This is a genomic window from Chelativorans sp. Marseille-P2723, assembly GCF_902809845.1.
Taxonomy (GTDB): domain Bacteria; phylum Pseudomonadota; class Alphaproteobacteria; order Rhizobiales; family Rhizobiaceae; genus Chelativorans.
On the sequence record NZ_CADDWI010000013.1, the window covers coordinates 1 to 922746 of the forward strand.

At 59.3% G+C, this 922746-nt stretch carries 854 protein-coding genes, 3 tRNA genes, 1 other RNA gene and 23 pseudogenes (1 of these 881 only partly in view); 490 read left to right on the forward strand and 391 right to left on the reverse strand.

Translation table 11 applies throughout. The features are described from left to right. The 3 genes and pseudogenes from trbL to trbJ form a co-directional block, all read right to left on the reverse strand. A partial coding sequence (gene trbL / locus HUS57_RS11360) for a P-type conjugative transfer protein TrbL (RefSeq protein ID WP_173933815.1) occupies window positions 1-866 on the reverse strand: 866 nt, incomplete at its 3' end. Between the two features lie 3 nt (window positions 867-869). Then, on the reverse strand, window positions 870-1157 hold the full coding sequence (trbK-alt, locus tag HUS57_RS11365; RefSeq protein ID WP_173933817.1) for a putative entry exclusion protein TrbK-alt: 288 nt from the start codon (window positions 1155-1157) through the stop codon (window positions 870-872). Window positions 1158-1174: 17 nt separating this feature from the next. Beyond that, a pseudogene (trbJ, locus tag HUS57_RS11370) lies at window positions 1175-1681 on the reverse strand (P-type conjugative transfer protein TrbJ); the annotation flags it as partial. Window positions 1682-2147: 466 nt separating this feature from the next. Here trbJ and HUS57_RS11375 point away from each other — a divergent pair. The 10 genes from HUS57_RS11375 (at window position 2148) to HUS57_RS11420 (ending at window position 13307) form a co-directional block, all read left to right on the forward strand. After that, complete coding sequence (locus HUS57_RS11375) at window positions 2148-3335, forward strand: amidohydrolase (protein WP_173933819.1); 1188 nt, start codon at window positions 2148-2150, stop codon at window positions 3333-3335. 505 nt (window positions 3336-3840) lie between these two features. After that, window positions 3841-4779, forward strand: a complete 939-nt coding sequence (locus HUS57_RS11380) for a dihydrodipicolinate synthase family protein (protein WP_173933821.1) — start codon at window positions 3841-3843, stop codon at window positions 4777-4779. Window positions 4780-4839: 60 nt separating this feature from the next. Then, window positions 4840-5619, forward strand: a complete 780-nt coding sequence (locus tag HUS57_RS11385; RefSeq protein WP_173933823.1) for an SDR family oxidoreductase — start codon at window positions 4840-4842, stop codon at window positions 5617-5619. A gap of 18 nt (window positions 5620-5637) precedes the next feature. Further along, complete coding sequence (locus HUS57_RS11390) at window positions 5638-7137, forward strand: M81 family metallopeptidase (RefSeq protein ID WP_173933825.1); 1500 nt, start codon at window positions 5638-5640, stop codon at window positions 7135-7137. A gap of 13 nt (window positions 7138-7150) precedes the next feature. Continuing rightward, on the forward strand, window positions 7151-8686 hold the full coding sequence (locus HUS57_RS11395) for an ABC transporter substrate-binding protein (RefSeq protein WP_173933827.1): 1536 nt from the start codon (window positions 7151-7153) through the stop codon (window positions 8684-8686). A gap of 70 nt (window positions 8687-8756) precedes the next feature. Continuing rightward, window positions 8757-9680, forward strand: coding sequence for an ABC transporter permease (locus tag HUS57_RS11400; RefSeq protein ID WP_173933829.1), 924 nt, complete (start codon window positions 8757-8759; stop codon window positions 9678-9680). After that, window positions 9677-10579 (forward strand): ABC transporter permease, encoded by a 903-nt coding sequence (locus HUS57_RS11405; RefSeq protein WP_173933831.1) that lies wholly within the window; start codon window positions 9677-9679, stop codon window positions 10577-10579. Before HUS57_RS11400 ends, HUS57_RS11405 begins: the two co-directional genes overlap by 4 nt. Continuing rightward, window positions 10579-11568 carry an ABC transporter ATP-binding protein gene (locus tag HUS57_RS11410; RefSeq protein ID WP_173933833.1) on the forward strand — a complete coding sequence of 330 codons (990 nt, stop codon included), beginning with the start codon at window positions 10579-10581 and terminating at the stop codon, window positions 11566-11568. Before HUS57_RS11405 ends, HUS57_RS11410 begins: the two co-directional genes overlap by 1 nt. Further along, a complete protein-coding gene (locus tag HUS57_RS11415; RefSeq protein ID WP_173933835.1) occupies window positions 11565-12548 on the forward strand; it encodes an oligopeptide/dipeptide ABC transporter ATP-binding protein in 984 nt (327 codons plus the stop codon). The genes HUS57_RS11410 and HUS57_RS11415 overlap by 4 nt, the downstream gene beginning before the upstream one ends. A gap of 30 nt (window positions 12549-12578) precedes the next feature. Next, on the forward strand, window positions 12579-13307 hold the full coding sequence (locus HUS57_RS11420; RefSeq protein WP_173935173.1) for a sulfite exporter TauE/SafE family protein: 729 nt from the start codon (window positions 12579-12581) through the stop codon (window positions 13305-13307). A 27-nt stretch (window positions 13308-13334) separates the two neighbouring features. On the opposite strand, the gene HUS57_RS11425 is transcribed toward HUS57_RS11420, so the two are convergent. Then, window positions 13335-14171, reverse strand: coding sequence for a LuxR C-terminal-related transcriptional regulator (locus HUS57_RS11425; protein WP_173933837.1), 837 nt, complete (start codon window positions 14169-14171; stop codon window positions 13335-13337). A 414-nt stretch (window positions 14172-14585) separates the two neighbouring features. On the opposite strand from HUS57_RS11425, the gene HUS57_RS11430 reads away from it, so the two are divergent. The 9 genes from HUS57_RS11430 (at window position 14586) to HUS57_RS11470 (ending at window position 24194) form a co-directional block, all read left to right on the forward strand. Beyond that, complete coding sequence (locus tag HUS57_RS11430; protein WP_173933839.1) at window positions 14586-15974, forward strand: extracellular solute-binding protein; 1389 nt, start codon at window positions 14586-14588, stop codon at window positions 15972-15974. Window positions 15975-16164: 190 nt separating this feature from the next. After that, entirely contained in the window at window positions 16165-16971 is an 807-nt protein-coding gene (locus HUS57_RS11435) for a sugar ABC transporter permease (protein WP_173933841.1), read from the forward strand. 5 nt (window positions 16972-16976) lie between these two features. Beyond that, a complete protein-coding gene (locus HUS57_RS11440) occupies window positions 16977-17795 on the forward strand; it encodes a carbohydrate ABC transporter permease (RefSeq protein WP_173933843.1) in 819 nt (272 codons plus the stop codon). Between the two features lie 106 nt (window positions 17796-17901). Then, window positions 17902-18954, forward strand: coding sequence for an ABC transporter ATP-binding protein (locus HUS57_RS11445; RefSeq protein WP_173933844.1), 1053 nt, complete (start codon window positions 17902-17904; stop codon window positions 18952-18954). Next, the gene (locus HUS57_RS11450) at window positions 18951-19112 is read left to right on the forward strand and encodes a hypothetical protein (protein ID WP_173933846.1); all 162 of its coding nucleotides are present in this window, start codon (window positions 18951-18953) and stop codon (window positions 19110-19112) included. Before HUS57_RS11445 ends, HUS57_RS11450 begins: the two co-directional genes overlap by 4 nt. 54 nt (window positions 19113-19166) lie before the next feature. After that, window positions 19167-21431, forward strand: a complete 2265-nt coding sequence (locus HUS57_RS11455; protein ID WP_173933848.1) for a propanediol/glycerol family dehydratase large subunit — start codon at window positions 19167-19169, stop codon at window positions 21429-21431. Beyond that, window positions 21428-21847 carry a diol dehydratase small subunit gene (locus tag HUS57_RS11460; RefSeq protein ID WP_173933850.1) on the forward strand — a complete coding sequence of 140 codons (420 nt, stop codon included), beginning with the start codon at window positions 21428-21430 and terminating at the stop codon, window positions 21845-21847. Before HUS57_RS11455 ends, HUS57_RS11460 begins: the two co-directional genes overlap by 4 nt. A gap of 17 nt (window positions 21848-21864) precedes the next feature. Beyond that, on the forward strand, window positions 21865-22677 hold the full coding sequence (locus HUS57_RS11465; RefSeq protein WP_173933853.1) for an SDR family oxidoreductase: 813 nt from the start codon (window positions 21865-21867) through the stop codon (window positions 22675-22677). A 41-nt stretch (window positions 22678-22718) separates the two neighbouring features. Continuing rightward, window positions 22719-24194: an aldehyde dehydrogenase family protein gene (locus HUS57_RS11470; protein ID WP_173933855.1), complete on the forward strand. Its 1476-nt coding sequence runs from the start codon at window positions 22719-22721 to the stop codon at window positions 24192-24194. A gap of 174 nt (window positions 24195-24368) precedes the next feature. On the opposite strand, the gene scpA is transcribed toward HUS57_RS11470, so the two are convergent. The 3 genes from scpA to HUS57_RS11485 are packed head-to-tail and all read right to left on the reverse strand — an operon-like array spanning window position 24369 to window position 30056. Then, window positions 24369-26504, reverse strand: a complete 2136-nt coding sequence (scpA, locus tag HUS57_RS11475) for a methylmalonyl-CoA mutase (protein ID WP_173933857.1) — start codon at window positions 26502-26504, stop codon at window positions 24369-24371. After that, window positions 26504-28513 (reverse strand): acetyl/propionyl/methylcrotonyl-CoA carboxylase subunit alpha, encoded by a 2010-nt coding sequence (locus HUS57_RS11480; protein ID WP_173933859.1) that lies wholly within the window; start codon window positions 28511-28513, stop codon window positions 26504-26506. Before HUS57_RS11480 ends, scpA begins: the two co-directional genes overlap by 1 nt. A 10-nt stretch (window positions 28514-28523) precedes the next feature. Further along, a complete protein-coding gene (locus tag HUS57_RS11485; RefSeq protein WP_173933860.1) occupies window positions 28524-30056 on the reverse strand; it encodes an acyl-CoA carboxylase subunit beta in 1533 nt (510 codons plus the stop codon). Between the two features lie 195 nt (window positions 30057-30251). On the opposite strand from HUS57_RS11485, the gene HUS57_RS11490 reads away from it, so the two are divergent. After that, a complete protein-coding gene (locus HUS57_RS11490) occupies window positions 30252-31664 on the forward strand; it encodes a short-chain fatty acyl-CoA regulator family protein (RefSeq protein ID WP_173933862.1) in 1413 nt (470 codons plus the stop codon). A gap of 34 nt (window positions 31665-31698) precedes the next feature. Here the strand turns inward: HUS57_RS11490 and HUS57_RS11495 are convergent, their stop codons facing one another. Both HUS57_RS11495 and HUS57_RS11500 read right to left on the reverse strand, forming a co-directional pair. Further along, window positions 31699-31878, reverse strand: coding sequence for a hypothetical protein (locus HUS57_RS11495; protein WP_173933864.1), 180 nt, complete (start codon window positions 31876-31878; stop codon window positions 31699-31701). An 86-nt stretch (window positions 31879-31964) separates the two neighbouring features. Beyond that, on the reverse strand, window positions 31965-32726 hold the full coding sequence (locus HUS57_RS11500; RefSeq protein ID WP_173933866.1) for a hypothetical protein: 762 nt from the start codon (window positions 32724-32726) through the stop codon (window positions 31965-31967). Window positions 32727-33007: 281 nt separating this feature from the next. Here HUS57_RS11500 and HUS57_RS11505 point away from each other — a divergent pair, with 281 nt between their 5' ends. The 4 genes and pseudogenes from HUS57_RS11505 to HUS57_RS17980 form a co-directional block, all read left to right on the forward strand. Continuing rightward, the gene (locus HUS57_RS11505) at window positions 33008-33526 is read left to right on the forward strand and encodes a YbaK/EbsC family protein (RefSeq protein ID WP_173933868.1); all 519 of its coding nucleotides are present in this window, start codon (window positions 33008-33010) and stop codon (window positions 33524-33526) included. Between the two features lie 78 nt (window positions 33527-33604). Next, entirely contained in the window at window positions 33605-34582 is a 978-nt protein-coding gene (gene trxA / locus HUS57_RS11510; RefSeq protein WP_173933870.1) for a thioredoxin, read from the forward strand. 39 nt (window positions 34583-34621) lie between these two features. Further along, on the forward strand, window positions 34622-34837 hold the full coding sequence (locus tag HUS57_RS11515) for a Trm112 family protein (RefSeq protein ID WP_173933872.1): 216 nt from the start codon (window positions 34622-34624) through the stop codon (window positions 34835-34837). Between the two features lie 88 nt (window positions 34838-34925). Then, window positions 34926-35254: pseudogene (locus HUS57_RS17980) on the forward strand (transposase); the annotation flags it as partial. Window positions 35255-35261: 7 nt separating this feature from the next. On the opposite strand, the gene HUS57_RS11525 reads toward HUS57_RS17980, so the two are convergent. From HUS57_RS11525 to HUS57_RS11535, 4 genes are all read right to left on the reverse strand, one after another. Further along, complete coding sequence (locus tag HUS57_RS11525; RefSeq protein WP_173933876.1) at window positions 35262-38591, reverse strand: error-prone DNA polymerase; 3330 nt, start codon at window positions 38589-38591, stop codon at window positions 35262-35264. Continuing rightward, window positions 38588-40111 (reverse strand): DNA polymerase Y family protein, encoded by a 1524-nt coding sequence (locus HUS57_RS11530; RefSeq protein ID WP_246727854.1) that lies wholly within the window; start codon window positions 40109-40111, stop codon window positions 38588-38590. The genes HUS57_RS11525 and HUS57_RS11530 overlap by 4 nt, the downstream gene beginning before the upstream one ends. Beyond that, window positions 40053-41018 (reverse strand): hypothetical protein, encoded by a 966-nt coding sequence (locus tag HUS57_RS17985; RefSeq protein ID WP_246727855.1) that lies wholly within the window; start codon window positions 41016-41018, stop codon window positions 40053-40055. The genes HUS57_RS11530 and HUS57_RS17985 overlap by 59 nt, the downstream gene beginning before the upstream one ends. A gap of 231 nt (window positions 41019-41249) precedes the next feature. Beyond that, entirely contained in the window at window positions 41250-42713 is a 1464-nt protein-coding gene (locus HUS57_RS11535; RefSeq protein ID WP_173933880.1) for a PLP-dependent aminotransferase family protein, read from the reverse strand. 327 nt (window positions 42714-43040) lie between these two features. Here HUS57_RS11535 and xsc point away from each other — a divergent pair, with 327 nt between their 5' ends. After that, window positions 43041-44819 (forward strand): sulfoacetaldehyde acetyltransferase, encoded by a 1779-nt coding sequence (gene xsc, locus HUS57_RS11540; protein ID WP_173933882.1) that lies wholly within the window; start codon window positions 43041-43043, stop codon window positions 44817-44819. Window positions 44820-44825: 6 nt separating this feature from the next. Here xsc and HUS57_RS11545 read toward each other — a convergent pair whose 3' ends face one another. After that, the gene (locus HUS57_RS11545) at window positions 44826-45704 is read right to left on the reverse strand and encodes a phosphate acyltransferase (protein ID WP_173933884.1); all 879 of its coding nucleotides are present in this window, start codon (window positions 45702-45704) and stop codon (window positions 44826-44828) included. 35 nt (window positions 45705-45739) lie between these two features. On the opposite strand from HUS57_RS11545, the gene HUS57_RS11550 reads away from it, so the two are divergent. Beyond that, window positions 45740-46876: a citrate/2-methylcitrate synthase gene (locus HUS57_RS11550; protein WP_173933886.1), complete on the forward strand. Its 1137-nt coding sequence runs from the start codon at window positions 45740-45742 to the stop codon at window positions 46874-46876. Window positions 46877-47426: 550 nt separating this feature from the next. Here HUS57_RS11550 and HUS57_RS11555 read toward each other — a convergent pair. Beyond that, the gene (locus tag HUS57_RS11555; protein ID WP_173933888.1) at window positions 47427-48230 is read right to left on the reverse strand and encodes an SDR family NAD(P)-dependent oxidoreductase; all 804 of its coding nucleotides are present in this window, start codon (window positions 48228-48230) and stop codon (window positions 47427-47429) included. Window positions 48231-48401: 171 nt separating this feature from the next. Between HUS57_RS11555 and HUS57_RS11560 the strand changes: the two genes are divergently transcribed. Further along, entirely contained in the window at window positions 48402-49073 is a 672-nt protein-coding gene (locus HUS57_RS11560) for a TetR/AcrR family transcriptional regulator (RefSeq protein ID WP_173933890.1), read from the forward strand. A 126-nt stretch (window positions 49074-49199) separates the two neighbouring features. Here the strand turns inward: HUS57_RS11560 and HUS57_RS11565 are convergent, their stop codons facing one another. The 7 genes from HUS57_RS11565 to HUS57_RS11595 all read right to left on the reverse strand — a co-directional run bounded on the left by HUS57_RS11565 (window position 49200) and on the right by HUS57_RS11595 (window position 57258). Beyond that, window positions 49200-50021, reverse strand: coding sequence for an ATP-binding cassette domain-containing protein (locus HUS57_RS11565; RefSeq protein WP_173933892.1), 822 nt, complete (start codon window positions 50019-50021; stop codon window positions 49200-49202). Continuing rightward, window positions 50011-51021 (reverse strand): ABC transporter ATP-binding protein, encoded by a 1011-nt coding sequence (locus HUS57_RS11570; protein WP_173933894.1) that lies wholly within the window; start codon window positions 51019-51021, stop codon window positions 50011-50013. Before HUS57_RS11570 ends, HUS57_RS11565 begins: the two co-directional genes overlap by 11 nt. Window positions 51022-51115: 94 nt before the next feature. Then, window positions 51116-52207: a MaoC family dehydratase N-terminal domain-containing protein gene (locus tag HUS57_RS11575; RefSeq protein WP_173933896.1), complete on the reverse strand. Its 1092-nt coding sequence runs from the start codon at window positions 52205-52207 to the stop codon at window positions 51116-51118. 36 nt (window positions 52208-52243) lie between these two features. Beyond that, window positions 52244-53140, reverse strand: coding sequence for an ABC transporter permease (locus HUS57_RS11580; protein WP_173933898.1), 897 nt, complete (start codon window positions 53138-53140; stop codon window positions 52244-52246). Then, entirely contained in the window at window positions 53140-54066 is a 927-nt protein-coding gene (locus HUS57_RS11585; protein ID WP_173933900.1) for an ABC transporter permease, read from the reverse strand. The genes HUS57_RS11580 and HUS57_RS11585 overlap by 1 nt, the downstream gene beginning before the upstream one ends. After that, the gene (locus tag HUS57_RS11590) at window positions 54063-55658 is read right to left on the reverse strand and encodes an AMP-binding protein (protein ID WP_173933902.1); all 1596 of its coding nucleotides are present in this window, start codon (window positions 55656-55658) and stop codon (window positions 54063-54065) included. The genes HUS57_RS11585 and HUS57_RS11590 overlap by 4 nt, the downstream gene beginning before the upstream one ends. A 13-nt stretch (window positions 55659-55671) precedes the next feature. After that, window positions 55672-57258, reverse strand: coding sequence for an ABC transporter substrate-binding protein (locus HUS57_RS11595; RefSeq protein ID WP_173933903.1), 1587 nt, complete (start codon window positions 57256-57258; stop codon window positions 55672-55674). A gap of 156 nt (window positions 57259-57414) precedes the next feature. Between HUS57_RS11595 and HUS57_RS11600 the strand changes: the two genes are divergently transcribed. Continuing rightward, on the forward strand, window positions 57415-59094 hold the full coding sequence (locus HUS57_RS11600; RefSeq protein WP_173933905.1) for a thiamine pyrophosphate-binding protein: 1680 nt from the start codon (window positions 57415-57417) through the stop codon (window positions 59092-59094). 31 nt (window positions 59095-59125) lie between these two features. Here the strand turns inward: HUS57_RS11600 and HUS57_RS11605 are convergent, their stop codons facing one another. The 4 genes from HUS57_RS11605 to HUS57_RS11620 all read right to left on the reverse strand — a co-directional run bounded on the left by HUS57_RS11605 (window position 59126) and on the right by HUS57_RS11620 (window position 64868). Beyond that, window positions 59126-59899 carry a glucose 1-dehydrogenase gene (locus HUS57_RS11605; RefSeq protein ID WP_173933907.1) on the reverse strand — a complete coding sequence of 258 codons (774 nt, stop codon included), beginning with the start codon at window positions 59897-59899 and terminating at the stop codon, window positions 59126-59128. A 165-nt stretch (window positions 59900-60064) separates the two neighbouring features. Beyond that, entirely contained in the window at window positions 60065-63613 is a 3549-nt protein-coding gene (locus HUS57_RS11610) for an indolepyruvate ferredoxin oxidoreductase family protein (RefSeq protein WP_173933909.1), read from the reverse strand. Between the two features lie 136 nt (window positions 63614-63749). Further along, on the reverse strand, window positions 63750-64253 hold the full coding sequence (locus HUS57_RS11615; RefSeq protein ID WP_173933911.1) for a MaoC/PaaZ C-terminal domain-containing protein: 504 nt from the start codon (window positions 64251-64253) through the stop codon (window positions 63750-63752). Window positions 64254-64268: 15 nt separating this feature from the next. Beyond that, the gene (locus HUS57_RS11620; protein ID WP_173933913.1) at window positions 64269-64868 is read right to left on the reverse strand and encodes an SDR family NAD(P)-dependent oxidoreductase; all 600 of its coding nucleotides are present in this window, start codon (window positions 64866-64868) and stop codon (window positions 64269-64271) included. Between the two features lie 467 nt (window positions 64869-65335). Here HUS57_RS11620 and HUS57_RS11625 point away from each other — a divergent pair, with 467 nt between their 5' ends. From HUS57_RS11625 to HUS57_RS11650, 6 genes are all read left to right on the forward strand, one after another. After that, complete coding sequence (locus HUS57_RS11625; RefSeq protein WP_173933915.1) at window positions 65336-66898, forward strand: long-chain fatty acid--CoA ligase; 1563 nt, start codon at window positions 65336-65338, stop codon at window positions 66896-66898. A 55-nt stretch (window positions 66899-66953) separates the two neighbouring features. Then, window positions 66954-68003 carry a TRAP transporter substrate-binding protein gene (locus HUS57_RS11630; protein WP_173933917.1) on the forward strand — a complete coding sequence of 350 codons (1050 nt, stop codon included), beginning with the start codon at window positions 66954-66956 and terminating at the stop codon, window positions 68001-68003. A 52-nt stretch (window positions 68004-68055) separates the two neighbouring features. After that, entirely contained in the window at window positions 68056-68571 is a 516-nt protein-coding gene (locus tag HUS57_RS11635; RefSeq protein ID WP_173933919.1) for a TRAP transporter small permease, read from the forward strand. Further along, on the forward strand, window positions 68559-69836 hold the full coding sequence (locus tag HUS57_RS11640) for a TRAP transporter large permease (protein WP_173933921.1): 1278 nt from the start codon (window positions 68559-68561) through the stop codon (window positions 69834-69836). Before HUS57_RS11635 ends, HUS57_RS11640 begins: the two co-directional genes overlap by 13 nt. A gap of 236 nt (window positions 69837-70072) precedes the next feature. Beyond that, window positions 70073-70516 carry a MaoC/PaaZ C-terminal domain-containing protein gene (locus HUS57_RS11645; protein ID WP_173933923.1) on the forward strand — a complete coding sequence of 148 codons (444 nt, stop codon included), beginning with the start codon at window positions 70073-70075 and terminating at the stop codon, window positions 70514-70516. After that, window positions 70516-70980 carry a hypothetical protein gene (locus tag HUS57_RS11650; protein WP_173933924.1) on the forward strand — a complete coding sequence of 155 codons (465 nt, stop codon included), beginning with the start codon at window positions 70516-70518 and terminating at the stop codon, window positions 70978-70980. Before HUS57_RS11645 ends, HUS57_RS11650 begins: the two co-directional genes overlap by 1 nt. A gap of 81 nt (window positions 70981-71061) precedes the next feature. Here the strand turns inward: HUS57_RS11650 and HUS57_RS11655 are convergent, their stop codons facing one another. From HUS57_RS11655 to HUS57_RS11730, 16 genes are all read right to left on the reverse strand, one after another. Beyond that, window positions 71062-72225, reverse strand: a complete 1164-nt coding sequence (locus HUS57_RS11655; RefSeq protein ID WP_173933926.1) for an acyl-CoA dehydrogenase family protein — start codon at window positions 72223-72225, stop codon at window positions 71062-71064. A 48-nt stretch (window positions 72226-72273) separates the two neighbouring features. Then, a complete protein-coding gene (locus tag HUS57_RS11660) occupies window positions 72274-74451 on the reverse strand; it encodes a 3-hydroxyacyl-CoA dehydrogenase NAD-binding domain-containing protein (protein ID WP_173933928.1) in 2178 nt (725 codons plus the stop codon). 3 nt (window positions 74452-74454) lie between these two features. Beyond that, window positions 74455-75660, reverse strand: a complete 1206-nt coding sequence (locus HUS57_RS11665; RefSeq protein WP_173933930.1) for an acetyl-CoA C-acetyltransferase — start codon at window positions 75658-75660, stop codon at window positions 74455-74457. 562 nt (window positions 75661-76222) lie between these two features. Further along, entirely contained in the window at window positions 76223-77287 is a 1065-nt protein-coding gene (locus tag HUS57_RS11670) for an MBL fold metallo-hydrolase (protein WP_173933932.1), read from the reverse strand. A gap of 22 nt (window positions 77288-77309) precedes the next feature. Next, window positions 77310-78584 (reverse strand): TRAP transporter large permease, encoded by a 1275-nt coding sequence (locus HUS57_RS11675; protein ID WP_173933934.1) that lies wholly within the window; start codon window positions 78582-78584, stop codon window positions 77310-77312. Window positions 78585-78605: 21 nt separating this feature from the next. Continuing rightward, entirely contained in the window at window positions 78606-79160 is a 555-nt protein-coding gene (locus tag HUS57_RS11680; protein ID WP_173933936.1) for a TRAP transporter small permease, read from the reverse strand. A gap of 804 nt (window positions 79161-79964) precedes the next feature. Then, a complete protein-coding gene (locus HUS57_RS11685) occupies window positions 79965-80939 on the reverse strand; it encodes an NAD(P)-dependent oxidoreductase (protein WP_173933938.1) in 975 nt (324 codons plus the stop codon). Window positions 80940-80966: 27 nt separating this feature from the next. Next, a complete protein-coding gene (locus HUS57_RS11690; protein WP_173933940.1) occupies window positions 80967-82541 on the reverse strand; it encodes a class I adenylate-forming enzyme family protein in 1575 nt (524 codons plus the stop codon). 101 nt (window positions 82542-82642) lie between these two features. Then, window positions 82643-83623: a TRAP transporter substrate-binding protein gene (locus HUS57_RS11695; protein ID WP_173933942.1), complete on the reverse strand. Its 981-nt coding sequence runs from the start codon at window positions 83621-83623 to the stop codon at window positions 82643-82645. A 314-nt stretch (window positions 83624-83937) separates the two neighbouring features. Further along, window positions 83938-84744, reverse strand: coding sequence for an SDR family oxidoreductase (locus HUS57_RS11700; protein WP_173933944.1), 807 nt, complete (start codon window positions 84742-84744; stop codon window positions 83938-83940). A gap of 22 nt (window positions 84745-84766) precedes the next feature. Continuing rightward, window positions 84767-85522 (reverse strand): SDR family oxidoreductase, encoded by a 756-nt coding sequence (locus tag HUS57_RS11705; protein WP_173933946.1) that lies wholly within the window; start codon window positions 85520-85522, stop codon window positions 84767-84769. 60 nt (window positions 85523-85582) lie between these two features. Continuing rightward, the gene (dctP, locus tag HUS57_RS11710) at window positions 85583-86671 is read right to left on the reverse strand and encodes a TRAP transporter substrate-binding protein DctP (RefSeq protein ID WP_173933948.1); all 1089 of its coding nucleotides are present in this window, start codon (window positions 86669-86671) and stop codon (window positions 85583-85585) included. A 27-nt stretch (window positions 86672-86698) separates the two neighbouring features. Then, complete coding sequence (locus HUS57_RS11715) at window positions 86699-88012, reverse strand: TRAP transporter large permease (RefSeq protein WP_173933950.1); 1314 nt, start codon at window positions 88010-88012, stop codon at window positions 86699-86701. A 2-nt stretch (window positions 88013-88014) separates the two neighbouring features. Next, window positions 88015-88581, reverse strand: coding sequence for a TRAP transporter small permease (locus tag HUS57_RS11720; RefSeq protein ID WP_173933952.1), 567 nt, complete (start codon window positions 88579-88581; stop codon window positions 88015-88017). Between the two features lie 22 nt (window positions 88582-88603). Beyond that, complete coding sequence (locus tag HUS57_RS11725) at window positions 88604-89371, reverse strand: glucose 1-dehydrogenase (protein WP_173933954.1); 768 nt, start codon at window positions 89369-89371, stop codon at window positions 88604-88606. Between the two features lie 231 nt (window positions 89372-89602). Then, window positions 89603-90622 carry a phosphotransferase family protein gene (locus HUS57_RS11730; RefSeq protein ID WP_173933956.1) on the reverse strand — a complete coding sequence of 340 codons (1020 nt, stop codon included), beginning with the start codon at window positions 90620-90622 and terminating at the stop codon, window positions 89603-89605. A gap of 304 nt (window positions 90623-90926) precedes the next feature. On the opposite strand from HUS57_RS11730, the gene HUS57_RS11735 reads away from it, so the two are divergent. Next, the gene (locus HUS57_RS11735) at window positions 90927-92552 is read left to right on the forward strand and encodes a GMC family oxidoreductase N-terminal domain-containing protein (protein WP_173933958.1); all 1626 of its coding nucleotides are present in this window, start codon (window positions 90927-90929) and stop codon (window positions 92550-92552) included. A gap of 16 nt (window positions 92553-92568) precedes the next feature. Beyond that, entirely contained in the window at window positions 92569-92892 is a 324-nt protein-coding gene (locus tag HUS57_RS11740) for a DUF4286 family protein (protein ID WP_173933959.1), read from the forward strand. Window positions 92893-92900: 8 nt separating this feature from the next. On the opposite strand, the gene HUS57_RS11745 is transcribed toward HUS57_RS11740, so the two are convergent. The 3 genes from HUS57_RS11745 to HUS57_RS11755 form a co-directional block, all read right to left on the reverse strand. After that, window positions 92901-94070, reverse strand: coding sequence for an ABC transporter ATP-binding protein (locus HUS57_RS11745; RefSeq protein ID WP_173933961.1), 1170 nt, complete (start codon window positions 94068-94070; stop codon window positions 92901-92903). Window positions 94071-94108: 38 nt separating this feature from the next. After that, entirely contained in the window at window positions 94109-95923 is a 1815-nt protein-coding gene (locus tag HUS57_RS11750) for an iron ABC transporter permease (protein WP_173933962.1), read from the reverse strand. A gap of 78 nt (window positions 95924-96001) precedes the next feature. Next, window positions 96002-97024 carry an extracellular solute-binding protein gene (locus HUS57_RS11755; RefSeq protein ID WP_173933964.1) on the reverse strand — a complete coding sequence of 341 codons (1023 nt, stop codon included), beginning with the start codon at window positions 97022-97024 and terminating at the stop codon, window positions 96002-96004. Between the two features lie 260 nt (window positions 97025-97284). Between HUS57_RS11755 and HUS57_RS11760 the strand changes: the two genes are divergently transcribed. Both HUS57_RS11760 and HUS57_RS11765 read left to right on the forward strand, forming a co-directional pair. After that, on the forward strand, window positions 97285-97809 hold the full coding sequence (locus tag HUS57_RS11760) for a hypothetical protein (protein ID WP_173933966.1): 525 nt from the start codon (window positions 97285-97287) through the stop codon (window positions 97807-97809). 196 nt (window positions 97810-98005) lie between these two features. Next, window positions 98006-98995 (forward strand): hypothetical protein, encoded by a 990-nt coding sequence (locus tag HUS57_RS11765; RefSeq protein ID WP_173933968.1) that lies wholly within the window; start codon window positions 98006-98008, stop codon window positions 98993-98995. A 104-nt stretch (window positions 98996-99099) separates the two neighbouring features. Here HUS57_RS11765 and HUS57_RS11770 read toward each other — a convergent pair whose 3' ends face one another. Both HUS57_RS11770 and HUS57_RS11775 read right to left on the reverse strand, forming a co-directional pair. Further along, complete coding sequence (locus HUS57_RS11770) at window positions 99100-100308, reverse strand: acyl-CoA dehydrogenase family protein (RefSeq protein ID WP_173933970.1); 1209 nt, start codon at window positions 100306-100308, stop codon at window positions 99100-99102. Window positions 100309-100318: 10 nt separating this feature from the next. After that, on the reverse strand, window positions 100319-101068 hold the full coding sequence (locus HUS57_RS11775) for a glucose 1-dehydrogenase (RefSeq protein ID WP_173933972.1): 750 nt from the start codon (window positions 101066-101068) through the stop codon (window positions 100319-100321). 234 nt (window positions 101069-101302) lie between these two features. Between HUS57_RS11775 and HUS57_RS11780 the strand changes: the two genes are divergently transcribed. The 16 genes from HUS57_RS11780 to HUS57_RS11855 all read left to right on the forward strand — a co-directional run bounded on the left by HUS57_RS11780 (window position 101303) and on the right by HUS57_RS11855 (window position 117609). Beyond that, window positions 101303-101989, forward strand: coding sequence for a TetR/AcrR family transcriptional regulator (locus HUS57_RS11780; RefSeq protein ID WP_246727856.1), 687 nt, complete (start codon window positions 101303-101305; stop codon window positions 101987-101989). Between the two features lie 235 nt (window positions 101990-102224). Continuing rightward, window positions 102225-103028 carry an SDR family oxidoreductase gene (locus HUS57_RS11785; protein WP_173933975.1) on the forward strand — a complete coding sequence of 268 codons (804 nt, stop codon included), beginning with the start codon at window positions 102225-102227 and terminating at the stop codon, window positions 103026-103028. Window positions 103029-103131: 103 nt separating this feature from the next. Next, window positions 103132-104061 (forward strand): SMP-30/gluconolactonase/LRE family protein, encoded by a 930-nt coding sequence (locus tag HUS57_RS11790; RefSeq protein ID WP_173933977.1) that lies wholly within the window; start codon window positions 103132-103134, stop codon window positions 104059-104061. A 108-nt stretch (window positions 104062-104169) separates the two neighbouring features. After that, window positions 104170-105846: an NAD(P)/FAD-dependent oxidoreductase gene (locus tag HUS57_RS11795; protein ID WP_246727857.1), complete on the forward strand. Its 1677-nt coding sequence runs from the start codon at window positions 104170-104172 to the stop codon at window positions 105844-105846. 307 nt (window positions 105847-106153) lie between these two features. Then, a complete protein-coding gene (locus HUS57_RS11800; RefSeq protein ID WP_173933979.1) occupies window positions 106154-107284 on the forward strand; it encodes an ABC transporter substrate-binding protein in 1131 nt (376 codons plus the stop codon). 21 nt (window positions 107285-107305) lie between these two features. Then, window positions 107306-108196 (forward strand): branched-chain amino acid ABC transporter permease, encoded by an 891-nt coding sequence (locus HUS57_RS11805; RefSeq protein ID WP_173933980.1) that lies wholly within the window; start codon window positions 107306-107308, stop codon window positions 108194-108196. Beyond that, window positions 108193-109080, forward strand: a complete 888-nt coding sequence (locus tag HUS57_RS11810; RefSeq protein ID WP_173933982.1) for a branched-chain amino acid ABC transporter permease — start codon at window positions 108193-108195, stop codon at window positions 109078-109080. Before HUS57_RS11805 ends, HUS57_RS11810 begins: the two co-directional genes overlap by 4 nt. After that, window positions 109077-109829 (forward strand): ABC transporter ATP-binding protein, encoded by a 753-nt coding sequence (locus tag HUS57_RS11815; RefSeq protein ID WP_173933984.1) that lies wholly within the window; start codon window positions 109077-109079, stop codon window positions 109827-109829. Before HUS57_RS11810 ends, HUS57_RS11815 begins: the two co-directional genes overlap by 4 nt. Window position 109830: 1 nt before the next feature. Next, window positions 109831-110565, forward strand: a complete 735-nt coding sequence (locus tag HUS57_RS11820) for an ABC transporter ATP-binding protein (RefSeq protein WP_173933986.1) — start codon at window positions 109831-109833, stop codon at window positions 110563-110565. A gap of 21 nt (window positions 110566-110586) precedes the next feature. Next, the gene (locus HUS57_RS11825; RefSeq protein WP_173933988.1) at window positions 110587-112062 is read left to right on the forward strand and encodes an FAD-binding protein; all 1476 of its coding nucleotides are present in this window, start codon (window positions 110587-110589) and stop codon (window positions 112060-112062) included. A 1-nt stretch (window position 112063) separates the two neighbouring features. Next, complete coding sequence (locus HUS57_RS11830) at window positions 112064-113260, forward strand: NADH:flavin oxidoreductase/NADH oxidase (protein ID WP_173933990.1); 1197 nt, start codon at window positions 112064-112066, stop codon at window positions 113258-113260. A gap of 70 nt (window positions 113261-113330) precedes the next feature. Then, window positions 113331-114134: an SDR family oxidoreductase gene (locus tag HUS57_RS11835; protein WP_173933991.1), complete on the forward strand. Its 804-nt coding sequence runs from the start codon at window positions 113331-113333 to the stop codon at window positions 114132-114134. A 194-nt stretch (window positions 114135-114328) separates the two neighbouring features. After that, complete coding sequence (locus HUS57_RS11840) at window positions 114329-115132, forward strand: helix-turn-helix domain-containing protein (RefSeq protein ID WP_173933993.1); 804 nt, start codon at window positions 114329-114331, stop codon at window positions 115130-115132. 103 nt (window positions 115133-115235) lie between these two features. Then, the gene (locus HUS57_RS11845) at window positions 115236-116369 is read left to right on the forward strand and encodes a thiolase family protein (RefSeq protein ID WP_173933995.1); all 1134 of its coding nucleotides are present in this window, start codon (window positions 115236-115238) and stop codon (window positions 116367-116369) included. A gap of 2 nt (window positions 116370-116371) precedes the next feature. Beyond that, complete coding sequence (locus HUS57_RS11850) at window positions 116372-116770, forward strand: OB-fold domain-containing protein (RefSeq protein WP_173933997.1); 399 nt, start codon at window positions 116372-116374, stop codon at window positions 116768-116770. Further along, window positions 116767-117609: an SDR family oxidoreductase gene (locus HUS57_RS11855; protein ID WP_173934000.1), complete on the forward strand. Its 843-nt coding sequence runs from the start codon at window positions 116767-116769 to the stop codon at window positions 117607-117609. The genes HUS57_RS11850 and HUS57_RS11855 overlap by 4 nt, the downstream gene beginning before the upstream one ends. A 13-nt stretch (window positions 117610-117622) precedes the next feature. Here HUS57_RS11855 and HUS57_RS11860 read toward each other — a convergent pair whose 3' ends face one another. Beyond that, on the reverse strand, window positions 117623-118396 hold the full coding sequence (locus tag HUS57_RS11860) for a FadR/GntR family transcriptional regulator (RefSeq protein WP_173934002.1): 774 nt from the start codon (window positions 118394-118396) through the stop codon (window positions 117623-117625). A gap of 205 nt (window positions 118397-118601) precedes the next feature. On the opposite strand from HUS57_RS11860, the gene HUS57_RS11865 reads away from it, so the two are divergent. The 3 genes from HUS57_RS11865 (at window position 118602) to HUS57_RS11875 (ending at window position 122196) form a co-directional block, all read left to right on the forward strand. Further along, entirely contained in the window at window positions 118602-120209 is a 1608-nt protein-coding gene (locus HUS57_RS11865; protein ID WP_173934004.1) for an AMP-binding protein, read from the forward strand. 161 nt (window positions 120210-120370) lie between these two features. Next, complete coding sequence (locus HUS57_RS11870; RefSeq protein ID WP_173934006.1) at window positions 120371-121147, forward strand: aldolase/citrate lyase family protein; 777 nt, start codon at window positions 120371-120373, stop codon at window positions 121145-121147. After that, window positions 121144-122196, forward strand: a complete 1053-nt coding sequence (locus tag HUS57_RS11875; protein ID WP_173934008.1) for a cyclase family protein — start codon at window positions 121144-121146, stop codon at window positions 122194-122196. Before HUS57_RS11870 ends, HUS57_RS11875 begins: the two co-directional genes overlap by 4 nt. Before the next feature lie 495 nt (window positions 122197-122691). Here HUS57_RS11875 and HUS57_RS11880 read toward each other — a convergent pair whose 3' ends face one another. From HUS57_RS11880 to leuD (HUS57_RS11895), 4 genes are all read right to left on the reverse strand, one after another. Continuing rightward, a complete protein-coding gene (locus HUS57_RS11880) occupies window positions 122692-123639 on the reverse strand; it encodes an aldo/keto reductase (protein WP_173934010.1) in 948 nt (315 codons plus the stop codon). A 299-nt stretch (window positions 123640-123938) separates the two neighbouring features. Then, window positions 123939-125051, reverse strand: a complete 1113-nt coding sequence (gene leuB, locus HUS57_RS11885; protein WP_173934012.1) for a 3-isopropylmalate dehydrogenase — start codon at window positions 125049-125051, stop codon at window positions 123939-123941. Between the two features lie 124 nt (window positions 125052-125175). Next, entirely contained in the window at window positions 125176-126000 is an 825-nt protein-coding gene (locus HUS57_RS11890; protein ID WP_173934014.1) for a hypothetical protein, read from the reverse strand. A gap of 47 nt (window positions 126001-126047) precedes the next feature. Beyond that, the gene (gene leuD, locus HUS57_RS11895) at window positions 126048-126653 is read right to left on the reverse strand and encodes a 3-isopropylmalate dehydratase small subunit (RefSeq protein WP_173934016.1); all 606 of its coding nucleotides are present in this window, start codon (window positions 126651-126653) and stop codon (window positions 126048-126050) included. A 124-nt stretch (window positions 126654-126777) separates the two neighbouring features. Here leuD (HUS57_RS11895) and HUS57_RS11900 point away from each other — a divergent pair, with 124 nt between their 5' ends. Next, window positions 126778-127659, forward strand: a complete 882-nt coding sequence (locus HUS57_RS11900) for a CoA ester lyase (RefSeq protein WP_173934018.1) — start codon at window positions 126778-126780, stop codon at window positions 127657-127659. Continuing rightward, the gene (locus HUS57_RS11905; protein ID WP_173934020.1) at window positions 127656-127856 is read left to right on the forward strand and encodes a DUF1737 domain-containing protein; all 201 of its coding nucleotides are present in this window, start codon (window positions 127656-127658) and stop codon (window positions 127854-127856) included. Before HUS57_RS11900 ends, HUS57_RS11905 begins: the two co-directional genes overlap by 4 nt. A 28-nt stretch (window positions 127857-127884) precedes the next feature. Here HUS57_RS11905 and HUS57_RS11910 read toward each other — a convergent pair whose 3' ends face one another. The 12 genes from HUS57_RS11910 to HUS57_RS11965 form a co-directional block, all read right to left on the reverse strand. Next, on the reverse strand, window positions 127885-128328 hold the full coding sequence (locus tag HUS57_RS11910; protein ID WP_173934022.1) for a metallopeptidase family protein: 444 nt from the start codon (window positions 128326-128328) through the stop codon (window positions 127885-127887). A 218-nt stretch (window positions 128329-128546) separates the two neighbouring features. Next, complete coding sequence (pal, locus tag HUS57_RS11915; protein WP_173934024.1) at window positions 128547-129068, reverse strand: peptidoglycan-associated lipoprotein Pal; 522 nt, start codon at window positions 129066-129068, stop codon at window positions 128547-128549. 190 nt (window positions 129069-129258) lie between these two features. Beyond that, window positions 129259-130575 carry a Tol-Pal system beta propeller repeat protein TolB gene (gene tolB, locus HUS57_RS11920; protein WP_173934026.1) on the reverse strand — a complete coding sequence of 439 codons (1317 nt, stop codon included), beginning with the start codon at window positions 130573-130575 and terminating at the stop codon, window positions 129259-129261. Window positions 130576-130618: 43 nt separating this feature from the next. Next, complete coding sequence (locus HUS57_RS11925; protein WP_173934028.1) at window positions 130619-131683, reverse strand: hypothetical protein; 1065 nt, start codon at window positions 131681-131683, stop codon at window positions 130619-130621. A 2-nt stretch (window positions 131684-131685) separates the two neighbouring features. Continuing rightward, window positions 131686-132138, reverse strand: a complete 453-nt coding sequence (gene tolR / locus HUS57_RS11930; RefSeq protein ID WP_173934029.1) for a protein TolR — start codon at window positions 132136-132138, stop codon at window positions 131686-131688. Beyond that, entirely contained in the window at window positions 132138-132866 is a 729-nt protein-coding gene (gene tolQ, locus HUS57_RS11935; protein ID WP_173934031.1) for a protein TolQ, read from the reverse strand. Before tolQ ends, tolR begins: the two co-directional genes overlap by 1 nt. Window positions 132867-133112: 246 nt before the next feature. Then, a complete protein-coding gene (gene ybgC, locus HUS57_RS11940; RefSeq protein ID WP_173934033.1) occupies window positions 133113-133571 on the reverse strand; it encodes a tol-pal system-associated acyl-CoA thioesterase in 459 nt (152 codons plus the stop codon). 36 nt (window positions 133572-133607) lie between these two features. Continuing rightward, window positions 133608-134648, reverse strand: a complete 1041-nt coding sequence (ruvB, locus tag HUS57_RS11945) for a Holliday junction branch migration DNA helicase RuvB (protein WP_173934035.1) — start codon at window positions 134646-134648, stop codon at window positions 133608-133610. A 112-nt stretch (window positions 134649-134760) separates the two neighbouring features. Then, a complete protein-coding gene (gene ruvA, locus HUS57_RS11950) occupies window positions 134761-135381 on the reverse strand; it encodes a Holliday junction branch migration protein RuvA (RefSeq protein WP_173934037.1) in 621 nt (206 codons plus the stop codon). Continuing rightward, window positions 135378-135893 (reverse strand): crossover junction endodeoxyribonuclease RuvC, encoded by a 516-nt coding sequence (gene ruvC / locus HUS57_RS11955; protein WP_173934039.1) that lies wholly within the window; start codon window positions 135891-135893, stop codon window positions 135378-135380. The genes ruvA and ruvC overlap by 4 nt, the downstream gene beginning before the upstream one ends. Before the next feature lie 72 nt (window positions 135894-135965). Beyond that, window positions 135966-136496: a DUF1465 family protein gene (locus HUS57_RS11960; protein ID WP_173935176.1), complete on the reverse strand. Its 531-nt coding sequence runs from the start codon at window positions 136494-136496 to the stop codon at window positions 135966-135968. A gap of 392 nt (window positions 136497-136888) precedes the next feature. Beyond that, window positions 136889-137728 carry a sulfite exporter TauE/SafE family protein gene (locus HUS57_RS11965; protein WP_348640571.1) on the reverse strand — a complete coding sequence of 280 codons (840 nt, stop codon included), beginning with the start codon at window positions 137726-137728 and terminating at the stop codon, window positions 136889-136891. Window positions 137729-137816: 88 nt separating this feature from the next. Here HUS57_RS11965 and HUS57_RS11970 point away from each other — a divergent pair, with 88 nt between their 5' ends. The 4 genes from HUS57_RS11970 (at window position 137817) to HUS57_RS11985 (ending at window position 140969) form a co-directional block, all read left to right on the forward strand. Beyond that, complete coding sequence (locus HUS57_RS11970; RefSeq protein ID WP_173934041.1) at window positions 137817-138479, forward strand: thiamine phosphate synthase; 663 nt, start codon at window positions 137817-137819, stop codon at window positions 138477-138479. Next, on the forward strand, window positions 138476-139438 hold the full coding sequence (locus HUS57_RS11975; protein ID WP_173934043.1) for a tetratricopeptide repeat protein: 963 nt from the start codon (window positions 138476-138478) through the stop codon (window positions 139436-139438). The genes HUS57_RS11970 and HUS57_RS11975 overlap by 4 nt, the downstream gene beginning before the upstream one ends. A 145-nt stretch (window positions 139439-139583) precedes the next feature. Continuing rightward, complete coding sequence (gene efp, locus HUS57_RS11980; RefSeq protein ID WP_173934045.1) at window positions 139584-140147, forward strand: elongation factor P; 564 nt, start codon at window positions 139584-139586, stop codon at window positions 140145-140147. A gap of 27 nt (window positions 140148-140174) precedes the next feature. Beyond that, on the forward strand, window positions 140175-140969 hold the full coding sequence (locus HUS57_RS11985; protein ID WP_173934047.1) for an inositol monophosphatase family protein: 795 nt from the start codon (window positions 140175-140177) through the stop codon (window positions 140967-140969). A 2-nt stretch (window positions 140970-140971) separates the two neighbouring features. Here HUS57_RS11985 and HUS57_RS11990 read toward each other — a convergent pair whose 3' ends face one another. Next, the gene (locus HUS57_RS11990) at window positions 140972-141874 is read right to left on the reverse strand and encodes an NAD-dependent epimerase/dehydratase family protein (protein ID WP_173934049.1); all 903 of its coding nucleotides are present in this window, start codon (window positions 141872-141874) and stop codon (window positions 140972-140974) included. Between the two features lie 120 nt (window positions 141875-141994). On the opposite strand from HUS57_RS11990, the gene HUS57_RS11995 reads away from it, so the two are divergent. Next, window positions 141995-143008, forward strand: coding sequence for a MotA/TolQ/ExbB proton channel family protein (locus HUS57_RS11995; protein ID WP_173934051.1), 1014 nt, complete (start codon window positions 141995-141997; stop codon window positions 143006-143008). After that, window positions 143008-144039, forward strand: coding sequence for a peptidoglycan -binding protein (locus HUS57_RS12000; protein ID WP_173934053.1), 1032 nt, complete (start codon window positions 143008-143010; stop codon window positions 144037-144039). Before HUS57_RS11995 ends, HUS57_RS12000 begins: the two co-directional genes overlap by 1 nt. A 107-nt stretch (window positions 144040-144146) precedes the next feature. Here the strand turns inward: HUS57_RS12000 and HUS57_RS12005 are convergent, their stop codons facing one another. Next, the gene (locus HUS57_RS12005) at window positions 144147-144353 is read right to left on the reverse strand and encodes a DUF1674 domain-containing protein (protein ID WP_173934055.1); all 207 of its coding nucleotides are present in this window, start codon (window positions 144351-144353) and stop codon (window positions 144147-144149) included. A 138-nt stretch (window positions 144354-144491) separates the two neighbouring features. Between HUS57_RS12005 and htpX the strand changes: the two genes are divergently transcribed. The 4 genes from htpX to purH all read left to right on the forward strand — a co-directional run bounded on the left by htpX (window position 144492) and on the right by purH (window position 150396). Further along, entirely contained in the window at window positions 144492-145436 is a 945-nt protein-coding gene (gene htpX, locus HUS57_RS12010; protein WP_173934057.1) for a zinc metalloprotease HtpX, read from the forward strand. Then, window positions 145433-146815 (forward strand): RsmB/NOP family class I SAM-dependent RNA methyltransferase, encoded by a 1383-nt coding sequence (locus tag HUS57_RS12015; RefSeq protein WP_173934058.1) that lies wholly within the window; start codon window positions 145433-145435, stop codon window positions 146813-146815. Before htpX ends, HUS57_RS12015 begins: the two co-directional genes overlap by 4 nt. Before the next feature lie 106 nt (window positions 146816-146921). After that, a complete protein-coding gene (locus HUS57_RS12020) occupies window positions 146922-148631 on the forward strand; it encodes a heparinase II/III family protein (protein WP_173934060.1) in 1710 nt (569 codons plus the stop codon). A 148-nt stretch (window positions 148632-148779) separates the two neighbouring features. Continuing rightward, the gene (gene purH / locus HUS57_RS12025; protein ID WP_173934062.1) at window positions 148780-150396 is read left to right on the forward strand and encodes a bifunctional phosphoribosylaminoimidazolecarboxamide formyltransferase/IMP cyclohydrolase; all 1617 of its coding nucleotides are present in this window, start codon (window positions 148780-148782) and stop codon (window positions 150394-150396) included. A 27-nt stretch (window positions 150397-150423) separates the two neighbouring features. Here the strand turns inward: purH and HUS57_RS12030 are convergent, their stop codons facing one another. The 4 genes from HUS57_RS12030 to HUS57_RS12045 are packed head-to-tail and all read right to left on the reverse strand — an operon-like array spanning window position 150424 to window position 152768. Next, window positions 150424-150852, reverse strand: a complete 429-nt coding sequence (locus tag HUS57_RS12030) for a DUF1178 family protein (RefSeq protein ID WP_173934064.1) — start codon at window positions 150850-150852, stop codon at window positions 150424-150426. Beyond that, entirely contained in the window at window positions 150849-151706 is an 858-nt protein-coding gene (locus HUS57_RS12035) for a carbon-nitrogen hydrolase family protein (protein WP_173934066.1), read from the reverse strand. The genes HUS57_RS12030 and HUS57_RS12035 overlap by 4 nt, the downstream gene beginning before the upstream one ends. Further along, window positions 151703-151969, reverse strand: coding sequence for a glutaredoxin 3 (grxC, locus tag HUS57_RS12040; RefSeq protein WP_173934068.1), 267 nt, complete (start codon window positions 151967-151969; stop codon window positions 151703-151705). Before grxC ends, HUS57_RS12035 begins: the two co-directional genes overlap by 4 nt. Before the next feature lie 16 nt (window positions 151970-151985). Beyond that, window positions 151986-152768: a ComF family protein gene (locus tag HUS57_RS12045; protein ID WP_246727858.1), complete on the reverse strand. Its 783-nt coding sequence runs from the start codon at window positions 152766-152768 to the stop codon at window positions 151986-151988. 85 nt (window positions 152769-152853) lie between these two features. On the opposite strand from HUS57_RS12045, the gene HUS57_RS12050 reads away from it, so the two are divergent. Further along, a complete protein-coding gene (locus tag HUS57_RS12050; RefSeq protein ID WP_173934072.1) occupies window positions 152854-153729 on the forward strand; it encodes a methyltransferase domain-containing protein in 876 nt (291 codons plus the stop codon). Between the two features lie 19 nt (window positions 153730-153748). On the opposite strand, the gene HUS57_RS12055 is transcribed toward HUS57_RS12050, so the two are convergent. The 5 genes from HUS57_RS12055 to argJ all read right to left on the reverse strand — a co-directional run bounded on the left by HUS57_RS12055 (window position 153749) and on the right by argJ (window position 156816). Beyond that, window positions 153749-153916 carry a Flp family type IVb pilin gene (locus HUS57_RS12055; protein ID WP_173934073.1) on the reverse strand — a complete coding sequence of 56 codons (168 nt, stop codon included), beginning with the start codon at window positions 153914-153916 and terminating at the stop codon, window positions 153749-153751. Between the two features lie 68 nt (window positions 153917-153984). Then, window positions 153985-154299 carry a hypothetical protein gene (locus HUS57_RS12060; protein WP_173934075.1) on the reverse strand — a complete coding sequence of 105 codons (315 nt, stop codon included), beginning with the start codon at window positions 154297-154299 and terminating at the stop codon, window positions 153985-153987. Between the two features lie 86 nt (window positions 154300-154385). Next, window positions 154386-154799, reverse strand: coding sequence for a (deoxy)nucleoside triphosphate pyrophosphohydrolase (locus HUS57_RS12065; protein WP_173934077.1), 414 nt, complete (start codon window positions 154797-154799; stop codon window positions 154386-154388). Next, window positions 154800-155570, reverse strand: coding sequence for a GNAT family N-acetyltransferase (locus tag HUS57_RS12070; RefSeq protein WP_246727859.1), 771 nt, complete (start codon window positions 155568-155570; stop codon window positions 154800-154802). Between the two features lie 4 nt (window positions 155571-155574). Then, the gene (gene argJ / locus HUS57_RS12075; protein WP_173934081.1) at window positions 155575-156816 is read right to left on the reverse strand and encodes a bifunctional glutamate N-acetyltransferase/amino-acid acetyltransferase ArgJ; all 1242 of its coding nucleotides are present in this window, start codon (window positions 156814-156816) and stop codon (window positions 155575-155577) included. A 276-nt stretch (window positions 156817-157092) separates the two neighbouring features. Between argJ and typA the strand changes: the two genes are divergently transcribed. After that, on the forward strand, window positions 157093-158919 hold the full coding sequence (typA, locus tag HUS57_RS12080; RefSeq protein ID WP_173934083.1) for a translational GTPase TypA: 1827 nt from the start codon (window positions 157093-157095) through the stop codon (window positions 158917-158919). Between the two features lie 114 nt (window positions 158920-159033). Here the strand turns inward: typA and HUS57_RS12085 are convergent, their stop codons facing one another. From HUS57_RS12085 to ccmA, 6 genes are all read right to left on the reverse strand, one after another. Then, on the reverse strand, window positions 159034-160074 hold the full coding sequence (locus tag HUS57_RS12085; RefSeq protein ID WP_173934085.1) for a DUF2332 family protein: 1041 nt from the start codon (window positions 160072-160074) through the stop codon (window positions 159034-159036). Between the two features lie 33 nt (window positions 160075-160107). Beyond that, window positions 160108-160686 carry a DsbE family thiol:disulfide interchange protein gene (locus HUS57_RS12090; protein ID WP_173934087.1) on the reverse strand — a complete coding sequence of 193 codons (579 nt, stop codon included), beginning with the start codon at window positions 160684-160686 and terminating at the stop codon, window positions 160108-160110. Then, window positions 160683-160850 (reverse strand): heme exporter protein CcmD, encoded by a 168-nt coding sequence (gene ccmD / locus HUS57_RS12095; protein WP_173934089.1) that lies wholly within the window; start codon window positions 160848-160850, stop codon window positions 160683-160685. The genes HUS57_RS12090 and ccmD overlap by 4 nt, the downstream gene beginning before the upstream one ends. Next, complete coding sequence (locus HUS57_RS12100) at window positions 160847-161605, reverse strand: heme ABC transporter permease (protein ID WP_173934091.1); 759 nt, start codon at window positions 161603-161605, stop codon at window positions 160847-160849. Before HUS57_RS12100 ends, ccmD begins: the two co-directional genes overlap by 4 nt. 108 nt (window positions 161606-161713) lie before the next feature. Next, window positions 161714-162379, reverse strand: coding sequence for a heme exporter protein CcmB (gene ccmB, locus HUS57_RS12105; RefSeq protein ID WP_173934093.1), 666 nt, complete (start codon window positions 162377-162379; stop codon window positions 161714-161716). 46 nt (window positions 162380-162425) lie between these two features. Next, on the reverse strand, window positions 162426-163034 hold the full coding sequence (ccmA, locus tag HUS57_RS12110) for a heme ABC exporter ATP-binding protein CcmA (RefSeq protein ID WP_173934096.1): 609 nt from the start codon (window positions 163032-163034) through the stop codon (window positions 162426-162428). Window positions 163035-163306: 272 nt separating this feature from the next. Between ccmA and acnA the strand changes: the two genes are divergently transcribed. The 4 genes from acnA to HUS57_RS12130 all read left to right on the forward strand — a co-directional run bounded on the left by acnA (window position 163307) and on the right by HUS57_RS12130 (window position 168647). Further along, the gene (gene acnA / locus HUS57_RS12115) at window positions 163307-165997 is read left to right on the forward strand and encodes an aconitate hydratase AcnA (protein ID WP_173934098.1); all 2691 of its coding nucleotides are present in this window, start codon (window positions 163307-163309) and stop codon (window positions 165995-165997) included. A gap of 186 nt (window positions 165998-166183) precedes the next feature. Next, window positions 166184-166912 carry a DUF1223 domain-containing protein gene (locus HUS57_RS12120; protein WP_173934100.1) on the forward strand — a complete coding sequence of 243 codons (729 nt, stop codon included), beginning with the start codon at window positions 166184-166186 and terminating at the stop codon, window positions 166910-166912. A gap of 365 nt (window positions 166913-167277) precedes the next feature. Beyond that, window positions 167278-167664 (forward strand): DUF2794 domain-containing protein, encoded by a 387-nt coding sequence (locus HUS57_RS12125; protein WP_173934102.1) that lies wholly within the window; start codon window positions 167278-167280, stop codon window positions 167662-167664. 149 nt (window positions 167665-167813) lie between these two features. Next, window positions 167814-168647: a hypothetical protein gene (locus HUS57_RS12130; RefSeq protein WP_173934104.1), complete on the forward strand. Its 834-nt coding sequence runs from the start codon at window positions 167814-167816 to the stop codon at window positions 168645-168647. A gap of 40 nt (window positions 168648-168687) precedes the next feature. On the opposite strand, the gene HUS57_RS12135 is transcribed toward HUS57_RS12130, so the two are convergent. From HUS57_RS12135 to HUS57_RS12155, 5 genes are all read right to left on the reverse strand, one after another. Further along, a complete protein-coding gene (locus HUS57_RS12135; protein WP_173934106.1) occupies window positions 168688-171264 on the reverse strand; it encodes a TIGR02302 family protein in 2577 nt (858 codons plus the stop codon). Between the two features lie 147 nt (window positions 171265-171411). Beyond that, on the reverse strand, window positions 171412-171711 hold the full coding sequence (locus tag HUS57_RS12140; protein WP_246727860.1) for a GNAT family N-acetyltransferase: 300 nt from the start codon (window positions 171709-171711) through the stop codon (window positions 171412-171414). Then, entirely contained in the window at window positions 171711-172340 is a 630-nt protein-coding gene (locus HUS57_RS12145; RefSeq protein ID WP_173934107.1) for an alpha/beta hydrolase, read from the reverse strand. Before HUS57_RS12145 ends, HUS57_RS12140 begins: the two co-directional genes overlap by 1 nt. A 3-nt stretch (window positions 172341-172343) precedes the next feature. Then, entirely contained in the window at window positions 172344-173276 is a 933-nt protein-coding gene (locus HUS57_RS12150; RefSeq protein WP_173934109.1) for a VOC family protein, read from the reverse strand. Between the two features lie 173 nt (window positions 173277-173449). Next, the gene (locus HUS57_RS12155) at window positions 173450-174658 is read right to left on the reverse strand and encodes a PRC-barrel domain-containing protein (protein ID WP_173934110.1); all 1209 of its coding nucleotides are present in this window, start codon (window positions 174656-174658) and stop codon (window positions 173450-173452) included. Between the two features lie 204 nt (window positions 174659-174862). Here HUS57_RS12155 and HUS57_RS12160 point away from each other — a divergent pair, with 204 nt between their 5' ends. Next, window positions 174863-175765, forward strand: a complete 903-nt coding sequence (locus tag HUS57_RS12160; RefSeq protein WP_173934112.1) for a diacylglycerol kinase family protein — start codon at window positions 174863-174865, stop codon at window positions 175763-175765. Between the two features lie 20 nt (window positions 175766-175785). Here the strand turns inward: HUS57_RS12160 and HUS57_RS12165 are convergent, their stop codons facing one another. From HUS57_RS12165 to HUS57_RS12175, 3 genes are read right to left on the reverse strand one after another with little or no spacing between them, the layout of a single operon-like run. Then, entirely contained in the window at window positions 175786-176013 is a 228-nt protein-coding gene (locus HUS57_RS12165) for a hypothetical protein (RefSeq protein ID WP_173934114.1), read from the reverse strand. A 19-nt stretch (window positions 176014-176032) separates the two neighbouring features. Continuing rightward, a complete protein-coding gene (locus HUS57_RS12170) occupies window positions 176033-176485 on the reverse strand; it encodes a hypothetical protein (protein ID WP_173934116.1) in 453 nt (150 codons plus the stop codon). Window positions 176486-176495: 10 nt separating this feature from the next. Next, on the reverse strand, window positions 176496-176786 hold the full coding sequence (locus tag HUS57_RS12175; RefSeq protein WP_173934118.1) for a DUF883 family protein: 291 nt from the start codon (window positions 176784-176786) through the stop codon (window positions 176496-176498). Between the two features lie 112 nt (window positions 176787-176898). Between HUS57_RS12175 and HUS57_RS12180 the strand changes: the two genes are divergently transcribed. Continuing rightward, window positions 176899-178020 carry an AI-2E family transporter gene (locus HUS57_RS12180; RefSeq protein ID WP_173934120.1) on the forward strand — a complete coding sequence of 374 codons (1122 nt, stop codon included), beginning with the start codon at window positions 176899-176901 and terminating at the stop codon, window positions 178018-178020. 45 nt (window positions 178021-178065) lie between these two features. On the opposite strand, the gene HUS57_RS12185 is transcribed toward HUS57_RS12180, so the two are convergent. Next, complete coding sequence (locus tag HUS57_RS12185) at window positions 178066-178617, reverse strand: sigma-70 family RNA polymerase sigma factor (protein WP_173934122.1); 552 nt, start codon at window positions 178615-178617, stop codon at window positions 178066-178068. A 2-nt stretch (window positions 178618-178619) separates the two neighbouring features. Then, window positions 178620-178826 (reverse strand): NepR family anti-sigma factor, encoded by a 207-nt coding sequence (locus HUS57_RS12190; RefSeq protein ID WP_246727927.1) that lies wholly within the window; start codon window positions 178824-178826, stop codon window positions 178620-178622. Between the two features lie 202 nt (window positions 178827-179028). Here HUS57_RS12190 and HUS57_RS12195 point away from each other — a divergent pair, with 202 nt between their 5' ends. From HUS57_RS12195 to HUS57_RS12205, 3 genes are all read left to right on the forward strand, one after another. After that, window positions 179029-179826: a response regulator gene (locus HUS57_RS12195; protein WP_173934126.1), complete on the forward strand. Its 798-nt coding sequence runs from the start codon at window positions 179029-179031 to the stop codon at window positions 179824-179826. Between the two features lie 140 nt (window positions 179827-179966). Then, the gene (locus HUS57_RS12200; RefSeq protein WP_173934128.1) at window positions 179967-180134 is read left to right on the forward strand and encodes a DUF1328 domain-containing protein; all 168 of its coding nucleotides are present in this window, start codon (window positions 179967-179969) and stop codon (window positions 180132-180134) included. 42 nt (window positions 180135-180176) lie between these two features. Next, window positions 180177-180356, forward strand: a complete 180-nt coding sequence (locus HUS57_RS12205; RefSeq protein WP_173934130.1) for a hypothetical protein — start codon at window positions 180177-180179, stop codon at window positions 180354-180356. Here HUS57_RS12205 and HUS57_RS12210 read toward each other — a convergent pair. The 3 genes from HUS57_RS12210 to xylF form a co-directional block, all read right to left on the reverse strand. Beyond that, window positions 180343-181143 (reverse strand): ATP-binding cassette domain-containing protein, encoded by an 801-nt coding sequence (locus HUS57_RS12210; protein ID WP_173934133.1) that lies wholly within the window; start codon window positions 181141-181143, stop codon window positions 180343-180345. The two genes, HUS57_RS12205 and HUS57_RS12210, sit on opposite strands and share 14 nt — an antisense overlap. 8 nt (window positions 181144-181151) lie before the next feature. Continuing rightward, window positions 181152-182366: a sugar ABC transporter permease gene (locus tag HUS57_RS12215; protein ID WP_246727928.1), complete on the reverse strand. Its 1215-nt coding sequence runs from the start codon at window positions 182364-182366 to the stop codon at window positions 181152-181154. 177 nt (window positions 182367-182543) lie between these two features. After that, window positions 182544-183587 carry a D-xylose ABC transporter substrate-binding protein gene (gene xylF / locus HUS57_RS12220; RefSeq protein WP_173934137.1) on the reverse strand — a complete coding sequence of 348 codons (1044 nt, stop codon included), beginning with the start codon at window positions 183585-183587 and terminating at the stop codon, window positions 182544-182546. Window positions 183588-183955: 368 nt separating this feature from the next. On the opposite strand from xylF, the gene HUS57_RS12225 reads away from it, so the two are divergent. Next, window positions 183956-185191, forward strand: coding sequence for an ROK family transcriptional regulator (locus HUS57_RS12225; RefSeq protein WP_348640572.1), 1236 nt, complete (start codon window positions 183956-183958; stop codon window positions 185189-185191). Window positions 185192-185218: 27 nt separating this feature from the next. On the opposite strand, the gene phoB is transcribed toward HUS57_RS12225, so the two are convergent. From phoB to HUS57_RS12255, 6 genes are all read right to left on the reverse strand, one after another. Continuing rightward, window positions 185219-185908 carry a phosphate regulon transcriptional regulator PhoB gene (gene phoB / locus HUS57_RS12230; protein WP_173934139.1) on the reverse strand — a complete coding sequence of 230 codons (690 nt, stop codon included), beginning with the start codon at window positions 185906-185908 and terminating at the stop codon, window positions 185219-185221. A 7-nt stretch (window positions 185909-185915) separates the two neighbouring features. Continuing rightward, window positions 185916-186623: a phosphate signaling complex protein PhoU gene (gene phoU, locus HUS57_RS12235; RefSeq protein ID WP_173934141.1), complete on the reverse strand. Its 708-nt coding sequence runs from the start codon at window positions 186621-186623 to the stop codon at window positions 185916-185918. A gap of 25 nt (window positions 186624-186648) precedes the next feature. Continuing rightward, window positions 186649-187494, reverse strand: a complete 846-nt coding sequence (pstB, locus tag HUS57_RS12240) for a phosphate ABC transporter ATP-binding protein PstB (protein WP_173935180.1) — start codon at window positions 187492-187494, stop codon at window positions 186649-186651. 26 nt (window positions 187495-187520) lie between these two features. After that, the gene (gene pstA, locus HUS57_RS12245) at window positions 187521-188891 is read right to left on the reverse strand and encodes a phosphate ABC transporter permease PstA (RefSeq protein ID WP_173934143.1); all 1371 of its coding nucleotides are present in this window, start codon (window positions 188889-188891) and stop codon (window positions 187521-187523) included. A 2-nt stretch (window positions 188892-188893) separates the two neighbouring features. Then, the gene (pstC, locus tag HUS57_RS12250; protein WP_173934145.1) at window positions 188894-190264 is read right to left on the reverse strand and encodes a phosphate ABC transporter permease subunit PstC; all 1371 of its coding nucleotides are present in this window, start codon (window positions 190262-190264) and stop codon (window positions 188894-188896) included. A 140-nt stretch (window positions 190265-190404) separates the two neighbouring features. Then, the gene (locus HUS57_RS12255) at window positions 190405-191448 is read right to left on the reverse strand and encodes a substrate-binding domain-containing protein (protein ID WP_173934147.1); all 1044 of its coding nucleotides are present in this window, start codon (window positions 191446-191448) and stop codon (window positions 190405-190407) included. Window positions 191449-191753: 305 nt separating this feature from the next. Here HUS57_RS12255 and HUS57_RS12260 point away from each other — a divergent pair, with 305 nt between their 5' ends. The 5 genes from HUS57_RS12260 to ppa all read left to right on the forward strand — a co-directional run bounded on the left by HUS57_RS12260 (window position 191754) and on the right by ppa (window position 195418). Further along, complete coding sequence (locus tag HUS57_RS12260) at window positions 191754-192614, forward strand: outer membrane protein (RefSeq protein WP_173934149.1); 861 nt, start codon at window positions 191754-191756, stop codon at window positions 192612-192614. Between the two features lie 180 nt (window positions 192615-192794). Next, the gene (locus tag HUS57_RS12265) at window positions 192795-193640 is read left to right on the forward strand and encodes an outer membrane protein (RefSeq protein ID WP_173934151.1); all 846 of its coding nucleotides are present in this window, start codon (window positions 192795-192797) and stop codon (window positions 193638-193640) included. A 69-nt stretch (window positions 193641-193709) separates the two neighbouring features. Continuing rightward, window positions 193710-194213 carry an MgtC/SapB family protein gene (locus HUS57_RS12270; RefSeq protein WP_173934153.1) on the forward strand — a complete coding sequence of 168 codons (504 nt, stop codon included), beginning with the start codon at window positions 193710-193712 and terminating at the stop codon, window positions 194211-194213. A gap of 56 nt (window positions 194214-194269) precedes the next feature. Next, the gene (locus tag HUS57_RS12275; protein ID WP_173934155.1) at window positions 194270-194776 is read left to right on the forward strand and encodes a GNAT family N-acetyltransferase; all 507 of its coding nucleotides are present in this window, start codon (window positions 194270-194272) and stop codon (window positions 194774-194776) included. A gap of 105 nt (window positions 194777-194881) precedes the next feature. Continuing rightward, a complete protein-coding gene (gene ppa, locus HUS57_RS12280; RefSeq protein WP_173934157.1) occupies window positions 194882-195418 on the forward strand; it encodes an inorganic diphosphatase in 537 nt (178 codons plus the stop codon). A 532-nt stretch (window positions 195419-195950) separates the two neighbouring features. Here ppa and HUS57_RS12285 read toward each other — a convergent pair. From HUS57_RS12285 to tesB, 5 genes are all read right to left on the reverse strand, one after another. Next, a complete protein-coding gene (locus tag HUS57_RS12285; protein WP_173934159.1) occupies window positions 195951-196283 on the reverse strand; it encodes a DUF167 family protein in 333 nt (110 codons plus the stop codon). A gap of 16 nt (window positions 196284-196299) precedes the next feature. Next, window positions 196300-197100 (reverse strand): exodeoxyribonuclease III, encoded by an 801-nt coding sequence (locus HUS57_RS12290; RefSeq protein ID WP_173934160.1) that lies wholly within the window; start codon window positions 197098-197100, stop codon window positions 196300-196302. Between the two features lie 108 nt (window positions 197101-197208). Then, entirely contained in the window at window positions 197209-197799 is a 591-nt protein-coding gene (locus tag HUS57_RS12295; RefSeq protein WP_246727929.1) for an outer membrane lipoprotein carrier protein LolA, read from the reverse strand. 158 nt (window positions 197800-197957) lie between these two features. Beyond that, window positions 197958-200444 carry a DNA translocase FtsK gene (locus tag HUS57_RS12300; RefSeq protein WP_173934164.1) on the reverse strand — a complete coding sequence of 829 codons (2487 nt, stop codon included), beginning with the start codon at window positions 200442-200444 and terminating at the stop codon, window positions 197958-197960. Window positions 200445-200944: 500 nt separating this feature from the next. Continuing rightward, window positions 200945-201805, reverse strand: a complete 861-nt coding sequence (gene tesB / locus HUS57_RS12305) for an acyl-CoA thioesterase II (RefSeq protein ID WP_173934166.1) — start codon at window positions 201803-201805, stop codon at window positions 200945-200947. 92 nt (window positions 201806-201897) lie between these two features. Between tesB and HUS57_RS12310 the strand changes: the two genes are divergently transcribed. The 3 genes from HUS57_RS12310 (at window position 201898) to HUS57_RS12320 (ending at window position 204954) form a co-directional block, all read left to right on the forward strand. Further along, complete coding sequence (locus tag HUS57_RS12310) at window positions 201898-203145, forward strand: ubiquinone biosynthesis hydroxylase (RefSeq protein WP_173934168.1); 1248 nt, start codon at window positions 201898-201900, stop codon at window positions 203143-203145. Between the two features lie 33 nt (window positions 203146-203178). Further along, entirely contained in the window at window positions 203179-203619 is a 441-nt protein-coding gene (locus tag HUS57_RS12315; protein WP_173934170.1) for an OsmC family protein, read from the forward strand. A 183-nt stretch (window positions 203620-203802) separates the two neighbouring features. Further along, complete coding sequence (locus HUS57_RS12320; RefSeq protein WP_173934172.1) at window positions 203803-204954, forward strand: Glu/Leu/Phe/Val dehydrogenase; 1152 nt, start codon at window positions 203803-203805, stop codon at window positions 204952-204954. A gap of 59 nt (window positions 204955-205013) precedes the next feature. Here HUS57_RS12320 and HUS57_RS12325 read toward each other — a convergent pair. The 7 genes from HUS57_RS12325 to HUS57_RS12355 all read right to left on the reverse strand — a co-directional run bounded on the left by HUS57_RS12325 (window position 205014) and on the right by HUS57_RS12355 (window position 210883). Further along, window positions 205014-205960, reverse strand: a protein-coding gene (locus HUS57_RS12325; RefSeq protein ID WP_173934174.1) for an IS630 family transposase whose coding sequence is annotated in 2 segments (ribosomal slippage) — window positions 205014-205621 and window positions 205621-205960 — 948 coding nt in all. Because the reading frame shifts where the segments join, the coding sequence is not laid out codon by codon here. Between the two features lie 124 nt (window positions 205961-206084). Further along, entirely contained in the window at window positions 206085-206726 is a 642-nt protein-coding gene (gene msrA / locus HUS57_RS12330) for a peptide-methionine (S)-S-oxide reductase MsrA (protein ID WP_173934176.1), read from the reverse strand. A gap of 92 nt (window positions 206727-206818) precedes the next feature. Continuing rightward, window positions 206819-207598, reverse strand: coding sequence for a succinate dehydrogenase iron-sulfur subunit (locus HUS57_RS12335; protein WP_173934178.1), 780 nt, complete (start codon window positions 207596-207598; stop codon window positions 206819-206821). A 15-nt stretch (window positions 207599-207613) separates the two neighbouring features. Continuing rightward, a complete protein-coding gene (gene sdhA, locus HUS57_RS12340) occupies window positions 207614-209449 on the reverse strand; it encodes a succinate dehydrogenase flavoprotein subunit (protein ID WP_173934180.1) in 1836 nt (611 codons plus the stop codon). A gap of 7 nt (window positions 209450-209456) precedes the next feature. Further along, window positions 209457-209840, reverse strand: a complete 384-nt coding sequence (gene sdhD / locus HUS57_RS12345; RefSeq protein WP_173934182.1) for a succinate dehydrogenase, hydrophobic membrane anchor protein — start codon at window positions 209838-209840, stop codon at window positions 209457-209459. Then, a complete protein-coding gene (gene sdhC / locus HUS57_RS12350) occupies window positions 209840-210247 on the reverse strand; it encodes a succinate dehydrogenase, cytochrome b556 subunit (protein WP_173934184.1) in 408 nt (135 codons plus the stop codon). The genes sdhD and sdhC overlap by 1 nt, the downstream gene beginning before the upstream one ends. A 174-nt stretch (window positions 210248-210421) precedes the next feature. Next, window positions 210422-210883, reverse strand: a complete 462-nt coding sequence (locus HUS57_RS12355; protein WP_173934186.1) for a GNAT family N-acetyltransferase — start codon at window positions 210881-210883, stop codon at window positions 210422-210424. A gap of 148 nt (window positions 210884-211031) precedes the next feature. Between HUS57_RS12355 and HUS57_RS12360 the strand changes: the two genes are divergently transcribed. Both HUS57_RS12360 and HUS57_RS12365 read left to right on the forward strand, forming a co-directional pair. Beyond that, window positions 211032-211394: a hypothetical protein gene (locus HUS57_RS12360; protein WP_173934188.1), complete on the forward strand. Its 363-nt coding sequence runs from the start codon at window positions 211032-211034 to the stop codon at window positions 211392-211394. Between the two features lie 85 nt (window positions 211395-211479). Further along, window positions 211480-211785, forward strand: a complete 306-nt coding sequence (locus HUS57_RS12365) for a hypothetical protein (protein WP_173934190.1) — start codon at window positions 211480-211482, stop codon at window positions 211783-211785. An 18-nt stretch (window positions 211786-211803) separates the two neighbouring features. Here HUS57_RS12365 and HUS57_RS12370 read toward each other — a convergent pair whose 3' ends face one another. From HUS57_RS12370 to HUS57_RS12405, 8 genes are all read right to left on the reverse strand, one after another. Further along, window positions 211804-212322, reverse strand: a complete 519-nt coding sequence (locus tag HUS57_RS12370) for a superoxide dismutase family protein (RefSeq protein ID WP_173934193.1) — start codon at window positions 212320-212322, stop codon at window positions 211804-211806. 216 nt (window positions 212323-212538) lie between these two features. Next, window positions 212539-212946, reverse strand: coding sequence for a F0F1 ATP synthase subunit epsilon (locus tag HUS57_RS12375; RefSeq protein ID WP_173934195.1), 408 nt, complete (start codon window positions 212944-212946; stop codon window positions 212539-212541). Between the two features lie 119 nt (window positions 212947-213065). Next, on the reverse strand, window positions 213066-214649 hold the full coding sequence (atpD, locus tag HUS57_RS12380) for a F0F1 ATP synthase subunit beta (protein ID WP_173934197.1): 1584 nt from the start codon (window positions 214647-214649) through the stop codon (window positions 213066-213068). A 22-nt stretch (window positions 214650-214671) separates the two neighbouring features. Continuing rightward, window positions 214672-215544 carry a F0F1 ATP synthase subunit gamma gene (locus HUS57_RS12385; protein WP_173934198.1) on the reverse strand — a complete coding sequence of 291 codons (873 nt, stop codon included), beginning with the start codon at window positions 215542-215544 and terminating at the stop codon, window positions 214672-214674. An 11-nt stretch (window positions 215545-215555) separates the two neighbouring features. After that, complete coding sequence (atpA, locus tag HUS57_RS12390; RefSeq protein ID WP_173934200.1) at window positions 215556-217085, reverse strand: F0F1 ATP synthase subunit alpha; 1530 nt, start codon at window positions 217083-217085, stop codon at window positions 215556-215558. Then, window positions 217085-217645: a F0F1 ATP synthase subunit delta gene (locus HUS57_RS12395; protein WP_173934202.1), complete on the reverse strand. Its 561-nt coding sequence runs from the start codon at window positions 217643-217645 to the stop codon at window positions 217085-217087. Before HUS57_RS12395 ends, atpA begins: the two co-directional genes overlap by 1 nt. Before the next feature lie 223 nt (window positions 217646-217868). Further along, a complete protein-coding gene (locus HUS57_RS12400) occupies window positions 217869-218264 on the reverse strand; it encodes a DUF4345 domain-containing protein (protein ID WP_173934205.1) in 396 nt (131 codons plus the stop codon). A gap of 110 nt (window positions 218265-218374) precedes the next feature. After that, entirely contained in the window at window positions 218375-220558 is a 2184-nt protein-coding gene (locus HUS57_RS12405; protein ID WP_173934207.1) for a primosomal protein N', read from the reverse strand. Window positions 220559-220649: 91 nt separating this feature from the next. On the opposite strand from HUS57_RS12405, the gene fsa reads away from it, so the two are divergent. Then, the gene (gene fsa / locus HUS57_RS12410; RefSeq protein WP_173934209.1) at window positions 220650-221303 is read left to right on the forward strand and encodes a fructose-6-phosphate aldolase; all 654 of its coding nucleotides are present in this window, start codon (window positions 220650-220652) and stop codon (window positions 221301-221303) included. A gap of 34 nt (window positions 221304-221337) precedes the next feature. On the opposite strand, the gene HUS57_RS12415 is transcribed toward fsa, so the two are convergent. From HUS57_RS12415 to leuS, 3 genes are all read right to left on the reverse strand, one after another. Beyond that, the gene (locus tag HUS57_RS12415) at window positions 221338-222261 is read right to left on the reverse strand and encodes a 1-acyl-sn-glycerol-3-phosphate acyltransferase (protein ID WP_173934211.1); all 924 of its coding nucleotides are present in this window, start codon (window positions 222259-222261) and stop codon (window positions 221338-221340) included. A 135-nt stretch (window positions 222262-222396) separates the two neighbouring features. Then, window positions 222397-222936 carry an LPS assembly lipoprotein LptE gene (gene lptE, locus HUS57_RS12420; protein WP_173934213.1) on the reverse strand — a complete coding sequence of 180 codons (540 nt, stop codon included), beginning with the start codon at window positions 222934-222936 and terminating at the stop codon, window positions 222397-222399. Between the two features lie 16 nt (window positions 222937-222952). Next, the gene (leuS, locus tag HUS57_RS12425) at window positions 222953-225568 is read right to left on the reverse strand and encodes a leucine--tRNA ligase (RefSeq protein WP_173934215.1); all 2616 of its coding nucleotides are present in this window, start codon (window positions 225566-225568) and stop codon (window positions 222953-222955) included. Between the two features lie 125 nt (window positions 225569-225693). Between leuS and HUS57_RS12430 the strand changes: the two genes are divergently transcribed. After that, complete coding sequence (locus tag HUS57_RS12430; RefSeq protein ID WP_173934217.1) at window positions 225694-226371, forward strand: YggS family pyridoxal phosphate-dependent enzyme; 678 nt, start codon at window positions 225694-225696, stop codon at window positions 226369-226371. Here HUS57_RS12430 and HUS57_RS12435 read toward each other — a convergent pair. Continuing rightward, a complete protein-coding gene (locus HUS57_RS12435) occupies window positions 226365-226637 on the reverse strand; it encodes an usg protein (RefSeq protein WP_173934219.1) in 273 nt (90 codons plus the stop codon). The genes HUS57_RS12430 and HUS57_RS12435 overlap by 7 nt on opposite strands. A gap of 274 nt (window positions 226638-226911) precedes the next feature. On the opposite strand from HUS57_RS12435, the gene acs reads away from it, so the two are divergent. Both acs and HUS57_RS12445 read left to right on the forward strand, forming a co-directional pair. Continuing rightward, window positions 226912-228870 carry an acetate--CoA ligase gene (gene acs, locus HUS57_RS12440; RefSeq protein ID WP_173934221.1) on the forward strand — a complete coding sequence of 653 codons (1959 nt, stop codon included), beginning with the start codon at window positions 226912-226914 and terminating at the stop codon, window positions 228868-228870. 305 nt (window positions 228871-229175) lie between these two features. Continuing rightward, window positions 229176-231707 (forward strand): hypothetical protein, encoded by a 2532-nt coding sequence (locus HUS57_RS12445; RefSeq protein ID WP_173934223.1) that lies wholly within the window; start codon window positions 229176-229178, stop codon window positions 231705-231707. Between the two features lie 195 nt (window positions 231708-231902). Here the strand turns inward: HUS57_RS12445 and HUS57_RS12450 are convergent, their stop codons facing one another. Together HUS57_RS12450 and HUS57_RS12455 are read right to left on the reverse strand one after the other, a co-directional pair. Continuing rightward, the gene (locus HUS57_RS12450) at window positions 231903-234980 is read right to left on the reverse strand and encodes an efflux RND transporter permease subunit (protein WP_173934225.1); all 3078 of its coding nucleotides are present in this window, start codon (window positions 234978-234980) and stop codon (window positions 231903-231905) included. Next, the gene (locus tag HUS57_RS12455) at window positions 234977-236113 is read right to left on the reverse strand and encodes an efflux RND transporter periplasmic adaptor subunit (protein WP_173934227.1); all 1137 of its coding nucleotides are present in this window, start codon (window positions 236111-236113) and stop codon (window positions 234977-234979) included. The genes HUS57_RS12450 and HUS57_RS12455 overlap by 4 nt, the downstream gene beginning before the upstream one ends. A gap of 124 nt (window positions 236114-236237) precedes the next feature. Here HUS57_RS12455 and HUS57_RS12460 point away from each other — a divergent pair, with 124 nt between their 5' ends. Next, window positions 236238-236771 carry a TetR family transcriptional regulator gene (locus HUS57_RS12460; protein ID WP_173934229.1) on the forward strand — a complete coding sequence of 178 codons (534 nt, stop codon included), beginning with the start codon at window positions 236238-236240 and terminating at the stop codon, window positions 236769-236771. A 322-nt stretch (window positions 236772-237093) separates the two neighbouring features. Here HUS57_RS12460 and leuC (HUS57_RS12465) read toward each other — a convergent pair whose 3' ends face one another. Further along, window positions 237094-238503, reverse strand: a complete 1410-nt coding sequence (gene leuC / locus HUS57_RS12465) for a 3-isopropylmalate dehydratase large subunit (protein WP_173934231.1) — start codon at window positions 238501-238503, stop codon at window positions 237094-237096. A gap of 253 nt (window positions 238504-238756) precedes the next feature. Between leuC (HUS57_RS12465) and HUS57_RS12470 the strand changes: the two genes are divergently transcribed. From HUS57_RS12470 to HUS57_RS12480, 3 genes are read left to right on the forward strand one after another with little or no spacing between them, the layout of a single operon-like run. Further along, window positions 238757-239107, forward strand: a complete 351-nt coding sequence (locus tag HUS57_RS12470; protein ID WP_173934233.1) for a hypothetical protein — start codon at window positions 238757-238759, stop codon at window positions 239105-239107. Next, window positions 239104-239997, forward strand: a complete 894-nt coding sequence (gene pdxY, locus HUS57_RS12475) for a pyridoxal kinase PdxY (RefSeq protein WP_173934235.1) — start codon at window positions 239104-239106, stop codon at window positions 239995-239997. The genes HUS57_RS12470 and pdxY overlap by 4 nt, the downstream gene beginning before the upstream one ends. 23 nt (window positions 239998-240020) lie before the next feature. Continuing rightward, on the forward strand, window positions 240021-240665 hold the full coding sequence (locus HUS57_RS12480; protein WP_173935181.1) for a carbonic anhydrase: 645 nt from the start codon (window positions 240021-240023) through the stop codon (window positions 240663-240665). Between the two features lie 94 nt (window positions 240666-240759). Here the strand turns inward: HUS57_RS12480 and HUS57_RS12485 are convergent, their stop codons facing one another. The 4 genes from HUS57_RS12485 to HUS57_RS12500 form a co-directional block, all read right to left on the reverse strand. Then, window positions 240760-242004, reverse strand: a complete 1245-nt coding sequence (locus HUS57_RS12485; protein WP_173934237.1) for a multidrug effflux MFS transporter — start codon at window positions 242002-242004, stop codon at window positions 240760-240762. A 33-nt stretch (window positions 242005-242037) separates the two neighbouring features. After that, window positions 242038-242481, reverse strand: coding sequence for a MarR family winged helix-turn-helix transcriptional regulator (locus HUS57_RS12490; RefSeq protein WP_173934238.1), 444 nt, complete (start codon window positions 242479-242481; stop codon window positions 242038-242040). 90 nt (window positions 242482-242571) lie between these two features. Next, window positions 242572-242856 (reverse strand): DUF1244 domain-containing protein, encoded by a 285-nt coding sequence (locus HUS57_RS12495; protein ID WP_173934240.1) that lies wholly within the window; start codon window positions 242854-242856, stop codon window positions 242572-242574. A gap of 14 nt (window positions 242857-242870) precedes the next feature. After that, the gene (locus HUS57_RS12500) at window positions 242871-243668 is read right to left on the reverse strand and encodes an N-formylglutamate amidohydrolase (protein ID WP_173934242.1); all 798 of its coding nucleotides are present in this window, start codon (window positions 243666-243668) and stop codon (window positions 242871-242873) included. 144 nt (window positions 243669-243812) lie between these two features. On the opposite strand from HUS57_RS12500, the gene HUS57_RS12505 reads away from it, so the two are divergent. Both HUS57_RS12505 and pyk read left to right on the forward strand, forming a co-directional pair. Then, complete coding sequence (locus tag HUS57_RS12505) at window positions 243813-244286, forward strand: DUF1036 domain-containing protein (protein WP_173934244.1); 474 nt, start codon at window positions 243813-243815, stop codon at window positions 244284-244286. Continuing rightward, window positions 244283-245719 (forward strand): pyruvate kinase, encoded by a 1437-nt coding sequence (gene pyk / locus HUS57_RS12510; RefSeq protein WP_173934246.1) that lies wholly within the window; start codon window positions 244283-244285, stop codon window positions 245717-245719. The genes HUS57_RS12505 and pyk overlap by 4 nt, the downstream gene beginning before the upstream one ends. A gap of 126 nt (window positions 245720-245845) precedes the next feature. Here the strand turns inward: pyk and HUS57_RS12515 are convergent, their stop codons facing one another. The 3 genes from HUS57_RS12515 to HUS57_RS12525 are packed head-to-tail and all read right to left on the reverse strand — an operon-like array spanning window position 245846 to window position 249386. Beyond that, entirely contained in the window at window positions 245846-247669 is a 1824-nt protein-coding gene (locus tag HUS57_RS12515) for an ABC-F family ATP-binding cassette domain-containing protein (protein ID WP_173934248.1), read from the reverse strand. 1 nt (window position 247670) lies between these two features. Beyond that, window positions 247671-248318: a thiamine diphosphokinase gene (locus HUS57_RS12520; protein WP_173934250.1), complete on the reverse strand. Its 648-nt coding sequence runs from the start codon at window positions 248316-248318 to the stop codon at window positions 247671-247673. A 57-nt stretch (window positions 248319-248375) separates the two neighbouring features. Next, entirely contained in the window at window positions 248376-249386 is a 1011-nt protein-coding gene (locus tag HUS57_RS12525) for an NAD(P)H-quinone oxidoreductase (RefSeq protein WP_173934252.1), read from the reverse strand. 124 nt (window positions 249387-249510) lie between these two features. Between HUS57_RS12525 and HUS57_RS12530 the strand changes: the two genes are divergently transcribed. Together HUS57_RS12530 and HUS57_RS12535 are read left to right on the forward strand one after the other, a co-directional pair. Beyond that, window positions 249511-249696, forward strand: a complete 186-nt coding sequence (locus tag HUS57_RS12530; RefSeq protein WP_173934254.1) for a DUF1192 domain-containing protein — start codon at window positions 249511-249513, stop codon at window positions 249694-249696. Window positions 249697-249785: 89 nt separating this feature from the next. Continuing rightward, window positions 249786-251045: an MFS transporter gene (locus HUS57_RS12535; RefSeq protein ID WP_173934256.1), complete on the forward strand. Its 1260-nt coding sequence runs from the start codon at window positions 249786-249788 to the stop codon at window positions 251043-251045. A gap of 168 nt (window positions 251046-251213) precedes the next feature. Here HUS57_RS12535 and HUS57_RS12540 read toward each other — a convergent pair whose 3' ends face one another. Together HUS57_RS12540 and HUS57_RS12545 are read right to left on the reverse strand one after the other, a co-directional pair. Further along, window positions 251214-251393 carry a DUF465 domain-containing protein gene (locus tag HUS57_RS12540; protein WP_173934258.1) on the reverse strand — a complete coding sequence of 60 codons (180 nt, stop codon included), beginning with the start codon at window positions 251391-251393 and terminating at the stop codon, window positions 251214-251216. A gap of 155 nt (window positions 251394-251548) precedes the next feature. After that, a complete protein-coding gene (locus tag HUS57_RS12545) occupies window positions 251549-252199 on the reverse strand; it encodes a glutathione S-transferase family protein (protein ID WP_173934260.1) in 651 nt (216 codons plus the stop codon). A 227-nt stretch (window positions 252200-252426) separates the two neighbouring features. On the opposite strand from HUS57_RS12545, the gene HUS57_RS12550 reads away from it, so the two are divergent. The 5 genes from HUS57_RS12550 (at window position 252427) to HUS57_RS12570 (ending at window position 255353) form a co-directional block, all read left to right on the forward strand. Continuing rightward, window positions 252427-252630, forward strand: coding sequence for a YdcH family protein (locus HUS57_RS12550; protein WP_173935182.1), 204 nt, complete (start codon window positions 252427-252429; stop codon window positions 252628-252630). A gap of 62 nt (window positions 252631-252692) precedes the next feature. Continuing rightward, window positions 252693-253190: a 5-(carboxyamino)imidazole ribonucleotide mutase gene (purE, locus tag HUS57_RS12555; RefSeq protein ID WP_173934261.1), complete on the forward strand. Its 498-nt coding sequence runs from the start codon at window positions 252693-252695 to the stop codon at window positions 253188-253190. Further along, window positions 253187-254284 (forward strand): 5-(carboxyamino)imidazole ribonucleotide synthase, encoded by a 1098-nt coding sequence (locus tag HUS57_RS12560; RefSeq protein WP_173934262.1) that lies wholly within the window; start codon window positions 253187-253189, stop codon window positions 254282-254284. Before purE ends, HUS57_RS12560 begins: the two co-directional genes overlap by 4 nt. Before the next feature lie 286 nt (window positions 254285-254570). Continuing rightward, complete coding sequence (gene ykgO / locus HUS57_RS12565) at window positions 254571-254696, forward strand: type B 50S ribosomal protein L36 (RefSeq protein ID WP_173934263.1); 126 nt, start codon at window positions 254571-254573, stop codon at window positions 254694-254696. A gap of 60 nt (window positions 254697-254756) precedes the next feature. Further along, entirely contained in the window at window positions 254757-255353 is a 597-nt protein-coding gene (locus HUS57_RS12570) for a tetratricopeptide repeat protein (protein WP_173934264.1), read from the forward strand. An 18-nt stretch (window positions 255354-255371) separates the two neighbouring features. On the opposite strand, the pseudogene HUS57_RS12575 reads toward HUS57_RS12570, so the two are convergent. The 14 genes and pseudogenes from HUS57_RS12575 to HUS57_RS12640 all read right to left on the reverse strand — a co-directional run bounded on the left by HUS57_RS12575 (window position 255372) and on the right by HUS57_RS12640 (window position 268064). Then, window positions 255372-256061 (reverse strand): annotated as a pseudogene (locus HUS57_RS12575) (IS5/IS1182 family transposase). A 142-nt stretch (window positions 256062-256203) separates the two neighbouring features. Further along, window positions 256204-256725 carry an RNA pyrophosphohydrolase gene (locus HUS57_RS12580; protein ID WP_173934265.1) on the reverse strand — a complete coding sequence of 174 codons (522 nt, stop codon included), beginning with the start codon at window positions 256723-256725 and terminating at the stop codon, window positions 256204-256206. Then, window positions 256722-257885 carry a divergent polysaccharide deacetylase family protein gene (locus tag HUS57_RS12585; protein ID WP_173934266.1) on the reverse strand — a complete coding sequence of 388 codons (1164 nt, stop codon included), beginning with the start codon at window positions 257883-257885 and terminating at the stop codon, window positions 256722-256724. Before HUS57_RS12585 ends, HUS57_RS12580 begins: the two co-directional genes overlap by 4 nt. A 72-nt stretch (window positions 257886-257957) precedes the next feature. Beyond that, the gene (locus HUS57_RS12590) at window positions 257958-259286 is read right to left on the reverse strand and encodes a S41 family peptidase (RefSeq protein ID WP_173934267.1); all 1329 of its coding nucleotides are present in this window, start codon (window positions 259284-259286) and stop codon (window positions 257958-257960) included. Beyond that, complete coding sequence (locus HUS57_RS12595) at window positions 259276-260544, reverse strand: murein hydrolase activator EnvC (RefSeq protein ID WP_173934268.1); 1269 nt, start codon at window positions 260542-260544, stop codon at window positions 259276-259278. The genes HUS57_RS12590 and HUS57_RS12595 overlap by 11 nt, the downstream gene beginning before the upstream one ends. A 107-nt stretch (window positions 260545-260651) precedes the next feature. Beyond that, window positions 260652-261131, reverse strand: coding sequence for a 23S rRNA (pseudouridine(1915)-N(3))-methyltransferase RlmH (gene rlmH, locus HUS57_RS12600; protein WP_173935183.1), 480 nt, complete (start codon window positions 261129-261131; stop codon window positions 260652-260654). A 264-nt stretch (window positions 261132-261395) separates the two neighbouring features. Next, entirely contained in the window at window positions 261396-261845 is a 450-nt protein-coding gene (gene rsfS / locus HUS57_RS12605) for a ribosome silencing factor (protein ID WP_173934269.1), read from the reverse strand. Window positions 261846-261965: 120 nt separating this feature from the next. Further along, entirely contained in the window at window positions 261966-262571 is a 606-nt protein-coding gene (locus HUS57_RS12610; RefSeq protein ID WP_246727861.1) for a nicotinate-nucleotide adenylyltransferase, read from the reverse strand. 69 nt (window positions 262572-262640) lie between these two features. Continuing rightward, window positions 262641-263927 (reverse strand): glutamate-5-semialdehyde dehydrogenase, encoded by a 1287-nt coding sequence (locus HUS57_RS12615; RefSeq protein ID WP_246727862.1) that lies wholly within the window; start codon window positions 263925-263927, stop codon window positions 262641-262643. Then, a complete protein-coding gene (proB, locus tag HUS57_RS12620; protein ID WP_173934270.1) occupies window positions 263917-265077 on the reverse strand; it encodes a glutamate 5-kinase in 1161 nt (386 codons plus the stop codon). Before proB ends, HUS57_RS12615 begins: the two co-directional genes overlap by 11 nt. 3 nt (window positions 265078-265080) lie before the next feature. Further along, on the reverse strand, window positions 265081-266118 hold the full coding sequence (gene obgE, locus HUS57_RS12625) for a GTPase ObgE (protein ID WP_173934271.1): 1038 nt from the start codon (window positions 266116-266118) through the stop codon (window positions 265081-265083). Window positions 266119-266322: 204 nt separating this feature from the next. Then, on the reverse strand, window positions 266323-266910 hold the full coding sequence (locus tag HUS57_RS12630; RefSeq protein ID WP_173934272.1) for a GNAT family N-acetyltransferase: 588 nt from the start codon (window positions 266908-266910) through the stop codon (window positions 266323-266325). Between the two features lie 116 nt (window positions 266911-267026). Further along, window positions 267027-267296, reverse strand: coding sequence for a 50S ribosomal protein L27 (rpmA, locus tag HUS57_RS12635; RefSeq protein WP_173934273.1), 270 nt, complete (start codon window positions 267294-267296; stop codon window positions 267027-267029). A 93-nt stretch (window positions 267297-267389) separates the two neighbouring features. After that, window positions 267390-268064: a 50S ribosomal protein L21 gene (locus HUS57_RS12640; RefSeq protein WP_173934274.1), complete on the reverse strand. Its 675-nt coding sequence runs from the start codon at window positions 268062-268064 to the stop codon at window positions 267390-267392. 260 nt (window positions 268065-268324) lie between these two features. Between HUS57_RS12640 and HUS57_RS12645 the strand changes: the two genes are divergently transcribed. Next, window positions 268325-268414 (forward strand) — tRNA-Ser (locus HUS57_RS12645). Between the two features lie 222 nt (window positions 268415-268636). On the opposite strand, the gene HUS57_RS18115 is transcribed toward HUS57_RS12645, so the two are convergent. The 6 genes from HUS57_RS18115 to HUS57_RS12670 form a co-directional block, all read right to left on the reverse strand. Next, the gene (locus HUS57_RS18115) at window positions 268637-268765 is read right to left on the reverse strand and encodes a hypothetical protein (RefSeq protein ID WP_281409296.1); all 129 of its coding nucleotides are present in this window, start codon (window positions 268763-268765) and stop codon (window positions 268637-268639) included. Window positions 268766-268780: 15 nt separating this feature from the next. Continuing rightward, window positions 268781-270916 carry an N-6 DNA methylase gene (locus HUS57_RS12650; RefSeq protein ID WP_246727863.1) on the reverse strand — a complete coding sequence of 712 codons (2136 nt, stop codon included), beginning with the start codon at window positions 270914-270916 and terminating at the stop codon, window positions 268781-268783. 17 nt (window positions 270917-270933) lie between these two features. Further along, window positions 270934-273312, reverse strand: a complete 2379-nt coding sequence (locus tag HUS57_RS12655; RefSeq protein WP_173934275.1) for a DEAD/DEAH box helicase family protein — start codon at window positions 273310-273312, stop codon at window positions 270934-270936. A gap of 196 nt (window positions 273313-273508) precedes the next feature. After that, entirely contained in the window at window positions 273509-273907 is a 399-nt protein-coding gene (locus HUS57_RS17990; protein ID WP_173934276.1) for a hypothetical protein, read from the reverse strand. Next, complete coding sequence (locus HUS57_RS12665; RefSeq protein WP_173934277.1) at window positions 273904-275235, reverse strand: recombinase family protein; 1332 nt, start codon at window positions 275233-275235, stop codon at window positions 273904-273906. The genes HUS57_RS17990 and HUS57_RS12665 overlap by 4 nt, the downstream gene beginning before the upstream one ends. Continuing rightward, a complete protein-coding gene (locus HUS57_RS12670; protein WP_173934278.1) occupies window positions 275232-275684 on the reverse strand; it encodes a DUF2924 domain-containing protein in 453 nt (150 codons plus the stop codon). Before HUS57_RS12670 ends, HUS57_RS12665 begins: the two co-directional genes overlap by 4 nt. Window positions 275685-275710: 26 nt before the next feature. On the opposite strand from HUS57_RS12670, the gene HUS57_RS12675 reads away from it, so the two are divergent. The 23 genes from HUS57_RS12675 (at window position 275711) to HUS57_RS12790 (ending at window position 294930) form a co-directional block, all read left to right on the forward strand. Next, window positions 275711-275863, forward strand: coding sequence for a hypothetical protein (locus HUS57_RS12675; protein WP_173934279.1), 153 nt, complete (start codon window positions 275711-275713; stop codon window positions 275861-275863). 150 nt (window positions 275864-276013) lie between these two features. After that, window positions 276014-277249 (forward strand): hypothetical protein, encoded by a 1236-nt coding sequence (locus HUS57_RS12680; protein WP_173934280.1) that lies wholly within the window; start codon window positions 276014-276016, stop codon window positions 277247-277249. Then, window positions 277197-278183 (forward strand): hypothetical protein, encoded by a 987-nt coding sequence (locus HUS57_RS12685; protein ID WP_173934281.1) that lies wholly within the window; start codon window positions 277197-277199, stop codon window positions 278181-278183. The genes HUS57_RS12680 and HUS57_RS12685 overlap by 53 nt, the downstream gene beginning before the upstream one ends. Window positions 278184-278299: 116 nt before the next feature. Continuing rightward, complete coding sequence (locus tag HUS57_RS12690; protein WP_173934282.1) at window positions 278300-278875, forward strand: sigma factor; 576 nt, start codon at window positions 278300-278302, stop codon at window positions 278873-278875. 33 nt (window positions 278876-278908) lie between these two features. Next, complete coding sequence (locus HUS57_RS12695; protein ID WP_173934283.1) at window positions 278909-279292, forward strand: hypothetical protein; 384 nt, start codon at window positions 278909-278911, stop codon at window positions 279290-279292. 12 nt (window positions 279293-279304) lie between these two features. Further along, window positions 279305-279598: a hypothetical protein gene (locus tag HUS57_RS12700; protein WP_173934284.1), complete on the forward strand. Its 294-nt coding sequence runs from the start codon at window positions 279305-279307 to the stop codon at window positions 279596-279598. A gap of 2 nt (window positions 279599-279600) precedes the next feature. After that, the gene (locus tag HUS57_RS12705) at window positions 279601-280155 is read left to right on the forward strand and encodes a hypothetical protein (RefSeq protein WP_173934285.1); all 555 of its coding nucleotides are present in this window, start codon (window positions 279601-279603) and stop codon (window positions 280153-280155) included. Beyond that, window positions 280155-280898, forward strand: a complete 744-nt coding sequence (locus tag HUS57_RS12710) for a PD-(D/E)XK nuclease family protein (RefSeq protein ID WP_173934286.1) — start codon at window positions 280155-280157, stop codon at window positions 280896-280898. Before HUS57_RS12705 ends, HUS57_RS12710 begins: the two co-directional genes overlap by 1 nt. Next, window positions 280895-281428: an AP2 domain-containing protein gene (locus HUS57_RS12715; protein ID WP_173934287.1), complete on the forward strand. Its 534-nt coding sequence runs from the start codon at window positions 280895-280897 to the stop codon at window positions 281426-281428. The genes HUS57_RS12710 and HUS57_RS12715 overlap by 4 nt, the downstream gene beginning before the upstream one ends. Before the next feature lie 4 nt (window positions 281429-281432). After that, window positions 281433-282077 carry a hypothetical protein gene (locus tag HUS57_RS12720; protein ID WP_173934288.1) on the forward strand — a complete coding sequence of 215 codons (645 nt, stop codon included), beginning with the start codon at window positions 281433-281435 and terminating at the stop codon, window positions 282075-282077. Between the two features lie 85 nt (window positions 282078-282162). Continuing rightward, a complete protein-coding gene (locus HUS57_RS12725; protein ID WP_173934289.1) occupies window positions 282163-284670 on the forward strand; it encodes a DUF3987 domain-containing protein in 2508 nt (835 codons plus the stop codon). Between the two features lie 168 nt (window positions 284671-284838). After that, window positions 284839-285402, forward strand: coding sequence for a hypothetical protein (locus HUS57_RS12730; RefSeq protein ID WP_173934290.1), 564 nt, complete (start codon window positions 284839-284841; stop codon window positions 285400-285402). Next, window positions 285386-285874, forward strand: a complete 489-nt coding sequence (locus HUS57_RS12735; protein ID WP_173934291.1) for a DUF6362 family protein — start codon at window positions 285386-285388, stop codon at window positions 285872-285874. The genes HUS57_RS12730 and HUS57_RS12735 overlap by 17 nt, the downstream gene beginning before the upstream one ends. 127 nt (window positions 285875-286001) lie before the next feature. Next, window positions 286002-286997 (forward strand): PAS domain-containing protein, encoded by a 996-nt coding sequence (locus tag HUS57_RS12740; protein WP_173934292.1) that lies wholly within the window; start codon window positions 286002-286004, stop codon window positions 286995-286997. Between the two features lie 134 nt (window positions 286998-287131). After that, entirely contained in the window at window positions 287132-287566 is a 435-nt protein-coding gene (locus HUS57_RS12745) for an HNH endonuclease (RefSeq protein ID WP_210256075.1), read from the forward strand. Between the two features lie 972 nt (window positions 287567-288538). Continuing rightward, window positions 288539-289867: a DNA modification methylase gene (locus HUS57_RS12755; RefSeq protein WP_173934293.1), complete on the forward strand. Its 1329-nt coding sequence runs from the start codon at window positions 288539-288541 to the stop codon at window positions 289865-289867. Continuing rightward, window positions 289864-290079: a hypothetical protein gene (locus HUS57_RS12760; protein WP_173934294.1), complete on the forward strand. Its 216-nt coding sequence runs from the start codon at window positions 289864-289866 to the stop codon at window positions 290077-290079. Before HUS57_RS12755 ends, HUS57_RS12760 begins: the two co-directional genes overlap by 4 nt. Before the next feature lie 42 nt (window positions 290080-290121). After that, a complete protein-coding gene (locus HUS57_RS12765; protein WP_173934295.1) occupies window positions 290122-290706 on the forward strand; it encodes a hypothetical protein in 585 nt (194 codons plus the stop codon). A gap of 28 nt (window positions 290707-290734) precedes the next feature. Further along, window positions 290735-291205 (forward strand): phage terminase small subunit P27 family, encoded by a 471-nt coding sequence (locus HUS57_RS12770; RefSeq protein ID WP_173934296.1) that lies wholly within the window; start codon window positions 290735-290737, stop codon window positions 291203-291205. Beyond that, window positions 291189-292970 carry a terminase TerL endonuclease subunit gene (locus HUS57_RS12775; protein WP_173934297.1) on the forward strand — a complete coding sequence of 594 codons (1782 nt, stop codon included), beginning with the start codon at window positions 291189-291191 and terminating at the stop codon, window positions 292968-292970. The genes HUS57_RS12770 and HUS57_RS12775 overlap by 17 nt, the downstream gene beginning before the upstream one ends. Window positions 292971-292997: 27 nt before the next feature. After that, entirely contained in the window at window positions 292998-294251 is a 1254-nt protein-coding gene (locus HUS57_RS12780) for a phage portal protein (protein ID WP_173934298.1), read from the forward strand. A 98-nt stretch (window positions 294252-294349) separates the two neighbouring features. After that, window positions 294350-294580, forward strand: a complete 231-nt coding sequence (locus HUS57_RS12785) for a head-tail connector protein (RefSeq protein ID WP_173934299.1) — start codon at window positions 294350-294352, stop codon at window positions 294578-294580. Beyond that, on the forward strand, window positions 294580-294930 hold the full coding sequence (locus tag HUS57_RS12790; protein ID WP_173934300.1) for a phage head closure protein: 351 nt from the start codon (window positions 294580-294582) through the stop codon (window positions 294928-294930). Before HUS57_RS12785 ends, HUS57_RS12790 begins: the two co-directional genes overlap by 1 nt. 304 nt (window positions 294931-295234) lie before the next feature. Here the strand turns inward: HUS57_RS12790 and HUS57_RS12795 are convergent, their stop codons facing one another. The 12 genes and pseudogenes from HUS57_RS12795 to HUS57_RS12850 all read right to left on the reverse strand — a co-directional run bounded on the left by HUS57_RS12795 (window position 295235) and on the right by HUS57_RS12850 (window position 308980). Then, complete coding sequence (locus HUS57_RS12795) at window positions 295235-296908, reverse strand: hydantoinase B/oxoprolinase family protein (protein ID WP_173934301.1); 1674 nt, start codon at window positions 296906-296908, stop codon at window positions 295235-295237. Window position 296909: 1 nt separating this feature from the next. After that, on the reverse strand, window positions 296910-298988 hold the full coding sequence (locus HUS57_RS12800; RefSeq protein ID WP_173934302.1) for a hydantoinase/oxoprolinase family protein: 2079 nt from the start codon (window positions 298986-298988) through the stop codon (window positions 296910-296912). Window positions 298989-299013: 25 nt separating this feature from the next. Continuing rightward, the gene (locus tag HUS57_RS12805; RefSeq protein ID WP_173934303.1) at window positions 299014-300318 is read right to left on the reverse strand and encodes a TRAP transporter large permease; all 1305 of its coding nucleotides are present in this window, start codon (window positions 300316-300318) and stop codon (window positions 299014-299016) included. 57 nt (window positions 300319-300375) lie between these two features. Further along, on the reverse strand, window positions 300376-300900 hold the full coding sequence (locus HUS57_RS12810) for a TRAP transporter small permease (protein WP_173934304.1): 525 nt from the start codon (window positions 300898-300900) through the stop codon (window positions 300376-300378). Window positions 300901-300954: 54 nt separating this feature from the next. Then, window positions 300955-302043 carry a TRAP transporter substrate-binding protein DctP gene (gene dctP, locus HUS57_RS12815; RefSeq protein WP_173934305.1) on the reverse strand — a complete coding sequence of 363 codons (1089 nt, stop codon included), beginning with the start codon at window positions 302041-302043 and terminating at the stop codon, window positions 300955-300957. 332 nt (window positions 302044-302375) lie between these two features. Then, a pseudogene (locus HUS57_RS12820) lies at window positions 302376-302555 on the reverse strand (IS3 family transposase); the annotation flags it as partial. A 159-nt stretch (window positions 302556-302714) separates the two neighbouring features. Then, on the reverse strand, window positions 302715-304202 hold the full coding sequence (locus tag HUS57_RS12825) for an NAD-dependent succinate-semialdehyde dehydrogenase (protein WP_246727865.1): 1488 nt from the start codon (window positions 304200-304202) through the stop codon (window positions 302715-302717). Next, entirely contained in the window at window positions 304177-304596 is a 420-nt protein-coding gene (locus tag HUS57_RS12830; RefSeq protein WP_173934306.1) for an OB-fold domain-containing protein, read from the reverse strand. Before HUS57_RS12830 ends, HUS57_RS12825 begins: the two co-directional genes overlap by 26 nt. Window positions 304597-304598: 2 nt before the next feature. Further along, on the reverse strand, window positions 304599-305786 hold the full coding sequence (locus tag HUS57_RS12835; RefSeq protein WP_173934307.1) for a thiolase family protein: 1188 nt from the start codon (window positions 305784-305786) through the stop codon (window positions 304599-304601). A gap of 3 nt (window positions 305787-305789) precedes the next feature. Beyond that, on the reverse strand, window positions 305790-306566 hold the full coding sequence (locus HUS57_RS12840) for an enoyl-CoA hydratase-related protein (protein WP_173934308.1): 777 nt from the start codon (window positions 306564-306566) through the stop codon (window positions 305790-305792). A gap of 15 nt (window positions 306567-306581) precedes the next feature. Continuing rightward, window positions 306582-307802 carry a CoA transferase gene (locus HUS57_RS12845; RefSeq protein ID WP_173934309.1) on the reverse strand — a complete coding sequence of 407 codons (1221 nt, stop codon included), beginning with the start codon at window positions 307800-307802 and terminating at the stop codon, window positions 306582-306584. Continuing rightward, window positions 307799-308980, reverse strand: a complete 1182-nt coding sequence (locus HUS57_RS12850; RefSeq protein ID WP_173934310.1) for a CoA transferase — start codon at window positions 308978-308980, stop codon at window positions 307799-307801. Before HUS57_RS12850 ends, HUS57_RS12845 begins: the two co-directional genes overlap by 4 nt. 231 nt (window positions 308981-309211) lie before the next feature. On the opposite strand from HUS57_RS12850, the gene HUS57_RS12855 reads away from it, so the two are divergent. The 4 genes from HUS57_RS12855 (at window position 309212) to HUS57_RS12870 (ending at window position 314327) form a co-directional block, all read left to right on the forward strand. After that, window positions 309212-310135 (forward strand): LysR substrate-binding domain-containing protein, encoded by a 924-nt coding sequence (locus tag HUS57_RS12855; RefSeq protein ID WP_173934311.1) that lies wholly within the window; start codon window positions 309212-309214, stop codon window positions 310133-310135. Window positions 310136-310764: 629 nt separating this feature from the next. Beyond that, a complete protein-coding gene (gene mgtE, locus HUS57_RS12860) occupies window positions 310765-312108 on the forward strand; it encodes a magnesium transporter (RefSeq protein ID WP_173934312.1) in 1344 nt (447 codons plus the stop codon). Between the two features lie 160 nt (window positions 312109-312268). Further along, entirely contained in the window at window positions 312269-313390 is a 1122-nt protein-coding gene (locus HUS57_RS12865; RefSeq protein ID WP_173934313.1) for a hypothetical protein, read from the forward strand. Between the two features lie 58 nt (window positions 313391-313448). Beyond that, on the forward strand, window positions 313449-314327 hold the full coding sequence (locus tag HUS57_RS12870; RefSeq protein WP_173934314.1) for a universal stress protein: 879 nt from the start codon (window positions 313449-313451) through the stop codon (window positions 314325-314327). Between the two features lie 239 nt (window positions 314328-314566). Here HUS57_RS12870 and HUS57_RS12875 read toward each other — a convergent pair whose 3' ends face one another. The 8 genes and pseudogenes from HUS57_RS12875 to HUS57_RS12910 form a co-directional block, all read right to left on the reverse strand. Beyond that, entirely contained in the window at window positions 314567-314965 is a 399-nt protein-coding gene (locus tag HUS57_RS12875; protein WP_173934315.1) for a hypothetical protein, read from the reverse strand. Next, window positions 314962-316278, reverse strand: coding sequence for a recombinase family protein (locus HUS57_RS12880; RefSeq protein WP_173934316.1), 1317 nt, complete (start codon window positions 316276-316278; stop codon window positions 314962-314964). The genes HUS57_RS12875 and HUS57_RS12880 overlap by 4 nt, the downstream gene beginning before the upstream one ends. After that, window positions 316275-316775, reverse strand: coding sequence for a DUF2924 domain-containing protein (locus HUS57_RS12885; RefSeq protein WP_173934317.1), 501 nt, complete (start codon window positions 316773-316775; stop codon window positions 316275-316277). The genes HUS57_RS12880 and HUS57_RS12885 overlap by 4 nt, the downstream gene beginning before the upstream one ends. A 355-nt stretch (window positions 316776-317130) precedes the next feature. After that, window positions 317131-317384, reverse strand: a pseudogene (locus tag HUS57_RS12890) (transposase); the annotation flags it as partial. 913 nt (window positions 317385-318297) lie between these two features. Continuing rightward, window positions 318298-319246 (reverse strand): IS630 family transposase gene (locus HUS57_RS12895; protein WP_173931600.1). Its coding sequence is split into 2 segments (ribosomal slippage): window positions 318298-318909 and window positions 318911-319246, totalling 948 coding nucleotides; the frame shifts between segments, so codons are not numbered across the junction. A gap of 163 nt (window positions 319247-319409) precedes the next feature. Further along, complete coding sequence (locus tag HUS57_RS12900) at window positions 319410-319730, reverse strand: hypothetical protein (RefSeq protein WP_173934318.1); 321 nt, start codon at window positions 319728-319730, stop codon at window positions 319410-319412. Beyond that, window positions 319727-322210, reverse strand: a complete 2484-nt coding sequence (gene ctaD, locus HUS57_RS12905) for a cytochrome c oxidase subunit I (RefSeq protein WP_173934319.1) — start codon at window positions 322208-322210, stop codon at window positions 319727-319729. The genes HUS57_RS12900 and ctaD (HUS57_RS12905) overlap by 4 nt, the downstream gene beginning before the upstream one ends. Beyond that, window positions 322207-322911, reverse strand: a complete 705-nt coding sequence (locus tag HUS57_RS12910) for a cytochrome B (protein WP_246727866.1) — start codon at window positions 322909-322911, stop codon at window positions 322207-322209. The genes ctaD (HUS57_RS12905) and HUS57_RS12910 overlap by 4 nt, the downstream gene beginning before the upstream one ends. On the opposite strand from HUS57_RS12910, the gene HUS57_RS12915 reads away from it, so the two are divergent. Continuing rightward, window positions 322903-323421: a DUF2231 domain-containing protein gene (locus tag HUS57_RS12915; RefSeq protein WP_173934321.1), complete on the forward strand. Its 519-nt coding sequence runs from the start codon at window positions 322903-322905 to the stop codon at window positions 323419-323421. The genes HUS57_RS12910 and HUS57_RS12915 overlap by 9 nt on opposite strands. Here HUS57_RS12915 and HUS57_RS12920 read toward each other — a convergent pair. Next, a complete protein-coding gene (locus HUS57_RS12920; protein WP_173934322.1) occupies window positions 323388-323903 on the reverse strand; it encodes a CopD family protein in 516 nt (171 codons plus the stop codon). The genes HUS57_RS12915 and HUS57_RS12920 overlap by 34 nt on opposite strands. Beyond that, window positions 323900-324607 carry a cytochrome c oxidase assembly protein gene (locus tag HUS57_RS12925; RefSeq protein WP_173934323.1) on the reverse strand — a complete coding sequence of 236 codons (708 nt, stop codon included), beginning with the start codon at window positions 324605-324607 and terminating at the stop codon, window positions 323900-323902. Before HUS57_RS12925 ends, HUS57_RS12920 begins: the two co-directional genes overlap by 4 nt. A gap of 172 nt (window positions 324608-324779) precedes the next feature. Between HUS57_RS12925 and HUS57_RS12930 the strand changes: the two genes are divergently transcribed. From HUS57_RS12930 to HUS57_RS12980, 12 genes and pseudogenes are all read left to right on the forward strand, one after another. Beyond that, the gene (locus HUS57_RS12930) at window positions 324780-325121 is read left to right on the forward strand and encodes a hypothetical protein (protein ID WP_173934324.1); all 342 of its coding nucleotides are present in this window, start codon (window positions 324780-324782) and stop codon (window positions 325119-325121) included. Beyond that, entirely contained in the window at window positions 325118-327022 is a 1905-nt protein-coding gene (locus tag HUS57_RS12935; protein ID WP_173934325.1) for a PQQ-binding-like beta-propeller repeat protein, read from the forward strand. The genes HUS57_RS12930 and HUS57_RS12935 overlap by 4 nt, the downstream gene beginning before the upstream one ends. 299 nt (window positions 327023-327321) lie before the next feature. Beyond that, a pseudogene (locus HUS57_RS17995) lies at window positions 327322-327491 on the forward strand (IS630 family transposase); the annotation flags it as partial. Between the two features lie 336 nt (window positions 327492-327827). Next, window positions 327828-328232, forward strand: a complete 405-nt coding sequence (locus tag HUS57_RS12940) for a carboxymuconolactone decarboxylase family protein (RefSeq protein WP_173934326.1) — start codon at window positions 327828-327830, stop codon at window positions 328230-328232. A gap of 134 nt (window positions 328233-328366) precedes the next feature. After that, window positions 328367-329887: a class I adenylate-forming enzyme family protein gene (locus HUS57_RS12945; protein ID WP_173934327.1), complete on the forward strand. Its 1521-nt coding sequence runs from the start codon at window positions 328367-328369 to the stop codon at window positions 329885-329887. 358 nt (window positions 329888-330245) lie between these two features. After that, window positions 330246-331268 carry a TRAP transporter substrate-binding protein DctP gene (gene dctP / locus HUS57_RS12950; RefSeq protein ID WP_173934328.1) on the forward strand — a complete coding sequence of 341 codons (1023 nt, stop codon included), beginning with the start codon at window positions 330246-330248 and terminating at the stop codon, window positions 331266-331268. Window positions 331269-331345: 77 nt separating this feature from the next. Continuing rightward, window positions 331346-332308, forward strand: a complete 963-nt coding sequence (gene dctP, locus HUS57_RS12955; RefSeq protein ID WP_173934329.1) for a TRAP transporter substrate-binding protein DctP — start codon at window positions 331346-331348, stop codon at window positions 332306-332308. A gap of 82 nt (window positions 332309-332390) precedes the next feature. After that, entirely contained in the window at window positions 332391-333545 is a 1155-nt protein-coding gene (locus tag HUS57_RS12960; RefSeq protein ID WP_173934330.1) for a MaoC family dehydratase N-terminal domain-containing protein, read from the forward strand. Between the two features lie 146 nt (window positions 333546-333691). Further along, window positions 333692-334210, forward strand: coding sequence for a TRAP transporter small permease (locus HUS57_RS12965; protein WP_173934331.1), 519 nt, complete (start codon window positions 333692-333694; stop codon window positions 334208-334210). An 8-nt stretch (window positions 334211-334218) separates the two neighbouring features. Then, window positions 334219-335493 (forward strand): TRAP transporter large permease, encoded by a 1275-nt coding sequence (locus tag HUS57_RS12970; protein WP_348640581.1) that lies wholly within the window; start codon window positions 334219-334221, stop codon window positions 335491-335493. Between the two features lie 96 nt (window positions 335494-335589). Beyond that, complete coding sequence (locus HUS57_RS12975; RefSeq protein ID WP_173934332.1) at window positions 335590-336810, forward strand: iron-containing alcohol dehydrogenase; 1221 nt, start codon at window positions 335590-335592, stop codon at window positions 336808-336810. 245 nt (window positions 336811-337055) lie between these two features. Further along, window positions 337056-337823: an IclR family transcriptional regulator gene (locus HUS57_RS12980; protein ID WP_173934333.1), complete on the forward strand. Its 768-nt coding sequence runs from the start codon at window positions 337056-337058 to the stop codon at window positions 337821-337823. A 476-nt stretch (window positions 337824-338299) separates the two neighbouring features. Here HUS57_RS12980 and HUS57_RS12985 read toward each other — a convergent pair whose 3' ends face one another. Both HUS57_RS12985 and HUS57_RS12990 read right to left on the reverse strand, forming a co-directional pair. Beyond that, on the reverse strand, window positions 338300-339046 hold the full coding sequence (locus HUS57_RS12985) for an SDR family NAD(P)-dependent oxidoreductase (protein ID WP_173934334.1): 747 nt from the start codon (window positions 339044-339046) through the stop codon (window positions 338300-338302). 16 nt (window positions 339047-339062) lie between these two features. Then, window positions 339063-339833: an SDR family oxidoreductase gene (locus HUS57_RS12990; RefSeq protein WP_173934335.1), complete on the reverse strand. Its 771-nt coding sequence runs from the start codon at window positions 339831-339833 to the stop codon at window positions 339063-339065. A 762-nt stretch (window positions 339834-340595) separates the two neighbouring features. Between HUS57_RS12990 and deoC the strand changes: the two genes are divergently transcribed. Together deoC and HUS57_RS13000 are read left to right on the forward strand one after the other, a co-directional pair. After that, complete coding sequence (gene deoC, locus HUS57_RS12995; protein ID WP_246727931.1) at window positions 340596-341507, forward strand: deoxyribose-phosphate aldolase; 912 nt, start codon at window positions 340596-340598, stop codon at window positions 341505-341507. Between the two features lie 10 nt (window positions 341508-341517). After that, entirely contained in the window at window positions 341518-343878 is a 2361-nt protein-coding gene (locus HUS57_RS13000) for an aldehyde dehydrogenase family protein (protein ID WP_173934337.1), read from the forward strand. 1816 nt (window positions 343879-345694) lie between these two features. On the opposite strand, the gene HUS57_RS13005 is transcribed toward HUS57_RS13000, so the two are convergent. Next, window positions 345695-345862, reverse strand: coding sequence for a type IV secretion system protein (locus tag HUS57_RS13005; protein ID WP_348640573.1), 168 nt, complete (start codon window positions 345860-345862; stop codon window positions 345695-345697). A gap of 43 nt (window positions 345863-345905) precedes the next feature. Continuing rightward, window positions 345906-346001: pseudogene (locus tag HUS57_RS13010) on the reverse strand (IS6 family transposase); the annotation flags it as partial. A 106-nt stretch (window positions 346002-346107) separates the two neighbouring features. Between HUS57_RS13010 and HUS57_RS13015 the strand changes: the two are divergent. From HUS57_RS13015 to HUS57_RS13025, 3 genes are all read left to right on the forward strand, one after another. Next, window positions 346108-346422: a hypothetical protein gene (locus HUS57_RS13015; RefSeq protein WP_210256076.1), complete on the forward strand. Its 315-nt coding sequence runs from the start codon at window positions 346108-346110 to the stop codon at window positions 346420-346422. Between the two features lie 274 nt (window positions 346423-346696). Continuing rightward, window positions 346697-347674 carry an ABC transporter ATP-binding protein gene (locus HUS57_RS13020; protein ID WP_173934339.1) on the forward strand — a complete coding sequence of 326 codons (978 nt, stop codon included), beginning with the start codon at window positions 346697-346699 and terminating at the stop codon, window positions 347672-347674. Next, on the forward strand, window positions 347671-348645 hold the full coding sequence (locus HUS57_RS13025; RefSeq protein ID WP_210256077.1) for an oligopeptide/dipeptide ABC transporter ATP-binding protein: 975 nt from the start codon (window positions 347671-347673) through the stop codon (window positions 348643-348645). Before HUS57_RS13020 ends, HUS57_RS13025 begins: the two co-directional genes overlap by 4 nt. Before the next feature lie 31 nt (window positions 348646-348676). On the opposite strand, the pseudogene HUS57_RS13030 reads toward HUS57_RS13025, so the two are convergent. The 5 genes and pseudogenes from HUS57_RS13030 to HUS57_RS13050 all read right to left on the reverse strand — a co-directional run. Next, window positions 348677-349079: pseudogene (locus HUS57_RS13030) on the reverse strand (transposase); the annotation flags it as partial. 99 nt (window positions 349080-349178) lie between these two features. Next, window positions 349179-350130 (reverse strand): annotated as a pseudogene (locus HUS57_RS13035) (IS481 family transposase). Between the two features lie 174 nt (window positions 350131-350304). After that, a complete protein-coding gene (locus HUS57_RS13040; protein WP_173934341.1) occupies window positions 350305-351480 on the reverse strand; it encodes a mandelate racemase/muconate lactonizing enzyme family protein in 1176 nt (391 codons plus the stop codon). A gap of 12 nt (window positions 351481-351492) precedes the next feature. Beyond that, complete coding sequence (locus tag HUS57_RS13045; protein WP_246727869.1) at window positions 351493-352989, reverse strand: M81 family metallopeptidase; 1497 nt, start codon at window positions 352987-352989, stop codon at window positions 351493-351495. 2 nt (window positions 352990-352991) lie between these two features. Beyond that, window positions 352992-354041 (reverse strand): succinylglutamate desuccinylase/aspartoacylase family protein, encoded by a 1050-nt coding sequence (locus HUS57_RS13050; protein ID WP_173934342.1) that lies wholly within the window; start codon window positions 354039-354041, stop codon window positions 352992-352994. A gap of 105 nt (window positions 354042-354146) precedes the next feature. Here HUS57_RS13050 and HUS57_RS13055 point away from each other — a divergent pair, with 105 nt between their 5' ends. Genes HUS57_RS13055 through HUS57_RS13065 form a run of 3 tightly spaced genes read left to right on the forward strand, consistent with a single transcriptional unit; the run spans window position 354147 to window position 356981 of the window. Beyond that, on the forward strand, window positions 354147-355346 hold the full coding sequence (locus HUS57_RS13055; protein ID WP_173934343.1) for a mandelate racemase/muconate lactonizing enzyme family protein: 1200 nt from the start codon (window positions 354147-354149) through the stop codon (window positions 355344-355346). 15 nt (window positions 355347-355361) lie between these two features. Then, window positions 355362-356123 carry an SDR family NAD(P)-dependent oxidoreductase gene (locus HUS57_RS13060; protein WP_173934344.1) on the forward strand — a complete coding sequence of 254 codons (762 nt, stop codon included), beginning with the start codon at window positions 355362-355364 and terminating at the stop codon, window positions 356121-356123. Between the two features lie 12 nt (window positions 356124-356135). Then, a complete protein-coding gene (locus HUS57_RS13065; protein WP_173934345.1) occupies window positions 356136-356981 on the forward strand; it encodes a fumarylacetoacetate hydrolase family protein in 846 nt (281 codons plus the stop codon). Between the two features lie 27 nt (window positions 356982-357008). Here the strand turns inward: HUS57_RS13065 and HUS57_RS13070 are convergent, their stop codons facing one another. From HUS57_RS13070 to HUS57_RS13085, 4 genes are all read right to left on the reverse strand, one after another. Beyond that, a complete protein-coding gene (locus HUS57_RS13070; protein ID WP_173935191.1) occupies window positions 357009-357743 on the reverse strand; it encodes an SDR family oxidoreductase in 735 nt (244 codons plus the stop codon). A gap of 17 nt (window positions 357744-357760) precedes the next feature. Then, on the reverse strand, window positions 357761-358675 hold the full coding sequence (locus tag HUS57_RS13075) for an ABC transporter permease (RefSeq protein WP_173934346.1): 915 nt from the start codon (window positions 358673-358675) through the stop codon (window positions 357761-357763). Further along, entirely contained in the window at window positions 358665-359612 is a 948-nt protein-coding gene (locus tag HUS57_RS13080) for an ABC transporter permease (RefSeq protein ID WP_173934347.1), read from the reverse strand. Before HUS57_RS13080 ends, HUS57_RS13075 begins: the two co-directional genes overlap by 11 nt. 76 nt (window positions 359613-359688) lie before the next feature. Then, window positions 359689-361251 carry an ABC transporter substrate-binding protein gene (locus tag HUS57_RS13085; protein ID WP_173934348.1) on the reverse strand — a complete coding sequence of 521 codons (1563 nt, stop codon included), beginning with the start codon at window positions 361249-361251 and terminating at the stop codon, window positions 359689-359691. A 110-nt stretch (window positions 361252-361361) separates the two neighbouring features. Here HUS57_RS13085 and HUS57_RS13090 point away from each other — a divergent pair, with 110 nt between their 5' ends. Next, window positions 361362-362123, forward strand: coding sequence for a GntR family transcriptional regulator (locus HUS57_RS13090; RefSeq protein ID WP_246727870.1), 762 nt, complete (start codon window positions 361362-361364; stop codon window positions 362121-362123). 19 nt (window positions 362124-362142) lie between these two features. Here the strand turns inward: HUS57_RS13090 and HUS57_RS13095 are convergent, their stop codons facing one another. Beyond that, entirely contained in the window at window positions 362143-363078 is a 936-nt protein-coding gene (locus HUS57_RS13095; RefSeq protein WP_173934349.1) for a 2-hydroxyacid dehydrogenase, read from the reverse strand. 128 nt (window positions 363079-363206) lie between these two features. Between HUS57_RS13095 and HUS57_RS13100 the strand changes: the two genes are divergently transcribed. From HUS57_RS13100 to HUS57_RS13120, 5 genes are read left to right on the forward strand one after another with little or no spacing between them, the layout of a single operon-like run. Next, complete coding sequence (locus HUS57_RS13100) at window positions 363207-364781, forward strand: ABC transporter substrate-binding protein (RefSeq protein WP_173934350.1); 1575 nt, start codon at window positions 363207-363209, stop codon at window positions 364779-364781. A gap of 22 nt (window positions 364782-364803) precedes the next feature. Next, window positions 364804-365748 carry an ABC transporter permease gene (locus HUS57_RS13105; protein WP_173934351.1) on the forward strand — a complete coding sequence of 315 codons (945 nt, stop codon included), beginning with the start codon at window positions 364804-364806 and terminating at the stop codon, window positions 365746-365748. Continuing rightward, on the forward strand, window positions 365741-366613 hold the full coding sequence (locus HUS57_RS13110; RefSeq protein WP_173934352.1) for an ABC transporter permease: 873 nt from the start codon (window positions 365741-365743) through the stop codon (window positions 366611-366613). Before HUS57_RS13105 ends, HUS57_RS13110 begins: the two co-directional genes overlap by 8 nt. 29 nt (window positions 366614-366642) lie before the next feature. Further along, window positions 366643-367626: an ABC transporter ATP-binding protein gene (locus HUS57_RS13115; protein ID WP_173934353.1), complete on the forward strand. Its 984-nt coding sequence runs from the start codon at window positions 366643-366645 to the stop codon at window positions 367624-367626. Further along, complete coding sequence (locus HUS57_RS13120) at window positions 367623-368597, forward strand: dipeptide ABC transporter ATP-binding protein (protein ID WP_173934354.1); 975 nt, start codon at window positions 367623-367625, stop codon at window positions 368595-368597. Before HUS57_RS13115 ends, HUS57_RS13120 begins: the two co-directional genes overlap by 4 nt. A 385-nt stretch (window positions 368598-368982) precedes the next feature. On the opposite strand, the gene HUS57_RS13125 is transcribed toward HUS57_RS13120, so the two are convergent. The 8 genes from HUS57_RS13125 to HUS57_RS13160 form a co-directional block, all read right to left on the reverse strand. Then, complete coding sequence (locus HUS57_RS13125; protein WP_173934355.1) at window positions 368983-369825, reverse strand: amidohydrolase family protein; 843 nt, start codon at window positions 369823-369825, stop codon at window positions 368983-368985. After that, a complete protein-coding gene (locus HUS57_RS13130; RefSeq protein ID WP_173934356.1) occupies window positions 369822-370799 on the reverse strand; it encodes an ABC transporter ATP-binding protein in 978 nt (325 codons plus the stop codon). Before HUS57_RS13130 ends, HUS57_RS13125 begins: the two co-directional genes overlap by 4 nt. Before the next feature lies 1 nt (window position 370800). Continuing rightward, window positions 370801-371604: an ABC transporter ATP-binding protein gene (locus HUS57_RS13135; RefSeq protein ID WP_173934357.1), complete on the reverse strand. Its 804-nt coding sequence runs from the start codon at window positions 371602-371604 to the stop codon at window positions 370801-370803. Then, the gene (locus HUS57_RS13140) at window positions 371601-372455 is read right to left on the reverse strand and encodes an ABC transporter permease (protein WP_173934358.1); all 855 of its coding nucleotides are present in this window, start codon (window positions 372453-372455) and stop codon (window positions 371601-371603) included. The genes HUS57_RS13135 and HUS57_RS13140 overlap by 4 nt, the downstream gene beginning before the upstream one ends. A 2-nt stretch (window positions 372456-372457) precedes the next feature. After that, window positions 372458-373462 carry an ABC transporter permease gene (locus HUS57_RS13145; RefSeq protein WP_173934359.1) on the reverse strand — a complete coding sequence of 335 codons (1005 nt, stop codon included), beginning with the start codon at window positions 373460-373462 and terminating at the stop codon, window positions 372458-372460. A 68-nt stretch (window positions 373463-373530) separates the two neighbouring features. Continuing rightward, a complete protein-coding gene (locus HUS57_RS13150; RefSeq protein WP_173934360.1) occupies window positions 373531-374718 on the reverse strand; it encodes an enolase C-terminal domain-like protein in 1188 nt (395 codons plus the stop codon). 7 nt (window positions 374719-374725) lie between these two features. After that, complete coding sequence (locus tag HUS57_RS13155; protein ID WP_173934361.1) at window positions 374726-375742, reverse strand: alcohol dehydrogenase catalytic domain-containing protein; 1017 nt, start codon at window positions 375740-375742, stop codon at window positions 374726-374728. 62 nt (window positions 375743-375804) lie between these two features. Continuing rightward, window positions 375805-377568, reverse strand: a complete 1764-nt coding sequence (locus HUS57_RS13160; RefSeq protein WP_173934362.1) for an ABC transporter substrate-binding protein — start codon at window positions 377566-377568, stop codon at window positions 375805-375807. 152 nt (window positions 377569-377720) lie between these two features. On the opposite strand from HUS57_RS13160, the gene HUS57_RS13165 reads away from it, so the two are divergent. Beyond that, window positions 377721-378599 (forward strand): IclR family transcriptional regulator, encoded by an 879-nt coding sequence (locus HUS57_RS13165; protein ID WP_173934363.1) that lies wholly within the window; start codon window positions 377721-377723, stop codon window positions 378597-378599. Window positions 378600-378678: 79 nt separating this feature from the next. On the opposite strand, the gene HUS57_RS13170 is transcribed toward HUS57_RS13165, so the two are convergent. The 3 genes from HUS57_RS13170 to HUS57_RS13180 form a co-directional block, all read right to left on the reverse strand. Then, window positions 378679-379737 carry a Gfo/Idh/MocA family oxidoreductase gene (locus tag HUS57_RS13170; protein ID WP_173934364.1) on the reverse strand — a complete coding sequence of 353 codons (1059 nt, stop codon included), beginning with the start codon at window positions 379735-379737 and terminating at the stop codon, window positions 378679-378681. Window positions 379738-379873: 136 nt separating this feature from the next. Beyond that, window positions 379874-380863, reverse strand: a complete 990-nt coding sequence (locus tag HUS57_RS13175) for an NAD(P)-dependent oxidoreductase (RefSeq protein WP_173934365.1) — start codon at window positions 380861-380863, stop codon at window positions 379874-379876. 224 nt (window positions 380864-381087) lie between these two features. Further along, window positions 381088-381852, reverse strand: coding sequence for an enoyl-CoA hydratase/isomerase family protein (locus HUS57_RS13180; protein ID WP_173934366.1), 765 nt, complete (start codon window positions 381850-381852; stop codon window positions 381088-381090). A gap of 332 nt (window positions 381853-382184) precedes the next feature. Here HUS57_RS13180 and HUS57_RS13190 point away from each other — a divergent pair, with 332 nt between their 5' ends. Then, a complete protein-coding gene (locus HUS57_RS13190) occupies window positions 382185-382883 on the forward strand; it encodes an IS6 family transposase (protein ID WP_009453084.1) in 699 nt (232 codons plus the stop codon). 103 nt (window positions 382884-382986) lie between these two features. Here HUS57_RS13190 and HUS57_RS13195 read toward each other — a convergent pair whose 3' ends face one another. Further along, window positions 382987-383190 (reverse strand): CsbD family protein, encoded by a 204-nt coding sequence (locus HUS57_RS13195; protein WP_173934368.1) that lies wholly within the window; start codon window positions 383188-383190, stop codon window positions 382987-382989. A 314-nt stretch (window positions 383191-383504) separates the two neighbouring features. On the opposite strand from HUS57_RS13195, the gene HUS57_RS13200 reads away from it, so the two are divergent. The 3 genes from HUS57_RS13200 to HUS57_RS13210 all read left to right on the forward strand — a co-directional run bounded on the left by HUS57_RS13200 (window position 383505) and on the right by HUS57_RS13210 (window position 386171). Then, entirely contained in the window at window positions 383505-384512 is a 1008-nt protein-coding gene (locus tag HUS57_RS13200) for an ABC transporter substrate-binding protein (protein ID WP_173934369.1), read from the forward strand. A 94-nt stretch (window positions 384513-384606) separates the two neighbouring features. Next, window positions 384607-385404, forward strand: coding sequence for an ABC transporter ATP-binding protein (locus tag HUS57_RS13205; protein ID WP_173934370.1), 798 nt, complete (start codon window positions 384607-384609; stop codon window positions 385402-385404). Next, window positions 385401-386171 (forward strand): ABC transporter permease subunit, encoded by a 771-nt coding sequence (locus HUS57_RS13210; RefSeq protein ID WP_173934371.1) that lies wholly within the window; start codon window positions 385401-385403, stop codon window positions 386169-386171. The genes HUS57_RS13205 and HUS57_RS13210 overlap by 4 nt, the downstream gene beginning before the upstream one ends. A 301-nt stretch (window positions 386172-386472) precedes the next feature. Here the strand turns inward: HUS57_RS13210 and HUS57_RS13215 are convergent, their stop codons facing one another. Then, a complete protein-coding gene (locus HUS57_RS13215) occupies window positions 386473-387294 on the reverse strand; it encodes a lytic murein transglycosylase (protein WP_173934372.1) in 822 nt (273 codons plus the stop codon). A gap of 154 nt (window positions 387295-387448) precedes the next feature. Between HUS57_RS13215 and HUS57_RS13220 the strand changes: the two genes are divergently transcribed. From HUS57_RS13220 to rpsP, 5 genes are all read left to right on the forward strand, one after another. Continuing rightward, window positions 387449-388123, forward strand: a complete 675-nt coding sequence (locus tag HUS57_RS13220; RefSeq protein WP_173934373.1) for a DUF1236 domain-containing protein — start codon at window positions 387449-387451, stop codon at window positions 388121-388123. A 298-nt stretch (window positions 388124-388421) separates the two neighbouring features. Next, a complete protein-coding gene (ffh, locus tag HUS57_RS13225) occupies window positions 388422-389957 on the forward strand; it encodes a signal recognition particle protein (protein ID WP_173934374.1) in 1536 nt (511 codons plus the stop codon). Window positions 389958-389968: 11 nt separating this feature from the next. Next, window positions 389969-390295: a chorismate mutase gene (locus HUS57_RS13230; RefSeq protein ID WP_173934375.1), complete on the forward strand. Its 327-nt coding sequence runs from the start codon at window positions 389969-389971 to the stop codon at window positions 390293-390295. A gap of 32 nt (window positions 390296-390327) precedes the next feature. After that, window positions 390328-390804 (forward strand): GNAT family N-acetyltransferase, encoded by a 477-nt coding sequence (locus HUS57_RS13235; protein WP_246727871.1) that lies wholly within the window; start codon window positions 390328-390330, stop codon window positions 390802-390804. A 32-nt stretch (window positions 390805-390836) separates the two neighbouring features. Next, on the forward strand, window positions 390837-391229 hold the full coding sequence (gene rpsP / locus HUS57_RS13240; RefSeq protein WP_173934377.1) for a 30S ribosomal protein S16: 393 nt from the start codon (window positions 390837-390839) through the stop codon (window positions 391227-391229). Window positions 391230-391343: 114 nt separating this feature from the next. Here the strand turns inward: rpsP and HUS57_RS13245 are convergent, their stop codons facing one another. Then, window positions 391344-391889, reverse strand: coding sequence for a cell wall hydrolase (locus HUS57_RS13245; RefSeq protein ID WP_173934378.1), 546 nt, complete (start codon window positions 391887-391889; stop codon window positions 391344-391346). A gap of 353 nt (window positions 391890-392242) precedes the next feature. Between HUS57_RS13245 and HUS57_RS13250 the strand changes: the two genes are divergently transcribed. Both HUS57_RS13250 and HUS57_RS13255 read left to right on the forward strand, forming a co-directional pair. After that, the gene (locus HUS57_RS13250) at window positions 392243-393070 is read left to right on the forward strand and encodes a ferredoxin--NADP reductase (RefSeq protein WP_173934379.1); all 828 of its coding nucleotides are present in this window, start codon (window positions 392243-392245) and stop codon (window positions 393068-393070) included. A gap of 183 nt (window positions 393071-393253) precedes the next feature. Then, entirely contained in the window at window positions 393254-394420 is a 1167-nt protein-coding gene (locus HUS57_RS13255; protein WP_173934380.1) for a diphosphate--fructose-6-phosphate 1-phosphotransferase, read from the forward strand. Between the two features lie 31 nt (window positions 394421-394451). Here HUS57_RS13255 and HUS57_RS13260 read toward each other — a convergent pair whose 3' ends face one another. From HUS57_RS13260 to mnmE, 5 genes are all read right to left on the reverse strand, one after another. Continuing rightward, the gene (locus tag HUS57_RS13260) at window positions 394452-395318 is read right to left on the reverse strand and encodes a ParB/RepB/Spo0J family partition protein (RefSeq protein ID WP_173934381.1); all 867 of its coding nucleotides are present in this window, start codon (window positions 395316-395318) and stop codon (window positions 394452-394454) included. A gap of 26 nt (window positions 395319-395344) precedes the next feature. Beyond that, on the reverse strand, window positions 395345-396139 hold the full coding sequence (locus HUS57_RS13265) for a ParA family protein (protein WP_173934382.1): 795 nt from the start codon (window positions 396137-396139) through the stop codon (window positions 395345-395347). A gap of 34 nt (window positions 396140-396173) precedes the next feature. After that, window positions 396174-396806 carry a 16S rRNA (guanine(527)-N(7))-methyltransferase RsmG gene (gene rsmG / locus HUS57_RS13270; protein WP_173934383.1) on the reverse strand — a complete coding sequence of 211 codons (633 nt, stop codon included), beginning with the start codon at window positions 396804-396806 and terminating at the stop codon, window positions 396174-396176. Beyond that, window positions 396803-398671 carry a tRNA uridine-5-carboxymethylaminomethyl(34) synthesis enzyme MnmG gene (gene mnmG, locus HUS57_RS13275; protein WP_173934384.1) on the reverse strand — a complete coding sequence of 623 codons (1869 nt, stop codon included), beginning with the start codon at window positions 398669-398671 and terminating at the stop codon, window positions 396803-396805. The genes rsmG and mnmG overlap by 4 nt, the downstream gene beginning before the upstream one ends. Before the next feature lie 153 nt (window positions 398672-398824). Beyond that, window positions 398825-400141 (reverse strand): tRNA uridine-5-carboxymethylaminomethyl(34) synthesis GTPase MnmE, encoded by a 1317-nt coding sequence (gene mnmE, locus HUS57_RS13280; protein WP_173934385.1) that lies wholly within the window; start codon window positions 400139-400141, stop codon window positions 398825-398827. A gap of 51 nt (window positions 400142-400192) precedes the next feature. Between mnmE and HUS57_RS13285 the strand changes: the two genes are divergently transcribed. The 4 genes and pseudogenes from HUS57_RS13285 to HUS57_RS18010 all read left to right on the forward strand — a co-directional run. Further along, entirely contained in the window at window positions 400193-402214 is a 2022-nt protein-coding gene (locus HUS57_RS13285; protein WP_173934386.1) for a thioredoxin domain-containing protein, read from the forward strand. Window positions 402215-402285: 71 nt separating this feature from the next. After that, a complete protein-coding gene (locus HUS57_RS18000; RefSeq protein WP_246727872.1) occupies window positions 402286-402501 on the forward strand; it encodes a hypothetical protein in 216 nt (71 codons plus the stop codon). A 3-nt stretch (window positions 402502-402504) separates the two neighbouring features. Further along, window positions 402505-402684, forward strand: coding sequence for a hypothetical protein (locus tag HUS57_RS18005; RefSeq protein ID WP_246727873.1), 180 nt, complete (start codon window positions 402505-402507; stop codon window positions 402682-402684). A gap of 88 nt (window positions 402685-402772) precedes the next feature. Beyond that, a pseudogene (locus HUS57_RS18010) lies at window positions 402773-403530 on the forward strand (transposase); the annotation flags it as partial. Between the two features lie 95 nt (window positions 403531-403625). On the opposite strand, the gene rho reads toward HUS57_RS18010, so the two are convergent. From rho to hemE, 3 genes are all read right to left on the reverse strand, one after another. Next, the gene (gene rho, locus HUS57_RS13295) at window positions 403626-404891 is read right to left on the reverse strand and encodes a transcription termination factor Rho (RefSeq protein ID WP_173934388.1); all 1266 of its coding nucleotides are present in this window, start codon (window positions 404889-404891) and stop codon (window positions 403626-403628) included. A 199-nt stretch (window positions 404892-405090) separates the two neighbouring features. Then, complete coding sequence (gene hemJ, locus HUS57_RS13300) at window positions 405091-405624, reverse strand: protoporphyrinogen oxidase HemJ (protein WP_173934389.1); 534 nt, start codon at window positions 405622-405624, stop codon at window positions 405091-405093. Next, window positions 405621-406640: a uroporphyrinogen decarboxylase gene (gene hemE, locus HUS57_RS13305; RefSeq protein ID WP_173934390.1), complete on the reverse strand. Its 1020-nt coding sequence runs from the start codon at window positions 406638-406640 to the stop codon at window positions 405621-405623. Before hemE ends, hemJ begins: the two co-directional genes overlap by 4 nt. Window positions 406641-407037: 397 nt before the next feature. Here hemE and HUS57_RS13310 point away from each other — a divergent pair, with 397 nt between their 5' ends. The 5 genes from HUS57_RS13310 (at window position 407038) to dnaQ (ending at window position 410692) form a co-directional block, all read left to right on the forward strand. Further along, the gene (locus tag HUS57_RS13310) at window positions 407038-407856 is read left to right on the forward strand and encodes a pyruvate, water dikinase regulatory protein (RefSeq protein ID WP_173934391.1); all 819 of its coding nucleotides are present in this window, start codon (window positions 407038-407040) and stop codon (window positions 407854-407856) included. A 16-nt stretch (window positions 407857-407872) separates the two neighbouring features. Continuing rightward, window positions 407873-408481 carry a Maf-like protein gene (locus HUS57_RS13315; RefSeq protein WP_173934392.1) on the forward strand — a complete coding sequence of 203 codons (609 nt, stop codon included), beginning with the start codon at window positions 407873-407875 and terminating at the stop codon, window positions 408479-408481. Continuing rightward, a complete protein-coding gene (locus HUS57_RS13320) occupies window positions 408474-409310 on the forward strand; it encodes a shikimate dehydrogenase (protein ID WP_173934393.1) in 837 nt (278 codons plus the stop codon). Before HUS57_RS13315 ends, HUS57_RS13320 begins: the two co-directional genes overlap by 8 nt. Then, on the forward strand, window positions 409307-409891 hold the full coding sequence (gene coaE, locus HUS57_RS13325; RefSeq protein ID WP_173934394.1) for a dephospho-CoA kinase: 585 nt from the start codon (window positions 409307-409309) through the stop codon (window positions 409889-409891). Before HUS57_RS13320 ends, coaE begins: the two co-directional genes overlap by 4 nt. Before the next feature lie 69 nt (window positions 409892-409960). Continuing rightward, window positions 409961-410692 carry a DNA polymerase III subunit epsilon gene (gene dnaQ / locus HUS57_RS13330; RefSeq protein WP_173934395.1) on the forward strand — a complete coding sequence of 244 codons (732 nt, stop codon included), beginning with the start codon at window positions 409961-409963 and terminating at the stop codon, window positions 410690-410692. 56 nt (window positions 410693-410748) lie between these two features. Here dnaQ and secB read toward each other — a convergent pair whose 3' ends face one another. Next, entirely contained in the window at window positions 410749-411300 is a 552-nt protein-coding gene (gene secB, locus HUS57_RS13335) for a protein-export chaperone SecB (RefSeq protein WP_173934396.1), read from the reverse strand. 105 nt (window positions 411301-411405) lie between these two features. Next, on the reverse strand, window positions 411406-411903 hold the full coding sequence (locus HUS57_RS13340; protein ID WP_173934397.1) for an FxsA family protein: 498 nt from the start codon (window positions 411901-411903) through the stop codon (window positions 411406-411408). 182 nt (window positions 411904-412085) lie between these two features. Between HUS57_RS13340 and HUS57_RS13345 the strand changes: the two genes are divergently transcribed. From HUS57_RS13345 to HUS57_RS13360, 4 genes are read left to right on the forward strand one after another with little or no spacing between them, the layout of a single operon-like run. Then, window positions 412086-412793: a Tim44/TimA family putative adaptor protein gene (locus HUS57_RS13345; protein WP_173934398.1), complete on the forward strand. Its 708-nt coding sequence runs from the start codon at window positions 412086-412088 to the stop codon at window positions 412791-412793. A gap of 38 nt (window positions 412794-412831) precedes the next feature. Then, on the forward strand, window positions 412832-413941 hold the full coding sequence (locus tag HUS57_RS13350) for a murein transglycosylase A (protein WP_246727874.1): 1110 nt from the start codon (window positions 412832-412834) through the stop codon (window positions 413939-413941). Next, window positions 413938-414471: a Smr/MutS family protein gene (locus HUS57_RS13355; RefSeq protein WP_173934400.1), complete on the forward strand. Its 534-nt coding sequence runs from the start codon at window positions 413938-413940 to the stop codon at window positions 414469-414471. The genes HUS57_RS13350 and HUS57_RS13355 overlap by 4 nt, the downstream gene beginning before the upstream one ends. After that, window positions 414471-414848, forward strand: a complete 378-nt coding sequence (locus tag HUS57_RS13360; RefSeq protein WP_173934401.1) for a helix-turn-helix transcriptional regulator — start codon at window positions 414471-414473, stop codon at window positions 414846-414848. The genes HUS57_RS13355 and HUS57_RS13360 overlap by 1 nt, the downstream gene beginning before the upstream one ends. 11 nt (window positions 414849-414859) lie before the next feature. Here the strand turns inward: HUS57_RS13360 and HUS57_RS13365 are convergent, their stop codons facing one another. The 4 genes from HUS57_RS13365 to hslV all read right to left on the reverse strand — a co-directional run bounded on the left by HUS57_RS13365 (window position 414860) and on the right by hslV (window position 418339). Beyond that, window positions 414860-415819: a DUF1402 family protein gene (locus HUS57_RS13365; protein ID WP_173935193.1), complete on the reverse strand. Its 960-nt coding sequence runs from the start codon at window positions 415817-415819 to the stop codon at window positions 414860-414862. A 124-nt stretch (window positions 415820-415943) separates the two neighbouring features. Next, entirely contained in the window at window positions 415944-417254 is a 1311-nt protein-coding gene (hslU, locus tag HUS57_RS13370; protein ID WP_173934402.1) for an ATP-dependent protease ATPase subunit HslU, read from the reverse strand. Between the two features lie 37 nt (window positions 417255-417291). Beyond that, window positions 417292-417726, reverse strand: a complete 435-nt coding sequence (locus tag HUS57_RS13375) for a GNAT family N-acetyltransferase (protein WP_173934403.1) — start codon at window positions 417724-417726, stop codon at window positions 417292-417294. 64 nt (window positions 417727-417790) lie between these two features. Further along, entirely contained in the window at window positions 417791-418339 is a 549-nt protein-coding gene (hslV, locus tag HUS57_RS13380; RefSeq protein WP_173934404.1) for an ATP-dependent protease subunit HslV, read from the reverse strand. Between the two features lie 156 nt (window positions 418340-418495). On the opposite strand from hslV, the gene hisB reads away from it, so the two are divergent. The 7 genes from hisB (at window position 418496) to coaA (ending at window position 423173) form a co-directional block, all read left to right on the forward strand. Further along, window positions 418496-419104, forward strand: coding sequence for an imidazoleglycerol-phosphate dehydratase HisB (gene hisB / locus HUS57_RS13385; RefSeq protein ID WP_173934405.1), 609 nt, complete (start codon window positions 418496-418498; stop codon window positions 419102-419104). Window positions 419105-419109: 5 nt separating this feature from the next. Further along, a complete protein-coding gene (locus HUS57_RS13390; protein WP_173934406.1) occupies window positions 419110-419592 on the forward strand; it encodes a DUF2628 domain-containing protein in 483 nt (160 codons plus the stop codon). Window positions 419593-419594: 2 nt separating this feature from the next. Further along, window positions 419595-420245, forward strand: coding sequence for an imidazole glycerol phosphate synthase subunit HisH (gene hisH, locus HUS57_RS13395; RefSeq protein WP_173934407.1), 651 nt, complete (start codon window positions 419595-419597; stop codon window positions 420243-420245). Next, a complete protein-coding gene (hisA, locus tag HUS57_RS13400) occupies window positions 420242-420976 on the forward strand; it encodes a 1-(5-phosphoribosyl)-5-[(5-phosphoribosylamino)methylideneamino]imidazole-4-carboxamide isomerase (RefSeq protein WP_173934408.1) in 735 nt (244 codons plus the stop codon). The genes hisH and hisA overlap by 4 nt, the downstream gene beginning before the upstream one ends. 67 nt (window positions 420977-421043) lie before the next feature. Then, on the forward strand, window positions 421044-421850 hold the full coding sequence (gene hisF / locus HUS57_RS13405) for an imidazole glycerol phosphate synthase subunit HisF (protein WP_173934409.1): 807 nt from the start codon (window positions 421044-421046) through the stop codon (window positions 421848-421850). Continuing rightward, a complete protein-coding gene (locus HUS57_RS13410) occupies window positions 421837-422166 on the forward strand; it encodes a phosphoribosyl-ATP diphosphatase (RefSeq protein WP_173934410.1) in 330 nt (109 codons plus the stop codon). The genes hisF and HUS57_RS13410 overlap by 14 nt, the downstream gene beginning before the upstream one ends. Continuing rightward, the gene (gene coaA / locus HUS57_RS13415) at window positions 422163-423173 is read left to right on the forward strand and encodes a type I pantothenate kinase (RefSeq protein ID WP_173934411.1); all 1011 of its coding nucleotides are present in this window, start codon (window positions 422163-422165) and stop codon (window positions 423171-423173) included. Before HUS57_RS13410 ends, coaA begins: the two co-directional genes overlap by 4 nt. A 27-nt stretch (window positions 423174-423200) precedes the next feature. Here coaA and HUS57_RS13420 read toward each other — a convergent pair whose 3' ends face one another. Then, window positions 423201-425309 (reverse strand): long-chain-fatty-acid--CoA ligase, encoded by a 2109-nt coding sequence (locus HUS57_RS13420; RefSeq protein ID WP_281409297.1) that lies wholly within the window; start codon window positions 425307-425309, stop codon window positions 423201-423203. 152 nt (window positions 425310-425461) lie between these two features. Beyond that, complete coding sequence (locus HUS57_RS13425) at window positions 425462-426013, reverse strand: DUF924 family protein (RefSeq protein WP_173934412.1); 552 nt, start codon at window positions 426011-426013, stop codon at window positions 425462-425464. A 175-nt stretch (window positions 426014-426188) separates the two neighbouring features. Here HUS57_RS13425 and HUS57_RS13430 point away from each other — a divergent pair, with 175 nt between their 5' ends. The 5 genes from HUS57_RS13430 (at window position 426189) to HUS57_RS13450 (ending at window position 431537) form a co-directional block, all read left to right on the forward strand. Beyond that, on the forward strand, window positions 426189-427784 hold the full coding sequence (locus tag HUS57_RS13430; protein ID WP_173934413.1) for an ABC transporter substrate-binding protein: 1596 nt from the start codon (window positions 426189-426191) through the stop codon (window positions 427782-427784). Window positions 427785-427899: 115 nt separating this feature from the next. Beyond that, on the forward strand, window positions 427900-428904 hold the full coding sequence (locus HUS57_RS13435; RefSeq protein ID WP_173934414.1) for an ABC transporter permease subunit: 1005 nt from the start codon (window positions 427900-427902) through the stop codon (window positions 428902-428904). Between the two features lie 89 nt (window positions 428905-428993). After that, window positions 428994-429848, forward strand: a complete 855-nt coding sequence (locus HUS57_RS13440; protein ID WP_246727933.1) for an ABC transporter permease subunit — start codon at window positions 428994-428996, stop codon at window positions 429846-429848. A gap of 4 nt (window positions 429849-429852) precedes the next feature. After that, window positions 429853-430707 (forward strand): ABC transporter ATP-binding protein, encoded by an 855-nt coding sequence (locus HUS57_RS13445; RefSeq protein ID WP_173934416.1) that lies wholly within the window; start codon window positions 429853-429855, stop codon window positions 430705-430707. Next, a complete protein-coding gene (locus tag HUS57_RS13450; protein ID WP_173934417.1) occupies window positions 430704-431537 on the forward strand; it encodes a dipeptide ABC transporter ATP-binding protein in 834 nt (277 codons plus the stop codon). Before HUS57_RS13445 ends, HUS57_RS13450 begins: the two co-directional genes overlap by 4 nt. Window positions 431538-431565: 28 nt before the next feature. Here the strand turns inward: HUS57_RS13450 and HUS57_RS13455 are convergent, their stop codons facing one another. The 12 genes and pseudogenes from HUS57_RS13455 to HUS57_RS13510 form a co-directional block, all read right to left on the reverse strand. Then, the gene (locus tag HUS57_RS13455; protein WP_173934418.1) at window positions 431566-432477 is read right to left on the reverse strand and encodes an alpha/beta fold hydrolase; all 912 of its coding nucleotides are present in this window, start codon (window positions 432475-432477) and stop codon (window positions 431566-431568) included. Window positions 432478-432873: 396 nt separating this feature from the next. Next, window positions 432874-433053, reverse strand: a pseudogene (locus tag HUS57_RS13460) (IS21 family transposase); the annotation flags it as partial. 134 nt (window positions 433054-433187) lie between these two features. Then, entirely contained in the window at window positions 433188-433832 is a 645-nt protein-coding gene (locus HUS57_RS13465; RefSeq protein ID WP_173934420.1) for a glutathione S-transferase family protein, read from the reverse strand. Window positions 433833-434402: 570 nt separating this feature from the next. After that, entirely contained in the window at window positions 434403-435821 is a 1419-nt protein-coding gene (locus HUS57_RS13470) for an amidase (protein WP_173934421.1), read from the reverse strand. Beyond that, a complete protein-coding gene (locus HUS57_RS13475; protein WP_173934422.1) occupies window positions 435818-436003 on the reverse strand; it encodes a hypothetical protein in 186 nt (61 codons plus the stop codon). The genes HUS57_RS13470 and HUS57_RS13475 overlap by 4 nt, the downstream gene beginning before the upstream one ends. 35 nt (window positions 436004-436038) lie before the next feature. Next, window positions 436039-436734: an ABC transporter ATP-binding protein gene (locus HUS57_RS13480; RefSeq protein WP_210256078.1), complete on the reverse strand. Its 696-nt coding sequence runs from the start codon at window positions 436732-436734 to the stop codon at window positions 436039-436041. A gap of 1 nt (window position 436735) precedes the next feature. Beyond that, a complete protein-coding gene (locus HUS57_RS13485) occupies window positions 436736-437491 on the reverse strand; it encodes an ABC transporter ATP-binding protein (RefSeq protein ID WP_210256079.1) in 756 nt (251 codons plus the stop codon). A gap of 81 nt (window positions 437492-437572) precedes the next feature. Next, window positions 437573-438814, reverse strand: a complete 1242-nt coding sequence (locus HUS57_RS13490) for an ABC transporter substrate-binding protein (protein WP_173934424.1) — start codon at window positions 438812-438814, stop codon at window positions 437573-437575. A gap of 52 nt (window positions 438815-438866) precedes the next feature. Then, window positions 438867-439859 (reverse strand): branched-chain amino acid ABC transporter permease, encoded by a 993-nt coding sequence (locus tag HUS57_RS13495; protein WP_173934425.1) that lies wholly within the window; start codon window positions 439857-439859, stop codon window positions 438867-438869. Beyond that, window positions 439859-440719, reverse strand: coding sequence for a branched-chain amino acid ABC transporter permease (locus tag HUS57_RS13500; protein ID WP_173934426.1), 861 nt, complete (start codon window positions 440717-440719; stop codon window positions 439859-439861). Before HUS57_RS13500 ends, HUS57_RS13495 begins: the two co-directional genes overlap by 1 nt. A gap of 60 nt (window positions 440720-440779) precedes the next feature. After that, window positions 440780-441661, reverse strand: coding sequence for a polysaccharide deacetylase family protein (locus HUS57_RS13505; RefSeq protein ID WP_210256080.1), 882 nt, complete (start codon window positions 441659-441661; stop codon window positions 440780-440782). Beyond that, window positions 441658-442365: an aldolase/citrate lyase family protein gene (locus HUS57_RS13510; RefSeq protein ID WP_173934427.1), complete on the reverse strand. Its 708-nt coding sequence runs from the start codon at window positions 442363-442365 to the stop codon at window positions 441658-441660. Before HUS57_RS13510 ends, HUS57_RS13505 begins: the two co-directional genes overlap by 4 nt. Before the next feature lie 304 nt (window positions 442366-442669). On the opposite strand from HUS57_RS13510, the gene HUS57_RS13515 reads away from it, so the two are divergent. After that, window positions 442670-443584: a LysR family transcriptional regulator gene (locus HUS57_RS13515; RefSeq protein WP_173934428.1), complete on the forward strand. Its 915-nt coding sequence runs from the start codon at window positions 442670-442672 to the stop codon at window positions 443582-443584. Here HUS57_RS13515 and HUS57_RS13520 read toward each other — a convergent pair. Further along, window positions 443577-443873, reverse strand: coding sequence for a hypothetical protein (locus HUS57_RS13520; RefSeq protein WP_173934429.1), 297 nt, complete (start codon window positions 443871-443873; stop codon window positions 443577-443579). The genes HUS57_RS13515 and HUS57_RS13520 overlap by 8 nt on opposite strands. 550 nt (window positions 443874-444423) lie before the next feature. Between HUS57_RS13520 and cpaB the strand changes: the two genes are divergently transcribed. The 7 genes and pseudogenes from cpaB (at window position 444424) to HUS57_RS13555 (ending at window position 452332) form a co-directional block, all read left to right on the forward strand. Further along, complete coding sequence (gene cpaB / locus HUS57_RS13525; RefSeq protein ID WP_173934430.1) at window positions 444424-445239, forward strand: Flp pilus assembly protein CpaB; 816 nt, start codon at window positions 444424-444426, stop codon at window positions 445237-445239. A 29-nt stretch (window positions 445240-445268) separates the two neighbouring features. Continuing rightward, window positions 445269-446777 carry a type II and III secretion system protein family protein gene (locus tag HUS57_RS13530; RefSeq protein WP_246727875.1) on the forward strand — a complete coding sequence of 503 codons (1509 nt, stop codon included), beginning with the start codon at window positions 445269-445271 and terminating at the stop codon, window positions 446775-446777. A gap of 10 nt (window positions 446778-446787) precedes the next feature. Beyond that, window positions 446788-447468 (forward strand): CpaD family pilus assembly protein, encoded by a 681-nt coding sequence (locus HUS57_RS13535; protein ID WP_173934432.1) that lies wholly within the window; start codon window positions 446788-446790, stop codon window positions 447466-447468. Window positions 447469-447483: 15 nt separating this feature from the next. Next, a complete protein-coding gene (locus HUS57_RS13540; RefSeq protein ID WP_173934433.1) occupies window positions 447484-448764 on the forward strand; it encodes a CpaE family protein in 1281 nt (426 codons plus the stop codon). Between the two features lie 96 nt (window positions 448765-448860). Next, a pseudogene (locus tag HUS57_RS13545) lies at window positions 448861-450317 on the forward strand (CpaF family protein). Then, window positions 450317-451330, forward strand: coding sequence for a type II secretion system F family protein (locus HUS57_RS13550; protein WP_173935197.1), 1014 nt, complete (start codon window positions 450317-450319; stop codon window positions 451328-451330). Before HUS57_RS13545 ends, HUS57_RS13550 begins: the two are co-directional and overlap by 1 nt. A gap of 6 nt (window positions 451331-451336) precedes the next feature. Then, complete coding sequence (locus HUS57_RS13555; protein WP_173934434.1) at window positions 451337-452332, forward strand: type II secretion system F family protein; 996 nt, start codon at window positions 451337-451339, stop codon at window positions 452330-452332. Here the strand turns inward: HUS57_RS13555 and HUS57_RS13560 are convergent, their stop codons facing one another. After that, window positions 452333-453076 (reverse strand): sulfate transporter family protein, encoded by a 744-nt coding sequence (locus HUS57_RS13560; protein WP_173934435.1) that lies wholly within the window; start codon window positions 453074-453076, stop codon window positions 452333-452335. 154 nt (window positions 453077-453230) lie between these two features. On the opposite strand from HUS57_RS13560, the gene HUS57_RS13565 reads away from it, so the two are divergent. Both HUS57_RS13565 and HUS57_RS13570 read left to right on the forward strand, forming a co-directional pair. Further along, a complete protein-coding gene (locus HUS57_RS13565; protein WP_173934436.1) occupies window positions 453231-454223 on the forward strand; it encodes an adenosine kinase in 993 nt (330 codons plus the stop codon). Between the two features lie 171 nt (window positions 454224-454394). Continuing rightward, window positions 454395-454844 carry a DUF2214 family protein gene (locus tag HUS57_RS13570; RefSeq protein ID WP_173934437.1) on the forward strand — a complete coding sequence of 150 codons (450 nt, stop codon included), beginning with the start codon at window positions 454395-454397 and terminating at the stop codon, window positions 454842-454844. Window positions 454845-455251: 407 nt separating this feature from the next. Here the strand turns inward: HUS57_RS13570 and HUS57_RS13575 are convergent, their stop codons facing one another. Then, entirely contained in the window at window positions 455252-455968 is a 717-nt protein-coding gene (locus HUS57_RS13575) for a GntR family transcriptional regulator (protein WP_173934438.1), read from the reverse strand. Between the two features lie 160 nt (window positions 455969-456128). Here HUS57_RS13575 and HUS57_RS13580 point away from each other — a divergent pair, with 160 nt between their 5' ends. From HUS57_RS13580 to HUS57_RS13610, 7 genes are all read left to right on the forward strand, one after another. Further along, window positions 456129-457157, forward strand: a complete 1029-nt coding sequence (locus HUS57_RS13580) for an extracellular solute-binding protein (RefSeq protein WP_173934439.1) — start codon at window positions 456129-456131, stop codon at window positions 457155-457157. A gap of 6 nt (window positions 457158-457163) precedes the next feature. Then, window positions 457164-458351: an ABC transporter ATP-binding protein gene (locus tag HUS57_RS13585; RefSeq protein ID WP_173934440.1), complete on the forward strand. Its 1188-nt coding sequence runs from the start codon at window positions 457164-457166 to the stop codon at window positions 458349-458351. Then, complete coding sequence (locus HUS57_RS13590) at window positions 458348-460120, forward strand: iron ABC transporter permease (protein ID WP_173934441.1); 1773 nt, start codon at window positions 458348-458350, stop codon at window positions 460118-460120. The genes HUS57_RS13585 and HUS57_RS13590 overlap by 4 nt, the downstream gene beginning before the upstream one ends. A gap of 28 nt (window positions 460121-460148) precedes the next feature. Then, window positions 460149-461135 (forward strand): 2-dehydropantoate 2-reductase N-terminal domain-containing protein, encoded by a 987-nt coding sequence (locus HUS57_RS13595; protein ID WP_173934442.1) that lies wholly within the window; start codon window positions 460149-460151, stop codon window positions 461133-461135. Between the two features lies 1 nt (window position 461136). Beyond that, a complete protein-coding gene (locus tag HUS57_RS13600; protein WP_173934443.1) occupies window positions 461137-462315 on the forward strand; it encodes an enolase C-terminal domain-like protein in 1179 nt (392 codons plus the stop codon). 112 nt (window positions 462316-462427) lie between these two features. Then, window positions 462428-463135 carry a dimethylmenaquinone methyltransferase gene (locus HUS57_RS13605; RefSeq protein ID WP_173934444.1) on the forward strand — a complete coding sequence of 236 codons (708 nt, stop codon included), beginning with the start codon at window positions 462428-462430 and terminating at the stop codon, window positions 463133-463135. Next, window positions 463132-464256 carry a mandelate racemase/muconate lactonizing enzyme family protein gene (locus HUS57_RS13610; protein WP_173934445.1) on the forward strand — a complete coding sequence of 375 codons (1125 nt, stop codon included), beginning with the start codon at window positions 463132-463134 and terminating at the stop codon, window positions 464254-464256. The genes HUS57_RS13605 and HUS57_RS13610 overlap by 4 nt, the downstream gene beginning before the upstream one ends. 315 nt (window positions 464257-464571) lie before the next feature. Here HUS57_RS13610 and HUS57_RS13615 read toward each other — a convergent pair whose 3' ends face one another. The 5 genes from HUS57_RS13615 to HUS57_RS13635 all read right to left on the reverse strand — a co-directional run bounded on the left by HUS57_RS13615 (window position 464572) and on the right by HUS57_RS13635 (window position 466999). After that, a complete protein-coding gene (locus tag HUS57_RS13615) occupies window positions 464572-465126 on the reverse strand; it encodes an SRPBCC family protein (RefSeq protein WP_173934446.1) in 555 nt (184 codons plus the stop codon). 17 nt (window positions 465127-465143) lie between these two features. Beyond that, on the reverse strand, window positions 465144-465593 hold the full coding sequence (locus tag HUS57_RS13620) for an SRPBCC family protein (RefSeq protein ID WP_173934447.1): 450 nt from the start codon (window positions 465591-465593) through the stop codon (window positions 465144-465146). A 23-nt stretch (window positions 465594-465616) separates the two neighbouring features. Then, complete coding sequence (locus HUS57_RS13625; protein WP_173934448.1) at window positions 465617-465970, reverse strand: metalloregulator ArsR/SmtB family transcription factor; 354 nt, start codon at window positions 465968-465970, stop codon at window positions 465617-465619. Window positions 465971-466236: 266 nt separating this feature from the next. Beyond that, window positions 466237-466722: a bacterioferritin gene (gene bfr / locus HUS57_RS13630; protein WP_173934449.1), complete on the reverse strand. Its 486-nt coding sequence runs from the start codon at window positions 466720-466722 to the stop codon at window positions 466237-466239. Next, a complete protein-coding gene (locus tag HUS57_RS13635) occupies window positions 466688-466999 on the reverse strand; it encodes a (2Fe-2S)-binding protein (RefSeq protein WP_173934450.1) in 312 nt (103 codons plus the stop codon). Before HUS57_RS13635 ends, bfr begins: the two co-directional genes overlap by 35 nt. Window positions 467000-467375: 376 nt before the next feature. Here HUS57_RS13635 and HUS57_RS13640 point away from each other — a divergent pair, with 376 nt between their 5' ends. Both HUS57_RS13640 and HUS57_RS13645 read left to right on the forward strand, forming a co-directional pair. Next, on the forward strand, window positions 467376-468140 hold the full coding sequence (locus tag HUS57_RS13640; RefSeq protein ID WP_173934451.1) for an SDR family oxidoreductase: 765 nt from the start codon (window positions 467376-467378) through the stop codon (window positions 468138-468140). Continuing rightward, window positions 468137-469015, forward strand: coding sequence for an SMP-30/gluconolactonase/LRE family protein (locus HUS57_RS13645; protein WP_173934452.1), 879 nt, complete (start codon window positions 468137-468139; stop codon window positions 469013-469015). Before HUS57_RS13640 ends, HUS57_RS13645 begins: the two co-directional genes overlap by 4 nt. 127 nt (window positions 469016-469142) lie before the next feature. Here HUS57_RS13645 and grpE read toward each other — a convergent pair whose 3' ends face one another. Both grpE and hrcA read right to left on the reverse strand, forming a co-directional pair. Then, window positions 469143-469784 (reverse strand): nucleotide exchange factor GrpE, encoded by a 642-nt coding sequence (gene grpE / locus HUS57_RS13650; RefSeq protein WP_173934453.1) that lies wholly within the window; start codon window positions 469782-469784, stop codon window positions 469143-469145. 139 nt (window positions 469785-469923) lie between these two features. Continuing rightward, the gene (gene hrcA / locus HUS57_RS13655) at window positions 469924-470994 is read right to left on the reverse strand and encodes a heat-inducible transcriptional repressor HrcA (protein ID WP_173934454.1); all 1071 of its coding nucleotides are present in this window, start codon (window positions 470992-470994) and stop codon (window positions 469924-469926) included. Window positions 470995-471209: 215 nt separating this feature from the next. On the opposite strand from hrcA, the gene rph reads away from it, so the two are divergent. From rph to HUS57_RS13685, 6 genes are all read left to right on the forward strand, one after another. Beyond that, window positions 471210-471926 carry a ribonuclease PH gene (gene rph / locus HUS57_RS13660; protein WP_173934455.1) on the forward strand — a complete coding sequence of 239 codons (717 nt, stop codon included), beginning with the start codon at window positions 471210-471212 and terminating at the stop codon, window positions 471924-471926. Between the two features lie 11 nt (window positions 471927-471937). After that, window positions 471938-472351: a VOC family protein gene (locus HUS57_RS13665; RefSeq protein WP_173934456.1), complete on the forward strand. Its 414-nt coding sequence runs from the start codon at window positions 471938-471940 to the stop codon at window positions 472349-472351. After that, a complete protein-coding gene (gene rdgB, locus HUS57_RS13670) occupies window positions 472348-472989 on the forward strand; it encodes an RdgB/HAM1 family non-canonical purine NTP pyrophosphatase (protein WP_173934457.1) in 642 nt (213 codons plus the stop codon). The genes HUS57_RS13665 and rdgB overlap by 4 nt, the downstream gene beginning before the upstream one ends. Further along, window positions 472989-474149 (forward strand): radical SAM family heme chaperone HemW, encoded by a 1161-nt coding sequence (gene hemW / locus HUS57_RS13675; RefSeq protein WP_173935198.1) that lies wholly within the window; start codon window positions 472989-472991, stop codon window positions 474147-474149. Before rdgB ends, hemW begins: the two co-directional genes overlap by 1 nt. Before the next feature lie 139 nt (window positions 474150-474288). After that, complete coding sequence (locus HUS57_RS13680) at window positions 474289-474714, forward strand: Hsp20 family protein (RefSeq protein WP_173934458.1); 426 nt, start codon at window positions 474289-474291, stop codon at window positions 474712-474714. Between the two features lie 91 nt (window positions 474715-474805). Further along, window positions 474806-475063, forward strand: coding sequence for a DUF1150 family protein (locus HUS57_RS13685; protein WP_173934459.1), 258 nt, complete (start codon window positions 474806-474808; stop codon window positions 475061-475063). A 122-nt stretch (window positions 475064-475185) separates the two neighbouring features. Here HUS57_RS13685 and ptsN read toward each other — a convergent pair whose 3' ends face one another. The 6 genes from ptsN to lptC form a co-directional block, all read right to left on the reverse strand. Next, a complete protein-coding gene (ptsN, locus tag HUS57_RS13690; protein ID WP_173934460.1) occupies window positions 475186-475650 on the reverse strand; it encodes a PTS IIA-like nitrogen regulatory protein PtsN in 465 nt (154 codons plus the stop codon). A gap of 62 nt (window positions 475651-475712) precedes the next feature. Continuing rightward, window positions 475713-476288 (reverse strand): ribosome-associated translation inhibitor RaiA, encoded by a 576-nt coding sequence (gene raiA / locus HUS57_RS13695; RefSeq protein WP_173934461.1) that lies wholly within the window; start codon window positions 476286-476288, stop codon window positions 475713-475715. 234 nt (window positions 476289-476522) lie between these two features. Continuing rightward, window positions 476523-478016, reverse strand: coding sequence for an RNA polymerase factor sigma-54 (gene rpoN / locus HUS57_RS13700; protein WP_173934462.1), 1494 nt, complete (start codon window positions 478014-478016; stop codon window positions 476523-476525). A gap of 602 nt (window positions 478017-478618) precedes the next feature. Beyond that, the gene (lptB, locus tag HUS57_RS13705) at window positions 478619-479383 is read right to left on the reverse strand and encodes an LPS export ABC transporter ATP-binding protein (protein ID WP_246727934.1); all 765 of its coding nucleotides are present in this window, start codon (window positions 479381-479383) and stop codon (window positions 478619-478621) included. Between the two features lie 35 nt (window positions 479384-479418). After that, window positions 479419-479961 (reverse strand): LptA/OstA family protein, encoded by a 543-nt coding sequence (locus HUS57_RS13710; RefSeq protein WP_173934463.1) that lies wholly within the window; start codon window positions 479959-479961, stop codon window positions 479419-479421. An 8-nt stretch (window positions 479962-479969) separates the two neighbouring features. Then, complete coding sequence (gene lptC / locus HUS57_RS13715) at window positions 479970-480656, reverse strand: LPS export ABC transporter periplasmic protein LptC (protein ID WP_173934464.1); 687 nt, start codon at window positions 480654-480656, stop codon at window positions 479970-479972. A 269-nt stretch (window positions 480657-480925) separates the two neighbouring features. Here lptC and sppA point away from each other — a divergent pair, with 269 nt between their 5' ends. The 10 genes from sppA (at window position 480926) to HUS57_RS13765 (ending at window position 489362) form a co-directional block, all read left to right on the forward strand. Further along, the gene (sppA, locus tag HUS57_RS13720; RefSeq protein WP_173934465.1) at window positions 480926-481894 is read left to right on the forward strand and encodes a signal peptide peptidase SppA; all 969 of its coding nucleotides are present in this window, start codon (window positions 480926-480928) and stop codon (window positions 481892-481894) included. Window positions 481895-481949: 55 nt separating this feature from the next. Further along, window positions 481950-482234: an integration host factor subunit beta gene (locus HUS57_RS13725; RefSeq protein ID WP_173934466.1), complete on the forward strand. Its 285-nt coding sequence runs from the start codon at window positions 481950-481952 to the stop codon at window positions 482232-482234. A 22-nt stretch (window positions 482235-482256) separates the two neighbouring features. Continuing rightward, the gene (locus tag HUS57_RS13730; protein WP_173934467.1) at window positions 482257-482577 is read left to right on the forward strand and encodes a LapA family protein; all 321 of its coding nucleotides are present in this window, start codon (window positions 482257-482259) and stop codon (window positions 482575-482577) included. Window positions 482578-482668: 91 nt separating this feature from the next. After that, window positions 482669-483679 carry a class I SAM-dependent methyltransferase gene (locus tag HUS57_RS13735; protein WP_173934468.1) on the forward strand — a complete coding sequence of 337 codons (1011 nt, stop codon included), beginning with the start codon at window positions 482669-482671 and terminating at the stop codon, window positions 483677-483679. Then, window positions 483676-484530: an RNA methyltransferase gene (locus tag HUS57_RS13740; RefSeq protein ID WP_173934469.1), complete on the forward strand. Its 855-nt coding sequence runs from the start codon at window positions 483676-483678 to the stop codon at window positions 484528-484530. Before HUS57_RS13735 ends, HUS57_RS13740 begins: the two co-directional genes overlap by 4 nt. Continuing rightward, a complete protein-coding gene (lspA, locus tag HUS57_RS13745) occupies window positions 484527-485024 on the forward strand; it encodes a signal peptidase II (protein WP_173934470.1) in 498 nt (165 codons plus the stop codon). The genes HUS57_RS13740 and lspA overlap by 4 nt, the downstream gene beginning before the upstream one ends. A 79-nt stretch (window positions 485025-485103) precedes the next feature. Continuing rightward, window positions 485104-486639, forward strand: coding sequence for an apolipoprotein N-acyltransferase (gene lnt, locus HUS57_RS13750; protein ID WP_173934471.1), 1536 nt, complete (start codon window positions 485104-485106; stop codon window positions 486637-486639). Window positions 486640-486768: 129 nt separating this feature from the next. Next, window positions 486769-487188 (forward strand): helix-turn-helix domain-containing protein, encoded by a 420-nt coding sequence (locus HUS57_RS13755; RefSeq protein ID WP_173934472.1) that lies wholly within the window; start codon window positions 486769-486771, stop codon window positions 487186-487188. A 98-nt stretch (window positions 487189-487286) separates the two neighbouring features. Then, window positions 487287-488564: a methionine adenosyltransferase gene (metK, locus tag HUS57_RS13760; RefSeq protein ID WP_173934473.1), complete on the forward strand. Its 1278-nt coding sequence runs from the start codon at window positions 487287-487289 to the stop codon at window positions 488562-488564. A 102-nt stretch (window positions 488565-488666) separates the two neighbouring features. After that, a complete protein-coding gene (locus tag HUS57_RS13765) occupies window positions 488667-489362 on the forward strand; it encodes a tRNA (guanosine(46)-N(7))-methyltransferase TrmB (protein WP_173934474.1) in 696 nt (231 codons plus the stop codon). A gap of 6 nt (window positions 489363-489368) precedes the next feature. Here the strand turns inward: HUS57_RS13765 and HUS57_RS13770 are convergent, their stop codons facing one another. Further along, a complete protein-coding gene (locus HUS57_RS13770; protein WP_173934475.1) occupies window positions 489369-489530 on the reverse strand; it encodes a hypothetical protein in 162 nt (53 codons plus the stop codon). Window positions 489531-489765: 235 nt separating this feature from the next. Between HUS57_RS13770 and rimP the strand changes: the two genes are divergently transcribed. The 10 genes from rimP (at window position 489766) to HUS57_RS13820 (ending at window position 502550) form a co-directional block, all read left to right on the forward strand. After that, window positions 489766-490368: a ribosome maturation factor RimP gene (rimP, locus tag HUS57_RS13775; RefSeq protein ID WP_173934476.1), complete on the forward strand. Its 603-nt coding sequence runs from the start codon at window positions 489766-489768 to the stop codon at window positions 490366-490368. Between the two features lie 50 nt (window positions 490369-490418). Next, window positions 490419-492014, forward strand: a complete 1596-nt coding sequence (gene nusA / locus HUS57_RS13780) for a transcription termination factor NusA (RefSeq protein WP_173934477.1) — start codon at window positions 490419-490421, stop codon at window positions 492012-492014. A gap of 46 nt (window positions 492015-492060) precedes the next feature. Then, window positions 492061-492693, forward strand: a complete 633-nt coding sequence (locus tag HUS57_RS13785; protein ID WP_173934478.1) for an RNA-binding protein — start codon at window positions 492061-492063, stop codon at window positions 492691-492693. Beyond that, window positions 492690-495260, forward strand: a complete 2571-nt coding sequence (gene infB / locus HUS57_RS13790) for a translation initiation factor IF-2 (RefSeq protein ID WP_173934479.1) — start codon at window positions 492690-492692, stop codon at window positions 495258-495260. The genes HUS57_RS13785 and infB overlap by 4 nt, the downstream gene beginning before the upstream one ends. A 134-nt stretch (window positions 495261-495394) precedes the next feature. Then, window positions 495395-495793: a 30S ribosome-binding factor RbfA gene (rbfA, locus tag HUS57_RS13795; protein ID WP_173934480.1), complete on the forward strand. Its 399-nt coding sequence runs from the start codon at window positions 495395-495397 to the stop codon at window positions 495791-495793. Between the two features lie 73 nt (window positions 495794-495866). Next, window positions 495867-496805 carry a tRNA pseudouridine(55) synthase TruB gene (truB, locus tag HUS57_RS13800; RefSeq protein ID WP_173934481.1) on the forward strand — a complete coding sequence of 313 codons (939 nt, stop codon included), beginning with the start codon at window positions 495867-495869 and terminating at the stop codon, window positions 496803-496805. Between the two features lie 81 nt (window positions 496806-496886). Then, window positions 496887-498632, forward strand: coding sequence for a sensor histidine kinase (locus tag HUS57_RS13805; protein WP_173934482.1), 1746 nt, complete (start codon window positions 496887-496889; stop codon window positions 498630-498632). A gap of 135 nt (window positions 498633-498767) precedes the next feature. Then, window positions 498768-499037, forward strand: coding sequence for a 30S ribosomal protein S15 (gene rpsO, locus HUS57_RS13810; protein ID WP_173934483.1), 270 nt, complete (start codon window positions 498768-498770; stop codon window positions 499035-499037). A gap of 233 nt (window positions 499038-499270) precedes the next feature. Beyond that, on the forward strand, window positions 499271-501421 hold the full coding sequence (gene pnp / locus HUS57_RS13815; RefSeq protein ID WP_173934484.1) for a polyribonucleotide nucleotidyltransferase: 2151 nt from the start codon (window positions 499271-499273) through the stop codon (window positions 501419-501421). A 115-nt stretch (window positions 501422-501536) separates the two neighbouring features. Continuing rightward, complete coding sequence (locus HUS57_RS13820; protein ID WP_173934485.1) at window positions 501537-502550, forward strand: class I SAM-dependent methyltransferase; 1014 nt, start codon at window positions 501537-501539, stop codon at window positions 502548-502550. 894 nt (window positions 502551-503444) lie between these two features. Here HUS57_RS13820 and fabI read toward each other — a convergent pair. From fabI to fabA, 3 genes are all read right to left on the reverse strand, one after another. After that, window positions 503445-504272, reverse strand: coding sequence for an enoyl-ACP reductase FabI (fabI, locus tag HUS57_RS13825; protein WP_173934486.1), 828 nt, complete (start codon window positions 504270-504272; stop codon window positions 503445-503447). A 10-nt stretch (window positions 504273-504282) separates the two neighbouring features. After that, complete coding sequence (gene fabB, locus HUS57_RS13830; protein WP_173934487.1) at window positions 504283-505503, reverse strand: beta-ketoacyl-ACP synthase I; 1221 nt, start codon at window positions 505501-505503, stop codon at window positions 504283-504285. A 150-nt stretch (window positions 505504-505653) separates the two neighbouring features. Beyond that, complete coding sequence (fabA, locus tag HUS57_RS13835; protein ID WP_173934488.1) at window positions 505654-506172, reverse strand: 3-hydroxyacyl-[acyl-carrier-protein] dehydratase FabA; 519 nt, start codon at window positions 506170-506172, stop codon at window positions 505654-505656. Between the two features lie 274 nt (window positions 506173-506446). On the opposite strand from fabA, the gene irrA reads away from it, so the two are divergent. Beyond that, the gene (gene irrA, locus HUS57_RS13840) at window positions 506447-506911 is read left to right on the forward strand and encodes an iron response transcriptional regulator IrrA (protein ID WP_281409298.1); all 465 of its coding nucleotides are present in this window, start codon (window positions 506447-506449) and stop codon (window positions 506909-506911) included. A 21-nt stretch (window positions 506912-506932) separates the two neighbouring features. On the opposite strand, the gene HUS57_RS13845 is transcribed toward irrA, so the two are convergent. From HUS57_RS13845 to hutI, 8 genes are all read right to left on the reverse strand, one after another. Next, entirely contained in the window at window positions 506933-507901 is a 969-nt protein-coding gene (locus HUS57_RS13845) for an adenosine deaminase (RefSeq protein ID WP_173934489.1), read from the reverse strand. 45 nt (window positions 507902-507946) lie between these two features. Next, a complete protein-coding gene (gene phnN, locus HUS57_RS13850) occupies window positions 507947-508576 on the reverse strand; it encodes a phosphonate metabolism protein/1,5-bisphosphokinase (PRPP-forming) PhnN (protein WP_173934490.1) in 630 nt (209 codons plus the stop codon). Further along, on the reverse strand, window positions 508576-509715 hold the full coding sequence (locus HUS57_RS13855; protein WP_173934491.1) for an alpha-D-ribose 1-methylphosphonate 5-triphosphate diphosphatase: 1140 nt from the start codon (window positions 509713-509715) through the stop codon (window positions 508576-508578). Before HUS57_RS13855 ends, phnN begins: the two co-directional genes overlap by 1 nt. Window position 509716: 1 nt before the next feature. Further along, a complete protein-coding gene (locus HUS57_RS13860) occupies window positions 509717-510424 on the reverse strand; it encodes a DUF1045 domain-containing protein (protein ID WP_173934492.1) in 708 nt (235 codons plus the stop codon). 318 nt (window positions 510425-510742) lie between these two features. Then, window positions 510743-512416 (reverse strand): urocanate hydratase, encoded by a 1674-nt coding sequence (gene hutU / locus HUS57_RS13865; protein WP_246727877.1) that lies wholly within the window; start codon window positions 512414-512416, stop codon window positions 510743-510745. After that, complete coding sequence (gene hutG / locus HUS57_RS13870) at window positions 512413-513213, reverse strand: N-formylglutamate deformylase (protein ID WP_173934494.1); 801 nt, start codon at window positions 513211-513213, stop codon at window positions 512413-512415. The genes hutU and hutG overlap by 4 nt, the downstream gene beginning before the upstream one ends. Then, window positions 513210-514751, reverse strand: coding sequence for a histidine ammonia-lyase (gene hutH / locus HUS57_RS13875; RefSeq protein ID WP_173934495.1), 1542 nt, complete (start codon window positions 514749-514751; stop codon window positions 513210-513212). The genes hutG and hutH overlap by 4 nt, the downstream gene beginning before the upstream one ends. Further along, complete coding sequence (hutI, locus tag HUS57_RS13880) at window positions 514748-515956, reverse strand: imidazolonepropionase (protein ID WP_173934496.1); 1209 nt, start codon at window positions 515954-515956, stop codon at window positions 514748-514750. The genes hutH and hutI overlap by 4 nt, the downstream gene beginning before the upstream one ends. Before the next feature lie 79 nt (window positions 515957-516035). On the opposite strand from hutI, the gene HUS57_RS13885 reads away from it, so the two are divergent. The 3 genes from HUS57_RS13885 to rpe all read left to right on the forward strand — a co-directional run bounded on the left by HUS57_RS13885 (window position 516036) and on the right by rpe (window position 518835). Then, window positions 516036-517400 (forward strand): formimidoylglutamate deiminase, encoded by a 1365-nt coding sequence (locus HUS57_RS13885; protein WP_173934497.1) that lies wholly within the window; start codon window positions 516036-516038, stop codon window positions 517398-517400. Next, window positions 517397-518092: a GntR family transcriptional regulator gene (locus HUS57_RS13890; RefSeq protein WP_173934498.1), complete on the forward strand. Its 696-nt coding sequence runs from the start codon at window positions 517397-517399 to the stop codon at window positions 518090-518092. Before HUS57_RS13885 ends, HUS57_RS13890 begins: the two co-directional genes overlap by 4 nt. A 71-nt stretch (window positions 518093-518163) precedes the next feature. Further along, window positions 518164-518835, forward strand: a complete 672-nt coding sequence (gene rpe, locus HUS57_RS13895) for a ribulose-phosphate 3-epimerase (RefSeq protein WP_173934499.1) — start codon at window positions 518164-518166, stop codon at window positions 518833-518835. A 21-nt stretch (window positions 518836-518856) separates the two neighbouring features. Here the strand turns inward: rpe and HUS57_RS13900 are convergent, their stop codons facing one another. Next, window positions 518857-519663 (reverse strand): undecaprenyl-diphosphate phosphatase, encoded by an 807-nt coding sequence (locus tag HUS57_RS13900; RefSeq protein WP_173934500.1) that lies wholly within the window; start codon window positions 519661-519663, stop codon window positions 518857-518859. A 173-nt stretch (window positions 519664-519836) separates the two neighbouring features. On the opposite strand from HUS57_RS13900, the gene HUS57_RS13905 reads away from it, so the two are divergent. The 10 genes from HUS57_RS13905 to HUS57_RS13950 all read left to right on the forward strand — a co-directional run bounded on the left by HUS57_RS13905 (window position 519837) and on the right by HUS57_RS13950 (window position 528975). Then, window positions 519837-520526 carry a glutathione S-transferase family protein gene (locus HUS57_RS13905; RefSeq protein WP_173934501.1) on the forward strand — a complete coding sequence of 230 codons (690 nt, stop codon included), beginning with the start codon at window positions 519837-519839 and terminating at the stop codon, window positions 520524-520526. After that, on the forward strand, window positions 520526-521677 hold the full coding sequence (queG, locus tag HUS57_RS13910; RefSeq protein WP_173934502.1) for a tRNA epoxyqueuosine(34) reductase QueG: 1152 nt from the start codon (window positions 520526-520528) through the stop codon (window positions 521675-521677). Before HUS57_RS13905 ends, queG begins: the two co-directional genes overlap by 1 nt. Continuing rightward, window positions 521674-522576, forward strand: a complete 903-nt coding sequence (locus tag HUS57_RS13915; protein WP_173934503.1) for an SDR family oxidoreductase — start codon at window positions 521674-521676, stop codon at window positions 522574-522576. Before queG ends, HUS57_RS13915 begins: the two co-directional genes overlap by 4 nt. 23 nt (window positions 522577-522599) lie before the next feature. Then, a complete protein-coding gene (gene mepA / locus HUS57_RS13920) occupies window positions 522600-523637 on the forward strand; it encodes a penicillin-insensitive murein endopeptidase (RefSeq protein ID WP_173934504.1) in 1038 nt (345 codons plus the stop codon). A 147-nt stretch (window positions 523638-523784) separates the two neighbouring features. Then, window positions 523785-524186 carry a methylglyoxal synthase gene (locus HUS57_RS13925; RefSeq protein ID WP_173934505.1) on the forward strand — a complete coding sequence of 134 codons (402 nt, stop codon included), beginning with the start codon at window positions 523785-523787 and terminating at the stop codon, window positions 524184-524186. Between the two features lie 18 nt (window positions 524187-524204). Next, on the forward strand, window positions 524205-525230 hold the full coding sequence (locus HUS57_RS13930; protein ID WP_173934506.1) for a glucokinase: 1026 nt from the start codon (window positions 524205-524207) through the stop codon (window positions 525228-525230). Between the two features lie 111 nt (window positions 525231-525341). Then, window positions 525342-527195, forward strand: a complete 1854-nt coding sequence (locus HUS57_RS13935) for an ABC transporter ATP-binding protein (protein ID WP_246727878.1) — start codon at window positions 525342-525344, stop codon at window positions 527193-527195. Next, window positions 527192-528001, forward strand: coding sequence for a 4-hydroxy-tetrahydrodipicolinate reductase (dapB, locus tag HUS57_RS13940; RefSeq protein WP_173934507.1), 810 nt, complete (start codon window positions 527192-527194; stop codon window positions 527999-528001). The genes HUS57_RS13935 and dapB overlap by 4 nt, the downstream gene beginning before the upstream one ends. Window positions 528002-528030: 29 nt before the next feature. Continuing rightward, window positions 528031-528651, forward strand: a complete 621-nt coding sequence (locus HUS57_RS13945) for a 2,3-bisphosphoglycerate-dependent phosphoglycerate mutase (RefSeq protein ID WP_173934508.1) — start codon at window positions 528031-528033, stop codon at window positions 528649-528651. Between the two features lie 239 nt (window positions 528652-528890). Then, window positions 528891-528975: transfer RNA gene (locus tag HUS57_RS13950), tRNA-Leu, on the forward strand. Between the two features lie 201 nt (window positions 528976-529176). Here the strand turns inward: HUS57_RS13950 and HUS57_RS17835 are convergent. From HUS57_RS17835 to HUS57_RS13990, 9 genes are all read right to left on the reverse strand, one after another. Beyond that, on the reverse strand, window positions 529177-529461 hold the full coding sequence (locus HUS57_RS17835) for a hypothetical protein (RefSeq protein WP_210256081.1): 285 nt from the start codon (window positions 529459-529461) through the stop codon (window positions 529177-529179). Between the two features lie 645 nt (window positions 529462-530106). Further along, window positions 530107-531297 (reverse strand): acetyl-CoA C-acyltransferase, encoded by a 1191-nt coding sequence (locus HUS57_RS13955; RefSeq protein ID WP_173934509.1) that lies wholly within the window; start codon window positions 531295-531297, stop codon window positions 530107-530109. Window positions 531298-531333: 36 nt separating this feature from the next. Then, window positions 531334-532101, reverse strand: coding sequence for a 3-hydroxyacyl-CoA dehydrogenase (locus tag HUS57_RS13960; RefSeq protein ID WP_173934510.1), 768 nt, complete (start codon window positions 532099-532101; stop codon window positions 531334-531336). Window positions 532102-532231: 130 nt separating this feature from the next. Next, complete coding sequence (locus tag HUS57_RS13965) at window positions 532232-533026, reverse strand: FCD domain-containing protein (protein ID WP_173934511.1); 795 nt, start codon at window positions 533024-533026, stop codon at window positions 532232-532234. Continuing rightward, complete coding sequence (locus tag HUS57_RS13970) at window positions 533023-534666, reverse strand: AMP-binding protein (protein ID WP_173934512.1); 1644 nt, start codon at window positions 534664-534666, stop codon at window positions 533023-533025. Before HUS57_RS13970 ends, HUS57_RS13965 begins: the two co-directional genes overlap by 4 nt. Continuing rightward, window positions 534666-535865 (reverse strand): CaiB/BaiF CoA-transferase family protein, encoded by a 1200-nt coding sequence (locus HUS57_RS13975; protein WP_173934513.1) that lies wholly within the window; start codon window positions 535863-535865, stop codon window positions 534666-534668. The genes HUS57_RS13970 and HUS57_RS13975 overlap by 1 nt, the downstream gene beginning before the upstream one ends. After that, the gene (locus HUS57_RS13980) at window positions 535862-536638 is read right to left on the reverse strand and encodes a 3-oxoacyl-ACP reductase family protein (protein ID WP_173934514.1); all 777 of its coding nucleotides are present in this window, start codon (window positions 536636-536638) and stop codon (window positions 535862-535864) included. The genes HUS57_RS13975 and HUS57_RS13980 overlap by 4 nt, the downstream gene beginning before the upstream one ends. Then, complete coding sequence (locus HUS57_RS13985; protein ID WP_173934515.1) at window positions 536638-537807, reverse strand: acyl-CoA dehydrogenase family protein; 1170 nt, start codon at window positions 537805-537807, stop codon at window positions 536638-536640. Before HUS57_RS13985 ends, HUS57_RS13980 begins: the two co-directional genes overlap by 1 nt. An 11-nt stretch (window positions 537808-537818) precedes the next feature. Beyond that, window positions 537819-538889 carry a phosphotransferase family protein gene (locus HUS57_RS13990; RefSeq protein WP_173934516.1) on the reverse strand — a complete coding sequence of 357 codons (1071 nt, stop codon included), beginning with the start codon at window positions 538887-538889 and terminating at the stop codon, window positions 537819-537821. Between the two features lie 192 nt (window positions 538890-539081). On the opposite strand from HUS57_RS13990, the gene HUS57_RS13995 reads away from it, so the two are divergent. Both HUS57_RS13995 and metC read left to right on the forward strand, forming a co-directional pair. Further along, window positions 539082-539924: a sulfurtransferase gene (locus HUS57_RS13995; protein WP_173934517.1), complete on the forward strand. Its 843-nt coding sequence runs from the start codon at window positions 539082-539084 to the stop codon at window positions 539922-539924. A gap of 1 nt (window position 539925) precedes the next feature. Then, window positions 539926-541110: a cystathionine beta-lyase gene (gene metC, locus HUS57_RS14000; protein WP_173934518.1), complete on the forward strand. Its 1185-nt coding sequence runs from the start codon at window positions 539926-539928 to the stop codon at window positions 541108-541110. A gap of 286 nt (window positions 541111-541396) precedes the next feature. Here metC and HUS57_RS14005 read toward each other — a convergent pair whose 3' ends face one another. Continuing rightward, window positions 541397-542728, reverse strand: coding sequence for an FAD-binding oxidoreductase (locus HUS57_RS14005; protein ID WP_173934519.1), 1332 nt, complete (start codon window positions 542726-542728; stop codon window positions 541397-541399). A gap of 26 nt (window positions 542729-542754) precedes the next feature. After that, on the reverse strand, window positions 542755-543741 hold the full coding sequence (locus HUS57_RS14010) for a LysR substrate-binding domain-containing protein (RefSeq protein WP_210256082.1): 987 nt from the start codon (window positions 543739-543741) through the stop codon (window positions 542755-542757). A 152-nt stretch (window positions 543742-543893) separates the two neighbouring features. Between HUS57_RS14010 and HUS57_RS14015 the strand changes: the two genes are divergently transcribed. From HUS57_RS14015 to HUS57_RS14105, 19 genes are all read left to right on the forward strand, one after another. Then, on the forward strand, window positions 543894-546194 hold the full coding sequence (locus HUS57_RS14015) for a molybdopterin-dependent oxidoreductase (RefSeq protein ID WP_173934521.1): 2301 nt from the start codon (window positions 543894-543896) through the stop codon (window positions 546192-546194). Window positions 546195-546211: 17 nt separating this feature from the next. Next, a complete protein-coding gene (locus HUS57_RS14020; RefSeq protein WP_173934522.1) occupies window positions 546212-546991 on the forward strand; it encodes a VOC family protein in 780 nt (259 codons plus the stop codon). 11 nt (window positions 546992-547002) lie between these two features. After that, window positions 547003-547692, forward strand: a complete 690-nt coding sequence (locus tag HUS57_RS14025) for an isochorismatase family protein (RefSeq protein WP_173934523.1) — start codon at window positions 547003-547005, stop codon at window positions 547690-547692. Then, complete coding sequence (locus HUS57_RS14030) at window positions 547682-548602, forward strand: polysaccharide deacetylase family protein (RefSeq protein ID WP_173934524.1); 921 nt, start codon at window positions 547682-547684, stop codon at window positions 548600-548602. Before HUS57_RS14025 ends, HUS57_RS14030 begins: the two co-directional genes overlap by 11 nt. Next, window positions 548599-549528 carry a polysaccharide deacetylase family protein gene (locus HUS57_RS14035; protein ID WP_173934525.1) on the forward strand — a complete coding sequence of 310 codons (930 nt, stop codon included), beginning with the start codon at window positions 548599-548601 and terminating at the stop codon, window positions 549526-549528. Before HUS57_RS14030 ends, HUS57_RS14035 begins: the two co-directional genes overlap by 4 nt. 31 nt (window positions 549529-549559) lie before the next feature. Then, the gene (locus tag HUS57_RS14040) at window positions 549560-550912 is read left to right on the forward strand and encodes an amidase (RefSeq protein WP_173934526.1); all 1353 of its coding nucleotides are present in this window, start codon (window positions 549560-549562) and stop codon (window positions 550910-550912) included. Window positions 550913-551219: 307 nt separating this feature from the next. Then, window positions 551220-552851 (forward strand): ABC transporter substrate-binding protein, encoded by a 1632-nt coding sequence (locus tag HUS57_RS14045; protein ID WP_173934527.1) that lies wholly within the window; start codon window positions 551220-551222, stop codon window positions 552849-552851. A 4-nt stretch (window positions 552852-552855) separates the two neighbouring features. Next, the gene (locus tag HUS57_RS14050; protein ID WP_246727879.1) at window positions 552856-553887 is read left to right on the forward strand and encodes an ABC transporter permease; all 1032 of its coding nucleotides are present in this window, start codon (window positions 552856-552858) and stop codon (window positions 553885-553887) included. Next, window positions 553884-554732, forward strand: a complete 849-nt coding sequence (locus HUS57_RS14055) for an ABC transporter permease (protein WP_173934528.1) — start codon at window positions 553884-553886, stop codon at window positions 554730-554732. Before HUS57_RS14050 ends, HUS57_RS14055 begins: the two co-directional genes overlap by 4 nt. After that, window positions 554729-555712 (forward strand): ABC transporter ATP-binding protein, encoded by a 984-nt coding sequence (locus HUS57_RS14060; RefSeq protein ID WP_173934529.1) that lies wholly within the window; start codon window positions 554729-554731, stop codon window positions 555710-555712. Before HUS57_RS14055 ends, HUS57_RS14060 begins: the two co-directional genes overlap by 4 nt. Before the next feature lie 3 nt (window positions 555713-555715). Next, entirely contained in the window at window positions 555716-556732 is a 1017-nt protein-coding gene (locus HUS57_RS14065; RefSeq protein ID WP_173934530.1) for an oligopeptide/dipeptide ABC transporter ATP-binding protein, read from the forward strand. Beyond that, a complete protein-coding gene (locus HUS57_RS14070; protein WP_173934531.1) occupies window positions 556729-556950 on the forward strand; it encodes a hypothetical protein in 222 nt (73 codons plus the stop codon). Before HUS57_RS14065 ends, HUS57_RS14070 begins: the two co-directional genes overlap by 4 nt. Before the next feature lie 10 nt (window positions 556951-556960). Beyond that, window positions 556961-558385, forward strand: coding sequence for an amidase (locus tag HUS57_RS14075; RefSeq protein WP_173934532.1), 1425 nt, complete (start codon window positions 556961-556963; stop codon window positions 558383-558385). A 21-nt stretch (window positions 558386-558406) separates the two neighbouring features. After that, entirely contained in the window at window positions 558407-558607 is a 201-nt protein-coding gene (locus HUS57_RS14080) for a hypothetical protein (protein WP_173934533.1), read from the forward strand. Further along, complete coding sequence (locus tag HUS57_RS14085; protein ID WP_173934534.1) at window positions 558604-559992, forward strand: amidase; 1389 nt, start codon at window positions 558604-558606, stop codon at window positions 559990-559992. The genes HUS57_RS14080 and HUS57_RS14085 overlap by 4 nt, the downstream gene beginning before the upstream one ends. Window positions 559993-560777: 785 nt before the next feature. After that, window positions 560778-561293, forward strand: a complete 516-nt coding sequence (locus HUS57_RS14090; protein WP_173935203.1) for a cytochrome c — start codon at window positions 560778-560780, stop codon at window positions 561291-561293. 464 nt (window positions 561294-561757) lie between these two features. Further along, entirely contained in the window at window positions 561758-562153 is a 396-nt protein-coding gene (locus HUS57_RS14095) for a hypothetical protein (protein WP_173934535.1), read from the forward strand. Between the two features lie 124 nt (window positions 562154-562277). Further along, window positions 562278-563516 (forward strand): polyhydroxyalkanoate depolymerase, encoded by a 1239-nt coding sequence (gene phaZ / locus HUS57_RS14100; protein ID WP_173934536.1) that lies wholly within the window; start codon window positions 562278-562280, stop codon window positions 563514-563516. Window positions 563517-563701: 185 nt separating this feature from the next. Beyond that, window positions 563702-564316 (forward strand): transglutaminase-like cysteine peptidase, encoded by a 615-nt coding sequence (locus HUS57_RS14105; protein WP_173934537.1) that lies wholly within the window; start codon window positions 563702-563704, stop codon window positions 564314-564316. A 909-nt stretch (window positions 564317-565225) separates the two neighbouring features. Here HUS57_RS14105 and HUS57_RS14110 read toward each other — a convergent pair. The 10 genes from HUS57_RS14110 to HUS57_RS14155 all read right to left on the reverse strand — a co-directional run bounded on the left by HUS57_RS14110 (window position 565226) and on the right by HUS57_RS14155 (window position 574230). Further along, entirely contained in the window at window positions 565226-566122 is an 897-nt protein-coding gene (locus HUS57_RS14110) for a MurR/RpiR family transcriptional regulator (protein WP_173934538.1), read from the reverse strand. A gap of 57 nt (window positions 566123-566179) precedes the next feature. After that, on the reverse strand, window positions 566180-566779 hold the full coding sequence (locus HUS57_RS14115; protein ID WP_173934539.1) for an NAD(P)H-dependent oxidoreductase: 600 nt from the start codon (window positions 566777-566779) through the stop codon (window positions 566180-566182). Between the two features lie 7 nt (window positions 566780-566786). Beyond that, window positions 566787-567899, reverse strand: a complete 1113-nt coding sequence (locus tag HUS57_RS14120) for an LLM class flavin-dependent oxidoreductase (RefSeq protein WP_173934540.1) — start codon at window positions 567897-567899, stop codon at window positions 566787-566789. Between the two features lie 13 nt (window positions 567900-567912). Then, complete coding sequence (locus HUS57_RS14125; RefSeq protein WP_173934541.1) at window positions 567913-568680, reverse strand: SDR family NAD(P)-dependent oxidoreductase; 768 nt, start codon at window positions 568678-568680, stop codon at window positions 567913-567915. Between the two features lie 13 nt (window positions 568681-568693). Further along, window positions 568694-569449 carry an SDR family NAD(P)-dependent oxidoreductase gene (locus tag HUS57_RS14130; protein ID WP_173934542.1) on the reverse strand — a complete coding sequence of 252 codons (756 nt, stop codon included), beginning with the start codon at window positions 569447-569449 and terminating at the stop codon, window positions 568694-568696. A gap of 1 nt (window position 569450) precedes the next feature. Further along, window positions 569451-570557: an ABC transporter ATP-binding protein gene (locus HUS57_RS14135; RefSeq protein ID WP_173934543.1), complete on the reverse strand. Its 1107-nt coding sequence runs from the start codon at window positions 570555-570557 to the stop codon at window positions 569451-569453. Beyond that, the gene (locus HUS57_RS14140; protein WP_173934544.1) at window positions 570550-571374 is read right to left on the reverse strand and encodes an ABC transporter permease; all 825 of its coding nucleotides are present in this window, start codon (window positions 571372-571374) and stop codon (window positions 570550-570552) included. The genes HUS57_RS14135 and HUS57_RS14140 overlap by 8 nt, the downstream gene beginning before the upstream one ends. Next, window positions 571364-572251: an ABC transporter permease gene (locus HUS57_RS14145; protein ID WP_173934545.1), complete on the reverse strand. Its 888-nt coding sequence runs from the start codon at window positions 572249-572251 to the stop codon at window positions 571364-571366. Before HUS57_RS14145 ends, HUS57_RS14140 begins: the two co-directional genes overlap by 11 nt. Before the next feature lie 105 nt (window positions 572252-572356). Continuing rightward, window positions 572357-573394, reverse strand: coding sequence for an extracellular solute-binding protein (locus HUS57_RS14150; RefSeq protein ID WP_173934546.1), 1038 nt, complete (start codon window positions 573392-573394; stop codon window positions 572357-572359). 89 nt (window positions 573395-573483) lie between these two features. Beyond that, the gene (locus HUS57_RS14155) at window positions 573484-574230 is read right to left on the reverse strand and encodes an SDR family NAD(P)-dependent oxidoreductase (RefSeq protein WP_173934547.1); all 747 of its coding nucleotides are present in this window, start codon (window positions 574228-574230) and stop codon (window positions 573484-573486) included. Between the two features lie 132 nt (window positions 574231-574362). Here HUS57_RS14155 and HUS57_RS14160 point away from each other — a divergent pair, with 132 nt between their 5' ends. Then, window positions 574363-575727, forward strand: coding sequence for an aspartate aminotransferase family protein (locus HUS57_RS14160; RefSeq protein ID WP_173934548.1), 1365 nt, complete (start codon window positions 574363-574365; stop codon window positions 575725-575727). Between the two features lie 72 nt (window positions 575728-575799). Here the strand turns inward: HUS57_RS14160 and HUS57_RS14165 are convergent, their stop codons facing one another. Together HUS57_RS14165 and nanR are read right to left on the reverse strand one after the other, a co-directional pair. Further along, window positions 575800-577116 (reverse strand): ribulose-bisphosphate carboxylase large subunit family protein, encoded by a 1317-nt coding sequence (locus tag HUS57_RS14165; RefSeq protein ID WP_246727881.1) that lies wholly within the window; start codon window positions 577114-577116, stop codon window positions 575800-575802. Window position 577117: 1 nt separating this feature from the next. Then, window positions 577118-577879, reverse strand: coding sequence for a transcriptional regulator NanR (gene nanR / locus HUS57_RS14170; protein WP_173934549.1), 762 nt, complete (start codon window positions 577877-577879; stop codon window positions 577118-577120). A 236-nt stretch (window positions 577880-578115) separates the two neighbouring features. On the opposite strand from nanR, the gene HUS57_RS14175 reads away from it, so the two are divergent. From HUS57_RS14175 to HUS57_RS14205, 7 genes are all read left to right on the forward strand, one after another. After that, window positions 578116-578943: a phosphogluconate dehydrogenase C-terminal domain-containing protein gene (locus HUS57_RS14175; RefSeq protein ID WP_173934550.1), complete on the forward strand. Its 828-nt coding sequence runs from the start codon at window positions 578116-578118 to the stop codon at window positions 578941-578943. A 44-nt stretch (window positions 578944-578987) separates the two neighbouring features. Next, the gene (locus HUS57_RS14180) at window positions 578988-580886 is read left to right on the forward strand and encodes a hypothetical protein (protein ID WP_173934551.1); all 1899 of its coding nucleotides are present in this window, start codon (window positions 578988-578990) and stop codon (window positions 580884-580886) included. Then, window positions 580883-582196 (forward strand): four-carbon acid sugar kinase family protein, encoded by a 1314-nt coding sequence (locus tag HUS57_RS14185; protein WP_173934552.1) that lies wholly within the window; start codon window positions 580883-580885, stop codon window positions 582194-582196. The genes HUS57_RS14180 and HUS57_RS14185 overlap by 4 nt, the downstream gene beginning before the upstream one ends. Window positions 582197-582296: 100 nt before the next feature. Next, window positions 582297-583337 carry an ABC transporter substrate-binding protein gene (locus tag HUS57_RS14190; protein ID WP_173934553.1) on the forward strand — a complete coding sequence of 347 codons (1041 nt, stop codon included), beginning with the start codon at window positions 582297-582299 and terminating at the stop codon, window positions 583335-583337. 64 nt (window positions 583338-583401) lie between these two features. Continuing rightward, window positions 583402-585864 carry an ATP-binding cassette domain-containing protein gene (locus HUS57_RS14195; protein ID WP_173934554.1) on the forward strand — a complete coding sequence of 821 codons (2463 nt, stop codon included), beginning with the start codon at window positions 583402-583404 and terminating at the stop codon, window positions 585862-585864. Next, the gene (locus HUS57_RS14200) at window positions 585857-586816 is read left to right on the forward strand and encodes an ABC transporter permease (protein ID WP_173934555.1); all 960 of its coding nucleotides are present in this window, start codon (window positions 585857-585859) and stop codon (window positions 586814-586816) included. Before HUS57_RS14195 ends, HUS57_RS14200 begins: the two co-directional genes overlap by 8 nt. 235 nt (window positions 586817-587051) lie before the next feature. Then, window positions 587052-587405, forward strand: a complete 354-nt coding sequence (locus HUS57_RS14205; protein WP_173934556.1) for a septal ring lytic transglycosylase RlpA family protein — start codon at window positions 587052-587054, stop codon at window positions 587403-587405. Window positions 587406-587539: 134 nt separating this feature from the next. On the opposite strand, the gene HUS57_RS14210 is transcribed toward HUS57_RS14205, so the two are convergent. The 3 genes and pseudogenes from HUS57_RS14210 to HUS57_RS14220 form a co-directional block, all read right to left on the reverse strand. Next, entirely contained in the window at window positions 587540-587962 is a 423-nt protein-coding gene (locus HUS57_RS14210) for a Fur family transcriptional regulator (RefSeq protein WP_173934557.1), read from the reverse strand. Continuing rightward, window positions 587959-588783, reverse strand: a complete 825-nt coding sequence (locus HUS57_RS14215; RefSeq protein ID WP_173934558.1) for a metal ABC transporter permease — start codon at window positions 588781-588783, stop codon at window positions 587959-587961. The genes HUS57_RS14210 and HUS57_RS14215 overlap by 4 nt, the downstream gene beginning before the upstream one ends. A 37-nt stretch (window positions 588784-588820) precedes the next feature. Beyond that, a pseudogene (locus HUS57_RS14220) lies at window positions 588821-589600 on the reverse strand (metal ABC transporter ATP-binding protein); the annotation flags it as partial. A 103-nt stretch (window positions 589601-589703) separates the two neighbouring features. On the opposite strand from HUS57_RS14220, the gene HUS57_RS14225 reads away from it, so the two are divergent. Beyond that, complete coding sequence (locus HUS57_RS14225; protein WP_173934560.1) at window positions 589704-590666, forward strand: zinc ABC transporter substrate-binding protein; 963 nt, start codon at window positions 589704-589706, stop codon at window positions 590664-590666. A gap of 11 nt (window positions 590667-590677) precedes the next feature. Here HUS57_RS14225 and HUS57_RS14230 read toward each other — a convergent pair whose 3' ends face one another. Then, window positions 590678-591874, reverse strand: a complete 1197-nt coding sequence (locus tag HUS57_RS14230) for a penicillin-binding protein activator (RefSeq protein WP_246727882.1) — start codon at window positions 591872-591874, stop codon at window positions 590678-590680. Window positions 591875-591983: 109 nt separating this feature from the next. Here HUS57_RS14230 and rsmI point away from each other — a divergent pair, with 109 nt between their 5' ends. Beyond that, window positions 591984-592895: a 16S rRNA (cytidine(1402)-2'-O)-methyltransferase gene (gene rsmI, locus HUS57_RS14235; protein ID WP_173933805.1), complete on the forward strand. Its 912-nt coding sequence runs from the start codon at window positions 591984-591986 to the stop codon at window positions 592893-592895. Beyond that, window positions 592885-593256 (forward strand): YraN family protein, encoded by a 372-nt coding sequence (locus tag HUS57_RS14240; RefSeq protein ID WP_173934562.1) that lies wholly within the window; start codon window positions 592885-592887, stop codon window positions 593254-593256. The genes rsmI and HUS57_RS14240 overlap by 11 nt, the downstream gene beginning before the upstream one ends. An 11-nt stretch (window positions 593257-593267) precedes the next feature. Here the strand turns inward: HUS57_RS14240 and HUS57_RS14245 are convergent, their stop codons facing one another. From HUS57_RS14245 to HUS57_RS14260, 4 genes are all read right to left on the reverse strand, one after another. Next, the gene (locus tag HUS57_RS14245) at window positions 593268-594650 is read right to left on the reverse strand and encodes a cytochrome P450 (protein WP_173935205.1); all 1383 of its coding nucleotides are present in this window, start codon (window positions 594648-594650) and stop codon (window positions 593268-593270) included. 89 nt (window positions 594651-594739) lie between these two features. Further along, window positions 594740-595645, reverse strand: coding sequence for a ribokinase (locus HUS57_RS14250; RefSeq protein ID WP_173934563.1), 906 nt, complete (start codon window positions 595643-595645; stop codon window positions 594740-594742). Window positions 595646-595715: 70 nt separating this feature from the next. Then, window positions 595716-596597, reverse strand: a complete 882-nt coding sequence (locus HUS57_RS14255) for a methylated-DNA--[protein]-cysteine S-methyltransferase (RefSeq protein WP_173934564.1) — start codon at window positions 596595-596597, stop codon at window positions 595716-595718. A 63-nt stretch (window positions 596598-596660) separates the two neighbouring features. Continuing rightward, complete coding sequence (locus tag HUS57_RS14260; RefSeq protein ID WP_173934565.1) at window positions 596661-597143, reverse strand: DUF2244 domain-containing protein; 483 nt, start codon at window positions 597141-597143, stop codon at window positions 596661-596663. Between the two features lie 21 nt (window positions 597144-597164). On the opposite strand from HUS57_RS14260, the gene nth reads away from it, so the two are divergent. Further along, a complete protein-coding gene (nth, locus tag HUS57_RS14265; protein WP_173934566.1) occupies window positions 597165-597953 on the forward strand; it encodes an endonuclease III in 789 nt (262 codons plus the stop codon). Between the two features lie 365 nt (window positions 597954-598318). Here nth and HUS57_RS18015 read toward each other — a convergent pair. Continuing rightward, a pseudogene (locus HUS57_RS18015) lies at window positions 598319-598508 on the reverse strand (IS630 family transposase); the annotation flags it as partial. Window positions 598509-598784: 276 nt separating this feature from the next. On the opposite strand from HUS57_RS18015, the gene gshB reads away from it, so the two are divergent. From gshB to HUS57_RS14280, 3 genes and pseudogenes are all read left to right on the forward strand, one after another. Beyond that, complete coding sequence (gshB, locus tag HUS57_RS14270) at window positions 598785-599729, forward strand: glutathione synthase (RefSeq protein WP_173934567.1); 945 nt, start codon at window positions 598785-598787, stop codon at window positions 599727-599729. Between the two features lie 149 nt (window positions 599730-599878). After that, entirely contained in the window at window positions 599879-601411 is a 1533-nt protein-coding gene (locus tag HUS57_RS14275) for a YifB family Mg chelatase-like AAA ATPase (RefSeq protein WP_173934568.1), read from the forward strand. An 89-nt stretch (window positions 601412-601500) separates the two neighbouring features. Continuing rightward, window positions 601501-602225 (forward strand): annotated as a pseudogene (locus tag HUS57_RS14280) (IS5 family transposase). A gap of 987 nt (window positions 602226-603212) precedes the next feature. Here the strand turns inward: HUS57_RS14280 and HUS57_RS14285 are convergent. Further along, window positions 603213-604058, reverse strand: a complete 846-nt coding sequence (locus HUS57_RS14285; RefSeq protein WP_173934569.1) for a phosphogluconate dehydrogenase C-terminal domain-containing protein — start codon at window positions 604056-604058, stop codon at window positions 603213-603215. 496 nt (window positions 604059-604554) lie between these two features. Here HUS57_RS14285 and hrpB point away from each other — a divergent pair. The 3 genes and pseudogenes from hrpB (at window position 604555) to HUS57_RS14300 (ending at window position 608987) form a co-directional block, all read left to right on the forward strand. Continuing rightward, window positions 604555-607010: pseudogene (gene hrpB / locus HUS57_RS14290) on the forward strand (ATP-dependent helicase HrpB). A 38-nt stretch (window positions 607011-607048) separates the two neighbouring features. Beyond that, complete coding sequence (locus HUS57_RS14295; RefSeq protein ID WP_173935206.1) at window positions 607049-608389, forward strand: ActS/PrrB/RegB family redox-sensitive histidine kinase; 1341 nt, start codon at window positions 607049-607051, stop codon at window positions 608387-608389. A gap of 31 nt (window positions 608390-608420) precedes the next feature. Beyond that, window positions 608421-608987, forward strand: a complete 567-nt coding sequence (locus tag HUS57_RS14300) for an ActR/PrrA/RegA family redox response regulator transcription factor (protein WP_173934570.1) — start codon at window positions 608421-608423, stop codon at window positions 608985-608987. 123 nt (window positions 608988-609110) lie between these two features. On the opposite strand, the gene HUS57_RS14305 is transcribed toward HUS57_RS14300, so the two are convergent. Next, window positions 609111-609611 carry an MmcB family DNA repair protein gene (locus tag HUS57_RS14305; protein ID WP_173934571.1) on the reverse strand — a complete coding sequence of 167 codons (501 nt, stop codon included), beginning with the start codon at window positions 609609-609611 and terminating at the stop codon, window positions 609111-609113. Window positions 609612-609909: 298 nt separating this feature from the next. Here HUS57_RS14305 and HUS57_RS14310 point away from each other — a divergent pair, with 298 nt between their 5' ends. The 6 genes from HUS57_RS14310 (at window position 609910) to HUS57_RS14335 (ending at window position 618699) form a co-directional block, all read left to right on the forward strand. Continuing rightward, the gene (locus HUS57_RS14310; RefSeq protein ID WP_173934572.1) at window positions 609910-611790 is read left to right on the forward strand and encodes an extracellular solute-binding protein; all 1881 of its coding nucleotides are present in this window, start codon (window positions 609910-609912) and stop codon (window positions 611788-611790) included. A gap of 5 nt (window positions 611791-611795) precedes the next feature. Then, on the forward strand, window positions 611796-613652 hold the full coding sequence (locus HUS57_RS14315; protein ID WP_173934573.1) for an extracellular solute-binding protein: 1857 nt from the start codon (window positions 611796-611798) through the stop codon (window positions 613650-613652). A 106-nt stretch (window positions 613653-613758) separates the two neighbouring features. Next, window positions 613759-614853 carry a microcin C ABC transporter permease YejB gene (locus HUS57_RS14320; protein WP_173934574.1) on the forward strand — a complete coding sequence of 365 codons (1095 nt, stop codon included), beginning with the start codon at window positions 613759-613761 and terminating at the stop codon, window positions 614851-614853. Beyond that, window positions 614853-616004, forward strand: a complete 1152-nt coding sequence (locus HUS57_RS14325; RefSeq protein ID WP_173934575.1) for an ABC transporter permease — start codon at window positions 614853-614855, stop codon at window positions 616002-616004. Before HUS57_RS14320 ends, HUS57_RS14325 begins: the two co-directional genes overlap by 1 nt. An 84-nt stretch (window positions 616005-616088) precedes the next feature. Beyond that, window positions 616089-617717 (forward strand): ABC transporter ATP-binding protein, encoded by a 1629-nt coding sequence (locus HUS57_RS14330; RefSeq protein ID WP_173934576.1) that lies wholly within the window; start codon window positions 616089-616091, stop codon window positions 617715-617717. Between the two features lie 28 nt (window positions 617718-617745). After that, window positions 617746-618699, forward strand: a complete 954-nt coding sequence (locus HUS57_RS14335; RefSeq protein WP_173934577.1) for a glyoxylate/hydroxypyruvate reductase A — start codon at window positions 617746-617748, stop codon at window positions 618697-618699. 21 nt (window positions 618700-618720) lie between these two features. Here HUS57_RS14335 and HUS57_RS14340 read toward each other — a convergent pair whose 3' ends face one another. From HUS57_RS14340 to HUS57_RS14385, 10 genes are all read right to left on the reverse strand, one after another. Further along, on the reverse strand, window positions 618721-620901 hold the full coding sequence (locus tag HUS57_RS14340; protein ID WP_173934578.1) for an EAL domain-containing protein: 2181 nt from the start codon (window positions 620899-620901) through the stop codon (window positions 618721-618723). A gap of 140 nt (window positions 620902-621041) precedes the next feature. Further along, window positions 621042-622373 carry a folylpolyglutamate synthase/dihydrofolate synthase family protein gene (locus HUS57_RS14345; protein WP_173935207.1) on the reverse strand — a complete coding sequence of 444 codons (1332 nt, stop codon included), beginning with the start codon at window positions 622371-622373 and terminating at the stop codon, window positions 621042-621044. A gap of 20 nt (window positions 622374-622393) precedes the next feature. Then, a complete protein-coding gene (gene accD / locus HUS57_RS14350) occupies window positions 622394-623332 on the reverse strand; it encodes an acetyl-CoA carboxylase, carboxyltransferase subunit beta (RefSeq protein WP_173934579.1) in 939 nt (312 codons plus the stop codon). A 54-nt stretch (window positions 623333-623386) separates the two neighbouring features. After that, window positions 623387-624232 (reverse strand): tryptophan synthase subunit alpha, encoded by an 846-nt coding sequence (gene trpA / locus HUS57_RS14355; RefSeq protein WP_173934580.1) that lies wholly within the window; start codon window positions 624230-624232, stop codon window positions 623387-623389. Beyond that, window positions 624229-624555: a divalent-cation tolerance protein CutA gene (gene cutA, locus HUS57_RS14360; protein ID WP_173934581.1), complete on the reverse strand. Its 327-nt coding sequence runs from the start codon at window positions 624553-624555 to the stop codon at window positions 624229-624231. The genes trpA and cutA overlap by 4 nt, the downstream gene beginning before the upstream one ends. Continuing rightward, on the reverse strand, window positions 624555-625775 hold the full coding sequence (trpB, locus tag HUS57_RS14365) for a tryptophan synthase subunit beta (RefSeq protein ID WP_173934582.1): 1221 nt from the start codon (window positions 625773-625775) through the stop codon (window positions 624555-624557). Before trpB ends, cutA begins: the two co-directional genes overlap by 1 nt. Next, the gene (locus HUS57_RS14370; RefSeq protein ID WP_173934583.1) at window positions 625772-626446 is read right to left on the reverse strand and encodes a phosphoribosylanthranilate isomerase; all 675 of its coding nucleotides are present in this window, start codon (window positions 626444-626446) and stop codon (window positions 625772-625774) included. Before HUS57_RS14370 ends, trpB begins: the two co-directional genes overlap by 4 nt. 63 nt (window positions 626447-626509) lie before the next feature. Then, on the reverse strand, window positions 626510-627265 hold the full coding sequence (locus tag HUS57_RS14375) for a M48 family metallopeptidase (protein WP_173934584.1): 756 nt from the start codon (window positions 627263-627265) through the stop codon (window positions 626510-626512). Between the two features lie 111 nt (window positions 627266-627376). Continuing rightward, window positions 627377-627793: a DUF2852 domain-containing protein gene (locus tag HUS57_RS14380; RefSeq protein ID WP_173934585.1), complete on the reverse strand. Its 417-nt coding sequence runs from the start codon at window positions 627791-627793 to the stop codon at window positions 627377-627379. Between the two features lie 98 nt (window positions 627794-627891). Beyond that, window positions 627892-628665 carry an alpha/beta hydrolase gene (locus tag HUS57_RS14385; protein ID WP_173934586.1) on the reverse strand — a complete coding sequence of 258 codons (774 nt, stop codon included), beginning with the start codon at window positions 628663-628665 and terminating at the stop codon, window positions 627892-627894. A 171-nt stretch (window positions 628666-628836) separates the two neighbouring features. On the opposite strand from HUS57_RS14385, the gene infC reads away from it, so the two are divergent. The 11 genes from infC to pyrF all read left to right on the forward strand — a co-directional run bounded on the left by infC (window position 628837) and on the right by pyrF (window position 640676). Beyond that, window positions 628837-629373: a translation initiation factor IF-3 gene (gene infC / locus HUS57_RS14390; protein WP_173935208.1), complete on the forward strand. Its 537-nt coding sequence runs from the start codon at window positions 628837-628839 to the stop codon at window positions 629371-629373. Between the two features lie 226 nt (window positions 629374-629599). Then, window positions 629600-629800, forward strand: a complete 201-nt coding sequence (gene rpmI, locus HUS57_RS14395) for a 50S ribosomal protein L35 (RefSeq protein ID WP_173934587.1) — start codon at window positions 629600-629602, stop codon at window positions 629798-629800. A gap of 35 nt (window positions 629801-629835) precedes the next feature. Further along, window positions 629836-630237, forward strand: coding sequence for a 50S ribosomal protein L20 (rplT, locus tag HUS57_RS14400; protein WP_173934588.1), 402 nt, complete (start codon window positions 629836-629838; stop codon window positions 630235-630237). Between the two features lie 161 nt (window positions 630238-630398). Further along, window positions 630399-631484, forward strand: a complete 1086-nt coding sequence (gene pheS, locus HUS57_RS14405; RefSeq protein ID WP_173934589.1) for a phenylalanine--tRNA ligase subunit alpha — start codon at window positions 630399-630401, stop codon at window positions 631482-631484. 24 nt (window positions 631485-631508) lie between these two features. Continuing rightward, window positions 631509-633923: a phenylalanine--tRNA ligase subunit beta gene (pheT, locus tag HUS57_RS14410; protein ID WP_173934590.1), complete on the forward strand. Its 2415-nt coding sequence runs from the start codon at window positions 631509-631511 to the stop codon at window positions 633921-633923. A gap of 121 nt (window positions 633924-634044) precedes the next feature. Next, window positions 634045-635055: a Gfo/Idh/MocA family oxidoreductase gene (locus HUS57_RS14415; RefSeq protein WP_173934591.1), complete on the forward strand. Its 1011-nt coding sequence runs from the start codon at window positions 634045-634047 to the stop codon at window positions 635053-635055. Between the two features lie 151 nt (window positions 635056-635206). After that, window positions 635207-637123, forward strand: coding sequence for a molecular chaperone DnaK (gene dnaK, locus HUS57_RS14420; protein ID WP_173935209.1), 1917 nt, complete (start codon window positions 635207-635209; stop codon window positions 637121-637123). A gap of 222 nt (window positions 637124-637345) precedes the next feature. Continuing rightward, window positions 637346-638467 (forward strand): molecular chaperone DnaJ, encoded by a 1122-nt coding sequence (gene dnaJ, locus HUS57_RS14425; RefSeq protein ID WP_173934592.1) that lies wholly within the window; start codon window positions 637346-637348, stop codon window positions 638465-638467. Window positions 638468-638694: 227 nt separating this feature from the next. Further along, window positions 638695-639303: a phospholipid N-methyltransferase PmtA gene (pmtA, locus tag HUS57_RS14430; RefSeq protein ID WP_173934593.1), complete on the forward strand. Its 609-nt coding sequence runs from the start codon at window positions 638695-638697 to the stop codon at window positions 639301-639303. 78 nt (window positions 639304-639381) lie between these two features. Continuing rightward, the gene (locus HUS57_RS14435) at window positions 639382-639975 is read left to right on the forward strand and encodes an NADPH-dependent FMN reductase (RefSeq protein WP_173934594.1); all 594 of its coding nucleotides are present in this window, start codon (window positions 639382-639384) and stop codon (window positions 639973-639975) included. Further along, a complete protein-coding gene (gene pyrF, locus HUS57_RS14440) occupies window positions 639972-640676 on the forward strand; it encodes an orotidine-5'-phosphate decarboxylase (protein WP_173934595.1) in 705 nt (234 codons plus the stop codon). Before HUS57_RS14435 ends, pyrF begins: the two co-directional genes overlap by 4 nt. A 633-nt stretch (window positions 640677-641309) precedes the next feature. Here the strand turns inward: pyrF and HUS57_RS14445 are convergent. Further along, a complete protein-coding gene (locus tag HUS57_RS14445) occupies window positions 641310-642191 on the reverse strand; it encodes a cytochrome c family protein (RefSeq protein WP_348640574.1) in 882 nt (293 codons plus the stop codon). 121 nt (window positions 642192-642312) lie between these two features. On the opposite strand from HUS57_RS14445, the gene HUS57_RS14450 reads away from it, so the two are divergent. The 7 genes and pseudogenes from HUS57_RS14450 to HUS57_RS14480 form a co-directional block, all read left to right on the forward strand. Further along, window positions 642313-643050 (forward strand): 3-deoxy-manno-octulosonate cytidylyltransferase, encoded by a 738-nt coding sequence (locus HUS57_RS14450; RefSeq protein ID WP_173934596.1) that lies wholly within the window; start codon window positions 642313-642315, stop codon window positions 643048-643050. A gap of 8 nt (window positions 643051-643058) precedes the next feature. Then, window positions 643059-643931: a prephenate dehydratase gene (locus HUS57_RS14455; protein WP_173934597.1), complete on the forward strand. Its 873-nt coding sequence runs from the start codon at window positions 643059-643061 to the stop codon at window positions 643929-643931. Between the two features lie 168 nt (window positions 643932-644099). Beyond that, on the forward strand, window positions 644100-644759 hold the full coding sequence (locus tag HUS57_RS14460) for a peroxiredoxin (protein WP_173934598.1): 660 nt from the start codon (window positions 644100-644102) through the stop codon (window positions 644757-644759). Window positions 644760-644894: 135 nt separating this feature from the next. Further along, window positions 644895-645671 carry a bifunctional demethylmenaquinone methyltransferase/2-methoxy-6-polyprenyl-1,4-benzoquinol methylase UbiE gene (gene ubiE, locus HUS57_RS14465; protein ID WP_173934599.1) on the forward strand — a complete coding sequence of 259 codons (777 nt, stop codon included), beginning with the start codon at window positions 644895-644897 and terminating at the stop codon, window positions 645669-645671. A 4-nt stretch (window positions 645672-645675) separates the two neighbouring features. Next, the gene (ubiB, locus tag HUS57_RS14470; RefSeq protein WP_173934600.1) at window positions 645676-647247 is read left to right on the forward strand and encodes a 2-polyprenylphenol 6-hydroxylase; all 1572 of its coding nucleotides are present in this window, start codon (window positions 645676-645678) and stop codon (window positions 647245-647247) included. Between the two features lie 116 nt (window positions 647248-647363). Continuing rightward, window positions 647364-648587, forward strand: coding sequence for a bifunctional phosphopantothenoylcysteine decarboxylase/phosphopantothenate--cysteine ligase CoaBC (gene coaBC / locus HUS57_RS14475; RefSeq protein WP_173934601.1), 1224 nt, complete (start codon window positions 647364-647366; stop codon window positions 648585-648587). Window positions 648588-648775: 188 nt separating this feature from the next. Then, window positions 648776-649341: pseudogene (locus HUS57_RS14480) on the forward strand (transposase); the annotation flags it as partial. Window positions 649342-649369: 28 nt separating this feature from the next. On the opposite strand, the gene HUS57_RS14485 reads toward HUS57_RS14480, so the two are convergent. Further along, window positions 649370-650026 (reverse strand): helix-turn-helix domain-containing protein, encoded by a 657-nt coding sequence (locus tag HUS57_RS14485; RefSeq protein WP_173934603.1) that lies wholly within the window; start codon window positions 650024-650026, stop codon window positions 649370-649372. A gap of 92 nt (window positions 650027-650118) precedes the next feature. Here HUS57_RS14485 and HUS57_RS18020 point away from each other — a divergent pair, with 92 nt between their 5' ends. Together HUS57_RS18020 and HUS57_RS14495 are read left to right on the forward strand one after the other, a co-directional pair. Further along, window positions 650119-650844: a DUF1428 domain-containing protein gene (locus tag HUS57_RS18020; RefSeq protein ID WP_173934604.1), complete on the forward strand. Its 726-nt coding sequence runs from the start codon at window positions 650119-650121 to the stop codon at window positions 650842-650844. Window positions 650845-650861: 17 nt separating this feature from the next. After that, a complete protein-coding gene (locus HUS57_RS14495) occupies window positions 650862-651662 on the forward strand; it encodes a VOC family protein (protein WP_173934605.1) in 801 nt (266 codons plus the stop codon). 151 nt (window positions 651663-651813) lie between these two features. Here the strand turns inward: HUS57_RS14495 and HUS57_RS14500 are convergent, their stop codons facing one another. Further along, window positions 651814-652617, reverse strand: a complete 804-nt coding sequence (locus HUS57_RS14500) for an SDR family oxidoreductase (protein ID WP_173934606.1) — start codon at window positions 652615-652617, stop codon at window positions 651814-651816. A 41-nt stretch (window positions 652618-652658) separates the two neighbouring features. On the opposite strand from HUS57_RS14500, the gene HUS57_RS14505 reads away from it, so the two are divergent. Beyond that, on the forward strand, window positions 652659-653360 hold the full coding sequence (locus tag HUS57_RS14505) for a carboxymuconolactone decarboxylase family protein (protein WP_173934607.1): 702 nt from the start codon (window positions 652659-652661) through the stop codon (window positions 653358-653360). Between the two features lie 38 nt (window positions 653361-653398). On the opposite strand, the gene HUS57_RS14510 is transcribed toward HUS57_RS14505, so the two are convergent. Beyond that, complete coding sequence (locus HUS57_RS14510; RefSeq protein WP_210256083.1) at window positions 653399-655009, reverse strand: choline dehydrogenase; 1611 nt, start codon at window positions 655007-655009, stop codon at window positions 653399-653401. Between the two features lie 107 nt (window positions 655010-655116). On the opposite strand from HUS57_RS14510, the gene HUS57_RS14515 reads away from it, so the two are divergent. From HUS57_RS14515 to HUS57_RS14545, 7 genes are all read left to right on the forward strand, one after another. After that, on the forward strand, window positions 655117-655857 hold the full coding sequence (locus HUS57_RS14515; RefSeq protein ID WP_173934609.1) for an SDR family NAD(P)-dependent oxidoreductase: 741 nt from the start codon (window positions 655117-655119) through the stop codon (window positions 655855-655857). A 12-nt stretch (window positions 655858-655869) separates the two neighbouring features. Then, window positions 655870-656340, forward strand: coding sequence for a heme-binding protein (locus HUS57_RS14520; RefSeq protein ID WP_173934610.1), 471 nt, complete (start codon window positions 655870-655872; stop codon window positions 656338-656340). Between the two features lie 37 nt (window positions 656341-656377). Next, entirely contained in the window at window positions 656378-657433 is a 1056-nt protein-coding gene (locus HUS57_RS14525; protein ID WP_173934611.1) for an ABC transporter substrate-binding protein, read from the forward strand. Between the two features lie 3 nt (window positions 657434-657436). Next, window positions 657437-658219, forward strand: coding sequence for an ABC transporter ATP-binding protein (locus HUS57_RS14530; RefSeq protein WP_173934612.1), 783 nt, complete (start codon window positions 657437-657439; stop codon window positions 658217-658219). Between the two features lie 108 nt (window positions 658220-658327). Continuing rightward, window positions 658328-659068, forward strand: a complete 741-nt coding sequence (locus tag HUS57_RS14535) for an ABC transporter permease (RefSeq protein WP_210256084.1) — start codon at window positions 658328-658330, stop codon at window positions 659066-659068. Window positions 659069-659227: 159 nt separating this feature from the next. Next, the gene (locus HUS57_RS14540) at window positions 659228-659953 is read left to right on the forward strand and encodes a hypothetical protein (protein WP_173934614.1); all 726 of its coding nucleotides are present in this window, start codon (window positions 659228-659230) and stop codon (window positions 659951-659953) included. A gap of 5 nt (window positions 659954-659958) precedes the next feature. Continuing rightward, entirely contained in the window at window positions 659959-661350 is a 1392-nt protein-coding gene (locus tag HUS57_RS14545) for an amidase (protein WP_173934615.1), read from the forward strand. Between the two features lie 43 nt (window positions 661351-661393). On the opposite strand, the gene HUS57_RS14550 is transcribed toward HUS57_RS14545, so the two are convergent. After that, entirely contained in the window at window positions 661394-662251 is an 858-nt protein-coding gene (locus HUS57_RS14550; RefSeq protein ID WP_173934616.1) for an isocitrate lyase/phosphoenolpyruvate mutase family protein, read from the reverse strand. Between the two features lie 467 nt (window positions 662252-662718). On the opposite strand from HUS57_RS14550, the gene HUS57_RS14555 reads away from it, so the two are divergent. Further along, window positions 662719-663483 carry a GntR family transcriptional regulator gene (locus HUS57_RS14555; protein ID WP_173934617.1) on the forward strand — a complete coding sequence of 255 codons (765 nt, stop codon included), beginning with the start codon at window positions 662719-662721 and terminating at the stop codon, window positions 663481-663483. 97 nt (window positions 663484-663580) lie between these two features. On the opposite strand, the gene leuD (HUS57_RS14560) is transcribed toward HUS57_RS14555, so the two are convergent. The 5 genes from leuD (HUS57_RS14560) to HUS57_RS14580 form a co-directional block, all read right to left on the reverse strand. After that, the gene (gene leuD, locus HUS57_RS14560; RefSeq protein WP_173934618.1) at window positions 663581-664195 is read right to left on the reverse strand and encodes a 3-isopropylmalate dehydratase small subunit; all 615 of its coding nucleotides are present in this window, start codon (window positions 664193-664195) and stop codon (window positions 663581-663583) included. An 8-nt stretch (window positions 664196-664203) separates the two neighbouring features. Continuing rightward, entirely contained in the window at window positions 664204-665616 is a 1413-nt protein-coding gene (gene leuC / locus HUS57_RS14565) for a 3-isopropylmalate dehydratase large subunit (RefSeq protein ID WP_173934619.1), read from the reverse strand. Between the two features lie 76 nt (window positions 665617-665692). Then, entirely contained in the window at window positions 665693-666616 is a 924-nt protein-coding gene (locus tag HUS57_RS14570; protein WP_173934620.1) for a polysaccharide deacetylase family protein, read from the reverse strand. After that, window positions 666616-667563, reverse strand: a complete 948-nt coding sequence (locus tag HUS57_RS14575) for a polysaccharide deacetylase family protein (protein WP_173934621.1) — start codon at window positions 667561-667563, stop codon at window positions 666616-666618. The genes HUS57_RS14570 and HUS57_RS14575 overlap by 1 nt, the downstream gene beginning before the upstream one ends. A 1-nt stretch (window position 667564) precedes the next feature. Continuing rightward, complete coding sequence (locus tag HUS57_RS14580; RefSeq protein ID WP_173934622.1) at window positions 667565-668242, reverse strand: isochorismatase family protein; 678 nt, start codon at window positions 668240-668242, stop codon at window positions 667565-667567. 660 nt (window positions 668243-668902) lie between these two features. Between HUS57_RS14580 and HUS57_RS14585 the strand changes: the two genes are divergently transcribed. From HUS57_RS14585 to HUS57_RS14675, 19 genes are all read left to right on the forward strand, one after another. Continuing rightward, the gene (locus HUS57_RS14585; RefSeq protein WP_173934623.1) at window positions 668903-670084 is read left to right on the forward strand and encodes a glycine betaine/L-proline ABC transporter ATP-binding protein; all 1182 of its coding nucleotides are present in this window, start codon (window positions 668903-668905) and stop codon (window positions 670082-670084) included. Further along, on the forward strand, window positions 670081-671013 hold the full coding sequence (locus HUS57_RS14590; protein WP_173934624.1) for a proline/glycine betaine ABC transporter permease: 933 nt from the start codon (window positions 670081-670083) through the stop codon (window positions 671011-671013). Before HUS57_RS14585 ends, HUS57_RS14590 begins: the two co-directional genes overlap by 4 nt. Window positions 671014-671094: 81 nt before the next feature. Then, window positions 671095-672138, forward strand: a complete 1044-nt coding sequence (gene proX / locus HUS57_RS14595) for a glycine betaine/L-proline ABC transporter substrate-binding protein ProX (protein WP_173934625.1) — start codon at window positions 671095-671097, stop codon at window positions 672136-672138. Window positions 672139-672211: 73 nt separating this feature from the next. After that, entirely contained in the window at window positions 672212-672601 is a 390-nt protein-coding gene (locus tag HUS57_RS14600; RefSeq protein WP_173934626.1) for a helix-turn-helix domain-containing protein, read from the forward strand. Window positions 672602-673987: 1386 nt separating this feature from the next. After that, window positions 673988-676012 (forward strand): hydantoinase/oxoprolinase family protein, encoded by a 2025-nt coding sequence (locus HUS57_RS14605; protein ID WP_173934627.1) that lies wholly within the window; start codon window positions 673988-673990, stop codon window positions 676010-676012. 50 nt (window positions 676013-676062) lie between these two features. Continuing rightward, window positions 676063-678261 (forward strand): malate synthase G, encoded by a 2199-nt coding sequence (locus tag HUS57_RS14610; protein ID WP_173934628.1) that lies wholly within the window; start codon window positions 676063-676065, stop codon window positions 678259-678261. Next, complete coding sequence (locus HUS57_RS14615; protein WP_173934629.1) at window positions 678233-678721, forward strand: GNAT family N-acetyltransferase; 489 nt, start codon at window positions 678233-678235, stop codon at window positions 678719-678721. The genes HUS57_RS14610 and HUS57_RS14615 overlap by 29 nt, the downstream gene beginning before the upstream one ends. Continuing rightward, window positions 678718-679392, forward strand: a complete 675-nt coding sequence (tsaB, locus tag HUS57_RS14620) for a tRNA (adenosine(37)-N6)-threonylcarbamoyltransferase complex dimerization subunit type 1 TsaB (protein WP_173934630.1) — start codon at window positions 678718-678720, stop codon at window positions 679390-679392. Before HUS57_RS14615 ends, tsaB begins: the two co-directional genes overlap by 4 nt. Continuing rightward, window positions 679392-679886, forward strand: coding sequence for a GNAT family N-acetyltransferase (locus HUS57_RS14625; RefSeq protein WP_173934631.1), 495 nt, complete (start codon window positions 679392-679394; stop codon window positions 679884-679886). The genes tsaB and HUS57_RS14625 overlap by 1 nt, the downstream gene beginning before the upstream one ends. A gap of 25 nt (window positions 679887-679911) precedes the next feature. Next, window positions 679912-680712 (forward strand): lysophospholipid acyltransferase family protein, encoded by an 801-nt coding sequence (locus HUS57_RS14630; RefSeq protein WP_173934632.1) that lies wholly within the window; start codon window positions 679912-679914, stop codon window positions 680710-680712. A gap of 45 nt (window positions 680713-680757) precedes the next feature. Beyond that, window positions 680758-682200: a tRNA (N6-isopentenyl adenosine(37)-C2)-methylthiotransferase MiaB gene (gene miaB, locus HUS57_RS14635; protein WP_173934633.1), complete on the forward strand. Its 1443-nt coding sequence runs from the start codon at window positions 680758-680760 to the stop codon at window positions 682198-682200. 44 nt (window positions 682201-682244) lie between these two features. Continuing rightward, entirely contained in the window at window positions 682245-683231 is a 987-nt protein-coding gene (locus HUS57_RS14640) for a PhoH family protein (RefSeq protein ID WP_173934634.1), read from the forward strand. Further along, window positions 683228-683716 carry an rRNA maturation RNase YbeY gene (ybeY, locus tag HUS57_RS14645; protein ID WP_173934635.1) on the forward strand — a complete coding sequence of 163 codons (489 nt, stop codon included), beginning with the start codon at window positions 683228-683230 and terminating at the stop codon, window positions 683714-683716. The genes HUS57_RS14640 and ybeY overlap by 4 nt, the downstream gene beginning before the upstream one ends. A 27-nt stretch (window positions 683717-683743) precedes the next feature. After that, a complete protein-coding gene (locus HUS57_RS14650; RefSeq protein ID WP_173935211.1) occupies window positions 683744-684796 on the forward strand; it encodes a hemolysin family protein in 1053 nt (350 codons plus the stop codon). A gap of 118 nt (window positions 684797-684914) precedes the next feature. After that, window positions 684915-685904 (forward strand): MDR family oxidoreductase, encoded by a 990-nt coding sequence (locus tag HUS57_RS14655; RefSeq protein WP_173934636.1) that lies wholly within the window; start codon window positions 684915-684917, stop codon window positions 685902-685904. 44 nt (window positions 685905-685948) lie between these two features. Then, the gene (locus HUS57_RS14660) at window positions 685949-688255 is read left to right on the forward strand and encodes a PAS domain-containing hybrid sensor histidine kinase/response regulator (RefSeq protein ID WP_246727884.1); all 2307 of its coding nucleotides are present in this window, start codon (window positions 685949-685951) and stop codon (window positions 688253-688255) included. Window positions 688256-688583: 328 nt separating this feature from the next. Next, a complete protein-coding gene (locus tag HUS57_RS14665; protein ID WP_173934637.1) occupies window positions 688584-692036 on the forward strand; it encodes a peptidoglycan-binding protein in 3453 nt (1150 codons plus the stop codon). Window positions 692037-692205: 169 nt separating this feature from the next. Beyond that, a complete protein-coding gene (locus HUS57_RS14670; protein WP_173934638.1) occupies window positions 692206-693126 on the forward strand; it encodes a sulfite exporter TauE/SafE family protein in 921 nt (306 codons plus the stop codon). Beyond that, on the forward strand, window positions 693127-693924 hold the full coding sequence (locus tag HUS57_RS14675; protein WP_173934639.1) for a TIGR02186 family protein: 798 nt from the start codon (window positions 693127-693129) through the stop codon (window positions 693922-693924). 16 nt (window positions 693925-693940) lie between these two features. Here HUS57_RS14675 and pdeM read toward each other — a convergent pair whose 3' ends face one another. Further along, the gene (gene pdeM / locus HUS57_RS14680) at window positions 693941-694654 is read right to left on the reverse strand and encodes a ligase-associated DNA damage response endonuclease PdeM (protein ID WP_173934640.1); all 714 of its coding nucleotides are present in this window, start codon (window positions 694652-694654) and stop codon (window positions 693941-693943) included. Further along, window positions 694651-697173, reverse strand: a complete 2523-nt coding sequence (locus tag HUS57_RS14685) for a ligase-associated DNA damage response DEXH box helicase (protein ID WP_173934641.1) — start codon at window positions 697171-697173, stop codon at window positions 694651-694653. The genes pdeM and HUS57_RS14685 overlap by 4 nt, the downstream gene beginning before the upstream one ends. A 171-nt stretch (window positions 697174-697344) precedes the next feature. Between HUS57_RS14685 and HUS57_RS14690 the strand changes: the two genes are divergently transcribed. From HUS57_RS14690 to HUS57_RS14725, 8 genes are all read left to right on the forward strand, one after another. Beyond that, complete coding sequence (locus HUS57_RS14690) at window positions 697345-697761, forward strand: hypothetical protein (protein WP_173934642.1); 417 nt, start codon at window positions 697345-697347, stop codon at window positions 697759-697761. A 338-nt stretch (window positions 697762-698099) separates the two neighbouring features. Then, window positions 698100-701009, forward strand: coding sequence for a monovalent cation/H+ antiporter subunit A (locus tag HUS57_RS14695; RefSeq protein WP_173934643.1), 2910 nt, complete (start codon window positions 698100-698102; stop codon window positions 701007-701009). Then, on the forward strand, window positions 701009-701347 hold the full coding sequence (locus HUS57_RS14700) for a Na+/H+ antiporter subunit C (RefSeq protein ID WP_173934644.1): 339 nt from the start codon (window positions 701009-701011) through the stop codon (window positions 701345-701347). Before HUS57_RS14695 ends, HUS57_RS14700 begins: the two co-directional genes overlap by 1 nt. A gap of 2 nt (window positions 701348-701349) precedes the next feature. Next, window positions 701350-702963, forward strand: a complete 1614-nt coding sequence (locus tag HUS57_RS14705; RefSeq protein WP_173934645.1) for a monovalent cation/H+ antiporter subunit D — start codon at window positions 701350-701352, stop codon at window positions 702961-702963. Continuing rightward, window positions 702960-703445, forward strand: a complete 486-nt coding sequence (locus HUS57_RS14710; RefSeq protein WP_173934646.1) for a Na+/H+ antiporter subunit E — start codon at window positions 702960-702962, stop codon at window positions 703443-703445. Before HUS57_RS14705 ends, HUS57_RS14710 begins: the two co-directional genes overlap by 4 nt. Beyond that, window positions 703442-703723: a K+/H+ antiporter subunit F gene (locus HUS57_RS14715; protein WP_173934647.1), complete on the forward strand. Its 282-nt coding sequence runs from the start codon at window positions 703442-703444 to the stop codon at window positions 703721-703723. The genes HUS57_RS14710 and HUS57_RS14715 overlap by 4 nt, the downstream gene beginning before the upstream one ends. 2 nt (window positions 703724-703725) lie before the next feature. Further along, on the forward strand, window positions 703726-704112 hold the full coding sequence (gene mnhG / locus HUS57_RS14720; RefSeq protein WP_173935213.1) for a monovalent cation/H(+) antiporter subunit G: 387 nt from the start codon (window positions 703726-703728) through the stop codon (window positions 704110-704112). Continuing rightward, window positions 704109-704558, forward strand: coding sequence for a PTS sugar transporter subunit IIA (locus tag HUS57_RS14725; protein ID WP_173934648.1), 450 nt, complete (start codon window positions 704109-704111; stop codon window positions 704556-704558). The genes mnhG and HUS57_RS14725 overlap by 4 nt, the downstream gene beginning before the upstream one ends. 58 nt (window positions 704559-704616) lie before the next feature. On the opposite strand, the gene HUS57_RS14730 is transcribed toward HUS57_RS14725, so the two are convergent. Further along, window positions 704617-705273: a DUF502 domain-containing protein gene (locus HUS57_RS14730; RefSeq protein WP_173934649.1), complete on the reverse strand. Its 657-nt coding sequence runs from the start codon at window positions 705271-705273 to the stop codon at window positions 704617-704619. A 364-nt stretch (window positions 705274-705637) separates the two neighbouring features. On the opposite strand from HUS57_RS14730, the gene HUS57_RS14735 reads away from it, so the two are divergent. Together HUS57_RS14735 and HUS57_RS14740 are read left to right on the forward strand one after the other, a co-directional pair. Further along, entirely contained in the window at window positions 705638-706651 is a 1014-nt protein-coding gene (locus HUS57_RS14735; protein ID WP_173935214.1) for a ligase-associated DNA damage response exonuclease, read from the forward strand. Next, window positions 706651-708261, forward strand: coding sequence for a cisplatin damage response ATP-dependent DNA ligase (locus tag HUS57_RS14740; protein WP_173934650.1), 1611 nt, complete (start codon window positions 706651-706653; stop codon window positions 708259-708261). Before HUS57_RS14735 ends, HUS57_RS14740 begins: the two co-directional genes overlap by 1 nt. A 52-nt stretch (window positions 708262-708313) precedes the next feature. On the opposite strand, the gene HUS57_RS14745 is transcribed toward HUS57_RS14740, so the two are convergent. From HUS57_RS14745 to HUS57_RS14795, 11 genes are all read right to left on the reverse strand, one after another. Beyond that, a complete protein-coding gene (locus HUS57_RS14745; protein WP_173934651.1) occupies window positions 708314-709345 on the reverse strand; it encodes a hypothetical protein in 1032 nt (343 codons plus the stop codon). 420 nt (window positions 709346-709765) lie between these two features. Beyond that, window positions 709766-710944: a DNA replication/repair protein RecF gene (gene recF / locus HUS57_RS14750; protein WP_173934652.1), complete on the reverse strand. Its 1179-nt coding sequence runs from the start codon at window positions 710942-710944 to the stop codon at window positions 709766-709768. Continuing rightward, entirely contained in the window at window positions 710941-712059 is a 1119-nt protein-coding gene (gene dnaN / locus HUS57_RS14755; protein WP_173934653.1) for a DNA polymerase III subunit beta, read from the reverse strand. Before dnaN ends, recF begins: the two co-directional genes overlap by 4 nt. A gap of 204 nt (window positions 712060-712263) precedes the next feature. Next, window positions 712264-713700, reverse strand: a complete 1437-nt coding sequence (gene dnaA, locus HUS57_RS14760; RefSeq protein ID WP_246727885.1) for a chromosomal replication initiator protein DnaA — start codon at window positions 713698-713700, stop codon at window positions 712264-712266. Window positions 713701-714560: 860 nt separating this feature from the next. Next, window positions 714561-714827: a 30S ribosomal protein S20 gene (rpsT, locus tag HUS57_RS14765; protein WP_173934655.1), complete on the reverse strand. Its 267-nt coding sequence runs from the start codon at window positions 714825-714827 to the stop codon at window positions 714561-714563. Between the two features lie 127 nt (window positions 714828-714954). Further along, window positions 714955-715728: an enoyl-CoA hydratase gene (locus HUS57_RS14770; protein WP_173934656.1), complete on the reverse strand. Its 774-nt coding sequence runs from the start codon at window positions 715726-715728 to the stop codon at window positions 714955-714957. Window positions 715729-715857: 129 nt separating this feature from the next. Next, window positions 715858-716751, reverse strand: coding sequence for a bifunctional DNA-formamidopyrimidine glycosylase/DNA-(apurinic or apyrimidinic site) lyase (gene mutM / locus HUS57_RS14775; protein WP_173934657.1), 894 nt, complete (start codon window positions 716749-716751; stop codon window positions 715858-715860). Continuing rightward, window positions 716744-717973 carry a phosphopentomutase gene (locus HUS57_RS14780; RefSeq protein WP_173934658.1) on the reverse strand — a complete coding sequence of 410 codons (1230 nt, stop codon included), beginning with the start codon at window positions 717971-717973 and terminating at the stop codon, window positions 716744-716746. The genes mutM and HUS57_RS14780 overlap by 8 nt, the downstream gene beginning before the upstream one ends. Before the next feature lie 64 nt (window positions 717974-718037). Then, entirely contained in the window at window positions 718038-718661 is a 624-nt protein-coding gene (locus HUS57_RS14785) for a TadE/TadG family type IV pilus assembly protein (protein ID WP_173934659.1), read from the reverse strand. Between the two features lie 12 nt (window positions 718662-718673). Further along, window positions 718674-719234, reverse strand: coding sequence for a TadE/TadG family type IV pilus assembly protein (locus HUS57_RS14790; protein ID WP_173934660.1), 561 nt, complete (start codon window positions 719232-719234; stop codon window positions 718674-718676). A gap of 221 nt (window positions 719235-719455) precedes the next feature. Further along, window positions 719456-719884, reverse strand: coding sequence for a pilus assembly protein N-terminal domain-containing protein (locus HUS57_RS14795; RefSeq protein WP_173934661.1), 429 nt, complete (start codon window positions 719882-719884; stop codon window positions 719456-719458). A 256-nt stretch (window positions 719885-720140) separates the two neighbouring features. Between HUS57_RS14795 and HUS57_RS14800 the strand changes: the two genes are divergently transcribed. Together HUS57_RS14800 and HUS57_RS14805 are read left to right on the forward strand one after the other, a co-directional pair. Next, complete coding sequence (locus HUS57_RS14800; protein WP_173934662.1) at window positions 720141-720323, forward strand: Flp family type IVb pilin; 183 nt, start codon at window positions 720141-720143, stop codon at window positions 720321-720323. Window positions 720324-720561: 238 nt separating this feature from the next. Next, window positions 720562-721083 (forward strand): prepilin peptidase, encoded by a 522-nt coding sequence (locus tag HUS57_RS14805; protein ID WP_173934663.1) that lies wholly within the window; start codon window positions 720562-720564, stop codon window positions 721081-721083. Between the two features lie 60 nt (window positions 721084-721143). Here the strand turns inward: HUS57_RS14805 and HUS57_RS14810 are convergent, their stop codons facing one another. The 6 genes from HUS57_RS14810 to ffs all read right to left on the reverse strand — a co-directional run bounded on the left by HUS57_RS14810 (window position 721144) and on the right by ffs (window position 726248). Next, window positions 721144-721704 carry a Kazal-type serine protease inhibitor domain-containing protein gene (locus HUS57_RS14810; RefSeq protein ID WP_173934664.1) on the reverse strand — a complete coding sequence of 187 codons (561 nt, stop codon included), beginning with the start codon at window positions 721702-721704 and terminating at the stop codon, window positions 721144-721146. Between the two features lie 82 nt (window positions 721705-721786). Beyond that, on the reverse strand, window positions 721787-722953 hold the full coding sequence (locus HUS57_RS14815) for a lytic murein transglycosylase (RefSeq protein ID WP_173935215.1): 1167 nt from the start codon (window positions 722951-722953) through the stop codon (window positions 721787-721789). 121 nt (window positions 722954-723074) lie between these two features. After that, window positions 723075-723680 (reverse strand): recombination mediator RecR, encoded by a 606-nt coding sequence (gene recR / locus HUS57_RS14820; RefSeq protein WP_173934665.1) that lies wholly within the window; start codon window positions 723678-723680, stop codon window positions 723075-723077. Between the two features lie 107 nt (window positions 723681-723787). Next, window positions 723788-724111, reverse strand: coding sequence for a YbaB/EbfC family nucleoid-associated protein (locus HUS57_RS14825; RefSeq protein ID WP_173934666.1), 324 nt, complete (start codon window positions 724109-724111; stop codon window positions 723788-723790). 104 nt (window positions 724112-724215) lie between these two features. Next, window positions 724216-726051 (reverse strand): DNA polymerase III subunit gamma/tau, encoded by a 1836-nt coding sequence (locus tag HUS57_RS14830; protein WP_173934667.1) that lies wholly within the window; start codon window positions 726049-726051, stop codon window positions 724216-724218. Between the two features lie 99 nt (window positions 726052-726150). Further along, an RNA gene (gene ffs / locus HUS57_RS14835) (signal recognition particle sRNA small type) lies at window positions 726151-726248 on the reverse strand. 110 nt (window positions 726249-726358) lie between these two features. Between ffs and HUS57_RS14840 the strand changes: the two genes are divergently transcribed. Beyond that, window positions 726359-726778 carry an HIT family protein gene (locus tag HUS57_RS14840; protein ID WP_173934668.1) on the forward strand — a complete coding sequence of 140 codons (420 nt, stop codon included), beginning with the start codon at window positions 726359-726361 and terminating at the stop codon, window positions 726776-726778. 27 nt (window positions 726779-726805) lie between these two features. Here HUS57_RS14840 and HUS57_RS14845 read toward each other — a convergent pair whose 3' ends face one another. Continuing rightward, a complete protein-coding gene (locus tag HUS57_RS14845) occupies window positions 726806-728404 on the reverse strand; it encodes a peptide chain release factor 3 (RefSeq protein ID WP_173934669.1) in 1599 nt (532 codons plus the stop codon). Window positions 728405-728596: 192 nt separating this feature from the next. Here HUS57_RS14845 and dut point away from each other — a divergent pair, with 192 nt between their 5' ends. The 3 genes from dut to HUS57_RS14860 all read left to right on the forward strand — a co-directional run bounded on the left by dut (window position 728597) and on the right by HUS57_RS14860 (window position 731053). Beyond that, window positions 728597-729082, forward strand: coding sequence for a dUTP diphosphatase (gene dut / locus HUS57_RS14850; RefSeq protein ID WP_173934670.1), 486 nt, complete (start codon window positions 728597-728599; stop codon window positions 729080-729082). 95 nt (window positions 729083-729177) lie between these two features. Next, window positions 729178-729993 carry an isocitrate lyase/phosphoenolpyruvate mutase family protein gene (locus HUS57_RS14855; RefSeq protein WP_173934671.1) on the forward strand — a complete coding sequence of 272 codons (816 nt, stop codon included), beginning with the start codon at window positions 729178-729180 and terminating at the stop codon, window positions 729991-729993. Between the two features lie 553 nt (window positions 729994-730546). Then, complete coding sequence (locus tag HUS57_RS14860) at window positions 730547-731053, forward strand: DUF892 family protein (RefSeq protein WP_173934672.1); 507 nt, start codon at window positions 730547-730549, stop codon at window positions 731051-731053. A gap of 76 nt (window positions 731054-731129) precedes the next feature. On the opposite strand, the gene HUS57_RS14865 is transcribed toward HUS57_RS14860, so the two are convergent. From HUS57_RS14865 to HUS57_RS14890, 6 genes and pseudogenes are all read right to left on the reverse strand, one after another. Continuing rightward, window positions 731130-731393: a formate dehydrogenase subunit delta gene (locus HUS57_RS14865; RefSeq protein WP_173934673.1), complete on the reverse strand. Its 264-nt coding sequence runs from the start codon at window positions 731391-731393 to the stop codon at window positions 731130-731132. Further along, the gene (gene fdhD / locus HUS57_RS14870; protein ID WP_173934674.1) at window positions 731383-732204 is read right to left on the reverse strand and encodes a formate dehydrogenase accessory sulfurtransferase FdhD; all 822 of its coding nucleotides are present in this window, start codon (window positions 732202-732204) and stop codon (window positions 731383-731385) included. Before fdhD ends, HUS57_RS14865 begins: the two co-directional genes overlap by 11 nt. A gap of 86 nt (window positions 732205-732290) precedes the next feature. Then, window positions 732291-735164 (reverse strand): formate dehydrogenase subunit alpha, encoded by a 2874-nt coding sequence (fdhF, locus tag HUS57_RS14875; protein ID WP_173934675.1) that lies wholly within the window; start codon window positions 735162-735164, stop codon window positions 732291-732293. A gap of 11 nt (window positions 735165-735175) precedes the next feature. After that, window positions 735176-736781 (reverse strand): annotated as a pseudogene (locus HUS57_RS14880) (NADH-quinone oxidoreductase subunit NuoF). Further along, complete coding sequence (locus tag HUS57_RS14885) at window positions 736778-737251, reverse strand: formate dehydrogenase subunit gamma (protein ID WP_173934676.1); 474 nt, start codon at window positions 737249-737251, stop codon at window positions 736778-736780. Before HUS57_RS14885 ends, HUS57_RS14880 begins: the two are co-directional and overlap by 4 nt. Before the next feature lie 94 nt (window positions 737252-737345). Continuing rightward, window positions 737346-738245 carry a LysR family transcriptional regulator gene (locus HUS57_RS14890; protein WP_173934677.1) on the reverse strand — a complete coding sequence of 300 codons (900 nt, stop codon included), beginning with the start codon at window positions 738243-738245 and terminating at the stop codon, window positions 737346-737348. Window positions 738246-738426: 181 nt separating this feature from the next. Here HUS57_RS14890 and trpS point away from each other — a divergent pair, with 181 nt between their 5' ends. From trpS to HUS57_RS14905, 3 genes are all read left to right on the forward strand, one after another. Continuing rightward, on the forward strand, window positions 738427-739494 hold the full coding sequence (gene trpS / locus HUS57_RS14895; RefSeq protein WP_173934678.1) for a tryptophan--tRNA ligase: 1068 nt from the start codon (window positions 738427-738429) through the stop codon (window positions 739492-739494). 104 nt (window positions 739495-739598) lie between these two features. Further along, window positions 739599-740090 (forward strand): universal stress protein, encoded by a 492-nt coding sequence (locus HUS57_RS14900; protein WP_173934679.1) that lies wholly within the window; start codon window positions 739599-739601, stop codon window positions 740088-740090. A 96-nt stretch (window positions 740091-740186) separates the two neighbouring features. After that, a complete protein-coding gene (locus tag HUS57_RS14905; protein WP_173934680.1) occupies window positions 740187-740753 on the forward strand; it encodes a NifU family protein in 567 nt (188 codons plus the stop codon). Window positions 740754-740897: 144 nt separating this feature from the next. On the opposite strand, the gene HUS57_RS14910 is transcribed toward HUS57_RS14905, so the two are convergent. Continuing rightward, window positions 740898-741527 (reverse strand): L,D-transpeptidase, encoded by a 630-nt coding sequence (locus tag HUS57_RS14910; protein ID WP_173934681.1) that lies wholly within the window; start codon window positions 741525-741527, stop codon window positions 740898-740900. Window positions 741528-741719: 192 nt separating this feature from the next. On the opposite strand from HUS57_RS14910, the gene cueR reads away from it, so the two are divergent. The 4 genes from cueR to HUS57_RS14930 all read left to right on the forward strand — a co-directional run bounded on the left by cueR (window position 741720) and on the right by HUS57_RS14930 (window position 743961). After that, on the forward strand, window positions 741720-742121 hold the full coding sequence (cueR, locus tag HUS57_RS14915) for a Cu(I)-responsive transcriptional regulator (protein ID WP_173934682.1): 402 nt from the start codon (window positions 741720-741722) through the stop codon (window positions 742119-742121). A 223-nt stretch (window positions 742122-742344) separates the two neighbouring features. Beyond that, on the forward strand, window positions 742345-743034 hold the full coding sequence (locus HUS57_RS14920) for an RNA polymerase sigma factor (RefSeq protein ID WP_173934683.1): 690 nt from the start codon (window positions 742345-742347) through the stop codon (window positions 743032-743034). Between the two features lie 70 nt (window positions 743035-743104). After that, window positions 743105-743632 carry a DUF4142 domain-containing protein gene (locus tag HUS57_RS14925; protein WP_173934684.1) on the forward strand — a complete coding sequence of 176 codons (528 nt, stop codon included), beginning with the start codon at window positions 743105-743107 and terminating at the stop codon, window positions 743630-743632. After that, window positions 743629-743961 carry a cupredoxin domain-containing protein gene (locus tag HUS57_RS14930; RefSeq protein ID WP_173934685.1) on the forward strand — a complete coding sequence of 111 codons (333 nt, stop codon included), beginning with the start codon at window positions 743629-743631 and terminating at the stop codon, window positions 743959-743961. Before HUS57_RS14925 ends, HUS57_RS14930 begins: the two co-directional genes overlap by 4 nt. Window positions 743962-744144: 183 nt before the next feature. Here the strand turns inward: HUS57_RS14930 and HUS57_RS14935 are convergent, their stop codons facing one another. Then, window positions 744145-744777: a hemolysin III family protein gene (locus tag HUS57_RS14935; protein WP_173934686.1), complete on the reverse strand. Its 633-nt coding sequence runs from the start codon at window positions 744775-744777 to the stop codon at window positions 744145-744147. Window positions 744778-745222: 445 nt separating this feature from the next. On the opposite strand from HUS57_RS14935, the gene HUS57_RS14940 reads away from it, so the two are divergent. Further along, a tRNA-Arg gene (locus tag HUS57_RS14940) sits at window positions 745223-745299 on the forward strand. A gap of 42 nt (window positions 745300-745341) precedes the next feature. On the opposite strand, the pseudogene HUS57_RS14945 reads toward HUS57_RS14940, so the two are convergent. Then, window positions 745342-746515 (reverse strand): annotated as a pseudogene (locus HUS57_RS14945) (integrase core domain-containing protein). Between the two features lie 1110 nt (window positions 746516-747625). On the opposite strand from HUS57_RS14945, the gene HUS57_RS14950 reads away from it, so the two are divergent. The 5 genes from HUS57_RS14950 to HUS57_RS14970 are packed head-to-tail and all read left to right on the forward strand — an operon-like array spanning window position 747626 to window position 751949. Then, window positions 747626-748231: a glutathione S-transferase N-terminal domain-containing protein gene (locus tag HUS57_RS14950; protein WP_173934687.1), complete on the forward strand. Its 606-nt coding sequence runs from the start codon at window positions 747626-747628 to the stop codon at window positions 748229-748231. Between the two features lie 19 nt (window positions 748232-748250). Beyond that, window positions 748251-748916 (forward strand): flavin reductase family protein, encoded by a 666-nt coding sequence (locus HUS57_RS14955; RefSeq protein ID WP_173934688.1) that lies wholly within the window; start codon window positions 748251-748253, stop codon window positions 748914-748916. Between the two features lie 17 nt (window positions 748917-748933). Next, the gene (locus HUS57_RS14960) at window positions 748934-749722 is read left to right on the forward strand and encodes an enoyl-CoA hydratase (protein ID WP_173934689.1); all 789 of its coding nucleotides are present in this window, start codon (window positions 748934-748936) and stop codon (window positions 749720-749722) included. Window positions 749723-749724: 2 nt separating this feature from the next. Continuing rightward, window positions 749725-750930 carry an acyl-CoA dehydrogenase family protein gene (locus HUS57_RS14965; protein ID WP_210256085.1) on the forward strand — a complete coding sequence of 402 codons (1206 nt, stop codon included), beginning with the start codon at window positions 749725-749727 and terminating at the stop codon, window positions 750928-750930. Next, window positions 750927-751949 (forward strand): acyl-CoA dehydrogenase family protein, encoded by a 1023-nt coding sequence (locus tag HUS57_RS14970; RefSeq protein WP_281409299.1) that lies wholly within the window; start codon window positions 750927-750929, stop codon window positions 751947-751949. The genes HUS57_RS14965 and HUS57_RS14970 overlap by 4 nt, the downstream gene beginning before the upstream one ends. A 209-nt stretch (window positions 751950-752158) precedes the next feature. Here HUS57_RS14970 and HUS57_RS14975 read toward each other — a convergent pair whose 3' ends face one another. After that, window positions 752159-752935, reverse strand: a complete 777-nt coding sequence (locus HUS57_RS14975) for an IclR family transcriptional regulator (RefSeq protein WP_173934691.1) — start codon at window positions 752933-752935, stop codon at window positions 752159-752161. Window positions 752936-753296: 361 nt separating this feature from the next. On the opposite strand from HUS57_RS14975, the gene HUS57_RS14980 reads away from it, so the two are divergent. The 23 genes from HUS57_RS14980 to HUS57_RS15090 all read left to right on the forward strand — a co-directional run bounded on the left by HUS57_RS14980 (window position 753297) and on the right by HUS57_RS15090 (window position 777085). Next, complete coding sequence (locus HUS57_RS14980) at window positions 753297-754352, forward strand: extracellular solute-binding protein (RefSeq protein ID WP_173934692.1); 1056 nt, start codon at window positions 753297-753299, stop codon at window positions 754350-754352. Between the two features lie 96 nt (window positions 754353-754448). Then, window positions 754449-755582: an ABC transporter ATP-binding protein gene (locus HUS57_RS14985; RefSeq protein WP_173934693.1), complete on the forward strand. Its 1134-nt coding sequence runs from the start codon at window positions 754449-754451 to the stop codon at window positions 755580-755582. Then, window positions 755579-757306 (forward strand): iron ABC transporter permease, encoded by a 1728-nt coding sequence (locus HUS57_RS14990; protein WP_173934694.1) that lies wholly within the window; start codon window positions 755579-755581, stop codon window positions 757304-757306. The genes HUS57_RS14985 and HUS57_RS14990 overlap by 4 nt, the downstream gene beginning before the upstream one ends. Before the next feature lie 52 nt (window positions 757307-757358). Then, entirely contained in the window at window positions 757359-758771 is a 1413-nt protein-coding gene (locus tag HUS57_RS14995) for a hypothetical protein (RefSeq protein ID WP_173934695.1), read from the forward strand. 14 nt (window positions 758772-758785) lie between these two features. Continuing rightward, the gene (locus HUS57_RS15000; RefSeq protein WP_173934696.1) at window positions 758786-759580 is read left to right on the forward strand and encodes a CoA transferase subunit A; all 795 of its coding nucleotides are present in this window, start codon (window positions 758786-758788) and stop codon (window positions 759578-759580) included. Further along, window positions 759580-760443 carry a CoA-transferase gene (locus tag HUS57_RS15005; protein ID WP_173934697.1) on the forward strand — a complete coding sequence of 288 codons (864 nt, stop codon included), beginning with the start codon at window positions 759580-759582 and terminating at the stop codon, window positions 760441-760443. The genes HUS57_RS15000 and HUS57_RS15005 overlap by 1 nt, the downstream gene beginning before the upstream one ends. Then, window positions 760437-762182 (forward strand): acetolactate synthase catalytic subunit, encoded by a 1746-nt coding sequence (locus HUS57_RS15010; RefSeq protein ID WP_173934698.1) that lies wholly within the window; start codon window positions 760437-760439, stop codon window positions 762180-762182. Before HUS57_RS15005 ends, HUS57_RS15010 begins: the two co-directional genes overlap by 7 nt. Window positions 762183-762206: 24 nt before the next feature. Beyond that, entirely contained in the window at window positions 762207-763391 is a 1185-nt protein-coding gene (locus tag HUS57_RS15015) for an acetyl-CoA C-acyltransferase (RefSeq protein ID WP_173934699.1), read from the forward strand. 20 nt (window positions 763392-763411) lie between these two features. After that, on the forward strand, window positions 763412-764191 hold the full coding sequence (locus HUS57_RS15020) for a TetR family transcriptional regulator (RefSeq protein ID WP_173934700.1): 780 nt from the start codon (window positions 763412-763414) through the stop codon (window positions 764189-764191). 508 nt (window positions 764192-764699) lie between these two features. Beyond that, complete coding sequence (locus HUS57_RS15025; protein WP_173934701.1) at window positions 764700-765899, forward strand: CoA transferase; 1200 nt, start codon at window positions 764700-764702, stop codon at window positions 765897-765899. Beyond that, on the forward strand, window positions 765896-766600 hold the full coding sequence (locus HUS57_RS15030) for an IclR family transcriptional regulator (RefSeq protein ID WP_173934702.1): 705 nt from the start codon (window positions 765896-765898) through the stop codon (window positions 766598-766600). The genes HUS57_RS15025 and HUS57_RS15030 overlap by 4 nt, the downstream gene beginning before the upstream one ends. After that, window positions 766597-767448: a citryl-CoA lyase gene (locus HUS57_RS15035; RefSeq protein ID WP_173934703.1), complete on the forward strand. Its 852-nt coding sequence runs from the start codon at window positions 766597-766599 to the stop codon at window positions 767446-767448. The genes HUS57_RS15030 and HUS57_RS15035 overlap by 4 nt, the downstream gene beginning before the upstream one ends. Before the next feature lie 23 nt (window positions 767449-767471). Continuing rightward, on the forward strand, window positions 767472-768437 hold the full coding sequence (locus HUS57_RS15040; RefSeq protein ID WP_173934704.1) for a tripartite tricarboxylate transporter substrate-binding protein: 966 nt from the start codon (window positions 767472-767474) through the stop codon (window positions 768435-768437). 10 nt (window positions 768438-768447) lie between these two features. After that, complete coding sequence (locus HUS57_RS15045; protein WP_173934705.1) at window positions 768448-768927, forward strand: tripartite tricarboxylate transporter TctB family protein; 480 nt, start codon at window positions 768448-768450, stop codon at window positions 768925-768927. Beyond that, window positions 768927-770435 carry a tripartite tricarboxylate transporter permease gene (locus HUS57_RS15050; protein ID WP_173934706.1) on the forward strand — a complete coding sequence of 503 codons (1509 nt, stop codon included), beginning with the start codon at window positions 768927-768929 and terminating at the stop codon, window positions 770433-770435. The genes HUS57_RS15045 and HUS57_RS15050 overlap by 1 nt, the downstream gene beginning before the upstream one ends. Before the next feature lie 167 nt (window positions 770436-770602). Continuing rightward, complete coding sequence (locus HUS57_RS15055) at window positions 770603-772042, forward strand: FAD-binding oxidoreductase (protein ID WP_173934707.1); 1440 nt, start codon at window positions 770603-770605, stop codon at window positions 772040-772042. 257 nt (window positions 772043-772299) lie between these two features. Next, a complete protein-coding gene (locus HUS57_RS15060) occupies window positions 772300-772557 on the forward strand; it encodes a dihydrofolate reductase family protein (protein WP_173934708.1) in 258 nt (85 codons plus the stop codon). Window positions 772558-772746: 189 nt separating this feature from the next. Continuing rightward, complete coding sequence (locus HUS57_RS15065; protein ID WP_173934709.1) at window positions 772747-772992, forward strand: hypothetical protein; 246 nt, start codon at window positions 772747-772749, stop codon at window positions 772990-772992. A gap of 104 nt (window positions 772993-773096) precedes the next feature. Next, on the forward strand, window positions 773097-773423 hold the full coding sequence (locus HUS57_RS15070) for a DUF6665 family protein (RefSeq protein ID WP_173934710.1): 327 nt from the start codon (window positions 773097-773099) through the stop codon (window positions 773421-773423). Between the two features lie 195 nt (window positions 773424-773618). Next, window positions 773619-774182, forward strand: a complete 564-nt coding sequence (gene petA, locus HUS57_RS15075; RefSeq protein WP_173934711.1) for a ubiquinol-cytochrome c reductase iron-sulfur subunit — start codon at window positions 773619-773621, stop codon at window positions 774180-774182. A gap of 12 nt (window positions 774183-774194) precedes the next feature. Beyond that, window positions 774195-775484, forward strand: coding sequence for a cytochrome b N-terminal domain-containing protein (locus HUS57_RS15080; RefSeq protein ID WP_173934712.1), 1290 nt, complete (start codon window positions 774195-774197; stop codon window positions 775482-775484). A 24-nt stretch (window positions 775485-775508) separates the two neighbouring features. Beyond that, entirely contained in the window at window positions 775509-776357 is an 849-nt protein-coding gene (locus HUS57_RS15085; protein ID WP_173934713.1) for a cytochrome c1, read from the forward strand. A gap of 182 nt (window positions 776358-776539) precedes the next feature. Then, window positions 776540-777085: an adenine phosphoribosyltransferase gene (locus tag HUS57_RS15090; RefSeq protein WP_173934714.1), complete on the forward strand. Its 546-nt coding sequence runs from the start codon at window positions 776540-776542 to the stop codon at window positions 777083-777085. A 232-nt stretch (window positions 777086-777317) separates the two neighbouring features. Here the strand turns inward: HUS57_RS15090 and HUS57_RS18025 are convergent. From HUS57_RS18025 to HUS57_RS15115, 6 genes and pseudogenes are all read right to left on the reverse strand, one after another. Beyond that, window positions 777318-777922: pseudogene (locus tag HUS57_RS18025) on the reverse strand (IS630 family transposase); the annotation flags it as partial. Between the two features lie 48 nt (window positions 777923-777970). Beyond that, window positions 777971-778441 (reverse strand): MaoC family dehydratase, encoded by a 471-nt coding sequence (locus HUS57_RS15095; RefSeq protein ID WP_173934715.1) that lies wholly within the window; start codon window positions 778439-778441, stop codon window positions 777971-777973. Then, the gene (locus HUS57_RS15100) at window positions 778438-778896 is read right to left on the reverse strand and encodes a MaoC family dehydratase (RefSeq protein WP_173934716.1); all 459 of its coding nucleotides are present in this window, start codon (window positions 778894-778896) and stop codon (window positions 778438-778440) included. The genes HUS57_RS15095 and HUS57_RS15100 overlap by 4 nt, the downstream gene beginning before the upstream one ends. A gap of 21 nt (window positions 778897-778917) precedes the next feature. Continuing rightward, window positions 778918-780021, reverse strand: a complete 1104-nt coding sequence (gene ychF, locus HUS57_RS15105) for a redox-regulated ATPase YchF (protein WP_173934717.1) — start codon at window positions 780019-780021, stop codon at window positions 778918-778920. A 241-nt stretch (window positions 780022-780262) separates the two neighbouring features. Then, on the reverse strand, window positions 780263-780976 hold the full coding sequence (gene pth / locus HUS57_RS15110; RefSeq protein ID WP_173934718.1) for an aminoacyl-tRNA hydrolase: 714 nt from the start codon (window positions 780974-780976) through the stop codon (window positions 780263-780265). Between the two features lie 30 nt (window positions 780977-781006). Beyond that, entirely contained in the window at window positions 781007-781642 is a 636-nt protein-coding gene (locus tag HUS57_RS15115) for a 50S ribosomal protein L25/general stress protein Ctc (protein WP_173934719.1), read from the reverse strand. A gap of 221 nt (window positions 781643-781863) precedes the next feature. Between HUS57_RS15115 and HUS57_RS15120 the strand changes: the two genes are divergently transcribed. Beyond that, a complete protein-coding gene (locus tag HUS57_RS15120; protein WP_173934720.1) occupies window positions 781864-782250 on the forward strand; it encodes a DUF488 family protein in 387 nt (128 codons plus the stop codon). Between the two features lie 26 nt (window positions 782251-782276). Here HUS57_RS15120 and HUS57_RS15125 read toward each other — a convergent pair whose 3' ends face one another. Next, the gene (locus HUS57_RS15125) at window positions 782277-783209 is read right to left on the reverse strand and encodes a ribose-phosphate pyrophosphokinase (RefSeq protein ID WP_173934721.1); all 933 of its coding nucleotides are present in this window, start codon (window positions 783207-783209) and stop codon (window positions 782277-782279) included. A 324-nt stretch (window positions 783210-783533) separates the two neighbouring features. Here HUS57_RS15125 and HUS57_RS15130 point away from each other — a divergent pair, with 324 nt between their 5' ends. From HUS57_RS15130 to HUS57_RS15140, 3 genes are all read left to right on the forward strand, one after another. After that, complete coding sequence (locus HUS57_RS15130) at window positions 783534-784604, forward strand: Atu2307/SP_0267 family LLM class monooxygenase (RefSeq protein ID WP_173934722.1); 1071 nt, start codon at window positions 783534-783536, stop codon at window positions 784602-784604. A gap of 660 nt (window positions 784605-785264) precedes the next feature. Then, window positions 785265-786890: a DUF11 domain-containing protein gene (locus HUS57_RS15135; RefSeq protein WP_173934723.1), complete on the forward strand. Its 1626-nt coding sequence runs from the start codon at window positions 785265-785267 to the stop codon at window positions 786888-786890. 38 nt (window positions 786891-786928) lie between these two features. Further along, complete coding sequence (locus HUS57_RS15140; protein WP_281409302.1) at window positions 786929-790732, forward strand: hypothetical protein; 3804 nt, start codon at window positions 786929-786931, stop codon at window positions 790730-790732. A gap of 78 nt (window positions 790733-790810) precedes the next feature. On the opposite strand, the gene HUS57_RS15145 is transcribed toward HUS57_RS15140, so the two are convergent. Further along, window positions 790811-792052: a Zn-dependent hydrolase gene (locus tag HUS57_RS15145; protein ID WP_173934725.1), complete on the reverse strand. Its 1242-nt coding sequence runs from the start codon at window positions 792050-792052 to the stop codon at window positions 790811-790813. Window positions 792053-792184: 132 nt separating this feature from the next. Here HUS57_RS15145 and HUS57_RS15150 point away from each other — a divergent pair, with 132 nt between their 5' ends. The 5 genes from HUS57_RS15150 (at window position 792185) to HUS57_RS15170 (ending at window position 798279) form a co-directional block, all read left to right on the forward strand. Continuing rightward, window positions 792185-793741 (forward strand): ABC transporter substrate-binding protein, encoded by a 1557-nt coding sequence (locus HUS57_RS15150; protein WP_173934726.1) that lies wholly within the window; start codon window positions 792185-792187, stop codon window positions 793739-793741. A gap of 160 nt (window positions 793742-793901) precedes the next feature. Continuing rightward, entirely contained in the window at window positions 793902-794849 is a 948-nt protein-coding gene (locus tag HUS57_RS15155; RefSeq protein WP_173934727.1) for an ABC transporter permease, read from the forward strand. Further along, window positions 794846-796657, forward strand: a complete 1812-nt coding sequence (locus HUS57_RS15160) for a dipeptide/oligopeptide/nickel ABC transporter permease/ATP-binding protein (RefSeq protein ID WP_173934728.1) — start codon at window positions 794846-794848, stop codon at window positions 796655-796657. The genes HUS57_RS15155 and HUS57_RS15160 overlap by 4 nt, the downstream gene beginning before the upstream one ends. Next, window positions 796654-797478, forward strand: coding sequence for an ATP-binding cassette domain-containing protein (locus HUS57_RS15165; protein ID WP_173934729.1), 825 nt, complete (start codon window positions 796654-796656; stop codon window positions 797476-797478). The genes HUS57_RS15160 and HUS57_RS15165 overlap by 4 nt, the downstream gene beginning before the upstream one ends. A 6-nt stretch (window positions 797479-797484) precedes the next feature. Further along, complete coding sequence (locus HUS57_RS15170) at window positions 797485-798279, forward strand: FCD domain-containing protein (RefSeq protein WP_173934730.1); 795 nt, start codon at window positions 797485-797487, stop codon at window positions 798277-798279. Window positions 798280-798384: 105 nt separating this feature from the next. On the opposite strand, the gene HUS57_RS15175 is transcribed toward HUS57_RS15170, so the two are convergent. Beyond that, a complete protein-coding gene (locus HUS57_RS15175) occupies window positions 798385-799581 on the reverse strand; it encodes an OpgC domain-containing protein (RefSeq protein ID WP_173934731.1) in 1197 nt (398 codons plus the stop codon). A 386-nt stretch (window positions 799582-799967) separates the two neighbouring features. Next, complete coding sequence (gene ftsH, locus HUS57_RS15180; protein WP_246727886.1) at window positions 799968-802013, reverse strand: ATP-dependent zinc metalloprotease FtsH; 2046 nt, start codon at window positions 802011-802013, stop codon at window positions 799968-799970. 323 nt (window positions 802014-802336) lie between these two features. Here ftsH and HUS57_RS15185 point away from each other — a divergent pair, with 323 nt between their 5' ends. Next, window positions 802337-802525 carry a hypothetical protein gene (locus tag HUS57_RS15185; RefSeq protein ID WP_173934732.1) on the forward strand — a complete coding sequence of 63 codons (189 nt, stop codon included), beginning with the start codon at window positions 802337-802339 and terminating at the stop codon, window positions 802523-802525. A gap of 172 nt (window positions 802526-802697) precedes the next feature. On the opposite strand, the gene HUS57_RS15190 is transcribed toward HUS57_RS15185, so the two are convergent. The 6 genes from HUS57_RS15190 to HUS57_RS15215 all read right to left on the reverse strand — a co-directional run bounded on the left by HUS57_RS15190 (window position 802698) and on the right by HUS57_RS15215 (window position 811898). Continuing rightward, on the reverse strand, window positions 802698-803855 hold the full coding sequence (locus tag HUS57_RS15190) for a CoA transferase (RefSeq protein ID WP_173934733.1): 1158 nt from the start codon (window positions 803853-803855) through the stop codon (window positions 802698-802700). Beyond that, the gene (locus HUS57_RS15195; protein WP_173934734.1) at window positions 803842-805515 is read right to left on the reverse strand and encodes a thiamine pyrophosphate-binding protein; all 1674 of its coding nucleotides are present in this window, start codon (window positions 805513-805515) and stop codon (window positions 803842-803844) included. The genes HUS57_RS15190 and HUS57_RS15195 overlap by 14 nt, the downstream gene beginning before the upstream one ends. A gap of 27 nt (window positions 805516-805542) precedes the next feature. Then, entirely contained in the window at window positions 805543-806703 is a 1161-nt protein-coding gene (locus HUS57_RS15200) for an acyl-CoA dehydrogenase family protein (RefSeq protein ID WP_173934735.1), read from the reverse strand. A gap of 195 nt (window positions 806704-806898) precedes the next feature. Then, complete coding sequence (locus tag HUS57_RS15205; RefSeq protein ID WP_173934736.1) at window positions 806899-808119, reverse strand: pyridoxal phosphate-dependent aminotransferase; 1221 nt, start codon at window positions 808117-808119, stop codon at window positions 806899-806901. 4 nt (window positions 808120-808123) lie between these two features. Further along, the gene (locus HUS57_RS15210; protein WP_173934737.1) at window positions 808124-809764 is read right to left on the reverse strand and encodes a hydantoinase B/oxoprolinase family protein; all 1641 of its coding nucleotides are present in this window, start codon (window positions 809762-809764) and stop codon (window positions 808124-808126) included. Continuing rightward, window positions 809757-811898 carry a hydantoinase/oxoprolinase family protein gene (locus HUS57_RS15215; protein WP_173934738.1) on the reverse strand — a complete coding sequence of 714 codons (2142 nt, stop codon included), beginning with the start codon at window positions 811896-811898 and terminating at the stop codon, window positions 809757-809759. The genes HUS57_RS15210 and HUS57_RS15215 overlap by 8 nt, the downstream gene beginning before the upstream one ends. A 220-nt stretch (window positions 811899-812118) precedes the next feature. Here HUS57_RS15215 and HUS57_RS15220 point away from each other — a divergent pair, with 220 nt between their 5' ends. From HUS57_RS15220 to ctaD (HUS57_RS15265), 10 genes and pseudogenes are all read left to right on the forward strand, one after another. Next, entirely contained in the window at window positions 812119-812916 is a 798-nt protein-coding gene (locus HUS57_RS15220) for an IclR family transcriptional regulator (RefSeq protein ID WP_173934739.1), read from the forward strand. Between the two features lie 332 nt (window positions 812917-813248). Next, window positions 813249-814400, forward strand: coding sequence for a TRAP transporter substrate-binding protein (locus HUS57_RS15225; RefSeq protein WP_246727887.1), 1152 nt, complete (start codon window positions 813249-813251; stop codon window positions 814398-814400). A gap of 119 nt (window positions 814401-814519) precedes the next feature. Continuing rightward, window positions 814520-815104 (forward strand): TRAP transporter small permease subunit, encoded by a 585-nt coding sequence (locus tag HUS57_RS15230; RefSeq protein WP_246727888.1) that lies wholly within the window; start codon window positions 814520-814522, stop codon window positions 815102-815104. After that, entirely contained in the window at window positions 815101-816384 is a 1284-nt protein-coding gene (locus HUS57_RS15235; RefSeq protein ID WP_173934741.1) for a TRAP transporter large permease, read from the forward strand. The genes HUS57_RS15230 and HUS57_RS15235 overlap by 4 nt, the downstream gene beginning before the upstream one ends. 137 nt (window positions 816385-816521) lie before the next feature. Next, complete coding sequence (locus tag HUS57_RS15240; protein ID WP_173934742.1) at window positions 816522-817343, forward strand: putative hydro-lyase; 822 nt, start codon at window positions 816522-816524, stop codon at window positions 817341-817343. Between the two features lie 1111 nt (window positions 817344-818454). Next, complete coding sequence (locus HUS57_RS15245; protein WP_173934743.1) at window positions 818455-819435, forward strand: glycosyltransferase; 981 nt, start codon at window positions 818455-818457, stop codon at window positions 819433-819435. Beyond that, a complete protein-coding gene (locus HUS57_RS15250; RefSeq protein ID WP_173934744.1) occupies window positions 819432-821120 on the forward strand; it encodes a hypothetical protein in 1689 nt (562 codons plus the stop codon). The genes HUS57_RS15245 and HUS57_RS15250 overlap by 4 nt, the downstream gene beginning before the upstream one ends. 616 nt (window positions 821121-821736) lie before the next feature. Next, window positions 821737-821919, forward strand: a pseudogene (locus HUS57_RS15255) (Na/Pi cotransporter family protein); the annotation flags it as partial. 32 nt (window positions 821920-821951) lie between these two features. Next, window positions 821952-822813 (forward strand): annotated as a pseudogene (locus HUS57_RS15260) (IS630 family transposase). A gap of 678 nt (window positions 822814-823491) precedes the next feature. Then, on the forward strand, window positions 823492-825141 hold the full coding sequence (ctaD, locus tag HUS57_RS15265; protein ID WP_173934745.1) for a cytochrome c oxidase subunit I: 1650 nt from the start codon (window positions 823492-823494) through the stop codon (window positions 825139-825141). Between the two features lie 74 nt (window positions 825142-825215). On the opposite strand, the gene HUS57_RS15270 is transcribed toward ctaD (HUS57_RS15265), so the two are convergent. Then, entirely contained in the window at window positions 825216-826574 is a 1359-nt protein-coding gene (locus tag HUS57_RS15270) for a GGDEF domain-containing protein (RefSeq protein WP_173934746.1), read from the reverse strand. 689 nt (window positions 826575-827263) lie between these two features. Here HUS57_RS15270 and HUS57_RS15275 point away from each other — a divergent pair. After that, complete coding sequence (locus HUS57_RS15275) at window positions 827264-828910, forward strand: alpha/beta-hydrolase family protein (RefSeq protein ID WP_246727889.1); 1647 nt, start codon at window positions 827264-827266, stop codon at window positions 828908-828910. A 45-nt stretch (window positions 828911-828955) separates the two neighbouring features. Here HUS57_RS15275 and HUS57_RS15280 read toward each other — a convergent pair whose 3' ends face one another. Beyond that, entirely contained in the window at window positions 828956-830077 is a 1122-nt protein-coding gene (locus tag HUS57_RS15280) for an AraC family transcriptional regulator (RefSeq protein WP_173934748.1), read from the reverse strand. Between the two features lie 310 nt (window positions 830078-830387). Here HUS57_RS15280 and HUS57_RS15285 point away from each other — a divergent pair, with 310 nt between their 5' ends. From HUS57_RS15285 to HUS57_RS15305, 5 genes are read left to right on the forward strand one after another with little or no spacing between them, the layout of a single operon-like run. After that, window positions 830388-831395: a UDP-glucuronic acid decarboxylase family protein gene (locus HUS57_RS15285; protein WP_173934749.1), complete on the forward strand. Its 1008-nt coding sequence runs from the start codon at window positions 830388-830390 to the stop codon at window positions 831393-831395. Further along, complete coding sequence (gene galE / locus HUS57_RS15290; protein WP_173935220.1) at window positions 831395-832381, forward strand: UDP-glucose 4-epimerase GalE; 987 nt, start codon at window positions 831395-831397, stop codon at window positions 832379-832381. Before HUS57_RS15285 ends, galE begins: the two co-directional genes overlap by 1 nt. Next, entirely contained in the window at window positions 832378-834222 is a 1845-nt protein-coding gene (locus HUS57_RS15295) for a glycosyltransferase family 2 protein (protein ID WP_173934750.1), read from the forward strand. Before galE ends, HUS57_RS15295 begins: the two co-directional genes overlap by 4 nt. A gap of 10 nt (window positions 834223-834232) precedes the next feature. Beyond that, complete coding sequence (locus HUS57_RS15300) at window positions 834233-835585, forward strand: UDP-glucose/GDP-mannose dehydrogenase family protein (RefSeq protein ID WP_173934751.1); 1353 nt, start codon at window positions 834233-834235, stop codon at window positions 835583-835585. A gap of 59 nt (window positions 835586-835644) precedes the next feature. Then, the gene (locus HUS57_RS15305) at window positions 835645-836607 is read left to right on the forward strand and encodes a glycoside hydrolase family 26 protein (protein ID WP_173934752.1); all 963 of its coding nucleotides are present in this window, start codon (window positions 835645-835647) and stop codon (window positions 836605-836607) included. A gap of 261 nt (window positions 836608-836868) precedes the next feature. Here HUS57_RS15305 and HUS57_RS15310 read toward each other — a convergent pair whose 3' ends face one another. The 5 genes from HUS57_RS15310 to HUS57_RS15330 form a co-directional block, all read right to left on the reverse strand. Further along, the gene (locus HUS57_RS15310; RefSeq protein WP_173934753.1) at window positions 836869-838464 is read right to left on the reverse strand and encodes an ABC transporter substrate-binding protein; all 1596 of its coding nucleotides are present in this window, start codon (window positions 838462-838464) and stop codon (window positions 836869-836871) included. Between the two features lie 118 nt (window positions 838465-838582). Next, on the reverse strand, window positions 838583-839536 hold the full coding sequence (locus tag HUS57_RS15315; RefSeq protein WP_173934754.1) for a 3-keto-5-aminohexanoate cleavage protein: 954 nt from the start codon (window positions 839534-839536) through the stop codon (window positions 838583-838585). Further along, window positions 839533-840315 carry an SDR family oxidoreductase gene (locus tag HUS57_RS15320; protein ID WP_173934755.1) on the reverse strand — a complete coding sequence of 261 codons (783 nt, stop codon included), beginning with the start codon at window positions 840313-840315 and terminating at the stop codon, window positions 839533-839535. The genes HUS57_RS15315 and HUS57_RS15320 overlap by 4 nt, the downstream gene beginning before the upstream one ends. Further along, window positions 840312-842621, reverse strand: coding sequence for a molybdopterin-dependent oxidoreductase (locus tag HUS57_RS15325; RefSeq protein ID WP_173934756.1), 2310 nt, complete (start codon window positions 842619-842621; stop codon window positions 840312-840314). The genes HUS57_RS15320 and HUS57_RS15325 overlap by 4 nt, the downstream gene beginning before the upstream one ends. A 3-nt stretch (window positions 842622-842624) precedes the next feature. Further along, window positions 842625-843458 (reverse strand): MaoC family dehydratase, encoded by an 834-nt coding sequence (locus HUS57_RS15330; protein ID WP_173934757.1) that lies wholly within the window; start codon window positions 843456-843458, stop codon window positions 842625-842627. A gap of 157 nt (window positions 843459-843615) precedes the next feature. Here HUS57_RS15330 and HUS57_RS15335 point away from each other — a divergent pair, with 157 nt between their 5' ends. Next, on the forward strand, window positions 843616-844836 hold the full coding sequence (locus HUS57_RS15335; RefSeq protein WP_173934758.1) for a thiolase family protein: 1221 nt from the start codon (window positions 843616-843618) through the stop codon (window positions 844834-844836). Window positions 844837-844847: 11 nt separating this feature from the next. Beyond that, window positions 844848-846815: a 3-hydroxyacyl-CoA dehydrogenase NAD-binding domain-containing protein gene (locus tag HUS57_RS15340; RefSeq protein WP_173934759.1), complete on the forward strand. Its 1968-nt coding sequence runs from the start codon at window positions 844848-844850 to the stop codon at window positions 846813-846815. Window positions 846816-846869: 54 nt separating this feature from the next. Here the strand turns inward: HUS57_RS15340 and HUS57_RS15345 are convergent, their stop codons facing one another. Both HUS57_RS15345 and HUS57_RS15350 read right to left on the reverse strand, forming a co-directional pair. Beyond that, a complete protein-coding gene (locus HUS57_RS15345) occupies window positions 846870-847706 on the reverse strand; it encodes an IclR family transcriptional regulator (protein WP_173934760.1) in 837 nt (278 codons plus the stop codon). 146 nt (window positions 847707-847852) lie between these two features. After that, entirely contained in the window at window positions 847853-848263 is a 411-nt protein-coding gene (locus HUS57_RS15350) for a rhodanese-like domain-containing protein (protein WP_173934761.1), read from the reverse strand. A gap of 153 nt (window positions 848264-848416) precedes the next feature. Between HUS57_RS15350 and HUS57_RS15355 the strand changes: the two genes are divergently transcribed. From HUS57_RS15355 to HUS57_RS15430, 16 genes are all read left to right on the forward strand, one after another. After that, window positions 848417-849574, forward strand: coding sequence for an acyl-CoA dehydrogenase family protein (locus tag HUS57_RS15355; RefSeq protein ID WP_173934762.1), 1158 nt, complete (start codon window positions 848417-848419; stop codon window positions 849572-849574). Beyond that, window positions 849571-850344, forward strand: a complete 774-nt coding sequence (locus HUS57_RS15360) for an enoyl-CoA hydratase-related protein (protein WP_173934763.1) — start codon at window positions 849571-849573, stop codon at window positions 850342-850344. Before HUS57_RS15355 ends, HUS57_RS15360 begins: the two co-directional genes overlap by 4 nt. A gap of 1 nt (window position 850345) precedes the next feature. Next, entirely contained in the window at window positions 850346-851488 is a 1143-nt protein-coding gene (locus HUS57_RS15365; RefSeq protein ID WP_173934764.1) for an acyl-CoA dehydrogenase family protein, read from the forward strand. After that, window positions 851485-852675 (forward strand): PLP-dependent aspartate aminotransferase family protein, encoded by a 1191-nt coding sequence (locus tag HUS57_RS15370; protein WP_173934765.1) that lies wholly within the window; start codon window positions 851485-851487, stop codon window positions 852673-852675. Before HUS57_RS15365 ends, HUS57_RS15370 begins: the two co-directional genes overlap by 4 nt. Continuing rightward, entirely contained in the window at window positions 852672-854078 is a 1407-nt protein-coding gene (hydA, locus tag HUS57_RS15375) for a dihydropyrimidinase (protein WP_173934766.1), read from the forward strand. Before HUS57_RS15370 ends, hydA begins: the two co-directional genes overlap by 4 nt. Continuing rightward, entirely contained in the window at window positions 854075-855304 is a 1230-nt protein-coding gene (locus tag HUS57_RS15380) for a M20 family metallo-hydrolase (protein ID WP_173934767.1), read from the forward strand. The genes hydA and HUS57_RS15380 overlap by 4 nt, the downstream gene beginning before the upstream one ends. Further along, window positions 855301-856998 carry an AMP-binding protein gene (locus tag HUS57_RS15385; protein ID WP_173934768.1) on the forward strand — a complete coding sequence of 566 codons (1698 nt, stop codon included), beginning with the start codon at window positions 855301-855303 and terminating at the stop codon, window positions 856996-856998. Before HUS57_RS15380 ends, HUS57_RS15385 begins: the two co-directional genes overlap by 4 nt. Before the next feature lie 49 nt (window positions 856999-857047). Further along, window positions 857048-857506 carry a MaoC/PaaZ C-terminal domain-containing protein gene (locus HUS57_RS15390; protein WP_173934769.1) on the forward strand — a complete coding sequence of 153 codons (459 nt, stop codon included), beginning with the start codon at window positions 857048-857050 and terminating at the stop codon, window positions 857504-857506. Then, window positions 857503-858510 (forward strand): ABC transporter permease, encoded by a 1008-nt coding sequence (locus tag HUS57_RS15395; protein ID WP_173934770.1) that lies wholly within the window; start codon window positions 857503-857505, stop codon window positions 858508-858510. Before HUS57_RS15390 ends, HUS57_RS15395 begins: the two co-directional genes overlap by 4 nt. After that, window positions 858507-859364: an ABC transporter permease gene (locus tag HUS57_RS15400; RefSeq protein ID WP_246727891.1), complete on the forward strand. Its 858-nt coding sequence runs from the start codon at window positions 858507-858509 to the stop codon at window positions 859362-859364. The genes HUS57_RS15395 and HUS57_RS15400 overlap by 4 nt, the downstream gene beginning before the upstream one ends. Then, window positions 859361-860377: an ABC transporter ATP-binding protein gene (locus HUS57_RS15405; protein WP_173934771.1), complete on the forward strand. Its 1017-nt coding sequence runs from the start codon at window positions 859361-859363 to the stop codon at window positions 860375-860377. The genes HUS57_RS15400 and HUS57_RS15405 overlap by 4 nt, the downstream gene beginning before the upstream one ends. Next, window positions 860374-861351 carry an ABC transporter ATP-binding protein gene (locus tag HUS57_RS15410; RefSeq protein WP_173934772.1) on the forward strand — a complete coding sequence of 326 codons (978 nt, stop codon included), beginning with the start codon at window positions 860374-860376 and terminating at the stop codon, window positions 861349-861351. Before HUS57_RS15405 ends, HUS57_RS15410 begins: the two co-directional genes overlap by 4 nt. A 220-nt stretch (window positions 861352-861571) precedes the next feature. Beyond that, window positions 861572-861979 carry an MbcA/ParS/Xre antitoxin family protein gene (locus tag HUS57_RS15415; RefSeq protein WP_173934773.1) on the forward strand — a complete coding sequence of 136 codons (408 nt, stop codon included), beginning with the start codon at window positions 861572-861574 and terminating at the stop codon, window positions 861977-861979. After that, window positions 861976-862668: an RES family NAD+ phosphorylase gene (locus tag HUS57_RS15420; RefSeq protein WP_246727892.1), complete on the forward strand. Its 693-nt coding sequence runs from the start codon at window positions 861976-861978 to the stop codon at window positions 862666-862668. The genes HUS57_RS15415 and HUS57_RS15420 overlap by 4 nt, the downstream gene beginning before the upstream one ends. A gap of 219 nt (window positions 862669-862887) precedes the next feature. Continuing rightward, a complete protein-coding gene (locus HUS57_RS15425) occupies window positions 862888-864345 on the forward strand; it encodes an MFS transporter (RefSeq protein WP_173934774.1) in 1458 nt (485 codons plus the stop codon). Window positions 864346-864434: 89 nt separating this feature from the next. Continuing rightward, window positions 864435-865061, forward strand: a complete 627-nt coding sequence (locus tag HUS57_RS15430; RefSeq protein WP_173934775.1) for a trimeric intracellular cation channel family protein — start codon at window positions 864435-864437, stop codon at window positions 865059-865061. 42 nt (window positions 865062-865103) lie between these two features. Here the strand turns inward: HUS57_RS15430 and cls are convergent, their stop codons facing one another. From cls to motA, 10 genes and pseudogenes are all read right to left on the reverse strand, one after another. Then, a complete protein-coding gene (gene cls, locus HUS57_RS15435; RefSeq protein WP_173934776.1) occupies window positions 865104-866546 on the reverse strand; it encodes a cardiolipin synthase in 1443 nt (480 codons plus the stop codon). 671 nt (window positions 866547-867217) lie between these two features. After that, entirely contained in the window at window positions 867218-868726 is a 1509-nt protein-coding gene (locus HUS57_RS15440; protein WP_173934777.1) for a catalase, read from the reverse strand. A 352-nt stretch (window positions 868727-869078) separates the two neighbouring features. Beyond that, a pseudogene (locus HUS57_RS15445) lies at window positions 869079-870035 on the reverse strand (FAD-dependent oxidoreductase); the annotation flags it as partial. 12 nt (window positions 870036-870047) lie between these two features. Next, window positions 870048-870365, reverse strand: a complete 318-nt coding sequence (locus HUS57_RS18030) for an FAD-dependent oxidoreductase (protein ID WP_246727894.1) — start codon at window positions 870363-870365, stop codon at window positions 870048-870050. Between the two features lie 209 nt (window positions 870366-870574). Further along, entirely contained in the window at window positions 870575-871006 is a 432-nt protein-coding gene (locus HUS57_RS15450) for a hypothetical protein (RefSeq protein ID WP_173934778.1), read from the reverse strand. Further along, window positions 871003-872094 carry a flagellar biosynthesis protein FlhB gene (gene flhB, locus HUS57_RS15455; RefSeq protein ID WP_173934779.1) on the reverse strand — a complete coding sequence of 364 codons (1092 nt, stop codon included), beginning with the start codon at window positions 872092-872094 and terminating at the stop codon, window positions 871003-871005. The genes HUS57_RS15450 and flhB overlap by 4 nt, the downstream gene beginning before the upstream one ends. Before the next feature lie 4 nt (window positions 872095-872098). Next, window positions 872099-873109 carry a flagellar motor switch protein FliG gene (locus HUS57_RS15460; protein ID WP_173934780.1) on the reverse strand — a complete coding sequence of 337 codons (1011 nt, stop codon included), beginning with the start codon at window positions 873107-873109 and terminating at the stop codon, window positions 872099-872101. 17 nt (window positions 873110-873126) lie between these two features. After that, entirely contained in the window at window positions 873127-873495 is a 369-nt protein-coding gene (gene fliN, locus HUS57_RS15465; RefSeq protein WP_173934781.1) for a flagellar motor switch protein FliN, read from the reverse strand. A gap of 12 nt (window positions 873496-873507) precedes the next feature. Continuing rightward, on the reverse strand, window positions 873508-874449 hold the full coding sequence (locus HUS57_RS15470) for a FliM/FliN family flagellar motor switch protein (protein ID WP_173934782.1): 942 nt from the start codon (window positions 874447-874449) through the stop codon (window positions 873508-873510). A 7-nt stretch (window positions 874450-874456) separates the two neighbouring features. Further along, complete coding sequence (gene motA, locus HUS57_RS15475) at window positions 874457-875344, reverse strand: flagellar motor stator protein MotA (protein WP_173934783.1); 888 nt, start codon at window positions 875342-875344, stop codon at window positions 874457-874459. 139 nt (window positions 875345-875483) lie between these two features. On the opposite strand from motA, the gene HUS57_RS15480 reads away from it, so the two are divergent. From HUS57_RS15480 to HUS57_RS15660, 37 genes are all read left to right on the forward strand, one after another. Continuing rightward, window positions 875484-876260: a DUF1217 domain-containing protein gene (locus HUS57_RS15480; protein WP_173934784.1), complete on the forward strand. Its 777-nt coding sequence runs from the start codon at window positions 875484-875486 to the stop codon at window positions 876258-876260. 3 nt (window positions 876261-876263) lie between these two features. Then, window positions 876264-876983: a flagellar basal-body rod protein FlgF gene (gene flgF, locus HUS57_RS15485; protein ID WP_173934785.1), complete on the forward strand. Its 720-nt coding sequence runs from the start codon at window positions 876264-876266 to the stop codon at window positions 876981-876983. Then, window positions 876983-878377: a flagellar protein export ATPase FliI gene (fliI, locus tag HUS57_RS15490; protein ID WP_173934786.1), complete on the forward strand. Its 1395-nt coding sequence runs from the start codon at window positions 876983-876985 to the stop codon at window positions 878375-878377. The genes flgF and fliI overlap by 1 nt, the downstream gene beginning before the upstream one ends. Then, window positions 878367-878969 carry a hypothetical protein gene (locus HUS57_RS15495; RefSeq protein WP_173934787.1) on the forward strand — a complete coding sequence of 201 codons (603 nt, stop codon included), beginning with the start codon at window positions 878367-878369 and terminating at the stop codon, window positions 878967-878969. The genes fliI and HUS57_RS15495 overlap by 11 nt, the downstream gene beginning before the upstream one ends. 67 nt (window positions 878970-879036) lie before the next feature. Further along, window positions 879037-879414, forward strand: coding sequence for a flagellar basal body rod protein FlgB (gene flgB, locus HUS57_RS15500; RefSeq protein WP_173934788.1), 378 nt, complete (start codon window positions 879037-879039; stop codon window positions 879412-879414). A 2-nt stretch (window positions 879415-879416) separates the two neighbouring features. Next, the gene (gene flgC / locus HUS57_RS15505) at window positions 879417-879836 is read left to right on the forward strand and encodes a flagellar basal body rod protein FlgC (RefSeq protein ID WP_173934789.1); all 420 of its coding nucleotides are present in this window, start codon (window positions 879417-879419) and stop codon (window positions 879834-879836) included. Beyond that, window positions 879833-880138, forward strand: a complete 306-nt coding sequence (locus HUS57_RS15510; RefSeq protein WP_173934790.1) for a flagellar hook-basal body complex protein FliE — start codon at window positions 879833-879835, stop codon at window positions 880136-880138. The genes flgC and HUS57_RS15510 overlap by 4 nt, the downstream gene beginning before the upstream one ends. An 11-nt stretch (window positions 880139-880149) precedes the next feature. After that, on the forward strand, window positions 880150-880938 hold the full coding sequence (gene flgG, locus HUS57_RS15515) for a flagellar basal-body rod protein FlgG (protein ID WP_173934791.1): 789 nt from the start codon (window positions 880150-880152) through the stop codon (window positions 880936-880938). Between the two features lie 2 nt (window positions 880939-880940). Beyond that, window positions 880941-881414 (forward strand): flagellar basal body P-ring formation chaperone FlgA, encoded by a 474-nt coding sequence (gene flgA / locus HUS57_RS15520; protein ID WP_173934792.1) that lies wholly within the window; start codon window positions 880941-880943, stop codon window positions 881412-881414. After that, entirely contained in the window at window positions 881411-882520 is a 1110-nt protein-coding gene (gene flgI / locus HUS57_RS15525; protein ID WP_173934793.1) for a flagellar basal body P-ring protein FlgI, read from the forward strand. The genes flgA and flgI overlap by 4 nt, the downstream gene beginning before the upstream one ends. An 82-nt stretch (window positions 882521-882602) precedes the next feature. Continuing rightward, complete coding sequence (locus HUS57_RS15530) at window positions 882603-883049, forward strand: MotE family protein (RefSeq protein ID WP_246727940.1); 447 nt, start codon at window positions 882603-882605, stop codon at window positions 883047-883049. After that, window positions 883046-883753 carry a flagellar basal body L-ring protein FlgH gene (gene flgH / locus HUS57_RS15535; protein ID WP_173934795.1) on the forward strand — a complete coding sequence of 236 codons (708 nt, stop codon included), beginning with the start codon at window positions 883046-883048 and terminating at the stop codon, window positions 883751-883753. Before HUS57_RS15530 ends, flgH begins: the two co-directional genes overlap by 4 nt. A 15-nt stretch (window positions 883754-883768) precedes the next feature. Next, window positions 883769-884275, forward strand: coding sequence for a flagellar basal body-associated FliL family protein (locus tag HUS57_RS15540; protein WP_246727895.1), 507 nt, complete (start codon window positions 883769-883771; stop codon window positions 884273-884275). Continuing rightward, window positions 884272-885012 carry a flagellar type III secretion system pore protein FliP gene (gene fliP, locus HUS57_RS15545; RefSeq protein WP_173934796.1) on the forward strand — a complete coding sequence of 247 codons (741 nt, stop codon included), beginning with the start codon at window positions 884272-884274 and terminating at the stop codon, window positions 885010-885012. The genes HUS57_RS15540 and fliP overlap by 4 nt, the downstream gene beginning before the upstream one ends. A gap of 182 nt (window positions 885013-885194) precedes the next feature. Continuing rightward, on the forward strand, window positions 885195-886121 hold the full coding sequence (locus tag HUS57_RS15550) for a flagellin (RefSeq protein ID WP_173934797.1): 927 nt from the start codon (window positions 885195-885197) through the stop codon (window positions 886119-886121). 157 nt (window positions 886122-886278) lie between these two features. After that, complete coding sequence (locus HUS57_RS15555; RefSeq protein WP_173934798.1) at window positions 886279-887160, forward strand: flagellin; 882 nt, start codon at window positions 886279-886281, stop codon at window positions 887158-887160. Window positions 887161-887267: 107 nt separating this feature from the next. After that, the gene (fliF, locus tag HUS57_RS15560; RefSeq protein ID WP_173934799.1) at window positions 887268-888905 is read left to right on the forward strand and encodes a flagellar basal-body MS-ring/collar protein FliF; all 1638 of its coding nucleotides are present in this window, start codon (window positions 887268-887270) and stop codon (window positions 888903-888905) included. After that, window positions 888905-889525 (forward strand): hypothetical protein, encoded by a 621-nt coding sequence (locus HUS57_RS15565; protein WP_173934800.1) that lies wholly within the window; start codon window positions 888905-888907, stop codon window positions 889523-889525. The genes fliF and HUS57_RS15565 overlap by 1 nt, the downstream gene beginning before the upstream one ends. Beyond that, a complete protein-coding gene (locus HUS57_RS15570; RefSeq protein WP_173934801.1) occupies window positions 889522-890805 on the forward strand; it encodes a MotB family protein in 1284 nt (427 codons plus the stop codon). Before HUS57_RS15565 ends, HUS57_RS15570 begins: the two co-directional genes overlap by 4 nt. 26 nt (window positions 890806-890831) lie before the next feature. Next, a complete protein-coding gene (locus HUS57_RS15575; protein ID WP_246727896.1) occupies window positions 890832-891977 on the forward strand; it encodes a chemotaxis protein in 1146 nt (381 codons plus the stop codon). After that, window positions 891974-893215: a flagellar hook-length control protein FliK gene (locus HUS57_RS15580; RefSeq protein WP_173934803.1), complete on the forward strand. Its 1242-nt coding sequence runs from the start codon at window positions 891974-891976 to the stop codon at window positions 893213-893215. The genes HUS57_RS15575 and HUS57_RS15580 overlap by 4 nt, the downstream gene beginning before the upstream one ends. Beyond that, window positions 893187-893738 carry a transglycosylase SLT domain-containing protein gene (locus HUS57_RS15585; RefSeq protein ID WP_173935224.1) on the forward strand — a complete coding sequence of 184 codons (552 nt, stop codon included), beginning with the start codon at window positions 893187-893189 and terminating at the stop codon, window positions 893736-893738. The genes HUS57_RS15580 and HUS57_RS15585 overlap by 29 nt, the downstream gene beginning before the upstream one ends. Window positions 893739-893858: 120 nt before the next feature. Beyond that, entirely contained in the window at window positions 893859-894539 is a 681-nt protein-coding gene (locus HUS57_RS15590; protein WP_173934804.1) for a response regulator transcription factor, read from the forward strand. A gap of 64 nt (window positions 894540-894603) precedes the next feature. Then, complete coding sequence (locus HUS57_RS15595; RefSeq protein WP_173934805.1) at window positions 894604-895884, forward strand: flagellar hook protein FlgE; 1281 nt, start codon at window positions 894604-894606, stop codon at window positions 895882-895884. 48 nt (window positions 895885-895932) lie between these two features. Further along, a complete protein-coding gene (gene flgK, locus HUS57_RS15600) occupies window positions 895933-897390 on the forward strand; it encodes a flagellar hook-associated protein FlgK (protein WP_173934806.1) in 1458 nt (485 codons plus the stop codon). Between the two features lies 1 nt (window position 897391). Continuing rightward, window positions 897392-898441 carry a flagellar hook-associated family protein gene (locus HUS57_RS15605; protein WP_173934807.1) on the forward strand — a complete coding sequence of 350 codons (1050 nt, stop codon included), beginning with the start codon at window positions 897392-897394 and terminating at the stop codon, window positions 898439-898441. A gap of 19 nt (window positions 898442-898460) precedes the next feature. Beyond that, on the forward strand, window positions 898461-898808 hold the full coding sequence (gene flaF, locus HUS57_RS15610) for a flagellar biosynthesis regulator FlaF (RefSeq protein WP_173934808.1): 348 nt from the start codon (window positions 898461-898463) through the stop codon (window positions 898806-898808). After that, entirely contained in the window at window positions 898805-899248 is a 444-nt protein-coding gene (gene flbT, locus HUS57_RS15615; protein WP_173934809.1) for a flagellar biosynthesis repressor FlbT, read from the forward strand. The genes flaF and flbT overlap by 4 nt, the downstream gene beginning before the upstream one ends. A 1-nt stretch (window position 899249) precedes the next feature. Beyond that, the gene (flgD, locus tag HUS57_RS15620; protein WP_173934810.1) at window positions 899250-899639 is read left to right on the forward strand and encodes a flagellar hook assembly protein FlgD; all 390 of its coding nucleotides are present in this window, start codon (window positions 899250-899252) and stop codon (window positions 899637-899639) included. A gap of 1 nt (window position 899640) precedes the next feature. Beyond that, a complete protein-coding gene (gene fliQ / locus HUS57_RS15625; RefSeq protein ID WP_173934811.1) occupies window positions 899641-899907 on the forward strand; it encodes a flagellar biosynthesis protein FliQ in 267 nt (88 codons plus the stop codon). 63 nt (window positions 899908-899970) lie between these two features. Further along, on the forward strand, window positions 899971-902058 hold the full coding sequence (gene flhA / locus HUS57_RS15630) for a flagellar biosynthesis protein FlhA (RefSeq protein ID WP_173934812.1): 2088 nt from the start codon (window positions 899971-899973) through the stop codon (window positions 902056-902058). 6 nt (window positions 902059-902064) lie between these two features. Then, a complete protein-coding gene (gene fliR, locus HUS57_RS15635; protein WP_173934813.1) occupies window positions 902065-902811 on the forward strand; it encodes a flagellar biosynthetic protein FliR in 747 nt (248 codons plus the stop codon). Window positions 902812-902815: 4 nt separating this feature from the next. Next, window positions 902816-903205, forward strand: coding sequence for a hypothetical protein (locus tag HUS57_RS15640; protein WP_173934814.1), 390 nt, complete (start codon window positions 902816-902818; stop codon window positions 903203-903205). 78 nt (window positions 903206-903283) lie between these two features. Continuing rightward, window positions 903284-903817 carry a rod-binding protein gene (locus HUS57_RS15645; RefSeq protein ID WP_173934815.1) on the forward strand — a complete coding sequence of 178 codons (534 nt, stop codon included), beginning with the start codon at window positions 903284-903286 and terminating at the stop codon, window positions 903815-903817. A gap of 22 nt (window positions 903818-903839) precedes the next feature. Further along, window positions 903840-904238, forward strand: a complete 399-nt coding sequence (locus HUS57_RS15650; protein WP_246727897.1) for a hypothetical protein — start codon at window positions 903840-903842, stop codon at window positions 904236-904238. A gap of 6 nt (window positions 904239-904244) precedes the next feature. Next, entirely contained in the window at window positions 904245-904730 is a 486-nt protein-coding gene (locus HUS57_RS15655) for a hypothetical protein (protein WP_173934816.1), read from the forward strand. Window positions 904731-905149: 419 nt separating this feature from the next. Beyond that, window positions 905150-906358 (forward strand): MFS transporter, encoded by a 1209-nt coding sequence (locus tag HUS57_RS15660; RefSeq protein ID WP_173934817.1) that lies wholly within the window; start codon window positions 905150-905152, stop codon window positions 906356-906358. Between the two features lie 157 nt (window positions 906359-906515). Here HUS57_RS15660 and HUS57_RS15665 read toward each other — a convergent pair whose 3' ends face one another. Beyond that, window positions 906516-906848 (reverse strand): hypothetical protein, encoded by a 333-nt coding sequence (locus HUS57_RS15665; protein ID WP_173934818.1) that lies wholly within the window; start codon window positions 906846-906848, stop codon window positions 906516-906518. Between the two features lie 638 nt (window positions 906849-907486). Here HUS57_RS15665 and HUS57_RS15670 point away from each other — a divergent pair. From HUS57_RS15670 to cydB, 3 genes are all read left to right on the forward strand, one after another. Continuing rightward, window positions 907487-909619: a hypothetical protein gene (locus HUS57_RS15670; protein ID WP_173934819.1), complete on the forward strand. Its 2133-nt coding sequence runs from the start codon at window positions 907487-907489 to the stop codon at window positions 909617-909619. A gap of 264 nt (window positions 909620-909883) precedes the next feature. Beyond that, entirely contained in the window at window positions 909884-911320 is a 1437-nt protein-coding gene (locus HUS57_RS15675) for a cytochrome ubiquinol oxidase subunit I (RefSeq protein WP_173934820.1), read from the forward strand. Between the two features lie 5 nt (window positions 911321-911325). Next, window positions 911326-912330 (forward strand): cytochrome d ubiquinol oxidase subunit II, encoded by a 1005-nt coding sequence (gene cydB, locus HUS57_RS15680; RefSeq protein ID WP_173934821.1) that lies wholly within the window; start codon window positions 911326-911328, stop codon window positions 912328-912330. A gap of 19 nt (window positions 912331-912349) precedes the next feature. Here the strand turns inward: cydB and HUS57_RS15685 are convergent, their stop codons facing one another. The 5 genes from HUS57_RS15685 to HUS57_RS15705 form a co-directional block, all read right to left on the reverse strand. After that, a complete protein-coding gene (locus HUS57_RS15685; protein ID WP_173934822.1) occupies window positions 912350-913153 on the reverse strand; it encodes an ABC transporter permease in 804 nt (267 codons plus the stop codon). Beyond that, on the reverse strand, window positions 913150-914031 hold the full coding sequence (locus HUS57_RS15690) for an ABC transporter permease (protein ID WP_173934823.1): 882 nt from the start codon (window positions 914029-914031) through the stop codon (window positions 913150-913152). The genes HUS57_RS15685 and HUS57_RS15690 overlap by 4 nt, the downstream gene beginning before the upstream one ends. Then, complete coding sequence (locus HUS57_RS15695; RefSeq protein ID WP_173934824.1) at window positions 914024-915091, reverse strand: ABC transporter ATP-binding protein; 1068 nt, start codon at window positions 915089-915091, stop codon at window positions 914024-914026. Before HUS57_RS15695 ends, HUS57_RS15690 begins: the two co-directional genes overlap by 8 nt. 57 nt (window positions 915092-915148) lie before the next feature. Continuing rightward, the gene (locus tag HUS57_RS15700) at window positions 915149-916273 is read right to left on the reverse strand and encodes an extracellular solute-binding protein (RefSeq protein WP_173934825.1); all 1125 of its coding nucleotides are present in this window, start codon (window positions 916271-916273) and stop codon (window positions 915149-915151) included. Between the two features lie 103 nt (window positions 916274-916376). After that, window positions 916377-917159 (reverse strand): tetratricopeptide repeat protein, encoded by a 783-nt coding sequence (locus HUS57_RS15705; RefSeq protein ID WP_173934826.1) that lies wholly within the window; start codon window positions 917157-917159, stop codon window positions 916377-916379. Window positions 917160-917324: 165 nt separating this feature from the next. Between HUS57_RS15705 and HUS57_RS15710 the strand changes: the two genes are divergently transcribed. Together HUS57_RS15710 and HUS57_RS15715 are read left to right on the forward strand one after the other, a co-directional pair. Further along, window positions 917325-918692: a leucyl aminopeptidase family protein gene (locus tag HUS57_RS15710; RefSeq protein WP_173934827.1), complete on the forward strand. Its 1368-nt coding sequence runs from the start codon at window positions 917325-917327 to the stop codon at window positions 918690-918692. 12 nt (window positions 918693-918704) lie between these two features. Continuing rightward, a complete protein-coding gene (locus HUS57_RS15715; protein ID WP_173934828.1) occupies window positions 918705-919550 on the forward strand; it encodes an NlpC/P60 family protein in 846 nt (281 codons plus the stop codon). Here HUS57_RS15715 and HUS57_RS15720 read toward each other — a convergent pair. Together HUS57_RS15720 and polA are read right to left on the reverse strand one after the other, a co-directional pair. Further along, window positions 919545-920312, reverse strand: coding sequence for a molybdopterin-synthase adenylyltransferase MoeB (locus HUS57_RS15720; protein WP_173934829.1), 768 nt, complete (start codon window positions 920310-920312; stop codon window positions 919545-919547). The genes HUS57_RS15715 and HUS57_RS15720 overlap by 6 nt on opposite strands. Before the next feature lie 113 nt (window positions 920313-920425). Next, on the reverse strand, window positions 920426-922746 hold the 3' portion of the coding sequence (gene polA / locus HUS57_RS15725; RefSeq protein WP_173934830.1) for a DNA polymerase I. 616 nt of this gene lie beyond the right edge of the window; 2321 of the gene's 2937 nt are visible here — the last part of the coding sequence; the start codon falls outside the window, past its right edge — the gene reads right to left on this strand; its stop codon occupies window positions 920426-920428.

Consider the following 922746-nt stretch of genomic DNA (forward strand, 5'->3'; position numbering starts at 1 on the left):
CCACCCGCAAGCACCATGCCACCGGCGGCGAGCCCGGTGCCGACAGCCGAGCCGGCGCCGAGCTGCGGGCCGCCCGAGACAAGGCCCGAGGCGATACCGGGGCCGAAGATGCCGAGACCGAGAAGGGAGAGAGCGGCCAGCACGATCGCCATGGCATCGTCGATGGTAGGCGTCGCGCCGCCGAAACCGGCGGTGAACTGGGAAAACAGCGTCGAGCCGATGCCGATGATGACGGCGAGGACGAGCACCTTGATGCCGGAGGAGACGACGTTGCCGAGCACACGCTCGGCCATGAAGGCGGTCTTGCCGAACAGGCCGAAGGGAATGAGGACGAACCCGGCAAGCGTCGTCAGCTTGAACTCGATCAGCGTGACGAAGAGCTGGATCGCAAGGATGAAGAAGGCGAGCAGCACCAGCGCCCAGGCGAACAGCAGGCAGGCGATCTGGATGAAATTCTCGAAGAAGGAAACGAAGCCCATCAGATCCGAGATCGCGTCGAGCAGCGGTCGGCCTGCATCGAGGCCTGTCTGCGCGACGCGGCCGGGGCGCATCAGATCGGCCGCGGAAAAACCGGTTCCGGAGGCTTGCAGGCCGAGTCCCGCAAAGCTGTCGAAAACGATCTTAGCGAGATTGTTCCAGTTGCCGATCAGGTAGGCGAAGACACCTACGAAGAGTGTCTTCTTCACCAGCCGGGCGATGATGTCGTCGTCGGCACCCCAGCTCCAAAACAGAGCCGCGAGCGTCACATCGATGACGATCAGCGTAGTCGCGATGAAGGCGACTTCGCCGCCGAGCAACCCGAATCCGCTGTCGATATAGCTCGTGAAGACGCCGAGAAAATTGTCGATGACCCCCATCCCGCCCACGGCTCATCGCTCCCCTTCGACTGCCGGGGCGGCGGGCGCCGGAGAGCGGCCAAGGAAGCGGTCGCGGGACTCTGCCCATGCCGAAAGGCACTCGGCCTCGCTGGTGGCGGCTTCTCCGAGTCGCTGGCATCGCCGAAGCGTCAGGCGCAGAGGATCCACCTCGGGCTGGCGCTCCGGCGCGGACCTCACCCGCGCCGGTTCCTCCTCCCGGGTCATCTCGATCACGGTGGCGGTGATCGCTATGGCGATGAATATGATCGCCCCGTTCCGGGCCAGCACTTTCCCATCCATGGGACACCCTCCCGGGATCAGTTGCCGCCGTTGAACATCTGCGCGTTGCCCGGCTGGTAGCCCGAGCCAGGTGTCAGAAAGCGCTCGCGCTGGATGCGGCCCTGTTCGGCGGCCGTCGCCCGGTCGGCCTCGAGCATGGCTGTGGCGCGGCCATTGGCGGAGATCACCGCGATGAGGTCCGAAAGCTGCTGCGATTGCAGTGCGAGAAGCTGGTTGCCCGCCTGCGTGGCTTGCAGCGCACCGACCGCATTCTGGCTCTGATCGACCAGCGCAGACATCGCGCTGCGATTGCTGTCGATATTGCCGACCACGCCGGCCTGGACGCGCATGGCGTCCTGCAGCCCGCCGACGGTGTTTTCCCAGCGCGAACGGGCATCGGCGATCAGCTGCGCGTCGGTGGCCGAGATCGAGAGCTTGCCGTAGTCCTGCTGGAACCTCCGGTCGATCTGCTGGACGTCGAAGGCGATCTTCTTTCGGTGCATGCAGTTGCGGGCCAGGGCAAGCCATATCAAGCGACGGGTGCGGCCGCTCCCCGTTGAACTCGCTGACGAATCGATCGAAGCGATCCTGCTCCTAGCGCACCGGCCGCCGAGACCGCCCGGTGCGCGCCTCCCCTCCCTACTGCCGGTAGCGGCCCCAGATCTTGTAGTCAGTCTTGCGAAGAATCCCCAACGCCCGGCACATGTATTTGCGAGGCATTATCCGGCGTTGCTTGCCGTCAGGCGCTGAGGATGAATGGGCGCTGAACGCCAGAAGCGCATGCCAGGCATAGACGTCCGTCCGCGGATTTGAAACCGGGTGTCTGCGTCAATCCGGCATGAGTGGGATGAGTGTGACGGCTTCAACTATTGCGGAATGCTGCCTATTTGAGGCAAAGAGAACAAAATTTTCCGGCCCCCGCAGCCTCGGCCACCAGTGCCTTGCAGAAGAGGGCCATTAGCCGGACAATCCGGTGTCCCAGGTGTAGCCCGCTCTTTCAGGATCTATTCCATGTCATCCCGTTCCTTTCCGGTCGAGATCGAAACACATCTTTCTAAAATCCTCCCCTCTCTGGTCGAACTGCGCCGAGACCTGCACCGGCATCCCGAGATCGGCTTCAAGGAGGTACGCACAGCGGGGATCGTTGCGCAGCGACTGCGGAAGTTGGGCCTTGAAGTAACGGAAGGTGTGGGCGGAACCGGAGTGGTGGGCACACTGCGTGCCGGCACGGGTAACCGGGCCATAGGTTTTCGCGCTGACATGGACGCGCTCGCGATGAACGAGGCGACAGGACTGCAGCACGCCTCGCAGGTGCCGGGCATGATGCATGCCTGCGGCCATGATGGCCACACGACTATGCTGCTGGGGGCAGCGGAAGTGCTGGCGAAGAACCCGGTTTTTTCCGGAACGATCCACTTCATCTTCCAGCCCGCCGAGGAAGGTCTCGGCGGCGCTCCGGCGATGATACGCGACGGGCTGTTCGAGCGTTTCCCCGTCGATGCCGTCTATGGGCTGCACAACAAGCCGAACTTGCCGGAAAACACGTTCCACGTCACGATCGGCGCCATGCTGGCGGCGGCCGATACCTTTACGGTTACTTTCGGAGGTCAGGGCGGGCATGGCGGTTCGGGCGCTCACCTGTCGGTGGACCCGACGATGGCGGCAGCACAGTTCGTCACGAATCTGCAGGCGATCATTGGCCGCAACATCTCGCCCTTCGACCAGGGGGTCATCAGCGTCGGTCATATCGGCGGCGGCAACTATGATGCCCCCAATGTCATCCCCTCGCGCGTGGTGGTGCGCGGAACGGTGCGCAGCTTCGCGCCCGAGACCCGCGATCTGCTGGAGCGACGGCTCAAGGAGGTTGCCCAGGCAGCGGCCAATGCCTTCAACACCACGCTGGAAGTCAACTACGAGCGGCTTTTTCCGTCCTTGCACAATCCCGAGGACACCACCTCCAGGATCGTGTCGGCTCTACGCAAGCGCTTCGGCGATGAGCAGGTGGACGACAAGATGGTGCCGGTGGGTGGGGCAGAGGATTTTGCCTACATGCTGGAACAATCTACCGGCTGCTTCTTCTTCATCGGTGCTGGAAAAGGCCCCGCGCTTCATTCCGACCGCTACGACTTCAATGACAATCTGATCGCCGACGGCGTAAGATATTGGATAACGATCGCGCAGGAGGAACTGCCATCGTGAACCAACGCCAGCTCATGGCGTTCCAGGCAACGATGGTGCTCGGCTCGTAACCGGCTGCTAAGAGCATCTCACAGCCTGCCGTGAGTCGCCTTATTCCCGACCTGGAGTTCACGCTGGAATTTGCTACCGCTGCGTGTGCGTGATGGAGCCGCAACATCCAAAGGCGGATGCAGAGAGCTAAGCCACCGAGAATTGCAGGACGAACCGCTGCCTTCTTGGTGCGGCACACGGCTCGATGAGCTGTACCCGCCAACGCGTTTGCGGATTACGATTCGATATCCGCGTCATGAAGCCGCGCGACCTGCCAATTTTTACTGGCGGCCGACGCTCTGTTCAACGAAATAGAAAACGGTATAAGCACGGCGCTGAAGCAAGCAGCCGAAGTTCATAATTTTCCGAATGACTCTTTCCGGATTTTGATACTTGCCGTAAAGGTCCGGGATCTTCAAAGTCATTCGCAAAAAGCTTACAGAGACCGTACAGGCTGCCATAGCAGGAGAATGTCATGGCCCACAAGAAACCCGAAGGATCTTTCGTCGCGCTCGTCACCCCCATGAACGAGGACGGCAGCATCGACTACGAAGGTTTCCGCACGCTCCTGAACTGGCATCACGACCATGGCACTTCAGCGGTGCTGATCATGGGCTCAACGGGCGAAGTCTCGATGCTGTCGGCGGAAGAGCGGCGCGAGATTGTCGAGAAGACGGTTAAGATGCGCCCGGGCGACATGCAGATGTTTTACGGATGCACAGGCAACAACACCGAAACGACTATCGGCTATGTCCGTCATGCCAAGGCGGCGGGGGCGGACGGGGCAATCGTCGCGGCTCCGGCCTATATCGGCGCAGATAATGAAGCGATCACCGACTTCATGTTCGAGGTGTTGGACAGTGCCGACCTGGCGATGGGTTTCTACAACAATCCGCCGCGTGTGAAGACGGACCTGCACTGGACCGACCTGCTCAAGCTTGCCCGCCACGACAATATGGTGGTGCTGAAGGAATCCACCACGCGCGTCGGTCAAGTGGCGCAGATATGCGCGGCCAAGCCGGACATGTCGATCATGTGCTGCTGCTCGCCCAATCTGGGGCTCGTCGTGCCGACCATGGCGCTTGGCGGTCATGGCACCGCGAACATGACCGGGAACATCATTCCCGAAGAAATGGTCACCATTTCGACGCCCTGGCGCAAGGAAGGAGCGGCGGATGCTTTTCGCGAGGCATATCTACGCAACCTGCCGATCCTGCATTTCGTCTATTCGGCAATCAATCCGGTGGCAACCAAGACGATCATGCGCGCGCTCGGCCTGCCTTCGGGACCGCTGCGCAAGCCTTTGAAGCCGCTTGCGCCGACAGCGCTCGAAGCCGGGCTCAACGCCTATCGCGAGTTGGAACTTGACCGCAAATACGGCCTGAACATCCGGCCGGCGCTGGCCGCTGAGTGAGAATGAAAAATATGGGGTACCGCCCCGATGAAGGGCCGGCGCACCTTTAAGGGGCAAGCAATGGATCTTGGTATACGCGGACGCAAGGCGCTGTTGAGCGGCGCGAGCAAGGGCATGGGCAAGGCCTGCGCCCTGGCGGTTGCACGCGCTGGCGTCGATGTGACGCTGGTTGCGCGCAACGAGGCAGCGCTTCTCGCCACAGCCGAGGAAATCAGGAAGGAAACCGGGGTGGAGGTAACCACCGTCGTGGCTGACATCACGACGGAAGAAGGCCGTGCCGCAGCGATAGCAGCCTGTCCGGAACCGGACATCCTGCTCAACAATGCAGGAGGCATGCCGCCGGGCGACTTTCGCGACTGGACGCGGGATGACTGGATCAAAGCCATCGATCTGATGATGCTGCCGCCGATCTTCATGATGAAGGCAACGGTGGACGGCATGATGGAGCGGGGTTTCGGGCGCATTGTCAACATCGCCTCGCGCAGCGTGAAAATCGCACATGCCGAGCTTGGGCTTTCCAACGGCGCACGTTCCGGGCTGGTGGGCTTCACCGGCGGGCTGGCGCGGCAGACGGTCGGGCGGAACGTCACGATCAACAACCTGCTGCCCGGCATCTTCGATAGTGACGGCCAGCGTGAGCACGTCGCCAAGCTGAGCGAGGCCACCGGCCGGCCTTACGATGAAATCTGGGCAGAGCGGGCAAGAAAGAACCCGGCAGGCCGCTACGGAGATCCATCGGAGATCGGCTCCTATTTCGCATTCCTTGTCAGCGAGCATGCCGGGTTCATCACCGGGCAGAACCTTCTGATTGACGGTGGCGAATATCCGGGCACCTTTTAAGGCGCGGCAGGGGCAGGCATGAAGATAGCCATCGCCGGTTTCCAGCACGAGACGAACAGCTTTGCAGGCACCCTTGCCAGGCGGGCTGATTTCGACCGGCCGGGTGGCTGGCCGCCTTTCTGCGTGGGCGAGGAGATGATGGCCATCATCTCCAGGGCTGGTACACCGGCATCCGGAGCCATTGCTGCCGCCACCGAAGCGTCCGTTCAGCTCCTGCCCTTGCTCTGGTGCATCGGACTGCCCTCCGGCCCGGTCGAAGATGACGCTTTCGAGGATATTGCTGGCGATATCTGCGAATATTTCCGAGAGGCGCTCGCCGATGGCGCCGAAGCGCTTTATCTCGACCTGCATGGCGCGATGGCAACGCCGTCCTGGCCGGATGCGGAAGGGGAATTGCTGGCGCGCTTGCGACGCATTGCCCCCGCCCCCTTCCCCATAGCCGCCTCGTTCGACCTGCACGGCAATATTTCAGAAGCCATGGTGCGCGACTGCACCCTGCTTGATTGCTACCGCACCTATCCGCATACGGATCTGAAGGAAACGGGCGCGCGGGTGATGAAGCGGCTCATCCAAGTGCTGAAGGGAGCTCCTCCGCCCGTTCTGGGCTACAGGCCGGTGCCATATCTGGCCTCCATCAACGACCAGTGCACGCTCGTGGAGCCGACCCGCTCGCTGCTTGCATTTGGACGCAGGCTCGAGGACGCCGATGGCGTCGACTGCGTGAGCCAGTTCTTCGGCTTTCCGCTGGCGGATATTCCCGATTCTGGCCCTTCGATCATCGTACAGGGCAGTGACGCGGCCGCGGTGGAGTGTGCAGCAGACGCAATGCTGGCAGAATGGATCAAGGCCGAGCCACAATTCGCCACCAGTCTGTTTCCTGCCGATGAAGCGGTGGCGGAAGCCATGCAGCTTGCCGCTGACGAGAATGGCTCCGGCCCAGTTGTGATCGCAGATACCCAGGACAATCCAGGCGGCGGAGGGACTGGCGACACGACTGGCATGCTGCACGCCTTACTGAAGGGCAGGGCCAAGGGCGCCGTCCTGGTTCATATTGCCGATGCGGCTGCATGCAAGGCAGCACACAAGGCAGGTGAAGGCAACCGGATCGACATTGCGATCGGCGCCTCGCTTTCAGCACATTACGGCGCGCCGGTGGAAGGACCCTGGAAGGTCCTGCGTCTGGGGTCCGGCAGCTTTACCGGCATCGGCCCCATGTATCGTGACAACCCGATTGCGCTCGGACCGGTCGCCCTTCTGGAGCGCGAGGGTGTGATGGTGATCGTTGCTCCGCGCAAGATGCAAGCGTCCGAACCCGGACTCCTGTTGCATCTGGGATTGGTTCCTGAAAAATTGCCAGTTCTGGTAGTAAAAAGCTCCGTACATTTTCGCGGTGCGTACCAGACGATGGCCCGCGCCATCATTCCTGCGCTTGCGCCGGGGGCGGTTGAGGCGGATTTGTCGCGACTTCCCTACCGCCACGCTTTGCGCAAGCCGGCGCGTTCGGTTCACCAGCCTTGAAGAGGTCAGTTGCATGATGGAAATACGAAAGTTCTCCCGCATACTCGGCCTGTGCGCCGCCCTAGGGGCAAGCACGGCCATGGCCGTTCCGGCCTATGCCGGCCCGGAAGATCAATCCATCACCCTTGGTATGGGCGAAGATTTCCCGACGCTGGACGGCTATATCAACACCGCCCGCGACGGCGTGGTGATCACCATGCATATCTACGACATGCTGATTTACCGCAACCCGAAGACCTTTGAATACGAACCGCTGCTGGCGACCTCTTGGGAGCGGATTGACGACAGAACCATCGAGTTCAAGCTGCGCGAAGGCGTTACTTTCCATGACGGATCACCGCTCACGGCGGAAGACGTCGCCTTCACTTACAATTACTGGGCTGACCCGGCCAATGGCGCACGTTCACAGGGCTCCGTGTCTTGGATCGAACGTGCCGAAGTGGTCGATGATTACACCGTGCGCGTCATCGCCAAGGGCGCCGCGCCCGCCGCGCTCGAATTCGTCGCCGGCTCGCTGCCGATCTATCCTTCGGATTACTTCCAGTCTGTCGGCCCGGAAGAATTCGGTCAAAAGCCAATCGGCGCGGGCCCCTATAAGGTCGAATCCTTCGGTGACGGCCTCGTCAAGCTTGTCGCCTATGAGGGCTATTATGAGGGCGGCGCCAAGCGCACGCCTTCGATCAAGACCATCAACTGGCGGATCATCCCCGACACCGCGACCCGTATCGCCGAAGTCATTAGCGGCGGCGTCGACTGGGTCTGGAACATTCCGTCCGACCAGGTCGAGCAGCTTCAGGCGGTTCCGACCCTGGATGTGGCTCTGGCTTCCACCCTGCGCATCGCGATGGTCGCGCTCGATGCCGCCGGACGCACGGGCGCCGACAACCCGCTTACGGATGTACGCGTCCGTCAGGCCGTCAACCACGCCATTGACCGTGAAACCATCGTCGCCAATCTGGTGGGGGGCGATGGCGAAATCCTCAATGCGCCTTGCCATCCGGTGCAGTTCGGCTGCGATCAATCGGCGGCGGTGATCTACGAATATAACCCCGAGAAGGCCAAGGAGCTTCTGGCTGAAGCGGGCTATGCGGACGGCTTCTCACTGAAGCTCGGCAGCTATCGTGACCGTTCCCGTGCCGAAGCCGTGCAGTCCTATCTGGCTGCGATCGGCATTAACGCCGAGCTGGAAATGCTCCAGGCCAGCGCATCCTTCTCAAGCTGGCGCGAAGGCAAGGTCGGTGCATGGTATGGCGACTGGGGCTCCTTCTCGCTCGCCGATAGTTCCGCCTCGCTTGGAACCATGTTCGACGGTTCGAGCAATGACGGCGCGCGCGACGAAACCGTGATCCAGCTTATCAAGGAAGCAGGCTCTGTCATGGATCCGGAAGAGCGCAAGGCCAAGTATGCCGAAGCCATCAGGATCATCACAGAAAAGGCGTATTGGGTGCCGATGCACACCATCGTGATGGGCTATGCCTATACCAATGCGCTCGACTTCGAACCCACCCTTGACGAACTTCCGCGTTTCTACGACGCAAGCTGGAAGTAGAACTAACCTAGTTCGGGCGGCCTCCGGTTACATCCGGCGGCCGCCCGTACCATGAAGAAACGACACACGAATGCTGAGCTTTCTGTTGAAGCGGGCCACCATGGCGGTGGTGGTCATGGTGAACGTTTCGATCATCTGCTTTGTGCTGAGCAACGTTGCCTATGATCCAGCCATCGGCATCGCCGGCGCGCAGGCCACGGACGAGGACCTGGCGCTGATCCGCCAGACATACGGCCTCGACCGGCCTTTGCTGGTGCGTTATGGCGAGTATATCGGCAACATCGCCCAAGGCGATTTCGGTGTGTCATACCTGACGAAGCGCCCGGTTCTGGACATGATCGTGGAACGGCTGCCAGTCACTGCATTGCTTGCCATTCTATCGATGGCGCTCGCGCTGGCAATCGCCCTGCCGCTTGGAAGCGCCGCAGCCCTGTGGCCGGACACCATCATCGACAGACTGGCCCAACTGCTTGCCGTCGCGGGCCAGGCCATTCCGAACTTCTGGGCGGGACTACTCCTGATCGTCCTGTTTGGCGTACAGTTGCGATGGCTTCCCATCTCCGGCTCGGAAAGTGTTGCGCATTTCGTCCTGCCTTCCATAACGCTCGGCACCTTCGCCATGCCGCCGCTCATACGCCTGATCCGCGCCGGAATGATCGAGGTCCTGGCTTCCGATTACATACGCACGGCGAAGGCCATGGGTATCCGGCCGTTCCAGATCACCTTCAAATATGCTCTGAAGAACGCGGTTCTGCCCGTTGTCTCGCTTTCGGCTGTGCAACTGGGCTTCATGCTGGGCGGGTCCATCGTCGTTGAATCGATCTTTGCGCTCAACGGGGTCGGCTATCTTGCCTGGCAATCCATGTCGCGTTCCGACATGCCGGTGATTCAGGCGATCGTGTTACTGATTTCGCTAATCTATATCGTGCTGACACTGCTGGCGGATCTTCTCAACGCGTATATGGATCCTAGGCTGCGGAGCGCCCGCAAATGACGATACCGGCTCTCACCACTCCTTCACTGCCTGAGGAAGAGACGCTGACCGTCCGCCTTGGCTTCTGGCGCAAGGCGATTGCCCACCGCACCTTCCTTTTCTCAGGCGCAATCCTGCTGGCGATAACGCTGGTCGCGATCTTCGCGCCGATGCTCGCACCGTACGATCCGTATGCGCAGAACATCGCCATGCGGCTGAAGCCACCCTTCTGGCACGACGCCAACGTGGCCGAACACCTGCTGGGCACCGACCAGCTTGGGCGCGACTATCTCAGCCGGCTCATCTACGGCGCGCGAATCTCGATGACGATCGCCATCGGCGCCACGTTGATGTCAGCGATCATCGGCATCACGCTCGGTCTTGTGGCAGGCTATTTTGGCGGCTGGATCGACACTGCGATCTCGACAATCATCACCACACGTCTGTCGATGCCGATCATTCTGATCGCGCTCGCGGTCGTCGCGCTCATCGGACCGTCGCTGCAGGTCGTCATCGTGGTTTTGGGGCTTCTCCTGTGGGACCAGTTCGCGGTCGTGACGCGCGTCGCAACGCAGCAGGTGGCCGCGCGTGACTATGTGACGGCCGCGCGCGTGCTCGGCAGCTCGCTTGCGCATATCCTGTTTCGCGAAATTCTTCCCAATATCCGCGCACCGCTGATGGTGGTCGCAACGGTCGAGATGGCTCATGCGGTGCTGCTGGAAGCTGCCCTTTCCTTTCTCGGCCTTGGTGTCCAAGCGCCCCTGCCCTCCTGGGGATTGATGCTGTCCGAGGCCAAGACATCCATGTTCTTCAGCCCTTGGCTGATCGTACTGCCCGGCGCGTGTCTGTTCATCCTTGCGCTTGCGATCAACCTAGTGGGAGATGCCTTGCGGGACCTCACCGCAGGAGGACGGGGCTGATGCTGCTGCAAGTACGCGATCTCAAGGTGACCCTACAGGATCAGGGCCAGCGCCTGCGTGCGGTGCGCGGCGTCGATCTCGACCTTGCTGCCGGGGAAACGCTTTGCGTGGTTGGCGAATCGGGCTGCGGCAAATCGATGACGGCTCTGGCGCTGATGCAGCTTCTGCCGCGGGGGGCCGAACTGTCCTCATCGAAGCTGCAATTTGACGGAATCGAGCTTTCGAAGCTATCGAGACACAAGCTTTCGGCGCTGCGCGGGCGGCGAATCTCGATGATCTTTCAGGAGCCCATGACGGCGCTGAACCCTGTATTCACTATTGGGGATCAGCTTCGTGCCGTCTACCGCCGCCATACCGGCGTCAGTTCGGCCGAAGCGCAGGCGCGCGCGATCGAGGTGCTTGAGAGCGTCGGCCTAACCAACGCCGAACTGCGCATGAAACAGTTTCCGCATCAGCTTTCCGGAGGCCTGCGTCAGCGTGTGCTGATTGCCATGGCCCTGATGTGCGAACCGGAGATGATAATCTGCGACGAGCCGACGACCGCGTTGGACGCGACAACCCAGGCGCAGATCCTGCGCATTCTGAAGGAGGCGCAAAGCGCCCGGAAGATGGGCATGCTCTTCATCACGCACGATCTGGGCGTGGTGGCGCGGATCGCAGACCGGGTTGCGGTCATGTATGCTGGGCGTATCGTCGAACACGGATCCCGCGCCGCTGTTCTGCGCAGCCCCGCACATCCCTATACGAAGGGGCTGATCGCGTCGGTGCCACGGCCGCAGGATGGCGGGACCGGCTCCAAGCGCCTTGCCAGCATTCCCGGCAATGTGCCAGCCTTCCATCATGAGGACCCGCGCTGCCCGTTCCTGTCGCGCTGTCCGAAGCGCATGAGCATCTGCACCAGGGAAGCGCCGCCCGTGCGGCAGACGGAAGCTGGACAGCAGGTTGCCTGTCACCTCCCTCTCGATGCACAGGAGGCGCTGACGGCATGAGCAAGCCTCTTCTCGAAGCACGCAGTCTCAGCCACATCTACCAGCTACGCCGGGGTCTGCTTGGAAAAACGATCCCCCTGAGGGCGCTGAACGAAGTTTCGCTCAACATAGGCGATGGCGAAATCCTTGGCGTGGTCGGCGAATCCGGCTGCGGAAAGAGCACCCTTGCCAAAATCCTCTTGGGTCTTGAGAAGCCTACTGAGGGCGAAGTACTGCTGAATGGACGTCCTTTATCGGACTATCCGCGGCACGAGCGCGCAATGGCGGTTCAGCCGGTCTTTCAGGACCCTTACGGTTCGCTCAACCCGTCCATGTCTGTCGAGGACCTGATCGCTCTGCCGCTGCACATCCACAAGATCGGTACACGGCCGGAACGGAGGCAGAAAGCAGCGAAAATGGCGGACCAGGTGGGGCTACCGCGCCGCACCCTGTCCGCCAATCCGAGCCAGCTTTCCGGCGGGCAGCGCCAGCGCGTCGCCATCGCAAGGGCGCTGGTGGCTGGTCCGAAGCTGGTAATCTGCGACGAGCCGACATCTGCGCTCGACGTGTCGGTGCAGGCACAGATTCTGAACCTACTGCTTGACCTGCGGGCAGAGCATGACGTCGCCATGCTGTTCATCTCGCACGATCTGTCGGTGATCCAGCACATGGCGGACAGAATGATGGTGATGTATCTCGGCCGGGTCGTGGAAGAAGGCGGGACGCAGAGCATCTTTGCCAATCCCGATCACCCCTATACGCTTGTGCTGCGGAATGCGATGTTTACCCCGAGCGACGAAAGCGGGGTTCCGGACCTTGGCTTGCGCGGCAATTTTCCCAATCCGATGGATATTCCTTCAGGCTGCGTGTTCCACCCGCGCTGCCCCATGGCGCGCCCTGAATGCGCCAGAACAAGCCCCGCATTGGAACGGCGTGGCAATGACGACCGCCGCAGCGCTTGCCTCTTTCCGCTGACGGCACCTGAAAACGTTCCTGCGTGATCAGGCCAAGCGGGCGGCGGCGCGATGAGCATGATCGATACCCTCTGGTCATGGCCAGGTCTTGCGGCGGCAATCGCCCTTGTGCTGGCGGGGGCCATTCAAGGCTCAACCGGCTTTGGCTTCAACATGCTGGCCGCGCCGCTGCTTGCAATTTTGGACCCGGCCTTTGTGCCCGGGCCGATGATCACCGTTGCAACGCTGGTGTGCATCGGTGGGATGATGAGCGAGCTTCACGCGCTCAACCGGCAGGATCTTGCCTATGCGCTGAGCGGGCGGGTGGTCTCCGCTACGGTGGCGGCGCTGATTGTCGGCCTGATGAGCCCGGAAGCATTTTCGGCCCTATTCGGCTTTGCGGTTCTGTTGAGCGTGGGATTGAGCCTAAGTGGCTTGCGCATTCCGGCCCGCCCTTCCACGCTGCTTGCAGCCGGCACGATCTCTGGCTTCATGGGCACGCTCACTTCCATTGGAGCGCCGCCCATGGCAATGGTCTATCAGGACACGGGAGGTGCGCGCATGCGTGCTACCCTCAACGCGTTCTTCGTCTTCGGCGGGCTCATATCGATATTGGCTTTATGGCTGGCCGGCCGTTTTGGAACGCATGATTTATGGCTTGCCATGCTGATGACGCCCTTCGCCTTCGCCGGCCTGCTCATGTCGGCATGGGGCCGGAAGTTCGTGGATCGGGGTGGGGTCAAGGCGGTCGTGCTGACCGTCTCCTCCATTTCGGGACTGGTGCTTATCCTGCGCGCATTTGGCTGACAAAGGCGGCTCTGGAGCGTCTCTGCGTCAGGGCAGTGAAACGGCGACGGCAGGCGTTTTCATAAAGATCGCGAACAACTCGCGCTGCGAGGAAATGCGCATCTTTGCATAGATGTTTTTTCGATGGATACGCACCGTGCCTGCCGCAATCCCGAGGATGTTTGCAATCGATTCGGAAGAATGCCCCTCTAGCACCAAACCGACGACTTCCATCTCGCGGGGTGTTAGCGCAGGTATACCTCTTGATTTCAGAGCCTCCTGCACCGTCCTTTCCAGCACCGCTTTTTCGTTCTGCTCGGAGCCAGGCCCCTTCAGGCGTTCATCGGTCCGCCAGTGCAGCTCGGCGAACTTGCGTAACAGCGGCTCGACACAACGCAAAATTCGCAGGTCATGTGCCTTGAAACCGGGCTGGCTCGGCGAACGCATCAGTGAAGTGACAATCGTCCAGTTTGCATTGCCGGGAATGAAGAAGGCGATCTCGTCAACCGGCCCTGTCTGCACGTAATAGGAGCGATAGTACTCGCTTTTGTAGAACTGGTCTGGCGCCAGATCGGCGAGGCGGTACAGGCCGGATCGCGTTCCGTTGGCGGCCGCCTTGTAGAACGGGTCGAGCAGGTAAGGTCCTACCTCATAATCCTTGACATGAATGTGAAACCGCTGTGGCTGGAATGTGTGGTGAAGGCAAACGGGAATATCCGGGCCATTGTAGGCGAATGTGACCGTGTAGTCGAAATGTGCAAGCGAATGCACTGCATCGGCGAACGCCTGCGGGAAGGACGGATCACCTGCCACCGCCAGCAGATTGCTGAGCGAGGTATACCACTCCGGCGTGGATAGGAACTTCTTGGCGCTGGCCGTCCGCATTATCTCACCCCCCCAGGATTACCCCAAAAGGAATATGCCTACTAGCCTATTCCCTGCAGGAAATATCCCTTGAACATGGCGATAATATAAGATTTCCTTCATATCAGAAATATGCCTGCATAAGGAGGAGGAAGGGAAAAGGCTGCCTGAAACGGCATATTTCCCGCAGCAGGATCCTGGAGGAGGAGAAGATGAACTTTCATCGCGCTGCCGGCTTCGGCAGCACTGGTACGCATCGCCTGCACGGCTACGCCGTTGCGTTCAGGGCCCGGCACCTGCCTGTTATCCATACGCATCAGTACCTGTAATTGCCTGACCAGTTTCCGGCATCCGGAACCGGCCTGCCGATGACAGCCTGAGCTTTCGCTTTCATTGGCTAGCGTGGTTCAGAGAAAACCACACAAGGGGAGTGCTATGCCTAGATCCAACGGGAATTTCCGCGCGCTTTCAATGACAGCCGCCTTTGCCACCGCGGCGCTACTCATCCAGACCGCAGCCGGGAACGCGTGGTCTCTTGAGGAGGCGGCTGCACCCTACAAGGGGGTGACGATCCGCACGATCGGCGAAGCGCTCCCTCCCCTGGAGGCCATGAGCGCGCTTGCGCCCGAGTTCGAGGAGCGAACAGGCATCAAGGTCGAGATCGAGATGTACGAGCATTCCGAAGCCGTAAGCAAGGTAATGCTCGACCTGAACTCCCGGCGCGGCCGCTACGATTTCATCATCCAGCCGCATCGCGAACTTGGAAAATTCGTAACCAACGGCAACGTCCAGCCGGTCGACGCTTTCCTGGAAAGCCCGGAACTGCGTGATCCGGAGTTCAAGCCCGAAGAGCAGCTCTACCAGGGACTTTGGAAAGAGATCTCCTGGTATGACCAAAAGGCATTCGGTTTTCCCTTTACCGCGCTCAGCATGTATATGTGGTATCGTTCAGATCTGCTGACGGACGAGAAGGAGAAGGAAGGCTTTAAGGCCAAGTATGGCTACGAGCTGGCGCCGGCGAAGAACTGGGATGAGTATCGCGACATCGCCGAATGGTTTACGCGAGCGGAAGAGGGGCTGTACGGGACCGCTCTGCAGGGCAAGCGGCACGAAGCGCTTTGGTACGAATGGCTCAACTTCCTCTATTCCTTCGGCGGCGACATGCTGGAGGCCAACTCGGGCTCGGAATGCGGACCGGTAATTGTCAACAGCCCCCAGGCGATCGCGGCCACGGAATATTACAAGAGCCTTAAGGAATTTTCCCCGCCCGACACGCTGAACTACTTCTGGGATGATGTCATGGCGTTGATGCAGCAGGGCACCGTCACCCAGCTCATCATGTGGAACGACGCTACCTATGCCGTCGCCGTGGACGAATCCGTTTCGACGGTGGTGGGCAAGATGGGATTTGACATGGTCCCCGAAGGCGAAGGTGGCAGGGTGGCCCAGGCAGAGGGCTGGACCTACCTCATTCCCACCGCATCCAAGAACAAGGAGGCAGCCTATCTCTTCATTCAGTGGATGATGGATTACGATCAGCAGCTTCGCCAGCATCTGAACGGCGGCGCGACCGCACGGCCTGACGTTTATGCTTCGCCCGAGGTGCAAGAACTGCCTTATGCAAAAGCCTCGATGGCTGCGAACGAAGTGGCAAAGCCAAAGCCGACGCTGCCGCAATCGGCCCAGATGACGGATATTCTGGTGCGTGAGCTTTCCTCATTCCTGGCTGACGAGAAAACCGCCAAGGAAGCCCTCCACCGTTCGGCACAGGAAATTTCCGCGCTTCTGGGCTCCTGCGCACCAATGAAATATCCGGTGGAATGACAAAGTGTCGTCTCAGCGCATAAGCAGAATTGCTCCCCGTGAGAGTGCAACCCTTCACCGGGAGCATGTTCCGGACAAGCCATTGCAAAGGCCACGTGGGCGTTTTCTCCTGGATCGGGGGGCGTCTCTTCCCCTGATCCTACCGGCAACCATTCTCGTCCTTATATTCCTGGTTGGACCGTTCGGATACATGACCTACACGGCCATGACCGACCTCAGTTACGCCAATCCAGACCAGAATGGCGCCTTTGTCGGTCTCGACAATTTCCGACACCTCGTCCGCAATGACCCGATCTTCTGGCATTCGTTCTGGCTGACGATCCGTTTCGTGCTTGTGGCGGTCGGCCTTGAATTCGTGTTCGGCTTTGCCATCGCCTGGCTTATCTGGCGCTTCGTTGAGCGCCAGCGGCTGCTGACGACGCTGTTTCTGGTGCCGATGATGCTCGCGCCCGTGGCCGTTGGCCTGATCTGGCGGCTTCTGCTACAGGGCGATTTTGGCATGGTCACCCATTACCTTCACAAAGTTGGCCTGCTTTCCCAGTCTTCCGCGGTCTTCTCATCGCCTTCACTGGTGATGCCTACCATCATCGCCATCGATGTTTGGCAATGGACGCCCTTTGTCACCCTGATCATCCTCGCTGGCCTGATGAGCCTGCCGAAGCCGCCCTTCGAGGCAGCCACGATGGACGGCGCAGGACCGTGGCGGCAGTTCGTGGATATCCTGCTGCCCCTGCTAAGACCCATTATCGCGCTGGTGCTCCTGTTGAGGGCTATCGATGCATTCAAAGAATTCGACAAGGTATTCATCCTAACCGGAGGCGGGCCGGGCACGATCTCCGAACTGCTGTCGATCTACGCCTACCGGGTCAACTTCAAGAACTGGGACCTTGGATACGGCGCTGCGGTCGCCTTCATGGTCTACCTCGTCGTCCTGATCATGTGCTCTGTCTTCTACAAGGCCGTATACTGGAAATCTGCTGGGGCAGCAGGGCGATGAGCGAAATGAACAGATCCTATAAAATACTGGCGGTCGGCGTTCTTGCCTGCATCCTGGTCATCGCCCTAACGCCCTACATTTGGATGCTGCTTACTTCCTTCAAAGGCCGGCTGGATATCTTGTCGCCGGAACCGCGCTGGTTCTTCACGCCCACCTTCGACAACTATCCGGCAGTGTTCATTGACAAGGCGTATCTGCCGCTCGTGATGAACTCGCTGGTCATTTCCATCGCGACCACCGTTCTTTCGATCTGCATCGGCGCGCCAGCGGCCTATGTGTTTGCGCGCAACGATTTCCCCGGCAAGGAAGATCTGTTCTTCTTCTTCCTCACAACCCGCATGGCGCCTCCCATCTCCATAGCAGTCCCTCTGTTCATGTTCTTCACACTGATTGGGCTCACGGACACGATCTATTCCGTGGTTATCGCCCATACGACATTCAACCTGTCGCTGGTGGTGTGGATGATGCGCGGCTTCTTTGCGGAGATTCCGAAAGAGATCGACGAAGCAGCCATGATGGACGGGCGCTCCAGGCTGGGGGCCTTCGTCCGTGTCATCATTCCAATGGCGGCACCGGGCCTGGCTGCGACGGCAGTGCTGTGCTTCATCCTGTCATGGAACGAGTTCCTCTACGCCTTCATCCTCGTCGCCTTTGAGGGACGTCCACTTACCGTCGGCATTCCGGGCCTGATCACGCCGCACGGAACCTTGTGGGGCCAGGTGGCCGCCGTGGCAGTAGTCGCCACCTTGCCGATCCTCATCTTCACATTCCTAGTACAGAAGCATCTGGTGCGTGGGCTGACCTTTGGGGCCGTGAAAGGCTGAGTTTGCAGGTGTTCGCTTTCCACAAGGCATAGTTCGGGCCAATTCATTAAGCCGTGCCGGTGGCATGCAATCGATCCCGTCAGGCAGGAACATACGGAGCATTTTGATGGCAGTTTCCTTTGCAGATGTGACCAAGCGCTTTGCCGATGGCACGACCGCACTGGACGGGCTCAACCTGGAGTTCGAGCTCGGCGAATTTGTTGTGCTGCTGGGTCCGTCCGGTTCGGGAAAGACGACCGCATGCCGGCTGCTGGCAGGTCTGGAGATGCCGACGGAAGGGCGTATCGAAATTGGGGGCACCGATATAACCGGCCTCCCTCCGCGCTTTCGCGACATCGGGATGGTGTTCCAGAACTATGCGCTCTACAGCCACAAAAGCGTCTATGAGAACATCGCTTACCCACTACGAATCCGCAAGATCGCCGCTGCTGAACTGGACCAGCGGGTAAAACAGGTTGCCGATCTGTTGCAGATCGGCAGCTATCTGCACCGCCGCCCGAGCCAATTATCCGGCGGCCAGGCGCAGCGTGTAGCGGTCGCCCGGGCATTGGTGTGGGAACCCACTATCTGCCTCATGGACGAGCCGCTTTCCAATCTTGACGCTTTGCTGCGCCTCCATATGCGCACCGAGCTCAACCGCTTGCACAAACGCCTCAACAGGACCTTCGTTTTTGTGACGCACGACCAGGAAGAGGCGATGACGCTTGCCACGCGCATCGCCGTTCTGAAGGACGGGAAACTGGTTCAGTTCGATGAGCCTCGCGCTATCTACCGCCAGCCGTCCAATCGGTTTGTGGCGGAATTTATGGGTCGGCCAGCCATGAATACGATGGATGGCATGGTCGAGGACGGCGTGTTCCGTGCAGGTGGGGTGACCTGCAAGGTCGAATGCCGCGACGGACCGGTCACGCTTGGCATACGCCCAGAGCAGATCGGGTTCGGACAAATTGGGAGCGAGGACGGATTCTCCCTGACGCTGGATGTGAAGGAGACGGTCGAACCGGATACACTTCTGATCTTTGCCAACGATGAGGGAACGATCACCGTCAGGACTCAGCGGGACTGTGATGACCTGGCTGCGGGGCAGCCTGTCAATCTTCGTTTTCCGATGGAGGCTCTGCATTACTTCGACGCCAGAACCGGGGAGAGGCTGCGGTGAACGTCGCCAGCTTTGGTCCCTTATTGCTGGCCGCCATGGTGTGGTTGGGCTTCTGGCGCGTCAATAGCCGGCGCAGATGGTTCACCACCGGCGAAGTGATCTTCTGGGACGTGATCGCACTGATTGTGATTCAGCTCATTTGGCTGCGGTGGTTCTGATCAATCCGGAAGATGCCTGGATCGGACACGAGCGAGCAGGAAAGGAGACTTGCAATGACAACTCCCCCTCGTTGGCGACGCTTCGATGAATGGGATACGCGCGCCCTTCGTCACGACCAGTTCGCCGCTCAGAATTCCGAAGCAGGCTTCTCCACTTTCCAAAGTCCATGGGATCCGGCTCCCTCAGCCCGGCTGGAAAATGGACGGATCGTCGAAATCGACGGCAAGCCTGAAGCCGAGTTCGATATCATCGATTCCTTCATCGCAACGCATTTTCTCGATCCGGACATTGTCGAGGAAGCAATGGCGATGGATTCAACCGAGGTGGCCCGCCTGCTGGTCGACATAAATGTGCCGCGCGAGCGCCTCGAGCGGCTAGCCTGCGGCATGACGCCAGCCAAGCTCGTTTCGGTCGTATCCGTCATGTCGGCGCTGGAGATCACCTTCGCCTATGCGAAAATGCGACAGCGCCGCACGCCAGGCAATCAGGCCCATGTCACCAACGCCAAGGACGATCCGCTGCAACTAGCCGCCGACGCAGCGACGGCGGTAGCGCTTGGTTTCGACGAGATCGAGACGACTATGCGCGTCGCTTCCAATTCCTGGGCCAACGCCATGGCCTGCGCGGTAGGAGCGGCTGTCGGGCGCGGCGGTGTCCTGTTCCAGTGCTCGATCGAAGAGGCCGAGGAACTCCAGATCGGGATGGCTGGCTTCACATCCTATGCCGAGACGGTTTCGGTCTACGGCACGGAAGCGGCCTTCGTGGACGGCGACGACACGCCCTGGTCGAAGGCGTTCCTGACAGCAGCCTATGCCTCACGTGGCATCAAGACACGCTGCACATCGGGAGCCTCCGCAGAACTGCTGATGGGCTTTCATGAGCGCAAGTCTGTTCTTTACCTGGAGGCGCGTTGCCTTTGCCTGCAAAGCGCAATGGGGGTCCAGGGAACACAGAATGGCGGCATAGACGGGGCACCGCTCACCGCATCCATGGCAAGCGGCATGCGCGAGTTGATGGCGGAGAACCTAATTGCCGTCTGGCTGGGCCTGGAATGCGCTTCCGGCAACGACACTCGTGTGAGCGAATCGGAGATCCGGGTCGGCGCTAAGATCACTCCTTATCTGCTCGCAGGCTCAGATCTTCTGTGCTCGGGTTTCGGCTCAATCAAGAAATACGACAACTCCTTCAACCCGTCCTTGTTCAACGGAGAAGAGATCGAGGACTATCTTGCCCTGCAGCGGGACTTTGAAGTCGATGGCGGACTAACGCCGCTCGATGAGGAAGAAACGGGCCGTTTGCGCATGCGGGCCATCGAGGCAGTCGCGGCCGTTTTCGATGAGCTGGGGCTTGCCGAGGTCAAGCCCGAGTGGATGTCTTCCGTGGCCGCTGCTTCCGGCTCGCTGGAAACGGAGACGTTCAGCCCGGGCGAGGTGACGAGGATCAGCAACAAGATCCGCGACCGGCGCCTTACAGCGCTAGATGTGGTGCGCGCGCTGGCCCGGCGCGGGTTCGAGCAGGAGGCGGAGAATCTCATGCTCATGCTGCGCCAGCGCATTTCCGGAGACTACCTGCAGACATCCGCGATCCTGCGTGACGGCAAGGTGATCAGTGCCATCAACGATCCAAACCACTATAGCGGCCCCGCTACCGGCTACAACATGACGCCGGAACGTTGGGAGAAGGTGCAGAATGTGCGCGACCTGCAAACGATTGAAAAGGTCATGGAACACGAGGCGCCGGTCGATCCGACGGCCAAAGCTTGGCTCGTGCCAGTTGGCACCGCTGGCAAAGGGAAAGACGCTCATGAGGTGGTGGTGGGCCTGAGCCCGGCATTCGGCGTTGAATTAACCCGCACGACCGCCGGGCACGATCTGATCGATGTTGTGCTGGCGCTGACCGAGGGCATCCGCGATGGCGGCGGGGTGCCACGTCTCGTCAGGATACGCCATACGGCCGACACCTCCTTCCTCGGGCTAACTGCCGCGCGTCTTTCCGGATCGGGCTATGGCATCGGGATCCAGGCCAAAGGCACTGCGGTCATCCATAAGGCAGACCGGCTGCCGCATCTGAATGTGGAGCTGTTTTCAAACTCCCCTGTCACGACGCTCGATCACTATCGGGCCATGGGACGCAACGCTGCCCTCTATACCCATGGAGAAAGTCCGGAGCCGGTGCTGGTTCCGGTCGATGGACGATCATTGGCCGCCCGCTACCACGTGCGGGTGTCGATGCTCTATGCGATCGAGACGTCCCTGGTGGAAGCTGACGCCTCCCCGGTCGAGGTGGTGATGGAACTAGGGCAGGGAGCAATGCGATGAAAGATGTTCTGGAGCAATATCCAATCTCCGAAAAATGCCCAGAGCAGGCGGTTTCAGCCTCCGGAAAAACCATCAACGACCTGACGCTCAGCGAGGTTCTTTCCGGCCGTATAGACGCGGAAGACATCCGCATTTCGGCCGATGTGCTGCAATTGCAGGCACGGATCGCGCGCGCTGCGGGGCGGGAAGGGCTGGCGCGAAATCTCGAGCGCGCCGCCGAACTGGTAGCCGTTCCGCAGGATATCGTCCTGGAGACTTACGAGATGCTGCGCCCGGGCAGGCTGGAGAACCCCGAGCCCCTGCGCGCCCGGGCGGAAATGCTGCGGCGGGACTATGGCGCGCACACCATTGCCGCCTTCATTGAAGAGGCAGTCGCCGTTTACCAGAGCCGCAAGCTTTTTCGCCGTCGTTACTGAAATGGAAAGGGATAAGCATGATTCTTCGCGGCAAAACCGCTATCGTGACTGCTGCGGGTTCCGGCATCGGTAGGGCCGGTTCTCTTGTAATGGCCCGTGAGGGCGCCTTCGTGGTCGTGACCGACCGCAACCTGGAGGCGGCCGAGGAAACTGTTCAGCTTATTACCCAAGCGTCAGGCAGGGCGGAAGCGCGCAGGTTGGACGTATCCGACGACGCTGCCATTAATTCGCTGATTGAGAGCGTAGCCAGCGCCCATGACCGGATCGATATCCTGCACAATCATGCCGGCGTGCAGGTTGCCGGCAGCATCGAGCAGGTGGGGAGCGAGGGGTTTGACCGCTCATGGGCAATCAATGTCCACGCTCAATTTGTCGCCTGCAAGGCGGTCATTCCAATCATGAAGCGGCAGAAGAGCGGCGTCATTCTCAACACCGCCTCCAATTCCGGCGTATTTCTGGACCGTGAGATGACAGCCTACATAACCAGCAAGGCCGCCTCCATTACAATGACACGGCAGATCGCGCTGGATGTGGCCAGCTATGGCATCCGGGTAAACGCGCTTTGTCCGGGCTGGGTCGATACGCCTTTCAACGACCCTTACACACGACAGCTTGGCGGAAGGGCGGCGCTTGAGCATTCCATCAAGAACGTGGTGCCGATGGGACGATTTGCAACGCCGGAAGAAATCGCCGAAGTCATATTGTTCATGGTATCCGACCGCTCCTCCTACATGACCGGCCACGCACTGGTTGCCGATGGCGGTGAATCGCTTGCGGGGGGAACCAACGCAGGTTCGGCGCTACCGGAGGAAGCGGCGGCGCTCGTATAAGCAGGCAGCGATGGTCGATTGTTGGGATAGGGAGCAGGAAATTGCGGTCCAAACTCTATATCGATGGCCAATGGATCAGGCCTGTTCACGGGAAAACCTTTTCCGTCATCAATCCCGCAACCGAGGAGACGATTCACGCCATCGCCGCAGCAACGGCAGAGGATGTGGAGCTTGCCGTTGCAGCGGCACGCCGAGCCTTCGACAAGGATGGCTGGCCCAGAATCGACGGGCAGAGTCGTGGCTGCTATTTGAGGGCAATTGCGGCGGGAATCCGTGCCAGGCACGACGAACTTGCGCGCCTGGAAGTCATCGACAATGGCAAGCCTCTCCCGGAAGCACTGGGTGATATTGAGGATTCGGCTGGCTGCTTCGAGTATTATGCCGACCTCGCCGAGAAGCTCGACAACAACCCCGTCGAAGAAATCGCCGTTTCCGACAATCGTTTCACTTCGAAAGTGGTCAGGGAGCCCGTGGGAGTGGCAGGAGCGATCATCCCATGGAATTATCCGCTGCTAATGGCCTCGTGGAAAGTTGCGCCGGCCCTTGCCGCTGGCTGCACCGTTGTTCTCAAGCCTTCGGAACTGACCTCGCTGACGGCGCTGGAATTGGCGGCGATCGCGATGGAAGCCGGCCTGCCTGCTGGAGTCCTCAACATCGTAACCGGTACCGGAGCGGAAGCCGGACAGGCGATCATCGACCATCCGCTGATCGACAAGCTAGCCTTTACAGGCTCCGTTCCAACCGGTTCCAAGATCATGTCCGCAGCCGCTCGCGACATTAAACGGATCAGCCTCGAACTTGGCGGGAAGTCGCCATTCGTGATCTTTTCCGACGCCGACATCGAGCAGGCTGTGGAATGGATCATGTTCGGCATCTTCTGGAACCAGGGACAGGTGTGCTCGGCAACCTCGCGTGTCCTCATCGAGGCGCCCATCTATGACCGGGTGATGGCTCGTCTTTGCCAGGCCGCGAAGGAGATCAGGATCGGCAACGGGCTTGACGACGGCGTGCTGCTAGGTCCGCTTGTGTCACGCGGCCAGTACGATAAGGTGGTGGCAGCGATCGAGGCTGCCGTAAAGGCGGGGGCGAGGATTGCCATTGGCGGCAAACGACCAGAGGGGCTGGACAAAGGCTATTATCTGGAGCCTACCATCCTTACCGAGGTTCCCTTGGACAGCGCCGCATGGCGCGAGGAAATATTCGGTCCCGTTCTCTGCGTCAGGCCCTTCGAAACCGAAGCCGAAGCCATTGAACTCGCCAACGACAGCCGCTTCGGCCTTGCGGCAGCCGTCATGTCGCAGGACGAGGCGCGCGCGGAACGGGTGGCGGCAGCGTTCCGGGCAGGCATCGTATGGATCAACTGTTCTCAGCCCACATTTACCGAAGCGCCCTGGGGAGGCTACAAGACATCAGGTATCGGCCGTGAACTTGGCCGCTGGGGGCTGGAGAACTATCTGGAAGTCAAGCAGATCACCAGATATGCCAGCAAAAAGCGATGGGGCTGGTATCTGAAATAACCGAATACAAGAAACGGGCGGTTTGCCCGCCACCGGCGCCAAGGTGTGGAATGACTTTGCGCTTGGCCGTATTCGGCAAACGAGCCGGCAGGCGAGCAGGAGGGGTGCTTCTCAGCTTCGCAGGGCGACTGAAATATCCGTCACCCTGCGATGCGAGGTCCTCGCGACGATGAATTACACGTTGCGGCGCTTACCTTCCATGAGGTCCAGTACGGCGCGGGCGGCGTCGAGAACGTTGGTGCCCGGGCCGAAAACGGCCGCAACCCCATTGTCCAGCAGGAATTGATAATCCTGCCGCGGGACCACTCCACCGACAACCACGATGATGTCAGCGCCCTTTTGCTTCAGCGCTTCCACAAGTTGCGGGGCCAACACCTTGTGCCCAGCCGCCAGCGAAGACATGCCCACCACATGCACCTTCTTTTTGACCGCAAGATCGGCGGCCTCGTCCGGCGTCTGGAACAAGGGACCGGTGACGACGTCGAAGCCTATGTCGCCGAAGGCGGACGCAATGACCTTGGCGCCGCGATCATGGCCGTCCTGGCCAAGCTTGGCGACCATCACCCGTGGTCGTTCGCCGAGTGCCTTGGCGAATTGGTCAAGCCGCTCGACCAACGTCTTGTATTCCGGCTCATCCTTGTAGGCCGGACCGTAGACCTTGCGCACCACCTGAGGCACCGCGGCATGGTCGCCGAACGCGTCGCGCAGCGTATCGGAAATCTCGCCAACGGAAGCGCGTGCTCGCGCTGCTTCGACGGCGGCCTCAAGGATGTTGCCTTGCCCTGAGCGTGCGACCTCGGCCAGCAGTCCAAGCGTCTCGGCGACGCGCTTTGGATCGCGCTGACGACGGATCCGTTCGAGCCGCTTCACCTGAGCCTCGCGCACCGCCGCATTGTCGATGTCGAGGATCTCAATGTCGTCCTCATTCTCGAGCCGATACTTATTGACACCAACTACCACCTCATCGCCCCGATCGACAGCCGCCTGTTTCCTGGTGGCAGCTTCCTCGATCAGGCGCTTGGGCAAGCCTTCGATGACGGCCTTGGTCATCCCGCCCATTGCCTCGATCTCTTCGATCAACTTCCAGGCGGCATCGGCAAGCTCGTTGGTAAGATTCTCGACATAGTAGGAACCCGCCAATGGATCGACGACCTTCGTCACACCCGTCTCGTGCTGGAGTATGAGTTGCGTGTTGCGGGCGATGCGAGCGGAAAATTCCGTCGGCAGCGCGATTGCCTCGTCGAAGGAATTGGTATGCAGCGACTGCGTGCCGCCAAGCACGGCAGCCAGCGCCTCATAGGCGGTGCGCACGATGTTGTTGTAGGGGTCCTGCTCCTGCAGCGATACTCCGGAGGTCTGGCAATGGGTGCGCAGCATCAGCGAAGAAGGCTTCTTTGGCTCGAACTCCTCCATGATGCGCGACCAGAGTAACCGCGCGGCGCGCAGCTTGGCGGCCTCCATGAAAAAATTCATGCCGATGGCAAAGAAGAACGAAAGTCTCCCGGCGAAAGCGTCAACGTCGAGACCTTTTTGCAGCGCGGCGCGGACATATTCCCTACCGTCAGCAAGCGTGAAGGCAAGCTCCTGCACCAGCGTCGCGCCCGCCTCTTGCATGTGATAGCCAGAGATGGAGATGGAGTTGAACTTCGGCATCTCCTTCGCCGTGTATTCGATGATGTCGGCGACGATCCGCATGGAGGGTTCGGGCGGGTAGATATAGGTATTGCGGACCATAAACTCCTTCAGGATGTCATTCTGGATGGTCCCGGAAAGCTGCGCCCGCGGCACGCCCTGCTCTTCGCCGGTCACGATGAAGCTGGCGAGGATCGGGATCACCGCGCCGTTCATGGTCATCGATACAGAGATCTTTTCCAGCGGGATGCCGTCGAACAGGATCTTCATGTCCTCGACAGAATCGATGGCGACGCCCGCCTTCCCAACGTCGCCTACGACACGCGGATGGTCGCTGTCATAGCCGCGATGCGTCGCAAGGTCGAAGGCAACCGAGACACCCTGCTGGCCAGCCGCAAGTGCCTTACGATAGAAGGCATTCGACTCTTCGGCTGTTGAGAATCCGGCATATTGGCGGATTGTCCAAGGCCGGCCCGCATACATCGTTGCGCGTGGCCCGCGAACGAACGGCTTGTGCCCAGGAAGCGAGTCGAGATGATCAATTCCCTCAAGATCCTTGGCCGTGTAGAGCGGCTTGATCGGAATGCCTTCCGGCGTTTGCCAGACGAGGCTGTCGGGGTCTCGCTTCACTTCCTTCTCGGCGAGCGCGCGCCATTGTTCCAGTTCGTTATCGCTCATCACTCGAATTCCATTATCGGCTCGTCGACTGCCAGGCTCGCGCCAGGATCGACGGCTATCCGCTTCACCGTAGCCCGCCTTTCGGCGCGCAGCACGTTTTCCATCTTCATGGCTTCCACGGTAGCGAGGATCTGTCCAGCTTCAACGGCGTCGCCTTCGCTAACAGCAATCACCGTCACCACACCCGGCATGGGACAAAGCAGCATCTTGGAGGTGTCAGGGGGCAGCTTCTTCGGCATCAGTCGCGCCAGTTCAGCAACGCGCGGACGGCGCACGTGAGCGACAATGTCCATTCCTCGCCAGCGCAGACGATAACCGGTTCCGGAACGAGCAATCTTGACCGACAAGCTTTCGCCATCGATTGCGAAAGAAGCGTGTGTCCGTCCGGGAACCCAATCGCTCGTGACTGTCAGGCACACGCCGTTCCCGTCTTCAAACGAAACGGCCGTTCCGTCCTCTTCGTCACGCACGCTGACTGCGAATGCATGATTGTCGAGCGTGACTACCCAAGCGGAGGAGACCTTACGGCGGTGATTGTCCATCGCACCCGAAATCTGTATGTCGCGGTGCTGGACTTTCCAGTTAATGTGGGCGGCGACAGAAGCAAGGGTCCGCGCATCTACATCATCCGGCGCCACGCCGGAAAAGCCATCCGGAAATTCCTCCGCGATGAAGGCGGTGCTGAGCCGGCCCTCCCTAAAACGCGGATGCTCCATGACGGCGGAGAGGAATGGCAGGTTGTGGCCGATGCCTTCCACCTCGAAATCGTCGAGTGCTGCTCCCATGGACCTGATGGCCGAAAGGCGATCCGGCCCCCAGGTGCAGAGCTTGGCGATCATCGGGTCGTAGTACATCGAGATTTCCGAACCTTCGACGACTCCGGTGTCGTTGCGGATGATACCGCCACATGAGCGCGCGCCTTCCGCGGGCGGCCTATAACGAGTCAGCCGTCCGATCGAGGGCAGGAAGTTACGGTAGGGATCTTCAGCATAAAGCCGGCTTTCAATTGCCCAGCCATTCAGCCTGACCTCATCCTGGGCGACACGAAGCTTCTCGCCGGCAGCTATGCGGATCATCTCCTCGACCAGGTCGATGCCGGTGACCAGCTCCGTGACCGGGTGCTCCACCTGAAGCCGGGTATTCATCTCGAGGAAATAGAAGTTGCGGTCGCGGTCCACGATGAACTCGACCGTGCCTGCCGAGTGGTAGCCGACCGCGGCAGAAAGGGCGATTGCCTGCTCGCCCATTGCGCGCCGAGTCGCCTCGTCGAGGAACGGAGATGGCGCCTCCTCGATGATCTTCTGATTGCGGCGCTGGATCGAGCACTCGCGCTCGCCAAGATGGATGATGTTGCCGTGCTTGTCCCCAAGCACCTGTATTTCGATGTGGCGGGGCTCGACGATGAATTTCTCGATGAAGATTCGGTCGTCGCCGAAGGAGTTCCTCGCTTCGTTCTGTGATGATTGAAACCCTTCGCGCACTTCCTCCTCGTTCCAGGCTATGCGCATGCCCTTGCCACCGCCGCCTGCGGAAGCTTTGATCATAACGGGGAAGCCGATCTCCTGGGAGATGTGCACTGCCTCCTCTGCGTTTTCGATCAGCCCCATATGACCGGGGACCGTGCTGACCCCGGCGGAGGCGGCGATCTTCTTCGACGTGATCTTGTCGCCCATCGCCTCAATGGCGGCCGGCGGCGGCCCGATAAAAGTTACGTCTATTGCCTTGAGCGCTTCGGCAAAGTGCGCATTCTCCGACAGGAAACCATAGCCCGGATGAACGGCATCTGCACCGGTCTCCTTCAGGGCATTAAGGATATTTGCGATGTTGAGATAGGACTGGGAGGGCGCGGCAGGGCCGATATGGACAGCCTCGTCGGCCTGCCTGACATGCAGTGCGTCCCGGTCGGCGTCGGAATAAACAGCGACTGTTGGAATGCCGAGCTTCTTCGCCGTCTTGATCACGCGGCACGCGATCTCGCCACGATTGGCAATCAGAATTTTCTTGAACATTATTACGGCCTCAAAGCGGAATATTGTCGTGCTTCTTCCAGCGCGTTTCGACGCGCTTTCCGCGCAGGGCGGCGAAGGCGCGCGCGATGCGTTTGCGTGAGGAATGGGGCATGATCACCTCATCGATGAAGCCACGTTCGGCCGCGATGAAGGGATTGGCAAAACGTTCCTCGTACTCCTTAGTGCGCTGCGCTATCTTGGCCGGGTCGCCCAGGTCGGAGCGATAAAGAATTTCGGCAGCGCCCTTGGCACCCATCACGGCGATTTCAGCGGTCGGCCAGGCGTAATTGACGTCGGCTCCGATATGCTTCGAAGCCATTACATCATAGGCGCCGCCATAAGCCTTGCGAGTGATGAGAGTGACCATCGGCACGGTCGCCTGGCTATAGGCAAACAGCAGCTTGGCACCATGCTTGATGACGCCTCCATATTCCTGCGCTGTGCCCGGCAGGAATCCCGGCACGTCGACCAGCGTCAGGATCGGAATGTCGAACGCGTCGCAAAAACGCACGAAGCGTGCCGCCTTGCGCGATGAGTCGATATCGAGGCAGCCTGCAAGCACCATCGGCTGGTTGGCTACCACACCGATGGTCCGCCCCTCGATGCGCATGAAACCGATTATGATGTTCTTAGCGAAAGCTGCTTGAAGCTCGAAGAAATCGCCTTCGTCGGCAATCGCCGTAATCAGCTCCTTCATGTCATAGGGCTTGTTGGCGCTTTCAGGGACCAGAGTGTCCAAGCGCATCTCCAGCCGTTCCGGATCGTCATAAAATGGCCGGACCGGAGACTTTTCGCGATTGTTGAGCGGCAGGAAATCGAACAGGCGCCTGACCTCTTCCAGCGCCTCGATGTCGTTCTCGAATGCACCATCAGCGACCGACGATTTTTGCGTGTGGGTCGATGCGCCGCCAAGCTCTTCCGCCGTTACAATCTCGTTCGTCACCGTCTTCACCACGTCGGGCCCGGTGACGAACATGTAGGAGGAATCCCGCACCATGAAGATGAAATCCGTCATGGCCGGCGAGTAGACTGCACCGCCCGCACATGGGCCCATGATCACTGAAAGCTGCGGAATTATGCCCGATGCTTCAGCATTGCGCTTGAAGACTTCGGCATACCCCGCAAGCGAGGCCACGCCCTCCTGGATGCGAGCACCGCCTGAATCGTTCAAACCGATTACCGGTGCACCATTGCGAAGAGCCATGTCCATGATCTTGCAGATCTTCTGGGCATGGCTCTCCGATAGCGAGCCCCCGAGGACCGTGAAATCCTGGGAAAAAACATAGACCAGCCGGCCATTGATCGTGCCCCACCCGGTTACCACGCCATCGCCTGCGATTTTTTGGGACGCCATGCCGAAATCTGTCGCGCGATGCGTGACATACATGTCGTATTCCTCGAACGAGCCCTCGTCGAGAAGCACCTCAATCCGCTCGCGCGCCGTCAGCTTGCCTTTCGCATGCTGTCCGTCGATACGCTTCTGTCCACCGCCGAGACGGGCCTCCGCCCGGCGAGCCTCAAGTTGTTCGAGTACCGCGCGCATCAGCGCACCCCCTTTACTTCGAGCGGTCCCGCCGTGCCGGCCCGCCGTCGTGTATCAATGGTCATGTTCATAGCCCCGGCCCCACGAGCCGCATCATCGGAGTGTAAACATGTCCGGCTGGCAACAGAAGTGTTGAAAAGGTACAGAAGCATAATGTACCAATACGCAAAAGCAAATTTGCGAAGTTGTAAAAAAATGGCACGCGGGAAACTTTATATCGGACGTAAAGTTCGTGAGATCCGAGAGGCGAACAGGGCAACCCAAGCTGCGTTTGCAGAGCGGCTTGGCATTTCCACGAGTTATCTCAACCAGATCGAGAACAATCAGCGCCCCGTTTCCGCAGCAGTGCTACTTGCACTAGCGGAAAAATTCCAGATCGATATCGGCTCGATCTCGGCCGGCGATAGTGACCGCCTGCTGTCAGCACTCCTGGAAGCGTTGGCTGATCCCGTCTTTGACGGGTACTCGCCGAACCTTCAGGAACTAAAGCTTGTCATCCAGAATGCGCCCGGTTTCGCTCAATCCCTGATTGCCTGCCATCAGGCGTTCCGCCGGAACAGCGAACAGCTTGCGAGCTTCAACGACCAGCTTGGCCGAGCCAGCAACCTGGCGGAGCCGACGGCCTATGAAGAAGTCCGCGACTTTTTCCATTTCATCGACAACTACGTACACGATCTCGATGTTGCGGCTGAACGTGTTGCGATGAAACTCGGCGTTCCCGAAAGGGATGCGGGTGCTGCCCTTACTGAATATCTGGAAGGCGAACACGGCATCCGCATCATGCGAGCCGAGCCCGGTGAAGCGCTTCTGAGGCGATATGATCCCGCTTCGAAGGCGCTGTATCTCAACTCATACTCGCCAGCGGCCACCAGAACGTTCCAGATGGCATACCAGATTGCGGCACTGGAGCAGCAGGCCGAGGTAGAGCGGATAACCACGCAAGCCGGGTTTCGGACGGAAGAAGCAGCGGAAATTTGTAAGATCGGGCTGCAAAACTACTTCGCGGGTGCACTAATATTGCCGTACCAAATCTTCATGTCCACCGCAAAGGATCTGCGCCACGATCTTGAACTGCTCGCGGCCCGCTTTGGAGCCAGCCTAGAACAGGTGGCTCATCGCCTCTCCACTCTGCAGCGGCCGGGACTAAAGGGCATTCCGGTATTCTTCGCAACGATAGATCGCGCGGGAAACATTACGAAGCGGCACAGCGGAGCCAAGCTGCAATTTGCCCGTTTCGGCGCGGCCTGTCCGCTCTGGAACGCCCATCAGGCATTCGAGGTGCCCGGGCGAATCATTCGACAGCTCGCAGAGACACCCGACGGGGTACGCTATCTTTCAATCGCTACAGAAGTCACCAAGAAGGGGGGTGGTTACTACGCGCCGCACCGACGGTACGCCATCGCTCTCGGCTGCGAAATCTCCTATGCGCAACACTTCGTCTATGCTGACGGACTAGACCTGACGAACCGCGTCGCATTCGACCCGATCGGCATATCCTGCCGGATTTGCGAGCGAGCCAACTGTCCGCAACGGGCAGTGCCCCCCTTGAAGACGCGGCTCAAGGTCAACCATGAGCACCGCTCCATATTGCCCTATGTGATTACGTGAGGTTTGCAGCCGCGCTCGGGAAGCCGATGCGCCGCTACTTGATGCCAGTCTGTTCAGCTTCATCATAAAGGGGGGCGCTGTGGGCGGTTGGCAATTCAACCGGCGGAGGAGAGGCAGCAAAACGCTTCAGGGCAGGGGCCGACTGAAGCAAGACAAACATGCCGAACCACACGGCGAAGAACAGCATCAGCCAACGCACATCGCCCTCCCCCATAGCCAAGCCCCTCAGCTTTACAGGAGTAAAGAGGATAGGACCTAACAGGGTAGAAGAGCAAGGAGGAATTCAACCTGCGGTACACGTCACAGGGCGTCACTCCGGATTTTCGGCCGGTTTCGGGTAGGAAACGCCGCGAAAGTCGCAATGGAAAGAAAGATCGGAATGCCGAGTTCCAGCACCTCCTCGATCACCACCGAAGTGTAGGTGCTCGTGACGTGAATTCCTAGAAATTGGAGGTTCGATTGAGCTCCGTCGAGGACTTTCGAAAAAACGACGCAGCCAATCGCAGCCAGGATGGCGACGGGGGTGGCATCGAGGCGGCGAAGCCCCGAGACAAAGCTGCGGAAGTTCTGCTTTACGAGGAAATAGATCGAAGTTCCCACGCCCAGAAAAGCAAGGGCAGCCATAGACTTTTCCAGAAGAGGAACGTTGGGCGAAACGTAAAAACTCGTCTTGGTTATGCTATAAGTTGTGAAATGCACGTGGAAGTCCAGTTCGCGCAGGCACATGGCGATTGGCAGAACGAGAAAGTACCAGTGCTTCAGGAGGTCCTCATACGACATCTCACGAACAAGCGTCGAGACGACAATCAGATATCCGGCAGCTGAAAGGACCTGTATGAAGCCTCCTTCATCAACGTAGAGCCTTTTCATTTCCTCAGAAAGAAAGGTTTGCGGCAGGACAATGAGAACAGCAAGGAGAAAAACCGCAAGAGCCATGTGGTTGAAATACGCCGCGCTATTGCGATTGACCGTCTCGCGGTAGAGTTGTGAAGACATTCCCGCCCTCGCGCTTAGCGATACATTTACGAAATTCTTGCTTTCCTGCAGCTCAGGATTGCTCATCAGCCCTTGCATATGCCGGAATCACGAAATTTGCTGATGAGCATAATCAACCCCTTATCAGTACTTAAAGGAGCTGTCACAGACAGTCTGACGCAGCATTGTCAAAACTTGTTGATGTGTCATTGAACGCTCGCTGCGTACCGCCCGCGCGCAGAGCGCTTGCCAAGCGTTGCGGGTCCGTATGGATTGCAGGGCGAACTTATGGGATAGCGTAGCGCTGCCAGCCGGGACTGAAGTTAGCAAACACCGGCGCTCAAGATCAAAAGCCGCTGAGGGATAGGATGCAGGAACTGGATGCGCGTTTGCCGAATACGCCGGAAAAGCTGATGCACTATCTTGCGCGGTTGAATATCGAAGTGACCACCTTCACCCACCCGCCGCTTTTCACGGTGGAAGAGTCGCGGAGCCTGCGCGGGATGATTCCGGGCGCACATACCAAGAACCTGTTCCTGAAGGACCGAAAGGGTCGATATTTCCTGGTAACGGTGGAGGAGGATGCCACCGTGGATCTGAAGACAATCCATCAGACGATCGGCGCCTCAGGTAGGGTGTCCTTCGGTCGGCCAGATGAGTTGATGAACCTTTTGGGCGTTGCGCCGGGTGCCGTCACCGTTTTCGGCGCAGTCAATGATGTGGCCGGGAAAGTGACGGTGGTGCTGGACGAGTTTCTGGTCAGTCAGGAAATTATCAATGCCCATCCACTTCATAACGAAGCGACGGTTTCCATCCGCAATGCAGATCTTCTACGCTTTCTGGAAGCGACGGGGCATAGCCCGCTCGTCTTGAAAGTTGCGCAATGATCGCCACATTTCGCACTTGGCAGTTTTTTGCCGGTGCGTTTCGAGTAATGCCGTTCCGGCAGCAATGAAGGGGCAAATATGAGCAATCGCGAAAACCCGTATGGCGGCGAAACGGCCAGCCAGGTGAACGTCACCTTCGGGAACGGAGCAGCAGGCGCCACTCCCGGATTGGCGGAAGCCCCGTCGCTAGCCGACCTCATCAAGGACACAACCACCGCATCCTTTGCAACTGACGTGATCCAGGAATCACGTCGCCAACCGGTGCTGGTCGATTTTTGGGCACCTTGGTGCGGCCCCTGCAGACAGCTTACGCCGGTGCTTGAGAAGATAGTGCAGGAGGCCGGCGGGCAGGTAAGGCTCGTGAAACTCAACATTGATGATCATCCGGCCATTCCCGGCCAGCTCGGCATTCAGTCCATCCCCGCTGTCATCGCCTTCAAGGACGGGCAGCCGGTCGACGGATTTATGGGAGCAGTGCCGGAAAGCCAGATTCGCGATTTCATCAAGCGCATCGCTGGCGATAATGGCGGGAAGTTGGAAGAAGCGCTGGCAGCCGCCACAGAGGCGCGCGAAGCCGGTGACAGGCAGACGGCCGCGCAGATTTATTCCGCCGTACTGCAACAGCAGCCGGAGCATGTCGAAGCCTTGGCTGCCCTTGCCGACCTCCTTTTCGAGGCCGGACAGACGGACGAAGCCAAGGCAGTGTTGGATCGTGTGCCAGAAGCCAAGAAGGATATGGCCGCAGTCGCGGCGGTGCGTGCGCGGATGGCGCTTTCCGAACAGGTAGCTGGATTGGGCGATGCGGCAGAACTGGAAAGGCGCCTTGCGGAAAATCCGGCTGACCATCAGGCCCGGTTCGATCTAGCGCTTATCCAGAACGCACGCGGCGAGCGAGAAGCCGCAGCGGAGAACCTGCTGGCGATCGTCAAGGCTGATCGCAGTTGGAACGACGATGGCGCGCGGACAAAGCTGCTGGAGCTTTTCGATGCCTGGGGCATGACCGAGCCGGTAACGCTGGCCGCCAGGCGCAAGCTTTCCTCACTGCTGTTTTCGTGAACTGCCGGCGGGTGAGCGGGGTGCGGAGGTTCAAGAACGATGGTTGAGCCGGGACGTCGGGAACATCTGGTGGATCCAAAGCTCCTTGAGCTTCTGGTGTGCCCCATCACCAAAGGACCACTCAGATGGGACCCAGCGAATAACGAACTCATCTCGCCGGGAGCGCGGCTTGCCTATCCCGTGCGCGACGGCGTTCCGATCATGTTGCCTTCGGAGGCGCGGCCGCTGGAGTCGGAAGAGGATTTCAAGTCGTGAATTGAGATTCCTCCGCCCGCAGAGGCGGATGGATGAAGCTTTGATGGCAGCAGATTAATGGCGCCTTGCGTCCTCGATGGGCGAGAACGGCCAATTGCTCCGCGCCTATGTCGAGCAGCATCTGGTGCCGGTTCTTCAGCCGGGGACATCGTCATCAAGGACAATCTGAGAGCTCACAAGTCTGCCGCCGTCAGGCAGATGATCCGCGCCGCTGGCGCCAGGCTCTGGTAGCTGTCGCCTATTCCCAGCCTTAACCCATTGAGCAGGCTTGCACCAAGATCAAGCACTGGATGCATGTGGAACAGAAGTGCCCCATCGAGGTGAGGCGCCACATCGACGGCCTCGTTTCCTCAATGCAACCGGGTGAATGCAGAAAACTACTTCGTCAATGCAGACTATGCTTCCGGCAAAACCTGAAAGGTTCCTAGTGGAAGTTCCGCCCCTTGGGCATGACCGAAGCAGCGGAAGCCCGCGCTTCCGATGCTTGTCTCGATCCGTCGAGAGGAACGGAACGGGCAGGTAGGCCGGCAGCAGGTTCTGCCTTATCGCTCGCATCCATGGCGATGGCCGGTTCTTCCCTCAACAGTGTGTCGAGCCTGCTGCTCAGATCGTCGATCCGCTCGGCTACGACGTGGATGACATCAGACGCTTTCTGCAGGCGACCGGTGATACGCGCGAAACGGGCACCCAGCACCTGCGGCCGGAAGCGCTCAAACACCTTGTTCCAGACAATGGCGTTGGAGGTACCGGTTTCATCCTCCAAAGTCATGAAGATAACTCCTTTGGATGTGTCCGGACGCTGGCGGATTAGCACGAGCCCGGCAATAGAGACGCGCGAGCCATCGGCCAGTTCGGCCAGGCATTCATTCGCAAGCACGCCTTCCGCATCGAGCGTCTCGCGAAGGAAGGATACCGGATGCGCTTTGAGCGAAAGTCCCATGGCACGGTAATCTTGCACCACGTGACTTCCTAGCGGCATAGGCGCCAGCCGCATCTCCGGCTCGTGCTCGAAAAGCCCCAGATGTGGCTTGTCGAGGAGCGGCAGACGTTGCGAACCCGTCCCTTCCAGCGCATGGACCGCCCAAAGCGCGGCGCGCCGGTCAAGCCCCAAGGAACGGAAAGCGTCCGCTTCGGCAAGACGGGTGATCACGCTCTTGCTGAGTCCGGAACGCAGCCACAGATCGCGCACGGAATCGTAGCCGGCACCCCGTTTCTGCACGAGCCGTTCCATATCGTCCTCCGATAATCCCTTGATCTGGCGAAAGCCCAGGCGAACAGCATGTCGTGTCTTGATGACGGTGCGCATCTGCGCATGCTTCTTTGCTACCTGAGCAGGAGCGAAGGAGGCTTTCTCCAGGGTGCAATCCCACTCGGAAAAATTGATATCCACAGACCGCACTTCCACGCCATGCTCGATGGCATCCCGCACAAGCTGTGCCGGAGCATAAAAACCCATAGGTTGGGAATTTAGGATCGCCGCGCAAAACACGTCCGGATAGAAGGTTTTGAACCAGCAGGAAGCGTAGACGAGATGCGCAAAGGCGGCGGCATGGCTTTCCGGAAAACCATACTCGCCGAAACCTTCAATCTGCCGGAAGCAGCGACGGGCGAACTCTTCCGGATAGCCCTTGGCGACCATGCCTTCCACCATCCGCTGCCTGTAATTACTGATCGTGCCAGTGCGCCTGAAGGTGGCCATGGCGCGCCGCAACTGGTCGGCCTCGCCAGCGGAGAAGCCGCCTGCCTCTATCGCGATCCGCATCGCCTGCTCCTGGAAGAGCGGAACGCCAAGCGTCTTCTTCAGGATCGCTTCAAGCTCCGGCCGTATATATTCGGGCTTCTCAATTCCTTTCCGACGACGCAGATAGGGATGCACCATGTCACCCTGAATGGGGCCTGGCCGCACGATCGCCACCTCGATGACAAGATCATAGAACTCACGTGGCTTGAGACGCGGCAGCATCGACATCTGCGCTCGGGATTCGATCTGGAAGACGCCCACTGTGTCGGCTCGGCAGATCATATCATAGACGCGCGAATCCTCAGCAGGGATCGTGGCCAGTTCAAGCGGCCGGCCATAATCGTCACGAACGTCGTAGTGCTCCTTCAAAAGCTCGAGCGAGCGGCGCAAGCAGGAAAGCATGCCAAGCGCCAGAACGTCTACTTTAAGCATCTTGACAGCGTCGAGATCGTCCTTGTCCCACTCGATCATTTTGCGTTCGTCCATCGCCGTCTTGACAATGGGCACGATCTCGTCGAGCCGGTCTCTGGTGATGACGAAGCCACCCACATGCTGGGAGAGATGGCGCGGGAAGCCAAGGATCTCATTGGCTTTATCTATGAGATGCTTCGTTCGCGCATCGAGCCCGTCGAGGCCAGCGGCTCTGGTTTCCGTCTCGCCCAGCCTGGCGCTCGATGTACCCCAGACAGAGCCGGAAAGCGCGCTCATCGCATCTTCAGAAAAGCCGAGCGCCTTGGCCACCTGCCGGAGAGCCGAACGACCACGATAAGTAACCACCGAAGCGGCTAGCGCCGTGCATTTCAGGCTGTACTTCTCGTAAATATAGGCGATCACCTCGTCACGGCGTTCATGCTCGAAATCGACATCGATATCCGGCGGCTCATTTCTCTCCCTGGAAATGAAACGCTCGAAAAGCGTGTCGATGATATCCGGTCCTATTTCAGTGATACGCAGGCAGTAGCAGATAAGGGAATTGGCTGCCGAACCTCGTCCCTGGCAGAGAATGCCCCTAGAGCGGGCGAAATTCATGATGTCATAAACCGTAAGAAAATATCGGGCATATCCAAGCTCACTTACCGTATCGAGTTCGTGCCGAATTATCGCTTCCACCTTTGGCGGCATGCCGTCGGGAAAACGTGAGCGCGCGCCTTCCCAGGTGAGGCGCTCTAGTTCCTCCTGTGGCGGCAATCCAGATTCCGTCGGCTCGTCGGGATAGTTGTATTCAAGCTCGCCAAGCGAAAAGGAGAGCTCCTGGCCGAAGCGGATGGTCTCGGCAAGCGCGTCGGGATAATGGCGGAAAAGACGCGCCATCTCATCCGGCGGCTTCATGTGACGTTCGGCATTCGCTTCCAATGCAAAACCTGCCTGTGCCACCGGCACATTCATCCGGATCGCAGTCAACACATCCTGAAGCGAGCGCCTCCCTTTCGCGTGGTAAAGCACATCGTTGACGGCCATCAGCCGGATGCCCGCAGCCTCCGCAATCGCCGACGCCTGCGCCAGCCTGAAGCGGTCATCACCGGAATAGGACGCTGCAACGGCAAGGCGGACTGCATTGCCGAATCGGTCCTCCAGGCGCTTGGTGAAGGTGAGTGTCTCCTGCGAAGATCTCTCAAGCCTCGGCAAAATGGCGAGCGACATGCGGTCGCCCCACTCGATCAGATCAGCGGCAAAAAGGACAGGCGCTCCCTTCTGGCTTTCCTCACGCAGATTTGCCTGCGTAAGCATGCGGCATAGATGACCCCACCCCTGGCGGTCTCGTGGATAGGCGAGAATGTCAGGCGTGCCATCGGAAAAGACGAGCCGGCAGCCTGGATGATAGGCAAGCCCCTCCACCTTAGCCTGGCTCCAGGCGCGAACCACGCCCGCCACGGTATTGCGATCCGCAAGCCCTAGGGCACGGAAGCCATAAAGCTTTGCGGTCACAGCAAGCTCTTCCGGATGCGAGGCGCCGCGCAGAAAGGAGAAATTCGACTGCACGGCGAATTCCGCATAGGCTGGAACGGTATTCATGGGAAAATCCCGTGCAGGAACCAGCGGGGCGAAGCTACCTCCCCGTAAAGCCCCTCCCTGAAAAGCCAGTAGCGGCGGCCTTCCACATCCTCGACACAGAAATAATCACGCGTCGGCGCCTCCCTGTCCTCCTGCCACCATTCGGGAGCGATGCGTTCCGGCCCTTCGGCGCGGGCCACGCGATAAAGCGCCCGCCGCCAGCGGAAGGACAGGGGCGGGCCTTCCGGAACCTCGGCTGAAGCCTCTACCGGCTCCGGCGTCTCCAGAAGACGTATGGGACGGATTTTTCCCGGAGGAGCGTCGTTCCTGGCAGGCATCGACCCTCCTGCAAGAGCCTCTTCCCCGAAGGGAACAAGACGTACAGCCCGTTCGGGAACATGGCTTTCGCGCAGGGATGGAACAAGAATGGCACCCTTCCCAAGTCGAGCGCGAATACGGTCTGCCAGGAGCGAAATGGCCTCAGCTTCCTGAAGCGCGGAGCCGGAAAGATCCGTCTGACGGGCGGTGAAAGGCGCAGTGACGGCAGCCGAAAGACGTACCATATCGAAACCGTATCCGGCATCGAGCTTGCCTTCGAGAGCGGCGAGTTTCTCACGGAAAAGCTGCAGTATCACCGGAGGCTCACGCAAGGGACGCGAAGCGCCCACTCCGAGGCGCATCACGGCACCATCGACACGGAACAGGGAAAGACTGAGACGTCTTGCGCCCTCGTCCCGGCGTTCCAGCTCTTGACGCAAAGTTCCAGCCAGCAAGAGTATCAGCCGCTCTATATCCTCCGTCATGCCGATCGGCTCCGGAAGCCGGCGCTCGGCCGATAGCGGAGATACAGGAAGGCGAGGCGAGATCACCTCTTCGGCAAGCCCGATGGCCTGATCAAGACGCGCGACCAGCATAGTTCCGAAACGGCGGACAAGCGGCGCACGGGGAGCCCCGATGAGCGCGCCGACATGGCGGATGCCCACGCTTTCCAGCCCGGCCCGGATTTTTTCTTCCAGGCGCAGGGCTGCCAAAGGCATGGGAGCAAGAAACTCCTCTTCCTCGCCCTGAGGCACGTTCCGCCTCTGTCCCTCCAGAAACCGCGCCGCGGCCCAGGCCATGCCCGGCGTAGAAGCGAGGCCAGCACGTGCATCAAAGCCCTGATGCGCGAGCCGTCGGACAATCTCTGCGAGCATTGCATCTTCCCCGCCGAACAGATGGGCACAGCCGCTGATATCCAGGAAGAGACCGTTCGTTCCTTCAAGCGCAACCAGAGGGGTATAGCGATCACACCAGTCGGCAAGGCTTTCCAGAAGCCGCCTGTCAGCCTCCGGCTCTTCCTCGACCACCTCGATGCCCGGATGCATGGCACGCGCATCGGCAATGCCAATGCCGGGTCTCAGGCCGAGAGCCTCGGCCTGTTCGTCAAGGGCCGCGATGTGCTGCGCATTGGCTTCGCGGCGGCTAACGACAAGGGGAGGAAACTCAACTGGCTTTCCCTCCTTTCCGCCCCGCCTCCACTCCGCTCCATGCCTGCGTCGCAAAAGCCGATCTGTCGAAAGATGCGGCAGCCAGACCGCCAGAATCCTGTTTTCTTCCGCCACTCTGCCGAACAGGCCGCACTGCGAGGGCATTTCTTTCCCGAAAAGCGAAGTCATGAGGGTTCCATTCCAGCACGAAATCTCCGATCCTCCCGGTTCTGCTCTTGATCAGGTTAAGAGCGAAGGCCGGTGGGCCGAGAGAGCGGGGGAGCCGGCCGACAAGCGTTTCCCGCAGAGCGGTCGGAGCAGCGGTGACGAAGATGCGGGTGATGGCCGCGGTTGCTTCGGCCTTTGCGGAATGACGAATGAGGAAAATCGGCTGGCCCGCCCGGCTGGCCCGGTTATGGAGGCGCCGGGAGGCAGTAAGATCGAGCTTTGTCGGATTACCCCGAAGTTCCAGAAAGATCGCCGAAAAGCCGCCCGTCTTCGCAGCTTCTTCCGTAGCCCAGAGCGCGTCTTCGAGCCGAACTGTCCGGGCGAGAAGCAACTGGTCGGGAGCAAAGCCAAAAAAACGTTCCAATCCCAGCGCATAGGGTAGGCCAGCTTCCGCAAGCATGTGGGAAGTGGAAACCCAGAAAACCGGCCGGCGGCCCTCACCAGAGTTTTCCTTTCGTGCCGCAATGGCGGCCAGTGCCAGGGCGAAACCAGCAACGATGCCTCCATCGCGGGTTTCCCGACTGGTAATTTCCGTCAGGGCCGCTGCGGGAAGACCGCCGCCCAGAGCAGCATCGAAGCGCCAAGCCCCCGTCTTCAGATAGGCGAATTTTTCCATTTCAGGCCGACTGTGGCGGCCGGCTACGGCTCTATTTTCACCCGGTACGGCTAACCGCTCGGGCAAGGTCCCCTCGATCCTGGCGATTTCCCGGCGCAGGGCAGAAAGCCTCCCTTGCGACACGGCAGGCCGAGCCATGACGTTTCACTCCGATTGCATTTTGTTCATGTTATGTTCCTATGGATTCCAGAGCCCCTTCCGAGAGTCAAGGAGGAATTTATTCTTTGCTTATTGACGACGGAAAACTTCAGCTAACACCATTGCAGACGTTCGTCATTCCATGAGGGAGGGAGAACTGCGCCTCTGCGCCGTTCTCAGCCGCACATTAGTGTCACTGCTGCATCTCCGCGACTGGCGGATAGTTCCTGTCTAGCCAGGCAGCGCATTTTGCAGGATGGCCGCAATCCGGGAAATTCCTTCGTGGATGCGCTCCTCCGGGATCGAACTGAATGCCAGCCGATAATAGTTACGTGGACAAACTCCGGCAAAAAAGGGATGACCAGCCTCGATCAGAACGCTTTGATCATAGAGTTGCCGCGCGACCATACTGGTGTCGATGCGCTCATCAGTCTGAAGCCATAAGCTCGAGCCTCCCTCCCCCTCCACCGTGAGCCCATGCTCATTTATGGCTTCCAGCGCTACCCGCTTGCGCTCTGCAAAGGTGTTCCCGAGGCGGCGGATCAGCGCGTCATAATACCCAAGAGACAGGAAATAGGCGGCTGCCCGCTGCATCAGTCCAGGAGGATGCCTCAGCACGGTTCCGCGCAGCGCCCGCGCCTCTCGGACGAAAGGCTCGGGGCCTACGAGATAGCCGAGGCGCAGGCCCGGAAACAGCGATTTCGAGAAGCTCCCGATGTAGATCACCCGCCCCTCCACGTCGAGCGACTTCAGCGCCGGGAACGGTGCCCTGCGATATGCCATCTCGAAATCGTAATCATCCTCCACGATCAGGAAATCACGTCGCGAGGCAAGCGAGAGCAGCGTCTGACGCTGGCGCATGGGCATCGTTCTGCCTGTCGGGCAATGATGGCTTGGCGAACAGAAAAGCACGTCGATGCCATCCGGTAGAGCTTCGGGATCGAGCCCTTCGCGGCCGATGGGAATCGGCAGCACGCGGCAGCGGCTCTGGTTCAGAATATCGCGAAGGCCAGGATAGCCGGGCTCCTCAATTGCCGAAGTCCGCCTTTGATTGAGAAGCACCTGCGCTGAAAGCCACAGCGCATTCTGCGCTCCCAATGTTACGAGGATCTCTTCCGGGCGCGCGCGGATGCCGCGCCGCGGCAAGGTATGACGCGCGATATACTCGACAAGCTCGGGATCATCGCGCTCGAAATGATCGTCCGTCAGGACATCAAAATCCTTCTGCCCCAGCGCCATCATGGTACAACCACGCCAGTTCTGGTGATCGAAGAGCGAAGGATCTGCCTGACCGTAGACGAAGGGAAAGCGAAAACGGCGCCAGTTTTCCGGCTTTCCCATGCTGGTGACGCCTCCGCTGAAGCGTTGCCCCAGCGCCCGTGACCAATCTACCCCATCGACACGCGAGCGGCTCCGGTATGTATGGATCTGCGGCCGAGGCGCAGTTTGCGATACGAAAAAGCCGGAACGATTCCGCGCAACGAGGTAATCATCCGCCACAAGGTCGGAATAGGCCATGACCACGGTGATGCGGCTGACTCCCAGACGGGTGGCAAGCATACGGCTTGATGGCATCCGCTCTCCGGGACGAAAACGCCCCTCCAAAATACCTTCGATCACAAGCTGCCGGATCTGATTTTGGAGCGTACCCCGATAAGCTGGGTTTAGGAAAAAATTGTCGACTGAGATAGGCATGCCACCACGCTCCCACGTGGGCAGCGTAGCAATTTGGCTATACCAATGCAAATGATCTGGACCTACTCAAACCGCCGCTCGAACCCATGCTTCCGGCGGCGCTACAAGCGAGGCTGCTGTCGCTTGCGTCTGTCAGAAATGCGACGATCTTTCGGACGTATCGCAGCGGGATCGTACGAATGTCTGACACCACCTGACGCAGCACAAGAAGGGTACCATCAGACATCAAGGTCGCTGTCAGGGAAGGATCGAGCTTGATACTGACGTGCCGGAATATCTTTCTGGTTTGTCGCAACGCCGCCAACAAATTCGGGAGGAGATAACGACATGAGGATGACGACGGAGGAAGCCTTCGTTAAGGTACTCCAAAGGCATGGAATCGAACATGCCTTTGGCATTATCGGCTCCGCCTTCATGCCGATTTCCGACCTATTCCCCAAGGCTGGCATTACATTCTGGGACGTGGCCCACGAGTGCAATGGGGGCTTTATGGCGGACGGCTATACGCGCGCGACCGGCAAAATAGCGATGTGCATTGCCCAGAATGGACCGGGCATCACCAATTTTGTCACGGCCATCAAGACAGCGTATTGGAACCATACGCCTCTCCTTCTCGTCACGCCGCAAGCTGCGAACAGGACAATCGGCCAGGGCGGCTTTCAGGAAGTGGAGCAGATGGCGCTCTTCAGCGATATGGTTGCCTATCAGGAGGAAGTGCGCCATCCTGCACGCGTCGCCGAGGTGTTGAATCGCTGCCTTATGAAGGCGCGGCGTCTGTCCGCACCGGTGCAAATAAATATGCCACGCGATTTCTGGTGCCAGGAAATCGACATCGACCTCCCGGAAGCCGTCGCGTTCGAGCGCCACGCTGGCGGCGCAGAGGCTATTGCCGAGGCCGCGCGCCTGTTGTCAGAAGCAAAGTTTCCGGCACTGCTGAACGGGGCCGGCGTCATCCTGGCAGGAGCCATTCCGGCATCGGTCCGCCTTGCGGAGCGGCTTGATGCTCCGGTTTGCTGCAATTACCAGCACAACGATGCCTTTCCAGGCTCGCACCCACTTTTCACCGGTCCCCTCGGCTATAACGGCTCAAAAGCCGCGATGGAGTTGATCTCGAAGGCAGATGTTGTGCTCGCACTCGGCACGCGCCTAAACCCGTTCTCGACACTGCCCGGATATGGCATCGACTATTGGCCGCGCGAGGCAAAGCTCATCCAGGTGGACGTCAATCCCGACCGGATCGGCCTTACCAAGCCAGTTACGGTAGGGATCGCCGGAGATGCGAAACTCGTCGCAGAAGCCATCCTGGATAACCTTTCCGAAGCCGCTGGCGAGTATCGCCGGGATGAACGCCGTGCGCTGATCGCAAAAACGAAATCTGCCTGGGCGCAGCAGCTCACTTCCATGGACCACGAGGAGGATGACCCAGGCACAAGTTGGAACAGGCGCGCTCGTGAGCACGAGCCCGAACGTATGTCACCGCGCATGGCTTGGCGCGCGATCATGGCAGCCCTGCCGAAGGAAGCCATCATCTCCTCAGACATCGGCAATAATTGCGCCATCGGCAATGCTTATCCGACCTTCGATCAGGGTCGGAAATATCTGGCTCCCGGTCTTTTCGGCCCCTGCGGCTATGGCCTTCCCGCGATCATTGGGGCCAAGATCGGCCAACCGGACGTGCCAGTAGTCGGCTTTGCCGGGGACGGTGCAATCGGCATTTCACTCAACGAACTGACCGCGATCGGGCGCGAGGAATGGCCGGCGATCACCATGGTCGTGTTCCGCAACTACCAATGGGGAGCGGAGAAACGCAACACGACGCTCTGGTACGACGACAATTTCGTGGGCACTGAGCTTAATCCCAAAGTCTCCTATGCTGCGATCGCACGCGCCTGCGGACTGGAAGGAGTGCAGGCGCGGAAAATGGAGGAGCTGACAAGCACGTTGGACAATGCCATCGACTCGCAGATGAAGGAACGAAGAACCACGCTGATCGAGGTCATCCTCAATCAGGAGCTTGGCGAACCGTTCCGACGCGACGCGATGAAGAAGCCCGTCGTTATCGCAGGGATCGACCCGAATGACATGCATCCCCAGCAGGTGTCCTGAGCCGGTTCAGGCCATCGCCATGGTCAAGGCGGCAGCGGCAACGATATCGTCCGTACTCGCGCCTCGCGATAGATCGCAGACTGGCCTTGCGAAGCCCTGCAGGAAAGGCCCGACGGCCTGCGCTCCTCCCAACTCCTGCAGGAGCTTATAAGCAATGTTGCCGGCATCGAGAGAAGGAAAGAGGAGGACGTTGGCGGCTTTAACCTCGCCAAGCCCTTTGCGAGCCGCAGTTTCCGGATTGAGTGCGGCGTCAGCCTGGATCGGCCCCAGCGCTGGTACGCCCTCTGCCGCCAAGCGCGTCTGCGCGTTTCGGACCAGATCGACCGAGGCGCCTGCCCCGGAACTCCCGGTAGAGAAGGAAAGTAGAGCGATTCGCGCGGTACCGAACAGAGCCACGGCAGAATGCATGGTGGCTCGTGCAATGTCGCAAAGCTCGTCCACGGAAGGGGCCACATTGACCGCGCAATCAGCCAGGATCAGCTCGCGGCCATTGGGCATGCGCAAAAGGAAGAAGCTCGACGGCGTCGCTATACCTTCGGCCATGCCCACCGTCATTGCCGCTGCCTCGATCACGCGCCGGGTCGGCGCTAGTGCGCCGGCGATCAGCGCGTCAGCATCGCCTGCCGCCACCATCGCCGCTGCCTTGAAAAGAGGCTTTTCCAGAAGCTTGAGGGCAAGCGTCGGTTTTAGCCCAGGGCGCGCACGCTCGAGAACCTCCAGATATTCCTCCGCCGGCCGCGCCGCCGTCAGGTCGAGAGGCTCGGCCAGCGCTTGTTCACGCAGCCGCTCTGCCGCTTGGGCTATACGTTCATCCTCCATCTCGGGCATGACGATTCTGCCGCGACGCTGACGTGCCATTGCAAAGGCTTTTTCGATGCAGCCCATATTCCTCCCTCATCAGCTGCAAGGAGTTCAACGAAATGAGCGAAGGCGTCAAGATTCATCGTGGACTCAAAGGTATCTATTTCGAGCGTTCAGGAGTTTCCTTTATCGACGGCTCCAAAGGCGAGTTGAGATATCGCGGTTATTCAATCCACGACCTTGCTGAGCAGTCCAGTTTCGAAGAAACTGCCTATCTACTGATATATGGAGAGTTGCCTACGGCAGCGGAACTTTCCCGATTCGATGTTGCACTGAAGGAGGCGCGGGAGCTTCCGGAGGCAATTTATAACATCATCGCCACCATTGCCCGCGGACATCCGATGGATGTGCTGCGTACCGCTGTATCGGCTCTTGCCGCGTTGGAGCCGCAAGGCCGCAATGTCAGCGAGGATGCATTCATCGCCAACGGCATCCGGCTGATAAGCCAGATACCCATGATCGTCGCCGCCCATGAGGCAATCCGGAACGGGCGCCCGCCCGTAGCGCCCGATCCGGAAGCATCCCACGCAGCTAACTGGTTGTGGATGCTGAAGGGCCAGAAACCATCGGAGGAAGCGGCGCGGTTAACCGATGTGGATTTCATCCTGCATGCCGAGCATGGGTCAAATGCATCTTCCTTTGCATCGCGTGTCACTGTCAGCACTGATGCCGACCTCTATGGGGCGATCACGACGGCGCTGGCGACGCTAGCGGGTCCAGCCCATGGCGGAGCGGCGGAAGACGTCATGCGGATGGTCGAGGAGATCGGGAAACCTGAGAATGCGCTTGCTTATGTGAAGGCACTGCGCGCGGCAAGAAAACCCGTTACCGGTTTCGGACACCGGGTCTACCGCACCGAGGACCCGCGGGCAAAGCACATGCGTCAGGGCGTGGAGAAGCTATCGCGAGAGATGGGCCAGCCCCGCTGGTTTGAGATCCTTCAGGCAGTTGTAGAAGGGATGAAGCCGTATGCGCGCCATGGGTTGAATGTGAATGTCGACTTTTACTCCGGCGTGATCTATCAGCTTCACGGCATCCCCCGCGATCTCTACGTACCTATATTCGCCATCGGCCGTCTACCCGGCTGGGTGGCGCAATGCTTGGAACAACTCCGCTCCAACATACTTATCCGCCCGCTCACGCTTTATGATGGACCCGAGCCGCGGCCCTACGTTCGGTTGGAAAAGAGGATGTAAGCGCCTGGACAAGCCGTGCGACGTTACATCATGTTACCGGAAAACCGGAGAGATGCCGTTGGCTGTCGTAGGATCCCGGTCTCGATGCGACCATTCACTATAGATCCGGCAAGGTCCCCAAATTAACTTCGCAAGCTTTGTACTGGTGGAATCGGCGCGCATTTTGAGAATGGAGGTGGTGGAATACGGAAAGCGGTGATTGCAGATATGTGCGAGGCGCGCGGATCACATATTCGGAATGATCACCAACTGTAATTCACCAGAAGATGCCGCAGGGGCTGCGTAATTTCCAACGTATACTCATGCAGCACTTCACCCTGCGCGGATTGTCCTGATGGAACACTACAACCGCGGGGGTGAAGCCGTACAGGAGTTGCAAAGATGATACTTTCCGGCGCGCTGAAGTGAAAAGATCACATTAGCGGTGGCCTGGAAAATGCACCGGAGGCTCTTGGTCTCCGGTTTAGCGGCGAAATGAGAGTAAGCTAATTGGCCGTGTGTCCTAATACATCCATTTCCGGAACGTGGCGGAATATCGGCCTGTCACCATTCAGTGCGTGATCAGACCGCCGTTCAGATTGAATGCCTGTCCCGTAATATAGGCTGCCTCCCCAGAAACGAGAAAGGCCACCAACGCGGCGACATCATGCGGCGTTCCAAGACGGCCAAGGGGCACCTTTTCCTCAAGCGCTTTGCGAGCGTCCTTCTCCGGACCAACTTCGAGGTCATAAGCGCGCACAAACGTTTCCGGATACCGTTCCAGCATTTTGGCTGAAAGCGGCGTATCAATGACACTGGGGCAGACGGAGTTAACCCTGATCCCGTGGTGGGCAAGCTCACGGGCAAATACCTCCGTCAGCCGGATTACACCGGCCTTAGAAACCGCATAAGGGCCAAGCAGCGGAGTGCCAAGCTTGCCGCTGATTGATGCAATGTTGACAACATTACCCGCCCAACCGTTCTTTAAGCAGTTGCGGGCGAATTCCTGTGTGCACAGAAAAGAGCTGGTAAGATTGTTAGCTATCGAACCGGACCAATGCGTCTCTTCAAGCTCAAGCAGCGATGTTGCAGGGCTTCCGCCGCCTCCCACATTATTAATCAGGATGTTCACACGGTGAAATTCATCGATAATCTGACTGAAAACGCGCTGCACATCAGCCTTTATAGTCATGTCGCCTACAAAGCAGGAGAATTCGGCTGTGGCGGAAGATTTCCGAAGATCGACCACTGCGACTGTCGCGCCCTCGGACATCAGCCGCCGGGCGATCGCGTTGCCGAGCCCTCCGCCTCCCCCGGTTACCACCGCGACTTGCCCGCTAAGCCGTTCAACCTTGAACGGGTTGATCTTGTTCATGGAACACCTTCTTGGGCTTCGCCAGTATATGCGCGCTTGATTTTCCGTCCTAGTTGTTTAACTAACGGTAGTTAACAGTCAAGTGGCAGCTCACTTCGCGGTTCTTTATGGACAGCGCGGACTGACTTTCAGCGGTCAAGCTTGCGAAGCTGCGAGAAGGAAGGTGTTGTTATGGACAGGCCGCGCGCAAAAAGGGAAACACGACGGAAGACAGCCGCACCTCCCAAGCGCTGGAACGCGGTTGACCGTAAGAAGCATATTATCCTCGAGGCCGCCCGCCTCTTCGCAATGAAGGGGTTCGATGCCACGTCGATGCGGGAAGTGGCCGGACGTACAGGCGTGCTCGCCGGATCCCTTTATTACTATTTCGAGTCTAAGGAACAACTCTTCCTCGAAGTACACACCGAGGGGATGAAAGTCCTTTCGAAGAACGTTGATGAAGCAATAAAGGAACTCAGCGACCCGTGGGACAAACTTGAGGCAGCTGCAATCGCGCATTGCCGGGCACTTGTCGAGGAACGGGAGATGCTCATGCTCGTGGTGCCTACCCTGCCGGTAACCCTGGCGCCATACCGGGAAGAGCTGGTACGGCAGCGCGACGAGTATGAGAAGAAATTTGCGCAGATTATTGCCGAATGTGATCTTCCCGACCGGATTAACCGAGATGTCCTGCGTCTTCACCTTCTCGGCGCGCTCAATTGGACGCAAGTCTGGTATCGCCCAGGGACGAAGCTGAGCATAGACGAGGTCGCCAGGCAGATAGTCCGGTCTTTGCAGCCTTGTGCTAACGAGACAACTGCCCTGCCTGAAGCATCCGGCAAGACTGCTGGTAAGACGCATTAACAACGAGCTTCCTGTCAACCGCAGCAGTCATCCCGGCCGCGGCACACCACAGCAGAGGCATCGCAAACGAGCTCGGCGGCTGAAGCTCCCGGTAAAGTCCCTATAGTCCTGTCTGCTGGCAGGCGCTTACGCCGCCTGCCGATGCATCGAAATTCCCCTCGGCACGGCAGCCAGAAGAGCACGTGTATAGGCCGTCTTTGGAGACCGGAATAGCTCGTCCGTACTTCCCTTCTCAACAAGTTCGCCGCCGCGCATAACTGCCACTTCATCGGCAATATGGCGGACGACAGCCATGTCGTGGCTGATAAACAGGTAAGTCAATCCACGCTCCTTCTGAATGTCTTTCAGCAGGTTTACAATCTGTGCCTGCACGGAAACATCCAGCGCCGAAACCGCCTCGTCGCAAACCAGCACCTTAGGCTCCAGCGACAGCGCACGTGCTATTGCTATACGCTGTTTCTGCCCGCCACTGAACTCGTGGGGGAACTTGGAGGCAGCCTTAGCACCCAGTCCCACCGAGTCCAGCAATTCCTCCACCCGCATTTTGACGCTGCTCGGGTCCACGATCTTGTGGACAAGCAAGGGCTCAGCGATGATCGACCCCACCCGCTGCCTCGGATTCAGCGAAGCTGCCGGATCCTGAAACACCATCTGGATCGCGCGCCGTATTTCAAAGTCCCGGAAGGAGGCTTTCGAGAGCCGCTTGCCACAGTAAAATATGTCACCCTCGGTCGGCTCATAGAGCCCTACGATGCACCGACCCAACGTCGTTTTGCCGGAGCCGGATTCGCCAACAATCGCTAGGGTGGTACCGCTTCTCACGTCGAGCGATATGTTGGACAGAGCGACAACTGACTTCATGGATCCTGCAAACAGGCCCATACCAGCAGAAAAGATCTTGCCGACATTGGCAATGCGAAGAATAACCTGCGGGTCTTCAGCCGACATTGTTTCCTGCTTCTTTCGATGAATGATTGCTGAACCAGCAAGCCACTGCCCTGCCACTGTCCTCCATTAATGGCTCCCGCTCCCTGCAAATGCCTTCCGCTCGCGCACAACGCGGATGGTAGGGGCAACCGTTTGGAAGCGCGCCGGGTTGCGGCGGCTGTCCGCCTATCGCGCGGAAGCGTGTGATCTGCTCTGCGTCGATGTCTGGAACTGCATCGATCAGGTCATTGGTGTAGGGATGACGCGGGGTCTGCACGAGTTGCCCCGTTGAAGCGCTCTCCACGATCCTCCCGGCATACATGACGCACACCCGGTCACAGTACTCGGCAACGAGATCGAGACTGTGCGAGATGAATATGACGGAGGTTTCCTCCTGCGCCGTAAGTTCCTGTAGCAGTGCGATGACTTCTGCCTGGACGGTCACGTCGAGCGCAGTTGTCGGCTCGTCGGCGATGAGCAGCTTTGGGCGGCAGGACAGAGCCATTGCGATCGCCACGCGCTGGCGCATACCGCCGCTTAGCTGATGTGGATAACTGGCTAGCACCTGCGCTGCGCGCGGGACTTTGACCCGTTCGAGAAGTTCAAGTGCACGCCGGCGCGCATCCGCATGCGTTAGCCCCCGATGATACTCCATGCCATCGGTCAATTGCCGCTCTATCTTGAGAAGCGGATTGAGCGACGTCATGGGATCCTGGAACACCATGCCGATTGCCGACCCTCTGATGGGCGCGAGATCCTGAGCTGAAATCGAGGAGATGTCTTGCCCATTGAACAGAATGCGCCCGCTGCGGATGCTGGCAGCCCGGGGCAGAAGCCGCATGATGGAAAGGGCTGTCATGCTCTTGCCCGACCCGCTCTCACCCACAATCCCAAGGCGCTCGCCAACATTGAGATGAAAGGATACGCCACGCAGCACATCGAAAGTGCGACCGCCAGCCGAAATCTCGGTGTAAAGGCGGTCGACTTCTATTAGTGGCCTCGACATTGACTCAGTCGTCAACTGCCTTCTCCTGGCAAACACGTCGCGCTAAGCGAGTTATGGAGCCACAGCCAGTGCTGAGCAGATGTTGCTGCGTGGTGCTCAGCATCTCTCCTCACTTGCTCCTTGCCGTCCAGAGGCGTGATGCCGGACCCACCGGAGCATCTGTCCAGCGCCGGACCGTGAATACGCCTGTGTTGCGGATGCGGTTCTGGTCATCGACCAGCCAAGCCTCGACGACCACCCGGTCAGGGTCTTCCGTAGGCTTCGAGAAGCCATAGGTGGTCAATACATCGCCCGGGTTCACCTGACGGCGCTGGATGTGGCGGAACTCCTCGATCCACCCATTCCGGCCGGCCCATGCTACAAGCGGTGCCAGCATCGCAGCTCCCATTTGTGGACCGGCAGTGATGGGAACCCCGCCTGGAAAACCGCGCTCCCGGGCGTAATCCCAATCATAATGCGTTTTCGCATAGTCATCGACCGCACCCATCCACTGAATCATCGAAGTCCAGGTAATTGGGCCGAGTTCCTGGCGGTAGGCATGTTCTTTCCCGTCGAAGAGGTCGACAACGCTGTCTGGATGATCCCATGCACGCCTGGGGAGCGTCTTGACCTCGCACCTTGTTTTCTCCGCGAGATCGGGGCCGAAGTCAGGCTTGGGCTGGGGCGACGTGCCCTCGGCATAGATCGTAACCGCCTTGCGCACGAGATCGCCAACGAGAACGTTGCGCTGGTTGCGGAACTCCCAGATATCCTCAATGAACTTCATGCGGCCCTGGCGGCCCTGTTTCTCGTACACTTTCGAGAGCTCGCAAACCACGGTGATTGTATCGCCGACCGTAATCGGCTCGTAGTAGCGGTAATCGTCGCCCGTATGCAGATGAGCATCATTTTGCTTCATGACGTCGCCCATGACGTATGTCGTCTCATAGGCACGATAGGTCGGCGTATTGTTCACAAGGTACCAGTAAAAGGGGATTGCGGCGATCGGCTGCACCACGTTCCCGTTTGAGAGCTGCTCGGCGCTCGTATGCCATGGCACCGCGCATCCCGATGCATATGCGACCTTCTCGACCGCGCTTTGATCCACCTTAGTCATGAAAGGCTCGGAGCGGCGCCCGATATGGCTCTCATCGTAGTCGCTGATCGCAAACTCGGATAGTATGCTTGAGATGCCGGTTAGATCGCGGCCTAGGCAGTACATCGATTTTTTCCCCTTCTCAGGTACATCAGAAAACAGTTACCGCAGATGATCCAGTTCCGGATCGAAGCGATCGCGGAGCCAATCCCCAATGACGTTGCAGGACAACACCATCAAACCCAGAGCAATAGCTGGCATCACCACGAGGTGAGGTGCGAATGTTATGTAATCACGCGAGTTGGCCAGCATCAGTCCCCATTCTGGGAGCGGCTCGGGCACACCGAGCCCAAGGAAACTCAACGATGATGCGAGAATAATCGTGTTGCCGATCTGCAGGGAAGCCATAACCAGCAAAGGTGTGAACACATTGGGCAGGATATGCCTCAACAGAATGCGCCGTTGCGGGAAGCCAGCTATCTCTGCCGCCTTGATGTAATCCAACTCACGAATGTGCAGCACCTCGCCCCGAACAAGCCTTGCGAAGAAGGCCCAGGTTACCGCGGTCGTCACGAAGATAACGTTGACCACTCCGGCTCCGGTCGCCGCGGCGAGCGCCAGTCCAAGGACCAACATGGGAATCGCCAGCATTGCGTCGGTTATGCGCATCAGAATTGTATCAATTAATCCCCCGAGGTAACCAGCCAGAAGGCCGATCGACGTGCCCACTATGGCGGAGACAAACACTCCCGCTATCGCGATGATGACTGTGATGCGGGCGCCCACGATCAATCGTGAAAGTATGTCACGGCCGAGTTGATCGGTGCCAAGCGGATAAGACCAGCTCCCCCCCTCCATCCATACCGGCCGCTTGAGCGCCGTCATCAACGTTCCCGAAAAGGCATCCAGCGGAAGAATAAGCGGCCCAGCCACTCCTACCAGCACAACTGAGACGAGGAAAATAAAGGCAAGAACAGGAAAATTCCGGCCGCGCAACTTTCTGCGTTCGGTGGTGGGGCTGCTTTCGGCGCCTTGCCGAATCTGATCGGCCGCTGCCATCACGAACGCCTGGTCAGTACGATGCGGGGATCGACTACGGCGTAAAGTATGTCGGTAAGCAGGTTCACGAGTATTGCGGTGAACGCGGCAACGATGACTACACCCTGAACGAGGGCATAGTCGCGCGCAAAAGCGCCCTGCACCATCAGAAGTCCGATCCCCGGCCAGTCGAAAATGGCTTCAGTAATTACTGCTCCGCTTGCGAGGAGCACGAACTGTAATGCCGTCAAGCTCATGATCGTCGTTAACGCATTGGGAAAAGCATAACGCATGACGATGGTCCACTCGGGTAACCCCTTGGCTCGTGCCACGGTTATGTAGTTGGAATTCAAGGCTTCCAGCATGCTCGAGCGAGCCATGCGCGTAATCGCCGCCGTCGAGAACCACCCGAGCGTGATTGCGGGCAGAACCAAATGGGAGAAGCTGCCTGTTCCTCCGGAAGGGAAAATTCGGAACTGAACCGAAAACACCAGCACGAGGATAACCCCGACCACAAAGGTCGGAATACTCTGGCCTGAAACAGCCAATGTACGTCCAATCCTGTCGATGATGCTACCGGGCCATCGTGCCGCCATGATCCCTACCGGCAAGCCTACGACCAGCGCGATAAAAATGGCGACGAATGCCAGCAGCAGGCTGTTCGGGGCACGTTCGAGCAAAAGGTCGGCGACTGGCTGGTTGTAGCGGAAAGAGCGTCCAAGGTCCCCTTGTGCAAGGTTTGCCAGGAAGGTTCCAAGCTGTGACAGGATGTTGCGATCCAGGCCTAATTGCTGCCGAAGGATTTCACGCTCTGCCGCTGTCGCTTCGACTGGCAACATCGTGTCAATCGGATCGCCCGATATGCGGCTGAGGAAAAACACCACGACCGCGACGACTACGAGGCTTACCGCCGATTGCAGGACCCGGAAAGCAATGTACCGTTTCATGCGCGCTGCCGCTCAGCCACCGTTTCCCTGTCATAGGCGTCGGGGCTGAGGCCTGCCTTCACAAGCTTATACTTCTCGATCCTTTCCGTCGGCGTTTTCGGAAATTCATCGATAAACTGAACGTACCGCGGCACGGCATATCTCGGTAGCCGTTGCTCGCAGAAGGCGATGAGTTCGGCGGCATCTATCGGAGCGCCCTGGCGCGGAACCACCACCACCCACAGATCGTCCTCTCCAACTGGCGAGGGATAGGGCAGCACAGCCGATTCCAGAACATGATCATGCGTATTGATGACCTGCTCGACTTCGAAGCAGGACACGTTCTCGCCGCGGCGCCGGACGCTGTCCTTGATCCTGCCGATGAAATGGATGTAGCCGTTCTCGTCGAGAAATGCCCTATCGCCAGTATGGAACCATAGATTCCGGAAAGCCTCGGATGTTGCCTCTGGCATTCCCCAGTAATGGATAAAGGTTGCCCACGGCACCTTGGGGCGGACAAGGATTTCACCGGGAGCGCCTGCCGGAACCGGCCGATCCAGCTCATCCGCGATCATCACTTCCCGCCTTGGCGAGGGCACACCGCAAGAGCCCTCCACACTTGCCTGAATAGGATTGGAGGAGATGACCCCCATCTCGCTCATGCCGTACAAATCTACGACCGGAACACCGAACCGCTCCTCCAGCGGACGCTTGAGGCCTTTGGGAATTGGCACGGCGCAAATTACCCGCAGATTGTGCGATCGATCATTCGGAGATGGTGGCTGCTTCAGCACGAGACCTGCCGCACCAATAAGGAAAGCCGTGGTGATTCCGTATTGCACGACGTCCTTGATAAAGCCTGACGCACTGAAGGACCGGCGCATATGAACGGGGATGTTTGCAACCATCGCGGCTGCAACCGCCTGACCCTGCGAATGAGCGTGGTAAAGCGGATGAGCATCATAAAGAATGTCATCCGGCCCCATCGCAAGAAGCTCTATCGTATCGATGGCAAGACCAAGCAGGTGGCCATAAGGGCAAACGACACCTTTGGAGGGCCCGGTGGTTCCCGAAGTGTAGATGATCGCTGCGGGATCTGCTATCGTGAGCTCTGCATCCTCATAGCCCTTCCCGTCAGTCGTAACAACGTTACGAAAGGGAACCACCTGAATATCCCGGTAGGAAGAAACGAGCTCCGCACCCCCGCTCTCCTCGACAACAACGAGCATGCGTAGGGCCTCGGGAAGCTCGATACCTGCCAGCAAAGGCAGATATTTCTGCTCCATAACGAGAACACACATCCCGCAATTCTGGATAATGTATTGGAGATGATCGCCCCTTAGCGCGGTATTGAGCGGGACCTCAATTGCACCGTTACGATTAATGCCGAACCAGGTCGCAATAAAGTTAGGACCATTATCGAGCATGATGCCGACACGGTCATGCTTGCTAACGCCAGCACCGCGAAGAAAGGCCGCCACCGACCGTGACGCCCTTTCGGCATCGCGGTATGTCAGGCCCTGCCCCTCAAACGAGACGAAGGCCTTATCGGGGTCAGTCTGTACGCGCCGGGCGAGCAACTGGGGGAGCGGCAGCTCACAATCCTTGATCATGATAGGCACTTACTCACTGGGCAATTTCGACAGCAGCCAGATTGCTCGGGTAACCAACGCCCGGAATCGGCTGCCAACTGGCTACGGATTCACCAACGGCGAACAAAGAGTCGGCATAGTAGAGCGGCATGATTGCATTGATTTCGGCGGCTCGACGGAGGATGTTCTCAATCAGTTCCTTCCGCTTGTCCGGATCAGGCGTACCAGTCTGATCAATCACCCACTGAGAGAGCTCTTCATCGCCATGTGGCTGGTTAAATGGCTGCCCCAATACAAAATATGTATGCAGCAAACCGCCCGTGTCTGCCCGAGCGCCAGAACCGGTCGCACCGTAGATGAGCACGAGCCGCGGCTGCTGCTTACCTGCTTCATTCCGCGCCTCCGCCAAGGTTTGCGAAATCTCGCGCACGTCCATCTTCACCCTGACCCCGACGGCCTCAAGATACTGAGCTATTGCTTGCGCAAAATCGCGCCCCTCCGTCGCCGCAAACAGTGTGATGTCAAATCCGTCGGGATAGCCGGCCTCCGCTAAGAGAGTCTTCGCGCCTTCCGGGTCGTACTCAACCACGTACTTGCCCGCATCGGCCGGCCAACCAAAGGCAAACGGGAAGCCAAAGACGTGAGCTGCATCACCCTGTCCGAACAGCAGATGCTGGACGATAGCCTGACGATCGATGGCCATGCTGAGAGCCTGCCTGACCTCGGGCTTAGCAAACGGGGTGTCGCTCATCATGCCGCCAATGATCATATAAACAATGTGCCCCTTCTCGGCAGGCACGACTTTCAACGAAGGGTCTGCCTGTACCTGGGGAATCGCGGGACCAACGATACCAGAGACGATGTCAGCCTCACCGGACCTTAGCTGAGCCATACGGGCGGCGAGCTCTGGCACGATGCGCAATGAAAGGCGCTCATAGGACGGCGCGCCGTTCCAGTAATCAGGGTTTGCCTCAAACTCCATATTGCGCCCGAGATCCTGACGAACGAAGCGGAAAGGCCCAGTGCCGATCGGCTTCCTGTTGAACTCTTCCGCACCCACTTTCGCGATATAATCGCGCGGCACCACATAACCGGCGGCAGTGCCGGGCTCATAAGCAGCAAGATCAAACGGAATTGTCGGCGCACCGGTTTCGCTGCGGATGACGATGGTATAATCGTCGACGATATCGACCGACGAGATCATGCTCGCGATCCGCTCCGACGAGGTGGCGGCTGACGGACCGTGCTTGCCGATGTAGCGATCTATCGTGAACTTTGCGTCCTCAGCCGTGAAGTCGCTGCCGTCGTGAAACTTCACCCCTTGGCGCAACTTGAACACCCATGACTTGCCATCAGCGTCCAAAGACCAGGACTCGGCCAGGCCAGGCGCCAGCTCCCCGGTCTGCGGGTCTTTCGTGATAAGGGCATCGAACACCAGCGGATAGTAGGTCGTCTGCCCTGCGGAGCGGAAGAGCATCGGATCCATGTCCTCGCCATCCACGCTGGCAACCACGACATCCAGCCGCTCCATCTGGGCATATGCCGGATAGGAGAAGGCAACAAGAGAAGCCGCCGTCAGCGCGATAAACGACTTACCCAAAATTTTACCGAGAAACGTCACGGACTCCCTCCCCATTACAGAATGCGTTAGCAAAGCTGAACTTCGCTGAAATTAGTCTAACAATCGTTTGCTTGCAAGAGAAACAATCGAAAGTTAAGCGTAATTTGAAGAGGGATAAGGCACAGCGAGAGACGCTGGAAAAATGGGAAACCACGCATGGTAGCAGTGTATGAGGCCATAGCCCGCGCGGTCGAACGGGAGGGCATCGATGCTCACTTTACCCTCATTGGCAACGGCAACATGTTTCTCGCCTACGCCCTTGATAAAGGCGGTAAGGTTAAAACTTATCACGCGCGCCACGAGCATTGCGCCGTCGCGATGGCGGAAGGTTACGCCCGGGCGACAGGCGGTGCCGGCTTTGCTTCGGTGACTTGTGGAGCAGGCTTCACGCAGATCATGACGGCCCTGACAGCTGCATCCCGCGCATCGGTTCCCATGGTCGTGTTTGCTGGTGAAGCGCCGATTACGCCCAACTTTCATATACACCGCATCAACCAGAGCATGCTCACGGCTGCAACTGGGGCACATTTCATCACTGCCGACACCATGGCGCGGCTGCCTCACGACATCCGGGAAGCGTTCTACATAGCACGAACCCAATCCCGGCCCGTGGTACTGAGCGTGCCGGAGGATTTCCAGCAGGAGCCGTATCAGGGTCCTGACATCTACACACCTTCGACTGCCCTGACCCTGAAGCTCGAGCCGTTGCCTCCCGGACCAGCCACACTCGCAGAAGTAGCCAAGTTGCTCCGGTCGGCGCGCCAACCCATCATTATCGCCGGCCGTGGCGCTGTGGAAAGCGACGCAGCCTCAGCGCTTTCACGGCTTGCAGAACTATCGGGGGCTTTCCTCGCAACGTCCCTGATGGCAAAAGGCCTTTTTGATAGCGACGCGCTGGAAATCGGAATAGCGGGGGGCTTTGCCTCACAAGCGGCCCGGGAACTTTATGCGGACGCCGACCTCGTCCTCGCCTTTGGAGCGCGGCTTGGCTACTTCACGACGGACGGTGGTACCTTGTTTCCACGCGCACGCGTCGTGCTAATCAATCTGGCTCCGGAGGGCCTTTGGGAAGGCCTTCGGACAGGCGACGTTCATCTTAGGGCAGATGCGAAGCTGACGGCTGAAGCCCTCCTTGAAGAACTTAAGGACGAACGTTTATGTAAGCCGCTTGATTGGGCCTTGAACTCGGCTAAGGCAGTTCAAGACACAGAACCTGACAACCGCTCCTTTGAAATTCCCCCTGGCCTTCTTGATCCGCGCATCGTCATGCGTGAGCTTGATGAGGTCGTGCCTAAAGATTGGGATATCGTCTGCGGTGGCTCGCATTTCTTCTATTTCGCACTCACCTATTTAAGTGGCAGGCACCCCAAGCGAATACATATCATAAACGAGTTCGGGGCGATCGGTTCTGCCTTCCCAGCCGCAATGGGCGTGGCTGCCGCACGCGGCGACGGCAAAGTCCTCCTGATCGAGGGGGATGGTAGCTTCCTGATGCATGCCCAGGAACTGGAGACTGTATCCCGCCATAAGCTGCAGCTTGCGATCTGCACGGTCAACGATGGGGGATATGCTTCCGAATTCCACAAGTTCCGCCTCAAAAACATGGATGATTCCATCGCCATGCATGGCCGAGCGAACCTCGCAGCGATAGCTAAGGGCTTCGGACTAGTTGGAAGGACGGTCAGCACCTATGGTAGCCTTCGCAATGCTCTGGAGGCTTACGAAAATGGGCGGACAGCCGCTCTATGGGACCTGCAAGTTGCCGATATTCCGGCTCGTCAATTCGCAGAGGTGAACATGAAGCTGGCTGGACCTGGGCCAGGAGGCAAAGTTTGAAACGTTAAGCGGCAGGCGCTGCCCCGCCTCGTCAGCCAGCAAGCCATCCGCCATCAACGACAATCGTTTGGCCAGTCATATAACTGCTTAGCGGGGAGGCAAGGAACACGGCCGCTCCGCCCAGTTCCGAGGGAGCCCCGTAGCGGCGCATTGGGATCTTGGCACGCAACCATGAATCGACCTTTGGGTTGCTCCGCATGGTCTCGGTGATGGCGGTCTCGAAAGTTCCCGGCGCCAGATTGTTCACACGCACGCCGCGCGATGCCCAATCAAGTGCTAAAGCCCGCGTCATGATCTCCACGCCTCCTTTAGCAGCACAATAAGCGACGCCCCTTTCGATTCCGACGATACCCGAGACTGAAGAAATATTGATTATGCTGCCCGACCCGCGCTCCAGCATGCGCCGTCCAAAAGCCATGCAGCAGAGGAAAACGCCGGTCAGGTTGACGCTAATGATCTCGTTCCAGAAAGCGAGGTCTGTATTTTCGGCCCGCGGCGCGGGAGGGCTGATGCCGGCGTTATTGACAAGCACATCAATGCGGCCGAATTCACTTGCGATCCATTCGTCCAGTGCGGCAATGGAATCGGGTTGGCTTACATTAAGCTGACGGTAGCTGACTTTTCCTGCGTTGGGAAACATCTGAGCCGCCGCCTTCAGTCTTTCCTCGTCGCGGCCCGCTATAACAACCCTGGCATCATGTTCGACCAAGGCTTGCGCAATTGCCAGACCAATACCGCGCCCGCCTCCAGTAACGACGGCTACCATCCCCTTGAGAGAGAAATCCGCGATCCTTTGCGTTGTCATACCCGGTTCCATTTGCAGCCCCTTCCAACTTACTGCCCATGTCGCGATAGGTCGCCTCATTCAACGAACAGCGGGCGACCGCCTCTGGAGAGACGAGGAGATCGCAGAACAGCGCCGATTTTTTTGGCTACGACATTCCCACCGATGAGCCTTCCGTGGCGCAGCTTAAGCGGCCCGGCCGACTACCGGCGCTTCTGCTTCAGGCATCGGCGCAGCAACCCCGAGTTCTGCCTTTGCCGCGGAAAGCCTGACGGAATATGTTTTCACCGCGTCCAGCTTGACATCCTCATAGCCGCGCACGATGTCTGGGAGTTCTGCCATCTTTACTATGGCTGCATGATTTTCGGTCGACAGCACACCCAGCGCGGCCTCGATTACCTCCCGATATTCCTTCATCAAAGCACGCTCCGTCCGGCGAACTTCGCCAATGCCGAAGAAGTCGAACGGTCCTCCCCGCAGACGCTTCATTCCACGAACGATGCGCAGCAGCGGCGCAAGCCACGATCCGAACTTTACTTTGTTCTTGACGCCAAGAGAGCGTAGAAATGTGGGGTGAAGATGCCAGTAATAGCGGACACCCTTACCGAACATCTCCTCAATCTCCCCGTTATCACGTTGAGCGAGAAGGAGACGCGCCACTTCGTATTCATCCTTGTAGGCCATGAACTTATAAAGGTATCGAGCCACCGCCTCGGTCAATCGCGTGCTGCCTGGAACAACGTCCTGCTCAACGCTCAGGACCTTGCCGACGAATTCCGCGTAGCTGCGCGCATAGCGGAGGTTCTGGTAAGCTTCCAGCTCAGCAACCCTGATCTGCAGCAAACGCTTGAGTTCGCCGGTCGCGGCGGTGGCGTCGACAATCCGCTGAACCTCTGCACTCGGGATCAGCGTGGCCTCGGGCTTTCCGCTCCGCTCCTCCATCAATGCGTTCAGCCGGGCAGGGTCGGCAACGCTCAGCCGACCAAGGCGGAACGCCAGTAGGTTCATTTCGACTGCTGCCCCGTTGAGACGTATTGCTTGGGCTATTGCCTCTTCCGAGAGCGGAAGCCTGCCCGTCTGGTAAGCAGCGCCGATGACAATCATGTTGCCGGCCATGTGATCGCCTATCAGAGTCGCTGCTATCCGTTGCGCGTCGAGATACACATTATCGCTGGCACGGGTGGACTTCTCGATGCGCCGTCGAAGCAGAGTCTGGTCAGGATAGCGCGTATTGATGTCGGCTACCATGCGCCCCGTCGGCACCTTGCTCATGGAAACGACGGCCACTGTGCCTTCAGGGCTGGTCTTTGCAAGATTTGCGGCATCAACTCCGACAAGTGGATCGAAGACCAGGTACAGATCGGCGCTTCCAGCCGACAGGGTGTTGGAGCGGGCTACATCGCCATCACGGAATAATTGCATCTCGGAGACAACCGGGCCTGCCTTCTGGCTGAAACCGGTGAGATCGAGTCCGCGAACGTTAAAGCCGTCAATGACGGCCGCCGTGCATAATATCTGATTGGCAGTCACCACGCCCGTTCCGCCTATGCCGCACATGCGCAGTCCGAAAGTTTCTCCGGATGAGTGCGGAACCGGATCGGGTAATTTGTCGTCGAACCTTATAGCAGGTCGGCTCGCCGGCTGTTTTGCGACCGCCCCTTCTACGGTCAAGAACGAAGGACAATCGCCACGGATACAAGAAAAGTCCTTGTTGCAGGAAGACTGCTCGATCTGCGTTTTCCGGCCGAATTCCGTTTCGACCGGCTGCACGCTCAGGCAGTTCGACTTACGGCCGCAATCACCACAGCCCTCGCAGACACGTTCGTTTATGAGAATCGACTTCTCCGGCGCAGCGAGCTTACCTCTTTTGCGCAACCGCCGCTTTTCCGCGGCACATTGCTGATCGTGAATGAGAACTGTGACGCCCGGAACCTTCGCCAGCTCCTTTTCTACCTCGAGAATCTCGCCGCGGGGCCGGACCGAAGCCGAGGCCGGCAGAGAGACACCCTTGTAGCGACTAATGTCATCTGTAGTGATGACGATCCGTCTGACGCCCTCGGCGTCGAGCATGCGAACGATCTGTTCGACCGTCATGCCTCCCTGAATGGACTGGCCGCCGGTCATCGAGATCGCTTGATTGTAGAGCAGCTTGTAAGTGATGTTAGCGCCTGAAGAGATGGCAAAGCGGATTGCGAGACTGCCGGAATGGGTAAAGGTACCGTCGCCCAGGTTCTGGAAAAAGTGCTGATGTTCCGTGTAAGGAGATAAGCCGACGAACTGCGCGCCTTCACCACCCATCTGGGTGTAGCCGATGACGTTGCCAAAATTCTCCTTGCCCATATAGAGCGCCATGACATGGCAGCCGATACCCGCGCCGACGATCGCACCGTCCGGCGCAACCAGCGATGTGCTGTGCGGGCAACCGGAACAGAAATAGGGTGCGCGGGCCGTCGATAGCTGAATAGGCTGCTGGCGGTTCTTGTCCAGGAACTCAATGCGGCGGGCTGCGGATGGGAGTTCAAAACGACGCTGTAGCCGCTTTGCCAACGCTCTGGCGATAAGATCAGCATCAAGATCGCCAAATGCCTGAACTAAGGTCGTCCCATCCTCCTCGGACTTGCCCACCACTATCGGGCGATGCGGCCCCGAATAGAGAGCCTCCTTGATGAAGGCCTCCAGAAACGACCGCTTTTCCTCGATGACAATGATCTCTTCCAGCCCCTCGGCGAATTCGTCGATCGTCCGCTGGTCAAGCGGGAAGAGCATCCTAACCTGCAGCAGCCGAATGCCGAGTCGCTTCAGTTCCGATTCGTCCAATCCCAGATCGCGCAATGCCTGCCGCAAGTCGAAATAGGTCTTTCCGGCAGCAACGATGCCAATCTTCGCATCCGGTACATCATAAACAATGCGGTTCAACTTGTTCTCGTAGCCGTAGCGACGAGCTATTTCGAGACGCGCATAATGCAGATCGCGTTCCGCGTCGCGCATCGGCGCCCCAGCCTCGTTCAAACGCAAGACAGGCTTGTAGGGGCGGCCATCCAATTCCACGGACGGGATGATCGGCACGATGCGGTCAGGGCTCACAAGAGCGGTGCCGGCACTATCAGCGAGGCTTGCCACAATCTTGAAGCCAACCCATAATCCTGCCGCGCGCGACAACGCATAACCATGCAGACCGAGATCGATGATTTCCTGAACGTCTCCCGGAAACAGGAGCGGCATCTTCAAGTCAACGAACATGCCGTTGGAGTCGGAAGGGAACATGGAGGAGTTGGGTTGGGGGTCGTCCCCCGCCACCACCAGCACCCCGCCCTTTTCGGCTGTGCCGCGTATGTTGCCGTGCCGCAACGCATCGGCAGACCGGTCAACCCCCGGAGCCTTGCCGAACCACATCGCATAGACGCCGTCATACTTAGCCTTATCGACGGCCTGCACCATCTGGGAACCCCACAGCGCCGTTGCGGCAAGGTCCTCATTGAGTCCGGGGAGAAGGCGCACATGATGCTCCTCCAGCAGCTTAGTACGCCGGTTCAGCTCAATATCGAAGCCGCCGATCGGAGAGCCGGGATAGCCGGAAATAAGTCCCGCAGTGTTTAGACCACGTCGCTGGTCTGTGCGGCGCTGATCGAGCGCAAGCCGTACCAGCGCCTGGATGCCAGTGAGGTAGATCGGCCCCTGCTCTGTGATGAAGCGATCTTCAAGGGAAAATTGTCTGGGCGGCTGGGCGATGGTCATGGCACCTCTCCTATTAGGGACGCAACAGCGCGCGCGCCCATCGTACACAACAAATGTTTGGTTGCAAATGATGAGTCAGAGAGCCGGCTTGTGCCTCCCGCGCGATGCCGATGACACCATCGACCCTCAGGCGTACTCAGCTTGTTTCACGGCGCCTGATCAGGATGGCCGCCCCCGTCCGCAGCACCACGGTTCCATCTTCCTTCACAGCCTCAAGCTCCCAGCTAGCAATTCCCCTGTCCGGCTTGGATTTTGATTCACGCTTCTCCGTCCACGTCGCCATAAGCCGTATAGGCGTGTCGGGCACAGTGGGCGCCGGCAGTTCAATCCCGTGAAATTTAAGTGCAGCTATCACCTGGCATTCTTTCGCAGCTCGAGCGAAGATGCCGACGGCTACTGCCATGGTATGCGTTGCAGAGGCCGTTACCCTGCCCGCCGGCGTCCCCTTTGCAAATTCAGGATCGATGTGCGCGGGCTGAGGGTCAAACTTCCGGGCGAATTCGATGATCTCCGCTTCGGAAAGTGTAAAACGTCCACATTCCTGCCGGCGGCCGACCTCGATATCCTCCAGATAGGCGCCCTTCATTTCAAAGACTTCGTATTCATGAGCCGGGGCGAGTGCGTTTGTGTTGGGCATCATCGGAGACCTCCTGTTTCAGTAAAGCGTGCCGGCATCGTTGCTCACCGGCTGAACGCGATTAGGCACGATGCGCAAAGGCTTCGCGAATTCTGTCGAAATGCTCTTCCATAAGGCGATGACGGCATGCTTCGTTGCCGCATAGATGCCGTATCGCAGCCCCGGCCACGCACGGAAGCCAGCTATCGAAGCAGTATTGACGATATGCCCACCCTCCCCGTGAATACGGATCAGCGGCAGGAAGGACTTAATGCCGTGAATGATGCCGAACACGTTCACGCCGAAGGCCCAATGGCAATCATTCAAAGGAACCGCCTCGATATCCGGGCCATGCAATGCAACACCCGCATTGTTAACGGCGATATGGATCTTGCCAAGTGCATTCTGCGCCACCGCCGCCGCTGCGGCAACGGAGGCCGGATCCGAGACATCCGCCGGCGCAAGCATCACTTCTGCTCCGAGCGCCTCGATCTCCTTTCGGGCAGATTCGAGCGCTTCGGAATCGATATCGGCAAGGCATAGTTTAGCGCCTTCTAAAGCAAAGGCGCGAGCAATTCCCAAGCCAATGCCGGACGCTCCACCTGTCACTATGACGCCTTTGCCCCTGAATTCTCTCAACTTTCACTCCCTACAGCAATTCGAAAGCCGAGCTAATCAAACCACTGTTTGTTTTGTAAGATGTCCTGTGACTACGATCAAGTGGTAATAATGGCCCTTGCCTCAAAGCGCGGTCGGAGAAGCCGCCTTCAAGATCAGACTTCCAACGCCGCCTGTTCGTTGGAGCGCTTCAAGCAGCACCGCTACAAGGGCTACGCGCCTACCTCGCAAACGGTGCATCCAGAGAGAACGGGAAAGATCCGGTTAATCCTCCGGCATTCCACAACACAGAGACCATTGACAAACAATCGTTAGTTATTCAAAGTTCCCTTGCATGATATCTTCGCAGCAGGAGGAACCCAGAGCGAAGCTAGGGGGAAACCTCGTCGACACGACGGGGAAGCATGAACGACCAGCGTTTTTAAGAAGGCAGCAATCGGGATGCGCAGCACATAAGCGCAATCGCCAGCAACTGGAGCAGTAGTTCCATGAATGTGGGAGAGATCGTCCGCAGGCAAGCACGGTGGGCACCTGACAAGGTTGCCACCATCGATGGTGCGGAACAGATAACTTACGGCCAGCTACACGAACGATCCGACCGTCTTCTGGGCGCCCTTAACGCACTCGGTTTGAAAAAAGGCGATCGGGTAGCAACATTATCGGACAATTGCGGGCGTTACGTCGAGGTAGTAGCGGCGGCCGCAAAGGGCGGGCTCATCGTGGTCCCAATCAATCCGCGGCTCAATGCGTCCGAGGTTGCATTCATCTTGCGCAACTCCGGCCCGTCAGTCCTGATAGGGTCGAGCGTCTATCGCGGGATCATTGCGGAAGCGTCGAAATCCGCGCCAGAGTTGATCCGGGTCTTCTATTTTGACGCGGATCAGGAAGGCGACCGGTATGAACAGCTCATTTTCGCAAAGAACCCTTCGCCTGCGGAAGTGGAGGTCGAGCCGGACGACGGCTTGTTCATCTCTTATACAAGCGGCACTACGGGCGTCCACAAGGGCGCATTGATGACCCATCACAACCTTGTCATAAACGCCGCCAATGTCGCCCTCCACTGCGAGATGACGCCGGCGACGCGGGCGCTGGTCGTCATGCCGCAATCGACAGGGGGGTGCAATCACCACATTGTCCTTCCTACCCTCTTCGTTGGCGGCACGCTCGTAGTGCTGGATGCGCGCAATTTCGAACCCGGACGCTGCCTGGGTGCAATCCAGGAACATCGCATCACCCATGTTCAGCTCGTGCCGACGATGATCTACCGTCTGCTTGACTCTCCGCAGTTCGACCAGTTCGACATCTCGTCGCTGCAGGTTCTTGGCTATGGCTCCGCGCCCATGGCGGTAGAGCGACTGCGCGAAGCGCTCGACCGCTTCGGGCCCATTTTCATCCAGATCTACGGGCAGACTGAAGCTGGTTCCGTGGCCGTTTGCATGTCCAAGCAGCACCATATCGACGCCCTTGAAGCAGGGAGCCTCGAAATCCTCGGCTCCAGCGGTCGACCTATTAATACGGTAGACGTGCGCATCGTCGATGAGAACGGGAACGATGTTCCGGTGGGCGAGACGGGCGAAGTTATCCTCCGCGGTGACACAATCATGCAGGGATACTGGAATGCGCCTGACGAGACGGCTGAGGCGCTGCGCAACGGCTGGTTGCACACGGGTGATCTTGCGCGGGCCGACGATGCTGGCTTCATCTATCACGTCGATAGGAAGAAAGATATCATTATAAGCGGCGGCGTAAACATTTCGGCGCGCGAAATCGAGGAAATCATCTACCGTCATCCCGGCGTGCGTGAGTGTGCCGTCATCGCCGTGCCAGATCCGCATTGGGGCGAGTCCGTAAAGGCGGTTATCGCCGTGCGCGACAATCACCAGGTAAACGCTGAGGAGATCACCCAGCTCTGCCGTACGCATCTCGCCAGCTTCAAATGCCCGCGCTCCATCGATTTTATAACCGAGTTCCCGAAGAGCGGCATGGGAAAGATTCTGAAGCGTGAATTGAAGAAGATGTACTGGCAAGATCAGGAAAGACTGGTGAGCTGACGGATAGTGAGGAATCTCACCGCAACTCTTTTGCTCAAACAACAAGGGGGACATCATGAGAAACAGGAACATCATCAGCAAAATCCAGGAGCGAATGGAGCGGCGCGATGTGCTGAAGCTCTTTGGGGCGGCTGGCGCTGCAACGCTTGTTAACAGCGGGATGAGCAAGCCGACCAAAGCCCAGGGCGGGAAGGTGACTATTCGCGTCGCTACTGTTCAGCAGAACACGCAAGAGCCTTATTTGGTGCTGCGCCGCTGGGGCGATGAGGTAGAAGCCCGTTCAGGGGGAGACATTACCGTGCTCGTGTCCGGTACCGAAGCCGTTACGGGCGGCGAGCGGGACGCGCTTGAGGGTGTACGGGCACTTGGCGTTTATGACGCCTGTTCCATTACCTCCTCACTACTTTCAACGGTCGAACCCCGCTACGGCATCTCCGACCTTCCCTTCATCTTCAAGGATCGCGAGACCGCGTTCAAATACCATGACGGCGAGATCGGAGCAAAGCTCGACGCGATGCTTCTGCAGACAAGCGGGTTGCGCCCCCTGATGCATACTTACAGCCTTATGCGTCACACTCATCTTAGGTCCACATCCATCCGCTCGCTCGCCGATTTCGAGGGCTTGAAGATCCGGTCGGTCCAGGCCGACATCCCGCTGCGGATGTTCGCGGCACTTGGTGCAAATGCAGTGCCGATGGCGGCTACCGAAGTCTATACTTCCATCCAGACCGGTGCGATAGACGGCTGGGAGTGCCCGCTCGATGCTGCACTCGCTTGGAAGACCTACGAAGTAGCCAAGCACACTTCGCTCACCGGCCACCAATATGCCGATGTCGTCCTGTGCATCAGCGAAGCCTTCTTCCAGAAACTTTCAGACGAGCACCAGGCTATTCTCGTTGACACCGCCAATGACCTCCTGGCCGATCACCGAGAGCGTATGGGCGCGCTCGACAAGGCGGCCATCGCTGAACTGGAAGGTCATGGCGCGACTGTCACGGAAATCGACGACAAGGCGCCCTTCCAAGAGGCGGTAGCGTCGATCTATGAAGATCTCGGCAGCCGTCTCGGCATCCTCGACATCATCGAGGAAGTACGTGCGCTATAACTTTATGGCGCACGAGCACCCTCATGGTGCACTCCCGCATCACAGGTGACACATGATAGGCTCAGTGTGGAGAAGTTACGACTTCGTCCTCAAGGTGATCGTAGTGCTGCTTATGGCTAGCCTGGCTACGGTTGGCGTGCTTCAGATAGTGTTCCGCTATTTTGTCGGAAGCTCCCTGTTCTGGACGGAAGAACTCAGCCGTTACCTTCTGCTCTGGCTGGTGATGTTTGCAGCAGCGATCGAGGTCGAGCGCGGTACCCACATCGCGATCCGGGTATTGGCGGACTTGTTGCCGAAGGTGACGCAGTACTGGCTTGAGCGTATAAATCTGTGCCTGGTCCTCGTCTTTTCTCTCATCATTGCCATTTACGGTATGCGCCTCGCGCTCAATACCATGTCCCAACAAACGGCCACCATGCCATTCCAGGTAGGGTTCTTCTACCTTGCCGTACCAATTGGCGGCGCCTTGATGGCCATCAACTCGATGCGGTCACTCTACAGGATCGGTAGATCGCGAGCTGGAGCTGCCAGCTTTGAAACTAAGGGCGATCGGCAATGCTCGTCTTGATGCTCATCATCTGTCTGGTGCTGTTCGCCGCCGGCACACCTGTAGCATTTGCCATTGGCCTAGCAGGTGCTGTCACGGTCGTGATGTCGGACCTCCCACTGACACTGGTTCCGCACCGCATGGTTTTCCAGCTTGATTCCTATTCTCTGCTGGCCGCCCCCTACTTCATCCTGTTCGGCTATCTGATGGAGAAGGGTGGCATTTCAGCGCGACTGTTCGCCTTCGCCCATGCATTGACACGGCATTGGCGCGGTGGACTAGGGCAGGCGACAATGGGCGCATCTATCGGCATGGCAGGACTAAGCGGTTCCGGCATCGCTGATGTCTCTGCAATCGGCGCGGTCGCCGCACCCGGCATGAAGGACAAGGGATATAATCCTAGCTTCACCGCCGCAGTGCTCTCGTCGGGCGGATTTCTAGCTCCCATTATTCCGCCCAGCATCCTGATGATCGTTTATGGCTCGATCACTACCGTTTCAATTGCGGCACTCTTCATCGCCGGCATCATTCCCGGCATACTTCTGGCTGTCCTATTCATGATTGTGATCTGGTGGCGATCTAAGCGGCTCGGTTATGGAGGTGAGCAGCGGGCCAGCGCGAGGGAGATCTGGGAGACCTTCCGCTCAGCATTCTGGGCGCTTATTGCACCGATCCTGCTTGTCCGTGGGATCGTGGTGGGTGTATTCACCGCCACTGAAGCTGGTGCAGTGGCGGCAGCCTACGCCTTCTTTGTGGGCACCTTCGTCTACCGCGAACTCAAACCACGGCATTACTTCGAAATTTTCCTCAAGGCCGGCCTGATGAGTGGCGGCATCCTCATCATCATTGCCACGGCTGCCTTACTGGGATGGCTACTGCAGCGCTTCAACTTACCGCAGATGACTGTGGATTTTTTGGCGACCGTCACCACTAGTCCATCTCTCCTGCTCCTGCTCATCATGGGCATGCTTCTGGTAATAGGGTGCTTTATCGAGGTGCTGGCAGCAGCGATTATCCTCATTCCCGTCCTTGCTCCCGTTGGTGCGGAGTTCGGCTTTAATCCGCTACATTTCGCTATGGTTGTCCTCCTTTCGCTTCAGATTGGCACCGTAACGCCACCCATGGGGGTCTACGTATTCCTCGCCAACCGCATTGCCGGAGCCAATCTCGCGGCCACGTTCCGCGAGCTTGTTCCCTTCTTGTTTGTCATGCTGGTTGTAACGCTACTAGTGGCATATGTCCCAATGCTTACGATGCTTCTGCCAGGATGGCTTTATGGCGGTTGAGGTCAGCGTGCGGTTCGGCACTACGGCAGGGCCGGAAAGGAGCCTCAACATGGGGGAGCTCGGATACTTAGCCAGTACACCGAGGAATATGCCGCATTTACAGCGGCTGGACGGCACCCTTCCGCAGCACGACCGATTACCAGCCGCCGTTCATTCTTAAAGGCAGATAGGAGACTATATCGTCCGCGTAAGATCAGGCAGTGCCAGCACTCCATGAGAGCAGGAAGGGGTTCATTATGACAGAGCAAGCACCAACGCTCTGGCTTGACGATTTCAAGCCAGGACAGACATTCTCGGGCGGTCCCAGAACTATCAATGAACGGGACCTGCTGTTTTGCGCGCTTTGGTGTGGGGATGGGCAGCCCCATTCCAATGAAGAGTATTCCCGCAATACTCCCTTCGGCCGGCGGATTGTGCATGGTGACGGTACTCTGGCCATGGGCACCGGGCTGATCCTGGGACAGGGCATGTTTGCAGGCAGCCTTATCGGCTATGACTCAATGGAAATACGTTATCCGAATCCAGTTTTCATTGGGGACGCTATCCGTTCGCAGCTCACGATCGAGACGGTGGAAGCAACGGGGATCGGAGAAGGTGTGATTGAAGCCGCTCTCGAAGTAAAAACTGACAAACCGGTCGTTCAGAGCCGCGTGCGCTACCTTGTGAAGAGGAAACCCTGATGCCGCAGTTTCAGCCCACTGGCATGTATCTGGAAGACTATATTGAAGGGGAAGGCATGCTTTCCCCAGGGCGCACCATTACCTCAGCAGACATCGAAATGTTTGCGGAATGGATCGGCGATCCCTATTCCGCCAAACAATATGCGGATAATGGGAAGCGCCTCGTTTGCGTGCCACTTATCGTGAATCTTGCTGATGCTTTGTTTCAGCGGCTTGGATGCGTTGAAGGCACCGGCTACTGCAATCTCGGGTGGAAGTGGAAGTTCCAGCATCCTGTATACGAGTGGGACACGCTCTGGGTAAGGACACGGTGGAACAGCACACGGCCGAGCAAATCGTTGCCCGGCGTTGGGATCGTCAACATGACACTTACGGTGCTCAACCAGCACGATGAGGAAGTGGCAGTAGCTGATTGGGCGGTCATGATGCTCAGCCGCTCGTACTCACTCGACCCTGCAGCGTAACCAGCTGTCAAAGTTGAGTACTTTTTACCCGCGGGCTGCTGATGGATGGAAAGGGCAGCCGCGGGACCCGGATTAGGACCCTCAAAGAGAACGGGCCACAAGAAGCTTCATAATTTCGTTTGCGCCGCCATAGATGCGGGAGACGCGAGCATCCTTGTACATGCGCGCGATCGGATATTCGTCCATATAGCCGTATCCGCCGTGCAATTGCAGGCACTGATCAACCACACGGTTTTGCAGATCCGTAATCCAATACTTTGCCATCGATGCCGTTGTGCTGTCGAGCCTTCCCGCCAAATGCAGGCCAATGCAGTGATTGGCAAAAACTCGCGCAACCGTTGCGTCTGTCTTGCACTCGGCTAGCGTGAACTGGACCGTCTGGTTCTCAATGAGAGGCCGCCCGAAGACCTTGCGTTGCTTCACATAGGTTATGGTCTCATGCAAGGCTCGCTCGATCATGGCAATGCCTTGCAGAGCGATTATCAATCGTTCCTGCGGAAGCTTCTCCATCAGTTGATAGAAGCCACGGCCCTCCTCCCCTCCAAGGAGGTTGGCTACAGGCACCCTGACTTCGCGGAAGACCAGCTCGGACGTGTCGGCGGCTTCCAGACCGATCTTTTCGAGGTTGCGGCCTCGCTGAAAGCCTTCCACCTTGTCGGTTTCCACTACCAGGAGGGAAATTGCATCGGGCCGACGCTCCCGAGCTGTTCTTGCAACCACCACAACGAGGTTCGCTGTCTGTCCGTTCGTGATGAATGTCTTCTCGCCATTGATTATGTAATGATCGCCGGAGCGCGTCGCTGTGGTGCGAATACCCTGCAGGTCCGATCCGGCGTCGGGCTCGGTCATTGCTATTGCCGCAATCAGTTCGCCGGACGTCAGTCGCGGAAGCCAGCGCTGCTTCTGCTCCGTTGTGCCGTAACTCTCCACATATGGCATCACTATGCCATTGTGCAGCGGTGCGCCCCAGCTTTCCAGCCCGCGGCGGCACAGCTCTTCGATCAGCACCGCCTCATGACGGAAATCGCCACCTAGGCCACCCCATTCCGCGCTCGTTGAAAGGCCGAGCAATCCCGCTTGGGCAGCTTCCGTCCAGAACTCCTTTTCAACCACACCGTTACGCCGCCACTGGTTCTGACGTTCCGGCGAAGCGTATTCATCCAGGAAACGACCGACCGAGCGCGCGAAAATCGAAAGCTCTTCATCGGCCATGAAGTCAGGAGCCGGTACGTTGAGAACTGACATAGAACCTTCCGCAATATCGAACTGAAGGGAGCTGCGCTCGTCTAGAGGTCAAGCTGCCTTTAAGGCCGATGGCGCATAGTAGCGCACACCACTGGTTGCACGTTGGAGAAGCCCCGGGGTCGGCGCAAAGCGCTTGCCATGTGCCAACTCGAATTTCCGGCATAGCGCGACAAAGTTTTCCGGCCCGAGCGTGTCGATGTAGGAGATCGGTCCGCCGGTCCAGGGAGCAAAGCCCCAGCCAAGATACGCGCCCACATCAGCATCTTCCGGCGAAACAACAACATTTTCTTCCAAGCATCGGACTGCTTCCAGCGCCTGGATTACGAGAAGCCGTTGCTTCAAGGCTTCTACATCGGGCTGCTCCGGCCTTGAAGGCGCAATTTCCACCAGCTCGTCCCAAAGTCTCTTCTTCTTACCCGCCGGGTAGTCGTAAAAGCCCTTCCCGACCTTCTTTCCGAACCGTTGTTCTTGCTCTACCATTCGCATGATCAACGCTTCGGCAGGATTTGCGGGGTGCGACCGGCCAAGATCATTGGCGGTTTGGAGGTTGACGCTATGGATCAGGTCCAACGCTACCTCATCGCAAAGCGCCAGTGGGGCAACGGGCATTCCTGCCATGAGGCCTGCATTCTCGATCAGAGCCGGACTAATCCCCTCCATCAGCATCTCGCAAGCCTCTGCGATATAGGTCAAGAAGACCCGGCTGGTGTAAAAGCCGCGGCTGTCATTGACCACGATCGGCGTCTTGCGGATCTGCCTCGCAAAATCCATCGCGAACGCCAACGTTCCAGGATCGGTCTGCTCGCCAACGATGATTTCAAGGAGTGCCATCCTCTCCACAGGCGAGAAGAAGTGCATACCGATAAAGTTCCTCGGCCGCCAGAGCATCTGCGATAGGCTTGTTATCGGGATCGTCGAAGTGTTCGAGGCAAGAATTGCATCCTCCCCGAGCATTGCCTCCGCCTTTTGGAACACATCGTCCTTGACCGCCTTGTTCTCAAAAACGGCCTCTATCACCAGATCCGCGTCGCCAAGCAACGAATAGTCCGTGGTGGCTGTGATGCGCCCGAGCACCTCTTCCACAGCAGGCTGGTACAGATTGCCCCTTTTTGCTTCGCCTGTCGCGACCTCCCTTACGTGCTCATACACCCGTTCGGCCGAAGCTTGGTCGCGGTCGATTACGACGACGCGGATGCCAGCTCGTGCAGCGACGTGGGCAATGCCCGCGCCCATCTTACCACTGCCAAGCACACCCAGCTTGGCCACTTTTCGCACCGGGACGTGTTCTGGCCGACGCTTGAACTTGCTTACCTTCTGTAAAGTCACAAATTGAGTACGCACCATGTTCCTGGCAGCGTCGCCAACAAGCATTCGTGCGAAATAACGCGCCTCAATGCGCAGAGAGGTATCCAGCGGCACGTTTAGCCCATCATAGACCGCCTTCATCAAGGCATCGAGATTGGGATAGTTGCAGTAGGTGTTCTTGCGATGCCTCGCATTTGCGGCTGCAAAGGCGAGTGAACCTTCCAGAGTGCGCGGATCGTCGCCCGGCGCCTTGAAGCCCTTGACGTCCCATGGCTTGATCCAATCCTCGGCGGCGGAAGAAAGAATCCAGCTCTTTGCACTTTCAATAATCTCGTTTGCAGGCACGATCTGGTCGACCAGGCCAATCGCGCAGGCGTCGGACGGCGTCATCGCCTTGCCCTTGACTATCAGCTCTAAAGCGCGTAACGGGCCCAACATACGTGACAATCTCTGAGTGCCGCCGCCGCCGGGGAAAAGTCCAACCTTCGCTTCGGGCAGGCCGAGCTGGATTCGCTCGTCGTCTGCAACGATGCGGCGGGTGCAACCAAGGCACAGTTCGAACCCGCCGCCAAGGGAAAGGCCGTTAATCGCCGCTACGAAAGGCTTCCCGCCAGTCTCCATCCTGCGGGTGATGCTGTGCAGTTCCATAACAGCGTCATAGACGGTAGCGGCGCGAACCAAGTCAGAGCCCTCCGCCTCCGCAAGCGCCAGCAGCCAGTCGAGATCGGCCCCGGCTATGAACGACGGTTTGCCGCTGGTTAGAACTGCCCCCTTGATCGTCAAATCTGAAAGGACCTTCTCCACTGCCTCTCTGACGTCAGCAATGGAGCTGCTGTTGAGCACGTTCATTGAACGTCCGGGCATGTCGAGAGTGATGGTGGCGATACCATCGGTATCGACGTCAAAACGGAGATTCTGCATTGCTCAGACTCGTTCGATTATGGTCGCTGTACCCATGCCAGCACCAACACACAGGGTGATCAGGGCAGTGTTTAGATCCGCCCGCTCCAGTTCGTCCACGACCGTGCCGACCAGCATCGCTCCGGTAGCCCCAAGCGGATGGCCCATGGCAATCGCCCCGCCGTTCACATTGACCTTTTCCGGATCGAGATCTAGCTGCTGCCGGTACAACAGAACGACTGACGCGAACGCCTCATTGATCTCAAACAGGTCAATGTCCGCCGTTGTCATCCCCGCGCGGGCCAGTAGCTTGCGCGTTACCTTCTCCGGACCAGTCAGCATGATCGACGGTTCACTGCCGATCGATGAGAAAGCACGGATACGGGCTCGCGGCACCAATCCCATCCTCCTGCCTGCCTCTCGTGTTCCGAGCAGAACGGCAGCGGCTCCGTCCACAATACCGGAGGAGTTTCCGCCGTGATGCACGTGGTTTATCTCCAGGACTTCTGGATACCGCTGGATAGCAACCGCGTCGTAGCCCATCTCACCGATGGCGGCAAAAGCAGGTTTTAGGGAAGCCAGGTTCTGCATGGTGGTTGCAGGTCGCATATGTTCGTCGCGATCCAGCAAAATTTCGCCGAGATCATCCAGCACCGGCACTACCGATCTGGCAAACCGCCCTTCCTGCCAGGACCTGGCGGCCCGGCGCTGGCTTTCGACCGCATAAGCGTCAACATCTTCCCGGGAGAAGTCCCATTTGGTGGCTATCAGATCAGCGCCTATTCCCTGCGGCGTATAGTAGGTCTTGAAGGCGATTTCAGGATCAGTGAACCAGCCGCCAGCGTCCGCTCCCATGGGCACCCTTGACATTGATTCGACGCCGCCGCCTATCACAATATCGGATTGACCGGATTTGATCTGCGCCGCCGCCATGTTGACGGCCTCTAGCCCGGACGCACAGTAACGGTTGACTTGAACACCAGCTACCGTCTCGGCATAACCCGCATTCAGCGCCGCGATCCGCCCAACATTGGAGCCTTGGTCTCCCACAGGCATGACACAGCCCATGACCACATCATCAACAAGCGACGTGTCCAGAGAGTTACGGTCCTCAAGCGCCTTTAGAATATGGGACGCAAGGTCCAGTGGCGGCACTTCGTGAAGCGCGCCGTCAGGACGTCCACGTCCGCGGGGTGTACGAACCGCATCATAGATGAAACACTCTTCCATAATCCCTCCTGAGCGCCACTACGCCCCCACCATCAGTGGCACCGCGAGGGGTAAACTTGGACGCAAGTGACGATCGCGCCGTTAAGCTTGCGAACTGCGCCGGACAAACCCCTGCGCTATTCCTTAACTGTCGGCCACAGATAGGTTTCATAACAGCCCCCGCCCCTTTTGGCAACAAACAAACAAACACTTGTAAGGCAAACTATGCGAATTCAAAGAAGACCACATTCGGCTTAAATTTCAACGCAGTTCGGGACGCAAACGCCTCAATGAAAACCGCTGCAGCAAGAGATTCGTGTAGCTTTTCGTTTGCCACAGGCGCGTTGAACGTAGCACGCAGTGCCCGGTTCCGCGGGCTTATGAAGCTGCTTATCAATGCCAATAAACAGGCTGGTAAGAGGCACAATGAGCCTTAAAGCCTATTCGCAATTGCGCAAACAACCAAGCAATGCCAGCTGCCAAGCTAATGCCTGTCAGCCATTGGGGATGCCAAAGCTGATAACGTCGATGTCCGAGCGCCTATTTCGCTCAACTGCTTCATCGTCAAAAGCCGATACAGCTTTTATTCCGATAGTCGATAAAGCACCTGGCCGTCCCGCAAGACCTCTTCCAGTTGCCCTTCTGCCACCAGGAAATTTGTGTGTGCAATAGCCTCGCCTATAGCGATACCAAGGCTTTCACCGTTGAAATCACGACCGAAAATAGTGGGGATGAGGTCGCGAGCTGTTGCCGCTCTGTTCTGGCAAGCCATAAGCGTCTCCGCGCATCGAAGCTGATGATGGTTTACCAATTGATCTATTCGCGCATGAAGCCCGAAAAAAGGCAATTCGTGCCCGGGCAGCACCATGACATCATCGGACACGTTCGTCCGCAACTCTGTAATAGAGCGGAGATAATCATGCAGCGGATTTGCCCTGGGCGCATCCGGCATGACACTGATGTTAGGGGATATCCTCGCCAGCACCTGGTCGGCGCAAATCAAGAGACGATCGGCAGCATCGTACAGCATCACAAGCTCTGGCGAGTGACCTGAGCCGGTGAGAACGTGAAACTGGCGGCCGCCGATCCTGATGGAATCCCCTTCCGCGACATAGGTTACTTCCTCGGGCAGATCGCTGATGAAGGCACCATAGTCGTGTTGCCCACCCTTTTGAGCGATATTGTCTTCCATCGCAATGCCATGCCGGGTAAAATGTCCATTTAGCAGCGTCAAGTAGTCCTCGATGGGCTCTGCCGACATGCGACGAGCGGCTACGTACTCGCGCCCGCTCATGACCACGGGTGCGCCGGTGGTTCGGGAAAGCCAACCGGTAGCTCCTAGGTGGTCCGGATGAAAGTGGGACGCGATAATCCGCGTTATGGGACGTCCACCAAGACCGTCGCGAAGAAGCGCAGTCCAGAGTTCCCGATTTTCCTGCCCGTCGGTTGCAGCATCGAAGACAGCCCAGCCGCCATCATCCTCAAGCAGATACACGTTAACGTGATTTAGCTGGTAGGGCAGCGGAAAGCGGGCCCACAGCACTCCCGGAGCTGCCTCTATGAGGCAGCCGGGCTTTGGCGCACAGTCAATGGGAAACCTTAGCGGTACTTCGTGAGAGAGCTTCGGTGGAGTTTTTCGCGGCGTCATTCATGAAAATCCTAGCCGAAGCCTATCCGAGGAATACGGTCGAAAGCCACGGCACGTATGAAATGATCAGCATGTCTATAATGAGCACCAGGAGGAACCAGCTCAAAGGCCGCATGAGCGCCTCCATTTTTACGTTGAAGGTCGTGCACGCGATAAAGAGATTGATCCCGACGGGCGGCGTAACCATACCCAGAGCCAAATTGGCGATGACGATCACGCCGAAATGCACCGGATCTATCTCGAAAGCCGCGGCCAGCGGCGCCAGAATGGGCGTGACGATGATGATGGCCGGCACACCCTCCAGGAAGGTTCCAACGATCAGCAGCAGAATGTTGACGACCAGGAGGAAGACCAACGGGTCATCCGTCAACCCTACCACAAAGCCGGAGATCGTGACGGGTATGCGATAGAGGATCAGCACATAAGCGAGCACGGAAGCAAAGGCGATAATTATCATCACCACGGCTGTCGTATAGGCTGCCTCGTAAAAGAGACGCGGCAATGCCGACAGTTCAAGCTCCCGATAGACAAACAGACCAAGGAAAAGCGTGTAAACCACCGCCACGACCGCAGCCTCGGTGGGAGTAAAATAGCCGCCATAGATTCCGCCAAGAATGATGATGGGGCTGAGTAGTGCCAGCCATGCCTCGCGCACAGCCGTTGCCACGTTACGCGCCCAGATACCGAAGCTGTAAGAGGTGCGCTCGCCATAACCCTTGACCACCGAAAACGCCAAGACCAACAGAATGAGCGAGCAGCCAATGAGAAGCCCCGGCAGGATGCCGGCCAGGAACAGATCGCTGATCGACACACCTGTCATTACTCCATAGATGATCATCGGAACCGAAGGCGGGATGATCACCCCGAGCTCGGCCGAGCTTGCAACCACAGACGCCGTGAAAGGCGGTGGATACTTCTGCTTCTTCATCTCGGGACCGATGACGCCCCCGATGGCGGCGGCAGTTGCAGCGGAGGAGCCGGACATGGTCGAGAACATCATCGCGGTCAGGACGGTCGCGCTTCCAAGGCCGCCCCGCATCCAACCCACAAGCGCAACCGCCAGATCTATCAGCCGCCTGGCAATGCCGCTGGCTTGCATCAGCTTGCCGGCCAACACGAAATAAATTACAGCCAGCAATGCAAAGGAATCGAGCACCTCAAAGGCATTCTGCGGGATGGTGACGAGTGGCATACCCCGCTGCCAAAGTGCAATTACTGGTGCTGCACCCATGGCGATCGCGACCGGCACGCCGATCGCGAGCAAAACCACCATCAGTAAGACGACAAGTGCGATCAATGTCCCAGCCCCCGCCCAAACTCACTCAAGCGTCGTATCTGCAAGCAACACGGGCCTGTGCCCATGAAGAGTTTCGTCCACGATGAGGCAAAGTGTGTTGATGATCATGAGTGCAGCGCTAACGGGAAGTGATGCGTAAACCCACGACATGGGAATGACCATCACCGGGCTGCGTTCGATCAGATTGCCCATCGTGTAACGCCAGCCCGTCCAGACGAGCAGCGCGAAAAAAGCGAGGCTGACGAGCAAGGCCAAAATCCGTACCGGGTATGCAATGCGGGAAGGCAATGTTTCGACGAGAAATTCGAGCGCTATGAGTTGCCCTTTCCGGGCTGCTACCGCGCTCCCAATAAAGACGATCCAGATCATCAGATATCGGGCTAATTCCTCGCTCCACGGCACCGAAAGGAGAATACCGAACTTTGTCAGCAGGAAGCGCACGGTGACTTGCAGCATGGTGCAAAACACCATCACGGCAAGTGCGCCGGCCATGAAATAGCCTATGGCCCAATTCACCTTGTCTACGGCCGAGAGGAGCGGTGGTATGACTCCGTTCGAATTGCCAGCTTCGGACATTCCTCATCTGCCTCTTTGTGTCTACAACACGGTGATCAAGCAAACCCTCGCAGTGACCATAGGCGGTCAACGGGAGGATTGGGCTAACAAGTGCTTGTTTGGTACCCATATCAGCATTGATGCATTCTGTCACCCACTGACAGCCCTCTTGCCTGGTCCCTGCATTGTTTGAACAGACGATTATCTAACTTCTTCGGGATATGCTGCTGCATATGGATGTACGACCGATTGGGAAGAGTTTTCAGAATGAATTCGGCCGCACTTCTGCAGAAGGTGCTTTTACAGTATACGGCAGAATATTACATCGCAGTGCAAACCCTTTAGTATCTACTGTTTTGCTGCGGATTGGTCTGACTTTGACGCAGATGATGTCTACCTTTTATCCGGAAATACACTAAAACTGCGTATCGAAGCGATGCGGAACATCTTCGCACAGAAGCGCCGCGTAAATGGTTCCCCGGTTTTCGAACGCATATACGCACAGCCGGCGCTTTGTGCGTCACAAGGTGTTCTTTCCAGCCATCATCCCGGATGACAAGCGGTTCACGCAGTTCCATGTATTTCAATCCGGAAGCCGTACGGAAGGGCGATACCGCCGTTCGGCAGCTATTGGCCCGCGACGACTCGCAGTTTGCAAGACACCAAGATCGACGCCTCTTCAGCGAGCCTACCCCATCAGCTACCACACGCGGCTGAGCAACGATTTCACCGTGACGCGAAAACGCTCGGCAAACGGCACTTGCGACCTATCGGCCCGATATCTAGGCCGCTTGGCCAACCGTCATCTTGTGCGTACTTCATACCTCACTTTGTTAGATGTTTTGCAGCACGGTAGCGATCAATGTAATCGCGAACCCAGTCGGCCAGCGGATGAGGAATAAAGCCGAGGTCGCTCTTGGCTCGTTCAATGTCCATAAGGCAGTAGTTGCCCATGCGAAGGCCCATATAGTCGAGTCCATCGCCTACCTTGATGTCAGCCTCGGGAATGACAGCTTTGATGGCATTGGCCAGATCACGCAGCGTAACCAGCTCCCCCGATCCAAGATGATAGGTGTGATAGGCAAGGACCGGTTGCAGTGCAGCCTGCACAAGGCCAGCGGCTATATCCAGATTGTAGATGATGTCATCCCGCTCATCGCCACCTTGCGCCACTTCGACAGGAACGCCGTCGACAGCGCCCTCAATCATCGCGCTTGTTACGCTCGATGAGCCATGCTGCTTGCCCTTGCCTGGCCCGCAAGTGGTACCAAATCGAGCAACCACGGCATCGAGCTCGTAATGCTCGCGGTACAATGTAACAGCATCCTCCGCTACTTTCTTGGTCATGCCATAGGTGGCATTCGGCCTCCGCAGATGATCTTCCTTGATTGCCGAATAGTTCGGATGGCCCCATTCACCATTCAGGGTGCCAAAGGCTGACTTGCTGCTGGCAAATACGAATCGGCGGAAACCCGGGCTTTGCCTTGCAGCCTCTAGCAGCGTGAGCGTGCCGGTGAAGTTTACGCCGAAGCCGGCGAGCGGGTCGCTTTCACACTCCAGAAGGATCGCAGCAAGATGAATTATCCGGGTCACGCTGTTATCAGCCATGATGGAACGTATGGCTTCCACGTCGCGAATGTCCGCTGCGGCGGACGTCACCAGCGGATCATCGGAGTACCAGCCGCTTCGGCTAACGACAACTGACGGGACCTTCCGCCGCGACAGCTCCTCAAGAACAAGCTGACCTATCGCACCGTTGCCACCTGTTACGAGAACTTTTTCGTCAGTTTGGCTGGCCATCTGATCCACCCATGTCACGCCAGTTATTCAGGCGGCCTTGTCCGGATAGTTGGCGAAAATCTCCGCTGCAAGCTGCCTGAGGGCGGAGCGATCCACCTTCGCATTCGCCGTCACCGGAAGATTTTTCTCAAATACGATTTCCTGCGGCAGCTTGTATCGTGCCAGACGCGGCTCAAGATGCTCGAAGACTCTCTCCCTGGAGAGAGACGCATCGGGTTTCGGAGAGACGAAGGCAATAATCGCTTCTCCAGATACCCTGTCTGAAATCCCCACGACGCAGGCTGCGGAGATTCCAGGATGCTCCAGCAACGCTGTTTCGACTTCGGCTGGAGCAATATTGGCACCGCTTCGTATGATCATGTCGCTGGCACGGCCGACGACGAATATGTACCCATCGCTATCACGTCTGATGAGATCACCGGTGCGGGTCCAGCCTTCGGCATTCGTTTTTTCAGCCGTAAGCGCCGGGTTGCCGTAGTAACAGACCATTGCACCGGGGCCGCGCACCCAGGCTTCTCCCTCAGCGCCCTCCGGAACATCCGCCCCTTCCGGATCGCATATCCTGATTTCCACACCAGGAGCCGCCTTTCCGGCCGTTCCTCTGGGCGCATTGACATCATGCGCTCGCATGGCCACCAACGGGTGGTTTTCGGAGAATGCCCAGGCTTGTATCAATCGGAGGCCCAGCCGCGCCTCGGCAGGCTTGACCAAACTTTCCGGGCATGGTTCGCCGCCATTCATGCAGAAGCGCAACGAAGAAAGATCTGCTTTGCGGCGCTGGAGCACATCCAGAATCTTGGTGTACATCGACATCGTTCCAAAGAACATCGTCGCGCGGTGCTCCTCGATGGCATCCAGAACGCGCTCAGGATGAAAGCGCCTGAGCAAAGCCACCGTGCCGCCAGTCGACAGCATAGATGCGGTCGTCATGATCAAACCCGATACCCAGGACATCGGAGGGGAGACGCACGCGATATCGTCTTCCCGATAGTCCCAAACGTCTGGATAGGTGGTGATCTGGTATCCAACGCTGCCATGGGTATGCAGCACAGCTTTTGGATCCGCAGTACTTCCTGATGTGTAAACAATCAGGCAAGGCGTATCCTCTGTACAATGAAAAGCTTCCCTGCTCTCCTCCGCGCTCCCAAGCAAGTCATCCAGCCGGCCCAGAACACGCCCTTCCGCGGCGACAGGTTCATCATCGCCAATCACAACAATTTTGGACGGAGCATCCGGCGAGTCATCCATATTGCTGCGAAAAACATTGAGGCGGGAGACATGAACGAAAGCAACATCCGCCTTCGAGTTCGCCGCAATATGATGCAACTCCTTGCGGCGGAAGGCCTCGTTTACAGGCGCCGCGATCGCTCCAACCTGGCAGCAGGCGAGGAAGACCGCCTCGTAATCAGGAGCATTTGGAGAAAAAATCAGAACACAGTCGCCCGCTTGGACACCAAGCTCTGTCAGCAACCATGAAACCTGACAAACCTGACGTTGGAACTGAGCATAAGTGATGGTCTGCCCCTCATACAGAAAGGCCGGATGACCTGACCGACGATCAGCAACCCTATCGATCTTGAGGAAGATATTGGAGTTATTCATGTCCGTCATGAGTGCTGAAGCAAAAAGGATACGGTGCTTTCGCACTGTGCGTGCAAATTGGCGAATGCGGCGCAAGAAGCGCCGCATTAAACGAGAGATGATCAGTCGTTCTTCCGAAGCTTCTCTGCCTCCGCAAGAAAGTTTTGTATCTCGGGCTTGGCTGCCTCCTCCCCTAGGATCTCATCCCAGGAAGCACGCGCTTTCTCCATGAACGGCGCAAGATCGGGGTCCGCGAAGACAACGCCCCGCTCCTTCATCTTTTCTATGGCTGAAGTGTCATCGCTGCGGACATATTCAGCGCCGAATTTCATAGCCGCCTCAGCCGCCTCCCTGATTTTTTCCTGGACATCGCTTGGAAGAGACTCGAACTTTCCAGCCGACATCAGCAGGAGCGAGGGGATGTAGTTGGCACGCGTGGTGGAATAGTGGGTGACAATATCGCCAAAACCGTCCGAGAGGATCTGGCCGGGCGCAAGCTCAGTGGCGTCGACCACACCATTCTGTAAAGCGAGGAACAATTCGCCATAAGCCATAGCAGTCGGCTGAGCACCCAGCGCTTCATAAGCCTTGACGAAGCCAGGCGACTGAACCACCCGGATCTTCAAACCGGCCATATCGTCTACGCTGCCGATCGACTTGGTGCCTGCAACACTGCGCTCGTAGACCGGGCCCCAGTCGAAGCCGACTATGTCATACCTTTTCAGAATATCGAGGAACTGACGCCCGAGTGGACCATGCAACACTGCGCTGGCATGATCCATGTCCTCGTAGATATAGGGCAAGGAGAGAACTCGGAACTCCGGCACGGAATTCTCAATCGTAGGCTGGCTGACGATAGTGAAATCGACAGCGCCATTGCGGATGCTCTGCACCATCTTCAACTCGCCACCCAAACTGGCATCGGGATAGATAATGAGCTCGACCCCGGACTTGGCCAGTTCGTCCTGCAGCTTCAGGGCGATCTGATGAAAGCTCCCGCTTTCCGGATGAGCATGACCGAGCGTGAAGCTGTATTCCTGCGCCACTGCCAAACCCGTCGCCATCATCATGGCAGCGCCGAGAGCAGCCAACTTTCTGATCATACGGAATCCTCCCTGAGCACTAACTTCGTCTGCAATCTGTGGCGAAAGCTGGAATTATGCTTCCGAGCTCAGAGCCAACAAGCTAACGATTGTTAGGTATCGATCCGTTCCCGCGGTTTGTCAACAAGATGCCGACATGTTTCTCGCGGTTTTAAGGGCCGCACATAAAAATTTCTCTGGCAATACCCGAGCATCCCGATCTAGGAGCGCCAGGCTGAACGGCTTCGTTGAAATTGGCTGCGACACAAACGGTCGAGCTACACCGAACTTGCCGGCGAGGAGCACTGCCATTTGCACCCGGCACAGGGTAGCTGCTACAGGAACGAACGGGCCTTGCCACCGTCGATCAGGATCGTCTGACCGGTGATGAAGCCAGCGAGATCTGAGGCCAAATAGGCACAAAGTCCGGCTACCTCGTATGGTTCACCGGCACGCTTCATGGGGATGGGTTCGATCCGTATCGCCTTCATCTCTTCAAATGTGATGCCCCGCTCGGCAGCCCGCTTGCGGTAGTTGATTCGGAAAGTGCTTTCCTCATCGCCGCCGTCGATCGTGCCGGTCCCAATTGTGTTGACCGTAATTCCGAATTCGCCGACTTCATCGGCAATCGTCTTCGATAAGCCGACGGCAGCGGGACGGATCAAGTTATGCAGCACCATCTTCAATTCCGAATGCGGCTCCTTCACGCAGTAGGAGCCAAGGGTAACAATGCGCCCCCAGCGCCGCTCTTTCATCGTTGGCAAGACGGACTTCACGGCCCAGTTGAAGGCCATCACCATCCGCTGATAAGCGATCAGGTACTCCTCGTCTGTAGCATCCTCGAAGGTGGGGTTGGGAGGGCCGCTATTGTTGAAGACGAGGATGTCGGGCTCAAGCCCCTTTTCCTTGAGCTGCGCCGTCAGATCCTCGATTCCTTCCTTTGTGGCGATATCGGCCGGGATACCGTGCGCCTCACCTTGCTGCTCCCCTATCCTATCCACGGCACGCTGCAGGCGCTCCGGATCGCGGGCTGCGATCACGACCCGGCTACCCTCCTTGGCAAGTCGTTCGGCGCACGCGAACCCCAAACCCCTGCTTGCGCCGGTAACCAGAGCAACCTTTCCAGCTATACCTAGATCCATGGGTTCTCCTCCGTTCTTTGCATCAGGCCAAGCGGGCCATGCCCGCGTCGATCGGAATGGATGCGCCGTTCACATATGAGGCGCGGGGTGAGACGAGGCACGTTGCGATGAATGCGAACTCCGCCGGCATGCCGAAGCGGCCAAGCGGAATGCTTTCGGCGATCACATCCGCGCGAGCCTCCTCGGTGGGATGGATGCGCTGAAGCATCTGCCGACTCTCGATTTTGCCAGGGACAAGACAGTTGATTGTGGCCCCGTAAGGCGCGATCTCAAATGAAATGGCGCGCGCCCAGCTTGTAAGTGCCGCCTTTGCGGGAGAGGCTGCATTGACATTTCTGGTGGTCGGCCAGCCCGTTACCACAAGGATGCGGCCTTGCCCCGATGCCTTGACATCATCGATGAGAAAATGTGTCAGCCTTCTCGATGAGGTGAAGTTCAGCGCAAAGGCTTCCTCCCACACAGCCTCATCGTTCCAGTCGCTCATCGGCCGCGAGCCTCCGGCATTCGATACGAGGATGTCCAGACCAGGAAGAGCGGCACGCGCCTGGCGGGCAAGCCGGTCGACATCCGATCTTATCGTCAGGTCGGCAGCGATCAGCACAGGTTCAGCGCCTCCGGCGGCGGTGATGAGAGATGCGGTCTCGGAAAGAGCTTCCAAGGAACGCGCGCTGATCGCCACGCGCACTCCCTCCGCTGCCAGTGCGAGAGCAATCCCTTGGCCAATACCACTGCTAGCCCCGGTAACAAGGGCACAGCGCCCTGAAAGCTGAAGATCCATGAAGAGCCCCCGATAGGAGCGCCCGCAACAAGGCATGCGGGCGCTCAAGGCTGTTGTGACTTACGGCGTAAAGTCTTGCGTGTAAGTCGATTGAGCCTCGTATTTTGCCACCAGTTCCATCAGCTTATCGGTGAACTCACTCACATCGGCGTTCGTATATTTCTGGCGCTCTTCGATCCAGGCAGCGCGTAGACTGTCAATATCCAGTCTCGACTTCCATTCCTCCACCTCTTCGGGCGTGAACTTGTAGAAGTTGATACCTGCTTCCTTGCCCTGAGAAAGGGTTTCCTGATCGCCCTCGATGGTGAGTTCAATCGTCTTCTTCGGAAACTCCTTGCGAACCTCGGCGATGATCTGCTTCACGTCCTCGTCAAGGCTGTTGTACGTATCAAGATTCATCGAAATATTGCAGGAGTAGTAGGTGCCCACCCCCGGGGAGACGATATTCGTGGTCATGTCGATGAAGTTCGCTGCCGCCGGATACCAGAGCGGCAGCGTCGAATAACCATCAATCAATCCGGTCTGAAGACCGGTTCCGATCTCCGAGACTTCTACAAAAACCGGCACGATACCACCACCGTCCCTAAGAAGTTCAGCGTGAGGGCCGAAGGCGCGAATCTTGAGCCCCGCCAGATCGGCGGCCTTTTCGATCCTGACGTCCTTTCCGACGCCGATGATCATCGGCGAGGGCGACTCCGTGCCTAGAAGCTCAAGATTGTTCCGGTGGAACTCTTCCTTCAGTGGAGGATAAGTCTCGTAAAGCTCGTTCACCGCGGCGGCGAGCGCGTCGCCCTTTTCAGTCAGGTAGGGCATCTCGGCCATGGAGGCGAGCGGAAACCTGGTGATGTCATAGCCGGTGCAGACATAACCCGCATCGGCAATGCCGTCACCCAGTCCCTCGATCTGATCCGCGCCCTTCAGCAGCGCGCCGCTGAAGAAAGTATCTTTGATCGCGAACTTGCCGTCGGAACGCTTGGCCACCTCCTCGATGAACCAGAGATTCCCTCGCGTGGAGATCGCACCTTGATGAGCATAGGTGGAGTAAATGATGCTTTGCTGCGCTAAAGCAGGCAGCGCGCTGCCGAACGCAGCTGCGGCCGCTATAGACGATGCCGCAGCCACCGCCTTAAGCTTGGTTCCAAGTCTCATGTTCTTTCCTCCGGACAGTTGTAGTAATCACCTTGCCCACATCCAATCGACCAGGAACAGCGATATTTGTGGGAATGCAATGAGCAGGATGAGCGTGACGATCTCAAGCAGAACAAACAAGCCCATCCCCTTGTAGATGGTCGAGAGCGACAGTGACTTGTCGACCGTCCGCAACACGAAGATGTTGACCCCTATGGGCGGTGAAATGTTGGCCAATTCACTGACCTTGACGATGAGAATGCCGAACCAGATGGGGTCGAAGCCCAAGTTCACGATCACCGGAAACACGATCGGCATGGTGATCAGAACCATGGAGATCGGCTCAAGGAACATGCCGAGGGGAATATACACGCTGATTATTGCCACGAGGATCACCCATCGGGACATCTCCAGCGAAGCAATGAAATGCGACAGGTCATTGGCGAGGCCAGACATCGCTACATAGCGGCTGAAGACTCCGGCGCCGATCAGGATGAAAAAGATCATCGCCGTTGCTTTAGCCGTTTGCCGGCCCCCGGAAAACAGCTCACGCCAAGCAAAGCCCTTGCGGATGAAGAGCAGGGCGGCAGCGGTTGCCGCGCCCGCCGCGGAAGCTTCCGTCACCGTAAAGTAGCCGCCATAGATGCCACCCATGAGGACACCGAAGAGCACGATAATACCCCAGCTGTCCTTCAGCCCGGCGAGTTTCTCGCGCAGCGTGAAGCGGACAGGTGCCCGCGGCATGAGTTCGGGCCTTAGAATTGCGATAGTATAGATGCCCAGGGAGAAAACGAGTGTCGTCAGGATGCCGGGCAATATGCCGGCGATAAAGAGCTTGATGATGTCCACTTGGGTCACAAGACCGTAGATCACCATCATTGTGCTGGGAGGAATCATAAGGCCGAGCAGGCCGCCAGCGCCTATTGTTCCTGAACTGATAACGTCGGAATAGTTATAGCGGCGCATCTCCTTCAGCGCGATTCGTCCGACCGTCGCTGAAGTTGCCACGCTGGAACCCGACGTTGCCGAAAAAAGAGCACTCGCGAGAATGGTGGTGATGCCGAGTCCACCACGCACCCCTCCTACCCACCGGTAGGCGAGGGAGAAGGCACCCTGACTGATGCCCGATCGCTCCGCCAGATGACCGATGAGAATGAAGAGCGGGATGATGATGAAGCCGTAATCGGCGGTCTGGGAATAAGGCATTCCCACGATCGCGTTCGTCATAACGTTCCAGCCGCGCAGCATGTAAATGCCCACAGCGCTGGAAAGCAGAAGTGTAACCGCGATTGGCAAGCCAAGGCAGAGGGCGCCGATAAAGGTAACACCCACGGTAAGAGAGGAGAGGAGAGAAGGGTCCATAATCAGTCGGCCCCATGCGGAGGCACGGAGTCCGGCTCCGCGTCATCGAAATTTGAGCCAAGGAGCTGCGCCAGCAGAACCAGCGTGTAAAGCGCGAATCCGAAGGCGACGATCGACTTTGCGGGCCAGAGCGGCAACCGGAGTCCGCCGAGCGCCATTTCACCGATCCCGTAGCTCTTTATCGCAGCTCTTACCGTGCCATTTGTAAGAAAGATGCCTATCAGCAGGCACACGAAGAGGTTGACCCGATCGGAAACGAGACGCAGGCGCCTAGGAAAGGCAGACACCAGCGCATCCATCGATACGTGGTCCTTTGTGGCCTGCGTGCCAGCCATCGCAAAAAAGACTATGCTGACCATAAGCATCGCCCCGATATCCGATCCGCCGGATAGCGGCGAGCCGAAAGAACGCCCAATGACGTCGGCAATGACGAGCCCGGCAAGCGTAAGCAGGCAGATGGAGCTGATCCAGCTTATGCGGTCGGCAAGTACGAGAACGGGGCGCAATAGCGCCGGCAATCGGCGCTGAACCCCCTTGACGGGATAGGCCTTTTCAAGCGTATCGTTCATTCTTTTTCCGCTCTACTTTTCGTCAGCCCGGCAGCACAGGGCCGGCCATCCGTCCGCCATCAACCTGATAGGCCGCGCCCGTGACGAAGGAAGCTTCATCTGAGCAGAGCCACACGATAACCTGGGCAATTTCTTCAGCAGGCGCTATCCGGCCCATTGGAGTGCCCGCGAGGATTCCACTGAAATCTCCCTTATAGAGGCGGTCGCTCATCGGAGTGTGAAAACCGCCGGGGCATAGGACGTTGATACGTACGTGGCGGGCTGCGTATTCAAGCGCAGCTGACTTGGTCAGCCCCACCAGCGCGTGCTTTGATGAGACGTAAGCCGACATGAGCCCGATGCCCCGCAAGGAGCCGGTCGAGCCGACATTGACAATGGAGCCGCTGCCCTGCGCACTCATCACCTTGAGTTCGTGCTTCATGCAGGTAAAGACGCCGGTCAGATTGATATCTATGACGCGCTGCCATTCGTCGTCCGGATAGTCAGCCACATTATGGCGCTCGCCTTCCACGCCCGCATTGTTTACGGCACAGTCGAGCCTTCCAAATCTATCGACCACTTCGCCCACGAATGCTTCGACCGACTTGCGGTCGGTCACGTCCAGCAACTGGAAGTGGGCGCTGCCGCCGGCCGCCTTTATTTCCGCAACCGTTTCACGCCCCGCCTCCTCGTTGAGATCGCCGATCACAACGGTGTTGCCGTACTTGGCAAGATTGATCGTTGTTGCGCGGCCGAGACCGGAAGCGCCGCCGGTTACAAGGCAAACCTTTTGGGTATCAAAGCGAGGCATTATACGCTTGCCATGCTTTGGCCGTAGAGAGGCCGGACCCGCGCGCAATCTGTGAAGAGTGCAGTCAACCTTTTCATTCCGCCTCCTTCATTGAGCTTCTATGGCCTGATCCAACGTGCATTCATTTATTGGGCCAGCAAAGGGGCACTGCCCTTCATTGGGCGAATATTGCGGTTGAAATCGCAACGACCGCATACAAGCACGATGCTTGGCAGTGCGAAGCTGGTACTATTAAGTCTCCAGAAGAGCGGCGGCTCGGGAGGCAAGAATACCGGCAAGGCGCCCGACACTTTGCGCGTTCGAAGCGGCAGCATTGCCCGACCGGGCGCGAGCGGCGATTCCCTCGAAGATGATTGCGTTGCGGAAGAGTGCGAAGGCGAGGTGGAACGGAGTCAGCCGGCCCGAATCGCCCGCGATTTTGTAATACTCCTGGCAAAATTCCTGTTGGCTCGGCAGGCTTAGAGAAGCTGTGTCCACGTCGAGGAGCCCGCCATATTCCGACGAGCCCATATGCCAGGTGAAGGAACAAAGATGCGCAAGATCGGCTAACGGCTCGCCAAGCGTAGCCAGTTCCCAGTCCAGCACCGCGACGACGCGCGGCTCTGTCGGGTGGAACATCAGGTTGCCGATCCGAAAATCGCCATGGGCAATGGCCGGCCGCCGGCTCTCCGGCGGCGTGTTGCGTGAGAGCCAGTCCGCGACGAGATCAATGTCACGGTTCGGCTCGATTGCGGACAGCTCCCACTGCTTATACCATCGAGCGATTTGACGGGAGAAATAGCCACCGCTCCGTCCGAAATCAGAAAGGCCGACTGCCGCTACATCCACCTCATGGAGACGAGCGAGCGTGTCAGCGGCAGACCGGTACATGGACCGGCGCTGGTCTGACGGCACACCCGGCAACGAGCAATCGTGGAAAACCCTGCCCTCCACATACTCCATAACATAGAATGCAGTTCCGATGACATCCGGCTCCATGTGCAGCAGCAGGACCTCCGGCACGGGTACGCCGCTTCCCTGCAAAGCCTTTTGCACTCGATATTCCCGATCCACGGCATGAGCCGACGGGAGCAAATCGCCATCCGGCCGCTTGCGCAGCACAAGCTTGCGTTCACCAAAGTCGAGGAGGAATGTGGGGTTCGACTGCCCTCCCGTCATCGGTTCGATGCGGAGAGCCTCCCCTAGCCCTTCAATGCGATCGGCAAGAAAGCTTTTTAACGGTTCGGGATCCAGGCGAGGAAGGGTGGACATGCTATGCAAAAACCCGCTTGCTAACTCAAAACCGGTTTGAATACGTTGCTCAAATCTTAGCAAGAATTCCTTCGTTGCAACGGATGTCCGTCCAAAGCCGGCTATAAACGCGTATGCAATAAGGACGTTTCCCGCACCTTTGAAACGGTGATTGGCTACCGGCCGCGCGTTGATCAAGGTAGGTGTTGGGCATGAGGATATCGCGCCAGAATTCACCGAAGGTAAGACTGGACCATTGTCGGCGTGCAGTCGCCATTTCGGTCGCGCGCCTCCTGTTTCCACAAACCTCGATCAACTGAGAGACATGGCTGCTTCTGCTGTCGAAAGCTGGGACTATATCGTTGTCGGTGCCGGATCATCCGGCTCTGTGATTGCCGCTCGCTTATCCGAGTCGGGGCGCTTTCGGGTCCTGCTCCTGGAAGCCGGTGGACCCGACCGCCTGTTCTGGATGCGCGCGCCGCTAGGGACCGGTCAAATGCTGCGCCGGACGGACGTTATATGGCAGTACGAGACGGAGCCTGTCCCAGAGCTGCGCAACCGCAGGCTCCGCTGGCCAAGGGGCAAGACGCTGGGCGGTTCGAGCTCCGTCAACGGAACGCTCTTCGTCAGGGGCGACCACTGGCACTACGACGACTGGGCGGCACGAGGCGCAACGGGGTGGAGCTTCGAAGATGTATTGCCATACTTCAAGAAGCTGGAATCCTTCAAAGGCGGCGATCCTCGCTGGCGGGGAATGGATGGGCCCATTCAGGTCGAACGACTGAATGCCCGCATTCCCGTTACTGACGCTTTTATTCGTGCATGTGTGGAAAGCGGGCTTCCGCAGAACGACGACTATAACGCGGGCGATTGTTACGGCGCCAGCTATCTTCAGTACAACACGAAGTTCGGACGCCGGCAGAGCGCGGCGGTTAGCTATCTGAAGCCAGCTCGCAACCGCTCCAACCTGAAGGTGATAACCGGTGCCCTTGTATCCCGTATCGATCTTTCCGGGAATCGCGCAGAGGGCGTGACCTATTCCGTTGACGGAATGTCCCATTCGGTTCGTGCCAAGCGCGAGGTGATTGTATCCGCAGGAGCCATAGCCAGCCCTCAACTGCTCGAACTGTCGGGTATCGGCAATCCCGAGATCCTGCAGCGTCACGGTATTACCCCTCGTATTTCTCTTAAGGGCGTGGGCGAGAATCTGATCGATCACTTGCAGACACGCGTGAGCTTTAAGGCCCGGAAAACCAGAGGGCTGAACGAGATCGTCAGCAAGCCCTGGTTCAAATATTGGGTCGGAATGCAGTTTCTCTTCTTCGGCCGGGGGCTCATGACCACGCCCCTTGCCACTGCCCAGGCTCTTGCTCGGACACGCCCCGGCGACGGGCGGCCTGACGTCAAGCTGCAACTGCATCATTTCAGCGGCAAGGACCGCATGGCTTATTCAAAGGATCTCGGCATTGATCCGCATCCCGGGCTTACGATTGGTGTGGTGCAGCTTTCCCCGGAATCGCGAGGTTCGCTCCACATCGCAAGTCCGGATCACCAGCAACCGCCAGCGATCATGCCGAACCAGCTTTCCCACCCCGAGGATGTCCGGGTGCTCACATATGGTCTGAAGCTCGCACGCCGGGTGGCGGCGCAACCGGCATTGTCCGACTTCATTGTGGGAGAACTTCGGCCCGGACCCGGCGCCGTAACGGACGACGATCTTCTCGAATACATCCGCGATAGCGGACAGACCTCCTATCATCCGATTGGCACCTGCCGGATGGGAGTTGACGGCATGGCAGTCGTCGACCCGCAACTGCGGGTTCATGGTATTGAGCGCCTTCGCGTTGCCGACGCGTCAATCATGCCGACCATGCCTGCCTCGAATACCAATGCGACAGCTCTCATGATCGGAGAAAAGGCCGCCGACATGATCCTCGCTGCCGCAAGCTAAGTATCGGGAGGAGGCGATGGAACGGCATCTGATGGTGGTGATGACGAATCCGGTCGAGGGGCGCGAGGAAGAATATAATGAGTGGTATGATAACCAGCATCTCGCCGACGTGCTAAAAATCCCCGGGATTGTGAGTGCGGAACGCTTCGAGCTGAGCGCCTCGCAGCGTTCGGACCCGCCCTACCCATTCAGCTACCTCGCCCTTTACTGGATCGAGACCGATGACCTTGCCCGCGTGGTCGGCGAGCTGAAGAACCGCTCCGGCACGTCGCTCATGCCGCTGTCAGAGGCCATGGCCGCAGATAGGTCAGTCTACCTGTTCAAGCCACGGACGCGATAGAAGCTTTTCTATCGCCGGTAGATGCGGGCCCACTGTGCAGGGATGGACAAGCGCAAATTTTCCTTTGCATCCAGAAGCGGGTCACCGCTGGAAAACTGAATGAGGACATCGCCCCAGCCCGCGACGCAAGCCACGACGCGACGGCTCGCACCCATGAAGATGTTCGACGCTCGCTCCACCGGCCACTGATTTTCGCCCGCCACCTCATCCGCCTGAACAAGCTGGCACTTCTCGGGACGCACGATAACGCTCACCATGTCACCGAGGGACAGCCCCTCCTCACCCGGCACGCCCACTATCATTCCAGCCTCGGTAGAGACGCCTACCCTTTTGTCGGCGATAGAGGCCACTTGTCCTTCGATCTCGTTCGTCGCGCCAATGAACTTGGCAACATACCGGTTCGATGGAGTCTCGTAGATTTCCTCTGCGGTCCCAAGCTGGGCTATCTTGCCGCTATCTAAAACGGCGATGCGGTCGGCCATTTCCATGGCTTCTTCCTGATCATGCGTAACATAGATGGCGGCGAAGCCGATCTCCTGCTGCATGCGGCGGATCTCGTAGCGAAGCTGTTCTCTTACCTTTGCATCGACATTTGATAGCGGCTCGTCGAAGAGCAGAAGACCATTGCTCGTCACCAGCGCGCGCGCTAGGGCCACGCGCTGCTGCTGCCCGCCGGAGAGCTGGCCAGGATATTGGTTGGCAAGTTCCCCAACACCAACGGTCCTCAGCACCTCGGTGACGCGCTGGTGAATCTGCGTTCGGGACACGCGCTTGATCCGCAGCGGATAAGCAACATTCGCAAACACCTTCATGTGCGGCCACAAGGCGTAGGATTGAAACACCATACCAAGCTTCCGCTTGTCCGGTGAGGTATCCAAACCATGTTTGGAAACATAGTGCGGCTTGCCGTGAATCGTGATCTCACCAGCATCCGGCGATTCAAGGCCCGCGATGCAGCGCAGCAGCGTAGTCTTGCCGCAACCTGAAGGGCCGAGCAGAACTACAAACTCGCCCTGCTCCACAACGAGATCTATGCCATCGACTGCAGGCACGTTCGTGCCGTCGCGGCGCTTGAAGTACTTCCGGATACCACGCATGGCAACCGCCGGCTCGCGCACAACCCGCCCCCCCTCGGAAGACGAACTCTTGTTGTTCACCTCGATATCCGAAACATTCATAAGGCGGTCTCTTGAGGTTCCTTCAGAGGTTGCAGCGTTCATGACCGTTGCGCCTGCGCCCGACGCGTTCTTGCGATCACCATTCCATCGCCGATCCAGCGCTCGAAAAGATGGGCAGCCGACAGAACCACTACGTTTATCGCCGTTAGAACGAGGGCAAGCGAAGCAAGAACCGGGAACCCCCCGGTCTGGAAAATTTGCAGGATCTGAAAGCCGATCACGGGAACGCGCGTACCCGACAGCATGATCGAAGCGTTGAGTTCGCCGGTCATCCACACGAAGAGCAAGCCCCAACCGGCAATCAGGCCGGGAATCATCAGCGGCAAGCTGATGAACAGGAATGTTCTCCCCCCGCCCGCACCGGAGACCCACGAAGCTTCGCTGAGCTGCTTGTCGATCTGTGAGGCCGCAGCATCGGCGGAAATCGTCGCCTGGGGCAGGAAGAGCACAATATAGCATAACAGCAGGATGGCGAATGTATTGCCGAGATTGAACGGCGGGCCGGCGAAGGCCAGTATAAACCCGAGGCCAATAACGATGGCAGAAAGCGCGGAAGGAAGCTTAATTATTGCATCCAGGAATTGCGCCCAGCGCGACCCCGAATTGCGCAGGTAGAGCGAGAAAATCGCCGCTATGAGGATCGCGGCTGTCGCCCCGATCACCGAAAGACGAAGACTATTGGATAACGAACGCATGGCGGCGCGGTTATCCAGTGTCCCTGCCCACAAGTTCGACAGTTCCAACAATCCCCAACTGATGTTCGGGGTCCAATATCCGTTGAGAGCAACCAGCGTCAGCGCGACCAGGGGCAGGATGAATGTTAAAAGGACATAAAGCATCAGCGCTGCTTGCGCCCAAACCCGGAATTTGCCCAGGCGTACAATTGCCCCCCGCTGCCCCTTGCCGCCGATGGACGCATGACGGTTGGCGCGCAGGATCCGGCCCTGGAAGAACCAAGCGGTACCGAGCACGGCTATCAGAAATACGCTGAGTCCGATCGCGACGGGGATGTCAGACGGATAGGTGAAAGTGACGAGCCTCACAATTTCAACGGCAAGAACGTTCACGCCGAGCTCGGTACCGATGACCACCGGTACGGAGAAGAAGGAGAAGCCGAACCAGATGATATAGAGCGCAGCAGCCCCAAGGCTCGGCCGCAGGACAGGAATGGTGACATGCCGCACTGTTTGTAAAAGCGAGGCTCCGCTGATGCGCGCGGCTTCTTCCATACTCGGGTCGCTGCTGCGCAAACCCGTCGAGATCATCAGGAACGCGAACGGGATCATATAAGCGGTGTAAAGCAGTATCATCCCGGTCCAGCTATAGATATTGAGCGGACCGGACGTCACGGTCACGCCGAACCAGCCGAAGATGCCCCTCAAAAGTGCGTTGAGGAACCCGGCTTGCGGAGCGAGCAGGAACACCCATCCGATTGCCCCGGCTATGGGCAGAAGGATCATCGAGAACATCGGCAGCAGACCAGCCAGCCAGCTGATCCGCGCGTCCGTGCGCTCCATAAGCCACGCAAAGAAGGCCCCTATGCAAAGGGACAGGACCATACTGACGAGTACGATTATAAAGGTGTTGAATAAAACCTCGCCCAGGCCCTGATAGGCAAACACCCGCTTAAAAAGCTCATTGTCAAAGCGGCCGCCAGTGAAAAAAAGCCGCAACGCAATCCGGGTAACCAGATACAGGACAACACCAGCGCATATTGTCCCTAAAGCTCCGCTCAGGATGCCGAACCAGCCACCGCGGAAAGCCCGCATGGCGGCAACCCGCTGCCTGAAACCTGCCGATGAAGCCGCCGGAGGCGCCGCGGATGAAGCAGTGCGCAGAATGGTGGAGTTCACTGGATAGCCATCGCCGGTGAAATCAAAAGGCGGAAGTTCCGCGCAAAGTGCCTTCTTGCGCGGAACTTCGATTGGGGTCTACTTGCGGCCCAGCAACTGCAGTATCTTGTCCTGGCGGTCGCCTGCATCCGGAGCTGCCTGCAAGACAGTTATTTCCTCGATCGTTTTCGATGGATCGAGAACCCAGATATTGTCGCCAACCGTAGCCTGCTGCTCATTACCTTCCGGCGTAAGCACATAATGCGCAAACAGCTTCGCTGCGTTCGGATGAGCGATTTTTTCAGGGTTGATAAAGCCCAGCTCCATCTGCGTACCAGTTGTAACTGGCGGCATGAATGCGACGACCGGAGCCCGTCCCGGCAAGGCGGCGATTGCCGGCCCCGAAACCGGCCCCGCAACCACGCATTCGCCGGCGGCAAGCGCTGATGCGGCAGCGGCTGCGCTTTCGAATACCTTTGGGTTGTTTGCAGCGACGCCGGAAAGCATCTCCTCGCCATACTCGGCCCGCATTCGGTCCCAAACTTCGATATAAGCCAACGCCACTTCCGGATTGGGAATGCAGACACGATCCTTGTATTTGGGATCGGCAAGCGCCTCAAAGCTGGTGGGCACGTCGTCGCCCTGAACCAGATCGCTATTGTAGGCCATGGTCCAAGGATTGTAGGCGACCGTAGCGGTACTCTTGTTCAGGAACTCTTGGGGATAGGAGCCATCCTCAAGTGCGGGGATGCCTGCTTCCTGAATGGGTACCATCCAACCCTTCGGCACGAAATCATCCGTTACAACCTGGTCGAAGGTGGCCCCGAGAATGATATCGGCGTTAAATGAATCCGCCTCCAGCTCTGATGCGAAACGCTGCAGGAGCGTGCCGGCAGGAAGCGCCAGCGGCTGGACGGTGATGCCGTACTTCTCTTCGAAAACCTCTGCCAGGTGCTCGGTGCCGGCGACGGGGTTTGCGCTGTAGAAAACCAGCATGCCCTCAGCCTTAGCGGCTTCCACGAGTTCCGCCGGCGGTTCGCTCGCTGCTACGGAATTCGACGAGATGGCCCAGCCGAGAGCTATTGCAGCACAGGTGGCAAGATGCCGTTTGGAAATCTGCATACCTCCCCTCCTTATCTTTGGTGGCGGCCGGCCAGCGCCGGCGGAGGCGAGCATGAAAGAAAGCTTTGAAAAATGAAAGCGGCCCGCAACATACCGGCTCCTATAATGCATATGGATTATTCTCAGGGCGCAAGCGCGTCCTCGGCCGTGCATATTGTAAATGCAATCCTGGCCCCAATAGCCCGTGAGGCCTTCAACCCCCACTATAGTGAGATAGCCTGGACTATCCCGCTTTGTGCTACGTTGTACGGAGTACCCGGATGGTCGATCCTTTTCATGGCACCTGGACAATTGATACGGCCGAATCCGCCGTTTGGGACGACAATCTTGGAAAGCATGTACCGGATGAGGTCGGCGAAGAGGTCATTACCTTGCGGATCGAAGACGGTGTACAGGATTACGAAGTTCTTTATGGCGACCGACCGAAGATCCGCATCGGCTATACCGCGCCCTACGACGGGGTGGAATGGGTGCCCTACGCCGTGCGCGAAATCATCTCGTCGAGCGCCGATCCGGCAGTCGAGCTGGACGAATTCAAGCGCCGTATCAAGGCCAGCGGTGGCGTGCGAGAGCGCCGCTTCGAGGTTGGCCAGACTTACGGACTGGTACGCCTCATCTATGTCGATGAGCGGACGCACTACCGGGTCAGCCGTAATCCACTCGACGGCAAGGCCCAGCATATAATGCTGCGGCGCATGGCCGAAGACGGCGATTCCTATGTGGCTAGGGTCTTCGACGTAAACGGCATCGTGCACCGCATCCGCAAGTTCGTGCGCGTCGATTGATCGCTACAAAGGCCCGGCCTGAGCCGAGTGCTTCAGCACATATGTAATATTGGTAACGCCGCTGCAGCAGAAAGCCGGTTGCACGTTTCGTTGCCGCTGGAAGCGCTGTTAGATCGGCTTGCAGGTTACAAGGGCAAGCCAGGGTTCCGTTACGAAACGGTCCGCTTGCGAATTTCTGTTCGGTAGAGGAGCGAAAATGCAGGACAGGCTCGTGCGGTATCAGGAGGCTGCGCGGCGGGCGGTAGACTGGGTAATCCCGCGCATTAGCAAGGATGGAACCATCGCTGGCAGTGAGGACATCGTCTTCGGCTATTACAAGGCTCTTCCCGCTTTGTGGACCGGAGGAAGGCCTATCGAGGCAGGCCGGATACTGAACCGCATCCGCAATCGGTTTTTTGAGAACGGCCGGTTCGAGACGGATGGCGACCGGTATCCTGGCGCCTCCTCCGGCCCGGGCTACCGGCATGCCTGGTTCGTCATTGGAGCTCACATGATGGGCGCCTACGACGTGTCGATGCCAGCCATAGCAACCATGGAGCTCGATCTTGATCCAGACAGCGGCGGCGTAGGAAACGGCGCGCATGATCCTGCAGCCGATTGGGGCACCACTTGCAACGTCATCAATGCGCTATTAGCAGGAAACCGCGTCGAGGCGGCAGTAAAGGCTGGCCAGCTCATCGAAAGGATGCTGGAAGCTCAGTCGAACCCCCGCAGGATGATCATGCGATGGGACCCGCAACGCGGTATTTTCGACCCGTCTCCCGATATTCCCCGCAAGGGATGGAACATCGGGATCGGCGAGCGCAAGCAGACCTATTGGTACATCGGCATAGCCATGTATACCTTCGCGCGCTTGTATGAAGCGACGGGGGAGAAGCATTGGCTTGGGTCAGCGGACAAGCTGTTGGAGTTCGCGCTTGCCTGCCGCGAAGATTTCGCTGGGAACATGAATACGAGCAAGCTGGCCTGGGGCGCGTCCCAGATGGCGGCCCACAGCGCAAACCCACAATACAAAGAGCTGGCAATGGAGGTCGCCGACTGGATTGCACAGAGTCAGTGTGCTTCGGGCATCTGGGTGCGAAATCCCGATGTACACACCGAGGAGACGCAGCCGATACCCATTACACTGGATGCCACGCTTGACCGCGCCTTCTACCTGACCGAGGTGATCGCTGCGCTCGCCTAACATACTCAGGCGAGGCTGTGGCACAGTATTCGGTTCCAGCAGAGATCAAAGCGGCATCAGCCCGAGCTGATGCCGCTTCTGGATGGTGCGTAGCGATCACCGCTCTACCCTTCAGCCACCTGCCAGCGCCAGAAGTCCCTGTCTTCTTTCTCCAGGAATCGGTTCAGCACCATCTTGTGGACCTCATCGGCTCCGTCTACGAGCCTTGCCTGGCGGGCATAGCGGTAGATCCACTCCAGCACAGTGTCCTTCGAATAGCCGCGCGCGCCGTTGATCTGAATAGCAACATCTGCGGCTTGATGGAGGAGGTTAGCGACGTGGACCTTCGCCATAGACACTTCTTTTCTGGCGAAGCTGCCCTGATCAAGCGCCCAGGCAGCCTTCATGACAAGGATTCGCCCGACCTCGATTTTCATGGCGAGGTCGCCAAGCATCATCTGGATGCTTTCTCGCCTGGACAGCCGCTCCCCAAAGGCGAAACGCTCAGCGGCGTAAGCCTGCGCGATTTCCACGCAGCGCTTTGACAGGCCCAGCCAGCGCATGCAGTGCGTCAGCCGCGCCGGGCCAAGCCGCATCTGGGTCAATTTCAAACCGTCGCCTTCGGACAAAAGCACGTTTTCTACGGGAATTTCCAGTCCCTCGAATACGAGCTCACAATGCCCGCCGTGCTCTTCCGGACCCATGATCTTGATACGTCGATCAATCCGCCAACCCGGCTGGTCACGGTCGAAGAGGAAGGCGGTCAGACCGCGACGTGAATCGTCAGACGTACGAGCGACAAGGAGGAAATGCTTTGCTTCCTCAGCACCGGTGATGAACCATTTTCTACCGCGAATTACGTACCGATCACCAAGGCGCGTGGCAGTGGTCTGCATCATGGAAGGATCCGAGCCGCCGCCCGGAGCCGGCTCCGTCATCACGAAGGAAGAGCGAACTTTTCCTTCGACGATCGGCTTTAGCCAGCGCTCCTTCTGCGCCTCGGTGGCGGCCATCTCCAGCACCATCATGTTGCCGTCGTCGGGTGCTGCCGAGTTGAAGATGACCGGCCCGAAGATCGACCGGTTCATTTCCTCGTAGCAAACGGCCATGCCGACCTTACCAAGCCCGGCCCCGCCACTCTCCGGCTTCAATTGCAGGCACCACATTCCCCTGGACCGTGCCTCGCTCCGCAGCTTGTCTGCCAGGTCAAGTCGGATGTTCTCATGCGCGTCGTAATTCAAAGGGTCGTCTTCGAGGGGCATGATGCGTTCTTCGACGAAGCTCGCTATGCGGGCGCGCATGCCCTCTATGTGCTCTGTGATAGTGAAATCCATCCTGCTCCTCCTATAACGACGAGACGAGATGGCCGCCGTCCACGGCAAGCGTTGCGCCGGTGATGTAACGTCCTGCATCCGACGCAAGCAGAAGCAGAGCGCCATCGAGGTCCTCTGCCTGGCCCAGTCGGCGCTGTGGAATGCGCTTTACTAATGCCTTGCCAGCATCGGTCTCAAAAAAACCGCGGTTTAGGTCCGTCTCGATATAGCCCGGGCAGAGTGCATTGACGCGGATATCATAGCGGGCCCATTCCAGTGCCAGCACCTTAGTGAGCTGAACCAGCCCTGCTTTGGATGTAGCATAGGCAGACAAACCACCAGCCACGCGGTGTCCCAGAATCGAAGCTATATTGACAATGCTTCCTGAAGTGCTCGCTTCGCGCAATCGGCCGGCGAAAGCCTGCGCGGTGAGAAAAGCCCCTTTCAAATTTGTATCGAGAGCGCGGTCCCATTCAGCTTCGGGAAGATCCATTGCAGCGCCGGCGCCGCTCAGGCCCGCATTGTTGATGAGAATGTCCGCCTTCGGATCGAGTGCCGTCACGACTTCACGGATGCGGGCTGAATCGCTTACATCGAGAGCGACCGCCTGGGCCGTACCGCCCTCGCGGCGAATAGCATCGCGCGCTTCCTCCAGAGCTTCAACGCGACGTGCGGCCAGCACAACCGCCGCGCCGTGCCGCGCTAGCAGCTTCGCAAAGTGCAGCCCAAGCCCACCTGAAGCTCCGGTTACCATTGCCGTACGGCCGGACAGATCAAACATTTCTCCTCCCTAAAAAGTGAACGAGCGCTCGCTTTTCGAATGAACCAAGAACTGTTAGCTGTCAAGCGTGGAGACAAGTGATTCGTTTTCGCAATTCCACCAGATTTGGGGAGAGAGCCTGATGCGATTCAAGAAAGTGGAATCCCGGCTTTCCATCCGGAAATGCAGAAATGCAAAGACGTGGTTCATTTCGGCGTTTTCAAAAATCCTGGAATGATCTAGCCGAGACCTACTGTGAAAAACGCGCAGGACCTGAACTCACGTTACTCGACCGAAGAACTATGCGCACGCATCCTTGAACGCCATCGCGCGCGCATCAAAGTACGTAAGCAGCAGCTCGTCCTTGCCAACCTGTCGCGCATCGTCACGGCCTTTTTGCGCCTCTCCAACCGGAAGGGCTATCATGCGATGTCGCTTCGGGAACTTGCCGATGAATCAGGGCTGAGCATGGGCGCACTTTACACCTATTTCGACAGCAAGGAGATGCTGCTCGTGATGGTTGTCGGAGAGGTCGCGAACACCATGAGCGAAGTCCTTGCTTCAGTTCCCGAAGAAACGCGGCAGGATCCGCGTGCACATATGTACTGGCTCATCGACACACATATCAGGCTGACGGAGACGATGCAGCAATGGTTCGTCTTCGTCTTCATGGAAACCAAGTCCTTTCCGAGATCCGTGCGCCAGGCGGCGGTCGATTCAGAGACGCTTGCCGAACAGGAACTGGCCGAAATTATCGAACGCGGCAACGCAGCCGGGGTATTCGACGTCGAAGACCCGCAGCTATTCGCGGCGATGGTAAAGCCTCTGCTTCAGGACTGGTACGTCAAGCGCGCCAAATACCGAAGGCGGAAAGTTGGTATTGATCGCTACATAGAACAGGTAACCAACGTGATTGAAAGAGCGGCTTGCAGCAAGACTTAAGGATGATGCGTAGCTACGCATCTGCTCCTTCCCTTTAAGCAAACATCAACAACGCCCACTCCACATCGCTTTTCAAAGCGGCCCATATTGCCAACGCAATAAGGGCGGCGCGTGGTTGTCGAGACGGTCTGGCCAAGTACGCTTGGCATCGGGATGAATAGCGCGCCGAAGCGCACGGAGCCCCCCAAAGCACTTAGCGGCCGCTCTCAATCACCACCGCTCGGGGAGGGACCTGATGGATCTTGGTTTGACGGGTAGGACCGCCGTGGTTACCGGGGCGAGCAGAGGGCTTGGCTTGGCAATCGCTAAGGAGCTTGCGCAGGAAGGCTGTCGGACGATCATGATTGCCCGCAATGCCGAGCGGCTGCAGGCGGCGGCTGAGCCGCTGCAGAAGGCAGGGTACGATATCGCCACGATCGCCGCCGACGCCACGGACAAGCAGGCTATTGGCAAAACCTGCGCGAAAATACGGTCCTTGAAAGGGCCTATCGATATTCTCGTCTACAACAATGGAGGGCCGCCGGATTCGCTCTTCGACAACGCGAGCGAAGACGAGTTCGACGCGGCCTACCGGATTCTGGTGAAGGGCCTTGCCTGGTGGACCCGGGAGGTGGCCGGCGATATGAAGGCCCGCAACTGGGGGCGCATCATCAATATGGCATCCATAGCGGCCAAGGAGCCGCATCGCGACGTTTCGATGGTGCTCCACAACCTTGGCCGGCCGGCCGCAGTTGGGCTCAGCCGAACGCTTGCCAATGATCTGGGCCCATATGGAATTACCATCAATTCAATAGCCACAGGCTCCATCGACGGCGGCGAAGACTCGTCTTTCCGCAGAACGTATCGGGCCTTCGCCGAAAAGCAGGGCATACCGGCCGAAGAGCTTATTGCAAAAAGGCTTGCGCCGGTGCCATTGCGCCGCGCTGGCACTCCGGACGAGGTGGCGGCGCTTGTCGCTTTTCTCTGCTCCACACGCGCGGCCTTCATTACCGGACAGATGATTGTGATCGATGGCGGACGGATCAATGCGCTGCTTTAGACCAGGGCAAGACGGCGATAATCCATATGCAATTCATCGCCTACCCCGCTCGCATAGCTAAACGGATGTCGTATGGCTCTGTCGATGAATTGCTGAGGGACTTATGCCACTAAAGCCTGATTTCAAGATTGTTGCCGACGGCCTTCGCTTTCCCGAAGGCCCCATCGCCATGGCTGATGGCTCTGTTGTGCTGGTCGAGATCGAAGCAAGGACGCTCAGCCGCATTACACCGGACGGCACACGAAGCGTCGTCACAGAACTCGAAGGCGGCCCTAACGGTGCTGCCCTGGGGCCGGATGGTAAGGTTTACGTTTGCAATAATGGCGGCTTCGCCTGGATAGAGGATGAATTCGGGCTACGCCCTCATGGTGCACCCGAGGGCGACCCGGTGGGCTGGATTGAGCGTGTCGATCTCGACACGGGCAAGGTGGAGCGTCTCTATGACGGGAATGGCCCAATCAAGTTCCGTGGGCCGAACGACATCGTCTTCGACCGCCAAGGCGGCTTCTGGTTTACGGATGCAGGCAAGGTGAACCCGCGGATGGTCCACCGGGGCGGTGTCTACTACGGACGCACGGACGGCTCCCTGCTCGTTGAAGCCATATATCCGATGTGGCAAGCCAATGGTGTTGGACTATCACCGGATGAAAGCCGCCTCTACGTCGCTGAGACGGTCACCGGCCGTTTGTGGGAGTTCGAAGTCACAGGTCCGGGAGAGGTGGCCAAGAAAGGTTTTCCCTCTCCCCATGGAGGCCGTCTTCTAGCCGGTCTTCCCGGTTACCAGCTCTTCGACTCGCTCGCGGTCGATTCGGCCGGAAACGTTTGCGTTGCGACACTGATGAATGGCGGCATTACTGTGGTGTCCCCAGACGGAAGCTCGATCCAGCACATCGCGCTTCCCGATCACTACGTAACCAACATATGCTTCGGCGGCCCCGAATTACGAACGGCCTATGTGACACTCTCACAAAGCGGGAAGCTGGTCAGCTTCGAATGGCCACGGCCGGGGCTACCACTTAATTTCAGCCGTTGAGGCACCCCAGCCATCCGCTTGTCGCATATGTAATAGTCCCCCTAGCGGGGATAATTTCAGTGCCGGCAGCGCGAACGGGGGATATTGCAGAAGACACAGGTGGAGGCTTTGACAACCTCGACAGGCGACGAGACGATTGACATGATTGAAACTCAGACGACGACCATTAAACAACAACAATCCTCCGCGCCGATCGAGTATGACGCCATAATCATTGGCGCTGGCGCCGGAGGAATTTCCGCGCTCCTGCACTTGCGTGATCTCGGACTACGCTGCCGCCTTTTTGAGTCCGGCGGAGGCCCGGGTGGAGCCTGGTACTGGAACCGTTATCCAGGTGCACGCTTCGATTCGGAGAGCTATTCCTACGGCTTCTTTTTCTCCAAGGAGCTGTTCCAGGAATGGAAATGGTCTGAACATTTTGCCGGTCAGCCCGAGACTGAGCGTTATTTCAACTATGTCATCGATCGTTTCGATCTGCGTAGGGACATGCAGTTCAAGTCGCGTGTCGATAAAGCGCATTTCAACGACGAGAAGAACGCGTGGGATGTCACCCTTGCGGACGGAACCCGATACCGGGGCCGGTGGCTCGTTGCTGCCGTCGGGCCGCTCACCAAGCCGCAACTACCAAAGATCGATGGAATCGAAAGCTTCGCGGGGGAGGCATACCATACGGCGCGCTGGCCAAAGCATCCCGTCAGCTTTGAAGGCAAACGGGTCGGCGTGATAGGAACCGGCGCCTCCGGCGTGCAGACGATACAGGAGGTCGCCAAATCAGCCGCGCATCTTACGGTGTTTCAACGCACTGCCAACTATATGGCGCCGCTTGGAAACGGCCCAGTCACCGATGAGGAACAGGAACAGATTCAGGCCAGCTTCGAAGAACTCAAGCGGAAGGTGAATTCATCCTATGCCTGGTTTCTCCACACGCCGGACCAGCGAAGCATCTTCGACGTCTCGGATGAGGAACGTGAACGATTCTTCGAAGAGAAGTACAATGCCCGCGGCATGGGCATCTGGCAAGGAAACTTCCGGGACATCCTCACCGACCGGCGTGCAAACGACCTGATTTCGGATTTCATCCGGCGCAAGATCCGCGAGCGGGTGAAGGACCCGGAGACGGCCGAGAAGCTGATACCTAAGGATCACGGTTTCGGCACACGCCGGGTACCACACGAAACCAACTATTATGAAGTCTACAACCAGCCCAACGTGACGCTGGTCGACCTCAAAGCTACGCCAATTACGCGTATCGTTCCCCAGGGTGTGCAGACGAGCGAAAGCTTCCACGAACTCGACATGTTGATTTATGCGACGGGGTTCGATGCCATTACGGGCGCTTTCGAGGCAATCGACATTCGAGGCTTGGGCGGTCAAAAGCTGGACGATAAATGGATAGACGGGCCGAGCACTTATCTTGGCGTGATGACGGCAGGCTTTCCGAATTTCTACATGCCGGCTGGCCCCTTAAGCGCTCAGGGCAACATACCGCGCACGTGCGAATATAACGCCTGGTGGCTGGCTGAACTGATCCGCTACATGCAAGCGGAAGGGTTGACCTATGTCGAACCCAAGCCCGAAGCGGAGGAGGAATGGACCGAACATGCGCGCCAGGTCCAATCGACGCTTCTCACCTCTGAAGTGGACTCTTGGTTTACAGGTGTGAATCGCAACCGGGAAGGGCGTACAAGCCGGCGCGTCGTGCAATATCGTGGTGGCGCTTTCATCTACCGCGAGAAGTGCGAAGCTGCCGTCAGGAACGGCTTCCCAGAATTCATCAAGAAGTAATCCCTAACGTGTGCTAACGCGATTAGCGGTGAATATTCGAGCCATATTGGGTTGCCGCTTGGCAGCGGCTTCCCCGGTGAGCTCGATGCAGCCTGCGTTTAGAGAGGCGGTCGGCTCGCCGGAAGCTGCTGGGGCAGGATTATTGCATCTGCAAAAAACACCTTCCCTTCATTGACACTACAGCCTCCCGAACCTCCAATTCCCGTGAGAATGCTAGTTGGCAACTCGCCTTATACAGGAACGTCTGTCAGCGTTCGTGATGACCGACAGGTAACAAGCGCCGGCTTTGGCGCCTAGGGAGGTAAAGATGAGGAAACTGACGCTAGGACTGGCAGCGTCCGCTACCCTAATTGCATCATCGTCCATGAGTGTCCATGCTGCCGAGATCCTCGTCGGCGTTGCCGCAGAGCTGACCGGGCTGAATGCCAATGTGGGGACACAGACGGCGCGCGGAATAGAGGTTGGCGTCGAATGGCTCAATGCCAACCACGACATGAACGGCAATACCATCAGATTGATGATTGAGGACAACGCCACTGACAAGGCGCAGTCCATGACGCTGCTCAACAAGTTTGCGCTGCGCGACAATGTGCATGTCGTTGTCGGGACCTCATCCAGCATTCTCGCCCTGTCGATCGCCCCGCGGGCGGAGGAGTTGCAGGTTCCAATGATCACCAGCGCTTTCGCACCCGCTGTAGTGGAGGGGCGCAAGTGGGTTTTCAAGGCATCGGATACGCCAGCGCGCATGTTTCAGTCGATCGCTAACTACACCGCGGACGTACTGAAACCGGAAACCTGCGTGCGCGTCTATGCCCGGGACAATGAAGCCTATGTCGAACAGAGCAATGTCTGGGCCCGAATCGTGAAGGAGAAAGGAGTCGAGATCGTTGACGAGCCGTCCATCCTGCTCTCCGATACGGATTTTACCGCAATCGCTACGCGCATCGTCGATCTGGATCCAGACTGCCTTCATCTCGCGATGACTCCGGAAACTTCGGCGAATTTCGTGATTCAAACCAAGAGTGCCGGCCTTGATCCGGACACGCTGATCATCGGTGGAACCACCATGGCGACCGGCTTCTTCCTCGATGCGGCAGGCGAGGCTGCCGAGGGAACCTATTCGCTGGCGGATTACTCGCCGGGCGGCATCAATGAGCTCGGCAAGACCTTCGAAGCGGCATACGAAGCCAAGTTCGGTGAAAAGCCCGACAATTTCTCCGCAGTCGGCTTCGCAGAGGCGCTGGTCATCGGTCAGGCGATTAAAGCAGCCGGTGACAACCCGACACGCGATTCCATCCGAGAGGCGATGGCTGGATTGAAGGACGTTGAAACGATCATCGGGAACGGGACGCTCTCGATGGTCGACCAGATGGCGCAGTACCAGATGAACGTCCTTACGGTTGAGGACGGCCAGCTCGTCCGTGCGCCCGGCCAGTAGCAGCGACAGAGATAACCGTCGATGCTCGCGCAGCAGCTCTTCAACGGTCTCGTTCTGGGGGCAGTCTATGCCCTCTTCGCCCTCGGCTTTAATCTCGTGTTCGGGGTTCACAAGATCATGAACCTCGCCCATGGGGCGATCTTCATGGTCGGGGCGTTTGTTGGCCTGTATAGCGTCACCCTCGGCCTGCCGCTCTGGGCGGCCTTTCTCATTGCGATGGTGTTTACGGGCCTTCTGTCGGTGATGATCGACTTCGTGGCCTTCCGGCCGCTGCGAAAGACGGGGGACGCAGAGTTCGCGATGCTGATTGCGAGCATTGGGGTCGAGATGATCCTCGTCAACCTGGCGCTCCGCGCCTCGGATGCACGAACGCTGCGCTTCCCCTTTGGCATCGTGCCGGTGGAGCCTTTCTTCCTTTTCGGAATGCGCATTACCCCGCTCCAGTTCGTCATAGCGGCAGTCGCAGTGCTGTGCGTGACGCTGCTTGCCTTTTATCTTTACCGAACGAGCTTTGGGCGGCAGGTGCGGGCAGTAAGCAGCAACGAACGGGCGGCTATGCTGCTCGGCGTCGAGCCGCGGATGATCTATCTGCAAACGTTCTTCATCTCCGGACTACTTGCCGGATTAGCCGGCGTGCTGATCGGCCTTGCCTTCAACTCGATCAATTTCTCCATGGGAGAGCCATATCTGCTGCGTGGCTTCGTGGTGTTGATCCTTGGCGGGCTTGGGAGCTTGCGCGGAGCTGTGGTGGCAGGGCTGGCACTGGGCATCATCCAGACGCTGTCGGTGGCGTATTTCCCTACGGGGCTCACTGACATCATCGTTTATTCACTGCTCTTCGCCGTACTCCTCGTCCGCCCCAACGGATTGTTTGGTGATGCCGTCAGCGATGCAAGGGTGGCTCGGCGATGATCAATTTCTTCTATGCCTATCAGCCATTGATAGACTTCTTCCTGCTCAATGCCGGCTTTGCCCTCAGTCAATACATCGTACTGCGCGCTGGAGTGTTTTCGATCGCCACGGTTGGCATTGTGTCGATAGGCGCCTATTCAGCGGCCATCGTGATGAAAAGCCTCGGCCTGAGCATCTGGATTGCAGCACCCTTCTCTGCACTCGTCGGCCTTGCGGTCGGCCTGCTACTTTCCGTCCCGCTCGCACGGCTTCGCGGTCCTTATCAAGCCATTGCGACACTTGCCTTCGTACAGATTGTGGCGGCGGTGGCACTTTATGCGGAACCCCTGACCGGCGGCGCGCTTGGCATGAACGACATCCCCAAGCAAGTATCGACGCTGGGACTGGTGTTTGCCCTCGCCTTCGTGCTCTACATTCTCGGCTCGCTAAGCCGTTCCCGTATTGGAGCCATCTTCGATGCCCTGCGCCAGGATGAGGCGGTTGCCGGCTCGCTGGGCATTTCCATCAGCTTCCACCATGCTCTTGCCTTCGCGTTGAGCGGCGCAATCGCTGGCCTTTTTGGCGCGCTCCAGGCGGGCTACATCTATTCGATCGAGCCGCATCAGTATGGTTTTGTCATGCTGACTATGACGCTTGCTGCCGTAATTCTTGGCGGCCGCCGCTCCATCTGGGGTCCGGTTGTGGGAGCGGCAATCATGACCTTCCTGCCGGAAATTGCCCGTCCGCTGGCGGAGAATCGCCTGTTGCTCAACGGCTTGCTCCTGGTGGTAGTGATCATCTTTCTACCAAGAGGCGTTGTAGACGGACTGATCGCTCTCGTGCGGCGGAGACGAACTTCGGCAGTAACGTGGCCGGCAGAGTCCTCCAAAGAGGTGCGTACATGAGCCTCACTGTTTCAGGAGTCAGCCGTAGCTTCGGCGGCGTCGAAGCGGCTCAGGACGTGAGCCTGCAGGTCGATCCAGGACGCATCGTGGGACTGATCGGACCGAATGGTGCTGGAAAAACCACCTTGGTAAATCTTATTACCGGTGTCTTACGGATCGACAGGGGCACCGTAAGCGTGGACGGCGAGGACGTAACGGCGAAGACCATCGTCGGCGTAGCCCGCGCCGGCGTCAGCCGTACATTTCAGAACGTTCGTCTTTTGACGGATTCCACCGTCCTTGAGAATGTGACGCTCGGGCTCGCCCAACAGGAACACAGTTCGTTCCTTGACTGCATGCTTGGTCTGCCGGCGGCGCAGCGAGACCGCCGCGCTGTTAGAGATAAGGCCATGCAGATTCTTGCGGATGTGGGGATGGTGGAATACGCGCACCGCATCGCTTCCGGACTCGCCTACGGTCACCAGCGAAGGGTGGAGATCGCCCGTGCCATCGCGGTGAAGCCGAAATACATCCTGCTCGATGAACCAGTCGCAGGCATGAACGATGTAGAGGCCGGCGAGATGATCCAGTTGTTCAAAAGCTTTGCGGAGCGCGGAATCGGTATCCTTTTGATCGAGCACAATATGCGCTTCGTCAATGCTCTTTGCGAACAAATCTACGTGCTGAATACCGGGCGGATTATCGCCGACGGCACTCCCGCCGAAATCTCGCAAAGCCCCGACGTGATCGCCGCCTATCTCGGAACGTGACATGCTGAAGATTGACAAGCTGACGGCATCCTACAGCGGCATCACCGCCCTACACGGTGTTAGCCTGACTGTTTCAAAGGGGGAAATGGTCGCCCTCATTGGGGCCAACGGTGCGGGAAAATCCACGCTTCTCAACTGCATCAGCGGCATCGTGCCTTCCGATAGCGGGCAGATCCTTTTCAACGGCCAGGAGCTTAGCGGGCGCAGGCCCGCATCAATTGCGCGCATGGGCCTGCTACAGGTTCCCGAGGGACGGCAGATCCTCAGCGATCTTTCCGTGTATGAGAATTTGCAGCTCGGCCAGCTTGCCCTCGGCAACCGCTCTCCCACCTGGTCCCACGAACAGGTCGTCGAACTGTTTCCGGTTCTGGGCGCAAGACAGAACCAGCGCGCAGGATCGCTTTCAGGCGGCGAACAGCAGATGCTGGCGATCGGTCGGGGACTCATGGGCGCACCGGAACTGCTGCTCCTGGATGAACCGAGTCTTGGTTTGGCGCCGAAGATCGTTGACCAGGTCTTCTCCGTACTGACGCGGCTGAACGAGGCTGGCCTGACCATCCTGCTCGTTGAACAGAACGCGCGACGGGCTCTGCAAATTGCCTCGCGCGCTTACGTGCTTGAGCGCGGCATGGTCGTTCACAGCGGTCCGGCAGACGTCGTCGCGGCCGACAAGAAGGTCGTCACCTACTATCTCGGGAACCTCGCAGACGCAGCTTCCCAGGATCAACCGGCCTAAAATCAGTTCAAGGAGAGGCTGATGCCTCAGTACCAGTGGGATATCGAAGCAGATCTCGTCATTGCAGGTTTCGGGGCAGCCGGCGCGGCCGCGGCAATCACCGCGGCCAAGACCGGTGCGAAGGTCCTGCTGGTCGAGAAGCAGGAGCGCGAACGGCATACACCGAATATCCGCATGTCAGGCGGGCTTGTCATGACGTTTAATGACGCGGACAAGGCTGAAACCTATCTGGCGCGCTGCGCAGGACCGATGGTCGGCAATGCTGAAATCCGCGCATTGGCAGAACGTTTGACGACTTTACGGGCATGGCTGGACGCCCATTGTGGCGGCACGCCCTTCACGTTGGTCAATGGGGCAGAACATCCGGAGTTTGAAGGCGCGGAGGCTTGCGAGGTTTTCCAGCAGGGAGTGCCGCGCTTCAAGCAGGACCCGCAGGCAGGCAATGGAGCGAGCCTGTTTGCCTCCCTTCGCGAAACGGTCGAAGCTGGCAGCACCGAGATCCTCTGGGGCGCTCCAGCCCGCAAATTGCTGCGCGACGCGGATGGGCGAATATGCGGCATTCTCGCGGGTAAGCCAGGCCAGGAACAACACATTCGTGCACGCGAGGGCGTGATCCTCACCACCGGCGGGTTCGAATATGACGAAGCGGCCAAGCTCAGCTATCTTCGCGCATACCCCATGTATTTCTATGGCAATCCCGGCAATACCGGAGACGGGCTCCGGATGGCGCAGGAAGTGGGGGCGGATCTTTGGCACATGCCGCAGATCGTTGGGCGGGCGGTTGGACATTTCCAGTTGGACGACGGCAGTTGGCAGACGTTCTTCATCGCAATCGATCCGCCTGGGTACGTGATCCTCGATGGAGATGGCAAACGCTTTGCCAATGAACATGATCAAGCCATGAACAAGCACGACTTCTATTATCACCTCGTGCATTTCGACACGCAGCGCGGCATTCATCCCCGTATGCCCTGCTATTGGATTTTTGATGAGAAGCGGCGGCTGAAAGCGCCGGCAACGCTTATCAATGTTGGCGCCTGTTCCGTCGGGCTTTACGAGTGGAGCGCCGATAATTCCAAGGAGATCGAACGCGGCTGGATCGCGAAGGGCGACACCCCGGCTGCTGCCGCGAAGGCTGCGGGACTGGATGCCGCCGAAGCAGTAACGGAAAGCATACGGACATATAACGAAGCCTGCGCAACCGGGATTGATCCATTCGGGAGGCCGGTTGAAAGCCTTGTTCCGATTGACACAGGACCATTCTATTGCGTCAAGCTCTGGCCGGGCGGCCCGAACACGACGGGCGGCCCACGCCGCAACGCACAGGGCAAGGTCCTCGATGTGAGGGGGGAACCGATTCCAGGCCTCTTCTCTGCTGGCGAACTCGGGCAGGTGAGCGGCATGATGTATCCGGCAGACGGCGCAAACCTTGGTGAGGCATTGTGTTACGGCCAGATTGCCGCCGAGGCCGCCCTTTCCCGTTTCCGGAGTGTATGAAATGTCCTTAGCCACAAATGAGTTGTCGGCCGAAACCGAAACGTTTCACCTGTTCGAGCCGTTCACCGTGCGGGGAGTAACGGCGCGCAACCGCGTGCTGATATCGCCCATGTGCCAGTATTCGGCCGAACCCGACGGAAAGGCGACGGACTATCACCTCGTTCACCTCGGCAAGTTCGCCATCGGCGGTGCCGGAATTGTGATGGCGGAAGCGACGGCTGTTTCGCCCGAGGGAAGGATCTCGCCCTGGGATCTTGGGCTTTGGGATGACAATCAGATCGAGCCCTTGCGAGGCGTGTCGGCGTTCATACGCCAACGTGGTTCGGTTCCTGCCATTCAGTTGGGGCACGCCGGCCGAAAGGGAGCAACAAAAAAGGGGGGCGACGGCGGCACTCCCCTGACGGAGGAGGATGCGGCGCGCGGTTTCGCGCCATGGCCCCTCATCTCCGCGAGCGAAGTGGCAGCGGAGGGTTGGCCGACGCCGCGCGCGATGAGCCAGACGGATATTGCAGCCAACGTTATTCAATGGGCAGCCGCCGCGCGACGGGCGGTGGAAGCAGGGTTCGACATCATCGAGATACACGGCGCCCATGGGTATCTGATCCACCAGTTCCTTTCGCCGGCATCCAATTTCCGCACCGACGAATATGGCGGCTCGTTGCAGAACCGAATGCGGTTTGCGATCGAGGTGGCGCAGGCTGTCAGAGCGGAAATACCAGACGATAAACCATTGTTCTTCCGCATATCGGCGCTGGACGGGTCCGGCGGAGGATGGACGATTGAAGATTCAATCTCCCTGGCAAGGGAACTCAAGCGCGCCGGCGTCGACGTGGTGGATTGCTCGTCGGGCGGAATGACTTCGCTGACGCCTACCCGCGCCATACCGCGCCACTGGGGCTTTCAAATACCGTTTGCGGAAGCTGTTCGCCGTGGCGCCGGCATTCCCACCGTCGCCGTCGGCCTCATCGTCGATGCCGGGCAGGCAGAGCTGGTCCTGCGCTCCGGCAAAGCAGACTTTATTGGCATTGGCCGCGAGGCACTTGCCGATCCACATTGGGCACTGCGAGCCTCTCTAGAGCTGACCGGAAACTATGACAAATGGCCGGACGAATATCGGTCATGGATGGTACGCCGACAAACTACAATCGACGCGCTTGTAGGAGTGGATATCGAAAAGATCCCACTGAAAGGCAGGTAAAGGCACCGGTTGGCTTGTGCCTGCAGCTGCACAGGGCCTGGGCCGACCTACTTCATCAAGGGAGGACGAGATGGATTTGGGCATCAGCGGCAAGCTGGCCGTCGTGACGGGTGGCAGCCGCAATGTGGGCCGCGCTGCCGCGGAAGCGCTTGCCCGCGATGGCTGCCAAGTGGTCGTGGTCTCTCGAGGCCTGAAAGATGCAAACGAAGTGGTGGAGGCAATGGCGGCGGAAGGGCATCGCGTTTCTGCGATCCAGGGCGATGTCAGCCGGCATGAAAACATCGCGCCACTCTTTGACCGCATCCGGAAGGAACATGGGAATCCTGACATTCTGGTCTACAGCAACGGAGGACCTCCGGATTCGCTGGCAGATCAAGCCAATGTCGTGGATTATCTGGCAGGCTATGACATGGCGGTTTTGAGCTTTCTCAAGGCTGTAGAGGAAGTTGCCGGCCATATGAAGGAGAAAGGTTGGGGCAGGATCGTCACTTTGGGATCGATGTGCGCCAAGCACCCCCATAAGGAGGTCCCGATGATCGTCCACAACATCGTTCGTCCCGCCGCATTGGGGGCTGCCCGGACACTCGCCAATGAACTCGGCCGTTATGGCATCACCATAAATACCATCGGTACCGGACGCATCGATAGTGGGGAGAGCGGCTCCTTCCGCCGCACCTATCGGGCTATTGCGGCCGAGCGCGGCATTCCCGCCGAAGATCTTATGGCCAAGATGCTCAAAGGAATTCCGGTGGCACGTGCGGGCCTTCCCGAAGAGGCAGGCGCGTTGTGTGCGTTCCTGTGCTCGGTTCCTGCGGGATTTATCACCGGCCAGCTCATCATGTGCGATGGAGGCCAGAACAACGTTCTATACTGAACGGCAGACCGAACGACGCCAAAGCCGGACGTCAAGGGTCAGCCGGAAGGGTTGAGCGGAAGGGTTGAGCGGAAGGGTTGAGCGGAAGGGTTGTAAACAAAGCCGGATGATTCATCCGGCGTATTTTTGCTTTGACTCCCATTGTCGGACAATCGTATCTTCGGTCAAGAGGTCTTTGCGTTGAGGAGGATATCATGTCGCGTGGACCGGTAAAATCCGCTGTCAGGGTACTTGAGATACTGAGGCTCTTCTCCGAACAACGTCGCGAACTGAACCAGAAAGACATTATCGGCAGCCTCAACTATCCGCAGTCGAGCACAACCTTTCTGCTCAAGAGCATGGTCGATACTGGCTTCCTTTCATTTGACAGAAAGCGGCGCACCTATTTGCCCACTCCAGAAGTTTACCGGATCGGCGAATGGCTGGAGCATCTTGGCTATGAGCATATGTTCCGCGAGAGCGTGCTGACGGCGATGATGGAGGATCTGCGGGCGAATACCGGCCAGACCGTCTCCCTTACGACGCAGAACGACATCTTCGTTCAATGGCACCGGATCGTCGGTGACGTGCTGCCGTCAACCCAGCGGGTGAGCGAAGGCGGCTCCTTACCCTTGACCTGGTCGGCTTATGGCTGGCTTCTGCTTAGCCGGGAGACCGATGTGCATATCGACCGGATAGTGCGCCTCATCAAGGCCCGCGAGACAGACCCTGCGCACAAGTTCGATGTTGCCGAAATGACGGCGAAGATCCGCGAGGTGCGTACGAAGAATGTTTTCTACATGGTCAATCAGCGGCTGAGCGGCGCGGCTGCCTGCGCAGCTCTTCTGCCGGTGAAGATTGCAGGACGCAATGTGGCAGTGGGCATCGGCGGTGACAGGTCCGAGATCGGCCCCCAGCGCGACAAGATCATGCAGAACCTGACCGATACACTAGCAGCCTTCCGGTCAGAACTCATTTCAACGTTTTGCGAGGAGCACTCCTTGGCAATAGCCGCCTAGGCGGATTTCGATTGCAATATTGCCGTCAGGTGTATTGACGCAATAGCGGCGCGCGCGGTCTTTTTCTTCGGTGCTGGATTTCAATGTCGCCCCAGGAGAGGCCGTGCGCGAGCAGATTTGGTCGAAGCATGATGTTGCCATAGTTGGCGTGGGCACAACAAGACAAGGAGCTCATCCTGGTGTCTCGCCCTACGAGCTTGCCCTAGAGGCCATCGAGGCCGCGCTGGCCGATGCCGGCATCGACGACCGCACGCGCATCGATGGCATGATCACTGCCAGGCAGCTTGACGGTTCCGGCATAGATCCGCTCGACGTATCGCGCCTGCTCGGAATTGCGCCCCGCGTCACGGGCTATCTCGATTACGGTACGGGTGGCTTCTCGAACCAGTACGGCGCAATGCTCATCGCAACAGGGGTATGCGATATCGTCGTATGCGCCTTTGCGCGCAATCCGCCAGGCGCACTCGAAGCCTTTTCCGGCGCGGCGACCTACGATGCCGATATCGGCCTTGTCAACGCTGCTGCAGCCTCCGCCTTCGGGTGGACGCAGCATATGGCGCGTTATGGAACGGACGAAGCGACGCTTGGGCGGGTCGTTGTCACCGCTCGTAAATTCGCAGCCATGAACCCGATTGCGGCGTGGCAGGAATCCTTGAGCCTCGAAGAATACCTCGCGCAGCCTTATGTGATCAAACCGTTGCGCTCACTCGACATTGTCAAGGTGACCGCGGGGGGCGTCGCTCTAATAATGGCGCGCTCGGATATTGCGCGTGACCTGAGAAAGAAGCCGGTCTACCTGCATGCGGTGGGGCGCCAGCAGACCCCAGATATTGGCGAACAGGACCATTTCCTATGCCGGGGGATGCGAAGTGCCGCCGCCCAGGTTTACGGCGCCGCCGGCATGTCACCTGCGGACATTGATGTGCTCCTCGTCTCCGACGCCAGCACCGTCGCCATTCCGCTCACACTTGAGAATTATGGCTTCTGCGAAGAAGGTGCCAGCGCCAATTTCATTGCCTCCGGCGCGATCGGTCCCGGCGGCGCACTTCCGGTAAACCCTCATGGCGGACAGCTTTCGGAAGGTTATCTCGTCGGCTGGCTGCATCACGCCGAGATGGTGCGGCAGCTTCGAGGAGAATGCGGAGCCCGCCAGGTGCCGGGCGCCAAGGTTGCGCAGTACACCACGACCGGCCGCTTCCGCGAGGACTACCTTTCTTCAATCTATGTGGCCGACTGAGCATGGCTGACGTTCTCTACGACAAGGAATCGGACGAAGCTTTCCGCGCCTATCTCTCAAAAGGCGAGATCCGCCTGCAATGCTGTTCCGATTGCAAGGGCTTTCGTTATCCTCCCCGGTTTGCATGCCCGCACTGTCTCTCTCGCAAGTGGCATTGGGAGAAGGTATCGGGTGAGGGCGTTATCGAAACTTATCTTTGGTATTGTCAGCCGGTCGACCCACGCTTCGCTGACGTGCCGTACAATGTCGCAGTGGTGCGGCTTGCCGAAGGCCCGGCAATTTACGCCAACATAACTGATGCAGTGCTGGATGATCTAAAGATCGGCCAGCCGGTCTGGGCAAACATCGAGACGCGTAACGGCCGTCCGAGGCTCAGCTTTGTAAGAGAAAACCCCTCATGAGCGCACCGGACGATCCAAACCGCCAGGTTTTCGCCGAGGGACGTGGCCAAGCACCTGGACGCGGGCGCTTGGAAGGTCGCCGCGTGCTTGTCGTTGGCGGGGGCCAGCAAGCAATTGATGAGGCCGATGCACCAGTCGGCAATGGCCGCGCAATCTGCGAACTGGCCGCCCGCGAGGGCGCGCTTTTGGGTTGCGTGGACATCTCGGAGACGGCGGCCGAGGAGGTGTGTGCCAGTATCGTCTCGAAAGGCGGCAAGGCTATTCCGATCCAGGCCGACGTAAGCGATCCTGACGCAGTAACGCGATCAATGGCGGAGTTCGTTTCCCGAGCGGGAGGGATAGATGGGCTCGTGCTCAATGTAGGCATCACATCCGGTCTACCCCTGTCGCAAATTACTGTGGAGCGGTGGGACAAGGACTTTGCCGTTAACCTACGCAGCCACATGCTCTACGCCCAGAAGGGACTGGAGGTAATGGACGATGGCGGCTCCATCGTCTTTATATCATCGCTCGCAGCCTATCGTGTTGTCGTCAACCAGCCCGCTTATGAAGTTTCTAAGGCGGGTATTCTGACCTTGTCGCGGTCTGTGGCCAAGGCTGGCGAGCCGCGTGGGATCAGGTCAAACTGCGTCTTGCCTGGCTTGATAGACACTCCGCTGGGCCGCCTCGAAGGGCGTCGGCGCGCCGACCGGGCGCGCGCTGTACCTTTTGGGCGTCAGGGTACCGGCTGGGAGGTGGCGTATCCGGTGATCTTCCTATTGTCTCACGAGGCAAGCTACGTGAACGCGCAGGAATTTGCTGTCGATGGCGGATATCATGCCGGCATCGTTAGAGCGTGAAGTGATCAAAGGCTTAAGGCCGCATCGCTCGCGGATCAAGCGTGATCGGAGCGTCCATGCTGAGGCCCGCGATGAGATAGCCGCGGCGAAAATCACGAATGTGCTTTGTCATCCATTCCCGCGCCGCATCGCGGTCTCGCGCGCAGATCGCGTCCGCAATAGTCTTATGGGCTTGCAAAAGCCGATGCCGCGCAGGCGGCACCTTCTGGTAAAGCGTGGTGGTGGCCGAAAAGAGAAGCACGCTCACTGGTTCGACGGAAAGCTCCAGCGCCCCGTTACGCGCTGCTCGCGCAATGATGCGGTGAAACTCGATGTCGTGGGCGATGACTGCCTCGTCATCCTCGAGGTTTTCCTCCAGACGGCGCAGGCTCTCGCGCATCTCGTCTGCGAGTTGATCGGTGATTCGGGCTGCAGCAAGATCCGCGCAAAACGGCTCAATCTCCATCTGCACTTCCCAAAGTTCGAAGAAGCTGACCTTCCGCAGCGCCATGGCCCGCGTGTTATACCAGGCCACCGCGCTCTGCTCTGGTACCGATACGATGAGGCGCTTACCGCCTACTCGCTTGATCAGGCCAGAGTTCTCGAGCGAGCGGATCCCCTCCCGCACCGTAGATCTATGCACACCGAGCTGCGCTGCGAGTTCAATTTCGGTGGGCAGCATGTCACCAGGCTTGATCCGTCCGCCAACAATTTCTCTCTCGATCAAATCTGCGACGCGCTTGTATCCTGGCGCCGTGTCCAGAACGGGCAAATTGAAGCTGTCTGGGCGATCTGGCGAAATGGCCATGCTAATCCTCACCGTCAAGCGAGCCCATCGTACATAAACAGTAGCAAGGCTCCACCAACCGCAGATGAAATACATTGTCGGATTGACGGACAACGTATTGACCGTTTTTAGCATCATGAATAGCACTGGGGAAGCCCGATAAGGCTCGCATCAAGTGCAGTCACCGCCGCAAGGCGATTGGGACGAAGGGTCCGGGAGGCATGACATGGAACTGAACGATTTCCTTGCCAAGCGGGAGGCCAACTTCCGTCCGCTGACGCCCGTGGACTTCCTCGTGCGGAGCATCGAAGTTTACCCCGACAAAGTAGCAGTCATTCACGGGGATCGCGCGTTGACCTACACCGCTTTCGGGGAGTTGGTCGGCCGCATCGCGGCCGCGCTTGCGCTGGATGGTGTTGGCCGCGGTGATGTTGTGTCGGCTATGATGGCCAACAGGCCCGAGATGCTGGCCATGCACTACGCCGTGCCAATGCTCGGCGCAGTACTTAACACGATCAACACGCGGCTGGATCAGGCTACCGTCGGGCATATTCTCAGGCACAGCGAAAGCCGCATCGTTCTGGTCGATATAGAACTGGAGGCATTGGTTGCCGGGGCGGCAGAGGGGCTGCCGGTGAAGGTCGTCACCGTCGGCGAAGAAGCAGCAGGCATCACACTCGACTCCATGCTGCACGGCATCGAGCCTTTGGCTATAAGTTCGGACGCGATTACCGACGAGTGGATGCCGATCTGCCTGAACTACACCTCGGGAACGACAGGAGACCCGAAGGGAGTCGTATACACCCACCGCGGCGCGTTCCTGAATGCCATAGGCAATGTCGTCTCACTTGGGTTTACAGACTGCACGCGCTACCTTTGGATCCTGCCGATGTTTCACTGCAACGGCTGGAGCCATACCTGGGCAATCACTGCCGTCGGCGGAACCCATATTTGCCTGACCAAAGTGGATCCGGCGGAAATCTTTGAGGAAATCGCACAGCGCTCCCTTACCCATTTCTGCTGCGCGCCGGTCGTCCTTTACATGCTGCTGAATGCACCGGCTGAAATACGCCGCAGGGCCCCGGCGCCTATCCGTGTCGCAACCGGAGGGGCGGCCCCCACGACGGCGCTGATCGAAGGGCTTGATGCGCTCGGTATTGAACTCGTCCACCTTTACGGTCTGACGGAATCCTACGGGCCTGCAACCGGCAGCTTGCCGCGGGAGGATTGGGGCGATCCGTCCCCCGCCGAACGCGCCTCGCTCCTGGCACGTCAAGGTGTGCGACATGCATTGTGTCAGCTTGCAGACGTCGTTGACGAAGCGGGACGCCCTGTACCGCATGACGGCAGAACAACGGGCGAGATCGTGATCAGGTCAAATACCCTCATGGCCGGCTACTACAAGGACAAGGCCGCAACGGAGAAAGCCTTTGCCAAGGGCGTCTTTCACACTGGTGATCTGGCCATCCGCCATCCGGACGGCTACATAGAAATCAGAGACCGTGCAAAGGACATCATCATTTCGGGAGGGGAGAATATTTCCTCTCTGGAAATTGAAAACGTCCTGCACCAGCATCCCGCTGTCCTGCTTGCAGCGGTCGTTGCAGCACCGGACGCAAAATGGGGGGAGATACCCTGCGCCTGCATTGAGTTGAAAGCGGGGGTGGAACAACCGAGTGCAGAGGAGTTGCTTGCCTTCTGCCGGGCGCGGCTGGCCGGTTTCAAAGTGCCGAGACGGTTTGTCTTCCGTGAGCTGCCCAAAACCGCAACCGGCAAGATCCAGAAGTTCATGCTTCGTCAGGAACTTGCAAGCAAAGACGGATCAGCCGGTTAGGCGGCGCGCAGGCTGACGCTAGATGCGCCGTCCGGCAAGTTTGCACATGAAATAAAACGACGCCTCCATACCTTAAGGAACTTCCGCGCCTTCCCCTATCCTCCTGGGGGTGCCAGTCTCTCCAATGACTTCAAAGGCAAGGCGCACGGGAGAACGACAGCATGCTGGAAAAATATCCGCTCCACGACCTTCTGGAGGCAAAGCAGACAGCCTTAGGCCTCATCCTCAACATGGCTTGCGCTCCTTTGGTCGAGATCGGGAGCCTGATGGGCTTCGATTTCGTGATGATCGATGCAGAGCACGGCCCTATCGATCCGATCAGTGCCGAGCCTATGATACGAGCGGCCGAGCTGGCTCGCATTGCCCCCATAGTGCGCGTCGGTTCGAGCCGACCGGAAGTAGTCCTTCGTTATTTGGATCTGGGCGTCACCGGCATCATGTTCCCGCACATCCGCACCGCGAAGGAAGCTGCGGAGGCGGTTGCGGCGGTACGCTTTCCCCCACATGGCAAGCGGGGAGTCGCTCCAAGCACGAACGCTTCCGGCTATGGCGTGCGCATGCCGTACAAGCAATACATGGAGCATGCTAACAGCCTGCTCCTGCCGATGATGATCGTCGAAGAACCGGAGGCCGTTGAAAACATCGACAAAATTCTCGATGTCGAGGGCATTTCTGCGATAGTCATCGGCGCAATGGACCTGTGCACCTCTATGGGCTATCCCGGCGATCCGTCTGTGCCCGAGGTCGAGGCAGCAATCGACAAGGTCATCGCGGCGTGCAAGCGAGCGAATATGCCTGTTTGTCTCGCAGGCGGCAGCCAGGAAGTCTCCCAACGCAATCTCCGCCGCGGTGCGAACATGTTGTTTACGCCAATTGGAAGCTGGCTTGCCTCCTACGGAAAAGCCTATACGGATGCTGTAAGAGGAACCAAGCCATGAGCAGGTCACCGCGCTGGACCATCCGCCCGGAAGGCTCGACATGGGGCGACTTCGGACCTGACGACCAGTTGGGCCGCTTGAATCTCCTGACCCGGGATAAGGTGCTTCAGGGGATCGCCGAAGTGAAGGAAGGCATCACCTTCTGCCTCAGCCTGCCGCTGACCTTGCCGGGGGGAACGGCGCTCAATCCCCGCCGCCAACCGCCGCGGCTCAAGCCGCTCACCCGTGACGGCTATCCTGCGATGAATTTTCCGGCGAGCCTAGAGGATCCGAAATATACGGACCTGATCTGCGACGACATGATCGAGCTGACCATGCAATATTCGACGCAGTGGGACAGCCTCGCCCATGTGGGTCAGCTTTTCGACGTGGATGGCGACGGTAAGCCTGAGCGCGTCTACTATAATGGCTTCCGGGCCGGGGTGGACGTTATCGGCCCTTACGACTTCGAGAACGACACACAACTTCCAGAAGGATCGACGCTCGGCGCCAAACGGCTCGGAATTGAGAACATGGCGGCTGCCGGCGTCCAAGGTCGTGCGGTGATGGTCGATTTTGAAGCCCATTTCGGACGCAAGCATCATCCCGTCAGTTATGACGACCTCATGAGGATACTCGAGAAAGACAAGATCGAGGTAGAGGAAGGCGACTTCTTCGTGATGCACACGGGTTTCGCCCGGATCCTGATCGAGGGCGGGGGCAATCCGGACCCCGACTTGATCCATAATTCCTGCGCAGCGCTGAATGGGCGCGACAAGCGGATCCACCAGTGGATCACCGATACCGGGATCATCGCCCTCGTCGCTGACAACCTTGCCGTGGAGTTCTTGCCCCCTGATGAGAGCGAGCACGAACACCAGTGCTCGAAGCTTCCACTGCACGAGCATTGCCTGTTCCGCTTGGGAGTACATTTGGGAGAGCTCTGGAACCTTGGGGAACTGAACGACTGGCTCAAGGCGCATGGCCGCAATCGCTTCCTGCTGACGGCACCGCCGTTGCGTTTTCCCGGGGCGGTCGGCTCGCCGGTCACGCCGATTGCGACAGTTTGATCGTTTCTCGATGGGATTAAAATCGGGATTGTAGATCAGCAAATAATGAAGGCGCACGCCTGCCGCCTCGATCGCCTCGCGCATACCCGCGTCGTTATTTGAGCCGGCAGCTTGTCCATCACCACGATGTCGCCCTGCGCCAGTATCAGGTCCAGCACTTTCTTAACATAGGCTTGTGCTGTTCATGGCGCCGCCATAGGCAAAGGGCGCGGTGATGCCCGCAGCCGCACATCGCCCCGGTGAAGCTCGTGGTCTTCAAATGGCCATTCCGCCCTGCAGCGGGCGCGCTCTTGCGCCGGCGCGCCATCTTCGTCAACAGGCCATCCGCCGATGAACGCGTGCCTGGCCGGATCGGAGGAAGAGCTGGCCGTCGAACCAAATCCGGCTCGGATGCTCGGATAATCAGCATCCGCTTTCCTGAAATCGCGAGTTGCCCATCGTTGTTGCGCTCAGCGAGCCAGGTTCCCTGATTAGGCCGGGGATGAGACGAACGCGCTATTTGCCCGTTATCTCGCCGATCTCGGCCAGATCCTCAGCGGTCAGCTTCCAGCTCACGGCCTCGGCGTTAGCGGTGACCTGCTCAGGCTTGGTGGCGCCAGCAATGATGCTGGATACAAGCGGATTTGAGGCAAGCCAGCTCATGGCAAGCTCCAGAATCGTATATCCGCGGGCCTCGGCGAACGCAATCAGCTCTTCCACCTTGTCGAGACGCTCATCCGTCATCCGCGGTCGGAAACCGGGTATGCTCATGCGCGAATCCGGCGGAACGTCCCGCCCCTTGCGATACTTGCCGGTAAGAAGACCGCTGGCGAGCGGGAAATAGGGAAGCAACGTCATCCCTGTCCGCTCCAGGGCGGCGAACAGGGCATGCTCAGCTCCGCGCGCCAGCAAGCTATACTCTGCTTGTGTGGAGAGCATGCCGTACAGATTGTAGTGGCGCGATGTCCACCATGCATCGACGAGTTGCCACGATGGGAGGTTGGAACAACCGATATACCGGACCTTGCCCTGATGGACGAGATCGTCGAGTGCGCGCAATGTTTCCTCGATTGGCGTCTGTGGATCGGGGAAGTGATATTGATAGAGGTCGATATAGTCGGTCTTCAGGCGGCGCAGACTGTCTTCCACCGCCTTCATGATGTAGACCCGCGATCCGTTGTAGCGCGTGCTCTTCTCCCGGTTCATGGGTGAAGCGAATTTGCTTGCTAGGATGACCTCCTGGCGCTGGCTGCCTAGCACCTCTCCCAACACGATCTCCGACCCGCCATTGATGCCGTAGGAGTCGGAGGTATCGAAAAAATTCACCCCCGCATCCAGCGCTGCATGGATGACCTTGCGTGAGCCTTCCAAATCAAGGGACTGCTTTAGTCCACCAAAATTGTTGCAGCCCAGACCGACCAGCGAGACCAACAAACCGGAATTGCCAAGTCTACGCTTCTCCATTGCTACCTCCTTATCCTGGCGGAACACATCAATGCTCGAAAAGGAAACCTAACACTGACGCTGATCAGAACGGTATGTTCCACGCTTCGCAAGGATACTGGCAAACGAACCAAGGTCGATACAGCGAGTTCAGCCGTGACAGATCCAGACCGACAGTTCTGTACTTGCGCTGCTGGCTGATAGTCAGCGCATCGGCGGTTGGTGCGGGTGGCGACGAGGGCCCTACACGGCCCTCGCTAAAATACTCATGAAGGCAAGACGGCCTTGAGTACGTCGAAATTTGCTTTCTACGTTGCCGATCAGGCAGAGAGTTCACGGAACTTCTGCACCACCGCATCGCCCATGGCTGAGGTGCTCACCTCGCGCATGCCATCGGACATGAGGTCGCGGGTGCGGAAGCCATCCTCCAGCACAGCCGCTATTGCCTTCTCCAGACGACCAGCCTCTGCGACCATATTGAAGGAATAGCGCAGGCACATGGCAAAGGAAGCGATCATCGCGATGGGATTGGCGATGCTCTGGCCGGCAATGTCGGGCGCGGACCCGTGCACCGGCTCATACAGCGCCTTTCGCTTGCCGGTCGACGCTTCGGGCGCACCGAGCGAAGCGGATGGCAACATGCCGAGCGACCCCGTCAGCATCGCTGCCACATCAGACAGCATGTCGCCAAACAGATTGTCCGTCACGATCACATCGAACTGTTTCGGCCAGCGCACGAGTTGCATTCCGCCAGCATCCGCCAGCATATGGGTAAGCTCCACATCGGCGTATTTGGCCTCGTGGGTCGCTGTCACGACTTCCTTCCAAAGCACGCCTGACTTCATGACGTTGTGCTTTTCCATCGAGCAGACCTTGTTGCGGCGGGTCCGCGCCAACTCGAAGGCAACCCCCGCGATCCGTTCGATTTCGAAAGTATCGTAGACCTGAGTGTCGACGGCCCGCTTCTGGCCGTTGCCGATTTCGACAATCTCCTTGGGTTCACCGAAATAAACACCGCCCGTCAATTCTCGCACGATGAGAATGTCGAGACCCTCGATCACTTCCTTCTTCAGTGAGGAAGATTCGGCCAGCGCTGGATAACAGATGGCAGGCCGCAAATTAGCGAAAAGCTCCATCTCCTTGCGCAGGCGGAGGAGACCCGCTTCCGGTCTCTGTTCGTAGGGGACACTCTCCCATTTCGGCCCGCCGACCGCGCCAAAGAGAACCGCGTCTGCAGCAAGTGCCCGCTCCATGTCAGCATCCGAAATGGCTTCTCCGTGGGCGTCATAAGCGGCCCCACCAACAAGTCCCACCTCCGTTTCGAAGCCAGCATCCATCTCCGTGTTCATGACAGCGATGAGCTTGGATACTTCGGCCATGGTCTCCGGCCCGATGCCATCGCCAGGAAGGAGGAAAAGCTTGCGTGTTGCCATGGAGAAAGCCTCGTGCAGATCCAGAACGGCCCTAGCTAGACCCCGCAACGCATTTGCGCAAGAGCACAAAAGCTTCGGTCGCTGCGGCGGCTAGCCTCTATGCATGTCTAGCGTCTATGCATGTTCAGTTCGATGCCAGCACGTCGGTCATGGTCCCATAAACATCCTTTGGCCATGCGTCTGGATCGGGCCAGCTCCTGATGCCGCCCGCACCGTCCTGCTGCGCGAAGTAGAGCTTTTGACCCGCCTGATCGATGGCCATAAAGGCATTCGATGAACCGCAGGCGTGCGGCACGCAGCCGGAACCGTAAGAGGTGCCCGATTGGAGAGTGTGGACGCCGTCGCTTACGATGAGGCCGGATGCCAGATCCGTCAGTTCGTCCTGAAGCAGCGCCTTCGCTGCATCATAAACCGCCTCGTTAGCAAAGGCATTGATCATCGAGTTGAGCTTGCTGCTATCCAGATCCGCCCAAGACGTGCCGGGTTGCGGGGCGAAGGCGAGATCTCCGACCGTTCGCAGCCCGTCTTCGGACGACCACCGTTCAACGGAGCGGCTTTCGCCGGGCAGGAGATAGGGAACGAAGTAGATTGCATCCTCGGAGATTGCAGGGTGCGGCGAGCCGCAGTCATCTCCCGCCTGGGCTGTCTGCAGATCGCCGGCTTCCGGCTTCCAAATGATCAGGGTCGCGGTGCCGCAGGCATTGCCGCCCGGCCCGATCTCGAAAAGGGCAACATCAACGCCCCCGAGTTCCACTGTGCGGTTGTAGTAAAGTACGTAGTCGCTGGCGATTTCTGCACCTTCAAAGGAGAGAACCTTCTCCAGATCGGCGTTCTCGGTGATGGTGAACTCACCGCCTGAAAAAGAAATGGTCTCTTCGTCCTGTGCGAGAGCAGGCAAGGCAAAAAATGCGGCAAGAAAGCCGCAGCAAGCGGCCACTTGTTTCAACATGAATGACTCCAATATCAAGAAAAAGGGCAACAGGCCCAAAGAGAGCGCTATGCCCAGGGTCTGCTTTCAAAATAGCTCTTTTCAAACTCCGTGATCGCCGGCGCCTTCTCCAGCGTCAAGCCGATGTCATCTAGGCCGTTCAGCAGGCAATGTCGCTTGAACGGCTCGACTTCAAACTTGATGATCCCTCCATCGGGCCCCCGGATTTCCTGGGCTTCAAGGTCAACGGTGAGAGTGGCATTGGCACCGCGGGAGGCATCGTCCATCAGCCGGTCCAACTCATCAGGGCTCACCCTGATTGGCAGAATGCCGTTCTTGAAGCAGTTGTTATAGAAGATATCCGCGAAGCTTGTGGAGATGACGCAGCGGATCCCGAAATCGAGCAGCGCCCATGGTGCGTGCTCCCGGCTTGAACCGCAGCCGAAATTGTCACCAGCGATCAGGATACTGGCGTTGCGGTAGGCCGGCTTGTTCAGGACGAAATCGGGATTCTCGGATCCATCCTCATTGTAACGCATCTCGGAGAAAAGCCCTTTGCCGAGCCCGGTCCGCTTGATCGTCTTGAGATAATCCTTGGGGATGATCATGTCGGTATCGACATTGACAATGGGCATGGGCGCTGCAACGCCGGTGAGCGTAGTGAACTTTTCCATGGTGTTTCAGTGCCTGTCTATAATCAGATGACTGCAGTAGTGCATTTGGCTACACCCTTTACATCAAGCGTGCGTCCCCGCAAAGTCTCATGGACATTTCCGTATCTCGGGTCATCAAGCCTTCATGCATCAGCCCTTCTCCCGTCTCCGCCGTTCAGTCCTTTATATTCCAGCCGGCAACGAAAAGGCTCTCCGCAAGAGTGCTTCTCTTTCCTGCGATGTTGTGATCTTTGATCTAGAAGATTCGGTCGCTCCCGAGCAGAAGGCCAAGGCACGTGAACGCCTTGCTGAGTTCCTGGCCAGTCCGGACCGGCCGAAACACGAAACAGTCATCCGTATCAACGCGCTTTCAACGGAATGGGGCACTGAGGATCTGCTGGCCGCCAGTGCGCTGCGGCCTGAAGCCATCCTCCTGCCCAAGGTGGACGGTCCGCGCGAAATACTAGACGCCGGCGCCGCTCTTAACGAAATGGATGCGCCTCGATCCATCCGCCTGTGGGCAATGATCGAGACAGCGCAAGGCATGCTCAACGCCGGGCCAGTCGCAGAACTTGGCCGCGATCCAACAGCCAGACTCTCCTGTCTCGTCGCGGGAACCAACGATCTTGCAAAGGAAACGCGCGTTTCGGACCGGGCAAATCTGAAGCCCTGGCTGATGCAAATGGTGCTTGCCGCGCGGGCCGGCAATCTCACCGTTCTAGACGGTGTCTTCAACGATTTTCGCGATCTCGACGCTTTCGCCCGCGAATGCAAGGAAGCGCGAGCCATGGGGTTCGATGGCAAAACACTGATCCACCCCAGCCAGATCAGGCCTGCCAACGCTGCCTTTGCGCCTAAGGCCGAAGAAATAAGAGAAGCCGAGACCATCGTCAAAGCCTTCGCAAAGCCGGAGAACCGCTTGGCAGGCGTCATCTCGGTGAATGGTCGCATGGTCGAGCGGCTGCATCTGGAGCAGGCGGCGGCACTCCTGGAGAATGCAAGGCATATCAGGGAAAGGGAAGAATGAAGCTTTACCGCTTCTTGTCCGGGCCGGACGATTCGACCTTCTGCCACAAGGTGACGGAAGCGCTCAATAAAGGTTGGCTTCTGCACGGAGGGCCTACCTATGCCTATGACGCGGAAACAGGAACGATGCGGTGCGGGCAGGCCGTCGAAGTGGAGGGCGTGAAATACGCCCACGACATCAAGCTCGGGGATTATTGACCTGTGGGGAGCAGGAACGAGACCGCGCTCACGAACCCGGATGAGGCCCCTCATCCACCGATTCCTCGATACGCGCCATGTCATCGTCGGATAACCCGAAATGATGGCCGATTTCGTGAATCAGTACATGGGCCACGATATCGCCCAGTGTTTCTTCATTCTCAGCCCAGTAGTCGAGGATCGCTCGGCGGTAGAGCGTGATGCGATTCGGTCCATCGCCGGTCGCCGGGTTCCAGCGCTCTGCGATGCCACGTCCCTCAAACAGGCCAAGCAGGTCGAATGGCGTCTCCAGCGCCAGATCGTCCATGATCTCCTCTGTAGGAAATTCCGCAACCTGGATGATGATGTCACCCGTGAGCTTGCGAAACTCTTCGGGCAGGCTGGCGTACGTTTCCATCGCGAGGAATTCAAGCTCGCTGAGCGAAGGTGAAAGCTGGTCGTACCAGGAGCGTGTCTGATAGATGCGTGCCATCTCGTATCCTTTGCCCGCGCATATAGCGGTTTCCGGCCGAGGATATAAGACCGTTACGCGATTCTGCAGCTTTTCAAGGCTGCTAGACGGCTAAAGTGGCAGCTCATCCACATACTGGACCCGGATTCGTGGCCGCCCCCTGAGTGTGAAAGGGAGCAGGTGCATCCGGTTGCTTAGGCCATGGGGAACTGTCCAGCAGCCAGCAGGCAATATGCTGATCAGCTCCCGGCACCATTAAGCACGGTCACGGCGCGGCGATTCTGTGACCAGCAGGAAATGTCGTCACAGACGGCAACAGGCCGCTCCTTGCCGTAGGATATCGTGCGAATGCGGTTTGCCGCGACGCCCCGCGAAACCAGGAAGTCGCGCGCAGCGGCAGCGCGGCGGGCGCCAAGGGCCAGGTTGTATTCGCGGGTCCCCCGTTCGTCTGCATGCCCCTCAATCGTGATCGAATAGGAGGAGTACTGGCTTAGCCATTGCGCCTGGCGCGCCAGTGTCGCCTGCGCATCGGCGCGGATGACAGAGGAGTCCGTATCAAAGAAGATGCGATCACCGACGGAAACCGTGAATTCCTGGCTCGAACCCGGTGTGGCTGCCCCCGGTCCGGCCATTCCTGAGCCAAGGCCCAGATCGGCCGCCGTGTTGGGAACCTGAGTGTTAGAGCGACACCCGGCAATTGCCAGAACGGCCACGAGGACGATTGCGGCGGGACTTCTCGTCAGGGCTGCGATGCGGCGCATGGCCGGCACTCCTTGAGATTTGAACGAATCTTCAGACGCTAGTAACCATGGCTCGGTTAAGGTGCGCTCAACAAAGACGGTTAATGATTTCTTGCATTGCGCGGACACCCCTGCAGAAACCCCTCGCGCCCGATTCGGAAGGTAGCTGCAAATACGGCTGAAAGGCGGCAGCCTCACCTGACGCTCCATTCTATTTGAGAAGAGGCGACCACGCCGGGTCCGATCCGTAGTGCGGAGTCGGGACGGGCTGTTCGTTGCGCCCCGTCAGGTCGATCGAATACAGCTTCGGGCCCTGTGCCCCCGCGTCCTGACGGAAGAACATGATGACGCGGCCATTGGGCGACCAAGTGGGGCCTTCCTGCAGATAGCCTGCCGACAATATGCGCTCGCCAGAGCCATCCGTACGCATCACACCTATCTGGAACTCGCCCCCGCTTTGCTTCGTGAACGCGATAAGGTCGCCACGCGGCGACCAGACCGGCGTTGAATAAGTGCCGTCACCAAAGGAGATGCGGCGCTGGTTGGAGCCGTCGGCCCCCATGAGGTAGATCTGCGCGCGGCCGCCCCGGTCTGAGGTGAAAACGACCTGCGAGCCGTCGGGCGAATAGGAGGGAGAAGTGTCGATGGCGTTGGTATCTGTAAGCCGGGCTGTGTTGCGCGTTCTCAGATCCATCGTGAAGATGTTGGAGTTGCCGTCGTTGCGCAGCAGACTCATAATGACCTTGTCGCCGTTGGGCGAGAAGCGCGGCGCAAATGTCATGCCCGGGAAATTGCCGACCAGTTCCCGCTGTCCGGTCTCCAGTTGGAGCAGATAGACCTGCGGCTCGCCGCTTTCATAGGACATATAGGTGATTTCCTGCCGCTGCGGCGAAAAGCGCGGCGTCATTACGATGGAGCGGCCATCGGAGAGATAGCGGTGGTTGGCCCCGTCCTGATCCATGATGGCCAGCCGCTTTACCCGATTGTCGCGCGGCCCGGATTCCTCGACATAGACGATGCGGCTGTCGAAATAGCCTTTCTCGCCAGTGAACTGCTCGTAGATCGTATCTGCAATGATGTGCGCGATGCGGCGCCAGTCGCGCGGGGCGGCAAAAAACTGCTCCCCTACGAGCTGCACACCGGCAAAAGTGTCCCACAGGCGGAATTCGGTTCGGAGCCGCCCGTCCGGCTCCTGCGTCACGCGGCCCGTCACGACAGCCTGGGCGTTGATGACCCGCCAATCCTCGAAACGAGGCGCAACGTCTGGATTGGAGATCTTTTCGATAAAAGCGGCCTTGTCGATGGGCGCAAAGAGGCCGGAGCGGCGCAGGTCTGCTGCGACCACGCCCGCGATTTCAGCTCCCTTGCCATCGCCTGAAAGAAAATCCGTGATGGCAACGGGGACGGGCTCGACAACACCCCGGTTGATATCGATCTCGACCAGGGCCCTGGCCGGCAGGGTCACCGTGACCATCAGCCCGAGAGCCAGGCTGGCAATGACCATGGTCGCTTTTAGGAACTTCTGCATCAGCTCGTGCCCTTTGACTTTCAAACGGTGAGGAGGCGGTAGATCAGAACATATCCGATGGGTCAAAATGGACGATGACGTCAGCCCAAGCATTGTATTTCTCCGCCGGCAGGTTGTACGGCGCGCATTGAAGAATAGCGCGCCGCGCCGATTCAGCAGCAGCCCGGGCGACCCCGCTGTTTGCGGCATCGAGAATTTGTGGGCTGCCCTCGACCGCGCCGCTCGGATCAAGGCGGAATTTAAGCGAAACTCTCAAATTCTCTGCATCGAGCGCTCCCGCGGGCACGTTCCAGCAACGCTGGATCTGGCCGCGCAGAGCATCCATCTCGCTCTGCGTGAGGCGGTCGCCCCCGGTCGTCTCTCTTCCGCCGAGCGCAGCCTCTTCGGTGGAGCGTTTCGCGCCACCGCCCGAAGCCTGCTCCTTGTTGAGGAGCGCGGCGACCTGATCAAGAAGCTGCTCATCCTTCGGCGGCTCTTTTCTTGGTTGCGCCTGCTGCTGCGGCTTTGCTGGCGTTTCAGTTACCTCACGCTCCGGCGCCTTGGCGATCTGTGGCTTTGGCGGCTGCGGCCGCGCCTGCGGCAAGGGCGCTGATGTTGGCAACTGCACGTTCTCGCTCTCGGCATTTTCGGCCACGAGAGGCTCCGAGGCAGGGTCAGGATTTATCTCCTGGCGCGGCTGTGACACCGACTCGCGCTCGGCTGCCGGAACCGGCACTTCCTCGGCTTCTGCCCGCTTCGGCTCCTCAATGGACTTCTCTGCCGGTGCCGGCTGCGGGGACTCTGCGGGCGGTGGCTCGGATGCATGTTCGACGGGTCTCGGCTTAGCTTCTGGCGTCGGTGGCGGCTTCAGATCGGTATCAGCCTCGCCCACCTTCCTCGCATCCTCGACCGGGTCCGGCCGGCGCGTCGGCTGGGGTGCCGGGCGCGGAGCGGCAGCCGCGTCCTTGTCTCCTTCCTGCAACTGCGAAAGATCGCTGATGGGAACGATATCAACCGGCAATGCCTCGACATCGGCCACCTCAAAGGCGCGCGGAGCCGACATCGAGACAAGCCCGAAGCCAAGCACCACCGCGTGGAGTGTGACTGACGCTGCAAGACCGGCCTTCATGGTCAGCCGTCCTGTTCCTGGAGCGTAACGAGGCCCAGATTGCGGAAACCAGCGGCAGAAATGCGTGCCATGACTTGCATTACAGTGCCATAATCTGCCGCACGGTCGCCGCGCACATAGATGCGCTCATCATAACCTGCCCCGGCAATTGCCTCGAGCTTCGGCACCACCTCATCGAGCGGGATCTCCGTCTCCTGGAGATAAATCAGGCCCTCGCTATTTACGGAAACAGTGATGGGCTGCGTTTCGGCATTCAGCGCCCTTGCCTGCGTCTCCGGCAGATCGATTGGAACACCTACCGTGAGCAGCGGCGCGGCCACCATGAAGATGATGAGCAGCACCAGCATCACGTCGACGAACGGCGTGACATTAATCTCCGACATCAGGGCGTGACGGCGCCCACGGCGTCTGCGCCCGTTACCCCTGTCTCCGCTTGAAGCCAGTGATGCGCCCATCAGGCATACTCCTCGGCCCGTGCCTTGGGAGCGACCTTTTCATCGATTTGCCGCGACAGTATGGCGGAGAATTCGTCGGCAAAGCCTTCCATCCGGGCAGCCAGCTTGCCTGCGTCCGAAGACAGCTTGTTGTAGGCAATGACGGCGGGGATCGCCGCCAGCAAGCCCATGGCGGTGGCCAGCAGGGCCTCGGCAATACCCGGCGCCACTACCGCCAGATTTGTGGATTTGGACCCGGCAATCGCCTGGAAGGAGGTCATGATGCCGACCACGGTGCCGAAGAGACCGATGAAAGGCGCGGCAGATCCTATGGAGGCGAGGAAGCCAAGCTTGCCTTCAAGCCGCTCCATCTCGCGGGCAAGTGCCAGGTCCATGGCCTTGTCAATGCGCATCTGCAACCCGAGCGGTGAGCGAGCGCCTTTCTCGAAGCTCTTCTTCCACTCACGCATGGCAGCCACGAAGATGGAGCCCATGCCGCTGGTCTTGCGATCGGCAAGGGAGCGGTAAAGCTCTTCCAGTGACTGACCGGACCAGAAGACCTGCTCGAACCGGTTGAGCGACATGCGCATGCGCGCATAGGCAAGCATTTTGTCCACGATGATCGCCCAGGTCCAGATGGAGGCACCGACCAGGCCGATCATGACCAGCTTCACCACCCAGCCGGCTTGCCAGAACAGCGCCCAGATGGACAAGTCCCCACCCGGCGCGGTGAGCGCTACACTTTCCATGAATTATGTCCCTTGCAAAATCCGGGCATCGATGCCGATCCGTCCCGCCCTCGCTTCAGCCGATAAGCTGCGCCGCCCCCGGCGGGCACCCTTCGTGTCCTTCTTCCGATCAATTTTGGTAAAAGGAAGGCGCGAATGCCGCGGGTATCGGCATTCTCATGACGCCGGCATGGTTAATTTTGCGTTACGGGAAGGCGTCAACAGGAGGAAGTACTAGCGGGGAACATGCAAACAGATCCGCGGGCTCTACTCCGGCCTACGAAGAAAGGCAGGTGCCCACTCTTTGGGGAAGCGGCGCGGCTTGCCCGATGCGCCCATGATCGCTGCCTCCACCTTTGCCTCTACCAGCAGGGCCTCCTCGCGCATAAGCTTCTGCGCCATCAGGATGCGAGCGCCCGATATTCTTTCCACTTGCGTCTCGACGGTTAAAATGTCGTCGACGCGCGCGGGCTTGAGAAAGTCGATCTCCATGCGGCGCACCACCCAGGACAGCTTTTCGCCATGCTTGCCGTCTGCAAGTTCCGTATGGTGGACACCGGCGAGCCGGAGGAAATCGGAACGTCCCCGCTCAAGGAACTCCAGATAGCGGGCGTGGTAGACGACGCCCGTGAAATCCGTATCGGCAAAATAGACGCGCGCCTTCAGCCGATGGCCGGTCTCGGTCAGCTCGCCGCTGATGCCGACAGCCAGCGCATCCTCAGCCATCGCTTTCTTCCCTGGAATGGCTATGCAACAAGAATGCTACTCTCCCTCCTGAAAAAGGCTGATCTGTGCTTTTGCGAGTTCCTTCGGGGGATTGAGCCCCAGATGCTTCCATGCCTTTGCCGTCAGGATCCGCCCGCGCGGCGTGCGCTGGATGAAGCCCTGCTGGATAAGGTAGGGCTCGATGATATCCTCTATAGCGTCGCGCGGCTCTGAAAGCGCAGCGGCAATGGTCTCGACTCCAACTGGCCCACCGCCGAAATTCTCTGTGATCATGGAAAGGTAGCGCCGATCGAGCTGGTCGAGGCCAAGCGCATCGACCTCCAACCGCGAAAGAGCTGCATCGGCGATTGCTCGCGTCACCTTCTCGGCACCGGCAACGGAGGCGAAGTCACGCACCCGCCGCAGCAGTCTACCGGCGATGCGCGGCGTGCCCCGCGCCCGGCGCGCGATCTCTTCCGCGCCATCGTCGCTAAGCGGCAGATCCAAAATGCGCGCACCACGAGCAACGATCGCCTTCAATTCATCTACCGTATAGAATTCCAGCCGCACCGGAATGCCGAAGCGGTCGCGCAGCGGCGTTGTCAAAAGCCCCAGCCGTGTCGTCGCAGCGACAAGGGTGAATTTCGCCAGATCGATCTTCACCGAACGGGCCGCCGGGCCCTCGCCGATGATGAGATCGAGCTGGTAGTCCTCCATGGCAGGGTAAAGGATTTCCTCCACCGCCGGATTCAGCCGGTGTATTTCGTCGATGAAAAGGACGTCGCGCTCTTCCAGATTGGTAAGCAGCGCCGCAAGGTCGCCTGCCTTGGCGATCACCGGTCCAGACGTCGAGCGGAAATTGACGCCAAGCTCTCGCGCCATGATCTGCGCCAGCGTCGTCTTGCCAAGGCCAGGCGGACCGACGAAGAGCACATGATCAAGCGCTTCGCCCCGCGCGCGTGCAGCCTCCACGAAGATCTTGAGGTTGGCGCGCGCTGCCTTCTGACCGACAAACTCATCCAGTGTCTGCGGCCGCATGGTGGCGTCCGCATCCTCTCCCCTCTCGGCTGCCGAGACAATTCGACCGGCATCGCTCATGCTGCTGGCTCCCGGCTCTGAGCGCAAATGCCCGTATCCACCGCTGGGTCCAGCAAGTGCCGCTCGCTAGGAAAAGCCAGAGGGAAACGGAATGCATGGCAATTTTCAAACATCAACGCGCCAGTTCCTTCAACCCCAGCCGGATAAGCGTGCCGGCATCCGCTTCCTCGCCGGCTGCCTTCAAGGCGGCTGCCACGGCATTCGCCGCCACATCTCGCGAATACCCCAGATTGGCAAGCGCGGAAACAGCATCCGCGACCGGCATAGCGGCGATACCCTCACCGAGGTCCTGTTTCAGACCGATCGTGGCTGCCGCTTCTCCGGCCAGGGCGGGCGCCTTGCCCTTGAGTTCCGTGACGATGCGCTCGGCAACCTTGCGTCCGACGCCCGGGGCGCGCGCCACCATCGCCAGATCCTTCAACGCGATGGCATTGGCAAGTTCGGAAGGGGAAAGCGTTGACAGCACCGACAGCGCCACCTTGGCGCCAACCCCCTGGACATTGTTCTGCAGGAGGCGAAACCACTCCCGCTCCAGAGCGCTCTGGAAGCCGTAGAGGCGTATCATGTCCTGTCGCATATAGGTCTCTGTGAAGAGGGTGGCAGCACTGCCCACGTCCGGTAAGGAAGAGAGCGTGCGCGACGAGCAATATGCCACATAGCCTACCCCGCCCACATCGATGACGCAGTGATCCTCGCCGATTTCGTCGACGATGCCCTTGAGCTTTCCGATCATGGCTGGGATTCCAGGGCCAACCTTGCAGTGACGGACTGGCGATGATGGGCGTGGCAGACGGCAATTGCGATGGCATCGGCAGCATCATCCGTGTCAAAGCGTGCCTTGGGCAAGAGAACCTTCACCATCATGTGAATCTGCCTCTTTTCTCCGTGGCCGACGCCGATGACAGATTTTTTAACCGCGTTGGGCGCATATTCGGCTACCGGCAGGCCGGCTCGCGCTGGCACCAGCATGGCAATGCCGCGCGCCTGACCGAGCTTCAGCGTGGCTACGGCATCCCGGTTGACGAAGGTTGCCTCCACTGCCGCTTCGTGCGGCATGTGCGCGCTAAGGACCTCCGCAAGCCCGTCGTGAATCTGGCACAGCCGCGCCGCCAGTTGCGCCTTGTCGTCGGAACGCACTGTACCAGCCGCCACAAAGCGGAGCGAATTGCCGAGGGTATCCACTATCCCCCAACCCGTGCGCCTCAAACCTGGGTCTATGCCGATAATGCGAATCGTGCCTGCCATAGCGCTAGCATAGCGGGCGGCAGTTCCATTGCCACCACGCAACGCGGATGTCACGAGCGATGCGGTGCAAATTCAGCCTTCGCCGAAAGCCGTCTGCAAGAGCGTAATCTGATCCGACACGGGATTGCGGCTCAACGCCGGGTCGAAGCTGTCGCCCTGTTCCGACCCGTAGATTTCCGCATCCATACGGCGGACGAGCGCTTCAAGCCGCAGCGAACGCTTTACAAGGTCGCGGAACGCCTCAGGAAGATCCATCCAGCCAGGTGCGGACTCTTCGGCAGATGCCGTGTCCAGCCGCACCTTTGCCTTTTCAATGGCAACCTGCTCACGCGTCATTTCGCCCGAATTGGCAGCACGCTGAAGCAGCAGCCAGGATGCAAGCTGCATGAGACGCGTCGTCAAGCGCATGGATTCGGCCGCATAAAGCCCTGCGATGTTCCGCGGCAGCGCCCTTGCGGCAATTCGCCCCTCGCCGTCCAGATACTCCGCCGTTTCCTCGACCAGCCCCATCCCTTCGTCATAGAGCGGCTTGAACAGGGGAGAGAACACTCTGCGTTCTGCAAGCCTGATCATTGTTGCGCCACCCGTGGCTCCGGTCACCATTTCTGCTCCGCCTGCCATTCCGGCGTGCCTTCAAGCGCACGCCGCCAACCCGTTATCTTCGATGGCAGCAAATTGCGTCCGGCGGCGGCCGAACGCAAGCCCCTGCTTAACAGTAGGTTAACAGCAGAGCCGGCGCAAAAAAAGAGCCGCAGGCGGCGGCTCTCAGGAGTTTAACAGGGAGGCGTCAAACAGAATGGCTCCAGCCACTCGGTAAGATCCAGATCACTGGATAACACAGTTAACCCATATAAAGCTTAATGGACCCTTAACGAGGCAGAGCAACCGCGAAAAAACTCCTGTGGAAACAGGTTCGTCGCGACAGCCGGGCGGGCCCGCTCCGCGCTGGTACGCCAGCCGATCTTCCGATTCTTCCTCGTCGACCGGCTGCCCCCTCACCAGGCACCAATTCCATGCATGCCGTCATGGATCAGCTTGACGGAGATGACGAGCATCAGCCCGTACATGAGTGGATAGAAGACCTGCACACTCATCCGCCGGACCAGCCGCGCCCCCGTCAGTGTCGCGACTGGGGCTATCGGCATGAGGATGAGCGCAGCGACGAGATTCTCCGAATCAAGCTGTCCGAGGGCGAAATAGGGGATGAGCTTTACGGCATTGACGACGGCGAAGAAGATGACGCTGGTGCCCGTGAAAAGCACCGGATCGCGCTTCAGCGGCATCGCGTAGATCTGGTAGGGCGGCCCGCCGGCATGCGCGAGGAAACTGGTGAAGCCGGATACCGATCCCCAGAAGAACCCTTTGGCAGCGTGATGCTCGCTCACAGGCTCCCTGCGCCTGACCCTGCCGATCAGCCAGCGCATGAAGAAGAGCAGCGTGATCCCGCCGATGATGAGGCGCACATGGTCCGCGGTGACCACTGTAGCCGCCAGCCAGCCAATGCCGATGCCAAGCAAGGCTCCCGGAAGCATGATGCTGAGGAGCCGTACTTCAAATACCCCGCGCCAGGCCCAAAGAGAGACGATGTCCATGACGATCAGGATTGGCAGCATGATCGCAGCCGCTTGCACCGGCGCAACCACGAGCGCCATCACGGGAACGGAGAGTACGCCCAACCCGGCAAGGCCGCCCTTTGCCAGTCCGGAAAGGATGACCGCTGGGATTGCAGCCATATAGAAAAGTGGATCGGTGAGAATGGACATCATGATGAAAAGACCGCGTGCCGCCAAGCCATAGCCGTAGGCGCGCATCTTGGCGAGAGCTTGCCGCGCCAATTTCGAATCGGTCTTGTAGAGGCGCGGTCAGTTGTCTATGCCCAATTCAAACCGGAAACCGCCTTTACATATCGTTGGGCGAGGAAAGATGAGCGAAACGCCCGTACCAAATCGCTGCCGTGTCGTGCTGATTGCCCCGCCGATGGCCGGGGACTCCGTCGAGCGTGTCGGGGCGGCGCTTACAGGTGGCGATGTTGCCTCTTTGATTATTCCCGCATACTCGATGAACGAAGCGGATTTCCAGACCTACGCGGAGCAACTTACCCGGCGCGCGCAGGAGGTAGGCGTCGCCGTGATGGTTGCGGGAGAGCCGCGCATCGCCGCCCGCGTCCGCGCCGACGGCATTCATGTGGAAGCCTCCAAAGCCAAGTTGGGAGAGGTGATCGCGAAGTACCATCCGAAGATGATGGTTGGCTGCGGTGGCGCGAAAAGCCGCGACGATGCGCTCGAATTGGGCGAGGTCCAGCCGGACTACATCTTCTTTGGCCGCTTCGGATATGATGTGAAGCCCGAACCGCATCCGCGAAATATTGCTCTGGGGGAATGGTGGTCGCAGATGATCCGCATACCCTGCATTGTGCTTGCCGGTTCGCAGATTGCTTCTGTGGTGGAGGTCGCGCGGACGGGCGCCGATTTCGTTGCCTTGGGTGAAGCGGTCTTCGGTCCGGCGGTCCTACCCCAACGGGCCATCGGGGAGGCAAACGCATTGCTGGACCGTCACGCGCCCAGCTTCTCGGAAGCAGGCTCATGAAGGTGTTTCCGGCCGCGTTGCTGTGTCTAGCCGTGATGCTCGCAGGGGCTCAGGCTGCAGATGACAGCAAGGCTGGCCGGCCGACATCTCCCCTGTCGGCTGGGGAGCAGGCAATTGCCCCGGACCCTGCCCGCTTCGGCAAATTGCCGGATGCTGCATTCGGCGCTTTCCAACGCGGACATTATCTCACCGCGCTGGAGCTAGCCAGGCCGCGAGCCGAAGCGGGAGACCCGGCAGCACAGACGCTGATCGCGGAGATCCTTGCCCGCGGCCTCGGCGTCCGGCGCGACGTCGGAGAGGCGGCCAGATGGTATGCCCGGGCCGCGGAGCAGGGAGACCCCGAGGCTCAACTGCAATATGCGCTCATGCTGATCGACGGGCGGCTGGTGAAGAAGGATCGGGAGAAAGCTTTCGAGCTGATGCGGAGCGCCGCCGAGGCAGGCAAGCCGCTCGCCCAGTTCAACCTTGCGCAGATGCTTGTGGAGTCAGGCGCGGCGGCCGACGAGGCGGTCGCATGGTACGAGCGCGCCGCCAATGCGAACTTGCCTGACGCACAGTATGCTATGGCGCAGATTCTGGCGCTCGGGTTCGGAAGTAAGCGCCGGGACGAGGCGGCAGCCCGCGCCTGGCTGGAGCGGGCCGCTCGGCAGAACTACGATACCGCCCAACTCGACCTTGGCACCTGGCTGGTGGAAGGCCGCGGCGGCGAGCCGGACCCCGAAGCGGGTTTCGGCTGGCTGCAACGCGCTGCGGAAAGTGGCAACGTCGCCGCCCGTAACAGGCTTGCAAAGCTTTACCGGGCAGGAATCGGCACGGAAGGCGATCCGGTTCTCGCTGCGGCCTGGTATATCTCGGCGCGCCGGGCGGGCTTGAGAGACCCCGAAATGGAGGATTTCATGGCAGGGCTGACGGAAGAGCAGATCCAGGAAGCGCTGCGCGAGGCGAACGCGCTGCAGTAGTTCGCCGCAAAAAGGCAAAGCGCAGCGACACTCCAACCTGCCGTACTTCCTTCCCCCGCTCGACTTGCTTCGGCAACCATTTTGTGGTCTTGGAAGCGCCAGTTGAGCCGCCGAGCACGGCGTCGGAGAATCGGGACAGACAGTTATGAAGATCAACGGAAACGAAATCCGCCCCGGCTACGTCATCGAGCACAATGGCGGCCTCTGGGTTGCGGTCAAGACCAATCACGTCAAGCCGGGCAAAGGCGGCGCGTACAACCAGGTGGAACTGAAGAACCTGATCGACGGGACCAAGCTCAACGAACGTTTCCGCTCCGCCGAAACGGTGGAGAGGGTCCGCCTGGAGCAGAAGGATTTTACGTTCCTCTACGAACAGGGTGATTCCCTGGTCTTCATGGATTCCGAGACCTATGAGCAGCTCGAACTGCAAAAGGACTTTGTTGGCGACCGCGCGTCCTTCCTGCAGGACGGCATGACCGTGACGGTGGAACTTTATGAGGACAAGCCTATCGGCATTTCGCTGCCGCCGCAGGTCACGCTAGAGGTGGCCGAGGCAGATCCGGTGGTGAAGGGCCAGACAGCCGCTTCCTCCTATAAGCCCGCAGTGCTGGAGAATGGCGTGCGCATACTCGTGCCGCCTTTCATTTCAGCCGGAGAAAAGATTGTCGTCGACACGGACGAGATTACCTATCTAAGACGCGCCGACTGATGCATTTGAAAGGAACGGGTACCGCTCATGGCGCGTTCGGCCATCATCAATGTCATGGTCCAGGCCGCGATGAAGGCTGGCCGGTCGCTGGCCCGCGACTTTGGCGAGGTCCAGAACCTGCAAGTCTCACTCAAGGGGCCGGGTGATTATGTAACCCAGGCTGACCGCCGGGCAGAGGAAATTCTCTACACGGAGCTTTCGCGGGCCCGGCCCGGCTATTCCTTCCTGTTGGAAGAGCGGGGCGTGGTGGAGGGCGAGGATGCTCAGCACCGCTGGCTCGTAGACCCGCTGGACGGGACGACGAACTTTCTGCACGGGCTTCCTATCTTCTCGATCTCCATCGCACTCGAACGCCAAGGGCAGATCGTTGCCGGGGTGATCTACAATCCGGCGATGGACGAACTTTATACGGCCGAGCGCGGCGGCGGCGCATTCCTGAATGACAGGCGCATGCGGGTGGCAGCGCGCCGGGAGCTTTCCGATTGCGTGATCGGCACCGGCATTCCCCATCTTGGCCGGGGGCATCATGGCCGGGCACTGGTTGACCTGCGCAACGTGATGGCCGAGGTAGCGGGCATCCGCCGCTTCGGCTCAGCAGCGCTCGACCTTGCCTATGTCGCCGCAGGCCGCATGGACGGCTTCTGGGAAGACGGGCTGGAGCCCTGGGACCTGGCCGCCGGCATATTGATGGTGCGCGAGGCTGGCGGGTTCGTGACGGACCGCGCCGGCAAGCAGAATATGCTGGAGAACGGCTCCATCGTCGCCGGCAATGAAGCGCTCCACCGCGCCCTTCTCAAGACGCTGCAAAAACAGGCAGGCTGAACTCAACGCGAAAGATAGAGCCGGCCTGACTGCGCAATCGCCTCCAGTGTCTTTTCTGGCGGCGCCCAGTCGAACGCCTTCATGAATGGCGAGGGATCGAGGATCAGGTCGTCCAGCAGGGAGGTAGCGCTTGCGGTTGTCCCCGTCACCCGCGCAGCCAGGCGCAACATTCGCGCTGGCACAGGAAAAAGACGCGGCGGAAGGCCCATACCCGCCCTGAGGCTGGACAGGATTTCGGCAAGCGATACAGGCTCCCGATCGCTGATTTCATAGATGCCGCCTCCTTCGCCGCGCAGTCCTACTTCCAGCGCAGCCCCTATTGCGTGACAGAGATTGCCGACAGCAAGGAGTGAGCGGCGATTTGCCACCGCCCCGAACGGAAGGGGCAGCCCGCTAGCAGCGATGCGCTGCAGCCGCCGCCAGTTGCCCGGCGCGTCATGGCCATAGACCAGTGGCGGGCGAAGCACGATCGCGGTCCTGCCGCTACGCGCAAAGCGCAGGACATGCTCCTCGCCAGCACGCTTTGAGGCTCCATAGGTGGCCTCGTGTGGCGTCTTGGCTGCAGTGCGCGCGGCGATGCTGCTGACGAAAATCACAACGCCTACTCCCGCGGCCTTGCAAGCCTCTACCAGGGTCTGCGTACCCGCATCATTGACGGTGTAATAGTCACTTGCCGCCACTACCTTCCGGTGAGCCAGGCCCGCCAGATGAATGACCGCGTTCACATCTGCAAGGGCGTCTTCCCAGCGGGTCTCCGGCCCAATCTCGCCAATCGGTACGAACCGGGCTTCCGCCGAACGAAGACGCCTTCCCGCTTCCACGATGCGATGGCCGCTGGCGGCTAGTGCAGGCGCCAGATGACGTCCGACGAAGCCGGTCGAACCGGTCAAAAGGATCTGCGCCATGGTCTCGCCCTAAGGTTTATACAGGCCCTTTGGATTTTACCCTTCAGTGCGGTATTTCAATTTCGTCACAATTCCGTTTAGAGTCCGATCAGTTTCAGGCAAACCGAATTCGAGGAGCAGATGGCCTTGCTGAAATCCCTGCGGGCAGAGGAGCCGCTTGTGGAGGGCTTCGATCCGCGGCGCCTCTCACGTCCCCAGGTCTTCCTCTATTCGATGCTGATCTTCCTGGTACTGACTGCTTTCGTTGCAGCGGTACTCTATCGGCAGATTTCGGCAGCTTTCCAGAGCAATCCCGGTCTGAACGGGCTCATTCTCGGTGTTCTGGCTGTCGGCATCCTGATGGCGCTTGGGCAGGTGGTGCGGCTTTTTCGCGAGGTACGTTGGGTGAACTCCTTCCTGGCAGGAACTGATGCCCGCGAGCCGGTGCTGCTTGCCCCCATGAAGGCGCTGCTTAGCCGGTCATCCACCATGGCGCTGTCGCCAAGCTCCATGCGGTCGATCCTCGATTCCATCGCCACTCGGCTCGATGAAAGCCGCGACATCTCCCGCTACCTGATCGGCCTGCTCGTCTTTCTAGGTCTGCTTGGCACTTTTTGGGGCCTGCTTCAGACCATCGGCTCGATTGGCGATACGATCCAGTCGCTCGACCCTGCCTCGGGCGATGCCAATGACGTTCTCGATTCGCTGAAGGCAGGGCTTTCCGCTCCACTTGGGGGCATGGGCACAGCCTTCTCATCCTCGCTGTTCGGTTTGTCGGGATCGCTGATCCTCGGCTTTCTCGACCTTCAGGCAGGGCGCGCCCAGACCCGCTTTTATACCGAGCTGGAGAACTGGCTTTCCACAGTGACCGACCTCGGCTCCGACATCGCCGACAGCGCGCGCAACGGCACTTCGGAAGAATTGCGGGCCCTTGCGGATCGGCTACGCACCATGCAGGAGACGGGAACAAGCAACCCACGCACGGCAGCCGCCATGGCCTCGCTTGCGGAGGGCATTTCCGGCCTGGTGAAGAGCATGCGCCAGGAGCAACAGATGATGCGCGACTGGGTGGAGGCCCAGGCTGCTGAACAGAAAGCGCTCCGCGAGACGCTCGACAAGATCGCTACATCTTTGAAGAACCGGGAAAATAGCTGATGGCGCTTGCACGCGCTCGTCGCCGCGAAAGGAGTGTTGATTACTGGCCAGGCTTCGTTGACGCGCTGGCGACGCTTCTGCTTGCCATCATGTTCCTGCTGTCAGTCTTCGTACTGGCACAGTTCCTCCTCAGTCAGGAGATCACCAGCCGCGACGCAGTGCTGGACCGCCTCAACGCGCAGATCAACGAACTGACGCAGCTTCTGGCTCTGGAGCAGGCCAATGTGCAGGACGCAGAAGACGAACTTGCGACGTTGCGGGCCTCGCTTGCACAGGCGGAGGCAGAGCAGTCGCGGCTTCAGCAGCTTTTAGCCAGCGGAGCGGGGCAGAGCGAAGTGGCGGCGGAACGTGTTGGCCGGCTCACGGGCGAGTTGGAGGAGGAACGGCAAATCAGCCAGCGCGCCCTCTCGCAGGTAGAGCTGCTGAACCAGCAGATTGCCGCACTTCGGCAACAGATAGCTGCGCTTGAAGGTGCGCTCGAAGTTTCTGAACAGCGCGACCGGCAGGCCAATGCCAAGATCGCGGATCTAGGACGCAGACTGAACATCGCGCTCGCACAGCGGGTGCAGGAGTTGAACCGCTACCGCTCGGATTTCTTCGGCCGCTTGCGCGAAATCCTTTCCGATCGCGAGAACATCCGCATCGTCGGCGACCGCTTCGTGTTCCAGTCGGAGGTGCTGTTTGCCTCGGGGGCAACGGAGATCAACCCACGCGGCCGCGAGGAAATGCAAAAACTTGCCGGCGCGATCCTGGAATTGCAGCAGGAGATTCCCCCGGAAATCAACTGGGTGCTGCGCGTGGACGGACACACGGACGACGTGCCATTGTCCGGCACCGGGCGCTTTCGCGACAATTGGGAGCTTTCGGCAGCCCGCGCAATAGCTGTGGTGAAGTTCCTGATCGAAAACGGCGTTCCTGCCGAGCGGCTCGTTGCGGCTGGCTTTGGCGAATATCAGCCGCTCGACATGAGCGGCACGCTGGAAGCCCGTGCCCGGAACCGACGAATCGAGCTGAAGCTGACGGAGCGGTAGGATGGCCCTACGCGGCGCCTTGCTGGATCGTGCAGCATCTCATGAAACGATGCAACGATCATGAGGCGAAATGCGGGTCGGAAAACCGCTATCGACCTTTTCTCGAACTAGAAATCAGTTGCCATCCCCTTCACTTCCCAGTCGCCGAAGCGGACAGGGTCGGGACCCTCCCGGCCACCGATTTCCCGCGGCCGTGAAACTGCCTCTGCCCGGCTCCGCCGCTCCTCCGCCTCCTTGAGCGCCCTGAGCGCCGCAGGGGGCAGAGCCTTTTTACGGGGGGCTGTTTCAGCCTCTTTCTGTGAGGTTTGTTCCATTGTCTTTTCGCCGGACTTTATTGAATAAACAGTGTCGACCTCCCATCATAATAGGCAAGTCATGCGCCGAATCACAGACAGGAACGGCGCGAAATTACGGCAGCCGATGACGGGCAGCCGTGCTTTGGAGTCAGTGGCATGAACGTGATTCGCACCGCGATGCTTCTTGCATTCATGACCGCCCTCTTCATGGGGGTGGGCTACCTTATCGGCGGCACGGGCGGGATGACCATCGCCTTCGTGATTGCCGCGGCCATGAACCTGCTCAGCTACTGGAACGGCGACAAGCTGGTGCTCCGCATGTACAATGCACGCGAGGTGGACGAGCGTTCCGCGCCCGAATTCTACCGGATCGTGCAGAACCTGGCCGCGCGGGCTGGGCTTCCCATGCCGCGCGTCTACATCATCGACAATCCACAGCCCAACGCATTTGCAACGGGTCGCAACCCGCAGAACGCGGCCGTAGCCGCCACGACCGGCCTGCTTCATCGTCTGTCGCCCGAAGAGGTGGCCGGCGTCATGGCGCACGAACTGGCGCACGTGCAGAACCGCGATACGCTCACCATGACGATCACTGCTACGCTCGCCGGCGCGATCTCGATGCTCGCCAATTTCGCCCTTTTCTTCGGCGGAGGGCGGGATAACAACAACAACCCCTTGGGATTTATCGGCATCCTTATCGCGATGATCGTTGCCCCGCTCGCGGCCATGCTCGTCCAGATGGCCATCAGCCGCACGCGCGAATATGCAGCGGACCGGCGCGGCGCGGAAATCTGCGGTCAGCCGCTGTGGCTTGCCTCCGCCCTCAGCAAGATCGCCCGCAGCACACGTCAGATCGTCAATCCGGATGCGGAACGAAATCCGGCTACCGCACATATGTTCATCATCAATCCCCTATCCGGCCAGAACATGGACAATCTCTTCTCCACGCATCCCGATACGGAAAACCGGATTGCTGCGCTCCAGGTTATGGCAAGGGAGGCAGGAATGTCCGCGCCTACCTCCTTTAACGCTGATGAGCCGGGCGCGTTTGGCCCGTGGGGTTCAAGAGGTGCCCGCACGCGCCGGGGCCCGTGGTCGTGAAGACTGCACAAAAGCGCCGCCACACCTCTCAATCGCCGTATGCCGCGCCATCGGCCAACGCGAACAAGGCCGGTCTGGAGCCGCGCCGCGTCGCCACGCGATTGCTGGCTGCCGTCATCGATCGCCGCACACCGCTGGACGCGCTGACGGACGGCGAACATGGACATCCGCAGTTCCTCGCCCTGCCGCCGCGCGACCGTGCGCTTGTCCGGGCGATACTGGCGAGCGCATTGCGCCACCGCCGCACCATCGAGAAGCTGATCGTCGATAAGCTGGAGCGTTCCTTACCCCCGAACGCTCAGGCACTTTCACACATACTGCATGTGGGAGCAGCGCAGATCCTGTTCCTTGACGTTCCTGACAGCGCCGCAGTCGACCTTGCGGTGACCCAGGCGAAGGCCGACCCGCGGGCGCGGCGGTTTTCCGGTCTCGTAAACGCCGTGCTGCGCAACATTGTCCGCAGCAAGGACGGCGAACTGGAAAGAGCGCTGGCAGAGACCCGCGACGCGCCCGGATGGTTCATCGAACGGCTGGAGGCCGCCTATGGGTCAGCCCAGACGGATGCCATACTCGAAATGCACCGGCGGGAGCCTCCGGTCGATTTCACGATGAAGTACGATCCGCCGGTCTGGGCGCAGCGACTAGGCGGGAGGGTGCTTCCCAACGGCTCCGTGCGCGTCGAGCGTCTCCAGGCGCCCGTTCCCGAACTTCCGGGCTTTGACGAGGGCGTGTGGTGGGTACAGGACGCCGCTGCAAGCCTGCCGGCGCGACTGCTGGGCAATGTGGCCGGTCTTGCCGTTGCCGATCTTTGCGCGGCGCCTGGCGGCAAGACGGCACAGCTTGCCCTTGCAGGCGCGAAGGTGACTGCCGTGGACCTTTCGGCAAGCCGGTTGCGTCGGCTAAGCGCAAATCTTGACCGACTGGGTCTTCAAGCCACCATCGTGCAGGCTGACCTTCTAAAATGGCAGCCAGACAGCCTTTTTGACGCGGCCCTGCTCGATGCCCCCTGTTCTTCCACCGGTACTGTCCGGCGCCACCCCGATGTGCCGTGGACCAAGAGCCCGGACGACATTGCGCGGCTGGCCCAACTACAGCGGGAACTGCTGGGCCGCGCGCTTGATCTCGTCCGGCCGGGCGGGATTGTCGTCTTCTCGAACTGCTCGCTCGACCCTTCCGAAGGCGAGGTGCTTGTGGAACGGATGCTGGCGGAAAGGTCAGATGCCGCGCTCGATCCGATTCGGGCAGAAGAATTACCAGGCGCAGGGCATTTCGTGACGGACCGTGGGTTTCTTCGGACAACGCCAGCCGAACAAAGCGGGACGGAGCACCTGGGCGAGGTAGACGGCTTCTTTGCAGCCCGTCTGCAACGTAAGGTATAAGTCGGCGCATATTTGTTCTTCGCATAAACTTTTGAATCAATTAGACTCTGCCGCGGGAACCTCCTCGCGGCTTTGTGAGGACTCACCTTAGCTTACAGGTATTGCAATGCAGGCCAGCGGCTTAAGCCCGCTTCTATGGGATCTTGCGGCACGTCAGGCGTGGCGGCGCCTTCGCCGTCGCTTGCGGGCGGGACCAGCCTATCGGTGGCGCTATTCCGGGCGCACGCCGGAGCGCCTGTTGATAGCCCCTCCCGACCTCCGGCTGGCCGATCCGGAAACGGCGCGCGAGATATATAATGGCCGTTTTCTGCTTGGCGGTCACCTGGTGGAAACAGGTGGCGAATCACCTTTCCTTCTGGACATTGATCACGCCTTCTGGCTAGAGGAACTGCACGGCTTCCGTTGGCTGCGCCACCTGCATGCGGCGCAGACGGAACTGGCGGCAGCGAATGCACGCGCGCTGGTATCAGACTGGATCACCCTGCATGGGCGCCGCATTTCAGGACTTGCCTGGCATCCGGCCGTCACCGCACGCCGCCTTATCGCCTGGCTTCAGCATTCAGCCATCGTGCTGCAGGGGGCCGACCTTGCCAGCTATCGGCAGTATCTGAAGATGCTTGCCGTCCAGGTGCGCTACCTTCGCTCCGTTACAGGCGAAATGCCGGATGGGGAGGAGCGGCTGCGAGCGCGAACCGCCCTTGCTTTCGCCGCCCTGTCGCTACCCACCTCCCCCTCAGCGTTGCGGACGGCCACACGCCACCTCAGCACCGAATTGGACCGGCAGATTCTGCCCGATGGTGGCCACATCTCGCGCAACCCGCGCGTGATATTGGAACTGCTGGCCGACCTTCTCCCGCTGCGGCAGACCTATGCAAATCAGGCCGAGGCGCCGCCGCCAGCCCTTGTCGGCGCTGTTGAGAGAATGCTGCCTGCGCTGCGCTTCTTCCGCCATCGCGATGGGAGCCTTGCCCGCTTCAACGGCATGGGCGTGACGACACACGATCGCGTTGCGGCAATCCTCCGACATGACGATACCGGGGGCGCACCGCTCTCCCACGCACGGCATTCAGGCTATCAGCGGCTTTCCATGGGCAGCACCACCGTCATTGCTGACACGGCTGCGCCGCCACCGCTTGAGCTTTCCAACATGGCGCATGCGGGCTGTCTTTCGTTCGAGCTTTCCTCTGGCCGCAATCAGTTCATCGTCAATTGCGGCGTGGACAATCTAAGCGGTGAGGCTTACCGCCCCCTCGCTCGTGCAACCGCAGCCCATTCCACCGCGACGCTCAACGATACGTCCCAGGCCCGATTCGCCCTCCCGGCAGGCTGGGACGATTGGGTAGGGACCCCCTTGGTAAGCGGCCCTCGCCAGGTGGAGTGCCGCCGGGAGGATGCCGCAGACGCGCAAGGCTTCGTTGCAAGCCACGACGGCTACGTCACGCGTTTCGGGCTGATCCACGAACGCAAGCTCACGCTTACGCAAGGGGGCGCCCTTCTTCAGGGCGTCGACCGTTTCATTCAGCCTCCAGATAGCCCTCCGGCAAGACCCGCTTCCGCAGCCATCCGGTTTCACATCCACCCTGACATCCAGGTTTATCGAGACGATGCAGGTATGCTCATCCTTGCCGGCGACGTTACCGACACTTGGGTCTTCTCTTGTTCCGGAGTCGAGCCAGTGGTGGAGGAATCGATCTTTTTCGCCGCCGTCGCCGGACCATGCCGCAGCCGCCAGATCGTCCTGCATTTCAGGACGTCGGACCGAGCGGAAGTGAACTGGCAGCTCTCGCGCACGCATAGTTTTGCAGAGAGTGTCTGAGCCCATACCAAGGGCTTCCGGCTTGGCGCTCCCCTATGCTAGAGCGGCGCCTCAGGCTCAGCCTGAGCCGCTATAGTGTCCTTACTATGCGGGGTTTGCACCAGGACAGGCCGCTCGGCCTGCCGCACGTTCTGCCTAAGAGGAAAGCATGGCCGTCAACGCGAAGAATATTCCTGCACCCGACCTCGTTCCCGTCCGAAGGGCGCTGATTTCCGTGTCCGACAAGATCGGCATCATCGAATTCGCGGCAGCACTTTCCAAGAGCGGGGTGGAGTTGGTCTCTACTGGCGGGACCGCAGCAGCCTTGTCCGGCGCGGGACTTCCGGTGCGCGATGTCTCAGAGATTACGGGCTTTCCCGAGATCATGGATGGGCGGGTGAAGACATTGCATCCAGCCATCCACGGAGCACTTCTTGGCATCCGGGACGATGCCGAGCATCGCGAAGCAATGGAAACCTATGGAATCCATTCTATCGACCTTGTCGTGATCAATCTCTATCCCTTTGAGGAGGTGCGGTTTGGCGGCGGCGACTATCCAGCGATTGTGGAGAATATCGACATTGGCGGCCCTGCCATGCTGCGGGCGGCCGCGAAGAACCATGCCTATGTGGCCGTAGTCACCGATCCAGCCGACTATGACAGGGTACTTACTGGCCTGAAGGAAAACGACGGTGCGGTATCCTACCGGCTGCGCCAGGAGCTTGCCGCAAAAGCCTATGCACGCACGGCAGCCTATGATGCCGCTATTTCGCAATGGTTTGCGGAAAGCCTCAGCATAGAGCAGCCGAAATGGCGCGCCTTCGGCGGCAGGCTTGCCGAGGTAATGCGTTACGGCGAGAACCCTCACCAGCAGGCCGGCTTCTATCTTACGGGCGAGAAGCGCCCGGGCGTGGCGACGGCACGGCAGGTGCAGGGCAAGCAGTTATCCTACAATAACATCAACGACACCGATGCCGCTTTCGAGCTCGTTTCCGAGTTCGACCCGCAAGGCACCGCGGCCGTGGCTATTATGAAGCACGCCAATCCTTGCGGCGTCGCTGAAGGCGCCAGTCTGGCGGAAGCCTATGCCAAGGCGCTAGCCTGCGATCCGGTTTCCGCTTTCGGAGGCATCGTCGCAGTCAACCGTGCGCTCGATAGGGAAGCGGCGGAAGAGATCGCCAAGATCTTCACCGAGGTCATCATTGCGCCCGATGCGACGGAGGAAGCCCAAGCGATCATCGCGGCCAAGAAGAACTTGCGCCTCCTGCTTACCGGCGGGATAGCCGACCCCCGCGCCCCGGGCCTTTCGGCCAAGACCGTTGCGGGCGGCTTGCTTGTGCAGTCGCGCGACAACGGGGTAATCGATGATCTGGAACTGTCGGTGGTGACCAGGCGTGCCCCGACGGAGAGCGAAATGGCGGACCTGAAATTTGCCTTCCGTGTGGCCAAGCACGTGAAGTCGAATGCAATCGTCTACGCGAAAAATCTTGCCACGGTGGGTATCGGCGCAGGACAGATGAGCCGCGTCGATTCCGCCCGTATTGCCGCGCGCAAGGCAGAGGACGCCGCGCGGGCGGCAGGGCTCGATGCACCCTTGACAAAAGGCTCCGTGGTAGCTTCAGACGCGTTCTTTCCGTTCGCCGATGGGCTGCTATCGGCGGTCGAGGCCGGTGCCACCGCAGTCATCCAGCCCGGCGGCTCCATGCGCGATAACGAGGTGATCGCGGCGGCGGACGAACATGGCGTTGCCATGATCTTCACGGGAATGCGCCACTTCCGGCACTGAGCGCCAGCAGCCGGTGCAAAGCGCGCGTTAATTCCGATCCTCTGGGAAGACGGGCAACGGCATGAAGTCAACGCCATCCTCGGCAAGCGATCTTACTTCTTCCGCCGTTGCTTCACCATAGATGCCCCGCGGCTCTACCTCGCCGAAGTGGATCTTGCGCGCTTCCTCAGCAAAGCGCTCGCCGACGTAATCGGCGTTCTCTCGTACCTTCTGCGCCAAAGCCCTCAGTTGTACAAGCGCTTGCTTCTGTTGCTCGCTCATGGCCAGAGTGACGGGCTCCATTCTTTTTGAGCCGGTCGAAATTGCTGGCGCCATCAACGCCTTCTCTACTTCGTTGGAGCCGCAATTGGGGCAGGAGATCAACTTACGTTGTTTCTGTGCCTCGAAGTCTTCGCCGCTGCGGAACCAGCCTTCGAATTCGTGCTCGTTTTCGCAAATGAGACCGAAGCGGATCATGGCGTCGCCACTCCAGCAAACGACTTCACTTCATTCACGGTAAAATCCTGCGCATTCTTGAGGTTGGGTACCTTCCGTCGGGCTTCCTGCGACGCCCGCAGATCGATTTTTGCATAAACGACTCCCGGCTCATCACCCTGCGCTTCTGCGACGATGCGCCCCCATGGGTCGACGATCAGCGAGTGACCATAGGTCTTGCGTCCATCCTCATGCAGGCCACCCTGCGCAGCCGCAACGAGCCAAGCTCCATTCTCGATAGCCCTCGCCCGGATCAGAACATGCCAGTGCGCCTCACCGGTCTGACGGGTGAAAGCCGAAGGGACCGTCAATAGCTGGGCGCCCGCCAAGGCCTGTGCCTGGAAGAGCTGCGGGAACCTGAGATCGTAGCAGATGGCAAGTCCCATACGTCCGAACGGAAGGTCTACGACAACGCTCTCGCCGCCCGCTGCGTAGGTTGCCGACTCGCGCCAGCTTTCGCCATTGTCGAGGTTCACATCGAACATGTGGATCTTGTCATAGGTGGCGATGCGTCCGCCATCCGGCCCGAAGAGGAAGGCGCGGTTTGCCACCTTTCCTTCCGGAAGGGCAATCGCCGTGGAACCCAGATGCACGAAGAGCGACAGCTCCCTCGCCAATGCGGAGGCTTTCAGCACAAGCGGATCGTCTGCTTCATCGTGGATGCGTTCCATGAGCGCCTCGCGGCTGCGCACGAGCACGCCGGTCATTTCCGGACTCTGGACATAGGCTGCGCCCTTGCTTGCAGCCTCACGCACCAGATCCTCGAACGCACGAAGATTGGCTGCGGGGTCCTGGCCCGAGCGCATCTGCAATGCAGCAACGTGAAGAATGTTCATGCGCTTGCTTCCTCAAGGAGAGCGTCGAGCCTACCCTCTCTTTCCAGCGCGTGCAGTTCGTCCGATCCGCCGACATGAATGTCGCCAATGAAGATTTGCGGGAACGTCGCGCGTCCGCCGGAGCGGTTGATCATCTCCTGGCGCAATTCACGGGAAAAGCTGGCATCATGCTCGGTATAGGCGACATTCTTCCGTTCCAGAAGGCGCTTTGCAGCGGCGCAATACCCGCACCCCATGCGCGTATAGATCGTCACATTTGCCATTTTGTCTTCCTTGGGTTCACGCCGCTATATAGTTATCCTGCCTTTCCGACGCAAAGGCTCCGGGGAGTACCCGTGCGAAGGTCAACACATCGGCAGAGCGCGCTCCGGCACGCCTCAGCGCCCGCACGGCTGCCTTGACTGTAGCGCCGGTGGTATAGACGTCGTCGATCAATATGATGTTGCGGTCCTTCACCGAGGCTTCCTGCTTCACAGGAACTTGAAAAGCGCCGCGCACATTTGCCTCGCGTTCGCGCATGCCAAGGCCAACCTGCTGGCGTGTAACGCGACGGCGCACAAGAAACTCCGGCCGGTAATCGAGTTCGGTGAGCCGCGCGAAGGCGCGCGCAAGCTCTGCCGACTGATTGAAGCGGCGGAAAAAGAAGCGGCGATGATGCAGCGGCACCGGTACGACGCAATCAGCATCCGCCACCAACTCACCTGCTGCGCGCAGCATCCAGCGCGCCATCCATGGAGCAAGATCGGTCCTATCAGCGAATTTCAGGCCCTGGGCCATGCGTTTTGTCACGCCGCCATAGATCACTGCCGCCCGCGCCCTGTTGAAGGGAGGCGGATCGGCTATAGCTTCACCGGAAAGGAAGCCGTCGCCCATATCGTGCTCAAAGGGTGTACCCATGACAGGGCACCAGGGCGGTTCCAGAAACCGGACGTCCGGCCAGCATTCCGTACACAGCGTGCCTGGAGCGGTGACGAGGTTGCGGCAGCCGAGGCAGGCCGGCGGGAACAGCAGCCGCGCCGGCCACTCCCGAACCGCAGCGCCGACTGCCCGAAAAAGTCGCATGCTTGCTCCGCCCATCCTGAGCACCCATCTTTGCCCTCTGTAGCATTTTGTGCCATTGCGCGCACCGGAAGGAAAGTGCCTGCCCATGGAACCCATTTTCGATTCGTCTCTGCTGTTGGCCCGGAAATGGCGCGCGCTCTCAAGAGGTGAGGAAGGCTCCGATTTCCTGATGCGCCGGACGGCGGAAGAACTGGCCGAACGCCTGGCAACCGTTGAGCGCCGCTTCAAGCATGCGGCCACGCTGTTCTGCCTGACCGCCCATGCTGCCGATGCCTTGCGGGAGAGCGGAAAAGCCGAAAAACTGTTGCGGGTCGAGAATGATGAGCGCCTGCTTTCCGGGCCCTATGAAGGCATTGCCGCACCTTATGAAACCGTACCGCTTGCGACGGAAAGCCTGGACCTTGCTGTCAGTCTTCTAACGATGCAGGAGATGAATGACCTGCCGGGGCTTCTTGTCCAGATCCGCCGCGCGCTCAAACCGGATGGCCTTTTTCTTGGCGCCATGGCAGGCGCGGGCACTCTGCAGGAGTTGCGTCAGAGCCTGCTTGAAGCTGAGATGGAGCTGAGCGGCGGGGCGAGCCCTCGTATAATTCCTTTTGTCGATGTGCGGGACGCGGGCGCCCTTCTTCAGCGCGCCGGCTTTGCCCTGCCCGTTGCCGATATAGAGCCCGTCACGGTGCGCTACCCGACCATGTTCGAGCTCATGCGCGACCTGCGTGCCATGGGCGCGACGAATTCGTTGATGGAACGCAGCCGGCGGCCTGCGACACGCAGCCTTTTTCTGCGCGCGGCGGAAATTTATCGCGAACGCTTCTCCGATCCTGACGGACGCATTCGCGCGAGTTTCAACATCGTGTGGATGTCCGGCTGGGCACCGCATGCTTCGCAGCAGAAGCCGCTCAGGCCTGGCAGCGCCAAAGTTTCCCTGAAGACCGTTCTTTCTCCCGGCACCGGAGACTGAAAGCCACAGGCAGCGGGCATCAGCGCCCAGCGGCAGTCACCTCTTCGGCAACATTGTCGAAGGTGTCACCCATTACCCGGCCGAGCTGCGAGACGGCCATGACAATCGCCAATACGAGAAAGCCTGCAATTAAGGCGTGTTCGAGGGCGACAGCCCCGTGCTTTGCGTGGAGTAGTTCTTTAAACATGGATGCCTCAAATCAACCTTCAGAATGATGCACCGACCGATAAAAATCTATTAACGCGCCCGCGCCGCTCAACAGGAACCGGAATGCCTTCCCGTGCTGTCGATAATACAGACCGCTTCCGGCGCAGGCTGCAGGACGCTGCGGCGAATGGTGAAGATTTGACCGCGACGGTTTGCAACTGAGCCTGTGGCTAGCGAATCGATTCCGGCACCCACCGCAACATCGTCTTGTGACGCCCTTTCGAGAATCGGGGTGAGCACAAGTGCCAGTGCTACTGCTGCAGAGCCGAACAGAAGCGCGATCCTCAGGAGCCCCATACCCGCATGACCAAGACTAGGCCAGCCATCCCGGGTCCTCGACGCCCCTTCGAACCTTGAATCCATAATCCCCTCCAGCAACGCCGGTACATCCCCGCCCCGGATAAGATTTTCACATTCGGCTAAATGAAGATTTAATGTTGCAGCCAGCGTCAGAGTAAATCAACCAAAAAGGGAATTAGCGGCTCATCTGCAAGCGGCATGGGAAAATCACGCAGCCTTCCCGGCCGTACCCATTTTATAGCCTGTCCCTCATGCGGACGCGCTATTCCCTGGAAACGCCGGCAGACAAAAAGCGGCATGAGCAGGTGGAACTCTTCATAGGTGTGGCTGGCGAATGTTAGCGGCGCCAGGCATTCTGCCTTGGTCTCAATGCCCAGTTCCTCGCGTAGTTCGCGGATTGCCGTTTCTTCAGGCGTCTCGCCCGGCTCGACCTTGCCGCCCGGAAATTCCCACAGACCCGCCATGGGCTTGCCTTCCGGCCTTTGTGCGATCAGCACACGGCCATCCGCATCGACGAGTGCACACGCGGCCACTATGAGCATTGGTTTGGGCGCGTTTCCCATCTAGCGCTCCTTGGGCGGCTGCCGATAGTGATACTGGTAGACGTCTTCAAAGCCTAGCGAGCGATAAAGATTGCGCGCTGGCTCGTTGGTGTCATGCACCTGCAGCCAGGCGATGGTTGCGCCCCGCAGATACGCCCATTTCAGCGCTGAAAGCAGGACACGGCGCCCATAACCCTTGCAGCGGTGCGGTTCTGCGGTCGACAGTTCAAAAATGCCTGCAAGTGCGCCGTCATGCACGCAGATGGCGGCGGATACGGGCCGGTCATCTTGCTCCAGCACGAAAAGCCCCTTTTCCGGCTTGATCGCGCCGACCACCTCGGCAAAACCGGAACGAAGCTCCGGCGCATAATCGTGCACCCTGAAGGCTGCCGCGATGAAGCGGTCCAGGTCCTTCAGCGGTATCTGGTCCATCGCATCGCCGACGATTTTCTCACTGAGCGAAAGCCGCATCACGGTCGATGATTTGACGCTCAACCAGCCTTCGGCATCCAGATACGCCGCAATGGACGTGGCGGCAAGCGGTGTCAGACGGAAGGTGAGAGGTCTATCGAAGGCGTTGAAACGCTGTGCTGCCCGCTCGATCCGACCTGGCAGGTCGCGGGTATCGCCGGGATCGAGCGGATTGACCGAATTGAGCCTGTAGGAGGGATGACCCTTCGTCAGGCGCACCGCCCATGTGCCATCATACAGGACCGAGCCAGCCGGCCACGCGCGGAAGCCTGCCGCCTCGAACCTGCGTATGGCCGCCAGCCGTTCGATGGTTTCGTTCAAGCAGTCAACTCCTGTAATCGCCGTTGATGGCGACATATTCCTTGGTGAGATCGCATGTCCAGACCGTGGCCTTTCCACGGCCGATCCCAAGATCCACCCGGATGTCGATCTCGTCGCGTTTCATATAGTCCGACACCTGCTCCTCGGAATAGGAAGCATCACGCTCGCCCTGATGCGCAACACGGAAATCGCCGAACCATATGGCAAGCAGGTCGCGATCTGCTGGCTCACCAGCCTTGCCGACAGCCATGACGACGCGTCCCCAATTTGCATCCTCCCCGGCAATCGCTGTCTTGACCAGCGGCGAATTGGCGATGGCAAGCGCAACGCGCTTGGCCGAGCGTGCCGACCGAGCACCTGTTACGGTCACTTCTATCTGTTTGCGCGCACCTTCGCCGTCACGCACCACTTGCAGCGCCAGCGCCTTCAGGAGCCGGTTGAGCGCCCGGCGGAACGGCACGAGGCGTGGATCCTTAGCATCCGTTATGTATGGCGCTCCCCGGGCGGCGGCCTTGCCGGTGGCAAACAGCATCAGGGTGTCGCTTGTGGACGTATCGCTGTCGACGGTGATCGAGTTGAAAGTCTTGCCGACGCCGCTGGCAAGAAGCTCCTGCAACACGGGCGCGGCGATTGGCGCGTCGGTTGCGACGAAGGAGAGCATGGTGGCCATGTCCGGCGCAATCATGCCTGCACCCTTGGCGATGCCGTTGATCGCCACCTCTGCCTCTCCCAGTTGGACCGTGGCCGTTACCATCTTCGGATAGGTGTCTGTGGTCATGATGGCCCGCGCCGCCTCATCCCAGGCGCCGGGCACGGCGTCCCTTACGAGATCCGCCAGCAGGTGGGAGAAGCGTCCTGCGTCCAGCGGTTCACCGATAACGCCCGTGGACGCGAGGAATACCTCGCCTTCAGTCGCGCCCACCGCGCGCGCAGCCGCTTGCGCCGTCAATTCCGTGGCCGTGCGCCCCTTGCGCCCTGTAAATGCGTTGGCATTGCCGGAATTCACCACCAGGATGCGGGCCTTGCCTCGGGGAAGATTGTCACGGCAAAACTCGACCGGGGCCGATGGACATTTCGATTGCGTGAAGACACCGGCCACGGCCGTGCCTTCATCGAACACCATCACCATCAGATCCTTGCGGTTCTTGTACTTTATGCCGGCTTCGACGGCGGCAATGCGCACGCCCTCCACTTCGGGCATTCTGGGGTAACGTTTCGGCGCGAGCGGCGAGACGGCAGTGGACATGGGGGTTTCCAACAAAGAGAGGACATTTCTGCTCGTCTGCCTCATAGCGTGTCTCAAGGCAAGCCCGCGCCCGGCTTCCGCGCAGAGGATTTGCAATGCCGCGAAGGCTTGCCCCCCAAGGTCTTTTACTCGGCAAGCCGCGTCCCCATATGACGTTATAAGTATTACGGTTTAGCGCGCTCTCTTTCGCGGTTGTCAAAAAACCTGTATGAGCGCGGCAAAGAAAAATTGCGGGCGGCAACCCGGCAGAGCCCCGTCATCTCAGAAAAGCGACCTATGAAACTGCGCAATATTGCGATTATCGCCCATGTCGATCATGGGAAAACCACCCTCGTCGATGCGCTGCTCAAGCAGTCCGGCTCCGTGCGCGACAATCAGCGCGTGGACGATCGCGTTATGGATTCCAGCGATCTGGAAAGGGAGCGCGGCATCACCATCCTTGCAAAAGCCACTTCCGTCACCTGGAAAGATGTGCGTATCAACATCGTGGATACGCCGGGTCACGCGGATTTCGGCGGCGAGGTAGAGCGTATTCTCAACATGGTGGACGGTGCCGTTCTCCTCGTAGATTCCGCCGAAGGCCCCATGCCTCAAACCAAATTCGTGGTCGGCAAGGCGCTGAAGGTGGGATTGAAGCCCATCGTTGCGGTCAACAAGATCGACCGGCCGGACGCTCGCCCCGACGAGGTGATCAACGAGGTCTTCGATCTTTTCGCCGCCCTCGATGCCACCGATGAGCAACTCGATTTTCCAATCCTCTACGGCTCCGGCCGCGACGGCTGGATGAACTTCGATCCCGCCGGCCCGAAGGATGAAGGGCTTGCCCCACTTTTCGATCTTGTGCTCAGGCACGTGCCCGAACCGAAGGTCGAGGAAGGTCCGTTCCGCATGATCGGAACCATCCTCGAAGCCAATCCTTTCCTTGGGCGTATCATCACCGGACGCATTGCCTCCGGCACCGTCAAGCCGAATCAGGCGGCGAAGGTACTTTCACGCGACGGTTCGCTTCTGGAACAGGGGCGCATTTCAAAGATCCTCGCCTTCCGGGGGCTCGATCGGCAGCCGATTGACGAGGCCCATGCAGGCGACATCGTTGCGATCGCGGGTCTTTCAAAAGGCACCGTCGCAGACACCTTCTGTGATCCATCCGTCAGCCAGCCGATGGAAGCACAGCCGATTGACCCGCCGACCGTCACCATGAGCTTCATGGTGAACGACTCTCCTCTTGCCGGCACTGAGGGTGACAAGGTGACGAGCCGCGTCATCCGCGAGCGTCTGCTGAAGGAAGCGGAGGGCAATGTCGCGCTGAAGGTCGAAGAGTCGGCGGACAAGGATTCGTTCTTTGTCTCCGGGCGCGGTGAATTGCAGCTTTCGGTTCTGATCGAAGCGATGCGGCGCGAAGGCTTCGAGCTTGCAGTCTCAAGGCCGCGCGTCGTGATGAAGAATGACGAGGATGGCCAGCTTCTCGAACCCGTCGAGGAGGTCGTCATCGATGTCGACGAGGAGCATGCCGGCGTCGTCGTGCAGAAGATGTCGGAGCGCAAGGCCGAAATGGTGGAGCTCAAGCCTTCCGGTGGTAACCGCCAGCGGCTGGTCTTTCTTGCGCCAACGCGAGGATTGATCGGCTATCAGTCGGAGTTGCTCACCGATACGCGGGGCTCCGCCGTCATGAACCGTCTCTTCCATGAATATCAGCCCTATAAGGGCGAGATCGAAGGACGGGTCAACGGGGTTCTCATTGCCAACGAACCGGGCGAAGCTGTGGCCTATGCTCTCTGGAACCTGGAGGACCGCGGGCCGATGATCATCGATCCCGGCGTGAAGGTCTATCAGGGCATGATTGTCGGAATACACAGCCGGGACAACGACCTTGAAGTGAATGTTCTGAAAGGCAAGAAGCTTTCCAACGTTCGGGCGGCGGGCAAGGATGAGGCGGTAAAGCTTACGCCACCGGTCCGCATGACGCTGGAGCGCGCGCTTGCCTGGATCCAGGATGACGAACTCGTCGAAGTCACGCCCAAATCGATTCGCCTGAGAAAGCTCTATCTCAACCCGCACGAGCGCAAGCGCTTCGAAAAGCAAAGGATGGCGGGCGCTGCATAGAATTTACAGCGTCTCGTCGCCTTTCTAGATCGTCATTTCGTAAAAGCGCTGGAATGACCCCGGTTTTTGAAGGAACGCCCAAGGAAAGCCGGGGTTCACTTTCATGGAATTCCTCTAGCCCTCCAGCCATTCCAGCCAGCGGCCGTGAAAGTCGCAGCGGGCAAGGTCGCGTGTCTCGCCCGCCGGCCACATGGTAAGGCGTAGAGTGGCAAAGTCCACGTTTCCCGCCACAGGCTCCATCCGCAGCCAAGCGAGCGGCACCTCCCCGGCGCTGTCGAGCAGGTTCTCGATCCGCCGCTGCGTCTCCTGCGGCATATACTGCCACATGACCGAGTGGAACAGGACGAACACCTGGTCCTTCTTTCTTTCGGCAAGCTCTGCCGCTAAGAATTCGGCCGCATCCGCGCGCCGGAGCGTAACACGTGCCTGCCGGGCAATCGCCATGGCCGCCTCCAGCCGTGCCAGCCGTTCCGTCTGATCGGGCCATATAAAGGATTTAAGGCGCAGTCTCTCTCCCTCGTCATTGATATCGACCGGGGCGATGTCGCATCCCCTACGCGAGGCGACCTCCATGAAACCACCGAGCGGCGGTGCGTTCCCGCGCAACTGCGGAGCTAGTCTTACCGGCGATCCTTCCTCGCCCCAGCAAAGCTCGCCATAGCGGTAATGAAAGCGGTCGAAGTAAAGGTTGAGGCCGGCACTCGATCCGATCTCCCGAATGGCAAGAGGCATGCCCGTCTCGCTTCCGATCGCAAGGAAACCCGGGAGGAGCATCGCCGCGCGTGCGACCTCGTTGGTTTGGGGCGGTGAATCAAGTCCCTGGTGGATACGCACATCGTGGCGCCTGATCGCAGCGGACAAGACATCCAACAGCGCTTCGTCCGATACTTCGCCGTAAGGCGGATAAGCATTTGCGAGCTGCGCGTCGCCGCCGGAAAGAACCACCGCATGAAGCGCCCCCATCAGCCGAATCACCACGCCGTCGTCCTGGGGATCGCCGGGCCAGGAAAGAATATGACTGCCAGAGACGGTGGAATTGTCGAGGATCTGCGGCAGCAGCCGGCAGATCCTTGCCGCGAACGGTGAACCTAGCCGTTCGCACGCTTCCGCATGTGCGGCGAAATGCGCCCAGACTTCCTGCTGCGAGGCGACCATGCGCAAGCACCTCCAACGCCATGCGAGCGTGGGTCAGTCCACCTTTGCAAGCACCTTTTCAATCTCCGGCAGAAGATCGTCCTTGAGGCTTTGCGGCGTGAACGGCCCTACGTGCTTGTACCGGATGATGCCATCGGGGCCTACCAGAAACGTTTCCGGCACACCGTAGACCCCCCATTCGATAGCGGCCCTGCCGCTCTGGTCCACTCCTATGGCCGCATAGGGGTTGCCGAGCTCGCCAAGGAAGCGCCGCGCGTTTTCCGGCCGGTCCTTGTAGTTGAGACCAACAATGCGGATCCGGTCATCCTGTGCCAATTGCATGAGTAAAGGATGTTCGTCCCTGCAGGGTACGCACCAGGATCCCCACACGTTCACCAACGTCACATTGCCTTCGAAATCGGCGGGGGAGAGGCCGGGCAGATTTATCGCCTCCAGGGCCGGAAGCTCCGTCTTGGGGGCCGGCTCGTCGATCAATGCCGAAGGCACGAGGGCGGAATCGCGGCCCGAAAGAAGCTGAACCAGAAAGACGGCCGAAAGCGCCAGAAATGCCAGAAGTGGCAGAAGCAGAACGACAACCCGGCGCCTCGGGGCATGCTGCTGCGCCTGGCTCATCGCTGCGCTTCTCGACTGTTCGAGCGGCGGCGGATGCCCCGCTCCTCCAGTTCCCGCAAGGCACGCCGCATGGCCGCCTGATCGGCGAGTATCCAGGCTGCCAGCCCGCATATGGCAAGAACCGAGAGCATATAGGCTGCCGTCACATAGGCGGCGTGGGTCATGCTGCCTCTCCTTCAGCTCGCCGCGCAGCGAGCCGGCGCATGGTGATCACGCGGCGGCGCCAGATTTCCGCCCGCATGGCCATGATGTGCAAGGCAAGAAACAGGAGGGTAAAGCCCACGGCCGAGATCATTAGCGGCCACAGCAGGCTTGGATGGATCGTCGGCCCGTCGAGCCGGAACACGGAGGCCGGCTGATGCAGCGTGTTCCACCAATCGACCGAAAACTTGATGATCGGAATGTTGATGAATCCCACCAGCGTCAGGATGGCTGCCGCCCTGGCGGACCTTCCGAAATCGTCAAGCGCCCGCGTCAGCGCGATGATGCCGAGATACATGAGAAAAAGGATGAACACGGAAGTCAGGCGGGCATCCCACACCCACCACGTACCCCACATGGGCTTGCCCCAGATGGAACCGGTCAACAGTGCGAGCGCTGTAAAGACGGCGCCGATGGGGGCGGCAGCCTTGAGCGAGACATCTGCGAGCGGATGCCGCCAGACAAGCGTACCGAGCGACGAAGCGGCCATTACCGTGTAGCAGAACATGGAGAGCCACGCGAAAGGTACGTGGATATACATGATGCGGACCGTTATGCCCTGCTGATAATCCTCAGGGGCGGCAAAACCCATGGCAAGGCCAACCGCCACGGTTAGCACCGCCGCGCCAAGCAGCCATGGTAACATGGCATCTGCCAGCGCCAGAAAACGCGTGGGGTTGGCTAGATCTATCCAGCGTCTGATGGCCTTCTCGGTCATGCCCTCCTAGATAGAACGCTCGTTCTCCCAGTGCAATTGACACCGTTAAAAAGGTTAGTGAGGTGTTTTGTCTCCATCCGGTCCCTTCGCTTGCAATTTATAGGGCAATCAGTCCGCCGCGCCTTTCAACGCGAGGGCTGCGGCCACCGGGCCAATGACCGCAAAGAAAAGGGTCAAGGCTGTCAGAATGAGAAAGGGCGGCAGAAATAGATCCGTATCGGCCACAGCGCCTCGGCTTGCCGCCACGCCGAAAATCAGCACCGGGATGGTAAGCGGCAGGATAAGCACGGAGACAAGCAGCCCACCCCGCGGCAGGACCACCGTAAGGGCGGCTCCTACGGCGCCGATGAAGGTGATGGCAGGCGTGCCGGCAAGAAGCGTCAATGTCGCCGCGGCAAGCCCCAGTGGCGGCACATTCATGAACAGGCCGAGCATAGGTGCGACCAGCACGAGAGGCAGCACGCCGATCGTCCAATGCGCGACGCACTTGGTGAACACGGTGAGCGCCAGCATATGCCGGCTGTCTGCCATCAGCAGAAGATCGAGCGAGCCATCCTCCCGGTCAGCCTGGAACAGGCGATCAAGACCAAGCAGGCTTGCCAGCAGCGCGCCGATCCACAAGATTGCCGGTCCAATGCGCGCCAGCAGGTTGAGATCGGGCCCGACGCCGAAGGGGATGACGGCAACCACGGCAAGGAAGAAGAGCACGCCCGTCAGCGCACCGCTTCCGGCGCGAACGCCAAGCCTTATCTCGCGAAGGAAGAGAGCAAGCATCAGGAACCTCCTTCTTGCGAAGGAAGGCCAGGGGATGTACCGCAGCTCATGACGGCTTCCCCATTCTTAGTTCCTGCGCCCCCTCCAGTCCGAGCGGCAGATGGGTGGCTGCAACGATGATGCCGCCACCGTCCAGATGCTCCCGCATCAATTCCGCCATGCGCTGTTCCGCTCTGCGGTCCAAGCCGGCCGTCGGCTCGTCCAGCAGCCAGACGGGACGGTAGGAGACGAGAAGACGCGCGATTGCCGCACGCCGTCGCTGGCCGGTCGAAAGATAGCCGAAGGGCAAATGGGCTATGGCACCGAGGCCAACCGCTTCCAGGGCCTCGTGCGGGGTCAGGCGTGGCTGGCCCAGAAATTCGCGCCAGAAGGCGAGGTTTTCCTCGACCCCGAGTGCGCCTTTCATGCCGTTGGAATGACCGAGATAATGGCTCGCGGCACGTGCATCCGGTATGGACTCGCCGGCGCCTGACAGCTCCACGCGTCCCGCAGCCGGCGGAAGCAGTCCGGCCACAATCCGCAGGAGGGTCGATTTTCCGGCGCCGTTAGGGCCTGTCACGAGAAGCGCCTGACCGGATTCAAGGCTGAAGGACAAGCCCGAAAAAACGGGTTCGCCGCCGCGCTCGCCGCTCAATTTTTCGGCGGCAAGCCGCACGCTAATACCCCTTCAGCAAGAATCGGTCGTCGAGTGGTTTTTCCCACGCTGTGAAATGCCTTTATAGCTATAGAACTTTTCTAAAGAATTCTCTATATCCCGGGCAACACGCCAGCGGTCGGCGTGTACATATTTGTGCCGAACCAGCGCACGCGCCGCCTTGAACGGCCGGACGCAGCGGGCGGACGCGGAAATGACCGTACCCGCATCTACGAGCCTGTTCTCGCAGGAGTCCGTCCCGTTCGGTTGAACAGAACAGGATAGGATCGCACGTGGCTCATTCTCTCGACAGTTTCAATTGCCGCCGCACCCTTAAAGTTGGGGACCAGGAATACACCTACTATGACCTGAAGGAAGCGGAGAAGAACGGCCTTTCCGGCATCTCCCGCCTTCCCTTCTCGATGAAGGTGCTGCTTGAAAATCTCCTGCGCAAGGAAGACGGCCGATCGGTTACACGCGACAGCATCGAGGCGGTGGCCGCCTGGCTGGACGACAAGGGTTCCGCAGGAGTGGAGATCGCCTATTCGCCGGCGCGTGTGCTGATGCAGGACTTCACCGGCGTTCCAGCAGTGGTTGACCTTGCGGCGATGCGAGACGCAATGGCGTCATTAGGCGGCGACCCTGAGAAGATCAATCCGCTGGTTCCGGTCGACCTCGTCATCGACCATTCTGTTATCGTTGACGAGTTCGGCACACCGCTTGCTTTCTCCCGCAACGTCGAACTGGAGTACAAGCGTAATGCCGAGCGCTACCGCTTCCTGAAGTGGGGACAGCAGGCATTCAAAAATTTCCGCGTTGTTCCCCCCGGCACAGGTATCTGCCACCAGGTCAATCTAGAATATCTCGCCCGTACCGTTTGGAGCCATGAAGAGGACGGCAGGCTGCTGGCCTACCCCGACACCTGCGTGGGCACTGATTCGCATACCACCATGGTCAATGGTCTGGGCGTGCTGGGATGGGGTGTCGGAGGCATCGAGGCGGAGGCCGCCATGCTCGGCCAGCCGGTCTCCATGCTCCTGCCCGAGGTGGTCGGTTTCAAGCTGTCGGGCGCGCTGCGCGAAGGCGTGACCGCTACAGACCTCGTGCTTACCGTGACGCAGATGCTTCGCAAGAAGGGTGTCGTCGGCAAGTTCGTCGAGTTTTTCGGCCCGGGCCTGGCCAGCATGACGGTGGCCGATCGTGCGACCATCGGCAACATGGCCCCCGAATATGGCGCGACCTGCGGCTTCTTCCCGGTCGATGGCGAAACCATCAAATATTTCGACGTGACCAACCGCTCTTCCGAACAGGCCGCCCTTGTGGAGGCTTATTGCAAGGCGCAGGGCATGTGGCGCGAGGCCGATTCGGAAGATCCGGTCTTTACAGAGGTCCTGGAACTTGACCTCAGCACCGTGGTGCCGTCCATGGCCGGCCCCAAGCGTCCGGAGGGCCGCAACGCCCTGGAGGAAGTCGCCCCTAATTTCGAGACGGCGCTGGCGACCGAATACAGGAAGACGGCCGACACGGACAAGCGCTACGCAGTGGAGGGCGAGGAGTTCGACCTTGGCCATGGCGACGTTGTGATCGCCGCCATCACCTCCTGCACCAACACGTCCAATCCAAGCGTCCTCATCGCCGCAGGTCTTCTAGCTCGCAACGCCAACAGGCGTGGGCTGAAGCGAAAGCCTTGGGTGAAGACATCGCTGGCCCCTGGCAGCCAGGTCGTGGCTGAGTACTACGAGAAGTCAGGCTTGCAAAAGGAACTGGACCAGCTTGGCTTCAATCTCGTCGGCTTCGGCTGCACCACGTGCATTGGCAATTCCGGTCCGCTTCCCGAGCCGATTTCCAAGACGGTCAACGAGCAGGCGCTCATTGGCGCTTCCGTCCTGTCAGGCAACCGGAACTTCGAAGGCCGTGTCTCACCCGACGTGCAGGCGAACTATCTCGCCTCGCCGCCACTGGTCGTTGCCTATGCGATCGCCGGAACCGTGCGTAAGGACCTGACGAAGGAGCCGCTGGGCGAGGACCAGGACGGCAATCCGGTCTATTTGCGCGACATCTGGCCTACTTCCGCGGAAGTTCAGGATTTTATCGCCAAGCATGTCACACGCGAGCTTTTCGCAAGCAAATATGCGGACGTCTTCAAGGGTGACGAATATTGGCGTGCGTTGGAAGCGCCGGCCGGCCAGACCTATAGCTGGGATCGCGATTCTACATATGTGCAAAACCCTCCCTATTTCGAGGGCATGGAGCGCAAGCCGCACCCGGCGGGCGACATCAAGGGAGCACACATCCTCGGCCTCTTCGGGGACAAGATCACGACCGATCACATCTCGCCGGCAGGTTCCATCAAGGCGCAGTCGCCGGCGGGGCAGTATCTGCTGGATCATGGTGTGAGCATCGCTGACTTCAACCAGTATGGCACGCGGCGTGGCAACCATGAGGTGATGATGCGCGGCACCTTCGCCAACATCCGCATCCGCAACCACATGTTGGGTGAAAACGGGCGCGAGGGCGGCTACACGATCCACTATCCTTCCGGAGAGGAGATGTCGATCTACGAGGCCGCCATGCGCTACAAGCAGGAGGGCGTTCCCCTCGTCGTCTTTGCGGGCGTAGAATACGGCAACGGGTCTTCGCGTGACTGGGCGGCCAAGGGTACGAACCTTCTTGGGGTGCGCGCGGTCATCGCCCAGTCCTTCGAACGCATTCACCGTTCGAATCTTGTCGGAATGGGCGTCGTTCCCTTCGTCTTCGCCGAAGATACAAGCTGGCAGGAGCTGGGGCTGAAGGGCAACGAGACCGTCACCATCGAGGGACTCGACCAGATCAGGCCCCGTGCCACCATGACCGCCAAGATCACCTATGCCGACGGCCAGGTGAAGGATGTTCCGCTGCTCTGCCGCATCGACACGCTGGACGAGCTGGAATATTTCCGCAATGGCGGCATCCTGCATTACGTGCTGCGCGATCTGGCAGCCTAGATTTAGACTTGCAGACGAACCGCCGGCTCCCGCCGGCGGTTTTCTTTTGGCCGCTCATGCGCCGAAGATGAATACTCCATTCACCGCAACGTGACTTCCGTTGACCTATGGCCGCAGCTAGCATTTCCATAAGCTGGCTCTTGCAGCCGTTAGGTCTTCGACATCCGCCGGAACGGACTATCCGACATGCCTGTTCATTTCCCGCGCAGAAGCGTTCTCAAGGCGAGCCTTGCGGTTCTGGCCTTGCCCGTTCTGCACGGACATGCACGGCAGGAGACCATTGGAGTGGTCGAGCTGTTCACCAGCCAGGGATGTACTGCATGCCCGCCGGCTGACGCGTTGTTGGCAGAGCTGGCCCAACGCGATGATCTCGTTACGCTCTCCTACCATGTCGATTATTGGGATTATCTAGGCTGGAAAGACGAGCTGGCCACCGCCGGGAACACTGATCGCCAGAAGGCCTACGGCAAGGCTCTTGACAACACCGTTTACACCCCCCAAGCCATCGTCAATGGTCAGTGGAATGTCGTCGGTTCCGACCGTGAACGACTCCTGAAAAAGCTGGGTGAGACGTCGGGGAGGCTGCACGTCGACCTCAACCTGTCGGCTGCTGCCCAGAGCCTTTTCGTTGATGTCGGAGCCAGCGATGAGCCAGCCAGCGCACACGTCGTTCTGGTCCACTACCGCCCGCAGCAGATGGTGACGATCCGCGGTGGGGAGAACCGGGGCAAGACAATCGATTACCGGAACATCGTCACCGACTACCGGACACTTGCAATATGGAATGGCAGACCGCTGCGCCTCGAACTGCCGCGATCCGAGTTCGGAGGCAATAGCGGGTGTGCAGTTCTGCTCCAGGATTTCCGCAACGGCGCGCCCGGGCCGATTCGCGGCGCGGCTCGGATAAGCCTTTAAGCTGACATATCAGAAAAAAAGCCGGCAGGATCTCCTAACCGGCGTCATTTTAGGTATCCTCGCGTCTTCAGCGCGTGGAAGCCGGGATTGGTTCGATCCGGTGACAACCCCGTGGGCGGGGGGGCTTGGGGTACGGAGCCGCCTCCGGATCGAACCGTCTCAGGCAACAGTTTGAATCTTTGCCGCAGATTCAGGCGCAAACTTGGAGAGAAGACGGCGATAATGGGGCAGATGATCACCATATTAGACAGACGTTCTTCCTTCTGTGATTCAGTCTGTCTGCTTCTATGTGAAAACATGGGGTTGCAATTCCCCCCTGGGCACGCCACCTTTCCATTCATATGGCCGTCATGAAGGGGCGCGCAATGACAGCATTCGCGGGTGAAGGGGAGGGTAGGGAAGATTCCGGAAATCTCGTCGCGCTTGACGAGGTGAGGCGGGCACGACTCGATCTGCCTGTCACCTTCAACCGGCAGGAGCTGAACCAGATCCTGCGCCTCTACGGGCGGATGGTTGCTGCAGGAGAGTGGCGGGACTATGCCATCGACCACCTGAAGGATATGGCCGTTTTCTCCGTCTTCCGGCGCTCAAGCGAAGTCCCCCTGTTCCAGATCGTCAAGAACCCGAAACTCGCGCGCAAGCAGGGCGCCTATTCCGTCGTTGCGGCTACCGGCCTCATCCTCAAGCGCGGTCACGAGCTGGAACGCGTGCTGACCGTCTTTGACCGGAAGTTGAAGCTGGTAGGCACCTAGTCTAACGGCAGCCGATGCCGCTTCTTCCACAATTAAAGGCCAAACCCAACTGCCACTAAAGCTTCGAGCGCATTTTGGGAGGCTGTAAGGAACGGTCTGTCAGCACAAGACAGTTGCCGAATAAGCCACTTCGCGGCAAGTGGTGACAAATGACGAATATTGGGTATTCTAATGCTGTGGGGGAATTTAAAGCATATCTTACTCTAACGCTTGATTTGCAAGAGCCGATTGAGGTCGAGGCGTTCGCAAAGATTTTTGCGGGCCTCGGCAGCATGTTTGATGACTACCTAAAACAAGATCATCCAGAAATGCGGGGCACATCGAACCTCTATATTCGCGAGGTCCGAGGCGGCTCAATCATAGCTGATTTAGTTCCGTCAATTCCCGACATGATCGGGCTCATGGACAATGTGCTCATTGTGGGAGGATTCGCCTCACTCTTTAGCAAGCGAGTGCGGGGATTTATTATGGGTTCATGGATGGAGAAGGCTTCAAAAAGTCAACTCAGCCATGTGACTGATACTCTTACCGCAGTGGCGGCCGACCCTAACGGACGAGCTACTCTAGAAACGGTTTCATATCGCGAGAATGGTGAAGAGCGAGAGCTGGTGGTACATTTTACCTCCCAGGAGGCTCGCGTAGCCGTTCAAACCATTGAGGATCAAAAACGTTCTTTAGATGCGAAAGAAGGTTACGACGAGCCGTTGGCCCTGCTGACTTTCGAACGACCGGGAAAGTCCGTTGCTGGGGTAGGAAAACGAACCGGCGAGAGAGCCGTAGTTGAGAAGATCAGCATAAAGCCACTGCCTGTAATCTACGCGTCCGACATGGCCGAAAGAGAAATCAAGAATGCTTTTCAAAGTAAGAACGTTTTCAAGCGGGGGTTCGTGGTAGACGTGAATGTCGAGAGGAAAAACGGCAAGCCGATCGCTTACCGGATAATGAATTTGCACCAGATAATCGATCTGCCAGACCAGGATTAGGACGCAGTTCTTGCCTGCTACATAACGCTCCTCTGCCTGTTCACCGCATTTCGAGCAGGCGCTCCAGATACTCACGCTCGAAGTCGGGACTTAAAGCGTCCCCGAGCCGGCGGCGGATGGCTTCCAGAATCTGGCGGGCCCGCTGCGTGTCGATCTCGTCGGGGATATCGTCGACCCCGTCGCCGAAATCGGGGCCGGTATTGGCTTGCGGGCGGCCGAGCGGATCGCGTCCGAAATTATTGCGGCGCGCGCCCTGTCTGCCTTCGCCATCCTGCCCCTGCATGGCCTGCTGCATCTGGTTCATCATATCCTGCGCACCGCGGCGCAGCGCCTCAAGGGCACGCCCCTGCTCGCCGACCGCACGCTCGCCCCTGTCTCTTATACCCCTCTCGATGTGGCTAAGAGCACGCTCGCCCTGCCCCTGCCCAAGCGCCCCTTCCGCCTCGCCCATGGCCTCTCCGGCCTCGCCGAAACCTTCGCCGGGGCTAATGCCGAGCCCGTCCAGCCCTTCCATCAGACTCTGCAGGTCCTTCTGCAGGCTGCCTTGGCCCTCCTGCAGGCCGCGCAGCGCCTCGGCCAGCTCTTCCGGCGACATACCCTGGCCCTGCTGACCCTGCTGGCCTTCACCTTGCTGACCTTGACCCTGGCCTTGCTGCCCCTCCTGGCCCTGTTGGAGCCGGAAGGTTTCATTCATCAGTTCCTGTTGCCGCCGCATGATGTCGCCTAGCCGGTCCATCTGCTGGCGCATCTCCGACTGCTGGCCGTTCTGGTCCTGCTGCGGGCGCATGGCCTGCAGGTTGTTCATCATGCTCTCCAACTGCGAGAGCAGGTCGCGTGCCTCATCGCGGGCGCCGGAGCGTGCAAGCTCCTCGATCTGGTCGAGCATCTGGTCAAGATCGCTCTCCTGCATCGCCTCGCCATTCATACCTTCGGCAAAATCCTGGTTCTGCAGGGCGCGTTCGGCGAACTCGCGGAGGAAGTCCTGCATGGCCTGGCGCAGTTCATCCATCAGCCGGGCAATTTCCTCATCGCTGGCTCCATCCTCCAGCGCCTGCTTGAGAGCCTCCTGCGCCTGCCGCAGGCGCCGCTCGGCGGCTGTCAACTCGCCGTCCTCGATCAGGAGGGCGATTTCCCAGAGATCGTCCACCACGGCGCGAAGCGCATCTTCGCTCACCGCCAGGTTGAGTCGCGAGCGCACCGCCGAAATCAACAGGAAGTGCGACATGTCGTCGAAGGTCTCTTCCGGCCACAGAAGCACCGCGTCCATGAGGGCAAGCACATGGGGCTTTCTTTCCGCATCCAGCGCGAGTTCCTGCCGCTGCTCGATCAGTGAGCGGGCCAGCAGATTGGTGAAGGACCGTTGCGGAAGCACGAAGGTTCTGGTTTCGCTGCTCGCGGTCTGACCCGCCGCGTCGATGGCCGACAGGGACAGATCTACCATCAGCCCGGCCCATGGGTGCTGAGTCAGGTCGCGCGACGTCTTTGCCGATCCGTTCTCGCCGCCCGCTCGCGGCAGCGTCAGCGGCATCTCCGGCGCTTCGTAGAGCGGCTTGTTCCCAAGGTTTTTCTCCACCAGCCTGAAATCCGTGTCGGCGCTGACGGCGCCGTAATCGTCCTTGATCTCATAGGCGAGTTCCAACGTACCGTTGACGGCGCGCTTCGGCTCCTCAACGAAGCGGATGCGTGGCGGCTGGTCGGGAATGATGACAAAGCGCCAGCTCTGAACCTCCTGGCTGCCATCATGCAGCCTTATTGTGCCGTCCGCGGAAAGCGCATGAGAAAACCGAAGCGCCTCGCCGGAGGAGGCAGAAGGCTCATGGGCACCGCTCTCCGGCTCGATACGCTGCTCCTCTCCCATGTCGCTTGCAAACATCAGTTCTTCCTCGCCAGAGCCGCCGCTGACGCGCACGACCACGGTGCTACCCTGCGGCACGGTAAATGCCTGAGCCTGCTGGTTGGCAGGAGCGGAGAGGAAGATCGGAGGACGAGCGGTATAAACCGGTGGCGTCACCCACGCATCTATACGGGCAGGTACAGACTGGGCGAAGGCGGGCGGGCGAAAAGCGTCCGCCACTCGCCCCCCGTAAGGCCCCATGGAGTAAGCAAGCGCGATCACGAAAAGCAGTGCCACCGCCGCTCGCAAAGCGAAAGGATCGCGCTCCGGAACCGAGGTCTTTGGAAGATCACCACGCAGGTCGTACAGCCGTTCGGCCATCCGGCGCTGGTGCTCGCGCCATAAAGCGTCCGCGAAGGCGTCGCTGTTGCGGGCAAGGCGGTCTGCCTGTACGGATACGGGCTCGTGTTTCAGCTCATTGGCTGCCTCGATTCGCCGGTCGATTTCCGCTGGCGTTGGCGCGCGGAATAGGCGAACCCGCCACAAGCAGGCAAAAAGGATCGCGAGGAACACCAGGACAAGGGCCAGCCTGCCAACATCCGGCACCATCCGGAAAACGCCGAACCAAGCAAGGCTGAGAAAAAGGCTTGCCGCCACGATGGCGGGCAGCACAAGTGGCCATAGCCTTTCCACCAACATGGCGGCGCGGACTATGGCGCGCGTGCGCCAAAGCCGGGCAAAATGCCACGGTCCTACGGCATCCTTGATGCGTTTATCACCCATGATTCTTCCGGTTCATGCGGCCGCGCCGCAAGCCGAAGCGACCGTATTCAACCAAAATAGCAACAATCGCGGCGAAGGCGAGGCGTGACGACAAAAGATCTGCCGCCGCCACCTTACAAGGCAGCTTCTGTTTCCGGACTGTTGGCGTCAGTCGGCCAGCACATCTTGCCATTCCGGGTGCTTGCGGAACACGGACGCGGTGAAGGGGCAAAGCGGGATGATCTTCACTCCTTTCTTACGCGCATCCGCCACGGCATGGGTCACCAAGGCCTCGCCCACTCCACGCCCGCGAAAGACTTTCGGCACTTCGGTATGGTCGATAATGATCTTACCGGTGCCGGCTTTCGTGAATGTCAGTTCCGCCTCATGGGCGTCGAGCCGGTAAAGGTAGCGGCCCTTTCCGCCAAAGTCCTCATATTCGATCTGCATCGGGTCATCCGCACTCATTACGCCGCTCCCGGGGTATCCACATCCATTCCGCCAAAGAACTCTCGTGCTGCCTCCAGTTCGATGGGACGAAGCTCGTGACCGCCATCGTGCCAGACGACACGCGCCTCCGCTCCTGCTGCTTCCAGACCAGCAAGCAGACGCTGGGTAAGAGTGGCCGGGCAGATCGGGTCGCTGCGGCCCGCCGTCAGAAGCAGACGCGTTCCAAAGCGTCCCTTCACCTGAGGCGCGAACGGAATAAGCGGATGCATCAAGACTGCCGCGTCGAAAAGTGAAGGTTGCGAGAAGATGACGGAGGCGAGAATATTGGCTCCATTTGAGTAGCCGAGGCCGAATACTGCGGAAGGCGACTGTGCTTCAACATGCGCCTGAACGAAACCGGTCATTTTTTCCGTTGCGCGGGCAAGATCGTCCATGTCGTAGATGCCTTCCCCGGTGCGGCGAAAGAAACGTGCAGCGCCTGCCTCGCTTACATCACCGCGCGGAGCGAGGATACCCGCGCCCGGCAGGACCTCAGGCGCGAGAGACAATAGCTGACGTTCGTCTCCTCCAGTCCCGTGAAAAAGGAACAACAGCGGCTGATCTATCCCTCCCGGCACCGACAGGTACTTGTAAGCATCAATGCTCATCGATCAGCCTCCAATCGGCGGCAGATGGGACTCTAGATAAGGTCTCAGATGCGCGTGTTGCTTCGGCAGCTTCAATTCCTCACCCAGATGGGCAGGCTCCTCGTCGCGCGCGAATCCAGGCTCGTTGGTCGCGATCTCGAACAGGACGCCCCCGGGTGCGCGGAAATAGATCGAGAGGAAGTAATCGCGGTCAATTACCGGGGTGATGGCGAAACCCTCCTGCCTCAGGCTTTCGCGAACACGAACATGCTCCTCGGCATTAGGAACGGCAAAAGCGATATGGTGCACAGATCCGCCGCCCTGGCGCGCCGGAGGCATGCTAGCATCGCTGACAAGGTCGATGACATGGGCGCCATTGCCAACCGCGCGGACCATGCGGAGCGTATTATCCTCGACGCCAGCCTTTTCATAGCCCATAAGGCTCAAGAGGTCGCGCGTGCCGCCACTGTCTGCGAGCAGCATCGTCGCGCTATGGAAGCCGCGTATGGCGTTGCTGGCATCGATGCCGCCACCTGTCCAGGGTTCGCGAGCGTCGGAAGGCACCTCCAAGAGGGCGAAGCCATCGTCATCAGGGCCGAAAAAGTTGAGCCTTCGCTCGCCGAATTTTTGATCCGTTTGCAGACCGCGCACACCGCTTTCTGCCAAGTGAGCTTCCCAGAAATCTAGGCTCCCCTCAGGCACGGAAAATACCGTAGTGCTGACCTCGCCCGTACCGCGCCTGCCCTGCACAATATTGGAGAATGGAAAATAGGTCATCACCGTGCCCGGCTGGCCCATGCCATTTGCATAATAGAGGTGATAAACGTCGGGCGCATCGAAATTGACGGTCTTCTTCACTCGGCGCAGGCCGAGGATACGGGTGAAGAAGTTGTCGGTAACACCGGCGTCCTTTGCCAAGGACGTGACGTGATGGATGCCTTCGATGGTGCTGAGCATGTCTGCCTCCTTCAGACGCGGGGCAAGGAATGAAGATGGTTCCGCGTTCCCATCCCAAATGGGTGACGCCGCCTCTTGCCAAAAGATCTTACCGGAAGATGCACCGTCTTTGAAACGACGACGACAGAAAAAGGCCCCGCCGAAGCAGGGCCTTTTCCCGCCGTCACCAAGGATTACTGCACTTGTATGCGCATCTCCTCGCGCTGCTCGGCGTAAGCGGCCTCGTTATACTCCGGAGCCGCTTCGAGCTCATCCTGAGTAAACTCGGTGAAGAGATAAAGATCACCGTCCTCATCGGTATGGAAGATAAGGTTGTCGGTGGCGATTGCGACCTCCTTGGCGCCAATACCCAGGAAACCGCCGACATCGACGATGATGGCATCGATGTCGCCCTCAGGCGTTAGGATGACGTCGCCTACCGAGCCAATTTCCTCTTCGTTCGCACCATAGACCGTCGTACCGGCAAGCTCCTCGGCGCTAATCTGGTCAGGTTGGGCTTCCTGCAAATTGCTGCGGTCTATCGCTCCGGTGGTCGTCTGGTCCGTACCGCTGGACGTTTGATCGCTGTCCATCTGGGCCGACTGCTGGTCATCTGGACGTTCCGAGCCGCTCTGCGTCGCAGCGGCCTGCTGGTCATCTGTCCGCTCGGAGCTATCCTGCGCAGCGGTCTGCTGGTCATCGACTTGTGGACGATCCTGGGTCGCTGCCGCCTGTTCGCCGCTATCTGCATCGGCACCGGCTCCTGATGGAGTCGATGGCACAACTGCTACGCTCGATCCGGATTCCGTATTGCTATCCGTCCGAGTTGCAGCGGTATCGGTTTCAGTTTCAGTGTCGGCGGGCTGCTGGTCCGCGGCCATTTCATCGGAAGCGGGCTGTTCGCCCTGCTGTGCCGGTCCCGTGGCCAGATCGTCAGCGGTTGCCGGACGTGTTTCGCTAACCTCCGCATCCGCTGGCATCGGACGATAGGCAGTCCGGTCGAACTCCTCCTGGGCCTCAAGCGCATCCCGGGTGGTTTCGACGATCAGCCAGCGCTCGCCACCGTCCTGCTCGGCCCATTGAGCAAGGTCATATTCCAGTGCGACTTCCTTCTGCCCAATGCCGAGGAAGCCGCCGACGCCTACTACAATCGCCTCTACCTGACCGTCCTGCGAAAGGATTAGATCAGTGATTTCACCGATGTTTTCAGCATCTTCCGAGGTGCTGTTGTAAACTGACTCGCCGATCAGGTCGGAAGCCAGCATGCCCTCTGCCTGGATGACCATGGGCGTCTGCTGTTCCATCGTCGCGGAAGGATCGGACGCCGGCGGCGTGGTCTGTGCGACCGCGCCAGTTGCGAGCAAGGTGGCAATCGCGGTGGTCGCCAAAAGGTTACGGATCATGATATGCTCTCCATGTGCAGGTTTTCTGTACATGGCCGCGCATCCGACCGAACCTGTCAGTGAAGATCGGGTGAGCGGCCACCACGATGCTAAAACGTCATCCGCTTCGATCGGTTCCGCTTGCCGCGATTTCGCTGCCGGAACGAAAAGTCAGGCTGTCCATTTTCCGGCAGCACGCAACGCGCAACGGCAGGATGAACCTTCATGCGCATAATCGCCGTGCTGAACCGTGATAGCGGCACGCTCAGCACCATGAATCTCGAAGAACTAGGAGACCGGATCAGCGAAACGTTCTACCGCGCAGGGCACATCATCGAGCTGCGCACAGTAACGGGAACGGAAGTCGCTGCTTCGCTGCGGGAAGCTACACAGAGCGAGGCGGCGGACGCGGTGCTTGTCGCTGGTGGTGACGGAACCGCCTCGCTGGCCGCAGGACTTATGGCCGATAGCCCGAAAGCTCTGGCGATCCTGCCTACCGGCACGATGAACCTTTTCTCGCGCAGCCTGCGAATCCCGCTCGACATCGACGCGGCCATCACTGCTTTGGCAGACGGCCGCATCCGGATGGTGGATATTGCACGCGCCAACGGCCGCCCATTCGTCCACCAGTTCTCGATCGGCATTCACCCCCAACTCATCCGCTTGCGCGAGCAGATCCCTTTCGAAGGCCGGCCGGGAAAGCTTCTGGCATCGGCGCGCGCTGCCGTTACAACGATCATGAGGCCGCACAATCTGAAAGTAGCCTTGTCGATCGAGGGGAAGGAACTCATCACGAATACCTCCGCCATCAGTGTAACCAATAACCTTTACGGTGAGGGACACCTGCCCTACGCGGATCGGCTGGATGGAGGTATTCTGGGTATCTATGCCACAAGGGCGCGGCGCCGATGGGAGCTCATCGCCTTTCTGGCCAACATGGCATTGGGGCGGTGGCGGAACAACGAACAGGTGGATATTTACGAAGCAAGGGAAGTGCGGCTGCGGATACTTTCACCCGCACGCCGCTTCCAATGCGCCCTTGACGGCGAACTGTCCGTACTGGAGGAGGAGGTGCATATCCATCTCTGCCCGCGATCTCTCGCAGTTCTCGTACCAAACGAAGGCTGAGTTGGTATGCCGGGTGCCGCCTACTCGGTTGCCTCCCGCTCAGGCACGCCTGGCGCACCACCCTCCTCCACGGGAATGTCGCTTGATTGCCGCGTCTCTACTTCCTGCTGCTCATCTATGACCATGCCGTAGATTTCTACGAGTAGCCAAACAACGCCGACAAGCAGCAGGCTCGTGAGAAGGATCACGAGTACCGGGAAGCCTTCGCGGCCCTGGCGAGCTTTATCGGGCGGTACCTTGTCGTTCATTCCTAACTCCGTGATTGGGTTAGTCGCCCATGCCGGCACCGCGATTGCCACGGCGCCCGTACTCACGATAGGCGGCGTAGCCGGCGAGCCCGGCTACGGCTACAAGAACAGCGACCGTCCCTATCCTCTTGTTGAGAACCGCAGGCAGCATCGCAACCGCGGACGCACCAGCAAGCATCGTCGTATCTGCTGCCCGGCGTTGTTGCTGCGCCCTGCGTTGTGCAGCAGCAATGCTTCTAAAGACAACGTAGACGGCAGCTGCCAGCACAACAAATCCGATCCCGAACCAGAATGCAGAAGCAACTGCCCCCCAGCGCGTTGCTACAGCCAGAAAGGCCGCCAGGAGCAGAAAGATCACGCCCAATAGCCCCAGAAGCGCTAGCAGGGCGTAAGCGGCCACGGCGGTCTTTACGCGCCGCTTGACAACCCCCGCCTCGCCGGTCGCGAGCAGGGCAATGAGCCTGGCCAACATGATGTGCCCGCTAGCGGCGCATGATCATGCCAAGAAGCCAGCCGGCGCCAAGGGCCAGCGCAAGGGCTGTCAACGGCTTCTCGCGAACGGCCTCGGACACGTCGTCCTGCCATTCTTCAGCGCTGTCCCTCGCCGCTTGACGCGCCCGCGACACTGACTTTGTCCCGGTCCTGCGGAGGTCTTCCGCCAACTTTGCTATGTCCTCGCGCAGCTGCCGGATGTCAGCAGTAATATCGTCAGTGCGGGCTCCGGCCGCTGCCCCGCTGTCTTGGTCGGCTGACTTTGCGCTGCTTGTTGCCATGATCCTCTCCTTTGGTTCTCCCGTCCAACGCACAAGGAGGAATGAGGTTCCCACTGTCCTGGAACCAACGAGGCCGGCTCCCGTTGAAGCTGCTCAGCTTTGGAACGCCGAGATGAGCGCAAGAAATGCGAAAAGGGCACAGCCCGCTTTACGCCATCCGGCGAAGTCCGATCCGGACCACGTCTTGAGGCGGGCGGCATCGATCTCGGTGCTCTTTACAGGCTTCCTGGTCCTCCTCTTCGCGCTCCATGCAGGCCGCTTCTTTCTTGCACCTGTAACGCTCGCCATCGTGGTCGGCCTGATGCTCAGCCCGTTTGCTGAGCGCCTGGAAAAGCGCGTGCCACCGACCATTTCGGCAGCGGCGGCCGTGGCGTTATTTCTTCTGATTGTCGGCCTCCTTAGCGCGGCCATCGCGGCTCCGCTTTCCTCCTGGGCGGGACAGGTGCCGCAGATCTGGAACGAGTTGCAGCTTCAACTCAGCTCGTTCTCCGAACCCTTGAACACATTCAAGAGCGTGCGCGAGCAGATCCGGAGCGTTACCGGCGAGGCCGGGCTAACGGTTTCCGTGGAGGATGGTTCGGCTGTGGAGAGCATGGCTGTTCTCGCGCCAGCGCTGCTCGCTCAGATCGTCGTCTTTCTTGCCAGCCTCTACTTCTTCATTGCCACCAGGCACCAGACAAGGCTCATGGTGCTCAAATTATGCACCGGCCGGCCGCTGCGCAGGCGCACGGCTCACATCTTCCGCGATGTGGAGTATCTTGTCTCGAATTATCTCCTGGCCATCACCGTCATCAATGCCGGTCTCGGCCTTGCCGTAGGCGTTGCTCTCTGGCTGGCAGGTGTCCCATCCGCGCCGCTCTGGGGCGCGCTAGCCGGCATCCTCAATTTTATCATCTATATCGGTCCGGCCATAATGGCTGTCATCCTTTTTGGCGTCGGGCTGGCAAGCTTCGAAACGCTGTGGGGCAGTCTTATTCCACCCCTCATCTATCTGACTCTGAATGGCATCGAGGCTCAGTTCGTCACGCCGTTGGTGATCGGCCGCCGCATGACGCTTAATCCTTTTCTGGTATTTCTTGCGGTGACTTTCTGGATCTGGCTTTGGGGACCGGTTGGGGGCTTTATCGCCATACCCGCGCTGCTAGTCCTGTTTGCCGTCGCGCGCAACCTCCTGCCAGGCTTCGAATGGGCCTTGAGCGAGGAGCGGCGACGGCAGTATTCGCGTTTGCCATGACGTTGCGCATCGGCGGCAAGGAGATCTTGCGGCCCAAACCCGTGCTCAGGCGGCGTTAGCCGAATTCGTCACCTGCGCAGTTACCGGATCGGGCCCGAAATCACCTTCGCCCTCAATCGCGAGGATTTGCTGAAGCCGAGAGCGTGCCCGGCTCACCCTGCTCTTGATCGTTCCCACCGCGCAGCCGCAGATTTCAGCCGCCTCTTCGTAAGAAAAGCCGGAAGCTCCGATAAGGATGATGGCCTCGCGCTGGTCCTCCGGCAGAAGTTCAAGCGCCCTTCGGAAATCGGTTAGGTCCGACGAACTTTCCTGGCTAGGATTGACTGACAGGCGCGCGGTAATCATGCCGTCAGCGTCCTCCACTTCGCGGCGCCTCTTACGCATTTGCGAGTAGAACTCGTTGCGCAAGATGGTGAACAACCAGGCCTTCAGGTTGGTGCCCGGTTGAAAACTGTCCTGCTTGTCCCACGCCTTCACAAGCGTTTCCTGAACGAGATCGTCCGCCCGGTCGGCGTTCTTCGCGAGAGAAACCGCAAATGCTCGCAGGGTTGGCACCGCGGCCAGAAGACCGTCGCGAAAACTCGAAGTTGCCGACATACTCAGTCCTCTTTTGCACCGGAATGAGGCTCTTCATTGTGCTCCAGTTGACTCAAGAGCTGGCTGAAACGGTCCGGAATAGAATCTGACACCAGTTCGTCGTAATATTGCCTGAGCTTCCGGCCAATCTCGGAGTTGGGTCCCAGCGGGTCATGAGATGAGTTGTCTTTCCCCCCGTTCCGGCCCTCTTCCAGCTTCTGATATGTCATGCGCTTCTCTTCGCCCGTATCACGCCCCATATCCTTATACATTCTGGTCATTTCACGTGCCTGCACTTCAAAAATTCAATCCTAACGCAAAGGTTGCGGAAAAAGTTCCAACATAGCCCGGAACTTTTTCCGAAAAGGCGCGTTTCTCAACAATCTTTAGCCGCATTGCCGGTATCCCATTTCACGAGGAGGCGAAGCCAGCATGAGTTTGTCCGCTAGAATTGCCCCGCATCTGCCTTATCTGCGTCGGTTTTCCCGAGCCGTCTCCGGTTCGCAGACCAGCGGAGATGCGCTGGTGGCGGCTACTTTGGAAGCTCTTATCGCAGATACATCCATCTTTCCCGAAGCCTCGAACGACCGAATCGCGCTTTTCAAGCTTTTCAGCAAACTTTTCGGAACCTTTCAGCTCCGCGTTCCGGACGTTCACCCAGCGACGGCCTGGGAGCAACGCGCCGTGACAAATCTCTCCGCTCTTTCCCCACAACCGCGCCAGGCCTTCCTGTTGGTTGCCGTGGAAGGATTTGAGGCTGAGGAAGCGGCTGAAATCATGGATCTCGACGAGAAAGAGCTTAATGCACTTCTTCGCGAGGCGAGCGACGAGATTTCCCGCCAGGTCGCCACGGACATCATGATCATCGAGGATGAGCCGTTGATTGCCATGGATATCGAAGAATTGGTGGAAAGTCTCGGGCACCGGGTGGTGGGCACCGCCCGCACCCATCAAGAGGCTACCAATCTGTTCCAACGAACCCGGCCGCGCATGGTGCTGGCGGACATTCAGCTTGCTGACGGCAGCTCGGGCATCGACGCGGTGAACGAGATTCTCAGCGACACTCCGGTTCCTGTAATCTTCATAACGGCTTTCCCCGAGCGGCTGCTAACGGGGGAGCGGCCCGAGCCGGCCTTCCTGGTAACGAAACCATTCAATCCGGACATGGTGAAGGCGCTGATCAGCCAAGCCCTGTTCTTCGACCACCAGGCGCGCGCAGCCGCTGCCTGAGGCCCTCTCATGAAGATGAAGAAGCCGCCTCCGGGCGGCTTTCTTTTTTGCCTACGGTGAAGGAACCCGTGGCCCTATGCCGGCGTTCACTCCATTACAGCAAGACGAGGGGAACTCCTCGCAGATTCGGAGGCGCCGCCATGCTTTATTGGGCTCTGGTTTTTCTGGTTGTGGCTATCATTGCTGCCGCACTTGGCTTCGGGGGTATTGCCGGAGCCTCGGCAGGCATAGCGCAGGTACTTTTCTACATCTTCCTCATCCTGCTAGCAGCCTCGCTTCTAATCGGGCTTTTCCGCCGGACGGGGTGATTTATCCGGGAGCAATATTGTCGGACAAGTCCGGAGGAAGAGATGAGTTTTTCACGGAATATTGAGGATGCCGCAAGGCTGGCTATGGCGAATGTCGAGGAGCGCGACCCGCTGCCGCCGGCTCCGAATTATGGACCGTTTGGCTATTTCCGGCTGTCCCTGCTCATTTTCGCGGCTGTCGTCGCCATCCTGTTGGTGATCAACCTCGTCAACCTGCTTTAACGGAATTGGCAAGTTGCAGCGCACCGGGACCAGGCACAGCGCCGGGTGGGCATTTTCCGACGATAATCATTCCAAGGACGTCGTCCTCCGTTACAACGGAGGTGCTGACGGTGCCGACTACCTGTCCATTCTTCATTACCACCACGCGGTCGGCAAGATCGAACACATCATGAATATCGTGACTGATCAGAAAAATGCCGATCCCATCCGCCTTTAACTGAAGGACAAGTTCGGCTACCTGCGCCGACTCCTGCGGGCCAAGCGCCGCTGTCGGCTCGTCCATGATAAGGATCCGCGCGTTGAAATAGATTGCGCGTGCTATCGCAACGGTTTGCCGCTGTCCGCCGGACAGCTTGCTGACGGGCTCCTTGAAGCGTTGGAAGCGAGGGTTGAGGCGCCCCATCACCTTGCGTGCCTCAGACTCCATGGCGACGTCGTCAAGTGTGCCCCAGGTAGTGCGAAGCTCCCGCCCCAGAAAGAGGTTTGCTGCCGCATCGATATTATCGGCCAGCGCCAGCGTCTGGTAAATCGTCTCGATCCCATACTTCTTGGCGTCCCGGGGATTACCTATCTGGGCTTCCTGCCCGTTGATGAGAATACTCCCCGAGTCACGCCTATAAGCGCCGGAAAGGATTTTGATCAGCGTTGATTTCCCTGCACCGTTGTGACCGACCAGCGCCACAACCTCGCCGCCATTCAGATCGACTGAGACATTGTCCACGGCACGAATGCCACCGAAGGCGATGGAGATGTTCCTCATCTCGACGAGCGGAGTACGGTTTTCCATGCTACTCCTCATCGGATGCGCTTCCGATAAAGCGTGTCGAGCCAGACAGCCACGACCAATACCACGCCCACGACGATATTCTGAAGAGGTGTATCAACGCCAAGCAATATCATTCCGGTGGCAAGCGACTGCATCAGCACGGCACCGATCATGGCGCCCACGACCGTGCCAACGCCACCGCCGAGCGAGGTACCCCCGATCACGGCGGCGGCGATCACCAGAAGTTCATCGAGAGTTCCCTGCGCATTTGTGGCAGCGTTCAGCCTGGCGGTCGATATCGCAGCGGCGATGGCAGTCAGGATCCCCATAAGGACGAAGACTTTCATGACGATCCAGCGTGTATTAATTCCGGCCAGGAGAGCCGCCTCGGGATTGCCACCGATGGCGAACACATACCGTCCGAAACGCGTGCGTTTTGCTAGAAAGGTCACCACAACTCCAACACCGATAGCAATGAGCACGGGGATGGCGATGCCATGGGAAATAAATAACCCTCCTTCAGGCACGGTGATGCCGCTTGCCTCCGCATAGCGGCGCACAATTCCGGCTGGCCAGGGATAGGAATTGGCAACGGCAACGGCACCCAGGATGAGGACGCAACCGATTGCAGCGAGGAAGCACTCCGCCCAGAATGGCCGCAGCGGAAAGTCGAATTTGCGGCGCTGCCGGCGGGCCTGGATCAACATGACCGCTAACGCCGCGCAGGCAACGAATCCCACTATCCAGCTCCAGAAGGCTCCGATGGCGCCATCCGGCCCGCCTCCCATGAGCCGGAATGTTGCGTCCATCGGTGCCACGGTGCGCCCGCTGGTTACCCACCAGGCTGCCCCGCGCCAAACCAGAAGGCCGCCCAGCGTGACGATGAAGGACGGCACGCCGAGAAACGCGATCATGTAACCCTGCAAAGCGCCGACCAGCGCGCCGACCGCAGCACCCGCGGCAAGTGCGATGATCCATATTGCAGGGCTGCCGAAACCGAGCCATGCTGGCAGGATCTCCGCCTGTATGACGCCCATGATCATGCCGATAAAGCCGAGGAGAGATCCCACCGAAAGGTCGATGTTCCGGGTGACGATCACCAGCACCATGCCGGTGGACATCACCGCGACCGATGCAGACTGGACCGAAAGGTTCCATAAGTTGCGCGGCGTCAGGAAGAGGCCGCCCGATGCGATGTGAAAACCGATCCAGATGGCCGCGAGTGCGGCCAGCATGCCCAGCATGCGTGTGTCCAGTTCGGTGGCCTTGAGAAACCGCACAGGCAAGCTCACTCCCGAGCTCCGCCCAGAAGGGATAGTCGCACGGGATGTTGCATCCATCATCGAAGAACCTTCATGCGGAACTGCTTTCTCCCGCCAGACAGCTTAGAAAGATGCTGCGGTAGCTTCGGCACCGGCTGCTCAGCCGCAGGCGTCGATAGTCCCTGACCCAACACCCTGGCAAACCACGTCCTTCGATACCCATCCGGCATCGATGACCACGTCGAGATTGTCCCGCGTGATCGGCACAGGAGCAAGGAACACTGCATTCATTTCAATGCCCTCGGGACCGTCGGACCATTTAACGGCACCCTCGATCTCTTCCATCAACGTCCCTTCAGCAAGCGCGCTGGCAATCTGAGCCGCCGCCTTTCCAAGCTCGCGCGCATCCTTCCAGACGGAAACGGTCTGCGTGCCGAGTGCTATCCGGTTCAAGGCCGCATGATCGCCGTCCTGGCCAGAGACGGGCACGCTCCCGGCAAGCCCCTGCGCTTCAAGTGCCGCAATCGCGCCGCCTGCCGTTCCATCATTGGAGGCGACGACCGCATCGACCTCGTTGTTGTTAGCTGTCAGAAATTGCTCCATGTTGCGCTGCGCGTTCGCCGGTAGCCAGCCATCCGTATACGCCTCGCCCACATTCTTGATCGCACCGGACTCAATTGCCTCCTTAAGCACCTCCATCTGCCCCGCGAAGAGGAAATCGGCATTTGGATCGGCGGACGAGCCCTTGATGAAGACATAATTGCCTTCCGGCTGCACTTCGAAGACGGCGCGCGCCTGCATGCGGCCGACTTCCTTGTTGTCGAAGGTGAGATAGAACGCATCCGGATCTTCTATCAGCCGATCATAGCCCACGACCGGGATGCCCTCAGCAACTGCCTTCTCCACGGCCGGCCCGATAGCCGAAGCGTCCTGCGCCAGGATGATCAAGGCATCCGCGCCCTGGGAGATCAGCGATTCCACATCCGTGAGCTGCTTAGCCGGAGAGGATTGGGCATCGGCGGAGATGTAAGTGTTGCCGTCCGCCTCGATCTGCGCCTTGATCGCGGCTTCATCGGTCTTCCAGCGTTCCTCCTGAAAGTTCGACCAGGATACACCAATCGTCATACCTTCGGAGAAGGCAGATGTTGGAAGCGTAAGGGAAAGGGAAAGGCCGGCCAGAATGGCAGTCACGGTGGTCTTCATGATTTCCTCCCATCGCGCAACGGCGCGCAATACCTCAGTTCAATGCATCCACGCTGCAAATCGTGGCCTTTAGCCAAGGCGACCGGCCACGGTTCCTCCACATGGCACCGGCCAAGACCGGCAATGACGCCCCTGAAACCTTCCCGCCCTCCTCAAAGATCCGGGACCGTAGTCACGCCTTAGCGGACGTTGCAAGCTTTTTTTCGAGACCCGAAAAAAAGAATGACGCAGCTTTCGGCGCGTGTCAATATGGCGCTTTCAGGAAGGGTTCTGTGCCGCAGCGTACTTGAACTTCGGCCTGACGTGACTTGCCAGAGTTGCTGGCGGTTATTCGCCTGATCCGGCAAAGAAATCGAGGAGAGGGAAGATTGACAGCGGCGGGAATTCGCCATGAGGAGATGCGCAGCCGCAACCGGGCGCTGGTAATCGGCGCGGTGCGGCGTTCCGGCCAACCTTCTCGCACTGAGATTGCCCGGCTTACCGGTCTTAGCCACTCGACGATCTCGGCGATTGCGGCAGATCTGATAGAGGAAGGGGTGATGCAAGAGGCAGCGCCGCAAGGGGCCGCTGCTCCGGTGCGCCGTGGCCGCCCGCAGGTGGCCATCGGGCTCAATCCCGCGGCAGCGTCGGCCATGTGCCTCTACCTGTCCTTCAACAATATGTCCGCCGTACTGGTGGATTATTGCGGGCGGGTGATCGCCAGCAAGACTCGAAAGCTGCAAACGCTGTCCATCGGCAGGGACGAGTTGGTTGCTGCAACCATCGAAATTGCGGGAGAGCTTGCCGCCCAGCATGGCGCCTTCATGCGCGTCGTCCTCGCCGTACAGGGGATTACCAACGCCGAAGGCACTGAGCTCCTGTGGTCTCCAATCGTATCACATGCCCATGTACCTTTCGGACCGCTTCTAGAGGAGGCGTTCGGCGTTCCTGCAACGGTGCAGAACGATTGCAACATGATTGCGGTCGCACTGCGTTGGCACAATCCCAAGCTTTACCGGGACAATTTTGTCGCCATCCTCCTGTCCCGGGGCATCGGCATGGGGCTGGTGCTGGACGGAAAGCTGTTTACCGGTACGCGCTCGTCGGGGGGCGAATTCGGACATATGGTTCACCGGCCGGGCGGTGCGCTCTGCCGTTGCGGCAACCGTGGCTGCATCGAAGCCTATGCCGGCAGCTACGCCATCTGGCGGAGGGCACATGGGAGGGACGCAGCGGAAAAGCCGGTTGATGACATCGAGGCCGAGGAGATGCATCAACTGGCGGAGCTTGCGCGCCGGCAGGAAGGGCCCGCACGGCAAGCCTTCCGTGAGGCAGGCGAAGCATTGGGCTTCGGCCTTGGAAATCTTTTCACGCTCATCGACCCTGCGCCTGTTGCGATCATCGGCCAGGGCACGGCGGCTTTCGACATTCTGGAGCCTCAGATACGCCGCGCGCTCGCACAGACTGCGGGTGGGCAGCATGCCGGGACTATCAGTTTCGAAACCCAGCCGATTGCCCGACCCTTCATCCAGCACGGCAGCGCTATGACTGCGCTGACCGCTCTCGACAAAGACCTTTGCACCCGGCTTCAGTCCGAAAGAATGGAGAAGGAGCAGGTGGCTTGACGCCGCGCGTCACGGGAAATGCAAAGATCAGCTTTCCCGGATGGCATAGCCTGCGCCCCTGATGGTGCGGATGACATCGGGCAACCGGCCCTGGTTCACGGCCTTCCTGAGGCGTCCCACATGAACGTCCACCGTGCGTTCGTCGATATAGATCGTCTCGCCCCAGACATTGTCGAGAAGCTGGCTGCGTGAAAAGACGCGGCCGGGATGCTGCATCATGAATTCAAGCAGACGGAACTCGGTCGGCCCGAGCCGGACCTCCTGCTTGGAGCGAAAGACGCGGTGCGACTCCCGGTCAAGCACGATATCGCCCACTTTCAGCACAGTGGAAAGCACCTCGGGCTTAGCCCGGCGCAGCAACGCACGCACACGGGCGATGAACTCCGGTGTTGAGAAGGGTTTGACCAGATAATCGTCTGCGCCGGTGGAGAGTCCTCGCACCCGATCCGTCTCCTCCCCCCGCGCGGTCAACATGATAATAGGCAACCTCTCCGTTTCAGGGCGCATCCGAAGTCGCCGGCAAAGCTCAATCCCGGAGACAGCGGGCACCATCCAGTCCAGCACGAGCAGGTCGGGTATGCTCTCCTGCAGGCGAAGATCGGCCTCGTCGCCGCGGGAGATCACCTCCACCTGGTACCCTTCCGCCTCCAGATTATAGCGCAGGAGCACACAGAGCGGCTCGTCATCCTCCACCACCATGATTTTCGGCGCGATCATCCTAGCCTCACTGTGAATCGATGGACATTTGCGTCTCGTCCAGTTTTGGCCGCTGAACGGGAAGCTGATCGCCGGTCAGCACATAATATGCATTCTCGGCAATGTTCGTCACATGGTCACCGATCCGTTCCAGATTCTTCGCGCAAAAGAGAAGGTGCGTACAGGCAGTGATCTGGCGCGGATCCTCCATCATATAGGTAAGAAGTTCACGGAAGACCGAGGTGTAGTGGACGTCGATCCTCTCGTCTTCGTTACGCAAGCTGATAAGCGCATCGGGCTCGCGGTCCACATAATGGCTGACTACTGACTGGACCTGTGTGAGCACCATCCCGGCCATGGTGTCGATCGAATGGGCAAGGTTGCCCAATGACGTGCTGGTGCCGATTGCGCCGACGCGCTTGGCAATATTCTTGGCGAGATCGCCGATCCGCTCCAGATCGGCCGCCATGCGGATCGCGCCCACCACCGCCCGCAGGTCCTGCGCCATGGGCTGGCGCTTGGCGATCAAGGTGATGGCGCCTTCGTCGAGCTCCCGCTGCCGGGCATCCATGATCGCATCATCCGAGATGACATGCTGGGCAAGGGCTTTGTCTGCCTCAAGCAGCGCTTGCGTGGCTGCCTTGGTCATCGCTGCGGCAAGGTCGGCCATATCTCGTATGAGACGATCAAGATTCTTCAATTCCTGGTCAAAGGAAGCGACGATGTGTGCAGCCATTTCCGTTCCTTTCCAATGTGCCTGTTCAGCCAAAGCGCCCTGTGATGTAGTCTTGGGTGCGCTTGTCCTCTGGGTTGGTGAATATCTTTTCCGTAGGCCCCTCCTCCACCAGATTGCCCAGGTGGAACATCGCGGTTCGCTGCGAGACGCGGGCAGCCTGCTGCATCGAATGCGTAACGATCACGATCGTATAATTCTTCCGCAATTCATCGATGAGCTCCTCCACCTTCGCAGTAGCGATCGGATCCAGCGCTGAGCACGGCTCATCCATCAGGATCACTTCCGGGGAGACCGCAATGGCCCGGGCGATGCAGAGCCGTTGCTGCTGGCCCCCGGAAAGGCCGGTACCCGGCTCTTGCAGGCGATCCTTGACCTCGTTCCAGAGGCCCGCCTTCTGAAGGCTCATCTCGACAATGCTTTCCAGATCGCGCCTGGAGGCGGCAAGGCCGTGAATGCGCGGTCCATAGGCGACATTCTCGAAAATCGATTTCGGGAACGGGTTGGGCTTCTGGAAAACCATGCCCACCCGTGCACGCAGTTCAACGACATCGATGGAGCCGTCGTGGATGTCGGCGCCATCGAGCTCGACACGTCCGGTGACTCGGCTGCCTTCTATGGTATCGTTCATGCGGTTGAAGCAACGCAAGAAGGTGGACTTGCCGCAGCCTGAAGGGCCGATGAAGGCAGTGACAGCCCTTTCCGGAATGTCAATTGAAACGTCGAAAAGCGCCTGCTTCTTTCCATAAAATACACTTACCTCACGCGCCTTCATGCGGACCGGCCTCGGGGTGCGATCCGGTGTGCGCACCGTTGAGGATTTCATCGAGTAAAGATCGCTTTGCTCGACGATCTTTTCGGCTGACATGTGCATCTGGGAAGCCTCAGGGTTATCGTTGTTCATCCGCGCCGCTCCAGCCTTGCCCGCAGAAAGATCGCCAGAGCGTTCAGTGCGATCATGAGACCCAGCAGGACCATGATTGCAGCGGAGGTGCGCGCCTCGAAAAAGTTGCGGTTTTCGTTGCCTTGCCAAAGATAGATCTGGACCGGCAGCGCCGTCGACTGGTCGAGGGGCGTTGCAGGCACGGCGGCGACAAAGGCGTTCATACCGATAAGCAGTAGCGGGGCCGTCTCGCCGAGGGCCTGCGCTACGCCGATGATGGTGGCCGTCAGAATGCCCGGATAGGTGACTGGCAGCACGTGGTGGAACACGGTTTGCATCCTGGAAGCGCCAAGCCCGAGGGCTGCCTGCCGCAGCGAAGGTGGAACGGCGCGAAGGGACGAGCGCGTGGCGATGATGATGGTCGGCAGTGTCATCAGCGTCAGCACCAGCCCACCTACAATGGGAGCTGACAGTGGCAGGCGGAAATAGTTGATGAACACCGCCGCGCCCAGAAGCCCGAATACGATTGAAGGCACTGCCGCCAGATTGTTGATGTTGACCTCGATAAGATCCGTGAAGCGGTTCTTGGGCGCAAACTCTTCCAGATAGATCGCGCTGCCGACGCCGAGGGGAACCGCGAGCACGAGTACCACCAGCATCATATAGAGCGAACCCACGAACGCTCCGGCCAGGCCCGCGCTTGCCGGAGCAGAGCGCGAGTCCACATTGGTGAAGATGTGCCAGGCGAAAGCCTGGCGGATCAGGCCGGTCTCCTCAAGATGGTCGGCAAGCGCGCGGGCAGGTGCGGAAAGCTGCTGCTGGGCATCCGGCAGGCTGCGGTCGATATTGCCCTTCAGCCAGTTGTCCGCATTCGCGGAAGCCAGCAAATCCAATTTGATCGTCTTTCCAAGCAGGTCAGGATCCCCGACGAAGCGGTCGCGCAGGACAAAGCGTTCGCTCGTCTCGACAATCGAAAGGCCTTGACGCGCATCGAATTCCATATCCGGGGCGGCTCTGCGTAGCGCAGCCTCGATGATCCGGTTCCAATTCACTAGCGTGACCTGACGCTGCCAATCGAGCATCTCTCTCCGGAAGTCGGCGGTTGACTGCCCCGCCGCTTGCACCGGTTTCGGTTCCACATCGATGATCTCGGGATCAAAGAAGACTTCCAGCCGGAGGGTAGCCTGCGTGAAGGCGGGAACGCCCTTGACCAGGATCATACCGAACAGGATGACGACAGCACTGAGAGCAGCACAGATTGCGGCAATTCCGTAGGCCCGGAAGCGGCGCTCGCGCGCATGGCGGCGGGCAAGGCCGGCGCGGATCGTCCGAAGCGTTCCGCCAGACGTGCTGGAAGCGGCCGGCGGCTGAATGGAAGTTTCGGCCATGTCTATTCGTACTGCTCCCGATAACGGCGGACGATGAAAAGCGCCACTACGTTGAGGATGAGCGTCATAAGGAAAAGCGTCAGCCCGAGCGCAAAGGCGACCAGCGATTGCGGCGAGGCGAAATCAGTATCGCCGGTAAGCTGATTCACGATGGTGACGGTGACGGTAGAGACGGGCTCACCTGGATTTAGCCGGAGATAAGGACTGTTGCCGGCGGCGAGCACAACGATCATCGTCTCGCCGATGGCCCGGCTGACGGCGAGCAGAAAGGCGCCGACGATGCCTGGCAGTGCCGCGGGTAGCACCACGCGCGTGATCGTTTCCGACAGCGTCGCGCCCAGGCCCAGAGACCCATCGCGCATGGCGCGGGGCACCTGGCGAATGATGTCGTCCGACAGGGAGGAGATGAAGGGGATGATCATGATCCCCATCACGATACCAGCCGTAAGCGCGCTGGTGGCGCGTATCTCAAGGCCGAGCAAATCGCCAAGCGCGGCAAGAAACGGCCCCACGCTTACAAGCGCAAAGAAGCCGTAGACTATGGTAGGGATGCCGGCAAGCACCTCGATGACTGGCTTCACCGCATCACGGATCTTCGGTCTTGCGTATTGAGTGAGATAGACCGCTGTCATCAGTCCGACTGGAAGCGATACAAGCATTGCGATGGCCGCCACCATCAATGTGCCCCAGAGCAGCGGCAGAAGGCCGTACTCGCCGGTGCCTGCACCGACGCTGGAGAAACGCGGATTCCAGACCGTGCCGAAGAAGAAGTCGGCGGGACTGACATAGCTGAAGAAACGCAGCGCTTCTGCCATTAGCGAAGCAACGATGCCGACCGTGGTAAGAACCGCCACGACGGAGCAGCCAATCAGAAGAAGGCGGATGAACCTCTCCACCTCATTGCGGGCGCGCAACCGCGCCGAGATACGCTTGCGGGCGGTATAAAGAGCCAGTGCACCTGTTCCCGCAGCGGCGGCGATCACTAATGCAAAGGCAAGGAGATGGAATTGGCGCAGTGCCTGGCCTGCGGACACCTCATGGGGCACAGGCTCGCCGACAACCCCGAAACCGGAAGCGATCTGACGCACTCTCGCAATGGCCTGAGACAGTTCCGGGCCGCTGAGATTTGCCACCTCCGGCGGCAGTTGCGAGATGATGAAAGCGCGCGAAGCTGCGTCACCGAAAAGCGCCCATAACCCCAGGATGAGGAGGGCCGGAACAGCAGCCCAGATGGCGACCAGGGAACCATGATAATTTGGCCGGGAATGGAGCCGTTCACCAGCAGGAACGAGTTGCCGGCTGCGCGACCAGCCAACCTGATAGGCAAAGCCGATCAGTACAAGAATAAGGCAGGTGACGATAGCGATGTTCACGGTTTCACGCCCCCGAGGCGCTGTTCTGCCGGTCCGGCCTTGATGTCTGCTGAACGTTCAACAAAAAATGTTCCTGCAATACGGGGAAAGGAGGAGCCCCGGCCTGGCCGGCGCTCCTCCACATTCAACTCGACCCGCGGTCAGCCCTTGACGTCTGCCGCGGTCAGCGCCTTGCGCTCCCTGAAATTGGTGAGAACCTCTTCGGAGTCCTCAGCCGGCTGCGGGATGAGACCGGCGGTCTCGAGCGCGCCGCCGGCACCTGCCATCTGGTCGGACATGAAGAACTCTACATATTCCTCGATTCCGGGAACAGACCCGATGTGCTCGCCCTTCACATAGAAGAAGAGGGGGCGGGAAACCGGGTACTCACCGGAAGCAATCGTCTCCAGGGATGGAGAGATGCCAGAAACTGTGGCAACCTTCAGCGTATCGCGATTCTGGTCGTAGAAGCTGAGGCCGAATACGCCTACAGTATCCGGATTGCTCTGCAGGCGGGCGAGGGTTTCGGTGTAATCACCAGCGATTTCCACCACCACATCCTGACGGAGAGCGAGGCAGGCTTCCTCTCTGGCTTCTTCTTCCATCTCCGGTAGTCCAGCAGCTTCGCAGCCGGGATTGATCACCCGTTCCTCGAACACCTCACGCGTGCCATGGTTCGAAGCCGGAATAGCAAGAGAAATCGGCTGATCCGGAAGCGAAGGATCGATTTCGCTCCAGCTCGTGTAGGGATTGTCCACCATCTCACCATCGACCGGAACCTGAGCGGCAATCGCCTTGAAGACGTGCACCGGCTCAAGCGCGAAGTCACCCTTATCGGCGCTCGTGGCGAAGACGATGCCGTCATAGCCGATCTGAATTTCCAGGATCTGGCTTACGCCAGCCGCGTTGCACGCTTCGATCTCACCTGTACGAATGCGGCGCGATGCATTTGCGATGTCGACAGTGTTCTCGCCCACACCCTGGCAGAACTGGCGCAACCCGCCACTGGAGCCGCCGGAGCCGACCACCGGCGCCTTGAACTCCGGGAACGCCTGGCCGAATTCTTCGGCAACGATGCTGGCAAAGGGAAGAACGGTAGACGAACCGGCGATCTGGATTGTATCGCGCGATTGCGCCGCAGCGGAGCCAAGCGAGGCGGCAACTGCGATAGCCGCTGTGGTTGCTGCAATGGAAAAGGAATTCATTCCTGCCTACTCCTGTTCGGAATTCAAGTTGACGCCTGGTTCTTCGGGCGACGGGAGTGGCAATAACGGGTGCATGTAACAGTTCGATGACAGTTCCACGTCAAAAGAATAACGATCACGGATGGCATCCAGGACCAAGCGGATGGCTGCAGTATGCAAAGGCGTGCTTCGCTCGCCCCCGCTTTCCTGCTGGCGTAATCCCAAGCTTCGCAAATGCACGCGAGAGTTAAACCGGACTTAACTTTTCATCTTCATTTTTCGGCATTCATCGTACCGGGCGCCACTTGGCGGAATTGGGGGACACAATGTTAAGCAGAACGAGACTGTTTCTCGTAGCGAGCGCTCTCGGGTTTGCGGCAAGCGCCCATGCGGCTGACATCTATGACCCGCCGCCGATTGTCATGCCACCCGCACCGCCGCAATATGTGGAAGCTCCCGCCGTTTCCGGCGGTGGCTGGTATCTGCGCGGCGACATCAACTACCACTGGTCTAACATTCGCGGCATCGAATACATCACATACGGCACCCCGCCAGGCACGAACGACTTCGATACGGCGGATCTGAAAGGCGCGTTGTCGCTGGGAGGGGGCATCGGCTACCAGATCAGCAGGCATCTGCGAACCGACCTGACGGCGGACTACTGGTTCAAGTCCGACTTCCGCGGTTCGACATCCGGTTTCTGCTTCGGCCCCCCCATGGCGCCCTGCACCTCAGTGGACAGATCGTCCTACAAGGCGCTGCTCTTGATGGCCAATGCCTATATCGATCTTGGCACCTACCGGGGCATCACGCCATATGTGGGCGCGGGCATCGGCGGAGCATGGGTGCGCTGGAACGATCTGCTGAACACAAATGATGATGGCGAGTTCGTGCATGAGGGCGGAAAGGGCTGGCGCTTTGCGTGGTCGCTCATGGCAGGCGCCTCGTACTGCCTGACCGAAAATCTGCAGCTTGATGCAGGTTACCGCTTCAGCCGGATCGAGGGCGGGCGGATGTTCGGCTTCAGCGCTAACGCAGGCCCCGGATATGATGACGGCTTCAACGTGCACGAGGCCCGCGCCGGGCTGCGCTATACATTCGGCGGACCGAGCCTCCACTGCGCTGTTACCGAGCCTCAGATCGTCGCCTATGAGCCGCCTCCGTACGATCCTCCGGTCTATAAATAAAGTATCCTGAAAGCGTTTGCGTTTGGCTGCTCCGCATCGGCGGGGCAGCTTTTTGTGCAGTTTCCTAAAATTGTAGTCCGAGCGAAAGCTTTCGTTATCCTTAACCGTGAGTTAACCATCATGGTTAACAATCCATCCCATGTCATACGGCGCGCACCGCCGTGCGGGTGGAGTACGATTATGCAGAAGCTTTCCAGCTGGATGGCAGCCACAGCCGTTGCGGTGGTGGCCGGAGCCGTTCCTGTCAGCGCAGCCGATTACGATCCACCTTTGGTAATTGAGCAGACGCCGCATTACGTTCCAGTAGAAGTCGGTTCCGGCTGGTATCTGCGTGGCGACATCGGCTATCATATCGGCACGAGGCCGAATGCGGCTCCGACGTTCCGCACATTCGATGGCCTCACCTATGAAGATACCGCTTTCAATACAGCGCGGCTAAGTGACGAACTCACCTTCGGCTTTGGTGTAGGCTATTCCTTCACGGACCTGCTGCGCGCGGATCTAACACTGGACAGGTTCACATCCTCCTTCTCGGGCTCCACATCCACGGCAGCGCCCTGTCCAAGCGGTCCTGCAGGCACCGCCTGCCGCTCCGAGGACGAAACAGACGTCACCGGCTATTCGGCCATGCTCAACGGCTATGTGGATCTGGGTACCTTCGTAGGCTTCACGCCTTATGTAGGCGCGGGAGCGGGCTTCACCTATCTGCGTTGGGACGATCTTTCGAGCAACTATTACTGCGTCGATGCTGGAGTCCCCTGCGGCGGCGTTGGCTTTACCGACAACATAGGACGCGCGGGCGAATCCGACTGGCGCTTCACCTATGCTTTGATGGCAGGCGTTACCTACGATATTTCGGCCAATTTAAAGGCTGACCTCGGTTACCGCTACAAACGCGTGCGGGGCGGGGACATGTTTGCATGGGACGAAGCAAGCGCTGGAGCAGGGGCGACCGGCGTGCAGGGGCGCGACGACGGCCTGTCCACCCACGAAGTCCGGCTTGGCTTACGTCTCGAATTGTGGTGATGCCACCATCTTGCCCACCCTGACGCGCGCCTATCGGAACCGCAAGGCTTCGGTGGCGTTCAAAGGCGCATGGAAACTCTCCTCGAAGAGCTGACCCCTTCGACATCCCTCCCCTTGCAGGTAATCGCCGTCAGGCTCGTCCTTTCAATCGTGCTCGGCGGAGTGCTCGGGTTTGAGCGGGAGCTTGCCGACCGGCCCGCAGGTCTCAGGACGCACATGCTCGTCTGCCTTGCTTCGGCCACTTTCGCCATCGTATCGGTGGAGATCATCTCCATGCCCGTCTTCAACGACCAGCATGTGCGGGCGGATCCGCTGCGCCTTGTCGAAGCCATCACGGCGGGCGTCGCCTTTCTCGCCGCCGGTTTCATCATTTTCAAGCGTGGGCAGATACGCGGCCTTACTACCGGTGCCGGCATGTGGCTTGCGGCGGCTATTGGCCTGGCTGCCGGCCTTGGCCTGTGGGTCATTGCCGGGTTGACCTGCCTACTCGGCACCATCGTCCTGGCCTTCATCCGCCGGCTGGAGGCCAGTTTCAACCCCAGAAAGGCCGCCGATCCACCACCCCGGCGGTGAACCAGCCCGCACACGCCCTTGCCAGCGGTTGGCCATCACGAGTATGGTTGTTTACCATGACGACACTGTCAATCGACATCAGAAGGGCAACAAGGCGCGACGCGGAGGCAATCGCCGCCGTGCACGATCGTGCCTGGCGCTTGACCTATGCCGGCATCATTCCGCATCGTGTGCTCACCCGGATGATAGGTCGGCGCGGCCCACAATGGTGGGCAAATGCCATAGGTCGCTCCGCAACGGTGCTGGTGCTGGAAATTGGCGGCGAAATCGCCGGCTACGCCACGCTTGGCCGCAACCGAGCCCGTGAGCTCAGGCAGGCAGGCGAGATCTACGAACTCTATCTCAGCCCGGAATATCAGGGAATCGGTCTTGGCCGCCGGTTGTTCGAGAGTGCGCGTGAGATGCTTTCGGCCCACGGCTTCGAGGGCGTCGTTGTCTGGGCACTGGAAGAGAACAACGCCGCCATTTCCTTCTACGAGGGCATCGGCGGGCGCGATGCGGCCGAAGGGGTGGAAGTATTCGACAACAAGGCCCTGCGCAAGATCGCGTTCGTCTGGGACTGAAAGCCGCACCTTTGCAAAACGCGCTGGCGGACGATCCGCATTGCACTGACCAGCCGAAGCGGCTAGGCAGCCGCAAACTGTTTCAGAGCTCACTTGGATTTCAGAATGCGTATCGAAGCTATCTCCATCGGCAGCAATCCGCCCGAGGATGTGAACGTCATTGTCGAAGTGCCCGTCGGCGGGCAGCCGATCAAGTATGAGATGGACAAAAGCGCCGGCACGCTCGTCGTGGACCGGTTCCTCTACACCCCTATGACCTATCCGGGAAATTACGGTTTTGTGCCGCATACACTTTCCGAGGACGGCGACCCTATCGATGTTCTCGTCTGCAACACCCGCCAGCTTATTCCCGGATGCGTCATCAATGTGCGTCCCATCGGCGTGCTCATCATGGAGGACAATGCCGGGCAGGACGAGAAGATCATCGCGGTGCCTTCGCCGCACCTGACGCGGCGCTATGAGAAAGTGCACAACTTCACGGACCTGCCGGAGATCACGCTCCAGCAGATCCAGCATTTTTTTGAGCACTACAAGGATCTGGAGCCTGGGAAGTGGGTGAAGATCGGCGATTGGATGGATGCGGCCGCCGCAAGGCGCCTGATTTCCGAAGCAATCGCCCGGGCGAAGCAACGGGCAAGCTGAGGGGGCTCCTAAAGCGCTACTGGCTCCATGCGCTTGGCGGCGCTTCTAGAGCACTTCCTGCGTTTATAAATCGATTGTGATGTGATGTCCGCATCGCGCGTTGCGGCTTGCCAGCATGACCGCGCCCTTTACCTTGACGGGGCAAATGCACGGCACCGTGTTCCTGGTCTATGCCGAGCAGGTGCTGGTCCCGACCCTGACGCAGGGGCGACATCGTCGCCATGAACAACCTTCCGGCCTAAAAAGCCGCAGGCATGCGCGAGACGACCAAGGCGGCAAACGTGCGGCCTGCTTCACCGGTCGATCCACGGTCCCGATCTCAATTCCATCGAGAAGCCTTGCCAGGTTCAAACCTGTTGCGCGCAAAGGCTTAAAAGAACCATCTCTGCACTATGGGGACGCGGTCACCAGATCCTTAACCTCTTCACTCCACCGAATGCGCAAACTACTTCAACACAGCCGGATGTGCCCACATTAGACCGGATGTAGTCTAGCCCGATTTTTCAGTGGATTGCGCGTCAGTGCCCGCGCTCTACGGCCTTTCCCAAGACGCCAGCTTTTCGAGTAAGGATAAAGATGCTGCTGCATCGCCCGTGACAGCAATCGTCTTCAGGCGCGAAGTGCTACCGGCGACGACCGTTACGTCGCGCTGCGCTACGCCGAGCGCTTTGGCCATCAGCTTCTCCAGCGCCTGGTTTGCCTTGCCCGATTCGGGCACGGCGCGTACGCGAATTTTCAGGTGCCGCTGCTCGTCAGCCCCCTCGCTGACGCCCTCTATGGCGTCCTTCGAAGCACGGGGCGTGAGACGGACGAAGATTTCCAGCCCGTTCTTTGTACGACGATACCAGGGAGAGGGCGCTGACATCGATTATCCCGTGCTATCAGCCAAATTCAGCGATGACTGGCACGTGGTCCGAGGGGCGCTCCCATCCGCGTGCGGCACGCAGCACTTCCACCCGGGTGAGGAATGGCGCAAGATCGGCAGACGACCAGATATGGTCGAGCCGTCGTCCACGGTCCGAAAGGCTCCAGTCCCTGGCGCGATAGCTCCACCAGGTGAAAAGCTTTTCTTCTGGGGGAATATAGCGCCGCATCAGGTCGATCCAGCCACCGTTGCTGCGCAAATTTTCAAGACCTTCCGTTTCCACGGGGGTATGGCTGACCACGTTAAGCAACTGCCTGTGCGACCAGACGTCGGTTTCAAGCGGCGCGATGTTGAGATCCCCGACCAGTACAGTTGCAGTGTCAGCGGTCTGATCGGGTCGGATACCGCGCATTTCCTTGAGAAAATCGAGCTTGTGGCGGAACTTCGGATTGATCTCGGGATCCGGCTCGTCGCCGCCTGCCGGAACGTAGAAATTGTGAATGAGGACGCGGCGGCCACCCACCTCCATCTCGGTCGAAAGGTGACGGCAATCGCCGATCCCGCAGAAGGTACGCTTCTCGACAACGGACAACGGCCTGCGCGAGACCGTCGCAACGCCGTGATAGCCCTTCTGGCCGTGAATCTGGATGTAATTGTAGCCCAGCTTGCGGAAAGCCGCGCTGGGAAACTGGTCGTCAGGGCATTTGGTCTCCTGAAGACACAGCACATCGGGCTGATATTCTTCAAGGAAGCGCTGAACAAGCGGCATGCGCAGGCGGACGGAGTTGATATTCCAGGTAGCTATTTTGAAGGGCATTGCGGATTCGGCTCTGCTTACGGACAGGCGCAATAGACCGTCCTGCGGGCCGATTGACAAGAGTAGCAGGGGTGACCCGGGGCCGCAGGGGCTTCCCGCGGGCCAGCGTCAGTTGTCGCCGCGCTGCAGGCTGTTCACCCGACGGTAGTCTATACTGAACACGCTCGGGTCGAAACGCACACCTTCCTCTACATTGAACAGCATCACCGTCGTGTCCTTCCCCTGAGCGTCGGTGATCGTCCACTGGCGCAGATCGTATGACTGAGCGTCGAACATCATGGTGATCGTCGCATTCCCGAACATCTGCCGGTCGGCAAGCGTGATAGTCGTTAGATCCTCATCCTGCTGTACGCCTTGCAGATTGGCGGATCCGAGATCGATGCGCTCGTCCAGAAGGAGCTTCAGCGGAGTCTTCGACAGCGGGTAGATGTCTACCGTGTTCAGCCTCTTGTTCTCCACCACAAGCGTCGAACCGTCGGAGATGACCTGAAAGCGGGCTGCCCCTTCATAGTCGAAGCGTATCTTGCCCGGACGTTCGAGATAGAACTTGCCACCGGTCTGCTCGCCGCGCGGCCCGAACTGCACGAATTCCCCGGTCATGGTGCGGACATTGGAAAAATGATTCGCGATCTGCTGGGCCGGCTGTGCTGCACCGCTTGCCCCGCCGGCAGCTAAGGCACCAAACGCGATGGCTGCCATGGCCAGCAGGGAACGGCGGGGAAGAAGGAGATTTCCGGCACGCCCGGCGAAATTGGTCATGTTCCTCGTTCTCCGAACAGAATTGTCTTGACTGCCAAATAGGGTGGCAAGAGGGCCGAAGTTAGGCCCCGGCATTGATTCACCGCATGGAAATAGCGTCAGACCTCGTCCTGTTCCGTCGGCACAAGAATTTCGCGCTTGCCAGCGTGATTGGCCGGGCCGACGATGCCTTCCGCCTCCATACGCTCGATGATGGACGCCGCGCGATTATAGCCTATGCCAAGGCGTCTCTGGATGTAGCTCGTGGATGCCTTGCCATCCCGCAGCACTACCGCAACCGCCTGGTCGTAGGGATCGTTCGAATCCGCCAGATTGCCGGCGCCGGAGCCTGAAACAGAATCGCCATCCTCCCCGTCGTCCTCGGTAACCGCCTCCAGATAGGCCGGTGTGCCCTGCATCTTCAGATGAGCGACGATCTGTTCCACTTCGTTGTCGGAAACGAAGGGGCCATGAACGCGCTGAACGCGGCCACCGCCTGCCATATAGAGCATGTCGCCCATGCCCAGAAGCTGCTCCGCCCCCTGCTCGCCGAGAATGGTGCGGCTGTCGATCTTCGATGTCACCTGGAAGGAGATGCGCGTCGGGAAGTTGGCCTTGATCGTGCCGGTAATCACATCCACGGAAGGACGCTGGGTTGCCATGATGACATGGATCCCTGCGGCGCGGGCCATCTGCGCAAGCCGCTGCACCGCGCCCTCGATGTCCTTGCCCGCCACCATCATCAGATCGGCCATCTCATCGATGATGACAACGATGAAGGGCATCGGTTCCAGATCCAGAGTCTCGCTTTCATAGATGGCCTCTCCCGTCTCCCGGTCGAAGCCGGTCTGCACGGTTCGCGTAATGGTATCGCCCTTTTTCTTGGCGGCGATCACGCGCTGATTGAACCCCTCTATGTTGCGCACCCCCACCTTGGACATCTTGCGATAGCGGTCCTCCATTTCCCGCACGGTCCATTTCAGCGCCACTACCGCCTTCTTGGGGTCGGTCACGACGGGGGTGAGCAGATGCGGGATACCGTCATAGACAGAAAGCTCCAGCATCTTGGGATCGATCATGATGAGTCGGCACTGATCCGGGCTCATGCGATAAAGCAGAGAAAGGATCATGGTGTTGATGGCAACCGACTTGCCCGAGCCGGTGGTGCCGGCCACCAGCAAATGGGGCATCTTGGCAAGATCCGCAATCACTGCCTCGCCATTGATCGTCTTGCCAAGGGAGAGTGCCAGCCGGGCCTTGGTGGTCTCGAACTCACGACTGGCGAGAAGCTCGCGCAGATAAACGGTTTCCCTCTTAGCGTTAGGCAACTCGATGCCGATAGCATTACGACCGGGCACGACTGCCACGCGAGCCGCGATCGCGCTCATGGAGCGGGCTATGTCGTCGGCCAGTCCGATGACTCGTGACGACTTGATGCCGGGTGCGGGCTCCAGCTCGTAGAGCGTCACCACGGGCCCGGGACGCACATGGATGATTTCACCCTTGACGCCAAAATCTTCCAAAACGCCTTCAAGAAGCCGGGCATTCTGCTCAAGCGCATCCTTTGACAGGCCTGGATCGCGCCCAGTCGACTTTGGCTCGGCGAGCAGATGCAGCGACGGAAGCTGAAACTCGCCCGATTCGAGGAAGGTCGTTTGTGCCTCTCGGCGTACACGCGAGCCGGGTGCGGGCCGCGGCGCGGGGTTTTCCACCCTTGCCGGAGCCTCGGATGAAGCAGGCGCGTCGGAGGCGTCGAAAGGGGGGAAGTCAAGCGCGGCATCGAAATCGGGTTCGATGCGCGCCGGCCCATCAACAGAGCGGGCAGCGGCAGCGGCGGATGGGTCGGCAAGGGCGAATTCATCCGGCAGGTCCACCTCCGGAGCAGGAAAGCGGCGACGCCAGAACGCTTTCAAGGACAGCCACCAATGAGCGGCAACGCCGAGCGCGAGGAATGTCTGGCCATCGCCTTCGTCGTCTTCTTCGTCATCGTCCGCGAAATCGTCTTCTGGCTGGGCCGCCGGTGCTTTTTTGGCGCGATTGATCACCGCCGCTCCGTAAAGAAGGAGCCAGGCTGAAGGGACGAGGAGCAGGAGCGCGATTGCAACGGCCAGCAAGCCGCTGGGATAATCCCCGATTGCCATTGCGGGCAAGGCTAGGACCATGTCGCCGAAGACGCCACCAAGGCCGGTTGGCAAGGGCCATGTAGCGGTGGGGGAGATGCAGCCGGCCGCTCCGGCTGCCAGTAAGGACCCGGCCAGCCATGCTGCCGCCCTCCTGCCAGGACGGTCAAGGCCATGCGCGCCGGCCAGAATGATGCCCCAGAAAACCGCGGGCACCAGACTTGCGACGGCGGCAATGCCGAAGAACTGCATGGCGATGTCGGAATAGATCGCACCGGGATAACCCATCACATTGGTGACAGGATTGTCCGTGGCGTGACTGAAACTCGGGTCTGCCACATTCCAGGTGGCAAGGCTTGTCAGACAGAAGGAAACCAATACCAGCAGCAGGAGCCCCACCCCCCGCATTGCCTGCCGCCGCAAAAAGGCCCGAACGCCAAATCCGCCGTCGTAAACCGGATAAAGCGCGGAAGAACCCGAACTCATACGCATTTCCCTGTCCAACAACACAAACGGCACTCGCAACGCCGAATTCCCGCTAGCTAAGCAGGTGAAGGTAAAGGCGGCATTAACCATGCAGGAGAAGGAGAAGCAGGCTCTTACCCGTGCCTGTCATCGGGAAGAGGGCCGGACCTCTTTGCGCCGAAACCGCAATCAGGATAAGCGCGTCGCAGCGCCGACAGCGTGCAAAACCATATTTGCGGAGGTGACGGCGAAGTCAGGATCGGCCTCCGCACCCACTTTTCCCAGCCAGGCCGGCAAGCTCGTCCTACAACCCGACCTAGGCCGTTCAGCCGGGGACCGTCCACCGAATCGATAAATGCAAAGATCCCAAAAGCGGCGATGCCGGCGAGCGAGCGACGAAGCTCGCACTTGGATTGCTCAAGGGAAGCGGCAAGGCTCTCCAGATGCGAGCCAAAACGTGAGCCGGGATGCAACCGCACCTCTTCCAGATCGCTAAGGAAATAGGCTGCCTCTGCATTGGCTTATTTTTTGCGCAATCGCATCAGTCCCTCTTGGACAGTGGAAGCGATGAGCAATCCATCTCGCGTGTAGATGCTGCCGCGGGCGAAGCCGCGCGCCCCATGACTGGCAGGGCTGTCCTGTGCATAAAGCAGCCAGTCATCCAATGAAAACGACCTATGGAACCACATTGCATGATCGAGGCTTGCCATCTGGATTTTGGGGTCGAAGGCCGAGCGGCCGTGAGGGAAGGTAGCGGTGTCGAGCAAAGTCATGTCGGAGAAATAGGCGAGCACCGCCGCGTGCAAGCCGCGATCGTCAGGCACTTTGCCGACGGTGCGCAGCCATACATGCTGAACGGGTGGCAGCTTGTTGCGCGTCGTATAGTGCTCCACCTGTACAGGGCGGATCTCCAGGGGGCGCCTGCGCTGGAGGTAGCGGCGAATATTCTCCGGAAGGACCTCTGATGCGAGGAACTCCCGCTGCGGGCGCAGCGTTTCGGGCATGGGTATGCCTTCAGGCATGGAGATCTGATGATCGAGACCATCCTCATCGATCTGGAAGGAAGCGGAAAGCGAAAATATCGCCTGACCATGCTGAATGGCAACGACGCGCCGGGTAGCAAAGCTGTTTCCGTCGCGGATGCGGTCGACCTCGTAGATTATCGGCACCAGAGGATCGCCGGGCCGCATGAAGTAGCAGTGGAGCGAGTGAGCGTGACGATCTGCAGAAACCGTCCGCTGAGCGGCAATGAGCGCCTGGCCGATCACCTGACCGCCGAAAACACGCTGCCAGCCAACCTGGGGGCTGCGCCCGCGAAACAGGTTGTGTTCGAGCCGTTCGAGGTTAAGTATGTCGAGGAGTTCCTGCATGGCGGACGACATGACGGCGCACCCGATCACGGTTTATGATGTAGCCGACAAACCGGAGAGCACCGACCAAGTCAAGCGGCAGCCGAGACGAAGGAGACCGGTTAATGGCAATGCACAAGGCTGGCAGCACCGGAGATGACCGGTTCGACGTGGTAATCGCCGGCGCAGGCTATGTTGGTCTTGCAATTGCCGTTTCGCTGCGCCACGCCCGCCCAGGCATGCACGTGCTCGTGGTCGACGCCGCACCGGAGGAGGCATGGCAGCAGGATAACCGCGCAGTCGCAGTGGCCGCTGCGGCAACACGGATGCTGCGCCAGCTCGGCTGCTGGGACGAGATCGAGCCGGAAGCCCAACCCATAACCGAGATGGAAATCACCGATTCGCGCATCTCCGATCCGGTGCGGCCGGTTTTCCTGACTTTTGGAGGCGAGGCGACACCTGGCGAACCCTTCGCCCATATGGTGCTGAGCCGGCATTTATCGGGCGCGCTGCGCCGGCGTGCAGGTGAACTCGGCATTCAAATCATGCAGCGTAGCGCAGTGGAGGGTTTCGACGTCGAGCCCTCCTCCGTCATCGTACATCTTTCGGGGGGGACGACGTTTCGCGCGCGTGTCCTCGTGGCTGCGGATGGTGTGAAATCGCGGCTGCGCGGTATGGCCGGCATCCGCACCGTTCAATGGGAATACGGGCAATCGGGTATCGTCTGCACTGTGGCACACGAACGTCCCCATGGAGGCCGGGCCGAGGAGCATTTTTTGCCCGCCGGCCCTTTCGCCACGCTGCCGCTGAAAGGCAATCGCTCCCTGATTGTCTGGAACGAGCGCACTGCCGACGCCGAGCGGCTGGTGAATGAGGACGAGGTGGTCTTCGAGCATGAACTTGAGCAGCGGTTCGGCCTGAAACTGGGGGAGATCCGGGTAGAAGGGCCGCGGCGGGCCTGGCCGCTCGGCCTTACGCTTGCTCGCGATTTTGTTCGTCCACGTTTTGCGCTGGCAGGTGATGCGGCGCACCGGATCCACCCGATTGCGGGACAGGGACTCAATCTGGGCTTCAAGGACGCGGCTGCCCTGTCGCAGGTTCTCGTTGAAGCCGACAGGCTGGGCGAGGATATTGGCGCAATTGACGTACTGCAACGGTACGAGCGATGGCGGCGCTTCGACACGGTGCAGATGGGCGTCACGACGGACGTGCTCAACCGGCTGTTTTCCAATGATTTCGGCCCGCTTCGGGCGGTACGCGACATCGGCCTCGGGCTGGTGGACCGCATGCCCGGTATGAAACAGTTCTTTGTGAGACAGGCTTCGGGTTTGGCAGCGGGTAACCCGCGCCTGCTCCGGGGAGAAGCGATCTGACCAAAGCCCATGGGCCAACTTAAGGAGGAAGGCATGAAGCGTTATGCGAACGTGATCTGGAACGGCTCGCTCACCAGCGGAAGCGGCCGACTGGAAAGCACACAAAGCGGAGCTTTCAGCAGCCTGCCATTGAGCTTTAAGGCACGCTTTGAGGACGAGACTGGGCGCGCCGGTACGAATCCTGAGGAGCTTATCGCGGCGGCCCATGCCTCATGCTACGCTATGCAACTTGCGCATATGCTGGCTGAAGGGGGCACCCCCGCAGAAAAGCTCGACGTAAAAGCGCAGATTGACCTGCAGCCGAAGCAGGGTGGGGGGTTCGAGATTCGGGGCAGCGCGCTTTCGGTAGCTGCAACTGTTCCGGGCCTCGAAGAAGCGAAGTTCAAGGAAATCGCTACAAAGGCCAAAGATATTTGCCCCGTCTCCGGCGCACTGAAGGCGATTGACATCACATTGGACGCCAGCTTCGCCTAACCTGTCGGGACGCCGAACAGGCGTCCCGCAATTCGTTTTTCCCGGTTGACTGGCACGCGATAGTTTTGCCACGAAATTGCCAGATGCGCGCAATGGAAGATCGCGCGAACCGTTTCCTTCGCAACCAAAAAACTTGCGGTCGTCCTACATTGGGGAACGGATAGGCTATTCGGGAGAAATGCTATGCTCCATCTTCGCGAGTCTCGGACTCTCCGCCAACCTTCCGATGGCTCAACACTCACCATTACGGACATTACAGGCGAGGCCGCGGAACTTCCTGCGTTTGATCAACATGAACGGATATGGTGCGGACGCGACGACGAACGCGGCCTGACCGCTATCGTCGCGATCCACGATACAAGTCTGGGTCCTGCACTTGGTGGTACACGTATCTGGCCGCATCAGAGTTTCGAAGCAGCATTGACCGACGCGCTGCGCCTTTCCCACGGGATGACTTACAAGGCTGCCGTCGCGGGCGTGCCCTTCGGAGGCGGAAAAACGGTGATTATGGCCGACGCCAAAAAGGACAAGACGCCCGCGCTTTTAAGTGCCTATGCGGAAATGCTTGCAGCGCTGGAAGGCCAGTTCTTTACCGGGGAGGATGTCGGCTTGACGGTCGCTGACGCAGACTTTTTGCGCGATAGAGCTCCAAATGTGACCGGCACTACAAAGGGCGGCAGCGGCAATCCATCTCCCGTAACCGCCGAAGGTGTTTTTCTGGGGATCAAAGCTGCCCTCTTCCATCAGCGCGGGAGTGCCACGCTGCAGGGGGTGCGCGTAGCAGTGCAGGGATTGGGTTCAGTCGGTTATTCCCTCTGCAAGAAGCTCCGCGCCCATGGAGCGCATCTTATTGTGGCAGACATCGATGAGTCGCGCGTGGCAAATGCGCGGGAAGCCTTCGACGCAGAGGCCGTAGCTGTTGACAAGATCCTGGCAGCCGAAGCGGACATTCTTTCGCCCTGCGCTCTTGGAGGCATCATCTCGGCAGAGGCAATCCCCTCAATTAAGGCCGGGATCATTGCCGGATCGGCCAACAACCAGCTTGCCCGGCACGAAGACGCGCACCTGTTGATGCAGCGCCATATCCTCTATGCGCCAGATTACGTGATCAATGCTGGTGGCCTGATCAACGTCACTGCGGAGTTTGCACCGGGCGGCTATGATCGTGATATAGCCATGGCCAAGGTCAGGAAAATTCCGGAGACCCTGAAGGATATTTTCGTTCGTTCGGATCGGCAAAGGCGGCCGACCAACGATATTGCCGCCGAGATCGTCATGGAGCGCCTCAGGGCCGCGCGGGAAAAGGACGAGCGCACCCGCCAGGGCCCTCGGTAGGCCCGACAACTTTGGCCAAGATGTAACTGAGGGCTGGTGCGTCTTAAAGCGGGATGATTTTATTTCCGGTCATATCCGGCCTCGGCGAAATAGTTTGCGCATTCCTTTGATGTGACGATGTCGAGGATTTGGCCGATAGCGCTGCATACGGCATCGGTGGTGCGCCTTTCGGCCTTTCGCAGCAGGTGTTTGAGCTTTGCGAAGAGTTGCTCGATCGGGTTCAGATCGGGCGAGTATTTCGGCAGAAAGAAGAGCCTGGCACCGGCCTTGCGGATGGCCCGCCGTATGGCCTTGCCCTTGTGCGAGCCGAGATTGTCCATGACGACGATGTCGCCGGGCCTGAGCGTCGGCACCAGCACCTTCTCGACATAGAGGCGGAAGCGCTCGCCGTTGATCGGCCCGTCGATGAGCCAGGGGGCCTCGACGCGGTCGCAGCGCAGGGCGGCCAGGAAGGTCATGGTCTTCCAGCGCCGGTGCGGCACCTTGGCCTTGAGCCGCGCACCGCGCGCTGCCCAACCCCTGAGCGGGGCCATGTTGGTCTTGGTCCATGTCTCGTCGATGAAGACCAGGCGGGAGGGGTCGATGCGGCCCTGATAGGCTTTCCACTGCGCGCGTCTTCGCGCCACGTCGGGCCGATCCTGCTCGGCGGCGATCAGCGTCTTTTTTTATGCGTGAGCCCTTCGGCGTGGACGAACTCCCACACCGAGCGGTAGTCGACCTTCAGGCCGCGCTCGGCCAGTTCCGCCACAAGGCCGCGCAGCGTGAAGTCCGCGCCACGGCAGCGCTCAATGAGCCAGTCGCGCCAAGCCCCGGAAATCTTCTTCGGCTTATGGCCGCCGATCTGGCCCGGTTCCAGGCTGCCGCTCTGGCGATAACGCTTCACCCATTCGATCGCCGAGCTGTAGCTGACGCCAAAACGGGCCGCCGCCTGCCGACGCGACATCCCCTCCTTCTCAACCGCCTTCACCACGCGTTCCCGAAGATCGATCGAATAGGGCTTGCTCATCCATGCTGGCCTCCTGTCCCAGCCAGCACCTCGAATCAAATTCGATCTGATTTGCATAGCCCCTAGCGACTCGGCGTAATCTCATCCCGCTCTAAGCGAAAAGTGCGGGCGGTTCGTGGGAAGGCTATCTCAAACCGCGAAGTGCCGTCTCGCCCCAGACCTCCTGCAACCGCCTGTCGCGGCCGCAGCCTTCGCGATAGCCCCGATAGGCGTTGGCCTTGGTGACGTATCCGAAGCGGGAAAAGACCCGGTCTGTGCTCATGTAAAAATCCTGGTGATAGTCTTCCGCCGGCCAGAAGGTAGAGGCGGGTTCGATGGGCGTTACAACCGCTCGTGCCAGTTCTTTCTCCGCCGCCTGCTTTGCCCTTTCCGCAGCCTGCCTCTGGACCTCGTCCAGCACATAGATGGCTGTCGTATAGCCGTGGCCCCTGTCGCAGAACTGGCCGCCGTCATCGGTGGGATCGACAGAATGGAAGAAGACGTCGAGCAGCTCTTCGTAAGTTACCCGCGCATCGTCGAAACGGACCTCCACCGCCTCTCGATGGCCGCCCGCCTCATAGTCATGGTAGGAAGGTTCCTGCGTGGTGCCACCGGTATAACCGGAGACGGTGGACAGAACCCCCTCCACCTTGTCGAAATCGGCCTCGACACACCAGAAGCATCCGCCGGCAAAGATGGCGGTCCTTTCCTCCGCCGTCACCGGATGCAGTAACAGAAGAACGCATGCAAGCTGCGATGCGGAAAGAAAAAGAAGACGGCGCGTCATGAATCGGCCTCCCTTGCGGGAATCGATATCCCGCGCCGGGTTGCCTGAAAACTCAATCCGCTACACGCTTGCGTGAAGAAGGCAGTCGCCGGTCAGACCCGGCGCTCCACCATCATCTTCTTGATCTCCGCGATGGCCTTGGCCGGATTCAGGCCCTTGGGACAGGTCTGCGTGCAGTTCATGATCGTATGGCAGCGATAGAGCCGGAACGGATCCTCCAGCTTGTCGAGTCGCTCGCCGGTGGCTTCGTCCCGTGAATCGATGAGCCAGCGATATGCCTGGAGCAGCACGGCAGGGCCGAGATAGCGCTCGCCGTTCCACCAATAGCTGGGGCAGGCGGTCTGGCAGCAGAAGCAGAGAATGCACTCGTAGAGACCGTCAAGCTTGGCCCGATCCTCGCGGCTCTGCCGCCATTCCGTCGCCGGCTCCGGCGTTTCGGTGTGCAGCCAGGGCTCAATGGAGGAAAGCTGCGCGTAAGGCACGGAAAGATCCGGCACCAGGTCCTTGACCACGGGCATGTGCGGCAGTGGATAGACCTTTACCGCGCCCTTGATCTCGTCCATGCCCTTCGTGCAGGCAAGCGTGTTGGCGCCGTCAATGTTCATGGCGCAGGAGCCGCAAATGCCCTCGCGGCAGGAGCGCCGAAAGGTAAGCGTCGGATCGATCTTGTTCTTGATCCAGATGAGTGCATCGAGCACCATCGGCCCGCAATCATCCATATCAACATAGTAAGTATCGACACGCGGGTTCTCCGTGTCGTCCGGCGACCAACGGTAGACGCGGTATTCACGCAGGTTCGTGGCACCTTCAGGCTTAGGCCAGACCTTGCCCTGCTTAATCTGCGAGTTCTTCGGAAGGGTGATTTGGACCATCGGAATAGCCTTGGATCAATATACCCGCGCCTGAGGCGCGATTTTTGCCGGATCGATACCACCATCCTCCGCTTTCAGGAGCGTTTCGGTGTGTACGGGACGATAGTCGAGACGAACCTTTCCGGTTTCGTCCACCCAGGACAATGTGTGCTTGCGCCAATTGACGTCGTCGCGCTCAGTGAAGTCCTCCCGGGCATGCGCACCGCGGCTCTCCTTGCGCGCCTCGGCCGAATGAACCGTGGTAATGGCATTGACCATCAGGTTTTCCAGCTCCAGCGTTTCAACGAGGTCCGAATTCCAGATCATTGAGCGATCCTGAACCTTGAGATCGGGAAGCTCCTTCCAGAGTTCGGAGATGCGCCGGCAACCCTGCTCAAGGGATTCCTGCGTACGGAAGACCGCCGCATCCTCCTGCATGGCACGCTGCATTTTCTCGCGAAGAACCGCGGTCGGCGTGCTGCCATTGGCGTGACGCAACCGGTCGAAACGGTCCATGATCTTCTCGCAAGCGGCAATATTGATCGGTGGAACCTTGGCGTTGCGGTCGACCACCTTGCCGGCGCGGATAGCGGCGGCCCGTCCAAAGACCACAAGATCGATGAGCGAGTTGGAGCCGAGGCGGTTGGCTCCGTGGACCGAGGCGCAGCCGGCTTCCCCGACAGCCATCAGGCCGGGGGCCACAGCATCGGGATCGCCAATGGTGGGGTTCAGCACCTCCCCCCAGTAGTTGGTGGGAATGCCGCCCATATTGTAGTGGACGGTCGGCAGCACCGGGATCGGCTCACGCGTAACATCCACGCCGGCGAATATTCTCGCCGATTCGGCGATGCCCGGCAGGCGCTCGTGGATGACAGCCGGGTCGAGATGATCAAGGTGCAGGTAGATATGGTCCTTGTTGCGCCCAACGCCGCGCCCTTCACGGATCTCGATGGTCATGCACCGCGATACCACGTCCCGGGAGGCAAGATCCTTCGCAGAGGGAGCGTAGCGCTCCATGAAGCGCTCGCCTTCGGAGTTGACGAGGTATCCGCCCTCTCCACGCACGCCTTCGGTGATCAGGCAGCCGGCGCCGTAAATGCCTGTCGGGTGGAACTGCACGAATTCCATATCCTGAAGAGGCAGCCCTGCCCGCGCGACCATGCCATTGCCGTCACCGGTGCACGTATGGGCGGAGGTGCATGAGAAATAGGCCCGGCCATAGCCGCCGGTGGCCAGGACGACCATCTTTGCCGAAAAGCGGTGAATGGTTCCGTCCTCAAGGTTCCACGCAACCACGCCCGTGCAGACGCCGTCATCAGACATAATGAGGTCGAGGGCAAAATACTCGATGAAGAATTGCGCGTGATTCTTGACGGATTGGCCGTAAAGCGTGTGAAGGATCGCATGACCCGTGCGGTCTGCCGCCGCGCAGGTTCGCTGAACGGGCGGCCCCTCACCGAAATTCTGCATGTGGCCGCCGAAGGGACGCTGGTAGATCCGGCCGTCCTCGGTGCGGGAGAAGGGCACGCCATAGTGCTCCAGCTCGTAGACGGCGGCCGGTGCTTCGCGGGCGAGATATTCCATCGCATCCACGTCGCCCAGCCAGTCCGAGCCCTTCACCGTATCATAAAGGTGCCATTGCCAGTGGTCCGGCCCCATATTCTGCAGCGATGCGGCGATGCCACCCTGGGCAGCGACGGTGTGCGAACGGGTGGGAAAGACCTTGGTGATGCAGGCCGTCTTCAGGCCCTGCTCGGCCATTCCCAGCGTCGCCCGCAGGCCAGCGCCGCCCGCGCCCACGACGACCACGTCAAAGGCATGATCGACATATTCATAGGCCGGACCGGCCTTCCTCGCACTTGCCTCAGCCATCTATAATTCAGGCTCCGAAAACGATCTTGAGAAGGGAAAGGAGCGCGATTGCGCCAACGACGATGGGAAAGAAGGTGTTGAGGATAATCAGAGCTACCTTCCAGCCCTGGTCATGCACATAATCCTCGATGATGACCTGCATTCCGAGCCGCATGTGATAGAGCACCGACACGAAGGCAAAGCCTATGAGCAACGCCACCACCGGGCTGGCGATTGCGGCGCGGACCTCCTCAAAGGGGGCGCCGCTATAAGCCATGACAAAGCCCATGAAGAAGAGGATGAGCGGCAGGTTGGAAACAGCGGTCAACCGCTGCCGCCAGAAATGCTCCGTCCCACCGCGAGCGGCCCCCAGACCACGGACGCGATTCAGAGGGGTACGCATGTCAGCCATCAAAATCCTCCCCGGAGAGCGTAGCCCACCACCCAGACGATGACAGTGAGCGTGATGGAACCGATCAGTGTCGCCTTTGCCAGCCGGGTGGACGTGTCCCTTTCCAAACCGCGGCCGGTATCCCAGATGAGGTGGCGGATGCCGCCCAGCATGTGATGCAGCAGCGCCCAGCTGTATCCGAACAGAACGAGCCGGCCCAGGAACGAGCCGAACAGCCCGCTCACGAAGTCGAACCACTCCGCTGACGTGGCCGCTGCAAGAAGCCACAACGCGAAAAGGAGTGGCCCGAAATAAAGCGCCGCCCCGGTGATACGGTGGGCGACGGACATCGCCATGGTCGGGGTAAAGCGGTAAATCTGCAAGTGAGGCGACAATGGCCTCGATTGGGTGGCTGTGATTTTGCTCATGGCTTCCCCGTCTCCTTACCAGCAGGCACATGAAGGCAAGTTGTCTGCGGTGCTTTTTCCCGCTCGCCCAAGCCCTGGCAGTGGGCTTTTAATCCGCTTTTTGCAGTGCGTCAAAGCCACAACATGGCGCAGAAGCGTTTGAATCGATTGAACAGGCGCGCGTGTACTTAAACGTCAGCCACGGTCGAAGCGAATGACATGATTTGTCCAGTCGGCGGGAACAGCAATGCCCTCATACAACCTTCGCCCTTCCACGGGCTGCCGCGGCGCGCTGAGGACCAGTTGCGACCAACCCCGCTCCTCCGCCTGTTCGGCCACGAGGTCGATCAGCGCCCTGGCGATGCCTTTGCCGCGATGCCGGTGATGGACGTAAATATGCTCCATGAGCCCGTAGCGAAGGCCGGATGGCGGTTCGGGCAGGTCATAGAAGATCGCAAAGCCGACCAGCTCGCCATCGATGCGAGCGCCAACGATTTCCACTACCCGATCCTGCAGCAGAGTTTCGGCATAGAACTCGTCCGGCCGTCGTGGCGCACCACGCTTTAGGGATTGCGTATAGGCGGCGAGCAGCGGCGCCAGAACGTGCGCATCCTTGAGACGTAAAGGTGCAATGTCGATGTTGTGATTCTCGCTCATGCGTCGGACCTTTTCGCCTGCAGGCTCCTTCGATGAAGATGCCCGCATATTAAACGCTTTTGAACCCGAAGAGACAGCAGGGTGACAAAGGTTAAGAAAGGGTTAATCTGATACGTGGAAAGGTAGCGACAAGAAGGAGCATTGCTCCATGCCTTCATGCAATCAGTTTTTCCCGGCTGGGTTCGGGCTTGTGCTGGCGCTTCTGGCTGCGGCGATGCCCGCGACCGCCGGTAGCCCGGGCGAGGAGGTTCATGCCGATAGCTTCGGCAACCTGGTGATCAGGAGTCCTGCGGGCTACAAACGCATAGTTGTTGGCAAGGGATATCTGGCCGAGGATCTTGCTAAGCATTCGAAGCGGGAGCCCAAGGTAGTCTATCTGGAGGAAGGGCGCGATGGCGTCTACCTTCGCAAACGGCGGACGTGCCGTTATGGCGCGCTTCTTCACGGGCGCAGCTACATGTATGGCTTGCCTGACAATGTCGTGCCGGTACCGACCGTAGCCTGCCGCTGAGGCCCGCTGCTGTCTGGCCTGGAGCTGAAGGGAACTGCCCCGTTCTCCCTTGCGTTTGGGAGCATCCGTCTTTGAGGAGCTTCCAATGGCCAAGACAAGAATGCTGACAGACCACCAGGAGATCCGTGAGTGGGTTGAAGCGCGCGCCGGTCAACCGGCCCTGAGCGAGCCTGCGCTGGGTACTGGCCATGCACAACCGATATTGCGGCTCGCTTTCGGCCAGCAGGCCTATCAGGACCAGGACGAAGGGTGGGACGCGATCGGCCAGGTGGAGATCCTCGAATGGGATGAATGGTTTCGCATATTCGAGGAACGGCAGCTTGCACTTGTGGTGGAGGAAGAGGTGCCAGGCCGGCGCGAGGAGTTCCATGAATTCGTGCGTCGGCCTTAAGCTCCCAAGCCCTCGGTATTACCTAGACTCGATGACGCCACAGGCGATGCGGTCACCTGCCTGGCCTGAGGGCTGGCTGCGATAGTCGTCTGGCGAACTGTGAACGAGGACGGCTGATCCATCGTCATCCAGAAGCGGATTGTCGCCATCGGACAGCGAAAGATCACCATGGAAGAATTCCGCCTTGAGAATGCCGTCCTGCCCGACATGCACATTAGGGAAATCGCCGGGATGCGGACCTTCTGCGTCGTGTACGCCGTGGTTCCGGTCGCCCGCATAGTGGCCGCCTGCTGACTCAAATCCGCCTTCAGCGTCACATTCGCCTGTCTCATGGACGTGGAAGCCGTGCGGTCCCGGGGGCAGGTCGGTCATCTCCGCCATCACATGAAGCATACCGGAAGCCGTTTCCATGAATGTCACGGTTCCAATCTCATTGCCTTCGGCGTCGATCATGGTCGCGGTCGCCTCCTGCTCCTGGGCGTGGGCGGCAGAAAGCGAAATTGCCGCCGCCAGTACGGTCATTGCAGTCAGTCTCATGCTGATCTCTCCCTTTGCACCTCCAGGGCCCATGCCGGATGGCAAGGCTTGCCTTTCCATGCAAACAGGCCGCTTCGCGGTTTTGTTTCATCACTCCCGAAAGGAACGCCTTTGCGGTGCCACCGCCGACAGCGGAAGAGCTGCGCGCACAAAAAAGGAGCCCTGTGGGCCCCCTTCTCATGTCCAGTCGTTGCGAGTGTGCCTCGGCCGGATCGGCTATGCAGGCAGGAGGGTGCCTTCAAGCGTTGTGAGCTGTCCGAGGAACTCTTCGGCTCGGGATCGCGTCTCATGGTCTCTGGCGCCTTCGATCTCGGCACGAACGGCCTCGATGCGCCGCAGAAGGTCGTTCCGGTCGAGATCAGCAACGCGCGTGGCCGATTCGGCAAGCAGCCGGCAACCTTCCGGCGTTATGTCGGCGAACCCGCCGAAGACGACGAACTGCTCGCGTTCGCCGCCGGGCCTGACGGCGGTGATGATGCCCGGCTTGATGCTGGTCATCGTAGGTGCGTGATCCGCCATCACCGTCATCTCGCCTTCCGTCCCGGAAATGACGACTTCGACCACCTCTTCGGACAGGAGGAGCCGTTCAGGGGATACCAGTTCGAACTTGAATGCTTTTGCCATGGTCAAATCGGTGAATAGTGAAGGGTGAATGGTGAGCGGCCGGAAATATGACCCTCATCGATCCCGTTCTCTATCCGCACCTCCTGTCACCCATTCACAATTTGCCGGTTGCCAGAGCGTCAGGCTGCTTCCGCAGCCAGGCGCTCGGCCTTCTCGATAGCGTCCTCAATGGTGCCGACCATGTAGAACGCTGCCTCGGGCAGGTGGTCGTAATCGCCATTGACCAGTCCCTTGAAGCCCTTGATCGTGTCCTCAAGGTCCACCAGCTTGCCAGGCGCGCCAGTGAAGACTTCCGCCACGAAGAAAGGCTGTGACAGGAAGCGCTCGATCTTGCGAGCGCGGGCAACGGTAAGCTTGTCCTCTTCTGACAGCTCGTCCATGCCAAGAATCGCGATAATGTCCTGCAAAGCCTTGTACCGCTGCAGCGTCTGCTGGACGTCACGAGCCACCTTGTAATGCTCTTCGCCGACGATCATCGGGTCGAGCATGCGCGAAGTGGAATCGAGCGGGTCCACGGCCGGGTAAATGCCCTTCTCGGAAATCGCGCGCGACAGCACTGTCGTCGCGTCGAGGTGGGCAAACGAGGTGGCCGGCGCCGGGTCAGTCAGGTCGTCTGCAGGCACGTAGATGGCCTGCACCGAGGTGATCGAGCCCTTGGTCGTGGTGGTGATGCGCTCTTGCAGGGCACCCATATCCGTCGCCAGTGTCGGCTGGTAGCCAACCGCGGAGGGAATGCGGCCGAGAAGCGCCGACACTTCCGAACCCGCCTGCGTAAAGCGGAAGATGTTGTCGACGAAGAAAAGAACGTCCTGACCCTGGTCGCGGAAGTATTCGGCAACCGTCAGGCCGGTGAGGCCGACACGCGCACGGGCGCCGGGCGGCTCGTTCATCTGGCCGTAGACAAGAGCGGCCTTGGAGCCTTCGCCGCCACCGGCCTTGTTCACGCCGGACTCGATGAATTCATGGTAAAGGTCATTGCCCTCACGGGTGCGCTCTCCAACGCCGGCGAACACCGAATAGCCACCATGAGCCTTTGCGACGTTGTTAATCAGCTCCTGGATCAGCACGGTCTTGCCGACGCCAGCGCCGCCGAACAGGCCGATCTTACCACCCTTGGCGTAGGGGGCGAGGAGGTCGAGCACCTTGATGCCCGTGACCAGGATTTCAGATTCGGTCGACTGCTCGGTGTACTCGGGCGCCGGCTGGTGAATGGCGCGCGTCTCGGCGGCCATGACGGGGCCGGCTTCGTCGATCGGCTCACCGATCACGTTTATGATGCGTCCAAGCATCTCCGGTCCGACCGGCACTGAAATAGGCGCTCCCGTATCGACAACGGTCTGGCCGCGGACGAGACCTTCGGTCGAGTCCATCGCAATGCAGCGCACCGTGTTCTCACCAAGGTGCTGCGCCACTTCGAGCACAAGGCGCATGCCTCGGTTGTCCGTCTCCAGTGCGTTCAGGATGGCTGGAAGGTGATCCTGAAACTGGACGTCGACAACGGCGCCGATAACCTGCCGGATGATGCCGGTAGCTCCGCTGGCCACCGCGGGCGAGGCGGCAGTCTTCGCCGCACGCGCCGTAGTCTTAGCCGCGGCAGACCGGGCGGGGGCTTTAGCGGCAGCCTTTGCTGCGGCGGGCTTGGCCGCCGCCTTGCTTTTGGCCTCGCCTGCCGGGGCCCTTTTGGGGGTCGCTGCTTTCGCCATTCTTCTACCCTTCTTCGGTCCGTTAGAGCGCTTCCGCGCCCGAAATGATTTCGATCAGTTCCTTGGTGATCTGCGCCTGACGCTGACGGTTATACGTGATCGTAAGCTTGTCGATCATTTCGCCCGCATTGCGCGTGGCATTGTCCATCGCCGTCATCTTGGCGCCCATCTCACCTGCCGCGTTCTCCAGAAGCGCGCGGAATATTTGCACGGTGATATTGCGGGGAATGAGATCGGCCAGGATCGAAGCCGCGTCCGGCTCATACTCATAGACTGCACCGCCGCTCTCCGCTTCCGCCTCGGGCACGGACGCCGGGATGATCTGCTGCGCGGTCGGAACCTGGCTGATCACCGACTGGAAACGCGAATAGAACAGCGTGCAGACGTCGAACTGGCCTTCTTCGAAGAGGCCGATCACCTTCTTCGCGATGGCGTCCGCATTGGAGAAGCCAAGCTGCTTCACCTCGCGCAGATCGACTCGGTCGATGATGAGCTCGCTAAAGTCTCGGCGCAGAATATCATAACCCTTTTTGCCGACGCAAAGGATCTTCACCTTCTTGCCGCCGGCCAGGAGGCCGCGCACATGCTCCCGCGCGAGCCTGGCGATCTGACTATTGAAACTGCCGCACAGTCCCCGCTCGGCCGTGCAAACGACAAGCAGATGCACCTCGTCCTTGCCCGTACCGGCCATGAGCGGCGGAGCGTCCGTTCCGGCGATGGAACCCGCCACATTGGCTAGCACCACGCTCATACGCTCGGCATAAGGCCGGGCGGCCTCAGCCGCCTCCTGGGCACGACGCAGCTTCGCCGCAGCGACCATCTGCATCGCCTTGGTAATCTTCTGCGTCGCCTTGACGGAGGCGATCCGGTTGCGAAGGTCCTTAAGCGAAGCCATGCTTACCGACCCTACGTGAAGTTCTTGGCAAAAGCTTCGATCTCCGCCTTGAGCCTGGCGCGCAGATCGTCCGAAAGTGCCTGCTCCTTGCGAATGGCCTCGAGCACTTCCTTGCCCGTGCTTCGCATATGCGCAAGAAGGCCCTGCTCAAAACGGGATACGTCATTGACTTCGAGCCTGTCGAGATAGCCCTCCACGCCGGCAAAGATGACGGCGACCTGCTCCTCGGTCTTGAGCGGGGAGAATTGCGGCTGCTTCAGCAATTCCGTCAGGCGCGCTCCGCGATTGAGCAAACGCTGGGTCGCCGCGTCAAGGTCGGAACCGAACTGGGCAAATGCCGCCATCTCACGATACTGGGCAAGTTCACCCTTGATGGAGCCTGCCACCTGCTTCATGGCCTTGACCTGCGCTGCAGAGCCAACCCGCGAAACAGACAGACCGACGTTAACCGCGGGACGGATACCCTGGAAGAACAGGTTCGTCTCAAGGAAAATCTGGCCATCGGTGATGGAGATCACGTTTGTGGGGATGTAGGCGGAAACGTCGTTGGCCTGCGTCTCGATGACGGGAAGGGCAGTCAGCGAACCGGCGCCCAAATCGTCGTTCATCTTGGCTGCGCGCTCAAGGAGCCGCGAATGCAGATAAAAGACGTCGCCGGGATAAGCTTCACGGCCGGGCGGGCGGCGCAGAAGCAGGGACATCTGACGGTAAGCGACGGCCTGCTTGGACAGATCGTCATAAGCGATCACGGCATGCTTGCCGCTGTCGCGGAAATATTCGCCCATGGCGCAACCGGCGAAGGGAGCGAGGAACTGCATCGGAGCCGGATCGGAAGCCGTCGCAGCCACGATGATCGAATATTCCAGCGCACCGCGCTCTTCGAGCGCCTTCACAAACTGGGCAACGGTGGAACGCTTCTGTCCGACAGCGACATAGACACAGTAAAGCTTCTGGCTCTCGTCGTCGCCTTCATTCAGTGGTTTCTGGTTGAGGAAAGTATCGAGAATGATGGCGGTCTTGCCGGTCTGGCGGTCACCGATGATGAGTTCGCGCTGACCACGGCCGATCGGAATGAGCGCGTCAATGGCCTTCAGGCCGGTGGACATCGGCTCGTGAACGGACTTGCGAGGGATAATGCCCGGCGCCTTTACGTCCACGCGACGACGCTCGGTCGCCTTGATCGGACCCTTGCCGTCGATCGGGTTGCCCAGCGCGTCGACCACGCGACCAAGAAGCTCCGGACCCACCGGCACGTCGACGATAGCGCCGGTACGCTTGACGATATCGCCTTCCTTGATGTCGCGGTCGGAGCCGAAGATCACGACACCGACATTATCGATCTCCAGGTTCTGCGCCATGCCGCGAATGCCGCCCGGAAACTCGACGAGCTCGCCAGCCTGGACATTGTCCAGCCCGTAGACGCGAGCAATACCGTCACCGACGGAAAGGACCTGGCCGACCTCGGAGACCTCGGCCTCCTTGCCGAAATTCTTGATCTGGTCCTTGAGAATTGCGGAGATTTCCGCTGCCCGGATATCCATCAGCCGACCTCTTTCAGTGCAAGCTTGAGCGTATTGAGTTTCGTCTTGAGCGATGTATCGATCTGGCGCGAGCCGAGCTTTACGACAAGGCCACCAAGAAGAGAGGGATCGACCGCCACCTTAATGGCGACATCCCTGCCGGCCACCGTCTTGAGCGTGGCCTTCAGTTCCTTTTCCTGCGCTGTAGTGAGCGCGTGGGCGGCGGTGACTTCAGCCGTTGTCTCGCCTCGTGCCTCCGCTGCGATCTCGCGGAAAGCACGGATTATCTGCCGAACAGCAAAAAGGCGGCGATTCTGCGCCACCACACGTAGGAAATTTCCGACAAGGCCGCCAATTTCAGCACGATCAAGTATGGCGGCGACCGCCTTCAACTGATCGTCGGCGGAAAAGACAGGGCTCTCGATGAGACGCTGAAGGTCTTGGCTGCCATCAAGAAGCGCCTCAAACCGGCCAAGATCTTCCTCGACGATCGAAACTGCGTCGGTCTCTTGCGCTAGTTCGAATAATGAGCGTGCGTAGCGCCCTGCCACACCTGAGATCATAGAGCCAGATTGTGCCACGGGGTCGGATCTCTTCTCATGAGCTGAGGCCGCAGGATCTTGCACAGGAGCATATTCCCCGGCTAAATCCCTGACCTGGTTGACAGATTTTCGGCACAGGCATATGGGCACCGCCCTCCACCACCGAAAGCCGAATGCCGTCTAACACACGCCCGCCAGACTCGCAACACGCCGAAGCTAGACGATTTGGGGCCGCTTTGTCGCATCCCTGCCTCGGCGGACGTCAAGGCACCAGACCAAAGACGAACAAGAGCGGCAGCGCCGCCAGCAAAAGCGTGACCGCCAGACTCGTCCACTGAATCAGCGAACCACCGTGATCGAACAGTATGGAAAGCGCCCGCCCGAATGCTGCGAAAGCCCAGGCGAATCCCAAGGTCATGTAGATGAGCGGCTGGGAGAAGAGAATCGCCGACAGGCCGATCCCTGCATAGAAGCCGCCGAGGAGTGAACGCGGAGTGGCCAATGCTTCGGCATGTTCCGGGATCGGCTGCAGGGCGAGGGCTCGTAGAAGGAACCGGGGCGCCAGCATCGCCACCAAGCCAAAGAGCACGGTAAGAGCCGCCCCAGCCCATGCCAGCCACTCCCCGGGGGTGTAGGGCATGGGAAATACGAAATCCATGGTGTGCCCTCCTGCATGTCGCGGCAAACGCCTTCACCATGCGCGCTCTATAGCCGATTCGCGAATCATCAGACGAGGGACCGAAGCGGCCGGCGTTAAAATCAAAAAGCTTAGAGGAAGCTCTGGGGATCGATGTCCACTTGGACGCGGATGGAGCCGCGCGGCCTTTCCGCCTTTGAAAGGAGCTGGCGCAGATAGGCTTGCAGATCAGATCGTCGCGTGCCCTGGACGAGGAGGCGGAATCGGTGGCGGCCCGCGACCAGCGCCAGCGGTGCCTCGGCGGGGCCGAGCACGTCGATCTCACTTGCGGCCGGTGCGGCACGGCGCAATGCACGTGCATGATTCTCCGCCTCCGCCCGGGAGGCGGCGCTGACAATGAGCGAGGCGAGCCGGCCGAAAGGCGGCATGCGGGCGCGCTCGCGCTCGGCGATCTCCCGCTCATAAAACTGCTCAGCGTTCCCCGATACGAGTGCTTGCATGACCGGATGATCGGGCTGGTAGGTCTGCAAGAGCCCGATGCTCGCCTTGCCGGTTCGGCCGGCCCGGCCCGTCACCTGCGAGAGAAGCTGGAAAGTGCGCTCGGCTGCACGCGGATCACCATTGGCAAGGCCAAGATCAGCGTCCACGACGCCCACCAGCGTCATGTTCGGAAAATTGTGGCCCTTTGCCACAAGCTGCGTCCCGACGACGATATCGGCTTCGCCGTTGGCGATCGCCTCAAGTTCAAGCCTGAGCCGCTTGATGCCGCCCAGAAGGTCCGAGGACAGCACGATCGTACGCGCTTGGGGAAAATGCCGGTCCACCTCTTCCGCGATACGCTCCACCCCCGGACCGCAGGGCACCAGATGATCAAGCGTACCGCATTCCGGACACGCTTCGGGTTGCGGCTCGTTGTGCCCGCAGTGGTGGCAGGCAAGCTGGCGTCGGAAACGATGCTCCACAAGCCAGCTTGAACAATTCGGGCACTGGAAGCGATGGCCGCAGACGCGGCAAAGCGTGAGTGGCGCGTAGCCGCGACGGTTGAGGAAGAGCAGTGCCTGCTCATTGCGCCCGATAGTGCGGGCCATGGCCTCGATAAGCACCGGCGAAAGAAAGCCTCCGCGCGCCGGCGGCGCCTTGCGCATGTCGATGGCAGAAAGCTGCGGCAGCGCCGCATCGGCAAAGCGGGCGGACAGCACGATGCGTTCGTAGCGGCCCTGATCGGCATTCACCCGGCTTTCGATGGAGGGCGTTGCCGAGGCGAGCACGACGGGGAAATTGCCCAGCCTTGCGCGCACCACACTCATGTCGCGGGCGTTGTAAAAAACACGATCCTCCTGCTTGTAAGCCGGATCGTGCTCTTCATCGACCACGATCAGTCCAAGTTCCCGAAAAGGCAGGAAGAGTGCCGAGCGGGCACCGGCCACGACGCGCAACTGGCCTTCCGCCACCTGCCGCCACACGCGCTCCCGCCTTCGAGGAGGAAGGTCGGAGTGCCATTCCGCCGGTTTCGCGCCGAAGCGATCGTGAAAACGTTCAAGAAAAGCCTGCGTCAGCGCGATCTCCGGCAACAGGATCAGCACCTGCTTGCCCGCAGCAAGCGCGGTCGCCACGGCCTCGAAATAGACCTCCGTCTTTCCGGAGCCCGTTACCCCGTCGAGCAGCGTGACGCCGAAGACACCTGCGCCCACCTTTTCACGCAGGCGCTCCGCTGCGGCCTTTTGCTCCGGATTGAGTTCCTGGACGCCGAAATCGATATCAGGCGGCGGGACAATGGGGCGCGGTGGTATCTCCACCTTTTCAAAAACACCCTGCGCTATCAGCCCGTCAATGACGCTGAGGGACACGCCCGCCGCATGGGCAAGGCCCGATCGGGTCCACGCCTGGCCATCGGCAGCCTGGGCGAGCACCCGCTCGCGCGCTGCCGTGAGGCGATCGGGGCGCCTTTCCGTCAAGCAGAAACCCTCCACTGGCGGCTCGGGGTCAAAGGCAGCAGGTGCACGCAGCGCCATGCGCGCCACCATGCCAGGCGGTGATAGCGTATAAGCCGCCACCCATTCGATAAAGCGGCGCATCTCGGCGGGAAGCGGCGGACAGTCGAAAACTTGCGAAATTTGCCGAAGCCTTGCGGCTTCCACCGGCTCGCCGTCGCCATCCCAGGCCACACCCGCAACCTCGCGCGGGCCGAGGGGCACGCGCAAAATTGATCCCGGCTCAACGGGCACCCCTTCCGGAACCGCGTATGAATAAGGGCGCTCCGCCGGCATGGGAACCATGACGGGAATCACGCGCCATTTGTTTAGTTCTCGATTCATCGGACGTGACCTTGCCGGTTTCTTGGATTAGAGCAAGGCCGAGCATACATCTCGGCATGTGCCTGCCCGGCAAGCCTGAAAGGAGAGCGTCATGAAGTTTTTCGTCGATACCGCCGATGTGAATGAAATTCGCGAGTTGAGCGAAACGGGTCTCCTCGACGGCGTGACTACCAACCCTTCACTGATCATGAAGACCGGCCGCCCCATCCTCGAAGTCACGAAGGAGATCTGCGAGATTGTCGACGGCCCTGTTTCGGCCGAAGTGACGGCGGTTGAGTTCAAGGAGATGATGCGGGAAGCCGACATTCTCTCAAAGATCGCCGACAACATCGCCATCAAGGTGCCGCTGACGCTGGACGGTCTGAAAGCCTGCAAGGCGCTAAGCTCCGACGGACGCATGGTCAACGTCACGCTCTGCTTCTCGGCCAACCAAGCATTGCTGGCCGCAAAGGCAGGCGCAACCTTCATCTCGCCCTTCATCGGCCGGCTGGATGATATTGGGCTCGACGGGGCGGAACTGATATCGGAAATCCGCACGATCTACGACAACTATGATTTCGAGACGGAGATACTCGCCGCTTCGATCCGTACCGTTATTCACGTCAAGCAGGCCGCCCTTATCGGCGCTGATGTGGCCACGGTACCGCCCGCGGTTCTGAAGGCTCTGGTGAAGCATCCGCTTACGGACAAAGGCCTTGACGCCTTCCTTGCCGACTGGGCAAAGACCGGTCAGAAGATCGGGTAGTCCCGGTATTCAAGACCTGCCCGGATGAAGCGGCTCAGGCCGCTTCTGCCGTCAGGAGGGCCGTTTCGAACTCGGCGTCCGGATTCTCCGCCAGGGCATTGACCGTGTGCTGTTGAAGCCGGGCCGCAACCTCGGCCGGCTCTCCTTCGCTCAAAAGGCTTGAGGCGATCGGCCTGCCAACGATCATATGGATGGAGCGGCCCTTCTTGTTCAGGAGTTCGTGGAACAGCGTCATGTCGCGCAGCTCGGTTGAGTATCTGGACAAAAGATAGAACAGGCCCGAATTGCGAGCGGCCATGTTGACCGGCACCACCGGAACCTGGTAGCGGCGCGCAAGGGCGACCACGGAGGGCTGCCATGGCCGCTCGGTGAGCTTGTCCTCGTGCCAGTAGGCAATCCTTCCGGATGGGAAGAGCACGATCGCCTTTTCTTCCGCGAAGGCTTTGGCCGTCATCTCCAGCGTGTCGCGGCTCTTGGCATGAGACTTTTCATTGGGCCGCCATTCAACCGGGATGATGAGGTCACGGAACCGCGGGTTGACACGCAGGGCATCCCGATTGGCGAAGATTGCCATGTCCGGCCGCTTCTCCTTCATGAGGTCGAAAATGGCGATGCCATCGGCAATTCCCGTCGGATGGGTCGGGGCCAGGATGAAGGCACCCCTTTCGGGAATGTTCTCCCCGCCCGTTACCGACACGTCCAGCGAAAGGAGGCGGCTGATGAAATCCATCGCGCCCCACCCCGAAAGCTGGGCGATTTCGTCAGCCATGGCAACGGCTTGCCGGTAGTGGAAATAGCGGTAGAGGGCGGGACGGGCGAGTGGCCACAGCGGATGTCTGGAAAGATGTATCGTGCGCTCGGCAATGAGCTGATCGACGATATGAGGAGCCTCGGCAGTCGCCTCACGGTCCCGCTTCAGCACCCCGACAACCGACATCAGCGTTGCGTGAAAACCCATCGTGAAGCTCTCCGTGGCGGCTCTCTTACCGATGCCTTGATCGACACGGTGATATTGTAGCCTAACGCACCCTGCAGAACCTTGTTCTTACTCAGGGAATCCGGTGCTGCAGGCATCACAACATGTTTAAGCCGGTTAAGTTCCGCCACCAGCAACCGCCTGGGCGATACCAAGGCGTATGAGTTCCGCCAGTTCACGGGCTGCGCGGTCCTCTGCATCACGCTGGGCGCGTATTACGGCATATTCCTGCGGCGGGCGGTCGAAACTGGCGCTGACCTCCTGACGGCCGCGCGCTATTGTCTCTCCGCTGGCGGTCTCGCGCAACGTATAGGTACCGGTTAGCGACACCGTACCTGCCGAGGGCTCGTCCTCGCCACCGACCTGGATAAGGGCAGCCGAGGTGACGGTACGCCCCACCGAAAGGCTGAGCTGGTAGCGGGGCGCGGCAGGTTCGGCCCCGCCTCCCCGCAGCAGGAAAATGAGGTGGTTGCGCACTTCCTGTGCATGGCGCGTATCGACCGGAAGCACGGAAATCGCCGCAAGGGCGGGGAGAGCGGACTCAGCTCCAGCCACGCCCGGTTGAGTTGCAAGGAGGGGGCGCACCGTGCACCCGCCTGCCAGCGCGAGCGCGAGGATGTTACCTGCCAGAACCGCAGCGCGAATCACCGACCTCACCGATCAATCTCTCCGCTCAAGCCACGACGTTGACGATTCGCTGCGGCACCACGATAACCTTACGCGGAGGAGCGCCATTAAGCGCCTTCTTCACGAAATCGAGTTCGAGGACCGCCTTCTCAACAGCAGCTTGATCAGCGTCGCGGGCGATTGTCAAATCGCCGCGCTTCTTGCCGTTGATCTGTACCGGCAAAACGATCTGGTTGTCTGTCACCAATTCCGGATCGTAGCTGGGCCAGCGGCTGGCCGCAACGAGGCCTTCCCCGCCGATGCGCTCCCAGCATTCTTCCGCCAGATGCGGCATGAAGGGCGCGATCACGTGGATGAGGATTTCGACCGCTTCGCGTGCGGCCGAGCGCGTGGCGGCATCGGCCTTTCCGAGAGCGGGAAACTGCGCCTGCAACTCATTGACCAGCTCGTGAATACGGGCGAGTGCGCGGTTGAACGCCAATTGCTCGATGTCATGCTCGATGACCTTTAAAGCCTTGTGCGCCCCTTTGGAAATGGAAGCGGCTGTGCCGTCGCGAGATGCCTTCGGCTCTACGCCCTCAAGCGCCGGTGCCGCCTCGTTCACCAGACGCCAAACGCGCTGCAGAAAACGGTGGGCCCCGGCCGCGCCGTCATCCGTCCATTCGACATCGCGCTCCGGCGGGGAATCGGACAGCATGAACCATCGGGCCGTGTCAGCGCCGAAGGACTCGGTAATATCTTCCGGGCTCACAGTGTTCTTCTTCGACTTCGACATCTTTTCGAGGCTGCCGATCGTCACTTTTTCGCCCGTCGCGATCTCGTAGGCGGTGCGCTGACCGTCCGTTCCTTCGATCCGGACTTCAGAAGGAGAAAGCCAGCGGCCGTCGGCAGCGCGATAGGTCTCATGCACGACCATTCCCTGCGTGAACAGGCCCTTGAAGGGCTCGGCAAGGTCGAGATGGCCGGTGTCCCGCATGGCGCGGGTGAAGAAGCGGGAATAAAGCAAATGCAGGATCGCGTGCTCGATGCCACCGATATACTGGTCGACGGGCAGCCAGCGATTCGCCACTTCACGCTCCACCGGCATCCTGGCGCGTGGCGATGTGAAGCGGGCGAAGTACCACGATGAATCGACGAATGTGTCCATCGTGTCGGTCTCGCGGCGGGCATCCGCACCGCATTTCGGGCACTTCACATGGCGCCAGGTGGAATGCCGATCGAGCGGATTACCGGGTTTATCGAAATCGATGTCCTCCGGCAGTTTCACCGGCAGGTCTTGCTTTGGCACCGGCACGATGCCGCAAGCTTCGCAATGGATCATGGGGATGGGGCATCCCCAATAGCGCTGCCGCGAGATGCCCCAGTCGCGCAGGCGGAAATTCACCTTGCGCGCCGCCTGTGCGCGCCCGCCCAGCGACTGCATCTCCAGCCGGCTTGCCACTTCGTCGAAGGCCTGCTTGTTCGACAGCCCGTCCAGGAAGCGCGAATTGATCATCACGCCATCGTCGCTATAGGCTTCCTCGGTAATCTGGAAGGAGGCGGCATCCGCGCCTTCTGGCATCACCACCGGGATTACCGGCAGGCCGTACTTTCTGGCGAAATCGAGGTCACGCTGGTCGCCCGAAGGACAGCCGAAAATGGCGCCCGTGCCGTATTCCATCAGCACGAAATTCGCCACATAGACGGGCAGCGTCCATTCGGGATCAAAGGGATGGCGCACACGGATACCCGTATCGAAACCCTTCTTCTCCGCCGTCTCCAACGCGGCGGCAGTGGTGCCGACCCGCCGACATTCCTCGATGAATGCGGCAAGGGCAGGATCGCCTTGCGCCGCCTTCCGTGCCAGCGGGTGATCGGGCGCCACGGCCATGAAGGAAGCGCCGAAGATGGTGTCAGGCCGGGTGGTGTAGACTTCCAGCTCGCTTTCACCCTTGGGCGCGGTTTCCTTCACCAGCTCCCAACGAACCATCAGGCCCTCGGAACGACCGATCCAGTTGCGCTGCATCAGACGCACCTTTTCGGGCCATCCGTCCAGTTCGTCTATGGCGCTCAGCAACTCTTCGGAATAATCGGTGATCTTGAAGAACCACTGCGCTAGCTCGCGCTGCTCTACAAGGGCACCCGAGCGCCAGCCGCGACCCTCAATCACCTGCTCGTTGGCAAGTACAGTCTGGTCCACCGGATCCCAGTTGACCTTCGAGGTCTTCCTGGTGATCAGGCCCTTCTCGTAGAAATCGAGGAAAAGCACCTGCTGCTGGTGGTAGTATTCCACGTCGCACGTTGCGAACTCGCGGCTCCAGTCAAGCGACAGGCCCATCATCTTGAGCTGGTCACGCATCACCGCAATATTCTGGTAGGTCCACTCCTTGGGGTGCACCTTGTTCTGGATGGCCGCATTCTCGGCCGGCATGCCGAAGGCGTCCCAGCCCATCGGATGGAGCACGTTGAAGCCCTTGGCGCGCTTGTAGCGGGCCACAACGTCTCCCATCGTGTAATTGCGTGTGTGGCCAATATGGATGCGGCCGGAAGGATAAGGGAACATTTCCAGCACGTAATAGGTAGGCCGTTCGTCGTCGTTGCGCGTTTCGAACAGGCGCGCCTCCTCCCAGGCCTTCTGCCAGCGGGGTTCTGAGATGCGGGGATTGTAGCGTTCGGTTGCCATGACCGGTTTTTCACATAGAAGGAGGTAGGTTTCCGGGCGGACCTTCACCACGGTTTGAGCGAAGCGTCAACCGTGCATCCCCAAACACCGCCAGCCAGAGCACCTGACAGGCAGAGCAGCGAGCCATGAAAGACATAATTTTGAATCTTGAAGATGTCCGCCAGAGAATTGCCGCAGCGGCGCGCGAGAGCGGCCGCCGGCCGGAGGACATCTCCCTTGTCGCCGTCTCCAAGACCTTCGGACCCGAAGCCATTCACTCAGCCATTGAGGCGGGCCAGCGGATTTTCGGGGAGAATCGAGTCCAGGAGGCGCAAGGAAAGTGGCCGGCGCTCAAGGAGCAGTGTTTGGACCTAGAACTGCACCTCATCGGGCCGTTGCAATCCAACAAGGCCAGGGAGGCGGTGGCGCTGTTCGATGTGATACAGACCGTCGACCGCGAGAAGATCGCCAGGACACTGGCTGCGGAGATGGAAAAGCAGCGCCGGCGGCTGCGCCTTTATGTGCAGGTCAATACCGGGCTGGAGGCGCAGAAGGCCGGTATTGACCCGCGCGAGGCGGCAAGCTTCGTCGCCCGCTGCCGCGAGGTTCATGGCCTTGAAATCGAGGGGCTGATGTGCATCCCGCCACTAGACGAGAATCCCGGGCCGCATTTCGCGTTGCTCGCGAAGATCGCCCGGGAGGCGAACGTGGAAAAGCTGTCCATGGGCATGTCTGGCGATTTCGAGACGGCCATCGCCTTCGGCGCAACCGGCGTGCGGGTGGGGTCGGCTATTTTTGGCAACCGTCCGGCCGCGGGTCAATGAAGCACCAGCTCGCCCGTTACGTTCCGCCACTCGCTCGGTGCTACCAGTCGGCGGTGCGTAAAGCGCACGGAGTGCAACGGGCCGTCCAAAGTATCGCGCCAAAAATCGATGAAGCGATAGAGCGCCGGAAATTCGGGCGCAACATCATATAGTTGCCACACAAAACTCTGCAGCAGATGCGGGTGATCGGGGAGGTGATAGAGAAACTTCGCGGTCGTAAGCCCGTAGCCCTTCAGCATCAGCTCGGTTTCGCTGGTCGTATGCATGTCTGCCTTATCCTTCCTTTCGTTGTGCTTCTTGCCGGGATCGTTCGGGATGAAAATGCAGCACAAGTGTTAAAGTTCCTGCTAAAACAACGTGTTAGCATCAACCACACAGGGCTGCTGCCAGGATTGCGAAGATCCTGGCAGTGGTTCTGCCGATGTCCTTGACGATGTCTGATGTTGCGATTGGCTGTGCAGTGCTATTTATTCAGAGAAAGTGACGAGGCTGCTGGCCTAGGCCGGGATTCGACCCGGCATGTCTCATCGAGGAGGAACTATGTCCGAGCATCTGTATCGTGTGAAGCCCGCCTGGAAGGAGGGAGCGCTGATCGATTCGGAAACCTATGAGAAGTGGTACCGCGAAAGCATCAGCGACCCGGACACTTTCTGGGGCAGGCATGGCAAGCGGATCGAGTGGTTTGAACCGTACACGAAGGTGAAAAACACTTCTTTCGAGGGCGACGTTTCAATCAAGTGGTTCGAGGATGGCGTGACCAATGTCACGTATAACTGCATCGATCGCCATCTGGAGAAACGCGGAAACCAGACGGCGATCATCTGGGAAGGCGACAACCCATATGACGACAGGAAGGTCACCTATCGCGAACTCTATGAGCATGTCTGCAGGCTTGCCAATGTCTTGAAGTCCCGCGGCGTCAAGAAAGGCGATCGGGTGACGATCTATATGCCCATGGTCCCCGAGGCCGCCTATGCAATGCTTGCATGCGCGCGCATCGGAGCCATCCACTCAGTGGTTTTTGGTGGGTTCTCGCCGGATTCGCTGGCTGGCCGGATAGTGGATTGTAAGTCGGATTTCATCATCACAGCAGATGAAGGGTTGCGGGGCGGCAGGAAAATCCCGCTGAAGGAAAGCACGGACAAGGCGATCGCTATAGCCGCAAAAGCCGGGGCCGAGGTGCGCAACGTATTGGTGGTGCGCCGAACCGGCGGAAAGGTCGACTGGGTAGAGGGCCGCGACCTTTGGTACCATGACGAGATCCGCAAGGCGGAACCGGAATGCGAGCCGGAGCGGATGAACGCGGAGGACCCTCTCTTTATCCTCTACACTTCCGGATCTACAGGCAAGCCCAAGGGCGTGCTGCACACCACGGGCGGCTATCTCGTCTACGCCTCGATGACGCATCAATATGTTTTCGACTATCGCGAGGGCGACATCTACTGGTGTACCGCGGATGTGGGCTGGGTGACTGGGCACAGCTACATCGTCTACGGCCCGCTTTCCAACGGCGCCATCACGCTGATGTTCGAAGGCGTGCCGAACTATCCCGATGCCTCCCGCTTCTGGGAAGTGGTGGACAAACACAAGGTCAACATCTTCTATACGGCACCGACTGCCATCCGGGCGCTAATGGGTGCCGGCGACGAGTTCGTGAAGAGGACTTCGCGCAGTAGCCTGCGTATTCTTGGCACTGTCGGCGAGCCTATCAATCCGGAAGCCTGGGAATGGTATTACCGCGTGGTCGGCGAGGAGCGCTGCCCGGTGGTGGATACCTGGTGGCAGACGGAGAACGGCGGCATCATGATCTCGCCCCTGCCCGGAGCCATCGACCTTAAGCCCGGCTCGGCAACGAAACCCTTCTTTGGCGTCAAGCCGGAAATCGTGGACAATGACGGCAATGTCATCGAGGGTCCGGGCGACGGCAATTTGTGCATCGTGGATTCCTGGCCCGGGCAGATGCGCTCGGTCTATGGCGATCACGAACGTTTCGTCGAGACCTATTTCGCCATCTACAAAGGCAAATATTTTACCGGCGACGGGTGCCGGCGTGATGAAGACAGCTACTACTGGATCACCGGCCGCGTGGACGATGTCTTGAACGTGTCAGGCCACCGGATGGGAACGGCCGAGGTGGAATCTGCCCTCGTCGCCCATAAGAAGGTCTCGGAAGCGGCGGTTGTTGGTTATCCGCATCCAGTCAAGGGTCAGGGCATCTACTGCTACGTGACACTGATGGAAGGTGAAGAAGGTTCGGATGCGCTCAAGAAGGAACTCGTTGAGCATGTGCGCAAGGAAATCGGTCCTATAGCCACTCCGGACAAGATTCAGTTCGCACCCGGCCTGCCCAAGACCCGCTCCGGCAAAATCATGCGCCGCATTCTGCGCAAGATTGCTGAGGACGACTATCAGGCGCTGGGCGACACCTCCACGCTCTCCGATCCTGGTGTTGTTGAGGAACTGGTGGCCAACCGGCAGAACAGGAAGGAACCCGCCTGAGCATCTCTTCGCTCAGCCGACAGTACCGCGTTCGCGAGCGCTGCTGGTCTGCTAGCCGGCGGCGCTCGGTCATTTTTGCCCAGTACTGATTCTGTGCAGTAGAGCTGGCTGTTGGCGACATAGTTCCTGCCGCGCCGGCTCACGCTCAGGAGAGCTCTTCATAAGATAACAAAAACCGATCCCGTCTTAAGTTCGCGCCTGATTAAGTGCATGCCTGATCAAGTGCGTGCCTGACAATTTTGAACCACCTTTCTTTTGCTTCCAATTGAAGGGCCGCCCAGCTCGTTTTCAGCGTGATTTTTGCAATGACAAAGTATCAAAATTCCTTAAGTAATGCTCCGAAATTCAATCCCATAAATGATTGGCGAAAGTCCATCGGGACCAACGAGGCAGAAAAGCACAAGAAGCTGCAGAGACAACTTCAAGCAACAAGCAATCGTGCTGATACGCCTAAACCACCTGCCTTACCGCTTCCGCATATCGAACTGCCCATCGGACGGCCAAGGGAAATCGCAGGACGCGACCGTCCTCACCGCTCCAGAAAACCGGAGGTAAGCCTGGCCACCCAGTTCAAGGCCGCCATCCTGCTTTCAATCCTTGGTGGTGGCTATGCCAGCCAGACATACTCTCAAATTGTAAACGGCGGCGCTTTGAACCACGCCCGTTTTCCGCATGACTCTGGAACCAAGCCGGCACAAAGCGGCAAGGCGCCGGGTGGCGTTGTCTCGTCCCGCTCTCATTCCGCTGCTACTGGACAGGCGATGCGTCAGAACGACGTCGCAGCACCCTTGCAGCAGACTTCTCTGGAAGACGTTCCTTTAGGGAGATTTCCCCGGCATTCAGGGTTGGGCGGGGGCGACTTGCCGAAGGGAGCGGAGAATAAGGCCATTGCGGCGGTGATACTGGCCCGAACGAGAAGAAGCTTGGCAGAGAGCGATACAGCTCAGCTTCAGCGCGTTTTCAAGAAGCTGAACCTCGCATGGAAGAAGCTCAAGGTGGGAAAGGACCCTTGCAGGGAAGTGGCAACTTGGCTTGCGTTCGCGAAGGGCCTGCGTGGCCAGGAAGCGGAGCGGTACATCCATGCAGCCGCGCAGATCTTAAGAGTGAAGTATGGGGTCCTGGATACGAAGAATAAACTGGAGGATTCTCAGGCTACCACCTTCGATGAAGTTTTTGGACATGAACTTCCCGCAAATCGCTTCGAGCAATTCGAACAGAGCGTAATGAATGTGATGACCTCGATTCTGGCTCCAATCAGATGGGAGGATGATAAACGCGCTTTCCGTGAAGAAACACGAAGCTTCGAGTTTGATCCACTTACAAAAATACCTATTCGAGTAAGCGGCCTTGATCTTTCCCTGAAGGAGATTGCCAACAGCTACTACATGATGTCGGTCTATCCGGAAATGGACGAGACAGAGCGCCTCGAACACTTACAATCCGCGTTTGACCGCCTCGGCATCGACACGGCTTTCCCTTTCGGCGCGCTTCATGTGGTGTCAACGCTCGTCAAACGCCTTTCCGGCGAGCAGTATGAGACCTCAGAGCTATCCGAGCTGCTGAAGACATTCATCACGCTAAACCAGCAGTTGCCGGATGATGAGTTGAAGCTGCATGCCGCATGGTACATTGCCATCGAGAACGGTTGGCCGGAACTCAACCTCGACGATCCGGTTGCAGCAAAAGATGAACTGGTCTCTTCCTTTAACGATTTGGTGCACATCGATACCGCGCCGCCACCGGTTTTTAACCCGAAAGTCGTGGCGCTGAAGGTGCTCATGGAGAAGACGGGTTTGAGCTTCGAGGAGCTGATAGCAAGGCCCCTCAAGCGCATGCATTCCCCTCCAAGAGTGCATTTGGTGTTTCATCCCGATCAAGGACCGGCCAAATATATGCTTGAGCCGTCGATCCTAGATGAGTTTCTTGAGAACTCGGAATGGGGCTCAGATGACACCCGCGCCTATACTGATGAAAAACAGCAGGAAATGCGCCGCACGGGGACTGCCTATACAAGCAGGCTCATGACAGTAAAGACAGCGGATGGGGGATCGGTAGAGCTAAAGCCCTTTGAAGCCCTTGAAGAAGCACGCAAACAGTTTATTGAGACGCTTCCTTCGAATCCTTGGGTGCAAGCGGCCGCACGCGTTGCGGCGCGAACAAAAACACGCCCTCAAGGATACCCCCCTTCAAGAGAGGGAATAGAAGCCGAAATCCCAAAGATAGTGCAAAAGCTCCGGCCCAACTTCCAGCACGATGAAAATCTGGACCAATTGCGCAACTGGTTCACAAATATTGGGTTGTTCGGTGAAATACTAAAAGTTCCCTACCTCCTGTCCGATCTTGTTGAAGGCCTGTCCGAAGGTGATTTTAAAGCGCTTACATATAACTCGCCGGTAATCGGCAATATCCGCCAACTGGCTGACGCTACAAACCTTGCGAGTGAGGGAGAAGTTCTGACGGCACTGGACACTGCCATGGCATCCTTGCCCAATATCGGAGACAAATGGCAGGTTGGCTCCTCAGTGGTGAAAGGAGACTTAGCCGACGCTATCTTCATCCTGGCGGGGATGGGCAAGAAAACCGGAGGATCGCTAAGAAAAGCACCGCCCCTTCAAAAACCGAAGGTTAGCCATCCAATCATCGAGAATGGACGGCCGCTAGCAACGTTGAATGGAATGAACCCAGGCTGGGGCGCACCTTCAGACGGCCCTGAGGCCGACCCCGATGTCGAACGGATCGAGAATATCTTTGCCTTAAGAGGCGAGCAACAAAGGGTGCAGGCTGCCTCGTTGGAAGACGAAACAGAGAACCAGTGGCCCACCGCTTCTGACGGCTGATGGATGCGGACGAGCGCGGATCCTTTGCAACCAGGACAACCGGCACCGGTGGATGTAGCAAGCTATACGACCACCCAAGGCACTCTTTCCCGTTGTTCGGCACTGGATGGGTCGGGATGGGTCTTCCATCCACTTTGCGGACTGCCAGTGCGCCGCCGGGGCGGCGGGGGCCTTCCCCGCCAGTGCTTCGTCAGGTCAGGCGCCTGCCGCCGCCGGCACCTCCTCTTCCCCGCTGCTGCGCCGGGTGATCGTCTTGCTGGAGATGTAGGTGTAGAACATCGGCACGACGAAAAGCGTGAATACCGTCCCGATCAGGATGCCCGCAAATATGACGAGGCCCATTGAGTACCGTGCCGCCGCACCCGCGCCCGAGGCAAGGATCAGCGGCACGACGCCAAGGGACATGGCACCCGTGGTCATGAGGATGGGCCGCAACCGCACCTTGGCGGATGCGACTATTGCCTCACGTCGCGATAGCCCATGCTGCTCGCGCTGCTGGTTGGCAAACTCCACGAGCAGGATGCCGTGTTTGGTGATGAGCCCGATGAGGGTTATCAGCCCCACCTGCGTGTAGATATTGAGCGTGCCAAGTCCCAGATTGAGAGGCACAATGGCCCCGAAGATGGAAAGCGGGACCGACATCATGATGATGAGCGGATCGCGAAAACTCTCGAACTGGGCTGCCAGAACAAGATAGATGACCACCACAGCCAGCGTGAAAGCAATGAGAATGGTGTTGCCCTGCTCCTTCTCGAGCCGCGACTGGCCCGAATAGTCGATGAAGAAACCATCCGGCAATGTTGACCGCGCAATCTCCTCAAGCGTCTGCAACCCGGCGCCTGTGGTTATACCTGGCACGGGCAAAGCAGAGATCGTGGCGGAGTTGAGCTGGTTAAACTGCTCGATTGAAGCGGGCGATGCTGCGGTCGATACAGACACTACAGCCGAAAGCGGCACCATCTCGCCGGTGGCGCTGCGGACGAAGAAATCGCCCAGGCTTTCAGGGTTTTGGCGATAGTATTCCGGAACCTGGGTGATGATGTCATAGCTGTTCGAATCTCGATCGAACTGGGCTATCGCGCCGCCACCTACAAGCACACCCAAGGTGGTTCCGATGTCCCGCGCCGGTATATTGAGCGCTGCGGCGCGCTCACGGTCGACATCCACGGTCACTTGCGGGGCGTCGAAGGAGAGAGAGTTCTGGACCACAATGAAGCGACCGCTCGCCTGCGCCTTCTGCCTGATTTCCTCAGCCACCTCGTAAACGAGGCTCGGATCGCCGGTCGACTGGACGACGATCGAGATAGGCAATCCTCCGCCTGCGCCAGGCAGCGAAGGCGGCGCGAAGACCAGCGCCTCCAAGCCCGCCACCGAGGAAATGCGCTGCTGAATATCTTCCTGAATCTCCTTCTGAGATCGGTCACGCTCGGCCCAGTCGGTGAAAGCCCAAAGGGCAATGCCGGTATTGGTCTCTCCGCCAAAACCAACAACGGAGAAATCCGTGCGCAGCTCCGGCAGGTCCTTTGTCAGATCCCGTATCTGCTTGCTGTATAGATTTGTGTATTCGGAAGTGGCGTAGCGAGGAGCGTTCAGCAACGCAAAGAGCGCGCCCTGGTCTTCCTCTGGCGCCAGTTCGCTGGATGTCTTGAAGAATAGGAAACCGGTCAGAGCGACAAGAGCGATTACGACCAGCAGCGTCACGGGCCGGTAGTTGAGGGAGCCGGCGACAAGCCGCTCATAGCCGTTCTCGACCCGTGAGAACGTGCGGTCAACTAGGTTCTGAAACCTGCTCGGATTGCCTACCTTCAGGATGCGGGCGCTCATCATCGGCGTAATGGTGAGCGCTACCACACCGGAGATAATCACCGCCCCGGCCAGCGTGAAGGCGAATTCGCGGAAGAGCGAACCGGTCAGCCCCCCGGTAAAGGCCAGGGGTGCAAACACTGCCGCGAGCGTAATGGTCATCGCCACGACGGCTGAGGATATTTCCCTCATGCCGGTGAAGGCCGCCTGGCGCGGCGGCATGCCTTCCTCCATGTGGCGGTGGATGTTCTCCACCACCACGATCGCATCGTCCACGACAAGCCCGATGGCCAGGACCATGGCCAGCAGCGAGAGCAGGTTGATGGAAAAACCCACAAGGAAAAGCAGGAAGCACACGCCGATCAGCGACAGGGGAATGGTCACGATAGGCATGAGCACGGAGCGGAAGGAGCCAAGGAACAGCAGGATGACCAGTACGACGATGACGACGGCCTCGCTGATTGTCTTGAACACCTCCTCGATGGAGGCGCTGATCGACTCCGTCGCGTCGTAAACCACCTCCATGGTCATCCCCTGCGGCAGCGAGGCGCGAATTTCCGGCAGTTCCGCAAGGACGGCGTCCGCCGTGTCCAGCGGGTTTGCAGAAGGTGTGGGGAAAATGCCTATGAAGGTGCCCGGCTGACCGTTGAAGGTGACGATCGTATCCGTGTTCTGAGCCGCCAGTTCGACATCAGCCACGTCGCGAAGACGCACCAGCTCGTCGCCCTGTGATTTGAGCGGCAGCGCCTCGAATGCATCCGGCGTCCTTAGCGTCGTCTCGGTCGTTATCGCATAGGCGACATATTCGTTCTTGGTCTTGCCGGGGGCGGAAAGGAAGTTTGAGGCGTTGATAGCGTTGACCACTTCCGCCGCCGTAATACCACGGGAAGCAAGCCGCACGGGATCAATCCAGACTCGCATGGCGTAGTTGGCCGCGCCCATGATCTGCACCTCGGCGACGCCCTCGATCGTCGACACGCGCGGCCGGATCACCCGCTCGATATATTCGGTAAGCTGCTCGGCCGTCATGTTCGGATTCTGCAGCGCGAGATACATGGTCGCGAACTGCATGCCCGTTCCCTTGACGATCACCGGGTCCTCCGCATCGGAGGGGAGCCGGCCACGCACCTGCTGAACCTTGGACATGACTTCGGTGAGCGCGATGTCCGGGTCTGAGCCGAGTTCCATCTGCACCGTCACGATGCCCACCGAGGGCCGGCTCTGGGAAGTCACATATTCAATGTGCTCGGTCGTCGATACCGCCGCGGCGATAGGCGCGGTGATAAAGCCCTGGATAAGCTCGGGACTGGCCCCGGGATAGGTGGTCGTGACGGTGATCACCGTCTCCTCCACCTCCGGATACTGGCGGACGGAGAGATTGAACATGCCCTGCAGGCCGAGCAGCAGGATCATGAGCCCAAGCACGGTCGAAAGGACCGGCCGGCGTATAAAAAGCGCGGATATGTTCATCTTGCCGCCGCTCCCACCCTGACAGGTTGGACCGTATTGTCGATCCTCACGCGGGCGCCGTTGCTAAGCCGGTTCTGGCCCGCATTGACAACTACGTCTCCGGCAGAAAGTCCTTCCACGATCTCTACCGCGCCATCGGCACGGCGCCCGGACTGCACGAAAACCTGCTCGGCAATGAAGATTTCCCCGTCCTGGCCGGAAGCCTCCTGGGCCTCGTTATCCTCTGCAGACCGCAGACGATAGACATAATCGCCGTAAAGGCTGGTAACGAGCGCCGTCTGGGGCACCGTAATGACATCGTCCTCGGCTGGAAGATCAACCCTCACGCGGACGAACTGGCCCGGATTGAGCCTTCCTTCAGGATTGCTGATTTCCGCCCGGACGGAAACGAGGCGGGTCGACGGATCAATCTTGGGGTCGATGCCGATGATGCTGCCCTCAAAGGGCATCTCGTCCTCGGTGAGTCCGAGACGAACACCCTGGCCCATGGCGAGTTCGCCGAACCTCTGCTCCGGCACCGTGAAATTGACCCGCATCGTATCGAGATCTTGCAGGGTAGCCACAACCTCGCCGGGGGTAAGATACTGGCCGAGTTCGATCTGCGAAATGCCGATCGTGCCACTGAAAGGGGCACGCAACTGCCTCTGATTGAGGGCAGCCTGCAGCTTCATGACCTGTGCAGCCGAAGCCGACGCAGCCGCCTCGGCAGCTTCCAGATTTGACTGCGAGCCGACACCGCGGCGCTGCAATTCCCGCGCACGCTCAAGCGTTTGCTGGTCGAGCGCTGCCTGAGTTTCGGCAGCAGCAAGGTCCGCTTGCTGCATCTCGTCTTCGAGCTGCACGAGCACATCGCCCGCCTCGATCCGGTCATTTGCCTGGAACATGACCTCCTTGACGATTCCTGATGTCTCGACCGTCAGATTCACACCATTGGCCGCGCTTACCGTCCCAATTGCGGAAATGGTCGGAGACCATACCGATGGTTCCACCTCCGTCGTGGAGACGGTGATGGTGGGTACCGGCATGTTGGCGAAAAACTGCTCAATCATCCGATCGCGGAACAGGTTGAAGCCGACCAGCCCTCCGGCGATCGCGGCGACGAGGATGAATGCGATGATGAAACGTTTGACCATGGACCGGTTTCCGGTTGCGGTGGAGAACACGTTGATTTCGCCACAGGCGGCAGGCACATGTTGCGAAAGTTTCCAGCCTACTGTACCGTCTGGACGGTAATGTCAATCCCAGTGACCCTACACGATGCCTCCAAGCGGCAGTACGAAACGGAAAATCCTGAAAGCTGCATCCGAACTCGCCAGAACGGAGGGCTCGGCGCATCTTTCGCTTGAAGCCATTGCAGCCCGGGCGGGAATCTCCAAAGGTGGTCTGCTCTATAATTTTCCGACGAAGTCCGCGCTGCTCAAGGCGTTAGTACAGCAATATATCGATGAGTTCGAGTCCGCACTGGCAGATCGTCTTCAGGACAGCAATTTGTCAGAGGCCGTGGAGTTCATCCGCCTTTCACTGGATGACCTGGAACGAGCAAAACCTCCACCTTCCGGTCTACTTGCAGCCCTGTCAGAAGACCCCGAGATGCTTGCACCCGTCCGCCAGTTCAATCGTGCTCTGCTTGACAGGATGAAGCAGAATTCTCTCAATCGCGCCGCTCTTCTGGTCGCAATTTTGGCGGTGGAGGGATTGCGGTGTCAGAAGCTGTTCGGGACTGATGTCCTGAGCCCGGACGAACGGGAGCTCGTGCTCCAGCAGATCAGCAACCTGGCAAAGCTTGAATAGTTGCCGCTGCCGGCATCCTGAAAGCAGGGATTTCAGCCGGTCGGCGACGAGCCTCTTGTATTTGCCTGACGCACTATCCACATGCGCAAAATGTCCAACGAACGAAAGGAGGTGATCCGATGTCGAGTGATTTCAGTTCCAGCGTGGCCTCGGCGGATTGCCTTTTCCGGGAGCAGCCTCTCGGCTAACAGCGCATGACGCGCGGCGCGCGGTAACACACGGCCGCTGGCCGCGCCAGGAATGAAATGCACGAAGGGCCGTCCCTTGGACGGCCCTTTTCTTTTGGCGGAGGCAGTCAGCGCGTACAGTGAAAAGCGCGGGCCTACTTCCACTCGCGTATGTCAACGAAGCGGCCAGCAATCGCCGCTGCCGCGGCCATCGCCGGGGAGACGAGATGCGTGCGACCACGGAAGCCTTGGCGCCCCTCGAAATTGCGGTTCGAAGTAGAAGCGCAGCGCTCGCCCGGCTTCAGCCGGTCATCGTTCATTGCCAGGCACATGGAGCAGCCGGGCTCGCGCCAGTCGAAGCCGGCTTCGATGAATATCTTGTCAAGACCTTCAGCCTCGGCCTGCGCCTTTACAAGGCCCGAACCCGGAACGATCATGGCATTGACGCTCTCATGCACCTTGCGGCCCTTGGCTATCTCGGCCACCTGCCGCAGGTCCTCAATGCGGCCATTAGTACAGGAGCCGATGAAGACGCGGTCGAGCGTGATGTCGGTAATCCTGGTGCCCGGCGTAAGGCCCATATACTCCAGCGCACGCTTCTTCGACAGGCGCTTGTTATCGTCCTGAATCTGGTCCGGATCGGGCACGACGCCAGTAACCGAGACCACATCTTCGGGCGAGGAACCCCAGGTAACGATAGGCGGGAGGCTGCCGGCGTCGAGCTTTACGACCCGATCATAATGCGCGCCTTCGTCCGTGCGCAGCGTTTCCCAATAGGCGCGTGCCATATCCCAAGCCTTGCCCTTGGGTGCGCGGGGACGGTCTTTGATATAGGCGAAGGTGGTCTCGTCCGGGGCAATCATGCCGGCCCGTGCCCCACCCTCGATGGACATGTTGCAGACCGTCATCCGGCCTTCCATCGAGAGCGAACGGATGGCCTCCCCCGCATATTCGATCACGTGCCCGGTGCCGCCGGCGGTGCCAATCTCACCGATGATGGCGAGGATAATGTCCTTTGCGCTCACGCCTTCTGGCAGCTTCCCGTCGACCTGCACCAGCATGTTCTTGGCCTTGCGCTGTATCAGAGTCTGGGTGGCCAATACATGCTCCACCTCGGAGGTCCCGATGCCGTGCGCCAGCGCGCCGAACGCGCCGTGGGTGGAGGTGTGACTGTCGCCGCATACGATTGTCATGCCAGGCAGGGTGAAGCCCTGCTCGGGGCCGACAATGTGGACGATGCCCTGCCGGCGGTCCGCCTCGTTGTAATACTCGATGCCGAAATCCGCAGCGTTGTTCGCAAGCGCCTCGACCTGGATGCGGCTCTCCTCGTTCTTGATGCCGAAGATGCGGTCAGGCGACGTCGGCACGTTGTGGTCAACGACGGCGAGCGTCTTTTCCGGATGACGAACGGTGCGCCCGGCCATCCGCAGCCCCTCGAAAGCTTGCGGGCTGGTAACCTCATGCACGAGGTGACGGTCGATATAGAGCAGGCAGGTGCCGTCCTCCTGTCGGTCGACCACATGGTCATCAAAAATCTTGTCGTAGAGCGTGCGCGGTGCAGTCATGTCAATTTACCTCGGAGAATGCGCGGAATAGGCCAGGCAGCGGATTGTTGCCGCTAGGGAAGCTGGCAGAGAAGCGCGCCGGAAATCCGCGCGAAAAAGCGGCCCGGCAGGCGCTTGACGTCCTGCAGCACGAAACCTTTGTAGGCCGGATGTCCGAAGAGTTCTTCCATGGAAAGGGTTCATACCAGCGTTTCGGCCTTTGGGCAATCGGCCCTGGCCCTTCGGTTTTGCTTGCGGTTCTTAGGCCGAGCACATGAAAAAGTTTCAAGGGCTCTTCGGCCGGGATACAAATAATGCTATTCGCCCGCCGGGCGTCCTTGCAGGACGTTCCGTGCGAAGGGCAGGCGAGCAGATGCGTAACAGGCCAAGGGACGAGGAGCGGAGCAAGGAAGCGGGCGAAATCCTGAGGCGCGTCGAACGTGACAGCCAATCGCCTCTATGGGGCCACGCAGCGATGCGGGACCGTTTTGCTGCAGGCAGGGCCGAAAGTCAGGATTGGACCGAAATATGGGGCCGGCGAATTGGGCGCGTGCTTGCGACAACGGCCGCCATCGGCCTGCTCATGTGGTTATGGTCCCTCCTTTCAGGAGGTACTGCCTCATGACTGTCCGGAACGAGGTGGCGAACGGCCGGCGCGCCGTCATCGTCGTGTCAAGCCATGTAGCCCGCGGCTCCGTGGGCAACCGCGCCTCCGTTTTCGTATTGGAGACATTGGGGCATCCTGTCTGGGCTGTGCCGACGGTCATCCTGCCATGGCATCCGGGGCACGGCCGAGCGACGCGCATCGTTCCATCCGCCGCGGACTTCGCCTCGTTCATGCATGATCTGGAAGAAGCGCCATGGCTTGGCGAGGTAGGCGCCGTTCTGTCTGGATATCTTGGAGACGCAACGCAGGCGGCAGCCGTAGCCTCGCTTGTTCGCAGGGTAAAAAGGCAGAACAAGGATGCGCTCTATGTGTGTGACCCTATCATAGGCGATATTGGCGGACTCTACGTTCCCAAGGAAACCGCCATTGCCATTCGCGACGAGCTGATGCCGCTTGCCGATGTGGCCACGCCCAACCGTTACGAGCTTGCATGGATGACTGGCAAGCCGCTCGATAACGTCGAAGCTGTCGCCGAGGCCGCCATCGACGCCACGCCTCCCACCATGCTTGTTACCTCGTCGCCCGGGAGCAGGCCGGACTGGATCGCCAACCTGCTTCTAACTCCCAATGCCGCATACATTGCCGAGCACCCGTCCATCGACAATGCGACCAAGGGACCGGGGGATCTGTCCGCAGCTCTGCTCACGGCGTGGATGCTGCGCCGGGCTCCGCCGGAGGAGATTCTACGCAGGATCACGGCATCCGTCTACGAAGCCCTCGTAAGGGCAGTGGCAAGGGGAGCCGACGAACTGATGCTGGAAGCAGACATTGCGAGCATCACAGAACCCACGGCGGAGGCTCGCGTCGTCCGGCTTCCACGAAGCATTGCTGGAGGGTTGCACAGATGAACCAACCCGGCTATTTGCAGGCGATGACTTTTTTGCCCGAGCGACTGTTAGCCGGATACCGGAACTTCATGAATAGCCGCTACTCCACGGAGAAGCAGCGCTATCGGGCACTCGCTCGTGGCGGGCAATCGCCCGAAACCATGGTGATCGCCTGCTGTGATTCGCGCGCAGCACCGGAGACCATCTTCGATGCGAAGCCGGGCGAGCTTTTCGTCCTGCGCAACGTTGCTAATCTCGTGCCACCCTATGCACCGGACGGTCAGCACCACGGCACTTCAGCCGCTCTTGAATTCGCAGTGCAGAGCCTGAAGGTAAAGAGCATCGTCGTCATGGGGCATGGCCGTTGCGGCGGAATAGGCGCTGCCCTCAACCCCTCCGCGGAGCCCTTGTCGCCGGGCGATTTCATCGGCAAATGGATGGGCCTTCTAGCTCCGGCGGCTGGGGCACTTGCCGGCAACAGCATGATGACGCCGGCGGAACGGCAGACTGCGCTGGAACGCATATCCATACGCTATCAGATCGAGAATCTGCGCACTTTCCCCTGTGTGCAGATACTGGAATCCAAAGGCAAGCTTACACTTCACGGCGCCTGGTTCGACATTTCAGCGGGCGAGCTGTGGGTGATGGACCCCAAGACAGGCGATTTCGAGCGGCCCGAACTCGATTAACGAGTGAGCACGAGCCGGAAGCGGAAACGATCCAAGCTCTTTTTCTTTGCATCGCTTCTTTGTAATTGCACGCGGAAAAGGAACCCGCCTGTTCCTATTCCGTGTGCGTTACCTGCCCTGCCAGTGCAGGTTCCGGCAGGGTGCGCCAGATCAGCCAGGAGACGATCGCAATCGTCCCCAGGCCGGGTATCACCAAGCTCAGCGCGAAAACGGGATCGGATATCAGCGCCGCCACGATGCCGCCTATCAGGCCCGAAGCCATCTGCGCGAACCCTGAAAGGGCGGAAGCCGCGCCGGCCATATGCGGAAATGGCGCGAGCGCCGCTGTCATCATAGCCGGCATGACGTATGCGACGCCGAAGACATATACAGCCACCGGCACCATCACGCGCAAAAAGGTGGGCGGGCCGGAATTGAGAATGAAGCAGAGCATCCCGCTGCCGAGCGCGATGAAGAAAAGCCCAGCCGGGACAAGCCGAAAGGCGCTGAACCGGCGCAGCAGGAATCCCATCGATAACGACCCCAGGAAATAGGTGCCCGACTGCATGATCATGCCAATGCCGAATGCGGCAGGCGACAGCCCGACACGATCCATCAGTATGAATGGCAATAACGTAGCTTGCGTGTACATGGCGCCGATCGCGCCGGCCACAACCATGCTCGATGTGATGAAATAGGGACTCTTCATAAGCGCGCCATAGGAGCGCAGAAGGCTTCCAGGTCTCATTCGCGACAAATCAGGCGTGATTGTCTCGCGCATGAAAAGATGCACGAGCAGAATGACAACGAGGCCCCAGACAAACATGATGACAAAAATGGCATGCCAGCCAGCGAGCTCCATCGTCACGCCGCCAAGGGTTGGCGCGAGCGCCGGACCGGCAGCAAGGATGATGCCCATCAGGTTCATGATCCGTGCGGATTGCTCATGGGTGAACAGGTCGCGTACGAGCGCACGTGAAACAGCCACTCCCACTGCACCGCCGAAGCCTTGCAGAAACCTGGCAATGATCAGGATGTCGACGCTGGGAGCGAGCACGGCAAGGAAGCTTGCCACCGCGTAAATGACCATAAAGGCAAAGGTAACAGGCCTGCGCCCGAGAGCATCGGAGAGCGGGCCGCAAATGAGCTGGGAAAAGGCAAAGCCTGCGAAATAAAGCGAAACGGTAAGCTTTACGGCAGCGTCAGTGGTGCCGAAAGCCTGAACGATCTGCGGCATTGCAGGCGTATAGAGGGCAAGCGAAACCGGACCGATCGCAACCAGCATTGCCCCGATGATGCCGACGCGGCGCGCGCTCATGAGGGGTGCTGCCGCCTGAGCGGTTTTCGCAGAAATATCCATATGCCTGGCTGATCCTATGACGGCCGCTGTAAATCAAGCGCCTTCGGTGAAGTTGGTACGAACCTGTTTAAGCAAGTGGTTGAGCTGTGCCCAATCCTCATCATTCATCCTGCCCCGCGCCCGCAGACGAATATCCTTTGTCACCTGCATGATCGCCTGCACTGCTGCAACTCCCGCGTCCGTCAGCCTAACCAGCTTTGCCCGCCGGTCGGAGGGGTCCGGAACACGACGGATCAATCCGCGCTCCTCGACCCGGTCAAGGTAGGCGCTCAGCGTCATCGCCTCCAAGCCCATACGGTCGGCCAGCACGTTCTGCCGCACTTCGCCGGCCCGTGCAGCATGCAGAAGCGTCCGCGCCTCGCCGGGCGTAACGCCTATGCCTGCACTGACAATGCGCCGGTCGAGATCCGCCTTAATGAGACGGGCAATATCACCAATGAGAAAACCGATCGTGTCAGGATCGAAGGGGGAATTCACAAAACCTCGGAAAAGATAAGTAATACTTACTATCTATCCACCATAGAGGCTAGGTGCTGTCAAGGCACATTTGGGCGCCCATTCCGAAGCTTAGTGACCCGCCGGCGTGCTAACTTTAGGCCCGCTCTGATAACGCTCCCGCCATTCATCATAGGGCATGCCGTAAATGATCTCGCGGGCCGCGTCCTTGGAAAGGGAGAAACCCTCTTGCTCAGCGGCATCAAGATACCAGTTCGCCAGGCAGTTGCGGCAAAAGCCGGCCAAATTCATCAGGTCGATGTTCTGGACGTCGCTACGCTCCCGCAAATGTTCCACGAGCCGCCGGAAGGCCGCAGCTTCCAGATCGCGTTTTCTTTCCTGGGGAATTTCCGCCATGACAACCTCCTCGGTCAGACAGGCCCTGTGCGGGAGCCAAAAAATTTCACCTCATGCATATCGGTACGCTTGTTGATGCCATCAAGGATGGGCGCGAGCCGTTCGGCCCATTCCGCGGCGCCGCTCTCGGCAACGATGAGATCCTGGCGAATCTCGATGAGCGCGTGGGCGAAACCGCTTACGGTGCAGTGGCGGAACATGGTATCGCCGCGCAACGCGCCGTCATAAGGTTCATTGTCGCCGACCACGAGACCAGGCTCGCGCCTCAGTTCCTCAAAAAGAACGCGCGCCACCCGATCGTCCTTGTCCCAAAGAATACCGACATGCCAAGGCCGCTCCCGCCCCTGCATGAAGGGCGTGAATGAGTGAATCGAGATTACAACGGGCGGTGCGCCATGCGCGGCCGCCACCGATGCAATCATTGCGGAGATCGCATCGTGATAAGGCTCGTAAAACTTTTCGAGGCGCTTGCGCCGCTCCGCAGAACTGATGGGATAGTTGCCCGGCACCACCGTTCCGTCATAGAGCTGCCTTATCAGCGTCGGATCATCCGGACCACGGTTAGGGTCTATCAGGAGGCGCGAAAAGCAGGCCATCACGGCGGGCCAGCCGGTGAGTGCGGCGAGTTTTCGGGTGACGGATTCCACGCCGATGTCATAAGCAATATGGCGTTCAAATTCGGCAGGCGGAAGCCCGAGGTCACCATATTCGTCGGGCAAGCGATTGGAGGCATGGTCCGCAAGAAGAACGACACCCGCCGCGCGATCGCCGTCGATAATTTCGAAAGGTTTGAACAATGCAGTGCGAGTCATGACGGACCGGGAACTGGATGGAGGGGCAGATCGTCTTCACATGAACAGCACAGGCATTCAATGGCGTACGGCTACTCTCCGTTGACACGAAGACGCAGTTTGCCGAAAAGAACGGGTCAAATCGATTAATCGCAGGGCATCATTATGCGGCATACCGCTTTCCGAAGCAGCATTGTTGCGTTAGCCGCCGCGGCGGGGCTCTGCCTCCTGGGGAACGCTCCTGCCCTGGCGGATTTCCGCGTCTGCAACGCTACTCAAAACCTTGTGGGCGTAGCACTGGGTTATCGCGCACAAAGCGGATGGATCAGCGAAGGCTGGTGGCACATCGAGGCATCAAGTTGCAAGACGCTGATCGATACTCCGCTGGAATCGCGCTATTATTACCTATACGCGGAGGATGCGACGCGGGGCGGCCGCTGGGAAGGCCCGATCAGGATGTGCGTGGCTGACAACGAGTTCAAGATCGCCGGTGTCAACGACTGCTTCCAGCGTGGCTTTCAGCGGGCCGGCTTCCAGGAATATGACACGGGCGAACAGGAGAACTGGATGGTGCAACTGGTGGACGGCGGCACGGCTGATGGTGCGGTTCAGCCGGTCACCGGGGTTGCTAATCCATGAGGAGAAGCCGCAAGGTCAAGATTTTGGCCACCCTTGGTCCTTCTTCTTTTGAGGAAGGCATGATCGCCAGGCTTTACGATGCGGGAGCCGATGTCTTCCGCATCAACATGAGCCATACCGATCATGCCGGGATGCGCGAGCTCGTTACCCGCATCCGCAATGTGGAGCGTCGCAAGCAGCGTCCCATCGGCATACTGGCCGATTTGCAGGGGCCCAAGCTGCGCGTCGGCACATTCAAGGACAAGGCGGTCTCCTTGCACGTTGGCCAGGAGTTCACGCTGGATGCCGATCCCGCACCGGGTGATGAAACCCGTGTTCACCTGCCACATCCTGAGATATTGGAAGCAGTTAAACCCGGGCATCGTTTACTGATCGATGACGGAAGACTACAGCTCGAAGCGCTGAAGAACGACGGAAGCGCCATCCTTTGCCGCGTCATTGCGGGCAATCAGATATCCGACCGCAAGGGTGTCAGCCTGCCCGACACAGAATTGCCGCTCGGCGCATTGACGGAGAAAGACCGCCGCGATCTTGATGCCGTACTCGCAACCGGCGTGGATTGGATCGCCCTCTCCTTCATCCAGCGCCCCCAGGATCTGGCCGAGGTGCGCAAGGTGGCGCGCGGGCGTGCTTCTCTCATGGCCAAGATTGAAAAGCCCCAGGCAGTGCAACGCCTGGCGGAGATCCTCGAACTGTCCGATGCCCTGATGGTCGCGCGCGGCGATCTTGGCGTTGAGATGCCTCTGGAAGCGGTGCCCGGCATTCAGAAACAGATCACTCGCGCCTGCCGCCGCGCCGGAAAGCCGGTGGTGGTCGCCACGCAGATGCTTGAATCCATGATTTCGGCGCCGGTACCAACGCGGGCGGAGGTTTCCGATGTTGCCGCTGCCGTTTTCGAGGGGGCGGATGCAGTGATGCTTTCCGCCGAATCAGCCGCCGGCCAATATCCCGTCGAAGCGGTGGCCATGATGAACGCCATCGCCACGCAGGTGGAACGCGATCCGACTTACAAAGATATTATCGACGCCCAGCGAACCCCGCCGGAATCAACGGGCGCCGACGCGATTTCGCTTGCGGCGAGACAGATTGCCGAAACGCTGAATCTTTCGGCAATCGTCACCTATACCTCATCAGGAACGACCGGTCTGCGCGCCGCTCGGGAGCGGCCGCACGTGCCTATCGTAACGCTTTCGCCGGTGGTGGAGACCGCGAGGCGGCTAAGTCTAGTATGGGGAACCCATTGCGTCGTCTCCGAAGACGCGACGGATCTTGACGACATGGTTGACCGCGCTTGCCGCATCGCTTTCGAGGAGAAGTTCGCCAAGCCCGGCGACCGCGTGATCATCACGGCCGGCGTGCCTCTCAGGACACCCGGCGCCACCAACCTGCTGCGCATCGCTTATATCGGCTCTGACGGCCTTAGGGGGCTTTAGGTGCAATTCTAAAAACACTAGCTACCGGCTTTCGGACCTGAGTTGCTAGGAGAATGCAAAAACCGCTTCCCAAAATGCCGGATGTGCTCAAACCTAAATTCCAGCAGCCTCCCTGCCGCCACTGCATCAGCTTCCAGTTCCTTCGATCTCCTCCCTCAGGATTTCCAATTCCAGCCACTCTTCTTCCAGACGGGCGTGTTCGTTTCGTTTTTCCTCAAGCTCCGCCGTGATGTGCGAGAAGGCCTCAGGATCGCGCGTATAAAGAGACGGATCGGCCAACCTTTGCTCCAGCCCCGCAATTTCTCCCGCCAGTTCCTCGATCCGGTTCGGAAGGGTCTCAAGCGCGAATTTCTGCTTATAGGAAAGTTTTCTTGAGGACTGGCGTTGCTCGTCGTCCCGCGCGGGCTTCTCGCCAGCCGCCCTGCGCTGCGGCCGAGCTTTTCCCGGCCGCCGAAGCGACTCGCCGCGCCGTTGCGCCATCATATCCGTGTAGCCGCCGGCATATTCCGTCCAGCGGCCGTCTTCCTCGGGGGCGATGATGCTTGTCACCGTCCGATCGAGAAAGTCACGGTCATGGCTGACGAGGATCACAGTTCCCGGAAAGCCCACCACAAGCTCCTGCAGCAGGTCAAGTGTCTCCATATCCAGATCATTGGTGGGTTCATCGAGCACGAGCAAGTTGGCAGGACGAGCCAGAAGCCGGGCAAGGACCAGCCTGGCGCGCTCCCCGCCCGAAAGCTCGCGAACCGGCGTGCGCGCCTGCTCGGGCTTGAAGAGGAAGTCCTTCATATAGGAGACGACATGACGCTCCTGCCCGTTGACGACAAGACTTTCACCACGCCCGTCCGTAAGGAAATGCGCCAGCGTTTCCTCCGGGTCGAGCGCGGAGCGGTTCTGGTCAAGCGTGGCGATTTCAAGATTGACCCCGAGACGCACGGAACCCTTGTCTGGCGGCAAGACTCCAGTCAACATCTTCAGGAGCGTAGTCTTGCCTGCCCCATTGGGTCCTACAAGGCCGACCCGGTCGCCGCGCAGGATCCGTGTGGAAAAATCCTTCACGATGACCCGGTCGCCAAAACGCTTCTCCAGCCCCTTCGCTTCGACCACCAGCCTGCCGGAGAGAGCAGCATCACTTGCCGCCATGGTGGCCACGCCCTCGACGCCGCGATGCTGGCGATGGCGCGCACGCAAGGCCTGCAATTCGGAAAGGCGGCGGACATTGCGTTTTCGTCTTGCTGTCACGCCGTAACGCAGCCAATGTTCCTCGCGCACGATCTTTCGGCCCAGCTTTTCCTGCTCGCGCTCCTCGTCCTCCAGCAGCTTGTCGCGCCAATCTTCAAAATGGGCGAAACCCTTGTCGAGGCGGCGGGTAACGCCGCGATCAAGCCAAACAGTCTCCCGGCTTACGCGCTCCAGGAAACGGCGGTCGTGGGAGATGACGACCAGCGCTGAAGGCGAACGCTGAAGCTCCTCTTCCAGCCACTCGATGGTGGTGAGGTCAAGATGGTTTGTTGGCTCATCGAGGAGCAGGAGGTCGGGCTGCGGAGCGAGCACGCGCGCAAGGGCGGCCCGCCGCGCCTCCCCGCCGGACAACGAGGCCGGCGTCTCTTCACCCGTAAGTCCGAGCTGGTCCAGCACCAATGCAACACGGTTGATGTCGTCGGCGGGACTGAGGCCCGCCTCCACATAGGCGCGCACGGTGGAGAACCCCTGCCAGTCCGGCGCCTGCGGCAGGTAACGTATGGTAGCGCTGGGGCTGCGATAAACTTCCCCGCTCTGCGCCTCCACTAAACCGGTCGCGATCTTCAGCAGGGTCGACTTACCGGAGCCATTGCGGCCCACGAGCGCGATCCTTTCACCCGGCCCCACCATCAGGGATACGCCGTCCAGAAGGGGCGTCCCGCCGAAGGTGAGCCTGATGTCCTCAAGCTTCAAAAGCGGCGGCGCCAACTCAAATCTCCCTTGCTGACAGGAGCTCTGCAAAAAGCATGGCGCGGCCCTGCCCGAGGGTCACGGCCAGCTTGCCCTGTATCTCGTTTGAAATGGTAAGAGAGGAGCCGAAAGGCACCTCCACCGCATCGAGCGGCCACTTCGCACCCTCGACGGTAAGGCTCGACAGGTCGGTGAAGCCAAGAATGCTGAACACCATTCCGTCTTCATAATCGAACACATGGCGCTCTCCCGCCAGCAGCGGCCATCCTTCACGGTCGCCGCTGGACAGCAGCATCGGCACACCCTCTTCCGCATACCGCACGGCCTGTGCGAGGTGCAGATAGGCGTGATCCGGCCGCTCTCCCCCGAAAGCGCCCACAAGCACGAGGGAGGTCGCGCCCATTTCCAGGGCGGCGGCAATAGCCAGCTCGCCGTCCGTCTCGGCCTTGTCGGAAGGATAGACCTCGCGGGGCAGATGCTGAAACGCCTCTACCAGTTCTTCGCCCACAGAGTCGAAATCACCGACCCAAAGTTCCGGCTGGAGGTCGAGGAGCGCGGCATGCTGGATGCCCGAATCAGCCGCCACCACCCGCGTTCCGGCAATTTGCGCCAGCAGGCGGGGCGTGCGGCAAACGTCACCGCCCAGGAGGATGGAAAATCGGCTCATGGGACGGCCATACCATGTTCAAGCAAGAAAACGGAAGCGCGGGCAGAATGGCCGGCGTCAGGCCACATCGAGGACAATCTTGCCGATATGAACGCCTTCCTCCATGCGTTCATGCGCACGCCAAGCCTCACGGAGCGGATAGATCACGTCCATGACAGGGGCGATGCGACGGGCCGCAAGCAGCGGCCAGACATTGGTTTCAAGCTCACCGGCGATCTGTGCCTTGAACTCTACCGAGCGCGGCCGCATGGTCGAGCCGGTATGGGTCAGGCGCTTGACCATCAATCTGGTGAAATCGGTGTTTGCCCTGGCACCGTCGAGAAATGCGATCTGCACGATGCGGCCTTCCACGGCTGCCGCGGCATAGTTGCGCTCGATATAGTCGCCACCGACCATGTCGAGGATAACATCCGCGCCACGCTTTCCAGTCGCCTCCTTCACCGCCTGGACAAAATCCTCCACGCGATAATTGATGGCCCTGAACGCTCCCAGCTTCAAGCAAGCTTCGCATTTCTCGGCAGAACCTGCTGTGGCGATTACCTTCGCTCCGAAAGCGACACCAAGCTGGATCGCGGTCGTCCCGATGCCGGACGAGCCGCCATGAACGAGCAGGGTTTCACCGGCCTTGAGCTGGCCGCGCTGGAAAACATTGTGCCATACGGTGAAGAAGGTTTCGGGCAAGGCCGCCGCTTCCGTCAAAGTGAAGCCATGCGGAATGGGAAGCGCGTTGGTCTCGTGTACCAGACAATATTGAGCATAGCCGCCGCCCGGAGTCAGCGCGGTCACCTGATCGCCAACGCGCCAGCGCTTCACTCCAGGGCCTATGGCTGCCACCTCTCCCGCAGCTTCCAGTCCCGGCAGATCGGAAGCTCCTGGCGGTGGCGGGTAGCTGCCCTGGCGCTGCGCCACATCAGGGCGGTTGACGCCCGCTGCCTTCACCCGGATAAGGATCTCGCCTTCGGAGGGGGTGGGCACCGCTCGCTCCACCGGCTTCAGCACCAGCGGGCCGCCAGACTCGCTTATGGCAACTGCCATCATAGTTTCGGGAAGATCGTTTCTTGCCGCCATATCCCTAACGCCTCCTTGTCCACCGCCAAGACCAGGTACCGCCATGAGAAGAACACATTGCATGGCGACATGCCGCTTATGTAATGTCTTTTTCCAAGTGGCAACGTAATGCGGATGTCGCACGATGGAAGACGATGTTCCGCCAGCCCGGCGGCAATACGAGATCGGTCAGGATATTTCATCTATTTCCGTGGATGAGCTCACATGGACAATCCGGCTGTTGCGAGAGGAAATCTCCCGGCTCGAACAGGAGCTTCAATCCCGGGATTCGACCAAAGCCGCGGCAGAAGCGCTCTTTCGGCGCGGTTGATACACAGCCTTCGGATGATGCCATGCTTGTAATTGGCGGCCGCCTGTCATACGCGCGGTCTTGACAGTCGGCAAAGGCGCATCGTCTTCATGCTCTCATCCTTCGGTTCCATCGTTGCGCTACTTTTCGGCACTGCCTTCCTGCTGGCCGGCTCAGGTCTTTATGGCCTGCTTCTGCCGCTGCGAGGGCAGATCGAAGGTTTTTCCACTACGGCGCTCGGCCTTCTGGGCACCGGATGGGCTGGCGGGTTCATTGCCGGCTGCTACCTGGCCCCGCGGCTGGTGCGCCGAGTAGGCCATGTAAGGGCCTTTGGCGCATTCGCTTCCAGCGGCGCCATCGTGGCGCTCGTTTCAGGCATGTGGATAGACGAGATCGCCTGGATCGTGCTCCGCGCCTTCACAGGCTTCACCATGGCGGGCGCATTCATGGTGATCGAAAGCTGGCTGAACGAGCGCTCCACAAATGAAACTCGGGGCACGGTTTTCGGACTTTACATGATGGTGACGCACGCTTCCATCATGGCCGGACAGATGGCCGTGGTGCTTGGAGACGTCGGGAAGGCGCCCCTTTTCATGATCACCGGAATACTGTTCTGCCTGGCGCTTCTTCCAACGGCCGTCTCCACCGCCGTTACACCGGCGCCGCTGGCCGATGTCTCGCTCGACCTGAAGGGCCTTTACAGGAATTCGCCGATAGCATTCGTCGCGTGCTTCCTGATAGGCACGGCGAATGGCGCTTGGGGAACACTAGGTGCGGTCTACGGTGCCGAGATCGGCATATCCACCTTCGAGATCGCTCTCATGATGAGCATCGCCGTCCTGGCGGGAGCGGCTGGGCAAATGCCGGCGGGCCGGCTGTCCGATCATACCGACCGCCGCTTTGTGCTGGCGGGAGCCGCCATTGGCGCAGCACTCGTTGCGCTCGCGATTTTCGTTATGGCGCCACGATCGGGCGCGCTCATCATCACGATGACTGGGTTCTACGGGCTCTTGGCATATACGCTTTACTCCATCGCCGTGGCACATGCCAACGATCACGCAGATTCGACGGACTTCGTAAAGGTGTCGAGCGGGCTTCTCCTGCTCTATGGCTCGGGCACGATGGCCGGCCCCATCCTTGCGGGTATCGTAATGCAGACGCTTCCTGCCGAAAGCCTGTTCCTGGTCACTGCTTCCGCCCATCTTGGGATTGCAGCCTATGCGGCATTGCGCATAATGCGGCGCGCGCCTGTACCGGCCGATGAGAAGGAGGCGTTCATGACCCTGCCAGCCGAAAGGGCCGTTACGCCTCAGACGGTGATGCTCGACCCTCGTGCCGATACAGACGAAGAACGGTCCGACCCGGCTTGAGAGCCGCCTTGACCGTCTCGGAAATGACATTGCCGACAGCCAGCGGAATTCGCCGCGCTCTGCGAAAACCCTGGGATTTTCGAGAAAGCAGCTGCGAAAAATCGTGGCGTTTTCGTGCGCCCATTCGGGCGCACGGCGCTATTGGATGAAGGAAATGCGCTATGCGGATCAGTGCCGCGTCTGCGACGCTTTCAGTTTTTCCATTTGATCCTTGATCGCCAGCTTACGTCTTTTTAGCTCTGCGATTTCGAGTGCATCTACAGAAGGGTGCGTCATCGCATCGTCTATCTCGCGCTGCAGATCGCCATGCTTGCGCTGCAACTCTGCGAGATGGGATTCAAGCGACATGGTGCTCTCCTTAGCTTCCTCGTCACCGTCAGGAATCCCGCCCGTCCATCTTCCATGACGGCAATTGCAGTGTGCCATTCTCCGCCCCTTTTGTCGAATATTTAAGGCCGGCGAGGCTCGATTGGAGATTGCGCTTCTTTGGCGAGGGCCTCTTTTCAGCGCCCGGCCGCGGCGGTGAAATCCGCAAGCTGCGCCTCGAATGCACGCCTGTATGCGGGCCGCGTTTCGCCACGGACGACGTAGGCACACAGGTTCGGACACTCCTCCAGCAGCGGGGTGCCTTTCAGGCGGAGCAGCACCGATATCATCTGAAGATCGCCGGCGCTGAAATCGCCATCGAGCCAGTCCGCGTCACCAAGGCGACGGGAAAGCTCGCCCAGCCTCTTGCGGATGCGATCCTCAAGGATCGGCAGGCGCTCCGCGTACCAACTCTTGCTGCGCTCGAAATAAATGGCCATTTCGCGCTCTACGATCGGCGGCTCGACCGTGGTGAGCGCTGCGAAGATCCATGCGATCGCCCGCGCCCGCGCATTCATATCGTGAGGCAGCAGGCCAGCATGGCGCTCGGCGATATGAAGCACGATGGCCCCTGACTCAAAAAGGGCGAGATCCCCTTCCTGATAGGTCGGAATCTGCCCGAACGGTTGAAGGGCAAGGTGCTCCGGCTCCTTCATCGCCTTGAACGAAAGGAGGCGCATTGTGTAAGCTTGCCCCACTTCCTCAAGCGCCCAGCGGACGCGCATGTCGCGCGCCAGACCCCTGCCGCCATCGGGCGATCTTTCAAACGCTGTGATGGAAGGAATCATGTCGGCCTCCGATGCTGTCATCTTCAAGACGGCGGGGCGAGGGCAACCCGACACTCCCAGGCCAAAATACCTTCGTGCCGGCCGGATACAGAATTTGTTCCTGCCCATCCTCTGCGTCGTTTCTCCAGGGGCAGCAATATGATATTATTCTCTTGGTGCTTCTATTCGCGACATGTTCGGCACATGAGCACCGTTTGCCCTCGCCGGAGAATATACAGACCGTGGAAATGTCGGAACAGGAACAGGCCGAAATCCGGCTGGAATTTGCCCGTCTGAAACAGGATCATGCTGATTTTGACGCGGCCATCAAGGCGATGACCGCTTCGGGCTGCGATCCGCTCCAAATCCAGCGGATGAAGAAAAAGAAGCTCGCGCTCCGGGATCGGCTTCAAGAACTGGAAGACCGTATAATCCCTGACATCATCGCCTGAGCGGCTTGCGGGGGCCGGTTCTTTTGGCTACAGCGAGGCTCCTGAAAGCGGGCGAAATTTCAATGAACAAGCACCGTACTGATGTCGCCATCATCATGGGTAGCCAGTCGGACTGGGAAACGATGCGCCATGCGGCGCAGACGCTTTCCGAGCTTGAGGTTTCGCACGAAGTGCGCATCGTTTCGGCGCATCGCACGCCTGAAAGGCTCTACCAATTTGCCCGGTCTGCAAAAGCTGATGGTTTCAAGGTCATCATAGCAGGTGCGGGTGGCGCTGCCCACCTGCCGGGCATGACAGCGGCGATGACACCTCTTCCCGTCTTCGGCGTGCCGGTCGAATCGCGCGCGCTTTCCGGCTGGGATTCCCTTTTGTCTATCGTGCAGATGCCTGCCGGAGTGCCAGTCGGCACACTCGCGATCGGTCGCGCAGGCGCCATCAATGCCGCGCTCATGGCAGCAGCGGTGCTCGCGCTTTCCGATGCAGGTCTTGCCGCCAGCCTGGAGGCGTGGCGCGCCGCCCAGTCGGAAAAAGTGTCTGAAACTCCGGTTGCGGATTCATGATAGAACCACTGCCGCCGGGCTCTACAATCGGCATCGTGGGTGGTGGCCAGCTCGGGCGGATGCTTGCCATGGCAGCAGCCCGTCTTGGTTATCGGACTGCCATTCTGGAACCGGATCGCGATTGTCCCGCCGCTCAGGTGGCGAACCTGCACATAGCCGCGGCCTATGACGACGCGCGGGCGCTGGAACGCTTCATACAGGCATGCGACGTAGTTACCTACGAGTTCGAGAATGTCCCCGTAGAGACAGCCAGGACACTGGCGGAGCGGGTCACCGTCCATCCGGCTGTAGAGGCGCTCGAAATGGCGCAGGATCGCCTGTGGGAGAAGATCTTCTTCAACTCGATGGGCATTGAGACCGCTCCTTTCGCCTCGGTCGAGACACTGCAGCAATTGGAGGACGAGCTTCGGCGCTTTGGCGGCAATGGGGTGCTGAAGACGCGCCGCATGGGTTATGACGGCAAGGGACAGTGCTATTTGCGCGAAGCTTCCGACGAAGCTGTCAAGAGGGCGCTGGAATCGTTTGGCGATGCACCTTTGATCCTGGAGGGTTTCATCGCTTACGAGCGGGAGATCTCGGTCATTGCAGCACGCGGCATCGACGGTAGCGTGGCCGCCTACGACATCGTGGAGAACATTCATCACCACGGAATACTCACGCGCTCCGTCATACCGGCATCGGTTGCTTCCTCTACCGCCGAGACGGCCCGCGAGTATGCAACGGAAGTGCTTTCTGCGCTCAACTATGTGGGGGTAATCGGCATCGAGTTCTTCGTCTTGCCGGACGGGCGGCTGCTAGCCAACGAAATGGCGCCCCGCGTCCATAATTCGGGCCATTGGACAGAGGCGGCATGCGCAATATCCCAGTTTGAACAGCATATCCGTGCCATCTCCGGCCTTCCTCTGGGTGACACGGCGCGACATTCTGACTGCATCATGGAAAATCTCCTGGGGGCAGACCAGGAGCGGACGCCGGAACTTCTCAAGCAGCCGGATCTTGTGCTGCATCTTTATGGAAAAGCCAAGGCCCGCGCGGGCCGAAAGGTGGGCCACTTCACCCGGCTCTTTCCACGTGGCGCAAGGAAGGAACAATAGCGGAAAACGCTTATTCCAGGTCCATGGGCACGAGCGCGGCTAACTTCACTCAGTGGCTGGGGGCGCCGGCGTCGCTGGTGTTCAAGCCATGCTCGTCAAGAGGTGGAACAAAGACCGCCGGCCGTATCGGCATCCGGCCCTCCGACTGCCGGCGGAAGCTTGACAGGAACGGTTCTTCTCGTCTATGTGCCGGGCGGATCGCGGCGCCCCGGTGGGGTGCGTCTTTCATTTTCGGGCCAAAGGGTCCATTTCAATTCTGGCCCCAAGGGCCGCGACGGGCAAGACTATGAAGATCAAGAATTCTCTGAAGGCGCTGAAGAGCCGCCACCGCCAGAACCGGATGGTTCGCCGTAAGGGCCGTATCTACATCATCAACAAGACGAATCCTCGCTTTAAGGCACGTCAGGGCTGAATCGGCGCCCGGGCTCGAATTCCTCTTTCGTTCAGCCACGTGGACGGGTAATCTGTCCCCATGCGCCAGAGCATCTACATCGGCGGCTTCCTAGTTGCGCTGCTTGTGTTTCCGGCGGCAGCGCAGGATCGTCATGAGCCGCACCAACCGCTGGCCTCCGAAGCGGAGGCAGCCGGCCCAAACCGTCTGGATGAACTTTTCAACCAGCTAAGGCGGGAAACCAATGAAGTGGCTGCTCGCCGCATCGCTGCGCGCATAAGCGAGGAATGGTTAAAGTCCGGCGGTGCCACGGCAGACTTGCTGATAGATTGGGCACGCAAGGCCGCCCGCGAGGAAAAGTTCCACGTGGCGCTTGACCTGCTCGACCAGGCAACCGTTCTTTACCCGGACTATGTGGAAAGCTGGAACAGCCGGGCCATGGTTCATCTCCTGATGAACGATTACAGCCGGGCCATGTCCGACCTTTCACGCGTGCTCACCATCGAGCCCCGTCATTTCGGAGCGATGGGCCGACTAGCGGCCATTCTGCAGGCTGCAGGAAGAAGCGAAAGGGCAGCAGAAATCTACCGGCGGATGCTGGAGGTCTACCCCATGCAGCGCCGGGCGCAGCAGGCGCTTCTCAACATCATAGACGAGCAGGCTGACGACCGGATCTAGGCTGTGGTGACAGTTTAATCATTTGAGCCAGAGCATGATGCTTGCGAGTTTGAGAAGCCGAGGAAGTTCGCGGCTCTTGTCGTAGCGCGGTGCGGTGCCTTGCTAATGTTTGAGTCTGGCGAAGAAGCTTTCGATGCCCCAGCGGCTTCTTATAAAAGATCCTGTCTTAGTTGTGCTGATACTTGCGATGACAGCGGGGCGGGACGACGCTTTCAGCCCTGATCGAGGGTGCCGTTGTAGAGGTGTGCGGCGTCATTAAGCGGGTCGGCGATCACCTGTTGCATTAATACGGCCCAGATAAGGCCGCAGGTAGGCGCCTTGTCGTTCTGCTGGCCGGGTTGATGGCAAAGGACGGGCATCTGCGGCCGCATGGAGCTTGGCGTCGAAACGCGCTAGCGGCCAAGCGACTGAGCTTGAGCTCCCGTTTTTGAGCCACGTTCCGGCGGCTTGGGCTTGAGCACGGATGACGGTGGCATCGATCATCAACCATTGCAGATCGGGATCACCGGCAATGGCTTAAATAGACGCCGCTTCGGTCCGGCGATAATAGAGTCGCTTCACCGTCTGATAGGGGCTGAACTAACCTTCGGGTAGACTCCAGAACGCCCGAACCCATCCACAACTGCGCATCGAAGAAGCGGCGATGATCGCTGCGCGGCCCGCGCTTGCCCTTCCGCCCGCCGGCACCAAAGCCCCGATCTTTTTCAACTAACCGTCACGCAAACCCTCGCATCCATCGCCAGACTCCAAAGCCAGCTTTGAACCTGCTTTGCTCCCACAGAGAAATCGCCAAGCCTTAAATCGCGACTACGGCCTAGATCAGGGCTGTTACTGGAACCCTCGTAATGATCTAGCCGTACGGAGCCAAATGCCGGAAAGCGGCGATTACCTCCTCATAGACCCGACGCTTGAACGGCACGATCAGTGCGGGAAGGTCTTTCATCGGCTTCCACGACCAGGCATCGAACTCCGGCGTGTCACCGCCCGGAGGCGGATTAATGGCAATTTCGCTATCCTCACCTTCGAACCTGAAAGCGAACCACTTCTGCTTTTGCCCGCGATACCGGCCGTTGAATGCCACTCCTACAAGATGGCTTGGCAGTTCATAGGTAATCCAGCCGGGTGTCTCTGCGAGCAAGGATATGCTCTTGATGCCTGTCTCCTCATAAAGTTCCCGGCGGGCTGCGTGAAGCGGCTCCTCGCTTTCATCAATCCCGCCCTGTGGCATCTGCCAGAGCATCGCGGCACCGTCCATCTCGCTCCCGGGTTCGACGATGCGCCGCCCCACCCAGACCTGACCTCGCCTGTTGAGCACCATGGCCCCAACACAGGGCCGATATGGCAGCTCTTCCGCCTTCACCAATGACCTCATCCTCGCTCTCGTTCAGGGTCTCGCACGACAGCTGAAACGGGCACCAACTCGATGCCCCGGCTTCTTACTTCCTCCGACCAGCCTGCAACCGTTTCCACGGTTACTTCCAATGCAGAGCCGCTGCCAACTGCATAACCCCGTAAGCGTGCAATACGCTCAAGCTCGTTCAGCTTTGCAAGAATAGCGCCTTGCTCTCTCTGGGCATCTATAACGGCATCGCTCGCTGCAAAAGGCACCTTCTTGCTCAGTGCGATCTTTTCAGCCAAGCTGGCGACCGACGTACCATCATCCAGATAGCCAAGGCCCCGCTGAGAAAGTTCGTCCATCAGCAGGCCCAAAGCCGCATCATCGGCGGTGAAACGGCTGCCCATGTAGTTCATGACGCCCGTGTAATTCGTGATACGCGAGAGGATCCATCGCAGATTTTCCAAGTTTCGCGCGGGCTCCGCCTTTGTAAGCAGAGTGCGACGGCCAGGATTCGTTGCCGGGAAGCCGAACGGCTCCATCGGCACCTGCAACATCACCTCATGCCCCTGCCGCCGCGCCGTCTGCATCCATCGGTAGAGGCTGTTGCCTAACGGGGCGAAGGCGAGGGTGATCTCCGGAGGCAGCTTCTCGATGGCTTCCATCGTGCCAGTCTGCGAAATCCCCAGGCCGCCAATGACAATCGCGATTCGCGGACCGCTCGCGCCAGACCAGGCTCTGGAGTAGGCGTCGAACGGCCGCCTTCCGTCGGTCGCGCGCACCGGCAATGGGCCCGATTCGGACTCCTCGATGAGCGCGCGGTCAGGCAAATGGACCACGCGCGGGCTTTGCGACATCGTGGCAGGGTCATGGATGACAATCACGCTCTCTAAGGAAGGCGACGTCTCCGTGCTAGGGGAATCGGACGATGTCGGGGCTCCCAAAGCCTGCGGTGGATGGCTGGCTCCTGGTGCGAGCGTTTCCTCCTGCACAACCTCCGTCGTGGCCTCAGTCGCGGCGGCTGGCGGCTCGTGAAAGGGCCCGTTGCGCAGCGATATTGCTGCCGAGAATGAAAGAACAGCCACTCCGCAAAGCAACAGCAGGACCGTCCGCGCTTTCGGCAACCGGCTTAGCAAACCAGAGACGCCCCCTTGAAGACCAAGCGGCTTATCAAAATCGTTTTGAACTGGCTTCATAAGCCCCGCGCTCACCCCGCGCCCCGCGCGAGCAATGGCGCGTCCCACGCAAGGTAGGACGCGCCGCTTCTGCTACTGGTTCATAACAGCCTTGTTGGGGCTGGGCGGGAAGGCGGGATCCGTCTTCTCGCCGCGAAGCAGATCAAATGCATAGGCGAGCTGCACATCCTCGGCCGGGTCCTGCGGGACATAGGCGATCGAACCGGAACCTTCCTCCGTCTCTTCCTCGCCCCGGATGTGGCCGGGCAGGCTGGACTCGCCGCGCGCCGTTACGTCCGCACCCTGAAGCTCCTCAGGTAACGGCTGCTCTACCATGATGTCCGGCGTTATCCCCTTGCCCTGGATCGATTCTCCGGAAGGTGTGTAGTAAAGCGCAGTCGTCAACCGCAGCGCACCATTCTCGCCAAGCGGAATAATGGTCTGCACTGATCCCTTGCCGAAGGAACGCGTGCCGAGGATCGCGGCACGGCGATGGTCCTGCAACGCGCCCGCGACGATTTCGGAAGCACTTGCCGATCCGCCATTAATGAGCACGATGATCGGTTTGCCGTCGGTAAGGTCCCCCGGCTGCGAGCCATAGCGGGTAATATCCGTAGGCTCCCTACCGCGGGTCGAGACGATTTCGCCACGCTCTAGAAGGCTGTCCGCCACATTCACCGCCTGATCAAGAAGGCCGCCTGGGTTCAGCCGCAGGTCCAGCACATAGCCCTTCAGCTCGTCCTCGGGAATCTGCTGCCGGATATCCTCTATGGCCGCTCTTAGGTCGTCGGTGGTCTTCTCGGTGAAGGACGAGATCCTTAGATAGCCGATATCCTCCTCGACCCTGTGCTTGACTGCCTTTACCTTGATCGTGTCTCGAATGATCGTGAATGTGAGCGGTTCCGTCTGCCCTTCACGCAGAATTGTAAGCTCGATCGGCGTATTGACCAAACCCCTCATCTTGTCGACAGCATCGCTCAGCGTCATGCCGCGCACTTCCTCCCCGTCGATCTTCTGGATCAGATCGCCGGCGAGAATGCCCGCGCGGGCTGCCGGTGTGTCGTCAATGGGCGCCACAACCTTTACGAGTTCGTTCTCCATGGTGACCTCGATGCCGAGGCCACCGAATTCTCCCTTCGTCTGGACACGCATGTCCTTCGCCGCATCGGCGTTGAGATAGGACGAATGAGGATCGAGCGAGGACAGCATTCCGCTGATGGCGCTCTCCACAAGCTGCTTCTCGTCTGGGGGGGTGACATATTGGGCGCGCACGCGCTCGAAAATGTCTCCAAAAATGGCAAGCTGGCGATAAGTATCGCTGCTTGCCGCGATGGCCGCGGTCCCGTTGGTACCGTAGACAACGCTCACAGCCGAAGCACCCATCAACGCACCGGCAAAAATGAGCGACAATTTACGTATCATTTCCCGTCCTTCCAGCTAATTCCCGTACCCACCAGTGCTTCGGGTCAATCGGTTTTCCGTCTTTCCTGAATTCCACATATAGTTCAGGAACGCTACCTAAAGTAGAGGCGATGCTCGCCAGACGCGCCTCTCCCATCATTCCGACCGGTTCCCCTGACAGCACCTTCTGCCCGAGCGAGACGTTGAGCCGATCCATTCCTGCCAGAACAATATGATAACCATCACCCGGGCTTAGTATCAATAGCTGGCCATAGGACCGGAAAGGCCCTGCATAAAGGACCGTGGCATCCGCCGGTGCGGTGACGATCGCGCCGGATTGTGTCGTTAGAATGTCACCCTTCAATGTATGGCCCGTTCCATCGTCATCCCCAAAGCGCGGGCCGAACGAACCGGCAACGGGAAGGGGAACGAGGCCAGCGCGCCGCGCGAAAGGTAGCGCATCGTCCAGCAGATCCTCTTCGTTTCCGCCCTTGCGCCGTGCTTCCATAATCTTGCGCAACGTTTCTATCTCGCCCTCCAGCGATGCTATCAGTTCCTGCAGGCTGCTGGCCCGTTCTGCAAGGGCCGTGGCCTGCCTGCGCTCCTCCTCCATACGCTCCTCGGCCAGCGTCTGAACTTTCCTCTTTTCCTCAAGCAAGCGTGTAAGGCGTTCCTTCTCTTCCGCCTGCTCAGTCATCTTGGCCTGGAGACGCTCCTGCTCGGTCGCAATGGAGGTAGCCACCCGGGTGAGGGCGTTCAGGTCGGCTAGCAGAAGCTCTGTCTCGGACCGCATTTCGGGGACCACCGCCCCTAACAGGATCGCGCTACGCACCGATGCGAGCGCATCCTCCGGCCGTACCAGGATGGCAGGCGGCGGATTAAGTCCCATGCGTTGAAGAGCCCCGAGTACTTCGGCCAGCGTTCCTCGGCGTTCGTGCAGCGACTCCTTGAGTGCCCGCTCGCGGGCATCGAGTATTTCAAGACGAGCACGGATGTCCGTGATATCTTCGCCCAGCTTGCGCTCGGTCTTGACAGCCTGGATGAGGGCGGCCGTAAGAGCCGCGCTGTCATCCTTCAGCACAGCGATCTCTGCCTCGATCTCAGCCAGCCTCTGCTCTGATAGAGCGATCTCATGTGAGACCTTCTTGTATTCCTCTACGCTTCTGGCCTGCCGCAACTCGAGGCTGTCTACTGCCTGTGCGCCGGCGGGAAGGATGCCCACCAGCGACACGCCCAACAGAAGCGCCCCTTCCACAAAGCCGACCGGTCGCACTGTCACCTCGCTGCAGGTTCCTGGATCGCCTTGCGCCAAGCTAGGAACAGAACCTTAAGGAACCATCAACCATGATGTTCCGAAACGTCTTGCGCCTTGAGCGTACAAGCCGCTCAATCGCGGTGATAGGGGTGACCGGAAAGAATCGTCACTGCGCGATAAAGCTGCTCGGCCAGCATGACACGTACAAGTTGATGGGGCCAGGTCTGCGCGCCGAAAGACACGCAAAGATCTGCCCTTTTCCGCACATTTGCGTCATGCCCGTCCGGACCTCCGATTGCAATTACGACCTGCCGGGCGCCCGTATCGCGCAAAGCCGAAAGGTGCCGCGCAAGTTCCATTGAGGTGAGGTTTTTTCCCCGCTCATCGAGCAGGACGAGGGAGCTGCTTCCCACCGTTTCGGAAAGCTTGCGCGCTTCTTCGCGTTTCCGTCCCTCCGACGTGCGAGCGCGGCTTTCGGCAATTTCGACAACACCGCCCGCTTCCAGCCCAACGAACTGACCGCTTTTGCCAAACCGGTCAAGATACCGCGCGGCAAGCTCCCTTTCGGGGCCAGCCTTCATCCGTCCGACAGCGTGAATGATGATGCGGATAAGCGCCTCCAGCGTTCCCGTGCACGGCTGAGGGGCAATACCGAGGCACCTTATTCCGTCGGGAATAGCGAAAAAGAACTTAGATCATTTCACCGTTCCTGGTTGAAGTAAGCGGGCCCGATAACGGCCGGCTTTCTGTCGAACCAGCGCAAAAAAACCAGCCGCCGACGGGGGCGCGCTTCGCCATTCCCGCAGGACCTTCGAACTCACTCGGGCCGGAGAACGTCTGTTTTCCGGCTCCCTACACATGTCGCCCGGACAGCGTTAGTGCAACGTTTCCTCTTCCAGGTCAGGCGCCTGCCACATCTTCTCGATGTTGTAGAACTCCCTGACCTCCGGGCGAAACACATGAATGATGATGTCGCCCGCGTCGATCAACACCCAGTCGGCGCCTGCGAGCCCTTCGACCCGCGAATTGCCCAGACCCGCCTCCTTGAGGGCGCGGATCAAGTGATCTGCCACGGCAGCCACATGACGGTGCGACCTCCCAGAAGCCACGATCATGTGATCGGCCAGCGGAGATTTGCCCTGGATGTCGATGGAAACGATATTTTCCGCCTTCGAGTCTTCCAGACTCTCAAGCGCTGTCCTAATCGCGCGGGACAGGCTGGTTTCACTTGCCCCGGCTTGTGAAGGCGAGATGCTTGCCTTCTTCTGGAGTGCTGTTCCCAGTGTATTTCCTTTCCAACAAGAACAACCGATCGACAGGCACATGCCATGCGATACCGCAATAGATAGGCAGAGTAGCTTATTATTTTCAAGACAACAGATGTGACCTTTGCTTGCAAATCGGGGATGAAGTGCGCGTCGACCCTGACGGACGAGCCGACACGTCTAACTATCGTCACGTTTGACGGCATCCGGTAGCGGCCCCGAGGAGGCGCCGGCCTTGCGCAGCGCTGTCGAGGATAGTGGGGAGCGCGGGCCGTGGATGAAGGTCCACACGGGGGGCTTCATGCGCGCCAATCGCGCAGCCTGCATCTCGTCGACCCGAGCATGATTGAACGTTCTTGCCATGGTTGACGAAAGTAAGGAGAGCGTGGAGCCCGGCCTGTCGAAGACGGCAATCGGCACGCTATGGGCCATGTCGCGCCAACGTTCCCAGCGGTGGAAGTCGCGCAGGCTGTCCGCACCCATGATCCAGACAAAATGTACGTCCGGATTCCGGCTCCTTACCAGATCAATCGTGTCTGCCGTGTAACGGATGCGATGGCTGGCCTCGAACGCGGTCACGCGGATCCGCTGATCCTTGACCAGGGCCTCTGACAGCTTGATGCGCTCATCAAGAGGCGCAAGGCCGGCATGGTCCTTGAGCGGATTGCCGGGTGTGACGATCCACCATAGCTGATCGAGCCGTAGCCGGCGCAACGCCGCTTCTGCCACGAGGAGGTGACCTTCGTGCGGCGGGTTGAACGAGCCGCCAAAAAGGCCGACGGCCATACCTCGTTCCACGTGAGGCATGCGCAAATATTGTGCCGGTATCTCCCCACCCGCCGATTGGACCATTCGTCAGGGCCGGGTCTGGCCGGTGCCGCGCACGCGGTATTTGAAGGAGGTCAGTTGCTCGACACCTACTGGCCCGCGCGCATGCATCTTGCCGGTGGCGATTCCAATCTCTGCGCCCATTCCGAACTCACCGCCATCGGCGAATTGCGTAGATGCGTTGTGAAGAAGGATCGCCGAATCGATTTCGTTGAAAAAGCGGTCAACTGCCGCTTCATCTTCCGCCACAATGGCTTCGGTATGGTGCGAGGAATAGGTCTCGATATGCTCGATTGCTTCCTCGACGCCGTCTACCAGTTTCGCGGAAATGATGGCATCGAGATATTCAGTGCGCCAATCCTCCTCGCTTGTGAGCTTTGCAGCCGCAAATCGGGCGCATACCTCCTCGCTGCCGCGGATTTCGCAACCGGCCTCCTTGAGAGCGTCAAGTACGGGAATGAGAAGCGTATCGGCGGCAGCGCGGTCGATGAGCAGCGTCTCCATCGCGCCGCAAATTCCTGTGCGCCGCATCTTGGCATTGAGGGCAACCGAAACCGCCATGTCAGGGTTCGCAGACTTGTCGATATAAAGATGGCAAAGGCCTTCCAGATGCGCAAACACCGGGACGCGTGCCTCGGTCTGGACGCGTTCGACAAGGCTGCGCCCGCCGCGTGGGACGATGACATCGAGATTGCCGCCCAGCCCCTTCAGCATTTCGCCCACAGCGGCCCGGTCAGTTACCGGAACGCGCTGGATCGCATTCTCTGGCAGTCCTGCCGAGCGCAACCCCTCGACCAGGCAGGAATGGATCGCAGAGGAAGATCTTGCGGAATCGGAACCGCCGCGCAGGATCACCGCATTGCCCGCCTTGAGGCAAAGCGCGCCGGCATCGGCCGTGACATTCGGTCTGCTCTCATATATCACGCCGATGACGCCGAGGGGCGTGCGCACACGCTCGATATGCAGCCCATTTGGCCGATCCCATTCTGCAATGACCTTGCCTACGGGATCTTTAAGCGCGGCAATGTCGCGAATACCGGCGGCCATGGATGCTATTCGCGCCTCATCCAACTTCAGGCGGTCAAGAAGTGCGCTGGAAAGACCCGCTTTCCTACCCTCCTCCATGTCCTGCTCATTGGCCTTAAGGATGTCGCCACGGTTCCTTTCCAGCGCCTCCGCCATGGCAAGAAGAGCCGCGTTCTTCTTTTCCGTTGAAGCCGTTGCGAGCGGCCTGGCAGCGGCACGCGCCCGTGCGCCAAGTTCGGCCATCAGGGTGAAAATATCTGCTTCTACCGTGTTATGCCTATGCAACATCGGTTCCCTCCACGTTGCGCTCGTGAGCTGGAGTGCGCGAAAGCACAAGATCGTCGCGATGAACCATCGCGGCACGAGCCTCATATCCCAGCACGGCCGCTATCTCCGCAGTTTTCAGTCCTGCAATCCTTACGGCATCGGCTGCGTCATAGGCAACCAGCCCACGCCCTGCCTCGCGCCCGTCGGGCCCGATGATCGCGACCGTGTCGCCACGCCCGAACGACCCCGAAACCGAGCGGACCCCGGCGGGGAGCAAGCTTTTTCCGGAAAGCAGGGCCTTGTGCGCGCCTTCGTCAATGACGATCCGTCCCGCCGGTTCAAGCTGGCCGGCGATCCACGTCTTGTACGCGCGTACCGGAGAAGGGCTTGGCTTGAAGAGCGTAAACCGCGCGCCCTGCTCGATTGCCACAAGCGGGTTCAGTACCTTGCCCGAGGCGATAACCATTGCGGCACCTGCTGCGGTGGCGATGCGAGCCGCATCGAGTTTGGTTCGCATGCCTCCGCGGGACAGTTCGGAAGCGGCCTCGCCGCCTAGCGCCATGATTTCGGGCGTGAGCGCCTCGACTGTCGGGATGAAGCGAGCGGAAGGATCCTGCTCCGGCGCCGCAGTGTAAAGTCCATCCACATCGGACAAGAGGATCAGCAGATCGCCACCCATCATGGTGGCCACGCGTGCCGCTAACCGGTCATTGTCACCATACCGGATCTCGCTCGTGGCGACCGTGTCATTCTCATTGATGACAGGGATGGCCTTCATCTTGAGCAGTGTCGAGATCGTGGCGCGAGCGTTGAGATAACGGCGCCGTTCCTCCGTATCTCCCAGTGTGACGAGTACCTGCCCGGAGATGAGCCCATGACGGTCAAATTCCGCAGCCCAAGCACTGGCAAGCGCGATCTGGCCCGCGGCAGCCGCCGCTTGGCTTTCCTCCAGCCGAAGTCTGCGCCTGCCCAGCCCCAGGACAGTGCGGCCGAGGGCAATAGCTCCTGAGGAGACCACCAGAACCTCGGTGCCGTCCACGACAAGCCGGGCCAGATCATCCACCAGAGCCGCCAGCCAGTCGCGTTTCAGGCCAGTGGCACGGTCCACGAGAAGGGCTGAACCGATCTTCACAGTCACCCGGCGATAGGAGGAAAGGGAAATGCCTGACATGAGCTAAAACTGCCAATGCTCGTCTACGGTCTCATCAGCTTTCCCGTCCTCGCGCTCTTCCTCGATTATCCTGCCCAGGGCGCGAAGGACCACTTCAGTGCCCTCACCGATTGCCGCAGAAAGAAGCACGGGAGCTTTTCCCGAAGCCTCCTTCAGCGCAGCAAGTTTTTCCACCCGCGCCTGTTCATCCAGCAGGTCGGCCTGCGAAAGCGCGACCACCTCGGGCTTTTCCGCAAGCCCATGGCCGTAAGCTTCAAGTTCGCGTCGCACCGCCCGGTATGAAGTCGCCACATCCTCCTCCCGAGCGGAGACGAGATGAAGTAGGACGCGGGTACGCTCCACATGGCCAAGAAACCGGTCACCTATGCCAACCCCCTGATGCGCACCTTCGATGAGACCCGGAATATCAGCCAGAACGAATTCCCGCGCATCGATCCGCACCACGCCCAGATTTGGGTGCAACGTGGTGAACGGATAGTCGGCAATCTTCGGTTTTGCCGCGGTTACGGCCGCAAGGAATGTGGATTTGCCCGCATTGGGAAGGCCGACAAGGCCGGCATCCGCGATCAGCTTCAGCCGGAGCCAGATCCACCGTTCCTCTCCCGGCAGGCCGGGGTTGGCCCGGCGCGGGGCCTGGTTCGTCGAGGACTTAAAATGCTGGTTTCCGAAGCCACCGTTGCCGCCCTCGGCAAGCCGGAAACGTTGGCCAACCTCGATAAGGTCACAGATCAGCGTTTCATTGTCTTCCTCATAGACCTGGGTACCTACGGGCACTTTCAACACCACGTCAGCACCCTTCGCGCCCGTCCGGTTGCGCCCCATGCCGTGCATGCCGGGCCTGGCCTTGAAATGCTGCTGGTAGCGATAGTCGATCAAGGTGTTGAGACCGTCCACCGCCTCGACCCAAACATCGCCGCCACGCCCGCCATTACCGCCATCCGGCCCGCCGAACTCGATATATTTCTCGCGACGGAACGAAACAGCACCAGCGCCGCCGTCGCCTGAACGAATATAAACTTTTGCCTGATCGAGAAACTTCATCGCGTCGGCTTTCCTTGCCGGAACTTTCCTAAAAGGAGCAACAGGCCATCGCTCTGCCGATGATGCATTTTCGGACTTCCAGATCCTTGTAAAGTCCGGGGCGATGCTGGCGAGTGGCCTTTCTGATGCTTCTATCTGCCCACTGCCAACGGAGAAAGCAAATTCTTGAGCCAGGGCAGCCAGGTTCCGGTAAATGCAAGCATCCTAGACACCCCAGCTTCTAAGGCTGACCCATGTCTTGCGGTCGAGCTCATATCGCTCCACGGGCACGGTGCCCGCCACCACTGAATCCATCGTCGCTTGGCCCACATACTGAAATCCGCATTTATGGATAACACGGCGGGAAGCGTCGTTGATCACGCGGCAGGAGATATTGAGCTTGTCGATATCGCTGGCCCGGAAGGCCAGATCCACAAGAGCATGTGCGACTTCCGTCGCGTAGCCAAAGCCCCAATAGGGCTCGCCAAGCCAGTAGCCGAGCTCCAGGCCGCGTCCGCCCATTTCAAGTCCCGCACAACCGACGAAAGCGCCACGATTTGCAAGCGTTACGGCATAGTGACATCCGCCGCGCACGCACACTCGGCTGCTGTGCAGGAAAGCCTGAGCGTCTGCTTCCGAATAGGGATGCGGCATGCGCGACAGCATTTCCGCAATCCGGCGATTGTTGGCGAGTTCGACAAGCTCGGGAATGTCGTCCTCATGGGGAGGACGCAGCACCAGCCGCTCCGTAACAAGTACGGGGCAATCTATCCTGAGCCTTTCACCCTCAACCTCTTCAGTTTCGGCAAGCATGCCATTTTCCTCCGGACAAAAATTAGGGGGAGATGGCGACCCATCTCCCCCGAACCTTCTCCGGATTTCCGGACACCAGCTCCCAGATGGGTCGCCGGTGTTTGGTGCGGAACCGGCTACTCCGCTGCCTCCATAATCGGCTGTACCGATACATAGGTGCGCCCATTGCCTTTCTTGGCAAAGGACACCGCACCAGGCTGAAGAGCAAAGAGCGTATGGTCCCTGCCCATGCCGACATTGGCGCCGGGATGCCACTTCGTTCCGCGTTGACGCACGAGGATGTTGCCGGCACGCACGATCTCACCACCGAACTTCTTCACGCCAAGGCGCTTCGACTCCGAATCGCGACCGTTACGCGACGAACCGCCAGCTTTCTTGTGTGCCATCGTACTACTCCTTCGCGCCTTTCAAGGCGCTTCGTTCCCTATATGAGCGCTTTCGCGTTCAAATACAATTCCGTTCGCCGGCAGAAGCCGGCTTTACTTCACCAGGGCCTTCGCCTGCTCCTGCCAGTCGCGAATCTGGTCGGCGCTGAAAGGCATGGCTGCATCGATCTTTGCAACGTCCTCGTCAGACAGCTTTGCGAGCTGGGCGAAGGTCGTCAGCCCCTGCTCCTTCAGCTGGCCTGCGGCAACTGGACCGATGCCCTTGATCTCCGTAAGGTCGTCGCCTTCACCCTTGGGGGCCTTGAAAAGAGGCTTCGCCTTTGGCTGTTCCTTCGTCGCCTCCGCCTTGGGCGCCGCATCGTCCTTCAGTTCGTTCGCAGCTTCCTGCTTCGCCTTGGCAGGCTTTTCCTCTGCCTTGGCAGTTCTGGCGGCTGCCTTCTTGGACGGCTTTGCGCCATCGAGCAGGATCTCGGAAACGCGCACCGTCGTTAGGAGTTGGCGGTGGCCGCGCTTACGGCGCGAATTCTGCCGCCTGCGCTTCTTGAAGGCGATGACCTTCGGGCCGCGCCCCTGCTCGACGACCTCGGCCGCCACGCTGGCGCCCTCGACATAGGGTACCCCAAGCGTCACATTCTCGCCGCCACCCACGGCGAGCACATTTTCGAGAACCACAATCTCGCCCGGCTCGCCGGCGATCCTTTCGATCGTGAGAACGTCTTCGACAGCAACACGGTACTGCTTGCCGCCGGTTTTTATGACTGCGAACATCTTTCTTGCCTTTCGGTGTCCGGTCCGGCATGGCGCACCTGCAAATTGCCTGCCGTCTTTTTGTCAGTCGTTCAATTCAGGGCCACCTGGCCCCACAAAATAAGCGGCGCGGAGCAACCCCCACGCCGAAGCAGTGGGTGCTTAATGGAAACAGGCGGAAAGGTCAAGACAAGGCCACGTCTGACCCGATTTGGCCTTGTAAGAAGTTCGCTTCGCCGTTATCTAAACGCCGCTGCATAGGGCGCGCCAGCGTTCCCTGCGGAGAGGTGGCTGAGTGGTTGAAAGCACCGCACTCGAAATGCGGCATGCTCGCAAGGGCATCGGGGGTTCGAATCCCTCCCTCTCCGCCAGACAACCTTCTGAAATCATTCTCTGATTTGAGATTACCAACCGGAACGGCGCAGAACTGCGGGTTTTTGGTCCAAAGCTGTTGACTGCGCCACCTGCCCGAATCACCAATTTCGTCTCTCTCCGCCCGATATTCTCCAAACCTCCTGACTGTGCAGATTTGGTACGGAGTTATAAGTATCTGTATATGCTGATCTATTTTCCATATCCCGGCTTTACTTTTGTTAGACGCTGCGGTCGGATGAGAGATCCACAAATAGAACTGCTAGCTTCTGTGCCGTTTCCTGCTCGCTACGCGGCGAGACCAGCACGACAAAATAGCGCGCCATCAGGGCAATATTCGTCTCAATCAAGTACAAGCCATTTGACTATGGGTCCGCAAAGAGGCTGTGCAATTTGGCTTGTATCGCGGCGGAGACATCCGACTGGAAACAGACGCTATCCTCGCTCAGTTTTGCAAGCGCGAGTAATTGACGGAGTATGGAATTCTGGATCTCGAGATCTGGAACAGGGATCTGCATCCGCAGGAACTTGTCCTCTTTGAGGCGAACCCGATTCGTAGACCCCTCACTGGCGCGACGGCAAAGGTCAACGAATGCCTCTGTCCTTGTAATCCACTCGAAGAAATGCGGGAGGATAACCGTATCGTCGATTTGGAATGCAGGAAAATCTCCACTAACCAGAGCTCCGTCGAGTTCATCCGGAATGATCCCAAACGCCCCATGTCGAGCATCAATGCGTGACATCAGAAACTGCCCGGCGGAAACCTGAATCTGCTTCTCGGCAGCAATCTCGGATCCTGGCTTAACTCCACGAAGCACTAATCCTTTGCCCCAGAGTCGAACAGTGATCTGCTTGTATTCTATGTCTGGTGTTATTGTTGTCTTCTTCACGACCTTAGAGAGAAATTGACCAATTTCCATTCGTCGGAACAGAGGTTCATGATGAAGGTCAATTTCTGATGCTATACTCTCTAATTTCTTCAATACATCTCTTTGTTGATCCAGCAGAGAAGAAATAATCTCGCCGGGTCGCCGCAGATCGATTAAGGCACTCTTATGCGGGTTCTTTACGTCCAGGTTGCAGCTGATAAGCTGACCTCGATCATCCCGAATGATGATTTCGTCCCGTGAAATCTTCCACGCTCGGTCACTTTCGTACCGATCTTGCCACCAATCTAGACATCCCCTGAACTCTTCATAGAGCATCGGCGCGGTCTTGCTGTACTTCTTTCGTCCTTCAGGTTCTGGCTGTTCGTAAAACCAGACGTCACCTGTCGACCCCGATGTATCGAAGAAGAGTAGATTGGTTGCGATATCGGTGTAAGGCTCGAAAACTCCAGGCGGAAGCCGGACTATCGTGTGCAGGTTGAATTGCTCCAGCAAGTCGGCCTTGATGACGGCGGCAATGCCGTCGCCGAAGAGCGTACCATTGGGGACGACGACCGCGGCCCGGCCGCGCCCGGCACGCTTCAGTCGCCGCATGATCAGTTGCAGAAACAGCAGCGCCGTTTCGGCCGTACGCCGGTCCTCTGGGAAGTTGTTGAGGATGCCTGCCTCCTCCTCGCCGCCGAATGGCGGATTGGTCAGGATGACATTGACCCTCTGATCCTCGCCGATCTCGGCCAGGCGGAAGCGAAGGGCGTTGCCGGGGTCGATGCGCGGGGCGTGCAGGCCGTGCAGCAGGAGGTTGAGCTGGGACAGCAGGAACGGCAGCGACTTGGCCTCGCCACCGAAGAAGCTGTCTTCCTGCAGGATTCGCCGCTTCTCGACCGTGTCTGCCTGGCGCTCGAGATGCTGAAAGGCTTCTGTCAGAAATCCGCCGGTGCCGCATGCCGGATCGAGGATGGTCTCGCCCAGTTTGGGATCGGTCACCTCAACCATGAACCGCACGACCGGTCGGGGCGTGTAGAACTCGCCTGAGTCCCCCGCCGCGTCACGCATCTCGCGCAGCAGCGTCTCGTAGAGGCGGCCGAGGGTATGGACTTCCTCCGACGAGTCGAAGTGGATGCCGTCGACCAGATTGACCACGTCGCGCAGGAGGTAGCCGCTTTCCATGCGGTTTGCGAAGCCCTGGAAGACCGTGGCGATCACGTCGCGCCGCTCGCGCCGCCCGTTATCGCCGCGCAGGGCGCGGAGATAGGCGAAGAGCCCCGGACCCCGGGTGCCGTCCGGGCGCTCGGTCATTTCGGAAACGAGGAAAGACAGTAGGTCGGGGCCGGTGATGCCATCCGCATCCGCCGCCCAGTCGCGCCAGCGATATGGAGGCTCTATAATCGGGCGATAGTCCTTGCCTGCGAGCTCCGCGCGTCCTTCCTCGATCCGCTCCATGTCGTCCAGGAACTTCAGGAACATGATCCAGGTGAGCATCGGCAACCGATCGAGATCGCCGTTCAGCCCCTTGTCCTTTCGCATGATCTTGCGGGCGGACTTGATAATGCTGTCGAGACGCTGGGCAGTGGTCAGTTGCTTCGGCGCAGCCTTCTTACGGGCGGTTCTGGCCAAGTTGGATCTCCTTCAATTCAAGCGGTGTAGAGCAGACGCTGCAGCTCTGTGACGGCGCTGCGCAGCTCCTTGCCCCCGCCGAAGCGGGCGGCGATTTCGATGACGTTGCCCCACTCGTTGAACGGGGGCACTTCCAGGATGTCGGGCAGCTTGAACTGAGCACTGCCGTGTTCGGCATACTTTTCAAGCACGGCATCCAGAACTTCGCGGGCATCCGGCCCAAAACGGTCCAGAAACTCGTCCTGCTCCCTTACCAGTCGGTCAGCGCGCTCGCGCCGGGTTCGCAGCGGCGCGTTATAGGCGAGATGGCAAAGGAGATCGAATGGATCGGCTTCCGGCTTCCCGACTGCATCAGCCAGGTAATCGAGGTCTATGCCCTTTTCCTCGAGCCGTTCGACGATCTCCGCGCGGCGTTCGGGATCGAGCCAGTTCGTGCGCAATTCGGACGCATTGGGATAAAGCGTGCGAACCTTGTCGCCGGTGTAATCGGTGAGCTGGCGGCAGGCGAGCTGTCGCCCATCGGAATCGAGTTCGTATACGAGGTGCCTGACGATCGCGACCTCGCCGCCGTCGACATAGAACTTGCGGGGCGCGTTCTCGGCCTCGTCTCCCAGGTCGACGGGTCCATCCGAGATATCGGGCCCTTCAGGAAAATCATCCGAATCCAGCGCTACTTCTTCGATCTCACGCTCTTCGACAATGTCGCCGTCAGCATTGATGACCGCTTCGTCTTCGCGAACAGGATCGCCGTCAAAGGCAGGATCGGCGAACATGCGTGTCGCCGTTCCGGTGTAGTCGATGATGTTGAAGGCGAGCTTGCCATAGTCGGGCCTGAGACGAGTGCCCCTTCCGATGATCTGCTTGAACTCTGGCATGGAACCCACGACCCGCGCGAGCACGACGTTCTTGCATGTTGGAGCATCCACACCGGTTGTGAGAAGCTGCGATGTAGTTAGGATTACCGGCGTCTGGGTCTCGACATCCTGAAACTTCGCCCTGTGCGCGCTTCCCACATCGCCTTCGTCGGAGGTCACGCGGCAAACGTAGTCGGGATGGTCCTTCACGAGATCAGTATTCAGGGCGGCGAGCGCCTGCCGCATCTCGAGCGCGTGCTCCTGGTCGACGCAGAAGACGATGGTCTTGGCGAAGCGGTCGGTCTCGGCCATGAAGCCCGCGAGATGTCTTGCAATGGCCTCCGTTCGTGCACGCAGCGCCACGACCCGCTCGAAGTCCCGGGTGGAGTATTCGGCGTCGGGGATCTCGCGTCCATAACGATCAAGTTCACCCCGCGTCGGTCGCCAGCCAGCAGCGTCGTAGTCTGAGATAACGCGATGAACGCGATACGGGGCCAAAAAGCCATCGGTGATGCCCTGCGCTAGGCTGTACTCGTAAAGCGGATCACCGAAATAGTTGTAGGTATCGACGTTGTCTTCCCGGCGCGGCGTCGCTGTCATCCCAATTTGGGTTGCAGGCTCGAACCATTCGAGGATTTCCCGCCAATTGCTGTCGTCGCGAGCACTGCCACGATGGCATTCGTCAATGATGATGAGATCGAAGAAATCCCGCGCATACTCTCGGTAGAGGCCGGGACGGTTCTCGTCACGCGCGATGGACTGGTAGATCGCGAAATACATGTCGCGACTCTTGACCGCCACGCCGCCAGCTATCTTGTGACGAGCGTCGCCAAACGGGCTGAAATCCTTTGCCATCGGATCGTCAACCAGAACGTTGCGATCAGCGAGAAACAGGATCTTCGGGTTCCGGTTGACCCCTTTGGAATTCCAGCGTGCAGACCAAAGTTTCCAGCAGATCTGGAAGGCAACGGCCGTTTTCCCCGCTCCGGTGCACAGTGTGAGCAGTGCTCGTTTCCTGCCCTGAAGCGTCGCCTGAACGGCGCGGTTGACAGCGATCTCCTGGTAGTAGCGAAGAGGTTTGGTCCGGTCTGGAAACGTGGGCGTTAACAGTCGTTCGGCCACTTCGTCGTCGACAATGTCCTCGGCGCGGCGGAGCCGTCCCCAAAGGTCATCAGGCGTCGGGAAATCCGCAATGGTTCGCTCAACACCGGTCGTGTAGTCGAATTCGACAATCTCGATCCCATTGGTCGAGTACGCGAACTGCAGACCGAGGATCTCTGCATATTCCTTGGCTTGTTGCAGCCCCTCCGCAGCGTGCCGGTAGCGGGATTTGGCCTCGACAACGGCGATCGGGAAGTCCGGATTATACCGGAGCAGATAGTCTGAGCGCTTCTGCTTGCCACGGCGAGCTTTGCCGCCGACAAACACAACTCGGCCGTCAGTGAAAGTTTTCTGTTCGTTTATCGCGTGCGGTCGATTATCCCAGCCTGCTTGCTGCAGCTTCGGGACGACGAACTTCCTGCAGGTATCGGCTTCGTTCATACGGCCACCGCGCCATGCAACTCTGATTTTAGCCGCATTATAAGCGCGAGATGGCGATTACCATTGCCGTTGTTTGCTGCTGTCAATTCCTACCCCGCGCGCTTTCGCTCGCCCCCGTGACCACGACGTGTTTAATGCCATATTACCAGTAATGGAAGGCGGTGTGCAATTTGAGGCTGCAATGAGAGCCCTCCCCTTAGAACCACTGCCTTTCCCACTCCACTGGAAACGGCTTCATCAGCTTCGCCAGCGTGATCTCTGGGCCCTGCCTGCCGTCCAGGATCGCCTCGATGATTGAAGGCGCCAAGAGGGTCAGACGCATCACCCGGCTGACGTAGGAAGTATTGATCTTTTCGGCGGCAGCGACCTCCTCAATGGTGGTGTAAACACCGGTTTCGAGCTGCTTGCGCCAACGGAAGCCGCGGGCGATCGCCTTGACCATCGTGTTGTCGATCCTGGCGCGCGGCGCCCAGGACGATGTGGCATCGGGCAGGACAATCTGCTTGCGGCCTCCGCGTTTGGCAAAGGTCAGCGGTACATGCACAGTGATGGCATCACCATCGCGGGAAACTGTAACAGCGGTCTTCGCGATCATGCTGCTTTCCTCGCATCGATATTTTGCGGATCCCGGCCAATATCTGTGAGGTCCTGGATGAGACTGGTCAGCCCTTCCGTTCGCAGGTGAATGGAAAGACCGCTGACCGAAAGCTCTATACGCTTGACGAGAAGCTGGACGATGCGAGCCTGCTCAGCCGGAAAGAGCTCATCCCAGATGGGGTCGAGTTGCTCCAGCGCCTCACGGACTTCCATCTCTGACAATCCGTCGATCTCCGATCTTGCTTCACGCCATGTGCCGATGATGATTTCCGGTGTCCGCAATAACGCGCGCAGCTGATCGATGACGGCAGTCTCCACCTCTGCTGCGGGTACACGGGCGATTGGGCAAGCATTGGCGCCATGCTTGAGAACCGTCTGGCTGACATAGTAGCGATAGAGCCTGTCGCCCTTCCTCGTATGCGTCGGCGAGAATGCCGCCCCATCCGGGCCGAAGATCAGGCCTTTCAACAGCGCCGGTGTCTGTGCGCGCGTATTGCTGGCGCGCTTGCGAGGGCTGGTGCGAAGAATGGCATGAACTCTATCCCATAAAGCTTGCTCGATAATTGGCTCGTGTTCGCCGGGAAAGCTTTCGCCCTTGTGTACGGCCTCGCCGATATAAACCCGGTTGTTGAGAAGCTTGTACAGAAAGCCTTTGTGGATCGGCTTGCCGCGGCGGGTACGCACGCCCTCAGAGGCTAGCATTTTTGCCAGGACCGTGGCAGAGCCGACGGCAACGAAGCGTTCGAAGATCATGCGAACGACGGCCGCCTCCTTGTCATCGATCACCAGCTTGCGGTTTTCGACACGATAACCAAGCGGCGCGATGCCGCCCATCCACATCCCCTTCATTCGGCTGGCCCGGATTTTGTCGCGGATGCGTTCAGCGGTCACCTCGCGCTCGAACTGGGCAAAGGAGAGCAGAATATTGAGCGTCAGCCGGCCCATGGATGTGGTGGTGTTGAACGACTGCGTGACCGACACGAAGGTAACGCCATTTCGATCGAACACCTCGACCAGCTTTGAAAAATCCATCAGCGAGCGCGACAGGCGGTCGATCTTGTAGACGACCACCACATCAATCAATCCGTCCTCGATATCGGCGAGCAGCTGCTTCAGCGCCCGACGTTCCAGCGTGCCGCCGGAAACGCCACCATCGTCATACCGATCACGCACCAGCACCCAGCCCTCGGAGCGCTGGCTGGCGATATAGGCCTCACAGGCCTCGCGCTGCGCATCGAGGCTGTTGAACTCCTGCTCCAGCCCCTCCTCGGAGGACTTTCTGGTGTAGATGGCGCAGCGCAGCTTGCGAACGGCACGCTTCGTCATGTCCGGCACCGATGGTTCTTCAGGCCAAAGAAGATCCAGCCATTCCAGCGCGTACCGGTAATGGCACGGGCAACCGCTGACAGGCTCTTGTAGGGGCGCCCCTGCCATTCATAACCGTCAGCCAATACGGTGACCGTGTGCTCCACACCCTGCCACTCGCGAATGAGGCGGGTGCCAGCAATCAGACGGTCGTCAGTGCGTCTCCTTCGCACCATCTCGTTCCCGCCATCAAGCTGCTCGCCCAAGGCTTCCAGCCGCTCGATGGTCGATGGCTTCAAGCCACCATAGGCCAGTTCCTGAATGCGATAGGCCAGCCTGCTTTCCAGATAGCGGCGGTTGAAGGCGGGCGGCTCGCTGTCGAACAGCTCGCGCCACTGCTGCTTCAGATCAGGCGTCGGCATGGTCTTGAGACCAGCCAGACGCGCCGGGATCGGATCGTGTTCGGTCATGCTTGCTCCTCATGAGTTGGAGTTGCATGACGGCATCGGTCGGGCGTGAAGTGAAGGCAACGTTCTCCTTTATCTTCAAAGCTTTGCTCCCGATTGCGCTGGAGCAGACGAACGAGGCCCAGCGCCAGCAACTGGTACAGTTCCGCGCGGCGTTCGGCAGTGCTCATGAGATCGGGTGAAATTGGATTGGGGATTTTCATGGGGCTCCCACCAACAGGAGATATCCCCAGTCAAGTACTCACCGCCGCGCCAAACCGTCTCACCGATTCGACTCCACGTTGAGGTTTTGATAAAGAACATAATGGGAACAAAAATTAATGGGGTGCGCCATGAAGAAGAGCATCAAGAAGTTCGTCAGTCGAGAATTCGTCAAGACGGTCGACCTTGAACTTCTGAGACGGCTCATCGATAAGTTCGATGCCGCAGAGCAGCTTGGATGGGAGAACTTGCCTGAGGAAGATCGCGAACGGCGTGAGGCGATCTACGAACTTTTCCGCGGCGCGGATGAGACCTTTCCCAAGAAGCTACTTGATGCACTCCACCGGATCATGATGCTCTCCAATCCAACCGGAGTCCGGCTTCTCCACGAACGCGCCGAGGCGGCCGGGATCAAGCTGATACCTGACGAGGAGTTGGAAGACGAAAATGATGGCCGCCATCTCACGCCGCGGCACATCGCGCTCCGAGCTTTCCTCGACCACCAGGAAATATTCGATCAAACCCGCAAAGTCGCCGCCTTCTTCTTTGGCAGCAAGATTCTAGAGTTCCATGGAACGCCCGATACGCCCTCACGCCATGATAGTGCCGAAGCGCGTGAAGCTTTTCAGAAGGCCGCTTCAGCTTACTTTTCAGAGCGCTATCAGGGGCGTTACTGCCGGATCAGCTGGTATGATGAAGGCGAGGAAATTCGCATTATGGTGGCACACGGCCACAACGCGACCATGGCGAATGTCGAAGAAGATGGTGAAGAGCAAACACGAGCCTGGCGGGAGATTGGCGAAGACAGCATCCGCTATCACGCTCCCTCCGGGTGGGCGGGTGTCATGGCCAGGACGCTGGGCGACCAGCGCCAGCTTGCCGCGCTCTTCGCAGAACATATGCTGGGTGATGCGGACTTCTTCAAAAAGCGCGAGAATGAACAGCTTTACACGTTGCGGCCTGTTCAGGAACAGGGTGGTGATTTCCGTTTTCAATACGACTGGGACGAACGTGTTCAAGATGTTCAAATTCGACAGATCGTGATCGACGACGGTGAATATGTACTCGATGGTCGCCGACATCATTCACCATGGACCCATACGTGCAAAGACAATCATGATGCGATAACGCAACTGCTCGAGTTCGCACCGGATCTTGACCTATCCGAGGTCCGGATCGTCTCGATGAAGTTGGTATTTCGGTTCGTTATCAACGGAGAGGTTTTTCCGGTCGCTGTGACGATCAGGCCGCCACATACTGCCACGATCTCCGATCGTACACTGGAAGACGCCATCATGGAGCATTTGACACGGAATGGCATCCGCCTCCCTCGTCAAGCTGACACGGCTGCTATTGCAGCGGAGTGATCGCCACCCAATCGGCCGCCTGGATGGCAATGATCAGAGGACTGCGGACGCGGCCGTTTTTCTGCGTTTCCTGAATCTCGGATTGCTGACTGAGGAGACGCAGCTTTCGGATTCCGATGGCATCATGTTCGAGACTATCGGCGGCCGCGTCTGGGGATTTTGTGCAGATGGGACGGGTAATGCTGATGTACTCACCCAAGATGACCTACGCCAGTTCAAAATCGATCTGACTGCCGTTTGCCGGCAAATCCGCAAGGCCAACCAGATTGAAGGACCGCCATTGGAGCCCCTCGGCCCCTTTGCCATGCGGATCGGGGCGGTCGGCAGCGGTAGCAGGCGGCGGCAATATTTTTTGGTACGCGCGCTACGCCCGAAGAATGCGCTTGATCTTGCCTATACGATCCGGGGACACGCCGATGAAGGCGCTGTTGTCATCTTGACGCCGACTGAGCGCAATTTGCCCGACAATGTGATACGATTGCTGCGGTCAACACAGATCGAAATTATCCCGATTGACGTACATCTTGACGAGAACGCTGCAGAACCACTTGTTTTAAATCTGTTGCGCACACCACAAGGAATGCCGATCGACGAGCCGGAGCTTTTCATCGACACCGGTGGTCATCGGGTATGTTTTCATGGCGCTGACGTTAGCCTGACGCCGCGCGAACTCAATGTTCTCGTTGTCCTGGCCAACGAGGCCGCTCATGATGCCGGCGTCGTCAACCAACACTTCCTTCTCGATTGTCTGCGCGGATCCGATGACAATGAGGAAGCTTTGCCTGAGCAACTGCAAAAGGTAATCAGCCTGTTACGGACTGCACTGACATCGGCAGCTGGCCTGCCACGCGAGCATGGGCGAAAGCTTATTATCTCCAAACGCGGCATTGGATACCGGCTGGGTATCCAGCAAGGAAATATCAGAATCGTCTAATCCTTCTAATCAGGCCGGCAGGCATCTGGAAGCTTTCGGGAAGGTTCCAAAGAGGCTTCTCCAGTCGTGATCGGTGACCTTCGGTTCATCACAAACGATGAATCGAGGTCCTGCCGATGCGCTGCCCAATCTCCCCCGCTGATCTTTCCACCCTCCAGCTAGTCGCTGACCGCGTTGCACGTCGGACCCGCCAGCGGCTCGGGTTGCCCGTGCAGGATCTCGATGACCTGCGCCAGGAGCTTTTGCTCGAACTGATCGCCCGGTTTCCCACTTTCGATCCGACTCGAAGTCCCCTGGAAGCTTTCGCTCAGATGGTCGCCAGCCACCGTGCCACCCGCATCGGACGCGCCGTGTGGCGTGAGCGTCAGCTTTATGGTCGCACGCCTTTGTCGCTGGACGCACCGTTGGCGGGTGATGACCACGCTGTCGTCGGTGATCTGTTTTCGCAAGAACAGGGACTGGGCGCACTGTTTGGCCAAAGCTTCGACATTGAAGATGGTGCCGTCACCAGCACCAGTCTCGATGTCGGATTGGCAAAACTTGCACCCGATGACCAGCATCTTTGCGCTGCCCTTGTCGGATCAAGCATCAATCAGCTTGCCGCGTCCGGCCATGGTGCCCGCGCCACCCTTTACCGCCGCCTGAAAGAAATTCGCCTCACGCTTCTCGCGCACGGCGTGGAGCCTGCGTGAGACGGATCTGAAGCTCGGTGAGTAATAATCAATATGAACAAGATTTCTCATAAATCCGCCCAGTTGCTGCTGACCGAGGCGCAGTTCTGTGCCTGGATCGGCCAGTCGGCGCCCGGCGCTACCATTCAGTACCATTGCGGTTTTCTCGCAATCGACATGGTACGCGCCAGTAGCAATCTCCCTGAGACTGACCGCAAGGAACTTGTTCGAGTTGGCCGCCGTGCCTGGTGGGCTTTTGATCAGGGCCTCGTCCATCTCGTGCAGCGCCGGCTCGGCACAGATCGCTTTGCCTATCTGGCGATTGCCCGTGCGCGCCCGAAAAAGATGCAGGCAAGCCTGCTTCGTGTGCTGGCCCAGCATGAAGAAACGGGCGGCCTCGCCAATCCCAACAATTCTCTTCGTCGCTTCCGATCCTGAAAGGAGCCTTCGATGTTTGCCACCTCCAAGTTGAACACCTTGCGCAAACGCCATTACGGTCTTGATGGTTTGCCAATTTCGATCTGCGTTCTGGCATCCGACAGGCTCGCCAGTTCCGTGCGGCCCATCGAAAACGCAACGCTTGATGAGGTGGCGTTTGCCATCGTCAAGGCCGAGCAGGCTTACAATGCGGCCGGCGATCGCCTGTTTGCCTTGCGCCGCCTCTACAATCTGGCACGCGAGGCTGGTGGGGTCGGGTCTGGTTGTGCAGTTGATGCCGCCAGCAAAGCCAGGTCGGAGCGCTGATCATGGCAGTGCTCGCAATTGACCCCGGCCTCAACAACGGCATCGCTGTTCTGGATCTTGAGCGCCGGCTGCTGCTGGCAACCGAAATCCCCGTGATCGGTGAAGGCGCCAACAAGCGCCTGAACCTGATCTCCTTCGCCGACATTCTGACCCAGTTCCGCATCCGGCACGCTGTGGTCGAGGACGTCGCGGCGATGCCCAAACAGGGGCTGACCTCAACATTCCGTTTCGGTCGTGCCTCAGGCAGCTTTGAGGGCGCTCTCGCCGCACTCAAGATCCCGACAAGTTTCGTCCGCCCTGCGATCTGGAAACGCGACATTGGCGCCAAGGCCAAGCGTGATGAAGACATTCGCGCCCTTGCCATCCAGACCTGGCCGGATCAGGCGCACCGTTTTGCACGCAAGCGCGACCATAACCGTGCCGAAGCCGCGCTGATCGGTCTCTGGTTCCTGCAACATTCCGGCTGGACGTCCGGAGGTGAGGACACTCCGCCCACCTCCTCCTTGCCTGCAGGATCACGGGTCTTCGTTGGCGGCGAAGGCTGGAGGACGCTCTGATGAACCCGTTCGAGGCTCATGGAATAGACCACATTTCGGTCAGCCAGTTGAACCTGTGGGCTGCGGCTCCTGGTATCTATGTGATGGAGCGTCTGCTCGGCTATCGCGCACCAGTTGGTGCCGCCGCCCATCGTGGCACCGCGGTCGAAGCAGGCGTCATCGCTGGCTTGATGGGTGCATCGCTCAAAGAGGCCATCGACACCGCGAACGCCGTTTTCACCGAACGGACCGCTTTGTCGTCTGATCCACGCCGCGACAAGGAACGAGATGCGCTTGCCGGCATGGTCGAACGCGGGATCGAGCTGCTCGGGCCATGGGGCCGGCCCGACCGTGTGCAGGTGCGCAAGGAATGGCGCATGGAAGGCATCGCCGTTCCGGTGTTGGGTTTTACCGATGCCGAATACGACGCGCACGGGCTGATCCTCGACCTGAAGACGACCCACGCCCTGCCGAACGCCATCCGGACAAGCCATGCAAGACAGGTGGCTTCCTATTTCGGCGCAGGATCGAACTTCAATGGCGGCATAGGTTACGTGACCTCGAGGAAGTCGGCACTCTACCGGTTGGAGAACGCTTCAGCCCATGTCGCGGCCCTGACCCGCATGGCGCATTCGCTGCAGAACTTCCTCGCCATCTCCACCGATCCACATGAGCTGGCGAGCCTGATCACCGTCGATACTGATTCATATTTCCTCTCAGACCCGAGGGCCAGACAATCGGCATGGGAGGTGTTCGGCGTATGAAAACGATCCCTCTCACTCAAGGATATGTTGCCCTCGTCGATGACGACCACTTCGGGACTTTGTCTGCACGGAAATGGTTCGCGGCGCGGGACGCAAGGGGCCTTGTCTATGCAAGAACAAAGATCGATGGCCGAGCGGTCGGCATGCACCGCGTTATTATGAATGCTCCAAAAGGCATTCTGGTTGATCATAAGAACCGAAACACGCTCGACAATCGACGTTGCAACCTGCGCCTTGCGACATCTCAGCAGAACAACGCCAACAAATCCTTTCAGTCTCGGAAGTTCAGCTATCGCGGCGTTCTTCAAACCCGTTCGCAGAAGTCTTATGGCGCCCAGATCCGAGTGAACCGCAAGCTCATCTATCTCGGATCTTACCCAACGATTGAGGAGGCGGCCCGCGCGTATGACGCGGCCGCAACGCGCTATTTCGGAGAGTTCGCATCTCTGAATTTTCCCGGAGATTCTCGCAGGGGAATGGCACGTCGCCGGCCAGACGGCGACACAACGCGCGCAGCGCAGAAAGACTGAGAACATGACTACTGGTTTTGGCTTGAGCATTGCTAGCGGCAAGGATTTTCTGCCAACCATCCGCATCAACGGCAAGGATGGTGGCGTCGAGCGATCGACATGGGATGGCAGCGAGCGTGGTCTCGAAGTGGTCGAGGACCTCGTCTGCCTGATGGACTGGGCCACACTGCAGGTCGGCTGGGTCGAATTTACAGACAAGGGCCCCGACAAGCGGCTGGTAACAATTGGCGATCCGCTGCCCGACCGCCCCTCCGAAAAGCACAAGCAGGGCGTGCAGGTGGTTGTCTATCTGCCGGGCGGTCTTGGTTGCCATGAAATCTGTTCGACTGCGATCGGTGTCGTCGGCGCGCTGGAGCGCATCTATGAGACGAGCATCGCCGCACCTGAATGGCAGCAAGGCAAGGTACCGGTGGTGCGCTTGAGCGAGTTCATCAAGGAAAAGACCAAGCATGGCAATCGCGCCGTGCCGGTCTTCGAGATTCTCGACTGGAAAGATCGCCCCGCAGAACTCGGTGAACACAAGGCCACGCCGAAGCCGCGTGCAGCCATGCCGGCTTCCCCCAGCCCGAACCGTCCGGCTGCGACCGGCTCAACCCAGATGACGCCGCCCGCGTCCGTCACCCGCGCCCCGGTGCCGGACTTCGGATGAGCGTCGAGGGGATCGGGAGGCGGCCACCTTCCGATCCCCGCACACCACCACGAAACAATGATCCTGGACATGGGGCGCGCGTGCAATGACCGTAGAACTGCCAGATGATTTTGCAAGTGCCTGTCAGTGGGCTGACAGCTATCGCGCGCTCAGGCTTGCGGTGATCCCTGCTGCCGGCCGGGAAAAGATCCCGGTCGGCAAATGGCGTGAGTTCCAGACCGGCATTCCACAGACCGTCCATGAGCGCTGGTACGGCGACGACGGTGAACATCGCGCCAATTATCGCATGGGTTTTCTGACCGGTGCTGCCTCGCTCGGCGATGGCTGGAAGCTACTGGTCATTGTTCTTGACGAGAAAGGCACAGTATCCGGCTCCGCGACTTGGGATCACTGGATTGCCGACAATGAGCTCGGCTGCGATCCTAAAACGTGGCGCGCCCGCACCGGCGGTGGCGGTCAGCACATTTACTTCCGCTATCCCGAGCATCTTTCCATCCGGAATACGCAGGAGACAATCGCCGGCATCGATGTCCGCGCCGAGGGTGGGTTTGTCATTGCTCCGCCGTCGCGACATCAGAATGGCAAGCAATATCTCTGGATCTTCTCGCCCTTCGACACCGATCTGGCCGAAGCGCCGCAATGGCTGCTGGACAAGGTCGGGGCAACGGAGGCGCTGCCACTGGCGGCTGCGCCAGCCCAGCCATCGGCACTGTTATCATCACCTCCGCATGTCCAGACGGCGACAGCGGCGGCCGATCCCTCCGCACCACCACAACAGGCGACCGATGCCTGGGGGCATATCGTCGATGGCCGCGACGCTTACATGCGCGACATGGTCTGGGCAGCGATCGTCGACTGGTATCGCGAATGCCCGATCCCGCCTACTGCCCCTGAAGTCGAGCAGAAACTGCTCGAGATTTACACTGTCTATGAGCGCAAGGTGCGTCCGCAGGAGGCTGGAAACACGCTCGAGGGCGAGGGACGCGGCCTTTCTGCCTTTCGCGAAAAATGGGCCTACGCCATGCGGCAGTGGGACACCAAGGTTGCAGCGGCGGCAAAGCAGCACGTTATCCAACCAGCCGACGACGCTGATACCGTGACGGGGGATCATGATGCTGCCGATCCCGTCGATCTGTGGTCGAAACTGGCACCACCTTCACTACCGACCGGCCTCCTGCCACGCCAGATCGAGGCTTTCGCTCTCAATGAGGCCGAGCAGATGGGCGCGGATCCAGCCGGACTTGCCATGGCTGCGCTGGCAGTTTGCGCAGCTGCCATTCCAGATCGCGTCAGGATCAAGGTCAAGCGGCACGGCCACTGGTACGAAAATGCACGCCTGTGGATCGCGCTGATCGGTTCGCCCAGCACCAAGAAAAGCCCGATCATCGGTCAGGCCGTGCGGCCAATCGCACGGCTTGATACGACAATGATGCGGAGATTTCTGGCCAAGCTGGCGGACTATAACGAACTGACGAAAGACGAACGGAAGGGGACCGAACGCCCACGCCAGCGTCGCCTGCGTATCGAAGACACTACGATCGAGGCGGCGCAGGAGGTGCTCAAGGATAGCCCCGATGGTGTGCTGCTGATCCAGGACGAGCTTTCCGGCTGGTTCGGCGCCATGGACAAATACAACAGCGGCGGGCGTGGGGCGGCCAAGGACCGGGCCTTCTGGCTGCAATCCTTCAACGGCGGTCAATATGCGGTCAACCGCATCGGCCGTGATTCTGCGCTGATCGAGAACCTGTCTGTCTCGATGCTGGGCGGCATCCAGCCTGAAGCAATAGCCTCCGTTGCAAAGGAAAGCGTTGATGACGGTTTGCTCCAACGCTTGCTGCCCGTCGTCCTGCAGCGCGCCTCCGTCGGCAAGGACGCGCCGATTACCAGTACCACCGAACGTTACGAGGCGCTGGTGGAGCAGCTGACCGCGATCAACATTTCTGGCATCGCGTCGTTCGGCAACAGCCACGACGCGCAGGAATGCCTGACGCTCTACTTCTCCGATGAGGCGCTGACCATTCGCGAGGAACTGGAAGCCCGACATCTGGCCTTGATGGACATTGAGGGCATCAACCGCAAGCTTGCCTCACATATCGGTAAATATGACGGCATCTTCGCCCGGCTCTGCCTCGTCTGGCACTGCATCCTCAACATCAACCGCGGCGTCATCCCGCCAGAAATATCGGCTGAGACGGCTACCCGCGTCGCAACATTCCTGCATGAGTTTGTGCTGCCACATGCCGCTGCTTTTTATACATCTGTGCTCGGCCCGTCATCGGAACTCGAAGAACTCCAGGCCATCGCCAGCTATATCCTGACCGCCGGGCTGAAAATCATCACGATGCGCGATTGCCAGCGCGGCGTTCATGCCATGCGCTCGCTAGACCGGTGGCAGTTCCAGCGCCTGATGGAGCGGCTCGAGAGCCTTGGGTGGGTCACGCAGATTGATCCGCCGAAGAACTCCAGCGCCCCACGCTGGGCGATCAATCCACGCGTCCACGATCTTTTCCAGCAGCGCGCCGCCGCCGAGGCCGCACGCAAGGGCAAGATCAAGGTCGCCTGGCAGGCCCTGTCAGAAATCCAGGAGAAATGAGGATGTCACCACTTGTCGAGACGAAAACCGTCAGTTTGTCACTGCTTGTCGCTACGCGTGTGATGCACATATTAAATTCGTCTGTTCTCCCTCATTCGGCTGGAATTTATCTGTCTCGTGCGCGCGTAGCGACAAGTGGTGACAACCCCAACACAGGGAGTGTTCACCATGGCCTATGACTTCGACACCGCCCGGGTGGCGACCAAGCCGAAATCCGAGATCGTCGTCGACATGATGGCAGCGTTGCACAAGCTCGATGCGCTGGCGCGCGACATGGAACGCAAATGGGGCGCGTGCCGTCTGCCAGCACTGGTGCCCGACGATCTGGCGAGGCGGTTCTATTCGCAGCATCGCAAGGTCTCGCTGGCGTTGCGCGAGGGGCGCAACCAGGATGCGCTTCATGAGATCAAGCGCATGGTGACGGCGTGGCGGTTCCTCGATCGCGAGGCCGACCGTCTGGGCGCAAAGCCGGTCCATCCTGCCGTCTGGGAGGTCGCGCTTTCCGATGGCACCGTGGCGGCAATCGTTCAGGACGAGGATTCTGCGGCGGCCGTCGATCCGCAGGACCGCGCCATGAAGGTCTACATGCTGTCCGAGATCGCTCGTCTGATCGAGGCCATGCCAACGGTGATGGCAATCAAGGAGGAATGGCCTGGCGCCAGGGTCGCGCCGACACGCACGATCACTGCCGACAATTACTGGTGGGAGCATGGCGATGAACTGCCGTTTTGATCAACCCCGCAGCCGTGATGGGTGTGATCTGATCTGGACACCCAAGCAGGTCGAGGTACGGCTTGCTGAAGCTGCGGTCGTGCTGCAGCGATTGCCTAAGCCGCGTCGACAGGGATATTTCAACACATGGCCTCGTCACAGCTATGAATTCGGCGACCTCGTGGAGCAAGAGCCACGGCAAACATCATTGCCACCACCATCACCTGCTGAGATTTCACGCATGGAAGAGACGCTGACATGGACGATCGGCCTGGATCCGATCGATGGCAGGATTATCTGGTTGCGCGCCCACAACACGCCATGGAAGGCGATCTGCTGGAAGGTTGGCCTGCAACGGTCCGCAGCGAATGAGCGGTGGCAATATGGGCTCTGCGTGATAGCGATGAAGCTGAACCGGCTACCGGTGCCGAAGAACCGCTCTCGCAGATACATCATCGATTGGCTGCGGGAGGTCCGGTCGCCAGGTGATTGAGCTCCGGTAATGAACAGAAACGGGCCACCAGGTTTCAGGCTCGGCCGTTATCAGGCTCTTCAAATCCACTTGACCGTGGCGTTCTCCAGCGGTCAGGATAGGTGATCAGCTATCGGGAGGGTAAGGCGTGCCGATAGAGGGATTTAGAGCAACTCGCTCTCTCCTGCGGGAGTTTTTCGAGGCCGTCCCGGGAGCGGTGTACGCAAAGGATCGCGCGGGTCGGATCCTGCTTGGGAACGAAACCTTCGCAAAGGCTGTTGGTTGGCCGTCGGGCGGTTTTATCGGAAAAGACGATCTCGAGCTCCTGGCAGACAAGGATCTGGCCCGCACGATCATGGAGAATGATCGGCGCATAATGGCCGGACAATCCCGATGCCAGATCGAGGAAATACTGCAGGCGGAGGATGGCAGCATTTCCTATTGGTTGTCGACAAAGACGCCCTTTACCGATGACGAGGGAAAGGTTGTGGGCCTTGTGGGCGTTTCGATCGACATCACAGAGCGAAAGCGCCTCCAGGAGCGGGAGCGGCTCCTCGCCCGGGAGATCGAACATCGCAACAAGAACTTGTTTGGCGTCGTGCAAAGCGTTGTCCGACTGACGAAAGCAGCCACGGCAGAAGAGTTCCGTGAAGCGGTAATCGGCCGGCTTGAAGCACTTAGTCGGGCCCAGGCCATTTTAACGCGAGAGCTCCAGCAACAGGTAGGATTGCGAGAATTGCTGCTCGAAGAACTGGCAGCCTACAGCATCAATATCGCTGATCGGGTTCGTCTGGAGGGACCTCCCGTTTCCGTTGCCGCGGAGGCGGCACAGCCCCTTGCTATGGCATTTCACGAATTGGCTACCAATGCTGCCAAATACGGAGCCTTTGCCGATGCATCAGGTTCGCTCGACCTGATTTGGGAGCTCCCCCGGCAAAGCAGTACGCAACTGGCGATTGAATGGAGGGAGCTCGGCGGCCCTCCCGTCAAGATGCCGGCTCAACAGGGCTTTGGCACAAGATTGATCCATTCCGTAGTGGAACAGCAGCTTCAAGGGACACTCTCGTGGATCTGGGAGCCGAACGGGCTGCGCTGCCTGATTTCATTACCGATAGAGAGCATTGCAACGACTCGTGGGCCGTAAGAGATCAAGACATCATCGTATAGTCCCGGCTTGAAGTGGATGAATGTCCGCCGGACATTCCGGGGGCGGACAGAAACGGCTCTGATGGGGTATATTCTGACTATGCTCGCGAGAGTAGCGCGCCTGCGGCGGAGATGATCCTCGCGGGCGTTGTTGTTTCCGGCACCATCGTTCGCATCATCGAGATCACCACCATGCCCGTTCGACCCCCCATCCACCGTCCGGCTGGATGGCGTGAACAGCGTGAGCGCGACCGGGACCATGACAGCAAGCGGGTTCCGGCTGTCCGCGCGCTTTACCGCTCGAAGCGGTGGCGGAGAGAACGGATGGCATTTCTGCGTGCGCATCCGCTCTGCATCGAGTGCCGTCGTCATGACGTGATCCGTCCGGCAACGGTCGTCGACCACATCGATCCGCACCGCGGCGATGAAGCGGTGTTCTGGGATCGGACCCGGTGGCACGCGTTGTGTGCGTCCTGTCACAGCCGGAAGACAGCGAGCCAGGATGGCGGTTTCGGCAACCCTGTGCGCGCCACGCCGTCGAAAGGAGCATGGCGATCGCGAGCCTGAGCCCCCCCCGGGGCCTGAAAGTCGGGGAGCTTTCGATCGCAGACCAGGGCGCGCAAGAAAAACATGCGTGGCCAAAATGGCGCATGGGGGGTGCTGAGATAAGATGTTGAATTCATTGGATGCAGAAAATGGCAATGGCAGAAGCTGCGGGTAGCGCTACGCGCGCAACATTCGCCAGCTCGCCGTCGAATATCGGCAGATCGGTGCATTCGTTCGCCTGCATCAACCCGCAGTTCGCGACTGATTGATCTGCCCGCGATCTACGAATGGCAAAGTTAAGACAGCATCGCATCCGCGTTTGTCGGGAATGCGGGCGGACTGAATCTGTACGCCGGGACAACCACTCCGACCGCTGCAAAAATTGCGCAGCCCGCGAATCTGGAGCCAAGGGGCTAGCCACCATACGCGCACGTCGCATTCTTGCGACGTGTATTCATTGTGGCTTCAGATATCCGATATCATCATCGGCCGCACGGTTGGCGCGGCCGAGATATTGCTCACGGGCATGTCGCAGTCAGGCGGTCCGCATTGCCCGTATCTGCCAGACCTGTGGCGAAGGTTTCGAAGTGCTCCGTAGCGCTTTGTCGGGACGCACGAACGCCCGTGGCAAATTCTGTTGCCGCCGCTGTTATGAACAACATCTATGCCGTACCGAACGGGTATCTGGCCGGGGGTCTCGATGGAGAGTTCATCGACGGGAGGCGATCCGCAAAGCTCCCTTTTGCGCGCTCTGTGGTCGGCTCCGAAAACTTGAAGTGCATCACATCATTCCCTTCCGGCTGACACACGACAACACGCAGACCAATCTCATTCCGCTATGCAAATCCTGCCACAAGCGAACAGAGAACATTTTCCTGGAAGTGGAAGCCACTGCACCGGATTGGAAGATCGCAAAACTTGCACTGCGCTCCAGCCTCAAGGAGCGCCAGACCGTCACCCTGATGAAGCTGAGAATACTTGAAAGAAAACTCCATGAACGAATTGCATCTCGAACATTGGCCGCTTGATCGGCTGATCGAGTACAGCCGAAATCCGCGTCGCAATGATGATGCGGTTGAGCAAATGGTCGGCGCAATCATGGAATTTGGGTTTCGCATCCCGATCATCGCGCGCAGCGATGGCCTTGTGGTTGACGGTCATCTGAGATTGAAGGCTGCTCGTCGGCTGGAGCTGGACAGTGTCCCAGTCGTTCTCGCCGACGAACTGAGTGAAGCGCAGATCAAGGCATTTCGCCTCCTGGCGAATAAATCTGCCAATTGGGCCGAGTGGGACGAGGACCTGCTGGCGCTCGAGCTCTCCGACCTGCAGGAGACCGGCTTTGATCTCGGCCTGACCGGCTTTGATGACGACGAATTGCAGGATCTGCTCTACGGCAACCGCGGCGAACAGGATGGGCTGACCGAGGATGACGCCATTCCAGAGGTGCCGGCAACGCCGGTCACCCGACGCGGCAATCTCTGGCTCCTCGGCGACCATCGTTTGCTATGCGGTGACAGCACGGATCCAGCAGATGTCACCCGCCTGATGAACGGCGAGCGCGCGGCGCTGTTCGCCACCGACCCGCCCTATCTCGTCGATTATGACGGCACCAACCATCCGACGAAAAAGAACGCCTCAAAGCGGGCGAAGAAAATTGCCAATAAGGATTGGTCCGAAGACTACATCGAACAGCCGCACTGGGATGATTCCAGTCAGGGGCCCGAGTTTTATGAAGCCTTCTGCCGGGTAGCAATCGACCATGCTATCGAGGAGAACGTTGCATGGTATTGCTGGCATGCTTCACGCAGGCAACGGATGCTGGAGAATGTCTGGGACCAGTTCGACGTCCTGCATCACCAGCAGATCATCTGGGCCAAATCCCGTCCGGTGCTGACCCGCTCGGTGATGCTGTGGGCGCACGAGCCGTGCCTGTTCGGCTGGCGCCGTGGCAAGAAGCCGAGGATCAACCGCGAGGGCTTTGAGAACTGGCCGACGACGGTGTGGAACATCCCGTCCTCCGAAATCGAGACGCGCGAGCATCCGACCTCGAAGCCGGTGCGCGTGTTCACGCTGCCGATGCAGCTGCATACCCGTCCGGGCGATATCTGTTACGAGCCATTCTCCGGCTCCGGCTCGCAGCTGATTGCCGGCGAAAGGACCGGCAGGAGGGTCTACGGGCTGGAACTGTCGGAAGCCTTCTGCGACGTCGTCGTGAAACGCTGGCAGGATTTTACCGGCAAGGCGGCGACGCTCGAAGGCGATGGCCGCAGTTTTGAGGAGGTTGCCGCCGAGCGCGTGCCGGAAAAGGCTGACGCTGCATGAAGCAGTCGCGCACCATGTCGCTGGTGGAATCGCTCACCAATGTTGCCGTCGGTTACGGCATCGCGGTCATCACCCAGATCGTGGTGTTTCCGCTGTTCGGATTGTCCACGACGCTCGCCGAAAACATGACGATGGGCGCCATCTTCACCGTCGTGTCGATCGCGCGCAGCTATTGCCTGCGGCGGATGTTCGAAACTAAGTTCGACGAATAGATCAAAATTGCGGTGCTAGAAACGTCGTGGAGTAAAATTGAAATGGCATTTGAAGCGACTCTACAAGCTCGGTTGGGCAATCTAGAAATTCGCGACGGACCGATCGACGCGATGTATCGGGCTACTTATCCGGTTTTTCTCGACTATTTTCAGCAGCGCATCGCGGTCCCGAATTTGACCGAGAATGATGCCAAAATAGCTGTCACTCTTGTTTATGCATGGATGACGCCAGCCAAATTGAATACCGAACATTGGTCAAACTTTAATATCGCCAAGGACGCGTTGCGGGAATTGACAGCGGGAATGGTACTGAACCTCGATCAGTTGAAACAAATTAAATCTTTTGTAGGCGGATCATTAATAGCCACTTCCAAATTTCTTCATTTGCTCGATCCTAACCGGTTCGCAATCTGGGATCGGCGTGTTGCCTATGCAGGCTACCGATACAGGTATCATTCACAGTACAACCGCAACGATGCTTATCTAACTTATTTGGACGATCTGAAGGAACTTGCGCTATCACCACACGTCGACAGACTCGTTTCCAACGCGCTCAATGATGCAAGCGAAGTACGTAAGAAGGAATTTGCGCTGTTCCATTTGGGCATCCAGGAGACTGCAACATAGTTGGCGGCGCCATCACAGGAGTCATGACATGGCCGGCCGCAAGCCGCTGCCGACGCATCTGAAGCTGGTCAAGGGTACTGCCCGACCACACCGCATGAACAAGGCAGAGCCACAGCCGGTGGTTGCAGTTCCCGCGCCGCCGGATCATCTTGATGAGGAGGCAAGTACCAAGTTTACCGAAATGGCTGAGCTGCTCGCCCGGCACGGCGTCATGACCGAGCTCGATACCGGTGCGCTTGCTCGTTACGTCGTGATCTGGCGCCGCTGGCTGGAAGCCGAAGCTGAAGTCAAACGCCGCGGCCATGTGGTGAAGACGTCCAACGACAATATCATCCAGAACCCGTTTCTCAGCGTGGCCAACAAATGCCTCGCACAGATGCACCAGATCGAGGCCGAGTTTGGCCTGACGCCATCCAGCCGTTCACGCATCCGCGTGGCGGAGCCAGCTGAAACTACCGACCCCTTCGAGGATTTTTTAACCCGTGGCCGCAAGAAATAGATCGCGATCTGGCAAGAATTCCTGCCCGGTCACGGCCTATGCTCGCGCTGTGGTCAGCGGCAAGATCATTGCCGGTCATCTGGTGAAACTGGCCTGTGAGCGGCATCTCGCCGACCTCAAGCTCGGCGGCAAGCGTGGCCTCGTCTGGGATGTTGATGCCGCGCGTCATGCGATCGACTTCTTTGGCCATCTGCGCCATTCCACTGGCGAATGGGCCGGTGAACCGTTCGTGCTGCAGGACTGGCAGCAGTTCGTCGTTGGCTCGCTTTATGGCTGGAAGCGCAAGACCCGTTCGGGCCAACATTACCTGCGCCGTTTTCGTACGGCCTATGTCGAGGTGGCGCGCAAGAACGGTAAATCGGTGCTGCTGGCAGGGACCGCACTTTATGCCCTGATCGCCGATGGTGAACCGGGAGCGCATGTCTATTCGGCTGCCACTACTCGGGATCAGGCGCGGATCGTCTTTGGCGAGGCCGAACGCATGGTGGCGGCAAGTGCGGCGCTGCAAGCAAGGATTACCAGGACCGTGAACAATCTCGCCGTGCTGCCGACCTCGTCCTGGTTCCGGCCACTGTCAGCCGATGCCACCAAGATGGACGGATTGAACATTCACTTTGCCGCGGTCGATGAAGTCCATGAACATCCAGGCCCTGAGATCATCCAGAAGCTGAACACCGCCACCGGAGCACGGCGCCAGCCATTGATCTTTGAGATCACCACCGCAGGCTATGATCGCCATTCCGTCTGCCGCCAGCATCACGAATTCTCGGTCAAGGCACTGGAAGGCACGCTGCCGACGGACTCATCCGACAGCTGGTTTGCCTATATCGCCACCATTGATGATGGCGATGACTGGACCGATCCTGCGGTCTGGGTGAAGGCGAACCCGAGCCTTGGCGTCACCGTCAAGGTGGATGATCTGAAACGCCAGATCGATGAGGCGAAGGAAATGCCGGCGCAGCAGAACGCCATCCGGCGATTGCGGCTGAACGAATGGACCGAGCAGGTCACGCGCTGGCTCGATATGGCAGTGTGGGAGGAAGGAGGCCTGCCAGCCTCAACCGACTGGCGCATCGTCAAGCACGAGCTGGAGGAGCTCGAACAAAAACTGCTTGGGCGTGAATGTTTTGGTGGGCTAGACCTTGCCCGCGTCAACGACCTCTCGGCCTTCGTGCTGGTGTTTCCGCCGACACTCGATGATGAACTCGAGGCGCTTGCCAACAAATGGATCGTCACCTGCCGCTTCTTTATCCCCGAGGACGACATATTACGCCGCGTGCGCCGTGACCGCGTGCCCTATGATGTCTGGCGCGATCAGGGATTTTTAACAGCTACCCCCGGCAACGCTACCGACTTTGCCTTCGTGGAAAAAGAAATCCTGGATCTTGCCTCCCGCTATGACCTGCGCGAGCTTTCCTATGATCGCACCTTTGCCGGCGAGATTGTCCAGCATCTGCAGGATGAAGGCTTGAACCTCGTCCAGTTTGGTCAGGGGTTCCTCAGTATGGCAGCACCAACAGCAGAACTGGAGCGCCTCGCAGTATCACGCGCGCTCTGGCATGGTGGCCATCCGGTGCTGCGCTGGAATGCCTCGAACGTTGCGGTACGCCATGATCCGGCCGGCAACATCAAGCCGGACAAGGAACGATCGAAGGAACGCATCGACGGCATTGTTGCGATCTGCAACGCGCTCGGGCGCGCGCTGGTGCGTGACGTCAATGCCGGCCGCTCGGTCTATGAGAACCGCGGCATCCTGATGCTGTAGCGGCGGCTGCCTGGAAGAAGAGAACCGATGGCATTCTGGTCGAACTGGTTCGCTGGCACGAAGTCGCCGGCTGCAGCGCCGCGCGCCTCATTGCAGGGCGCGGGCGGCGGCCTCGTCCTTCGGACCAGTGCAGAGTTTGAGGAGGCGCTGCGCACGGGATCGCTCACGGCATCCGGAACGCGCGTTACTCCCGATACCGCGATGCGGGTGGCCGCCGTCTATGCCTCGATCCGCATCATTGCCGGTGCCGTTGCCACCTTGCCGTTGCACATCAAGCGCCGGGTCGATGCGCGCACCCGCGAAGATGCGTCCGATACACCGATCTGGACGGTTCTGCGGAGAAAGCCGAACCGCTGGCAGACACCCTCGCAGTTCCGCCGCATGCTGCAGGCGCATCTGCTCTTGCGCGGCAATGCCTATGCAATGATCGTGCGCTCGCGTGGCAATGTACAGGAACTGATCCCGCTGCATCCCGATCGGATCGAGGTCAAGCAACACGACGATCTGGCGCTGGAATATCTTTATACGCGCCAGGACGGCCGCAGGATCCAGTTGGCACAGGCAGAGATGTTCCATCTCGTCGGGCTGACGCTGGATGGTGTCCATGGTGTCTCGCCAATCACCTATGCGCGCGAGACGATTGGCCTGTCGCTCGCCATGGAAGATCATGGCGCGGCGACCTTCCGCAATGGCGCCCGCGTCAGCGGTGTCCTGAAGCACCCGAACAAACTCGGGCCGGAAGCGATCGCCAATCTGAAGGCGGGTCTGGAAGAGTTCCGCTCCGGCGGCGAGCAGGAAGGCAAGAACCTGATCCTTGAAGAAGGCATGGACTATGCCCGCATCGCCATGACGGCCGAGGATGCGCAGTGGATCGAGAGTCGAAAATTCTCGCGCTCCGACATCGCCATGTTCTTTGGCGTGCCGCCACACATGATCGGCGACACCGAGAAATCGACCAGCTGGGGCACCGGCATCGAGCAGCAGTCGATCGGCTTTGTTGCCTATACGCTCGAAGATCACCTGACCATGTGGGAAGAGGCCATCAACCGCGATCTGGTTGGTGCGGACGACACGCTTTATGCCCGCTTCAACCGGGCAGCCCTCGTCAAGGGCGACATCAAGGCCCGCTGGGAGGCCTACGTCAAAGGCCTGCAATGGGGCGTGTGGAGCCCGAACGAAATCCGGGCGCTAGAAGACGAGAACCCACGCGAGGGCGGTGACGTCTTTTATCCACCGCCGAACACCGCTGGCACTCCGGCAACTGAACCAGGAGCCCAGTGACTACCATCGAGAGTGTCACCTACTTCGATGCCGATAATCTCCAGCAGACACTGGACGCGAGCGTCTACTCTCTGTTTGCCGATGCTTGTGCCGCCTAGTTGTCGCTTCAGCCGGGCCGATCCTGGCCTTCAGTCTATCGGCGCTGTGATGCCGTCTCGATCACCTTCACGGCCGGCTATGGCGCGACAGAGGACATTCCGGAACCCATCCGGCAAGCCATCCTGCTCATCGTACAGCGTCTATTCGACGGAGCCGGAACCGAGGTGGATGCGGCCATCGACCGTGCCGTCCACGCGCTCATTTCGCCATACCGGACGCGGCAGCTCTGATGGCCAACATATCCGCCAATGACCTGCGCGACCGCGTCAGCCTCGAGAAGCGCGAGGAGATCGATGATGGTTATGGAAATATCGTCACTGGTGATTGGACCGCTCAGTTCGAGCGCGATGCTTGCATCATTCCCTCCAAGGGCGGCGAGACAGTCGTTGCCGCCCGGCTGCAAAGCGTCCAGCCGGCGCTGATCATTGTGCGTTATGACGCCGAGACATTGACCATCACGCCGGACTGGCGCCTGATAGATCTACGCTCCGGCGCCATCTACAATATCCGCACATCCGCTGACATGGAACGCCGCGGCCGCTGGTGGACCATGTTGTGTGAAGAGGGTGTGGGAACGTGAGTGGCGCAAAACCCAGCGTGGCAGCACCTCGTCCTGGGAATGGCGCCCGGCCATGTCGTGAATGGTGCTGTTCTCTGGTCGTGCAACGGTCTCATCTTACCCATCGCCAATGCCAGCGGTAGCGCGTCGATCGGGCTGCTCCTGCTGCGTTGGGGTACCCGATCGCCAGCGTTGCTGACGCGATCCCCGTGGCAACTCGATGCAAAGCCGAGACGCACCGTGTCATAGGCACCGGCGCGATGGGGTCATGGTAGGCTTCGCGACAATAGCACGAGCGAACTTGTTTTTTTCAAAAGACCCGCGATCAGTTCTCCCAAGCGCCGTATTTTTCGCGGGCGAATGCAGGTGTGACATACCCATTCCTGATGTCTGCCTCAATACGGTCGCGGGCGCGCTTGTTGGGATTTCCGTAACCACCTGCACCGGACAGCCTGAAACTAAGGATGTCGCCAGGCTCCACATCCATGACCGCCTTAGACGCCAGTTCCGTCTCAACCCCATCGCGGATCAGCACGGTCGTCGAAAGTACGCCAGGATCTCCGCCCTCGAGCCCGTAAGGCGCAAATTTATGGCGATCGCCGAGCAGAGTGACGACGCCGTAGTCCCGCACTTCGACATCCTTGCGGACCGCGCAGCCGCCGCGAAACTCTCCGGCTCCGCCGCTGTCTGCCATATATTCCAACCTGCGCACGAGCACCGGACAGTTCGCCTCATGAACTTCGATAGGAATGTTGGCACTGTTCATCACCGCCGCGATTCCTTCCTGTCCATCATGCCCGGCGCGGCCACCGAACCCTCCCACAATTAGATCGTACATCAGCCACTTCGAGCGTGATTTGTGATTGCTGCCGATATTGGGGTTGCACCAATGCGTGCATGCACCTCTAACCTTCTCGGGTACGGCCTTAGCCATAGCGCCATTGATCGCGTCAAACATTCGCATCTGGACTGACGCGCGGCCGCCGCTTGCCGCCGGGAATCGCGCATTGAAGAAGCTGCCTTCGCGCGCTATGGTGTGCACAACACGCGACGTGCCAGCGTTTTGAGGCATATCGAAGCCGGCGATGATGCGCATCGTAAACATGGCATAGGCGCGGGTGTAGTTGATGTAGCAGTTGAGCCCGGCCGGAACTTGATCGCTACTGCGCGAGAAGTCGACCGTTGCCTCGTCATCGCGAATGGTCACGTCGACACAGACCAGCACCGGCTCGGTTCCCGGCCCATAGTCATCCAGCCTATCATCGAACGAATAGGTGCCATCCGGCAGAGCTGCGATCAGTTCACGTGCACGCGCCTCAGAAGCGTTAAGTATCGCTTCTATAAACACGTCCATTTGAGCGAAACCTACCTCACGGAAAAGTTCGGCAAGACGCTTTCCGCCAACATAGTTGGCGTTCTGCTGCGCCCGCAAGTCCCCCTGCATCTTATCCGGATGACGCACATTGCCGAGAATCACGGTCAGAATGTCGGCATTCAGCTTGTGCTCACTAGCGATCCGCACGGGAAGCACACGAAGCCCCTCTTGGTAGGACTCAGTGACACCCTGCACGGCCTGCGAACCGGGCTGGGCACCCCCGACGTCTATATGGTGCGCTGATGTGACTACGTAGCCGACGATACAGCCGTCGCTAAATACCGGCATCATCATGAAGAAGTCAGGAAAATGGCTGCCGCCAATGAATGAGTCGTTGGTGCAGATCATATCTCCATCGCGCAGTGTATGTTCCGGGAATCGCGCAAGCAGGTGTTCGACGACGTAGGGCATTGCACCAAGGTGGCCCGGCGTGAAATTGCCCTGCGCGACCAGTCTGCCACGACGGTCGAAGAGCCCGGTGGAGAAATCGTCCCCCTCACGCACAGCCTCTGAATAAGCTGTACGGCGCAGCGCAGCGCCCATATCCTCAGTAATGGAGATCAACTTGTTCCAAATGACTGTGAGTGTGACCGGATCGACCTTGTTCTTGGTTATGGCGTTCATGTCAGTTCTTCTTCTGATTGATCGTCAGTATGAGGTGACCGTTCCGACTCACGGACGCTACATCGCCGGGCAGGACGATCGTTGTAGATTCTCGGTCTTCGATCAGCGCTGGACCCGGAATCGTCTGGTCGGAGCAAAGCGCATTTCGTCTGTAGACAGGCGTTTCGAGGAACCCGCCTGCTTCGGGAAAGTAAGCTGAACGAGATCGGACAGTGCGATCCGTCTCCGTTCGAGATTCTTCTCGCCAGGATGGCACTTTAGAGCGAGGAACAAGGGCGGTTAGGTGCCAGTCGACGCCGTCCATGGAAGCGCCCGCATCGGTGTAGCCATATTGAGCGGAGTAAGCTCTTTCAAATGCTTCACGCGCGGCGGTCATGAAACCCTCGTCGATCACGCAATCGGGCAGATCAACACGGATTTCGTAACCTTGTCCTCGGTACCGCATTGAACAGCTGCGCTTCCACACGACTGGAGAACCGTGTGGCGATACTTGCTCCAGCTCAAGCCGCAAGCGCTCCTCAAGACCAGCGAACACTTCCTGGATGGCGCTTTCCGCGCCTTTCTCAATGGGGATCAGCCGAGTCAGACTACTGTCTAGCTTCTGATCGGCTGCGAGCAGGCCGATTGCGGATCCCACGCCGGCTCCGTGGGGTACCAACACCTTAGGCACCCCCATGGAACGAGCCAACCGCGCGGCGCGAAGAGGGCCCGACCCGCCGAACGCGATCATCACATGTTGGCGAGGATCGCGACCACGTTCTACGGAGACCACGCGCATTGCACCCTCCAGATTACTGTTTGCCACGGAGTAAATTCCCCACGCGGCCTCCGTCCCGCTTAGCCCCAGCCGCCTGCCAATGTGCTCCGCTATCCCAGCGCGCGCGGCCTCGATGTCCAACCTCATCGCGCCTCCATTGAAGAAGTCGGGGTCCAGGTAGCCAAGCGCCACGTCAGCATCGGTGATAGTCGGCCTCTTGCCGCCCTTTGCGTAGCAGATTGGCCCGGGGATGGCGCTGGCACTCGATGGCCCTACCTTGATTAGCCCCATTGAAACTTCGGCAATGCTGCCGCCCCCGGAACCGATCTCTAGCAGTTCGATGGCAGTTATATTGAGCGGCAGGCCACTTCCCTTTCGAAAGCGGATCGTATCGACTTCGAACGTCGGAACGATTATCGGCTCGCCGTAGTCGATCGCGCCGAGCTTTGCAGTCGTGCCACCCATGTCAAATGTGAGTACGTGATCGACTCCTTCGTCGCGCGCGACTTGAGCGCACATAAGAACGCCAGCCGCTGGGCCGGACTCAACAATTCGTACCGGGTACGCACGAGCGACCGCAGGTGAGACGAGACCACCATTCGACTGCATGATCTTGAGGTCACAGCCGATTCCCTGGCTCGCGAATGCGGATTCCAAGCGGCCGAGGTACGCATCAACGATCGGCTGTACATAGGCATTTACCGTCGTCGTGGTGACTCGCTCGTACTCACGATATTTGGGTGTAACCTCGCAAGACAGAGAGACAGGAATGCCTGGAAGGTCACGTCGAAGCCGCTTCCCGACCTCCAACTCATGAGCAGAGTTGGCATAGGAATGCATGAACATTACCGCGACGGCTGAAAAATCCCCGCGTTCGATTGTGGACACGAGGGCGTCCAGTTCATCGACCGCCAGCGGCGTGATAATAGCACCCCCGGCATCGATCCGTTCAGTGAGTTCGAATATATCACATCGCTCTACGACCGGTTTCTGCTTTTCCAGGTTCATGTCGTTCGTGTCGGGGCGCTTCTGCCGTCCCATCAACACGATATCGCGAAATCCGCGCGTCGTGATCAGCGCAATGCGTGCGCCATCGCGTTCAAGTACAGCATTAGTGGCAACTGTAGTTGCGTGAAGCAACTCTGCGATATCGTCACGGCTTGCTCTGCCATTAGACAGCGTCTCAGCCATCGCAGCGATAACAGCTCTATCAGGAGACCCGGACGACGTCGGCACCTTCCAATACGCGGTTGATCCGTCCCGAGTGTCCTGCATTACGAAATCGGTAAACGTGCCGCCGATGTCAAACGCTATTCTGTACATTTCTCTACCTCAGTTTAGGCCTTGATCAGTCCATCAGAGACGGCAGCAGCGTCGCTATATCGGGGACGAAGAAGAGGATAAACAAAATTACGATTTCCATGATCACGAACGGTACTGAACCAGCGATCACGTCGTTGCTGCTGACATCAGGATGCGCGCTCTGTACCGCGAAAATGTTGAGGCCGACGGGAGGTGTCATTGCGCCAATTTCAATTAGCTTGACGATGATCACACCGAACCAGATGAGGTCCCAACCCGCCTCGTTGACGATCGGCAGCACGAGCGGAACGGTAAGTGCTATAACACTGATGCCCTCCAAAAAGGTACCAAGGACGATGTATAAGATCAGCAATGAGCAGAAGAGCTGGAATGACGATAGATCCAGAGCTATAATCGCTTCTGTCAAGGTTGTTGTGATGCCGCTGAGAGCGAGAAACTTTCCGAAAAGAATGCTCGCTATCACGAGTAAGAATACTGTTCCCGCGGTGACCACCGTATCAAGTCCGGCATCGAAGAATTTCGACCATCTAAGGTTCCGCTTTAGGAAGCCAATCACCCCTACCAAAAGGACTCCGGCGACCGAGGCTTCGGTTGGTGTCCACAGCCCAAACAGCATGCCGCCAACAAGCGTTACCAGAACGATGATGAACGGGCTGGCCTTCAGCGATGACCGAACGGTCTCAGCGGCTGGGAATTTTGGTCCGCGCGGCGCCATGGCTGGATTGGCCCATGATCGAAAGAGGATGAGGATGATGAACATGGCTACAGAGAGGAGCCCCGGCAGGATGCCGGATATCAAGAGTTTGCCGATCGACTGCTGGGCCACCACACCATAAAAGATCATCATCACGCTGGGCGGGAGCATCATAGCGAATGTGCCTGAAGCCGCGATCACCCCGGTGCTTAGCCGGATTGAATACCCATACCTACGCATTTCCGGCAGCGCGACCTTAGTCATCGCAGAAGCGGCCGACACGCTGGAACCGGTGACTGCGCCGAAGGCGGCTGAAGCTAAGCAAGTGGCCACGGCGAGACCGCCCGGTATGCGACCGACGGCTTTGTAGGCCGCGTCGAATAATTCGCGCACGATACCAGTATGTGACGCCAGTGCTCCCATGAGAATGAACATTGGGATCACAAGGTAGGCGACCGAAGATCCTACCGTCAGGCCGGTAGCCAATAGCAGGCCAGTCGCCGCCTGAACACTTCCGGTTATGAGAAAGATTCCGCCCATCGCTGAGAACGCCAGAAGCACGGCGACCGGTGCGCCTAACATCATCAGAACAACTGAAGCGGAAAGGATGATTGCGACTGCTGTATTGCTGTCCACGATCTTATCTCGAATGCCAGGAGGAAAAATTGCCGTCGAAATGCAGTGACGAAACACTCATTCGACAGTGGCCTCTGTAATTAAATCACGGTGATCAGGCCTCTCGCCCCTCAGTGCCGCGAACAACAGCAGGGAGGCTGCCAAGCCTGCAGAAAAGGTACCAATTACAACCGCAAACCAGGTGATCCACATCGGGATACCAAGCCGGCCCGCCATGAAGATATCCCGGAACCAAGCGCCGCTAAGCGACTTCCATGACAGCCAGGCAAACAGTGCGAAGAAGGCTACTGTCAGTAGCTTGGAAAGCGCATCTGCAATGCGGCGAGATAGCAAGCCAAGACGATCGTAGATGAAATCCACACGGATTTCTCGGCCCAACATAACTATATATGGAAAAGAGAAGAATACACTGTAGGCAAACAATACTTTTGCTATCTCGTCGGTGCCGATCAGGGGCAGGCCGATCTGCCGCATGAATACTTCGGCGAGAATCGTGATGCCAGCAGCGATCAGCGCGAGCCCGGCGAGCTGAGCCAAGAGGCGTGCGATGTACTCTACGTAGTTCCGCACGATTGAGATCATCGTAGCCTCCCGTCCAGCCAACCGGGCCGAGCCCTTACTGTTGATGCGTCTAGGTCAGTTTCCGGCGCGCAGGTCGCCGGACCGGTACGCGGCTGCTATCTCCTTGTAGCGCGCGATGATGGCCTCACCCGGGTACCCGGCAGTCGTCAAATCACTTGCCGCGCGCTCCAGCTGGTTATCGGTACGGTCCGCCCAAATGTTCCGGTCGGCTTCCGTCATGTAATGGATGGTGCCTTTACCTTCTTTGACGATGCCGTCCACGCTGTCCTGATAGGCCTTCTCCATGGCCTGACCAACATAATCAACCATTTCGGCGGAAACCTCTTCGATCGACTCGCGAAGGTCCACGGGAAGGTTCTCGAAGCTCGCAGCGTTCATCGCGACCACGCCGGTAGCGAGGAGCTGTGGCCGCGCCTTTTCAGTACCAGGGATCAGCAGGTGCGGTGCGACCTCGAAAACTTTGTCTGAATAGATCCAACCGGGTGTAGTATAGAGGCAGTCTATCATGCCCGTCGAAAGTGCCTGATAAGCCTCTGCGATAGACACTGTAAAAGTCTGAGTACCCAGACCAGCCTGAAGAATCGGCAGATACTTACCAACCGAGCGCATCTTGCGTCCCTGAAGTGATGCGAGGTTCGGAACTTCCTCCGTGCAGGCGATCACATAAGGTTCTGCCGGAACGGGCAACAACATCTTGATGTTTCGCTGATCATACTCGGCCTCAAACTCTTCGAACTCAGAATGGAGCTTTGCGTGTATCACCGCCACGCCGGTAAGATCGGGAACCTCGTCTGACCAAATGTCAATGACGTTGGTCATCGTCCCTTCAACCTTGAACTCACCAGGAAAATAGAACGGGAAGAACGTTGCAAAGTCCGCCACGCCGGTCGAAAGCCCGTCGAGATGATCGCCTTGGTCAAGCAGCGCACCACCGTGAACGATAGTCGTTTCGATCCGCCCTCCGCTCTTGTCTGCCACTCGTTGCGCCCACTCCTTAAGGACGACCCCGCTCTGTACGAAATTCTCGGCCAGAATGTTGGCGCCGGTGAGCTTAAATTCCGCAGACGCGGAAGATTGGACAGCGCCTAGCACCAACGCGGCTGCTATAGCAGGCACGGTGTGGGTGGAAAGAAGACGTATCATATTCACTCCCCTTGGTTATCGCCAGCGCATCGCCGCGCCCCTCCTGGGCGGGCCTATCGGGGTTCCTTTTGCCCAATCGCCTGCCGGCCTTCTGGAAGGGAAGTGTGTGCCCTAAGCTCGATAAACGCCAATTGAAAATGGAACACGCTTCATAACGACAGGTAATTAACTCTGAGCTCTCCATCTGAACTTGATAGTAGAAGCCGTGACACCAGAGAAAGGACACCAGGCCAATGGCCGGCCAGACCGGTGGCCACTTCTTCCACCTGCACGAAACCGTGAGGGACTCTTAGTGTCTCAACTCTCCCGGTAGTGTGAAGCGGCGCGGGCAGTCGAACCGCTGAACTGCCGACGACAGGTTCATCCGAACTCACGGCTGCCGCGCCTCCCTCGCTCAACAGGCGGCCGCTAACCATAGAGAAGATTTGGCGCCACGCCGTTGCGCGGGCGACTGACGTACGATACCATCCACCCGGCTCGAAACTCTCCTCGATGATCGGCAGCTTTGCTTGGTCGACCAATGCCGACGGCGAGCAACCTTGTGATCACCTCATGCGCTGGTAGTCCTCGGACATAAGCCTATCCTCAAGCCTCTGCTTGCGCCTCTCTGCTTATGCCGAGTATCCGGTCGGAATGGAGGGCAGTTCAATTCGATCGTGGGGAACCTACTGCTAGAGCTTATGGTTCACCAGCTTGATCGTGGTGAAGGCTTCAAGTCCCTCTGAACCTCCTTCCCGGCCAAAGCCGCTTTCCTTCACGCCGCCGAAGGGCGTTTCCGGAAGCGATGCCACAAAGTGATTGATCGAGAGGCTGCCGCATTCAAGGGAACGCTGGAGCTTGTCAATATAGATTGATGAGTTCGAAAAGGCGTAGGCCGTGAGTCCAAACGACGTTGCATTCGCCTTCGCGATCGCATCTTCAAGATCCGTGAAGGGGCTGATCAGTGCGAGTGGACCAAACGGTTCAACTCGCATCGCACGCGCGTTGTCCGGCACGTCCGCGATTGTTGTCAGCGGGTAGAAATAACCGGGTGCGCGCAAGCGCCTGCCGCCAGTCAATAAGCGACCGCCTTGGGCAATGGCGTCCTCCGTAAGCTTCTCGATTGCTTCCAGGCGCCGCACGTTTGCCAGAGGTCCCATCTCAACATGCGGATCCATTCCGTTGCCGAGCGAAATAGATTTAGCACGTTGAGCAAATTCGGTGATAAACTTATCATAGATTGAAGTGTGCACGTAAAAGCGAGTCGGCGACGTGCATACTTGGCCGGCGTTGCGCATCTTGGCAGTAACCGAAGCCTCAGCCGCGGCACAAGGATCCACATCATCACAGATAATGGTGGGCGAATGCCCCCCTAACTCCATAACGGTTGGCTTAAGATGGGCCCCGGCCATCGACGCAAGCGTTCGGCCCACTGGTACCGAACCTGTCAACGTCACCAGTCGTACAATTGGGCTCGGAATGAGATGACCGGAAACGTGGCTAGGCTCACCAAAGACGATATTGATGACTCCATCCGGTACGCCAGCCTCCTGCATGCACTGCGCCAAGAAGAATGCACCGGAGGGCGTTTCTTCGGCCGGCTTTAAGATGATGGCGCACCCTGCTGCCAATGCGCCCCCAATCTTGCGAGCGGGCGTGTTGAACGGAAAATTCCACGGTGTGAATGCTGCCACGACACCGACCGGTTCGCGGACTACGGATACCCGATGGCCTGAATCCGAAGGGATGATTCGACCGTAAAGCCGTCGTCCCTCCGAAGCATCCCACTCGATGAGGTTGCAAGCGCGGAGAACCTCGGCCTGAGCTTCGACATACGGTTTGCCTTGCTCCAACGTCATTGCCGTAGCGATCGTACCAACTCGTGTCCGAATGATAGCGCATGCGCGGAGCAATACCTCCTCCCGTATAGAGGGAGCAGTGTCTCGCCACACCTTCGAACCATGGTTGGCGGCTTGCAAAGCGTCGTCAAGATCCTCTGCGGATGCACTCGGCAGGATCCCCAGCGGAGTTTCATCAGCAGGATTCACAATTTCCATGCTACTCGGGCGATCGCGCCACTCGCCGCCGATCAGCATCCTGATCGTTGGGTAGTCGGCTTCTGTCCGACGTTTCGTCATATTAACTTGTGCCACCCTAGTCCTCGACATTGCGATGATCATCTCCAGCTAGCTTGACCCTCGGCACTAGCCCATGGTTGGAGTGACGTTCGAAGCACAATTCGACACTTCGCCCAATCCAAGATCCCATCGGCTTCTTGCCTGTTAGATTCGTTACTATCATCGGCCCCTCCTCCAGCTTCACGGCAACCACGTTATAGGGTGCCGGATAATCGTCGAAGTAGGTGCGATGGAATACAACCCAGGACAGGATCTGACCGCGGCCTGAAACTGGTTTCCATTTATGCTCCGGAGACGCGCAGCGATGACAGGTCGGGCCAGGCGGATAGCGAAAGCTACGGCAGTTGCAGCATTGTTGGAGACGCAAAACACCTGAAGCTAGCGTTTCCCACATAGGATCGTCGTAGATCGTCCTGATGGCGCGCGACTGGCCCATTTTCAGTCTCCCGGTCCATAAACGATCGACACGCACTTGCCCGCAACATCGGCGCTGTAGTGAACGAACCTGCAGCCTTCAACCTGCCGTGCGCCGCACGCCCCGCGTATCTGCCGTATCGCCTCGACCTGATGGTTCCATCCTTGCATGTAACTTTCTGCAAGATGTCCGCCGCTCGTATTGACCGGACGCGACGACGAGAGTCCAATTCCTTGCTCGGTGAGGTAACGCGCGATATCGCCACGCCGACAGTAGCCGTAGCCCTCTAGTGCGAGGGGAACATGGAGCGAGAAACTATCGTAGATTTGGATGACATCTATATCGGACGGCCCGACCCCCGCCATATCGAAACTGGCGGCTGCCGCCTTCCTCTGACCCTCGTAGTAGAAGTCAGTGAGCCTGCCCTGCAGGCTGCTGGCATCTGTATTAAGGTCACTGCGACCGATGCCGTGTACATGGACTGCCTTGTTGCCTACGCGGCGCGCCCTCTCGGCAGACGTTATGATCAGCGCAACGCCGCCGTCGTTGATCAGGCAATAGTCGGGCCGGCGCAGGGGCTCGCAGACATAAGGTTGAGCCATATACTCTTCGACGGTCAGCGGATTCCTGAGCAGAGCGTTCGGGTTCAACATTGCCGACGCGCGAAGCGCAACCGACACTTGGGCCAGACCGGCTTCGGTAAGTCCCCCGAGCGCCTCATACCTACGGGCCATCAGGGCGTATATCGCTCCTTGTGACGTCATCCCCCATGGCGCGTGATACGCATAGGCCAGGTAGTTGGTCGCGCTGGCCGCGTTCTGTCCGCCGTACTCCACCTTTGCGGATCTTTGGTCATTGCCGTAGACGAGCGCGATCGTTTCCGCCATGCCAGTGGCGATGGCCATGCAAGCCTGTAGAATAGCTCCGCCTGAATCCGCTTGGCCGCTCCATGAAGGGTTGATTCCGAGGATCTCTCCCATCCGTTCGTAGGGAACTGTCGGTCCGACGATTAGCCCATCGATATCGTTCTGGCTCAAACCGGCATCGGCGAGCGCGTCAAGAAAAGCCAGTGCAGCATAACCGATACCGGTGTGCGGCTTCTCGCCCCTCTTCGTCCGCTCAGCATCTCCGACCCAGTTGGTATGGCCTACGCCGATTATCGCCGCCGCCCTATGGAGAATACCACGGCTAAGAGCCCCCTCGACTGACATTTGCTAGCGTCCCTGGAAGTTCGGCTTCCGCTTTTCCTGAAACGCTTGTCGCCCCTCTAACCTGTCGTGAGTGTCACGCATCAAGCCATACATATATTTGTCCATCTCCAAAGCATGCGCGAGCGGCATGTCGAGACCCATCATGATCCCACGCTTCAGGGCACGCACCGAGAGCGGCGCATTCCGCCGGATGCGGTCGGCGATACGTCTCGCTTCTGTCAGGAGTTCCTCATGCGGTACCACCCGGCTGACAAACCCCATGCGTAAGGCTTCATGCGCATCGATGATTTCGGCACCGAGGATCATCAGCATGGCGTCGCTCTTGCCGATACTGCGCGGAAGCCGCTGAACTCCACCCGAACCCGGTACGCTGCCTACCTTTGCTTCTGTGATGCCAAATTTTGCGTTTTTTGATGCGATGCAGATGTCGCAGGCCAGCGCGAGTTCCATGCCTCCGCCAACGGCGTAGCCGTTCACTGCCGCAATGATGGGCTTGTCGATGCCAAATTTGTGCAGAAACGTGCCGGGATTGTCATGTATCAAGAGGAGCTCGGCAAAACTTTCCTGAGGTGGAGGAGTGTTCTTTAGATCAGATCCTGTGGAAAATGCCTTATCTCCAGCACCAGTCACAATCACGACGCGAACCGCATCGTTGCGCTCAAGTTCTGGCCAGATTTCGAACCAGCGTTGTCGCATTGCGCCATCTATCGAATTCATCGCCTCCGGACGATTGAAGGTGACGGTAGCCACTTCGTTCGTTATGTCGACGTCGATCCCCATTTGGTACCCCTTCCCTTACTCGAAAGCACCTTTCGCCCGGTAAGTTTCGAACTCACCGGCGGATATTCCAAGAACTTCACGGCACACATGCTCCGTATGTTCTCCCAGGAGTGGTGCAGGCGAGAACAGCTTGGCGGGCGTTCGAGTGAGCCGGTAGGGCACATTGCCATAGATGGAGTCCTTCATCTCGGGGTGTGACAGCCGAACCCATCGGCCGCGATGTGCGAGTTGCGGGTCGTTCTCAACAAGGTCCCGGGCGTCTTGGACAACGCCAGCAGCTATGCCTGCATCCTGGAGGTCACGCATGAGCGCATAGCGGTCAAGTAGCCCCGAACGGGCACCAATCCATGCGTCTAACTTCGCCCGTTCGGCCCTCCTGCAATCCGCATTGGCCCATCGCCGAGGAGCCCGTCCACCCAAACATTCAGAAAGTCGCGCCCACTCCGCATCGCTAGCACACGCAATAGCGATCCAACGGTCGTTTCCAGCGCATGGGTACACGCCGTGTGGGCACATCGTGGGATCGTCGTTGCCCATGCGTTCCACAACGACTCCGTCCACAGCGTACTGCAGCATATGTGGCGCGAGTAACGCTACCATTGGTTCGGTCTGCGCCAGATCGATGAACTGTCCCTTTCCCGTGCGATTGCGATGGATCAGCGCGGCCATCACCGCGAACGCTGCATGGCAAGGGTTTGGAACGTGGTCTGGATAGTTCGTGTTCGATCCTGCCGGAGGCCGATCCACCGGACCGGCTAACGATTGCAGGCCTGATAACGCGCCAATCGTTAGTCCAAAACCCACCGAATGCGCATCAGGGCCTGCGCTGCCCTGCATCGACATAGATAGGTAGATAATATCGGACTTAAGCTTTCTCACGTAGTCATAGCCAAGACCCAACCGATCCATGACCCGAGGTCTGAAGTTGTTGGCGACGACATCGCTGATAGCCACCAAGCGACGAGCAAGGTCGAGGCCGGCCGGCGTCTTTACATTGAGGCATATGCTGAGCTTACTGGAATTGCGGTCAGCAAAATAGCCGCTGCGGTTGACGCCCGGTAGATCGTCGCGAAATGGGGGGGTCATCCGAAGGGTATCGAGGTGCGTGGCGGTTTCGATCTTTATGACTTCTGCGCCGCAGTCCGCGAGCAGCTTGGTCGTGAATGACCCAGCGCCGATCCAAGTGAAATCGGCAACACGAACCCCCTTCAGCGGCGGATTGCCTCCTCTAGTCATGACGCCGCTCGTCGCTGCGTCTGGTAATCGAGGCCGGCATCATTGAGTTCCGGCGCTGCGGACACCTGCCCAGGAGTTTCTGACATGATGAACGGCACTCCAGGGATCCTGAAGGTTCCTCCGGCGATGTCGACCTGCTGGAAGAAACCGCGGTAGGCCATCTGCCGATTCTCCGCGATGTCCCGGGGCGAGGAGACGGGGCAGACGGGCACCTGGCGATCGCGCCCTTGCTGATATATCTCGGCCTTGGTCCTCTTCCTCACAAACGGCGCGAAGATCGCGTTGAATTCTGCCTTAGCCTCCTCGCTGCTCATGAACGACAGGTCGGTCCAACGATCGTCAGCCAGTGCAGAGGCACCGGGTTCGCCTTCGTCTGCGAGCCAGGTAACAATGTTCGCCCAGAATCGTCGCGCGGCCATGCCACCGGCGAAAAGATAAACATATCCGTCAGCTACCTCGAACAGTCCCGTACCCGCGTGCCTTTGTGATCCCGCGAAGCGTTTGCGCACGCTTCCCGTAAGATCAAACGTTTGCACAGCGTTCTCCGTCGCCATCGTCACGCATTCCTGCATAGAAACGTCGACGTGCTGCCCCAGCTTGTCGCGCTGTGCCGCGAAGAGCGCCATCATCGCGCCAACTGCAAGAAACATGCTGCCAATAGCGATGGCCTGCCTCTGAGGTAGTTGATGAGGCGGAAGGTCAGGATAACCCACCATCGTCAGGAAGCCGCCTAGTGCAAGCACCGTGAGGTCGCTAGCAGCGTAGTTCGCATACGGTCCGGTTCGGCCGAAGGGCGTAAGTGTGGCCAGCACGACCTGTGGGTTGAGCACCGCCAACGCGTCGATGGAGAGGCCTCGGCGGCCAGCAACGTCATTGGGCCAATCTTCGATGATAAGATCGGCCTCCCGAACTAAGCATTCGAAATCGTGCCAACCATCCGGGCTGTCCAAATCAATGACCCGGCTCCGCTTTCCCGTGTTGAAGGATTCGAACGCCGCACTTCGGCGACCAGGGATCCGGTCCAAGAACGGCGGCCGATGGCGCAGCGCGGAACCACCAGGCTTCTCAATCAAGAGCACCTCTGCACCGAGATCTGCGAAGAGCTTTCCCGCGTAGTGACTATACTCATCCGAGAGATCGAGGACACGAATTCCTTCAAGCGCCTGTGTTGGCTCCATTCAATCTCTCCCGAAACATCGCGGCACTCTCGATGGGCCGACTGTGTCGTTCGTTGGGTACCCTCAGCTAGCTCAGCCTAGCCACCGGATACCATCTTGTCGCGTGATGGAGGCGAACAATCAAATAGCGTTTCCGCTCTTGATTATAACCTTCGTTGATGATCCGATGGACACGCTCATAAGGGTGAACAGACCCGAGATCGTGTCCTGGGGCTGATTGCAGGAAAGCTTATGAAAATGAAGATCCATCAATTGCACTCGCTGGTTGCGATTGTTCAGAACGGCCTGAACGTGACCCGCACGGCTCGGCACATGAACATCTCACAACCAGCATTGACAAAGCACATCCAACTGCTGGAGCTCCAGTTAGGCGTAAGTCTTTTCGTCCGCAGTAAGCGTCGCCTTGTCGACCTCACTCCTCCGGGGAAAGAATTGTTTGCCCATGCGAGCAAGGTGCTTACGGCAATGGACGACTTCGCGCGAGCTGCAACTAAGCTGTCGCGCCAGACAGAACAATTGTCTATTGCTGCATCACCGACGCCGGCTGGTGGGCTTCTCCTTTCAGCGGCGCGTTCTTTTCGTAACCTCTATCCAGGCATTAACCTTAACATCCGTCAAGGAAGCATGGAGCGTAGTATCGAATTGCTTAAAAGTGGTGAAGTTGATCTGTGCCTTTCAAGCGTACCGCAAGTGTTAGACGAAGATGATCTTATTTTCCTTGAGTGCTATAAGGCGCAATGGATCGTTGTCTTCTTGAAAGACCATCATTTCGAGGGTCGCGATTTTGTTAACCTAGTAGACTTGGCTAACCTGCCGCTCATCACCTATTCAGAAGGATATTCGTCCCGCGCCAAGATCATGAATGCATTCACGAGCGTTGCTTTACGCCCCAATATCGTTTTTGACGCGAGTGATATCGAAGCAATGAAGAAATATGTCCGATCTGGACTCGGTATCGCAATTGTAAACGACGGGACGCTTGACTCCGTCGACCGGGAAACACTTACAGCGCTCCCACTTCAAGATGCTATCCCGCCGACTACTATACACCTTGGCGTCAGGCGGGATGCGATATTAGGGAAATCAGCCTACCACCTCATCAGCCTTCTCAAACCATCGCTCGATAAGTCGGTTCAAGCGCGTTTGGAGCGATAACCCAGAACCCTCGTTTCAGATTCCGATGAATTGGTTATGGCCTCCTCGTACGCGTGATCAGATCAAGTGTCGGGTTGATGGCACTGCCTTGACGGCACAGCAATGGACGAACTCCTTCAACTTGAAGCACAAGCTGAAGAGCATTTACGAGAGGATATCGCGGCTTGCCTCTTCATCGAAGACGAAAATGCTGACTCCCTCAAATGGAGAAGGTTCGACCGTAGTCACTTTCCCTCCGCCATTATCCGATAGCAAACTCCCAACAGCCCGATTTGGGCGCCGAAATTCCTTTTGATTTCAAAGCGGGTTAGCGGTTTCGACCGAACCTCTGAGACTGCCGCACAGCCGATTTTGAGTCTCTGAATGGCTTTCGTCTCAAACCATGCGAACCTCGCGCGATTTGGTTCGGTCTAAAATTTCACCATGATTCCAATGCGTTGCGGTTTCTGAGCTGCGCCCGAATTGTAACTGGTGCTGCCACCAGTCGACCTGAACAGAGACACCCGAGATGGGCGTTTTTCAGCGAAAGTACGCGGCACATCGAATATCGATGTCGATTGTATCTTCCATGTGGGCCTGCGGAACAAAATCCCGCTATAAGCCTTGCCTGCCGTCGGAAAGGACTCTGTATGCCCCAAATCAAGATCGCGGATCTTGCCGAGCAGTTGGTACGCACTGATCCCAGCCAAATATCCAAGAACTTTGGTTCAGAACATGCAGCCGATCTTGCTGCCGCTTTGCAGAAGATCGATCCACACCAGGCATGGTCGATTTTGAAGAATATGGCTCTACCTACCCGGGCAGACATATTCGGATATCTCAATGTCGGATTTCAGGCCAGGCTCGCAGCGATCATGCCTCGGCCGGACCTTGCAACGATCTTCGTTGCGATGGGGTCCGATGATCGCGCCGATCTTTACAAGAAGCTTTCGGACGCACAACGCAACGCCCTGATGCCTGCTCTCGCTCAGGCAGAACGTGAGGAGATCAGGCGGCTGGCGGCCTATGACGAAGATATGGCCGGCGCAATTATGACTTCTGACTACGCGTCGCTGCTACCGCAGTTCAGCGCTACGGAAGCGCTTGAGAGGCTTCGGCGTGAGGCGCCGAACAAGGAGACTATCTATCGCGCCTATGTCATCGACGCCGACCGCAAACTAATCGGCTCGGTCAGGTTGCAGGAACTCATTACAGCGCCAGAGGACGTCAAGATCGTCGACATTATGGAGCGCGATACCCACGCGATCCGGGCCGACGACGATGTGGAGGATGCGGCACGCAAGCTCGCCCGGTACGACGTGATCGCCCTACCGGTCGTCGATGCTGAGAATCGCCTAGTCGGCATCATCACCTATGATGATGCGATGGACGTGATGGAGGCCGAGGCGACTGAAGATTTTCAGAGACTCGGGACGGTCACCAATCTGGGATCGAGTGTCGCAACTGCAACCGTCGCTATGCTCTACCGCGCCCGGATTGGCTGGCTGATGCTGCTTGTCTTCGGAAACATCTTTTCGGGAGCCGGCATCGCATACTTCGAGGACACCATTGCTGCGCATCTTGCGCTGATGTTTTTCCTGCCCATCCTCATCGCGTCAGGAGGCAATGCCGGATCTCAGTCAGCCACATTGATGGTGCGGGCGCTGGCAACCGGCGATATCCGTATCACGGATTGGGCCCGTGTATTGGGACGCGAACTGGTCGTTGCGGCTCTGCTTGGTCTCAGCATGGCGGCAGCCATCGCCTTCATTGGTGCTTTTCGCGGCGGCCGGGATATCGCGATCGTCATCTCTTTCTCGATGGTTCTGATTGTTATCGTTGGAAGCATGATTGGCATGCTGCTGCCATTCATCCTCAGTCGCTTTGAACTGGACCCAGCCACAGCGAGCACTCCGCTCGTAACCTCGATCGCCGACGCTACCGGGGTCCTGATCTATTTTTCAATAGCGAAGGCGCTGTTGCCCGTACTTTGAACGGGGATATGAGGCAGTCAGTCGCAACAAGATGATTGTTGGGCATCTGGTAGCTATATGTAATTTGCGGAGCCACCGAAGCGGTCATGGTTGAAGCGGAAGCATGCAATCGGCTTCAGAGGTGATCAGTCCATGCTCTGCCGTAGATACAGGAGAGTTCATGCTTTACGTCGACATCCCAACGCGAACCGAATTCACGTCTCTTTCCGGCGCACGCTCTGATGCTTGCGTTTCAATTTATCTGAAGACCACGCCTGTTACCCAGGAAGTCGGAACATCCCGGATCGAGTTTGGCAACCTCATACGCGAAGCGCAGTCACAGCTGCAGGACGCGAATTTCGACAAGAGGCGACTCGCTGGATTGCTCGACAGCTTGAACGATCTGCTCGACGACGACGAGTTCTGGCGCTTCCAGGCCAATAGCCTGGCCGTGTTCGCGACTCCGGACACGATCCGCGCATACCGCCTGGCGAATGATTTGACGTCTATGGTACAGGTTTCCGACCGTTTTCATATGAAGCCGCTCTTGCGCGCAGTGACGTTCCCGCACTCGGCTTTCGTTCTCGCTCTTTCGGAGAATGCTGTCCGGCTCGTCGAAATGCATGCCGACCTGCCACCCGACGCAGTGAAGGTGCCCGACATGCCCAGGGATGCCGCGTCATCAGTTGGGAAATCGACCTTGAACGACCGCTCCTTCAGTGGCCGCATCCACGGTTCGGAAGGACAGAATGTCCGGTTCCAGCAATATATCAGGCAGGTCGATGCCGCCCTTCGTCAGGTGCTGTCCGGTCGCGAGATCCCGTTGGTATTGGCGGCCACCGGGAGGCTCGCTTCAATCTTCATGCAGACTTGTTCATATCCACACTTGTTGAAAGACACGATCGCCGACAGCCCCGACAGGTTCAGCGAAGCCGAGCTTGCCAGCAAGGCTCGACCTATCCTTGACGAGGCTTATGCATCCGAAATTGCGGAAATTCACAGCCTCTTCGACAGGCGGGCGAGTGAGAGGCGCGTTACTATGGACATAGCTGATGCCGCTCGTGCAGCGACGTTCGGTGGCATTCACAAACTGCTTATCAATATTGACTCCACAATTCCGGGATTCGTCGATGACGAGACCGGTGCCGTCACATTCGTCGAACAGGATGACGCGAAGGCCTATGGCGTTGTCGATGAGATCGCGGCGCGGGCACTTGCAAGCGGCGCGCGCGTGATGGGCGTGCGGCGTGAGGATATTCCAGGCGGGAACGAACTGGCGGCCATTCTCCGTTATCCGATTTGAGGATGAAGGCGGAAAACCACCGACATCAGCTCCCTTTGAAGCACCGGGAGAGCACAGTATGACGATTAGGACGATAGTCGCGGCAGTCGCGCTTGAGAACGGCGATGAGCCGGTTATGCATCGCGCATCCCGGATTGCTCAGGAGCATGGTGCGCGGCTCCTCCTTGTTCATGTGATTGAAAGCTTGCCGGCGACCGCCGATCTCCCGTTGCCGGCCGACGAAGAAATTGTATCCAGAGTGCTCGTAGCCGATGCAACCCAAGCGCTTGAGCGCTTGGTCCCGGCCTCAGGCGTACGAGCAGAAATCAAGGTCGATTTCGGCAGAGCCGATCAGGTGATCGAGCGCTTTGCGCGTGATCATGCAGCCGATCTTCTAATTATCGGTCCGGGAAAGCCACAAAATCTGCGTGAAAAGCTGTTCGGATCGACAGTGGATCGCCTGGTGCGGTCAAGTCCGTGTCCAGTGCTCGTCGTAACGCAACAGGCTGATGATGGTTACCGCCGTGTAATTGCCGCAATCGACTTCTCGCCGATGTCGTTTGCTGCTGCACAGAGTGCGGTGCGAATGGCGCCAAATGCAGCCATGGAGCTCGTTCACGTTCTTGAGATTCCGCTGGCCTTTATGCAAGCGATGCGGAAAGCAGGCACTTCACAGGCTGAAATTGATCAATACCGTCGCGCGAAAAGCCAAGCCGCATTAAAGGAGTTGCGTTTAGCATGCGTCTCATTTTCGATACCAAAAGAAAGCAAAATCCGGGTTGTGCACGGTGATGCCGCAGCAACACTGATCGGGCTGGCAAGGGGAGGAGAGACGGATCTCGTGACGCTGGGTGTCCAGGGTAGAAACGCTGTCTCCAAGATGATCCTTGGAAGCGTAGCGCGCAGGGTGGTCTCGTTATCGCCTTGCGATATATTGCTAACCCGTGAGCCCTTCTGACCGGCGCCACTGCGATGTGATCGGCGGAGAGATTTTAACAAGGAGACAGCAGGGTTTCCCTAATTCAAGCGAAAGTACTCGATCAGTCGTTAGTAGCCTCGATGAATTCAGCGCACTTTCAGTATGTCTTTAATGTAGTTTTCTAATCTGTTCTGGATCCAATTTGCAGGGGTTGCCAATTTCAGCGGCAGCTTGGACATTTCCCAATGCTGCTCAGTGCCACGGGGTCAAAAGCTGCCTCACGGCGTAGAACCTGATGCCGTGCCGAACACCATCTTCATCTGCTCTGCCCACGGCCGTTCGGCGACCGCCATCAGATCGTTGAGTGATAACGCCGGTGGAATGCGGTGGAGGAGCAGTTTCTCCAGCACCTCCGGCGCGAGATAGGCCAGCCTTACCATGCGGCTGACGTAACGATCGGAGAGGTTTTCGGCGTTGGCAATGTCGGCAATGGTCGAAGCCTCGCCGCGCTCCAGCCTGCGCCGCCAGTTCCAGGCGCGAGCGATGGCGCGCAGCACATGCGCGTCCTGCGCCCGCGCCTCGGCGGGTCCGTGGTCAGCCGGCGGCAGAATCTTAGGGCGGCCGTTCTTACGGCGAACAGTGAGCGGGATGACTACGCGGATGGTGTTTTCCGTCATGCCGCATCCTTTTCCATCTGCGGTGCCAACATCTGTCTCGCCAGTGATTTGAGGCCGTCATGGCGCAGATCGATGGCAATACCGGCCACACCCACCGTGACACGCGCCACCAGAAGCTGGACGATGCGTGCCTGCTCGGCAGGAAACAGTGACGACCACAGCGTGTCGAAATCATCAAGCGCGGCAATCACCGCCTTGTCGTCGATGTCTGGCATGTCTGATTTCAGGGCGGCAAGTGCTCGCGCCCTGATTTCGGGCGTGGCGATCATGCGGCGGATTTCGCCGACAACCGTATCCTCGACCATGGCGGCAGGAAGCCGCTGCGGTCCTTCCGCATCGGTGGGTCGGTTTCGAATAAGGTCCATTGAGGTGTAGTAACGATAGAGCTTGCTGCTCTTCTTGGTGGCAGTCGGCGTCATTGCAGCGCCGCTGTCAGTAAAAATCAGCCCCTTCAGCATCGCAGGGGTCTGGTTTCTTGACGCGGCGGCACGTAGCCGAGGGCTGGTCTTCAGGACGGAATGGACCGCGTCCCATAGCTCGCGATCGATGATCGCCTCATGCTCGCCGGGATAGCTCGTCCCCTTATGCACGACCTCGCCGATATAGATGCGATTGTTGATCAGCTTGTAGAGAAAGCCCTTGTCGATCCGCCTGCCGCGCTTGTTGACGACGCCTTCGGCTGCCAGCACCCTCGCCAGCCTGGTGGCCGATCCGATCGCCACGAAGCGCTCGAAGATCATCCGGACCGTTGCCGCCTCTTCTTCGTTGATCACCAGTTTCCGGTCGCGGACATCATAACCAAGCGGGACATAGCCACCCATCCACATGCCCTTCTTGCGCGAGGCGGCGAATTTGTCGCGAATGCGCTCGCCAATCACCTCGCGCTCGAACTGCGCGAACGACAGCAGGATGTTGAGCGTCAGACGTCCCATCGACGTCGTGGTGTTGAAGGACTGGGTGACGGAGACGAACGTCACCTGGTTGCGCTCAAAGATCTCGACCAGCCGGGCAAAGTCCATCAGCGAGCGGGACAAGCGGTCGATCTTGTAGACAACGATGACGTCGATGAGCCCGGCTTCGACATCGGCCAGCAGCCGCTGCAATGCCGGTCGCTCCAGCGTGCCACCGTGGCCGCCATCGTCATAGCGCTCGCGAATGGCGGCATAGCCTTCCGAGCGTTGGCTGGCGATGTAGGCCTCGCAGGACTCACGCTGCGCATCGAGCGAGTTGAACTCCATGTCGAGGCCTTCCTCGCTCGACTTGCGCGTATAGATGGCGCAGCGCAAACGGCGCTGCGGCGGGCGAATAGTCATCGTTCACTCCTGCGCGCATCGCCAAGGCCGAAGAAGCGATAGCCATTCCAGTTGCTGCCGGTGATCGCGCGTGCAGCCGCCGATAGCGATTTGAACCGTTGCCCCTGCCACTCGAAGCCATCGCGCAGCACGGTCACCGTGTGCTCGACACCATCCCATTCACGCACCAGCCTGGTGCCGACAACTGGAGTGCGCGGGTCGGCGAGGATCGCCTTGCGATCGGATTTGCCGTCGACCTCGTCGGCGAGCAACTCCAGCATCCTGGCCGTCTGACGGGACAGACCGCCCAGCGCCATCTCCTGGATGCGCCAGGATAGCCGCAATTCCAGATTGCCGCGGCTGTTGTTCGGTGCTGGCGTGTCGAACAACGCTTCCCACTCGAGTTTCAGCTCCTTGACGGACATGCGTTTCAGCGCCGCCAATCGGGCCAGGACCGGCGCTTCGTCATCCGGCAGATTTTTGCGGCTTTCGGCGTGCTTCCGGACTGCTTGATTCATACCTGCTCTCCAACTCGGTTGCTCGGTTTGCGACGACGAGCACGGCGTTTGAGAGCGAGAATGTCGAGGGAACTCTCTCTGCCGGTTGCCGATAAAGAACTGGACTGTTCAGCCAGGACACGCCTTACGGCTGCAGCCAGGATCTCACCGATCTCGGACAGGCGCTGATTCCGCCGACATCCGGTCCGGTGACAAAAGTCTTATGGGTTGATGCGCGATGTTCATGAGACGGTTCGCCATTACCTTCGATAAGCGAACGGTACATCAAGAACGTACTTTTACAAGCGATATCAATGGGTTGTCTAAGTGGTGCGAAATCTTGAGCGTTCCTTCCGCTTCGCATCGGGCGTCACCATTTTTTTGCTGCGACATCCTTCAAGATCGCGTTGTCCAGCATCTGCTCGGCAAGGAGCTTCTCAGACGGGCATTCTCCAGAGTCTTCAGGCGACGGGCGTCGGAAACGTCCATACCGCCGAACTTCGCCTTAAACTTGTAAAAGGTCGCTGCCGAAATGCCGTGCTTGCGGCAGACATCAGCCGTCTTCGCACCGGCCTCCTGCTCCTTCAGCATCCCAATAATCTGTTCTTCCGTGAACCGCGAGGGTCGCATTGTCCGTCTCCGTGATCGACGGACTCTACCCAATTCTGGAGGAAGTTCAGGGTCTCAGGTCGCGGTTAACCAAGCGAAATGAACTCGATGATCCATGCCTCCCCCTTCAGTATCTGGGAGTTCATTTTGAAAGGCGAGCTACCTACTCGGTAATTCCTTTCCAACGAAACAGGCAACGCCGCCTTATTTCGCCTGCACTCAGAGCTGCTGGTCTAGGTCTCCCATTCCGAAAGCTTCTCCCCCTTCGCTTGATGCGTTAGCTCAGCGTAATCGGCCCTCCGGTATTATACAGATACGCAACAATCGATTTGCTCTTAAAAGCGGCACATGAAGGGTAACCCAACGAGTCTTTAGCGTCTGATGGAAGGTGCGGAGGGTAGAATTATAAAGCAATGTTTATTTGAGCTGAAAATTATAGAAAGCACGAATAATAGGCACGCGCAATGTAGCGCGCGTATGAGCAAGTTCTGGAGAAAAGCCTTTAACCGATTGCCTCAAAAGAGACCGTTCAGTGCCGTAGCGCCCGTAAATTCATGTCGTTTTCGGTTGCGATCCGGGGAAGTCAAATGTGCCGCGCACTACGGCGCAGCAATAGTATCCTCAAGCGTCGCGGTCCGGCAGATCACGGACGCCGGCGAAACCAAACTGCTCCAGAAAACTTGCGTGCTTCGCATAGGTATTGTGCGCCGGGGTTGTGGAGAGCGCGGTCCTACAGTGATTATGTCGGGCCGTCGCAACCAAACATGCGTCCCGTTAAATCTCCGTTGCTCCAGGAGCAGTCGAGCCGCAACAAACATAAACGAAGCCTCCGCTCAACTCCGCCGGTTTCTCACCGTCTTGACGAAGCGGGCAGGTTGATTTGTTGCGGTAGTGAAGCGTGAGCGCGAGCATCTGGGAGGTCGCTTAGAGTCTTTCATGTTTTGACGGAAGCGTATCCGGCGTTTGCGAGGTAGTTTGCGCATTCGCCGGGTTCGATGGTTGAGACGAGGTGCCCGATGTGACGCCATGTGTCCTCGACGGTTCGTTTCTGGGCATGGCGCATCCAGTGCTTGATCTTGGCAAAGGCCTGTTCGATCGGGTTGAGGTCTGGTGAATAGGGCGGCAGGAACCAGAGCCTGGCGCCGGCCGCCCGGATTGAAGCTCGGACGGTGGCCGACTTGTGGGAACCCAAATTGTCCATAACGACGATGTCGCCGGGTTTGAGGACCGGCACGAGCTGCTGCTCAACATAGGCCCGGAAGCACTGTCCGTTGATTGGTCCGTCAAAGACGCAAGGTGCTGTCAGCCCATCGCAGCGCAGCGCGCCCACGAAGGTCAGCGTGCGCCAGTGACCGTGCGGGGCAAAGCCGCGCAGGCGCTTGCCGCGTGGTCCCCAGCCGCGCAGGGGCGCCATGTTGGTCTTGATCCAGGTTTCGTCGATAAAAACCAGCCGGTGCGGGTCAAGGCTCGCCTGAAAGGAACGCCAGCGCTGACGCCTGCGCGCTATGTCGGCCCGCGCCTGCTCAAGGGCGAACAGTGTTTTTTTTGAACCGAAGCCCCTCGCGCTGCAGAAACTGCCACACGGCATTGTGCGACACCTTCACCCCGCGCGCAGCCAGTTCATCCTTGAGCCGGTGCAGCGACAAATGCGGCACCTGATTGATGCGCTCGACGATGAACGCCCGGTGCGGCTCGAGCACCCGCTTTCGGTGGCCGCCCATCTTGCCCGGCGCGACCGAGCCCGTCGCACGATAACGTTGATGCCACTTCACCACCGAAGAAACCGAGACACCGAACCGGGCGGCCGTCGACCGGCAACTCTCCCCGGCCTCGATCGCTCCAATCACGCGCTTGCGAAGATCATTGGAAAGAGGTGCTGTCATAAGATGCTGGCCTCCTCTCCAGCCAACATCTTGAATCACAAAAAGGACCCGATGGGAACCCCAACCGATTCAGACAAAGAATGAACCGCTCTAGAACTCCGACTGGAATGCTGGGAAGATGAGCGTGACGAAAGCGCACTTACTGCACGTTGGCACCGCCTCGTCAGAGGCAGGCCGTGCTGACGACAACTGGGGAGAGGGTCCACAATGTGGAAACCAGGGCCGCTACGGCCAAGGTCAGGCTGAGTCTGCGCACGAAAGGCGAGGACGAGCCCATGCGTGGCGAGCGCAGGGCGGCAAGGAATGCGACCTGCAGAGCCGTCGCCGCAATCCAGGCCGCTATAAGGGCGGCTCGGCCGGAAGTGAGACCGAATCCAGCTTGTGCCCAGCGGTCCGAGCAGACCAAGCCTTGGAGCCCGTAGACGGCGCTGAAGGCGGCGAGCCAGGCTGTCAGCGGAACGGAAATGCGCAGGATATCGGTCATGTCAACACTCCTGGAAGCCAGGCGGCGGCAAGGCCGATCAGCGCAACGCCCACGGCGTAGTCCGACCAAAGCCGGACAATGCGTGCTTCGCCGATTCTTTGCGCCGAGACGTAGCCCGCCGTCACACGGAGGGCGAGGAACGCCTTCATAAGCCCAGCAAGGGCCAAATGTAGCAGAACGTAGCCCGCCACCACCCAGAGCGTTGCGTCATAGGCATGGGCATTGTGGGCGGTCCCTGTGAGGACGGTGACCCCTGCGGCGGCGAGGGCCGCAAGCCCGGCGAAGCTCAGTAGCAGCCCTGGCAGGGATCCAGCGCCCCGTTGAAGGGCCCGATCGGCCATACGGATTCCCACCAGCGTCAGCACCGCTCCTCCCAGCGCCAAGGCAGGGCCGGTGATTCCGGGTTCCAGATAGGAGGGCGGTGGCCAGTTCGGCGCAACGGTCCAGAGGAAGGCGTATCCGAAGAGAAGCGATCCGAAGAAGACGCCGTTTGCCAGGAGCAGGAACAGCGAACCCCACCAGCCGGGCGGTTCCGAGGCGTGAGAAGCGAGCGGGAGCGCCAACCCGTTCCCTACATCCTGCGGGCTCTGATCCTCCTGGCTCCCAAGACTCCAGGCCCACCAGATGCCAAGCCCGGTCACGCCTAGGAGAGAGAGCGGTATGAGCCAATAGGCCTTGATCAGCATTCCAACGAAGAAGCTTCCGGTGACCAGAGCCATGACGATAGGCAGCGCCGAGTTGGTCGGAAAAATGACGAGGTGCTTCGGCCGCCCGCTGGCAATCTCCACCATCAGAATCTCGCGCCGACCGTCGGCTGGAGGGGTCCCGAGATAACCCTCGCCCCGCGCAATGCGCAGGGGTAGGTCGGGATCATCGTGAAGCGGATAGCGACTGCGGATCACCGGTAGGGATGCTAAATTGAAGGATGGTGACGGCGACGGCATGGCCCAATCGAGCGTTCCCGCCCGCCACGGATTGCGGCGGCCACGACCTGCCACCGCTGCGTTTACCGCGACATCGATAAGAACGAGAGCGAAGCCGATCGCCATCACGAATCCGCCGATCGACGCCAAAAGGTTGATGAGTTCCCATCCAGATCCAACCTCGATGAAATCAATGCGCCGGCGCATTCCCAGCAAGCCTGCCCAGTGCAGCAGCAGGAAAGTGCCGTGAAAGCCGAGGACGATCAGCCAGAATGCCGTCTCGCCGAGCTTGAAATATCGCTTCCGCCCGGTGAAGTTCGGCAGCCAGTAATAGAGGCCGGCAAGCATCGGGAAGACGAAACCGCCCACCAGCACATAATGAAAGTGCGCCACGACGAAGTAGGTATCGTGTGACTGCCAGTCGAATGGCACCATCGCCACCATGACGCCGGTAAGCCCGCCCATGACGAAGGTCGCAAAGAAGGCGAGGATCCAGAGCATCGGCAGGTGCATCTCGGGCCGTCCCTTCCAGATGGTCCCGATCCAGGCGAAGATCTGGATGCCGGTGGGCAGCGCCACCAGCGTCGAGGCGGCCGAGAAGAAGGCGAGCCCCATATGGGGGATGCCGGTGGCGTACATGTGATGGACCCAGAGTCCGAAGCTCAGCACGCCCAACGCGGCGGCCGCTGCAACGATCCACCCGTATCCCAGGAGTGTCGTGCGCGCCATCACCGGAAGCACAGTCGAAACAACTCCTGCTGCAGGCAGGAAGATGATGTAGACTTCCGGATGGCCGAATAGCCAGAACAGGTGCTGCCACAGGAGGGAGTCTCCTCCCGACTCGGCCTGGAAGAAGGGCATGCCGAAGGCGCGTTCGAGTTCCAGCAGGATCGAGCCCAGGATCAGCGGTGGAAAGGCGGTCAGGATCATCACCGCCACGATCAGCATGTACCAGGCGAAGATGGGAAGCTTGTCCAGCGACATGCCTGGCGCACGATAAAGGAGCACCGTCGCAACGATTTCTACAGCCGCCGAGATAGCGGAAATCTCCACGAAAGTAATTCCTAGGAGCCAGAAGTCGGGATTGATCCCCGGAGATCCCAAGGTTGAGGAGAGCGGCGGATAGAGAAACCAGCCGCTATCGGGTGCAATGCCTGCGACGAGTGCGAAGATCAGCATCGAACCGCCGAAGAGATAGCACCAGAAGCCGAAAGCGCTCAGCCGTGGGAAAGCCAGGTCGCGCGTTCCCAGCATCTTCGGCAGGAGATAGATGGTCAGTCCTTCAAATAGAGGGATCGCAAACAGGAACATCATGATGGTCCCGTGCATCGTGAAGACCTGGTTGTAGATGTCAGGTCCCATGAATGCCGAGCGCGGGGATGCCAATTGGGCGCGGATCAGCATTGCCAGAATGCCTGCGATCACGAAGAAGGTGACGGCGGTAAACAGGAACATCAGGCCGATGTCATTGTTGTTCACCGTCGTGAGCTTGCCGCGCCAACCTGGTTGGGCTGACCAGATGCGCTCGAGTTCCCGATGGCGGCGAAGCGCGTTCACCGGGCTTCTCCTTGCAGGAAGGCGTCCCATTCGGCCTTGTCATGCGCGCGTACCGTGAAGCGGTGCCCGGCATAACCCCTGCCGTTGAACTCGGCGCTCACGCCCGCATAGTCGCCGGGATTGTCCGCTTCGATCCGCAGAACGTTGACGTGACCAGGAATCGCGTCGAGCTTGCCAGCCAGCCTCGGCGCCCAAAAGCTGTGGATCACGTCGGTCGAGGTGATCTCCACGTCGATCGGCCGCCGGGCGGGGATGTGGAGGACGCCCTCTGTCGTGCGGCCAGGTACATCGGCATAGGAGAAGCGCCAAACCCATTGAGAGGCTTCGGCGCGCACCGTGACAACCTCGGGGCCTGGCCGGGGCAGGAGCCGCTCGCCCACGACGAGACCGTAGGCAGTCAGCGCCGCCAGAATGGTCATCGAGAAGCCGAGACCGAGGCCCCAGATCCAGATCCGCTCGCGCCTTGCCTCCGCTTCCGGCGTCGCAGGTCCGGACGGACGGTAGAATCCCACTACAAGGAGCACAAGGACCAGCAGGAAGATCGCGGCCGATCCGAACAGGAGCACCCACCACATCATCGCGATGGCCTCTGCGGCGGGGCCGGCCGGATCAACCGTGGACAGCCGCCCTTCGCAACCGGTCGGCGCGAGGAGCGTTAACAGCCAGACTGGTCCACGCAGGAGAGATGCCCGATGGCCCAAACGCCTACCCCGAGCCGCGAACGTAAACTCACCGATCCAGTTATTCTGCATCCAGGCTACGATGAGACAGGGTCGAAGGTTGCGATAGCCAGCCACCCGATCCACGCTATGGCTGTCGCCTTCCCCATCGCGTTGACCTTCAGCAACTTTGGCGCGGACGCATTCTACTGGTGGACAGGCGACGTCTTCTGGGCGCGGGCTGCTCTTTGGGCGGCTGGGGTGGCCTTTCTGCTGGGGCTGGCTGCTGCCGCCACGGGCCTTCCGGAACTCCTGTTCGTTCCGGGCATCCGTGTCAGGGCATCCGCTTGGACTCACGCAGCCGTTGCGATGGTGCTTCTGTCGATCCTCGGTATCAATTGGGGCTACCGACTTTACGGCTACGAGGCTGCGGTCCTGCCCTATGGAATTCTCCTTTCGGGGTTTGGCGTCATCATGGTGGGCGCGACGGGGTGGCATGGCGGCAAGCTTGTTTTCGACTACAACCTGGGCGGCGCTTCAAAGGGAAGCTGACGGCTGCGAGGTTCGATCAGCCAGTCCGGTAAGGGGATCTCCTCCAGTTCAGGCTTAGCCAGGACAAGGATCAGAATTCCGATGATCGGAACCAGCAGCAAGAGAAGCGGGAACAGGGGTGCGGGCGTCTGATACTTTCCCCCTGTCTCACCCACGGCGACGACTATGCTTCCGATCCATGCATGAAAGCCGATCAGCAGCGCCACGAAGACCAGTTTCGCGAACATCCAGACTACGAAGACCTCACGAAGGAAGATGAGGAGAATGCCGACCGCAATCGCGGACAGCGCGGCCGGAGTGACTACCCAGGCATAGCCGTAATGACATGCCAGCCGGATCCGGCTGTAGTCTGCCGGCCCGATTGCCGGGTCGTGCCGCGCCAGCATCAGAGGAAGCGCAAACAGTCCCGCGCACCAGATCGCCAGCGCAGCTATGTGAAGTGTCTTCAGATAAGAGACTGCGCCCTCAAGCCACACGATCATGCAGCTCCTTGCGCCATCGACTGCCATTCCCGGCGAGCAAGCAGGATGCTCCACAGCGCGAAGGGCAATCCGGCCGGAACCCACATGATCAATCCGCCCAACTGCTGGTCGGCAAGCGGCGTAAAGCCCCAGGCCCAGGGCGCAATGGCGTGGATCGCATAAAGCGGTTCCGGCGCAAGGGTGAGGAGCGCACCAAGAAGCGCCATCTGCATGAAGCCGGCGAGGATAAAAAGGAGGGCGCGGCCCGAGCCTTGGCGCCGATCGAAAACGGCACGCCAGAAAGCAACGGCGGTTACCAGAAGCGTCGCCTGCATTACCCAGTAGACGGCAATATTGCTGAGAGCCAGATCGTAGGCTTGCGGAAGATGCCACAGCCAGAGAACGCTGGTCGAAACGATGAAGGGAATTGCGATGGAGCGCACTTCCCGCGCCGGCCAGGCCAGAGCGATCAGCGGCCCTGCCGCTGCCACCAGGAGAACATGGTGGACGACGCGCGCGGAAAAGAGCGCTGCCGACAAGGCGCAAAGGGGCGACACGAAAACGATGACCAGAGTTGCGACCGCTAAGGCCCCGGGTTTGGTCCTCGATACCGTCAGAGCAAAGATCCCGAGCGCCAGAAGGAGGAAGGGGTCCAGGTTCCAGGCCATCCAAAGCTCGCTTGGGGCAGGCGGCGGCCCGCAATAGGTTCCCTGCAATGCCTCCATCGCACCTTCCCTCCTCTGGACGACTATCAGGCGGATGCCGCTCCAATTCGGAACCATTCTGAGGGCAACAGGTTCCAACAAGCAGAACCAGTCCAGTTCTTTCTGGCTGGACAACCGCAATCCCACCCATCTCTCGGACTTTGCCGGGGTAACCTGAGACGGAGGGACGCAAATGCGCATTGGCTATCTTTTCGCTCTTGTGCCTGCCATTGCCGGCGTCGTGTTGGGGGCTATCGCCTATTTGCGACCGGAAACCGGTGTGGATGGAACGCCGGGTGCCCTGCTTGCGATGGTGGGCGCCGCCGCCACCGTGATCGGAGGGTTCCTCGCCATGCTGCCGGCGATAAGCGGCAGACTGCTGAAGACGCTGATTTTTCTGACGGGCTTGGCCGCTTTCCTGACAGCCATCGCGGCATGGTTCCTGATGCAATACGCTTTCGCCATCGTCATGGTGCTGGCCCTTGTCAGCCTAGGCGTCGCTCTCGCCATCCCGAACCGGAGGGTTCGTGCATGACCACACGTCTCCCTGTCGCTCTCGCTTTTATAACCTTCGCTGGCCCGGCGGCAGCCGATCAGACGAGTTGGACTCATTTCCACGGCGATCTTGCCTCGACCAAGTTCGCCAACGTGGAGAGTTTCACGCCGGAGTCCGTCAGTCGGCTAGAACGGGCCTGGGAGGTCCGCACCGGAGACGTGTCCGATGGGTCCGGGGAACGGCCGGCTTCTGTCTGGTCGGCGACGCCCGTTTATGCGAACGATACGGTCTATCTTGCCACCCCATTTTACCGCGTGCTTGCGCTCGAGCCGGCGACCGGCGAAGAAAAATGGAGCTATGACAGCCGCTCTACACTGGAGGCGCTGACCCAGCCTGCGCTCAAGACGCGCGGCGTAGCCTATTGGGAGAGTGGCGATGACGGTCCCTGCGAGAAGCGCGTCTATCTCGGTACGATGGACGCTCATCTCCACGCGCTCGACGCCAACACCGGCGAACTCTGCTCGGATTTCGGCGATGGCGGCGTCCTCAACGTTAACCAGTGGAACACGCAAACCCCCGTCTGGCCGCTATCGCTCCTCCAACAGCCGACCGTGGCGGGCGACCGCCTGTTCATCGGCTGGTCCGGCATGGACTGGGAATACACCGCAACCCCGCCGGGCAACCTGATGGCGGTGGATGCGCGTACCGGCGAACTTCTGTGGGACACCGGCTTTATCCCCGAGGAGCTGATTCCCGTCACAGGCACCGCCAACATCTGGACGGCGATGTCGGCTGATCCGGAACTCGGCCTGATCTACGCCCCGATCTCGGCCCCGGAACCCAATTACTGGGGCGGTAATCGCGGCGACGGCATACCCTTGGCCACCTCGGTAACGGCGCTTGACATGGAGACGGGTGAGATCGTCTGGAGTCGCCAGCTCATCTATCATGACCTGTGGGACTATGACACGCCGTCGGCTCCTACCCTGGTCGACATCGAGCGCGACGGGCAGGTGATCCCCGCGCTGGTGCAAACCACAAAGCAGGCAATGATCTGGGTGCTCGACCGCCGGACGGGCGAACCGCTCTTTCCGGTGGAGGAGCGGCCGGTGCCACCGAGCGACATCGACAGCGAGAACGCCTCCCCCGTGCAGCCTTTTGCCGAGATGCCTCCGCCCACACTTGACTATACGGAATTTCCCGGGCCGTGGTGGGTGGCCGATCTGGTCAGCGCCGGTCAATGCTCTCGCGACCTTGAGACCTTTCGCTATGAAGGAATCTACACGCCGCCCTCGCTGGAAGGGACGCTGTTTTATCCGGGAACGGCCGGCGCCAACAATTGGGGCGGCGCGGCTGTCGATCCTCGAACCAATACGCTCTATGTCAATACCTCGCGCGTCGTGCAGGTGATCCGCCTCATTCCAAACGACCGTTTCGAGGATGAGGTTCGCCAAGCCACCGGCGGCGACCTGCAAGGCGGCAGCGACGAGGGCTTTCATCCCCAGCGCGGCTCGCCCTACGGCATAGAGATCTATGAGTGGCTGAACTGGGCCGGACTGCCCTGTTGGGCGCCCCCATACGGCACCTTCTCGGCCTACAATCTTAATACGGGGGAGCGGCTCTACGAGGTGCCTTTCGGCCTATCACAGCAATGGGGTTTCTACGGACTGGCCGCATGGGGCTCGCCTACGCTTGGCGGCCCGGTGGTGACTGCTGGCGGCGTGGTGTTCATCGGTGCCTCAATGGATTCGCGGGTGCGCGCGCTTGACGCCGCATCCGGCAAAGAGGTCTGGTCAGATCTTCTCGCCGCTCCCGTGGTGGCCAACCCGGCCGTCTATACACATGAAGGCGTGGATTATGTCGTCTTTGTCGCCGGAGGCAATTCGATCCTGAAGGAGGAGGTCGCGGATCAAGTTGTAGCTTACCGGCTGGCTGACTAGAATGGGCGGAGGCTGCCGAACCGGATGGACGGCAGCGCTGACCAGTTCACCGCGCTAAGGCGTTGCTCGCGAACTTGATTGGTTTGCCAACGGCCGCGCCTACCCAAAAGAATTGGCGCATCGAAGCCCGGATCCAGCGCTTATTTTCGCTAACCTGGACTGGTTCTAATTCCACTGGTTTCGCCTTCGCAAGGCCGCCGCGACGTTGTCGCCACTGTCGATGAATTGGCCAAGCTGGATCAGGGCTCGTGTTTATCGGCCAGACTGGCTGCCGACGAAGCTAATGCGCCAAGCCGCGCGCGCTGCGCCTTGGCGGACATGTCCGTGCCTTTACCTATGACGGCGCAATGAACGGCACTGTGTTCCTGGCGTATTTCGAGCAGGTGCTGGTTCCCACCTGTCGCCGGTACATCGTCGCGATGGACAAGTTGCAGCCCAGAAGGCCGCGGGCATGCGCGAGGCGGTTGAGCGACAGGCGGGGCCCTGCTTTACCTGCCGATCGATCGACGGTCCCGATCCGTCGAGAACGCCTTTGCCAAGCTCGGTTAGCTGAACGACTGAGATTGGGGAGGCAGTCGTTACCTGGCCGGGTCCCAGCAGCCGCTTCAGGTGAGGCATAGTTTTCCTGCCGCGCGTCCCAGTTCCCATGCGACTGCTTGTTGTACGGCCTTGACGGGTGAACTATAGTAGCACAGTCTAGAAACCTTGTTTCATATGAGAGAACTGCGTGAATTCATGGGCTGGTGAAAAGAACGTCCCGATTGAAGAATTCGCGCTCTCAGAGCGGAGCAGCAGGAGGAATTACATGACAATCGAACAAAGCGTGCAGGACGCTCTAGCCCACGGAAAAGCGCACTTCATGGAAACGCTCGGCAATGTGCCAGAGCCTATTCGCGCAATGATGGAGCATCTACCGAATCATTTTGCCGGTTATTTGCAATTCCGTGAGGCGGTCTATGCTCAACCTGAGGGACCCGGGCATCTCGACCTCAAGACGAAGGAACTTCTATACACGCTTCTGGACATTGTGACAGGCAATCTTGAGGGGGCCAAGAATCATGGGCGCGCCGCGTTCGAGGCCGGTATGACCAGTGGCGAGCTGGCTGAAGGATGTATGCAGGTAATGCATGTTTGCGGCGTCACCACATGGGGGAAAACCGGCTACAAAGTGGTCGATTACATTGCCGAACTCGAGCGGGAACAACGTTAATTGGATGCTTAGATCGTCCCAGCAGATTTTAGATATGCTGAAATGATCTAAAGTCTCTTTGTCTCGATATCCCCGGACATAATCGAGAGAGCATTCTTCCTGGAGTTGCTTTAAGTTCAAACCGGTTTAGCAGGATGAATTTCGCACATTTTCCAGAGATGCACGCGCGTTCCGACCCTAACGCGCTTGCAGTCGCAGACTCGCGGATGCGCTTGAACTATGCAGAGCTTGACGAGGCGGCCTGCCGCTTTGCGAACCTGCTTATGAACTATGGTGTAGAGGTAGGATCGCGTGTCGCGTTCTATTTGCCCAATCGGGTTGAGTTCGCCATCTGTTTCTTAGGCGCCTTAAAGGCTGGTGTGATCGCAGTTCCGATTAATTGGCGTCTCCGAACAGCGGAGCTTTCTGCTGTGCTCGACCATTGTGCGCCGGCGATCCTAGTCACCACCGACACCCTGGCGCCTGAGGTACCGGAAAATTCAAAACTTCTCCTACTGAGAGTTTCCGACGGCCCAGGAAAGGGCAGCTTCTGGGATGCTTTGAAAGATGCCTCGGCGGAATTTACCAGCCGCGGGCGGCAGAATGATGATATTGCCAACCTGCTCTACACCTCAGGGACAACCGGTAAACCAAAAGCCGTTATCCACACGCATGGAATGCGCACGGCAATCGCCGGCACAATGATCGACCGCTTCGCGATGTGCAGGCATGACGTCGGCCTTGCCGTATCCCCGATGTTCCACACCGGCGGACTGAGCGTCTTCGCCAATGCGATGTTGTGCGGAGGTGCAGTGAGGCTGATGGAAAGATGGAACTTGGAGGAATTTGTAGACGCTCTAGTACAAGATCGAGTGACCTACATGCATCTAATCTCCACGGTCGTCGTCGACATCGTGCGAGCGCCGGCTGAAAAATTCGCCAGGCTTCCGAAGACGGTTCGTTTCACCTGGGGTGGTGGACATTCAACCGATGCTGAATTGTTCAAGGAATTTGAGCGGCGGATCGGAGGCGTCTACCTTCAAGGATATAGCCGAACAGAAGGCGGTATTACCTATAACTTACTCGCAGGAGAGAAGCGGCGCTTCGAAATCAATGGCTATCCAAGCCGAGACAATTCGGAAATTGCCATATTGGAAGAAGGATCCGATACCCCATGCCCATACGGGACAGTCGGTGAGATCGCCGTTCGCGGAGATGGAGTATCGCCGGGATACTGGAACCGCAGTGATGCTCAAGCCACGGTCCAGCAGCGTGCCTGGCAGAGGACTGGCGATATCGGGTATATGGGAGCTGACGGGGCATTGGTCTTCATCGGCCGCCGAGACCACATGATTAAAACAGGTGGCGAGAACGTTTATCCCAACGAGGTCCTCCGCGTAATTCTGGAAATACCTGAAGTATCTGATGCGGTGGTATTTGACATGCCCGACGATCGGTTTGGCCAATGTGTCGCTGCTCTCGTTGTACCCAAGGCAGGCGTTCATCTGACGGAGGCAATGGTCGATGCTGCTTGCCGAGCGGCTCTTGCAGGCTTCAAGATCCCGCGGCGTCTTGCAATTGTAGACGAACTGCCCAAGCTGGGATCACAGAAGGTGGATATCGCCGCCAGCCGTAAGCTTCTGCAAGATTTCCAAGCCAAGGGCGCGGCAGAGTAACCCTGCATCAGCGGAGTCGATTTCGTTGCTATGCCTCTAATGGGCAGGCATCGCGACTTATTTCGGCTGATTCCGCGGATCAATTCTGCTTCTCGCTTAGTTCAGCCTTGCGTCTGCAGGTACGCCCATTACCCGGCTGACAATGAAGCTCCTCCGCAGCTTCCAATTTTAAGGCTAGAATCCGCTTCCGTTACGCGAAAAATTTAGTGCGCCCGGGAGCCAGGCCAGAGCATTACCGGCACATCAAGTTACATTCAGCAACGATGCTCTTTTCGCGTTGACAGTGCAATTTTGCAGGACTACCGTGTATCTGTAAGGTAAATAATGTTTCATCACTGGAAACACTGGGAGGGCGCTCATGCGTATGGGCTTACCGGCGCTTCTTGCCCTTACATTGGGTCTACTGCCCCACGTTGCGCACGCGGAGGATGAGACGCTCACCCTGCGTATCGGTGACGTCTATCCAGAAGGCCATTACATGGCCGAGGCGCTCATCAAGCCTTGGTTGTCAAAGGTGAAAGAGCGGCTCGGCGACCGGGTCTCGCTCGAATATTTTCCAGCTAGCCAACTGGGCAAGGGCCCGGAACTTCTGACGCTCACTAAATCCGGCGTCATCGATGTCGGGCTGGTCGTTCCTGCCTTTACTCCGGACAAGCTGCCACTGTCGGCAGTCGCCGAGTTGCCTGGCGCTTTCGAAAGAGGATGCCAAGGCACCAAAGCGTTCTGGAAGTTGGCAACCACGGGAATACTGATGGAGAACGAGTATGCTCCCGAAAATATAAAGGTGCTGCTAGCGCTGGTGTTGCCGCCATACCAGTTATTCATAGACGACCCAATTGAAGGTGTTTCGAGCTTCCAGGGTAAGAAGATCTATTCAACGGGTGGCGCAAAGGATCTGACGGTTCGTGCCCTCGGTGCGGTTCCAATGCGCATGCCCACACAGGAACTCTACGAATCGCTCACGCGCGGAACCATCGACGGCGGCCTGATGGCGTATGGTACCGCTCTAGCTTACAGGATACCCGGGCTTGTCAATTACGGCACTAAGGATGAGAATTTCGGTTCCGGTGTTGTGTCCTATGCAATCAGCATCGAGCGTTGGGAGGCGCTCCCTGAAGATGTTCGTACCGTATTAGAGGAAGTTGGCAATGAGGTAACGGCCGACGCTTGCGCTCAGATCGACCTGGGCGTGGAGAGCGATATGGCTGAACTGGCCGAAGAGGGGGTGCAACTCGTCTCCATTCCCGCATCGGATCGGGAGATGATTGATCAGGCGCTTGAGAGGATCTCGCAGGACTGGGCACGCGAACTTGACGCGCGAGGCAGGTCCGGTTCCGAAGTGCTGCAAGCTTTCCGGCATGAGCTCTCGGCGCTCGAGTAGATAACCGAGGAGGAGAGCACATGCGTCGATCCGCATTGATAGCATTCGCCATACCAGTTTCGCTTGCTTTGGCGAGCGTGGCTGCAGCGCAGGAAACGATCACTCTGCGCGTTGCGGACCACTATCCGCCCTCCTCAGCAACGCCGAAATACACGATCCAGTATTTCATGGACTACGTGAAGGATAAAGCTGGCGATAGGGTCGAGTTCGAGTACTATCCCGCAGAGCAGCTTGGCAAAGCTAAGGATATGCTCTCTTTGACCCAGCAGGGAGCAGTTGACATCAGCTTGGTGGTCCCGGCTTACGTTTCCGACAAGATGCCGCTTTCGGCAGTTGCCGAGCTGCCGGGAACCTACGCCACCTCTTGCCAAGGCGCGGAAGCCTACTGGAATATGGTGAAGGAAGGCATCCTTGCGGAGCAGGAGTTCGAGAAGAATGGTATCAAGCCATTATTGGCTTTCATGCTACCACCATATCAGATCCTGACACGCGAGCCCATCAATACGATTGACGATCTCTCCGGACTAAAGCTTCGCTCCGGCGGAACTGCCCAGGACATTACAATTAAGGCTCTGGGCGCGGTGCCGGTAAGAATGGGGGGCGTTGAGGTAAATGAAGCACTTACTCGCGGGACGCTGGACGGTGCTGTTTTCCCCTTGCAGGCGGCAATCGATTTTCGTCTGACCGAGACCCTAAAGGCGACCACGATTGGTCAGAACTTTGGCGGATTCGCGGCAACGTATTCCATATCGAATGAAAAATGGGATGCGCTGCCTGACGATCTGAAAGCCCTCTTCCACGAGGCCAGTGAAGCCGCAGTCCGCGACGCCTGCCAGCGGCTTGATGCCGATAACAGCGGTCCGGCGCTCGAACGCATGGCCGAGCAAAGTGTCAAAGCAAGCAAGTTGCCCGAAGACGTAGCGGCCGAAGTCGCGACGAGGCTTGCCGACGTGCATCGTAGTTGGGCTGACAGCCTGAACCAACGCGGTTTACCTGGAAGTGAGTTGCTAGATGCATTTCTAGCCGAACTCGACAATTAGCCCGACAAAGTTTTCAACGGAAAGCAAGGCTGCCGACACCCGCGACGGATGCGGCAGCACAGTAAGCAACAGCGAGGCGTTCATGGCGAGTTCCCTCATCGCATCGGCACTACCTGAAGACGATCTCGAGCAGGCGAGATCGCTTTTAGGCATGCCCATTCGCGTGGAGTTGTGGAACCATGAAGCAACACGCGATACGATCCGGCATTACGCTTGGGGGATTGGCGACGACAACCCGCTCTATTGCGAGCCTGACTATGCCGCAAAGAGTAGGTGGAAGGCGATCATCGCACCCCCCACGTTCTATTTTAGCGTGTTCGATGCCGTGGTAGCACCCGGCTTGCCTGACGTTCAGTGGTTCTATGCCGGATCCGACTGGGTATTCTACAAGCCGGCTTTCCGTGGTGATCAGTTTACCGTCAAGGCTGAATATACCGACGCACGTCGTGTGGGCGGCGAGAAGGTAAAGCGCATGCTCCTTCAAACCGGAACGGTTGAATATTTCAACCAGGGCGGCGAGAAGCTTGCCGAGGTACAGTCTCATTGCTTCCGCATACCGCGGCCAGGTGCGACGGGCGCGCTTTCCTATGAACCGCGCGCACCGCACGCTTATTCCCGCGCGGAGCTCGAAGAAATTCAGCAGGCAGTGCTAAATGAATACCGCCGCGGCGGCAACACCCTCTATTTTGAGGATGTCGCGGTGGGTGACGTAATGCCGGGCACTGTACGTGGGCCCATCACGCTGATGGACATGACGTGCTACTATGCGGGGGCAGTCGGTACATCCGGTTACAAATCCACCAAGCTGAAATGGAAATACAACCACTGGGCTCATCATGCCCCAGAAAAACTGCCCAATAACTATGATCCAAGCTACTACGCAGCTTCGGTGCTCCCGTCGATCGGGCATCAGGATGCCAAGATCGCTGTCAGCGAGATAGGCATGCCGGGCCCCTATGACAACGGTCCACAACGCATTGGCATGATCGCTACCTGCTTGACTAATTGGATGGGAGATGACGGCTTCTTGCGCGAGTATAGTGTTCGCTTGCACCTGCCAGTGATTTTTGGCGACACCACCTACACAAAAGGGGAAGTAACCGGCAAGCGTATGGAAGGCAGTAGGGGTCTAATCGAAGTGCGGGTATGGGCAGAAAACCAACTTGGTCAGAAGACTGCCTCCGGAACAGCCTTGATCGAATTGCCCACGCGGCTGAATATTTCCGCGCACGCGTAATCTGCTTTCATGAGCATTTTCCGAGGCAGACCTCATGGACCACGTGTACAAGCAAACTCCCCGTATGCTTAACCGCGAGGCGGATTAAGTAGATGCGGAATTTGCTGCTACTTGCCAATCGGTGGGCCAGCAGGGTTGAGGATCTGATGCTTCAACTTGCTGGGATCACCACATTGGTGATCATGCTGATCGTTGGCGCAGACGTGGGCATGCGTTATGTGCTCAACGCGCCATTTTCCTGGTCTTATGATCTGATAGGGATCTATCTGGTTCCAATAAGCTTCTTTTTCGCGTTATCAGCGACGTTTCGCCAAAATCATCACATTTCAGTTGACATCCTCTATCTACGCTTTCCCCAGTTTTTGCAAAAACTTGCCCGCTTAGGTGTTGCACTCATTTTCGGGCCGTTCGCTTTCTGGATCGTTTTGTTAGCGGTAGAGGATAGCCGTGAGAGATACCTGGCTGGCAATGCTATTTCAGGCACCATTTTGTGGCCTACATGGATACCCGCAGCAATTGTGGCCGTAGGTTTCTCGGCGCTCACGCTGCGCCTTCTGCTTGATGGAGCAGCGCTCATTGTGGCCTTCGTGCGAGGCACGACGGAGGTAGTTGGCGAATCGCCAGCGCGCGCGTCGGCATCTGTTAAGGCGGAGGACGAGCTCTGAACGCTACGATCGGACTTCTAGCACTCTTCGCCCTGCTGGCCCTGGGCATCCCGGTCGGCTTCGCCATGCTGATTTCCGGCGCCCTCGGGCTCTGGCTTGTGGGCGGTACGACACTTGTCGTCGGCTACCTTAGCACAACGCCGCTCGCAACAACATCGGCCTACGAACTCATTACGGTTCCGATGTTCATTCTGATGGCTGAACTTGTCATCCTCTCCGGCGTGGCCAACTCACTCTTCTCAGCCGCAGCCGTCTGGGTAGGCCGCATGCCGGGTGGGCTCGGGGTAGCCACAGCCCTTGCTGGAGCCGGATTCGGCGCCATCTGCGGGTCAAGCACGGCGTCCGCTGCAACGCTTTCGGCGACTAGCGTGCCTGCGATGCTGGAACGTAATTACCATCCGAAGATGGCAACGGGCGTCGTCGCGATTTCTGGTACATTGGCGATGCTAATACCGCCTTCGATCGCGCTGGTCCTTTATGCGATCATAGCCGATGAAGACATTGGAAAATTGCTTATCGCAGGTGTAATCCCCGGCATCGTAGTGATGCTCGCGATCGCCGCGACAGTGTATATTCTGGTACTCATTAATCCATCGCATGGGCCTGGCGGTCGCCGCTATAGCATGCGTGAGAAACTCGCCTCTTTGAAGGTTGCTGGACCAGTCGTCTTCCTTTTCATGCTGGTTACCGGAGTGATTTATTTTGGTATTGCAACCCCCACGGAGGCTTCAGCTCTCGGGGCGACCGGGGCGATGCTCCTGACCATTTGGCAGCGCAAGCTCACATGGAGGACGCTGATCCGCGCATTAATGGCGAGTGCTGCCACCTCCTGCATGATCTTCATGATCATCATGGGCGCGAAATTCTTCGGCTATTTCTTCACCCTTACCCGCATCACCCAGAATACGATTGTCTATATAGATCAGCTTGGGCTGGCGCCTGTTACCGTGTTGATCATAGTGCTAGCCATCTATTTCGTGCTTGGCTGCATAATGGACCAGGCTGCGATCCTGATCCTTACCGTGCCCATTGTCCTGCCGGTGATGGTTGCGCTTGGCTATGATCCGATCTGGTTCGGTGTCATCGTTATTATTATGGCAGAGATCGGGCTTGTGACCCCGCCCCTTGGGCTAAACGCCTTCGTGGTGTCAAAATATACGCGAAGACCGCTTGAGGAGGTATTTTCCGGCCTTTGGCCGCACATCTTCGCACATCTCCTGGTGGTGGCCTTGTTGTGCATTTTTCCACAGTTCGTTCTCTGGCTGCCGGAGCAGATGCGTTAAACACCTAACACTCCAGCTTCGCCCGAAATCGTGGAGTGACATCTCTTTGGGAGTGGCGGCATTTCAAATTCAAACAGAATGGAACAGGAGAAGCATATGTCCGCCGAGGCAATGGCTTCAGACGCGGCCGAACCGCCACAAACCGGCTATTGGACGAACTACACCAATACTGGCAGTCGCGTCATCTTGTGGCCGGATGCTATTGAAGCCATCCCTGAAGAAATTGCAAAACTGGGATGCTGCAGGCTGATGGTGCTGTGTGGGCGCAGCACTCGCCGTTCGCGCCTCTTTCAGCGGATTGTCGATAGTCTTGGCAAAACGGTTGTGGCTCTTGTTGATGATGTAAAAGCCCATACTCCTCGCGAAATGGTCATGAGGACGGCCGCGCTGGCGCAAGAAAAAGGCTGTGACGGCTTCCTTGCAATCGGCGGCGGCTCTGCCTCGGACACCGCCAAGGCTATCTCCATTGTTCTTGCGGAGGGTGGCGATATTGCCGATCACGCGTCACGCTTCGTTCCCCCGGACCAGTTTTATCCCAAGGAATTGCATGAGCCGAAGCTGCCTGTCATTTCGGTTCCAACAACTGCCTCTGCGGCGGAGGTGACGCCTGGCCTTGGCGTGCGCGGCGACGACGGCAAGAAAATGTTGTTCTGGGATGTCAAAGTCGCCTCTCGCCTGATCGTGCTTGATCCGCGCGCCAATACAGAAATCCCCGCCGATCTCATGGCGCAAACGGCGATGAACGCTTTTGCCCATTGTGTGGAGGGCCTTTATTCACGGCTTAGAAACCCCATCTCCGAAGCTTTGGCGCTTCAGGGTATCCGCGTACTTCATCGCGCTATTCCTGCCATGGTGGAAAATCCCGACGATGAGGAATACCGCGGGGGTGTTCTGGCGGGAGCCCATCTTTCTGGCATGGTCATCTCCAATGCCCGTGTTGGCGTCCATCACGCCCTGTGCCACAGCCTGGGTGGATATGGTGGCCTAGGACACGGCGAAGCAAACTCAATCATGTTGCCCTTCGCCATGGCCTACAATCTTGATACTGCGGCATCCGAACTCGCGCAGATTGCGGAGGCAATGGGTATTTCCAGAGCTGGTAGTACTAAACATGAAGCGGCGGAGGCGGCCATTGAGGCAGTGCGGGAGTTGCAGCGCAAGGCAAGAGTCCCAATGCGCCTGCGCGAGACCAGCCTTGATCGCGCGAAGCTGCCGCAAATCGCTCAGCATACGCTTCTGGACCGAGGCATCTTCTTCAATCCGCGACGGACCGAGAATGCCGATGAGTTGCTGAACGTGCTTGAGGAGGCCTGGTAGTCTCCAGCGGGTTGCGGATGAGTCGCATGGCGGTCACCAAAACTGCTGAATATCGCTCTCCGTCAGACTTAAAGCTTGCGTGAACAAGGAGTCCGTAAGGTTGAATCTGCGATGCGCTAAGCCGGACTCTGCGAAAGGGGATCATTGCACCACCATTATCAACTGCGCAGATCTCCCTCACCTGCTGGGGGATGGCATGACGGATGCACCTTCCGAGTTCGAGCCGCCTCACGTGGGAGTTACGAATGAAGTCGCTTGATTCGGCCATGCGGGTCCTAACCTCCTTAATGGAGGAGCAACAAAACTTCGGTGTCAGCGAGCTCGCGGGTCGGCTTGGATTGCCGAAAAGCCAGGTGTCGAAGGTCCTGGCTACTCTGCGTCGGCACGGGCTAGTACAGCAGGACCCGGTGACGCGTCGCTATTCGGTAGGATTACGCGCCTATGCGCTCGGCTCCCGCTTCATTACCTACGATCGGCTATCTCGTGAGTCCCTTCCGATAATCCGCTCCCTGGTAGAGGAGACCGGTCACAGTGCACGCTTAAGCGTGCGTGACGGGGATGAGGCAATCTATCTGATCGGGGTCGAAGGCCCACACTTCATCGATACCGGCTGGCATGCTGGAACTTGGTTGCCGTGGCATGCAACTTCGGCTGGACGCATATTACTGGCCTTCATGGAGGAGGAGGAAGTTGAACGCATTATTGCGGCAAAAGGGATGGCGCCAGTCACGAGTTACAGCGTCTCAAGCCATTCCCGGTTAAAAACCGTGCTCGCACGAGCGCGGAAGCGCGGCTACGATGTTCAACGAAACGAGACCACAATCGGGTTGGGGACAATAGCAGTGCCGATATTTGGCGAACAACAACGCGTGGTCGGCGCGCTAAGTCTGGTCTTTCCGGAGACAGTAGTAGATGCCGGTGAGGAACCAGAATTGGCGAGTATATTGCACGGGCGCGCCCGGGTCCTTTCAATGCGAATGGGTAGCGTCGTCTACCCTGTGGGACAGGGTTAGGCAGTCGAAAACGATACCTGCCGCTTGCAATAGGCTGCGCATCTCCAGAGCGGTTCAGCTGGACCGGGTACGGTTGCTCAGTTTTGTGATTCAAGTTTTGTGATTCATATGTGACCACCCGGTTAGCAATATTCTTGTGGAGCTTCTGTTCGCCGCTTTCATATGCTCGCGCCTTTTGAGGGGCGCTTTCCGCTGGTCGGATAGAACTCTGCGAACGAAGCTCCAGAGCAACGGCCGTTCAACGCGACGCGTGGCGGTCTTCTTGAGAGATTATGATGGCGGTGGGTTCCTCAAGGGCCGAAAGATGCCTGATCGAGCGCCTTAATGCGCTCCAGCCCTTCAGGGGTCAGTTCGCCGGCATGTCGCGGGCGACGCCCAACAGGCGCGGATCTTTCCTTGCACATCCAGAAAGCGGGTTTCTCCCGCGCCGGATCACAAACTCGAACAAGTTTCATTTCCCGTTCCCATCCTGTTTTTCAATAGGTTGCACGCCCTCCGGACAGGTCGAAGACGGCACCGGTGGTAAAGCTGTTTTCCTCACTGACAAGCCAGGCGATCATGGCCGCCACCTCGTCGGTTTTCAGGAACCGGCCGCGAGGGATACGCGAAAGCATGTAGTCGATATGAGATTGCGACATCTGGTCAAAGATGCGGGTGCGTGCCGCGGCAGGGGTCACGCAGTTGACGGAGATGTTCTTGTCGGCGTTCTCTTTGCCAAGCGATTTGGTTAGGGCGATGACGCCGGCCTTGGAAGCGGAGTAGGCGGCGGCGTTCGGGTTGCCTTCCTTGCCGGCGATCGAAGCCACATTGACGATGCGCCCGTAGTTGCGGGCTACCATGGCAGGCAAGATCGCCTTGCAGCAGTGGAAGACACCGTTGAGATTGATATCTACAATCCTCCGCCACTCCTCCACCGGGTATTCCACGACCGTAGCGTTCATGCCTGCTATGCCAGCATTCGCGACGAGAATGTCGATGCGGCCAAGAACGTCCTCTGTCGCACGGGCGGCGCTTTCGACCCGACCAAAATCGACCTGGTCCACTACTTGAAAAACAGTGCCTTCGCCGAGTTCGCCGGCGGTTCGCTCAACCAGTTCCGCATCCGCGTCCCAAAGGGATACGCGCGCACCGGAAGCGATCAACCGTTCGGCGATCGCGCGTCCAATTCCTTGCGCGCCGCCAGTCACGACGGCCATCCGGCCCTCCAGATCGATCTGGTTCATCTTTCGCCCTTCCTTACTATTTTACCGGCAGGAGCCCTGCGGCCGTGCGCAAATCGGGATCGCGAATATCCACTTCCTCACCTGCATATCGACGGCCTGCATCGGAACAGAGATAAGCCAATGCGCGAGCTGGTTCCGAAGGGTCGGCCAGGCTTGCGCGTGGAAGCCGGCTGACAGGGTTGATGCCGGATTCACGTATTTTTTCCTGCATGCCGGTATCTACAACCCCCGGGGAAAAGCCCACGGCAACGATTCCATCTGCACCATATTCGAGATGGATCGAACGGGTGAGCATCGCAAGACCGGCTTTTGACGCGCAATAGGCCGACCAGCCCTCGAGCGGATGGAAGGCGGCTCCGCTGGAAAGGTTGACGATCGTACCTTTGCCGGCCTGCAGCATGACCGGCAGAGTCGCGCGCACGGCGTGATAAGCTCCCACGAGGTTGACCTTTATCGCGCGCATCCATGCATGCGGATCCGTATCGACGATCCGCCCTATGGGGTCGATGACGGCAGCATTGTTGATAAGCCCGTCGATCCGGCCAAAACGCTCGCGGACCTGCGAAACCATGGATTCGACAGAGGCAAGATCTGATACGTCGCATTCGACGGCAACTGCGCTGCCGCCAGTTGCCGCGATCGCGTCAGCGGCGCTTCGTGCGCCCTCGATCGAGCGAGCGGTGACGGCGATGTGCGCGCCCTGCAGTGCCAGTTGCTCTGCAGTTCTTGCACCGATGCCGCGCGCCGAACCGGTGATGACTATGATTTTTCCATCAAGGTTGGACATTCAACTTCCTCTACGCTCGCCGTGCTCACGCCGCCATCGCTTCGCGCGTATTGCGTTCGATATTTCGCACGTGTTTCTTCCATGGCTGCTCCCAGGCGGTCCCGATCACGCGCGGCCACGCTTCGACAATAGCATTGTGATCGCACGCGCTTTGCTGGATAACGCCCGGCTTTTGCGTCGTAACGCGGCGTGTAAAGCGACCCGGCTATCTCGCGCGAGCACCATCGCCTCTGATGGGATCATGGTGGCGGCCCATTCAGTGTAATTCCCATCAATTAGCATGGGAGCCTGACAAAGCATCTCCATATCGTTGGGCGTCGAACTCGAACCGGGTAAGCCGGGGATGGCCTCATGCTCCGAGCGGACGTCGCAGATTCATCATCATCCATGAATGACGCGCCGGCGGAAGTGCATTTCGGCAGCAGCGCTGAGGATTTGGGCGTGTTGGCTTCCAGCGTCATCCTTTAAAGATGCAGGACCTGGGCGCAGAGGTGAGTAACGACAAACCCAAATCTGAGGCGGAGCCGATAGCTTTGCCGATCTAAAGTGTCCTGTTCCCTTTCGAACTTCCTTCCAGCGCGTCGCAAGCCGGGATAATCATTTCTCCAAGGTCCTGTTAAGGCCATAAAGGGTCGTGGAATGATCGACCACGGGAGGATAACCATGAATGCTGAAGCCTCCGCCGCAGCCAAGACAGCCCTCACGGGCCCAATAAGCGCATCGAATCGGCGCCGCAATCCCGGCACTGCGTTGCGCCTGGAGATGTTCAAAGGACATCCGGCCAATCGCCGCGCGGCCGAGCGGCGGGTCGCGATACTGACGACAGGGCGTTCGGTGAAGAAAGAGTGGCAGGCGGCGTGGCTTGTCAACGCCGTGCGCTGCATCGATCTGACGACACTCGCCGGGGACGACACCGCCGCCCGCGTTGCACGCCTTTGTGCCAAGGCACGTCAGCCGCTAGCGCCCCACATCGTTGAAGGGCTCGGAATTGAAAACATGGGGCTGACCACTGGCGCCGTCTGCGTCTATCCGACGATGGTAGCCCACGCGGCAAAGGCGCTTGCGGGCACGGCCATTTCGGTCGCTTCCGTCGCCACGGGCTTTCCGACCGGGCTGATGCCGCTCAGGCTCAGATTGGAGGAAGTCCGCTACGCGGTTGAGGAAGGCGCCGATGAGATCGACATCGTGATTACGCGCGAGCATGTGCTGAACGGCAATTGGAGCGCGCTCTACGATGAGCTGTGCGCCATGCGCGAAGCCTGCGGCGGGGCGCATATGAAGGCGATCCTTGCCACGGGCGACCTGCAAACGCTGCGCAATGTCTACGCTGCTTCCATGGTGGCCATGCAGGCCGGTGCCGATTTCATCAAGACCTCGACGGGAAAGGAGGGCGTGAATGCCACACTTCCTGTCGGCCTTATCATGGTGCGCGCTCTGCGCGATTATCACGAGGAGACAGGCGGTCGCGTCGGCTTCAAGCCGGCTGGCGGCATGCGTTCATCAAAGGATGCGCTCAACTGGCAGTTCCTGATGATGGAGGAGATGGGGCGCGAATGGCTGGAGCCCGACCTCTTCCGTCTCGGCGCCTCCTCCATGCTGGGCGATATCGAGCGCCAGCTCGAACATTTCGTGACGGGCCGCTACGCGGCTTCCTCGCGCCATGCAATCGCGTAAGGAAATGACGATGAACGCGTTCATGAAGATACTTGAAACCCTGGATTATGGGCCTGCGCCTGAGGATTCCAGCATCGTGGAAACCTGGTTGAAAAAGCACGGGAAGGGCTTCGGCCATTTTATCGGCGGCGCGTTCACCAAGCCCGGTAAGAGCTTCGCGGTGATCAATCCGGCGACGGGCGAGGAGATCGCCCGTGTAACGCAAGGCACGAAGTCCGACGTGGATGCGGCGGTCAGGGCTGCGCGCATCGCGCAGCCTGAATGGGGAAGCCTGTCCGGACACGAGCGCGCAAAGCATCTTTATGCACTAGCCAGGCACGTTCAGCAGCGCAGCCGCTTCCTTGCCGTTCTGGAGACAATAGGCAACGGCAAGCCAATCCGCGAAAGCCGCGACATCGACATTCCGCTCGTGGCGCGCCACTTCTACCATCATGCTGGCTGGGCGGAGATCCTGGAAGACGAGTTCCCCGGCTCCAACCCCCATGGCGTGTGCGGGCAGGTGATTCCGTGGAACTTTCCGCTGCTGATGCTCGCCTGGAAGGTTGCCCCCGCCCTGGCCGCCGGCAATACAGTGGTTCTGAAGCCAGCAGAGTACACCCCGCTCACGGCCCTCGCCTTCGCCGAGATTGCAAGGGAGACGGGGCTGCCCCCAGGGGTGCTCAATATCGTCACCGGCGACGGTGAAACGGGTGCGGCCCTCGTTGCCCATGAAGGGATAGACAAGGTGGCCTTCACCGGCTCCACCGAGGTTGGCCGCATCATCCGCCGCCAGACGGCGGGAAGCGGCAAGGCATTGACGCTGGAGCTGGGCGGCAAGTCGCCCTTCATCGTCTTCGCCGATGCCGATCTGGACGCGGCTGCCGAAGGTGTGGTGGATTCAATCTGGTTCAATCAGGGCGAGGTCTGCTGCGCGGGTTCGCGCGTCCTAGTGGCCGAATCGGTTGCGGCTCGTTTCGAGGAACTGCTGCGACGTCGCCTGACAAAGCTCAGAACGGGTGATCCGCTTCAAAAATCGACCGATGTGGGTGCAATCGTTCATCCGATTCAACTCGAACGCATTCGCAAGCTCGTAGAAGAAGGAGTGAAGGAAGGCGCTGTGCTTCACCAGGCGCCATGTCCCGACGGCTGTTTCTTTCCGCCGACTCTCGTGACCAATGTGCATCCCGCCTCCATCCTGTGCAGCGAGGAAATTTTCGGTCCGGTCGTGACGCTGACGCCGTTCCGGACGCCAGCCGATGCTGTCGCTCTCGCCAACAATACGCGCTACGGCCTTGCCGCCTCCGTCTGGTCGGAAAATATCAGCCTGGCGACTGACATCGCTGCGAAGGTGAAGGCAGGGGTGGTCTGGATAAACTGCGCAAATATCTTCGATGCCGGGGCGGGCTTCGGTGGCTACCGCGAAAGCGGTTTCGGGCGTGAAGGCGGTCGCGAGGGCATGGCCGCTTATCTGAAGGTTCCAGCTCCCGCGGCAAAGAAAACCGAAGAGGCTCTGCCCGCTCTCGATCCTACTCCTTCCGAACCAATCGCAGGCGGCTCCATAGATCGCACCGCAAAACTTTACGTCGGCGGCAAGCAGACACGCCCCGAGAGCGGCTATTGCTATACGGTTGCGGGAGCAAACGGGCCGGTGGGCCTTACCGGATTCGGCAACCGGAAGGACATACGCAACGCGGTGGAAGCCGCTCACAAGGCCGCTGATTGGGGGGTGCAGACTGGCCACAACCGGGCGCAGGTGCTTTATTACCTTGCTGAAAATCTGTCGGCGCGGGCCAGCGAGTTTGAGCAGCGCCTGAAAAGTTTTGGCCAATCGGCAGCTAGCGCGCGGCTGGAAGTCGAGACGGCAATGCACCGCATCTTCTGGTATGCGGCCCAGGCCGACAAGTATGACGGCGCGGTGCATGCCACCAAATCGTCCCATGTGACCCTGGCCATGAACGAGCCGATCGGAGTCATTGGCATCGCCTGTCCGGCCGGCTTTCCACTCCTGGGTTTTGTTTCTCTGGTGCTGCCGGCTATTGCCATGGGTAACCGGGTGGTGGCCGTGCCATCGCAAACCCATCCCCTGGCAGCCACGGACCTTTACCAGGTGATCGACACGTCGGACGTACCGGGCGGGGTAGTCAATATCGTTACAGGTGCGCGTGAGGCGCTTGTAAAGACACTGTCCGAGCACGACGGCGTGGACGCACTTTGGTATTTCGGCACGAAAGAGGGTGCGCGCGTGGTGGAGGAAGCTTCCGCCGGAAATCTCAAACAAACCTGGACTGAGGATGGCGCCGCACGGAACTGGGCCGCTACCGAAGGACAGGGCAGGTTGTTTCTTGCACGCGCTACGCAGGTCAAGAATATCTGGTTACCTTACGGTGAGTAGCGGGAGCCCTCAGCGAGGCCTGGAACTGACCGAGGGATACAACTATCAGCGGAATTCTGAGCGCCCGCATCCAAGGCCTCTCAGCCGTCAGGGCGGTTCGGTTTGCCTTAATCCGAGCAAGTAGCGGGCCATCCATGATTTCTATTCCTCAGCATGGGCGTGAACCGATGCTGGCCCGCAGCATAAATCAAACCGAAGAGCCTATTAGTCGCGCAGGTGCTACTTGGCGCTGCTGCCCTCTCTGAAGATGTAGGGCTTCAGCGGGGGCTGTAACATTTCCACGAAGGACGGAGCTTCCCGTGAAGCCACAGTTCAACAAGCCAAGCCCACCCGCGTACAAACCCGACCCGAGGCTGGATACGTTTCGAAAGAGGAACGGCGACCACCTCGCAAAGATGCAAAAGGGGACACAAGCCCTTCGCAGGAACGAAGCGCAACCGGCTCAAACCGCCGATGTCCCATCACCACCCCCGGTGCCCTACGAGGCATTGACGCGGGTAGCGCCATCGATCGGCAATATCGGTTCTCAGATTGGCAAGGGATTGCAGTCGAATTCCTTTGCTGGAAGAGTCCTGTGCTTAAGTGCGCTTCTGGCGCTGACAAGTCAAACCTCTGCGGCACCGTTGATGACGAGCAGCGAACCAGAAGAGTGGGTGCCCCCAGAGGACCCAGCGACGGACAATATCGCCCTTTTTAAGGAGTATGTTTTTTCAGGAAACGCTGCACACTTCTACAAAATGGAAAAACAATCCGAGCTGCGGACCGCCTTAAAGCCTACAGTGCTCCAGGGCTCGCGCTTCCCATCAGCTTTAAAACAGGAAATCAAGCCACCCATAATAGAAGATGGCGCTCTATCGAATATTGCGGGCATGCGGTTCCCTGATCTCCTGCAAAGCGACTACATACGCTCCCAGACAAAAGCCTGGAACTTTTCGCCTTCTGAGGTTGAAACACTTCTTGGTGACGTCCTGCAAAGCAACGGGATCAGCACAGCCTTTACCTTCGGCTCGGAAGAAAACGCCATCGCCTCGGTTGTCTTAGGCAGAACCGGCCAAGCATATGGCGAAAAGGACCTTGACCAAATCCAGAAGGAGTTCAAGCAGCTCGTTCTCGACTGGCACAGTGGGGCTAGCAGGGGCAAGGACCCCTGTCACGACGCTGCCAAGAACATCGCGATCGCCAAGGGGTTAGGTCCAGACGCAACGGGCTTTATCACCGACATGGCCACGTTGCTGCGTGCCAAATATCTGGGCGCACCGGGCCCCGGTGAAAGCAGAATCATCCTGTCCGATGAGCCGGAAACTACTCGCTCGGCGCCATCGCGGGAAGCCATCGACGCCCTTGAGCGGGAGGTGGTGGACCGCGAATTGAAACCGGTCGAGGCACGAACGCTGGACGAAATCATCGACAAGCTATCACGCAGACTTGAGTTGGATCCGCTTGCTCAGGTCCTGAAAGACGTGGAAGGGTTCACCATCAAGGACGTCGCCGATAGTCACGCAATAAGGGCGCGGTATCGTGACCTGGACAAGGCTACCCTCCGGTCACGCGTTAAACTCTGGGCCGACGAAAAAGGCATCGACACAAGCTTCCCGATGGGATCGGCAGTCCATGCCATGGCAACCGTCGTCAAACGGATTACGGGGGAGGAGTTTCCCTTAGAGCAATGGAACGACGTCATTGAGACGTTCCAAAAGCTCGAGGAACGAATGCCGCTGGAGGAGGCATTGCTCCGCGCAGCCTGTATCCTCGAACTTGAGAAGGGATGGCCCGAGCTTGCACCGGACGATCCGACAGCCGTGAAGAAGGAGCGAATTCAGGCGCTGATGGACCTGCGACAGCTGGAGGTCGGTTTCCGTACAGGGCCGTTCAACGAAACCTTGAGGACTTGCCCCGCCCACAGTTCAAAGAAGCGTGCAGTCGGTTGCCACAGCAGCGCGAGGATAAACAGCGGCCCAAGGGACACCAGTATGGCTATCGCCACCTTGGCAATAACTAGGAACAATGCCCCCGTTGCAACGACGCCTCATTTCTTCCAGGTCCCGCAGGCTCAGACTGTAGGCCAGGTACCAGCGCACGCAAAGCAGGATGACTGACTGGTCAAACTGGCGGCCCTTGAACATTCAATCCTCCGAAAGATCAGAAGCTCTCCTTGCCACAAAAACGGTATTCAAAACGTTGCAACACAACCATCGAGAGGAGCAATCCCGTCGAATTTCTTTTTGCCGATTGGCTCGGCACTCCGCATGGTTCTGGCTAGCCTTCCTTGGTCTCGTCGTTGCGCTCACCGCCTTTGACCTGGGCATCCTCCGCAAGGAGGATCGCGAGATGGGAATTGCGGAGAGCCTGAAGCTATCCGCCTTCTACATTTGTATTGCGTTGCTGTTTGGCACGTGGGTTTGGTATGCCCGCGGACCCGAGCCGGGAATGCAGTATTTTACAGGCTTCTTCATCGAGAAGGCGCTGTCGATTGACAACGTATTCGTGATCAGCCTCATATTCTCCTATTTCGCCATTCCCTCGAAATACCAGTCTGACCTCTAGCTTTCCTGCGGTTAATTGACCTCATCGATGCTACGCTCGTGGTGACTATGCCTTATAGCAGCGACATCTGGTTAGCAGCGACATCTGGTATTTTGCGTTGTCGCAGCGATATCTCGAGAGTTCCAGTCGGAACTATCAATGAGCAGCGCCGTCAGTGCGGCATTTCCAACCTGAACCGCGCCGCCACAAGGGTTCTTTTTATAAGCGATCGCGCCAAGGTGGACTAATTTCGTATAATCGTATACGATTACCGTGTTAGCAGGGCGGCTCGCGCATGACACAACCAGTACTCGAAGTTCAGAACCTGCGGGTTTCGATAGGACGCACCACGATCGTCGATGGAGTATCTTTCTCGCTTAGCGAGCGCGAGGTTGTAGGGATTGTCGGTGAATCGGGCAGCGGGAAAAGTGTTTCATCGCTTGCGCTTATGCGTCTCTTGCCACGCCATGCGATGATCGAGGCGGACAAACTGACCCTCATGGGCGAGAACCTGCTTGCAGCAAGTGAGCGACGCTACGAGCAGCTCCGCGGCGCGGTGATGTCAATGATATTTCAGGAGCCTATGACAGCGCTCAATCCGGTACTTACCGTCGGGGAGCAGGTTATCGAGACGGTCCGTAGGCATCAGGGCATGAGCAGGAGCCAAGCGCGCCGGTACGCCATCGATATCCTGGCGCGGGTGGGAATTCCAGCACCGTCGCAGCGCGTCGACGATTATCCACATCAGTTGTCGGGCGGGATGCGCCAGCGTGCGATGATTGCAATTGCGCTCGCCTGCAATCCGCGCGTTCTGATAGCAGACGAGCCAACCACCGCGCTGGACGTGACGATTCAGGCCCAGATCCTTGAACTCCTCCAGGACCTGCAGGAAGAGTATCGCATGGGTACTATCATGATCAGCCATGATCTCGGCGTGGTCTCTTCGTTCACCGACCGGGTTCTAATCATGTATGCCGGCAAGGTAGTGGAGGATGCGGCAGCGGAAGAGATGTTTGAGCGGCCCCGCCATCCCTACACAGAAGGCCTGTTGGCGAGCATTCCCTCAAGCGAAGAGGACGTAGAGCGACTTTACGCAATTCCCGGCACTGTGCCGCCGCCCTTTGATCTGCCGCCGGGGTGCCGCTTTGAGCCGCGCTGCCGTCATGCCCGCCCACCTTGCAGCGAGGCACAACCATCCTTGATGGAATGTGCCCCGGATCACCGGGCGGCGTGCATCCGAAATACTGGCTACCGCTTCGAAGGGAGACAATGACAGAAGCAAGACCCCTGCTGCGCGTAGACGCACTGCGTAAGGAATTCACCGTCAGTTCCGGCTTGTTCGCAAAGCCCCGCACAATACGTGCGGTGAGTGACGTTTCGTTCTCCATAATCGCGGGCGAGACGCTCGGCCTTGTCGGCGAAAGCGGCTGCGGCAAGACGACCGTCGGCCGGCTGATTCTCAATCTGATAGAACCCACGGCCGGGCTTGTCGAGTTTGATGGGACTGACCTCCGTGCACTCGACGCGAGTCAGATGCGCGCTATGCGGCGGGATCTGCAGATCGTCTTTCAGGATCCGCTTGGCGCGCTCAATCCCCGGATGACTGTCGGGGAGTTGATCATGGAGCCGCTCGTCATTCACGGTGTGGGAGACAATGTGGACCGCCAGCAGAGATTGGGAAAGCTATTGTCGCTGGTAGGACTAGCCAGCTACCATGCTGGCCGTTTCCCACACGAGTTCTCAGGGGGCCAGCGGCAGCGCATTTGCATTGCGCGCGCGCTTGCCCTGAACCCGCGATTCATAGTGTGTGACGAAGCAGCATCCGCGCTTGACGTGTCGATACAGGCTCAGACCCTGAACCTGCTCCAGGATCTCAAGGCCGAGCTTGGGCTGACCTATCTCTTCATTAGCCATGATCTCGGTGTGATCCGACATATCTCGGACAGGGTGATCGTGATGTATCTCGGCCGGGTAATGGAAAGCGGTACGAAACACCAGATATTCCGTTCCACCGCCCACCCCTACACGCGCGCACTTTTGGGTGCTGTGCCGTCGCGCAAACATGGCAAGATGCGCTTCAACGCCTTGAAGGGCGAGCTGCCAAATCCGGCTAATCCGCCTGAAGGGTGTCGCTTTAACACGCGTTGCCCGATGGTGAGGGATATCTGCCGGACTGCGCCTCCGCCATTGATGAAGCTGGAGGACGGCCACGAAGCTGCCTGCCACTTCGCCGGACAGATCTGAGTATTACGGCCGTCAGCGTTCCTAGAGTCTTTCATGTTTTGACGGAAGCGTATCCGGCGTTTGCGAGGTAGTTTGCGCATTCGCCGGGTTCGATGGTTGAGACGAGGTGCCCGATGTGACGCCATGTGTCCTCGACGGTTCGTTTCTGGGCATGGCGCATCCAGTGCTTGATCTTGGCAAAGGCCTGTTCGATCGGGTTGAGGTCTGGTGAATAGGGCGGCAGGAACCAGAGCCTGGCGCCGGCCGCCCGGATTGAAGCGCTAACGGTAGCCGACTTGTGGGAACCCAAATTGTCCATAACGACGATGTCGCCGGGTTTGAGGACCGGCACGAGCTGCTGCTCAACATAGGCCCGGAAGCGCAGCGCAGCGCGCCCCACGAAGGTCAGCGTGCGTCCAGTGACCGTGCGGGGCAAAGCCGCGCAGGCGCTTGCCGCTGTCATAAGATGCTGGCCTCCCCTCCAGCCAACATCTTGAAACACAAAAAGGACCCCGATGGGAATCCCAACCGATTCAGACAAAGAATGAATTGCTCTAGCTGTGGAGCCTCAAGAGGTTGTCCCCGGACCGAGGCGGGTGATAGGCGTTTTGGATTTCAAACTGCCATGCGGGCGATGCCAATTGTAGCGGTGCAGCCAAACGGGCAACTCGGCAGCTCGATGCGCCGAGGTTGGGTAGGCGACGGCATAGGCCCATTCCCTGATCGCGGTCCGGATGAACCGTTCGGCCTTGCCATTGGACTTTGGCGTGTACGGCCTTGTGCGGATGTGCTTGAGCCCGAGATCGCGGCAGGCTCTGCCGAAGGCCCGGGACCTGTAGCAGGATCCGTTGTCGGTCATGACGCGGCTGGCGGTGATGCCAAGGCTTGCGTAGTAGGCAATCGCCGCCTGGAGGAAGGCAACGGCACTCTCCTTCTTCTCGTCCGGCATGATCTGCGAGAAGGCGACACGCGAGGCATCGTCGATGCAAACGTGGACGAACTCCCAGCCGACGCCGCGGCTGTTGGAGTGGCCGGTGCGATCGCCGGTGATGCGGTGTCCGACGCGGTCGAAGCGACCGAGTTCTTGATGTCGATGTGGATCATGTCGCCCGGATCGTCGTGCTCGTAGCGACGCACCGGTTCGGCAGGCTTGAGGTCCTTCAGCCGCGACAATTTCGCCCGCGCCAGCACCCGGCTCACTGCCGCCGGCGAGACGGCAACCACACGTGCAATGTGCTTGGCCGTGAAGCGCTGGCGTCGCAACGCAATGATCCGATCGGCCACGGCCTTGCCAGTCGCGTTCGGGCAGCGTCTCGGCCGCGACGAGCGGTCGGCCATGCCGGCCCGCCCTTCGGCCTCGTAGCGCTCCACCCACCGCTTCACAACCTTCGCCGTCACTGCGAATTTCAACGCTGCCTGGGCTTGGGAGAGGGAGCCTTTCATGACCGCCAGCGCCATTTCCTCTCGACGCAGCGGCGTGAGACGGGCGTTCTTATGGATGTTCATTCGGACCCTCCGGTGAATCTGAAGTGTGGTAACTCCAGTCTCCACGGTCAGGTCCGAATGGACAACCTCCTGAAAGCTCACAGCTAGACCGTGAGGCGGTTTCGGCCGGCATCATGGTCTAGCAATTGATTTTATAGAATTTATACGACGCTGATTCCACCTGGCTGCAACATGTTAGAGCGCCGGCGTTTTGTAAAGAAGCTTGCCACCGACTCGAATCTCGGTGTCAACGAGGTAGGAAGCGATACCGGAAACATTGACCTCCATGCCGAGGCCGGGCGCCTCCGGTGCGCAGATATACCCGTTTCCATCACGCTGGATCTGATTTGTGGTAATCGCGACAGCCAACGGCTTGAGGGCTGCCGGATACTCGCAGATGCGGCTATCGGCAAGACCCGCGAAAGGTTGCATCGAGGCGGATAGAGCAAGATGCGATGTAAACGTGTGGTTCACATAAGTAGCGCCCTGCGCGACGGCCAGATCAGCCACCCTCTTGGCCGGCCCGATGCCACCGATCCGGCCACAGTCGATCTGGACGAAGCCGATATTGGCATATTCGAGGAGGTGAGCAGCCATATGGAAATTGTGTGCCGCCTCGCCACCTGCCATGCGCACCTTGGCTCCCTTTTCGGAAAGCGCGCGATAAGCAGCGAGGGCGCCGGCATGGAACGGCTCTTCCAGCCATAACACGCTTGCCTCATCCAGAGAGGGAAGACGTTCCCCGGCAGCGGCGATATTATCGCCAAAGATCTGGCCGACATCGACCATTAGGTCAGCTTCGCGGCCAAGCCCCTCCCGCGCAGCGGCGAACTGGTCGGCATCGCTGCGGGCGTCACCGCGGCCAATCGGTCCCCAACCGAATTTGGCGGCAGAGAAGCCGTCTTTCACAGCTCGCCTCGCACGCTCCAGGGTCGTTTGCGGCGTATCGCCGAAGAGAAGGGATGCGTAAGGCGTTTTGGCGCACGAATGATCATAGCCAAGAATGTGCCAGACCGGTTCGCCGAGCTTGCGGCCCAGAAGGTCCCATAGCGCCATCTCAATACCCGAAAGAATATGTGGCGCTTGCAGGAGGTCCATAGAGTTATACCCGACCAATGCGCTGATACGCGCGATGTCGGCGGGGTCGTTCAATTTCTGGCCGATGACGGACTCACCGACCGGACGGCATACCCCGTGCGACTTTGGACAAACGAAGGCGGCTATGGAAGGCAGCGGCGCTGCTTCGCATTCGCCCCAGCCTACGAACCCACCGGCGCTGACGCGTACCAGCAGGGCATCCTGGCTACCGTCGGCTTCGTCGGTGACCTCCGGCATTGACAGGTAAAAAAGATCAACATCCTCAATCTTCATGCTGCGTTCCGTTTATAATCGACGATAGACGATACCTTGCGGCTCGAATGCCTTGATGTCGTCCAGCGGAAACATCGGGCGTGCGCAAATGGTGTGCCCCAGACGGGGAATGTCGGCTGAGGTTGCGCCGGCGACGTCGATGTTGAAGTTCTTCTCCACCCATTGGTCGTACATATGGTACTCGGTGTGTGGGGATTTCACGACGATCAGGTCGAAATCGACGGGGTCGAGGCCGTTTGCATAATACATGGCGCGGTCGAACAGGCTTACCGAACGCGACATCACTACGATCGTAAAGTTTTCGAACTCGAGCACAGCGGTTGGACCCGCATCAAGCGGAATTTTCATTGTTTCGAGACTGGCACGACCGTCTGACAGGAGCTTGACCTTAACGCGGATGTCTAATGGCTGGAACCGTAGCGGATCCATCGCACCACCAAGCTTCACGTCGACAATCGCGCCGACACCGGCCCGATGGGCTGTCGCGGCCACCGCGGGATCAACGATCTGCAGAAGCGCGCGTTTCCGGTATCCATGCTCAATAAGTCCACGCAGAATGGAATTGGAATCGCCGGTCGCGCCGGATGAGGTAGCATCTGCCGCGTCGGTGAAGCAGACGGGGCCTTCGATCGTCCGGGCCTGCGCAATCGCCCGTTCGAGCGAAATGAGCTTGCCTTGCATTCTGTGTCGCATTGGCCAGAATTCACCAGCGATGCGCTCGGCCTCGCCTCGTGCCGTCGCCTCATCGCCATCTGTCACTACGATCACCTGACTGCAAAGTTCCGGTACGTCGGTGAATGGATTACCAATCATAATTCCGGCGGAAAGAGCCCTGCCCTCGCGCTCAAGCCGCTGACACTCGCGGATAAGGTCGCCGTAGCAGCCTGTTCGCGTGATAAGCTCATCACCGCGCACAAGCGCAGGAATGACAACACGGGCGACGATGGGCGCCTGCTGTTTTGACAGAAGGTTAAGCAGCAGCATGGCTGCACGCGCTCCTGTTTCTGCGAAATCGATATGCGGATAGGTGTGATATATGGCTATGCCATCGACTTGGCGGATCATTCGCTCGGTCAGGATGCCGTGCAGATCCAACGAGATGACAATCGGTATGTTGGGGCCCGCCATCTCACGAAAGCGTTTGAGCAGGTATCCTTCCGGATCAAGCTCGCCGTCGGCTCCCATGGCACCGTGCAGCGAGACGAAAATGCCGTCTACCTCCTCGACATGGGATCTGACGGCTTCCAGTATCTGCTTGCTGAGCCGGTCCCAACCGGTCCGAGACAACAGTCCGGCGCTTCCCGCTCGCGCGGCAATAGCAGGAACGACTTCAAAATCCGGCTTGGCTTCGAAGACCCTCAGAGCGCCGCCAATAGCCGTGTTCCTGCCCCTATGCCGATAAAGCTCTTCGCCCTCTTCTATCTCGAAATAGTCGTACTCGGATTGAACGGGATTGAACGAGGAGATTTCCTGCATGCACTCCACGATGAGGATTTTCTTCTTCATCATCTTCAACCTGCTGCCTCACTCGACCAATCGTCCTGGTAGTCCTCCATGACGATCGCGACTGCATCGCCGCGCGCCACGCGACCAGGTCCGGCTCCGAACCACACGATACCGTCCTTCCCGTAGGTTAGTTCGATGGGGTCGGCATCCACATCCTCGATAAAGTGGAGATAGCCAGCAATCTCGCCTGCCCGAACTTCTTCGCCGGCATAGTGGGCCGGCTCGAACAATCCGCCCTTTGGCGCGAAGACATATGACGCGGGTTCCCGCACCATCTTGTGCGCGGTACAGGCCGCCCCGTCCTTCTGCGCCGTTTCAGGACGGCCCTCGATAACCCCCATATGTTTCAAAATGTTGTAGCAGCCCCGTCTTCCGATACGTACGCCCTCGATATTCACGCGGCCCCAGCCGCCAAGTTCGGTCCCGAGCGAAATTATGCCCCGCCTCTCCACACAGGAGGTGAAGGTAGAGTCCTCATCGACACCGCCGAACACCACATTGTAGGGGGCGCCGAAAGCCGCCGCCGCGGCCAGCGTTTTTCTACGGATCTCGTCATCGGCGACGTGATGCATGTTCGTGGAAAGCGCGGAATCGAAGGAATGGCCCGCAGTGTGCATATCGATCGATATGTCTGCCATGGGCAGGATCACGCTGTCGAGGAAGTGCGCCAGCATCTGGCTGAACGTCCCTTTCGGATTTCCGGGGAAGCACCGATTGATATCCCAACCGTCTACCGGTGACAGACGCGTGTCTGCCAGAATGCTGGGGATATTAACGGCCGACATCATGATCACGCGGCCTTGGACCTGCTCCGGTCGCAATTCCTGCGCGAGGCGCGAGATGGCGATCGGGCCTTCGTATTCGTCGCCGTGCAGGCCGCCGGTGAAGAGAACCGTTGGACCCGACCCGTTCTTCACGACCACTATCGGAATTTCAACCGTTCCCCAGCCGGAATTATTGCGGGACAGAGGGGCGCGCGCATAACCGGCCTGACGTCCCTCCTTGTCGAAATCGATGGGGCAAACGATGCGGCTCTTCGCCGAGTTAGCGGTCATGGCGTCAAATTCCTCTCCGGATACTTGTGTCGTATGATTGTATACGATATTGATCCGTGTCAAGGAGTCATCTTCCGCACATTCGCATCACGGAGAAGAACAAGCATGCATTCGCCCGTCGACAGGCCGCAACAAAACTCCAGCTATGCGCGTCTGCCTGACATCCGCATCAGGAGCATCCGTGTCGCGCCGTTGCGCGGTGAGAGCCCCCAGGGAGGGTGGAGTCACGAGATAGATGAACGGGATTCCGTTCATGCGCTTATCGCCGTCCACACGGACGAGGGCGTTACTGGCTACGGAAGCGTCTTCACCAATGGCGGCCTTGTGGAGGCCGCGGTCTCGGTTCTCGAGCCGCTGATCATAGGTGAGAATGCGCTTGAGCCGGAGCGGGTCAGCGAGAAGTTGCACCAGAATACGTTCTGGATGGGCCGGGGCGGTTCGATCACGCACGCGATAAGCGGCATCGATATGGCGCTGTGGGATATCTTAGGCAAGACAACGGGCTTGGCGGTTGGGCGGCTGCTTGGCGGCCGCTACCGGGACCGGGTTCAACCCTACTGTTCGCTGTTGATGGACGAACCGGAGAAGATGGCCGGAATTATCGCTCCCCATTTTGAGCACGGTTTCCGCGCATTCAAAATCGGATGGGGGCCGTTTGGCAGGCGTGATGATTTGCGGAAGGACGAAGCCATCATTCGCGCAGCGCGCGAGGCTGTCGGAGAGAATGCCCGCCTAATGGTCGATGCCGGGGCAAGCGATGCCTACTGGCCGAATGGTCTGAAATGGGCGCTGAATGCGTCACAGATGTTGAAGGATTATGCGATCGGCTGGTTTGAGGAGGCGCTTCGGCCGGATGCGCTTGAGGACTTCATCGAACTGCGAAGGGCAAGCCCCGTTCCGATCGCCGGCGGGGAGGTTCTGACCCGCCGCCAATCTTTTACGCCATTCCTGGTTCGTGGTGCCTTTGACATCGTTCAACCAGACGTGACGAAGGTCGGTGGCATCAGCGAACAACGGCGAATTGCCTGGATGGCTCAGGAGTTCGGCATCCGCTATATCGGACACGGCTGGAATACAGCACTGGGACTTGCCGCTGACCTGCAACTGGCATCCGCGATCTACGATTGCGATCTTATCGAATATATCGGCGGCAGCGCGTATGTCGATCGATTGGCAAACAAGGCGTTTGCGCTTGACGAGGAAGGTTATCTTGAAATCCCCGACCTCCCTGGCCTTGGGATCGAACCCGATTTGGATCAACTCAAGCGGTATACGCCGGATGCGGCGGGATTTTTCCAACCTTAAAAGAGACGAAACGCCATGGCACTTATCCAGCGCAATGCGATCGATCTGACTGGCCGCATAGCGGTCGTAACGGGCGCAGCACAAGGCATAGGTCGCGCGGTGGCCGCGCGGCTGATATCCTCGGGTGCGCAGGTAGCCTTGTGGGACCGGGACGCCGACCTGGTGGAGCAGAGCGCCAGGGAACTGGGGAAAGCCGCGTCATTCCAGGTCGTCGATCAGGTCGACTATGAGGCAGTGACAGCGGCTGCGCAAAAGGACGAACAGCGCTTCGGGCGCATAGACATACTCGTTGCCAATGCCGGCATCGCCGGCGCCAACGCGCCGGTAGCCGATTATGACGTCGATGAATGGAAACGCATTATCGACGTGAACCTCAACGGACCGTTCCATTGCTGCAAGGCGATTCTGCCGGGGATGATCTCGCGTGGGTACGGCCGCATCGTGAATGTGGCCTCGATCGCTGGCAAAGAAGGCAATCCAAATGCGGCAGCATACTCGGCCTCGAAGGCCGCCGTGATCGCGCTTACCAAATCCATTGGAAAGGAAACCGCCGGAACCGGTCTTTCGGTCAACTGCGTAACGCCCGCTGCTGCGCGTACGAGCATCTTCGATCAGATGTCGCAGACGCACATCGATTATATGCTTTCGAAGATTCCACGCGGACGATTTCTCGAAGTCGAAGAGGTGGCTGCGATGATCGCCTGGCTGGTCAGCGAGGAAAACAGCTTCACCACAGGAGCCGTATTTGATCTCTCCGGCGGACAGGCCACTTACTGAAGGATATCCTGTATGAAACTTGCACGCGTTGGGGAACCGGGACTAGAAAAACCAGCGATCATTCACACTGATGGCTCGATCCGTGATCTGTCGAATGTAGTCAGAGACATTTCCGGCCAGACTTTGACGCCGGAGGGCCTGCAGTCGCTACGTTCGGTGGACACGGGTTCACTGCCACTGGTGGACAGCGATATTCGATATGGCCCCTGCGTCGGCGGCGTCGGGAAGTTTATTTGCATCGGACTGAACTATGCCGATCATGCAGCGGAATCCGGTGCACCGGTACCTACCGAGCCGATCATCTTCATGAAAGCAACGAGTGCAATTTGCGGGCCAAACGATACCGTTCTGATTCCGCGCGGTTCCGTCAAAACCGATTGGGAGGTCGAACTGGGCGTCGTCATCGGCAAGCCTGGCAAATATATCCGCGAGGCTGATGCTCTCGCCCATGTTGCCGGTTATTGCGTGATCAACGACATCTCCGAGCGAGAATTCCAGCTTGAGCGTGGTGGAACCTGGGACAAGGGCAAGGGCTGCGATACGTTCGGCCCGATTGGGCCCTGGATGGTGACGGCCGATGAGGTCTCGAATCCGGGCGACTTAGAGATGTGGCTGGAGGTTGACAGCAAGCGCTATCAGCACGGATCGACTCGAACCATGATTTTTGGCATTGCGCAACTCATCAGCTATGTCAGCCGCTTCATGAGCCTGCAGAGCGGCGACATCATCTCTACCGGCACTCCACCGGGTGTCGGGATGGGCCAGAAGCCGCCAGTCTATTTGAAACCGGGACAGGTCATGCGCCTTGGAATTGAAGGACTGGGTGAACAACAGCAGCGGGTCGCGGCAGACGCTTGAAGCGGCAATGCCGGATAATGGGGGCGGTCATATAGACCAACCGCCATCAATCGCATAGGTCTGGCCAGTCGTATAGGTCGCCTGTGCAAGATGGACCGCCAGATCTGCTATTTCCTCGGCAGTGCCAAGGCGGCCCATCGGCTGCCTCGCGATAAAGGCCTGCCGCGCAGCGGCATAGTCGCCCTGCGCCCGCATCCGGTCCTGTAGCGACGGACTGTCTACCGTCCCCGGGCATATAGCATTGCATCGGATACCGCGCGTCACGAAGTCGGCCGCGACCGACTTCGTCAGGCCGATCACAGCCGCCTTGGTGGTACCATAGACAAAGCGGTTTGGCGCCCCTTTCAAGCTTGAAACGACGGATGCCACATTGATGATGCAGCCGTCGCGATGTTCGAGCATCGGGGGCAAGAAGGCACGAATCGAACGTATCATTCCTTTGACGTTGATGTCGCATGCGAGATCAAACTCGTCCCAGGTCATGTCCAATACCGAGCCCGAATGAACGACTCCAGCGCAGTTGACGAGGGTATGGATCCTCCCCAGTTCTGCCGCAGCTTCCCGGACCGCCTTATCGTCGCGGACATCGAGACGGCGCACCTGTATGCCCTGCCGCTGGTGAAGGTCATTTAGCAGGGCTGTGTCAATGTCGGTCGCGATAACGCGGGCGCCGGCCTGCGCGAACGCGACTGCGATAGCGCGCCCAATGCCCTGCCCTGCGGCGGTGACCAGCACCGATTTATCATTCATTTTTTGCCTCATCATAACACTGTATGTCTTTAGCCGGCTTCCCGCTCGGATCGCATGCGAGGATCGGTCACGTCGCGCAGACCGTCACCCATCAAGTTTAAGCCAAGGACGGCGGCGGCAATGGCCAGGCCGGGGAAAAGAGCAATCCAGCCAGCATCCTGAAGATAGTTGCGGCCCTCAGCGATGATGTTGCCCAGCGAGGGCGCAGGTGGTGGTGGCCCCACGCCGAGAAAGCTGAGGATGGCTTCGGCAAGGATCGATACCGCGAAGACGAAGGTCAACTGCACGATCAGGGGCGAAAGCGAGTTGGCGAGTATGTAGCGGAAGATAATTCGCCCGTGCCCGGCTCCTACCGCAAGCGCAGCTTCCACATAGGGCAGTTCACGAACGACCAGTACGCTTGATCGCACGACGCGGGCCGTCCTCGGAGTGAAGGTGATGGTGAGCGCGATCACAGCGTTCAGGGCGGAAGGTCCAAGTGCTGCGGCAAGAGCGATCGCCAACAGCACGCCGGGAAATGCCATCAGCCCATCCATGATCCGCATCAGCAGATTATCTAGCCATCTGACATAGCCGGCGAGCAAACCGAAGAAGATGCCAAGTACGCCTGTGGCTACGACAACCGCAAGACCTATGCCCAGCGACACACGGGTGCCATGGATCACACGGCTGAAAATATCACGGCCAAACCCATCCGTGCCGAACCAATGGTCGAGGGACGGCGGCATGAGGATACTGCGATAGTCGCTCTTGTTAGGATCGTAGGGCGCGACGAAGTTTGCGCAGAGGGCGAGCATCACAATCATCAGGAACAGCGCGAAGCCAATCTTGAATGACCCGTGCGCGGCCAGACGCCTCATGAACCGAGCCCAGCCCCGACGACGTGCCTTGGCGAGCTCGCGCTTGATCGCACGGACATCCGCGATTTCGGTATCAGCGACCATGGCGGACCCTCGGATCGAGCCAGCCATAAGCCAGATCGACCATGATATTGACGAAGACGAACACGGCGGCAGTTATCAGCAGGCCACCCTGGATGATCGGGTAATCACGCCGCTGAATTGCTCCAATGATCAGGCGGCCGACGCCCGGCAGCGAAAACACTGATTCGATTACCACCGCGCCTCCGAGGAGCACCCCAGTCATGACGCCGATCACGGTGATGATCGGGATCAAGGCGTTTCGCAAGGCGTGCTTGAAGATAACCGTCCGACGGACCATGCCCTTCGCTTTCGCAGTGCGTATGTAGTCCTGGCTCATTACCTCCAGCATGGCAGAGCGTGTCATGCGGGCAATGACGCCCATTTGGGTGATGGCCAATGCCAAGGCAGGGAGCGTCATGGATTTTGCCCACCCCCAGAAGTTTTCAGACGCCGGCACGTAGCCGCCACTCGGAAACCAACCCAGTCCGACGGCGAAAACCGAGATCAAAACGAGCGCAAACCAGAAATCCGGGATGGAAAGTCCAAACAACGCTAGGGACATGGAGCCTTGATCCAACCAGGTTCCATGTTTGGTGGCAGCCAGGATGCCAAGCAGTACGCCCAGGACGATCGCCAGGACGAGCGCCAAACCGGCAAGCGAGAGGGTGACTGGTAGCCGTTCGAGCACCGCCTCGGTGACGGGCCGGTTGAGCAGGAAGGATTGTCCCAGATCGCCCTGCAACAGGCGGCCGTACCAGCGCAGGGCCTGTTCATGCAGGGGGCGATCAAGGCCCAGCCGTTCACGAATCTCGGCCCGCTGAATCTCGGTGGAATCGCTGCCCGCGATCTCGGCTGTCACGTCGCCAGGAACGATTGCGATGATGACGAAGCTGACGAGGGACACGACAAACAGTACAGGTAATGCGCTCGCGAGCCGCCGCAGGAGAAAATAGATCAATGCTTGCCCTCCTGCCAAAAGGCCTGGCCGGGCGGTTTTCCCCCGCCCAGCAACGAATCAAGGTTGTTGAACCGCTCTACTCGGCAAGCCAGACATCGTAGACGCGCGGGAAGCGGAACGGTTTGAACCCTTCGACATTGGCCCTAGTGGCTTGCATGAGGCCCGTCTCGCCCAGTTTCACAACACCGAAGAACTCGTAGAGACGCTGCTGGATGCGTGCGAAAACTTCCTTACGCCCTTCCTCGCTATCGGTTGAGATAAGTTCTTCATAGAGTTGATCGAGCTGATCGTCAGTTGCACGAAAATGGGGCTGGTCTCCCGTCAATGTCGAGATAAGTGCCACGGGGCCGAGATATGGTTCGATGCCCATCATCAGGGTCCAGCCGTTCCACCCGCTATCCTGGAGGCGAATATTGAGCGCTGTCGGCCAGTCGACCTGATTGACAGTTGCATTAATACCTACTGCCTGGAGTTGCTCGGCGATGACGATTGCTGCCTTGCCATGTTCGGGAATGTTCGAATCGGTCAAGATCGAGAATGGTTCGTTGTTGTAGCCAGCCTCTGCCAGTAACTGCTTGGCGCGCTCGCTATCGGCAATGTTGTAATATTCCTGCCCGATGTCGCCGGCATCATAAGGCGAACCCTCATACATCCAGCCGTGATAGAGTTGGAACAAGCCCTCCGTAGCTATGCCCATGACCTCTTCATTATTAAGAGCGACCTGGACGGCTTCGCGGAATTTAGGATTGTCACTAGGTGCTTCCTTCATGTTGAACACGAAGGTGAGAAACGCCCATGGCATATTCTCATAGAGCTTGATGTTCTCGTTCGAGGCTAGACGACGTGCGGTGGGAACAGGAATCTGTTCCAGCATCTGGATCTCGCCGGTCTCCAGGGCAGCAACTGCAGCGCCAGGTTCGGGGATGACACGGAAAGTCACGGTGTCGAGATAGGCGGTCTTGCGCCCGCCAAAACCGTCGATGCCTTCGAAATTCTCGTTGGGAGTGTAGTCCTCGAACCGCTCCAGCGTCACGTGGCTGTCCGGAACGTATTCCACGAATTTATAGGGTCCCGTGCCGATGAATTCGATCTCGTTCGGTTCCTTTGCTGCTTCCTCGGCCGGAATGATCACTGCAGGCGCGCGAGGCGAGGCGAAGGCTTCCAGAAAAGTGGGGCTTGGTTCATCGAAGGTTAGAGTGACCTCGTAGTCTCCAGTGACCTCGATTGATTTGACTGGTTCCAGCATCGTGCCTGTACCGCCGTGCTGCTTATAGCGGTCGAGAGAGGCCTTGACGTCCTCTGCGGTCATTTCCTTTCCATTGTGGAACATGACGCCCTGGCGCAGAAGGAAGCGATAGGTCAGACCGTCCTGCGATATCTCGACATCTTCCGCCAAGATAGGAATGGGACGAATGTCTTCACTGAAACCATACAAGGTTTCGTAGATGTTCATGGTGATATTGCGAGAGGCTTGGGACGTTGTCACCATGGCATCTAGACTGGGAGGGTTGGAGCTTTGCGCAACGATGAGATTGCCGCCAGCAGTCTGAGCGTTTGCGACGCTCACATCGACAGATATGATCGTCACTGCTCCGAAAAGTGCACCGAACAGTTTCCTCCGGCTGAATGTTCTTTGCATCACCTACCTCCCACCGAGATGTTTGCCTAATGATCTCTAGTCTATTAATTGTCTTTATCGTATAATCGTATACGATTTGCGCGTGTCAATCAAGGAGTATGGAAAGGGTCATGAGCCCTAGAGAATCCAAAAAGAACGAAACGGGCGGCATGAAGAAGCTGGTTCCGCTCCAGGCCAAGACGCTCGTTGACCAGGTTGTGGACGCTATCGTGGAAGCAACAGCGACAGGGGTGTTTTTGCCTGGCGACCGGGTCGTCGAGGCCGAAGTCGCCCGGTCGCTCAGTGTCAGCCGCGTACCTGTTCGTGAAGCTCTGCGGATACTCGAAAGTCAGGGCATCGTAGTCAATGAGCGCTATCGGGGCATGCGATTGATGGATGTTAGCGTCGATCGACTCGAAAAGATCCTCAAGGTGCGTACTGCTCTTGAGACGCTAGCGGTGCAGGAGGTGTTGCAAGCCAAGCAGGAACATCCAGATATCCTGGCGCCTCTGGAGGAGATCATGGAGCGATTGCATGAAGCCGTCCGGAAGGAGGATCCTTATGGTGTCGCCAGCCTGGACACGGAATTCCACCGCACACTTTGTCGCCTTTCCGGCAATGACGTTCTCGTTCGCATGTGGGAACCACTTTCAAGGCAGCTCACGATTATATTTGGCCTCTCGACCCTTCAGAAGAACCTCGACGTTATTGTCCAGGAGCATGATGAGCTGCTCACTGGGTTGAAAGCGGGAAACAGCGCCCAAATCGTCGAACTCGTCCGGGTGCATATTCTGGACTATAGTCGCGCACTCGACTACGAAGGCCTTGTCACTGCACGACGCTCAGAACGCAAGAAAATTTCGGCCGACGAAGCCCCCGCTCCGAGGGGTTGACGTCGGCCTTTTACAAACATTAGCCAGCAACCGGTGTCAAAAGTGCGCGGCTTTCGAAAAAGGCGGAGAGATTCGCCTTGACGAGGTCGCAGGCGTCTTCCCAGGTCTCGATTGTGCCGCCTCCGCGATGCGGCATCAGAACCACGTTTTCCAAGCTCATCAGGCGTTCGGGGACGAAAGGCTCGTGTTCGAATACGTCAAGCCCGGCGCCAGCAATTTCACCCTGCTCCAGCGCCTCGATCATCGCCTGTTCGTCTATCACGGCACCGCGAGAAATATTGACAACAATGCCCTCGGAGCCCAGCGCTTTAAGCACAGCACGATCAACGAGATGATGAGTTGCAGTACCACCGGGACATGCAACGACGAGAACATCCGCCCATGCTGCAAGTTCCGGCAGCGAGTTGAAATAGGTGTAGGCTTCGCTCTCCAGGGGCTTCCTGTTATGATAGCCGACCGGCATGTTGAACGCTGCCGCCCGTCTAGCGATTGCGCGACCGATCCTTCCCATGCCTAGAATGCCGACTTTGCGGTCCCCCACTTTCCGGACAAGCGGATAACTATTTTGGGTCCACTTGCCCGCCCTGACGAAGCGATCTCCGCGAAGAACATCCCGCGCTACCGCGAGGAGGAGCGCCATCGCCAGATCGGCCACGCATTCGTCAGTGACATCCGGTGTGTTGGTGACCGCAATGGACCTTCTCGCCGCGGCATCCATATCGACCTTATCATAGCCGGCACCGGCGTTAGCGATGAGTTCAAGGCGGGGTAGAGCAGCGATGAGTTCTGCTGAGACGGGCCCCGCAGCCACAAGCGCACGCACACGGGACCGGACCTGATCATTCAACCCGCCGGCATTACCGTCGGGAAGCCGGTGCAGGAAGAAGTCATCGGCAAACCGCTGAACATACCACTCCGGTCCCCCACCAACAAATACGATTTCCGGCTTGTCCATGTCGTGCAACCTCCACTCAACTTCATTGACAATCGTTAGATTGTATACGATTATTGTCCGCATACAACGGGGGTCTGTGGCGCAGGCACCGGATTGTATCAACCAAGAACGCACAGGGGATCAACGACATGCGCATTAGCAGACGAGACCTTTTTAAGGGTGCGGCTACAATGGGGCTGGCAGGGCAGTTTTCCGCACATCCGTTAAAGCTGTTTGCTCAGACGACTACGCCTACCCGGGGCGGCTCGGCTGTCGTGGCGATGAATGCCGCTACTGAAACGATTGACCCGCATTTCTCGCGTTCGCAGGCTGCTCGCAACATCCTGATGCACATTTACGAGACCTTGGTGACGATCGATGAGAGCGGCGCGCCGAAACTGCAACTCGCAGAAAAGCTCGACGTTTCTGACGATTTTCGCGTTTACACATTCACCTTGCGGCAGGGCGTCACCTTCCATAACGGCAAGGAGATGACGTCGGAGGACGTCAAGCGTTCGCTCGAACGCTACGCGCGCATAAGCCCGGAAAAAGTCCGGCTTGAGCCCGTCGAAAGCATCGATACTCCCGATGCTTACACAGTTGTCGTTACGCTCAATAAATCGATACCGAGCTGGATCGAGCTGATTAAGTCGCCGGCCTCCCCGATAACGATCATCCCGGCGGAGGAGTGCGACAAAGGTCCCAATGAGATCCAGCCAATCGCAACCGGGCCATTCGAGTTCGTTGATTGGGATGGCGTCACACGGCTGCGCATCAAACGCTATGAAGATTACCGCCCGGACGAAACCCATCAGGACCGCGATGGCTATGGTGGTCGAAGGGTTGCCTATCTTGACGAAGTGACGTTCACCGTCGTCTCGGAGGCCAGTAGCCGGGTAAGCGGCATCCAGTCGGGGCAAATCACGATTGCCGATGACATCCCGGTTCCGGCGGCCAGGCGTCTCGAATCCGATCCCATGTTGGCAATCTATGACCGGTTGCCGGTCTCGATCAACCTCGTGCCGATGAACGTTCAGCGGGCGCCGACCGATAATGTCCTCGTCCGCAAAGCCATCCAGCAGGTACTCAACACTGAAGAGATCATGGGGATAGCCACAGACGGGCTATTCAATCTCAACCCTTCTTTCGTCTACCCCGACAGCGAATTCTATCCCGGTAATGTAGATCAGCTTGTTTACAACGTGTCCGACACCGATCGTGCCAAGGCGCTTCTGCAGGAGGCAAACTATCAGGGCGAAGAAGTAGTCATTCTGACCAGCTCGGATATCGTCTCGTTGCAAGAAGCGGCGGTCGTCATGTCGGAGCAGATCAAGTCGATCGGTATCCCGGTCCGGGTGCAGGTGCTCGATTGGCCCGGCGCCAACGCGATGCGCGCCGATCCCACTGCCTACAATATGTTCAGCACCGCCTACGCTATCCAGCCCATGCTGGGACCATTCCAATATCAGCGCCTCGTTTCCGGCGATGGGAACTGGTTCTTCTACGAAGAAGACAATGAGATGGAATCGGCTTGGGAAGAACTGCTGGCAGCACCCTCGCCCGAGGAACGGCGTGCCGCATGGGACAAGATCGAGTTCCGCCTGAATGATCAGGCCTATCTCCTTAAGCTTGGAGATCGGGGGATCAAGCAGGTTGCGCAGGCTCGCCTTCAGAACTTCCAGCCTTACGACGCCATCCGGATGTGGAACGTCTGGATTTCGTGAACGGCACGAGAAAGCAGCCTTCATGATCGAAGTAATATTGCGGCGCCTGATCAGCACCATTCCGGTGCTGATTGGGGTCAGCCTCATAACGTTTGGATTGATCCACATTATTCCAGGCGACCCTGCGATCGTAATAGCTGGCCCCGACGCTTCGGTCGACCAGGTGGAATCGATCCGGCAGTTGTTGGGCCTCGACCGGCCGCTGCACATCCAAATGAGCGTCTGGTACATGAACCTGCTGCAAGGTGATCTCGGCAACTCCTTCATGCTTGGGCGCAGCGTTCTGCAAGCGATTCAAGAGCGGCTGCCTACCACCCTTCTCCTCACGGCCTACTCGATCGTGATCACCATGCCGTTGGGCATTGCTGCCGGATTGCTAGCGGCTTACCGGCAGAATACTTGGGTGGACACGGCGGTCATGTCGGTGGCCTTGTTGGGTGTATCCGTACCCAGCTTCTGGCTCAGTATAATGGGAATCCTCGTGTTCTCCGTCATGCTCGGTTGGCTGCCTTCCAGCGGTTACGTGCCGCCGAGCGAAGGCATTCTCGCCTGCCTGCAGTCGCTTACGTTACCCGCTTTCTCGCTAGCGGTCTTCCAGATCGGATTGCTCGCCAGGATGACACGTGCGACGACACTGGAGGTGTTGCGGCAGGATTTCATCCGCACGGCTCGCGCCAAGGGCCTTGCCGAATGGAAGACCGTTGCTAAGCACGCGCTTTCCAATGTGATGATACCGATCATCACCGTTGTCGGGCTGCTGGTAAATGTCGCAATCGCGGGAGCCGTCGTGATCGAGCAGATATTCGTGCTGCCCGGCGTCGGCCAACTCGTCGTCCAGGGCATCCTTCGCCGGGACTATCCGGTAATTCAGGGCTCGATTCTTGCCGTGGCTCTGATTCTCGTCCTCATCAATCTGATCGTGGACCTACTCTACGCCTATCTCGATCCGAGACTTCGCAATGACTGAATCGACGCTCCAGGCCGTGCCGCTAGAAAAGCCGCGCAATCAACTTCTGAGCCGTATGCTGTCGCATCGGGGACTCGTCATTGGTGCCGGGATTCTTGTGGTGATGGTTTTAGCCGGCATCGTAGGTCTTCTCGGTCTGGCCGGAGATGCCTTGAAGATCAGCTATCAGTCTCGCTTTGTTGAGCCATCTGCCGAGTTCGTCTTCGGCACCGATCATTATGGGCGCAGCATTTTCAGCCGGGTGGTGACTGGCACCCACCTTTCGCTATTGATCGGGATCAGCGTTGTCGCAATCACTGCGGTGTTCGGCGTATTGATCGGGGCAATAGCAGGTTATTTCCCGCGGTTGGACGGATTGATCATGCGCTGCATGGACGCTTTGATGGCCTTCCCGCCTATCATGCTTGCCATTGCTATTGCCGCCGCGCTCGGCGCTGGCCTGCTCAATCTCATCGTTGCTCTGGGTATCACCTATACGCCGCGAACGGCGCGGATTGTGCGAGCGGCAGTACTTGGGGTGCGAAATTCGGAATATATCGAATCTGCGCGGCTGTCAGGCGCTAGTGACGGTCGCATTATCGTCAAGCATGTGCTGCCCAACTCGATGGCACCCGTAATCGTCGACCTGACCTTCGTCTTCGCTTACGCGATTTTGGCGGAGGCTGCGTTGAGCTTTCTTGGTGTGGGACCACCGCCACCAGTGCCGACCTGGGGCAATATCATCGCAGAAGGACGCGACTATCTGGTCGACGCGCCATGGATCAGTATCTTTCCGGGCCTAGCCATTGGTTTCAGCGTTCTCGGCCTCAACCTCCTGGGTGATGGTTTGCGCGATGTGCTCGACCCACGACTGACATCGAAGTGATGACGGCAATGACGGAGGCGGCCACTCCCATGAGTTCTTTGCTAAAGGTCCGCGACCTTCGAACCGAACTCGGCAAATCAGATAACCCGCTGACCGTCGTTGACGGGATCAGTTTTGACATCGGCAGCAATGAGCGGTTGGCCGTCGTGGGAGAATCTGGTTCGGGCAAAACGATGACCGCCCTTTCGATTCTGCGGTTGCTACCTGATGCCGCGCGCATCTCTGCGGGAGAAGTGAACTTCAACGGACAGGATTTGCTTGCGCTGTCGCGTTCGCGGATGCGCCGGATGAGCGGCGGCGATATAGCCATGATTTTCCAGGAGCCGATGAGTTCGCTCAACCCGGTCTTTACCGTGGGCGACCAGATCGGCGAAGCGATCACACTGCACCAAGGGCTGCGCGGGCGCGCAGCCCGGGCACGAGCGATCGAGCTCTTGGCGTTGGTCAAGGTGCCCTCCCCCGAACGCCGCATTGACCAGTATCCGCACGAGCTTTCCGGCGGCATGCGCCAGCGCGTGATGATCGCCATAGCGCTGTCATCGCAGCCAAAGCTTCTGATTGCCGACGAGCCGACCACTGCACTGGATGTCACGGTCCAGGCGCAGATCCTGCAACTCCTGAAGCAACTGCAGCAGGAATTCGGCATGGCAATTCTCCTAATCACCCACGATCTTGGCGTTGTCGCGCAGTTCGCTCAACGGATGATCGTGATGTATGCCGGAAAGATCGTCGAGGATGCTCCGGTGTCGGAGGCGTTTCGCCGCCCCATGCACCCGTATACGGAAGGTTTGCTGCGCAGTATTCCCCCGCTTTATGAGGACGTCGACAGACTATTAGCTATCGACGGTTCCGTGCCGCCGCCAACCGCCATGCCTTCAGGATGCAGGTTCCGAACACGGTGCGATTATGCGCGACCACCTTGTGCTGCCCAGATTCCACCCCTGAAATTGTTTGGTGAAGGGCATCGGGCGGCTTGTATCCGCCATGACGATTACGAGGTACGCAGAACATGACCGCCGGAGATCTCCTCCAGGTCAGGGACCTGAAGAAACATTTCAGCATCGGCAGCAGCCTCCTCAAATCGCGTCGTCAGACCGTTCATGCGGTGGACGGCATTAGCTTCGACCTCGCTCCTGGCGAGACACTGGGCCTGGTCGGAGAATCTGGCTGTGGTAAGTCAACTGTCGGCCGACTGCTTGTGCGCCTGATTGAGCCGACGGAAGGCAGTGTGAGGTTTGACCGAAGAGAAATGCGTACTCTGGCGGGGCATGATCTTCGTGCAGTGCGGAAGCAGTGCCAGTTTATCTTCCAGGATCCCTATGGTTCGTTAGATCCTCGCATGCGTATCTGGGACATCGTGACCGAACCCATTGTGATAGAAGGAACGATGACAAGACCGCAGCGCCGTACCCGCTCGATCGAACTGCTCGAGAAGGTCGGACTTTCTGCGGCAGCCGCCGACCGATATCCACACGAGTTTTCCGGCGGCCAGCGTCAACGCATCGGCATTGCCCGAGCGCTTGCCCTCAATCCCCGACTGATCATTTGTGACGAGCCGGTCTCCGCCCTGGATGTCTCGATCCAGGCGCAGGTCATCAACCTGATGGCCGATCTAAAAAAGGAACTGCAGCTCAGCTACCTCTTCATCTCGCACAATCTTGCTGTTGTTCGCCATATAGCTGACCGGGTGGCAGTCATGTATCTGGGCAAGATCGTGGAGCTAGCGCCAAAGTCTGAGCTTTATCATCGTCCACAGCATCCATATACACGCGCGCTGCTGTCTGCGGTCCCCGTGCCCGAACCGGATCAACCAACCGAACCGATGGAATTGCACGGCGACATCCCGAGCCCTATCAATCCGCCCGCCGGCTGTCGGTTCCACACACGATGCCCATTCGCATTTGATCGTTGCCGCAGCGAAGAGCCTATCTTGAGAGAGAGCCGGGCAGGACATCAGGTCGCCTGCCATCTCGACGCGGGCTGATGCGAGGAAGGAAGCGACTGCTAGGTCAAGAATTAAAGAGACATTATATGAAATGCCTGAACCGGTGTAGCGCAAATTAGCCCGACCATAGCTCAGAAAATGTAGTCATCAGGTAGAAGAGCACAATCGGTCGCAAGCATGTACAAGGTGCCGAGGATGAGTTCTTTCCAATGTGCCTGGGGGCCGTGCCAACGGCATCCTACGGATCTGGCCGCTCTTGATGGTTTTTATCGGATTCAGTTCTCTCCACCAGATCAAGCGGCCCAAAGGCCATGACCACAGAAAACAGGAAATGGAATGACGCCGGGCTGATTACCCTGCTTGCAGAACAGTACAAACAGTCTGGTAGGTTGCTGGCCGGGATAGAATTGCTCGTGCAGGCTGCCTAACGGCGCGAAATAATCAGCTTGTTCATAGTTCCAGAGAGAACGCGCTTCAGCTCGGATTCGCAAAAGGGACCGTGCTTACGGATAAGCGACAGGGTCTGACGATAGGTCATGTGCCGCCGCGATACCGGATAATCGGAACCCCACACGAGACGATCCGGACCGAACGCCTCCTTAAGCGCGGAAAAGATCCATTGAAGCTGCTCATACGGATACTCGTGCTGCGAGGCTGCCACATTGCCCATGCCGGACAGTTTTAGAAATACGTTGGGATGTCGGGCAAGCGCGGTGACGAGATCGCGTGCGCTTGGGGTGCCGGCGCTGCGCGGTCCGAGAAAACCCATATGGTGGCAGATCAGCGTCAACTCCGGGAACAAAGCAGCCAGTCTCCCCACATGAGGCATCTGGTGTGGCATCACCGACAGGCTTGCAATCAGCCTTTTTTCGGCGGCAACTGAAAAGAACGACCGTCCCTCCTCGCCGGTGAGCCACGACCCGTCCTCCTCCTCGGTCAGATAAGTCGTGAACCCGCAGAAGCTCCAGCGTTCGAGCGCTGTCTCCAGCCGGTTAGCTGCCCCAGGTGTACGGAACTCCGGCGACCAGCGGCATTCAAGATCGGGAAAGACGACGAGACGTCCCGCATGTCGCGTTGCTGCGTCAAAGGCATAATCCGCGTTGTGCGGGTTGTCGCCGATCGCAGCGCAGATGACGACGGCACGTTCAACCTCCGCTGCATCCATCTCGAACAGAACCTGCTCGGCGCGCGCCCTGCTTTGCGGATCGGGGACCTCCGGCTTATATGGCCAACTCTCCCATATATGGATATGAGCGTCAAAAATCATTTCGCCACATCCTGGGCGTCGCTTACGGCTTGCTGGATTTTAGCAATTGTCGTCTTCTCGCCGTCACGGTCCGGTGGGCCAGCGATCGCCCGTAGTGGATCAACGCGGAAAAGCACCTGCTCTATCGTTGCGTCCACCTCATGCAGCTTTTCTGCTGGATCAGCTTCCAGATTCCAAGGTATGTCGGGATCAGGCGACGGGACGGCGGCAATCAGCGCCTGCGTATAGGGATGCTTGGGATCGTGGATCACGGCCTCCGCGTCACCGACCTCCATCACCTGCCCGCCATTGAGCACCACAATCGTTTCGGCCACCTGATAGGCCGTTGCGAGATCATGGGTGACGTAGACCAGCGAAATACCCTTCACGCGATAAAGATCGTAGAGGATGTCTAGAATTGTGGAGCGCAGTGAGGCGTCCACCATGGAAACCGGCTCGTCGGCCAGAATAATAGCTGGGTCGAGCAAAAGAGCGCGGGCGATCATCACGCGCTGACGCTGCCCGCCGGAAAGCTGATGTGGATATCGCCCCAGCGTCTGCCCCGGTTCGAGGCCGACCACCTTCAGCGTCTGCTCGATCTCGGCATAAGCTTCGTCGCGTGAAGCCACAAGCCCAAAATTGCGTAGCGGAGCCAGAAGCGCGTGATCGATCCTGTAGAAGGGATTGAACACATCGAACGGGTCCTGGAAAATCGCCTGCACCTCCCGCCGGAACATCATCTGCTCCTTGCGGCTCATCAAATGGAGAGGCCGGCCTGCATAACTGACGCTGCCCCGCGTGGCAGCTTGCACGCCGAGCAAGAGCCGGATCAGGGTGCTTTTGCCGGACCCGCTTTGGCCGACAACAGCCGTGATCGACGAGCGCTCACCGCCCACCGCCATCGTGATATTGCGCAGAGCCATATTGCGGAGGCGTCCTCCAATGCCGGATGCGAAGACGACGTCGACGTCGGAGACTTCGAGGGCAGTCGTCATATCATGCCCGCCTGCGAGTTCGGTTGAATGAAGGCAGCGAGTCGATCAGCATACGTGTATAGGCATGTTGCGGATCAGCGAAGATCTTGCGTACAGATCCCATCTCGACCAAGCTGCCCTGGTACATGACCCCTATTCTATCCACGAAGTGCGCCATCAGCGCCATGTCATGGCCAATAAGCAGGACGGAGGCACCGAGATCGCGTTGCACCCGTCCAAGCGTGGCAAGCACTTGCTTCTGCACCATCACGTCGAGCGCGCTCGTTGGCTCGTCGGCTAGAATGAGGGTCGGTCGCAACGCGATCGACATGGCAATGCAGACGCGCTGCTTCATACCACCCGAAAGCTGGTGGGGGTAAAAGCCGAGCACAGTCGGCGGCAAGCCGACACGGGCGAGCAGGTTACGCATGGCTTCTATCTGTTCACCGCGCCTCCAGCGGATGCCGTGATCATCGTAAATATCGGCGATCTGGTCGGCGATGCGCAGTACTGGATTGAGCGAGCTCATCGCGCCTTGCGGTACCAATGACATCTCGGCGAAGCGTAATTGGCGGAAGGCGCTGGCGGGTGCAGCCAGAAGGTCGCGACCGTTGAGCCGCACCTTCCCGCTTTCCACCCAACCGGAGCGCAACATTCGCATTAGCGCCAGAATAGTTGTAGACTTGCCGGATCCCGATTCTCCGACTAGGCCGAACCGCTCGCCCGAGGCCAGGGAGAAGCTGACATCCCTGACGGCGTGAAAGGGGCCTCCCGGCGTGTCATAGACGACATTGAGGCCTTCGATTTCGAGCACGGGCGCCGTCATTGGCCGCCTCTCACACGCTTGTTGACGAAGCTGTCCATGCCGACGGAGGTCAACATAAGCCCGATGAAAATCAGAGATATGGCCAGAATAGGCGGGCCTACCCACCACCACATGCCGCGAATGATCGCACTATAGAACTGCGCCCAATAGATCGTCATACCGAGTGTCAACTCGTTCTGAGGCCCAAGGCCGAGAGCTTCCAAGGCGATGCTGGCGAGCATCGCCTGTGAGACAGTGATGACGAAGCTTGCGGTAATGAAGGGCAACAGGTTTGGCAGGACTTCGACAAAAACGAGGTTGAATGTCGAAGCACCACTTAGCCGCGCTACATGCACATAGCCACGCTCGCGCAAGGAAAGGGTCTGCGCCCGGATAGTGCGTGTTGCTACCATCCAGGAGAGCGAGGCTACGATCGCTGCCATTAACTCGACTGTCATTTCACGCACATTGGCTGCCACGAGCACCAGGATAGCAATCCCAGGGATGGTCATCACCACATCTGAAATAAGCCGAATAATGATGTCCACCTTGCCGCCTACGAAGCCCGCAACAAGTCCGAGCACGACGCCCACGGCCAGACTGATCAGTCCGGCCATGAGGCCGATCTTAAGGGTCTGCGGCAGGGCTAACGCCATCACGGTCAGCATATCGCGGCCCTGGCCGTCTGTTCCCAGCCAGTGATCTGCGGAAGGTGCCAGGCGCGGGGTGGTTGCACCTACCCGAGCCATGGCCGGATCTAGGAACAGTGGCCCTATAAGGGCGCAAAGACCGATCAGGCCCAGCACCACAAGTCCCGCGAGCAGAGTGCGGTTCTGCACCACTTCACTGTGACGTCCAGCAAAAATCGCCATCGTCATGTCCTCTGGGCAGTGATCCGCGGATCGATGAGCGGATAGATGAGATCAAGGATGAACATGGCCACGGCCAGCGACACGGACAGGAGGAGCACGATACCCTGGATAACAAAGTAGTCCTGCGACTGGATGGCTTGATAGAGCCTGAAACCAATGCCTGGATAGGAGAAGATCACCTCCACCAGGATCGCACCCGAAACAATATGGCCAAGTGCCATGGCTAGCTTGGTAAGTTGTGGCAGCATGGCATTGCGCATCCCGTACCAGAGGAAGACGCGTTGCTTCCGCAACCCTTTCGCTTCCGCCAGCGCGATGTAGTCCTCGCCGAGCACGCTGATCATCATGCCGCGCATGCCGATCGCCCAAGCGCCGACTTCTGCGAGAATGATAGAAAGAGCCGGCAACGTGCCATGCCAGGCAATGGCTTTGACGGTCACCCAATTCAGGCCGATATCGACGCCGAAGGGAATGCCACCGCCCGCGGGAAAAATGCGCAACACGATCGCGAAGACATAAAGCAGGATCATGCCGATCAGGAAGTAGGGCACCGAGGAAAGCAGGAGAATACCGCTACCGAACACACGGAAGAATCGGTGCGCCTGGGGCCATGCCATCAGCCCGCCGAGCCATGTGCCGAGAAAAAAGCTCACAGCCGTCGCGAAGCCGAGCAGGCCAAGCGTCCAAGGCAGGCCCGCGAGGACACCATCTATGACGCGTTCTGGAAAATTGACCAGTGAATAGCCGAAATCGAAGCGAAATGCCGCTTGCCAGAAGGAAAGGTACTGCTGCCAAAGCGGATCATCGAGGCCGAAGCGTTCCCGGTAAGAATTGACAAGCGCCTGCACATCGCCGACCGCGCCACCAGATTCCGCCATGATGCGATTGAGTTGTGCTTCGATTGGATCGCCCGGCATTAGCCGTGGCAGCGCGAAATTGATTGATACTGCCAGAAAGATGACAAGCAGCATGATGCCGAAGCGACGGAGAACGTAATCAGCGTACATCGACCGCCCCCACAGCCCGCATCTTCCGGCCAGCAAAGCCAGAAACACTTCCCATCACGCAGTTGTTACTATACCCGCAGCGCATCGAGAACAGCATCCGTCAGTCCGAGCCCGAAGCCTGGCTCATTATTTGGTACAAGCCATCCGTCTTCCGGCACTGACATTCCCGGGAAAACGACAGTTTCCTTCAGCGGCGTGCCAGGGCCGCCGCCGACGAAATACTCACCCCAGCGCACATTCGGGGAAGAGAAGCTGAAATGCTGGCCGTAAGGCGTGTTCATACCGGCATGCAGGATCACCTCGATTCCCGCCGCCTCGGCGATGTGGCTGATCCTTTGGCAGCCGGTGAAACCGCCTACCCATGCGATATCGGGTTGAAAAATATCAGCTAGATCCAGTTTCGCAGCGTGCGAGAAGGGATAAGGGGTGTACCAGTGTTCGCCAGTTGCGAGTGTCATCCAAGGCAGCCGCGAACGCAGACTGCTGTGTGCATTGAAATTCTCAGGCGTCAGGCAATCTTCGATCCACCGCAGTCCATAAGGACGCAGGCGTTCAGCAAGCCGGACGGCAAACTCCACGTCGAATGCCATCCAGCAATCAAGCATCAACTCGACGTCCGGACCGATCTGTTCGCGGGTGCCCGCCACCAATTCCTCGTTGCGGATCAACGCATCGAGGCCGTCATACATCCCATAGGGACAGGCAAGCTTCGTAGCGCGGAAGCCAAGCTCCATGTGCCATTCCGTGTCGTTGCCTGTTGCATAGCAGAATAGCCTGTCACGTACGGGCCCGCCCGCCAGTTCATAGACCGGCACCCCTAATATTTTACCTTTGAGGTCCCACATGGCCAGATCGACTGCGCTTATGGCGTAAGAGGCAAGGCCGGTGGTACCGTAAGGAGAGGCCATGCGCATCATGAGATCCCAGACGCGATCAGTGGCGAGTGCGTTCTCGCCTTCCAGAAGCGGCGCGAAATGCTGGTTGATGAGCGAGACGACCGGTTCTCGGTAACGCGAAACGCCGAAGCCAAACGTGTCGTCGTCGGCGGTCACGAGGCAGCCGACGCCCCCATCGAAACGCCAGCTTGAACGCAGTTGCTTGAAGCGATCATAGGCTGACATAGGGCCGGCAATCTCGGCGGATTTTGTCCAGGGCGGCCGCGTCGGGGGCGTACCGCGCTGCTCGCCGTCCTTATACAGCGCGCCAACCATCTCGTTCTTGATGCGAAAGGCCCGGATTTCCTTGATCTTCACCATCACACCCTCACGGTTTAAGCAGTACCTTGCTTACTGCCCCGGGCTTGCCTACCAGCCGCTCAAACCAGGCTCCACCCTCTGATAGCGGCGCTTCCACGATCCAGGGATCCAGCCTCAGCCGACTGACACCCAACGCTTCCGTGGCGGCGAGGAAATCGTCTTCGTCGTAGCAGAAGACACCTCTGACCTCGATTTCGCGTCGGATCACATCTGAGACCTGGAACTGACTTGTCTCCTCGTGCAAGCCGCTCAGCAGGACCTTGCCGCTCGAGCGCGTGGCTGCAACAGCCTGAGCGCGTGTGGCCGCAGATCCGACAGCATCCAGGGTCACATGTGCCCCTACTCCACCCGTGCTCTCCTTGATTGCGGTGACCGGGTCTTGGCACGAGGGGTCGATGGGGGTTGCACCGAGTGCTTCGCCCATTGCAAGCCTTTCGCGATCGAGATCGGAAATGAAAAGCCGCGCAGCGCCGAGTTGTTGCATGACCTGCAAGCCAAGAAGGCCAATAGGCCCGGCGCCGATTACGAGGACAGTGCGGCCCAGTAGTCCTCCTGCCAGCTTGCCAATGCGCATTGCCACGGCCGCCGGCTCCACCAGCGCTCCACGGGAAAGATCCATGCCGTCAGGCAGGGCATGCACTGCGCGCCCTGGCACCGCAACCTGCTGTGCGAACGCGCCTGGACGGTGCGCGCCGACAAGGGAGCGTGAAAGGCAAAGATGCGGAGCTGCCGACCGGCAGTGGACGCAGGTGCCGCAGGAAATCATCGGATTGCAAGTAACCGGCTGTCCCACGAAAAGATCATCGCCAGCCTGCTTTCCTACGCTGATAATCGTGCCCGAGAATTCATGCCCCATTACGAGCGGCGGCACGCGTAGTGCATTGTGGCCGAGATAGCCGCCGAGCTCGGAGCCGCAAATGCCTACATAGGCAACCTCGATCACCACTTCATCCTCGAGTGGTTTCGGTTCGGGCCAGTCACGCATCGCCATGTTGCGGGGCGCTTCCCACACAAGTGCTTTCATCAAATTACCCTGCCGTAAGGAAGGGCACGGAAGCAGTCCGTGCCCAGGATTGAGCGGTCGTTCTATTGTGTCGGCTCAAGCCGATGGATGATCCGCGCGAAGCCCTCCCAGGCGACGAACGGAGCTGCATAGGGATCCTCCGCACTGGGGTACCCGCTCCAGTAGGTCGTGTTGAACGGCTGGGTGTGGAACTCTTCCGCGAGCGGGATCTCCGGAAGGTCGCGCAGGAAGATGTCGGTCGCCTGCTTGACCGCTTCCATATATTCCGGGTTCTCCGGCGAAGGTTGCAACGTTTCCATGCGGTCCAGCAGAGCGTCCATCTCGGGATTAGCGTAGCGCGTGGGCGCTCGGTTGTTGGGCGTGCCCTGACCCTCTGGAACGCTGTACTTTGAGTGGAAGTGTTCCAGCGTCTGCCAGGGATCGTATTGGCTGCCGCAATGGGTGTTGACTTCCATCTCGAAATTGCCCGCCGTTACGGCCGCAGTAAGCGCATTGTTCTGTTGGGCGCGGAAAAGCGTGTCGAAACCGGCACTGCGCAATTGCTGCGATAGGACCGGGCCTGCGGGATTGCCTTGATAGACCTGCAGTTCGATCTGGAAAGGCGTACCGTCCTCATTCTGCCACATGCTCTGGCCGTTTCGGACGAAGCCCGCCTCTGTCATATACTCTTCGACCTTCTCAAGATTTGGTCCCTCCCCATAGCCTTCAGGCAGCTCCATCTGTTCGATATAGGCTTGCAGACTGGGGACGGAGGAGAATGGAAGGATGGATTTAGGGAAGCTGCCTTCCCACGCCAGGTTGATGAGTTGGTCCCGGTCCACGGCGTGGCTGATCGCCTGGCGAAGAGCTACGTTGTTGAACGGTTCACGCTGGGTGTTGAAGCGGATGGACATGATGCAGCCCGCAGAGGCACCCCACATCGGGCCTTCGCTGTTCCAGGCCTGTAGATTGGGATTCTCGACGCGGATCGCCTCGAAGGCACCCGGCTGGATGGAGCGGCCCATATCGATCTGGTTGGTCGCATAGAGCTGCGGCATGGCCTCCTGCGTAGCCGGCACATAGATGAGGCGTTCGACGTTGGGCATACGGTCCACGAGCCCCTGGTCGAGCGCCCACCAATCGTCACGCAGGTCGAAGACGAGCGCATTGGCGTCCGCGCGCATAAGCTTGTAGGCCCCGGTGCCTAATGGTAGCCCACGCTCCGGATCGTAGTTTGAGAAGGTTTTCGGGTCTTCGCCCTTCCAGATGTGCTCAGGCACCACTACGAAGCGGGCCGCCTGTCCAGTGGCGAGGAAGTCCTGTACCCAACGCGGGCCAGGCTTCGTGAGCCTGACACGGACAGTCAAGGGATCAAGAACTTCGACCGAATCCACCCATTCTGCAATCACGGTCGAAAAGAGCAGATCTGGCGCTGCATCCATGAGCATCTCGAAGGTGAACGCAACGTCATCCGCGTTGAAATCTTCACCGTCGCTCCATTTCACCCCGTCCCGAACGCGAATCGTGACCTCGGTGAAATCATCGTTGTATTCGACGCTGTCGCCCTGCCACGGGATACGCTCGTTGGTGACGTGGTTGGTCCAGAAGAGCTGCTCGTTAACGGTGTAGTGCAGGTTATTGCGCTGATGGAGCAGCAGGCCGGCATAGGGATTGAAATTATCCGGCGAGGGCACCGAGTTATGGAAATCCCAGCCCTGGCTGATTAGCGTACGGTTGCGTGGTATGTCCTGCGCGTTTCCGGCAACTGCCGTTGACAACAGCAAAGTGCCGGCAAGCCCCAAGGCCGGCATTAAGCTGAAAACAGCCCTCCGAACTAGATGATCCATGTCTTCCTCCCTAATAATCCGGCTTGTGAGGCACACAAACCGGTATTCCCTTTTATTAAGTTCATATATACGAACTTGAGTTCTCAAAATTGTATTTGCGATCAGGCTAACCGTCAAGAAAGTTTGGTCGGTGGTAGAAAAAGGAAACCGGGTTGGCATCTCAACAGGCAGAAAGGGCAGGACGTTCAGTAAAATCTGCGGAGCGTGTGCTTGACCTACTTGAAACGATCGGTGCATCACCAAATGGGACAACGTTCAGCGATCTGGGAGCGAGCCTCGGTATTCCCAAGAGCAGTTTACATGCCCTGCTGAACGTACTCACCTCGCGCGGCTATATCGAGTTTGATCAGGCCAGCCGGCGCATCAGCCTTGGTATCCGCATCTGGGAAACGGGCCTTGCTTATCACCGTCATCACGGATTTCTGAAGGAGGCGCGCGCGGTCATGGAAAACATTGTCCGCCGTATCAATGAGACGGTGCAACTTGCCAAACTGGCAGGCAGTGAGAACATATATCTCGACAAAGTTGACAGCACGCATCCGCTGCGCCTGCAATCGGAGGTGGGTTTGCGCTTGTCGGCCCATGCCACTGGTGTTGGTAAAGCGCTTCTCGCACAGCTTGATGAGGCCGATGTGGGTGGGCGATTTCCTGCGGAAATGAGCAGGCATACTCCAAACACGATCGGCACGCTGGAAGCTTTGCTTGACGAACTGGCTCTTACCCGCAAGCGGGGCTTTGCGGTAGACAATGAGGAATACACGCCGGGTATCTTTTGTCTGGCCGTTCCTGTCTACCAGGGCGCCCAGCGCGCCACTATAGCCATGAGCGCTTCAGTACCGACATCCCGCGTCACGCGGCAGGCACTGCCGAACATCCTTTCCGCAATGGCGGACGGCAGCGTTGAGATTACGCAACGCATCGGTGGCCAATGTCCGGACGATGCGCTTCAGGTTCTTACCGATCCCGTTGTGGCAGCGGCGCGCATTGAAGAGATGCTCAACTCCGGCCGCTATCCGGTGGCCTTTGCATAAGCAAGATGCGCTGACGGTGCATGAACCGAAAGAGGTCATGGGAACGCCAAGCAAGCAGCAACCCGAGACTGTATCTTGCTCAAAGGGGTCCCTGCGTTTTCTGCGGTGCGCCGCCAGCCGCTGACGACGCCAGCATGGCGGCGATCATCGCTGTACTGTGGGCGCCTATCCTCCCGCAGGACTGATTTCTACCCTTTCCTTTGGCAAGCTCTAGCAACGATTCAACCGGCCCGGTACAATTGTAGATCCATGCTCCTTCGGGCAACGCAAATCGCTTGTTCGTTCCGTCAAAACCACGAAATTTGCAATGATCCCGGTCAAACTCTGCCGTCAGCAGTCCCTTGCTCCCTGTGAGGAACAGGCGCATCAAGCCCCGATTGCCCTGCGGCATGGCTGCGGCGCCAGAAATCGAGATCACCGCGCCGTTTTGCATCCGTGCAACTCCGGAATTCGCCAAATCCACCTGCCCGCGCAACACTGATTGCGCGCTGACGCTTTCGGGCTCCAATCCCGAAAGATAAAGCATCAGCGCGAGAGAATGGGACAACTGGCCATATGCAAAGCCACCCCCCTGGCTAGGATCCTGCCAGGTCGTCCTGTCGGGACGGAAAAATGCACCCTTCCAGCTGTGCAGACCTTCGTCGCCGAAAAAAACGTCTCGTGTCGCCGAAATGAAGCTGACCATGACATGTTCGATCTCGCCCAGCATCCCATCAGCAATACGCTCTTTAAGCTCCGCCACCCGCGGCAGATAATTGTAACCGTTGGCGATCACCAGATGCCGCCCCTTCTCGTTGGCAAGCTGCACGAGTTCCCACGCCTGTCGGGGGTCGAGCGTAAACGGTTTCTCGCACAAGACATGCGCTCCAGCCATGAGCGCGTCGCGCGTGTGCTCGTAATGGAGATGGTGTGGCGAGGCGACGATCGCAATGTCGGGTTTCCGCTCCAAAACGACCCTGTGGTCCTCGCTGGCGAAGGCAAAGCCGAAATGGTCCCGCACACGCTCGAGTTCCTGTACGCCCTTACGGCAGACCGCATCCAGAAACACGTCGTGGCGGCCTTTCAGCACCGGAATATGGTTGTGCGCGGCGTACCAGCCGGCCCCGATTACCGCTGCGCGAAGCTTTTCGGAAATCATGCTCACCTCTCCGTTTTCTCCATGGCAATACGGGCGACGGAAACCCCCTGGCGTGAATGCCGAAAATCCACCACCCGTTGGCTTGGCCATGAGGAATAAACGATTGCTGCGAATTTATTTGCCGACGTTGTTTAGGCTAATAGCCAAGCTGAAGGTCAACGCGGCGCAAGAGAGGTCTGTCTGCGAGGAAATTGTCAAGATCCTCGACAAAAGCTTCGACAGCAAGCTTGGCATAGTCTGCCGGGCGGTCCAGCCAGCAATGGGGCGTGACGATCAGGTTAGGCACCTCCCACAGCGGTGAATTTGCAGGCAGCGGCTCCTGCTCGAAGACATCGAGTATGGCGCCAGCGAGTTCTCCCGCCTCCAGCTTTTTTACCAGGTGCTCATAATCCATCAGCTGGGCGCGTCCGATATTCAGGATCTGGGCATGAGTGGGAAGGCAGTCGAGCGCCTCGGCGTCGATGCAATTGCGCGTCTGTTCCGTGAGTGGCAACGCGACAATGACGAAGTCGGCCCGCTTCAAGCATTCCCTCAAGCGGTCCATATTATGGACTTCATCCACACTGTCCCGAGGCGCCGCTGTGCGGGAGAGCCCGATTGTATTCAATCCAAGCTGCTTTGCAGCCCGTGCTGCGGCTCCGCCAAGGCCACCCAGGCCAAGAATTACCGCCGTTTTGCCTTCTATTGGATCGGAAAGCTGCTGCGCCCAAACGCGTTTTGTCTGGTTATGGAAGAAGAATGCCATGTGGTTGTTCATCATCAGGAGCGCCATCATGGCGATCTCATGCATGCGCTGTGCATGCACTCCACGCGCATTGGTCAGGATCATGCCGTTTGGAACATGCGCCAGTGCATTGTCTACCCCGGCGCTCGAAAGCTGTAGCCATTTAAGCTTGGGTGCACGGCTCGCGAGACCTTGAAGCGGTACCGGTCCGGCGATCATCAGCACATCCGCATCGCGGAGAAAGTTGTCGGTGCGCTGCTGGTCGGAATTGAACGTCATGCGGATCCGGTCAATCACGCCCGGGTGGCGCTGAAGGGCAGCCTCCACGAGCGCTGGTGTCAGCATTTTCGACTCGCGCGATGTCGAACCGGTTTCGAAATGGACGGCGAGGAGGTCAGACATGCTCGTTAACCGGATAGGATAATTAGCGTATGAGCTTATGAAAGGCTTTTGGAAAGGTCAAACCATCGTTTCGGTCGTAACTTCTTGCAGCATTAGTACAGCGCTAGTACGTGACTGGGCTGCGTTTGCGCTACGGCGCGCCCAAAGCGACTGAAAGACCTGCGCGCGGCTTTGGTTAGAGAATATCCAAACCTGAGAAAACATAGGTTTCGGTGGTTCATTGTCTATCGGTTTTCGGATTTTCTCGAAAAAGAATGCGTGTTGCTGCGATATCCGTCCGCGGACTGGCAAATGCTGCTGATGAGGCCATGCAGAGCGGGTCCAACATTGCCATCCGGGCCAACCGATAGTGCTGCTTTCATGAAGCGGAGCGCCTCCGGCGGTCTGGAGGCAAATCTGGAGCCCCATTCCTCGGCCACAGGTACCGACCTGCCGGACGGGACACAACTGTTGATCAGGCCGATGGACTCGGCCTCACGCCCCCTGACCTTCTGTCCTCCCAGTATGAGTTCTATCGCTCTCGCACGGCCGATCAGCAAGGGAAGCCGTTGCACGGCGCCAGATCCGGGCACGCTGCCCAGGGTCATTTCCGGAAAGCCGATCTGCGTATCTTCGTCTGCGATTCGCATGTCGCATGCCAAAGCCAGTTCGGCGCCGCCACCAAGTGCGTAGCCGTGCATTGCCGCGATGCTGACGATATGAGACCTAGCGATACGGTTGAAGACGAGCCAGGTCATCTCGATGAACCGTCGAAGAGATGGTCCGGAAAGCGTTCGCATGAAGGTCAGGTCGGCGCCAGCCGAAAATGCCCGCGCCTGACCTCCGGAGAGTATCGCTACCGAAATCTCGCTGTTCTTTTCCAGCGTGTCAAAAATGCCGGAAAGCTGCTGGCAGAATCGTTCATTGATGGCATTCAGCACCTGCGGGCGTCGAAAGATGACATGCGCCACGCGCTCATCGACGCGCAGTTCGATTACGTCATCGCTCACGGCATCCCCCCAAACCCAGACAACTCCGCGATGACGCCTGCATTCTTGTTGCGGCGGATCATGATTGGCCGCGCAAGATCCGGGTTCCGCTCCGGAGCATCCTCCCGATAATGGCTGCCCCGGGTTTCTTTCCTTAGCCTTGCCGCAGCGCACATCATGTGACCTACCTCAGCAAGGCAGATGGCTTCGTGGAAGGCTACCAGATCCTTTCTCGATCCAACGGCATACTTGCCGCCAAGCAATGCTTCCCTGATCTCAACGAGTGGTTGTGTTGCAACGTTTTGAATACCGTTTTTGTGGCAAGGAGAGCTTCTGATCTTTCGGAGGATTGAATGTTCAAGGGCCGCCAGTTTGACCAGTCAGTCATCCTGCTTTGCGTGCGCTGGTACCTGGCCTACAGTCTGAGCCTGCGGGACCTGGAAGAAATGATGGCCGAGCGAGGCATTGCCGTTGACCACACGACCATTCACCGCTGGACCGTCCGCTACGCACCGCTATTGCTGGAGCGTTTCAACCGACGGAAGCGGAACGTGACCGGCAGATGGCATATCGACGAGACTTACATCAAGGTCCGCGGCCAGTGGATGTACCTATACCGCGCCATCGACAGTGTCGGCGACACGGTCGAATTCTGGTTCAGCGAGCAGCGTGACCTGCCGTCGGCCAAACGGTTCTTCACAAAGGCGCTGAATCGGCATGGCCGGCCAGGCTGCGTCGTTATTGATGGTAGCCAGACCAACCACGAGGCTATCGTTTCCTGTGACACCACAAATCGCTTGCAGGATCGTTCTCGGCGCCGGCTGAAGCCGATCGAAATCCGCAAGAGTAAGTATCTGAATAATCGGATTGAACAGGATCATCGGCGCATCAAGCGCCGCGTCCGGCCAATGCTTGGCTTCAAATCACAGGCATCAGCCGCGATCATCCTGTCCGGCATCGAGATGGTTCACATGATGCGCAAGCGACAGGCGAGATACGCCTTCAATCCGAATCCGTCCCTAGCCGAACAGTTCGCAATTCTTGCCGCATAATTGGCCTCGGACCGGCCCCCTTTGCGCTTCAAATCAGCCGTTGCAACAAAACCGATCATCCGGCTCCGCCCGCATCAGGAAAGCGGTTAAGCGCGGTTGCGGCCTAAAACCCTTGGCGATTGTACCAATCATCGACCTCCTTGCGCACGCGGTCCTTCTCTAACCCATAACGCTCCTGAATCTTGCCCTCCAACTGATCGCGCTTGCCGGCAATCTGGTCGAGATCATCGTCGGTAAGATCTCCCCATTGTTCCTTGATCTTTCCCTTCATCTGCTTCCAGTTGCCTTCAACTCTGTTCCAGTCCATGGCGGTCACTCCATCTCTTGAGGATCATGCAGGCTAACGCGCCGAGCGCACATTGGCTCCACGTCCTTGCGTGCCTAGCGTCGAAAAACAGTGCTCGCCATCAACCGCCCTTTCCGCAGTTGCCGGATCCGGAAGTCGGTGCGACATGATGTAGACAGAAGCTTCGCGCGCCGATAACAATCGTGCTGGTCAGGTTGGGAGGCTTGCCATCGCGAATGCAGGGAACCGGTGGCCACCTGTAATTGCTAGCGGCATTCCCCCAGCCATAAGGCGAGAACAGGCACAGGGCCTGTTACTTCAGTGGGAGGAGTTCTATGCTCAACCGCATTGCGATTGCAGCGGCCGCAACCATGTCTTTAGCTGGGGCCGCACTTGCCCAGACAGCGATGCCTTTCGCGCTCGACTGGCAATTTGAGGGTCCGGCGGCACCCTATTTCATGGCGATTGAAAACGGGCATTTTGAAGCCGAGGGGCTCACAGTAGAGATCACGGCCGGGCAGGGCTCGCTCGACGCCATCCCAAAGGTGGCAACCGGCGCCTATCCGGTAGGCTTCGCCGATATGGCAAGCCTTATCAAATTCCTGGATCAGAATCCGGATGCTCCGGTGACGGCCGTCATGATGTTTTACGACAAGCCGGCCTTTTCCATCGTCGGGCGGAAGAGCCTTGGCATCGAGAATCCCAAGGATCTGGAAGGGCGTGTTCTCGGCGCACCGCCGCCGGATGGTGCCTGGGCGCAGTTTCCGGTATTTGCCGAGGCGAACGACATTGATGTCTCCAAGGTGAAGGTGGAGCCGGTCGGCTTTCCGACGCGGGAACCGATGCTGGCCGAAGGCCAGGTTGCTGCGGTCACCGGTTTTTCCTTCACCTCCTTCCTCAACACGACACGTCTCGGCGTGCCGGAGGAGGATATGACGGTGCTGCTGATGGCGGATCACGGTCTTGCCCTTTACGGCAACGCGATCATCGCCAACACCGACTTCGCAAAGGAGAACCCCGAAAAGCTCACTGGCTTCCTGCGGGCGGTCGCGAAGGGGCTTCAGGATACTGTGAACGATCCGGAAGCTGGGATCGCCGCGATGGTATCGCGTAACCCGGCGATGGACCGCGAGCTTGAACTGAGGCGGCTTGAGCTTGCACTTCGCGACAACATCATGACGGATTGGGTACGCGAGAATGGGCTGGGCGGCATCGATGACGAACGCTTTGCTCGCTCGCTCGAACAGATCGCCGTCACCTATGAGTTCAAGAACGAGCCCGATCCCGGCCGCTATTTCGATGGTTCTTACCTACCGGATGATGGAAGCCTCAACGTCCAGTAATCCAGCATGAAAATCTTCAAGCGCCGCGCATGAGCCCGCGGCGCTTCTTGCATGTGCGCTGTCCGCGGCGCGCAATCGGCAATGAGTGCGAAGAATGAACAATCTTATTGAAATAAAGGGAATAACCCACGCTTACAAAACCGCGGCTGGCCCGCTCCCGGTCCTGGACGATCTCAACCTTTCCATTCCTGAAGGCGGTTTTTGTGCGGTGGTCGGACCCTCAGGCTGCGGCAAGTCCACGCTGACCCGCTTGATTGCCGGGCTGATGTTTCCAGACGAAGGCGAGGTATGGCTTCATGGCCAGCGGGTGAGGTCTCCGCGAAGTTCTGTTGGAATGGCGTTCCAGAATCCCGTTTTGCTGGAATGGCGCACCATTCTGGACAATGTAATCCTTCCGCTGGAAATCGTTGCCCCCAGAATGCCCAAGGCCAAGAAGGAAGAGCGGGCGCGGGAACTGCTTGCGATGGTGGGCTTGCAAGATTTCGCCAACAAGCGGCCATCCGAACTTTCCGGCGGCATGCGCCAGCGCGCGTCACTCTGCCGTTCACTCGTGCATAAACCCGACATCCTGATCCTTGATGAGCCGTTCGGCGCTCTGGACGCCTTTACGCGGGAAGATCTCTGGCAGCTCATGCATCAGCTTCGCGCCGAAGAGCCGTTCACTGCCCTCCTCATCACGCATGACCTGCGGGAGAGCGTCTATCTGGCCGATCAGGTGGTCGTCCTGTCGGGTCGCCCCGCCACGACGCAATTCGTTCTCGACATCGACGTGTCAGGGCCGCGCCCGATCGACATGCTTTATTCGACGCAATCGGTGGAATGGCTGGCACAGCTTCGTGAGCAGATCAAGATCGCGCAGGGGCGCGGAGGCAGGAAGAGGGCGGCTGCATGACCACCAGCGAGTTGCAAAAGGTAGTCTCTCCCGTACTCGCCATCCTCATCTTTGTTGCCTTGTGGGAGTTCTGGGTCTGGTACATGGGTTGGCCCACCTACAAGATGGCCGCTCCTTCCGACCTTTGGCCGGCTTTCTGGGAGTACCGGGAATTGTTTGCCATCAATGCGTGGCAAACGCTGTGGCGTACGGTAGTAGGGCTTGGCCTTGCCGTGGTCGTCGGCACCGTGCTGGGGATGATCATGGGGTTGAGCCGCGTGATGAACGACGCGCTTTACCCATTGCTCGTCGGCTTCAACGCGATACCCAAGGCCACGGTGGTGCCGGTGGTCGCGCTCGTCTTCATCGGGCAGCACGACTTCAACACCATTCTCATTGCCTTCATGATTTCCTTTTTTCCGATTTCGGTGTCGGTTGCCATTGGCCTGTCCACTCTGGAGCCGGAGTACCGGGATATACTGCGCTCGCTAGGCGCCTCGCGCTTCACAGTCTTCTGGAAGATCGCCCTGCCGAAGACCCTTCCGGAGTTTTTTGGCGCGCTGAAGGTTGCCGTGACCCTCGCGTTCATCGGCACGAATCTGGTGGAGATCGTGACACCGCATGGCCGGGGGCTGGGAAGCCTATTCGATTCCGGCCGAATCGCGTCGAACTATCCGCTCATGTTCGCTGTGTTGATCGCGCTCGCGCTGCTGGGAATCCTCCTGTACTACATCGTGGTTGCTTTGGAGCGCATATTCGCCGGCTGGGCCGAACGCCGGCCGACCTGACGAGCTAAGTTCCAATCAAGCAAAACGGGCGCCGCTTGCACATGCGCCCGTTTTCATCGGCACAATCGAAACATCATTCGATCGCGCGGTGACAGCCGCATGGGCCAAAGATCCGGTTGCGCGGGACGGTCACCTCGTATCGCAGCCCCTGGGCGCTGCAACCTGAATATAAAGCTGCCAAGCGCTTCACCAAAACGGCAGGTGATCGCCTCACGCCCATCACGTCCGCTGCTGACATCTTCAACTTTGCCCCATTTTAGAAATGGCTTGCAGTACGGCCGTTCCCGATTAGCAAGCCCGATCAGGAACCGTCGATCTGCCGACCCATGATGGCAATGGCTTGCTGGTAAACGCTGGCGGCGTTCCAGCTTTGGATAGCGGCGAAGTTCGGCTCCCCCGGCTGGTAGCCGGCACCGGGGCGCCAGCCATGCGCACGCAGGAAATTGGCCGTCGATGTCAATGCATCGGCCACCGAACCAATCATGTCTATGCGGCCGTCGCCATCGCCGTCTACTCCATATTTGAGCGCGTTGCCCGGAAGGAACTGGGTCTGGCCGATCTCACCATGCGCTGCGCCGACCGCCGATGGGCTGAGCATCCCGCGTTCCACCAGCTGGAGTGCGGCGTAAAGATGTCCAGTGAAGAATTCGGAGCGGCGGCAATCATAGGCAAGGGTCGCGACTGCGGAAAGAATGTTCTGATTGCCCAGAAAGCCACCAAAGCCGGTTTCCATACCCCAAATGGCAAGAAGCGGACCGGGAGGAACACCGTATTGCGACTCGATAGAGGCAAGCAGCCCCGCATAGCGGGATTTCATGCTCTTGCCGCGCGAGACGATGGCATCCGAACCACGTCTTTTCATGAATTCCTGTAGTGACAGCTTGAAGCTTTTCTGCCCACGATCGGCAGCTATCGTCTTCGTTGCATAGCTGGTGCGGGACAGCGCATCCAGCGCTCGGGAGCTCACACCGCGGGCGGAAGCCTCACGGATGAACGCGCTTTTCCAGTTCTCAAACCCCCTGCCGTCATTGCCGCATGCCGTACTGGCAAGGGCGGTCCCACCAGACAAGAGGACAATGGCCAGACTTGCCGCGAGACAACGCGCACTCCTCGCCAGCTTCATGTGCTTCTCCTCGTTTGCATACAGATTTGTGAATTCTGCCAGTGAATTGCGGCGATGTCACGTCACCCAGTTCCTCGACGAAATCTTGAAAAAAGGAACGAAAAGGTCGGCTAATTGTTCAATTGCCCGTGTGAAAGTGACAAGGAGTCAAACAATGAGAAGCTTTACGCTGAAAGCTGCAGTCGCGGGATTTGCGCTGTTTTCAATTGCCGGCGCCGCCTCGGCGCAAGTTATGGCGACTGCCACCACCGATCTCAATATTCGTTCGGGCCCCGGTCCCGAATATCCCGTGGTCGGCGTGATAGGCAACTCGCAGGAGGCGACGGTTCAGGGTTGCCTTGAGGACAGCAAGTGGTGCCAGGTCAGTTTTCAGGGCGTGGAAGGTTGGTCCTATTCCGACTATCTGATGGCCAACATGGGTACACAGACCATGGTGCTTACTGAACGTCCCGCCGAGGTCCCGGTGGTTAGCTATGAGGCTACTGCGAGCACCGATACTGGTGTGGGTGCGGCTGCCGGCGCGACCACAGGAGCAGTGGCTGGCGCCATCATTGGCGGCCCTGTCGGCGCCGCTGTCGGCGGTGCAGTCGGAGCAGTGACGGGCGGCGCAATAGAGACCGTTTCACCGCCGCAGGAGGTGGTGAGCTATGTCCAGAGCAACCCCGTTGAACCCGTCTATCTGGAAGGCGAAGTAGTGGTCGGCGCGGCTCTGCCGGAAACGGTCGCGGTCCGCGAAATTCCCGATTACGAGTACCGCTACGTCTATGTGAATGGGCAGCCCGTACTGGTCGAACCAGACACCCGCCGTATCGTCTATGTGATGCGGTAAGACGCCATAAGGCAACAAGTGAGGGCGCCGTCGCGCACGCCGCGGTGGCGCCTGTGCGATTTGCTCAGCACGGCAAGAACGGTTCCGCTTGACTCGTGAACGTTTTTCGCGTCTAGAGTGCACCTTGATTCCCGCGACGAGTTGAAAACTCTGAGCAGCCGACTGGGACTGGATCCCGGAGGTCAACACCCGGCAGCGCGATGCGCCCCCGGGTGCTATACGGTATTCTGCGAGGTTTAACCGGGCGCGGGAATGCATTACCTCTCGTATCCTAGGATGCGAGAATAGAGGAACGCGAATGTTTGAGAACCTGCAGGAACGCCTCGGCGCAATCCTGAACAATCTCACCGGGCGCGGTGCGCTGTCCGAGGCCGATGTGGCAGCTGCCTTGCGCGAGGTCCGCCGCGCATTGATCGAGGCGGATGTGGCGCTTGACGTGGTGCGGTCCTTCACGGACCGCGTGCGGGAAAAGGCCGTTGGCGCAGAGGTTCTAAAATCCGTTAAGCCCGGGCAGATGGTCGTCAAGATCGTCCACGACGAGCTGGTGGATATGCTCGGCTCGGAAGGCGAGACGATCGACCTCAATGCGCCAGCCCCGGTCGTCATCATGATGGTGGGCCTGCAGGGCTCAGGCAAGACCACAACCACGGGTAAGATTGCAAAGCGGCTTTCCGAGCGCCAGGGCAAGAAAGTGCTGATGGCCTCGCTCGACACACGCCGCCCGGCCGCGCAGGAACAACTCAGGCAGCTTGGCGAGCAGACGGGAATTGCGACGCTTCCCGTCATTCCCAACCAGACGCCAGTCGATATCGCCAAACGTGCCGTTCAGGCGGCGAAGCTCGGCGGTCATGACGTCGTCATTCTCGATACGGCCGGACGTACGCATATCGACGAGCCGCTGATGGTCGAGATGGCCGACATCAAGCGTACATCGAACCCGCATGAGATACTACTCGTTGCCGACGCGCTGACCGGACAGGACGCCGTTAATCTTGCCAAGAACTTCGATGAACGGGTGGGCATCAGTGGTATCGTCCTTACCCGTCTGGACGGCGATGGGCGAGGAGGCGCGGCCCTCTCGATGAGGGCCGTTACCGGAAAGCCGATCAAGCTCATCGGCACTGGCGAGAAGATGGATGCGCTTGAGGAGTTCCATCCTCGGCGGATCGCCGACCGCATTCTGGGCATGGGCGACATCGTATCGCTCGTCGAGAAGGCGGCAGAAACCATCGATAAGGAAAAAGCCGCCCAGATGGCGAAGAAGATGCAGGAGGGGAAGTTCGACCTGAACGACCTTGCCGAGCAACTTCGTCAGATGCAGAAGATGGGCGGCATGGGGGGCATCATGGGTCTGATGCCGGGCATGGGCAAGATGAAAGACCAGCTTGCAGCCGCCGGCCTTGACGACCGGATGTTCGCCAGGCAGATCGCCATTATCCAGTCAATGACGCCGGTCGAACGTGCAAATCCCGAGCTGTTGAAGCACAGCCGCAAGAAGCGCATCGCTGCCGGTTCGGGTACGGACGCCGCCCAGATCAACAAGCTGCTTAAGATGCACCGACAGATGGCCGACATGATGAAGGCTATGGGGGGCAAAGGCCGAAAGGGCGGATTGATGCGCGGCCTCATGGGCGGAGTGGCGCAGAAGATGGGCCTTGGCGGCGCGGGCGGCTTGCCGGATCTGTCCAAGGTGGATCCTGAGCAACTGGAAGCATTGCAAAAGCAACTGGGCGGAGGAGGGCTGCCAACAGGGCTTCCGAAGGGGCTTCCCGGTCTTCCCGGCGGCCTGCCGGGACTGCCAGGCGGACTGCCTGGCCTGCCACGCAAGAAATAGGGAGGAGACAGATGAGCAGCGAGTCAGATACTGCCCGTGTGCGGCTTCTTGAGTTGCGAGCCTCGATCGATAATCTCGACGCGGCATTGATCCACGTCCTGGCGGAACGTTTCCGCTGCACGAAGGCAGTGGGCAAGCTGAAGGCCGAGAACAACATGCCGGCAGCGGACCCGGCGCGGGAACAGGAGCAGATCTCCCGTCTGCGCCGGCTCGCCGATGAAGCAAATCTCGATCCGGATTTTGCCGAGAAGATACTGACCTTCATTGCTCGCGAAGTAATCCGCCATCACGAGGCCATCGCAGTGAAGCACACGGCTCCGCTGGAGCAGAAAGTCTGACGCTAATGATACCGGTCCTCAAAAGCGAACGCTTGATCCTGCGCCGATGGAGGAATGAGGACTTCCCCGCCTATGCGGCTTTCGCAGCCGATCGGGAGCGCATGCGTTATCTCGGCGGACCGCGCGAGGAATGGGAAGCCTGGACAGCCTTTGCCGCCATGTCGGGCGAATGGAGCCTCAACGGCTACGGCATTTTCGCCATTGCCGTTAAGGAAGGTGACCAAGTCGCTGGCTATGCGGGCCTCTGGAAGCCGCCCTATATCGACGAGCCGGAACTTGCCTGGGGCCTCTATGCGGGCTTCGAAGGGAATGGCTTCGCCACCGAAGCGGCCCGACGCGTGCAGATATGGGCTGCACATGAGCTTCGTCTGCCGCCACTGATGAGCTTCGTTCATCCCGAAAATCTGGCTTCCCAGGCCGTCATCAAACGGCTTGGCGGGGTGCCATTGCCGCCCACCACGCTGCGTGGCGAACCGCGCCTGCGTTTCAGGCACATCCTGCCGACCTGAATTCAACGCCATCATCGAAAGGAACTCTATTCATGGCACTGAAAATCCGACTGGCCCGTGCAGGGTCGAAAAAGCGCCCCTACTACCACATTGTGGTGGCTGACATTCGCGCGCCGCGCGATGGCCGCTTCATCGAACAGCTCGGCTCATGGAACCCCATGCTTCCGAAGGATGCAGAGCGCGTAAAGCTTAACGAGGAACGGATCCAGTACTGGCTCGGGCATGGCGCTTTGCCCACCGATCGCGTGCTGCGCTTCCTTGATCAGGCCGGCATCGCCAAGCGGCCCGAGCGCAGCAATCCTAAGAAAGCCGAGCCTGGCAAGAAGGCGCAGGAGCGAATTGCCGCCGCGCGGCAGGCGGAGGAGGAAGCCAAGGCCGCAGCTGCAGAGGCCGCTGAGAGCGCGGGCGAAGAGGCCGCAAGCTGATCACACCAGCGGAGCTTGAGAACGAAAATGGCGGGCTTCGGCCCGCCATTTCCTAATGCATCTAGAATATGGGTGTGGAAGCCAGGCCGCTACATGGTCGCCGTATACAGGCCGCTACATGGTCGCCGTATAGTAGAAGATATGGCGCCCGATCTTGCCCGTTTTCTCCAGCTTCTTGGCCCAGCGCGGACTAACGTAGTCGGCATGATAATGCGTGGAGCGCTGGATCGGCCGCAAGACTTCCGGGCAGCCGCGATCGTCGCAAGCGAAGATCTTTCGCGCTATGGCCTCAGCTTTCTTGTAAGCCTCGGGATCTGTAATGGGATTGCCTGAGCCGTCGCACGCAAAGGAGAACTGGCATGCATTGCGCCGGTGACTGTTCTGATACACCACGTCGCAGACGGTATCAGGATAAAACTGACTCTTGACGCGATTAAGAATGACCTTGGCGACAGCGTTCTGACCAGAGACGGGTTCGCCCCTTGCCTCGAAATAAATCGCGGTCGCCAGGCACTCGATTTCCGAATTGTAGCTGCGATAGACGGAACTGTCCTTGATCTCCGCCACGATACGTCCAGCATTCGCAGCCGCTGACTGCGCGACGAGAAGCGCGCATGCCATGCCGATGGCGGTCACACCGCCCAAAAGCTTCTTCTGCATTGCCCCAACCCTGTTGGCCTTTTTTTCCCCTCTTGAGCCACCAATGGGGCGTCAGGGGGGAATGGATGGGGCAGAAACGTGGAAATTCCCGGGCATGGAGAGGGCGGTCTTGTATGCAGTGACTGCTTTACTCTTAAAGTCAGCCGCTTGCTTGCGTCACACGACCGAAAGCTCCGCTTCGGAAAGCAGCGAGCTTTTCTCCTCTATAGCCCTAAACAGAAATGCCAGACCTTTAATGCGCCGGATAGATGGCATAGGTGTAGCGATGTGGGGCCTTGTCGGGAACTCATTTGCATACTAATGATTTTACGAAGGTCCAGCAGGCATATAAAAGCAGAGCCAGGAATATCGGAATGAACACTGCCGTGCTGCGCGACACTGAAAACTCTGACAGGCTGGAGTTCCCCATTCCAGCCGGCGTCTATGCGGAACGCGTCGTTTCCGTAAAACATTATACCGATCGGCTCTTTGCCTTTCGCATTACGAGGCCACGGTCCTTTCGCTTCCGCTCAGGCGAGTTCGTGATGATTGGGCTGCCGAATGCTGAGAAGCCTGTGTTTCGAGCCTATTCGATGGCAAGCCCGGCTTGGGACGAAGAACTTGAGTTCTTCTCGATCAAGGTGGCTGATGGGCCTCTGACTCAGCACCTGCAAAAGATCAAAGCGGGCGATACCATCCTCATGAGGCAGAAGCCGACGGGCACGCTGGTGCTCGATGCGCTTACGCCGGGCAGGCGCCTCTACATGATCTCCACTGGCACCGGAATTGCACCCTTTGCAAGCCTCGTACGCGACCCGGAGACCTATGAAAAGTTTGACCAGATCGTCCTCACCCATACCTGTCGAGATCTGGCGGAATTGACATATGGCGAAGAGTTGATCGCAGCCACGCGAGAAGACCCGCTGATCGGCGAACTGACCGAGGGGCGGCTGCAGCACTTCACCTCAACAACCCGCGAGGCCTCTGGCAGTCAGGGCCGCATTACAAGCTGGATCGAGAGTGGCGCTCTCTTCAAAACCCTGGGGACTCCCCCATTCGACCCCACAACGGATCGCGTGATGATCTGCGGTTCGATCGCCATGATCAAGGATGTGAAGGCTCTGGTTGAGAAAGCGGGGCTGAAGGAAGGCTCCAATGCCGTTCCCGCCGACTTTGTGGTGGAGCGAGCCTTCGTCGGGTGATAACCCAAGAAATCAGCGACGCCTCGACGTCATCTGCTATAGTGAGGAGTTGCCACCGGCAATTGCGTGGGAAGCAGTGGACCAAGCCAGCCTTATTCGGGACCGTGCGGCTGCTGCCTCTTGTCTTATGTTAGTTGCGCCGCATATCGTCTTCAGACGCCGGTTTCCAGCGGACGGTTAGCCATGGGCGAGACATTCGTCATTGCACAAGGTGGAGGGCCCACAGCCGTCATCAACCAGACCGTCGCCGGCGCGGTTCTGGAGGCCCGCAGACGCTTTCCGAAAGCCAGGGTTCTAGGTGCGCTCCACGGGGTAAGGGGCGTTCGGGATAATCGCCTTGTTATGCTTTCTGACCTGCCGGAAGAGCGCTTGCGAGCAATTGCCGGGACGCCCAGTGCCGCCTTGGGCAGTACCCGGGACAAGCCCGACGAAGCCTATTGCGAAGCCATTGTGAAGGGACTCACGGAGGTAGGAGCCGACGGCTTCATCTATATTGGGGGCAACGACACAGCAGGCACCCAACAGCTTCTGAATGAAGCTTCCGGCGGGCGAATTACCTGCGTTCACGCGCCCAAGACCATCGACAATGATCTGGAAGAGAACGATCATACACCCGGTTTCATTTCGGCGGCCGAGTTCGTGGCGGGCGCATTCCTCAGCATAGATCTGGATTTCATGGCGCTGCCGGGGATCTATGTTGGGATCGTTATGGGCCGACATTCGGGTTTTCTTACCGCCTCGGCCGCGGCCTGGTCGCTGGGCGAAGAAGCAGGTCCACACCTCATCTATGTTCCTGAGCGTCCGTTCGAGCGCGCAAGTTTCGTTGAAGATGTGAAGGCGACGTTCGCGCGCCACGGGCGCTGCATCGTGGCGATGTCGGAGGGCGTCTCCACCGCTGACGGCCGCTCGTTGGTTGAAACGTTGGTGCCGCCGGAACTTCAGGAGCGAGATCAGCATGGCAATCTGCGCCTTTCCGGCAGCGATCTTGGGCAGACCATTGAGCACATCCTGGCAGAGGAGCTACCTGGAAGGCGAGCGCGGGTAGACACGTTTGGTTACCTGCCGCGCGGCAATATCGCCACCATCAACGCGACCGATGCGAGGGAAGCGTTCGAAGCCGGACAATATGCCATAGAGGCAATGGAAAAGGGTGGGGGCTCTGTCGCATTGCAATGGAACGGCAAGGAGACCCGCTGCAAGCTGGTGCCACTCTCGAGCGTGGCTGGCAGAACGAGGCAGATGCCCCACGACTTTCTCCACGAAGACGAAAGCGGCCTGACGGAGGCTGGACTTGCGTATCTCTCCAGGCTATTGCCACGGAAATATCAGCCTGCGCCGCCGTTCACTTGAGAAATGATCGCCGGTAAAAAGCGCCGTTCCCCTACCTCTGAAGCAGCCTGCAGAGCTCGTCAAGCTGTTCGAGCGTCCGATAGGCGATACGAAGCTCGCCGCCCTTGTTCTTGTGGTTTATGGCTACCTTTAAGCCCGTATGATCGCTGAGCAGCTTCTCAAGGGCCAGCGTATCCGGATCTTTCTGTCGCGGCTCAGCCTTCGAAGGCGCCTCTGCATTGGTCTGGCTCGCCAATGCTTCCGCTTGGCGTACGGAAAGACCTTCTTCGATAATGCGCTTGGCGAGGCCCACAGGGTCTTCCGCATTGACGAGTGTCCTGGCGTGACCCGCGGTGAGCGAGCCGTCGATGATAAGGTCGCTAACGGATGGTGGCAATTTTAGAAGGCGCAGTGTATTGGCCACATGGCTGCGGCTCTTGCCAATCACCTGGCCAAGATCCGCCTGCGTGTAATTGTGCTCCTCCATGAGTTGCTCATAGCCGCGTGCTTCCTCCAGAGGATTGAGATCAGCGCGCTGGACATTCTCTATAATGGCAAGCTCAAGCGCGGCCTTGTCGTCCACCTCGCGAATAATGACCGGGATTTCGGATAGTCCAGCCCGTTGCGCAGCCCGCCAGCGGCGCTCCCCGGCTATAATTTCATAGCGGCTCGCGGCCGAAGCGGGGCGTACAACCACCGGCTGCACGATGCCGTGCTCGCGTATCGACTGGGCAAGATCTGCCAGCTCCGCTTCAGCAAAATTGCGGCGCGGATTGCGGGGATTGGGAGAAATGAACTCAATAGGAACCCGGCTATCGGGCCGAACCACTTCCTGCCTTATACTCGCGGGCTTGTCGATCTCACCGATCAGCGCCGCCAGTCCTCGGCCGAGGCGCTTGCGCGAAGGATCATCATTCATACCCTACCCCTTGTTCTGCCGGACAATTATGCGGCGCGCAGCCGCCGTTCGCGGCGAATGACTTCCGACGCGAGTTGAAGATAAGCTTGGCTTCCGGAGCACTTCAAATCGTACAGGATCGCGGGCTTGCCGTAGGAAGGCGCCTCAGAGACGCGCACATTCCGCGGTATGACGGTCTCATATACCGTGTCACCCATATGGGCTCGCACGTCCTCCACCACCTGGTTTGCCAGATTGTTCCGCCGATCGAACATCGTGAGAACGATGCCTTGTATGGTTAGCAACGGGTTAATGGAAGCCCTTATCTGCTCGACTGTTTCAAGCAGTTGGCTCAACCCCTCCAAAGCAAAGAACTCGCATTGCAGGGGCACAAGCACGGAATCGGCCGCCGCCATAGCATTCAGAGTAAGAAGGTTCAACGATGGCGGACAGTCGATGAGGACGTAGGAGTAATCGATACCTCCCTCCGCGTTGCGCAAGGCTTTTCGCAACTTCAAGACCCGATCCGAAGCATTGGAGATTTCCATCTCAATACCAAGCAGATCCAGCGTTGATGGAATGATTGCCAAGCCGGGTACCGCCGTTGCAACGGCCGCGCTGCGAATGTTCGTTGCGCCCGTCAACACGTCGTATGAAGAGATCACCCTCGCCTGCCGCTCAATGCCGAGACCGGTGCTGGCATTTCCCTGGGGGTCGAGGTCTACAATAAGAACCTTCTCGCCGATCGCGGCCAATGCCGTGGCTAGATTAATTGCTGTTGTCGTTTTCCCGACCCCACCCTTCTGGTTTGCCACGGTGATAATGCGTGATGGCTTGCTCATAGCCCCGACCGAATATTCCCGACCTGCGGCTGCATCATAGGCGACGGAGATTCGTAATATCAAGAATCACGCCATCGCCTCCAGCCTTGCTGGGATGTTCTACCAGATCAAAAAGCCAGGCGACACGGCATTCTTCAATTTCCCTCTGATAATCCCGCCCTTTGTGCAAGAGCGCGCGGGTGTCCCGCGCTATCCACGGCTCGATGAGAGGCAGAAGTCGGTTCAGCGGGGCCAGCGCCCGGGCAGTGATAATCTCAGGGGCTGGTATCAGACCATGACAGTCCTCAATCCGCCGCGCGTGCACCAAGGCGGGCGCCCCAGCCGCGGCCAGAGCTGTTTGCAGGAATGCCGCCTTCTTCCGGTTACTTTCTACCAGATCAACATGTGCGCCCGGTCTATCTTGCAGAAGTATCGCCATGATAGCCCCCGGAAACCCGCCACCGGAACCGAGGTCCAACCATCGCAATGCATCACGGGCATGAGCAAGCAACTGGGCGCTATCCAGTATGTGGCGCTCCCACAGATCTGGAATCGTCGAGGAAGCCACGAGATTTATACGTTTATTCCAGCGTGAAAATGACTCGGCAAAGGCTTCCAACTTGACATATGTTTCACGTGAAACTGGGCCGGAAACAGACTGCAATGCTGAAAATCGATCAGCACTCATGCTGAACCCGTTCTCCGCTCTGCCTGCCGCGCCGCAACAAGAATAAGAGCGAGCGCAGCTGGCGTCATACCATCGACACGCTGAGCTTCCGCAAGTGTTCGAGGGCGGCGAGCATCCAGCTTATCCTGCAACTCCCGTGAAAGCCCAGGAACATTCCGGTAGCTTATCGTCCCCGGAATCTCCAGAGCTTCGTCACGGCGAACCCGTTCTGCGTCGGTTTCCTGTCGTTCCAGATACACGGCGTACCGTGCTTCGGTCTCCAGCCGCTCGCCAACATTTGTTTGGATGTCCTTGAGCTCCGGCCAGATTGCTGCAAGCCGCTCAAGTGAAAGATCAGGATAAGCAAGAAGATCGTAGGCGTTGCGTCGGATACCGTCGTGATTGAGGGCAATTCCATAACGGGACGCTTCGTTCGGCGTAAGGCTGAAAGAGCACACGAGTCGACGCGCGTCATCCAATGCCTTCTCGGCGGCCGTAAAGCGCTCCTCCCGACCAGATGAGGCGATGCCCCATTCAATAGCTCGGGGCGTGAGGCGGCTATCGGCATTGTCGGCGCGAAGCGATAAGCGAAATTCAGCCCGCGAAGTAAACATGCGATATGGTTCGGTAACACCGCGCGTCACAAGGTCATCAATCATGACGCCAATATATGCATCCGCTCGGCTCAACGTTACGCACATTCCCCCGCCAGCCACACGAGCCGCGTTCACGCCGGCAATGATGCCTTGCGCAGCCGCCTCTTCATAGCCTGTGGTTCCATTGATCTGCCCTGCCAGAAACAATCCCTTGACCCGCCGCGTCTCCAGTGTGGGATCAAGCTCGCGCGGATCCACATGGTCGTATTCTATCGCATAGCCAGGCTGCAGCACGCGTGCGTGCTCGAGCCCGGGTATGGTCCTTAAAAATGCGCGCTGCACATCCTCAGGCAGAGAACTGGATACGCCGTTAGGATAGATGGTATGGTCATCAAGCCCTTCCGGCTCCAGGAATATCTGATGGCTGTCCCGATCGCTGAACTTGACGATCTTGTCCTCGATGGAGGGACAGTAACGCGGCCCGATCCCCTCAATAGCCCCGGAGTATAAGGCCGACCGCCCGAGATTATCACGGATAATCCGGTGCGTTTCCTTCGTTGTTCGCGTGATGCCGCAGAAAATTTGCGGATTGCTGATCCTGTCGGTCAGAAGCGAGAAAGGCTGAGGGTCTGGATCGGCTTCCTGTCGATCCAGACCCTCCCAATTGATCGTACGACCATCCAGTCTGGCGGGCGTACCTGTTTTAAGACGACCCAGAGCGAACCCTGCGGCCTCCATCGAGGCCGAAAGGCGAAGAGCGGCAGGTTCGTTCATCCGCCCGGCGGGAATTTTCTTCTCGCCGATATGTATCAAACCACGAAGGAATGTACCGGTGGTGAGAACGACTGCACCGCATTCAATTCGTCGTTCTCCGGATATTACAATGTGCGTGACACGACCGTCCTCAATGCCGATATCGTGCGCCTCGGCTTCGATTACTGAGAGATTCTCCTGCTCGGCAATAGCCGCCTGCATCGCCTGCCGGTAGAGACGGCGATCAGCTTGCGTGCGAGGGCCGCGCACAGCGGGGCCTTTGCGACGGTTCAAGACGCGAAACTGGATTCCGGCAGCGTCTGCAACCCGACCCATGAGCCCATCCAATGCATCGATCTCGCGAACAAGCTGCCCCTTGCCAATTCCGCCAATGGCAGGATTGCATGACATAACGCCGATCGTGTCTTGGCGCAGGGTGATAAGGGCGGTCGATGCACCGGTCCGCGCAGCCGCGGCCGCAGCTTCACAACCGGCGTGTCCACCTCCGATGACTACAACATCAAACACATCAATCATATTGTCCTCGATCGCCGCGTCTCAGATGCGCACAAGTCGCCTACCAGTCAAGACCCTGTTCCGTTTCACGTGAAACTGAGGGATGCAGCCTGAGCGCTGAAATTGTTTCACGTGAGTCACTGCCGCAACAATGGCGGCAATGTTTCACGTGAGTCATTTGCCGATGCAGAAGGTGGAGAAGATAGCGTCCAGCAGGTCCTCCACATCAATCGCACCATGAATCCGGCCAAGTGCATGCGATGCGACGCGCAGGTCTTCGGCTCTCAATTCGAGCGCTGTTTGATCCCGCAATAGTGCCTTCTCAAGCGCCGCGATCGCTTCATTCAGAAGAACAACATGCCGTGCCCGAAACGGTAATGTATCGCTGCTACCCTCAAGCGCTTTCTTGCATGTCTCTTTGAGACGCTGCGTAAGAGAGTCGAGCCCTTCTCCGGTCTCGGCTGAAACCAGCAGATCATAGCTGGCATCCTCTTTCTTCAAGATGAGGTCAGCTTTGCTGCCTATCTTTAACGTTGGCTTTGCGGGGAGGCCGTCAAAGGCGATAGGGTTTGCAGCATCCTCCAGCAAGAGGATGAGATCCGCCTCTGCTGCCTTGCGCAACGAACGTTCTATCCCCATCGCTTCAACCTGTTCGGTCGCATCGCGGATGCCAGCCGTATCGGAAAGGACAACCTTGACGCCTCCCAAATCAAGAGAGACCTCCAGGATATCCCGCGTCGTTCCAGGCACGTCAGTGACAATCGCGACGTCACGGCGGGCGAGGGCATTGAGAAGACTGGATTTTCCCGCATTAGGCGCCCCCAGGATAACGACTTGGAAGCCTTCACGGATAATCTCGGAATAATGGTATTCCTTCGCGTGGCCAGTAATCTCAGCCCGGAGCTCGCGAACATCCTCCCAGATCGTTTCGCCAACCGAGTCTGGAATATCCGCCTCATCGGCAAAATCCAGCTCTGCCTCGATCATGGCTCGCGCTCGGATAAGCCGTTGCCGCCAACTCTCGTATAGCTGCTGATGCCGCTCAGTGCTATTCGCCAGCGCAAAACGCCGCTGTGCCTCGGTCTCGGACGAGATTAGATCGGAAAGCGCCTCGGCACCGGTCAGGTCGATCTTGCCGTTCAGAAAAGCACGCTTTGTAAACTCGCCGGGATCTGCTGCTCGGAGCGATGGAAATGAGGCTAACGTGCGCAGCATTGCCGCGACGACAGCACGACCCCCATGCAAGTGCAACTCTCCACAATCCTCGCCCGTAAAGCTCGCAGGGCCAGGAAAGAATAGACAGAGACCGCGATCCAGGAGGATACCGCCTTGATCCCGGAAATCCGTTAGCACCGCCTTGCGCGGTGGGGGGATGTGGCCAGCGAGACTTTCCAGAATCAGGCGCGTATCGGGACCAGACATACGCACGATCGCAACGCCGGAAGGCAGTCCGCCGCTGGAAAGAGCGAAGATTGTATCGCGAACAAGCATTTGATCTCAGGTGCAGTGCGCTCTACCCTTCTGAAGGGCGGCGATATGGAGATGACCGTGAAACTCCCAAAGCGAAACCTGCTCGGCGAGCAGACCAGCCCCTACCTTCTGCAGCACAAGGATAACCCTGTGCACTGGAGACCCTGGAGCGCGGAGGCACTCGAAGAAGCAAAAAGGTTGAACAGGCCAATCCTTCTTTCCATCGGTTATGCCGCCTGCCATTGGTGCCATGTCATGGCGCATGAGTCTTTTGAGGATGCAGAAGTTGCCGATGTCATGAACCGTCTCTTCGTTAATATCAAGGTGGATCGTGAAGAAAGGCCGGATATAGATCAAATTTACATGACCGCATTGTCCGCAACCGGCGAGCAGGGCGGCTGGCCTCTGACGATGTTCTTGACACCCGATGCACAACCTTTTTGGGGAGGAACCTATTTTCCAAAACAGCCCCGGTTTGGGCGACCGGGCTTCATACAGGTGTTGAATGCTGTCCATACTGCATGGCGTGAGAAGCAGCCGGAACTTCTTCGCAGCGCCGAGAAGCTGACGGCTCACGTTCACAGCCAATTGGATTCGGCAGCTACAGCCGCGGGCGATGGCCCTTCACCTCTTGCGGAGCTTGCAGGACGGATCGGTGGCATGGTCGATCCGCTGAATGGAGGTATTCGGGGGGCGCCGAAGTTCCCTAATGCTCCCTTCATGGACGTGCTTTGGCTCAACTGGCTTGAAAGACGTACAGCCCAGCATCGGGACGCCGTGCTCAGCACACTGCGTCACATGTTGACGGGTGGCATCTTTGATCACGTGGGTGGAGGTCTTGCGCGATACTCCACGGATGCGATGTGGCTCGTACCCCATTTCGAGAAGATGCTTTATGATAACGCGCAACTCGTGCGCCTGTGCTGTTTCGCCTATGCAGAAACAGGATATGATCTGTTTCATCGGCGCGTTAAAGACACGGTGTCATGGCTTCTCCGCGAAATGCAACTCGGGCATGGAGGATTTGCTTCTAGCATTGACGCAGACTCTGAAGGTGAGGAGGGAAAGTTCTACCTCTGGACAAGGGCGGAGATCGAAGACGTTCTCGGCTCAAAGGCAGATGTGTTTCTGCGCGTCTATGATCTGGCAAGTCCCGCCGAGTGGGACGGAGACCCCATTCTGAACCGCCTTAACAATCCACACCTTCTCGATCCGGTGGACGAGGACCGTCTTCAGACCCTCCTGGAAAAGCTCCGCCTCCAAAGGGAGCGACGGCAGCGACCTGCCCGCGACGACAAGGTACTGGTGGACTGGAACGGGATTACAATATCTTCCCTCGTTCTGGCCGGCCGGCAGTTCCAGAAACAAGAGTGGATCGATGCTGCATACCGCGCGTTCCGCTTTATCCGCGATTCAATGGAAGAGGGCCGCCTTCCGCACAGCATTAGGGAAGGGCGGAAGCTTTATCCCGCGATAGCGAGCGACTACGCGGCGATGATTTCTGCCGCTATTTCCCTGAACGCAGCGCTTCAAGACAACGGTCTAATAGACCAAGCCATGAAATGGGCAGAAATGCTCGACCGATGGCATGCGGACCAGGAAGGAAGCGGATATTACCTGACGGCATCGGACAGCACGGATGTCCCGCTTCGCATTCGAGGAGACGTGGACGACGCCGTCCCCTCGGCCACAAGCCAGATTATCGTAGCTCTCATCCAGCTCTCGGCGGCAAGCGGTGATCACGCGATCTATGAACGTGCCATCCATACCGCCGAGAACGCACTTCGCCGTACCAAAGAACAGCCCTACGGCCAAGCCGGCATTATACACGCCGCCGCAATTGCAGAACGGCCTTTGAGATTGCTAATTTACGACCCAGATGAGGAGCTCGTTAAAGTAGCAAATCGGATCGCCGATCCTCGCCGCGTCGACATTATCCTCGGAGAGGAAGAACAAGACGCGGAACGCCAGCTCGGAATTACAATCGATAGGACCGCATCCGGCGCATGGCTTTGTATCGGTCAGGCTTGTCTTCCCCCATTCAGGGACGCCGTGACGCTTGAAGCAGCCCTGCGCTCGCAATGGCGAGACTGATCGGGGAGGTCGACCTTCTCAAGGTAAGCGACTCATAATCTCGCAACCATATACGAAATTAGGCGAGTTGGATGGACGCGGGGAAGTTGTCGCGCTCGTTTGTCGTATTGGGCTGCCACAGCTCTGAAGTGAAAAAGCGTTCGACGGCATTGCGCTGGCGGCAGACCCATGGGCTGAAAGGGAAGGTTATTACGCGGCTGGGCATGGCGCGGATGTTGGCCCACGCACCCCGTTCGGCCATGGCAATGCAAAAAAGCATCGCTGTCATAGGCTCGGTCGGCGAGTAGAATGTGGCCCGCCTCAACCATTTCGAACATGTCGCCAGCAGCGCAACCGTCATGAGCCTGGCCTTCGGTCACCTTGAGACGGATTGGACGAGCTTCGGCGTCGACAAGAGCATGGATCTTGGTGGTCACGCCGCCGCGCGAGCGACCCATGTACCGAGATCGTTCATCTTTTTTGACCATTGACAGCGTGCTGGTGGACGCGGATCGAAGAGGAGTCGATCATCTGTGCATCGACGTTGTAAGACGCTGATATCCCTTCGATAATTGCAGAAAGATCGGCGGAGATCGCAAGCAGGTTCTGGAACCGTACGGGGCGTTCACCATGGAGCGTATCTACCAGAAATCGCATTTGACGCTGCATGGAGGCAAGACTGAACTTGCAGTACGGGGGGTGAAGGGGTCCTGCCACACGGTGTGACGGTTTCTGCGGCCCCAGGGCCTGCGGTTCAAAAAAAAGCTGTTCGCCCTTGAGCAGGCTCGAGCCGACATTACCCGCCGGGCGTCAGAGCTGGCGTTCCTTCCAATCCGGGCTTGATCCCCACCGGCTGATGTTCATCGACGAGACCTCGATCAACCAAATTGGCCATTGCGCGGATGCCCCAAGTGCAAACGTCTGCGCGGCTTCGCCCCGCATGGCCACTGGAAGATGCTTACTTTCCTTGCCACGCTGCGCTGGGACCGGTTGACGGCTCCTTGCGTCTTTGATGGCGATCAATAGCGAATGCTTCCGGGCTTATGGTCAGCATCAACTCGTGCCGGTACTTGAACCGGGTGACCTCATCGTCATGGACAATCTCGGGTCGCACAAGATGATAATAGCCGCAGGAGCAACGCTCTGGTTCCTGCCGCCATCCTCACCCCATCTCGATCGAGCAGTCCTTCGCAAAATCGAGCACTGGATGCGTGCCCCTCAAAAGCCAACCGGCGGGGAAACATGGCGGCATATCGGCCACCTCCTCACAACTATCGAGCCTAGAGAATGCGCAAAATATCTTCGAAAACGCCGGAGACGCTTCCGTCAAAACCTGACACGCTCTCTAAAAGATTTGGCCCGAAGCTCGATTACTGTCGTAACGGCTTGAAGTTACGATCCGATGAGGTTGAGGGAAGGCCAGACAGGCGAGTCAGGTATTCATGGAATCGAAGAACTCGGCATTGTTCTTCGTCTGCTTGAGCTTGTCGATCAGGAACTCGATGGCGTCCGTTGTGCCCATGGGGGCAAGGATACGGCGAAGAACGAAGATCTTCTGAAGATCCTGGCGCGGAACCAGCAAGTCTTCCTTGCGTGTTCCGGATTTAAGGATGTCCATTGCCGGATAGATGCGCTTGTCGGCAACCTTGCGGTCGAGGACGATTTCCGAGTTACCCGTACCTTTGAACTCCTCGAAAATCACCTCATCCATGCGGCTGCCGGTGTCGATGAGCGCCGTCGCAATGATTGTGAGCGAACCACCCTCTTCGATATTGCGCGCTGCACCGAAAAAGCGCTTCGGGCGCTGCAGTGCATTTGCATCCACGCCGCCCGTCAGGACCTTGCCAGAGGAGGGAACCACCGTGTTATAGGCACGCCCCAGCCGCGTGATGGAATCGAGGAGAATGACCACGTCGCGACCGTGTTCGACCAGGCGCTTGGCCTTTTCGATGACCATCTCCGCTACTTGCACATGGCGCGAGGCCGGCTCGTCGAATGTCGATGAAATCACCTCGCCCTTGACCGACCGCTGCATATCGGTCACCTCCTCCGGCCGCTCATCGATCAGCAGAACGATCAGGAAGCATTCAGGATGATTCGTGGTGATCGAATGGGCGATATTCTGCAGAAGAACCGTCTTACCGGTGCGCGGCGGGGCAACGATAAGCCCGCGCTGCCCTTTGCCCAACGGCGCCACCAGATCGATTACCCGGGCAGAAAGATCCTTGGTCGTCGGATCCTCTATCTCCATTCTGAGCCGTTCATTAGGATAAAGCGGCGTCAGATTATCGAAGTGGATCTTGTGACGGATCTTTTCCGGATCCTCGAAATTGATCGTATTGACCTTCAGCAGTGCGAAATAGCGTTCGCCTTCCTTGGGGCTGCGGATAGGCCCTTCAACCGTATCGCCGGTCTTGAGGGAAAAGCGCCGGATCTGAGAGGGTGAAATATAGATGTCGTCCGGTCCGGGCAGATAGTTTGCCGTCGCTGATCGCAAGAATCCAAAGCCATCCTGCAGCACCTCAACGACACCCTCGCCGATGATCTCTATTTCCTGCGTGGAAAGCTTCTTCAGGATGGCGAACATCAGCTCCTGTTTGCGCATGATGCTCGCATTCTCGACTTCGAGTGATTCGGCAAACGCGATCAAATCCGTCGGCGATTTGCTCTTCAACTCCTGGAGTTTCATTTCCTGCATGGGTGCGGGCTCTGGATGTAGCATGGGGGTACCGAAAATGGCTGGGTATGGGACACCGGCCGTCCGGAAATCGGGAGAATGCGGTACCGGACAGGGAGGAAGGAAGTCCTCTTTTATCGTCCCGCCCAGGAAAGCGCAAGAAGCCTTTTCAAGTTCCTTTCAGAATTCAGCCAAAAGGGAATTGTTTGAGCCAGACACATCAGAAGGGTTTCACGATCACCAGTATGACGATGACGATCATCAGAACCGTAGGCACTTCGTTCACCAGACGCCAATGCCGTGCAGACTTGGTGTTCTTGTCGGCCGCAAACATTCGCTGCGCACGTGAAAGATAGCCGTGCAAGCCCGACAGAAGGATCACCGCCGCAATCTTTGCGTGCAGCCACCCACCGGAAAAGCCGAAACCCTTCCAGCCGAGCCAGAGCCCCAGAACCCAAGTCACAATCATCGCAGGGTTGATGATGAAACGAAGTAGCCGGAGCTCCATAATCTTGAAGGTTTCCGCCTGGCCGGAGCCAGCCGGTGTATCTGCGTGATAGACGAAGAGCCGCGGCAGGTAGAGCATACCCGCCATCCAGGCGATCACGGCAATAACGTGCAGAGCCTTGATCCAGAGATAGAGCCCGTCCGGTGCCGCCAGGAATAGCAAGACCGTGAGGACGGCGAATACCAACAGGGCGCCAGTGGCGCGCCCTGCAGCACGTTTTCCTTCGCTTTCGGTTTGTACCGTCACCGCTTGCTCTCCCGTATCTGCCTGACCATCGCTTCGACATGCGTTATCGGAGTTTCCGGTGTGATTCCATGCCCCAGATTGAAGATCAGGGGACCTCCACCCAATTGCTCAAGAATAGCTTCAACGCCTTCGGAAAGGGCCTTTCCGCCGGCAAGAAGCCTCATTGGATCCAGATTGCCCTGCACAGGCCCCTTTGCTTGCAGTTCCCGAGCCTGCAACCATGAAACCGTCCAATCAAGCCCTAACGCCGTCACGCCAGTCTCTGTGCGGTAATTGGCATAGTAAGCGCCCGCGCCCCTTGGAAAGCCGATGATCGGCACTTGCGGGAATCTTTCCCGAACCTTTTGAACGATTCGCGCCACGGGACGCGTGCACCAGTTATGGAAACTCGCTTCGTCCAGCACACCCGCCCAGGAATCGAATATCTGCACCGCATCCGCTCCGGCTTCGATCTGGCGGATAAGATATTCGGAAGAATAGTCCGCAAGAGTATCCAAGAGGCGCTGCAGAACGTCCGGAAAGGAGTGCCCGAACAGCCGTGCCGGTGCCTGATCGGGTGTCCCTCGGCCGGCTATCATATAGGTCGCCACAGTCCATGGCGCGCCGCAGAAGCCGATCAGAGCCGTCTGTGCCGGCAATTCGCTTCTCAATAGTCTGACCGTTTCATAAACGGGCGCCAATCTCTCGTGAAAGCGGGATGCATCGAGGCTATCGACCTCGTCCTGCTTTAGCGGCGTCAACCGCGGACCCACGCCTTCTTCAAAGCGAACATCGCGGCCAAGCGCGTGCGGCACGACGAGAATATCAGAAAAGAGGATGGCGGCGTCGAATCCGAAACGGCGGATTGGTTGCAGCGTCACCTCGACGGCAAGATCCGGGTTGTAGCAAAGGTCAAGGAACCCTCCTGCCTTCTGGCGCGTTTGCCTGTACTCCGGGAGGTATCTGCCCGCTTGCCGCATCATCCACACGGGTGGCGGAAAGACGGTTTGTCCGTTCAGCACGTCAAGGAGTTTCATCACCACCGTCCAGTTCTCACCTATTTGATAATAAATGAATCCTTAAGAGGATTCTGATTCTATGAGTCTGTTTGCAGTGTGGATTAAAACCTGTCCACGTTGCCGCGCGTTTTCGGGTCGCGCATTTTGCCGCGCCGCGTCGTCATCCTCTGTGAATAATGCTGTGGATCGACGAAAAAAGCGGAAGGAAGGCAGGCTCTTACCGGTTCAGTGCCGAGCGCGCCCTTCATCGCCTTATGTGAATATAATCCGCCGTCAACAGATTTCTCAACAGGCGCATAAGCTTTTCCGGTGCGCTGCTGGCTGTGGATGAATTGCCATCTTTTCCCCAGTGGGGTGCTCGCCTTTGGAAAAGGGGCACGCTATCAACAACTCTCCACAGAAACGGGGGCGCCCTGTGCATAAGCCGCAGAGCTTCTTTCATCTGCATCTGATTTCCGATGCCACAGGCGAGACATTGCTGGCCGCCGGTCGGGCCGCGGCAGCGCAGTACAAGAACGCGCGAGCGATCGAGCACATCTATCCCCTCATCCGCACGGAAAAACAGCTGGAGAAGGTTCTGACGGAGATCGACGAGGAGCCGGGTATTGTTCTCTACACGGTGGTCGACAAGAAGCTTGCCCGGCTCATCGACGAGCGCTGTGCGGCCATGGGGCTACCCAGCGTTTCCGTGCTCGAACCGGTGCTGACGGTCTTCCAATCTTACCTCGGGACACCCGCTGGCCGACGCGTTGGGGCCCAGCATGTGCTGGATGCGGGATATTTCCGCCGTATCGATGCGTTGAACTTCACCATGGAGCACGATGACGGGCAGCTTCCCCCCGACATCGAGGAAGCGGATATCATACTGGTTGGCATTTCCCGTACCTCCAAGACGCCGACCAGTATTTATCTGGCTAATCGCGGCATCAAAACGGCCAATATTCCCATCGTCCTCGACATGCCGCTGCCTGATGCGCTTATAAATGCGAAGCGGCCGCTCATTGTCGGCCTTGTGGCTTCGGCAGAACGCATTTCTCAGGTGCGGCAGAACCGCGTTCTTGGCGGTTCAGGAGTGGATTTCGATTCATATGTGGACCGGGCGTCAATAGTGCGGGAACTTGCCTATGGACGTCAGCTTTGTAGCCGTCATGGCTGGCCCGTCATCGACGTAACCAGGCGATCTATCGAGGAGACGGCTGCTGCCATTCTCGCGTTGCGTGGGAAGCCTTGGTGAACAGGAACACAACAACATGCCCCACAAGAAAGAACCGCTCATTCTGGCATCCACCAGCCCCTTCCGCCGCCAATTGCTGGAAAATGCCGGGCTGAAGGTGAAAGCCGTTGCCCCCCAGCTCGACGAGCGCGCGCTGGAAGCGCCGCTGGAAGGAAGTGGTGCTTCGGCGGAAGATGTCGCCCTCATTCTTGCGGAAGCCAAAGCCCTCGACGTATCCGAACGCAATCCATTAGGCTGGGTCATCGGTGGCGACCAGACGCTTTCGCTCGGTGATCGGCTGTACCACAAGCCGGCAGACATGGAGGGCGCGCGTCGGCATCTTCTGACACTTTCCGGAAAGACCCACCAGCTAAACAGCGCTGTTGTCCTTGCGCGAGCGGGTGACGTGGTCTGGCGCCATGTGAGCGTTGCGAACATGACCATGCGCAAGCTCGATCCCGCCTTCATCGGCCGGCATCTCTCCAATGTGGGAGAAAAGGCGTTGTCAAGCGTTGGCGCGTATCAGGTAGAGGGCGAAGGCATCCAGCTTTTCGACAGGATCGAAGGCGACTACTTCACCATAGTCGGCCTTCCCCTCCTTCCGCTTCTGTCAAAATTGCGCGAAGTAGGAGCGATAGATGGTTGAGCCGCGCCGAGCTTTTGTCTGCGGCCACCCGATCGGCCATTCGCGCTCCCCCCTCATTCACAATTTCTGGCTCAAGGAGCACGGCATCGAAGGTTCCTACGAAAGACGGGATGTGACGCCCGAGGCGTTTCCTGCCTTTCTTCGCGAGTTTTCCCGGTATTATGCCGGTGGAAACGTAACCATCCCCCACAAGGAGAGCGCCTGGAACCTGGTTGAAAGGCGGGACGAAGCCGCGCAGGCCATCGGTGCCGTGAACACCCTGTGGTTAGAGAACGGCAGGCTTTGCGGCGGTAATACGGATGCCTACGGCTTCGCGGCCAATCTCGATGCCAATGCTCCGGGCTGGCCGGATGTCGGGGTAGCCACGGTAATTGGCGCTGGCGGCGCTGCCCGTGCGGTCATATACGCCCTTCTGAAACGCGGCTTGCGGAGGATCCGCATCGTCAATCGGACGGAGCAGCGGGCGCGCGATCTTGCCGAGGTCTTCGGAAGCGGCGCAACCGCTCACCCATGGGAGAAGCGGAACGAGCTTCTGGAAAGCACCGGCCTGCTGGTGAACACCAGCTCCCTCGGCATGGCTGGGACGCCAGCGCTCGACATCGAACTTGAGGCGTTGCCTGGCCAGGCGATCGTAACCGACATCGTCTATGTGCCGCTTCAAACGCCCCTGCTGGCTGCGGCCGCGGCACGGGGCCTAGTCACGGCAGATGGTCTGGGTATGCTGCTGCACCAGGCGGTACCGGGGTTCGAGCGCTGGTTCGGCGTCCGGCCGGAAGTTACCTCCGCCTTGCGAGACATGGTGGTGGCCGATCTGGAGAAGAGCCAATGATCATTCTCGGGCTGACCGGCTCTATCGGCATGGGAAAATCCACCACAGCCCGAATGTTCGAGGAAGAGGGTGTTCCGGTACACGATTCAGACGCCGCTGTGCACCGGCTCTATGAAGGCGAGGCGGTGTCGGCCGTGGAAGCGCTTTTCCCCGGCACCACGGCCGGCGGCAAGGTGGACAGGGATCGGCTTGCCCAAGCCGTGGTTGGAGATAAGCAATCCATGAGGAGGCTCGAAGAGCTTATCCATCCCATGGTGCGCCGGGATGCAGACCTCTTCGTGGAGGAAGAACGGGGCAAGGGAACGCCGCTGGTCGTGCTCGACATTCCCCTCCTGTTCGAGACCGGTGGCAGAGCACGCGTGGACAAGGTGCTGGTTGTGACTGCCCCGGCCGAAATACAACGCGAAAGAGTGCTGGCGCGGCCTGGCATGACTCCGGAAAAGCTCTCAGCCATTATAGCTCGCCAGGTACCAGATGCGGAGAAACGGCGCCTCGCCGATTTCATCATCGACACGAGCCTGGGTATGGAGGCGGCGCGACAGGCGGTCCGCGACATCATCGCCCAGTTAACGAAAAGCTGAACAGTATCCCGCCTATAGCCTTGCCTTGGAGCATGTGCATGTCCCATGCTTTTTGCGGGGAGTGATTCGATGCGTGAAATCGTCTTCGATACGGAAACGACAGGACTCGACCCGCGCGACGACCGGGTGATCGAGCTTGGCTGCGTGGAACTGGTCAACCGCTTCCCCACCGGACGCACCCTTCATTTCTTTATCAATCCGCAGGGCCGCTCCGTCCATCCCGATGCGCAGGCCGTGCATGGCATCAGCGATGCCGATCTGGCCGACAAGCCGGTATTTGGTGAGATACTGAAGGCGTTTTTGGATTTCATCGACGGTGCGAAGCTTGTCGCCCACAATGCCAATTTCGACATCGGCTTTATCAACGCGGAACTGGAGGGGCTGGATCAGCCCGGCATCGAGCCTGGACGCGTTGTGGATACTCTGGCGATTGCCAGGCGCAAGCACCCGATGGGCCCCAATTCGCTCGACGCGCTCTGCCGCCGCTACGGCATCGACAACTCCCATCGAACCAAGCATGGCGCGCTTCTGGACGCTGAGCTACTTGCGGAAGTCTATATCGAGCTCGCCGGCGGAAGGCAGGCTGATTTTGGCCTGGAGATCGTCGCCCAAGGAGAAAATGGCGCGTCTCAAACCGATCGCATACCGATCGACTTGCCGCCAAGGCCGCGTCCGCTCCCATCACGGCTAAGTACTGCCGAGCGGGAGGCCCATGCGGCGCTGGTGGACGCCATCGGCGAAAAGGCGCTCTGGCACAAATTCTATGGAGAGATCCTTGCAGAGGAGCAGGAGATAGCCTGATGTCCGAAAAGGAGACGGAGCATTCGCCCGTCTCCGGATCAGGCAGGATGGTAACGTCAGGAAACCTGCACCTTCCGATTCGCCTGTTCCTCAGCCAGCCGCTGCTGGAACATGCGGGCAAAATCGATCGGATCTATCAGAAGGGGTGGGAAGCCGCCGTTTCGTGTCGCGTCTGCGATCACCTGCCGCGCGAAGGGGAAGAGCAGCCGCGGGCATTCGATGAACAGGATCGGCAGCATATGCTCCTGTGCAAAACCCTGGATGCGGAAAACGCCTCCGTAGATGAGCTCGACATTGAAGACGACGTTGTTGTCGGCTTCCGCTCGGGCATTCAACGTCAGGTGAACGTCATAGTCATTTCCGCTGATCGGATTGGCGTTGACATTGACATTGATGTTGATGGCCGGTGCCTTGTTCCGCGTGATCAGTGACTGCGGCGCGCCGGGGCTCTCGAAGGACAGATCCTTGATATATTGAGCCAGAACATTGAGCGTCGGCTGCGTGGAATTCCCCTCCGCCTGCTTCTGCTCGGCACCTGCCTTCTGGTTGTCGACGTCCGCCGGCGCCCCCTCCGCCGAAGTTCCGGTCTGCTTCGATTTTTCAGCCATTCGCGTGATCCTCTAGAATTATCCTCCGCCGCCCGGGCGCCGATCCAAAATCGTGGGTGTCGCTAACACGGCACCAATGGCAAGACAAGTTTGGCGTCCTGCCTGTCAATCCGAGGGCCTGTCGGGACGGCGCCAGGGGGAGTCTTTCCCGTCCGAACGCGAATACTCCCTGACGTCGAGATCGATCGTACGCGTTTCCCGTCGCTGGGACCGCCTCCAAGACCGTTCGTTGCCACCAGGTCCAATGATGATAACGCGGTCGCGCAGAAACGACCAGGCAAGGTCCCGCACAGGCGGTATGAACAGTAGAATGCCAATCGTATCCGTCACGAAGCCAGGGAGCACAAGCAATATTCCGGCAACGAGAATCATGACGCCATGCACGACTTCGCGACCCGGAACCTGGCCTTCTTCCAATGTTCGCCGCATCCGGGTGAAAATGCCAAAGCCCTGGATCCGCAGAAGGATTGTGCCAGCTATCGCCGTCGCGAAGATTAGCGCCAGCGTAGCCAGGATGCCGATATGCTCGCCTACCCAGATGAAGGTGGCGATCTCTATGATCGGAGTGGCGAGCAAAATTATCGGGATAATTGCAAAGCGCACGTTGGGACTTACCTCACGGCTGGCTGCTCAACATTCGTTTCCGGAGATAGGAACGAAGATCAGCGATTTGAATGATTGCCTTGTGCGTTCTATATGGTTTCTAATCGCAGCAGCGCCATGTCTTCGTGTTCGGGCTCAGCCCAGGCAGGCGCAAACACGATACAGCGACATTGGCGGATACAATGGGTTTCCTTGATTTTGGCACGATTTTCTTTCTGGTCGCGGCCATCGTGATCTTCTACCAGTTACGGAATGTTCTCGGCCGGAGGACCGGTAACGAGCGACCGCCTTTCGATCCCTATACCGCTGGCCGCTCGCGGCAGCCCGAGCCGGCAAAGGCGGATGGGTCGGATGCCGTCGTATCGCTACCGCGGCGCAAAGCCGCACCCGACGCTGAACGCTATACTGCCATAGACTCTATTGCCCAGCCCGGTTCCGAGCTTAACAAAGGCATGAGGGCGATTAAGGACGCGGATGCCTCTTTCGATCCCAACTCCTTCATAGAAGGCGCTAAGCTTGCCTATGAGATGATCGTAATGGCTTACGCCGATGGAGACAGGCGCACGCTGAAGAGCCTTCTCTCCCGCGAAGTTTATGATGGCTTCGTTGCCGCAATTGATGAGCGGGAGAAGCGATCCGAGAAGATCGAATCCTCCTTTGTCGGTATCGACAAGGTAGCCATTGTCGGCGCCGAGATGAAGGGCAGCGAGGCTCATGTTACGCTGCGCATAGTCAGCGAGTTGATTTCGGCAACACGGGATAGTACCGGCGACGTAATTGACGGCGATCCCGAAACGGTGGCCGAGGTCAAGGATGTATGGACCTTCGCCCGTGACACGCGCTCACGCGATCCCAACTGGAAGCTGGTGGCGACCGAAGCAGAGGAATGATGCCGCCCTCTGCGTGAGGTGGCAGGGAAGGGATGCCCGTGAGCCTGCCTGAGCTGTTTCGCCGCGTCTCCTTCCACGTCCTTCCAGGGTGGCACGATGACGATCCATCGGCTGCCTTGGCAGCCTTCGCGCGTTCTGCGGTTCGTTCGCAAAGCAAGCCATACCGCACCGGCAGCTTTGGCATTCGTACTGAATCCCTTGCGGAGGCCGGGGCACGGGCCGCTTCACTGAAACATCCGGTATCTCCGTTTGAAGCGCAGGCCTTTTTTGAACGTTATTTCGTCCCCTTCCATGTCCGGTCCGAAGAAGGAGGGCAGGGTTTCGTTACCGGCTATTTCGAGCCAGAGGCTGCGGCTTCACACATGCGCACGCAGGTTTTCCGTTTTCCGCTTCATCGCCGGCCAGAGGATCTCGCCGATGTCGATGGCCTGAACCGGCCTGCCGGCTGGGATGCCAACCTTGCTTTCGCCCGCAGGCAAGGCGAGAAACTTCTGCCCTATCACGACCGCGAGGCAATCGAGCGGGGCGCGCTCGATGGGCGGGGACTCGAACTTTGCTGGCTGGCAGACCGTATCGATGCCTTCTTCATTCATGTGCAAGGCGCCGCGCGGCTCACGCTGCCGGGCGGGGAAGTACTGCGCGTCACCTATGCCGCGAAATCGGGCCACCCCTTTACCGGGATAGGCCGCGTTCTGGCGGAACTCGGGGAAATTCCGCTGGAAGAGGTTTCAATGCAAAGCATTAAAGCCTGGTTGGCGGATCATCCACACCGGCAAAGCGAGATATTGTGGAAGAACCGCTCCTATATCTTCTTCCGGAAATCTCCACCTTGCGATCCCGAACTCGGACCGATCGCAGCAGCAAAGGTCCAGCTTCAACCGGGGCGTTCGCTTGCCGTAGACAGGCTCCTGCACACATTCGGTACACCGTTCTTCATCGATGCACCTGGCCTCCGTCATCTGGATGGGCGACCATTCCGCCGACTCATGATAGCGCAGGATACGGGCTCGGCCATCACGGGCGCCGCACGTGGCGACCTCTTCATCGGAACGGGAAAAGCGGCTGGTGAAGCTGCCGGGACGATCCGGCACGAGGCCAATTTCTTTGCCTTGCTGCCGCGATCGGTGGCTGAGGCGATATCGATATGAAGACTCGCGCATCTGGGAAACTGACGACGGAAGACCGCATCTTGTGGAGCCGCGTTGCACGAACGGCAAAAGCGATGCCGGGCAAATCCTATCCGGATGCGCCCACTTCCGAAGAGCATCAATCCTTCGAGCGGATGATTGATGACCAGCCGCCGCTCAGAAAATCGGAGGCTCCTTCCGCAGGCGCAGCAATCCAGTCTCCTCATCGTCTCGACCAGCCGACGCATCAGAAGATTGCGCGCGGCCGCATCCAAATTGCGGGACGAGTAGACTTACATGGTCTTACCCAGGAAGAAGCGTACGCGCTTCTACTGTCCTTTCTGCAGCAGGCACATGCCAGCGATCGCCGCCACGTGCTGGTAATAACCGGCAAGGGATCGGGGCAGCCTGAAGGGGTGCTGCGCCGAGTGGTACCGTTATGGCTTGCCACAGCCCCATTTTCGCAGATCGTCAGCGGCTTCGATGCGGCCGCGCGTCATCACGGCGGTTCCGGCGCGCTCTATGTGCGGTTAAGGCGGTTGAGGTCCTAATGACGCCTTTTGGGGCGAAGATAAGAGCGCTCAGGTGTGCGCGCGGTATCAGCCAGAAAGAGATGGCAGACGCTCTCGGCGTGAGCCCTGCCTATCTCTCCGCGCTTGAGCACGGCAAGCGCAGCCCTCCCAACTGGGCGATGGTCCAGAAGATCATTGGCTATTTCAACGTCATCTGGGACGAGGCGGACGAACTCCAGAGCCTGGCCGAGCTTTCGCATCCGCGCGTCGTCGTCGATACTGCGGGCCTTCCCGAGAAGGCAACGGCGCTGGCAAATCTGCTTGCCCAGAACATAGCAGATCTCAACGAGGAGGAGCTATCGCAGCTCCATCTCGCCCTTAAAGACATTCTGAAGCGCAGGCAAAGAAACCAATAGCATGCCTCGCGTTAAGATTCAGCGGCAATCGCCTGCAGATCCTGCAGCTTGTCGTTGATCAGCCAGCCATAATAGTTTTCTTCAGGCAGCTTCAGCGGCCGGCCCTGCTTTCTGCGCAACCTGTTCTCGGCCGCTAGCCGGGCAGCACGTGTTTCCACATTTCCAAGGTTGTATAGGGTCGCTGTGATACCGGGATTGGTGCTGATATCAAACCCGGCTACTTTCGCGTAAATGCGGATCGATGTCTTCAAGGTTGCGGCTACATAGGCCAGGGAGATGTCGGGGTCCATGATCGCCCGATAGACCCCTTGGGGGTCACGATGGTCGATCTTCGGAAAACCTGACGTCTCGTGCACTAGATCTGTCATCTGCAACGCCGTCAGCGGATTGAGCTGGCCGATGCCGAAGGTTTGGCCTGCGAAAAAGGGTTGCAGGAATACCGCGCTGAAGCGGTCGTTGGGAAAGCGCTTGCCGTCTACAGAGCGGCCGCGGAACTCGCGATCCCACACCTCTTCCCGGCAAGTCCAAAGTGCATAGCTTCCTGATTTCTGATCGCAGGCGGCGAATTGCGGCCGCTGGATAAAATCGTCCAGATTCTCCCCTCCATAGGAGAAGGTGAAGCTGCTGTTCAGATAGGAAATTGCCTTCACGTAATAGGTTTGAAGCTGGTCGTAGGCATCGACGTTATAGGTGTGCTCTCCGACAATCGCTCCGATGATGTGGATGGGCGCGATGCCATAACTGGCAGCTACGTTGCGGATCTTCAATCGTAGCACCGCATCCCTGCTAAGAAGCTGGTGGATGCGATCATATTTCGCGTGATATGTGGTCCGGAGCACCTCCGTCCGCCGTGCGGAAGCGCCGGGGATTGCCGGCTGCTTCAGGCTGCGGTTTCCTGGCGGAACTGCCTGTGCAGACCAGGCTGGCATCGCCAGACTCAAAAAAACTCCCACGAGGATGCCGTATTTCAGCGCCAGCCCCCACTTTCCAAGCGAATCTCTACAAGAATCCGCGGCACGGTAAGGGAAAGGGCTAAGCCAAGTCGAGCGCTAAACCCCTGCGTCGAAACGGGTTATCCATGCCGTGGCAAAAGCATCACAGAATGAAGCGCGAAAGGTCGGCATTCTTGGCGAGATCGCCGACATGCTCGTCCACATAGGCCGCGTCGATCGTCACCTTCGTTCCGGACCGATCAGGCGCATTATAGGAAATGTCGTCCAACACCCGCTCCATTACCGTCGCAAGCCGCCGGGCCCCTATGTTTTCGACCGTTGCATTGAGCTCGACCGCAATGGCCGCCAGCCGATCTATGGCATCATCGGCGAATTCAAGCTCGACACCTTCGGTCTGCATCAACGCCACATACTGTTTGATGAGGCTCGCCTCCGGCTCGGTGAGAATGCGGCGGAAATCCTCCTTCTCCAGTGCCCGAAGCTCGACCCGGATCGGAAAACGGCCCTGCAGTTCCGGAAGAAGATCCGAAGGCTTAGACACATGGAAGGCACCAGAGGCAATGAAGAGGATATGGTCCGTCCTCACCGGGCCATATTTTGTGGCGACGGTGGTACCCTCTACCAAGGGAAGAAGATCTCGCTGCACGCCCTCGCGGGAGACACCTGCGCCTAAACCGCCCTCTCGCGCCGCGATCTTGTCTACCTCGTCGAGAAAGACGATGCCGTCATTTTCTGCTGTCGTGAGCGCAACGCGTTTCACCTCCTCCTGGTCGAGAAGCTTGTCCGACTCGTCGTCGATCAGGTGTTTGTAGGACTCCTTCACTGTGGTCTTGATGGACTTCGAGCGGCCGCCGCCCATTGCCTTTTGCAGCATATCGTTGATGTTGAGCACACCGATATTGGCTCCCGGCATGCCTGGGATATCAAAGCCACCCATGCCGGCACCCGTGTCAGCCACCTGTATCTCGATTTCCCTGTCATCGAGTTCGCCGGAGCGGAGCTTCTGACGGAAGCTGTCGCGCGTCGCCGGGCTTGCAGTCTTTCCTACCAGCGCTTCAAGGACGCGTTCTTCCGCGTTCATGTGCGCGCGGGCCTTCACGCCCTCGCGCATCTTCTCACGCGTGAGCGCGATCGATGCCTCGACAAGGTCGCGTATGATCTGCTCCACGTCGCGCCCGACATAGCCGACCTCGGTGAACTTCGTGGCCTCAACCTTGACGAAGGGGGCGTTGGCCAGCTTGGCGAGGCGGCGCGAAATCTCCGTCTTGCCGACGCCGGTCGGGCCGATCATCAGAATGTTCTTGGGCATCACCTCCTCTCGCAGCCCCGGTTGCAGTTGCTGCCGCCGCCAGCGATTGCGTAACGCAATTGCGACTGCCCGTTTTGCATCCCTCTGACCGATGATGTAGCGGTCGAGTTCGGAGACGATCTCGCGCGGTGAGAAATTGGTCATATCGTGGTCTCGCTAGACTTTCGGTCGAATTGCATGATCAAGACGCTCCGGTGCGCTCTTCTAGATACGGAAATAGAGACGGAACCTGTCGAAAACCGGCCTTTCTGTAAACGTTCAGGGCGCGCAGGTTACCCGCGTCGTGATCAACGATGATATCCTTATGGCCTTCGGCGAGGAGCTTGCCTATAAAAGCACTGGAAGCCGCCGAACCAATGCCCCTGGACAGTCTTTTCGCATCGCCAATTGATCGGTCGATGCCAACGCCAGCCGGCGCCAGCTCCTTCAACCCGGGAGGCTCCTTCAGCCAATCGTCATTCTGATGGTGGCGCACGAACCCGGGCTGGATGTAGCCGCCCGTTTGCCATTCAACATGGATAGGGAAGGGCTCGGTTCTATCACGCCCCTCCACCATACCGCAGGAAATGCTCAGCTCTGTCTCTGCCTCGCCCCACCGCGCCCGTAAATGCGGCATGCTTAGCCATTGCCTGAACATTGGACGATGTCGCGGTTCCACCGGGGTAAAACCGATCTGCGGTTCAGTCGGCATCGAGCGCTTCGATAACGATGTTGTCGTTGGTGTAAACACAAATGCTGGCGGCGATCTCCATGGCCTTGCGGGCAATCTCCTCAGCGCTCTTGTCGGTATCGACAAGTGCCCGAGCCGCGGCAAGCGCGAAATTACCGCCCGAACCGATAGCCATCACGCCCTGCTCCGGCTCCAGAACATCGCCATTTCCGGTCAAGGCGAGCGTCACGTGCCTGTCGGCCACCAGCATCATCGCTTCGAGGCGGCGCAGATAACGGTCCGTGCGCCAATCCTTGGCAAGCTCTACACAGGCGCGCAGGAGCTGTTCCGGATACTGTTCCAGTTTGTTTTCCAGCCTTTCAAGAAGAGTGAACGCGTCCGCCGTCGCTCCGGCGAAACCGGCAATCACGTTGCCGTTACCGATACGCCGCACCTTGCGTGCGTTTCCCTTCATTACTGTCTGTCCGAGGCTCACCTGCCCGTCACCGGCGATCACTACCTTGCCACCCTTGCGCACGGTGACGATGGTCGTTGCATGCATGGATTGGTTGTCACTCATCAAAGCTGCTCCTGAGATGGCGCTCGGGCGTAATCCTCAGCGTCTATGTAAGATTGTGATGGAAGAATGCAAACGCATCCGCAGCGGCATGCCCGCTGGAATTTCGCGCCCACTTGCTCTAAAAGGCAGGCTCTTTTGTCATAAAGGGAAAGATCCATGGCCGCGAGCCAGACGCGCCGAGCCGAAATCGGCCGGGAGACAGGCGAGACCGAAGTCTTCGTTGTGCTTGATATCGATGGTCAGGGCCGTTCCGATATACAGACTGGCGTGGGCTTCTTCGACCACATGCTGGACCAGCTTTCCCGCCACTCGCTCATGGACCTCAAGGTGACCGCACGAGGTGACCTTCAGGTCGACGATCACCATACAGTGGAGGATTGCGGGATCGCCATAGGCCAGGCCATTGCCGCAGCGCTGGGCGACCGGCGCGGCATCATGCGCTACGCTTCGCTAGACCTTGCCATGGACGAGGCGCTGACCCGGGCGGCGGTGGATATTTCCGGGCGGCCCTTCCTCGTATGGCAGGTGGAGTTTCCCTCCGCGAAAATCGGCACCTTTGATACGGAACTGGTACGGGAGTTTTTCCAGGCCCTGGCGCATAATGCGGGGCTTACACTGCACGTAACCAATTTTTATGGCGCTAATTCTCACCACATTGCGGAGACCTGCTTCAAGGCCGTTGCGCGGGTGCTGCGGGCAGCCTGTGAGCCGGATGCGCGCCAGCCGAATACCATTCCATCGACCAAGGGCACGTTGAACGGCTGATCGCAATGGCGAGCTATATTGTCATGGAGTCGGCAGAGGCGGGTGAAGGAAAGGCCGAAACGGCGCTGCTTATCCGCGACGGCTTTTCCATGCTGGCCGCTATTCTGCCGCTCATCTGGTTCTTGTGGCATCGCATGTGGCTGGAGGCACTCGTCTTCGTTGTGGCGGGGCTCGTTATTGCCGGTCTGGGCTCGCTCATAGAGCCTACCTTCTTTCCCACGGCCCTTTCCCTTTTGCTTGCGATCTTTATCGGACTTGAGGCCCAGGCGCTTCGGGCGGCGGCGCTGCGCAGACGCGGCTGGCACGAATGGGGCGTGGTTGAGGGGGCCAACCGCGAGGAAGCCGAGTGGCACTATGCGATGGCCAAGGAGAATACCTATCCAAGACCGGCAGCCGCGGCTCCCTCAGTGCCGACGCAAACCGTACCGGCCGGCCGGAAAACCGCGAGCCCGGCATTAGGTCTCATCGACTACCCACGGAAGACCTGAGGATGCGCGTCGCGATCATAGACTACGGCTCGGGCAATCTGCGCTCTGTTACCAAAGCATTCGAGAGGGCGGCGGTGGAGGCGGACATTTCCGCCGAGATTGAGCTTGCCGGCAATGCCGAGCAGGTGCGTAGCGCGGATCGGCTGGTGCTGCCGGGCGTCGGCTCCTACGCCGATTGCCGGGCGGGGCTCGATCAAATCGCGGGCATGACGGAAGCGATAGAGGAGGCCGCAATAAAAAAAGGACGTCCTTTCCTTGGCATATGCGTCGGAATGCAACTGATGGCGGAGCGCGGCCTTGAGAAGGACGTTACCGAAGGCTTCGGCTGGATCGGCGGCGACGTAAAGGAGATTGCGCCGCAGGATGCATCGCTGAAGGTTCCGCAGATCGGGTGGAATACGATTCACGTGAAACATTCTCACTCCCTCTTTCACGGCATTCCAACGGGCAAGGAGGGGCTTCACGCCTATTTCGTGCACTCCTACCACCTCGACGCGAGGCGGGACGCCGATGTTCTTGCCGTCACCCATTATGGCGGCGAAATTACCGCTGCGGTTGCGCGAGACAATCTCGCCGGTACCCAGTTTCACCCTGAAAAGAGCCAGACGCTTGGTCTTGCTCTCATTGCAAATTTCCTGAGGTGGCAGCCGTGATCCTCTTCCCGGCGATTGACCTGAAGAATGGTGAATGCGTGCGCCTGAAGCTCGGCGACATGAACGAAGCCACCGTCTACAACTCCGATCCCGTCGCACAGGCAAAGACTTTCGAACAACAGGGTTTCGAATGGTTGCACCTTGTCGATCTCGATGGCGCTTTTGCCGGCCATAGCGTTAATGGCGCCGCCGTGGAATCCATCCTGCAGGCCACGAAGAACCCGGTTCAGCTTGGTGGCGGCATTCGTACGCTCGCGCATATCGAAGCATGGCTGGAGAAGGGCCTTGCCCGCGTGATCCTAGGTACCGCCGCGGTGCGCGATCCGGACCTCGTGTGCGAGGCATGCCGCAGATTTCCGGGAAAGATAGCAGTGGGCATCGATGCCCGCGGAGGCAAGGTAGCCGTCGAAGGGTGGGCAGAGACATCCGATCTTGAAGCGGCTGAGCTTGCCCGCCGTTTCGAAGGCGCAGGTGTTGCCGCTATCATCTACACGGACATTGACCGGGACGGCGTGCTTACCGGCATCAACTGGGACGCAACCATTGCTCTTGCGAATGCCGTTACGATCCCCGTCATTGCATCGGGCGGCCTTGCGTCCATGGCAGACATAGACCGTATGACCAGGGAAGACGCCGGCAGGCTTGAAGGCGCAATCTCCGGCCGTGCGCTGTATGATGGCAGGATAGATGCGAAAGCGGCGCTTGCAATGTTACGGAAGCCGCGCACATGACGCTGAGGAGTCGGCCGAAGCTATGCCGGTGCAGCCGGGATGCGCAGGAAGGAAAGGCGCTCGTCCAATGCTGAAAGCCCGCATCATTCCCTGCCTGGACGTCAAGGATGGCCGCGTCGTCAAGGGTGTGAACTTCGTCGATCTGGTGGATGCGGGGGACCCGGTGGAAGCGGCGAAAGCCTATGACGCCGCTGGTGCCGACGAACTGTGCTTTCTCGACATTGCTGCGAGCCAGGAAAACCGCAAGCCCATCATGGATGTGGTCAAGAGCGCCGCAGAACAGTGCTTCATGCCGCTTACGGTCGGCGGCGGCGTCCGTGATATTTCCGACATCCGGCGGCTGCTTCTGGCCGGCGCCGACAAGGTGTCGATCAACACGGCAGCCGTCAAGGACCCGGATTTCGTCGCGCGGGCCGCCGACAAGTTCGGCAACCAGTGCATCGTCGTGGCGATCGACGCGAAGCGCGTGTCTGCCGAACACGAAGTTCCGCGCTGGGAAATCTTCACCCATGGCGGGCGCCATGGCACCGGCATTGACGCCGTCGCCTTCGCCCAGCGTGTGGTGGAGCTTGGCGCAGGCGAGATTTTGCTGACATCCATGGACAGGGACGGCACCAAGGCGGGCTATGACATAGCCCTTACACGCGCGGTTGCCGATGCCGTGCGGGCGCCGGTGATCGCCTCGGGCGGTGTTGGCACGTTAGATCATCTGGTTGAAGGCATCAGGGACGGGCACGCGGCCGCTGTTCTTGCTGCATCGATCTTCCATTTCGGCACTTACACCATAGCAGAGGCCAAAGCGCATATGTCCCGCGCGGGCATACCCATGCGGCTCGACCAGACAAACGCAAGGCAAGGGCATGACCAGGTTTGACCTTTCGAGCCTTGAAGCCGTGATCGCTGCGCGGTCCCGGTCAGGCGACCCCAATTCCTGGACGGCCCGGCTCTTTGCTGCGGGTATGGAAAAGGCGGCCAAGAAACTTGGCGAAGAGTCCGTCGAAACGGTGATCGCCGCCATTGCGCAGGACAGGAAGGCGCTTGTCGCCGAGAGCGCGGATCTCCTGTATCATTGGCTTGTCGTTCTGGCGCTTGCCGGCGTCACCCTGGACGAGGTGATGGCGGAGTTGCAATCGCGCACTGCCCGTTCGGGCGTTGAGGAAAAAGCCTCGCGAAAGAAAGCGCAGACATGAATCAGATTCTCCCGACCAGGCTCACGAGCCACAGTGAAGAAACATTGCGGGATCAGCTTGTCTCGCCCGACCGCTATTCCCCCTACCGGGTCTTCACTGCCGAACAATGGGCCAAGTTCCGGAACGATACGCCGCTTACCCTGACGGAAGACGAAGTTCGGCGCCTGCGCTCTCTCAACGACCCGGTTGATCTGGAAGAAGTGCGGCGCGTTTATCTGTCCATCTCCCGGCTGCTCTCAGCGCATGTCGAAGCGATGCAACTGCTTTTTCGGCAGCGGCGGGCATTCTTCGACGCGAACAATGCCGTCAAGTCACCGTTCCTGATCGGCATTGCCGGATCGGTTGCGGTGGGAAAGTCCACTACTGCCCGTGTCCTGAAGGAACTGCTTACCCGCTGGCCGTCCAGCCCCAAGGTGGATCTCGTCACGACCGACGGCTTCCTCTATCCAAATGAGGCGCTGCGCCGTGAAAACCTGATGGACCGCAAGGGCTTTCCCGAAAGCTACGATATCGGCGCCATCCTCCGCTTCCTCTCGGGCGTCAAGGGCGGGGTGCCCAATCTGCAGGCGCCGGTCTATTCCCATCTGACCTATGACGTTATCCAAGGGGAATATGTGACCATCGACCGCCCGGACATTCTCATTTTCGAAGGCATCAACGTCTTGCAGACAAGGGAGCTGCCCGCTGACGGCAAGGCAGTGCCCTTCGTTTCCGACTTCTTCGATTTTTCGATCTACATCGACGCGCCGGAGGAATTCATCCACCAGTGGTATGTGGATCGTTTCATGCGGCTGCGTGAAACTGCCTTCAAAAACCCCAAGTCCTTCTTCCACCGCTATTCGCAGCTTTCCGAAAGCGCGGCTCGGGCTATAGCCGAGCAGCTCTGGCACAACATCAATCTGAAGAACCTGCGTGAGAACATCCTTCCGACCAGACCTCGCGCCGACCTCATCCTGCGCAAGGGCCGGAATCACCTCGTGCAGGAGGTTGCCATCAGGAAACTGTAACGGGCAGGGTTCTACACGTCTGGCCAGTCACCTCAGCTCCCGGCGCAGGATCTTGCCGACATTGGATTTTGGCAGCTCGTCGCGAAACTCCACCGATTTCGGCCGTTTGTACCCTGTCAACTTCTCGCGGCAGTATGTTAGGAGTTCCTCCTCCGTGACATTTGGATCGTTCCTGACCACGAAAAGCTTGGGCACTTCGCCCGAGTGTTCATCGGGCACGCCAACGACCGCGACTTCACGAACGCCCGGATGCTGGGCGACCACGTCCTCGATTTCGTTGGGATAGACGTTGAAGCCGGAGACAATGATCATGTCCTTCTTCCGGTCGACAATGCGGATATAACCGTCCTTGTCCATCATCCCCATATCGCCGGACCTGAAGTAGCCGTCACTCGTCATCGCACCCTTGGTCTCCTCCGGCCTGTTCCAATAGCCGGCCATCACCTGGGGTCCGCGAATGCAGATCTCGCCTACCTCTCCGATACCTACATCCTGCCCTTCATCGTCACGGATGGCGACATCCGTAGATGGTATCGGCAGGCCGATCGAGCCTGTAAACTCCTCCGTATCAAACCGGTTCGCGGTGGCAACCGGCGAAGTTTCCGAAAGTCCATACCCCTCGGTGATCTTGCAACCGGTTAGCTTCTTCCAGCGGTCAGCGACCGAGCGCTGGACCGCCATGCCACCGCCGAAGGTAAGTTCGAGGTCCTTGAAATCAAGTTTCTGGAAATCTGGATGGTTGAGCAGCGCATTGAAAAGCGTGTTCAGCCCCGGCAGCACGTTCACCCTGTACTTGCTGAATTCCTTGATGACCGAGGGAATATCCCTCGGGTTCGGAATGAGGATGTTGTGTGTGCCAAGCTGGATGCCCATGAGCGCATTCACGGTGAGCGCGTAGATGTGGTACAGCGGCAGGACCGCGAGGTATACTTCCCGTTCCGGCCTCTGCTTGTCATGATAGGCTGCGCTGAACCAGATGTCGCACTGCATCGCATTGGCAAGCACGTTCCGATGAAGAAGCATCGCGCCCTTGGCAGTCCCTGTCGTGCCACCCGTATATTGCAGGAAGGCGAGGTCATCGAGGGTGACCTCGGGCGGCGAGAAACGCATTGATCCGCCTTCCTTCAGCGCCCGCCTGAAAGCTGTATGGGGGAGCGACCATTCAGGCACGAGCTTCTTCATCCGGCGTATGACGAAATTCACGACGTGCCCTTTCAGCCCCATCATATCGCCCATACTGGCCACGATGATGTGCCTGATAGAGGTGTTGCTCATGGCATTCTGGAGCGTATGAGCGAAGTTTTCGAGGATGACGATGGCCTCGGCCCCGGAATCACGTAGCTGGTGCTCCAGCTCCCGCTCAGTATAAAGCGGATTGACGTTGACGACGGCATAGCCTGCCCGCAGAGCCGCCATCATCGCGACCGGATATTGCAGCACGTTCGGCATCATGATGGCGACGCGTGCGCCTTTTTCCAGTCCCAGCGACTGAAGGTAGGCAGCGAAGTCCCGCGATGCCTTCTCCAGCTCCGCGAAGGTCAGCGTCTTGTCCATGAGCGTGAAGGCGGGCCTGTCGGCATAGACGCGGCAGGCCTCCAGCATCATGTCTGCAAGTGAGGAATGCCGAAAAGGCCCAATCTCGGCGGCAATGCTTTCCGGATAGGTCTTGAGCCACGGCTTATCGGCGATTTTGGTGCTCCGCCGCGCACCGGTAGAGCTCCTAGCTCTGCTCGCAACCGCTTTCGAGCCACTGGCCGCCTGAATGTTTGCCGTCTTCGCCGGCGTCTTGGCGGCTCGCGATTTCGTCCGGGAGTCAGTTTCAGCCCGTCGCTTTGATACCGTCGCCCTGCGAGACTTGGTTGCCGCACCGCCTTTGGCAGGCTTTGCTTCATCGGTTGCCTTGGCCGTTTTCCTGCGCGCAGGCGTTTCCGCTTTCGCAGTTTCTTTCACGAGGGGTGCATCTTTTTCGGCGCGGGCAGCGGTGGCCGCCGCTCGCGGCTTCCTCTTGCCCTCCGGCGCCTTCGCCTTCGAGGCAGTAGCCTGCCGGTCAGCGGCTTCAGCCAGATTTCCGTCTGGTTCAGACAGCTTTGCCGGCACGTCTACATCCGTTCTCCCGTTGCTCGTCGTCCTTGCCAATGTCTCCTCCCTGAAAGACGCCTGCCGGGCAGTTGGTTGCTTAAGGCGCTGCCAGGCAAGCTGCCCGATACATTTAAGGCGGCAATGCCCCCCGATAAGGGAACGCCTGTTATGGCTATCCCGTTAACCGGCAAGTGAGGCCGACGCCTTTTTTACTGGCCAAAACCCTCGTGCTCTTCGAGGAAAGCCAGCTCTTCTTGCGTGCTTTCTCGTCCGAGTGCCTTGTTGCGATGAGGGAAGCGTCCGAAGCGCTCGATAATGTCGCGGTGTTCGATCGCGTAGCGCAGCCCCTCCTCGTTGCCCAGGGACTTGAAGAGCATGACGGCATTTTCCTGATCTGCCGAGATCTCCGAGTGCTGAAAAGGCATGTAAAGGAACTGCTTCTGTTCGGGCGTCATGCCTTCATCGAACTTCCGCTCAATCGCTTCGCGGGCGATCCGGATGGCCAGATCGTCCGTCGAGAATGCCTTTGCAGTGCCGCGATACATATTGCGCGGAAACTGATCAAAGAGAATGACCGCAGCCAGTGTTCCCCGCGGATCGTCTATCGCCTCACTGGCCAGATTCGAACTCATCTCCTCGTGCAGCGCACCGAAGCGGCGGCGGATCGCTTCGTCCAGATCCGGACCACCACTGAACCAGCCTTCCTTTCCAACCTCCTCAAACCAGAAGGAAAGCACATCGTCGATCCAGGACCCGGCCATGATGTCTCCCTATGTCCGTTGGAATCAGCATACCGCTCCCCGAAGCAGTTTATCAACTCCTCAGGAAATTCGTTAGAGCACTACGGCGGGGAGTTCCCACGCTCAAGGAACTTTGCTTATATGAACCTTTCGCGGGCCCCCGGGGAGGCTCGTGATAATATAAAGGGAGAACCCGATGAAAACCAAACTGACATTCGCGGCCGCCCTCCTTGCCGCCACCATGCTGAGTGGTGCGGCGGGTGCGAAGACCTTCGTTTATTGCTCTGAAGGTTCGCCGGAAGGCTTCGATCCTGGCCTTTATACGTCAGGGACGACTTTCGATGCGGCAGCACACACCGTCTACAACCGCCTGCTTGAATTCGAACAGGGAACAACGGAGACGGTGCCCGGCCTTGCAGAAAGCTGGGAGATTTCCGAAGACGGACTGCAGTATACCTTCAAGCTGCGCCCGGGTGTCAAGTTCCAGACGACGGACTTCTTTACGCCAACACGTGACTTCAACGCTGACGATGTGATCTACTCCTTCGAGCGGCAGTGGAAGAGCGATCATCCCTGGAATCAGTACGTTGCCGGCGGCTCTTGGGAATATTTCAGCGGAATGGGTTTCCCGAACCTCATCAAATCGATCGAAAAGATCGACGACATGACGGTGCGCTTCACGCTCAATCAGCAGGAAGCGCCCTTCCTTGCCAATCTGGCCATGCCTTTTGCCTCCATCCTGTCGAAGGAATATGCCGATAAGCTGGAGGCGGACGGGCAGATGCAGCTCATGAACCAGCAACCTTTGGGGACCGGCCCCTTCCAATTCGTCGCCTATCAACAGGACGCGGTGATCCGCTATCGCGCGCACGAGGATTACTGGAACGGCAAACAGGCGATTGACGACCTCGTGTTTGCCATTACTCCCGATGCATCGGTACGCTATCAGCGGCTCAGCGCTGGCGAATGCCATCTGATGCCGTTCCCGAACGCTGCGGATGTGGAGGAGATGAAGGCCAATCCTGATCTAAAGGTGATGGAACAGGAAGGTCTCAATATCGCCTATCTGGCCTACAACACGCAGATGGAGCCCTTCGACAATCCACAAGTGCGCAAGGCCCTGAACATGGCGATCAACAAGGAAGCGATCGTGGATGCTGTGTTCCAGGGGATGGCTACACCGGCGAAGAATCCGATTCCGCCGACCATGTGGTCTTACAACGAAGAGGTCGAGGACGATCCCTATGACCCTGAAGAAGCGCAGCGGATGCTCGAAGAGGCCGGCGTCACCGATCTCTCCATGAAAGTCTGGGCGATGCCAGTCAGCCGTCCCTACATGCTGAACGCGCGCCGTGCTGCTGAGCTGATCCAGTCAGACTTCCGGCAGATCGGCGTCGATGTTGAGATCGTATCCTACGAATGGGCCGAATATCTGGAGCGCTCAAGCGATGTGAACCGCGATGGCGCGGTGATCTTGGGCTGGACAGGGGATAATGGCGATCCCGACAACTTCCTGCACACGCTTCTTGGCTGCGACGCTGTCGGCGGCGCCAACCGGGCGCAGTGGTGCGACGAGGAGTTCAACAATTTGGTGGTTGAGGCAAAGCAAACAACCGATCCGGACGAGCGGACGCGGCTCTATGAAGAGGCGCAGGTCGTCTTCAAGCGCGAAGCGCCCTGGGCAACGCTCAATCACTCCCTTTCGATCGTTCCGATGCGCAAGGAAGTGGAAGGCTTCGTGCAAAGCCCGCTGGGAGACTTCGCTTTCGAAGGTGTGGATCTCGTCGAATAGGCCATCTGAAACCTTCTAGGGGAGCGCGCCGGAAGCCGGCGCGCTTTTTTTTTAATTTCCCGATAGGATTATTCGCTCATATTCTGAGCCGAGGTAAAAGGAGGTCGAACGCGCAATGTTCCGATTCCTCATCCGGCGACTTGCGGTGCTCATTCCGACTTTCATCGGAGTTTCCATCATCGCCTTCGCCTTCATCCGCGTGCTGCCTGGAGATCCTGTGGTGCTCTTGTCCGGCGAGCGCGGAATGTCGCCGGAGCGCCATGCCCTGATCATGCAGCAACTCGGCTTCGACAGGCCCCTCTATATTCAGTATCTGGATTATCTTGCCGGCGTTCTAAGCGGCGATTTCGGCAATTCCATTGTGACGCGCCGGCCTGTGCTCGATGATTTTCTGGCGCTGTTTCCGGCGACGCTTGAACTGTCCTTATGCGCCATCTTGATAGCCGTCGTGCTCGGCGTGCCGCTGGGCATTCTTTCTGCCGTTCGGCGCGGCTCCTGGCTTGATCAGACCATTATGGGCGCGGCGCTTGTAGGCTATTCCATGCCGATCTTCTGGTGGGGGCTGCTGCTCATCATCCTTTTTTCTGGGGTGTTAGGATGGACACCGGTTTCCGGGCGAATCTCGCTGCTTTATTTCTTCCCGTCGGTTACCGGCTTCATGCTGATCGACAGCCTGCTTTCCGGTCAGGCGGGAGCATTCAAGTCCGCCGTGGCGCATCTCATCCTCCCATCCATTGTGCTGGCCACTATTCCACTTGCGGTCATTGCTCGCCAGACCCGCTCGGCAATGCTGGAGGTGTTAAGCGAGGATTATGTGCGCACAGCCCGGGCCAAAGGCTTGCCGCCGCGCCGCGTCATCGGATTGCACGCCCTGCGCAATGCTCTCATTCCGGTCATCACCACCATTGGCTTGCAGGTCGGGGTGCTGATGGCCGGCGCCATTCTCACGGAAACAATCTTTTCCTGGCCGGGCATCGGCAAGTGGATGGTCGACAGCGTCTTCCGGCGCGATTACGCAGTAGTGCAGGGTGGGCTGTTGCTGATAGCAGGCATTATCATGCTGGTGAACCTTTTCGTGGACGTGCTCTACGGTCTCGTAAATCCCAGGATCAGGCACTAGGATAGGCAATGGCCACCACCAACCCGAAAAGCGCCGACGCGGGGATCGGCCTGGAAGGCGGGCCCGACACAGCGGCCACACGCCGCGCGATGCTTTCGGAGTTCTGGTACTATTTCCGCCAGAACCGGGGAGCGGTTGTCGGGCTTATCGTGTTCACCCTAATCGTCCTCGTGGCGCTCTTCGCCCCGCTCATCGCACCTCACAATCCGGCCATGCAGATTCGCGGCTCCTTTCTCTTGCCGCCCGTGTGGCAGGAAGGCGGGCGCTGGGAATTCATCCTCGGCACGGATGCGGTTGGCCGCGACATCCTCTCGCGCCTCCTTTACGGGGCGCGCTTCTCGCTCTTCATCGGCTTGGTCGTGGTTGCCCTTTCGGCAACGGTAGGCGTGATCGTCGGCCTAATCGCCGGCTATTTCCGTGGCCCTGTTGATACAGCCATCATGCGGCTTATGGACATCATCCTGGCATTTCCATCGCTGCTACTGGCGCTTGTACTGGTGGCCGTGCTCGGGCCGGGGCTGCTCAATGCCATGATCGCCATCGCCCTTGTCCTGCAGCCCCATTTCGTTCGGCTCACCCGCGCGGCTGTGATGGCCGAGAACGGGCGGGACTATGTCACCGCGGCAAAGGTCGCTGGAGCAGGCAATCTGCGGCTGATGTTCAAGACAATCCTGCCCAACTGCACGGCGCCGCTCATTGTGCAGGCCACGCTTTCTTTCTCGACGGCCATTCTCGACGCCGCGGCTCTTGGCTTCCTCGGCATGGGCGCGCAGCCGCCTACGCCGGAATGGGGAACGATGCTGGCCGAGGCCCGCGAATTCATCCTTCGCGCTTGGTGGGTGGTGACATTTCCGGGTCTTGCGATCCTCATTACCGTTCTGGCCATAAATCTGATGGGCGATGGCCTGCGTGACGCGCTGGACCCGAAACTAAAGAGGTCGTAAGGCGATGGCGCTGCTCGAAATCGAGAATCTTACAGTCGAATTCGATACCGCTGGCGGCAGGCTGCGCGCTGTCGACGGCATCTCGCTCTCGCTCGACGAGGGGGAGGTGCTGGCGATCGTTGGTGAGTCCGGCTCGGGCAAGTCCGTGTCCATGCTTGCAGTGATGGGCTTGCTGCCCTGGACGGCGACGGTCACAGCCGACCGGATCGCGTTCGAGGGCCGCGACATGCTCAACCTGACCGCCTCAGAGCGTCGTAAGATCATCGGCAAGGATATCGCCATGATCTTCCAGGAGCCGGTGGCAAGCCTCAATCCGTGCTTCACCGTCGGTTTTCAGATTGAAGAGACGCTGCGTCAACACACGGATCTTGACCGGAGCGCGCGGCGAAGACGTATGCTTGAGCTTCTGCGGGCGGTAGGAATAAAAGAACCTGAGTCACGGCTGCGATCTTTCCCCCACCAGATGTCTGGCGGCCAATGCCAGCGTGTGATGATCGCCATAGCGCTCGCCTGTAACCCGAAACTGCTAATCGCCGATGAGCCGACCACCGCGCTCGACGTGACGATCCAGAAGCAGATTCTCGATCTGCTTCTTGAGTTGCAGACCGAGACCGGGATGGGCATGATTCTGATCACCCATGACATGGGCGTTGTCGCCGAAACCGCCGACCGCGTAGTGGTTCAATACAAGGGCCGCAAGATGGAGGAAGCCGACGTGCTTTCGCTTTTCGAGTCGCCGAAGCATCGGTACACCAAGGCGCTCCTGTCTGCCCTGCCGGAGAATGCGGTGGGCGACCGTCTCCCCACGGTTGCGGATTTTGCGCTCGACGACGCACCTTACACGAGAGCCCAATCATGAGCGAGATTGTCGTGGAAACGCGCAATATCGCGCGCGATTATGAGATCAGCGGCGGTCTCTTCCGCCAGAAGCGCGTGGTACACGCTGTCAAGGGAGTGAGCCTGAAGGTCAAGCGTGGCAAGACTCTGGCAATCGTGGGGGAATCGGGTTGCGGTAAATCTACACTGGCCAGGATGATCACCATGATAGATGCGCCTACGGCAGGCGATCTGTTTATCGATGGTGAGAAGATCGACATAAGCAAGAAGGCACTGACCCCGGAACAGCGACGGAAGGTCCAGATCGTCTTTCAAAATCCCTATGGCTCTCTAAACCCGCGGCAGAAGATTGGCGACGTGCTGATGGAGCCGTTGGTCATAAACTCGAAACTGTCAGCAAGCGAGCGGCGTGATCGCGCTCTTCAGATGCTTTTGAAGGTCGGACTTGGTCCGGAGCACTTCAACCGTTATCCGCATATGTTTTCCGGCGGTCAGCGCCAGCGCATCGCCATTGCGCGTGCGCTGATGCTCAATCCGAGACTTCTCGTGCTTGACGAGCCGGTCTCGGCACTCGACCTTTCCGTGCAGGCGCAGGTTTTGAACCTGCTGGCCGATTTGCAGGATGAGTTCGGACTCACTTACGTTTTCATAAGCCATGACCTGTCGGTTGTGCGTTACATCGCCGACGATGTGATGGTCATGTATTTTGGCGAGGCAGTGGAGTACGGCACACGGGACGAGGTATTCTCCAACCCGAAGCACGACTACACGAAGACGCTTTTTGCCGCCACGCCGCGTGCCGATGTCGGAAGCATCCGCAAGCGGATTGCCAGGCGGCGCGCCGCGGCCTGAGGTCCTACCCTCTAGGCCGGTTTCTGGATCACTCTTCCAGAACCGCCGGAATGAGCCCCGGCGTCAGCTCCCTCTCCGCCACTTCCTCCGCTTGCTCTGGTTCCGCGGCGCCGGCAAGGTTGATGAGAAAGCCGGAAATCGTATCCAGAGCGCCGTGTCGAATCATGTTCACGTGGTTAGCTCCGGGGAAGACCTCGAGTTTGGAAAAACCTTCGTTCATGGCGGCAAGAGCCTTGGCAAAGTCCGGCGGGGTAATCCGGTCCTCCTCGCCAGCCAAGAGCAGGATCGGCACATCGATGCTGCTGATGCGCGACACGGTATCGAACCGGCTGCGGACGAGCCAGATAGGAACGGAGGGTGCCTGCTTGCGGACGGCAGCGGGAAACGACGTGAATGGTGCTTCCAAAATAAGCGCGCGCGGCCGCGCCTGCGTCGCAACATAGCTGGCTATACCAGTGCCCATCGAATAGCCGTAGAGCACGATTCCATCCGGCGCCAACCCTTCGGCTGTCACGGCGGACAGGAGCGTTGCCGCATCTCGATAAAGCATCTGCTCGCTCGGACGGCCGGGGTTTCCGCCGAACCCGCGATATCCCGCGAGCATCAACCCGTATCCCTCCTCAGCCAGCTCAAAAAGATGGGCCGGTTTGCGGATGAGGTCTCCCATGCGCCCAGGGAAGTAGACGATGACAGGCTTGCCGGGTGCCGGTGCATGATACCAGGAGCGAAGCGTCAGGCCGTCATGGGTTGAAAGATCAATCGGCCTCAGATCGATACTGCTTTCCAGTTCCAGAATGTTCAGCACGAGTCGCTCACGGAAAAGGATGAATTCCGGAACGGTCTGGATTGCGATCAATCCGGTCAGAATAAGTAAGGCGGCGCCAATTGCGCCCATGCGTCGGCGGCTGTTCCGGCGGGGCGAAATGACAGCATTTTCCATCAAAGTGATCTTCCCTGCCCACAACGGCAAAGCCGCAACCCACTAATTTGCTCATAATATAGTAACGTAACTTATCTGCATTCAACAAAATGTGATGGCTGCGGCTGTCAAGCTTCCGGTCCGACCGGGGGTGCTTCCGGACCGCGTGACAAAATCGGCGTTCTCGGACGAGAAATCATTCGTTAGTCGCGAATGGAGGCTGATGTCATGGCTCGAAGAACCTTTCGGCTGGTTTAACTGACACTAATGACGAAGTGCCAGTAAGTTCAGTTGCCCCTACGCCATACGTGGTGCCTCGAAATCGATGATCCGCTCGCGGGCCGTAGCGTTGCGCACTGCTTGAAAGCCCAGGCGGACAGCGCGCGTCCGGGGTGAGGATGGTCACTGTGGGGGCAGCTCGCGCCGGCGGGCCAGGATGTTGAGGATCACAGCCGACGAGCAGACGTTCTGCTCGAGCGCTTCCGCGCATGCGGCGTCGACCGCCGCGGTCCCGTCGTCGAGAACGGCCTTGAGGATTACCACCATCTGGCCGTCGGACGCCGATTACCCCGCCTACGGGGTCAATTTTGCACGCCTATACACACTCAAACTAATTCAAGAACCCTGGATATGACCAACGCAAAACCATTCCGCTATAATGCAAACCATTCCAGGAGGGGCTTGACGTGGGCCACCTTCGGGGTGAGCGCATTTGGTCTTGTGTCGGGATCTTATCCGACAGCCCTCAGGCTTTCATAGGAGACCATCACATGCTTCACATAGGCGGGGCGTTCGGTCAACCGTTGATAATAGGCTTCAAGGTTCGGCGCCTCAGCACGTTCGAAGCCTGCGAGCGTGAAATAGCGGTAGAGGGGCACGCCGATAATCACGTCCGCGAAGCATATCGATTCACCGCTGAGATACGGGCCGTCGGACAGGCGGGAGTTGATTATGCCCGTGAGCGACTTCAGGCGGGCGACGGAATTCGCGACCGCGGCCATGTCACGCTTAGCCTGAGGCGTCGCAAAAAGCGGCAAGAACACGCCGGCGAGGAAGGTCGGCTGAAAGCTGGTCTTCGACCATTCCGCCCATTTATCGAGCGCAGCGCGCTTTGCCGGATCAGCGGGCCAGAACGATTCGGCGCCGTACCTCGCCCCGAGATATCGGAGGATCGCGGCGCTTTCCCACATCGTAAGATCACCGTCCTGCAAGGTCGGCACCAGCCGGTTGGGGTTCAAGGTGCCGTATTCAGGCGTGCTGGTGCCGCCAAATTTACCGCCGACATCCCTACGTTCGAAATCCAGGCCGAGCTCGGCCAAGGCCCATGCGGCGATCTGCACATTGGCTGAAGTTGCGCGGCCCCATAGCGTTATCATCTACCATTCTCCTCTCAAGCGCTTCTGTTCTTCTGCAGATTAAGATCTATTTGTTGCCACCGCATTGCAGCCTCCGCTGATGTCGATGTCGGTTTCGGCGGTTGGGGGCAGTTCGAAATTCGCGCCGGCAGTTCGAAATTTTGCAACCTCCTTGAATCTTCGACTACATCGGAATGTTCTACAACCTGAAGCCTGCGCACGTCAGGAACGGGTTGCTGTCGCCCGTTGACCCGAACGACAGCAGAAATGTAAGCCGAGGGCGTCTGCAAAATGCGAGGCTATTCACAACGTCGCCAATGGAGCCTCTGAAGGAGGCAGGTCGGTACATACGCAAAGACCACTTCAGCCGCCATACCGATGGTCTCGCCCGCCGTGTTGTGCGGGTGAATGGTTCTGCCGATATCTACGTCATCCCCTCCCTCTCGATGGCAAGACAGATCTCGCCGCCCCCATTCGGTCCGACGATGACGCCGCGAAGTTCGGGATAGGAAGAGTTTGCAGGCAAGCTCTGCCTTGGCGGCTTTGCGCCCTCACATCGGGATAGCGTCATTGACCGAGACGAATAACGGCTTAAGCATCACAGCCCGGAGGCATTAGCTTGTGGAAATCGGTGACGCGCTGATAGGCGTCGCCGGCGCGAAACAGAACCGGTTCGGCAAATGGGCGCCCGACAAGTTGGAACGCGGCAGGCATGCCGTTACTTGTGAACCCGCATGGAATCGAGAGTGCCGGCAATCCAAGATAAGCAATACCGCGGGTGTAGGTGGTAATCAGGCCGATGACCTCAGCCACTTCTTCAGGGGGCAACTCGGTCGTTGCCGAGATGGATGGCACAGGTACTGGCAACGTGGGAATATGAACCATGTCCGCGTGACGCATCGCGGTTTCAATCCATTCGCGGATGATCCCGGCCCGCATGCGGAGAGCATCGAGGTATCGGACTGCAGAGACCTGATAGCCAGGGATTATGCGGCTGCGGACTTGAGCGCCGTAGTCTTGCCCTCGCTCAGACAGCCATTGCCGATGCAGGCTCGCAGCCTCCGCCGTCATCACCACCGTCATCAATGAATTGATAAGGTCCATATCCGGCGGAGTGGTCTCAACGATTACCGCTCCCGCTTCTTTCAGCACGGCAAGACTCTCGTCCATCAGGCGCTGGACTTCGGCGTCGGTATGGTCCCGGTAGTAGCCGGTGGGAACGGCGATGCTGATGCCGCGGAGATCCTTGCCAAGATGTTCCTCGAAAACGGGAAGGCTCAGATTCACGCTGGCAGGGTCTCGCGGGTCGAAACCGGCGATCACTCGCATCACTCTTGCTACGTCTCGCACCGATCTGGCGAGCGGCCCTATAACATCCAGGCTCGGTGCAGCCGGCATCGAGCCATACCTAGGAACCAGGCCTATTGTCGGACGCAGGCCGACCACTCCGCTCATTGCGGAGGGGTGTCGCAAGGAGCCACCTGTATCCGACCCCAGAGCCACCGGCACCAGCCGGGCAGCGACTGCCGCGCCGGATCCTGAAGACGAGCCTCCGGACCCATATTCAGTGTTCCACGGGCTGCGTCCGTGTCCGTAATGTCGGTTGTACCCGGTTGGTGAAAATGCAAACTCGGCAAGGTGCAGCGTTCCCAGATCGAGCGCACCGCTCTGATCCAGTCTTTCAAGCGCCGTGGCAGTCGTGTCAGGAACGAAATTCTTGCGGATGATCGAGCCGCCGGTGCAGCGGCGTCCGGCGCGATAGAGAAGGTCCTTGTGCGCAAGGGGAGCACCGGCCAGCAGCCCCAACTCCTCGCCCCGGGCTCTGGCAAGGTCGATCGAGCGAGCGGCCTCCAACGCGGCGTCCGGCTGCAACTCTATGATCGCATTATAGCGCTGGCCCAGGGTGGCCAGCCTGTCGAGTGCCTCTCGCGCAAGAGCCTCAGCAGTGAAGTCGCCATTGCGAACCCCCTGCACCATGTCGAGCATATCGAGCGTGCAAGATGCAGTCACTTCACCTTCTCCGTTAGTTGAAGAAGGTCCGCGCCGGCGAGAACACCGGCATCGATGGTGAGACGACGCTGGGCTGCACGATCCACCGTCGCCCCCTGCTTCTCGGCGAGCTCTGCGAGTTGCAGATGCTCAGCGTCATCTAACGGCACCCCATGGGTGCGAATACGGCGGTCGGTTTCCATACTGCACTTCCCCTGATCGGACTTGATTTGCGGCCCTAATGTACGCCGAGGTACTGGGTGAGACTGTCGAGGTTTGCGGCGACGTTGGCGGTAACATCCGAATGCACCACTCGCCCCGTCTCGAGGACATAGAGCCGGTCCGACACGTCTAGCGCGCTGTAGAGATTCTGCTCGACCAGAAGAATGCCGAGGCCTTCCCCCCTAAGCTCTGCCATGATCTTCTCGAGGTGGCGAACCATCACCGGCGCAAGGCCTTCGGAAGGTTCGTCCATGAGGATTATGTTAGGGTCCGTCATCAGAGTGCGCGCTATAGCGAGCATCTGTCGCTCGCCGCCGGAGAGCTGGTCACCACGGTTCTGCCGACGCTCTGCGAGACGCGGGAAGAAATCGAAAGCCTTTTCAAAGGTCCATCCGGTCTTCTCATGAGCCGGCTTGAGGACAGTGAGATGCTCCGTAACTGTAAGAGAAGGAAACAGGCGCCGTCCCTGTGGGACGTACCCGATACCTTTTCTTGCGACCTCGAAGGACGGCAATCCAATCAGTTCCTCGCCGTTCCACTTAATGCTACCGATAACACGGCTTGGTGGTTTAACGCCCATGATCGACCGTATGAGCGTGGTCTTGCCCATGCCGTTGCGGCCGAGCAACGCGACGATTTCGCCTTTTCCCACGGAAAGGCTCAGATCGTTCAGAACGTGCGCCTCGCCATAAAAGCTGTTGACCTCGCTCACCTCAAGCATCCTGGCCGCCCCGTCCTAAATAGACATCCTGAACGTCCGTGTTGTTTTTGATCTTTTCGGGTGATGCCTCCACGAGCAGTTTGCCGTTGTTCAGCACCGTTATGTAGTCGACAAGGTTCATGACGATATCCATGTCGTGCTCAATCAGTATCAGCGTGAGGTCACGCGGCAGCGCACGTATGATGTCGGAGACGATGACGCGCTCGCGCGGCGACAGCCCAGCAGCCGGCTCGTCCAGGAGGAGAATTCGAGGTTGCGTCGCAAGCGCCATTGCGAGTTCCAGCTGGCGCTGCTCGCCATAGGACAGCTCAGTTACCACCGAGTGGCGCCGGTTTCCGAGGCCGGTCATCTCAAGAGCGGCGGCACCGCGCTCCGCCTCGTCTGGGTTCAGGGTCGGCAACGTGGCCAGTGCGAATTTGCGCGGTGTGTGACCGAGCATCGCCAGGAGGACGTTTTCCGCAACGCTCAGCCGAGGAAACAGGTTCGTGATCTGAAAGGTTCGGCTGATCCCCATCGCGCTACGTTTGTGAACTGGCGCGCGGGAGATGTCGTTGCCGTCGAACAGCACGCGCCCCTGCGTTGGGCGAACCACGCCAGTCATCGCATTGAACAAGGTGGTCTTCCCTGCTCCGTTGGGACCTATGATCGCCCGACGCTCGCCACTCCTGATAGCCATGCTGACCGCGTCGACCGCTACCAGCGCGCCAAACTGAACGGTAACATTCTCTAGCCGAAAATAGTCTTGCACGGCATCCCGACCTTGCTTGCAGGGAGTAGGTTGCGGCCGGCCCGAAGGCCGACCAGTTATGCATGGTGCGAGTGCCCGAGCTTAGCCCTGATAGTCTCGCGAGAACGCCGGCTGGCGAAGATATTCCTCGGGATCGTACGTCCAGAACTGGGATACCGCCGGATACTCGGCAATCGGCTCGTTCCAAAACCTACCGTCGGGACGCTTTCGAAGCGATCGGATGACAACGTCGTAGATCGGGTTGCCGTAGTCGTCGAGCTTCACTGCCGTACCGAGCGGCGAGCCCGTCAGTTCCGTCTTGGAAACTGCGGCTAGGAATGCCCCCGTGTCGCTGATGTCGCCATCGATGGACTTCAACGCCTCGTCGATCCACATGGCCCCAGAATACATCGCAAAGCCATACAGCGAAGGGAGGTTCTTGTAGGCCGCTTCGTATCGGGCAACGAATTCCTGAGTTGCAGGAACGGTCGAACCTTCTGCGAAATGCGCCGCCGAGACGATTCCTTCCACCTCGTCGCCCATCGTGCGGATGACCGACTGATCGGTCATGTTCATTGCGCCGATCAGCGGGATGTTCCCCTTCAGTCCGAAATCACGGTACTGCTGCATGAAGCGCGTCGCGTCGGCACCCGTCTCCATGGCGAAGATCACGTCGACGCCGAGCCCCGCCAGTTGACCGAGATACGAGCTGAAATCGGACGTATTGAGCGGGTGCCAGAACTGCCCGATCACCTCGCCACCGCCGGCGCGGAACACCTGGGAGAAGCCACCACACTGCTCATGACCGAAGGTGTAGTCCTGGCTGATCGTGGCGGCCTTCCGCCATCCCTGAGCCAGCGCCCAGTCGGCCAGCGGCCGCGGGAAATGGCTCGCGGAATAGCCCGCCACGCGGATGACGTTGGAAATCCGGTGGCGCTGCGTGAGGTCATCGGCGGCAATGATGGGAATGAAATACGGCGTTCCGGTCGACTCCACATAGTTGGCGACCGCGAGGCCGGTGTTGGCCAGCAGGTTGCCGAAAAGGAGATGAACCTTTGCCTGCTCGACCAGTCGGCGGGCCTTCTGCAACGCGATGTCAGGATTGGCGCCATCGTCCTCGACAATGATCTCCACAGGCCGGCCGGCAATCAGCCCGCCTTTTTCGGCGAAGTACATCTGGAAGCCGTCGACCATCTCGCGGCCGCCGGATGCAACCACGCCTGTCAGCGGAGCCATCAGGCCGATCCGGATTGGCTCGCCCTGCGCCCGCGCCATCCACGACCCCGACAAAGGGATGCTCGCTGCCAACGAGCCGCCTGCAAATAGGAATGTTCTGCGGTCCATGGTGTTACTCCTCATTTTATTTGTTTCCCCCTTGACTTAGCCCCGGCAATCGTCACCGGGAACTACGGCTGGTCCATTTGCCAAAGCCGTCCTTCAATCGACCCAGCACTCCGTCAGGAGCGAAGATCATGATGATGATGAAGACCGCACCGAGCACGCTCTGCCAGCGCTCCGTGTAGAGGCTGACAACGTTTTCAAGGGCGATGATTGCAGCGGCCCCGATGAAACCGCCGAACAAGGTTCCGACGCCGCCGACGATTGTCATCAGCAGACCCTCCACCGACAGGACCAGCGCCACCGCAGATGGGCTCACGAAGTTGTTGAACACCGCGTACAGTGCCCCGGCCATGCCTGCGAAAAAGCCGGAGATCGTGAAGGCGGCAAACATATGCAGAGGCACATTGTATCCTAGGGCCTGCATCCGGCTTTCGCTGTCGCGGATCCCCCGCATCGTCAGCCCGAAGGGCGAACGAACGATACGCCACATCGCCAAGGTGATGAGCGCGACACATACGAACACAACGTAGTAGAACGATACGTGATCATTCAGGAACTCAGGCCGGCCCGGTCCCCGAAGCCCGTTCTCGCCGCCGGTGACGGAGGTCCAGCGAAGGCAGATTCCCCACACCACCATACCAAGTGCCAAGGTCAGCAGCAGGAAGTAGACCCCGGAGGTTCGGATCGCTAGCATCCCGAACACGGCAGCCAGCATCGTTGCCATCAGCACCCCCGCGATCATGGCCACTGCTATCGAGCTGCCATCCTGCGCCAGCCAGATGGTCATGTATGTAGCGGTGCCGAAGATGGCCCCGTGGCACAGGGATGTGCGACCCGCGTAGCCGGCGAGCATGTCGATCGACATTGCAAGCACCGCGAAGATCAGCACCTCGGTCAGAACGCTGACCTGGTAGTTCGGTAGCACCATCGGAAGCGCGGCCAGCACCAGCGCGCCGAGCAGGACACTGACCGTTGCAGCCTTGCCTACGCGGCTCGTGCTGAGATCGCCCGCTGCAGCCGCTGAATCGGATGATAAGCTAGCCGTCATCAAACTGACCTTCCAAACAGGCCCAGGGGTCTAAAGGCGAGCAAGAGCGCCATCGGTCCGAAAATCACGAAGTAGGCGAGCTCCGGAAACATCACCTGCCCTATGGTATTGAGCATGCCGACAGCGATAGCACCCACCGCCGCCCCGAGAAGGCTTCCGCGACCGCCGATGATCACGACGGCCAGGGAGAACACGAGGATTTCCGCGTCGGCGCTTGGATAAAGTGTCAGGAACGCACCACCGATGACACCGCCGAGCCCGGCCAGCGCCGCGCCAAGGAGGAACGTGAACAGAAAGATGCGACGGATGTTGACGCCGAGAGCGGCAATCGTTTCCGCATCATCCACTCCGGCGCGGATCAGCGCCCCGAGGCGCGTGCGGTTGAGCAGCAGCCAGAGCAGAATGAAGACGGCGATGCCCAGGCCAAGCACGAAGAGCCGGTATTTTGGGTAGAAGAAGCCGGACCAGTTCAGCGCACCCCGCAGCAACTCCGGCACAGGGACGGTGAAGGTGTCGCCGCCATATAGCACCAGCAGCATGTCGTTGAGCAGGAAGGTGACACCCAGCGTCAGGAGCACCTGGCGCATCTCGTTGTCGCCAACGAACCGGAGAAGGCCGCGTTCGATCACGAGACCGATCAGCGCGACCGCGCCCATCGCGGCCATTGTGCCGATGAGGAAGCTGCCGGTCGTTGTTGCGGCGGAATAGCCGACGTACCCGCCCGCCAGGTACAGGGCACCGTGCGCGAGGTTCACGATGCGCAGCAGGCCGAAGATCAGCGTGAAGCCGGAGGCCACGATGAAGAGGAGCGCGGCAAATGTGAGCCCGTTCAGGATCTGGAGCAAGCTCAGCCCGTTCATCTGCTTCCAACTCCGCTGACGTGTCGGCGCGGACGGCGGTTATTCCCCGGGGCGAACAGGCTATCCATCCGACCGCGCTGCCTCGTACCAGTCCAGGATCTGTTCTCCGTTCCAGAACACGACGCCCGTGAGGCTTGCGGCATATTCGTAGACAGCCTCGAGATACTTGATCCGGTGCGGCTGGCCCGAGATGTACGGATGAACGGCGACGGCAAGAATCTTGGCGCGGTTCGCGCCCTCCTCGTGAAGCCGGTCCAGGCTGTCCTTGAAGCGATCCAGCCAGTAGCCTGATTCATGGTTGGCGACAGCCATCATCGGGATATCGTTATGCTCGACGGTATAGGGCAGCGTGACCAGCGGCCCGTTTTCCGTCGCGATCTCACAAGGCTCATCGTCCCAGACCCAGTCGCCAATGTATTTCACACCCGCCTCAGCGAGCAGGTCCGGCGTCTCCAGCGTTTGGGTCAGCCCAGGCCCGAGCCAGCCCTTTGGACGCTGGCCGGTGAATTTTTCGAGAATGTCCATCGTGCGATGGATCATTTCGCGCTGGTTTTCGATCTTGTGGATCGGGCCCTGTTCATAAGCATGGCCCATGAACTCCCAGCCTGCCTTCAGTGCTTCCTGCGCGACCCGCTCATAGTCCTCGCAGACGCGGGCGTTGATCGAGAGGGTCGGCTTGATACCGAGACGACGGTACAGATCGAAGAAGCGCCAGACGCCGACGCGCATGCCGTATTCGTGCCAGCTCCAGTTCGGAACGTCCGGGAGAAGGGCCTGGCCCGTCGGCGCGGGGATCACCTGCCTCGCCATTGGGCGCGCGATATCCCAGACTTCCAGGTTCACGATGCTCCAGATCACCACCCGTGCGCCATCCGGCAGCTTGAGTGCAGGGCGGTCGATGATTGCGCTGTAGGGTGCGCGATCACGGGGCAGCATGCTCATTCATTTTCTCCATTGAAATCTCGGATAATGCCGGACAGCCTCGACAGGGACGATTTCAGCAGGGCATGCAGGTTCAGGTACAGGAATCCCGCCCCCTTCTCGACGTACAGGGCGGCGCTGTCTTCATCGACGGGAAGCCCGAATGCGCAGCCGGCCCTGCGCAAGCGCACCATGATGTCCTCGACCGCGTCCAGCACGTCCGGATGCCGGGGGTTGCCGGGATGTCCCATCGACAAAGCGAGGTCATTCGGCCCGATCAGCACGAGGTCGATACCCGGAGACGTGGCGATCTCTTCCAGTCGCGCGTGCCCTTCGATCGTCTCGATCTGGGGGATGAGAAGGAGGTCGCCCTCGCGTCCGTTGCTGGCATCGCGCGCAACCTCTACGAGTTGCCGGCATTCCGCTGCGGATTCCACCTGCGGCAGCACGATGCCATCGACCCGGCAATCGATGTATCGGATGAGCAGCGCGGGATCGGGCGTCGGCACGCGCACGACCGCGCACAGCCCAGCCGCATGTGCCATCCGGGCCATGATATGAACGCTCTCCACCGAGACCGGCGTTCGCTCGCAGTCTATGAACAGGCAATCGGCCCCGGCGCTGGCGATCGGGTCAATGACTGGAAAGGCCGCGCCACCCGGATTGACCACCAGAACTGGCTGACCACTGGCAAGCTTGTCCTTGATGCGGCGCACCATCGTCATGCGCGAAGTCCCCTTGCCTCGCCGGACGTGCTAGAGAGTGCGCACCGTGCAGCAGCGCCTGTCTTGCGACGCCCATGTCCAGTGATGGATTCCCCCTGAGACATTCTACGCCCCCACTCGAAGGGATGGTAGGATGCACCTCGCCCGGAAAGAAGAAGCATCAGTCGCACACCGCGTTGCGCGAAACGCAACACCGGTAGCCGCGTACGTATTCCAGCTGTCCTGCCGTATGATCGCGATCTTCGGCCCTGTCGGCCTGCCGCGGTTGATGCTATTGCGGTTCGGGATCGACGGGGGAAGGCCAATGAACGAGATTGCGTTCGCGTATTTCATCGAGGTCGTCAGACTTGGGTCGATCCGCAAGGCGGCGGACGCGATGCACGTTTCCCCGTCCTCGATCAGCCGGATGATCGCGCGCCTCGAGCACGATCTCGGCACGGAACTTCTCGTCCGTCACTCCAAAGGGATCAAGCTCACCGATGCCGGTGCATTGCTGAACCAGTTTGCGCGCAAACGGGATCGCGAATGGGATCGATTGCGTTCCCAGTTCGACGCATTCAAGCGGCTGGAGGTGGGGCATATCGCGATCGCGACGGTGGAAGGCGCACTTTCCGGCTTTCTGCCCTCGTTCCTGAAGAGTTTTAGCCAGCGCTATCACAACCTCACCTACGAGATTCAGGTGTGCAGCACCGATGAGGTCATGCAGGCCGTCGGCGATGACCGGGCGGATATTGGCATTGCCTTCCAGCCCTACCCACGCAGCAATGTTCGCTGCGTCGCCGAGCTCCGACAGCCCGTCTATGCGATCATGGCCCCCGACCATCCCTTCGCCCGCCGTTCGCAGGTCACCTTGGAAGAGCTTCTGGATGAGCCACTCGGGATGCCCGACCGTTCGTTCGGCGTCCGTCATCTAGTCGAGAACGCACTCAAACCGCAGCGTCTTGAATTGAAACTGCGCATGGCGACGAATTCCATCGAGATGACCCGGCAGTTCGCGCTTTACGGCATGGGGATTGCTCTTCTCCCCGCCTTCGCCATCGAGCACGAGATCAGCATGGGTTCCCTGGTCCACGTGCCCGTGGCGAGCCGGGAGCTGGAGTTGGCACGCATCCAGATATGCCTGCACGCTGAGATCGAGCCCTCGGCGGCAACTCAGCGGCTCGTTGCCGCTATCTGCAACAGGATCGGTGGGATGGAGGGTGGCGCGGTCTTCAGATGACGCGCGCCAATCTCAGACACCCACAATCCTGCGCCTTCAGCGTCTCCAGCAACTGCGGGTCGAGCGTCTTGTGGTCGGCGGCGAGCGAGGAGATGCCCGCCACAGGCACCTTCGATCTAGCCGCAGGGTCGGCCACTTCTTCCGGCGACTGAAACAGCGGACCGGCGATCATTTCGAAGCCGATGTTGCCGAAGCCTGAGGCTATGATCTTGGGCGCCGCGATCGTGTCCATCCTGGCGAGCTTGGCGACCCTCACTCTGGGCGCTTCGCCGAGGGTCTCCTTGAGCACGTCAATCCGGTCGAGCAGTGTCCTTTATTCCGGCTCGCCTTCATAGGCAGCGCTGTGCAGGGCGCAGGTCAGTGCCGTAATGTATCTGGGGCGCTTGAAGAGCCTTCAGCCTCCTGCAGCTTACCAAGCAGTTCAAGCCACTGTTCCGGGATTTCCCGTCGAAGCTCGAAAGCTGGCAATCGGCGGAGAAAGCGAATGTTCTCCGCACGACGTATCTGCCGGCTTAAAAGCCGCGCCATTCCCGGCGCCGCCGCCGCTCTGTCGTTTTTTCGCGGCATTTCATGTCTCGTGTTTCAACTCTCATCTCTTCAACGGGAAAAACGTTACCGGGGGAAGGACGTTCCGTTAGGGGGCTCGATGACGGCGGGTCTTCGGCAACAGGGTAAAATTTGTATAAATTTTGCTTTATCGCGGCGCACTGTTTCTTAGCGTTTCGCGGCCCAACCTTTGCTTAACAATGCCCATATCGGTTTTATTAACCTTAATTTGACGTTTCCCTGATCATTGTCGCTCCAGTTTGCGGTGCAACCGCATGCGAGGGGGCGCACGGATGAACAAATCCCGCATCATTATTCTGGGCGTTGCGGTCGCCGCCGCTATCGGCGCCGGCTATATGGCCAAGAACCTCGTCGCTGCAGAGCCGCAGCAGGTAATCATTGAAGCCCAGCCTGCCGAACCCGCCATGGAACTGGCGGAGGTGCTTATCGTAACGCGCGATGTGCCGCTGGGCGAACCCGTGGGAAATGCAACAGGGTGGCAGGCTTGGCCTGCGGGTTCCGTCAACAGCACCTTTATCACCCGTGAACAAGAGCCTGATGCGATCGAGGAGTTGAAGAACGCGGCCGCCAAAGTGTCACTTTATGCGGGAGAGCCCCTCAAGCGCTCGAAACTGATCGGTGAAGGACAGAGCCTGATGTCGGCGATCCTTCCTCCGGGAAAGCGTGCCGTGGCAACGCACATTGCGGCTGCCACTTCCGCAGGCGGCTTCATCCTGCCGGGAGACTATGTGGATGTCATTATCACGCGCCGCTCCGACACTGCATCCACTCCCAGCGGCTACATCACCGAGACGATCCTGGAGAACATCCGTGTTCTTGCGATTGACCAGACGATCCATGAGGACGAGGAAGGCCGCCGGGTAAAAGTCGGAGAGACAGCTACACTGGAGCTAACCCCGGAGCAGGCTGAAGTCATTACTGCAGCTCAGCAAATGGCCGACCGGCTGACGCTTTCCTTGCGGTCGATTGCCGATGTCAGCGAAGAGCCCGTGAATCAGGGATCATATCTCGTCACCGGTTCCGGACGCGGCAACAGCATACGCCTTATACGTTCAGGCGAGGTCACGATTGTGGGGACGCGTAGATGAACACAAGGCCGGACCTTCGCAGAGGAAGAATGGCAAGCGCCTTTATGATTGCATGGGCGAGCCTTCTTGCCTTGGCCGCTCCGGCAGGCATTCCCATGCTGGCAAAGGCCGCTCATGCAGAGGGCATCATCCAAGCGCGTGGCGCCGGGCTGCAACGCATAAAGCTGGGGCTCAACAAGTCACTCGTGATCGACCTGCCCCACGACGCCTATGACATACTCGTCGCAAACCCGGCGGTTGCGGATGCCATTACCCGCACGGCCCGCCGCATCTATCTGTTTGGCAAGCAGGTGGGCCAGACCAACATTTTCGTCTTTGGCTCCAATGGCGAGCAGATTGCCAGTCTCGATGTGGAGGTGGAGCGCGATGTTGCCGGCCTTGAAGAACACCTGAAGCGATTCATTCCCAACTCGAACATCCAGGTTGAACTCATAAACGACAATGTTGTGCTGACGGGCACTGTGGAGACCCCTCTCGACGCTTCCCGCGCCGCACAGCTTGCGACAATCTTCGTCACAGGCGGCGAAGCGACGACGGGACAATATTCGCAGACCGCGGCAGCCCCTACCGATGGTGGCGGCGTCGCCATCAACAATCCCGATGCGGAACGTCGGGTAAGCCGCGTCGTCAACATGCTCCAGATCGTCGGTGAGGATCAGGTAACGCTAAAGGTCACAGTCGCCGAAGTCAGCCGGTCTGTAATGAAGCAGCTCGGCGTGAACATGATCGGCTCCGGCAGCGTGGACGGAATAAGGTGGGGCGCGATTGTCGACAACTTTGCCGGGCTTGGAACGCCGCTCGCCAATTCCGGCGTCGGTGTCACGGGTTCGACGCTGGATGCTTTTCTTAATGCCATGGAGCAAGCCGGGGTGATGAAGACCCTTGCAGAGCCGACCCTTACGGCGGTCTCGGGGGAGAAGGCGACCTTCCGCGTTGGCGGCGAGTTCAATATCGCCCGCAATCAGAAGGTGGACGAAGACAGCAATTCGATCACCTACGAGATCGAGCAGATCGATTACGGCATAGGGCTCGAATTCCAGCCGGTGGTTCTGTCGCCTGGCCGCATCAGCCTGAAGATCAGGACCCAGGTCTCTGAGCCTACGGCCGACGGATCGATTTCTCTTTCGAGCGGCAGGCGGAATCCGCCCGGCATGAACGTGATTTCCATTCGCAAGCGGTTGGCTGACACGACGGTGGAGCTTCCCTCCGGCGGTTCGATGATGATTGCGGGGCTTGTCAGGGACGATGTCAGGCAGGTCATCAACAGCGTGCCCGGCATCTCCAGGATCCCCGTACTGGGCACATTGTTCCGCAGCCGTTCCTTCGAGCGGAACGAGACGGAACTTGTCATCATCGTCACACCCTATCTGGCGCGCCCTGTCGCGCGCACTGCCCTTGCAAAGCCCGACGACAACTTCAACCCTCCCAGCGACGGCGCCGGCGTGTTCCTGGGACGCGTTAACCGCGTCTTCGGAGCAATGAAGACCGATCTGCCAAACGGACGCTATCACGGCGTCGTGGGCTATATCTACAAGTGACGGAACGGCCATGACCACACCACGGATGAAATGGATGGCAGCGGTTGTGGCAGTGGCAGGCGTTCTTGCAGGCTGCACCCACCGAGACTCGGTCATTGTCGGCGCTGTTCCGGACGATTACCGGACCAACCATCCGATCGTACTGACGGAGGGGGAGGAGGTGCTGGATATTCCGGTCGGAATCCTTTCCTATCGCCTCAGCGGGCAGCAGGAGGCTGCGATCGCCGGCTTCATGGACAATTATGGCGAAAGCGGCAAATCCGTCGTCACTATTCTCGTGCCGGACGGCGCAGCCAATTCACCCGCAGCGGCGAGCGTCTCCCGCGAGATGGCAACTTCCCTCAGAAAGCACGGCGTGCCCCAGGGCTACGTCCAGATCCTCGCTTACCAGGCTTCTCCGGCAGATGTTGCACCGATAAGGCTGACCTTTTCGCGCCTGAAGGCGACGGTCGGGCCATGCGGCCGATGGCCGGCCGATCTTACGGAGAACTATGAGAACCGCCACTACGCCAATTTCGGCTGCGCCTATCAGAACAATCTCGCCGCCCAGGTCGCCAATCCGATGGATTTACTCGGGCCGCGCAAGATGACGACCATCGACGCGGAGAACAGGGGCCACGCCATCAACGATTACAAGAACCGCAGGATTTCCGAATCGTTCTGGGAAAATAGCGAAGTCTTCTATGACTAGTACTGCAGGCGCTCCATGACCAATCTGGCTTATAAGACTGAGCATACCTTCAACTGGAAAGAGGAAAGCGCAAGCGCAGCTCTCCAGTCATTACGCCCTTTGCCTCGCATTTCTATTCAGGTGTTCTGCGAGACGGCCCCCGTGGCCGAAGCGATCGAGAAGGCTGGCGCGGACCGGCGCATGGCCAAGACGCATGTGAAGATGCACATGGGCGGAATTTCGGCGGCTATCGAATATTATCAGTCCGCCGCCACGCCAAATCTCATTATCCTGGAATCGCGTACCGAGCCTGGGGAACTGATTGATTCGCTCAATCAACTGGCCGAGGTCTGCGACGCCGGTACGAAGGTCGTGGTGATTGGCCATTACAACGACGTCTGGCTCTATCGTGAGCTTATCCGCACGGGCATATCCGAATATGTGGTGGCACCGGTCTCCATGCCGGATATTGTTGGCGTGATCGCCGGCATCTTCACCGATCCTAGCGCCGGCCCTATAGGCAAAGCGCTGGCCTTCGTCGGGGGGAAGGGGGGGGTCGGTTCTTCCACACTCGCGCACAACGCCGGGTGGGCCATGTCAAAACTGTTCGAGAGCGAGGTGATGGTTGTCGACCTCGACCTGCCCTTCGGCACCGCAAATATCAATTTCGATCAGGACCCTCCGCAGGGCATCGCCGAGGCGGTCTTTGCACCGGAGCGCCTTGACGAGGTCTATCTTGACCGGCTTCTTGCGCAATGTGCCGAAGGCCTCTCTCTGCTGGCCGCGCCCTCGACGCTCGACCGCGTCTATGATTTCGATGCGGAAGCGTTTGTTCATATCATCGATACTGCGCAGCGCACCGCGCCGGTGGTAGTGCTCGACGTGCCGCATTTGTGGACGAGCTGGACCAAGACCACGCTCGCGCGGGCAGATGATATCGTGCTCACCGTCACGCCGGAACTCGCCAATTTGCGCAATGCGAAGAATCTGATCGATACGCTGCGCAAGCTCAGGCCGAATGACGATCCTCCCCGGTTGATCATCAACCAGACGAACGTCCCGAAGCGGCCCGAGATCGGCGTGGATGATTTCGCCGATGCGCTGGGGCTCGTGCCCCTTGCAGTCATCCCCTTCGAACCGCAGCTTTTCGGCAAAGCCGCCAATAGCGGCCGCATGCTCGGCGAAACGGACGCCAACCACCCCATCGTCCAGGCGATCAACGACATGGCGCATGTGCTGACCGGCCGCCGCGAGATCAGGCAGAAAAAGAAGATCGGCCTCGGTGCGCTTTTCGGCCGTCTGGGCAGGAGGAAGTAGACGGCCATGTTCGGCAGGAGAAACGCCGGCCCGACAGGAGGTGGATTGCAGAGGCCCGCTGCACCGGTCGCTTCGTCCCGCGATAATGACGAAGCGCTGCTCCCGCCGGATCGCCCGGCGCCGGCCCAGGCGGATCTGCCTTCGGCGCCCTTTCCGCCGGCGCCGGATACACCTCGGCGCCCTTTCCGCCGGCGCCGGATACACCGCGCCGAGCCGCTTCGCCGGAGCGTACCGCGCGAGCAGCATTCTCGCATGGTGTCCGCGAGCACACCGAAGACTATTACGACACAAAGAGTCAGGTCTTCTCCGCTTTGATCGACACGATTGACCTATCGCAGCTTGCAAGGCTCGATGCCGACAGCGCGCGCGAAGAAATCCGTGACATCGTCAATGACATCATCGCCATCAAGAACTTCGCGATGTCTATTGCCGAGCAGGAGGAACTGCTCGACGATATCTGCAATGACGTTCTCGGCTACGGCCCCTTGGAGCCGCTTCTTGCCCGCGACGAGATCGCTGACATCATGGTGAACGGGGCGCGCAACGTCTATATCGAGGTGCAAGGCAAGGTCGAGCAGACCAATGTTCGCTTCCGCGACAACCAGCAGCTTCTCAACATCTGCCAGCGCATCGTCAGCCAGGTGGGCCGCAGGGTCGACGAGTCGAGCCCGATCTGCGACGCGCGTCTGCCGGACGGCTCGCGCGTTAACGTGATCGCGCCGCCGCTGGCCATTGATGGTCCCTCCCTCACTATCCGGAAGTTCCGGAAGGACAAGCTGACGCTGGATCAGCTTGTTCGATTCGGCGCCATCTCGCCGGAAGGCGCAGAGCTTCTCAAGATCATCGGCCGGGTACGCTGCAACATTCTCATCTCGGGAGGTACTGGTTCCGGCAAGACCACCCTCCTCAATTGCCTGACCAGGTTCATCGACGCAGACGAGCGCATCATCACCTGTGAGGATTCCGCGGAGCTGCAACTACAGCAGCCCCATGTCGTCCGCCTGGAGACGCGCCCTCCCAATCTGGAAGGGGAAGGCGAGGTGACGATGCGTGATCTCGTGCGCAACTGCCTGCGCATGAGGCCGGAACGCATCATTGTCGGCGAGGTGCGCGGCCCTGAAGTCTTCGACCTGCTACAGGCCATGAATACCGGCCATGACGGTTCCATGGGAACGATCCATTCCAACAGCCCGCGCGAGTGCCTCAACCGAATTGAATCGATGATGGCAATGGGCGGGTTCCAGCTCCCGCCGCGCACGGTGCGCGAAATCATCGTCGGCTCCGTGGACGTCATCATCCAGGCCGCCCGCCTGCGCGATGGCTCGCGCCGCATCACGCACATCACGGAGGTGGTAGGAATGGAGGGCGACGTGATTATCACGCAGGATCTGATGCTCTTCGACATACGGGGGGAAGATACAAGTGGGCACATCCTTGGCCGGCATGTCTCCACCGGAATCGGGCGGCCCGCCTTCTGGGAGCGCGCGCGCTATTACGGCGAGGAGGCAAGGTTGGCCTCGGTGCTGGATGCGATGGAGAAAAAGTCGGATTGATGTTTGGCATGGACCTGACGCTTCTTGGCTTCATAGTGCTGGCGGCTGCAAGCGCCGGGGCGGTCGCCTATGCGCTGCTGTTCAACTCGCTGGCGGAAGAGAAGAAGGCGGAGCGACGGCTGGAGACGATCCGCAACGCCGAAACCGACCGGAACCTTGCACGCGACGCTCGCGACAGGGCGGCCGAGGCGGCGAAGCGGCGCAAGTCGATCCAGGAATCCTTGAATGATCTGGATGCCAAGCAGAAGGACCGCGACCGCTATATTCACCGGCCGCCGCTGAAGGTGCAGCTTCGCCAGGCCGGCGTCGAGATGAGCATGCGCCGGTTTTATGTCTATTCAGGAGTTTGCGGCCTGTCCCTGGCCCTATTCGCATTGCTCGCAGGAGCGCCGCTCCTTGCAGCGCTTGGGGCGCTGTTGGCCGGCACCTTCGGCGTGCCCCGCTGGTTCGTCGCCTTCCTGCGCAAGCGGCGGATAAAGGCGTTTCTGGAAGAGTTTCCCAACGCGTTGGACATCATCGTGCGCGCCGTGAAATCAGGGCTGCCGCTCAACGACGCGGTCCGCATGATTGCTAGTGAATCCAATGAGCCGGTACGCACTGAGTTCCGCCGCCTGGTCGAGGCTCAGCATGTTGGCCTTCCCATGGCCGACGCTGCCCTGCGCATGGCCGAGACCATGCCCTGCGCGGAAGCCAACTTCTTCGGCATCGTCATCCAGATTCAGAGCCAGGCGGGCGGAAACCTTTCCGAAGCGCTAGGCAACCTCTCCCGCGTTCTGCGCGAGCGCAAGAAGATGAAGGCGAAGGTGCAGGCTCTTTCTATGGAAGCTAAAGCATCCGCAGCCATTATCGGGGCCCTTCCGGTAGTCGTGGCCTTTCTGGTTTTCCTCACTACGCCCGGCTATATCATGCCGCTTTTTACTACAAGCGTCGGCCATCTCATCCTCGGCGTCTCCGCTATCTGGATGTCGATCGGCATCTTCATGATGCGTCAGATGATCAATTTCGAGGTGTAGCGCGAAATGGCCGGGAATGTCGTCGATACGCTTACCGATCCCGGCTTTCTCATCGCGCTTCTCGTGTCGATCGCGGTCTTTGCCACCATTTTCACCATCATTCCCATAGGCGGCGGAGACACGCTGAGAGCGCGAATGAAAGCTGTTGCGCTGGAGCGGGACGAATTGAGAGCAAAGCAGCGCGCGCGCCTTGCCGCTGAAGCCGACCGGCGCCGCCGCACGGGCCTGCGCCAGGACGACGCAGCGCACATCCGAAGCATTGTCGACCGGCTGGATCTGCGTCGGGCGCTCGCCGACGAGGCGACGGCGTCCAAGCTCAGAAACGCTGGCTTCCGCGGCGATCGCCCGTTGACGAAGTTCCTCTTCTTCCGTCTCGTTCTGCCCTTCGCAGGGTTGGCGTTAGGCGCCTTCTATGTCTTCGTTCTCGACGCACTTCCCGGGCAGCCTCTCGTCATCCGCCTCTTCATCTGCATACTGGCCGCCTATGCCGGCTTCTATGCGCCGGTACTTTACGTTTCCAACAAGGCAACTCGGCGCAAGCAATCGATACAGAACGCGTGGCCGGACGCACTGGATCTTCTCTTGATATGTGTGGAGTCCGGCATCTCCGTGGAGGCCGCTTTCCGCCGGGTTGCAGATGAGATTGGCACACAATCCATTGCGTTGGCGGAGGAATTCGTTCTGACGACGGCCGAACTCTCGTTCCTTCAGGAGCGACGGCAAGCGTATGAGAACCTTGCTAGCCGCACGGGCGTGGAGGCGGTCAAGAGCGTTACCCAGGCTCTCATTCAGGCCGAACGTTACGGTACGCCCGTCGGTCAGGCGCTGCGGGTGCTTGCCAATGAAAGCCGCGATCAGCGCATGAACGAGGCGGAGAAGAAGGCGGCGGCCCTGCCGCCGAAGCTGACCGTACCGATGATCCTTTTCTTCCTTCCGGTCCTCTTTGCGGTCATTCTCGGTCCTGCCGGAATTCAGCTCACCCAGAATGGCGTCATGAATTAGCTAGACGTCGCCAGTGGCAGCGGCAGCGGCGATGCGATCGCGCCTCTCCTCACGCGCAGAGATCATCTTGTACAGATGCACCATCATCGCCGCCGCAAAAAGCGGTGTCAGCAGATTGAGCAGCGGGACAGACAGGAAGGCAGAGATTACGAAACCGGCAAGGAACACCGTGGCCGAATGACGGCGGCGCAGGGCCTTCGCCTCGGCCTCGGTGCGAAAGCGCATTGCAGCAAATTCAAAGAATTCGCGGCTGAGCAGATAAGCGTTCACCACGAAGAAGGCGATAAGATTTACCCCGGGCACGAGAAGCAGGAGTAGCGCCACCATATTGCCGAGCACGACCACGCCGAAAAATTTCAGCGACAGGACAATGCCGCGCAAAAGTGGCACGGCAACCCCTGGCGGATCCTGCGGGTAGCTTTGCCTTTCCACCGCTTCGGCAACATCGTCGAGAAAGATGCCGGCAACAATCGCCGTCACCGGCGCGATAAGCAGGGCAAGGGCCAAGGCGAGCCCGATCCCGGCGACAATGGCGGCAAGAAGCCCGAGCCAGCCAGCCCAGGCCGGCAGGCCCGGCATCAGCGCCTCGAGCCAGGGCAGCGCGAATGCTTCGAATAGTTCCTTAAGGGCCACCCACAAGCCTGCGAGGATAAGGAGCGTCAGGCCCAGTGACTTGTATAGGGCAGAGCGGAAAGGCGGCGAGAAAAGCTGCCTGGCAGCGGCGCGCGCAGCATCGAAGATCATAACGGACCCCTCTCCTGGCAATAGGCCTCTTTTGCCAGATATGCACAAGGCTGCATACACGCAAGCGAGCGCATCCTTCGTATTTGCAAAACCGGTGGAAGGCGTTAAACCCCCGGCGGGCTCGGACGCTTAAGGTTCCAACGCGGAGATATTCATGAGCGATTACGACGTTCTGTGCATTGGCAATGCCATCGTCGACATCATCTCGCGCTGCGATGACGCGTTTCTTGTCGAGAACGGTATCATCAAGGGCGCGATGAACCTGATTGATGTCGACCGCTCAGAACTTCTCCATCAGCGCATGGGCCCCGCCATCGAGACCTCCGGCGGAAGTGCGGGCAACACCGCCGCCGGGGTTGCAAGTTTCGGCGCTAGGGCCGCCTTCTTCGGAAAAGTCTCGAACGACCAGCTCGGCACGATCTACAGGCATGACATCCGGGCGCAAGGCGTTGCTTTCGATACGACGGCTCTCGACGGAAACCCTCCCACGGCACGTTCCATGATCTTCGTCACGCCGGATGGCGAGCGCTCCATGAACACCTATCTCGGGGCTTGCATGGAGCTCGGGCCGGAAGACGTGGAAGAGGAAAAGGTCCGCGCTTCCAGGATTACCTATTTCGAAGGTTATCTGTGGGATCCGCCCCTCGCCAAGGAAGCAATCCGGAAAACAGCGGCAATCGCACATGCAGCGGGACGCGAGGTGTCGATGACGCTTTCCGATCCTTTCTGCGTAGACCGCTATCGCGAGGAGTTCCTGGAACTGATGCGCTCCGGCACGGTCGACTTCGTTTTCGCCAATGAGCATGAACTCATTTCGCTGTACCAGACGTCTTCCTTAGAGACTGCCCTTGCCGCGCTTAGAGGCGATTGCAAGTTCGGTGTCGTCACGCGCTCGGAACGCGGCTCCATCGTCATCCGTGGGGATGAGACCATCGCTGTCGATCCCGAAAGAGTCGACACGGTGGTCGATACGACCGGCGCCGGTGATCTTTACGCGGCAGGGTTTCTCTTCGGCTACACCAAGGGGCTCAGCCTGGCTGATTGCGGCCGGCTTGGCTCGCTCGCGGCCGGGCTAGTCATCCAGCAGGTCGGCCCGCGCTTGCAGACAAGCCTGAAGCACGCCGGCCAGCAGGCGGGGCTTATCTAGCATCCAGGCGTGACCAGTCCGCAAGCCGTTCAGGTTCGTCTTCAAACTGCCGGATAAAGCAGTCTTGGGTACGTCCAGTGCTTCACGTCATGTCGGAGATTGGCAAGAGCCTTCTTGCGGTTCAACCCAAACGGTGCATCACTGGTACTGGGCTCACTGTTTGGAGGGGACATGTTCACCGACCTCTTGCTTGCCATTCTGCACCATCTGTTGATGTTCCTGCTTGCGGGAACGCTGGCTGGCGAATTCGTCCTGATGCGCAAGGGCCTTGCAGGGAGGAACCTGTCGATCCTTGCCCACCTTGACCGCGTGTTTGGAGCGGTCGCGCTTACACTTGTCCTTGTGGGCGTTGGCCGGGTCATCTACGGCCTGAAGGGCTGGGAGTTCTACGTCGCCAACCATGCCTTCTGGGGCAAGATGGCCGCCTTTCTGGCGGTTGCCCTCATCTCCATCAGGCCGACCATGAAAATCCTGCAATGGCATCGCGCCGCGCGGCAAGCGGGGACATATGTCGTTCCAGACGTGGAGATTGCCGCCGCACGCCGTTTCCTGGTGGCCGAATTAGCCGTCTTTGCTCTGATACCCATCTTCGCAGCCATGATGGCACGCGACGTCGGCTAGCTAAAGATGTACACTTATAGGGTCATGTACCTTGAGGCTTTTGGCGCCGGCGACATGACCATGAGGGTGGCGTGCCCCGTGCCTTGCTTAAGCTGACCCTCCCCTGCGCTGCGGGCCGCTGCGCCACCAGCGTGCAATTTTACCGCAGCAGTCCCAGCCGGCTTTGGCCGCCGGCTTCATCAGGTTTGCGCGAGTGTTCTAACTGCGCTAGGCGGGTGATCGAGGGTGATCTGCGGGGCAGTCCTCGATAGCCACGGTCCCCCTGGTTATCAGAATGACGGATCGGCGAAGCGGTCGGTCTCGTTCCCCAACTGAGCCGCGCAGCAGGGATGATGCGAAGATGGATCCTTCGCTTGGAGCCCTCGGCGGCCAGTCCGCTCCGTTGCGGGCCTGGCACTTCTTGCGCTTCATGCAAAAGCAGGGTCTTGGGTGGAGTACATATTCTGCATCATGCGCGCCTTGCCGCTGTAGATATGCGCCTCAAAGGAATTCCCTGCTTCAACCACATCACCCGCCATGAGGGCTTGGAGAATGCGTTCATGTTCAAAGCAGGACATTCGCAAACCACCCGAACCTGCGACACCGCGCCTTACGAACAGCCTCATCTCCTTGGATACAGCATCATGTATCTGCTTGAGCCGCTGATTACCGGAAGCGATGAAGATAAGGTCGTGAAACGCGATGTTGAGCCGATCATATTCAGCTTCCGAATCAAGGTCGCGCAACTTTGTCATCTGACTCTGATATTCGCGAAGTTCCTCTATCTGGGCGGTGGATGCATTGGAAGCGGCAAGCCTACCCGCTGTGGCGGATAATCCAGCCCGCACATCGTAAAGCTCTAGGATGTCGGAAACGGTTGGTTGCCGCACCACGGCACCACGGTTTTCGAGAAAGGTCACCAGCCCTTCATTTTCAAGAGATCGCAACGCTTCACGAACCACCGAGCGGCTGACACCGTGTTTCGTCGCGAGCGCATTCTCATACACACGTTGCCCGGCTCCCAGCTCGCCAGCGAGAATTGCCTGTTCGATTTGGTCCCGGATCGATGATGCCGTCGACATAAAATCTCCCTGTGAAAAGTGGCTACTATAAATTTCGTCGTTGCGCCCAATGTCAACAATCATAGCACAGAACTTACAGAATGCAGTCAATAAATAGGATCAGTCGGCGATATTGTTGACATTAAGCGCTTATTTTTTTCAGATTGACGACAATTCCGCTTGACGTGCTTTTCAGCAGCTACTACCCCTTCCGTGTCAGGAGAGTAGCCCAGGGAGGGGTGTCATGATGAATTTCGCTTTCACTCGTGCGTGCGGCGTTTTGGCTGGAGCCGTGATGATGGCATCGGCTGCTTCAGCCCAGGTCTCGGAGAGCGAGATGGAGGCGCTGGCCGCAGCGGCGCGTGAAGAAGGCACGATGACCTTCTACACGTCCTCCAGCGAGGCCACCGTTGCGATCCTGGTTGAGGCGTTTCAGAAAGAATATCCAGGCATCAACGTCAATGTGCTGCGGTTGCCTTCAGGCGCGCTCAATACCCGTTACGGCAACGAGGTTGCGTCCTCCGTCTATGAGGCCGATCTGTTCAATTCCGCTACCACCGACCTTTTCGAAGTGCACGAAGATTGGTGGCAGCCCATGACCGAGGAGCTGATTCCGAATCTGGTGCATTGGCCTGAGTCCGCGAAGACAAAGAATTACCTTCATGCATCCTTTTCGGAGCACGGGCTGGTATACAACACAGAGTTGCTTCAGGATCCTCCGACAAGTTGGGAAGATATCCTTGACGAGCGCTACACTGGGCGCTGTCTGATGATCGATCCTCGGACATCGCCCACTTTCGTCTCCTTCTATCATCTGCTGCGCGTCTCCTATGGAGACGAGTTCCTGGTGAAGTTGCGCGAACAGAACTGCACCTTCGCGGCGGCTGGGCTGCCCGCCTCTCAAGAGGTCGGTGCGGGCGGGGCTCTGATCGGTTTTCCGGTGACGGTGTCGCAGGTGAACGAACCAAAGGCGATGGGTGCGCCGATCGACCGGGTTCGGCCCTCAAGCGGTTCCGACATTCCTGCCCATGGCATCGTTCAATACTACGGAGTGCCCGTGAACTCGTCCCATCCGAATGCCGCACGGCTGTACCTTAACTGGTTCCTGTCCGGTGCGGCACAGCAGCTTGAATGTTCTACCGGCGGCTACTCGTCGCCTCATCCGGAAGTGGAAGGCTGCGATCCGGTTTCGGAAAAGTTTCACCCCGCACGGTTCGATATCTCGGCTGAGGAACGCGCCGAGGTGCTGAGCTTGCTTGGCGTGGATGGCTGAAGCGTCATGAGCGAGACCCTGGCACGCAACTCTGTGTATGCATCCGATGTAGTCCGCGAGGTTGCAGCACAGTCCGTCAGCACCATCGAGGTCCGGGGACTGATGAAGCGCTTCCGCCGTTCCGGCGGAGGCGAGGTCGTGCCGGTGAATGACGTCAATCTTACAGTCGGACAGCAGGAGATGGTGGTCCTCCTCGGGCCCAGCGGTTGTGGAAAGACGACGCTCTTGCGGTGCGTAGCTGGTCTGGAGCGGCCAGACAGTGGCGAAATATCCATAGCCGGAGAACTGGTTTATTCATCGGCGCGGGAGACCTTCCTTCCGCCCAACCGGCGGCCGGCGAGCATGATCTTTCAGTCCTATGCTCTATGGCCGCATATGAGCGTTCATCAGAACGTGGCATATCCTCTTGAGGCCCGAGGGATGAAGCGCTCCGACATCGATAAGCGGGTGTCGCGCACTCTGCAAATGGTCGGGCTGGCTGGATTGGAGGCAAGCCATCCGGGGCAAATCAGCGGCGGACAGCAGCAGCGCGTGGCGCTTGCCCGCGCCGTTGTCGGCGATTCGCGCGTAATACTCTTCGATGAACCCTTGTCCAATGTAGATGCCAAGGTGCGTGAGCAGTTGCGCCTTGAAATCAGATCGATGCAGAAACGACTTGGGTTCTCCGGTCTTTATGTAACGCACGATCAGACTGAGGCGATGGCCATCGCCGACCGCATCGCGGTCATCGATCGCGGCCGGATCGTGCAACTTGCTGATCCAGAAACCATCTACGACAATCCGGCCTCGCTCTATGTGGCGGATTTTGTTGGCACCGCGAATACTTGGGCGGGGACGGTGGTCGGCTGCGAAGCGGGAAAAGCGCGGGTGGATACAGCCTTCGGCCCGGTCGAGGCGGTCTGCGATAAGAGCGGTCAGGCGCCGGCAAACGGCGCCCGTGTGACGCTCATGTGCCGCCCTGAAAGGATCAGCTTGCTGGCGCAGGGTGAGAACGCCGCAAATACTGTGCAGGCAAAGGTCATCGCGCGGGAGTTTCTCGGAGCACATCGCGAAATCTTAGTAGAGGCAGGCGGGACGATGTTGCGCGTATGGGCCGACCGCCGTCAGCAGTTGAGCGAAGGCGAGACGGTCACACTCAGCCTCGATCCCGAATTCGTGCTGCTGTTTTCAGCCGAAGGAGGGCGGCGCCAATGAAGGCGCAGATCGGGCAGCGTTTCTCCGGAACAGGCAGTCCTGCCACACCTATCATCTCCAAGGGAACGCTTGAGCGGATCCCCTTCTTTGCCATTCTCTCCTGGTCCCTGGCCGGCCTGATGCTCTTCCTGATCGTGTATCCGGTCGGATGGGGAATCATCAGGGCGTTTACTAAAGGGGGCGAGATTGACCTTTCCTCCTTCGCTGCCACATTGACTGCGCCATGGCTGCCCCGAGTCCTGTTCAACACTCTTGCGGCGGTTGTATGCGGCGGCGCGCTGGCGCTCGTCACCGCATCAATATTTGCCTGGCTGAACGAACGGACTGACGCCCGACTTGGTATCGTGGGCGACCTCCTGCCCCTCATCCCCCTTCTTCTGCCGACGGTGGCTCTGGCAATTGGCTGGATCTTTCTCGGCTCGCCCACCGTCGGTTTCATCAACAGATGGCTGGATCTGACAATCAACCAGCTCGGTCTCGGTATCCGCGTCAATATCCAGACCTGGGGCGGCCTGATCTTCGTCTATGCCCTCTATTTTGTCCCTTATGTCTATGTCATTGTCGCCTCCGCCTTGCGAAACATCGACGGTTCGCTGGAAGAGGCATCCCGTGCGAGCGGGGCCGGGCTGTTCATGACCATGAGGCGTGTGTCTCTACCCGCTATCCGGCCAGCCCTCATCGGCGCGATGCTTCTGATAACCATGGTCGGCATGTCGCTCTATTCGGTTCCGGCGATCATCGCCACCCGCGCCAATATCGACATCCTTTCGGTGCGCATCATTCAGACGATGACCAACGAGTATCCGCCGCGCACCGACGAGGCGGTAAGCCTTGCCAGCCTGCTTCTCGTATTCATCTTTGCCGTTTGGACGTTGCACCGGCGGGTTGTCAGCAAAGGGCATTACGCCCAGATTTCCGGCAAGAGCAACCGCCAGGCCGCGATTCTGCTCGGCGCATGGAAATGGCCAGCCCGGCTTGTCATGATCGGCTATCTTGCGATTACCTCGATCCTTCCGGTTTTTGCGCTCGTCATAGTCTCGTTGCAGCCTTTCTGGAGCCCTCGCATCTCCTGGTCCTCGCTGACGCTGGCGCATTATGAGCGCATCCTGTTCACGAAGCAGCTTACCCAAAAAGCGCTGTTCGACAGCCTGCTGCTTGGCGTTACCGGAGGCGTGACGGCAATGGTCATCGCGGGCATACTTGCGCTCTATATCCGCCGCAACGCGTCCTCTGGACCAATCGTGGACGGCGTCACCAAGTTTCCCGCCGCGTTCTCGCATGTCGTGATTGGCATCGGGTTCCTTGTCGCCTTCAGCGGGCCGCCGCTTCATCTTGCAGGAACGCTGCTGATCCTTTTCCTGGCCTACATCGTCATGTACCTGCCGGAAGCCTCGATTGCCGCAAGTTCGGCATTCGCGCAGGTCGGCAAGGAGCTGGTGGAAGCCTCTGAAGTGGCGGGCGCCGGGGAGGCTCGTACCTTCCGGAAGATCATCATGCCGCTGACACTGCCGGGGATGCTTTCCGGCGCCGCGCTGGTGTTCGTGTTGATGATCGGCGAGCTGACGGCCTCCTCGATGCTCGCAGGCGTCCGCTATCCGGTAATCGGTTTCGTGATCATCGATATCTGGGAATCCGGGCAATTCGGCGAACTGGCGGCCGTGGCCACCACCATCACCGTGCTGGCAAGTGCCGTGATCGCTTCGGTGTTCGGGTGGATGCATTATTACCGCCGCCGGCATGGGCTAGGCGCGCAGAAGGCGCAAGCATGACCATTTCCGGTGCAAGGACGGATAGCCAATGCGTTACGTGATTTACGGCGCCGGTGCGATCGGCTGTGCTATAGGCGCCGAACTAGCGGACGCCGGCTACGAGGTCGTGCTGATCGCGCGGGGCGAGCATCTTGAGGCTCTGCGCGAAAGCGGGCTGATCTATCAAAGCCGCAAGGGCGAGCAACGTCTCAGGATTTCAACGGTTGCTCACCCGGACGAGGCGGAAATTCGCGACGGCGACCGCGTTTTTCTATGCATGAAATCGCAGCATACGCTTGATGCGCTTCGGACGCTCTGCCTTGCTGCTCCGCCCTCCATATCTGTCATATGCGCGCAGAACGGAGTTGAGAACGAGAGGAGCGCACAGCGTTTCTTCTCGAAGGTTTATGGCCTCACGGTACGTGTGGCAGCAGTATTCGTGGCTGCTGGAAAGGTAGAAAATCCCGCATACCCGTCCGCCGGCATCCTCGACCTGGGGCGCTATCCCGGCGGTATCGACACAGAGGCTGTCAGCATTGCGCAGGACCTTTCGAAGGCCGGCTTCAGCTCCCGTGCAGTGCCCAACATCATGCGCTGGAAATATGCCAAGCTGCTTCAAAATGTAGGCACGGGCGTACAGGCGGCATTTGCGCCATCTCAGGCGCGTGAACATCTGTTGAAAGCAGTCAGGGAGGAGGCCGAAGCATGCCTGCACGCTGCTGAGGTTGACCATGCCACGGCAGAGGAGATGAGCGCGCGTCGAAAAGACATCCTCACCTATGATCCGCAGGCTGACAGGAAGCGCCCGGGCGGTTCAACGTGGCAAAGCCTTGCCCGGAAAACAGGCTCGGTCGAAGTCGACTTCCTCAATGGGGAGATCGTGCTGCTTGGCCGCCTCCACGGTTTCGCGACACCCATAAACGAAGAGGTCCAAAGAGCCTTGTGGGATACTGTCCGGTGCGGAGCAGGACCTGGGCGTCGCGATGCGGCGGAGGTGTGGGACAGGCTGAAGAAGTCCGTTGGTGAGGAGCGGTAGTATGAAGATCAGTTCGGTCAACATCGTCGTCATTGACTATCCTGAGAAAGCCTTGCCGCCTTCCCGTCGCCCGAATGCAAACCGCGCCGCCGCGCGGGCATTTCCGATCAACAAATATCCGGAGTTCTCGGCTCTTCACACACGGATACCCGGCGCGATCCCCGGTGAGTTCTGGGTTCAGGTCGTCGCTGAGGATGGCACCTGGGGTCTCGGTCAGGGGAGTTGGGGCGGTCCTGTTGCGGCGGCAGTGGAGACAATCTACGCGCCCTTGATCCTCGGCAAAGATTGCCTTGCCGTTGAGTATCTGGCCGACATCATGTGGCGCGCCAGCCAGCGGACAGGAGGGGAAGGCATCAATTGCATCGCTCGCAGCGCGGTGGATCTTGCCCTGTGGGATCTCAAGGGCAAGCTGCTGGAGGTTCCAGTCTATTCACTGCTGGGCGGTCCTGTGCGCGAGGCGATAAACTGCTACTGCACGAGCGACGATCTCGATTGGGCAATCGAATTGGGATTCGAGCGCTTCAAGATCAGCAACCCCGTCCATTACGATCACGGGGAGGATGGCTTACGCCTGGCCGAGCGAAAGGTTGCCGCCGCGCGCGACGCCGTGGGCGACCGCGAGCTGATGTACAATCCGGTGATGTCCTTCAATGTCGACTTTGCCGTGAGGATCGCTGAGCGCCTGCGACCCTATTCTCTTCGTTGGATCGAGGAGCCGCTCATGCCATGGGACATGGATGGCCTGCTTGAGCTTCGCCGGCGTGCAGGCTGGGTGTGTTGGGCGACGGGGGAGGATCACCATGGCCGGCACGCATTCCGGGCCCTACTTGAGCGCCGCTGCGTCGACGTCATCCAGCCCGACATACGCTGGTGCGGCGGCCTTTCCGAACTCTTGAAGATCTATCATCTGGCAGAATCGTTTGGCGTGGCAACCATCCCGCATTTCGGAGCGAACAACGCCTACGGGCAGCACTTCCATATTGCCGCGCCGGAGGCGGCGGTCGCGGAATACTGGATGGGCTCTGACCCAGGCGTGCCGCTCGCGGAGGTCTCGCGAATACCGGGAGTCGCCGTTCCTGAAAACGGGAAGGTCAGACCGTCCGATGCGCCGGGCTTCGGCATGGATATCCCGAAGGAATGGATAAGGCCTGTTAAGGTTCTGAACGAAGACTTCCGATGATTCCATTCCCGATGCTCCCATTGTCTCCCTTGAAGAAGGCTCCGTGCTCGTTCCGGACCAGAGGAGGCAGGCGCATCAGTGGCTTTGAACCAGCTCATCTAAGGAAAGTATAATGAACTGCACACTCTTTCCGGCACCGCCATCTCCTGATCAGGCACTTCTGAAGCGGCTTTCCCGCCTCAAGACATCCTATGTCTCCGATGCCTTTGACCGCTGGTCGGGTGCTCCTGGAATTCGCCCGATCTCCGGACTCAGGCCGGGTGGAGTCGTTGTCGGCCCGGCCTTTACGGTACGTACGAGACCCGGCGATAATCTTGTGCTGCACAAGGCCCTGGACATGGCTGCGCCCGGAGATATCGTCACGGTGGCGGGCGGCGGGGCCGAGGACCGGGCTCTTCTGGGCGGCCTCATGGGTCTTTACGCGGCGACGAGAAAAATCGCGGCACTGGTGGTCGACGGTGCCGTGCGCGATTTATCAGAGCTTCAAGAATCGGCACCGCCCGTCTTTGCCAGAGCCATCTCCCATCTTGGGCCTTATAAGGATGGTCCCGGAGCCTTGCGCGGCCCCGTTTCCATTTCCGGCCTGGTGGTCGAGTGCGGTGATCTGGTTATCTGCGACGAGGATGGGGTTGCGGTTATTCCCAGGGCAAGGGCCAACGAGGTGATCGCAGCCGCCGAGGCGAAGATGGCTGCCGAAATGGTTGAGGAAAGCCAGATCCGGGCGGGAACGTGGGATCGAAGCTGGCTGGATGCCCGGCTGAAGCTCCACGAAGTTCAGGCTCCGCAGCCTGGAAGACTGTTGGGAGGCGAGGCAGGATGAATGACACCATCAGGCATGTCGAGCCCTTCCTCATAGACTCCGGCGGGCCGAAGGCGTGGCTGTTCGTGCGGATGGAAAGCAGCAGCGGCCATGTTGGATGGGGTGAAGCCTATACCGTGACAGGCCGCGAGGCGGCTGTGCTGGCGTTGATAAAAGAACTCGGCCGACAAATAATCGGGCGCGGCATTCACACCATACGCGATTTCAAGCGTACCGCATTTCTGGATTTTGCCATAAAGCGTGGCTCATTGGAGTTCCACTGTGCGGTAAGCGCAATTGAGATCGCTATGTGGGATATCGTCGGCAAGAGGGTCGGCCAGCCCGTCTACAACCTTCTCGGCGGGGCATGCCAGTCCAGCTTCAAGGTTTACGCCAATGGATGGTTGCGCAAGTTCGACGGCAGCACGCAGGCGATCGAGGCAGGAGCCCGCAAGGCTGCCGAACTGATAGAAGCGGGCTTCCGGGCACTAAAATTCGATCCATTTCCTGGTCCATGGCGGCCATTCATCAGCCGTGGCGACCGCCAGGCTGCAAAGGAATGCGTTCGCTCCATCAGAGAGGCGGTCGGCCCCGACGTAGAGCTTCTTATCGAGGCGCACCGCAGATTTACCACTGCGAGCGCGATTTCCGTCGCGCGTGACATCGCTCCCTTCGATCCCTACTGGCTTGAGGAACCAGTGCCAAGTTCCCATCCAGAAGGCCTTGCTGAGGTCAGGCGCGCCTGCGGCATTCCTGTCGTCTCTGGGGAGGATCTTTACAGCAAGAGCGCGTTCAACCCCCTCTTTGCGGCTCGTGCCGTCGACATCATTAACCCCGATGTCACCAATTGCGGCGGCATTCTGGAACTGACCGAGATTGCCGCGATGGCGGATGCCTGCCTCGTTGCGGTTTCACCACACAATTATAACAGCCCTACCGTGGGATTGGCCGCCACGATACAGGCTTGCGCGACCATGCCGAATTTCCTGATCACTGAATACTTCGTGAACTTTGCCGAACGCGCCAGCACAATTGTGAAAGAACCTCTTCTCCTGAAGGATGGATCCGTATCGCTGCCCTCTGCGCCAGGCATTGGCTTGGAGCTTGATGAAGCTGCTCTTCGGCAATATCAAATATCGTGAGCGTGCATGGTCCGACAGTGCCATGGCATTTTTCGAGACCACTTGATTATCGTACGTGCTGAAGTGAGGAACGAACGAGGCGGGCCGCTATGGCCGCCTTCACAGCCCTGCGATGCGTTTGGGCAATGATCCACGATTGCAAAAAAGTCATTCTTAACGTTAGGATTACGGGTGTTGGTTGTCGCAGGCCAAAGCCAAACCACCCACCTGACGATAGCGCTTGCTCGGCGGATCCCTTCCGCAGCAAACATCATTGCTCAGCCCGGACATTCGCCCATTGACGTCGCACGGGTCAAACCTAAACTCCCACGGTCCTTAGCTAGCTGGAGGTGTGAACAGGTTTCTGTAAGCTTTTTCGAACCGGTCATGTTCCGACCAGAAGCCGCGTGGTGGGCGCTCGGCGAGGCGGTCTTCGAGAATGCCAAGATGCGCCTCCCAGCCACTCGCAACGCTGATCATCGCCTTCGCCTCGTGCAGGCGGCGATGCGTGAGCACAAGCCGTGTGTCCTCGCCTTCGGGGAAAAGCTCAAAGCGCACCTCACTTGCTCCATCGTCCCCGGGCCAGCTATAGGCTAACAGTCGCGGCGGGTCGCATTCTGTCACCGCGCCGAACATTGCGGGGCTGTTTTCAAATTCCTTGTAACGGGCAGGCGCCGCCTCGTCCGACAGTTCCTTATGGCGGAAAAGAAGCTCCACGCGGCCACCCAAGCGCAGCTCCATCTCGCCCGCGGCTAGCCAGAGACGGCGCTTGTCCGACTGGGTGAGATAGGTCCAGACTCGCTCCATGGAACCTGGCAGGAGCCGTTCGATCCTGACGGCGTCGTCGGCAATCCTTTTTCCGGAAACGGTTTCGCCACTATTCAGCGTCATCCCATCCTCCCTTGGCTTCAGTCCACAGGGTGGTGGTCGCCCACCAGACCGAGTTCGATACCGTGTTCCAGCAGTGCCTTAGCGCCCGCAAGCACCAGCGAAAAGCCGCCCATTGAATCTATTGCCTGGGCCACCACGGCGTCATCTTCTCCGGAAAAGCCCCGATTGGTGATGACGACAAGCGTGGTGTCGTCCGGGCGGGCGGTGAACAGCCACTCGACACTCGTCGGCGGCTCATCCCATTCGATCAGGATGCGGCGGTTCGGCTCAATCTGCTTGACACGCACGTCCGCGGAGACGCCGTACATCTCCCATTCCCATTTTACCGAATGTCCTGATTCCAGTGGCCCGCTCGAGCGCGTGAACCAGAAACGAGTTGTTATGGCGGGATCGACAAAGGCATTGAAGACTTCCGCCACCGGCCTGCGGATAAGCATTTGGGCTCTAACGATCGGACAGATTGCCATGGGGTCCTCCTGCATTCGCAATGTCATGCGATATCCCCCTTCCGCGTCTGGTCATCTTCCGCGCGCAGAAGCGCCTCCAGGGTGTCGAGCCGCCTGTTCCAGAACCGTTCGTAGTGACGAAGCCATGCCTCGGCCTCCGCAAGCCGCGCGGCATCGAGCCGGCAATAATGAATGCGGCCGTCGACCCTGCGGCGCACCAGCCCGGCCCGCTCCAGAACTTTCACATGCTTAGATGCGCCCGCAAGGGACATGGAGAATGGCGCAGCCAGCGCGCTGACGCTCTGCTCTCCCTTGGCTAAAGCACGCAGCATCCTTCGCCGGGTAGAATCGGACAACGCGTGAAAGACTGCATCGAGGACTGCGGAATTTTCAACCATGTAGTTTACAATAAAGAAAGCGAACCGATTGTCAACCGAAAGGTTTAATATCGAAGCCAGCGCATCATGGCGCAAGCAGATATATCCGCTACGGCGAATAAAGCGCGGTAGAAGCGGGGAGAGAGGAAAAAGCAGGCCGCTATCGGGCGCGAACAGGCAGGGGCAGCCTCGCACTGCCCCTGACGCAGCATAAAAGGCCTTGGCTACAGCCGCTTCCGCGTGAGCATCAGGAAAAAAGATCGGCCGGAAAGATAGCGCCTAAAGGGCTAATCGGCCTTCTTTGCCGAGTGGGCGTTTAGAAGACCGTACTTCTCTTCTCCAAGGTCCTCCAGCAGGGCAAGCTGAGTTTCCAGGAAGTCGACATGGCCTTCTTCGTCTTCCAGAAGATCTTCAAAGAGCTTCATGGTGACATAGTCGCCCGCCTCATGGCAGATCTCACGCGACCGCTTATAGGAGTCGAGTGCATCGAACTCGCCGGCCAGGTCCGCTTCGAGCACCTCCTTTACGTTCTGCCCGATGCGCAGAGGCGCCAGAGTTTGCAGATTGGGGTGGCCTTCGAGAAAGATGATGCGCTCGATGATCCTATCGGCATGATGCATTTCCTCGATGGATTCTGCGCGCTCCTTCTCTGCCAGCTTGGTGTAGCCCCAATCCTCCAGCAGCCGGTAATGAAGCCAGTATTGATTGACGGCGCCGAGCTCCAAAAAAAGAGCCTCGTTAAGCCGCTCTATGACCCTTGTATCGCCTTTCAATGAACTTACTCCCGAATTTATCGCGCAGGGCGCGGACACGATCCAGATATGTCACGGTCTCCACGTCGCCACCACCGGCACGGCCGTGATATTCTTCGGTTACCCGAATAATGGTTTCCACCACATTCGGGAAACAGCCGCAACACCGGCCACGCTTTGCCATAGCGTGATAAACTTTCGCGGGCACAATAAGTTGCCACCGATCCTCATCGAGCATCACGATGATGGCGTCTTCGATCTCTTTCTGGGTGATGAGGTTGCAATGGCAGACGAGCATGGCTTCCGCTGATCTTTCCAGGGAGCAAGGTACCCCAATCCGATACCGGCGATGAAACCCTCGAAAAAACCGCTGCCTACCCGCCAACAGCCGCAGAGCGGGAGCAGCGTTTTCAATGTTATGGGTTCAGGCCCCAGACATCGGAACGCGTTTTACGCCAGTTAAATGCGACGACGGCGAATGCTTGTCAATATAAAGTTGACATTACCGGTCATATTGACGCGCTCTACATGAATGCGCGGCAGAACTGCATTAATCCTGCTTTAAAAGTGGGGTGATCCGCCGCCCGCATTCTGATCACGGCATCATCAAGGTGTGGCTCTTGCAGGACGGCGGTCGCGAGCTAGATTGCCTGAAAGGCAAGGAGCACACTAGGATGGCTGCGGGAGTCTTTCCGGACATCGAAGGCGCCTCGGTGTTGATCACCGGCGGGGGCAGCGGGATAGGGGCAGCTCTGACCGAGGGCTTTTTGCGCCAGGGGGCGAATGTAGCCTTCATCGATTTCGCGGAGGACGAAAGCCGCGCCCTTTGCCAAAAGCTGCATGATGCGCTCGGCAGGACACCCCTGTTTCTGCAGGCGGACCTGCGCGACATCGCTTCTCTAAGACAGGCCGCAGCGGAAGCGGCAGACGTGAACGGGCCTGTTTCCGTTCTCGTTAACAATGCGGCACGCGACGACCGCCACGCGATCGAGGAGGTGACGCCCGAATATTGGGAGGATAACCATGCTGTGAACCTGCGTCCGCACTTCTTCGCCATTCAGGCAGTGGTGCCTGGAATGAAGGCGGCGGGCGGCGGCTCCATCATCAACTTCACCTCGACTTCCTTTATGATCAATCATGGCGGCATGCCCGCCTACACGGCGGCAAAGGGCGGTATCGTGGGTCTGACCAAGGGGCTGGCGGGAGCACTGGGGCCCTTCGGTATACGCGTCAATGCCATCGCACCCGGCTGGGTGATCACGGAACGCCAGAAAGCACTCTGGGTTACCGACGAAGGGCTTGCGTCCCATCTGGAGCGCCAGTGCCTGAAAAGAGAGCTGGTGGCCGATGACATGGTTGGTCCCTGTCTCTTTCTCGCCTCGGCAACTTCGAGTGCCATAACGGCACAGACGCTGATCGTAGACGGAGGAGTGCTGTGACCGAGATCGCCGCTTCAGTACTATCGGAAGTTGCATGCAAGCTGGGGGAGGGGCCCATCTACGAGCCCCATAGCGATACGCTCTTTTGGTTCGACATCCTTGAGCAAAAACTCCTGGAGCACCCTCTTGCGGGTGGCGAAACAAGGATTCACGCCCTACCCGTGATGGCGAGCGCACTTGCCCGGCTAGACGAGGCCAGCCACCTTCTGGTCACTGAAAAGGGCCTTATGCTGCGCGAGATCGCAACCGGCAGGCTGTCCATGCTCCACGAGGTGGAGGCCGACCGGCCTGACATGCGGTCAAACGATGCGCGGGCTCACCCCTGCGGCGCCTTATGGTTCGGCACCATGAGCAAAAAAGGAGAGGAGCAGGAGGGCGCAATTTACTGGTATTTCAAGGGCGAGTTGCGCCGGCTCTTCTCCCATATCACCACGCCCAACTCGATCTGCTTTTCCCAGGACGGTACCATCGGCTATTTCTCGGATACCGGCGAAAACCGGCTTTACCGCGTGGCCTGCGATCCTGAGATGGGGCTGCCGGTGGACGATCCAGTTCTGACGATCGAAGGGAACGAGATGCCGGGCGGCATTGACGGTTCTGTAGTCGATGCGCATGGTGCGATCTGGAACGCCCGATTCGGGAGCGGGCGGCTGGATGTCTGGAACCATCGCGGCGAGCTTGTCCGCTCAGTAAAATTGCCGGCGCGCCAGGTCACCTGCCCGGCCTTCATCGGTCGCGACGCGCGGAAGCTGGCGGTTACCTCCGCTTCCAAGGGGTTGGACGAGGAAGGCCTCAAGAATGACCCGCTGGCCGGCAAGACCTTTATACTGGATCTCGATGTAGAAGGACGTCTAGAGCCAGCCGTGCAGCTTTGAGCCATGGGAAAGCTGCCGGCAAGGCAAGGAATCAGCGACAGTTCCGGCCGCGGACCGGTCTTCGGCAAGGTGTTGCCGGATCGGATCAGGATACAGGCAAGTCTTACTTCGCCTGCTGTTTTAACGTCTAGGCTGCGCTGTCTGCCTGCGGATTGTCTTCGGTAGGCGCTTCCGCCTTCGCTCCGCCTTTGGCGACGCCCACCATGGCAGGCCGCAGCACGCGCTCCCCAATCACATATCCTGTTTGCACTACCTGCACGATGGTGCCCGCCGGTACATCCGGATTCTCCACCTCGAACATCGCCTGGTGGAAGTGGGGATCAAATTTCTCACCCTCGGGATCAATCCGTTTCACCCCGTGCCGCTCCAACGCCGCCACCATGGCGCGCTCGGTCATCTCCACGCCTTCTACCAGCGCCATCAACCGAGGCTCGGCCTCAGCCTTGGCCTCGTCGGGGACAGCCTGAAGCGCACGTTGCAGATTGTCTGATACGCCCAGCATGTCGCGCGCAAAATTGGCGATGCCGTAGGTGCGCGCCTCAGCAACGTCACGCTGGGTACGCTTGCGCAGATTCTCCATGTCGGCAGCAAGCCTCAGGGCGCGCTCTTTCAATTCCTCATTCTCCTGGGCTAGGCGGAGAAGCACATCTTCTTCCGTCACCTCGACATCGCCCGCTTCAATCTCTGCAGGCGCGGCCCCGGCTGCGGAAGCCATTTCCTCGGCGGGTGGGTTCTGGGGTGCGTTGTCGTCCTTTGGATGCGTGCTCATTTCCTGTCCACTTTAATGCAACGCTTTGCGAAGGTCGCGCCGGATATCGAGGTTCACGGCGGCAAAATCAAGGGTCTGCCCGATGGCTACGGGCTTCTACCGCCCCGACTCTGCTCGCACAAAGCCGAATTCCTGCCGATTACCGCAGCATGCGTCCCACAAGTTGCGCGGTATAGTCTACCATCGGCACAATCCGCGCATAGTTCAGTCTCGTGGGGCCGATGATGCCCAGCGCGCCGATCACGCGCGAATGCTCATCATGATAAGGCGCCACGATCAGCGAGGAACCGGATAGCGAGAACAGCTTGTTCTCCGAACCGATGAAGATGCGCACTCCGTGTCCTTCCTCAGCGAGCTCCAGAAGTTGGATCAAGCCTTCCTTGGTCTCCAAATCCTCGAAGAGATGACGCAGCAACTCCAGTTCCGCCTGCGCGGTGACGTTCTCCAGAAGATTCCCCCTGCCGCGCACGATCAGCCTTGCCGGCACGTCGTGTTCGCTTCCGGCCCAGATGGCAAGCCCCTGTTCTACCAGCGACTGGGAAAGGGTATCGAGCGCGGCGCGCGTTTCTTCCTTCAGCCGTTCCATTTCGGAGCGCGCCTCCGCCAGGGTCCGGCCACGGATATGGGCGTTGAGGAAATTTGACGCTTCATTGAGTTGAGAGGCTGTCACGCCGGCAGGAACCTCGATAACACGGTTTTCGACGTCGCCACTTTGTGAAACGAGAATGGCAAGCGCCTTCCGCGGCTCAAGCTGGATGAACTCGATATGCTTCAGCGGCGCTTCCGTCTTGGACGCCACCACGAGACCCGCACCCCGCGAAAGGCCGGAAAGCAGTTGGCTTGCCTCCGTGAGGATGTGCTCCAGCGACTGGCCACGGCCGGAAGCCTTGATCTGCGCCTCGATGATGTTGCGCTCTTCTTCCGTTAGGTCGCCAATCTCCATGAAAGCGTCAACAAAGAAGCGCAGGCCCTGCTGGGTGGGCAGGCGCCCGGCCGAAACATGCGGCGAATAGATTAGGCCTAGTTTCTCCAGATCGCTCATCACGTTGCGCACGGTGGCGGGCGAAAGCTGTGTCGGCAGGAGGCGCGACAGATTGCGCGAGCCCATCGGCTCGCCATGCTGCAGATAGCTCTCGACGATGATCCGGAAAATGTCGCGCGAACGCGTGTCGAGCAACTGAAGTGCCTGGTCTGTAATGGGCTTGGTCATGGCATCATTCTCCTGGCAAAAATATAAGCCGGGATGCAGCAAACACAACTATACGCAAGCCTCTGCGAGGGCAGGCTTTGAGGCGCTGGCCACGGTGACGAAGATGAAGCATGATCGCCGGGTTCGCGGCGCAGCGTAAGGTTTTCCTTTGCATCGCTGCTCCCGCAAAGCTATAGCCGCCAACTGTGCAACTTGGGACCCTGAAGGGCGAAACTATGCGACCATCCAGACGCCAACCGGACGAGATGCGCGCCGTCAGCTTCGAGCGCGGCATATCCAAACATGCGGAAGGCTCTTGCCTTGTCCGGTTTGGCGACACGCACGTTCTGTGTACAGCGAGTCTGGAGGAAAAAGTGCCTGCCTGGCTGCGCAACTCAGGAAAGGGATGGGTAACGGCCGAGTACGGAATGCTGCCGCGCTCGACCGGCGAGCGCATGCGACGGGAGGCGTCCAGCGGCAAACAGGGCGGACGCACGCTGGAAATCCAGCGTCTTATCGGCCGAAGCCTTCGATCGGTGGTCGACCTTGCGGCGCTCGGCGAGTTCCAGATCACCGTCGATTGCGATGTGCTGCAAGCCGACGGCGGAACGCGCACCGCAGCCATCACCGGCGGCTTCGTCGCCCTTTACGATTGCCTTGCCTGGATGCAGGCGCGCCAGATGGTCTCGATCGGACGCGTGCTGAAGGACCATGTGGCTGCTGTTTCTTGCGGCATATATGAGGGAACGCCTGTTCTCGATCTCGATTACGCCGAAGATTCGGCGGCGGGAACCGATGCCAATTTCGTGATGTCGGGCCAGGGCGGAATCGTGGAGGTTCAAGCAACCGCGGAGGGCGCTACCTTTTCCGAGGAGGAGTTTGCCGCACTCATGGCGCTCGCCAGGAAGGGCATTTCGCGGCTGGTGGAACTACAGAAAATGGCCGTCTCGTAAGAGGTGCTGAAATGCGGCCCTCCGGAATACTCGAAGCAGCGCTTTATGTGAGCAATATCGACGAGGCTGAGCGTTTTTATGGCGACGTTCTGGGCCTTGAATGCATAGCTCGTGTCGAGGGGCGGCACATATTCTTCCGTTGCGGTGACATGGTGCTGCTCCTTTTCGACCCGCAAGCGACGAAAGTGCCACCAGCACCGGAAGCGCGCCTGCCCGTGCCTCCCCATGGGTGCCGCGGCGAAGGGCATCTATGTTTCGCTGCCACCGCCTCCGAGATCGAAATGTGGAAAAGGAAGCTTGAAACTCGGAATATAGAAATCGAGGCCGATTTCGAGTGGCCGAAGGGAGGGCGCTCCATCTATTTTCGTGATCCATTCGGCAATTCGCTGGAATTTGCGGAGCCACGCATCTGGGGACTGCAGTGAGACCCATACCGGACAGGAAATTCATTCTTGCAAGCCACAACAAGGGCAAGCTTGCCGAGTTTGCCGAGCTTCTAGAGCCTTTCGGTTACCAGATCCGCTCTGCTGCCGAGCTCGGGCTGGACGAGCCCGAAGAGACAGGTACGCGGTTCGAGGAGAACGCTTATATCAAGGCTTTCACGGCCGCGAAGGCGACTGGCCTGCCAGCCCTCGCCGACGATTCGGGAATGTGCGCCGACGCACTCGGTGGTGCTCCCGGCGTCTATTCAGCCGACTGGGCGACATTGCCGGACGGGAAGCGTGATTTCAGCCAGGCAATGGAGAAGGTGGAAGCACTCCTTCGGGAAAAAGGCGGGGTGACGCCCGAAGCGCGCCGCGCACGTTTCGTGGCGGTTCTCTGCCTCTGTTTCCCCGATGGAGAAGCGGAATACTACCGCGGCGAGGTGGAAGGCCGTCTTGTCTGGCCGCCGCGTGGATCGCTCGGCTTCGGCTACGATCCAATCTTTCAGCCGGACGGTCACGACAGAACCTTCGGTGAAATGACGGGCGAGGAAAAGCACGGCTGGAGACCTGGAGACGCACAAGCGCTCTCGCATCGCGCCCGGGCTTTCAAAAAATTCGCGGAGGCGCGGCTGGCATGATGCAGCAGCCGGACGGCGGGCCGGGCTTTGGCGTATATGTTCACTGGCCCTTCTGTGCGGCCAAGTGTCCATATTGCGACTTCAACAGCCATGTGCGGCACCAGCCGGTCGATCAGAAACGGTTCGTTGCTGCCTTCGCTCGCGAGATTGCCTCCATGCGGGAACGTACCGGCCAGCGTACGGTTTCGAGCATCTTTTTGGGCGGCGGCACCCCCTCGCTCATGGAGCCGGCTACGGTTGGCGCCATCCTCGACGCTATCGGCGCAAACTGGCGGGTCGCACCCGGGGTGGAGATCACGCTTGAGGCCAACCCCTCCTCGGTGGAGGCGGAACGCTTCCGCGGATATCGCGCCGCAGGCGTCAATCGGGTTTCGCTCGGGGTGCAGGCGCTCAACGACCGTGACCTGCGCTTCCTCGGCCGGCTGCACAATGTGGAGGAGGCACTGGGGGCCATTCGGCTCGCGCGCGCGATCTTCCCGCGCATCTCCTTTGACCTTATCTATGCCCGGCCTGGCCAGACTGTGGAAGCCTGGTGCTCAGAGCTGGAAGAAGCCATCGGCCACGCTGCCGACCACCTTTCGCTTTACCAACTCACGATCGAGGAAGGTACGCCCTTCTACGTCTTGCGCGAGGCGGGCCGGCTTCAGCTTCCGCATACCGATCTTGCCGCCGATCTTTACGAGGCAACGCAAGAGGTGACGTCAAGGCACGGCCTGCCCGCCTATGAAATTTCCAATCATGCACGACGAGGCGCTGAAAGCCGGCACAACCTCATCTACTGGCGTTATGGCGAGTATGTTGGCGTAGGCCCCGGCGCGCACGGGCGGTTCCTGGAAGACGGTCGCCGTGTTGTTACCTTCACCGAGAAGCATCCGGAGACGTGGCTTGCGCTGGTGGAGACCAAAGGCACGGGCGCGACCGGTGGTGAGCTGCTGACGCGCTCGGAAGAGGCAGACGAATTCCTGCTGATGGGCTTGCGCCTTGTCGAAGGCATCGACCTTCAGCGCTACGAGGCTCTTGCAGGCCATCCATTGTCGCCTGAGCGGGTGGCGGTTCTGCGCGAGGAAGGGCTGGTCGCACCCGTTGGCAATTCGCGCCTGCGCGCAACCCCGTCCGGCATGGTGGTTCTTGACGCGCTGGTTGCGGATCTTGCTCGCTAGCCATGCTTTGGGGCCGGCCCCGCAAGGCGTTTTGCAACCTTCTTGAATTCATTCTTTCTATCGACCATATCAAGGGAGCCGGCAAAGACGCCCTCCTGGGGTTTTTGCCCTTCCACGTCGCTCGTTGAGGACAGGAACCATGACGCGCATGACGCCCTTTTCGAACCCGCTTCTGCTGGGGTTCGACAGTATGGAGAAGACGCTCGAGCGCATTGCGAAATCGGGCGACAGCTATCCTCCGTATAACATTGAACGCCTTCGCAACGCCGATGGGCGTGGGGAGCAGCTTCGAATCACGCTGGCGGTGGCAGGCTTCGCCGAACAGGATCTGGAAGTCATCACTGAGGAAAACCAGCTTGTAGTGAGAGGGCGCCAGACGGACGATACCGAGCGCGAATATCTGCACCGTGGGATCGCCGCGCGGCAGTTTCAGCGGGTTTTCGTGCTGGCCGATGGCATGCAGGTTCTCGGTGCGGAACTCAGGAACGGTCTGTTGTCCATCGACCTGGACCGCCCCCAGCCAGAGCGGCTTGTAAGGAAGATCAATATTTCGGTGAAGGACTGAGGCAACAGGCAGATGCCGTGGAAATTCGTCGGAACCACTGAGCTCTTGAGCGGGTTGGTCGATAGGACGGCCCGCAGGATAGGAGGCTAATATGACCCAGAACGACAACCGGATCAGGGTGACTCCCCAACAGCTCGCCGATATTGGCGAAGGGGCTATTGCCTATATGCGCGAGATGGATGCCGCCGAGCTGAAGGTAAAGTTCCCCGGCGTGCCCGATATGGCCCCCGGAACGAAGCTTTGGGCGCTCTTCGCGGCGAATGGCCAGCCCATTCTGCTCGCAGACGGGCGTGATGCAGCACTTGCGGGAGCGTTCCAGAACGATTTGCAGCCGGTTAGCCTACACTGAGCCGGTGTGCCGCCAAAATGCACCTTAAGGGCGCATGATCTGAAACTGAAGCTTGAAGCGAATGGGCCGCATCTCAGCGGCCCTTTTTTGTCCGCGCGTTCCGCCTAATCTGTCTTTTCGCCTCAGATGATCGTAGAAGCTGGTGCCTGGACAAGGAAGGTATGGATGGCCGCGGCGTCGTCGGTGCCACGAATCTTCGCCGTCGTCTCGGAGTCGCGCAGAACCCGAGCAATCCGGGACAGCGCCTTGAGGTGGTCGGCGCCCGCCCCTTCCGGCGCCAGAAGCAGAAATACCAGATCGACCGGCAGGTCATCCAGCGCGTCGAATTCGACAGGTGCTTCAAGCCTTGCGAAGACGCCCGTGATCTCCTTGATGCCCGGCAATTTGCCATGGGGAATGGCAATCCCGTTGCCAACCCCGGTGGAACCCAACCGCTCACGCTGCAAAATGGTGTCGAAAATCTCGCGCTCGGGCAGGCTCGTGATTTCTGCGGCTTTCTCCGCTACCAGTTGCAAGACCTGCTTCTTGGAATTTGCCTTCAAGGCCGGCAGGATCGCCGAAACCTCGATCAGATCGCTAAGATCCATTATGTGCATCCTCTGCTTCGGCCACATCCCTCGCCCAGCAACCAGTTAGCTGGGAAACCAGCTTAGCTGCCGGAGGCCGCCGAAGGATCGATCCAGCCTATATTGCCGTCCGGGCGTCTATAGACGATGTTGACCTCATTGCTTCCGGCATTCCGGAATACGAATACGGGGCTGTCTTTCATGTCGAGTTCGATGACAGCGGAAGCGACGGACATGGCTCGAAGCGGCATACGTGTTTCTGCCACCACGGCCGGCGCGAAATCCTCCGGCACCTCCTCGTCCTCGTTCGAATGCGCCATCACGCGGTAAGCAATTTCCCCAGCTCCGTCCGTGTTCTGGACCGGAGCATGGGATTTCAACTTACGCTTGTATCGACGCAGTCTTTTCTCAATGCGTTCGGCGGCCGCATCAAAGGCCAGCTGCGCATCATGCGCCTCCCCGGCAGCTTGCAATACGGCGCCGGTATCCAGATGGAGGGAGCAGTCCGCTGAAAAACGTCCACGCGTCTTTTCCACCGTTACGCGTCCGGAAAAGCCGCCATCAAAATATTTCGCGATCGCGTCACGGATTCGACCGTCAATGCGCGAACGAAAGGCATCGCCTATGTCCATATGCTTGCCAGAAATGCGGAGGCTCATGGAGAACGACCTTTCCTGGTCAGAATATCATTGCCATTGGGGAGTTATACACATGACTCGCGCGTACAATGTACCCTGTACGCAGAAGGATGGCACCCCGGCTGTAGAAGTTCATAAAGTTTCGCCTAATGCGGGCGGAAGACGCCGATCGCCGAAGCTGCTGTCTCATGCGGGCGGGCTTCTAGTGACTTCGCTCGCGCTTGTCAATCGCAGGTAGTGGAATTGAATGTTTTGCTATGCACAGGCTCCGGCAAGCGCCTTCTTCTCCCTGCGTCGTTGCACTGAGGAGGGAATATTCATGCTTTCGCGATATTTGGCAACGGTTCTTCGGGCAAGACCAATGCCCTCCTTGCGCAGCAGGCTAACGATAGCGTCGTCCGATAGAACCTCCTCGGCGCTTTCCGTCTCGATCAGGCCGCGGATGCGCTCGCGAACAGCTTCGGCAGAATGCGCCTCCCCTCCATCCGCCGCAGCGATGGCGGTAGTAAAGAAATAACGCATTTCAAAGGTGCCGCGAGGCGTCATCATATATTTGTTGGCGGTAACGCGGCTGACGGTCGATTCGTGCATGCTTACCGCATCGGCTACCGTCTTGAGCTTCAGCGGCCGCAGGTGGTGGATGCCATGAGCGAGAAAGGCATCCTGCTGGCGCACGATCTCAGAAGCGATCTTGAGAATAGTCCGGGCGCGCTGATCGAGGCTGCGGGCCAGCCAATTGGCGTTCTGAAGGCATTCTGAAAGGAAAAGCTTCTCCTGCTTGCTGGCGCGGGATGAGACCTGGGCAAAGTAGCTCTCAGCCACCAGAACGCGAGGCAACGCCTCAGCGTTGAGTTCGACCGCCCAACTCCCATCGCCCGCCTGGCGCACGATTACATCCGGCCGGATCGGGTGTGCCGGCGCGGCAAAAAACGCGGCGCCCGGCTTCGGATCGAGCGTGCGGATCTCGGCAAGCATGTGGGCGAGGTCCTCCTCGCCCACGCCGCAAAGCTTCCTCAGCGCCCGGAAATCACGCTTTGCGAGGAGGTCGAGACGGGAAAGCAAAGCTCGCATGGCCGGGTCCAGCCGATCGCGTGCTGCAAGCTGCAGCGCCAGACATTCGGACAGATCCCGTGCGAAAAGCCCGGGCGGGTCAAATGTCTGGCAGATTTGGAGCGCCCTGCGGACCATCGCTTGGCCGGCGCCAGTACGTTCGGCGATTTCCTCTATGCTGCCGATGAAATACCCGGCGTCGTCCAGCTCCCCCACCAATTCATCGACCAGAGGGCGCATAGCCGCTTCGAGGCAGGCAATAGCGATCTGGTCCTGCAAATGATCGCGCAGCGTAACCGGAGCGGCAGCAGACATTTCGGGCGTCCAGCCGTCAACCGCGGCGGCGCCAACGTTGCCTATGCCGCGGACCGAGCGCCATTGAGCGGAAAGATCCGGGCCGATCGGGTCCCACCGTCCCGGATCGTCCGGGAAAACATTTTCCAGGGAGGTGTCCAGTTGTTCCGCTATCGCCTGCGCAGAGTAGCCGGACTCATCCAGATTGCCCGCCGCCTCCGCATCCTTCAGCGCTTCTTCGGCAGGGTCCTGTCGCTCAAGCAGCGGGTTGCGCTCGATTTCCTCGGCTATGAAGCGGTCAAGTTCAGCCTGACCGAGCTGCAGCAGCCGGATCGACTGGAGAAGCTGCGGCGTCATGACGAGCGATTGCGTCTGGCGCAAATGCAGTTTCGGCGACAACGCCATACCGCTTCAACTCCCCCGAAAACACGGCCACCCCGTGCGTGATGAATAGAAGTGGCCCAGTATTTGCTTGTCAAGGAAAAGAGCCGGAAGAAATGAGCTTTGCGATCAAGCTGATGCAGCGTGTGGAGTTTCCAGGGACGACAGCCACCGCATCAAGGACGGCCGCCGGGCTTCCGGCTTTCGCTTTCGAAGCTTTTGTCATCAGCGCGTTGGGGGCCAGCCGGATATTAACATGTCGAACTGGCAGATCGGCTGGCGGCGAAGCATGATATGCGGGCAATCCGGCCAATTTGCCCCGGTTCTCGCGGCGGCTGCACATAAAAGTAAGCCCTGATCGCGCCGGAAGACGCGCGCGGCGGTTCGGATCGGACAGTGTTGTGGAACAATCTGCGCCAGCCGAGGATGCGGTTAGAACCCATCGTATGGTCTTTGTCGACGATCGACTTCAACACCAAAATGGCGCGGCTGCGCGGCAGCAGCTAGCGGCACAAGGCTCCTGGCCAACCCCCTCCGGTCATTGGAAAACGCAAACCGTGTGGCTTTCGGCACGTGGGTCGCCACTCAGCTCGTACCAACACGCGTCCTATTAAATGGCCGTTGCTCTAGAGCGTAAAGCCTTCGCCGAGATAGAGCCTGCGCACGTCGGCATTGCCAACGATGTCCTGCGGCCTGCCATGGGTAAGCACTTGCCCGGCATGGATGATATAGGCGCGATCGATAAGGCCGAGCGTTTCGCGCACGTTGTGGTCGGTGATCAAAACGCCGATCCCGCGCGCGGTGAGATGCCGGACGAGTTGCTGGATATCGGTCACCGCAATCGGGTCGACGCCCGCGAAGGGCTCGTCGAGCAGCATGAAGTTGGGTCGGCTTGCCAGTGCTCGGGCAATCTCCAGCCGACGCCTTTCGCCGCCTGAAAGCGCGATGGCCGGCGATTTCCGCAAATGGCTGATATGGAACTCCTCCAAGAGCGCGTCCAAGGTCCGCTCCCGCTCCTTGCGGCTTTTCTCCACCATTTCCAGGATGGCGCGGATATTGTTTTCCACTGTCAACCCGCGGAAGATGGAAGCTTCTTGCGGCAGATAGCCGATCCCGAGCCGAGCTCGGCGGTACATCGGCATGGAGGTTACATCGTAGCCGTCAATATGGATTGAACCCTGATCGACCGGGATGAGCCCGGTGACCATGTAGAAGCAAGTCGTCTTGCCCGCTCCATTGGGGCCGAGAAGGCCGACGGCCTCTCCGGCGCGCACGCCTAGCGAGACCCCGCTTACCACCTGCCGGTTCTTGTAGGATTTGGATAGGCCACGGGCAATAAGCGTCCCCTTGAAGCGGTCAGGGTTCGTAGCCGACCCCTTTTCTGCTGCTATGTCGCCCCTGAGGCGCTTGAGGATGGACAAGGCTGCTACCGGCTCTGCGATCCCGGCGACAGAAGCATGCGGACGCGACCCGTGGAGCCGGCCTCCTCACAGCTTTCAAGCGTCGCCTGGCCTGACTTTATCTGGACCGTCAGCTTGCAGCCCACAATCACATTCTCACCTTCGGAGAGCACGACCTCCTTGCCGGAAAGTACGAGAACCTCCGTTGCCATGTCAAAAGTGCCGTGATCGCCCGTCGCCACCTGGTTTTCCGATTTCACGTACACACCGCCATCGGCCTCCAAGCGTTCGATATCTGCGCTGCCGGTTGTGGCGGAACCTCCATTGGACCGATAGAACACCTTCATGCGGGACGCCTTGAAGATGGTAGGCCCCTGTATCACGGAAACATTGCCCGAAAAGGTCGCCAGGTGTTGGTTTTCATCGACCTCGAAGCGGTCGCTCTCGATCTGGATAGGCTCATCGTTGGAAAGATTGAGACCGTCGAACCGGCGGCCTTCCTGCGCCAGTGACGCGCTTGCCAGCAGCAAAAGCCCCGCTGCAACCAGTATGCTTCGACCCCTCGTCATTCCCCCTCCTACTCCTTCCTCAGCCGTGCCGGGTCAAGCTCTACTTTCACCCGATTCTCGAAAACCAGTCTGCGCCCGCCATCCTTTGCGTGAAAACTGTCAGCGCGCACCCTCATGCCATCCATCTGGATTTCGACAGGCCTGTCGGTACTGAGATCCTGTGATAGTATATCCACGTGCGCCGACTGCAACTGCGCCACAATACCCGAAGTGGTTCGCAAGGTAATGGAATCGGAGAGAAGCACCCGGTCGTTCTCTCGGTCATAGGTGCCGGCTCCCGCAATGATCGTCGCCCGGTTTTTCTCATCGATCGGCAGCGTCGCCTCGATCTTCTCAAGGGCTATCGCTCCAGTGGCCGAGCCAATGGCCTGCCGGGCGCGCGCAGCCGTCAATTGATAGGGCAGATTCCGGCTTGTGAAGCCGTCGAGCGATGGATTGTGTATGACAAGGTCCCCGTCCTCGAAAGAGGCCGAATCAAGCTGCACAGGACCTGCGCCTTTCGATACGATCAGCGAATAGGCGAAGAAGATTCCGGCGATGGTGATGGCGACCGCCGGCAGGATGAATTTCAGCTTGCGAACACGTTGTGAATGACGCGCAGCGCTTAGGAAAGCCTCTGCTCCGCGCTCACTTCGACGGATCGCGTGCGCGCCGGTATGGCTGCCGCCCTCATCCCTCATTGCACCATACATCATTGCTCCAAACGTGGGAGAGGCTCCAGCGCAGTCATTGTAAGCGACAGGACCTCATACGCCTTCGCGCCATCCAGCTAAGCCTGTCCTGCCTGCCGGCGCTGCCTTCGCACCGTAATATGGCCATTTTGCGCATCCAGACATGGCCAGGCCAGTGGCTTCACTTAAGCGCAGGCTGTGACCAAGTAGCTCATATGCGCAGCTTTGTTTAAAAGACAAGAGTATCACGGATTCATAAACTTTAAGCGAGAAAAGCAGGAACGAGGCCAGTCATGTCCACGCGAGCCGATGACCTGGTCGACCGCCGTCGACTCAGGCGCAAATTGACGTTCTGGCGGGCGGCAGCGTTTATTGTCCTCGCCCTGGCGCTTGCGGCATCGGTCCGCTGGCTGATGGCGGACAGGCTCGGTCTTTCGTCCGAACATATCGCCCGGGTGCGGATCGAAGGCACGATCACCGAGGATGAGCGACTGCTAGAAGTCCTTGAAAACCTCCGCAAGTCGAAGACGGCCGCGGGAGTGATCGTCACAATCAATTCCCCTGGGGGAACCACGGCCGGCGGGGAGGCGGTCTATGAGGCGGTTCGCAGGCTGGCAGCGGAGAAGCCGGTGGCAGCACAGATTGGGACGCTGGCGGCCTCCGCCGCCTATCTGGTCGCCAATGCGACTGACCACATCGTAGCGCGCCAGACCTCGATTGTCGGCTCGATCGGCGTCATCATTCAGTTTCCGGAAATCACGGAGCTTTTGAACAAGATCGGCGTGAAGGTAGAGGAGGTGAAATCCTCGCCGCTGAAGGCAGAGCCTTCGCCCTTCAATCCCACCACCGACGAAGAGCGCCAGATGCTACGGGCAATGCTTCTCGACAGCTACAACTGGTTCGTCGACATTATCGCGGAACGCAGGCCCCTGACGCGGGCCGAAGCGCTCTCGCTTTCGGACGGCTCGATCTTCACCGGACGCCAGGCAGTGGAGCTGAAGCTTGTCGATGCGCTCGGCGGCGAGCATGAGGCCCGGGCTTGGCTGAACAAGCAGGGCGTGAGCGAGGATCTTGAAATCGTCGAGTGGAAGCCCCGGGAATCCGGCGGTTTCCCTTTGCTGCCGGGCTTTGCTACTTCTCTGGCCGAGTATATAGGATTGTCGCGACAAAACGATCTGGTTCGCCTTCTCGGGGTGGATCGCATCTTCCTTGACGGCCTTCTGTCACTCTGGCAACCTGAAAAAGTCGGCTTGCCGGAATGAAAAAAAGAATGTTTTCAGGGGAATATCTGGAGCGTCAAAGCGGCGGAAGAAAGCCATGATCAAGTCTGAGCTCGTGCAGACCATTGCCAACCGCAATCCGCATCTGTTCCTGCGGGACGTGGAGAATATCGTGAACGCCATCTTCGACGAGATCACGGAGGCGCTTGCGGCGGGCAATCGCGTTGAGTTGCGCGGCTTTGGCGCATTCTCCGTGAAGCACCGCCCGGCCCGGACGGGCCGCAATCCCCGCACCGGCGAGGCCGTTCACGTGGAAGAAAAGTGGGTTCCCTTTTTCAAGACCGGCAAGGAGTTGCGCGAGCGGCTGAATGCGGACAAGTAACGGTCCGAAAGGGATACAGCTCATGCTGCAACGCATTGTCGCCGTCATCATCATTCTGCCATTGGCGATCATCCTGATTGCACTTGCCGTGGCGAACCGGGCAGCGGTTCCGTTTACGATCGACCCGTTCAATCCGGGAAATCCAGCGCTTACCGTGGAACTTCCGCTCTTCGTCTTTCTCTTTATCGCCCTCATTCTAGGAGTGATCATCGGCGGCGTGGTCACCTGGTTCAGGCAGGGGCGCTACCGTCGCATAGCCCGCGAACGGGTGCGGGAGGCGAAGACGCTTCCCGCCACCGAGGAACGGTCCCGCGCCGCCCTTGCCCCTCCATCCGGCGTCTGACACAGGAATAAAAGATCAGGCGAAGACGTTGAGAGAATCGGTCCGGCATGTTGCGCAGGCTGGACCGCTATGACAAAAGCGGTGCGTTCGAATGATCGAGAGGCAGCCCAGTTCCTTGCGGGAGAAAAACCGCCATCAGCGTAGCGCCGGGAGGCAAGGGTCGGTCGGCTCGGCGGCCCGCCATTCCGCGCCGCGAAGCGGGCCCCTACCCGACGAGAAGCTGCCACTTATCCTGGAAGTCCTGCCCAACCAGAATTACGCGCTTCTTGATTCGGGGGGGATGCGCAAGCTGGAGCAATATGGCCCCTACCGGATCATCCGGCCGGAAAAGCAGGCGATCTGGCTCCCCGTCCTTGATGAGGAGGAATGGGCCAAGGCGGATGCGGTCTTCACCGGAGACACGGACGAGGAAGGCATGGGGAGGTGGCGCTTTCCAAGAGCGCCGCTCGGCGAGACGTGGCCAATGCGTCATGACGGGCTCGATTACCTTGGCCGCTTCACCTCCTTTCGCCATGTCGGCGTTTTCCCGGAACAGGCGACCCATTGGGACCATATGGAAGGATTGATCACGGCGGCCCGACGGCCGGTCAAGGTGCTTAATCTTTTCGGCTATACGGGCCTTGCCTCACTGGTGGCGGCGCGCGCGGGCGCTCACGTCACCCATGTCGATGCCTCCAAGAAGGCAATTGCCTGGGCGCGCGAGAATCAGGAAGTCGCGGGCCTTTCCGAACGGCCGATCCGCTGGATCTGCGAGGACGCCATGAAATTTGCCGAGCGCGAGGTGCGGCGCGGGAACGCATACGATATCATCCTGCTCGATCCGCCCGCCTACGGACGGGGGCCGAAGGGAGAGGTCTGGCAGCTTTTCGAGCATCTGCCCCACCTTGCCGAGACCTGCCGCGCGATTCTTTCACCCCGGCCCCTCGCGGTGGTGTTGACGGCCTATTCGATCCGCGCCTCCTTTTTCTCCATCCATACGCTGATGCGCGACATCTTTGCCGGCATGGGCGGCCGGGTGGAATCGGGGGAGCTTGTCATTCGGGAAAAATCCGCCGGCAGGGCGCTTTCCACCTCGCTGTTTGCTCGCTGGGTGGCACGATGAATGAAAGCAAAAGGCGTGTGCCCGGACGGGTGAGGGAGGTTACAAGCCTTACCAATCCGCTCGTCAAGGAAATCAAGGCGCTGGCCCTGAAGAAGTACCGTGACCGCGAGCGGGCCTTCATGGCGGAGGGGCTGAAGCTCGTCATCGACGCGCTGGATGCCGGCTGGACGATACGAACCTTCGTCTATGCCAAGACGGCCCGCGGCAATGCCAAGGTGGAGAAGGTAGCGGCGCGGGCGGTAGCGGCAGGCGCACTGGTGCTTGAAGTCAGCCAGAAGGTGCTTTCGGCCATTACGCGCCGCGACAATCCGCAGATGGTGATGGGCATTTTCGCCCAGCGCTACCATTCTCTCAAGGACACTCGTCCTGCAAAGGATGATGTCTGGGTGGCGCTCGACCGCGTACGGGATCCCGGCAATCTGGGAACAATCATCCGCACCGTGGATGCGGTGGGCGCGAAGGGCGTGATCCTCGTTGGCGAATGCACCGACCCCTTTTCCATCGAGACGGTGCGCGCCACCATGGGCTCGCTCTTTGCCGTGCCGCTCGCCCGTGCCGATGAAGAGTCATTCCTTGCCTGGCGGCGCGATTTTCCCGGTCTGGTGGTGGGCACGCATCTTGCCGGTTCGGTTGATTACCGGTCCGTCGACTACAGGGCGGGGCCAATCCTGCTTCTGATGGGCAACGAACAGCAGGGCCTGCCCGACAGGTTGGCGGAAGCCTGCGACCGGCTGGTGCGCATTCCGCAGGCAGGCCGCGCCGATTCGCTCAATCTCGCGGTGGCCACAGGTGTCATGCTTTATGAAATCCGCCGCACGGCTTTGCCGGCAGAAGCAGAGGCCATGCGATGAAGAAGTCCCGGATCTTGGGCTACGGCGCCGTGCTGAGCCTGTCCGTGCTGCTCGATCAGGCGATCAAATATCTGGTTGAGAACAATCTTACGCTGTATGAAAAAGTCGATCTCCTTCCCTTTCTTGCACTCCTGCACTCGCGCAATACCGGGGTGGCCTTCTCGCTTTTCTCGACAGTCAGCGGTTTATGGCTCAGCCTTCTGTCAATCGGTATCGTGATCTTTATTGCGATCATCGCCATGCGCACGAATGAAAACCAGCATTTTGCCCGCTTCGGTTTCGTGCTCATCATCGGCGGCGCACTCGGAAACCTGATCGACCGCGTGGTGCGCGGCTATGTCGTGGACTATGTGTGGTTTCACACGCCATCCTGGTCGTTTGCCGTCTTCAACCTTGCCGATGCCTTCATCACGGTGGGTGCGGGGCTTGTCATCCTGCAAGAAGTGCTGAACTGGTTCCGCGGCAGGTACGAGCGTTCCGGAAAGACGGGATAGCGCCGCGCGCCCGTGAGCCATTTGCGGCGGGCAACGCGGCTGTTAAGTCTTGGACGCTGATTCTTTCTGGCGGGGATCGATGGAGGATCTGGCAGGGCGGTTCATTTTGCTGTGGGGATGGCCTCGACGCGGCGCGGCATTTCTCGCCGGCGCGGGAGCGAGCCTTGCCCTGCCGCCACTCGATTTTCCCGCCGCCTTTTTCCTCGCCTTTCCCGTACTCGTCTGGCTGCTGGACGGACAGCCAGATACGGGCGGCCCTTTCGCGCGGTTTCTGCCGGCTTTCTCTGCCGGCTGGTGGTTCGGCTTCGGCTACTTTCTTGCATCTGCCTGGTGGATTGGCATTCCTTTCAGGATTACGACGGAAAGCATCTGGGCCGTTCTGCTCGCCACCGTCGCTGTGCCAGCCCTGCTTGCACTTTTTTACGGAGCTGCGACCCTGGTTGCCCGCTCTCTATGGAGCGATGGCGTTGGTCGCATCGCAGCCCTGGCATTCGGCTTCGGTCTTGCGGAATGGCTGCGTTCCTTTGTTCCCATCGGCTCTGCGTGGAACGTCGTCGGCTACGCGGCAATGCCTGTACCCGTGCTCATGCAACTCACGGAACTGATCGGCATTGCCGGTGTAAGCGCGCTTGCCGTTTTCGTTTCTTCCGTACCCGCCCTTTTGGGCACCCGAACGCAGGTGACGGCTGGCTTTGCGCTTGCCTGCATCCTTGTCGCGATACAGGCCGGCTACGGATACTACCGTTTGGCAGGCACTCCAGCTCCCTCAGATGTAGTAAACGTGCGGATCGTCCAGCCGGCTTCCGGCGCGCAGGCGGATTTCGACGAACTCTTCCGAGCTTATCTCGACCTTTCGACAGCACCGCCTTCAGAAAACGGCAGGCCCACTGCGCTGCTGATCTGGCCGGAACTAGCTATTCCCTTTGTGCTTGCTGACCGTCCAGACCTTCTCTCAACCCTGGCCGCACTTGCCGGTTCGCAACGAACCCTGATCACGGGCGCGCTGCGCAAGGATGATGAAGGACACTTCTACAATTCGGTCGTGGCCATTACCGGAAAGGGAATCATCGACGCAAGCGACAAGGTGAGGCTTCCTCCTGCCATTGATGGCTCCTTCCTAAATTTCGGCACTTCTCAAGATTCGGCGCTGCCGCCCGGCAAAGGCTTTCGGCCTGGCGCGGCGCGGCGCCCTTTATCCCTTGCAGAGGGGATGACTCTTCTGCCGCTCATCGGGACAGAAGTGGCCAGCCCCGGAATTGCCGAGTCGGTTCATCAATCAGTAGACATCATCGTCAATCCGGCACTCCAACCGGCTACGGCCGCCGGCGCCAAGCAGCATCTTCGCCAGGCACAATTGCGCGCCCTCGAAGCTGGATTGCCGATAGTGGTCGCCTTTCCAGACGGCTTTTCGGCAGCCATAGATGCGCGCGGCCGAATTCTGGCCGGGCTTGCAAATAACGTGCGTGGTTACTTGGACGTCTCCTTGCCCCTCACCAAGAGCAATGTGCTTTGGAACCGGAGTATTGTCCCTGCAGGACTGGTGTTTTGTGGAGTCTTTGGACTGTTTGCGTTATTAATTATGGTTAGGTCGCGCATTTGTGTCAGACGGAATTGACATCCGCAGCATGTCCTACGCATAAGGTTACGCCGACTGCTCGCGCCAAAGCTGAGGATTAGCCTGGCATTCAGGGGGGCGTGACCTCGTCGGTTTATATTATTAGTTTGTCCCAGCGGCGAGGGATACATGACTAACAAGAAGAAACCAAACCCAATCGATGTGCACGTGGGGAGTCGAATCCGGCTCCGTCGCAACATGCTTGGCGTCAGCCAGGAAAAGCTGGGCGAAAGCCTGGGCATCACTTTCCAACAAATCCAGAAATACGAAAAAGGAACCAACCGGGTCGGTGCAAGCCGGCTTCAGGCCATCGCGTCAATTCTCAACGCGCCCGTCTCGTTCTTTTTTGATGGCGCGCCGGATGGGGCAGGCAACGGAGCCATCTCTGGCTTTGGGGAAGACAACGCAACTTTTGTAACCGACTTTCTGAGCAGTTCCGAAGGTATTCAGCTCAACCGTGCCTTCGTGAAAATCAGCGATCCCAAGGTGCGACGCAGGGTTCTCGATCTTGTGAAGGCACTTGCGGCCGAGCCTGCTGTGCCGGAGTAACATCGGCATAACTTCTTGACCGGTTCTGTAATGATTGGCTAACAAGGTGCCCGCCTTTGCTGGCACTTTGTGCCAGCGTTTTCTCAGAGGGGTTACCCGTGGCTCGCAGGTCTTATCTCTTCACCAGTGAATCCGTATCCGAAGGGCACCCGGACAAGGTCTGTGACCGGATTTCCGACGAGATTGTCGACCTCGTCTATCGTGAAGCGAAAAAGGCGGGCATGGATCCTTGGAAGGTCCGCGTCGCCTGCGAGACGCTGGCGACCACGAATCGCGTGGTCATCGCCGGTGAGGTGCGCGTGCCCGACACTTTGCTCAAGCGCGACGCAGAAGGGAACATTGCTCTGGACAAGCGGGGCCAGCCGGTAATCAACCCGAGTAAGTTCCGCTCCACCGCGCGCCGAGCAATCCGTTCGATCGGCTACGAGCAGGAAGGCTTTCACTGGAAGACGGTGAAGATCGACGTGCTTCTGCACCCGCAATCGCCCGACATTGGGCAGGGTGTGGATAGTGCCGCCGACGCGCAAGGAGAGGAAGGCGCAGGCGATCAGGGCATTATGTTCGGCTACGCCTGCCGGGAAACACCCGATCTTATGCCTGCTCCCATCTATTATGCGCACCGGATTCTCCGCCTTATTGCTGAGGCTCGCAAGGCCGGCGAGGGCGATGCCGCCATGCTTGGTCCCGACGCAAAGAGCCAGGTGACCGTGCGTTATGTCGACGGCAAGCCGAGTGCTGTTACAGAGATTGTCCTTTCAACCCAGCACCTCGATCCGACATGGGATTCAAGCAGGGTGCGTGAGGTGGTTGAGCCTTACGTCCGGCAGGCGCTATCGGAAGGCGGCCTACCCATTGCGGAGGATTGCCGCTGGCACATCAACCCAACGGGCAAGTTCGTGATCGGTGGACCGTATGGCGATGCGGGGCTTACCGGACGCAAGATCATTGTAGATACCTATGGCGGCGCGGCTCCTCATGGTGGCGGCGCCTTCTCCGGAAAGGATACGACCAAGGTCGACCGATCCGGAGCCTATGCTGCGCGCTATCTGGCAAAGAACGTAGTGGCGGCGGAGCTTGCGGATCGCTGCACTATCCAGCTCTCCTACGCCATTGGCCTTGCTCAGCCATTGTCGATCTATGTGGACCTGCATGGGACAGGGCGGGTATCCGAGGAAGAAGTGGAAATGGCAATCCGGCAGGTGATGGACCTTTCCCCCTCCGGAATCAGGCGCCATCTGGATCTCAACAAGCCCATCCATGCCAAGACTTCGGCCTACGGCCATTTCGGCCGCAAGCCCGGGCGTGACGGTTCCTTTTCCTGGGAGCGCATGGACCTGGTGGAAGCCTTGAAAAAAGCGGTGGCCGCGGCAGCCTGAGGACTTTGGAAGTAGCCTTGCCACTATCTTGCGCGCCTCGTTTGAAGGCGGCTTGAAGCCGTTGGGGCAATATCTTTCCTGCCGAAGCAGAAATCAGAAGCAATGATGGGCCAGCATCCTGAACGATCCACCGAAGGGTTCTTTGGCCGGCGACGTGGAAAGCGCTTGCGCAGGCGGCAGGAGGCGTCGCTTGAGGAGATGTTGCCGCGTCTGCGGCTCAATCTGGAAGAGCCGGCATCCGACGACCTGCGCACGCTCTTTGCACAGGAAGTGGAGGATGCCTGGCTGGAAATCGGCTTCGGAGGCGGCGAGCACCTTCTGGCCCAAATGAAAGAGCGGCCCCGTACGGGCTTCATCGGCGTTGAGCCTTTCATCAACGGCATGGCCAAGCTGGTTTCGGCGCTGGACGAAGTGCCCGGAAACCTTCGCCTTTACGATGATGACGCCACGCGCCTGCTTGATTGGCTGCCGGCAAGCTCGATCTCAGGCATAGACCTGCTCTACCCGGACCCCTGGCCAAAGAAGCGGCACTGGAAGCGGCGTTTCGTCAACGAAGCCAATCTGGACCGCTTTGCACGTGTGCTGAAACCAAGCGGCGTCTTCCGCTTTGCTTCCGACATCGATTCCTATGTGAACTGGACCATCGCTCATTGCCAGGCTCACCCTGCCTTCAAATGGAAAGCCGAAAGTGCGGACGATTGGCGCTTGCCGTTTCGGGGATGGCCAGGCACCCGTTACGAGGAAAAAGCCTTGAGAGAAGGGCGGAAGCCCGCCTATCTCATTTTCATTCGCGCATGAACCGTATCAATATCTGATCTTGCGGAACTGAACCGGGTCGATTCCGAGGCGGTTCAGGTCCTCATCGCGGGGCTGCCGCCGCTCCCGCACCGCACCAGTGACGGCAATCGCACTGCCCATGACGTCGAAAAGCCGGCCAATGGGACCAATAATACTGTGTGAACGCATGATAATCTCCGTGTTTTCTCCTCTTTGTAGATAAGCATTCGGCCTGCGTTGAACCATTGCGATTTTGCAACGCAACCATGCAGTTTGTGCATTGCAGCAATAATAAGGGGGTGGGTTGAAAGGAGCTCTCTGAGCAGCTATATTCATTTCAAATTCTTGGTCGCTAAGACGAAGAGTGGGTCCACCCGGTCCCGCTCTTTTTTGTTAGCGGCATTGCGTAGAGGTATTGCAGCGGATGCAGGACGACCGCATCATTCGCGAGAGTGGCACGGAGGCTCGCGTTGCGGGTATTGTCATGCCGGTACTCGACGCGCTGGGATACAGGCTTGTGCGCGTGAAGCTTTCCTCGCAGGACGGGCTGACGCTGCAGATCATGGCCGAAAAGCCTGACGGCACCATGACGGTGGAGGACTGCGAAGAGGTCAGTCTTGCCATCTCGCCTGTGCTCGATGTGGAGGATCCCATCGAAGGCGCTTATCAGTTGGAGATCTCTTCTCCGGGCATCGACCGGCCGCTGGTACGGCTTGGTGATTTTCAGGCTGCTTCCGGCCATGAGGTGAGGATCGAAACGTCCGTGCTGGTGGGTGGCCGCCGCCGCTTTCGCGGGCTTGTTGCGGGCGCGTCTGCCGAGACGGTGACGGTGGAGCTCGAAACGGTCGCGGAGGGCGAGGAAGCGTTGGTCGAGATACCTCTTGACGCTGTTGAAAGCGCAAAGCTGGTGCTGACCGATGCCCTCATCCGCGAAGCTCTGAAGAAAGACAAGGAAGAGCGGCGGCAGCGCAAGAAGGCCCGCCGCCGCGGAGAGCCGGCAAGCGAAGATCAGGCCGGCGAGAAATAGGTTTTTGCGGTAGCGGCCCGTCCGACCGTCGCATATCGAGGAGAATGAACATGGCAGTCAGTGCAAACAGACTGGAACTCTTGCAGATCGCCGATGCGGTGGCTCGCGAAAAATCCATCGACAAGGAGATCGTGCTGGCCGCGATGGCGGACGCCATTCAGAAGGCAGCGCGCTCCCGCTACGGCCAGGAGACGAATATCCGCGCTGATATCAACCCGCAGACCGGCGAGATGAAACTGCAGCGGCTGATGGAAGTGGTGGAAGAGGTTGAAGAACCCGCTCGCCAGATTCCGATTTCGGAGGCGCGGGAACGGAACCCAGATGCTCAAATGGGCGACTTCATCGCCGAGCAGCTTCCGCCCATGGATTTTGGCCGCATCGCTGCCCAGTCGGCGAAGCAGGTCATCGTCCAGAAGGTGCGCGAGGCGGAGCGTGACCGGCAGTACGAAGAATACAAGGACCGTATTGGCGAAATCGTCAATGGCACGGTCAAGCGGGTCGAATATGGCAATGTGATCGTCGATCTGGGTCGCGGCGAGGCCATCATCCGACGTGACGAACTGATCCCGCGCGAGACGTTCAAATATCTCGACCGTGTGCGTGCCTATGTCTATGACGTGCGGCGGGAGCAGCGCGGTCCGCAGATTTTCCTGTCGCGTACGCACCCGCAATTCATGGCGAAGCTTTTCACCATGGAGGTACCGGAAATTTATGACGGCATCATCGAGATCAAATCCGTCGCCCGCGATCCGGGCAGTCGCGCCAAGATCGCCGTCATCAGCCACGATTCCTCCATCGATCCGGTGGGCGCCTGTGTAGGCATGCGTGGAAGCCGAGTACAGGCGGTGGTGGCCGAGCTTCAAGGCGAGAAGATCGACATCATTCCGTGGAACGACAATGCGGCCAGCTTCATCGTCAACGCGCTGCAGCCGGCGGAAGTTTCCAAGGTGGTGCTTGACGAGGATGCCGAGCGCATCGAGGTGGTGGTGCCCGACGACCAGCTTTCACTGGCGATCGGCCGGCGGGGCCAGAATGTGCGCCTTGCCTCGCAGCTCACCGGCTGGGACATCGACATCCTCACCGAGGTGGAAGAGTCACAGCGCCGGCAGAAGGAGTTTGTCGAGCGTTCGAAGCTTTTCATGGACGCGCTCAACGTCGACGAGATGGTGGGCCAGGTGCTTGCTTCCGAAGGGTTCACCAGCATCGAGGAGCTGGCCTATGTCGAGGCTGGCGAGATAGCCTCTATCGACGGCTTCGACGGCGAGACGGCCGAGGAAATCCAGCTTCGTGCGCGCGAGTATCTGGAGAGGATCGAAGCGGAGAACGACGCCAGGCGCACGGAGCTTGGCGTCGCCGACGAACTACGCGAGATCCCCGGCATAGAAACGGCCATGATGGTGAAGCTGGGCGAGGATGGCGTGAAGACCATCGAGGACTTCGCCGGCTATGCCGTCGACGATCTGGTAGGCTGGAAGGAGCGCAAGGATGGGGAGACGAAATTCTTCCCCGGCGTCCTGTCTGACTTCGACGTCAGCCGGGCTGAGGCCGAGCAGATGGTGCTGGCTGCGCGAACGCGGATGGGCTGGATTGAAGAGGAAAGCCTGGCGGACGAGGCAGGAGAGCTTGCCGAATCGGCAGAGGGCTGAGGCGGCCTCATGGTGGCTTCCGCAACACCGGGTCTTGTGAAACGCGATGAACGACCGCACATGTATAGTGACGCGCACGGCGCGACAGCCGGATGAACTCATCCGGTTTGTTGCGGGACCGGACGGCACTGTCGTACCCGACCTGAAGCATAAGCTTCCCGGAAGGGGATGCTGGGTTGGTGCGGAAAGGGCACTGGTGGAGAAGGCGGCGGCGAAGAACCTGTTTGCCCGGGCGCTGAAGATGCCGCTAAACCCTCCGCCGAACCTGGCCGAAACCGTCGATTCATTGATGGCGAGCGCCGCATTGGGTACCCTTGGCCTTGCGCGCAAGGCCGGAGCCGTGGCATTGGGTGCTACAAAGGTGGAAGCGGCGGTGCGTGGCGGCAAGGCAGTGGCCGTTTTGCATGCGCTGGATGCCGCAGAAGATGGCGTCCGCAGGATAACATCCGCGCGCAGGGCGGCATCCTATGCCGTCTCTGCCCAGGTGCCGGCATACAGACTCTTTTCAGAATCGGAAATGAGTTTGGCATTAGGGGCGACAAATGTGATACATGCTGCCGTGCTCGACCGGGGGCCGGGCGTGGCAGCGTTAAGGCGCATCGAGACGCTTGCGATATATCGCGGCTCCCCCGGCATGAAATCGTCGAGCGCGGCCGATGCCGCAGAGGACATGGAATGACTGATACGAAAACTGGTGACGACAAGACGCTGAGCGTCAACCCGAAGAAGACGCTGACGCTCAAGCGGCCGGAACAAGGCACGGTGCGCCAGAACTTTTCGCATGGGCGTACCAAGGCTGTCGTCGTGGAGACGAAGAAGCGGAAGTTCTTGCGGCCCGATGAACGTGCGGAGCCTGTGGCGCCGTCGCGCCCGAAGCCGGCCGCCGCTCCTGCTCCCGCGCCTGCGCCACAGCAGCAACAAAGGCGGCCACGCCCGCAGCAATCTGCTGCTCGCTCCGGCGTCGTGCTTAATGAGCTCTCTTCGGACGAGATCGAGGCTCGCCGCCGGGCGCTGCAGGATGCCAAGCTGCGCGAGGCCGAGGAGCGCAAGAGGGCAGCCGAAGAGGCTGAGCGCCGAGCCGAGGAAGAAGCCCGGCGTGAGCGCGAGCGCGAGGAATCTGCTCGCCGCCAGGCCGAGGAAGAAGCCCGCGTGAAGGCTGAGGCCGAGGCCCGACAGCGCGCCGAGGAAGAAGCCCGACGCCGTGCGGCGCCGGCACAACCGGAGCCGGCCGTCGCGGCCAAGGAGATCGACGACGAGGAGGAAGAGGCGAAGGGCCGTAGCGTGCCAGGAAGGCGTGGCGCGGTGAAAGCCGAAGCCCCTCCGCGTCCGGCCAAGCCGCGTACCGACGAACAGCGCCGCCGCGGGAAGCTGACGCTCAACTCTGCGCTGTCTGACGACGAGGGTGCGCGTGGCCGCTCTCTCTCGTCCATGCGCCGCAGGCAGGAAAAGTTCAAGCGTGCAATGCATCAGGAGCCGCGTGAGAAGGTTTCGCGCGAAGTGGTGCTGCCGGAGACCATCACCATCCAGGAGCTTGCAAGCCGCATGGCCGAGCGTTCGGTGGATGTGGTGAAATACTTCATGAAGCAGGGCCAGATGATCAAACCTGGCGACGTGATCGATGCGGATACGGCGGAGCTGGTCGCGGTCGAGTTCGGCCATACGGTCAAGCGCGTTGCCGAATCGGATGTCGAGGAGGGGCTGTTCGATATTGAGGACCGTCCCGAGGATACGCAGTCGCGACCACCGGTCGTCACCATCATGGGCCACGTCGACCATGGCAAGACGTCTCTGCTTGATGCGCTTCGCAAAGCTAATGTCGCGGCTGGCGAGGCCGGCGGCATCACCCAGCATATCGGCGCTTATCAGGTGGAGCATGAAGGCAATACGATCACCTTCATCGATACGCCTGGACACGCCGCATTTACCGCAATGCGCGCCCGCGGCGCACAGGCGACCGATATCGCCATCCTCGTGGTTGCGGCAGACGACAGCGTGATGCCGCAGACGGTCGAGTCCATCAACCATGCCAAGGCGGCGAACGTGCCGATCATCGTGGCGATCAACAAGGTGGACAAGCCGGAGGCTAATCCGCAGAAGGTTCGCACCGAGCTCCTCCAGCATGACGTGTTCGTGGAATCTATGGGAGGCGATGTGCTTGACGTTGAGATTTCAGCTCTCAAGAGCATCAATCTCGACAAGCTACTCGAAGCTGTCCTGCTTCAGGCAGAAATTCTGGAACTCAAGGCGAACCCGAACCGCACGGCAGAGGGTGTCATTATCGAGGCCAAGCTCGATCGCGGCCGCGGCCCGGTTGCCACCATGCTCGTACAGGCCGGGACGCTCAGCCCGGGCGACATCCTCGTTGCCGGCAATGAGTGGGGGCGCGTACGTGCGCTCATCAACGATCGTGGCGAGCAGATCAAGTCTGCCGGCCCATCCACGCCAGTGGAGGTGCTGGGCCTTCAGGGAACGCCGCAGGCGGGCGACCGCTTTGCGGTGACGGATACAGAAGCCCGGGCACGCGAAATCTCCGAATACCGCCAGCGCAAGGCGCGCGAGAAGGCGGTGGCCCGCCAGGCAGGCCAGCGCGGCTCGCTGGAGCAGATGATGTCTCAGCTCCAGACATCGGGCGTGAAGGAATTTCCGCTCATCATCAAGGGTGACGTTCAGGGTTCCGTTGAGGCCATTGTCAATGCGCTGGAGAAGCTCGGCACGGACGAGGTGCGCGCCCACATCGTCCATTCGGGCGCTGGCGCTATCACCGAGAGCGACGTTTCGCTGGCCGAGACCTCGAATGCGGCCATCATCGGCTTCAATGTCCGTGCCAACAAGCAGGCCCGGGATGCAGCCGAGCAGGCGGGTATCGAGATCCGCTACTACAACATCATCTACGATCTCGTGGATGATATGAAGTCAGCCATGTCCGGCCTGCTTTCGCCAGAGCGGCGCGAGACTTTCCTGGGCAATGCCGAGATTCTGGAGGTCTTCAACATCACCAAGGTGGGCAAGGTTGCCGGCTGCCGCGTAACGGAAGGCAAGGTGGAGCGTGGTGCAGGCGTGCGCCTGATCCGTGACAACGTTGTGATTCACGAAGGCAAGTTGAAGACCTTGAAGCGCTTCAAGGACGAGGTGGCGGAAGTGCCAGCCGGCCAGGAGTGCGGCATGGCCTTCGAGAATTACGAGGACATCCGCGTCGGCGACGTCATCGAGGCCTACCGTGTCGAGATGGTGACGCGCAGCCTGTAATTTGAGCGGCCGCCGCGCGCTGGCGGCCGCACAAAATTGCGCCGTCGTGGCCGTTGCGGCTGCGCGGCATGCCCTATTATTAAGCAGGGCCGGGCGGCTGGCCTGTCATCTTTTTCGAGCATGATCGAATAGCAATGCCATCTACCGGTCCATCACAACGTCAGCTCCGCGTAGGCGAACAGGTTCGCCATGCACTCGCCACCCTTCTGCAGCGCGGCGAAATACGCGATCCGGAAATTGAGGCCGTGGTGATTTCAGTTTCCGAGGTGCGGATGTCGCCGGACCTGAAGGTTGCGACGGTTTTCGTTTCGCCACTGGGCCTCGACGACAAGGAGCCGGTCGTGGCCGCCCTCAACCGCAACGCGCGCTTCATTCGCGGTCGGGCAACCCCGGCCCTTCGCCAGCTCAAATACATGCCCGAATTCCGTTTCCGGCTGGATAAGGCGTTCGACAATTTCGAGCGGATCGACCGCATCCTGCGGTCGCCCGAAGTGGCGCGCGACCTGGGGCATGATGAGGAGAATGACGAATAATGAATTGGATGCTGCGGCAACCAGCCCCGACTTCTGCGGGAATCAAACAGGATGAATTGGGAGGCGCTTCCTGATGGGGCGGCGTGGAAGAAAGATGGGTCGGCCCATCTCCGGCTGGCTGGTTCTGGACAAGCCCGCCGGCATGGGGTCGACTGAAGCCGTCTCGAAGGTGAAATGGCTGTTTTCAGCGCAAAAGGCGGGTCACGCAGGCACGCTTGACCCGCTTGCCTCGGGCATGCTGCCGATCGCTCTGGGTGACGCAACCAAGACCGTGCCCTATGTCATGGAAGGGGCCAAGGTTTACCGTTTCACGGTCTCATGGGGCGAAGAACGCTCAACGGACGATCTAGAAGGGCCGGTCGTCAGGACATCGGACAAACGCCCGTCCGAGGCGGAAATTCAGGCTCTGCTGCCGCGCTATACCGGGCTAATCATGCAAACCCCGCCGCAATTTTCGGCGGTAAAGATTGGCGGCGAGCGTGCCTATGATCTGGCCCGCGAGGGCGAGACAGTGGAGATCGCCGCGCGCGAGGTGGAAATCGGCCGCCTCGATCTCCTTTCCATTCCTGAATCTGGAAAGGCCGTGTTCGAGGTGGAATGCGGCAAAGGAACCTATGTTCGCTCACTGGCGCGCGATATGGGACGCGATCTCGGCTGCTTCGGGCATGTGGCCGACCTACGCCGCACCGAGGTCTATCCGTTTGGTGAGGAGCAGCTTGTGCCTCTGAGGAAGCTGGAGGAGGCGGCAGAGGCAGCCGGGGAAGAGCGCGAGCGCTTCTCAGCGCTTGACGCCTTCCTGCTCAATACGGCAGCCGCCCTTGACGGTTTGCCGGAGATTGCATTGAGCGACGATGCCGCCAGTCGGCTGAGGCTCGGCAATCCGGTGATCGTCCGCGGACGAGATGCCCCGCTCGATGCTCCAGAGGCATGGGCGAGCGCCAGGGGCCGCCTTGTTGCGATTGGATTTGTTGAAGCTGGTATGTTCAAGCCGAAACGGGTATTTGGCGTCTGATTGTCGCGTTCCCACAAGCCATAGTGCAACGCTTGCTCGTCTTCGGCGTTGAACACAAATCCGGGTTGGATTTTTGGTGCCATGCCACGGGGAGAGACGGATACCGATACCAGCAGTCCCGACGCGAAGCATCACGTTGGGGCTGGCTTGCTTAAACGGCTGGCGGGCCCAAAGCCGATCGGCTTTTTCCTGTTCCTGCTGATCCTGGCCACCATTATTCCCGCGCTTGCGGTATCGCTTGCTCTGCTTCAACGCAATGACGCTGCACAGCGCGAGGTTGTGGAGACGCTCGCTTCAGCAATGGCCAGTTCCATTGCCGAGGCGATCGACCGGGAACTTAGCGGAATGATAACGACGCTGCGCGTGCTTTCCACAACGCCCTCCCTGGCTTCGGGTCGATATGAGGATTTCTACAGTCGTGCAAAATCGGCGCTGGTAGGCAGCGGCGCACATCTCGTCTTGCTTGATGAAGAGATGCGGCAGCTTCTGAATACAAGGGTTCCCTATGGTGAATCGCTTGGCCGCACGTCCGATCCCGGATCGGCCCTTCAGGCGCTCCAGTCTGGCGATATTGCGATCTCCGGCGTCTTCTATGGGAAAACTTCGGGCACATGGGTCTTTAACGTCATACTTCCCTTCCTTGCGGAAGGACACCCGCCGCGCCTTTTGGTTCTGTCGCGCGACGCGGACACCATCACGGACACGCTGTCCCAGCAGATGCTGCGTGGCGGCTGGAACGCCTCGCTGGTGGACCGCGGCGACACTGTCATAGCTTCGTCTTTCGCACCGGCCGATGTAGGCAAGCCGTTCTTTCTCGATCTGGAAGCTTCATCGCCGCAGGTGGCGCGTCTGGGAGAAGACAGCGCACCCCAATCCTTTGTAACGATCGTTAAACAATCCAATCTCAGCGGGTGGCAGGTGGCCGTCTGGGCACCATCGGCCATTATCGAAGAGCCGATGCGTAGGACGCTTTGGCAGCTTCTCGCCGGAACGCTTCTGACCATCGCCATCGGCACCGGCGCTGCATGGATATTAGGCCGCAGAATCGCCAAGCCCGTGCGCCACCTTGCCATCGATGCCCGCCGTCTGGGCGCCGGAGAGGCCATCGTTGCGGTACCCTATCCGATTTCCGAGGTGGCCACTGTGTCGACTGCACTGGCCGAGGCCGCCGCAGACCGGAAGACGGCGGAAAACGAGATCCGGCTGCTCATGCGTGAAGTCGCACATCGGGCAAAGAACCAGCTCACCGTCGTGGCGTCCATGGCAAAACAAACGGCGCGCAATGCCCGCTCGCTGCCTGCCTTTCTCGACACGTTCCAGAAACGCCTCTACGGGCTTGCTCGCTCCACGGACCTCCTGATCGCAGGCGGCGCAAGCGGCGTCGTTCTTCGGGAGCTCCTCATCGCCCAGATTGAGCCTTTCCGCCCGGATGATCCGAAGCGCTTGGATCTTTCCGGTCCTACATTCCGGCTATCTACCCAGGCGGCGCAAACCATCGGCCTTGCCATCCACGAAATGGCGACCAATGCAGCCAAGTATGGAGCCTACTCCGTTCGCGGCGGGCAGCTTTCCGTTTCCTGGAAGGTCGAGGACGATGTGTTGGTGATCACTTGGCGCGAACAGGGAGCGCAACTGCCTCGCAAGCCGGTCAAGCGCGGCTTCGGCACGGAGATCATCGAGCGCATGCTCGGCGGCACCCTCGATGCCGAAATCTGCCGCACCTTTCACGACGACGGGTTGGAATGCGTTTTCCGCATGCCCGTGCACCAGATCGTTCCTGACAGGATCGTAGAGACCGGCCAGCAGGACAAGCTTCTTTCGTCCTGAATCCTTTTGCTGGCAATTTACACCATTATGCACTATATGCGCCGCAACATCGCGCTGCCTGCGCAATGTACGGCCCTTGCTGGACGACATCCCGGCCATGGGCGGCTGTTCCCTATCAGGAAGAAAGGAAAGCTGATGTCGATTACTGCCGAGCGCAAGCAGGAGATTTTGAAGGAATTCGCGACAGCTAATGGCGACACTGGTTCGCCTGAAGTCCAGGTCGCACTCCTGACCGAGCGCATCAAGAACCTGACCGAGCATTTCAAGGACCACAAGAAGGATAATCATTCCAGGCGTGGTCTTCTCAAGCTCGTCTCGCAGCGCCGTCGTCTGCTCGACTACGTCAAGCGGAAGGATGAGAACCGCTACCAGACGTTGATCGAAAGGCTCGGACTGCGTCGATAAGCTTTGGCGGCGGGCGGTTCCTTTCAGGAGCGCCCGCCGCCGGCTTAATGGCTTTCCGGAAAATGACGGAAAGCCGTTGACGGACAGGTCATGGGGCAGGATTGCAGGATGCTTGACCGCCGCTTTTCACGGCGCATGAAGCAAGCCTCCCGTTGTCTTGCCCATGGCTCGTCCTCGAAGGAAGAGAAAGCGGGTTCCGCTTCCGTGCGGGCTCCGAAAGTTAAGGACAAGACATGTTCAATCAACATAAAGTTGAATTTGAGTGGGGTGGGCGTCCGCTTACCCTAGAAACGGGCAAGGTCGCTCGTCAGGCAGACGGCGCGGTGCTTGCCACTTATGGCGAAACCGTGGTGCTTGCCACAGTTGTTTCAGCCAATGAGCCGAAGCCGGGTATCGACTTCTTTCCCCTGACGGTCAACTATCAGGAGAAGACCTTCGCGGCTGGCAAGATCCCGGGCGGCTATTTCAAGCGCGAGGGGCGCCCGAGTGAGAAGGAGACCCTGGTCTCCCGCCTTATCGACCGGCCGATTCGTCCCCTTTTCGTAGAGGGATACAAGAACGACACCCAAGTGGTCGTCACCGTTCTTCAGCACGATCTAGAGAACGATCCGGATATCGTGTCCATGGTTGCCGCATCGGCGGCGCTGACGCTATCCGGCGTTCCCTTCATGGGGCCTGTCGGGGCAGCACGCGTCGGTTACATCGGCGGCCAGTATGTGCTCAATCCTCATCTGGATGAGATGGAGGAGACGAAGCTTGACCTCGTCGTCGCCGGCACGAACGATGCTGTTCTGATGGTGGAATCGGAAGCGCACGAGCTTCCAGAGGATGTCATGCTGGGCGCGGTGATGTTCGGTCACCAGAGCTTCCAGCCCGTCATCGACGCTATCATCAAGCTTGCCGAAGTGGCTGCGAAGGAACCGCGGGAATTCCTTCCCGAGGATCTGTCCGAGCTGGAAGGCGAGATGCTTAAGGTGATCGAGGCAGACCTGCGCGAAGCCTACAAGATCACCAACAAGCAGGCGCGCTACGATGCTGTCGATGCGGCCAAGGCGAAGGTGAAGGAGGCGTTCCTTCCTGCTGAATCAGCCGAGGAAGCGAAGTGGACTCCCGAGCAGGTAGCCACTGTCTTCAAGGCGCTTCAGGCCAAGATCGTACGCTGGAACATTCTAGACACCGGCCTTCGCATCGACGGGCGCGACCTTAAGAGCGTCCGTCCGATCGTCGCGGAAGTGGGTGTGCTTCCCCGCACACACGGATCGGCGCTCTTTACGCGCGGCGAGACGCAGGCACTTGTGGTCGCCACGCTCGGCACCGGCGAGGACGAGCAGTATATCGACTCCCTGACCGGCACCTATAAGGAGACGTTCCTCCTGCATTACAACTTCCCGCCCTATTCGGTCGGCGAGACGGGCAGAATGGGCTCTCCCGGACGGCGGGAGGTCGGTCATGGCAAGCTTGCTTGGCGCGCGGTGCACCCCTTGCTGCCGACGGGTGAGCAGTTCCCCTACACCATCCGCGTCGTATCCGAGATTACCGAGTCGAACGGTTCCTCGTCGATGGCCACGGTATGCGGCACCTCACTGGCGCTTATGGATGCGGGCGTTCCGCTGGCAAAACCCGTCGCGGGTATCGCCATGGGCCTCATCAAGGAGGATGAGCGCTTTGCCGTGCTTACCGATATCCTAGGTGACGAGGACCATCTGGGCGATATGGACTTCAAGGTGTCCGGAACCGCCGAGGGCGTGACCTCGCTGCAGATGGACATCAAGATCACCGGCATTACCGAGGAGATCATGAAGGTCGCCCTTGAACAGGCAAGGGACGGGCGCCTGCATATCCTTGAGGAAATGGGCAAGGCTCTTTCGGTAAGCCGCGGCGAGCTCGGCGAGTTCGCACCGCGCATTGAAGTGATGCACATCCCGACCGACAAGATCCGCGACGTGATCGGCACGGGCGGCAAGGTCATCCGCGAGATCGTCGAAAAGACGGGCGCCAAGATCAATATCGAGGATGATGGTACGGTGAAGATCGCTTCTTCCAATGCCAAGGAGATCGAGGCGGCGAAGAAGTGGATTCACTCTATTACCGCCGAGCCAGAGGTTGGCGAGATCTATGAAGGCACGGTTGTGAAGACCGCCGATTTTGGCGCCTTCGTGAATTTCTTCGGCCCGCGGGACGGCCTGGTCCATATTTCGCAGCTTGCGCCGGAACGGGTGCAGAAGACTACGGATATCGTCAAGGAAGGCGATAAGGTCTTCGTCAAGCTCATGGGCTTCGACGAGCGTGGAAAGGTCCGGCTCTCCATGAAGGTGGTCGATCAGAAAACCGGCCAAGAGATCCCGCGCGAGAAGAAGGAAGAGGCTCAGGAAGCCGAACACTGAAGCCATCACCCGCCGGGGATGATAGGGGCGCGGTCTTGCCGCGCCCTATGTGTTTCAGGATCATGTGGACCATCCGCACCGGTTCACCAGCCGCAGAGGAGCTTCATGCATTTTCATGAACGATGCGCTTCCCAGCCTTCTGTTTCCGTTCAAACGAGGAATGATCGACACTCCGCGCTCAGGCCAGCGCCTTCTTATTCTGGGCGCCGCGGCAGGATTTCGGCTGCCTCCGGAGTTCTCAGCTGAGCTTCAACTCGTGCAAGGGTTCCGGCCGGACTTTCTTGCCCTGACGAAAGCGGGTTTTCCCGTCACGCCGCTTCCAGAAGGCGATGGCTACGATGGAGCCTTTGTGCTTCTTGGCCGCCATCGTCGTGAAAATTCACAGAGGCTGTCTGCCGCCCTCCAATGCGTACGTCCCGGCGGCCTGGTTATCGCTGCGGGCATGAAAAAGGATGGAGCCCAGAGCGTAGCCAAGCGAATGGCCCATCTGCTGCCACTTGAAGAGCAGCTTGCAAAGCATCACGGTGTTGTCTTCTGGCTGCGAAGGCCCGCCCAGCTTGACGAAGACGTGCTTGCGGAACTTTCGTTGCCGCCGCTCGCCACTACGGAAGGATATGCGACGGCAGCGGGGAGCTTTTCGGAAGGCGCGGTCGATCCCGGCTCCTACCTTCTGGCAGAGTCGCTTCCTGGCGATATTTCAGGCGCTGTTGCCGATTACGCCGCCGGCTGGGGATATCTCTCCTTGCGCCTGGCGGAGCGGTTTTCACTCGCCACGCTCGATCTTTACGAAGCCCATCATGCCTCGCTGGAGGCTGCCCGGCAGAATCTTGCCGTCCATGCACCCGGAGCGTCCTGCCGCTTCTTCTGGCATGATCTACTGGCAGAGACGATTTCGCATCGCTATGACGCCATCGTCATGAATCCGCCATTCCACCGTAGCCGTGCTGCCGAGCCGGATATGGGCTCTGCCATGGTTGCGGCCGCGGCAAAGGCGCTGAAGCCGGGCGGACAGCTTTTTCTCGTCGCAAACCGCGGCTTGCCTTATGAAAAGGTGATGGAAGTTGCATTCGCCCGCTGCGGCGAACTGGTGCGAAGTGCAGGTTACAAGGTGCTTTGGGCAGAGAGGTAGGGCCTTTTCAGGAATAATACCGGTTACAAAAGCTTGAAGCCTGGCGGTGTTTCCGTGAGATACTGACAGGATCTGAGAGGCTTTGTTGCACCCCTCTGGAGGGTAGCCAAATCTTTAAGGCAGTTCAGGTCCTAGCTGGATCGTTGGCTTACGTTTCGGCTGTTAGGTGATTGAGGATGCTGGCTGGATTGGAGGCCAGCATCGGATGATGCGACCTCTTTCCGATGATCTTCACAAGCGTGTTGTTGGGACGGTACAGGTCTGCGAAAGCTGCCGGTGGCGGTGCGGTTCGGCGTTACTGGTATCATTCTGCGATGAAGTGGCCCCAGCCCTTGAGCAGGCCCCGCCGACATTGCCCCGGCGGCAAGGATTGCGTGCCGTTCAGCCCGGTCTTTATCCGGCATGGCTGTGTTTCATCGAGGAAACCTGGATCAAGAACAATATTGTGGCGCTCTGTGGCTGGGTGCCAAAGGGCAAGCTCCTGCGCCCTTTGCCCGCATAGAACTGGAAGACGCTGATCTTGCTCAACCGCGTTGCGCCACGACCGGCTGACCGCGCCTCGCGTCCTCGATGGTCGATCAACGGCCAGTGCTTCCGTGCCTATGCCAGGCAGCAGTTGTGCCGGTTCTTCAGCCCGGTGATATCGTCATCAAGGACAACCTGCGAGCCCAAAAGTCCGCCGCCGTCCGGCAGGATCAAAGCCGCCGGCACCAGGCTGTGGCATCTGCCTCAATCCAAAGCCCTTACCAGGATCAAGCACCGGATGTGGGTGGGCGGAAGCAAAACATCGAGGAGACATGGCGGCACATGGCAGGTCCCCGCGCCCCCATCCAGCACGGCGAGCATCGACGACTCCATCTTGGCGGAGATGCCTCCGCCAAAACCTCAAAGGCTCTATTTCACCTCGCCCCTTTCGGCCGCTTCACCGGAGCGCTTCAACTCCTCCAGCACAGGCATGGAGACAATATTGTATCCAGAGTCCACATAGTGGATCTCGCCCGTCACGCCGGAGGAAAGGCTGGAAAGCAGATAGAGCGCCGAGCCGCCGATCTCATCAAGGGTGACGGTACGACGCAAGGGCGAGTTACGCTGCTGGTAGCTGTACATATGGCGGGCATCCGAGATTCCCGCTCCGGCAAGGGTGCGCATCGGCCCGGCCGATATGGCGTTCACCCGGATTCCTTGCGGACCGTAGTCATTCGCCAGATAGCGAACGCTTGCTTCCAGGCCGGCCTTGGCAACTCCCATCACGTTATAATTGGGCATCACGCGGGTCGAACCCGCATAGGTGAGCGTGAGAAGGCTGCCGCCCTTCTCCATCATCGCGGCCGCGTAACGCGCTACTTCCGTAAAGGAGTAGCAGGAGATAATCATGGTGCGAATAAAATTGTCGCGCGTGGTGTTCGCGTAAAGGCCCTTAAGTTCGTTCTTGTCCGAAAAACCGATGGCATGGACAAGGAAGTCGAGTGCTCCCCACTCGTCGGCGAGCACCTCGAATACCTTGGCGATGGAGGCGCTGTCCTCCACGTCGCAAGGCAAGAGCAGCTTCGATCCGACTTGTTCGGAAAGAGGCTTCACGCGGCGGCCAAAAGCTTCGCCCTGATAGGTGAAGGCGAGTTCCGCTCCGTGCGCGGAAAGTGTCTTTGCAATTCCCCATGCGATCGAATGATCATTAGCGACGCCCATGATGAGGCCGCGCTTGCCCTGCATCAACAATTCCATAAACCTTTCCTCAACCCGCATAACGCTGGAAGACCAACGTCGCATTCGTGCCGCCGAAGCCGAACGAATTCGACAGGATGGTGTCGATCTTGGCATCGTCGATGCGCTCACGCACGATCGGCACGCCCTCGAACTCCGGGTCGAGTTCTTCGATATGGGCGCTTTCGCCGATGAAGCCGGCTTGCATCATCAGAAGGCCGTAAATGGACTCCTGCACGCCAGCCGCCCCCAGCGAATGGCCGGTCAGCGACTTTGTGGAAGCGATATTCGGCATATCGTCGCCAAACACCTCGCGGATGGCTGCCACTTCGCGGGAATCGCCCACCTCCGTCGCGGTGCCATGCGTGTTGATGTAGTCCACCTTCCCATCAACGGTGGAAAGCGCCTGGCGCATGCAGCGCACGGCGCCCTCGCCGGAAGGCGCAACCATGTCAAAGCCGTCGGAGGTGGCGCCATAGCCCACCACCTCGCCATAGATCTTTGCACCCCGCGCCTTGGCGTGCTCCAGTTCTTCCAGCACCAAGACGCCGGCTCCGCCCGCAATCACGAACCCGTCGCGTCTCACGTCATAGGCGCGGGAGGCTGTGGCGGGCGTGTCGTTGAACTTGGACGACATAGCTCCCATGGCGTCGAAGAGGTTTGACATGGTCCAGTCGAGATCCTCGTGGCCGCCGGCGAAGATGACGTCCTGCTTGCCCCACTGGATGAGCTCGAAGGCATTGCCGATACAGTGGGCGGAGGTGGAGCAGGCCGAAGTGATCGTATAATTCACCCCATGGATCTTGAACCAGGTGGCCAGCGTTGCCGAAGCGGTCGATGACATCGCCTTTGGAACGGCGAAGGGGCCGATGCGCCTCGGGCTGCCCTTTTCACGCGTTATGTCCGCAGCTTCCACTATGGTGCGCGTGGAGGGGCCCCCGGAACCCATAATTATGCCGGTGCGTTCGTTGCTGATGTCTTTCTCATCAAGGCCCGAATCGGCAATCGCCTGCTCCATGGCGACGTGATTCCAGGCGCCCCCCTTGGAAAGAAAGCGCATGGCGCGCCGGTCCACGAGCTCTGTAGGGTCGAGCGTCGGCGCGCCCCAGACATGGCAGCGGAAGCCGTGATCGGCGAAATCCTGAGAAAAAGTGATACCTGACTTCGCACCGCGCAGCGATGCCGTGACTTCATCGGCGTTGTTGCCGATGGATGATACAATGCCGACACCGGTGACTACAACGCGTCTCATGTGGCTCTCCCTAGACTTCAGCGCGGCGGATCGCCCGCATACTTTCGAACACTAAGGTCATTTCAGAATTTCATGGAACTTTGAAATGATCTTAGTTCCTGATTCTGGGGAACTCCCTGCGGAAAAACGTATCCGCTTCCTCGAATTCCTCTAGGCGGCAGTATCCTGCTTGAACAAGCCGACACGCAGATCCGCCGCCCTGTAAATGGTCTCCCCATCAGCCTTAAGCCAGCCGTCGCCGGTGCCGAGCACCAGTCGGCCTCGCATCACCCGTTTGAAGTCCACCCCGTATTCAACCTTCTTGTTCTTCGGCGTGACCATGCCGCTGAACTTCACCTCGCCGGTGGAGATCGCGCGGCCCCTTCCGGGCTCGCCGAGCCAGCCGAGGAAGAAACCGGTCATCTGCCACATGGCATCCAGCCCAAGGCATCCTGGCATCACGGGATCGCCGATGAAATGGCAGGGGAAGAACCACAAGTCCGGCTTTATGTCGAGCTCAGCGCGGATAAAGCCTTTTCCAAATTCGCCCCCTTCCGCGCTGACCTCGGTAATCCTGTCGAACATCAGCATAGGTGGAGCAGGAAGCTGGGCGTTTCCCGGCCCGAACAATTCGCCGCGGGCGCAGGCCAGAAGGTCTTCGTAATCGTAGCTGGTTTTTGTTTGCGCCATGAATCCCATTCTCGTTCACGCCCGTGCACCGGGCTGGTTTTGCCATTCCCTGTCCCAAAGCCTGCACGTGCTGCCGGCCCGGGTGCTGAATCCGGAACTCTCTATCACAGCTTCTTTCAGGTAGGAAACCGCTTCGAGCCGAATCTAGCCTTTGGTCGCGCCCGCCAGACCTGCTATTGATTGGCATGACACCCCGGAATATATGTGAATACAAGATCAGGCGCTCCTTAAGCGCCATTTTGAACAGAATTGGGCCAAAAGCAGGAAAGCTTTCTTGACAGCTGCCGCCGCCGAAATATCAGTCTCTGCGCTGGAGAAGCGCGTGCGCGCTTCAGGGTTGCGCCCGACCCGGCAGCGCATCGCGCTGGCCGAATTGCTCTTTTCCAATGGCGACCGTCACGTCTCGGCAGAAGAACTGCACGAAGAAGCACTGAAGGCGGGCGTCCGTGTTTCACTGGCCACCATCTACAACACCCTGCATCAATTCACCGCGGCGGGAATGCTGCGCATCCTGCCGATAGAAGGGTCGAAGACGTATTTCGACACCAACACGTCGGACCATCACCATTACTTCCTGGAGGGTGAAAACCGCCTCGTCGACATTCCTGACGGTTCAGTTGACGTAGCCCGCCTTCCGTCACCGCCTGAAGACATGGAAATTTCCCATGTCGACATTCTCATCCGCCTCCGTCCCAAAGGCGAGAGGCGGAAACATTCTCTTTCAGCCCGCAAAGCGTGAAGCTGCCGGCGCGTCACCCGGCTACGCTTTCGCCAAGCGCGCAAGGAGCGCGGTGCGGGTTTCCTCGTCCACGAAGGCGGCTTCCACCGCCGTGCGCGTGACTGCGTCCAGCGCTGCGTCATCAAATCCGAGATACTGGGCGGCGACTTCATACTCACGGGCCAGACTGGTCCTAAAATGCGGGGGGTCGTCGGAGTTGAGCGTCACAAGACACCCCGCCGCCCGCAATTGCGGCAGCGGATGACTGGCGAAATTCGGGAAGAGCTTCAGCGCCACGTTCGAGACGGGACAGACTTCCAGCACTACTTTTTCTTCCGCGATCCGGCGTAGGAGGTCGGGCTTCGTTGCTGCCTGCACCCCATGGCCGATGCGGGAAGGATTAATGTGGTTCAAGGCGTCTTCCACACTGTCCGCTCCGCCGAATTCGCCGGCATGGACCGTGATTCCGAGGCCCGCTTCGCGGGCAATCTGGAAGGCGCGTGCAAAATCGCGGGGGCGGCCGACGCGCTCATCTCCGGCCATCCCAAAACCCGTCACCAAGGGGTGGCCGCAGCCGGCGGCAAAACGCGCCGCCTGCTCGACGGCCTCCACTCCGTAGTGGCGGACGCCGGTAACGATCATCCGCGCTTCGATCCCGGTCGATGAGCGGGCGCGCCTGATCCCCTCGGTAAGTCCCTCCGTATAGGCTTCCGGCGAAAGCCCTGCCCGCATGGCATGGTCCGGAGATGTGAAGAATTCCGCGTAAATAGCGCCCCCTTGCGCAAGACCCGTCAGGTGCGTTTCCGCAAGGAGTGCATAATCCTCCGGTGTGCGGAAAAGGCTTGCGGCCCGATCATAGGCTAGAAGAAAGGTTGTGAAATCCTGCCAATAGTAGGACCGGTCCCGAATTAAGGAGGAAACATCCACTCCATATCTCTGCGCCTGCGCCTCAACGAGCGCTGGGGATGCCGCTCCCTCTATGTGACAGTGCAATTCCGCCTTGAGAACCATTCGTGCCGCCTTGAGTACTCCGCAGGGCGCAAGCGCGCCTGCCGTTCAGAGCGTATCACAAACGTCGCTGCGAGCAGCCGCCCTGCGCAGCAGCTCAAGAAAGCGATCTCCGGCGATTTCCAGCGGGCCAGAATTGTCGATCTCCAAAGCCCCGGCAACGGCAAGCTCGTTGGTACTGCCACGGGCTAGGCGGGCCAGCACTGCCCGCCTTGTCTCACGCCCGCGGCTGGCGAGGCGCGCCGCCAGGACTTCCCTCGGCGCGCTGATGATTACCGGGATGACATTTGCATAACGCTTGCCGATCTCCTCGATCACGGCACGTGAAACATTCGCTACCACCACGCGATTCTGCCGCATCTCTTCGTCCAGCACGGCAGGAAGACCGTAGCAGAGGCCGTTTGCGCGCCAGGCAAGCGCGAAGCTTCCTGCCGCCTCAAGGCGTTCAAACTTCGCCTTCGATACGGTATCGTGTTCTTCGTCCCCGGGATCGGAAGGCCGGGTGATCACACGTCTTGCAAAGACGATATCGCGTTCAAGCCTGCCCAGTCTGCTGCGGGCATAGGCGAGGACGGAATCCTTGCCGCTGCCGGAAGGGCCTGCGACGGCGACAAAGACGCCCTGTCTCAAGGGGAATGTCCCCTCGTGGCGCGACTTTTCGAACAAAGCCCGAATCATCAGGCAATGCGGCGCCCCTCGCGCCAGACCGTACGCACGACCGGGATGCCGTCATCAAGCCGCACGCGCACCAGATCGGCGCGCCGCCCGATCTCAATTGCGCCCCGGTCCTTAAAACCGACGGCCTCCGCAGGGTTCTTCGAGACCATGGCAACCGCTTCCGGAAGGCTGATGCTATCCACTACCTCGCCCAGGAAGAAGGCGGCCTGGACAAGGCTAAAGGGAATGTAATCGGAGGAAAGGATATCGAGGTGACCTCTTTCGGCAAGTTCCCGCGCGGAGACATTGCCGGAATGCGAAGCACCACGCACCACATTAGGTGCACCCATCAGGACCGCCATCCCAGCCTCCTTGGAGGCGCTGGCCGCAGCTGCTGTGGTAGGGAATTCTGCCACAAGCACACCATCGGCGGCCGCCTCCTCCACATGGGCGATCGTGGCGTCGTCGTGGCTCGCCAAAATAATGCCATTTGCGCGACAAACCTCCGAAATGGAACGCCTGTTGGCTGGCGAATTTTCCTCTGACTCTGCGATCCGGCGCTCGCAGAAGCGCCGGAACTCCTCATCCGACATGTTCATGTACACTTTGTAGTACGCGGCATAGGTTTCGAGGTCAGTGAATTGCCGCTGGCCCGGAGCATGATCCATCAACGAAACGAGCTTCAGGTGGGGGTCGTTCTCGAAAAGGGCAAAACCTTCAAGGCAATCCGGGGCCGATACTTCGCAGCGAAGATGAATGAAGTGTTCGGCGCGCAAGCGGTCCTTTGCCGCGCTCTCTTCAATCGCGTCTGCAAGCCGTCGCATTTCGCTTACGTCCACATCCGCATCTTCATCCAGGCCGACACGCAGCGCGTCGAGAACAGTGGTAATTCCCGATGCGGCCACCTGCGCATCATGCGCAAGGACGGAAGCCACCGGATTCCACCGTACCCTCGGCCGGGGAGAATAGTGCCGCTCCAGGTGATCGGTATGGAGTTCGACCAGACCGGGAATGAGGAAATCGCCTTCCATATCGGCACCCCCCTCCATCTGGCTCGGACCCACATCCGCGATATGCCCATCCCGAATGAGAACACTGCCGTCGATCACTTCATCCGGCAGCACGACGCGGGCATTCTTCAGTACAAGTTCACCTGGCATATTATGCAATCTTTCTTGCCCTCTCTCCGCCAATTGCGTGGAGGGATCTAACGTGGAACGGTGCCCCCGGCTCCGGTTCGACGAAAAGAGCAAGCGAGGCGATCTTGAGGGGCGCAAAAAGAAGGGGCCCGAAAAAAGATGAGATCGCCGCTTCCATCCGTTCTGCTTCCTGTTCGGGAACCGGCCCGCTTAAAGTCATGTGGAAGCGGAACTCATCGAGCACGTAAGGGTAGCCCCATTTATGGAGGTTCTTGAGTTGCGCTGGCGTCAGCCGTTCAGGGTTGCGGCGCTCGACTTCTTCCGGTGTCAGCGGCGCACGGAATGACTCGAACTGGGTGACGGCATCCGCAGCAAGCTCATCGAGCCGTTGCGAGCGCGCGGCGGGCACGATAGCGAAGAAACGACCAAGCCGCGCAAGCGCGATGCCGTCCAATGTGAACGCTTCCCGCTCCGCCGCGAAGCGGGAAAGTGCGGAAACAAGCTCGCTCTCGCTTCTGCCAGCGGCAAGGCGAAAAGGCGCTTTCAGCGTGGCATGAAAGCCATAGCGGCGGGCAGCCGCCGTATGGAAGGCAATTTCGGCGGCTGTAAAGGAACCCACGGCGACGGGTGGATGCATCGCGCCCGTAAAAGCGCTGCGCCCGAGCCAACGTTCGGCATGCTGCGTCAGCGCATCTTCTTTTTCTGGCGTGAAATAGATCGCATACCGCACTGATTCATTCCTCGCAGATCGCGACGCATAGACGATTTGCGTGACAGATTGTCGAAGTCTGCCGAAGAGTACCTTTGGGGCCGCCAGTGGCCATATTCGCCTACGGGCGTTCCATGATCAATGGAATTCAGCCATTTTGGAGGCATGCCGTCGCCCCCCAGCGTAGCATTGATATATGCTTCCCGACCTAGGACCACAAGGAGGATGAGCCAGTGGCTGGCCATCGGCTAGATCAGCGCCCGGGAAACAGGGGTACCGATTCTCGTCTGGAAATTTCGAAAAAACAAAAGCCTGACCTAACGAGCTGCGTGCCACCCGTTAACTCAGGATGCCCGGCAGATTGAGCTTATGTTGCCGGGCACATTCCAGCGCCTCTTCGTAGCCGGCATCCGAATGCCGCATGACGCCGGTTGCGGGATCGTTCCACAACACCCGTTCGAGGCGGCGCGCGGATGCTTCCGTTCCATCGGCACAGATCACCATCCCCGCGTGTTGGGAAAAACCCATGCCGACGCCGCCGCCGTGATGGAGCGACACCCAGGTTGCGCCCGAAGCGCAGTTAAGGAGTGCGTTAAGAAGCGGCCAGTCGGACACCGCATCCGAGCCATCCTTCATGGCTTCCGTCTCGCGGTTAGGCGAGGCGACAGAGCCGGAATCGAGATGATCCCGGCCGATCACCACGGGCGCCTTCAGCTCTCCCTTCGTTACCATCTCGTTGAAGGCGAGGCCAAGCCGGTGACGGTCGCCCAGGCCCACCCAGCAGATTCGCGCCGGCAGACCCTGAAAGGCTATGCGCTCTCGCGCCATATCGAGCCAATGGTGAAGGTGCTCATTGTCCGGAAGAAGCTCCTTAACCTTTTCGTCCGTGCGGTAGATGTCCTCCGGATCGCCGGAAAGGGCCGCCCAGCGGAACGGTCCGATGCCGCGGCAAAAGAGAGGGCGGATGTATGCCGGCACAAAGCCAGGGAAGGCGAATGCGTCTTCGCAGCCTTCTTCCTTCGCCACCTGGCGGATATTGTTGCCATAATCCACCGTCGGGATGCCCCTGTTCCAAAAGGCAAGCATGGCTTCCACATGCTCGCGGATCGAGGCGCGGGCTGCCTTCTCCACTGCCTTCGGATCGCTCTCGCGCTTTTCTTTCCACTTGGCGAGCGACCATCCCTTGGGAAGATAGCCGTTGATCGGGTCGTGCGCGGAAGTCTGGTCCGTGACGATGTCTGGCCGAGCGCCACGCCGCACCAGTTCCGGCAAGATCTCGGAGGCATTGCCTGAAAGCCCGACCGACTTCGCCGCGCCCGCTTTCGTCCAGCGCTCGATCATGGCCAATGCCTCGTCAAGGCTTGCCGTCTTCTCATCGAGATATCGGGTGCGCAGGCGAAAATCGATGCGGCTTTCATCGCATTCGATGGCAAGGCAGCAGGCCCCGGCCATCACCGCAGCCAGTGGCTGCGCCCCGCCCATACCGCCAAGACCGGCGGTCAGGATCCAGCGGCCCTTGAGGTTGCCGCCATAGTGCTGGCGGCCTGCCTCGGCAAAGGTCTCGTAGGTGCCCTGAACGATGCCCTGTGTACCGATATAGATCCATGAGCCTGCCGTCATCTGGCCGTACATCATCAGGCCAGCCCGATCGAGCTTGTTGAAATGGTCCCACGTAGCCCAGTAGGGCACGAGGTTGGAATTGGCGATGAGCACGCGCGGGGAGTCCCGGTGCGTGCGGAACACGCCCACCGGCTTGCCGGATTGGACAAGCAGCGTCTCATCCTCCTCAAGCGTCTTGAGCGTTGCGATAATGCGGTCAAAATCGTCCCAGGTGCGCGCCGCCCGCCCAATGCCGCCATAGACCACCAGTTCGTTCGGATTTTCCGCCACGCCAGGGTCGAGATTGTTCATGAGCATGCGAAGCGGCGCTTCGGTGAGCCAGCTCTTGGTATTGAGTTCAGTGCCCCGGGGGGCTCGCACCTCACGGATATTGTGGCGCGGATTGGTCATCAAGAGTCCTCTTTCATGGAAAGGGCGATTTCCTCCAGCCGCTCGAGCACGGTTTTGAGATGGATGCGCAGGCGCCCGGCCTTCTCCTCGTCATAGGCGAATGGGTCGCTCTCTCTTTCGAGGTGCGTGTGCTGGGCAAGCTCCATCTGGATGGCGTGCACGCCATCCTGCGGACTGCCATAGTGGCGGGTGGTCCAGCCGCCGCGGAAACGGCCGTTGACGACGTGGGTGTATCCTTCTGCGGCGGCGCAGATTTCCGCCACTGCGCGCTCGAAGGCGTCGGCGCAGGTGTGGCCACCGTCCGTGCCGATGTTGAAATCGGGCAGCGTTCCTTCGAACAGGAAGGGGCAGCGCGAGCGGATGGAATGGCAGTCATAGAGCACGGCGATACCGTGTAGCGCCCTCACGCGCTCAATCTGCGCTTCCACGGCCGCGTGATAGGGCCGGTGGAAGGCGGTGAGCCGCCGCGCGATCTCCGCATCGTCGGGTTCTTCCTGCCAGATCGGCTGGTTGTCGAAATCACTAAGCGGGACGAGGCCCGTCGTGTTCTGCCCTGGATAAAGGCTTTTGCCGGTGGGGTCGCGGTTGGCATCGATGCAATAACGGTGGAAGACAGCGCGCACGGTCGTCACGTTCGGCAGAAGATCCCGATAGAGCCGGTCAACGTGCCAGTCCGTATCGCGCAGCTTTCGCCCTTCATCGTTCAGCCGTACCCAAATGTCTTCCGGCACCAAGGTTCCCGCATGCGGGAAGCCGAGGATGACAGGCGAAGAGCCTTCGACGACTTCCACAGGCTTCATTGTTCGCTCTTCAGTTCCGGCAAGATGTTTGGGGAGACGCTGGCATTGAGACGTCCGGAACGCACCAACTCGATAGCCGCTTCGAGATCGGATGCCATGAAGCGGTCATCGCCAAGCGCCGGCACTGCAACGCGGATAGCCGCATGCGCCTTCTGCAGCTCGGCGCTGGTCTTCAGCGGCGCGCGCAGATCGATGCCTTGCGCGGCGGTGACCGCCTCGATACCGATGATGCCAAAGAGATTGTCGGTCATTGCAAGCAGCCGGCGCGCCCCATGACAGGCCATGGACACATGGTCTTCCTGATTGGCGGAGGTCGGTGTGGAATCGACCGAGGCGGGGTGCGCCATCTGCCTATTTTCCGACATCAGCGCAGCGGAGGTCACCTCGGCGATCATCAGCCCGGAGTTTAGGCCAGGGCGAGGCGTCAGGAAGGGCGGCAGGTCAAAGGAAAGAGCAGGGTCAACGAGCAGTGCAATGCGGCGCTGAGCAATAGAGCCGATCTCGCAGATCGCCAATGCGATCTGGTCCGCCGCAAGCGCGACCGGCTCGGCATGGAAATTGCCGCCCGAGACCACCGAACCATCCGATAGCACAAGCGGATTGTCGGTGACCGCATTGGCCTCGATTTCCAGGGTGCGCGCAGCCTGTCGCAAAAGGTCAAGGCAGGCTCCATCCACCTGCGGCTGGCAGCGGATGCAATAAGGGTCCTGCACCCGCTCGTCGCCCTCGCGGTGGCTTTCGCGGATCTCCGATCCCTCCAGCAGCTTCCAGAGGGCAGCCGCCGTGTCGATCTGTCCCTGATGTCCACGCAGGGCGTGTATTTCCGGATGGAAGGGCGCGGATGAGCCCATGGCCGCGTCGGTGGAGATCGCGCCGGTGATCAAAGCCGCGCGGGCCGCACGGTGGGCGCGGAAGAGCCCCGCAAGCGCCAGCGCAGTGGAGACTTGCGTGCCATTGATGAGCGCCAGACCCTCCTTGGCCTGAAGCGTGACGGGATCAAGCCCGGCCTTTTCCAGGGCGTTGCGGCCGGCAAGCCTTTCGCCCTTATACCAGGCCTCGCCCTCGCCTATCATCACCGCCGTCATGTGTGCGAGCGGGGCAAGGTCGCCCGAGGCGCCAACCGAACCCTTTTCCGGAATGACAGGGATGACGCGGCGTAAAAGCATCTCTTCCAGCAGGCGGATGATCTCCAGCCGCACGCCAGATGCGCCTCTCCCCAGCGACATCAGCTTCAGTACCATGATGAGGCGCACGATTGCCGGGCTCATGGGCGCGCCCACGCCGCAGCAGTGGGAGAGGATGAGGTTGCGCTGCAAGGTGGTAACCTCAGAGGCAGCTATGCGCACGCTGGCGAGCTTGCCGAACCCCGTATTGACGCCGTAGACGGCCGCTTCCCCGCCTGCGATCTCGGCGATGCGTCTTGCGGAAACCTTGATCGCCTCATGGCAGGAAGGATCGAGCCGCACCGGCATCTGCTCGCGCCAGATGCGCTCCAGCGTCTGAATGGTGACTTTGCCTGGCGTGATGACCAGTGTCATGCAACGTCTCCAACGATAAGGCGGTCGAGCGGATTGAAGCCGATGCGATAGGCAAGCTCCGCGGGATGCTCGACGTTCCAGACAGCTATTTCCGCTCGCTTGCCGGGCTCCACCGTGCCGAGTGCCTCGGCAAGGCCAAGTGCCCGCGCGGCCTGCCGCGTCGCGCCGGCAAGCGCTTCCTCCGGCGTCAGGCGGAAGAGCGTGCAGGCCATGTTGAGCGCCAGAAGCAAAGAAGTAAGCGGCGAGGTTCCGGGATTGCAGTCGGTTGCCACAGCAATCGGCACTCCCGCCCGCCGCAGGCTTGCGACAGGCGGAACGCTCGTCTCGCGCAGCGTGTAGAAGGCACCCGGAAGTAGTACGGCTACAGTGCCGGCCTTGGCCATGGCCGCCACGCCTTCCTCTTCCAGATATTCCAGATGATCCGCAGAAAGCGCCCCAAACCGCGCGGCAAGCTTCGCCCCGCCCGAATCGGAAAGCTGCTCCGCATGAAGCTTGACGGGCAGGCCAAGGGCCCGTGCCTTCTCGAACACCCTGGCCATCTGCTCCGGCGAGAAGGCGATGCCCTCGCAGAAACCGTCCACGGCGTCTGCAAGCCCTTCGGCGTGTGCAGCCTCCATCCCCGGCAGCACGACTTCATGGATGTAAGCATCGCGTCTGCCCTTATATTCGACCGGCACCGCATGGGCGGCAAGGTAGCTGGTCCTCACCCGAACGCCCCGCAAGGCTGCAAGCCGGCGCGCAGCGCGCAGCATCTTCAATTCGTCTTCGATGGAAAGCCCATAACCCGACTTTATCTCCACCGTCGCGACGCCTTCTGCCATAAGCTTGTTAAGGCGCGGCAGCGCCGCCGCAACAAGCTCATCCTCGCTCAAGGCGCGGGTGGCAGCCACCGTCGAGACAATGCCGCCGCCCGCCTGCGCGATTTCCTCATAGCTCGCGCCCTTGAGGCGCATCTCGAACTCGCTTGCCCGTTCGCCGCCGAAGACAAGATGGGTGTGGCAGTCGATCAGCGCAGGCGTTACAAGCCGCCCTTCGAGCCGCACCTGCTCCGCCCTTGCCCATTCAGCCGGCAAGCCGGCACGCGCACCTGCCCAAGCGATGTGCCCGCCTTCCACGGCGATCGCTGCATCCTCAATCAATCCATAAGGCTGAGCGCCGGGAACCATGGTGGCCAGCCGGGCTTCCGTAATCAGGAGTCGCTTCATCGCTGCTCTTGCCTGCCCTATGTCTAGACGTTAAAATATATGTCTATACAAATCATTTTTAAGCCAGGATCGGCGCCCCATGCAAGAGATTTTCGCGCACACTGCCCTCACCCCTGCCGGCTGGCGAAACAATGTCCGCCTGACAATCGACGATGAAGGGCGCATTGCCTCCATCTCGTCCGATGCACGTTCCGGCGGTGCCCTTGAGGTTCCGGTCCTCCTTCCTGCGATCTTGAACCTTCACAGCCATACCTTCCAGCGCGGCTTTGCGGGCCTTGCCGAGCGCCGCAGCATGGAAGGCCATGACAGTTTCTGGACGTGGCGCGAGGTGATGTACCGATTCCTCGACCAGCTTCACCCGGAAGATGTCCAGACCATTGCAGCCTTCGCTTTTATGGAAATGCAGGAAGCGGGCTTTTGTGCCGTGGCAGAGTTTCATTATCTGCATCACCAGCGAGGCGGCGAGGCTTATGCTGATATTGCCGAGCTTTCCTCACGCATTGTCGAGGCGGCACACGAGACAGGTATCGGCCTTACGCTGCTGCCGGTCTTTTACCACTATGGCGGCGCTGACCGCCGCCCGCTCAAGGGCGGGCAATTGCGCTTCGGTAATGCTATGGATGATTTTGCAAGGCTGATAGAAGGTGCTGAGAGGCACCTTTCCCGGCTTTCCCCGGATGCACGACTTGGCCTTTCTGCCCATTCCCTGCGTGCTGCAACCATCGAGCAGGTTGGCGCGGTCGCATCCTTGCGGCCGGATGCACCCATCCATATGCACATTGCCGAACAGGTGCCGGAGGTGGAGGAAGTGCTTCAGGTCTTCGGCAAGCGCCCTGTCGAATATCTGCTGCGTGAAATCGACGTGGACGAGCGCTGGTGCCTCATCCATTCCACCCACATGAATGCCCTTGAGACGGAGGCGCTTGCCCGTTCCGGCGCCGTGGCAGGGCTCTGCCCCGTAACGGAAGCCAATTTGGGCGACGGCATTTTCAATGCGCTCTCATTCCGCCAGGCGCAGGGCATATTCGGCATCGGTACCGATTCCAACATTCGCATTTCCGTGGCCGAGGAATTGCGCCAGCTTGAATATTCGCAGCGGCTGAAGCAACACGCCCGTGCTCTCATGGCCGAGCCAGGGCAGTCCTGCGGGCGATCCCTCTACGAGGCGGCGTTGGCGGGCGGAACGCGGGCGCTCGGACGCGATAGCGGTTCTCTGGAAGTGGGGAGATGGGCGGACATGGTGGCAATTGATCCTGGTGGGCTCACCGCGGTCGTGGGGAAGGATGCCATTCTGGAAAGCTGGATCTTCTGCGGAGGCAATGACGCCGTGACCGACCTGTGGTCCGCGGGCCGGCACATGGTGCGCGGAGGGCGGCACGTCGCACGTGAGGCGATCACACATCGCTACCTGGCAACGGTCCGCCGCCTGGTGCAAGCGCTATGAGCGAGCGCGCCTCCTTCCGGGTCATACGCGACGAGATTGCGCGGCGAATCTCCGGGCGGCTCTGGCTTCCCGGCGCGCTTATTCCCAACGAGGAGCTTTTAGCGCGTGAATTCGGCGCAGCCCGTGCAACCGTCAACCGCGCCCTGCAGGAACTTGCGCGTGCCGGGCTGATCGAGCGCCGGCGCAGGGCAGGAACCCGCGTCGCGCTTCATCCGGTGCGCGAGGCACGTTTCGTCATTCCCGTCGTGCGGCAGGAAATCGAGGCGAAGGGGGCGGCTTATCAATACCGACTGCTTTCGCGCATCGAGAAAGCCGCTCCCGAGCTGGTACGCGCGAGACTAGGGCTTGCTGAAGAGACGCCCTGTCTTCATGTGCGCTGTCTGCACCTTGCAGACCGCACCCCCTATCAATTTGAGGAACGGTGGATCAATCTCGAAGCCGTTCCGAAGGCCCGGGAGGCAGATTTCAACGCCACGAGCCCCAATGAATGGCTGGTGGAGAACGCGCCTTTTACGGAGGCGGAATTCACCTTTTGCGCCGCTGCGGCGGGACCGGAAGAAGCGGCCTTGCTTCAACTCAATGAAGCCGCACCCGTCTTTGTCGGTGAGCGGATTACCTGGCTTGGCGAGCGGCCCATAACCCTGGTGCGGATGATGCATCCGCCGTCCCACCGGATGGTGACGCGACTTTGAAATAGGGACAGGCATCTCGACAACATTCCGCTGAAAAGCTAGTCGGGAGCATCACCGCCGCAGAGGAAGCCATGTCCGCCCGTCCGATACTCATTGCCCCATCCATCCTGTCTGCCGATTTCTCACGTCTTGGCGAAGAAGTGGAGGCCGTGGCCGCCGCTGGCGCGGACTGGATCCATCTTGACATCATGGACGGCCATTTTGTGCCCAACATCACCTTTGGGCCACCTGTAGTGAAGACGATCCGCGATCGCACCGACAAGATTTTTGACTGCCATCTGATGATTGCTCCGGCCGATCCTTATCTTGCGGCTTTCGCCGAGGCAGGCTGCGACATCATCACGGTCCACGCAGAGGCCGGACCCCATCTGCATCGTTCGTTGCAGACAATCCGCAAGCTCGGCCGAAAGGCAGGCGTGTCGCTCAATCCTGCGACCCCGGTGAGCGCGATCGAGCACGTGCTTGACGAGGTGGATCTCATCCTCGTCATGACTGTCAATCCCGGCTTTGGCGGCCAGGCGTTCATACCCGCAATGCTGGACAAGATCCGTCGCGTAAAGGCGCTTGTGGGCCATAGGCCCATAGACATCGAGGTGGACGGTGGCATTGCCCCCGAGACGGCCGGCGCGGTGGTCAAGGCCGGCGCTAATGTGCTCGTGGCGGGCTCCGCTGTCTTCAAGGGCAGCGGAGGGGCAGCCTATCAGGAAACCATTAGCGGGTTGAGAAAGGCTGCGGGAAGCTAGTGGAGTTGCTGGAAGAATGGCTTATCCCAGCAGGAGAAGCGTCACCATGCCAACCGTGCCGACGAAAATCCGCCACCAGCCGAACAGGCTGTAACCGCGCCGCGAAACATAGGCGAGAAGGCGGCGGACAACAAAAAGCGCAGCGACGAAGGCGGCGATGAAGCCTGCGCCAATGATCTTCACATCAGCCGTGGTCAGCAAATTGTAGTTCTTGTAAAGGTCGTAAGCGAAGGCCCCCGCCATGGTCGGCATGGCGAGAAAGAAGGAAAACTCCGCCGCTGCACGTTTGTCGGCACCCAGCAACAGCCCGCCGACAATTGTCGCGCCAGAGCGTGAAGTGCCGGGAACCATCGAAAGGCACTGAAAAAGGCCGATCTTGAAATAGACGGGAAGGGGAAACTGCGTGATGTCGTCATAACGGGGCTCCTTCGCCCAACGGTCGACCCACAGCAGCACGATACCACCAAGCACGAGCATGATGCAGATCAGCAGAGGCGTCTCAAAGAGCACTGCCTTTATGATATTATAGGCAGCAGCACCAATGACCATCGCAGGAAAAAAGGCGATCAGAATGCCGATCACGAAGCGCTGCGTTGCGCGGTCATGCGGCAGGTCGATCACCATCTGCCGCAGCCTGGCGGCATAGACGGTCAAAATGGCGGCGATGGCGCCAAGCTGGATGAGGACTTCAAAAGCCTTTCCGGTAGATTGAAAGCCTAGAAAGTGTCCAGCCAGAAGAATATGTCCCGTGGAAGATACGGGAATGAATTCGGTAAGTCCCTCAAGAATGCCCAGCAGGATCGCTTCCACAATGGTCTGGTCTGGCACGCCTTCTCCTATGGTTTCGTGGGAATCGGTCACTTGCGGTGGGTTGCTTGTCAGGTCCCGCATCTACACCTATAGCTCGGGCGCATGGCAGTGGAATCAGGCTGCGAGGATTACCGCCGCAAGCACGAATTGACCAGAGCGCCATGGGGCTGTCCGCATCGAAAAGGGCAACAATGCTGACGCTGTTTCATCATCCGCTATATGCTTCCTGCCGTTTCGTACGCCTGATTTTTGGCGAGTATGGCGAAGAATTGGCCCTTATCGAGGAACGGCCCTGGGCAAGGAGAAAGGAGTTTCTGGCACTCAATCCGGCCGGTTCCATTCCCGTCCTGCTTGCCGAAGGCGACCATGCCATAGTGGGCGCCACGGCTATTGCGGAATATGTCGACGAAACGCGAGGCGCGTTCCAGCGTAAACGGCGGCTGATGGCAGAGGACTCACTCGCCCGGGCGGAAATCCGCAGGCTGGTCGACTGGTATCTGATCAAGGTCGAAGACGAGGTGACAAAGCATCTGGTGCGGGAGCGCGCGCTCAAGCCTCTCATGGACGCCGAGGGCGGACGCGCACCCGATTCGGCAGCGATACGCGCCGCTCGCGCCAATGTGCGCCAGCACATGAAGTACACCAACTGGCTGGCGGCTACGCGTGATTGGCTTGCCGGACCGCAGCTTTCCTATGCGGACGCGGCGGCCGCTGCCGTCCTGTCCGTTCTCGATTATCTGGGAGAGATCGATTGGCGCGAGTATGAGGCTGCGCGCGACTGGTACAGCCGCATGAAATCGCGCCCCTCTTTCCGACCTTTGTTGAGCGACCGTGTGCGCGGCCTCTCACCCGCCTCCCACTATGCCGATCTGGATTTCTGATGACTGCTGTGCGGTCACGGCCGGAACGCCTTCGCGCGCTGATCGAGATGGAGGCGTGCGCGGCGGGCTTCGATGTGGTGACGATAGCTTCGCCCGAAGCAGCGCCCATGGCCCCGGGGCGCCTTGCGCATTTCCTGAAGGAAGGCCGCCACGGAACCATGGCCTGGATGGAAGAGACGGCAATGCGCCGCGCCCATCCGCGCGCTCTCTGGCCGGATGTACGTTCCATCATCATGCTGGGCATGAATTACGGGCCTGGCCATGATCCGCTCGCCGTGCTTGCGCGCCGGGATCGCGGTGCCATCTCGGTCTATGCACAGAACCGCGACTATCACGATGTCATCAAGGGGCGGCTGAAGCAGATCGCCGGGAAGGTTGCGGCCAGGACAGGCGCGCAGGTGAAGGTTTTCGTCGATACCGCGCCGGTGATGGAAAAGCCGCTGGCGGCAGGTTCCGGTCTCGGCTGGCAGGGCAAGCACACAAACCTTGTGAGCAGGGAGTTTGGTTCGTGGCTTTTTCTTGGTTCCATTTTCACCACCGCGGAGCTTGCGGCAGATCGGCCGGAGAAAGATCATTGCGGCTCCTGCCGCGCCTGTCTGGACATCTGCCCGACCGAAGCCTTTCCGGCGCCGTACCAGCTCGATGCCCGCCGCTGCATTTCCTATCTTACCATCGAGCACAAAGGGCCCATTCCCCAGGAGTTCCGGGAAAGAATGGGCAACCGCATCTATGGCTGCGACGATTGTCTTGCCGTCTGCCCGTGGAACAAGTTTGCGCGCGAAGCCTCTGAGGCGAAGCTGAAGGCGCGCGAGGAGCTGAAGGCTCCACCGCTATCTGAACTTTTGGAGCTGGACGATGCAGCTTTCCGCGCCTTTTTCTCAGGCTCGCCCGTAAAGCGGATCGGCCGCGACCGCTTCCTTCGCAACGTGCTTATCGCTGCTGGAAATTCGGGCGAGAAGAGCCTTGTTCCCGCTTGCAGGCGCCTCGCCGAGGATCCAGCCCCTCTGGTTCGCGGGGCGGCCATCTGGGCACTTTCTCGGCTGATGGAGCCGCACGCCTTCGAGGCGCTGCGGGACCTTCAGCAATACGAGACGGACACGGACGTTCAAGGGGAGTGGAAACACGCCCTCGGATGGATGGCTGGCCGATGAAACGGAAGGCTCTCATATTCGGAGCAGGCTATTCAGGTCGCGCCATCGCGCGCGAGCTTCTTCCCGAATTCGACCTTGTGGCAGGCACCACGCGCAGCTGTGAGCGGGCAAGTATGCTTTCGCGTGAAGGCATCCATCCCCTTATCTATGACGGAAATGGCTTTTCCGGCGCAACAAGAACGATTCTGGAAGAAACAACTCATCTGATCGTCACGGTTGGCCCAGGCAAGGAGGGCGAGCCCGTCCTGGCGGATTTTGAGCGCGTCCTCCAATCCATGCCTTGCCTGAAATGGGCGGCCTACCTCTCCACCGTGGGCGTTTATGGAGATCATGGCTGCGCCTGGGTGGACGAGGAAAGCGAATGTCGGCCAGTTTCCCCGCGCTCCCTTATGCGTCTGGAGGCGGAGAAGGCCTGGATGGCGTTTGGCCGGGCACAGGCCGTTCCCGTTGCCGTTCTCAGGCTTCCCGGCATTTACGGCCCCGGCCGCAATGCTCTTGACAACCTCGCCGCGGGAACTGCCCGACGCATCGTCAAGCCCGGCCAGGTTTTCAACCGCATCCATGTGGACGATATCGCAGGCGCGCTCCATCATCTGATGAACCGCAACGCCAGCGGGATCTTCAACATCGCCGATGACGAGCCCGCACCGCCGCAGGACGTGGTGGCCTATGCGGCGAAGCTGGCCGGCCTCGAGCCTCCGCCCGAGATTCCGTTTGACGAAGCGCAAATGACGCCGATGGCACGCTCCTTTTATAGCGAGTGCAAAAGGGTTTCCAACACGAAGCTGAAAGCCTCCGGATATCGGCTGCGTTATCCCCATTACCGCATGGGGCTGGAAGTATTGTGGCAGGCGAAACGGAAAGAATGGATGCCGCAAATATGCTATGATTCGCGATGATCCTGCCCCCCCAGGAGGGAACGATGCGGCTATCTCATCTCGTGCGGCTTGGTGCCGCCTGCCTTGCTTTTGCGCTTTCATGGGGAGAGCCGGCAAAGGCCGAGCCGCTGGCGAAGGATCTTTTCGGCGCCAAGAGGTTGCCTGCGGCCACCCCGCCTGCCGTTTACGGCTTTTACTCCAAGGGCTGCTTTTCAGGCGGCATCGCGATTGCCGCGGATGGCCCGCACTGGCAGGCAATGCGCCTTTCGCGCAACCGCCGCTGGGGCCATCCGGAACTGGTGCGCCTCATCGAGAAACTCTCGCGTGAAGCTGCCCAGGATGGGTGGCCAGGCCTGCTCGTAGGCGATCTCTCCCAGCCGCGCGGCGGGCCGATGCTTTCCGGCCATGCCTCACACCAGATCGGGCTGGATGCCGACATATGGTTCACGCCCATGCCGGTGAAGCGCATGAGCGTGGCCGAACGTGAGCGCGTAAGCGCTGTCTCAATGCTGCGGGACAACTCCCTTTATGTCGATGATCGCAAGTGGACCAGCGCCCATGAAGCGGTACTGAGGCGTGCTGCGAGCTATCCCGAAGTGGAACGCATACTTGTGCATCCGGGGATCAAGAAGAAGCTGTGCGACACGGTCCGCGGCGAGCGGAGCTGGTTGAGGAAGGTCCGCCCCTTCTGGGGCCATGATTATCATTTCCATCTCCGCATCGGTTGCCCGGACGGCTCCCCCGGCTGCACGCCTCAGACCCCTCCTCCTCCCGGTGAGGGTTGCGACAGCTCGCTTGCCTGGTGGTTCACCGAAGAACCATGGAAACCTGCCGCGGGTCCGGCAAAGCCCAGGGCGCGCGACGTGATGAGAATGTCCGCCTTGCCCACTGCCTGCCAGGCGGTGCTGGACGCTCCTTCCCCGCCATCCGAAGCGACAGTGACGCTGACGGGTTCGGGCGCGTTACCGGCCATCGCGGCTACAATGCCTCCGGTTCCGGCCGGGAGCGTGGACCCCGCTTCTTATCTGCTTTCTCTCCAGCCGGAGCAGCTTCCCGTGCCGAGCCCACGGCCAGCGCATTAAAACCTGGAGCTAGAAACTGGCGGCCTGAATGCTATGTGGATCGTGGCGGAACTGGTTTAAGGGAGGGCTTTGCATGGCCGCGACGCTCGCTTATACAATCGCTTCAACCGATTTAAACCAGCCCGCAAACATGCTCGGACAAGACCTTTGGCAAGACCGCGCGTCGCGCTAATAGCGCATGATCAGAAGAAGGACGACATTGTGAGCTTCGCCCGCGATCACGCGCTTTATCTTGCCGGTTGCGATTTGGTAGCCACAGGCACGACGGGCAGGCATATCGCCGAAGCCTGTCCCGATCTTCAGATCCGGTGCCTGAAAAGCGGCCCGCTGGGCGGCGATCAGCAAATCGGTGCGCTGATTGCGGAACGCGGGATCGATTTTCTGATCTTTTTCGTCGATCCGCTTACCTCCATGCCTCATGACGTGGATGTCAAGGCATTGATGCGGCTGGCGATCGTCTATGATATTCCTATGGCGCTGAATCGTGCCACGGCCGAGGCGCTTCTGCGGCAGGAACAGGCAGGCGCCTCCCCAGGACCCCGGAATTGAGGAGGCTTGAAAGGCCAGATGGTTTATCAGACGGATCTTGATGCAGTGTTGGATTTTCCAATCCTGATCGGGGATATCGGGGGCACAAACGCGCGCTTTGCCATCGTCGTCGACTCCTACGCGGAGCCGCGGGAATTTCCCGTGTTGTTTACCGCCGATTTCCCGACGATCGACGACGCCATCCAGAGTGTCTTGGACCAGACCAGCTTGCTGCCGCGGTCTACCGTGCTGGCGGTCGCAGGCCCGGTGGATGGCGACGAAATCGATCTTACCAACAGCGATTGGGTAGTGCGGCCGAAGCAGATGATGAAGACATTCGGCTTCGGCGATGTGATCGTCCTCAACGACTTCGAGGCCCAGGCGCTAGCGGTCGTGGCGCTTGGAGAGGCGCATCTGGAAAAGATCGGCGGTGGAAGCGCAGAAACGGTCGGCAGTCGTGTTGTTCTGGGTCCGGGAACCGGGCTTGGAGTGGCTGGCCTTGTGCACGCACAGCACACCTGGATTCCCCTCCCCGGCGAAGGAGGCCATATCGACCTTGGACCGCGCACGGAACGTGACTACGAGATTTTTCCGCATCTTGAGAGGATTGAGGGGCGCATTTCCGCCGAACAGGTTCTCTGCGGCCGGGGCCTTGTCAATCTCTATCGCGCGATAGCGGCGGCAGACGGAAAGGAAGCGCCCTTCTCCGACCCTGCCGAAATCACCTCGGCCGGGCTTGAGCGCAGCAATCCGCTTGCAACAGAGACGCTCGATCTTTTTGTTACCTATCTCGGCCGCGTCGCGGGCGATCTCGGTCTCATCTTCATGAGCCAGGGCGGTGTATTCCTCACCGGTGGTATTGTCCAAAAGATCGTCCCTGCGCTACGGAATGGCGTTTTCCGCGCCGCATTCGAGGACAAGGCTCCGCATAGGACCTTGATGGCGGAGATACCCGTGTATGTCATTACCCATCCCATGGCCGCAGTCTGCGGCCTGGGGGCTTACGCGCGCACGCCCGGGCGCTTCGGCGTGGAAACGGCGGGGCGGCGCTGGCGGGCACGTTGAGGAACTGACCCGCGCGAAAGAACCGGCCAATTGCATGTCGGCTCGTGATAGGGCATAGGCTGCTGCCATTCGCATATTGCGCGGTGCCGGCGGCAAAACGGACAAGCATTCTTGGCAAGGAAAAAACTCAAAGCACAGGATGACGCCGACAAGGTGTTAGCTGTCGTCCATCGCGTCTTCCGGGAGAATTTTCGCGATTTCCTCCCGCAATACGGTCTTGCCGCGCTCTGCATGCTGGTGATTTCCGCGACCACCGCCTATAGCGCCTACATACTCAAGCCCATAGTCGATGACGGATTCGTGGACGCTGAATGGTCCACGCTTTACTGGCACTGCGGGGTCCTTGTCATCGTCTACATCCTGCGCGGTTTTGCCGTCTACGGACAAACAGTGATTCTTGCCCAGATCGGCAACAACATCGTCGCCCGTTATCAGCGGCGCCTGTTCGAGCATTTGATGCGCCTCGACATAGGTTTCTTTACGGCAAGCCGCTCCGGCCAGCTTTCGGCCCGGATCGCGCAGAATGTCACGGGCATACGCGATCTGCTGAACATGACGATCGCCGCCGCCGCGCGCGACGTGGTCACCCTGGTAAGCCTCGTTGGGGTGATGATCTATATGGATCCCTTGCTGTCGCTCGTAGCCTTCCTCATCGGCCCGCCGATGATCTACGCCATCAACTACCTGACGCGGCGTCTGCGCAAGATCACGCGGGAGGCGGTGGAGATCAATTCGCGCTTTCTCGGTGCCATGCAGGAAGCGGTGCAGGGCATTGCCATTGTCAAGGCCTTCACCATGGAGGAGGCGCTTTCGGCAAAGATGGGAGCCCTCATCCACCGCGCGGAGGAACGCTCCAACAAGATCGCCCGCGTGTCGGAGCGGCTAACGCCCGTAACGGAGATTCTTGTCGGCATTTCCGTCGCCGCGGTGCTCGTCTATGCGGGCTGGCGAGCCGCCAACCAGGGCGTGCCGCCCGGCTCCGTGATTGCCTTCATCGGCGCCATGATCTTTGCCTACGATCCCGTCCGCAAGCTGGCGCGCCTTCAGGTCAATCTTGAGCGAGCACTGGTCAATGCCCGCATGATCTACGAAATTCTCGATCTCGAACCGCAGCAGGGCGACATGCCTGGTGCTTTGCCGCTTCAGGTATCTTCCGGGCATGTCCGCTTCGAAAATGTGAGCTTTTCCTATGCCGAGCAGATGCCAGTGCTGCGGGGCGTGGATTTTGCGGCCGGGGGGAGGAAGACCACCGCCATCGTCGGCCACTCCGGCGCGGGCAAATCGACACTTTTCGCGCTTTTGCAGAGATTCTACGATCTGGACAATGGCACGATCTACATTGACGGGCAGGATATCAGCCGCGTGACGAAGCATTCGCTGCGCTCGGCCGTCGCTTATGTCTCACAGCATCCGTATCTCTTCGAAGGCTCGATCCGTGACAATATCCGCTACGGTCGTCCCGATGCCAGTGACGCGGAAGTGGAGGAGGCGGCCCGGCTTGCCAATGCAGAGGAATTCATCCTGCAGCAGCTTCAGGGCTATGACACGCTCTTGGGCGAAAATGGCGTGACGCTTTCCGGTGGACAGCGCCAGCGCATCTCCATCGCCCGCGCCATCGTGCGCGATGCGCCCATCCTGCTTCTGGACGAGGCAACCTCGGCTCTTGACAACGAGTCCGAAGCCAAGGTGCAGCAGGCGCTTGAGCGGATGATGAAGAAGCGGACCACGCTTGTCATCGCCCACCGCATCTCCACGGTCGTCAATGCCGACCATATTGTGGTGCTGGAGGATGGAAGGCTGGTGGAGGAAGGTACCCATTCAGCGCTTGTTAGGATGCCCCACGGCGTCTATGCCCGCTTTTACCGGATGCAGATGGAAAGAGGGCAGGACCTTCTTGACAATGCCGGAGGCGTGGACACGAAAAACGATGAAGTCGCGACGGAAATGATGGAGCAGCGCCGATGAGCGATATGGGCTTGGTGGTTGTCGGGGCGGGTGGCCGCATGGGCCAGATGCTCATACGCACCATCCATGGGATGGACGGCGTGCGCTTGGCAGCCGCGATCGAGCGCACCGGCTCGCCATATCTCGGCCGGGATGCCGGAGAGGTTGCCGGCATCGGCACCATCGATGTTTCGATCGGCGATGACCCGCTGACAGCCTTTGCCCAGGCCGACGGGGTGCTCGACTTCACTGCGCCCGCAGCTACGGTTGAATTTTCCGGCTATGCCGCACAGGCCCGGATCGTTCACGTAATCGGCACAACAGGCTTCTCAGCCGAGGAAGAGGCGGCAATCTCGGCGGCAGCGCGTCATGCCACGGTGGTCAAATCCGGCAATATGAGCCTGGGTGTCAATCTTCTTGCCGTCCTCGTACGTCAGGCTACGCAGGCGCTGGCAGATGATTTCGACATCGAGGTTGTCGAAATGCATCACCGCCACAAGGTGGACGCGCCTTCCGGCACGGCGCTGCTTCTGGGCCAGGCTGCCGCCGAGGGCCGTGGCGTAAAGCTGGAGGATGTAAGCGTGCGCGCACGTGACGGACATACCGGCCAGCGGGAGACGGGCAAGATCGGCTTTGCCTCCCTGCGCGGCGGCTCCGTCGTGGGCGAGCATTCGGTCATTCTGGCTGGCGCGGGCGAGCGTATTGTGCTTTCCCACCACGCGGAGGACCGCGTGATCTTCGCCCGTGGCGCGGTGAAGGCAGCACTTTGGGCGCGGGAGCGCAAGCCCGGCCTCTACTCGATGCTCGATGTCCTCGGCCTTGCCTGAATTCGTCTCAAAGCTTTAAGGGAGTAACCATGTCCGGAACCCTAATTCTCGTCCGTCACGGCCAGAGCGAATGGAACCTTAAGAACCTGTTTACCGGCTGGCGCGACGTTGCCCTGTCGGAACGCGGGCACGAGGAGGCGAAAGCCGCCGGACAGCGAATCAAGGCAAAGGGGCTGAAACCTGACGTTGCCTTCACTTCTGCGCTCAAGCGCGCCCAGATGACGAACGACCACATTCTCGACGTGCTCGGGCTTTCCTCGCTCGAAGTGATCCGCGACCAAGCGCTCAACGAACGCGACTACGGAGATCTTGTCGGCCTCAACAAGGACGATGCACGCAAGAAATGGGGCGACGAACAGGTGCATATCTGGCGCCGCTCCTACGATGTCCCGCCGCCGGGCGGCGAAAGCCTGAAGGATACGGGCGCGCGCGTGTGGCCTTATTACATCCGGATGATACTGCCGCGCGCTCTGCGCGGGCAGACGGTGCTCGTTTCGGCACACGGCAATTCGCTGCGCGCGCTCGTCATGGTGCTGGACGGTCTTGCCGGCGACGAGGTCGCAAAGCTTGAGCTCGCTACAGGCGTTCCTCTCATCTACCGGCTGAATGCCGATTCCACCGTCGCCTCCAAAGAAATCCTGGAGGGTTGAGGCGGGGCGGTGGGCCATCATTGACCTGCCGGGAGCGTATCATTTAGGGGCTGGCAACGCATCTGCCGCCCCATCTCCTCGAAGCCGGCTCAATAATGCGCAGCGGCTTCATCGAAACCCGGCCTTCGCGCAAAAACCCAAAAGTTCACAAGCTGCGGCGGTCTTTCCCGCTCAGGGCCAAAATCTTACAAATCGCGTTGACACAACGCGCAGCGCCGCTTACATCGGCTGCGCACCCAGCCCAGGTGGCGGAATTGGTAGACGCGCTGGTTTCAGGTACCAGTGACGCAAGTCGTGGAGGTTCGAGTCCTCTCCTGGGCACCATTGCCTCATTCCTATCCGCTCTTTACTTGCCGTAGGTCTCCCGCACGCAACGATCTTGCCCAGAGAGAAATGTTCTCCGTCGTTTCGGCCGACGAAAGGCGGTTGAACTCCAAATTTTCACGCCGTCTATGACGCCGATGGCCAATCGCTGGTCGTGCTGTCGGAATGCCAGATGAGCGGCGTCGGTCGCAAGGTTCATGCTCACCGCGCTGCTCCGACCTCATCGACGAAAAAGGAGGCGGCACCGATTTGGCTTCGCAAGCGCTCCGCCCGATGAAAAGCCACAAGCAGCCGGTTGCTACGACGAAACGCTTTATCCCAGCGCCGCATACGACGTTCGCCAAGCTCACGAACTGGCGCATCGCGATCCGCTGCGACCGCTGTAACTAAATCTTCCTTTCGGCAGTCGTCATCTTGGCTCTGATCAAAGAATCCTGCGCCTAGCACATCGGAAAAAAATTCGCTTTCGGTCCGGTTGAAATCCACCGTGATTGAAGGTGGATCATGGGCAAGATCTATTCGTCAGATCTGCGCGAGCAGGATGTTGCGTTTGCCGAGGCGGCTTCATTAGCACTAGCCATTATCTTGACGTTAGCGCGAGCTTCGCGGCCAAGCTGACGCGACATTGAGGCAGTACGGGGCGGCAGGGCGGGCGCGTCAAGAGCGTCCGCTGGACTTCCGGTTCCTCGCTTCGAAGCTTTTCCAATCGGAGCGGCCGATGGCCAAGGCCGCAGCCAGCGGCACAAGGCTCCTTGCCAACGCGCCTTCGTTCATTGGAAAAGTCAGACCTTCATAGCCTGCCTGCGCTGTCTGGCTAATCCCTGCCCTAGGTGATCGCGAAAACGATCAACCTTGCGGCTTTCGACACTTGCGACGCCTCTCAACTCGCGCCGATACTGACGAAGGGCCGCGTCGTCATCCTCGGCAACCTTGCAATTTACAAGAGCAGCGCGGCGCATGGTTCCTGTTCAGTTAGCCTTCGCCAAACTCAAGACACACCCGCGCGCCGCCGCAGCCAGAACCTTCAAGGGCCTTTGGAGAGCAATCGGAACATCTGCAACCTCTTCAGCAAAACCGGATGCTGGAGCTTTCTCAAGAAGCCGATACGCGTCCCGTTAAATGGCCGTTGCTCTAGTGCAGTCGCTCTATGGCGAGCGCGGTTGCTTCGCCGCCCCCGATGCAAAGCGAGGCAATGCCGCGCTTCAGATCGTACTTTTCCAGAGCAGCCAACAAAGTCACAATCACGCGGGCCCCCGAGGCACCGATCGGATGTCCAAGGGCACAGGCGCCGCCGTGAACGTTCACCTTGTCTCGCGGAAGCCCGAGATCCTGGATGGCAGCCATTGCCACGACCGCAAAGGCTTCGTTGATCTCAAAAAGATCGACATCCTTCAGATCCCAACCGGTCTTCGAGCACAAAGCCTTGATCGCGCCGATGGGAGCGGTCGGGAACAGGTTCGGCGCGTCCGCATACGTTGCGTGACCCGCAATGGCGGCAAGCGGGGTGATCCCCCGTTGCTCCGCCTCCGAACGGCGCATCAGCATGAGAGCTGCGGCACCATCAGAGATCGAACTGGAGTTTGCTGCCGTGACGCTTCCTCCTTCGCGGAAAGCGGGTTTAAGCGTGGGGATTTTTTCCAGCTTTACCTTGAATGGCTGTTCATCCTGGGCGACTTCCCGTTCTGCCTTGCCGGACCCGACCTTGAGAGGAACGATTTCCGACGCGAAGCTACCATCTTCGATAGCCTTGCGGGCTCTGGTAAGCGAGGACAAGGCGTATTCGTCCTGCGCCTCGCGGGTAAATTGGTAGCTCTCGGCGCATTTCTCGGCGAAGGTGCCCATGAGCTTGCCCTTATCATAGGCATCTTCGAGGCCGTCCAGGAACATGTGATCCATGACGCTCCCGTGTCCCATGCGGTATCCGTCGCGCGCGCGGTCCAGCAAGTATGGGGCGTTGGTCATGCTCTCCATGCCTCCCGCCATCGCCACGTTCGCGCTGCCCGCTGCAATGAGGTCATGCGCGAACATGACCGCTTTCATTCCCGAGCCGCACATCTTGTTTACGGTCGTTGCGCCCGCCGCGAGCGGAAGGCCGGCCTCGATTGCAGCTTGCCGCGCCGGAGCCTGCCGCAGCCCTGCCGAGAGGACGCAGCCAAAAACGACCTCATCGACGTTCTCGGGAGCAACGCCTGATCTTTCAACAGCCGCACGGATCGCGCTCGCTCCCAACTGCGGAGCGGTCAAATCCTTCAAGTCACCCTGGAACCTTCCCATTGGCGTCCGGGCGGCAGAGGCGATAACGATGGGGTCATGTTTGGTCATTGCTTCTTTCCTGTTCCGATCGAGCATTAAACGGCATCAGCGCGGTGCCATGCGAATCCCGCCGTCAAGGCGGATGACTTCGCCGTTGAGCATCGGATTCTCGCAGATATGCTTCGCGAGCGCGGCGTACTCCGCTGGCCTGCCAAGGCGTGGCGGAAACGGGATGCTACTGCCCAGGGACTTCTGGACCTCTGCAGGCAATCCCGCGACCATCGGAGTCTCGAAGATGCCCGGAGCGATGGTGGCAACGCGGATGCCATAACGCGCAAGCTCGCGCATGACTGGCAATGTAAGAGAAACAACGCCTCCTTTCGAGGCCGCATACGCGGCCTGCCCGATCTGGCCGTCAAACGCGGCGATCGATGCGGTGTTTATAATGACGCCCCGTTCACCATCCTCATTAGGCTCTTCCTTCACCATTGCATCGGCTGCAAGCCGGATCATGTTGAATGTACCGATGAGGTTGATGCTGATCGCCCGGGCGAAGCTGTCCAGGCGATGCGGGCCTTCGCGTCCGACCACTCTCTCCCCTGGTGCAATTCCCGCACAGTTGATGAGCCCGTTGACGTGGGCAAACCTATCGAGAGCCAACTTCACGGCGGCCTGACCGCCGGCCTCTTCCGTCACGTCGGCATGTGCAGCGACAGCAATGTCCCCCAGTTCCGATGCCACCGATTCGACCGCGTCACGATTGATGTCCACAAGGACCAGCCGAGCCCCTTCCTCCGCGAAGGAGTGCGCCACTGCCGCGCCAAGGCCTGAGCCAGCACCGGTGACGATAAAAACCCCGTTCTTGATCTGCATGAATGTTATCTCCACTTGATGGGCGTTACGGCCAAGGTCGAAATGGCGAATGCGAGGCCCTTTAGCGCCCCAGGACTATGCTTGCGCAAGGCGGTTCGACGTGAACAGCGCAGGCGTTGCGCCATATTGCTCAACCGTGGTTTGCGACTGGCATGGCACCGGAAATGGGGGACCGGAAGTCCAGATTAGCAAGGTCGCAACCGCGCTGGAAATCCCCGATGTGTCGATCCATCCAAAGCCGCGCTTCCCGCTCGTTACCGCTGCTGATCGCTTCGTATATCTTGCGATGAGCCAGCAGAAGGCGTTCACCGGCATTGAGGCGGGCCATTACCTTCGCAAACGCAGGGTAGAACAGTTCTCCAACCGTTTCCCGGCTCATCTGCAGGGCATTGTTCCCGGTTGCTGCGGCAAGCAAATTGTGGAACTCGATGTCCAGTTCCACAAGCGCGCTGACATCGTCTATTGCCGCCTCGCTGCGGCGGATATTGTCTTCGATCAGCTTGAGGTCCGGTTCGGTTGCCTTTAAGGCCGCCGTTGCCGCGCATGCGGGCTCAATCGCGCTCAGAACTTCCCAAAGCTGCTCGAAAGTCGTCTCCTGCAGCAGGAAAGCGGTCTTCATCTGGGCGCTGATTTCCTTTGCCTGAGGCGCGGTGATGCGCAGCCGGTTGCGGCCCTTTTCCCGCCGGATCAGCCCACGTTGCTCCAAAACGCGGATTGCCTCTCGTACGGTCGACCGGCTGACGCCAAAATGATCGGCGAGCGAAAGCTCACTAGGCAACGACTCGCCGACAGGCAGTTCGCCGGCAAGTATCCGGCGCTCAAGAACGCGCGCGACAGCTCGAAAGGCCGGAAGTGTGCGATCCCTGCTTTCGACCCTTATGGTGGCAACGGCATCTTTCCCCTCGGAAGCATTCTGCCAAGTCATGCCAAACGCGCCTCGTTAGCCGCTCTCTCACGCAGTTCGCTTCGCTTCACCTTGCCGGTCAGCGTCTTGGGCAGCGAATCGACAAAGACAATTTCCCGCGGATACTTGTAGGGGGCCGTCTGCGCCTTGCAGTAGTCCTGCAGTGCGCGCACCAGGGAAGCGTCAGCCTCCTTCATGTCCCTTGGCTGAATAAAGGCCATTACAATCTCGCCGCGCGCCGGGTCGGGTTTCCCGACCACGGCACACTCCTGCACCGCGGGATGCGCAAGCAGCACGTCCTCGACCTCGCTCGGGCCGATACGATAACCAGCCGAATTGATGATGTCGTCCATGCGGCCGGCATACCAAAGGTAACCTTCACTGTCCTTCACGCCCCGGTCGCCGGTTATGTACCAGCGGCCAGCAGGTCCATCGCGGAAACAGGTTTCCGTCCTCTCCGGCTCTTTCCAGTAACCCAGCATGAGCTGCGGGTTGGGAGTGAGGAGCGCAATGTCTCCTTCCTCTCCTGGGGGCAGCTCGCGCCCTTCTTCATCGACAATGGCAATGGTGCTGCCAGGCGAGGGACGGCCCATGGAGCCTGGTTTGACCGGCTCGCCAGGATAGTTGAGCACCAGCATCAGTGCTTCGGTTTGGCCATAGGCCTCGCAAACCGGCATGCCGACCGCTTCTATCCATTTCCGGTTGATTGTCGCGCTTACTGCCTCACCAGCCGAAACGGTGCGGCGCAAGGCGGAAAGGTCAAAGCCCGCTCCGGCTTCCTCGGCCACCCGCGCAAGTTCCGTCGCAGGCGCGCAATAGACATTGACGCGGTGACGCTCCAGCATCCGCAGCCTTTCTGCCGGGTCGAACGGGCCGTCGTAAAACAGCGAGCACGCGCCGCGGGCCCACGGACCGAACAGGATGCTCGTGCCAGCCTTGCTCCAACCGGTGTCGGCTGTGCACCAGATCAGGTCGCCGGGCTCCAGATCCAGCCAATAGGCGGCCGAGACCCACCAAGAATAAAGTGCGCGCGATGAGTGTAACACTCCCTTGGGGTTTCCTGTGGAACCGGAGGTGTAGTACATAATTGCCGGGTCTTCGGCGGCGACGGCTGGCGGCTCGAACTGTGCCGGCGCGCCGGCAATGACCTCGTCAAATTCGTCCCAACCCTTTGTCGCCCCGACACTGACGCGGATGTCGAGCGCGTCGGCCATAGCCGCGAATTTCCCCGTCTGCTCGGCACGGCAGATGACGGCGCGCGCGCCAGAATTGCTAATGCGGTAGGCCAAGTCCTTCTCGGTCAGCATTTCGATGCAGGGAATGGGCACCGCACCAAGCTTGAGGGCCGCCACGACGGCAATCTGCCATTCGGGGATGCGCGGCAGCATGACGATAACGAAGTCGCCCTTGTTGACGCCCCGCGCGCGCAATCCATTGGCAAGCCGGTCGGTCAGGCTGGCAATGTCGGAAAAGGTGAAGCGTCGAACCTGCCCGGAGGCGTTCTGGGCGATCAATGCCGGTCCGTCATGGTCGCGCGCCATGCGGTCGACCACATCGATGCCGAAATTGAACTGTGCCGGCACCTCCCACCGGAATGCTTGGTGGAACGTCTCATAGCTTGCATCGCCGCGCACGAGCGGCACTCCACCCTTCGTCTTCATCAGATCGCTCCTTCTTGGCGTAGCGCCTGGATTTCCTCCTGCGAGTAGCCGGCGGCTGCCAGCACCGCATCATTGTGCTGCCCCAGAAGCGGCGGTGGATCGCGCATCTCGCAGGGCGTTTCTGACAATTTTATCGGGAAGCCGAGCTGAGGAATGCGACCCTCCACCGGATGGTCGATGTGCTGGAGCATTTTGCGATGGACGAGCTGGGGATGGCGGAAAGCTTCTTCCATCGAATTGACGGGGGACAGCGGAATGTCGGCCTCCTCCGCGAGAGCGACCCATTCGTCGCGGGAGCGCTCAAGCATGGTGCGAGCAATGCAGGCGCGCTGGCGGTCAGCATCCTCGCCTTCAGGATAGTGTGTGCGCATGTCAGCCGGCAGGTTGATCAGCTCGCAGAACCGGTCCCAGAAGTGGGCTTCCAGCGCTCCCAGCGCGACGTGACGGCCGTCGGCGCATAGATAAATCCCATAGCATGGCGCCTGGCCAATGAAAGGCCGCTCACCGCCCTTCGGCTCGATGCCGCCGAAAAGATAGTCGGCGCCGTGCAGCGCAAGCCAGGCCACCGTTCCGTCAGTCATAGAAATGTCGACGAACTGGCCTTCTCCGGTGCGGTCGCGAGAACGCAGCGCCGCAAGGATGCCGGTCGTTGCCATCAGTGAGCCGCCTCCCACGTCGGCGATGGAAAGGCCGGGCACAGATGGGCCCTCGCCAGGCCGTGCGAACAGTTGCAGGGCGCCTGCAATGGCAAGGTAGTTAAGATCGTGCCCGACAGACAGGCGCATCGGGCCGTCCTGGCCGTAGCCGGAGATGGCACAATAGATGAGGCCCGGATTGTCCTTGCGCAGCGTCTCGTAAGACAGGTCGAGCCGTTCCATCACGCCTGGCCGGAAGCCTTCGAGCACTACATCGGCCTTTGCCGCCAGACGGCGGAACGCCGCCTTTGCACGTCCATTCTTGAGGTTCAGTGTAACGCTTTTCTTGTTACGGTTCAAAAGCAGGAAGGAGCCGGACTCCTCCTTGGCCTTCGGCTCCCACGAGCGGTTGTAATCGCCTCCGTCCGGGTGCTCGATCTTGATGACCTCCGCACCCATGTCGGCAAGAATCTGCGAGCAGAATGCGCCGGGCAGCAGACGGGTGAGGTCCAGCACAACCACGCCTTCCAAAGCGAGCCGTTTCGTCTCCGGTTGCGCGCTCATGCCGCCGTCCATCCGCCATCAACCCCGATGGTCTGGCCGGTGACGTAAAGCGAGGCGTCGGATGCAAGGTAGACCACCGCCCCAGCAATCTCGTCGGGATGAGCGAAGCGGCGCATCGGCGTCCGCTGCGTGATCCGTTCCGACAGCACCGGATGCTCTGAAAGGCCGGCGGTCAGATCGGTTTCGACATAAGCCGGAGCAACGGTATTGACGCGTACACCCTTCGGCGCCCAGTCGATGGCAAGTGAACGGGTGAAGAGTTCCACGCCGCCCTTCGAGGCGCAATAGGGGCCCGTCTTTCCAAGGCCAACCCTGCCGCCGATCGAGGATATCGTCACGATGCTGCCGGAGCCGGCGGTGAGCATGCCGCGGCCGAAGGCCCGGCAGGTCAGGAACACGCCTGTCAGATTGGTGGCGATGATCTCGTTCCATTCGGCAAGCGTCGTGTCCTCCACCCTCTTGTAGATGGCGTTCACGCCCGCATTGTTGACCAGCACCTTTGCTACGCCGTGCCGCTTTTCAACGGCCCGCGCCAGGCGCTCCACATCATCCTCGCTGGAGACATCCGCCGTGATTGCATCGACCTTGCCTCCTGCATGGCTGATCTCTTCCGCAGCGGCATCGAGCGTCGTCTGGGTCCGCCCGGTGATAACGACCGTCGCTCCATGCGCAGCCAGGGCGGTGGCGATGGATTTGCCGATGCCGCGCCCGCCGCCCGTCACGACACAGACGCGTCCGCTCAGGTCGAACATGGTTTTCAGATCGATGCTCATTAACGCTTCTCCCGCATGCGCCGAGCAAGTGCCCAGCGATGAACCTCCGATGGCCCGTCATAAACCCTGAAAGCACGCACATCGCGGAAGAACCGTTCAACCACCGTGTCGCGCGTCAGGCCGAGTCCGCCGAGAATCTGGACGCAACGGTCGGCCACGCGCCAGATTGCCTCTGAGCAGATCACCTTGGCGCGGGAGCTTTCCGCACTGGCGCGCTCCCCCTGGTCGAGAAGCCAGGCAGTGTGCCAGATGGCGAGCCTTGCCGTGTAGATGTCCATGTCGTTGTCCGCCAGCATGAAGCCGATGCCTTCGTGCTCGACGAGCTGCTTGCCGAAAGCTGTGCGACGGTTAGCGTAATCGCGGGCAATGTCCTGAGCCCGCACCGCTGCGCCAAGCCAGCGCATGCAATGGGTGAGGCGGGCTGGCGCGAGGCGAACCTGGGCATAGCGAAAGCCTTCTCCGTCTGCACCCAGCACGTCTTCTTCCGGCACGAAGAGGTCGTCGAAGCGGACAACCCAGTGGCCGCCGGTAAAGGTGGAATCCATCGTGTCGAGCTGACGTTCCAGAACGATCTCCGGCCTGGGCATGTCGGCGAGGAACATGGTGGCTTTGCCCTCATGCTCACCTGAGGCCATCTTCGCCATGACGATGGTGAAGGCAGCGTCCTGAGCGCCTGTAATGAGCCATTTGCGCCCGCGAATGCGATAGCCGCCGTCTACCGGCTCGGCCAACGTTTCCAGAAGCGACGGGTCGGCGCCTGCGCCCATTGGCTCGGTCATCGCAAAACAGGAACGTGCCTCGCCGGTAGCAAGCGGCTTCAGCCAACGCTCCCGCTGCCGCTCGTCGGCAACGACATCCAGCAAATGGATATTGCCTTCGTCGGGCGCGGCGCAATGAAGGGCGATCGGGCCGAGCATAGAGTATCCGGCAGCCTCGAATGCGATGGCCCGCCCGAAATGGCTGAGATCGCGGCCGCCATACTCGGACGGGGCATGCGGCGCGAGAACGCCGTGCTTGCGGGCCAGATCCACGAGTTCGCGCCGGAAGTCCTCGGTCGGTCCATGGTCGGTCCAGCGCGGGTCCTTTTCCAGGGGGATGATCTGGTTGCGCACGAACGCGCCGATTTCTTCTGCAAGCTCAGCCAGCTCCGGCGGCACAGTGAAATCCATTAAATTTCTCCTTAAAGTGGCTGATCCAGGGAGGCTAGGGTGAAATCGATGAGGTCGGCACCGAGCCGGGCGAACCCCGCATAAGCATCGTCGCCGGCGATCCCGTTGACCCAGTTGCGATGCAATTGGAGAAACACCACGCCTAGCTTCAACATCGCAAGGATACGCCAGACCGGCAGATCATCAATCGGCCGGCCGGTTGCCCGCGCATAGGCATCGGCGACCTGAGCCCGGCTCAGGAAGCCGGGGTTCGCAGTAGGCATCTGCGCCAGCAGATGCATGCATTCAGGATCGGCGGGCTCGGTCCAGTAGCTGAGCAGCGTGGCCAGATCCATCAATGGATCGCCGCGGGTCCCCATATCCCAGTCAAGAACCGTCGTGATGCGGCAGTTCTCGCCGAGCATACAGTTATCAAGCTTGAAATCGGAGTGAAGCAGAGTGGGAGGCAGTGCCTCCGGCTGCTTGCGCTCCAGCCATGTGCCGATTTTTTCAATTGCCTTGAGCGTCGAGTCATCCTGCGCAACAGCAGCCCCGCGGCGCATCCAGCCAGCAGTTGTCCGGGCGAAAAAACCCTCAGGCCGCCCGAAATCGCCCAGTCCGACTGCTTCCGCATCGACTGCATGCAAGGCGGCTAGAGTTTCCACGAGGCTGATTGAGAGGGCGTTGCACATTTGCGCGTCGAACTCGGGCGGCAGCTTGTCGCCCCGGATCGACAGGCCGGACCGGTATTCGAGCAACTGGAAAGGCACCCCGATCACCGACAGCTCATCGCACAGGTGGAAGCTCCTGGGCGCCTGGGGAAATGCCTCTCCCAGCCTCGACAAGACGCGATGCTCGCGGACCATGTCATGCGCCCCGGGCGGGAGGTCCCCCATCGGTGGCCGCCGCAGGACCGCCTTCTCGCCATTCACCCGAACGAGGTAGTTCAGGTTGGATAGTCCGCCCGAAAGCTGGATCGCGCCGGCTGCACGGTCGAGTTCAATGCCATGTTGTGCAAGATGGAGGGCAACAGCTTCTACATCGAGTCCGAAAGCCCCCCTGCCATCACTCGATCGGGCTTCATCCACAACAGACGAGGTCACAAAGCTTCTCCATAATTGTCAGACAAAAAGTTGACCACATGTTAGAACGTTGTCAATCCGAATCTGAACCTTCCGGCAAAATCAACACAGAGTGGCATCGAAAGTGTCTTGTCGAGCCCTTTGGACGGAGCTACCTTGTCGACAACTGTCAGACAATAAAAGAATGATAGCTGCACATTCAGGAGGATTCAGATGGACGCATTTCTGGTTGAGCCACAATGGCTGGAGGAGAGGCTGGGCGACCCGGGCGTCGTGATTCTGGATTGCTCCTGGTATATCCCGGAGTTGGAGAAGAGCGCCCGCGCGGAGTTCGAGCAGGAGCACATTCCGGGCGCCCGTTTTTTCGATCTCGACAAGGGGTCGGATGAAACGTCTCCCTATGTGAACATGCTTCCTTCCGCGCAACGTTTCGCTGAGGTCGCGCGCGAACTCGGCATCGGGAACGACAGCCTCGTCGTCGTGTACGATTCCAGTTACGTGTCGGCACGCGTTTGGTGGATGTTCCGCATCTTTGGCCATGAAAAGGTGCGGGTTCTGAATGGCGGTTGGAAACGCTGGAAGGCCGAGGGGCGCCCTGTCGAACAGGGCCCAGCGGAGCAGCCTCCGCAATCGGACTTCATCGCACGCGAGCCAATTGGCCAGGTCGCAACTTGGCGCGATGTCCTCGATGCGATTCAAAATGGCGGAGCAGTGGTGGCGGACGCCCGCACCACCGAGCGTTTTATCGGCGAACTGCCTTCGGGATATCCCGGCGTGGCGGGTGGGCACATGCCCGGCGCGATCAATGTCCCATGGGGCCGCATGATCCCGCAAAAAGGCGACTTTACATTCGTTTCGCCGGAGGAGGCAGAGGCAATCTTCCGTGACGCCGGGGTCGATATCGAGCGGCCTGTGATCACTACCTGCGGTTCGGGCGTGACCGCGGCCATTCTTGCTTTCCAGCTCGCGCGCCTCGGCAAGACCGATTGGAAAATTTACGATGGTTCCTGGCATGAATGGGGCCAGCGGGATGATCTTCCAAAGGAGTCGATCTGACATGAATTCGGCAGACACGCCCCTCTCACTGGACAGCCTGCTGACCAAGATCGGCCGCGAGCATGGGAAAAGTGCAACCGCGGTTAATCCTCCCGTACACCGCGCCTCGACCTTCCTGTTCAATACGCTCGACGATTTCGAGGCGGCGGCGGCGACGCCGTTTGACGGCCCGTTCTATGGCCGCGTCGGTACGCCCACGACCTTTGCGTTTGAACAGGCGATATGCAAGCTCGAAGGGGGACATCGTACCATAGCGGCCGCTTCGGGGATGGCTGCTATTTCTGCCGCGCTGCTGGCGTTTCTTGACAGAGGCGACCATGTTCTGGTGGTCGACACCGTCTATGAACCTGTACGCCGCTTTTGCAACCGTATGCTGGCCCGGCTCGGTATTGAAACCACCTTTTACGATCCGGCCGTCGGGGCGGATATTGGCAGCCTTGTCCGGCCGGAAACGCGGGTAATCTATCTGGAATCGCCTGGCTCCGGCACGTTCGACATACAGGATATTCCGGCAATCGTGGAGGTGGCGCGCGAGCGCGGCATTCGCACGATCATTGACAATACCTGGGCAACGCCTGTCTTCCTGAAGCCCCTGTCGCTCGGCATCGACGTCTCGGTGCAGTCCGCCACCAAATACATTGTCGGACATTCGGATGCGATGCTGGGATCGGTGACGGCCACCGCCGAAACCTATGATGCGGTGCGTCAGGCTACACAAGATCTTGGTGCTGCTGCTGGTTCCGAGGAATGCAATCTCGGGCTCCGCGGACTACGCACCCTGTCGGTGCGCCTGCGCCAGCACGAAGCTTCCGCACTTACTCTTGCAAAATGGCTGGAAACACGGGCGGAAGTGGCGCGTGTGCTCCATCCCGCGCTTTCCTCCTTCCCCGGCCATGAAATATGGAAGCGTGACTTCTCCGGTTCCTGCGGGCTGTTTGCTGTAGAGCTGGAGCCATGCGATCCGCAATCGGTGCGGGAGATGGTGAATGGGTTGCACCATTTCGGCATCGGCTTCAGTTGGGGCGGCTATGAGAGCCTCATCCTGCCGGTACATCCTGAAAAGACGCGACAGGTCATGAAGTGGGATGGCAAGGGCCCTGTCCTGCGGCTTCACATTGGCCTTGAGGCGGTCGAGGACCTGCAGGCCGACCTCGCCGAGGGCCTCGGGAAACTGCGCCCGGCCTGATTAGAGGAGGCGGGGGAGGCGCTTTGCGTTGTCCCGCCTGCCCGTCATGCGACTCACTGCAAGAATTCTCGGCAAGCCGTGCCTCGCCTTGGTAACCGGAACTTTGCGGCCAGTGGGATAACGCAAATGCTTGCACTCAAAAGATTAGCGGCGGCTCCTCTCACCTCCGGTGAAAAGCGCCGCTTGCTCTAAAGAAAGTCACGAGGCTCTCCCTTGTCGCAAGACGGCAGTAAATGCAGCCTGCCGTCTTGTATTTGCCCGCGTAGCGGATCTCACCTTGCGAGCGTCAGAAGCCGATCGGCCAATGAACAATCTCAGATCCGTCGATGAAGCGGCTGTGGCGGAATGGTTCCGGATCGACATGCGGGGTCTCTCCGGCAATCAGTTCAGCCATGAGCTGGCCTGCCGCCGGCGCAATTCCGAAGCCGTGTCCGGAAAAGCCTGTCGAGATAAAGAAGCCAGGAATTGCCTCCACCGGGGAAATCGTCGGGATCGCGTCGGGAGTGACATCGATCCAGGCACTCATTCTTTCGTTCACCACCATATTCGCGAATTGGGGGAACAGTTTCTTGATATTGATCGTCGCCTGATCGAGAATCGCGTGTCCGGGCTCGGGACGCATGATGCGATACGTTTCGAAGGGCGAGCGTTGATCCAGCTTCCAGCTTCCGAGCATCATGATTTCTTGCCAGGTCCGTTTGCCGATGCGGAATTTCATCGCCCGCCACTCGTTCTTCAGTGCAGGGATGTAATCTTTGAAATAGCGGAAGCTGTCCGGCACGATGTCGACAGGATGGGCCGAGCGCATGCCAACATTGTAGCCGCCGTCATTGCGCCGGCGGAAACCGAAGCCGTTGCCCGATCCGCACCCTTCCGGACCATTCGCGATGGGGCGCGTGCGCATAACCTGAGACAGCATTTTCAGCTGCGGGATCTTCACCTTGTGATGACGCGCAAACAGGCTTGACCAGATGCCGCCGGCCAGGACAACAGTCTTGCAGCGGATACGGCCCTTTTCAGTCACCACTTCGGAAACGCGCCCGCCAGCGGTTTCAAAACCCCGTACCGCGCAGGCTTCTACGATATGCGCCCCGAGCTTGCGGGCACCTTCGGCGATGAGGCGGCTGGCTAGATGCGGCTCCGCATATCCGTCCGATGGCGTGTGCAGCCCGCCCGCAAAATTGCGCGTATTGCCAGGAGCAAGTTCGTTGGCGCGCTCCCGATTGACGAAATGCGTGTCCAGATTGAATGGCTCCATGGCCTTCATCCAGGCTTCGTACTTCGCCATATCCTCTTCTTTGTCGCAAAAATAAGTGATGCCACGCCGGCGGAAACCAACATCTGCCCCGATCACGGATGGAAGCTCGTCCCAAAGCTTCATTGCATGGATCATCAATGGCATCTCGCGAATGTCGCGTCCCATCTTGCGCACCCAGCCCCAGTTGCGGCTGGACTGCTCTTCCCCGATGGTGCCTTTCTCACAAAGGACGGTGGGGATGCCGCGCTGGGCAAGGTGTAGTGCAGTGCATGCGCCGATGATGCCGCCACCGACGATGACGACCTCCGTTTCTTCGGGTACGACATGGAAATGGTGAGTACTGGCAGTCTGGATATTCATCGAAAAGCCTAATTTCAGAGGTGGATTTAAGGTGTCTTCTTTTTGCTACGTGCCTCGGCTGCGCGGCGGCGCGCTTTGATCCCCTCCACATATTCGATGAGGAAGTCGTAGAACTGCTTCGCTGCCACGGACATTTCGTCCGGATCGCCTACGACGCCGAGAACGATGGGGATGGCGGGAGTAAAAGGGCGGAAGGCAAGATCCGGATTGCGCCTCAAATGCGGCGAGTAGGGACTGACGATCGATAAGCCGAGACCCGCCGCCACGAGATTGCACACCGCTTCGTGCGTGGTTGCCTCGATCATCATCACGCGATCGATGCCTTCACGATCAAAGAGCGTATCCACTTCGAAGCGGAACGGGGTACCGCGCGGAAAGCTGATGAAGGGTTGATTTGCAAGGTCGGCTGCGCGGATCTCATCACGTGAAGCCAGCTCGTGGTCGGCACGGAAGACGCACATAGCCGGCCTGGACAGGAGTTCGCGTACAGGGATGGACGAATTCGGCAAAGGCAGCGTTCCAACGCCTATGTCGGAGCGGCGAGCGGCAACCCATTCGGCGATTCCATCCTGTGACTGCGTATCGAGTCTGATTTCAATGTCAGGAAACCGGGTGCCGAACTTGGCGATGATCTCGGGCAGCAGGCCGTTGGCATAGAGGCCCATCGCAACGATTGAAACCGTTCCTGATGTGAGGTTGCGAATGGCGTGGACTTGATGGTTCAAGTCCTCAAGGCCGACGAAAAGTTTTTCTACCTGTTCGAAAAGGCGCCTGGCGTCTTCGGTGGCCTCTGCACCGTTTCGCTGGCGCCGAAACAATTTAAAGCCCACCGCCTCCTGAAAGTCCATCATCAGACGGCTCACAGCAGGTTGAGAAATGCCCAGCAGTTCCGCAGCCTTGGTCATGCTGCCGAGCGTGACAACAGCGCGGAACGCCTCAACCTGCCTGATATTGAACCGTTTCACTGTGACTTTCTCCGAACGGTATTGCCGCTCCATGACAAGGCACGCCATTGCAGCGCACCGTTTTTTCGTGACATAACATTTCCGTCAAAATTACGCAACTTGACGTTTCAAATATTATGTCTTAACGTTCCAGCCAAAGGATCGAGAGGAGGGGCCATGTCCAGATTGCCTGCGATATCCGATGAGAAAGGCGCACGTTAATGGCGGTCCTGCGCTCACTCTCGCATTGGGGCGCGTTCCGGGCTGAGGTCGTCGACGGAGAGCTTGTTTCCGTATCACCCTTCGAGCATGACCCGCATCCCACTCCGCTGATCGGTGTCTGGCCGGAAATGTTGACGTCGCCCATGCGTGTGGAGCGTCCGGTCATTCGCAAGGGGTGGCTGGCCGGCGATGGCGGCGCCAGAAGGGGCGAAGACGATTTCGTGGCTGTCCCATGGGACGAGGCCCTGGATATCGCTGCAGCGGAGATACGCCGCGTGCGTGAAGAGCACGGCAACCAAGCGCTTTTCGCCGGTTCCTATGGGTGGTCAAGCGCGGGCAGGGTGCATCATGCGCGGACACTGATACGCCGTTTCTACAATACGCTTGGCGGGTTCACGGATCAGACGACCAACTACAGCTACGGTGCTGCTATGGCGTTCCTGCCTCGCGTCGTCGGCGTGACGAACGCGATCGGCTCGTCCGTCACCTCCTTCGCGACAATACGCGATCATTGTGATGTCATGCTCGCGCTGGGCGGCATCCCAAAGAAGAACTGGGAAGTGAATTCCGGGGGCTTCGGCCAGCATCGCTATGAAACATTCCTGAACGGCGTTGCCGGCCGCACGCGCATCGTCAATGTCAGCCCCTATCGCGGCGATGTCGATCCGCGCTTCCCGTGCGAATGGCTGCCAATCCGGCCGAACACTGATACCGCATTGCTGCTTGCGATCATGCAGGTATTGGTGAGCGACGGGAGCCACGATCAGGAGTTTCTGGACCGCTACTGCAGCGGTGCCGAAAGCCTGATTGCCTATTTGGTAGGCGAGACGGACGGGGAAGCCAAGACGCCTTCCTGGGCTGAAGCCATTACCGGCATTCCTGCGCAGGAAATCGCCGCGCTCGCGCGCAGCCTTGTCGGCAAGCGCGTACTTGTTACCGCCAACTGGAGTCTGCAGCGAGCCCGTCATGGGGAGCAGCCTTATTGGGCTACCGTGGCGCTTGCTGCGATGCTTGGCCAGATCGGCCTTCCGGGCGGCGGGTTCGCGTTCGGCTATGGCTCGTCAAACGGCATGGGCAATCCGCGCTACGCCACGCCGCTCTACGGCCTCCCGACCGGGGAAAATGGAACGGGATTCGCCATTCCTTGCGCGCGCGTAAGCGACCTTCTCCTCAATGCCGGCCAGTCCTTCCGCTTCGACGGAAAGGACTATACATATCCGAAGATCGAACTGGTTCACTGGGCTGGCGGCAATCCATTCCATCACCACCAGGATCTCAACCGCCTGCGTGAAGCTTTCCGCCAGCCGCAGACGGTGATCGTCAATGAATGCTACTGGACGGCCACCGCGCGCCATGCCGACATCGTATTGCCGGCCACAACATCGCTTGAACGCAACGATATCGGCGGTGCCTCGCGCGATCCTTTCATCCTCGCCATGCACAAATTGGTGCCGCCGGTGGGCCAATCCCGCGATGATTACGAGATCTTCGCCGCCCTGGCTGCACGCCTTGGCGCTGAGGAGGCGTTTACCGAAGGACGGTCGGCGGATGAATGGGTGCGTTTTGCCTGGGCGCAAATCAGCAGCAATCTGTCGAGCCGGGGCATCGAACCGCCCAGCTTCGAAGAATTCTGGGAAACGGGTTATTTCGAAATGCCCGAGCCCAGGGAGAATTATGTGATGTTCGCGGATTTCCGCGACGACCCAGTTGCAAACCGGCTGCCGACACCGTCGGGCCGGATTGAGCTTGGCAGTACCCGGATCAGGGAGATGACCGATGGGGCACAGCCAGGCCATCCCGTCTGGCTCGATCCTGAGGAATGGCTCGGCGCCGACTTGGCGCGGACCTATCCCATCCATCTGCTGACGCCACAGCCGGAGCGCCGGCTGCACGGCCAGATGGACTGGAGCGCCCACAGCCGCGAAGGAAAGGTCCGCGAGCGCGAGGTCATGCGGATTCATCCCGAGGATGCCGCAATGCGGGGGATCAATGATGGCGATGCGGTTCGCCTCTTCAACGAACGTGGCTCCTGCTTCGCGATTGCTAGCCTCGACGATGGCCTGACGCGCGGCGTTGCCTTGCTGCCGACCGGAGCGACCTACGATCCCGATGGCACGGGGGACCGCAACAGCAATCCCAATGTGCTCACGCGCGATATCGGCACCTCCGAGCTCGGGCAGGGCTGTGCTGCCCAATCATGCCTTGTTGAGGTCGAAAAATTTGCCGGCGAACTGCCGCCGCTCAGAGTCAATCGTCCGCCGGTGCAGCATGAAGGCGGCGACTTCAAATTGGTTAAATGACGAGAAGGACCGGAAGATTGAATCTGCCATTTGATCATGTGGTTACGCTGGTGCACGATCTGGAGAAGGCGGCCGCCGACTTCACGAGGCTGGGCTTTACGGTTCTGGAGCGGGCGGACCTGAACGCCAGCCACGGTTCGACGGTATTTCGCTTCATCTCGCTGGCGGATGGGTCCTATATACTGCTCACCGCCTTCAGCAGCCCGGAGGCAATGTCGAAGCACAGGCTCGGCCCCTGCCTTGAGGCTGGGGAGGGCCATGCGGACTGGTCCTTCACCGTTGGGGACGCGAATGCTCTTGCGGCAGAACTGAAACAGGCCGGCTTTCCCATCAGCGGCCCCGTCGAGGTAGCGAACGTTGTGGAAGGTGGCCACAAATGGGGCCTCGACCTGCTGATGCTGGGCAGGGGCGCCGGTGGCGATCATGCATTGCCCTTCGTGGTTTCCGATAATGAAGGGCGCGAGCACCGCATTCCCGGACCATCGGATCATGCCAATGGCGCAAACGCGATGCTCGGTATCCGTCTTTCTACCGAAAACGTGGATGACGTGATCAAGACGCTTGTGGCGATCGGCGGCAAGGAGGCCGGTGAATCGCCAGACAATCCAGGCGACCGCCGCATCGGATTTGGAAAAACGTGGATCGATGTCGCGCCAGCCAACGTCGCCGGCGCCCCGGCAGGCGGGCGAATCCTGGAGGTCGTGCTTGCTTCAACTGATCCAGACCTGCCGGCCGGCGGCAAGGTGCTGGATCTGGCCCTGTCACATGGCGGCGCGATCCGCCTCGTTCGTGCATGAGGGCTGGGGCGATGATAACCTCCGACAAGACGATGAAGGAAATCTTTGAGGCGTATAAGAGCGCCCCGAAGCTTCCGCCATTCGGCATCGGCGAGCGCGTCGCCCTGCTCAATGTGGACCTGCAGCGTCGCTACACCGATACTGCCACCTTCCCGACTGCCTATGAGGCGGACCCCCGGCAGCTCTCGCTGGTGAATGAACTTTCGCGCACTGTGCGTTCCCTCGGCATGCCGGTGATCTGGACCTATGTGGCCTATCTTCGCGGCGGTGTGGACTGCGGCTGGTGGGGCGTGCGAAGCAAATCCGAACTGGCTTTGCAGAATGTCGGGCACGGCTCGGAACAGGCGGAAATAGATCCTCGTCTCGAAATTGACCGCGAACGGGACCTTGTACTGCACAAGCGTATGGCGTCGGCATTCTTCGAGACCCACCTGTCATCCTACCTGACCTTCAATCGGGTGGACACTGTAATCGTGACCGGAGGGGCCACGTCAGGATGCGTCCGCGCAACCGTTGTGGACGCTATGTCCCATGGCTATCGCGTCGTGGTGCCGGAGGAATGCGTGGCCGATCGTGAGGACTGGGCTCACTACGCATCGCTTTACGACATCGCCGTCAAGTACGGTGACGTTGTACCGACGAGCAAACTGATCGCCGATCTGGGCGGCCTTGCCACAGCGGAGCTTTCCGATGCTGTCTGAACCGTTCAACTATGATTACGCGCCCTATCTGAACCGGCCCAAGATCGTCTGGCCGGGCGGCAAGCGCCTGGCGTTCTGGGTGGCGCCCAATATCGAGTTCTATGAGTATGCCCCGCCGCCAAGTGCTGCCCGCAGCGTCTGGTATCGGCCGGAGCCGGACATTCTGAACTATTCAATGCGCGACTACGGGAACCGCGTCGGCTTCGACCGCATGGCAGACGTCATGGCGAAATATGGCGTGCGCGGCTCGGTGTCACTCAACGTGGCGCTGTGCGATCATTTTCCCGAGATCATCGAACGCTGCTGCGAGCTCGATTGGGAACTCTTCAGCCACGGCATCTACAACACGCGCTATCTTTACGGGATGACGGAAGAACAGCAGCGTGAAATCATCCGCGACAGCCGTGAAACGATCAAGCGCGTCTCCGGCCAGAGTCTCGACGGATGGCTGTCGCCCGCCATCTCGAACGAGGCGACGACGCAGGACCTGCTCGCCGAGGAGGGCCTGCTGTATACGCTCGACCTGTTCCACGACGACCAGCCGATGCCGGTGAAGACGCGGTCGGGGAAACGCTTCGTCAGCGTGCCTTACATGATGGACGTCAATGACGTCCCTGTGCTGAACTTCCGCAATATTTCGCCGCAGGACTATCTGCAGCTCATCAAGGACCATTTCGACCAGCTCTATGAGGAGGGCGAGGAAAGCGGCACTGTCATGTGCCTGCCGCTTCACCCCTACCTCATCGGACAGCCGCACAGGCTGTGGCTCCTGGACGAGGCGCTCAAATACATCACGTCGCACGATGGCGTGTGGCTGGCGACCGGTCGGGAAATCGCAAAATGGTACCTTGATAATCATTATGACGAGGCCCAGTCCTTCATCGACAGTGTGAAAGGGGCGGCGGCATGACTATTGAGCCGAGCTACTTCGAATATCCGCATCGTGGTCCCGGCATGGATCACGACCGATATGAGTACAGGCGGCTGGCGACGGCAAAGCCGGTAACGTGGCCCAATGGCGCAAAGCTGTTGGTTTGGGTGACGCTTCACCTGGAGCATTTTCCGCTGAACATGCCGTCCAAACCTTTTATTCCGGCTGGCGGCATGAGCAGGCCGGGTCTCAGCGTCTGGGACTATACCCAGCGCGATTACGGAAACCGGGTCGGTTTCTACCGCCTGATGAAGCTGTTTGACCGTCACGGGATCAAGCCAACCGTCGCGATGAACTCGCAAGTGGCGGTTCGCTATCCGTACCTGCTCGATCGCATTGTCGAGCGAAGCTGGGAGATCGCTGCCAGTGGCACCGATATGGGGCATCTGCATTATGGCGGGCTCGACGAAGCAGCCGAACGCGAACAGGTGCAACGCTCTTTCGCCGAGCTGCGCCGCTTGTCGGGTCAGGCCGTAACCGGGTGGCATTCGCCCGCCCATTCCCAATCCCAGAATACGCCAGACCTGGTTGCCGAGGCGGGCGCCCTCTATATCGCGGACTGGATCAATGACGATATGCCGTACAGCTTCTCGACGGCAAACGCCACGTTGACGCAAATGCCGCTGTCTTACGATCTTTCCGATCGGAAGATCCTCTACCAGCAGGCGCTGCCCTCCGCCGTCTATGCGCATCAGATCGAAATGGCCTGCCAGTGTCTGCGGCAGGAGGCGGACACGCGAGGCGGACGCATACTGTCACTTTCCCTCAGCCCATGGGTTGCGGGACTGCCGGCGCAGATCCGCACGATAGACAACTTGCTCGGCCGCATCCTGGCAACACCGGATACGCGCGCGGCGACCGGCGAGGAGATTCGCGGCTACTGGGTAGAAAGCACGTCGAAATAAGACGCGCCTCTGCGCGATGAGAGAGCATGTAATGAGCAAGTGCCAAGAGATCGCGAAGCGTCAGGCAGGTCCGACCGCGCAAGCGGATGCCGCCTTCGGGCTGACCGCATCCGAAGCCGCCGCCTCCATTGCAAGGGGAGAGCTGACCGCATCTGCCCTTGCAGAAAGCTGCATTGCGCGCACTCTTTCCCGCGATGAGAATGTGCGCGCGTGGACCGTGTTCGATCCGGAAATGGTCCGGAAGCAGGCTGCCGCGCGGGACGCGGAGCCTGCAAAGGGCGCTCTGCATGGCGTTCCGGTCGGCATCAAGGACATTCTGTTTACCCACGACCTGCCGACGACCTATAATTCGCCGCATTTCACATCGCATCACCCAAAGATGGATGCGGCGGTGGTCGCCCTGTTGCGGGCTGCCGGAGCGGTAATCTTCGGTAAGAATGACACCGTGGAATTCGCTGTGAACGGACGGCGCGCCCGGACACGCAACCCGCATGATCCGTCACGCACTCCCGGTGGTTCGTCCAGCGGTTCTGCTGCTGCGGTCGCTGATTTCCAGGTGCCCCTTTCAATCGGGACGCAGACCGGCGGTTCCGTTATCCGGCCTGGCTCCTATTGCGGCGTCTTTGCCATGAAGCCGACATGGAACGTCGTGTCGACAGAAGGCATGAAAGCTTGTGCGCCCAGCATCGACACGATCGGTTGGTACGGCCGCTCGGCAGCGGACATTGCCCTTCTTTGCGATGTCTTCTCGATCGAGGATGATGGTCATACCCTTCCTGAAGCGCTTGACGGCGCAAGGATTGCGATCTGCCATTCCCCCGTGTGGGACCAGGCCGAACCGGCAACGCGCGATGCTATGGAGCGCTGTACCGCCTTACTGAAAAAGGCGGGCGCAAAGATCGAGTGTCTTGAGCTTCCTGAGCCATTCGCCGGTTTGACCGGCGCCCATAAGGTGGTGATGCAGAGTGAAATGCGCAGCACTTTCCTTCCGGAATTCATGGCGCTGGGCGATACACTCTATCCCGAGCTCGTAGCAACGATGCGCAATGAGGCCGGCTACAGCCGTGCGGATCTGCGCCGGGCCTATAACCTGGCGGCGGAATGCCGCGCCCGATTTGACGAGCTTGCGGCGCCCTATGATGGCGTGATAACCCCAAGCACGGCCGGGGAGGCGCCGTTAGGACTGGAGAATACCGGCGCGGCGACCTTCAATCGAATATGGACTCTGCTACACACACCTTGCGTCAATGTGCCTGGCTTCTTCGGGCCGAACGGAATGCCGGTTGGATTGACCGTTACCGCTCCGCGTTTTGCGGACAGGCGTGTCGTTGCGGTGGCGGGGCTTCTCAACACTCTGGTTAGCGATGCAGCCCATCAAAGTTGAAACTTTGCCGGACAATGTTTCCGTTGTCGTGGGCAGGCAATGATGTTGTCTGTTAGCGGACAGCGGAGAATAGCATAATAAAAGCATACGGTTAAACGACAAATTGGCCCGCACACGGAAAAACAGCCTTGACAGATTCAGGTTGCAATGTGAGCTTTTTTGTCAGACAAGGGGGAGTTTTTGTCAGACAGAATGACCAGTAGGCAGAGTGATTTGCTTTCCACCTGTCGCGAGCAGAGCACATCCAAGGGTAAGGACATCGAATTGCGTTTAAAGAGGCGCAATTTTGAAGAGGAGGTAAGTTAGGGTGAAGAAACAGATCTTTCATATCGACCGGCGCGGGTTTATTGCCGGTCTGGCATCCAGCGCAGCATTCCCGGCAGCTATCGGTTCTTCCGTTGGCTCGGCTTTCGCGCAGGGGCAGACACCCAAGCATGGCGGTACGCTAACCACGGTTGCTTGGCCAGGCACCACATACATGAATGCGGCGATCACCACTTCCGGGCCGGAATCGTTTCTCTCGCCCAAGTTCTTCGATGGCCTTCTGGGCTACGATTATGGGATGGTCGAGAAGCCTGCCTTGGCGACCAGCTGGTCAATTTCGGAGGACGGCAAGCGCATCACCTTCAATTTGCGCGAGGGCGTGAAATGGCATGATGGCGAGCCCTTCACATCAAAGGACGTGGCCTTCACCTTCATGGAGGTCATCAAGGTCCATCATGGCCGTGGCCGCTCGCTCTTCGCCGATCTCGAAACGGTTGAGACACCGGACGATCTGACCGCGATCTTCGTTCTGTCAAGGCCCGCCCCTGCCATCATGAAGGCGCTTGATGGGCGCGAGTCGCCGATTCTGCCTGCCCACATTTACGAGGGCACGAACATCATGGAGAACCCGGCCAATACCAACCCGATTGGCACGGGCGCGTTCAAGCTCGCAAGCTATGAGCGCGGGGTTTCCATCGTCATGGAACGCAACCCGGACTACTGGGACGGAGACAAGCCCTATCTCGACCGGATCATCGTGCAGTATATTCCCGACGCCTCGACGCGCACGGCAATGCTGGAATCGGGCCAGGCTGACGTCGTATTCCTCAACTTCCTGCCCGCGCTCGACACGCTGCGGCTTGCAGAATCTCCCGACTTCGAAATGGTTGAAGAGGGCTACGAGACGTCCGCCAGCAATCATCAGATGGACTTCAATCTTGACCGCGAGATCTTCAAGGACGCGCGGGTACGGCATGCCATTGCTCACGCCATTGACCGCCAATGGATCGTGGACAATGTCTGGCACGGCTTTGGCGTCGCGGGAGCTACGCCGCTCCACCACGAGCAGCGCGCGTTCTTCACGACCGAGGGCGTTCCGAGCTATCCCTATGACCTCGCCAAGGCTGAGGCCCTGCTCGATGAGGCTGGCTACCCGCGCGGCGCGAACGGCGTGCGCTTCGACCTGACCATCGATCCCACGCCCTATGGTGATGAATCGCTGATTGCCGCCGAGTACATCCGTGAGCAGCTCCGCCAGATTGGCATCCGGCTTACGATCCGCACTCAGGACTATGCAGTCTTCATCAAGCGCTGCTGGACGGACCGCGATTTCGACCTGTGCCTCTACACCGCGGCGATGGGTGCCGATCCCACGATCGGAGTTCAGCGCTTTTACTGGTCGAAGAACTTCAAGCCCGGCGTCGCATTCTCCAACGCCTCGAATTACTCCAATCCGGAAGTCGACGAGCTGCTGGAAGCCGCGCAGGTCGAACTCGATCCGGAGAAGCGCAAGGAGCAGTTTGCAAAGTTCCAGCAGATCGCAATGACCGACCTTCCGACGCTGCCAGTCGTCCACACGACCCGCGCCACAATTGCGTGGCGGAAGGTCAAGGATCACACGGTTGATGCCGTAGGCGCCTTAGGCAATCTGGCAAACTGCTGGATCGAGGAGTAAAACCGTGAGTGCGAGCCCGACTTCAGCTACGAGGCAGACTGCTGTACCGTTCCACTTTCTCAGTGGTCCGCTTCCGCGCTATGTCCTGCGGCGGCTCAGCCAGGCAGTCCTGGTGTTGCTGCTGGTCATCGTCGGTAGCTTCTTCCTCTTGAAGATGGCACCTGGCGATCTAGTCGACGTGCTCGCCGGAAACTCTGATATGACCGCCGAGCAGATGGCCGCATTGCGCACGCAGTACGGCCTCGATCAGCCGCTTCTTGTTCAGCTTTTTCTCTACATGAAGCGGCTGGTCACGCTCGACTTCGGCTATTCTCCTCTGAACGCGGCTCCAGTTCTGGATGTCATTATGCAACGATGGCCGGTAACGGCCATCCTTGTCGCCTCTTCCGTCGTCGTCTCGATGACGCTTGGCGCTTTGCTCGGCGTCGTTTCCGCGCGCAATGCGGGCAAACCCATCGATCTGGCGATTTCGATGGTGATGTTGCTTTTTTACGCAACACCGTCCTTCGTCATTGCGATTTGCTTCATCCTGTTTTTCTCTGTGTTCCTGGGCGTAATGCCGATTGCGGGTTTTGCCACGGTGGGCACGCAAGCAACCGGGCTTGCTTATGCCTGGGATGTCGCAAAACATCTTGCCATGCCAGTGGCGGCATTATGCACATTCTACATCGCGATCTACGGGCGGATCGGGCGTGCTGCCATGCTTGAGGTGCTCAAGCTGGACTATGTTCGGACGGCACGGGCCAAGGGCATTTCCGAACGCCGCGTGATCTATGTGCACGCGCTTCGTAACGCCATGCTTCCGCTGGTCACCATGGCTGGCCTTCAAGTCAGCGCGCTGGTTGGCGGCGCTGTCCTGATTGAAACCATCTTCGGCCTGCCAGGCATGGGCCGGACTGCGTTCGACGCAGTTTTCGAGCGGGACACTAACCTTCTTTTGGGTGTCCTCTTCATCAGCTCCCTGAGCGTGGTGGTCGTCAATTTCATCATCGACCTGCTCTACATGGTCCTTGATCCCCGGGTTGAACTCACATGAACTCTGGCAGCCAATCTCTGATTGCAAGGCTCCTGCGCCATCCCAGCGGTCTGGTGGGACTGCTGCTCCTCCTTCTCGTGCTGGGGATGGCGTTGGGTGCTGGCTATTTCTATCCATCCGGGCCGTGGAGCCTTTCCGGCTCGCCCCGCCTCTGGCCAGGCCAAAACCCGGCTTTGCCACTTGGCACGGATTCGCTCGGACGCGACCTTGCGGCGGGCCTTTTCCACGGTTCCCGCGTCTCTCTTGCAGTAGGCGCTGCAGCCGCGATCTTCTCCGTGGCTATCGGCACGATTATCGGTGGACTGAGTGGTTACTACGGCGGCTGGATCGACGACGTGCTGATGCGGCTCACCGACGCGATGCAGACCATTCCTTCCTTCCTGTCTGCCATTGCGATTGTCGGCATCGTCGGACCGTCTCTGGTAACCATCATCGTAGCCATCGCAATCGTTTCGTGGCCGATGATCGCAAGGCTTGTAAGAGCCGAGTTCCTGCGCTTGCGGACCTATGACTTCGTCCAGTCCTGCCGCATCATTGGAATGTCGGACCTGCGCATCATCTTCACACAGATACTGCCGAATTGTCTTGCGCCCATCATCGTCGCCTCCTCCGTTCTGGTCGCGACAGCGATCATTGTCGAGGCGAGCCTTTCGTTCCTGGGCCTCGGAGACCCGAACGCCATGAGCTGGGGCACCATGCTCGGCAATGGACGTGCAGCATTGCGCACAGCCTGGTACATGACGGCCATTCCCGCTGCGGCCTTGGTCCTGACCGTTCTTGCGCTCAACCTCCTTGGTGACGCGCTAAACGACGTCCTCAATCCACGCCTTAAGGAAAGATCATGAGCCTTACTCCTGCTGCTCCCTTGCTCAGCGTGGAGAATCTGTCGATCAGCTACGGCGATGCGGTTCCACTGGTCGAGCAGGTTAACTTCACCGTTCGCCGGGGCGAGACGGTCGGGCTGGTTGGCGAGTCGGGTTGCGGAAAATCTTTGACGGCTTTGTCTGTCATGGGGCTTCTGTCGGAGAACCTCCGAACAGGCGGTGCGATTGAGCTCGAGGGCACGAATCTTATTAACCTCGATCAGAAAGCTCTTCGCCACTATCGCGGCAACCGCATGGCCATGATCTTTCAGGAGCCGCTCACCGCTCTCAATCCCGTCCTGACGGTTGGGGCGCAGGTGGTTGAGGTGTTGCGCGCGCATCAGCCGATGAGCAAAGCAGAGGCGGAAAAGAGGGCTATCGAGCTGCTCGAACAGGTTCGCATTCCGGATGCCGCGGAGCGCTTTCATGACTATCCGCACCGTCTGTCTGGCGGCATGCGGCAGCGTGTTGTCATCGCAATAGCAATCGCCTGCAATCCATCGCTGCTGATCGCCGATGAACCAACCACGGCGCTGGACGTGACGGTCCAGGCCCAGATTCTCCAACTGCTGAAAACGCTGCAGCGCGAGGCTGACCTGGGGCTTCTGCTCATCACGCACGATCTCGGCGTCGTGCGGCAAGTCGCTGACCGCATTGTGGTGATGTATGCCGGTGCGGTCGTGGAAGAGGGACCGGTCGATGCGGTGCTGGATAATCCCCGCCATCCCTATACTGCCGGCCTTCTTGCGGCACGTCCGCATGGAAGCTTTTCTGTACAGGGGCACCGGCTTCTGGACATCCACGGTGCTGTGCCTCCTCCCACGGCGCGCCCAGAGGGCTGTCTCTTCCAGCCGCGCTGCATTTATGCGCAGGACGATTGCAAGGCTGTACGCCCCCAATTCACGACGCTTGAAGCAGATCGTGCGGTGCGTTGTTTCCATCCCGTTGGCAGGCAAGACTGAACAATGACGACGGTACTCCAGACAGAGGACCTCAAGGTCCATCACAAGACGCCCCGGGGAATGCTCCGCGCTGTCGACGGCATCACCATCCATGTCGACGCCGGCGAGACGCTGGGCCTGGTCGGCGAATCCGGCTGCGGGAAGTCCACGCTGGCACGGTGTATCGTCGGGATATCGCAGCCGACCGAAGGAAAGCTGACGCTCGACGGCGTCCAGGATGAAGGCAAAGGCATCAACCGCTTTGCGCGTGCACGTGCAGTGCAGATGGTGTTCCAGGATCCCAGCGGCGCGCTTAATCCACGCCTTAGCGTTGGGCGCATTATCGAAGAGCCGCTCATGGTTCACCGCATCGGCAGCAAGCGCGAGCGGCGCAAGCGCGTAGAAGAAATTGCCAAGCAGGTCGGATTGGCATCTTACCATTTGAAACGCTTTCCACACGAAATGTCCGGTGGACAGCGCCAGCGTGTCAGCATTGCCCGGGCGTTGGCTCTGGAGCCCAGCCTGCTCGTCTGCGACGAAGCCGTATCGGCTCTGGACGTATCCGTTCAGGCGCAGGTTCTGAATCTTTTCATTGATCTGCAGAAGCGGCTTGGCCTGGCCTATCTCTTCATCTCCCATGACCTGGCGGTTGTGCGTTACATCTCGCACCGAATCGCCGTCATGTATCTTGGCCGCATCGTCGAGATCGGTCCGGCTGAAGCAGTCTGGTCGCGGCGAAATCACCCATATACGCGGGCGCTTATCAACGCGATCCCCGATCACGCGGTCGGAAAAGACAAGGTCGAATTGCTGGAGGGCGATGTACCGAGCCCGGTCAATCCGCCTTCCGGATGCACCTTCCGCACACGTTGCCCCTTCGCACGAGAGCGGTGCGCAGCAGAAGCTCCCGCCCTGCGCGATAGGGGTGGCGGATTGCAGGTCGCCTGCCATTTCGCCGAAGAGATCGAAGCGAGCAATGGGGTTGACCAAACCCATCTCGCCGATTCTGCCACGGCGAAGGAAGTTCGCTGCGCGTCATGACCAATGACGTGGAACGGGATGGACTGCGTTTGATTCAGGAAGCGATAAGCTTCTGGTGGGGTATCGTCCCCGCCAACGCCGCCGCTCTTTCATTCGCCCGCGATGTCGAGGCTATCCCATCCGCCTTCGCGAAGCTGGATCCTTCCAATTTCGATGACGAGCCTGCCGATTATCCGGCTGCGCTGGAGCAGTTTGCTGATCCTGTCGACCTGCCGTGACCGCTGACCGATGAACCACTCGATTGCGGATATGACGCTGGCGGAAGCTGCATCCGCCATTCAGCGCCGCGACCTTGGGGCGGAGGAGCTTGTTGCGGCGTGCTTCAAGCGGATCGAGCGTGACGAACCGGCAGTCAATGCATTCATCTGGCATGATCAAGAGGCAGCGCTTGCGGCCGCCCGTGAACTGGATCGGCAGAGCGCCGCCGCGAAAGAGCTGCCGCCGCTGCATGGAATTCCGCTTGCCCACAAGGATATGTTCGCCAATCGGGGAAAGCTTGCGACCTGCGGTTCGAAGATACGCTCCGAGCACCGTCCCGAAGGCAGGGCAACTGCGGTCGCTCGGCTGGAGGAAGCCGGAGCGATCACGATCGGCGGCCTCAACATGGCGGAATTTGCACAAGGACCGACCGGCCACAATCCTCATTTCGGCGATTGCCGCAACCCATGGAATGCCGGCTATATAAGCGGGGGATCTTCCTCGGGGTCCGGTGCTGCGGTGGCCGCGCGCATGGTGTTCGGCTCGCTCGGTTCCGATACCGGAGGGTCTGTGCGCATACCTGCCGCCTGCTGCGGCGTAACTGGCCTGAAACCGACATGGTCGCGCGTGAGCAGGCATGGCGCAATGCCGCTATCTTTCTCCATGGACTGCATTGGCCCCTTGGCCCGTACGGCCGAAGATTGTGCAATCCTTTTGCAGGCGATCGCCGGTGCCGATGCGGCCGATGCAACGTCCAGTGCCCGGTCGGTGCCTGATTACAGGGCCGCGCTGAACGGCAATTTGCGGGGATTGCGCATTGGCATTCCGCGCAATGGCTTCGCCGCGGAAGTGGACGATGCAGTGCAGGCAGCGTTCGAAGACGCACTTGAGGTGCTGGAGGGGCGGGGCGCGAGCGTTTGCATGATCGATCTGCCCGCCATGGATACGCTTACCGCCTGTTCGGCAGTCGTCAGCCGGGTAGAGCTTGCCGCCTGCCATGCCCAATGGATGCGGGAGCGCGCAGACGATTATGCCAGCAGCGTCAGCGGCCGCATGTATCCCAACTACGCAATTCCAGGCGCGCTTTACGTCGAGGCGCTGCGCCGGCGTGCGTCGGTCTTGTCGGAGTTTGCCGGGCCGGTCTTTGCTAAGGTGGACCTGCTCGCCACGCCCACCATCGCGAAGATGATTCCGACCCGAGCCGAAACCGACATCGAAAGCGGAGCCGAGGGTGTTGTACGACGCTTCCTGTCGCCGTCCCAGAACACCAGGCAGTTCAGCTATCTTGGCCTACCCGCCATCAGCATTCCCTGCGGTTTCGATCCGCGTGGCCTGCCCATCGGCCTGCAACTGGCGGGGCGGCCATTCGCCGAAGCACGGCTGCTACGTACTGCCGATGCATTTCAACGCGACACAGAATGGCACCGGCATGCGCCGGCGCCGACCCCCATGTGAACACGAGAGGAGGGTGACGGAATGGATGCTGCGATAGAACGGGAATTCATTGCAGGGTTTGCCCGCGCCGGGCTGAAGCTGCCGAAGGAGCGGTACGAGCTGATGGTCCAGGCCTATGCCGGTTACCGCGAGCTTGCCGCCCTCCTGCACGAGGATGAAACACCTTTGACCGCCGAGCCTGCCGGGCTGGAGATCCCTGCCGTCCCGGAGAACAGGAAATGACAGCTCCGGTTCCCTCTCTCGCCGCTTCTGCCCGGATGATTGCCGAAGGGGCGGTCAGTTCACGCGATCTGGTCGAGGCATCGCTTGCACGGATCAGTGCCGTCGATAGCACAGTCCACGCCTTTATCACAGTGACGGAGGAACGGGCGCGCGCCGCCGCAGAAAAAGCCGACGAAGAACTAAAGCGAGGGCACCGCCGCGGGCCGCTGCATGGTGTCCCCGTTGCTCTCAAGGACAATATCGATGTGGAAGGCGTGTTGACCACTGCCCATTCCAAAATTCTGGCGAACAACATCGCGGCCTCCAGCGCCGGCGTAACCGAAAGGCTTGAAGCCGCGGGAATGATTGTCGTCGGCAAGTTGTCGCTACACGAGTTCGCCCGTGGCGCGCCCACAGACGTCCTTCCTTGGCCGAACGCACTCAATCCGTGGAGTTCCCGCCATGCATGCGGAGGCTCCAGTTCTGGTTCGGCGGTCGCCGTCGCCGCCGGCATGGTTCCGCTCGCTATTGGCACCGATACGGGCGGGTCGGTCCGATTTCCTGCCGCATGCAACGGCGTCGTTGGCCTCAAGCCCACCTATGGGGCGGTCAGCCGCCGCGGCGTGCTTCCGCTCAGCTTCAGCCTTGATTTTGTCGGGCCGATAGCGCGCACGGTAGAGGACTGCGCGCTGGCCATGCAGGCTATTGCTGGGCACGATCCACAAGACCCCGGCTCGGCCAGTTTTACGCCGCAGGACTATCTGGCCGAAATCGGCAGTCCGCTTCGCGGGCTGAAGATCGGTGTTGCACACGATTACAATGCCGAGTCCAGCGTAGACGCGGAAACCGCCGCGGCCGTGGCAGAAGCCGCACGGTGCTATGCCGAGCTGGGCGCGACGGTCGAAGAGGTAAAGCTTCCGCCGCGCGCATTGTTCGACGCCGCCACCTGGACGATCATCCTTGCCGAAGGTTTCGCCATCCACCGGCAGAACCTGGCATCCAGACCCGAGGATTATGGGCGCACGGCGCGCGAGCGCCTGAGCATTGGCGCGCTGGTGACTGGCGGTGATCTTGTCCAGGCTTTGCGGGTTCGGCGCAGACTGACTGCCGAGCTCGACACCATTATCGAACGCTACGACGCCATCTTGTGTGCGACTGCATCGTCACCGCCGGTGCCGCTCGACAAGGTCGACGACGGTCCGTGGCGGCGCAGCCACCCGATTACCGCACCGTTCAATCTGACTGGCCATCCTGCTATTGCCGTGCCTGCTGGCTTCAGCGGCGATGGATTGCCGCTATCGATCCAGCTCGTCGGGCGCTTTTTCGATGAAGCGCGTCTATTCACGATCGCGCATGCCTATGAGCAAGCTCACAACTGGCACACTCGCCGGCCATCTCTGCCGTGACACGTCATGCAGGCCGCGCCTCATGCTGAGGTAGATAGATCAGCATAACCCGGCCGGCCGCGTGCTGGCCTGTTCGCAGAAACATGGCGCATGTTAATCGCTTGACTGCATCGGATTGCTGCGAAGGGCACATAAAAAAGAGTCCGGGCTCAAGCTCGCTTGACCGCAAGCGGCGATGCTGTAGAATTTTATCTCCATCTAATGCGCGTGACATTTCGTTGTGTTGGATTGCCGCCGGGACTGGATGAACCGGCTACTTTACGAAAAGAACTCTGACGAAACGCCTATGCGTCGCCTGCTCCGGAGGAGCCATGGCAACCCTGTCTCGCGACTACTCTGAAAACTGCAACTATGACGTTGTGCGCCCGTGCTTGGTGTCACTCAACCCAGAGCTGAAGTCGAAGCCCCCGCAGGAGCTTTGCGGCGTTGCCATAGCCTTCCATAATGGAAGTGGCAACTCAGTGGCTGATGGCATCTGGACAGCCGCCAATACGGACCGATGGCCAGTTCCACGATCGGCATCAATCTGGGTGCCGGGAAAGTGCCAGTCAGCTATCAGATAGACTATAAGAGGCAGTCGTGGAGACACAACTTGCGACTGAATCGTCGACGAGAGCGCGCTAGAGAGTAGCTTGCTCTGGGCAGCACGCTCAACGATCACGGCATGCGAATGAACTGAAGGAGGTACAGCGCACAGGAATGGGAGGAGTTCTGTATCACTTACTTCAACAACTCACCCGTAAGGGAGGGGAACAATGCCGTTTACAACGATACTACTCAAGAAAATGAGCTTCACAGTGCTGGCTGCGGCAGGTTTGCTTGCCTCGCCATTGTCCTCAAGAGCCGATGAGGCGGATGTCGCGCGCGGGGAATATCTCGTCTCATTCTCCGGCTGTAATGACTGCCATACGCCCGGCTATTTCTTTGGCAGTGCCGATCCGGAGCGTTTCCTCGGCGGCTCTGACGTCGGGTTCGAGATTCCCGGATTGGGAGTTTTCGTAGGCAGGAACCTTACGCCTGACAAGGAAACCGGAATAGGAGACTGGACGACCGAGCAAATCGTAACGGCGCTCCAGACCGGAGAGCGGCCAGATGGGCGGATGCTGGCCCCTATCATGCCTTATCATGCGCTGGCCAACCTGACGCCTGAGGACGCCAATGCAATTGCGGAATATCTAAAGACAATCGAGCCGGTTAAAAATGCTGTGCCAGGTCCGTTCGGTCCCGGAGAGGAGGTGTCGACCTTCATGCTGCGCCTCGTTCCCCCGGGTGCGATCGCGGCGGAGGCACCGCCGCAGTAGTGGCTATGCGGCAGATGCAGGCTGGGATCGGTGAATTGCCGTTATCTGCCACGGGTCAAACTTGCTAGCCGCTGCTTCGCAGACGCGTCCCAAGCATGATTCTGGCGCGGATAAGCCCAGAGTGTTAACTTCTGCGGCTTCCGCTGGAACCAGGATTCTCAAATTGTATCGACTATGTGAGGGACTGGAGGCGAGGCTGCGGAAGGATCATGCCTTCCGCGGCAACAGCTAGGTTTTGGAGGAACCTGCAGAACCTTCCAAGCAAGCCTTTCCGGTGCGATCTGGCTGGTGTCGGTCAGCTCTTCAACGCTTACATGGACCGGTTGTCCGCGCGGCTCAATGCGCCAGGTTCAGGAGCAGCTGGCGGCGGGCGTTGCCCTGCTGCCCGCGCTAAGAGCATCGGCTTGTAAATCTGAATCGAAAGATTGGGCCTTGCTCGTGATTTGCCAGGATTGCGGAGGATCTTGGGCAAGAGCTATTCGGCGGATCTGCGCCATGGGGTTGTTGCGTTTGTCGAAGCGGGTATTCGCGGCGTGCCGCGGCGCGACATCTTGGTAAGGGCGGCATGCATCAGGTTTGAGCGTATCCGGCATTTGCAAAGCAGTTTTGCGTTCTTGGGCGGGTATCGAGTTGTGACCGATGGTCTCGGAGGAGCCTTGCCGCCTGCGCCCTCATCGATTGACCATCGCACCGAGCGAATAAAGCATCCGGATCGGCCAAACACTAGCCCCCACCGGATTTGTGATGCCATTCCGCTGCAGCAGGTGGCCCCATCGGACGGGCCTTGTTGTAATTTTGTTGCATTGCAGCAAAATGACGGTACGTTATGCCGCACCAACGGTATCGACGGGAGCGCCTGAGCGGCTCCGGGAAGATGCGAAAGTTCAACAGGGTACGGCGTCCATTGCTCGTTCTGCAGGCGCACGGGTACTGTAAAAACCGGGGCGGCTTCAACACTTCCCCGCACCCCGGAAAGGTGCGCTGATGTATTATCAGCTTTATGAGCTTCAACATGCCGCGCTTCAGCCGGCGCGGGCCTGCGCTGATGCGATCAGGCACCTCTATTCAAGCCCGCTCAATCCAGTATCAGAAACCCCTTGGGGCCGCTCTATTGCCGCCGCTGCGGAAGTGTTCGAGCGGACAACACGGCGCTATGGGAAGCCCGAGTTCGGCGTTGGCTTTACAGTAATCGAAGGAAAGCAGGTTGACGTCCATGAGGAGGTCATCTGGGAGCGACCCTTTTGCCGCCTCCTGCGCTTCCGGCGCGATTTGCCTGCAAATTACGCCTCGGATTCCAAGCTTTTAATCGTGGCGCCTCTTTCGGGCCACTATGCCACCTTGCTGCGCGGAACGGTCGAGGCGATGCTGCCCCACGCTGACGTCTATATTACGGATTGGGCGGACACGCGCATGGTGCCACTATCGCAGGGCAGCTTCGACCTTGACGATTATATCGACTACCTCATGGCCATGTTCGGCCGGCTTGGCCCCGGCACCAGTGTCATGGCGGTTTGCCAACCGTCCGTCCCGGTGCTCGCGGCGGTGGCCCTCATGGAGGCGCGGGGCGACCGCAACCTGCCCGCCGCGATGGTTCTGATGGGCGGCCCCATCGACACCCGCCGCAACCCGACTATCATCAACCGGCTGGCCCAAGAGCGCGGGCTCGCCTGGTTCCGCAACAATGTTGTGATGCAGGTGCCATGGCCCAATCCGGGCATGATGCGGCTCGTCTATCCAGGCTTCCTGCAGCTCTCCGGCTTTATGGGAATGAATCTGAACCGTCACATCACCGCCCACCGCGAGTTCTTCATGCATCTTGTGAAGAACGACGGAGATTCGGCGGAGAAGCACCGCGAGTTCTATGACGAGTATCTCGCGGTGATGGATCTTCCCGCCGAATTCTACCTGCAGACCTTGGACACAGTGTTCATCCGGCACCTTCTGCCCAAAGGAGAAATGACGCACCGGGGCCAACCCGTTGATCTGCGAGCGGTTCACAATGTCGCGCTCATGACCGTCGAGGGCGGCAAGGACGATATATCGGGGGTGGGGCAGACGGAGGCAGCGCACTCGTTATGCGTCAATATCCCGCAAGGCAAGCGGATGCACCACTTGCAGCCCGAAGTGGGCCATTACGGTGTCTTCAACGGCACGCGCTTCAAAGCTGAAATCCTGCCCGCCATCCTCCGCTTTCTCGGCGAGCAGGCACGCGTTTCCGGATGATGAGGATTGGAGCGCGAAAGGTGTGGCGGCCTGAACACGCTGAGAGTAAAAGCCGGCGCTTATCCACTGGTCAACCGGGTGTCCGGTAACCATAGCCATAGAATCTCCGCTTTTGCCGTTGACAGAGCCCACTAGAACTTCGTTAACTTATCATTAACGAAAGAAACGGTTGGGGAGCGGCTGCCATGGCTGCTAGGCGGGTGGTTTTCATCACCGCGTTAGGATTCTCTTTGTCTCTGCTCGGCGTGGGAAGTGGTCCTGCTGCCGGGTCCGGGCTGATGGTGACGGGTGGGCTCACGTCCCAGCCGATTGGCCATTACGAATTCTGCAAGAACAATCCGCGCGAATGTGCGCTTAGACCGCGGGACAACGGCCCGCTAAAGACGAACGAGGATGTGTGGAGCCTGATCGTCAAGGTCAATGCCGATGTGAATAAGGCAATAAGGCCGATGAGCGATCGCGAACTCTATGGCAAGGAGGAGTTCTGGACCTATCCGGTGAACGGGGCCGGGGATTGTGAAGACTATGTGCTGGAGAAGCGTCGCCGGCTGCACGAAGCAGGCCTCGATCTCGCCAATCTTCTGATCACGGTTGTCCGCAAGCCGGACGGGGAAGGTCACGCGGTTCTCACCATCCGCACCGACCGCGGCGATTATATCCTCGATAATCTGCATTCTGATGTGAGGCTGTGGAGCCACACCGAGTACACATTCCTCAAGCGCCAGGCGAGCGACCATACGGGCCGCTGGCTCAACCTCAAGGACGAGAACAACCTTCTCGTCGGCGCGGTCAAGGACTAAACTAGAGCACATCTTCTTTAGTTCGGGTGATATCCGGCTGCCTTGAAGCATTTCGCGCATCCGCCGGGAGTGAAGAGGTCGAAGTTGAGCCCCGGGGTGTCCCACAGAGCGGCGATGGTCCTTCGGCCTTTCGCGCAGCAGCGCCTTGACCTAAAAAGGCGTTCTCGAAGGGATCGCGTGCGGGCCTTTAAGGCGGCAGATAGCGCCTGCCGCCTCGATCGCATTGCACCTGCGGCCTTTTTGGGCCGGCAGGTTGTCCATCGCGAGGATTTTGCCCTGCAACAAGTCTCGGGACCTGCACCTGCTCGACATAATGTCAGGAACAGTGCCGTTCATGCACGCCTTCATAGGCAAAAGGGCAACAGTCATGCCCGCAAGCGGCACCGCGCCGGCGAAGGTCGTGTTCTCCAATGGCCTCCGGCAAGCCCGGCCAGTCGCGTGCCGCGTGGCGCTCTTGCACGCCGGCGTGCCATCTCGACGACAGCCCGTCTCGCAGATGAACACGAGCTGCCGGATAGAGGAAGAGCTGGCCGCCAAACCAGGTCCGACGGGCGCTTCACGATGTCGGGATGCTCCGGCTGAATGCCCATCGACTGCTCCACCATTCTCGTTCAGCGTGATATCCTTGCGTTGTTCGGTGTCGCCCGACGATGATGGCTTCATGCGCATCGAGGCGGAAGGCGCTGCCGCTCGCCGATCCTCCCTCGTATAAGGAATCGCGCTCGACACGCCAGCGCCAAGCCGCGCCGCCGTGTGCCGGGCCGAAGCTCCTTCGTTCGCAGTTATCAGGATGACCGAAGATCTGCGCCCAGTGTTTTTCCATCATTCGCCTCCACCAAGGTGAATCACACGCGAACGCAAACGTCACATCTACAAGTGCTGTAGATCAGAAGAGCCGCCGCCCGCCGGCTATTCCGTATAGACGCCGAAATTGTCGAGCTGCTCCTGGCTGCGGGCAATGGCCGCGATGGTTTCCTCACTACCTTCCGATACCAAAAGCGTCGCAAGGACCTGCGCCAAGGCGAAAGCGGGCAGGAGCGTTGGGAAGAGCGATCTGGAATTGTTGTTGACGATCAGGTTGAGGCTATCAGCATCGATGATGGGGGAGACCAGACTATCCGTGATGGCGATGATACGGGTCCCCCGCTGGCGTGCAAATTCCACGGCCTTTACCGCATCGCGCGCATAGGGATGATAGCTGAAGGCGATCAGGACATCGCCATCTCCCACATCGCGCAGTTCGTCGGCGAAGGTGCCGCCTAGTCCGGTAAGCAGGATCGTCTTCCTGTCGAACATCCGGCATACATAGTGAAAATAGTAGGCGACCGGAAAAAGGCTCCGAAGACCGAGCACATAGACCCGCCTCGCCCCTTCAATGAGGCTTACGGCCTGGTTCAGACTGTTGACCGCCATTTCACCGAAGGTCTCCTGAATGTTGGTGAGCTCCTGATAGACATATTCGCCGATCAAGCGCCCATGGGGTCCCTTGGGATAGTTGGCGCGAATCGCTTGAGCGCGATGGAGCCAGTCTGCCCGGCGACCGCTCATCACGATGTTGCGGAACAGATCACGGAACTCGTCATAGCTCTCATAGCCTATTTCCCGGGCAAGCCTGAGCATGACGTTGTGGTGCACGCCTGCCCGCCTGGCGACGGAGCGCATGGAATGAACGGCTATCTCCTCCGGATTGTCGATGGCATAGCGCGCTGCCTTGCGCAGGCGGGGACTCAGTTCGGGAAACCGCGCCTTGAGCACATTGACGATCGTACCCTGCACCGCACCAGAGGCATGCTCCGCCGTCTTCAACTGTTGTCGCTCCTGTCTGGCCACGGCTAGCCGGCTTGCCAGCATGCCGCGGATGCGTCAACCATCGTTCATCTCCTTACGCACCCGCACCCGCATCATGGCGAATTCGACCACCTGCGTTCCCACCAGCTCAAGCTGGCGCCGGGCCGTCTCGTCCACCAGGTCACCTTTGGCATCGAAAATCGGTAACGAAGTGTTTAAGGCAACACCCATCGGCGTCGGCCATCCCCGTAGCGAATGAACAATGGCTCTCAGCGTAGCCAGAGTCTGCCCTGCAGCTTGCCAGCCCCCTGCGCAGCAGATGCAACCGACTGCGCATCCGTCCCAATATATGCGCGGTTCGGACCGGAGGTCCTCCGCATAGTCGATAGCGTTCTTGAGCAGCCCCGAGATCGTTCCATGATAGGCTGGGGATGCAAGGATGATACCATCGGCCCGCCGAAAGAGGCCAATCAGCCTTTGGGCGGCCGGGCTGCGTTTGATCTCCGCGGGGCTGTACATGGGCAGAAGCATGTCCTCGCCCGAGAAAACAGCGGTCTCCGCACCCATTTCGGCAGCGCGAGCGAGGCTGACCCGCATTGCGCGTTCCGAACTGGACCCGCCCCGCGATGTTCCGCCCAATCCAAGTACGAAGGGACGCTGCCCACTGCGCGGCATAAGTATGTTACCTTCCTACAACGTCCTGCCTCGGCGCCGTTTCATTGCTTGCCATCGGGGTGCCAAGGCGGGAAAGATCGCCGTAACGACGCTCAAGCAGCGGAATCACTTCCGAGCCGAACCGCTCCATCGAGGCGAGTATGCCTTGCTGGGTAAGTCCGGGTATGGCCATGAAGCAGCTTATATGATGCGGGTTGAGTAACTCGATGTCGCGCGCCAGCCGTTCGGCGACGGTATTCGGGTCGCCTATAGGCAAGCGCTCGGCGATCTCCTCCAGCGAAGGCTCGTCCGCAGCGGGCACCTCCTTCAAATATGCACCTTCGAGTTCGCCATATTTGCCACGCATGGCCTGCGCGATTCGGCGTACATAGCGCGCCCCGTCAGCCGCCTTCAGGGCATCTTCGCGACTGTCGGTGACAAAGACGTAACGCTGGATGGCAAACGGCATTGCCGCTACCTCGCCACCGGCTTGAGCAAAAGTCCCGGAAAGTGTTTCCCTGATCTTGGCCACCGTCTCCGAGCTGTTCCAGCCCGTGGTGAAGAACGGAATGTAACCTCGCTCCGCTGCCCTACGCTGAGCCTCAATGTCCCCTGCCATACCGGCGACATAGATTTGCGGCCGCTTCTGCACCGGGCGGACGGAAAAGGCCGTTTCCGGAAGATTTACATGACGCCCGGAAAAGCGGAAGATTTCCTGATTGAAATAGCAGTCGGCAAGATCGAGCACGTCGAAAAGATCCTGGCGCGCCTGCTTGAGGTCCCGGCTGAACTTGTGAAACTCGTATTCCTGGTAGCCCGTTCCGAAGCCGAGCACGAGCCTGCCGCCACTGATCTGGTCCGCCATGCCGATATCCTCCATCAGGCGGATTGGCTCATATAGCGGGGCCACAATAACGGCCGGTCCCAATCTAATGGTGCTGGTCTGGCCGGCCATATAGGTGGTCATCGTCAAGGGCGACGGGCAAAGGCAATAGTTCGAGAAGTGGTGCTCCGCGAACCAGGCAATTTCCATTCCGATGCGCTCGGCCATTCGAACATGCTCGACTGTTTCCTTGTAAATTGTGCCCGGCGACTTGGCCTTGTCGCGCTGTGTCATGAGACAGAAGAGGCCGAAATGCATAGTTTTATCCTTTCTAGAAGCCGACAATCGTCTCGCCGCCATTGGGACTGATGGCCTGCCCAGTCACGAAATTGCCGGTTGGCGCGACGAAATACGCAACCGCGTACGATATCTCCTCGGGCGTGGCCCAGCGGCCGACCGGCACCAGCTTTTCCTTGGCGCGGATCTTTTCCATGCCTTGGACCCTGATCGGCATCTCCGTAAGCACGCCGCCCGGGCAAACAGCATTGACGAGGATGTTGAAGCCAGCCAGCTCCTTTGCCCATGCCTTCGTGAGGCCGAGCACTGCGGTTTTGGCGGCACAGTAATGGGAGGCAGTGTGATGGCCGTTCATACCCCAGATCGACGAGATGTTGACGATGCGGCCGAAGCGTCGCTCCTTCATCCGGCCCACAACCGCTTGCGTGCAGAAGAAGGTGCCGCGCACATGAATGTCGAACATGCGCTGGAACATTTGAGGCGTGATCTCCTCAATTTCCGCGTGCTCGCCGATACCGGCGTTGTTGACAAGGATGTCGATCGGGCCGAGCTGCGCCTCCACCCGGCTCACGAGCGCTCGCATCGCGCAAGCATCGGTTACGTCATCGTTGAAGACCATCGCGCGGCGCCCGGTGGCGCGTATGGCGGCAGCGGTCTCCTCCGCTTCCTCGCGCAGTACGTCATGGATGACGATGTCGGCTCCGCGGCTGGCCAGGAGTTCGGCATGGGCGCGGCCCATTCCCCGTCCCGAACCGGTGATCCAGGCGATCCTGCCTTCAAGGCTATTGGGGTCCTTTGTCATGGCGCAATCCTCCTCAATAGCCAACGATGGTTTCGCCGCCATTCGGGCTGATCACCTGGCCGGTCACGAAATCGGCCTCGGGCGAAGCGAGGTAGGCGACGGCGTAGGAGATCTCGACCGGCTCGCAATAGCGCTTGAGCGGCACTTTCTCCTCCTTTGCTTTCAGAACATCGGAATTATCGAGCTTGGTCGGCCCACCCGAGCGCACACCACCGGGGGCCACCGCATTGACATGGATGTTCCAGGGAGCCAGTTCCTTCGCCCATGCCTTGGTGAAGCCGAGGAGAGCGGCTTTCGCCCCGCAATAATGGGATGCCACCGGCGCTCCCGCCATTCCCCAGATGGAGGAGATGTTGATGATCTTGCCATAGCGAGCCTCCTTCATTGCGGGCACTACGGCCTGTGTGCAGAAGAACGACCCGCGCACATGCACGGCCATCATTCGGTCGAAATCCTCTTCGCGAATCTCCTCGATCAGTGCGCGTTGACCGAACCCGGCATTGTTGACGAGAATGTCGATGCGCCCCAGCATCCGTCCAGCCTCGCGCGCCATCTCTATGACGGCTTCCGTGTCGGCCATGTCCACCACGGCGTAATGCGCGCGCCTTCCCGTTGCGCGAACCATTTCGGCCGTTTCCCGGGCCATTTCTTCATTGATGTCGGCAATGGCGATATCGGCGCCGCGACGGGCCATGAGAACGGCATGTGCCCTACCCATTCCGTCCCCCGCTCCGGTGATCAACGCGATCTTGTTGTCAAGCGTCCCCATCTCATTCCTCCGGGATCAGCAAGGTTGCATTGGCCGGCCAGGCAAGCGTGACAGGTTCGCCGGCAGCCAGCATTTCCGACTGTCGCACCGAGGGCAGCCATACGGAGACGGGAGAGCCCGTTCCGGCATCGACCTGGTAGCGGAGAGTTCCCGCGGTGTAGACGGCATCGATGACGGTGCCACGCAGGACATTGGTCCCGTTCCCATCGCCTTTGAAATCAGGCGATTCGAGCCTGATAGCCTCTGGCCGCACACAGATCACCGCCTCACGCTCTGTAAACGCGCCGGTCCTGGCGCTCACGGCGTTCAGAATGACATCGTCCTTGACGCTCAGCCGATAGCCGCCGGCAGTGCTCTCTACCCCATCGATGGGGCGAAACAGGTTGGCCCTGCCCAAGAAGCAGGCAACGAAAGCGTTGCGCGGATGCTCGTACAGTTCGCGAGGTGTACCATGCTGGACGATCCGACCATTGTTCATGATCGCCAGCCGGTCCGACATGGTGGCCGCCTCGTCCTGATCATGCGTGACGTAAAGTACGGTAGCGTCCACTTGGCCGTGAAATGCCTTTATCTCCAATTGCATTTCCTCGCGCAGATTCTTGTCGAGTGCGCCGAGAGGCTCATCCATGAGCAGCATGCGCGGGCCGTAAACAGCCGCACGGGCGAGAGCAATCCGCTGCTGCTGGCCCCCCGAAAGCTGACTTGGCATCCGGTTGCCTACGTGGGGCAGCCGTACCGATTGCAGCATCGATTCCACCCGCTCGCGCACGACATCGGCCGGGAGCTTGCGCAGCCGCAGCGGAAAGGCGACATTTTCGAAAACGTTCATGTGCGGGAACAGCGCATAGTTCTGGAAGACCATTCCTATGTTGCGCTTGTAAGGGGGCACCGCGACCACATCCGTTCCATCGACGCTGATCCTTCCACGAGTCGGCGGTGTGAAACCGGCAACTGTGCCGAGCAGCGTGGTCTTGCCCGATCCGCTCGGGCCGATGAGCGAGAAGAATTCACCCGGCTCGATTTCGAGGTCGGTCGGGTGCAATGCAACGACCTTCCCGTATTGCTTCTCGACACCCGATAGCGTCAGCCTTGCGCCCCGCTCAGCCATGGGATTCAACCCTCCCGCTCCGGGCTTGCAGGATGGAAACGATGATGAGCAGAAGGAGCGTGAAAGCGAAGATCAGTGTCGCGGCGGCGGCAATCGTCGGCGTTAGATAATCGTTCATCTGTTCCCATATCAGTCTGGGCAAAGTGCGGGTGCCGGCGCCGGTGAGGAACAGTGCCAGCATCAGTTCATCGAAGGAGGTTGCGAAGGCAAGGATCCCGCCGATGACCACCCCTGTGCGGATCATCGGGAAGGTCACTTTCCAGAAAGTCTGCCATGGATTTGCACCCAGCGTCATGGCAGCAAGTTCAAGGGCCAGGTTATAACGCGAAAGTGCGGCATTGACCGTGATGAAGACCAGCGGAATGCCGATTACGGTATGACCGACGATCGCTGCGGCGTGGGAATTGAGCAGTCCCAGCCACAGCATCATCGGATAGAGGCCGATCGCCAGAATCACATGCGGCAACATCATCGGTGCGACGATGAAAGCCGCAGTAAGACCTGCCCTTCCCAGTCCGCCGCGCGCAACTGCAAGCGCTGCCAATGTGCCGAACACCATCGACAGGAATGCCGTCGGGATGCCGATAGCGAGGGAGTTCCACGCCGCCTGGCTCCATGCCGGGTTCTCAGCGATGCGGACGTACCATTCGGTGGACCAGCCGGAGGGCGGGAAAGAAAGATAGCTTTGATTTGAGAAGGACAGAGGCAAGATGATGAATTGCGGCAGGACGAGGTAGACCAGGATGGCCCACGCCACTCCCAGAAGCAGCATGTTGAATATACGGTAGCGGAGCGGCATCGTGATCTCAGCGGGCATGGGCGAACCCTCCTTCCGCATGGCGCACGACGCGCAGGTACAAGAGATAAATCGAAACGGTAAGCAGCAACAGAACGCTAGAGAGTGCGGCGGCCAGACCCCAGTCGAGCAACCTGTTGGCCTGCTGTTCGATCATGACGGCAGCCATCATGTGGCGCGGTCCGCCAAGCAGCGAAGGCGTGATGAAGAAGCCAAGCGACATCATGAAGACAAGCGCCGAGCCTGCGCTGATACCCGGGATCGACAGCGGCAGGAATACCCTGCGGAATGCCGCCCAGGGACTCGCTCCCATCACACCGGCCGCTAGAACCAGCGAACGGTCGATGCTGCGCATGTTCGCAAGCAGCGGCAGGATCATGAAGGGAAGCATGATGTGTACCATGCCTACATTGACGGCCAGGGTACCGGGGAGGAAATTGACAGGATGTTCCGTGATGCCGGTCGCCACGAGTGCCTGATTGAGAACGCCCCGACGCTGAAACACGACCATCCACGCATAGGAACGGATGACCACGCTGGTCCACAACGAGGTGACGACCATCGCCGTCATTAATGCGAACAGGTTCCCGCGGGCGCGCGCCATGACATAGGCGACTGGGTAGGCGATGACGAGACATAGCACCGTTACGATGGCTGCCGTCTGAAGGGTGATCCATAGGCTCTTGAGGTAAGGTCCCGCAAATAGCACCCGCTCGTAATTGCCGAGGCCGGGGACGGGATCGACAAAGCTGCGGTGAATCACTGACATTATCGGCCACAAAAAGAAGAGACCGATGAAAGCGATGGGTGCCACAAGAAGCCAACGATAGAGCCGCGATGCGTTCCACGCCCGGATCTCTTCCCCCGCCGGCGTGATTTCCTGAGGGGACCGCGTCACTGTCGCACCATGTGATTGCATGAGCGTAGCGCCCTGTTACGCATTATGACGGGTCGAGGCGGTCGAACTCGCCGAGGATCTGGCGGGCGAGCCCGCCAGTTACCCCTAGCCCAGCAGCCAATTGTTGAAACGCTCGGTCGCCTCGGCGGAGTGATCGGCCCAGTAATCGACGTCGAGCATGACGGAGCTTCCGTCGAGCTTGGGCAGGTCGGCTTTCACCTCTTCATCGAGCAGGGCCTCCGCATCCGTATTGACGGGCCCATAGGGGATAGCCTTGGCGAAGGCAGCCTGAGCTTCCGCCGAAAGGGCGTAGGCAAGCAGCTCCAGCGCTTTCTCCTTGTTCGGAGCTCCTGCGGGAACTGCCCAAGCATCGGAGACAAGGACGGCCTGATTGAAGTGAAAATCGACGGGAGCGCCAGCCTTGCGAGGCTCATGGACACGGCCGTTCCAGGTGGAGCCGGCATCGACTTCGCCATCGATCAGCATCTGCGCGCCCTGAGCGCCAGTATCCCACCACAGTACCTTGTCGCTGACGTTATCGAGGCTCGCCAAGGCGCGATCTATGTCGAGCGGATAAAGCTCGGCAGGACTGACGCCATCGGCCAGAAGCGCAACTTCAAGCGTCTGGAAGGGCTTCTTCCAGAGACTGATGCGTCCGTCCAGATTGAACAGCGCGGACCAGTCGCCGGGGCCTTCACCGGAAATATTATCGGTGTTCCAGGCTATGTGATGAGCTGCCAGATCCGTCAGCACAAAGTGCTCGTGCATCGATCCCTCGATCATCTTGTCGCGATCGATCCCGGAAAAATCGATGGGCTCCAGCAAACCTTCGCGGGCATAGACAACCAGTTCCTCCGCCGGCCCCTGAATGAGGTCCCATTCGACGTTGTTCTGTTCCACCATGGCTTTTAGGCGAGCGCCCTCGTTGCTGGTGGTGATGACATCGATGCCGCCGTAGCCCTCCTTCCACGGATTGAAGATCGTTGTGCGATATGCGTCATCGAGCTTTCCTCCACCCGTTGCCATGACGAGCTGGCTCGACTGGGCGCGCAGAATGCCGGGCATCGCCAGCGCCATTCCCGTGGCGCCCAGACCGGCGAGCGCGGTGCGGCGTGTTACCTTGCACTGCCTTGAACTTGCCATTGTTGATCCTCCTATCATTATGTGACCGGTTAGCGGTCTTGTTTCCCCTCGCGCTGCGGCTGTCGACAGCCGAAGTCAGTTGGCATCATTCACGCCATCAACATTCCTCCGTTCACCATCAGTGTCTGGCCAACGACGAACCTGTTCCTGCGGGAGCCGAGAAACAGAATCACCTCCGCTATGTCCTCCGGCTCGGCGGCCCTGCCCAGCGGGATCGACTTGATGCGCTCTGCAAACCATTGCTGTTGTCGGGCCGCTTCCGTCGCGATCGCACCAGGGCTGACCGCGTTCACCAGCACCTGGTGCGGCGCTAGTTCTTCGGCAAGCGATTTGGTGAGCGAGACGAGCGCCGCCTTCGCGGCGGCGTAATGCGGCAATGTTGGCTTGGCACGGTGCGCATCGGTCGATGCGACATTGACTATCCGGCCGTCCCCCCGCGCTATCATCAGGTCCATCAGCGCGCGGGTCGTCAAAAAGGCGGCCGTCACATTGATGCGGAAGGTCCACTCCCAATCGGACATGCTGATCTCAGCCGCACGCCCGTGACGCCAGCCTCCTGCGTTGTTGACGAGGAGGTCTAGACGGTCATTGCACACCTCTTTCAGATGGCCGCGAAGGACTGCAAGCTCCTCCTCCTGCGCAAGATCGGCCGCGACGGCATGAGCGGCAAGGCCCCGCCCGCGCAATTCAGCTGCAGCACTCTCCACACCCTCACGGTCGATATCCACCATTACGGCCACACCGCCGCCCTCGGCAAACATCCGGGCAACGGTGCGGCCGAGCCCGCGCGCGGCACCGGTGATGACCCCGTTCTGGCCCTGGAATTCGGCGTTCATGGCGAGCCTCCCACTCTCTCCAGACAGGCAACATTGAACCATATGGTACAATATGTCAATAATATTGCATATGTTGCATAACAATGGGGCTCGGTGCTATTGCTAAGCAGCTCTTCAAAGAGGATAAAACGCATGGGCGAGCGAGCAGCCAGGCCAGAACAGTCCGCGATCAGAACAAGTGTTTTCCATCGCTATCCGGCCGTGACGATGCCTTCGGCCGCGCGCGGCGAGGGCCCATATATTCTGGATACAAACGGAAAGCGTTACATAGATGGATCGAGCGGTGCGGCGGTCTCGTCGCTCGGGCACGGCCATCCCCGTCTTACCGCCGCCATCAAGGCCCAGCTCGACGAGCTTGCCTTCGCTCATACCGGCTTCTTCACGAGCCAGGTCGCTGAAGAGCTTGCGGATCTGCTGACGGAAGCTGCTCCGGGGATGGACAAGGTCTACTTCGTCTCCGGCGGTTCTGAGGCGGTGGAAACCGCCATCAAGGTGGCAAGGCAATATTTTGTCGATAAGGGCGAACCCTCGCGACGGCGTATAATCTCGCGACGGCAGAGCTATCACGGCAATACGCTGGGGGCGCTCGCGGCAGGCGGTAACATCTGGCGCCGCGAAAAATTCGGCCCCTTACTGGCGGAGGTGAGGCATATCAGCCCATGCTACCCCTATCGTGAGCAGCGCTATGATGAGACGGAGGCGGCCTATGGGCGCCGCATCGCTGACGAGCTTGAGGCGGCGATTCTCTCTCTCGGTCCTCAAACAGTGATGTGCTTCATCGCCGAAACGGTTGGAGGCGCGACCCTTGGCGCAGTTCCTCCAGTGGAAGGATATTTCACCCGTATCCGCGAAATCTGCGACCGGTATGGCGTGCTGCTTATCCTCGACGAGGTGATGTGCGGGATGGGTCGCACCGGTACCTTATTCGCTTACGAACAGGAAGGAATTGTTCCGGACATCGTCACGCTGGCCAAGGGGCTCGGCTCGGGATATCAGCCTCTCGGCGCGATGATGACCACGCGCGCCGTTTTCGAAACGATTGTCGAAGGATCGGGCTTTTTCCAGCACGGCCACACTTATACCGGTCACATCACGGCCTGTGCTGCTGGCCTGGAGGTACAGCGGATCATTCGTAACGAGGATCTTTTGTCCAACGTGCGGCTGCGCGGCGCTCAGCTTGCAGACGCTCTGCAGGAACTCTTCGGCAATCATCCGCATATCGGCGATATCCGCGGGCGCGGATTGATGCTGGCGATGGAGTTCGTCGCCGATCGGTCGAACAAGACTCCCTTCGATCCCAACCGCAAACTGGCAACTCGGCTTAAGGCAGCAGCGCTGGAGCGCGGTTTGATCTGCTATCCCATGAGCGGTCTTGTCGACGGTGTTTCGGGAGACCACGTGATGCTCGCGCCCCCATTCATCATCGACGAAAGCCATGTTGCCGAAATTGTCGATAAGCTCGACGCAGCGATAACGGCGGTGCTCGCCGGGAATTGACCTCCTCTTGGAAGGGCAGCTTGGCTTGATGAAGGCCAGGAAAAGCGAGCGGCTCCGCTCGCTATCCACGTGTCAGCCGAAGCTTTCAAGCGCGCGCGCAAGGGCGGGATGTGTTCTTGCGTGTTCGGCCGCGGGGATGCCCGCCTTGGCAGCCTCGAAGGCCTCATGAATGGATCGCACGCCTGCCTCCATCCCGTCGGGATGCGCAACGATGCCGCCGCCGGCGCAGAAGATGAGGTCGTCGCTGCCGAGCCGGCGATAGGTATCGCCAGCCTGGACGGCGGACTGTCCCGACGAGAACACGGGCATCACGATATCAGGACGGTCCGTCCGGGTGAACATCGGTGTAAGGCATGCCCGCGCCGAGGCGATCACACTGTCGTCAGGTTCACAAAATTTGTTGGCAAGGCCGTTTACATGGAGATGATCGACACCAGCCAGGCGCCAGAATTTCTGGTAGGCAATATAGCTTATGCCAAGATGCGGAGAGCGGTCATACATGCCCCAGCCGGCACGATGGCCGTGCAACACCACGGAGGAGTGACGACGAACCTCCACCACACCCGCCAGTCCGACAGAATTCAGCACCAGCATGGCGCAGGTCCCGCCGCGCTTTTCTATAATATCGAGCTGGCGGCGCATGGCATCGAGATCGCCGGAAATATTTACAGCGTACATTGCCTTGCGGCCTGTACGGTCGGCATGACGATCCACCACCTTCATGACCGCTTCGAAACGTTCGGCAAAGGGTGAGTGGGGTGGGTCCCCCATCAGTTCATCGTCCTTGAGGAAGTCCAGCCCGGCAGCGATCATCCGGTCCGCCATCTCCGCCGTCGCTTCTGGCGCAAGGCCCACGCTCGGCTTGATGATCGTACCCACAATCGGCCTTCCATAAACGCCCGTGACGCGCCGGGTGCCCTCCACCGCGAACGCTGGGCCGGGATAAGCATCGGCAAAAGCATCGGGGAGCTGAAGGTCAATGAGCTTAAGCGCAGAAAAGTGCCGCAACTCGAACAGATTTCCCAGCACGGTCGACCATACGGTCGGAAGAATGGCGCCGGTGTTTTCAAGATTCCAGGAAATGCAAACGCGCGCCCTGCGGCTGCGGGGATTGGGGCCGGCCGAGGCCGGCGGTCGGGAATGAGGAAGCGACGGCCCACCGGCAACCTCGCCGAGGTCCTCGATTGCTTCTACGCGAGCGCCATAACGGGCAAGCAGCTCCGGCGTCTCGCCAGGCACCGGACGAAAGGTTCCGCTCGATTGCTCACCGGCCATGGCCGCGGCGGCTTCCTCAAGCGGATAGGCGGTCTCTATGTTATATGTTGCGATAATACGTTCCTGCATGGCAGTGGCCTCCGCTCCGGCACTTTTTTTGGTGGTAGTCGTCATATCAGTCGGCTCCGTTCGCGCTGGATGCCGCAGCAAGCGACGCGCCCGGATTCCCCAGGGCCGGGTCGGCCAATTGCCGGTAAAGTTGATTCCCCCTTGTAATGTGCTCGCTCATTAGTGCGCTAGCCTGCTCCCCGTCGCCGTTAACGATTGCCTTGTAGATCTTCTCATGTTCCAGGATCGTCACCCGCTCGGCACCGCGTACCGAGACGAGTTCCCGCTTGAAGCGGGAAAGCCAGTGCAGCATCCCCTTCGTCACCGCAGCGACCAGCGAATTGCCGCTCATCTCGGCAATGATGCCGTGAAAGGCCATGTCGGCGCCTACGAAGGCAGCGTGATCGCCGCGCGCTTCCTGCAGTTCCCGTACCGATTCTCCCAGCCTTTCAAGATCCCGGGCGGTGGCGTTCCGCGTGGCCATACGCACCATCGCCGTCTCCAGCCAGAGCCGAGCTTCCTTCAGTTCATCGAGCCCGCGCGGGCTGACAGCCAGAAGCATGATCATGGCCGCTGAAATCTGATCGATAATGATTTCCGGCGCCGGATTGATGACACGCGCGCGCTCCCCGTGCGAGATCCGGATCAAGCCCATCTGCTGCAGGGTAAGCATAGCCTCGCGAATAGAAGGACGGCCGACAGCGAACATGTTCATCAACTCGCGCTCGGACGGAAGCTGCGAGCCGGGCGGGAATTCCGCCGTGGAGATTGCCGTAATCAGCCGGTCCAACACTTCTTCATAGAGCTTACGCTTCTGCACGGGCTCCATTCTCGTCTCCTTCTGTTCAGACCGGTCCTTCCACATCTTCCTCAGCATCCTAGCACCGCGCTGTTCTGATTGACACCACTTGTATGATGACCTAACCTCTTCGATGAAATTTAATAGGTTTCCGGCAAGCGATATGGACGCGGGCCATGGATGCAGACTGGAATGCCGTCGGCGCCGTAATTGTTCAAGGTCTGGCGGAGGACCTAGCGCAACCTGGTAGTGAAAGAGATTAAAACATGACCACAATCGCGCTCATCGGTGCAGGTGGCAAGATGGGTTACCGCCTGGCCGGGAAGCTCAAGGAGTCCCGTTTCAAACTCAAATGCGTGGAGGTGAGCGAGGCTGGTAAGGAACTGCTTCAAACGAGGCTTGGCCTTACCTCCGTTTCGGCGAAGGAAGCCGTGCCGGGAGCAGACATCGTGGTGCTCGCCGTCCCCGACACGGCCATTGGCAAGGTCGCCCACTCCATCCTCGACGATCTGAAGAGGGGAGCGATGGTCATCGTCCTGGACGCGGCGGCACCCTTTGCCGGCCATTTGCCCAAGCGCGACGATCTGGTTTACTTCATAACGCATCCCTGCCACCCTCCAATCTTCAACGATGAGACCGATCCAGATGCCAAGCGTGACTTCTTCGGCGGCGTAGCAGCCAAGCAGCACATTGTCTGTGCGCTGATGCAGGGGCCGGAAGAGGCCTATGCCATAGGCGAGGAGGTCGCGAAGATCATCTGGGCGCCGGTGATGCGGTCGCACCGGATCACGGTAGAACAGCTCGCCCTGCTCGAGCCCGGCCTTGCGGAGACCTTATGCGCCAGTCTGCTGGACGTGATGCGCGAGGCTCTGGACGAGGTGGTCAAACGGGGCGTGCCGCGCGAGGCGGCGCGCGACTTCCTGCTTGGCCACATGAACGTCCTGGGGGCGGTAATCTTCGAAGAAACACCCGGCGTCTTCTCAGATGCGTGTAACAAGGCGATCGAGTTCGGCAAGCCGATGCTCATGCGCGAGGATTGGAAACGCATCTTCGAACCGCAGGAACTGCTGGAAAGCATCAGACGGATTACGTGAGGGGCGCCGTGGGTAGTACAGCGCGATTCCGGGGAAATTGAAGAATGACTGACCAGCGATCCCTGGCCCTATGGGGCACGAGCGAGCCGGTCAGTGAATCCCGTGTCCTGCGCGCCGGTCCACTGGCGGTGGAACTGGATGGAGGCAACCTTAGGGCAGTGCGCTGGCATGGGCTCGAAGCGATCCGGGCTATCCAGTTTTTGGTGCGCGACGAGAATTGGGGCACGCTCGCACTGGAGACGGAACGCCTCGACATCGAGGAAGGTGACGGCCAGTTCAGCGTCACCACCGAAGCCCGGTGCCGCAATGGCGACGCCACTCTCCTGGTCAGAACCTCGATAACGGGCTCGGCGGAGGGCAAGCTTGTCTTCGATGCGGAAGCCATTCCAGACCATACCTTCATCACCAATCGCTGCGGCTTCTGCATCCTCCATCCCATCGTGGGCGTATCGGGCGCGCCGGCCCGAGTAGAGCATGTGGATGGCAGCGTGCGCGAGGCGCGCTTTCCTGCGATCATCGAACCCGCCCAGCCATTCATGGATCTGCGTGCGATCACGCATTGGCCGGCGCCAGGTATCGAGGTGCGCTGCCTGATGGAGGGTGACACCTTTGAAATGGAAGACCAGCGCAACTGGTCGGACGCATCATACAAGACCTATGTCCGCCCGCTCGCCCTGCCTTGGCCCTATCTGCTTGAGGCGAACGTTCCAGTGCGCCAGCGCGTGACACTCGCCATTTCCGGCGCGCCGGCCTCCCAATCAACGGGCCCCCGCAGCGAGGGGGAGGCGATCGATGTCGAGATTGGCGAACCGATCGCGCCTATGCCGGAAATGGCGGTTGCGGTAATCCCAGACGAGTGCGCCGCAACGCTCGCCGAACTTGATCTTCTCGCGGCGAGCCGGGCTTCGCGCCTGATATTGCATTTCAACCCGCTCGAAGGTCACGGCACCGCTGAATTGGCTGCCTATGCCGAACTTCAGCAAAAGGCGGATCTTCCGGCGACGCTTGAGTTCGTCCTGCCTTGCCGCCAAAGCGCTGAACGAGAGTGTAGTGAACTCGCCGCGTTGCTCGACAAGGCCGGATTGAGCCTTGCCGAACTCGCCATCAGTCCCGCTCCGGACCTGAAATCGACGCCGCCCGGCAGCATATGGCCCGATTGCCCGTCGTTTGAAGAGATTTATGGCGCCGCCCGCAAAGCGCTGCCCGAACTGCGGCTTGGCGGAGGCATGTTCAGTTATTTCACCGAGCTCAACCGGAAGCGTCCACCGGCGGAGTTCATCGACTTCATTACCCACACCACGGCACCCATCGTGCACGCAGCAGACGACCGTAGTGTCATGGAGACGTTGGAAGCGTTACCCTTCATTATCGCGTCGGTGCGGGCAATCTATGGCGACAAGCCCTACCGCATCGGGCCATCCACAATCGGCATGCGACACAACCCCTACGGCGCCCGGCTGAACGAAAACCCCGGCCGCCGCCGCATCACCATGAGCTCGGACGATCCGCGCCAGCAGGGCCTGTTCGCCGCTGCGTGGATGGTGGGTTACGCTGCCAGCATCGCTAGCGGGGGACTGGAAGTGCTCTGTCTTGGCGCTTTGACCGGCCGTTTCGGTGTGCTGGCGGACAACACATTGCTGCCAGCCTTTCACGCACTGCGCACACTCGGAAGCATATCCGGCGAGCCGCTGAGGAAGGTGCGCACGAGCAATCCTTCCGTCGCACTGGCGCTCGGCAATGATCGGCATCTGCTTGTCGCAAACATTACCGATCGGCCAATATCGCTCCGGACCGGCGCTTTTGCCGATGCAGCCGTTCTGGACGAGAGCAATCTTGCATCCATCGACGATGCCGCACTGCTGGATAAGGAACGCCCGGCCGGCTCCGAATTACGGCTTGGCGCCTATGGCATCGCCGTGCTGAAGTCTGCGAAGCTCGCATGAGCGCGCCGCTGCTTGCCTATTATGGCGATGACCTGACGGGCTCCACCGATGTGATGGAAGCGCTGGAGCTTCGCGGTATCCGGACCGTGCTGTTCACGGCCATACCTGACAAGACCCTGCTTGAGCGTTTCAGCGGCCACCAAGCCTTTGGAATTGCCGGAACAAGCCGAAGCGAAACGCCGCAATGGATGGACGCTCACCTGCCGCCGATCTTCCGCTGGCTCGACGCTACAGGGGCTGCGATCTGCCACTACAAGGTTTGCTCCACCTTTGATTCCAGCCCCGAAATCGGCAGCATTGGCCGAGCCCTCGACCTGGGTGCGGAAGTGTTCAAACAGTCCAGCGTCCCTATCGTCGTAGGGGCACCGCAGCTCAGGCGATGGACCGCATTCGGTAATCTGTTTGCCGATTTCCGCGGCAAACGCTTCCGCATAGACCGTCATCCAGTCATGAGCCGGCATCCTGTAACCCCCATGGATGAAGCCGATCTGCGCCGGCATCTTGCGCGCCAGACGGATCGCACGATTGCGCTTGTCGATTGCGCGACACTCATCTCCCCGGAAGCTGATCGGGCGATGGACGCAGCGCTTGCCGAAGGCGCGGCGGTTCTGCTTGACGTGATCGACGCCTTTACGCAGGCAGAGGTCGGACGGCAGCTCTGGCGCAAACGGGGCGAGGCACGTTTCGTGGTGGGCTCCTCCGGAGTCCAGTATGCGCTGTCGTCAGATGCAGCCGGCACGCCTTTTTCCGGCTCGCCCCGGAATTTTGCGGCACCCGGCGGCGCCGGTCCGATCGCTGTTGTCTCGGGAAGCTGTTCGCCAACAACGAGCAGGCAGATTCGCTACGCCTTGCAAAATGGCTTCGCCGGCGTCGCGGTTGATGCAGCGGCACTGTCGCAACCGGGAGCGGCGCGGGATGCGGAAATTGCGCGCACGGTGGAGGGGGGGCTTGCCGCTTTGGAGGATGGCCGTAGCGTGGTGCTCTACAGTGCACTCGAAGGCGAGATACCGGTCGACAAGGGGGGCGGCAGTGGAGGCCACTTGCTGGGATTGGCGCTAGGCACGATCCTGTCGGCCCTGATCGGCAAGGCACGCCTGAAGCGGGTTCTCGTCGCGGGTGGGGATACGTCCAGCCATGCCATGGCGGCAATGGGAATTGCGGCGCTGGAGTGCCGCACGCCAATCCCCGGAGCGCCCGGTTCTCCCTTATGCATTGCACATTCCGCAACCGAAGAATCTTCCTTCGAGGTGACCTTCAAAGGCGGCCAGGTGGGGGGAGATGATTATTTTGCCCTGCTACGCGATCTCTGATTCTTGTAGGGATAAGCAGATTGGTATAATGAGTATGCCAGACCGTTTGAACGGTTGAAGCAGCAAGCGGTTTATCGGCGCTTCTAAAGGGAGGATAAGAATGATCAGGAAATTGCTATTTGCGGGTCTCGCTGCCTCAACCGGGCTGGCTGGCATGCCCGCCATCGCCACTGCGCAGGAGGGTGACCGTCCGGTCATCGCCCTGTCCAACTCGTTCTACGGCAATACCTGGCGCCGCCAGATGGTGGACGCCTTCACCGCCGAGGCGGAGAAAGCCAAGGCCGAAGGCAAGATCGCCGACTACGTTGTCCTCAATGGCGATGGCAGCGTGGCCCAGCAAAACAGCCAGATGGCCGAGCTTATCCTGCGCGGTGTTGACGCGATTGCCATTAATGCCGCATCGGAGACCGCCCTCAATGGCTTGGCTGAGCAAGCCTGCGCAGCCGGAATCACCGTTGTCGCCTTCGACTCTCTTTTGACCGCAGACTGTGCGTATAAGCTCTCGTTCGACTTTACCGGCTACAAGACCGCCCAGGCCGAGGCGACTCTCGAATTGATCGGCAACAAGGGTAATGTCATCGTCGTGCGAGGCGTCCGCGGGTCCGGCCCCGACAATCTGATGTATTCGGCGCAGAAGGCGGTCCTGGACGACAATCCTGATGTCACCGTCGTGGCAGAAGTCTATGGGCAGGCGACTGCTTCGACTGCACAACAGGCCATCTCCAACGTGTTGCCGAGCCTTCCGCAGGTCGACGCGGTTCTGGCGCAGGGCGGGAGCGACGATTACGGCATTGCGCAAGCATTTGAGCAGGCGGGCGGACCTTACGCCGAAAAGCTTCCCGTGATCGAAGGCGGCGGCAGCACCGACTTTGTCATATGGTGGAGCAAGAAGGCTGCTGAAGGATATCGTACCACTTCGATGAACACTACGCCCGGCATCGGCGGCGCGGCCTTCTGGCTTGCCTATGAGATCACCCAGGGAGCAGAGCCGGCGAAGGAGATGACCATGCCTGTCGCTGTTGTCGATGAGGAGAATCTGGAGGAGATGGCAAAGGACCTGCAACCCGGGATGATCATCAGTCCGAGCTATGATCAGGAATGGGTTCGCGCCAATCTTATTGAAGGTGGCGGGGACGAGTAACCTCCGCGGCGGCTGCCACTGGCAGCCGCCAGCATATATCGCCTGAAAGGGAAACCACGATCTGATGGCGACCAGTCCGGCGCTGAAACAGCGTCCCCAGGATCATGCAAGCCTGCCGCCACTGGCGGCACTGACGCGCATCGCCAAGACCTATGGCGACACTCATGCCAACAGCGATGTCAACTTTGACATCGCCGCCGGGGAGGTCGTCGGCCTCGTAGGCGCGAATGGCGCCGGCAAGAGCACGCTGATGCGGATTCTGTGCGGCGTCACCGAACCCAACAGCGGCGCGATGCGCTTCGATGGGCAGGAGATCGACCTTGCTGTCTATTCGCCTCAGCAGGCGAGGGAGCGAGGGATCCGCATCGTATGGCAGGAGCTTTCGCTTTCGCCAAATCTCAGCGTCGCTGAAAATTTCTACGTCGAGCAGCCACAATTTGTGCGCCGTTCGGCATTCTGGCTGCGCGACTATCACCGCCTGGCGAACGAAGCGATAGAGCGCATATTTCCAGGTGCTGCCATCTCCACGCGAAGGCTCGTCTCAGACATGACGATTGCCGAGCGGCAGATGGTGGAGATTTCGCGCGCCGCCTGCGATCCCCGCCTCAAGCTTCTGATCCTTGACGAGCCGACTTCATCGTTGGGTGCCGAGCGCAGCCGCCAATTGAGAGACTTTGTGCGAGCACTGGCCGGGGAGGGAAAGGCTGTCATCTTCATCAGCCACAAGCTCTCCGAGGTGCTTTCCCTTTGTGACCGCGTAGTGGCCATGCGAAACGGCCGCATCGCCTGGGAGAAGCCGGCAAACGAGGCCAATATTGATGATCTCGTCAATGCGATGGGCGGAGCCGGTGTAGGTCAACGGGCAGCACGCCGGGACAGCCGCCTGGAAGCGGCTGGTGCGGTGCAGGTGCGTATCGATGGCCCCTGGCTGGCAGGAGATCAGCGGCCGGTTGAACTGCGGGCGGGCGAGGTCATCGGTCTGGCTGGGCTGGAGGGAAGCGGCCAGAAGAGGCTCCTTCAGGCTCTCTTCGCCAAGAAGCACGGAGATGGCCTGGAGCGTCACGGCCCAGTCCGCTACGTCTCGGGTGACCGGCAGCTCGAAGGGGTGTTCCCGCTGTGGACGGTACTTGACAACGTGCTGATTGGCCGCGTCGCCCAATGGGCAGGTTGGCGGCCCGTGAATGTGCAAAAAAATCGTCCTGCAGTCGAAAAAGCAGCACAGCGCCTGTCGCTCGACCCCGGACGCCTTGATTCGAACATTCTCGAACTTTCCGGCGGTAACCAGCAGAAGGCGCTGGTGGCGCGCGCCCTTATCGACGAAGCCGGCATCATCCTGCTCGACGACCCGACACGAGGGGTCGACATTGCCGCCAAGCGGGACTTTTACCGAGTGGTGCGGGAGATTGCCGCCGCTGGCAGACTCGTCATCTGGCTTTCCACCGAGGATCTGGAGTTCCTTGAATGCGACCGGGTGCTGGTTTTTTCCGGAGGCAAGATCGTCACCGAACTGAGGGGCGAGGCAATATCCGAGGAGGCGATCGTCGCCTCCTCGTTTGCCAAACCGGAGAAATCTGCACAATCTGCGCCTGCTCGTGAGGACCGTTCGCTCCTGACGATGTTGCTGAAATCCATTCCCTTTGTCAGCCTGGTGCTCGTCTTTGCGGCCATGACCTACCAGAACCCGCTCGTGGCTTCGGGTTTCGGACTGCAATTGCTGCTGACGCCGGCAGTTACGCTTGTGCTCATTGCAGTGGCCCAGATGTTCATCGTCGGTGGAAGCGAGATCGATCTCGGCGTGGGCAACTTTTGCGGCCTGGTCAATGTTGTGAGCGCTACCATCCTTTTTACCGCGCCCTTCACCGGCGGAGCGATATTGATCGGCCTGATCGCCGCCTATGCCCTGATGGGGCTGCTGATCCAGGCTCGCGCCATTCCCGCCATCGTTGTCACGCTCGGCGCCTCCTTCGTTTGGGCCGGACTCGGACAGACGATCCAGCCCTCCCCCGGCGGCGCAAGCCCTGAATGGCTGCGGGCTATGTTCAGCTTCAAGGTGCCAGGCATACCGACCCCCCTGCTGCTGATATTTCTGGTGGGTCTTGCCGCCTATTCGATCGACCGATCGCCGGCCGGGACCATCCTTCGCGCATTCGGCTCCAATGTGTTGGCTCTGCGGCGGGCTGGCTGGTCGCACAACCGCTATTCAGTGCTGCGTTACGGCATCGCCTCCATCTTCGTTATGATCGCCGGGCTATACGTAACCGCTACGAACGGAGCGAGCGACATAAATGCAGGCACCTCCTACACGTTGCTTGGCATCGCCGCGGTCGTAATTGGCGGCTGTCAGCTTCTGGGCGGGGTGATCGCCCCTCTGGGTGTGGTGGCGGGTGCGGTAACACTTGCCTTGATCGGCGCACTGCTCGCGTCGCTCGGCGTCAGCACCGACTACAATGCCGCTGTCCAAGGTACCCTGCTCATCCTGATCCTGGCCCTGCAGGCACTGGCCGGATGGAGACGCAGCCGTGGCTGACGCATTGCTGAACGCAGCGCAACGCCATCGCTGGATCTGGCCGGCACTGGGGGTCCTGTTGCTGTGGGCGGCGCTGACAGTGCTGACTGCCCGCTTCAGCCTGCACAGTCTCAGCGGCGTCGCCATGTCCGCGTCGTTTCTGCTCATGCCCGCGCTCGGCCAGATGCTGGTGATAACCACAGGTCGGGGCAATATCGACCTGTCGATTCCGAGCGTCATCACCGTCAGCGCCTATGTCACGGTCGTGACGGCAAGCAGCGGCATGAACGGCTTCTGGCTGCCGCTGTTCCTGGTCATTGTCATTGCCGTCGGCGTTGGGTTGTTCAATGCCATGCTGCTGCTCGTCCTGCGCATTCCGGCGATGATCGCCACACTGGCGACGGGTTACATCCTTGCAACGGCAACCTTGCTCGTGAATGCGCGGGTCAGCATTTTTCCTCGACCTCCGGTTCTCATCTGGCTGGCCACAGGCCGTATCGGCGGTTTGCCAGTAATCTGCCTGATCGCTCTTACCGTGGCCGCAGTGGTCGGGATCGTGTTGGCGCGTACGGCCTTTGGAAAACAGCTTTCCGCCGTGGGGCAGAACATTGTGGCTGCGCGCTATGCTGGTGTGCAGACCGCCCGGCTGATCGCCAGCGCCTTCGTCGCAAGCTCTCTGCTTGCAAGTCTGACAGGCATGCTCCTGGCTGCCTATGCTGGCGGTGCGTTCCTGGAAATGGGTGCGCCATACCTTCTCCAGTCGGTAGGCGCCGTGGTGCTTGGCGGCACGCTCATCGCAGGCGGCAGCGCCAGCGTGCTTGGGACCTTCTTCGGGTCTTTTCTGCTCATCCTCATCGTCACCACCATGCAAATCGCCGGCCTTCCCGCCGGTGCTCAGGACATCCTGCAGGGGCTCGTCATCATCGGCGTGCTTTCGATAGCAGGGGGCAAGCTCCGAAGCCGCAGGGACTGATTAGCGAAATCTCGGGAGAAGGCGCGGATAACAGCTTCCGTCTGCAAAAAAAGCGACAGCTAGAATCATCTGCGTTTTTCATGAATAATTGAATTATCCGGTTAAGCTTCGATGAAGAGGCATCCCGTTAGCTGCCTATTTTTAGCCGCCCCATAAAGGACAAACTCCCTTTCATAATTGCCCTGCAACACGCCGCTTCCGCCCGTCAGGGCAGTCAAGCTGAGGGTACATCGTAATGAGTTTTCTTCCCCGGGGCGTCTCGACGCTCGCCGCTGCCGCATTCCTTGCATCCATTCCTACGCTTTCCCACGCACAATGTGGCGCCGCTTCCTGGTATGCTCTCACCTCCAAAACCGCATCCGGCGAGCGCATGAATCCTTCGGCCATGACGGCGGCGCATCGCAACCTGCCATTTGGAACCAAGGTGAAGGTCACCAACAGGACCAACGGCAAAGCTGTGATCGTACGCATCAATGACCGCGGGCCGTTCGTACGCGGCCGTATTATCGATCTGTCGAAAGCAGCCGCCGAAAAGCTCGGCTTTATCCGCGCGGGCCACACCCATATCTGCATCGAGAAGACAGAATAATAAGGCACTTCCTTCACGAAGTGTGTAGCGTTCTCGCCCTGGGTGTCATTCCGGCATTCAGGGAAAAGCGGAACGACCTGCGTGCTCGTTTTTCAGAACTTCAGGAAAACGGGATCCACTTTTCGTGAATTCCACTAAGCGCCCACGGAGGCGCCGTTGGACGGATCGGCACAGGCTGCGCAGAGGCCGCTCATCTCTATGGTGGTCTTCTCAGGCTCGAATTTATGCGCCTCTATCCATCTGCCTAGCCGCTCTTCTATGCCCGCGTCGGAAAATTCGTTCACCCGTCCGCAGGTACGGCAGATGGCGAAGGCAATGATCTCGTGCGCATGACAATGGGGATGTGCACAGGCAACGAAGGCACTGATGCTCTCAAGCCGGTGGACAAGCCCGAGTTCCTGAAGCTTGTCGAGCGCCCTGTAAACCTGAAGCGGCGCCCGGAAACCGTCATCACGCAGCAGGTCCAGAATGGTGTAGGCGCTCAGCGGGATCTCCGCTTGTCCTAGTGCCTTGAGCACCAATGCCTGGTTCCTTGTCAGTTCGGGATGCGCAGTCATGTCGATCCCCCGGCCTGGGAGGAAGCAGGGCTGGCGCGCCACGGCGCCCGTAGCAAGCTTAGAAGAAAGAGAACGAGCGCGGCGACCACGATTGATGGGCCCGATGGGGTGTCAAAGTGAAGCGACGAGAAAAGACCGCCCAGAACCGCCGCCGCCCCTGCCAGCGCTGCAAAAAGCGCCATCGCTTCCGGCGTGTCGGCGAAGCGCCGTGCGGTCGCTGCCGGTATGATGAGAAGAGAGGTTATCAGCAATATCCCAACGATCTTGATGGCAATGGCGATGATCGCCGCCATCAGCAGCATGAAAGCAAGCCGGGCCCGCTCCGGCTGTAGACCCTCCGCCTCGGCGATCTCCGTATTCACCGTTGCAGCCAGCAGGGGCCTCCAAAGCCAGGCGAGCACGAGAAGGACGAGCGCGCCGCCAGCATAGATCACCGCGATATCGAGGCGCGATACCGAGAGAACGTCACCGAAGAGGAACCCCATGAGGTCAATGCGTATCCAACTCATGAACGCCACCAGGACCAATCCGAGCGCCAGGGTAGAATGGGATAAAATGCCCAGCAACGCGTCCGTCGACAACGCGCCCTGCCGCTGAAGGATGAGGAGGGCCAGCGAAGCAAGCGCAGCAACGATGAAGACGCTCGCCGTCAGATTGATTTCCAGCATGAAGGCCAGCGCTACGCCAAGAAGCGCGGAATGAGCCATCGTGTCGCCGAAATAGGCCATTCGACGCCACACCACGAAGCAGCCGAGCGGGCCCGCCACAAGCGCAAGCCCTATCCCGGCAATGACGGCGCGCGTGAAGAAATCGTCAAGCATGGGGTTTCCCCTGCGCCTCGTGGATATCGTGGTCCAGATGGCTGCTTATCGTGCCGTCCGCCAATCGTACACGGCCGTCGGCCAGATGAGTATGGTCGTGATGATGACGATAGATCGCCAGTATCTCGCCTGCACGCGCACCGAACAGCCGGACATATTCCGGGCTTTTCAGAACATTTTCCGGCGTGCCGCGGCAGCATACATGTCCGTTGAGGCATATCACCGTGTCCGTCTCGGCCATCACGACGTGCAAGTCGTGCGAAATCAGAAGAATACCGCAGCCTGTTTTGTCGCGAATCTCCCGGATAAGCTGATAAAGCGCAATCTCGCCGGAAAAGTCGACGCCCTGGACGGGCTCGTCCAGCACCAGCAGATCGGGCTGGCGTGCAAGCGCACGCGCAAGCAATACACGCTGGAACTCGCCGCCCGAAAGCGTCTGCACCTGAGCGCGCACCAGATGAGGGATGCCAACGGCTTCAAGCGCCTTGGCGATCTCGCCAGGCTTTAGCCGCCCGGTAAGCTGCATAAGCCGCCCGACATTGAGGGGCATAGTCCAGTCGACGGTGACCTTTTGCGGCACATAGCCCACCTTAAGAGGCCGCCTGCGCTCCACCGTGCCCTCATCAGGCTTCTGCACGCCTATGGCGATCTTGGCCGTGGTGCTCTTGCCCGAACCGTTCGGTCCGATCAGTGTCACGATCTCGCCGCGGCGAACCAGGAGGTCGACGCCGCGCACGAGCCATTGGCCGCCACGCCATACGCCGGCTCCTTTCATTTCCACCAGCACTCCGGCATCCTTGCCTGTCGTCTGTAACATGGGTCTGGGCATCCTTATTGCCACCAGATATGGCATACGTTATAGCATTACGCAATCGACACGTTATGTCATAACATTAAGCGCATCACTCTGGGATAACCCGATGATCAAGCCGCCCCTGCTTTTCTTTGCCATCCTCTTAGCCGCCAGTCTGACCGCCAGCGGGGCGAAAGCGCTGGAGGCAGTCGTCGCCTCCATAAAGCCGGTTCACTCGCTTGTTTCGATGGTAATGGAAGGCATCTCCAAACCGCAGCTATTGGTGAAGGGTGCAGGCTCTCCGCACGCATACGCGTTGCGGCCTTCCGAAGCCAGGATGCTGGAAAGCGCGCAAGTTGTCTTCTGGATCGGGCCGGGGCTTGAGCTTTTCCTGGAAGGCGCGCTCGAAACTCTGGCGGAAGGCGCACGCGTAGTGGCGCTTTCACAGACACCGGGTCTCCGCCTCTTGGAGATCCGCTCGGGCGGCAGCTTTGAGGCTCATGACGGGCATGGCGATAAAAACGGGTACGTCCATCACCATGATGATTCTTTTGGCCATTACGACATGCATGTCTGGCTCGACCCGGAAAATGCGCGGCTGATGATCCGCCGCATTGCCGAGGTCCTGTCCGATGCCGATCCGCAGAATGCCACCGCTTATCTGACAAACGCAGAGAAAGCGGAGGCACGGCTCGATGCACTGGTGTCGGAGACGCAAGAACTGGTGCAAGATGCGGCCGGCAAACCATTTGTCGTGTTCCACGATGCTTATCAATATTTCGAGCGCCGTTTCAGCTTGTCGGCAATTGGCTCACTCACCATTAGCCCCGATGTCATGCCGGGTGCGCAGCGCCTGGGAGAAATTCGCAGCAGGATCGCCGAACTGGATGCCGCCTGCATTTTCGTCGAACCGCAGTTTGAGCCAAGGCTTGTCCAGACGGTTGCAGAAGGAACAAGCGCCCGCCCGGGAGTACTCGATCCACTGGGCGCCGGGATTGAGGATGGGCCGGAGCTTTACTTCACGCTCATCCGCAATATGGGCCAGTCATTCGCAGCCTGCCTCTCCAGCGGCAGTTCAACGATACGGTGACTTGCCGCCTTTCAGCTACCCACAAAACCGGCAGGCGCCGGGCTGATGAGGCGGGCTTCCCCCTCTGCCACTTCGTAGACCGCATAGCCCCGCTGCGGCGTGCCGTCCGAGCGGAAGCGGAAGGCGCCGGTATAGCCGGCAAATCCTGCGGGAACTTCCAGATCTGCCGGTGAGATAGCCGCCGCCGGGCTGCCGCTTCGCACGAGCGTAGCCGTCAGCAGGACGCTGTCATAGCCGAGCGCGGACGTCACGCTCGGCTCCGTCCCGAATCGTTGCCGGTATCGCGCCTTGTAAAGGCTCATGCGGGCGCGATCCGTATCGGCAAACCAGGCGCCCTGCAGATTGGGGTCTGTAAGGTCGACACTCGCCCACTGGCCGGTCCCGAGCAAACGCTTTTCACGCAAATCTACACCCATGCGGGTCAGCGCCGCGACAATGGCGCTGGGGCTGGACCCTCCATCGGGCAGGAAGATCGCATCTGCATCAGCAACAGCCATCGCTACATCCTGCGCAGCAGCCTGCACCGAAGCATTGTCATAGTCGTAGCGCGAGACGGCCACGAGCTCGCCGCCGGCACGCGTGAGGGTTGCCCGCGCCTGTGCTTCATCGATATCGCCAGCCGCTCCAGTCGGGACGATGGCGACAACGCGCCTGTATCCCTGAGAGACGGCGTGCGAAAGAATGCGGTCGATCAGCCCTTCCGGCAGGTAGGAGTTGAGATAGACATTGTGGCGGGCGACCGTCCGATCCGATGAAAAGGCGATCATCGTCGGCCCGCGCGGCCCCAGCATCGCAGCAGCGTTGCGCACATTGGGGGCAAAGACAGGGCCAAGCACAAGCGCTGCTCCCTCGGCGACAGCGCTGGCTGCTGCAGCTTCGACGCCCGACTCCGTATCCTTGATGACGATCTGCAACGCATCCGCGCCTGCGTCCTCCAGCGCCATCAGGGCAGCATTCCTGAATTCGGCTGCAATGCGCCCGCCATTTCCTTCCGCGCTCAGCGGCAGAAGCAGAGCAACCCGCGTTTCGCCATTGCCGATCACCTCCCCTGTGGCAGGCGTGGCAGTCACTCCGCCGGAAAGGGGCAGAGGATTGGAGGAAGGCAACCCCCTGGGGACAGTCTGCGAGCAGGCTGCAAGCAGTGCGGTGGCGATCAGGAGCAGCCCGGCGCGGCCAAATGCTGCCAGCCTCTTTACATTCGTTTTCACCTGCCCCTCCTTGATGACGCCAGCCGAACCTGCAGATTTGCAACCGGTGACCCGGCATGTCAAAGAGATTGCGGTCGAAAATTCGCTTGTCCGTGGAGGACGATGCACGGTGAGTGTCAGCAGTAGCGATGAGCGCCGCACCTTCATTGTCGGCGGTGCCGAACTGACGGCTCCGCGCCTGGAACCAGGCCTCTATCTGGTGGCCACCCCCATTGGAAATCTTTCCGACATTACGCTTCGCGCATTGGAAACGCTGGCGTCGGCGGACATCCTTGCCTGCGAAGACACACGTGTGACGCGGATACTTCTGGAGCGCTATGGAATCCGCCGCCGCACGGTCGCCCTCCACGAGCACAATGAGACGCAGTCCGCCGCGCGCTTGATCAAGGCTGTTGAGCGGGGGCAAAGCGTGGCGCTTGCGAGCGACGCAGGCACGCCGCTCGTTTCAGACCCGGGCTACCGGCTCGTTCAGATGGCACGGGAAAAGGGCCTGCCTGTGGTGCCGGTGCCCGGACCGTCGGCAGTGCTCGCGGCGCTTACCGCCTCCGGCCTGCCTACTGATTCCTTCCTCTTCGCAGGTTTCCTCCCGGTGAAGCCCGGGCAGCGGATAACCCGTCTCGCGGCCTTGGCCGATGTTCCGGCAACGCTGGTCTTCTTTGAATCGCCACGAAGGCTAGCCTCCAGCCTCGCTGCCATGGCTGAAGTGCTTGGAGACCGGCAGGCAAGCGTGGCGCGCGAACTCACCAAGGCATTCGAAGAGGTGCGGCCGGGAAGCCTTCGCAGCCTTGCCGCTCATTATGAAACAGCCGGCGCGCCCCGGGGCGAAGTGGTACTCTGTGTGGCACCTCCCAGCGAACGGAAGGAAATGGATTCTGAAGAAACGGACCGCCTGCTCGTGAAGCTTGCCGCCGAAATGCCTGCTCCCAAGGCGGCGGCGGAGGCGGCCCGAATGACCGGAGCCAGGCGATCCGATCTCTACCAGCGGCTGCTTGCCCTGAAGGAAGCAGACGATGGCGACTGAGATGCACCACAAGCGACTTCAAGCCTATCGCCGGGGCCATCGGGGGGAATGGTTTGCCGCAGTTGCCCTGATGCTCAAGGGCTACCGGATCGTAGCTCGCCGCTTCCGCACGCCGCTCGGCGAGATCGATCTCATAGCGCGGCGGGGTAGCGTGGTGGCCATTGTGGAAGTGAAGGTGCGGGCCAAACTGGAAGACGCGATGAACGCGGTTGGCCCGGCGACACAAAGGCGCATAGATGCCGCAGCAGACATCTGGCTGGCCAGACAGCCGGATTACGCCCGCCTTAGCCTCCGCTACGATCTCATCGCCATACTGCCCGGCCGCTGGCCCGTGCACGTGAAGAATATCTACTCGCCATAGCTCCGAGCTTTTCAGTTCTCCCGTCGCGTCACTCCCATCGGCAGGCCGCCTTCCGCCTGAGTGGTGAGCCGCTGTACCGGCCAGGGCTTCGTTTGCGGCAACAGCTCGAAGCGGTAGCGCGACAGAAGAACAGCAAGGGCGATCACCGCTTCCTGCATGGCAAAGGAAGCGCCGATGCACACGCGCGGTCCTGCGCCGAAGGGCAAATACTGGAAGCGGTCGATCTTCTCGCGGTTTCCGGGATAGAAACGCGAGGGGCGATAGGCTTCCGGATCGTCCCAGAGCTTGCGATGCCGGTGGATCGTCCAGGGCATGACGAGGACCTGCATGCTACTGGGGATCTTGAGATCGGCATAAGTGTCGTCTTCAATCGCCTCCCGGTTGATGGATGGGGCCGGCGGATAAAGCCGCATCGCCTCCTCGAAGGCCGCGCGCGTCAGGGGCATCGCGTTGAGCCATTTCACCGGATCGGGCTCTCGGGCAAGCACGCCGTCAATCTCCGCCTCGATGCGGGCGCGCTCTCCTGGCAGGTTGGCGAGACAATAGATGGTCCACCCGAGCGCTCGCGCAGTCGTCTCATGCCCCGCGCCGATGAAGGTGATGATATTGTCCTCGATCTCCTGGCGCGTAAGCCCGTCGGGACCTTCCGCGCGAAGCAGGAGCGTAAGGAAGTCCTCCGGTGCGCCACCTTCCTTCATGAGCCTTTCTCGCCGCATGGCAATGGTGCGGGCGACGATACCGCGAAAGAAGGCAAGCGAGTTGCGCCCAAGGATGCGGGTCACGCGCGGGAGCCAATCGGGCGCGCCGAGAAGATCGAGCGGATCGACCCTTCCCATCGTTTCAAACAGGCGGTCGACCTGGTGGCCGAAATCATCTGGATCGCCGTCAATCTCGCCCGAAAACAAGGTCTCGGCGAGAATGTCGAAGGTGAGCAGCGTCATGTCGCGGGAGATGTCGGCCGTTCCGCCGATCGCGCTTTCATAGCGCTGGGCAAAAGCCTCTGATTTTTCGAGCATCGGCCGCGCAAAGCCGGCAATGTGGCGCGGGGTGAACACCGGCGCCATCGCCCGCCGCGAGCGGCGCCAAACCGCTCCCTCGGCCGTCAGCAGCCCGTCACGCAGAATGGGGCGGAGGATCTTCTGGCGCACGCGGGCCATTTTGTAGTTCTTGGCATTATCGACAAGCACGTGCCGGATCAGGCCGGGATCGTTGGCAATGAGGAGCGGCCCGCCGATCCCACCGGAAATGGAGATCCAGCGTTCGTTGTAGGAGGGCTCGCCCCATAGCTCCAGCGGATTCCGGTAGACGATCCGCATCATCTCAAGCGTTGATGGAGGCTTCGAGCGCGGGCGCGGGGCCGGCGGGCGGAAGGAAGCGGCGGGGGCGGTGTCGATCTGCATCATCTTATCATTCATAACTAGGGGCAGCCAGAAGACCCTTCAATCGGTGCGGCTTGCCGGCTGTTCATCAGCCATCTCCCTGACTATCGGGCGAAGCTCTTTGCCCCTTCCACTTCGCTCCTCAGGGGAATGGATGGTTGCGCGCCCATCTTCAGACAAGCCAGCGCACCAGCAATGGCAGCCTGCCTGAGAGCGGCTTCCAGATTCATGCCTGCAGCCAGCCCGGCTGCGAAATAGCCGCAGAAGGTGTCCCCGGCACCCACGGTATCGACCGGGGTGATGGAGAGCGTCGGCACATGCAGGAACGTTTCTTTCGTGGCTGAGACAACACCCTCCCTGCCAAGGGTGACCACGATGGTGCGGCCGGTCCTTTTCGCAAAAGTCCGCATCCGCGCTTCCCTTCCACTCCCTTCCAGCGCAAGTTCAGCCGCGTAGAGGTCAAATTCCGTCTCATTGGCGATGATATAGTCAGCCAGCGGCAGAAATCGCGCTGCCTCTGCGTAGAAAGGCGCGGTGTTAAGAAGGGAGACCGCGCCAGCGGCGCGGGCCGCCTCTAGCGCTGCTTCGACGGTGGACAGCGGAATTTCGTGCTGCAGCAGAACAATCTCGCCGCCCCGAAGTTCTGCGCCGCGCACCGCCTGCTCGGAAACATCCGCATTCGCGCCGGGAATGACGGCAATCATGTTCTCCCCGCCATCATCGACGAGGATCATCGCCGTGCCGGTGGGCGCACCCGTTTTCTTGACCGATGTGAGATCGACGCCGGCCTCGCCGAGTAAAGACAACGCCTGCTCCGCAAAGGCGTCCCTGCCCGTCGCCCCGACCATGCGCACAGGGGCTCCGGCTCTGCGCGCAGCAAGCGCCTGGTTTGCGCCTTTGCCGCCTGGCGCGGTGGAAAAATCGGTACCCGGGATCGTTTCGCCCGGAGCGGGCAATCTTTTCACGCGGGCGATCAGATCCAGATTAATGGAACCGATGACGCTGATCACAAAAAAACCTCCCACACCTTCAGGCGGGAAGCTAACCTCTTTGCGCCCGGCCGCCTAGCGGAAAGCGCAATCAAACGCTCCTTTGAAGCTGAGCCGCTTCCCAGCCAAGCATAGCGCGCTTGCGCGTAAGGCCCCAGTGGTAGCCGGTCAGCGCGCCGGATTTTCCCAGTGCGCGATGGCAGGGCACGACAAAGGAAACCGGGTTGGCGCCAACCGCTGCGCCAACCGCGCGCGCGGATGGGCATCCGATCCCCGCAGCAATCTGCGAATAGGCGCGGCCGCTTCCCATGGGGATCCGCAGGAGCGCCTCCCAAACCCGAATCTGGAAATCCGTACCGATGAAGACCACGCGCAGCGGCTCGTCGGCCCGCCACCGCTCCGGATTGAAGATTCGCGCGGCGTAAGGGGCAGTGGCGGAAATATCCTCCGCATAGGCGGCGTTAGGCCAGCGCGAGCGCATATCCGCGAAGACCAGCGCTTCCTCGCCCGCATCGGCAAAGGCTAGTCCCGCAAGGCCGCGCTCAGTTACCATGACCAGGGCCATACCGAAGGGTGACTGATGGTAGCCATAGCTGATCGTCAACCCCCTGCCGCGCGCCTTGTAATCGCCCGGTGATAGCGCCTCATGCGTGACAAACAGATCGTGCAGGCGGCCGGGTCCGGACAATCCCAGCTCCAGCGCCGTCTCCAGAAGGGGCATGCCGCTGTCGAGCAGGCGTCGTGCATGATCCAGCGTAACTGCCTGCAAAAAGGTCTTTGGCGAAAGCCCCGCCCAGCGGGTGAACACCTTCTGAAGACTGGTGGGCGTTTCGCCCAGTTCCGCCGCGAGCGCCTCCAGCGAGGGTTGGTTACGATAGTCGAGGCTGATCTTTTCGATCACTCGGCGCACGATCTCGTAGTCACCGCCCTCAGGCGTGACATCGCGCTCGAGTATGGCAAGGTTTGCATTCATTTTGTTTCTCCTTGCCCTGAATATGCGAGGTGAGAAAGCGCCCCTCCACCCGATTCTTGCCCGCTACCACCCTTTTGCGGTTGCAAGCGCGCGGTTGAAAGCTCCTGCAAAGCTCTCACGATCCTCCGGGTTGAGGAAGCTGCCGAGCTTGACGCTGCGCTCCCGCGCCTCCACCGCCATGCTGGTGATTCCGATCTCTGCGTGCCGATCCACTCGGAAGCGGGTCCAGAAGGGGTTGAACTCATGTTCCTCCGCCGGGCCGGATGGCGGCACCTTGCGAATGTGCAGGCTGGTGCGGGACAGCGTCACCTCCTCTCGCACGCGGGCTGCGCGATAATTCAGCCGGAAAGCGAGGTAGAGCGCCAGAACGTCGAGGCCGAAAAAGCCGAAGATCGGCCATGCCCCCATCGAAAGGAAAATGGCGCCCACCGTAAGCCACAACAGCACGAGCGAGGTCATCAGCACAAGAAAGCCCTGCCTCCCCAGCGAACGATGAGGAACGAGAAGCGCCTTGAAGAAGGGCGTATCGGCATTCATTTCATCCATCATCCGAATTATAGAGGCAGAATGACAAAGCAGAAATCCCAAAAAGCCGCAGATAGCGCGTCGGCTTCATCCGTAAAGCCCCGCAGACGATCAAGGAAGAAGGCTCTGACCGCCTATACCCCCAACGAGGTGGCGGAAATCTTCCGCCGGTTCCGCGTCCAGCGGCCGGAACCCAAGGGCGAACTCGAGCATGTGAACCCCTTCACCCTACTCGTCGCCGTGGCGCTCTCGGCACAGGCAACCGACGTCGGCGTCAACAAGGCGACACGGCCGCTTTTCCAGATAGCCGACAGGCCGGAAAAGATGGTTGCCCTGGGCGAAGAAAGGCTCGGGGAATATATCCGCACGATCGGCTTGTGGCGCAACAAGGCAAAGAACGTCATCGCCCTTTCCGAAGCGTTGATCCGCGACCATGGCGGACAGGTGCCTGGCGACCGCGACGCGCTTACGAAACTCCCTGGGGTCGGGCGGAAAACCGCGAATGTGGTGCTGAATATGGCGTTTGGCCAGCCCACAATTGCCGTCGATACCCATATCTTCCGCATAGCGAACCGTATCCTCCTAGCGCCTGGAAAGACGCCTGAAGAGGTGGAGTTGTCTCTACTTGAAGTTGTGCCGGAGGAATTTCTACAGCATGCTCACCATTGGCTCATCCTGCATGGCCGGTACGTCTGCAAGGCACGCAAGCCCGACTGCCCCGCATGCATCATCGCCGACTTGTGCAAGGCGCCGGAAAAGACTACGGCCGTTCCCGCTCCCCTTGAACCATGGGAGCCCATTGAGGAGAAGCACGAAGCGCAGGAGATGTAAGGCGGCTATGACACGTCGTCACGGCCTGTTACCGCAGGCGATCCGGATCTGGAAAGTCAGCGGCGCTGAACTGGTCATGTTCTGAAGCCGCACCAATTATCCCGCCCGTTTTTGCGCAGCATTGCGCCGAGCTTCAAAGGATCACCTTTGAGGCTCAATCCATGGGTTCCATCACCCTGCCATAGCTGACGGCAACTGCCCACAACTAAGAGCATTGCCGACATCGAACGAGCGCAGAGACGGCGGATGCTCGGACGCATAGTTCGTAGCATGCGCCTCATGGGACCGACATCACATTCATAATGAGGGAATTCATTTCCCGAGGGGTCGAGGATTGGTCCGGCCGCCTTTTATAGTGTGGCGTTGGTTCTTTCGGCCTTTGCGCGCCGCTGCGCCTTGAGCCTGGCAAAGGCGTTCTCGATCGGATTGTAATTTAAGGCCGGCAGGCAAAGGGGGCGCGCAGCGGTCTTGATTCCCTCGCAGCCTGCGGCCTTTTGGGGCCGCCAGGTTGTCCATCGCGATTATGTCGCCTTGTGCCAAGGTCGGAACCAGCACGCTGTCATACACAAAGGGCGGTGCCCCTCACTTCAGGGGCCATGGCCGAAGATCTGCGCGCTCAATGCTCTTCATCCACCTCCGCCAAAATGGACCTGAATCACACGCGAACGCAAAAGTCGCATCACAATTGAGTCATAAAAACGCAGGAAGTGCTTTAAGGATTCTGGCGCGGCGCATAGCATGCCTTGCTCCGCCCTTCTTGACAGGTCAGGGCATGGGGCGTCATTTGCCGCTGGGCGAGCGCGCCCCCCACCAACCAGGAGCTTGCTGCCGATGGCGCTCAATATTGCGTTCCAGATGGATCATATCTCCGGCATCTCGATTGCCGGCGACACCACTTTTGCCCTGGCGCTAGAGGCTCAAAGGCGCGGACACAGGCTTTACCATTACACGCCGGACGCTCTGTCCCAGCATGGGCGGCGCGCCATAGCGTCGCTGGAGCCCCTTGAGGTGCGGGACGTTGCCGGGAGCCATTTCACGCTTGCCGCCCCCACACGCACCGACCTTGCGGAAATGGATGTGGTTCTTCTGCGCCAAGATCCGCCATTCGATATGCACTACATCACCACTACCCATATTCTGGAATGCGTGCAGCCCAAGACCTTGGTGGTCAACGATCCGGCCTGGGTGCGCAACAGCCCTGAGAAGATCTTCGTTACGGAGTTCCCGGACCTTATGCCGGAAACGCTGATCACACGCGATCCGGACGAAGTGGATGCCTTCCGCAAGGAACATGGCGATATCATCGTCAAACCGCTTTACGGCAATGGCGGCGCGGGGATCTTCCACATGCAGGAGGGTGACCGGAACCTCGCCGCGCTGCTGGAACTTTTCCTCGAGACTTTTCGCGAGCCCTTCATCGTGCAGCGTTATCTGAAGGAGGTACGTAGTGGCGACAAGCGCATCATCCTGATAGAGGGTGAGCCCGTGGGTGCCATCAACCGGGTACCGGCCGATCATGATTCGCGGTCCAACATGCATGTGGGGGGGCGCGCAGAGCCTACGCAGATCACCGAGCGCGAACGCGAAATCTGCGCCCGCATCGGTCCCTCGCTCAAGGAGCGCGGCTTCGTGCTGGTAGGGATCGACGTGATTGGCGACTATCTTACAGAGATCAACGTGACCTCTCCCACCGGCATACGTGAGGTGAAGCGCTTTGGTGGGGCGGATATTGCCTCTCTCTTCTGGGATGCCGTAGAGGCACGGCGGAATGGCTGACCTTTAACTGCCGGATGTTCTCCTTCTGCAACCAAGATACAACCCAGTTAAACCGGAGCGTTCATTTTGTTCGCGCAACGTTCTTGATCTGATCCGTGATCCATGCTTGGTTGTCCTTCGGGGAGCGGAGGAGCCGTGAGCGGGGGAGCATGGTAACACGGGTACGTACGATAGCGTTTGAGGGGATCGAGGCGGTTCCCGTAGACGTGCAGGTGATGGTCGCACCCGGTAAGATGGGCATGCAGATCGTCGGCCTGGGTGACAAGGCAGTGACGGAAAGCAGGGAGAGGGTGCAGGCCGCGCTTCATGCGTCAGGGCTCTCGATGCCGCCCAAGCGGGTAACGGTCAACCTGGCGCCCGCGGATCTTCCCAAGGAGGGCAGCCATTACGACCTGCCGATTGCGCTGGGACTCATGGCAGCACTGGGAGCCATTCCGGCCGATGCGCTAGCCGGCTATGTGGTACTTGGGGAATTGGCGCTGGACGGAACAGTGGCGCGGGTGGCAGGCGTTCTGCCCGCGGCAATTGGCGCCAACGCGATGGGGAAAGGCTTGATATGCCCCCATGATTGCGGGTCCGAGGCTGCATGGGCAAGCGCCGAGCTCGACATTCTTGCACCGCGCAGCCTGATCGCCCTCGCTAACCATTTTCGTGGTACGCAGGTGATGCGGCGGCCCGAGCCGGCTATAAGCCCTCCGTCCGGAAAGCTGCCAGATCTTGCCGACATCAAAGGGCAGGAGAGCGCCCGACGCGCGCTGGAGTTGGCCGCCGCCGGCGGGCACAATCTCTTGATGGTCGGCCCACCGGGCGCAGGCAAGTCCATGTTGGCACAGCGGTTGCCCTCAATCCTGCCGCCATTGGGGCCGCGCGAACTGCTGGAGGTCTCCATGATTGCCTCCATAGCGGGGGAGCTTGCCGATGGTCGCCTGTCGGACAGCCGCCCATTCCGGGCACCTCATCATTCAGCATCGATGGCGGCGATGGTCGGCGGAGGCATGCGCGCCCGGCCTGGCGAGGTCTCTCTCGCCCATCATGGCGTACTCTTTCTTGACGAGCTTCCGGAGTTTTCGCCGCAGGTGCTGGATTCGCTGCGCCAGCCGCTCGAAACCGGAGAATGCATTATTGCCAGGGCCAACCATCGGATCAGCTATCCGGCCCAGATTCAGCTCGTGGCGGCCATGAATCCCTGCCGCTGCGGCATGGCTGGGGAACCAGGACATTCCTGCGCGCGCGGGCCGCGCTGCCGGATTGATTATCAGGCGCGACTTTCCGGGCCGTTCATGGATCGGATCGACCTGCGCATAGACGTGCCAGCCGTCACCGCAAATGATCTTATCCGCCCGGGCCGGTCGGAGACGAGCGAGACGGTTGCGGCCCGAGTTGCGCGCGCCCGCGAAATACAGAAAGACCGCTTCACCGCGCTTGGATTGCCTGGCTGGGCAACGAATGCACGCTGCCCCGCATCGCTCATTGAGGAAGTGGCTGCGCCTGATTCTTCCGGGCTCGCATTGCTGGAGGATGCTAGCGAGAAGATGAGCTTTTCGGCCCGCGCCTATCATCGCGTATTGAAGGTTGCACGAACCTTGGCGGATCTGGAGGGAAAGCCCAGTGTCGGCCGCATCCATCTGGCGGAGGCGATCTCCTACCGTCTGCCCGGCGACCGGCTTGTGCAGGCAGCATGAAGGCAAGCTAGCCTGTGGTGACAGTTTAAGGCTTGGGGATTTCTCTCTAGGAGCAAATCAGGTTCAACGCTGGCTTTTAGCGGCTGGCGATGGATGGTGAACCTCTTCGTGACGATCCACGGGAAAAGATCGAGCCGTTGGAGCCGGGCGGACGGAAGGGCAAGCGCGACCCGCGCAGCGATTATCGCCGCTTCTTCAATGCATTGTTATGGTGGCACGTTTGAGCCGCGCTGGTGCGACCTACCGGAAGGTAGGTCGGCCGTACGAGACGGTGAAGCGAGGCTATTATCGCTGGATCGAGGCTGGCGTCTTTGACCGCCTGTTTGAGGCCATTACCGGTGATCCCAACCTCGAATGGCTGATAATCAATGCCACCCTTGTCCATGCTCAAGCGCCGGAGCGCGGTACAAAGGGGGAGCGGAAGCGCAGGCTCTCGGCCGATCGTGCGGCGGCTCAGCACCAAGCTCCAATGCCGTCGCAGAGGCTCTCCGCCTGCCGGTCCATGTTGCCGTCGAACCCGGCCAGCAGAAGGACATGGCGCCTGCCTGCGGCCTTATTGACGGCATATTGGCGCAACTTACCGCGCCCACGACGCCGACCGCCTCTACGACGTGATCCTCGATCAGGGCGGCGAGCCGTTAGCCCGCTGCGCCATCCTCACAACAAGGACGGGATCGCCTACAAGAACCGCTCGGGCACCGAGGCATCTTTCGCCAGATTCAAGCAGTGGCGAGCATCGCAACCGGCTACGACAAGCTCCCGCCAACTTGCTCGGCTGGCCAAGATCGCCAGCATCGTGCTGTGGCTTGAATGATTAAGTTGTCACTACACCCTAAAGCCTTTCAGGTTTGCTAGAGGCATATCCTGCATTAGTGATGTAGTTTCTGCAGTCGCTGGGCTGGATTGAGGAGACGAGACCGTCGATGCGGCGCCCAGGTCTGACCAAGGGCGCGCTCCTGAGCCAAGGGACGTTAGTGCTTGATCCTGGCAAGGGTCTGCTGAGTGGTTCGAGGTCTGGCCAATAGGCGGCAGATGCTAACACACCGGCGGTGCGGATCGTCTGTGTGATCTGGCTAACTTATGCGAGCCGCGGGCTGAACGGCACGCCAGCCTTTCCGCCGGAAGAAATGTCGGCAGGTGACTGCTCAAGTGAACAGCGTTTTTCGAACGGCAGCGCTGGCGGCACGGAAACCGTCATACAGTATGGTGTGACACCTTCCAGTATGGTGTGACGCCTTCCTTCACCCCGCGCATCTTTCAGCTTGTGCAGCGTCGGATGCGGCGTCTGGCTGATCCGCTCGGGGATGAAGGCACGTGCGGCTCCAGACCGCTTACGTTTCCCCCCATCTTGTCTTGCCCGGCCTCGCGGTGCCGCCTAGCCGGTGAGGCTGGGACCACTTCACCGCAGATGATACGGTAATGCCGAAACGCGCCACCCTCCGGCAGCTTTCGCCCGCCACGATCGCCAGAACGACACGCTAGCGAAGATCATCGAAAGAGGTCGCGCCATTTGATGCTGGTCGCCACTCACCAACATCTTCAACGCCAAGTTCGCGCGAATGGCGCGCAAAAGAGCTCGCCGAAGCCGCAACGACCGGATCAGAGCGGTTCAGGTCTCAGCTAAACCGGGATTCCCGAACTGCCAGTTCTGCGATTATGCATGCTGCCAACATCCAGCGCCCAGCACCTTCGTCGCGGAGGTCATTACGATGGCGCGCTTGAGATACTCGCCGAACGACAGCTTGCGGGACCTTCTTGACGAACATGCTGACGTTCTGCAGGCCGCGCTCGGTCAGCTACCTCATGCGCCTTCGCCATGGACAATCAGTTCCGATGCTTCCCGGACCTTGGCGGGCGAGAGCGCCTCGCGCCACTCAGGCTGGACCACCAGGCTCTTTGCAAAACGCATCAGCCGCAGTGCGGCGTCGGACGGCACCTTTGGCGAAAAGCCGAACCACATGGCGATCTCCACATTGAGATGGCCGATTAGGAAATCCATGGCTGCCTCGCGCGGGATGCCGTATTTCTTCTCGCATTCCTCAACCGCTTCAACCATCGTGTCCACGAAGGGCATCGCGATCATCTCCGACAGTCCCGGTTCGAGAATGGCAAGCTGCTCCACGGTGACGCGATGGGCATTGTTGATCGGCGACCACATGGCCCGGCAGATTTCCTCACCCAGAGCATAGTGCTCTTCCGGCCCCTGCATAAGCGCGCAGACGATCGACTGGCGGGCAATGCCGCCGTGATAATCGCGGCGAGCCTCCCAATCCGTCTCGTCGTTAAAGAGGGGAGGATGGCACGGATGCCCGACAAAATAGGTCAAGTCCGGCCGGTCCTCCGGCAGGACCCCGGCATAGGGTGCCGCCGCGTCGAGAATGAGTAGCATTGTCCCCGAAGCCAAGCCAGGTACAAGCTCTTGCGTCACCTTACCAATCACATTGTCAGGCAACGCCATCACGACCACCTTGGCGCCGTTCACCCCCTCCTTTAAGTCCACCGGAGTAATGCCCGCTTCCGCCAAGCGCTCGCGACCTGCCTCGCTGATCTCGATAGGGCGAACGTCGTAGCCGGCATCAATGAGCTTGCGCGTGACGCGATAGCCCATCTTTCCGCCTGACCCCAGTACTGCGATGGATAACGCCATTTCCTCCTCCGGAGTCATCATACCAGATTAGGAAGCTATATGCTCAACTGGACGCGCTGACAAGCAGGAATACGCCGAATTCCTCAATCTACGCTGAAGCCTTTAGATCGCTGTACGTTCAAGATGTGGTATGATGAGCTAATTACCGTTCCGGCCTGCATCGGCCGACAGCACTTGTTCACAAGCGAGTGAGGTAGCCCTCCGATGAACGCGCCAAGCCAAATGCGAGCGGGCGTTGGCCGCGGAGCCGTGCCCTCACCGGACTATGCGCAAGCCACCTATGAGGCCGACCTTGGCCGGAGCAGAGCCTGCTTCGCTCCACCGAATGGGGAAACTGCATCAAGTCAGGAGGGACACCACATTAACAGGATGTGAACTAGCGTCACAACTGGCGAAAGCAGCTTTCAAGGCCAATCTTTCTTGCGGGAAGATATTGAACAAGGCAGAGGAATATTGACCAATTTCAAATACCGTAAAACAACGTGATCCCCATTCGATGACGCAGAAAGAGCTGCCGGAGCTTCCCGTCACCGCTGTGTTGCCTTCTCTGAAGGAGGCGCTTGAAGCGGAAAACCGGGCCGTACTGGTCGCGCCTCCCGGCGCGGGCAAGACGACGCTCGTGCCGCTTGCCCTTCTGGACGCGTCGTGGACTGGAGCAGGACGCATCGTGCTTCTGGAGCCACGTCGCCTCGCCGCCCGGGCGGCAGCAAGGCGCATGGCCACGCTTCTCGGCGAGGAGGTAGGCGGCACTGTCGGCTACGCCATGCGCATGGAACGCAAGATGACGGAGCGTACGCGCATTCTCGTCGTGACCGAAGGCGTCGCCTCGCGCATGATCATTGACGACCCCGATCTGGGCGGCGTGGCGGCCATTATCTTCGACGAGTTTCATGAGCGTTCGCTCGACGGCGATTTTGCGCTGGCGCTGGCGCTTGACGTCCAGGGCGCGCTACGCCCGGACCTGCGCCTCCTCGTCATGTCGGCCACCCTTGACGGGGCGCGCGTGGCTAAGCTTCTTGACGGCGCGCCGGTGCTTAGAAGCGAAGGGCGCAGTTTCCCCGTAGAAATCCGCCATGCCGAGCGGCAGCCTTCAACGCCGGTGGAAGAGGCCGTCGCGCGAGCCGTCCGCGGGCTGCTTGCAGAAAGCGGCGGCAGCGTGCTCGCCTTTCTACCTGGCCTGCGCGAGATCACCCGTACAGAAGCCTTGCTTTCCGGCAGCGTGGCGGAGAACGTCGACGTTATGCCGCTTCATGGTGCCCTTGACGGAGTGGCGCAGGATGCGGCCATCCGGCCTGCTCCTGCAGGGCGGCGCAAGGTGGTTCTGGCCACCGCTCTTGCTGAAACGTCCGTAACCATCGACGGCGTAACCGCAGTGGTGGACAGCGGGCTATCGCGCTTGCCCAAATACGAGCCGGGCACCGGGCTTACCCGGCTCGAAACAGTGCGGGTCTCACGCGCATCGGCTGACCAGCGCGCCGGACGGGCGGGCCGCACCGCGCCCGGCGTCGCCTGTGGCGGGAGCAGCAGACAGCCGCGCTTTTGGCCTTCACGCCGCCGGAAATCCTGGAGGCTGACCTTTCCGACCTTCTGCTCGACTGTGCGGCTTTCGGCGTCACCGATCCGGGGCAGCTTGCCTTTCTCGATCCTCCGCCGCTGCCTGCACTCAATGAAGCGCGATCGCTGCTCACCATGCTTGGAGCGCTCGATGCCGACGGTCGGCTGACCGGCAAGGGAGCCGCAATGCGCAAGCTCTCCTTGCCCGTGCGACTTGCGCATATGGTGGCCACGGCGGCAGAGCGGGGACAGGTGAAAGCGGCGGCCCGGCTTGCCGTGCTCCTTACCGAGCGTGGGTTAGGCGGTACGAGCGTTGACCTGGATGAGCGCCTCGCCCGTTTTGGAGCCGACGGTAGCGAACGGGCCCGCCGAGCGCGGGCATTGGCGGATTTGCTTGCCCAGACTGCTGGTGGCAGGCAGGAAGACGATAAGTTCTGCGCTGCCGGGCCTCTTCTGCTCGCCGCGTGGCCGGATCGCGTCGCCCGCGCAAGGGGCGAGCATGGCCGTTTCCTCCTTGCCAATGGGCGCGGGGGCAGCCTCGACCCCGGCGAGAGGCTGGCGGGCGAAACTTTTCTCGTCGTTGCCGATCTTCAGGGGCAAGCGCGCAACGCCCGCATTGCCGCTGCTGCAGCCATAGACGAGGAGGAGGTTGCCGCCGGTCTTGCAGATCGGATCGAAGAGCAGGTGCAAACCCTTTTCGACAAGGGCAGGGGCATAGTGCGCCAGGTCAGGACGCGGTGCCTCGGTGCTATTGTTCTTTCCGAACAGGCGTTACCTACGCCAAAAGGAGAGGCGGCGGACCGCGCCATCCTCGATGCGGTACGAATTCACGGCCTTGATGTCCTTCCCTGGGGGAAGGAGGCGGAGAGGCTGCGCGCTCGACTTGCCTTCCTTCACGCGATGCAAGGGCTACCGTGGCCCGACGTCGCGGACGAAGCGCTTCTTGACCGGCTCGAAGACTGGCTTTCACCATTTCTGACGGGGGAGTCTGCCTTACTCGCCATTTCCGTCCGCCAGATGGCGGACGGGCTGATGTCGCTGGTGCCATACGATCTGCAAAGACAGGTGGACTACGCAGCTCCCACCCATTTCGAGGCGCCGACGGGAAGCATGGTTCCGATACGCTATGAAAACGGCGAGGCGGTACTTGCCATACGCGTGCAGGAGCTGTTCGGCCTTAGGGACCATCCTATGGTGGGAGGCAGTGTGCCACTAACGCTTGAGCTTCTATCGCCGGCACTCCGGCCGATTCAGAGAACGCGTGACCTGCCAGGTTTCTGGCAAGGCTCCTGGGCAGATGTGCGCTCGGAAATGCGCGGTAGGTATCCCAAGCATTCCTGGCCGGAACATCCAGCATCGGCCCAGCCGACCAGCCGAGCCAGGCCGCGGCGAAAATAGTGCTTTGTGCGCAGTGCATGCCGTCCCATAAAGGCACCATGCTGGACGAACTGAAACAACCGAACTCCCGCCTCGGCAGCAGCCTGAGGCTCAACACGCTCATCCGCTTGCGATGGCTTGCGATCGTCGGGCAGAGTTTGGCGGTGCTCGTGGTGGCCTTCGGGCTTTCCTTCCCGCTGCCGACGGCTGAGTGTTTTGCGCTTATCGCCGCTTCGGCCTGGCTGAATCTCTATCTGACCTTCCGTTATCCGACTGCGCACCTTCTACCGCCGCTGGCAGCGCTTGCCATTCTCACCTTCGATGCCTCCCAGCTCGCAGGGCTGCTGTATCTGACAGGCGGGCTCACCAATCCTTTCTCGATCTTGATGACGGTGCCCGTTGTCATCTCGGCGGCCTCGCTGCCGCTGATGTGGACGGCTCTTCTCGGCGTCTATGTCGTGGGGCTTACGGCTCTTCTCGCCATCTTCCATCTGCCGCTTCCGTGGTATCATGGCACCGAGCTTTCCGTGCCATTTATCTATACGGCCGGCATGCTGATCGCCATCATCTCCTCCATCGCCTTCACCGGCATCTATGCCTACCGGGTGGCGGAGGAGGCGCGGCTTTTGGCGAACGCGCTGACAGCTACCGAGCTTGTCTTGCAGCGAGAACAGCACATTTCAGCGCTGGACGGCCTTGCGGCCGCTGCGGCGCATGAACTCGGCACGCCGCTTGCCACCATTGCGCTGGTTGCGCGGGAAATGGAGAAGGCGCTGGGGGATGACCCACGCTTCCACGAGGATGTGACACTGCTGCGCTCGCAGAGCGAGCGCTGCCGCGAGATACTCAAGCGGCTGACCAGCCTTTCCTCTGAAGGCGAGGAACACCTGGCGCGTCTTCCGCTCACCTCGCTTATCGAGGAAACGGCAGCACCCCACCGCGACTTCGGCATCGATATCCGCCTGGAGCCGGGGAAGACGCACGGGCCGGAACCGGTTGGCCGGCGTAATCCCGGCGTTCTCTACGGGTTGGGCAATCTGGTCGAGAACGCTGTCGACTTTGCGCGCGATTCCGTGAGCATCCGCTGGGGATGGGACGATGAGATGGTGCATATCACCATCACGGATGATGGCCCGGGCTTTCCTGCCGAGATCATGGATCGCATTGGAGAGCCTTACATGTCGCGCCGGCAGGCAGGAAGCTCCAGCGGCGGCGGGCTAGGGCTGGGTCTGTTCATTGCCAAGACGCTTTTGGAGCGGTCAGGCGCAATGGTGAGCTTTGCGAATGCGGGAGGCCAAGGGAAGGGGGCTTCGGTGACGGTAAGCTGGCCGCGGGAAAGGTTCCTCAAAGAGGAGAATGGTCTGGCTTGGGAGCAGAAAGACTGGAAATCTTTGGCTTGACTGCCTAAATCCGGACAAAAGCGAGCCAAAGATGGAACCTAGACCAAGCGAACTTCCTGAAAACGTTTTCGAAAACGATCGTACCCTCCTCATCGTCGATGACGACCGCCCCTTTCTTGCGCGGCTTGCGCGGGCCATGGAAGGGCGCGGATTCTCCGTGGAAACGGCAGAAACGGTTGAAGAAGCAGTAACCAAGGTGCAAGCGGCTGCTCCCGCCTTTGCCGTCATCGACATGCGGCTTGGCGACGGCAACGGACTCGATGTGGTTGCCGCAATCCGCGAGAGACGGCAGGATGCACGCACCATCATTCTTACCGGCTACGGCAATATCGCAACCGCCGTGACAGCAGTGAAGCTGGGCGCCGTCGATTACCTTTCCAAGCCTGCGGACGCGGATGACATTTACGCCGCCCTCATGCGCCGGCCGGATGAAAAAGCAGAGCCGCCGGAAAACCCGATGTCCGCCGACAGGGTACGTTGGGAGCATATCCAGCGCGTCTATGAGATGTGTGACCGCAACGTGTCGGAAACGGCGCGCAGGCTCAACATGCACAGGCGAACCCTGCAGCGCATTCTCGCCAAGCGTGCTCCCCGCTAGAGCAACTAAGATCATTTCGCGTTTCCATGAAATGAACTTTGGTCGAAAAAGCGACATAGGGCGGTTTTTCTATGAGCGTTCGTCAGGAGAGGCCCTCAGCCAGAGGGCGGGGCCATTGGATGCTCAGGCTTCCTCTCCATCGAGCGAGGGAACGGATACACCGGCCAGTTCCGCCGTCGTCAGGCGCAGGGCCCCGGTGCGCGCGAAACGCAGCATCATTGACCTGCGGGTGGCAGGCGCAAGCCGGTGCTCCGGCGCTTCGCGCAAAATTTCAGCTCCGTAACCGTCGGAAAGAATGAAGCCGCATTCCTCCGGAAAAATCTCCACAGGTACGTCAGGATGCGAGGCGAAGAAAAAGCGGTCGCAATGGAGGCGGTATTCCGGCCATTTCCGGTCCACGCGATAATCCTCGACCGAGGACTTGATTTCGATAATCCAGATGCCGCCCTTTGCGGTCAGCGCGATGAGATCGGCGCGGCGCCCCGTGGCGAGCGAAACTTCTGGCAGGACGGCCGCACCCATTTGCAGGAGCAGGCGTTGGACACCCCGGCGGATGATCAACGCGCGCTCGGATTGGCGGCCATCGGCCAGAGGATTGGGGGCGAAAGGGGAAACGATCGGCATGGAACGACAATGCCAGCAAAAAATGCCAAAAAAAAGCTCCTCGAATGCGATCGCCATGGCGGTGTGACGTTGCCTTCAGAAGAAATGTCGGTTGCTCATATGCTCCAGGTCGCGAAGCGCCCGCAAGAAAGCGCTCGGTTAGTTCCCCCTCCATTCAATTTCGCACCGCTAACGGTTCGGAATCCTGGCGGGTGCTCGGCTACGCCATTATCAGCCTCGTCTTTTTGTTCGCCAGTGCGTTTGCCTTCGTTGCCGGATGGACTACCTTGGCGGAAAAGAACGGAACCGGAGGACGCATATGCCGAGCGGATTGAGTCTACCACGGCTGATGGCCCTGTTTCTCGCCCTGGTCCCCAGCCTGGCGGCGATGGGGGCTAACGCTCAAGATTGGCGCACCTCCAGTTCGCTCATCGACTCTGAGATCGAGACCCGTCCTTTCGAGCGATACAGCTATGTCAATCCGGACGCGCCGAAGGGCGGTACACTGAACATCTCTGCGTTCGGCACTTTTGACAGCTTCAATCCATTTATCGTGCGGGGCACGCCGGCGGCGGGTCTGTCCTATTTCGGCGGCCTGCTCTGGGAGACGTTGATGCAGCAGTCGCTTGAGGCTGCCGGCACGAGCCACCCGCTCATCGCGGAGGCATTTAAATATCCGGAGGATTATTCTTCCGCGACCTACCGGCTGAACCCCGATGCACGCTGGCATGACGGCAAGCCCATCACGGCGGGCGACGTCGTGTGGTCGCTCGAAATCCTCAAGGAGATCAGTCCCCAGCACAACCGCTATTTCGCAAATGTCAGCGAGGCGGTGGCGCTTTCGGAGCGCGAGGTGGAATTCCGCTTCGACCAGTCCGGCAATCGCGAGTTGCCGCATATCATGGGCGATCTACCCGTACTGCCCAAGCATTGGTGGGATGGCGTCGATTCGCGGGGACGCCAGCGCGACATACGCCAGCCGACACTCGAAGCGCCACTGGGGAGCGGCCCCTATCGCATAGCAACCTTCAGGCCCGGTTCTGAAATCGTCTGGGAGAGGGTTGAGGATTATTGGGCAAGCGATCTGCCGGTAAATATTGGCCGCTACAATTACGACCGGCGCCGCTACACCTATTTCCAGGACGATAACGCGCAGTTCCTCGCCTTCCAGAAGGGTGGCGTGGAAGACATCCGGCGCGAGGTGAGCACACGGCGCTGGTCCACCGAGTACAATTTCCCGGCGGCAAGGGATGGAGATGTCGTCAAACGCGAATTTGAAAGCACAAGCGCCGAAGCGTTACAGGCCTTCGTGCCCAACATGCGGCGGAAGCGGTTTGCCGATAGCCGGGTTCGGGAAGCGCTCACGCTAGCCTATAATTTCGAGGAGCAGAACCGGACGCACTTCTTTGGACTTAATGCGCGCTTCAGCAGCTATTTTGAAAGGTCTGAACTTGCGGCGACCGGGCTGCCCGATGGGCGGGAGCTCGAAATTCTGGAGGAATTCCGCGACCAGCTTCCGCCGGAACTCTTTACGGAAGAGTTCAAGCTGCCGGTCCATGATTCACCCCAGGCTGAGCGGCAATATTTGCGCGAGGCGGTCCAACTCTTCAACGAGGCGGGATGGGAAATCCGCGATGGCCGCATGGTGAACAGGCAGACGGGCGAGCAGTTCCGGATCGAGTTCCTTGGCGCTGCGCCGACAGCGGAAATCATCACTAGCGGCATCATCCCGAATCTGAGGCGGATCGGTATCGACGCCACGCTGCGCATTGTCGATACATCGCAATATATTCAGCGCGTCCAGAATTTCGATTTCGACGTGGTGACGTCACGCTTTGCCCAATCCCTCTCTCCCGGCAACGAGCAGCGCGATTTCTGGAGCACCGAAGCCGTCAATATTCCCGGCTCGCGGAACCTTGCAGGCATCAGCGACCCCGTGGTCGATGCGCTGATCGAGAAGATCATCTATGCGAAGGATCGCGAGGACCTGGTTGCTGCGACGCGGGCGCTCGACCGCGTGCTGCTGTGGAACTATTACACGATACCTCAATACTATCAGCCGACGCTGCGCTACGCTTATTGGAACAAGTTCGGCATTCCGGAGAACCAGCCCAGCTATGCTGGCGTGGACATCGAATCCTGGTGGATCGATCCCGAACGCGAAGCCGCGCTTGCCTCCAAGTACAGAAGCCAGAATTGACGCCCATGCGCTCTGTAAGATCCTCGCGACGCGAATTCCTGAAGGTCTCCGGGGCAGCGGCGGTCGCGCCGATCTTCTGCCGGCCGCTCTTCGCGCAGACGGCTACGGGCGTGCCGCTGCATGGGCTGTCCGCGTTCGGTGATCTGAAGTATCCGCCCAACTTTGCGCATTTCGATTATGCCAGTCCGGAAGCACCGAAGGGAGGCACCTTCAATTTCCAGCCGAGCTACTGGTACTACAATCAGAACGTGCTCACCTTCAACACGCTGAACAGCTTCGTGCGGACGGGCGATGCTCCGCCGCGTATGGAAATGTGCTTCGATTCACTGATGGCCTGGGCCTGGGACGAGCCGGATGCCGTCTACGGGCTACTAGCAGAAAGCGTCGTCGTTTCAGATGACCGCAACAGTTTCACCTTCAGGCTGCGCCCGGAAGCACGCTTTCATGACGGATCTTCGGTGACGGCGGAAGATGTGGCCTTCAGCTATGATCTGCTCAAGGATAAGGGCCATCCGCAGATTGCGCTTTCTCTTTCGGAGATGACATCTGCGGAAGCTTTGGGAAAGCACGAGTTCCGTCTCGGCTTTTCTGGAAAGCAGTCTGAGCGCACATTTCTGAGCGCAGTACAGTTTCCCGTCTTTTCCAAGGCAGCGCTGCGTGACCAGGCTTTCGACAGCTCGCGGCTTGAAGCCCTGCTTGGCTCGGGGCCGTACAAGGTCGGGCGTTTCTCCGCTGGGCGCTATATCGAGTACGACCGTGTAGAAGGTTATTGGGCCCGCGATCTACCCGTGATTCGCGGGCTTTACCACTTCGACCGTATCCGCATCGATTTCTACCGCGACCGCAACGCGGCCTTCGAGGCCTTCAAAAAAGGCGAAACGTTGTGGCGGGAGGAGCCGACCTCGCGCTTGTGGGCGACCGCTTACGAGTTTCCGGCCGTTACGGAAGGCAAGGTGGTAAAGCGTGAGATCCCGAGCGAGTTGCGGCCGAACCTGCAGGGCTGGGCGCTCAACCAGCGCAGGTCCCGGTTTCGCGATCCGCGCGTGCGGGAGGCGATCGGGCTGTGTTTCGATTTCGAATGGACCAACCGGAATTTTTTCTATGGCATTTACGAACGCAGCCACTCACCCTTTGAACAATCCGAGTTCAAGGCAGAGGGGAAACCATCGCCCGAGGAGCTTGCGATTCTGGAGCGCTTTCGCGGGCAGATACCCGAGGCTGCTTTTGGAGAGCCGTTCGTGCCGCCGGTTTCCAACGGGTCGGGAAGGGACCGCCGTCTCCTGTCGAGGGCTCAGGAGCTTCTTGCGGAAGCAGGCTGGGAGCGCAAGGGCCAGTTTCTGCACAATAAGGCGGGTGAAAGGCTGACGCTGGAGCACATCGTCAGGGACGAGGTTTTCGTCCAGGTCACGATGCCATTCATCGAGAATCTACGCGCCATCGGCATCGATGCGTCGATTCGCCTGCTCGATGCATCCCAGTATCAGGTGCGCGTCATGAGTTTCGATTACGACATGATTGGCCACAGGGTCCTGCTCGCAGCAACGCCGACGCGAGACAGCCTGGAGCTTCTCTTCCATTCCCGCGCCGCGGCCATGGAAGGTTCCAGCAATTACACCGGAACAGCTGACCCCGCCATCGACGGGCTGGTGGAAAACGCTGGCAGCGCGAAAAGCCGCCAAGAGCTGATCGTTTCCATGCGCGCTCTCGATCGCGTGCTGCGGGCACGGCAGGATTGGATCCCGAACTGGCATTCCGGCTATCGCAGGGTTGCACATTGGGACCTGTTCGGCTTCAAGGAGAAAAAGCCCGATTACTTCTTCCCCGTGGAAGCCTTGTGGTGGTACGAGCGGGAGAAGGCGTAATCTACCGGCAGAATCCGACCTGCATGAGCACCAGCCATGATCGCGCGCCGCGCATGACCCACCGTCCGGCACTCATTTTCCGCAAATCTTGCCAGGGCGCCTGCTGATGGGCGCATACATCCTTCGACGCCTGCTGCTGATGATCCCGACCCTGTTCGGAATCATGCTCATTTCCTTCATCGTCGTCCAGTTTGCGCCGGGGGGGCCGGTGGAGCAGGTCATTGCCCAGGTCACCGGGCAAGGCGGCGGCGCCGATGCCCGAATCGGCGGCGGCGGCAACGATTTCAGCCAGGGCTTCGAGGCTGGCGGCGGCAATGCGCGCTATCGTGGCGCCCAGGGGCTCGATCCGGAATTTATTGCCCAGCTTGAGCGCCAGTTCGGCTTTGACAAACCGGCGCATGAACGCTTTGCGAAGATGCTTTGGGACTATATCCGCTTCGACTTCGGCGAGAGCTATTTCCGCGACATCTCCGTGGTAGACCTCATCCTGGAGAAGATGCCGGTGTCGATCTCGCTCGGCATCTGGATCACTCTCATCTCATATGGCATTTCCATACCGCTCGGCATCCGTAAGGCGGTGAAGGACGGTTCACCCTTCGACGTCTGGACGAGCGGCATCGTCATCATCGCCTACGCCATCCCCAGTTTCCTCTTTGCCATCCTGCTGATGGTCCTGTTCGCGGGCGGCTCCTTCTTCGACTGGTTCCCGCTGCGCGGCCTTACATCCGACAACTGGCACGAACTTTCATGGCCGGCACGGATCCTTGACTATTTCTGGCACCTGACATTGCCGCTCACTTCGCTCGTCCTCTCGGCCTTCGCCACGACGACACTGCTGACGAAGAACTCCTTCCTGGATGAGATCCGCAAGCAATACGTCACGACAGCCACTGCCAAGGGCCTGACAGAGCGTCAGGTGCTCTATGGCCACGTCTTCCGCAACGCCATGCTCATCATCATTGCCGGTTTTCCCGGAGCCTTCATCTCATCCTTCTTCACCGGCTCGCTGCTCATCGAGAGCATCTTTTCCCTCGACGGATTGGGACTGCTGGGCTTCCGCTCTGTGGTCGACCGCGATTATCCGGTCGTTTTCGCCACGCTCTACATTTTTTCTCTGCTGGGCCTCATCGTGAGCCTCATCTCTGACATAACCTATACGCTCATCGACCCGCGCATCGACTTCGAGCGGAGGGATGTTTGATGTCCGACATCCTGTCCAAGACGGAAGTGGAGAAGGTTCGCACACGCGCGACCCGGCCATGGCTCTCGCCGATCAACCAGCGCCGCTGGCAGAACTTCAAGTCGAACCGCAGGGGCTACTGGTCGCTGTGGATCTTCCTGATCCTTTTCGTGCTCACGCTTTTCGCCGAGTTCATCGCCAACGACAAACCGATCGTCGCGTCCTACAAGGGCGAGATCCTCTTCCCGGTCCTCGTCCACTATCCGGAAGAGAAGTTTGGCGGCTTCCTCGCCATAACGGATTATCGCGACCCCTTCATCCAGGAGGAGATCGAGGCCAATGGCTGGATGATCTGGCCGCCCGTCCGTTATTCCTATCGCACCGTCAACAGCGAGATCCCTGAGGCAGCACCCGCCAAGCCTTCCTGGCTCTATTCGAAGGAGGAGCGGTGTCAGCGCTATCCATTGGGGGCTGACGATCCCAATTGCACCATAGGCAACTGGAACTGGCTTGGCACAGACGACCAGGCACGCGATGTGCTCTCCCGCGTCATTTACGGGTTTCGCATTTCGGTTCTTTTCGGGCTGGTCCTCACCGGGCTTTCGGCGGTAATCGGTGTCTCCGCCGGCGCCGTCCAGGGTTATTTCGGTGGCTGGACTGATCTCATCTTCCAGCGTTTCATAGAGATCTGGTCTTCGATCCCGGTCCTTTATCTTATTCTCATCATCGCCGCCGTGCTGCCGCCAGGCTTCTGGATCCTGCTCGGCATCATGCTGCTTTTCTCATGGGTGGCGTTCGTGGGCGTGGTGCGCGCGGAGTTCCTGCGCGCCCGCAATTTCGAGTATGTGGCCGCAGCGCGCGCGCTCGGCGTGGCCGACCGCACCATTATGTTCCGGCATTTGCTGCCAAACGCGATGGTGGCTACACTGACATTCCTGCCCTTCATCCTCAACGGCTCGATCACTACGCTTACATCGCTCGATTTCCTTGGCTTCGGATTGCCGCCCGGCTCTCCCTCGCTCGGCGAACTCCTCCGCCAGGGCCAGCGGAATCTCAACGCCCCTTGGCTCGGTATCACCGGCTTCTTCAGCCTTTCCATCATGCTGTCGCTGCTCATATTCGTCGGTGAGGCCGTGCGTGATGCCTTTGATCCGAGGAAGACATTCCGATGAGGGGGTGCACGAGATGAAGCTTTCCCCGTCGCTTTTGCGCTGGCGGAGCGTTTTCGTCGGGAACCTTGCAGTGGGTCCATTGCCTTGAACGCGCCTCTCCTTTCCATACGCGATCTTTCCGTCGCCTTTGCACAGGGCGGGCAGGAGGTACTCGCCGTCGACCGGATTTCCTTCCACATCAATTCCGGGGAAACGGTCGCTCTGGTTGGCGAATCGGGCTCGGGGAAATCCGTCACTGCGTTATCGGTGCTGAAGCTCCTTCCCTACCCGGCAGCAAGCCACCCTTCCGGTGAGATTCTCTTTGAGGGACGTGATTTGCTGTCGGCTGACAAGACGGGCTTGCGAAAGGTGCGCGGCAACGACATCACCATGATCTTTCAAGAGCCAATGACTTCGCTCAATCCGCTGCACACGGTCGAGAAGCAGATCAGCGAAATACTGGAGATTCATCGCGGCATGAGCGGCAAGGCTGCCCGTGCGCGCACGCTGGAACTTCTCCACCAGGTGGGAATCGTCGAGCCGGAAAAGCGGCTCGATGCGTTCCCGCATCAGCTTTCCGGCGGGCAGCGCCAGCGCGTCATGATTGCCATGGCCTTGGCTAACGAACCAAAGCTTCTCATCGCCGATGAGCCGACGACCGCGCTCGACGTGACCGTACAGGCGCAGATCCTTGCCCTTCTCGCAGACCTGAAGCGCGAGCGGAATCTTTCCATGCTCTTCATCACCCATGATCTGGGCATCGTCCGCAAGGTGGCTGACCGGGTGTGCGTGATGACGGGGGGCAAGATTGTCGAAACCGGGCCGACGGCGGAAATCTTCTCCAACCCCCAGCACGAATATACCCGGCATCTGCTTGCCGCCGAGCCGAAGGGCGATCCGCCTGCGGCGGACATCTCCGCCGAAAAGGTGATGGAAGGCGACAGCATCAAGGTCTGGTTCCCCATCAAGAAGGGGCTGTTCCGGCGGACCGTGGACCACGTGAAAGCGGTCGATGGTGTGGATGTTATCGTGCGCGCGGGGCAGACGCTCGGCGTCGTGGGCGAATCCGGTTCCGGCAAGACGACGCTGGGGCTGGCGCTATCGCGCATGATCTCCTCCCAGGGCGAAATCCGCTTCCGCCAGGACCGGATTGACAACCGCTCCTTCCGGCAAATGCGCCCCTTGAGAAGACAGATGCAGATTGTCTTCCAGGACCCTTATGGAAGCTTGAGCCCCCGCATGTCAGTGGCCGATATCATTGAAGAAGGTTTGAAGATCCACGAACCCAAACTTTCGGCGGCGGACCGTGATGCGATGGTGGTTGGTGTGCTTCAGGAGGTGGGCTTGGACGCTGAGGCCCGCTTTCGCTATCCGCACGAGTTTTCCGGCGGTCAGCGCCAGAGGATTGCCATTGCAAGGGCAATGGTGCTCAAACCCCGCTTCGTCATGCTGGACGAGCCGACCTCCGCGCTCGATATGAGCGTGCAGGCTCAGGTGGTCGACCTTTTGCGCGACCTGCAGGCGCGGCATGATCTCGCCTATCTCTTCATCAGTCACGATCTTAAGGTCGTGAGGGCGCTTGCCAATGAGGTAATTGTGATGCGCGGGGGCAAGGTAGTGGAAGCCGGGCCCACCGAGCAGATCTTTCACACGCCAAAAACCGATTATACGCGTGCCCTCATAGCCGCTGCCTTCGATATCGAGGCGGCGCCCTCGGGCGCGGTCAGCGAATGACACAAACTCAGACGCCCTGGTGGACAACATGACCTGTACGGCGGGAAATGGCCGCGTCCTTCTTTCCATCACGGGATTCGACCCGACGCGCTGGTACAACATCCTGTCCGCCCGGAGAGCCGTTGTGCTGGAGCTGGACGGGCCGGAAGACCCCAGCATCGAATATGCGGTGGTCTGGAAGCAGCCGCGCGGTCTGCTGAAGCGCCTGCCTAATCTGAAGGCAATTTTCTCCATCGGGGCGGGCGTCGATCATGTGTTGGCGGACCCGGATCTCCCTGACGTTCCAGTAGTGCGGGTGGTCTCGCAGGACCTGACACAGCGCATGGTGGAATATGTGGTCTGGCGCGTGCTCGACCATCACCGTCAAGGGTTGTTCTACCGAACGCACCAGCAGCAGAAGCTCTGGCGCAGCACGCCGCAGCCTGTAGCAGGCGAGACGTCGGTCGGCATAATGGGACTTGGCGCGCTCGGCTCCGCCGCGGCCGGTGCAATGCTTTCGCTCGGGTTCGCCGTCAATGGCTGGAGCCGCCGCGAAAAGAGCATTGACGGTGTGACGTGTTACCATGGAGATGAGGGGCTTACCCCCTTCCTTGCCGCCACCGACATCCTCGTAGTGCTGCTGCCGCTGACGCGCGCTACCCGAGGCATCATTGATTTTTCGCTGCTGGAACGGCTGAGACAGAACGGGCATCTAGGCGGCCCCTGCCTCATCAATGCAGGGCGCGGGGGGCTGCAAAGGGAAGCTGATATACTGCAAGCGCTTGACGAGAACATATTGAAGGAAGCCAGCCTCGATGTTTTCGAGCAGGAGCCGCTTGACCCTGAAAGCCGGCTGTGGACGCATCCGCGCATTTTCATCACCCCCCATATTTCGGCAACGTCCCAGCCAGACCAGCTCGGGCCTGAGATACTGGCGCAGATGGAGGACTTTGAGCGCGGCGAGCCGCTGCGCAACGTGGTTGACCGGGACGCCGGATACTAATTGGGGCGGTATCCATTCATGTCAGGCCCGGCGGAGCGCTACCTGCGGGAAGTATCGATCGGCAAAGGCTGCGGCGTCGAGCGGCTGTGAGAACAAGAAACCCTGCATTTCCTGGCAGCCCATCCGCTCCAGCATCCTCCGCTGCTCGGCTGTCTCGACGCCTTCGGCGGTAACGCCAAGCTTCAATGCATGTGCCATGGCTACCATCGCAGCCACAATCGCGCGCCCTTCTTCTGCGCCCTCGCTGAGTGCGCGGACAAAAACGCGGTCGATCTTCAGCCGGTCGAGCGGAAAATTTTGCAGGTAGCACATGGAGGAGTAGCCCGTCCCGAAATCATCGAGGGCGATGCGCACGCCCGCCGATCTGAGGATTTGCAGAGTTGCGGTCGCCAGTTCGGGGTTATCGATGATGACTGCTTCGGTGATCTCCATACGGATACGATCCGGCGAGGTTCCTTCTGCGGCCATGATTCGGAGGCAGCGGCGGGCGAAATCGCGATCACGTAGCTGCACCGGCGATACGTTAACCGCAATCCATGGCACAGGAAGCCTGCCGGCCATGCGACACGCCTCCCGGAGCACCCAATCGCCGATCTGCATGATCAATCCGCATTCTTCCGCGATGGTAATGAGGAAGGCGGGGGAAATGCCATTGTGGGCAGGGTGCTCCCAGCGCAGCAGGGCTTCCGCTCCCGCAAGGCTGCCGTCGATGGCGTGAAGCGGCTGATATGCAAGACGAAGCCCGTTTTCGCTTGCCAGCGCCATGCGCAGGTCCGACTCCACGATGCGGCGTCGCCGCACAATGTGATCCATGCTCTCCGAAAAGAGCTGCCAATGTCCGCGCCGCTTCTTTGCCTCGTAAAGAGCAATGTCGGCTTTGCGCAGAAGCTCCCCGCGCCGGATTCCCGCTTCCGGCGCGACCGCAATGCCTAGGCTAAGCCCCACATGCACAACATCGTCTTCGAGTTGGAAGGGCTGATTGAAAACGGCAAGGAGGCGATCCGAAAGGCTTTTGGCAGCTTCCTCGGCGTATTGATCCTTGATCAACACGGCAAATTCGTCACCGCCCATGCGGGCAATAATGCCGTTCTGGCCAACTGTCTCTTTCAGGCGTGCAGCCGCCTGAAACATCAACTGATCGCCGGCACGGTGGCCGAGTGTGTCGTTCACCGTCTTGAAGCGGTCGAGATCGAGGAAGAGCAGTGCGGCCTGACCCTCCCCACCTTCCACGGCACGCAATTCACGGTCCAGATGGTTCTCGAAAAGAACGCGATTCGGCAGGCCGGTCAGAGCATCGTGAAAAGCCAGGTGGCGAGCGCGGACCTCGCTTACATGCAGCTCTCTTGAGGCGCGGCGAAGATTGCGCGCCAGATGAAAGCCGACCCCGAGGGTAATGGCAAGCGCCAGCCCCGCCCAGGGCGCAACCTGCCTTACAAGGCGCAAGCCCGGCCGGTCTGGTGTCCACGCGAAATATCCGATCGTCCGGCCATCTCGGGAAGCTATGCGTACACTGGCAGACGGTGGCTGGCCATGCCGTGCCGACACATATTCTATATCAGTCACGAGGGGTTGATGGGCGATTTCCTCCATGGTGGCCGGATCGATGAATTTCACCGCCACAAAAACCGCCTCTGAATTTTCGGGTACGGCAACGTTGTCGGTGTGGGAAAGAATGGGCTTGGCACTGACGATTGCAGGCCGGGCGGCAATCTCGTAGACGTCGCTTGCAGCGATATCCAACCGGTTGGCAAGGCCGCGCCTGGCTAGCCGCTCCCGCAGCCTTGAGATAATCTCTTCGGCCGCCTGCCGATCGTCGGTAAAGCGTGCCGGCGTGATCACTTTTCCGCCGATAGCCGCAAAAAACAGGTTCCCTTCCGAATCGCACACATAGATGCGGTCGTAACCGAAAAAGCGCTGCATCCAGCTTCTGAAGTTTTCAGCAAGCCATGTTACATCGCCCGAGGCCGCATGAAGGACGGCCTCGTCCCATACACTGAAATTCTCTTGCTGGTGAGGAATGTCGGTAAGCAGCCGCATAAGGCCATGCCGGACGAGGAACTTTTCCTTGGCGAGCGCCGCTTCATCCACCTTCAGTGCGGCAAAGAGGACGAAGCCCGCAAAAAGCGCAACCGCAAGCGCGGAGAGCAGGCCAATGGCAAATGTTATCCGTGACGTAAGAGTACGGGAGGAAAAACAGCGCATAAAGAAATACCTTAAAAATATGCGCGCGTTTTAACTGATCTCCTTTGACAATTTAAGCAAATAATTTCCTGGATGGCTGCGTCCCGTCTTTCGCGCACCGGTGGGACAGGCAGATATTTATGACCTACTGAAGGCCCGCGTTAATCTGGAATGGTTCCGTTCTCTGCAAGAACCTCACCCACCAGGTAGAGCGAGCCGCCGATCAGGATCCGCGGCGGAACATCCTCGCTCCAGGTAGTGGCAAGGAGCTGCAAGGCATTGGAGACGGAATGGACCGGCTCGGCGGAAAGTCCGGCTTCGAGCGCACGCGCGGCGAGCTCAACATTTGGCACCCCGGCATCGCTATTTTTAACGGGAACGGTGTAAACATGCCTTGCTATCCCCTCAAAAGCGCGGAAATAGCCAGTTTGGTCCTTCGTGTTGAGCATGCCGGAAATGAGGAAGAGGGGTCGTGGGTGCTTCTCCTCAGCTTCAGCAAGCGCTTCGGCGACGGCCGCGCCTGCGGCGGGATTATGGCCACCGTCCACCCAGATCTCCGCTCCTTCGGGCGCAAGAGCTACCAGGTGCCCGTCAGGCAGGCTCTGCATGCGGCCTGGCCAGTTCACCTGCATCATGGCCGCTTCCGCCGCGCTGTCGTTAACGGGGAAGCCGGCTGCCTTTACCGCAGCGATCGCGGCGGCAGCATTGGCAATCTGGTGTCGCCCAAAAAGGCGCGGGAGCGGCAGGTCCAGAAGGCCGTCCTCATCCTGGTAGACGAGACGGCCGTTTTCCTCCATTGCGATGAAATCCTCGCCATAGACCTTAATGGGGGAGCCGAGCCGGATTGCCGTGTCCACGAGCACATCGCGCCCCGCCTCCCACTCCTGCTGCCCCACTATCACCGGCGCTCCGGCTTTTATGATGCCCGCCTTCTCTGCGGCGATCAGTTCCACGCGATCACCGAGATAAGCCTCATGGTCGAGAGAAATCGGCATGATCAGGCTTACCGCCGGGCAAGGGAGTACATTGGTCGCGTCAAAGCGCCCGCCAAGGCCCACCTCCACGATGGCCGCATCCGCCGGATGCTCCGAGAAGAGCAGGAACATGACGGCTGTCAGTATCTCGAAAACGGTGATCTGCTGACCCTCATTGGCTTCGGCAGCACGTTCGACCGCTGCGGCAAGAACGGCATCCTCGACCAGCCGCCCACCGCCCCTTGCCGCCATCCTGTAGCGCTCGTGCCAGCGCACAAGGTGGGGGGAGGTATGGACATGGACGGCCTTCCCGGATGCCTCTAGCAGTGCGCGCGTGAAGGCGGCGGCGGAGCCCTTGCCGTTCGTGCCGGCAATGTGGATGACCGGCGGCATCTTCAGATGCGGATTGCCAAGGCGCTCAAGCAGCCGCTTGATCCGATCAAGGGAAAGATCGAATCCCTTGGGGTGGAGCGACATCAGCCGCTCGATGGCGCGTTCGGCGGTAGACAGAACGGTTATGGCGAGCTCTCCGGTAAGGCTTATGCCTGCGCGGGCTCGGCGATCCCCGCCGGCTCGGCTGACGCGGGTATTTCCTCGGAAAATGCTTCCTCTTGTTCAGGTGCGGTTTCCGGCACCTTCATCAGGATCTTCAGCAGGCGGGCAATTGTCGCTTTCAGTTCCAGCCGCGAGACCACCATGTCGACCATGCCGTGCTCCTTCAGGTATTCGGCTCGCTGGAACCCTTCGGGCAACTTCTCGCGAATGGTCTGTTCGATGACACGCGGCCCCGCAAAGCCAATCAGCGCCCCGGGCTCTGCGATATGCACGTCGCCCAGCATGGCATAGGACGCCGTCACGCCTCCGGTTGTCGGATTGGTGAGGACGACAATATAGGGCAGCCCGGCCTCCTTCAGCCGGTCGACGGCGACAATGGTGCGCGGAAGCTGCATCAGCGACAGGATGCCTTCCTGCATGCGCGCCCCACCGGAAGCTGCGAATAGGACCACCGGAAGCCGCCGCTCGATGGCCGTTTCAAAGCCCTTGATGATCGCTTCGCCTGCCGCCATTCCCAGAGAGCCGCCCATGAAGGCGAAATCCTGCACCGTGGCTAGGATCTCCATTCCTTCGATCCGGCCGATGGCGTTGAGGATGGCATCGTCAAGACCGGTCTTCGCCTTGGCATCGCGCAGCCGGTCCGTGTACCGTCGTTCGTCGCGGAACTTCAGCGGATCCAGCACAACCTTGGTGTTCTCAAGCGTCTCGTATTGGCCGTCGTCGAAAAAGAACTTCAGCCTGTCCTTCGCCGCAATTTTCATATGATAGCCGGATGATGGAATAACCCACTGGTTCTCCTCCAGATCCTTGTGGAAGACCATCGCGCCGGTTTCCGGACATTTGATCCAGAGATTCTCCGGCATCTCGCGGCGACCGAGCATGGAATTGATCTTCGGCCGGACGTAATTGGTGATCCAGTTCATGAATCAGACCCTTTCAAAAATCCTCCGCGCCAGAATAGCGGCAGAAATTGTCGCTTATTCGGCAGCGGCAGAAACGCGCGCTTGGCGCACACCTTGTGCCAGGCCCTGCACGAATTGCTTTGCGGCCTGCACGGCATCGCCCCCCGGCTCGCCATCGGCACCGAAGGTTGCGGCGATGGTATTGACGAGAGCGGTGCCGACCACCACTCCATCCGCGGCGGCGGCGATGGCCCGCGCCTGCTCGGCCGACTTTACTCCAAAGCCGACGCAGACCGGCAGGTCCGTATGTGCCTTGATGCGGGCGACTGCCTCGGCCACCTTGCTTGTGTCGGGCAGCGCCGAGCCGGTGATGCCGGTCATTGACACATAATAGACGAAGCCGGATGTGTTCTTCAGCACCTTTTGCAGGCGCGCGTCATCGGTCGTAGGGGTGGCCAGCCTGATGAAGTTGATGCCCGCCTCCAGCGCCGGGATACACAACTCCGCATCCATCTCCGGAGGCAGGTCGACGACGATCAGCCCATCGATACCAGCCGCCTTTGCATCGGCGAGGAAACGTTGCACGCCATAGATATATATTGGGTTGTAATACCCCATCATTACGATGGGCGTGGTATTGTCTTCCTTGCGGAAGCTTTCCGCCATCTGCAGTGTGCGCGCAAGCGTCTGACCGGCCTTTAACGACCTGAGACCTGCGGCCTGGATAGACGGGCCATCGGCCATCGGGTCGGAGAAAGGCATGCCGAGCTCAATGATATCGGCGCCGGCGCCGGGCAGCGCCTTCATGATCGAGAGCGAGGTTTCGTAGTCAGGATCACCGCCCATGAAATAGGTGACAAGTGCCGGGCGGTTCTCGTCCCTGAGCCGGGCAAACAGCCTGTCGATACGGGTCGTGGTCATGCGGGCTCCCTCGTCTCCTTGCGCAGCCAATCCGCATAGGCCCGATCGACATGGCTTATCTCCGCCGCCACGATCGCGGGCACCTCATAGGGGTGAAGCGCGCGCACCGCGTCGCACACCGCCTGGAAATGCTCCGTACGGGTCTTGAGCAGGAGAGTTACCTCTTCGGCTGTTTCCACCGCCCCCTGCCAGTGGTACCGGCTGGTTATCGGGCCGGAAATATTTGCGCAGGCCGCAAGTCTTTCGCTGATCATTTCAGCGGCGATTCTGTCAGCCGTGTTCCGGTCGGGGCAGGTCACCGCGATTTCGATGAAACGTGCCATCAGATCTCCATCCCAAGATACCCGGCCACGGAGTAGATGTCCTTGTCGCCACGGCCGGAAAGATTGACGAGGATGATCTGGTCGCGGCTCATCTTCGGCGCGCGCTTGATCACCTCGGCTATGGCATGGGAGGGTTCCAGCGCCGGGATAATGCCTTCAAGCCTTGTGAGAAGCTGGAAAGCTTCCAGCGCCTCGTCGTCACGGATCGCCACATACTCCACCCGGCCACTGTCCTTGAGCCAGGCATGCTCGGGTCCGATACCGGGATAGTCGAGTCCGGCCGAGATCGAATGCCCTTCCTTGATTTGCCCATCTGCATCCTGCAGCAGATAGGTGCGGTTGCCGTGCAGGACGCCGGCCCTGCCCGCCGACATCGATGCGCAATGCTCATCGCCCTCAAGCCCCTTGCCGCCCGCCTCGACGCCGACAATCGCCACCTGCCTGTCGTCGAGAAACGGATGGAAAAGGCCCATCGCGTTCGAGCCGCCGCCCACGGCAGCCACCAGCATATCCGGCAAGCGGCCTTCTGCCTTCAGGATCTGTTCTTTCGCTTCCTGGCCGATCACCGACTGAAGCTCGCGCACCAGTTCCGGATAGGGGTGAGGTCCAGCTACGGTGCCGATCAGATAATAGGTTTCCTCGACATTCGTCACCCAATCGCGCAGCGCCTCGTTCATGGCGTCCTTGAGCGTGCCGTTGCCCGAGCTTACAGGGTGCACCTCCGCGCCCAGGAGGCGCATGCGGAAGACGTTTGGCTGCTGCCGCTCAACATCGGTCGCGCCCATATAGATGACGCAGCGCATGCCAAACCGGGCAGCGACCGTGGCTGTCGCAACGCCATGCTGGCCGGCCCCGGTCTCGGCGATGATACGCTCCTTGCCCATGCGCCTTGCAAGCAGGATTTGCCCTACGCAGTTGTTGATCTTGTGCGAGCCGGTGTGGTTCAGCTCTTCGCGCTTGAAGTAGATTTTTGCGCCGCCGAGATGCTCCGTCAGCCGCTCTGCAAAATAGAGTGGCGACGGCCGCCCCACATAGTGCGCGCCAAGCTGCCTCACTTCCTCCCGGAAAGCAGGATCAGCCTTCGCCGCATTCCAGTGCGTTTCAAGGTTGAGGATCAGCGGCATCAGCGTTTCGGCGACGAAACGTCCCCCGAAAATTCCGAACATCCCCGCCTCGTCCGGACCGCTCCGGAACGTGTTCGCTGATACCGTATCACTCATGGAGTCTCTCCGTTGTCTCGGACAGCTGAACGCGCTGCGCGCACAGCGGCAAAGAAGGCCCTGATCATATCCGGGTCCTTCCTGCCCGGCCCGCTTTCGACGCCCGAGGAGATATCGATGCCACGTGGCTGCGCAAGCCGCAGCGCCGTGGCGATATTGCCCGCGTCAAGACCGCCGGAAAGCATGTAATCCACATCCGCGTCAAGGGCTGCAAGCAAGGACCAGTCGAAAGGAACCCCATTGCCTCCGGGAAGCAGCGCCCCTGCGGGCGGCTTGGCGTCGAGCAGGAAGCGGTCGGCCACGCCCCGATATTCGTCAAGTCTTGCAAGGTCCTCCGCTTCGCGGATGGAAAGCGCCTTCATCACCGGAAGGCCATAGCGCGCCTTCGCTTCCGCTACGCGCGCAGGGCTTTCCTGCCCGTGGAATTGCAGCAGGTCGGGCTGCATCGTCTCGACAATGCGGTCGAGCATGGGGTCTGCGGCATCGACGGTGACCGCGACGGCTGTGGCTTTGCTGATAGCGTTGCGGCGGAGGCGGCCGGCCTCGTCCGGCGTCACGTGACGGGGGCTCTTCTCGAAGAAGATAAAACCGATATGGCTCGCCCCGCCATCAAGGGCGGCGGCGATGGCCTCGTCGGTCTTCAGCCCGCAGATCTTGATATCGAGTTTCATGGCGGTGGAAGTGGCATGAAACGCTGAGGAAGTCGAGGATATATAAGGCGCTCGCGCCATAGCCTATTCGAACCTGATTGCCTGCAATGCTGTTCCATTGGCCTTCAGCCATGCCTTACAGCGGGAAGTGTCGGGGCAGAGTTCCTCGCATAACTTCCAGAAGCGCGGACCGTGATTCATCTCCCTCAGATGGGCTACCTCGTGTGCCACCAGATAGTCGATGACTGCCGGAGGCGCCATCATGATGCGCCATGAGAAGGAGAGCACGCCGTCGCTGGTGCAGGAGCCCCAGCGGCTCGTTGTGTCCCGGTAGCGGATGGCACGGGCAGGCCTGCCGACCTTCATCGTATGCTTGGCGACCAGTGCCTCGATGTCCCGGCGGGCTTCGCGCTTGAGGAAATCTTTGACACGCCGAGGCAGGTGCTGCCGCTCGCCATTAACAATAAGCAACGGCTGACCGTCCTCGCCGGTGGCAGCTCTGGCGGTGCCGCGGGCGCCCTGCTCATGTACGATAAGATGCGGAATGCCGCGTATCGGTATCCTGGCCCCAGGGCGCACAAGCGCTTCGGCGGGAAGCTCCTTCAGCCTCTCTTCAAGCCAGCCGCGGTGACGCTCCAGAAAACGGTCCACCTCGCTGGGCGGAACTCCCGGCGGCACGGTGAGCCGAAGACCAACGCCACCCGGTGCAATGCGCAGCGTCAAGCGACGGGCGCGATCATTCTCAACCACCCTCAGCGGCAGCTCGCGCCCGGCTACGCAATGGAGACGCTCGACGTGTCCGGCTTTGGAGGGCGCTTTGTTGAGCAGACGGCGCAGCATGTCGATAAGACTAGACGATTCGAGATGACACAGGGATAGCGCCTGCCTCGCCTATGTAAAAACGGCGCCAGAAGGCGGCGCCGTTCAAGAAGCAAGCGGAGTGCTCCGCGGCTACTTCTGCGCTTCCGTCACTTCGTTGGTAGGGGTGCGATTGTCTCGCTCCCGCATGAAGCGGTCGAACTCCTCCTGATCCTTGGCACGGCGCAATTCGCGCACATACTCGTCAAACTCGTCACGCATGACGTCGAGTTTGCGGCGCTCTTCGGCCAGACGCTGAAGCTCCTTCTCCCGCCATTCGTCGAAGGCGATATTGCCGGTGCGCAAATGGGCGCGGCCAGCCCGGCGGCAATTGGCAAACATGCCATCCGTTGCACGGTTCACCTCGTGCTTGAAGCTGCCGAGACGGTCACCCCAAAGAATATAGGCAAGCATGGCAAGGCCAAGCGGCCAGAAAACCATGAAGCCGATCACCATCAGAGCGATCGTCGCCGGTGTCCAGGCCGGGCGGATCAATGCAGATTGGGTCATCGTCACCAGTTCCTTTTCGCGGGGGTTGTACAAAGGAGATGGGATGATGAAAAATTGCTTTCAAGATTTTCCGCGCAAAAAATGCGACTCGATCCGCCTCAACGAGCGCGCTCGACCAGCGCCGAGGCGAACCGCAACATCATGTCGATATCCTGCGGCCGCGACAGACGATGGTCGCCGTCGCGCACGAGCGACAGGGTCACATCGTCGGTAGGCATATGCTCCATGAGGCGCAGCGCGTGAGCATAGGGGACGTCTGGGTCGGCCATTCCTTGCAGGATGTGGACCGGGCAGTGGGTGTCGATGATGCCGTCGAGCACGCGGTTCGCGCGGCCGTCCTCCAAAAGCTTTTTTGTATAGATGTTCGGCTCTGGAGAGTAGTCGGACGGCTCCTCGAAATATCCCTGCTCGTCCATGGCGCGACGCTGCGCTTCGCCCAATTCGGGCTCGATGAGTTCCAGCGTGAAATCCGGCGCCGGGGCAAGCAGCAGCAGCCCGCCTATGCGCTCGCCCTCTCCGGCCTTATGGAGTTCCTGCACCATGCGCAATGCGATCCACGCTCCCATGGAGGAGCCGACGAGGATTTGCTTGCCCTCGGTGAAATGGCGGAAAACAGCAAGGCTTTCGGCAAGCCAGCGCGAGATGGTGCCTTCCATGAAGTCACCGCCGGACTCTCCATGGCCGGAATAGTCATGACGCGTTACGGACAGGCCCAGCTCCGCACCCCATGAATCGAGCGCCACCGCCTTGGTGCCCATCATGTCGGAGCGGTAGCCGCCGAGCCATGCCAGGCCCGGTGCACGTCCCCGTCTGTGGCGCACGGCTATGGACGCGCCTTCCACTTCGATCCGGGTGGGTTTGACCTGATCCATGAAAACTCCCCGCTGTCCTGGTTGACGGCGATGACAATTGGCGGAACCCGTTCCGGTTCCGCGTGATTCTTCCATCGGGTTATGCTATTGACACATGGGCGGGCAAGCCAACATAGCCAACTGCCCTCTTTAAAATCTGCCAATCCTGTCAACAACTGGGAGATAACGACCATTCGCAGACCATTCAAAGCACCGCCGACCGTCAAGGAAGGCCCCCGAGCCAATCGGGATATTCGGGTTCCCCGTGTCCAGCTTATCGACGACGAAGGTAACAACCGCGGCGCCGTTTCCATCGAAGAGGCTTTAAGCCTCGCCGAAGAGGCGGGACTTGATCTTGTCGAGGTTTCGCCGAACGCCAATCCGCCTGTCTGCAAGATCACCGATCTTGGCAAGCTCAAATATATGAGCCAGAAGAAGGCTGCCGAAGCTCGCAAGAAGCAGAAGACCATCGAGATCAAAGAGATCAAGATGCGGCCAAACATCGACTCTCACGATTATGAGACGAAGATGAAGGCTGTCCGCCGCTTCTTCGACGAAGGGGATAAGGTGAAGGTGACGCTGCGCTTCCGCGGCCGTGAAATGGCGCATCTGGAACTGGGGATGAAGCTTCTGAACCGCGTCCGCGAGGATGTAGAGGGCATTGCCAAGGTGGAAGCTGAACCCAAGCTGGAAGGCCGCCAGATGATGATGGTGCTTGCTCCCCGATAGGCCTTGCGGTCCGGGCACCGGTTCTGGTGCCTGGCCACGCGATCGCAGCATCGGATGCTGCTTCACAAAGCGCAAACTGTTCTGTTGCACTTTTTCCCGCGCGCCGCTATGAAGGCGGCGTTTCGCGAGCCGTCCGGCAGGGCATGCCGTGGCGGCTCTGAATGCTTACGGGCCTTGAAAACCCGTCAGAAAAGGCGCCTTTGCGCCCACAATTTGGAGAAGCAAAATGCCCAAGATGAAGACCAAGTCGGCTGCCAAGAAGCGGTTCAAGGTCACGGCCACCGGAAAGGTGAAGGTGCAGGCCGCAGGCAAGCGCCACGGCATGATCAAACGTTCCAACAAGTTCATCCGCGATGCGCGGGGTACGATGGTGCTTTCCGATCCCGATACGAAGATCGTGAAGCAGTTCATGCCCTACAGCTTCTGATCACGGATAGGAACGGCTTTTAAGGAGATCATGTCATGGCACGCGTGAAGAGGGGCGTAACCGGCCACGCCAAGCACAAGAAGGTCCTGAAATCCGCCAAGGGTTTCTATGGCCGCCGGAAGAACACGATCCGCATTGCCAAGCAGGCGGTCGAGAAGTCGCTGCAATATGCGTATCGCGACCGTAGGAACAAGAAGCGCAGTTTCCGCGCGCTCTGGATTCAGCGCATCAATGCGGCCGCGCGCGAGCACGGGCTTAGCTATGGCCGTTTCATCGACGGTCTCAGCAAGGCTGGCATCGAGATCGACCGCAAGGTGCTGGCCGATCTGGCCGTGCATGAGCCGCAGGCTTTCGCAGCGCTGGTCGACCAGGCCAAGAAGTCGCTTGAATATCTCAAGGATACGACGCCCAACGCGTTTGAGAGCGCTGTCGCCTGAAGCCAGCGCTCCCGAGCACATCAGGAATATTCGGGAACCCGCGCTGGCTGGGCTGGCGCGGGTTTTTCGTGATTGCAGAGGCAGGTTTGCATGATTGCACATGGCCATAAGCAGAGGGACCGGTGCCGCCATGCAGCATGCCGCCGGGGCAGGGAAAGACCATGACGGATATCGAAGAACTGGAGAATGAGATCCTCGCGCAGATCGCCGCGGCGGGCGATGAGCAGGCTCTCGAAGCCGTGCGGGTTGCCTCGCTCGGAAAGAAGGGAACGATTTCCGAGAAGCTGAAGACGCTGGGGGCCATGTCACCTGAAGAACGGCAGGTAATGGGCCCGGCTCTCAATGGCTTGAAAATCCGAGTGACCGAGGCGCTTGCTCAGCGCCGCACCGAGTTGCGCGCCGCAGCGATCGAGGCAAGGCTGGAGCGGGAGAAGGTGGATGTCACGCTGCCCGTCCCTCGCCCGCCGGCGGAGCGGGGACGCATCCATCCGATTACCCAGGTCATCGACGAGATCGCCGCCATTTTCGGGGACCTTGGCTTTGCGATTGCCGAAGGCCCGGATATCGAGACGGACTATTACAACTTCACGGCGCTCAACTTTCCCGAAGGGCATCCCGCCCGGGAGATGCACGACACCTTCTTTTTCGAGCCGGATGAAAGGGGGGAGCGCAAGCTTCTGCGTACGCACACCTCACCGGTGCAGATCCGCACCATGGAAGCGCAGAAGCCGCCGATCCGCATCGTTATTCCCGGCAAGACATACCGCTCCGATTCGGATGCCACCCACACGCCCATGTTCCATCAGCTTGAAGGGCTGGTGATCGACCGGACCGCAAATATTGCGAACATGAAGTGGGTGCTGACCGAGTTCTGCAAGGCATATTTCGAGGTGCCTTCGCTGAAGATGCGTTTTCGCCCCAGCTTCTTCCCATTCACCGAGCCGAGCCTGGAGGTGGATATCCAGTGCGACCGCTCCCGGCCGGGCGAAATCCGCTTTGGCGAGGGCGATGACTGGCTGGAAATCCTGGGCTGCGGCATGGTGCATCCGAACGTCCTGCGTTATGGCGGGCTCGATCCGGACGAGTATCAGGGCTTCGCCTGGGGCATGGGTATCGATCGCATTGCCATGCTGAAATACGGCATGCCGGACCTGCGCGCCTTCTTTGACGCCGACATACGCTGGCTACAGCACTACGGCTTCCGTCCGCTTGATCTGCCGACCTTGTTCGGCGGACTCAGCAGCTGATTTCTATCAGGCAGGCTAACGAATATGAAAATCACCCTTTCCTGGCTCAAGGATCACCTCGACACCGAAGCGACGCTCAACGAGGTCGTCGACACGCTGACCATGATCGGCCTCGAGGTCGAATCAGTCGACGACAAGGCCGCCCTCAAGCCATTCGTGATCGCCAGAGTGCTAACGGCAGAAAAGCATCCCGATGCCGACAGGCTGAAGGTGCTTATGGTGGATACGGGTTCTGGCGAGCCGATCCAGGTGGTCTGCGGTGCTCCGAACGCGCGTGCTGGCCTCCGCGGCGCCTTTGCGGCTCCGGGGACGTATATCCCCGGTATCGACACGACGCTGTCGGTCGGCAAGATCCGCGGCGTGGAAAGCCATGGCATGATGTGCTCGGAACGCGAGCTTCAGCTTTCCGACGAGCACACGGGAATCATCGAGCTCCCGGAGGATGCGCCGGTGGGAGAATCTTTTGCCAGTTGGGCAAAGCTCGACGATCCGGTAATCGAGATCGGGCTGACGCCGAACCGTCCCGACTGCACGGGCGTCTACGGGATCGCTCGGGACCTGGCCGCAGCCGGCCTCGGCAGGTTGAAGGATAAGGTAATCGAGCCGGTGCGGGGTGCGGGCGAATGCCCTGTAAAGGTCCATATCGAGGATCCGGACCTCTGCCGCGTCTTTGCGCTCAGGCTCGTACGTGGCGTGAAAAACGGCCCTTCGCCGAAATGGATGCAGCAGCGGCTGACGGCAATCGGCCTGAGGCCGATCAACGCGCTGGTCGATATTACCAACTATCTCACCTTCGACCGCGGCCGCCCCCTGCACGTCTTCGACGCTGCCAAGGTGAAGGGCGATCTTGTGGTGCGCCGCGCGGTGGCGGGGGAAACGCTTCTTGCTCTCGATGGCAGGAAATACATGCTCGGCGGAGAAATGTGCGTGATCGCCGACGACAATGGAGTCGAATCGATCGCCGGCGTCATGGGCGGAGAGCATTCGGGCTGTGACGAGAATACCACCGATGTCCTGATCGAGGCGGCGGTGTGGGAGCCATCGAACATCGCCCGCACCGGCCGCGATCTCGGCATCATCACCGATGCGCGCTACCGCAACGAGCGAGGGATCGATCCTGCCTTCAACGAAGCGGGGATGGAACTGGCCACCCGCCTGGTGATGGAGCTTTGCGGCGGCAAGCCTACGGAAACCTTCACGGCCGGCCGGCCCTACGATCCTTCGGAGCGCAAGAGCGTGTCCTTTCCCTTTACGGAGGTTCAGCGGCTTACCGGGCTTGAAGTGTCCAAGCAAGAAAGCCTTTCCATTCTTTCCCGTCTTGGCTTCGAGCCGCAGGGTGATGCCGATGTCGTGGACGTGATCGTTCCCTCCTGGCGCCCCGACATCGACGGCAAGGCCGACCTCGTCGAGGAGGTCATGCGCATTTATGGCGTAAACCGGATCGAGCCGCAGGCGATGGTCTCCAAGGATGCCGTGGGCGGGCGGATGCTCACAAACGCCCAACTACGCACCCGCGCAGCCAAGCGGGCTCTGGCCGTACGCGGCATGATGGAGGCGGTGACCTGGTCGTTCATCCCCGAGGCTCATGCGCGACTCTTCTCCGGGAACCGCAAGGTACTCAAGCTGTCCAACCCGATAGCCGCCGACATGACCGCCATGCGTCCCTCGCTTCTTCCTGGCCTCCTGACAGCCGTGCAGCGTAACGCTGACAGGGGCTTTGCCGACGTAGCGCTGTTCGAGGTCTCCGACACTTATGAAGGTGAGGGGCCGGACGAGCAACGCCGCGTGGCAGGCGGCATCCGTCGCGGCACTGCGCGGCTTTCCGGCAATGGACGCCACTGGTCAGGCAACACGCCTGCGGTCAACGTGTTCGTGGCGAAAGCCGACGCGCTTGCGGTGCTGGAGGCGTGTGGCGCACCGGTGGACAAGCTGCAAGTAGAAACTGGCGGACCGAGCTGGTATCACCCCGGGCGGTCCGGCACCATCAAGCTCGGACCGAAGAATATCCTCGGCACGTTCGGCGAATTTCATCCATTGGCACTGGAGGAGCTGGACGTCTCCGGTCCGCTCTGCGGCTTCGAGATCTTCATCGACGCGATTCCCGAGCCAAAGGCGCGGCCGACGCGCACCAAGCCTCGCCTCGATGTATCGCCCTTCCAGGCGGTCAAGCGCGATTTTGCTTTCGTGGTGGACAAGGAGGTAGAAGCGGCGGCGCTCATCCGCGCTGCGGCCGCGGCCGACAGGAAGCTGATTACGGAGGTCAGCCTCTTCGACATCTTTGAAGGCGAATCCATTGGTGCGGGCAAGAAGTCGCTTGCCATCGAAGTCACCATTCAGCCGGTGGAGCGGACGCTTACCGAAGAGGATTTCGAGGCGCTGGCGGCAGCTCTCGTGGAAAATGTGCAAAAGCAGACCGGGGGCGAACTGCGCAGCAGTTGATAGGCAAACACCTTTCACGACAGGCAAAGAATGCTGTAGCCTGAAGATGGCCTCTTGGTAGTGGCGCCCGTCCGCCGCTTGAGAGCCATTCGAGGCATCTGCGCTCGTCGGGAGGTGTATCATGTTCCGCTGGGGCGTCCTGTCGACTGCAAGGATCGGCCGGGATCATGTCATTCCGCAGCTTCTCGATTCGGAGAATGGTGTCCTCACCGCCATCGCCAGCCGCGACGAAAAGCGAGCGCGTGCTTTTGCTGAGCGATTCGGCATTGGCAGGGATTATTCTTCCTATGAAGCGCTGCTTGCCTCCGCTGAGGTTGATGGTGTCTATATTCCCCTGCCAACCTCCCAGCATGTGGAATGGGCGGTGAAGGCGGCGGATGCTGGCAAACATGTACTGGTGGAAAAGCCCCTTGCGCTGAAAGCCGAGGAAATCGCCCGCGTCATCGAAGCTCGTGACCGCAACCGGGTGCTGATCTCGGAAGCTTTCATGGTGATCCACCATCCGCAATGGACGAAGGTGCGGGAGCTGGTCGAAGCCGGTGCCATAGGCCGGCTGCGCCATGTGCAGGCCGCCTTCAGCTACTACAACCGTGACCAGTGGGACATGCGCAACAGGCCGGAACTGGGTGGCGGAGGATTGCGCGATATAGGCGTCTATCCAATCGTCACCGCCCGCTTCGTTACGGGCAAGGAACCTGTCCGCGTCCAGGCACGGGTCGAGCGCGACCCGGCCTTTGGCACCGATTCCTATGCCAGTGTGAAGGCGGATTTCGACGGCTTCGAACTCAGCTTTTATATCTCGACCCAGATGGCCGCACGCCAGGTGATGGTGTTCCACGGCGACAAGGGCTTCATCGAGGTGGAGACGCCGTTTAACTCACGGATCTATGGTGATGACCGGGTGATTCTCCATGATGCCACGCATGATGTATCCACAGTGCACCGCTTTGGCGACATCCGCCAGTATCGCCTACAGGCGGAGGCTTTTGTACGCGCCGCACAGGGCGCAGATGCGCGTGTCTTCACACTGGAGGAGTCGCTGAACAATCAGCGCGTGATCGACGCGATCTACCGGGCCACCTCGCATGACGGGTGGGAGCCGGTGGACGCATCCGCCAACATCGTTCCATAGCTGCCTTGCAGGAAAATCTGCCGCTTCTTATATACGCCGCGTATCGCGTCTGACGTTTCCCCCGAACGTTGACGTGGCAATTCTTATGAACAGGGGCTGTTGCCTGGAACGCCGGTATGGGTCCTAACAGTCTGCTAAGCGGAGATGAATGATGGCAAAAGTTATCGGTATTGACCTCGGAACCACGAATTCGTGCGTCGCCGTGATGGACGGAAAGGATGCGAAGGTCATAGAAAATGCGGAGGGCGCGCGCACGACGCCTTCGATTGTTGCTTTCACAGATTCGGATGAGCGTCTGGTCGGCCAGCCAGCCAAGCGTCAGGCCGTCACGAATCCCGAGAACACGTTTTTCGCCATCAAGCGTCTTATTGGCCGCCGTTATGAAGACCCGACCGTAGAGAGTGACAAGAAGCTTGTCCCCTACAAGATCGTAAAGGCGGATAATGGTGATGCCTGGGTGCAATCCCAGGGCGAGAAATACTCCCCCTCACAGATATCCGCGATGATCCTTCAGAAGATGAAGGAGACGGCCGAGTCCTATCTCGGCGAGAAGGTAGAGAAAGCGGTCATTACCGTTCCGGCCTATTTCAACGACGCGCAACGCCAGGCCACGAAGGACGCCGGCAGGATCGCAGGGCTTGAAGTGCTCCGCATCATCAACGAGCCGACAGCCGCGGCTCTTGCCTACGGTCTTGACAAGAAGGACGGCAAGACCATTGCCGTCTATGACCTGGGCGGCGGTACCTTCGATATCTCGATCCTTGAGATAGGCGATGGTGTGTTCGAGGTGAAGTCGACCAATGGCGACACCTTCCTGGGCGGCGAAGACTTCGACATGCGCCTCGTTAATTACCTGGCGGATGAGTTCAAGAAGGAGCAGGGAATCGACCTGAAGAACGACAAGCTCGCCCTCCAGCGCCTGAAGGAAGCAGCGGAGAAGGCCAAGATTGAGCTTTCGTCCGCCTCCCAGACAGAAATCAACCTTCCCTTCATCACCGCGGATCAGACCGGTCCCAAGCATCTGGCCATGAAGCTGACCCGGGCAAAGTTCGAAAGCCTTGTGGACGATCTGGTCCAGCGTACCATTGAGCCCTGCAAGGCAGCACTCAAGGATGCCGGGCTCAATGCCGGTGAGATCGACGAGGTGGTCCTTGTCGGTGGTATGACCCGCATGCCCAAGGTGCAGGAGACGGTTAAGAACTTCTTCGGCAAGGAGCCGCACAAGGGCGTCAACCCCGATGAGGTCGTGGCTATGGGTGCGGCTATTCAGGCCGGTGTGTTGCAGGGTGACGTGAAGGACGTTCTGCTTCTCGATGTGACCCCGCTTTCGCTGGGCATCGAGACGCTTGGAGGTGTCTTCACCCGGCTGATCGACCGCAACACGACGATCCCGACCAAGAAGAGCCAGGTCTTTTCAACTGCCGAGGACAACCAGAACGCTGTAACGATCCGCGTCTTCCAAGGCGAGCGCGAGATGGCAGCCGACAACAAGCTTCTCGGCCAGTTTGACCTCGTCGGTATTCCGCCTGCACCGCGCGGAGTGCCCCAAATTGAAGTCGCCTTCGACATTGACGCCAATGGCATTGTCAATGTTTCGGCCAAGGACAAGGGCACCGGCAAGGAGCAGCAGATCCGCATCCAGGCCTCCGGCGGTCTCACCGATGACGAGATCGAGAAAATGGTCAAGGATGCCGAGGCCAACGCGGAAGCCGACAAGCAGCGGCGTGAGATGGTCGAGGTAAAGAACCAGGCGGAGGCTCTCATCCACTCATCGGAGAAGTCCCTGAGCGAATATGGCGACAAGGTTTCTGAGGACGATCGGAAGGCCATCGAGAATGCCATTGCTGAACTGAAGACCGCAACCGAAGGCGAGGATGCGGAAGCGATCAAGGCCAAGACGACAGCGCTTGCCGAAGCTTCTATGAAGCTTGGCCAGGCCATGTATGAGGCAAGCCAGGCCGAAGAGCCGTCCGAGGGTTCGTCTTCCGGCAGCGACGAGAAGCCTAATGACGACGTCGTGGACGCCGACTTTGAGGAGATCGACGAGGACGGCAAGAAGTCAGCCTGACTGCTGGCAGGAAATGTTGGCCCGGATCGGCAACGGTCCGGGCCTTCTCTTTGGAAGAAACGGCCGGCCTTCGCTGCTGATCACTCACGAAAGTAGTACTCTGCAGCAGGCGCTAGCAAAATGCTTCAAGCTATGGCATTCGCTCTAACGAATAACTAGATAGCGGGCACCTAACGGGAGCGGCGTCCGCGCTTGACGAAGACCATGCGGGATCTCTGATACATGAAGGCAGATTTTTACGAGACGCTCAGCGTATCGAGAAACGCCGACGAAAAAGAACTGAAAAGCGCATTCCGCAAGCTCGCCATGAAGTACCACCCGGACCGCAACCCGGGTGACAAGGAGGCGGAGCAGAAGTTCAAGGAGATCAACGAAGCCTACGAGACCTTGCGCGATCCGCAAAAACGCGCAGCCTATGACCGCTTTGGCCATGCCGCATTCGAGAATGGCGGAATGGGCAGCCGCGGGGGCGGTTTCCACTCCGGAGGCTTCGCCGACATTTTCGAAGATATTTTCGGAGACATTATGGGCGGCCGCCGACGCGGCGGTGGGCGAGATCGCGGTGCCGATCTGCGCTACAACATGGAGATCACCCTGGAGGAAGCCTTTACAGGCAAGACGGCGCAGATTCATGTGCCGACCTCCGTCACCTGCGATGAATGCACAGGTTCTGGTGCACGTCCCGGGTCCACGCCAGTTCAGTGTCCCATGTGTCACGGCGCCGGACGGGTCCGGGCATCCCAAGGGTTTTTCTCGGTTGAGCGTACCTGCCCGCATTGTCAGGGCCGCGGCGAGGTTGTCAACGATCCCTGCGACAAGTGTGCCGGGCATGGCAGGGTCACAGAGGAACGCACGCTTTCCGTCAACATCCCCGCGGGCATCGAGGACGGCACACGGATCCGTCTTGCCGGTGAAGGCGAGGCCGGCTTGCGGGGCGGCCCTGCGGGTGACCTTTACATCTTCCTCTCGGTCAAACCCCACGAGTTTTTCCAACGCGACGGTGCGGATCTTTATTGCAAGGTTCCCATTTCCATGACGACCGCTGCTCTTGGCGGGTCCTTCGAGGTCACAACACTGGACGGAACGCAGGCGCGCGTTAAGATTCCCGAGGGAACACAGAACGGGCGACAGTTCCGCCTGCGTGGCAAGGGAATGCCCGTTCTGAGACAGCCGCAGGTCGGCGACCTTTACATACAGGTTGCGGTGGAGACGCCGCAGAATCTGACGAAACGCCAGCGGGAATTGCTTGAAGAGTTCGAAAAGATATCCTCTCACGAAAACAGCCCTCAATCGACGGGCTTCTTCTCCCGAATGAAGGACTTTTTCGAATCCTTCAGCGAGTGACTGGCGCATAGTCGCGGGCTTTTAACGAGAACCCGCTAACATGTTGGCAGGTCCAGTGTCCTGGTGGATGACACGGCGTTAAAGGCGGCGGTAGCCGACAGATGCCCAACTCGTTTTGGAGCAGGGGCTACTTGAATAAATTGATTGCCATTAGGGCGTTTTTGGATGGACGCATGGTGATCGGGAAGTGTAGCACATGCTGCACAAGACCAATCCGGAGGAGGTTCATGGTAAAGGCTCTGCGTCTCGGAAAGTCGCTTGCATCCCGCTTCGATGAAGAACTGCGCTTCTTTCGCGGATGGATCGACAAGCCGAAGGCAGTGGGCTCCATCGTACCTACCAGCGCGGTTACGGCGAGGCGCATGGCCTCCATTGTCCGGCCCGAGAGCGACGGCCTTGTGCTGGAGCTCGGGCCAGGAACAGGGGTCATCACGCGCGCGATTCTTGAGCGCGGCATCAAGCCGCAGAATCTCGTTTCGGTCGAATATTCGGCCGACTTTGTCAAGAAGCTGAGGGAGGATCTTCCCGGCGTCAATATCGTCCACGGTGATGCTTTTGATCTCGATGCCACCCTCGCCGCCTGGAAAGATCAGACCTTCGACTGCGTCGTTTGCGCCATTCCGCTCCTCAATTTCCCCGTGCCGAAGCGGATCGAGCTGATCGAACGGCTGCTCGACTTAATCCCGGTTGGCCGCCCGGTGGTGCAGATCACCTATGGCCCTATATCGCCTGTCCCGCCAAGGCGTGGCACCTATGACGTTGAGCGTTTTGACTTTGTGGTGCGCAACATCCCGCCCGCGCATCTGTGGCTATACCGCCGCCCCGCTGATATGTAATCAGAAGCTTCAAGGAAGCGGCCGGTAAGTTTGCATCCGGGCGCAATTGCCTATACAGCGCGGGCAAGGAGGCGGTTCATGATTCCACGGGTGCTCGTCTTTGCCGGCTCTGTACGCACCGGCGCATTGAGCGGCAGGACCGCCGACGCCGCCGTCAGGGAACTTGCGCTGCAGGGCGTGGATGTCACCCGGATTTCGCTCGCGGATTACCCTCTTCCCCTCCTCAATCAGGATCTGGAGCGTGAAAAGGGCGTGCCGGAGAACGGCGTCAAGCTGGCACGGATGATCGCCGCTCATGATGGCCTTCTGATTGCAACGCCAGAATACAACGCGTCCCTTCCGCCCTTGCTGAAGAACACGATCGACTGGGTAAGCCGCGTCAAAGCAGATGCGCATGGCCGGCCCATGCGTGCCTTCAGGAGCAAGCCTATAGCGCTCTGCTCCTCCTCCGATGGCGGCTATGCCGGTGTTCGGGCCATCAATCATCTGCGGGCGGTGCTCGTCCACTGCCAGGCGGAAGTCATCACGCCGCAATGCTCCGTGCCGCGCGCGCAGGAAGCTTTCGATGAAAGCGGCGAGTTTGTCGACGGCAGGTTGAGAAAGGCGATGTCCGAGGTTTGCCGGGTCTTGATCGAACGCACGCGGCTGCTATCGGTCCGGCTGGAGAGATGATGCACGAGATACGCAAACGCCTGATTGTCGGCCTAGACGTTCCTGACGTGACGGAAGCGGAAAAGGTCGTCTCCGAACTCGGCGATACGGTTGGTTTCTACAAAATCGGCTATCAGCTCGCCTTTGCCGGCGGCCTCGGTCTTGCTCGCGAACTGGTCGAAGGCGGCAAGAAGGTCTTTCTCGACATGAAGCTTCTCGACATCGACAACACGGTGGCCAGAGGAGTCGAGAACATCGCCCGTATGGGCGTTAACATGCTAACCTTGCACGCTTACCCGAAAGCCATGCGCGCGGCAGTTGCGGCTGCCGAAGGATCGAACCTTTGCCTTTTGGGAGTGACAGTTCTCACCTCGATGGACGAGCAGGACCTGAGGGAGGCGGGATATGCCTTCGATCCAAAGGCGCTGGTCATCCGGCGTGCGGAGCAGGCGCAAAGGGCAGGAATGGGTGGCATCGTCTGCTCGGCTGCGGAGGCTGAAGTCGTGCGGGAAACCGTCGGCGGCGACATGGCGGTGGTTACGCCCGGCATCCGGCCGGCGGGTGCTGCCGCAGGCGACCAGAAGCGGGTGGTAACGCCCGCTGAGGCGATCCGTGCGGGGGCGAGCCATCTTGTCGTCGCCCGGCCCATCATCACGGCCGTCGACCGTCAGGCAGCCGCAGCGGCGATTCTCAGCGAAATGCAGGAAGCTCTGAAACGGTAAAACCAGGCCAAGGGCGGTCGCAGGGCGCATCTCGACAATGTCGATATGAAAGTAGCCGGTTTGGACAGGCCGTGAACTTACTTCTCGTGCCCTGCGGGTATGACAGCGCGCGTTGTCTATGATTGCACCATGAATGGGGCTGTGTTCCTGGCCTATTTCAAGCAGGTTCTGGTCCTGAATACTGGCGCAGGGCGACATCGTCGCTCCGGGCCAAAAAAGTTCGCAGGCGGGCGCCTGCTTTACCTCTCCGCCTACGGTCGCGATTTCAATCCCGTCGAGTACACCTTGCCAGGCTCAAGCCGCTGCTCGGCGCAGGCCGAAAAGAGCCATTGCCACCCTATGGGGACGCGCTTGGACCGGCTCGATCTCTTCACTCCCGCCGAATCCGCAAACTACTTCGAGGGTAGAGGGCAGGCTTCCGGATTAAACAGGACCTTCTTTACGGCGGTGCTCTATTGCAATTCTCGACGGAAATCAGGATTCACTTCCCTGGACCCGTTTCAAAGGTCTAAACGGTAGAAGCTGCTTTCCACACGCGGAACGAGGGCAGTAAAAAGGGTGCCGGACCAGCCCGCCCCGGCACCCATCCCATTTTTAGAGTTACGATCTCTTCAAGAGCATGCCATGGCCCGCTTATTGGGCCGGCGGTATTGCCTCCTCGGCCTCCTCCGTGTCGGTCGCCGCATCGCCTGCGTCGGCGTCATCAGCAGCGCCTGTATCAGCCGGCGCGGCGTCTTCCGCAGGAGCGGCATTCCCGTCAGGAGCGACACCTTGTGCAGGCGCCGTCTCTTCGGCAGGCGCCGTTTCCGTTGCATCCCCGGCAGGCGCGGCTTCGCCCGCGTCCTCAGCCCCGGGTGCTTCGCTTTCGGCAGGCTGCTCCCCCTCGTCGGCGGGCGCGGCCTCGGGCAGCGGAGCCGGATCGTTGGAAAGCGTGCGCAAATAAGCGATCACATCGGCCCGGTCCTCGACATTTCTCAAGCCGGCGAAAGCCATCGCCGTTCCCGGAATGAAACCGCGCGGATTGAGCAGGAAATGATCGAGATTCTCGTAGGTCCAGGTCTCCTGCCCCCCTTGCGAGAATTCTTCCAGCGCAGCCGAGTAGCTGAACCCTTCATGCGCGGCGACGGCATTGTTGACGACGCCCCAAAGATTGGGGCCAACCCTGTTGGCGCCACCCTCATCGACGGTGTGGCAAGCCTGGCAGCGGCGGAACACCGACTCGCCGGCCGAAGGATCGGCGGAAGCCAGCAGCGGCAGAACCGACTCGGCGGCAGGCTCGGCAGCGCCCCCTCCGCCCTCATCGCCTTCCGGCACGGCAATCGCGTAGCCTGGTGTTTCCGGAGCAGGCGAATGGAAGATCGAGCCGCTCAGCAGGCTGACGGAAAATATGATGAAGATGGTGCCAAGAACTGCACCGATGATCTTGTTCAGTTCGAAAGAATCCATGCGCCCTGAGGCTCCCTTCTTCACACGCCCCGACAGTTTTACTGCCTCGGTGACGCTTAAGGCTCCCATTCGGCCATCGCCGTCAAAATCGCGCGGAAACTAGGGCTTTTGCTCCGGCAAAGCAACACATATAAGGCTTCTAACGAGTGAGACCTTTTGCCACTTTTCGAAATTCGTCGAGCCAGTCCGCATGTCAACCATCGTTCTCATCCCAGCCCGCATGGCCTCCACCCGCCTTCCGGGAAAGCCTCTTGCAGACATCGGGGGAAAGCCGATGATCGCCCAGGTTGCCGCGCGGGCACTTGAAAGCGGTATCGGCCGCGTCGTGGTGGCGACAGATGCAGCTGAGGTTGCGCAGGCGGCGCGCGATGCGGGTGTGGAGGCGGTGATGACCAGTGCAGATCACCAGTCTGGTTCGGACCGCATTTTCGAAGCGCTGGAGATTCTTGAATCGGCGGGCGAGGCGGAGGTGGTTGTCAACCTGCAAGGGGATCTTCCCACTATCCCCCCGGAAGACATACGCGCCGCCATGGCGCCGCTCCAGAATGCAGCAACTGACATCGCCACCCTTGGCGTGGAGATCACGCAGGAGGAGGAAAAGACTAACCCCAATGTGGTGAAGATCGTCGGCGCACCCATCCCATCGGCGGCGGGGCGCCTACGCGCGCTCTATTTCACGAGGGCAACGGCCCCGTGGGGCGAGGGCCCGCTTTTCCACCATGTTGGCATCTACGCCTATCGGCGCAAGGCGCTGGAGCGTTTTGTCTCGCTGCCGCCTGGTGCGCTCGAACTGCGGGAACGCCTGGAGCAGCTCAGGGCGCTGGAAGCGGGGATGCGCATCGACGTGGAGATCGTCCGCTCGGTGCCGTTAGGTGTCGATACCGCGGCCGATCTGGAGCGGGCCCGGCAGATTTTGTCTCAACAGTAGGATTGTTCATGGTACCGCGCGTAACCAACAAGATCGCCTTTCAGGGCGAGCCAGGAGCCAATTCGGACACGGCGTGCCGCAACATGTTTTCCGATATGGAGCCGCTGCCCTGCGCCACTTTCGAGGATGCCTTCAACGCCGTCGAAACCGGCAAGGCGGATCTCGCCATGATCCCGATCGAGAACACCATCGCCGGGCGCGTCGCCGACATCCATTATCTCCTGCCCCAGTCACGCCTCCACATTGTCGGTGAATATTTCCTGCCCATCCATTTCCAGCTTATGGCGCTTCCGGGGGTGGAACTGCCGGAGGTGAAAGCTGTCTACAGCCACATCCACGCCCTCGGCCAATGCCGGAAAATCATCCGGAGACACCGGTGGAAACCGGTGGTGGCAGGCGATACGGCTGGCGCAGCGCGCAAGGTTGCCGAGGAGAACGTGCGCAGCAACGCTGCGCTCGCCCCGCGGTTGGCGGCGGAGCTGTATGGCCTGGACATCATAGCGGAGAATGTGGAGGACGCGGAGAACAACGTCACGCGCTTCGTCGTCCTGTCCAAATCGAAGCGCTGGGCAACGCGACGTGCGCCGGACCAGACCATGATCACGAGCTTCGTCTTCCACGTCCGCAACGTGCCGGCAGCTCTTTACAAGGCTATGGGCGGGTTCGCCACGAACGGCGTTAACATGACAAAGCTGGAAAGCTATCAGATCGGCGGCAAATTCTACTCCACGCAGTTCTACGTCGATGTCGAAGGTCATCCGGACGACCGCGGTCTGTCGCTTGCACTGGAAGAATTGCGCTTCTTCTCGCGCGAGGTTCGTATCCTGGGTGTCTATGAGGGACATCCCTTCCGCGACACGCAATGCAATGATGACGACTGATTAGGGCCTTCTTCTTGCGCGAGAGGTACCGGCATCTGCCAGTTGCACAAATGTTGGAACAATTTTCTCAAAACAACTTTTTGGCGCCTGTAGCAATTCTCACTAATTCCGCTGAGAGTACCTATGTTAGAATAAATCGTAATCAGAGCGTTACTGGGGAGAGACGTCATGGCCCTACGCATCAACGACACTGCACCTGACTTCACCGCCGAGACCACACACGGCACCATCCATTTCCATGAATGGATCGGCGACGGCTGGGCAGTCCTGTTCAGCCATCCGAAGAACTTCACACCAGTCTGCACCACCGAACTCGGTACGATGGCGGGTCTGGAGGACGAGTTCAGGAAACGCAATGCCAAGATCATCGGCATCTCCGTCGATCCTGTCGAAGACCACGACCGCTGGAAAGACGACATCCTGAAGGCGACCGGCTTCAGTGTGGAGTATCCGCTGATCGGCGACAGGGATCTAAAAGTCGCAAAACTGTACGACATGCTTCCGGCGGATTCGGGTGATTCGGCTCAAGGCCGTACTCCGGCCGACAATGCGACGGTGCGATCCGTCTATGTCATCGGGCCCGATAAGAAGATCAAGCTGATCCTCACCTACCCGATGACGACCGGCCGTAATTTCGATGAGATTCTGCGCGCGATCGATTCGATCCAGCTCACCGCCAAGCACCAGGTGGCAACTCCCGCCAACTGGAAGCAGGGCGAGGACGTGATCATCACGGCTGCCGTATCGAACGAAGACGCGATCCAGCGGTTCGGCGCATTTGAGACCATCCTTCCTTATTTGCGGACGACAAAACAGCCCTCGGCCTGACGGCGGCAGGGCCCTTTTGCGAAGGCGAGGCGTTGAGCCTCGCCTTTTCTTTTCGCGGCACAAGGCCGCTTCATTCAGAATGGCGCGCCGGCAGTTGATCAGGTATGGTCGCGCCGTTTTTGAATCGGGCGAGCAATGTCGAAACAGCGTACCACCCCGGCTGGTGGAATGGAAACGGCCTTCGGTTTCAGGAAAGTCGAGGCTGGCGAGAAGCAAGGATTGGTCAACGACGTATTTCATCGCGTCGCCCGCCGCTACGACCTGATGAACGATCTGATGTCCGGCGGCTTGCACCGGCTGTGGAAGAACGGCATGGTCGCGTGGCTTTCGCCCTCTAAACGCCCGGGCTACAACGTTCTGGACGTTGCAGGCGGCACGGGTGACATTGCCTTTCGCATCGTCGAAGCCTCCGGCGGCAATGCGGACGTGACGGTCCTCGACATTAACGGCTCGATGCTCTCGGTCGGACGCGAAAGGGCAGAGAAGGGCGGGCTTCTTGGCAACCTCACTTTTGTCGAGGCGAATGCTGAGGAATTGCCGTTTGGCGCCTGCTCCTTTGACGCCTATACGATTGCCTTCGGCATCCGCAACGTGCCCAGGATCGAAAAGGCCCTTAAGGAGGCCAACCGTGTTCTCCGTCCCGGAGGCCGATTCTTGTGTCTTGAATTTTCCGACCTGGACATGCCCTTCCTCGATCGCGCCTATGAGGCCTGGTCCTTCCACATGATTCCCCGCATCGGGGAAGTGGTAACGGGCGATGGTGAACCCTATCGCTATCTGGTCGAGTCGATCCGCAGGTTCCCGAATCAGGAGAATTTCGCGACCATGATCCGGCAAGCCGGGTTTTCCAGAGTGACCTGGCGCGATTATTCAGGCGGAATTGCCGCGCTGCATTCAGGCTGGAAGATCTGAGCGGATGGGCACGGTTGGCGCATATCTACGCCTTCTTCGCGCGGGCTGGATTCTCGTGCGCGAGGGCGTGGTGGCGGCTCTGCCGGGAGAGCATCTGACCGGAATGCCGGAATTCGGCTGGCGCCTTGCCAAGCTTCTGTCCCGGCGACGGGCCGGCGGGCGTGACAGGCCAGAGCGGCTTTCGATCGCTGTTGAGCGGCTTGGGCCATCCTATGTGAAACTTGGGCAGTTCCTGGCCACGCGACCCGATGTTGTCGGCCAGACGATGGCGCGCGATCTCGCCCTGCTCCAGGACAGGATGGAAACCTTCCCGGAGGCACAGGCGCGGGCAGCGATCACCGAGTCGCTTGGAGCGCCGGTCCAGTCGCTCTATCTGGAGTTCAGTGAGCCGGTCGCCGCCGCTTCCATCGCTCAGGTACATCGCGCCCAAATTGTGCGTGACGGAAAGGCAGAGACGGTGGCGGTCAAGGTCATCCGGCCGGGGGTGCGCCGCCGCTTCTATAATGATCTGGAAAGCTTTTTTCTGGCGGCCCGTCTCCAAGAGCGTTTCATCGCCTCAAGTCGGCGCCTGAGGCCGGTTCAGGTTGCGCAGACACTTGCCCAAACCACCAGGATCGAGATGGATTTACGGCTGGAGGCCGCTGCCATCTCGGAGATGAACGAGAACACCAAGAACGATCCCGGCTTCCGGGTACCGTGGGTGGACTGGCAGCGGACCGGGCGCGATGTGATCACCCTGCAATGGGTGGACGGCATCAAAATGTCGGACGTCGAAGGTCTTCGCGCTGCCGGCCATGACCTCAAAAGCCTTGCCGTCACGCTCATCCAATCCTTTCTGCGCCACACGCTGCGCGATGGCTTCTTCCACGCCGACATGCATCCCGGCAACCTCTTCGTCGAGGAGGATGGTACCATCGTCGCGGTTGATTTCGGCATTATGGGCCGGATTGGCAAGAAGGAGCGCCGTTTCCTGGCTGAGATCCTCTACGGCTTCATCACGCGAGATTTCCGTCGGGTTGCGGAGGTGCATTTCGAGGCAGGTTACGTGCCGGCGCATCACGACGTTGCTGCGTTCGCACAGGCGCTTCGAGCCATCGGCGAACCGATCCATGGCCAGCCGGCCGAGACCATTTCCATGGCAAAGCTCTTAACACTTCTTTTCGAGGTCACGGAGCTGTTCGACATGCAGACACGGCCGGAACTCCTGCTTCTACAAAAGACGATGGTGGTGGTGGAGGGGGTGTCGCGGACGCTCGATCCGAATTTCAACATGTGGCGAGCGGCAGAGCCCGTGGTTTCCCAATATCTCCGCGACAGCTTGGGCCCGCGTGGCCTCATCACCGACGCGCGCGACGGTCTGAACGCATTGGTGGTGCTGGCCCGCCAGATGCCGGAGCTTGCGTCCCGCACCGAACGCTTGTCCCGGGAGATGGGCGTCATGGCCGAGCGCGGGCTGCGTTTCGATCCCGAAACCGCGGAAGCCATCGGTTGTGCCGAAGCGCGGTACACGCGCCTTGGGCGGCTGGCGCTCTGGTTTATTGCACTCGCCCTCCTGCTCATTGCCTGGCAGCTCTGAAAACCGCCATTCAGGACCGCTTGGCCCATAGCGGCCATGCAAAAGACGCGCGCACTTCTTTTCAAGAGCAGCGATTTCGTCCATATCGGTGCCATGAACAGCTGTGGGAGCGTCCGGTGAGGCTTTCGGGAAAGCAGGTCCTTCTTGTCATCGGTGGTGGCATTGCGGCCTATAAGAGCCTCGATCTCATCCGCCGGCTGCGCGAGCGCGGCGCAACTGTGCGCTGCGTGCTGACGGAAGCAGCGCAGCAGTTCATCACGCCGCTTTCGGTCGGCGCGCTCTCGGCGACCCACGTCTTTACTGATCTCTTCGACAGGCAGGACGAGCACGATGTCGGCCATATCCGGCTTGCGCGTGAAGCAGACGTAATCGTCGTGGCGCCGGCAACGGCGGACCTCATGGCAAAACTTGCCTCCGGTCTTGCCAATGACCTTGCCTCGGCCGTGCTTCTGGCCACGGTCAGTCCCGTCCTGATGGCACCGGCAATGAACCCGAAGATGTGGGAGCATCCGGCAACGAAGCGCAATGTCGAGCGGCTGAAGGGCGATGGCGTCGGCTTTGTAGGGCCGAATGCCGGAGAGATGGCCGAAAGCGGAGAAGCTGGCACAGGACGCATGGCCGAGCCGCTGGAAATCACCGACGCCGTGGAAAAACTATTGAATAAGCCGGATCGCCTGCTTGAGGGAAAGAAGATTATCGTCACATCCGGTCCGACGCACGAGCCGATTGACCCGGTGCGTTACATCGCCAATCGCTCGTCCGGCCGGCAGGGGCATGCCATAGCAGCAGCGCTCGCAAATCTTGGCGCGGAAGTGCACCTGGTCTCCGGACCAGTGACGATCGCCGATCCGCAAGGCACTAAAACGATCCATGTGGAGAGCGCGCGCCAGATGCGCGATGCGGTGGAAGCACTCCTTCCCGCCGATGCCGGCATCTTCGTTGCCGCGGTGGCTGACTGGCGGCCGCAATCCGCAAATGGACAGAAGATCAAGAAGGACAGGCATGCCGCCGCGCCCGCCATCGAACTGGTGGAGAACCCAGATATCCTCGCCGCTGTCGGCCATCACGACAAACGGCCTCACCTCGTCATCGGCTTTGCCGCGGAGACGGAGGATGTCGTGAAGAATGCGCGCGCCAAGCTGGCAAAGAAGGCCGCCGACATCATCGTCGCCAACGATGTATCGCTTGACAGCGGTATCGGCTCAACGGGCGTTATGGGCGGTGAACGCAATCGCGTGCACATTGTCTCTGCTGAAGTTGTTGAGGAATGGCCGGAGATGACGAAGGAAGAAGTCGCTGCCCGCCTTGCCGCTCTTATCGCCGAGCGCCTGCCGCGCTGAAGGCGCCCTCGGCATTACTAAAGCGTTTCAGGTTTCAAGCGTATCCGGCGTTTTCGAGGTATTTAGAGCATCTTCGATGAACGCAGGGTCGGGGTTTGGGAAGGTTTTGTCTGATTCATTCTCCTGTTGATCTGCGCGGGGAAGTGATGATGACGAGGAGTTTGAATGCCGACCTTCGCGCCATGCCTCAGCAGCAGCGTGCCGATGTCCTGCGCCGCCGCATAGCTTGGTTCGACGGCCCATGCGACCTCGATCCCGATAGACTGATCTTCATCGATGAGACTGCGGCATCCACGAAGATGGCGCGATTGCGCCGGCGCTGCCTGCCTGGCGAGCGGTGCCCGGCGGCCGTTGCTCATGGCCACAGGAAAACCACGACCTTCACCGCCGGCTTGCGGTTGAACGGCATGGCCGCGCCGATGCTGCTCGACGGCTCGATGAGCGGACCAGCCTTCCTCGCCTATGCCGAGCAGGTTCTCGCACCCGAGCTTTGCCCCGGCGACGTCGTGGATAGCCTGCCAGCCCGCAAATCAGCGGTGTGCGCGAGGCGATCGAGAAGGTTGGTGCGCGGCTCCTGTTGCCGCGCTCTTCGCCCGACTTCAAATCCGATCGAGATGGCATTCTCAAAGCTCAAGACGCTCCTGAGGAGGGCCGCCGCAGAACTATCGACGAACTCTGGTCAGTACTGGCCGACTTCACGCCAAAGCACAGGTACTATTTCGAGGCAGAAGGCTATGACTCCGGAATAAGTTGAATCTGCTCTAGACATCTTGAACGCCGCTTCAGTCCTGAGACTCCAGCCGGAATAGGCCGACGAAATCCTGTGCCGCTACGATGTCGCCTTCCGCCCCGATAAAGCCCTTGGCGATCAGAGACGAAAGCGGCACGGCACCATAGATCGCGGCCGCCATCGCGTTGCCGGTTCCTGCCAGCACGAACCCCGTATTTGGCCGTGCAACCGATGTGGTCGTCAGCCGGCCATCGCAAAGGCGCATCTCAAAAGCTTCCTCGCCGAAATCAAACCCTGCCAGCGCCTCCTTCCCCCTGGCGTCTTCGCGCATGAGGTTCACGCCCATGGAGATCATCAGCGCCGACGGGCTGATGAAGCGCGAAGGATCGTGCCCGGGCATGGTGAGCGCCCACCGGCAAAGCGCTTCCAAGACGGGTAACAGGCCGCGCCCCGCATCCGTCAGTGAATAGAGGCCAAGACGTTCATCATGCGTGACGACGCCGGCCTCTTGCAACTGGGCCAATCGCCCTGTCAGCACACTGGCGGTGATGCCGGGCAGACCTCTGCGGATCATCTGGAACCGTTTCGGCGCAAACATCAGCTCACGCACGACCAGCAGGGCCCATCGGTCACCTATGAGATTGAGCGCGTGAGCGGCCAGACATCCTTCGTCATAGCGGACCCGGGGTGCTTCTATATCATTAGTCATTTTTTGATACTACTAGTTGCATTTTCATTCTTCAAGAGTCATGCTCGCAAGCAATGAGGGGCGGCGGGAACAGAAGACGAGCGGAGAGACAGATGGCTTATTACACCGGTTCCCTTGCAGCCGTCCCGGCTGCGAACAAGCAGAAATATATCGAACATGTGCGCGGTGCCTGGCCGTTGCTCCAGAAATACGGCGCCGTCCGCATGGTCGAAAACTGGGGCGTGGACATTCTGAAAGGCAAGCTTAACGACCTTTACGGTGCGGTAGACGCCAAGGAGGGCGAAACCGTAGTCTATTCATGGATCGAGTGGCCCGACAAAGCTGTTGCAGATGCTGCCTGGCGAAAGATGCAGGACGATCCTGCAATGAGCGAGATACCGCCAATGCCCTTCGATGGCGGCCGCATGATCTACGGTGGTTTCGAGCCCTTGATAGAGGAGGGAACCGACCGGGGCGCACGCTATTTTCAGGGTTTTGCACTGGCCGTACCCGAAAAGAATAAGGAGGCCTACAGGAGCATGGCCGCCGATGCCTGGAAGGGCGCGTTCAAGCCACGGGGCTGCCTGGGCATCGTCGAGGCTTGGGGTGTCGATGTTCCGCGCGGCAAACAGACGGACTTCTACCGTGCTACCCTGGCCGAGGATGGCGAGGCGGCGGTGTTCAGTTGGACATCATGGCCCGACAAGGCCACCTGCGAAGCGGCAGCCAGAGCTATGGAGGTGGAAATGGAGGGGCAGGAACTTCCGGAAATGCCCTTCGACGGCAAGCGCATGATGTGGGGCGGATTTGAGAACATCTTTGATTCCGACGAAAAATGACATTCAGGGAGGAAAGAATGACGAGCTTTCACGGCAATCCATGCTGGTATGAACTTGGAACCAGTGATCTGGACGGTGCCGCCGATTTCTATCAGAAGGTTCTAGGCTGGCGGGTAGAGGACAGCGGCATGGAAGGCTTCGACTACCGTCTGGCAAAGGCTGAGGATGACATGGTGGCGGGGATGATGTCCAATATTAGCCAAGTAGAAAATCCGCCTCCGAACTGGCTTATCTATTTTGCCGTGGACGATTGCGACAAGAGCGCTGACGAGGTCAAGGACGCCGGCGGCAAGATCTTGAAGGAGCCGGACGACATTCCCAATACAGGCCGCTATGCCGTGGTCGCAGACCCTCAAGGGGCTGTGTTCGGGATTCTGCAGCCCGACATGAGCCGGATGAGCGAGGAGGATATCGCCAAGGCAGAAGCAGGCGGAGGCGCCTTCAACCAGAAAAAGTCGGGCCATGGCAACTGGCACGAACTGATGTCGACCGACTCTGAAGCGGGTCTTGCCTTCTATTCAGCGCTCTTCGGCTGGACCAATGGCCAGGCGATGGATATGGGCGAAATGGGCACCTATCAATTGTTCCGGTACAGGGACAATGACATCGGAGGAATGATGGGCCTTGGCAATGCGCCGCAGCCCCTATGGCTGCCCTATTTCGGTGTCAATGGTGCGGTGACGGAAACTGTCGAGGCTATCAAAGCGTCAGGCGGCAAGATCCATCACGGACCGGCCGAAGTGCCCGGACCGGCTTACATCGCACTGGCGCAGGATCCGCAGGGTGCGTGGTTTGCCGTAGTCGGTCCTGAAAAGTAGGTCTTTTTGCCGGGAAGTTGTGCCAAACGCCGCTCCAGAAGCATGCGGCTTCAAGAATAGAGCGCCTCCTTCACCTCTGCCGTGAAGGGGGCGCCATAGATTTGCAGAGAATAAATGCCTTGAGCTTGAGGCCAGCCTCATTCTAGCTAGACTAGGCGACGGTAAACCCGCCATCGACACAGAGGATCTGGCCAGTGATGAACGAGGCTGCGCCAGAGGCTAGGAAAGCTATCGTTGCTGCCACTTCCTCAGGCTCACCGAAGCGCCCCAGGGGAATTGAATCCACCATGCGCTGCCGCCTTGTCTCGTCGTTGCGGGCAACGCTCGTCATCGGCGTGACGATCGGGCCCGGCGCCACAGCATTTACCCGGATTGCGCGATCCGCCAGTTCGAGCGCCATCGCACGGGTCAGCCCGTTCAATCCCGCTTTCGAGGCCGCATAGGCTGCCGCCCGGCGATGGCCGATCAGGCCGATCTGGCTTGAGACATAAACGATGCTGGACCCAGCGCCCATCAGCGCCGCCGCCCCACGTCCCAGGACGAAACCTGCCGTAAGATTAATGTCGATTACGCGTGTCCAGTCGGCAATATCGGTCTCCGCGGTGCTGAGATGCTCGAAGATCCCGGCGGCCCCCACCAGCCCGTCCAGCCCGTCCATGGCATCCGCCGCCCGCTGGGGCAGGGTGGCGGCCCAGCCAAAATCAGTCAGATCGCCGATGAGGGTTGCCGCGGTCTGGCAGTTGCGGGCATCGAGTTCGGCGCGAAGGCCATCCGCCTCGGCTTCCGTCCGCACCACCGCGGCTGCACTTGCCCCGGCAGACAGGGCTGAGAGCAGAAATTCCCGCCCGATCCCAGAGCCGGTCCCCGTTACCAGCAGCCGGCGGCCGGCGAGTGCCGCGAAGATCGGCGTACTCGTATTAATATTATCACTTGCATTTGTTTGATCTTGTTCCATGTAGGGTCCTCGCTTGTTTCTGATCAGGGAGACCGGACAGGATGTCCGATAACCAAACTTTATCCGAACGCTTGGCCGCCATCCGTGAGAAGCGCGGCTATCTGCTGCCGCACCATGGCCTGATGGCCATCACCTCGCCTAATCTTTTGCAGGCTTATGACGCCGCCTATACGGCGATGGCGTTGGACGATCGGGTTCTGAGCCATCACGACCGGGAGTTCGTGTGGTTCGGGGTGCTGATAGCCACGGATGAGGCGCTTGCCACGCATCACATCGCGAAGTTCCGCAATGCGGGCGGCACGGATGCCGAGATCGAGACGGTTCTGGCGATCAGCGCGTTGTGTCTGGGCTTCCGAGGCTACCGTTTCGTGGAGGATCACTGGCGTCCGCATCTGCCGACCATTGAGCCCCATTCCCGGTTCCTTGCCGACTTGCGCAGGTTGGCGTGCGACGTGCCGATGCGGCTGATCCATATGACGGCGGCTGCGATTCACACCTGCCAGGCCGCCTGGGATGCGCTGGAACTTCAGATCATCGCCGCCTATGCCGATGGCGTACCAGAACCGGAGCTTGCAGAAGCGCTGTCGCTGGCCATGTTCCCCGGCAGCGTTCCGTACTTCGTCGAGGCGGCTGGCGTCTGGCGCGAAATTATCGTGGCCGGCAAGGTCGAGGCTTCCCCAGAGTTCCGCGAATGGGCGTTGATGTCCGGCCAAGGCGGGTTTGACGAGGCTGCGGGCCGCTGAGGCCCGCCCGCCTGCCGTCCTCACCGTCGCTGTTCCCGTCACGCGGCCTGTCCGAGGATGAATTCAGAGGCTTTCTCAGCCACCATCATTGCAGGGGCATGTGTGTTCGAACTTGGCATGCGCGGCATGATGGAGGCATCGACCACCCGCAGCCTCTCCACGCCGTAGACCCGCAGCTCAGGATCGACCACGGCCATGGAATCCGTGCCCATCTTGCAGCTACCGACCGGGTGGAAGACGGTATCCGCGTTCTCGCGTATCCAGACTTCGATTTCCGAATCGGTCTGCACATCCTGGCCTGGGGCCAACTCCATGCCGCGATAACGGTCAAAGGCCTTCTGGGTGAAGATCCGGCGCAAAATCTTCACTCCTTCACGCAAGACGCGCAGATCTTCCGGCGAGGACAGATAGTTCGGCCGGATCACCGGGTCCTTCAACGGATCGGCGGACCGTATGGAAATCTCGCCGGTGCTGTACGGGCGAAGCTGGTAGATATTGGCGAAGAAGCCGTGACCGTCATAGCTGACCTTGCCCCGCCGGATGAAGGGCAGTCGCAGTGAAGCGGTCGAGAGGCCCGGAAGGAAGTGTGACTGCAGGTCCGGCTCATCGAGGCTCGGATCCGACTTCAGGAAAGCGCCACCCTCCAGCGGGAACGAGGCTGCCGCCCCTTTCTTGAAAAGCATCGCCTGAAACAACGCCAGCGCCGCGCGATCGCCTCGCAGGGTGTTGTAAAGCGTGACCGGCTCCTTGCATATATATTCCACGCGGGCGAGCAGGTGGTCCTGAAGGTTCTTGCCCACGCCCTTCAGATCCGCCACGACGTCGATCCCCAGCCTCTGCAGCAGGTCGGCATCGCCAATTCCCGAATGCATAAGCGCCGCGGGCGAGTTCACCGCGCCGCAACTCAGGATCACTTCGCGCTCCGCGCGGAAGGTCTTGCGCCGGCCTTTGATCAGGACCTCAACACCGACAGCCCGTTTGTGCTCGAAGATCACGCGAAGCAGATGCGCGTTGGTGCGAATGGTCAGGTTGGGGCGATTGCGGGCGGGATCGATAAAGGCTCGCGCGGCGCTCCAGCGCTCGCCTTTGTGGATCGCGAAGTCGTAACGGCCCACGCCTTCTTGCGTCGCGCCGTTGAAATCGTCGTTGTAGGGAAAGCCTGCCTGCTGTCCGGCTTCTATAAAGGCATCAAACAGCGGATTGGGAGTATTGGGGCGGGAGATTGGCAACGGACCGTCCGTGCCACGGAACTCGTTTATCTTCCCCTTATATGATTCGGTACGGCGGAATGCTGGCAGAACCTTGTCGAAAGACCATTCCGGCATTCCCATCTGCGCCCATGAATCGTAGTCGGCGCGTGTGCCCCTTGTGTAGACCATACCGTTGATTGCGGAGGATCCTCCAAGCACCTTGCCTCGCGGCCAGAAGATCCGGCGATTGCCAAGATTTGGCTCAGGTTCGCTCGTATAAAACCAGTTCGCGTAGCGGTTGCGCAGCAGGACGCCGGTCATCAATGGCACCCGAAACAGCGGGTTCCAGTCGCGTCCGCCAGCTTCCAGCAGCAAGACGCGGTTGGAAGGCTCTGCCGATAGCCTTTCGGCCAAGACGCACCCAGCCGAGCCTGCCCCGACGATGATGAAGTCGAACATCTCTTTCCCTGCAATTGACACCATATTGTATTGTAGATATTACAATAGCAGAACTGGAGCACAAGTCGCAGTTCGCGGCGAAAGTAAAAACAGGGGGCGTGTCGAATATGCGGGACACGAATTATCTTGAGGGCCGGGTTGCTCTGGTGACTGGTGGCGCCCGCGGGATTGGTGCAGCAGTGTGCCATTATCTCGCCGAGGTCGGCGCCACCGTTCATGTCGCTGATATACTTGATGTCTCATCCACGGTTTCTTCGATTCACGAGGCGGGAGGCAAGGCCAGCGGCCTTACTCTTGACGTCACTGATCGGGAAGGTTGTGCGAAAGCCGCCGAAGCAATCGTCGCCAAGGATGGCCGGATTGACATACTGGTTGCCAATGCGGGGATCTGTCCCCCTGGTACCGTTGCCGGCGACTGGGACCAGTGGGACCAGGTTATCGACGTCAATGTGCATGGCACGCAGAATTGTGTCGCCGCTGTCTGGGACCACATGGTCAAGGCGAAATACGGCCGTATCGTTCTCGTCAGCTCGATGGCTTTCTATCGGGGCGGGGTGATTGTAGGGACGGAATACTCCGCCTCGAAGGGGGCCGTCGTCGGTATGACGCGGCATCTGGCTCGCAATGGCGGGCAGTATGGCATTACCTGCAATGCGGTCGCCCCGGGTGTCATCGATACCGACATGACCGCTAATTTCTCGCGCCCTGATCTGTCCTCGATCCCGATCCAGCGGCTCGGCACTGCCGGCGATGTCGCAGGTCCGATCCGATTTCTTTGCGGGCCTGATTCAGAGTATATGACTGGCTGCGTTCTAAACGTGACCGGCGGCATTGTCCTGGCAGCCTGACGGGCCGGTCTCATGGATCATAATTCACATAAAGCTGCAATTGAGCGCGATGAGGCCGATCTTGCCCGGTTGCCGCTCGATGCGCGCACATTGATTGATGTGGCGAACCGGCTGATCGTCCAGTCGCCCGCGCCGTTGGCGGTAAAGGTGGTTCTAGGCCAGCGTGTCGTGGCCTATCTCGCCGATGCCGGTACGGCCGGGGACAATGCCGCTTTCCTGGACATGAAGATCAATACGGTGATGGGTTGCGGCCACAGTTCTCTGTGGTGGTTCCATCATCTGCGCAGCACTGGGCGAACCCTGGCCGACGTCATCTGGGCCGACCCGAGGCGGGTAACGGACCTCGGCGGCGCTGTACCGCTTTTCCATGCGGGCCAGGTCGTTGGTGCCATTGCCGTCTCGGGCTTGCCGCACGAGGATGATCATGCGTTGATCATGCGCGTCGTCCGCCAAGCGCTCGATGCCATGGGCGGCGAAGTTTAATCGCTTCCTTAACGTTAAATCCAACAGGAGGAGTGTAATGTCCTACAATATCAATCGCCGTACCGTCCTGGGCGGGGCGGCTGCGCTGGCTCTTACGCCGCGAATTGCACTGGCGAGCAATTCGTTGCCCGAAGTCACCACTTTGCGCTCGACCGCAAAGTCCTGGCTCTGGTTGGTCGAGGATTATGGCACGGCAGGCGGGTTCTTTGCTGAAGCGGGTATCAAGGTAAACTCGAACGCCTCGAACCGCGGCACCAACATTGCCGCATTGCAGGGCGGTGGCGTCGACATCGTTCTCGGCGATCCCGGTGAGGCGCTGCGCGCACGCGCCCAGAATCTGAAAGTTCGTATCATCGCCAAGATGGTTGGCCGTTATGCAAGCCATGTGGTGTTGAAAAACGCAGTCCTGACGGAGCGTGGCGTGACCGAAGCGTCGCCGGTTGCCGACAAAATTGCGGCGCTGAAGGGTCTGAAGCTGGGTACCACCGGGCCGGGCGCTGCACCCGACGCGCTCTTCCGCTATCTTGCATCGCTGGGTGGCATGGATCCGAATACGGATTTCCAGCTCGTCCCCATTCAGGGCGGTGGCCCCGGTGTTCTGGCCGCACTGCAGCAGGGCGTTATCGATGGTTTCTGCCTGTCGTCGCCGACTGCTGACATGGCAATCGACCGCGAAGACTGCGATTACCTTTTCCAGATGGTCTCCAACCCGCCGGAGCAGATGAAGGAGTTCCAGTACATTACTGCTTCAGCCGGCGAAGAGACCATTGCCAATCGTCGCGATGTGCTGGTACGTTACTGCCAGGGCCTTGCTCTTGCACAGAAGTCCATTGCTGCGGATCCGGAAAAGTTCAAGGCTTGGGCGAAGGAATACTTCGATGGAATGTCACCGGAGATCTATGAAGTGGCGTTCGCCAATAATGGTTCGATCTACTTCGACGATCCGGTCCCGAGCGAAGAGCTTCTGGCCAAGAACATCGAATACATCAATACCGTGAACTTGCTGATGGATGCCGAAAAGCTTCCGGAAAGCCTAACCTTCAGCAACATGGTCGAGCCGACCATTGCGCAGGACGCGATCAAGGAACTGTAAAACATGCAAGGCGCCATCACCATTGAAGGGGTGGACAAGCGCTACATCAGTCGGGGGCGAGAAACCGTCGCCCTCGACAGCGTCTCCCTGAACATACAGCCCGGAGAGTTGGTTTCTTTTGTTGGCCCTTCGGGCTGTGGAAAGTCTACTCTCATGAATATGATTGCCGGCATCGTTCCGATGACCAACGGCAGAATCATCCATAACGGAAAGAAAGTTTCGGGCATCAATCGCGACGTCGGCTACATGACCCAGGCTGACAGCGTGCTTCCGTGGCGCACCGTGGAAAAGAATGTGGCGCTGCCTCTGGAATATCGTGGCGTGCGGACGCAGGAGCGCAAGCAGCGCGTTGATGAAATGCTGAAGCTTGTCGAGCTTGAAGGCTTCAACAAGTCTTTCCCGCGCGAGTTGTCCGGCGGTATGCGCAAGCGCGTCGCACTTGCGCAGATGCTAGCCTATAGCCCGAACACATTGCTGCTCGACGAGCCGTTTGGCGCACTCGATGCGCAGTTGAAGATGGTGATGCAACAGCAGTTGCTCAACATCTGGCGTGAGCAGAAGAAGACGATCGTTCTTGTTACGCACGATCTGTCGGAAGCTATCGCAGTATCAAATCGCGTTGTCGTTCTTTCCGGCCGGCCTGGGCGGATCAAGCATATCGAGAATATCGACATCCCACACCCGCGAGATGTCTTCAAGGTGCGCTTCTTGCCTGAGTTTGAACGTGCCTATGACAGCCTGTGGGAGCAACTCTCCAGCGAGATAACCAAAGGCGAAAGCCTGTAGGGGTTCGTTATGCAAGTAGATGAAAGTGCGGCCGTCGGGACCGGCCTTAATACCGGCGGATCGTCAAAAGCCGTACTGGCCTATGAGGCTGGTCTAGAGCAACGCAAGATGATGGTGCGCGTCAGCCAGGTGCTTTTCGCCATTGTCTTTCTGTCGTTCTGGCAATGGGCTTCCGGCCGGATCATCGATCCATTCTTCGTCTCTTCGCCACTTGCCGTTGGGGGCAGGCTTTATGAATGGACGCTGAACGGACAATTGTGGTCGCACTTGTCGGTGACGATGCTGGCTACTGCGTTCGGCTTTTTTATTGGTGCAGGGATCGGCTTCGCACTTGGCTTGCTGTTTGGCAAATTTGCCTTCCTGGCCGAGGTGATGGACCCCTTCATCACGGCGCTTTATTCGATTCCCAAGCTGGCGCTTGCGCCATTGTTCATCATCTGGTTCGGAATCGGCATTGAATCCAAGATCGCTGTATCGGCTTCGATCGTGTTCTTTGTGGTGTTCCTCAACACCTTTGCCGGTGTGCGCGATGTGAGTCAGATTTATATACACTCCACGCAGATCATGGGCGCATCGAACTGGGCGGTGCTGCGCACCGTGGTAATCCCGTCGGCAACCGCGTGGGTGATTACAGGTCTTAAGGTCTCGGTTCCGTATGCTCTAGTGGGCACCGTCATCGGGGAGTTCATGTCGTCGAACCGCGGCATTGGCTACATCATTGCTCAGGCCACTGGCCTGTTCGATACCAACTCGGTCTTTGCCGGTATCGTTATCCTCATGGTGGTCGGAGCGATCATCAACGGGCTCTTGAAGAAGACCGAAGGTTGGCTGTTGCGCTGGAAGGAATAATGGCTTCCGGCAGTCAACGGGCTTGATCAGGAAAGGGCTCAGCGCCGCAATGGTGCTGCGCCCTTTCTCGTTTTCCACCCCTTAACAGGTATCGCGACCGATCCGGCAATGCCGGATCTTGGCAGTGCGATACGCCTTCCCTTTTCCCGAGGATCAACGATGAGCGATGAGGCCCATCCCGATATTCAGGCTCTAAAAGACCGGATCGGCAAACTTCATCAAGCAAGAGGTTATCTCTTGCCGCACCATGGTGCGATGGCGGTGGCCGCACCCGATCTGCAGGAAGCCTATCTTGCGATGTACCGGGCGCTGACGCTGACGGATCGTCACCTGTCGCCCTTCGAGCGTGAAGCGGTATGGATCGCTATACTGATCGCGGCACGCGAGGCTATCGGGACCCACCATGTCGAGCTGTTCCTCGAAGCCGGGGGGAGCGAGGTACAGATGCGCTACCTTACGAAGCTGTGCGCTTTCGGGCTTGGCGTAGGGTCCTATGAATTCATGGATACCGCCTGGTCCGAAATGTTTCCGTCACTGAAGGGCATTGTGGCCTATCGGGAGGATTTTGAAGCGCTGCTCAACGACGGACTTCTAGCAGCGGATGTGGTGCATCTAGCGCTTGCCGCCCTCCATGCTGCAAGCGGCAATAAATGGGGATTGCGGGCACATATCCGCGCCCTTTACGAACTGCAGCCGCGCGAGGATGCCCTGGTCGAGGCGTTGAGTCTGATCATGTGGCCCGTGGGGGTGAACCATTTTCTGGACGCATGCGGTGTCTGGGTCGAGATGATGAAGTCCGGCGAGGTCACACCGTCGGAGCGTTTTCGTGTCTGGGCCGATCTGCCGCGCCAGGATGGCCATGACGCCAGCCATCTGAAGGCGTGACGGGAATGGCGATGAAGACCGATTTGCAGCGGCTCGGCCTTGCGGATCTCCGCGATGGTCTTGCCAAGGGCTGGTGGTCCAGCCGTGATATTGCCGAAGCCTATCTGGCGCGGATCGCGGCACTGAACCCGCAGCTAAACGCATTCGCTCTGGTGATGGCGGATGAAGCGCTGGCGGATGCCGAGGCGGCCGACGCCCGCCGGGCGAAGGGCGAGAGCCTCGGCACGCTCGATGGCTTGCCCATCGCCGTAAAAGATGTGTGCGATATTGCCGGCACCCCGACTGGCGCCGGTGTGAAAGCATGGGCAAACCGCATCGCCCAAAGCACCGCTCCGGTAATCGAACGACTGCGCTCTAAGGGAATGGTGATCCTTGGCAAGACCAATATGGTCGAACTTGCGCTTGGGGGTTGGGGTACCAATCCTTTCATAGGAACGCCGCTCAACCCTTGGGACCGGTCGGAGCCGCGCGCGCCGGGAGGGTCATCGAGCGGGTCTGCCGTTGCTGTTGCCGCGGGGCTTGTCCCGGTCGCCCTCGGCTCGGATACCGGAGGCTCCGTTCGTCTTCCGGCGTCGTTCAACGGCCTGAGCGGGATGAAGACCACGCCGGGGTTGATTCCCATAACCGGAACATTCCCCCTCACCGCACATCTTGATACGATTGGCTTCCTCGCGCGCCGTATCTCGGACGTCATCGAGATAACAGACGCGGTGAGTGAGCCGGGGGCACCAGTCCTTGCGGCGAAGCCCTTTCCAGAAGGGAAAGAACCGCTGGCGGGGCTTCAGTTAGCCATGATCCGGGATGAGGATTTGCCCGGCGAGGTGGACAGAGCCGTCCGCGAGGCGGTGGCGCAGGCAGCAGAAACCCTGCGCAGTCTTGGGGCCGTCGTGGAGGAGGTCGCGCCGCCTTTCGATTTTGCGGAGCTGCTGGCCGCAAATGGACGGATCATCCTGTATGACGCATGGCGGCTTTACCAGGCGCATGTCGAGGATCTCGACACGCCCTGCGATCCGGCGGTGCGTGAGCGGCTGTTCATGGCGCGCGAGATATCAGAGGCTGATTACAATCATGCACTGGAGCAGCGCGACCGTGCCTGTGCTGAATGGGCGGCATGGGTTGCCCATTGGCCGGGAGGATTGCTGCTCCCATGCACTCCAACGCCCGCTCCGACGCTCCGCTCACTTGCTTCGGGCTGGTCATCATGCGCGCTGCTGACCGCCGCTGGCAACTTCGTCGATGCGGCAACGATGTCGCTGCCGATCGGGTTTACATCGGAAGGCCTGCCAATCGGTGCGCAGCTCATGGGGCCGGCCTGGTCCGAATGGCGGCTGGCAGCGATCGGTGACGTCTTCCAGCGTGTGACCGACTGGCACTTGCGCTGCCCTTACAGAACATAAAAACCTGCCAGCCTTTTCGGCTGGCAGGGTTAAAGAAAGTCGTTCAACCGTCGTATTTTGCCCCGAGGGCCAGCATTTCAGGCGTTCCGATAACCTCGTTCAGTCCCTTGAAATCATACATCCGGTCCTGGAAGGAGGCATTGCTGCCTGTTGCCTTCAGTTGAGCGTAATAGTCGCCGGCGGTGCGCGCTAATGCGCGTACGATGCCGCCGGGGAAGATCACCAGCCTGAAGCCGAGCTTGCCCAGATCCTCCGCCGAGGAGATCGGCGTATCGCCCCCTTCGACCATATTGGCCAATAGCGGGATCCTTGCCCCGAACCGTTCGACGATGCCGCTCATTTGCTCGCGGTTGCGGGGTGCTTCGATGAAAAGGATATCGGCTCCGGCCTCGACATAACGCTCCGCCCGCTCCAGCGCCGCCTCGAATCCTTCAACCGCAATGGCATCGGTACGGGCGATAATGAGGGTCCCAGCGCTTCTGCGCGCATCGGCTGCCGCTTTAACCTTGCCCACCATTTCAATAGTGGGAACGAGGGCCTTGTCCTGCAGGTGGCCACAGCGCTTCGGAAGGGTCTGATCCTCGATCTGCAACGCACCTGCGCCGGCATTTTCATAAAGCCTTACTGTGCGCTGCACGTTCAATGCATTGCCATGGCCATTGTCCGCATCCACGATCAGTGGCACATCCACCCGGTCCGCAATAAGGCGGATGGTGTCTGCCATTTCTGTCATGGTGACCAGCCCGATATCCGGACGCCCCAGCCTGGTATAGGCCACGGCCGCCCCCGATACGTAGAGCGCGCTGAAACCGGCAGCCGCTGCAATCTTTGCGGTTAAGGGATCATAGACCCCAGGTGCCACTAGCGGGCTTGCGGCTTCCAATGCACTCATGACGGACATGTTTTTTGCGCTCCTTTCAGTCCAGATTTGCGGCTCGTATGGCTTTGCCCGCTATTGATATGCCCGGACCCCCGGGCCGGGGTACCGGTGAGGACGATAAAGAAAGACGTAGCATTTAGGCCGATCCCGTAAGGGCTCACTGCTTTTCGCGGCAAACCCGCGCAGGTGATCAGCCACGCATCCTTTGGGGGAATCAAGCATAGGACAGGCGGTGGACCCTCGTTCTTCTTGCAAAGTAGTATTAATAATAATACAAAAAGACAATAGAGCATTATCAAAGGGATGGTAGGCAGAAATGCCGCCGAAAGACGGATCGCGAACGGGTAGGTACCCCCAGATTCAAGCGTCCGCGGTTCAGCCACCGTTATGCAATAGCTGGGATCCGCGGTACTAGAGCTATTGTATAATAATTGGTGGATCGTAACAAACTGAGGAGCGCACATAGGGACATGCGCGGGGACGTTCAAATGGCCGCGATTTCTTCGCCGACGCCGCTTTATCATCGTATTTACGTCGTTTTGCGCGAACGACTGGTAAGCGGATATTATCCCGCGGGAAGTCTTCTGCCCAGCGAAGCGGAGTTGCAGGAGAGCTTCGAAGTCAGCCGTATAACCATACGCAAGGCCATGGAACTGCTGGTCCATGAAGGGCTCATTGAGCGCAAGCGCGGTAGTGGCACCTATGCGGTGGAACGTCGAACCACATCGGATTTCGCCAAGAGCTATGTCTCGGACGTCCACGACTTGCTGAGCTATCTGAGCGCAGTCGGCCTCGGCACCAGCTTGCGGGTCATTTCTTCGGAAATGAAGGAGGCGCCCGCGCGCATCTGCAAATTGATGGATTGTGCGCCGCAAGACGAGCTGCATTGCACCATGCGGGTGCGCAATCTGGACGGGCAGCCTTATTCGCTGTCGCTGGCCTATCTGCTGCCGGAAATCGGCAAGAATATCGATCGCGAGGGGCTGGCGACGACAGCCATGATCGACCTCGTGCAGCGGAACGGTGCAGTCGTGAATAGCGTCGAGCAGGTTCTGACCGCGACGCTTGCCGACGAGACTATCGCCCGGCACCTGCAAACTCCCGTCGGCGCGCCCGTCATGCGTGTGACCCGGGTGTTCTGCGGGCCTGACAAGAGGCCGTTCTATATAGCCGAGATCTTCTATCGTTCCGACCGTTATGAGTACCGCGTCCTGTTGCAGCGCAACCATGACAAGACGTTTCAGATAAGCTGACCGCCAAGGCGTAAGAACGGCTGCTTGCTCCTCGCTCCAGCAGCCGCCTGTGTGCTTCTGCGAGTCTCCCGTCGGTAGCCTTGCCCCGGCCGCGTGACTATCTGTCCAGCCAAGGGCATTCCTGCATCCGTTTCGCCTCGAAAGCGGTGATCTGATCCATCAGGCTAAAGGTCATTTCCATCTCATCCAGCCCCTTCAGGATGCACTCGCGCGCGAACGGGTCGATGCTGATCGGGAACTGGCCGAGATCGGCGGGAAGCGTAAGCTGTTCCGCCTCAAGATCGACTGTCACCTCGGCTTCGGGATGGGAAGCCAGATAGCTGGCCAGAGCCTCGCAATGTTCACGCGGCAGGCGAACCGGCACCAGCCCGTTCTTCAAGGCATTATTGTAGAAGATATCGCCGAAGCTTGGTGCAATCAGGGCACGGATCCCCGCGTCGATCAGGGCATATACCGCGCCTTCCCGAGACGAGCCACAGCCGAAATTGTCTTCCACCAACAGGATGCGTGCCTGCTCTGCGCCGGGGCGGTTCAGCGGGAAATCCGGGTTCAGATTGCCATCCGAATCGCGCCGGATGTCATGAAACAGGAATTGCCCGTAGCCCTGTGCACGGTCGGCTTTCAGAAAGCGGGCCGGAATGATCTGGTCCGTATCGCAGTTCATGCCGGGAACTACGACGACGGTGGAGGTTTCTCGAGTAAAGGCTTTCATCTTTTTCTCTACAGTCGCCTTATATCGGTGAGCATGCCGGTAATCGCCGCGCCGGCAGCCATGGCTGGGCTGACCAGGTGGGTGCGCGCGCCGGGCCCCTGACGGCCGACGAAGTTGCGGTTCGATGTTGAAGCGCACCGCTCGCCGGGACCGACAACATCGCCGTTCATCGCGGCGCACATGGAGCATCCGCTTTCGCGCCACTCGAAACCCGCTTCCTTGAAGGTTTGTGCCAGCCCTTCGGCTTCGGCCTGTTCCTTGACCTGGGTAGAGCCGGGAACGATGATCGCCTTCACCGTTGCCTTGCGCCCTTTGAGCACGGCGGCAGCGGCGCGCAGGTCCTCGATCCGGCTGTTGGTGCAAGAGCCGATGAAGACCTTGTCGATCTTCAGTCCTTCGAGTGGCGTACCAGGCACAAGATCCATGTATTCCAGAGACTTTGCCGCGGCGCTGCGTTTCTCCACACTGGTGAAGCTTGCCGGGTCAGGCACGCGGCCAGTGATGGGCATCGCATCCTCGGGCGAGGTACCCCAGGTCACCATCGGTGCAATCTCGTTGCCGTCCAGAACCACCTCGCGGTCGAACTCCGCACCTTCGTCGGTCGGCAGCAACTGCCACTGTGCCAACGCCCGGTCCCACTCCTCTTCCGACGGCGCATACTGACGTCCGCGAATATAGGCGTAGGTCGTTTCATCGGGTGCGACCATTCCCAGCCGCGCAGCAGCCTCGATGGACATGTTGCAGAGCGTAAGACGCCCCTCGATAGAGAGGTTCCTGACCACCTGTCCCGCAAATTCGATGGCATGGCCGCCGGCACCGCCAGAGCCGATCTTGCTGATTAATGCCAGCATCACATCCTTGGCCGAGACGCCCTGGCCAAGCGTGCCGTTGATGTTGACGCGCATCGTCTTCGGGCGGACCTGCCACAGGGTCTGCGTTGCCAGAACATGCGCATTCTCGGACTGGCCGATGCCGAATGCGATAGCCCCCAGCGCCCCCTGAGTCGAGGTGTGGCTATCCGAACAGACGATAGTCAATCCTGGAAGGGTGATCCCCTGCTCTGGCGCGACGACATGAACGATGCCCTGTTGACGGCTGCCAATGGAGAAATGCCGTACTCCGCCCCAGGTCATGTTTTCATCGAAAGTGTCGATCATCCGAGCGATCGCGGGGCTGGCTGCATCGGCGGAGGAGCGGCCGAGCGTCGGCACATAATGGTCAGCGACGCCGAAAATCTGTTTCGGCCTTCGCGGCTTGAGCCCGCGGGATTTCAGATGCGCAAAAGCGTGAAAGCTCCCCTCATGGATGAGGTCGCGGTCGATATACAGCAATGACGGTCCCGCCGGGTGGCGGAGTATTTCGTGGGCCTCCCAGATCTTGCCGAACATGGTTCGGCGAGAAGGGGCGTTGGCTTGCACCATGGCGTGCTGTCTTCCTGTAAGTGACATCCAAGTGTGTAACGTGCCGTGCATTTGCCAGCACGTTACAGTTTACTGCTCAGGCCTGGGCTTTGAACGCGTCGGCTATTTCACCGGCGGGAGCAGTCCAGACACCTTCGTGCGAAAGCATGTAGTCCAGCACCTCGCGGAGATATTCGATGCGGTACGGCATGCCGGACACCCAGCTATGCAGAGGCAGGCTCATCACGCGGCCGCCATATTCGGCGCTTTCGCGATAAAGCACGTCGAAGCGATCCTTCACCTGCTGCACCCACTCTGGCTCCGAATGGAAGTATTCGTCCGCGACCACACGGTCATCCGTCTCATAGGCCAAGGGCATGGCCAGAATGGCGCCTTCCTTGGTCCGCATCGCGTAAGGCATGTCGTCATTGGCCCAATCGAGTGCATAGCGCACACCGTTCTTCACCAGCAGTTCCGGCGTGTTGAAGCTTTGCGCCCGGCCGGGCGAGAGCCACCCGTCGACCTTCTGGCCCGACACCTTGCGCAAGAGTTCGAGCGTTTCGGCGATGATAGACCCTTCCTCATCGGCGGAAAGTCCGGAATGATGGACCTTGCCCATGTCGAGCCCGTGAGCCACGACCTCATGCCCATCGGCCACGACGGCGCGAATAAGGGCCGGATAGCGAGCGGCAATGATGCCGTTGATCGCCATGCTCGTGCGAAGGCCCTTCTCCGCCAGCAATCGCAGCACGCGATAAATGCCGATCCGGTTCCCGTAGTCGCGATTTGTGTAATAGCGGAAGTCCGGGTAGGGCATTGACAGCGCGCCTGGAGCCTTGAAGGGCTTGGCCGGCATGTCGAGCGGGAAGTGCTGCACGTGAGTAACGATCGACAATGCGATCCGCGCGCCGCCTGGCCACGTTACAGGCTTTCGCTGGAATAGGTCGGACCAGTCGTAACGGTCGTGATCCATGCCGTAGCGGCGGGCCGGATACTCCAGATAGCTATCGGGCAAAGACATCAGCGGTTCTCCTGTTCGGCGGCATGCGCGGCCATTGCCGCCTTCATCGCGTCATAGGCGCCGCTCGAGTGATAGGCCTCGGCTATCTCGCGGCCCGTGGCCTTCCAGACCCCGTCATGCCCGGCGATATATTCGATGGCTTCGGCGAACGCATCGATCCGGTGCGGCTGCCCCACGAGATAGGGGTGCAGAGGGATGCACATCACCGTACCGCTCTCCTCGCCTTCCTTGTAGAGCTGGTCAAACTGCCGCTTGATGATTTCGCCGTAGTGGCGGGGTGTCGTCTTCTGCGTGTTGTAGACGATCACGTCGTTCATCTCGAGCGAGTAAGGCATGGAGATGAGCCTGCCGGTCTTGACCTTCACCGGCATCGGCTGATCGTCATGGAACATGTCGCAGGTGTACTGAATCCCCGCCTCGGACAGAATGTCCATCGTCCACAGGTTGTTCGAGAGGGCCGGAGAGAGCCAGCCGGCCAGTTCCTGCCCGGTGTGCTTGCGGACGGTCTCGAACGCATCGCGGATGATCTCCCGCTCCTGCTCGATCGTCATGTTATAGACGTAGCGCGTGTTGTAGATCCCGTGCGAAAAGAACTCCCAGCCCCGGTCAGCGCAGGCTCGGATGATCTCGGGGTGATGGTCGCACAAGGCGACGTTCAGCGACACGGACCCGCGAAAGCCCGCCGCGTCCATTGCAGCCATCATGCGCTGCCAGCCGGCGCGGTTGCCGTAATCGCGATGCGAATACTGCAAGACATCCGGATTCGGCCGCGGCCAGGGGGTGCGCGTCGGATTGTTCGGTGGATTGTACTCGTAGAACTCGATGTTCGGCGCGATCCAGACCGCGATCTTCTTTCCGCCTGGCCAGGTGATCTTCGGCCTGTCCGGCCAGGGCAGATAATCGTAAAGGCCCAGATCCGAGCGGATCTCATTCGTTGCGCTGCTCATCTCAGCGAGCCTCAGGCTGATAGGCTTCGTACCACTCGATCACTTCCGAGACGGGAACGACATCGCCATACTTCACCAAAATATCGTAGAGATTCGCGAAGTGCGGGCTTTCGTGCTTGTCCGCCACGCCCTCCTCCGGGACGATGACCCGATAACCGCGCGAGATCGCGTCGACAACGGTGGCGCGCACGCAGCCGGAGGTCGAGCCGCCGGTCAACACCACGGTGTCGCACTGATGCCAGACCATGAGCGACTGCAAATTGGTTTCATGGAAGGCCGAAGGCATGCGCTTGTTGACGATGATATCGCGTACCCGGTCGACCTGAAGGCGCGGATCGAGCTCCGACCGGCGCGAACCGACCTTGATGTTCTGCAGCGAATCCGGCGTGTTCGTGCGGGTGCCCCAGACGCCGCAATCCTCGCCCGATTCCATATACGCAACATAGGTCCAGGTTATTGGCAGGCCCTTTTCGCGGGCAATACCGGAGATCTGGTTCACATAGTCGATCTGCTTTGGATCGGTCTCATAGGCGGTGGCGAACTCACCGACAGCAGTATAGGCGCATTGCAGATCGATGTTGATCAGCATGGGCTTGCGGCCAAAGCCAAACCGCTTTCGGCTCGGGTTCGCCTTGGCATGTTCATACATCTGACGCGCCGTAAGGGATGATAGCTCCATCGGTAAATCCTCCTTTTTGTTCAAGCTCGTGCGCTGAATGCCCTGCATCGCTCGCTCACGCATGGGAAGCTGCACAGGTCAGCAAAATCCCGCTCGTCATATTGTTATCTTTTTATATCATTTGTAAAGTGGAGCTACGGGGAAAATAGCCCATAGACAGAAGGCCGCTACAATGGAAGCGAGGAATCGCTGCCAATAGGGCTCAAGCGTAATGGAATTTACGCAGTTTCCATTCGGTGATCCAGAGGTACGGGCTGCGAACACCGCTCATTCTTTCTTTCTCTCTCCTTCTCTTTGACGGTCTTGTCTAGTGGTGAGACATCTCTCCAGCCGAGGAAGGGTAAGTCTTCCGACCGGATACGCCGTTTCGGCAGCGTCGAGCTAATGCTTTGGCGCTGCCTACCGACGACGCCCGGTCCTTCAGGTGTCAATGCGGATAGATGGCTCCCTCCCGCTAAGGTTGACCCTAAATGGATTGTGTATATAAAGGAGCTTTAAGGCATTCCGCATAGCGGCGTGCCTTGAATTGAATATTGTCGCGCCAAGCCAGACATGACTTGCGGATAAACAGCAGGGAGAACTCCAGGCGTATCTCATGCCAATATCGGCATGATTCATGCTGCTATTGCATGAACATAGTTGCGCTCGATACAATGGCTGATGAAATCTAAGATAGCCGGAAATAATATATACAAGATCTTCGGGGAAGATCCGTCACTAGCGCTCGACCTTCTCGCGGCGGGGAAAAGCAAGGACGAAATATACGAGGTCACGGGCCAGGCCGTCGGCGTTCATAACGTGACCTTCCGCGTAGCGGAGGGAGAGATTTTCGTCGTCATGGGCCTTTCCGGATCTGGGAAGTCTACGCTCGTCAGGATGATCAACGGTCTCATCAAGCCGAGTTCTGGCGAAATTCTCATTGATGGGATCGATGTAGCAAGCTGCTCGGACGAAGAGCTACGCACCATCCGCCGCGAAAAGGTTGCGATGGTGTTCCAGCACTTCGCTCTTTTCCCCCACAAGACGGTAGTCGAGAACGTCGCGTTCGGGTTGAAGATACGGGGCGTCAAGGCCGCGGAACGGCGTGAGCGGGCGCAGTCGGCGCTTGAGCAGGTGGGCCTTGGCGCGCGTGGCGACAGCTATCCAGACGAGCTTTCGGGTGGCATGCAGCAGCGCGTGGGGCTTGCCCGCGGGTTGGCCTCGGAACCTGAAATCCTGTTGATGGACGAGCCTTTCAGTGCGCTCGACCCGCTCATCCGCAGCGACATGCAGCAGGAACTTCTCGAATTGCAGCGGACGCTGAAGAAGACCATCGTTTTCATCACCCACGACCTGAACGAAGCGCTGACGCTCGGCAATACCATCGCCATCATGCGTAACGGCGCGATCGTGCAGACCGGAAACGCTGAGGAGATCGTCGGAAATCCTGCAAATGCTTATGTCGCGGCGTTCACGCGAGACATCGACCGGTCGCTCGTCTTCAAAGCCGGTAGCATCGCCCGGCCGCCCGATACGATTGATCTTGGCACCGATATACAGTCGGCTCTTGCTCACATGGAGGAAACAGGCGCCGATGCGGTCCATGTTCTAAAAGGGGGCAAGCTTGCAGGCATTATAACCTACAAGGCCGCGAACGCAGCTCTGCGGGAAGGACGTGCGCTTAAGTCCGCCGTGTTGGAGGAGTTTCCCTCGACATCTCCACAATCACGGCTGTATGATCTCTACCTGCTTGCAGAGGCGGGCCTACCGATCGCGCTGACGGATGACGCCGGCGAACTTATCGGGGTCGTACGGCCGCAGGACGTCTTCCAGCAGCTTGCGGTAAGGGGAGCATCAGCATGATGAGCCCATCCGATTTTCTCACACTTCCCTTTGACGACTGGGTCAATTCCCTGGTCAGGGACTGGCTGGTGCCGAATTTCCGTCCGTTCTTCCGGTCGATGCAGTGGCCGGTTACGCAGGTGCTTAACGGGCTATCGGCATTTCTCAATGCCACGCCGATGCTCGTGTTCACCCTTGCACTTGCTCTGGTTGCATGGCGTACAGCCGGGAAAGGGCTGGCCCTTTTCACTATCGTAGCGCTCTCCTTCATCGATGTGATCGGGCTTTGGCCGGAAACAATGACGACGCTCGCCATGGTCGTCACCGCCGTTCTGTTTTGCGTGGTTCTCGGTATTCCCCTTGGCGTGCTCGCTGCTCGCACCGAAGTTTTCCGGGCGATTCTTCGCCCGATCCTCGACATCATGCAGACAATCCCCTCTTTCGTCTATCTGGTGCCCATCGTCATGCTTTTTGGCGTCGGGGTTGTGCCTGGCATCATCGCCACAATCATCTTCGCTCTGCCTCCCATAATCAGGCTCACTGACCTTGGCATCAGGACCGTGCGGGAGGATCTGATTGAGGCCGCGATGGCTTTCGGCGCGACACCGTGGCAGATGCTTGTGGAGGTGCAGTTCCCGCTGGCTCTGCGCACCATCATGGCGGGGCTGAACCAGACGCTGATGCTGGCGCTCTCGATGGTGGTCATCGCGGCCATGATCGGCGCGGGCGGACTGGGGCTGACGGTCTTCACGGGATTGGGTCGTCTTGATGTGGGCAACGCGACCGCGGGCGGAGTGGGTATCGTGCTGCTTGCCATCATTCTCGACCGCATCAGTCAGGCACTTGGTGAAAGACGGATGGTGCAGGTCCCCTCGCTTCTGGAAACGATGCGATCTCTTTTCTCGCTGCGGGGGCAAAAGCCGGCGGCGGAAGCCAAAAGGGCAGGCTGATCCTGCCCGACCGCGTCTTGCGCGGTTCTCATGTCCCCTCTCTCAGGCGGGGGCGCAAGAAGAAGACAAGGAGAGAGTACCATGACCAAGCGCAGTTTATCACGGCTCGTCGCCGTTACACTCGCCGCAGGCACCATGCTGGCAGCACCAATACCCGCCGCGCAGGCACAGGACGAGCCCGGTGCGGGCATCACCGTGCGAATGGCCCAGGCCACCTGGGATACTGGCTGGTTCGAGGCCGCAATTTACAAGCAGCTTCTGGAAAAGCTTGGCTATACGGTTGAAGGACCAACCACGCTTGACAATCCGCCATTCTACCAGGCTGTCGCCCAGGGCGATCTCGACCTTTGGGTGAATGGCTGGTTCCCGCTGCACAACTCCTATGAAACCACCTACTCGCAAGGCGCAGAACTCGTTGGCTACGTCGCAAAAGGCGGTGCGCTTGAAGGCTATCTCGTCGACAAGGCTTCAGCCGAAGAATTCGGCATCACCAACCTGGAGGATTTCAAGCGGGATGAGGTGAAAGCGGCATTCGATCGCGATGGCGACGGCAAGGCGGACATGGTTGCCTGTCCTCCCGGCTGGGGCTGCGAGATCAACATCGAGCACCACCTCGATGCTTACGATCTGCGCGACCATGTTAACCCGATCAAGGCGAGCTACGCCGCTTCGATGGCGGACGCAGTTGCAGCATATAACGAGGGTACGCCGATCCTGTTCTATACCTGGACGCCGAACTGGACCGTGGACACGCTAAAGCCAGGTGAGGACGTTGTCTGGATCGAGGTTCCCGAAGTGAACCTGCCGGAAGAACTGGCTGATCTTGCCGATGCGGCAACGCTCTCCGGCGTTACGGGCTGCGTCAACGATCCTTGCAAGCTCGGCTTCCCGGCCAACGATATCCGACCGGTCGTGAATTCCGAATTCCTCGAGGCCAACCCCGCCGTTCGCGCGCTGCTCGAAACGGCTTCGATCCCGATCCAAGACATATACGCGCAGAATGCACGGATGAATGACGGGGAAGGCAGCCAGGAAGATGTCAACCGTCATGCCGCCGAGTGGATCGAGGCGAACGCCGATCTGGCGAATGGCTGGCTTGAAGCAGCACGCGCAGCCGCAGAATGACGCCACCGGAACGGCGGCGCAGCCGCCGTTCCTTCCTTTAAGAATAGGAACATGCTCAAAGGAGAACGCGTCAATGCTTGTCGACAAGGATGGTTCCGCGTGCGAGGACACTTTAGGGGGAAGGATTTCCCTGGGCCGCGAGGCCGTCGGCCTTTCCGTTGAAGAGGCCGCCTGCCATCTCGGCGTTCTGGCCGAGACCTGGCGTGACTGGGAGTGCGACCGCGATGCACCGCGCGCGAACCGCTTAACCATGATGGCCGGGCTCCTCGGCGTCAGCCCTTGCTGGCTTTTGACGGGTGCCGGAACAGGCCCGGTCGATCGCAAGGCAGACCATTCTGCCGACCTCTTGCGTGCGGTCCGCCAGATCTCGGAAGAGACGGCCTCACTTAACCGACGTCTCAAGGAGATTGCGGAAGATCTTACGCGCCAGCAACGTGCCGAGCGCGCCGGGAGGGCGGCCTGAGCCACTATGCGGGCTGCGTCTTCTTGGCTTTGCCTGCATGGGAGGGCAGGTGGAGCATTATCGTTGTCGGCGAACAGCATCCGTTGGTCTTGCTCACTCCCCATTACGGCTGACACAGCTATCGTCCGCGAGTGGGATCGGCAGTAAGAAGCAGTGGCGAGACGTCGATCAGCGTCATCAATATAGCCCCTAGTACAGCCTCCCTTTCACAGCCCTCCAGTTGTGGCCGCCCAAAGCGATTAGAGTTAAGGCGCTGCCATGCAGCCAGGTCGAATACGTCCGCAGCAACGGGGCAATAGCAGCCTTTGGGTGAATGTCACTCTGATCAGGCTGGAGGAGCGCAGTGGTTCCGCGCTGTTGTCAGTCAGAGGGCCGACCGTTGGCGCCGGTGACGCGGACATATTCATGGTAACGCCTGGTCGACCGTTGGCCCGCGCCAATAGCGCGGCTTGGCTGGGCGATCACCGCCGCCGCTCGAATGGGGGAACGTGTTCGCCCGGCTCGTCGGCGCGCTCAACCATCCGGTATCACAGGTTGGGGCCGAGATATTGGTGGCGGGCGGGCGCTTGATCATCTGCCTGTGGGAAACTCCCGCGCACGCAACCCAGAGGTTCGACAAGCCAAGGCAATTGCGGAAGTTGGTCCGCACGTCCAGGCCGCGTGTGGACCTTGAGTAAAACCAGCCGGTAGAGGCTGGCCGCGTGAACACTGCCCCACAATCGAACTTGTGGCGGGAGCAGGGAAGTCCCTCCTGGTCCTTTTGTTCGAAGGACCGAAATGACTACAATCCACAACCCGATCAGCTTACGTTTGACGATGCCGTCGACGTGTGGCTGCGGCATTGGACCGGCGAGTACCAGCACCACGTTGCCGCTTGCTACCGGGTTAATCCAGGTCGCGTGAATGACGTTCTGAAAGGGCGGAAGAACCCTGGTAGCGAACAGGTGGCAGCACCAAAAAGGGGCTGCCTCAAGGTCGGCGACACCGTGAAGTGCTTTGCCGCAAGTGTAAGGTGCCTATAGGCGCTCCGACATGCGAAGCCGCAGGATATCGGGACTTGCCCTCGTCGTCGCGCCGGGAAGACGTACGCTTCGGGCTTGGCGCGTCCTCGGGGTCGAAGATGGCCTAAATCTTTTCGCATTCTTCATGCCCCGGAATGGCGCGGCGGCATGGGCCGAGCGCTCGTTTTGCCGCGCTGATCGTTCCGGTGGCGAAGGTAAGGGCGAGGGAACTGTCTCTCGCCGATCCCCGCCAGCATGAGAGATCTGCTCCTTCCATCTGGATATATTGCGGGGCTTATGGCAGTTCAGATTAGGTTGACCGCCACGGCCGGAGGCACAATCGGCTCAGCACCGGGTGGCGTAAGATTTGATTGGAAGGCCACGGATGCAGCATCAGGCGCTTGCGCCCCTCCTTCTTGGCATTGATACGGGCGGCACCTACACCGATGCTGTGCTTTACGATGAGCAACGCGGCATTGTCGCCAAGGCCAAGGCGCTTACCACCAGGCACGATCTTGCTGAAGGAATGGCGGAAGCCGTCAAGACATTGCTTGGTGAGAGCGATGCGGATGCAGGGCGCATCGGACTTGTCTCAATGTCCACCACCCTCGCAACCAACGCGCTGGTGGAAGGGCAGGGCGGGCGTTCGGGGCTGGTCATGGTCGGCTTTTCCGAGGCCGATCTTGACCGCGCCGGATTGCGCCAGGCTTTGGGAAGCGATCCGGTGGTGTTCATTCCCGGCGGGCATGACGGGCATGGCAATGAGAAAGAGCTTGATCTTTCGCCTCTTTTTCGATGGCTGGAGACTGTCGCGCCGACGGTTTCGGCTTTTGCCGTTTGCGCCTATTTCGCCGTGCGCAATCCCGCGCACGAAATCGCCGTGTGCGAGGCCATTCAGGAGCATACTGGTTTGCCAGTGACCGCAAGCCATGAGCTTTCGGCCAGGTTGGGGGGGCCGCGGCGGGCGCTGACCACGCTGCTAAACGCGCGGCTGATCTCCCTCATCGACAGGTTGATCACATCCACGTCCTCTTTCCTGGAAAGGCGCGGCATCGCCGCTCCGTTAATGGTGGTCCGTGGCGATGGAGCCCTGATTTCGGCTCCGGTGGCGCGTACCCGCCCGATCGAGACGATCCTTTCCGGCCCTGCGGCCAGTCTCGTGGGTGCTCGCCACCTGACCGGAATCGAGGAGGCCATTGTCTCCGATATTGGCGGCACCACCACCGACATCGCCATTCTTTCCGGCGGCCGTCCGCGGCTTGACGAGGAGGGCGCGCTGGTGGGCGGGTGGCGCACCATGGTCGAGGCTGTGGCCATGCGCACTTTCGGCCTTGGCGGCGACTCGGAGGTTTCCATTGACGAGCGCGTGCTGGAGCCGGAGATCCAGCTTGGTCCGCGGCGGCTGGTACCGCTTTCCCTAGCGGAGATGCAACATCCCGGCTCCGTGATCCCGGTGCTGGAGCGCCAGCTTTGCCGGGAGCAGCCGCCGGGGCGCCTTGACGGGCGCTTTGTCATTTCCACGGGTCTTCCCGAGCGGTTTGCCGCTGGGCTGTCGGGCAATGAGGAAAGGATCTACCGCCGCCTGAAAGCTCGCCCCCAACCGCTAGACGAATTTGCGAGCTCGAATCTTGCACTGGTCGCGATCGAACGGCTGGTTTCACGCGGGCTGGCCCAGCTTTGCGGCTTTACACCCTCCGATGCGGCTCATGTGGCGGGGCAGCAAGCCATCTGGAACGGCAGGGCAGCGCATCTGGGTGCAATGCTTTTTGCACGCAGGAGCGACAAACGCGGCCGCCCGCTCGCCGCCGATGCCGCTGAAATTAGTGCGCGTGTGCTCAGGGCACTGACGCGGCGGTCGGCCGAAGCGATTCTGGAAACGGCCCTTGCCGAGGACGGTCTGGGTGAGGCCGTGTCGCCGCGCCACCCCCTTATTAGTCGCGCGCTGGACCGCAGAGAGGGGGTGGCGCGCTTCTCGATATGCCTCGATCGTCCGGTCATAGGCCTGGGTGCCTCGGCGCGCGTCCATTATTCCTCCCTCGACCGGCTGCTTGAAAGTGATTGTGTCCTGCCCAACTGTCTTGACGTCGCCAATGCCGTCGGCGCGGTCGCGGGGCAGGTGCGCATAGCGGTCGAAGCGAAGATCACGCAGCCGCAGGAGGGCCTTTTCCGCGTGTCCGTCGGCAGCGGAACGGATGATTTCGATGACGAGGAGGAGGCGCTTGTCCATGCGGAGCGACAGGCGCGCGCACTTGCTGCTGCAAAGGCGGCGGAAGCGGGTGCGGTAGAGGCTGAGACTTTGGTGGAGCGTGCCATCGAGGCGGCACAGGTAGAAGGCCGGCGCCTCTTTGTTGAGGGCATGATCCGCGCTACAGCCTCGGGGAGGCCGCGCATAGCGGCTACGGGTAATTGACCCCCGGCTCCCGCCATGGTCAAACACCCTACATAGATGCAGGAGGAACTATGACGGACCGTGTCGATATTAATGGCTTGAAAGTCTCCCGGGCCCTTCATGATTTCGCCATCCGGGAAGCTCTGCCGGGGACTGGCGTCGACGCGGAGGCGTTTTGGCGCGCGCTATCGGAAATCGTGCACGCTCTTGCGCCCAGGAATCGCGAACTGCTTGCCACGCGTGGAGCGCTTCAGGAGAAGATCGATACATGGCATCGTGAGAACGGCGCGCCGAGCGACCTTAATGCCTACGAGGCTTTCTTGCGTGAGATCGGCTATCTTCTACCCGAGGGGCCTGACTTTAAGGTAACGACTTCGGATGTGGACCCGGAGATCGCCGATTTGGCCGGGCCGCAGCTCGTCGTGCCCGTCATGAACGCCCGGTATGCGCTCAATGCCGCGAATGCCCGCTGGGGGTCGCTATATGATGCGCTTTATGGCACCGATGCTATCCCCGAGACTGATGGGGCCGAGCTTGGCAAGGGCTACAATCCGCGGCGCGGGGAAAAGGTGATTGCCTGGGCGCGGGGCTTTCTGGACGAGAGCGCGCCGCTGGAAGGCGCAAGCTGGTCGGATGTTGTTGGCCTTTCCGTCTCTGACGGGAAGCTCTCGGTAGCGCTCGAAAGCGGTGCGAGGGGCCTTAAGAACCCCGCGCAGTTTGCCGGCTATGCTGGCGAGCTGGCCAATCCCCGTGAGATTGCGCTCGCCAGAAACGGACTGCACATACGCATCATGGTAGATCGGGAACATCCGATCGGAGCCACGGACAAGGCGGGTATCGCCGACGTGGTTCTGGAAGCCGCGCTCACCACCATCATGGATTGCGAGGATTCCGTTGCTGCGGTCGATGCTGAAGACAAGGTGCTTGCCTACCGCAACTGGCTCGGCCTGATGAAGGGCGATCTGACCGAGACATTCGAGAAGGGCGGCAGCGCTATTACGCGAAGGCTTGCGCCGGATGTGGAACTCACCGCGCCGGACGGCACGTCGCTTGCTCTTCCCGGCCGCTCGCTGATGCTCGTGCGCAATGTAGGGCATCTCATGACCAACCCGGCTATTCTCGACCGGGATGGCAACGAGGTTCCGGAAGGCATCATGGATGCCATGTTCACAGCCCTGATCGCGCTGCACGATATCGGCCCGAACGGCCGGCGCATGAACAGCCGCGCAGGCTCGATCTATGTGGTGAAGCCGAAGATGCACGGCCCGGAGGAGGTGGCCTTCGCCGTCGAACTTTTTGCCCGTGTCGAAGACGCGCTTGGCATGCGCGCCAACACCATCAAGATGGGAATCATGGACGAAGAGCGGCGCACGACGGTGAACCTCAAGGAGTGCATCCGCGCCGCTTCCGAACGTGTGGTTTTCATAAATACCGGCTTCCTCGATCGCACTGGCGATGAGATCCATACTTCCATGGAAGCTGGCCCGATGATCCGTAAGGGGGACATGAAGCAGTCGACCTGGATTGCGGCTTATGAGAACTGGAACGTGGATATCGGCCTTGAATGCGGCCTTGCCGGCTATGCCCAGATTGGCAAAGGAATGTGGGCCATGCCCGATATGATGGCGGCGATGCTGGAGCAGAAGATCGGCCATCCGAAGGCTGGCGCCAACACGGCCTGGGTACCTTCGCCCACCGCTGCTACGCTGCACGCCACCCATTACCACAAGGTCGACGTGAAGGCGGTTCAGGAGGAACTGAAATCGCGCCCCCGCGCCAAGCTTGCCGACGTTCTCTCCATTCCCGTTGCCGTGCGCCCCAACTGGAGCCCGGAGGAAATCAAACAGGAACTCGACAACAACGCGCAGGGCATTTTGGGATATGTGGTGCGCTGGATCGATCAGGGTGTAGGCTGTTCCAAGGTCCCGGATATCAACAATGTCGGCCTGATGGAGGATCGCGCTACCCTGCGCATTTCCTCCCAGCACATCGCCAACTGGCTGCACCACGGTGTCGTCACGCGCGAGCAGGTGATGGAGACAATGAAGCGCATGGCCGAGGTTGTAGACCGGCAGAACGCCGACGACCCGAATTATGAGCCAATGGCGCGGGACTTCGATGCTTCCATTGCCTTCCAGGCTGCCTGCGATTTGGTGTTCAAGGGCCGCGAGCAGCCGAACGGCTATACGGAGCCGGTGCTGCACATTAAGCGCCTTGAGAAGAAGGCGCGGGACCGGAACAATGCTGCGGCTTCGGCAAGCCAGGCGTGATGAAGGCGATGCGTTGACTGCGCTGTGCCTGCGATCCAAGGCAGCGCACGGCTATGACGATACTTTTATCGCAGCCTGCCGTGAGGAACTCACCGTTGATCCGGCAAGTCCGGGTCTCATAGTGGCCGAGCTCGATGGAACTGCCGTAGGGCTGGCCCAGATTTCGACCGGTGGCGAGGAAGCCGAGTTGGACAAGCTGTTCGTGGAGCCGGCGTTTCATGGGAGAGGCATCGGTCGGGCGCTACTTGAATCGGCGGCAGCCAAGGCGGCAAAATCTGGTGCCCAGGCGCTCGTGCTCGATTCCGATCCCGGTGCGGCGGCGTTTTATGAGCGCATGGGAGCGGTCGTGACCGGCCGCTCCCGTTCTGGCTCAATACCGGGACGCCTTCTGCCGCGCCTGCGGTTGGAAGTGGACAGACCTGCCCTGAACGACAGAAAGGCTGTGGCGAACTCGCCATGAACATACTTGCCCTCGACACCGCGGCGTCGCTTTGCGCGGCCTGCGTATATGATTCACGTAGCAGGGCCGAAAAGGGCCGGCACGTGCTCGATCTTGGCAGGGGCCATGCAGAGCATGTGATGGCGGTAATTGCCGGTGCGCTCGACGAAGCCGGGCTTACTTATTCCGATCTTGCAGCCGTCGCCGTTGCCGTAGGGCCCGGCTCTTTCACCGGCCTTCGGGTGGGAGTGTCGGCGGCGCGGGGCTTGGCGCTGGCCTTGGAAATTCCGGCAATCGGCGTCACCACCCTTGAAGCTCTTGCGGCAGAGGCGCGCGAGGCATACCCGGGCCGTCCAATCCTTTCTGTCATTGGCAGGTCAGAACCTTTCCCTATTGCCGGCTTTGATATCGCTGGCGCGCTGGCCGACGGACCGCGGCTGGCTCTGCTGGAGGAAGCAGCGCGCCTTGCCGAAGCAGGAACCGTGCTCGCCGGCGATGCGGCAGAAACTGTCGCGCAGGCTGCGGGAGGCAGGTTTGACTTCGGCCCTCAACGGGCGACGGCGGATATCCTCTTCTATGCCCGCATTGCCGCCTCGCGCCCGGCGAGTGGGGAGAAGCCGCGGCCGCTTTATCTGCGCAAGCCCGACGCCAAGCCTCAATCAGGCTTTGCCCTGCCGCTGCGGAGACAGTAATGGCGCTTTCTTTCGCTGCTTTCCGCAGGCGGAGCTTCGCCGTGCGCCCGGTGGAGATCGCCGACGCGCCGGCCCTTGCCGCGCTACATTCGGAGGATTTCGCGCGTTCATGGTCGGATGGCGAGTTTGAAGCGCTGCTGGCGCAAAGTACGGTCTTTGGCTTTGCGGCTGTTGAGGAAGGGGACCCGAGCGGCAGGCTGTGCGGATTTGTTCTGGCGCGCAGCGCAGGTGGTGAGGCGGAAATCCTGACATTGGTTGTCCCGCGCCCCTTCCGTCGGCGCGGCATCGGCTACCTTCTCATGGATGCGGTGCTTCGCGCGCTTCACGGTGAGCGGGCGGACGCACTGTTTCTTGAGGTGGACGAAAACAATACGGCGGCTCTAGCGCTTTATCGCCGTCTCGGTTTCCGAGAGGTTGGCCGGCGGCCGGGCTATTACCGCACGCCGCAGTCCCACCCGTCCAACGCACTGGTCATGCGCCGGGACCTGGGATAGAAGCAGGGGCGGGGAGCAGGGAACGATGCTTGCGCAACTCCGCGCGGCCGCAAAGATAATGGCGATTGCCAGCTACACGCTGCCTTTGATGCTCTATCAGGAGATCGCGCTGCGCACTGGCTGGTGGAGCGACCGTAGGGTGCCGCGTCTTTGGCACCGGCTGACGCTGCGCGTGCTTGGCATCCGGGTACATCTTCGCGGTCGTCCCGCCACGGAGAAGCCGCTTCTCATCGTCTCCAATCACGTCTCGTGGAGCGATATTCTCGTGCTTGGCTCGATAATGGAAGCGCATTTCATCGCGAAAGCCGAAGTGCGCGGATGGCCGTTGCTGGGTACCTTTGCGCGCATGCAGCGCTCGGTGTTTATCGAGCGCGAACGCAGGCGCGCCTCGTCAACACAGGCACGCGAGATTGCAAACAGGCTGGCCAGTGGCGATCCGATGGTACTTTTCGCCGAAGGCACGACGGGCGATGGCACTCGAATCCTGCCCTTCAAATCGGCGCTTTTTGGTGCGGCCCAGATCGCTCTTGGAACCATGGATGCCGAACGCGTTCTGGTACAGCCCGCCGCAATCGCCTATATCCGCCGCAACGGCTTGCCGCTCGATCGTCGGGAACGCGGTTCCATCGCCTGGATCGGTGACATGGATTTCCTGCCTCATCTGAAGGAACTGTTGCGGCGCGGGGCAATCGATGTCGAGGTCCGGTTCGCAGAGCCCATCTCCTGTGCTGCGGGAACGGACCGGAAGGCTCTTGCACGCAAGAGTGAAGTTGAAGTGCGACGCATGGTTGCGGCCGCCCTTCGCGGCCGTGAAAAGACGGAATGAAGTTTCGCCTGTTTTTTGTCATCGAAAGACGCTAGTTAGCCCTTCATGGAACACAACCTGCCACAGCGAGGTTCAGCCAAACCTCTCGGACGCGAAGAGGCTTCGCCGAGGGAGAAGAAGGTTTTTGTGAAGACCTATGGCTGCCAGATGAACGTTTATGATTCCCAGCGCATGGCCGATGCGCTGGCGGCGGATGGCTTCCGCCCAGCGGATACGATAGAGGAAGCCGACCTCGTGCTCCTCAACACCTGCCATATTCGGGAAAAGGCAGCCGAAAAGGTCTATTCGGAACTGGGCCGTATCCGTCTCCTGAAGGAGGAAAGGGCTAAAAGGGGCCAGGAAACCGTGATCGGCGTGGCAGGCTGCGTGGCCCAGGCCGAAGGGCGGGAAATCTTGCGCCGAGCACCGGTGGTGGATCTGGTAATCGGGCCGCAAACCTATCATCGCCTCCCCGCTGTGGTGCAGCGGGCAAAAGCAGGCGAAAAGATTGTCGAGACCGAATATGCCATAGAAGACAAGTTCGAGCATCTGCCCGCGCCCGAACGTCGGGTCGTCAAGAGTCGGGGCGTTACCGCCTTTCTGACGGTGCAGGAGGGCTGCGACAAGTTCTGCACCTTCTGCGTCGTGCCCTATACGCGTGGGGCAGAAGTTTCCCGTTCCGTGGCGCAGATCGTCGCCGAGGCGGAAAGGCTTGCGGATGCAGGCGTTCGCGAGGTCACTTTGCTCGGACAGAACGTCAATGCCTGGCACGGGGAAGGGCCGGATGGAAGCGAATGGGGGCTCGGCAGACTGCTTTTCCGGCTGGCGGAAATTCCCGGTCTCGATCGCTTGCGCTATACCACCAGCCATCCCCGCGACATGGATGACGAACTGATCGCCGCCCACCGCGACTTGGGCAAGCTCATGCCCTACCTGCATCTGCCCGTGCAGGCAGGTTCTGACCGTATCCTGAAGGCTATGAACCGGAAGCATACGGCGTCGGATTATCTAAGCCTGATTGAACGCATCCGGAAGGCGCGCCCCGACATTGCCTTGTCCGGCGATTTCATCGTTGGCTTTCCAGGAGAGACGGACGCAGATTTTGAGGATACGATGCGCCTCGTGCGGGAGGTTACCTATGCCCAGGCGTTCTCGTTCAAATATTCGCCGCGGCCTGGAACTCCGGGCGCCGAAATGGATGCCCAGGTGCCAGATAAAGTGAAGGACGAAAGATTGCAGCGGCTCCAGGCACTGCTTGCCGAACAGAGCCGCGCATTCGCCGAAAGCCTTGTCGGGGTCGAGATCGACCTGCTGTTGGAGAAGCCGGGCCGTGAACCGGGGCAGCTTGTCGGCCGTTCTCCCTGGCTGCAACCGGTAATTGTTGATGCGAATGCCGGAAGAATCGGCGACATTGTTCCGGTGAAGGTCTTGCGTGCGGGCACAAACAGCCTGTTCGCAGAGCGAAAGGTCATGTCGATAAAGGACAATGCCATGGGGGTGCGCGTTTGACAGCGGGTACGCAGCGAACCAACCTGCCCGCAGGGGCATCCGATATGGCGCACATCGTGCTCACCTTCGACAACAACAAGTTTGCGGGCGCTCTGTACGGGCCATTTGATGAAAACCTGGCTCGAATCGAGCAGAAGCTTGGAGTCGATATACGCTCCAAAGGCAACCAGATCGCCATCAAGGGCGAGCCGATAGCAGCGGAGCAGGCGCGCCGCACGCTCGACTATCTTTACGGCCTTATTCAGAATGGGGCCGAGCTTTCAGCTTCCGAGGTGGATGGAGCGTTGCGGATCGCGCAAGCTGCGGACGATCAGCTATCGCTGCCCACCTTCGAGGCGAAGGGAAAGCTGGCAGCGGCCCAGATTTCCACGCGAAAGCGGACGGTGCACGCCCGTTCGGCAAACCAGGATGCATATATTCGGGCGCTGGAGCGTTCGGAACTCGTCTTCGGCATTGGCCCCGCGGGAACAGGCAAAACCTTTCTTGCGGTTGCCTACGCCGCAATGCTGCTTGAACGCGGTATGGTGGATCGCATCGTGCTTTCGCGGCCCGCGGTGGAGGCAGGCGAACGGCTGGGCTTCCTGCCCGGCGACATGCGAGAGAAGGTCGATCCCTACTTACGTCCCCTTTACGACGCGCTTTACGAGATGATCCCCGCGGACAAGGTCGAGCGGGCGTTGGCGGCGGATGTCATCGAGATCGCGCCGCTTGCCTTCATGCGCGGCAGAACGCTGTCCAATGCGGTTGTGATTCTGGATGAGGCGCAGAACACCACGCCCATGCAGATGAAGATGTTTCTTACCCGACTTGGCGAGAATGGGCGCATGATCGTGACCGGCGATCCAAGCCAGATCGATCTGCCGCTCAACACGAAGTCGGGCCTGGTAGAGGCGTTGGACATCCTGAAGGACGTATCGGGCACCGTCACCGTCCGGTTCAATGAGAAGGATGTGGTCCGCCATCCGCTTGTGGCCGCCATCGTGGAGGCCTATGACCGAGCGCAGAGTCGCAAGTCCACCGGAGAGAAATGACGGCTGGCAGGGTCCCCGCAGGGGGCATTATCGTAGAAAGTGCGGTGGAAGCTTTAGGTTGGCCACCGGAGGGCAAGCTGCAGCATCTGGCGCAACAGGCAATCCTCGCCGCGATAAAGCGCGTTGGAGCCCCGTCCGCGGAAACAGTCAGCATCGTCTTTACTGACGATGCGCAGATGGAGGACTTGAATGCGCGTTTCCGTGGGAAGAACAAGCCCACCAACGTGCTCTCCTTTCCCGCAGCCGACATGCCGGTGAGCGGTGAGCCACGCCATCTGGGTGACATCGTGTTGGCCTATGAGACGGTGGCAAGTGAGGCGGAAGCAGATCAAAAGCCATTTGACCACCATCTCACACATCTTCTGGTACACGGTTTTCTGCATCTTTTGGGATATGACCACGAAACGCCGGAAGATGCAGAGGAAATGGAAAATCTTGAAAGGGAAATTCTAGAGAGCCTTGCCATCGGCGACCCTTATGCCTAACTTGAAGGCTTCTAAGACTGTAAGATGATGACAGACATTACCATGATCGCCTCCGGCAATGCGCCGGACAGCGAGGCTGAAGCCCCCGCGGAGGGGGAAGAAGGCTCGAGTCAACCTGAACCTAGTCCCGAGCGCCGACAATCTCTGATCAACCGGCTCGCTGGTTTCCTGCGGTTCCGTAACGGGTCTTCCCTGCGTGAAGATCTGGCTGATGCGCTCTCCGAGCATGCGCCCGATGCGGCCTCGTTTTCGCCCAGCGAGCGGGCGATGCTCAACAACATCCTACGGTTGCGCGAACTGCGCGTCGAGGACGTGATGGTGCCTCGCGCCGATATCGAGGCCGTGGAACTCAACACGACGCTGGGCGAGCTCCTGAATATCTTCGAGCGCGGCGCGCACTCGCGCATGCCCGTCTATGTGGAAACGCTGGATGATCCGCGCGGAATGGTGCACATCCGCGACGTCGTTGCACATCTGGTGCGCGCGTCGCGGCAAGAGAATGGCCGTAGGCGGAAGGCGCCGGCGATCGACACGCCGCTGTCTCTCGCGAATGTGGACCTTTCCCGTCCCATAAGCGATATCAACATTGTCCGGCCGTTGCTCTTTGTCCCTCCATCGATGCTTGCTACCGACCTGCTGTCGCGCATGCAGGCCGAACGCATCCAGATGGCTCTTGTGATCGACGAGTATGGCGGAACGGACGGGCTGGTTTCCATCGAAGACATCATCGAGATGGTCATCGGCGATATCGAAGATGAGCATGACGAGGACGAGCCGCTTATCGAAAAAGCGGGTGAAGGCATTTTCCTGGTCGATGGCCGGGCCGAGATCGAGGAGGTGGCTAATGCCATCGGCAACGGTTTCCGCGCAGATGAGCACACCGAGGAAGTCGACACGATCGGCGGTATGATCTTCAATACGCTCGGCCGCGTGCCAGCGCGGGGTGAAGTGGTGCAGGCCATTCCCGGTTTTGAATTTCACGTGCTGGATGCCGATCCCAGGCGGATCAAGCGCGTGCGCATCGTTCAGGGGCGCACCGCCGACCGGCGCCGGCGTATTTTAAAGCCGCCGGAAATCTAGCCGTCCGTCTGTTTCTCCTTTGCAGGCCGCCATGCACGCGTTCACCATGCGGGTCATCTGCCATTGACCTGGCCCGGCGGTGCGGCGCACAGTTGCGCCCGTACGAGGAGAAAGCATCATGAGCGAGCAATTCGAGGCTATTCTCATCACTCGCGATGAGAAGAAGAACCAAGCTGTTGCCCATGTGGAACTGACCGAAGATGAGCTGATGCCGGGTGACGTCACGGTTGCTGTCGCGGCGTCCACCGTGAATTACAAGGACGGCCTTGCAATTACCGGCAAGTCACCCGTTGTGCGCCGCTTTCCCATGATCCCCGGTATCGATTTCGCAGGCACGGTCACTCGTTCCAGCCACCCGGAATGGAAGGAAGGCGACGAGGTCATTCTCAACGGCTGGGGGGTGGGCGAGACGCACTATGGCGGCTTTGCCGGTCGCGCTCGCGTGAGCGGAGATTGGCTGCTGCCTCTGCCCGACGGGATGAGCATGCGTGAAGCCATGGCCGTAGGAACTGCCGGCTATACCGCCATGCTGGCGGTAATGGCGCTTGAGCGCCATGGTGTGTTGCCTGACCTGGGGCCGGTAATCGTTACCGGAGCCACAGGCGGCGTCGGCTCTGTGGCCATCGCTCTTCTTGCCGCGCTCGGCTACGAGGTGACTGCATCCACGGGACGCATTTCCGAGGAAGCCTACCTGCGGGAACTCGGTGCAAAGGAGATCGTTGCGCGCGAGGCGCTTTCAGGGCCGTCCCGCCCGCTCGGCAAGGAGCTGTGGGCCGGCGGCATCGATGCCGTGGGAAGCCACACGCTCGCAAATGTGCTTTCCATGACCTGCTATGGCGGTGCTGTTGCCGCATGCGGCCTTGCCCAAGGCATGGATCTGCCCGCCACGGTGGCTCCCTTTATTCTGAGAGGCGTCTCGCTGCTGGGCATTGATTCGGTAATGGCGCCAAAACCCCTGAGGATGGAGGCATGGAGCCGTCTTGCCTCCTTGCTCGATCCTGCCAAGCTCATGGCCATTTCCCAGACGGTCGGCTTGAAGGACGTCCTGAGCGCAGCGGACGACATTGTAGGCGGACGTGTGCGAGGCCGGCTGATCGTCGACTTGTAAAGAAATGGTTGTTGCTTGGCTTAGAATTCGAGCGAAACTCCAAAATGAACGGTAAGCCTCGGCGTTCTATCCTACAACGGATGAAGAACACCGGTGGAAATCTCAAGGATTTGCCGCGGGACGACGCGGCGGTACGGGGGAGCGAAAATGCGCTTGCCGACGGGCATCCGCGTCCGTTGGATCCCCGTCCTTCACAGGACCTCAGGCTTCTTTGGTTTGGCATCCTGTCACTGCTGCTTGCCGCCGCCGGCTTGCTTGCAAACGTCCCGCCCTTCTTTGCCGTGCTCGTCTTGCTTCTCGGGTTTTCGGCGGTCGCGGCCGGCTTCCTGGCCCAGTCGGATGACTTTCCTCATCCGATGCCTGCGAACGAACCGTCGACGAGCGAGGAAACAGAAAAGCTCGCCGACCGGATGTGGGAAATGCAAGAGAGCGAGCAGCGTTTCTACGACCTGCTCGACGGCCTCGGCGATCTGGTGGTGCACCGCGACGGAAATGGCAGAATTCTTTATGCAAACCGCGTTCTCAGCGAGCTTATGGGAAGCGACGAGCGGGAGCTTCTCGGCAAATCGCTTTCCGAGTTGGGGATAGACGTTACCTTTGTGCCTGACGCCGTCTTTGCCGATGAAGAGAGGCTTAACTCGACCGATGTTGCCATCCTCGGCAAGGACGGGCTCCGCTGGTTTGCCTGGACAGAGCTTTCCATGCGGGAACGTGAAAGCGGGACCGTTTCCCATTGGGCGATTGCGCGCGACATTACTGAACGCAAGCAAGCTGAAACAGCGCTGATTACCGCCCGCGAGCGTGCCGAGCAGGCGAGCCTTGCCAAGTCTCGTTTTCTCGCGACTGTTAGTCATGAAATCCGCACGCCCATGAACGGCATTATGGGAATGGCGCGGCTCCTTGCCGACACAAAGCTTTCGGCTGAGCAACGCACCTATGTCAACGCGGTTTCCACATCAGCGAGTGCGTTGCTAGCGCTGATCGATGACCTGCTCGATTATTCCAAGATTGAGGCGGGGCGGCTGCAACTGGAACCGCAGCGGGTGGCAGTGCGCGATCTGGTCGAAGACGTGATCGAACTGATGGCCGCACGGGCCTTCACGAAGAATATTGGCCTGGGCTGTCATATCGATCCGGCAGTGCCGGAAGCCGTAAGTGCCGATCCGGTGCGGCTAAGGCAAATCCTTCTCAACCTGCTCGGCAATGCGATCAAGTTCACCGAAAATGGCGGCGTGCTGCTGACGGTGAAGGCCTCCGAACAAGCGCTTGAGCCCAAGCTTGTCTTCGCGGTCAGCGACACCGGTCCCGGAATAGAACAGAATACGATGACGCGCATCTTCCAGGAGTTCGAGCAGGGCGATACCGGTCCCACGCGACAGCACGACGGCGCGGGCCTCGGCCTTGCCATCACTCGGCGCCTGGTCGATGCAATGGACGGGAAGATAACGGTTGAAAGCGCGCCCGGCGAAGGGGCTACCTTCACCGTGGTTCTGCCCATTGTCGAGGCGGAGGAAGCGCCTGCGGAAAGCGCGCAGGTCCTTAATGGTTTGAGCGTTCTCGTTCTGACGCCGCACCTGGGAGAGGGCGAGGCGCTGGTCATGACCGTGAAAGCTCATGGCGGGCGTGCGCGGCATGTTTCCAGCGAAAAGGCAGCCGTCTCGCTGGTGCGTCGGCGCAAATCCGGTTTTGACGCTGTGGTGATCGATGCTTCTTTGGAGGACGAGGAAGGCAGCCTGCTTTTCCGCCTGAAACAGCAAGGCCTCAGGTCCGCCCAATTCTTTACCCTTATCGCCCCTAATGATCGTAGCCGGCTTTCGAACTTGCGTGGGAATGGCTATCCTGTTTTCCTTGCCCGCCCAGTGCGAGGGCGCACATTCCTGCGTTTGCTTCTCAATCGCCGACCCCCGGTCGCGTCAGGCGCAGAGATGAAGGCGGAACCAGCATCCGTTACAAAGCGGGCAAAAAGCGGCGGGCTACGGGTGCTGGTTGCCGAAGACAACGAGATCAATGCGATGTTGGCGCGCGCCGCACTTACGCGGGCGGGGCACAAGGTGAGCGTGGTCGCCGACGGGCGCGCAGCAGTTGAGAAACTCGTGGATGCCGGCCGCGCATACGACATCGTTTTGATGGACCTGCACATGCCTGTAATGGATGGCTTGGAGGCTCTCTCCAGCGTCCGCCGCTTCGAAGAGGGGGCGGGATTGCCGGCCATCCCCATCCTCGTACTTTCCGCCGACGGACAGGAATCCACCCGCCAGCGAGCGCTTGCACTCGGAGCCAGCGGATTTGTCACCAAGCCGCTCGATCCGGACCGGCTGCTCTCTGCCCTGGAGATGCACGCCCAATCATAACGAAATTCCTGCCAATGAGACCATAGACCAGAAGCTGCTTCCTATCCCGCAGCGGAAAGCGGATCTTGCGTTCACTCGCCGCTTGGCAACCACGCCCAAACGCATAAGCATTTCGGCAAGAATGCTTAACCGGTTATTTACCATGATCGGTGAAAAGTCGTGCATCGGCTTCCGGCAGCCCATGCCGCTTGTATGGGCACGGGCATCCGGTCGAGAGGGGGAATAATCTCGGGGAACTGCTGCGATCCGATCGCCGCACTCCGCATGTTCCCGCCCATCACGGTATATCAGCGGCGGCCTGGTTCGCCGCAGGGATGCGGGCAGCGCAATGAACAGTAAGCGGTCGTACCTGGAAAAGCTGAATGCGGGCAGGCAACGAAGGTCCGGCTCAGCACTCGACGAAATAGCGCGCACGCTGGATGAGCTAGAAAGCCGCCTCAACCGCGGATCCGAAATGCCAAGGCAAGGCGAGCAAGATGACGTTACGCGGCGTCTTGAACGGCTTGCCGAAAAGGCGGGTGCCCGCCATCCCGGTGTACGTGAAGCAGTGCCACGCGCGGCGTTCGAGCGCATCGTCCGCGATGTTGAGCAATCGTGGCGGCAGGACGACCACCTCGCCACGCTTGGGCAAATCACGGGCGAACTCAAGGCGTTGCGCGAAAACATGCAAGGTCTCATGGGGCATGCGCCGCGGCGGCAGGATGATGCTCGGCATGTCGAACGGCCGGTCGTTGACGCACCCGCACCGCTTCATACGGATACTGAAAGCCTTAGCCGGGAGTTCGAACGGCTCTCCGAAGCCATCACGCAACTTGCTGAGCGTCGTGACGACAGGGGCACGAAACTGCTCCGGCTGGAGATAGAGCAGATCAAGTCCGCCCTTGCAGAGCTTGCGCGCGAGGAATCGGTGCAAGCGCTGGATAAGCGTTGGAATACTCTGGAAGGTCAATTCTCCGACCTTCGGCAGTGTGCCGATCCTGCGGTCGAAAGACTTTCGGCGCGGCTGGAAGAAATCAGCGCGGCTGTTAACAACCTGCCTGAATCGCTCTCGCTTCGGTCGCTGGAAGAGCGTGTGCGGGTGCTTACTGCAGCCTTGGACCAGTTTATCGGGCAGAACAGCCAGCCGGATCTTTATGCCATGGTTGAAGAGCGGCTCGATGAAATTTCGCGAGCGATCACAGCCTCCGCGGCGGTCGCTCATGTGCCTGGTTTCGATGCTTCCGCCTTGGGCCGCATCGAGGCGCGCATCACTTCGCTCGCCAGCCAAATTGACGAAGTGATACAGGACCGCCCGAACGGCATAGTGATCGAAAGGCTGAATGCACTGTCCGATCGAGTAGACGACATTGCTCTGCGGGTAGAACTGCCGGAGCACGTAGTGGAGCGGCTGGCCTCCCATATCGGCCGGATCTCGGAAAAGCTCGACACCCTTCCTCCTCAAGAGAAGAACGATGGATTCGCCCGCGATCTTGAAGACAGGTTTGACCATCTTTCCGCGCTTCTGAAGCAGCGGCAGGAAGACGCGATCCGGCAGGGACAAAGCTTCTTCAGCGCGCTTGAAGAGCGGCTGGAGGATGTTGCCGCTCGCCTGCATGGTTCGGCTCCCGGCGGAGGGGGTGTCGATCCTGAGGTCATCCGAAGCCTGGAAGCTCAGGTTGCATCTCTGGCGTCGCATCTTGCCAAGCCTGGTCAGGACCCGGCTGATTTTGACGCGCTGGCGGCTAGGCTCGACAATATCGAACGGGTGATCGCTGAAAGCCGCGCGGCAATTCTCGACGCCGCGCGCCATGCGGCCGAGGAAGCCGTCGAGAAAATTGGCAGTGTGGAGGAGATGCAGCCTGCATCGCTTCGCCAGGAACTGGAAAAGCTCCATAACCTCACGCGCAAGGAAGGGGACCGGAACAGCAAGACTTTCGAGGCCATTCACGACACGCTGCTGAAGATCGTGGAGCGGCTTGGCACCCTGGAAGCTCGCCGCCAGGCAGAAACGATCCCCGGATCGAGCGAGGTCGAGGAGGATTGGGTGATTTCTCATGGCGAAGTGGGCGAAGCGGAGCTTCAACCGAAGCTTGCGCCAACGGATGCTATAGTGGCCGCTGCGGAAGGCACCTTGCGGGATAGTGCCGCCAAGCAAGAAAGGCAGGAACTGAAAAGGGGGCTGCTGAGCGGGTTTTCCCGTAGGTTTTCCTCCCCCCGTACCCGTACAGCCAGGAGTAATCGCGAGGAGCCAGCTTTTTCCTTCACAAGGGACAAGGTTGAGTCTGCATTCGTTCCTGTGCATGCCAACGAGCCGCTGGAGCCAGGCTCCGGCACGCCCGATCTGACTGCCATTATTCGCCGTGTGCGTGACGAACACGCGCGGCGGCAGAAAGAACAGTCAGATACACCAAAAGCCGACTTCATTGCGGCGGCGCGCCGCGCCGCTCAGGCTGCTGCCACCGAAGCCAACGCACCCGATGGTCGCAGCAGCCAACACATGCATCAGGACGGCGATGGCCGATCGGGCAAGATCTTTAAACGACATCGCAAAACAGCCATGATGACCATCGGAGCTGCCATCCTCGTTGCAGGCAGCGCGCATCTGGCCTTGACCTTCTGGAATCCGCAGGACATGCCCACACCCCTTCCCCAATCGGCAGAAGCCGAGGGGGTGGAAGAGAACAGGCCCGATGCCGAAGCCACCTCGCGCCAGCCAGCGCCTTCCAATTCGGTGCGCGCCGTCGCCGAGCCGTCTCGTCAAGATGCGGCGGCCCCTGCGGCGGACGGGCAGGAGCGCGACCCTGCTTCCGTCGAAGAATCTCTTGCCGAGAACGATGTCGGAAGCGCGCAGATTACGGCACCTGCAAAGCTTGTCACTTCGTCGTTGCCGTCTGCCGGCACGCAGGTGGCCGCCTCAGAGCCGCTGCATGTCGAGACGCCGGACATCCCAGCCGGGATCGGCCCGGAAGCACTTCGGCAGGCCGCGGAGCAGGGCGATCCCGCGGCTTTCTTCGAAATCGCCGATCGCTATGCTGAAGGCCATGGGGTTACTGCGGATCTTGTGGAAGCGGCAAGGTGGTACGAGTTGGCTGCCGGGCAAGGGCTTGCGCCCGCGCAATACCGTATCGGCAATCTTTTCGAGAAGGGCATCGGCGTTGAACGCGATCTTGTGAAAGCCAAGATGTGGTATCAGCTGGCCGCTGAACAGGGGAACGCCAGTGCGATGCACAATCTGGGCGTTCTTTTCGCCGTGGGAGCAGATGAGCCTGCCGACAACGAGCAGGCCGCCCGCTGGTTCAGGAAGGCCGCGGAAATGGGCGTACCGGATAGCCAGTTTAATCTCGGAATTCTCGCGGCCAAGGGCGTCGGCGTGCCGCGTGATCTGGTGGATGCATACAAATGGTTCGATATCGTCGCGCGTTCGGGGGATGCCGATGCGGCGGCGAAGCGGGATGAGATCGCCGATGCGATGACACCAGCCGAAATTGCCGAGGCTCAGAAAGAAGCCCTCCAATGGAAACCCCATCCGCTCGATACAGAGGTGAATGTCGTCGAGGTACCCCCGCAGTGGAGAACGAGCGGCGAGACGACCGCCAGCATCGATCCCCAGAAGGCCGTCGCGAATATCCAGACGATCCTGAACGCGGTTGGTTTCGACGCCGGCCCTGCTGATGGGGTGCTGGGCGATAAGACACGGGCTGCAATCCGTGCCTTCCAGAAACAGCACGGAATGGCCGAAACCGGTATGGTCGATGACGAGCTGGTGCATGCTCTTTTGAATATGAACAAGAGCACGCATTAACCGGCCTTTCCATGGCTTGACCGTCACGAGGCTAAATTCTGCGCCTTTTCAAGGTTTTCCCGGCCAGGGTGTTTGACATCGCCTTATTGTCGGCGCAAGAACGAAGAAATTTCATCATGCATCCCGCCGCTTTCTGCGTGCGGTGCAGCAGCTGGATTCGGTGTCACGGGTGGGCATCTATCTCCCCATCGCGGAAATGTCCGTCAACATGGTGGTTTTGCTCGCCATGGGCGGTGCGGTGGGCTTTCTATCCGGCATGTTCGGGGTTGGTGGCGGTTTCCTCATCACCCCTCTCCTGATCTTCTACAACATACCGCCGGCCATCGCCGTTGCTACGGGCGCCAATCAGGTGATTGCCTCCTCCTTTTCCGGCGCGCTTGCTCATTTCAAGCGTGGTACACTCGACGTGAAGCTTGGCATGGTGCTGCTGGCCGGGGGCGTCGTCGGCTCTTCTATCGGCATCTATGTCTTTGCCTATCTGCGCCGGCTGGGCCAGCTCGACCTCATCGTCTCACTGCTTTATGTCGGCTTCCTGGGAGCGGTCGGCGGGCTGATGCTCGTGGAAAGCGGGCGGGCCATCCGGCGATCTCGCAGCGGGCAGGTGGCTTCGCTGCGTCAATCGGGTCAGCACAACTGGATCCACCGGCTGCCTCTCAAGATGCGGTTCCGGGCCTCGACGCTGTTTGTCAGCGTCATTCCGGTCCTGGGCCTTGGCGCCATTATAGGCTTCCTTGCGTCGATCATGGGCGTGGGCGGAGGCTTCATAATGGTGCCAGCGCTCATCTATCTTCTCAAGGTACCGACCAACGTGGTGGTTGGCACCTCCCTGTTTCAGCTCGTCTTCGTTGCCGCCTATACAACCATCATTCATGCCACAACGAACCAGACGGTGGACATCGTTCTCGCCTTCCTGCTGATGCTGGGCGGCGTTGCGGGTGCGCAGTATGGCGCGCGGGTTGGTCAAAAACTGCGCGGGGAGCAGTTGCGCGCGCTGCTGGCGCTACTCGTCCTGGCGGTGGCCCTGAGGCTTGCCTTCGATCTCTTTGTCCGTCCTTCCAGTGTTTATACGATCGGCATTGGAGGCGTGTAGATGGGAAGCTGGACCAGCTGCGCCCTCGTTGTTTTGCTTCTCGTCTCCGCCTTACCGCGAACGGCCGATGCGCAACAGCAGGAGCAGGCGCCGGAAGGCATTGAAATTGGCCTTTCAACGGATACCGTCTTCATAACCTCCGATTTTTCAGGCGCGAATCTGACCATCTTCGGTGCGTTGGACAATATCGATCCGCTCATCAGCCGGCAGGGCGGTTATGACATCATCGTCGTCTTGGAAGGGCCGCGCCGACCTGCGGTGGTGCGCAAGAAGACGCGGGTTCTGGGCATGTGGATCAATACGCAATCAATGACGTTTCGCGACGTGCCTGCTTCTTATTCCGTCGCCCTGACACGCCATCCGCAGGACATTACCGATGCGGCGAACTACCGACGCCTGTCACTGCGAGCCGAAAACATCAATTTCCAGGCGGTGGATCCGGGAAGCACCGCGGAAACCGTCGAGGAATTCAACGCCGCCCTGCGCGGACGCATGGAGGAAGTGGGCCTCTACGACGAACGCGTGGGCGGAGTGCAATTCCTTTCGCGTAACCTTTTCCGCGCGACGCTGCACCTGGCGCCTAACGTGCCGGTGGGAACGCATAGGGCGCGGGCCTTCCTCTTCCGCACCGGGCTTTTCGTGCGCGAAACATCGGCTGCCCTTACCATCCGCAAGGCGGGAGCGGAGCAGCGGGTTTTCGAGCTCGCTCACCAGAGCAGCTTCCTTTACGGGTTGTTCGCTGTGTTCCTTGCCATGATGACAGGCTGGATCGGGCGGATCGTCTTCAGGAAGGATTGAGGCTGGCGCCAGGCGGTCACGCAGGCCGCAGCATGCAGCTTGCGATGGGGTACACACGCTCGCGGCCCAGCATGTAAGCGGTAAGCGCCTCATACCGGAAAAGCCCGGCGAAGGCGCGGTCGAGCACGTTCAGATTGCCCGTAAGACTGCCGAAAGCAGGCATTATGAGCCGGATGCCATCATATGCGAAACAGGCGCGCCGCACTGAGCGTCCGCGCCGTACAATGCGGGCGCCGGGGTGCAGATGCCCCGCAATCTCCCCTTCCGCGCCGTGCGTCGGCTCATGGCGGAAGACGAGATTGCCGAACGCAAGCTCGCCGACCGAGCGGCCCGGCAAACCTTGGGGAGGGGCAGGGTCATGGTTGCCAGCCACCCAGTACCAATCACGCCCGGTCATGAGTGCAGTCAGTTCGTCGCGGTAACGCGCAGGTAAGCGGTCCGAACCCCCGGCATCATGAAAGCTGTCTCCGAGGCTGACGACCACCTGCGGCTGATGGCGCAGGATCACTCTGCGAAGACGCTTCAAAGTGACTGCCGTGTCATAGGGCGGAAGGAAGGAACCGCGACAAGCTAAGGAGGAGCCTTTCTCCAGATGCAGGTCCGAAACGACGAGCAGGCGTCTGGCCGGAAAAAAGAGGGCGCCCAAAGGGTCGCACAGTCCTCGTTCCCCAGCGATGGTGATACCGGTTCCCCCGCCAATGGAGGGGCTTATCCTCTCCACCATATTCATGCGTTGCCCATAGCCTCTTCGATCAAGTTTTCCGCCGCCTCACCCAGAAGGGCCTCGGCGGCGCTGCCCGGAACCTGCTCCCGGCCGATCTCCAGCATGACGGGCACGGCGAGCGGCGAAATCTTCTTCAGATCCTTATGCATGATTCGGCCCCGGATGCGCGATAGCATCTCGCCCAGCCGCCCAATGTCGAGAAGGCCTGTCGCCGCATCCTGCCATGTGGCCCGAAGCAGAATATGATCGGGTTCGTGCTCTCGCAGCACATCATAGATCAGGTCGGACGAAACGGTCACCTGCCGTCCGGACTTCTCCCTGCCTGGATGACGCCTTTCAACGAGCCCGGAAATGATCGCGCAGTTGCGGAAGGTGCGTTTAAGCAGCCATGAATCCGCCAGCCAGCTTTCCAGATCGTCGCCCAGCATGTCCTCGTCGAACAGCCGCTCCAGCGAAAGCGCCCCGCTTGCGATCATGGCGCCCATATCGCCGAGGCTCCAGATGGCGAGGGAGTAATCGGTAGCGACGAAGCCGAGCGGCCTGGCGGCGGCCCTCTCCAGCCTGCGGGTCAAAAGCATGCCGAGCGTCTGGTGCGCCAGTCGGCCTTCAAAGGGGTAGGCGACCATGTAGAAGCGGCTGCCGCGCGGGAAAGTTTCGATCAAAAGATCTTCCTTCCGAGGCAATGTGGATCGCTCCTGTTGAATTCTCAGCCAATCTGACACCTGATTGGGCAGTGCCTGCCAGCGATTCATATCGGCAAGCATTGCCCGCACTTCGGAGGCAAGATAGGTGGAGAGCGGAAATTTCCCGCCGGCATAGGCGGGCACCATTGCATCCGTTCCCGCAGCCGAGGTCACATAGGCCTCGTTCTCGCGAATGCCTTCAAAGCGCAGCACCCGCCCGGAGAAAAGAAAGGTGTCTCCCGGTGCGAGCGTTTCCAGGAAATACTCCTCCACCTGCCCCAGCACCAGACCGCCACGAGCCGCACCGTTCGCAGTCCTGCGCCGGATGAGTCGGACAGTTAGCATCGGCTCTTCCACGATGGTGCCAATATTGAGCCTGTACTGCTGCGCTGCGTTCGGGTGTGAGAGACGCCAGCGCCCGTCCCTCATCCGGCGTATGCGAGCGTAACGCTCATAGGTCTTCAACGCATAACCACCCGTTGCGACGAACTCGACAACCCGGCCGAAAGTGGTGCGGTCAAGGCGCTGGTAGGGCGCTGCGCTGCGCACCTCCTCATAGAACTCATCCTCGTCAAAAGGCCCGGCGCAGGCGCGGCCCAGCACGTGTTGCGCCAGGACATCGAGCGTACCTTCCCCGATAGGCGGTGTGTCCTGCGCGCCCAGATAATTGGCTTCGAGCGCCGCTCGGCACTCCATGACCTCGAAGCGGTTGGCAGGCACGAGGATGGCGCGGCTCGGCTCGTCCATGCGGTGGTTGGAGCGGCCGATGCGCTGGGCGAGCCTGCTTGCGCCCTTTGGCGCACCGACATGGATGACGAGATCCACGTCGCCCCAGTCGATGCCGAGATCGAGAGTCGAAGTGGCGACAATAGCCCGCAGGCTGTTTGTCTCCATCGCCTTTTCCACCTTGCGCCGCTGCGCGACATCGAGCGATCCGTGGTGGAGGGCGATCGGCAGGTTTTCTTCGTTGACGTGCCAGAGCGCGCGGAAAAGCATCTCCGCCTGGCTGCGCGTGTTGACGAAAAGAAGCGTCGTCTTGTGTCGCGTGATAGCCTCATAGATGGCCGGTATGGCATAGAGCGCCGAATGCCCCGCCCACGGCACACGCTCCTGTGTCTCAAGTATCGTTATTTCGGGCTTGGCTCCTCCGCTCACGGTCACGATCTCCGCCGGCGCGCTCGCGGGGTTCTGGTCCACGAGCCATTGGCTTAGCGCATCCGGGTCCGACACAGTTGCAGAAAGGCCGATGGACATGAGGTCCTGCGCCAGCCGGCGCAAGCGTGAAAGCCCCAGTGCAAGAAGATGCCCGCGCTTGGAGGTGACGAGGGAATGAAGCTCGTCCAGAACCACATATTCCAGGTCTGAGAAGAGCCTGTCGGCTTCCGGCGAGGCGATGAGCAGGGCAAGCTGCTCCGGCGTTGTGAGCATTATGTCGGGTGGCGCGAACTTTTGGCGCTGGCGTTTGTGCGCGGGCGTGTCCCCCGTGCGTGTCTCGATACGTATATCGAGGCCCATTTCCTCGACAGGCTTTGAAAGATTGCGCTCGATATCGACAGCCAAAGCCTTGAGCGGCGAGATGTATAGCGTGTGTATTCCGCGTTGCGGCTCGCCTGCCTTAAGCTTCGGACGACTTGCGAGATCCGTGAGTGCAGGCAGGAAACCGGCCAGCGTCTTGCCTGCGCCTGTGGGGGCAATGAGGAGCACCGAGCGCCGCTGGCGCGTTCGCTCAAGCAGTTCAAGCTGGTGGGGGCGGGGCGACCACCCGCGCGCCGCAAACCATTTTCGGAACGCGGCGGGCAAAAGGTCGGCGCGGTCGCCGGGAATGGGGTTCGACTTTTCCAAGGAGGCTAGAACTAGTCCAGAGCAGACAACTAGCCAAGCCACAACCGTTCTATTGATTAAATGGTGGAAGTGCCGCCAGGGCCCGGCTTTGATAAAACGATTTGGTTCCAGCGGTGGACAGGAACCTGAGAGTGCGGTAGCGGGAAATCCAGCGACGAGGACGGAAGCGGATTGGACGGTTTACAGAAAGCTCTCTTCCATAAGATCATGCGCTGCCCGCTATGGCGCCTCCCGGCATTCATGCTGCTGGGACTTGCGCTTCTCGGCTATGGTGGGCTGCCCGCCAGCCCGCCTCTGACCCCCCATTTCTTCCGCGCCGTGTTTTCTGCGGCCGCACAGGTTTACGCGCTGCCAAATGGCCGGTTTCAGCCGATGCAGGCAAAGGAGCGGCGCAGCCGCGAGGTCCTTGCCGAAATGGATACCCTCCAGCCGAAGGAGCTCTCATCGTCAGCCTTCGCAACGAAGGCGCTCGAATTCGCAGTCCCTTTACGGCATGCAACCGCTGTTGCCCGTTCCGGAACGGAAATGCCTTTCCATTTGGCCATTTCGTATTTCTCCCAGGCGCCGCCTGCCTTACAGATGATTTAGCACGCAGCCCGTACTGCCTCGCCCGGTCAGGTGCGTCACGGCTGCCTCTTGCAATTCGCCGGGAATCAGAGACGTTATGGCCAGATTGAACCATTCCGCCGGTCGGCCGGTTTCGGGTCTTTCGAACATCGAGGGAAAAGCGGTTCTCAGCGCGGCACACCTGGCCGCATGCTGTCTCGCTCGAACTGGAGGCAACGGGAAATCCCTGCGGCCTGACAATGCCTTTGCGGATGGGCGTGGGCGCAAGGTGTGTACTGCTGATGCTGTCACCACACCTGCGTCAACGGTCGCGACCGGCGTAACGAGAGGGGCAGAGGCGATCATGCCGGGAGACCTGCATGTGGCATAGCGGCTTGCTTGCGATGATGGTGGTGTTGCCCTTCGTGGGAGGGCTGCTCGCCGCGCTTCTTTCGCCGAACGCTAGAAATGCGGAGGCGTGGCTTGCCGGCAGCGTGGCGCTGGGGGGCCTTGCGCTGACGATCATGGCCTTTCCGGCCGTTACCGGCGGTGGCGTTGTCAAGCATACCATCGAGTGGGCGCCGGCTATTGGCCTCTCAATAACACTGCGGCTGGATGGCTTTGCCTGGCTCTTCTGCCTGCTCATCACCGGCATCGGTCTTCTGGTGGTGATCTACGCCCGCTATTACATGTCGCCGAAGGACCCCGTCGCCCGTTTCTATGCGCTGCTGCTCGCCTTCATGGGGGCGATGCAGGGTCTTGTCGTGGCGGGCAATCTCATTCTGCTGGCCATCTTCTGGGAAATGACCAGCATCTTTTCGTTCCTGCTGATCGGTTATTGGCACCATAACCAGAGCGCGCGCGACGGCGCACGCATGGCCCTGACGATAACGGGAACAGGGGGGCTGTGCCTTCTGGTGGGCATGGTGCTGCTTGGGCAGATCGTTGGCAGCTACGATCTCGATGATGTACTTGCGGCCGGCGATGCGGTCCGCACGCATGATCTATACCTTCCTACGCTGCTTCTCATCCTTGCCGGAGCGCTTACAAAAAGCGCGCAGTTTCCATTTCATTTCTGGCTTCCCAATGCCATGGCGGCGCCGACGCCGGTCTCGGCCTACCTGCATTCGGCCACCATGGTGAAGGCCGGCGTCTTTCTACTCACGCGTTTCTGGCCGGTTCTTGCCGGCACACCAGAATGGTTTACGCTGGTCGGGCTGGCCGGGATGACGACGCTTCTGCTGGGGTCCTATTTCGCCATTTTCCAGCAGGATCTGAAGGGTCTTCTGGCTTATTCCACTATCGGGCATCTCGGGCTGATCACGACGCTTTTGAGCTTCGGGAGCCCGCTTGCCGCCGCGGCGGCAATCTTCCACATGCTCAACCATGCAACCTTCAAGGCATCGCTCTTCATGGCTGCCGGCATCATAGATCATGAAGCCGGCACGCGCGACATGCGTCGACTCAGCGGACTTTTCAGCGCCATGCCCTTCACGGCGACGCTGGCCATGGTAGCCAGCGGTGCCATGGCGGGGGTTCCGCTGCTCAATGGCTTCCTGTCGAAGGAAATGTTCTTTGCGGAGTCGCTCGAAGTGCATCAGCGTTCCCTGCTCGATGGCGTTGCACCCTATGTCGCCACGATTGCGGGCGCATTCACCGTTGTCTATTCCGTACGCTTCATCCATACCGTTTTCTTCGGCCCGAAGCCGGTGGACCTGCCACGAGAGCCGCACGAGCCACCCCATTGGATGCGAAGGCCAATCGAGCTTCTCGTCATTATCTGTGTAATTGTCGGTGTAGCGCCCGGATGGAGCGTCGGCCGGTTTCTGGATGCCGGCGTCATCGCTGTGCTGGGCGAACAGGCGCCGTCCTACAGCCTGTCTGTGTGGCATGGGTTTAACCTTCCCCTTCTCATGAGCATTGTTGCGCTCGCCGTGGGCCTTGGCATGTATGCGGCGCTCTCACGATATCTTCAGAACTGCGAGGAAGGCCCGCCCTATTTCCGCAGGCTCAAGGGGCAGCGCATCTTCGAAAGGCTGCTGGTCACCGTAAGCTGGCAATGGGCGCGCGCGGCGGAGGCTCTGCTTTCAACCCGGCGGTTGCAGCCCCAGATGCGTATTCTTGCCGCAATAACCCTGTTTGCGGGTGCCTGGGCCATGTGGGGAGCAGGTGACGTGCTGCCAAGGTTTTCGGTCCATGGACTTGACCCGGTGCTGGGGATCTTGTGGGGGATAGGAGCGTTCTGCGCCCTGGGCGCGGCATACAAGGCAAAGTTCCATCGCCTGGCTGCGCTAATCCTGATGAGCGGAGCCGGGCTTGCAAGCTGCATCTCCTTTGTCTGGCTATCGGCGCCAGACCTTGCCGTCACCCAGCTTCTGGTGGAGATCGTCACGACGGTTCTCATCCTTCTGGGCCTACGCTGGCTGCCCAAGCGCGATGAGGAGATCCTGAGCGGAAGCAACCTTGCAGCGCGTTTGCGCCGGAACAGGGATTTTGCCTTGGCGGTGGCGGCGGGGCTAGGCGTTGCGGTGCTTGCCTACTTCACGATGCTGACGCCACTTCCGCCTTCCGTGGGCGATTTCTATCTGGAACGCTCCTATAGCGAGGGCGGAGGTACCAACGTCGTCAATGTGATCCTCGTCGATTTCCGTGGCTTCGACACGATGGGCGAAATTCTTGTACTGGCCATCGTTGCCCTCACGGTCTTCGCACTCTTGCGCCGGTTCCGTCCTGCGGAAGACAGCGCGGATCTTCCATATCAGCAGCGCGAGCAGGATGAGTTCGATGATGTTCAGCGTGACCGTGAAGTGGGAGACACGCTCAAGGACTATCTGATGGTGCCTTCGATCTTCATGCGCTGGATGTTCCCCGTGATCGTGCTTATTGCTGCCTATCTGTTTTTGCGCGGGCATGACCAGCCAGGAGGCGGTTTCGCGGCAGGCGTTGCAATGGCCATCGGCTTCCTGCTTCAGTATCTTGCCGGCGGAACGCGCTGGGTGGAGGAAAGATTGCGCATCCTGCCCGTGCGTTGGATCGGTTTCGGGTTGATGCTGGCGGTAGCCACTGGAGTGGGTTCCTTCCTCTTCGGCTATCCATTCCTCACCTCCTATTTTCAGTACACTGAAATCCCATTCATCGGCCCGGTGCCGACCGCCTCCGCGCTTCTGTTCGATCTTGGGGTGTTCAGCCTCGTGGTCGGCGCCGTGGTGCTGATGCTCATCGCCATTGCTCACCAGTCACTGCGCATAAGAACGCGTGCGCGTGCGAGCGATGAGGGAGGGCGCACCTGATGGAGCTTGTCATTGCAGCGGCGATCGGCGTTCTGGCAGGTTCCGGGGTCTGGCTGATCCTGCGCCCGCGCACCTACCAGCTTGTCATCGGCCTGGCGCTTCTTTCCTATGCGGTCAATCTCTTCATCTTCAGCATGGGGCGGCTGCGGGTGAATGCGCCGCCTGTTCTGGAGGGCTCCGGAGCCGTCGATGTAACGGCCTATACAGACCCGCTGCCCCAGGCACTGGTCTTGACGGCGATCGTCATCAGCTTTGCCACAACTGCGTTGTTTCTGGTGGTGATCATCGTCGCGCGCGGCCTCACGGGTACCGACCATGTCGACGGGAAGGAGGGATAAGCATGCCTGTCTCCCCTCCCCATCTGGTGATAGCACCGATCATTATCCCCCTTGCGCTCGGTGCCCTAATGCTTTTCTTCGAGGACCGCGAGCGGCGACTGAAGCTCGCGCTGTCCCTCGTCTCTGTGGCGACCCTCCTGGCCGTTTCAATCTCGCTTCTGATGCGCGTGCATTTCGATGCGCAGCCGGTGATGGCGGTCTATCTGCTTGGTAACTGGCCGGCGCCGATTGCCATCAACCTGGTGGCAGACCGGTTCTCGGTTGTCATGCTCTTGCTGACGGCAACGCTGGCGCTGCCGGCTCTCCTTTTCGCGGCTGAGCGTTGGGAGCGGGCGGGCGCGCATTTTTATTCGCTGTTCCAGTTTCTGCTGGTCGGCCTCAATGGCGCTTTTCTTACTGGCGATCTATTCAATCTCTTCGTGTTCTTCGAAGTATTGCTGGCAGCTTCATACGGGCTCGCCCTTCATGGGGGAGGGCCGCTAAGGGTTCGAGCGGGGCTCCACTATATCGCCGTCAATCTTGTGGCATCGCTGATCTTCCTGATCGGGATAGCGATGGTGTTCGGAGCCACCGGGAGCCTCAACATGGCGGAGATCGCCATGAGGGCGGAGGGGCTGGAAGGTTTTGCCCAGCCTGCGCTCTATGCTGGGCTAGCACTGGTCGCCCTTGTCTTCTTGGTGAAAGCGGGCATGTGGCCACTTAGCTTCTGGCTTGTGCCAGCCTACTCCGCCGCGGCTGGGCCGGTTTCGGCCATTTTTGCCGTGCTCTCCAAGGTTGGGGTCTATGCACTGTTGCGGCTCGCCCTGCTTCTGCCGGGTGAGGGAGCAGCCTTCGGTTCAACGCTCATCTTCATCGGCGGCGTAGGGACGCTTACCTTCTCCTGCCTCGGTGTGCTCGCCTCCCAGTCGCTGAAACGGGCCGCTGCCTATTTTATCTTGATGTCCTCAGGGACGCTGCTTGCAGCCTTCGGCATTTCCCACCCGGCAGGTACGGCCGGTGCGCTGTTCTATCTCATCAGCTCCACCCTGGCGGTTGGCGGCTTTTTCCTGCTGGTGGAGCTATTGGAGCGTGAACAGGATACCGCATCGGAAGTGCTGGCGGTAACGCTGGAAGCCTACGGAGAAGGCGAAGAAGAGGACGAAGAAGAGGAGGTTGGCCAGATCATGCCGGGAGCGCTTGCAGTGCTCGGCGTGGCCTTCGGCCTCCTTGCGCTCGTCCTGATCGGATTCCCACCGCTTTCCGGCTTCCTGTCGAAATTTGCCATCCTGACGGCTATTCTTGGTCCGGGAGCGGAGGAACTGGCAGGGCAATCCACCATGCGCAATATTCTTGCGAGCTTTCTGATCATCTCCGGAGTGGTGGCGCTCATAGCACTTACACGCACGGGCATTCGTACCTTCTGGGCGCCAGTCGAACCCTTCAACCCGCGGGTTACGGTCCTTGAAACTGCGCCTATCCTGTTCCTGGTCGCCGCCCTGGTAGTACTCTCCGTCATGACCGGTCCGGTAATGGAGCTGCTGCTGGCCACGGCGGAAGACCTACACCAGCCCAGCCGGTACCTGGACGCGGTGCTGGGAGCGGAGCGCGTACAACCTTCTTCCGAGAGGGGACCATGAGAGCGATCATCCCCTATCCATTGCTGACAGTTTCACTTGTTCTCATGTGGCTGCTGCTCAGTGGCTTTACACCCGGTCATCTTGTTCTGGCGGTGATTGTCGCGATGGGCGCGAACTATGCGTTGCGCGCCCTGGGTGAGGAGAGCCCCCGCTTCGGCCGGTGGGCTGCCATACCGGAACTTTTTTTCATCGTTCTCTACGATATCATACGGTCTAATATCGCGGTGGCAGGGATATTGCTGTCGCTTACCCCGCGCCCGCGGACATCGGGCTTCATCCAGATGCCGCTGCGGCTTACCCATCCCATGGGGCTTGCCGTTCTTGCCGTCATCATCACAAGTACACCTGGCACGGCCTGGTTCGACTATAGTGCCTCCCGCCGCGAGCTGATCATCCATGTATTCGACCTGGTGGATGAGGAGGAGTGGATTGCACTGATCGCCAACCGATATGAGAGGCTCCTGCTGGAGATCTTCGAATGAGTGCACTGATCATCATCATCACGGTATGGATTGCCCAAAGCGCGCTCGCGCTTGCCATGTGCCTCTGCGTGTACCGGATGGTGCGCGGGCCCCGCGCGCAGGACCGCATTCTGGCGCTGGACGCACTTTATGTCTGCGGGATGCTTCAGCTTCTGGCATTCGGCGTGCGCACTGGCAGCACCGTCTATTTTGAGGTTTCGCTGCTCATCGGTACACTCGGATTCGTCTCGACCGTTTCGCTGGCAAAGTTCCTCATGCGCGGGGAGGTGATCGAGTGACGATCGATTTTTCGGCAGTACCTCTCTGGGCAGCAATTCTGGGATCGGCTTTTCTGCTTCTGGGTGCCGGCCTCAGCCTCATCGGAACCTTTGGTCTTGTTCGCCTGCAAACCTTTTATGAACGAATCCATGCCCCCACACTCGGCACCAGTTGGGGGACGGCCGGAATGGTGATGGGCTCCATGATCATCTTCTCGGCGGCAACCGGCCGCCCGGTTCTCCACCATATTCTGATCGGCATCTTCGTCACCGTGACGACACCCATCACGTTGATGATGCTCGGCCGTGCCACGCTTTATCGGGACAGGTCGGAGGGAAATTCATCGCCGCTTGTAAAGGGCGATCAAGCACTTCTGCAGGAACAGAATTCTGAGGGCGGAGCGTCATGAACTGGCGGGAATTCATCAGCCCAGCGCGAATAGCTGTTGGCGTAGCGATAACAAGCCGGCGTGAGGCTGCTGAGCTGCTCGCAGAGTTGATCGCCAATGACCTGAATATCGAAGCAGCACCGGTGCTGGCCGCGCTGGAAGCCAGGGAAAAGCTCGGTTCGACAGCAATCGGCAAGGGAGTAGCGTTGCCTCATGCCCGAACTCCCACCGTGCGAAAGCCGGTTGGCGCGCTGCTCACCCTTAAAACTCCGGTTCCTTGTTCTACCCCGGACGGCGAGCCGGCGGACATCTTCATTGGTTTTCTCGTGAATTCCGAGGGCGGCGATTTTAGCTTCCTGCCACCACTCTTGAAGCATTTGCGGGAAGGGCAGGTCCTGCGCGAAATAAGGCAGGCTGAAACACCCGCCGAGGCTCACGCAAGGCTTGTCTCCCCTGACCTGATCTGACGGTTGGAAGAACCGCAGATGGCGTCGGTCACTGGCGGCGTATCAGCCAATTCCGTAGTCAAGCCGGCTCGTTTGGCGGCGTCCTGACGTTCATTTGACCGGGAGCCATGGCTCCGCCGGAGACGATGAAGGCGACGGTGTCGTTCTTCGACCAGTCGAGCCAGATGAGCCGTGACGTCGGGACGATCTCGACGAAACCGGAAGTTGGATTGGGTGTAGTTGGGACATAGACGGCGGCCAGTTCCTCCCGGTCGTCAGTCGCCGGGAAGATGCGCGTGACGAAGCCGACCGCGCGCATGTGAGCGTTGGGAAATTCAATGAGGACGACGCGCTCGCCATCGGGCGTGCCGTCGCCCCGCAGTGCATCGATAAGCGTCTGGGTAGCGCCGTAGATGGTCCGCGCTAACGGAATCGCATCGATAACGCGGTTCATGAGCTGCAATATTCTCCTTCCAATCACCGCATTTGCGGCTCTGCCGAGCAGGAACAGGAAAAGGAGTGCAAGTGTCAGCGCCACGACCGATTGAAACCATCCGGACAGAAGAAGCTCTGCCAATTCGGGCGAGGTGCGCCGCAGAGCGCCCGACAGTGCGATGGTTCCCGGCCGCCCAGCCCAGATGAGCGTGTCCACGACAAACCACACGATCCAGATAGTGACGACGAGGGGGATGATAGTCAGCACGCCGGTTATGATGTGCCGTGTTATCCTCTGCATCTGGCAACCCGCTTCTGTGCTTCTCTAATGCAGCCTGTCCCCAGTGACCGACCATGATGGCCGGCCGAGAGAAAGCCCGGTGGAGCAAGAACGCGCTCTACGCACGCAGCTTGGCTCCACCCTTATGGGCTGCGTCGATTGTTTCCGGAATCTCTCCGCACGCAGCCACGTCATCGATCGATGAAGCCGTACGCGCAGACCCGATGATCGCAATAAGAACCGGCCATTGAAAATGTTTCAAGACCGTCCGGGGCCAAAAGAGGGCGGATGTCACGGAATAGATGGGGAAGCGAGCGCAAGCGGCAGGGCGGGGGCGAAACGCAAACATCTTCCGCTGAAGAAAAAAGAACCTATCTTCCAGCCCATGGTAAAGGCGCGCGACCTGCTCCGCCCCCGTCCCGAGGGGCTTTGCTGCCCTGAAGGAGGCTTCTTCATCGATCCGGTGCGTCCCGTGGAGCGAGCGCTGATCACCCACGGCCATGCCGATCATGCGCGGGCAGGCCATGGCTCCGTTCTTGCGACGCGTGAGACGCTGGACATCATGGCTCTTCGCTATGGGCCGGACTTTGCAGGTTCGGTCCAGGAAGCCAGGCTCGGTGAAACGCTCACTATCAACGGTGTCCGCTTGACGTTCCACCCGGCCGGCCATGTGCTGGGATCGGCGCAGATAGCGTTAGAGGCGGGCGGTGGGCGCATCGTAACCTCTGGAGACTATAAGCGTACCGCCGATCCTACCTGCGCGCCCTTCGCGCCGATTCCCTGCGATGTATTCATTACGGAGGCCACCTTTGGCCTGCCGGTCTTCACTCATCCCGATCCGGCGCATGAGATCGGCCAGCTGCTTACCTCGCTGCAGCAATTTCCCGAACGGACGCACATTGTGGGCGCTTATGCTCTCGGAAAGGCGCAGCGGGTGATCGCGCTTCTGAGAGAGGCAGGATACGATCAGCCCATCTTTATTCATGGAGCGCTGGCGAAGCTTTGCGACTACTACCAGAACGCGGGCGTCGGGCTTGGCCCCCTTCAGCCCGCAACCGTGGAGGGATTGCGCGAGGCACCGCCTCCGGGCGCCATCGTGGTGGCCCCGCCAGCCGCGATTGACGACCGCTGGTCACGTCGCTTTTCCAATCCGCTTTCCTGCTTTGCCTCGGGCTGGATGCGCATCCGCCAGAGGGTGCGCCAGCGCGGCGTGGAGCTGCCCCTCATCCTCTCAGACCATGCAGACTGGGCCGAACTGACCCAAACCATCCGCGACACTGGGGCGGAGGAAGTCTGGGTCACCCATGGGCGCGAGGAGGCGCTGGTGCGGTGGTGCGAGATCAACGCCATTGCGGCAAGGCCCCTGCACCTGGCGGGCTACGAGGACGAGGCGGAGTAGTGGAACGCTTCGCCGAACTCCTCGACCGGCTCGTGCTGACGCCTTCGCGTAACGGCAAGATCAGGCTTCTTGCAGATTACTTCGCAACCGTGCCCGACCCAGATAGGGGCTATGGTCTTGCGGGCCTCACGGGCGGGCTCGACTTTCCGGCCGTGAAGCCTGCCATGCTGCGGGCACTGTTGGAAGAACGCGTTGACGCCGTGCTCTTTGCCTATTCCTACGACTATGTGGGCGATCTGGCCGAGACAGTCTCGCTCATCTGGCCCGGGAAAGAAGGTCAGGCAGTGCCACCTGATCTTTCACAGGTGGTGGAGCAGCTTTCAATGGCGAGCCGCTCGGACGCGCCCGCGGTGATGGCGAGGCTGCTCGACCGGCTGTCTCCTTCCGGCCGTTTCGCCGCCATCAAGCTTGCCACGGGCGGTTTGCGCGTCGGGGTCTCCGCGCGGCTTACGAAGCAGGCGCTGGCCGAATTCGGAAAGGTTGAGGTACAGGAGATCGAGGAACTGTGGCACGGCCTCAATCCCCCTTACATTGGGCTTTTCGCGTGGCTGGAGGGTCGAGGGCCAAGGCCCGAAAGCGCAGCGAAAGCTCCTTTCCGGCCCGTCATGCTTTCTCATGCGATCACGGAAACCGATTTCGCTTCGATCACACCGGCAGATTATGCCGCTGAATGGAAGTGGGATGGCATCCGCGTTCAGGCCGTAGCCGAAGGTGGCATATGCAGGCTTTATTCGCGCACTGGCGACGACATTTCCGGCGCCTTCCCGGATCTATCGGAACGGCTGGATTTTGACGCCGCGCTTGATGGCGAACTGCTGGTAGGCGATCCGCGCGAGAAGACGGGCACCTTCTCTGATCTCCAGCAGCGGCTCAACCGCAAGACAGTCTCGCGAGCGATGCTGGAACGCTTTCCCGCTTTCCTACGCTGCTACGATCTGCTTTTTCTGGAAGGCCGCGACATGCGGACGCTGCCCTACACGCAGCGGCGGGAGGCTCTTCAAAGTTTCATCGCGGAGTTGCCGCCCGATCGTTTCGACCTGTCGCCGGTCGTTCCCTTCACAAGCTGGGAGGAACTCGACGGGAAGCGGCGGAACCCGCCGCATCCGGTGATCGAAGGGGTGATGCTGAAACGGAAGGATTCACCCTATTTGCCAGGCCGGCCCAAGGGGCCATGGTTCAAGTGGAAGCGCGATCCCTTCACCGTTGACGCGGTGCTCATGTATGCTCAACGCGGGCATGGCAAGAGGTCAAGCTTCTATTCCGACTACACCTTCGGCGTTTGGGAGGGCCCCGCTGATGCTCCGGTGCTGGTACCTGTAGGAAAGGCATATTTCGGCTTCACCGATGCGGAACTTCGGGAGATCGACAAGTATGTTCGCGATAACACTATAGAGCGTTTCGGCCCGGTAAGAGCCGTCCGCGCGGATCTGCACCATGGGCTTGTGATCGAGGTTGCCTTCGAAGGACTATCCCGTTCGACACGCCACAAATCAGGCATAGCCATGCGTTTTCCGCGTATTTCACGATTGAGGTGGGACAAGCCTCCTCATGAAGCCGACAGGATAGAAACGCTTCAAGCGCTTCTGGAGGAGCGGGAGCTTCTGCTTTGAAAGCTGGGGAGATTTCTAACGGTACCCCTACGATACCTCTTTTCCTTGAAATTTACGCACCCGTTGTCGCACGCAAGGAAAAGATATCGAGTGCGCGGCCCCGACCTTCAACATCCGGAACGATGGAGATTGTCCCGCCCGAACTGGGCCGAACGTCGGGCAGCTCCACCTCAAGCAGATACTCTGACGGGTGCTCCCCCACTATATAGCGTGTACGCCCGCAGCTCCCGAGATCGCCGAAATCGCAGGAGACGGAAATCTGGGTTTCTTCGCCCTCCTGCGCCCGCGCGGTGAGGCTGAAGATTGCGCGGCGTCCGGCCAGATCTTCCAGAGTGCCCTGCCCCACATCGAAGGAAACAGCCGCGGTGGCGGATGGGGTACTCACCTTTAGAAAGGACTCGTTGTCCTCGGAAGCCGCTTCCGCCATCGCGCCGGACGGCGTGCTGACGGTGGTCGGATCATCGGGCGAGAAGATAAAGATCCAATCGTCCTCTGTCGCGGCCGTAGCCGGACGTAGCTCGGCGTCAGGGCCGGGTTCTTCGTCATCGACCCCGTGTTGGAGACCGGTTACGCTGGCCCCGCGCTCATCGGCCGATTGCAGCATGCCGCTTTGGAGTAGCCACCACCCGCCGATACCGGCCAAAGCGATCAATGCGGCGATGACGAAGAGCAACTTGAATGGACTGCGCTCACGTTCTGCCGCTGCAAGTGGCGTGCGTATTTCGCCTATTGGCAGATCGATTTCCGGGCCTCGGGAAAATTCCGCCGGCTCTTTGGCATCCTGTGGCGCTTGGCCGGGGTGCTGAACTGCCGGCTGGGCCGCAACGCGTGGGTCGGGCCGTGGCTCAGGCTCTTCAGGAGACCAGACCCCTGGCGCATCAAGGAATCCTTTCTCCACCTCGATGATGGCGGCTTTTAACTCCTCCCGCTTTTGCTGCGCCTGCTCGGGCAGCAGGTCCGGCCGCGCGTTCAGCGAGCGATCGAGCGCGGCGAGAGCCTGCCTGTAGACCTTCTCGCGAAATGCGCGATCGGCCGTGTCTCCCTTGGCCAGCGCACTGGTGATCGCTCTCTTGATTGCATGCACGAATAGCGCCCCCGTGTAAGTGGGGTATGGTTAACCTCAGGTGACCGCGCGATCAACGGCATTCTGTGCCATCAAAAGCATGGCGTAGAAAACTGCTCCTTGACAGGAAAAGGGCAGCGTGGACAGCCTGTCGGCTCGGAAAAGGGGGACTATGCTGAGAACGCCTTAGCTTCCTTCCCTTGGATGCACCGGATCAGCTTCCTGCAAGGGTGCAAAGGGCACCGGGACTGGAGGCGTGACCATGGCCTCATCCACGGCCGGCCGCCGGGTTAAGTAACATTTCGGTAGAAGCCACGGTGCCTTCCGAAAACGAAGCAGAAATGTATCTTATCCAGATTGAGACAGTTATGAGCCTGTCCGCTATCGATCCTTTCCGTCACGGGGACGGCTCGGCTGATGGGGAACGACAAGCCTGCTTGCTCAACCGGGCAGCACCGCGCCCGATGAGACGGTGAAGAACTGTGCCCGTCCCCGCAAGGTAGGAAAGAGCCCGGCTTCCGTCCCCGTCATAAAGACCTGGCTGTTCAGCTCTTCGAGAATCTCGAAAAGGGCAGCGCGCCGGTCAGCATCGAAATGCGCTGCAATTTCGTCGAGCAAGAGCACCGGCGCCATGCGGGAAAGTCGCGCGGTCAGCCGGGCGTGCGCAAGCACGAGGCCGACGAGCAGCGCCTTCTGCTCGCCGGTGGAACAGCGTTCAGCGGGCATATCCTTGGGTTCGTGGCGCACCCGCAGATCGGTGCGATGCGGTCCGTCCAGCGTGCGACCTGCCGCCCTGTCACGCGCCCGCCCCGCCCGCAACTTTTCGCGAAATGCCTCCTCCACGTCCACGGCGGGCCGCGTCTGCGCAATCTCTGTCTCCAGAATACCGTCCAGCGCTAGTACTGCTTTGGGGAAGGGACCTTCCCCGGGCTGTTGCTCGATTATCGTGGAAAGCAGGCGCAGCATCTCCGAACGAGCGGCCGCGATGGCAACGCCGGTTTCGGCCATCTCGCGCTCTATGGCGGAGAACCAGGAATCATCGTCCACATTATCGGCAAAAAGCCTATTGCGCGAACGCATCGCCCTCTCATAGTCGAGCGCGCGGCGGCCATGAGCAGGGTCGATTGCAAGAACAAGACGGTCGAGGAAGCGCCGCCGGTCGGCGGAAGGTCCGGTGAAAAGTGCGTCCATTGCCGGCGTAAGCCAAATGACGCGAAGCCACTCCAGAAGGGCTTCGGCGCTGCGCGCCGGCTCGCCATTGATACGAATCCGCCGCGAGGTTTCCGCTTGCGCAGGTGCAGTCCCGGCGGTGCCAGTGCCGATGCGGCACATGCCATGAGGCCCCTCAATTGTAGCGTGAATCGCAAAGCCATCCTGCGCGCCGATGCGCCTTATCTCGTCCAGCCTGGCTCGGCGCAGGCCGCGGCCAGGAGAAAGGAAGGAGATGGCTTCAAGAAGATTTGTCTTGCCGGCGCCGTTCTCGCCCGTAAGCACGACGAGCCCGGGCGCAAGCTCCAGCCCAAGCGCCTGGTAATTGCGAAACTCCGTCAGAGCCAGTCTTGTGAGATGGACCGCTGCGGGCCCGCTGCCATCTTCTTCGTGCGTTAAAGGCGTTGTCACACTCGCATCGGCATCAGGACATAAAGCGTTCGCTCGTCGGAAGTGTCCTGAACGAGCGTTGGCGATCCGGCATCCGCAAGCAGGAAGCGAGCCTCACCGCCGGAAAGCTGCGCTGCGACATCCAGCAGATAGCGCGCATTAAAGCCGATCTCGATCGGCTCGGCATCATATCCAGCCGGAAGCTCCTCCGTCGCGCTTCCGGAGTCAGGATTGTTGACGGTAAGCGTTACCTGCCCATTGGCAATGGACAGTTTGACGGCCCGCCCGCGCTCCGATGAAACAGTGGACACACGATCGACCGCGTCCGAAAAACTCTGCCGGTCGATGATAAGTTCCTTATCGTTGCTCGTCGGAATGACCCGCTGGTAGTCGGGAAAGGTGCCATCGATGAGTTTCGATGTCAGCACAACGCTGCCGATGGTGAAGCGGATCTTCGTGTCAGAAAGCTCAACTGTCACCGCCACGTCCGGGTCGTCGACGAGCTTCTGCAACTCACCGACAGTCTTACGTGGGATAATGACGCCGGGCATGCCCTCCGAGCCCGCGGGCGCCTCGATTTCCGCCCGGGCCAGGCGATGGCCGTCAGTCGCGACAGCGCGCAATTTCAAGGCGCTGCCTACTTCCAGTGTGTGGAAGTAGATGCCGTTGAGATAATAACGCGTCTCTTCCGTCGAGATTGCGAATTGCGTCTTCTCGACCAGGTCCCGCAGCGCAGAGGACTCCAGCCGGAAAACATGGGAGAACTGGCCCGCGGTCAGCGCGGGGAAATCCTCCCTAGGCAGGCACTGCAAGCGGAAATTGGAACGCCCGGAAATGACGGAAAGCGACTGGCCGCCTTCCTCCATGCGAAGCATCACCTCCCCCCCGTCCGGCAACTTACGCACGATATCGTAAAGCAGATGTGCAGGCACGGTGGTTGCGCCTGCCTGCTCGACTGAGGCAGCAGTCGCTTCCGTCACTTCCAGATCTAAGTCCGTCGCCTTCATTTCAAGGCTTGCGCCGTCGGCGGACAGCAGAACGTTGGACAGGATCGGGATCGTGTTTCGCCGCTCCACGACACGATGCACATGCCCCAGGGACTTCAGAAGATTGGTGCGTTCAAGAACTACGCGCATAATCCGTGAATCTCGCATGGATGAAGGCAGGACATAACATCGCAAACAACGATTGCAACGCTGGTCTGCAAGGTGAAAATCACCGCAGAGTGACAGGAAATCCAGAGGAAACGCAAGCCCGCGCAAAAGCGTAATGCATTTTCCACGGGCTTCTTGGGGATAACGCCTCTCGGCGGCGTTTTTTGCGCAGCAACTGTTTGGCCGCTATGCCTGTTCGCTAATAAGCCGCTTCAACAGTTCGATTTCCTGTGCAAGCTGCGTGTCGTCGCCCGACAGACCCTCGATCTTCCGGACGGCGTGGAGGACGGTCGTATGATCCCGTCCGCCGAAGCGGCGCCCGATCTCCGGCAGGGAGCGCGGCGTCAGCATCTTGGCAAGATACATGGCAACCTGGCGCGGCTTGACAATCGAGCGCGTGCGTCGGTTCGACAGCAGTTCGGTTCGGGACACGTTGTAATGGCGCGCCACGATGCGCTGTATATCCTCGATGCGGACGCGCCGCGGCTCGCCGCTGCGGCTGACAGGCCCAAGGATCTCGTCTATCCGCTCCATCGTGATCTGCTGATCGAAGGAATGGCGGAAGACAAGCTGGTTGAACGCTCCTTCCAGCTCGCGTCCGCTGCCGGTGACGACCCGCGCCACATGCTCCAGCACCTCATCGGGGATGTTGAGCGACGGATCCTCGGCTTTGGCAACGGCCAGGCGTTGCCGGAGCATCGCCAGTCGCAAATCGTAGTCCGGCGCGGCAATCTCCAATGAAACGCCACCGTTGAGTCGCGACTTCACCCGCAATTCCAGCGATTCCAGCTCCGAGACCGGCCGATCCGCGGCGACAACCACCTGCCGGGCGCTGTCGAGCAGCATGTTGAGCAGATGGCAGAACTCGTTCTGGATAGACTTGCCCTGAAGGAACTGCATGTCGTCAATGATCAGCAGGTCTATATCGCGAAGCTGCTCCTTGAGAGTGAGAGCATTGTTGTCGCGGATAGCCGTGGCGAAGCGCCACATGAAATATTCCGCGGTCAGGTAGACGACCCGCGATTGCGGCCGTTGTTGCAGCGAGGCGGCCGCAATTGCCTGCAAAAGGTGTGTCTTTCCAAGCCCTACCGAAGCATGGATGAACAGTGGGTTGAAACGGACGGCGCCTGCTGCGGACTCGGCCACCGTACGCGCGGCAGCGCAGGCCACGCGGTTAGACGCGCCCTCGATGAAGGAATCGAATGTGTAGCGATTGTCGAGAGGCGAGCCGAATGCGTTCGGACGGGCGCTCTGCTCCGCCCTGGGCGTAGCGAGCGCGCCTGCCCGCAATCCGTTCACAACGCCTGGGAGCGCAGACTGAGGCTGCTGGGTGGCAGTGCGCGCTGACACCGGCTGTGTGGTGCTAGTGCCAGACTGGCTGCGCGTTGCCGTTCGTACAATGACATCGACCTTGAGTATGGCTGAATCCTCAGCCTTCCAGATTTCCGTGAGAAGATCGAGATAGTGACTCCTGATCCAGGCGCGCAGAAATGCCGTTGGCACTGAAATGCGCACCACACCTTTTGAGGTTTCCGCGAGCTTGATTCTTCCGAACCAGCTCGAATAGACCTCCGTGCCCAGACGAGCCTTCAGCTGGGCCTTGACGCGTTCAAAAACCGCCATGGCCTCGCCGGAGTTTTCTGTCTCGTTCCCCCGAGCTACCGGATTTTGAAAAGAGAATCCGCTCCCGGCTTCCCTCTCAACGCCGCTTTGCATCCTCGTGTCCCTGTTAAAAAGCTTCTTTTTCAAACAGGCATGCCCGTAAGACCTTGACGTTGTCTTCTTCCGCATACCCGCATCGTGCCTGGAGCGATTGCTCCCTTCTCGTGCTCCTTCTTTTCGCTCGTCCTGCTCACATTGCGGACCAACCTCAACCGAGACCAGACCCAAGATTTCAGGCCTGATCGCCGAATACTCTACACAAATCACGACACAGCACTTCCCGGCGCGGGAATCATCCACGCTGCGAAAGCCGTCAAAGATTGACTGGTTTTTTTGGGGCTGTCTGCCTGCCCTTGCGATGGCTAAACATTACCGAATATCCATCGGCCAGAGCAAGTGCAGGAATGCCGCGTTCTTGCTCTTCCGGAAGGTTGTGATGCTTTGGAAACACATCTTGAAGTCAGGATAAGACCGTTAAGCTGCTTTGATTCAAAGGGCTTTTCAGAAAGGGTTTTCCGCTGGCCCCAGCGAAAAAAAAAGTCAAAAATTTGGCTTGACATTCGGGTGTGGTCTGACCCTGTCGAAAGGTCGTGGTTTGTTGTGGATAACGTTCCATAACTTATTGATTGGGTTGTGATAATCGCTGCGGCGGATTGCCCGTTCCGCTGTGCAATGTGACACTTTTCCTAAGGAATCGCGGAATGAGCCGGCAAATCAGGTAGAATGCCGGTGGTGCGCGCGAATTTGACCTTGCAGGCGGATGGCTGGCAAAGAAAAACCCGGCGAGGGCGCCGGGTTGATTGTCACTCTAGCGGACGTGATCAGGCGCCAAGGGCTTTTACGCGTTGGGCAAGTCGCGACACCTTGCGCGAGGCCATGTTGCGATGGACGACGCCCTTGGAGGCAGCGCGCATCAATTCCGGCTGGGCTGCCCTGAGCGCATTCTCCGCCGCCTGTTTGTCGCCGGAGGCAATCGCCTCCTCGACCTTGCGGACGAAGCTGCGGATGCGCGAACGGCGCGCTTTGTTGATCGCCGTTAAACGCTCGATCTTACGCACCGCCTTCTTGGCCGAAGTGGTATTGGCCATGTTACCTCTCTCGTTTGTGGGCGCCGACGAGTTGCTTTCCTGTCGCTAATGCCCCGGCGCAGAGTATAAAAGGGCAGCTTGCCGGCTGCCTTGGTCGGGCGGCTTATAATCCAGCATGCAGGGTGCGTCAACGGTTCCTGAACTGCGGAGCGCGCTTCTCGATGAAGGCGGCCATTCCTTCCTTCTGGTCGTCCAGCGCGAACATCGAGTGGAACAGGCGTCGCTCGAAGCGAAGACCTTCGGTAAGCGTGGTTTCATAGGCGCGGTTCACCGCTTCCTTGTTCATCATCACGGCCGGCATGGAGAACTCGCAGATCTTGCCCGCCACCTTCAGCGCTTCCTCGATAAGTTCTCCAGTAGGAACGACGCGTGAAACCAGGCCGCATCTCTCGGCTTCCTCGGCATCCATCATGCGGCCTGTAAGGCACATCTCCATGGCTTTGGACTTGCCGACAAAGCGTGTGAGCCGCTGCGATCCGCCCAAGCCTGGCACAACGCCCAGCGTTATCTCCGGCTGGCCGAACTTGGCGTTTTCGGCGGCCAGGATGAAGTCGCACATCATCGCAAGCTCGCAGCCACCGCCCAGCGCATATCCTGCGACCGCCGCAATCAGCGGCTTGCGCAAGCGGGCGAGGCGCTCGGCGTCGCCGAAAAGATCTTCCATATAGGCATCGGCATAGGACTTGGCCTGCATTTCCTTGATGTCCGCCCCGGCGGCGAAAGCTTTTTCAGACCCGGTAAGGACGATGGCACCGATCTGGGCATCGTTATCGAAGGCTTCCGCGGCAGCGGCCAGTTCCTGAAGGACCTGCGTATTGAGCGCGTTCAGCGCCTTGGGCCGGTTAAGCGTGATGAGACCCACGCGCCCCCGTGTTTCCACCACAATGGTCTCGTACGCCATGTACCTTCTCCTTCAGCGATTTTGATCAAGGACGCCGGTTCTGCCAGGAACAGCATCAGGGATCATCTGTCTTTTGAATGCGATTTCCGAAAGGCGGTATGAGCCGTCCAGAATTATTATGCTCTCTACCTATCGTTGGCAGACGGGGCAATAGAAGGTGGAACGTCCGCCCTGTACGATACGCCGCACCGTGCCGGTACAGGATGGCTTGCGGCAGGGAGCGCCTTCGCGGTCATAGACGCTGAAACTGTGTTGGAAATAGCCGAGGGAGCCATCGGCCTGCACATGATCGCGCAGCGACGAGCCGCCTGCGCTTATCGCATCGGCGATGACTTCGCGGATAGCCTGCGCGAGCCGGTTGCTGCGTTCTGTCGGGCGGCCATCGCGGCGCGACAGGGTCGCTGCCACCCTGCGCGGGGAAAGGCCGGCCCGCCACAGCGCCTCACATACATAGATGTTGCCAAGACCGGCGACCACCCGCTGGTCCATCAGCGCTGCCTTTAAAGGTGAACGCCTGCCCGAAAGCAAGCGCGACAGCAGCATGCCATCCAGCTCATTGTCCGTCGGCTCGACCCCCAACCCGGCCAGCAGCGGATGGGCATTCAGGTCGGTCTCCTGGACGAGCAGCATGAAGCCGAAGCGGCGCGGATCATTGTAGATCACCCGTATGGACGCGCCCTCCGCCCGGCGAAGATGAAAGACCACGTGATCGTGCCTGCCGTCCTTCATGCGCGCGTGATGAAGCTCTGCCGGGCGCTCCAGATCTCCATCCCTTTCGATGCGAAATGAGCCGGACATGCCGAGATGGCAGATAAGGACGAAACCGCGATCCAAATGCATGAGAAGATACTTGGCACGTCGTGCGAGCCCGATGAGCCGCCGTCCCGCCAGCCGCTCGGAAAAGGACGCTGGAAAGGGAAAGCGCAAATCGGGACGACGCTGTTCCACCTTCTCGATCAGCGCACCCTCCATCACCGGCGCGAGCCCGCGCCGTACTGTCTCAACCTCGGGAAGCTCAGGCATGCGCGGCCATTGGCAGAAAGGATGTGCCGTGAGGTCCTGGTGGCAGCCCGAGATGATCGGCAACGGTCTCGCCGATATCGGCAAATGTCCGTCTGAGGCCGACGCTTGCGGCTGCAAATCCGGACCCAAAGCCGAGAATGGGCACGCGTTCGCGCGTGTGGTCGCTGCCCCTCCATGTGGGATCGCAACCATGGTCGGCCGTCAGGATGAGCAGGTCGCCGGCGCGCAATTGTGCGAGCGCCTCAGGCAGCCGCGCATCGAAGGCTTCCAGCGCTGCCGCGTAGCCAGGCACGTCGCGCCTGTGGCCGTAAAGCGTGTCGAAATCGACAAAATTCGCAAAGACCAGATCACCGTTTCGAGCGTCCCGTATCGCTTCCAGCGAAACATCGAACAACGCCATATTGCCTGCTGCCTTGCGCACCTCCGTTACGCCCTTATGAGCGAAGATGTCGCCGATCTTGCCCACGCCGATGACTCGCGCGCCTGAGGTTTCAACCCGATCGAGCAGGGTGGGCGCCGGAGGCGGAACCGCATAGTCGCGCCGGTTCGCCGTACGTTTGAAAGTACCCGCATTCCTGCCAGTAAAGGGCCGGGCGATCACACGGCCTATCCTGTAGTCATCCACGAGACGCCGGGCTATCGTGCAAAGGCGGTAGAGGCGTTCGAGCCCGAAATGGGTTTCGTGCGCTGCAATCTGGAAGACGGAGTCCGCTGACGTATAGATGATGGGCTTTCCGGTACGAATGTGCTCCTCGCCCAGCCTGGCGATGATCTGCGTTCCCGATGCGTGGCAATTGCCCAGTATGCCGGGCAGACCAGCCTCCGCGATCAGCCGCTCGGTCAGTTCTCCAGGAAAGGCTGGCACAGCCTTCGGGAAATAACCCCATTCGAAAGGCACCGGAACGCCCGCGATCTCCCAATGGCCGGATGGCGTGTCCTTCCCCGTGGACAGCTCTTCAGCCGCGCCGAAAAAGCCGTGCTCTCCTGCCAGCCTATCCGGATTCCGGCCTGCGGCAATTGCTGCTGCCCGCTCCAATCCAAGCTTCCGCAAGTTTGGCACTTTCAGCGGCCCCTTTCGCACGCCCTTTCTGTCCGCCTTGCCAGCCGCACACAGGGTGGCGATATGACCGAAGGTGTCCGCCCCTTCATCTCCGAAATCTGCCGCATCGGCAGCGTGGCCGATGCCAAAGGAATCAAGAATAAAGAGGAAGGCGCGCGCCATTTATCACTCCAGGTGCCCTTCAGAGATAAGCGCAGCCGAACCCATTGGCAACGCTTGGTGCCGATCAGCAGTTTTCGCAGGAAATCGTATGGGTCATGCGTGGGCGCAGATAATACCGACCGCCCATCCGGATTGGAAACATCCTGCCCGTTATGCCGAACAGTCCCGCTTCCTCTGCGGAAAGGACGAGCACGGGCCAGTAGTCGAGGTTTACCTCGGCGCGGATGAGAAATGCCCCTGGCGCCATCAGCGCTGGCGGCACCGTTGTGACTGAGTCCGGCGGCTCGGCGCGCGAATAATGGCCGTTGGCATAACGACGCGACCAGACCACCTCGGCCCTTGGATTGAAGCTCTCGGTGATGCGGATTGCGGTCACCGTGATTTCCGGCTCGCTGCGGGCGTAGGGCTGGAGGATGGAATCGCTGATCTTCATGATCCCCTTCAGTTCGTTGGGTGTCATGAAAGGCTGCTGTGTGACGAGATCGCCGATTTGGCTCGCCATGCGGCTCACCTTCTTGTCCGTCTCAATGGCCTGGGAGAACTCCATCGCGAGAAAATAAATGATCAGCATCAGCGGCGCGATGAGGGCAAATTCGAGCGCGGCAACGCCCTTGCGGTCTTCCGGCAGCCGCCGCCCGGCTGAAATAAGCCTCCAGACGGCGCTTCCCGTTCTGCTTTGCTGATCCATCGTCAGTTCCCGTCATTCGTCGAACGGTTCGTTCTGCCAGGCCGTGGTGGCGAAGAGCAGCGTCTTCCCTCCGGGCAGATTGGACATGCTCCGGCGCAGAATGTCAGTGAAGACCGGCCAGGGATAGAAGACGCGCAGCACGTTCTTGGAAAGCGCAGGGCCCGGCTCATACCTGTATTCCGCCGGAACGACCCCCGTCGCGAAAATTTCAGCTGCCTCGTCGAAGGAGCCGAAGCTGCGCAGGTCGATTTCGAGCTGCATACAGTTGGCGGGAAAAACCGGACGCATCTTTTCGCACAATAACTTGCGCAACTCTTCCCGCCCGATCTGGCTCGCCTTGAGCTGACCGGTGCGGAACTGGCGCGCAATATCGTCGGTGGCATTTGTCATGAGTTCCTGTGCGGCAAAGGCGATGCAGCATTCCACGATGGCGAAGAGAAGCAGGAAAAAGGGCACCGCCAGCGCTACAAACTCCAGCGCCACCGCCCCACGCCTTTCGGAAATGAACCGGCGCAAGAGCCTGCGCGGCGTCACCCGCGCTGAGCCCCCTACTGTGATCTCAGGATGAACCATGCAACCGCCCCCAAGCCTTGCAAGCTGGTCGGGAGCATATCGACCGGCGGTTGCATTCCCGTTTTCCGCGCTGTTAAAATTCGCCTTCTGATGTCAACAGACGGTAAAGCATGACCCTGCCAAGCTAGATCATTTCAACATCCCATAGAAACGCGGAATGCCTAGGTTCTGGTTTTGTAATTTTGGACGGAAAACCGGTGGCCGCGCTTCGCGAGGTTACTTTAGTACCGGCTCATTTCCGCTTCCGAAAGGCGCTCTGCCTCGGTCTTGTAGGAGCTTTCGCAAAAGGGCGTGCAGGATAGGGTCTGGACGTCCGAGCGCCGGTAGACCCGCACGGAGTTGGCACCCTGTCGCGACACGATGACCTGCTCATCGATGATCGGCGCGCCATTTACATCAAGCACCACGATATTGGTCACGCCAAAGCCTTTTCCGGTGAGGACAATGGTCGTGGAATCCTGCACGGCTGCGTCGGCGATCTCCGGGTTGCCGATCACCACCGTATCGGCGGGCCGGGAGAGCTTCATGATCCTGGCCTGATTCATGACCACGTTGATCCCGCTCTCGGCCGCGGCGGAGGAAACAACCGGTCCTCCTGAAAGAGTCGCGAAAACAGCGGCGACCAGGCTGAAAAATGTTCTGCGGCCCATGCTGCACCCAATGCCCGGATTATTTGTGTGAGAATGAACAGGAATGGTGAAGCGACCGTTAACAAGGGGCATTGCCAATGATACAAGTTTTACCGCAAGAATTATGGGGGCATTAACTTTGGCGTCAGAAGATGTGACGCAAGACTTTGGTAATGTTGTTTCTTAAGGTCGTTGCAATGAGGCGCTCCTAATCTCCGGCTGCTGATCGGCGGCAAAAGCCGACGGTTGTGCTGAACGGGAACGAGGAGTCCTCATTATGTCCAAGCTTTTTGCATGTTTCGCAAAGGACGAGTCGGGCGCTACGGCCATCGAATACGGCCTGATCGCTGCTCTGGTCGCCGTGGTCATCATCGGCGGGGCCACACTTCTGGGCCAGAATATCGATGCGACCTTCAATGAAGTCGCTGGTAAGCTCGTACAGGGTGGCGGCGGCGACTAATAACCGCCTGTACCGATCGACATACGACAGGCCGCTTGCCGGGGCGGGCGGCCTTTCGCACGTGCCGCAGGAACAATCTACTTCGACAACCGCCAAGGGCATGAAGGCAAGCCGCTAGATCATTCCAGCATTTCATGAAAGCTGAAATACCGCCAATTCTTATTTTTCGGAGTCCGGACGGAAACCACTCTTTTTGAAATTCCTAGTCTTGTTGCACTCGAACGCTCTGGGGGCGCTTATGCTTGAGGCTGCAATCTTGGTCATTTTCCCCTTCTGCATGGTCTATGCGGCAATGTCCGACATGATTTCGATGACCATTGCCAATCGGGTGCCACTACTTCTCGCCCTATCCTTTGCCGCTATCGCTCCGCTTGCGGGAATGACGTGGCCGGTGATCGGAATGCATTTTGCAGCCGGCTTTGCCGTACTTGCCATCACGTTCTGCATTTTCGCTCTGGGCGGAATGGGCGGAGGGGATGCAAAGCTCATTGCCGGGACGACCCTTTGGTTCGGTTTCAGCATGGGACTTGTGCACTATCTGCTCTTCACCGCGCTTGCTGGCGGCGCGCTGGCACTGGCGCTCATGCTGTTCCGCAGGTCAGGGCTCGCGGTTTACACGTCCAACAACGTACTTCTGCGCCACGTGTCGGATGAGGAGGCAGGCGTTCCTTATGGTATCGCGCTTGGAATCGGCGGCCTCTTTGCCTTTGAAGAGAGTCCGCCGATGCAGTTTGTGCTGGCAAGACTGGCCGCACATTAATCCTAATCTAGAAGCGGCGGGACTGCTCCTGCCGCTTCCTCCTTTTAGACGATCCGCTGCTCAGCACTGGCCCTGACGAATGATGTGGTAGCCCTGCGCGTTTGCCTGGCAGGCATTGCCGAAAGTGCGCCTGTCACTTCCCCGTGCGGCACATACGGGGCGGTATTCCATTGTGCAGGCCTGCTGCCTTTCATCAGCGGGAGAGCGGCCGCGCCGGGATTGGCATTCGCCCTGATGCGCAACGCTATAGCCTTCCACCCTTGCCATGCAGGCGTTCGAGAAGGTGCGGCGGTCCCGCCCGCGAGTGGCACAGACTGGCGCATATTCCCGGGTGCAAGCTTGAGGCGCACCGGGGTGAGGGCGGCTGGTCCTGCGGCATTCACCACGATGAACGGGGCGGAAGCCTTCTGCCTCCGCCATACAGGCGTTGGAGAAGGTGCGGCGACGGTCACCTCGGGCTGCGCAAACAGGATCATATTGCTGTGTGCAAAGTTGCGGGCCCGGCCTGTGCAGCGGTGGGAAGGGTCGGCTCGGCTCTTCATCGACCACCACTGCGCAACTACCCAGAAGCAGCGCAGCGAAAGCCAGAACGCAAATCCTGGAAAACGCTATAAGGCTCATGCTGAACTCCCAATTAAATTAAACAAAACGCTGATCCACACAAAAGCTGATCAAGCCTGAAAACGTAGCGCCCAAAGGGCGATCATCTCAGTATCCCCAGAATTTCTTTACTGGGAAAACAGGTGGGTTTCCTGCCAGCCTTTTCCTGCCACATGCCTATTGAGCGCCGCGTCTTGAACCCGGCAAGCCCGTCGACGCCGCCAACATCGTAGCCCTGACGCTCAAGCACTCGCTGCATGGCAGCGACATCAGAACGTCGCAGGCCCGATACCCGCTGCCAGCGGGCGGAGAAGGTAATGTCTCCATACATGATTCGATCACCCGCATGGCCGACGAAAAGCGCATAAAGATCGCTCTCATTGTAGTCTTTAAGCCGGTAGAAATTCGGCGTGACGAGGAAGGCGGGGCCGTAGCGGCTAGCCGGCAGCATCAGATAGCCGTCGCCATTCAGTTCATGCGGCGGGAAAGCCTTGCCCCCCACGCGGGAAACGCCCATGGCAGCCCACTCGGTGATGAGACGGCCCTGATCCGGCCCTTCCAGCGCGCAGGAAAGCTTCTCGGGCAGCACCACCTCGAAGCCCCAGTCCCGGCCCTGTGCCCAGCCATGAGCCGCAAGGTAATTGGCGATGGAGGCGAGGGTGTCCGGCACGGAATTCCATATGTCCGCCTTCCCATCGCCGTCGAAATCCACGGCATATTTCATGTAGGAGGTGGGTAGGAACTGCGGCTGGCCGAGGGCTCCCGCCCAGGAGGAGCGCATCATCTGCGGTTCTATGCCCCGCTTCTCGACCATCTCCAGCGCCGCAAGCACCTCTTCGCGGAACATCTGCTTGCGCGTGGCAAGAAATGCCTTCGTGGCCAGAACCTCGAACGCGTTGTGTGGGATCTTAGCGCCGCCAAAGCCGGATTCGCGCCCCCATATGGCAAGGATGATACCGCGCGGCACGCCATAGCGCTCCTCGATCGCCGCGAGCGTCGCCGCATGTGTGCGTGCCCGCGCCCGCCCGCCGGAAACAACGCCGCCAATGTGCCGGAAATAAGCCTCCGGAGAGCGGAACTCCGCCTGGTGCTGTTCTGCCTGGCGGGGTGCACTTTCGCCTGGCAGAACGAGATCGGGCAGCTTCAGATTGGGCTCTATGCCGGCAAGGGCCGCGTTGAAGGTGGCCGGTGAAATACCGCGTGCCCGCGCCTCCCGCCACAGGTCGGTTTGAAGCCATTGGGTGAATTGAACGGAAATGCTTTGTGGCATGGCGGGAGCGGAGGTGAAAAAGAGCGACAGGGCAACCAGCAATACCCCGGAAATAAAAGCGCTCGTGCTCTTTGCCCGGCGGGACGAGTCCTTGTACCGTCTCACCCGCTCCGTCCTCCCCTCAAAATATCGTGCGCGACTTCAGCGCCGCTGCGAGCGTGCCTTCATCCAGATAGTCGAGTTCGCCGCCCACGGGAACGCCATGGGCAAGCCGTGTGATTTTCACGTCCATCCCACCGAGTTGATCGGTGATGTAGTGGGCGGTTGCCTGCCCCTCCATTGTCGCATTGACGGCGAGGATGACTTCCGAAATGCCGCCTTCGGCAAGACGGCTTGTCAGGCCCTTGATATTGAGATCGTCAGGCCCCACGCCGTCGAGCGGCGAAAGTGTCCCTCCAAGTACATGGTAGCGCACATTCATGGCCCCGGCGCGCTCCAGCGCCCAAAGATCGGAGACATCCTCGACCACGATGAGGGTGGCAGGTTCGCGTCGTGGATCGGTGCAGATGGTGCACGGGTCGGAGGTATCCACATTGCCGCAGGTCGAGCATACGCGAACCTTCTCCAGCGCCTCGGCCATGGCGGTTGAAAGCGGCGCAAGAACCTGCTCCTTCTTCTTGATGAGATGGAGCGCGGCGCGGCGCGCGGAACGTGGGCCCAGCCCCGGCAACTTGGCGAGGAGCTGGATCAGGCGTTCAATTTCGGGGCCTGCGATTCGCTTAGACATGATCTCGGTCTAACCGGGAATAAGGGCTTTTGGTAGCGCCTCCCGTTCCGGCTGCAAGGCAACCCGTGCGAAACACCGCCCTCGACGGGCGGCACCCAAGGTCACGATCAGAAAGGCAGCTTCATGCCTGGGGGCAGGGGCAGGCCCGCTGTCATCTCCTGCGTTTTCTTCTGCGTCGCCTGCTCGGCCTTCGTCCGGGCATCGTTGTGAGCGGCCAGGATCAGGTCTTCAAGAATCTCCACATCGTCTTCCTTGAAGAGCGAGGGATCGATCTTGAGCCTGGTCATCTCGAACTTGCCTGTCATCGTCACCTTCACAGCCCCGCCGCCCGATTGGCCTTCAGTCTCCATCTGGGCGATTTCTTCCTGCAGAGCCTGGAACTTGGCCTGCATCTCCTTGGCTTTGCCCATAAGGTTCATCAGATCGCGCATTCTTTTCTCCAATCGCGCTTTGAGCTTGGTCTGGCAAGCTACCTGCTTGCCGTTATCCTGCATTCAAAAATAGCGGAAGGTGGGGCCGCAAGGCGTGCCCGAAACTAAAAATCGTCGTCATCCTCATCCGGTTCTTCCGCAGGGCGCGCAAAGGCTTCCTCCGCTATCGCGTCGGGTATGCGGACATCCAGAATTCGCGCGCCGGGGAAACTTGCAAGGATCGCAGCAACCGTCGGGTCCGCCCTTGCATCCGCCAGAGCCACTTCACGCCGGCCGCTTTCTTCCTCTGCAAGCGTCTTGCTGCCGGGCTCGTTCGAGAGCGAGACTATCCAGCGCCGCCCTGTCCACTGCTGGAGCCGGCTGGTCAAGTCGCCAAGCAATGTTTTCGGCGCATCCTCCGTCAGGTTGACGGAAAGACGACCTGGCTCGATTGAGACCAGTCGCACCGAGCGCTTGAACTGAACCTTGAACGCCAGATCGCGATTGGCCTCGGCGAGCGCCGCTATGTCTGCGAGCGAGCCGACTGCCACGGCATCGCTCTCCGGTTTGGCCGGAGCCGATGGCAGCCTTTCGGTAGCAGCCGACATTTCTGCCCGGGACTCTACCAGGCGCATAGTCTGCGCCGCTCCGCCAAGCGAAAGCCTTTGGGGTTCAAAAGCCTGAACACCGTGAGCGTGCATCGCCTGGGAAGGGGCTGCCACACCATGCGGCCCGCCGGAAGGAGCGGAAGGTGCGCTGTTGCCTGCCAAATCGCCTCGCCGCACATCCTCCAGAACCTTCAGCGCTTCATCGAGCGTGGGCAGGTCGGCGGCGTGTGCAATACGGATTAGCACCATCTCGCCCGCCGCCACCGGCCGGGCGGAACTCTGCACCTCCTGAATGCCTTTGAGCAGCATCTGCCAGGTCCGCGAGAGAACGCGTACCGACAGCATCTTGGAAAATTCCAGGCCGCGCCGACGCTCCTCTTCCGAAAGTGAAGCTTCGCCAGCCGCTTCCGGGACGAAACGCAGGCGAGTGACCAGGTGGTTGAATTCCGCCAGATCGGCAAGAACAGCTCCAGGATCGGCGCCCGCATCGTACTGGGCGCGATACTCATCGAGCGCTGCTGCCACATCGCCCTTCATCAAATGCTCGAAAAGGTCGATCACGCGCGTGCGGTCGGCAAGGCCGAGCATGTCGCGCACGGCCTCCGCCGTGACATGGCTGGCCGAATGGGCAATCGCCTGATCGAATATGGACTGCGCGTCGCGCATGGAGCCTTCCGCCGCGCGGGCGATCATGGCCAAGGCCTCGTCATCGGCCTGTACATCTTCAAGACGGGCGATATGGGCCAGATGTGCCTTGATTAGCCCGGCGTCGATTCGTCTGAGATCAAACCGTTGACAGCGCGACAGGATGGTGATGGGCACCTTACGGATTTCCGTCGTCGCGAAGATGAACTTTACATGCGGCGGGGGCTCTTCCAGCGTCTTCAACAGGCCGTTGAAGGCCTGGGTGGAGAGCATATGCACCTCGTCTATGATATAGACCTTGTAGCGCGCGGACACCGGCGCGTAGCGCACCTGCTCGATGATCTCGCGTATGTCGTCGATGCCCGTGTGGGAGGCCGCGTCCATCTCCATCACGTCGACATGGCGTCCCTCAAGAATTGCCTCGCAGTGCTCGCCGGGCACCGAAAGGTCGATAGAGGGGCGGTCAATCGCGTCTGTCTTGTAGTTGAGGGCACGGGCAAGAATGCGTGCGGTTGTTGTCTTGCCAACACCTCTTACGCCAGTCAGCATCCAGGCCTGGGCGATGCGGCCTGTCGAAAAGGCATTGGTGAGAGTCCGCACCATCGGCTCCTGGCCAACAAGCCCGGAGAAATCGCGCGGGCGGTATTTGCGGGCAAGAACGCGATAGGCACCGGCCCTGTCCTGTCCCGTCTGCCCCGCTCCGTTCATGAAGTGATCGCGCTCCGTGATCGCTTGTCCGCAAAAGGCATTCTTGGCAAAGGCCGACTATTCTTTGCGAGGCCCGGCCGCGTCAGTGACGGCGGGGAGGTGGGAGGCTGGCACGGTGACCCGTGCCGGAGCTCGTTAGGGCTGCTTCCTTCCGGACCTGACCCGGTTGGCGAGTGGCGCGTCCACCACCAACCTCCCGCGACCCATATCGTCAATCCAAGCCGGAAATGCAAGGGCAATGAAAAGGAAAGGCTTGCAGCCGCAAGGGTGCCATCCTAGCTTCCTCAAGGCTGAATGAGGAAAGGCGATGCTGCCGGATCGCAAGAAAGGATTCGTGCTCGACCCGCGTCTGGAAGGAGAAAGCTTTCCGGTTGCCTGGCTCGGTCTGTGCGAATTGCGCATCCGCGACGAGAAGCGCTGGCCGTGGCTCCTGCTCATTCCTCAAAGACCGGGGGTGGAGGAAGTGCATGATCTAACGCCTCTCGATCAGGCCATGCTCTCTTTCGAGACCAATATGGTTTCGAAGGCGCTGAAGGAGATGACCGGCTGCACCAAGATCAACTGCGGTGCACTTGGCAATATTGTGCGCCAGCTCCACCTGCATATCATTGCCCGCAACGAGGGCGATTCCGGCTGGCCAGGAGCAGTATGGGGCTACGGCGCGCGGGAGCCCTATAAGCGCGAAACCTTGCATGACTTTGCCGAGAAATTGCGCTGCAGGCTATAGACGAGTGGCGAGAGAAGGAGAGCGAGCCTAGGCTGCCTTTGCCTTGCCCCTCACCTGATAATCCTTCACAGCGGTGAAGATGATCGTTGGCCAGCGTTCGGCCTCGTAGTTGAGGCCAAATTCATGCGGAGCCAGAAAGACTGGATCCTCGTCCAGGTCGCGCGCAATGTCGCCGCGGTGGGCGTTGATGAACCGCTCCAGTTCCGTGCGGTCGTCCGATTGAATCCAGCGGCAGATGGAAAAACGCGCCGTCTCGAATTCAACCGGCAGGGCATATTCGTTCTTCAACCGTTCGCGAAGGACGTCGAGCTGAAGCGCGCCAACCACGCCGACAATCGCCGGTGAGCCATCTTCCGGCAGGAAAAGCTGCACGACACCTTCCTCGGCCATCTGATGGAGCGCTTCACGCAGCTTTTTGGCCTTCATCGCATCGCCCAAGCGTACGCGGCGGAGGATTTCCGGCGCGAAGTTCGGAACCCCCCGAAAGATGATATCTTCGCCTTCGGTCAAGGTATCGCCAATGCGCAAGGTGCCGTGATTGGGAATGCCCACCACATCGCCGGCATATGCCTCATCGGCGGTAATACGGTTCTTGGCAAAGAAGAATTGGGGCGCGGAGAGGCTGATCGGCTTACCCGTCCGCACCAGCTTCACCTTCATGCCGCGCTCCATCTTTCCGGAGCAGATGCGCACGAAGGCGATGCGGTCGCGGTGATTGGGATCCATATTGGCCTGGATCTTGAAGACGAAGGACGTCATCTTCTCCTCCGTCGCTTCGACCTTGCGCGTATCTGCTTCCTGCGCGCGGGGGGCCGGGCCGAAGTCACCCAATGCCTCGATCAGGTCCCGCACACCATAATTGCGAAGGGCGGATCCGAAATAAACGGGCGTAAGATGCCCCTCCCTGAAAGAGGGAAGGTCAAAGGGCCGGCAAGCCTCCTTGGCAAGCAGCATTTCCTCGATAAGCGTCTCCCGCTCGTGCTCTGGCAGCAGCCTTGACACCGCTTCCGCATTCGGCCCGCCGACGTCAAGCGGCGCCACGTCATCGTCGGAGCGTCGCATCGTATTGTCCGCGAGGTGATAGGTTCCGGCAAAGTTCTTGCCCCGGCCGATCGGCCATGTGACCGGCGCGGTGTCCAGCGCCAGCTTCTCCTCGATCTCGTCCAGGATTTCGAAGGGATCGCGGCTTTCCCGGTCCAGCTTGTTGACGAAGGTGATGATGGGGATGTCGCGCAGCCGGCACACCTCGAAGAGCTTGAGGGTCCGCGGCTCGATGCCTCTGGCGGCGTCGATGACCATTACCGCTGCGTCGACCGCTGTCAGCGTGCGGTAGGTGTCGTCGGCGAAATCCTCGTGGCCCGGCGTGTCCAGAAGGTTGAAGACGTGATCGCCATATTCGAAGGTCATCACCGAGGTGACCACCGAGATGCCGCGCTCACGCTCAATGGCCATCCAGTCGGAACGCGTCTGGGCCCGGCTCTTCTTCGCTTTTACTTCGCCAGCAAGCTGGATTGCGCCACCGAACAGAAGAAGCTTTTCCGTCAGCGTCGTCTTGCCCGCGTCCGGATGCGCAATGATCGCGAAGGTGCGGCGGCGCGCCACCGCATCGGCAATTTTCTCGGCCACTTCCTAGAATCCCTTTTGAAGGCGGGCTCTTAGCAACCAGAGCACGCGCTGTCGATGGAAAACGGTTGTATATGGTGCTCTTCTCCCCGCTGTACAAAGAGCCGGATGATAAACCTGGAAAGGCGTTAATAAGACCGTCGTTCCGACGGTTGCTGAATTGACGCATGCAGCCGCTCGCGCCAGATAGGAAGCATGTCTCGTTCCTCCATATCCATGCCGGTTCTTGGGCCCATTGTTGGCATTGTGCGCCTGCCCCATTCTGATGGCTTGCCGCCGCCCTCCTACGAGTCTCCCGGTGCAGCGGGGATGGACCTGCGCGCGGCCCTAGCCGAGGACCGCCAGATCATCCTTCTGCCGGGCAAGCGCGTGCTGGTGCCTACCGGCTTCATCCTCGAAATCCCAGAGGGTTTCGAGGGACAGGTGCGCCCGCGCTCCGGCCTTGCGCTCAAGCATGGTGTGACCTGCCTCAACACGCCGGGAACGATCGACAGCGACTATCGTGGCGAGGTACAGGTGCTGCTGGCCAATCTGGGCGAGGAGGATTTCTCCATCACGCGCGGCATGCGTATTGCGCAGCTGATCATCGCGCCCGTCACCCAGGCAAGGATCGAGGAGCGCTCAAGCGCAGGCGATACCGAGCGCGGAGCGGGTGGCTTCGGTTCCACCGGGGTAGCCTGACGCTCTTCATTCTTCCGTTTGCCATTTACCTAATTGCCCATCTTGACACGGCGGCGGGTTCAGCCGCTTCATCATCCTCAGGATTGATAAGGGGGATGGTGCTGACGGATATCGGCTCGATCTTTCGCGCGCTCCATGAGGCGGATGGCGCTTTCGTCATTCCCAACCCGTCTGACATCGGCATGGCGAAGCTGCTTGCCTCGCTCGGCTTCAAGGCGCTAGCCACAACGAGCGCTGGCTTTGCCTTTTCTCGCGGGCTGCCGGATGGCGGCGTCGGGTTTGAGGAAATGATAGCCCATTGTCGCGAGATAGTTGCGGCAACGCCTCTACCCGTCTCTGCTGATCTGGAGCATGGCAAGGGCGATAGCCCGGACAGCGCCGCCGAAACTATTCTTGCGGCCGAGGCAGCCGGCCTGGCCGGCTGCTCGATCGAGGACTACACTGGGGACCCGGCTAACCCGATCTATGACTTCTCGCTTGCTGTTGAGCGGGTGGCCGCAGCGAGCGAGGCCGCGAGGGCCTTGATGCGGGACTTCGTTTTCACCGCAAGGGCGGAAAATTTCCTGCACGGCCGCGCCGATCTCGACGATACCATCCGCAGGCTTCAGGCGTTCGAGAAGGCAGGCGCCGATGTGCTCTATGCGCCGGGCCTTTCGGAGATTGCGCAGGTACGCGCTGTCTGCGAGGCGGTCAGCCGTCCGGTCAATGTGCTTGCCACAGCCGACTTTTCGGTGAGCGAACTGGCTGAAGCCGGCGTGAGCCGCGTCTCGCTGGGCTCAAAGCTCACCAGTTTTGCATTCGGCTCAATCGAACGCGCAGCAAGGGAAATATTGAGCAGCGGCACCTTCACATTCGCTGAAGGAGCGTTGCCCTTTTCCAGGCTGCAGGAGATGTTCTCGGACAAAAGGTGAGCCGTCATCCCCGATCGGCTTGGGGCATTTAGTGGCTGCTGTGAGGCAGACGAGAGCGCTGCCGGGTCCGCTGTTGTCATGCCCTCACCCTCACCGCAGCCATGCTTGGCCGCCGCAACGCGCGCGCGCCGTGCACAGGCAGGGCCTGGCCCACGCATGTAGTGACGCTCAGGATGATAACGCGGCGCGAAGAAATCACGAATGGCTAATACGCTGCCAACAAGAAGCTTACTCAACCCCATGGTTTCTAACCTTGGCTCTGCCAGCCCCACCTGAAACAAATCTGTAGCACAAAGCTCATGAATGCTTTGTGAACAGTGCAACGAATGAAGCCGCTCCTCCATGGCGAAATGGAGAGTTTATTCCGGCATAATCGTGGCACGCCAAGACATCGTTGGGATGTGTCAAAACTGCCACGGTCAGAAGACCTCCTCCTACGAAAGAAAGCCACCGGCAGGCGTGGAACAGAGCAGCCTGCCCCCTTGTTGGAAGAGTAGCCGGGCGGCCGCGCCGCACCGGGCCGCAACCAAGCAATAACAAGAGGACAAAGACAATGGGTCTGTTTTCCAAGGACATCAAAACGATGGACGATCTCTTCGTCCATACGCTCAAGGACATCTACTATGCCGAAAACCAGATCTTGAAGGCGCTCCCGAAAATGATCGAGAAGGCGGGCGATACGCAGCTAAAGCAGGGTTTCGAGCAGCACCTGAGGGAAAGCGAAGGGCATGTGCGCAATCTTGAGGAGGTGTTCCGCCTGATGGACATGGAGCCAAGCGGTGTCGACTGCCCGGCTATCGACGGCATCATCCAGGAAGCCAACGAGATCGCCGGCGAGGTTGAAGACCAGCAGGTACTCGACGCGGCGCTTATAGCGGCTGCGCAGGCAGTCGAGCATTACGAAATCACCCGCTACGGCACGCTCATCACCTGGGCCAACCAACTCGGGCTCGATGACAGTGCTGAACTCCTGGAGCTGAACCTCGCTGAGGAAAAAGCCACCGACGAAAAGCTGACCGAGCTTGCCGAAACCCGGATCAATATGGCAGCCGCACGATAGCGGCGGTCCTTTCCATGTGCATCCGCTCTCCGTTTCCGTTCCGCGGAAACGGAGAGCAGGACATATCGGAGAAAGCCTATCTGCCCGGCTCCTCACTGGCTTGTTTTGGACGTCTGACTTTAGGCGCGGCCTGCAACACCTGAGGCTTCAGGCCAGTTCCGCCTTCTTCAATGATCTGCAGCAGCTGCCGGCGCATACGAGGCTCCCAAAACTTGTTGATGTGGTCGGCTACGCCGTCCGCCGCTTCGGCATCCTTCATAGTGGCGAAAAATCCGGCGATCTGGTTCGCCATATAGATAAGCTTGTCCCTGCTCGTTTTGTTATCCGCCTCATTGAGCATGACTCGCTGTCCCCGTTTTGATCCGTTGCCCGTGGGTAAAGATATCGAACTCGCTCCCCCTTACCAGCGCTACCAGCGTCATGCCGCTATCATCCGCCGTTCCGATGGCAAGCGAGGTCGGGGCCGAAATGGCAATAATAAAGGGTGAGCCAAGCGCTGCCGCCTTCTGCACCATCTCAACAGACACGCGGCTGGTGATAACTACTGCTCCGCTCTTCCCGTCAATGCCGGCCCTGGCAAGCGCGCCGACCAACTTGTCGAGTGCATTGTGCCGGCCCACGTCTTCGCGCGCTATCACGATGCCACGACCAGATACGTAAAAGCCGGCGGCATGGACAGCGCCTGTGCGTCTGTGTAGCGGCTGTCTTTCGGAGAGAAGCTCTACCGACCGCACAATGTCATCAATAGTAAGCTGCAGGGGATTATCCGCAACGTTCGGCGCGACACGCATTGCCTCTTCAATGGATTCGATGCCGCAAAGGCCGCAGCCCACCGGTCCCGCCAGCCTTCGCCGCCGCGCCGCAAGGCGCTCCCCCGCAGTCTCTCTGAGCCGGATCTGCACGTCGTATCCCTTATCCAGCTTCTCGATGGCTACAGTTTCGATCTCGTCGGGAGAAGCGATAATGCCTTCCGTCAGGCTGAAGCCGAGCGCGAAGTCTTCCAGATTTCCGGGAGTGGCCATCATCACGGCGTGGGTCGTCCCGCCATAGGAAAGAGCAACCGCTGTCTCCTGTGGCACGATGCGTGCCGCCATGCGTGCGCCTTCCGGCCGTTGAGCGGTGCGCAGCACCCGCGAAAGGGGAGAGGTCATCCGATAGCCTCCTCCGCTTCGACCGGCATATGCATTAGTGCCCGGCAGCATTTGTCATGGGAGCCGTGACAGTTCGACATCACGCGCTACTCCGCCGCCTCCACATGCACGATGCGGCGGCTCCGGCGGGAATGCTCATCATAATCTCTCTGCCACTCCGTCGGCCCGTTTGAGGGTGTCACCTGCACGGCCGTCACCTTATATTCCGGGCAGTTTGTCGCCCAGTCGGAATACTCCGTGGTGACCACATTGGCCTGGGTGTCGGGGTGGTGGAACGTGGTATAGACCACTCCGGGCGCCACGCGATCGGTAATGTGTGCCCTCAGCGTTGTCTCGCCTGCCCGGCTTGCAAGCTTCACCCAATCGCCCTGGCGAATGCCGCGGTTTTCCGCGTCGAAGGGGTGAATCTCCAGCAAATCCTCGTCGTGCCAGACGACGTTCTCCGTGCGTCGCGTCTGCGCGCCGACATTGTATTGCGAAAGAATTCGGCCAGTGGTCAGCAGCAGCGGGAAGCGCGGTCCCGTCTTTTCGTCAGTTGCGATATAGGCTGTGCGTATGAATTTGCCCGTGCCGCGCACGAAGCCATTCACATGCATGACCGGCGTTCCGGTGGGCGCGTTCTCGTTGCACGGCCACTGTACGGAGCCTTCCCGTTCGAGCAGCTCGAAGCTGACGCCGGCGAAGCTCGGCGTTGTGGCGGCGATTTCGGCCATGATCTCCGATGGATGCTGGTAATTCCAGTCCAGCCCCATGGCCTGGGCGAGCCTCTGCGTCACCTCCCAGTCGGCATAACCGTTCTTGGGCTCCATTACCTTGCGCACGCGGTTGATGCGCCGCTCGGCATTGGTAAAGGTGCCGTCTTTCTCAAGGAAGGTCGAGCCTGGCAGAAAGACATGCGCGTAATTGGCCGTCTCGTTGAGAAAGAGGTCGTGCACGACGACGCATTCCATGGCGGCTAGGCCGGCGGCGACATGCTTCGTGTTGGGGTCGGACTGAAGAATGTCCTCGCCCTGGATGTAAAGTCCCTTGAAGGATCCTTCCACCGCCGCGTCGAGCATGTTGGGGATGCGCAGGCCCGGCTCGTCATCGAGCTTCACGCCCCACATCGCTTCATAGATCGCGCGCGTCGCGTCCTCCGAAATGTGGCGGTAGCCCGGCAATTCGTGAGGGAAGGAGCCCATATCGCACGAGCCCTGCACGTTGTTCTGCCCGCGCAATGGGTTCACGCCCACGCCGGGACGGCCGATATTGCCGGTCGCCATCGCCAGATTGGCAATAGCCATGACGGTGGTCGAGCCCTGGCTGTGCTCCGTCACGCCGAGGCCGTAATAGATCGCCCCATTGCCACCGGTCGCGTATAGCCGGGCCGCCCCGCGGATGGTCTCGGCCGGAACCCCGGAGAACTTTTCCACCGCTTCCGGGCTGTTTTCCGGCTGCATCACGAACTCAGCCCAGTCCTGGAACTCGTCCCATTCGCAGCGCTCGCGGATGAAAGCCTCATCCACGAGACCTTCGGCGACGACCACATGGGCCAGCGCATTGAGAATGGCTGCGTTGGTTCCGGGGCGGAGCGGCAGGTGATAGGTGGCCTCCACATGCGGCGTGCGAACAAGCTCGATCCTGCGTGGATCGATAACGATGAGCTTTGCGCCCTCGCGCAGCCGCTTCTTCAGCCTTGAGGCGAAAACGGGATGCGCATCGGTAGGGTTGGCGCCGATGATCATCACCACACCGGCATGGTCCACCGAATCGAAATCCTGCGTGCCGGCTGAGGTGCCAAAGGTGGTCTTCAGCCCATATCCGGTGGGCGAATGGCAGACGCGCGCGCAGGTGTCGACATTGTTGTTGCCAAAGCCCTGCCGCACCAGCTTCTGGACCAGATAGGTCTCCTCGTTCGTGCAGCGGGAGGAGGTGATGCCGCCGATGGCACCTCGGCCATACTGGTACTGGATGCGGCGGAATTCCTTCGCCACATGGGCAAAAGCTTCTTCCCACGTGACCTCGCGCCACGGGTCCGTGATCTTCTCTCGGATCATGGGGTTGAGGATGCGGTCCTTATGGGTGGCATAGCCGTAGGCAAACCGGCCCTTCACGCAGGAATGGCCGCGGTTGGCCTTACCCTCCTTCCAGGGGACCATACGCACGACTTCCTCGCCCTTCATCTCAGCCTTGAAGGAGCAGCCGACGCCGCAATAGGCACAAGTCGTGACGGTGGACCATTCCGGCATGCCCATCTCGATGACGGATTTTTCGCGCAGCGCGCCGGTGGGGCAGGCCTGCACGCAGGCACCGCAGGATACGCATTCGGATTCCAGAAAAGGCTCGTGCATGCCGGCAGATATCCGGCTCTCGAAACCGCGGCCCTCAACAGCCAGCGCAAAAGTGCCCTGCTGCTCCTCGCAGGCGCGGACGCAAAGCGAGCAGACGATGCATTGCGAGGCATCATAGGCGAAATAGGGATTGGAGAGGTCCGGCTCCATGAAATGCGGGTTGGCGACGCCGTCATGCGCCGGCCAGATATGGTTTGCACCCTCGCGGCCGAAGCGGATCTCTTTCAGCCCCACCGTCTCGGCCATCGCGACCATCTCGCAGTCGCCCGCCGCACAGGCCGGACAGTCCGCCGGATGGTCGGACATATAGAGTTCCATGATGCCGCGGCGGATAGCTTGCACCCGGTCCGTGCGCGTCGAAACCTTGATTCCTTCCGCGACGGGCGTAGTGCAGGAGGCCGGCGTGCCGCCGCGTCCTTCGATCTCCACCAGGCAGAGCCGGCAGGAGCCGAAAGCCTTCACCATGTCGTTTGCGCAGAGCTTGGGCACCTCGATGCCGGCCATGCGAGCGGCTCGCATGATGGACGTGCCCTCGGGCACCGTGACGTCCTTGCCGTCGATGCTGAGCGTAACGGACTTGTCCGATTTCGAGGCGGGGGTGCCGTAGTCCATCTCGTTCACGAAGCACATGGTTGTTCCTCCTACTCCGCGGCTTGCCGCACGGGCTGAGGGCGGAAGTCCTCGGGGAAGTGGGTGAGCGCGCTCATAACGGGGTAGGGCGTGAAGCCACCCAGGGCACAAAGAGAGCCGAATTTCATCGTCTCGCAGAGATCCTCGACAATCTCGATCTGCCTTGCGGGCTCGATGCCATTTGCGAGCCGGTCGAGCACCTCGACGCCGCGGGTCGAACCGATGCGGCAGGGCGTGCACTTGCCGCAGCTTTCCACCGCGCAGAACTCCATGGCGAAGCGTGCCTGCTTCAGCATATCAACCGTGTCGTCGAACACGACGATGCCCGCATGGCCGATGAGGCCGTCCTTGGCGGCGAAAGCCTCATAATCGAACGGCGTATCGAAGAGGGCGCGCGGGAAATAGGCCCCGAGCGGCCCGCCCACCTGCACTGCGCGCACCGGCCGGCCCGTGGCCGTCCCGCCGCCGATATCGTCCACGATCTCGCCGAGGCCGGCCCGTGGCCGTCCCGCCGCCGATATCGTCCACGATCTCGCCGAGCGTCAGGCCGAAGGCGGCTTCGAAAAGGCCGCCATGCTTTACATTGCCGGCAATCTGAATCGGGATCGTTCCGCGCGAGCGGCCCATACCGAAGTCGCGGTAGTAGGCCGCGCCCTTATCCATGATGATGGGCACGGAGGCGAGCGAGATCACGTTGTTGATGACGGTGGGCTTGCCGAACAAGCCCTCATGCGCCGGCAGCGGCGGCTTCGCGCGCACCATGCCGCGCTTGCCTTCGAGCGAGTCGAGCAGCGCCGTCTCCTCGCCGCAGACATAGGCTCCCGCACCCACGCGCACTTCCATATCGAAAGCATATTGCGATCCGAGCACGCTGCTGCCTAATACGCCCGCCTTCCGCGCTGCGGCAATGGCCTCGTTCAGCACCTGCTCCGCATGTGGGTATTCCGAGCGCAGATAGATGTAGCCCTTGGTCGCCCCGACGGCGATCCCCGCTATGGCCATCCCCTCGATCAGCACGAAGGGATCGCCTTCCATGATCATGCGGTCGGCAAAGGTGCCGGAATCACCTTCATCAGCATTGCAGACGATGTATTTCTGTGCTGCGCGGGTATCGAGAACCGTTTTCCACTTGATGCCGGTGGGAAATCCCGCGCCGCCGCGTCCGCGCAGGCCTGATTCCGTCACCTGCTCCACGATCTGAAGCGGTGCCATGGAAAGCGCGTTGCGCAGGCCTCGAAGGCCGCCATGCGCCTGGTAATCTTCGAGCGATACCGGATCGGTGATGCCGCAGCGCGCGAAGGTGAGCCGCGTCTGGCGCGCAAGGAAGGGGATCTCCTCCGGCTTGCCGAGGAACAGTGGGTGCGGACCGCCTGAAAGGAAATTGCTATCGAAGAGCGAAGGAACGTCCGACGGCTTCACCGGACCGTAAGCCACGCGCCCGGCCGGTGTTTCCACCTCGACCATCGGCTCCAGCCAATAGAGCCCGCGCGAGCCATTGCGCACGATCTGTGCCTCGATTCCGCGCAGGCCGAGCTCTCTGGCGATGGCCGTGGCCACCTTCTCAGCGCCGAGCGCCAGCGCGCCGGAATCGCGTGGAACGTAGATCTTCGCTGTCATGCCCGCACCTCCCGCACGATCTCCTCGGCCTTCTCACCATCAAGCCTGCCGATCACTTCGCCGTCGAGCATAGCCGAGGGGGCACAGGCACACAGGCCCAGGCAATAAACCGCCTCCAGCGTCACCGACCCGTCGCCGGCGGTCTCTCCGAATTTGACGCCAAGAAGGTTTTGCAGCCTTTCCGCCACGAGGTCGCCGCCCATCGATTGGCACGCCTCCGCGCGGCAAAGCTTCAGCACATGCCGACCGGGCGGGTTTTCGCGATAATCGTGATAGAAAGAGACGACGCCATAGACCTCTGCGCGGCTGAGATTCAGCGCATCCGCGATCAACGGCAGCGCCTCGCGCGGCACATAGCCAAACTCCCGCTGGATCCCGTTCAGGATCGGCAGGAGCGGCCCTTCTTCATGTCTCCAGCGTTCAATGATCGGCGACACGGCGGAGACGATTTCGGTACCTGCATGCTGCATTGCGCAGCGCCCTCCCTGGACTTGTTCTTACCAGAGAAATACGGGTTCATCGTCTTGTATCAATATAGCATATTCGTCGCTCGATAGAAAATTTCTATCGGGACCGCGCGAAATTCTCCGCTGCGAGCCCTGCCTCATAGAGCAGGGCGGAAACCATTGGCGTATGCGGCTCCCGCTCGGCGGCCACCACTCCCACCAGATGGCTTGCATCCGGCTCCACGATCGGGATCGCCCGGATGGGTTCGGAAAGACCGAGCATCTCCGCCAGGTTAAGGGGCATGATGGATGCCCATTTTCCTGTACGGATGTGGGAGAAGAGCAGAATCATGGAGTTGGATTCAAGCGTCGGCTGAACGCTGGTCCCGGCCTCCTCCAGATGCTTGTTGATGATGCGGCGGTTCTGCATGTCTGGTGTCAGCAGGCATAGCGGCAAATCGGCCACTTCCGCCCACGTAACAGTTTTGCGGTCTGAAAAGCGGTTTCCCGCTGCGGTGATAAGTTGGTACCGCTCGCTATAGAGAGGCACGGCTGTTACGCGCCCGAGCGGTTCATTGTCGAGATAGGTGATGCCGATATCGATGTCGAAATTTTCCAGCCGCGAAAGAACCTGGAGCGAAGTGCAGGAGATCACCGAAAAAGTGACTTCCGGATGCTTCTGGCGGAAGGGCGTCGTCAGCCACGGCACCATGGCGAGCGCCGTGGGGATGGCGGCCATTCGCACGTGACCGGAAAGGCCCCTCGTTGCCGCTCGCATCTCTTCGCGCATGGTGCGCGCGTCACCGACAATGCGCCGCGCCCATTCGAGGACGCGCTGCCCTTCCGGCGTCAGCCCCTGGAAACGTGAGCCACGTTGGACCAGCATGACGCCAAGCTGATCTTCGAGCTGCTTGATCGCCGCTGAAAGCGTCGGCTGGGTGACGCCCATCTCTTCCGCCGCGCGGCCGAAATGACGCTCCCGCGCCAGTGCGATGAAGAATTCCAGCTTGTCGATCATGCGCCGCCGTCACATTACGTTTCCGGCCATTGATCCACGCGAGCGGCGCCAAAATCAACGGCTATCATGCCAATTACACGCTGCTTGCGCCCCAGCGTGCACTTGATTGCTCCCGGTCGCTCGTTCATAAGCACCACGCGTTTTTCCACTGCGCAGATGTCAGGGCTGTCGAGGGACTTCGATGAGCGAATTCAAGCAACTGGTCTTTTCGGGCGTGCAGCCCACCGGCAATCTCCATCTCGGCAACTATCTGGGTGCCCTTCAGAAATTTGTCGCACTCCAGGATAGCCACGACTGCATATACTGCGTGGTGGACCTGCATTCCCTGACGGCGACGCTTGTGCATGACGACCTCAAGGAGCAGACGCGCTCGATTGCAGCGGCGTTTCTCGCCTGCGGTCTCGATCCGGAGAAAAACATTATTTTCAACCAGTCGCGTGTTCCGCAGCACGCCGAGCTTGCCTGGGTATTCAATTGCGTTGCCCGCATCGGCTGGATGAACCGGATGACGCAGTTCAAGGACAAGGCCGGCAAGGACCGCGAGAACGCGTCTTTGGGACTTTTAGCCTATCCGAGCCTGATGGCGGCCGACATTCTCGTCTACCGTGCGACCCATGTGCCGGTGGGTGATGATCAAAAGCAGCATCTGGAGCTGACCCGTGACATTGCCCAGAAGTTCAACAATGACTTCTCTCACCGTATTGCCGAGCTCGGATACGGGGTGGAGATGCAGGTCGGCGAAGAGGCGGTAAACGGCTTTTTCCCCCTTACAGAACCGCTGATTGAAGGTTCGGCTACACGCGTGATGAGCCTTCGCGACGGCACCAAGAAAATGTCCAAGTCGGACCCGTCCGACCTTTCTCGCATCAACCTGACCGACGATGCCGACACGATAGTCCGCAAGATCCGCAAGGCAAAGACGGATCCGGCACCGCTTCCGGGCGACATTGAAGGTTTTGTGGGGCGGCCGGAGGCGGATAACCTAGTTGGCATTTATGCCGCGCTTGCGGGCATCTCGCGGGAGAAGGTGATCGCGGAATTCGGTGGCAAGCAGTTCTCGGAATTCAAGCCGGCCCTTGCCGAACTCGCAGTGGAGACGCTGGCGCCCATCAATGCCGAGATGCGGCGTATTTCCGCCGATCTTGGCTATGTCGACGGCGTCCTTCGGGAAGGCGGCGAGCGTGCTCGCCAGAGAGCCGAGGAGACCATGAAGAAGGTTTACGAGATCGTGGGACTCCTAGCGGACTGATAGCAGGAGGATATGTCAAGCTCTCCGGTTGCGCTTGCCGTCGGCCTCGGCTGGTGGCAGAGTGCGCCACTGCGGCTGTCCTCGTTCTGGAAGAAGGGACATGTATGGTTTCCAAACGTCTCAGCCGGCAAGCCGGTCACAAGCGCAAGTTCCTTGCCATCGTTGATGGCACGCCGGAATGCGACCGCGCGGTCGCTTACGCGGCCCGACGGGCCCATGCGACGAACGGCTCCCTGGTGCTTCTCTTCGTGATCGAGCCCGGCGATTTCCAGCACTGGCTCGGCGTCGAGCAGATCATGCGCGAGGAGGCAATGGACAATGCCCAGAAGGCGCTTAACGATCAAGCCGTCAGGATACGCGAGACCATTGGCATCGAGCCGGAACTCGTGGTGCGTGAGGGAAAGACGGTGGAGGAGATCCATCAGCTGATCGAGGAAGATCAGGATATCGCAATACTGGTTCTGGGAGCGAGCAACGCCAAGGAAGGGCCGGGACCTCTGGTCACCGCGATCGCGGGGAAGGGCGCGGCGTTTCCCATTCCCGTTACGGTCGTGCCGCACAATCTTACGGATGAGGAGCTTGAAAGCCTGGCATAGCGGGGCCAGCCCTCCTATATGCGTTGACGCTTGATCAACGGCGGGCTTCCGCCTATCTTAGAATTATTCCAAATTCGGCACCCACGGAGTTCTGCGATGTTCATCCAGACAGAAGCAACCCCAAATCCCGCAACGCTCAAGTTCTTGCCGGGCCGGGTGGTGCTTGAACAGGGCACGGCCGATTTTCGCGACTACGAGACTGCACAAGCGGCTTCACCGCTGGCTGCACGCCTTTTCGAGGTGCCGGGCGTAACCGGGGTGTTTTTCGGCTTCGACTTCATCACCGTGACCAAGGAAGACGCTGAATGGCAGCATCTGAAGCCCGCCATTCTGGGGACGATCATGGAGCACTTCATGTCGGGGCAGCCCGTGATGGCCTCCAACGAGTCCCGGCACGAAGCGGATCACGACGAGTTTTACAGCGAGGAAGATGAGGAGATAGTCGCCACGATCAAGGAGCTGCTGGAAACGCGGGTCCGCCCAGCGGTGGCGCAGGATGGCGGCGACATCACCTTCCGCGGCTACGAAAAGGGAACGGTGTTCCTACACATGAAGGGCGCTTGCGCGGGATGCCCATCATCGACCGCGACGCTCAAGCATGGCATCCAGAACCTGCTTCACCATTTCGTGCCCGAAGTCGAGCACGTTGAGCAAATAATCTGAGGGCCCGCTAGCGTTATTTTCTTTGCCGGCAAGTAGAAGGTTTCTTTGTCGGCAAATAGAAGGGGCGGAGGAAAAAAGAAACCGGGCCCCAAGGCCCGGCTTTTTTATGGCGGGCGACCACCCGCACTGTTCCCGAGACGGTTCTTACCGCTTCACTATTACTTTTGCACCAATCCTGGTGCGCTTGTAAAGATCGATAATATCCTGGTTCATGAGGCGTATGCACCCGGAAGAGGTGGCTTGCCCGATCGAATACCATTCGGGTGTGCCGTGCAGGCGATAAAGGGTGTCGCGTCCGTCCTGAAAAAGGTAAAGTGCACGCGGCCCAAGGGGGTTGGCGAGGCCCGGAGGCATTCCCTTCGCCCATCGGGCAAGTTCCGGCTGACGGCGGATCATGGTTGCCGGGGGCGTCCATGTCGGCCATTCCCGCTTCATGGCGACATGCGCAACGCCCGACCACTGAAATCCTTCGCGGCCGACGCCGATGCCGTAGCGCAGGGCCTTGCCTCCATCCAGTATCAGATAGAGAAACTTTTCCCGCGTATCGACGATGATGGTGCCGGGCTTCTCCTTTGTCTCGAAGGTGACGACCTGCCGGTGATACTTCTTCGGCACTTTCGATATGGGAACCCGGGGAAGGTGATAGCCGGCATCCGAGACGGCACGATAATCGGAGGAGAAGACGTTGCGGCCCTCCATTGCCGTGGGCGTGCAACCGGCCAACGCTGTTACGAATGCCATGATGACCGGCAGAAATAAGACTTTTGATCTCATGAAGAAATTTGTCCTGTGCCAATCCTGCAAATGCCCCACTCTCAAGCATCTGCGCCGCCACCCATGAAATGCGGATGAACTCTTTGACACGCTTTTTAACGTTGGACTGACTCCGTGATGACCTTTCGCTTGCGTTTCGTCATCTCATGGAATCATCCTGCTCCAGATAGCAGCGCACATGGTTAAAATCGCATGAACGTTGGAGAGGCAGCCCGGCGCTCCGGTCTTCCGGCAAAGACGATCCGATACTACGAGGACATCGGGCTTGTCATGCCCGCCCGCTTAGGGAACGGCTATCGGTCCTACGCGGAAGACGACATCCACCGGCTGACTTTTCTGAAAAGGGCGCGTGGGCTGGGCTTTTCGATAATGGAATGCCGCCACCTTCTCGCACTCTACGATGATAAGGGACGCGCGAGCCAGGATGTCTTGCGCATCGCCACCGCTCATGTGGCAGCGATTGAGGCAAAAATTTGCGAACTTGAAGGGATGCGTGCGACGCTGCAAAAGCTGATCGCCTCCTGCCATGGCGACCAGCGGCCGGACTGCCCGATCCTGGAAGATATTGCCGGCGAAGGCGCTCACAATGGCTAGAGGCGTCCGGACAGCCAATCGTCCGTGTAACAGGGTTGATGTGCCGGGCATACCTGACAGCGTGGAAGTGCCGCCAGAAGCGAGTGCGGTTCATCTGATCCGCGGAACTCTGTGTGATAAGTAGCCGCTTTTCCCAATCCGAAGGTGGCAGTAGTGGAAACTTCTATTCATCAGGGAACCTTTCGCAGCCTGCGGCATCGGATAGCGATGATGGGAGGAAGGCATGGCTGCAATAATCGAGCGTGTTCGAGATCAACAGCCGGACGACGAGCTGGTACTTCGAGCACAGGCGAAACATCCAGACGCGATCAGGACTATCATCCGGCGTTACAACCAGCGCCTCTATCGGCTGGCGCGCGCCATCGTGCGCAATGACGAAGTGGCCGAGGAAGTGTTGCAGGAAGCTTACCTGAAGGCGTTTGCCGCGCTGGATTGTTTCCGCGGTGATGCTTCGCTTGCCACCTGGCTTTCCCGCATCACCATCAATGAGGCTCTTGGGCGGCTGCGCCGTCAACGCAGGTTCATGAAACTGCACGCTGAACTTGCCGGGACACACCAAGCAGCCATTATCCCTTTTCCTGGAGCACTTTCCACGGACGACCCGGAGCGCACCATGGCTCAAAGACAGCTCCTTCAGTTGGTCGAGCGGGCATGCGACGATCTGCCAGAAGTTTATCGTCTTGTCTTCGTTGCCCGCGTCATTGAAGGCTTGAGCGTTGCTGAAACGGCTGCTGCGCTAAACCTGCAAGCAGGTACGGTCAAGACACGCCTCCATCGCGCCCGAACATTGCTTAGGCGCGGGCTGGAGGCGCAGATTGGCCCACTTCTCCTCGATGCATTTCCGTTTGCGGGTAAGCGTTGCGAAAGGCTGACGGCAATTGTGATGAAAAAGATCGCTTCGCGGGGACCTTGATGCCTTTGCGGCATCCAATCCGACGTCAACTCTAGCAGATCTCGGCTAATGGCCGGGACAGGAGGCTTCGATGAGGTCCTATCTCGTAATTATCGGTGCGAGCGCCGCGTTGCTTTTCGGCGGTGCTGTCGGGGCTCATGCCCAGGACGCGCCCAGTGATCCGCAGATAGCGCACATAGCTTATACTGCTGGCGCCATCGACATTGAGGCTGCCAAGCTGGCGCTCTCCAAATCGGAGACCCAGGCTGTGCTGGATTTTGCGCAGAGCATGGTCAACGATCATGAGGCGGTGAACGCGCAGGCGCTTGCTCTCGTTGAGAAGCTGGGCGTCACTCCCGAGGACAATCCGACAAGCCAATCTTTGATGAGCGCGGCCGAGACAAAGCGTGCGGAACTGGCTGAACTTGAAGGAGCGGATTTTGACCAGGCCTATATCGAGAACGAGGTGGCGTTCCATGCGCAGGTCAATGACGCACTTGAAACCGTGCTGATTCCATCCGCGGAGAACGAGGAGCTGAAGAGTTTCCTGGAAACGGGGTTGAAGCTGTTTCAAGGCCACCAGCAGCACGCTGAACAGATTGCGGGTGAACTGAAATGAAGGCGATTCTTCATCGGCGGCAACTGCTGTTTGCTGGCGGGGCCGCAGTTCTGGCCGGGGGCATACCGGCTCGTGCGCATAATGGCACGGTCCACGTCACGATCGAGAATCTGACATTCCAGCCTGCCCAAATCGAAGTCCGGGCCGGGGAGACGATCGAGTGGATCAACAAGGACCGTATGCCTCACACTGCCACTGTGAGGGACAAATGGGAGGTGATGATACCACCAGGCCAAACCGCAACCAGGCAAGCGGAGGTGGGAGACACGGTGGACTATTACTGCCGCTTTCACCCCAACATGACCGGCAGAATCACTATTGTCGGTTAGCATACAGTTCCAGGAGAAGATACACAGCTTTCCGTCTGGAAGTGCGACAAAGCAAAGACTTGGATCATTCAAGGCTCCAGGAAATTGGAATGATCAGAAAACGGCCAACTCCCCTGGAGGCGGCCCAAGCGCCAAGGCGACAAGGCAAGAGGCGGCCGCTGAATCTGGCCGCCTCTTCTCACTTCACACTGCCGCAATCACGGCCGAATAGTGGATGATTGCCCCTTTAAGCACAAATGCGTGCCAGATCGCATTTTGGAATCTCAGGCTCCGCCAAAGGTGAAAGACGACGCCGACCGAATAGGCGGCGCCACCTAGAATTAGAAGCCATACGACGGTTGGCGAAAGACTCGCCAGCATCGTCTTGACCAGTGCTATCCCGCTCCATCCCAAACCTAGATACAAGGGTATCGCGAGCCTCGCGAAGCGTTTCGGAAACGCGATCTTCAGGACCATGCCGAATGCAGCGACCGTCCACACCCATGCCAGAAGCCACGCCCCGGTTGCGTCCATCCGGAGGGCAAAGGGCGTGTAGGTGCCGGCAATGAGAAGATATATTGCCGCATGGTCATATTTGCGCAGCCGCCACTTCAGGGGGCTTACCGGCCACATGTTGTAGAGCGCGGATATCGACAGGGTGGTAACCAGGGTTAAGGCGTAGATGGAAGTGGCGATGGCGATATCCGTCTCGGCGCCCCAGGCCATGACGATGAGCAGGGCGGCGGCGCCCGTGACGGCGAGAAGCACGCCAATCACGTGAATAACGCCATCGGCAAAAGACTCCGCGCGATCATAATGCCAGGGAATCTCGTCCATGCGTTCTTCCCTCCCGTATTTTGACGCACGCCGGCGTGCGGCCGCCGGCGTGCACCTGCTGGAAAGTACATAGAACGCAAGCCAGCTCGGTTTGATCCTTAGCGACACCAACATGGGGAAAGTCCGGCTGAAGAGTGCTCCTGGCAGAGGGCGCTGGCGCTCGAATCTATCCGACACGCATGAGCATCAGTTCGGTAAAAGCCGGGTCCAAGGTGCGGCGAGACAACTGCGATTATTCTGGCGGTCCCGAACGTGCGCGGTCCGGTCATTGCTTCGCAGGGGCCAATGGAGGCCCATTCCGAGCGCGCCGATTGGCTGAGTTCGCTGCTGCGGCGCGGTGAGGAATCCGGGTTCTTGAGCTCCGCCTTTAATCGAAATCGCACTTTCCGCATTGAAGCGGGTGGCGCCTTCAGTTATGAAGGCCCGCACGGCCCTCAAGGCCCATGCACCCGTAGCTCAGCTGGATAGAGTGCTGCCCTCCGAAGGCAGAGGTCACAGGTTCGAATCCTGTCGGGTGCGCCATTTCGGTACTGTCGGCCCTGAGACATAGGTAACAGGCTTTACCTAAGACATGGGTGACAACCTCGTGCCGAACGGGTTGTCGATTGTCTGTAAGGTCCTCTGTTCCAGGCCGATCTATCCCAGATCGTAGTCCATGAAGCTGACGAGCCATATGCCGTCGTCGACCTCCTTGATTCCGAGTCTGGCCCGCCAGCACGTTCGAGACGTTGATCTTCTTTCTTGCCATGCAGATGCGGCCGCATGCGGTGACGAGAATGTCCCTGTCATGGAAGGGATAGTCGAGCTCCGGTAATCCGCGATAGGGTCGCGGCGATGGGTTGTAGCGCTCGGCAGGGCAAGCCATATTGAGCGCCTGGTGCGGCCGTTCCTCGTTGAACTCGCTGACGAATCTTTCGAAGCGGTCCTGCTGCTGAAGAATGTTCATGCCGAGCAGTCTCCTGCTTCAGGGTCCGGTGCATGCGTTCATGGCGGCCGTTCTGCTGCGGGTTGCCCGGCTTGATCCGTTCGATCTCGATGCCGAGCCTGAGCCACCACACCGACAGCTTGGACAGGTTGTAAAGCCCGTTGGGGGAGGCAAACGGCAGTCCGTTGTCGCTTTTGATGGCGTCGGGCAGGCCACGCTCCTTTGGCGAACGAAGGCTTCGATGACCGGCGTCTCCTTGGTCGATTCAAGAGCTTAGCAGGCAAGCAGATAGCGCGAGACCTGGTCAGTGACGGTCAAGGGGTAACAATAACGGCCATTGCCGGTCTTGAACTCGCCCTTGAAGTCCGCGCACCACAGATCGTTGGGAGAGCAGTGCGACAGCGGAGTGCCCTCGGCCTTGTTCGCTCTGCGCCTCTTGCGGGCCCGGCTTACAAGGCCGTGATGGTCGAGCACGGCATGCACCGTGCTCCTGGCCGGAATACGCACGTCGCCAGCCAGCTTTCTGACCAGCAACTCCCGGATCTTGCGCGCGCCCGAGTGTGGCTTATCCTTCTTGCTCTCGACGATCAGACGCTCGATCTGCTCGGGCAACTGGTTGGCGTAGCGCACCGGCCGCCGAGACCGGTCCGTCAATCCGTGCAGGCCGCTGTCGCGGTAGCGTTGCAGCAGCTTATAACCCGTATTGCGCGAGATGCCGAACTCCCGGCAGACCGCCGACATTGTCTCGCCGTCAAGCAGGCGGGCAATGAACTTCACACGTTCGTCCATTAGGCTACACTCCTTCCACGGCACCTCGCGATCCTCCGCAAAGAGCGAAATGTGTAACCTATGTGTCCGGAATAACCTGTGACCTATGTGCCGGGAAGGTCACCGTCGCGTTACAACCTTTAGGTACTTCGCGCCTGAACAATCAGATCGCCTCATACAGAAACGTCCCACATAGTGGCCAGCGAGCAGGTGGAACGATTGCTACATGGCTCAGGCGTTGCCTGCGTAGAGCTTTGGGAACATGGCAGGGGCAAGAATATGGCCGCCATTCACCTGCGTGAAGGGCGGCCGCAGACCACAGAGCAGCATCAGCACCACGCTCCGTCGGATTACCGAAGCGATCAGACATCCGATACCTACCATCACCTCGAAAGCATAGGTTGGTGAAATAACGACCCTGCGGCTCCGGCGTGTTCAGGAATGACAAATAAGCCCGCTGTCCGACAGAGGTGGCCGCCGCTTCGCGTGATGCCAGGCGCCGTCAGGGGCTACAACCGTGCCCGTGGCACTGCGCATAATAACACCGATGAACTCAGAACCATGAAAGAGCGGTTCACTTGTCGGAAGTCCGGCAGTGCCCATAACGTACTGACGAGATGGCCGGCGCGCCAAGCAGGCCAGGCGACGCATCGATTGCCTTCTCACCCATGGACGCCTCGTGCAGGTGGGCCGAATGTGGGCGCCCAGAATCGCTGATGCTCCGGTGCCGGGAATGGAAATCCTGTATGCTCTCCCCTCCGCGTCCTGGGCGCGTGGTGACATATTATGGTTGATCGCTGCAACCTGTTCAACGGGAACCGAACTTCGGGCCGATTTCAATAACCAATCTAGAACAACATTGCCCAGTGTAGCGAACTAAATGGCTGTCTTTATCGAACATTCGCGTTGATAGAAGGCGAGGAGCTGTCGGATTCATCTACCCTGCGATACTCCCAACGGAAAGAAGCGGGTACTCTCCGCGCCAAACTTTGGCCTATCTTGCCTTGCCGGGGAGGTCGTAAAAAGCGGAGTTCTACATGATGGAATTGAAAAAGCAGGCGCAGCCTTCCTGAAGTCAGATGGCCTTGTTACACCGCCAGATAGATATCCAGTGCGGTGTTGCAGACTATCGGGGAAGGCAGACGAATAATGCGAATGAAGCTTTATGCAACACCAACATCGCCTTTCGTGCGCAAAGTCATGATTTGTGCCTACGAGCTCGATATCGCGGATCAGATCGAGCTGGAGCGATGCGATCTTCACCCGTTCAAGCGGCTTCCGCCATTGGTGAAGTTAAACCCTCTCGGTCAGGTTCCAACATTGGTCGATGATTGCGAGTCGTATTATGACAGTTCCGTAATTTGCGAACTGTTAAACATGCGTGCCGGCGGCAAGCTAATTCCGCAGGATGGCCGGGCACGGTTGAAGGTCTTGCGGGACCAGGCACTCGCGGACGGCCTCATGGATGCTGCCGTTCTCATTCGTCTTGAGACGCTGTTGCGTGATGAGGCTCATCGCTCTTCGCAGTGGATCGCCGCTCAGCACGCAAAGATCACCTCCGCGCTTGAAGCATTTGCATCAGGCATTTCATCGCGGGGGAGCACAGTCGACCTGGGCGCAATCACTTTGGCGACGGCGCTCGGCTATCTTGATTTCCGGTTGGCGGAAATCGGCTGGCGCACGGATCACCCAGGTCTGGCGCAGTGGTTCGCTTTCTGGGAGCAGCGCTCTTCCCATCGCGCGACCGCGGATCTTTGCTGACTGCCTAGGGGATATTGTCATGGATTTCCTTGCCGCGGATTTGTCAGAGGATCAAATCTACAAGCTGATGACGGGCCTGATCGTGCCGCGCCCCATAGCCTGGGTGACGACGCATGGCAGCGAGGGAACGGTCAACCTTGCACCTTTCAGCGCATTCACCTTCCTGTCGACCATTCCGCCGATCATTGGCATCAGCATCACCCGGCGCTCCAGCGGGCTGAAGGATACGTTGCGCAACGTGCAGCGAAATGGCGAGTTCGTCGTCAACATCGCCGATGAAAGCCTTGTGGAGGCGGTGCATGGCAGCTCTGCTGAATATCCGCCTGACATCAGTGAGCCAGAGCTTCTCGGTCTTGACTGCGCGGCTTCTCATGTCGTCGCCGTGCCGCGCATTGCTGCCGCGCCCGCCGCGATGGAGTGTCGATTGGAACGGATCATAGAATTTGGCGAAAAGGGAGCGGAACTCGTCGTTGGCCGCATCGTGCATTTTTACGTGCGCGATGATCTGGTTGTTGATGGCAAGATCGCAACCGACACCTTGCGACCGTTGGCACGTATCGCCGGCCCTCGCTATGCGCCTATAGGCCCTGTCGTCGAGATGACGCCGCTGCATGAGGGCTCGCGCCGCTATGCCGCCACCCACGATGAGCCGCAGGCGCATCGGCAAGCTTCGCAAACACCCTGAGCGGAGGAAGAAACACTATGTTTCACGATATCGAATATCGCGTCGAAGGGGCCGTCGCCCTCATTCTTCACGACCGTCCGGAAGCCCGCAACGCCGAGAGTAAACGTCTGCTGGATGAAATGGACAGCGCGCTCGCGAAGGCAGTAGCGGACCCGGATGTCCGCGCCATCATCATCGGCGGAAATGGCCCCCATTTTTCGGCGGGCCATGATTTGAAGGAAGCGCAACGCGAGCGCCAGAATTTCACGGTTGAAGAGCGCTGGGCGTATGAAGAGCGGCGCTATTTCGACTACGCGTTAAGGATCTGGGACTGCCCCAAGCCCACAATCGCGCGTGTCCAGGGTGCGTGCGTCGCCGGTGGATTCATGGTGGCGAACATGTGCGATCTGCTCGTGGCCTCTGATGATGCCTTCTTCGCCGACCCGGTGGTGCGGACCCTGTCCGCGGCTGCTGTGGAAGTGCTGGTACACCCGTGGGTGATGGGGCTGCGCAGCGCCAAGGAGTTTCTTTTCACGGGCGAACGCATGACCGCAGAGCAAGCGCATGCAATTGGCATGGTCAACAGGGTTGTTGCCCGTGAGACGCTTGAGGATGAAACCATGGCGCTGGCGCAAAAAATTGCCGAAACTCCGCCTTTCGCTTTGAGGCTGGTCAAGCGTTCGCTTAACCGCAGCTTCGACGCGCAGGGATTCCGCACCGCCCTTTCGGCTCATTTCGATCTGCATCAGCTTTCCCACGTAAGTGATGAGTTCGCCCGCAATCGCGGATCAGGTCTTGCCGAGGCAATTGAGCGGGCAAAGGGATAAGCATGGTGAGGGCAGACATGGTGCGGGGGCCGGATTTCCTGCGGGCGGCTTCGGATGCAGAGTTTCGCATTGGCTTGTGTGAGTGGCTGGCGCGGGAGCTTCCGGCGTTGGCGGCCGGACGTGGCCCGGCAGCAATGAATTCGATTGAGTTCCGGCTCGCCTGGGAGAACCATATCTGCAAGGCAGGATTGTCGGGGCTCGGCTGGCCGCGTGAGGTGGGAGGGCATGCCCTGTCGCTTTCACGACAGGCAATCTATCATGAGGAGGTGGCTCGCGCCGGCGCCCCGCTCCCCGTCAATATGATCGCGCATGGCATTGTCGCTCCAACGCTGATCGCGTTTGGCTCGGCAGAGCAGAAGCGGCGTTATCTGCCACGCATTCTCGACAATTCCGAAATCTGGTGTCAGGGATATTCCGAACCGGATGCGGGTTCTGATCTTGCCGCCTTGGCGCTCCGGGCTGAGCGACGCGGCGATGTCTATCTCTTGAACGGGCAAAAGATCTGGACCAGCTTCGCCCACCTTTCCGACTACTGTCTTTTGCTTGCGCGCACCGGGCAGGGAAGTTCGCCTCGCACCGGTATTTCCGTTATGCTGACGGACATGAAACTGCCCGGAATAAGCGTACGGCCGATCCGGCAGATTACCGGCGAGGCAGACTTTAACGAGGTGTTTTTCGACAATGTCGAAGTGCCCGCAACTGCGCTGCTGGGTAAGGAGAACGAAGGCTGGCGCTTGGCAATGGCTGCGGCGAATTACGAGCGCAGCACCTATTTCGTTCCCCGCGTCGTCAGATTGCAGTCCGAACTTGAGCAGTTGATCAGGCTGGCTTCACGGACGTATCGACACGGGTGTGCTGTCATTGACAAGCCGTCAGTGCGTGAAGAGTTGACAAGACTTTGTATCAACGCGCATGCCCTGCGGCTCTTTGCTGACAAGATCCTTGCCGATTCCGAGGCAGGGGAAGCGTCAGGCGTCGACAGTTCAGCGATCAAGCTTCTTTGGAGTGAAAACCACCAGCGTCTTTTCAATCTGGCGATGGAGGTGCTGGGGCCAGAGGCAGCGCTTGGTCCGCAGGAACTGAATAGTCCGGATGAAGGACGCTGGGTTCGTGAGTATCTGTGGACGCGGGCTGAGACGATCCTCGCCGGAACTTCAGAGGTCCATCGTAATATTATCGCCGAGCGTGGACTGGGATTGCCAAGATGAGCAGACAGCGATCGACACCGTTTTTTGATGCCGACCTTCGAGACGGGGTCGCTGCGGCTCTGGAAGACTGCATGCAAAAAACCAAAAACATGGATGCCAGAGCCATGCAGGAGGCACATTGGCGTCTTGCCGCCGATATGGGCTGGCTGGGCGCGATGGTGACGGAAGAGCAGGGCGGGCTGGAGCTCGGGCGGGCTTTTGCCGCTGATCTTTGCGCAGAGGCTGGGCGGGCCTTGTTTTGCGGCCCGTTGCTGGAAACCGCGATCCTGTTGCCGGCCCTGGCTGCCGAGTGTTCATCGCTGCTACCCTTGCTGAATGGAGTGGTGGCGGGAGACGTCAGGCTGGGACTGGCCGAGGAATGCAGTGGACAGGTGCTTGTTCAGTATGCTGACGCGGCCACACATATCGCAGTTCTGAATTGCAGCACAGACACACTTTCGGTGACATTCGCGCCTTCAACAGCGTTTCGCTGCGTTATGCTGCAGCCGCTCGATCCACGCTCCAGCGTGGCATGCGCGGAACTGATCGATCCAGACGTGGCCGAGCATATACCTCTTCAGCGGGAAGCAGCGGACCGCGTTCTTCATGCCTTATACATGGCGCAAGCAGCGGACCTGTGGGGCATCGCCGAAGCAGCGCTTCTTGCGACGGTGAGCTACGTGGTGGAAAGACGCCAATTCGGTCGGCCTATCGGGCAATTCCAGGGGGTAAAGCATCGGCTTGCGGACATCCACACGGCTGTTGACGCAGCCAGGCTTGCTATTGCCACTACCGTTGATGACGCCGCCGGTGCCCATGAAGCGGCGATTGCACGGATTTTGGCCTGCGATGCAGCTCTTGCCGCGAGCGGAGCGGCGATTCAGTACCATGGTGGCCTAGGGTTTTCCTGGGAGGCTGACCTGCATCTATACCTAAAACGGGCATTGCGGCTCAACGCAAGCACAGGAGGCACAGCGGCGCTGCGTTCCACTGTCGGTGAGCGCATTATAATGCGAGCGCTGGAAGCGGACGCTGCCTGAACGAGTGGCATCCGGTTCCCGCCGGATCCGAGGCTGCCGGAGTGTTAGCCGGGTTGGAGCGGGTCGCGTTGCTCGCCTCGCTCTAAGCGCTTTACAATGTTGTAAGCACCCCTTTCTTGTCCCCGAAACAGCTACCCGTTTCAGGAGAGGATGAGAAGGATAAATAGATACCAATATGCGCCCCGGTTCGTTCCTGGTCAAAAACACTCCTATGAAACCGAAGTGGCATGGGTGAGCACAAGTTCGCGCATTCTAGCGACGACCTCCGCCCGCCGGTTGGGGGTAAAGTCGCTGGTGCTGACGGCGCCGGCAATGGCAAGATCGGGAATCCCATTAGACGTGGGGATAGCCATACCGAAGCCGATTATACCCGGTGTAACGGGACTGCGGCGTATGACATGACCGTCACGTCTTGCTGCGTCTAGATGGTCGCGGAAGCTTGCACCGGTCGTCCGAACGAACCGCTTGTAGATCATCTGGTTGGCAGCAATGATCATTTCTGCTTTGTCGGCGGGCATGGCCGCGAGAAGAACCATGCCGCCGACGCCGACCCCCAGCGGTAACCTGTCGCCAATGGCAAGCGTCGTAAGCGGCCCTGTCGCATGGGAGTCAATTCTGTCGATACAAAGACTATCGAGTGCACTGCGCATCAGAAGATAGCCGACAGCACCTGTTTCTCGTGCCAGCCGCTCGACGAGATCGCGATGGCGTTCCGCAATTTCGCGTGTAAGGTTTGGCGCAAGTCCCAACTCCCTCGCAAACGGACCAATGGAATATCGGTTTCCGCTACCTTCTTGCGCAATCAGCCCATGTTGGACGAGGCGCTTGAGGATACGACGCGCAGTGGGTGGCGGTAGACCTGATTCCTTCGCCAGGTCAGTTAGCCTTGCGCCCTGAGGGCGGAAAGTTGCAACGAGGCGTAGCAGGACCATCATGCGGTCGATCATCTGCGTGCCCTGAACGTTAGATGTTTGGTAGCCCTCCATGTTCCCCTCCATCTGGCGCTGTCAGGCGAGCGTACTTGCTTGATAGCGGCGGCCTCGGGCTAGAATGTTCCTTCCCCACCGGCGATCCGAACTGAACCGCCGACCGTTTATAGTACACAGTGTCGAAAAATCGATGTCAACGTCGAATTGTCGCGATTGCCATGGCGCCCTGAAGCAGGCATGCCGTGTCCTAATCCATTGCGCTAAAATAACTTCTCGCCCCATGCCGCGGGTTCCACAATGTGGAGACAAAAAGCAGCTTTGAGGACGTCGGGCTGTTCTCAGGCCGGCGGGAAGCCAATATAGAGAGTGTCCGGGCAGTATACATCCGCTGACGCCTGATTATCGGGGAGGATTTTTCATGCGCTTGCTCACAATGATGAAAACCATGCTTTGCGCTACAGGGATCACGCTTGGAGCAATAACCATGCCGGCTTCTTCCGCCAGTTTCGAGGAAGTGCTCGAAGGCGCGAAAAAGGAAGGGAAGCTGTTCGTTCTTGTTTCCAGTCCTGGTAAGCCCGAAACTCACCAAGCTTTAGCAAAGGCATTCAATGAACGATTTGGCCTTTCGATCCAGGTCGAATGGACGGCGACAAATCCCGTCCAGACGGGGTCCAAGCTTATCGCGGAACAGGGTGGCGCCGGCTTTGTCGATGTTATTGGCGCGGGAGGCAATCAGGAAATGGCCGTGCTGGTGGAGCGCGGAATCCTCAAGCCGTGGCCGTGGGCTGACGTCTTCTCAGACGAACTGCCGGAAATCTCGGCGGCGATCGATCCTGTTATTGACGATCTAAAAGGTACGGGCCTTCTCATCGCGCATAATATTTATGGCATGGCCTGGAACAAGGATCTAATTGCCGATGAGGATGTGCCCGACAGCTATGCCGATCTGCTGAAGCCGGAATGGGCTGGCCGGTTTGCTGTCAACGCCTTTTCATTGAACCCCGTGGACTACTATTCATTCGTCCTGGGCGAAGATGAGACGTTGCAGATGGCTCGCGACATCCTTGAGAACCAGCCGGTTCTTGAGCGTGGCACAGGTGCAGTTACGCGGGCGATTTCCGTCGGCCAGGCCGAGGTGGGAATTTCCTCTTTCCATCAAGCGGGGCGGGTCGACAATCTCGGCTTCAAGATGTTCTCGGATTACGTGCCGATAGGCGTCCTTCATGTCTATGTCCCTGAGACGGCGCCGAACCCGAACGCCGCTCGTCTATTCACGGCCTGGTTCGCGACGGAAGGCATGAAAATCGTCAACGAGCATGAGCCGATGCCACGTCTAGGAGATGGGTCATCGGCCGATGCCATGCTGGCGGCCGTTGAGAAGGGTGGCGGCAAGGTAATAGGTGAAATGTCGCTTGCCGACACAAATAGCGCGGCCGAGATGCGTAACAGGATCTCGGAAATAATGACCGAGTAAGCGCAACGCTACGCGCCCTCATGAAGCTGAGGGCGCTCAATGTCTGAGCGGCGTTTCACTCCCCGAAAAGCTGACTTTCCAGTGGTGCGGAGTTCCGTGGGCAGATCGATGCTGGCAATTGACAGTCTTTTAAAAACCTATCCCGGCCGCGGCGGGCGCGCCGCAACCAAGGCTCTGGACGGTGTTTCATTTACTGTCAAGGAAGGGGATTTCTTCACCCTTCTTGGTCCCAGCGGCTGTGGAAAAACGACAACACTGCAATGCATCGCAGGGCTGGAAGCTCCTGATGACGGTACTATCCGGATGGGCAGTGAAGTCGTATTCGGCAGTCGTGGCGGGGCGTTCGTGCCAGCCAACAGGCGTGGGCTGGGCATGGTGTTTCAGTCCTACGCAATCTGGCCGCATATGAGCGTCTTCGACAATGTCGCCTTTCCGCTGGTTTTTGGCGGAGTCAGGATGGCTGCGGCGTCGGTCAAAGCCGAGGTGATGCGGGCGCTGGAAATGGTGCAGCTCGGTCATCTCGCTGATCGGCCGGCGCCGATGCTGAGTGGTGGCCAACAACAGCGAGTAGCTCTAGCGCGAGCATTGGTGCGCCGGCCGCGCATATTGTTGCTTGATGAGCCGCTTTCCAATCTTGATGCCAAGTTGCGCGATACCATGCGCGCGGAAATCCGTGCCCTCGTCAAGTCGGTCGGTATAACCACTATCTTCGTTACGCATGACCAGACTGAAGCGATCGGAATGTCGGACCAGATTGTGCTGATGCGCGCAGGCCGGATCGTCCAGCAAGGTGGTCCGCGCGACATATACCTGCGACCTAACAGCGTGTTTACCGCTGACTTCATGGGGCGGAGCAATCTGATTGCCGGCAAGGCTGTCGTCGAACCTGGGGCACCCCTTCGCATAGACACAAAGCTAGGGGTGCTTGTTGCCGAGACAGATACGGAGTTTGCGCCGGGTGCTTCAGTCGTGGCAGTCGTACGACCCCAAGCGGTGCGTATCATGCCGAAGGCAAGCGGGAGCAACTCCATAAACAGTTTTGCCGCATGGATCGTCTCTCTGAATTTTCTCGGCGATCTCGTGGAGGCGGAAGTCGAAGCCGGGGGCGTGCGCATGGTTCTGATGCTGAACCCGTACGACACCTATGAGGAAGGGAGCGAGATCACGCTCCATATCCCGCCAGAAAACTGCGTTGCAGTGCCGGCCGATGATCGGGAAGCGGCGTCATGAGCATGGCGCTGAAGCATAGCGGCAGCGGACGGTTCATGCCTGCGTTCTCGCAGCAGAATGTCGTGCGCGGATTACTCCTGCTGTTCGTTTCCGCTCTGGTTCTGGGGCCAGTGCTCATTCTGATCCGTGCGTCGGTGTCTCCTGCCGGTGTGATGCCGCTGGAGACGAACCGTGTGAGTCTCGAGCATTTTCAGAACCTGCTGACCAGCGGCTCGACATGGCGTTTGATTGTCAACACCCTGCAATATGCGTTGGTTTCCATGAGCATCGGGGTAGGCATCGCGACCATTCTGGCATGGTTGACGGAGCGAACGGATATCCCCGGCCGTTTCGTGGTGCGGGTTCTGATGTTTTCGTGGATGGCAGTGCCGGCGCTGGTTGTGGGATTCGGCTGGATCCTTCTGCTCAATCCCGGCAATGGCCTGCTTAACGTGCTCTACCGAGAGCTTACCGGCATGCGGGGCTATTTGCTGCCGCTTTATTCATTCTGGACATTGTCGATTATCACTTCCTTTGCCGTTGTTCCTACGGCCTATGTGATGATCTCCGGCCTCCTGCGCAATATGGATCCGCAGTTGGAGAACGCGGCTAGGGTCCATGGCGGTTCGGGCACGACGGTGATCCGCAAGGTGACCCTTCCCCTTTTGGTGCCGGGCCTTTTCTCCGTTGGCATTTATATGTTCATGGCGGTAGTTCAGACCTTCGACCTGCCCCTCATCATCGGTGTCACCGCTCGTTATCCGGTTTTGTCGACGCGGGTCTATCTGCTGTCCTCACCCGAGAACGGGTTGCCCAACTATGGCTTTGCTGCTGCGTTCGGTGTCCTGCTGCTAGTCATCGCGTCTGGTCTGATGTGGGCTTATCTGCGCACAGTTAGCGCCGGGGAAAAATACCGTGTCGTCACAGGCAAGGCGTTCCGGCCAAGGCGCATTGAGCTGGGCTGGTGGAAGCCGGTAGCTATAGCTTTCGTCATCATTTACTGCCTCGTGATGGCGCTGCCATTGCTGATGCTGCTGTGGGTCAGCCTGAACACCTCGTTTGTGTTGCCAAGCTATGACGCGCTGCCGGGTCTCACTCTGGATGTTTACCGGCGGCTGCTTGCCAATCCGGTGATTTTGCGGGCGTCCGGAAATACCGTTATCCTGGTCACGGCCAGCGCGACAATCGTGATGGTGACCTCACTGCTAATCGGCTGGTTCACGACGCGCACTGGCAGTCGCCTTGGAAAGGCGCTCGACGCGCTTTCATTCGCGCCGATGGCTATTCCACCCATCGTTCTGGTTCTGGCGATCGTGCTAATTTACCTGCGTACGCCCGTTTACGGCACCATCTGGGTCATCGTCATTGCACATTCGACCGTGTTCCTTGCCTTTGGCGTGCGTTCGATGAGCAGTGCGCTGATCCAGGTCCACAGTGAATTGCCAAATGCCGCCATTGTCAGCGGCGCATCCTGGCTGACCTCCCTGCGCAAGGTGACGCTACCGCTCATATGGCCGCAATTTCTCAATGGCTGGCTGTGGGTATTCGCGCACAGCGCTCGTGATCTGACAGCACCGTTGATGCTGTTGTCGACAACCAATGTCGTTGCGGCCTCGGGGCTGTGGAATATGTGGCAGTTCCCTGATCTGCCTGGCGCGGCTGCATTGTCCGTCATGCTGATGGGATCGTTGCTGCTGGTTGTCCTTCCTTTCCAGATCTACGCCGCGCGGCGACTTGAAACGTGATGACCGGCCGGCTCCGGAGCCGGAACCGCTCAATCTGACAGGAAAGTTCAAGATGGAAAAACCGAACTTCTATTGGAAGTCGCTGGATTGGGAAGCGCTGACACGGGATTACCCGCCGCCCGGACTATTTGAGCAGACCGTCGGGAAAATGTCAGAAGACGAGATCCGAGCGCTTCAGAACGCTCGTTTCCTGGAGCGCGTCGCCGAGGCATGGCAATATCCGTTCTATCGTGACCGCTGGGTGGCCGCTGGTCTGGAGCCGGGCGATATAACAAGCCTTGGTGACATTGAGCGCATATCGCCCTTCACGACTGATGACCTGAAGGAAGCCTTTGTCCGGCAACCGCCCTTCGGCGATCATCAGCCCAGCTCGGAAGACTATTTCAGGGATGCACATGTGCGCATTCTCACCAGTGGCGGCACGACAGGCCTGCCGCGTGTAACGCTCTTCGATTCACGCTCCCTTGAGATTCAAGGAATCCAGAGCGCGCGTGGGTTCTGGGCGCAGGGACTGCGGCCATCCGACATCATCCAGATCACCTACACCAATTCTCTGGCCAATGCGGCCTGGTGCACGTTGAACGGCGCCTTTCACTGGATAGGCGCAATACCGATGACGACGGGATCAGGCTTGGTGACGTCAAGCGCGCGCCAGCTCCAATATGCAGCCGCATGGGGCACCACAGCCTGGTTTACACGGGCGGAATATCTGGCGCGCCTGGCTGAAGTGGCAGTCGAGACAGGGTTTGACCTTCACGGCCTCAGGACAAGGCATATCCACTCGCATATCGGACCGGACGCCAATGGTACGCGGCGGCGAGCGCTGGAAGAAGCATGGAATGCTCCAGTTTATGACAATTACGGCACACATGAGATCGGAGCGATAGCTTTCGAATGTCGTGAGAAATCGGGCATGCATATCAGTGAGGACACGGTCTATGTCGAAATTGCAGACATTGAGACCGGCCAGCTTCTGGGTCATGGCGAAACCGGGAACTTGATAGCGACAAGCCTTTACCGCAGCGTTCCACCGATCATCCGCTTCAATATGCGTGATCAGCTTGCAACGTTCCCGCGCGGGAAGTGCGGTTGCGGGCTTTGCACGCTGAAGCTGTCAAATTTCCGGGGTCGCAGCGACGAGATGGTGAAGCTGCGGGGCACCAATGTTTATCCGCTTGCCTGCACTGAAGCCATCGCCCGTGATCCACGCACCAACGGTGAATTCATCTGTGTCGTCTCCCATGAGGGCAGCGGCATCACGCAGCGCGAGAAATTCGTGGTCCGTATCGAGCGCCGCGGCCTCAGTGTCGACGCGCAGGCACTGCGATCAGACATGGACGCGGCCTTGCATCGCGACCTCGGGGTCCGTGTTGAAGTGGAAATCGTTGACCCGGGCACATTGGCCGAATTCACCGGCTTGGGCTTTCAAAACAAGACCAGGCGCCTGCTGGACCTGCGCAAGTGAAGGAAAAACCTGCCATGAGCAAACGCATAGATTTCGATGAAATGGTTGGGCTGGTCGAGCCGGGACACCTTGTTGGCTTTGGCGGCGGTGGTATCCAGCGCAAGCCAATGGCGGCAGCAGCGGCGATAGCCCGCTCCAATTTGCAACATATAGATGCCGCCTCTTTTCTTGGCGGTCCGGAAGTCGATCTGCTGATCGGCATGAAGAAGGTTCGCCGGCTGCATTTCGCATTTGTCGGCTTCGACATGTTCGGTTTAGCTCCCAATTTTCGCGCGGCGCGTCAGGCAGGTGAGCTCGAAATCGTCGAATACTCGGAAGGCCTGATGATGAGCGCGTTTGAGGCAGCCGCCAAGCGCCTGCCGTTTCTGCCCTCTCGCTTCGGCTTGGGAACCGACCTTCTTTCAACACCGACAACGCCATTTCGCGAAATGAAATGCCCGCTGAGCGGCGAAAAGCTTGTCGCAGTGCCAGCGCTTGCCCCCGACCTTGCCATCGTTCACGTCAACGAAGCCGACGAGCAGGGTAACGCGCTAATCCACAGCGACTCCTATGTCGACCTGCTGCTGATCCAAGCATCCAAAAAGGTAGTGCTGACAGCAGAGAAAATTGTCGAACGTATCTCGGGAGAGCGCAGGGCGCGCTCGACCTTCATCTCCCGGCTATGGGTTGACCATGTGGTGGAGGCGCCCTCCGGCGGCGGCTTCTCGGCCGTATTCCCGCAGCATCGCTTCAATATGTCAGCAATCCTGGAATACCAGAAAAACGCAACCGACCCGGCATGGCTCGCCGCCAAGGTAGGAGAATTGTAATGACTGAAGCCGGATTTGCTCTTGAAGAGCTCCTCATTGCCCGCATGGCGAAGGAATATCGCGGTGGGCGAATGGGGGTGGGCGCGACAATCCTCGCCGATTTGTCGGCGCGTTTAGCCAAAGCGCTTTATGTGCCAGACCTTTTCCTCACCACGATCTCGCGGGCAGCCGCGGATCCTCAAATCCACGCCAAGACCTTTTCCGACGAATGGGCTCTGGACGAAAGCGCGACGATGGCGCTCGGATGGGAGGAAATGTTCCGCCTGATCGCCCACCAGAAACTCCAGATCTGGATCGGCTCCGTTCAGATCGATCGCTTCGGTGGTTCCAATATCTCGGTGATCGGTGACTGGGAGCGTCCGCGCGCTCAGCTTATCGGCGCGCGTGGCATTCCGGACGATCTTTGGGGATGCGAGACACTAAACTACCATATCCGCAAGCACACACCCAAGAGCTTCGTTGAGAAGGTGGATTTCGTCTGCGGATTCGGGAAATCTCCAGACCTCGGGTCGGTTGGAGTGCAGCCAGCTGCACCGGGTGTTGTAATTTCGGATCTGGGCGTTTTCGATTTCAATGGTGCGGATGGCGCCATGCGGGTGGTTTCGTTGCATCCGGGTGTGGATTTCGCGAAAGTTCAGGAGATGACCGGGTTTGAGCTTGCCGATCCGGGTCCAGATGTACCCGTGACCGAAGCGCCGACTGCCGAAGAGTTGCATATCATCCGCAATGTCATTGATCCTTCCGGGATGAGACGGCTGGAAAGCAATGAGGCAACCCCGGCCCTGTTTAACGAATTGTGGGCGCGCGAACTGCAAAATTCAAAGGCGGGCGCGGATGCCAGCCGGAAGGCCGCCTCATGTTGATCGCAAACAATGTGACGACAAAACTGCACCCGGCGCTTGAGGTCGATACGCCTTCGGGTGCACGGATGCTGGCGCAGGCATTCGCCAGACATGGGGTGCGCTTTACCTTCGGGCAGAGCATCCCGTCTCTGTTCCACCTGGTGGCGCCTGACCACGGCATGGAGCAGATCGTCTATCGTACGGAAAATGCCGGTGGGGCCATGGCCGACGGTTATTCCCGCGCCAGCAATCGTATCGCGCTCGTCACCGCGCAAAACGGGCCCGCTGCTGCACTTCTTGTGGCGCCGCTCGCTGAGGCGCTGAAAGCTTCGGTGCCGGTTATCGCATTGGTGCAGGAGGTCTCGCCCCTGGCCGCGGACCGCAACGCATTTCAAGAGCTTGACCATGCGGCCTTATTCTCCGGCGTGGCTAAATGGGTACGCCGCATCGACCATGTGTCGCGCATAGACGACTATGTCGATATGGCTGTTTCCGTCTCTTCCGGAGGGCGGCCTGGACCGGCGGTGCTTCTCGTGCCTGCAAACCTTCTTTCCGCACCTGCCGCCAGTTCTAACCGCCAGACGAGCATGGGCACGTTCCCGCTTGATCGGCCGGTTCCCGATCCTCGGGCGATTGCCGAAGCCGCGACGCTTCTCGCTACTGCGCGACAGCCGCTGGTCATTGCCGGCGGCGGGGTTCACTTATCGCAGGCGCAGGAGGCGTTGGCAGACCTTCAGGAGCGTTTCCACCTGCCGGTGGCGACCACCTTGATGGGCAAGGGCGCCGTCGATGAAAGACACCCGCTATCGCTTGGTATAGTCGGCCATGTCATGGGTGAGGGCTCAAGGAGCGAAACGCTGCATGATTTCGTGCGTGGCGCCGATGTCATTCTGCTGGTCGGCAATCGCACGAATGAGAATGGCACCAGTCACTGGCGTCTTTATCCGAGTGATGCGACCTACCTGCATCTCGACATTGATGGGCTGGAGGTCGGGCGCAATTACGAAGCGCACCGACTGGTTGGCGATGCCCGAGCCGGTTTGCTCGCCTTGGCCGATGCGCTCGCCGGTCAAGATTGTGAACTGCGCAGAACTTCCCGTCCTGCTGTCGAGGCAGTGATCGCGGCGGCGCGCCGTCATTATCGTGCTGCGCTTGAGGCAAGGCTTGCGCGTAAAGCCACTCACATCCGGCCCGAATCAGTGATGGTTGAACTTGACACCTTGCTTTCGCCTGAAAGCATTGTTGTTTCAGACGCTAGCTATGCCTCGGTCTGGACCGCCAACTATCTGACCGCGCAAAGGCCCGGAATGAGGTTTTTGTCACCGCGCGGACTTGCTGGGCTAGGCTGGGGGTTGCCGATGGCAATTGGCGCCAAGATCGCATGTCCGGAAAGCGACGTTATTTGCGTAACCGGTGATGGCGGCTTCGCCCATTGCTGGGCGGAACTGGAAACCGCCGTCCGGCAGCGACTGAAAATACCAGTACTCGTGCTCAACAATCAGATTCTGGGTTATCAGAAAGACGCCGAAGATGCGCTTTTCGGCGCCCATACCGAAGCCTGCACCTTTGAACCGGTCGATCATGCCGCGCTTGCCCGCGCCTGTGGCGCAGAAGGCATCCGTGTCAGCAGCGACGCAGAAATAAGCGGGGCGCTGAAGCAGGCACTATCCCAAGATGGGCCGACCGTCATCGATATCATCACGGATCCCGCTGCAAGGCCGCCGCTTACTTTCTATCGGGGCCGGTTTGTGGATGCCTGATCTGCTGCAAGGAAAGAGCATTCCATGAAAGAAGCTGCAATTGTTTCAGTCGCCCGCACTCCGGTGGCCCGAGCCTTCAGGGGAGCCTACAACGATACCCATGCCGCCGATCTCGCGGGGCACGTTGTAGGGGAGGCCGTCAAACGAGCGGGTGTCGATCCCGAGCAAGTCGAAGAAGTGATTCTTGGTTGTGCGATGCAGGAAGGCACCACGGGCTACAATATTTCCCGACAGGCGGCGATCCGTGCCGGGCTTTCTGTCAGTGTAAGCGCGGCAACGATCAATCGATTTTGTGCATCAGGGCTGCATGCGCTGGCCATCGCGGCACAGGCTGTTCAGACAGGCGAAATCGAAGTCGCCGTGGCCGGCGGAATCGAATCCATCAGCCTTGTCCAGACGCCGGAGAAGAATAACAGCCGGCGTGAAAATCCATGGATAATGCAGCATAAGCCAGCGATATACATGCCGATGCTGCAAACCGCCGAGAATGTAGCGCAGCGCTACAACATCTCGCGCGAGGCTCAGGATGCTTACGCAGCCGAAAGCCATCAGCGTACCGCGCGCGCGCATTCTGCCGGCTTCTTTGCGGCCGAGCTTGTCCCTCTGGAGACCACGAAGCGCATCGAAGATCGCGAGACCGGCGAAATACGCTTCGAGACCGTATTGCTTTCGCATGACGAAGGCGTGCGGCCAAACAGCACTCCTCAAACCCTTGCAAAATTGTCGCCGGTCCTGTCGCCGGAAGGCACGATTACCGCCGGAAACGCCTCGCAGTTTTCCGACGGAGCGGCAGCTCTAGTGGTCATGGACGCGGATCTTGCCGCGCGTCGGGGTTTGAAGCCGCTGGCGATATTTCGAGGCTTTGCCTCTGCTGGATGCGAACCGGACGAGATGGGAGTTGGCCCAGTTTATGCCGTGCCGAAACTTTTGCGCCGATTCGGACTTAACGTTGCCGACATCGGACTATGGGAGCTTAACGAAGCCTTCGCCTCGCAGGTACTCTATTGCCGTGACCAACTAGGCATCGATCCGCAGCGCTTTAATGTCAATGGCGGGGCAATTGCCGTTGGTCATCCCTACGGAATGAGCGGCGCACGGCTGGCGATTCATGCCATTTGCGAGGCTTCTCGACGGAAAGAAAAAACCGCGGTAATGACCATGTGTGTCGGTGCGGGGATGGGGGCTGCCGGACTTCTCGAGATAGTCTGAATATAAGGAATTTGACTCGATTGAGTAAAACCACAACGCTGAACGGACAAGTAGACAAGAAAAGCCAAGCGGGTGGAAAGCAGACGCGCCAGGCGGCGGGTAAACGCAGGCCCGCCGCTAATACCCGTCGCGCATTGATGCGCGAAAAAATGCTCGAGAAAGCAGCGGAATTATTCTACGCAAATGGTTTTGGCAAGACGAGCATCAATGACATAGCAGACTCGCTGACGCTGAAACGCTCTTCCCTCTACCATTACTTTCCGAATAAAGAAGCAATCCTGCGAGAACTGTTCGTTGAGGAATTCGAACGACGTATATCGGAACTTCAATCTCTTTTTGACCGTGATGATCTAAGCGCTACGGAACGGCTTGAGCTTGCTGTAGAGGGAGCCATTACCCAGCGGCTGCGGGGCGGAGGAAGATTCCTGGTTTTCGACAGGCTCGAACCGGAAGTTCCGGATGAACTAAGGAAAAATTACAATCGCGGCAGGCGCCAGATACTCGATCTCTATACAGGTTTGGTCGAGGATGGCATCCGGGTGGGTGAATTTCGCCCAGTGGATCCTCAACTCACCGCTTTTGCCATGATCGGGATGTCGAACTGGACGGCCCTATGGTATTCGCCGTCAGGTCGTATGAAGCCCAGAGAAATCGCACGCAGCCTTACCAACCTTCTGGTCCATGGTATCAGCCAGCATACCAAAGATACCAAAGCTGCCCTAGCTGACGAGATTCACTCGATTATCGATGGGATGCGTCGTGATATGGAGCAGCTAACAAACTTGATCAAGAATAAGTGAACTGCACGCGACGCCGGTGAACGGAAGCATCCTGCCGCAAACCGGCCTAGAGGCATCCTCCCAGCGCTAGCTAGTATTGGACAGCAGGAATATCCGACGGCAAGACTGGCAGAGGGGAACTGCAGGCGCATGTTACGTTCGCTTCTGCATCATATGCAGCATCCGATACCGTATAGGATCGCGGCGCAAAGTATAGATTCTCAAAGAGTTGCTGCTGAGCGATCTATAGGAAAAAGCGTTTGCGTCCATGATCCTGCTCGTGCGCTTGGAAAGCACCTCGGCCATTCTTAATGCGCACGGCGACCTGCTGCCGGCGAACATGATCTTTGTGGTGCGTTCTCGATAATCGGTTGGTCCCCGCCTCCAGGACCCGAAGGAAGAAGCCGTCGAGAGTCCCGTTTTCCTGAACCGCCGCTGCATTGGTGAGTCTTACTCAAGTCACCCAGTTCGCTGTTGACATTACGCTGCCCGTAATAGCATTATTCTAACCATAACCATGGAGGCCGAGGTGCAGGCGTTGCTTGCGGGGGTTCGTGTCCTTGATCTGACCAATGTCCTGGCCGGGCCGATCTGCTGCTATCAACTGGCTCAGCTAGGGGCTGAGGTAATCAAGGTCGAGGAACCGCGAAGCGGCGATCTTGCCCGCCAATTGGGAGCGGACCCGGCTCTCAATGCCAGAGGCATGGGCATATCCTTCCTTGCGCAGAACGCCGGGAAGAAGTCGGTGACCCTCAATCTGAAGACGCAACTGGGCAAGGAACTTTTCCTCAAGCTGGCCGAAACCGCCAATGTTGTGGTCGAGAATTTCCGGCCGGGCGTGATGGAGCGGCTCGGCCTGTCGGCAAAGACCCTGCAAGAGCGCAATCGCTCCCTTGTTTATTGCGCCATCAGCGGCTTCGGTCAGGACGGCCCGCTGCGGAACAACCCTGCTTACGACCAGATCATCCAAGGACTTTCCGGGGTCATGAGCGTCACCGGCACACCTGAAACCGCGCCCTTGCGCGTCGGTTATCCCGTTGCCGATACCATGGGCGGCATCACCGCCGCCTTCGCCATCACAGCGGCCCTGTTCCGCCAGATGCGCAGCGGAGACGGCGAAATCATCGACGTGTCGATGCTTGAGGCGACGCTGGTCTCGATGGGCTGGAATGTCTCCAACTATCTGATCGGCGGCGTGGAACCACAACCGATGGGCAACGAGAACATGACCGCCGCGCCATCTGGCGCCTTCCAGACCAAGGATGGGCTTCTCAATATCGCTGCCAACCGCCAGATCCAGTTCGAGAAGCTGTGCAAGCTTCTCAACCGCCCGGATCTCAAGTCGGACCCTCGCTTTGCCGAACCGGAGGCGCGCAAGGTCAATCGAATGGCCCTCAAGGGGGAACTAGAGACGGCATTGCGCAGCCGCAGCGCTGCGGAATGGTCCGAGCTCTTCAACAGCCATGGCATCCCCGCCGGAGAAGTGCTCTCTGTGCCGCAGGCTCTGGATCATCCCCAGATCGTCCATCGTGACTTCGTGAAGACCTTCAGCCCCGTTCCGGGAGTAGACCGGCCAGTTCGTGTCAGCCGCGCAGGTTTTCGGCTCGCCAGCGGCGATCCAGGTCCCGCCTCGCCGCCGCCCGCCCTCGGCCAGCACAATGCCGAAATTCTCGGTCCACTGCTCCCGGAGGGTGTAAGCCTGGCTGAACTTGAGGCAGAGACGGCATGAGCAGCTACGGAGTAGAGGCGGTGGAGCGAGCCCTGCAATTGCTCGATGCCTTTGATAACGGGCAGGAGGCATTCGAGTTGCGGGAACTGGCTGCCCGCACGGGCTTCAACAAGCCCATGATCATGCGGCTTGCCGCCTCGCTGGAGCGTTTCGGTTACCTCCGTCGGGACGCGCAGGGACGCTACCTTCTGGGGCCTAGCCTATGGCGCCTCGGGTCCCGCTATCGCCGCAACTTTTCGATCGAGGGTGCGATCAAGCCTGTTCTGGAAAGCATGGTTGCGCGCACCGAGGAGACGGCCGCCTTCTACGTGCGCGCTGGAGACCGGCGCATGTGCCTCTACCGACAGAATTCTCTTCGGCGCGCCCGGCATCATGTCGAGATCGGCGATCATTTTCCGCTTGATGCCGGTGCCGCGGGCCATCTCATCCTCGCCTTTACCGGTGCCCGCGGTTCTCTTTACGAGCAGATCCGAACCCGGGGCTATCACTTTTCGCATGGCGAGCGCGACCCGGATGTAAGCGGCATTGCCGCCCCTGTTTTTCGCGACGGAGGCGAATTTCTCGGCGCGCTCATCACCTCGGGTCTGCGCACGCGGATAGAACCTTTGCTGGACAAGCTTCTTCCGATTACCATTGATGCCGCTCGAACCGCGTCAAGGTCGCTTGGTTACATGCCGGCCAAAGAGGATGCATACGCATGAATGACGGCCGGAAGCTTGCGGAGGATTGGTGGACGACGTCCATCATCAAGATGCATCCAGGCAGCATACGCGTTCGCGGCTATGCCATTGAGGAACTGATCGGACGTATAGGCTTCATCGAAATGATCTGGCTGATGCTGCGCGGCGAGCTGCCGGAGGCCGGCCAGGCGCGGCTGCTTGAAGCCGCAATAGTCGCTGGCGTGGATCATGGTCCGCAGGCTCCCTCGATTGCTGTGGCGCGCATGGCCATTACCTGCGGCATCGGCATCAATGGTGCCATGGCTTCCGCCATCAATACGCTTGACAATGTGCATGGCGGCGCGGGCGAGCAGGCGGTCCAGCTCTATCATCAGATTGCCGCGCAGGCGGTAAGCAAACCGCTGGTGGAAGCTGTCGCCTTTGTTCTGGAAGAGCGTCGTCTTTCCGGTGAAAAATATGTGCCCGGCTTCGGCCACCGCTTTCATCCGGTCGATCCTCGCGCGCCGCGGCTTTTGGAGCTTGTTGAAAGGGCTGTCGCTGACGGGATCGTTGAGGGTCGTTTTGCTGCTATCGGCCTGGCCGTGCAAGCTGCACTGGAAACTGCCAAGGGCCGTGCCATACCCATGAACATCGACGGGGCGACAGCGGTGGTCTACGCCGAGCTGGGCTTTCCGCCGGCTTTATGCCGCGGGCTGTTCGTGCTCTCGCGATCAGTTGGGATTCTGGCGCACGCATATGAGGAAAGTCTTTCCGGAAAGCGCAACAAGGGGCCGATTCCGCGTGAATGGCTATGGTCCTATGACGGCGCTGCGGATCGGGATTTCGCCGCCCCGAAGCAAAGGCGGCGGAATGGGGCGCCGAGCCCCTGATTGTGCAATGTTGGGAGGAGAGAATGAACAGACGTGAATTGATGGCTTCTGCCGGGGCTATCGGCTTGTGGGCGGCCGCGCCCGGTGTTGCCTTCTCGCAGGCTATGGACCAGCTTGAGATCTTCGTGCCGGCTGCGCCGGGTGGCGGATGGGATCAGACGGCGCGCGTAATGGCCGAAGTGCTGAGCAAGACCGGCATGATCGGTGGGAGCCGCATCTCCAATGTCGGCGGCGCGGGCGGCACGATCGGGCTGCCCCAATTCGTCAACCAGCACCGGGGTAATGGCAATGCTCTCATGACTGGAGGCATGGTAATGGTCGGCGCGATCATCACCAACAAGTCGCCGGTAGATCTGAGCGCGGTCACCCCAATTGCACGGCTGACCGGCGAGTATCTTGCGATCGTCGTCCCTGCCGATTCGCCTATGCAGACTATGGCTGATCTCGTTGATGCGCTTAAGGAGGATGTCGGCGCGGTGTCTTGGGCGGGCGGATCCGCCGGCGGGAGCGATCACATCCTTGCGGGTTTGGTGGCGAAGGCGGTCGGTGTCGAACCGGTGGCGGTCTCCTATGTCGCATTCGCCGGGGGAGGCGAGGCGCTGGCGGCAATCTTGGGAGGCCAGGTCACCTGCGGCGTTTCCGGATGGGGCGAGTTCTCCGAGCAGGTGGCGGCAGGCAATCTGCGCGTCCTCGGAATTTCTGCTCCCGAACGCGTGGAGGGAATCGATGCGCCGACCATCAAGGAACAGGGAGTGGACGTCGAGCTCCTGAACTGGCGCGCGGTCTTCGGGCCGCCCGACCTCGACGAGGAGGAGCGCACGGGCCTCATCACCCTCATGACAGAGATGGACGCAACGGCCGAGTGGCAGGAGGAACTTGAAAGACGGTCGTGGTCCCGGCTTTTCCTGGCAGGGGATGAGTTCGCTGCCTATCTTGAGGAAGACACGCAACGCATCCGCGGCATTCTCGAAGATCTCGGGCTGGCGTAAGGGGCGCAAAATGGCGGGCTCCAGCACTGCAAGGCTCAGCACCGTCGCGCTGGTGGTTGCTGCGGTCGGCATCTGCGTGGTCTATCTAACCACGCAGATATCTGTTCCACCTGCCTACGCAAAGGTTGGCCCCACGGTCTTTCCCTACGCCGTGGGGGCAGTCCTGATCATTCTTGGCCTTTTCCTGTTGCGAGACGCCGTCCAGCAGCGATGGATATGCGAAGCCACCGATCCCGATGTGCCACGGCCTGACTTCGTTCCGATCGCCTGGGTGGTGGGAGCCTTGCTCGCCAACCTCGTGCTCATCGAGCGAATTGGCTTCATCCTGTCTTCGACGCTGATGTACGCGCTTGTGGCGAAGGGATTTGGGGCCAGACGAATATGGCTGGCAGCCCTTGTCGGTTTCCTACTTGCACTGGTCGCCTATTACGGCTTTGCCCGCGTCCTCAACCTGCGGATGGGCAGCGGCTTCATTGAGGATCTTCTTTGATGGATGCCTTTGTTTCGCTTGCGCATGGCTTTACGGTCGCGCTGACGCCAATCAACCTGATGTGGGGTCTGATCGGCGTCACGCTCGGCACTGCCGTCGGGGTCCTTCCCGGCCTTGGTCCAGCTCTCACCATTGCACTTCTTCTTCCGATAACGTTCCAGGTCGAGGCGACGGCCGCGTTCATCCTGTTTGCCGGGATCTATTTTGGCGCCATGTTCGGTGGCTCGACGACGTCGATCCTCATCAACACACCGGGGGAAAGCGCTACCATCGTGACGGCCATCGAAGGCCACCAGATGGCGAAGAACGGGCGCGGCGGGCCTGCTCTGGCAACCGCGGCGATCGGTTCTTTCGTCGCCGGCACATTAGGGGTGATCGGCATTACCGTTCTGGCACCCTTTGTCGTGCGAATTGCGCTATCCTTCGGTCCAGCCGACTACTTTGCGCTCATGCTGCTTGCCTTCGTCACGGTGTCGTCGGTCCTTGGATCGTCGATGGTGCGCGGTCTGACGGCGCTCGCACTCGGGCTTCTGATCGGCCTTGTCGGCGTTGACCTGCAGACTGGGCAAGCGCGGTTCGCCTTCGGCCAGTTGGAACTGCTCGACGGTATCGACGTCGTCATCGTTTGCGTGGGGCTTTTTGCCGTTGGGGAGACGCTGCATCTTGCCTCGCGCTACCGTAGCACCAGGGAAGAGATCATCCCGATCAAAGGTTCGCTGTGGATGAACGCGCAGGACTGGGCCCGCTCCTGGAAGGCATGGATGCGCGGAGCGCTTATCGGCTTTCCCATCGGGTCCATGCCAGCCGGCGGCGCGGAAATTCCGACCTTCCTCTCCTACTTTCTGGAAAAGAAACTCACCAAGAATCCCGAGGAGTTCGGGAAGGGTGCGATCGAAGGCGTGGCAGGCCCCGAGGCCGCCAACAACGCTTCTGCGGCAGGAGTGTTCGTGCCGCTCCTCACCCTTGGACTACCCACGTCGGCGACGGCCGCTATCATGCTCGCAGCGTTCCAGAGCTATGGCATCAATCCCGGCCCCCAGCTCCTGACTACCCAACCCGATCTCGTTTGGGGCCTCATCGCCAGCCTCTATATCGGCAACGTTTTGCTTCTCGTGCTGAATCTTCCGCTTGTCGGTCTCTGGGTGCAAATTCTCAAGATTCCAACCTCCTATCTTTACGCGGGTATCCTAATCTTCGCGACAATCGGAACCTATGGGATAAGCCAGTCCGTTTTCGACCTGGCACTTCTTTACGGCATTGGCCTTATCGGCTTCTTCATGCGGCGTTACGATTTTCCGACCAGCCCCGTCATCATCGGCATGATTCTGGGGCCTTTTGCCGAGCAGCAGTTCCGGCGGGCGTTGACCATCAGCCAGGGCGACGTGTCGGTGTTCTTCACGCGTCCGATCTCCCTGACGCTCATCATCATTGCCGTGCTCTCATTGCTGACGCCGTACTTCATCTCTGTCGCAAGAAACGCCCGCAGAAGGGCAAGGCAACACATCTGATGGAGCACTGCGCCGGTTTGTCCACCCGCGCGGCTCCATGACCTGAGGCAAGGTAACTGGGCCTTATGCTCGTCTCCGTCGGCATAGGCGTCTTATTGTCAACACGCTGGCGCAGGCGTACCATAGTAGTCGGCGGTGGGTGACCCAAACACCGGGAGGAACGGGTCATGCTTGACACCAACATCATCAACTTCGACACCGGAACAACGACCGTGAACGCCTCGGAAATCGAGGCGCTTGCGGCACGGTTGCGCGGCAGCGTTCTTGAAGCGGACGACGTCTCCTATGACGAGGCGCGGTCTGTATGGAACGCCATGATCGACCGCCGACCGGGACTTATCATCCGCTGCGCAGGCGCTTCAGACGTGGTGCATGCCGTTCGCTTCGCACGCGAGCATAAGCTGCTCGTGTCGGTGCGCGGCGGAGGACACAACATCGCCGGCAACGCCGTTTGCGACGGTGGCGTGCTCATAGATCTTTCCCAAATGAGATCGGTGCGGGTCGATCCATTCGTCCAGCGCGCATGGGTCGAGCCGGGAGCGCTGCTTGCTGACGTGGACAAGGAAACCCAGTCATTCGCACTGGCGCTTCCGACCGGAATCAATTCGACCACGGGAATTGCCGGCCTGACTCTTGGCGGGGGCTTTGGATGGCTTACGCGCAAATATGGCCTGACGCTCGACAGCCTGATGACCGCCGACGTGGTGACGGCAGACGGCGAACTGCTGCGCGCCAGCCTGACGGAAAACTCGGATCTGTTTTGGGCAATTCGTGGCGGCGGCGGGAATTTCGGCGTGGTGACAGCATTCGAGTTCCAGCTTCATCAGGTCGGTCCACAGGTATTTGCCGGCCTTGTCGTCCATCCTTTCACCGATGCCGCAGCCATTCTCAAGGAGTATCGCAGGGCGCTGGAAAACGCACCTGACGAGCTCACCTGCTGGGTCGTCATGAGACAGGCGCCGCCGCTGCCATTCCTTTCGCAGGAATGGCACGGGAAAGAGGTCCTTGTCCTGGCAATGTGCTATTGCGGCGACGCCGAAGAGGGAGAGAAGGCGACGGCGGAACTGCGCTCGATCGGAGCCCCGATCGCCGACGTGGTCGGGCCAAACCCGTTCGCTGGCTGGCAGCAGGCCTTTGATCCTCTGCTTGCTCCGGGCGCGCGCAACTATTGGAAGAGCCATGACTTCACGGAACTGGCGGATGGGGCCATAGACGTGCTGCTGGAGGCAATCCGCCGCTTGCCGGGGCCGGAATGCGAAGTGTTCATCGGCCATGTCGGAGGCGCTGCTGGCCGCATAGCAACGGATGCGACGGCCTTCCCGCAGCGCAGCTCGCACTATGTCATGAACGTCCACGCCCGCTGGCGCGAGATCCGCATGGACCGCCCCTGTATCGACTGGGCACGCGGATTGTTCGAAGAGACCAGGCCCTATGCCGCTGGAACAGCCTACATCAACTTCATGCCGGAAGACGAGGTGGATCGGGTAGAGGCCGCTTATGGCCCGAATTTCCAGCGCCTGGTCGAGGTAAAGCGGAAGTACGATCCGCTGAACTTCTTCAGGATGAACCAGAACATAAGGCCGACAACCGAGGTCAGGGCTGCCTGAGCCTATTTTGCAGCAAGAAGCCACCCGCCGCTTCTTCGAGCGCGCCGGTGTTGCGAGATTGCCTTTGTGGAGTGGCGCAAGTGAGGCGGTTCCAGATGAACGCTGGAACGCTAATCTTCGGGCGCGTCACCTACGAGGTGTTGGCCAATTATTGGCCCGCACGAGCAAGAGCGGATCGCGGATTTCATGGATAGGTTCGTCTTCTCGTGCACCCTGAAAAGTGCCGGCTGGAACATACCAAGCTTCTTGGAGGCAACTTGGCAGAAGAAGTATGCTGGCTGAAGGCCATGGATGGCGGAGACATCTTCGTCTTCGGCAGCGCTGATCTCACGGCGACCCTCATCGAGAACGATCTTGTCGACGAGTACCGCATCGGCATCAATCCTATCATTCTGGGGGGCGGGATGCCGCTCTTCAGGGGCAGCGATAAGAGGCGCAAGCTGAGGCTCCTTAAGGCGCGGACGCTCAAAACAGGAGTCGTCATTCTCCACTATGCGCCGGAGGGCAGCCAATAGTGGCCTAGGCAAAGGCGGTATTGAGCGCCGCCCGCCCGTGGCGCTGCGGGCTATTCCTCTTCAGCAGATGGTGGTTCGTGGCATCTCCTTTTCCGATTCTCTCATTTCGGACGAATGCCGTAGCTTTTGCTACAGCGGCCGCTACCGCGGCCCTCCTGATGAGTTGAATCGAAAAACATAGGAAGATAAATGCCCCAACCGGTTTCATTAAAAGCTACTCGCTACCGGACGAATGTCGATCAAGGTGTGGTGGATAAGAACAATAAGCACTATTTCGGCCCTACAGGAAAGGGCGCCTATAATCTGGACACGGCGTACGGATTGAAATCACGGCCGAACGAGGCGGAACGGCTTGCCGCAGAAAACATGAAGGAGTTCTATCGCAACCTTGACGCTGCCCACGCGAGCGACGCCAAGTCCAGGAAAACGTCCTGATGCTGGTTAAATTCATGATCTTCACGCAGCAGGCTGCGGGTTGATGAGGAGGCAGCCGAAGGCCAAATAGGCAAAGACGAGCCTGAAGCCGAATAGGAGAGCTCATGTTGCACCATCCAGCTTCCCCGGGTGCCGCACGACGGCTGAAGACCGGCCTCAACGTGCTTGACCACGAACTGGCGCAGGAGATTGCCACATCTCTGGGCGAGGCTGGCAGGCGTGCACAGGAAAGCCTCAGACGGCTTGCCACTGTCGCAGAGCCCGATAGCCAAGGTACCGAAGGCGAGCGCGCACGTCTCCTGCACGAGGCGGCGGACGCCGTTTATGCCTACTTCATCCAGCGCGAACTTTGCGGGTTGAGACGCCATGACGAGGTCATCAAGCAACTCGCCATTCCACGGTCGGTTCTCGTGCGATTGGGGGCCCGATAGGGTCGCTAAGCATAAACTTACCCCGCGACAATCTGCCCTTACGTGCACGTGTGTCTGGACAAGTGTTGCTGTCGCGCATAGAAACCTTCGCCAATTGCCGGGGGAAAGGGGCCGGTCCGTCGCGTGGAAGCTCGACGGGCGGGCGGTTTTCGCACGGTTTGTCCGGCAGGATGCAGGTGAAAGGAAGGCAGCCCCGTGAGCGCTACCGATTCGACCGAACACACACGTCGCGATTTTCTCTATGTGGCCACCGGTGTGGCCGGCGTTGTAGGGGGCGCCGCCGCGCTCTGGCCGTTCATCGACCAGATGCGCCCCGACGCGTCCACTCTCGCACTTGCGTCCATCCAGGTGGACGTTTCCGGAGTGGAGCCGGGCATGTCACTGACGGTGAAGTGGCGCGGACAGCCCGTCTTCATCCGTAACAGGACCGAGGCGGAGATGGAGGCCGCACGTCAGGTGCCGCTTTCCGAACTCAAGGATCCCCTCGCACGCAACGAGAACCTGAACGCTGATGCTCCGGCCACGGACATCGAGCGCTCTGCCGGCGAGGGTAGGGAAAACTGGCTGGTTATGATCGGGGTCTGCACGCACCTCGGCTGCGTTCCTCTCGGACAGGCAGGCGATTTCGGAGGCTGGTTCTGCCCCTGCCATGGCTCGCACTACGATACGGCGGGGCGTATCCGGACCGGCCCTGCTCCGGAAAATCTTCCCGTGCCGGTATTTGAATTCGTTTCCGACACCGTCATCCAGATCGGCTAGGGGGTTACTTCGATGAGCCACGGACATTCCACCTATACGCCCAAAACCGGCCTTGGCCGCTGGATGGACGCCCGCCTGCCGCTGCCGCGGCTGATTTATGATTCGTTTGTCGCCTATCCGGTGCCGCGCAACCTGAACTACGCCTATACGTTCGGGGGCATTCTCAGTCTGATGCTGGGAGTCCAGCTCCTGACCGGCATCGTGCTTGCCATGCACTATGCGGCCAATACGGAGATTGCTTTCGCCTCGATCGAGCGGATCATGCGCGACGTCAACTCCGGCTGGCTCTTGCGCTATCTCCATTCCAACGGCGCCTCCTTCTTCTTCGTCGCCGTCTATGTGCACATCTTCCGCGGCCTTTATTATGGCTCCTACAAGGCTCCGCGTGAGCTGCTCTGGATCCTCGGCTGCATCATCTATCTTCTCATGATGGCGACGGCCTTCATGGGCTATGTGCTTCCGTGGGGGCAGATGAGCTTCTGGGGCGCTACGGTGATCACCGGCTTCTTCACGGCGATCCCACTCGTTGGTGACTGGATCCAGCAGCTTCTGCTGGGCGGATTTGCCGTCGAAAACCCGACGCTCAACCGCTTCTTCTCCCTTCACTACCTGCTTCCCTTCATGATTGCGGGCGTGGTCGTGCTGCACATCTGGGCGCTGCACGTCACGGGGCAGACGAATCCGACCGGAATCGAGGTGAAGCAGAAGACCGACACGGTGGCCTTCACGCCCTATGCAACCATCAAGGATGGATTTGCGATGGTCGTGTTCCTGTTCGTCTTCGCCTATTTCGTCTTCTACATCCCGAACTATCTGGGCCACGCCGACAACTATATCGAGGCGAACCCGTTGCAGACGCCCGCGCATATTGTGCCGGAATGGTACTTCCTGCCCTTCTACGCCATCTTGCGCGCGATTACCTTCAATATAGGGCCGATCGATTCGAAGCTGGGCGGCGTGCTGGCGATGTTCGGCTCCATTGCAGTGCTGTTCGTGGTGCCCTGGCTCGATACGTCGAAGGTGCGTTCGGCCGTCTACCGGCCCTGGTACCGGCTTTTCTTCTGGCTTTTCGTTGCAGATGCCATCTTTCTTGGCTGGCTCGGTTCGCGGCCTGCAGAAGGCATCTATGTAGCGCTGGCACAGGTGGCGACCTTCTACTACTTCGCCTTCTTCCTGATCGTGATGCCGGTTCTCGGTCTCATCGAGACACCGCGGCGGTTGCCGAACTCGATCACCGAGGCGGTGCTGGAGAAGAACAAGCGGGGCATGCGCGCCACCGCCCAGACGGCCGGCGAAGGCTGAGCGATGCGCAAGGGTATAATGGCTATGAAGAGTTTTCTGCATGTACTGGCCGCGCTCGGCCTTGGCGTCGCCTTTGCGGGTTCTGCCGCGGCACAGGGCGAAGACGAAGGCGGCACACCGCACTATCCGCTGAAGAAACCGGTAGAGCAGAGCTGGTCGTTTTCGGGGCCATTCGGCACCTACGACAAGGGTCAGCTACAGCGTGGCTTCAAGGTCTATCGCGAGGTATGCGCATCCTGCCATTCCCTCGATCTCGTAGCGTTCCGCACGCTTGAGGACCTTGGCTATACCGACGAGCAGGTAAGGGCGATCGCCGCCGAGTACGAGGTCGAGGACGGTCCGGACGACGCCGGTGAAATGTTCATGCGCCCGGCCGTCCCATCGGACTACTTCCCTTCGGCTTTCGCCAATCCGGAGCAGGCAGCAGCCTCCAACAATGGTGCCGTGCCGCCTGACTTTTCGCTGATGGCCAAGGCGCGGGCAGCCGAGCGAGGCTTTCCGACTTTCATCTTTGACGTGTTCACCCAATATGCCGAAGGCGGCGTCGACTATAGCTATTCGCTTCTTACGGGATACGAGGAGCCTCCGCAGGGGCTGGAAATTCCGGAAGGCACCTACTACAATCCCTATTTCCTAAGCGGCCCGTCGCTGGCCATGGCACCGCCGCTCGCCGACGGTCTGGTCAGCTATGATGACGGAAGCCCGGAAACGGTTGATCAGTATTCTCGCGATGTCTCCGCCTTCCTGATGTGGGCTGCTGAGCCTCATCTTGAATCGCGAAAGCAAATGGGCTTCACGGTGATGATCTTTCTCATCGTTTTTGGCGGGCTGGTTTATCTCACCAAGCGGAAGATCTGGTCGGAAGTGCACTAGCCGTACCAAAGAGAAGCCGTCGCGGAGCGCATCGCTTGTTCGAAGGCTTGGCACTCCCCCTATGACGCGGAATGCAAGGCATTGCTGAAAGCGGCTCTATAAAAAACAAGCGGGCGCCTCAAGGCGCCCCTTTCCATTGCCGCCTGTAGAAGGCACAAAGAGGCAAACGGGGAAACCAGCCGATGAGACAGCCGCTTGAAGAGACGCTTCTTGCTGCGATCCGCACCATTCCCGATTATCCGAAGCCAGGCGTCCAGTTCCGGGACATCACCACCTTACTTGGCAATGCCGGAGCCTTCCGGCGAACTGTGGATGAGCTTGTGCACCCATATGCCGGCTCAAAGATCGACAAGATTGCTGGAATTGAGGCACGTGGCTTTATCCTTGGCGGCGCTATTGCACACCAGCTTTCCTCGGGCTTTATTCCTATCCGCAAGAAGGGGAAGCTTCCGCATGAAACGGTGCGGGTAGCCTATAGTCTGGAATACGGACTTGACGAGATGGAGATGCACCGGGACGCCGTTTCCGCCGGGGAGAAGGTGATCATCGTGGACGATCTGATCGCTACAGGGGGGACAGCGGAGGCGGCCGTGAGGCTTCTGAAGCAGATGGGGGCCGATATTGTAGCCGCCTGTTTTGTCATCGACCTGCCGGATCTCGGTGGCCGGGCGCGTCTGGAGGCGCTTGGCGTCAACGTACGCACACTGATTGCATTCCAAGAACAATAGGCAAATCCCGGGAAGAACGGGTTAGTGTCCCAAAGGATCTTGCAAGAATAAAAGTGCTGATCATTCCCCTAGTGGGAGAAACGGCCTTCCGCGGCCGAGTGCGGCGGTTTTAGCGGAGGCATGTCCGTCACGATGGAGTCGGTGATGCACTCGCCTTATTGGATGGCGGCGGGGAGAATCTGCATGTGCGGCAAGGTCTGCCCAAGGGGGCGCTCCTGAGCCAGGCGTGTTAATGCTTGATCCTGGCAAGGACCTGCTCACTGGTTCGAGGGCCGGCCAATAGGGCGGTGGATGCCACACACCGCCGGGGCGGATCGCGTGGTTGATGATGTCCAACTTATGCGAGCCGGGATTGTCCTTGATGACGATGTCGCCGGCTGAAGAACTGGCACGAGCTGCTCCTCCGGATAGGCGCGGAGCACCGACCGTTGCCCAGCCCTCGAAGACGTAAGGCGCCGTGAGCCGGTCGTGGGGCAAGGCGGCGCGAAAGGTCAGCGTGCGGCCAGTGGCCAAGCAGGGAAGAATTGCGCAGTTGCTTGCTTTCTTGGCCCCGCAGGAGCGCCATGTTGGTCTTGATCCAGGTGTCCTCGATGAACACCAGCGTCTGAGATCAAGACCGGGCTGAACGGCACGCCGGGCTTGCCCGGGCGATGTCGGTCGCCTGCTCAAGCGAACAGCGTTTTTCTTGAACGGCAGCCACTGTCGGCGCAGAAACCGCCACACAGTATGATGTGACACCTTCAAGCCGCCCATCGCCAACTTTTCCTTCAGCTTGTGCAGCGCCGGATGCGGCGTCTGGCTGATCTGCTCGGCGATGAAGGGACGTGCGGGCTCCAGACCCGCGCTTGCGTCGAACTGTCAGGCTTAGAAAGGAGTGCGGAATGGCTACACCGCCTTCATCAGTACCGCGTTATCAAACTCCATCACAGTCTGCCCATCCTGATTTATGGCAGTGCCTTTGAGCGTCAGAAGCCGCCATCCGGGACGGGAGGCCAGCCTGCGGTGTGACAGAGCGGTCCGGGTGAAGGTGATTGTGTCGCCCGCATAGACAGGCTTCAGCCATTTGAGGTTCTTGAAGCCTGGAGAGGGTCCAAATTCCGGACGCTCGCCGGGACCGGACCAAGGTGCATCCTCGCGCGCGTCGATATTGAGGACATTGTAGCGCATCCACATGGCACAGGTGTGCCAGCCGGAGGCGCATAGCCTGCCGAAGATACTATCCTTCGCCGCTTCCTCATCCAGATGAAAAGGCTGCGGATCATAGCGGGCAGCAAAGCGCTTGATTTCCTCGGCAGTAAAGGTGTGGCTGCCAAGGGACATCGTTTGCCCCAGCTTGAGAAACGCATCGAGGCTCATGCGCTATCTCCTGGGTTGCGAAGGCCGAACAGGACGGGGTTCTCGCCTTCCAGCACGGTTTCCCCCTGGCCGTTGACGACCTCATGACGGAATCTGGCGATGCCGATTCCGGGCCGCGATTTCAGGACCCGCTTTGAAATAACGGTGGAGGTGCCGGAAAGAATGTCGCCGGGGAAAACAGGCCGGCGCCAGTTCAGTTCGTCAATGCCGGGCGAACCCTGTGCGGTGGAGTCGGAGATAAAGGCTTCATACATCATGCGCATGAAGATCGCACAGGTATGCCAGCCGGAAGCCGATAGTCCACCAAGCAGGCTCGCCCGTCCTGCCTCTTCGTCCAGATGCATCGGCTGCGGATCGAACTGTTTGGCAAAGGCTATGATTTCGTCCGCGCTTACGTGGGCCGGACCCAGATTGAAAACGCGCCCCTCACTCAGATCCTCATAGGCCAATGTCATTGCTGCCGCCCGCCCGCGCTGTCACACATTGAACTTGAACAACATCACGTCGCCGTCATTGACGACGTAATCCTTGCCTTCGTCGCGCGCCTTGCCTGCCTCGCGAGCCGCTGTCTCGCCGCCGAGTGTGACGAAATCGTCGTAGGCGATCGTTTGGGCGCGGATGAAGCCACGCTCGAAATCGGTATGGATTACCCCGGCTGCCTGCGGTGCCTTGGCGCCCTTCTTCACCGTCCAGGCACGCGTCTCTTTCGGACCGGCCGTGAAGAAAGTGATCAGGTCAAGCAGCTTGTAGCCTTCATGGATCAGGCGGTTGAGCCCAGGTTCCTCAAGGCCCATGGCCTCCAGATATTCCTTCGCTTCCTCCTCGGGGAGCTGCGCCACTTCCGACTCGATCGCGGCCGAGATGATGACCACACCGGCACCCTGCGCTGCGGCCATCTCCTCGACGGCTCTTGTATGCTCGTTGCCCTCGGCCGCGTCGTCTTCGGCAACATTGCAGACATAGAGAACCGGCTTGGAGGTCAGAAGATTAAGCGAGCGCAGGATGCGCGCCTCGTCCGCGTCAAGTTCCCGGGAAAGCAGCCGCACCGGTTTGCCCTCCTGCAGCAGGGCAAGCGCCCGCTCCATTACGGGAAGGATGGCGATTGCCTCCTTGTCCTTGCCTGTCGCGCGCTTGCGTGTCTGCACTATGCGCCGCTCCAGGCTCTCCAGGTCCGCCAGCATCAACTCTGTCTCGACAGTCTCGGCGTCTGCTACCGGGTCAATACGGCCTTCGACATGGGTGACATCGCCGTCCTCGAAGCAGCGCAACACGTGGACGATCGCGTCAACTTCGCGGATGTTTGCAAGAAACTGGTTTCCCAGCCCTTCGCCCTTTGACGCGCCGCGCACGAGGCCTGCAATGTCTACGAAGGAGATGCGTGTTGGCAGGATCTCCTTCGATCCTGCCGAAGCCGCAATTTTCTCCAGCCGCGGATCGGGAACAGCAACCTCGCCGGTATTAGGCTCAATGGTGCAGAAGGGATAGTTCGCGGCCTGCGCGGCGGCCGTCTTCGTCAGGGCGTTGAAGAGCGTCGATTTGCCGACATTTGGCAGGCCAACGATGCCGCATTTGAAACCCATATTCCTGAATTTTCCTTGAGAAGATGCTGGATCGAGCAGAGGCTATGCGGAAGCAAAACGCTGCCGTCAAGTCCTGGTTAAGATGGGGTAGCCGGTTCCAGAGACAAGAAGGTCTTGGCGGTAATCAGAAGTACCTCAATGACATCGGCAACTGTCTTTATCACGAAGGCGAGAGCAGAACGGGCTAGCACATGCTCGGCCGGTTCAATGTAGGTATGCGAACGGCGCGGCCTCATCTGACCTATTGCTCGCGGCCGAGCAGTTTCTTCAGAATCGCGGCCATCGGTCCAGTTTGAGGAACGGGCATCGAAGGCGTTTTCGGGCGCGCCTGTCGGATGTGGCTTTGGCCCTTGGCCGCTGCGGTTTCGCCTTTCCTGCCATCGGTCTGGCCACGAAGGGCAAGATTTACCTTGTTCATGAAGCCTGAATCGTCGCTTCTTACAAGAAGCTCGGCATTATCCGCGATGGCCGCAAGCAAAGGTTCGAGCCACTCATGGTCGCTCTTGGAAAAATCGGAGAGCACATAGCCGGTAACGCGGTCCTTGTCACCCGGGTGCCCGATGCCGATACGCACACGGCGGTAATCCTTGCCGCAATGAGCGTCGATGGATCTGATGCCATTATGACCGCCGGCGCCGCCGCCGCGCTTCACACGCAGCTTGCCGGGGGCAAGGTCCAGCTCGTCATAGGTCACGATGAGATCATCAGGCGTGAGCTTGTAAAAGCGCATCGCCTCGCCCACGGCCTGGCCCGACAGGTTCATGAAGGTCTGCGGTTTCATGAGAAGCACCTTCTTGCCGCCAAGCCGGCCTTCGGAAACCAGTGCGTTGAACTTCTTCGACCATGGCGAGAAGGAATGGCGGCGGTTAATGGCATCCGCCGCCATGAATCCGACATTGTGCCGGTTGCCTGCATATTGCCGGCCCGGATTGCCGAGCCCGGCGATAAGCAACATGGCTTCCACTCCCTTTGAGGAGGGGGAGGCTTACTCTGCCTCGCCGCTTTCACCTTCTGCCTGCGCTTCGGCGGCTTCTTCGCTTTCCTCGGACTTCATTCCGGCCGGAGCGGCGATCGACGCGATGGTAAAGTCGCGATCGGTGATCGTAGGTGTTACGCCTTCTGGCAGCTTGACAGCGGAAATGTGCACCGTATCACCGATATCAAGGCCGGTCAGGTCAACCTCGATGAAATCGGGGATGGCGTTCGCCGGGCAGGTGAATTCGACCTCGTGACGCGCCACGTTGAGAACGCCGCCCCGCTTGATACCCGGAGCCTGCTCCTCGTTAAGAAAGCGAACGGGCACGTTGACGGTCACCACCGTGTGCCTGCCGACACGCAGGAAATCCACATGCATCGGGAAGCCCCGCACCGGGTCGAGCTGGTAATCCTTCGGCAGCGCCTGGATGCTCTGCCCATTCACCTTGACGGTAAAGATGGTCGTCTTGAATCCGCCGGCGTGAATACGATGGAACACTTCCTTGTAGGGAAGCGTAATGGCAATGGGGGGCTGCTTCTCACCGTAAATGACAGCAGGGATATTGCCGCTGCGCCGAATTGCCCGGGCGGACCCCTTACCGACCCGTTCGCGCGCCTCGGCCGTCAGTACGTTGGACTGGCTCATGGCTTTTCCTTTCAGTTTCGGAGTGTTTCCGCAGGCTCGATGGCGGAAACGGAAGACTTTCCACGAAGTGACAAGCCTCCATCCGCGTTGCCTCCAAGGGTGTCCACGCGGACCGCGGGTCTATAGCCCATGCCCATACAAGGTGCAAGACAGGCGGGACCCGGTTCCGCTTTCCGGCGCGATCCGCTAAGCTGAAGCACGCCAGTTGCAAGGAGCGCACCATGACCTTGCGCGTTGTCCGTCTCGGAACGCGGCGCCTTCCCGATGAAGGAACGCGTATCGGTACCGTGCGGCGCCCGCCTCGCGGCGTCCGCAAGGAGCGCTATGCGGCCGATGATTGGTACGATGTCTGGTATCCGGAACTTGCTCCGAGCCGTGAACTCGTTGCCCAGGCCCAAGCAGCAAGAACGGATGCGGAATGGCGTTCGTTCGTCCGCGCCTTCCGGGCAGAGATGAACCAGACGGCTGCACGGCACACGCTCGATCTTCTGGCCGCCCTCTCGCATAGCGCCAACTTCTCGATCGGCTGCTATTGCGAGGACGAGGCCCGCTGTCACCGTTACGTCCTGCGGACAATGCTTCAGGAACGGGGAGCCGCTATCCAATAGCGGCCTTCTGGCAAGCGGGTTGCCGCTTAGTCGAACAGGCTGGACACCGATTGCTCGGAGGCGGTGCGCGAGATGGCTTCGCCGATCAGGTCAGCAATGGAGATCACGCGGATGTTGCCAGCCGCCTCGACCGCCGATGTGGGCTGGATGGAATTGGTGATCACCAGCTCCTTCAGCTTCGAGCCTGCGATGCGTGCGGCAGCCCCGCCCGAAAGCACACCATGGGTGATGTAGGCTGTCACGCTCGTGGCGCCATTGGCAAGCAGTGCCTCGGCCGCGTTGCACAGCGTGCCGCCGGAATCGACGATATCGTCGATCAAAAGGCAGTCACGGCCGCTGACGTCGCCAATGATGTTCATCACCTCCGATTCGCCCGGTCGGTCTCGGCGCTTGTCGACAATGGCCAGGGGTGCATCGATACGCTTGGCAAGGGAGCGGGCGCGCACCACGCCACCCACGTCGGGGGAGACGACCATCACATTCGGCATCTTGTAACGGGCTTTCACATCCCGCGCCATTACCGGCACCGCAAACAGATTGTCCGTCGGGATGTCGAAGAAACCCTGGATCTGCCCGGCGTGAAGGTCAAGGGTCAGCACGCGGTCCGCGCCCGCCCGTGTAATCAGATTCGCAACCAGCTTGGCCGAAATGGGCGTACGACCCGACGTGCGCCTGTCCTGGCGAGCATAACCGAAATAGGGCAGTACCGCCGTGATCCGGCGCGCGGAAGAGCGTCGGAATGCATCGATCATGATGAGCAGTTCCATCAAATGATCGTTTGCGGGATAAGACGTCGACTGCAGGACGAACACGTCCTGACCGCGCACATTCTCCTTGATTTCGACGAAGATTTCCTGGTCTGCGAAGCGGCGAACCAGGGCTTTCCCAAGGGAGATGTTGAGATAACCGGCCACTGCTTCTGCCAGAACCCGGTTGGAATTGCCCGAAAAGAGCTTCATGAAAAATGTCCTCGGCGAACGGCCTGCCCTCCAAGGGGGCTTTTAGCGGCATAACCGGCTATTGCAAGCGCAGCGCCGTAAAAAATGCCTTCTGATCGCTGATGAGGTAACCTGTTCCTCACTCAAATATCGAACTGTTGAACAAGCGTAACGTTTCCAGGCAATTCTGCTTCCCGGCCATGGAGCCTGACAGGGCGATGCATCATCGCTGAAAGCAATGGCTTCTGGTCGAAAGATTGGTCCCAGGACCATCGCATCTTCCACTTGATGCCCAACCGCCTTACCTAAGAGGCGATGACAGACTGCAACGCATGAGGGCGCCGCATGGAACTCGGCCTTTACACTTTTGGTGATGTGGGCATGGACCCCAGGACCGGCCAGCGCATCGGTCCTCAGGAGCGCCTGCGCAATCTCATGGAGGAGATAGAGCTTGCCGATCAGCTCGGCCTGAATGTGTTCGGCCTTGGCGAACATCACCGGCCCGACTATGCCATCTCGGCTCCGGCCCTCGTGCTTGCGGCTGCGGCAGCGCGTACGAAGAACATCAAGCTCACCTCGGCCGTCACCGTGCTTTCGTCGGACGATCCGGTACGCGTCTTCCAGCAATATGCCACGCTCGATCTCCTCTCCGAAGGCCGGGGTGAGATTATGGCAGGGCGCGGCTCCTTCATCGAATCCTTCCCGCTCTTCGGCTATGCGTTGGAGGATTACGACACGCTCTTTGCGGAGAAGCTAGAGCTTTTGCTGAAGCTGCGCGAAAGCGAGATCATTGACTGGCCGGGCGGCCAGCACACGCCGCGTATAGCAGGGCGCGGCGTTTTACCCCGCCCGCAACGAAAGCTCCCCGTGTGGATCGCCGTTGGGGGCACTCCGCAGTCTGTTGCCAGGGCTGGCGTGCTTGGCCTGCCGCTTGCCCTTGCAATCATCGGCGGGGAGCCGCACCGTTTCGCACCCCTCTTCCAGCTTTACCGAGAGGCGGCGCGCCGTGCGGGGCACGATCCGGAAGCATTGCCGACCTCGATCAACGTTCATGGCTTCGTTGCGGAAAGTAAGGAGGCGTTGGACATATATTACGAGGCGCAGGCAGAGGTGATGAACCGCATCGGGCGCGAGCGCGGATGGCCGCCGACGAACCGCGCCCAATTCGACGCAGCACTCGGTCCGCGCGGCGCGCAGTTTGCGGGCAGCCCATCGCAAGTGACGGACAAGATCCTTGCCAATCACGAGATTTTCAAGTTCGACCGCATCCTTGTCCAGATGGCCATTGGTATCATTCCCCATGACAGGATGATGAAGGCGATCGAACTGTTCGGGACCGAGGTTGCGCCGGCAGTGCGCAAGGCGATTGGCACCAAGAAGGCGGCACCTCCTCCGGGCACAACGACGGACCAATGATAGAGCTTTCCGTATTCGACCTTGCCCCATCGTGGAGGGCGGCTCTGCCGTTGAAGCGCCGCTCATCTGCTTGACCTTGCGTGCGGTGTGGAGCAACTCGGTTAGAAGCGTTCCTGGCTGCTGAGCATCACAACATTCCTGGCGGAACTTGCGGAACTGGAGCGGAAGTTCGGCGCATCTACAGTTTTAGCGGGGTGCGCCTCTCTTCAGTCGGCTTTCGGAAAGTGATGCCCGTCACCCTCCGGAACTCCGGAGAAACAAGAACCTACATCATTTCAAACTGGCAGCCGGTTTGTGGCTAGCTGGTCCGGCTCGGCAACAAGAATCTCTTGTCGAGCCTTCGCAACCTTGATGCAACGCGGCTTGAAGGCCGCCCAGCGTGTCGTCTGCGTCGTGGGTTCTTACATCCCCCGAAATCCCCCGAGCTCTTAAACGGCAAACTTCCGTCACACATCGCTATCTCGGTGGGAGCATCGTTGCCTCCATACGGAAGATCAGGGAGCTGCATATCGATTTATGAACGTATACTTATACCAGTGCACAGTTGATGAATAGAGCGTTCATAACTCCGCCTTCCACTGGACGTTCTAGGCGTGCAAGTGTAGATGTAGCACAATTTCTAATTGCATTTTCATCACCGACGCAACGGAATTGCAGACGATGAGCCTTATCCCTCCCGCCATTGGCGTGGTTTACTCCCTTGTATCCCCGCGTCGGTCGCTTGCTTTCAGCGGACCAGCCTCGCCGGGAAGAGGCGCAAGACAGCAACGCACCAGCCTATGGGGGGCGGTTTCTTCAGACAGTGCCCTGGACGTCGAACTTCGGGCGCTGCGCCGAGAAAAATACCCTTCATGGATAGCTGCTACCTTTTCGGCCTCTCGCGCAGCCGCTGATGCCACGGCTTCGGCAATTCGGCGCCTCTGTCAGCCTATGGCGACACTGCTCATTATCAGTATTACGGTGATGTTTCAGCTGGCGTTTTCAGCAGCACCGGCGCTGGCCTTGTATATTCCGCCTACTTCAAACTGTACACCTGGCTATGCCTTACCCGTTGCAGAGGGATGGAGCTCCATCGCATCTCCGCATTGCTCAACAAGTTCCCGTAGCGGAGGGGAAGTCTTTTGGCTCCAAGGCAACGTACCGGCCCTTCCCAATGGTGACACGCGTTTTGTTACACTTATAGCTGTGCGTAATGCCCCAGATCTGGCTGAAGGAATGTCCACAGAGTTAGAAGGCTTAATTATAGGCCAAAAATACTCGATACCTATATATATAAATAACAATCTTTTGATGGGCTGGAGAGACGAGTACAGTACTGGATGCCAATTGAGAGTTTCGACGAACTCTTCATCAAAAACTATTAATCCGAAGGGAAACATATGGTCATTAGAGGCATTTGAATTTACCGCGACAAGCGAGACAACGCGACTTACCCTCCTAGCCAATCCCCCAAATCACGATTGCCATGTAAACATAGCCCTTGGCATAAGCATGGCACAGGTGGTCAAGACAGGTTCAATCGACGCGTCTGTTGGACGAGATGCGTCAGTTATTGACGCCGGGGACATAGCAACGTTTACAATAGAAATTAAGAATATCGGCTCCAACACCTTCACGGACGTTTCCGTGAGCGATAATTCGCTAAAACGCGGCGATGGCACATCGCTCCCTCTTGCCTCCCCACCAGTCTGGCTATCCAATAGCGCCGGATCACCCCAAGGCACGCTGACGGCGGGAGAGACCGCCACCTATGAAGTGGTGTACCAGCTTCAACAGGCGGACGTGGATGCTGGCGGGATCTCTAATCAGGCCTCAGTCACTGCGACGTCCGCTAGCTATGGCGAACAAGTCACGATTTCACGCCCCAGTTCCAATAGTGTGCAAGGTCCAACCGTTCTCTCCATCTCCGCGCATCCAGATATGGCGGTCATGCGCGATGAAGGCACACTCATCGATGCCAATGGGAATGGTATTGCAGATCCAGGAGAGGTGATTGAATATACGTTCACCGTCGAAAATACCGGCAATGTGACGCTTACCGACATCACCATCACCGATCCTAATCTTGACGTCACGGGCGGACCGATTACCAGCCTTGCGCCCGGAGATACCGATAGCAGCACATTAACCGCCACCTACACCATTACCCAAGCGGACATCGATTCCGGAGAAGCGATCATTCCCCCTCACCGGCGGAAGCTATTACCCCTAGTGGGGGCAAACATAGCACCGACTCTCAGGACAGCGGTGGCGACCCCGGAGATCCTTCAGTTGTTCCAATTGTAAGGCACGGGGAACTCATACTCACCAAGAGTGGCACATGGATTGATGCCAATGGCAATGGTGACGCCGAACCGGGTGAGACAATTGAATACACTTTTACCGTCGAGAACACTGGCAACGTCACGCTGACGAGTGTGACAGTCAATGACCCGATGGTTTCCGTCAGCGGGTCCCAGACACTCGCTCCGGGGGCGGTAGCGACATTCAGCGGCACCTATACACTCACCCAAGCAGATACTGATGGTTGGAGAGTGGACAATGTTGCCACGGCGGTGGGAACCGCGCCTGACAGCTCCACGGTGGAAAGCGCGCCAGCCCGTTCTACTGTGACGCTACCTGGGGCGCCGACCATTTCCCTGATCAAGACCGGACAGTGGATCGATACCGACGGTGATGGAATGGTCGAGGCGGGTGAAAGGGTTGAGTTCACCTTCCTCGTGGAAAACACCAGTAGCGAAAACCTGGTGGCCGTGACGGTTGACGATCCTATGGCCGCCGTCAGCGAGGCGCCGCAGAATGTCAACTCTGGCGCCAGCGCCACCTTCACCGCATCTTATACTCTGACCCAGAGCGACATCGATGCGGGCGAATTACATAACACCGCCAGCGCCGCCGGCAACCTGCCGAATGGCGACGAGACGGTGAGCTTGCCGGCCGAGGCGAGCCTTGCCATTCCCGCTGTTCCCGGCATGTCGATCAGCAAGCAGGGCACGCTCATTGACGCCAATGGCAATGGCGTGGCCGATCCTGGAGAGGAGATTGAGTACACCTTTACAATCGAGAACACCGGCAATGTGACGCTGACGGATATCGTCCTTGACGATCCGGAGCTTGCCATCAGCGGCGGGCCGATCCCGAGCCTTGCGCCGGGGGAAAGCGACAGCTCCACCTTCAGCGCCACCTACACGGTGACGCAGGACGATGTCGACAATGGCGAGATCGTCTCGCCGCCGTCAAAGGGCGAGGGAACCGCGCCCGACGGCAGCAAGCACGAGACCGACTCCCATGACGGAAGCGGCACGCCCGGAACGCCGACGGTCATCCCCGTCGACCAGACGGTGCTCAAGCTCGCCAAGTCGGCCGACTGGGTCGATGGTGACGGCGACGGCGTGATGGAGGCGGGCGAGACGGTGACCTTCACCTTCACGGTGGAGAACACGGGCGATGAGACCGCCACCAATGTGACCGTCGAGGACCCGATGGTGACGATCAACGAGGCCGCGCAGAGCCTTGCTGCCGGGGCAACGGCCACCTTCACCGCCTCCTATGTGCTTACCCAGGCGGATGTGGATGCGGGCGAACTCGTCAACATCGCCAGCGGTGCCGGCAACCTGCCGAATGGCGACGAGACGGTGAGCCTGCCGGCCGAGGCGAGCCTTGCCATTCCCGCCGTTCCCGGCATGTCGATCAGCAAGCAGGGCACGCTCATTGACGCCAATGGCAATGGCGTGGCCGATCCGGGCGAGGAGATCGAATACACCTTTACAATCGAGAACACCGGCAATGTGACGCTGACGGATATCGTCCTTGACGATCCGGAGCTTGCCATCAGCGGCGGGCCGATCCCGAGCCTTGCGCCGGGGGAAAGCGACAGCGCCACCTTCAGCGCCACCTACACGGTGACGCAGGACGATGTCGACAATGGCGAGATCGTCTCGCCGCCGTCAAAGGGCGAGGGGACGGCGCCCGACGGCAGCAAGCACGAGACCGACTCCCATGACGGCAGCGGCACGCCCGGAACGCCGACGGTCATCCCCGTCGACCAGACGGTGCTCAAGCTCGCCAAGTCGGCCGACTGGGTCGATGGTGACGGCGACGGCGTGATGGAGGCGGGCGAGACGGTGACCTTCACCTTCACGGTGGAGAACACGGGCGATGAGACCGCCACCAATGTGACCGTCGACGACCCGATGGTGACGATCAACGAGGCCGCGCAGAGCCTTGCTGCCGGGGCCAGCGCCACCTTCACCGCCTCCTATGTGCTTACCCAGGCGGATGTGGATGCGGGCGAGCTCGTCAACACCGCCAGCGCCGCCGGCAACCTGCCGAATGGCGACGAGACGGTGAGCCTGCCGGCCGAGGCGAGCCTTGCCATTCCCGCTGTTCCCGGCATGTCGATCAGCAAGCAGGGCACGCTCATTGACGCCAATGGCAATGGCGTTGCCGATCCGGGCGAGGAGATCGAATACACCTTTACAATCGAGAACACCGGCAATGTGACGCTGACGGATATCGTCCTTGACGATCCGGAGCTTGCCATCAGCGGCGGGCCGATCCCGAGCCTTGCGCCGGGGGAAAGCGACAGCGCGACCTTCAGCGCCACCTACACGGTGACGCAGGACGATGTTGACGCCGGCGAGATCGTCTCGCCGCCGTCAAAGGGCGAGGGGACGGCGCCCGACGGCAGCAAGCACGAGACCGACTCCCATGACGGCAGCGGCAACAGCGGTGACTCAACCGTCATACCGGTTGAGAAACGCGCTGCGCTCGCGGTCATCAAGACAGGTGAGTGGAACGATGCCAATGGCAACGGAATGGCCGATGCCGGCGAAGTCATCGAGTACACCTTCGCAATTCAGAATACGGGCAATGTGACTCTCATGAATGTCAGCCCCGTGGACAATGGGCCGGTATTTGGCGGAAAGGTCGCCGCTGGCACGCTTTCGGCTTTCTCACCCGGGCCTGTGGCGCTTGCGACCGGTGAGTCCCGGACCTTCAACGCCACCTACACGCTCGCGCAGGCCGATATCGATGCGGCGGCGGGCTTGAATGGAGGCGTGAGCAACACCGCAAGGGCACAGGGCACCGACGCGAGCGGCAGCATCGTGCAGTCGGACGAGAGTACAGTGCAGATTTCGCTTCCGGCGTCTGAGCCAATCAACGTCGCGCTTGCCAAGAAATCGGTGCTGAAGTTTGTGCGCCGTGGCGATCGTGCTCCGTTTGCGATCACTGCCAGGAACGCATCCCCCACAAATGCAGGGCTCGTGACCATCACCGATGTCATGCCTGCCGGCTTCCGCTATGTGGAGGGCACGGCAAAGGTGAATGGCGTCACATTCACGCCCACGGTCAACGGCAACAAGATCGTATTCAGCGATCTAGATCTGGGGCCGCAAGGAAGCATCGAGATCCAGCTCAGCCTGCAGGCTCTGGCGTCGGCGGGTGCTGGCGAGCATGTCAACCAGGCGGTCATCGAGGATGATAATGGCGAAATGCTGGCGCCAATCGCAACGGCGGCGGTAGAGATTCTGGCCGATTCCACCTTTGACTGCGGCGACATCATCGGCACGGTTTTCGATGACCTTAACGGTAACGGCTATCAGGATGTGGGCGAGCCGGGCCTGCCGAATGTACGCGTAGCCACCGCCAAGGGCTGGCTCATCAACACCGACAGGCATGGGCGCTTCCATGTACCGTGTGCTGCCCTGCCGGATGCACGGATCGGTTCGAACTTCATTATGAAGCTCGACCCGCGCACGCTGCCTACCGGCTACCAGGTGACCACCGAGAACCCGCGGGTGGTGCGGCTGTCCGCCGGAAAGATGACGCAGGTCAACTTTGGTGCATCATTGGGCCGCGAGGTACGTCTTGATCTGGCACCGGAAGCCTTCCTGCCGGGCACGGTGGAGCTGTCGCGGGAATGGGCGGCGGAGCTTGACCACCTGATGGCGGTGCTTTCCGACAGGCGCTCGTCGCTGCTTCTAACCTATCGCGGCACCGGCCCCGACGGCACAATGGCCGAACGGCGCATAAGGAACGTTGAAACGCTGATTGCGGAACGGTGGAGACAGAAGAAAGGCGATTATCCGCTCAATATCAAGACGCGAATCGAGGCCGGATATTAGTCCGGTTCCGTTTCCGTAAGCGTCAGGAATGGGGGACTGCGAAAAGCACCCTCATCCCTGACCAGCGATAAAGCTTTTTCAAGTGCTGACGAAACGATCCATGCTGAACCTGACCAGCGCGGCAAGCATCAGTTCTGCACCTTTTTTGATGTAAGACCAGTCGGTCCATTCCTGTGGTGAGTGACTGATGCCGTCTCGGCTGGGCACGAAGATCAGCGCCGATGGGCATATAGCCTGCATCGTCTGCGCGTCGTGACCTGCGCCGGAGGGCATGGAGAGCGTAGCAAGGCCGAGCGCATGCGCTTCCTCGCGCAGCAGGTTCGCCAGCTCCGCATCGAGCTTAACCGGCGCAATGCGGCTGTGTCGCGTAATCCCGGCTTCAAGTTTGTTTGCACGCGCTGCGGCCGCGATTTCCGACCTTATGGCAGCTTCCAGCGTGTCGAGCCTATCGGCGCTGGTATCCCTGATGTTCACGATGAACTCGGCCTCGCCTGCGATAGTATGGATAAAGTTCGGCCGCAGATCGGCCTTGCCGACGGTTACGCGCGTGTCTTTGTCTCCGTGCGCGGCGATGATTTTAGGGATGACCGAACCAAATGTTGCAAGCCCGGCAAAGGCGTCCGCGCGGAGTTCCATGGGCGTGGTGCCGGAATGATTGGCCTCGCCCTTGAGCACAACGCGCAAGTTGCACACGCCCGATACCGAATGCGCAATGCCCAACGGTACAGAGCGGTGCTGCAGCACCGGCCCCTGTTCAACATGCAACTCGATAAAGGCAAGGACATCGTTGCGCTTGGCCGCGAGTGCATCCCATGCGTCCAACCCCACCCTCGCCATTGCGTCAATGAGCCTTATGCCTTCCGCATCGGTCGCTTGCGATAGCCATTTCCTCGTAACGCTTCCAGTGATCGATTGCGAACCGAGCATACCACCAAAGCGTCCCTCCTCCTCGGCAGTTGCCACGACCTCGATGGCCACTCTCGGCTCAAGCCCCGCGTCACGGATGGCCAGAACACATTCAAGTGCGACGGCAACGCCCAGCGCACCATCAAACGCACCGCCCTCCGGTACCGTGTCCAGATGCGATCCGGCCATTATGCAAGGGCTATCGACAGGGCCGAAGCGGCCAAACAGATTGGCTACGCCATCCTGGCGCACAGTCAGGCCCTCGGCTTGCATCGTGCCTGCAAACCACTCGCGAACGGCCATGTCGGCATCGGAATAGCCAGGGCGGTTGTAGCCGCCCGTTTCGGGATTGAAGCCAAAGCGGTTGATGCCGTCCAGCAGGCTGCGCAGGCGATCGGAATCGATAAAGGCCATGGTGCTTGTTCCTGCTTGCACGCGTTTGCTCCGGTTACTCTACCGAACTCTGCGCGCAATTCTTCATAATAAATGCTTGCCATGGGGAAGATTATCAGAACTAATTGCGGAGCGTAAGGAAAGGAGCCCGCCATGAAGAAACTTCTGGCCGCCGCATTTTCCGCGGCTCTGCTGGCGTTTATTTCACCTGCATCCGCACAGACCCCACCGAACGCCCTGATCATCGGTCAGATCGCAGAGCCCCAGTCGCTTGACCCGCACGCGGTCACTGCTGTGAATGACTTCAGAATCCTGGTAAACATCTATGACGGCCTGACGCGGTATAAGGACGGCACCCTTGAGGTGGAGCCGTCATTGGCTGAAAGCTGGGAGGTGTCCGACGACGGCCTGACCTACACCTTCAAGCTACGCTCCGATGTCACGTTCCATGACGGAACTTCATTCAATGCCGAGGCAGTGAAGTTCAATTTCGACAGGATACTTGACGAGGATCATCCTTACCACGACACCGGTCCGTTCCCGCTTGCCTTCTTCTTCTCCGCGGTCGATGAGGTCTCTGTAATCGATGACCTCACAGTTGAATTCAGGCTTTCGGAACCCTACGCCCCATTTCTTTCCAACCTTGCTTACCCAACCGGGCTGATTGCATCGCCGGCGGCGATTGAGCAGCACGGCAAGGACTTCGGGCGCAATCCGAGTGGCACCGGTGCCTACAAGTTCGAGGAATGGGAGGCGAATTCGCGTGTGGTCGTCACCCGCAACGAGGATTACTGGGACGGCCCGCCAGCGCTCGAGGCCGTCATCTTCCGGCCGATTACGGACGCAAATACGCGCATAGCCGAAATGCTATCCGGAGGCCTGGATGTGATGGTCGAAGTCCCTCCGGACAGCCTGCAACAGTTCCGCAGCGATCCAAGTTTCGAGGTTCACGAACAGGCGGGACCGCATGTCTGGTATGTTATGCTTAACCTGAAGGAAGGTCCGTTCACCGATTTGAAGGTGCGGCAGGCAGCCAATTACGCGGTTAACAAGACAGCGCTCGTCGAGAACATCCTGCAGGGTACGGCCGAGGTTGCGGCGGGTCCCATACCGCCTGCTTTCGCATGGGCTTACAACGAGGAGGTCGAGCCTTATCCTTACGATCCGGATCAGGCCCGGCAGTTGCTCGAAGAGGCTGGATATGACGGGCAGGAACTGACCTTCTACGTCGCTGAAGGTGGCTCGGGCATGCTCGATCCGATCGCGATGGGCACCGCCATCCAGGCCGACCTTGAAGCCGTTGGCCTGCCGACAAGGATCGAGACTTATGAGTGGAACACCTTTCTAGGACAAGTGAACCCCGGCCTCGAAGGAAAGGCAGACATGGCCGAGATGGCTTGGATGACCAACGATCCCGATACGCTGCCCTTCCTGACCCTGCGCACGGAAGCCTTTCCGGATGAGGGCGGCTTCAACTCCGGCTACTATTCCAATGAAGAGGTGGACAAGCTGCTGGAGGAAGCACGCGCAGCAACCAGCCAGGAACGGCGGGCCGAACTTTACAAGCAGGTGCAGGAAATCGTCCATGAGGACGCTCCCTGGATTTTCGTTGCCAATTGGAAGCAGAATGCCATCACGCGTGCAGAGGTCAGTGGCTTCAAGCTGCAGCCGTCCTTCTTCCTGATGCTGCAGGATGTGGCAAAGCAATGATCCTCTACAGGGCCGTGCGTCCGTTCGTACGCACAAGGGACGCTGTAAACTTTTAACCTGCGCATCGTGCTTTCCGAAAGCCGATTTCGGTTTCGGGCCGATGCTGTGAGCGGCCGCCGGCTCTTCTTGCAGGCTGCTGCTCCTTTACATTGAGGATGCCGTGGCCGCCTATATTGCCAAGCGTCTCATTGCTGCCATTCCGGTCCTGCTCGGATTGTCGCTCATCGTCTTCCTGATCATGGCGATGATCCCCGGCGATCCGGCGACGGCCATTCTCGGATCCTACGCGACGCCAGAAAATGTCGCGCGTCTGAACCGCAGCCTCGGCCTCGACAAGCCATTGCCCCAGCAATACGTCATCTGGCTTGGCAACCTGCTTCAAGGCGATTTCGGCAGGTCTTACGCACTCAACCGCCCGGTGCTGGACGAGATACTGGAGCGGTTTTCGGCGACGCTCATTCTTGCAGGCACCTCCCTGGTGCTCTGCTCGGTGTTCGGCCTTCTGGCGGGAATCGTTTCGGCCGTGCGTCAGTTCGGCTGGGTGGACCGCATAGTCACATTCTTCGTGCTTATCGGCATCTCGATCCCGTCCTTTTTCCTTGGCCTGCTGTTCATTCTCTTCTTCGCAGTACAGCTTCGGGTGCTGCCTGCTTCGGGTATGTATGCAATCTATGGCGGCGGAGATCTTCCTGATCTTCTGCGTCACCTCGTGCTTCCGGCAACGACGCTTGCGGTCGTCGCGACAGGCGTTGTCGCGCGGCTCACCCGCACGGCCATGCTGGAAGTGCTGAGGCAGGATTACATCCGCACCGCACGGGCGAAAGGCTTGAGCGAACGGAAGGTGATCTACCGCCACGCCCTGAAGGCGGCGATGGTCAGCATTGTTCCAGTCATCGGTTTGCAGGCCGGTTTCGTCCTGGGCGGTGCGGTCTATATCGAGACGGTATTCCAGTGGCCCGGCATCGGCGCAATGCTGGTGAAGGCTATCTCCACCCGGGACATCCTGCTTGTACAGGGAGGGGTTCTCTTTGTCGCCGCAGCCTATGTCTTCGTCAATCTGATCGCCGATGTGATCCAGGCGATGCTCGATCCGAGGCTGAAGGCATGAGCACCCCTGTCGTACAGGCGGCTTCCGAGCAGGAGCGAGGCGGCAGGCGGCCCACGGCCTGGCGGCTGCTCATGAACAACAGGCTAGCGGCGGCCGGCTTCTTTGTCCTAGCGACAATCATCGTCGTGGCGCTGCTGGCCCCGATCCTCCCGCTCCATGATCCGAATGTAACCAGCCCGGCGGACCGGTTGCTGCCGGTATTCTCGGAGGGCCACCCGCTTGGCACGGATCATCTGGGTCGCGACGTGCTGGCGCGGCTTGTCTGGGGTACGCGCGTGTCGCTTGTGGTCGGCGTCTCCGCTGCCCTGCTGGCAGCGTTTACCGGCTCGCTGATCGGGCTGGTCGCCGGCTATATGGGCGGGCGCGCCGATAACCTCATGATGCGCGGCATCGACATGCTCATGGCGTTTCCATACATTTTGCTGGCGCTTGCCATTGTGGCCGTGCTGGGGCCTGGCCTGCTCAACGCGCTTTACGCCATCGCCGTCGTCAACATTCCCTTTTTTGCACGAAATGTCCGAGGAATCACGCTGGGGCTTTCGCACCGCGAGTTCGTCGATGCCGCGCGGCTTTCCGGCAAGAGCCATCTCAGCATAGTGCTGACCGAAATTTTGCCCAATGTGCTGCCGGTCATTGTCATCACCATGTCGACCACGGTCGGGTGGATGATACTCGAAACCGCGGGGCTCAGCTTTCTCGGCCTTGGAGCGCAGCCGCCACAGGCCGATCTCGGCTCGATGCTCGGTCAGGGCAGAAGCCTTCTGTTCACCGCGCCGATGATCTCGGTGATACCCGGCGTGATGGTGTTTCTGATCGTCATGAGCATCAACCTTTTCGGCGACGGCATTCGCGACGTGCTAGATCCGCGCCTTCGGGCCGGCACGCTTTCCCGTCCAATGGCCGTAACCCGCCTCGACCGGAAAGAGGTTCCCGAACTGGATGAGACGGCAAGAAGATCTGCGTTGGCCGTACGGGAACTTGAAACCGGCTTTGAAGGCGTGGACGGCATCGAGATGGCGGTAAAGCGTGTTAGCTTTACCTTGCGCACGGGCGAATGCCTTGGGCTTGTGGGTGAAAGCGGCTCCGGCAAGAGCGTGACGGCATTGTCGCTCCTCCGGCTGGTTGCCTCACCGCCCGGGACAATCACTGGCGGGGCAGTAGCAATCGGGGGTCGCGATGTCTTCGCTCTGCCTGAAGCGGAAATCGCATCGCTGCGCGGCGGCAAGATGGCCTATATCTTCCAGGATCCTCTTACGACGCTCCATCCGCTCTTCACCATCGGCGAACAGATAGCGGAGGCGGTTCGTGCGCACCAGCCGGTAAGCCGGAGAAAGGCCCATGAAAAGGCGGTGGAACTACTAAGAAGCGTTCGTATTCCCGATCCCGAGCAGCGCGCCAAGTCGTATCCGCATCAACTGTCGGGCGGGCAACGCCAGCGTGTCGGTATTGCGATGGCGCTGGCCAACGATCCAGACATCATTGTCGCGGATGAACCAACAACCGCCCTCGACGTTACGGTGCAGGCGGAAATCCTGCAACTCCTCCAAGTGTTGCGCCGCGAACGCGGGCTGGCCCTGCTTTTCATAACGCATGATTTCGGCGTAGTGGCCGAGATTTGCGACCGTGTGGCCGTAATGCGGCATGGAGAAATCGTCGAGGAAGGCGAAACGAGAGACGTCCTTGGTAGCCCACGGCATCCCTATACGAGGCGTCTGATCGCCTGTGTTCCCAGGCCCGGTCAGGGGAGCGCGTTCCTTGATGCGATCCGCGCAATGCCAGCCGAGACAGAGGGAGCAGGCATCGCATGAGGCACTCGGCTGACGCAATCAGCGTGACGAATCTCACCAAGACCTTCGGGGGTGAATGGTCGCTGTTCGGCGGGCGCAGTCACGAAATCCGGGCGGTTCGTAACGTCACGCTGGCGTTGAAGCATGGCGAGACGCTGGCGATCGTCGGCGAGAGCGGCTCGGGAAAATCGACTCTTGCGCGCATGGTCGTCGGGCTGGAGGTTCCGACGTCTGGAGAAATGCGCATCGTCGGAAAGGATGCCGCCGCTCTGAGGGCTGAGGGACCGCGCGCTTTCGGCCGAGTGATCCAGTATGTTTTTCAGGATCCAGTTGCTTCCTTGAATCCGCGCAAGACAGTTGGAGCAATACTCGACACGCCGCTACAACTCCTGAAGGGCTATGACCAGCGGCGAAGACGCGCCCGTGCCATGCAACTGCTGGATGCGGTGCAGATGCCCTCGGACACGCTGGAACGTTATCCGCACGAATTTTCTGGCGGCCAGGCCCAGCGCATAGCCATTGCCCGAGCGCTTGCAGCCGAGCCGCGGATCCTGGTGCTGGACGAGCCGGTTTCCGCGCTCGACGTCTCGGTGCAGGCGCAGGTCTTGCTGCTGCTTCAGGACCTGCGCCAAGAGTTCGACCTTTCCTATCTTTTCATCAGCCACGATCTTGCCGTGGTAGAAAGCATCTCCGATAGAGTGGCCGTGATGTTTTTCGGCGAGGTTGTGGAAGTGGGTGCGGCGGAACAGCTTTTCAGGTCGCCTGAACACGAATACACGAAACAACTGATAGCGAGCGCACCGCGGCTGGGAACAGCCCTGGAAGGCTCAACGCGCTCTTGAAACGAAATGCAAAGACAGAAGAAAACAATCGCGGCCACGCTCATGGGCCTGCGCCGCCGCAAGCGATCGGATATTGCTGCCGATCAGATTCGTGAGCTCATCATCACGAACGGGTTGGTTCCGGGCGACCGGCTGCCCAATGAATGGATCGCACCGGACACGTGGAATGTCTCCCGAGGGACGTTGCGAGAGGCACTGAAAGTCCTTGAATCACAAGGGCTGACGCATAGCAAGACGGGGCCGGGGGGCGGGGTCTTCGTATCGTCTGTCGAGGCAGAACATGCCATCCGGCTTCTAGACAATCTCTTTCTGCACCGACCGCCGTCGATTGCTGACATCTACTCCATCCGCAAGGAACTTGAACCGCTGATGGCTGCAAGCGTGGCGGGAAAGCTGACGCCTGAGGCGTTTGCCCGGTTGCAGGCGAAGATCCGGCTCTATGAGGACGAGCCTGCAACAGCGGAGGAAGAGTATCGCCAGCGTATGGCCGAACTCGATTTTCACGATGAGCTGGCGCGGCTTTGCGAGAACCGGCTACTCGGCTTTCTCTGCCGGTTCCTGGTCAGCCTGCTGCAGGATATGGCTGTGTGCAGAGAAATCTACCAGCAGGGCAACCCGATTCTGCGAGAAACGGGTCTGCATTATCAGGTGAAGTTGCTTCGCGCGATCAAATCAGGCAACGCCGCTCGCGCTGCCATGATCATGCGTGAACATATGTTGGCTGCGGAGGCATATATGCTGGAACGAGCCGAAATCCGACGGCGACCACGGACCGGAAATGAGCCGGCGCCAGTATCATAGATTGTCGCGCCCCATCGTCCTTCAAGCGGGTTAGCTTTTCTTGCCAATGCTGGGGTAGAGGCCCGGTGAATGGAAGGCCATTTCAGCTCGCCGTTCTGAGCGGTGTCATTTGCGGCCGGGCGTGCTGGCTCGCTGGAGAAGCGGAAGGCTTGCCCGTTCCCTGTAAAGCGCAGGTATCGCAAGAGATGCGACGGCGCAAAGGGCAATGGCGGTCTTGGTCCATTCGTTGAAAGGTCCGAAATGATACTCAAAACCCTTCAAAAGGTAGATCACGATCACGTGCCAGGCATAGACCTGAAGTGAATGACGGCCAATGAGCCGCAGGAAGGACAGGCTGAAGATGCCGCGAATGCCGTTGCCGAGCCTTCGCACGAACCTGTTTTCCGCCTCAGGCCCCGCGATGACCATCCAGGTGACCAGATAGCCCGTGGCCAGGAAGTTCACCAGATAGATAAAGCTGAACCGCACGCGGTTGTCCAGATTCCTGAAGGGCTTCGACATCTCCTCAGGCATGACGCCGAAAGTGAAGCTCAGGCGTATCGCCATGAACATAAGGACGAGGGTAAGGGCCGCCCAGGCAAGCGCTGTGCTTTTAGGCGTGAACACCTTCTTCCAGTCGATCTGCCGGGTTGCGGTGAGCGAGCCGAGGACGAGGCCGGACATGAAGACGATCTGCCACGCAAAGACGTTGAAGGCGGTGCGCAGCATCCGCCCCTCATGGACCAAGTCCAACACGTAGCGTGTGCTGGCGATCAGAGGATAGTGCAGGCTGAGCTGCACCGCGACCCACAGTACGACTGAGAATGCCACTACCCACATCCAGCGCCCTTTCACGCAAAGCCAGACGAGGGGCGGGGCGACCAGCATGTAGACGATGTACTGCGGCAGAATGTCCATATAGGTGGGCTGATAGATGAGCAGCAGGGAGGCAGCCGCATAATAGGGATCGTGGCCAGCCAGGTCCCATAGCCATGGTTCCCAATAGGTGGAGGAATGGGGAAGGACAAGGCCAAGCGCCATGATCACCAGAAGGGAGCTTGCGGCATAGCGGTAGATCTCCAGCGCTCTCCTGCGGATCTTGCTGGCCCCCGCTTCGTATCCCTCCTTCAGCATCCTGCGCGCATAGACCATGCCAACGAGCAGTCCGGAGAGGAACACGAATCCTTGTGCATCCTGCACAAAGCCCAGTTCGCCATGATTAAACTTAACCAGCAGATAGCCGCCCGCGAAAGTTAAGTGGTTCAGCATCATGAAGACGAGGAAGTACCCTCGCATTCCATCCAGAATTTCAAGGCGCTGCATGGTCTCCCACAGTGCTGACGTACGGCATCGGCCTGGAAGCACGATGTGCAGGTTCAAGGTTTAAGGGCCTTTGTGGCATCCGAAAGGACGCAAGGCGCTGTCGTTGCGGGAGGACCTAGCATGGCAGACCGCTTTGGCAGCATCACAATCTGTTCGATCCATTTGCATGCCGTCAAGCGACCGGAGGTCCCGCGGCCACGTCCATTAGCCACGCTCTTCTCGCAACGGCTGCTTCGGGCGGCGGAAACGGGCAGAATCACGCCTTTAGCCACAAAAGGATACTGAAATGAACCCAGCGTTTGTTCCCCGCAAATTCGGGATGTAGCCTGCTTCTCTCTGGAGCTGCCATACGTGGCAGCGATGGCTGCCTGATGATGATAGACCGCTCAGGATCGTCCGCGGCTGCGCACTTCTGCCATTTGCGTCGCTGATGCTCTCGCCCCTGGCGGTATCGCGCCGGCAGCACGTACCGGGCTATCCGGCAATGGCGGTGCAGGAGGCAGGCCTGTTGCCGAGAGTATCTCCTGCTCGTCCAAAGATTCGTGCTTCAGAAGAGCTGCCACGAGCGCGTCAAGCTCATCGCGATGCTTTTTAAGAAGCTGCTTTGCCTCTTCGTGACATTCATGGATGATGCGCGCCACTTCTGAATCGATTAACCGAGCGGTCTCCTCGCTATAAGGCTTTTCGCTCATGAAGCCGGAGCCTCCCGCAGACCCCACCCACCTGTTTTCGCGAGGTGCGAGCTGCACCATGCCAAGCTTGTCGCTCATGCCCCAACGGGAGACCATCTGCCGCGCCAGCCCCGTGGCTTGCTCGATGTCATTCTCCGCACCGGTGGTGCGGCTTTCATAAACAATTTCTTCCGCAGCCCTGCCGCCCAATATTCCGATGATCTTTGCGCGCAAATATGCTTCGGGATAATTGTAGCGATCCGTCAGCGGCCGTTGATAGGTGACGCCCAGCGCCTGTCCGCGGGGAACGATCGTGACGCGGTGAACGGGATCTGCGCCCGGCACAACAAGGCCAAGAATTGCATGTCCGCCCTCGTGATAAGCAACCCGCTCCTTGTCTTCGTCGCTCAGGATGATCGGGCGCTCGGGGCCGAGGACGATCTTTTCGAGGGCGTCCAGAAAGTCCTTGTGGTGAACCTTGTCCTGGTCGCGCCGCGCAGCAAGAAGCGCCGCTTCATTGACAAGGTTCCTGATGTCGGCTCCGGACAGCCCAGGCGTCGCCTGGGCGATTTCGCCAAGGTCCACGTCTTCGGCAAGCGGCACCTTGCGCGTGTGAACCTTGAAGATCGCTTCCCTGCCGTTCTTGTCAGGCAGGTTCAACACAACCCGGCGATCAAAACGGCCTGGCCTTAGCAGCGCCCTGTCCAGAACGTCCGGCTGATTGGTGGCGGCCAGAACGATGATGCCTTCGCGGCTGGAGAAGCCGTCCATCTCCGACAGGATCTGGTTGAGCGTCTGCTCCTGCTCGCTTGCCCCTCCGATCACCGCCTGGCCGCGGGCGCGGCCGATGGAATCGATCTCGTCAATGAAGATGATGGCCGGCGCGTGCTTGCGCGCTTCCTGGAAAAGATCCCGCACGCGCGAAGCTCCTACGCCGACGATCATCTCCACAAATTCCGATCCGCTCATGGAGAAGAAGGGAACGCCGGCCTCTCCCGCGACCGCGCGAGCCAGCAATGTCTTTCCGGTTCCCGGCGGTCCGACAAGCAACACACCCTTGGGAGCCGTTCCCCCGAGCCGAGTGTATTTCGCCGGGTTGTTGAGAAAATCGACGATCTCTACCAGTTCGTTTTCGGCTTCATCTATGCCGGCGACATCGTCGAACGTCACCTTGGTTTCCGTTTCCTTGTCGAAGCGCCTGGCCTTGCTTTTGCCGATATTTCCGAGACCACCCAGCATGCCGCCGCCCTGCTTGGCCGCACGCCGGAAGAGCCAGACATAAAGGCCGATGATGACGAGTGCCGGCCCGAAGGCATAAAGCAGTGTCAGCAGCGGGCTCGTACCGGTCTGTATCGGCGTTGCCCTGATATCGACCCCGCGTTCGATAAGCTCTGTCTCCAGGCCTGGGTCGACGAATAGGGGTAGAATGGTCGTAAAATCCACGACCTTGCGGGTCTGAGGATCGCGCAGTCCCTCGCGTGCTGGCGGCGTCCAGTCGATGGCCGTCTTGAACCTGCCTTCGATTGTTTCGCCCTGAGTATGGATCGCCTCGACATTGTTCCTGGCCAGTTCCGACCTGAACAGGGTGTAGGAAATGGGCGATGGCTCTTCCTCTTGGGGAAAAAGCATGGTTACCAGAAGATAATTCACCAGAAGCAGGAGGAGGAAGCCCGCCCAGGTTCGCCACGGCGGAATTGTCGGTTTCCCCGCTTTACCTGTTGGTTCAGGCTTCTTGGCGGACTTTCCATTCTTCCCTGCCACGACAATCTTCCTATGCGCTTATGTACTTAATGATTAAAGCTAGCGCGCCGATAGCGCAGATCATCCCCCACCAATCGGTCGCCGGCTTCAGGAATGAGGATCATTGCTCAATGGCGTAGTTCCTATTTCGCCAGAACCGCGGAGTACTACGCATTTGCGTGGCTGAGCAGACTACTCACCAAGGCAACTGCCACTTGCTTAAGCCGATAAATGTTGTCGGCACCTTGGCGGACTGCGTTGCTGCTCTATCCTTATTGATGAGAACAAGCCGGCTTAAGAACGCGGCATTTTCAAATCCCGCCACAACCTGAACGGGTGCACAGGTGAAGAAAATCGGTCGCTATATCCTCTGGGTTTTTCTGGAGCCAGGCGATTGGGTTTCCGATAAGCTCGGTGTTACGACGGACCAGAATCGCGATCTCGTCCGCATGCTCGTCAACTCGCTTTTCTGGATTATAGTTGTCGTCATCGGCCTGGCGATATGGACGTCCAACCTGCCATTGTATCAGTGATTCCCTAATACATCTGCCTTCATGGCACGGCCGACAAGAGCCTCCGGCCGAAGGATGAAGCTGTTGAAAGGAATCTGTCCGAGGCGACTCTCAACTCTTTAAAAGAATGCGGCGAGCTCTTGCATTAGCTTGCTTGCTGAATTTCTTCATCTTTCTTGAAAAGCGTTGCAATTCAACCTTCGCTCTTTTTAAGAACCTCCGAATTATGCTCGCCGAATTTAGGAGGCTTTCTACGATAGGAGGCTGGCGTCCTGGACAATTTGATCGGAGATGCAGTACCCCGGTACTCACCAATCTCTACGAGCATCTCGCGATGACTCGTGTGAGGATGGTCGACCACATTGTCGATCGACAGAACCGGCCCGCAGGGAACACCTGAACGGATCAGCTTCTCCGCCAACTGGTTTGTGTGCCATTTCGACAATAGTCGTTCGAGGTCTCGCCTCAGCGCCTCACGATTGACATTCCGGTCGCCATTGGTCCGGTACTCTGGTCGTGTGGCCAATTCCGGAACTCCAAGAAGATCGCACATCCTGGAAAATTGCCCTTCATTGCCGACTGCCAGGAATATTTCTCCGTCTGCGGTTGCGAAGCTGTCATAGGGCGAGATATTTGGGTGAGCGTTGCCCGAGCGGGTCGGAACCTTTCCGGACATGAAGTAATTCGCAAGATGAGGGTGAAGAAGCGAGATACCGCAGTCATAAAGTGTGATATCGACAAACTGTCCCTTCCCGCTGCGCTCTCGTTCGTGAAGTGCCAGCAGGATACCGACGGCGGCGTTGAGGCCACTTACTAAATCGACCACTGGGACTCCAACTCGTGTTGGCCGGCCCCCGAGGTCTCCGTTGACGCTCATCAATCCAACCATTGCCTGTACTGCGGCATCATAGCCGGGCAGACCACCCATTGGGCCGTCTTCGCCGAAACCCGAGACGCGGCAGTGAATAAGCCGAGGAAATCGCGCTTGTATGGCATCCTTGGTAAGGCCCCAACCTTCTAAGGTCCCGGGTTTAAAATTCTCAAGAAGCACATCAGCCGTTTCGAGGAGGGTGCATAGCATTTCCCTCTGTGGCGCTTCTTTGAGATTCAGAACAATGCCACGCTTGTTACGATTTACTCCTTGAAAATAGGAGGCATTTCCGTCCTGGAACGGTGGTCCCCAAGCTCTTGTTTCGTCACCTTGCGGTGGTTCGACTTTGATAACGTCGGCACCATGGTCCGCCAAAATCTGAGAACAATACGGTCCGCCGAGTACGCGGCTGAGGTCGATGACCTTCAATCCGGCGAGTGAGCCAGTCTCCGCGTGCGCGTCGTCTTCACGTCGCGACATCGATCGACTCCACCTTTGGTCCGTAGGGATAGTAAGGGGGGTGGTCCCCAATCTTGGTCATATCAACCTCGATCATGGTGACGCCCTTCACCGCAGCGGCTTCAGCAACCGCCCTGCCAAAATCATCGACCTTCTCTACCCGCCAGTATGGAATGTCAGAAATGCGCGCAAGATCTTCAAGATTTGGCCCATCCAGCACATCAAAACGCCTTCGGCCGCCGGCATTCTTGTCTTGGATGTGGCGGATAACGCCGTAACCACGATCATTCATGATCAAAATGACCATATCCAATCGTTCCTGAGTCGCGGTGTACAACTCTCCAAGATTCAGGAAAAAGCCGCCATCGCCAGTCATGACAAACGTTTTACGGCCATCCGCAGCGAGCGCTGCTCCGATGCCGAGGGAAAGCCCTTGCCCTATCCCTGCTCCAATAGGATAGATGTTTTGCCGACTATCTCTTAAGGGAAGTAGCTTATTGCCCCAGGTGCTGTTGTTGATAGTGATGTCACGTGCCCAGATCGCATCTTCAGGCATTACCGCAGCCAACTGATCCGCAAAACTGGCGTAAGGGCCCAACGAGTTCTTGAACGCTTTACGGGTACGCTCCTTCAATTCGCGGAATTCGGCAACGTATTGCGGGGACGGGCGGCGTTGTCCTTCGACCCTCTTCAACAGCTCTGACAATACCAGCGCAGCATCACCAACGACAAAGCTCGTATTGGGATAGGTCCGGCCGTTCGCAGAAGGATCAAGATCGATCTGTATCAGGTTTTTCGGCAGCGGAACGGTAAAATCAGCGGTCTCGTGACCTCTGAGGCGAGAGCCGGCAACGATCATCAGATCCACAGTCTGATAAAATTCTTCTACGGGAACGAGACCTGCACCATTCAGAGAGCCGAGATTCATCGGATGCTCTTCGGGGACGACGCCGCGACCTGCCCAACTCGTGACCATCCCAACACCAAGCTCAAGTAACTTTAGTGCCGGCTCACGTGCTCCTATAGCTCCGCGACCTAGCCACAGCATTGGCCGCTTGGACTTTATCAACTGTTCGGCAAGTGCATCGATGTCTTCGGACAGTGGCGCAAGAACAGGTTGCACAGGTCCCCGATAGCGGTCGAGATCAGCCGGCCGTTGGACCGCCGCTCTCTGGATATCAGTCGGCACCTCAATGGATACCGGGCCGCGCGGGAACGTCAGTGCATCCGCAGCGGCGCGTTGCAAGATTGCGAAAGCCTCTGTTGCATTGCGAATGCGATAGGCCGACTTGCCCGACGCTGCCAACATTCCAAGTTGATCCGGCACATCATGAACGCCGCCCATTCCACGGTCGATGTATTTGGTCGAAGTCTGACCAGTGAAATGCAGCAGGGGGGAACTGGCAAATCGAGCTTCTACCAAACCAGCAACGGAATTCGCAGCTCCCGGGCCAGTACTGGAAAAGAGAACACCAACTTGTCCGCTAGCTCTTGCGTAGCCGTCTGCCATATGGCTTGCGCCGAGTTCTCCGCGTGCCATCACGAAGCGGATACGATTGCGCATCGAAATTGCGTCGAGCATGGGAATATTGTGGACTGACACAATCCCAAATGCGGTATCGACGCCTAATCGTTCGAGAAATTCGGCGATTAGATCGCTAACATTATACTGATCGGACATTTTTCCTCCCGGACATCAAATTGCGCTTCAGTAACTCTTAGGGAGCCCGAGTGCTTTCTCAGCGATGAAATTCATGATCATCTGAGGACTGACAGGCGCAATCCTTGGAATGAAACATTCACGCAGATAGCGTTCTACGTGGTATTCGGCAGAGTAGCCCATTCCCCCATGGGTCTGAATGGCTGTTTCGCAAGCTGCAAAGGCAGCCTCCGCTGCTAAGAACTTCGCGGTATTCGCTTCAATACCGCAATCCTGGCCTGCATCGTAGAGCGCCGCCGCTTTCATCACCATCAGGTTAGCTGCTTCAAGATTCATCCAGGCTCGGGCGAGGGGATGCTGAATACCCTGGTTCTGCCCGATAGGCCGGCCAAAGACAACGCGATCGCGCGCATACTCAGATGCCTTGCGAATTGCCGCCATACCAAGACCGACTGCCTCTGCAGCAATCAGGATCCGTTCTGGATTCAGGCCGTGCAGAATGATCTTGAATCCAGCTCCTTCTTCGCCGATCCGATCTGCCACAGGCACGCGCAATCCATCGAAGAAAAGCATGTTTGAGTCGACACAATGACGGCCCATTTTTGGGATCGCACGTACTTCGACTTTGGAGCGGTCCAGAGCGGTGTAAAAAAGGGTGAGGCCGGCGGTCTTCTTCTTAACCTCGTCCAGCGGAGTTGTTCGGGCGAGAATGAGAGCACGATCAGCCACTTGTGCGGTGGAGATCCAGATCTTCTGACCTGTAATCACATAGTGCTCGCCGTCCCTTTCGGCCTTTGTCTTCAGCTCGGTGGTATTGAGCCCCGCATCCGGTTCTGTAACCGCGAAGCAGGCTTTCTCTTCTCCCCTGATCAGGGGAGGAAGCATTCGAGCCTTTTGTTCCTCTGTCCCGAATACGACAACTGGCTGTAACCCGAAGATGTTCATGTGGACCGACGATGCGCCACTCATCCCGGCACCCGATTCTGAAATGGTCCGCATCAATATTGCGGCCTCAGAAATTCCAAGCCCGGCGCCACCAAATTCCTCTGGCATAGCGACGCCGAGTAGCCCTGCATCAGCGATTGCTCGATGGAAATCGTGAGGGAACTCACCAGTCTCATCGCGCTTAAGCCAGTAACTATCATCAAATCGCGCACAAACGTTCCTTGCGAGATCCAGGATTTCGTTCTGATTTTCAGAAAACTGCACGGTTACTGCTCCCCGATCACGGATACCATAGAATCTGCAAACATGTAGGCTGTACGCTTGATAATATTGATATAGTTTCCCATTAATATGTATTGAAAAAGCAGGGCGTGTATTCCGGCGCTATAATGTTGTTAAAATATTTTGTCACTTATTCACTCTGTAACGTCTAGTCGTCCTGCATGACATTGCTTGATTTCAATTCAGCGCTGCGATTGCATCAGCTATTCTGATGCAGGCAAGCTCTAGTTGCTCACTGCTTGTCGCATAGGAAATACGAATATGGTTTTCATTTCCAAAGGCAGAACCTGGAACGACTGCGACATCCGCATTGTCTAGAAGATACTTGGCGAGTGCGGTGTCTGACTGAATGATTTCCCCGCGCGGCGTTCGTCTACCGATCAATGCCTCGCATGAAGGGAAAACATAGAATGCACCCTCGGGAACAGGGCAATGCAAGCCGTCAATCGCATTGAGTTTCTCAACAACGAGGTTGCGGCGCTCCTGGAAAATCTCTCGAAGCCGGGACAGCACATCCTGCGGGCCGTCGAGAGCCGCTATCGCTGCAGCTTGGCTGATTGACGAAGGACAGGATGTGACTTGAGACTGCACAGTTCCCATCGCCTCGATCAACTTTGCAGGGCCGCCTGCGTATCCGATACGCCAACCGGTCATGCAGTATGCTTTCGAGACGCCGTTAACCGTTAGCGTCCGCTCCTTTAGAGGCGGGGCCACTTTCGCCGGCGTCTGAAAGGGAGTCTGCGTAAAAAGCAAATGCTCATAGATGTCATCAGCAAGCACCAGAATGTGCGAATGCTTAAGAAGAACCTCAGCAAGGTCTTCCAGATCTCGCTCCGAGAGCGCTGTACCTGTAGGATTTGATGGCGAATTGAGTACGAGCCATCGCGTGCGGGGAGTGATTGCTGCTTCAAGGTCCGCAGGATTAAGCCGGAAGCCGGACGCCATCGTGGTTGGTACGATGACAGGAATTCCTCCATTCATCCGGGTCATTTCGACATACGACGGATAAAAGGGGGCTGTGAGAATGACCTCGTCACCTTCGCTCACTGTCGCCGCCAGCGCATTGAAGATGACCTGTTTGGCGCCGGAGCCGACGGTTATTTCATTGAGGCTGTAATTGAGCTGGTTTTCGCGCGCGAATTTTCGCTGGACCGCCTTTTTGAGCTCTCTAGTTCCGTCGGCGGCCGTATAATGCGTATCGCCAGATCTGATCGCCAGGCAAGCAGCGTCTTGAATGTGATCCGGAGTATCAAAATCCGGTTCGCCGGCGGCAAGACTTATGATATCCCGCCCTTCCGCTCTTAGAGCCGCGGCATTGGCGATGAGGGATAGCATCGGTGAAGGCGCCACGGACGACAGGCGGGGTGCAAGTCTGATTCTCGCGCTTGTATGATCCATTATTCTATCCCTGGTACTGAGGATAGGCAGACCTTGCTGCCTCGTCGGATACGAGACCGCTGCTAACATCTTGGGCAATTGCCTCGACGTCCCGCTCTGCAGGATCCCCGTAGCCTCCGCCTCCAGGAATTTCGATAACTAGCCGCTCACCCTTTGGAATAACCTGCTGACCTTTGCCGTTAAGCTTTTTCCCACTAGCGAGCCGCACGGTACCCGGCGCACCGGCGCTCCCTCCAGCGCGCCCTTTCGCTGGATTATCGATACGTTCAAACATCGCCTTAAACGTAAGTTCGGTTTCATGAAGAGCCCCGATTTCCACGGTTTGGCCGGCTCCCCCGCGATACTTACCCACACCGCCGGAATCTGGTCGAAGCTCTTTCCGCCATACAACGAGCGGCGCAGTGTTCTCGATTGCCTCTACCGGAATACCCTTGAGGGCAGCAGGAAATGCGGTGGCGTTCAGGCCGTCCTTCGTTGAGCGGGCGCCCATCCCGCCAGCAATAAGCGAGAAGAACTCCCAGTACCGATCCTCACCCTCGAAGCCTATAGTTCCCCGAATATAGGGGTTCCACATCATTCCTGATTCCGCCAGCGTCATTCCAGGAAGTGCTTGTTCAAGACAACCCATGACTGCATCAGGAAGCGCGTGGCCGATGATGTGCCGGGCGGATACCGGAGCCGGCCGCAGCGGATTTACGATTGAGTTCTTGGGTGCCTTGACAGAGAAAAGCGAGAGTGTTGCGTGGTTGCTAGGCACTTCTGGTGCAATAACGCATTTGATACCATAGAAGGAGTAAGCGCCAGTATAGATTATCGGTACATTGATCCCGAACTCGCTCTTCTCCGTAGTTCCTTCGAAATCAAGCGATATACGTCCATCCCTTACCTCCATCGCGACAACTAGATCGACGGGCTTTTCATAACCGTCAATGGACATTTTATTGCGATAGATCCCCTCGGGCAGCTTTCGAATTGCTTCTTCAGTTGCTGCCAGTGACGTCTCAAGAATATACTTTCCCAATACGTCCAGGTTGTCCTCACCAAACTCTTCCAGCATTTCAACGAGTCTGGCGGCACCCTCATCACCAGCCGCAATAATTGCGAGAATATCACCTTCGGTTTGCAGTGGTTCTCGGGAATTCGCACACAGGAGTCGCATCAGATCGCGATTAATGACACCCTCCCGCGCCAGGTGCATATGCGGGATCGCTACGCCTTCTTCAAAAATGTCCTTGCCATCAGGCCCCATACCGCGACCGCCGAGGTCGACCAGATGAACAGTGGCAGCGAACAAGCCGACAATTTTGTCGCCATAGAAGGCGGGTGTAACGATCGTCACGTCGTTCAAGTGCCCCGACGCCAACCACGGGTCGTTAGTGACATACGCATCACCCGGCCTCATCGAATCGACGGGAAACTCTTCAAAGAAGTGCACGACAGCTTGTGCCATGGAGTTGATGTGCCCGGGAGTCCCGGTTACGGCTTGGGCAAGCATCCGTCCTTTCAAGTCGAAAAGGCCCGCGGATATATCTCCGCTTTCACGGACAGGCGGACTGAATGCCGCTCTGATCATGACTTGCGCCTGCTCTTCGCATACAGCAATCAAACGATTCCACATGATCTGAAGATCAATAGCGCTACGCATCTGCGTACTCCTTAACCCTTACGGAGGCTTTCTCGGATTGGTTCAACTCACCTAGGATGGCGCCTGAGGGAAGAATCGTAGCAGACATCCCGGTCGGGATTACGGTTGATGTTTCTTCCTCTTCAATAACGGCAGGGCCTTCGATACGAGCACCCGGCTTGAGGTCAGGCCGCCAATGAATGCCGTACGAGGCGATCTTGGCGGTTTTGCTTTCAAAAACCTCACGATAAGAGCTCGGCTCAGCAACATAGTCACCTGATGGGGCTGTATATTGGGCAGCCGGCGGGACGGCCGTCGTTATGAGGACAGACCAAGTCAATACTTCGATATCCGCGCCAGATACATTCCGACGATAGATCTCGCGATAACGGGTCTCGAAAGCTTTCCGTAGATTGAGACCCTCTGCTTCAGTAAAACGTCCGGAGGGGATCGATACCGTGATTTCATGTCCTTGCCCGACATAGCGCATCGACGCCATCCGTATTTCCTGCAAGGGTTCGTCGTTGGCAGCTTTCTCAACAATAGCTCGCGCGCTCGCGCTCATCTCTTGCAACAGAGCATTGACCTCTGTCGCATTGATGCGAGAAAGCTTTTGATGCAGCGAACGGACGACCTCGTAGGAAACTGGAGCGCGCAGAAAACCGACCGCCGATCCAACGCCGGCACCTCTGGGAACCACAAACCGTTTCATTCCCAGCTTCTGCATGACGCCGGCAACATGAAGCGGCGCACCGCCGCCAAATGCGATCAGGACCCGGTTGCGGATTTCCTTCCCGCTTTCGATCGCGTGCACGCGAGCTGCGGCGGCCATGTTTTCCTCGACCATTTCCGCGACTGCGGCGGCAGAATAGCTCGCATCCAGCCCCAGCTTTTCTCCTACCGTGCGGAGCATTGTTGTCGAAGAGGCATCCTTATCCAATGGAAATCGGCCTCCCGCAAACCCAGCAGGGTTGATACGGCTCAGGATAAGATTCGCGTCGGTGACCGTTGGCTCTGTGCCTCCGCGCGAAAATGCGACGGGTCCGGGTTCAGAGCCAGCGCTCTGCGGGCCAATGGCAACGCGGCCCAGGCTATCAACATGGGCAATCGACCCGCCGCCTGCGCCGATCTCTACCATGTCAATAACAGGGATTTTGATCGGTGTGCCGCTTCCCTTCTTGAATCGGTAAATGCGTGCCACCTCGAACGTGCGGGACGTCTGTGGCCGCCCATCATCGATGAGGCAGATTTTTGCGGTCGTCCCACCCATGTCAAAGGAAATGACGTCATCAAAGCCGTTTTCTGCTGCGACCGAGGCAGCGAAAAGGGCGCCACCCGCTGGTCCCGATTCGACGAGGCGGATAGGAAAAGCCGCAGCCGTTGCAACATCCGTCAGCCCGCCTCCCGACAGCATCATTAGAAGAGAAGACCTTAACCCCCTCTCTTTCAGTCGCTGCTCAAGGCGAAAGAGGTAACTGGCCATCTTGGGCTGTACATAGGCATTTGCTACCGCGGTGCAGAACCGCTCATACTCGCGCATTTCAGGCGCGACTTCACTTGATAGTGAAACGGAGATGTCCGGAAGTGCAGCCTTAATGAGGTCGCGTACACGTTTCTCATGTACGCCGCTGGCATAGGAATGAAGAAAGCAGACGGCAACGGACTCGACTTTCTCGGTCCGCAACCTTTCGATTACAGCAGCAACGTCTTCCTCGTTCAGAGGCTGCAAGGTTCGGCCGCCCACACCGAGACGTTCCCGAACCGGTAGCCGAAGTTCGCGATCGACAAGCGGTTTCGGCAACTCCAGGAACAGGTCAAAGAGATCGAAGCGGTATTCCACCCCGATTTCAATCGTATCGCGGAAGCCCGCGGTGGTGATCATCGCCGTTTTGGCGCCTTTTCGTTCGATCAGCGAGTTGGTGGCGAGGGTGGTGCCGTGCACAACGAGATCAAGGTCCTCGAAGCCGATTGCAGCATCCCTCAGCACTGATTCTATCGCCTCGATCACTCCGTCGTCAGGTGCTTGATGTGTGGTGAGCGCCTTCGCCGTATATCTGCTTCCACCTACCTCCAACGCGGCGTCGGTGAATGTGCCGCCGATATCGACACCTAGTCGCGCGATACGTTTGCCCGATGCGTTCTTACCTTCCGTCATACTATCGATACTCCTGGCAAATCGCGACAAATCGAAATAAGGTCGTCCGCGTATGGCGAACGCGGTACGCGGTATGAGAGTTCAAAGAGTATTTTTTGTCAAGCACTATCGCTGCTCGGGAATGCGCGTTGCAGCAATATGATGAAAGCCGCTGTTTTCTCGGGACTATCTGATAGAAAGATGCCAAAGCTTGTCGGCGTTGTGGAAGGAAGCGGTACGTATGGCGAACGATAAGGCAGGTTCCTCGGTTAAATCGCTACAAGTCGCGTTGGACATACTTGAGGAGGTCGCCGATGCGAGGGATGGCGCCGGTGTCTCCGAGCTGGCGAGCAAGCTGCAAATGACCAAGGGTTCGGTCTTCAGATACGTAAGAACGCTGGCCGAACGTGGCTACCTGAACCAGAACCCCGAAACGTCTAAATACGGCTTAGGGATACGCCTGCATCTATTGGGCGAATTGGCAGCAAGCCGGATTGACTTGCTGACTGTCGCCGACCCCGTGATGAGGCAGCTGCGCGATCAACTTTCCCTGACCATCAATTTAGCCGGCATTGGAAGGAATAGCAGCGTAATTGTGCTCAAGTCCCTTGTTGGAACATTGGTGTTTGAAATCGGGGTTCGTGTAGGGACGGAGTTGCCGATGAGCGCTACGTCGCAGGGGAAAGTAATCATGGCATTCAGCAAGCGCCCCTATCTGTCAGCCTACAAAAGGCAGAAACTTCAAGCATTTACAAAATTCACCACAACGGACTACGAGACGCTTGAGAAGGAAGTCATTGGAGCGCGCGAGCGCGGCTGGGCAATGGCTGCACAGGAAACTACACTCGGCATTAATGCTGTTTCTGTTCCGATTTTTGACAGCAGCGGAGACTGTATCGCGGCGCTGACGCTATGTGGCTCGCTGCAATTCCTGCCTGTGGAGCCGGATCTTTCACAGGTTGAACCGCTTGCGTCATCCGGTGAGAGAATATCAATGGCATTAGGATATCGCGGCCTCTATCCGAAGCCCACAGTTTAAAAACCTATTCGGCAGGTCATCCGGTGCCAGAGACACGGTTCAATTGGCAGGCATCGAGCTTGCGTTGCCTTAAATTGCGCTCTTCATTCCACCAAGAGGTGTCCTTGCCCGAAAGGAAGACTGGATTGTCCTGGCTCCACGGAGCCATTGAGGATGATGGCCTCGCAATTTAAAGCTGCCCAGTCACTCGAACGTCTGTCAGATGGGCGAGCATCGCAACAGAAATATTAATGAGCTTCGGCAGTCGCAAGGTGCAGGCACGCAGGCACTGCCGTAAGTGGTTGCGGCTGCTCCGCTAATAGTGCGCACGATATTATTCGCAGCAGGGCCAGTTGACAGCCTTCAAAAACGCGCACAATGTACGCAGCACGCGTACGACCGTAGGGGTCGGAACATCGCAAAATTGCATCATCGTGGAGGAGAAGATGATAAGACGTGGAGCTCTAGCTATCCTGGCTTCAGGTGTTGGCCTTCTGACATTTCTAGGCCAGGCAAGTACGCAGGACCTGCCGAAGACGCATCTAAGAATTGTCGGCGGGCCGAGCAATCTAAGCGCCTATACCGATTTCGAACGGCCTTTTTGGATGGAGAAGATACCTGAGTTATCCGGGGGTCAGGTAACGGCAGAGATCAAGGGCTTCAACGAAATGGGCCTAAAGGGCCCCGAGATGATGCGGCTCATGTCGCAAGGTGTGATCGAATTCGGAACATCGCCGATCGCCTATTTTGCCTCCGACAATCCGATCAATGAGGCGGTGGATCTCGCAGGTCTTTCTCCAACCGTTGCGGATGCGCGAGCAGCGGCGGACGCCTTTACCCCTGTTCTGGCGGAATTTTACGAGCAGGACGCGGCCGTTAAGCTGTTGGGCATCTCACCCTATTCTGCTCAGGTGTTCTTCTGCAATGCAGAGGTTAATGCCTTGGCGGATCTTAAAGGAAAGAAGATCCGAACCGGCACCCGTAGCCAGGCCGAGTTGATTGAAGCGCTCGGAGCGACGTCAGTGAACCTGGCGTTCGGTGAGGTGGTGCCGGCATTGCAGAATAAAGTGGTGGATTGCGCGATTACGGGATCGCTATCGGGCTTCCACTCAAAGGTCTACGAGGTTTCGACCCACCTTTATGCGCTTCCCGTAAGCTGGGCTCAGCCGATCCATGCTGTAAACCGCGCTGCATGGGATTCCTTGGATCCTGGCGTCCAGACTTTGATTGAAACCAATATAAAGACTTTAATTGACGATTTATGGGACGCCGCGGAAAAGGATACACAACTCGGCTACGACTGCAATTCGGGTGCTGAAAGCTGTGACTATCCCGAGAAAGGTTCGATGAAGCTGATCCTTCCCACAGAGGAGGAGTTAGCTACCCTCAAACAGATTTTGGAAACGACCGTAATTCCTAGTTGGGCCGCCCGGTGCTCAGCAGCCTGTGTTGATGGCTTCAACGACACAATCGCCAAAGCGCTCAATCTTGCCAGGGTTGAATAACCTGCTTGAGCTCGCATCGGAGCATAATGCTCCGATGCCTTGCTTAACAATGTAGTAGAACTAAGTGGAAGGGCTGGTGGCAGATGTCTGGGTTACCACGCCGTGACTTGAGCCCGTTATTGTCTTCTTTCATAAACAATACATCAAGGGCCGGTGTGTGGATCGGCGGGGCGATTCTGATCATAAGCGCCCTTCTTGTCTCGATCGACGTGATAGCGAGAAAGATGTTTTTTCTCGGAAACACCGGCGCTAATGAGCTGTCAAGCTACGCCTTTGCAATCAGTACATCGTGGGCGCTTGCTTACGTTGGTCTCCAACGCGCCAATGTGCGAGTGGACATTGTACGTCAGCTTCTACCGCTTCGCGCTCGCATCGTTCTCGATTTGCTCGCGTTAGCTCTACTAGCAGCATTCATGCTTTGTGTTACATTCTATTCTTTTGATGTTGTTATGACATCGTGGTCGCGGGCTGCCACAGCGAACACAGCGCTGGCGACACCGCTTTATATTCCTCAAGGTCTTTGGTTTTCAGGCTTGCTCTGGGCATCCCTCGTCTTCGTGGTGATGCTGTTAAGAGCGTCCGTTGCGATCATTCGGGGGGATATCGATACCGTCCAAGAGACGGCTGGTCTCAGGAGCACTGAGGAGGAGGCTGAGGAAGAGGCTGTTGCCGGCGAACGTATTGTGAAGGGGGTCGCACCGTGATCTTTACTGCGCTTACCATTCTTCTCATTCTCATCGCACTAAGTGTTCCGGTAGCGGCGGTGCTGGGGCTCCTCGGGGTTATGCTTGATTCCTTATACTCCATGCTGCCGCTTACGCGCGCGATTGGTGAACTTACATGGGGAGCGAATACTGAATTTCTTCTGGTCGCAATCCCGTTGTTCATCATGTTGGGAGAGATCTTGCTGCGTTCGGGATTTGCGGAGCAGATGTATCGGGCAACGAGCCTCTGGTTGTCGTGGCTTCCAGGCGGTTTGATGCATGCGAATATTGGCGCGTCAACAGTGTTCTCGGCTACCTCCGGCTCAAGCGTTGCGACAGCAGCTACAGTAGGAACCGTGGCGATACCGCAGATTAAGCGTTATAGTTATAGTGAATCTCTTTTCTTAGGTAGTATCGCTGCTGGAGGGACGCTAGGAATATTGGTTCCCCCTTCAATAAACCTTATCATATACGGAGTTCTTACAAATTCCTCTGTGCCAAAACTTTATCTGGCTGGCATTATTCCCGGGTTGTTGCTGGCAGGCTTGTTTATGCTGTTGATATTAGGCTTTTGCTTAATAAAGCCGTCTCTTGCCGGACGGCGCATCCATACCACATGGGGCGAAAGATTACGAAGCCTTATCCATCTGCTGCCTCCACTGTTTATTTTTCTCCTGGTTGTCGGGTCCATCTATGCCGGGCTTGCGACGCCGACGGAAGCGGCGGCATTAGGCGTTTTTGGAGCCTTGGTTCTGGCAGCTTGTTTTCGCCGACTGAGTTGGGGAATGCTTCGCGAGGCAATCGAAGGCACCATGCGTGCTACCGGGATGATTATGCTTATCGTTATTGGAGCAAGTTTTCTAACATTTGCTATGGCTGGGATTGGTCTTACAGATGTGATTACGAGCTCGATCACCGAGCTGGGATTTTCTCCCATAATGATGCTGATGATCATCATCATATTTTATCTTGTTCTAGGCTGCTTCATGGAGACAATGGCTATGATGATCACTACCATTCCAATTGTAGCCCCCATTATGGTAGCCCTTGGATACGATCCAATTTGGACTGGCATCGTTATCATAGTATTGGTGGAGGCAGCATTGATTACTCCGCCCGTTGGACTGAACTTGTTCGTCGTGCAGAGTGTAAGGAAAAGTGGCTCCGTTGGCACTGTTATCGTGGGAGCTCTGCCATTCGTTCTGGCAATGTTTGTGCTTCTGGGCCTGCTAACGATATTTCCTGATCTCGCACTTTGGTTGCCCCGGGTAGTTGGATGAGTGCGCTGGCCTCCTGATGCAAAGTTAAGCCCAGCATCTATGGAACGACGCATTAAAAGCCAGGCACAGGAAATCATCTGCGTAGGTTGCATAGAGCACGTAAATAATGCTTCAAGCGAGCAGGTAAGGAGCTAGGAATGATTGCGGATAGCAAGACGTCTATTAGCATGCGGCAGCAAGCAATGTTGAATTCCCCCTACGATGGCCGGATCGCGGTTCGCAGAGGGGAATGGACGGGGGTCACAACAAATATGGCACCAGGCTATGTGCAAGGAAATCTAGCTATATTGCCGCGAGAGTATGCTTACGATTTTTTGCTGTTCTGCTATCGCAATCCTAAGCCATGTCCGCTTATCGCTGTTTCGGATGTAGGGAATCCAAAACTGGAAAATTTAGGCAAGGACATTGATATTCGAACAGATCTTCCTTGTTATCGCGTATACCGCGATGGAGTATTAGAGGAAGAGGTTACTGATATTACGCACCTTTGGCGGGACGACTTTGTAACATTCGTTATTGGCTGCTCGCTGTCCTTCGAGAAAGCGATTCTCGATTCTGGAATTAGAATGCGCCATATTGAGCGCGGCACAGATTGTCCAATGTATGTAACCAATTTGTCAACGAATCCTGCTGGCCCATTTCGTGGCGAAATGGTCGTATCCATGCGTCCGTTCTCACCGCAGGATGCAGTTCGCGTAACGCAAATAACGTCGCGCTTTCCGACCGTGCATGGCGCGCCGGTGCATATTGGATACCCTGAAATGATTGGAGTTCGCATAGAAGAGCAAGATTTTGGCGTTGCCGCTGACATTCAGCAAGGGGAAGTTCCTGTATTCTGGGCTTGCGGTGTAACGCCACAGAATGTGATCCGCTATGCTAAACCTTCAATTTGCATAACGCATAAACCCGGGCACATGTTGGTTACGGATCAGCTTTCTGGCTCGCAATCTATGCTTTAAAATTACCGGTAGCCTCGCTTGCGAGATTGGGTTTATCCTATAATTGTTCAAGCGAGAAATCAGCCTGATATGACACTGCACAGTGGTAGCTTGCACGCCAGTCGGTTCCAGTCTTTTGTGGGGTGCTGTCCTGGCTGACCAAGGCGCTGTGCATGCTGGTGCAGCGCTGCGTCATGATGCGTCCGGCGGCGATGACGGCGTATGGTCGGAACAAGATCGGCTTCGTGAAGTAGGGCAGCCATTCGGTCGGGTTGGGCGGCGATATTGTGGCGCCGGGCAGGGTCGAGAGCGCTCAGCTTGGTGTGTTTGCGGTCGTTATCTCCTGCTTCCGCCATGCCCTATCGTCCGGCAGATCGTCCGTTTGAGACGCAAAGTGCGAGGCAGTTACGTTCAGAGGCTTTTACGTTGACTACCGGGCCGCAGCCTATGCGAGCCGGACGGCATTGCTTTCGCTGCAGCCGGCAGACATTTGGACGACTGTGGCGGAACTGACGGTCGCGGTCCAGTGCTGGACGATGCGAGCCGGGACGATCCGGGTAACGATCACTGCGAGGTGTGGTCCTGGCATGGGTGGCACCGGTAAATGAGCCCTGTCATGGTGGCAGCCGTCCTTGTCGCGCTTGGCGCCAAACAGCATCCCAAAGACTTTGGCAGGTGGAACGAAAGGAGTCCGGCCGCGGCAGCGTGATCAGCCGGCTGGCGCGCACCTGTTCTACTGTGCAGATCCAGCACGTGATCACGTGGCTTATGCCCAAGTTTGGACGATGGCGATAGATCGCTGCACCCTCGACTGCCGCGACAGAAACAAGGAGGCTGGTTGTTCGCCAGATGCGAAAGAGCTTACCCGGCTGACCCTAAAGCCTCTTAAGGTGCGTGCCGGCTAGTTTAATCTAAACTGCAGCTTCTCGTGCAGCTGAGATGAGATACTTCTTCGTCCAGCACTCGCACCTTCCTCACCAGCTTCTCCGTCAGCGTCAGCCTTTTAGAGTTGACCTATTCGGGAGAAATAGTGTTAGAGAATATCGCAACGGCACGGGGTCGGTTGGGTAGAGAGCGCAGGATCACACTAGATTCAAGGGAACGCTCGGAAAGAGGCGGCGGGGAGAGAGTGGTGCTTCATTCCAAATTCGATGAGGCTGCACATTGCGACCATGCGGGAGATTTGGTCGTTAATCATGTGATGTCCTCTGAGGTGAAAAGTGGCATTTTCACTGATCTAATACGGTATTTTCAGCTACATAGCCCTTCAGCGGTGTCGCACATTGTTTCTGTCGCGCCGGTCGAGGGCGCAGCAATCTATCACTATCATCGTCCACACTTGGAGCGAGAGCTTAAGCCTAACAGCGTAGTTACGGTGCATCATGATCTTGAAGACCAGGACCCTTGGCTAGCCTTTAGCGCCTTTTCTGATGTTTACCGCCAGGCAGGCTTGCTCGTATGCCTGTGTTCCGAGCAACAAGTTTGGCTAACCAACCGTGGTTTCGATCGCACTATTATTATCCCTCATGGGTACAATCCAAGGTTCTTATCACCGGTCGAAAGGCGGCTCGATCCGAACGCGCGAGTCGTCCTAGGACTTGCATCACGTCGTTATCATCGGCGTGTAAAGGGCGAGGCGCTCTTACACGAGATCGCGAAACGTCTAGACCCGGATAGAGTAACAATATCTTTGGTTGGTTCGGGGCGAACCCACGACGCGTCGCTGCTTTGGCAATATGGGTACGAGGTTAGAGTCAACGAAACTCTCCCCTACCGTCTTTTCCAGAAATTCTACGAAGACATTGACGCGCTTTTGGTAACAAGCTGGCATGAAGGGGGACCCGCCTGCATTCCTGAAGCAGTCGCAACTGCAACGCCGATCTTCAGTACGCGTGTCGGAATGGCATTAGATTTCGTTGAAAGTGGCGTTAACGGCGAGTTCCTTACTAGAGAGGCTGATCGTGATGCCGATTTGATCATGCGTTTCGTCACGGACCATGCCTTGAGAATGGAATTGCAGCGAGGCGCAGTGTTGCACTCCAAAAAAGCAACACCTTGGGAAAAAATTATCGAAAGATACCTGCAAGCTTATCGCATGGTTTTGGCGCTATGAAGTACAAGGTTATACTTGCAGATAATGTTCATCTGCATGGCAGAAATTTCGGATCTTTGTTTGAGGTTCTGTCTCGGAAGGAGTTTGAAACAAGGCGGCTCAGCAGGGGCAAAGACCTTTGGAACCGCTATGGTGACTATGCTGGTATCCCTCGCATTGAGGCTCAGGCTGCACGTCTCGCCAACCTGAATTACGACCAACTTAGTGCCCTTTCCGCAAATTTCCTCGGCATCAAAATTAACGCGTTTGATATAGCCAGGCCGGAAATACTATCCTTCGTACTTGCAACGCAGCCGCATTGGTACGAAAGGGAAATTCCCAATTCTCGAGAATTTATCCTCAAGAAGCTTTTCGCAGAAGATAAAGAGATTCTTCGGCTGAACCTAGCCGCTGTACTCGTGTGGATCGATATTTACACGGAAGAGCTGCACGAGATACACAGTTTTCACTCGGCTATTATTTTTAGCGGAAGTCAAATATATCAGCGCCTTTTGTTGGCGTTATGTGCCGCTAGGCGGACCCGCGCATTTGTCGTTGAGTCATTTCAAACAGGGACGGAATTTTACTTTGAAGAGCGATATTCAGCTATAGGATCCGGATCGGACATACGTCATGACGCAGTCTTCAAGAGTCTTCGGCTTCCTGAATGTCCCGCCACTCGGCAAAATGAAATTAACAAAGCGCAAAATAAACTAATAAATGCGCAAAATAAAAATGTAAAGCAGCCACCAACTGCCCGTATCCCAGCATTTGATAAAGCTGCGCCGATTGCGTTAATCGCGGCACAGGTGCAGAACGATTTTTCGATCATTGAAAGCCCGCTGAAATGCATAAATGCACTGCATAATTATAAGATGCTTATTAGTGAGATACTGGCTAAGACTGACTACAACATAATTGTAAAAACTCATCCTTGGGAAAGAAAGAAAACGCATATACGTTCAGCATTTACGCTCGATCATTTAACGAAATTCTGTGCGACATTAAAAAGCGAAGACGCAAGCAGAGTTTACATCTGTGAAGATGAAAATATTATTGAGCTCATGAATGCTTCGGATTTATTCATTACGCTAACCTCGCAGGCCTCGTTTGAAGCGTGCTTATTTAGTGGACTCAGGCCCTTCGTACTCGGCCGGCCCTTCTATTCGGGACGAGGATTTACTCACGACTTCAATGACGTTCCTAGCCTGGTAAAGGGTATCATTGAAAACCGATCAGAGTGGACACTCTCATTAGACGCATTTGACCGCTTCAAAGACTTCGTCGCGAAGCTGCTTCAGTTACAGCTTGCCTGCGTCTTTCGGTCTGGCCGATCGATCATCCAGAATCGCTTGTATGAGCCTCGGTTTGTAGAGATCGGGCAAGCGTCCGAAGTCGTTCTCAATTCTACACCGAATTTCGATCAGATAGCAAAAACAGCTTCCTCACAGCCACCAAAAGAGCCAGGTCCAAAAACGCGAGACTCAGCGCCGAAAGCTCCAGAGTCTGTAACCGTGGCCATCGTAGCCAAACCTGATAACTGCATTAAGAAATCGCGCCGGTTTAGAGCCTACACAAACCTCTACGGAATGTTTCTCTCCCCAGAGCAAAAACGCAGGTTAAATGAATCGCCGCAAGATTTCTTTAAAAAGGCTCGGCATCCAGCCTCTCTCTTGGGAAAAAAGCTTCTCAGGCGCTATCTCTAACGATCTGGCCCGGACCCGGAGGGATTTAACCTACCTCTGCACGCATCAGATAAGGTGAAAATGTGTCTATGCGTTTATAACGGCTGCGCAGAGGATGACTTGAACGATCCTACGTGCTCTCTATTTATCTCAGCCCGTAGGTTAGCGATTCACGCTGTGATCCGAATGTAGAGAGGATTGCCATTTCGTGCGCGAGGTGAGAGCGACGAACCTCGTGCGTGGTGCTTGGGATTGTAGTCGATTCTTCTGCTAGGTACCTGTAGCTTGCTAGCAGCCGCTCCTCCCGGAGCCGCCCGAAGGAGCTTTCTACTAGATCGATCTCGCATCAGCTTGCCCGAGGCAATGTAATCCCGTTCGACCTGGTGCTCTTCCTGGCAGCCGGAATTGCATTCGAGGTCAGCGCGGTGCTGTTGTCGGAGATGATCATGCAGGGTCGGTTGCGCCGCTTGGCAATTCTGTCGAGTTTGGGGGGACACTCCCTTCCCAAACAGCAAGTGTTGACCACTGTGCCGAGGCACTTGCCCTCGAAGTCGTCGATGACGCACGGAAGTGCCCGCCGCCGGTCAGCGCCCGAGACGAAGTCAAGGCTCCAACGCTAGTCTAGGAGGGGTCCTGCAGGATCGCTGTTGGCGACGTGCTCCGCCAGAGGCTGAGAGCCGCGCTGCGCAACCCCTTGATGGCGGTGCTCGCAGGCACAAGCCTTGCTATCGCCTTGCAGAGTTCAACCGCCGTTGTGCTTCTAGTCGGCTCATTCGTTGGTTCGGGCATTGTAGGCGGTACTGCGGGCTGTATTGTGATTGAAGATGCTTATTGAGTGGCGACCAGCATCGGTTGGCGCGACCTCTTTCGAATGATCTTCGCAAGCGTAGTTCTGGCGATCAAGGCGCGGGAACGTTGCCCGACGGTGTGGTCTGCGGCGAAGTGGTCCAGCCTCACCGCCTAGGCGGGACTGTTAGCCGGATAAGACAAGATGGGCGGGCGCCGCAAGCGCGTTCTGGAGCCGGCCGGACTTTCATCGCCGAGCGGATCAGCCAGATGCCGCATCCGACGCTGCACAAGCCGAGGGAAGAGCTGGCAGTGGATGGGGTGATGATAGCGCACGATAGTGCGATTTTTGCGCCGCGAGAGGCTGCCGTTCAAGAAAAACGCTGTTCGCCGGGGAGAACGCGGCCGGCATTTCTCCCGGCGGCAAGGCTGGCGTGCCGTTCAGCCCGGTCTCGATCCCAGACGCCTGGTGTTCATCGACGAGACCTGGATCAAAGACCAACATGGCACCACTATGGCTGTGGGACGAAAAGCCAAGCGTCTTCCGGCTTGCACCATGGAAACTGCAAGACGCTGACCTTTCTCGGTGCTTTGCGCCATGACCGGCTGACGGGCGCGATCAACGGTCAATGCTTCCGTGCCTATGTCGAGCAGCAGCTCGTGCCGGTGCTTGAACCCGGCGGCGTCCTCATCAAGGACAAGTCGGCTGCCATTAGGCAGATGATCAAAGCGCCGGCGCCCGGCCGCATCTGCCGCCTTATTGGCGACCTCAATCCATCGAGCAGGCCGTTGCCAGGTTCAAGCGGTGATGCGCCTGGCTCAGGAGCGCGCCCTTGGGCAGACATGCGGCGGCCTCGTCTCCTCAATCCAGCCCAGCGATGCAGAAAACCACTTCGCCAATGCAGGAAATGCTTCAGTCCAAATCTGAAAGGCTCTACTAGAGCCGATAGAGTTTCCGAAACGCCATCCCGCCTCAACAGCAGTTGTAAGCGGCGATAGCCAAAGCGCCTGGCTATGCCGCGCGCTCGCGTAGTCTCCGGGACAGGCAGCCACCGCCCGAACGCGATGAGCGATAGCGTTAAGCCAGACTGGCTGCTCCTTCAAATCGTTTGGCCAAGAAGCGCGACCGCTTCATTGCTAGTTCCTCTTTCCAAGAGCCGACTAACCGCAAGCGAGGATACTTGAGGGAAATCGTCACAGCTTCACGGTGCGTGATGTGACTTAGCCTCTTGGTACAGGTTGGTACGTGGTGGGCGTCCGCGGTGGAAGCTAGTGCATCAAACACGAACCTCCATCTTCCTTCTGGCTGCTTTCTTCCTCCGCTTCAATCGTCGCTTTCCTGACCCTCCAGCTCTTTTCTGGAGCTTATCTGGAGCTTAGACAAGTGCAACGGGGTAGTTGGCGATCGACTTCGGCCGCTCAATTCGTGATTGGAGGCTGGTTGTTCGCCAGATGCGAAAGAGCTTACCCGACCGATCCTAAAGCCTCTTAAGGTGCGTGGCGGGCAAGCTCAGGATCGTGGCCGGAGGCGTGCGATCACGCTTGGGAACTTTTTGGCACGAAATCCGTTCCGCATCGTGGCGCCGAATGCCAGTGGAGGGGAGTGATGACCAGCACAGCGGTTCATAGCGAGCACCAGGAGAAGCCCCGTGGTGTAACGCGCTGGCTTTTCTCCACCAATCATAAGGATATCGGCACGCTGTACCTGATCTTTGCCCTTACTTCCGGTGTGATTGGCGGCTTCCTTTCGGTCATGATGCGCTGGGAACTGGCCGAGCCGGGGATCCAGATATTCCACGGTCTCGCTTCGATGGTGTACGGCTATGAAGGTATCGCCGCAATCGATGCGGGCAAGGAGATGTATAATGGATTCTCCACCGCCCACGGCCTGATCATGATTTTTTTCACGGTCATGCCCGCGCTGATCGGCGGTTTCGGGAACTGGATGATTCCGCTGATGATCGGCGCGCCAGACATGGCTTTCCCGCGGCTGAACAACATCTCGTTCTGGCTCCTGCCGCCCGCCTTCATCCTGATGATTCTTTCCATGTTCGTTCCCGGCGCTGCCGGCAGCTATGGAGCGGGAACGGGCTGGACCCTCTATCCGCCGCTTTCAACGGTTGGCCAGCCCGGGCCGTCAGTTGACATGGCAATTCTTTCGGTTCACCTATCGGGCGCCTCGTCGATCCTCGGTGCCATCAATTTCATCACAACGATCCTGAACATGCGGGCACCCGGCATGACCATGCACAAGATGCCGCTGTTTGCCTGGTCGATGCTGGTAACTGCCTTCCTGCTTATTCTTGCATTGCCGGTTCTTGCCGGTGCGATCACGATGCTTCTGACTGACCGCAATTTCAGCACCACCTTCTTTGTGCCAGCCGGTGGCGGCGATCCGATCCTTTATCAGCACCTGTTCTGGTTCTTCGGCCATCCGGAAGTATATATCATGATCCTGCCGGGCTTCGGGATCGTAAGCCACGTTATCTCAACGTTCGCCCGCAAGCCCATCTTCGGCTATCTCGGCATGGCCTACGCCATGGTAGCAATCGGCGTGATCGGATTCATTGTCTGGGCGCATCATATGTTCACGGTGGGGCTGTCACTAGACACCCAACGTTATTTCACCTTCGCAACGATGGTGATCGCAGTGCCAACTGGCGTGAAGGTATTCTCGTGGATCGCTACCATGTGGGGGGGCTCGATATCCTTCCGCGTCCCGATGCTATGGGCAGTCGCTTTCGTCTTCCTGTTCACGATCGGCGGCGTGACCGGTGTCCAGGTGGCCAATGCAGGGCTGGACCGTATGCTGCATGACACCTATTACGTGATCGCCCATTTCCACTATGTGCTCTCGCTCGCAGCAGTCTTCGCCATCTTCGCAGCGTGGTATTACTGGTTCCCGAAGATGTCGGGATACATGTACAATTCGTTCATCGGCCGGCTGCATTTCTGGCTGATGTTCGTGGGCGTCAACCTTACTTTCTTCCCGCACCATTTCCTTGGGCTGGCGGGCATGCCTCGGCGCTATATCGATTACCCGGATGCCTTTGCTGGCTGGAACATGGTGTCGTCTTACGGATCATACATCTCAGCCATCGCCGTACTCATCTTTCTGTTTGGCGTAGTCGAAGCTTTCGTCAGGAAGCGGATCGCCGGCGCAAATCCTTGGGGTGAGGGCGCGACTACTCTGGAATGGCACCTGTCGTCGCCGCCACCATTCCATCAGTGGGAACAGCTTCCGCGGATAAGGTAATCCAGTAGAGCTTTGTGGGCGCGCTGGATCATTCCTGCCGCTCAGTCTCAAGGCTTATGATAGATGGGCCGGCGTCAGACTGCGAGAACGCGATTGCGGCCCGCATTCTTGGCCCGGTACAGCGCTCTGTCGGCCGCATTGATGAGAAACTGGTAATCGGGATGCCCTTCGTAGCTGGCCACTCCGGCAGAGATCGTAACCTTAACCGATGTTTGATCCGGCAGCATGACCGGCCGGTTTGCGAAGGCGCCCCGTAAGCGCTCGGCCAGCATAAGTGCCTGGTCTGACAAAGTCTCTACAAGAACGATAAGAAATTCCTCGCCTCCATAGCGGAAGACGAAGTCGCTATTGCGGACCGCTTCAAGGATCATGTCCGCCACCTGCCGCAACACGACATCGCCGGCGGTGTGTCCAAACTCATCATTGATCGATTTGAAGTGATCGACATCGATCATGATGATGGAAAGAGGCAGGTCGTACTTCTTGGCGAGGGTGATCTCACGGGTGAGGACCGATGCCAGGAACTTCCTGTTGAGCGCCCTGGTAAGCGGATCGCGGCCACTCTCCAGATCTGTTGCGGCCTGAAAGAGATCGGACAGCAGAAACTTTATTTCCTCGACATTGGCCTGAAGCTCGCTCAGTGCCGGAGAAGATGGGGGCTTCGCGGCATCGCAAATAGCTGGCACCACCTTCCGATCGATGCGCTCGATGATCTGCTCGATGCTTTTGAGCATCGATGCACCGTGGAAGAGAATATTTGCGCGATGCCTTACCCAAAGCCCGAAAGGCGAGGTCGACAGTGGCTCCGCCGAAGCGGAGCCGCTTTCGGTAACAATGCCGAAAAGTATCTTCTGGCACCACTCCATCAACGCAGCGCGCTGCGTTTCGCGCTCGATGGAAATGTCCTGTCCTAACGAAAAGAGGCGGAAAGCTTCATCAATGTGAGCGCGCTCGCTCGTGCCGGCGATGTATGAGGCGCTCATGAGCCTCATCGCATAGTCGATAATCTCGTCAAGAAGAACGATTGCAGTAAGTTTCTCCTCTTCGCCGAGATCCAGGCGAACGAGAAGGCGGGCGATCTCGGTTTTCAGCAGGCTCGCTCCCTCCAGCACGAGGGAAATCGGGATCTTGATGCGAGCGTGTATCGCGCCGATTTCAACCTGCCGCTGCTCGAAGGAATCGATATCGGTTCCATCCCATTCGATCAGAGCCAAAAGCCAGTTCCGCAAGGAATGGCTGAGCCGCTCATGGACAACGGAATGGGTCAGGAACGACGAGCCTTCCTTGTGCTGGAGAAATGTTCCGTAAAAGGTGGAAACGAGTGCTTCCGCATGCTCGTTGATGATCGAGGAAAGAGCATCGCACGCCACGCCGCGCTTGACTGCCGAAACTGAATTCCAGAACCGTAATGCCGCCCCCTGAGCCAAATTCATGTCTAAACTCCGATCCCGGTACTCGATGTACGAAGTACACGGTACTACTGTAGAAAACCATAGCCTGCTGGCTGTAGACTATGCTAAATTTAAAACTTCAATCGATGTTCCACTAAACGCCGTATGCCACCTGCGGGTGTGATCATGCGGTAATTGGGCTTTGCCGCAAACCTCACGGCTACGGCACTTTCCCTCGTGACGCCTGCGCGGCGCACAGAAAGATTCCAGCCTTTTAAGTAAGTGCAAGCCCGATTGGGCGGCGATGGCAAACGCAAGCTTGCCGGGTTCGCACACATAGAGCAACTCTTTGCACCGCGGGTCCGGTGTCTGAGCCTTCCTCTGCATGCTAATGAAGGGTGAAAATGCACGTTCCCATCCGCCTTGGCCGAGGAAGTCAGCCTGTCGAGCCAAATCGCATTTCACGTCCCGGGAACATTCCACGCGCGCGAAGAATTGCCGAACTCAACGAGGAAGGGCGGCGAGACTGCGGCGGCAATGAACTATAATAGGTGTCGGCAGCTTGAGGGTACCTCCGGTCTGCCGCAGCCCTTGGGCAATAGTGCCGCACAGTAATAGGCACATGTGAGGACACTGTCATTGAAGCCAAGCATTATGCTTTCTGAAATCAGGTCCGGATCTTGATGCAGGTGCGAAAAATGGTTGCAAGCGCGGAAGGGAAGCACCGGAAAATGGCTCATCGCCTGGCAGTCAGTTTCTGGAACTCCTTTTCGGCTACCGGGCTTTACGTCGGCACCCTGTTCTTCGCGGCCTCGCTTACGCCCTCGTTGCTTCCGCGCACATTCACCACGCAGGGAATCCTGTCTGGTGTAGCGCTGGCTGCCGGTTACGGGATCGGAGTATTTGGACGTTGGCTGGCACATTACATGGAGCTGCCGGAACCGAAGGAGCGCTTCCTGCAGATCGCCAAATATCTGTCTGCCCTCATCTGCAGCGCCATCGCGCTTGCGTTCCTGTGGCAAGCGGCGGAATGGCAGAACTCGATACGTCGCCTCATGGGCCTGGAGATGCTGGACAGCGTCCATCCAATGCGCACCGGCCTTATCGCCGCAGTCACCTTTATCCTGCTGCTGGCGGCGGCGCGGCTCTTTCGTCTCGTGCTTGGCATTATCTCTGGCCGGCTGCGCCACTTTGTCCCCCGCCGTGTTGCAAATGTGATCGGCGTCTTTGCTGCCGTCGCCCTCTTCTGGGTGGCGATAGAGGGTGTCCTTTTCCGTTATGCCTTGCGCGCGGCAGATGCGTCCTTCCAAGCTTACAACGAGCTCATCCAGCCGGATACAGAGCCGCCCGCCGATCCCTACAAGACGGGCAGTGCTGCCTCGCTTATATCTTGGGCAGATCTCGGCCGTGCCGGACGCGAGTTCATCGCTTCGGGTCCGACCGCGCAGGATCTGGAGCATTTTGGAGGCGGCGAGGCACTCGCTCCGATTCGCGTTTATGTCGGGCTGAACGCGGCGGAAACGGTTGAGGAACGCGCGGCCCTTGCGCTCGCCGAGCTGCAGCGCACCGACGCCTTTGAACGTTCCGTGCTTGTCGTGGTCATGCCGACAGGTACAGGCTGGGTCGATCCGGCCGCAATGGATACTCTTGAATATCTACACCGAGGCGACGTAGCCAGTGTGACCGTTCAGTATTCCTATCTGACGAGCTGGCTTTCGCTTCTGGTCGAGCCGGATTACGGCACTCAGACGGCCCAGGCGCTTTTCTCCGCTGTCTATGAGCACTGGCGCGCCCTTCCCGAGAATAGCCGGCCGCGGCTTTACCTGCATGGGTTGAGTCTTGGCGCGCTCGCTTCGGAAAGCTCTACCGAACTGTTCGAAATCCTGGATGACCCGTTTCAAGGCGCATTATGGAGCGGGCCGCCCTTCGCCAGCCGCATCTGGAGCTACGTCACCCGGCAGCGTGAGCCAGATTCGCCGCCCTGGCTGCCGCGTTTTGGCGGCGGTTCCTTCGTTCGCTTCACCAACCAATCCAACGCGCTGGACATTCCCGGCGCCACATGGGGTCCGATCCGCATCGTATATCTTCAATATGCAAGCGACCCGGTCACCTTCTTCGATTATCACGCGCTTTATAGGCGGCCCGATTGGATGAACGAACCGCGCGGGCCAGATGTTTCGCCTGACCTGCGCTGGTACCCGGTCATAAGCGCCTTGCAACTGTTGCTCGACATGGCGCTCGCTACCACGGCGCCCATGGGCCATGGCCATGTCTATGCGCCGGAGCATTATATCGATGCATGGGTAGAGGTAACCGAGGTTGCCGATCTGAGCGATGCCGAAATCGAGCGGCTGAAACAATTTTTTTCCATGAAGTAGTTTGCCAAAGCTTCAATGCGGTAACACGTGGATTGGAGGTAGCCATCAGGCGGAAAGCGCTTTCAGCCAGTTTTCAAAGGTCCTTTCGCTCCCGGACGTGTCTGGCACCGGCATTCCGACCACATTTCGGGCTTCGCGAGGCGGATAGCCGAATTCATCGTGAAATGCCCGGCTGAAGCTTGCGGCGGAGGGAAAACCCACCGCTTCGGCGATTTCACCGATGAGGCGGGCATCGGCGGGATCGGAAAGGGCCGCATGAGCCGCCAGAAGGCGCCTGCGGCGGATGTAATGCAGCACGCCTCCGCTCGGCTCGAATAGCTCGTAAAGACGCGTGCGCGAAATTCCCAACTCGCGGGAAAGCGCTTCGGGCGTCAGAACAGGTAAGGCGAGATTCTGCTGAACATATATGCGTGCGCGTTCCATCAGCGCGGAAGCTGGCTTCTGCGCCTTGGTGCTCGCATTGCCAGTCTTTGGAAGGCAAGCCAGAACCATCTCCCGGATGGTTTGTACGACCTGCGGCAGTTCTTCGGCGCTGAGGCGCGGCAACCCAGCTTCGATCCCGTCGATATAGCTGATCATCAGCTCGGCCATGTTCGCGGGGAGGATGGTGTTGTTGTTGGCGTCCAATATCGCCGCCTCAGCGGTGAACAGATCCCGCGGCATATAGATGACCAGGCTGCGCGAGGCAGTCGTGCGCCCGCTAAACAGGGAAGATAACGAACGTAACTCGACGCTTCCCGATCTGTTCTCCACCGCCTGCCCATTAACCTCCGTCCACGAACAGCCTGTGCGCGGCAGCTTGATATACCAGTGGTCGATGGGGCTGGAACGCAGCCTCGCCGCGCTTCGCGCGTAACTGTAGGCGGGCGTCTGCTGCTGCACGAAGAGGATGCTGCCCAGATTCCAGACGATCTGTCCGGCTGCGAAGCCATCTTCCGGGCGCGCGCCTTGCGGCAGGATAACGTCGACGAGAGGCGTCATCTGCGCCTGCCATGCGAAAAACTGCTCCTGGCGTGGAAGGTGTTCGGTCGAAAATATCAAAGGGTCCAGTGCGGGTTCGGCTGGCGCGGGCGTCGTGTCGATATTCTGCGGCCGCGGCCACCGCCGGCGCTCGCCGCCGGAAGGCATCTGATCGGAAGTGAAGCCAGGACGTCTTTTTTCGTGCATGCTTTCCACCCAGGTTGGAAAGTCGCCACCACTTTCTTTGTTCCATCGGCAACTTTCAAGCCGCCTAACGATCCAAACACGTTCAAATATGTACGCGTTGGAAACTTTCAGGATGCGCTGCTAACGACAAGTGGTCTTGAAGGCCGTACTTATAGTTTAAGAACGAAGTATGATAACTCGGGTGTGGTTAATGTATCTACCCCGTCCGGCATGCATACTTGTAAAATAGAAAACGTCCATCTTGGTAAAAAGCTAATAATGGCGTTACGGAAGCTTGCCTTCAGGGCAAGCGGGCGGGAATCTTATTGCGATGGCTTATAGTAACAACATTGATTACGAAGTATATAAGCAGGATGAGAAAGATGAACGATCTTCCCGCCGCGTACTTGTGACCGGCGGCGCCGGGTTTCTTGGGTCGCATCTCTGCGAGAAGCTCCTGAAGGCCGGAAATAGTGTAATTTGTGTCGACAATTTCTCGACCGGCCGCCAGCGCAATATCGAACACCTCATCGCAGATCAAAAACTTCAAGTGGTCTCGCAGGATGTGAGGCTGCCCGTCCAGATGGACGTTGATGAAATCTACAATCTGGCAAGCCCAGCTTCGCCTCCCGACTATCAGATCGATCCGATCCAGACGCTGATGACCAATGTCGTCGGCTCCCTCAACGTGCTGGAGCTCGCTCGGCAGCACGGTGTCAAGATACTCCAAGCATCGACATCGGAGGTTTATGGCGATCCCCTCATACATCCACAGCCCGAGACATACTGGGGCAACGTAAATCCCTTCGGGCCGCGCGCCTGCTACGATGAAGGCAAGCGCAGCGCAGAGACCTTGTTTTTCGACTACCACCGCATGCACGGCGTCGAGATCAAGATCGCGCGCATTTTTAACACCTATGGCCCGCGCATGCGTGCGGACGACGGCCGTGTCGTATCCAATTTCATCGTTCAGGCGCTTAAGGGCGAGCCGCTCACCATCTATGGCAATGGCAGGCAAACGCGCTCCTTCTGCTATGTCGATGACCTTGTCGACGGGCTGGTGCGCCTCATGGCTTCGCCTGCGGAGCTGAACCGTCCGGTCAATCTGGGCAATCCTTGCGAATTTACCATTCGTGAGCTGGCTCAGCAGGTGATCGAGCTGACCGGATCGCGTTCCAGGATCGTCTTTCATCCCCTGCCTGCGGATGACCCGCAACAGAGGCGTCCCGATATCTCGCTTGCAGAGCAGGAGCTTGACTGGCGGCCAACCATGGCTCTCCGGAATGGGCTCGAACACACGATCCGCTACTTTGACCGCCTGTTTTCGGGGGCGGCATGATGCGGGCTGAAAAGGTTCTGGTTACCGGAGGCGCCGGCTATATCGGCAGTCATACGGCAAAGCTGCTTGCCCATCAGGGCGTCGAGCCGGTGGTCTTCGACAATCTTGTCACCGGCAACCGCAGGGCGGTGCGCTGGGGTGAGTTCGTTCACGGGGACATCCTCGACACGCTGCATCTGACGCGTGTGCTTAAGCAGCATAAGCCGGAGGCGGTGATCCATTTTGCTGCCTCGGCCTATGTAGGCGAATCGGTGGAGGATCCCGCCAAGTATTACCGCAACAACGTCGCCGGCACTCTGTCGCTTCTCGATGCCTGCCTACAGGCGGGAGTTGACAAGGTGATCTTCTCGTCGAGCTGCGCGACCTACGGCGTTCCCGCCGATCTGCCGATACGTGAGACAACGCCGCAGAACCCAATCAATCCCTATGGCCGCACCAAGCTGATCGCCGAAAACATGCTGAGCGATTACTCCGGTGCATATGGGCTGCGCTACGTCGCGCTACGCTACTTCAATGCATGTGGCGCTGATCCTGATGGCGAACTCGGTGAATGGCATGATCCTGAGACGCATCTCATCCCGCGAGCGCTGCTTGCCGCCGCAGGCAAGGCGCCACCGCTCGCAGTGTTCGGCAATGACTATGAAACGACTGATGGCACCTGCATACGCGACTACATCCATGTAAGCGATCTTGCGCGTGCGCATGTTCTTGCGCTCAATCATCTGTCGGCGGGCGGCGCCAGCCTTGCCATCAATCTCGGAACGGGTCGCGGCACCTCCATCGGTGAGATCCTGGAAGCGATTGCGCAGGTCACCGGGCGCGAGGTGCCGGTTGAGATGCATTCCCGGCGTGCGGGCGATCCGCCTGTTCTTTTTGCCGATCCCACATTTGCGCGCAAGACGCTGGATTTCGAACCGCGCTATTCGGACATCGCCACAATTATACGAACTGCGGCTCCCTTCTTCGCGCTTGAGGTGCGGCCATGAGAGCGCGGCAGCAAAAGGGCGAGCCCGGGGGCCTTGCAATGGTGCCGCTCCACACGGGCTGGCGGCGCGTTGAATACCTTGCGGGTATGGGTTTGTGGCTGGCCGGACTGGTGTATTTCTGGGCGTGGTGGCTAAAGCCGCAGCATTTCATCGACTGGCAGGGATTTCTGCTGGTTACGGTCATCCTTAGCTGGATCACCCTGCTGCCCGCCTATTTCATGATCATTTTCCTGCGCGCCCGCAAACCGGCCGGCCCCTTGGCGATTCCAGAAGGCAGCCGCGTTGCGATGGTCGTGACCAAGGCGCCCTCGGAGCCTTTTCCCGTGGTGGCGAAGACGCTCCGCGCCATGCTCGCGCAGGAAGTTCCGCACGACACCTGGCTTGCCGACGAGGATCCCACGCCTGAGGTTTATGATTGGTGCCGCCGTAACGGCGTCCATATCTCAACGCGCAAAGACAGGCCGGATTATCACCGGCCGACGTGGCCGCGGCGTACGCGCTGCAAAGAGGGCAACCTCGCATTCTTCTACGACCATTACGGCTACGAGCGGTATGATTTCGTCGTTCAGCTAGACGCGGACCATGTTCCGCAGCCGAATTATTTGCGGGAAATGTTGCGCCCTTTCGCCGATCCCGAGGTGGGCTATGTCTCTGCGCCCAGCATTTGCGATAGCAATGCCAAGGAGAGCTGGTCGGCGCGGGGGCGGCTCTATGCTGAGGCCAGCATGCACGGCTCTTTGCAGGCAGGCTACAATGCCGGTCTCGCCCCGCTATGCATCGGCTCTCACTATGGCGTACGCACCAAAGCGCTGAAGGAGATCGGCGGGCTGGGGCCGGAACTGGCCGAGGACCATTCCACCACGCTGATAATGAATGCGTATGGCTGGCGCGGGGTTCATGCGCTGGACGCGATCGCCCATGGCGATGGCCCGCGCACTTTCGCGGATCTCATCACGCAGGAGTTCCAATGGTCGCGCAGCCTGGTCACGCTGCTGTTGCAATACTCTCCTGTCTACGTGCCCCGTCTGCCCTTCCGCCTCAAGCTGCAATTCCTCTTCTCGCAGGTTTGGTATCCGCTGTTTGCGGTTTTCATGACTGTGATGTTTGCGATGCCCGTCATTGCGTTGCTGAGCGGCCGCAATTTCGTAAACGTAACCTATGTGGGCTTCCTCGCCCACTTCGCTCCGCTTTCCCTCATTCTGATCCTGCTCGCCTATCGCTGGCGGAGCACTGGAACCTTCAGGCCGCACGATGCGAAGATCCTGAGCTGGGAGGCAATGTTCTTTCTGCTGGCGCGTTGGCCATGGGCGCTGGCAGGCACGGCCGCCGCACTGCGTGACTGGGCGACCGGCTCCTTCGTGGATTTCCGCGTCACTCCGAAGGGAGGTTCTGCGGTCGATCCACTGCCCTGGCGGGTCCTTATTCCCTACGCCTTCCTGTCTCTGGCCTCGATCATCCCGGTTCTTGTGATCGGCGATGCGGAAAGCCGTGGCTTTTACATCTTCGCAATCGTCAATGCCGTCGCCTATGCGCTGCTGCTCGTCACCATCATCTTCAAGCACGTGCGCGAAAACGAGGTGAGGGTCATCCACCGCTATTACCGTCCTGCACTGGCGGCGGTGCTGACGGCTCTATTCCTCCTGCCCGGCATAGCCACCGCCGAAAGGGGGGCGACAGGTCTCGATGCGCTCACATTTGGCGCCGGGCGCGTCAGCCTTTTCGAGGCGAAGTTTTCAGCCGCTGGCGCCGGCATAGGCGGCAGGGATCTCATCAAGCTCACGTTCAAACCAAGATGGTTGCCCGACGACGCCTTGGGCAGCCGTAAACAGGGGGCGCAATAGCGCAAGAAACATGGCAAAAATAGCAGTCATCGGAACCGGCTATGTCGGCCTCGTAAGCGGCGCCTGCTTTGCCGATATGGGCCACCAGGTCACATGCGTCGACAAGGACACGCGCAAAATAGCGCTTCTAAAGGACGGGTATTCACCCATCTACGAGCCGGGCCTTGAGGAACTGGTTCGTCGCAATTCATCGGCCGGCAGGCTCTCCTTCACCACGGAACTCCCCATAGCGGTGGGGAACGCGGATATCGTCTTCATCGCCGTGGGCACTCCGCCGCGCGCGGGAGACGGCGATGCCGACCTTTCCTTCGTCTTCCGTGCGGCCGAAGAAATCGGCCGGTCGCTTGCGCGCCGCACCGTCGTGGTGATCAAATCCACGGTTCCCGTAGGGACCGGCGACGCGGTGGAAAAGATCATCGCTGCAACCGGCACCACCCGTAGGTTCTCCGTCGCATCGAACCCGGAGTTCTTGCGGGAAGGTTCCGCCATCGGCGACTTCCAGAAGCCGGACAGGATCGTCATCGGGGCCGAAGACGCATGGGCGAAAGCGGCTCTTACGCTGGTCTACCAGCCGCTGGCCGATCAAGGGGCGCCGCTTGTGATCACCGGCAGGCGCTCTGCCGAGCTGATAAAATACGCGTCCAATGCCTTTCTTGCGACCAAGATCACCTTCATCAACGAACTGGCCGATCTTTGCGAACGTGTAGGTACGGATGTCAGCGAACTGGCGCTCGGCATGGGGCTGGACCAGCGGATCGGCCCGAGCTTCCTCAATGCCGGTCCTGGGTATGGCGGCTCTTGCTTCCCGAAAGATACGCTCGCTCTGCTGCGTACCGCACAGGATTACGGCGTGGCGCTGCGGATCGTCGAGGAAACGGTGGCGTCGAATGACGCGCGCAAGCGAAGAATGACCCTGAAGGTGGTTGAGGCACTTGCAGGGCAGATCGACGGCGCCAAGGTTGCCGTGCTTGGCCTGACCTTCAAGCCGGATACGGACGACATGCGGGATTCGCCCTCCCTTCCGCTGATCGAGACGCTGCAGCGCTTCGGGGCGAAGATCCACGCCCACGATCCCGTGGGCATGAAGAACGCTGCAAGCCTCCTGCAGGACGTTTCGTTCTTCGAGGACCCGTATGAGTGCGCGCGAGGGGCGGATGTACTTGTCGTGGCAACGGAGTGGGACAGCATTCGCCGGCTCGATCTGGACCGGCTGCGCAGGATCATGCGCTTGCCCGTCCTCGTCGACCTGCGCAACGCCTTCGCGCCCGGTGCAGCAGAAGCTGCGGGCTTTCGCGTCACGGCTATTGGCCGACCGGCCTCCCCACCTGCCGACACGATTGCGGATGCCGCACTCGCTGCCTGACGAATGAAGATTATTCCCGCCTGCCGACCCATGGACGGCAGGCAAAGTGGAGCAAGAGCATGAAGACCTCATCCAAGGTAATCGCACTTTCAGCTACAGCTGTGATACTGTCGGCTGCCCTTCTGGGCGCAGCCGGCAGCCCTTCCCTCCTTCGCACTGCCGAGGCGGAGACGGCTGCGATCGTGCGCGACAAAAGACCCGTCATCACCGACGCGTCCCTCGATTTCGGTGCCTATGATCCGCATGGAGACTTCAGCGACGACAGGAACCCGAAGATCGAGCATCTGTTCCTGCCCTGGGAAGACGTGGACCTTGCGTCCCTGGCCGTTGCAGACGAGTATGCGCGGGCTCGCGGCCGTGATCTGCTGATCACCATCGAACCCTGGTCCTGGTCAGTGGACTGGCGAGTGTCGCCGGACGAACTCTACAGCGGTATTATGCGCGGGCATTATGATGCCAATATTGCGGCGGTCTGTTCGGAGGCCGCAAGGCTGAAGAGCCCGGTGACGATACGCTGGGCGCAGGAGATGGACGATTCCGATGGCCAGTTCACATGGGCATATTGGACGCCTCGCCAATATGTGAGCGCTTATCGGCACATAGTTACCGAATGCCGGAGCCAACTGCCCAACGCGCGCTTCATGTGGTCCCCGAAGGGTGACGAAGGGCTCAATGAGTTCTATCCTGGCGATGAGTTCGTCGACGTGATCGGCCTTTCCGTATTTGGTTTTCAGGACTATGACCGCGGTATTACGGGCGGCGACAGGACTTTCGCCGAACGCCTTGCGCCGGGTTATCAACGGGTCGCAGGTTATGGCAAGCCTGTCGTTGTTGCAGAACTCGGGTATGAAGGGGATGACGCCTATGTCGCCCGTTGGGCAAATGACGTTGCTGCCCCCAACCCGGATTTCCCTCTTCTGACGGCGGTTGTCTACTTCAACGACAAGGAGGTGTATGCCTGGCCCGACGGATACGGCAAGCCGGATTGGCGGGTGGTGCGGGGCTTGTCGGAAGAGGGTTGAGCTGCAGACGCCTTCTTTTTACAGCCGGCCCGAAATTCATGCCTGGAAGCAAGTAGCGGCTGCGGCCCGAGCCGGCCTTCGGCTTGGGCGGCCTTCTTTGATCGGTAACTTGTTCGTTTTCACCGCTCACCCGCCCGCCTCTTTGGAGTCGCCTCCAAGCCTCCAAAAAAGGCGGCAGACCGCCGCTTGATGCACAAAAAAAAAAGAGCCCCCATCGGGGCTCTTTGAATTTGGCTGCTTCGCAAGCGTTTGCCGAGTGGTTTAGCTGCGGGTCAGCGGGCGGTAATCAAGCTGGCGATGGAAGGTGTAGCTGTAGTTCTCGATTGACGTCAGCATCCCCGTATCGAGTGACGGATGCCATAGAAGTATGATCGGAATTTCTTCCTTAACCAGCTCGATCATCCGCTTCACATCGGCATCATACACATCCTGATCTGTCTCGTAGCGGGTTTTCTCCACCAGGGAAATGAATTCAGGATTCTGATACGCTCCGAAGTTCCAGCGTGTGTCGCCATAGTAGAAAATGCGGAAGAAATAATCCGGATCGGCCAGATAGGAGGTGGATCCTTCGAAATAGAAGGGGATCTTCTTTTCCTGTAACAAGGTTCCAAGCTGCCCTGCCGGAACCTTGTTGATGGCGACGCGGATACCGATTTCGCCCAGCGCCTCCTGAAGAAGCAGCGCTACCGGTTCGGCCACTGTTGCTACCGAAAGTTCGAACGAGAAGGTAGTATCAAAACCGTCCGGATGGCTCGATTCGGCCATGAGCTGCTTGGCTTTTTCCAGATCCGTGGAGTAGCCCAGCGGCTGCGGAAATTTCGTCGACTCCGGGGCGCCCGGCGTACCGCCGAACAAGGGCTCGCCCCGCCCGAACAACGCAGCCTGAAACATGGCTTCATAAGGCAGAGCATAAGCAATGGCCTGGCGCACCTTCAAATCGTCGAAGGGAGCCAGTTGGTTGTTCATGCCGATGAACTGGAAGGTCGAAGTGGGCACGCCGACAACCTTGACCTGGTCATTGTTCAGGAGTTCGATGACATCCTTTGGCGGCAGGTCCTGCGCAATGTCAGCGTCGCCCTTGACGAGGGCGGCGACGCGGCTCTCGGGCGCCGGAACGGTCTGCCACAGCACCTGTTCAAACGCTGGCAGCGGACCTGATTTCCAATCGTCGAAACGTTCATACAGGATGCGCTCGCCAATATTGGCGCGCGCGATCTTGTAGGCACCTCCGGCCGCTGTGTTGTTCTTCAGCCATTCCGAAGCCCAGGGATCGGCTTCGGTCGCATGCTGCATTGCCAGCTTGGAGTTGACGATAATGGGATAGGTCAGCGCCAGGTTGGGCAGTGCAAACCGGTCCGGCTGCGGCAGGTCGATACGCAGCGTGTGCTCGTCGACAATGACGAACTGCTCCGGGTCGGTCATGGAGCCCGTCTTGAACTGGGCAAGGCCGATGGGACTGGCGACAACACGATCGAGCGACCACTTGACGTCCTCGGCAGTTACCGGCGTGCCATCGTGGAAGACCGCATCCTTGCGCAGCCTGAAAGTCAGGGATTTGCGATCATCCGAGAACTCGTAGCTTTCAGCCAGTTCCGGCTCGATGTCGAAATAATCGTAATAGGCAGTGCCGTCGCCGCGGTCCTTGTAGGCGAAGCGCACGAGCCGGTCATAGACGTTCCACGTGATCTGGATCGCATTGCGATTGACCCCCACGGAGAAACTATCAAAGGAATTTGGCGCTCCCTCGCTGAGAACGCGCAGGCTCTTGGCCCGGGATTGGGCATTTGCCCATTTTACCGGAAGCATTATCCCGGCGCCGAATGCGCCGCTCAATGCCAGAAAATCACGCCGATTCATTCTATTCCTCCGTTGTTGATATCCTTGCAGGCAGTTTCACGAACTCGTCGGCCGATGTCGTGAAAGCCGCCCTCCTCTGGACTTCGTGGCGGCACCCGCCCTGTTATTGCTGGATGCTCTAGAAGCCCACCTTGTCGGAGCCTTTCAGCCCAAGCATCCGGCGGGCATCCGCGGGTGAGGCGACATCCTTTGTAAGTCCCTCGATGATGTTGCGGATCATGGTTACCTGTTCTGCATTTGAAGTCGCCATTTTCCCGCGGCCTGCGTAAAGACTGTCTTCAAGACCCACACGGACATTGCCGCCCATTGTAGCCGCCATTGTGGCCATGTTCATTTGATGGCGGCCACCTGCCAGCACCGACCACTGGTAGGTTCCGGCGCCGAAAAGCCGGTCGGCGGTCTCTTTCATGAACATAAGGTTCTCAGGACCCGGTCCGATTCCTCCAAGGGTGCCGACGATCAGTTGAAGGAACATGGGCGTCTGCACGAGTCCGCGATCGAGCATATGGGCGAGATTGTAAAGATGGCCCACATCGTAGCACTCGAACTCGAACCGCGTGCCTCCTTTGCCCATCACGTCGAGAATGGTTTCGATATCGGAGAAGGTGTTGCGGAAGATCGCATTGCGCGAAGCTTCCAGATAGTCCTCTTCCCAATCGAACTTCCATTTGCCGCGATACTTCTCGATCATGGCATAGGTGCCGAAGTTCATTGAGCCCATATTGCACGAACAAAGCTCCGGTGAGGCGGTCGACGGTGCCTTCAGCCGGTCCTCGATCGACATAAACGTCGAGCCGCCCGTGGTCATGTTGAGCACTGCATCGGTTTCGGCGCGGATCGAGCGCAGGATATGCAGCCAGATATCGAGGTCGGGCGTCGGGCGATGCGTGTTTGGATCGCGCGCGTGAAGATGCAGGATGGCAGCCCCCGCCTTTGCTGCATCGATAGCCTGTTCGATGATCGCATCCGGCGTCACCGGCAGATATTCCGACATTGTCGGCGTATGCGTAGCGCCGGTAATGGCGCAGGTGATGATGACCCGATTCAGGTCTTCCTTGGCAATCGTGCTCATTCCGTATACTCCAATCCGCCGCAAATTTGCATGACCTGTCCCGAGATCGGGCGCCCTGAAGGCCCGGTCAAATATACGACCAGGGCCGCGATTTCTTCCGGCTCGACCATGGTTTTCATTGACACCGCACGCAGCGCAATGGCTGCCATCTCGTCATAGCTTATGCCCCGCGTCGTTGCCCGGTCAGTGAAGACACGGCGAATACGGTCGCCGGCGACGACCCCAGGCGCAATGGCATTGACGCGGATCTGGTCCGGTCCCAATTCGACGGAGAGCGCCCGCGCCAGAGAGATCACTGCCGCCTTTGACGCTGCGTAGGGCGAACGCAGGCCGAAAGCGTATTTCCCCGCCACCGAAGCCATGCAGACGATTGAACCGCCCTGGTTCTTCTTCAGATGCGGGATGGCGGCGCGGGCCATGAAGAACTGGCCGTTCACATTGACGGCGAAGCAACGCGTCCAATCCTCGGTCGAGATGTTCTCCACCGGCGCCGCTGGGCCCGGTATTCCGGCGTTGTTCACCAGAATGTCCAGACCGCCCATATCGTCTGCCGCAGCTTGGACAAAAGCATTGCACGCGTCTGGATCGGCAACATCGCAGACCATGGTCTTGATGCCCGGCAAGGCGTTGCGCGCTTCTTCCAGCGCCGCTTCGGCGATGTCGCAGATCCAGACCTTTGCTCCAAGGCCCAGCATCGCCTCGGCGATCGAGCGGCCTATGCCGCCGGCCCCCGCCGTGATGATAACCCGCTGGCGCGCCCAATAGTCCGCCGTTGTCATTTCTGCTCCTGCTTCTTGATTTTGGTGGAAATGCTATGCGAGCGGTCGATCTGCGGCGGCTCAAATGCGCGCACCGCAGGAGGCTCGCCTTCAAACCGCTCCACGAACACAATGGTCGTATGTGCAGTCGGCCCCTGTGCCAGACGTGAGGTCGGCAGGTCCATTGTCAAAACATTGACGTTGCCGTGCCGCTCGATCCCATCCGGTCCGATGTCTAGCCATGCACCGGTAGACATTTGCAGGACACCCGGAGCGACGTCTTCCGACAGCACAGCACCGCCAAGGCAGGCACCGCGAGCAGATCGAACCAATACGACGTCACCCTCGCGAATGCCTCGTTTCGCCGCTTCGTCCGGATGCATGCGTGCGGCTTCTCTGCCGGCTACTTTGGCGTTCCGAGAGTGGGCACCCAGATCCAGTTGACTATGCAGTTTCGTTGCCGGTTGATTGGAGACCAGATGCAATGCCCCGTCGGGGGCGTTCCCCAACCACTCGGCCGGCTCGAACCAGGTTGGCATGCCGGGGCAATCGTCATAGCCGAACCCGGCGACCCTTTCCGAACGGATTTCTATTCTTCCCGTAGGTGTCAGAAGCCGATTGCGCACCGGATCGGCCCGGAAATCCGCCATCAACGGACGCGGGGAATCGAAAGGTGCAAAGACATACTCCCCGGCGTCCCAGAACGTGTCGAAGTCGGGAAGGTTATAGCCATGGCTGGCGGCGGCTGCATGGCTTTCGTCGTAAAGCCGGCGGATCCAGCCCATTTCATCGAGGCCACCGGTGAAACTTTCGGCCAGTCCCATCCGAGCTGCAATGCCGGCGAGGATGTCATGATCGTTGCGCGCCTCTTCGTAGGGGGTCAGCGCTTGTTTCATCGCGATCAGATGCGGCTCGCCCTTGGCGATGCCCAGATCGTTACGTTCGAGGGGCAGGGTGCAGGGCAGGACGATATCGGCATGTTTGGCGATCGAATTCCAAAGCGGTTCCTGCACCACTACCAACTCTGGTCCTTTCCAGACCCGGTGCAGTCGATTCAGATCCTGCTGATGGTGAAACGGATTGCCGCCTGCCCACCAGATCATCCGGATTTCGGGGTAATGGTAACAGGCGCCATTGTAATCGAAGGGAGCGCCGGGAAACTCCAGCATGTCCGCCAAACGCGCCACGGGAATAAAGCTGCGCACCGGGTTCTGGAATTGCGGCAGAGCGGGCCATTTGAAGGGCAGGGGCACATTTCCAACCCTGTTTGCGCCCGCATACCCGGTTCCGAAGCCTCCGCCTGGAAGACCAATCTGGCCGAGCATGGCTGCGAGCGTGACCAGCATCCAGACAGGCTGCTCCCCGTGATCGGCGCGTTGCAGTGACCATGAAAGCGAAAGCATTGTGCGACGCACAGCCATGCGACGGGCAAGATCGCGGATCGCGTCCGCGCCGACCCCAGTGATCTTTGCTGCCCATTCCGGCGATTTCGGCTGCCCGTCGTCTTTGCCGAGAAGATAGGCGCGGAATTCGGGATAGCCGACCGTGTGGCTCGCCAGAAAGTCTTGGTCGGCAAGGTCCTCGTTTTCCAGCACATAGGCCAGGCCCATCATCAGCGCGACATCTGTATTCGGCCGCGGCGCAAGCCATTCGGCGTCTAATTCGGCCATGATGTCATCGCGCAAAGGGGCGATGTTGACGAACCGGGTGCCTGCATTCCTTGCTGCAAGAAGCGCGTCCGGCACTTTATGGCGGCTGACGCCGCCGGCGCTCACCTGCGCGTTCCTCACCGGCAGCCCGCCGAAGGCTACAAACAGTTCGGTATGGCCGATGATCAGTTCCCAGGGGGTCTGGTTGTCTGCCATTCCGTCCTGTGAACCGATCACGTGCGGTAGCACGACTTCGGCTGCAGCATGGCTGAACGTGTTGACCGAGCGTACATAGCCGCCGGTCAGATTCAGGAAGCGGTGGATCTGGCTTTGCGCATGGTGAAAGCGGCCGGCGCTGGCCCAGCCATAAGAGCCACCATAGATCGCCTCATTGCCATATCCAGCAATCACCCGAGCCAATTCCTCGGCCACCAAGTCGCACGCGTCGTCCCAGGGCACGGGCACGAATGCATCTTCGCCACGCGCTGCCCCGCCATCTCCCGCAAGCCAGCCGCGCCGCACCATCGGTTGCGCGATGCGCATGGGGCCGCGTATGGCGGCAAGATAATTGTCGCTGATGGCCGAAGGCGCGGGATCGTGATCCGCCGCCTTCATGGCGACGAGTTTGCCATTCTTCACGACCGGACGGGAAATTCCCCAATGGCTGAGGGTCAGCATCTGCTACGCAAACCTTGCCAGCCCGCCGTCCAGAACCGGCTTGTCGCGCCCCACGGAACGGGCGGCGAAACGAACGCCACCCTCCTGGTTCCAATAGGAAACTTCGAGCTCTTCGCCGGGATAAAGCGGCCCGCTGAATCGTGCTGCAAAGCGGCTCATCCGTGCCGGATCACCGTCACAGAAGTGGCGCAAGACGTCAAAGCAAACGAGGCCGAATGTGTTGGCGCCGTGCATGATAGGACGTTCGAAACCGGCTGCGCGCGCTGCCTCGGGCAGAACGTGAAGGGCATTCAGATCGCCGAGCAAACGAAACAGCAGGGGACTGTCAGGGCGGCTGGCGATCCGGGTGGTGGCATCAGGCTGCCTTTCAGGGGAGCGGATCATTTCGAATGCTTCGCCCCGAGATCCTCCAAAGCCACCCCCGCCCATGACGAAGAGGTTCGAATACGACGTAAAGACGATCTCGTCTCCATCCAGAAGGTCTGTCGCCAGCAGGATCAGCGCGGCTTTCCCATCGCCCTTATCAAGCAGGCCGGCTATCCTTGGCCGGGCAACCAGCGTTGCCTCGGGGACGAAAGGCCGATACATCCTCAAATCCAGGCCGCCATGCACCACCCGCGCGAGATCAACGCCGCACGCCTGCATCCAAGAGTCGTCAAAGCAGAGATTCTGTCCGAAGCTTGGGATGACGCGCAGCCCATCCTCATGAACGAAAGAAAGATTTTCGTGCGTCTCAGCGCCGCAGCAAAGTGCATAAAGAATTGCCTCCCGAGACGTGTAGGCGCGCGTACGATCGGCAAAGACATGGCTCTGGATTTTATCGGCGTCGAGAGTCACGCGGGTCCTCCTTCTGTCATTCTGCCGCAGACTTGCACTTCGTTTTGAAAAATGCAACAGGGTCTCGTTTAATGAAACAAATTCTGCCCGGCGGTTGGTTGATCGTTCACGATCGACATGAGCCCCTTGGCAAATAGCCCAGGAGGAGAGAGGCCAAATGAGTGAAGCCGTAATCGTAAGCGCGGTCAGAACTCCGATTGGTAAGGCCTACCGAGGGGCCTTCAATGATACTTCACCACAACAGTTGGCCGGACATGCCATACGCGGTGCGCTGGCCGCCGCTGGCCTGAACGGCGAGGCGGGCGAGGCGGTGAATGACGTTGTAATGGGCTGCGCCCTCCAGCAAGGCGCCACCAGCTTCAATATCGGCCGGCAGGCCGCGTTGGCCGCCGGCTTGCCTTCTTCGGTGCCGGGGATGTCGGTCGATCGGCAATGCTCTTCAGGATTGGTGGCGCTGGCGCTTGCCGGTCAGCAGATACGCTGTGAGGGTGCAAGAATCGTAGTCGCCGGCGGTGTGGAGAGTTGCTCGCTTGTTCAGAACGAGCATCTGAACCGCTACCGGGCTGAAGATCCGGCGATCCTCGATCTCCAGCCTGCCCTGTACATGTCGATGATCGAGACAGCCGAGATCGTGGCCGACCGCTACGGGGTGACGCGCGCTGCACAGGACGAATTCGCGTACGTTTCGCAGCAGCGAATGGCCGCGGCCCAAGTTTCCGGCCGTTTTGACGCGGAAATCGTGCCTATTCAGGCGCGACAACTGGTAAAGGATCGCGAAACCGGTGAAGTCGCTCCGGTCGACCGGCTGGTCGAAACTGACGAATGCAATCGCCCCGGCACAACACTTGCCGACCTTGCGAGACTGGAACCCGTATTCAAGGACGGGCAGCAGATCGCAGCAGGTCGTCATGTCACCGCCGGAAACGCCAGCCAATTATCAGACGGAGCGGCAGCGCTGGTGGTCATGGAGGCTTCCGAGGCAGCAACGCGCGGCCTCACACCTCTGGGCGCGCTGCGCGGCATTGAAGTCGCGGGCTGCGCGCCGGAAGAAATGGGTATTGGCCCCGTCCTTGCCGTGCCGCAGCTCCTTAATCGATTTCGACTGAAGCCCGATGACATTGACCTTTGGGAGCTGAACGAGGCCTTTGCCGCCCAGGCTGTTTATTGCAGGGATCGCCTGGGGATAAATCCAGAGCGGCTAAACGTAAATGGCGGCGCGATAGCCATGGGGCATCCCTACGGAATGTCAGGCGCGCGCATGGCGACGCATATACTGCACGAGGGGCAGAGGCGGGGCGCTAGGTGGGGTGTGGTGACGATGTGCGTCGGCGGTGGTATGGGCGCTGCCGGCCTGATTGAAATTTTTCCGAACCGATAGGGAGAAGCAAGGTGGCGGCAGTCGAAGCCCTCTCTGAAACCGTCAGTGCGGAGCGTCGTGGCGATATACTTTTCATTCGAACGGACAATCCGCCGCTCAACCTGCTCTCAGCTTCGGTCCGCCAAGGCATCCAACGTGGACTGTCCCTTGCCCAGACGATGTCTGGCCTTCGGGCGCTCGTGCTTACCTGCGCTGGCGATAGCGGATTCTCCGGCGCCGATATGAGCGAGTTCGGCCGGCCGATTGCCCCTCCGGAACTGCCGGAATTGATCGAGGAAATCGCCGCTTTCCCGCTGCCGGTGATCGCTGCGCTGAATGGAAGAACGCTTGGGGGCGGATTTGAGGTTGCTCTAGCCTGCCGTTCGCGGATCGCCTCGCCGAAGGTCCGAGTGGCTTTGCCCGAAATTCGACTGGGTTTGATCCCGGGAGCTGGCGGGATCGAGCGCGTGACCCGCATGGCGGGGATAAGGGTGGCGCTGGACGTTTGCTTATCCGGCCGTGAGATTGGCGCGGAAGAGGCTTTGAAAATGGGCCTCATCGACCGTATCGCAGATGGTGACCTGATTCAGGCTGCGTTGGATCTTGCCCAAAGCGAGCCTCCTTTGCGTTTGCCGGTGCACGAAAGCGCCGAAGATATCGCTTCAGCCATTTCGGAATGGCGCCGTGGCCCGGGCCGCCGTCTTGCGAAGCAGTCCGCACCTGAAGAGGCAATCGCGCTCATCGAAACGGCGGCTGCAAATCCGGAACTTTCATTGCGGTCGCAGACCGTTTCGGCTTTCCAGCGGCTGGAGCGGGGGCCGCAATCGGCAGCGCTTCGCCACCTCTTTGCCGCTGAGCGCAGCCTGCGCGATCTTCCCTTCCTGCCAGAAGGCACAAAGCCTGCCGAAATTCACAGTGTAGGCATCGTCGGCGCGGGGACGATGGGGAGCGGAATAGCGACTGCAATGTTGATGAGCGGCCTCCCCGTGGTCCTCAGTGACAATAGCGCTGAAGCGCTGGCGCGCGGTCGGGCGCTTGTCGCCGCAAATCTCGATGGCGCGGTAAAGCGTGGCAAGATAACCGGTGCTGCGTGCGAAGCCGCTCTGGACCGGCTCACTCTGGCCGAGGATACGGCGGCTCTGAGCGATGTCGATCTCATCATCGAAGCAGTCTATGAATCCATGCCCGTGAAGCTGGAGGTTTTCGCACGCCTCGATGCGGTGGCGAAACCCGATGCGATCCTGGCCAGCAACACGTCTTTCCTGGACATCGATCGTATGGCCGAGGCGACTGGCCGGCCCGAGAAGGTGCTGGGCATGCATTTCTTCTCGCCAGCCAATGTGATGCGGCTGCTTGAAGTTGTCCGAGGAGCCAAGACGGGCGCCCGTGAGATTGCAACAGCGGTTGAGCTGGGCCGCAGAATCGGGAAGACCGTCGTCTGCGTCGGCAACTGTTACGGGTTCGTTGGCAATCGCATCCTGATCCGACGTCAGAATGCGGCGATGGACTTGCTGCTGGCCGGTCACGACCCCTATGCCATTGATCGGGCTATGACCGATTTCGGCCTGCCTATGGGACCATTTGCAATGGCCGATCTGGCGGGGTTGGACGTAGGATGGGACAGGGAAGGAACGGCTGGACGCACGATTGAGGAAGTAATGTGCGAGGCAGGCCGCTTCGGCCGCAAATCGGGCGGCGGCTATTACGATTACGATGAAAAGGGGCAAGCGCGGCCATCGCCAGCGGCCCTGGCGTTGATCTCTGATTTCCGCAAGCGAAATGGAATGACTGGCACCCGTGAAGCGGCAAGCGACGAATGGTTGTTGGAGCAGCTTCTGGCGCCGATGTTCGAAGAAATCGGTCGTATAATCGATGAGGGCATAGTGCTGCGAGCATCCGATATCGATGTCATCTGGGTCCATGGCTATGGCTGGCCGGCCTGGCGTGGCGGCCCAGCCTGGTATCGCGAACACCGCCATTTATTTGCGAAAGGGGCTTGATCCTCACCATAGGCGCCTTTGTGGGTCCATCGGGGCACGGCGCGGCAGGACTATTCAGGCCTCCGTCTTATCCGCTTTCCGTCCGCTTGCGCGGCTGGGCTTTGCTGGTACCGCGTCGTCGGGCGATGGCTCTGCCGGCGGTGCCGCAACAGGCTCACGATAGCCGATCTGTTCGGAGAAACGCCGGGCCGTTTCTGCAACCTTTTGGACAAGGCGAGGCAGTGCCTCCTCGGTGAGTCGCATGGTTGGCATGCTGATGCCGATCGCGCCATATGCAATTGCATCCGTGCCGATCACCGGCGCCGCCACACCGGAGACCCCTTCGCGGTATTCATCCATGCCCACTGTCGCGCCTTGCGCGCGGCTGGCTTCGATGTTGGCAAGCAGCGCCTTTGCAGTGGTCAGGGTGCGCGGGGTGAAGGCCGTGAAGTCGAGCCCTGAAAGGTCTGCATCGGCTTCCGCCATCAGAAATGCCTTGCCAAAGGATGAGGCATGGACGGGCGATCGGCTGCCAAGCGGAGCAATCGCCTGCAATGGCTGGGCGCAATCCACCTTCTCGACGATGATGACGTCTGCACCGTCGCGCCGGGTCAGGATGGCTGTCTCACCCAATTCATCCACCAGTTCCTGAAGATAGGGCCGTGCGGACATGCGCAGGTCGTTGCGGTGGAAGGCGCGAACACCAATCTCCCACATCTTGGTCGTCATCATGTACCGGCCATTCGGCTCATCCTGAGTGACGTAGCCCATCTGCGACATCACTTCGAGCATCCGAAAGGTCGTACTTTTGTTCATCGACGCTGCGCGCGACAACGTTGCCAGCCGAACCGGGCCGTCATAGGTGGATAAGAGTTCAAGCAGGGTGAGCGCTTTCCCGACCGTGCCGCTCATAAATCGTTACTCCTCATCAACACGAAAGGAAGAAACACTGCACCCGGATGATATGGCCTTGCCACTCCTCATCCGTCCGAGTTTTTGCCGCTGCCAATTAAGACGTGAGCTGGAACATTAGCCGCAGCTCGTCTGCTGCTCATGTCTCAGTCTGTTTTGGGCTGGGGCATTTCCACGCTGCCGCCCGCCGCTTTCCATGCCGAAAATCCACCCTTTACATGAGCGACCGGCGCAAGTCCCATCTCCTGTGCGGTTCGTGTGGCAAGGGCGGAACGCCAGCCAGAAGCGCAGTAGAACACAAACGTTTTGTCTTCCTGGAAAATGGGTTTCGCATAGGGGCTTTCCGGATCGATCCAGAATTCAAGCATTCCGCGGGTACAGGAAAAGGCACCGGGTATCTTGCCCTCGCGCGCGAGTTCCCGCGGATCACGCAAATCGACAAAGACCACATCGTCCCTGTCATGCATGGCCAACGCCTCCTCGACACTGACAGATTTAACGATCTCGTTGGCCTCGTCCACCATGTCTTTGACATGTTTCGTAATTTTCGAAGGCATTCGCATTCTCCCGCTGATTTTCCCCACACTGGGACTCTACCATTACGTATGTTCAGATAATCACGCATTGACAAGCCGTGCAAACTAATAAAACCTTGTCCCAACTATTGAAACGTTCGGGCGTAAGCCCGGCATGTGCGATCGGGGGTCCGGATGTCGCAAACATACACCGAGGAACAGCGCATGATTGCGGACGGTGTCCGCGCCTTTGTCGAAAAGGAACTCATGCCGCACGAGCAACTGGTTGAGCAGGCGGATGCCGTCCCGCCAGACCTGTTTGCAGAGCTGAAGGCCAAAGCCATCGCCTCGGGTTTTTATGCGATGAATATGCCTGAATCATTTGGCGGGGGCGGCCTAGGCCAGTCCCTCCGGGTTGTGGCCGAGATCGAGTTCGGCCGCACGACAAGGGCATTGTCAATCATCTGCAACCGGCCGGCCCCGATCCTGGCCAAATGCACTGGCGATCAGATCGAAACTTATCTGAAACCGGTTATCAAGGGTGAGCGCTGGGAATGCTTCGGCCTTACCGAGCCAGGGGCCGGTTCGGATGCACGCCAGATCTCCACGAAGGCTGTGCGCGACGGCGATGATTATATAATCAATGGCGAGAAGATATTCATCACCATGGCCATGGTGGCGGATTTCATCATTCTCTTTGCCGTGACCGGCGTTGATGAAACCCCGAAAGGGCCGCGTAAGCGAATCACCTGTTTTCTGGTCGACAAGGATTCGCCCGGCATTACCGTCAGCCCGCTGGAATTGCTGGGCAATCGCGGCTTCAAGTCATGCTCGATCGCGCTGCAGGACGTGCGGGTCCCGGCTCGCAACATACTGGGCGAAGAGGGCGGCGGTTTCGCTATTGCCAAGAACTGGATCTTCTCGGGGCGGGTAATGCTCGCGGCCAACATGGTCGGTCTGGCCGAACGCGCCATGGGGATTGCCGCAACTTACGCCAACACCCGGAAAGCTTTCGGAAAGACCATTGGGCAGTTTCAGGGCACGTCCTTCAAGCTCGCCGATATGGCCATGGATATACAGGCAACCCGCCTCCTGGTGCTTGATGGCGCGGCCAAGATGGAAGCCGGAACCATCACCCAGCGCGAAGCATCGATTGTCAATCTCTACGGATCGGAAATGGCCGGTCGGGTCACCGATAACGCCCTGCAGATTCTTGGTGGCATGGGCGTTTCAAAGGAATGGCCGATAGAGCGCATGTGGCGGGATGTCCGCGTAGAGCGCATCTGGGAAGGCACATCCGAGATTCATCGCGACATCATTTCCAAGGATGTACTACGGGAGTTCCAGGCATGAGCCGCATAAGGACCGAGGTGGAGGGGGAGGTCCTGATCATCACCTTCGACCATCCGCCCGCAAACGCCATTGACCAGCAGGCAAGTCGCGATCTCGATGCGGCGCTTACCCGCCTGAACGAGGACCCGGCGCTGCGGGTGGGCATCGTTACAGGCTCGGGCGACCGTATCTTCTCTGCCGGTTGGGATCTCAAGGCTGTGGCGGCAGGCGATGACGGTGAGGATTTCGGCCCGCACGGCTTCATGTCCTTGAATCGTCATGACCTTGTAAAGCCGGTGATCTGCGCCGTGAACGGGCTTGCGGTCGGCGGCGGGTTCGAATTTGCGCTTAATGCTTCGCTGGTGATCGCGGTGCCCGAGGCCGAATTCGGCCTGCCCGAGCTTCAGCGCGGTTTTATCCCGGAGGCTGGTGGTCTCTGGCGGGCACATCGCCGCCTGCCGGTCAACATAGCTTCGGAATTGCTCCTGACAGGGCGGCGGCTGACCGCGGAAGAAGGTCTGCGCTACGGTTTTCTAAACCGTGTGGTTCCGCGCGAGAAGCTGATGGATACCGCGCGCGAACTCGCTGCCGACATCCTGAAAGGCGCGCCGCTTGCCGTTGCGGCACTGCTTGAGGTGACTCGCGAGGTAGAGGCTCTGTCGGACCGCGATGCCTTCGCGCGGCTGTATAGCGGCTTGCCCTGGCGCGACCGGTTGCGGAAGTCGGACGACTACAATGAAGGGCCGCGCGCCTTCGCAGAAAAGCGCGCACCCCGCTGGACAGGAAAGTAGAATGAACTTCGAACTCACGGACGAACAGCGCCTGATGCGCGATAATCTACGGTCATTTTTGACCCGCGAATGCCCGATCGAATATGTTCGGGAATGCGACGAGCAAGAGCGGTTTCCCATCGAGCTTTACGAAAAGCTTGCCGCCGAAGGTTGGCTGGGGTTGCCGATCCCGGAGGAATATGGGGGTATGGGGGGCTCTTGCACTGACCTGGTCGTTTTCCTCGAAGAGTTTGCGCGCCATTTCGAGGCTGGCGCCAATCTCTATTATACGACCGTGGTGATCGCTACGGACGCCTTGGTGCATTTTGCTTCCGAGGCACAGAAGCGCGAATTGCTGCCGAAACTGGCACGGGGCGAGATACGCTTTGCTCTCTCCCTGTCAGAGCCGAACTCGGGATCAGACGCTGCCAGCCTGCGCACGCGTGCGGTGCTGGACGGTGATGAGTGGGTCATCAACGGCCAGAAGATGTTCTGCTCAGCCGCGCAGGTAGCGGATTACATCCTGCTGATGGCCCGTTCGGATAACGAAGCGCCGAAGCACAAGGGCATCACCATGTTCCTTCTGCCAGTCGGAACACCGGGTGTCGAAATCAGGCGGCTGAAGAAATTGGGCCTGCGTCCTATGGATCTGAATGAGATCTTTCTGACGGATGTGCGCCTGCCGAAAGACTCGATCATCGGCGAAGTAAACAAGGGTTGGACCAACGTCCTGAAGACGCTCGACTATGAGCGCTGCTGCCTGTCGGCGGTAAATGTGGGCGCCGCGCAAAAGGTGCTGGAATATATCCTCGAATATACCAGCGAGCGGGAACAGTTCGGGCAGAAGATCAATAGCTTCCAGCTCACCCGCGCCAAGCTTGCCGACATGGATATGGAGATAGAGGCGGCGCGTCTGCTGCTTTACCGCTCCGCGGACCTCGTCGACCGTGGCATTCCGAACAACAAGGAAAGCGCCATGGCCAATCTGTATTCCTCGGAGACCTATGTCCGGGCGGCCCTGAACGGAATGCGGATGATGGGCGGCTGGGGTTATCTGATGGAATATGACATGCAGCGTCATTTCCGCGATTCCAAGCTGGCGGAAATCGGCGGTGGAACTTCTGAGATCCTGCGGATCATTATTTCGCGCGAGCTCACGAAATGAGTGGCGAGCCTCGCCGGAAGAACGGGATTAGCACCCGAGCCGTTCATGCCGGGCTCGAACCGGCGGCGAATCTCGGGGCGGTCACGGCGCCGATCTATCAATCGGCGACCTTCGTGGCTGCCGACACCGCCGAACTTATGGCTATCAACACTGGCCAGAAGCGCGGCTTCGTTTATTCCCGCATCCGAAACCCGACAGTGCTGGCGGCAGAACAACGTGTTGCGGCTCTGGAAGAGGCCCAAAGCGCTGTGCTGTTTGCTTCCGGTATGGCGGCCATAGCCGGCGCCCTGGCGCCTTTCTTGAAGGCGGGGGACGATCTAGTCACATTGCCCGACATCTATGGTGGGACGGTGAAATATCTGCGCGAGGTTCTCTCTGCGCAAGGCGTAAATGTCATCTGGTCGAAGGGGATCACGGTCGAGGACGTAGCCCAGGCCGTCACGCCCCGGACTCGCATCGTCTATGCCGAAACGCCGACAAACCCATTGCTGCGGGTGGTCGATCTGCCTGGTCTTGCCGAGGTGGCTCAAACAGCGGGCGCAAAGCTGGTGGTGGATGGCACTCTTGGGGGGCCGATGAACCAGCGTCCGCTGGAGCTAGGTGCCGATATCGTTGTTCATTCGGGCTCGAAATATCTCAACGGTCATGGGGATCTGATTATCGGGGCCGTGTGCGCGAGTCGTGAGCTCACGCGCTCAGTGCGCAGCTTCCAGCAAGCTTCGGGCTCCATGGTCGACGCGCACAGCGCCTGGCTGATGATGCGGGGAATGGCAACCTTTGCGCTGCGTATGCGCCAGCATAACGCTTCAGGCCAGGCGGTTGCGGAATTTCTGGAATCGCATCCCAAGGTGGCCCGCGTCATGTATCCCGGCCTGCCTTCGCATCCCGATCACATGCTCGCACAGCGGCAGATGTCTGGCTTTGGCGGGCTTCTGTCGTTCGAAATGCACTCGCCAGAGGCGGCGCGCACCGTGGTGGACACCACGAGGCTCTTCGGTATCGGCCCGTCGGTCGGGGGAGTCGAAAGCCTGATCTCTCAGCCCGGCAATACGTCGCATTTCTCGGTTTCGGCCGACCAGCGCCGTGCAATGGGCATATCTGACAATCTCGTGCGCATTTCAGTAGGCATCGAGGAAACTGACGACCTGATCGCCGATCTGGAACAGGCGCTGGACGCGGTAAAATGAGCTTGGTCGTCGCCAATGGAAAGGTCGTGACACCGGAAGGCGCTCGCATTCTGGACGTCGTGGCCGAGGGTGAAAAGATCGCCGCGCTCATGCCCGCGGGCACCGCTGCTGCGGCGTATCCGGGAGCCGAGGTGATCGACGCAACTGGCCTCATCGTCATCCCGGCTGGCGTGGACCCACACGTGCATCTGCTGGTCGGTTTCATGGGCCAGCGTTCGGTGTATGATTTTGGTTCCGGCGGCATTGCGGCTTTGCGCGGCGGTACCACCGCTATCGTCGATTTCGCCCTGCAACGGTGCGGCAATTCGATGCTGAAGGGGCTAGCGCATCGCCGCAGGCAGGCGGAAGCCAACGTCACGCTGGATTACGGCCTGCATCTGATCGTCACCGATGTCGGCCCCGAGACGCTCAAAGAACTGCCCGAGCTTCGCGCGCAAGGCGTGACCACGCTCAAGGTCTATACGGTTTATGAAGAAGACGGTCTGAAGCTGGAGGACGGCCAGCTTTACGCCTTGATGGAAGAGGCGGCGAAACACGATCTCTCGATTGTCCTTCATGCCGAGAATGCAGGAATAGTCGAACGCCTTCGGGCCGAGGCGGTCGCCTCCGGCCACACCGCGCCGCGCTGGCACGCGCTGACACGGCCACCGGTTGTCGAGATAGAAGCAATTTCGCGAGCCATTGCTTTCTGTCGCGCGACCGGTTGCGGGGTCCACATATTGCACCTGGCCGCCGCAGACGCGATCGCGCTGGTCGAGGACGCCCGTGCGGAAGGACTGCCGGTAACGGCGGAAACCTGCACGCATTATCTGGCGCTGACCGATGAAGCGCTCGAGCGCGACAATGGTCATGAGTACATTCTCTCTCCGCCCTTGCGTGACGCGGCCAATCAGGAACGGCTCTGGCGGGGTCTGGTGCGCGATGGGCTGCAGTTGGTTGCCTCGGACGAGGTATCCTATTCGGCAGAAGCCAAAGCCATGGGCCTTCCATCCTTTGCGACGGTAGCCAATGGGATTACCGGTATCGAAGCGCGATTGCCGCTGCTCTACACGCTCGGCGTGGACCAGGGCCGCATCGGCCTCAGCCGATTTGTAGAACTCTTCTCGACCGCGCCCGCCCGCATTTTTGGCTTTGCTGACAAGGGTTGCATCGCACCGGGTTACGACGCCGATCTTGCAATCATCGATCCCCAGACCCGGCGCGTCATGTCGCCGGAAAGCGATTATGGCGACATCGGCTACAATTCCTATACGGGGATGGAGCTGACGGGTTTCGCCACGCACACAATTTACCGCGGCAAAGTTGTCGTGCGGCACGGCGAATTCCTGGGATCTGAGGGACAAGGACGCTTTATAGCGCGTATTTCGCCGGACCGCTTTCTCCCAGAAGAAGGCCGGAAATGAGCTTCCGACGTGATTTCAGCGAGTTGAAAGAAATCGGCGTCGACCCTGCCGGCGGCTGGTCGCGCCAGGCGTTCTCGGCTGCGGATATCGCGGCCCATGAATGGTTGTTGGCCAAAGGCCGTGATGCTGGACTTTCTGCTCGTTACGATTTCTTCGGAAACGTGATCTTGCGGCTGGAAGGTGAGGGAAGGGCGGTGCTGATCGGCTCGCATCTGGACACGGTGCAGAACGGCGGCGCCTTTGACGGGGCAATCGGCGTGCTGGCTGGGCTGGAGGTTGCGCGCAGGTTGAAGGCAGAAAACTCGCCGGGGCTGCCCGTCGAGGTGATTGCGTTCCGCGACGAGGAGGGGCGTTTTGGCCCCTTCACAGGCAGTCGGGCAATGGCCGGACTGCATGACGAGCAGACTCTAGCCAAAGCGCGAGGGGCAGACGGCGTTTTGCTCGCCGACGTGATGGCTGCCGCCGGCTTTGCCCCCGCTAACGCGCCGCGCGAATGGGACGACGTCGCCGCTTGGCTGGAGTTGCACATCGAACAAGGTCCGGTTCTGGAAGCTGCGGGGATCGGGCTTGGCATTGTGACGTCGATTGCGGGCCAGGAGCGGCTGTCCTTGCGCTTTACAGGCCGAGCCGATCATGCAGGGACGGCGCCGATGGATTTGCGGCGCGATGCCTTTGCCGGGGCCGCGCGCTTTGCCGTAGAATTTCGCGAACTCATCCGTAGCTCGACCGACCCCGCCCTACGTGGCACGATCGGGGTCATAAAGCTTCTGCCCAATCAGGGCAACGTGGTCCCTGAGCAGGTTACGCTCGGGCTGGAAATCCGTTCAACGCACGCCGAAACCTTATCCTTTATGCGCGAGCGCATAGAGGAAACGGCCAAGAAGCTCGCCTTGGATGAGGGCCTCGAACTGAGAATCCGGAGACTCTATTCCGATGGACCGGTGCCAATGGCCCCGGCGCTTCAGAAAGTGTTGGCGGATGCGGCGGCCGATCTGGGCCATCAGGCGATGTTCCTCCCCTCGGGGGCCAACCACGATACCGGCATAATTGGCCGCATTGTTCCCGCGGCCATGCTCTTTGTTCCTTCCGTTGATGGACGCAGTCACTGTCCGGAAGAGCAGACGGAACTGGAGCAGATCGAAAACGCGATAGATGTGCTGCACCGCGCCGTCGCCACCCTGCGCAGCAGCCACCCGCCGGGCCTAGAACGGGCTGAGGTGCAATGATTCAGACTCCCGACAGCCAAACTCTCAATGCTTTCCAGACTGGTGCGCAATCGCCGCTATGGCGCCCGGGAGAACCTGCCGAGATCCCGCTGCCCAAAGGGAACCTCGCTCAAAGCTTGCTCCGGTCAGCCGAAAACTGGCCTGAAAGTCCCGCCATGCATTATTATGGCGCGAGCTATGATTATGCGGCGCTTTTGGCCGATGTGGAAGCGTTGGCCGGATGGTTTGCAGCCAATGGGTTGCGCCCAGGCGACCGGGTGATGCTGGATCTGCAAAACTCGCCTCAGTTTGTGATCGCTTTTTACGCTACTCTGCGGGCGAATGGGGTGGTTGTCCCGGTTAATCCGATGAACACCACTGCGGAAGTGGGATACTTCGCAAAGGACAGCGGCGCTCGCTTCGCTGTCGTGGGGGAAGAGCTGCTTGAGCGTTTTGTGCCCTATATGGGCACCTATTTCGACCAGGTGGTGCGGGTGCGCTATTCCGATATGGCTCCCGAAGATGCCTGCGGCCTTCCGGAAATGATGCGGGGGGCTCCGCCCGCAGCGGTTGAGGGCGCCATAGACCTGGCTGAGATCCTGGCCGAGAGGCTGCCGCCCCCGCCTTTGGTGACGGGCGAGTCGGACCTGGCGATCCTTCCCTATAGTTCCGGGACTACCGGGAAGCCAAAGGCGTGCATGCACACCCATGGCGGCGCATTGTTCGTAACCGCGGCCCAGGTGCGTTGGTACCGCCTGGACCGACATTCGGTCATGACCAGTTTCATGCCCTTGTTTCATGTGGCTGGAATGATGGCATCCATGGCCTCGGCCATCTATTGCGGCGCGTCACTGATCTTGATGACGCGATGGGAAGCCGAAGCCATTCCGGCCCTTTTCCGTCAGTTGCGCCCGACCTGGTGGTCTGCTGCTCCGACCATGGTGGTCGATGTGCTGGCCGCAAAGGGTTTTACAGATGATTGCTTCAGCAGCCTGAAGGTGATGACCGGAGGCGGTGCCTCCATGCCGGCAGCCGTTGTCGCACGGCTGAAAGAGCGATGGGGCCTGAAGTTCTGTGAAGGATACGGCCTGACGGAAACCATCTCCGCCACGCATCTTAACTCGCTCGAGAAGCCCAAACCGCAATGCCTGGGACTGCCGATCTACAATACGCATTCCATGGTAGTCGATCCGCAGACGCTCGACCCGTTGCCTCAGGGACAGGTCGGCGAGATCCTGATCTCCGGCCCGCAGATCATGCAAGGCTACTGGAATCGTGCTGAGGACACGGCGGAAGCCCTGATTGAAAAGGACGGCCGCAAATGGCTGCGTACGGGCGACCTGGGCTATGTGGATGAGGACGGCTGCTATTTCATCGTCGATCGTTTAAAGCGGATGATCAACACGGCCGGCTATAACGTCTGGCCCGCCGAATGTGAAATGCTGCTTTACAGCCATCCGGCCGTGGCCGAGTGTGCGGTGATTGCAGCACCCGATCCACGCCGCGGTGAGCAGGTACGGGCAATCATCGTTCTTCATCCCGAGTATCGCGGGAAGGTGACGGCGGAAGATATCATCACATTTTCGCGCACAAAGATGGCTGCCTACAAGGTTCCCCGCCAGGTCGAGTTCCGCGAGACGCTGCCACGTTCGGCTACGCGAAAGATCGACTGGCGGGCATTGCAGGCAGAGGCTTGGGGCGAGGAAAAGCCATAGTACGGACAGAAATATGCGCTGTGTATGACAGGTAAGGCGGGGAAGGGTCATGACGAGGCAGGTTTGGTATGAGGATTTTATTCCGGGCACGGTGCTGACCAGTGCCGCCCGCCGGATCGAACTTTCAGATATCGAGACCTATGCGCGTCTGACCGGCGAGAACCATCCCGTCCATATGGAGGATGATTTCGCGCGGCAGGCGGGTTTCGCCGGCCGCATCACCCATGGTTTGTTCAACCTGGCGCTCATCGAGGGATTGAAGGCGGAGCTGGGATATTTCGATCGCTCAGTGACCGCTTCTTTGGGATGGACCGACGTCCGATTTTCGGCACCACTTTATCCCGGTGAATACGTCCATCTTCGACTTGAACTCATCAGCCGCCGCCCGACGAAAAAGCCGGGCAGGGGTCTTGCCACGGAACGTGGTTTCCTGATGAAGGCCGATGGTACCGAAGTCGTGCGCGGGGACCATCTTGTGCTCATCCTCAACCGTCCGGAGGAGATATGAGTCGTATCGGCATTCGCCTGTTGTCGACCATCCCGACCTTGTTCGGTGTTATCCTCGTCACCTTCCTGCTGACAAGGGTTCTGCCGGGCGACCCGGCAGTATTCTTTGCTTCAAACCCGTCAATGACGCAGGCCGATATCGAGGCGGTGCGCACCAGCCTCGGGCTGGACCGCCCATTGATCGTGCAATTCTGGCTCTATCTCAAGGCGCTTCTGCATGGCGACCTGGGCAACTCGCTTTCTACCGGGCAGAAGGTGACGACCGAATTTGCCAACCGTCTGCCTGCTTCAGCCGAACTGACGATCTTCGCCTTTGTCATCGCGACCGCCGTTGCGCTTCCGCTTGGCGTCATTGCAGCGCTGCGGCGCGGATCGTTCATCGACCACTTGTCGCGGTTAATTGCGACGCTTGGGGTTTCGATGCCGACTTTCGTGACCGGGCTGCTGCTGATATTCTTCTTCTATTTCCTGATTGGCTGGGCTCCGGAGCCTATCGGCCGTCTGGACCCCTTCATGTTCGAGCCTGAGAGGGTCACGGGCCTTTATACCGTGGACGCGTTGCTTGCCGGCGATCTGGAACTGTTTTGGGCAGCGCTGAAACAGATGGTATTGCCGGCGGTGACGATGGCGCTTTTCGCGCTCGCGCCGCTCACAAGGATGGCCCGCGCGTCCATGCTTGAAACCCTGGGCTCAGAGTTCATCCGTACGGCCCGCGCCGCGGGCCTCTCCCGGCGCAAGATTATTGTCACCTACGCCTTCCGCAATGCGATGCTGCCCGTTGTCACCACGATGGGAATGACCTTCTCCTACATGCTCGGCGCAAATGTTCTGGTGGAGCGGGTGTTTTCCTGGCCTGGGGTGGGAGCCTTCGCGATCGACAGCATCATCAATCTCGATTACGCACCTTTGCAGGGTTTCATGCTGGTGATGGCGGGAATTTTCATCCTGGTGAACCTGACGACCGACATCCTGATCACTCTCATCGATCCGAGGTCAAGCCTGTGAGTTCCGCAATTAAGGAGCGGTTTGAGTCGATCCGCTATACGGTTGCAAGCAATCCACTGAACCTGCTGGCCTTCGGCCTGTTCACGCTCATCGTTCTGGTGGCGGTCTTCGCGCCCTCGCTGGTGCCTCATGATCCGCTCAAGACGAATTCGCAATTTGCGCTGCAAGGTCCGTCGGCCACTTTCTGGTTCGGGACTGACCAGTTGGGTCGCGACATCTTCTCCCGCGTCATGGTTGCGACACGGCTTGATCTGCTCATCGCCTTTGGCGCGGTGATCCTGTCATGTGTGGTCGGCTCCCTGATCGGCGCGATGATCGGCTATTGGGGCGGGTTCTGGGACGGGGCCGTGTCACGCATGGTCGACGTGCTGATGGCTTTTCCTCTTTTCGTTCTGGCCATGGCCATGGTCGCTGCACTGGGGAACACGGTAGCCAATGTCGTCTATGCGACTGCCGTGGTGAACCTGCCATTCTACATCCGCCTGGCGCGGAGCGAGATGCGGGTGCGGCGGGGGCTTGGCTATGTCGAGGCGGCACGGGTAGGCGGCTCGGGTGATTGGCGGATTCTAACTCGCTTCCTTCTTCCCAATATGGCAGCGCCGTTGGTCATTCAGGCGTCGGTGAACCTTGGATGGGCGGTATTGAACGCTGCCGGCTTGTCGTTTCTGGGCCTTGGCGTGCGGCCGCCTACGCCGGAATGGGGCATCATGGTAGCCGACGGCGCCCGCTATATCGCTTCCGGTCAATGGTGGATCGCAGCCTTCCCGGGGCTGGCGCTGATGCTTACCGTTTTTGTCTTCAATCTGATGGGAGATGCCTTGCGCGACATCCTGGACCCGAGGATGAGGACATGAACGAACCTTTATTGTCGGTACGTAACCTGACGGTGGATTTTGCCACACGCCGTGGCACGGTTCACGTGCTGGACGATGTGTCGTTCGACGTGGGCGCGGGCGAGATTGTCGGCATTATTGGCGAATCGGGGTCCGGAAAATCAGTCACCGCATATTCGATAATGGGCATTCTCGATCATGCGGCGCGGATTTGTTCCGGCGAAATCATGTTCGAAGGACGGGACGTGCTGAAAATGCACCGCCGCGAGCGTGACGGTTGGCGAGGTCGGGAGGCCTCGATCATATTCCAGAACCCGCGCACTGCGTTGAACCCGATCCGCGCCGTGGGGGACCAGATAGCCGATGTCATCGCCCGGCATACGCCCGCTCCGGCAGCAGAAATTCGCGAACGCACCATCGCCTCGCTGCGCCAGGTACGCATTCCCGATCCTGAGCGCCGTTTGCGTGCCTATCCGTTTGAGCTTTCGGGCGGCCTGTGCCAGAGGATCGGCATCGCCATGGCGCTTGCCTGCAAGCCGAAGCTGTTGATTGCGGATGAGCCGACGACTGGGCTGGACGTAACCACGCAGGCCGTGATCATGGACTTGATCCAGGGGCTGGTCCGCGAGAAGGGCATCTCAGTGGCGCTGATCACCCATGACATCGCGCTCGCCTCGGAATATTGCGACCGCCTGATCATCATGCATGCAGGCCATGTGGTTGAGGTGGCGCCCACCGCCGAAATTATCGCGAACCCGCGTCATCCCTATACGGAAAAGCTTCTGCGTTCGGTTCCCTCGCTGGTCGACAGTATAGATGAATTGCAGGCTATCGACGGGTCACTTCCCGACCTGCGCCGCCGGGACCTCCCTCCTTGCCGCTTTGCAGAACGCTGCTCCCGCCGCCTGGCGGAGTGCGATGCAGGTCGGTTGACGCTGGAGCTTGCCCTGGCGGCACCGCAGCCCTGCACCTTGCGGAAAGGAACTGGGCCGCTTTCAACCCCTCATCTTATTGCATGCAAGAACCCGCTATGAGCACCTTGTTCGAAGCCCATGGGCTCAAAATGTACTATCCACTGCCGCAAAAGTCGGCGATTGCTCCACCGTTGAAGCTCCATGCGGTGGATGGTGTGGATCTTCGAATTTCGCCCGGAGAAGCGGTAGGACTGGTGGGTGAATCAGGCTGCGGCAAGTCCACCCTTTCGCGTCTGATCGCAAGACTCGTTGATCCAACGGAGGGGGAGATTTTTCTGGAAGGCCGGGAGATAACGAAGATCAGGGCATCCGAATTTTCCCGCTCACAAGACCGCCGCACGATCCAGATGGTGTTTCAGGATCCATCCGAAAGCCTGAACCCCCGCCTTTCCGTTTTTGACCTGATCGCAGACCCGGTACGAGTACTGATACGGCCTTCCAGAGCGGAGCTGCGCAGCCGTGTCGAGGAAGCAGCCACGGCAGTGAATCTGCCCCTCGCCCTGCTCGACCGTTTCCCGCACCAGCTATCGGGTGGGCAGAAGGCGAGGGTTGGGATTGCTCGCGCCATAGCCGTTGAGCCGCGTCTTCTGGTTCTTGATGAGCCGACCTCGGCACTGGACGTTTCAGTGCAGGCGACGGTTCTGCAATTGCTCGATCGCTTGCGACGCGAGCGGGAAATCGCGCTTCTGTTCGTCAGCCACGATCTGAACGTGGTGCGGCTGCTGTGCAGCCGGATCGTCGTCATGTATATGGGGCAGGTGGTCGAAAGCGGCCCGTCCGACGAAGTCTATGCCTCACCTGCGCATCCCTATACGCGCGCATTGCTGTCCGCGATACCTACATTGCGTCCACGCCGCGGCGAGCGTATCAAGCTGGAAGGCGATCCGCAAAGCCCGATCGCGCCGTCCGATATGCAGTGTCGCTTCGCCGGCCGGTGCCCGGTCGAGCGCCCGGAGTGTTCGGTAACCATGCCGCTCCTGAGAACATTGGATAATGGCCGCCTCGTGCGCTGCCATTTTGCCGAGGAGCAATAGCGGCGGCGGCCATCAGTGGCTGCCTTGTGCGCAAGTGAGATTGAAGCTCGTTCTTTTTTCGTATTATCTAGAATACGAAAAAGCGGTGAGCGCTACCTTCATCCCAATCTATCGCGATGACATCGCGGAGCAGCGTGTCAGCTTCCCCGGTCGAATATTAAGCCGGTGCTCTTGCCATATGGCATAACTTAACATACTTATTGCCATAAAGAGACGTGCTATGCTTCATGAAATTTTGCGGACGCCGGCTGCTCCGGATATCCCTCAGATCACTTCTCACGAGGCGGAAGCGGCTGCGCGGGCGGTGATCAGGCTCTTCGAGAAGTGGAATGTGTCCGACACCGAGGCTCGCGAACTCCTTGGAGGACTCGCTGCGCGCACCTATGCCCGATGGAAGGCTGGCGAAATCGGACGCATAGACCGCGATCTGGCCACGCGCCTGTCACTGCTCATGGGCATTCATAAAGGTCTCCGCTATCTTTTTTCTGATCCCGAGAGAGGATATGCTTGGGTCAAGAAGCCCAACCGTGCATTTGGTCTACGCACCCCCGTTGAGGTAATGGCGCAAGGGGACATCTTCTCCCTTGCCCGTGTCCGCTCCTACCTTGATGCAGAGCGCGGCTGGTGAACGATCAGTTGTCGAGCGTCCGTGTGGTCTGGCCGGATGCCTACCGGATCATCCGTTCCATTCATCCGCCCATCGACCTTTTCGAGGACATTGCAGAGCCGGAGGACTGGGAGGCATTGGCCTCGGTGGAATCGAAGACCAATCCGCGCATATGGGAGAATATCGGCAGGCTCGATCTGGTGCCGCCGCAAAGGCGCGTAAGCGGACCCGGATCGAGCTATCTCATGGCACCCTTCGTCCATGTCAGCACCGACAGGCCAGGGCGCTTCACCGATGGCACCTATGGCGTCTACAGCGTTGGCGACAGTGAGGAAGTGGCGATCCGTGAGGTTGCCCACCACCATGGGGTGGCTATGGCGAACAGTGATGAAGAGCCAGGATGGACCTCTCAGTTCCGCGTGCTGATCAACAGGCTCGACCTCAAACTGCATGACGCAAGGCCACATGAATGCTTGCACCACCCGGATGATTACAGCGCCTCACAAGCGCTGGGCAAGAGCCTCCGGAGCGGCGGTTCCAATGGGGTTGTCTATCGCAGCGTGCGTTACCCTGGGGGCGAATGCGCGGCAATCTTTTGGCCTGATCTCATCGATATTCCCGTTCAGGCAGATCATTTCGACTTCCACTGGAGTGGGGAGCGGGTCGACAAGGTACGCAATTGCCGCACCAATAGGATATTCGCGCTATGACGCGAGATCAGGGGCGGGCCGGAGCACAAAGGTTTAGGCTTGCAACCGCCAGTCTGGCTTGTTGTCGACGGCTCGGATGGCAACGTGACTGGAAGGTCGCTTGCAGGGTTGCTATCGGAATCTTCGTGGATCAATGTTGATGCGCGTTTCTTTTAGCCCTTGATGTGAAGCTCTAGTCGCCACCGCTCCTCGTGTGCCGCCAATTTTCAGGACAGTCATATGCCCGATGCAGCGTCAAACCCGATAAGATGGCGCATTCTGGCGGTGTTGCTCATGGTCATCTTCATGTCGCTTCTGGGCGTGAGCATCGTCAATGTCGCACTTCCGGCCATTCAACACGATCTAGGGGCTTCTCAATCCGCACTGCAATGGGTGTTGTCCGGATACGCGCTGACATTCGGCATTGTCCTGGTTGCCGCCGGCCGAGCCGGGGACATCATGGGGCGTGGCGGAATCTTTCTTCTCGGCGTCGGCATCTTTACGGTTTCATCGGTGGCCGCAGGACTGGCGCCAGACGCCAAGTGGCTCAACCTGGCGCGATTCGTGCAGGGAATCGGCTCAGGGCTCCTGAACCCTCAGGGGCTCGGAATGATCCAGCACTATTTCCGGGGGGCGGAGCGCGGTAGGGCTTTTGGCTATTTCGGAAGCACTGTGGGTGTATCTGTCGCCATCGGCCCTGTTCTGGGTGGCCTCCTCATCGAGCTGGGCGGTCCCGAACTCGGTTGGCGGCTGACCTTTCTGGTCAACGTCCCCATCGGCCTGGCGACTATTCTTCTCGGGCTGCTATGGTTTCCCAGACCCCTGATCCATTTGCCAAGAAGCGGGTCGGGTGGATCTGCCAGCCTGAAGGAGGAACTGCTCTCGCTCGACCCGGTGGGTTCGGCCCTCCTGGGAGTTGCGGTTCTTGCAATCCTCTTCCCCTTTGTGGAAGCCAGGACATCAATCCTCCCCTGGCTCCTGCTCCCGTTCGGCTTCTTCCTGGTCTTCCTTTGGGTGAAATGGGAGCGCTATTACGCTCGCATCGGGCGTCCACCCATGGTCGACCTGGGTATCTTCTCAATCCGCAGCTTTACCAATGGCACCGTCATTATGGCTTTGTATTTCCTGGGAATGACGAGCGTCTGGGTGCTGGTTGCGCTCTATGTGCAGGAAGGAAACGGCATGACGGCACTTCAAGCCGGAATGTTCGGAATCCCGGCCGCGCTTCTTTCCGCGTCTGCCGCCCATTGGGCGGGCAAGCGGGTTGTCCGGTATGGCCGTAAGATCGTGATAAGCGGGCTGCTCCTGGGGCTGTTCGGCCTGGGATTGAGTATCGCGGTGGTCCTCCTGCACGAGCATGGCTACCTCAATCTGTGGTGGTTGTTGGTTTCGCTGTCATTCATCGGGCTGGCTCAAGGCTCCGTCATCAGCCCCAACCAGGCGCTTACACTGGCGGATGTGCCGCTCGATTACGCTGGAAGCTCGGCCGCTATCATGCAAACGGGCCAGCGCATGGGGACCTCGGTGGGCATTGCGGTGATTACCGGGGCGGTTTTCGCCTTCCTTTCGATTGCATCATGGTCCATGGCTTTCGTCGCTGGCTTCGGCCTGATCGGCGTGATCCTGCTTTTTGCGCTCGGTGTCGCGATCAAGGACCTGCGCGACCGCGAGATGGCGCCTGCGAGCCCGGCAGGCTGATTACTCTTCGCCTGGAGAAGGGTAAGAACGTGCTTGAGCCACGCAGGGTCTCGCGCAACATCATTGCATAACAACCGGAGCGCATCGCCATGAGCGACCTGATACTTCACATCCTCTATGTCGTGGCGATCACGGCCGAGGCCATGACGGCGGCGCTGATGGCGGGCCGCCGCAACATGGACTGGGTCGGAGTGTGCCTGCTCGGGGCTGTGACGGCGCTTGGCGGGGGATCGGTGCGAGACGTGCTGCTTGGCCATCAACCGCTCGTCTGGGTGGCGCATCCGGTTTACCTCCTGCTCACAGCGGCAGCCGCGCTTGCAACGGTTGCAATAGCGCGGTTTATGCACAGGCTGCGCCCGCTGTTCCTGATCCTTGATGCCGTCGGATTGGTGGTGTTCACGATTATTGGCTGCAACGTGGCGCTGGAGATGGAATTGCCGGTTGTAATCGTCATTGTGGCCGGAATGATCACCGGCTGTCTTGGCGGCGTACTGCGTGACATATTGTGTAACGAGATCCCGCTCCTGTTCCGAAGCGAGCTTTACGCGAGCGTTTCGATAGCAACCGGCGGGCTTTACGTTGCGGCCATCTCTTTTGAACTGCCGCATGATGCCGCCTTGTTCGTGGTCATGGCCTTCGGTCTGGCGATGCGCCTTCTTGCGCTGCATTTCAACTGGCACATGCCTAAATTCGTCTACACCGAGAAATTGCATTGAAGCTCGCCGGTTCGAGGCCAGAATGGGGAGGGAGCCAGCAGTTTACAAAAGCGGTGAGACGAGCCGAGTAACCGAATCCCGCAGCCTCAGCGGCAGTCTTCGCGAAGCGTATTCGTCGGGGTCGAACCGGGTGCAATAGGCGAGGTCGCGCTCGAAATCCTCCTCCAGCTGACGGGCCAGTTGCCTGCTGTAAAGAACGGCGTTGAGCTCGTAGTTGATGCTGAAACTGCGGATGTCGATATTCGCCGAGCCGATGGAGCAGATCTCGGAATCAATGCTGATCGTCTTGGCGTGAAGATACCCCTTATGATACATGAAGACCTTCACGCCGGCCTTCATGACATCGATGATATAGGTGTTGCCCGCCCATTCCGGGAGGGGATTTCCGGATGCTTTGGCCGTCAGCATAAGCTTGACGTCAACACCCGAAAGGGCCGCGGCTTTCAGCGCTTCAGCTATGCTCCCATCCGGGATGAAATAGGGCGATTGCAGATAGACATGGCTCTGGGCGCTCGCGATCATAGCGAAGTAGAGCTGGCGTATGCCGGCCCATTCTGAATCGGGCCCCGAGGTGAGGATCTGCACAGGGGATGTCTTGGCCTGGACGGCTCGCGCCATTGGAAAATACTCCTCGGCGAAGAGGTCTTCCTGCACGGCATTGTACCAGTCGACGGCAAATACGGTCTGGAGGACTGCCACTCCTTCCCCTTCCAGCCGAATCTGAGTGTCGCGCCAGTAGTCGAATCCTTTCCCTCCGTCGAGATGTTCCTTGCCGATATTCATGCCGCCCGTATAGCCGGCTCGGCCGTCGATGACAGCGATCTTGCGATGATTCCGATAGCTGATTGTATGCACCCGCCACAGAGGCGAGGTCGGCACCATGCGTATGCCAGCCGCTTCCAATGCCCTGACATAAGAAGGTGTCACATGGGCCTGCGAGCCAAGCGGATCATAGAGCAGGCGCACCTTTACCCCGGCTTTCGCCTTGACGCTCAGCAACTGCTTGAGCCGATCGGTGAATTCATCCCTTGCCCAGATGAAGGTTTGCAGATGAATGGAATGCTGCGCGGCTTCGATATCCTTGATCAGTGCGGAATAGAACGAGTCTGCATTCTGCAGAATCTCGACTTCCGAACGTGCGAGCGCTGAGCGAGAATTGCGCCTGACCAGCATCATCAGTTTCCTGCGGGCGTGGCTTCCACCCTCTAGATTGGAAATCTGCGCTTCCTGCATCGTAAGGATGCGCTCCAGGTATGGCCCGGCTTCGGCTTCGATGTCCTGCTTCAGGAGCCTGCTTTGCTTTGCAAATGCCTTGCGGTCCCTTCCGAACAGTACATAGGCAAGAAGCCCCATTCCGGGCAGTGCAAAAAGGGCGAGCATCCACGCAAGGGTTGCCTGCGGGCGGCGGTTTTCCAGAAGGATATACACGCCGGTGCCCAATGCATAAACCGCAAAACCCCAGCCAACAATTACCAACCAGTCCATGCTCTCCCTTCCGCCAGCAACCTCCTGCTGTGCTTCAGAAATCTAGGGCGGGAAGAACAAGGGCCCATGCATGATTTGACAGCGGCAGAACGGGTCCATGTAAGACTGAAATGAGACTGCAATGACCAAACGCTGCAGATGTGGAAACGCCTTTTGGCAAAATGCGCTTCTCTGCGGTATTCGACTGGCGACTGAGAGCATGTTTGCGGTGCGGGTGGAAGCGGACTGCCGCGGTGCGGTCCCGAAAGCCTTGTGCCTGCTTCACCAGGGGGCGGTAATCTCGGCTGCGGATGTGCCGGAGCGTCCAACGCGATTTTACGACGCCAGCCTAATCAAAAAGTCGATGCGCCTCAGATGGTCTTGGCTTTTCGCAATGACCGAGCGGTAGACCGGCGGGAACGATCATGAACGATGGCACGGCCAATGCCGCATAATGCCCATTGGAAGACCTTGGGGAATGACCACGCCTTGGGATTCTGCGTAAAGGCGAGCGAACCGCGCCACAGGTTTGCCGAAATCTCCGGCAGCGTTCTGAGAACGTCAAGGATGAGGCAGCATATGGCTGCCAATTGCCTGCCTGATGCTGACTCAGATGCGACAGCCGTAAAGTAGTTATGAATGTCAGCCCCGCGACGCCTGTTATAGACGCCGCGAGGCAGCAGAAATTTACATCAGCCTTCGCCCATGCCCTCGGCGGGCTTGGTCGCGCTTCCTGAGAGCACTTTCTGCTCGATACGCTGGCCGACTTCGGGGTCGATGTTCTTCCAGTACTGGAAGGCGCGGCTCAATACCGGCTCACGCACTCCGCCAAGCAGGCTGCCAGCAACTGTCTCCACCAGGGCATCGCGCTGCGCGTCGTTGAACACCTCGCGCACGAGAGTTCCCGGCTGGCCAAAATCATCGTCCTCGGGGCGCAGCGTATAGGCGCTACGCACCATAGTGCCATCGGCTTCCCATCCATCGTGCACCGGACCGGTTTCATCGGCCCATGGGCGTCCACCACTGTTCGGCGCATACACCGGCGCGTTGCCGCTGTGATGATAGGCCATGTGGCCGTCGAACATATAGGTGTTTACCGGGACCTTGGGCTGGTTCACGGGCAGTTGATGGAAGTTGGTGCCGATACGGTTTCGCTGGGCATCGTTATAGGCAAAGGCGCGGCCAAGCAGCATCTTGTCCGGCGAAAGGCCAATGCCTGGCACCGTATTGCCAGGCGAGAACGCCGCCTGCTCAATCTGGGCGAAGAAATTCTCCGGATTTCGATCGAGCGTCATCGTGCCGACCTTGATCAACGGATAATCCTTGTGCGGCCAGACCTTGGTGAGGTCGAACGGATTGATGCGGTAGGTCTTGGCCTCTTCGTAAGGCATAATCTGAACGGAAAGCGTCCAACTTGGATATTCCTTACGCTCGATCGCCTCGAATAGGTCACGGCGGTGGAAGTCGGCATCCGCACCAGCCATCGTCGCGGCTTCGTCATTGGTAAAGAATTCCATGCCTTGATCGGTGTGGAAATGATACTTCACCCAGAACTTCTCGCCCCGAGCATTGACCCACATATAGGTGTGCGAGCCGTAGCCGTTCATGTGACGCCATGTGCGCGGCAGGCCGCGTTCACCCATCAGATAGGTCACCTGGTGCGCAGTCTCAGGATTGCTGGTCCAGAAGTCCCACTGCATGTGGTTGTCACGTAGGCCGGAATCGGGAAGCCGCTTCTGGCTGCGGATGAAGTGCGGGAACTTCATTGGGTCGCGCACGAAGAAGATCGGCGTGTTGTTTCCGACGAGGTCATAATTGCCTTCGCTGGTATAGAATTTCAGCGAAAAACCGCGCACGTCGCGCCACGTGTCGGGGCTGCCTACCTCGCCCGCAACGGTGGAGAAACGTGCCAGCATTTCCGTCTTGACACCCTTCTGGAACAGTGCCGCTTTCGTGTAGCCAGAAACATCCTCGGTCGTCTCGAAGACGCCAAACGCGCCGGCGCCCTTCGCATGCGGCTGGCGCTCGGGAACCTTCTCACGGTTGAAATGGGCCATCTGTTCAAGAAAATGAACGTCATGAAGAAGGATCGGGCCGTCAGCACCGATGGTCAGGGAGTTGCGATCGCTGGGTGCAGGAGCACCGCTTCCGGTGGTTGATCGGGCTGCTCGATCGTCACGAGCATTATTCTGGTCGGACATAATACCTCCTGTAAGTGGACGCCCACATGCGTTCAGTGGATTTGATGTGGTGAAACTAGCTTGTTATTCCAGAGAACGGTGCGTCAACCATGTGGAAACCGCATCGAGACGGGCCTCCCACACAGCCCGCAGAACTCCGGCCGCTTCGGTATCTTATTTCGCCCGGCACCCGGTGTCCTCCTGGCAAGCGCGACGCGATGTCGCGGAGCAGCCAGCGAACTCTTGGGCAGGTCATAGCGGCAAACTGTCATTCCGTTGACGTAAGCATGATGCCGCTCAAAAAAAAGTGGTGCGACGCTTTAGCCTGCGATTATGCAGGGAAATTTTCTGTTGCAGGGAGAGGGGGCGATGCTCATGGCTCGATTTCAGGCCTCCGGCCGGCAACAATGTCGGCAAGCACGCGACTTGTGCCACAAGCCTGTGTCCAGCCGTTCGAGCCGTGGCCAACATTAATGTAGAGATTTTTGCAGGCAGCAGGGCCGATTCTTGCAGGTCCGTCCGGCGTCATCGGTCGGAATCCGCACCAGTAGCTCGCCTGTCCGTAGTGCCCGCCGCCGGGGAAAAGAGCTTCCACCCGATTCCGCAGTGAGACTTTGGCCGGGTTCGGGATGGTCGGATCGAAGCCGGCAAGTTCCGCAACGCCTGCAGCGCGAATTCGAGATCCAAGGCGTGTAATCATCACCTTGGAATGCTCGTCCATGACTGAGGAGCGAGGAGCGCTGGCCTCTTCCTTGATCTCACAGGTGAGCGAATAGCCCTTGACCGGATAAATGGGCAAGTGGATGCCAAGCGGCGAGAGCAGCCTCGGCGCGTAAGGACCGGCTGCCACGATGAAAGCATCTGCCTCGATCGGGCCGGCGGATGACAATGCGCTTACAATATGGTCGCCGCTACGCTCCAGACACATCACCTCGGTTCCGAAAAGAAAATGGCATCCAAGGTTGCGCAGCAGAACCGCTAGTTGCTCGCAAAAGAGTCGACAGTCGCCGGTTTCGTCGCCCGGCAGATGGAGCCCACCGGCAAGGTTCTGCGTGGTATGTGCCAGGGCTGGCTCGATGGCAATGAGTTCCTCGGGCAAGACCAGCCGATGCGGAATATCCATTTCCGCAAGGACGCGAGCGGCCCGCTTCCCGAGTGTCAGTTGCTCTTCGGTTGCGAATATCTGCAGCACCCCGCGCGAGGCGTGGTCATAGGCGATGCCGGTCTGCTCGCGCAGCGCCACGAGACAAGCCTTGCTGTAATGGGCCATGCGCTGCATGCGGGCCTTGTTGACCGAAAACCGCCGGGATGTGCAGTTGCGCATGAAGGCGGCTAGCCAACGCTATTGCTGAGGATCGGGGCGCGGCCGCCATTTCAGCGGCGCCGTCTCCTGAAACAGCCATTTTATAGCCTTGAACGGTATTCCTGGCGCCGCCCACGGCCCGGCAAAGGCAGGGCAAACGCCGCCCGCATTGCCGAAACTCGTGCCAAGAGCGGGACCGGAGTGCCGGTCGACGACCGTCACCTCGTGTCCGTCCTGAACAAGATACCAGGCCGAAGTAATGCCTACTACGCCCGCCCCGATAACCAATATGCGCATGATCAGCAGATGCCGCCGCTTATGAGCGATGCTGCCCTGTAAGACGGCAGGTATGGGCACTGCAGGAGGCCATGAGGCAGTTTCCGATCTCCAGCCGTTGCTGGAAACTCGCCCCGGGATTGGCTTTTGTATCTCTCCAAATTGAGGTTCATGCGCCGATTATTGGGCATATGGTGCAATGTCCGTGCCTGACGATCTTTATGCTACATGATGCCGGGTCGACGTTGTGCAACGTTGTTCACGATCCTTTCCACTTTCCTAAATGGCATCTAGTTGCTTGTTATTGTCCTGTAGATGCGAGACCTGTTCAACGACTCGGCCAAGAAGGCCGAATTGGCCTGCGGGTCTTCCGAAGGAGAGTCGAACGCGACATATTTGACGTCGACGGAAGCATCGGAAGCGCTGAGCGTGAGCGAGAAGTAGACCGTCACCCCTTTTGGACGCAGTTCCAGGTCGAGCACGATGCGGGGAGCCTCGGTCCAGCCAACATGCGCCTCGCAACCATGTCCAAGCCGCAAGGTACCCGGAAGAAAATACAGCTCCGCCGCCGACTCAACGATGTCTGCAATGCTGGCCATGCTTTCGAGCCGGATGAAAGCCACGAAGTCGGCAAGCTCGATGAGCCGGAGCTCGCTTGCCACGCCCTTGATGGCCGTTGCCACGATGATCTCCCGCTCGTCAGAATGAGGCTGCCGGATCATGCTGTCGCCTTCGTCATTGTTCGTCCGCCTTCAGCCGTGTAAACGCGGCGGATGAGCTCCGCGATCGCCTTGTAGAACTGAGGCTGGATGAGGCTATCGACTGAAACTTGTTTGTACATGGAGCGGGCAAGTGCCGGCTCCTCGAAGATCGGGACATTGTGAGCTTGTGCTATCTCGCGGATCCGCAGCGCAATCAGGTCCTGCCCCTTGGCGACGACGATGGGAGCCGCATCTCTTTCCCGGTTATAGCGCAAGGCAATTGCGTAGTGGGTGGGATTGGTAATCACCAGTGTAGCCTGGGGCACGGCAGAAATCATACGCTGGCGCGCCCGGTCGCGTGCGACGGAGCGCAGGCGGGCCTTTACGATTGGATCGCCATCCGTCTGCTTCTGCTCGTCTTTGACTTCCTGCCTCGTCATGCGCAAATCCTGCCGCCAGTTGAAACGCGACCAGACCAGGTCCGCTGCGGCCACAAGCGCCATGAAGAGCGCGACCGCCATGAGGATGTCGACGGCAAGCTCGCGGATGGTCATAGTGAAAACCACCGGATGCGTCATCATTCCGGAAAGAAGGCGTGTATCGGCGTGACGAAGGGTGAAAGCAACGAGACTGCCGACCACCAGTATTTTGCCAATGGACTTCAGGAATTCCATCAGCCCCCGCCCGCCGAAAAGGCGTGACCAACCCTTTGCAAGCGAAATACGGGAGAGCTTCGGCTGGACTCGGTCGATCACGAATCGCGGCGTATTTTGCAGGATCGAGCCCGAAAGACCGGCCGCGACCAGCAGCACCATGAGGATGCCAGCAACTTTTCCGATTTCCAGGAAGACGATACGATAGATCGCAATCGCATCGCTCCTGGTCTCCAGCGACCAGCCGTCAGCACGTTCAATGAAAATGGAGAGAAAACCGGCAAGCTGGGCCGCCCTGTCTTCTGCGAAGAAGATGATGAAGACGAGAATAGCGAGAAAGGATGCAAGCACGGGAGCTTCCCGCGAGAAGGGAAGCTGTCCCTTCTCCACCGAATCCCGGATTTTCTTTTCCGTGGCTTCTTCGGTTTTGCTTTCCTTGTCGGCTCCTTCAGCCATTGCGTCAGGCGGCCGCCTGCGTGGTTGAAGGCAACTCGATCACACCGTTCTGCGCGAGCTGTATCGCGGTTGCGGCTATACGTTTGCGCGCCGTCGAGATCGCTTCGGCCGAAGCACGATCCATGGGCGCAGCTAGTTCAGATTCGATCATGCGGCGCGACCGTGCGCCCAATGCCGACAGGACCGCTTCTGCGACTTCGGCAGGCGCCTCGCGTAGTGCGAGTGTAACGAGGTCCGTTGACAATCCGTCCAGGAGCGCAACGCGCGCATCCTGGGACAAGTGCACGATCTCCTCGAAAGTAAACAGGCGTGCACGGATCGCGTCGACGTCGGGAGTTCCAGCGGCCTCAAGATCGCGGATTACCTCCTCGGCTTCGGATTTTTCGAGCTCGTTGAGGAGACGGGCTACCCGTGCGTGCCCTGCCGACGCATTCTTGCCATTGGCTTCGGCGCGCAGGATTTCCGCAACACGCCTTTCGATGATGGCCCTTGCCTCAGCGGTGAGTTGGCCGATGGATGCCATACGCCGCAGCACGTCGCCGCGCTGTTGCCGGTCCAGCATCAGCGTCACCTTCGACGCTGCCTGGGGCGAAAGGCTGGCAAGAACTACCGCTACGGTCTGCGGGTGTTCGATCGCAAGAAGCTGAGCGAGCCGTTCGGGCGAAAGCTTTTCCAGCTTCAGCCAGACATTCTCCGTTTCCACTCCCCGTGCCTCGCCTGAACCCATGAGGAGGTTGATCTCCTCCGGTGGCAAGGTCTCTGTCAGAATGGTGTTCATGCTGTCCGCGGAATCGAGAAGGCCCGCACCTTCAGCAAACTCCCTCTCAAATTCCTGTACAACCTTTTCCAGGTCCGCCTGGGGAATGGTACGCAGGCGGCGGGCCGCCTCAATCAAGGCCTTCAGTTCTTCCTGCTTGAAGAACTTGAGCAGTTTGCCAGCGGCAGGCTTGCCCATGGCCACGAGGATGGCTGCAGCCTTTTCGGCCTGGGTCAACCGGACGGATGTGTTCACCATTCCTCTCCCGGTGGTGTTCATTCGACCTGTGCCGAGCCGCCGATCTCCGTCAGCCGTACACCGAAGCGGCTCGGATCCTCTTCCAGAACCGTAATCTCCCCACGCGCAATCCGCCGGCCATTGACTACGATCTCGACCGGCTCTCCAATGCGCCGGTCAAGCGTAACGGTGCAGCCCCTTTGCAGGGCCATAAGCTCGGAAACCGTCATTTCCGCGCTGCCGAGCATGACCTGCACCTCGACAGGAATCCCCATGACAAGGGGAGCATTGCCGGCATCGTCATTTTTTTGCGCCGCGTCGTCATGAAGTACGTTGCGCATCTCGTCGATCGCCTGGTTCAACGACTCGCTTGCGTTCTTCTTGGTGGCGGTCCGGCTGCTGCTCATGGGATGTCTCCTTCAGTCCGCTAACAAACCTTCGATGATGGCCTTCCGGTCATCAAAGGGCTTGGTGATGCGAACGGTATAGTTCTGGCCGAGACGGCCGAATTCGCAGATAAAAATGGGACGGTTGCGAACCGAAATTCTGGTTTCCTTCGGCGCACTCTCTTTTAATTCCAGAACCTGGCCGAGCTTCAGATCGGCAAGCTTTCCAAGTGCCACCTTCATCAGCGGAATGGTCGCGGTGACCTGCACCTTTGAACGGCGCACCTCTTCGCTGAAGCGTTGCTGCCATTGGGCCGGAGGAGGCGTATCTCCACTCGTGCGGACGCCCTGAACTCTCGTTTCAAGGATGACACGATGCGGTATCCAGGCTGTAAGAGAACCCGTTAAGGCCCCAACTCCAATCGAAAAGTCTATGCGCACTCCCGGCCCGTCACGAACGATGAGCTGCTTGAAATCGCTCGGCCCTGCAAGAGGTTGGGGAACGGGCAGGCGCAGTCCGAGAGAGCGGTCGCCTGTTCCATTCAGAGCCTGTGCAAAGGCGCCGAAGACGAGAGCGGCCACGTCCATCTCAATTCTGGACGGCGGCCGGTTCGCAGGCAGTGGCGGGATATCAGGATCGCCACCAAGGATAACGTTCACCAGCAAGGACAAGGCGCGAGCATCGAGCCGCATGGTGAGCGCATCGCGGGACGTGCCCGAAGGGACAACAACCAGCGCATCGAGGGAATCCGGCTCCGGCCTCAATTCCGCGAGCCTCACATTCTCGATATCGGACACTTCCACCAAAAGGGAAGCGGAGTACCTTTCCTGAAATGTCTCCTGCACCAGCGGCAGTGCGCGCGTTGCTATATTCCGCGCCGCCTCGGTGACAAGGCGGGGATCACCGGTGGCTCCCACGAGGCGTTCCACCACAAATTCGCGCATCTTCTCGGGGTCGTTCACGAGTGCGTTCATCAGCCGCTCAAGCCGCCTGTTTCTCTACCGCCGCATCGGCGGGAACTTGGCTCAGTGTCTTCTGCTCGACCGCATCGATGGATGGCCTGTCATCCGCCGAAATTGTCTTGCGGCCGAATTCCAGCGCCACCTGCGGAAGGGAGCCGTTCATATAGGCCAGCAGCGTCTGCTTCACGATCACGTAAAGCCTGTTCTTCTTGTCGCGCACCGTCTTGATCTTATTGGCAATGGGCGCGACCACTGCATAGGACAGGAAGATGCCAAGGAAGGTTCCGACAAGGGCCGCACCAACAAGCGCACCCAGAATTTCCGGCGACTGGTCAAGCGCGCCCATCGCCTTGATTACACCGAGAACTGCCGCCACGATTCCCAATGCTGGCAGTCCTTCGGCGACGGTTTGCAACGCACGGTACGGCTTCAACTGGTCGCCTCGGATCGTATGGATCTCCTCGTCCATCAGCGCTTCGATCTCGAAGGGCCGTGCGTTGCCGATGATGATGAGGCGGCAATAGTCGCAGATGAACTGCGTGAGTTCCTGGTTCTGCAGAACCGTCGGAAAGGTGCGAAAAATGATCGAATCATCAGGGTTATCGATATGCGCCTCCACCTCGCTGCGTGGCTTGGCGCGCAGTTCACGCATCAGGCTGTGCAGTACCCCGAGCGCTTCCAGATATTCAGTTTCCTTGGGCACCTGGTTCTTGAAGGCCTCGATGCACGCTGCGCCGGTGTCCTTCACAATGGCGAGAGGATTGGCCACCAGGAATGTACCCAGCGCTGCACCGCCAATGATGACGAGTTCCCATGGCTGGATCAGTACATCGATATGGCCGCCCATGGCCATGAAGCCACCGATCACGCAACCAAAGGTGACGACAAGTCCCAGCAGAATGCCCACTTCACACCTTTACTGACCATTATTGCCTTCCGAATTAACTGTCGTGGCTTGCGTGAGGCTGAATGGCTGCAGGCAATTAGCCGAACAGCTTCGCGCAAGGCAGTCGCGCTACTCTCATGCCAACTTGCCGGAGGTTGGCGTGATCGACACCTATACGAGCTACCACCTTATCGCGCGCGATATGGCGCGCTCCATCAGCCGTGTGGAACAGCAGCCGATGGCGAGCCGGGAAACCGAGTACTACCTGGAGAATATCGGGCAGGTAAAAAGCATCGAGGAGTTCGTCGCGGACGACCGATTATTCCGCTACGCGATGAAGGCGCATGGCTTGGCGGACATGGCTTATGCGAAAGCCTTTATGCTGAAAGCGCTGGAAGGTGGTATCGATGACCGGGAGAGTTTTGCCAACAAGCTCACCGACAAGCGCTACCGTGAGTTTGTCGAGACCTTCAATTTTGCCCGTTATGGCGAGAAGACGACGACATTCCATGGTTCGACTACCGGAACGGTGGAGAAATATCTGCGCCAGACGCTGGAAGAAGATGCCGGCAGGCAGAATGAAGGCGTGCGCCTGGCGCTCTATTTCCAGCGCAAGGCGGGCAGCCTGACTTCTTACTACGATTTTCTCGCCGATCCTGCCCTTGCCCAGGTCGTACGCACCGCGCTCGGCTTTCCGCAGGCGCTCGGGCAGGCCGATATCGACAAGCAGGCCGATATGATCAAGGAGCGGCTGGATCTGGAGGATCTGAAGGATCCGGAAAAGCTTGAAGAGTTCCTCAAGCGTTTCACCATGCTCTGGGAAATCAACAACCCGTCCTTCAGTCCACAAAACTCAGTTGCGGCACTTTTCAGTCGGCCTGCTGAGTTCGGCATCTCAACCGATATCCTGCTCACCATCGCACAGATGAGAAGATAGATAATGCAGACCGGACTTTACGTAGCCCTGTCGTCCCAGATGGCGCTGGAGCGACGGCTTGCAACGCTGGCGGACAATGTCGCTAATGCTGGGACAGTGGGATTTCGCGCAGGCGGCGTCAGCTTCAGCGATGTGCTGACAGGACTTTCCGACGAGGCGGTAAGCTTCGTCTCTACCGGGAACAATTTCTATAGCACTCAGGCAGGCGGTTTGCAGGAGACGGGCAACCCGTTTGACTTCGCGCTGCAGGGCGAGGCCTGGTTTGCCGTGGAAACACCGGCAGGTCCGATGATGACGCGGGACGGCCGTTTCACCATGCTCGATACCGGTGAGCTTGTAACTCATGAAGGGCATCCAGTACTCGATGCCGGCGGGGCTCCTTTGGTGCTGGATCCCTTGGCCGGGCCGCCGGACGCAGGTGCAGATGGCATGCTGCTTCAGAATGGCCAGCAGGTAGGTGCTATCGGTCTGTTCTCCTACATTCCCGGCCCCAACGCCACGCGCTACGGCAATTCCGGGTTCCTGCCCGGTAATCTGCCGCAGCCGGTGGTCGATCAGCCGGATGTCGGTGTTGCCCAGGGATTTCTGGAGAACTCCAACGTCAATCCGGTTAACGAGATGATGCGGCTCATCCAGGTTCAGCGCACCTTCGAGCAGGTGACGGCGCTCATGCGCGATAGCGATGCCTCGATGAAGAACGCCATCAAGGCGATAGGTTCCTGATGGGACAGAGCACGGCTGAAGCAGCGGAGCACATCGGAACAGGGAGTTCCAACCCGCTTGCCGCGCTGGGGTGCCTCTATCGGAGGTTCAGCACTCCCATGCAGATGGTCCGGCATGGCGGGCGGATTACGGAAGTAACGCCCACACATTACCGTGTGCGCGGCATTTCCGAAAAGGCCCGGCTAGGGGAGATCATCTTCTATCGGCAAGACGACCGGGATTATCGGGGCGAGGTTGTGCGCATCTCCGAGGACGAGGTGATTGTCGCGCCCTTCGAGCACTCAGGCGAGGCGAGTCTTGGTCAGGCAGTTTTCGCCATGGGAACGCTGGACATCACCGCCCATGCGAGCTGGCGCGGCCGGGTCATCGACGCATTGGCGCGCCCTCTCGATGGCGGTCCGGCGCTGTTTCGCCCCGCCTCGGAGCCGGGTGGCACTCGGGGCGCACCGCCGGCCCTGCGCAGGCAACGTATTGCCGAACCGTTTCTTACCGGCGTACGTGTGGTGGATCTGTTCTCCCCCCTTTGTCTCGGGCAGCGCATCGGCATCTTCGCAGGTTCCGGCGTTGGAAAATCGACACTTCTTGCCATGCTTGCCCGCGCGGAAGCCTTCGATACAGTGGTGATCGCCATGGTCGGCGAGCGGGGCAGGGAGGTGCGCGAGTTTCTGGAAGACACGCTCGGCGAAACGGGCATGCGCAAGACCATTGCAGTGGTTGCAACGAGCGATGAAAGCGCAATGATGCGCCGCCGCGCCGCCGACACCGCAATGCGGGTGGCCGAACATTTCCGCGATTGCGGCGAGAAGGTTCTTCTTCTGCTCGATTCGATTACCCGCTATGCGCATGCGGCGAGGGAGGTGGCTGCGAGTGCGGGAGAGCCGCCGGTTGCGCGCGGCTATCCAGCCTCCGTCTTCACCGATCTGCCCCGCCTTCTCGAAAGGGCGGGACCTGGCGAAGCTGGATGCGGCTCCATCACGGCAATCTTCTCCGTCCTCGTCGATGGGGACGACCATAATGACCCGGTTGCAGATTCCGTGCGGGGCATCCTCGATGGTCATCTCGTGCTCGACCGTGCAATCGCGGAGCAGGGGCGTTTTCCTGCAGTCAACCCGCTCGCTTCCATATCACGCCTTGCCGACCGTGCATGGACGGACGACCGAAAACCCGTGATCCAGCGTCTTAAGGCGATGATAGCCCGCTTCGAAGAGACAAGGGATATCCGGCTGCTCGGCGGATTCCAGGCAGGAGTCGATCCCGAACTCGACCTTGCCGTGCGACAGGTGCCCTTCATCTACGAGATCTTGCGGCAGTCGCCCACGGATCCGCTTTCACGGGACCCGTTCGCAGAACTAGCAGCTCACCTAAAGGCAAAGGAGACATCCAATGGCGGATAAGCTTGCAGGGCTTGTGCTGCCTGACAAGACGCCCTTGGAGACGGCCGCCGATCCGCTCGAATATTATCCCGGCCAGAGACAGAAGGTCCCCCCATCCGGTGTTGCGCGCCCACGCGAAACCCCAGCCCGTTTTCGCGGCAACGACTGGCTGCTGGCCGCTGGCGGCGCGCTTCTGGCAGGTATCTGCGCTATCTTCCCGTGGTACATCTTCCTACATCAGGAAAGTTTTGGAATTCGCCCGTTCACTTTGGCCGAACAGCCCAAGCTCCACAATCTTCGGCCGGGGCTCCGTGACGATGAGGCGACTTTCGTAATGCCGAACCTCGATTTCGTTCCAACAGGAACTGTGCCCGAAACACCTGAGCAGCTCTCGGAAAGCCTGTATGAGCAGCCCTTTCCGGGCGACCGCCGCAAATTCCGTCTCATTGCCGCGGAAAATGGACGCGCAATGATCGAAGATGACGACGGATTCTGGATGGTGCAGCCCGGCTCGCTTCTTCCGGATGGCAGCCGCGTCTCCCGCGTCGAACGGCGCGCCCAGACGTGGGTTCTCGTCACCAGCGCAGACACGGAAATCCAACTCTCACGCTGACCGAGGCGCAAGGCCCGCGCAAGACTGACGGCCTACCCTGCTGCCAGTAGAATCTGGATGAGAGCTTATGGAAGCAGTCAACCTGTTCGATCTGGCCGCGCATCAGGCCCGGTGGCTTTCGGTCCGCCAGGCAGCAGTGGCTGGCAATATCGCCAACATTAATACGCCAGCTTACAAGGCAGTGGACGTGGAGCCCTTCGAAAAGGTGCTTGACGGATCACGCGTCGCGATGAAGGCGACCCATGGCCAACACCAGCACCACGGGGTTACGCCGGCATCCTTCCTGCTAGACAGGAGCGAGGACCCGAAGATGCTGCCTTCCGAGAACAGCGTTGTGCTCGAAGATGAACTGGTCAAGGCCGGCGAAGTCCGCCGCGCATTCGAGCTCAACACCGCCATCGTGAAGGCCTTCCACCGCATGATCATGATGACGGCGAGAGGTTAAGCATGGACCCGCTTTCCGCTGCCGTAAAGATCGCTGGCTCGGGTCTTACTGCCCAATCAGAACGCATGCGCATCGTCTCGGAAAACCTCGCCAACGCACAGTCCACAAGCGATGTGCCGGGCGGCGATCCATACCGCCGCAAGACAATCAGCTTTGCGGCCGAGCTCGACCGGGCAACCGGCGGCGCAATGGTGCAGATTTCCGCAATCGCGCGCGATCCGGCCGACTTCTCGGTCGAATACATGCCGGGTCACGAAGCAGCCGACGAGTTCGGCTATGTGAAGATGCCAAATGTAAACATGCTGGTCGAGATAGCGGACATGCGCGAGGCCAATCGCGGTTACGAGGCGAACCTTCAGACGATCAAGCAGGCTCGCGAACTCATTTCCATGACCATCGATCTTCTGCGGAGCAATGGATGATATCCGGTATCGCAAATCTTCCGCGTATTTCTGCGATCGGCACCGATCCGGTACTTTCCGAGCCGAAGCTTGCGCCCACCGATGGTGATGCATTCTCGGCCATGGTGAGCGAACTGGCAGCCGACACCGTCTCGCGCCTTACGAAGGCGGAAAACCTATCCCTCCAGGCATTGCAGGGAGAGGCGGAAACACGCGCCGTCGTGGATGCGGTTATGGATGCGGAACAATCGCTTCAAGCGGCCATCGCCATCCGTGACAAGATCGTGACCGCCTATCTGGAAATCAGCCGAATGGCGATCTGAGGAGTAGCCCGTTGAAAGCCCTTTCCATCGCCGCCACCGGCATGTCCGCCCAGCAGACCAATCTGGAGGTCATCGCCAACAATATCGCTAACATCAATACGACCGGCTTCAAGCGGGCGCGGGCAGAATTTTCCGATCTGCTGTACCAGGTGGAGCGGCTGCAGGGCGTGCCCGAACGGGCCAACCAGAACATCGTGCCGGAGGGCGCGAATATCGGGCTTGGCGTCAAGACGGCGGCGGTGCGCAATGTGCATGTGCAGGGTTCGCTCACCAATACCGGTAACAAGCTGGACGTGGCGCTGGCCGGTAAAGGCTGGTTCCAGATTGAGGGAGCCGATGGCGAGATGCTCTATAGCCGTGCCGGGGCCTTCAACACCAACGCAAATGGCGAGCTCGTCACAGTGGATGGATTTCCGGTGATGCCAGCTATCGTCGTGCCCCCGGAAACGGTGGATGTGATCATCAACAAGTCCGGCCAGGTCTTCGCCCGCGTGGATGGCGAGCCCGACCTGCAGGTGCTGGGGCAGCTCACCCTTGCCACTTTTTCCAATGAAGCAGGACTCGCTCCCATTGGAAACAACCTCTTCCGCGAGACGGTCGCATCCGGCCCTGCCAATGTCGGCGTGCCTGGCGAGCCGGGCTTTGCGACCGTCGAGCAAGGATATCTGGAAGCCTCAAACGTAGATCCCGTGAAGGAAATAACCGATCTGATCTCCGCCCAGCGCGCCTATGAAATGAACTCCAAGGTCATCAAGGCGGCCGATGAAATGGCCGCCACAGTGACCCAGTCGTTGCGATAGCGATGCAGAACCGGCGGTGCAGTAAACGGTTTTTTCTGGCGGGTCTGCTGGCGGCCCTCTCCTTCGTTGCCACGCCCGCCGGCGCCCAGGATATCGTCGTCGTGCCTGCACGCGTCATCTATCCCGGCGAAACAATCTCTGCCGACGCTATTCAGGAGATGCTGCTGCGCAAGCCTCCACGGGGCGCCGCGTCCATCGCCCGCGAGGTCGACGAACTGGAAGGCAAGGTAGCCCGACGCACGCTTCTGCCCGGGCGGCTGATCCCCCTTTCCTATATTCGCGCACCCTATCTGGTGGAACAGGGGTCTACGGTCACGGCGATCCTCACCCATGGCGCCCTGACCATCTCCGTCCTTGCTGTCCCGCTCCAGCACGGGGCGGCAGGCGAACAGATCAGGGTGCGCAATATCGACAGCGGCGCCATTTTCACCGGGATCGTCATGCAGGACGGCACGGTGCGGGTTGGGGCGTCATGATCTTCAGGGGCTTGTTGTCCGCACTGGTGGTCCTTGCCGCCATGCTGCCCGCCTTTGCAGGCGGAAAGACCCAGATCAAGCATATCGCTGAGCTTCAGGCTGCGCGGGACAACCAGCTTGTCGGTTATGGACTGGTGATCGGCCTGAACGGTACGGGTGACAGGCTGCGCAATGCACCGTTTACCGAGCAATCAATGCGGGCGATGCTCGAAAATCTGGGCATCGCCACCGAAGGCGGAAGGGCAAGGGCGGAGAATATCGCGGCGGTGATTGTCACCGCAAATCTGCCACCATTCGTGCAGTCGGGCGCCCGGATCGACGTTACCGTTTCTTCCCTCGGGGATGCTAAATCGCTTGCCGGTGGCATGCTGGTGATGACTCCGCTGCGCGCAGCTGATGGCGAGATATATGCCGTGGCGCAGGGGCCGGTCATCGTTTCAGGCTTCCGTGCCGAAGGACAGGCGGAAACGCTTACGCAGGGCGTTCCCACTTCCGGGCGCGTTCCCAACGGTGCCATCATCGAGCGCGGTGTGCCAGTTTCCTTCGACGATCTTCTGGCGCTGACCCTGCAACTCAGGAACCCGGACTTCTCGACCGCCGTGCGCATTGCCGACGCGGTCAACGCATATACCAGCCGGCGCTTCGGCGCGCGGCTTGCAAGCGAGCGGGACGCGCGAACCGTCGTCATTCAAAAGCCCAAAGGGATCTCTGCCGCGCGATTCTACGCCGAAATCGAGAATCTGCACGTCCATGTAGATGCACCGGCGCGTGTGGTCGTTGACGAGCGGTCAGGCACGGTCGTGATCGGCAATGATGTACGTATCTCCCGCGTCGCCATCAGTCATGGCGCGCTTACCGTACGCGTCACCGAGATGCCACGGGTTGTGCAACCGGAGCCGTTCAGCCGCGGCGAGACGGCGGTCGAGCCCTTTACAGCGATCGACGCTAGCCGGCCCGATGCGAACGTCGCCGTACTTGATGGGCCGGACTTGCAAACGCTCGTCTCCGGCCTCAACAGGCTCGGGGTAAAGCCCGACGGGATCATCGCGATCCTGCAAGGAATCAAGACGGCGGGCGCGCTCCAGGGCGAGCTGGTCCTGCAGTAAGGGGGGAAGGAAAGAGATGCGCCTCCTCGATACGGACCTTTGCATGACCCGGCGCGCACTTGCCCCGGTGATTGCGGTTCTGATGCTCGCAGGCCAGGGCGGCGCAGAGGCGGCGGAACTGAACGCTGTGCCGCAGGACGAGGTTGCGCGCTACTGTTCCAGCATCGCTGATGCGGCGAAAGACCGGCGCTATGCGCTCCAAGCGCAGGAGCTCGAAAAACTCAAGGATGAGGTCGATGCCCGCATCGCAATCTTGGAAGAAAAACGTGCCGAATATGAAAGCTGGCTGGCGCGGCGCGAGGATTTCCTTGCCGCCGCCGAGGACAATCTCGTGCGCATCTATTCGAGCATGAGGCCGGACTCTGCTGCCGAGCGCCTGGCCGAAGTCCGCCTAGAGCTTGCTGCAGCTATTCTGATGAAGCTGGAGCCGCGTGTGGCTGGCATTATCCTCAATGAGATGAACAGCAAGGCCGCAGCCACGCTTACGAGCATCATGGCGAGTGCGGCCCGGCCTGAGGACCCGTCATGAACAAGACGGCAGCAGCTTTCATTATCCTTGCCCTTCCCGCATTCGCAGGTTGCGCCAGTACTGACGAAATTGGCAAGCCTCCTGCACTCTCTCCTGTTGGGGCTGGGGCTGAACCCACCGTCCTTCAGGCCTATCACTATCCGGAAAGAAAGCCTCAGCGCGTCAGCCGCCATTCGCTCTGGAGCGACCGGCAAAGCCGCTTCTTCACCGATCCGCGCGCGCTGGAGGTCGGCGATATATTGACCGTTGTCATATCCATTAATGACAAGGCCAGGTTCGAGAATGAATCGGCACGCTCGCGGCAGTCAAGGCGCAATCTTGGTTTGGGCGGTTCTTATGCCTTCGGGAATGCCAGCGGCTCAGCACAAGCCGAGGGGGATATCGGCTCCGGCACATCGACTGTGGGAGTTGGCGAGACGAAGCGGTCGGAGGACATGCGCCTTGTCGTGGCGGCCATCGTTACCGAAAAGCTGCCCAATGGAAATCTGCGGATTTCCGGCACGCAGGAAGTACGCGTCAATGCCGAACTTCGGGTGCTCACTATCGCCGGTATCGTGCGGCCAAGCGATATCGGCCCCGCTAATACGATTTCCTACGAGCGCATCGCAGAAGCGCGCATTTCTTATGGCGGGCGCGGTAGGCTGACGGAAGTGCAGCAACCTGCCTGGGGGCATCAGGTGCTCGATAACGTGCTGCCTTTCTGACCGGAAAGCATCGTCATGGCTGTCATCACACAGGAAGAAGAGAAGAAGGAAGGCAGACCGCTTATCATGCAGTTAGCGGCGCTGCTCGTCATTACGGTTCTGGCGGCTGGCATGGGTTGGCTGACGGGCACCTATCTGGAAAAACTCCACAATCCCGCGGCAAAGTCTGGACTGGAAGTGTCTGCGCAGGCGGAAACCCCCAACGAAGGAGAAGCCGAAGAAGCTCTTACCGGAACGCCTTCCATCGTTTTCAATCTCGATCCCATCACCATCAATCTGGCCGAGCCGGCGGATGTGTGGTTGCGCATGGAGCTCGCGCTGGCGTTCGATGGTCCGGCCGATCCTGAGCTTGCGCGGACCATTCATCAGGACCTGCTTGCCTATATGCGCACGGTGAAGCTCAAGCAGATCGAGAGCAGCAGCGGATTCCACCACCTCAAAGCTGACCTCCTTGAGCGTGCGCGTATTCGCAGCAATGACCGCGTGAAGCAGGTTCTTGTCCTGACCTTCCTCTACGAATGATGCGTCCCCTAGCTATCCTTTCCGCCGTGCTTTTCGCCGGCGCTTCCCCGGCTGCCAGCCAGACGCTCGACCTTGGCGCGCTGGCGGGTCAGGCCAACGGCACGAGCGTTGGCTATATCATCCAGCTTTTCGGCCTGCTGACGGTACTGTCGATCGCGCCGGGCATCCTCATCATGGTGACGAGCTTCACCCGCTTCGTCATCGTTTTTTCAATATTGCGCACCGGGATCGGCTTGCCGTCCACACCGGCTAATCTGATCCTCATCAGTCTTTCGCTCTTCATGACGTTCTATGTGATGGCGCCGACCTTCGATCAGGCCTGGAATAATGGCGTGCAGCCGCTTATGAACAACGAGATCGACGAAGCGGTAGCGGTGGAGCGGATAGCGGAACCGTTCCGCGGGTTCATGAGCGCGAATGTACGCGACGAGGATTATAACCTGTTCGCCGATCTGGCGGTGGAACGCGGCGGAGTTCAGACCGAGGCGCAGCAGGCGGATATGCGGGTCCTTATCCCCGCTTTCATGATCTCGGAAATTCGCCGCGGCTTCGAGATCGGCTTTCTGATCGTCCTGCCCTTTCTGGTGATAGATTTGATCGTAGCCACGATCACCATGTCCATGGGCATGATGATGCTGCCGCCGACCGTCGTTTCGCTCCCCTTCAAGATATTGTTCTTCGTGCTCATTGACGGCTGGAATCTGCTGGTGGGCAGTCTTGTCCGGTCTTTTGCCTGATTCCAGCTTCAAAAGACCATCGAACCCAGCCGCTATTATCCATTTGGTAGCAAATGGAGGGCATAACAGTGCCGATGCATGACGGAGTGGGTTCCAGTAGTACCCACGGCATGATGCCTCTCCGTCATCACCGGTAAAGCCCGGTATGTCCCTCGTAGTTCTGTTTCAGGGGCGTTATTCCCATGGCTAGCATCAACACCAACGCGTCGGCGATGACGGCGCTGCAGACCCTCAACACCATCTCCAAGAACATGGCCACCACGCAGTCGCGTATCTCGACCGGCCTGCGCGTGGCGGAAGCGTCCGATAACGCCGCCTACTGGTCCATCGCGACCTCGATGCGTTCGGATAACAAGGCTCTTTCCAGCGTGCAGGATGCGCTTGGCCTTGGCGCCGGCAAGCTCGACACCGCCTATACGGGCATCAACGAGGTGATCGACACCGTCGACAAGATCAAGGAAAAGCTGGTCAGCGCACGTGGCGCCAGCCTTGAAGATCAGAAGAAGATCGGTACGGAAATCACCGCGCTCAAAGATCACATCAAGTCGGTCGTAGAGAATTCCAACTATGCCGGCGCCAACATGCTTAAGGATGGCGATGACGTCTCGATCACTTCATCCTATAACCGCACCGGCACCAGCGTCTCGGTAGAGACAATCGACATTACCGGTGCCGATGTTCAGGTGCTCGAGACTACGGTAACCGCTGGCACTCCTCCGACTACCACCGTGACCGGCATCGCCGCTGCGCTGTTCGCCGATGACTTCTTTGCTCTAACAGATACGAGCACCGATCCTATCGCGGCGTCATCCTCTGACGATAGCGACGTGACCATCGACTCCATGCTTGCTGATGTCGAGTCGGTTCTGTCGAAGCTCGCTGATGGAGCTGCCAAGCTGGGCGCTGCTAAATCCCGCGTGGATCTGCAAAAGGATTTCGTATCCAAGCTGTCGAATGCGATTGACCGTGGTGTTGGGCAGTTGGTGGACGCGGATATGAACGAGGAATCGGCCCGTCTTTCGGCTCTGCAGGTTCAGCAGCAGCTTGGTGTTCAGGCGCTCTCGATCGCCAACTCCAACGCTCAGAACATTCTCTCGCTGTTCCGCTAATTGGCAGCTACACTCTGCAAGATGGATAGGGTCGCCTCACAGGCGGCCCTTTTTTTATAGGTGCCCTCACCCGTTAAGAATCCATTAACCATACACCTGTACCCATCGTTAACCATTCCTGCCCGCGGGGCATGGGGCTGATGATGAGGGCAAGCACGTGGCGAGCATCATGACGAACACCTCTGCGATGGTGGCATTGCAGAGCTTGAAAGCGACGAACAAGGCGCTTGAAACCGTCCAGGGCCGTATTTCCACCGGCTATCGGGTCGCAGAAGCCAGCGACAACGCGGCATACTGGTCTATCGCCACCACAATGCGCTCTGACAACAAGGCGCTCTCTGCCATCCAGGATTCCCTTGGGCTTGGAGCGGGAAAGATCGACACCGCTTATACGGCGATGAACAATGTCATCAAGGCGGTTGATGACATCAAGACCAAACTGATCAACGCCCGCGGCGCCAGCGGCGAGAACCAGAAGAAGATCCAGGCAGAGATCGACATCCTGCAGGACCACATAAAGTCTGCCGCAACGGGCGCCAGCTATGCCGGCACCAATATTCTTGCGACCGACGACGCAGGCCCTTTGGAAATCGCCGCCTCCTACGATCGCGCTTCGAACGGAACTGTTAGCGTCGGCACCATCTCGATTGCAATTTCAGGGATAAAGCTATTTGCCGCCGATGGCACAACCGCCGACGCTACACAGCATCTCGCCCATGATGTGATGCAGATAGACGTAGTGGCCAATGGCGATGACGGTTCCATCGATGACTATTTGGAAGACATCGAGGCGGCACTTGCCACAATGTCCACGGCAGCGGCCAATTTGGGCTCTGCCAAGAACCGTCTAGACCTGCAGAAGGATTTTGTCTCCAATCTGATGGATTCCATCGAGCGGGGCGTGGGCCAGCTTGTGGATGCTGACATGAACGAAGAATCCACACGTCTCCAAGCCTTACAGGTCCAGCAGCAACTCGGCATCCAGGCGCTTTCCATCGCCAATCAGAACGCTCAGAACATCCTGGCCCTCTTCCAGTAATGAGCACGGCAAGTCCCTGCTCGCAACTCTTCCCGTAAACGTTCGAAGGCTTCGCACAAGCTTCGCCGCCTAGGCTGACTGGAGAATTCCGCCTGGGAGCGAACGCTTTGCCTGAGCAGCTTCAAACCGTCATTGAGAACCTGAAAAGCCTCGGGCCGCGTCGGCTCGCGATGATGGCGGGCGTCCTTGCGCTGACCATGGCTCTGGTGGCGGGAGGCGCGATTTATCTCAACCGCCCGGCCTACGAAACGCTATATGTCGGCCTCGAACGCTCCGACGTGAACCAGATCGGCCTCGTTCTGGGCGAGGCGGGCATTGCCTTCGACGTGGTTTCCGATGGCACCGCCGTGCTTGTGCCAACCGGCAAGACCGCCGAGGCTCGCATGCTTCTTGCCGAAAAGGGCCTGCCTTCGAGCGCCAATGCCGGTTATGAACTGTTCGACAATGTCGGCTCCCTGGGACTCACCTCCTTCATGCAGGAGGTGACCCGCGTGCGCGCGCTGGAAGGCGAAATTGCCCGCACCATTCGCTCCATAGCCGGAATCAAGGCAGCACGGGTGCACATCGTCATGCCGGAGCGCGGCAATTTCCGCCGCGAGCAGCAGGAGCCGTCCGCTTCGGTGGTCATCCGTACTACCGGCATCGATGCAACCGCGAAAGCTGCCAGCATCCGCTATCTGGTCGCCGCCGCGGTGCCCGGCCTTAATGCGGAGGAGGTCACGGTACTCGATTCGTCCGGCACGCTGCTTGCGGCCGGCGATGACCCCGCCAGCAGCACGCTCCAGCGCTCGATCGGCATCGAGCGCACCGTCGAAGCCCAGATTGAAGACAACATACGCCGGGCGTTGGCCCCCTATCTCGGGCCGGATAATTTCCGCGCCAGCGTTAAGGCGGAAGTGAACACCGATACGCGGCAAGTGGAGGAGGTGATCTACGATCCCGAATCCCGGGTGGAGCGTTCGGTGCAGATCGTGCGCATGGCCGACAGCGCGACCCGGGAATCGGCAGCCACGCCGACGACGGTGCTGCAGAACCTGCCGCAAGAAGAAACGCCCGCCGCTGAAACGCCGCGTTCATCCGAAGAAAGCGAGCGGCGCGAGGAAACGACGAATTACGAGCTCAACACCAAGCGCATTGCGACTGCCAGCAATGGTTATCAGGTGACGCGGCTTTCCATCGCTATCGTCGTGAATGAGGCGCGCCTGGCAGCAGTTCTTGGTGATAACATCACACCCGACGTGCTGCAGGCTCGCATCGCGGAAATCCAGACTGTTGTCGCCTCAGCAGCCGGTTTCAACGAGGAGCGCGGAGACGTGCTCAATGTCGCGGCAGTCGAATTCATCGATGGGCTGGATGGGGTCGAAATTGCCGAACCCGGTGTGCTCGATGCGATCAGCCGGCATCTCGGGACGACAATCAACGCACTTGCCTTCGTGCTCGTGGCGTTTCTTGTCACCTGGTTCGGCTTGAAGCCGCTGACGGCAGCGCTGACTGGCGGGGCGAGCGGCGAAGCGCGTACAGAAGAAACACTTCCGGCTATTGCCCAGGGTACGGCAGGGGAAACCCAGCTTTCGCTTGCTGGTAGGGACGCCGATGGCGGTCTTTCCGGAGCTGAGGAAAGCGAGCCATTGCGCATACGGCCTGAACCGCGGGCACGTCTGCAACGGATGGTTGACCTCAACGAGGAGCGCACCGCCCACATACTGCGTAAATGGGCGCGGACCGAAGTAGAGGCCATGGGGTGATGCGGTCAACACTTGCGGACATGTTGCCTGATTTTGGAACGGGAAATGGCGCGCATCAGGCGCGTGCGGGCAGCGATGTCACCCTCGCGCAGCGGGAGCCCTTACCGGAAGAGGTCACCCAGCAGCGCATCGCGCAAGAGATTGCAGCGGCAGAAGCGGCCCTTTCGCAGAAACTTGCCTGCAAACATGCGGAGGCTCTTTCTGCCGAGCGCGAAAGACATGCGGCGGAAATGCAAGCAACAATTGAGCGTCTCTCCGATCTGGCCGCTGAAGCCATCGCCGCGCGCTTTGATGCGATGAAGCGTGAGGTTGCCTCAATTACCAGCGCTCTTGCCGCCCAGGTGCTTGCGGTAACCCTTACCCAGGATGTCCGCAGACGCTCCATCGAGGAGCTTGCGCGGCTTGTCGGCGAAGCGATGAATGATCGCGATACTCTGCGCGTTCGCGTGCGTGGCCCGGAAAATCTTCGCCAGGCACTCAAGGAACGGCTCGGCGAGCAATGGCGGCAAATCGATTTTATTGATGCGGTTGATTTCGACCTTACTGCCGAGATCGGTGAAAGCCTCTTGAAAACCCGCCTGGCCGACTGGTCCGAGGAGTTGGCCGAGGTGCTGCCGTGACCGATGCCGGCAGGGATGATCGTCGGCACGAGATCATCATCGTGCGTCGGGGAAGCATGGATGACGATGAAGGGCATCAAGGTGGAGTCTGGAAGATAGCCTTCGCTGATTTCATGACGGCGATGATGTGCTTCTTTCTTGTCTTGTGGCTTATCAATGCGGCCAACGAAGAGGCGCGGGTCGCCCTTTCCAGCTACTTCAATCCGGTCAAGCTGATCGACAGGAGCACCAGCCCCAAGGGTGTCGAAGAGCTGGACCAGACGCCGCAGGAAATCACCGAGCGGGATGAGTATCACGACCCGGCATCACAGGCGCCGGCGAACGGCAAGACGTTAGTCGACGACGACATTCAGCCGGCCGGTCCTGCCGGTACCCGCAAATATTCCGACCAGAACTTCTTCTCGAACCCGTATGCGGTCCTGTCGGAGATCGCTGCGGATGTCGGGCGGGACCAGAACATCTCCCATAAGGGTGACGGAGGCGTGCAGATTGCAGGTCCCTCTTCTGGGGCTTCCGGCGGGGAGTCGTATCGCGATCCGTTCGCCCCCGACTTCTGGACGCAGCAGGTGACTACTCCGGATATCGCCATGGATGGTGATCCCGGACAAGCGCGCGAACAGCCCGTTGGCGCAACCGCCGCCGAAAGCGACTCTGACGAACTGGCGGCAATCGAGCTGGCAGAAATCAGTCAGGTAGCAGCAACGGGGCGATCAGCGACAGGAGATGCAGCCCGCCTTGTTCCGGTGCCGCAGGTGGCGCCGCTGCTGTCACAAAGCCAGGAGGCGGCTGACGAACCCGCGGAGCACGGTAGCATGGCGGCCGTTGAAGAGGCGGCCAACGATCTTCGCGAGCGCCTCAGCCAAGCTTTGATGGGGCAGGGGCTTGCCGGCGCCGTAACGGTAGCGGCGGGCGATGACGGAATTCTGATCTCTGTGACCGACGATGTCCGCAATGGAATGTTCCCGGTCGGCTCGGCAGTGCCCGAGCGCGCCCTGGTGCTTGCCATGGAGAAGATCGGAGAGGTACTCGCCGACCAGCCGGGCACCATCCGCATCCACGGCCATACCGACGCGCGGCCATTCCGAAGCGGAGATTACGACAACTGGCGTCTTTCTACCGCTCGGGCTCATGCGGCCCAATACATGCTCATACGCGGCGGTCTCGATGAGAGCCGGATTGACGAGGTGGCGGGCTTTGCCGACCGCCGTCTGAAAATGCCTGACTCGCCCCTGTCGGATGCCAACCGCCGCATCGAGATCCTGCTGGAGGCTCGGCAATGAGGCGCGCAGCCAGGAGGGTTCTTTCCTTGGCAGCAATCGCTGGATTGCTCACACCTGCTGCGGCCGCCGGGCTTGAGCCATACCAAATGATACGCTCCCTGCAGCTCATGCAGGATCGCATAGCAGATGGCGATCACGCGGCGCTGCCGATGCAAAGCAGGCTGCTTGCCATTGTCGATCGACGGCTGCGCGACATGGCTCCGGAAAAATTCGAGGACCGCCGGAACCTTGACGCCCTGCTGATCTATGGGGCCAGCGGCGGGAATCCAGAAACGCTGGAGGCAGTGTTCTCTCGCCTCCAGCCTGGCGAAGCCGACCGGAGGCTGAACGAGGGCCTCACCCACTATGCCCGTGGGGATCTTGCCGCCGCGCGCGAACTACTGGCAAGCGTGGACCTTGATACGATGGAACCCCGGCTGGCGGCTCCGCTTGCGCTTGTCCTCGGTTCGCTTTTCACGCAGCAGGACCCAGCCGAAGCTCTCAGGCTTTTCGATCAGGCACGGCTGCTCAGCCCCGGCACGCTGATCGAGGAGGCCGCTCTGCGACGCTCGGTCGCCGTCAGCGCCGAGATGAAGGATGAAGAGCGCTTCGCGCGAGCATCGATCCAGTATGTGAACCGCTTTCTGCGCTCCCCCTATGCCAACCAGTTCGCAGAGGCCTTCGTGTCGGGCATCATTGCCTTCGAAGGTCAGGTGGATTTGAGCATGGTCGAAGAGGTGGCGTCGAACATGCGTCCGGATCAGGCGCAGGTCATCTATCTTCGCATCGCACGTCAAAGCGCTATCGAGGGATATCACCGGCTGCTGGCCTTCGCCTCCGAGAATGCGGAGAAATATGCGGCTGAAGAGCAGGAAGACCCGCGCGCCACGCTCTACGCAAACCTCGCACTGGTCGCTTCCGCGAATGTGGACGCGGTCTTAGGGACACTCGAAAAGATCGATGATGAGAGGCTTTCGGAAAGTGACCGAAAGCTTCTCCGGGCAGCAAGGAAGATCGCCGGGGACATTCTGGCTTCGCCGGTTGAGGGGTTGCAGGACGGCAGCATGCCTGCGGCCTCAGAACTCTTTCGGGGCGCAGCAGCCGAAGGCCAAACAGCGATCGAGCGTTTCATGGCCAAATCGCATCAGAAATTAAAGGAGATAGACATGCTCCTTGCGGAGAAGCGTCGGTGACGGAAGCCATTAAAGCAAGCATCGGCCCCTTGGCCGTTAGCCACGACAAGCCTGAACGAAGATCTATCGGGCAAGGAAGTGCTTTTGCGGACGCTCTGCAGGAGGAGCCGCAGCAGAGCGGACCGAATGGTGGTGGCAAACACATGGTGAAGGCGCCGCTAACGGACGGCTGGCCTGTCACGGACCGCATCCTGGAGAGCGCCGTTGCCTGGAATCGTACCATCGCCAAGAATGACGGTGGTTCGGGAAAAAAGGTCGAAAATGAGCGCCTGGAGGCATTCCAGATGGCGGTTTCCGCCGTTCTTGCGAAAGATATGGAGTTTCCGGGCGAGGCATGGACGGGCCCTTTCTCCGGACCATCACAAATGGAGAATGACGTTCCGGGATCGGCTTTGCTGATGGCAAACGCGGAGCGCTTGGACGAGCGGGTCGATCTGTCACCGCGCGAAGCGCACGTGGAAGGAGCGCGCAGGAATGAACGGCTGCCGGCTGCCGGGCGCATCGAGATCCAGAGGGACAGTCTGCCCTTGTTGGAGCGCGCGAATGCGGTGGACAAGAAGCAGGGCATCGCTGCGCGCGGCATCGAACCGGACCTTGCCTCCGCATTTCGGGAGCCAGGCAAACAAGCTACGCCAATCTCCCCGAAAGAGCCTGATCTTCTCCCGCCAGCAACGCGCGTCCTCAGCGTCCAGAGCATTCCTGCACCGGCATTTCTCCCCACACTCAGCAGCTCCGTTTCGGGCACAGTGCTGGCTGCACTGGAGTCGGATACAACCTATAGAGTCGCGTTTGCGGAAGCTGCAACCGCAGTCGCCCAGAATACGCGTAACCCCCAACCGCTTCTTACTCTCAAAATTCAGTTGCATCCGTCCGAACTTGGCACGGTTATGGCGAATCTGAAGATGTCTGGGGAGCAACTTACAGTAGAATTACAAGTTGAGAGCACAGAAGCCAGACTAAAGCTCCAGGCGGACCGCGACAGCATGGTTCAGGCTCTCCGTTCACTTGGTTATGATGTCGATCGCATATCTATTCAGCAGATGACAAATAGCCCATCTGCCACGCCAGGCTCTACGGGGAGTGGTCGCGAGTCGTCCTTCCAGGCGGGCACTGGCCCGGGGCAGGATCAGAATTCCGGCCGTCCCGATAGCGGCGCAGGCGACAATCCTTTCGCGCCGAGCCGCGAAGCGATCGAGGGGCGGCAGGATGATGCTTCGGGCGACGGTATTTATATCTAACCTGCTTCTGTCGAGCGCCGTCGTCGCGGCCAATCCTTGCGAGGGAGAGATCCTCCGGGCATCGCAAAAACACGGTGTTCCTGCCGGCATACTCTACGCCGTCGGACTTACGGAAACCGGCGTAAAGGGCAGCCTTCAGCCTTATGCACTCAATATTGAGGGCAAAGCCGTTTTCGCCGGTAATCGGAGGGAAGCTGTGGAGGAATTCATGCGGGCACGGAAGAGAGGGGCGAAGCTGATCGACCTCGGCTGCATGCAGATAAACCATTATTATCATGCCGACCGTTTCCGCACTCTGTGGGACATGCTCGACCCTCAGCAAAACGTCGACTATGCCGCGCGCTTTCTTGTGGAGTTGAAGCGGCGGCATGGAACATGGTCAATGGCTGTCGCGCGCTATCATGCAGGGCCGAACAATAACCCGGCGCAGAAGCGTTACCTGTGCCGCGTCATTGTGAATATGGTGGCGACAGGTTTCGGTTCATGGACGCCGGATGCGTATCGATACTGCAATCCAAAGTAGAAATCATGAGTCGTTTCTGCATCAACGAAACTTTCTTAAGAAATTATTAAAAAAGATGGTTGTCTGTGATTCCGTCCACCATGTACCACTTGGGTAGGTAACTGATTCGGGGGCGGGTCAATGATAGTGGTGGTGGACGAGCGCGAGCTCGTCACAGAAGGTTATACCTCACTTTTCAATCGGGAAGGTGTCGCAACCGCCGGCTTCCGGCCGAATGAATTCAATGACTGGGTTGAATCCGTAGCCGACGAGGATTTGAGCTCGGTTCGAGCTTTCCTCCTCGGCCAGTGCAGGTCATCTGAAGCGCCGGCCAAGCGGATTCGGGATCGCACGCATGCGCCGGTGATAGCGCTGGCAGAACAGCATTCCCTGGAAGACACATTGCGGCTCTTCGAGGCCGGCGTCGATGATGTGGTAAGGAAGCCGGTGCATGTGCTGGAAATCCTGGCGCGTATCAGCGCCATCAACCGGCGGGCGCAGCAACAGCAGGACGATTATCTGCAGATTGGCCGTCTGCGCATCTTCAACAACGGCCGCGATCCGGAAATCGATGGCGAGGCTGTGCCATTGCCGCGCCGCGAGCGCCGAATCCTGGAATATCTCGCCAACAACGCTTCGCGGCGGGTGACCAAGACGCAGATATTCAACGCCATCTACGGGATCTTCGATGAGGATGTCGAGGAGAACGTTGTGGAAAGCCACATAAGCAAGCTGCGCAAGAAGCTGCGGCAGAAGCTCGGTTTCGATCCGATCGACTCCAAGCGGTATCTTGGTTACCGGCTCGTGACATCAGGGCGATGAAAGGAACAGCTTCACGCAAGCTGCGTCTTTTAGGCTGCCGCTACGCGAGCAATAGGAGAGCCCGATGAGCCTGTATGGGATGATGAGAACCGGTGTGTCCGGGATGAACGCCCAAGCAAACCGCCTATCGACGGTCGCGGAGAACATCGCCAATTCCAGCACCAACGGCTACAAGCGGGCCAGCACCGAATTCTCAACCCTGCTGGTTCCTAGCACGCAGGGTTCATACAATTCGGGTGGCGTGACGACGACGGTGCGCCACTCCATCTCTACGCAGGGCGTGCTGCAATATACGACCTCCATCACTGACCTGGCGGTCGATGGAGACGGCTTTTTCGTAGTGGAGGGCACAGGCGGTCAACCTTACCTGACGCGGGCGGGCTCTTTCGTTCTCGATGGCGAGGGGCGGCTCATCAATGCCGCTGGTTTTCAGCTTATGGGCTATAGCTATGAAAATGGCGTGCCTTCAGCGACGGCTAATGGTTACGCCGACCTTACGGCGGTCACCATCACCCAGCCGGAGCTTGTTGCAACGCCATCACGCAATGGGATGATCTCAGCAAACCTGCCGCTTGTTGCGTCGATTGTCGATAACACGGCTCCGCCTGCAGGAGCCGGAATTCCCAGCGCCGGCGACAATGTTGCGAACTCGCAATATTCCGCCAAGACATCGCTCGTTGCCTATGGCAGCAAGGGAGAGCAGGTTCTTCTCGACGTCTATTTCACGAAGACGGGCGACGATACGTGGGAGGTGGCCGTGTTCGACCGCGCCCACGGAGCGCCTGATACGTCTTTTCCTTATACGTCTGGCCCTCTTGTAAGCGATACGCTTGCCTTCAACTCCACCACGGGAAAGATTGAGGGAGCCACCACCGGGATTTCAGTTCCAGTGCCCGGCGGCGATATGCTGGAACTCGACCTTTCCAGGCTCACGCAGCTTGATGCCGGGTTCAAGGTGGCCGATGCGAAGGTGGATGGAGCGCCGCCGAACTCGATCGAGGGTATCGACGTCAGCTCCGACGGCATCGTCTATGCCCAGTATGGGGATGGCTCACGCAAGCCGCTCTACCGCATTCCGCTCGCCACTGTTCAGAGCCCCGACCAACTACAGGTTCTTTCCGGGAATGTTTTCGCCGAAAGCACTGGTTCCGGCACTGTTCGCGTCGGCTTCGCGGGAGCTGACGGCCTTGGCAAGATAGCATCCGGTGCACTCGAGAACTCCAATGTGGATATCGCAGAGGAGCTTACAAGCATGATCGAATCCCAGCGCACCTACACTGCCAACTCCAAGGTGTTCCAGACAGGCTCGGACCTGATGGAGCTGCTGGTCAACCTGAAGAGATAGCAGAAGCTTACGAGGAAGCTGGCGTATGTCGGCCCAGAAAGAGAAGAGATGTCGCTAACACAAGCCCTTAACATTGCGCAGTCAGCGCTGTTTAACCGGTCGCACCAGACAAGCATCCTGTCTCGCAACATCTCCGAAGTTTCAAATCCGGATTACGCCCGTCGCACCGCTGTTCTCTCCAGCATGGTGCCGGGTGTGAATATTACCAGTATCCGTCGCGCTACGAGCGATGCCTTGTTCCGGCAGAATCTTGCTGCGATCTCCGCTTGGCAGGGACAGTCGGCGCTTTCCCAAGGTTTGAACACGCTTCAGGTGCAGGTCAATGGGGTTGATAACGCGTTCTCGCCTGCTTCCGCGATCGGCAACCTGCATATAGCGCTGCAAACCTATGCTGCGGCGCCCTCCAACCGGAACCTTGCCGAAAACGCCGTCGAAGCAGCGCGCCAGGTCGTCCGCTCCCTCAATAACGGAACGGCGGCAATCCAGGCCTTGCGGGCCGACACCGATAAGGAGATCGCCCGCGCGGTAAGTGAATTGAACCGTTTCCTCGCCGAGTTTGAGGTCGCCAACAAGGAGATCGTGGCGGGAACGGTAAGCGGCCGCGACGTGTCCGACGCACTAGACCGGCGCGATGCACTGATAAAGCAGATATCCTTGTATCTGCCCGTCTCCACCATAGCGCGCGCCAACAATGATATGGTGCTTACGACGGCCGGCGGGGTCACGCTTTTTGAAACAGTTGTCCGGCCAGTATCGTTCAGCGCAAATGATTTATATACCGCCGAAGCCACTGGCAATGCGATCTATGTCGATGGAGTGCCACTGGCGGCAGGTAGCGGCGGCAATACAACAGCTTCTGGCAGCCTTGCGGCGCATCTTCAGCTTCGGGACCATGTTGCGGTGCGTATGCAGCAGCAGCTCGACGAAATAGCAAGCCGCCTGATCATTACGTTCAGGGAGAAGGACCCGTTGGGCACGCTGGCAGATGCAACCGGCCTGTTTACCTGGCAGGAGGGGCCGGATTTACCGCCTCCAGACAAGCTTGTGGATGGTCTTGCCGGTTCAATCCGCATAAACGCTGCAATGGATTCAAGCGTCGGCGGCAATCCCGAGCTGCTGCGCGACGGGGGGGCCAATGGTGCCAGCTACGTCCACAACAGCGAGGGCGCGTCCTATGCCACCCTTCTTAATTCGCTCCTCGCTGAGTTCGACGAGCCGGAAGCTTTCGATCCGGATGTGTCGCCCGGCGGCGCGCGCAGTCTGCTGTCTTTTTCCGGCGACGCGATAAGTTGGCTGGAAGCCTTGCGGAAGGATGCCGCGTCTGGGGCAGAGGCCAAGGAGGCTCTGGCGAATCACACGGCGACGGCACTTTCCAACGAAACGGGCGTGAATCTAGACGAGGAAATGGCTCTACTTCTGGAACTGGAGCAGTCCTACGAAGCTTCCGCCCGTCTCCTTGCGGTCATCGATGAAATGCTCGCCACGCTCCTGGAGGCCACTCGCTAAAATGAAGGTTTCCTTCATATCCACTAACGCAATCTCCCAGACGTTGCGCTACCAGATGATGCGAATGCAGGCGCAGCTTGTGCAGCATCAGAAAGAGCTGGCGACCGGCAGACTAGCCGATCCGGGAGTTTCGCTGGGTGCGCGAGCGGGCACCGGCTTCTCCATGGCTCGCGAGATCGACAGGCTGACGGTGCAGATCGATGCCAACAGCGTCGCCCAGAACCGGCTCGCGGCCACGCAGAACAGTCTCACCCAACTCGGCGATGTCAGCCAGGAGTTGCTATCCACGCTCACGGCTGCTTTGTCCGGGGTAAACGACACGTCCATCGTGCGGAGCGCTGCCAATCGGGCACTGGAATCCATGACCAGCGTGCTCAACAGCAACCTGAACGGTGAATATCTGTTTGCCGGCATCAATACGGATGTGAGGCCGCTTAATAGTTACACCGATGCCGGCTCGCCGGCCAAAGATCACTTCGATACGCTTTTCGAGGGATATTTCCACTTCGATCAGGACGATCCGGCAGCCAGCGCAATCACCAATACACAAGTGGAGGAGTTTCTTGACGCGGTGATTGCCCCCAGTTTCATGGGTGCTGATTGGTACGTTACCTGGTCCAACGCATCCGACCAGAAGATCAGCAGCCGCATTTCTGCAAATGAGGTAGCTGAAACATCGATTACCGCGAACGGCCCGGGCATCCGCAAGTTCGCAATGGCGGCGACGGTACTTACGGAATTTCTCGATCTTCCCCTCAATGAGGAAGCACGCAAGGCGCTTTACCAGCGGACCGTCGGTCTAGCCGGTGAAGCCGTTTCAGCCATTGCCTCGATGCAGGCAGAAGTTGGCCTTGTCGAAACCCGCGTCAAGGATGCGAGCGATCGCATCTCCTCGCAAATCGATCTATTCCAGACGTTCATCTATGACCTTGAGGGCGTCGATCCCTACGAAGCTTCAACACGCGTGAATGAACTTCTGACGCAAATAGAGACCTCATACGCACTTACAGCGCGCATTCAGCAGCTCAGCCTGCTGCGCTACCTGCCCTGACCACACGGAGCGAATGCTCATGTACCATTTTTCCTATGATGAGGTTCAGTCCGACTCGGTGGCCGATGCAAAGGACCGTGAACGCCAGTTGCTCGCGAAATCGATCGACCTGCTGAAGACCGCTCGCAAAGCAGGAGCGCAGTCGCGGGAGTCCATCGAGGCGATCCTCTTCATGAACCGGATCTGGACCTCCCTTATCGAGGATCTCGGACATCCCGACAACGCGCTGCCAAAAGAACTGCGGGCAAACCTAATCTCGATCGGGCTTTGGCTCCTGCGCGAGGGCGAGGACGTGCGGCAGGGCCGATCTGACAATTTCGACGGGCTGATTGAAATCTCAGAGATCATACGCGACGGCCTGCGATGAAAAACACGCTGAAAATATCGCTCAAAGCCGGTGAGAAGATCTATGTAAACGGCGCGGTCATTAGGGTCGACCGCAAGATTTCGCTTGAGTTCCTGAACGATGTGCAGTTCCTCCTGCAGCAGCACGTACTTCAGCCTGAGGATGCGCGCACGCCGTTGCGCCAGCTCTATTTCATCGTCCAGGTGATGCTCATGGGGCAGGCGGGTGAGGGGATGGAAAAGACGCGCCAACTCTTCCGAGATACGCTTGCAAATCTTCTCTCCACGTTCCGGAACGAGCGCATACGGGCAGAGCTCAAGCACATCGACACGCTGGTCGGCCAAGGCAAAGTTTACGAGGCGTTGAAGGCGATCCGCGCGCTCTACCCGATCGAGGAACAGATATTCAACAAAGACAGCCTGCAAGAAGAGCAAGTCTTTGCCAAGGCTGTGGGAGAATAGAATGAATGTTTCATCAGTGACCGCTGCCACGCAAAGCCAGCAGATGGCAGGCTCGCCACAGACAGTCGATTATCAATCCTTTCTTAGACTGCTTGTCGCCCAGATGAAAAACCAGGACCCGACAAGCCCCATGGACTCGACGGACTACGTGGCTCAGCTTGCCACCTTCTCTCAGGTCGAGCAGTCGGTGCAGATGAACGGGAAACTAGGGCAGCTTCTTGCGGCTTCCTCGCTTTCGCAGGCAGCCGGCGTGGTAGGAAGGGAAATCACTTCCGCCGACGGGACGATCACAGGCATCGTCAAGGAAGTGAAGCTCTACAGCGATGGTGTCGTCGCCACACTTGAAAGCGGGCAGGAGGTGATTGTCGGCCCGGGCATGACAATCCGCTGATATGAACGAGGCGGATGCGCTCGATATCGTCCAGTTTGCGATCTGGACGGTGCTTTTGGCATCCGGTCCCGCAGTGATCGCCGCCATGGTTGTGGGAGTCGGCATCGCCCTCGTTCAGGCTCTGACGCAAGTGCAGGAAATCACCCTGACCTTCGTACCGAAGATCGTCGCTATCCTACTGGTCGTCGCGATATCCGGGCCCTTCATCGGCGCGCAGATATCCTCCCTGACGACAGTGCTCTTCCAGCGGATCGAGAACGGGTTCTAAATAGCCGGAGTCCGCTTTCACACAAGCTTCGCCAACTAGTCTCCCTTTCCAATGGAGGCGTGAATGGCACTAAGCGAAAGCATTACCGGGAAGCCTGCCGGGAAGCATGGGCGCGATATCGGCTTTGCCGTTGGCATCGTCATCATCCTGTCGGTGCTTTTTCTGCCCGTTCCGCCCTTCCTGATCGATATTGGGTTGGCCTTCTCGATCGCCTTTTCCGTTCTGATCCTGATGGTGGCGCTCTGGATCCAGAGGCCGCTCGACTTTTCGTCCTTTCCGACGATCCTGATCATCTCCACCATGTTACGTCTTTCGCTGAACATTGCGACGACGCGGCTGATCCTTTCGGAGGGGCATCAGGGGACGAACTCGGCCGGCTATGTGATCGGCGGTTTTTCCAAGCTGGTAATGAGCGGCGATTTCGTCATCGGGCTGATCGTGTTCCTCATCCTGATCGTGGTGAATTTTATCGTCATCACAAAAGGCTCGACCCGGATTGCCGAGGTGGGCGCACGTTTCACGCTCGATGCCATTCCCGGCAAGCAGATGTCGATCGACGCCGACCTTTCAGCCGGTATCATCGACGAAAAGGAGGCGCAAAGCCGTCGCCGGGAACTGGAAGAGGAAAGCTCCTTTTTCGGCGCCATGGACGGCGCGTCCAAGTTCGTGCGCGGCGATGCAATAGCCGGCCTCATCATCACCGCCATCAATATCGTTGGCGGAATTGCCATCGGCTATGCGCGTCACGGCATGGACCTGGCAGCAGCGTCAGACGTTTTCACCAAACTGTCGGTGGGCGATGGCCTTGTCACCCAGATCCCGGCCCTGATCGTCTCGCTTGCGGCGGCTTTGCTTGTCTCCAAGGGCGGCACGCGTGGTTCCGCGGATCAGGCGGTCTTCGGCCAACTTGGAGCCTATCCGCGGGCACTGTTCATGGCAGCCACGTTGCTCGGCCTACTTGCAGTCATGCCGGGCCTGCCAGCCCTGCCTTTCTTCGTTCTTGGCGGGGCGATGGCGGGACTTGCCTATGTGCTGCCAAAGCAAGAGAAGCAGCGCGCCGCCGAGGCGGAAGAAGTCAAGCGGCAGCAGGAGCTTGCTGCAACGGAAGAAGAGCAGAACTCGGTCAAAGCTTCGCTTAGAACTGCCGAGGTCGAGCTTCTCGTCGGCAAGCAGCTTTCCACCCGCCTCATCGCCTCGCATCAGGAACTTGCCTTCCGCATGAACAAGATGCGTAAGAAGTTCGCAACGCAATACGGCTTCGTCGTGCCGGAAGTGCGCCTGGCGGACGATTTTTCCATTCCGCCCAAGAGCTATCAGATCAAGATTCACGGCACGGTGATTGCGGAGTATCAGTTGCGCGTAGGCGAACTGATGGTTCTGCTCGGCAGCAAGTCCGCCCCGGATCTTCCCGGCGAGGAGGTGAAGGAGCCGGCCTTCGGCATGCGGGCCTATTCGGTGCCCGAAATGTTTGCCGACGATCTGAAGAACGAGCAGCTTCCCTATGCCGACAATATGTCGGTTCTGCTCACACATCTTTCCGAGGTCATCCGCAACAACCTTCCGCAGCTTCTGTCCTACAAGGATATGAAGGCCCTGATTGAACGACTCGATCCGGAGTACCGTAAGCTTTGCGACGAAATCTGCTCATCGCACATCACCTATCCGGGGCTGCAGGCGGTGCTGAAGCTGCTTCTTGCCGAGCGCGTCTCGATCCGCAACCTGCATCTTATCATCGAGGCCATTGCCGAGATCGCCCCGCATATCCGACGTACAGAGCAGATCGTTGAGCATGTACGCATCCGCATGGCGCAACAGCTTTGCGGCGATCTGAGCGACAGTGGCGTGCTCAAGGTGCTCAGGCTCGGCAATCGCTGGGATCTTGCCTTCCACCAGGCCGTAAAACGCGATGCGAAAGGAGAGGTCCGCGAGTTCGACATCGATCCGCGCCAGCTTGAAGAGTTTGGCCAGGAAGCAGCCAAGACAATTCGCGCCTACATTGATGCTGGCGAGCGTTTCGTGCTGGTGACCGCGCCCGAAGCACGGACCTATGTGCGCATGATCATAGAGCGGATGTTCCCGACCTTGCCGGTGCTCAGCCATGTGGAGATCGCCAGAGGCGTCGAGATTTCGGTCCTGGGAAGCATTTCCTGATCACATATGCTGGAGACCGCTGTTCTTGCCGCGTTCCTTACCTTCTGCCGGGTTGGGGCATGCTTCATGCTCATGCCCGGCTTCGGCAGTGCGCGCGTGCCCATGCAGGTGAGGCTCTTTGTGGCCGTGGGCGCCTCCCTCGCATTGTTCTCCCATCTTTGGGACGTGATCGCGCCCTATGCCTCAAGGGAGGCGGCGACTCTCCTGCTTCTTATCGGCTCGGAACTTCTGATCGGCTCGCTCATCGGCCTTGTGGCGCGTCTTTACGTGCTCGCCGTACAGTTCATCGGCTCCGCCATTGCCACCATGATCGGCTTTGGCATGGCTGGAGGTGGCATCACGATCGAGGAAAACGAGCCGCAACCTGCCGTCTCGGCGATCATCTCGTTCTCGGCGCTGATGTTGCTTTTCGTTCTCAATTTTCACCACGCCATCATCGAAGCTCTGGTGAGTTCATATCGGCTTGCTCCCATTGAAACCCTGTTCAATCCGCAATCTGCCCTCGTCGACATTGCCGACACGCTTTCCGAGGCGTTCTTTGTCATGATCCGGCTCGGTAGCCCCTTCGTTGCCTATGCGATCCTGATCAATCTGGCCTTCGGCTTCATCAACAAGCTTACGCCGCAGATTCCGATCTATTTCATCTCCTTGCCTTTCGTCATCGCCGGGGGACTCCTGCTGCTGTATTTCGGCATTAGCACCTTTCTTGCCCTCTTCGCCGATGGCTTCTTTCCCACCACCATCGAAAGATGAACGAATGGAACGGCGGCAGAGACTGGCAAAGCTCCTCACCCTCCAGCGGCATGTGGAGGAATTGCACAAGGCGCGCCACGCGGCCTTCCTCAAGGAAGCGGCGTCCGCGCAGAATGAGGCGGTCGAGATGGCTGCGCGGCTACAGGCCACTGATAGCCTGGCGTCACTTTTCCCCGATCTTTATCACCGCAGGATCGCGCAGGCGCTGATCCGGCAAACGGACTACGAGGAAAAGGCGGCCCAAGAGGCACGCAAGGTCGCGGCGGCGAACGCGCGCGCCAATGTCGTGGAACGGAACTATCGTGACGTTATGAGAAAGCACGAGCGCAGCGCCGAGGAGAAGGCGCTTCTCGAACTTGTCGAGCAGAGGCTGAAATATGAAAGCTCAGAATAGCTGCTTCACCTTGCCGAGGGCAAGTCTGCCACAAGCTTCCCCTGCCATATTCGGCGCGTGAAAAGAGGCTGACAGACCGTGGCAATATCACTTCCTGGCGATATCCTTCTTGATGTGGCCCGTGCTGCAGACCCTGAAAAGGTTGCGCAAGCGCGCGCCCGCCTGCAGTCATTCGCAAGAGCGACCGGTTTCGCGGCGCCGCAGCCAGCCGCAGGACTCCGCCAGGCTGATCCCGTCCGTGCCGACAGGCCTGAGCCCTCCGTGCAGTTCGAGGCAATGGTGCTGCAGAATTTCCTGCAGTCCATGCTGCCTGAGGAGGGAGATGCGGTTTTTGGAGAAGGTCTATCGGGGCAGATGTGGAGGAGCCTGCTTGCCCAGGAGCTTGGCACTGCACTCGCCAAGCGAGGCGGCATCGGCATTGCCGAACGGATCCTCGGTGACCACTATCTCATCGATGGCAAGAAGATTCCTGTCGCCGGCCATTCTTCAGGGCCGGAGGCACAAGAGGCGGCGACCCAGGCTGCACTTTCCAGAGCGCTCGTGGAGGAAATCGAGCGACTGGCCACCGGACCCCTGAAAGACGGTGGGCAGCCTTCTGAAAAAACGAAGTAGCAAACCATACGCGGAACACCTCATGAATAATCTGATTGCCAACGCCCAAGCGCCGCAACCTGATGCAACAGACGTGCGCAGCGCGGGCCTTCTCAATCTTCTGATGCGGATTGAAGAAAGCATCGAAGCGGAAACTGCCGGGCTTCGTTCGGACCCGCGCTTCGACATTAAGGCGTCCAACGTGCGCAAGAGCCGCCATCTCCACGAGCTTAGCAGGGCGTTCAAGAATATCGCGGATGGCGATCTGGCCGATGACCACCGCGATGCGATGCTACGCCTGCGGGAAAAGCTGGACGCCAATGAAGCGGTCATCCGGGCACATCTGAGCGCAGTAAGCGAAGTTGCCGCAATGTTGCAGAACGAGCTTCAGGGAGCACAGACGGACGGAACCTATTCGGTGCGCGAATTCGGAGTGAAATAGGCATCCATGTTGCGATTCGTGCTTGCCGCTTTCTGGGTTTCAGCCGTCACGCTGGCGGCTGTCTTCTATTCTTTTCAGCTATCGCAGGCACGGAGCAATGTGGAGGCTCCGCCTCCCTTTTTCGGCGGGCTTGATTATGTGCGCGCCAATGTGATGTCCGTTCCTGTGATGAGACAGGGAAATGTGGACGGCTATTTTCTCACCCGTCTCGTATACACTGCGGAGCCTGCGAAGCTGAACGCGCTTTCAGTTCCGGCGGACATCCTGCTTCTCGACCATTTGCATTCCTACCTATACGGCAATCCGCAGATCGATTTCTCGGAGCTGGAAAGAATAGATCTGGATGCGCTCCGCAATGGCATACGGGACAGCATCAACGAACGTCTCGGGGAGAAGCTGGTCCACGAGGTGCTCGTAGAGCAGATCGACTATCTTTCCAAAGCAGATATCCGCGACAACGCCATCCGCCGGCGGCTGAACAGGCAGGAGTAAGACGGCGTATCACGATACGCCTGCCAGCGGCGAAGAGAGCAGGCGTGAATTCTTCGCTTCGCATGTCTGGCCGGCTTTGAACGGAGAGTAGGAACTGTCCGGCCTTCTATCGCCAAGTGCAGTGCATTCTCGTGAACTTCATATCGCAGGTCCATGGCGCCGCATGCAAGGTTCGTTGCTAAGGGGATTACCTGCCGATCGGTGCGACAATGTTCCATGTCTTCGGCTTCTGGCACTGGACGTTCTGCATTCCATCTTGGCGCTGATGAAAGGCCATTAGCCCCGCAATCTCAAATCTGTGCTATTGGTGCTTGCAAAAGACAGGCGCGAATGATTGCTGATCCAGACGCAAGACAGTTTGTCTGCTACCAGGGTGCGGCACTTCCGCCAGGCTCTCCGCCAATTACAAATGGGTCGTTATGACGTCTGCTATTTTGTCCGCCGGCCGCGCCAAAACCCACTTGGCACTGCTCGTCATCCTTGGACTGACACATCTTCTCAATGACCTGATGCAGTCGCTTATCCCGGCTGCATATCCGATCCTCAAGGAGACCTACGCATTGGGTTTTGTGCAGATCGGGATGATCACCATGACGTTTCAGATCGCCGGATCGCTGCTCCAGCCAGTGATCGGCATGGTGACGGACCGGCACCCAGCGCCCTATTCCCCGGTCGTAGGAATGATGTTCACCCTGTCCGGATTGGTCAGCCTTTCTGTTGCCCAAAACTACACAATGATCCTCATTTCCGTTGCGCTCATCGGCATCGGCTCGTCGATTTTTCACCCCGAGGCAACTCGCATGGCGCGCTATGCGGCTGGCCGCAAGCAGGGGCTGGCTCAAGGAATCTTCCAGGTAGGAGGGCAGGCGGGTGGCGCGCTTGGCCCGGTCCTTGCCGCATTGATTGTCGTGCCGTGGGGCCAGCCGAGTCTTGCTTGGTTCGCCATTGCCGCGCTGGCGGCCATGATGTTGCTGACGTGGATCGGCAGCAAGCAACGTCAGATTAGTGCCGAGTTCATGGCAGCGCGGTCCACCGGCAAGAAGGACAGCCCCACCCATGTCCAGCATTCGGCCAGAACGGTCGGTATCGGCCTTGTTGTTCTGATGCTGCTGCTGTTTTCCAAGAACGCCTACGGGGAGAGTTTCCGGTCGTTCTACACGTTCTTTCTGATGGAGCGGTTTGGCCTGTCGATCCCCGCTTCACAGATGATGCTCTTTATCTTTCTGCTGGCCGCCGCCATTGGCGTGCTGGTAGGTGGGATCGTGGGTGACCGAATCGGGCGCTACCGCGTAATCTGGATTTCCGTGCTGGGGCCATTGCCGCTGACCTTGATCCTTCCTTATGCGGATTTGTTCTGGACGGGCGTGCTGACAGTGCTGATCAACCTGATCATGGCCAGCGCTTTCGCCTCCATCCTGATTTACGCGATCGAGCTTCTGCCTAATCGTATCGGCCTAATCGGCGGGCTGTTCTATGGGCTAAACTTCGGTCTCGGCGGGATCGCCGCAGCCATTCTGGGCGGCATGGCTGACAGCTTTGGCGTGGAAACAGTGTATCAGATCTGTTCCTTCCTACCCCTAGCGGGCGTGCTTGCGTGGTTCCTGCCGAGAATCGAGGAAGGCCGCTGAGACGGGCGGCCGACGGCGCAGACATGCCGCCGCTCGGAGGCCGCCGAGCGACGGATGCGATGGTCTATCCTGAACAGTAGACGAACCGATCTAATGTAATTTCTAGAAATGTGGATGCTCGTTTTCCGAGAGGAACTCCAAGAGAACGAAAATCTACCTAGCTTGCCCTCAGGAAGCAGCTTGACGTCCTGCCGAATCCGCTGGGCGTGCAGATGTAGGGGGCCTTTCCGAGATAGGCTGTGGCGGAAACGTTCGATGCCTTCGCCACCTTCGCTACCTTCACCGCCTTCGCCGCAACCGCTGCAGCCTTGCCCGCAGGCTGAGTGTTTGCATAGCCCGCCTCGACATTCAGCGCGGCCGTCGTGATCGTCGTATCGGGCATTGCTGCACAACCCTGGATCAGTGCGGCGCCGGCACACAAGGTCAAGGCGTAGAACGCGCATCTTCCGGCTTTTTGCGTAATACTCCAGTCCGATTTGTCTTTTCTCATTTTCGCCCCCTGTAAAATTTGAACCGCATTTCTACGGGAGGGCGCTTAAACAAGAGTCAAGCCGGATGATTAAACATCTTGTAAACGAATATCGAAAAGGCGGAATTGTCTGGAAAGTATTTGTAAACATTATTGCCATTTTGGCGTGGCCGCCCGCTTTCTGCCCTCTTGCTGGCGGCGTCAGTGCAGGGAGAGCTAAATAGTTTTCGCAAAAGGGGCCATAGGAAAAACCGAGCATCGAATATCTCTTGCTATGGTAAACGATCTTATGATTTTGGCAGGCAGGGCGGATTATGGGAAATAAGGTTGGTCAGTATGGAAGCGGCCGAACGGGCAGCAACTCCCTCGTAAAGCTTGACGAGCGGCTGGAGGTTTCGCGATCCCGTGCGGGCTGCCATGCAAGATGGGTGGAGCAGAACCCCCGGCCTGTCCGTGAAAGATTATCGGCGCCGCAATCGCCCGCAATGCCACTGACCGGGCTCATCCTGGCAAGCTTGATTGCCGGGGCACACGTTGCCGAGGCGCGTCAGTCCATCGCCGCGTCCCCTCAGCGACGTTTGGGCCGGCGGAGTGGGGATGCCGCTGAGCAAAACGCTCATCCGCAGCAAAGCTTTCAGGCAGGCGAAAGGTCTTCGGCCATGATGCAGTCGCAGGGTACCGCGGTGGCGCCCTTCAGCCTCAGCCAGATGTTCTCAACAGCCTCCCTCGCTGCGGTGCCCGCTGGCGGAACCGAAAACACGGGCCTGTCCCTGTCGAAGCCCGACACCGTAATGACTGCCGAACCGTTGCGCCGGACCGGGCGAGACACACATTTTCATTCCGAGGCGGAACTCTTCACCGGCGAGCCAATGCTGAAGGGCGATCTGCAACTGGACCGGCGTTCATTGATCGCCGCCCGCGTAATGGCGGCTCGCGGAATTCTCGGACCAGAGGCGGCGGAGAAGGAAGACGAGCAGTTTCTGGAAATTGCAAACGAGATGCATCTCAGGGCTGCAACCAATCCTGATGACTATGTTGCCGGTAACACTTCGAAGGTTCTGCTGCACGAGGAAGCTCGATTGTGGGCGAGGGAGAATGGCGCAGAGGAGCTCAGGGTGCCGGTGGATAGCATCCTGAAAGCCTTCAGGGAGGGATGGAGCCTTGCGCTGGATCTACCGCCGCCTCCTCACTTCAAGAGGAGGTCAGAGATCATGAAAGAGGTCGCGCCGAGTATCGAGGAACGCGGCAGAGCCAGTGTGGAACGGAAGGTCATTGATCTATATTATGGCCAATTCTTCGACTATGTGAAGACTCACCTTGATCGCTACTGCACCGCAAAGGCGCTGGATTTCGCAATAAGAACGGGCCTTGGGCGATTCACTATGGAATATCGCCCAACAGGCGCCTGGGTCATCGATGATATTTCCGTTTACAAAAGCTGGTCGCCTCGCGGTGCGCCGATCGCTGGTATGACCAAGTTTCACCTGACGGAGGGGCTGCAAATGCCCGCCTTCATTTTCCAGCTTCCCGATGACAGGCTGGGTTTTATTGCTCCTTCTGGCGATTTCCAGTTTCTTCCCAAGCACAGCCTGGACAAGGAAGGGAGAATAAAAAAATCGAGTATTCTCAATGCATTTCGCGTTGAAGCTCGCAGAAACTACGGATCGGGAAGAGGTGGAGGATCGTTATTAAAGGGCAGTATTGGTCTAAGCAAATCATACTTCAAGATGAAGTATGTTCATGCTGGTGATAATCGCGCTTCCATAAAGCAGATCATGGAAAGCAAGGTGCGGAAGAATGTCCTCGCCGCTATCGAGTTCTGGAAGCGCGATTATTATGATCCATCCGCCGTGGAAGCATTTTTTGATAAGCTGCCCTTTTTTGAGATGGTCCGGAGAGCACAGTCGGATCCTGGCTTCGAGTTCAAGCTTGAAGAAGTACCATGGCAAATTGTGAATCTGGGCATGGCAATCGGACTTTCCGTTGGAGCCGGCGTCCTGCTCCGTTCCGGTCGGGGAATAGTTCTGGCTGCAGGGGGCGCGGCGGCGGGTACACGAGCAACGGCCGCGATTCGGGCCTCTTTAGATGGCTCCAAGACGAGCGCCTATCTCATCAATGCCGGTCGTCAGCTTACCCGCTTTACGGTTCCTACCGCAACTTCAGGAAACCTCGCAGCGGCCGCAGCAACAGGAGCTACACCGGTTGCGAGACAGGCTTTGTCTTTTGCTTTGCAAAAATCCGACCGACTGCTGGCTGCCAAGTATAAACCCTCGCAAATTATGGATAAGATATATCGCGCCTTGGCGAAAAACTGGTGGGGAGGAAAGACCAGCCCACAAGAACTCAGGGGGATTATTGAATCAAGAGCGGACACTAAAATACCTTCTGTTCTTTTCAGGGGGCAAAGAGGCACAAACCTTTTCAGCTCATGGGGTGCCGTTGGGCCGGACAAGCAAGATGATTATCTGGCCGCTATCATCAAGCATTCGTCCCGGGCGGGAGGAAGTGCCGGTGAGGCCTTCTCACTCACAATGGACAAGAACGTCGCTTTCCGCTTCATCGAACATAAACAGGGAGGGGTGCTCCTTGCGATCGATACCGGCAAGGATCTCAAAAATTTCCGCACCATAGAAAATATCCTCAAGTATGATGGCCCGCGATTGGTGGAGGAAAAGAAGATCACATCGGGCACACTCGCTTCGGCGATCCGCTATGCGATAGACGAGGGTGAGCGCGAGGTCTTCTATGTCGGCGGAAGCATTCCGGCGGATTGGGTTACGCAACTCACTTAAGCAGATAGCGCATCACTCGCGAATGCAGCGCCGGCCGGCGGGTTCTGCATTCGACTTTGTGCCGCTCGCAGATCAGGGTTGTGCAAGTGCAGCAGATGCGAAAAAGGGGAGGAATCGGTTTTCTCCTCCGGTCGGGAGCGAGACGGATGTGCAGGCACAATATGCTTTTCAGAACGACATATCCCAGCTAGATCTGGACAAGCCGGCTAATCACCGAAATTATGGCACTATCCCCTCAGGATGATAGAGCCATAGGAGAGGGACATGGAATTCGATCCGGTACTTCTTGCACGCATCCAGTTCGCCTTCACCGTATCCTTTCACATCATATTTCCCGCCTTCACGATCGGCCTGTCGGCCTACATCGCTGTCCTTCTCCTGATGTGGATGCGCACAAGGGAAGAAAAGTATCACCGGCTGGCGCGTTTCTGGACCAAGATTTTTGCCGTCTCCTTCGCCATGGGCGTCGTGTCCGGGATCGTGCTCAGCTACCAGTTCGGGACGAACTGGAGCCGCTTTTCCGAGTTCAGCGGAAATGTCATCGGGCCGCTCATCGGCTATGAAGTGCTGACGGCTTTCTATCTGGAAGCCACCTTCCTCGGAATTCTCCTGTTCGGCTGGAACCGCTTCCCGCCCTGGCTCATCACAACATCGGCGGTGCTCGTGGCGATTGGCACGGCAATCAGCGCTTTCTGGATTCTGGCCGCCAATAGCTGGATGCAGACGCCGGCCGGTCACGAGATCCGCGAGGGCATTGCTTATCCGGTGGACTGGTTGCAAATCGTCTTCAATCCCAGCTTCATCTACCGCCTGGCACACATGTTGAACGCGGCGTATCTGACAACGGCTGTCGTTGTGCTGGCTGTAGGCGCCCGCTACCTGCTCGCCAGCAGACACGAGGAGGAAAGCCGCACCATGCTCAGGATGGCGGTGGGCATGATCGCCGTTACCGCGCCCCTTCAACTCTTAATCGGCGATCTGCACGGCCTCAACACGCTGGAACATCAGCCAGTCAAGGTCGCTGCGATGGAGGGACACTGGAGCGAAGCTGATCCCGGCCATTTGGTCATATTCGGCATTCCTGACGAGGAGCAGCGGACCAATCACTTCGAGATCGCCATCCCATATCTCGGCGCCCTGATCCTTACCCATGACCTTCACGGCACCTATCTTGGCCTCACTGATTTCGCAGAGGATGAGTGGCCCCCGGTTGCTAATGTGTTCTTCACCTTCCGCATCATGGTAGGCATCGGACTCCTCCTCATCGTCGTCGGATTGTGGGGGCTCTATCTGTGGTGGCGGGGCCGCCTATTCAGCGACCGGGCCTTTCTGCGTTCAACTTCGCATATGTGGCCGCTCGGCTTCATCGCCATATTGGCGGGCTGGTTCGTCACTGAACAAGGCAGGCAGCCTTGGCTGGTCCATGGCCTCATGCGCACGGTTGACGGTATTTCACCTGTGCCGGGCGCCAGCGTGGCCAGCACTCTTGCGCTGTTCGTTTTCATTTATGGCGTCGTCTTTACCATGGGCATCTACTACATCAACCGGCTGATCAACCGCGGCCTGATGGGAGAAGCCACCAAAGCGCCTGCCGGCCTTCCGAACCGACCACTTTCAGCGGCGGAGGAGGCGACGCGCGAAGCCACGGGTCGGGAACCTGGTGATGGCCCTGGCCGCCCTCTCACCGAATTGAAAAGGTGATCGCTATGGAGTGGTATCTTCCCGTCATATGGGCAGGATTGATCGGAACAGCCGTAGCAATGTATGTCATCCTCGACGGCTTCGATCTGGGAATCGCAATCCTTTATCCCTTCACTCACGTGGAGGAGGAGCGCGACCTGATGATGAGTTCCGTCGCACCCTTCTGGGATGGCAACGAGACTTGGCTGGTGCTTGGCGGTGCCGGGCTTTGGGTCGCCTTTCCGCTTGCCTATGCGGTGATAATGCCTGCCCTTTACCTGCCTGTCATAGGCATGCTGCTTGCGCTCGTGCTGCGAGGGGTCTCATTCGAGTTCCGCTGGGTTGCAAAGCCGCAACATCGTAAGTGGGACATCGCCTTTGCGGGAGGGTCGATTGTTGCTTCCTTCCTCCAGGGCGCAATACTCGGCGGGTTGCTTCAGGGGATCGAGGTAGCTGACCGGCAATATGCCGGCGGAGCATTCGACTGGCTGACACCCTTCTCGGTTTTCGTCGGGCTTGCGGTGGTTGCCGGATATGCGCTTCTTGGCGCCACGTGGCTGATCATGCGGACCACCGGTCCTGTTCAGGAGCTCGGACGAAGCTTGGCCCCGAAACTGCTTCTGGCAGTCATGGTCGCTATGGGGATCATCAGCATCTGGACCCCGCTTGCCATCGAGCGGGTTGCCGAGCGCTGGTTCTCAACTCCCAATATCTTCTTCCTGTGGCCGATCCCGCTTCTGGCTGTACTCGTTGCCTATGGCGTCTGGCGCGGGATCGAGCGTGGCAGGGAGGCCCTTCCATTCGTCGGGACCATCGTTCTATTCCTGCTCGGCTATGCCGGCCTTGTGGTCTCCAACGTGCCTTATCTGGTGCCGCCGCATCTCACCTTCTGGGACACTGCCGCTGCCCCTGCTTCGCAGGTATTCCTTCTTATCGGAGCGGTTTTCCTGCTGCCGCTGGTACTGGGCTATACCGCCTTCGTCTATTGGATGTTCCGCGGCAAGATCGCCCCGGGAGAAGGGTATCATTGATGATAGCTGTGGTCCGCTTTCAACGCACCGCTACCCCGCGAGAGCGTCGGCGTACCACCTCGTAAAGCACCGCGCCGAAGATGGTGACGGCGATCATGATGAGCGCCAGCGCATTGACGGCGGGTGTAAGCCCCGTCCGGACCTTCGTAGCGATGTATACGGTGAGCGGCGTGTCGAAACCGCGCACGAAAAGCGTGGTGTTGTAGTTCTCGATGGACTGCAGGATTGCCAGGAAACCGGCGGCAAGGAGCGCAGGTTTCAGAAATGGCAGGATGACTCGACGGAAGACCATGAACTTCGAGGCGCCCAGTCCAAGTGCCGCTTCCTCCTGAATCCGGTCGAACCGCTGAAGACGGGCGGTCACCATCAGCATGACGTAGCAGATAATGAAGCTGGCCTGCGCCAGCACAATCAGGAAAACACCGCCGCCGACACCGAGTTGCCGCCATAACACCAGTGTGGAAATGCCAATCACCACGCCCGGCGTCAGAAGCGGTGAAACCATGACGGCGTACATGAAGCTGCGTGCGCGTGCATGAAGACTTGTGAGCAGCAGGGCGGCCGCTGTGCCGATGGGCAGCACGAGGAGCACCACGAAGAAGGCCACCACGATGGACGTCCAAAGCGACTGCCACATGCCGGTGTCGGCCCACAACTCATCGAACCACTGGAGAGTGGTGCCTTGCCACGGTATGACAGTGGGAAAGCGGCTTTTGTTAAAGGTGGCTACCGCCATGATCGTAAGCGGCGCGAAGAGATAGACGAAGAAGGCCGCGAAGTAGAAGCCGAACAATGCTCTGGCGATTCGGTCAGCCACGCTCATTTTGCCACATCCGTCAGGTTGACGCGAGCGATCTTCAGCGTGATGAGCACCACGGTGAGGCACAGCACGAGCAGCACCATCGCGTAGGCGGCCCCACGGTTCCAGTCGCCGCCCTCGAAGAACCAGTTGTAGATAATCTCGGTGAACCAGCGGCTGCCCGGCGCGCCGAGGAGGGCAGGGGCCACATAGCTGCCGGCGGCTAGCATGAAGGTGAAGACGCAACCTGTTGCTATGCCCGCCTTGGCGTGAGGTATGATCACCCGCAGATGCGTCCGCCAGACGGAGGCGCCGAGATCGCGCGCCGCTTCAATCTGGGATTTTTCAAGCGATTCAATTGCGTTGTAGATCGGGAAAAGCATGAAGAGAATGTAGGCGTAAGTCATACCTGCCAGCACGCCTACATCGCCATACCAACGTACCGGCTGATCTATGACGCCGAGCCAAAGCAGCAGAGCGTTCAGAGGGCCGCGGAAGGCAAGCAGGATATACCATGCGAGCGTGCGTAACACCTCGTTTATCCAAAAGGGAATGGTGAGGGCGAGAAGAACGATGCCGGTCTGCCGTGCTGAAGCAGTTTGCGCCAGCCAGTAGGCGAGGGGATAGCACACGACGAGCGTGACGAAAGCCACGAGCGCACTGGCCCAGACCGTCTTGAAAAAGATGGCACGGTGAACGCTCTCATTGGCCAGATAAAGTATGTTGTCGAGCGAATAAACGTCGCGCGGGCCGCCGATCTCTGCGGGAGGCAAATTCGGTCGCAGTGCATAATCGACCATCATGATATTCGGCGCCAGCACCAAGCCGGCAAGCCAGACTGCCACGAGGCCCAGAAAAATGGTGCTCAGTCCGGCGCCGAAACGGCGGAAGAGCTCAGCCATCGGGCAGCACCACCGCGTTTACGTCCTTGAACGAGAAGACTGCGCGGGCTCCCACGCCGGGCGCGTTCGAAAGCTCGGTGCTTGTAATAGATGCAATGAGAGGCATGCCGTCATCCAGGCTGCCATGCACAAGCGCAAATGCCCCTTCGAAGTCGATGCGCTCTATGGTAGCTTCAAGCCGGTTACCGGATGAACCATCATGTTTCAGCGCTTCGGGGCGAACATAAAGCTTGCCCGAATTGCCTTCGATGAGTCCGCCGCCTAACCGCCCGCGAAGGGTGCCATGAGCGCTCTGGATTGTAACGATGCCATCGTCGATTGAGGTGACGTTGCCGGCAATTACGTTCGTCTCGCCGACGAAATCAGCTACGAAGGCTGTGGCGGGATTATCATAAAGCTCTCGCGGGCTACCCACCTGCTGCAGCACGCCGTTGCTCATTACCGCCACACGGTCGGACATCGCAAGCGCTTCCGACTGGTCATGAGTGATGTAGATGAAGGTGACGCCCGTGCGACGCTGCAGGCTTCTCAACTCCGCGCGCATGTGCTGGCGCAGTTTCAGGTCAAGTGCGGAAAGCGGCTCGTCGAGGAGTAGCACCTGGGGCTCAACGGCAAGCGCGCGGGCGATGGCAACGCGCTGGCGTTGCCCCCCTGAGAGCTCGCCCGGCATGCGCTCTCCATAACCTTCAAGCGCCACCAGCTTCAGTAGTTCGTCTGCCTTCCTGCGGCGTTCGGCTTTGGCGACACCGCGGGCCTCAAGGCCGAAAGCGATGTTCTCCCAGACGGGCATGAGCGGAAAAAGCGCAAGCGACTGGAAGATCATCGCTGTGGGGCGCTGGTCCGGCCCGAGACCCTGCATATCGCGGCCCCCGATAAGAACCTTGCCTTCAGTCGGCTGCAAGAACCCAGCAATTATGCGCAGGATCGTCGTCTTTCCACAGCCGGAGGGTCCAAGAATCGAGAAGAACTCCCCGCCCCTCACAACAAGAGAGACATTGGAGACGGCCCGTGTCTGCCCGAAGGCCATGCCGATATTCTGTAACTCAACCGAATGCGACATTCGCTGCCCGGGGAAAATGGCGGGGGCTTTGAAATACGCCCCCGCGGTAGGTAAGCGTCAGGCCGACAGGAACCTGTCCTGATACTCGTTACGCCTGGCAACGAACCAGTTCTCCTGGATCGGCCACCACCACAGCTTCTCCAGCGCGTCGCCCGGATAGGCCGCCGCGAAAAATGCCTTGGCCTCCTCGGAAATCAGTTCTTCCGCACCCACAGCAGTGGAGTTGATGGAAGTGGCATTGGTGTACATGGCGCCCGCTTCCGGCGTGAGGAACCAGTTTATGAAGGCATAAGCCTGCTCGATGTTTTCTGCGCCGGAGGGGATGGCAACGCCCTCCATCCAGGTGAGCGCGCCTTCCTTGGGTGCCACGAAGCCGATAGGCAGCCCTTCCCTGATCAGCGCCGCGGCGGTGGAATCCCAGGTCTGTCCTATTGCGCAGCCGTTGACGCGGAAGGCGCCCTGAGCCTCGTTCTCATTGTTCCAGAACTGGGCGATGTTTGCCTTGCGGGCAATCGCCTCCTCTACGATGACATCGTAGATCTGGATCATATTATCTTCCGATTTGAACGCCTCCAGCATGGGCATGGGAAGCCTGCCTTCCGATTCCAGCCAGAGGCCGAGACCTACCAGGCCAGAATGGCCGCGCACGGTGGCCTTGCCTTCCATCTCCGGCTTCCAGATATCGCCGTAAGAAGCTGCTCCGTATTCCAGGGGCACCTGGTCCTTGTCGAAGGCGAGCGCCTCGGTACCCCAGTCGGTCGGCACCTGATAGCGTTTTCCCTCAACGACAGCGCCCAGATTTTCTGAGTTGCTCCAAGCGCTGGGCAGGCATTTGTCGACATCGACCTTCGTTTCGTCAATCGGCTGCACCAGACCATACTCGACATAGTTGGGCACGCGGTCAACGGTCGGCCAGATGATGTCAAAACCGGCGCCATTATTGGCGCGTAGCTGATTGAGGAGCTCGTCATTGGTGCCATAGGGCGTAAAGTTTGCCCTGATTCCGGTTGCCTCCTGAAAAGCGGACAGCATGTCGTCACTGAGATAGCCGGCCCATGCGAAAATGTTGACGGTTCCGGAGGACCCTTGAGCATAGGTACGCGAGATGAACGGGGCAGCAAGCGAAAGCCCCGCCAGCGACCCGGCTCCCTTGATGAATGTACGCCGTTTGACCAGACTCATGTTCCTTCTCCCTGTCTCCGCTCTTGCGATGGGAAGCGGTTAAGTTTGCCATGTTACATGCAGATGAAAGGGCAGCAACGAAAATGAGCATCAGAAGATTCAGTCAGTTCGACCTTCGGGCATCCTCTCGCGCAATTTGGGACCAGCTATCCGTTTCCGAGAGGATGGAGCGCAGATAGGCCATGTTTGCTTCGGCCTGTTCGGGTGACAGTTCTTGCCGGGCGATCTTTTCGGCTTCCGCCAGGCGGCCCTGCAGGCCAAGAACGAGTGCCAGGTTCTGGCGGACGCGGCTGTCTGCGCCGGGGGCGGCGGCGGCCTTGCTCATATAAAGTTCCGCTGTCCTGAGATCGCCCTGTAGCACGTAGGACATTCCCAGATTGGAAAGTACCGAAGGCTCGTCCGGATTGATGTCAAGGGCCTGCCGGTAGAGCCCGCGCGCAGCATCCGTGCGGCCCAGTTGATCGAGGATGGCTCCTTCAGCCGATAGCAGCCGCCAGTCCGGGTATTCCGGCGTCTGCGCCCGGCGCACCGCATCGAGCGCGGGTTCAAGCTCACCAGCCGCTGCCAGTGCCTTGCCGTAGGCTGCAAGCACTTCCCGGTCCTTCGGATAATCAATGGCCAGCTTGCGCATCACTGCAAGCGCCTGGTCGCTCCGTCCGCTCATTTGCAACAGGCTTGCATATTGAAGTGCGGTGGCCTTGTCGCCGGGATTGCGGATGTAGTTCTTGCCCAGCTTCTCAGCCTCGGCCTCGATTTGCGGCGCGGAAAGGTTGGCCAGGCTCTGCGCCGCTGCGCCGACGGAACCGGTGGTGACATTGCTGACGCCGCGCTTGCTATGCGAGCAGCCGGCCGCCAGTGCCGCTATGCTGAGCACGGCCACCGTCATCAAAAGCCGACTGCCTCGCGCTGCATCCCGCCTGAGCATCCCGCCCGATCCCCCATGTTCACGTGGTGCCTCTCGCAGCTTCCCTCCCGCAGTCGTATTCTGTTAACCCTAACGGAGTGTTAATCCGCACATGCTCTTGAAAGCTACAAGAAGGAAAGCCCCGCCATGCCCGTGACCCTAACCGCCGCAAACACAGAAATGTCGCTGCCGATCTATGTGGTGGCACGGGGAGAGCTGGAGGCTTCCGGAGCGGGCGAGGCAGCATGTGCGTGGGCGCGTGCGAACGGCTTTGGCGGGGCGGCTGGGAGCGTGCTCACGATTCCTGGAGCCAAGGGCGGACTGGCGGGCGCTTTCTTTGGTGTTGGCGACACGCCTTCGCCACTTGTATTTGGCAAGCTTGCACGTGCACTGCCCGCGGGGAACTGGCGTTTCGCGACACCCTTGCCTGATCCCCGGCTCGCCGCGCTTGCCATGCTGCTCGGTGGGTACGCATTTACCCGCTATGGCGCCAAGGATACTTCGCAAATAAGCCTTGATGTGCCCGAAGGAGCCGATGCACAAACAGCAAACCGGATAGCCGAAGGCATGTTCCTTTCGCGCGATCTCATCAACACCCCCGCCAATGATATGGGGCCCGACGCGCTTGAAGAGGCAGCGCGCCGCCTCGCGCAGGTTCATGGCGCGGTAATCTCTGCCGTAACGGGCGATGATCTGCTGGAGCAGAACCTGCCCATGATCCATGCGGTTGGCCGGGCAGGATCGATAGCGCCCCGGCTGATCGACATGCATTGGGGGCCGGAGGATGCGCCAAGGGTCACGCTGGTCGGCAAAGGCGTGTGTTTCGATACGGGCGGGCTCGATATCAAGCCATCCACGGCCATGCTTCTCATGAAGAAGGACATGGGCGGCGCCGCCAATGTGCTGGGCCTTGCCTCAATGATCATGGCGGCGAAGCTGAATCTGCGGTTGCGCGTACTCATTCCGGCCCTGGAGAATGCGGTTGCCGGCAATGCCTTTCGCCCAGGAGATATTCTGAAGAGCCGCAAGGGGCTCACGGTCGAGATCGGCAACACGGACGCTGAAGGCCGTCTCGTTCTTGCAGATGCACTTTCGCTCGCCGATGAGGAGGCACCGGAACTGTTGGTGGACATGGCCACGCTCACTGGCGCGGCGCGTGTGGCGCTTGGCCCCGATCTTCCGCCCTTCTATACGAATGATGATCTGCTCGCCGCCGATCTGGCTGCCGTGGCCGATGAGGAGGCGGACCCTCTCTGGCGAATGCCGCTGTGGCCGCCCTATGCGCAGAAGCTGAACTCCAAGGTCGCCGATATCCGCAATGTGACGTCTGATTCTTTCGCGGGCTCCATCACGGCGGGACTGTTCCTGTCCCGTTTCGTGGAGCGGGCGAAAAGCTGGGCCCATTTCGACATTTTCGGATGGTGCCCCAGTGAAAAGCCTGCCTGTCCGGTGGGAGGCGAGGCACAGGGCATTCGCGCCCTCGATGCGCTTCTTCACCGCCGGTACGGAGCATGAAAGGGGGCACCCATGACAACGCTTGATCGCCGTCTTAATGCCTTTCGCCCCGATCTTGCAGATGAGCGTCTTGCGGGACAGGTCGAAGCGGAAAGGTTCGTCGCTGGTGAAGAGGCATTCGTGTCCATGCCGGTGGTGAATGTCCATACGGCTCCGGACCGGTATTCCGGCATGGATACGCAGCTTCTGCATGGCGACGGCGTGTGCGTGTTCGAGCGCGGGGCCGGCTGGGCATGGGTGCAGGCGGCGCGCGACCGCTACGTCGGTTATGTCGAGGAAAGCGCGCTGACACAGACGCAGGCGGCGTCAACCCATGTCGTTTCCGTTCCGCGCAGCTTTGTCTATCCCGAGCCTGAACTTAAGACGCCGCCGGTCACTGCTCATTCCATGGGCGCGCGCGTTGCGGTCGTCGAGGAAGTCGAAAACCGGGGCACGCTCTATGCGGTGCTTGCTTCCGGCGAAGCGATGATCGCGCGGCATCTTCTGCCTGTCGGCGCAGTTTTTACCGATTTCGTTTCAGTAGCCGAACAGTTCATTCACGCGCCCTATCTGTGGGGAGGGGCAAGCGGCTTCGGGCTGGACTGCTCCGGCTTGGTTCAACTCTCCATGTTCATGGCGGGCCAGCGCGTTCCCCGCGATACGTACATGCAGGCGAATATCGGAAGCGAGGTGGAAACGGAAGTCAAGCGAGGCGATCTCGTCTTCTGGCGGGGACACGTGGCGATTCTCACCGATGACGAGAATGTCATTCACGCGAATGGCTACACCATGACCGTATCGAGGGAGCCGCTTGCGGAAGCCACCCGCCGGATTGAGCCGTTCTATGGCCGACCGGTCGGGTTTCGTCGCCTTTTATGACGCCACCTTCCGCGCCCTGTAATGCATCGTCTCGAAGCGCGCGGAAAGGGCGTCGTAAAGCAAAAGCCTGCCCACCAGTGGCTCGCCTATTCCGGTGATGAGCTTAATTGCCTCCATCGCTTCAAGCGTGCCCATTACGCCGGTCAGTGCGCCGACAATTCCCGCCTCTGCGCAGGAGGGCACGAGCCCGGGTGGGGGAGCTTCCGGGAAAAGGTCCCGGTAGGAAGGATAGGGGGACCCGTCCGGCTGCCTTTCATAAGGTTTCAGCACCGTGAGCGAGCCATCGAAGCGGCCGACAGCAGCCGTGACCAGCGGCACCTTCTCCCCCGCGCAGCTATCTGCAAGCACATAGCGGGTTTCGAAATTGTCCGAGCCATCCACCACGACATCGTAGCGCGCAATTAGGGGACGGGCGTTCCCGGCGTTCAGCCGCAGCGAATGCGTCTCCACGGCTACATGGGGGTTGAGCGCGCGGATCGCCGCCGCAGCGCTTTCAATCTTCGCCTTGCCGACGTCCGCGGTTCTGTGAATGACCTGCCGCTGCAGATTGGACAAGGACACATGATCGTCGTCGATGATGCCGAGCGTGCCGACGCCGGCTGCGGCAAGGTACTGAAGCACCGGGGCGCCCAGCCCTCCCGCTCCCATTACGAGAACGCGCGCGCGCTTCAGCTTCTGCTGGCCCGCGCCGCCAATCTCCGGCAGCACGATATGGCGCGCATAGCGCTCCAGTTCCTCATCTGAAAGTGCAATCCCGTTCATGCTTACAACAATAGATCATTTCAGGTTTTCAGGGAAAAGCTGCAATGATCCAATCCTTTGTTTTCGCCGTTCGGCGGGGGGGGGGTAGCCGGTATCCGCCCTTCCTGGAGTTTCTAATGCGCCTCGTCCCAATTATCGGCGGCGCGCGCGTCCACCTTCAGGGGAACGGAGAGGGACCTTGCCGGCCAGGCGGCACCTTCCATCACAGTGCGGATGACTGGAATGGCACGCTCCACATTGTCCTCCGGCGCCTCAAAGACAAGTTCGTCATGCACCTGCAGCAGCATGTCGACCTCACCAAGGCCAGCATTGGCCAGCGCCGTCTCCATGCGCATCATGGCGCGGCGGATGATGTCGGCTGCCGAGCCCTGGATCGGCGCATTGATGGCGGCTCGTTCGTTAAAGGCTCGGACGGAAGGATTGGACGATCGGATTTCCGGATAATGCGCGCGGCGGCCGAAGATCGTTTCCACGTAACCGTGCTCGCGGCAGAAGGCTTTCGTCCTTTCCATATAGTCGCGGATGCCCGGAAAACGTTCGAAATAGCGCTTGATGTAGGCGCTGGCTTCCTCGCGCGGGATACCAAGCTGATTGGCAAGGCCGAAAGCCGAAATCCCGTAGATGATGCCAAAATTGATCGCCTTGGCCCGCCGCCGCACCTCGCCGGGCATTCCTTCTATGGGAACCCCAAACATTTCCGATGCCGTCAGCGCATGAATGTCCAGCCCGTCTGCAAATGCCTGCGTTAGTTGGGGTATGTCGGCCACGTGGGCAAGGACGCGAAGCTCGATCTGGCTGTAGTCGGCCGAGATCAGCTTGCGGCCCGGCGCGGCAATGAACGCGGTGCGGATCTTCCGCCCCTCCGCAGTCCGAATGGGGATGTTCTGAAGGTTCGGCTCCGATGAGGAAAGGCGTCCGGTTGTCGTGGAGGCGAGCGAGTAGGAAGTGTGGACGCGGCCCGTTTCGGGATTGATGTAGCTGGGCAGCGCATCGGTATAGGTGGATTTCAGCTTCGTGACCTGTCGCCAGTCTACGATCTTCCTGGGGAGTTCGTGGCCGGCTGCCGCCAGTTCCTCCAGCACTTGCGCGGACGTGGACCACTGGCCGGTCTTCGTCTTGCTGCCGCCGGGAAGACCCATGCGCCCGAAGAGGATCTCGCCGAGCTGCTTTGGAGAACCTATGGTGAAACGTTCGCCCGCAAGCTGGTAGATCTCCTCCTCCATCGCGGCAGCAACCTGAGCAAAGTCGCCGGACATGCGCGAGAGGATCTGCCTATCAACGGATATGCCCCGGTGCTCCATCCGGGATATGACGGAGATCATCGGCCGTTCCAAGCGCTCGTAAACCGATACCAGCCGCTTCGCTACGAGCTGTGGTTTCAGTACCTTCCAGAGCCGGAGGGTGAGGTCGACCTCCTCTGCCGCAAAAGTGGTCGCACGCTCCAGATCGACCATGTCGAAAGTCACCTTGGAGCGGCCCGATCCTGTCAGATCGGTGTAGGAAAGCGGCTTGTGGCCCAGCCATCGCTCGGCGAGTGAGGCGATGTCATGCGCCTGTGACCCTGCTTCCAATACGTAGGAGATGAGCATCGTATCGTCGTACGGCGCGATCTCGATGCCATAGCGATAAAGAAGCAGCCAGTCATATTTGAGATTCTGGCCGATCTTTAAAACCGAAGCGTCCTGCAGCAGCGGCCTCAGAACGGCAAGGCCCGCTTCCTTCTCGATCTGCGCATCGACCATCCCCCCACCCAGAAGGTCGCTTTCTCCTTTCTTGTGTAAAAAGGGAACATAGGCAGCCCGGCCGGATGCTGTGGCAAGCGCTATCCCGCAAAGTTCCGCCTGCGTCGCGTCTTGAAATGTCGCCTCCGTATTGAGCGCAACGATTCCCGCTTCGCGTGCCTCGTCCACCCAGTGGTTCAGCGTTTCCAGGTCACGGATGCAGACATAGCGCGAGTGGTCGAACGCCTCCGACGACGCAGCCTCGGCAAGCTTCCGTGCCAGCTTCTCGGGCGTCTCGGCTTCCTCGTCGCGCTCAGGTGCGACTTCGCCTTCCGCTCCTGGCTCGCCGACGCCAGTGGCTGGTACGGTAAGATCCGGCCCATGTGCCTCTGCTCCCCTCTGAACCTCGACATAGGCAGGTTCGATATCGGATGGGTGAGTTCCGGTCGCCTCGGCAACACGCCGGGTCAGTGAAGAGAACTCCATTGCTTTCAGAAAGGCGATCAGCTTTGGTCCATTGGGCGGGTTGAGCGCCAGTGCATCGACGCCCACCTCTACCGAGACATCGTCCTTGAGCCGTACGAGCTCGCGTGAAACGCGTGCATTTTCGGCATGGGCTATAAGGTTCTCGCGCCGCTTGTTCTGCTTGATCTCATGCGCGCGGGCGAGCAACGTTTCAAGGTCGCCGTACTCATTCAGAAGCTGCGCCGCCG

Excerpts from the sequence above, each read along its gene's own strand:
- ffh (WP_173934374.1), top strand. The coding sequence starts at position 388,422 with ATGTTTGAGAACCTGCAGGAACGCCTCGGCGCAATCCTGAACAATCTC.
- HUS57_RS13070 (WP_173935191.1), bottom strand. The coding sequence starts at position 357,743 with ATGAGGCAAAAAATGAATGATAAATCGGTGCTGGTCACCGCCGCAGGG.
- HUS57_RS13570 (WP_173934437.1), top strand. The coding sequence starts at position 454,395 with ATGTTCACCGACCTCTTGCTTGCCATTCTGCACCATCTGTTGATGTTC.
- dnaK (WP_173935209.1), top strand. The coding sequence starts at position 635,207 with ATGGCAAAAGTTATCGGTATTGACCTCGGAACCACGAATTCGTGCGTC.
- HUS57_RS15675 (WP_173934820.1), top strand. The coding sequence starts at position 909,884 with ATGGAATTCGATCCGGTACTTCTTGCACGCATCCAGTTCGCCTTCACC.
- argJ (WP_173934081.1), bottom strand. The coding sequence starts at position 156,816 with ATGTCCACTGCCGTCTCGCCGCTCGCGCCGAAACGTTACCCCAGAATG.
- HUS57_RS13595 (WP_173934442.1), top strand. The coding sequence starts at position 460,149 with ATGCGTTACGTGATTTACGGCGCCGGTGCGATCGGCTGTGCTATAGGC.
- ubiE (WP_173934599.1), top strand. The coding sequence starts at position 644,895 with ATGTCGAAACAGCGTACCACCCCGGCTGGTGGAATGGAAACGGCCTTC.
- HUS57_RS15605 (WP_173934807.1), top strand. The coding sequence starts at position 897,392 with ATGAAGGTTTCCTTCATATCCACTAACGCAATCTCCCAGACGTTGCGC.
- HUS57_RS14450 (WP_173934596.1), top strand. The coding sequence starts at position 642,313 with ATGTCAACCATCGTTCTCATCCCAGCCCGCATGGCCTCCACCCGCCTT.
- rpsT (WP_173934655.1), bottom strand. The coding sequence starts at position 714,827 with ATGGCCAATACCACTTCGGCCAAGAAGGCGGTGCGTAAGATCGAGCGT.
- HUS57_RS12960 (WP_173934330.1), top strand. The coding sequence starts at position 332,391 with ATGGCGAGTTCCCTCATCGCATCGGCACTACCTGAAGACGATCTCGAG.
- HUS57_RS14320 (WP_173934574.1), top strand. The coding sequence starts at position 613,759 with ATGGGCGCATACATCCTTCGACGCCTGCTGCTGATGATCCCGACCCTG.
- HUS57_RS15540 (WP_246727895.1), top strand. The coding sequence starts at position 883,769 with ATGGCTGTCATCACACAGGAAGAAGAGAAGAAGGAAGGCAGACCGCTT.
- HUS57_RS12825 (WP_246727865.1), bottom strand. The coding sequence starts at position 304,202 with ATGATCATCGCAATGTCGAGGACTAGGGTGGCACAAGTTAATATGACG.
- HUS57_RS13770 (WP_173934475.1), bottom strand. The coding sequence starts at position 489,530 with ATGCGTTCACACAGTATTATTGGTCCCATTGGCCGGCTTTTCGACGTC.
- HUS57_RS12130 (WP_173934104.1), top strand. The coding sequence starts at position 167,814 with ATGACGAATATTGGGTATTCTAATGCTGTGGGGGAATTTAAAGCATAT.
- HUS57_RS15370 (WP_173934765.1), top strand. The coding sequence starts at position 851,485 with ATGAGTGGCGAGCCTCGCCGGAAGAACGGGATTAGCACCCGAGCCGTT.
- HUS57_RS12155 (WP_173934110.1), bottom strand. The coding sequence starts at position 174,658 with ATGATCCGTAACCTTTTGGCGACCACCGCGATTGCCACCTTGCTCGCA.
- HUS57_RS15300 (WP_173934751.1), top strand. The coding sequence starts at position 834,233 with ATGGCAAAAATAGCAGTCATCGGAACCGGCTATGTCGGCCTCGTAAGC.
- HUS57_RS14185 (WP_173934552.1), top strand. The coding sequence starts at position 580,883 with ATGAGCGCGCCGCTGCTTGCCTATTATGGCGATGACCTGACGGGCTCC.
- ybgC (WP_173934033.1), bottom strand. The coding sequence starts at position 133,571 with ATGGCTGAGGATGCGCTGGCTGTCGGCATCAGCGGCGAGCTGACCGAG.
- HUS57_RS15390 (WP_173934769.1), top strand. The coding sequence starts at position 857,048 with ATGACGAGGCAGGTTTGGTATGAGGATTTTATTCCGGGCACGGTGCTG.
- HUS57_RS13995 (WP_173934517.1), top strand. The coding sequence starts at position 539,082 with ATGGACGCATTTCTGGTTGAGCCACAATGGCTGGAGGAGAGGCTGGGC.
- truB (WP_173934481.1), top strand. The coding sequence starts at position 495,867 with ATGGGGCGGCGTGGAAGAAAGATGGGTCGGCCCATCTCCGGCTGGCTG.
- HUS57_RS13175 (WP_173934365.1), bottom strand. The coding sequence starts at position 380,863 with ATGTCTGACCTCCTCGCCGTCCATTTCGAAACCGGTTCGACATCGCGC.
- HUS57_RS12030 (WP_173934064.1), bottom strand. The coding sequence starts at position 150,852 with ATGATCCGCTTCGGTCTCATTTGCGAAAACGAGCACGAATTCGAAGGC.
- HUS57_RS14240 (WP_173934562.1), top strand. The coding sequence starts at position 592,885 with ATGGCGACTGAGATGCACCACAAGCGACTTCAAGCCTATCGCCGGGGC.
- HUS57_RS12160 (WP_173934112.1), top strand. The coding sequence starts at position 174,863 with ATGCGCATAATCGCCGTGCTGAACCGTGATAGCGGCACGCTCAGCACC.
- ruvA (WP_173934037.1), bottom strand. The coding sequence starts at position 135,381 with ATGATCGGAAAGCTCAAGGGCATCGTCGACGAAATCGGCGAGGATCAC.
- dnaQ (WP_173934395.1), top strand. The coding sequence starts at position 409,961 with ATGCGTGAAATCGTCTTCGATACGGAAACGACAGGACTCGACCCGCGC.
- HUS57_RS12180 (WP_173934120.1), top strand. The coding sequence starts at position 176,899 with ATGAGCGCAAGAAATGCGAAAAGGGCACAGCCCGCTTTACGCCATCCG.
- HUS57_RS13540 (WP_173934433.1), top strand. The coding sequence starts at position 447,484 with ATGACCAATCTGGCTTATAAGACTGAGCATACCTTCAACTGGAAAGAG.
- HUS57_RS11400 (WP_173933829.1), top strand. The coding sequence starts at position 8,757 with ATGCTGAGCTTTCTGTTGAAGCGGGCCACCATGGCGGTGGTGGTCATG.
- deoC (WP_246727931.1), top strand. The coding sequence starts at position 340,596 with ATGTTCAAAGGACATCCGGCCAATCGCCGCGCGGCCGAGCGGCGGGTC.
- HUS57_RS13530 (WP_246727875.1), top strand. The coding sequence starts at position 445,269 with ATGGCAAGCGCCTTTATGATTGCATGGGCGAGCCTTCTTGCCTTGGCC.
- atpD (WP_173934197.1), bottom strand. The coding sequence starts at position 214,649 with ATGGCGAAAGCAGCGACCCCCAAAAGGGCCCCGGCAGGCGAGGCCAAA.
- hslU (WP_173934402.1), bottom strand. The coding sequence starts at position 417,254 with ATGACCAATTTCTCACCGCGCGAGATCGTCTCCGAACTCGACCGCTAC.
- HUS57_RS12195 (WP_173934126.1), top strand. The coding sequence starts at position 179,029 with ATGAGTTTGTCCGCTAGAATTGCCCCGCATCTGCCTTATCTGCGTCGG.
- HUS57_RS15065 (WP_173934709.1), top strand. The coding sequence starts at position 772,747 with ATGCCCCAACCGGTTTCATTAAAAGCTACTCGCTACCGGACGAATGTC.
- HUS57_RS12540 (WP_173934258.1), bottom strand. The coding sequence starts at position 251,393 with ATGTCGCTTGAATCCCATCTCGCAGAGTTGCAGCGCAAGCATGGCGAT.
- HUS57_RS14510 (WP_210256083.1), bottom strand. The coding sequence starts at position 655,009 with ATGTTCGACTTCATCATCGTCGGGGCAGGCTCGGCTGGGTGCGTCTTG.
- HUS57_RS14190 (WP_173934553.1), top strand. The coding sequence starts at position 582,297 with ATGATCAGGAAATTGCTATTTGCGGGTCTCGCTGCCTCAACCGGGCTG.
- HUS57_RS13845 (WP_173934489.1), bottom strand. The coding sequence starts at position 507,901 with ATGGTTCTCAAGGCGGAATTGCACTGTCACATAGAGGGAGCGGCATCC.
- HUS57_RS11550 (WP_173933886.1), top strand. The coding sequence starts at position 45,740 with ATGAGCGAAGGCGTCAAGATTCATCGTGGACTCAAAGGTATCTATTTC.
- HUS57_RS14135 (WP_173934543.1), bottom strand. The coding sequence starts at position 570,557 with ATGGCTGAGCGGGGCGCAAGGCTGACGCTATCGGGTGTCGAGAAGCAA.
- xsc (WP_173933882.1), top strand. The coding sequence starts at position 43,041 with ATGAGGATGACGACGGAGGAAGCCTTCGTTAAGGTACTCCAAAGGCAT.
- HUS57_RS15685 (WP_173934822.1), bottom strand. The coding sequence starts at position 913,153 with ATGAGCGTGGCTGACCGAATCGCCAGAGCATTGTTCGGCTTCTACTTC.
- HUS57_RS11785 (WP_173933975.1), top strand. The coding sequence starts at position 102,225 with ATGGATCTTGGTTTGACGGGTAGGACCGCCGTGGTTACCGGGGCGAGC.
- HUS57_RS15690 (WP_173934823.1), bottom strand. The coding sequence starts at position 914,031 with ATGGCTGAGCTCTTCCGCCGTTTCGGCGCCGGACTGAGCACCATTTTT.
- HUS57_RS11690 (WP_173933940.1), bottom strand. The coding sequence starts at position 82,541 with ATGAATAACTCCAATATCTTCCTCAAGATCGATAGGGTTGCTGATCGT.
- HUS57_RS15175 (WP_173934731.1), bottom strand. The coding sequence starts at position 799,581 with ATGCAGCGCCTTGAAATTCTGGATGGAATGCGAGGGTACTTCCTCGTC.
- nusA (WP_173934477.1), top strand. The coding sequence starts at position 490,419 with ATGGCAGTCAGTGCAAACAGACTGGAACTCTTGCAGATCGCCGATGCG.
- HUS57_RS18000 (WP_246727872.1), top strand. The coding sequence starts at position 402,286 with ATGGACGCGGGGAAGTTGTCGCGCTCGTTTGTCGTATTGGGCTGCCAC.
- HUS57_RS12830 (WP_173934306.1), bottom strand. The coding sequence starts at position 304,596 with ATGGGCCAGTCGCGCGCCATCAGGACGATCTACGACGATCCTATGTGG.
- HUS57_RS14575 (WP_173934621.1), bottom strand. The coding sequence starts at position 667,563 with ATGAGCAGCGCAACGAATGAGATCCGCTCGGATCTGGGCCTTTACGAT.
- HUS57_RS13025 (WP_210256077.1), top strand. The coding sequence starts at position 347,671 with ATGACAGAAGCAAGACCCCTGCTGCGCGTAGACGCACTGCGTAAGGAA.
- HUS57_RS11615 (WP_173933911.1), bottom strand. The coding sequence starts at position 64,253 with ATGATGCCCAACACAAACGCACTCGCCCCGGCTCATGAATACGAAGTC.
- flgK (WP_173934806.1), top strand. The coding sequence starts at position 895,933 with ATGTCGCTAACACAAGCCCTTAACATTGCGCAGTCAGCGCTGTTTAAC.
- HUS57_RS13475 (WP_173934422.1), bottom strand. The coding sequence starts at position 436,003 with ATGGAAACCGACCGCCGTATTCGCACCCATGGGGTGCCGTTAGATGAC.
- rplT (WP_173934588.1), top strand. The coding sequence starts at position 629,836 with ATGGCACGCGTGAAGAGGGGCGTAACCGGCCACGCCAAGCACAAGAAG.
- HUS57_RS14030 (WP_173934524.1), top strand. The coding sequence starts at position 547,682 with ATGCTGTCTGAACCGTTCAACTATGATTACGCGCCCTATCTGAACCGG.
- HUS57_RS12570 (WP_173934264.1), top strand. The coding sequence starts at position 254,757 with ATGCGCCAGAGCATCTACATCGGCGGCTTCCTAGTTGCGCTGCTTGTG.
- HUS57_RS11515 (WP_173933872.1), top strand. The coding sequence starts at position 34,622 with ATGGTTGAGCCGGGACGTCGGGAACATCTGGTGGATCCAAAGCTCCTT.
- HUS57_RS13190 (WP_009453084.1), top strand. The coding sequence starts at position 382,185 with ATGTTCAAGGGCCGCCAGTTTGACCAGTCAGTCATCCTGCTTTGCGTG.
- HUS57_RS15130 (WP_173934722.1), top strand. The coding sequence starts at position 783,534 with ATGGAACTCGGCCTTTACACTTTTGGTGATGTGGGCATGGACCCCAGG.
- HUS57_RS13515 (WP_173934428.1), top strand. The coding sequence starts at position 442,670 with ATGAACGAGATTGCGTTCGCGTATTTCATCGAGGTCGTCAGACTTGGG.
- pnp (WP_173934484.1), top strand. The coding sequence starts at position 499,271 with ATGTTCAATCAACATAAAGTTGAATTTGAGTGGGGTGGGCGTCCGCTT.
- HUS57_RS12725 (WP_173934289.1), top strand. The coding sequence starts at position 282,163 with ATGACCGTAGAACTGCCAGATGATTTTGCAAGTGCCTGTCAGTGGGCT.
- HUS57_RS12045 (WP_246727858.1), bottom strand. The coding sequence starts at position 152,768 with ATGCGACTTTTTCGGGCAGTCGGCGCTGCGGTTCGGGAGTGGCCGGCG.
- HUS57_RS11665 (WP_173933930.1), bottom strand. The coding sequence starts at position 75,660 with ATGGAAGAGTGTTTCATCTATGATGCGGTTCGTACACCCCGCGGACGT.
- trpA (WP_173934580.1), bottom strand. The coding sequence starts at position 624,232 with ATGACCACGACCCGTATCGACAGGCTGTTTGCCCGGCTCAGGGACGAG.
- HUS57_RS12255 (WP_173934147.1), bottom strand. The coding sequence starts at position 191,448 with ATGAATTCCTTTTCCATTGCAGCAACCACAGCGGCTATCGCAGTTGCC.
- HUS57_RS17990 (WP_173934276.1), bottom strand. The coding sequence starts at position 273,907 with ATGATCGCGAAGACCGCTGTTACAGTTTCCCGCGATGGTGATGCCATC.
- HUS57_RS11425 (WP_173933837.1), bottom strand. The coding sequence starts at position 14,171 with ATGCGGACGGCCAGCGCCAAGAAGTTCCTATCCACGCCGGAGTGGTAT.
- HUS57_RS11765 (WP_173933968.1), top strand. The coding sequence starts at position 98,006 with ATGCAGGACAGGCTCGTGCGGTATCAGGAGGCTGCGCGGCGGGCGGTA.
- HUS57_RS13685 (WP_173934459.1), top strand. The coding sequence starts at position 474,806 with ATGACCCAGAACGACAACCGGATCAGGGTGACTCCCCAACAGCTCGCC.
- HUS57_RS12850 (WP_173934310.1), bottom strand. The coding sequence starts at position 308,980 with ATGGAGCCAACACAGGCGCTTGAAGGAATTCGTGTCCTCGATCTCTCG.
- HUS57_RS11445 (WP_173933844.1), top strand. The coding sequence starts at position 17,902 with ATGGCAGTTTCCTTTGCAGATGTGACCAAGCGCTTTGCCGATGGCACG.
- leuC (WP_173934231.1), bottom strand. The coding sequence starts at position 238,503 with ATGACTGCACCGCGCACGCTCTACGACAAGATTTTTGATGACCATGTG.
- HUS57_RS13425 (WP_173934412.1), bottom strand. The coding sequence starts at position 426,013 with ATGGCCGGGTCCTGGATCGACGATGTGCTTTCCTTCTGGTTTGAGGAG.
- HUS57_RS11850 (WP_173933997.1), top strand. The coding sequence starts at position 116,372 with ATGGCTGACGTTCTCTACGACAAGGAATCGGACGAAGCTTTCCGCGCC.
- HUS57_RS14485 (WP_173934603.1), bottom strand. The coding sequence starts at position 650,026 with ATGACTAATGATATAGAAGCACCCCGGGTCCGCTATGACGAAGGATGT.
- HUS57_RS13170 (WP_173934364.1), bottom strand. The coding sequence starts at position 379,737 with ATGATTTCCGAAAAGCTTCGCGCAGCGGTAATCGGGGCCGGCTGGTAC.
- HUS57_RS13710 (WP_173934463.1), bottom strand. The coding sequence starts at position 479,961 with ATGACGAGGGGTCGAAGCATACTGGTTGCAGCGGGGCTTTTGCTGCTG.
- HUS57_RS12275 (WP_173934155.1), top strand. The coding sequence starts at position 194,270 with ATGACGACACTGTCAATCGACATCAGAAGGGCAACAAGGCGCGACGCG.
- HUS57_RS12375 (WP_173934195.1), bottom strand. The coding sequence starts at position 212,946 with ATGGCAAAAGCATTCAAGTTCGAACTGGTATCCCCTGAACGGCTCCTC.
- rho (WP_173934388.1), bottom strand. The coding sequence starts at position 404,891 with ATGCAGGAAATGAAACTCCAGGAGTTGAAGAGCAAATCGCCGACGGAT.
- accD (WP_173934579.1), bottom strand. The coding sequence starts at position 623,332 with ATGAACTGGATCACCAATTACGTCCGGCCGAAGATCAATTCCATGCTC.
- HUS57_RS14605 (WP_173934627.1), top strand. The coding sequence starts at position 673,988 with ATGCAGCATCAGGCGCTTGCGCCCCTCCTTCTTGGCATTGATACGGGC.
- HUS57_RS12685 (WP_173934281.1), top strand. The coding sequence starts at position 277,197 with ATGGCATCCGCCTCCCTCGTCAAGCTGACACGGCTGCTATTGCAGCGG.
- HUS57_RS11970 (WP_173934041.1), top strand. The coding sequence starts at position 137,817 with ATGAGCGAAACGCCCGTACCAAATCGCTGCCGTGTCGTGCTGATTGCC.
- HUS57_RS14735 (WP_173935214.1), top strand. The coding sequence starts at position 705,638 with ATGGTAAAGGCGCGCGACCTGCTCCGCCCCCGTCCCGAGGGGCTTTGC.
- HUS57_RS11525 (WP_173933876.1), bottom strand. The coding sequence starts at position 38,591 with ATGAATACCGTTCCAGCCTATGCGGAATTCGCCGTGCAGTCGAATTTC.
- HUS57_RS14855 (WP_173934671.1), top strand. The coding sequence starts at position 729,178 with ATGGTGCTGACGGATATCGGCTCGATCTTTCGCGCGCTCCATGAGGCG.
- mgtE (WP_173934312.1), top strand. The coding sequence starts at position 310,765 with ATGCCCCAAATCAAGATCGCGGATCTTGCCGAGCAGTTGGTACGCACT.
- HUS57_RS12430 (WP_173934217.1), top strand. The coding sequence starts at position 225,694 with ATGAAAGACATAATTTTGAATCTTGAAGATGTCCGCCAGAGAATTGCC.
- HUS57_RS14500 (WP_173934606.1), bottom strand. The coding sequence starts at position 652,617 with ATGGAACAAGATCAAACAAATGCAAGTGATAATATTAATACGAGTACG.
- HUS57_RS11835 (WP_173933991.1), top strand. The coding sequence starts at position 113,331 with ATGGATTTGGGCATCAGCGGCAAGCTGGCCGTCGTGACGGGTGGCAGC.
- fliP (WP_173934796.1), top strand. The coding sequence starts at position 884,272 with ATGATGCGTCCCCTAGCTATCCTTTCCGCCGTGCTTTTCGCCGGCGCT.
- HUS57_RS15190 (WP_173934733.1), bottom strand. The coding sequence starts at position 803,855 with ATGTCGCGACGTGAAGACGACGCGCACGCGGAGACTGGCTCACTCGCC.
- HUS57_RS12675 (WP_173934279.1), top strand. The coding sequence starts at position 275,711 with ATGACGGCATCGGTCGGGCGTGAAGTGAAGGCAACGTTCTCCTTTATC.
- HUS57_RS13505 (WP_210256080.1), bottom strand. The coding sequence starts at position 441,661 with ATGAGCATGCTGCCCCGTGATCGCGCACCCTACAGCGCAATCATCGAC.
- trpB (WP_173934582.1), bottom strand. The coding sequence starts at position 625,775 with ATGAGTGATACGGTATCAGCGAACACGTTCCGGAGCGGTCCGGACGAG.
- leuD (WP_173934618.1), bottom strand. The coding sequence starts at position 664,195 with ATGAAAGCCTTTACTCGAGAAACCTCCACCGTCGTCGTAGTTCCCGGC.
- mepA (WP_173934504.1), top strand. The coding sequence starts at position 522,600 with ATGCGGCTATCTCATCTCGTGCGGCTTGGTGCCGCCTGCCTTGCTTTT.
- HUS57_RS13360 (WP_173934401.1), top strand. The coding sequence starts at position 414,471 with ATGACGCCTTTTGGGGCGAAGATAAGAGCGCTCAGGTGTGCGCGCGGT.
- HUS57_RS15090 (WP_173934714.1), top strand. The coding sequence starts at position 776,540 with ATGAGACAGCCGCTTGAAGAGACGCTTCTTGCTGCGATCCGCACCATT.
- HUS57_RS12845 (WP_173934309.1), bottom strand. The coding sequence starts at position 307,802 with ATGACTAGAGGAGGCAATCCGCCGCTGAAGGGGGTTCGTGTTGCCGAT.
- HUS57_RS15085 (WP_173934713.1), top strand. The coding sequence starts at position 775,509 with ATGAAGAGTTTTCTGCATGTACTGGCCGCGCTCGGCCTTGGCGTCGCC.
- HUS57_RS13200 (WP_173934369.1), top strand. The coding sequence starts at position 383,505 with ATGCTCAACCGCATTGCGATTGCAGCGGCCGCAACCATGTCTTTAGCT.
- hutG (WP_173934494.1), bottom strand. The coding sequence starts at position 513,213 with ATGAAGCCTGTGGAAGTCGTCGAAGGCTCTTCGCCTGTCATCCTCGGC.
- HUS57_RS11630 (WP_173933917.1), top strand. The coding sequence starts at position 66,954 with ATGAGAAACAGGAACATCATCAGCAAAATCCAGGAGCGAATGGAGCGG.
- HUS57_RS13160 (WP_173934362.1), bottom strand. The coding sequence starts at position 377,568 with ATGGATCATCTAGTTCGGAGGGCTGTTTTCAGCTTAATGCCGGCCTTG.
- HUS57_RS14460 (WP_173934598.1), top strand. The coding sequence starts at position 644,100 with ATGGCCCTACGCATCAACGACACTGCACCTGACTTCACCGCCGAGACC.
- HUS57_RS14445 (WP_348640574.1), bottom strand. The coding sequence starts at position 642,191 with ATGGGAGCCTTAAGCGTCACCGAGGCAGTAAAACTGTCGGGGCGTGTG.
- HUS57_RS12150 (WP_173934109.1), bottom strand. The coding sequence starts at position 173,276 with ATGCTCAGCACCATCGAAGGCATCCATCACGTCACGTCCTTGGCAAAG.
- HUS57_RS13450 (WP_173934417.1), top strand. The coding sequence starts at position 430,704 with ATGAGCGAGATTGTCGTGGAAACGCGCAATATCGCGCGCGATTATGAG.
- HUS57_RS11910 (WP_173934022.1), bottom strand. The coding sequence starts at position 128,328 with ATGGCACGCATCTATCAGACACGCTCCTGGTACGACCAGCTTTCACCT.
- rsfS (WP_173934269.1), bottom strand. The coding sequence starts at position 261,845 with ATGTGCCTGTCGATCGGTTGTTCTTGTTGGAAAGGAAATACACTGGGA.
- HUS57_RS11655 (WP_173933926.1), bottom strand. The coding sequence starts at position 72,225 with ATGTCAGTTCTCAACGTACCGGCTCCTGACTTCATGGCCGATGAAGAG.
- lptC (WP_173934464.1), bottom strand. The coding sequence starts at position 480,656 with ATGATGTATGGTGCAATGAGGGATGAGGGCGGCAGCCATACCGGCGCG.
- HUS57_RS12310 (WP_173934168.1), top strand. The coding sequence starts at position 201,898 with ATGGCAATGCACAAGGCTGGCAGCACCGGAGATGACCGGTTCGACGTG.
- HUS57_RS14225 (WP_173934560.1), top strand. The coding sequence starts at position 589,704 with ATGATCAAGCCGCCCCTGCTTTTCTTTGCCATCCTCTTAGCCGCCAGT.
- HUS57_RS14285 (WP_173934569.1), bottom strand. The coding sequence starts at position 604,058 with ATGGCGTTATCCATCGCAGTACTGGGGTCAGGCGGAAAGATGGGCTAT.
- HUS57_RS13890 (WP_173934498.1), top strand. The coding sequence starts at position 517,397 with ATGAGCGAGCGCGCCTCCTTCCGGGTCATACGCGACGAGATTGCGCGG.
- proX (WP_173934625.1), top strand. The coding sequence starts at position 671,095 with ATGACCAAGCGCAGTTTATCACGGCTCGTCGCCGTTACACTCGCCGCA.
- HUS57_RS14960 (WP_173934689.1), top strand. The coding sequence starts at position 748,934 with ATGTTTCACGATATCGAATATCGCGTCGAAGGGGCCGTCGCCCTCATT.
- HUS57_RS12730 (WP_173934290.1), top strand. The coding sequence starts at position 284,839 with ATGGCCTATGACTTCGACACCGCCCGGGTGGCGACCAAGCCGAAATCC.
- HUS57_RS15015 (WP_173934699.1), top strand. The coding sequence starts at position 762,207 with ATGAAAGAAGCTGCAATTGTTTCAGTCGCCCGCACTCCGGTGGCCCGA.
- HUS57_RS12670 (WP_173934278.1), bottom strand. The coding sequence starts at position 275,684 with ATGACCGAACACGATCCGATCCCGGCGCGTCTGGCTGGTCTCAAGACC.
- HUS57_RS13465 (WP_173934420.1), bottom strand. The coding sequence starts at position 433,832 with ATGATAACGCTATGGGGCCGCGCAACTTCAGCCAATGTGCAGATCGCC.
- HUS57_RS13285 (WP_173934386.1), top strand. The coding sequence starts at position 400,193 with ATGACCGTGAAACTCCCAAAGCGAAACCTGCTCGGCGAGCAGACCAGC.
- HUS57_RS12170 (WP_173934116.1), bottom strand. The coding sequence starts at position 176,485 with ATGTTGGCCAGGCTCATTGCCCTGCTCGCGACCGGCGAGGCGGGGGTT.
- HUS57_RS14630 (WP_173934632.1), top strand. The coding sequence starts at position 679,912 with ATGCTTGCGCAACTCCGCGCGGCCGCAAAGATAATGGCGATTGCCAGC.
- HUS57_RS14660 (WP_246727884.1), top strand. The coding sequence starts at position 685,949 with ATGAACGGTAAGCCTCGGCGTTCTATCCTACAACGGATGAAGAACACC.
- mnmE (WP_173934385.1), bottom strand. The coding sequence starts at position 400,141 with ATGCTTGTTCGCGATACAATCTTCGCTCTTTCCAGCGGCGGACTGCCT.
- HUS57_RS15170 (WP_173934730.1), top strand. The coding sequence starts at position 797,485 with ATGCAAAGACAGAAGAAAACAATCGCGGCCACGCTCATGGGCCTGCGC.
- HUS57_RS11535 (WP_173933880.1), bottom strand. The coding sequence starts at position 42,713 with ATGCCTATCTCAGTCGACAATTTTTTCCTAAACCCAGCTTATCGGGGT.
- HUS57_RS11680 (WP_173933936.1), bottom strand. The coding sequence starts at position 79,160 with ATGTCCGAAGCTGGCAATTCGAACGGAGTCATACCACCGCTCCTCTCG.
- HUS57_RS13725 (WP_173934466.1), top strand. The coding sequence starts at position 481,950 with ATGATCAAGTCTGAGCTCGTGCAGACCATTGCCAACCGCAATCCGCAT.
- HUS57_RS11480 (WP_173933859.1), bottom strand. The coding sequence starts at position 28,513 with ATGTTCAAGAAAATTCTGATTGCCAATCGTGGCGAGATCGCGTGCCGC.
- HUS57_RS14885 (WP_173934676.1), bottom strand. The coding sequence starts at position 737,251 with ATGCAGCATGCAGGTACCGAAATCGTCTCCGCCGTGTCGCCGATCATT.
- HUS57_RS11815 (WP_173933984.1), top strand. The coding sequence starts at position 109,077 with ATGAGCCTCACTGTTTCAGGAGTCAGCCGTAGCTTCGGCGGCGTCGAA.
- HUS57_RS13105 (WP_173934351.1), top strand. The coding sequence starts at position 364,804 with ATGATCGAAGTAATATTGCGGCGCCTGATCAGCACCATTCCGGTGCTG.
- HUS57_RS15355 (WP_173934762.1), top strand. The coding sequence starts at position 848,417 with ATGTCGCAAACATACACCGAGGAACAGCGCATGATTGCGGACGGTGTC.
- HUS57_RS15430 (WP_173934775.1), top strand. The coding sequence starts at position 864,435 with ATGAGCGACCTGATACTTCACATCCTCTATGTCGTGGCGATCACGGCC.
- HUS57_RS15275 (WP_246727889.1), top strand. The coding sequence starts at position 827,264 with ATGGCTCATCGCCTGGCAGTCAGTTTCTGGAACTCCTTTTCGGCTACC.
- HUS57_RS15415 (WP_173934773.1), top strand. The coding sequence starts at position 861,572 with ATGCTTCATGAAATTTTGCGGACGCCGGCTGCTCCGGATATCCCTCAG.
- tesB (WP_173934166.1), bottom strand. The coding sequence starts at position 201,805 with ATGTCGTCCGCCATGCAGGAACTCCTCGACATACTTAACCTCGAACGG.
- HUS57_RS14295 (WP_173935206.1), top strand. The coding sequence starts at position 607,049 with ATGCTGGACGAACTGAAACAACCGAACTCCCGCCTCGGCAGCAGCCTG.
- leuD (WP_173934016.1), bottom strand. The coding sequence starts at position 126,653 with ATGGAAAAGTTCACTACGCTCACCGGCGTTGCAGCGCCCATGCCCATT.
- HUS57_RS11890 (WP_173934014.1), bottom strand. The coding sequence starts at position 126,000 with ATGTTGAAACAAGTGGCCGCTTGCTGCGGCTTTCTTGCCGCATTTTTT.
- HUS57_RS11555 (WP_173933888.1), bottom strand. The coding sequence starts at position 48,230 with ATGAACAAGATCAACCCGTTCAAGGTTGAACGGCTTAGCGGGCAAGTC.
- HUS57_RS11985 (WP_173934047.1), top strand. The coding sequence starts at position 140,175 with ATGGCGCGTTCGGCCATCATCAATGTCATGGTCCAGGCCGCGATGAAG.
- HUS57_RS11820 (WP_173933986.1), top strand. The coding sequence starts at position 109,831 with ATGCTGAAGATTGACAAGCTGACGGCATCCTACAGCGGCATCACCGCC.
- HUS57_RS12915 (WP_173934321.1), top strand. The coding sequence starts at position 322,903 with ATGGCCCAAACGCCTACCCCGAGCCGCGAACGTAAACTCACCGATCCA.
- HUS57_RS11725 (WP_173933954.1), bottom strand. The coding sequence starts at position 89,371 with ATGCCTCGCTTTGATACCCAAAAGGTTTGCCTTGTAACCGGCGGCGCT.
- HUS57_RS14625 (WP_173934631.1), top strand. The coding sequence starts at position 679,392 with ATGGCGCTTTCTTTCGCTGCTTTCCGCAGGCGGAGCTTCGCCGTGCGC.
- HUS57_RS15650 (WP_246727897.1), top strand. The coding sequence starts at position 903,840 with ATGAATAATCTGATTGCCAACGCCCAAGCGCCGCAACCTGATGCAACA.
- fabA (WP_173934488.1), bottom strand. The coding sequence starts at position 506,172 with ATGGCGCAAACAAAAACCAGCTACGATTACGAAGACCTTCTGGCCTGC.
- dapB (WP_173934507.1), top strand. The coding sequence starts at position 527,192 with ATGAGCGATATGGGCTTGGTGGTTGTCGGGGCGGGTGGCCGCATGGGC.
- HUS57_RS11700 (WP_173933944.1), bottom strand. The coding sequence starts at position 84,744 with ATGGATCTAGGTATAGCTGGAAAGGTTGCTCTGGTTACCGGCGCAAGC.
- HUS57_RS14380 (WP_173934585.1), bottom strand. The coding sequence starts at position 627,793 with ATGACCCAATCTGCATTGATCCGCCCGGCCTGGACACCGGCGACGATC.
- HUS57_RS12615 (WP_246727862.1), bottom strand. The coding sequence starts at position 263,927 with ATGTTGCATAGGCATAACACGGTAGAAGCAGATATTTTCACCCTGATG.
- HUS57_RS13600 (WP_173934443.1), top strand. The coding sequence starts at position 461,137 with ATGAAGATCAGTTCGGTCAACATCGTCGTCATTGACTATCCTGAGAAA.
- HUS57_RS12525 (WP_173934252.1), bottom strand. The coding sequence starts at position 249,386 with ATGGCGGCAAGAAACGATCTTCCCGAAACTATGATGGCAGTTGCCATA.
- HUS57_RS13500 (WP_173934426.1), bottom strand. The coding sequence starts at position 440,719 with ATGAACGGGCTGAGCTTGCTCCAGATCCTGAACGGGCTCACATTTGCC.
- HUS57_RS12630 (WP_173934272.1), bottom strand. The coding sequence starts at position 266,910 with ATGCTTGCCGAAACTGAAGAGGTTGAGGGTGAAAGGCTCAGGATAGAT.
- HUS57_RS15010 (WP_173934698.1), top strand. The coding sequence starts at position 760,437 with ATGTTGATCGCAAACAATGTGACGACAAAACTGCACCCGGCGCTTGAG.
- HUS57_RS15145 (WP_173934725.1), bottom strand. The coding sequence starts at position 792,052 with ATGGCCTTTATCGATTCCGATCGCCTGCGCAGCCTGCTGGACGGCATC.
- HUS57_RS11385 (WP_173933823.1), top strand. The coding sequence starts at position 4,840 with ATGGATCTTGGTATACGCGGACGCAAGGCGCTGTTGAGCGGCGCGAGC.
- HUS57_RS15045 (WP_173934705.1), top strand. The coding sequence starts at position 768,448 with ATGGCGGGCTCCAGCACTGCAAGGCTCAGCACCGTCGCGCTGGTGGTT.
- pstB (WP_173935180.1), bottom strand. The coding sequence starts at position 187,494 with ATGCACATGTCAGCCGAAAAGATCGTCGAGCAAAGCGATCTTTACTCG.
- HUS57_RS15655 (WP_173934816.1), top strand. The coding sequence starts at position 904,245 with ATGTTGCGATTCGTGCTTGCCGCTTTCTGGGTTTCAGCCGTCACGCTG.
- HUS57_RS12665 (WP_173934277.1), bottom strand. The coding sequence starts at position 275,235 with ATGACGAAGCGTGCCGTTCGCAAGCTGCGCTGCGCCATCTACACCAGA.
- HUS57_RS12655 (WP_173934275.1), bottom strand. The coding sequence starts at position 273,312 with ATGAACGAAGCCGATACCTGCAGGAAGTTCGTCGTCCCGAAGCTGCAG.
- HUS57_RS13560 (WP_173934435.1), bottom strand. The coding sequence starts at position 453,076 with ATGATCTTCGATGCTGCGCGCGCCGCTGCCAGGCAGCTTTTCTCGCCG.
- HUS57_RS14435 (WP_173934594.1), top strand. The coding sequence starts at position 639,382 with ATGATTCCACGGGTGCTCGTCTTTGCCGGCTCTGTACGCACCGGCGCA.
- HUS57_RS12470 (WP_173934233.1), top strand. The coding sequence starts at position 238,757 with ATGAAAAAGTTTCAAGGGCTCTTCGGCCGGGATACAAATAATGCTATT.
- htpX (WP_173934057.1), top strand. The coding sequence starts at position 144,492 with ATGAACGTGATTCGCACCGCGATGCTTCTTGCATTCATGACCGCCCTC.
- HUS57_RS12590 (WP_173934267.1), bottom strand. The coding sequence starts at position 259,286 with ATGATACGTAAATTGTCGCTCATTTTTGCCGGTGCGTTGATGGGTGCT.
- HUS57_RS12435 (WP_173934219.1), bottom strand. The coding sequence starts at position 226,637 with ATGCATACGACCAGCGAAACCGAGCTGATGCTGAAGGGCTACGGGCTT.
- HUS57_RS12690 (WP_173934282.1), top strand. The coding sequence starts at position 278,300 with ATGCGCTGCCCAATCTCCCCCGCTGATCTTTCCACCCTCCAGCTAGTC.
- HUS57_RS13640 (WP_173934451.1), top strand. The coding sequence starts at position 467,376 with ATGGCTGCGGGAGTCTTTCCGGACATCGAAGGCGCCTCGGTGTTGATC.
- HUS57_RS11635 (WP_173933919.1), top strand. The coding sequence starts at position 68,056 with ATGATAGGCTCAGTGTGGAGAAGTTACGACTTCGTCCTCAAGGTGATC.
- HUS57_RS11590 (WP_173933902.1), bottom strand. The coding sequence starts at position 55,658 with ATGATCAAGGATTGTGAGCTGCCGCTCCCCCAGTTGCTCGCCCGGCGC.
- HUS57_RS14070 (WP_173934531.1), top strand. The coding sequence starts at position 556,729 with ATGACCAATGACGTGGAACGGGATGGACTGCGTTTGATTCAGGAAGCG.
- proB (WP_173934270.1), bottom strand. The coding sequence starts at position 265,077 with ATGTCAGGCATTTCCCTTTCCTCCTATCGCCGGGTGACTGTGAAGATC.
- HUS57_RS12715 (WP_173934287.1), top strand. The coding sequence starts at position 280,895 with ATGAAAACGATCCCTCTCACTCAAGGATATGTTGCCCTCGTCGATGAC.
- HUS57_RS13535 (WP_173934432.1), top strand. The coding sequence starts at position 446,788 with ATGACCACACCACGGATGAAATGGATGGCAGCGGTTGTGGCAGTGGCA.
- ruvB (WP_173934035.1), bottom strand. The coding sequence starts at position 134,648 with ATGAGCGATGCCGGTCGAATTGTCTCGGCAGCCGAGAGGGGAGAGGAT.
- HUS57_RS11380 (WP_173933821.1), top strand. The coding sequence starts at position 3,841 with ATGGCCCACAAGAAACCCGAAGGATCTTTCGTCGCGCTCGTCACCCCC.
- lspA (WP_173934470.1), top strand. The coding sequence starts at position 484,527 with ATGAAGAAGTCCCGGATCTTGGGCTACGGCGCCGTGCTGAGCCTGTCC.
- HUS57_RS14920 (WP_173934683.1), top strand. The coding sequence starts at position 742,345 with ATGGCTGCAATAATCGAGCGTGTTCGAGATCAACAGCCGGACGACGAG.
- HUS57_RS14035 (WP_173934525.1), top strand. The coding sequence starts at position 548,599 with ATGACTATTGAGCCGAGCTACTTCGAATATCCGCATCGTGGTCCCGGC.
- HUS57_RS12290 (WP_173934160.1), bottom strand. The coding sequence starts at position 197,100 with ATGCCCTTCAAAATAGCTACCTGGAATATCAACTCCGTCCGCCTGCGC.
- HUS57_RS12505 (WP_173934244.1), top strand. The coding sequence starts at position 243,813 with ATGCGGCATACCGCTTTCCGAAGCAGCATTGTTGCGTTAGCCGCCGCG.
- HUS57_RS15310 (WP_173934753.1), bottom strand. The coding sequence starts at position 838,464 with ATGAATCGGCGTGATTTTCTGGCATTGAGCGGCGCATTCGGCGCCGGG.
- HUS57_RS14615 (WP_173934629.1), top strand. The coding sequence starts at position 678,233 with ATGCTGCGGCTTCGGCAAGCCAGGCGTGATGAAGGCGATGCGTTGACT.
- fliQ (WP_173934811.1), top strand. The coding sequence starts at position 899,641 with ATGAACGAGGCGGATGCGCTCGATATCGTCCAGTTTGCGATCTGGACG.
- HUS57_RS15205 (WP_173934736.1), bottom strand. The coding sequence starts at position 808,119 with ATGGATCATACAAGCGCGAGAATCAGACTTGCACCCCGCCTGTCGTCC.
- HUS57_RS13510 (WP_173934427.1), bottom strand. The coding sequence starts at position 442,365 with ATGACGATGGTGCGCCGCATCAAGGACAAGCTTGCCAGTGGTCAGCCA.
- HUS57_RS14530 (WP_173934612.1), top strand. The coding sequence starts at position 657,437 with ATGCAAGGCGCCATCACCATTGAAGGGGTGGACAAGCGCTACATCAGT.
- HUS57_RS12985 (WP_173934334.1), bottom strand. The coding sequence starts at position 339,046 with ATGAACCAGATCGATCTGGAGGGCCGGATGGCCGTCGTGACTGGCGGC.
- HUS57_RS14910 (WP_173934681.1), bottom strand. The coding sequence starts at position 741,527 with ATGAGATCAAAAGTCTTATTTCTGCCGGTCATCATGGCATTCGTAACA.
- HUS57_RS11490 (WP_173933862.1), top strand. The coding sequence starts at position 30,252 with ATGGCACGCGGGAAACTTTATATCGGACGTAAAGTTCGTGAGATCCGA.
- HUS57_RS14995 (WP_173934695.1), top strand. The coding sequence starts at position 757,359 with ATGGAAAAACCGAACTTCTATTGGAAGTCGCTGGATTGGGAAGCGCTG.
- HUS57_RS17985 (WP_246727855.1), bottom strand. The coding sequence starts at position 41,018 with ATGGCTCGGCCTGCCGTGTCGCAAGGGAGGCTTTCTGCCCTGCGCCGG.
- HUS57_RS14665 (WP_173934637.1), top strand. The coding sequence starts at position 688,584 with ATGAACAGTAAGCGGTCGTACCTGGAAAAGCTGAATGCGGGCAGGCAA.
- HUS57_RS14525 (WP_173934611.1), top strand. The coding sequence starts at position 656,378 with ATGTCCTACAATATCAATCGCCGTACCGTCCTGGGCGGGGCGGCTGCG.
- HUS57_RS12125 (WP_173934102.1), top strand. The coding sequence starts at position 167,278 with ATGACAGCATTCGCGGGTGAAGGGGAGGGTAGGGAAGATTCCGGAAAT.
- HUS57_RS14210 (WP_173934557.1), bottom strand. The coding sequence starts at position 587,962 with ATGACTGCGCATCCCGAACTGACAAGGAACCAGGCATTGGTGCTCAAG.
- HUS57_RS11405 (WP_173933831.1), top strand. The coding sequence starts at position 9,677 with ATGACGATACCGGCTCTCACCACTCCTTCACTGCCTGAGGAAGAGACG.
- HUS57_RS15410 (WP_173934772.1), top strand. The coding sequence starts at position 860,374 with ATGAGCACCTTGTTCGAAGCCCATGGGCTCAAAATGTACTATCCACTG.
- HUS57_RS11860 (WP_173934002.1), bottom strand. The coding sequence starts at position 118,396 with ATGGCCATTTCGCCAGATCGCCCAGACAGCTTCAATTTGCCCGTTCTG.
- HUS57_RS12680 (WP_173934280.1), top strand. The coding sequence starts at position 276,014 with ATGAAGAAGAGCATCAAGAAGTTCGTCAGTCGAGAATTCGTCAAGACG.
- HUS57_RS13620 (WP_173934447.1), bottom strand. The coding sequence starts at position 465,593 with ATGGCAATCTGTCCGATCGTTAGAGCCCAAATGCTTATCCGCAGGCCG.
- HUS57_RS12260 (WP_173934149.1), top strand. The coding sequence starts at position 191,754 with ATGTTAAGCAGAACGAGACTGTTTCTCGTAGCGAGCGCTCTCGGGTTT.
- HUS57_RS11880 (WP_173934010.1), bottom strand. The coding sequence starts at position 123,639 with ATGGAGAAGCGTAGACTTGGCAATTCCGGTTTGTTGGTCTCGCTGGTC.
- flhA (WP_173934812.1), top strand. The coding sequence starts at position 899,971 with ATGGCACTAAGCGAAAGCATTACCGGGAAGCCTGCCGGGAAGCATGGG.
- flgB (WP_173934788.1), top strand. The coding sequence starts at position 879,037 with ATGGAAGCAGTCAACCTGTTCGATCTGGCCGCGCATCAGGCCCGGTGG.
- scpA (WP_173933857.1), bottom strand. The coding sequence starts at position 26,504 with ATGAGCGATAACGAACTGGAACAATGGCGCGCGCTCGCCGAGAAGGAA.
- HUS57_RS14540 (WP_173934614.1), top strand. The coding sequence starts at position 659,228 with ATGAGCGATGAGGCCCATCCCGATATTCAGGCTCTAAAAGACCGGATC.
- HUS57_RS14215 (WP_173934558.1), bottom strand. The coding sequence starts at position 588,783 with ATGCTTGACGATTTCTTCACGCGCGCCGTCATTGCCGGGATAGGGCTT.
- HUS57_RS13040 (WP_173934341.1), bottom strand. The coding sequence starts at position 351,480 with ATGAAGATTGAGGATGTTGATCTTTTTTACCTGTCAATGCCGGAGGTC.
- ccmD (WP_173934089.1), bottom strand. The coding sequence starts at position 160,850 with ATGACCCACGCCGCCTATGTGACGGCAGCCTATATGCTCTCGGTTCTT.
- raiA (WP_173934461.1), bottom strand. The coding sequence starts at position 476,288 with ATGAGCCTCCGCATTTCTGGCAAGCATATGGACATAGGCGATGCCTTT.
- fliR (WP_173934813.1), top strand. The coding sequence starts at position 902,065 with ATGCTGGAGACCGCTGTTCTTGCCGCGTTCCTTACCTTCTGCCGGGTT.
- typA (WP_173934083.1), top strand. The coding sequence starts at position 157,093 with ATGAAACTGCGCAATATTGCGATTATCGCCCATGTCGATCATGGGAAA.
- leuB (WP_173934012.1), bottom strand. The coding sequence starts at position 125,051 with ATGGCAACACGCAAGCTTTTCCTCCTTCCTGGCGATGGCATCGGGCCG.
- HUS57_RS15305 (WP_173934752.1), top strand. The coding sequence starts at position 835,645 with ATGAAGACCTCATCCAAGGTAATCGCACTTTCAGCTACAGCTGTGATA.
- HUS57_RS15495 (WP_173934787.1), top strand. The coding sequence starts at position 878,367 with ATGGCGGATAAGCTTGCAGGGCTTGTGCTGCCTGACAAGACGCCCTTG.
- pdxY (WP_173934235.1), top strand. The coding sequence starts at position 239,104 with ATGACTGTCCGGAACGAGGTGGCGAACGGCCGGCGCGCCGTCATCGTC.
- HUS57_RS12215 (WP_246727928.1), bottom strand. The coding sequence starts at position 182,366 with ATGCTGGGCATGCTGGCCGCACTCGCGGCCATCTGGATCGGTTTTCAC.
- HUS57_RS13085 (WP_173934348.1), bottom strand. The coding sequence starts at position 361,251 with ATGCAAAGAACATTCAGCCGGAGGAAACTGTTCGGTGCACTTTTCGGA.
- rph (WP_173934455.1), top strand. The coding sequence starts at position 471,210 with ATGCGACCATCCAGACGCCAACCGGACGAGATGCGCGCCGTCAGCTTC.
- HUS57_RS13625 (WP_173934448.1), bottom strand. The coding sequence starts at position 465,970 with ATGGTTGAAAATTCCGCAGTCCTCGATGCAGTCTTTCACGCGTTGTCC.
- HUS57_RS14730 (WP_173934649.1), bottom strand. The coding sequence starts at position 705,273 with ATGCAGAGGATAACACGGCACATCATAACCGGCGTGCTGACTATCATC.
- HUS57_RS14040 (WP_173934526.1), top strand. The coding sequence starts at position 549,560 with ATGAGCAAGTGCCAAGAGATCGCGAAGCGTCAGGCAGGTCCGACCGCG.
- HUS57_RS15460 (WP_173934780.1), bottom strand. The coding sequence starts at position 873,109 with ATGGTGAACACATCCGTCCGGTTGACCCAGGCCGAAAAGGCTGCAGCC.
- HUS57_RS15405 (WP_173934771.1), top strand. The coding sequence starts at position 859,361 with ATGAACGAACCTTTATTGTCGGTACGTAACCTGACGGTGGATTTTGCC.
- HUS57_RS13905 (WP_173934501.1), top strand. The coding sequence starts at position 519,837 with ATGCTGACGCTGTTTCATCATCCGCTATATGCTTCCTGCCGTTTCGTA.
- HUS57_RS12000 (WP_173934053.1), top strand. The coding sequence starts at position 143,008 with ATGGCGCTTGCACGCGCTCGTCGCCGCGAAAGGAGTGTTGATTACTGG.
- HUS57_RS15195 (WP_173934734.1), bottom strand. The coding sequence starts at position 805,515 with ATGTCCGATCAGTATAATGTTAGCGATCTAATCGCCGAATTTCTCGAA.
- HUS57_RS12300 (WP_173934164.1), bottom strand. The coding sequence starts at position 200,444 with ATGAGTTCGGGTTCTTCCGCGCTTTATCCGGTTTACGACGGCGGATTT.
- HUS57_RS11960 (WP_173935176.1), bottom strand. The coding sequence starts at position 136,496 with ATGGTGACCGGAGCCACGGGTGGCGCAACAATGATCAGGCTTGCAGAA.
- HUS57_RS13665 (WP_173934456.1), top strand. The coding sequence starts at position 471,938 with ATGCGGCCCTCCGGAATACTCGAAGCAGCGCTTTATGTGAGCAATATC.
- HUS57_RS14600 (WP_173934626.1), top strand. The coding sequence starts at position 672,212 with ATGCTTGTCGACAAGGATGGTTCCGCGTGCGAGGACACTTTAGGGGGA.
- HUS57_RS11410 (WP_173933833.1), top strand. The coding sequence starts at position 10,579 with ATGCTGCTGCAAGTACGCGATCTCAAGGTGACCCTACAGGATCAGGGC.
- HUS57_RS14900 (WP_173934679.1), top strand. The coding sequence starts at position 739,599 with ATGGTTTCCAAACGTCTCAGCCGGCAAGCCGGTCACAAGCGCAAGTTC.
- HUS57_RS12495 (WP_173934240.1), bottom strand. The coding sequence starts at position 242,856 with ATGGCGGAAATTCCCCAGGAAAGAAAACGCGATCTGGAAGCTGCGGCC.
- HUS57_RS11810 (WP_173933982.1), top strand. The coding sequence starts at position 108,193 with ATGATCAATTTCTTCTATGCCTATCAGCCATTGATAGACTTCTTCCTG.
- HUS57_RS12140 (WP_246727860.1), bottom strand. The coding sequence starts at position 171,711 with ATGAGTGCGGATGACCCGATGCAGATCGAATATGAGGACTTTGGCGGA.
- HUS57_RS11505 (WP_173933868.1), top strand. The coding sequence starts at position 33,008 with ATGCAGGAACTGGATGCGCGTTTGCCGAATACGCCGGAAAAGCTGATG.
- phnN (WP_173934490.1), bottom strand. The coding sequence starts at position 508,576 with ATGATTCGGGCTTTGTTCGAAAAGTCGCGCCACGAGGGGACATTCCCC.
- HUS57_RS12990 (WP_173934335.1), bottom strand. The coding sequence starts at position 339,833 with ATGTCCAACCTTGATGGAAAAATCATAGTCATCACCGGTTCGGCGCGC.
- rpoN (WP_173934462.1), bottom strand. The coding sequence starts at position 478,016 with ATGGCGTTGTCGCCGAAACTGCATTTGCGCCAGACGCAATCGCTCGTC.
- HUS57_RS11575 (WP_173933896.1), bottom strand. The coding sequence starts at position 52,207 with ATGTACTGCCTAGGCCGCGATCTAACCGGCATCTCAAGCATACTATCC.
- HUS57_RS11415 (WP_173933835.1), top strand. The coding sequence starts at position 11,565 with ATGAGCAAGCCTCTTCTCGAAGCACGCAGTCTCAGCCACATCTACCAG.
- HUS57_RS12940 (WP_173934326.1), top strand. The coding sequence starts at position 327,828 with ATGACAATCGAACAAAGCGTGCAGGACGCTCTAGCCCACGGAAAAGCG.
- HUS57_RS14060 (WP_173934529.1), top strand. The coding sequence starts at position 554,729 with ATGAGCCTTACTCCTGCTGCTCCCTTGCTCAGCGTGGAGAATCTGTCG.
- HUS57_RS14965 (WP_210256085.1), top strand. The coding sequence starts at position 749,725 with ATGGTGAGGGCAGACATGGTGCGGGGGCCGGATTTCCTGCGGGCGGCT.
- HUS57_RS13930 (WP_173934506.1), top strand. The coding sequence starts at position 524,205 with ATGGTTTATCAGACGGATCTTGATGCAGTGTTGGATTTTCCAATCCTG.
- HUS57_RS11855 (WP_173934000.1), top strand. The coding sequence starts at position 116,767 with ATGAGCGCACCGGACGATCCAAACCGCCAGGTTTTCGCCGAGGGACGT.
- HUS57_RS12550 (WP_173935182.1), top strand. The coding sequence starts at position 252,427 with ATGTCGGAACAGGAACAGGCCGAAATCCGGCTGGAATTTGCCCGTCTG.
- HUS57_RS15695 (WP_173934824.1), bottom strand. The coding sequence starts at position 915,091 with ATGTCGCATTCGGTTGAGTTACAGAATATCGGCATGGCCTTCGGGCAG.
- HUS57_RS15120 (WP_173934720.1), top strand. The coding sequence starts at position 781,864 with ATGACCTTGCGCGTTGTCCGTCTCGGAACGCGGCGCCTTCCCGATGAA.
- HUS57_RS14105 (WP_173934537.1), top strand. The coding sequence starts at position 563,702 with ATGGCTGCTAGGCGGGTGGTTTTCATCACCGCGTTAGGATTCTCTTTG.
- HUS57_RS12810 (WP_173934304.1), bottom strand. The coding sequence starts at position 300,900 with ATGATCTCAATCGTGCGGAACTACGTAGAGTACATCGCACGCCTCTTG.
- HUS57_RS15335 (WP_173934758.1), top strand. The coding sequence starts at position 843,616 with ATGAGTGAAGCCGTAATCGTAAGCGCGGTCAGAACTCCGATTGGTAAG.
- ybeY (WP_173934635.1), top strand. The coding sequence starts at position 683,228 with ATGACGGCTGGCAGGGTCCCCGCAGGGGGCATTATCGTAGAAAGTGCG.
- fdhD (WP_173934674.1), bottom strand. The coding sequence starts at position 732,204 with ATGACCTCTCCCCTTTCGCGGGTGCTGCGCACCGCTCAACGGCCGGAA.
- rpsP (WP_173934377.1), top strand. The coding sequence starts at position 390,837 with ATGGCACTGAAAATCCGACTGGCCCGTGCAGGGTCGAAAAAGCGCCCC.
- HUS57_RS12945 (WP_173934327.1), top strand. The coding sequence starts at position 328,367 with ATGAATTTCGCACATTTTCCAGAGATGCACGCGCGTTCCGACCCTAAC.
- HUS57_RS15000 (WP_173934696.1), top strand. The coding sequence starts at position 758,786 with ATGAGCAAACGCATAGATTTCGATGAAATGGTTGGGCTGGTCGAGCCG.
- HUS57_RS15080 (WP_173934712.1), top strand. The coding sequence starts at position 774,195 with ATGAGCCACGGACATTCCACCTATACGCCCAAAACCGGCCTTGGCCGC.
- HUS57_RS15285 (WP_173934749.1), top strand. The coding sequence starts at position 830,388 with ATGGCTTATAGTAACAACATTGATTACGAAGTATATAAGCAGGATGAG.
- rpmI (WP_173934587.1), top strand. The coding sequence starts at position 629,600 with ATGCCCAAGATGAAGACCAAGTCGGCTGCCAAGAAGCGGTTCAAGGTC.
- HUS57_RS12840 (WP_173934308.1), bottom strand. The coding sequence starts at position 306,566 with ATGGGGATCGACGTCGACATAACGAACGAAGTGGCTACCGTCACCTTC.
- HUS57_RS15030 (WP_173934702.1), top strand. The coding sequence starts at position 765,896 with ATGAGCAGCTACGGAGTAGAGGCGGTGGAGCGAGCCCTGCAATTGCTC.
- dnaA (WP_246727885.1), bottom strand. The coding sequence starts at position 713,700 with ATGGCGGTTTTTGAACGCGTCAAGGCCCAGCTGAAGGCTCGTCTGGGC.
- HUS57_RS14205 (WP_173934556.1), top strand. The coding sequence starts at position 587,052 with ATGAGTTTTCTTCCCCGGGGCGTCTCGACGCTCGCCGCTGCCGCATTC.
- HUS57_RS15215 (WP_173934738.1), bottom strand. The coding sequence starts at position 811,898 with ATGACGGAAGGTAAGAACGCATCGGGCAAACGTATCGCGCGACTAGGT.
- HUS57_RS12315 (WP_173934170.1), top strand. The coding sequence starts at position 203,179 with ATGAAGCGTTATGCGAACGTGATCTGGAACGGCTCGCTCACCAGCGGA.
- HUS57_RS15530 (WP_246727940.1), top strand. The coding sequence starts at position 882,603 with ATGCTCGCAGGCCAGGGCGGCGCAGAGGCGGCGGAACTGAACGCTGTG.
- flgC (WP_173934789.1), top strand. The coding sequence starts at position 879,417 with ATGGACCCGCTTTCCGCTGCCGTAAAGATCGCTGGCTCGGGTCTTACT.
- HUS57_RS15150 (WP_173934726.1), top strand. The coding sequence starts at position 792,185 with ATGAAGAAACTTCTGGCCGCCGCATTTTCCGCGGCTCTGCTGGCGTTT.
- mutM (WP_173934657.1), bottom strand. The coding sequence starts at position 716,751 with ATGCCTGAGCTTCCCGAGGTTGAGACAGTACGGCGCGGGCTCGCGCCG.
- HUS57_RS12120 (WP_173934100.1), top strand. The coding sequence starts at position 166,184 with ATGCCTGTTCATTTCCCGCGCAGAAGCGTTCTCAAGGCGAGCCTTGCG.
- miaB (WP_173934633.1), top strand. The coding sequence starts at position 680,758 with ATGGAACACAACCTGCCACAGCGAGGTTCAGCCAAACCTCTCGGACGC.
- HUS57_RS12700 (WP_173934284.1), top strand. The coding sequence starts at position 279,305 with ATGTTTGCCACCTCCAAGTTGAACACCTTGCGCAAACGCCATTACGGT.
- HUS57_RS11500 (WP_173933866.1), bottom strand. The coding sequence starts at position 32,726 with ATGAGCAATCCTGAGCTGCAGGAAAGCAAGAATTTCGTAAATGTATCG.
- HUS57_RS15270 (WP_173934746.1), bottom strand. The coding sequence starts at position 826,574 with ATGAATTTGGCTCAGGGGGCGGCATTACGGTTCTGGAATTCAGTTTCG.
- hemW (WP_173935198.1), top strand. The coding sequence starts at position 472,989 with ATGCAGCAGCCGGACGGCGGGCCGGGCTTTGGCGTATATGTTCACTGG.
- HUS57_RS12265 (WP_173934151.1), top strand. The coding sequence starts at position 192,795 with ATGCAGAAGCTTTCCAGCTGGATGGCAGCCACAGCCGTTGCGGTGGTG.
- HUS57_RS15240 (WP_173934742.1), top strand. The coding sequence starts at position 816,522 with ATGATTGCGGATAGCAAGACGTCTATTAGCATGCGGCAGCAAGCAATG.
- queG (WP_173934502.1), top strand. The coding sequence starts at position 520,526 with ATGACTGCTGTGCGGTCACGGCCGGAACGCCTTCGCGCGCTGATCGAG.
- HUS57_RS14865 (WP_173934673.1), bottom strand. The coding sequence starts at position 731,393 with ATGCTCAATGAGGCGGATAACAAAACGAGCAGGGACAAGCTTATCTAT.
- HUS57_RS14840 (WP_173934668.1), top strand. The coding sequence starts at position 726,359 with ATGCTGCCGGATCGCAAGAAAGGATTCGTGCTCGACCCGCGTCTGGAA.
- HUS57_RS14375 (WP_173934584.1), bottom strand. The coding sequence starts at position 627,265 with ATGCTGCGCCGTCTGCTCAACAAAGCGCCCTCCAAAGCCGGACACGTC.
- msrA (WP_173934176.1), bottom strand. The coding sequence starts at position 206,726 with ATGACGCGCCGTCTTCTTTTTCTTTCCGCATCGCAGCTTGCATGCGTT.
- HUS57_RS14055 (WP_173934528.1), top strand. The coding sequence starts at position 553,884 with ATGAACTCTGGCAGCCAATCTCTGATTGCAAGGCTCCTGCGCCATCCC.
- galE (WP_173935220.1), top strand. The coding sequence starts at position 831,395 with ATGCGGGCTGAAAAGGTTCTGGTTACCGGAGGCGCCGGCTATATCGGC.
- HUS57_RS11870 (WP_173934006.1), top strand. The coding sequence starts at position 120,371 with ATGCTGGAAAAATATCCGCTCCACGACCTTCTGGAGGCAAAGCAGACA.
- HUS57_RS12020 (WP_173934060.1), top strand. The coding sequence starts at position 146,922 with ATGCAGGCCAGCGGCTTAAGCCCGCTTCTATGGGATCTTGCGGCACGT.
- HUS57_RS12400 (WP_173934205.1), bottom strand. The coding sequence starts at position 218,264 with ATGGATTTCGTATTTCCCATGCCCTACACCCCCGGGGAGTGGCTGGCA.
- HUS57_RS12450 (WP_173934225.1), bottom strand. The coding sequence starts at position 234,980 with ATGAACATATCCGCGCTTTTTATACGCCGGCCGGTCCTTTCGACCGTG.
- secB (WP_173934396.1), bottom strand. The coding sequence starts at position 411,300 with ATGGCTGAAAAATCGAAGCAGACCGGAACTTCGGCGGAGGGGGCGCCG.
- HUS57_RS14010 (WP_210256082.1), bottom strand. The coding sequence starts at position 543,741 with ATGGCGTGCCTTGTCATGGAGCGGCAATACCGTTCGGAGAAAGTCACA.
- HUS57_RS15670 (WP_173934819.1), top strand. The coding sequence starts at position 907,487 with ATGATGCAGTCGCAGGGTACCGCGGTGGCGCCCTTCAGCCTCAGCCAG.
- ctaD (WP_173934745.1), top strand. The coding sequence starts at position 823,492 with ATGACCAGCACAGCGGTTCATAGCGAGCACCAGGAGAAGCCCCGTGGT.
- HUS57_RS11495 (WP_173933864.1), bottom strand. The coding sequence starts at position 31,878 with ATGGGGGAGGGCGATGTGCGTTGGCTGATGCTGTTCTTCGCCGTGTGG.
- HUS57_RS12780 (WP_173934298.1), top strand. The coding sequence starts at position 292,998 with ATGGCATTCTGGTCGAACTGGTTCGCTGGCACGAAGTCGCCGGCTGCA.
- HUS57_RS15005 (WP_173934697.1), top strand. The coding sequence starts at position 759,580 with ATGACTGAAGCCGGATTTGCTCTTGAAGAGCTCCTCATTGCCCGCATG.
- HUS57_RS11840 (WP_173933993.1), top strand. The coding sequence starts at position 114,329 with ATGTCGCGTGGACCGGTAAAATCCGCTGTCAGGGTACTTGAGATACTG.
- hemE (WP_173934390.1), bottom strand. The coding sequence starts at position 406,640 with ATGAAACTCCTTGACGTGCTGAACGGACAAACCGTCTTTCCGCCACCC.
- HUS57_RS15450 (WP_173934778.1), bottom strand. The coding sequence starts at position 871,006 with ATGATCCGGCAGCCTCATTCTGACGAGCGGGAGATCATCGTGGCAACG.
- HUS57_RS14890 (WP_173934677.1), bottom strand. The coding sequence starts at position 738,245 with ATGATCGACAAGCTGGAATTCTTCATCGCACTGGCGCGGGAGCGTCAT.
- sdhD (WP_173934182.1), bottom strand. The coding sequence starts at position 209,840 with ATGGCTGACATGCGTACCCCTCTGAATCGCGTCCGTGGTCTGGGGGCC.
- HUS57_RS14925 (WP_173934684.1), top strand. The coding sequence starts at position 743,105 with ATGAGGTCCTATCTCGTAATTATCGGTGCGAGCGCCGCGTTGCTTTTC.
- xylF (WP_173934137.1), bottom strand. The coding sequence starts at position 183,587 with ATGAAGACCACCGTGACTGCCATTCTGGCCGGCCTTTCCCTTTCCCTT.
- HUS57_RS11600 (WP_173933905.1), top strand. The coding sequence starts at position 57,415 with ATGGTAGCAGTGTATGAGGCCATAGCCCGCGCGGTCGAACGGGAGGGC.
- flgF (WP_173934785.1), top strand. The coding sequence starts at position 876,264 with ATGCAGACCGGACTTTACGTAGCCCTGTCGTCCCAGATGGCGCTGGAG.
- tolR (WP_173934029.1), bottom strand. The coding sequence starts at position 132,138 with ATGGGCGCATCACTGGCTTCAAGCGGAGACAGGGGTAACGGGCGCAGA.
- HUS57_RS12385 (WP_173934198.1), bottom strand. The coding sequence starts at position 215,544 with ATGGCTTCGCTTAAGGACCTTCGCAACCGGATCGCCTCCGTCAAGGCG.
- HUS57_RS11905 (WP_173934020.1), top strand. The coding sequence starts at position 127,656 with ATGAAGCTTTACCGCTTCTTGTCCGGGCCGGACGATTCGACCTTCTGC.
- hisF (WP_173934409.1), top strand. The coding sequence starts at position 421,044 with ATGCTGAAAGCCCGCATCATTCCCTGCCTGGACGTCAAGGATGGCCGC.
- HUS57_RS15210 (WP_173934737.1), bottom strand. The coding sequence starts at position 809,764 with ATGCGTAGCGCTATTGATCTTCAGATCATGTGGAATCGTTTGATTGCT.
- HUS57_RS15040 (WP_173934704.1), top strand. The coding sequence starts at position 767,472 with ATGAACAGACGTGAATTGATGGCTTCTGCCGGGGCTATCGGCTTGTGG.
- HUS57_RS13605 (WP_173934444.1), top strand. The coding sequence starts at position 462,428 with ATGAACTGCACACTCTTTCCGGCACCGCCATCTCCTGATCAGGCACTT.
- HUS57_RS13755 (WP_173934472.1), top strand. The coding sequence starts at position 486,769 with ATGACTAACAAGAAGAAACCAAACCCAATCGATGTGCACGTGGGGAGT.
- HUS57_RS11745 (WP_173933961.1), bottom strand. The coding sequence starts at position 94,070 with ATGAATGTTTCGGATATCGAGGTGAACAACAAGAGTTCGTCTTCCGAG.
- HUS57_RS14455 (WP_173934597.1), top strand. The coding sequence starts at position 643,059 with ATGGTACCGCGCGTAACCAACAAGATCGCCTTTCAGGGCGAGCCAGGA.
- HUS57_RS15095 (WP_173934715.1), bottom strand. The coding sequence starts at position 778,441 with ATGAGCCTCGATGCGTTTCTCAAGCTGGGGCAAACGATGTCCCTTGGC.
- HUS57_RS14090 (WP_173935203.1), top strand. The coding sequence starts at position 560,778 with ATGAGCTTCACAGTGCTGGCTGCGGCAGGTTTGCTTGCCTCGCCATTG.
- HUS57_RS11990 (WP_173934049.1), bottom strand. The coding sequence starts at position 141,874 with ATGGCGCAGATCCTTTTGACCGGTTCGACCGGCTTCGTCGGACGTCAT.
- HUS57_RS14075 (WP_173934532.1), top strand. The coding sequence starts at position 556,961 with ATGAACCACTCGATTGCGGATATGACGCTGGCGGAAGCTGCATCCGCC.
- HUS57_RS13145 (WP_173934359.1), bottom strand. The coding sequence starts at position 373,462 with ATGTACGCTGATTACGTTCTCCGTCGCTTCGGCATCATGCTGCTTGTC.
- HUS57_RS11625 (WP_173933915.1), top strand. The coding sequence starts at position 65,336 with ATGAATGTGGGAGAGATCGTCCGCAGGCAAGCACGGTGGGCACCTGAC.
- HUS57_RS14585 (WP_173934623.1), top strand. The coding sequence starts at position 668,903 with ATGAAATCTAAGATAGCCGGAAATAATATATACAAGATCTTCGGGGAA.
- HUS57_RS14970 (WP_281409299.1), top strand. The coding sequence starts at position 750,927 with ATGAGCAGACAGCGATCGACACCGTTTTTTGATGCCGACCTTCGAGAC.
- ptsN (WP_173934460.1), bottom strand. The coding sequence starts at position 475,650 with ATGGATCTTAGCGATCTGATCGAGGTTTCGGCGATCCTGCCGGCCTTG.
- HUS57_RS11670 (WP_173933932.1), bottom strand. The coding sequence starts at position 77,287 with ATGACGCCGCGAAAAACTCCACCGAAGCTCTCTCACGAAGTACCGCTA.
- sppA (WP_173934465.1), top strand. The coding sequence starts at position 480,926 with ATGTCCACGCGAGCCGATGACCTGGTCGACCGCCGTCGACTCAGGCGC.
- HUS57_RS14790 (WP_173934660.1), bottom strand. The coding sequence starts at position 719,234 with ATGGTTCATCCTGAGATCACAGTAGGGGGCTCAGCGCGGGTGACGCCG.
- HUS57_RS12210 (WP_173934133.1), bottom strand. The coding sequence starts at position 181,143 with ATGGAAAACCGTACTCCGCTCGTCGAGATGAGGAACATCTCCATCGCC.
- HUS57_RS12005 (WP_173934055.1), bottom strand. The coding sequence starts at position 144,353 with ATGGAACAAACCTCACAGAAAGAGGCTGAAACAGCCCCCCGTAAAAAG.
- HUS57_RS11715 (WP_173933950.1), bottom strand. The coding sequence starts at position 88,012 with ATGGACCCTTCTCTCCTCTCCTCTCTTACCGTGGGTGTTACCTTTATC.
- HUS57_RS12100 (WP_173934091.1), bottom strand. The coding sequence starts at position 161,605 with ATGACCGAGAAGGCCATCAGACGCTGGATAGATCTAGCCAACCCCACG.
- HUS57_RS14580 (WP_173934622.1), bottom strand. The coding sequence starts at position 668,242 with ATGGAGCTATCATCCCTTACGGCGCGTCAGATGTATGAACATGCCAAG.
- HUS57_RS15700 (WP_173934825.1), bottom strand. The coding sequence starts at position 916,273 with ATGAGTCTGGTCAAACGGCGTACATTCATCAAGGGAGCCGGGTCGCTG.
- HUS57_RS12800 (WP_173934302.1), bottom strand. The coding sequence starts at position 298,988 with ATGTACAGAATAGCGTTTGACATCGGCGGCACGTTTACCGATTTCGTA.
- HUS57_RS13115 (WP_173934353.1), top strand. The coding sequence starts at position 366,643 with ATGAGTTCTTTGCTAAAGGTCCGCGACCTTCGAACCGAACTCGGCAAA.
- HUS57_RS15165 (WP_173934729.1), top strand. The coding sequence starts at position 796,654 with ATGAGGCACTCGGCTGACGCAATCAGCGTGACGAATCTCACCAAGACC.
- HUS57_RS13635 (WP_173934450.1), bottom strand. The coding sequence starts at position 466,999 with ATGCTCGTCTGCCATTGCAACCTCATCACCCAGAAAGAGATCGAAGAC.
- HUS57_RS13075 (WP_173934346.1), bottom strand. The coding sequence starts at position 358,675 with ATGGTCGCTGATACCGAAATCGCGGATGTCCGTGCGATCAAGCGCGAG.
- HUS57_RS15360 (WP_173934763.1), top strand. The coding sequence starts at position 849,571 with ATGAGCCGCATAAGGACCGAGGTGGAGGGGGAGGTCCTGATCATCACC.
- HUS57_RS11830 (WP_173933990.1), top strand. The coding sequence starts at position 112,064 with ATGTCCTTAGCCACAAATGAGTTGTCGGCCGAAACCGAAACGTTTCAC.
- flgI (WP_173934793.1), top strand. The coding sequence starts at position 881,411 with ATGATCTTCAGGGGCTTGTTGTCCGCACTGGTGGTCCTTGCCGCCATG.
- lnt (WP_173934471.1), top strand. The coding sequence starts at position 485,104 with ATGGAGGATCTGGCAGGGCGGTTCATTTTGCTGTGGGGATGGCCTCGA.
- HUS57_RS12880 (WP_173934316.1), bottom strand. The coding sequence starts at position 316,278 with ATGACTATTCGCCCGCCGCAGCGCCGTTTGCGCTGCGCCATCTATACG.
- HUS57_RS13205 (WP_173934370.1), top strand. The coding sequence starts at position 384,607 with ATGAACAATCTTATTGAAATAAAGGGAATAACCCACGCTTACAAAACC.
- HUS57_RS15055 (WP_173934707.1), top strand. The coding sequence starts at position 770,603 with ATGCTTGACACCAACATCATCAACTTCGACACCGGAACAACGACCGTG.
- HUS57_RS13210 (WP_173934371.1), top strand. The coding sequence starts at position 385,401 with ATGACCACCAGCGAGTTGCAAAAGGTAGTCTCTCCCGTACTCGCCATC.
- HUS57_RS12500 (WP_173934242.1), bottom strand. The coding sequence starts at position 243,668 with ATGACTCGCACTGCATTGTTCAAACCTTTCGAAATTATCGACGGCGAT.
- ruvC (WP_173934039.1), bottom strand. The coding sequence starts at position 135,893 with ATGGCAGGCACGATTCGCATTATCGGCATAGACCCAGGTTTGAGGCGC.
- HUS57_RS14155 (WP_173934547.1), bottom strand. The coding sequence starts at position 574,230 with ATGAACGCCGAATTCCAGGGCCAGAACGGGGTCATCACCGGTGCCGCG.
- HUS57_RS11430 (WP_173933839.1), top strand. The coding sequence starts at position 14,586 with ATGCCTAGATCCAACGGGAATTTCCGCGCGCTTTCAATGACAGCCGCC.
- HUS57_RS12760 (WP_173934294.1), top strand. The coding sequence starts at position 289,864 with ATGAAGCAGTCGCGCACCATGTCGCTGGTGGAATCGCTCACCAATGTT.
- HUS57_RS14990 (WP_173934694.1), top strand. The coding sequence starts at position 755,579 with ATGAGCATGGCGCTGAAGCATAGCGGCAGCGGACGGTTCATGCCTGCG.
- HUS57_RS14975 (WP_173934691.1), bottom strand. The coding sequence starts at position 752,935 with ATGGAGGGCTACCAAACATCTAACGTTCAGGGCACGCAGATGATCGAC.
- HUS57_RS13855 (WP_173934491.1), bottom strand. The coding sequence starts at position 509,715 with ATGCCAGGTGAACTTGTACTGAAGAATGCCCGCGTCGTGCTGCCGGAT.
- HUS57_RS15550 (WP_173934797.1), top strand. The coding sequence starts at position 885,195 with ATGGCTAGCATCAACACCAACGCGTCGGCGATGACGGCGCTGCAGACC.
- HUS57_RS12795 (WP_173934301.1), bottom strand. The coding sequence starts at position 296,908 with ATGAACGCCATAACCAAGAACAAGGTCGATCCGGTCACACTCACAGTC.
- HUS57_RS11705 (WP_173933946.1), bottom strand. The coding sequence starts at position 85,522 with ATGGATCTTCAGCTTTCAGGGCGCTGTGCCCTTGTTACCGGGGCTAGC.
- HUS57_RS11390 (WP_173933825.1), top strand. The coding sequence starts at position 5,638 with ATGAAGATAGCCATCGCCGGTTTCCAGCACGAGACGAACAGCTTTGCA.
- HUS57_RS15440 (WP_173934777.1), bottom strand. The coding sequence starts at position 868,726 with ATGTCCGACCAGAATAATGCTCGTGACGATCGAGCAGCCCGATCAACC.
- HUS57_RS12710 (WP_173934286.1), top strand. The coding sequence starts at position 280,155 with ATGAACCCGTTCGAGGCTCATGGAATAGACCACATTTCGGTCAGCCAG.
- HUS57_RS12205 (WP_173934130.1), top strand. The coding sequence starts at position 180,177 with ATGAGTTTTTCACGGAATATTGAGGATGCCGCAAGGCTGGCTATGGCG.
- HUS57_RS14590 (WP_173934624.1), top strand. The coding sequence starts at position 670,081 with ATGATGAGCCCATCCGATTTTCTCACACTTCCCTTTGACGACTGGGTC.
- HUS57_RS13095 (WP_173934349.1), bottom strand. The coding sequence starts at position 363,078 with ATGGACAAGCCGGAAATCGTATTTGTTGGTGGGGGACCGGAGTGGTAT.
- HUS57_RS12900 (WP_173934318.1), bottom strand. The coding sequence starts at position 319,730 with ATGACCGATATCCTGCGCATTTCCGTTCCGCTGACAGCCTGGCTCGCC.
- dctP (WP_173933948.1), bottom strand. The coding sequence starts at position 86,671 with ATGAGACTTGGAACCAAGCTTAAGGCGGTGGCTGCGGCATCGTCTATA.
- HUS57_RS13455 (WP_173934418.1), bottom strand. The coding sequence starts at position 432,477 with ATGGAAAATGCTGTCATTTCGCCCCGCCGGAACAGCCGCCGACGCATG.
- HUS57_RS14640 (WP_173934634.1), top strand. The coding sequence starts at position 682,245 with ATGGCGCACATCGTGCTCACCTTCGACAACAACAAGTTTGCGGGCGCT.
- HUS57_RS11560 (WP_173933890.1), top strand. The coding sequence starts at position 48,402 with ATGGACAGGCCGCGCGCAAAAAGGGAAACACGACGGAAGACAGCCGCA.
- HUS57_RS14780 (WP_173934658.1), bottom strand. The coding sequence starts at position 717,973 with ATGGCGCGCGCCTTCCTCTTTATTCTTGATTCCTTTGGCATCGGCCAC.
- fabI (WP_173934486.1), bottom strand. The coding sequence starts at position 504,272 with ATGGAATTGTTGATGCAGGGCAAGCGCGGCCTCATCATGGGCGTCGCT.
- HUS57_RS11695 (WP_173933942.1), bottom strand. The coding sequence starts at position 83,623 with ATGATCAGAAAGTTGGCTGCTCTCGGCGCTGCCATGATGATGGCGACG.
- HUS57_RS14555 (WP_173934617.1), top strand. The coding sequence starts at position 662,719 with ATGGCCGCGATTTCTTCGCCGACGCCGCTTTATCATCGTATTTACGTC.
- hslV (WP_173934404.1), bottom strand. The coding sequence starts at position 418,339 with ATGAGTGACAACCAATCCATGCATGCAACGACCATCGTCACCGTGCGC.
- cpaB (WP_173934430.1), top strand. The coding sequence starts at position 444,424 with ATGAACAAATCCCGCATCATTATTCTGGGCGTTGCGGTCGCCGCCGCT.
- HUS57_RS13110 (WP_173934352.1), top strand. The coding sequence starts at position 365,741 with ATGACTGAATCGACGCTCCAGGCCGTGCCGCTAGAAAAGCCGCGCAAT.
- HUS57_RS13135 (WP_173934357.1), bottom strand. The coding sequence starts at position 371,604 with ATGACGGCGCCCGTGCTCGAAATCGAAGGCCTCAATGTCGTCTATGAC.
- fdhF (WP_173934675.1), bottom strand. The coding sequence starts at position 735,164 with ATGTGCTTCGTGAACGAGATGGACTACGGCACCCCCGCCTCGAAATCG.
- trbK-alt (WP_173933817.1), bottom strand. The coding sequence starts at position 1,157 with ATGGATGGGAAAGTGCTGGCCCGGAACGGGGCGATCATATTCATCGCC.
- pyk (WP_173934246.1), top strand. The coding sequence starts at position 244,283 with ATGAGGAGAAGCCGCAAGGTCAAGATTTTGGCCACCCTTGGTCCTTCT.
- HUS57_RS13320 (WP_173934393.1), top strand. The coding sequence starts at position 408,474 with ATGGTTGAGCCGCGCCGAGCTTTTGTCTGCGGCCACCCGATCGGCCAT.
- HUS57_RS13945 (WP_173934508.1), top strand. The coding sequence starts at position 528,031 with ATGTCCGGAACCCTAATTCTCGTCCGTCACGGCCAGAGCGAATGGAAC.
- HUS57_RS15125 (WP_173934721.1), bottom strand. The coding sequence starts at position 783,209 with ATGAAGCTCTTTTCGGGCAATTCCAACCGGGTTCTGGCAGAAGCAGTG.
- cls (WP_173934776.1), bottom strand. The coding sequence starts at position 866,546 with ATGGACTGGTTGGTAATTGTTGGCTGGGGTTTTGCGGTTTATGCATTG.
- HUS57_RS12855 (WP_173934311.1), top strand. The coding sequence starts at position 309,212 with ATGAAAATGAAGATCCATCAATTGCACTCGCTGGTTGCGATTGTTCAG.
- HUS57_RS13575 (WP_173934438.1), bottom strand. The coding sequence starts at position 455,968 with ATGATTGTTGACATTGGGCGCAACGACGAAATTTATAGTAGCCACTTT.
- HUS57_RS13000 (WP_173934337.1), top strand. The coding sequence starts at position 341,518 with ATGAACGCGTTCATGAAGATACTTGAAACCCTGGATTATGGGCCTGCG.
- HUS57_RS12560 (WP_173934262.1), top strand. The coding sequence starts at position 253,187 with ATGATAGAACCACTGCCGCCGGGCTCTACAATCGGCATCGTGGGTGGT.
- HUS57_RS15395 (WP_173934770.1), top strand. The coding sequence starts at position 857,503 with ATGAGTCGTATCGGCATTCGCCTGTTGTCGACCATCCCGACCTTGTTC.
- HUS57_RS14025 (WP_173934523.1), top strand. The coding sequence starts at position 547,003 with ATGATAACCTCCGACAAGACGATGAAGGAAATCTTTGAGGCGTATAAG.
- HUS57_RS13585 (WP_173934440.1), top strand. The coding sequence starts at position 457,164 with ATGAGCGAGACCCTGGCACGCAACTCTGTGTATGCATCCGATGTAGTC.
- HUS57_RS14015 (WP_173934521.1), top strand. The coding sequence starts at position 543,894 with ATGGCGGTCCTGCGCTCACTCTCGCATTGGGGCGCGTTCCGGGCTGAG.
- HUS57_RS13740 (WP_173934469.1), top strand. The coding sequence starts at position 483,676 with ATGAATGAAAGCAAAAGGCGTGTGCCCGGACGGGTGAGGGAGGTTACA.
- HUS57_RS12870 (WP_173934314.1), top strand. The coding sequence starts at position 313,449 with ATGACGATTAGGACGATAGTCGCGGCAGTCGCGCTTGAGAACGGCGAT.
- HUS57_RS12765 (WP_173934295.1), top strand. The coding sequence starts at position 290,122 with ATGGCATTTGAAGCGACTCTACAAGCTCGGTTGGGCAATCTAGAAATT.
- HUS57_RS15070 (WP_173934710.1), top strand. The coding sequence starts at position 773,097 with ATGTTGCACCATCCAGCTTCCCCGGGTGCCGCACGACGGCTGAAGACC.
- HUS57_RS11465 (WP_173933853.1), top strand. The coding sequence starts at position 21,865 with ATGATTCTTCGCGGCAAAACCGCTATCGTGACTGCTGCGGGTTCCGGC.
- HUS57_RS12035 (WP_173934066.1), bottom strand. The coding sequence starts at position 151,706 with ATGAACATTCTTCACGTTGCTGCATTGCAGATGCGCTCGGGCCAGGAC.
- HUS57_RS15135 (WP_173934723.1), top strand. The coding sequence starts at position 785,265 with ATGAGCCTTATCCCTCCCGCCATTGGCGTGGTTTACTCCCTTGTATCC.
- HUS57_RS14415 (WP_173934591.1), top strand. The coding sequence starts at position 634,045 with ATGTTCCGCTGGGGCGTCCTGTCGACTGCAAGGATCGGCCGGGATCAT.
- HUS57_RS14725 (WP_173934648.1), top strand. The coding sequence starts at position 704,109 with ATGAACTGGCGGGAATTCATCAGCCCAGCGCGAATAGCTGTTGGCGTA.
- HUS57_RS14175 (WP_173934550.1), top strand. The coding sequence starts at position 578,116 with ATGACCACAATCGCGCTCATCGGTGCAGGTGGCAAGATGGGTTACCGC.
- HUS57_RS15665 (WP_173934818.1), bottom strand. The coding sequence starts at position 906,848 with ATGAGAAAAGACAAATCGGACTGGAGTATTACGCAAAAAGCCGGAAGA.
- pheS (WP_173934589.1), top strand. The coding sequence starts at position 630,399 with ATGACGGATATCGAAGAACTGGAGAATGAGATCCTCGCGCAGATCGCC.
- HUS57_RS12520 (WP_173934250.1), bottom strand. The coding sequence starts at position 248,318 with ATGAGCCGATTTTCCATCCTCCTGGGCGGTGACGTTTGCCGCACGCCC.
- HUS57_RS12370 (WP_173934193.1), bottom strand. The coding sequence starts at position 212,322 with ATGAGACTGACTGCAATGACCGTACTGGCGGCGGCAATTTCGCTTTCT.
- fliI (WP_173934786.1), top strand. The coding sequence starts at position 876,983 with ATGGGACAGAGCACGGCTGAAGCAGCGGAGCACATCGGAACAGGGAGT.
- HUS57_RS12640 (WP_173934274.1), bottom strand. The coding sequence starts at position 268,064 with ATGTTCGCAGTCATAAAAACCGGCGGCAAGCAGTACCGTGTTGCTGTC.
- HUS57_RS13440 (WP_246727933.1), top strand. The coding sequence starts at position 428,994 with ATGCTTTCGGAGTTCTGGTACTATTTCCGCCAGAACCGGGGAGCGGTT.
- HUS57_RS11770 (WP_173933970.1), bottom strand. The coding sequence starts at position 100,308 with ATGGATTTCACTATCACAGAGCACATAGAGGGCATGCGCGCCCGCATA.
- ubiB (WP_173934600.1), top strand. The coding sequence starts at position 645,676 with ATGGGCACGGTTGGCGCATATCTACGCCTTCTTCGCGCGGGCTGGATT.
- HUS57_RS15720 (WP_173934829.1), bottom strand. The coding sequence starts at position 920,312 with ATGAACGGGATTGCACTTTCAGATGAGGAACTGGAGCGCTATGCGCGC.
- tsaB (WP_173934630.1), top strand. The coding sequence starts at position 678,718 with ATGAACATACTTGCCCTCGACACCGCGGCGTCGCTTTGCGCGGCCTGC.
- HUS57_RS12695 (WP_173934283.1), top strand. The coding sequence starts at position 278,909 with ATGAACAAGATTTCTCATAAATCCGCCCAGTTGCTGCTGACCGAGGCG.
- HUS57_RS13590 (WP_173934441.1), top strand. The coding sequence starts at position 458,348 with ATGAAGGCGCAGATCGGGCAGCGTTTCTCCGGAACAGGCAGTCCTGCC.
- HUS57_RS15100 (WP_173934716.1), bottom strand. The coding sequence starts at position 778,896 with ATGACATTGGCCTATGAGGATCTGAGTGAGGGGCGCGTTTTCAATCTG.
- HUS57_RS14815 (WP_173935215.1), bottom strand. The coding sequence starts at position 722,953 with ATGCCACAAAGCATTTCCGTTCAATTCACCCAATGGCTTCAAACCGAC.
- pstA (WP_173934143.1), bottom strand. The coding sequence starts at position 188,891 with ATGGCCGAAACTTCCATTCAGCCGCCGGCCGCTTCCAGCACGTCTGGC.
- HUS57_RS13495 (WP_173934425.1), bottom strand. The coding sequence starts at position 439,859 with ATGACGGCTAGCTTATCATCCGATTCAGCGGCTGCAGCGGGCGATCTC.
- rbfA (WP_173934480.1), top strand. The coding sequence starts at position 495,395 with ATGCCATCTACCGGTCCATCACAACGTCAGCTCCGCGTAGGCGAACAG.
- HUS57_RS11755 (WP_173933964.1), bottom strand. The coding sequence starts at position 97,024 with ATGCAGATTTCCAAACGGCATCTTGCCACCTGTGCTGCAATAGCTCTC.
- HUS57_RS13615 (WP_173934446.1), bottom strand. The coding sequence starts at position 465,126 with ATGACGCTGAATAGTGGCGAAACCGTTTCCGGAAAAAGGATTGCCGAC.
- HUS57_RS13445 (WP_173934416.1), top strand. The coding sequence starts at position 429,853 with ATGGCGCTGCTCGAAATCGAGAATCTTACAGTCGAATTCGATACCGCT.
- HUS57_RS13430 (WP_173934413.1), top strand. The coding sequence starts at position 426,189 with ATGAAAACCAAACTGACATTCGCGGCCGCCCTCCTTGCCGCCACCATG.
- fabB (WP_173934487.1), bottom strand. The coding sequence starts at position 505,503 with ATGAGACGCGTTGTAGTCACCGGTGTCGGCATTGTATCATCCATCGGC.
- HUS57_RS13065 (WP_173934345.1), top strand. The coding sequence starts at position 356,136 with ATGAAACTTGCACGCGTTGGGGAACCGGGACTAGAAAAACCAGCGATC.
- HUS57_RS12925 (WP_173934323.1), bottom strand. The coding sequence starts at position 324,607 with ATGGAGGCATTGCAGGGAACCTATTGCGGGCCGCCGCCTGCCCCAAGC.
- HUS57_RS14085 (WP_173934534.1), top strand. The coding sequence starts at position 558,604 with ATGACAGCTCCGGTTCCCTCTCTCGCCGCTTCTGCCCGGATGATTGCC.
- HUS57_RS13915 (WP_173934503.1), top strand. The coding sequence starts at position 521,674 with ATGAAACGGAAGGCTCTCATATTCGGAGCAGGCTATTCAGGTCGCGCC.
- pdeM (WP_173934640.1), bottom strand. The coding sequence starts at position 694,654 with ATGAATATGGTGGAGAGGATAAGCCCCTCCATTGGCGGGGGAACCGGT.
- HUS57_RS14300 (WP_173934570.1), top strand. The coding sequence starts at position 608,421 with ATGGAACCTAGACCAAGCGAACTTCCTGAAAACGTTTTCGAAAACGAT.
- HUS57_RS12865 (WP_173934313.1), top strand. The coding sequence starts at position 312,269 with ATGCTTTACGTCGACATCCCAACGCGAACCGAATTCACGTCTCTTTCC.
- HUS57_RS14520 (WP_173934610.1), top strand. The coding sequence starts at position 655,870 with ATGGATCATAATTCACATAAAGCTGCAATTGAGCGCGATGAGGCCGAT.
- nth (WP_173934566.1), top strand. The coding sequence starts at position 597,165 with ATGACAAAGCAGAAATCCCAAAAAGCCGCAGATAGCGCGTCGGCTTCA.
- HUS57_RS12920 (WP_173934322.1), bottom strand. The coding sequence starts at position 323,903 with ATGATCGTGTGGCTTGAGGGCGCAGTCTCTTATCTGAAGACACTTCAC.
- HUS57_RS14570 (WP_173934620.1), bottom strand. The coding sequence starts at position 666,616 with ATGTCTTTGCCCGATAGCTATCTGGAGTATCCGGCCCGCCGCTACGGC.
- hutI (WP_173934496.1), bottom strand. The coding sequence starts at position 515,956 with ATGAAGCGACTCCTGATTACGGAAGCCCGGCTGGCCACCATGGTTCCC.
- dut (WP_173934670.1), top strand. The coding sequence starts at position 728,597 with ATGTCTCGTTCCTCCATATCCATGCCGGTTCTTGGGCCCATTGTTGGC.
- flgD (WP_173934810.1), top strand. The coding sequence starts at position 899,250 with ATGAATGTTTCATCAGTGACCGCTGCCACGCAAAGCCAGCAGATGGCA.
- HUS57_RS11865 (WP_173934004.1), top strand. The coding sequence starts at position 118,602 with ATGGAACTGAACGATTTCCTTGCCAAGCGGGAGGCCAACTTCCGTCCG.
- tolQ (WP_173934031.1), bottom strand. The coding sequence starts at position 132,866 with ATGGAAAGTGTAGCGCTCACCGCGCCGGGTGGGGACTTGTCCATCTGG.
- coaA (WP_173934411.1), top strand. The coding sequence starts at position 422,163 with ATGAATCAGATTCTCCCGACCAGGCTCACGAGCCACAGTGAAGAAACA.
- HUS57_RS11825 (WP_173933988.1), top strand. The coding sequence starts at position 110,587 with ATGCCTCAGTACCAGTGGGATATCGAAGCAGATCTCGTCATTGCAGGT.
- trxA (WP_173933870.1), top strand. The coding sequence starts at position 33,605 with ATGAGCAATCGCGAAAACCCGTATGGCGGCGAAACGGCCAGCCAGGTG.
- HUS57_RS13100 (WP_173934350.1), top strand. The coding sequence starts at position 363,207 with ATGCGCATTAGCAGACGAGACCTTTTTAAGGGTGCGGCTACAATGGGG.
- HUS57_RS12335 (WP_173934178.1), bottom strand. The coding sequence starts at position 207,598 with ATGGTCCAAATCACCCTTCCGAAGAACTCGCAGATTAAGCAGGGCAAG.
- cutA (WP_173934581.1), bottom strand. The coding sequence starts at position 624,555 with ATGGCACGTTTCATCGAAATCGCGGTGACCTGCCCCGACCGGAACACG.
- HUS57_RS15510 (WP_173934790.1), top strand. The coding sequence starts at position 879,833 with ATGATATCCGGTATCGCAAATCTTCCGCGTATTTCTGCGATCGGCACC.
- HUS57_RS12530 (WP_173934254.1), top strand. The coding sequence starts at position 249,511 with ATGGAAGACGATGTTCCGCCAGCCCGGCGGCAATACGAGATCGGTCAG.
- HUS57_RS12355 (WP_173934186.1), bottom strand. The coding sequence starts at position 210,883 with ATGAGCGAGAATCACAACATCGACATTGCACCTTTACGTCTCAAGGAT.
- HUS57_RS12460 (WP_173934229.1), top strand. The coding sequence starts at position 236,238 with ATGCCTCCAAGCGGCAGTACGAAACGGAAAATCCTGAAAGCTGCATCC.
- HUS57_RS12935 (WP_173934325.1), top strand. The coding sequence starts at position 325,118 with ATGACCACACGTCTCCCTGTCGCTCTCGCTTTTATAACCTTCGCTGGC.
- HUS57_RS13885 (WP_173934497.1), top strand. The coding sequence starts at position 516,036 with ATGCAAGAGATTTTCGCGCACACTGCCCTCACCCCTGCCGGCTGGCGA.
- HUS57_RS14710 (WP_173934646.1), top strand. The coding sequence starts at position 702,960 with ATGAGAGCGATCATCCCCTATCCATTGCTGACAGTTTCACTTGTTCTC.
- HUS57_RS13975 (WP_173934513.1), bottom strand. The coding sequence starts at position 535,865 with ATGAGCGCGCAACCGGAGACGAAACGGCTCGCTTTGGAAGGCGTGGTT.
- HUS57_RS14180 (WP_173934551.1), top strand. The coding sequence starts at position 578,988 with ATGACTGACCAGCGATCCCTGGCCCTATGGGGCACGAGCGAGCCGGTC.
- HUS57_RS12295 (WP_246727929.1), bottom strand. The coding sequence starts at position 197,799 with ATGGCAGCCATCGCGTTTGGTGCCTTAGCTGCCGGCGGGGCAAGCGGT.
- HUS57_RS11605 (WP_173933907.1), bottom strand. The coding sequence starts at position 59,899 with ATGACAACGCAAAGGATCGCGGATTTCTCTCTCAAGGGGATGGTAGCC.
- HUS57_RS14825 (WP_173934666.1), bottom strand. The coding sequence starts at position 724,111 with ATGCGCGATCTGATGAACCTTATGGGCAAAGCCAAGGAGATGCAGGCC.
- HUS57_RS11875 (WP_173934008.1), top strand. The coding sequence starts at position 121,144 with ATGAGCAGGTCACCGCGCTGGACCATCCGCCCGGAAGGCTCGACATGG.
- HUS57_RS14005 (WP_173934519.1), bottom strand. The coding sequence starts at position 542,728 with ATGAATATCCAGACTGCCAGTACTCACCATTTCCATGTCGTACCCGAA.
- HUS57_RS13970 (WP_173934512.1), bottom strand. The coding sequence starts at position 534,666 with ATGAAGACGAAGGGTGGAGTGCCGCTCGTGCGCGGCGATGCAAGCTAT.
- HUS57_RS15280 (WP_173934748.1), bottom strand. The coding sequence starts at position 830,077 with ATGCACGAAAAAAGACGTCCTGGCTTCACTTCCGATCAGATGCCTTCC.
- HUS57_RS14130 (WP_173934542.1), bottom strand. The coding sequence starts at position 569,449 with ATGGGGACGCTTGACAACAAGATCGCGTTGATCACCGGAGCGGGGGAC.
- HUS57_RS14545 (WP_173934615.1), top strand. The coding sequence starts at position 659,959 with ATGGCGATGAAGACCGATTTGCAGCGGCTCGGCCTTGCGGATCTCCGC.
- dnaJ (WP_173934592.1), top strand. The coding sequence starts at position 637,346 with ATGAAGGCAGATTTTTACGAGACGCTCAGCGTATCGAGAAACGCCGAC.
- cydB (WP_173934821.1), top strand. The coding sequence starts at position 911,326 with ATGGAGTGGTATCTTCCCGTCATATGGGCAGGATTGATCGGAACAGCC.
- flgH (WP_173934795.1), top strand. The coding sequence starts at position 883,046 with ATGAACAAGACGGCAGCAGCTTTCATTATCCTTGCCCTTCCCGCATTC.
- HUS57_RS13220 (WP_173934373.1), top strand. The coding sequence starts at position 387,449 with ATGAGAAGCTTTACGCTGAAAGCTGCAGTCGCGGGATTTGCGCTGTTT.
- HUS57_RS14505 (WP_173934607.1), top strand. The coding sequence starts at position 652,659 with ATGTCCGATAACCAAACTTTATCCGAACGCTTGGCCGCCATCCGTGAG.
- HUS57_RS13125 (WP_173934355.1), bottom strand. The coding sequence starts at position 369,825 with ATGATTTTTGACGCTCATATCCATATATGGGAGAGTTGGCCATATAAG.
- sdhA (WP_173934180.1), bottom strand. The coding sequence starts at position 209,449 with ATGGCTGAGGCAAGTGCGAGGAAGGCCGGTCCGGCCTATGAATATGTC.
- gshB (WP_173934567.1), top strand. The coding sequence starts at position 598,785 with ATGGCGCTCAATATTGCGTTCCAGATGGATCATATCTCCGGCATCTCG.
- HUS57_RS12175 (WP_173934118.1), bottom strand. The coding sequence starts at position 176,786 with ATGGCAACAAGCAGCGCAAAGTCAGCCGACCAAGACAGCGGGGCAGCG.
- purE (WP_173934261.1), top strand. The coding sequence starts at position 252,693 with ATGAACAAGCACCGTACTGATGTCGCCATCATCATGGGTAGCCAGTCG.
- HUS57_RS12320 (WP_173934172.1), top strand. The coding sequence starts at position 203,803 with ATGCTCCATCTTCGCGAGTCTCGGACTCTCCGCCAACCTTCCGATGGC.
- HUS57_RS11720 (WP_173933952.1), bottom strand. The coding sequence starts at position 88,581 with ATGAACGATACGCTTGAAAAGGCCTATCCCGTCAAGGGGGTTCAGCGC.
- HUS57_RS13250 (WP_173934379.1), top strand. The coding sequence starts at position 392,243 with ATGAACACTGCCGTGCTGCGCGACACTGAAAACTCTGACAGGCTGGAG.
- HUS57_RS13140 (WP_173934358.1), bottom strand. The coding sequence starts at position 372,455 with ATGGCGATTTTTGCTGGACGTCACAGTGAAGTGGTGCAGAACCGCACT.
- HUS57_RS11685 (WP_173933938.1), bottom strand. The coding sequence starts at position 80,939 with ATGGCCAGCCAAACTGACGAAAAAGTTCTCGTAACAGGTGGCAACGGT.
- HUS57_RS13435 (WP_173934414.1), top strand. The coding sequence starts at position 427,900 with ATGTTCCGATTCCTCATCCGGCGACTTGCGGTGCTCATTCCGACTTTC.
- HUS57_RS11805 (WP_173933980.1), top strand. The coding sequence starts at position 107,306 with ATGCTCGCGCAGCAGCTCTTCAACGGTCTCGTTCTGGGGGCAGTCTAT.
- HUS57_RS15640 (WP_173934814.1), top strand. The coding sequence starts at position 902,816 with ATGGAACGGCGGCAGAGACTGGCAAAGCTCCTCACCCTCCAGCGGCAT.
- pheT (WP_173934590.1), top strand. The coding sequence starts at position 631,509 with ATGAAAATCACCCTTTCCTGGCTCAAGGATCACCTCGACACCGAAGCG.
- leuC (WP_173934619.1), bottom strand. The coding sequence starts at position 665,616 with ATGGTGCAAGCCAACGCCCCTTCTCGCCGAACCATGTTCGGCAAGATC.
- rpe (WP_173934499.1), top strand. The coding sequence starts at position 518,164 with ATGTCCGCCCGTCCGATACTCATTGCCCCATCCATCCTGTCTGCCGAT.
- HUS57_RS14860 (WP_173934672.1), top strand. The coding sequence starts at position 730,547 with ATGGGTCTGTTTTCCAAGGACATCAAAACGATGGACGATCTCTTCGTC.
- HUS57_RS15705 (WP_173934826.1), bottom strand. The coding sequence starts at position 917,159 with ATGACGGTGGCCGTGCTCAGCATAGCGGCACTGGCGGCCGGCTGCTCG.
- pmtA (WP_173934593.1), top strand. The coding sequence starts at position 638,695 with ATGGTAAAGGCTCTGCGTCTCGGAAAGTCGCTTGCATCCCGCTTCGAT.
- obgE (WP_173934271.1), bottom strand. The coding sequence starts at position 266,118 with ATGAAGTTTCTCGATCAGGCAAAAGTTTATATTCGTTCAGGCGACGGC.
- HUS57_RS15220 (WP_173934739.1), top strand. The coding sequence starts at position 812,119 with ATGGCGAACGATAAGGCAGGTTCCTCGGTTAAATCGCTACAAGTCGCG.
- HUS57_RS12755 (WP_173934293.1), top strand. The coding sequence starts at position 288,539 with ATGAACGAATTGCATCTCGAACATTGGCCGCTTGATCGGCTGATCGAG.
- dnaN (WP_173934653.1), bottom strand. The coding sequence starts at position 712,059 with ATGCGCGTAGTTCTTGAACGCACCAATCTTCTGAAGTCCCTGGGGCAT.
- HUS57_RS12285 (WP_173934159.1), bottom strand. The coding sequence starts at position 196,283 with ATGTCAGCGCCCTCTCCCTGGTATCGTCGTACAAAGAACGGGCTGGAA.
- flgA (WP_173934792.1), top strand. The coding sequence starts at position 880,941 with ATGCAGAACCGGCGGTGCAGTAAACGGTTTTTTCTGGCGGGTCTGCTG.
- phoB (WP_173934139.1), bottom strand. The coding sequence starts at position 185,908 with ATGATCGCGCCGAAAATCATGGTGGTGGAGGATGACGAGCCGCTCTGT.
- HUS57_RS11580 (WP_173933898.1), bottom strand. The coding sequence starts at position 53,140 with ATGGCAGCGGCCGATCAGATTCGGCAAGGCGCCGAAAGCAGCCCCACC.
- infB (WP_173934479.1), top strand. The coding sequence starts at position 492,690 with ATGACTGATACGAAAACTGGTGACGACAAGACGCTGAGCGTCAACCCG.
- HUS57_RS11440 (WP_173933843.1), top strand. The coding sequence starts at position 16,977 with ATGAACAGATCCTATAAAATACTGGCGGTCGGCGTTCTTGCCTGCATC.
- nanR (WP_173934549.1), bottom strand. The coding sequence starts at position 577,879 with ATGGAGCCCGTGCAGAAGCGTAAGCTCTATGAAGAAGTGTTGGACCGG.
- HUS57_RS14675 (WP_173934639.1), top strand. The coding sequence starts at position 693,127 with ATGGGAAGCTGGACCAGCTGCGCCCTCGTTGTTTTGCTTCTCGTCTCC.
- HUS57_RS13805 (WP_173934482.1), top strand. The coding sequence starts at position 496,887 with ATGCCACGGGGAGAGACGGATACCGATACCAGCAGTCCCGACGCGAAG.
- rpmA (WP_173934273.1), bottom strand. The coding sequence starts at position 267,296 with ATGGCACACAAGAAAGCTGGCGGTTCGTCGCGTAACGGTCGCGATTCG.
- HUS57_RS14830 (WP_173934667.1), bottom strand. The coding sequence starts at position 726,051 with ATGAACGGAGCGGGGCAGACGGGACAGGACAGGGCCGGTGCCTATCGC.
- trpS (WP_173934678.1), top strand. The coding sequence starts at position 738,427 with ATGAGCGAATTCAAGCAACTGGTCTTTTCGGGCGTGCAGCCCACCGGC.
- HUS57_RS11735 (WP_173933958.1), top strand. The coding sequence starts at position 90,927 with ATGGCTGCTTCTGCTGTCGAAAGCTGGGACTATATCGTTGTCGGTGCC.
- HUS57_RS13580 (WP_173934439.1), top strand. The coding sequence starts at position 456,129 with ATGATGAATTTCGCTTTCACTCGTGCGTGCGGCGTTTTGGCTGGAGCC.
- HUS57_RS13155 (WP_173934361.1), bottom strand. The coding sequence starts at position 375,742 with ATGAAAGCACTTGTGTGGGAAGCGCCCCGCAACATGGCGATGCGTGAC.
- HUS57_RS15295 (WP_173934750.1), top strand. The coding sequence starts at position 832,378 with ATGAGAGCGCGGCAGCAAAAGGGCGAGCCCGGGGGCCTTGCAATGGTG.
- HUS57_RS15660 (WP_173934817.1), top strand. The coding sequence starts at position 905,150 with ATGACGTCTGCTATTTTGTCCGCCGGCCGCGCCAAAACCCACTTGGCA.
- HUS57_RS13020 (WP_173934339.1), top strand. The coding sequence starts at position 346,697 with ATGACACAACCAGTACTCGAAGTTCAGAACCTGCGGGTTTCGATAGGA.
- ykgO (WP_173934263.1), top strand. The coding sequence starts at position 254,571 with ATGAAGATCAAGAATTCTCTGAAGGCGCTGAAGAGCCGCCACCGCCAG.
- HUS57_RS11790 (WP_173933977.1), top strand. The coding sequence starts at position 103,132 with ATGCCACTAAAGCCTGATTTCAAGATTGTTGCCGACGGCCTTCGCTTT.
- HUS57_RS13130 (WP_173934356.1), bottom strand. The coding sequence starts at position 370,799 with ATGACGACTGCCCTCGAAGTCTCCGACGTCGACGTCGTCTTCGCATCC.
- HUS57_RS13785 (WP_173934478.1), top strand. The coding sequence starts at position 492,061 with ATGAACGACCGCACATGTATAGTGACGCGCACGGCGCGACAGCCGGAT.
- HUS57_RS11640 (WP_173933921.1), top strand. The coding sequence starts at position 68,559 with ATGCTCGTCTTGATGCTCATCATCTGTCTGGTGCTGTTCGCCGCCGGC.
- purH (WP_173934062.1), top strand. The coding sequence starts at position 148,780 with ATGGCCGTCAACGCGAAGAATATTCCTGCACCCGACCTCGTTCCCGTC.
- HUS57_RS13985 (WP_173934515.1), bottom strand. The coding sequence starts at position 537,807 with ATGGATTTCACTGTGCCGCCGGAGCTGGCTGAGCTTGCAGAAGAAATC.
- HUS57_RS13550 (WP_173935197.1), top strand. The coding sequence starts at position 450,317 with ATGTTTGGCATGGACCTGACGCTTCTTGGCTTCATAGTGCTGGCGGCT.
- rsmG (WP_173934383.1), bottom strand. The coding sequence starts at position 396,806 with ATGAGTGCTGATCGATTTTCAGCATTGCAGTCTGTTTCCGGCCCAGTT.
- ychF (WP_173934717.1), bottom strand. The coding sequence starts at position 780,021 with ATGGGTTTCAAATGCGGCATCGTTGGCCTGCCAAATGTCGGCAAATCG.
- pyrF (WP_173934595.1), top strand. The coding sequence starts at position 639,972 with ATGATGCACGAGATACGCAAACGCCTGATTGTCGGCCTAGACGTTCCT.
- fsa (WP_173934209.1), top strand. The coding sequence starts at position 220,650 with ATGAAGTTTTTCGTCGATACCGCCGATGTGAATGAAATTCGCGAGTTG.
- tolB (WP_173934026.1), bottom strand. The coding sequence starts at position 130,575 with ATGCAGAAGTTCCTAAAAGCGACCATGGTCATTGCCAGCCTGGCTCTC.
- HUS57_RS12580 (WP_173934265.1), bottom strand. The coding sequence starts at position 256,725 with ATGAGGTCATTGGTGAAGGCGGAAGAGCTGCCATATCGGCCCTGTGTT.
- HUS57_RS12975 (WP_173934332.1), top strand. The coding sequence starts at position 335,590 with ATGTCCGCCGAGGCAATGGCTTCAGACGCGGCCGAACCGCCACAAACC.
- HUS57_RS12835 (WP_173934307.1), bottom strand. The coding sequence starts at position 305,786 with ATGTCAGTCGAGGGGGCTCTTAGCCGTGGTATTCTCCATAGGGCGGCG.
- HUS57_RS14255 (WP_173934564.1), bottom strand. The coding sequence starts at position 596,597 with ATGAATGCAAACCTTGCCATACTCGAGCGCGATGTCACGCCTGAGGGC.
- HUS57_RS13245 (WP_173934378.1), bottom strand. The coding sequence starts at position 391,889 with ATGCAGAAGAAGCTTTTGGGCGGTGTGACCGCCATCGGCATGGCATGC.
- sdhC (WP_173934184.1), bottom strand. The coding sequence starts at position 210,247 with ATGAGCAAAATCACAGCCACCCAATCGAGGCCATTGTCGCCTCACTTG.
- HUS57_RS12090 (WP_173934087.1), bottom strand. The coding sequence starts at position 160,686 with ATGAGCCAGGCGCAGCAGCATGCCCCGAGGCGCCGGGTTGTCGTTCTG.
- HUS57_RS14325 (WP_173934575.1), top strand. The coding sequence starts at position 614,853 with ATGTCCGACATCCTGTCCAAGACGGAAGTGGAGAAGGTTCGCACACGC.
- phaZ (WP_173934536.1), top strand. The coding sequence starts at position 562,278 with ATGTATTATCAGCTTTATGAGCTTCAACATGCCGCGCTTCAGCCGGCG.
- HUS57_RS14315 (WP_173934573.1), top strand. The coding sequence starts at position 611,796 with ATGCGCTCTGTAAGATCCTCGCGACGCGAATTCCTGAAGGTCTCCGGG.
- HUS57_RS12735 (WP_173934291.1), top strand. The coding sequence starts at position 285,386 with ATGAACTGCCGTTTTGATCAACCCCGCAGCCGTGATGGGTGTGATCTG.
- HUS57_RS14805 (WP_173934663.1), top strand. The coding sequence starts at position 720,562 with ATGCTTGAGGCTGCAATCTTGGTCATTTTCCCCTTCTGCATGGTCTAT.
- HUS57_RS15050 (WP_173934706.1), top strand. The coding sequence starts at position 768,927 with ATGGATGCCTTTGTTTCGCTTGCGCATGGCTTTACGGTCGCGCTGACG.
- HUS57_RS14305 (WP_173934571.1), bottom strand. The coding sequence starts at position 609,611 with ATGCCGATCGTTTCCCCTTTCGCCCCCAATCCTCTGGCCGATGGCCGC.
- coaE (WP_173934394.1), top strand. The coding sequence starts at position 409,307 with ATGATCATTCTCGGGCTGACCGGCTCTATCGGCATGGGAAAATCCACC.
- ccmB (WP_173934093.1), bottom strand. The coding sequence starts at position 162,379 with ATGCTTGCTCTCTTCCTTCGCGAGATAAGGCTTGGCGTTCGCGCCGGA.
- mnmG (WP_173934384.1), bottom strand. The coding sequence starts at position 398,671 with ATGATTGATGTGTTTGATGTTGTAGTCATCGGAGGTGGACACGCCGGT.
- HUS57_RS14065 (WP_173934530.1), top strand. The coding sequence starts at position 555,716 with ATGACGACGGTACTCCAGACAGAGGACCTCAAGGTCCATCACAAGACG.
- HUS57_RS14195 (WP_173934554.1), top strand. The coding sequence starts at position 583,402 with ATGGCGACCAGTCCGGCGCTGAAACAGCGTCCCCAGGATCATGCAAGC.
- HUS57_RS12790 (WP_173934300.1), top strand. The coding sequence starts at position 294,580 with ATGGCCAACATATCCGCCAATGACCTGCGCGACCGCGTCAGCCTCGAG.
- fliN (WP_173934781.1), bottom strand. The coding sequence starts at position 873,495 with ATGAGCAGCAGCCGGACCGCCACCAAGAAGAACGCAAGCGAGTCGTTG.
- HUS57_RS12480 (WP_173935181.1), top strand. The coding sequence starts at position 240,021 with ATGACTTTTTTGCCCGAGCGACTGTTAGCCGGATACCGGAACTTCATG.
- HUS57_RS11740 (WP_173933959.1), top strand. The coding sequence starts at position 92,569 with ATGGAACGGCATCTGATGGTGGTGATGACGAATCCGGTCGAGGGGCGC.
- HUS57_RS14385 (WP_173934586.1), bottom strand. The coding sequence starts at position 628,665 with ATGGATCAGGTCAAACCCACCCGGATCGAAGTGGAAGGCGCGTCCATA.
- HUS57_RS13090 (WP_246727870.1), top strand. The coding sequence starts at position 361,362 with ATGAGCCCTAGAGAATCCAAAAAGAACGAAACGGGCGGCATGAAGAAG.
- HUS57_RS14120 (WP_173934540.1), bottom strand. The coding sequence starts at position 567,899 with ATGCATTTCGGCCTCTTCTGTCTCATGACACAGCGCGACAAGGCCAAG.
- HUS57_RS14955 (WP_173934688.1), top strand. The coding sequence starts at position 748,251 with ATGGATTTCCTTGCCGCGGATTTGTCAGAGGATCAAATCTACAAGCTG.
- atpA (WP_173934200.1), bottom strand. The coding sequence starts at position 217,085 with ATGGATATCCGGGCAGCGGAAATCTCCGCAATTCTCAAGGACCAGATC.
- HUS57_RS13255 (WP_173934380.1), top strand. The coding sequence starts at position 393,254 with ATGGGCGAGACATTCGTCATTGCACAAGGTGGAGGGCCCACAGCCGTC.
- hisH (WP_173934407.1), top strand. The coding sequence starts at position 419,595 with ATGCGCGTCGCGATCATAGACTACGGCTCGGGCAATCTGCGCTCTGTT.
- flhB (WP_173934779.1), bottom strand. The coding sequence starts at position 872,094 with ATGGCTGAAGGAGCCGACAAGGAAAGCAAAACCGAAGAAGCCACGGAA.
- dctP (WP_173934328.1), top strand. The coding sequence starts at position 330,246 with ATGCGTATGGGCTTACCGGCGCTTCTTGCCCTTACATTGGGTCTACTG.
- HUS57_RS12165 (WP_173934114.1), bottom strand. The coding sequence starts at position 176,013 with ATGAACGACAAGGTACCGCCCGATAAAGCTCGCCAGGGCCGCGAAGGC.
- hutH (WP_173934495.1), bottom strand. The coding sequence starts at position 514,751 with ATGACACTGGTCATCACGCCAGGCAAAGTCACCATTCAGACGCTGGAG.
- HUS57_RS15715 (WP_173934828.1), top strand. The coding sequence starts at position 918,705 with ATGACAACGCTTGATCGCCGTCTTAATGCCTTTCGCCCCGATCTTGCA.
- HUS57_RS14700 (WP_173934644.1), top strand. The coding sequence starts at position 701,009 with ATGGAGCTTGTCATTGCAGCGGCGATCGGCGTTCTGGCAGGTTCCGGG.
- HUS57_RS14495 (WP_173934605.1), top strand. The coding sequence starts at position 650,862 with ATGACGAGCTTTCACGGCAATCCATGCTGGTATGAACTTGGAACCAGT.
- HUS57_RS13490 (WP_173934424.1), bottom strand. The coding sequence starts at position 438,814 with ATGGACCGCAGAACATTCCTATTTGCAGGCGGCTCGTTGGCAGCGAGC.
- HUS57_RS11460 (WP_173933850.1), top strand. The coding sequence starts at position 21,428 with ATGAAAGATGTTCTGGAGCAATATCCAATCTCCGAAAAATGCCCAGAG.
- HUS57_RS13730 (WP_173934467.1), top strand. The coding sequence starts at position 482,257 with ATGCTGCAACGCATTGTCGCCGTCATCATCATTCTGCCATTGGCGATC.
- HUS57_RS11650 (WP_173933924.1), top strand. The coding sequence starts at position 70,516 with ATGCCGCAGTTTCAGCCCACTGGCATGTATCTGGAAGACTATATTGAA.
- HUS57_RS13045 (WP_246727869.1), bottom strand. The coding sequence starts at position 352,989 with ATGATGAAGAAGAAAATCCTCATCGTGGAGTGCATGCAGGAAATCTCC.
- HUS57_RS13555 (WP_173934434.1), top strand. The coding sequence starts at position 451,337 with ATGGCCGGGAATGTCGTCGATACGCTTACCGATCCCGGCTTTCTCATC.
- HUS57_RS11975 (WP_173934043.1), top strand. The coding sequence starts at position 138,476 with ATGAAGGTGTTTCCGGCCGCGTTGCTGTGTCTAGCCGTGATGCTCGCA.
- HUS57_RS12185 (WP_173934122.1), bottom strand. The coding sequence starts at position 178,617 with ATGTCGGCAACTTCGAGTTTTCGCGACGGTCTTCTGGCCGCGGTGCCA.
- HUS57_RS15250 (WP_173934744.1), top strand. The coding sequence starts at position 819,432 with ATGAAGTACAAGGTTATACTTGCAGATAATGTTCATCTGCATGGCAGA.
- HUS57_RS11760 (WP_173933966.1), top strand. The coding sequence starts at position 97,285 with ATGGTCGATCCTTTTCATGGCACCTGGACAATTGATACGGCCGAATCC.
- HUS57_RS13390 (WP_173934406.1), top strand. The coding sequence starts at position 419,110 with ATGGCGAGCTATATTGTCATGGAGTCGGCAGAGGCGGGTGAAGGAAAG.
- HUS57_RS13960 (WP_173934510.1), bottom strand. The coding sequence starts at position 532,101 with ATGCAGATCAAGAACGGGGTTTTTATCGTCACCGGTGCTGGCTCAGGC.
- HUS57_RS15350 (WP_173934761.1), bottom strand. The coding sequence starts at position 848,263 with ATGCCTTCGAAAATTACGAAACATGTCAAAGACATGGTGGACGAGGCC.
- HUS57_RS11730 (WP_173933956.1), bottom strand. The coding sequence starts at position 90,622 with ATGTCCACCCTTCCTCGCCTGGATCCCGAACCGTTAAAAAGCTTTCTT.
- HUS57_RS14785 (WP_173934659.1), bottom strand. The coding sequence starts at position 718,661 with ATGGATCAGCAAAGCAGAACGGGAAGCGCCGTCTGGAGGCTTATTTCA.
- HUS57_RS12445 (WP_173934223.1), top strand. The coding sequence starts at position 229,176 with ATGACAAAGTATCAAAATTCCTTAAGTAATGCTCCGAAATTCAATCCC.
- HUS57_RS18020 (WP_173934604.1), top strand. The coding sequence starts at position 650,119 with ATGGCTTATTACACCGGTTCCCTTGCAGCCGTCCCGGCTGCGAACAAG.
- HUS57_RS12145 (WP_173934107.1), bottom strand. The coding sequence starts at position 172,340 with ATGAGCATTGATGCTTACAAGTACCTGTCGGTGCCGGGAGGGATAGAT.
- HUS57_RS13315 (WP_173934392.1), top strand. The coding sequence starts at position 407,873 with ATGCCCCACAAGAAAGAACCGCTCATTCTGGCATCCACCAGCCCCTTC.
- HUS57_RS13735 (WP_173934468.1), top strand. The coding sequence starts at position 482,669 with ATGATCGAGAGGCAGCCCAGTTCCTTGCGGGAGAAAAACCGCCATCAG.
- HUS57_RS12085 (WP_173934085.1), bottom strand. The coding sequence starts at position 160,074 with ATGGTCGCCTCGCAGCAGGAAGTCTGGGCGCATTTCGCCGCACATGCG.
- HUS57_RS11375 (WP_173933819.1), top strand. The coding sequence starts at position 2,148 with ATGTCATCCCGTTCCTTTCCGGTCGAGATCGAAACACATCTTTCTAAA.
- HUS57_RS12050 (WP_173934072.1), top strand. The coding sequence starts at position 152,854 with ATGGAACCCATTTTCGATTCGTCTCTGCTGTTGGCCCGGAAATGGCGC.
- HUS57_RS13150 (WP_173934360.1), bottom strand. The coding sequence starts at position 374,718 with ATGGTGAAGATCAAGGAAATCCGGGCCTTTCGCATCAAGAACGAGATG.
- pth (WP_173934718.1), bottom strand. The coding sequence starts at position 780,976 with ATGTTGCTTATCGCCGGGCTCGGCAATCCGGGCCGGCAATATGCAGGC.
- HUS57_RS14610 (WP_173934628.1), top strand. The coding sequence starts at position 676,063 with ATGACGGACCGTGTCGATATTAATGGCTTGAAAGTCTCCCGGGCCCTT.
- HUS57_RS13820 (WP_173934485.1), top strand. The coding sequence starts at position 501,537 with ATGAACGATGCGCTTCCCAGCCTTCTGTTTCCGTTCAAACGAGGAATG.
- HUS57_RS14160 (WP_173934548.1), top strand. The coding sequence starts at position 574,363 with ATGGGCGAGCGAGCAGCCAGGCCAGAACAGTCCGCGATCAGAACAAGT.
- HUS57_RS12135 (WP_173934106.1), bottom strand. The coding sequence starts at position 171,264 with ATGGGTGATAAACGCATCAAGGATGCCGTAGGACCGTGGCATTTTGCC.
- rimP (WP_173934476.1), top strand. The coding sequence starts at position 489,766 with ATGCAGGACGACCGCATCATTCGCGAGAGTGGCACGGAGGCTCGCGTT.
- HUS57_RS15345 (WP_173934760.1), bottom strand. The coding sequence starts at position 847,706 with ATGAGCGGCACGGTCGGGAAAGCGCTCACCCTGCTTGAACTCTTATCC.
- HUS57_RS13980 (WP_173934514.1), bottom strand. The coding sequence starts at position 536,638 with ATGAGCATCGATCTGAAAACCATGTTCGACCTGAGCGGACGCGTCTGT.
- HUS57_RS14550 (WP_173934616.1), bottom strand. The coding sequence starts at position 662,251 with ATGTCCGTCATGAGTGCATTGGAAGCCGCAAGCCCGCTAGTGGCACCT.
- HUS57_RS13565 (WP_173934436.1), top strand. The coding sequence starts at position 453,231 with ATGAGCGATTACGACGTTCTGTGCATTGGCAATGCCATCGTCGACATC.
- HUS57_RS11800 (WP_173933979.1), top strand. The coding sequence starts at position 106,154 with ATGAGGAAACTGACGCTAGGACTGGCAGCGTCCGCTACCCTAATTGCA.
- HUS57_RS13230 (WP_173934375.1), top strand. The coding sequence starts at position 389,969 with ATGAGCAGCGAGTCAGATACTGCCCGTGTGCGGCTTCTTGAGTTGCGA.
- HUS57_RS12885 (WP_173934317.1), bottom strand. The coding sequence starts at position 316,775 with ATGAATCAAGCAGTCCGGAAGCACGCCGAAAGCCGCAAAAATCTGCCG.
- HUS57_RS13215 (WP_173934372.1), bottom strand. The coding sequence starts at position 387,294 with ATGAAGCTGGCGAGGAGTGCGCGTTGTCTCGCGGCAAGTCTGGCCATT.
- HUS57_RS11610 (WP_173933909.1), bottom strand. The coding sequence starts at position 63,613 with ATGACCATCGCCCAGCCGCCCAGACAATTTTCCCTTGAAGATCGCTTC.
- HUS57_RS12405 (WP_173934207.1), bottom strand. The coding sequence starts at position 220,558 with ATGAATCGAGAACTAAACAAATGGCGCGTGATTCCCGTCATGGTTCCC.
- phoU (WP_173934141.1), bottom strand. The coding sequence starts at position 186,623 with ATGGCTGCACACATCGTCGCTTCCTTTGACCAGGAATTGAAGAATCTT.
- HUS57_RS15320 (WP_173934755.1), bottom strand. The coding sequence starts at position 840,315 with ATGACAACGGCGGACTATTGGGCGCGCCAGCGGGTTATCATCACGGCG.
- HUS57_RS11925 (WP_173934028.1), bottom strand. The coding sequence starts at position 131,683 with ATGAAGGCCGGTCTTGCAGCGTCAGTCACACTCCACGCGGTGGTGCTT.
- HUS57_RS12455 (WP_173934227.1), bottom strand. The coding sequence starts at position 236,113 with ATGGTCAAACGTTTCATCATCGCATTCATCCTCGTCGCCGCGATCGCC.
- recR (WP_173934665.1), bottom strand. The coding sequence starts at position 723,680 with ATGTCTAAGCGAATCGCAGGCCCCGAAATTGAACGCCTGATCCAGCTC.
- HUS57_RS11645 (WP_173933923.1), top strand. The coding sequence starts at position 70,073 with ATGACAGAGCAAGCACCAACGCTCTGGCTTGACGATTTCAAGCCAGGA.
- HUS57_RS12535 (WP_173934256.1), top strand. The coding sequence starts at position 249,786 with ATGCTCTCATCCTTCGGTTCCATCGTTGCGCTACTTTTCGGCACTGCC.
- efp (WP_173934045.1), top strand. The coding sequence starts at position 139,584 with ATGAAGATCAACGGAAACGAAATCCGCCCCGGCTACGTCATCGAGCAC.
- HUS57_RS15035 (WP_173934703.1), top strand. The coding sequence starts at position 766,597 with ATGAATGACGGCCGGAAGCTTGCGGAGGATTGGTGGACGACGTCCATC.
- HUS57_RS13680 (WP_173934458.1), top strand. The coding sequence starts at position 474,289 with ATGACGCGCATGACGCCCTTTTCGAACCCGCTTCTGCTGGGGTTCGAC.
- HUS57_RS14340 (WP_173934578.1), bottom strand. The coding sequence starts at position 620,901 with ATGCGCTGTTTTTCCTCCCGTACTCTTACGTCACGGATAACATTTGCC.
- HUS57_RS14980 (WP_173934692.1), top strand. The coding sequence starts at position 753,297 with ATGCGCTTGCTCACAATGATGAAAACCATGCTTTGCGCTACAGGGATC.
- HUS57_RS15425 (WP_173934774.1), top strand. The coding sequence starts at position 862,888 with ATGCCCGATGCAGCGTCAAACCCGATAAGATGGCGCATTCTGGCGGTG.
- HUS57_RS11660 (WP_173933928.1), bottom strand. The coding sequence starts at position 74,451 with ATGCAGAATCTCCGTTTTGACGTCGATACCGATGGTATCGCCACCATC.
- HUS57_RS12965 (WP_173934331.1), top strand. The coding sequence starts at position 333,692 with ATGCTTCAACTTGCTGGGATCACCACATTGGTGATCATGCTGATCGTT.
- rpsO (WP_173934483.1), top strand. The coding sequence starts at position 498,768 with ATGTCGATTACTGCCGAGCGCAAGCAGGAGATTTTGAAGGAATTCGCG.
- HUS57_RS12720 (WP_173934288.1), top strand. The coding sequence starts at position 281,433 with ATGACTACTGGTTTTGGCTTGAGCATTGCTAGCGGCAAGGATTTTCTG.
- HUS57_RS13965 (WP_173934511.1), bottom strand. The coding sequence starts at position 533,026 with ATGACTTGGCAGAATGCTTCCGAGGGGAAAGATGCCGTTGCCACCATA.
- HUS57_RS14150 (WP_173934546.1), bottom strand. The coding sequence starts at position 573,394 with ATGGCAAGTTCAAGGCAGTGCAAGGTAACACGCCGCACCGCGCTCGCC.
- HUS57_RS12270 (WP_173934153.1), top strand. The coding sequence starts at position 193,710 with ATGGAAACTCTCCTCGAAGAGCTGACCCCTTCGACATCCCTCCCCTTG.
- pal (WP_173934024.1), bottom strand. The coding sequence starts at position 129,068 with ATGCGCCGCATCGCAGCCCTGACGAGAAGTCCCGCCGCAATCGTCCTC.
- HUS57_RS13375 (WP_173934403.1), bottom strand. The coding sequence starts at position 417,726 with ATGCCGCATTTACGGGCGCGGTGGGGCGAGGCAGAGACAGAGCTGAGC.
- HUS57_RS14795 (WP_173934661.1), bottom strand. The coding sequence starts at position 719,884 with ATGGGCCGCAGAACATTTTTCAGCCTGGTCGCCGCTGTTTTCGCGACT.
- grxC (WP_173934068.1), bottom strand. The coding sequence starts at position 151,969 with ATGGCAAATGTGACGATCTATACGCGCATGGGGTGCGGGTATTGCGCC.
- HUS57_RS14810 (WP_173934664.1), bottom strand. The coding sequence starts at position 721,704 with ATGAGCCTTATAGCGTTTTCCAGGATTTGCGTTCTGGCTTTCGCTGCG.
- dctP (WP_173934305.1), bottom strand. The coding sequence starts at position 302,043 with ATGATACGTCTTCTTTCCACCCACACCGTGCCTGCTATAGCAGCCGCG.
- HUS57_RS11395 (WP_173933827.1), top strand. The coding sequence starts at position 7,151 with ATGATGGAAATACGAAAGTTCTCCCGCATACTCGGCCTGTGCGCCGCC.
- HUS57_RS13610 (WP_173934445.1), top strand. The coding sequence starts at position 463,132 with ATGAATGACACCATCAGGCATGTCGAGCCCTTCCTCATAGACTCCGGC.
- HUS57_RS11995 (WP_173934051.1), top strand. The coding sequence starts at position 141,995 with ATGGCCTTGCTGAAATCCCTGCGGGCAGAGGAGCCGCTTGTGGAGGGC.
- HUS57_RS15160 (WP_173934728.1), top strand. The coding sequence starts at position 794,846 with ATGAGCACCCCTGTCGTACAGGCGGCTTCCGAGCAGGAGCGAGGCGGC.
- HUS57_RS14950 (WP_173934687.1), top strand. The coding sequence starts at position 747,626 with ATGAAGCTTTATGCAACACCAACATCGCCTTTCGTGCGCAAAGTCATG.
- hydA (WP_173934766.1), top strand. The coding sequence starts at position 852,672 with ATGAGCTTGGTCGTCGCCAATGGAAAGGTCGTGACACCGGAAGGCGCT.
- hrcA (WP_173934454.1), bottom strand. The coding sequence starts at position 470,994 with ATGACCAAGCCCATTACAGACCAGGCACTTCAGTTGCTCGACACGCGT.
- HUS57_RS12485 (WP_173934237.1), bottom strand. The coding sequence starts at position 242,004 with ATGGATATTTCTGCGAAAACCGCTCAGGCGGCAGCACCCCTCATGAGC.
- HUS57_RS14930 (WP_173934685.1), top strand. The coding sequence starts at position 743,629 with ATGAAGGCGATTCTTCATCGGCGGCAACTGCTGTTTGCTGGCGGGGCC.
- acs (WP_173934221.1), top strand. The coding sequence starts at position 226,912 with ATGTCCGAGCATCTGTATCGTGTGAAGCCCGCCTGGAAGGAGGGAGCG.
- HUS57_RS14705 (WP_173934645.1), top strand. The coding sequence starts at position 701,350 with ATGCCTGTCTCCCCTCCCCATCTGGTGATAGCACCGATCATTATCCCC.
- HUS57_RS14715 (WP_173934647.1), top strand. The coding sequence starts at position 703,442 with ATGAGTGCACTGATCATCATCATCACGGTATGGATTGCCCAAAGCGCG.
- HUS57_RS13060 (WP_173934344.1), top strand. The coding sequence starts at position 355,362 with ATGGCACTTATCCAGCGCAATGCGATCGATCTGACTGGCCGCATAGCG.
- HUS57_RS14140 (WP_173934544.1), bottom strand. The coding sequence starts at position 571,374 with ATGCCCGCTGAGATCACGATGCCGCTCCGCTACCGTATATTCAACATG.
- hisB (WP_173934405.1), top strand. The coding sequence starts at position 418,496 with ATGGCCGCGAGCCAGACGCGCCGAGCCGAAATCGGCCGGGAGACAGGC.
- HUS57_RS11420 (WP_173935173.1), top strand. The coding sequence starts at position 12,579 with ATGATCGATACCCTCTGGTCATGGCCAGGTCTTGCGGCGGCAATCGCC.
- HUS57_RS12770 (WP_173934296.1), top strand. The coding sequence starts at position 290,735 with ATGGCCGGCCGCAAGCCGCTGCCGACGCATCTGAAGCTGGTCAAGGGT.
- metC (WP_173934518.1), top strand. The coding sequence starts at position 539,926 with ATGAATTCGGCAGACACGCCCCTCTCACTGGACAGCCTGCTGACCAAG.
- HUS57_RS13265 (WP_173934382.1), bottom strand. The coding sequence starts at position 396,139 with ATGAGCAAGCCATCACGCATTATCACCGTGGCAAACCAGAAGGGTGGG.
- HUS57_RS12705 (WP_173934285.1), top strand. The coding sequence starts at position 279,601 with ATGGCAGTGCTCGCAATTGACCCCGGCCTCAACAACGGCATCGCTGTT.
- HUS57_RS15365 (WP_173934764.1), top strand. The coding sequence starts at position 850,346 with ATGAACTTCGAACTCACGGACGAACAGCGCCTGATGCGCGATAATCTA.
- HUS57_RS14695 (WP_173934643.1), top strand. The coding sequence starts at position 698,100 with ATGTGGCATAGCGGCTTGCTTGCGATGATGGTGGTGTTGCCCTTCGTG.
- HUS57_RS11545 (WP_173933884.1), bottom strand. The coding sequence starts at position 45,704 with ATGGGCTGCATCGAAAAAGCCTTTGCAATGGCACGTCAGCGTCGCGGC.
- HUS57_RS14800 (WP_173934662.1), top strand. The coding sequence starts at position 720,141 with ATGTCCAAGCTTTTTGCATGTTTCGCAAAGGACGAGTCGGGCGCTACG.
- HUS57_RS15380 (WP_173934767.1), top strand. The coding sequence starts at position 854,075 with ATGAGCTTCCGACGTGATTTCAGCGAGTTGAAAGAAATCGGCGTCGAC.
- HUS57_RS14655 (WP_173934636.1), top strand. The coding sequence starts at position 684,915 with ATGAGCGAGCAATTCGAGGCTATTCTCATCACTCGCGATGAGAAGAAG.
- HUS57_RS15710 (WP_173934827.1), top strand. The coding sequence starts at position 917,325 with ATGCCCGTGACCCTAACCGCCGCAAACACAGAAATGTCGCTGCCGATC.
- HUS57_RS15565 (WP_173934800.1), top strand. The coding sequence starts at position 888,905 with ATGCGGTCAACACTTGCGGACATGTTGCCTGATTTTGGAACGGGAAAT.
- HUS57_RS14125 (WP_173934541.1), bottom strand. The coding sequence starts at position 568,680 with ATGACAAAGGACCCCAATAGCCTTGAAGGCAGGATCGCCTGGATCACC.
- HUS57_RS14770 (WP_173934656.1), bottom strand. The coding sequence starts at position 715,728 with ATGGCGTACGAGACCATTGTGGTGGAAACACGGGGGCGCGTGGGTCTC.
- HUS57_RS12980 (WP_173934333.1), top strand. The coding sequence starts at position 337,056 with ATGAAGTCGCTTGATTCGGCCATGCGGGTCCTAACCTCCTTAATGGAG.
- flaF (WP_173934808.1), top strand. The coding sequence starts at position 898,461 with ATGTACCATTTTTCCTATGATGAGGTTCAGTCCGACTCGGTGGCCGAT.
- HUS57_RS13120 (WP_173934354.1), top strand. The coding sequence starts at position 367,623 with ATGACCGCCGGAGATCTCCTCCAGGTCAGGGACCTGAAGAAACATTTC.
- HUS57_RS13195 (WP_173934368.1), bottom strand. The coding sequence starts at position 383,190 with ATGGACTGGAACAGAGTTGAAGGCAACTGGAAGCAGATGAAGGGAAAG.
- HUS57_RS12610 (WP_246727861.1), bottom strand. The coding sequence starts at position 262,571 with ATGGCCGTCGGCCTTTTTGGCGGCTCGTTCAACCCGCCGCACGAAGGT.
- HUS57_RS11565 (WP_173933892.1), bottom strand. The coding sequence starts at position 50,021 with ATGTCGGCTGAAGACCCGCAGGTTATTCTTCGCATTGCCAATGTCGGC.
- HUS57_RS13345 (WP_173934398.1), top strand. The coding sequence starts at position 412,086 with ATGGGTTTCCTTGATTTTGGCACGATTTTCTTTCTGGTCGCGGCCATC.
- HUS57_RS12065 (WP_173934077.1), bottom strand. The coding sequence starts at position 154,799 with ATGGGAAACGCGCCCAAACCAATGCTCATAGTGGCCGCGTGTGCACTC.
- grpE (WP_173934453.1), bottom strand. The coding sequence starts at position 469,784 with ATGAGCACGCATCCAAAGGACGACAACGCACCCCAGAACCCACCCGCC.
- HUS57_RS14275 (WP_173934568.1), top strand. The coding sequence starts at position 599,879 with ATGGTAACACGGGTACGTACGATAGCGTTTGAGGGGATCGAGGCGGTT.
- HUS57_RS13410 (WP_173934410.1), top strand. The coding sequence starts at position 421,837 with ATGACCAGGTTTGACCTTTCGAGCCTTGAAGCCGTGATCGCTGCGCGG.
- HUS57_RS12415 (WP_173934211.1), bottom strand. The coding sequence starts at position 222,261 with ATGGGTTTTCACGCAACGCTGATGTCGGTTGTCGGGGTGCTGAAGCGG.
- HUS57_RS11585 (WP_173933900.1), bottom strand. The coding sequence starts at position 54,066 with ATGAAACGGTACATTGCTTTCCGGGTCCTGCAATCGGCGGTAAGCCTC.
- HUS57_RS11435 (WP_173933841.1), top strand. The coding sequence starts at position 16,165 with ATGACCTACACGGCCATGACCGACCTCAGTTACGCCAATCCAGACCAG.
- HUS57_RS14115 (WP_173934539.1), bottom strand. The coding sequence starts at position 566,779 with ATGCCGCGCAGTGGGCAGCGTCCCTTCGTACTTGGATTGGGCGGAACA.
- HUS57_RS14335 (WP_173934577.1), top strand. The coding sequence starts at position 617,746 with ATGACCTGTACGGCGGGAAATGGCCGCGTCCTTCTTTCCATCACGGGA.
- HUS57_RS11775 (WP_173933972.1), bottom strand. The coding sequence starts at position 101,068 with ATGTTTGATCTGTCCGGCCGTACGGCAATGGTAACCGGAGCTTCAGGT.
- HUS57_RS12060 (WP_173934075.1), bottom strand. The coding sequence starts at position 154,299 with ATGGATTCAAGGTTCGAAGGGGCGTCGAGGACCCGGGATGGCTGGCCT.
- cueR (WP_173934682.1), top strand. The coding sequence starts at position 741,720 with ATGAACGTTGGAGAGGCAGCCCGGCGCTCCGGTCTTCCGGCAAAGACG.
- HUS57_RS13765 (WP_173934474.1), top strand. The coding sequence starts at position 488,667 with ATGATGGGCCAGCATCCTGAACGATCCACCGAAGGGTTCTTTGGCCGG.
- HUS57_RS12545 (WP_173934260.1), bottom strand. The coding sequence starts at position 252,199 with ATGATTCCTTCCATCACAGCGTTTGAAAGATCGCCCGATGGCGGCAGG.
- HUS57_RS15585 (WP_173935224.1), top strand. The coding sequence starts at position 893,187 with ATGCTTCGGGCGACGGTATTTATATCTAACCTGCTTCTGTCGAGCGCC.
- HUS57_RS11900 (WP_173934018.1), top strand. The coding sequence starts at position 126,778 with ATGCATCAGCCCTTCTCCCGTCTCCGCCGTTCAGTCCTTTATATTCCA.
- HUS57_RS13050 (WP_173934342.1), bottom strand. The coding sequence starts at position 354,041 with ATGACCGCTAACTCGGCGAAGAGCCGCATCGTTTGCCCCATCGATTTC.
- HUS57_RS12190 (WP_246727927.1), bottom strand. The coding sequence starts at position 178,826 with ATGACATATCAGAAGCTGGAAGAGGGCCGGAACGGGGGGAAAGACAAC.
- HUS57_RS12055 (WP_173934073.1), bottom strand. The coding sequence starts at position 153,916 with ATGTTTAAAGAACTACTCCACGCAAAGCACGGGGCTGTCGCCCTCGAA.
- HUS57_RS14370 (WP_173934583.1), bottom strand. The coding sequence starts at position 626,446 with ATGAAACTCGATATCAAGATCTGCGGGCTGAAGACCGACGAGGCCATC.
- HUS57_RS12745 (WP_210256075.1), top strand. The coding sequence starts at position 287,132 with ATGATCCTCGCGGGCGTTGTTGTTTCCGGCACCATCGTTCGCATCATC.
- HUS57_RS15385 (WP_173934768.1), top strand. The coding sequence starts at position 855,301 with ATGATTCAGACTCCCGACAGCCAAACTCTCAATGCTTTCCAGACTGGT.
- HUS57_RS14080 (WP_173934533.1), top strand. The coding sequence starts at position 558,407 with ATGGATGCTGCGATAGAACGGGAATTCATTGCAGGGTTTGCCCGCGCC.
- HUS57_RS13055 (WP_173934343.1), top strand. The coding sequence starts at position 354,147 with ATGCATTCGCCCGTCGACAGGCCGCAACAAAACTCCAGCTATGCGCGT.
- HUS57_RS11485 (WP_173933860.1), bottom strand. The coding sequence starts at position 30,056 with ATGCGCGCGGTACTCGAACAACTTGAGGCTCGCCGGGCGGAGGCCCGT.
- HUS57_RS15470 (WP_173934782.1), bottom strand. The coding sequence starts at position 874,449 with ATGAACGCACTCGTGAACGACCCCGAGAAGATGCGCGAATTTGTGGTG.
- HUS57_RS15325 (WP_173934756.1), bottom strand. The coding sequence starts at position 842,621 with ATGCTGACCCTCAGCCATTGGGGAATTTCCCGTCCGGTCGTGAAGAAT.
- HUS57_RS12930 (WP_173934324.1), top strand. The coding sequence starts at position 324,780 with ATGCGCATTGGCTATCTTTTCGCTCTTGTGCCTGCCATTGCCGGCGTC.
- ppa (WP_173934157.1), top strand. The coding sequence starts at position 194,882 with ATGCGTATCGAAGCTATCTCCATCGGCAGCAATCCGCCCGAGGATGTG.
- HUS57_RS13260 (WP_173934381.1), bottom strand. The coding sequence starts at position 395,318 with ATGAATGATGATCCTTCGCGCAAGCGCCTCGGCCGAGGACTGGCGGCG.
- HUS57_RS11455 (WP_173933848.1), top strand. The coding sequence starts at position 19,167 with ATGACAACTCCCCCTCGTTGGCGACGCTTCGATGAATGGGATACGCGC.
- HUS57_RS15595 (WP_173934805.1), top strand. The coding sequence starts at position 894,604 with ATGAGCCTGTATGGGATGATGAGAACCGGTGTGTCCGGGATGAACGCC.
- HUS57_RS14905 (WP_173934680.1), top strand. The coding sequence starts at position 740,187 with ATGTTCATCCAGACAGAAGCAACCCCAAATCCCGCAACGCTCAAGTTC.
- HUS57_RS14260 (WP_173934565.1), bottom strand. The coding sequence starts at position 597,143 with ATGGATGAAATGAATGCCGATACGCCCTTCTTCAAGGCGCTTCTCGTT.
- HUS57_RS12360 (WP_173934188.1), top strand. The coding sequence starts at position 211,032 with ATGCCTTCATGCAATCAGTTTTTCCCGGCTGGGTTCGGGCTTGTGCTG.
- HUS57_RS12875 (WP_173934315.1), bottom strand. The coding sequence starts at position 314,965 with ATGACGGAAAACACCATCCGCGTAGTCATCCCGCTCACTGTTCGCCGT.
- flbT (WP_173934809.1), top strand. The coding sequence starts at position 898,805 with ATGAAAAACACGCTGAAAATATCGCTCAAAGCCGGTGAGAAGATCTAT.
- HUS57_RS15315 (WP_173934754.1), bottom strand. The coding sequence starts at position 839,536 with ATGAGCACGATTGCCAAGGAAGACCTGAATCGGGTCATCATCACCTGC.
- HUS57_RS14515 (WP_173934609.1), top strand. The coding sequence starts at position 655,117 with ATGCGGGACACGAATTATCTTGAGGGCCGGGTTGCTCTGGTGACTGGT.
- HUS57_RS12200 (WP_173934128.1), top strand. The coding sequence starts at position 179,967 with ATGCTTTATTGGGCTCTGGTTTTTCTGGTTGTGGCTATCATTGCTGCC.
- HUS57_RS15590 (WP_173934804.1), top strand. The coding sequence starts at position 893,859 with ATGATAGTGGTGGTGGACGAGCGCGAGCTCGTCACAGAAGGTTATACC.
- HUS57_RS15115 (WP_173934719.1), bottom strand. The coding sequence starts at position 781,642 with ATGAGCCAGTCCAACGTACTGACGGCCGAGGCGCGCGAACGGGTCGGT.
- leuS (WP_173934215.1), bottom strand. The coding sequence starts at position 225,568 with ATGGCAACCGAACGCTACAATCCCCGCATCTCAGAACCCCGCTGGCAG.
- HUS57_RS12365 (WP_173934190.1), top strand. The coding sequence starts at position 211,480 with ATGGCCAAGACAAGAATGCTGACAGACCACCAGGAGATCCGTGAGTGG.
- HUS57_RS14535 (WP_210256084.1), top strand. The coding sequence starts at position 658,328 with ATGATGGTGCGCGTCAGCCAGGTGCTTTTCGCCATTGTCTTTCTGTCG.
- HUS57_RS13955 (WP_173934509.1), bottom strand. The coding sequence starts at position 531,297 with ATGACCAAACATGACCCCATCGTTATCGCCTCTGCCGCCCGGACGCCA.
- HUS57_RS14650 (WP_173935211.1), top strand. The coding sequence starts at position 683,744 with ATGACAGACATTACCATGATCGCCTCCGGCAATGCGCCGGACAGCGAG.
- HUS57_RS13355 (WP_173934400.1), top strand. The coding sequence starts at position 413,938 with ATGAAGACTCGCGCATCTGGGAAACTGACGACGGAAGACCGCATCTTG.
- HUS57_RS14165 (WP_246727881.1), bottom strand. The coding sequence starts at position 577,116 with ATGACGACTACCACCAAAAAAAGTGCCGGAGCGGAGGCCACTGCCATG.
- HUS57_RS12585 (WP_173934266.1), bottom strand. The coding sequence starts at position 257,885 with ATGAAGCCAGTTCAAAACGATTTTGATAAGCCGCTTGGTCTTCAAGGG.
- HUS57_RS14935 (WP_173934686.1), bottom strand. The coding sequence starts at position 744,777 with ATGGACGAGATTCCCTGGCATTATGATCGCGCGGAGTCTTTTGCCGAT.
- HUS57_RS14310 (WP_173934572.1), top strand. The coding sequence starts at position 609,910 with ATGCCGAGCGGATTGAGTCTACCACGGCTGATGGCCCTGTTTCTCGCC.